The 922746-nt window shown below is 69.1% G+C and carries 814 protein-coding genes, 7 tRNA genes, 3 rRNA genes, 6 pseudogenes and 2 riboswitches (2 of these 832 only partly in view); of the genes and pseudogenes, 470 read left to right on the top strand and 360 right to left on the bottom strand.

All coding sequences use genetic code 11. The features are described from left to right. The 3 genes from CVV72_RS21975 to CVV72_RS21965 form a co-directional block, all read right to left on the bottom strand. Positions 1–49, bottom strand: partial view of an HNH endonuclease signature motif containing protein gene (locus CVV72_RS21975; RefSeq protein WP_219145597.1) — the beginning only. Its footprint begins 1208 nt before the window's first position; 49 of the gene's 1257 nt are visible here — the first part of the coding sequence; it begins with the start codon at positions 47–49; its stop codon lies beyond the left edge, outside the window. Positions 50–232: 183 nt separating this feature from the next. Further along, positions 233–982 (bottom strand): SDR family NAD(P)-dependent oxidoreductase, encoded by a 750-nt coding sequence (locus CVV72_RS21970; protein ID WP_219145596.1) that lies wholly within the window; start codon positions 980–982, stop codon positions 233–235. After that, positions 970–2139, bottom strand: coding sequence for a glycosyltransferase 87 family protein (locus CVV72_RS21965; RefSeq protein WP_219145595.1), 1170 nt, complete (start codon positions 2137–2139; stop codon positions 970–972). The genes CVV72_RS21970 and CVV72_RS21965 overlap by 13 nt, the downstream gene beginning before the upstream one ends. 135 nt (positions 2140–2274) lie before the next feature. On the opposite strand from CVV72_RS21965, the gene CVV72_RS21960 reads away from it, so the two are divergent. The 4 genes from CVV72_RS21960 to CVV72_RS21945 all read left to right on the top strand — a co-directional run bounded on the left by CVV72_RS21960 (position 2275) and on the right by CVV72_RS21945 (position 6722). Then, positions 2275–3180, top strand: a complete 906-nt coding sequence (locus CVV72_RS21960; protein ID WP_219145594.1) for an AraC family transcriptional regulator — start codon at positions 2275–2277, stop codon at positions 3178–3180. A 78-nt stretch (positions 3181–3258) separates the two neighbouring features. After that, a complete protein-coding gene (locus tag CVV72_RS21955) occupies positions 3259–4101 on the top strand; it encodes a carbohydrate-binding protein (RefSeq protein WP_219145593.1) in 843 nt (280 codons plus the stop codon). A 193-nt stretch (positions 4102–4294) separates the two neighbouring features. Next, positions 4295–5638, top strand: coding sequence for an erythromycin esterase family protein (locus CVV72_RS21950; RefSeq protein WP_255632211.1), 1344 nt, complete (start codon positions 4295–4297; stop codon positions 5636–5638). Between the two features lie 121 nt (positions 5639–5759). Then, positions 5760–6722, top strand: a complete 963-nt coding sequence (locus CVV72_RS21945; RefSeq protein ID WP_219145592.1) for a sporulation protein — start codon at positions 5760–5762, stop codon at positions 6720–6722. An 80-nt stretch (positions 6723–6802) separates the two neighbouring features. Here the strand turns inward: CVV72_RS21945 and CVV72_RS21940 are convergent, their stop codons facing one another. The 5 genes from CVV72_RS21940 to CVV72_RS21920 form a co-directional block, all read right to left on the bottom strand. Beyond that, on the bottom strand, positions 6803–8008 hold the full coding sequence (locus tag CVV72_RS21940; RefSeq protein ID WP_219145591.1) for an acyl-CoA dehydrogenase family protein: 1206 nt from the start codon (positions 8006–8008) through the stop codon (positions 6803–6805). A 188-nt stretch (positions 8009–8196) separates the two neighbouring features. After that, positions 8197–9381 (bottom strand): GNAT family N-acetyltransferase, encoded by a 1185-nt coding sequence (locus tag CVV72_RS21935; RefSeq protein ID WP_219145590.1) that lies wholly within the window; start codon positions 9379–9381, stop codon positions 8197–8199. Between the two features lie 31 nt (positions 9382–9412). Then, complete coding sequence (locus CVV72_RS21930; RefSeq protein ID WP_219145589.1) at positions 9413–11113, bottom strand: ABC transporter ATP-binding protein; 1701 nt, start codon at positions 11111–11113, stop codon at positions 9413–9415. Next, positions 11110–12864 carry an ABC transporter ATP-binding protein gene (locus CVV72_RS21925; RefSeq protein WP_255632210.1) on the bottom strand — a complete coding sequence of 585 codons (1755 nt, stop codon included), beginning with the start codon at positions 12862–12864 and terminating at the stop codon, positions 11110–11112. Before CVV72_RS21925 ends, CVV72_RS21930 begins: the two co-directional genes overlap by 4 nt. Continuing rightward, entirely contained in the window at positions 12861–13763 is a 903-nt protein-coding gene (locus CVV72_RS21920) for an alpha/beta hydrolase (protein WP_219145588.1), read from the bottom strand. Before CVV72_RS21920 ends, CVV72_RS21925 begins: the two co-directional genes overlap by 4 nt. Before the next feature lie 96 nt (positions 13764–13859). Here CVV72_RS21920 and CVV72_RS21915 point away from each other — a divergent pair, with 96 nt between their 5' ends. The 5 genes from CVV72_RS21915 to fxsT all read left to right on the top strand — a co-directional run bounded on the left by CVV72_RS21915 (position 13860) and on the right by fxsT (position 23251). Then, positions 13860–14891, top strand: coding sequence for a CdaR family transcriptional regulator (locus CVV72_RS21915; RefSeq protein ID WP_219145587.1), 1032 nt, complete (start codon positions 13860–13862; stop codon positions 14889–14891). A 172-nt stretch (positions 14892–15063) separates the two neighbouring features. Then, entirely contained in the window at positions 15064–15780 is a 717-nt protein-coding gene (locus CVV72_RS21910) for a trypsin-like serine protease (protein WP_219145586.1), read from the top strand. 170 nt (positions 15781–15950) lie between these two features. Then, positions 15951–17762, top strand: a complete 1812-nt coding sequence (locus tag CVV72_RS21905) for a hypothetical protein (RefSeq protein ID WP_219145585.1) — start codon at positions 15951–15953, stop codon at positions 17760–17762. A gap of 13 nt (positions 17763–17775) precedes the next feature. Further along, on the top strand, positions 17776–18858 hold the full coding sequence (locus CVV72_RS21900; RefSeq protein WP_219145584.1) for a MoxR family ATPase: 1083 nt from the start codon (positions 17776–17778) through the stop codon (positions 18856–18858). 1 nt (position 18859) lies between these two features. Then, the gene (fxsT, locus tag CVV72_RS21895; protein WP_219145583.1) at positions 18860–23251 is read left to right on the top strand and encodes an FxSxx-COOH system tetratricopeptide repeat protein; all 4392 of its coding nucleotides are present in this window, start codon (positions 18860–18862) and stop codon (positions 23249–23251) included. A 1-nt stretch (position 23252) separates the two neighbouring features. Here fxsT and CVV72_RS21890 read toward each other — a convergent pair whose 3' ends face one another. The 3 genes from CVV72_RS21890 to CVV72_RS21880 are packed head-to-tail and all read right to left on the bottom strand — an operon-like array spanning position 23253 to position 26058. Continuing rightward, the gene (locus CVV72_RS21890; protein ID WP_219145582.1) at positions 23253–25070 is read right to left on the bottom strand and encodes an HEXXH motif domain-containing protein; all 1818 of its coding nucleotides are present in this window, start codon (positions 25068–25070) and stop codon (positions 23253–23255) included. After that, positions 25070–25285 carry a hypothetical protein gene (locus tag CVV72_RS21885; RefSeq protein ID WP_255632209.1) on the bottom strand — a complete coding sequence of 72 codons (216 nt, stop codon included), beginning with the start codon at positions 25283–25285 and terminating at the stop codon, positions 25070–25072. The genes CVV72_RS21890 and CVV72_RS21885 overlap by 1 nt, the downstream gene beginning before the upstream one ends. Positions 25286–25344: 59 nt before the next feature. Further along, positions 25345–26058, bottom strand: coding sequence for a Crp/Fnr family transcriptional regulator (locus CVV72_RS21880; protein WP_219145581.1), 714 nt, complete (start codon positions 26056–26058; stop codon positions 25345–25347). A 185-nt stretch (positions 26059–26243) separates the two neighbouring features. On the opposite strand from CVV72_RS21880, the gene CVV72_RS21875 reads away from it, so the two are divergent. Continuing rightward, positions 26244–26657 carry a hypothetical protein gene (locus CVV72_RS21875; RefSeq protein WP_219145580.1) on the top strand — a complete coding sequence of 138 codons (414 nt, stop codon included), beginning with the start codon at positions 26244–26246 and terminating at the stop codon, positions 26655–26657. Between the two features lie 355 nt (positions 26658–27012). After that, complete coding sequence (locus CVV72_RS21870) at positions 27013–29544, top strand: phosphocholine-specific phospholipase C (protein ID WP_219145579.1); 2532 nt, start codon at positions 27013–27015, stop codon at positions 29542–29544. 242 nt (positions 29545–29786) lie between these two features. On the opposite strand, the gene CVV72_RS21865 is transcribed toward CVV72_RS21870, so the two are convergent. Then, complete coding sequence (locus tag CVV72_RS21865) at positions 29787–30998, bottom strand: cytochrome P450 (RefSeq protein WP_219145578.1); 1212 nt, start codon at positions 30996–30998, stop codon at positions 29787–29789. 133 nt (positions 30999–31131) lie between these two features. Between CVV72_RS21865 and CVV72_RS21860 the strand changes: the two genes are divergently transcribed. Together CVV72_RS21860 and CVV72_RS21855 are read left to right on the top strand one after the other, a co-directional pair. Beyond that, positions 31132–32064, top strand: a complete 933-nt coding sequence (locus CVV72_RS21860; RefSeq protein WP_219145577.1) for an ATP-binding cassette domain-containing protein — start codon at positions 31132–31134, stop codon at positions 32062–32064. Between the two features lie 17 nt (positions 32065–32081). After that, positions 32082–32804, top strand: coding sequence for an ABC transporter permease (locus CVV72_RS21855; RefSeq protein WP_370641966.1), 723 nt, complete (start codon positions 32082–32084; stop codon positions 32802–32804). On the opposite strand, the gene CVV72_RS21850 is transcribed toward CVV72_RS21855, so the two are convergent. From CVV72_RS21850 to CVV72_RS21840, 3 genes are all read right to left on the bottom strand, one after another. Further along, on the bottom strand, positions 32788–35913 hold the full coding sequence (locus CVV72_RS21850) for a BTAD domain-containing putative transcriptional regulator (protein ID WP_219145575.1): 3126 nt from the start codon (positions 35911–35913) through the stop codon (positions 32788–32790). The genes CVV72_RS21855 and CVV72_RS21850 overlap by 17 nt on opposite strands. A gap of 32 nt (positions 35914–35945) precedes the next feature. Then, entirely contained in the window at positions 35946–36515 is a 570-nt protein-coding gene (locus CVV72_RS21845; protein ID WP_255632208.1) for a YbhB/YbcL family Raf kinase inhibitor-like protein, read from the bottom strand. Positions 36516–36800: 285 nt separating this feature from the next. After that, a complete protein-coding gene (locus tag CVV72_RS21840) occupies positions 36801–37562 on the bottom strand; it encodes an NBR1-Ig-like domain-containing protein (RefSeq protein WP_219145574.1) in 762 nt (253 codons plus the stop codon). A 255-nt stretch (positions 37563–37817) separates the two neighbouring features. Here CVV72_RS21840 and CVV72_RS21835 point away from each other — a divergent pair, with 255 nt between their 5' ends. Next, positions 37818–38636 carry a peptidoglycan-binding protein gene (locus CVV72_RS21835; RefSeq protein ID WP_034313585.1) on the top strand — a complete coding sequence of 273 codons (819 nt, stop codon included), beginning with the start codon at positions 37818–37820 and terminating at the stop codon, positions 38634–38636. A 61-nt stretch (positions 38637–38697) separates the two neighbouring features. Here CVV72_RS21835 and CVV72_RS21830 read toward each other — a convergent pair whose 3' ends face one another. Continuing rightward, positions 38698–39378 (bottom strand): helix-turn-helix domain-containing protein, encoded by a 681-nt coding sequence (locus tag CVV72_RS21830; protein ID WP_219145573.1) that lies wholly within the window; start codon positions 39376–39378, stop codon positions 38698–38700. A gap of 149 nt (positions 39379–39527) precedes the next feature. On the opposite strand from CVV72_RS21830, the gene CVV72_RS21825 reads away from it, so the two are divergent. After that, on the top strand, positions 39528–40343 hold the full coding sequence (locus tag CVV72_RS21825) for an oxidoreductase (RefSeq protein WP_219145572.1): 816 nt from the start codon (positions 39528–39530) through the stop codon (positions 40341–40343). 1 nt (position 40344) lies between these two features. Here CVV72_RS21825 and CVV72_RS21820 read toward each other — a convergent pair whose 3' ends face one another. Continuing rightward, entirely contained in the window at positions 40345–40566 is a 222-nt protein-coding gene (locus CVV72_RS21820) for a hypothetical protein (RefSeq protein ID WP_219145571.1), read from the bottom strand. Between the two features lie 62 nt (positions 40567–40628). Beyond that, on the bottom strand, positions 40629–41246 hold the full coding sequence (locus tag CVV72_RS21815; protein WP_219145570.1) for a TetR/AcrR family transcriptional regulator: 618 nt from the start codon (positions 41244–41246) through the stop codon (positions 40629–40631). Positions 41247–41313: 67 nt separating this feature from the next. Between CVV72_RS21815 and CVV72_RS21810 the strand changes: the two genes are divergently transcribed. The 3 genes from CVV72_RS21810 (at position 41314) to CVV72_RS21800 (ending at position 43258) form a co-directional block, all read left to right on the top strand. Continuing rightward, entirely contained in the window at positions 41314–41943 is a 630-nt protein-coding gene (locus CVV72_RS21810; protein ID WP_219145569.1) for an MSMEG_1061 family FMN-dependent PPOX-type flavoprotein, read from the top strand. Positions 41944–41956: 13 nt separating this feature from the next. Then, positions 41957–42853: a PDR/VanB family oxidoreductase gene (locus CVV72_RS21805; protein ID WP_219145568.1), complete on the top strand. Its 897-nt coding sequence runs from the start codon at positions 41957–41959 to the stop codon at positions 42851–42853. A gap of 108 nt (positions 42854–42961) precedes the next feature. After that, on the top strand, positions 42962–43258 hold the full coding sequence (locus CVV72_RS21800; RefSeq protein ID WP_219145567.1) for a DUF1540 domain-containing protein: 297 nt from the start codon (positions 42962–42964) through the stop codon (positions 43256–43258). A gap of 84 nt (positions 43259–43342) precedes the next feature. Here the strand turns inward: CVV72_RS21800 and CVV72_RS21795 are convergent, their stop codons facing one another. From CVV72_RS21795 to CVV72_RS21785, 3 genes are all read right to left on the bottom strand, one after another. Beyond that, a complete protein-coding gene (locus CVV72_RS21795) occupies positions 43343–44008 on the bottom strand; it encodes a VCBS repeat-containing protein (RefSeq protein ID WP_219145566.1) in 666 nt (221 codons plus the stop codon). Positions 44009–44114: 106 nt separating this feature from the next. Continuing rightward, a complete protein-coding gene (locus CVV72_RS21790; RefSeq protein ID WP_219145565.1) occupies positions 44115–46295 on the bottom strand; it encodes an RICIN domain-containing protein in 2181 nt (726 codons plus the stop codon). Between the two features lie 157 nt (positions 46296–46452). Next, the gene (locus CVV72_RS21785) at positions 46453–47334 is read right to left on the bottom strand and encodes an AraC family transcriptional regulator (protein WP_219145564.1); all 882 of its coding nucleotides are present in this window, start codon (positions 47332–47334) and stop codon (positions 46453–46455) included. A 195-nt stretch (positions 47335–47529) separates the two neighbouring features. Between CVV72_RS21785 and CVV72_RS21780 the strand changes: the two genes are divergently transcribed. Together CVV72_RS21780 and CVV72_RS21775 are read left to right on the top strand one after the other, a co-directional pair. Beyond that, the gene (locus tag CVV72_RS21780) at positions 47530–48882 is read left to right on the top strand and encodes a hypothetical protein (RefSeq protein ID WP_219145563.1); all 1353 of its coding nucleotides are present in this window, start codon (positions 47530–47532) and stop codon (positions 48880–48882) included. A 130-nt stretch (positions 48883–49012) separates the two neighbouring features. Continuing rightward, on the top strand, positions 49013–49474 hold the full coding sequence (locus CVV72_RS21775) for a hypothetical protein (protein WP_219145562.1): 462 nt from the start codon (positions 49013–49015) through the stop codon (positions 49472–49474). On the opposite strand, the gene CVV72_RS21770 is transcribed toward CVV72_RS21775, so the two are convergent. Continuing rightward, positions 49395–50060 (bottom strand): TetR/AcrR family transcriptional regulator, encoded by a 666-nt coding sequence (locus CVV72_RS21770; protein WP_255632206.1) that lies wholly within the window; start codon positions 50058–50060, stop codon positions 49395–49397. The two genes, CVV72_RS21775 and CVV72_RS21770, sit on opposite strands and share 80 nt — an antisense overlap. 69 nt (positions 50061–50129) lie before the next feature. On the opposite strand from CVV72_RS21770, the gene CVV72_RS21765 reads away from it, so the two are divergent. From CVV72_RS21765 to CVV72_RS21655, 24 genes are all read left to right on the top strand, one after another. Then, complete coding sequence (locus CVV72_RS21765; protein WP_219145560.1) at positions 50130–50855, top strand: alpha/beta fold hydrolase; 726 nt, start codon at positions 50130–50132, stop codon at positions 50853–50855. A gap of 121 nt (positions 50856–50976) precedes the next feature. Continuing rightward, a complete protein-coding gene (gene vanH, locus CVV72_RS21760; RefSeq protein WP_304511254.1) occupies positions 50977–52008 on the top strand; it encodes a VanH-AOV family D-lactate dehydrogenase in 1032 nt (343 codons plus the stop codon). A gap of 1 nt (position 52009) precedes the next feature. Then, positions 52010–53050 (top strand): D-alanine--(R)-lactate ligase VanA-Ao2, encoded by a 1041-nt coding sequence (vanA-Ao2, locus tag CVV72_RS21755; protein WP_219145558.1) that lies wholly within the window; start codon positions 52010–52012, stop codon positions 53048–53050. Next, entirely contained in the window at positions 53047–53655 is a 609-nt protein-coding gene (vanX, locus tag CVV72_RS21750) for a D-Ala-D-Ala dipeptidase VanX (protein ID WP_219145557.1), read from the top strand. The genes vanA-Ao2 and vanX overlap by 4 nt, the downstream gene beginning before the upstream one ends. Before the next feature lie 1298 nt (positions 53656–54953). Then, positions 54954–55751 (top strand): helix-turn-helix domain-containing protein, encoded by a 798-nt coding sequence (locus CVV72_RS21745; RefSeq protein ID WP_370641808.1) that lies wholly within the window; start codon positions 54954–54956, stop codon positions 55749–55751. Between the two features lie 120 nt (positions 55752–55871). Further along, positions 55872–56714, top strand: coding sequence for a prephenate dehydrogenase (locus CVV72_RS21740; protein ID WP_219145555.1), 843 nt, complete (start codon positions 55872–55874; stop codon positions 56712–56714). Between the two features lie 355 nt (positions 56715–57069). Continuing rightward, positions 57070–59022, top strand: coding sequence for an ABC transporter ATP-binding protein (locus tag CVV72_RS21735; RefSeq protein ID WP_219145554.1), 1953 nt, complete (start codon positions 57070–57072; stop codon positions 59020–59022). A gap of 2 nt (positions 59023–59024) precedes the next feature. Next, positions 59025–65207 carry a non-ribosomal peptide synthetase gene (locus tag CVV72_RS21730; protein WP_255632205.1) on the top strand — a complete coding sequence of 2061 codons (6183 nt, stop codon included), beginning with the start codon at positions 59025–59027 and terminating at the stop codon, positions 65205–65207. Then, a complete protein-coding gene (locus CVV72_RS41765) occupies positions 65204–68353 on the top strand; it encodes an amino acid adenylation domain-containing protein (protein ID WP_255632204.1) in 3150 nt (1049 codons plus the stop codon). Before CVV72_RS21730 ends, CVV72_RS41765 begins: the two co-directional genes overlap by 4 nt. Positions 68354–68724: 371 nt before the next feature. Next, positions 68725–80700, top strand: a complete 11976-nt coding sequence (locus CVV72_RS21725) for a non-ribosomal peptide synthetase (RefSeq protein ID WP_219145553.1) — start codon at positions 68725–68727, stop codon at positions 80698–80700. A 172-nt stretch (positions 80701–80872) separates the two neighbouring features. Continuing rightward, a complete protein-coding gene (locus CVV72_RS21720) occupies positions 80873–86434 on the top strand; it encodes a non-ribosomal peptide synthetase (RefSeq protein WP_219145552.1) in 5562 nt (1853 codons plus the stop codon). Positions 86435–86448: 14 nt separating this feature from the next. Beyond that, entirely contained in the window at positions 86449–86658 is a 210-nt protein-coding gene (locus tag CVV72_RS21715) for an MbtH family protein (RefSeq protein ID WP_034313535.1), read from the top strand. A gap of 273 nt (positions 86659–86931) precedes the next feature. Then, positions 86932–88107 (top strand): cytochrome P450, encoded by a 1176-nt coding sequence (locus CVV72_RS21710; RefSeq protein ID WP_219145551.1) that lies wholly within the window; start codon positions 86932–86934, stop codon positions 88105–88107. Between the two features lie 23 nt (positions 88108–88130). Further along, complete coding sequence (locus CVV72_RS21705) at positions 88131–89288, top strand: cytochrome P450 (RefSeq protein ID WP_219145550.1); 1158 nt, start codon at positions 88131–88133, stop codon at positions 89286–89288. Further along, positions 89278–90474: a cytochrome P450 gene (locus CVV72_RS21700; RefSeq protein WP_219145549.1), complete on the top strand. Its 1197-nt coding sequence runs from the start codon at positions 89278–89280 to the stop codon at positions 90472–90474. Before CVV72_RS21705 ends, CVV72_RS21700 begins: the two co-directional genes overlap by 11 nt. Before the next feature lie 263 nt (positions 90475–90737). Continuing rightward, complete coding sequence (locus CVV72_RS21695) at positions 90738–91979, top strand: cytochrome P450 (RefSeq protein WP_219145548.1); 1242 nt, start codon at positions 90738–90740, stop codon at positions 91977–91979. 12 nt (positions 91980–91991) lie between these two features. Further along, positions 91992–93149: a glycosyltransferase gene (locus tag CVV72_RS21690; protein WP_219145547.1), complete on the top strand. Its 1158-nt coding sequence runs from the start codon at positions 91992–91994 to the stop codon at positions 93147–93149. 21 nt (positions 93150–93170) lie between these two features. Continuing rightward, on the top strand, positions 93171–94388 hold the full coding sequence (locus CVV72_RS21685; RefSeq protein ID WP_219145546.1) for a glycosyltransferase: 1218 nt from the start codon (positions 93171–93173) through the stop codon (positions 94386–94388). A 16-nt stretch (positions 94389–94404) separates the two neighbouring features. Continuing rightward, positions 94405–95619, top strand: coding sequence for a glycosyltransferase (locus tag CVV72_RS21680; protein WP_219145545.1), 1215 nt, complete (start codon positions 94405–94407; stop codon positions 95617–95619). Positions 95620–95644: 25 nt separating this feature from the next. After that, a complete protein-coding gene (locus tag CVV72_RS21675; RefSeq protein ID WP_370641807.1) occupies positions 95645–96457 on the top strand; it encodes a class I SAM-dependent methyltransferase in 813 nt (270 codons plus the stop codon). 20 nt (positions 96458–96477) lie between these two features. Then, positions 96478–97623 (top strand): glycosyltransferase, encoded by a 1146-nt coding sequence (locus CVV72_RS21670; protein WP_219145544.1) that lies wholly within the window; start codon positions 96478–96480, stop codon positions 97621–97623. Positions 97624–97655: 32 nt separating this feature from the next. Next, a complete protein-coding gene (locus CVV72_RS21665; RefSeq protein WP_219145543.1) occupies positions 97656–98477 on the top strand; it encodes a PIG-L deacetylase family protein in 822 nt (273 codons plus the stop codon). Between the two features lie 13 nt (positions 98478–98490). Continuing rightward, positions 98491–100299 (top strand): glycosyltransferase family 39 protein, encoded by a 1809-nt coding sequence (locus CVV72_RS21660; RefSeq protein ID WP_219145542.1) that lies wholly within the window; start codon positions 98491–98493, stop codon positions 100297–100299. 63 nt (positions 100300–100362) lie between these two features. Then, positions 100363–101403, top strand: coding sequence for a methyltransferase (locus tag CVV72_RS21655; protein WP_219145541.1), 1041 nt, complete (start codon positions 100363–100365; stop codon positions 101401–101403). Positions 101404–101787: 384 nt separating this feature from the next. Here CVV72_RS21655 and CVV72_RS21650 read toward each other — a convergent pair whose 3' ends face one another. Then, the gene (locus CVV72_RS21650) at positions 101788–103074 is read right to left on the bottom strand and encodes a PLP-dependent aminotransferase family protein (RefSeq protein ID WP_219145540.1); all 1287 of its coding nucleotides are present in this window, start codon (positions 103072–103074) and stop codon (positions 101788–101790) included. 170 nt (positions 103075–103244) lie between these two features. Here CVV72_RS21650 and CVV72_RS21645 point away from each other — a divergent pair, with 170 nt between their 5' ends. The 15 genes from CVV72_RS21645 to CVV72_RS21575 all read left to right on the top strand — a co-directional run bounded on the left by CVV72_RS21645 (position 103245) and on the right by CVV72_RS21575 (position 120579). Beyond that, entirely contained in the window at positions 103245–104075 is an 831-nt protein-coding gene (locus CVV72_RS21645) for an alpha/beta fold hydrolase (RefSeq protein WP_219145539.1), read from the top strand. After that, complete coding sequence (locus tag CVV72_RS21640; protein WP_219145538.1) at positions 104072–105808, top strand: amino acid adenylation domain-containing protein; 1737 nt, start codon at positions 104072–104074, stop codon at positions 105806–105808. Before CVV72_RS21645 ends, CVV72_RS21640 begins: the two co-directional genes overlap by 4 nt. Positions 105809–105822: 14 nt before the next feature. Further along, positions 105823–107013: a cytochrome P450 gene (locus CVV72_RS21635; RefSeq protein WP_219145537.1), complete on the top strand. Its 1191-nt coding sequence runs from the start codon at positions 105823–105825 to the stop codon at positions 107011–107013. A 102-nt stretch (positions 107014–107115) separates the two neighbouring features. Next, the gene (gene hppD / locus CVV72_RS21630; RefSeq protein ID WP_219145536.1) at positions 107116–108177 is read left to right on the top strand and encodes a 4-hydroxyphenylpyruvate dioxygenase; all 1062 of its coding nucleotides are present in this window, start codon (positions 107116–107118) and stop codon (positions 108175–108177) included. Then, a complete protein-coding gene (locus CVV72_RS21625; protein WP_219145535.1) occupies positions 108174–109244 on the top strand; it encodes an alpha-hydroxy acid oxidase in 1071 nt (356 codons plus the stop codon). Before hppD ends, CVV72_RS21625 begins: the two co-directional genes overlap by 4 nt. Positions 109245–109249: 5 nt before the next feature. Continuing rightward, complete coding sequence (locus CVV72_RS21620; RefSeq protein WP_219145534.1) at positions 109250–110659, top strand: NDP-hexose 2,3-dehydratase family protein; 1410 nt, start codon at positions 109250–109252, stop codon at positions 110657–110659. A 1-nt stretch (position 110660) separates the two neighbouring features. Further along, entirely contained in the window at positions 110661–111629 is a 969-nt protein-coding gene (locus tag CVV72_RS21615; RefSeq protein WP_219145533.1) for an NAD(P)-dependent oxidoreductase, read from the top strand. Further along, positions 111626–112735, top strand: a complete 1110-nt coding sequence (locus CVV72_RS21610) for a DegT/DnrJ/EryC1/StrS aminotransferase family protein (protein ID WP_219145532.1) — start codon at positions 111626–111628, stop codon at positions 112733–112735. The genes CVV72_RS21615 and CVV72_RS21610 overlap by 4 nt, the downstream gene beginning before the upstream one ends. Before the next feature lie 16 nt (positions 112736–112751). Next, positions 112752–113369, top strand: coding sequence for a dTDP-4-dehydrorhamnose 3,5-epimerase family protein (locus CVV72_RS21605; RefSeq protein ID WP_219145531.1), 618 nt, complete (start codon positions 112752–112754; stop codon positions 113367–113369). 194 nt (positions 113370–113563) lie between these two features. Further along, positions 113564–115267 (top strand): glycosyltransferase family 39 protein, encoded by a 1704-nt coding sequence (locus CVV72_RS21600; RefSeq protein WP_219145530.1) that lies wholly within the window; start codon positions 113564–113566, stop codon positions 115265–115267. 301 nt (positions 115268–115568) lie between these two features. Then, on the top strand, positions 115569–116669 hold the full coding sequence (dpgA, locus tag CVV72_RS21595; protein ID WP_219145529.1) for a 3,5-dihydroxyphenylacetyl-CoA synthase DpgA: 1101 nt from the start codon (positions 115569–115571) through the stop codon (positions 116667–116669). Then, positions 116663–117325, top strand: coding sequence for an enoyl-CoA-hydratase DpgB (gene dpgB, locus CVV72_RS21590; protein WP_219145528.1), 663 nt, complete (start codon positions 116663–116665; stop codon positions 117323–117325). The genes dpgA and dpgB overlap by 7 nt, the downstream gene beginning before the upstream one ends. Continuing rightward, complete coding sequence (dpgC, locus tag CVV72_RS21585) at positions 117322–118539, top strand: (3,5-dihydroxyphenyl)acetyl-CoA 1,2-dioxygenase DpgC (protein ID WP_219145527.1); 1218 nt, start codon at positions 117322–117324, stop codon at positions 118537–118539. The genes dpgB and dpgC overlap by 4 nt, the downstream gene beginning before the upstream one ends. Then, positions 118536–119333, top strand: a complete 798-nt coding sequence (gene dpgD / locus CVV72_RS21580; RefSeq protein WP_219145526.1) for an enoyl-CoA-hydratase DpgD — start codon at positions 118536–118538, stop codon at positions 119331–119333. The genes dpgC and dpgD overlap by 4 nt, the downstream gene beginning before the upstream one ends. 169 nt (positions 119334–119502) lie before the next feature. Next, positions 119503–120579, top strand: a complete 1077-nt coding sequence (locus tag CVV72_RS21575; protein WP_219145525.1) for a 3-deoxy-7-phosphoheptulonate synthase — start codon at positions 119503–119505, stop codon at positions 120577–120579. A gap of 97 nt (positions 120580–120676) precedes the next feature. Here CVV72_RS21575 and CVV72_RS21570 read toward each other — a convergent pair whose 3' ends face one another. Then, on the bottom strand, positions 120677–121078 hold the full coding sequence (locus tag CVV72_RS21570) for a helix-turn-helix domain-containing protein (protein ID WP_255632203.1): 402 nt from the start codon (positions 121076–121078) through the stop codon (positions 120677–120679). Positions 121079–121106: 28 nt separating this feature from the next. Between CVV72_RS21570 and CVV72_RS21565 the strand changes: the two genes are divergently transcribed. Continuing rightward, positions 121107–121670, top strand: coding sequence for a hypothetical protein (locus tag CVV72_RS21565; RefSeq protein WP_255632202.1), 564 nt, complete (start codon positions 121107–121109; stop codon positions 121668–121670). A 182-nt stretch (positions 121671–121852) separates the two neighbouring features. On the opposite strand, the gene CVV72_RS21560 is transcribed toward CVV72_RS21565, so the two are convergent. Beyond that, on the bottom strand, positions 121853–122746 hold the full coding sequence (locus CVV72_RS21560) for an oxidoreductase (RefSeq protein WP_219145524.1): 894 nt from the start codon (positions 122744–122746) through the stop codon (positions 121853–121855). 88 nt (positions 122747–122834) lie between these two features. Between CVV72_RS21560 and CVV72_RS21555 the strand changes: the two genes are divergently transcribed. The 4 genes from CVV72_RS21555 (at position 122835) to CVV72_RS21540 (ending at position 125873) form a co-directional block, all read left to right on the top strand. Beyond that, entirely contained in the window at positions 122835–123482 is a 648-nt protein-coding gene (locus tag CVV72_RS21555; RefSeq protein WP_219145523.1) for a DNA-binding response regulator, read from the top strand. 332 nt (positions 123483–123814) lie between these two features. Further along, a complete protein-coding gene (locus CVV72_RS21550) occupies positions 123815–124129 on the top strand; it encodes a hypothetical protein (RefSeq protein ID WP_034313468.1) in 315 nt (104 codons plus the stop codon). Positions 124130–124163: 34 nt separating this feature from the next. Then, entirely contained in the window at positions 124164–125375 is a 1212-nt protein-coding gene (locus CVV72_RS21545; protein WP_219145522.1) for a peptidoglycan-binding protein, read from the top strand. An 87-nt stretch (positions 125376–125462) separates the two neighbouring features. Then, complete coding sequence (locus CVV72_RS21540) at positions 125463–125873, top strand: hypothetical protein (RefSeq protein WP_219145521.1); 411 nt, start codon at positions 125463–125465, stop codon at positions 125871–125873. 4 nt (positions 125874–125877) lie between these two features. Here CVV72_RS21540 and CVV72_RS21535 read toward each other — a convergent pair whose 3' ends face one another. Together CVV72_RS21535 and CVV72_RS21530 are read right to left on the bottom strand one after the other, a co-directional pair. After that, complete coding sequence (locus tag CVV72_RS21535; protein WP_219145520.1) at positions 125878–126864, bottom strand: glycosyltransferase; 987 nt, start codon at positions 126862–126864, stop codon at positions 125878–125880. 51 nt (positions 126865–126915) lie between these two features. Next, positions 126916–127542 carry a TetR/AcrR family transcriptional regulator gene (locus tag CVV72_RS21530; protein WP_219145519.1) on the bottom strand — a complete coding sequence of 209 codons (627 nt, stop codon included), beginning with the start codon at positions 127540–127542 and terminating at the stop codon, positions 126916–126918. 112 nt (positions 127543–127654) lie between these two features. On the opposite strand from CVV72_RS21530, the gene CVV72_RS21525 reads away from it, so the two are divergent. Beyond that, positions 127655–129007: a flavin monoamine oxidase family protein gene (locus CVV72_RS21525; protein WP_219145518.1), complete on the top strand. Its 1353-nt coding sequence runs from the start codon at positions 127655–127657 to the stop codon at positions 129005–129007. Positions 129008–129062: 55 nt separating this feature from the next. Here CVV72_RS21525 and CVV72_RS21520 read toward each other — a convergent pair whose 3' ends face one another. The 5 genes from CVV72_RS21520 to CVV72_RS21500 form a co-directional block, all read right to left on the bottom strand. Then, entirely contained in the window at positions 129063–129884 is an 822-nt protein-coding gene (locus CVV72_RS21520) for a hypothetical protein (protein WP_219145517.1), read from the bottom strand. 197 nt (positions 129885–130081) lie between these two features. Further along, complete coding sequence (locus CVV72_RS21515) at positions 130082–130822, bottom strand: hypothetical protein (RefSeq protein WP_219145516.1); 741 nt, start codon at positions 130820–130822, stop codon at positions 130082–130084. 331 nt (positions 130823–131153) lie between these two features. Then, a complete protein-coding gene (locus CVV72_RS21510; protein ID WP_219145515.1) occupies positions 131154–131594 on the bottom strand; it encodes a hypothetical protein in 441 nt (146 codons plus the stop codon). 104 nt (positions 131595–131698) lie between these two features. Further along, entirely contained in the window at positions 131699–131980 is a 282-nt protein-coding gene (locus CVV72_RS21505) for a hypothetical protein (RefSeq protein ID WP_034313446.1), read from the bottom strand. A gap of 17 nt (positions 131981–131997) precedes the next feature. Continuing rightward, the gene (locus CVV72_RS21500; protein ID WP_219145514.1) at positions 131998–132264 is read right to left on the bottom strand and encodes a hypothetical protein; all 267 of its coding nucleotides are present in this window, start codon (positions 132262–132264) and stop codon (positions 131998–132000) included. Positions 132265–132418: 154 nt separating this feature from the next. Between CVV72_RS21500 and CVV72_RS21495 the strand changes: the two genes are divergently transcribed. From CVV72_RS21495 to CVV72_RS21485, 3 genes are read left to right on the top strand one after another with little or no spacing between them, the layout of a single operon-like run. Then, the gene (locus CVV72_RS21495) at positions 132419–132841 is read left to right on the top strand and encodes a helix-turn-helix domain-containing protein (protein WP_219145513.1); all 423 of its coding nucleotides are present in this window, start codon (positions 132419–132421) and stop codon (positions 132839–132841) included. Between the two features lie 2 nt (positions 132842–132843). Further along, positions 132844–133326: an ImmA/IrrE family metallo-endopeptidase gene (locus CVV72_RS21490; RefSeq protein WP_219145512.1), complete on the top strand. Its 483-nt coding sequence runs from the start codon at positions 132844–132846 to the stop codon at positions 133324–133326. After that, positions 133323–134441, top strand: coding sequence for an MAB_1171c family putative transporter (locus CVV72_RS21485; protein WP_219145511.1), 1119 nt, complete (start codon positions 133323–133325; stop codon positions 134439–134441). Before CVV72_RS21490 ends, CVV72_RS21485 begins: the two co-directional genes overlap by 4 nt. Here the strand turns inward: CVV72_RS21485 and CVV72_RS21480 are convergent. From CVV72_RS21480 to CVV72_RS21470, 3 genes are read right to left on the bottom strand one after another with little or no spacing between them, the layout of a single operon-like run. Further along, positions 134428–136149: a tetratricopeptide repeat protein gene (locus tag CVV72_RS21480; RefSeq protein WP_219145510.1), complete on the bottom strand. Its 1722-nt coding sequence runs from the start codon at positions 136147–136149 to the stop codon at positions 134428–134430. The two genes, CVV72_RS21485 and CVV72_RS21480, sit on opposite strands and share 14 nt — an antisense overlap. Continuing rightward, positions 136146–137303, bottom strand: a complete 1158-nt coding sequence (locus tag CVV72_RS21475; RefSeq protein ID WP_219145509.1) for a 26S protease regulatory subunit — start codon at positions 137301–137303, stop codon at positions 136146–136148. Before CVV72_RS21475 ends, CVV72_RS21480 begins: the two co-directional genes overlap by 4 nt. Continuing rightward, positions 137300–137473 carry a hypothetical protein gene (locus CVV72_RS21470; protein WP_219145508.1) on the bottom strand — a complete coding sequence of 58 codons (174 nt, stop codon included), beginning with the start codon at positions 137471–137473 and terminating at the stop codon, positions 137300–137302. The genes CVV72_RS21475 and CVV72_RS21470 overlap by 4 nt, the downstream gene beginning before the upstream one ends. A gap of 196 nt (positions 137474–137669) precedes the next feature. Here CVV72_RS21470 and CVV72_RS21465 point away from each other — a divergent pair, with 196 nt between their 5' ends. Then, positions 137670–137963 carry a hypothetical protein gene (locus CVV72_RS21465; RefSeq protein ID WP_219145507.1) on the top strand — a complete coding sequence of 98 codons (294 nt, stop codon included), beginning with the start codon at positions 137670–137672 and terminating at the stop codon, positions 137961–137963. Here CVV72_RS21465 and CVV72_RS21460 read toward each other — a convergent pair. Beyond that, positions 137960–138571 (bottom strand): gamma carbonic anhydrase family protein, encoded by a 612-nt coding sequence (locus CVV72_RS21460; protein ID WP_219145506.1) that lies wholly within the window; start codon positions 138569–138571, stop codon positions 137960–137962. The two genes, CVV72_RS21465 and CVV72_RS21460, sit on opposite strands and share 4 nt — an antisense overlap. Positions 138572–138812: 241 nt before the next feature. Between CVV72_RS21460 and CVV72_RS21455 the strand changes: the two genes are divergently transcribed. The 3 genes from CVV72_RS21455 to CVV72_RS21445 are packed head-to-tail and all read left to right on the top strand — an operon-like array spanning position 138813 to position 141057. Beyond that, positions 138813–139223 carry a PPOX class F420-dependent oxidoreductase gene (locus CVV72_RS21455; protein ID WP_255632201.1) on the top strand — a complete coding sequence of 137 codons (411 nt, stop codon included), beginning with the start codon at positions 138813–138815 and terminating at the stop codon, positions 139221–139223. A 37-nt stretch (positions 139224–139260) separates the two neighbouring features. Further along, positions 139261–139815, top strand: coding sequence for a dihydrofolate reductase family protein (locus CVV72_RS21450; protein WP_219145505.1), 555 nt, complete (start codon positions 139261–139263; stop codon positions 139813–139815). A gap of 45 nt (positions 139816–139860) precedes the next feature. Continuing rightward, positions 139861–141057, top strand: coding sequence for a sigma-70 family RNA polymerase sigma factor (locus tag CVV72_RS21445; protein WP_219145504.1), 1197 nt, complete (start codon positions 139861–139863; stop codon positions 141055–141057). A gap of 158 nt (positions 141058–141215) precedes the next feature. Here the strand turns inward: CVV72_RS21445 and CVV72_RS21440 are convergent, their stop codons facing one another. Beyond that, positions 141216–143222: an FG-GAP-like repeat-containing protein gene (locus CVV72_RS21440; RefSeq protein WP_219145503.1), complete on the bottom strand. Its 2007-nt coding sequence runs from the start codon at positions 143220–143222 to the stop codon at positions 141216–141218. Between the two features lie 40 nt (positions 143223–143262). Continuing rightward, entirely contained in the window at positions 143263–143763 is a 501-nt protein-coding gene (locus CVV72_RS21435) for a hypothetical protein (RefSeq protein WP_219145502.1), read from the bottom strand. A gap of 332 nt (positions 143764–144095) precedes the next feature. On the opposite strand from CVV72_RS21435, the gene CVV72_RS21430 reads away from it, so the two are divergent. Both CVV72_RS21430 and CVV72_RS21425 read left to right on the top strand, forming a co-directional pair. Then, the gene (locus CVV72_RS21430; RefSeq protein WP_219145501.1) at positions 144096–147629 is read left to right on the top strand and encodes a polymorphic toxin type 17 domain-containing protein; all 3534 of its coding nucleotides are present in this window, start codon (positions 144096–144098) and stop codon (positions 147627–147629) included. Positions 147630–147703: 74 nt separating this feature from the next. Then, a complete protein-coding gene (locus tag CVV72_RS21425; protein ID WP_219145500.1) occupies positions 147704–148441 on the top strand; it encodes a hypothetical protein in 738 nt (245 codons plus the stop codon). Positions 148442–148548: 107 nt separating this feature from the next. On the opposite strand, the gene CVV72_RS21420 is transcribed toward CVV72_RS21425, so the two are convergent. Beyond that, complete coding sequence (locus tag CVV72_RS21420; protein ID WP_219145499.1) at positions 148549–149553, bottom strand: ferritin-like domain-containing protein; 1005 nt, start codon at positions 149551–149553, stop codon at positions 148549–148551. Between the two features lie 155 nt (positions 149554–149708). Between CVV72_RS21420 and CVV72_RS41760 the strand changes: the two are divergent. From CVV72_RS41760 to CVV72_RS21405, 4 genes and pseudogenes are all read left to right on the top strand, one after another. Continuing rightward, positions 149709–149786: pseudogene (locus CVV72_RS41760) on the top strand (fasciclin domain-containing protein); the annotation flags it as partial. Positions 149787–149995: 209 nt separating this feature from the next. Then, the gene (locus CVV72_RS21415) at positions 149996–150466 is read left to right on the top strand and encodes an Asp23/Gls24 family envelope stress response protein (RefSeq protein ID WP_219145498.1); all 471 of its coding nucleotides are present in this window, start codon (positions 149996–149998) and stop codon (positions 150464–150466) included. Then, on the top strand, positions 150463–150795 hold the full coding sequence (locus tag CVV72_RS21410) for a hypothetical protein (protein ID WP_219145497.1): 333 nt from the start codon (positions 150463–150465) through the stop codon (positions 150793–150795). The genes CVV72_RS21415 and CVV72_RS21410 overlap by 4 nt, the downstream gene beginning before the upstream one ends. Before the next feature lie 47 nt (positions 150796–150842). Continuing rightward, positions 150843–151019 carry a hypothetical protein gene (locus CVV72_RS21405; RefSeq protein ID WP_219145496.1) on the top strand — a complete coding sequence of 59 codons (177 nt, stop codon included), beginning with the start codon at positions 150843–150845 and terminating at the stop codon, positions 151017–151019. On the opposite strand, the gene CVV72_RS41755 is transcribed toward CVV72_RS21405, so the two are convergent. Further along, complete coding sequence (locus tag CVV72_RS41755; protein ID WP_255632823.1) at positions 150997–151221, bottom strand: hypothetical protein; 225 nt, start codon at positions 151219–151221, stop codon at positions 150997–150999. The two genes, CVV72_RS21405 and CVV72_RS41755, sit on opposite strands and share 23 nt — an antisense overlap. Between CVV72_RS41755 and CVV72_RS42000 the strand changes: the two genes are divergently transcribed. The 3 genes from CVV72_RS42000 to CVV72_RS21390 are packed head-to-tail and all read left to right on the top strand — an operon-like array spanning position 151221 to position 152460. Beyond that, a complete protein-coding gene (locus tag CVV72_RS42000) occupies positions 151221–151367 on the top strand; it encodes a hypothetical protein (protein ID WP_370641805.1) in 147 nt (48 codons plus the stop codon). The genes CVV72_RS41755 and CVV72_RS42000 overlap by 1 nt on opposite strands. Beyond that, entirely contained in the window at positions 151364–151891 is a 528-nt protein-coding gene (locus tag CVV72_RS21395; protein WP_219145495.1) for a DUF6286 domain-containing protein, read from the top strand. Before CVV72_RS42000 ends, CVV72_RS21395 begins: the two co-directional genes overlap by 4 nt. Beyond that, complete coding sequence (locus tag CVV72_RS21390; RefSeq protein WP_219145494.1) at positions 151888–152460, top strand: alkaline shock response membrane anchor protein AmaP; 573 nt, start codon at positions 151888–151890, stop codon at positions 152458–152460. The genes CVV72_RS21395 and CVV72_RS21390 overlap by 4 nt, the downstream gene beginning before the upstream one ends. Before the next feature lie 187 nt (positions 152461–152647). Here the strand turns inward: CVV72_RS21390 and CVV72_RS41750 are convergent, their stop codons facing one another. The 4 genes from CVV72_RS41750 to CVV72_RS21370 all read right to left on the bottom strand — a co-directional run bounded on the left by CVV72_RS41750 (position 152648) and on the right by CVV72_RS21370 (position 155376). Next, positions 152648–152914 carry a sigma factor gene (locus CVV72_RS41750; RefSeq protein ID WP_255632199.1) on the bottom strand — a complete coding sequence of 89 codons (267 nt, stop codon included), beginning with the start codon at positions 152912–152914 and terminating at the stop codon, positions 152648–152650. A gap of 272 nt (positions 152915–153186) precedes the next feature. Continuing rightward, the gene (locus CVV72_RS21380) at positions 153187–153444 is read right to left on the bottom strand and encodes a hypothetical protein (protein WP_255632198.1); all 258 of its coding nucleotides are present in this window, start codon (positions 153442–153444) and stop codon (positions 153187–153189) included. A gap of 219 nt (positions 153445–153663) precedes the next feature. Further along, entirely contained in the window at positions 153664–154581 is a 918-nt protein-coding gene (locus CVV72_RS21375; RefSeq protein WP_219145493.1) for an IniB N-terminal domain-containing protein, read from the bottom strand. Between the two features lie 291 nt (positions 154582–154872). Beyond that, the gene (locus CVV72_RS21370; protein ID WP_219145492.1) at positions 154873–155376 is read right to left on the bottom strand and encodes a hypothetical protein; all 504 of its coding nucleotides are present in this window, start codon (positions 155374–155376) and stop codon (positions 154873–154875) included. Between CVV72_RS21370 and CVV72_RS21365 the strand changes: the two genes are divergently transcribed. Together CVV72_RS21365 and CVV72_RS21360 are read left to right on the top strand one after the other, a co-directional pair. Then, entirely contained in the window at positions 155354–157126 is a 1773-nt protein-coding gene (locus CVV72_RS21365) for a hypothetical protein (protein WP_219145491.1), read from the top strand. The genes CVV72_RS21370 and CVV72_RS21365 overlap by 23 nt on opposite strands. After that, on the top strand, positions 157059–157250 hold the full coding sequence (locus CVV72_RS21360) for a helix-turn-helix transcriptional regulator (RefSeq protein ID WP_219145490.1): 192 nt from the start codon (positions 157059–157061) through the stop codon (positions 157248–157250). Before CVV72_RS21365 ends, CVV72_RS21360 begins: the two co-directional genes overlap by 68 nt. 260 nt (positions 157251–157510) lie before the next feature. Here CVV72_RS21360 and CVV72_RS21355 read toward each other — a convergent pair whose 3' ends face one another. The 3 genes from CVV72_RS21355 to CVV72_RS21345 all read right to left on the bottom strand — a co-directional run bounded on the left by CVV72_RS21355 (position 157511) and on the right by CVV72_RS21345 (position 160626). Beyond that, on the bottom strand, positions 157511–158185 hold the full coding sequence (locus CVV72_RS21355) for a fasciclin domain-containing protein (RefSeq protein ID WP_219145489.1): 675 nt from the start codon (positions 158183–158185) through the stop codon (positions 157511–157513). A 119-nt stretch (positions 158186–158304) separates the two neighbouring features. Further along, positions 158305–159888, bottom strand: a complete 1584-nt coding sequence (locus CVV72_RS21350) for a molybdopterin-dependent oxidoreductase (protein WP_219145488.1) — start codon at positions 159886–159888, stop codon at positions 158305–158307. Positions 159889–160553: 665 nt separating this feature from the next. Further along, positions 160554–160626, bottom strand: a tRNA-Ala gene (locus CVV72_RS21345). Between the two features lie 269 nt (positions 160627–160895). On the opposite strand from CVV72_RS21345, the gene CVV72_RS21340 reads away from it, so the two are divergent. The 10 genes from CVV72_RS21340 to CVV72_RS21295 all read left to right on the top strand — a co-directional run bounded on the left by CVV72_RS21340 (position 160896) and on the right by CVV72_RS21295 (position 173112). Continuing rightward, complete coding sequence (locus CVV72_RS21340; protein WP_219145487.1) at positions 160896–163049, top strand: RICIN domain-containing protein; 2154 nt, start codon at positions 160896–160898, stop codon at positions 163047–163049. A 178-nt stretch (positions 163050–163227) separates the two neighbouring features. Then, positions 163228–163782, top strand: a complete 555-nt coding sequence (locus CVV72_RS21335; protein ID WP_219145486.1) for an HdeD family acid-resistance protein — start codon at positions 163228–163230, stop codon at positions 163780–163782. Between the two features lie 171 nt (positions 163783–163953). Next, positions 163954–164208 (top strand): hypothetical protein, encoded by a 255-nt coding sequence (locus tag CVV72_RS21330; RefSeq protein WP_219145485.1) that lies wholly within the window; start codon positions 163954–163956, stop codon positions 164206–164208. A gap of 4 nt (positions 164209–164212) precedes the next feature. Beyond that, a complete protein-coding gene (locus CVV72_RS21325) occupies positions 164213–165868 on the top strand; it encodes an FAD-dependent oxidoreductase (RefSeq protein WP_034320127.1) in 1656 nt (551 codons plus the stop codon). Beyond that, complete coding sequence (locus tag CVV72_RS21320) at positions 165865–167286, top strand: ATP-binding protein (RefSeq protein ID WP_219145484.1); 1422 nt, start codon at positions 165865–165867, stop codon at positions 167284–167286. The genes CVV72_RS21325 and CVV72_RS21320 overlap by 4 nt, the downstream gene beginning before the upstream one ends. A 139-nt stretch (positions 167287–167425) precedes the next feature. After that, on the top strand, positions 167426–168514 hold the full coding sequence (locus CVV72_RS21315) for a hypothetical protein (RefSeq protein WP_219145483.1): 1089 nt from the start codon (positions 167426–167428) through the stop codon (positions 168512–168514). Beyond that, the gene (locus CVV72_RS21310) at positions 168514–169668 is read left to right on the top strand and encodes a toxic anion resistance protein (RefSeq protein WP_219145482.1); all 1155 of its coding nucleotides are present in this window, start codon (positions 168514–168516) and stop codon (positions 169666–169668) included. The genes CVV72_RS21315 and CVV72_RS21310 overlap by 1 nt, the downstream gene beginning before the upstream one ends. Beyond that, on the top strand, positions 169665–171290 hold the full coding sequence (locus CVV72_RS21305; RefSeq protein ID WP_219145481.1) for a substrate-binding domain-containing protein: 1626 nt from the start codon (positions 169665–169667) through the stop codon (positions 171288–171290). The genes CVV72_RS21310 and CVV72_RS21305 overlap by 4 nt, the downstream gene beginning before the upstream one ends. Continuing rightward, positions 171287–171883 carry a hypothetical protein gene (locus tag CVV72_RS21300; RefSeq protein ID WP_219145480.1) on the top strand — a complete coding sequence of 199 codons (597 nt, stop codon included), beginning with the start codon at positions 171287–171289 and terminating at the stop codon, positions 171881–171883. Before CVV72_RS21305 ends, CVV72_RS21300 begins: the two co-directional genes overlap by 4 nt. 131 nt (positions 171884–172014) lie before the next feature. Beyond that, positions 172015–173112, top strand: a complete 1098-nt coding sequence (locus CVV72_RS21295; RefSeq protein WP_219145479.1) for a peptidase inhibitor family I36 protein — start codon at positions 172015–172017, stop codon at positions 173110–173112. Positions 173113–173155: 43 nt separating this feature from the next. Here CVV72_RS21295 and CVV72_RS21290 read toward each other — a convergent pair whose 3' ends face one another. Together CVV72_RS21290 and CVV72_RS21285 are read right to left on the bottom strand one after the other, a co-directional pair. Further along, a complete protein-coding gene (locus CVV72_RS21290) occupies positions 173156–173950 on the bottom strand; it encodes an LmeA family phospholipid-binding protein (RefSeq protein WP_219145478.1) in 795 nt (264 codons plus the stop codon). A 45-nt stretch (positions 173951–173995) separates the two neighbouring features. Continuing rightward, on the bottom strand, positions 173996–174250 hold the full coding sequence (locus CVV72_RS21285; RefSeq protein WP_026467456.1) for a hypothetical protein: 255 nt from the start codon (positions 174248–174250) through the stop codon (positions 173996–173998). 175 nt (positions 174251–174425) lie between these two features. Between CVV72_RS21285 and CVV72_RS21280 the strand changes: the two genes are divergently transcribed. Then, positions 174426–175130 carry a trans-aconitate 2-methyltransferase gene (locus CVV72_RS21280; protein WP_219145477.1) on the top strand — a complete coding sequence of 235 codons (705 nt, stop codon included), beginning with the start codon at positions 174426–174428 and terminating at the stop codon, positions 175128–175130. A 9-nt stretch (positions 175131–175139) separates the two neighbouring features. Here CVV72_RS21280 and CVV72_RS21275 read toward each other — a convergent pair whose 3' ends face one another. From CVV72_RS21275 to CVV72_RS21260, 4 genes are all read right to left on the bottom strand, one after another. After that, positions 175140–175730, bottom strand: coding sequence for a hypothetical protein (locus tag CVV72_RS21275; protein ID WP_219145476.1), 591 nt, complete (start codon positions 175728–175730; stop codon positions 175140–175142). A 21-nt stretch (positions 175731–175751) separates the two neighbouring features. Beyond that, positions 175752–177161 carry a M20/M25/M40 family metallo-hydrolase gene (locus CVV72_RS21270; RefSeq protein WP_219145475.1) on the bottom strand — a complete coding sequence of 470 codons (1410 nt, stop codon included), beginning with the start codon at positions 177159–177161 and terminating at the stop codon, positions 175752–175754. A 94-nt stretch (positions 177162–177255) separates the two neighbouring features. Then, entirely contained in the window at positions 177256–178302 is a 1047-nt protein-coding gene (locus tag CVV72_RS21265) for an alpha/beta hydrolase (RefSeq protein ID WP_219145474.1), read from the bottom strand. Positions 178303–178336: 34 nt separating this feature from the next. Beyond that, complete coding sequence (locus tag CVV72_RS21260) at positions 178337–179608, bottom strand: cytochrome P450 (protein ID WP_255632196.1); 1272 nt, start codon at positions 179606–179608, stop codon at positions 178337–178339. A gap of 211 nt (positions 179609–179819) precedes the next feature. On the opposite strand from CVV72_RS21260, the gene CVV72_RS21255 reads away from it, so the two are divergent. After that, positions 179820–180641: an SAM-dependent methyltransferase gene (locus CVV72_RS21255; RefSeq protein ID WP_219145472.1), complete on the top strand. Its 822-nt coding sequence runs from the start codon at positions 179820–179822 to the stop codon at positions 180639–180641. Positions 180642–180692: 51 nt separating this feature from the next. Here the strand turns inward: CVV72_RS21255 and CVV72_RS21250 are convergent, their stop codons facing one another. The 3 genes from CVV72_RS21250 to CVV72_RS21240 all read right to left on the bottom strand — a co-directional run bounded on the left by CVV72_RS21250 (position 180693) and on the right by CVV72_RS21240 (position 187093). Beyond that, complete coding sequence (locus tag CVV72_RS21250; protein ID WP_219145471.1) at positions 180693–182843, bottom strand: bifunctional diguanylate cyclase/phosphodiesterase; 2151 nt, start codon at positions 182841–182843, stop codon at positions 180693–180695. 768 nt (positions 182844–183611) lie between these two features. After that, positions 183612–185963, bottom strand: a complete 2352-nt coding sequence (locus CVV72_RS21245; RefSeq protein ID WP_219145470.1) for a helix-turn-helix transcriptional regulator — start codon at positions 185961–185963, stop codon at positions 183612–183614. Beyond that, the gene (locus CVV72_RS21240; protein ID WP_219145469.1) at positions 185960–187093 is read right to left on the bottom strand and encodes a molecular chaperone DnaK; all 1134 of its coding nucleotides are present in this window, start codon (positions 187091–187093) and stop codon (positions 185960–185962) included. Before CVV72_RS21240 ends, CVV72_RS21245 begins: the two co-directional genes overlap by 4 nt. Before the next feature lie 294 nt (positions 187094–187387). Here CVV72_RS21240 and CVV72_RS21235 point away from each other — a divergent pair, with 294 nt between their 5' ends. The 3 genes from CVV72_RS21235 to CVV72_RS21225 all read left to right on the top strand — a co-directional run bounded on the left by CVV72_RS21235 (position 187388) and on the right by CVV72_RS21225 (position 191563). Continuing rightward, complete coding sequence (locus CVV72_RS21235) at positions 187388–188473, top strand: IniB N-terminal domain-containing protein (protein WP_219145468.1); 1086 nt, start codon at positions 187388–187390, stop codon at positions 188471–188473. 121 nt (positions 188474–188594) lie between these two features. Continuing rightward, complete coding sequence (locus CVV72_RS21230; protein ID WP_219145467.1) at positions 188595–190361, top strand: dynamin family protein; 1767 nt, start codon at positions 188595–188597, stop codon at positions 190359–190361. Continuing rightward, positions 190358–191563, top strand: a complete 1206-nt coding sequence (locus CVV72_RS21225; RefSeq protein WP_219145466.1) for a GTPase — start codon at positions 190358–190360, stop codon at positions 191561–191563. The genes CVV72_RS21230 and CVV72_RS21225 overlap by 4 nt, the downstream gene beginning before the upstream one ends. 56 nt (positions 191564–191619) lie before the next feature. Here CVV72_RS21225 and CVV72_RS21220 read toward each other — a convergent pair whose 3' ends face one another. Next, the gene (locus CVV72_RS21220; protein WP_034320079.1) at positions 191620–192021 is read right to left on the bottom strand and encodes a PPOX class F420-dependent oxidoreductase; all 402 of its coding nucleotides are present in this window, start codon (positions 192019–192021) and stop codon (positions 191620–191622) included. Between the two features lie 142 nt (positions 192022–192163). On the opposite strand from CVV72_RS21220, the gene CVV72_RS21215 reads away from it, so the two are divergent. From CVV72_RS21215 to CVV72_RS21195, 5 genes are all read left to right on the top strand, one after another. Next, complete coding sequence (locus CVV72_RS21215) at positions 192164–193381, top strand: glycosyl hydrolase family 8 (RefSeq protein ID WP_219145465.1); 1218 nt, start codon at positions 192164–192166, stop codon at positions 193379–193381. 222 nt (positions 193382–193603) lie between these two features. Beyond that, on the top strand, positions 193604–194572 hold the full coding sequence (locus CVV72_RS21210; protein WP_219145464.1) for an ABC transporter substrate-binding protein: 969 nt from the start codon (positions 193604–193606) through the stop codon (positions 194570–194572). After that, positions 194559–195458 carry an amino acid ABC transporter permease gene (locus CVV72_RS21205; protein ID WP_219145463.1) on the top strand — a complete coding sequence of 300 codons (900 nt, stop codon included), beginning with the start codon at positions 194559–194561 and terminating at the stop codon, positions 195456–195458. The genes CVV72_RS21210 and CVV72_RS21205 overlap by 14 nt, the downstream gene beginning before the upstream one ends. Continuing rightward, positions 195451–196218: an amino acid ABC transporter ATP-binding protein gene (locus tag CVV72_RS21200; RefSeq protein WP_304511252.1), complete on the top strand. Its 768-nt coding sequence runs from the start codon at positions 195451–195453 to the stop codon at positions 196216–196218. Before CVV72_RS21205 ends, CVV72_RS21200 begins: the two co-directional genes overlap by 8 nt. Then, a complete protein-coding gene (locus CVV72_RS21195; RefSeq protein WP_219145462.1) occupies positions 196215–197951 on the top strand; it encodes an aminotransferase class V-fold PLP-dependent enzyme in 1737 nt (578 codons plus the stop codon). Before CVV72_RS21200 ends, CVV72_RS21195 begins: the two co-directional genes overlap by 4 nt. An 84-nt stretch (positions 197952–198035) precedes the next feature. On the opposite strand, the gene CVV72_RS21190 is transcribed toward CVV72_RS21195, so the two are convergent. Next, positions 198036–199208 carry a macrolide family glycosyltransferase gene (locus CVV72_RS21190; protein WP_219145461.1) on the bottom strand — a complete coding sequence of 391 codons (1173 nt, stop codon included), beginning with the start codon at positions 199206–199208 and terminating at the stop codon, positions 198036–198038. A gap of 291 nt (positions 199209–199499) precedes the next feature. Here CVV72_RS21190 and CVV72_RS21185 point away from each other — a divergent pair, with 291 nt between their 5' ends. The 7 genes from CVV72_RS21185 to CVV72_RS21155 all read left to right on the top strand — a co-directional run bounded on the left by CVV72_RS21185 (position 199500) and on the right by CVV72_RS21155 (position 206399). After that, entirely contained in the window at positions 199500–201059 is a 1560-nt protein-coding gene (locus tag CVV72_RS21185) for an alpha/beta hydrolase (protein WP_219145460.1), read from the top strand. 142 nt (positions 201060–201201) lie between these two features. After that, positions 201202–202104 carry an ABC transporter ATP-binding protein gene (locus tag CVV72_RS21180; protein WP_219145459.1) on the top strand — a complete coding sequence of 301 codons (903 nt, stop codon included), beginning with the start codon at positions 201202–201204 and terminating at the stop codon, positions 202102–202104. Then, positions 202101–202832, top strand: coding sequence for an ABC transporter permease (locus tag CVV72_RS21175; RefSeq protein ID WP_219145458.1), 732 nt, complete (start codon positions 202101–202103; stop codon positions 202830–202832). The genes CVV72_RS21180 and CVV72_RS21175 overlap by 4 nt, the downstream gene beginning before the upstream one ends. 20 nt (positions 202833–202852) lie before the next feature. Further along, positions 202853–203482: a hypothetical protein gene (locus CVV72_RS21170; protein WP_219145457.1), complete on the top strand. Its 630-nt coding sequence runs from the start codon at positions 202853–202855 to the stop codon at positions 203480–203482. Beyond that, positions 203479–203802 carry a transcriptional regulator gene (locus tag CVV72_RS21165; protein WP_034320046.1) on the top strand — a complete coding sequence of 108 codons (324 nt, stop codon included), beginning with the start codon at positions 203479–203481 and terminating at the stop codon, positions 203800–203802. Before CVV72_RS21170 ends, CVV72_RS21165 begins: the two co-directional genes overlap by 4 nt. Beyond that, the gene (locus tag CVV72_RS21160; protein WP_219145456.1) at positions 203789–205105 is read left to right on the top strand and encodes a DNA polymerase IV; all 1317 of its coding nucleotides are present in this window, start codon (positions 203789–203791) and stop codon (positions 205103–205105) included. The genes CVV72_RS21165 and CVV72_RS21160 overlap by 14 nt, the downstream gene beginning before the upstream one ends. 166 nt (positions 205106–205271) lie before the next feature. Beyond that, positions 205272–206399, top strand: coding sequence for a CapA family protein (locus tag CVV72_RS21155; RefSeq protein ID WP_219145455.1), 1128 nt, complete (start codon positions 205272–205274; stop codon positions 206397–206399). Positions 206400–206456: 57 nt separating this feature from the next. Here CVV72_RS21155 and CVV72_RS21150 read toward each other — a convergent pair whose 3' ends face one another. Next, entirely contained in the window at positions 206457–207482 is a 1026-nt protein-coding gene (locus CVV72_RS21150) for a family 2 encapsulin nanocompartment cargo protein polyprenyl transferase (RefSeq protein WP_219145454.1), read from the bottom strand. Between the two features lie 452 nt (positions 207483–207934). Between CVV72_RS21150 and CVV72_RS21145 the strand changes: the two genes are divergently transcribed. Next, entirely contained in the window at positions 207935–208699 is a 765-nt protein-coding gene (locus tag CVV72_RS21145; protein ID WP_219145453.1) for a DUF4239 domain-containing protein, read from the top strand. Positions 208700–208703: 4 nt separating this feature from the next. Then, the gene (locus CVV72_RS21140) at positions 208704–209906 is read left to right on the top strand and encodes a serine protease (RefSeq protein WP_219145452.1); all 1203 of its coding nucleotides are present in this window, start codon (positions 208704–208706) and stop codon (positions 209904–209906) included. A gap of 1 nt (position 209907) precedes the next feature. Here the strand turns inward: CVV72_RS21140 and CVV72_RS21135 are convergent, their stop codons facing one another. After that, complete coding sequence (locus CVV72_RS21135) at positions 209908–210927, bottom strand: autoinducer 2 ABC transporter substrate-binding protein (protein WP_370641803.1); 1020 nt, start codon at positions 210925–210927, stop codon at positions 209908–209910. A 236-nt stretch (positions 210928–211163) separates the two neighbouring features. Here CVV72_RS21135 and CVV72_RS21130 point away from each other — a divergent pair, with 236 nt between their 5' ends. Continuing rightward, positions 211164–211688, top strand: a complete 525-nt coding sequence (locus CVV72_RS21130; protein WP_255632195.1) for a DUF4396 domain-containing protein — start codon at positions 211164–211166, stop codon at positions 211686–211688. A 151-nt stretch (positions 211689–211839) separates the two neighbouring features. Here CVV72_RS21130 and CVV72_RS21125 read toward each other — a convergent pair whose 3' ends face one another. The 4 genes from CVV72_RS21125 to CVV72_RS21110 form a co-directional block, all read right to left on the bottom strand. After that, positions 211840–213063, bottom strand: coding sequence for a glycoside hydrolase family 88 protein (locus CVV72_RS21125; protein WP_219154044.1), 1224 nt, complete (start codon positions 213061–213063; stop codon positions 211840–211842). A gap of 94 nt (positions 213064–213157) precedes the next feature. Beyond that, positions 213158–214543, bottom strand: a complete 1386-nt coding sequence (locus CVV72_RS21120; protein ID WP_219145450.1) for an FAD-binding oxidoreductase — start codon at positions 214541–214543, stop codon at positions 213158–213160. 144 nt (positions 214544–214687) lie between these two features. Next, the gene (locus tag CVV72_RS21115) at positions 214688–215914 is read right to left on the bottom strand and encodes a hypothetical protein (RefSeq protein WP_219145449.1); all 1227 of its coding nucleotides are present in this window, start codon (positions 215912–215914) and stop codon (positions 214688–214690) included. Between the two features lie 135 nt (positions 215915–216049). Further along, positions 216050–219001 (bottom strand): BTAD domain-containing putative transcriptional regulator, encoded by a 2952-nt coding sequence (locus CVV72_RS21110; RefSeq protein WP_304511251.1) that lies wholly within the window; start codon positions 218999–219001, stop codon positions 216050–216052. A gap of 143 nt (positions 219002–219144) precedes the next feature. Between CVV72_RS21110 and CVV72_RS21105 the strand changes: the two genes are divergently transcribed. Further along, on the top strand, positions 219145–219801 hold the full coding sequence (locus CVV72_RS21105) for a hypothetical protein (protein ID WP_219145448.1): 657 nt from the start codon (positions 219145–219147) through the stop codon (positions 219799–219801). A gap of 43 nt (positions 219802–219844) precedes the next feature. Then, positions 219845–221416: an alkaline phosphatase gene (locus tag CVV72_RS21100; protein ID WP_219145447.1), complete on the top strand. Its 1572-nt coding sequence runs from the start codon at positions 219845–219847 to the stop codon at positions 221414–221416. A 69-nt stretch (positions 221417–221485) separates the two neighbouring features. On the opposite strand, the gene CVV72_RS21095 is transcribed toward CVV72_RS21100, so the two are convergent. Beyond that, positions 221486–222490, bottom strand: coding sequence for a helix-turn-helix domain-containing protein (locus tag CVV72_RS21095; protein WP_219145446.1), 1005 nt, complete (start codon positions 222488–222490; stop codon positions 221486–221488). A 144-nt stretch (positions 222491–222634) separates the two neighbouring features. Further along, complete coding sequence (locus CVV72_RS21090) at positions 222635–223795, bottom strand: glycoside hydrolase family 105 protein (protein ID WP_219145445.1); 1161 nt, start codon at positions 223793–223795, stop codon at positions 222635–222637. Positions 223796–224074: 279 nt separating this feature from the next. Here CVV72_RS21090 and folP point away from each other — a divergent pair, with 279 nt between their 5' ends. Further along, entirely contained in the window at positions 224075–224941 is an 867-nt protein-coding gene (gene folP / locus CVV72_RS21085) for a dihydropteroate synthase (protein WP_219145444.1), read from the top strand. On the opposite strand, the gene CVV72_RS21080 is transcribed toward folP, so the two are convergent. Further along, on the bottom strand, positions 224938–226458 hold the full coding sequence (locus tag CVV72_RS21080; RefSeq protein WP_219154042.1) for a sensor histidine kinase: 1521 nt from the start codon (positions 226456–226458) through the stop codon (positions 224938–224940). The genes folP and CVV72_RS21080 overlap by 4 nt on opposite strands. 216 nt (positions 226459–226674) lie before the next feature. Here CVV72_RS21080 and CVV72_RS21075 point away from each other — a divergent pair, with 216 nt between their 5' ends. The 5 genes from CVV72_RS21075 (at position 226675) to CVV72_RS21055 (ending at position 231609) form a co-directional block, all read left to right on the top strand. After that, positions 226675–227736 (top strand): ABC transporter substrate-binding protein, encoded by a 1062-nt coding sequence (locus CVV72_RS21075; RefSeq protein WP_219145443.1) that lies wholly within the window; start codon positions 226675–226677, stop codon positions 227734–227736. A gap of 16 nt (positions 227737–227752) precedes the next feature. Next, on the top strand, positions 227753–228535 hold the full coding sequence (locus CVV72_RS21070; protein WP_125681056.1) for an ABC transporter ATP-binding protein: 783 nt from the start codon (positions 227753–227755) through the stop codon (positions 228533–228535). After that, positions 228522–229415 (top strand): ABC transporter permease, encoded by an 894-nt coding sequence (locus CVV72_RS21065; protein ID WP_219145442.1) that lies wholly within the window; start codon positions 228522–228524, stop codon positions 229413–229415. Before CVV72_RS21070 ends, CVV72_RS21065 begins: the two co-directional genes overlap by 14 nt. 27 nt (positions 229416–229442) lie before the next feature. Next, complete coding sequence (locus tag CVV72_RS21060) at positions 229443–230459, top strand: iron-siderophore ABC transporter substrate-binding protein (RefSeq protein WP_219145441.1); 1017 nt, start codon at positions 229443–229445, stop codon at positions 230457–230459. Positions 230460–230676: 217 nt separating this feature from the next. Then, positions 230677–231609 carry an acyl-ACP desaturase gene (locus CVV72_RS21055; protein ID WP_219145440.1) on the top strand — a complete coding sequence of 311 codons (933 nt, stop codon included), beginning with the start codon at positions 230677–230679 and terminating at the stop codon, positions 231607–231609. A gap of 246 nt (positions 231610–231855) precedes the next feature. On the opposite strand, the gene CVV72_RS21050 is transcribed toward CVV72_RS21055, so the two are convergent. Continuing rightward, positions 231856–233496 (bottom strand): DEAD/DEAH box helicase, encoded by a 1641-nt coding sequence (locus CVV72_RS21050; RefSeq protein ID WP_219145439.1) that lies wholly within the window; start codon positions 233494–233496, stop codon positions 231856–231858. A 275-nt stretch (positions 233497–233771) separates the two neighbouring features. On the opposite strand from CVV72_RS21050, the gene CVV72_RS21045 reads away from it, so the two are divergent. Then, positions 233772–235109 (top strand): serine hydrolase, encoded by a 1338-nt coding sequence (locus CVV72_RS21045; RefSeq protein WP_219145438.1) that lies wholly within the window; start codon positions 233772–233774, stop codon positions 235107–235109. A 25-nt stretch (positions 235110–235134) separates the two neighbouring features. Then, a complete protein-coding gene (locus CVV72_RS21040) occupies positions 235135–236865 on the top strand; it encodes an acyl-CoA dehydrogenase (RefSeq protein ID WP_219145437.1) in 1731 nt (576 codons plus the stop codon). A 65-nt stretch (positions 236866–236930) separates the two neighbouring features. Here the strand turns inward: CVV72_RS21040 and CVV72_RS21035 are convergent, their stop codons facing one another. Next, positions 236931–239303, bottom strand: a complete 2373-nt coding sequence (locus CVV72_RS21035) for a Tex family protein (protein WP_219145436.1) — start codon at positions 239301–239303, stop codon at positions 236931–236933. 161 nt (positions 239304–239464) lie between these two features. Here CVV72_RS21035 and CVV72_RS21030 point away from each other — a divergent pair, with 161 nt between their 5' ends. Then, complete coding sequence (locus tag CVV72_RS21030) at positions 239465–240955, top strand: chitinase (RefSeq protein WP_219145435.1); 1491 nt, start codon at positions 239465–239467, stop codon at positions 240953–240955. 134 nt (positions 240956–241089) lie between these two features. Here the strand turns inward: CVV72_RS21030 and CVV72_RS21025 are convergent, their stop codons facing one another. The 3 genes from CVV72_RS21025 to CVV72_RS21015 all read right to left on the bottom strand — a co-directional run bounded on the left by CVV72_RS21025 (position 241090) and on the right by CVV72_RS21015 (position 245445). Continuing rightward, positions 241090–242757: a GMC oxidoreductase gene (locus CVV72_RS21025; protein WP_219145434.1), complete on the bottom strand. Its 1668-nt coding sequence runs from the start codon at positions 242755–242757 to the stop codon at positions 241090–241092. Further along, positions 242754–244211, bottom strand: coding sequence for an NAD(P)/FAD-dependent oxidoreductase (locus CVV72_RS21020; RefSeq protein WP_219145433.1), 1458 nt, complete (start codon positions 244209–244211; stop codon positions 242754–242756). The genes CVV72_RS21025 and CVV72_RS21020 overlap by 4 nt, the downstream gene beginning before the upstream one ends. Before the next feature lie 130 nt (positions 244212–244341). Further along, positions 244342–245445, bottom strand: a complete 1104-nt coding sequence (locus tag CVV72_RS21015; protein ID WP_219145432.1) for a winged helix DNA-binding domain-containing protein — start codon at positions 245443–245445, stop codon at positions 244342–244344. 78 nt (positions 245446–245523) lie between these two features. On the opposite strand from CVV72_RS21015, the gene CVV72_RS21010 reads away from it, so the two are divergent. Then, positions 245524–246552: an AraC family transcriptional regulator gene (locus CVV72_RS21010; protein ID WP_219145431.1), complete on the top strand. Its 1029-nt coding sequence runs from the start codon at positions 245524–245526 to the stop codon at positions 246550–246552. Here the strand turns inward: CVV72_RS21010 and CVV72_RS21005 are convergent. After that, a complete protein-coding gene (locus CVV72_RS21005; protein WP_219145430.1) occupies positions 246479–247144 on the bottom strand; it encodes a TetR/AcrR family transcriptional regulator in 666 nt (221 codons plus the stop codon). The two genes, CVV72_RS21010 and CVV72_RS21005, sit on opposite strands and share 74 nt — an antisense overlap. After that, the gene (locus CVV72_RS21000) at positions 247141–247656 is read right to left on the bottom strand and encodes an NUDIX hydrolase (RefSeq protein ID WP_219145429.1); all 516 of its coding nucleotides are present in this window, start codon (positions 247654–247656) and stop codon (positions 247141–247143) included. The genes CVV72_RS21005 and CVV72_RS21000 overlap by 4 nt, the downstream gene beginning before the upstream one ends. A 186-nt stretch (positions 247657–247842) precedes the next feature. Between CVV72_RS21000 and CVV72_RS20995 the strand changes: the two genes are divergently transcribed. Further along, a complete protein-coding gene (locus CVV72_RS20995; protein WP_219145428.1) occupies positions 247843–248121 on the top strand; it encodes a hypothetical protein in 279 nt (92 codons plus the stop codon). A 119-nt stretch (positions 248122–248240) separates the two neighbouring features. Here CVV72_RS20995 and CVV72_RS20990 read toward each other — a convergent pair whose 3' ends face one another. From CVV72_RS20990 to paaI, 3 genes are read right to left on the bottom strand one after another with little or no spacing between them, the layout of a single operon-like run. After that, positions 248241–248834 carry a TetR/AcrR family transcriptional regulator gene (locus CVV72_RS20990; protein ID WP_219145427.1) on the bottom strand — a complete coding sequence of 198 codons (594 nt, stop codon included), beginning with the start codon at positions 248832–248834 and terminating at the stop codon, positions 248241–248243. Then, entirely contained in the window at positions 248831–250117 is a 1287-nt protein-coding gene (paaK, locus tag CVV72_RS20985; protein ID WP_219145426.1) for a phenylacetate--CoA ligase PaaK, read from the bottom strand. The genes CVV72_RS20990 and paaK overlap by 4 nt, the downstream gene beginning before the upstream one ends. Continuing rightward, positions 250114–250503 (bottom strand): hydroxyphenylacetyl-CoA thioesterase PaaI, encoded by a 390-nt coding sequence (paaI, locus tag CVV72_RS20980; RefSeq protein WP_219154041.1) that lies wholly within the window; start codon positions 250501–250503, stop codon positions 250114–250116. The genes paaK and paaI overlap by 4 nt, the downstream gene beginning before the upstream one ends. 203 nt (positions 250504–250706) lie before the next feature. Between paaI and paaZ the strand changes: the two genes are divergently transcribed. The 6 genes from paaZ to paaE are packed head-to-tail and all read left to right on the top strand — an operon-like array spanning position 250707 to position 256367. Then, positions 250707–252737 (top strand): phenylacetic acid degradation bifunctional protein PaaZ, encoded by a 2031-nt coding sequence (gene paaZ / locus CVV72_RS20975; protein WP_219145425.1) that lies wholly within the window; start codon positions 250707–250709, stop codon positions 252735–252737. Continuing rightward, a complete protein-coding gene (gene paaA / locus CVV72_RS20970) occupies positions 252734–253672 on the top strand; it encodes a 1,2-phenylacetyl-CoA epoxidase subunit PaaA (RefSeq protein ID WP_219145424.1) in 939 nt (312 codons plus the stop codon). Before paaZ ends, paaA begins: the two co-directional genes overlap by 4 nt. Further along, a complete protein-coding gene (paaB, locus tag CVV72_RS20965; protein ID WP_005168080.1) occupies positions 253672–253956 on the top strand; it encodes a 1,2-phenylacetyl-CoA epoxidase subunit PaaB in 285 nt (94 codons plus the stop codon). The genes paaA and paaB overlap by 1 nt, the downstream gene beginning before the upstream one ends. Before the next feature lies 1 nt (position 253957). Further along, entirely contained in the window at positions 253958–254815 is an 858-nt protein-coding gene (paaC, locus tag CVV72_RS20960) for a 1,2-phenylacetyl-CoA epoxidase subunit PaaC (RefSeq protein ID WP_219145423.1), read from the top strand. Further along, the gene (gene paaD, locus CVV72_RS20955; RefSeq protein WP_016332044.1) at positions 254809–255297 is read left to right on the top strand and encodes a 1,2-phenylacetyl-CoA epoxidase subunit PaaD; all 489 of its coding nucleotides are present in this window, start codon (positions 254809–254811) and stop codon (positions 255295–255297) included. The genes paaC and paaD overlap by 7 nt, the downstream gene beginning before the upstream one ends. After that, positions 255297–256367 (top strand): 1,2-phenylacetyl-CoA epoxidase subunit PaaE, encoded by a 1071-nt coding sequence (paaE, locus tag CVV72_RS20950; RefSeq protein ID WP_219145422.1) that lies wholly within the window; start codon positions 255297–255299, stop codon positions 256365–256367. Before paaD ends, paaE begins: the two co-directional genes overlap by 1 nt. A gap of 51 nt (positions 256368–256418) precedes the next feature. Here paaE and CVV72_RS20945 read toward each other — a convergent pair whose 3' ends face one another. Then, positions 256419–257984, bottom strand: coding sequence for an ABC-F family ATP-binding cassette domain-containing protein (locus CVV72_RS20945; RefSeq protein ID WP_219145421.1), 1566 nt, complete (start codon positions 257982–257984; stop codon positions 256419–256421). Between the two features lie 336 nt (positions 257985–258320). Further along, entirely contained in the window at positions 258321–259535 is a 1215-nt protein-coding gene (locus CVV72_RS20940; RefSeq protein WP_219154040.1) for an HNH endonuclease signature motif containing protein, read from the bottom strand. 803 nt (positions 259536–260338) lie between these two features. Between CVV72_RS20940 and CVV72_RS20935 the strand changes: the two genes are divergently transcribed. Beyond that, on the top strand, positions 260339–261427 hold the full coding sequence (locus tag CVV72_RS20935) for a dihydrofolate reductase family protein (RefSeq protein ID WP_219145420.1): 1089 nt from the start codon (positions 260339–260341) through the stop codon (positions 261425–261427). A 202-nt stretch (positions 261428–261629) separates the two neighbouring features. Here the strand turns inward: CVV72_RS20935 and cobN are convergent, their stop codons facing one another. The 4 genes from cobN to CVV72_RS20915 all read right to left on the bottom strand — a co-directional run bounded on the left by cobN (position 261630) and on the right by CVV72_RS20915 (position 267441). Further along, the gene (cobN, locus tag CVV72_RS20930; protein ID WP_219145419.1) at positions 261630–265211 is read right to left on the bottom strand and encodes a cobaltochelatase subunit CobN; all 3582 of its coding nucleotides are present in this window, start codon (positions 265209–265211) and stop codon (positions 261630–261632) included. Positions 265212–265264: 53 nt separating this feature from the next. Next, a riboswitch (cobalamin riboswitch) is annotated at positions 265265–265339 on the bottom strand. A gap of 99 nt (positions 265340–265438) precedes the next feature. Beyond that, positions 265439–265684 (bottom strand): helix-turn-helix transcriptional regulator, encoded by a 246-nt coding sequence (locus tag CVV72_RS20925; protein ID WP_005162705.1) that lies wholly within the window; start codon positions 265682–265684, stop codon positions 265439–265441. A 3-nt stretch (positions 265685–265687) separates the two neighbouring features. Next, a complete protein-coding gene (locus CVV72_RS20920) occupies positions 265688–266539 on the bottom strand; it encodes an ABC transporter permease (RefSeq protein ID WP_219145418.1) in 852 nt (283 codons plus the stop codon). Continuing rightward, on the bottom strand, positions 266536–267441 hold the full coding sequence (locus CVV72_RS20915) for an ABC transporter ATP-binding protein (RefSeq protein ID WP_219145417.1): 906 nt from the start codon (positions 267439–267441) through the stop codon (positions 266536–266538). The genes CVV72_RS20920 and CVV72_RS20915 overlap by 4 nt, the downstream gene beginning before the upstream one ends. 98 nt (positions 267442–267539) lie before the next feature. Here CVV72_RS20915 and CVV72_RS20910 point away from each other — a divergent pair, with 98 nt between their 5' ends. From CVV72_RS20910 to helR, 4 genes are all read left to right on the top strand, one after another. Continuing rightward, complete coding sequence (locus tag CVV72_RS20910) at positions 267540–268619, top strand: precorrin-3B synthase (RefSeq protein ID WP_219145416.1); 1080 nt, start codon at positions 267540–267542, stop codon at positions 268617–268619. Next, positions 268616–269239, top strand: coding sequence for a precorrin-8X methylmutase (locus tag CVV72_RS20905; protein ID WP_016332061.1), 624 nt, complete (start codon positions 268616–268618; stop codon positions 269237–269239). The genes CVV72_RS20910 and CVV72_RS20905 overlap by 4 nt, the downstream gene beginning before the upstream one ends. Beyond that, a complete protein-coding gene (locus tag CVV72_RS20900; protein ID WP_219145415.1) occupies positions 269236–270741 on the top strand; it encodes a precorrin-2 C(20)-methyltransferase in 1506 nt (501 codons plus the stop codon). The genes CVV72_RS20905 and CVV72_RS20900 overlap by 4 nt, the downstream gene beginning before the upstream one ends. Positions 270742–271006: 265 nt before the next feature. After that, positions 271007–273181 carry an RNA polymerase recycling motor ATPase HelR gene (helR, locus tag CVV72_RS20895; RefSeq protein ID WP_219145414.1) on the top strand — a complete coding sequence of 725 codons (2175 nt, stop codon included), beginning with the start codon at positions 271007–271009 and terminating at the stop codon, positions 273179–273181. 99 nt (positions 273182–273280) lie between these two features. On the opposite strand, the gene CVV72_RS20890 is transcribed toward helR, so the two are convergent. Genes CVV72_RS20890 through cbiE form a run of 5 tightly spaced genes read right to left on the bottom strand, consistent with a single transcriptional unit; the run spans position 273281 to position 280048 of the window. Continuing rightward, complete coding sequence (locus tag CVV72_RS20890) at positions 273281–276385, bottom strand: arabinosyltransferase domain-containing protein (protein ID WP_219145413.1); 3105 nt, start codon at positions 276383–276385, stop codon at positions 273281–273283. Between the two features lie 33 nt (positions 276386–276418). Continuing rightward, a complete protein-coding gene (locus CVV72_RS20885) occupies positions 276419–277162 on the bottom strand; it encodes a cobalt-precorrin-6A reductase (protein WP_219145412.1) in 744 nt (247 codons plus the stop codon). After that, the gene (locus CVV72_RS20880) at positions 277159–278154 is read right to left on the bottom strand and encodes a Gfo/Idh/MocA family protein (RefSeq protein ID WP_219145411.1); all 996 of its coding nucleotides are present in this window, start codon (positions 278152–278154) and stop codon (positions 277159–277161) included. The genes CVV72_RS20885 and CVV72_RS20880 overlap by 4 nt, the downstream gene beginning before the upstream one ends. After that, a complete protein-coding gene (gene cobM, locus CVV72_RS20875; RefSeq protein WP_219145410.1) occupies positions 278151–278912 on the bottom strand; it encodes a precorrin-4 C(11)-methyltransferase in 762 nt (253 codons plus the stop codon). The genes CVV72_RS20880 and cobM overlap by 4 nt, the downstream gene beginning before the upstream one ends. Beyond that, the gene (gene cbiE / locus CVV72_RS20870; RefSeq protein WP_219145409.1) at positions 278909–280048 is read right to left on the bottom strand and encodes a precorrin-6y C5,15-methyltransferase (decarboxylating) subunit CbiE; all 1140 of its coding nucleotides are present in this window, start codon (positions 280046–280048) and stop codon (positions 278909–278911) included. The genes cobM and cbiE overlap by 4 nt, the downstream gene beginning before the upstream one ends. A 60-nt stretch (positions 280049–280108) precedes the next feature. Here cbiE and CVV72_RS20865 point away from each other — a divergent pair, with 60 nt between their 5' ends. Genes CVV72_RS20865 through cobC form a run of 4 tightly spaced genes read left to right on the top strand, consistent with a single transcriptional unit; the run spans position 280109 to position 285012 of the window. Beyond that, the gene (locus CVV72_RS20865; RefSeq protein WP_219145408.1) at positions 280109–282070 is read left to right on the top strand and encodes a putative cobaltochelatase; all 1962 of its coding nucleotides are present in this window, start codon (positions 280109–280111) and stop codon (positions 282068–282070) included. Next, positions 282070–282684 carry a cob(I)yrinic acid a,c-diamide adenosyltransferase gene (cobO, locus tag CVV72_RS20860; RefSeq protein WP_219145407.1) on the top strand — a complete coding sequence of 205 codons (615 nt, stop codon included), beginning with the start codon at positions 282070–282072 and terminating at the stop codon, positions 282682–282684. Before CVV72_RS20865 ends, cobO begins: the two co-directional genes overlap by 1 nt. Next, positions 282678–284012 (top strand): cobyrinate a,c-diamide synthase, encoded by a 1335-nt coding sequence (locus CVV72_RS20855; protein ID WP_219145406.1) that lies wholly within the window; start codon positions 282678–282680, stop codon positions 284010–284012. The genes cobO and CVV72_RS20855 overlap by 7 nt, the downstream gene beginning before the upstream one ends. Then, positions 284005–285012, top strand: a complete 1008-nt coding sequence (cobC, locus tag CVV72_RS20850) for an Rv2231c family pyridoxal phosphate-dependent protein CobC (RefSeq protein ID WP_219145405.1) — start codon at positions 284005–284007, stop codon at positions 285010–285012. The genes CVV72_RS20855 and cobC overlap by 8 nt, the downstream gene beginning before the upstream one ends. A gap of 28 nt (positions 285013–285040) precedes the next feature. Here cobC and CVV72_RS20845 read toward each other — a convergent pair whose 3' ends face one another. Further along, entirely contained in the window at positions 285041–286246 is a 1206-nt protein-coding gene (locus CVV72_RS20845; RefSeq protein ID WP_255632788.1) for a restriction endonuclease, read from the bottom strand. A 117-nt stretch (positions 286247–286363) separates the two neighbouring features. Here CVV72_RS20845 and CVV72_RS20840 point away from each other — a divergent pair, with 117 nt between their 5' ends. After that, a complete protein-coding gene (locus CVV72_RS20840) occupies positions 286364–286984 on the top strand; it encodes a hypothetical protein (protein ID WP_219145403.1) in 621 nt (206 codons plus the stop codon). A gap of 346 nt (positions 286985–287330) precedes the next feature. Here the strand turns inward: CVV72_RS20840 and CVV72_RS20835 are convergent, their stop codons facing one another. From CVV72_RS20835 to CVV72_RS20825, 3 genes are read right to left on the bottom strand one after another with little or no spacing between them, the layout of a single operon-like run. Next, positions 287331–288077 (bottom strand): adenosylcobinamide-GDP ribazoletransferase, encoded by a 747-nt coding sequence (locus tag CVV72_RS20835; protein WP_219145402.1) that lies wholly within the window; start codon positions 288075–288077, stop codon positions 287331–287333. Then, entirely contained in the window at positions 288074–289087 is a 1014-nt protein-coding gene (gene cobT, locus CVV72_RS20830; RefSeq protein ID WP_219145401.1) for a nicotinate-nucleotide--dimethylbenzimidazole phosphoribosyltransferase, read from the bottom strand. Before cobT ends, CVV72_RS20835 begins: the two co-directional genes overlap by 4 nt. Positions 289088–289096: 9 nt before the next feature. Next, entirely contained in the window at positions 289097–289702 is a 606-nt protein-coding gene (locus CVV72_RS20825; protein WP_034312952.1) for a bifunctional adenosylcobinamide kinase/adenosylcobinamide-phosphate guanylyltransferase, read from the bottom strand. Positions 289703–289738: 36 nt separating this feature from the next. On the opposite strand from CVV72_RS20825, the gene CVV72_RS20820 reads away from it, so the two are divergent. After that, on the top strand, positions 289739–290671 hold the full coding sequence (locus tag CVV72_RS20820; protein ID WP_219145400.1) for a cobalamin biosynthesis protein: 933 nt from the start codon (positions 289739–289741) through the stop codon (positions 290669–290671). Continuing rightward, positions 290668–292128 (top strand): cobyric acid synthase, encoded by a 1461-nt coding sequence (locus CVV72_RS20815; RefSeq protein ID WP_219145399.1) that lies wholly within the window; start codon positions 290668–290670, stop codon positions 292126–292128. Before CVV72_RS20820 ends, CVV72_RS20815 begins: the two co-directional genes overlap by 4 nt. Positions 292129–292449: 321 nt before the next feature. Here CVV72_RS20815 and CVV72_RS20810 read toward each other — a convergent pair whose 3' ends face one another. Both CVV72_RS20810 and CVV72_RS20805 read right to left on the bottom strand, forming a co-directional pair. Next, positions 292450–293214, bottom strand: coding sequence for a CbtA family protein (locus CVV72_RS20810; RefSeq protein WP_219145398.1), 765 nt, complete (start codon positions 293212–293214; stop codon positions 292450–292452). 14 nt (positions 293215–293228) lie between these two features. Further along, positions 293229–293435 (bottom strand): CbtB-domain containing protein, encoded by a 207-nt coding sequence (locus CVV72_RS20805; RefSeq protein ID WP_034312940.1) that lies wholly within the window; start codon positions 293433–293435, stop codon positions 293229–293231. Positions 293436–293748: 313 nt separating this feature from the next. On the opposite strand from CVV72_RS20805, the gene CVV72_RS20800 reads away from it, so the two are divergent. The 5 genes from CVV72_RS20800 (at position 293749) to CVV72_RS20780 (ending at position 298286) form a co-directional block, all read left to right on the top strand. Continuing rightward, the gene (locus tag CVV72_RS20800; RefSeq protein WP_219145397.1) at positions 293749–294657 is read left to right on the top strand and encodes an ABC transporter ATP-binding protein; all 909 of its coding nucleotides are present in this window, start codon (positions 293749–293751) and stop codon (positions 294655–294657) included. A 10-nt stretch (positions 294658–294667) separates the two neighbouring features. Next, positions 294668–295408 (top strand): ABC transporter permease, encoded by a 741-nt coding sequence (locus CVV72_RS20795; RefSeq protein WP_219145396.1) that lies wholly within the window; start codon positions 294668–294670, stop codon positions 295406–295408. A gap of 3 nt (positions 295409–295411) precedes the next feature. Then, the gene (locus CVV72_RS20790) at positions 295412–296695 is read left to right on the top strand and encodes a sensor histidine kinase (protein WP_219145395.1); all 1284 of its coding nucleotides are present in this window, start codon (positions 295412–295414) and stop codon (positions 296693–296695) included. Next, positions 296692–297321: a response regulator transcription factor gene (locus CVV72_RS20785; RefSeq protein WP_219145394.1), complete on the top strand. Its 630-nt coding sequence runs from the start codon at positions 296692–296694 to the stop codon at positions 297319–297321. Before CVV72_RS20790 ends, CVV72_RS20785 begins: the two co-directional genes overlap by 4 nt. Positions 297322–297392: 71 nt before the next feature. Then, positions 297393–298286: an ROK family protein gene (locus CVV72_RS20780; protein WP_219154039.1), complete on the top strand. Its 894-nt coding sequence runs from the start codon at positions 297393–297395 to the stop codon at positions 298284–298286. A 161-nt stretch (positions 298287–298447) separates the two neighbouring features. On the opposite strand, the gene CVV72_RS20775 is transcribed toward CVV72_RS20780, so the two are convergent. The 4 genes from CVV72_RS20775 to gltB all read right to left on the bottom strand — a co-directional run bounded on the left by CVV72_RS20775 (position 298448) and on the right by gltB (position 307232). Next, complete coding sequence (locus CVV72_RS20775) at positions 298448–299233, bottom strand: DeoR/GlpR family DNA-binding transcription regulator (RefSeq protein WP_219145393.1); 786 nt, start codon at positions 299231–299233, stop codon at positions 298448–298450. A gap of 269 nt (positions 299234–299502) precedes the next feature. Continuing rightward, on the bottom strand, positions 299503–300915 hold the full coding sequence (locus tag CVV72_RS20770) for a Dyp-type peroxidase (RefSeq protein ID WP_219145392.1): 1413 nt from the start codon (positions 300913–300915) through the stop codon (positions 299503–299505). Between the two features lie 261 nt (positions 300916–301176). After that, positions 301177–302628 (bottom strand): glutamate synthase subunit beta, encoded by a 1452-nt coding sequence (locus CVV72_RS20765; protein WP_219145391.1) that lies wholly within the window; start codon positions 302626–302628, stop codon positions 301177–301179. A 65-nt stretch (positions 302629–302693) separates the two neighbouring features. Next, positions 302694–307232 (bottom strand): glutamate synthase large subunit, encoded by a 4539-nt coding sequence (gltB, locus tag CVV72_RS20760; RefSeq protein WP_219145390.1) that lies wholly within the window; start codon positions 307230–307232, stop codon positions 302694–302696. A gap of 551 nt (positions 307233–307783) precedes the next feature. Here gltB and CVV72_RS20755 point away from each other — a divergent pair. Then, the gene (locus tag CVV72_RS20755; RefSeq protein ID WP_219145389.1) at positions 307784–308413 is read left to right on the top strand and encodes a YigZ family protein; all 630 of its coding nucleotides are present in this window, start codon (positions 307784–307786) and stop codon (positions 308411–308413) included. Between the two features lie 80 nt (positions 308414–308493). Here the strand turns inward: CVV72_RS20755 and CVV72_RS20750 are convergent, their stop codons facing one another. The 3 genes from CVV72_RS20750 to CVV72_RS20740 all read right to left on the bottom strand — a co-directional run bounded on the left by CVV72_RS20750 (position 308494) and on the right by CVV72_RS20740 (position 309990). Then, the gene (locus CVV72_RS20750; RefSeq protein ID WP_219145388.1) at positions 308494–309084 is read right to left on the bottom strand and encodes a GNAT family N-acetyltransferase; all 591 of its coding nucleotides are present in this window, start codon (positions 309082–309084) and stop codon (positions 308494–308496) included. A gap of 40 nt (positions 309085–309124) precedes the next feature. Then, positions 309125–309394 carry a hypothetical protein gene (locus tag CVV72_RS20745; RefSeq protein WP_034313021.1) on the bottom strand — a complete coding sequence of 90 codons (270 nt, stop codon included), beginning with the start codon at positions 309392–309394 and terminating at the stop codon, positions 309125–309127. 116 nt (positions 309395–309510) lie between these two features. After that, entirely contained in the window at positions 309511–309990 is a 480-nt protein-coding gene (locus CVV72_RS20740) for an Lrp/AsnC family transcriptional regulator (RefSeq protein ID WP_219145387.1), read from the bottom strand. 111 nt (positions 309991–310101) lie between these two features. Between CVV72_RS20740 and CVV72_RS20735 the strand changes: the two genes are divergently transcribed. Next, positions 310102–311160 (top strand): Glu/Leu/Phe/Val dehydrogenase dimerization domain-containing protein, encoded by a 1059-nt coding sequence (locus tag CVV72_RS20735; protein ID WP_219145386.1) that lies wholly within the window; start codon positions 310102–310104, stop codon positions 311158–311160. Here the strand turns inward: CVV72_RS20735 and CVV72_RS20730 are convergent. The 7 genes from CVV72_RS20730 to CVV72_RS20700 all read right to left on the bottom strand — a co-directional run bounded on the left by CVV72_RS20730 (position 311102) and on the right by CVV72_RS20700 (position 317934). Next, the gene (locus tag CVV72_RS20730) at positions 311102–312352 is read right to left on the bottom strand and encodes an ABC transporter substrate-binding protein (protein WP_192746071.1); all 1251 of its coding nucleotides are present in this window, start codon (positions 312350–312352) and stop codon (positions 311102–311104) included. The genes CVV72_RS20735 and CVV72_RS20730 overlap by 59 nt on opposite strands. Continuing rightward, positions 312349–313506 carry a branched-chain amino acid ABC transporter permease gene (locus tag CVV72_RS20725; protein ID WP_219145385.1) on the bottom strand — a complete coding sequence of 386 codons (1158 nt, stop codon included), beginning with the start codon at positions 313504–313506 and terminating at the stop codon, positions 312349–312351. The genes CVV72_RS20730 and CVV72_RS20725 overlap by 4 nt, the downstream gene beginning before the upstream one ends. Beyond that, complete coding sequence (locus tag CVV72_RS20720) at positions 313499–314377, bottom strand: branched-chain amino acid ABC transporter permease (RefSeq protein WP_219145384.1); 879 nt, start codon at positions 314375–314377, stop codon at positions 313499–313501. Before CVV72_RS20720 ends, CVV72_RS20725 begins: the two co-directional genes overlap by 8 nt. Then, positions 314374–315150 carry an ABC transporter ATP-binding protein gene (locus tag CVV72_RS20715; RefSeq protein WP_219145383.1) on the bottom strand — a complete coding sequence of 259 codons (777 nt, stop codon included), beginning with the start codon at positions 315148–315150 and terminating at the stop codon, positions 314374–314376. The genes CVV72_RS20720 and CVV72_RS20715 overlap by 4 nt, the downstream gene beginning before the upstream one ends. Next, positions 315147–315956: an ABC transporter ATP-binding protein gene (locus CVV72_RS20710; protein ID WP_219145382.1), complete on the bottom strand. Its 810-nt coding sequence runs from the start codon at positions 315954–315956 to the stop codon at positions 315147–315149. The genes CVV72_RS20715 and CVV72_RS20710 overlap by 4 nt, the downstream gene beginning before the upstream one ends. A 191-nt stretch (positions 315957–316147) precedes the next feature. After that, positions 316148–316789 carry a response regulator transcription factor gene (locus CVV72_RS20705; RefSeq protein WP_219145381.1) on the bottom strand — a complete coding sequence of 214 codons (642 nt, stop codon included), beginning with the start codon at positions 316787–316789 and terminating at the stop codon, positions 316148–316150. Then, entirely contained in the window at positions 316759–317934 is a 1176-nt protein-coding gene (locus CVV72_RS20700; protein ID WP_219145380.1) for a GAF domain-containing protein, read from the bottom strand. The genes CVV72_RS20705 and CVV72_RS20700 overlap by 31 nt, the downstream gene beginning before the upstream one ends. A 94-nt stretch (positions 317935–318028) precedes the next feature. Here CVV72_RS20700 and CVV72_RS20695 point away from each other — a divergent pair, with 94 nt between their 5' ends. Further along, complete coding sequence (locus CVV72_RS20695) at positions 318029–320794, top strand: FAD-binding and (Fe-S)-binding domain-containing protein (protein ID WP_219145379.1); 2766 nt, start codon at positions 318029–318031, stop codon at positions 320792–320794. Positions 320795–320965: 171 nt separating this feature from the next. Here CVV72_RS20695 and CVV72_RS20690 read toward each other — a convergent pair whose 3' ends face one another. After that, positions 320966–321511 carry a hypothetical protein gene (locus tag CVV72_RS20690; RefSeq protein ID WP_219145378.1) on the bottom strand — a complete coding sequence of 182 codons (546 nt, stop codon included), beginning with the start codon at positions 321509–321511 and terminating at the stop codon, positions 320966–320968. Positions 321512–321562: 51 nt separating this feature from the next. Between CVV72_RS20690 and CVV72_RS20685 the strand changes: the two genes are divergently transcribed. Further along, the gene (locus CVV72_RS20685; RefSeq protein WP_034312895.1) at positions 321563–322117 is read left to right on the top strand and encodes a TetR/AcrR family transcriptional regulator; all 555 of its coding nucleotides are present in this window, start codon (positions 321563–321565) and stop codon (positions 322115–322117) included. 78 nt (positions 322118–322195) lie between these two features. Continuing rightward, complete coding sequence (locus CVV72_RS20680; protein WP_219145377.1) at positions 322196–323398, top strand: cytochrome P450; 1203 nt, start codon at positions 322196–322198, stop codon at positions 323396–323398. Here CVV72_RS20680 and CVV72_RS20675 read toward each other — a convergent pair. Together CVV72_RS20675 and CVV72_RS20670 are read right to left on the bottom strand one after the other, a co-directional pair. Further along, positions 323379–324281 carry a phosphotransferase family protein gene (locus tag CVV72_RS20675; RefSeq protein WP_219145376.1) on the bottom strand — a complete coding sequence of 301 codons (903 nt, stop codon included), beginning with the start codon at positions 324279–324281 and terminating at the stop codon, positions 323379–323381. The genes CVV72_RS20680 and CVV72_RS20675 overlap by 20 nt on opposite strands. Before the next feature lie 40 nt (positions 324282–324321). After that, on the bottom strand, positions 324322–324888 hold the full coding sequence (locus CVV72_RS20670; RefSeq protein ID WP_219145375.1) for a TetR/AcrR family transcriptional regulator: 567 nt from the start codon (positions 324886–324888) through the stop codon (positions 324322–324324). Positions 324889–325000: 112 nt separating this feature from the next. Between CVV72_RS20670 and CVV72_RS20665 the strand changes: the two genes are divergently transcribed. The 4 genes from CVV72_RS20665 (at position 325001) to CVV72_RS41745 (ending at position 328645) form a co-directional block, all read left to right on the top strand. Then, entirely contained in the window at positions 325001–326191 is a 1191-nt protein-coding gene (locus CVV72_RS20665; RefSeq protein WP_219145374.1) for a cytochrome P450, read from the top strand. 2 nt (positions 326192–326193) lie between these two features. Continuing rightward, positions 326194–326409, top strand: a complete 216-nt coding sequence (locus CVV72_RS20660) for a ferredoxin (RefSeq protein WP_219145373.1) — start codon at positions 326194–326196, stop codon at positions 326407–326409. Positions 326410–326462: 53 nt separating this feature from the next. Next, on the top strand, positions 326463–327683 hold the full coding sequence (locus CVV72_RS20655) for a GNAT family N-acetyltransferase (RefSeq protein WP_219145372.1): 1221 nt from the start codon (positions 326463–326465) through the stop codon (positions 327681–327683). A 134-nt stretch (positions 327684–327817) separates the two neighbouring features. Beyond that, positions 327818–328645, top strand: a complete 828-nt coding sequence (locus tag CVV72_RS41745) for a nuclear transport factor 2 family protein (protein WP_255632194.1) — start codon at positions 327818–327820, stop codon at positions 328643–328645. On the opposite strand, the gene mtnA is transcribed toward CVV72_RS41745, so the two are convergent. Continuing rightward, positions 328617–329582, bottom strand: a complete 966-nt coding sequence (gene mtnA, locus CVV72_RS20640) for an S-methyl-5-thioribose-1-phosphate isomerase (RefSeq protein WP_219145371.1) — start codon at positions 329580–329582, stop codon at positions 328617–328619. The two genes, CVV72_RS41745 and mtnA, sit on opposite strands and share 29 nt — an antisense overlap. Positions 329583–329639: 57 nt before the next feature. On the opposite strand from mtnA, the gene CVV72_RS20635 reads away from it, so the two are divergent. Next, positions 329640–330038 carry a RidA family protein gene (locus CVV72_RS20635; RefSeq protein ID WP_219145370.1) on the top strand — a complete coding sequence of 133 codons (399 nt, stop codon included), beginning with the start codon at positions 329640–329642 and terminating at the stop codon, positions 330036–330038. Positions 330039–330100: 62 nt separating this feature from the next. Here the strand turns inward: CVV72_RS20635 and CVV72_RS20630 are convergent, their stop codons facing one another. After that, positions 330101–330565: a YfbM family protein gene (locus CVV72_RS20630; RefSeq protein ID WP_219145369.1), complete on the bottom strand. Its 465-nt coding sequence runs from the start codon at positions 330563–330565 to the stop codon at positions 330101–330103. 3 nt (positions 330566–330568) lie between these two features. Continuing rightward, positions 330569–331363 carry a PIG-L family deacetylase gene (locus tag CVV72_RS20625; protein WP_219145368.1) on the bottom strand — a complete coding sequence of 265 codons (795 nt, stop codon included), beginning with the start codon at positions 331361–331363 and terminating at the stop codon, positions 330569–330571. Between the two features lie 73 nt (positions 331364–331436). Between CVV72_RS20625 and CVV72_RS20620 the strand changes: the two genes are divergently transcribed. Further along, entirely contained in the window at positions 331437–331796 is a 360-nt protein-coding gene (locus CVV72_RS20620; protein WP_219145367.1) for a CU044_2847 family protein, read from the top strand. 12 nt (positions 331797–331808) lie between these two features. Here CVV72_RS20620 and CVV72_RS20615 read toward each other — a convergent pair whose 3' ends face one another. From CVV72_RS20615 to CVV72_RS20605, 3 genes are all read right to left on the bottom strand, one after another. Continuing rightward, entirely contained in the window at positions 331809–335423 is a 3615-nt protein-coding gene (locus tag CVV72_RS20615; protein WP_219145366.1) for a trypsin-like peptidase domain-containing protein, read from the bottom strand. A gap of 124 nt (positions 335424–335547) precedes the next feature. After that, the gene (locus tag CVV72_RS20610; protein ID WP_219145365.1) at positions 335548–336237 is read right to left on the bottom strand and encodes a dienelactone hydrolase family protein; all 690 of its coding nucleotides are present in this window, start codon (positions 336235–336237) and stop codon (positions 335548–335550) included. Further along, positions 336234–337118 (bottom strand): arginase family protein, encoded by an 885-nt coding sequence (locus CVV72_RS20605; RefSeq protein ID WP_219145364.1) that lies wholly within the window; start codon positions 337116–337118, stop codon positions 336234–336236. Before CVV72_RS20605 ends, CVV72_RS20610 begins: the two co-directional genes overlap by 4 nt. A 77-nt stretch (positions 337119–337195) precedes the next feature. Here CVV72_RS20605 and CVV72_RS20600 point away from each other — a divergent pair, with 77 nt between their 5' ends. Further along, positions 337196–338548 (top strand): TrpB-like pyridoxal phosphate-dependent enzyme, encoded by a 1353-nt coding sequence (locus tag CVV72_RS20600; protein ID WP_219145363.1) that lies wholly within the window; start codon positions 337196–337198, stop codon positions 338546–338548. A gap of 12 nt (positions 338549–338560) precedes the next feature. On the opposite strand, the gene CVV72_RS20595 is transcribed toward CVV72_RS20600, so the two are convergent. From CVV72_RS20595 to araD, 4 genes are all read right to left on the bottom strand, one after another. Next, positions 338561–339775: a GGDEF domain-containing protein gene (locus CVV72_RS20595; RefSeq protein WP_255632193.1), complete on the bottom strand. Its 1215-nt coding sequence runs from the start codon at positions 339773–339775 to the stop codon at positions 338561–338563. Between the two features lie 139 nt (positions 339776–339914). Further along, positions 339915–341126 (bottom strand): MFS transporter, encoded by a 1212-nt coding sequence (locus CVV72_RS20590; protein ID WP_219145362.1) that lies wholly within the window; start codon positions 341124–341126, stop codon positions 339915–339917. A gap of 134 nt (positions 341127–341260) precedes the next feature. After that, a complete protein-coding gene (locus CVV72_RS20585; RefSeq protein WP_219154037.1) occupies positions 341261–343063 on the bottom strand; it encodes a VanW family protein in 1803 nt (600 codons plus the stop codon). A 149-nt stretch (positions 343064–343212) separates the two neighbouring features. Then, entirely contained in the window at positions 343213–344931 is a 1719-nt protein-coding gene (gene araD, locus CVV72_RS20580) for an L-arabinonate dehydratase (protein WP_219145361.1), read from the bottom strand. 35 nt (positions 344932–344966) lie between these two features. Here araD and CVV72_RS20575 point away from each other — a divergent pair, with 35 nt between their 5' ends. Genes CVV72_RS20575 through CVV72_RS20565 form a run of 3 tightly spaced genes read left to right on the top strand, consistent with a single transcriptional unit; the run spans position 344967 to position 347140 of the window. Further along, a complete protein-coding gene (locus CVV72_RS20575; RefSeq protein ID WP_219145360.1) occupies positions 344967–345626 on the top strand; it encodes a GntR family transcriptional regulator in 660 nt (219 codons plus the stop codon). After that, entirely contained in the window at positions 345626–346129 is a 504-nt protein-coding gene (locus CVV72_RS20570; RefSeq protein ID WP_219145359.1) for a metallophosphoesterase, read from the top strand. The genes CVV72_RS20575 and CVV72_RS20570 overlap by 1 nt, the downstream gene beginning before the upstream one ends. An 18-nt stretch (positions 346130–346147) precedes the next feature. Continuing rightward, positions 346148–347140: a PHP domain-containing protein gene (locus tag CVV72_RS20565; RefSeq protein ID WP_219145358.1), complete on the top strand. Its 993-nt coding sequence runs from the start codon at positions 346148–346150 to the stop codon at positions 347138–347140. A 184-nt stretch (positions 347141–347324) separates the two neighbouring features. On the opposite strand, the gene CVV72_RS20560 is transcribed toward CVV72_RS20565, so the two are convergent. Both CVV72_RS20560 and CVV72_RS20555 read right to left on the bottom strand, forming a co-directional pair. Further along, on the bottom strand, positions 347325–348494 hold the full coding sequence (locus CVV72_RS20560; RefSeq protein ID WP_219145357.1) for a trans-acting enoyl reductase family protein: 1170 nt from the start codon (positions 348492–348494) through the stop codon (positions 347325–347327). Positions 348495–348513: 19 nt separating this feature from the next. Continuing rightward, the gene (locus tag CVV72_RS20555) at positions 348514–349155 is read right to left on the bottom strand and encodes a GPP34 family phosphoprotein (protein WP_219145356.1); all 642 of its coding nucleotides are present in this window, start codon (positions 349153–349155) and stop codon (positions 348514–348516) included. 188 nt (positions 349156–349343) lie between these two features. Here CVV72_RS20555 and CVV72_RS20550 point away from each other — a divergent pair, with 188 nt between their 5' ends. The 6 genes from CVV72_RS20550 to hrpA all read left to right on the top strand — a co-directional run bounded on the left by CVV72_RS20550 (position 349344) and on the right by hrpA (position 358173). Further along, positions 349344–350813, top strand: a complete 1470-nt coding sequence (locus tag CVV72_RS20550; RefSeq protein WP_219145355.1) for an APC family permease — start codon at positions 349344–349346, stop codon at positions 350811–350813. Next, the gene (locus CVV72_RS20545; RefSeq protein ID WP_219145354.1) at positions 350810–351382 is read left to right on the top strand and encodes a GNAT family N-acetyltransferase; all 573 of its coding nucleotides are present in this window, start codon (positions 350810–350812) and stop codon (positions 351380–351382) included. Before CVV72_RS20550 ends, CVV72_RS20545 begins: the two co-directional genes overlap by 4 nt. 23 nt (positions 351383–351405) lie before the next feature. Beyond that, positions 351406–351717: a hypothetical protein gene (locus tag CVV72_RS20540; protein ID WP_219145353.1), complete on the top strand. Its 312-nt coding sequence runs from the start codon at positions 351406–351408 to the stop codon at positions 351715–351717. Between the two features lie 41 nt (positions 351718–351758). Next, complete coding sequence (locus CVV72_RS20535; protein WP_219145352.1) at positions 351759–352967, top strand: cation:proton antiporter; 1209 nt, start codon at positions 351759–351761, stop codon at positions 352965–352967. Between the two features lie 13 nt (positions 352968–352980). Beyond that, positions 352981–354144: a lactate 2-monooxygenase gene (locus CVV72_RS20530; RefSeq protein ID WP_219145351.1), complete on the top strand. Its 1164-nt coding sequence runs from the start codon at positions 352981–352983 to the stop codon at positions 354142–354144. Between the two features lie 195 nt (positions 354145–354339). After that, positions 354340–358173, top strand: a complete 3834-nt coding sequence (gene hrpA / locus CVV72_RS20525; RefSeq protein ID WP_255632787.1) for an ATP-dependent RNA helicase HrpA — start codon at positions 354340–354342, stop codon at positions 358171–358173. 342 nt (positions 358174–358515) lie between these two features. Here hrpA and CVV72_RS20520 read toward each other — a convergent pair whose 3' ends face one another. Beyond that, positions 358516–360222 (bottom strand): bifunctional 3'-5' exonuclease/DNA polymerase, encoded by a 1707-nt coding sequence (locus CVV72_RS20520; RefSeq protein WP_219145349.1) that lies wholly within the window; start codon positions 360220–360222, stop codon positions 358516–358518. A 150-nt stretch (positions 360223–360372) separates the two neighbouring features. Here CVV72_RS20520 and CVV72_RS20515 point away from each other — a divergent pair, with 150 nt between their 5' ends. Further along, on the top strand, positions 360373–362010 hold the full coding sequence (locus CVV72_RS20515) for an acyl-CoA synthetase (RefSeq protein ID WP_219145348.1): 1638 nt from the start codon (positions 360373–360375) through the stop codon (positions 362008–362010). Here the strand turns inward: CVV72_RS20515 and CVV72_RS20510 are convergent. Continuing rightward, positions 362007–362957 carry a hypothetical protein gene (locus tag CVV72_RS20510; RefSeq protein ID WP_219145347.1) on the bottom strand — a complete coding sequence of 317 codons (951 nt, stop codon included), beginning with the start codon at positions 362955–362957 and terminating at the stop codon, positions 362007–362009. The two genes, CVV72_RS20515 and CVV72_RS20510, sit on opposite strands and share 4 nt — an antisense overlap. A 261-nt stretch (positions 362958–363218) precedes the next feature. On the opposite strand from CVV72_RS20510, the gene CVV72_RS20505 reads away from it, so the two are divergent. The 5 genes from CVV72_RS20505 (at position 363219) to CVV72_RS20485 (ending at position 368130) form a co-directional block, all read left to right on the top strand. Beyond that, positions 363219–364469: a S8 family peptidase gene (locus tag CVV72_RS20505; protein WP_219145346.1), complete on the top strand. Its 1251-nt coding sequence runs from the start codon at positions 363219–363221 to the stop codon at positions 364467–364469. A 99-nt stretch (positions 364470–364568) separates the two neighbouring features. Continuing rightward, complete coding sequence (locus tag CVV72_RS20500) at positions 364569–365321, top strand: SDR family oxidoreductase (RefSeq protein WP_219145345.1); 753 nt, start codon at positions 364569–364571, stop codon at positions 365319–365321. Next, a complete protein-coding gene (locus CVV72_RS20495) occupies positions 365318–366382 on the top strand; it encodes a phosphotransferase family protein (protein WP_219145344.1) in 1065 nt (354 codons plus the stop codon). The genes CVV72_RS20500 and CVV72_RS20495 overlap by 4 nt, the downstream gene beginning before the upstream one ends. Further along, the gene (locus tag CVV72_RS20490) at positions 366383–367039 is read left to right on the top strand and encodes a histidine phosphatase family protein (RefSeq protein WP_219145343.1); all 657 of its coding nucleotides are present in this window, start codon (positions 366383–366385) and stop codon (positions 367037–367039) included. A 173-nt stretch (positions 367040–367212) separates the two neighbouring features. Then, on the top strand, positions 367213–368130 hold the full coding sequence (locus CVV72_RS20485; RefSeq protein WP_219145342.1) for an SMP-30/gluconolactonase/LRE family protein: 918 nt from the start codon (positions 367213–367215) through the stop codon (positions 368128–368130). Here the strand turns inward: CVV72_RS20485 and CVV72_RS20480 are convergent. After that, on the bottom strand, positions 368122–368592 hold the full coding sequence (locus CVV72_RS20480) for a VOC family protein (RefSeq protein WP_219145341.1): 471 nt from the start codon (positions 368590–368592) through the stop codon (positions 368122–368124). The two genes, CVV72_RS20485 and CVV72_RS20480, sit on opposite strands and share 9 nt — an antisense overlap. A 71-nt stretch (positions 368593–368663) precedes the next feature. Here CVV72_RS20480 and CVV72_RS20475 point away from each other — a divergent pair, with 71 nt between their 5' ends. Continuing rightward, positions 368664–369620 (top strand): YafY family protein, encoded by a 957-nt coding sequence (locus CVV72_RS20475; protein WP_219154036.1) that lies wholly within the window; start codon positions 368664–368666, stop codon positions 369618–369620. Between the two features lie 26 nt (positions 369621–369646). Here the strand turns inward: CVV72_RS20475 and CVV72_RS20470 are convergent, their stop codons facing one another. The 4 genes from CVV72_RS20470 to CVV72_RS20455 are packed head-to-tail and all read right to left on the bottom strand — an operon-like array spanning position 369647 to position 373384. Continuing rightward, on the bottom strand, positions 369647–370474 hold the full coding sequence (locus CVV72_RS20470) for an enoyl-CoA hydratase family protein (RefSeq protein ID WP_125681269.1): 828 nt from the start codon (positions 370472–370474) through the stop codon (positions 369647–369649). Further along, positions 370471–371163 (bottom strand): SDR family NAD(P)-dependent oxidoreductase, encoded by a 693-nt coding sequence (locus tag CVV72_RS20465; RefSeq protein WP_219145340.1) that lies wholly within the window; start codon positions 371161–371163, stop codon positions 370471–370473. Before CVV72_RS20465 ends, CVV72_RS20470 begins: the two co-directional genes overlap by 4 nt. Then, entirely contained in the window at positions 371160–372662 is a 1503-nt protein-coding gene (locus CVV72_RS20460) for a benzoate-CoA ligase family protein (RefSeq protein ID WP_219145339.1), read from the bottom strand. Before CVV72_RS20460 ends, CVV72_RS20465 begins: the two co-directional genes overlap by 4 nt. Further along, positions 372659–373384 carry a creatininase family protein gene (locus CVV72_RS20455; protein ID WP_219145338.1) on the bottom strand — a complete coding sequence of 242 codons (726 nt, stop codon included), beginning with the start codon at positions 373382–373384 and terminating at the stop codon, positions 372659–372661. Before CVV72_RS20455 ends, CVV72_RS20460 begins: the two co-directional genes overlap by 4 nt. Before the next feature lie 48 nt (positions 373385–373432). Between CVV72_RS20455 and CVV72_RS20450 the strand changes: the two genes are divergently transcribed. The 4 genes from CVV72_RS20450 (at position 373433) to CVV72_RS20435 (ending at position 377546) form a co-directional block, all read left to right on the top strand. Then, positions 373433–374254, top strand: a complete 822-nt coding sequence (locus CVV72_RS20450; RefSeq protein WP_219145337.1) for a PaaX family transcriptional regulator C-terminal domain-containing protein — start codon at positions 373433–373435, stop codon at positions 374252–374254. A 90-nt stretch (positions 374255–374344) separates the two neighbouring features. Continuing rightward, the gene (locus tag CVV72_RS20445; RefSeq protein ID WP_034312798.1) at positions 374345–375127 is read left to right on the top strand and encodes a tryptophan 2,3-dioxygenase; all 783 of its coding nucleotides are present in this window, start codon (positions 374345–374347) and stop codon (positions 375125–375127) included. Further along, positions 375124–376317 (top strand): kynureninase, encoded by a 1194-nt coding sequence (locus CVV72_RS20440; protein WP_219145336.1) that lies wholly within the window; start codon positions 375124–375126, stop codon positions 376315–376317. Before CVV72_RS20445 ends, CVV72_RS20440 begins: the two co-directional genes overlap by 4 nt. A gap of 158 nt (positions 376318–376475) precedes the next feature. After that, positions 376476–377546 carry a Glu/Leu/Phe/Val dehydrogenase gene (locus CVV72_RS20435; protein ID WP_219145335.1) on the top strand — a complete coding sequence of 357 codons (1071 nt, stop codon included), beginning with the start codon at positions 376476–376478 and terminating at the stop codon, positions 377544–377546. Positions 377547–377760: 214 nt separating this feature from the next. Here CVV72_RS20435 and CVV72_RS20430 read toward each other — a convergent pair whose 3' ends face one another. Next, a complete protein-coding gene (locus CVV72_RS20430) occupies positions 377761–377949 on the bottom strand; it encodes a DUF5302 domain-containing protein (protein ID WP_005162443.1) in 189 nt (62 codons plus the stop codon). A 74-nt stretch (positions 377950–378023) separates the two neighbouring features. Then, positions 378024–378989 (bottom strand): helix-turn-helix domain-containing protein, encoded by a 966-nt coding sequence (locus CVV72_RS20425; RefSeq protein ID WP_219145334.1) that lies wholly within the window; start codon positions 378987–378989, stop codon positions 378024–378026. Positions 378990–379086: 97 nt separating this feature from the next. On the opposite strand from CVV72_RS20425, the gene CVV72_RS20420 reads away from it, so the two are divergent. Then, the gene (locus tag CVV72_RS20420; protein WP_219145333.1) at positions 379087–380562 is read left to right on the top strand and encodes a carotenoid oxygenase family protein; all 1476 of its coding nucleotides are present in this window, start codon (positions 379087–379089) and stop codon (positions 380560–380562) included. Here the strand turns inward: CVV72_RS20420 and CVV72_RS20415 are convergent. After that, positions 380511–380990 carry a hypothetical protein gene (locus tag CVV72_RS20415; protein ID WP_219145332.1) on the bottom strand — a complete coding sequence of 160 codons (480 nt, stop codon included), beginning with the start codon at positions 380988–380990 and terminating at the stop codon, positions 380511–380513. The genes CVV72_RS20420 and CVV72_RS20415 overlap by 52 nt on opposite strands. Before the next feature lie 91 nt (positions 380991–381081). After that, positions 381082–381951: an alpha/beta fold hydrolase gene (locus CVV72_RS20410; RefSeq protein WP_219145331.1), complete on the bottom strand. Its 870-nt coding sequence runs from the start codon at positions 381949–381951 to the stop codon at positions 381082–381084. A gap of 61 nt (positions 381952–382012) precedes the next feature. Between CVV72_RS20410 and CVV72_RS20405 the strand changes: the two genes are divergently transcribed. Beyond that, positions 382013–382750, top strand: coding sequence for a TetR/AcrR family transcriptional regulator (locus CVV72_RS20405; protein WP_219145330.1), 738 nt, complete (start codon positions 382013–382015; stop codon positions 382748–382750). Between the two features lie 94 nt (positions 382751–382844). Here the strand turns inward: CVV72_RS20405 and CVV72_RS20400 are convergent, their stop codons facing one another. Both CVV72_RS20400 and CVV72_RS20395 read right to left on the bottom strand, forming a co-directional pair. Next, positions 382845–383477 carry a TetR/AcrR family transcriptional regulator gene (locus CVV72_RS20400; RefSeq protein WP_219145329.1) on the bottom strand — a complete coding sequence of 211 codons (633 nt, stop codon included), beginning with the start codon at positions 383475–383477 and terminating at the stop codon, positions 382845–382847. Positions 383478–383678: 201 nt separating this feature from the next. Next, positions 383679–385043, bottom strand: a complete 1365-nt coding sequence (locus CVV72_RS20395) for a HAMP domain-containing sensor histidine kinase (protein ID WP_219145328.1) — start codon at positions 385041–385043, stop codon at positions 383679–383681. Between the two features lie 77 nt (positions 385044–385120). Between CVV72_RS20395 and CVV72_RS20390 the strand changes: the two genes are divergently transcribed. The 3 genes from CVV72_RS20390 to CVV72_RS20380 are packed head-to-tail and all read left to right on the top strand — an operon-like array spanning position 385121 to position 387401. Then, the gene (locus CVV72_RS20390) at positions 385121–385633 is read left to right on the top strand and encodes a lipoprotein ABC transporter ATP-binding protein (RefSeq protein WP_255632191.1); all 513 of its coding nucleotides are present in this window, start codon (positions 385121–385123) and stop codon (positions 385631–385633) included. Next, the gene (locus CVV72_RS20385) at positions 385630–386289 is read left to right on the top strand and encodes an ATP-binding cassette domain-containing protein (protein ID WP_219145327.1); all 660 of its coding nucleotides are present in this window, start codon (positions 385630–385632) and stop codon (positions 386287–386289) included. The genes CVV72_RS20390 and CVV72_RS20385 overlap by 4 nt, the downstream gene beginning before the upstream one ends. Further along, positions 386286–387401 carry an FtsX-like permease family protein gene (locus CVV72_RS20380; protein WP_219145326.1) on the top strand — a complete coding sequence of 372 codons (1116 nt, stop codon included), beginning with the start codon at positions 386286–386288 and terminating at the stop codon, positions 387399–387401. Before CVV72_RS20385 ends, CVV72_RS20380 begins: the two co-directional genes overlap by 4 nt. Here CVV72_RS20380 and CVV72_RS20375 read toward each other — a convergent pair. The 5 genes from CVV72_RS20375 to CVV72_RS20355 all read right to left on the bottom strand — a co-directional run bounded on the left by CVV72_RS20375 (position 387395) and on the right by CVV72_RS20355 (position 392794). Beyond that, on the bottom strand, positions 387395–388099 hold the full coding sequence (locus CVV72_RS20375; RefSeq protein ID WP_034312768.1) for a response regulator transcription factor: 705 nt from the start codon (positions 388097–388099) through the stop codon (positions 387395–387397). The two genes, CVV72_RS20380 and CVV72_RS20375, sit on opposite strands and share 7 nt — an antisense overlap. Before the next feature lie 76 nt (positions 388100–388175). Further along, positions 388176–389648 (bottom strand): nitrilase-related carbon-nitrogen hydrolase, encoded by a 1473-nt coding sequence (locus tag CVV72_RS20370; RefSeq protein WP_219145325.1) that lies wholly within the window; start codon positions 389646–389648, stop codon positions 388176–388178. A gap of 69 nt (positions 389649–389717) precedes the next feature. After that, entirely contained in the window at positions 389718–390524 is an 807-nt protein-coding gene (locus tag CVV72_RS20365; protein ID WP_219145324.1) for a sugar phosphate isomerase/epimerase, read from the bottom strand. After that, positions 390524–391675, bottom strand: coding sequence for a dihydrodipicolinate synthase family protein (locus tag CVV72_RS20360; RefSeq protein WP_219145323.1), 1152 nt, complete (start codon positions 391673–391675; stop codon positions 390524–390526). The genes CVV72_RS20365 and CVV72_RS20360 overlap by 1 nt, the downstream gene beginning before the upstream one ends. 78 nt (positions 391676–391753) lie before the next feature. Then, a complete protein-coding gene (locus tag CVV72_RS20355; RefSeq protein WP_219145322.1) occupies positions 391754–392794 on the bottom strand; it encodes a LacI family DNA-binding transcriptional regulator in 1041 nt (346 codons plus the stop codon). Positions 392795–392874: 80 nt separating this feature from the next. Here CVV72_RS20355 and pip (CVV72_RS20350) point away from each other — a divergent pair, with 80 nt between their 5' ends. The 3 genes from pip (CVV72_RS20350) to lpdA all read left to right on the top strand — a co-directional run bounded on the left by pip (CVV72_RS20350) (position 392875) and on the right by lpdA (position 396509). Continuing rightward, positions 392875–394242: a prolyl aminopeptidase gene (gene pip / locus CVV72_RS20350; RefSeq protein ID WP_255632190.1), complete on the top strand. Its 1368-nt coding sequence runs from the start codon at positions 392875–392877 to the stop codon at positions 394240–394242. A gap of 63 nt (positions 394243–394305) precedes the next feature. Then, on the top strand, positions 394306–395076 hold the full coding sequence (locus CVV72_RS20345; RefSeq protein ID WP_219145320.1) for a 1-acyl-sn-glycerol-3-phosphate acyltransferase: 771 nt from the start codon (positions 394306–394308) through the stop codon (positions 395074–395076). A gap of 47 nt (positions 395077–395123) precedes the next feature. Next, complete coding sequence (gene lpdA, locus CVV72_RS20340) at positions 395124–396509, top strand: dihydrolipoyl dehydrogenase (RefSeq protein ID WP_219145319.1); 1386 nt, start codon at positions 395124–395126, stop codon at positions 396507–396509. Between the two features lie 64 nt (positions 396510–396573). Here lpdA and CVV72_RS20335 read toward each other — a convergent pair whose 3' ends face one another. The 9 genes from CVV72_RS20335 to CVV72_RS20295 all read right to left on the bottom strand — a co-directional run bounded on the left by CVV72_RS20335 (position 396574) and on the right by CVV72_RS20295 (position 403383). After that, complete coding sequence (locus CVV72_RS20335) at positions 396574–397827, bottom strand: site-specific integrase (protein WP_219145318.1); 1254 nt, start codon at positions 397825–397827, stop codon at positions 396574–396576. Further along, positions 397827–398006, bottom strand: a complete 180-nt coding sequence (locus CVV72_RS20330; protein WP_007033922.1) for a helix-turn-helix domain-containing protein — start codon at positions 398004–398006, stop codon at positions 397827–397829. Before CVV72_RS20330 ends, CVV72_RS20335 begins: the two co-directional genes overlap by 1 nt. A 10-nt stretch (positions 398007–398016) precedes the next feature. After that, positions 398017–399636 (bottom strand): replication initiator, encoded by a 1620-nt coding sequence (locus CVV72_RS20325; protein WP_219145317.1) that lies wholly within the window; start codon positions 399634–399636, stop codon positions 398017–398019. Further along, positions 399636–400022, bottom strand: a complete 387-nt coding sequence (locus tag CVV72_RS20320) for a hypothetical protein (RefSeq protein ID WP_219145316.1) — start codon at positions 400020–400022, stop codon at positions 399636–399638. The genes CVV72_RS20325 and CVV72_RS20320 overlap by 1 nt, the downstream gene beginning before the upstream one ends. Continuing rightward, positions 400019–401593: an FtsK/SpoIIIE domain-containing protein gene (locus CVV72_RS20315; protein WP_219145315.1), complete on the bottom strand. Its 1575-nt coding sequence runs from the start codon at positions 401591–401593 to the stop codon at positions 400019–400021. Before CVV72_RS20315 ends, CVV72_RS20320 begins: the two co-directional genes overlap by 4 nt. A gap of 309 nt (positions 401594–401902) precedes the next feature. After that, on the bottom strand, positions 401903–402157 hold the full coding sequence (locus CVV72_RS20310; RefSeq protein WP_219145314.1) for an AMED_5909 family protein: 255 nt from the start codon (positions 402155–402157) through the stop codon (positions 401903–401905). Continuing rightward, the gene (locus CVV72_RS20305; RefSeq protein ID WP_219145313.1) at positions 402135–402383 is read right to left on the bottom strand and encodes a hypothetical protein; all 249 of its coding nucleotides are present in this window, start codon (positions 402381–402383) and stop codon (positions 402135–402137) included. The genes CVV72_RS20310 and CVV72_RS20305 overlap by 23 nt, the downstream gene beginning before the upstream one ends. Positions 402384–402671: 288 nt before the next feature. Further along, complete coding sequence (locus tag CVV72_RS20300) at positions 402672–403133, bottom strand: hypothetical protein (RefSeq protein WP_219145312.1); 462 nt, start codon at positions 403131–403133, stop codon at positions 402672–402674. A gap of 4 nt (positions 403134–403137) precedes the next feature. Next, positions 403138–403383 (bottom strand): hypothetical protein, encoded by a 246-nt coding sequence (locus CVV72_RS20295; RefSeq protein WP_125800488.1) that lies wholly within the window; start codon positions 403381–403383, stop codon positions 403138–403140. A 242-nt stretch (positions 403384–403625) separates the two neighbouring features. Here CVV72_RS20295 and CVV72_RS20290 point away from each other — a divergent pair, with 242 nt between their 5' ends. From CVV72_RS20290 to CVV72_RS20275, 4 genes are read left to right on the top strand one after another with little or no spacing between them, the layout of a single operon-like run. Next, positions 403626–404369 carry a DUF5919 domain-containing protein gene (locus CVV72_RS20290; protein WP_005162385.1) on the top strand — a complete coding sequence of 248 codons (744 nt, stop codon included), beginning with the start codon at positions 403626–403628 and terminating at the stop codon, positions 404367–404369. A 10-nt stretch (positions 404370–404379) separates the two neighbouring features. Beyond that, entirely contained in the window at positions 404380–404850 is a 471-nt protein-coding gene (locus CVV72_RS20285; RefSeq protein ID WP_219145311.1) for an NUDIX hydrolase, read from the top strand. A gap of 54 nt (positions 404851–404904) precedes the next feature. Then, positions 404905–406866 (top strand): hypothetical protein, encoded by a 1962-nt coding sequence (locus CVV72_RS20280; RefSeq protein ID WP_219145310.1) that lies wholly within the window; start codon positions 404905–404907, stop codon positions 406864–406866. 18 nt (positions 406867–406884) lie between these two features. Beyond that, a complete protein-coding gene (locus CVV72_RS20275) occupies positions 406885–407067 on the top strand; it encodes a hypothetical protein (protein WP_219145309.1) in 183 nt (60 codons plus the stop codon). A 775-nt stretch (positions 407068–407842) separates the two neighbouring features. Here CVV72_RS20275 and CVV72_RS20270 read toward each other — a convergent pair. After that, positions 407843–408214, bottom strand: a complete 372-nt coding sequence (locus CVV72_RS20270) for a PH domain-containing protein (protein ID WP_026467493.1) — start codon at positions 408212–408214, stop codon at positions 407843–407845. A gap of 84 nt (positions 408215–408298) precedes the next feature. On the opposite strand from CVV72_RS20270, the gene CVV72_RS20265 reads away from it, so the two are divergent. Continuing rightward, complete coding sequence (locus CVV72_RS20265) at positions 408299–409069, top strand: FHA domain-containing protein (protein ID WP_219145308.1); 771 nt, start codon at positions 408299–408301, stop codon at positions 409067–409069. 19 nt (positions 409070–409088) lie between these two features. On the opposite strand, the gene CVV72_RS20260 is transcribed toward CVV72_RS20265, so the two are convergent. From CVV72_RS20260 to CVV72_RS20250, 3 genes are all read right to left on the bottom strand, one after another. Then, the gene (locus CVV72_RS20260; protein ID WP_034312745.1) at positions 409089–409385 is read right to left on the bottom strand and encodes a hypothetical protein; all 297 of its coding nucleotides are present in this window, start codon (positions 409383–409385) and stop codon (positions 409089–409091) included. A gap of 75 nt (positions 409386–409460) precedes the next feature. Then, positions 409461–410540, bottom strand: coding sequence for a winged helix DNA-binding domain-containing protein (locus CVV72_RS20255; RefSeq protein WP_219145307.1), 1080 nt, complete (start codon positions 410538–410540; stop codon positions 409461–409463). Positions 410541–410542: 2 nt separating this feature from the next. Beyond that, positions 410543–411670, bottom strand: coding sequence for an epoxide hydrolase family protein (locus tag CVV72_RS20250; RefSeq protein ID WP_219145306.1), 1128 nt, complete (start codon positions 411668–411670; stop codon positions 410543–410545). Positions 411671–411732: 62 nt separating this feature from the next. On the opposite strand from CVV72_RS20250, the gene CVV72_RS20245 reads away from it, so the two are divergent. Then, positions 411733–412686 (top strand): YafY family protein, encoded by a 954-nt coding sequence (locus CVV72_RS20245; protein ID WP_219145305.1) that lies wholly within the window; start codon positions 411733–411735, stop codon positions 412684–412686. On the opposite strand, the gene CVV72_RS20240 is transcribed toward CVV72_RS20245, so the two are convergent. Further along, entirely contained in the window at positions 412664–413125 is a 462-nt protein-coding gene (locus CVV72_RS20240; protein WP_255632189.1) for a GNAT family N-acetyltransferase, read from the bottom strand. The genes CVV72_RS20245 and CVV72_RS20240 overlap by 23 nt on opposite strands. A gap of 99 nt (positions 413126–413224) precedes the next feature. Between CVV72_RS20240 and CVV72_RS20235 the strand changes: the two genes are divergently transcribed. Beyond that, complete coding sequence (locus CVV72_RS20235; RefSeq protein WP_219145304.1) at positions 413225–414136, top strand: NADP-dependent oxidoreductase; 912 nt, start codon at positions 413225–413227, stop codon at positions 414134–414136. Between the two features lie 18 nt (positions 414137–414154). Here the strand turns inward: CVV72_RS20235 and CVV72_RS20230 are convergent, their stop codons facing one another. From CVV72_RS20230 to pstC, 4 genes are all read right to left on the bottom strand, one after another. Next, positions 414155–415711, bottom strand: a complete 1557-nt coding sequence (locus CVV72_RS20230) for a substrate-binding domain-containing protein (RefSeq protein ID WP_219145303.1) — start codon at positions 415709–415711, stop codon at positions 414155–414157. Then, positions 415708–416499, bottom strand: coding sequence for a phosphate ABC transporter ATP-binding protein (locus CVV72_RS20225; RefSeq protein WP_034312994.1), 792 nt, complete (start codon positions 416497–416499; stop codon positions 415708–415710). Before CVV72_RS20225 ends, CVV72_RS20230 begins: the two co-directional genes overlap by 4 nt. 101 nt (positions 416500–416600) lie before the next feature. Then, positions 416601–417725, bottom strand: a complete 1125-nt coding sequence (pstA, locus tag CVV72_RS20220; RefSeq protein ID WP_126735604.1) for a phosphate ABC transporter permease PstA — start codon at positions 417723–417725, stop codon at positions 416601–416603. Beyond that, complete coding sequence (gene pstC / locus CVV72_RS20215; RefSeq protein ID WP_219145302.1) at positions 417725–418714, bottom strand: phosphate ABC transporter permease subunit PstC; 990 nt, start codon at positions 418712–418714, stop codon at positions 417725–417727. The genes pstA and pstC overlap by 1 nt, the downstream gene beginning before the upstream one ends. Before the next feature lie 325 nt (positions 418715–419039). On the opposite strand from pstC, the gene CVV72_RS20210 reads away from it, so the two are divergent. The 3 genes from CVV72_RS20210 to CVV72_RS20200 all read left to right on the top strand — a co-directional run bounded on the left by CVV72_RS20210 (position 419040) and on the right by CVV72_RS20200 (position 424327). Next, positions 419040–421328 (top strand): hypothetical protein, encoded by a 2289-nt coding sequence (locus CVV72_RS20210; RefSeq protein ID WP_255632188.1) that lies wholly within the window; start codon positions 419040–419042, stop codon positions 421326–421328. Further along, positions 421325–422227, top strand: coding sequence for a sortase (locus CVV72_RS20205; RefSeq protein ID WP_219145300.1), 903 nt, complete (start codon positions 421325–421327; stop codon positions 422225–422227). The genes CVV72_RS20210 and CVV72_RS20205 overlap by 4 nt, the downstream gene beginning before the upstream one ends. Before the next feature lie 207 nt (positions 422228–422434). After that, complete coding sequence (locus CVV72_RS20200; RefSeq protein WP_219145299.1) at positions 422435–424327, top strand: S8 family serine peptidase; 1893 nt, start codon at positions 422435–422437, stop codon at positions 424325–424327. A 72-nt stretch (positions 424328–424399) separates the two neighbouring features. Here CVV72_RS20200 and CVV72_RS20195 read toward each other — a convergent pair whose 3' ends face one another. Both CVV72_RS20195 and CVV72_RS20190 read right to left on the bottom strand, forming a co-directional pair. Further along, positions 424400–425491, bottom strand: a complete 1092-nt coding sequence (locus CVV72_RS20195; protein WP_219145298.1) for a substrate-binding domain-containing protein — start codon at positions 425489–425491, stop codon at positions 424400–424402. Between the two features lie 156 nt (positions 425492–425647). Next, positions 425648–426055: a DUF1508 domain-containing protein gene (locus CVV72_RS20190; RefSeq protein ID WP_219145297.1), complete on the bottom strand. Its 408-nt coding sequence runs from the start codon at positions 426053–426055 to the stop codon at positions 425648–425650. A gap of 221 nt (positions 426056–426276) precedes the next feature. Between CVV72_RS20190 and CVV72_RS20185 the strand changes: the two genes are divergently transcribed. Next, positions 426277–427017: an SDR family oxidoreductase gene (locus CVV72_RS20185; protein WP_219145296.1), complete on the top strand. Its 741-nt coding sequence runs from the start codon at positions 426277–426279 to the stop codon at positions 427015–427017. 139 nt (positions 427018–427156) lie between these two features. Here CVV72_RS20185 and CVV72_RS20180 read toward each other — a convergent pair whose 3' ends face one another. Continuing rightward, the gene (locus CVV72_RS20180; protein WP_219145295.1) at positions 427157–428191 is read right to left on the bottom strand and encodes an SDR family oxidoreductase; all 1035 of its coding nucleotides are present in this window, start codon (positions 428189–428191) and stop codon (positions 427157–427159) included. Between the two features lie 71 nt (positions 428192–428262). On the opposite strand from CVV72_RS20180, the gene CVV72_RS20175 reads away from it, so the two are divergent. Further along, positions 428263–429162, top strand: a complete 900-nt coding sequence (locus CVV72_RS20175; protein ID WP_219145294.1) for a LysR family transcriptional regulator — start codon at positions 428263–428265, stop codon at positions 429160–429162. Here CVV72_RS20175 and CVV72_RS20170 read toward each other — a convergent pair. Further along, the gene (locus tag CVV72_RS20170) at positions 429142–430584 is read right to left on the bottom strand and encodes an ABC transporter substrate-binding protein (protein WP_219145293.1); all 1443 of its coding nucleotides are present in this window, start codon (positions 430582–430584) and stop codon (positions 429142–429144) included. The genes CVV72_RS20175 and CVV72_RS20170 overlap by 21 nt on opposite strands. 100 nt (positions 430585–430684) lie before the next feature. On the opposite strand from CVV72_RS20170, the gene CVV72_RS20165 reads away from it, so the two are divergent. From CVV72_RS20165 to CVV72_RS20155, 3 genes are all read left to right on the top strand, one after another. Further along, positions 430685–432022 carry an LVIVD repeat-containing protein gene (locus CVV72_RS20165; protein WP_219154033.1) on the top strand — a complete coding sequence of 446 codons (1338 nt, stop codon included), beginning with the start codon at positions 430685–430687 and terminating at the stop codon, positions 432020–432022. A 15-nt stretch (positions 432023–432037) separates the two neighbouring features. After that, positions 432038–432475: a hypothetical protein gene (locus CVV72_RS20160; RefSeq protein WP_219145292.1), complete on the top strand. Its 438-nt coding sequence runs from the start codon at positions 432038–432040 to the stop codon at positions 432473–432475. Between the two features lie 66 nt (positions 432476–432541). Then, complete coding sequence (locus CVV72_RS20155) at positions 432542–433615, top strand: hypothetical protein (protein ID WP_219145291.1); 1074 nt, start codon at positions 432542–432544, stop codon at positions 433613–433615. Here CVV72_RS20155 and CVV72_RS20150 read toward each other — a convergent pair. From CVV72_RS20150 to CVV72_RS20125, 6 genes are all read right to left on the bottom strand, one after another. After that, complete coding sequence (locus CVV72_RS20150; RefSeq protein WP_219145290.1) at positions 433581–435050, bottom strand: cell wall metabolism sensor histidine kinase WalK; 1470 nt, start codon at positions 435048–435050, stop codon at positions 433581–433583. The two genes, CVV72_RS20155 and CVV72_RS20150, sit on opposite strands and share 35 nt — an antisense overlap. Then, positions 435047–435736 carry a response regulator transcription factor gene (locus CVV72_RS20145; protein ID WP_219145289.1) on the bottom strand — a complete coding sequence of 230 codons (690 nt, stop codon included), beginning with the start codon at positions 435734–435736 and terminating at the stop codon, positions 435047–435049. The genes CVV72_RS20150 and CVV72_RS20145 overlap by 4 nt, the downstream gene beginning before the upstream one ends. Before the next feature lie 202 nt (positions 435737–435938). After that, a complete protein-coding gene (locus CVV72_RS20140; protein ID WP_219145288.1) occupies positions 435939–437717 on the bottom strand; it encodes a choline/carnitine O-acyltransferase in 1779 nt (592 codons plus the stop codon). Beyond that, positions 437714–438562 carry a class I SAM-dependent methyltransferase gene (locus CVV72_RS20135; protein ID WP_219145287.1) on the bottom strand — a complete coding sequence of 283 codons (849 nt, stop codon included), beginning with the start codon at positions 438560–438562 and terminating at the stop codon, positions 437714–437716. Before CVV72_RS20135 ends, CVV72_RS20140 begins: the two co-directional genes overlap by 4 nt. A gap of 155 nt (positions 438563–438717) precedes the next feature. Beyond that, positions 438718–439569, bottom strand: a complete 852-nt coding sequence (locus CVV72_RS20130) for an arpA protein (RefSeq protein ID WP_219145286.1) — start codon at positions 439567–439569, stop codon at positions 438718–438720. 150 nt (positions 439570–439719) lie between these two features. Next, positions 439720–442275 (bottom strand): bifunctional FO biosynthesis protein CofGH, encoded by a 2556-nt coding sequence (locus CVV72_RS20125; protein WP_255632786.1) that lies wholly within the window; start codon positions 442273–442275, stop codon positions 439720–439722. A 185-nt stretch (positions 442276–442460) separates the two neighbouring features. Here CVV72_RS20125 and CVV72_RS20120 point away from each other — a divergent pair, with 185 nt between their 5' ends. Further along, positions 442461–444113 carry a transposase gene (locus tag CVV72_RS20120; protein ID WP_219145284.1) on the top strand — a complete coding sequence of 551 codons (1653 nt, stop codon included), beginning with the start codon at positions 442461–442463 and terminating at the stop codon, positions 444111–444113. Here CVV72_RS20120 and CVV72_RS20115 read toward each other — a convergent pair. Both CVV72_RS20115 and CVV72_RS20110 read right to left on the bottom strand, forming a co-directional pair. Continuing rightward, on the bottom strand, positions 444052–444810 hold the full coding sequence (locus CVV72_RS20115) for an SDR family oxidoreductase (RefSeq protein WP_219145283.1): 759 nt from the start codon (positions 444808–444810) through the stop codon (positions 444052–444054). The genes CVV72_RS20120 and CVV72_RS20115 overlap by 62 nt on opposite strands. A gap of 8 nt (positions 444811–444818) precedes the next feature. Further along, a complete protein-coding gene (locus CVV72_RS20110) occupies positions 444819–445616 on the bottom strand; it encodes an alpha/beta fold hydrolase (RefSeq protein ID WP_219145282.1) in 798 nt (265 codons plus the stop codon). A gap of 477 nt (positions 445617–446093) precedes the next feature. Between CVV72_RS20110 and CVV72_RS20105 the strand changes: the two genes are divergently transcribed. From CVV72_RS20105 to rrf, 3 genes are all read left to right on the top strand, one after another. Next, a 16S ribosomal RNA gene (locus CVV72_RS20105) occupies positions 446094–447610 on the top strand. 318 nt (positions 447611–447928) lie between these two features. Next, positions 447929–451064, top strand: a 23S ribosomal RNA gene (locus tag CVV72_RS20100). An 85-nt stretch (positions 451065–451149) separates the two neighbouring features. Next, positions 451150–451266 (top strand): 5S ribosomal RNA (gene rrf, locus CVV72_RS20095). Together the 16S, 23S and 5S rRNA genes form the textbook arrangement of a ribosomal RNA operon. Before the next feature lie 474 nt (positions 451267–451740). Here rrf and cobF read toward each other — a convergent pair. Then, positions 451741–452505, bottom strand: a complete 765-nt coding sequence (cobF, locus tag CVV72_RS20090; RefSeq protein ID WP_219145281.1) for a precorrin-6A synthase (deacetylating) — start codon at positions 452503–452505, stop codon at positions 451741–451743. Between the two features lie 96 nt (positions 452506–452601). Between cobF and CVV72_RS20085 the strand changes: the two genes are divergently transcribed. From CVV72_RS20085 to CVV72_RS20075, 3 genes are read left to right on the top strand one after another with little or no spacing between them, the layout of a single operon-like run. Further along, on the top strand, positions 452602–452808 hold the full coding sequence (locus CVV72_RS20085; protein WP_219145280.1) for a heavy-metal-associated domain-containing protein: 207 nt from the start codon (positions 452602–452604) through the stop codon (positions 452806–452808). Further along, positions 452805–452966: a hypothetical protein gene (locus CVV72_RS20080; RefSeq protein ID WP_167373499.1), complete on the top strand. Its 162-nt coding sequence runs from the start codon at positions 452805–452807 to the stop codon at positions 452964–452966. Before CVV72_RS20085 ends, CVV72_RS20080 begins: the two co-directional genes overlap by 4 nt. Positions 452967–453007: 41 nt before the next feature. Further along, positions 453008–455200, top strand: coding sequence for a cation-translocating P-type ATPase (locus CVV72_RS20075; RefSeq protein WP_219154032.1), 2193 nt, complete (start codon positions 453008–453010; stop codon positions 455198–455200). On the opposite strand, the gene CVV72_RS20070 is transcribed toward CVV72_RS20075, so the two are convergent. After that, positions 455151–455432 (bottom strand): metal-sensitive transcriptional regulator, encoded by a 282-nt coding sequence (locus tag CVV72_RS20070; protein ID WP_007034631.1) that lies wholly within the window; start codon positions 455430–455432, stop codon positions 455151–455153. The genes CVV72_RS20075 and CVV72_RS20070 overlap by 50 nt on opposite strands. 166 nt (positions 455433–455598) lie before the next feature. On the opposite strand from CVV72_RS20070, the gene CVV72_RS20065 reads away from it, so the two are divergent. After that, a complete protein-coding gene (locus CVV72_RS20065; protein WP_034313727.1) occupies positions 455599–455961 on the top strand; it encodes a YciI family protein in 363 nt (120 codons plus the stop codon). Here the strand turns inward: CVV72_RS20065 and CVV72_RS20060 are convergent, their stop codons facing one another. Next, on the bottom strand, positions 455962–456630 hold the full coding sequence (locus CVV72_RS20060; protein WP_219145279.1) for a M protein: 669 nt from the start codon (positions 456628–456630) through the stop codon (positions 455962–455964). Positions 456631–456929: 299 nt separating this feature from the next. On the opposite strand from CVV72_RS20060, the gene CVV72_RS20055 reads away from it, so the two are divergent. After that, on the top strand, positions 456930–457538 hold the full coding sequence (locus CVV72_RS20055) for a maleylpyruvate isomerase family mycothiol-dependent enzyme (RefSeq protein ID WP_255632183.1): 609 nt from the start codon (positions 456930–456932) through the stop codon (positions 457536–457538). Here the strand turns inward: CVV72_RS20055 and CVV72_RS20050 are convergent, their stop codons facing one another. The 4 genes from CVV72_RS20050 to CVV72_RS20035 form a co-directional block, all read right to left on the bottom strand. Then, positions 457539–458873 (bottom strand): copper resistance CopC/CopD family protein, encoded by a 1335-nt coding sequence (locus CVV72_RS20050; protein WP_219145277.1) that lies wholly within the window; start codon positions 458871–458873, stop codon positions 457539–457541. It abuts the gene before it with no gap. Further along, a complete protein-coding gene (locus CVV72_RS20045; protein WP_219145276.1) occupies positions 458870–459445 on the bottom strand; it encodes a hypothetical protein in 576 nt (191 codons plus the stop codon). Before CVV72_RS20045 ends, CVV72_RS20050 begins: the two co-directional genes overlap by 4 nt. Positions 459446–459560: 115 nt before the next feature. Further along, on the bottom strand, positions 459561–460247 hold the full coding sequence (locus tag CVV72_RS20040; protein ID WP_219145275.1) for a helix-turn-helix domain-containing protein: 687 nt from the start codon (positions 460245–460247) through the stop codon (positions 459561–459563). A gap of 40 nt (positions 460248–460287) precedes the next feature. Further along, complete coding sequence (locus CVV72_RS20035; RefSeq protein WP_219145274.1) at positions 460288–461127, bottom strand: AfsR/SARP family transcriptional regulator; 840 nt, start codon at positions 461125–461127, stop codon at positions 460288–460290. A 221-nt stretch (positions 461128–461348) separates the two neighbouring features. Between CVV72_RS20035 and CVV72_RS20030 the strand changes: the two genes are divergently transcribed. From CVV72_RS20030 to CVV72_RS19955, 16 genes are all read left to right on the top strand, one after another. Beyond that, entirely contained in the window at positions 461349–463622 is a 2274-nt protein-coding gene (locus CVV72_RS20030) for a TOMM precursor leader peptide-binding protein (RefSeq protein WP_219145273.1), read from the top strand. Between the two features lie 42 nt (positions 463623–463664). Then, positions 463665–465107 (top strand): SagB family peptide dehydrogenase, encoded by a 1443-nt coding sequence (locus tag CVV72_RS20025; RefSeq protein ID WP_219154031.1) that lies wholly within the window; start codon positions 463665–463667, stop codon positions 465105–465107. A gap of 152 nt (positions 465108–465259) precedes the next feature. Further along, positions 465260–466162, top strand: a complete 903-nt coding sequence (locus CVV72_RS20020; RefSeq protein WP_370641795.1) for a helix-turn-helix transcriptional regulator — start codon at positions 465260–465262, stop codon at positions 466160–466162. A 170-nt stretch (positions 466163–466332) separates the two neighbouring features. Continuing rightward, entirely contained in the window at positions 466333–467277 is a 945-nt protein-coding gene (locus tag CVV72_RS20015; protein ID WP_255632182.1) for a DUF1702 family protein, read from the top strand. After that, complete coding sequence (locus CVV72_RS20010) at positions 467274–469238, top strand: CRTAC1 family protein (RefSeq protein ID WP_219145271.1); 1965 nt, start codon at positions 467274–467276, stop codon at positions 469236–469238. Before CVV72_RS20015 ends, CVV72_RS20010 begins: the two co-directional genes overlap by 4 nt. Beyond that, positions 469235–470230, top strand: a complete 996-nt coding sequence (locus CVV72_RS20005; protein WP_219145270.1) for an enediyne biosynthesis protein — start codon at positions 469235–469237, stop codon at positions 470228–470230. Before CVV72_RS20010 ends, CVV72_RS20005 begins: the two co-directional genes overlap by 4 nt. Continuing rightward, the gene (locus CVV72_RS20000) at positions 470227–471579 is read left to right on the top strand and encodes a cytochrome P450 (RefSeq protein ID WP_219145269.1); all 1353 of its coding nucleotides are present in this window, start codon (positions 470227–470229) and stop codon (positions 471577–471579) included. Before CVV72_RS20005 ends, CVV72_RS20000 begins: the two co-directional genes overlap by 4 nt. Positions 471580–471584: 5 nt before the next feature. After that, on the top strand, positions 471585–472142 hold the full coding sequence (locus tag CVV72_RS19995) for a DUF5987 family protein (protein ID WP_125676537.1): 558 nt from the start codon (positions 471585–471587) through the stop codon (positions 472140–472142). Continuing rightward, positions 472139–473791, top strand: a complete 1653-nt coding sequence (locus CVV72_RS19990; RefSeq protein ID WP_219145268.1) for a GMC family oxidoreductase N-terminal domain-containing protein — start codon at positions 472139–472141, stop codon at positions 473789–473791. The genes CVV72_RS19995 and CVV72_RS19990 overlap by 4 nt, the downstream gene beginning before the upstream one ends. A 2-nt stretch (positions 473792–473793) precedes the next feature. After that, the gene (locus CVV72_RS19985; protein WP_219145267.1) at positions 473794–474744 is read left to right on the top strand and encodes a carboxymuconolactone decarboxylase family protein; all 951 of its coding nucleotides are present in this window, start codon (positions 473794–473796) and stop codon (positions 474742–474744) included. Positions 474745–475128: 384 nt separating this feature from the next. Further along, positions 475129–480957, top strand: coding sequence for a type I polyketide synthase (locus CVV72_RS19980; RefSeq protein ID WP_219145266.1), 5829 nt, complete (start codon positions 475129–475131; stop codon positions 480955–480957). A gap of 1 nt (position 480958) precedes the next feature. Beyond that, entirely contained in the window at positions 480959–481399 is a 441-nt protein-coding gene (locus CVV72_RS19975; protein WP_034313761.1) for a thioesterase family protein, read from the top strand. Between the two features lies 1 nt (position 481400). Continuing rightward, a complete protein-coding gene (locus CVV72_RS19970) occupies positions 481401–481973 on the top strand; it encodes a flavin reductase family protein (protein ID WP_192745961.1) in 573 nt (190 codons plus the stop codon). A 15-nt stretch (positions 481974–481988) separates the two neighbouring features. Then, entirely contained in the window at positions 481989–482156 is a 168-nt protein-coding gene (locus CVV72_RS19965) for a DUF6222 family protein (protein WP_219145265.1), read from the top strand. Positions 482157–482314: 158 nt separating this feature from the next. Next, positions 482315–483856: an acyl-CoA carboxylase subunit beta gene (locus CVV72_RS19960; RefSeq protein ID WP_370641964.1), complete on the top strand. Its 1542-nt coding sequence runs from the start codon at positions 482315–482317 to the stop codon at positions 483854–483856. 11 nt (positions 483857–483867) lie between these two features. Then, positions 483868–484056 carry an acyl-CoA carboxylase subunit epsilon gene (locus tag CVV72_RS19955; RefSeq protein WP_219145263.1) on the top strand — a complete coding sequence of 63 codons (189 nt, stop codon included), beginning with the start codon at positions 483868–483870 and terminating at the stop codon, positions 484054–484056. A gap of 43 nt (positions 484057–484099) precedes the next feature. Here the strand turns inward: CVV72_RS19955 and CVV72_RS19950 are convergent, their stop codons facing one another. Beyond that, positions 484100–484276, bottom strand: a complete 177-nt coding sequence (locus CVV72_RS19950) for a hypothetical protein (RefSeq protein ID WP_219145262.1) — start codon at positions 484274–484276, stop codon at positions 484100–484102. A gap of 279 nt (positions 484277–484555) precedes the next feature. Between CVV72_RS19950 and CVV72_RS19945 the strand changes: the two genes are divergently transcribed. From CVV72_RS19945 to CVV72_RS19910, 8 genes are all read left to right on the top strand, one after another. Then, positions 484556–484705: a hypothetical protein gene (locus CVV72_RS19945; protein WP_219145261.1), complete on the top strand. Its 150-nt coding sequence runs from the start codon at positions 484556–484558 to the stop codon at positions 484703–484705. A 92-nt stretch (positions 484706–484797) separates the two neighbouring features. Beyond that, positions 484798–485106, top strand: a complete 309-nt coding sequence (locus CVV72_RS19940) for a DUF6235 family protein (protein WP_034313770.1) — start codon at positions 484798–484800, stop codon at positions 485104–485106. A gap of 220 nt (positions 485107–485326) precedes the next feature. After that, on the top strand, positions 485327–485812 hold the full coding sequence (locus tag CVV72_RS19935) for a DUF6423 family protein (RefSeq protein ID WP_034313773.1): 486 nt from the start codon (positions 485327–485329) through the stop codon (positions 485810–485812). An 8-nt stretch (positions 485813–485820) separates the two neighbouring features. Further along, on the top strand, positions 485821–487140 hold the full coding sequence (locus tag CVV72_RS19930; RefSeq protein ID WP_219145260.1) for an FAD-dependent oxidoreductase: 1320 nt from the start codon (positions 485821–485823) through the stop codon (positions 487138–487140). Further along, complete coding sequence (locus tag CVV72_RS19925) at positions 487133–487606, top strand: DUF6187 family protein (RefSeq protein WP_219145259.1); 474 nt, start codon at positions 487133–487135, stop codon at positions 487604–487606. The genes CVV72_RS19930 and CVV72_RS19925 overlap by 8 nt, the downstream gene beginning before the upstream one ends. Beyond that, positions 487578–488123 carry a carboxymuconolactone decarboxylase family protein gene (locus tag CVV72_RS19920; RefSeq protein WP_219145258.1) on the top strand — a complete coding sequence of 182 codons (546 nt, stop codon included), beginning with the start codon at positions 487578–487580 and terminating at the stop codon, positions 488121–488123. The genes CVV72_RS19925 and CVV72_RS19920 overlap by 29 nt, the downstream gene beginning before the upstream one ends. A 283-nt stretch (positions 488124–488406) precedes the next feature. Continuing rightward, positions 488407–488598 carry a hypothetical protein gene (locus CVV72_RS19915; protein ID WP_219145257.1) on the top strand — a complete coding sequence of 64 codons (192 nt, stop codon included), beginning with the start codon at positions 488407–488409 and terminating at the stop codon, positions 488596–488598. Between the two features lie 239 nt (positions 488599–488837). Continuing rightward, positions 488838–489446, top strand: a complete 609-nt coding sequence (locus CVV72_RS19910) for a DNA-binding response regulator (RefSeq protein WP_034313785.1) — start codon at positions 488838–488840, stop codon at positions 489444–489446. A 159-nt stretch (positions 489447–489605) separates the two neighbouring features. Here CVV72_RS19910 and CVV72_RS19905 read toward each other — a convergent pair whose 3' ends face one another. Continuing rightward, on the bottom strand, positions 489606–491927 hold the full coding sequence (locus CVV72_RS19905) for a sensor histidine kinase (RefSeq protein ID WP_219154029.1): 2322 nt from the start codon (positions 491925–491927) through the stop codon (positions 489606–489608). A 360-nt stretch (positions 491928–492287) separates the two neighbouring features. Here CVV72_RS19905 and CVV72_RS19900 point away from each other — a divergent pair, with 360 nt between their 5' ends. Beyond that, positions 492288–492908 carry an L-threonylcarbamoyladenylate synthase gene (locus CVV72_RS19900; RefSeq protein WP_219145256.1) on the top strand — a complete coding sequence of 207 codons (621 nt, stop codon included), beginning with the start codon at positions 492288–492290 and terminating at the stop codon, positions 492906–492908. 42 nt (positions 492909–492950) lie between these two features. Here CVV72_RS19900 and CVV72_RS19895 read toward each other — a convergent pair whose 3' ends face one another. From CVV72_RS19895 to CVV72_RS19885, 3 genes are all read right to left on the bottom strand, one after another. Further along, the gene (locus tag CVV72_RS19895; protein ID WP_219145255.1) at positions 492951–493637 is read right to left on the bottom strand and encodes a winged helix-turn-helix transcriptional regulator; all 687 of its coding nucleotides are present in this window, start codon (positions 493635–493637) and stop codon (positions 492951–492953) included. A 44-nt stretch (positions 493638–493681) separates the two neighbouring features. Then, complete coding sequence (locus CVV72_RS19890) at positions 493682–494494, bottom strand: AfsR/SARP family transcriptional regulator (RefSeq protein ID WP_219145254.1); 813 nt, start codon at positions 494492–494494, stop codon at positions 493682–493684. A gap of 165 nt (positions 494495–494659) precedes the next feature. Then, positions 494660–495232, bottom strand: coding sequence for a DNA-binding response regulator (locus tag CVV72_RS19885; RefSeq protein WP_255632785.1), 573 nt, complete (start codon positions 495230–495232; stop codon positions 494660–494662). 472 nt (positions 495233–495704) lie between these two features. On the opposite strand from CVV72_RS19885, the gene CVV72_RS19880 reads away from it, so the two are divergent. Then, positions 495705–496709: a DUF1702 family protein gene (locus tag CVV72_RS19880; protein ID WP_219145252.1), complete on the top strand. Its 1005-nt coding sequence runs from the start codon at positions 495705–495707 to the stop codon at positions 496707–496709. A gap of 79 nt (positions 496710–496788) precedes the next feature. On the opposite strand, the gene CVV72_RS19875 is transcribed toward CVV72_RS19880, so the two are convergent. After that, the gene (locus tag CVV72_RS19875) at positions 496789–497487 is read right to left on the bottom strand and encodes a helix-turn-helix domain-containing protein (protein WP_219154028.1); all 699 of its coding nucleotides are present in this window, start codon (positions 497485–497487) and stop codon (positions 496789–496791) included. A 466-nt stretch (positions 497488–497953) separates the two neighbouring features. Between CVV72_RS19875 and CVV72_RS19870 the strand changes: the two genes are divergently transcribed. Then, complete coding sequence (locus tag CVV72_RS19870; RefSeq protein WP_125676779.1) at positions 497954–498559, top strand: DNA-binding response regulator; 606 nt, start codon at positions 497954–497956, stop codon at positions 498557–498559. Between the two features lie 12 nt (positions 498560–498571). Here CVV72_RS19870 and CVV72_RS19865 read toward each other — a convergent pair whose 3' ends face one another. After that, the gene (locus CVV72_RS19865) at positions 498572–499651 is read right to left on the bottom strand and encodes a glutamate--cysteine ligase (protein ID WP_219145251.1); all 1080 of its coding nucleotides are present in this window, start codon (positions 499649–499651) and stop codon (positions 498572–498574) included. A 133-nt stretch (positions 499652–499784) separates the two neighbouring features. Here CVV72_RS19865 and pip (CVV72_RS19860) point away from each other — a divergent pair, with 133 nt between their 5' ends. Continuing rightward, on the top strand, positions 499785–500720 hold the full coding sequence (pip, locus tag CVV72_RS19860; protein WP_219145250.1) for a prolyl aminopeptidase: 936 nt from the start codon (positions 499785–499787) through the stop codon (positions 500718–500720). A 155-nt stretch (positions 500721–500875) separates the two neighbouring features. Here pip (CVV72_RS19860) and CVV72_RS41740 read toward each other — a convergent pair whose 3' ends face one another. The 4 genes from CVV72_RS41740 to CVV72_RS19840 all read right to left on the bottom strand — a co-directional run bounded on the left by CVV72_RS41740 (position 500876) and on the right by CVV72_RS19840 (position 503963). Continuing rightward, on the bottom strand, positions 500876–501061 hold the full coding sequence (locus tag CVV72_RS41740) for a tyrosine-protein phosphatase (protein ID WP_255632180.1): 186 nt from the start codon (positions 501059–501061) through the stop codon (positions 500876–500878). A 79-nt stretch (positions 501062–501140) separates the two neighbouring features. Beyond that, positions 501141–502397 (bottom strand): HNH endonuclease signature motif containing protein, encoded by a 1257-nt coding sequence (locus CVV72_RS19850; protein ID WP_219145249.1) that lies wholly within the window; start codon positions 502395–502397, stop codon positions 501141–501143. Positions 502398–502593: 196 nt separating this feature from the next. After that, positions 502594–503406 carry a DUF4097 family beta strand repeat-containing protein gene (locus CVV72_RS19845; protein WP_219145248.1) on the bottom strand — a complete coding sequence of 271 codons (813 nt, stop codon included), beginning with the start codon at positions 503404–503406 and terminating at the stop codon, positions 502594–502596. Positions 503407–503549: 143 nt separating this feature from the next. Continuing rightward, positions 503550–503963 carry a VOC family protein gene (locus CVV72_RS19840; RefSeq protein WP_219145247.1) on the bottom strand — a complete coding sequence of 138 codons (414 nt, stop codon included), beginning with the start codon at positions 503961–503963 and terminating at the stop codon, positions 503550–503552. Positions 503964–504068: 105 nt separating this feature from the next. Here CVV72_RS19840 and CVV72_RS19835 point away from each other — a divergent pair, with 105 nt between their 5' ends. Continuing rightward, positions 504069–504923 (top strand): sigma-70 family RNA polymerase sigma factor, encoded by an 855-nt coding sequence (locus tag CVV72_RS19835; RefSeq protein WP_219145246.1) that lies wholly within the window; start codon positions 504069–504071, stop codon positions 504921–504923. A 5-nt stretch (positions 504924–504928) separates the two neighbouring features. Beyond that, a complete protein-coding gene (locus CVV72_RS19830; protein ID WP_219145245.1) occupies positions 504929–505327 on the top strand; it encodes a VOC family protein in 399 nt (132 codons plus the stop codon). Here CVV72_RS19830 and ligD (CVV72_RS19825) read toward each other — a convergent pair. Continuing rightward, the gene (gene ligD, locus CVV72_RS19825; RefSeq protein WP_219145244.1) at positions 505305–506270 is read right to left on the bottom strand and encodes a non-homologous end-joining DNA ligase; all 966 of its coding nucleotides are present in this window, start codon (positions 506268–506270) and stop codon (positions 505305–505307) included. The two genes, CVV72_RS19830 and ligD (CVV72_RS19825), sit on opposite strands and share 23 nt — an antisense overlap. Positions 506271–506316: 46 nt before the next feature. On the opposite strand from ligD (CVV72_RS19825), the gene ligD (CVV72_RS19820) reads away from it, so the two are divergent. The 5 genes from ligD (CVV72_RS19820) to CVV72_RS19800 all read left to right on the top strand — a co-directional run bounded on the left by ligD (CVV72_RS19820) (position 506317) and on the right by CVV72_RS19800 (position 511070). Continuing rightward, on the top strand, positions 506317–507234 hold the full coding sequence (gene ligD, locus CVV72_RS19820; protein ID WP_219145243.1) for a non-homologous end-joining DNA ligase: 918 nt from the start codon (positions 506317–506319) through the stop codon (positions 507232–507234). A gap of 60 nt (positions 507235–507294) precedes the next feature. After that, entirely contained in the window at positions 507295–507567 is a 273-nt protein-coding gene (locus CVV72_RS19815) for a hypothetical protein (protein ID WP_219145242.1), read from the top strand. A 104-nt stretch (positions 507568–507671) separates the two neighbouring features. After that, positions 507672–508205 (top strand): MarR family winged helix-turn-helix transcriptional regulator, encoded by a 534-nt coding sequence (locus CVV72_RS19810; RefSeq protein ID WP_091597598.1) that lies wholly within the window; start codon positions 507672–507674, stop codon positions 508203–508205. A gap of 79 nt (positions 508206–508284) precedes the next feature. Next, positions 508285–509649: an aminotransferase class V-fold PLP-dependent enzyme gene (locus CVV72_RS19805; RefSeq protein WP_219145241.1), complete on the top strand. Its 1365-nt coding sequence runs from the start codon at positions 508285–508287 to the stop codon at positions 509647–509649. Between the two features lie 32 nt (positions 509650–509681). Then, positions 509682–511070 carry an amino acid permease gene (locus tag CVV72_RS19800; protein WP_219145240.1) on the top strand — a complete coding sequence of 463 codons (1389 nt, stop codon included), beginning with the start codon at positions 509682–509684 and terminating at the stop codon, positions 511068–511070. Here CVV72_RS19800 and CVV72_RS19795 read toward each other — a convergent pair. Beyond that, positions 511048–512019, bottom strand: a complete 972-nt coding sequence (locus CVV72_RS19795; protein WP_219145239.1) for an ROK family transcriptional regulator — start codon at positions 512017–512019, stop codon at positions 511048–511050. The genes CVV72_RS19800 and CVV72_RS19795 overlap by 23 nt on opposite strands. Positions 512020–512027: 8 nt before the next feature. Next, a complete protein-coding gene (locus tag CVV72_RS19790) occupies positions 512028–512456 on the bottom strand; it encodes a helix-turn-helix domain-containing protein (protein ID WP_081809649.1) in 429 nt (142 codons plus the stop codon). 49 nt (positions 512457–512505) lie between these two features. Between CVV72_RS19790 and CVV72_RS19785 the strand changes: the two genes are divergently transcribed. After that, positions 512506–513996 (top strand): MFS transporter, encoded by a 1491-nt coding sequence (locus CVV72_RS19785; protein WP_370641794.1) that lies wholly within the window; start codon positions 512506–512508, stop codon positions 513994–513996. Here the strand turns inward: CVV72_RS19785 and CVV72_RS19780 are convergent. The 4 genes from CVV72_RS19780 to CVV72_RS19765 all read right to left on the bottom strand — a co-directional run bounded on the left by CVV72_RS19780 (position 513936) and on the right by CVV72_RS19765 (position 517147). Continuing rightward, the gene (locus tag CVV72_RS19780; RefSeq protein WP_219145238.1) at positions 513936–514400 is read right to left on the bottom strand and encodes an SRPBCC family protein; all 465 of its coding nucleotides are present in this window, start codon (positions 514398–514400) and stop codon (positions 513936–513938) included. The two genes, CVV72_RS19785 and CVV72_RS19780, sit on opposite strands and share 61 nt — an antisense overlap. Positions 514401–514429: 29 nt before the next feature. After that, positions 514430–515428, bottom strand: a complete 999-nt coding sequence (locus CVV72_RS19775) for an aliphatic amidase (RefSeq protein WP_219145237.1) — start codon at positions 515426–515428, stop codon at positions 514430–514432. After that, entirely contained in the window at positions 515415–516038 is a 624-nt protein-coding gene (locus CVV72_RS19770) for an AmiS/UreI family transporter (RefSeq protein ID WP_219145236.1), read from the bottom strand. The genes CVV72_RS19775 and CVV72_RS19770 overlap by 14 nt, the downstream gene beginning before the upstream one ends. A gap of 83 nt (positions 516039–516121) precedes the next feature. Next, positions 516122–517147: a substrate-binding domain-containing protein gene (locus CVV72_RS19765; protein WP_219154026.1), complete on the bottom strand. Its 1026-nt coding sequence runs from the start codon at positions 517145–517147 to the stop codon at positions 516122–516124. Between the two features lie 138 nt (positions 517148–517285). Here CVV72_RS19765 and CVV72_RS19760 point away from each other — a divergent pair, with 138 nt between their 5' ends. Continuing rightward, positions 517286–517696 (top strand): MarR family transcriptional regulator, encoded by a 411-nt coding sequence (locus CVV72_RS19760; protein ID WP_219145235.1) that lies wholly within the window; start codon positions 517286–517288, stop codon positions 517694–517696. Between the two features lie 3 nt (positions 517697–517699). Here the strand turns inward: CVV72_RS19760 and CVV72_RS19755 are convergent, their stop codons facing one another. Beyond that, on the bottom strand, positions 517700–518311 hold the full coding sequence (locus tag CVV72_RS19755) for an MFS transporter (RefSeq protein ID WP_219145234.1): 612 nt from the start codon (positions 518309–518311) through the stop codon (positions 517700–517702). A 240-nt stretch (positions 518312–518551) separates the two neighbouring features. Here CVV72_RS19755 and CVV72_RS19750 point away from each other — a divergent pair, with 240 nt between their 5' ends. The 3 genes from CVV72_RS19750 to CVV72_RS41730 all read left to right on the top strand — a co-directional run bounded on the left by CVV72_RS19750 (position 518552) and on the right by CVV72_RS41730 (position 519188). After that, positions 518552–518728, top strand: coding sequence for a hypothetical protein (locus CVV72_RS19750; protein WP_219153729.1), 177 nt, complete (start codon positions 518552–518554; stop codon positions 518726–518728). 17 nt (positions 518729–518745) lie between these two features. Further along, positions 518746–518871, top strand: coding sequence for a hypothetical protein (locus CVV72_RS41735; protein ID WP_255632746.1), 126 nt, complete (start codon positions 518746–518748; stop codon positions 518869–518871). A gap of 194 nt (positions 518872–519065) precedes the next feature. Further along, the gene (locus tag CVV72_RS41730) at positions 519066–519188 is read left to right on the top strand and encodes a hypothetical protein (protein ID WP_255632745.1); all 123 of its coding nucleotides are present in this window, start codon (positions 519066–519068) and stop codon (positions 519186–519188) included. A gap of 257 nt (positions 519189–519445) precedes the next feature. Here the strand turns inward: CVV72_RS41730 and CVV72_RS19745 are convergent. The 3 genes from CVV72_RS19745 to CVV72_RS19735 all read right to left on the bottom strand — a co-directional run bounded on the left by CVV72_RS19745 (position 519446) and on the right by CVV72_RS19735 (position 521387). Beyond that, positions 519446–519519 (bottom strand) — tRNA-Arg (locus CVV72_RS19745). A 242-nt stretch (positions 519520–519761) separates the two neighbouring features. Further along, positions 519762–520151, bottom strand: a complete 390-nt coding sequence (locus CVV72_RS19740; protein WP_219153728.1) for a peptidase inhibitor family I36 protein — start codon at positions 520149–520151, stop codon at positions 519762–519764. Between the two features lie 186 nt (positions 520152–520337). Then, complete coding sequence (locus CVV72_RS19735; RefSeq protein WP_219154025.1) at positions 520338–521387, bottom strand: LacI family DNA-binding transcriptional regulator; 1050 nt, start codon at positions 521385–521387, stop codon at positions 520338–520340. 121 nt (positions 521388–521508) lie between these two features. On the opposite strand from CVV72_RS19735, the gene CVV72_RS19730 reads away from it, so the two are divergent. Continuing rightward, positions 521509–522687, top strand: a complete 1179-nt coding sequence (locus tag CVV72_RS19730) for an MFS transporter (RefSeq protein WP_219153727.1) — start codon at positions 521509–521511, stop codon at positions 522685–522687. A 62-nt stretch (positions 522688–522749) separates the two neighbouring features. Beyond that, the gene (locus tag CVV72_RS19725; protein ID WP_219153726.1) at positions 522750–523883 is read left to right on the top strand and encodes a sensor histidine kinase; all 1134 of its coding nucleotides are present in this window, start codon (positions 522750–522752) and stop codon (positions 523881–523883) included. On the opposite strand, the gene CVV72_RS19720 is transcribed toward CVV72_RS19725, so the two are convergent. Then, positions 523857–524495, bottom strand: a complete 639-nt coding sequence (locus CVV72_RS19720) for a histidine phosphatase family protein (protein WP_219153725.1) — start codon at positions 524493–524495, stop codon at positions 523857–523859. The genes CVV72_RS19725 and CVV72_RS19720 overlap by 27 nt on opposite strands. Positions 524496–524537: 42 nt before the next feature. Between CVV72_RS19720 and CVV72_RS19715 the strand changes: the two genes are divergently transcribed. The 8 genes from CVV72_RS19715 to CVV72_RS19680 all read left to right on the top strand — a co-directional run bounded on the left by CVV72_RS19715 (position 524538) and on the right by CVV72_RS19680 (position 538397). Next, positions 524538–526565: a cytochrome c oxidase assembly protein gene (locus CVV72_RS19715; protein WP_219153724.1), complete on the top strand. Its 2028-nt coding sequence runs from the start codon at positions 524538–524540 to the stop codon at positions 526563–526565. 307 nt (positions 526566–526872) lie between these two features. After that, the gene (locus tag CVV72_RS19710; RefSeq protein WP_255632744.1) at positions 526873–527322 is read left to right on the top strand and encodes a single-stranded DNA-binding protein; all 450 of its coding nucleotides are present in this window, start codon (positions 526873–526875) and stop codon (positions 527320–527322) included. A 96-nt stretch (positions 527323–527418) separates the two neighbouring features. Continuing rightward, positions 527419–529095, top strand: a complete 1677-nt coding sequence (gene ettA / locus CVV72_RS19705) for an energy-dependent translational throttle protein EttA (RefSeq protein WP_034313863.1) — start codon at positions 527419–527421, stop codon at positions 529093–529095. 16 nt (positions 529096–529111) lie between these two features. Beyond that, a complete protein-coding gene (locus tag CVV72_RS19700) occupies positions 529112–531691 on the top strand; it encodes a hypothetical protein (protein ID WP_219153722.1) in 2580 nt (859 codons plus the stop codon). 346 nt (positions 531692–532037) lie between these two features. Next, a complete protein-coding gene (locus tag CVV72_RS19695) occupies positions 532038–537011 on the top strand; it encodes an NAD-glutamate dehydrogenase (protein ID WP_219153721.1) in 4974 nt (1657 codons plus the stop codon). Then, the gene (locus CVV72_RS19690; protein ID WP_219153720.1) at positions 537011–537430 is read left to right on the top strand and encodes a thioesterase family protein; all 420 of its coding nucleotides are present in this window, start codon (positions 537011–537013) and stop codon (positions 537428–537430) included. The genes CVV72_RS19695 and CVV72_RS19690 overlap by 1 nt, the downstream gene beginning before the upstream one ends. After that, the gene (locus CVV72_RS19685) at positions 537423–538058 is read left to right on the top strand and encodes a hypothetical protein (protein WP_219153719.1); all 636 of its coding nucleotides are present in this window, start codon (positions 537423–537425) and stop codon (positions 538056–538058) included. The genes CVV72_RS19690 and CVV72_RS19685 overlap by 8 nt, the downstream gene beginning before the upstream one ends. 63 nt (positions 538059–538121) lie before the next feature. Beyond that, positions 538122–538397 (top strand): hypothetical protein, encoded by a 276-nt coding sequence (locus CVV72_RS19680; protein WP_034313878.1) that lies wholly within the window; start codon positions 538122–538124, stop codon positions 538395–538397. Here CVV72_RS19680 and CVV72_RS19675 read toward each other — a convergent pair. Beyond that, positions 538394–539032, bottom strand: coding sequence for a DUF305 domain-containing protein (locus CVV72_RS19675; protein WP_219153718.1), 639 nt, complete (start codon positions 539030–539032; stop codon positions 538394–538396). The two genes, CVV72_RS19680 and CVV72_RS19675, sit on opposite strands and share 4 nt — an antisense overlap. 87 nt (positions 539033–539119) lie before the next feature. Between CVV72_RS19675 and CVV72_RS19670 the strand changes: the two genes are divergently transcribed. Next, positions 539120–540580, top strand: coding sequence for an LVIVD repeat-containing protein (locus CVV72_RS19670; protein WP_219153717.1), 1461 nt, complete (start codon positions 539120–539122; stop codon positions 540578–540580). A 20-nt stretch (positions 540581–540600) separates the two neighbouring features. Here the strand turns inward: CVV72_RS19670 and CVV72_RS19665 are convergent, their stop codons facing one another. Genes CVV72_RS19665 through CVV72_RS19655 form a run of 3 tightly spaced genes read right to left on the bottom strand, consistent with a single transcriptional unit; the run spans position 540601 to position 543550 of the window. Further along, on the bottom strand, positions 540601–542154 hold the full coding sequence (locus tag CVV72_RS19665) for a glycoside hydrolase family 13 protein (RefSeq protein WP_219153716.1): 1554 nt from the start codon (positions 542152–542154) through the stop codon (positions 540601–540603). Further along, positions 542154–542549 (bottom strand): globin, encoded by a 396-nt coding sequence (locus CVV72_RS19660; protein WP_125676391.1) that lies wholly within the window; start codon positions 542547–542549, stop codon positions 542154–542156. Before CVV72_RS19660 ends, CVV72_RS19665 begins: the two co-directional genes overlap by 1 nt. A gap of 20 nt (positions 542550–542569) precedes the next feature. Then, on the bottom strand, positions 542570–543550 hold the full coding sequence (locus CVV72_RS19655; protein ID WP_219153715.1) for a mechanosensitive ion channel family protein: 981 nt from the start codon (positions 543548–543550) through the stop codon (positions 542570–542572). A 419-nt stretch (positions 543551–543969) separates the two neighbouring features. Between CVV72_RS19655 and CVV72_RS19650 the strand changes: the two genes are divergently transcribed. Next, positions 543970–544464 carry an HNH endonuclease gene (locus CVV72_RS19650; protein WP_007034711.1) on the top strand — a complete coding sequence of 165 codons (495 nt, stop codon included), beginning with the start codon at positions 543970–543972 and terminating at the stop codon, positions 544462–544464. A gap of 130 nt (positions 544465–544594) precedes the next feature. Here CVV72_RS19650 and CVV72_RS19645 read toward each other — a convergent pair whose 3' ends face one another. Beyond that, on the bottom strand, positions 544595–544948 hold the full coding sequence (locus tag CVV72_RS19645) for a hypothetical protein (protein WP_093934578.1): 354 nt from the start codon (positions 544946–544948) through the stop codon (positions 544595–544597). A gap of 291 nt (positions 544949–545239) precedes the next feature. Here CVV72_RS19645 and CVV72_RS19640 point away from each other — a divergent pair, with 291 nt between their 5' ends. Then, a complete protein-coding gene (locus CVV72_RS19640; RefSeq protein WP_034313897.1) occupies positions 545240–545497 on the top strand; it encodes a hypothetical protein in 258 nt (85 codons plus the stop codon). Next, on the top strand, positions 545484–545966 hold the full coding sequence (locus CVV72_RS19635) for a DUF5130 family protein (protein ID WP_219153714.1): 483 nt from the start codon (positions 545484–545486) through the stop codon (positions 545964–545966). Before CVV72_RS19640 ends, CVV72_RS19635 begins: the two co-directional genes overlap by 14 nt. 84 nt (positions 545967–546050) lie before the next feature. Here the strand turns inward: CVV72_RS19635 and pepN are convergent, their stop codons facing one another. Continuing rightward, positions 546051–548624: an aminopeptidase N gene (gene pepN, locus CVV72_RS19630; protein WP_219153713.1), complete on the bottom strand. Its 2574-nt coding sequence runs from the start codon at positions 548622–548624 to the stop codon at positions 546051–546053. 169 nt (positions 548625–548793) lie between these two features. Between pepN and CVV72_RS19625 the strand changes: the two genes are divergently transcribed. After that, positions 548794–549414, top strand: a complete 621-nt coding sequence (locus CVV72_RS19625) for a DSBA oxidoreductase (RefSeq protein ID WP_034313904.1) — start codon at positions 548794–548796, stop codon at positions 549412–549414. On the opposite strand, the gene CVV72_RS19620 is transcribed toward CVV72_RS19625, so the two are convergent. Both CVV72_RS19620 and CVV72_RS19615 read right to left on the bottom strand, forming a co-directional pair. Beyond that, positions 549411–550214, bottom strand: a complete 804-nt coding sequence (locus CVV72_RS19620) for an MBL fold metallo-hydrolase (RefSeq protein ID WP_219153712.1) — start codon at positions 550212–550214, stop codon at positions 549411–549413. The two genes, CVV72_RS19625 and CVV72_RS19620, sit on opposite strands and share 4 nt — an antisense overlap. Then, entirely contained in the window at positions 550211–550930 is a 720-nt protein-coding gene (locus CVV72_RS19615) for a 2-phosphosulfolactate phosphatase (RefSeq protein WP_255632742.1), read from the bottom strand. Before CVV72_RS19615 ends, CVV72_RS19620 begins: the two co-directional genes overlap by 4 nt. 45 nt (positions 550931–550975) lie before the next feature. On the opposite strand from CVV72_RS19615, the gene CVV72_RS19610 reads away from it, so the two are divergent. Next, the gene (locus tag CVV72_RS19610; RefSeq protein WP_007034718.1) at positions 550976–551449 is read left to right on the top strand and encodes a ribose-5-phosphate isomerase; all 474 of its coding nucleotides are present in this window, start codon (positions 550976–550978) and stop codon (positions 551447–551449) included. Position 551450: 1 nt separating this feature from the next. Next, positions 551451–552260 carry an Fpg/Nei family DNA glycosylase gene (locus tag CVV72_RS19605; protein ID WP_219153710.1) on the top strand — a complete coding sequence of 270 codons (810 nt, stop codon included), beginning with the start codon at positions 551451–551453 and terminating at the stop codon, positions 552258–552260. A 360-nt stretch (positions 552261–552620) separates the two neighbouring features. Here the strand turns inward: CVV72_RS19605 and CVV72_RS19600 are convergent, their stop codons facing one another. Continuing rightward, a complete protein-coding gene (locus CVV72_RS19600; protein ID WP_219153709.1) occupies positions 552621–553412 on the bottom strand; it encodes a hypothetical protein in 792 nt (263 codons plus the stop codon). Positions 553413–553523: 111 nt separating this feature from the next. On the opposite strand from CVV72_RS19600, the gene CVV72_RS19595 reads away from it, so the two are divergent. The 4 genes from CVV72_RS19595 (at position 553524) to CVV72_RS19580 (ending at position 558335) form a co-directional block, all read left to right on the top strand. Next, entirely contained in the window at positions 553524–554399 is an 876-nt protein-coding gene (locus CVV72_RS19595; protein WP_219153708.1) for a TIGR03619 family F420-dependent LLM class oxidoreductase, read from the top strand. Positions 554400–554402: 3 nt separating this feature from the next. Beyond that, the gene (locus CVV72_RS19590; RefSeq protein WP_219153707.1) at positions 554403–554849 is read left to right on the top strand and encodes a nuclear transport factor 2 family protein; all 447 of its coding nucleotides are present in this window, start codon (positions 554403–554405) and stop codon (positions 554847–554849) included. 113 nt (positions 554850–554962) lie between these two features. After that, positions 554963–556558, top strand: a complete 1596-nt coding sequence (locus CVV72_RS19585) for a carbohydrate-binding protein (RefSeq protein WP_219153706.1) — start codon at positions 554963–554965, stop codon at positions 556556–556558. Positions 556559–556568: 10 nt separating this feature from the next. Next, positions 556569–558335 (top strand): M48 family metalloprotease, encoded by a 1767-nt coding sequence (locus tag CVV72_RS19580; protein ID WP_219153705.1) that lies wholly within the window; start codon positions 556569–556571, stop codon positions 558333–558335. Here CVV72_RS19580 and CVV72_RS19575 read toward each other — a convergent pair. The 8 genes from CVV72_RS19575 to CVV72_RS19540 all read right to left on the bottom strand — a co-directional run bounded on the left by CVV72_RS19575 (position 558328) and on the right by CVV72_RS19540 (position 566174). Continuing rightward, entirely contained in the window at positions 558328–559554 is a 1227-nt protein-coding gene (locus tag CVV72_RS19575) for an RNA polymerase sigma factor (RefSeq protein WP_219153704.1), read from the bottom strand. The two genes, CVV72_RS19580 and CVV72_RS19575, sit on opposite strands and share 8 nt — an antisense overlap. Before the next feature lie 27 nt (positions 559555–559581). Then, positions 559582–560484, bottom strand: a complete 903-nt coding sequence (locus CVV72_RS19570) for a TauD/TfdA family dioxygenase (RefSeq protein WP_219153703.1) — start codon at positions 560482–560484, stop codon at positions 559582–559584. Continuing rightward, positions 560481–561773 carry an LLM class flavin-dependent oxidoreductase gene (locus CVV72_RS19565; protein WP_219154024.1) on the bottom strand — a complete coding sequence of 431 codons (1293 nt, stop codon included), beginning with the start codon at positions 561771–561773 and terminating at the stop codon, positions 560481–560483. Before CVV72_RS19565 ends, CVV72_RS19570 begins: the two co-directional genes overlap by 4 nt. Before the next feature lie 26 nt (positions 561774–561799). Then, complete coding sequence (locus CVV72_RS19560) at positions 561800–562639, bottom strand: ABC transporter permease (protein WP_219153702.1); 840 nt, start codon at positions 562637–562639, stop codon at positions 561800–561802. Beyond that, positions 562639–563400, bottom strand: coding sequence for an ABC transporter ATP-binding protein (locus tag CVV72_RS19555; protein ID WP_219153701.1), 762 nt, complete (start codon positions 563398–563400; stop codon positions 562639–562641). The genes CVV72_RS19560 and CVV72_RS19555 overlap by 1 nt, the downstream gene beginning before the upstream one ends. After that, entirely contained in the window at positions 563397–564416 is a 1020-nt protein-coding gene (locus CVV72_RS19550; protein ID WP_219153700.1) for an ABC transporter substrate-binding protein, read from the bottom strand. Before CVV72_RS19550 ends, CVV72_RS19555 begins: the two co-directional genes overlap by 4 nt. A gap of 90 nt (positions 564417–564506) precedes the next feature. Beyond that, the gene (locus CVV72_RS19545) at positions 564507–565673 is read right to left on the bottom strand and encodes an ROK family transcriptional regulator (protein ID WP_219153699.1); all 1167 of its coding nucleotides are present in this window, start codon (positions 565671–565673) and stop codon (positions 564507–564509) included. Between the two features lie 60 nt (positions 565674–565733). Then, positions 565734–566174 carry a GNAT family N-acetyltransferase gene (locus CVV72_RS19540; RefSeq protein ID WP_255632741.1) on the bottom strand — a complete coding sequence of 147 codons (441 nt, stop codon included), beginning with the start codon at positions 566172–566174 and terminating at the stop codon, positions 565734–565736. 331 nt (positions 566175–566505) lie between these two features. On the opposite strand from CVV72_RS19540, the gene CVV72_RS19535 reads away from it, so the two are divergent. Continuing rightward, on the top strand, positions 566506–566790 hold the full coding sequence (locus tag CVV72_RS19535) for a hypothetical protein (RefSeq protein ID WP_219153697.1): 285 nt from the start codon (positions 566506–566508) through the stop codon (positions 566788–566790). On the opposite strand, the gene CVV72_RS19530 is transcribed toward CVV72_RS19535, so the two are convergent. Beyond that, positions 566769–566845 (bottom strand) — tRNA-Pro (locus tag CVV72_RS19530). The two genes, CVV72_RS19535 and CVV72_RS19530, sit on opposite strands and share 22 nt — an antisense overlap. An 84-nt stretch (positions 566846–566929) precedes the next feature. On the opposite strand from CVV72_RS19530, the gene CVV72_RS19525 reads away from it, so the two are divergent. Continuing rightward, positions 566930–567003: transfer RNA gene (locus tag CVV72_RS19525), tRNA-Gly, on the top strand. 328 nt (positions 567004–567331) lie between these two features. Here the strand turns inward: CVV72_RS19525 and CVV72_RS19520 are convergent. Further along, complete coding sequence (locus CVV72_RS19520; RefSeq protein WP_370641941.1) at positions 567332–572011, bottom strand: HAMP domain-containing protein; 4680 nt, start codon at positions 572009–572011, stop codon at positions 567332–567334. A gap of 130 nt (positions 572012–572141) precedes the next feature. Here CVV72_RS19520 and CVV72_RS19515 point away from each other — a divergent pair, with 130 nt between their 5' ends. Continuing rightward, entirely contained in the window at positions 572142–573719 is a 1578-nt protein-coding gene (locus tag CVV72_RS19515; RefSeq protein ID WP_219153695.1) for a SpoIIE family protein phosphatase, read from the top strand. Here CVV72_RS19515 and CVV72_RS19510 read toward each other — a convergent pair. Then, on the bottom strand, positions 573702–574709 hold the full coding sequence (locus CVV72_RS19510) for a DNA topoisomerase IB (protein WP_219153694.1): 1008 nt from the start codon (positions 574707–574709) through the stop codon (positions 573702–573704). The genes CVV72_RS19515 and CVV72_RS19510 overlap by 18 nt on opposite strands. A gap of 99 nt (positions 574710–574808) precedes the next feature. Between CVV72_RS19510 and CVV72_RS19505 the strand changes: the two genes are divergently transcribed. Together CVV72_RS19505 and CVV72_RS19500 are read left to right on the top strand one after the other, a co-directional pair. After that, the gene (locus CVV72_RS19505; RefSeq protein WP_219153693.1) at positions 574809–575351 is read left to right on the top strand and encodes a type 1 glutamine amidotransferase domain-containing protein; all 543 of its coding nucleotides are present in this window, start codon (positions 574809–574811) and stop codon (positions 575349–575351) included. Between the two features lie 59 nt (positions 575352–575410). Next, on the top strand, positions 575411–575587 hold the full coding sequence (locus CVV72_RS19500) for a hypothetical protein (RefSeq protein WP_219153692.1): 177 nt from the start codon (positions 575411–575413) through the stop codon (positions 575585–575587). Here the strand turns inward: CVV72_RS19500 and CVV72_RS19495 are convergent. After that, positions 575580–575966 carry a hypothetical protein gene (locus tag CVV72_RS19495; RefSeq protein WP_219153691.1) on the bottom strand — a complete coding sequence of 129 codons (387 nt, stop codon included), beginning with the start codon at positions 575964–575966 and terminating at the stop codon, positions 575580–575582. The genes CVV72_RS19500 and CVV72_RS19495 overlap by 8 nt on opposite strands. Positions 575967–576014: 48 nt before the next feature. Further along, positions 576015–577349, bottom strand: coding sequence for a serine/threonine-protein kinase (locus CVV72_RS19490; protein WP_219153690.1), 1335 nt, complete (start codon positions 577347–577349; stop codon positions 576015–576017). 143 nt (positions 577350–577492) lie between these two features. Here CVV72_RS19490 and CVV72_RS19485 point away from each other — a divergent pair, with 143 nt between their 5' ends. Continuing rightward, positions 577493–578590 carry a hypothetical protein gene (locus CVV72_RS19485; protein WP_219153689.1) on the top strand — a complete coding sequence of 366 codons (1098 nt, stop codon included), beginning with the start codon at positions 577493–577495 and terminating at the stop codon, positions 578588–578590. A 139-nt stretch (positions 578591–578729) separates the two neighbouring features. Continuing rightward, a complete protein-coding gene (locus CVV72_RS19480) occupies positions 578730–579560 on the top strand; it encodes an SAM-dependent methyltransferase (RefSeq protein ID WP_219153688.1) in 831 nt (276 codons plus the stop codon). Between the two features lie 60 nt (positions 579561–579620). Here CVV72_RS19480 and CVV72_RS19475 read toward each other — a convergent pair whose 3' ends face one another. The 3 genes from CVV72_RS19475 to CVV72_RS19465 form a co-directional block, all read right to left on the bottom strand. Next, positions 579621–581462, bottom strand: a complete 1842-nt coding sequence (locus tag CVV72_RS19475) for a M48 family metalloprotease (protein ID WP_255632740.1) — start codon at positions 581460–581462, stop codon at positions 579621–579623. Between the two features lie 209 nt (positions 581463–581671). Beyond that, positions 581672–582505: an aldo/keto reductase gene (locus CVV72_RS19470; RefSeq protein WP_304511466.1), complete on the bottom strand. Its 834-nt coding sequence runs from the start codon at positions 582503–582505 to the stop codon at positions 581672–581674. A gap of 28 nt (positions 582506–582533) precedes the next feature. Next, entirely contained in the window at positions 582534–583715 is a 1182-nt protein-coding gene (locus CVV72_RS19465; protein ID WP_034313968.1) for an MFS transporter, read from the bottom strand. A gap of 143 nt (positions 583716–583858) precedes the next feature. Between CVV72_RS19465 and CVV72_RS19460 the strand changes: the two genes are divergently transcribed. The 4 genes from CVV72_RS19460 to CVV72_RS19445 are packed head-to-tail and all read left to right on the top strand — an operon-like array spanning position 583859 to position 586770. Next, positions 583859–584311 (top strand): MarR family winged helix-turn-helix transcriptional regulator, encoded by a 453-nt coding sequence (locus tag CVV72_RS19460; protein WP_219153686.1) that lies wholly within the window; start codon positions 583859–583861, stop codon positions 584309–584311. 49 nt (positions 584312–584360) lie between these two features. Then, complete coding sequence (locus tag CVV72_RS19455) at positions 584361–585818, top strand: amidohydrolase (RefSeq protein WP_219153685.1); 1458 nt, start codon at positions 584361–584363, stop codon at positions 585816–585818. 39 nt (positions 585819–585857) lie between these two features. Then, positions 585858–586262: a hypothetical protein gene (locus tag CVV72_RS19450; RefSeq protein WP_219153684.1), complete on the top strand. Its 405-nt coding sequence runs from the start codon at positions 585858–585860 to the stop codon at positions 586260–586262. A 43-nt stretch (positions 586263–586305) separates the two neighbouring features. Next, positions 586306–586770 carry a DUF2127 domain-containing protein gene (locus CVV72_RS19445; RefSeq protein ID WP_219153683.1) on the top strand — a complete coding sequence of 155 codons (465 nt, stop codon included), beginning with the start codon at positions 586306–586308 and terminating at the stop codon, positions 586768–586770. Positions 586771–586779: 9 nt separating this feature from the next. Here CVV72_RS19445 and CVV72_RS19440 read toward each other — a convergent pair whose 3' ends face one another. The 7 genes from CVV72_RS19440 to CVV72_RS19410 all read right to left on the bottom strand — a co-directional run bounded on the left by CVV72_RS19440 (position 586780) and on the right by CVV72_RS19410 (position 597219). After that, on the bottom strand, positions 586780–587478 hold the full coding sequence (locus tag CVV72_RS19440; RefSeq protein ID WP_219153682.1) for a PP2C family serine/threonine-protein phosphatase: 699 nt from the start codon (positions 587476–587478) through the stop codon (positions 586780–586782). Between the two features lie 92 nt (positions 587479–587570). Next, entirely contained in the window at positions 587571–588392 is an 822-nt protein-coding gene (locus CVV72_RS19435; protein WP_219153681.1) for a hypothetical protein, read from the bottom strand. Between the two features lie 44 nt (positions 588393–588436). Next, entirely contained in the window at positions 588437–590278 is a 1842-nt protein-coding gene (locus CVV72_RS19430) for a glycosyltransferase family 39 protein (protein ID WP_219153680.1), read from the bottom strand. Positions 590279–590282: 4 nt separating this feature from the next. Next, positions 590283–591536 (bottom strand): bifunctional glycosyltransferase family 2/GtrA family protein, encoded by a 1254-nt coding sequence (locus CVV72_RS19425; protein ID WP_219153679.1) that lies wholly within the window; start codon positions 591534–591536, stop codon positions 590283–590285. Between the two features lie 74 nt (positions 591537–591610). Then, a complete protein-coding gene (locus CVV72_RS19420; protein WP_219153678.1) occupies positions 591611–593461 on the bottom strand; it encodes a glycosyltransferase family 39 protein in 1851 nt (616 codons plus the stop codon). Between the two features lie 4 nt (positions 593462–593465). Beyond that, positions 593466–594998 carry a cell wall metabolism sensor histidine kinase WalK gene (locus CVV72_RS19415; protein ID WP_219153677.1) on the bottom strand — a complete coding sequence of 511 codons (1533 nt, stop codon included), beginning with the start codon at positions 594996–594998 and terminating at the stop codon, positions 593466–593468. 208 nt (positions 594999–595206) lie between these two features. Next, complete coding sequence (locus tag CVV72_RS19410; protein WP_219153676.1) at positions 595207–597219, bottom strand: fatty acid desaturase; 2013 nt, start codon at positions 597217–597219, stop codon at positions 595207–595209. A gap of 577 nt (positions 597220–597796) precedes the next feature. Here CVV72_RS19410 and tig point away from each other — a divergent pair. The 6 genes from tig (at position 597797) to CVV72_RS19380 (ending at position 603640) form a co-directional block, all read left to right on the top strand. Further along, the gene (gene tig, locus CVV72_RS19405; RefSeq protein WP_125676316.1) at positions 597797–599167 is read left to right on the top strand and encodes a trigger factor; all 1371 of its coding nucleotides are present in this window, start codon (positions 597797–597799) and stop codon (positions 599165–599167) included. 172 nt (positions 599168–599339) lie between these two features. Further along, a complete protein-coding gene (locus CVV72_RS19400; RefSeq protein ID WP_016332353.1) occupies positions 599340–599942 on the top strand; it encodes a ClpP family protease in 603 nt (200 codons plus the stop codon). A 28-nt stretch (positions 599943–599970) separates the two neighbouring features. Next, a complete protein-coding gene (locus CVV72_RS19395; protein WP_184901308.1) occupies positions 599971–600642 on the top strand; it encodes an ATP-dependent Clp protease proteolytic subunit in 672 nt (223 codons plus the stop codon). A gap of 221 nt (positions 600643–600863) precedes the next feature. Beyond that, positions 600864–602159: an ATP-dependent Clp protease ATP-binding subunit ClpX gene (gene clpX / locus CVV72_RS19390; RefSeq protein WP_034313997.1), complete on the top strand. Its 1296-nt coding sequence runs from the start codon at positions 600864–600866 to the stop codon at positions 602157–602159. Positions 602160–602263: 104 nt separating this feature from the next. Further along, entirely contained in the window at positions 602264–602644 is a 381-nt protein-coding gene (locus tag CVV72_RS19385; protein ID WP_219153675.1) for a hypothetical protein, read from the top strand. Between the two features lie 75 nt (positions 602645–602719). Continuing rightward, the gene (locus CVV72_RS19380; protein ID WP_304511464.1) at positions 602720–603640 is read left to right on the top strand and encodes a sensor histidine kinase; all 921 of its coding nucleotides are present in this window, start codon (positions 602720–602722) and stop codon (positions 603638–603640) included. A 2-nt stretch (positions 603641–603642) separates the two neighbouring features. Here CVV72_RS19380 and CVV72_RS19375 read toward each other — a convergent pair whose 3' ends face one another. Next, complete coding sequence (locus CVV72_RS19375; RefSeq protein ID WP_219153674.1) at positions 603643–604584, bottom strand: alpha/beta hydrolase family protein; 942 nt, start codon at positions 604582–604584, stop codon at positions 603643–603645. Between the two features lie 97 nt (positions 604585–604681). Then, entirely contained in the window at positions 604682–605380 is a 699-nt protein-coding gene (locus CVV72_RS19370; RefSeq protein ID WP_219153673.1) for a TetR/AcrR family transcriptional regulator, read from the bottom strand. Positions 605381–605452: 72 nt separating this feature from the next. Here CVV72_RS19370 and CVV72_RS19365 point away from each other — a divergent pair, with 72 nt between their 5' ends. After that, on the top strand, positions 605453–606883 hold the full coding sequence (locus CVV72_RS19365) for a carotenoid oxygenase family protein (protein WP_219153672.1): 1431 nt from the start codon (positions 605453–605455) through the stop codon (positions 606881–606883). Position 606884: 1 nt separating this feature from the next. On the opposite strand, the gene fdhD is transcribed toward CVV72_RS19365, so the two are convergent. Beyond that, positions 606885–607715 (bottom strand): formate dehydrogenase accessory sulfurtransferase FdhD, encoded by an 831-nt coding sequence (gene fdhD, locus CVV72_RS19360; RefSeq protein ID WP_219153671.1) that lies wholly within the window; start codon positions 607713–607715, stop codon positions 606885–606887. A 101-nt stretch (positions 607716–607816) separates the two neighbouring features. Between fdhD and CVV72_RS19355 the strand changes: the two genes are divergently transcribed. The 4 genes from CVV72_RS19355 to CVV72_RS19345 are packed head-to-tail and all read left to right on the top strand — an operon-like array spanning position 607817 to position 611520. Further along, complete coding sequence (locus CVV72_RS19355) at positions 607817–609178, top strand: OFA family MFS transporter (RefSeq protein ID WP_219153670.1); 1362 nt, start codon at positions 607817–607819, stop codon at positions 609176–609178. Beyond that, positions 609175–609303 carry a hypothetical protein gene (locus tag CVV72_RS41725; protein WP_255632739.1) on the top strand — a complete coding sequence of 43 codons (129 nt, stop codon included), beginning with the start codon at positions 609175–609177 and terminating at the stop codon, positions 609301–609303. The genes CVV72_RS19355 and CVV72_RS41725 overlap by 4 nt, the downstream gene beginning before the upstream one ends. Before the next feature lie 21 nt (positions 609304–609324). Then, positions 609325–610068: an SDR family NAD(P)-dependent oxidoreductase gene (locus tag CVV72_RS19350; protein ID WP_219153669.1), complete on the top strand. Its 744-nt coding sequence runs from the start codon at positions 609325–609327 to the stop codon at positions 610066–610068. 48 nt (positions 610069–610116) lie between these two features. After that, entirely contained in the window at positions 610117–611520 is a 1404-nt protein-coding gene (locus tag CVV72_RS19345; protein WP_219153668.1) for an LCP family protein, read from the top strand. Between the two features lie 3 nt (positions 611521–611523). Here the strand turns inward: CVV72_RS19345 and CVV72_RS19340 are convergent, their stop codons facing one another. Further along, on the bottom strand, positions 611524–613830 hold the full coding sequence (locus CVV72_RS19340; RefSeq protein WP_219153667.1) for an FdhF/YdeP family oxidoreductase: 2307 nt from the start codon (positions 613828–613830) through the stop codon (positions 611524–611526). Positions 613831–613874: 44 nt separating this feature from the next. Further along, a complete protein-coding gene (locus tag CVV72_RS19335) occupies positions 613875–614195 on the bottom strand; it encodes a hypothetical protein (RefSeq protein WP_219153666.1) in 321 nt (106 codons plus the stop codon). Between the two features lie 122 nt (positions 614196–614317). Between CVV72_RS19335 and CVV72_RS19330 the strand changes: the two genes are divergently transcribed. Continuing rightward, positions 614318–616951, top strand: a complete 2634-nt coding sequence (locus tag CVV72_RS19330; RefSeq protein ID WP_219153665.1) for a valine--tRNA ligase — start codon at positions 614318–614320, stop codon at positions 616949–616951. A gap of 51 nt (positions 616952–617002) precedes the next feature. On the opposite strand, the gene CVV72_RS19325 is transcribed toward CVV72_RS19330, so the two are convergent. After that, positions 617003–617878: an SGNH/GDSL hydrolase family protein gene (locus tag CVV72_RS19325; RefSeq protein WP_219153664.1), complete on the bottom strand. Its 876-nt coding sequence runs from the start codon at positions 617876–617878 to the stop codon at positions 617003–617005. Between the two features lie 107 nt (positions 617879–617985). Then, complete coding sequence (locus CVV72_RS19320; RefSeq protein ID WP_219153663.1) at positions 617986–618615, bottom strand: bifunctional 2-polyprenyl-6-hydroxyphenol methylase/3-demethylubiquinol 3-O-methyltransferase UbiG; 630 nt, start codon at positions 618613–618615, stop codon at positions 617986–617988. A 70-nt stretch (positions 618616–618685) separates the two neighbouring features. Here CVV72_RS19320 and CVV72_RS19315 point away from each other — a divergent pair, with 70 nt between their 5' ends. After that, positions 618686–620362 (top strand): folylpolyglutamate synthase/dihydrofolate synthase family protein, encoded by a 1677-nt coding sequence (locus CVV72_RS19315; protein WP_219153662.1) that lies wholly within the window; start codon positions 618686–618688, stop codon positions 620360–620362. Further along, a complete protein-coding gene (locus CVV72_RS19310) occupies positions 620359–620760 on the top strand; it encodes a DUF4233 domain-containing protein (RefSeq protein WP_037310709.1) in 402 nt (133 codons plus the stop codon). Before CVV72_RS19315 ends, CVV72_RS19310 begins: the two co-directional genes overlap by 4 nt. A gap of 55 nt (positions 620761–620815) precedes the next feature. On the opposite strand, the gene CVV72_RS19305 is transcribed toward CVV72_RS19310, so the two are convergent. Next, positions 620816–623197, bottom strand: a complete 2382-nt coding sequence (locus tag CVV72_RS19305) for a penicillin acylase family protein (protein WP_219153661.1) — start codon at positions 623195–623197, stop codon at positions 620816–620818. 159 nt (positions 623198–623356) lie between these two features. Here CVV72_RS19305 and CVV72_RS19300 point away from each other — a divergent pair, with 159 nt between their 5' ends. Then, on the top strand, positions 623357–624913 hold the full coding sequence (locus CVV72_RS19300; RefSeq protein WP_219153660.1) for an alkaline phosphatase: 1557 nt from the start codon (positions 623357–623359) through the stop codon (positions 624911–624913). On the opposite strand, the gene CVV72_RS19295 is transcribed toward CVV72_RS19300, so the two are convergent. Continuing rightward, positions 624867–625760: an NAD(P)-dependent oxidoreductase gene (locus CVV72_RS19295; RefSeq protein ID WP_219153659.1), complete on the bottom strand. Its 894-nt coding sequence runs from the start codon at positions 625758–625760 to the stop codon at positions 624867–624869. The genes CVV72_RS19300 and CVV72_RS19295 overlap by 47 nt on opposite strands. Positions 625761–625871: 111 nt before the next feature. Between CVV72_RS19295 and CVV72_RS19290 the strand changes: the two genes are divergently transcribed. The 5 genes from CVV72_RS19290 (at position 625872) to CVV72_RS19270 (ending at position 632282) form a co-directional block, all read left to right on the top strand. Then, entirely contained in the window at positions 625872–626219 is a 348-nt protein-coding gene (locus CVV72_RS19290) for a helix-turn-helix domain-containing protein (protein WP_192745848.1), read from the top strand. A gap of 64 nt (positions 626220–626283) precedes the next feature. After that, complete coding sequence (gene ndk, locus CVV72_RS19285; protein ID WP_037310703.1) at positions 626284–626694, top strand: nucleoside-diphosphate kinase; 411 nt, start codon at positions 626284–626286, stop codon at positions 626692–626694. A 55-nt stretch (positions 626695–626749) separates the two neighbouring features. Then, entirely contained in the window at positions 626750–627493 is a 744-nt protein-coding gene (locus CVV72_RS19280; RefSeq protein WP_219153658.1) for a maleylpyruvate isomerase family mycothiol-dependent enzyme, read from the top strand. 128 nt (positions 627494–627621) lie between these two features. Continuing rightward, complete coding sequence (locus CVV72_RS19275; RefSeq protein WP_219154021.1) at positions 627622–630966, top strand: phosphodiester glycosidase family protein; 3345 nt, start codon at positions 627622–627624, stop codon at positions 630964–630966. A gap of 161 nt (positions 630967–631127) precedes the next feature. After that, positions 631128–632282 carry an IS481 family transposase gene (locus CVV72_RS19270; protein WP_219145817.1) on the top strand — a complete coding sequence of 385 codons (1155 nt, stop codon included), beginning with the start codon at positions 631128–631130 and terminating at the stop codon, positions 632280–632282. Positions 632283–632349: 67 nt separating this feature from the next. On the opposite strand, the gene CVV72_RS19265 is transcribed toward CVV72_RS19270, so the two are convergent. Continuing rightward, positions 632350–633360, bottom strand: a complete 1011-nt coding sequence (locus CVV72_RS19265; RefSeq protein WP_219153657.1) for a M14 family zinc carboxypeptidase — start codon at positions 633358–633360, stop codon at positions 632350–632352. A 118-nt stretch (positions 633361–633478) separates the two neighbouring features. On the opposite strand from CVV72_RS19265, the gene CVV72_RS19260 reads away from it, so the two are divergent. The 3 genes from CVV72_RS19260 to CVV72_RS19250 are packed head-to-tail and all read left to right on the top strand — an operon-like array spanning position 633479 to position 636037. Next, a complete protein-coding gene (locus CVV72_RS19260; RefSeq protein ID WP_219154020.1) occupies positions 633479–634393 on the top strand; it encodes an ABC transporter ATP-binding protein in 915 nt (304 codons plus the stop codon). Then, on the top strand, positions 634393–635208 hold the full coding sequence (locus CVV72_RS19255) for an ABC transporter permease (protein ID WP_219153656.1): 816 nt from the start codon (positions 634393–634395) through the stop codon (positions 635206–635208). The genes CVV72_RS19260 and CVV72_RS19255 overlap by 1 nt, the downstream gene beginning before the upstream one ends. A 1-nt stretch (position 635209) precedes the next feature. Then, positions 635210–636037, top strand: a complete 828-nt coding sequence (locus tag CVV72_RS19250; RefSeq protein WP_192745844.1) for an ABC transporter permease — start codon at positions 635210–635212, stop codon at positions 636035–636037. 4 nt (positions 636038–636041) lie between these two features. Here the strand turns inward: CVV72_RS19250 and CVV72_RS19245 are convergent, their stop codons facing one another. Further along, entirely contained in the window at positions 636042–637472 is a 1431-nt protein-coding gene (locus CVV72_RS19245) for a S8 family serine peptidase (RefSeq protein ID WP_219153655.1), read from the bottom strand. 527 nt (positions 637473–637999) lie between these two features. Between CVV72_RS19245 and CVV72_RS19240 the strand changes: the two genes are divergently transcribed. The 5 genes from CVV72_RS19240 to proB all read left to right on the top strand — a co-directional run bounded on the left by CVV72_RS19240 (position 638000) and on the right by proB (position 644514). Continuing rightward, the gene (locus CVV72_RS19240; RefSeq protein ID WP_219153654.1) at positions 638000–641053 is read left to right on the top strand and encodes a translation initiation factor IF-2 N-terminal domain-containing protein; all 3054 of its coding nucleotides are present in this window, start codon (positions 638000–638002) and stop codon (positions 641051–641053) included. Between the two features lie 170 nt (positions 641054–641223). Beyond that, positions 641224–641538: a 50S ribosomal protein L21 gene (rplU, locus tag CVV72_RS19235; RefSeq protein WP_005158538.1), complete on the top strand. Its 315-nt coding sequence runs from the start codon at positions 641224–641226 to the stop codon at positions 641536–641538. Positions 641539–641575: 37 nt separating this feature from the next. Further along, positions 641576–641833 (top strand): 50S ribosomal protein L27, encoded by a 258-nt coding sequence (gene rpmA, locus CVV72_RS19230; protein ID WP_003067129.1) that lies wholly within the window; start codon positions 641576–641578, stop codon positions 641831–641833. Positions 641834–641944: 111 nt separating this feature from the next. Further along, positions 641945–643408, top strand: coding sequence for a GTPase ObgE (obgE, locus tag CVV72_RS19225; protein ID WP_219153653.1), 1464 nt, complete (start codon positions 641945–641947; stop codon positions 643406–643408). Beyond that, the gene (gene proB, locus CVV72_RS19220; protein ID WP_219153652.1) at positions 643405–644514 is read left to right on the top strand and encodes a glutamate 5-kinase; all 1110 of its coding nucleotides are present in this window, start codon (positions 643405–643407) and stop codon (positions 644512–644514) included. Before obgE ends, proB begins: the two co-directional genes overlap by 4 nt. Here proB and CVV72_RS19215 read toward each other — a convergent pair. The 3 genes from CVV72_RS19215 to CVV72_RS19205 all read right to left on the bottom strand — a co-directional run bounded on the left by CVV72_RS19215 (position 644511) and on the right by CVV72_RS19205 (position 646404). Beyond that, the gene (locus CVV72_RS19215; RefSeq protein ID WP_219153651.1) at positions 644511–645197 is read right to left on the bottom strand and encodes a hypothetical protein; all 687 of its coding nucleotides are present in this window, start codon (positions 645195–645197) and stop codon (positions 644511–644513) included. The two genes, proB and CVV72_RS19215, sit on opposite strands and share 4 nt — an antisense overlap. 2 nt (positions 645198–645199) lie before the next feature. After that, positions 645200–645691 (bottom strand): SigE family RNA polymerase sigma factor, encoded by a 492-nt coding sequence (locus CVV72_RS19210; protein WP_219153650.1) that lies wholly within the window; start codon positions 645689–645691, stop codon positions 645200–645202. 77 nt (positions 645692–645768) lie between these two features. Further along, positions 645769–646404, bottom strand: a complete 636-nt coding sequence (locus tag CVV72_RS19205) for a TetR/AcrR family transcriptional regulator (protein WP_219153649.1) — start codon at positions 646402–646404, stop codon at positions 645769–645771. Positions 646405–646497: 93 nt separating this feature from the next. On the opposite strand from CVV72_RS19205, the gene CVV72_RS19200 reads away from it, so the two are divergent. Beyond that, a complete protein-coding gene (locus tag CVV72_RS19200) occupies positions 646498–647772 on the top strand; it encodes an NAD(P)/FAD-dependent oxidoreductase (protein ID WP_219153648.1) in 1275 nt (424 codons plus the stop codon). Here CVV72_RS19200 and argS read toward each other — a convergent pair. From argS to CVV72_RS19185, 3 genes are all read right to left on the bottom strand, one after another. Then, positions 647767–649491, bottom strand: coding sequence for an arginine--tRNA ligase (gene argS / locus CVV72_RS19195; protein ID WP_219153647.1), 1725 nt, complete (start codon positions 649489–649491; stop codon positions 647767–647769). The genes CVV72_RS19200 and argS overlap by 6 nt on opposite strands. A gap of 72 nt (positions 649492–649563) precedes the next feature. After that, complete coding sequence (locus CVV72_RS19190; RefSeq protein WP_219153646.1) at positions 649564–650850, bottom strand: MFS transporter; 1287 nt, start codon at positions 650848–650850, stop codon at positions 649564–649566. Between the two features lie 90 nt (positions 650851–650940). Beyond that, positions 650941–653046: an ATP-dependent DNA helicase RecQ gene (locus tag CVV72_RS19185; RefSeq protein WP_219153645.1), complete on the bottom strand. Its 2106-nt coding sequence runs from the start codon at positions 653044–653046 to the stop codon at positions 650941–650943. A gap of 185 nt (positions 653047–653231) precedes the next feature. Between CVV72_RS19185 and nadD the strand changes: the two genes are divergently transcribed. The 7 genes from nadD (at position 653232) to CVV72_RS19150 (ending at position 659749) form a co-directional block, all read left to right on the top strand. Then, a complete protein-coding gene (gene nadD, locus CVV72_RS19180) occupies positions 653232–653807 on the top strand; it encodes a nicotinate-nucleotide adenylyltransferase (RefSeq protein ID WP_034316286.1) in 576 nt (191 codons plus the stop codon). Between the two features lie 55 nt (positions 653808–653862). Beyond that, complete coding sequence (gene rsfS, locus CVV72_RS19175) at positions 653863–654282, top strand: ribosome silencing factor (protein ID WP_219153644.1); 420 nt, start codon at positions 653863–653865, stop codon at positions 654280–654282. Next, the gene (locus CVV72_RS19170; protein WP_219153643.1) at positions 654279–654893 is read left to right on the top strand and encodes a histidine phosphatase family protein; all 615 of its coding nucleotides are present in this window, start codon (positions 654279–654281) and stop codon (positions 654891–654893) included. The genes rsfS and CVV72_RS19170 overlap by 4 nt, the downstream gene beginning before the upstream one ends. 3 nt (positions 654894–654896) lie before the next feature. Continuing rightward, a complete protein-coding gene (gene octT, locus CVV72_RS19165; RefSeq protein ID WP_219153642.1) occupies positions 654897–655622 on the top strand; it encodes a diglucosylglycerate octanoyltransferase in 726 nt (241 codons plus the stop codon). Positions 655623–655632: 10 nt separating this feature from the next. After that, complete coding sequence (locus tag CVV72_RS19160) at positions 655633–656478, top strand: DegV family protein (protein ID WP_219153641.1); 846 nt, start codon at positions 655633–655635, stop codon at positions 656476–656478. A gap of 146 nt (positions 656479–656624) precedes the next feature. Then, positions 656625–657347 carry a ComEA family DNA-binding protein gene (locus tag CVV72_RS19155; protein WP_219153640.1) on the top strand — a complete coding sequence of 241 codons (723 nt, stop codon included), beginning with the start codon at positions 656625–656627 and terminating at the stop codon, positions 657345–657347. Then, positions 657344–659749: a ComEC/Rec2 family competence protein gene (locus CVV72_RS19150; protein WP_219153639.1), complete on the top strand. Its 2406-nt coding sequence runs from the start codon at positions 657344–657346 to the stop codon at positions 659747–659749. The genes CVV72_RS19155 and CVV72_RS19150 overlap by 4 nt, the downstream gene beginning before the upstream one ends. Positions 659750–659766: 17 nt before the next feature. Here CVV72_RS19150 and thrC read toward each other — a convergent pair whose 3' ends face one another. Further along, on the bottom strand, positions 659767–661032 hold the full coding sequence (gene thrC, locus CVV72_RS19145) for a threonine synthase (RefSeq protein ID WP_219153638.1): 1266 nt from the start codon (positions 661030–661032) through the stop codon (positions 659767–659769). A 13-nt stretch (positions 661033–661045) separates the two neighbouring features. Continuing rightward, positions 661046–661178, bottom strand: a riboswitch (SAM riboswitch). A 135-nt stretch (positions 661179–661313) separates the two neighbouring features. Between thrC and holA the strand changes: the two genes are divergently transcribed. After that, a complete protein-coding gene (gene holA, locus CVV72_RS19140; RefSeq protein WP_034316298.1) occupies positions 661314–662297 on the top strand; it encodes a DNA polymerase III subunit delta in 984 nt (327 codons plus the stop codon). A 51-nt stretch (positions 662298–662348) separates the two neighbouring features. On the opposite strand, the gene rpsT is transcribed toward holA, so the two are convergent. Next, the gene (rpsT, locus tag CVV72_RS19135) at positions 662349–662609 is read right to left on the bottom strand and encodes a 30S ribosomal protein S20 (RefSeq protein ID WP_007034798.1); all 261 of its coding nucleotides are present in this window, start codon (positions 662607–662609) and stop codon (positions 662349–662351) included. Positions 662610–662967: 358 nt separating this feature from the next. On the opposite strand from rpsT, the gene CVV72_RS19130 reads away from it, so the two are divergent. Then, positions 662968–663846 (top strand): EamA family transporter, encoded by an 879-nt coding sequence (locus CVV72_RS19130; protein WP_219153637.1) that lies wholly within the window; start codon positions 662968–662970, stop codon positions 663844–663846. 23 nt (positions 663847–663869) lie between these two features. Further along, entirely contained in the window at positions 663870–664244 is a 375-nt protein-coding gene (locus CVV72_RS19125) for a VOC family protein (protein WP_219153636.1), read from the top strand. On the opposite strand, the gene CVV72_RS19120 is transcribed toward CVV72_RS19125, so the two are convergent. Next, the gene (locus CVV72_RS19120; RefSeq protein WP_219153635.1) at positions 664241–664828 is read right to left on the bottom strand and encodes a class I SAM-dependent methyltransferase; all 588 of its coding nucleotides are present in this window, start codon (positions 664826–664828) and stop codon (positions 664241–664243) included. The two genes, CVV72_RS19125 and CVV72_RS19120, sit on opposite strands and share 4 nt — an antisense overlap. Positions 664829–664941: 113 nt before the next feature. Here CVV72_RS19120 and lepA point away from each other — a divergent pair, with 113 nt between their 5' ends. Then, positions 664942–666783, top strand: coding sequence for a translation elongation factor 4 (lepA, locus tag CVV72_RS19115; RefSeq protein ID WP_034316306.1), 1842 nt, complete (start codon positions 664942–664944; stop codon positions 666781–666783). A 48-nt stretch (positions 666784–666831) separates the two neighbouring features. Here the strand turns inward: lepA and CVV72_RS19110 are convergent, their stop codons facing one another. Together CVV72_RS19110 and CVV72_RS19105 are read right to left on the bottom strand one after the other, a co-directional pair. Next, positions 666832–667278, bottom strand: a complete 447-nt coding sequence (locus CVV72_RS19110) for a pyridoxamine 5'-phosphate oxidase (RefSeq protein ID WP_219153634.1) — start codon at positions 667276–667278, stop codon at positions 666832–666834. 58 nt (positions 667279–667336) lie between these two features. Continuing rightward, positions 667337–669100 carry a family 20 glycosylhydrolase gene (locus tag CVV72_RS19105; protein ID WP_219153633.1) on the bottom strand — a complete coding sequence of 588 codons (1764 nt, stop codon included), beginning with the start codon at positions 669098–669100 and terminating at the stop codon, positions 667337–667339. Positions 669101–669254: 154 nt separating this feature from the next. Between CVV72_RS19105 and CVV72_RS19100 the strand changes: the two genes are divergently transcribed. Next, on the top strand, positions 669255–670304 hold the full coding sequence (locus CVV72_RS19100; RefSeq protein WP_219153632.1) for a nitronate monooxygenase: 1050 nt from the start codon (positions 669255–669257) through the stop codon (positions 670302–670304). Here CVV72_RS19100 and CVV72_RS19095 read toward each other — a convergent pair. From CVV72_RS19095 to CVV72_RS19085, 3 genes are all read right to left on the bottom strand, one after another. Next, entirely contained in the window at positions 670279–671754 is a 1476-nt protein-coding gene (locus CVV72_RS19095) for an amino acid permease (RefSeq protein ID WP_219153631.1), read from the bottom strand. The genes CVV72_RS19100 and CVV72_RS19095 overlap by 26 nt on opposite strands. A gap of 79 nt (positions 671755–671833) precedes the next feature. After that, positions 671834–672877, bottom strand: coding sequence for an alpha/beta hydrolase (locus CVV72_RS19090; protein ID WP_219153630.1), 1044 nt, complete (start codon positions 672875–672877; stop codon positions 671834–671836). Between the two features lie 171 nt (positions 672878–673048). Beyond that, positions 673049–674026 (bottom strand): zinc-binding dehydrogenase, encoded by a 978-nt coding sequence (locus CVV72_RS19085; protein WP_219153629.1) that lies wholly within the window; start codon positions 674024–674026, stop codon positions 673049–673051. A gap of 60 nt (positions 674027–674086) precedes the next feature. Between CVV72_RS19085 and CVV72_RS19080 the strand changes: the two genes are divergently transcribed. Genes CVV72_RS19080 through CVV72_RS19070 form a run of 3 tightly spaced genes read left to right on the top strand, consistent with a single transcriptional unit; the run spans position 674087 to position 675134 of the window. Then, a complete protein-coding gene (locus CVV72_RS19080) occupies positions 674087–674290 on the top strand; it encodes a CDP-alcohol phosphatidyltransferase family protein (RefSeq protein WP_125793178.1) in 204 nt (67 codons plus the stop codon). A gap of 11 nt (positions 674291–674301) precedes the next feature. Next, positions 674302–674781, top strand: coding sequence for a ribonuclease domain-containing protein (locus CVV72_RS19075; RefSeq protein ID WP_219153628.1), 480 nt, complete (start codon positions 674302–674304; stop codon positions 674779–674781). Then, the gene (locus tag CVV72_RS19070) at positions 674778–675134 is read left to right on the top strand and encodes a barstar family protein (protein WP_219153627.1); all 357 of its coding nucleotides are present in this window, start codon (positions 674778–674780) and stop codon (positions 675132–675134) included. Before CVV72_RS19075 ends, CVV72_RS19070 begins: the two co-directional genes overlap by 4 nt. Here CVV72_RS19070 and CVV72_RS19065 read toward each other — a convergent pair. The 10 genes from CVV72_RS19065 to CVV72_RS19025 form a co-directional block, all read right to left on the bottom strand. Next, entirely contained in the window at positions 675131–675904 is a 774-nt protein-coding gene (locus CVV72_RS19065) for an enoyl-CoA hydratase-related protein (protein ID WP_219153626.1), read from the bottom strand. The genes CVV72_RS19070 and CVV72_RS19065 overlap by 4 nt on opposite strands. A gap of 76 nt (positions 675905–675980) precedes the next feature. Then, positions 675981–676604 (bottom strand): cyclase, encoded by a 624-nt coding sequence (locus CVV72_RS19060; RefSeq protein ID WP_219153625.1) that lies wholly within the window; start codon positions 676602–676604, stop codon positions 675981–675983. Between the two features lie 194 nt (positions 676605–676798). Continuing rightward, entirely contained in the window at positions 676799–677536 is a 738-nt protein-coding gene (locus CVV72_RS19055; protein ID WP_219153624.1) for a sirohydrochlorin chelatase, read from the bottom strand. Then, a complete protein-coding gene (locus CVV72_RS19050; RefSeq protein ID WP_219153623.1) occupies positions 677533–678795 on the bottom strand; it encodes a sulfate adenylyltransferase subunit 1 in 1263 nt (420 codons plus the stop codon). The genes CVV72_RS19055 and CVV72_RS19050 overlap by 4 nt, the downstream gene beginning before the upstream one ends. Further along, on the bottom strand, positions 678795–679715 hold the full coding sequence (cysD, locus tag CVV72_RS19045) for a sulfate adenylyltransferase subunit CysD (RefSeq protein ID WP_034316337.1): 921 nt from the start codon (positions 679713–679715) through the stop codon (positions 678795–678797). Before cysD ends, CVV72_RS19050 begins: the two co-directional genes overlap by 1 nt. 11 nt (positions 679716–679726) lie before the next feature. Further along, positions 679727–680422, bottom strand: coding sequence for a phosphoadenylyl-sulfate reductase (locus tag CVV72_RS19040; RefSeq protein ID WP_219153622.1), 696 nt, complete (start codon positions 680420–680422; stop codon positions 679727–679729). Then, the gene (locus tag CVV72_RS19035) at positions 680419–680571 is read right to left on the bottom strand and encodes a hypothetical protein (protein ID WP_034316341.1); all 153 of its coding nucleotides are present in this window, start codon (positions 680569–680571) and stop codon (positions 680419–680421) included. Before CVV72_RS19035 ends, CVV72_RS19040 begins: the two co-directional genes overlap by 4 nt. Next, complete coding sequence (locus tag CVV72_RS19030; protein ID WP_219153621.1) at positions 680568–682262, bottom strand: nitrite/sulfite reductase; 1695 nt, start codon at positions 682260–682262, stop codon at positions 680568–680570. Before CVV72_RS19030 ends, CVV72_RS19035 begins: the two co-directional genes overlap by 4 nt. A 36-nt stretch (positions 682263–682298) precedes the next feature. Continuing rightward, on the bottom strand, positions 682299–682385 hold the full coding sequence (locus CVV72_RS41995) for a putative leader peptide (RefSeq protein ID WP_360907593.1): 87 nt from the start codon (positions 682383–682385) through the stop codon (positions 682299–682301). A 153-nt stretch (positions 682386–682538) separates the two neighbouring features. Continuing rightward, a complete protein-coding gene (locus tag CVV72_RS19025; RefSeq protein ID WP_219153620.1) occupies positions 682539–683099 on the bottom strand; it encodes a TetR/AcrR family transcriptional regulator in 561 nt (186 codons plus the stop codon). A gap of 83 nt (positions 683100–683182) precedes the next feature. Between CVV72_RS19025 and CVV72_RS19020 the strand changes: the two genes are divergently transcribed. From CVV72_RS19020 to hemW, 3 genes are all read left to right on the top strand, one after another. Next, entirely contained in the window at positions 683183–683596 is a 414-nt protein-coding gene (locus CVV72_RS19020) for a VOC family protein (protein ID WP_219153619.1), read from the top strand. A gap of 85 nt (positions 683597–683681) precedes the next feature. Continuing rightward, complete coding sequence (locus CVV72_RS19015) at positions 683682–684038, top strand: hypothetical protein (protein WP_219153618.1); 357 nt, start codon at positions 683682–683684, stop codon at positions 684036–684038. 65 nt (positions 684039–684103) lie between these two features. Beyond that, positions 684104–685318 (top strand): radical SAM family heme chaperone HemW, encoded by a 1215-nt coding sequence (hemW, locus tag CVV72_RS19010; RefSeq protein ID WP_219153617.1) that lies wholly within the window; start codon positions 684104–684106, stop codon positions 685316–685318. 45 nt (positions 685319–685363) lie between these two features. Here hemW and CVV72_RS19005 read toward each other — a convergent pair whose 3' ends face one another. From CVV72_RS19005 to CVV72_RS41980, 6 genes and pseudogenes are all read right to left on the bottom strand, one after another. Beyond that, a complete protein-coding gene (locus CVV72_RS19005) occupies positions 685364–686074 on the bottom strand; it encodes a hypothetical protein (protein ID WP_219153616.1) in 711 nt (236 codons plus the stop codon). Continuing rightward, the gene (locus CVV72_RS19000; RefSeq protein WP_219153615.1) at positions 686071–687873 is read right to left on the bottom strand and encodes a carbamoyltransferase C-terminal domain-containing protein; all 1803 of its coding nucleotides are present in this window, start codon (positions 687871–687873) and stop codon (positions 686071–686073) included. The genes CVV72_RS19005 and CVV72_RS19000 overlap by 4 nt, the downstream gene beginning before the upstream one ends. A gap of 20 nt (positions 687874–687893) precedes the next feature. After that, a complete protein-coding gene (locus CVV72_RS18995) occupies positions 687894–689171 on the bottom strand; it encodes a hypothetical protein (RefSeq protein ID WP_219153614.1) in 1278 nt (425 codons plus the stop codon). Beyond that, positions 689168–689560 (bottom strand): hypothetical protein, encoded by a 393-nt coding sequence (locus CVV72_RS41990; protein ID WP_370641963.1) that lies wholly within the window; start codon positions 689558–689560, stop codon positions 689168–689170. The genes CVV72_RS18995 and CVV72_RS41990 overlap by 4 nt, the downstream gene beginning before the upstream one ends. Then, positions 689534–690016, bottom strand: a pseudogene (locus CVV72_RS41985) (acetyl-CoA carboxylase biotin carboxylase subunit family protein); the annotation flags it as partial. The gene CVV72_RS41990 and the pseudogene CVV72_RS41985, both read right to left, overlap by 27 nt. 435 nt (positions 690017–690451) lie before the next feature. Beyond that, positions 690452–691402, bottom strand: a pseudogene (locus CVV72_RS41980) (glycosyltransferase family 2 protein); the annotation flags it as partial. A gap of 321 nt (positions 691403–691723) precedes the next feature. On the opposite strand from CVV72_RS41980, the gene CVV72_RS18985 reads away from it, so the two are divergent. Genes CVV72_RS18985 through CVV72_RS18970 form a run of 4 tightly spaced genes read left to right on the top strand, consistent with a single transcriptional unit; the run spans position 691724 to position 695608 of the window. Beyond that, entirely contained in the window at positions 691724–692449 is a 726-nt protein-coding gene (locus tag CVV72_RS18985) for a hypothetical protein (RefSeq protein ID WP_219154019.1), read from the top strand. An 8-nt stretch (positions 692450–692457) separates the two neighbouring features. After that, on the top strand, positions 692458–693552 hold the full coding sequence (locus CVV72_RS18980; protein ID WP_219154018.1) for a hypothetical protein: 1095 nt from the start codon (positions 692458–692460) through the stop codon (positions 693550–693552). After that, on the top strand, positions 693549–694592 hold the full coding sequence (locus CVV72_RS18975) for a GNAT family N-acetyltransferase (protein WP_219153612.1): 1044 nt from the start codon (positions 693549–693551) through the stop codon (positions 694590–694592). Before CVV72_RS18980 ends, CVV72_RS18975 begins: the two co-directional genes overlap by 4 nt. Beyond that, positions 694586–695608, top strand: a complete 1023-nt coding sequence (locus CVV72_RS18970) for a GNAT family N-acetyltransferase (protein WP_219153611.1) — start codon at positions 694586–694588, stop codon at positions 695606–695608. The genes CVV72_RS18975 and CVV72_RS18970 overlap by 7 nt, the downstream gene beginning before the upstream one ends. 81 nt (positions 695609–695689) lie before the next feature. Here the strand turns inward: CVV72_RS18970 and CVV72_RS18965 are convergent, their stop codons facing one another. Then, positions 695690–696364, bottom strand: a complete 675-nt coding sequence (locus tag CVV72_RS18965; protein ID WP_219153610.1) for a TetR/AcrR family transcriptional regulator — start codon at positions 696362–696364, stop codon at positions 695690–695692. A gap of 111 nt (positions 696365–696475) precedes the next feature. Between CVV72_RS18965 and CVV72_RS18960 the strand changes: the two genes are divergently transcribed. The 5 genes from CVV72_RS18960 to CVV72_RS18940 are packed head-to-tail and all read left to right on the top strand — an operon-like array spanning position 696476 to position 700558. Next, complete coding sequence (locus CVV72_RS18960; RefSeq protein ID WP_219153609.1) at positions 696476–696889, top strand: SgcJ/EcaC family oxidoreductase; 414 nt, start codon at positions 696476–696478, stop codon at positions 696887–696889. Further along, complete coding sequence (locus CVV72_RS18955; RefSeq protein WP_219153608.1) at positions 696886–697242, top strand: hypothetical protein; 357 nt, start codon at positions 696886–696888, stop codon at positions 697240–697242. Before CVV72_RS18960 ends, CVV72_RS18955 begins: the two co-directional genes overlap by 4 nt. A gap of 29 nt (positions 697243–697271) precedes the next feature. After that, positions 697272–698072 carry a siderophore-interacting protein gene (locus CVV72_RS18950; protein WP_219153607.1) on the top strand — a complete coding sequence of 267 codons (801 nt, stop codon included), beginning with the start codon at positions 697272–697274 and terminating at the stop codon, positions 698070–698072. A gap of 10 nt (positions 698073–698082) precedes the next feature. Next, positions 698083–699318 carry a serine hydrolase gene (locus tag CVV72_RS18945; RefSeq protein ID WP_219153606.1) on the top strand — a complete coding sequence of 412 codons (1236 nt, stop codon included), beginning with the start codon at positions 698083–698085 and terminating at the stop codon, positions 699316–699318. A 10-nt stretch (positions 699319–699328) separates the two neighbouring features. After that, positions 699329–700558 (top strand): styrene monooxygenase/indole monooxygenase family protein, encoded by a 1230-nt coding sequence (locus CVV72_RS18940; RefSeq protein ID WP_219153605.1) that lies wholly within the window; start codon positions 699329–699331, stop codon positions 700556–700558. Here CVV72_RS18940 and CVV72_RS18935 read toward each other — a convergent pair. Continuing rightward, positions 700534–701997, bottom strand: a complete 1464-nt coding sequence (locus tag CVV72_RS18935; protein WP_219153604.1) for an alpha/beta hydrolase — start codon at positions 701995–701997, stop codon at positions 700534–700536. The genes CVV72_RS18940 and CVV72_RS18935 overlap by 25 nt on opposite strands. Positions 701998–702171: 174 nt before the next feature. On the opposite strand from CVV72_RS18935, the gene CVV72_RS18930 reads away from it, so the two are divergent. Then, complete coding sequence (locus CVV72_RS18930) at positions 702172–703659, top strand: FAD-dependent monooxygenase (RefSeq protein ID WP_219153603.1); 1488 nt, start codon at positions 702172–702174, stop codon at positions 703657–703659. Positions 703660–703724: 65 nt separating this feature from the next. Here the strand turns inward: CVV72_RS18930 and CVV72_RS18925 are convergent, their stop codons facing one another. The 4 genes from CVV72_RS18925 to CVV72_RS18910 form a co-directional block, all read right to left on the bottom strand. Further along, positions 703725–704714: a TIGR03842 family LLM class F420-dependent oxidoreductase gene (locus tag CVV72_RS18925; protein WP_219153602.1), complete on the bottom strand. Its 990-nt coding sequence runs from the start codon at positions 704712–704714 to the stop codon at positions 703725–703727. 62 nt (positions 704715–704776) lie between these two features. Then, positions 704777–706162 (bottom strand): dihydropyrimidinase, encoded by a 1386-nt coding sequence (gene hydA, locus CVV72_RS18920; protein ID WP_219153601.1) that lies wholly within the window; start codon positions 706160–706162, stop codon positions 704777–704779. Beyond that, entirely contained in the window at positions 706162–707004 is an 843-nt protein-coding gene (locus CVV72_RS18915; protein WP_034316377.1) for a nitrilase-related carbon-nitrogen hydrolase, read from the bottom strand. Before CVV72_RS18915 ends, hydA begins: the two co-directional genes overlap by 1 nt. After that, entirely contained in the window at positions 706955–708538 is a 1584-nt protein-coding gene (locus tag CVV72_RS18910) for an NCS1 family nucleobase:cation symporter-1 (RefSeq protein WP_219153600.1), read from the bottom strand. Before CVV72_RS18910 ends, CVV72_RS18915 begins: the two co-directional genes overlap by 50 nt. A 241-nt stretch (positions 708539–708779) precedes the next feature. Here CVV72_RS18910 and CVV72_RS18905 point away from each other — a divergent pair, with 241 nt between their 5' ends. The 3 genes from CVV72_RS18905 (at position 708780) to CVV72_RS18895 (ending at position 712117) form a co-directional block, all read left to right on the top strand. After that, entirely contained in the window at positions 708780–709463 is a 684-nt protein-coding gene (locus CVV72_RS18905) for a response regulator transcription factor (protein ID WP_219154017.1), read from the top strand. Further along, a complete protein-coding gene (locus CVV72_RS18900; RefSeq protein WP_219153599.1) occupies positions 709460–710485 on the top strand; it encodes a HAMP domain-containing sensor histidine kinase in 1026 nt (341 codons plus the stop codon). The genes CVV72_RS18905 and CVV72_RS18900 overlap by 4 nt, the downstream gene beginning before the upstream one ends. A 69-nt stretch (positions 710486–710554) precedes the next feature. Continuing rightward, the gene (locus CVV72_RS18895; RefSeq protein ID WP_219153598.1) at positions 710555–712117 is read left to right on the top strand and encodes a DUF4153 domain-containing protein; all 1563 of its coding nucleotides are present in this window, start codon (positions 710555–710557) and stop codon (positions 712115–712117) included. Between the two features lie 121 nt (positions 712118–712238). Here CVV72_RS18895 and CVV72_RS18890 read toward each other — a convergent pair whose 3' ends face one another. Together CVV72_RS18890 and CVV72_RS18885 are read right to left on the bottom strand one after the other, a co-directional pair. Next, on the bottom strand, positions 712239–712604 hold the full coding sequence (locus CVV72_RS18890; protein ID WP_125676161.1) for an SSI family serine proteinase inhibitor: 366 nt from the start codon (positions 712602–712604) through the stop codon (positions 712239–712241). Between the two features lie 59 nt (positions 712605–712663). Next, positions 712664–714286, bottom strand: coding sequence for a PucR family transcriptional regulator ligand-binding domain-containing protein (locus CVV72_RS18885; RefSeq protein WP_219153597.1), 1623 nt, complete (start codon positions 714284–714286; stop codon positions 712664–712666). A 145-nt stretch (positions 714287–714431) separates the two neighbouring features. Between CVV72_RS18885 and CVV72_RS18880 the strand changes: the two genes are divergently transcribed. Next, entirely contained in the window at positions 714432–715928 is a 1497-nt protein-coding gene (locus CVV72_RS18880) for a CoA-acylating methylmalonate-semialdehyde dehydrogenase (RefSeq protein WP_219153596.1), read from the top strand. Positions 715929–716227: 299 nt separating this feature from the next. On the opposite strand, the gene CVV72_RS18875 is transcribed toward CVV72_RS18880, so the two are convergent. Continuing rightward, entirely contained in the window at positions 716228–717454 is a 1227-nt protein-coding gene (locus tag CVV72_RS18875) for a lipase family protein (RefSeq protein ID WP_219153595.1), read from the bottom strand. Between the two features lie 252 nt (positions 717455–717706). Between CVV72_RS18875 and CVV72_RS18870 the strand changes: the two genes are divergently transcribed. The 21 genes from CVV72_RS18870 to CVV72_RS18770 all read left to right on the top strand — a co-directional run bounded on the left by CVV72_RS18870 (position 717707) and on the right by CVV72_RS18770 (position 733967). Continuing rightward, complete coding sequence (locus CVV72_RS18870) at positions 717707–718315, top strand: DUF1707 domain-containing protein (protein ID WP_255632737.1); 609 nt, start codon at positions 717707–717709, stop codon at positions 718313–718315. 81 nt (positions 718316–718396) lie between these two features. Beyond that, entirely contained in the window at positions 718397–719422 is a 1026-nt protein-coding gene (gene hrcA, locus CVV72_RS18865; protein ID WP_219153594.1) for a heat-inducible transcriptional repressor HrcA, read from the top strand. Between the two features lie 42 nt (positions 719423–719464). Next, positions 719465–720628: a molecular chaperone DnaJ gene (gene dnaJ, locus CVV72_RS18860; RefSeq protein WP_125676153.1), complete on the top strand. Its 1164-nt coding sequence runs from the start codon at positions 719465–719467 to the stop codon at positions 720626–720628. Positions 720629–720631: 3 nt separating this feature from the next. After that, the gene (locus CVV72_RS18855) at positions 720632–721384 is read left to right on the top strand and encodes a 16S rRNA (uracil(1498)-N(3))-methyltransferase (RefSeq protein ID WP_219153593.1); all 753 of its coding nucleotides are present in this window, start codon (positions 720632–720634) and stop codon (positions 721382–721384) included. 332 nt (positions 721385–721716) lie between these two features. Next, complete coding sequence (locus CVV72_RS18850; RefSeq protein ID WP_034316396.1) at positions 721717–722067, top strand: histidine triad nucleotide-binding protein; 351 nt, start codon at positions 721717–721719, stop codon at positions 722065–722067. Between the two features lie 114 nt (positions 722068–722181). Further along, positions 722182–723267: a PhoH family protein gene (locus CVV72_RS18845; protein WP_034316397.1), complete on the top strand. Its 1086-nt coding sequence runs from the start codon at positions 722182–722184 to the stop codon at positions 723265–723267. Continuing rightward, complete coding sequence (gene ybeY / locus CVV72_RS18840; RefSeq protein WP_034316398.1) at positions 723264–723818, top strand: rRNA maturation RNase YbeY; 555 nt, start codon at positions 723264–723266, stop codon at positions 723816–723818. The genes CVV72_RS18845 and ybeY overlap by 4 nt, the downstream gene beginning before the upstream one ends. A gap of 11 nt (positions 723819–723829) precedes the next feature. Next, complete coding sequence (locus CVV72_RS18835; protein WP_219153592.1) at positions 723830–725182, top strand: hemolysin family protein; 1353 nt, start codon at positions 723830–723832, stop codon at positions 725180–725182. Beyond that, positions 725175–725501 (top strand): cytidine deaminase, encoded by a 327-nt coding sequence (locus CVV72_RS18830; protein ID WP_219153591.1) that lies wholly within the window; start codon positions 725175–725177, stop codon positions 725499–725501. Before CVV72_RS18835 ends, CVV72_RS18830 begins: the two co-directional genes overlap by 8 nt. Further along, on the top strand, positions 725501–726400 hold the full coding sequence (gene era / locus CVV72_RS18825) for a GTPase Era (protein ID WP_219153590.1): 900 nt from the start codon (positions 725501–725503) through the stop codon (positions 726398–726400). Before CVV72_RS18830 ends, era begins: the two co-directional genes overlap by 1 nt. A 156-nt stretch (positions 726401–726556) precedes the next feature. After that, positions 726557–726898 carry a CD225/dispanin family protein gene (locus tag CVV72_RS18820; protein ID WP_034316401.1) on the top strand — a complete coding sequence of 114 codons (342 nt, stop codon included), beginning with the start codon at positions 726557–726559 and terminating at the stop codon, positions 726896–726898. A gap of 25 nt (positions 726899–726923) precedes the next feature. Then, positions 726924–727274, top strand: coding sequence for a CD225/dispanin family protein (locus CVV72_RS18815; protein ID WP_034316402.1), 351 nt, complete (start codon positions 726924–726926; stop codon positions 727272–727274). Further along, a complete protein-coding gene (locus CVV72_RS18810; protein ID WP_219153589.1) occupies positions 727271–727723 on the top strand; it encodes a DUF2752 domain-containing protein in 453 nt (150 codons plus the stop codon). Before CVV72_RS18815 ends, CVV72_RS18810 begins: the two co-directional genes overlap by 4 nt. Positions 727724–727869: 146 nt before the next feature. Continuing rightward, complete coding sequence (locus CVV72_RS18805; protein ID WP_219153588.1) at positions 727870–728988, top strand: RDD family protein; 1119 nt, start codon at positions 727870–727872, stop codon at positions 728986–728988. A 54-nt stretch (positions 728989–729042) separates the two neighbouring features. Continuing rightward, complete coding sequence (locus CVV72_RS18800) at positions 729043–729510, top strand: CD225/dispanin family protein (RefSeq protein WP_219153587.1); 468 nt, start codon at positions 729043–729045, stop codon at positions 729508–729510. A gap of 38 nt (positions 729511–729548) precedes the next feature. After that, the gene (locus tag CVV72_RS18795; protein WP_219153586.1) at positions 729549–729986 is read left to right on the top strand and encodes a CD225/dispanin family protein; all 438 of its coding nucleotides are present in this window, start codon (positions 729549–729551) and stop codon (positions 729984–729986) included. A 49-nt stretch (positions 729987–730035) separates the two neighbouring features. Further along, complete coding sequence (recO, locus tag CVV72_RS18790; protein ID WP_125676128.1) at positions 730036–730797, top strand: DNA repair protein RecO; 762 nt, start codon at positions 730036–730038, stop codon at positions 730795–730797. Positions 730798–730836: 39 nt separating this feature from the next. Further along, positions 730837–731658, top strand: a complete 822-nt coding sequence (locus CVV72_RS18785; RefSeq protein WP_191260061.1) for an isoprenyl transferase — start codon at positions 730837–730839, stop codon at positions 731656–731658. A gap of 110 nt (positions 731659–731768) precedes the next feature. After that, positions 731769–732191, top strand: coding sequence for a hypothetical protein (locus CVV72_RS18780; protein WP_005158775.1), 423 nt, complete (start codon positions 731769–731771; stop codon positions 732189–732191). Between the two features lie 37 nt (positions 732192–732228). Next, entirely contained in the window at positions 732229–733245 is a 1017-nt protein-coding gene (locus CVV72_RS18775; RefSeq protein ID WP_219153585.1) for a permease, read from the top strand. Further along, complete coding sequence (locus tag CVV72_RS18770) at positions 733242–733967, top strand: TIGR03943 family protein (protein WP_219153584.1); 726 nt, start codon at positions 733242–733244, stop codon at positions 733965–733967. The genes CVV72_RS18775 and CVV72_RS18770 overlap by 4 nt, the downstream gene beginning before the upstream one ends. A 6-nt stretch (positions 733968–733973) precedes the next feature. Here CVV72_RS18770 and CVV72_RS18765 read toward each other — a convergent pair whose 3' ends face one another. Beyond that, on the bottom strand, positions 733974–734387 hold the full coding sequence (locus CVV72_RS18765) for a Fur family transcriptional regulator (RefSeq protein WP_034316411.1): 414 nt from the start codon (positions 734385–734387) through the stop codon (positions 733974–733976). 2 nt (positions 734388–734389) lie between these two features. Then, complete coding sequence (locus CVV72_RS18760) at positions 734390–734773, bottom strand: helix-turn-helix transcriptional regulator (RefSeq protein ID WP_125676122.1); 384 nt, start codon at positions 734771–734773, stop codon at positions 734390–734392. 261 nt (positions 734774–735034) lie between these two features. Between CVV72_RS18760 and CVV72_RS18755 the strand changes: the two genes are divergently transcribed. The 12 genes from CVV72_RS18755 to CVV72_RS18700 all read left to right on the top strand — a co-directional run bounded on the left by CVV72_RS18755 (position 735035) and on the right by CVV72_RS18700 (position 747563). Next, a complete protein-coding gene (locus tag CVV72_RS18755; protein WP_219153582.1) occupies positions 735035–736105 on the top strand; it encodes a hypothetical protein in 1071 nt (356 codons plus the stop codon). A 7-nt stretch (positions 736106–736112) separates the two neighbouring features. After that, on the top strand, positions 736113–736745 hold the full coding sequence (locus CVV72_RS18750; RefSeq protein ID WP_219153581.1) for a class F sortase: 633 nt from the start codon (positions 736113–736115) through the stop codon (positions 736743–736745). Positions 736746–736832: 87 nt separating this feature from the next. After that, entirely contained in the window at positions 736833–737495 is a 663-nt protein-coding gene (locus CVV72_RS18745; RefSeq protein ID WP_219153580.1) for a class F sortase, read from the top strand. Positions 737496–737586: 91 nt separating this feature from the next. Then, positions 737587–738975: a glycine--tRNA ligase gene (locus CVV72_RS18740; RefSeq protein WP_034316415.1), complete on the top strand. Its 1389-nt coding sequence runs from the start codon at positions 737587–737589 to the stop codon at positions 738973–738975. A gap of 180 nt (positions 738976–739155) precedes the next feature. After that, positions 739156–740073, top strand: a complete 918-nt coding sequence (locus tag CVV72_RS18735) for an ABC transporter ATP-binding protein (protein WP_219153579.1) — start codon at positions 739156–739158, stop codon at positions 740071–740073. Then, positions 740070–740798 carry an ABC transporter permease gene (locus CVV72_RS18730; RefSeq protein ID WP_219153578.1) on the top strand — a complete coding sequence of 243 codons (729 nt, stop codon included), beginning with the start codon at positions 740070–740072 and terminating at the stop codon, positions 740796–740798. The genes CVV72_RS18735 and CVV72_RS18730 overlap by 4 nt, the downstream gene beginning before the upstream one ends. A gap of 15 nt (positions 740799–740813) precedes the next feature. Beyond that, positions 740814–742010, top strand: a complete 1197-nt coding sequence (locus CVV72_RS18725; protein WP_219153577.1) for a sensor histidine kinase — start codon at positions 740814–740816, stop codon at positions 742008–742010. Beyond that, positions 742007–742612: a response regulator transcription factor gene (locus CVV72_RS18720; RefSeq protein ID WP_219153576.1), complete on the top strand. Its 606-nt coding sequence runs from the start codon at positions 742007–742009 to the stop codon at positions 742610–742612. The genes CVV72_RS18725 and CVV72_RS18720 overlap by 4 nt, the downstream gene beginning before the upstream one ends. Before the next feature lie 32 nt (positions 742613–742644). Next, positions 742645–743298, top strand: a complete 654-nt coding sequence (locus CVV72_RS18715; RefSeq protein WP_219153575.1) for a YdcF family protein — start codon at positions 742645–742647, stop codon at positions 743296–743298. 39 nt (positions 743299–743337) lie between these two features. Continuing rightward, complete coding sequence (locus CVV72_RS18710; protein WP_219153574.1) at positions 743338–744606, top strand: deoxyguanosinetriphosphate triphosphohydrolase; 1269 nt, start codon at positions 743338–743340, stop codon at positions 744604–744606. A 53-nt stretch (positions 744607–744659) separates the two neighbouring features. Beyond that, complete coding sequence (locus CVV72_RS18705; protein WP_219153573.1) at positions 744660–745736, top strand: serpin family protein; 1077 nt, start codon at positions 744660–744662, stop codon at positions 745734–745736. A 9-nt stretch (positions 745737–745745) separates the two neighbouring features. Continuing rightward, positions 745746–747563, top strand: a complete 1818-nt coding sequence (locus CVV72_RS18700; protein ID WP_219153572.1) for a glycosyl transferase — start codon at positions 745746–745748, stop codon at positions 747561–747563. Here the strand turns inward: CVV72_RS18700 and CVV72_RS18695 are convergent. After that, positions 747553–748788, bottom strand: coding sequence for an aldehyde dehydrogenase family protein (locus tag CVV72_RS18695; RefSeq protein WP_219153571.1), 1236 nt, complete (start codon positions 748786–748788; stop codon positions 747553–747555). The genes CVV72_RS18700 and CVV72_RS18695 overlap by 11 nt on opposite strands. Positions 748789–748972: 184 nt before the next feature. On the opposite strand from CVV72_RS18695, the gene CVV72_RS18690 reads away from it, so the two are divergent. Further along, entirely contained in the window at positions 748973–749539 is a 567-nt protein-coding gene (locus CVV72_RS18690) for a carboxymuconolactone decarboxylase family protein (protein WP_219153570.1), read from the top strand. Between the two features lie 5 nt (positions 749540–749544). Here the strand turns inward: CVV72_RS18690 and CVV72_RS18685 are convergent, their stop codons facing one another. Continuing rightward, positions 749545–750483 carry a sigma-70 family RNA polymerase sigma factor gene (locus CVV72_RS18685; RefSeq protein WP_219153569.1) on the bottom strand — a complete coding sequence of 313 codons (939 nt, stop codon included), beginning with the start codon at positions 750481–750483 and terminating at the stop codon, positions 749545–749547. 45 nt (positions 750484–750528) lie between these two features. On the opposite strand from CVV72_RS18685, the gene dnaG reads away from it, so the two are divergent. From dnaG to CVV72_RS18670, 3 genes are read left to right on the top strand one after another with little or no spacing between them, the layout of a single operon-like run. Beyond that, positions 750529–752436 (top strand): DNA primase, encoded by a 1908-nt coding sequence (gene dnaG, locus CVV72_RS18680; RefSeq protein ID WP_199745451.1) that lies wholly within the window; start codon positions 750529–750531, stop codon positions 752434–752436. Positions 752437–752438: 2 nt separating this feature from the next. Beyond that, on the top strand, positions 752439–752951 hold the full coding sequence (locus CVV72_RS18675; protein WP_219153568.1) for a hypothetical protein: 513 nt from the start codon (positions 752439–752441) through the stop codon (positions 752949–752951). A 33-nt stretch (positions 752952–752984) separates the two neighbouring features. Next, positions 752985–753749 carry a trans-aconitate 2-methyltransferase gene (locus CVV72_RS18670; RefSeq protein ID WP_219153567.1) on the top strand — a complete coding sequence of 255 codons (765 nt, stop codon included), beginning with the start codon at positions 752985–752987 and terminating at the stop codon, positions 753747–753749. Between the two features lie 55 nt (positions 753750–753804). On the opposite strand, the gene CVV72_RS18665 is transcribed toward CVV72_RS18670, so the two are convergent. Continuing rightward, entirely contained in the window at positions 753805–753984 is a 180-nt protein-coding gene (locus tag CVV72_RS18665; RefSeq protein WP_034316429.1) for a hypothetical protein, read from the bottom strand. Positions 753985–754147: 163 nt separating this feature from the next. On the opposite strand from CVV72_RS18665, the gene CVV72_RS18660 reads away from it, so the two are divergent. Continuing rightward, positions 754148–754220, top strand: a tRNA-Asn gene (locus CVV72_RS18660). A 109-nt stretch (positions 754221–754329) separates the two neighbouring features. Here CVV72_RS18660 and CVV72_RS18655 read toward each other — a convergent pair. The 4 genes from CVV72_RS18655 to CVV72_RS18640 form a co-directional block, all read right to left on the bottom strand. Further along, positions 754330–754815 (bottom strand): hypothetical protein, encoded by a 486-nt coding sequence (locus CVV72_RS18655; protein ID WP_219153566.1) that lies wholly within the window; start codon positions 754813–754815, stop codon positions 754330–754332. Positions 754816–754954: 139 nt separating this feature from the next. Next, on the bottom strand, positions 754955–755539 hold the full coding sequence (locus tag CVV72_RS18650) for a dihydrofolate reductase family protein (RefSeq protein ID WP_219153565.1): 585 nt from the start codon (positions 755537–755539) through the stop codon (positions 754955–754957). 45 nt (positions 755540–755584) lie between these two features. Next, positions 755585–756013, bottom strand: a complete 429-nt coding sequence (locus CVV72_RS18645; RefSeq protein ID WP_219153564.1) for a DUF1579 domain-containing protein — start codon at positions 756011–756013, stop codon at positions 755585–755587. A 407-nt stretch (positions 756014–756420) separates the two neighbouring features. Next, the gene (locus CVV72_RS18640; RefSeq protein WP_255632736.1) at positions 756421–756933 is read right to left on the bottom strand and encodes a helix-turn-helix domain-containing protein; all 513 of its coding nucleotides are present in this window, start codon (positions 756931–756933) and stop codon (positions 756421–756423) included. A 238-nt stretch (positions 756934–757171) separates the two neighbouring features. On the opposite strand from CVV72_RS18640, the gene CVV72_RS18635 reads away from it, so the two are divergent. Continuing rightward, entirely contained in the window at positions 757172–758047 is an 876-nt protein-coding gene (locus CVV72_RS18635; protein WP_219153562.1) for a VCBS repeat-containing protein, read from the top strand. A 49-nt stretch (positions 758048–758096) separates the two neighbouring features. Here the strand turns inward: CVV72_RS18635 and CVV72_RS18630 are convergent, their stop codons facing one another. After that, positions 758097–760793 carry an AAA family ATPase gene (locus CVV72_RS18630; RefSeq protein WP_219153561.1) on the bottom strand — a complete coding sequence of 899 codons (2697 nt, stop codon included), beginning with the start codon at positions 760791–760793 and terminating at the stop codon, positions 758097–758099. A gap of 237 nt (positions 760794–761030) precedes the next feature. Here CVV72_RS18630 and CVV72_RS18625 point away from each other — a divergent pair, with 237 nt between their 5' ends. Further along, positions 761031–761879, top strand: coding sequence for an NmrA family NAD(P)-binding protein (locus CVV72_RS18625; RefSeq protein WP_219153560.1), 849 nt, complete (start codon positions 761031–761033; stop codon positions 761877–761879). Positions 761880–762233: 354 nt separating this feature from the next. After that, positions 762234–763487, top strand: coding sequence for an HNH endonuclease signature motif containing protein (locus CVV72_RS18620; RefSeq protein ID WP_219153559.1), 1254 nt, complete (start codon positions 762234–762236; stop codon positions 763485–763487). A 360-nt stretch (positions 763488–763847) separates the two neighbouring features. Here CVV72_RS18620 and CVV72_RS18615 read toward each other — a convergent pair whose 3' ends face one another. Then, positions 763848–766229, bottom strand: coding sequence for an NB-ARC domain-containing protein (locus tag CVV72_RS18615; RefSeq protein ID WP_219153558.1), 2382 nt, complete (start codon positions 766227–766229; stop codon positions 763848–763850). A gap of 7 nt (positions 766230–766236) precedes the next feature. After that, positions 766237–767253: a YafY family protein gene (locus CVV72_RS18610; RefSeq protein ID WP_219153557.1), complete on the bottom strand. Its 1017-nt coding sequence runs from the start codon at positions 767251–767253 to the stop codon at positions 766237–766239. Between the two features lie 77 nt (positions 767254–767330). Between CVV72_RS18610 and CVV72_RS18605 the strand changes: the two genes are divergently transcribed. Further along, positions 767331–767669, top strand: a complete 339-nt coding sequence (locus CVV72_RS18605) for a nuclear transport factor 2 family protein (RefSeq protein WP_219154015.1) — start codon at positions 767331–767333, stop codon at positions 767667–767669. A 54-nt stretch (positions 767670–767723) separates the two neighbouring features. On the opposite strand, the gene CVV72_RS18600 is transcribed toward CVV72_RS18605, so the two are convergent. From CVV72_RS18600 to CVV72_RS18585, 4 genes are all read right to left on the bottom strand, one after another. Then, on the bottom strand, positions 767724–768458 hold the full coding sequence (locus CVV72_RS18600; protein WP_219153556.1) for a hypothetical protein: 735 nt from the start codon (positions 768456–768458) through the stop codon (positions 767724–767726). Between the two features lie 293 nt (positions 768459–768751). Beyond that, entirely contained in the window at positions 768752–770173 is a 1422-nt protein-coding gene (locus CVV72_RS18595; protein ID WP_219153555.1) for an amino acid permease, read from the bottom strand. Positions 770174–770236: 63 nt separating this feature from the next. Next, positions 770237–770866: a DUF2238 domain-containing protein gene (locus tag CVV72_RS18590; protein ID WP_219153554.1), complete on the bottom strand. Its 630-nt coding sequence runs from the start codon at positions 770864–770866 to the stop codon at positions 770237–770239. Positions 770867–770900: 34 nt separating this feature from the next. After that, a complete protein-coding gene (locus CVV72_RS18585) occupies positions 770901–771680 on the bottom strand; it encodes an isocitrate lyase/phosphoenolpyruvate mutase family protein (RefSeq protein WP_219153553.1) in 780 nt (259 codons plus the stop codon). Between the two features lie 97 nt (positions 771681–771777). Between CVV72_RS18585 and CVV72_RS18580 the strand changes: the two genes are divergently transcribed. Beyond that, positions 771778–772092, top strand: a complete 315-nt coding sequence (locus tag CVV72_RS18580) for a hypothetical protein (RefSeq protein ID WP_219153552.1) — start codon at positions 771778–771780, stop codon at positions 772090–772092. A 3-nt stretch (positions 772093–772095) separates the two neighbouring features. On the opposite strand, the gene CVV72_RS18575 is transcribed toward CVV72_RS18580, so the two are convergent. Then, positions 772096–773340, bottom strand: coding sequence for a CdaR family transcriptional regulator (locus tag CVV72_RS18575; RefSeq protein ID WP_219153551.1), 1245 nt, complete (start codon positions 773338–773340; stop codon positions 772096–772098). A gap of 89 nt (positions 773341–773429) precedes the next feature. Here CVV72_RS18575 and CVV72_RS18570 point away from each other — a divergent pair, with 89 nt between their 5' ends. Genes CVV72_RS18570 through CVV72_RS18560 form a run of 3 tightly spaced genes read left to right on the top strand, consistent with a single transcriptional unit; the run spans position 773430 to position 776664 of the window. Beyond that, positions 773430–774923, top strand: coding sequence for an NAD(P)/FAD-dependent oxidoreductase (locus CVV72_RS18570; protein ID WP_219153550.1), 1494 nt, complete (start codon positions 773430–773432; stop codon positions 774921–774923). Then, complete coding sequence (locus CVV72_RS18565) at positions 774920–775819, top strand: alpha/beta fold hydrolase (protein ID WP_219153549.1); 900 nt, start codon at positions 774920–774922, stop codon at positions 775817–775819. The genes CVV72_RS18570 and CVV72_RS18565 overlap by 4 nt, the downstream gene beginning before the upstream one ends. Beyond that, positions 775816–776664 (top strand): SDR family oxidoreductase, encoded by an 849-nt coding sequence (locus tag CVV72_RS18560; protein WP_219153548.1) that lies wholly within the window; start codon positions 775816–775818, stop codon positions 776662–776664. The genes CVV72_RS18565 and CVV72_RS18560 overlap by 4 nt, the downstream gene beginning before the upstream one ends. On the opposite strand, the gene CVV72_RS18555 is transcribed toward CVV72_RS18560, so the two are convergent. Then, positions 776661–777305 (bottom strand): TetR/AcrR family transcriptional regulator, encoded by a 645-nt coding sequence (locus tag CVV72_RS18555; protein WP_255632735.1) that lies wholly within the window; start codon positions 777303–777305, stop codon positions 776661–776663. The genes CVV72_RS18560 and CVV72_RS18555 overlap by 4 nt on opposite strands. Before the next feature lie 88 nt (positions 777306–777393). Next, entirely contained in the window at positions 777394–778704 is a 1311-nt protein-coding gene (locus CVV72_RS18550) for a lipase family protein (protein WP_219153546.1), read from the bottom strand. A 216-nt stretch (positions 778705–778920) separates the two neighbouring features. On the opposite strand from CVV72_RS18550, the gene CVV72_RS18545 reads away from it, so the two are divergent. Beyond that, positions 778921–779457 carry a helix-turn-helix domain-containing protein gene (locus CVV72_RS18545; RefSeq protein ID WP_370641938.1) on the top strand — a complete coding sequence of 179 codons (537 nt, stop codon included), beginning with the start codon at positions 778921–778923 and terminating at the stop codon, positions 779455–779457. 53 nt (positions 779458–779510) lie between these two features. Here the strand turns inward: CVV72_RS18545 and CVV72_RS18540 are convergent, their stop codons facing one another. Beyond that, positions 779511–780665: a thioester domain-containing protein gene (locus tag CVV72_RS18540; protein ID WP_219153545.1), complete on the bottom strand. Its 1155-nt coding sequence runs from the start codon at positions 780663–780665 to the stop codon at positions 779511–779513. 811 nt (positions 780666–781476) lie between these two features. Here CVV72_RS18540 and CVV72_RS18535 point away from each other — a divergent pair. Next, the gene (locus tag CVV72_RS18535; protein WP_219153544.1) at positions 781477–783567 is read left to right on the top strand and encodes a tetratricopeptide repeat protein; all 2091 of its coding nucleotides are present in this window, start codon (positions 781477–781479) and stop codon (positions 783565–783567) included. A gap of 299 nt (positions 783568–783866) precedes the next feature. On the opposite strand, the gene CVV72_RS18530 is transcribed toward CVV72_RS18535, so the two are convergent. Next, positions 783867–785084 carry a hypothetical protein gene (locus CVV72_RS18530; RefSeq protein WP_219153543.1) on the bottom strand — a complete coding sequence of 406 codons (1218 nt, stop codon included), beginning with the start codon at positions 785082–785084 and terminating at the stop codon, positions 783867–783869. A gap of 222 nt (positions 785085–785306) precedes the next feature. Here CVV72_RS18530 and CVV72_RS18525 point away from each other — a divergent pair, with 222 nt between their 5' ends. Further along, complete coding sequence (locus CVV72_RS18525) at positions 785307–788333, top strand: tetratricopeptide repeat protein (RefSeq protein ID WP_219153542.1); 3027 nt, start codon at positions 785307–785309, stop codon at positions 788331–788333. Positions 788334–788399: 66 nt separating this feature from the next. Here CVV72_RS18525 and CVV72_RS18520 read toward each other — a convergent pair whose 3' ends face one another. Continuing rightward, entirely contained in the window at positions 788400–789584 is a 1185-nt protein-coding gene (locus CVV72_RS18520) for a sorbosone dehydrogenase family protein (RefSeq protein ID WP_219153541.1), read from the bottom strand. 339 nt (positions 789585–789923) lie between these two features. On the opposite strand from CVV72_RS18520, the gene CVV72_RS18515 reads away from it, so the two are divergent. Next, positions 789924–790283 carry a hypothetical protein gene (locus CVV72_RS18515; protein ID WP_219153540.1) on the top strand — a complete coding sequence of 120 codons (360 nt, stop codon included), beginning with the start codon at positions 789924–789926 and terminating at the stop codon, positions 790281–790283. Between the two features lie 750 nt (positions 790284–791033). Further along, positions 791034–792302 (top strand): SON protein, encoded by a 1269-nt coding sequence (locus CVV72_RS18510; protein ID WP_255632734.1) that lies wholly within the window; start codon positions 791034–791036, stop codon positions 792300–792302. Between the two features lie 74 nt (positions 792303–792376). Here CVV72_RS18510 and argG read toward each other — a convergent pair whose 3' ends face one another. Next, the gene (argG, locus tag CVV72_RS18505) at positions 792377–793825 is read right to left on the bottom strand and encodes an argininosuccinate synthase (protein WP_034321733.1); all 1449 of its coding nucleotides are present in this window, start codon (positions 793823–793825) and stop codon (positions 792377–792379) included. Between the two features lie 219 nt (positions 793826–794044). On the opposite strand from argG, the gene CVV72_RS18500 reads away from it, so the two are divergent. Both CVV72_RS18500 and CVV72_RS18495 read left to right on the top strand, forming a co-directional pair. Then, the gene (locus tag CVV72_RS18500) at positions 794045–795607 is read left to right on the top strand and encodes a molybdopterin-dependent oxidoreductase (protein WP_219153539.1); all 1563 of its coding nucleotides are present in this window, start codon (positions 794045–794047) and stop codon (positions 795605–795607) included. 88 nt (positions 795608–795695) lie between these two features. Then, a complete protein-coding gene (locus tag CVV72_RS18495; protein WP_219153538.1) occupies positions 795696–796373 on the top strand; it encodes a fasciclin domain-containing protein in 678 nt (225 codons plus the stop codon). Positions 796374–796432: 59 nt separating this feature from the next. On the opposite strand, the gene CVV72_RS18490 is transcribed toward CVV72_RS18495, so the two are convergent. From CVV72_RS18490 to CVV72_RS18465, 6 genes are all read right to left on the bottom strand, one after another. Then, on the bottom strand, positions 796433–796738 hold the full coding sequence (locus tag CVV72_RS18490; protein ID WP_219153537.1) for a hypothetical protein: 306 nt from the start codon (positions 796736–796738) through the stop codon (positions 796433–796435). Then, positions 796735–797136, bottom strand: a complete 402-nt coding sequence (locus tag CVV72_RS18485) for an Asp23/Gls24 family envelope stress response protein (protein ID WP_219153536.1) — start codon at positions 797134–797136, stop codon at positions 796735–796737. The genes CVV72_RS18490 and CVV72_RS18485 overlap by 4 nt, the downstream gene beginning before the upstream one ends. Further along, on the bottom strand, positions 797126–797692 hold the full coding sequence (locus CVV72_RS18480) for an Asp23/Gls24 family envelope stress response protein (protein WP_219153535.1): 567 nt from the start codon (positions 797690–797692) through the stop codon (positions 797126–797128). The genes CVV72_RS18485 and CVV72_RS18480 overlap by 11 nt, the downstream gene beginning before the upstream one ends. Continuing rightward, on the bottom strand, positions 797683–798264 hold the full coding sequence (locus tag CVV72_RS18475; RefSeq protein WP_219153534.1) for an RNA polymerase sigma factor: 582 nt from the start codon (positions 798262–798264) through the stop codon (positions 797683–797685). Before CVV72_RS18475 ends, CVV72_RS18480 begins: the two co-directional genes overlap by 10 nt. 243 nt (positions 798265–798507) lie before the next feature. Further along, positions 798508–799671, bottom strand: a complete 1164-nt coding sequence (locus CVV72_RS18470) for an FAD-dependent monooxygenase (protein WP_219153533.1) — start codon at positions 799669–799671, stop codon at positions 798508–798510. A 59-nt stretch (positions 799672–799730) separates the two neighbouring features. Then, on the bottom strand, positions 799731–800876 hold the full coding sequence (locus CVV72_RS18465; protein WP_219153532.1) for a CaiB/BaiF CoA-transferase family protein: 1146 nt from the start codon (positions 800874–800876) through the stop codon (positions 799731–799733). Positions 800877–801025: 149 nt separating this feature from the next. Between CVV72_RS18465 and CVV72_RS18460 the strand changes: the two genes are divergently transcribed. From CVV72_RS18460 to CVV72_RS18425, 8 genes are all read left to right on the top strand, one after another. Further along, positions 801026–801844, top strand: coding sequence for an NAD(P)H-binding protein (locus CVV72_RS18460; protein WP_219153531.1), 819 nt, complete (start codon positions 801026–801028; stop codon positions 801842–801844). 61 nt (positions 801845–801905) lie between these two features. Beyond that, entirely contained in the window at positions 801906–803054 is a 1149-nt protein-coding gene (locus CVV72_RS18455) for a N(5)-(carboxyethyl)ornithine synthase (protein WP_219153530.1), read from the top strand. Positions 803055–803123: 69 nt separating this feature from the next. Next, positions 803124–803384: a hypothetical protein gene (locus CVV72_RS18450; RefSeq protein ID WP_219153529.1), complete on the top strand. Its 261-nt coding sequence runs from the start codon at positions 803124–803126 to the stop codon at positions 803382–803384. Between the two features lie 9 nt (positions 803385–803393). After that, positions 803394–804785 carry a cell wall metabolism sensor histidine kinase WalK gene (locus CVV72_RS18445; RefSeq protein WP_219153528.1) on the top strand — a complete coding sequence of 464 codons (1392 nt, stop codon included), beginning with the start codon at positions 803394–803396 and terminating at the stop codon, positions 804783–804785. Next, positions 804782–805447, top strand: a complete 666-nt coding sequence (locus CVV72_RS18440; protein ID WP_219153527.1) for a response regulator transcription factor — start codon at positions 804782–804784, stop codon at positions 805445–805447. The genes CVV72_RS18445 and CVV72_RS18440 overlap by 4 nt, the downstream gene beginning before the upstream one ends. Positions 805448–805504: 57 nt before the next feature. Further along, the gene (locus CVV72_RS18435; RefSeq protein WP_034321767.1) at positions 805505–806089 is read left to right on the top strand and encodes a DUF4956 domain-containing protein; all 585 of its coding nucleotides are present in this window, start codon (positions 805505–805507) and stop codon (positions 806087–806089) included. 29 nt (positions 806090–806118) lie between these two features. Beyond that, the gene (locus CVV72_RS18430; protein ID WP_255632733.1) at positions 806119–806856 is read left to right on the top strand and encodes a polyphosphate polymerase domain-containing protein; all 738 of its coding nucleotides are present in this window, start codon (positions 806119–806121) and stop codon (positions 806854–806856) included. 56 nt (positions 806857–806912) lie between these two features. Further along, the gene (locus tag CVV72_RS18425; RefSeq protein WP_219153525.1) at positions 806913–807323 is read left to right on the top strand and encodes a hypothetical protein; all 411 of its coding nucleotides are present in this window, start codon (positions 806913–806915) and stop codon (positions 807321–807323) included. 26 nt (positions 807324–807349) lie between these two features. Here CVV72_RS18425 and CVV72_RS18420 read toward each other — a convergent pair whose 3' ends face one another. Then, on the bottom strand, positions 807350–807502 hold the full coding sequence (locus CVV72_RS18420) for a hypothetical protein (RefSeq protein ID WP_219153524.1): 153 nt from the start codon (positions 807500–807502) through the stop codon (positions 807350–807352). A gap of 385 nt (positions 807503–807887) precedes the next feature. On the opposite strand from CVV72_RS18420, the gene CVV72_RS18415 reads away from it, so the two are divergent. Next, positions 807888–807964, top strand: a tRNA-Ile gene (locus CVV72_RS18415). Between the two features lie 528 nt (positions 807965–808492). Continuing rightward, entirely contained in the window at positions 808493–809197 is a 705-nt protein-coding gene (locus CVV72_RS41705; protein WP_255632732.1) for a DUF3558 domain-containing protein, read from the top strand. A 110-nt stretch (positions 809198–809307) separates the two neighbouring features. Here CVV72_RS41705 and CVV72_RS41975 read toward each other — a convergent pair. From CVV72_RS41975 to CVV72_RS18395, 3 genes and pseudogenes are all read right to left on the bottom strand, one after another. Continuing rightward, positions 809308–809573 (bottom strand): annotated as a pseudogene (locus CVV72_RS41975) (transposase); the annotation flags it as partial. 64 nt (positions 809574–809637) lie between these two features. Next, a complete protein-coding gene (locus CVV72_RS18400; RefSeq protein WP_219153523.1) occupies positions 809638–809910 on the bottom strand; it encodes a hypothetical protein in 273 nt (90 codons plus the stop codon). A gap of 325 nt (positions 809911–810235) precedes the next feature. After that, positions 810236–810589 carry a hypothetical protein gene (locus CVV72_RS18395; RefSeq protein WP_219153522.1) on the bottom strand — a complete coding sequence of 118 codons (354 nt, stop codon included), beginning with the start codon at positions 810587–810589 and terminating at the stop codon, positions 810236–810238. Positions 810590–811016: 427 nt separating this feature from the next. Between CVV72_RS18395 and CVV72_RS18390 the strand changes: the two genes are divergently transcribed. The 4 genes from CVV72_RS18390 (at position 811017) to CVV72_RS18375 (ending at position 824203) form a co-directional block, all read left to right on the top strand. Continuing rightward, positions 811017–814355, top strand: a complete 3339-nt coding sequence (locus CVV72_RS18390) for a LamG-like jellyroll fold domain-containing protein (RefSeq protein WP_255632731.1) — start codon at positions 811017–811019, stop codon at positions 814353–814355. A 101-nt stretch (positions 814356–814456) separates the two neighbouring features. Continuing rightward, positions 814457–821170 (top strand): polymorphic toxin-type HINT domain-containing protein, encoded by a 6714-nt coding sequence (locus CVV72_RS18385; protein ID WP_219153521.1) that lies wholly within the window; start codon positions 814457–814459, stop codon positions 821168–821170. Between the two features lie 74 nt (positions 821171–821244). After that, positions 821245–821991 carry a barstar family protein gene (locus tag CVV72_RS18380; protein WP_219153520.1) on the top strand — a complete coding sequence of 249 codons (747 nt, stop codon included), beginning with the start codon at positions 821245–821247 and terminating at the stop codon, positions 821989–821991. 1384 nt (positions 821992–823375) lie between these two features. Further along, the gene (locus CVV72_RS18375; protein WP_219153519.1) at positions 823376–824203 is read left to right on the top strand and encodes a hypothetical protein; all 828 of its coding nucleotides are present in this window, start codon (positions 823376–823378) and stop codon (positions 824201–824203) included. 381 nt (positions 824204–824584) lie between these two features. Here the strand turns inward: CVV72_RS18375 and CVV72_RS18370 are convergent, their stop codons facing one another. The 4 genes from CVV72_RS18370 to CVV72_RS18355 form a co-directional block, all read right to left on the bottom strand. Further along, positions 824585–824980 (bottom strand): RidA family protein, encoded by a 396-nt coding sequence (locus tag CVV72_RS18370; RefSeq protein ID WP_219153518.1) that lies wholly within the window; start codon positions 824978–824980, stop codon positions 824585–824587. A 527-nt stretch (positions 824981–825507) separates the two neighbouring features. Beyond that, positions 825508–827127, bottom strand: coding sequence for a TROVE domain-containing protein (locus tag CVV72_RS18365; protein ID WP_219153517.1), 1620 nt, complete (start codon positions 827125–827127; stop codon positions 825508–825510). Between the two features lie 258 nt (positions 827128–827385). Then, positions 827386–827448 (bottom strand) — tRNA-OTHER (locus CVV72_RS18360). 59 nt (positions 827449–827507) lie between these two features. Beyond that, positions 827508–827786 (bottom strand): DUF3892 domain-containing protein, encoded by a 279-nt coding sequence (locus tag CVV72_RS18355; RefSeq protein ID WP_219153516.1) that lies wholly within the window; start codon positions 827784–827786, stop codon positions 827508–827510. A 219-nt stretch (positions 827787–828005) separates the two neighbouring features. On the opposite strand from CVV72_RS18355, the gene CVV72_RS18350 reads away from it, so the two are divergent. Beyond that, positions 828006–828575 (top strand): hypothetical protein, encoded by a 570-nt coding sequence (locus CVV72_RS18350; RefSeq protein ID WP_219153515.1) that lies wholly within the window; start codon positions 828006–828008, stop codon positions 828573–828575. 3 nt (positions 828576–828578) lie between these two features. Here the strand turns inward: CVV72_RS18350 and CVV72_RS18345 are convergent, their stop codons facing one another. Further along, positions 828579–828971 (bottom strand): MerR family transcriptional regulator, encoded by a 393-nt coding sequence (locus CVV72_RS18345; protein WP_219153514.1) that lies wholly within the window; start codon positions 828969–828971, stop codon positions 828579–828581. 58 nt (positions 828972–829029) lie between these two features. Between CVV72_RS18345 and CVV72_RS18340 the strand changes: the two genes are divergently transcribed. Beyond that, positions 829030–830403 carry an MFS transporter gene (locus CVV72_RS18340; RefSeq protein ID WP_219153513.1) on the top strand — a complete coding sequence of 458 codons (1374 nt, stop codon included), beginning with the start codon at positions 829030–829032 and terminating at the stop codon, positions 830401–830403. A gap of 3 nt (positions 830404–830406) precedes the next feature. On the opposite strand, the gene shbA is transcribed toward CVV72_RS18340, so the two are convergent. Then, on the bottom strand, positions 830407–831582 hold the full coding sequence (gene shbA, locus CVV72_RS41880; RefSeq protein ID WP_219154011.1) for an RNA polymerase sigma factor ShbA: 1176 nt from the start codon (positions 831580–831582) through the stop codon (positions 830407–830409). A gap of 189 nt (positions 831583–831771) precedes the next feature. On the opposite strand from shbA, the gene CVV72_RS18330 reads away from it, so the two are divergent. Beyond that, the gene (locus tag CVV72_RS18330; RefSeq protein ID WP_219153512.1) at positions 831772–832023 is read left to right on the top strand and encodes a WhiB family transcriptional regulator; all 252 of its coding nucleotides are present in this window, start codon (positions 831772–831774) and stop codon (positions 832021–832023) included. A 96-nt stretch (positions 832024–832119) separates the two neighbouring features. Here the strand turns inward: CVV72_RS18330 and CVV72_RS18325 are convergent, their stop codons facing one another. Further along, positions 832120–833685 carry an MDR family MFS transporter gene (locus CVV72_RS18325; RefSeq protein ID WP_255632729.1) on the bottom strand — a complete coding sequence of 522 codons (1566 nt, stop codon included), beginning with the start codon at positions 833683–833685 and terminating at the stop codon, positions 832120–832122. A 36-nt stretch (positions 833686–833721) separates the two neighbouring features. Then, positions 833722–834348, bottom strand: a complete 627-nt coding sequence (locus tag CVV72_RS18320; RefSeq protein WP_219153511.1) for a TetR/AcrR family transcriptional regulator — start codon at positions 834346–834348, stop codon at positions 833722–833724. A gap of 100 nt (positions 834349–834448) precedes the next feature. Between CVV72_RS18320 and CVV72_RS18315 the strand changes: the two genes are divergently transcribed. Both CVV72_RS18315 and CVV72_RS18310 read left to right on the top strand, forming a co-directional pair. Continuing rightward, positions 834449–835192, top strand: coding sequence for an SDR family NAD(P)-dependent oxidoreductase (locus tag CVV72_RS18315; RefSeq protein WP_219153510.1), 744 nt, complete (start codon positions 834449–834451; stop codon positions 835190–835192). A gap of 174 nt (positions 835193–835366) precedes the next feature. After that, a complete protein-coding gene (locus CVV72_RS18310) occupies positions 835367–836557 on the top strand; it encodes an LCP family protein (protein ID WP_219153509.1) in 1191 nt (396 codons plus the stop codon). Between the two features lie 487 nt (positions 836558–837044). Here the strand turns inward: CVV72_RS18310 and CVV72_RS18305 are convergent, their stop codons facing one another. Beyond that, positions 837045–838283: an HNH endonuclease signature motif containing protein gene (locus tag CVV72_RS18305; protein WP_219153508.1), complete on the bottom strand. Its 1239-nt coding sequence runs from the start codon at positions 838281–838283 to the stop codon at positions 837045–837047. A gap of 234 nt (positions 838284–838517) precedes the next feature. Between CVV72_RS18305 and CVV72_RS18300 the strand changes: the two genes are divergently transcribed. Beyond that, positions 838518–839900, top strand: coding sequence for a neutral zinc metallopeptidase (locus tag CVV72_RS18300; protein WP_219153507.1), 1383 nt, complete (start codon positions 838518–838520; stop codon positions 839898–839900). Positions 839901–839950: 50 nt separating this feature from the next. Here the strand turns inward: CVV72_RS18300 and CVV72_RS18295 are convergent, their stop codons facing one another. The 10 genes from CVV72_RS18295 to CVV72_RS18250 all read right to left on the bottom strand — a co-directional run bounded on the left by CVV72_RS18295 (position 839951) and on the right by CVV72_RS18250 (position 848349). Beyond that, positions 839951–841120, bottom strand: a complete 1170-nt coding sequence (locus tag CVV72_RS18295; protein WP_219153506.1) for an acyl-CoA dehydrogenase family protein — start codon at positions 841118–841120, stop codon at positions 839951–839953. Position 841121: 1 nt separating this feature from the next. Then, complete coding sequence (locus CVV72_RS18290) at positions 841122–842048, bottom strand: 3-hydroxyacyl-CoA dehydrogenase NAD-binding domain-containing protein (RefSeq protein WP_219153505.1); 927 nt, start codon at positions 842046–842048, stop codon at positions 841122–841124. After that, positions 842045–842791 (bottom strand): acetoacetate decarboxylase, encoded by a 747-nt coding sequence (locus CVV72_RS18285; RefSeq protein ID WP_219153504.1) that lies wholly within the window; start codon positions 842789–842791, stop codon positions 842045–842047. Before CVV72_RS18285 ends, CVV72_RS18290 begins: the two co-directional genes overlap by 4 nt. Position 842792: 1 nt before the next feature. Then, a complete protein-coding gene (locus CVV72_RS18280; protein WP_219153503.1) occupies positions 842793–843557 on the bottom strand; it encodes a crotonase/enoyl-CoA hydratase family protein in 765 nt (254 codons plus the stop codon). 10 nt (positions 843558–843567) lie between these two features. Then, positions 843568–844725, bottom strand: coding sequence for a CaiB/BaiF CoA-transferase family protein (locus CVV72_RS18275; protein ID WP_219153502.1), 1158 nt, complete (start codon positions 844723–844725; stop codon positions 843568–843570). A gap of 122 nt (positions 844726–844847) precedes the next feature. After that, the gene (locus CVV72_RS18270) at positions 844848–845756 is read right to left on the bottom strand and encodes a LysR family transcriptional regulator (protein ID WP_219153501.1); all 909 of its coding nucleotides are present in this window, start codon (positions 845754–845756) and stop codon (positions 844848–844850) included. A 9-nt stretch (positions 845757–845765) separates the two neighbouring features. Next, complete coding sequence (locus CVV72_RS18265) at positions 845766–847121, bottom strand: HAMP domain-containing sensor histidine kinase (RefSeq protein WP_219153500.1); 1356 nt, start codon at positions 847119–847121, stop codon at positions 845766–845768. Beyond that, complete coding sequence (locus CVV72_RS18260) at positions 847118–847807, bottom strand: response regulator transcription factor (RefSeq protein WP_219153499.1); 690 nt, start codon at positions 847805–847807, stop codon at positions 847118–847120. Before CVV72_RS18260 ends, CVV72_RS18265 begins: the two co-directional genes overlap by 4 nt. A gap of 12 nt (positions 847808–847819) precedes the next feature. Then, complete coding sequence (locus tag CVV72_RS18255) at positions 847820–847984, bottom strand: hypothetical protein (RefSeq protein WP_219153498.1); 165 nt, start codon at positions 847982–847984, stop codon at positions 847820–847822. Continuing rightward, a complete protein-coding gene (locus CVV72_RS18250; protein ID WP_219153497.1) occupies positions 847981–848349 on the bottom strand; it encodes a hypothetical protein in 369 nt (122 codons plus the stop codon). Before CVV72_RS18250 ends, CVV72_RS18255 begins: the two co-directional genes overlap by 4 nt. Before the next feature lie 73 nt (positions 848350–848422). Here CVV72_RS18250 and CVV72_RS18245 point away from each other — a divergent pair, with 73 nt between their 5' ends. Genes CVV72_RS18245 through CVV72_RS18230 form a run of 4 tightly spaced genes read left to right on the top strand, consistent with a single transcriptional unit; the run spans position 848423 to position 851715 of the window. Further along, a complete protein-coding gene (locus CVV72_RS18245; RefSeq protein WP_219153496.1) occupies positions 848423–850216 on the top strand; it encodes a CocE/NonD family hydrolase in 1794 nt (597 codons plus the stop codon). 30 nt (positions 850217–850246) lie between these two features. Next, positions 850247–850684, top strand: coding sequence for an SRPBCC family protein (locus tag CVV72_RS18240; protein ID WP_219153495.1), 438 nt, complete (start codon positions 850247–850249; stop codon positions 850682–850684). Between the two features lie 51 nt (positions 850685–850735). Then, a complete protein-coding gene (locus CVV72_RS18235) occupies positions 850736–851317 on the top strand; it encodes a TetR/AcrR family transcriptional regulator (RefSeq protein ID WP_219154009.1) in 582 nt (193 codons plus the stop codon). Positions 851318–851352: 35 nt separating this feature from the next. Then, positions 851353–851715, top strand: a complete 363-nt coding sequence (locus CVV72_RS18230) for a helix-turn-helix domain-containing protein (protein ID WP_016332590.1) — start codon at positions 851353–851355, stop codon at positions 851713–851715. On the opposite strand, the gene CVV72_RS18225 is transcribed toward CVV72_RS18230, so the two are convergent. Continuing rightward, positions 851700–852317, bottom strand: a complete 618-nt coding sequence (locus CVV72_RS18225; RefSeq protein WP_219153494.1) for a TetR/AcrR family transcriptional regulator — start codon at positions 852315–852317, stop codon at positions 851700–851702. The genes CVV72_RS18230 and CVV72_RS18225 overlap by 16 nt on opposite strands. A 55-nt stretch (positions 852318–852372) precedes the next feature. On the opposite strand from CVV72_RS18225, the gene CVV72_RS18220 reads away from it, so the two are divergent. From CVV72_RS18220 to CVV72_RS18200, 5 genes and pseudogenes are all read left to right on the top strand, one after another. After that, the gene (locus CVV72_RS18220) at positions 852373–852915 is read left to right on the top strand and encodes a PH domain-containing protein (RefSeq protein WP_219153493.1); all 543 of its coding nucleotides are present in this window, start codon (positions 852373–852375) and stop codon (positions 852913–852915) included. After that, positions 852912–854417 (top strand): PH domain-containing protein, encoded by a 1506-nt coding sequence (locus CVV72_RS18215; RefSeq protein ID WP_219153492.1) that lies wholly within the window; start codon positions 852912–852914, stop codon positions 854415–854417. Before CVV72_RS18220 ends, CVV72_RS18215 begins: the two co-directional genes overlap by 4 nt. Before the next feature lie 124 nt (positions 854418–854541). Continuing rightward, complete coding sequence (locus CVV72_RS18210) at positions 854542–855303, top strand: isocitrate lyase/phosphoenolpyruvate mutase family protein (protein ID WP_219153491.1); 762 nt, start codon at positions 854542–854544, stop codon at positions 855301–855303. A gap of 10 nt (positions 855304–855313) precedes the next feature. Further along, positions 855314–856333: pseudogene (locus CVV72_RS18205) on the top strand (aminotransferase class V-fold PLP-dependent enzyme). Positions 856334–856421: 88 nt separating this feature from the next. Then, positions 856422–857042 (top strand): hypothetical protein, encoded by a 621-nt coding sequence (locus tag CVV72_RS18200; RefSeq protein ID WP_219154008.1) that lies wholly within the window; start codon positions 856422–856424, stop codon positions 857040–857042. A gap of 24 nt (positions 857043–857066) precedes the next feature. On the opposite strand, the gene CVV72_RS18195 is transcribed toward CVV72_RS18200, so the two are convergent. Beyond that, positions 857067–857993 carry a ferritin-like domain-containing protein gene (locus CVV72_RS18195; RefSeq protein ID WP_219153490.1) on the bottom strand — a complete coding sequence of 309 codons (927 nt, stop codon included), beginning with the start codon at positions 857991–857993 and terminating at the stop codon, positions 857067–857069. Positions 857994–858128: 135 nt separating this feature from the next. Between CVV72_RS18195 and rimP the strand changes: the two genes are divergently transcribed. The 7 genes from rimP to CVV72_RS18160 all read left to right on the top strand — a co-directional run bounded on the left by rimP (position 858129) and on the right by CVV72_RS18160 (position 864917). After that, positions 858129–858668 (top strand): ribosome maturation factor RimP, encoded by a 540-nt coding sequence (gene rimP, locus CVV72_RS18190; RefSeq protein ID WP_219153489.1) that lies wholly within the window; start codon positions 858129–858131, stop codon positions 858666–858668. Next, on the top strand, positions 858665–859705 hold the full coding sequence (gene nusA / locus CVV72_RS18185; RefSeq protein WP_034312226.1) for a transcription termination factor NusA: 1041 nt from the start codon (positions 858665–858667) through the stop codon (positions 859703–859705). The genes rimP and nusA overlap by 4 nt, the downstream gene beginning before the upstream one ends. 110 nt (positions 859706–859815) lie before the next feature. After that, a complete protein-coding gene (locus tag CVV72_RS18180; RefSeq protein WP_034312224.1) occupies positions 859816–860031 on the top strand; it encodes a YlxR family protein in 216 nt (71 codons plus the stop codon). 145 nt (positions 860032–860176) lie between these two features. Next, positions 860177–863197, top strand: a complete 3021-nt coding sequence (infB, locus tag CVV72_RS18175) for a translation initiation factor IF-2 (protein WP_219153488.1) — start codon at positions 860177–860179, stop codon at positions 863195–863197. Positions 863198–863270: 73 nt separating this feature from the next. Continuing rightward, entirely contained in the window at positions 863271–863564 is a 294-nt protein-coding gene (locus CVV72_RS18170; RefSeq protein WP_034312220.1) for a DUF503 domain-containing protein, read from the top strand. A 29-nt stretch (positions 863565–863593) separates the two neighbouring features. After that, positions 863594–864070: a 30S ribosome-binding factor RbfA gene (gene rbfA, locus CVV72_RS18165; RefSeq protein ID WP_034312218.1), complete on the top strand. Its 477-nt coding sequence runs from the start codon at positions 863594–863596 to the stop codon at positions 864068–864070. Further along, positions 864051–864917 (top strand): alpha/beta hydrolase family protein, encoded by an 867-nt coding sequence (locus tag CVV72_RS18160; RefSeq protein WP_219153487.1) that lies wholly within the window; start codon positions 864051–864053, stop codon positions 864915–864917. The genes rbfA and CVV72_RS18160 overlap by 20 nt, the downstream gene beginning before the upstream one ends. 76 nt (positions 864918–864993) lie before the next feature. On the opposite strand, the gene CVV72_RS18155 is transcribed toward CVV72_RS18160, so the two are convergent. Beyond that, positions 864994–866037, bottom strand: coding sequence for a TRM11 family methyltransferase (locus CVV72_RS18155; RefSeq protein WP_219153486.1), 1044 nt, complete (start codon positions 866035–866037; stop codon positions 864994–864996). Positions 866038–866077: 40 nt separating this feature from the next. Between CVV72_RS18155 and CVV72_RS18150 the strand changes: the two genes are divergently transcribed. After that, positions 866078–867076 carry a bifunctional oligoribonuclease/PAP phosphatase NrnA gene (locus CVV72_RS18150; protein ID WP_219154007.1) on the top strand — a complete coding sequence of 333 codons (999 nt, stop codon included), beginning with the start codon at positions 866078–866080 and terminating at the stop codon, positions 867074–867076. Positions 867077–867120: 44 nt separating this feature from the next. Continuing rightward, positions 867121–868284 carry a preprotein translocase subunit SecY gene (locus CVV72_RS18145; protein ID WP_219153485.1) on the top strand — a complete coding sequence of 388 codons (1164 nt, stop codon included), beginning with the start codon at positions 867121–867123 and terminating at the stop codon, positions 868282–868284. On the opposite strand, the gene CVV72_RS18140 is transcribed toward CVV72_RS18145, so the two are convergent. Further along, on the bottom strand, positions 868263–869438 hold the full coding sequence (locus tag CVV72_RS18140; RefSeq protein ID WP_219153484.1) for an FAD-binding oxidoreductase: 1176 nt from the start codon (positions 869436–869438) through the stop codon (positions 868263–868265). The two genes, CVV72_RS18145 and CVV72_RS18140, sit on opposite strands and share 22 nt — an antisense overlap. A 106-nt stretch (positions 869439–869544) precedes the next feature. Here CVV72_RS18140 and CVV72_RS18135 point away from each other — a divergent pair, with 106 nt between their 5' ends. From CVV72_RS18135 to CVV72_RS18080, 12 genes are all read left to right on the top strand, one after another. Then, positions 869545–870258 carry a GntR family transcriptional regulator gene (locus CVV72_RS18135; RefSeq protein WP_219153483.1) on the top strand — a complete coding sequence of 238 codons (714 nt, stop codon included), beginning with the start codon at positions 869545–869547 and terminating at the stop codon, positions 870256–870258. Between the two features lie 37 nt (positions 870259–870295). Beyond that, a complete protein-coding gene (locus CVV72_RS18130) occupies positions 870296–871618 on the top strand; it encodes an MATE family efflux transporter (protein WP_219153482.1) in 1323 nt (440 codons plus the stop codon). A gap of 141 nt (positions 871619–871759) precedes the next feature. After that, on the top strand, positions 871760–873070 hold the full coding sequence (locus CVV72_RS18125; RefSeq protein WP_219153481.1) for a nitrate/nitrite transporter: 1311 nt from the start codon (positions 871760–871762) through the stop codon (positions 873068–873070). Positions 873071–873099: 29 nt separating this feature from the next. Further along, positions 873100–874023 (top strand): tRNA pseudouridine(55) synthase TruB, encoded by a 924-nt coding sequence (gene truB, locus CVV72_RS18120; protein ID WP_091597407.1) that lies wholly within the window; start codon positions 873100–873102, stop codon positions 874021–874023. A 39-nt stretch (positions 874024–874062) separates the two neighbouring features. Further along, the gene (locus CVV72_RS18115) at positions 874063–875025 is read left to right on the top strand and encodes a bifunctional riboflavin kinase/FAD synthetase (RefSeq protein ID WP_219153480.1); all 963 of its coding nucleotides are present in this window, start codon (positions 874063–874065) and stop codon (positions 875023–875025) included. A 116-nt stretch (positions 875026–875141) separates the two neighbouring features. Continuing rightward, positions 875142–875624, top strand: a complete 483-nt coding sequence (locus CVV72_RS18110; RefSeq protein ID WP_125675891.1) for a helix-turn-helix transcriptional regulator — start codon at positions 875142–875144, stop codon at positions 875622–875624. A gap of 107 nt (positions 875625–875731) precedes the next feature. Continuing rightward, positions 875732–876241, top strand: coding sequence for an RNA 2',3'-cyclic phosphodiesterase (thpR, locus tag CVV72_RS18105; protein ID WP_219153479.1), 510 nt, complete (start codon positions 875732–875734; stop codon positions 876239–876241). 128 nt (positions 876242–876369) lie between these two features. Beyond that, positions 876370–876639 carry a 30S ribosomal protein S15 gene (rpsO, locus tag CVV72_RS18100; RefSeq protein ID WP_003084034.1) on the top strand — a complete coding sequence of 90 codons (270 nt, stop codon included), beginning with the start codon at positions 876370–876372 and terminating at the stop codon, positions 876637–876639. A 246-nt stretch (positions 876640–876885) separates the two neighbouring features. Continuing rightward, positions 876886–879150, top strand: a complete 2265-nt coding sequence (locus CVV72_RS18095) for a polyribonucleotide nucleotidyltransferase (protein ID WP_219153478.1) — start codon at positions 876886–876888, stop codon at positions 879148–879150. A gap of 94 nt (positions 879151–879244) precedes the next feature. Next, positions 879245–880609 (top strand): pitrilysin family protein, encoded by a 1365-nt coding sequence (locus tag CVV72_RS18090; RefSeq protein WP_219153477.1) that lies wholly within the window; start codon positions 879245–879247, stop codon positions 880607–880609. Further along, the gene (dapB, locus tag CVV72_RS18085; RefSeq protein WP_219153476.1) at positions 880606–881352 is read left to right on the top strand and encodes a 4-hydroxy-tetrahydrodipicolinate reductase; all 747 of its coding nucleotides are present in this window, start codon (positions 880606–880608) and stop codon (positions 881350–881352) included. The genes CVV72_RS18090 and dapB overlap by 4 nt, the downstream gene beginning before the upstream one ends. Further along, a complete protein-coding gene (locus tag CVV72_RS18080) occupies positions 881349–881798 on the top strand; it encodes a tetratricopeptide repeat protein (RefSeq protein ID WP_219153475.1) in 450 nt (149 codons plus the stop codon). Before dapB ends, CVV72_RS18080 begins: the two co-directional genes overlap by 4 nt. On the opposite strand, the gene CVV72_RS18075 is transcribed toward CVV72_RS18080, so the two are convergent. Both CVV72_RS18075 and CVV72_RS18070 read right to left on the bottom strand, forming a co-directional pair. Then, positions 881799–882461 (bottom strand): GNAT family N-acetyltransferase, encoded by a 663-nt coding sequence (locus CVV72_RS18075; RefSeq protein ID WP_219153474.1) that lies wholly within the window; start codon positions 882459–882461, stop codon positions 881799–881801. Positions 882462–882512: 51 nt separating this feature from the next. Beyond that, positions 882513–883034, bottom strand: a complete 522-nt coding sequence (locus CVV72_RS18070) for a YqaA family protein (protein ID WP_219153473.1) — start codon at positions 883032–883034, stop codon at positions 882513–882515. A gap of 149 nt (positions 883035–883183) precedes the next feature. Between CVV72_RS18070 and CVV72_RS41685 the strand changes: the two are divergent. Next, positions 883184–883591, top strand: a pseudogene (locus CVV72_RS41685) (GtrA family protein); the annotation flags it as partial. A 66-nt stretch (positions 883592–883657) separates the two neighbouring features. Here CVV72_RS41685 and CVV72_RS18060 read toward each other — a convergent pair. Next, positions 883658–884218 (bottom strand): GNAT family N-acetyltransferase, encoded by a 561-nt coding sequence (locus CVV72_RS18060; protein WP_255632727.1) that lies wholly within the window; start codon positions 884216–884218, stop codon positions 883658–883660. Between the two features lie 59 nt (positions 884219–884277). Between CVV72_RS18060 and CVV72_RS18055 the strand changes: the two genes are divergently transcribed. Continuing rightward, positions 884278–885498 carry a winged helix-turn-helix domain-containing protein gene (locus tag CVV72_RS18055; protein ID WP_219153471.1) on the top strand — a complete coding sequence of 407 codons (1221 nt, stop codon included), beginning with the start codon at positions 884278–884280 and terminating at the stop codon, positions 885496–885498. Between the two features lie 528 nt (positions 885499–886026). On the opposite strand, the gene CVV72_RS18050 is transcribed toward CVV72_RS18055, so the two are convergent. Together CVV72_RS18050 and CVV72_RS18045 are read right to left on the bottom strand one after the other, a co-directional pair. Then, positions 886027–886935 carry a DUF4097 family beta strand repeat-containing protein gene (locus tag CVV72_RS18050; RefSeq protein WP_219153470.1) on the bottom strand — a complete coding sequence of 303 codons (909 nt, stop codon included), beginning with the start codon at positions 886933–886935 and terminating at the stop codon, positions 886027–886029. A gap of 10 nt (positions 886936–886945) precedes the next feature. Continuing rightward, positions 886946–887470 (bottom strand): toxin-antitoxin system HicB family antitoxin, encoded by a 525-nt coding sequence (locus CVV72_RS18045; protein ID WP_219153469.1) that lies wholly within the window; start codon positions 887468–887470, stop codon positions 886946–886948. 133 nt (positions 887471–887603) lie between these two features. Between CVV72_RS18045 and thyX the strand changes: the two genes are divergently transcribed. From thyX to CVV72_RS18010, 7 genes are all read left to right on the top strand, one after another. Next, complete coding sequence (thyX, locus tag CVV72_RS18040) at positions 887604–888356, top strand: FAD-dependent thymidylate synthase (protein WP_007029376.1); 753 nt, start codon at positions 887604–887606, stop codon at positions 888354–888356. Continuing rightward, positions 888356–888748 carry an ACT domain-containing protein gene (locus CVV72_RS18035; protein ID WP_125675873.1) on the top strand — a complete coding sequence of 131 codons (393 nt, stop codon included), beginning with the start codon at positions 888356–888358 and terminating at the stop codon, positions 888746–888748. The genes thyX and CVV72_RS18035 overlap by 1 nt, the downstream gene beginning before the upstream one ends. Positions 888749–888830: 82 nt before the next feature. After that, the gene (locus tag CVV72_RS18030) at positions 888831–890333 is read left to right on the top strand and encodes a serine/threonine-protein kinase (RefSeq protein WP_219153468.1); all 1503 of its coding nucleotides are present in this window, start codon (positions 888831–888833) and stop codon (positions 890331–890333) included. 110 nt (positions 890334–890443) lie between these two features. After that, the gene (gene dapA / locus CVV72_RS18025; RefSeq protein ID WP_034312161.1) at positions 890444–891457 is read left to right on the top strand and encodes a 4-hydroxy-tetrahydrodipicolinate synthase; all 1014 of its coding nucleotides are present in this window, start codon (positions 890444–890446) and stop codon (positions 891455–891457) included. Further along, a complete protein-coding gene (locus CVV72_RS18020) occupies positions 891454–893151 on the top strand; it encodes a ribonuclease J (RefSeq protein WP_185927423.1) in 1698 nt (565 codons plus the stop codon). Before dapA ends, CVV72_RS18020 begins: the two co-directional genes overlap by 4 nt. 67 nt (positions 893152–893218) lie before the next feature. Beyond that, a complete protein-coding gene (locus CVV72_RS18015; protein WP_255632726.1) occupies positions 893219–894055 on the top strand; it encodes a pentapeptide repeat-containing protein in 837 nt (278 codons plus the stop codon). A gap of 242 nt (positions 894056–894297) precedes the next feature. Beyond that, entirely contained in the window at positions 894298–895851 is a 1554-nt protein-coding gene (locus CVV72_RS18010; RefSeq protein WP_219153467.1) for a VWA domain-containing protein, read from the top strand. Here the strand turns inward: CVV72_RS18010 and CVV72_RS18005 are convergent. Next, the gene (locus tag CVV72_RS18005; RefSeq protein WP_219153466.1) at positions 895781–897190 is read right to left on the bottom strand and encodes an amino acid permease; all 1410 of its coding nucleotides are present in this window, start codon (positions 897188–897190) and stop codon (positions 895781–895783) included. The genes CVV72_RS18010 and CVV72_RS18005 overlap by 71 nt on opposite strands. A gap of 152 nt (positions 897191–897342) precedes the next feature. Between CVV72_RS18005 and CVV72_RS18000 the strand changes: the two genes are divergently transcribed. Continuing rightward, complete coding sequence (locus tag CVV72_RS18000) at positions 897343–897933, top strand: DUF305 domain-containing protein (RefSeq protein WP_219153465.1); 591 nt, start codon at positions 897343–897345, stop codon at positions 897931–897933. On the opposite strand, the gene CVV72_RS17995 is transcribed toward CVV72_RS18000, so the two are convergent. The 6 genes from CVV72_RS17995 to CVV72_RS17970 form a co-directional block, all read right to left on the bottom strand. Then, positions 897910–898881 carry a DMT family transporter gene (locus CVV72_RS17995; protein ID WP_219153464.1) on the bottom strand — a complete coding sequence of 324 codons (972 nt, stop codon included), beginning with the start codon at positions 898879–898881 and terminating at the stop codon, positions 897910–897912. The two genes, CVV72_RS18000 and CVV72_RS17995, sit on opposite strands and share 24 nt — an antisense overlap. A gap of 141 nt (positions 898882–899022) precedes the next feature. After that, positions 899023–899571: a hypothetical protein gene (locus tag CVV72_RS17990; protein ID WP_219153463.1), complete on the bottom strand. Its 549-nt coding sequence runs from the start codon at positions 899569–899571 to the stop codon at positions 899023–899025. Positions 899572–899636: 65 nt separating this feature from the next. Next, positions 899637–901169 (bottom strand): alpha/beta hydrolase, encoded by a 1533-nt coding sequence (locus CVV72_RS17985; protein ID WP_219153462.1) that lies wholly within the window; start codon positions 901167–901169, stop codon positions 899637–899639. Continuing rightward, complete coding sequence (locus tag CVV72_RS17980; protein WP_219153461.1) at positions 901169–901459, bottom strand: hypothetical protein; 291 nt, start codon at positions 901457–901459, stop codon at positions 901169–901171. Before CVV72_RS17980 ends, CVV72_RS17985 begins: the two co-directional genes overlap by 1 nt. Before the next feature lie 70 nt (positions 901460–901529). Continuing rightward, entirely contained in the window at positions 901530–902144 is a 615-nt protein-coding gene (gene wrbA / locus CVV72_RS17975; protein ID WP_034312147.1) for an NAD(P)H:quinone oxidoreductase, read from the bottom strand. Between the two features lie 47 nt (positions 902145–902191). Further along, positions 902192–903001, bottom strand: coding sequence for a 1-acyl-sn-glycerol-3-phosphate acyltransferase (locus tag CVV72_RS17970; protein WP_219153460.1), 810 nt, complete (start codon positions 902999–903001; stop codon positions 902192–902194). Between the two features lie 127 nt (positions 903002–903128). Between CVV72_RS17970 and CVV72_RS17965 the strand changes: the two genes are divergently transcribed. Continuing rightward, a complete protein-coding gene (locus tag CVV72_RS17965) occupies positions 903129–905627 on the top strand; it encodes a DNA translocase FtsK (protein WP_219153459.1) in 2499 nt (832 codons plus the stop codon). A 57-nt stretch (positions 905628–905684) separates the two neighbouring features. Continuing rightward, positions 905685–906143, top strand: coding sequence for a hypothetical protein (locus CVV72_RS17960; protein WP_219153458.1), 459 nt, complete (start codon positions 905685–905687; stop codon positions 906141–906143). 133 nt (positions 906144–906276) lie between these two features. On the opposite strand, the gene CVV72_RS17955 is transcribed toward CVV72_RS17960, so the two are convergent. Together CVV72_RS17955 and CVV72_RS17950 are read right to left on the bottom strand one after the other, a co-directional pair. Further along, positions 906277–906921: a nitroreductase family protein gene (locus CVV72_RS17955; RefSeq protein WP_219153457.1), complete on the bottom strand. Its 645-nt coding sequence runs from the start codon at positions 906919–906921 to the stop codon at positions 906277–906279. A gap of 10 nt (positions 906922–906931) precedes the next feature. Continuing rightward, positions 906932–907777: an alpha/beta fold hydrolase gene (locus CVV72_RS17950; protein WP_219153456.1), complete on the bottom strand. Its 846-nt coding sequence runs from the start codon at positions 907775–907777 to the stop codon at positions 906932–906934. A 58-nt stretch (positions 907778–907835) separates the two neighbouring features. Here CVV72_RS17950 and CVV72_RS17945 point away from each other — a divergent pair, with 58 nt between their 5' ends. Then, positions 907836–908363 carry an ABATE domain-containing protein gene (locus tag CVV72_RS17945; protein ID WP_219153455.1) on the top strand — a complete coding sequence of 176 codons (528 nt, stop codon included), beginning with the start codon at positions 907836–907838 and terminating at the stop codon, positions 908361–908363. A 64-nt stretch (positions 908364–908427) separates the two neighbouring features. On the opposite strand, the gene CVV72_RS17940 is transcribed toward CVV72_RS17945, so the two are convergent. Beyond that, positions 908428–908955 (bottom strand): amino-acid N-acetyltransferase, encoded by a 528-nt coding sequence (locus tag CVV72_RS17940; protein WP_219153454.1) that lies wholly within the window; start codon positions 908953–908955, stop codon positions 908428–908430. Positions 908956–909043: 88 nt separating this feature from the next. Between CVV72_RS17940 and rimO the strand changes: the two genes are divergently transcribed. The 4 genes from rimO (at position 909044) to CVV72_RS17920 (ending at position 912191) form a co-directional block, all read left to right on the top strand. Next, positions 909044–910492 carry a 30S ribosomal protein S12 methylthiotransferase RimO gene (gene rimO / locus CVV72_RS17935; protein WP_034312129.1) on the top strand — a complete coding sequence of 483 codons (1449 nt, stop codon included), beginning with the start codon at positions 909044–909046 and terminating at the stop codon, positions 910490–910492. Next, positions 910489–911130 (top strand): CDP-diacylglycerol--glycerol-3-phosphate 3-phosphatidyltransferase, encoded by a 642-nt coding sequence (gene pgsA / locus CVV72_RS17930; protein WP_219153453.1) that lies wholly within the window; start codon positions 910489–910491, stop codon positions 911128–911130. Before rimO ends, pgsA begins: the two co-directional genes overlap by 4 nt. Before the next feature lie 51 nt (positions 911131–911181). Then, positions 911182–911643 (top strand): CinA family protein, encoded by a 462-nt coding sequence (locus CVV72_RS17925; RefSeq protein ID WP_219153452.1) that lies wholly within the window; start codon positions 911182–911184, stop codon positions 911641–911643. Positions 911644–911744: 101 nt separating this feature from the next. After that, positions 911745–912191, top strand: a complete 447-nt coding sequence (locus CVV72_RS17920) for a helix-turn-helix domain-containing protein (RefSeq protein ID WP_199745438.1) — start codon at positions 911745–911747, stop codon at positions 912189–912191. A 51-nt stretch (positions 912192–912242) separates the two neighbouring features. Here CVV72_RS17920 and CVV72_RS17915 read toward each other — a convergent pair whose 3' ends face one another. Further along, complete coding sequence (locus CVV72_RS17915; protein WP_219153451.1) at positions 912243–912728, bottom strand: carboxymuconolactone decarboxylase family protein; 486 nt, start codon at positions 912726–912728, stop codon at positions 912243–912245. 169 nt (positions 912729–912897) lie between these two features. Between CVV72_RS17915 and CVV72_RS17910 the strand changes: the two genes are divergently transcribed. From CVV72_RS17910 to CVV72_RS17895, 4 genes are all read left to right on the top strand, one after another. Further along, the gene (locus CVV72_RS17910; protein WP_219153450.1) at positions 912898–913779 is read left to right on the top strand and encodes an RNA polymerase sigma-70 factor; all 882 of its coding nucleotides are present in this window, start codon (positions 912898–912900) and stop codon (positions 913777–913779) included. A 194-nt stretch (positions 913780–913973) separates the two neighbouring features. Continuing rightward, a complete protein-coding gene (locus CVV72_RS17905) occupies positions 913974–914819 on the top strand; it encodes a PspA/IM30 family protein (RefSeq protein WP_126737591.1) in 846 nt (281 codons plus the stop codon). Positions 914820–914891: 72 nt separating this feature from the next. Then, on the top strand, positions 914892–915875 hold the full coding sequence (locus CVV72_RS17900; RefSeq protein WP_219153449.1) for a hypothetical protein: 984 nt from the start codon (positions 914892–914894) through the stop codon (positions 915873–915875). 395 nt (positions 915876–916270) lie between these two features. Next, on the top strand, positions 916271–917905 hold the full coding sequence (locus tag CVV72_RS17895; protein ID WP_219153448.1) for an amidase family protein: 1635 nt from the start codon (positions 916271–916273) through the stop codon (positions 917903–917905). Here CVV72_RS17895 and CVV72_RS17890 read toward each other — a convergent pair. The 5 genes from CVV72_RS17890 to CVV72_RS17870 form a co-directional block, all read right to left on the bottom strand. Further along, positions 917865–918914 (bottom strand): quinone-dependent dihydroorotate dehydrogenase, encoded by a 1050-nt coding sequence (locus tag CVV72_RS17890; RefSeq protein ID WP_219153447.1) that lies wholly within the window; start codon positions 918912–918914, stop codon positions 917865–917867. The two genes, CVV72_RS17895 and CVV72_RS17890, sit on opposite strands and share 41 nt — an antisense overlap. Positions 918915–919101: 187 nt before the next feature. Next, positions 919102–919662: a GNAT family N-acetyltransferase gene (locus CVV72_RS17885; protein ID WP_219153446.1), complete on the bottom strand. Its 561-nt coding sequence runs from the start codon at positions 919660–919662 to the stop codon at positions 919102–919104. 355 nt (positions 919663–920017) lie between these two features. Next, a complete protein-coding gene (gene add / locus CVV72_RS17880; RefSeq protein ID WP_219153445.1) occupies positions 920018–921067 on the bottom strand; it encodes an adenosine deaminase in 1050 nt (349 codons plus the stop codon). A gap of 126 nt (positions 921068–921193) precedes the next feature. Further along, entirely contained in the window at positions 921194–921997 is an 804-nt protein-coding gene (locus CVV72_RS17875; RefSeq protein WP_219153444.1) for a DNA-formamidopyrimidine glycosylase family protein, read from the bottom strand. 6 nt (positions 921998–922003) lie between these two features. Next, positions 922004–922746: the 3' portion of a ParA family protein gene (locus CVV72_RS17870; RefSeq protein ID WP_034312098.1), read on the bottom strand. The gene runs 115 nt beyond the window's last position; 743 of the gene's 858 nt are visible here — the last part of the coding sequence; the start codon falls outside the window, past its right edge; it ends in the stop codon at positions 922004–922006.

The raw sequence follows: 922746 nt of genomic DNA, 5'->3' as shown, positions 1-922746 counted from the left end.
CGCGCCACCACTCGGTGGACGTCCTCTGGAGCGTATCGTCGCTGGACACAAGATCAACGCTACGCCGAGTCGAACACCCGTGCTATAGCATATTCAGACTAATGGTGGTTTCAACTGGTGAGTGCATCGCCTCTGGTCCGGCAACACTTTGCGGAACGCTTTGACAGGTTCGAGCTATCCCACTGTCTACCGAAGAGGATTGACGGGTGAACACCCTTCCGCGGATCCGTGATCACCAAGTGGGATGCGCGGAGACGCCTCCGTCCACGGTCAGGTTGTGCCCGGTGATCCACGCCGCGAGCGGCGAAGCGAGGAACAGGCAGGCGTTCGCGACGTCGCCGGGGGTGCCGAGCCTGCCGAGGGGTGCGGCCTGTTTCCACCGGCGGACGCCGTCCGGCCAGGTTTCGCCGAGGCCTGGGCGGTCGATCAAGCCGGGAGAGACGGCGTTGACGCGCAGGCCTCGCGGCCCGTATTCGAGCGCGGCGGCGCGGGCGTGCATGACCAGGGCGGCCTTCGCGCTGCTGTAGTGCGCGTGTCCTGGCGCGGGATTGGCCGCTTCGATCGAGGCGATGTGGATGACGCTGCCGCCGTCCATCACCTCGGCGGCGGCCTGGGTGCAGGAGAACGCGCTGGTGAGGTTCGCGTCGAGGACGGCGCGCCAGCTCTCCGCCGACATACCCGGCAAGGGTTCCATCGGCTGCACGCCGGCGTTGTTGACCACCGTGTCCAGCCGCCCGGTCCATGCCGCGGCGGCGGCCACGAGACGCCGGCATTCGCCGTCGTCGGTGAGGTCGGCGGAGAACGTCTTGGCGGTGCCGCCCGCGTTCCGGATCCGCTCGACGGCGGCGAGCGCGGAGGCTTCGTCGCGGTGGTAGTGGACGGCGACGGCGCTGCCCGCTTCGGCGAAGCGCAGGGCGATGCCGTGGCCGATGCCGCCGCTGGCCCCGGTGACGAGGGTCGTGGTGCCGCTCAGGTCGAGCATCGAGGTCCTTTCCGCAGCGCGAGGACGGCCGCGACGACGAGGAAGACCAGGCCTGCGAAGACGTAGCAGTTCCCCAGCCATTGCTGGGTGGTCGTCCAGGTCTGGCCTGGCCGGTCGAAGGCGGGGAAGTACCGGAACGGCGCCGCGACGAAGATCAAGACGCCTGCCCCGGTGACGGCGAGCCAAGCCGCCGCCCGGCGTCTGAGTGCCACGTAGGCGGCAGTGGTGAACAGCGCCGGAGCGATCCAGACCCAGTGGTGCGACCACGACGTCGGCGAAATGAGCAGGGCGAACGTCGCGTTCAGCAGCAGCGCCGGTACCACCGCCGAGCGGTACATGGTCAGGGCCACCAGAATCAGCAGGACGCCGGTGAGGACGATCCACAGCGGCTTCGCGGCGCCCTCGACGCCGAATCGCGCCAGCACGGCCTGCAGGGTCTGATTGGTGTGGAACGAGGTGCCGCTGATGCCGGACGCCCCGGCGAGTCCGCCGAACCAATAACGCGCGGAAGCCTCCGGGGCGACCGCGAACGCGACGGCGGAGGCGGCCACGAACGTGCCCGACGCGGTCAGCGCGCCGCGGAAGTCCTTGCGTACCAGGAAGAACAACAGGAACGCCATGGGCGTCAGCTTGATCGCGGCCGCGAGACCGACACCGATGCCCCGGTAGCGGCCCCGGGCCAGCAGGCAGTCGGCCGCGACGAGACCCATCAGCAGCAGGTTGATCTGGCCGAAGCCGAGCGTCTGGCGGACCGGTTCGAGGAAGAGGGCCGGCGTGATCGCCAGCGACGCGACGAGCAGCGCCTTCCGCCGGTCCCCGGACGGCCACAGCGTGCGGACGATCCCGTAGAAGGTGATTCCCAGCGCGGCCAGGCTGAGCGCGAACAGCAGCAGCACCGCGCCGTTCCAGGGCACCAGAGCCAGCGGGGTGAGTACCAGCGCGGCGAACGGCGGATAGATGAACAGCAGGGGGATGCCCGCGTCGGAAAGCGGCAGCGCGCCGTAGAGGTCGCCGCCGTTCCACAGGGTGTCGACGCCGAAGCGGTAGATCTCGAGGTCGCTGTGGGAAGCGCCCGTCGTCGCCCAGGCCACGGCGCACGCCAGCACCAGCGCGGCGACCGGCCACCAGGCCCGACCGCGCGACTGGGTGGGAGACATCGCGTGGTGACCCTTCGGACGTGCGTCGATGATCCCGACTGTACCCCGGCGGCGACAAGCGACTTCCGTCGGCAGTCAGCGCACCCGGTATTGGTCTAGACTTTTTATCCCCAGTGTGGTGAAAGGGACCGGTCCATGCGCGGAACGACGGTGTTGCCGAGGACGCCTTGCCTCGAACCGAAGGCGGGGGAATTGCCACTGCATCGGCTGGAGGTCCGTGCGCCGGACGCCCTGCCGTTCACGGTCGGCACATTCGACACGATCGGGCCGATGTCGCGGGCGGCGTTCCCGCATCGGCACACCTTCTACGAAATAGTCCATGTCACCGGCGGTACCGGCGACCACATCATCGATTTCACCCGATGGGAATTGGGGCCGCCACAACTCGCGGTCATAACACCGGGGCAGGTGCATCATTGGGATGCCCGCGATCTCAGCGGATTCGTCGTGTTGTTCACCGACGATTTCCTGCTCGAACATCCGTCGGATCGCGAAACCCTGCGCAGGCTCAGCCAGCAGCCGTGGCGGCTCGACGAACGTGCGGCCGAGGAGACGGCGCGGCTGGTCGCCGAACTCGACGAGGAATTCCGTTGCGGCGGCCAGGGTACCGATTCGGTGCTGCGGGCACTGATGCACGTGCTGATCGTGCGGGCCGGCCGTCTCCCGGGATTGGCGGAGCCGCGTCCACCCGCCAGGGCGCAGGCGGTGGGCACGGAATTCGCCCGGCTGCTCGGCCGGCCCGATCTGGGGCTCTGGTCCGTGGGCGCGCTCGCGGAGCGAATCGGGGTCACGCCGGGATACCTCACCGACGCGGTGAAAACGGCGACCGGCCGGACGGCGGCGCAACTGATGCGCGAGGCGAGGACAAGGGAGGCGAAACGATTCCTGCGCGGCACGGATCTCACCGTGCGGCAGGTCGCCAGCCGGGTCGGATTCGCGGATCCCGCGTATTTCTGCCGGTTCTTCCGGCGGGAAACGGGGTTGAGCCCCGGCGATTATCGCAGGATCGGTGACGCGCCCCCGGAGATTCACCACGACTGACCAGTTCAGTCCATCGTCCGCCGCTGATCTTCTCCATACCGTCGAGGGTGATTCCCGAAGCCCCCACGAGGAGCAGGTATGGACGAAGAAAGCAAGCTCAGCCGGAAGACCGTGCTGAAGGCCGCGATCGCCGCGGGTGTGGCGGCTCCGGTCGCGTTGATCGGCGGTCCCGCCCTCGCGCGCACCACCGTCGCGAACGGCCAGGCACCCGAGCTGACCCCCGCCTGTGACGACGGTGACGACCCGACCCCGCCGCAGACCGAAGGTCCTTACTTCAAGCCGAATTCCCCGCAGCGGACGTCGCTCGTCACGCCGAACACGCAGGGGACGAGGCTCACCGTCTCCGGCTACGTCTTCGGTCTCGGGTGCCTTCCGATCGCGCGGGCGCTGCTGGACTTCTGGCAGGCGGACGTCAACGGCGCCTACGACAACGTGGGGTACACCTTCCGCGGTCACCAGTTCACCAACGACCAGGGCGCGTTCTCGCTGAGCACGATCGTGCCCGGCCTGTATCCCGGCCGTACGCGGCACATCCACGTCAAGGTCCAGGCGCCCGGCAGGCCGGTGCTGACCACGCAGCTCTACTTCCCCAACGAGCCGCGCAACAACACCGACTCGATCTTCGACCCGCGGCTGCTGATGACCGTGCGCGACCAGGCTCCCGGCAAACAGGCCGCGTTCGACTTCGTGCTGAACGTGCCGCAGACGCCGACGTCGACCACCCGGCCGACCAGTACGACGCCGACGACGTCGACTTCGACCTCCAACCCGCCCGGCGGGACGACCTGGGCGGCGGGAACCGGCTATTCCGCGGGCGCCCGGGTCACCTACAGCGGTCGCGGTTACGTGTGCTTGCAGGCGCACACGGCCCAGCCCGGCTGGGAGCCGCCGTCCACACCCGCGTTGTGGCGCGCGGAGTGACGGACAGCCGCTGCGGAGGGAGATAAACGCGGGTGGACTCCCGCCGCCGGGTCCCACACCCCGTCGGCGGGGTCCACCCGCTTCCTCTTGGGGTGGGGTTTTCCTCACCCCAAGTAGGAGCTTTGCTTCAGTGCGCCGCCCCCGTTCCGTCGACGATGATCGATTTCGACAGCGGAACGAAGGGACGAACGACATGGCAGGGCAGCGAAAAGGCCGGGGTCTGCTGGCGGTCGCGGCGGTGGTGACGGGAGCGGTTCTCGCTCCCTTGGCGATCCCGGCGGCGGCGGGTGCGGCGGAGACGACCGCGACCTGGCGGGACCCGGTGGTGCGCTCGCTGGATCGGGCGGCGTATCCGCTGCGGTCCACCGAACCCGGCCGAAACACCGCCGATCTGCGGGCACTGGGCAGGATGATCGGCGACGCGAAGGTGGTCGGTTTCGGCGAGGCCACGCACGGCTCCCACGAGTTCTTCACCATGAAGGAGCGAGTGTTCCGCTATCTCGTCGAAGAGAAGGGGTTCCGGGCGTTCGCGCTGGAGGCGAGCTGGTCGGCGGGTATGGAGATCGACGAGTGGGTCCAGACCGGCCGGGGTGACATCCGCGAGATCCTGAAGCGGACGGTGGCCGGTTCCCCGTGGGACCGCGAGGAGTTCATCAGCCTGTTCCAGTGGATGCGCGACCACAATCGCGCCCACCCCGACCGCACCGTGCACTTCGTCGGCGACGACCTCGGCGGGCCCTCGATCGACGACGCGTTCTTCGCCAGGATCACCGACTCCGTGCGGCAGCATCATCCGGCGGCGCTGCCCCGGCTGAACCGGCTCTACACCGGCCTGCGCCCGATCGACGACCATCTGGTCTACCTCCGCAAACCGCTCGACGAGCGGAAGCGGCTCGCCACCCAGGCAGAGCAGGCCTTCGAGCTGATCAAGGGGCTCACCGGCGCGGACGACCTCGACTGGACAGCTCAGCACGCCCGGTTCGTCGCGCAGACCGCCCGCTTCCTCACCGTCGACCTCGCGGACCTGACGACGCTGCCCCCTCTGCAGATCCTGCGGGACAAGGCGATGGCGCAGAACGTCGCCTGGTGGGAGCGGCGGACCGGGCACAAGGTCCTGCTTTCCGCACACAACACCCACGTCGCCCACATCTCCGACAACCCGGCGATGTATCCGAAGACGCAGGGCGCCTTCCTGCGCGAGATGCTGGGCCGCGACTACCTGCCGATCGGATTCAGCTTCGACCGGGGTTCCTTCCTCGCGACGGACAAGGCGATCGGCGGGGCGTGGAAGTCGTTCTCCGTCCCGGCCGCGTCACCCGGGTCGAACGAGGGCACTCTCGACAAGGTCCGGTACGAGGACTTTTACTTCGACCTTCGCACCGCGCCGCCCGTCGGCCGCGCCTGGCTCGACGTCGCCCGGTCCACCCGCACTATCGGCACTCAGTTCCCGGTCGACCCCGTCGACCTCTCGCTGGGGAAGGCCTACGACGTCGTCATCCACCTGCACGACGTCCGCCAGGCGGATCTGCGAAGGTAGTGACGTCGCGCCCGTTTAGGGGGTTTTAACCCGTTTTACCTGGCGTGCCGCGACGGATCTCGGTAGTAGTCGAAGTGTTCCGGTACCCCCTTGTTCCAGTACCCAGCGGAGGAAATCCCTGATGTTCAAACGGATGCTCAGCGCCTTCGGGGTCGGCGGCCCGTCCGTCGACACCGTGCTCGACTCACCGCACGCCGTTCCCGGCGAGGTGATCACCGGCCAGGTCCGAATCCAGGGCGGTTCGAGCGACGCCCAGATCGAGGAGATCCTGCTTTCGCTGGTCACCAGGGTCGAGGTGGAGCACGGCGACCACGAGCGCGCCGGGACCGCGGAGTTCCTTCGGGTCAGCGCGGGCCGCAAGGTGAAGGTGACGGCGGGACAGCTGACCACCGTGCCGTTCCGGATCGCGCTGCCGTGGGAGACGCCGATCAGCGCGGTCGGCGGACGTGAACTGCCGGGCGTGGTCGTCGGCGTGCGGACCGAGCTCGTCATCGCCGGCGCGCCGGACAAGGGCGACCTCGACCCGGTGCTGGTCGGGCCGCTGGACTCGCAGGACCGGGTGCTGGAGGCGTTCGGCGAGCTGGGCTTCTCGTTCCGCAGCGCCGACGTCGAAGCCGGGCGGCTGCACGGCGTCCGGCAGGAACTCGGGTTCTTCCAGGAGATCGAGTTCTTCCCGCCGTCGCGCTACGCGGGCCGCGTCAGCCAGGTGGAGCTGACCTTCGTCGCGAGCCCGGACGACCTCGTGGTGATCCTGGAGGCCGATCGGCGCGGTGGCATGTTCCGCTCCGGCGGCGATTCCTTCGGCCGCTTCCACGTTTCGCACGAGGAGGCCCTGCGCACCGACTGGGCGGCGGCCATCGACGGCTGGCTGGCCAAGGTCGCCGAGTCCGGTGGCGGGCACGCCATGTTCGGCGGGCACCAGGAGCACTACGGCCACGATTACGACCACCACGGTCATCACGGCAGGCGTGGTCCCGGGATGGGCGGCGTGGTCGCCGGTGCCGCGGCGGGCGTGGTCGGCGGCATGATCCTCGGCGAGGTCATGGAGGACGCCTTCGGCGGCGACGAAGGTTTCGAGGAGTGATCCGGCTCCTGGGCACACCGGCGCCGGTGTGCCCAGGAGTTACTTCGCGGTCGAAGGCGCGCAGAACCGGTTTCCGGCCCTCAGGTGTACCAGGTGGGTTCCGGGAGCTCGTTCAGCAGCGCGTACGCACCGACTTCGCGGCGCTTGTAGGCCACCGGATCGTGCAACGAGTGTGTGCGCAGGTTCCGCCAGAAGCGGTCCAGGCCGTACTTCGTGGCGCTCGCCCGGGCGCCGGTCAGCTCGAAGATCCTCGTGCCGATTTCGAGGCCGGTGTCGATGGCACGCTGTTTGGCGGCCGCGATGAGGACCGCGACCTCGCCGCGGGCCTCGGGCGTCAGTTCTTCGCGCGGCGCGTGCAGTATCGCGGAAATCGCGGTTCCGGCTTTGTCCGCCAGTGCCTCGGCCGCCCACAGTTTCGACTGGAGATCGCCGTAGCCGTCGAGGACGTACCACTCCTCGCCGGCGGACGTCTTGTTGTCGCCGCCGTACGGCCACGCGCGGGTGTGCTCGCGGGTGTACGCCAGCGCGGTTTCCAATGCTCCCTGCGCGATGCCGAGGTAGAAGTTGGTGAACACCAGCTGGATCGCCGGGACGTTGAGCGTGTTGTAGGTGAGGGGCCGGAACTTCTTGTCGACGTAGCCCGCGGCGCTCGCCCACGGGACGCGCACGCCGGAAATGGTCACGCTGCCCGATTCGGTGAGCCGCTGGCCGATGTTGTCCCAGTCGTCGTGGAAGACGATACCGTCCTGTTCGGACGGAACGATCGCGAAGACATGGTCCTCGGTGCCTTCGAGGATGCCTTCGAGCACGGTGAGGTCGGAGACCTTGCTGCCGGTGGAGAACGACTTGTGTCCGTTGTAGACGATCTCGTCGCCGTCTTCGGTGATCTTCAGGTCGGAGTCGCGGGGGTTGACCGCACCGCCGAAGACGAGGTTGTTCCGCGTGTACAATTCTTCGACCGCGGCGATCTGATCGTCGGTCGCCACCAGCCGGGCGGCCCAGGCCCAGAGGTAGTGGTAGCCGAGCAACTGGCCGATCGAGCCGTCGCCGCGCGCGACCTCGCGGATCACGCGATACGCGGTCTCCCAGCTCTGACCGCCGCCACCGTGCTGGACCGGGCCGAGCAGGGTCACCAGCCCGGAATCCTTGAGCAGCCGTACTTCCGCGTACGGCGTCTCGTTCTTCCGGTCGCGTTCTGCGGCGTTCACCGCGAGTTCGTCGGCGACGTCTTTCGCGGCCGCCAGCCATTCACTGGCCGATCGGACTCGGTTCTCGGTCGTGGTCATGGGCGAATTCCGTTCTGTGCGAGGGCGAACGGGTTTTCCGGGCAGGGCGGAGCGCCCGGAATTCCCGGGTTTTTCCCGAAAGTGAGCGGACACTGATTCAGGCCGGACAGCGCATGCGTCCGAGTAGAGCAGTGGCACTACGGCGTGTCAACGAACGTCCGCGCTCTGGGACCGGGCCCCTCGCGTGATCAGAACCAGTGCAGGCAGTGCGGCGGACGCTCGGTACGGAAAAGGGCGTCGGCCAGCGCGGCCGCACCAGGGTGATGGGCACGGACGCGCCCGGCCCGCACGAGCAGGCTCGGGGCGGTACCGCCGAGATAGATCGAGCCGAGGTCGCTCGCGTCCAGGGACAGGTCGGGTTCGGTGTCCGCCGGGACGCATTCGGCCTCACCGCACCGGACGGACAGCCGGTACCGGCCGTGCTCGCCGAGCACCGGGTCGTCGACGTCGAGGACGAGTTCGCCGTCGGTGGACCAGCCTCGTGCGGTGAGCGCGCGCGGCACGTCCAGCAGCCGCACCCAGAGCCAGTCCGTGTCGCCGCCGACCTCGCCGGCGCGGAAGTCTTCGAGCTGCCACCGCAGCGGATGGTCGGGCGGGCAGTGCTTGAACACGACCTCGGTGATCAGGTCGTGTTCGAGCAGGAACCGGGCCAGCGCCGTGGACGCCTCGTCATCGACGGCGATGGTCTCGTCGACGGTCAAGGTGCTCGGTTCGGTGAGGGAGTACGAGGCATACCCGTCCGGGACGCCGTCGGCGTCCCGGTGAACGGCGATGTGGCGCGACGCCCGGGAGATCGGCGGCTGCCCGGCGCCCAAGGACCACCAGCGGTGCGGCCGCGACAGCGCGCCGGGCCGGGCGCGGCGATACCGGTCGTAGACCGCCTCCAGGATCTCGCCGCACTCGGCCCGGCGCAGGACCTCGATTGAGTCGGCGGCCGTCCCCGCGGCGAAGGCGGCCCGGTGGCGCGGCACCGTCAGACGCCGGGTGTAGGTCGCCGGGCCGTAGCCGAACCGCCGGTAGATCAGCGCCTCCGACGCCAGCAGGACGGAGAGGAACTCTCCCCGCTCCCGGAACTCGGCGAGCTGATGCCGCATCATCGCGCTGAGCACCCCTCGCCGCCGGTGCGAGGGCAGGACGCCGACGGCGGTCACCCCGGCTACCGGGACGACGACCTCACCGGGCAGGGTGAGCTCGAACGAGTACGCGGCGGCCGTGCCGACGGGCCGCCCGTCCTCCGTCACCGCGAGCAGGCCGCGGTCCAGTTCGAGCGCGGACCAGGTCTCGCCCGCGGTGTCCGGGAAACGGGCGAACGCGGTGAACATCGTGTCGACGAAGACGTCGCGGTCCTCGTCGGTCGTGGAGCGGATCTTCATCGCCACAGTGCATTGCCGTTCCCGCGCCGCGTCAAGCGATTTGCAGCTCGAGGAACCCGGCGTACCGGCCACCGAGCCGGACCAGCTCGTCGTGGCTTCCCTCCTCCACGATCCGCCCCTCGTCCAGGAAGACCACGTGATCGGCGCGTTCGACGGTCCGCAGCCGATGCGCCACCATCACCACGGTCCGGCCGGCCATGAGCCGCTCGATCCCTTCGTGGACGGCCGTTTCGTTGACCGGATCCAGTGCGGAAGTCACCTCGTCGAGTACCACGATCGGCGCGTCCTTCAGCAGGGCACGCGCGATCGAGACCCGCTGGCGTTCCCCGCCGGACAGCAGCGCGCCGCCCTCGCCGACATTCGCGGACCAGCCGCCGGGCAGCCGGTCGATCACCTCGTCCAGCCGGGCCGCCGTCGCGGCGGCGCGCACCTCGGCGTCGTCGGCGTCGGGACGGCCGAGCCGGATGTTCTCCTCGATCGTACCGTCGAAGAGGTGGACGTCCTGGAAGACGCTCGCGATCCGCGCCATCAGATCCTCGGTGCTCATCGCTCGGACGTCCACCCCGCCGACGCGCACCGCTCCCGAATCCACGTCGTGGAACCGGGCGAGCAGTTGCAGCACCGTGCTCTTCCCGGCACCCGAAGGCCCGACGACGGCGAGCCTCTGTCCTTCGTGGACGGTCAGCGAAAGTCCGTCGAGCACCGTGCGGCCACCGCGGGCGAAGACGACGGACTCGAATTCGAGGTCGTGCCGCCCCGGCCGGACGGGGGCCGGTGGTTCCGGCAGCGGTTCGGTCCGCAACAGCGCGTCGAGCCTCGCCAGCACCGAACGCGCGCCACGGAGCTTGCCGCCGATGTCGGTCAGCGAGAGCAGCGGATCCGCGCAGCGCGCGGCCAGGACGAGGATCGTCAGCACTTCGGGCGCCCCGATGCCCCCGCCGAGCGCGAGGAAGACGCCCAGCACCATCAGGCCGGTGAACATCGCCTGCACCGTGAACGTCAGCCCCACGACACCGGGCAACGCCGACAGCGTGGACCGGCGATTCGCCCGCTGAAGATCTCGCAGCGAGTCGTCGAGCGACCGGAACCGTTCCGCGGCCCGTCCGCCCGCACGCAGTACGGGCTGCGCCTGCAGATACTCGATGACCCGACCGGTGGCCTCGTTCCCGCGTTCCGCGGCCTCCTCGTCTGCGGCGGCCATCGAACGGCCGGTCCAGACCTGGATGGCCGCCACGACCGGCGCCGCGATCAGCGCGGCCAGCCCCAGCCGCCAGTCGAAGACGAGGATCACGAACACGATGGTCAGCGGGGTGACGCACGCGGCGATGAACGGCGCCAGCAGATGCGCGATCACGGCCATCGCCTGCAGCACACCGGGTCCGGCCAGCGACGACACCTCACCGACCCGTTTCCCGTTGTACCAGCCCATCGGCAGCCGGGCGAGATGGTCGCCGAGCCGGTGGTACATCCCGCGCAGCAACGTCGTCCCGGCGCGGAATCCGGAGAGATCGGCGCGGTAGCGCAGGATCGCGAACACCGAGAAGGCCGCGCCGAACGCGATCAGCCACGGGACGGCGTCACCCGGAGTGCCCCCGAGCAGCGCGCGCAGCAACGGGACCAGCAACGCGTAGGACAGGCCTTCGACGATCGCGGTCGCCGTCATCAGTGCCACGGTGCGCCGCACCGGCGGAGCGTGGTCGGGCCCGAGAACCCTCAGCAACATCCGGATCATCGAGGTTCCCCCAGTGGTTCGGCGGAACGGTGGGAACGCCAGAAAGCGGCGAACTTCCCGTTCCGTGCCAGCAGATCCGCGGGTTTCCCGCGTTCGGTGACGAGGCCGTTCTCCAGCAGCACGACGGTGTCGGCGTCGACGACCGTCTCCAGACGATGCGCGATGACCAGGACCGTCCGGTCGGCGCGCGCCGACGTCAAGGCCCGGCGCACGGCCAGTTCGGTGCGCGGATCGGCGAACGCGGTGGCCTCGTCGAGTACCAGGACGGGAGTGTCGGCGAGCAGCGCCCGCGCCAGCGAGATCCGCTGAGCCTCGCCGCCCGAGAGCCCGGTTTCCTCGTGCAGCACCGTTTCGTAGCCGTGCGGTAGTTCGAGGATCCGGTCGTGGACATGCGCGAGCCGGGCGGCGCGCACGACGTCTTCGCGATCGGCGTGCGGTACGGCCAGCGCGATGTTGTCCGCGACCGACGCGCGCAGCAGGCGGACGTCCTGGAACACGAAGGAGACTTTGCGGTACAGCTCCCGGCTGCCGAGCTCGCGCAGGTCGACGTCGCCCAGCAGCACGGAACCGGCCGTCGGATCGAAGAACCGCGGCAGCAAAGTGACCAAAGTGGACTTACCGCCACCCGAGGGGCCGACGAGGGCGGTGACCGTCCCCGGTTCGAGTGTCAGGTCGATCCCGCGCAGGACCTCGCGGTCGGGCTCGTAGCCGAACCGGACGCCGCGCAGTTCCACGCGGTGGCCTCGCGGCGCCACGGGATCCGGCGGTTCCGGCAGCGATGGCACCCCGAGCACTTCGCGGATCCGGCCGGTCGCGCGACGGGCGGCCTGGAGTTCGTCGAAGCCGTGGCCGAGCGCGGCCACGGGTGCGGTCAAGCCCAGCCCGAGTACCAGGAACGGCAGGAGATCGACCGGGGCGAGGCCGCCGCCGGTGATCAGGAACGTGCCGCCGATCAGGACCACCAGCAGGACGAACGGCGGCGACAGCGCCAGCTGCATCCCCGCCGCCGGCCCGGCCATGCCGTGCACCCACCGGGTGAAGGTGGCGACGAAGGCGTCCGCAGCGGTGCGGAACCTGTGATGGGCACGGCCAGCGCCACCGAACGCCTTGACCACGGCGATGCCCTGGACGAACTCGACGACCGAATCCGAGATCCCCGCCATGCCCCGGTCGAACTCCTCCTGCTCACGCAGCCGGGAGGGCGTCATCATCAGCGGGACCAGCGCCACCGCCAGCACCACCGGGATCAGGGTGATCAAGGTGAGCCGCCAGTCGATGGTGAGCAGATAGACCAGCGACACCAGCGGGACGACGAAGGCCGACACGAGTTCGCCGGGGGTGTGGGCGATGAACGGGTGCACGGCGCCGACGTCCTCGCCGACGACCTTGGCCAGTTCACCGGTGCGGCGGCTCGAGAACCAGCCTATCGGCACCCGCCCCAGGCGTTCGGCCAGCAGACGGCGGAAAGTGAGCTGGACCCGGCCGTCGAGCAGATGCCCGATCCCGGACGACGCGGCCGTGAGCACCAGCCGGACGAACAGCCCGGCCGCGCCCACGGCCACCGCCGTCCACACCCGGCTTTCGTCGACCGGGCCGGGTGACAGCAGCGCCCTGCCCAGTTCGACGACCGCCAGCAGCGGTGCCAACCCCGCGAGGGCGCCGATGACCTGCAAAACGACGACAACGGCGAAACTGCCGGCGAACGGGCGCAGCAACCTGGCCGTCGTGGGTGGCGCCGTGGGTGCCGTCATGACGCGGCCAGGGCGCGGCGCAGGACGCCGCCCAGTTCGTCGATCTGACGGCGGGAGACCTCGGCGGACAGGATGGCCTGCGACCCGTGGAAGGTGCCCGCCCACTGGTGCAGCTCGACCGAGACCCCCGCCTGCAGCAGCCGGAGCGCGTACTCGATGTCCTCGTCACGGTTGGGGCACAGCTCGGCGGAGGCCACGTACGCGGGCGGCAGGCCCGAGAGATCGGTGGCCCGTGCAGGGGCGGCATACGGCGAAGACGCGGGCTTTCCGTTCAGGTAGTGCCCCCACGCTGCGGTGATCTTGGCACGGTTCATCCACGGCGTGTCGGTGAAGTTCCGCGCCGACCACGTCTCCTGCCGGTCGTCGAGGCCCGGCTGGTTGAGCAGCTGGAAGCAGAGCCGCGGGCCGCCTTCGTCACGGGCCCGCAGCGCCGTCGCCGCCGCGAGCCCGCCGCCCGCGCTGTGCCCGCCGATCGCGATCCGGTCGGGGGCGACACCGAGTTCGGCCGCGTGGTCCGCCGTCCAGTTCAGCACGGCGTAGACGTCGTCGAACGCGGCCGGGAACGGGTTTTCGGGGGCGAGCCGGTACTCGACCGAGATCACTGTCGCGCCGGAGGTTTCGGCGAGCCGCGCCGCCCAGGGATGTTCGGTCTCCAGGTTGCCCATGACCCAACCACCGCCGTGCAGCCAGATGACGGCGCCTTGTGCCTCACGTGGCCGGTAGATCCGGATCGGGACGCCGGGGTCACCGGGCACCGTCCGGTCTTCGACCTCCATGTCCGACGTGTCGGGCTGCGGCACGGACGTGGCCAGCTTCGCGAAGCTCACGCGGTCCGCGACCGGGTCGTCGAGTTTCGCCTTCGGGAAGAGGGCGATGAAGGCTTCGAGTTCGGGATCCATGACCATGATCCTTCCGGCTCCCGGTCAGGAAGGCGGCCGCCATCCGTCGCGTGTGATCGCCCCTTCGCGCGACGATCGCCGCGTACGCTCGCCGGCATGGAGGCACTGGCCGCGCGGTTGTCGCATCTGGATCCCGACGTCGAAGGCGCTATCCGGGTCGTGATGTTCTACGACACTCTGATGCGGCGGCGGGTCGACCTTCCCGCACTCGTTCGCGCCACCGCGGGCCTGGCGGAATGCGTGGCGGGCATCCGGCTGCACAGCACGGGGCGCACCATTCGCATGGCACCCGACGGCCGCGAAGCCGCTCCGGCTTCCGCGCCGGCGTCCATCACGATGGCGATCACCCTCGACGAGGAGGAGATCGGCACGGTGTGGCTGGAACGTGAGGGAGCGCCCGTGGCCCTCGACGAAGCGGTGCTGGACCGGCTCGCGATCGCCGTGGCGACCGTCGTCGAGCGGTACGGGCCTGCCCGCACCACCATGGCCGATCCGGCGTTGGTGGAACTCGTGATCAGCGCGGGCGACGACGCCGCGAGGAGCCGGGCCCTGCGGCTGCTGGGTTTCGCCGCCGACACGCCGATCCGGGTGGTCGCCGTCCGGTCGGGGCTCCCGCTCGAGAAGATCGGGAACCTGATCTGCCCCGGCCGCCCGGTCAAGGCCGCGTCGCTCACCGACGTCGGCATCATCCTCGCCACCGCGGTGGATCCGGACCGCTTCCCGGAGGACGTCCGGGCGGGGATCGGGGAGGCCGGATGCCCGCATCGGTCCTGGCAGGACGCCAGGACGGCGTTGCGTTTCACGACCGCGCGCCGTCCGGTGATCCACTACGGCGACCTCGGCGCGCTGGCGCTGCTCGCGCGGATCCCGGAGGAGGACACGCGCGCCAACGCCGACGTCGTCGCGATCTCGAAGCTGGCGGCGGATCCGGAGGACCTGCGGACGCTGGACGCCTACTGCGCCACGGGTTCGGTGCGCCAGGCCGCCGATTCCCTGCACCTGCACCACAGCAGCGTCGCGCGACGGCTGACCCAGATCGGCAAGAGCCTCGCCGTCGACCTGACCGATCCGCTCGGGCTGACCCGCGCGAGGCTCGCCCTCACCGCATGGCGGCTGCTCGGCGAGTGACTACCTAATGATCTTCGCCGGATACGCAAAGATCACCGCCGTCCGTCATGGAAATAAATAGGTAGCCCGCGCGAACTTTCGTCGGTTTCCGGGTTCCCTTGGCACGACACAGAATCAGCGCGTTCGTCCCCACTGAAGCGGCCGGAACCCCGCCGCAGAAATGAGTCGGAACATGCGACTGCGCTCTCTCGTCCTGCTCGCCGGCACCGCCTTCATGGCGTTGCTCGGCTCGACCGCCCCCGCCGCGACCGCCGCCGAGCCCTCGGGCGTGCAGCCGATGATCATCGGCGGTCAGTACGCGCAGAACGCGCCCTGGGCGGCCCGGCTGTTCGTGAACGGCCAGCAGAACTGCAGCGCGACGATCATCGCGCCCCAGTACATCCTGACCGCGAAGCACTGTGTCGCCAGCAGCGGCAGCTACACGTTCCGGATCGGCAGCCTCGACCAGCAGAGCGGCGGCACCATGGCCACCGCGGCGAGCATCACCCGTCACCCGGGCGCGGACCTCGCCGTCGTCCGGCTGACCAGCTCGGTCAACGCCACCTACGCGCCACTCGGCACCACGAGCAACGTCGCGGTCGGCCAGAACGTCCAGGTCTACGGCTGGGGCGCGACCAGCCAGTGCGGTTCGGAGATCAACTGCCAGTCCCGGTACCTGAAGGTCGCCACCGTCCGGGTCAACTCGGTCAACTGCAGTGACTACAACGGCGGGATCGCGGTCTGCGCGAACCGCGTCGACGGCATCACCGCCGGCGGTGACTCGGGCGGCCCGATGTTCTCCGGCGGCCGCCAGGTCGGCGTCGCCTCGACCAGCGACCGGTCGAACAACACCGCCTACACCAACATCACCCGCTACCGCAGCTGGATCCAGCAGATCGCCGGCGTCTGACCGGTTCGTGAGTGGTTAGGACGGTTAGAACCGTCCTAACCACTCACGAGACCTAGCACCCACTTGCCGCGACCGATTTGTCAATTGACACTCAACTTCTCGCCGATCGACGCGATAATGTGGCGGTCGGCGCCGGTGGGTCGGCGCCCGTGGACCTTGGGAGGGGGCCAGTGGCGAGACCGACGCGGGCTCTCGACCGCACGATCGTCGTAGTGGACGTCGTGGGGTTCACCGCGCCGGACCGCAACCGGCTCGACAGACTCGCCGTGCACCAAGGCATGTACGAGGTGCTGAAGACCGCTTTCGCCGAAAGCGGAATCGATTTCGATTCCTGCGCGCACGAGGACCGAGGCGACGGCGTGCTGGTCCTGCTTCCGCCCGGAACGACGAAAAGCCTGGTCGCCGACCTGTTTCCGGATCGCATCGCGGTCGCCCTCCGCCGGTACAACCACACGCGGACGCCGCAGGCGCAGATGCGGCTCCGGGTGAGCCTCAACTCCGGCGAGGTGATCGACGACGGCAACGGCTGGGTCGGTGAAGCGGTCGACATCGCTTTCCGCATTTTGGACGCGCAGCAGGCGAAGGACGCGTTCGCGGAATCCGGCCGGATGATCGCGTTCATCTGTTCGCAGCGTTTTTTCGCCGACGTCATCGAAAAGGACCCGGGCCTGTTGCCCGAGTCGTACAGTCCGATACCCGTTTCGGTGAAGACCTTCACCGGAACGGCTTATCTACGACTGCACGGAGAAGTCACCACGCCGGTCGCCGAATCCCCCGAACCGGCGGTGGTGGCCGCCGAAGACCTGTTTCTCGCCGACCTGACCGGCGCAGTCCTGGAGTTGATCCCGCGCAAGGATCTGGTCGGTCTGCACCGCAGGCTGGCCCGGCTGGAAGTCCCCCATCTGGCGGTCATGGTGAGCCGCGCCCTCGGTCCCGCGGTTCCCTTGCCCAGGCTGGAGGGCATCACCGACGCGTGGGGTGCCTTCCAGTTGCTCGCCGACTTCAACGCGGGGCCGGACGGTATCCCGCCCGCCATGACCTTTCTGGGCCTCCTCGCGGAAAACGTGGACGGCGAGCCCGCGGTCATGATCGCGAACTGGATCGCCGACCAGGCCCGGTCGTTACGGCTCGGCCCCGCCCTGCTGCACCAGCGGCAGAGCAGGCCACCGATTCCGGAGCGGCCCCATTTGCATCTGATGATCATGCTCGAACCGGTTTCCGGGGACCCCACGCGATGCACGCTCGCTTTCTGGCGGCAGGATGATCCGGATGTCTGGCCGCCGTCACTCGGTGGAGTGCGCGAAATCGGGATAGAAGAGGTCGAGTTCAGGGTCGATGACGTCATCTTGGAGACTGAAGGCGTCTGGTCCGGCCAGAGCATGTCCGCGTCGGTGGAATTCCTGCTGCCGAGGACGTTGATCACTTTGCCCGTGCAGCGCTGGGCGAAGGAACATGAGACCGGCCATCCCCAGCCGTTGCGCTACGGGTACCGGCTGGGAATACGCTCATTGGAGAGGATGCGGGCGAGGCATTGGCATCGCGCATGGCACGTTCGCTGGGATTCGATGGTGAAGGACCCCGCCGCCGACCGGCTGCACTATTCCGGGTGCGCGGAGTTCGAGGATCACCCGATCGACGCCATCCTCAGCGACGATCACTGGGTCGGCCTGGTATTGGCGAAACCCCCGTCGCCCCAGGCGGAACCGGGTGGTGTGCCGGACGAACTGACGAGCGCACTCCGCAGTGGCCTTCCGGTGGTGCTCTGGCATCCGGACGCCGAGCCGGAGAACCTGCGCGAGTTGCTGGACTGGGTATTGGCCGCGGACAGCGGTTTTATCGAACTCCCGGATCGTCGCAAACTGGCGAATTCCGGTGCGGCGGTACCGTTCAAGAATTCTCTGGCTCACGATCTGGTGGTAATGTGGGACGACCCGAAACGGGTGATCGTTCTGGACCAGCCGTTGATCCCGACTCGACTGTAAGGGGATACCGCGGATGAGCGGGATCGATCAGGACGCGGCCGAGAACGGCCGGACGCCTCAGCGCGACGCACCCGATTGGTGGATATACCGGGGAACCGGAAGGCCCATTCACGACATCGACCTCGCGCAGTTGCTGCCCGCGCCGCCGCCGTGGCGTTCGTATCGCGGGGACCCGCCACCGGAGGACGACGTGCCGCCGCCGGACGACGGCGAGTCGGAGCGTCGTCTCGGCACCGCGTTCACGCTTTCGGAGCTGACCGTCGACGACGGCGAGCTGAACATGGTCAACGCCGCCCTGTATCTGCGCCGTCCGTTGCTGGTCACCGGAAACCCGGGGACGGGGAAGTCCAGCCTCGCGTACCGGATCGCCAGGGAACTCGGTCTCGGCAGGGTGCTGCGCTGGGCGGTCACCAGCCATACCGCGCTGAGTTCCGGGCTGTACGGCTACGACGCGATCGGCCGGGTCCAGGCCGCGGCGACCAGTCAGGCGCAACGCGGCGGCGAGGCGGAAGAACCCCCGATCGGCGATTTCGTCCGGCTCGGTCCGCTGGGCACCGCTTTTCTCCCGAGCAGACTGCCGCGGGTACTGCTGATCGACGAGCTGGACAAATCCGAGGCGGATCTGCCCAATGATCTGCTGTCGCTCTTCGAAGACGGCGAATTCTCCATCGACGAACTGGCGCGCGTGCGCAACCGGCATCCCGAGGTCACCGTGCACACGGCCGACCCGCAGCGCACCGCGGTGGTCCGCGACGGCCGGATCGCCTGCCACGCCTTCCCGATCGTCGTCATGACCAGCAACGGGGAGCGGGAGTTCCCGCCCGCCTTCCTGCGCCGCTGCCTGCAACTGCGGATCGAGAACCCGGACGAGGAGCAGCTCGCGGCGATCGTGGCGGGCCATCTGGTCGGCGAGGACGGCGAACACCGGGACAGGCTCATCCGGGAATTCGCCGAACGGAGCAAGGCGGAAGGCGGGCTTCCCACCGACAGGCTGCTCGACGCCGTCTATCTCGCGACGTCGGGTGCGTACCAGCCGGATCAGGAGGCATGGCCGCGGCTGGTGGACGCCCTCTGGCAACGACTGACGGTGCGGTGACATGGACGGGCCGGGCGGTGTGTCCGACTCGCGTTCCGCCCCGGTGGCGGAGCGGCGGAAGAGCGATTCCTCCCAGGGAGGCAAGCGGTTCGGGTTCGAGGATCTGACCTGGATCGATGTCGCCGACATCGTGTGGCTGGCCGCGGCCATCTCGCCGCGGCGGGCCGACGGCGAAGCCGAGCCCGCCGACGAGCCGCAGCCGCCTCCCGCGAAAACGCGGATCCGCAACGCTCCCGCCGAGCGCGGGGAAAACCCGGAACCCCGCGAGTCGCCGCCGTCCCGGATCGTCGACGCCGAGGTGCCCGCCGAAGACGACGGTGAGGTCGTCGCGATCGAGGCCGTGCCCGGTGAGTTGCCCGAACCCGCGGTGGACGGCACCGGGCCTGGGGGAGTGGTACTCCTGGAATCGCTGGAGTACTTCCGCGCACTGAGATCGCTGAAACGGGAGACGGCGTCGCGGCGACACAACAATGTGGTCCTGGACGAAGTGGCGACCGCCGTCCGGGTCGCGGAGACCGGCCGGTGGTGGCCGGTCACCCGATCGAGAAGAGAGCGCTGGCTCGACCTGACGCTCGTCCTCGACAATGGTCCCTCGATGGCTTTGTGGCGGCCAAGGGTGTCGGCGTTCGTCGATTTACTCCGGCAGGTGGGTGCTTTCCGCACCGTTCAGGTCCGGCTGTTGGAAACCGCCAAGGACAGCGAAGAGGGTCTCGTTCTCCGTGGTGGCACGCCCGGTTCACCCGCCCGCGACCCGGACGAGATCGTGGATTCTTCGGGACGGCGGGCCGTATTGCTGCTGACCGACGGTGTCGGCGATGCCTGGCAGAACAAGGACGCGCTGTACCCGATGCTCGCGCGCTGGGGAAGGTCGATGCCGGTGAGCATCGTCCATCTGCTTCCGCCATGGCTTTGGGGCCGGTGCGGTATGGAGCCGCACAAGGCGTGGTTGCGCGTCCCGAACGCGTTGGCACCCAACAGCCGATGGGGCTGTGACCTCGCGGACGCCTGGCTCGAGCCCGGTTCGCAAGTGCCCGGCCATCTCGTCCCCGTGCCGGTCCTCGAATTGCGGCCGCGGTCGCTGGGCTGGTGGGCCGGACTGATGACCGGCGAAAACACCGGTGCCGCCGGAGGAACGGTCGTCCTCACCACGGAACGGGTCTCCCGGTCCGATTTCGCCGACCCGCCGGTAACTTTGTCACCCGCCGAAAGAGTGCACAGGTTTCGCAGTGTTGCGTCGCCGCCGGCGCTACGCTTGGCGCAATTGCTCGCGGCGGTACCGGTCCGCCTCGACGTCGCGAAGCTGGTGGGGCAACGGTTCGTACCGGAAGCGGGAGTGGAGCACCTCCTCGAACTTTTGCTTTCGGGGATGATGTACGCTCCCGCACTCAGGGAGGGCGAGTCCACTTGGGACACCGACGGGGTCTTCGCTTTTCCCGAGGCAGTCCGGGAATTGCTGCTCAGTGGCGCGCGACGGTCGGAAACGGCCAGTGTCGTCCGAGTGGCCGCCACTCATTTCGGTGACCGGATCAGGTTGCTCGGTCACCTCCGGGACGCCATCGCCGACCCGAACAACACACCGGATCCAGACCTCACCCGCGAGTCCCCGGCCGATGTGGAATTGGAAGGCGCGCTCATGCGCGCGCTTTCGGGACCGTACCTGTCCCGGGCCGACCGGCTACGGAACGCGGTACAGGGCCGGGGACTCGCCGCATTCGAATCTGAATCAATAAAGAAGGCTGTGAGCCCAGAGATGCCTGAGACGGCCGAACGTCCACCTGCTTCGACACCTGCGCCACAGGGACGCTCGACTTATCTCAGCGAGCCCGACGCGAACGAACCGACGACGAGGATCGTCCACCCTTCGGCCTCGGACAGTTCCCGGCATTTTCCCAACCGCCAGCCCGACGACCCGCCGCTGGTCTTCGGGAACGTCCCCCCGCGGAACCCCAACTTCACCGGGCGCGACGAACTGCTCGACCAGCTCACCAAACGGTTGAGCAGTGGTACCACCGCCGTGCTCCCTTCGGCGCTGCACGGTCTCGGCGGTATCGGCAAGACCCAGATGGCGACCGAGTACATCTACCGGCACCTCCAGGATTACGACCTCGTCTGGTGGATCGACGCCGCGCACACGACCCAGATCCGCGCCGGTCTCACCGAACTCGCCGGGATGCTCGGCCTGCAGGGTGCGTCCGAAGCCAGCGTCGCGGTCCCGGCGGTCATCGAGGCGCTCCGGACCGGGCGGCCGTTCCGCCGCTGGCTCCTGGTCTTCGACGCCGCCGAGAGCCCGGAAACCGTGCTGCCGTTCTTCCCGCGCAACGGTCCCGGCGAAATCCTGATCACCTCGCGGAACTCCGATTGGGCCGGTATCGCCCGCCCGCTGGAACTGGCGGTGTTCAAACGCGAGGAAAGCGTCGAGCTGCTCGGCCGCCGCGGCCCGGAGATCGACCCGGCCGACGCCGACGAACTCGCCGAGAAACTCGGCGATCTGCCGTTGGCCGTCGAACAGGCGGCGGCCTGGCGCGCGGTGACCGGGATGCCGGTGCAGGAGTATCTGCGCTTGTTCGACGAGTCGGTCGAGGAAATCCTCGACACCGCTTCGGCGCCCGACAACGAGGTCTCCGTCGCCGCGGCGTGGAACGTGTCGTTCGAGGAACTGAAAACCCGCAACCCGGCGGCGCATCAGATCCTCCACATCTGCGCGTTCTTCTCGCCGGAGCCCATTTCGCGTGACCTGCTCACCGGGGTCAACCGCGTGTCGATCTCCCCGGAGCTCGACGCGGCCCTGCGCGACCCGATCAAGCTCGCGCGGGCCATCCGGGACATCAACCGGTACGGCCTCGCGAAGATCGACCACGGCAACAACACCCTCCAGCTGCACCGGCTGGTCCAGCTGGTCCTGCGCAACCGGGTCATGGCCCGTCAGGTGCACGCGCGGATGCAGCACGGCGCCCACCAGCTACTGGCCGCGCTGGACCCGAACGACCCCGAGTCCAGCAGGCACTGGCCGCGCTACCGCGAACTGCTGCCGCACGCCTACGCCGCGAACGTGCTGGGCTGCGATGACGATTGGCCGCGGCAGCTCTACATCAATTTGATGCGTTATCTGTTCGAGTATGGTGATCATGAGGAGGCCGCGCGGCTCGGCCTCGAAGCGCGGAAGCGGTTCACCGACGCCCTCGGCCCCACCCATCCGCAGACGCTCGAAGTCTCGTCGAGGCTGGGGCTCTATCTGTGGGCGGTCGGCCGGTACTCCGAAGCAGCGGAACTCAATCAGCGCACTCTCGCGCTGCGCCTTCAGGTATCCGGCGAGGAGAACGAGGAGACGTTCGCACTCCAGCGGAACATCACGATCGACCTGCGGGCGCAGGGCGACTTCGCGGCGGCGACCAAACTGAGCGAAGAGGTCTACCAGAAGTCCAAACGCATGTTCGGCGATGACGACCCGGAGACGCTCAACGCCGCGTACCAGCACGCCATCAGCCTCCGGTTGTCCGGCGCCTACCGCGCCGCCGCGGAACTGGACCAGGACACCCTCCGGCGCCGGATCGAGGTCCTCGGCCGTGATCACGTCCGCACCTTCAGCGTCAACGCTTCCTTGATCGTGGACCTGCGCGAAGCGGGAGACTACGGCCAGGCCCGGGTGCAGCAGGAAAGGCTCACGGAGAACTTCCACGCGCGCTTCGGCCTGGATCAGCTGGACAGCGCGACCCATTCGTTCCTGCTTTCCGTGACCCGGCGTAAGGACGGCGACCATCCGGGCGCGCTCAGCCTGTCAACGGAAGCCCTCAAGAGGTACCGGCTCGCCTACGGTGACGACCACTCCGTCACGATGGGTTGCGCCCTCGCCCATTCGCTCGATCTTCGTCACTCGGGTGATTTGGCCGCGGCCAAGCGCCTGGGGGAGGAGACCTTCGAGCGATACCGAAGCGGACTCGGCGAGCATCACCCGCACACCCTCGTCGCCAATGTCGACCTGGCGGTCACCTTGCGGCTCATGGGAGACGCCGAGGGCGCCCGCGTCCTCGACGAGCGCGCCCTCGAGCTGTTCCGGGCCGGCATCGGCCCGGATCACCCGTACGCCGTCGCCGCCACGATCAACCTGGCGAGTGATCTGGCGGCGCTGGGTGAGCTCGACCGGGCGGTCGAACTGGGCCGGGACGCGGTGGAGCGCGGTACGCAGGTACTGGGCGAAGATCATCCGACGGTACTGGCGGCGTCCTTCAACCTCGGACTGGACCTGGCCGCGCTCGGCCGGACGGACGAGGCCGCACCGTTCCGCGACCCGATCCTGGTGCGGTACCGCCGTGTCCTTGGCGAGGCCCACCCCGGAACACAGGCGGCGGGCCGGGGTGCCCGCGCCAACTGCGACATCGACCCGATCCTGATGTGAATCAGCCCGGTACGAGTTGCCCGATCCAGGCGGCGAGCTGTTCCACGGTCGGTGGCCGTGGAACGGTTCGCAAGGGCCGATGCACGGCACGGACGAGTTCCGGGCAGTGCAGCAGGGCACGGGCGGCGGGATGCGGGCCTCGGGCGTCGAGCGCGAGGCCCAAGCCGACCAGGGAGTTCGGCCGGTCCGGATCCGTGGCGAGTTCCCGCCGGTAACCCTGGACCGCTTCGAGGAAGTCGCCCGCTGTGTAGGCGAGATCCGCGGCGGTGGCGCCGGGCACCGTCGGCGGTCGGCCGTCCGGCGACAGCGGTGTGCCGCCGACGGCGAGCCGGATCAGATCCGTTCTGGCGTGAGACCAGGCTCCGTCCGGTACCGGCGTCGGGGGAAGATCCGGGGCGTCGCGGGTGATCGGCGGCCTCGGTCTTCCGGCGAGCCAAGCCGCCGCCAGCTCGGTGACCACGGACGGGTCCGGCCGCAGGTGGCGAACCCGCCAGCCGGCGAGGTGATCGCGGCCCGCCACCGCGGCCAGTTCGCCCGCCTCTGGCAGGACGGGCTCGTCCTGCCAGAGGCCGAGGCGTTCGGCGATGTCGTCGAGAAACCGGCGTCCGGCGTCGGTCAGTGTCGAGTCCGCGCGCAGAACTCGCAGGGTGCGCCATGTCTGCTCGCGCCAGAACGCGAATTCGAAGTCGGCGCGCCGAGGGCATTCACCGGCGTGCGCCAGCGCACGCCAGAACGCGGTGACCCCGAAGAAGGCGTAGACCCCTTGCAGGGCACCGCTCACGGGCCGGGGATCATCCCGCCACGTCACGTAGATCCGTTCACGGGGGTCGGGCTCGGACAACTCGACGAGGTGAAGCAGGCCGCCGAGCACGATGTGCTGGAACTCGTGGATCAAGGTCTCCGCCAGCGACGCGCCGTCGGCGGGCAGGCCGACCACCGCGCTGCCGAACGCCTCCCCCGTCGACGCGCTCGGATTCCGGAAGAGCACCTGGGGTTTCGGCACCAGCGAGGCGAGCCCCACGGGCATGATGCGGGCCAAACCGGGAAGATGGGCGGCGATCAGGCGGCACGCTTCGTCGATCAGCCGTTGCCAATCCGCCAATTCCTTGTCCGGCAGCCTCTCCGGTGGGATCGGTTCGTAAAGCCCGCGATAGGGATCGAGATCGTCCAGCCACAGTGAGAACCGGTGCGTGCCGACCTGGCTCCGGACTCGCCGGATTCCCCACCAGCCTGGGGCGTCGGCGTCGGGTGAGCTGGGCAAGCGGACCGTCTTTTCGGCGTTCGAGACGAAGTACCGGCCTTGCTCACCTCGCACGATGGCTGAGGAAAACGCCGCGGTACCGGGAAATCTCGCCATGCCGAGGGACGGGAGCATGGCGTTGCCGTGCCAGGCCGGGATGGCCGTCTCGAAGTCGAGCTCCGCCCGGATCGCCGCGGCCGCCGCGATCGCGTGCGCGTGGCCGAGATGCATCCACAAAGGACCGACGCCGTCGATCCCGTTGCGCAGCAGACGAGTCGTGTAACCCGCCCAGCTTCCGGTGTACGGATTGGTGAGCATCCGGTTCACCGCGCGAGGTGCCCGTGCCTCGGCACGCGCGAGGAGTTCCCAGGCCGAATCCAGCGGTGGCAGGGGACCTGAATGGCCCGGTGTCTTCGTGGCCTCGGTCAGCAACGCGTGGATCAGCAGTTTGCGACGGCTTCGCTCGGCCCGCCGCAACCGCCGGGCCATGTCCTCGTCGCCGTCGAGGCGCGCCAGCGCGTCGAAGTCCCGCCATGACAACCGGTGGAACGCGGGGCGAGCCTCGGCGGGCGGCGGCATCAGTCGATGCGCTCGCCGCCCGCGCTGGCATTGCTTCTGTAGCGCGCGTGGACGCGTCGAGTACGTTCGACGACGTGGAGCGCGGACTGGCGGAAGGCTTCGCCGTCCAGCTCCCGTAACGCGGTGAAGGAGACCGCGTCGAGATCGATCAACGCCGATTCGATGTCCGGTTCGGTGCTTGCCGAGAAAGAACTCATCGTGCCGATTCCCTCCACCCCGTGAAACGGTTGCGAGAGTTGAACCTCGACAAGGATAGCCGAGATTTCGTGCCTGATCAGGCCTCGGCGGGCGGTGGGGGCCGTCCGGCCGCCAATTCCCGTAATGCGCGAGGGCGGGTGATGGTGACGCGCTGACGCGCGGTGCGCACGACACCCAGCCGCCGGAGTTCTTCGAGGCCCCGGATCAGGGTGCTGCGCGAGACACGCGCGAAGCCCGCCAATTCCCCTTGGTTGAACCGGAGATCGACCTGTTGCCCGTCCGTCCAGTCGACGGCGTGCTGCAGCGCCAGCTCCAGGAGGACCGCGGCGAGGCGTTGCGGGAAGTCCGGCCCGCCTGCTTCGAGCCGCAGCCGGTCGGACTGCTGCAGCCGGATCGCCGCGGTACGGAAGATCTCTTCGGCGATCCTCGGCCGGTCCCGCAGGACGCCGAGGAACTTCTCCCTCGGCACGACGAGGGTGCGCACCTCGTCGATCGCCGACATGGTGGCGGACCGAGGGAGCCCGCTGATCGGGGCCAGCTCGCCCACGATCTCCGCGGGGCCGCGGGCGGCGAGCGGCGCGTCCTCACCGCGATAATTGGTGGCGCTGATCTTCACCCAGCCGTGGAGCACGACGAACATACTGGTGGGCGGACTGCCTTGGAGGGCGAGGATCTGGCCGGGCCGCCACACCTTCACGTGCCCCGCGCGCCGAAGCGCTGACTGCTCCGCGGGCGTCAGCCGCCCCCAGGTTCCGAAGCCCCCGTGGTCACCCGTTGGAGAACCGGTCATCCTGGCCCTCCGAATCGCCGGGGGCCGGATTCGCGCTGTGTTCCATTTGACGCATCAGCCACTCCCCCGACTCGTCAGCATGGTCAGTGGGCAGAACGACCCGGAAGTTTCGCACCGCAACCGGTAATTGTGCCAGGCAAGGGGTGACTTCACCAGGCCTCGGGCCGGCGACGGGGGAGGACGTCATGCGCAGCGCCGAAAGTGTCATGGGACGGCCGAAGGATCACCGGCGTGAACCGGCCGCACCGAATCCGCGGACGCCCAAGGCGTTCGGCCGAAGACCGGCCTTCTTCGCGCCGCATCCGCCGTTGATGTCCGGCGGGTGGTATCAGGGCGACGACCGGGAGGTCGTCGGACCCGGGCGCTATCCCGTTCCGCGTCCGCCTGCCAAATCGGTGAAGGTGGCGTTGTCGTGGGTGCTCTTTCTGGGGCCTTTGGGCTTTTGTTATGTGTCCCCCGTCGGTGGGCTGATCGCGACGGCCGTTTCGGTCACGGCGATCACTTTCGGCGGGGCCGTGTTGATGGCCGTGATCTGGCCTGTGGTCATGGTGCTCGCGGTGGCGGCGTTGTCCGGCCGTCCGGACAACGCCGCGAAATGACGTCCGGCCGGTTTCCGGCCGGGTGAGCCGGGTGGGGGACGCTCAAGGGGGGCGGCCCCCACCACGGTTTCCGGGGCGCCGGGGAAACCGGCCTTCGTCGAGTCCGTGAAGGACTCCTTGAGGGACCCAGAGTCCCTCAAGGAGTCCTTCACGGACGAGCCGTGGGGATCAACCGCAGCGGGGAATCCACGTCCGTACCATCCGAAAGTCGCGTCTTGTTGCTCCGATCATGCAGCCCGCAGGCGGAACCCTTGAACCGAGCAGCACCATATGTTTCTATCTGCTCGATAGTCGCCGATAACGTGCAGCTTCGAACATGATTGAAACGGGTTCAACGCAGTTCCTGGAGGGCTCCGTGCGCCGTCGTACCCTGCTGAAGGCCGCTGGTGCGGCTTCCGCTTTCACCTTGCTTCCGGCGAGTGTCCGGCAGGCGCTCGCCGCGGAAGCGCCGACGGGCGGGCTCGAAGTCATCGAGCATGTCGTGGTGTTCATGCAGGAGAACCGGTCGTTCGACCACTATCTGGGGACGTTGCGCGGCGTGCGGGGTTTCTCCGATCCGGCCGCGATCAAGCTGCCGTCCGGGGCGTCGGTCTTCCACCAGCCCGACGGCGCGGGGACCCTGCTGCCGTATGCGATCGACGACCAGTTCATGGCCGACGTCGACCACAGCTGGTCCGGCGGGCACCGGGCGTGGAACAAGGGCCGCCACGACGCGTGGCGTGCGGCCAAGGGTGTTCGCTCACTGACCTACCACAAGCGTTCGGCGCTGCCGTTCTACCACGAACTGGCCGACGCGTTCACGGTCTGCGATGCCTACCACTGCTCGGAAATGGGGCCGACCAACCCGAACCGGATGTATCTGTTCACCGGCAAACTCGGCTTCGAACCGGACGGCACGACCCGCGCGATCGGCAACGACGCGTGGCAGAACCCCGGGCACACCGGCTACACCTGGAAGACCTACGCCGAGCGGCTTCAGGCCGCGGGGCGCGGTTGGCGGGTCTATCAGGAATGGGACAACTACGGCGACAATTCGCTGGACTATTTCAGCAGCTTTCTGGCCGTCGGCACCAAGGCCTTGTCGAAGGTGAAGGACTCCGCGGGCAAAGCCTTCCCGAAGCTGGAGTACTTCTACTACGCCCTGGATTCGGCCTCGGCCGCCGAGCGGGCCCGGCTGCTCGACGGCCTCGCCGCGGGGGTGGCGACCTTGACCGCGACCGAGCGCGCTCTGTACGACCGTGGCCTGGCCAGGGTCGCGCCGAAGCAGTTGCCGGTCGCCTTCAAGGCCGATGTCGACGCGGGCAGGTTGCCGTCGGTCTCGTGGATCGTCGCACCGGAACCGCAGACCGAACATCCCGCGTGGGGGCCCAACACCGGGGCTGAGCTGGTGAAGTCGATCCTCGACACGATCGCCTCCAAACCCGGCGTGTGGAACAAGACCCTGTTCCTGCTGACCTACGACGAGGACGGCGGTTTCTTCGATCACATGCCACCGCCCGCGCCGCCTGCGTCGGACGGCGAAGGCAAGAGTTCCGTGGCCACGACCGACGAATTCGTCTCCGGTGAACCGATCGGACTGGGTATGCGGGTGCCCATGTTCGTCATTTCGCCGTGGAGCCGGGGCGGGAAGGTGTGCTCGGAGGTCTTCGACCACACCTCGGTGCTGCGGTTCCTGGAACAGTGGAGCGGTGTCGCCGAGCCGAACATCTCGCCGTGGCGGCGCGCCGTATGCGGTGACCTGACTTCGGCGCTGGACACCACGGCGCCGAACGCGACCTATCCGGCGCTGACCGAACCGGTGCCGACGAGCGGGCCGTGGAACACCCAGCCGCAGCCGCCTTCCGTGCAGAAGCTTCCGGTGCCGGAGACCGGCGTTCGGCCCGCACGACCCTTGCCCTATCGGTTGGCGGCTTCCGGTCGGGTGACGGCCGAGCGGTTCTGGATCGACTTCGCCAACACCGGAACCGCGGGCGCTCACTTTTATGTATACGCCAACGCGCACCGCACCGACGGGCCTTGGCGCTACACGCTCGGCGGGAACGCGACGCTCTCGGACTACTGGCAGGTGGGTTCCCCGGACGGCGCGTACGACCTCACCGCGCACGGCCCCAACGGTTTCCTGCGGCGGTTCGCGGGCAACCGGGTCACCGCGACCACCGGCGGCAAGCCGAATCCGGAAGTCGTGCTGCGGCCCGGTTCCGGCGTCGTGTACCTGAAGATGACCAACGCCGGCGCCGCGTGCGAGCTGACCGTGCGCACCGGCAACCGGGGTGGCGGACCGTGGACGTACACGGTCGCCCAAGGCGCGACGGTCGAGGACTGGTTCAGCACCGAAGGCGGCATGGGTGGCTGGTACGACCTGACCGCCCAGGGGCCGGACGGCTTCCTTCGCCGTTTCGCCGGGCATGTCGAGACTGGCGCCGAGACCATCAGCGATCCGGTGATGGGCTCCGGGCCGCTCGCGGCCACCGTCCGCTCGGCCGACAGCCAGGAGACCTCGGGCGAGTCCGGCGCCGCCACCAATGCCGTCGACGGTGATCCCGCCACCCTCTGGCACACCAAGTGGTCCGGCGGAGCGGACCCGTTGCCCCACGAAATCCAGCTCGATCTGGGCGCCGCTCGCACCGTCACGGGCCTGGCCTACTTGCCGCGCCAGGACGGGTCCGGCAACGGCCGCGTCGGCGCGTACGAGGTCTCTTTGAGCACCGATGGGTCGGCGTGGGGAAGCCCCGTCGCCACGGGTACCTTCGCCGACGACGCCGCCCGGAAGACCCTGCGGTTCTGGCCCACTCGAGCGCGCTACGTACGGTTCCGCGCCCTCACCGAGGCGGGCGGGCGCGGGCCGTGGACGTCGGCGGCGGAGGTCACCCCGCTCGGCTGGGCGTGACCCGAACAGACGGGATTCGTTGCCCTGAAAGAAAACGTGCGTGAGGGCCGCCGTCAGGAGTGGCAAGGGGCGGTTATTGAGAGGTAGGGCGTGATCGGCTCAGCAGGCAGTCTGGTCGTACCCTCAATGGAACGCTCCTGACCACTCACGGCGACCTCGCGAAACCGCGCATACTGCTCAAGTCGGACGTTCCACCTCGGTAAGTGCCCCTGTCGACACCCGGGCCGCGGCCAAGCCGGCGCTCACCAGGTGACCGGCAGCTCGTGGACGCCGTAGATGTTCATGTCGGTCTTGAGTTTGACTTCGTCCGCAGGGACGGCGAGTGCGAGAGTCGGGAAGCGGCGCAGCAGTCCCTCGAAGCCCGCGCGCATCTCGACCCGCGCGAGCTGCTGGCCGAGGCACTGGTGGATGCCGTGCCCGAAGGACAGCAGGCCGCGGGCGTTGCGGTGCAGGTCCAAGGCGTCGGGGTTGTCGAACCGCCGCGGATCGCGGTTGGCGGCCAGCAGCGAGATGATGACGGTCGACCCCGCGCGGATCGTTTCGCCGCCCAGTTCCAGGTCTTCCGTCGCGTAGCGGAAGAAGATGTCGGCGACGGACAGGTAGCGAAGCATTTCTTCCACGGCGCCGGGCAGCAGCTCCGCGTCGGCACGCAGTTCGGCCAGCTGCTCGGGGTGCTCCAGCAGCGCGAAAGTGCCCAGCGACAGCATGTTCGCGGTGGTCTCGTGGCCCGCGAGCAGCAGCAGGAACGCGGCTCCCGCCAGCTCCTCGATGGTGAGGTCTTCGTGGCGGCCGAGATCGGACAGGATGTCGTCGCCGGGCGTCTCGCGTTTGCGGGTGACCAGTTCGGTGAGGAAGGTGTTCATCCCGATGAACGCGGCCATCTTCTCCTCCAGCGTCTGGTCCCTGACCATGAGCTGGGCGGAGTCGGCCTGGAAGTTCTCCCGGTCCTCGTAGGGGACGCCGAGCAGTTCGCAGATCACCAGCGAGGGCACCGGCAGCGCGAACTCCTTGACCAGATCGACCGGCGGGACCAGCGCGGCCATCGCGTCCAGCTGCCGTTCGGTGATCTCGACGATGTGGTCTTCGAGCTGCTTCATCCGTTTGACGGTGAACGCCCCGGTGAGCCGCTTGCGCAACCGGCCGTGGTCCGGCGGGTCCATGGCGACGAACATGCCCGGCATCGGCGGGGAGGGCTCGGTCGGGGTGGGCATCCCCGGGGTCTCGTACGGCGCGTGGAGGATGCCGATGTCTTGGCGCGAGCTGAACCGGGTGTCGGCCATCAGCTGCCGGGCCTCGTCGTAGCCGGTGACGAGCCAGCCCTCGTGGCCGTCGGGGAAGACCATGGGACTCACCGGGCGGGCCTCGCGCAGCCGGGTGATCTCGCTGGGCGGGTCGAAGGGGCCCGCGTCGCGGTCCATCGGGAGGCCCTGCGGGATGGGAACCGTCTGGGTCATCGCTTCGCCTTTCGTGGTGGTTGTGACCACCACTGTCCTCGCGGGTCCTGACATCCGGCTGACACGGCGCTGACACCGCCCGTGTCAGCGCCGTGGCGGGGGCGTGTCAGCGCGGCCGCCCAGAGTGGTGCCCATGACAGACACAGCGATCGCGGTCTCGGGACTGCGAAAGACCTTCGGGGACAAGGTCGTGCTCGACGGTATCGACCTGGAAGTCCCCGCCGGCACCATTTTCTCCCTGCTCGGCCCGAACGGGGCGGGGAAGACCACGACGGTGAACCTGCTGACCACACTGATGAAGTCCGACGGCGGGACGGCGAAGGTCGCCGGGCACGACCTCGTGACCGAGGCCAAGGCGGTGCGCGCGGCGATCGGCGTCACCGGCCAGTTCGCGGCGGTCGACGAACTGCTGACGGGTCAGGAGAACCTGCAGCTGATGGCGGACCTGAGCCGGGGGAACGCGGACAAGCGGGTCGTCGCCGGCCTGCTGGAACGCTTCGACCTGGTGGAGTCGGCCCGGAAACCGGCGTCGACCTACTCCGGCGGCATGCGCCGGAAGCTGGATCTGGCGATGACGCTCGTCGGCGATCCGCGGATCATCTTCCTCGACGAGCCCACCACGGGACTGGACCCGCGCAGCCGTCGCACGATGTGGTCGATCATCCGTGAACTGGTGGACGGCGGCGTCACCGTCTTCCTCACCACCCAGTACCTCGAGGAAGCCGACCAGCTCGCCGACCGGATCGCGGTCCTCGACCAGGGCCGCCTGGTCGCACAGGGCACTCCCGACGAACTCAAGCGCCGGATGCCCGGAACGCATGTCCGGCTGCGGTTCACCACCGTCGCCGAACTCGACGCGGCCGCGCGGATCTTCCCCGAGGCCTCCCGCGACGACGAGGCGCTCGCCCTGCGGGTCCCCAGCGACGCCGGGACGAAATCCCTGCGCTCGCTGCTGGACCGGCTCGACGAGTACGCGGTCGCCGCCGAAGAGTTCTCCGTCCACACCCCTGATCTCGATGACGTTTTCCTCGCCCTGACGGGCCACAGCACGGAGGCAGTGAAGTGAAATCCGCGTCCACGGTGATGTTGCGCCGTAATTTCAAGCACCTCGTCCGCAACCCGACCTCGGTGTTCAACGCGATCCTGATGCCGGTCGTGATGATGCTGATGTTCGTGTACGTGTTCGGAGACGCCTTCAGCGTCGGCGTCGATTACGTCGACTACGCGACGCCGGGATTGATGCTGCTGGCCGTCTGCTACGGGCTCGGCGCGACCGCGACCGCGGTGAACTCCGACATGACCAAGGGCATCATCAACCGGTTCAAGGTCATGGACGTCTCCCGCGGCGCGGTGCTGAACGGGCATGTCGTCACCAGCGTGCTGACCAACCTGCTCGCCATCGCGGCGCTCACCGGGGTGGCCTTCCTGCTGGGCTTCTCCCCGGCGGCCGGTTTCCTCGACTGGCTCGGCGTGGTGGGGATCGTCGTCCTGCTCGGTTTCGCGGCGGCCTGGCTCACGGTCGCGCTGGGGCTGGCGGCGAAATCCCCGGAAACCGCGGGGATGGCTTCGGTGCCGCTGGTCATGCTGCCGTTCTTCAGCAGCGCGATCGTGCCCGCCGAGAAGATGGGCCCCGGGCTCCGGGAATTCGCGGAGTACCAGCCCTTCACGCCGATCATCGAGACCCTGCGCGGGCTGCTCGACGGGGCACCGGCGGCGGGCGACGTGCTCCCCGCCCTCGGATGGTGCGCCGGCATCGCGCTCGCCGGATACCTGTGGGCGTCCTCGACGTTCAAGAAGCGAGCGTGACCTCGGCCAGCCGCTTCCAGTCCGCTTCGGTGCCTTCTCGCGCCGCCTCCGCGAATTTCGCTTCGCCGAGGCGGCGCAGCACTGTCTCCTCGATCCGGGTCACGTCCGGACGGGACCGGTCCGGCAGCCCGCGCAACTCGTCGGCCGCTCCGAGCAGTCGCGCGGCCTGCTCGGGATCGTCCTGGCGCAGGGCCAGATCCGCGATCCCGACGAGCATGTGGGAGATCAGGGGCACGTGCCGCACCTCGGCGGCCGCCTCCCAGGCCGCTCGCCGGTGTTCACGGGACTTTTCGAGCTCGTCCGCGAAGTAGCCCCGAAGGTCGTGGCTGATGGCGCGGACGTGGCCGAGACCGGCTTCGTCGCCCATCACCGTCATCGCGAGGTCGAGCTGCCGCGCCGCCGCTTCGGTTTCGCCGCGCCAGTGGGCGAGTTCCGCGTGCGCGAGGGCGAGCATGCCCAGCGCACCAGGCCAGGTGACCCGCTCGGCGTACCGCTGCGCTTCGGCCACGGCGGCCGCGCTGGCCTCCTCGTCGCCCATCAGCCAGTACAGCTGCGCCTGCCGCGACCGCAGCCGGATGTGGTCCTCGAGGGAGCCGATCTCCGTCACGGCCGTGATCGCCTGTTCGTAGTACTCACAAGCCGTGGCGAACTCGCCACGAGTGGCGATACGGTCCGCCAATTCGGTGAGGGCGAACGAGATCCCGAATCGTTCGCCGATCGCCCGGAATTCCCTGAGCGCCTGCTCGAGGTATTCGTCCGCCTCCCGGCCGGGATGGCCGAGCGTGATCCGCATCTTGCCGAGGTGCAGCCTGCCCAGCGCCCGGACCCAGTCGTTTTCGTCCTCCAGCACCGGTTCCCACGCGGACAGCGCTTCGTCCCCGGCCAGCATGCGTTCCAGCGGGACGACGAGCCCGAGCAGCGGATGCTTGTTCTCACTGTGCATGCCCAGCCGGTACGACTCGTGGATCCACTTCGCCGCGGTGTGTTCGTCGGCGAAACCGGAACTCACGAACAGTGAGACGAGCCCGTACACCACGGCCGCGACGTCGTCGGACACCTCGCCCGGTGTCTTGACGGCCGCGCTGACCAGCTCCATGCCCTCCGTGCGGTACCCGCTGAGCCACCAGTACCAGCCACAGGCCGCCGCGAGCCGCATCGCCTGCGCGCCCTCGCCCGCGGCGAGGGCGCCGCGCATCGCGGAGGTGATGTTGTCGTGCTCGGCCTTGAGTTTGGCGAGCCAGTCCAGCTGCTCGGCGCGGCGGAGCATCGGCTCCGCGGCTTCGGCGAGCTCGGTGAAATAGGTGAGATGCGCGTGGCGTGCCACCACCGTTTCGCCCGCCTCGGCGAGCCGTTGCGCGGCGTACTCCTTGATCGTGCCGAGCATCCGGTAGCGCGGCGCTTCGTCGCCCGCCGCGACCAGCAGCGACTTTTCGGTCAGCGTGGTGAGCAGTTCGAGGACCTCGTACTGCTCGACCGCCTCGCTGACACAGACCCGCTCGGCCGCTTCGAGGCTCGCCCCGCCCGAGAACACCGAGAGCCTGCACAGGACCGTCCGCTCGGCGTCGGACAGCAGTTCCCAGCTCCAGTCGACCATGGCGCGCAACGTCCGGTGCCGGGGCAGCGCGGTCCGGCTGCCGCCGGTCAGCAGGCGGAACCGGTCGTCGAGCCGGTTCGCGAGCTGATCGATGGACATGGTGCGCAGCCTCGCCGCGGCCAGTTCGATCGCCAGCGGCATCCCGTCCAGGATCCGGCACACGCGCGCCATGGTGGCCGAAGTGTTCTCATCCGCCACGAAATCCTTGCGTACCGCGCTCGCCCGGTCCCGCAGCAACCGGACGGCGGGGGAGGATTCGATCTCGGCGGGACCGGCGTGCCGGTCCGGCACGGCCAGCGGCACGACATGCCACAACGTCTCGCCGGTGATGCCGAGCGGCTCCCGGCTCGTCGCCAGTATCCGGAGACGGCGGCATTCCCCGAGCACGCGATGGGCGAACGCCGCGGCCGCCTCGATCACGTGCTCGCAGTTGTCGAGGATCAGCAGGACCTCCCGGTCCCGGATCGCGGCGATGACCCGTTCGATGGGTTCCGCGTTCGACGAGTCGCCGAGCAGGGCGTCCCGCAGCCCGAGCGCGGCGAGAGTCGCTTGGGCGACATCGTCTTCCGTGCCGATGGCGGCGAGTTCCACCAGCCATGCGCCGTCCGGCAGATCGCCGAGCAGGGTGCGCGCGGTTTCCGTGGCCAGCCGGGTCTTTCCCGAGCCGCCTGGGCCGAGCAGGGTGGTGAGCCGGTGCCCGGTGACGAGGTCGCGGACCTTGGCGACGTCGGCGTCCTTGCCGACGAAACTGGTCAGCTCGGCGCGCACGTTCGTCTTGCGGTTTTCTTCACGCCGCCCCAGCTCGCCCCGCAGCAGCGCGACGTGCACCGCGGACAGCTCCGGCGACGGATCGACGCCGAGCGCGTCGGCCAGGGCTTCCCGCGTGCGCTGGTATACGAGCAGCGCTTCGGTGTCACGGCCCGTCGCCGCGAGGGCCCGCATGAGGGCGGCGACGAGCCGCTCGCGCAGCGGATGCGCGGCCACCAGATCGGTCAGTTCGGTGACCAGCGTCGCGCCGTGGCCGAGGTCGAGTTCCGCGTCGAACCGATCCTCCAGCGCCGTCAGGCGAAGTCCTTCGAGCCGGGTGACCGCCGCGTCGAAGGCGCCGCTGTCCTGAAGGCCGACGTCCTGCATGGCCGCGCCGCGCCACAGGGCGAGGGCCTCACGCAGCCGCTGGGGCTCCTCGTCACCGCGCGCCTGGCCGACGAGACGTTCGAACCGCACGGCGTCGACGGCGTCGGGCTGCACCTTCAGCCGGTAGCCGTCCGTCTGCCCCTCGACGACCCCTTCCGGCAGCACCTTCCGCAGCCGGGAAACCAAGCGCTGCAAGGCGTTCGTCGCGTCGGCGGGCGGCTGTTCACCCCAGATCCAGTCGACGAGCGTCGCCTTCGGGACGACCCGGCCCGGTTCGAGCGCGAGCGCGATCATCAGCCCGCGCAACCGGGCACCCGGCACGTCGGCGAAGCCACCGTCGTCCGTGCGCACCTCGAAGGGCCCCAGCATCCCGATCTGCATTGGGCCGATTTTGCCACGGGTGACCAGGGGACTTACGACTCGCCGGTGATCCTCGCCGAGCCGATCGAAGCCGCGGTGATCGTCTGGGCGGCGGTCCGGGTCGACGAACCGGAGTTCAGACCGGTGAGCGACGTCCGGTCGAGGGCGTGTACGACGAACTCGTAGGTGTTCACGGTGGAGGGCGAGCACGGGCCCTGGTAGCCGTAGAGGCTCGCGCTTCCGCGGTAGTAGACCTGTCTGGAGCCGGCGGGCACCGGGGGCCGGTAGACGTGCTGGACGTTCTGGGGGAGCGAAGCCGTGGTCGCCGGGATGTCGTAGATGACCCAGTGGATCAGTGCGGCGTTGTCGAGGTCGCGCATGACGATCGCGTAGCTCTTCGCCCCGGCGGGAGCACCCGACCAGGCCAATGGCGGCGACTCGTTCTTCTTGGCCGGATCCTGACCGCCGCCGCTGGTGCACTCGTGGACCTTGGGCATGAGTCCACCGTCGGCGAACGCGGTACTGGACAGCGTGAACGCGTTTTGGGCGGCCGTCGCCGCCGGGGAAAGGCAGGCGGCGCCGAGGGCGAACAGGGCGCAGAACACGATTCTCGTTGCTCTCATCGGAGACTCCCGAGGACGGTTGTGGTTCTCGTGCGCGGAATCCAGCGTAGGGAGCCCGGAAAGCGTCGGCTAGCGCACTTTTCCGGCCTATCGAGGTGTTTTCGCCGGGTGCCGAACTCGTGATTCGCGTGATCCGGCGCGTCATTCGCGTGCTTGGAGGCGTAACTCGTGAGTTACGCCTCCAATCACGCGAGTTACGCCTCCAATCACGCGAGTTACGGCTCGGATCACGCGAGTTACGGCTCGGATCACGTGAGTTACGGCTCGGATCACGCGAGTTACGGCTCAGGCGCGGACGAGGACCGAGAAGTAGATCGGCCTGCTGGCCGGGAAGAGTTCCCGGTCCTGTTCGTCGACCATCTTCCAGAACACCTTGCAGTCGGCCGGGGCGTTCTGCGGAGCGCTCACGGTGACCGTCACCTGGACACGTCCACGCGGCGCGGTGTCGTTGACCGGGATCCGGTCGGGGGTGCGGCAGGTGCCGGGCGCGACCGGAAGATCGGTGCGGCGCAGGTACCGCTTCCGCCACTCGACGGTGCCGGTGTTCTCGAGTTCCCACACCTTCACGAACTGGGTGCCGGGTTTGACCACGGTGTCGTCGGGGATGGTCACGTCGGCGACGAATCTGCTCGAGTCGCCGGGGTGCGGCGGTGCGGGCGTGCCCTGCTCGCCCGGCAGCAGGATGACCACGACGGCGGCGATCGCGGCGACGAGCACGAGGGCCAGCGGCACCAGGACCCGGCTGGACCGCCACCGCGGCCCGGGTTCCGGTTCACGGTCGGCGGAGAGCACGAGCTGGACGCCCTGCCACCGGGCGTGCCATTCCTCTTCGTCACCGTCGCAGGCGCGCACGAACTCGCGGACCGTCTCCCACGGCTGCAACCGCGTACCGGTGACGGTGAGGTGCAGGGTCGCGTGGGACACCGCGCCGGACTTCGCCGCCATCTTCCGGAAGGACGGCTCCCCGGCCCGTGTCCGGAGCTTCCGCAGCCCGTCCATGAACGCTTCCAGCTCCGGTGCCCGTTCTCCTGTTCGCGGTTCCGGCACGCTCCCCCTCGCGATCGTGTCTGACGTGACAACGATTTTCGTCGCTCTGCGCGGCCTGGTGACTATATCGCGACGAGTGTCCGGATCGCCGCGCCGACCTGCGGGTTCCGCCGGGCCCGGGCGCTGTCAGACGCTGTCAACCTGCGGTTTTTGACGTCAGACGTTCCGTACAGGCGGTTCCGGCTGACACACCCTCCGGGCCAGTGTCGGTCATGAGCTGCTCACGGGGAGCAGCCATCGAGTGAAGGAGCAGTCATGCGCAAGGTGGCAACCGCCGCGATGTTCGCCGCACTGTCCGCGACCGCGCTGGGGATGACGGCGGGACAGCCCGCGGCGGCCGCGCCGTCGGTCAACATGGAGGCCGTGGTCAAGGCGGCCATGTGGGATCCGTACAAGGCCGACCAGTCGATCACGCCGGGCTCCGGGGAGAGCGTCAAGGCGGTCGAGCAGGCGCTGGCCGCGAAGAACCTGCTCGACAAGAAGCAGGTCGACGGACACTTCGGCACGTCGACGGTCACCGCGTACCAGAAGTACCAGAAGTCGCTCGGGCACAGCGGCCTCGCCGCCAGCGGTCTGCCGGGCAAGGGCTCGCTGACCGAACTGGGCAAAGGCCGCTACACCGTGACGGCGCCGATCAGTGTCGGCTCGAAGACCAGCCTCGACGGCAAGACGGTCAACAAGCGCACCGCCGACATGATCGCGGCCGCGGAGAAGAAGGCCGGGGTCAAGTTCACCATCACCCAGGGCTCGTACAACGCCGGCGGTGTCGGTGCCTCGGGCGGCACGCACGACGGCGGCGGCGCGGTCGACATCTCGGTGAACAACATCTCGAACAAGACCGCCGCGGTGAAGGCGCTGCGCGAGGTCGGCTTCGCCGCGTGGCACCGCACCCCGAGCCAGGGCAACTGGGCGGAGCACATCCACGGGATCGCGATCAGCGACACCGACATGTCGCCGCAGGCCCAGGCTCAGGCCGGTGACTACTTCAAGGGCCTCAACGGCCTGGCGAGCCACGCCAAGGACGACGGCCCCAAGGTGAAGAAGGTGACCTGGGAGGAATTCAAGCGTGGGTGACCTCGCTCCCGCAAGTCCGTGAAGGCCTCCTTGAGGGACCCTGGGTCCCTCAAGGAGGCCTTCACGGACGAACGCGTGCCGTGCGCCGCCAGTGTTCCGCCGCCTCGCTCATGTCCTCGTGCAGATGCCGGAAGAACCGGCTGGTGGCGTCCAGCCGCGCTCCCGCCGGCCCGTCGATCAGCCCGGCGCCCCGCCGGGTGACCTCCGCCCAGCGGGTCATCGCGTCGAGACTGGTGCGCCAGGCGCGATAGCCGAAGTCGTCGTCGACGACGTACCGCTGCCGCCCGCCCTCGCGTTCGCGGGTGATCAGGCCCCGCTGTTCGAGCCAGCCCACGGCCTTGGACACCGACGCGGGGCTGACTTCCAGCCGGGCGACCAGTTCGGCGGCGGTACCGCCGCCGGTGTCCGCGGTGAACAGGCAGGCCAGGACCCTGGCCATCATCGACGGGACACCGGTCGCGGCCATCGTCTCGGCGAATTCGGTCTCGAAGTCCCGCACCGTCTCCGGGGTCCGTGCGGCGCTGGGCGCCGGGCCGGGTTTGCGGCGGCGTGCCCGCCATCGCGTCGCCTGCTGAGCCTGGCCCGCCCGATAGCCGTGGGCGCCGCCGTTGCGCGCGACTTCACGGATCACCGTCGATTTGGGGCGGCCCATCCGGCGGGCGATTTCGGCGTACGTGAGGCCCGCCGACAGCCCCGAAGCGATCTGCCCGCGTTCGTCGTGGGTCAGGCGTCTTCCCGGCACCTGTCCTGCCCTCCCGATGCATTCAGCTTCATGGTCATTGCATCGATTATAGGTGTCTGAACTAGGGAAACCGTTGTACAAAGTTGCCGGCTCCGGAAAAACGAGCCTAGTGTTTCGGGGGAAGCGAAAAGATCGGGAGGGCACACGGGATGACGGCCAAGGTATGCCTGGTCACCGGCGCTTCGTCGGGGATCGGCCACGCCACCGCGCTGGATCTGCTGCGCGCGGGACACATCGTCTACGGCGCCGCGAGGCGCGTGCGGAAGATGGACGACCTCCGCGCGGCGGGCGGCCATCCGCTGAAGATGGACGCCAGGGACGAGGACGATCTCCGTCGTGCGGTCGGCACCGTCCTCGAAGCGCACCAACGGATCGACGTCCTGGTCAACAACGCCGGCACCGTGCTGCACGGCGCCGTCGAGGACGTGCCCCTCGACCGCGCGCGCGACCAGCTCGAAGTCAACCTTCTCGCGCCTGCCCGGCTCGTTCAGCTGGTCCTGCCCGCCATGCGGGCCCAGCGGTCCGGCACGATCGTCAACGTCTCGTCGATCGGCGGCGAGATCGCCCTGCCTTTCGGAGCCTGGTACTACGCGTCGAAGCACGCGCTCGAAGCGTTCTCCGACACGCTCCGCATGGAGGTCGAGCCTTTCGGCATCGACGTCGTGATCATCCAGCCGGGCATCGTCAAAACCGAGTTCGAAGACCAGACCGCCGCGCAGCTCCGCGAGTATTCCGGCCGTGGGGCGTACCGGGAGATGGCGGAGGCCATGGCGCGGCACGGGGAGACCGGGCTCAGTGACGGCTCCGACCCGTCCGTCGTCGTGGACGCCATCCGCCGCGCCGTCGAGTCCGAAAACCCGGAAACCCGCTACGCGGTCGGCCACCTCGCCGAGAAACTCCTGGAACTCAACAGGACCCTGCCGGACCGCGAGTTCGACCGGCTGGCCATGCGCGCGACGAAATAGCTCAACCGCTCGGCTGCTTCTCGACGCCCCTCCCGCGGCGGGTGCGCGCGACCCCGATCCACAGCAGGACGGAGACGACGGCGCCCGGCGCCGCCGTCAGGTACACCGGCCACGCACGGAAGCCCGAAACCCAGAGCATCGTGGCCAGGCCGAGGGTGATCAGCGTCCACAGCAGGGCGAGCGTGCCGCCCCTCCGGCGCCAGCGGGCGGCGACGGCGCGCATCCTGTTCTCTACTCGGCTCACACCGGTGGATACCCATTCATCGCCTGGTCAACCCCCGGAAATCAGGCGCGAAGGTAGCCGGTGATCATCGCCACGAGCTCGTTCTCCAGCCGGGTGACGTCGAGGGAGCCGGGCGCGGCGATGAGCTGATGCACGGTCAATTCCACAGTGGACGCGACGAGCCTGGCCGCGGTGTCCTTGTCCCGCACGCGGACCTCGGGGTGGCCGTGGAGGAGTTCCCGCAGGTCACCCACCATCTCCCATTCCAGCCGGGTGACGCGTTCCAGCAGTTCACCGGAGCGGGGCGCCTGCTCGATCATGATCTGCAGCAGCCGCGGATCGTCGAGATGGTTCTCGATCACCGTGTGCACGAACTCGCGGATGACGGTCTCCAACGGCTCCGGCGACCGCTTGTACCGGCGCAGCGTTTCGGCCGCCCGGTCACCGTCGAGGTGGCGGGTGAGCAACTCGGCCAGGATCGCGTCCTTGTTCGGGTAGTACTGATACAGCGAGCCGATCGAGATCCGGGCCCGTTCGGCGATCCGGTTCGTCGTCCCCGCGGCGTACCCGTACTCGGCGAAAACGTGAGCAGCCGCGGTGAGGATGCGCTGTCTGGTCAGCTCCGCCCGGACCTGGCGTGGCTGTTTACGTGGCTGAAGGCGTCGTTGCTCCGACGTCATGGCACTCCCGGTGAAGCGGCGCTAAAGCGAGTAGCGAGCGGGCTGAACAATTGCTCATAATTGTGCCATGACCAGCAGTGATACCCGTCCTCGCCGACTTTCGCCCGAGGAGGTCCGTGCCCGGCTGGGGGAGCCGGAGGCCATGATCAAGGCGAAGGTCCACGACCGGATCGACCGGCACGGCCATCGGTTCATCGCCCATGCCCCCTTCATGGCGATGGCGACGTCGGACGCGACGGGCCTGCCCGATTGCTCGCCGCGCGGCGACTACCCGGGGTTCGCCAAGGTGCTCGACGAGCGCACCCTGGCGATCCCCGACCGGCCGGGCAACAAGCTCGCCGACTCCTTCCGCAATCTCGCCGAGAACGACGGCATCGGCCTGATGTTCGTCGTCCCCGGCGTGCGGGAGGTGTTCCGGGTCAACGGCCGCGCCTATCCGACCGACGAGCCGGACGTGCTCGCCAGGATGCGCACCGAGGGCAAACCGGCGGAACTGGCGATCATCGTCGACGTGGTGGAGACCTTCTTCCACTGCGGCCGCGCGCTGATCCGGTCCCGGCTCTGGGATCCCGCGAGCCAGGCGCTGGCGGGCGAATTGCCGTCCGCCGGCGAGATGGCCGCCGAGCAGATGGGGCTCGGCGTCGAACCGGCCGTACTGGAGGCCATGCTCGAAACCGGCTACCGGCGGTTGTACTGAGGTGAATTCGTCGATGCAGAAAACCGTTCTCGACCGCGTGGAACCGGTCGCCGAAGGAACCGTCTCACTCGTCCTGCGCGGCGCCGAAGGCCCGCTGGCGCCCTGGGAACCGGGCGCGCACGTCGATGTGGCGTTGCCGAACTGGCTGACCCGCCAGTATTCGCTGTGCGGAGACCCGGCCGATCGCGGCGGCTACCGCGTCGCCGTCCGGTACGACCGGCTGAGCCGGGGCGGTTCGGAGTACGTCCACCTGTTCCTGCGTGCGGGCCGGACGCTCGACGTTTCCTTGCCGCGCAACAACTTCCCGTTGCTGCCCGCGTCCGGACACCTGTTCATCGCGGGCGGGATCGGGATCACGCCCCTGCTGCCGATGCTGGCGGCGGCGGGTCCCACGGCCAGGTTGGTGTACGTGGGCAGGTCCGAAGCGACGATGCCGTTCGCCGCCGAGCTCAAAGCCGCGTACGGCGACCGGGTTCGCCTTCACGTCACCGCCGAGCGAGGCAGGCCCGACTTCGCCGCGCTGGCCGCCGGGCTCGGCCCGGACGCGCTGGTTTACTGCTGTGGTCCCGCGTCGATGCTCGACGCGGCCGAAGCGGTGTTCCCCGCGAAAAGACTGCATATCGAGCGTTTCCGGCCCGTGGCCAAGGAATTCCCTCCCGCGGAGCCGTTCGAAGTGAACTGCGTGCGTTCGGGGCGGACGGTGCCGGTCGCCGCGGAAGATTCGCTGCTGGACGCGTTGAACCACGCGGGGTTCCGTATCCCGTCCGGTTGCCGTGAAGGGGTTTGCGGCAGTTGCGAGATCGGCGTCACCGGCGGCGAACCGGACCACCGCGACGATATCGGCGCGCCACCGGGACGGATGTACTGCTGTGTCTCCCGCGCGTCTTCACGCCTCGATCTCGACCTTTGATTCCGGTCGCCCGGACATGAAGGAATTTCCCCGAATTGCCGCCGGGACGGGCCGGTGCAACCCTGGTCATACCGAACGACACCACCACCACGAAGTACAGGAGTCGTTATGACCACCACCGAAATGCCCGCTGTCCACGAATGCACGGTCAGCGGCTGTTCGTACAACCACGACGGCTGTCACGCTTTCGCCATCACGGTCGGTGGCGGGAACGGATCGGCCGACTGCGGAACGTTCGTCCCGCTCAACACCAAGGGCGGACTCGATCGAGTGACCGCACAGGTGGGAGCCTGCTCCCGGGCCGACTGCCGCCACAATTCCGCGCTGGAATGCACCGCATCGAGTGTCCGGGTGGGACCGGGCGAGGGCGACCACGCCGCCAATTGCCTGACCTACGCTCCGTAAACCACACATGCGCGTGAAGGCCCCCTTCCCTCGGCTCAGCCGAGGGAAGGGGGCCTTCACGCGCTAGGGGGCAGGGGTCGGCGATCAGCTCCCGGCCTGGTGGCAGGTCGCGGCGTCGGTGCCGAGCACCGGGTCGGTCAACGGACGGTTCTTGATCGAGATGATCTTCCGGGTGGTCAGCGCGCCGTCGCGAAGCGTGTAGACGGTACGGGTGCCCGAATAGGTGATCGGGTTCGCGCGGACGTCGTCGGCTTCGGTCTTGACGGTTTCGAAGGTGCGGCCGCCGCCGTCGAGCGGGGTGCACTGGTAACCCACATGGGCGGAGACGCCGCCGCCCTCGGGGACCGACAGTGGTTTGCCTTCGTTGTCGACGACCTGGCTCAGGTCGCGGCCGTCGTAGTGCAGGGCCGTGACGAACGTGGTGTTGGCGCCGACGGCCTGGGTGACGATCAGTTCGGCGCGGCCGTCGCCGTTGAGGTCGGTCACGAGCGGGGCCTCGAGCGGGACCCAGCTGTCGGCGCCGAGGCGGATCGAAATGAAGGTGCCGTGCACGGTGGCGGAGACGACCTGCTCGTAGTCACCGGTGAGCTGCGCGGTGACGGTTTCGATCTCGCCGTCGCCGTCGAGGTCGGCCACGGTGGTGACGGGATCGTTCTGCGGGCTCGCCAGCGCCGGGACGACGGCGGCCAGGCTCAGCGCGGCGGCGACGCCGGTGATGGTGGCGGTACGGACGATGCCGGTGTGCTTCATGGTGTTCTCCCCTCCACGCTCGGCGAACTGTTCACCGAAGCGCTCTCATGAGGGGAGACGGTCGTGGCCGGGGAGGGTGCGGCGAGAGTGTGATTTGCCACCCGAGTCAGCCGATCTTCCACAATTGGAGCGCGGAGCCCGTGTCGGCCCGTTGGGTGACGGCGGCACCGTCCGAAGTGGACGCTGTCGTCAGCAGCAAGCCGGAGCGGACGCTCGCGAGCTTGTAGCCGCCGTCAGGCTGTTTCGCCGCGGTCCAGCGTTGGTTGGGCCCGCCGGTGCACGTCCACTGGATGACGCGGGCGCCCGCGGCGGTGGCACCGCCTTCGACGTCGGCGCACAGTTTCGAATGCGCGTTCGTCAGGGTGTAGGAACCGTCGGACTGCCGGGTGAACAGCCACTTCTGGTTGGCGCCCTGGTTCGGTGTCCAGGTGACCAGAGGGGTGCCGGCGGCCGTCGACGAGTCCGGATCGTCGAGGTTCTTGCCTGCCGCGGCCAGGGTGTGGACCCCGCCGAGACCGCCCGCACCGGCATCGGTGAACTTCAGCGTCTGCTCGGCCGGGGTCCGGCCGCCGCCCACGGCGTTCCCGGTGGTGTCGGTCCAGGAACGCAACGGGGTGGTCTCCGCGAGACGTGACGTCTTGCCGGAAAGACCGAGCACGAGCCCGCTGTAGCGGTTCACCAGCCGGAAGGTTCCTCTGTCCACAGTGGACGGGATGACGAACCACTGCTGCCCGACCGTGGAGGACGACGTCACGGTGGGTTTCGCGCCCCATGCCCGGCCGGCCTGCACCGCGTCGACGCCGAGGAGCTGGCCGGTGGCGGCGTTGGCGATGCGGTACGAGCCGTCACCGTCGGGCGAGAACTGCCACGCCTCACGGTCCGAGCCGGCCGTGCTCGCGACCGACGTCGTCGTGGTCCCGGTGCCCTGCGCGAGAACCCGGCCGTCGCCGAGGCCGATCCGGTACTTGCGCGAAGTGTCCACAGGGGACGGTGCGGGCGCGGACGACGTGATGGTCTGGGTGGTGTACTCGCCGCCCGCGTTGTTCGAGCAGGCCACCGCGCAGTACGACCGGAACTGTTTGCCGATGATGGTCGAATTCGTCTTGTTCGCGGCGTCGACGAACCAGCGGTACCAGGACTGGTTGGTGTAGCTCCCGGTGTCGCCGATCAGCCGCCATTTCTGCGTCGTCAGATCGTCGGTCACGTAATAGCGCTGGGGGACGACGCTGTCCACGGCCTCCGGCGCGCCGAGGTAGAGACCGAGATGCGCGTTGTAGGCGATGTTCATGATGAACAGATCCGATTTGCGCGGCAGTTGTCCGGCGGCGATCTGCTGGCTGACGTTGCCGGTGTTGGCGGGGTCGTAGTCGTCCGCGACGGGCGTGTAGCCGGTGTCGCCCGCGGCGGACACGGGGACCATGTTGCTCTCGCGGCCGCCGACGCCCGGCTGGGTCCAGCCTCCGTCGAACCACTTCTGCCACGAGCCGGAGGCCATCTTGGCCGAGATCGGCGAGCGGGCGACGTGCGCCAGCCCGGTCATCGGGCCGCCGGCACCGGCCTTCGGGACGATGCGCGAGCCGTAGTAGACGTAGAAGTACCCGGAGGCGGTGTCCACGAACAGCCGCGGGTCGCCGTCGCCGTAGTCGAACGTCTGATGTGGGAACGCCGCCGTGTCACCGCGTTCGGTGCTGTAGGGCGAGGTGATCACGTGATCCTTGATGGTCCACGTCCTGCCCTGGTCCTTCGACACGGCCATGTCGATCGCGTCGTAATGGGAGAACGAATACGCCCCGAACGGTTCGGGGGTGAACTCGTTGTGGATCAGGCCGTACCAGTCACCGGTGTCCGGATCGACCCAGGTGCCGACGAGATCGCAGAAGTTGCGCTGCGAATAGCCCGAGCCCGCCGGCGGGTCCGTGGATTCCTTGCCGGTGGGGCTGTTGTTGCAGCGCCAGGTCGTGTCGTCGTTGCGGTCGGCGGGGTTGGCCGGGTTCACCGCGGTGCTGATCGGGTTCTTCGTGAAGCCGTCGAAATCGCGTCCGCTGTAGAAGTCCCACTCGCGCGGCTGGTCCGCGCCGTAGAGCGCCGCCGCCTGCTGGAAGTAGAACGTGCCGTCCTTGTCGACATAGGTACTCGCCGGGGTGTCGGTGGTCGGGCTGAACGACTTCTTGGCGTCGACCGTGATGGTGTACGTCGCGTCCGGCGGCGCGGCGTCGGACGACACCGGTACCACCGTGGTCGCCGCCACGGCCAACGCCGCGGCGCCGAGAAGAGGCAGGGTCCGCATGACTCTCTCCCAAAGGTGACCCGCACCACAGTTGGCGGGGCGGTCGCCGATGTTATGAACGTTGTTGCGCGTAAGTCAACGCGTTCGCTCAACTTCAAGCGTCGTTCATGCAGTTATTGCACGGAAAGTCCAAGTGGTGCGGTGCGGAAGTCCAAGCTCAGTCCGTCGGCACGAGCGGCGGGTCGTCGGGAGGGGGAACCCGCGAACTCCAGCCGCCGGGGACGGCCCGCACTCGCGATTCGCGGAAGCGCGCGGGGGAGACGCCGACCCGGCGGGTGAAGAGCCTGCTGAAGTAGGCGGCGTCCTCGTAGCCGATCGCCTGTGCCACCTCCTGCACCGGCATTCGCGTGGTGGCAAGGAGTTCCTTGGCGCGGTTGAGGCGGAGGGTCAGCAGGTGGTCCTTCAGGCCGGTCTCGGTGCCGCGGCGCACCGCGGCGCGCAGTTCGGCCAGCGTCATGCCGCGGCGGGCCGCGATCTCCGCGACGCTGATCGGCAACAGGGCGTCCTGCGCCAGGGCCTCCAGCAGGGAACCGTCACTGGGGGTGCTGTCGGCGGCCCGGCGCAAGGCCACCAGCAGATGATGCACGGCCGCCGAGGCGTCGACCTGGGCCAGCGGGCTGCCGCCTCGCGCGCAGCGCACGATCCGGCTCACGATGTCGCGGACGGCCTCGACGTCGCCCAGCGGTACCACCGGCGTCGCGGGGGTGACGTAACCGAGTTCCACGTACGCGTCCACGGCGCTGCCGTCGAAGTCGACGAAACACTCTTCCCAGCCGTGCGCGGGGTCGGGCGCGTAGTGGTGCCCGACGCCGGGGACGAGCCACAGCAAGGCGGGCGCGACGACCTCCTGGCGGTCGCCGCCCGCCACGGCGAACCACCCGCGCCCCTTGGACACCACGACGGCGACGTAATGGTCGAGCACGCGCGGCCCCACGACGGGCAGGGTCCCGTGCTGCAGCCCGACACCGAGGCACACCAGGCCCAGCCGACGATGCACGGCGGACGGTGTGAAGTACCGCATCCAGGTCCGGTAACCCATCCCCGCATCCTCGCGCAGGCACTCCGGGGCGGCCGCGTGGGGCCGGAAAAGGATTTCGTTCGATTCACTTCTTGATCGCAGCGAAATCCTCAGCGCGCCATCGTCTCTGCGGAATCACCGGAAGTTCCGGTATACGTGGAAGGACGGCGCCGCCGGGGAGGACGGCAGGTTGCCGCGAGCTAGGGGGAATCCACCATGTTCGACGCACGTCTTGTCGCGGACCAGAACAGTCCGCTCGCCAAGCCGAAGATCAGAATTCTGTTCTACACCGACCTTGTCGGCTTTACCGGCAACAACGGCTTTTCCTTGGGTATCGTCCGTGATCTGATTCTGGCGAATCAGCCGTTCTTCGCCGAATTCGAGATCGATCTGCTCAACCGGCACGAAGGCGGGCATGCCGCCGGCAAACTCACTTCCGAAGTTCTCGCCGGATACGAGCAGGTGTGGTTCTTCGGTTTCCTGCCGTGCAATATGCCTGGACAGCCGGAAAACGAGCTCGTGGACGCGGAGGTCGCCGCGCTGCGGGCCTGGATGGACGCCGGCGGTGGCGTGCTCATCACCGGTGACCACTCGAATCCGCGCCCGCCGGGAGCGGATCCGTCACTGCCCGAATACCTGAACCTCGGCCGGGCGCTGGGACACCGGGTCCCGCGCGCGGGTGAGCTGCGGGTGTGGAACGACCGGCCGGATTCGAGCATCGAGTTCAGCCACAACACCCACCAGCCGGACCCGTGGGGCAGCGATATCAACAACCCGATCCCGAACGACCTCGACCCGTACCCGCAGGAGCTCATCCTGCGGAAGCGGCTCGGCAGGCCGCACGCGTTGTTCCAGGGCAGGCGGGGCCCGATCACCGTCTTCCCCGACCACATGCACGAAGGACAGCTGCTCATTCCCGAGCGGTATCCGGCGGACGTGTGGCCGTCCGGGCGCGCGGGCCAGCCGAAACCCGAGATCGTCGCGCAGGGCACCGACAAACGCGACGGCAAGGTCTACGGCGTGACCAGTGCGTACGACGGTGCGGCGGCCGGGGTCGGGCGAATCGTCGCCGACGCCACGTGGCACCACTACTTCGACCTCAACCTGTGGGGCTTCGAAAAAGGCGGCGAGGTGCTCGACCGCCTCACCGAGTACTTCGTGAACCTCACGCTGTGGCTGGCGCCGAAGCCGGTCAAGCTGGAGGTGAACGGCCAGCTGCTGTACTGGCTTTCGCACAATTTGAGCCTTCGCGCGGTACTGCCGGAGGGTTTCCGGGTTCCGGGGATCACCGCGGCGGGCCTGGTCCGCGAGGTCGGTGGGCAGAGCGTGCTCGACGATCTCGTCTGGCCGCTGGAAGGAACGCCGGGGGTGCCGGAAGAACTGCTGCTCGGCGCCGTGGTCAAGGAGTCGGTCGCCGCGCTGAGCGGCGGGGACGTCGAGGCGTTCGACGCCGTGGGCGCCGTCGAGCGTGGCCTGCGGGCCGGGGCCGAAGAGTACGCCGCCGAGCTGCGAGCAGCGCTCGGCGCCGTCGAAGGCCTGGGGGAGCGCATTTCGCAGGGTATTCGCTGACCTTCCGGGTCGTGAGCGGTAAGGACGGTTCTAACCGTCCTTACCGCTCACGAGACCGTCACACGATCGAGGTATGAGGCCGGTCTCGCCGGACTCCCGGGGTATCCCCCGGGAAACGGAGGAGGCAACGATGCCCGACAACGAACTTCCGGGTTTCCTGATCATCGGCCTGATCTTCGTCGTCGCGGACGGCCAGGTCCTGTATCGCGGCGCCCGCCGCTACCTCACCGGGCCGGACGCCCGCGAGGGAAGCGGGTCGGTGGCCTGGATGGTGGTGACGGTCTTCCACCTGGCGGCGATCGGGATGCTGGCGCTGCTGGCGGTCGTGGCTCCGGAGTGGTCCGGTTCGGCGGCCGCCTTCGTCGGCAGGCTGGGCGTTTTCCTGCTGCTCATGGCGGTGGCCCACGTCCTCACCCTGTCCGTGCTCGGCCATCGGCGCCAGGACAACGTCGTCGAGACCCGGTTGCGGAAGCGCGAGGAAGACCGCGTCGACTCCTTGCAGGAGCCGACCGTCACCCCGGTGCCCGGGCAGGATGGCCGGAACCCGCGGGTGAGCCCGGATCTCGGCGACCGAGGTCCGTACCAGGCCTGAGCCCGAGCGCGAGGTGGAGCTGCCGCGCCCACCAGCGCACTTGCGCGGCCGAGTCGTCCGCCGCCGTTCCGGTGAGCCCGGCGCTGCGCCGGAAATCGCTCCCGTACAGGGCTTCGGTGGCCATCGCCTGATGCAGGGCGGCGACGGCGAGCCGCGTGTCGTCGAGGGAGCAGCCTGGCGGCCGGAGCCGATGCAGGGCGTCGACGACCGGGTCGAGCATCCCGCTGCCGGGGTCGTGCCAGCCCGCCGCGTGCAGTGCCACCGCGAGCTCGCCGAAGCCGTTCCGGTAAAGGCCGTGCAGCGCTTCGACGAGTTCGAGCAGGTCGGCGCCACGGTCCAGCCAGTTCGCGAGGAGTTCCCGAAGCGCGTCCCGGAGGCGGCGGCCACCGTGCCGGAGGAGTTCGGCGAGGAGTTTCTCGCGGTTGCCGAAGTGATGGGCGACGCCGGCGTCGGTCATGCCGACCCGCGCGGCCACGGCCCGCATCTGGACGGCGGCCACGCCGGACTCGCCGAGCAGTGAGGCCGCGGCGTCGAGGATCAGCCGCCGGGCCTCTTCGGGAGTCCGCCGTGCGCGGGGGGTCGTCACGATCGGCATCGTACCTTGATGCGCCAAGGTATCTGCGCTACCTTGACAGGCCAAGGTAAGGGGGCGGTCATGACCACGGAAATCAGTCTTGAACTGGGGGATGTCACTTTGCGGGGCACGGTGACCGGCGCCGGTCCGACGGTTCTGCTGCTGCATGCGGGCGGGGAGCGACGTGCGGTCTGGGCGCCGGTCGCCGCGGTGCTGGCCCGCCGCGGCTTCCGGTCGGTGGCCTTCGACCTGCGCGGTCACGGGGACAGCTCCGGCCGGGCGACCACGCTCCGGGCACTGGCCGGCGACGTGGCCGGCATGATCGAAAGCCAGCCGGCCCCGATCGTCCTCGCGGGTGCCTCGGTCGGTGGCTTGGCCGCCATCGCCGCGCTGGCGGATCCCGCCGTCGCGGCCAGGGCCTCCGGGCTCGTGCTCGTCGACGTCGTACCCGGCCTCGAACCCGCCAGGGCGCGTGCGTGGCTCGACTTCCACGGGCTCGCCGGGCGCTACACGCGCCTGGTGGAGGACGTCCTCGGCTCGGGTTCCGCCCTGCTCGCGACGGCCGGGGCACTGGACATGCCCATCTTGGTGGTGCACGCCGGACAGGGGTCGCCGCTCCGTGACGCCGACGTGGATCGTTTGCGCGAGGCCAATCCCCGGGTCGCCGTCGCGGGTGTTCCGGCGGCGGGGCATCTCGTGGCCAGAGACGCTCCGGAAGCCCTCGCGGACCTCGTGTCGGCGTGGCTTTGTGGCATCCGTCACGGGGCGGTTTCGACGCCGGGGGCGGGCGGGCAAGATCTGCGTTAGAGCTGCGCGGCGCAGGTGGGCGACAACGGCGTGCACTCGGCGCTACCAGTTGGTAACTTATTGTCGGGGCATCGAAAACCCCATAAGAAGCGGCAACATCGCGCTGCCTACAATGTCGGGCATGACCTACAGCGAACCAGCGCGATCAGCTGCCCCCCGCACCGGATCGCTGGCGTCCGCCTCCTCCTCGGCCGTCTTGGCAACGGGAATCACGATTTATGGATGCGGACAGGACGAGGCCGCCCTGTTCCGGGAGATGGCACCTCGTTTCGGCATTGTGCCGACCATTGTGGAGGAGCCGGTATCCGAGACCAATATCGAACTGGTCTCCGGAAACAGGTGTATCAGTATCGGTCACAAGACCAAGGTCACGAACTCCATTCTTCTCGCGCTCGGCGAAGCCGGCGTGAAATACATCTCCACGCGGAGCATCGGCTTCAACCACATCGACGTGGAGTACGCGGCGAGCGTGGGGATCACCGTCGGCAACGTCGCCTACTCGCCGGACAGTGTCGCCGACTTCACGCTGATGCTCATGCTGATGGCGGTGCGCGACGCCAAGTCCATCCTCCGCCGCACCGAGGTGCACGACTACCGGCTGAACGAGGTGCGCGGGAAAGAGCTGCGCGATCTGACCGTCGGCGTGGTCGGAACAGGGCGTATCGGGGTCGCCGTCCTGGAGCGGTTGCGCGGTTTCGGCTGCAAGGTGCTGGCCTACGACACGGTGCTGACCGCCTCGGCCGAGTACGTCCCCCTCGACGAATTGCTGCAGCAGAGCGACATCGTGACACTGCACGTGCCGCTCACCACGGATACCTATCATCTCCTCGACGAGAAGAACATCGAGCGGATGAAGGACGGCGCGTACATCATCAACACCGGACGTGGCCCGCTGATCGAAACCGAAGCCCTCATTTCGGCACTGGAAAGCGGAAAGCTGGGCGGAGCGGCGCTGGACGTCCTCGAAGGAGAGGAAGGCATCTTCTACGCCGACTGCCGGAACAAGGCGATAGAGAGCAAAACGTTGCTGCGGTTGGAAAAACTGTCGAACGTGCTCATCAGTCCGCATACCGCCTATTACACGGACCACGCGCTGAGTGACACTGTTGAAAACTCCATCATCAATTGTCTCCAATTCGAAAGCGGGAAGTAGTATGGGTAGGCTGAAAATCGGAATTCTGTTCGGCGGGCTTTCCGAAGAACATCCTATCTCCATCAAATCTGCGCGCGAGGTCCAGAAGAACCTCGACCTCGAGAAGTACGAGCCGTACTACATCGGGATCACCCGGAGCGGTTCCTGGATGCTCTGCGACGGCCCCGCCGAGGATTGGGAGAGCGGGAACGTCCGCCCGGCCGTGCTGTCGCCGGACCGCGGGGTGCACGGTCTGCTCGTCCTGGACGAGGGCAAGTACGAGACGATCGCCCTCGACGTGGTGCTGCCGGTGCTGCACGGCAAGTTCGGCGAAGACGGCGCGATGCAGGGCCTGCTGGAGATCTCCGGCATCCCCTACGTCGGCTGCGACCTCCCGAGCTCGGTCATGTGCATCGACAAGGCCCTCACCTATTCCGTCGTCCGCGGCGCGGGGATCGCGACGCCGACCTTCTACATCGTCACGCCGGACAGCGACGTCGACCCGGACCAGCTGAACTACCCGGTCTTCGTGAAGCCCGCCCGCTCCGGCTCTTCGTTCGGCGTCAGCAAGGTCTCCGCGAAGGAAGAACTGCCCGCCGCGCTGGCGGAGGCGCGCCAGTACGACGCGAAGGTCCTGATCGAAGAGGCCGTCATCGGCAGCGAGATCGGCTGCTCGATCCTCGGCAACGACGAGGACCTGTTCGCGGGAGAGGTCGACCGGGTCGCGCTGACCCACGGCTTCTTCAAGATCCACCAGGAGAAGAGCCCCGAGACCGGCTCCGAGAACTCCAGCTTCATCGTTCCCGCCGACATCCCGGACGAGTCGCGTGACCTCGTCCAGAAGACGGCCAAGGTCATCTACCGTGCCCTCGGCTGCCGCGGGCTCGCGCGCGTCGACCTGTTCCTCAAGGAGGACGGCAGCGTGGTGCTCAACGAGGTCAACACCCTGCCCGGCCTGACCTCGTACAGCCGTTACCCGCGCATGATGGCCGCCGCCGGCCTCTCGCTCGGCGACCTGATCGACCGGCTGGTGAACCTGACGCTGGCGGGCCGTGACGAATGAAGGATGATTTCGTCTTCGTAGACGAGGTCGTCTCCGGGATTCGCTGGGACGCCAAGTACGCCACGTGGGACAACTTCACCGGCAAGCCGGTGGACGGGTACCTGGTGAACCGGATCGTCGGTACGCGGGCGTTCTGCGCGGCGCTGGAGAAGGCGCGGGACAAGGCCGAGGAGCTCGGCTTCGGGCTGCTCCTGTGGGACGGGTACCGCCCGCAGCGCGCCGTGGACCGCTTCATGCGCTGGGCGGAAGAGCCAGAAGACGGCCGGAAGAAGGCCAGGCACTACCCGAACATCGACCGGCCTCAGATGTTCGAAAAAGGCTACGTGGCCACCAAATCGGGCCACAGCCGCGGCAGCACCGTGGACCTGACGCTCTACCACCTGGACACCGGCGAACTCGCCGACATGGGTGGCGACCACGACCTGATGGACGTCGTCTCGCACCACGGGGCGGCGGGCGTCACGGAAGAGGCCGCGAAGAACCGCGCGCACCTGTGCGCGGTCATGGAGGGGTCGGGCTTCAAGTCGTACGAGTGCGAGTGGTGGCACTACAACCTGAAGGACGAGCCCTACCCGGACACTTATTTCGATTTCCCCATCGCTTAGGTGTCGCGCGTGAAGGCCCCCTTCCCTCGGCTCAGCCGAGGGAAGGGGGCCTTCACGCGTTTCGGGGTTCGTGAAGGCTTACGCGGCGCCGAATTGCCGCGAACACCATTTCATCCCATGAATGTCCGGGCGGCTCGGGTGCTCCTCGGGGGAGGTCGAACGCTGTCCCTTTGTTGTCCTGTACGCACGAAACCTCCTTCCGGGGATCGGTGGGCGGTGCCGTCGACCATGACGGCGGGATGAACCGGGGCCGGCTCCTAGCCTGCCACCCTTCGCTTTGCTCATGGGTGATCCCCGCAAGGGTGAGTTTTCGCCCGGACCGTGGGACGCGGGCTCGGCCGTTCGTGTGAACAAGTGTCGAAGAACGGAACATGAACCGCCGGTGCCGTGATCATTCGAGTAGATGTCGAGCCGCGCGAACGGCCTAACGGAACGTGCGAACAGGCTAACCGGACAACCGGGAACAAGCATGTACGCGCGCCCTTTACTTATGTTCGCCAAACGAGTCAATAGTGCATGCGGAGTTCCGGATATTGATCTTGAGCGCCTCGTTCACTACGAAAATCACACTGTTCGTCAATTGCCGACATGGATTGTTCATGCCATGCTGCACAGGTGCGCATCAGCTGGGGCTGACATGGTGTGCACGCTTTGCTGGGGACAGAGGGGGTGCGTCGGTGACTCGCGACCACGAGCCAAACCAAAGACTTCACTCGCCGATCCTCTGAACCGAGCAGGTACGGAGTCATAGAATCGGACATGTCCGGGACCTCGCGCCGAAGCGGGTGTCGGTCCCGTCAGGCTGACCAAGTGTCGGTCCTGCCGGGCCGGAGCCGTCGAGCGTTCGTCCCGCAGATCGCCGTCGGGGCGATGGGAGGATGCCGTTCAGCTTCGGTAGTTCGTCGGAATACGCGCCAACGGTCAGCTGGGAGACCGTCGAGGCGGGCCGCCGCATGCGGTTCTGCCTGTGGCGCTTGAGGGTTCCTCACCGTCGAGGACATCCCGCCCTACGGCCGAGGCTGGCGTCGGACGGGTTCATGGTGTCCAACCACCGAAGCCAAGCAGTTGGACGGTGGGGTTTCCGTGCCGTGTCTGAAAGTTGCTGAATCAACAGATTCAATGGGGGCTAGGTGGATCCGACGAGAGTTGACTTGTCCGCTCTCCCTGTCGTCGAAATCGAGCTGTCGAGACTGTCCACTGCTTGTTCGCCACGGACTTCGGGCGAGGATCCAGAGCATGTCGAGACACTGTTGTCGGCGGAGTGGGAGCTACCGCCCATTCTCGTTCACCGACCGACGATGCAGGTGGTCGATGGCCTGCACCGGCTGAAGGCGGCACGAGTACGAGGCGATACGAAAATCGCCGCGAGGTTCATCGACGGCGCCGAATCCGACGCCTTCGTGCTCGCGGTGGAAGCGAACATCCGGCACGGTCTGCCGCTTTCACTGGCGGACCGGAAACGGGCGGCCGTCCAGATCATCGGGACGCATCCGCAGTGGTCCGACCGGCGGGTGGCTTCGGCGACCGGCATTTCCGCGGGAACCGTGGCGGACCTGCGCAGGCGTGGCGGCGAAGGCGGGAACGGCGCCAGGATCGGGCGGGACGGGCGGATCCGGCCCGTCGACAGCTCGGAGCGGCGGAAGCTCGCCGCCGATCTGATCCGCAACGATCCCGGCCTTTCCCTGCGTCAGGTCGCCAAGCAGGTCGGCATCTCCCCGGAGACGGTCCGGGACGTGCGCGGCAGGCTGGAGCGTGGCGAAAGCCCGACCCCGGACGGGAGCAGGCGGCTGCGCGCGAAGCCGGATCCGTTGAGCCTGACGGAAACCGACCTCGGTCACTCGCTGGACCGGGAACGGCTCACCGTGCTGGAGCGGCTCAAGGCCGACCCGGCGCTGCGGCTGAGCGAGGTCGGGCGGATCCTGTTGCGCATGCTCGCCATGCACTCGATGGACGGGCAGGAATGGGAACGGATCCTGCACGGTGTCCCGCCGCATCTGTACGGCGTGGTCGCCGGATTCGCCAGGGATCACGCCCGGGTCTGGGCGGGGTTCGCGGATCACCTGGAGAGCAGGGCGACCGATCTGGCCGCACGGTGATCGGGTAGGTACGAAGGGGACTTTTCCGTGTCATATGCGGAGAAGTCCCCCTCGTAACTCTCCCGCGGTGCCCATGCCCCGCGGCTCGACATCGCCGGGAGAGCGGCCTAAGAAGTAGCTGTGACCATCGAGAAGGCGCTTGTCGTCGGCACCGGCCTGATCGGCACGTCGGCCGCGTTGTCCCTGCGGGAAAAGGGTGTCACCGTTCATCTCACCGACATCGACGAAGACGCCGTACGGGTGGCGCGGGAACTCGGCGCCGGCCGTGCATGGACCGGCGAGGACGTGGATCTGGCGGTGATCGCCGTCCCGCCGCATCTGGTGGGGGAGCGGCTGGCCGCGCTCCAGAAACAGGGCGCGGCACGGGCGTACACCGACGTCGCCAGCGTCAAGGCCGGTCCGATCGCCGACGCGGAACGGCTCGGCTGCGACCTGATCTCTTACGTACCAGGGCATCCGCTCGCGGGGCGGGAGCGATCCGGCCCGGCCGCGGCGCGCGCCGGCCTGTTCGCGGGCCGCCCGTGGGCGCTGTGTCCCGGCGTCGAAACCGGGGCCGAGGCACTACGGCTGACTCGCGAACTGGTGTCGCTGTGCGGGGCCGAGGCCGTCACCGTCGGCGCGGTCGAGCACGACTCGGCGGTGGCGCTGGTGTCGCACGCTCCGCACGTGGCCGCTTCGGCGGTGGCGGCGAGCCTGGAGGACGGCGAGGACGTCGCCTTGCGCCTCGCCGGGCAGGGGTTGCGCGACGTCACTCGTATCGCGGCCGGAAATCCTCTGCTGTGGCGGAAGATCCTCGCCGGGAACGCGGTTCCGGTGGCGGCGGTGCTCGACCGGATCGCGGCCGATCTGGCCGCGGCGGCCTCGGCGCTGCGGGCGGGTGACCTGGACGACGTGACGGATCTGCTGCGGCGCGGGGTGGACGGCCACGGCCGGATTCCCGCCGGTCCGGCCATGGGCCCGTAGGGGACGACTGTGGCTTGAAGGCGGAACTCACGTGCTTGGAGGCGTAACTCACGTGATCGGAGGCGTAACTCGCGTGATCAGAGGCGTAACTCGGTGGGGCCGGGGTAGCGCCGTGTGTTCCGGCTGGAGACACGCGAGTTACGCCTCCAAGCACGCGAGTTACGGCCCGGCGCACGGGTGATCCGGCCAGAACGTGCGCCCCGCGTGCTCGGCGACCAGGCGCGAGTGGCGTTCGACGCCAAAATGGTCCTTTGTGGACTGACAGACGGAGATGTTCGCCGGGGACCACTCGTGGACATCGACACGATTCAGCACGATTGAGCTTGCCGACTTCGTGCGTGAGAGGGATGCCCAAATGGAAGTAATGTTGCGCTTCGGGGCGTCGCCCAAGAGCGATGACGACCCCGATCCCTGGTCGAACCGGGTCCGTCCGGGGACGGTGCGCAGAGTCCTCGCGTATTTCCGTCCTCACGTCGGCAAGGTGGCGATCTTCGTTCTCATCGCCGCGATGGAGGCGTTCGTCGTCGTCGCGACTCCCTTGCTGATGAAGGAGCTCATCGACGGCGGCATCCTCAAGAACGACTTCGGGGTCGTCATCCTGATGGCGGTCCTGACGGCCGGTCTCGCCGTGGCGGGCGCGCTGCTGTCGCTGTTGTCCGCCTACGTCTCCGCGAAGATCGGCGAGGGGGTCACCTACGACCTCCGGGTGCAGGCGCTCGATCACGTCCGGCGGCTGCCGATCGCGTTCTTCACCCGCACCCAGACCGGGGTGCTGGTCGGCAGGCTGCACACCGAACTCATCATGGCGCAGCAGGCGTTCGGTCATCTGCTGATGGCGGCCACCAGTGTGGTCACCGTCCTGCTCGTGCTGGTCGAGCTGTTCTACCTGTCCTGGCTGGTCGCCGTGGTCACGCTGGTGCTGGTCCCGCTGTTCGTCCTCCCCTGGATCTGGGTGGGGCGGATCATCCAGCGGCGCACCGGAACGCTGATGGAGACGAACGCCGGGCTCGGCGGGCTCCTCCACGAACGGTTCAACGTCCAGGGCGCGATGCTCTCCAAGCTCTTCGGCCGCCCGGACGAGGAGATGGCCGACTACCGCAAGCGCGCCGGGAAGATCCGCAACATCGGCGTGAGCATCTCCATCTGGGCCCGGATGTCCTTCGTCATGATGGCGCTGATGGCCTCGGTCGCCACGGCGGTCGTCTACGGCGTCGGCGGCGGGCTCGTGATCGAGGGGGCGTTCCAGCTCGGGACGCTCATCGCCATCGCCACCCTGCTGGGGCGGCTGTTCGGGCCGATCACCCAGCTGTCCGGGCTGCAGGAGACCGCGCAGACCGTGGTGGTGAGCTTCGCGCGGATCTTCGAGCTGCTCGACCTCAAGCCGTTGATCCAGGAACGCCCGGACGCCAAGGAACTCGAGAAGAGCAAGGCGCCGGGGATCGAGTTCGACGACGTGGTGTTCCGCTATCCCACCGCGGACGAGGTCTCGCTGGCATCGCTCGAACACCTGCGGACCAAGCGGGAGAACGGGGACAAGACGGCGGACGTCCTGCGCGGCATCAGCTTCGAGGCGCCCTCGGGGACCCTCACCGCGCTCGTCGGCCCGTCCGGGGCGGGGAAGAGCACCATCACGCATCTGGTTTCCCGGCTGTACGACCCGAACGCCGGCGCGGTCCGATTCGACGGGCACGATCTGCGCGACCTGTCCTTCGACTCGATCCGCGGCACGGTCGGCGTGGTCAGCCAGGACGCCTATCTCTTCCACGACACGATCCGCGAGAACCTGCTCTACGCCCGCCCGACCGCCACCGAGGAAGAACTGGTCGAAGCCTGCAAGGGGGCGCAGATCTGGGAGCTGATCCAGTCGCTGCCCCGCGGGTTCGACACCGTCACCGGCGACCGCGGGTACCGCATGTCCGGTGGGGAGAAGCAGCGCCTGGCCATCGCCCGCTTGCTGCTGAAGGCGCCGACGGTCGTCGTGCTCGACGAGGCCACCGCGCATCTGGACTCCGAGTCGGAGGCCGCCGTCCAGCGGGCGCTCAAGACCGCGCTGCGCGACCGGACGTCGCTGGTGATCGCGCACCGGTTGTCCACGATCCGCGAGGCCGACCAGATCCTCGTGATCGACGGCGGAACGGTCCGTGAACGCGGGACGCACGACGAGTTGCTGGCCCGGGGCGGGCTGTATTCGGAGCTCTACCACACGCAGTTCGCCAGGCCGGAGAACAACGCGCCCAAGCCGGAGCCCGAGGAAGACGAGTTCGACGAAGAGCCGGAACCGCTGGACACCGTGGTCTACGGAGGATGACGATGAGTTCCGCAGCGCAGGCCGCACCGACGGTGCTCGATCTCTTCGCCAGGCAGGTGGGCCGGGCCCCCGGCGCGGTGGCCGTGGCCGATGGGGACCGGATCCTGACCTACCGGGAGCTCGACGAGCTCGCGGGCAGGCTGTCCGGCCGGTTGGTCGCCAGGGGCGCCCGCCGGGTCGCGGTGATGCTGGACCGCTCGGCCGATCTGCTGGTGGCGCTGCTCGCCGTCTGGAAGGCGGGCGCGGCGTACGTGCCGGTGGACGCCTCGTATCCCGCGCTGCGGGTGGCGTTCATGGTCGCGGATTCGGGTGCGTCCCTGATGCTGTGCTCGGCCGGGACGCGCGACAACGTCCCGGAAGGGACCGAGTCGATCGTCGTGACGGACGACGCGGGCGACGTCGCGGTCGTTCCGGCGAGCCCGGAGGACCTGGCGTATGTGATGTACACGTCCGGTTCGACGGGCAAGCCGAAGGGCGTCGCCGTCCCGCATTCCAGCGTCGCGGAACTGGTGGGCGATCCCGGCTGGGCGATGGAACCCGACGACGCGGTCCTCATGCACGCGCCGCATTCCTTCGACGCGTCCCTGTGCGAGATCTGGGTGCCGCTGGTGTCGGGCGCCAGGGTGGTGATCGCCGCGCCGGGGCCGGTCGATGCCCGGCGGCTGCGGGAGGCGGTCGCGGGCGGGGTGACGCGGGCGCATCTCACGGCGGGCAGTTTCCGCGCGGTGGCGGAGGAAGCGCCGGAGTCGTTCGCGGGGCTGCGCGAGATCCTGACCGGCGGGGACCTGGTGCCCGCGCACGCGGTGGACCGGGTGCGCCATGCCGCGCCCGGCGCGCGGATCCGGCATCTGTACGGGCCGACGGAAACGACGCTGTGCGCCACGTGGCACGTGCTCGAACCGGAGGACGATCCGGTGGCGGTCCTGCCGATCGGCCGTCCGCTCGCCGGGCGGCAGGCCTGGGTGCTGGACGACTCGCTGCGGCCGGTCGCCCCGGACGTGGTCGGCGAGCTGTACCTGTCCGGTGCCGGGCTGGCCGACGGGTACCTCGACCGGCCCGCGCTGACGGCGGAGCGGTTCGTGGCGGATCCCTTCGCGCCGGGCAAAAGGATGTACCGCACCGGTGACCTCGCGAAATGGACGCCGGACGGCGAACTGCTCTTCGCGGGCCGCGTCGACGACCAGGTGAAGATCCGCGGGTTCCGGATCGAACCCGGCGAGGTCGAGGCCGCGATGACCGCGCAGCCGGACGTCCACGAGGCCGTCGTGGTGCCGATCGACGGCCGCCTGATCGGTTACGTGGTGGCGGACGTGGAACCCGCGCTCGTCCGCGAGCGGCTTCAGGCGGTCTTGCCCGGCTACCTGGTCCCGGCCGTGGTGCTTGCGGTGGCGGCGCTGCCGCTGACCGGCAACGGCAAGGTGGACCGCGCGGCGTTGCCCGCGCCCGACTTCGCGGCGAAGGCCGAAGGGCGCGAACCCGTCACCGAGGCCGAGAGTGTCCTTTGTGGACTATTCGCCGAAGTGCTCGGCATCGACCGGGCGGGCGTCGACGACGGCTTCTTCGAGCTGGGCGGGGATTCGATCCTCGCGGTGCGCGTCGCGGCCCGCGCGGCGAAAGCCGGTCTGCTGGTGACGCCTTCACAGATCTTCGGCGAGCGGACTCCCGCGCGGCTGGCGGCGGTGGCGGGTATCGCCCCGGCCGATCGGCCCGTCGACGGTCCACTGGTCGAGCTGACCGCGGAAGACGAGACGGAGCTGGCGGCCGCGGTCCCGGACGCCGTCGAGGTCTGGCCGCTGGCGCCGCTCCAGGCGGGTCTGCTCTTCCAGACGACCCTCGACGACCAGGGCCCCGACATCTACCAGACGCAGTGGATCGTGGAGCTGACCGGACCGCTGGACGTGGCCAGGCTGCGGTCGGTGTGGGACGCGGCCTTCGCCCGGCACCCCGAACTCCGGCTGACCTTCCACCGGCTCGCGTCGGGCAAGGCGGTGCAGGCCGTCGCCGGACGCGTCGAGCTGCCGTGGCGCGAGGTCGACCTGTCCGGCGCCGGCGACATCGAAGGGGCCGTCAAGGCACTGTCCGCCGAGGAGCAGCGAGACCGGTTCGATCTCGCCAAGGCGCCGCTGTTCCGGCTCGTGCTGATCAAGGTCGCCGAGGATCGGCATCGGTTGCTGGTGGTCAACCACCACATCCTCACCGACGGCTGGTCGGTGGCGGTGATCCTCAACGAGGTCTCGGCGGCGTACACCTCCGGCGGTTTCCCCGAGCGGACGGCCGCTTCGTACCGCGACTATCTGGCCTGGTTGGACAGGCAGGACAAGGACTCGGCGCGCGCGGCTTGGCAGGCGGAGCTGTCGGACATCGACGTGCCCGCCCTGGTCGCCAAGTCGGACACGGCGACGGACTACGACTATCGCGTCACCCAGCTCGCGCCGGAGCTGTACGACCGGCTCACGGGTTTCGCCCGCGACCACGGGCTGACACTCAACACGGTGGTGCAGGGCGCGTGGGCGCTGGTGCTGGCGCGGCTCGCGCGGCGGACCGACGTCGTGTTCGGCACCACGGTCGCCTGCCGTCCCGCCGAACTCCCCGGTGTCGAATCGATGCCGGGACTGATGATGAACACGATCCCGGTGCGGGTCTCGCTGGACGGCGGGCAGTCCGTCGTGGACATGCTCACCGGCCTTCAGCGGCGTCAGGTCGAGCTGATGCCGCATCAGCACCTGGGGCTGACGGAGATCCAGAAGACGGCCGGACCCGGCGCGATGTTCGACACGCTGCTGGTGTTCGAGAACTACCCGCGGGACTTCGCCGACCAGTTCTCGTATCTGGGCACGGTCGAGGGGACCCACTACCCGGTGACGGTCGGGGTGATCCCGGGCGAAGAGTTCCGGATCCAGCTCGCCTACTGGCACGGGCAGATCGACGAGGCCGTCGCGGATTCCCTGCTGGACTGGTTCGCCGGGGCGCTCGGCGCGGTCGTCGAGGATCCGTCCGCACTCGTCGGGCGGACCGGGATGGGTGAGATTCCGTTGCCCCGCTGGGCACCCGCGTTGATCGACGGTGAACCGTTGCCGAAGCTGATCGGGCGGATGGCGGCCGAGCGGCCGGACGCGGTGGCGGTCACGGACGGCGAAGGCGACCTGACCTACGCGGAACTGTGGGACCGCGCGACCAGGTTCGCCGCCGTCCTGCGCGCGGCGGGCGTCGACCGGGAGCGCCGGGTCGGGCTGGTGGCCGGACGGTCCGCGTGGTGGCTGATCGGGATGCTCGGGGTGTCGCTGGCGGGCGGCGTTTTCGTCCCGGTGGACCCCGCGTACCCGGCCGAGCGGGTGAAGCTGATCTTCGGCAGCGCGGACCCGATGCTGGTGGTGTGTCAGGGAAAGACACGCGACGCGGTGCCGGAGGAGTTCACGGACCGGCTCGTGGTGCTCGACGAACTCGACCTGGCGGCGGCCCCGGAGGCGGTTCTGCCGACGGTGGGGATGCGCGACGCGGCGTACGTGATCTACACGTCGGGCTCGACGGGAACCCCGAAGGGCGTGATCGTCACGTACTCGGGCCTGGGCAACCTGGCGATGGCGCATATCGAACGGCTCGCCGTGACGCCGTCGTCCCGTGTCCTGCAGTTCGCGGCGCTCGGCTTCGACACCATCGTGTCCGAGGTGATGATGGCGTTGCTTTCCGGGGCGACGCTGGTGATGCCGCCGGACGAGGACCTGCCGCCGCAGGCTTCGCTGAGCGACACGCTGGAGCGGTGGGACGTCACGCACGTGAAGGCGCCGCCGTCGGTGCTGGCCACCGTCGACGTGTTCCCCGCCGGGGTCGAGACGGTGACCGCGGCGGGGGAGCTGTGCCCGCCGGGGCTGGTGGACCGGCTTTCGGCCGACCGCCGGATGCTCAACGCCTACGGGCCCACCGAGACCACGATCTGCGCGACGGTGAGCATGCCGCTGGCGCCGCGCGGCGACGTGATCCCGTTCGGTGGGCCGATCGCCGGGGTGCGCGGTTATCTGCTGGACGCGTTCCTGCGTCCGTTGCCGCGCGGAGTCGTCGGCGAGCTGTATCTGGCCGGGATCGGGGTGGCGCGGGGCTATCTCGGCCGTGCGGCGCTGACGTCGGAGCGGTTCGTCGCGGATCCGTTCGTCCCCGGCGAGCGCATGTACCGGACCGGCGACCTGGCCTACTGGACGGACGAGGACGAGCTGGTCTCGGCCGGCCGGACCGACGACCAGGTCAAGATCCGCGGGTTCCGGGTCGAGCCGCGCGAGATCGAGTTCGCGCTCTCCGGCAATCCCCGGGTCACGCAGGCCACGGTGACCGTTCGCGAAGGTCGTCTGGTGGCTTACGTGTCGCCGGGCGACGTCGACCCGGAGGCGCTGCGGTCCGAACTCGCCGAGCGGATGCCCGCGTACATGGTGCCCGCGGCGGTGATGGCACTGGATGTCCTGCCGCTGACCGCGCACGGGAAGATCGACCGGAAGGCGTTGCCCGAACCGGATTTCTCGTCGAAGACGGTCGGCAGGGAACCCGCGACCGAGGCCGAGCGGATCCTGTGCGAGGTCTTCGCCGAGGTGCTCGGGCTGGCGCGGGTCGGGGTCGAGGACAGTTTCTTCGAGCTGGGCGGGGATTCGATCTCGTCCATGCAGGTCGCGTCCCGCGCGCGCCGTGACGGCATCGCGCTGACCCCGAAGCAGGTGTTCGAACACCGGACTCCGGAACGGCTCGCGCAGCTGGCTGCGCCGGCTCCCCGGCAGGATTCGGGCAGGGCCACCGATGGCATCGGTGAAGTCGCGCTGACGCCGGTGATGCGGCTGTTCGGGGACGGCGTCGCGGCGCCGGGCTTCGCGCAGTGGATGGTCCTGGGCGCCCCGGCGGATCTGACGGAAGAGACGCTGACCGCCGGGCTGACGGCGGTGCTGGACACGCACGACATGTTGCGGGCGCGGATGGTCGACGGGCGGCTGGTGGTCGGCGAGCGCGGCGCTCCCGCGACCTTTACCCGGGTGAAGGTCGAAGGCGAGCCGGACGAGACCGCCGCGGCGCGAGAGGCCGTCGGACGGCTGGATCCCGCCGCGGGTGTCGTCGTCCAAATCGTGTGGTTGGACGCCGGAGCGGACCGGGTCGGCCGCCTGATCGTGGTGGCGCACCATCTCGTGGTCGACGGGGTTTCGTGGCGGGTCCTGGCGTCGGATCTGCCAGCGGCGTGCGAGGCCGCGGCCGCCGGCCGGGAACCGGAACTCGAGCCGGTGGCGGTGTCGTTCCGCCGGTGGGCGGGTCTGCTCCAGGAGTGGGCCGTCTCGGCCGAGCGGGTCGCGGAACTTCCCGCGTGGCAGGCGATTGTCGGAACCGGGAACCAGCAGGCTGCGGTAGGCGAGGTGCGTTCGCGGTCGTGGACGGTGCCCTCGGCCGAGACGTCGGTGCTGGCCGGGCGGGCGCCGGTGGTGTTCCACTGCGGCGTGCACGAGGTCCTGCTGGCCGGGCTCGCGGGGGCGGTCGCCCGGTGGAGCGCGTCGGACTCGGTACTGGTGGACGTCGAAGGCCACGGTCGTCATCCGGCCGAGGGAATGGACCTGTCCAGGACGGTGGGCTGGTTCACCAGCACGCATCCGGTGCGGCTCGACGTCTCCGGGATCGACCTGGACGGGGTGCTCGCCGGTGACGCGGCGGCCGGGACGTTGCTGAAGGCGGTCAAGGAACAGTCGCGTGCGGTGCCCGGCGACGGGCTCGGGTACGGGTTGCTGCGCCACCTCAACGCCGAGACGGAACCGCTGCTGGCGGCGCTGCCGTCGGCGAGCATCGGGTTCAACTACCTCGGCCGGTTCGCCGCCGGTGACAGTGGCGCTGTGCGGGCGTGGCAGCAGGTCGGCGAGATCGGCGGCTCGATCGACGCGGACATGCGGCTGCCGCACGCGCTGGACGTCAACGCGATCGTCCAGGATCTGCCGGACGGGCCGGAACTGATCATCCTGCTCGAATGGTCGGACGACGTGTTCGACGAAGCCGGAATCGAACGACTGGTCCAGGAACTGCTGGCCGTGTTGTCCGGACTGGCCTCCCAAGCGGAAGACCCCGCCGCGGGCGGGCACACCGCATCCGATTTCGGTCTCCTCGAATTGGACCAGGACGAGATCGAAAGCTTCGAAGCATTGGCAGCGGAACTCAGCGAAGGCCGGGCATCGTGAACACTTCGACGACAACTTCTGGATCGGCACTGGCCGAGGTCTGGCCGCTTTCCCCGATGCAGGCGGGCATGCTCTACCACGCCTCCTTGGACGACGAGGCGCCCGACATCCACCTCATCCAGCAGTCGCAGATCATCGACGGGCCCTTGGACACGGAACGGTTCCGGAAGTCCTGGGAGATCGTCCTGAACAGGCACGCGGCGCTCCGGGCGAGCTTCCAGCGGCGGAAGAACGGCGAGACGATCCAGCTCATCCCGCGGGACGTCAAGCTTCCGTGGGCCGAACGCGATCTGTCCGATCTGTCCGAAGAGGACGCGCTGACCGAGGTGAGCGCGATCGCGGAGAAAGAACGCTCCACGCGGTTCGACCTCACTCGGCCGCCGTTGCTGCGGCTGATGCTGATCCGGCTCGGCCCGGACAAGCACTGCCTGGTGACCACGAGCCACCACCTCCTCATCGACGGGTGGTCGCGGGCGCTCATCGAGGCGGATCTCCTGGAGATCTACGCGACGGGTGGCGTCGCGCGTGCCCCCGGTTCCTACGGGAATTACCTCGCCTGGCTGGGAAAGCAGGACAAGGAGGCCGCCAAGGCGGCTTGGCGCGCGGAACTGGACGGGGCCGACGGAACGTCGCTCGGGCTTCCGGAGATTCCCGGGAAAGCGCATGGACTGCCGTCGAGCGAGGTCGTCCGCCATTCGCCGGAGTTCACCTCCGCGCTGGCCGAGTTCGCCCGCCGCAACGGGTTGACGTTCAACACGCTGGTGCAGGGCGCGTGGTCGCTGGTGCTGGCGAGGCTGGCGCGCCGTCAGGACGTCGTGTTCGGCGCGGTGGTCTCCGGGCGGCCCGCCGAATTGCCCGGCGCGGAGCAGACCGTGGGGTTGTTCATCAACACCGTGCCGGTCCGGGTGCGGTTGGACGCCGGCCAGCCGGTGCTGCGCATGCTCACCGAACTGCAGGGACGGCAGTCGGAGATGATGGCGCACCACCATCTCGGCCTGCCGGAGATCCAGAAGCTGGGCGAAGCGGGCTTCGACACGATCGTCGTGTTCGAGAACTACGCCGACCCGGCGACCGGCTCGCCGTCCGAGCTCAGCCTGACCCTGCGGGATTTCAACCAGGCGACGCCGTACGCGATGACCCTCGGTGTCATGCCGGGCGAAAGCCTCGAGATCGAATTGCAGTATCACGCCGTCGAAGCGTCGGTCGCCAAGGCGGCGCTGGACGGGCTCACCCTGGTGCTGGAGCGGATCATCGCGGAACCGGGAACGCCGGTCGGCAGGCTGGACGTACTGGGCGAGGCCGGGCGTGCGCTGGTGGTCGAGCGCTGGAACGAAACGGACGACATCGTCGACGCGTCGTCGGCGGTGGAGCTGTTCGGCCGTCAGGTGGCACGGACTCCGCACGCGACGGCGATCGTGGCCGCGGACCGGGAGTATTCGTTCGCGGAACTCGACGAATGGTCCGGCAAGCTCGCTACGGTCCTGATCGCCCGGGGCGTGCGGCGCGGCGACCGCGTCGGGGTCGTGGTCGAGCGGTCGGCGGAACTGCTGGCGGCTTGGCTCGCGGTGTGGAAGGCCGGCGCGGTCTACGTGCCGATCGATCCGGGCTATCCGGCCGAGCGGGTCGCGTTCATGCTGGAGGATTCCTCGGCGGCCGCGGTGGTGTGCCGCGCCGGGACCGCGACGCCGTCCGGGTATCAGCGGATCCTCGTGGACGATCCGGTCGAGGGCGAGGCCTCGCTGGTGCCGGTCGGGGCGAACGACCTGGCGTACGTGATGTACACGTCCGGCTCGACCGGAACGCCGAAGGGCGTTGCTGTCTCGCATGGCGGCGTCGCGGCGCTGCTGGGCTATCAGGTGTGGGACCTGCATCCCGGTGACGCGGTGCTGATGCACGCGCCGCACACTTTCGACCCGGCGTTGTACGAGGTCTTGGTGCCGCTCGTGGCGGGCGCGCGGGTGATCCTCGCCGGTCCGGGCGTGATCGACGCGGACACCCTCGCCGCGCACGCGGCGGCGGGCCTCACGTCGGTGAACTTCACCGCCGGCCAGTTCCGCGCGCTGGTGCAGGAGAAACCGGACTGTTTCGCCGGGCTGCGCTACTTCCAGACCGGCGGGGACGTGGTGCCGCTCGGCGCGGTGGAGCGGGTGCGGCAGGCGTGCCCGGACCTGCGTGTCCTGCACACCTACGGGCCGACGGAAACGACGTTCTGCGCGTCGTGGAAGGTGATCCGGCCCGGCGACGAGCTGGGCTCGACGCTGCCGATCGGCAAACCGCATCCGGGACGGCGGCTGTACGTGCTGGACGTCTTCCTGCGGCCGCTGCCGCCGGGCGTCGCGGGCGACCTGTACATCGCGGGCGCCGGGGTGGCGCACGGTTACCTCGGCCGGACCGCGTTGACGGCCGAACGGTTCGTCGCCGATCCTTTCGCGTCCGGCGAGCGGATGTACCGGACGGGGGACCTGGCGTACTGGAACGACGAAGGCGAATTGGTCTTCGCCGGGCGCGCGGACACGCAGGTCAAGATCCGCGGCTATCGCGTGGAACCGGGCGAGGTCGAGGCGGTGCTGGCGGACCAGCCGGGCGTCGACCAGGCGGTGGTGGCGGTCCGCGACGGACGGCTGATCGGCTACATCGTGTCCGGCGCCGGGGTGGACCCGGTGCGGCTGCGCGACCGGATCGCCGGGCTGCTGCCGGAGTACATGGTGCCGTCGGTGGTGATGGCGCTGGGCGCGCTGCCGGTGAACGCGAACGGCAAGGTGGACCGGAAAGCGTTGCCGGAACCCGATTTCAGCGGGCATATCGCCGGGAGGGAACCGGTCACGGAGATCGAGCGGCTGCTGTGCGAACTCTTCGCCGAGATGCTCGGCCTGGAGCGGGTGGGTGCGGACGACAGTTTCTTCGAGCTGGGCGGGGATTCCATCGTCTCGATGCAGCTGGCGGCGCGGGCCCGGCGTGCGGGGATGACCTTCGGCGCGCGGGAGGTCTTCGAGTACCGGACGCCGGCGGGGCTCGCGTCGTTCGTCGAGCTGGGCGAGGAACCGGACGAGGTCCCCGCGGCGCGGAAACCCGCCGCCGACTTCGAACTGGTCGACCTGGGGAAGGACGAGATCGAGGAATTGGAGTCCGAGTTCGACACCGTTTAGGGGTCGGTTTTCGTTTTGGGGTCGTGAGTGGTTAGGACGGTTAGAACCGTCCTTGCCGCTCACGACCCCTTTTCGGTTTCCGGCGGCGTGTGGTGGGTGTCGCGAAAGTGGCTTTCGCGACACCCCGGGGCCGGGTGCGGTGACGTTCAGTAGGGGGTGTGTGGAAATAGGGACACTCAACGTCCCTATTTCCACACACCCCGCACCACAGGCGCTTTCACGGCAGGAAAACGGGGACCGTTGGACATGTTGTCCGGGTCGGCCCTTCGGGCGACGATTCGGTGGGGGGACATGCCGCATTCGACGTCGGCGCCTCGACTTCGCGCAGGACGGGATTCGCCGAAGAACTTCGCTGATCGAGGGAGATATTGATGGCTCAGTCGCGGATCGAGGACATCTGGCCGCTGTCGCCGTTGCAGGCAGGGCTGGTCTTCCACGCGGTCTACGACGGTGAAGGGCTCGACGTCTACATCGGACATTGGATCCTGGAGCTCGACGGGCCGGTCGACGCGGCGAGGCTGCGTGCGGCGTGGGAGGCGCTGCTGGCCCGGCACGCGTCGCTGCGCGCTTGCTTCCGGCAGCGCAAAACCGGCGAGACGGTGCAGATCATCGCCCGGCAGGTGGACCTGCCCTGGCGCGAGATCGACCTGTCCCACGTCGAAAACCCCGAGGCTGCCGTGCGAGAGCTGGCCGAGGAGGACCGGACGAAGCGGTTCGACCTCGCGACGGCGCCGTTGCTGCGGCTGACGTTGATCCGGCTCGGCGAAGACAGCCACCGCCTCGTGGTCACCTGCCATCACGCGATCATGGACGCCTGGTCGCTGCCCATCGTGTTCGACGAGCTGTCGGCGCTGTACACGGTGGCGGAGCTGCCGGAAGTGACGCCGTACCGCGAATATCTCGCGTGGCTGAGCCGTCAGGACAAGACGAAGGCACTCGCGGCCTGGACGAACGAACTCGGCGACCTCGAAGCGCAGACGCTGGTGGCGCCCGCCGATCCGGGACGCGCGCCCGGCATTCCCGAGAGTGTCACGGTCGAGCTGCCGCCGGAGCTCACCCGGTCGCTGGAAGACCTGGCCCGCGGCAACGGATTGACGCTCAACACCGTCGTGCAGGGCGCTTGGGCGATGGTGCTCGCGCAGCTGTCCGGCCGCACGGACGTCGTGTTCGGCGCGGTCGTTTCGGCGCGCCCGCCGGATCTGCCCGGTATCGAGGGGATGGTGGGGCTGTTCCTCAACACCGTCCCGGTGCGCGCGCGGCTGCGCGGGTCGGCGCCGGTCGTCGAGATGCTGGCGGAGTTGCAAAGACGCCAGTCGGCGCTCATTCCCGACCAGTTCGTCGGGCTCGCGGACATCCAGCAGGCGGCCGGACCCGGCGCGAGCTTCGACACCATGATCGTCTTCGAGAACTTCCCGCGCGAGCTCGGCGGGCCGGATTTCGCCGCGCCCTTCGGCATTCGCGTGAACCAGGGCCAGGAGGCGGCCCACTACCCGCTGACGCTGGTCGCCGTTCCCGGTGAGTCGATGCTCGTCAAGCTCGACTACCTGACGGACCTGTTCGACGAGGCCGCCGCGCGAGCCATCGTCGAGCGGTTCACCGGGGTGCTGCGTCAGCTGTCGGGTGACCTCACCGTCGCCGACATCGACGTGACGAGCGCAGCCGAGCGCGAAAGGATCGGGCAGTGGGGTGTCTCGGCTGAGCGGGCACCGGACGCGCTGGCGCCGGATCTGTTCTCACGTCAGGACGAAAGCGCGATCGCCGTCGTCGCCGGTGACGAAACCCTGTCGTACGGGGAACTGGCCGAGCGCGCCGAACGGCTCGCGGGCTATTTGAGCGGCAAGGGAGTCCGGCCCGGCGACCGGGTCGCCGTGGTGATGGACCGGTCGCCCGACCTGATCGCGACCCTGCTCGCGGTGTGGAAGGCGGGCGCGGCGTACATCCCGCTGGACCCCGCGTATCCGGCGGAACGCGTGAAGTTCATGCTGGCGGACGCCGAGCCGTCGGCGGTCGTGTGCACCGAAGCGCATCGGGACGCCGTCCTGGACGGCGGTCTCGCGCCGATCGTCCTCGACGATCCGGAGACGCGCCGAGCGATCGCGGAGTCCGCCCGGCTGTCGATCGGCGCCACGGCGGACACCGTCGCGTACGTGATGTACACGTCGGGATCGACGGGCATGCCCAAGGGTGTCGCGGTGTCGCACGGCAATGTCGCGGCGCTGGTCGGCGAACCGGGCTGGGACGTCGGCCCCGGCGACGCGGTGCTCATGCACGCCTCGCACGCTTTCGACATCTCCCTGTTCGAGCTGTGGGTGCCGCTGGTCTCGGGTGCCCGGGTGGTGCTCGCCGGATCGGGTGCCGTGGACGGCGAGGCACTGGCCGGCTACGTGGCGGACGGGGTCACGGCCGCCCACCTCACGGCCGGCAGTTTCCGGGTGCTGGCGGAAGAAGCGCCCGAATCGGTCGCCGGGCTGCGCGAGGTGCTGACCGGGGGCGACGCCGTGCCGCCCGCGGCGGTCGAGCGGGTGCGGCGGACGTGCCCGGACGTACGGGTGCGGCATCTCTACGGGCCCACCGAGGCCACGCTGTGTGCGACGTGGTGGGTACTCGAACCCGGCGACGACCTGGGATCGGTGCTGCCGATCGGTCGTCCGCTCGCGGGACGGCGGGTCTACGTCCTCGACGCGTTCCTGCGGCCCGTGCCCGAGGGATTGCCTGGTGAGCTGTATGTCGCCGGAGCCGGTGTGGCGCAGGGCTATCTGGGCCGTTCGACGCTGACGGCCGAGCGCTTCGTCGCGGATCCGTTCGTGCCCGGCGGGCGGATGTATCGCACCGGAGACCTCGCGTCCTGGACGGAGAACGGCACGCTGGCGTTCGCCGGCCGCGCCGACGACCAGGTGAAGATCCGCGGCTACCGGGTGGAGCCCGGGGAGATCGAGGTCGCGCTCGGCCGCCTTCCCGGCGTCGCCCAGGCCGTGGTGATCGCCCGTGGTGAGCAGTTGATCGGGTACGCCGTCCCCGAAGCGGGGCAGGATCTCGACCCGGCGAGCCTGAGCGGCCGGCTCGCCGAGACGCTGCCCGAGTTCATGGTCCCGGCCGCGATCCTGGTGCTGGACGAACTTCCGCTGACCGTCAACGGCAAGGTGGACCGGCAGACGCTTCCCGAGCCGGACTTCTCCTCGAAGGCGGCGGGCCGCGAACCCGCGACCGAGGACGAACGAGTCCTTTGTGGAGTTTTCGCCGACGTCCTCGGGCTGGAGCGGGTCGGCGTCGAAGACAGCTTCTTCGAACTGGGCGGTGACTCGATCTCGTCGATGCAGGTGGCCGCCCGCGCCCGGCGGGAGGGGATCTCCCTGACGCCGCGGCTGGTGTTCGAGCACCGGACGCCCGAGCGGCTGGCGGCACTGGCCAAGGAAACACCGGCGCAATCCTCCACAGTGGACAGTGGGGTCGGCGAGATCCCGATGACGCCGGTGATGCTCGCCCTCGGCGAGAACGCCGTGCGCCCCGGCTTCGCGCAGGCACGGGTCATCGTCACCCCTGCGGAATTCGACCAGAACAAGCTGGTCAAGGCCGTTCAGGCGCTGCTGGACACGCACGATCTGCTGCGGGCGCGGGTGGAATCGGGGCGGCTGATCGTGCCCGAGCCGGGCGCGGTGGACGCGGCCGCACTCGTGACGCGCGTGGTCGCCGAGAACCTGGACGAGACCGCCGAACGCGAGGTCCGCGAGGCGACGGCCGCGCTGGACCCGGCGGCCGGGGCGATGCTGCGCGTGGTGTGGATCGACGCTCCTGACACCGGGCAGGGACGGCTCGCGCTGGTGGCGCATCACCTCGCCGTCGACGCGGTCTCGTGGGGAATCCTGCTGCCCGATCTGCGCTCGGCCTACGAAGACGCGGCGCTCGAACCCGTGGCGACGTCGTACCGGCAGTGGGCGCGGCGGCTGGCCGAGCAGGCGCGCGACGAGCGCACCGTGGCCGAGACCGAGCAGTGGATCGCCCTGCTCGACGGTGCGGAACCGGCGGTGGAACCGAGCCCGGGAAAGACGCACTCGTGGTCCGCGACGGTGTCCGGTGACGTGGCGAACGACCTGCTGACCCGGTTGCCCGCCGCCTTCCACTGCGGCATCCAGGACGTCCTGCTGGCGGGGCTCGCGGGCGCGGTGACGCGGCTGCGCGGGAGCGGCGCGCTGCTGGTGGACGTCGAAGGCCACGGCCGCGAGGCCGCCGACGGCGAGGACCTGCTGCGTACCGTCGGCTGGTTCACCAGCGTGCACCCGGTCCGCTTCGACGTCTCCGCGGGGGACCTGCTGAAGACGGCCAAGGAACAGATCCGTGAGGTTCCCGGCGACGGGCTCGGCTACGGGCTCCTGCGTTACCTCAACCCCGACACCGGTGCCAGGCTCGCGGAATTGCCGTCCGCGCAGATCGGCTTCAACTATCTCGGCCGGACAAGCCTTTCCGCCAAGGACCCGGCGTGGCAACCGGCGGGCGAAGGACCACTCGGCGGCGGCCCGGACATGATCCTGGCCCACCCCGTGGAGGTCGGCGCGGAGGTCCAGGACACGGCGGACGGGCCCCGGCTGGGGCTCGCCATCGACGGCCGGGACCTCGATCCCGCCACGGTGGAACGTCTCGGTGAGGCCTGGCTGGCGACGCTGAACGCGCTCGCCGCCGATTCCGCCGCCGGTGGGCACACGCCGTCCGACTTCGCGCTCGTCGAACTGGCGCAGCAGGACGTGACCGAGCTGGAAGCCGTGACGCCGGGGCTGACCGACATCTGGCCGCTTTCGCCGCTGCAGGAAGGCATGCTCTTCGAACGGGCCGTCGCCGACGACGGTGTCGACGTCTACCAGAGCCAGCGGATCCTCGACCTCGACGGGCCACTCGACGCCGAGCGGCTGCGCGCCGCGTGGAACCAGGTGGTCGCCCGGCACGAGACGCTGCGGACCGGCTTCCACCAGCTGGCTTCCGGCGAGCCGGTGCAGGTCGTCGCCGCCGAAGCGGAAATCCCTTGGCGCGAGGTCGATCTCTCGCATGTCGGGGAAGCGGACGCGGCCGCGGAGATCGAACGCCTGCTCGCTGAGGACCAGGCCGAGCGCTTCGACGTGACCAAGGCGCCGCTGCTCCGGCTGATGCTGATCAAGCTGAGCCCGGTGCGGCACCGGTTCGTGCTGACGTCGCACCACGTTCTCCTCGACGGCTGGTCCACGCCGCTCGTCCTGGGTGAAGTGTCGATCGCCTACGCGGGCGGGCAAGCCCCGTCGAAGTCACCGTCCTACAAGGACTATCTGACCTGGTTGAGCCGCCAGGACGAGCGGGCGACGCAGGCGGCGTGGCGGGCCGAACTCGCCGGTTCCGACGAGCCGACCGTGGTGGACGCCGACGCGGACAAGGCGATGGTCGTGCCGGGTGAGCACGCCGAATCGCTGCCCGAGGCGGCGACACGAGCGCTCACCGGTTTCGCCCGCGGTCACGGCCTGACGCTGAGCACGATCGTGCAGGGCGCGTGGGCGCTGGTGCTGTCGCGGCTGGCGAGCCGGACGGACGTCGTGTTCGGGACGGTCGTTTCCGGGCGCCCGGCGGACGTGCCGGACGTGGAACAGATGGTGGGGATGTTCATCAACACCGTCCCGGTCCGCGTGCCACTCGACGGCGACCTGCCGGTGCTGGAAATGCTCCAGGATCTGCAAGCCCGGCAGTCCGCGTTGACCGAGCATCAGTACCTGGGGCTGTCGCAGGTGCAACGCGCGGCGGGGGCGGGCGCGGTCTTCGACACCATCGTGATGATCGAGAACTACCCGCACGACGCCGACGGTCTCGGCGACGACGGCGGTGTCGCGATCAGCGCGGTCGAGACCAGGACCGGTACCGGCTATCCGCTGACCATGAGCGTTTCGCCCGGCAAGAGCCTGCTGATCCGCGTGGCCTTCCGGCCCGACCGGATCGACGCGGGAACGGCGGCCGAGGTCGCGAAGCAGGTCGTGCGGGTCCTGGAGCGGGTGCCGGCGGCGGCTTCGCTTCCCGTGGGACGCCTCGGCGTGACGAGCGAACCGGCGCGCGAGTCCGTGGTGGAGCGGTGGAACGCGACGGGTGAGGCGACGACGGGGGTCACGGTGCCCGAGCTGTTCCGGCTCCGGGCCGCGGAATCCCCGGACGCGGCGGCGGTCGTCGATGGCGACCGCACGCTGTCCTATGCCGAACTCGACCGCGAGTCCGATGGGCTGGCCGGGTCCTTGGCCGCGCGGGGTGTCCGGCGTGGTGACCGCGTCGGCGTCGTGATGGACCGCGGCGCGGATCTGCTCGTCGCCCTGCTCGCGGTCTGGAAGGCCGGTGCGGCCCAGGTTCCGGTGAACGTGGACTACCCCGCGGAACGGATCGAGCGGATGCTGGCCGATTCCGGTGCCGCGCTGGCGATCTGCGTGGCGGCGAGCCGCGACGCGGTGCCGGACGGCGTCGAGCCGGTCGTCGTGGGCGCGACGGAGCATGCGGCGCCGCCCGTCACCGTCGGGGCGCACGACACGGCCTACGTGATGTACACGTCGGGATCGACCGGCGTGCCGAAGGGTGTTTCGGTGCCGCACGGCAGTGTCGCGGCGCTCGCGGGTGACCCGGGCTGGTCGCAGGGGCCGGGGGATCGGGTGCTGCTGCACGCTTCCCACGCGTTCGACGCGTCGCTGGTCGAGATCTGGGTGCCGCTGGTGAGCGGGGCCGCCGTGGTGGTCGCGGAGCCGGGCGCGGTCGACGCGCAGCGGGTGCGGGAAGCGGTCGAACGCGGTGTCACCACCATCCACCTGACCGCCGGGACCTTCCGCGTGGTGGCCGAGGAAGCGCCGGAATCCTTCATCGGGCTGCGGGAGATCCTGACCGGTGGCGACGCGGTGCCGCTCGCCTCGGTCGAACGGATGCGCCACGCGTGCCCGGACGTCCGGTTCCGGCAGCTGTACGGCCCCACCGAAATCACGCTGTGCGCCACCTGGCTCGTCCTCGAACCGGGTGCCGAGACGGGCGACGTCCTGCCGATCGGCGGACCGCTGGCCGGCAGGCAGGCGTACGTGCTCGACGCGTTCCTGCAGCCGGTGGCGCCGGGCGTGACCGGCGAGCTGTACCTCGCCGGTGCCGGTCTGGCGCACGGTTATCTGGGCGCTCCGACCGCGACGGCGCAGCGCTTCGTCGCGAACCCGTTCGCCGCCGGTGAGTGCATGTACCGCACGGGCGACCTCGCGCGCTGGACCGACGACGGAGAGCTGCTGTTCGGCGGCCGGGCCGACTCCCAGGTGAAGATCCGGGGCTACCGCGTCGAACCGGGGGAGATCGAGGCGGCGCTGACCGCGCTGCCCGACGTCTCGCAGGCCGTCGTGGTGGCGCGGGAGGAACGTCCCGGTGAGAAGCGGCTGATCGCCTACGTGACCGCGGAACCGGGACTGGAATCCGAAGCGATCCGCACCCGGCTCGCGGAGCGGCTGCCGGAGTTCATGGTGCCCGCGGTGGTGCTGGTGCTGGATACGTTCCCGTTGACCCTCAACGGAAAGATCGACCGCGCCGCCCTGCCCGCCCCCGAATTCGCCGGGAGACCGGCAGGCCGCGAACCGCGGACCGAGGCCGAACGCGTCATGACCGATCTCTTCGCCGAGATCCTCGGCCTGGACCGGGTCGGCGCGGACGACAGCTTCTTCGAACTGGGCGGCGACTCGATCCTCTCGATGCGGCTGGCCGCCCGAGCCCGGCGCGAGGACTTCGTCTTCGGCGCCAAGCAGGTCTTCGAACAGAAGACCCCCGCGGGGATCGCGGCGGTCGCCGAGCGCGGCGTGCAGGGGGCCGAGGTCGCCGACGGTGTCGGCGAGGTGCCGTGGACGCCGGTCGTGCGGGCGCTGCTCGAACGCGATCCGGGTGCGATGTCGCGGGGCGCGCTGGCGCAGTGGGTGACGGCGGGCGTGCCCGGCGACCTTTCTCTCGAGGTGCTGACGGCCGGTCTGCGTGCGGTGATCGACACCCATGATCTGCTGCGGAGCCTGGTCACCGAGTCGGGTCTAGTGGTGGCCGAGCGGGGAACCGTGGACGCGGCGGCGCTGCTTCAGCGGGTCGAGGCCGGAGCCGGTGACCTCGACGAAATCGCGGAACGTCACGCGCATGAGGCCGCCGGACGGCTCGACCCCGTCGCGGGTGTGATGCTCCAGGCCGTTTGGGTGGATGCCGGCTCCGAGGGACGGCTCGTGCTGGCCGCCCATCACCTCGCGGTCGACGTGGTGTCGTGGCGTGTCCTGCTGGCCGATCTGCAAGCGGCGTGCGAGGAACCGGTGCTCGACCCACCGCCCGTTTCGTTCCGGCGCTGGGCGCGGACGCTGGCCGATCAGGCGGCGTCGCGGACCGGGGAACTGGAGCTGTGGACGGAAATCCTCGACGGCGCGCAGGCGCGGATCGGTGAACTCGATCCTCGGCGCGACACCATCGCGACGTCGGGGCGCAAGTCGTGGACCCTGCCGAGGGATCGCGCGAGCGTGCTCGTCGAGAAGACCACCACGGCCTTCCACTGCGGCGTCCACGAGGTACTGCTGGCGACCCTCGCCGGTGCGGTCACCCAGTGGCGTGGCGGCACCGCCGTCGTGGTGGACGTGGAAGGACATGGCCGTCAGCCGCTCGACGGAATGGATCTGTCGCGGACGCTCGGCTGGTTCACCGACGTCCATCCGCTGAGGTTGGACACCGCCGGGGCGGACACGCCCGGCAAGTTGCTGAAGCAGGTCAAGGAAAACGTGCGAGCGGTGCCGGACGGCGGGCTCGGCTACGGGATGCTGCGGTATCTCGACGCGGAGACCGGGAAGGTGCTGGCGGCGCTGCCGTCGCCGGAGATCGGCTTCAACTACCTCGGGCGGTTCTCGGCCCGGCCCGAAGGCGACGCGGAACCCTGGCAGCTGGCCGGGACCATCGGCGGGACGGCGGAGGACGACCTGCCGCTGCGGCACGCCGTCGAAATCGACGCGGTCGTGCTCGACGGGGAGTTTTCGCTGACTCTGACCTGGGCGGAACGCCTGCTCACGGAGGCCGACGCGGAGTCGCTCGGCCAGGCGTGGCTGGACATGCTGACCGGCCTCGCCCTCGACACCGAGGGTGGCGCGGGCGGACACACGCCGTCCGACTTCCCGCTGATTTCGCTGACGCAGCAGGAAGTGACGGACGTCGATGCCCTCGTGCCGAGCCTGGCCGACATCTGGCCGCTTTCCCCGCTGCAGGAAGGGTTGCTGTTCCACGCGGTCGACGAGCGCGGCCCGGACGTCTACGCCGGTATCCGCGACATCATCCTCGACGGGCCGCTGGACGTCGCCCGGTTCCACGCGGCGTGGCAGACCCTGCTCGACCGGCATCCCGCGCTGCGGGCGGGATTCCACCGCCTAGGCTCCGGGACCGCCGTCCAGGCCGTCGTCCGCGACGTCGCGGTGCCGTGGCAGGAAACCGATCTGTCGCACCTGCCCGAGGACGAGGCGCTGGCGGAATTCGAGCGGCTCGCGGCGGAATCCCACGCCGAGCGGTTCGATCTGGCGAAGGCGCCGCTGCTGCATCTGCACCTGGTGCGGTTCACCGAGCGCAGGCACCGGCTGGTGCTCCGGTCGCACCACATCTCGGCCGACGGCTGGTCGCTTCCGGTGTTCCTCGGCGAGGTTATGGCGGCCTATGAAGACGACCGGCCGCTTCCCACACCGACGTCGTACCGCGAGTACCTCGCCTGGCTTTCCCGCCAGGACAAGGCGGCGGCCAAGGAAGCGTGGCGGACCGAACTCGCCGGGCTCGACGAGGCGACCCACGTGGTGCCGCCGGACACGATCGCCGTACCCATCGAGCCGGATCGCGTCCGCTTCGAACTCGACGACGACCTCAGCGGCCGCCTGATGGAGTTCACCCGGCGGCACGGCGTCACGACGAACACGCTTTTTCAAGGCGTGTGGGCACTTCTGCTGGCCAGGCTGACCGGACGCGACGACGTCGTCTTCGGGACCACGGTGGCCGGGCGGCCGGTCGAGATCCCCGGGGTGGAAACCGCGGTCGGCCTGTTCATGAACATGCTGCCGGTCCGGGCGCGGCTCACCGGCGCCCAGCCGTTCCTGGAGATGCTGGCGGATCTGCAGGCACGCCAGGTCGCGCTGATGCCGCACCAGCACGTCGGGCTGACCGAGATCAACCAGCTCGCCGGTCCCGGCGCGGCCTTCGACACGATCGTGGTGTTCGAGAACTACCCGCCGCCGCCCCCGCCGTCCGACGATCCCGACGTCCTCGCCCTGCGCCCGGCGGGGATCCCGGACGACACCGGGCACTATCCGTTGTCCATCCGCGCTTCCGAGGGTGGCGGTGTCCACGGTGAGGTCATCTACCGGCCGGACGTGTTCGGCCGCGACCGGATCGAAGAGATCGTCGCCTCGATCATCCGGGCGCTCGACCAGGTGGTGACCGAGCCGCGGGTGCCGGTCGGCCGGGTCGCCCTGATCGGGCCGGAGCAGCGCCGCCTGGTGATCGAGGAGTGGAACCGGACCGAGGTGCCGTTCGAGGCGGAGACCCTGCCGGTGCTGTTCCGCCGTCAGGTGGAGCGGTCGCGGGACGCGGTGGCGATCGAGGACGCGAAGCGGACCTTGACCTACGGCGAACTGCTCGGTGAGGTCGAGACGCTGGCGCGGTTGCTCGTCGGGCTGGGTGTCCGGCGGGAGACCCGGGTCGGGGTGCTGGTCGAGCGGTCGGCCGAACTCGTGGTGACCATGATGGGCGTGACGTTCGCCTGCGGGGCGTTCGTCCCGGTCGACCCGGACTATCCGGCCGAGCGCATCGAGCTGATGCTGACCAGTTCGGCGCCGCAGGTGCTGGTGTGCACGTCGGCTACCCGGGCGGTCGTGCCGGAGAAGTTCGACGGCGAGATCCTGCTGCTGGACGAACTTCCCGCCGCGGATCCGTCGGTCGTGTTGCCGTCGGTGAAGACGACCAACGCGGCGTACGTCATCTACACGTCCGGGTCGACAGGGGTGCCGAAGGGTGTCCAGGTCACTCATTCCGGGCTCGGGAACCTGGCGACCGCGCATATCGAACGCCTTGGCGTGACGTCGTCCTCGCGGGTCCTGCAGTTGTCCGCGATCGGCTTCGACGCCATCGTCTCCGAGCTGTACATGGCCCTGCTGGCCGGCGCGACGCTCGTGCTGGCCGACGCGGAGAGCATGCCGCCGCGGGTGACGCTGGGCGACGCGCTGCGGCAGTGGGGGATCACGCATCTCACGGTGTCGCCCAGTGTGCTGGCGGTCGAGGAGGATCTGCCGGACACGCTGCGCGGCGTCCTGACCGGCGGCGAGGTGTGCACGCCGGCGCTGGTCGACCGCTGGTCGCCGGGGCGCCGGTTCATCAACGCTTACGGCCCGACCGAGACGACGATCTGCTCGACCATGAGCGCCCCGTTGTCGCCGGGCCACGAGGTCGTCCCGCTCGGCGGCCCGATCCGGAACGTAAAGCACTACATCCTCGACGCGTACCTGCAGCCGGTGCCGCCGGGGGTCGCGGGCGAGCTGTACATCGCGGGAGCCGGACTCGCCCGCGGGTATCTCGGGCGGCCGGGGCTGACGTCGGAACGGTTCGTCGCCGACCCGTTCACGCCGGGCGAGCGCATGTACCGCTCCGGCGACCGGTTCCGCTGGGATCCCGACGGCGAGCTGATCTTCGTCGGCCGCGTCGACGCGCAGGTGAAGGTGCGCGGCTACCGGGTCGAGCCCGCGGAGATCGAGAACGTGCTGGCCGAACATCCGGGCGTCGCGCAGGTCGCGGTCGCCGTCCACCGGGACGGGCCGGGCGACAAACGGCTGGTGGCGTACGTCGTGCCCGCGGACGAGGCGGACGTTTCGCTCACCTCGGTGCTGCGCGAGATGGCGGCCGCCCGGCTGCCGGAGTACATGATGCCCGCGGCGTTCGTGGCGCTGGAGAAGATGCCGCTCACCCCGAACGGCAAGCTCGACCACCGGGCGCTCCAGGCGCCCGACTTCTCCGGCCTGTCCTCCGGCCGCGACCCGCGCACGGCCATGGAGGCGAAGCTGTGCGAGCTGTTCGCGGAGGTGCTCGGCCTGGAGCAGGTCGGGCCCGACGACAGTTTCTTCGAACTCGGCGGCGACTCGATCACCTCGATGCAGCTGTCGGCCCGCGCCCGCCGCGAAGGGCTGGAACTGAGCCCGTGGCAGGTGTTCGAAGAGAAGACACCGGAACGGCTGGCGACGCTCGTCAAGGAGATCCCGGCCGAAGGCGAGACCACTCCGGAACCGGAACCCGCCGGGGGCTCGCTCGTCGCCCTTTCCCCAGACCAGCTGGACCAGCTCGAGGCCGGGTTCTCGTGATCAGACACCGCACTCACGTGCTTGGAGGCGTAACTCACGTGCTTGGAGGCGTAACTCGCGTGTACGGCTCCGATCACGCGAGTTACGTCTCTGATCACGCGAGATACGCCCCCGATCACGCGAGTCGCGCCCCCGAGCACGCGAGTTCACCCACTTCACCAAGGAGCAGATCGTGACCGTTGACGACACTCGCGCGAAACCGCGTTCCAGCGTGGAGGACGTCTGGCCTCTTTCCCCGCTGCAGGAGGGAATGCTCTATCACACCGCCCTCGACGACGAGGGGCCCGACACCTACACCGTGCAGACCGTCTACGGCATCGACGGCCCGCTCGACGCCGCGCTGCTGAGGGCGTCGTGGCAGGCACTCGTCGACCGGCATGCCGCGCTGCGGGCCTGTTTCCGTTACGTCAGCGGCGCGCAGATGGTGCAGGTCATCACGCGGGACGCCCAGATCCCTTGGCGCGAAACGGATCTCACCGGGCTGCCGGAGGAGATCCTCGACAGCGAGGTCGACCGCCTGGCCGCGGACGAGCTGGCCGAGCGGCTCCGCATCGAGGTGGCGCCGCTGATGAAGCTGCACCTGATCCGGCTCGGCCCGGACCGCCACCGGCTCGTGCACACCCTGCACCACGTGCTGACCGACGGCTGGTCGATGCCGATCATCCACCGCGAACTCGCCGCGATCTACGCCGCGGGCGGGGACGCGTCCGGGCTGCCGCCCACAGTGTCCTATCGGGACTATCTCGCCTGGCTCGGCAAGCAGGACAAGGAAATCGCCCGCGCGGCCTGGCGCGAGGAGTTCGCCGGGCTCGACACGCCGACCGCGGTGGCGCCCGCGGATCCCGGCCGGGTGCCGGAGATCGACACCACGATCGTCGAGCTGTCCACGGAACTCACCGACGGGCTGGCGAATCTGGCCCGCGGCCACGACCTCACGCTGAACACCGTCGTGCAGGGCGCGTGGGCGGTCGTGCTGGCGCAGCTCGCCGGCCGGACCGACGTGGTGTTCGGCGCGACCGCTTCGGGCCGTCCCGCCGAATTGGCGGGTGTCGAGTCGATGGTCGGTCAGTTGCTCAACACCCTGCCGGTGCGGGTGCGGCTCGACGGCGCGAAGCGGGCGGTCGACCTGTTCGCCGAACTGCAGCGCGACCAGTCGGCCCTCATGGCGCACCAGCATCTCGGCCTCCAGGACGTGCAGGCCGTCGTCGGGCCCGGCGCGGTGTTCGACACGCTCGTCATCTACGAGAACTTCCCCCGCAAGGGACTCGGCCAGGCGCACGACGGCCTGACGCTGCGTCCGGTCAAGCGGGGACGTAATTCCTCGCACTACCCCTTCACCCTGGTCACCGGTCCGGGTGAGCAGATGCCGCTCATCCTCGACTACGACCGCGGCCTGTTCGACGAGAAGGTCGCCGGATCGGTCGTCGGCGCGCTCGCCCGCGTGCTGGAACGGCTGGTCGCCGAGCCCGACGTCCTCGTCGGCAGGCTGACGCTGCTGAGCGAGGCCGAACGCGCTTTGGTGGTGGACGAATTCAACGCGACCGAAGGCCCGGTTCCCGGAGAATCCGTCGTCGAACTGTTCGCGCGACGGGTGACCGAGGCGCCCGAGGCGGTGGCGATCACCGATGCCGCGGGCGCGGATCTCACCTATGCCGCCCTCGACCAGGCTTCGAACCGGCTGGCCGCGTATCTCGCTTCCCGTGGCGTCGGCCGCGGTGACCGTGTCGGTGTGGCGATGGAACGGTCGCCGGAGCTGCTCATCGCGTTCCTGGCGATCTGGAAGGCGGGCGCCGCGTACGTCCCGGTGGACGTCGAGTACCCGGCCGAGCGGATCGCGTTCATCCTCGACGACTCCGCGGTCTCGATCGTCCTGTGCACACAGGCCACCAGTGGCGTCGTCGCGAAGGACACGATCGTCCTCGACGCACCGGAAACGCGGGCCGCCATCGACGCTTCCGCCGCCACGGCTCCGGAATTCCGACCGAGCGCGGACGACCTGGCGTATGTCATGTACACCTCCGGATCCACCGGCCTGCCCAAGGGCGTGGGGATCCCGCACGGTGGCGTGGCGGGGCTGGCCGGCGACCAGGGCTGGCAGATCGGCCCGGGTGACGGTGTCCTCATGCACGCGACGCACGTCTTCGACCCCTCGCTGTACGCGATGTGGGTGCCGCTTTCGACGGGCGCCCGCGTCCTGCTCACCGAGCCCGGCGTGCTCGACGCGGCGGGAGTGCGGCAGGCCGTCGCACGCGGCGCGAACTACGTCCACCTCACCGCCGGTACCTTCCGCGCCCTGGCGGAAACGTCGCCGGAATGCTTCGAGGGCCTGGTCGAGATCGGCACCGGTGGCGACGTCGTACCCGCGCAGTCCGTGGAGAACCTGCGGCGGGCGCAGCCGAACCTGCGCGTGCGCAACACCTACGGGCCGACCGAGACCACCCTGTGCGCGACGTGGCTCCCGATCGAACCCGGCGACGTCGTCGACCGGGAACTGCCGATCGGTCACCCCATGACGAACCGGCGGATCTACCTCCTCGACGCGTTCCTGCGGCCGGTCGCGCCGGGTGTGGCGGGTGAGCTGTACATCGCGGGAACGGGGCTGGCACGCGGATACCTCGACAGCCCGGGCCTCACGTCCGAACGTTTCGTGGCGTGCCCGTTCCTTCCCGGTGAACGCATGTACCGCACCGGCGACCTGGCGCGCTGGACCCGCGACGGCGAGGTCGTGTTCCTCGCACGTGCCGACGACCAGGTGAAGATCCGCGGTTACCGGGTCGAACTGGGCGAGGTCGAATCCGTGCTGGCGGCCCAGCCGGGCGTGGTCGAGGCCGTCGTCATGGCGCGCGAGGACCAGCCGGGGGAGAAGCGGCTGGTGGGGTACTTCGTCTCCGACGGCGGTGACGCCGGCCCGGAGGAGATCAAGCACCAGATGGGTCTCGTGCTGCCCGCGTACATGGTCCCCATGGCGGTCGTCGCCCTGCCCGGCCTTCCGGTCACTCCCAACGGAAAGGTCGACCGCCGGGCGCTTCCCGCTCCGGATCTCGCGGGCCGCGCGTCGGAGAAGGCGCCGGAGAGCGAATCCGAGAAGGTGCTCTGCGAGCTGTTCTCCGAGATCCTCGGCGTCGACAACGTGGGCGTCGACGACGCCTTCCACGACCTCGGCGGCAGTTCCGCGCTGGCGATGCGGCTCATCGCGCGGATCCGCGAGGTGATCGGTGTGGATCTGCCCATCCGGCAGCTGTTCTCCTCGCCGACGCCCGCCGGTGTCGCGAGGGCGCTCGCCGCGAAGTCCCGTCCCGCGCTGGAGCCCGCCGAGCGGCCCGAGCGGGTTCCGCTCACCGCGCGGCAGCTCCGGGCCTGGCTGCTGGCCAGCCCCGGCGAGGAGACCGCCGCACTGCACATCTCGGTCGCGCTGCGCCTGCGCGGCAGGCTGGACGTGGCCGCGCTGGCGGCGGCGCTCGGCGATGTCGCGACCCGGCACGAGGTCCTGCGCACGACGTTCCCCGGAGACGCGCAGAACGTCCGGCAGCTGGTCCACGAGCCCGCGGCCATCGAGCTGTCGCCGGTCCCGGCCACCGAGGAGGAACTCCCCGGACTGCTCGCCGGACTGCGCGCGTCGGTCTTCGACCTCACTCGTGAGGTGCCGTGGCGCTGCGATCTGTTCGCGCTCTCGGAGAAGGAACACGTGCTGCACCTGCGGCTGCACCGGATCCTCGCCGACGACGACTCGCTCGACGTGTTCTTCCGCGATCTTGCGGCCGCGTACGGCGCGCGGCGTTCGGGCCGGGTGCCGGAACGCGCGCCGCTGGCGCTGCAGTTCGCCGACTACGCGATCTGGGAGCAGCGGCTGCTCGCCGACGAGGACGAACAGGGCAGCCTGATCAACGAACAGGTCGTCTTCTGGCGGGACACCCTGACCGGGATCGAAGGGGAGACGGTGCTCCCGTTCGACCGGCCGCGTCCGGCCGTCCCCTCGCGGCAGGCGGGCACGGTCGCGCTGCGGCTGGGCGCCGAGCCATACGACCGGCTGACCGAAGCGGTGGAGCGGCTCGGCGCCGACACGAGCCACGTCGTGCACGCCGCGCTCGCCATGCTGCTGAGCAAATTCGGGGCGGGCGAAGATCTCGTGATCGGGACGACGCTGGCGCGGGACGAGGACCTCATCGACCTCGAACCGATGGTCGGGCCGTTCGCGCGCCCCTTCGCCCTGCGCACGGACCTCTCCGGCGACCCGACGTTCCTCGAAGTCGTCACGCGGGTGCAGGAGGCCGTGCGGGCCGCGCGCCAGCACCTCGACGTCCCGTTCGAGCGGATCGTCGACCTGCTGGACCTGCCCGCCTCGCTGTCCCGTCACCCCGTGTTCCAGGTGGGGCTGGAGGTCGACGAGGAGGACATCGGCGCGTGGGACGCGGCGGAACTGCCCGCCCTGCGCACCAGCGTCGTACCCGGCGGAACCGAGGCCACGGAACTGGATCTCGCGTTCAAGCTCACCGAGCGGCTCGACGAGGACGACGACGAGGACGGTCTCGAAGGCACTCTTCGGTACGCCGCGGACCTGTTCGACGAGGCCACGGCGGAATCGGTCGCGCGTCGGCTGGTCCACGTCCTGGAACAGGTCGCGCAGGATCCCCAGCGGCGGATCAGCGACCTGGACCTCTTCCTCGACGACACCGAACGCGGCCGTCCGGCGATCGCGCCGGCGCGGTGGGCGGGCGACGTGCCTTCGGTGGTCGCGGAGCTGGGTCCGCTCGGCGCGCTGGTGCTCGACGACCGGAAGCAGCCTGTCGCCCCCGGCGTCGTCGGCGACCTCTATGTCACCGGGCCGGCGGTCGACGAAGGCAAGACGGGGGAGCCCTGCCCGTTCGGCGAGCCGGGACACCGGATGCTGAACACCGGCCTGCTCGCCCGCAAGACCCCGGCCAAGACCCTGATCGTGGTGGGGGAGCGGCGGCGCACGAGCACCTCGGTGAAGACCGGTGACTACGAGATCCTGTTGCCGCTGCAGGCAGGCGGCGACCGCCCGCCGCTGTTCTGCGTGCACGCGAGCGGCGGGCTGAGCTGGAACTACGGGCCGCTGCTGCGGCATCTTCCCGCGAACCAGCCGGTCTACGGCGTGCAGGCACGCGGCCTCGCGCGGACCGAACGCCTGCCCGAGAGCGTCGAAGAGATGGCGGCCGACTACCTCGAGCACATCCGCGCCGTGCAGCCGACCGGGCCGTATCACCTGCTCGGCTGGTCGCTCGGCGGCCGGATCGCGCAGGCGATGGCCGCGATGCTCGAAGCGGACGGGGAAGAACTCGGCCTGCTCGCGCTGCTCGACGCCTATCCCGTCTACATGGGACGGAACGCGACCGGCACGGTGACCGAAGAGGCCGCGCGCGACGAAGACGGCCTGCAGAAACGAAAGCAGCAGGATCTGGAGCTCGCCGGGGGCATGGTCCAGGGCCCCGGTGCCCGGGAGCGGCTGGAAGCGGTCATGAAGAACCTCTGGAAGGTCGGGCCGCAGCACACGGCCTCGCCGTTCAACGGCGACATCCTGCTGTTCGTCGCCTCGGAGGACCGGCCGGCGCACCTGCCCGTGTCGGAGGCCGTCGCCAGCTGGAAGGACTTCACCAGCGGCACGATCGAACACCACGAGATCCCGACCAACCATTACGACATGGTGCAACCCGCGGCGTTGGTCCAGATTGGATCCATCGTCGCCGAAAAGCTCCGGCCGCGGCCGGGCGCCTGAAAGGAAAAGCGATCATGAGCAACCCCTTTGACAACGAAGACGGTTCCTTTTTGGTGCTGGTGAACGACGAAGGCCAGCACTCGCTCTGGCCGACGTTCGCCGAGGTCCCCGCCGGCTGGACCCGCGTCCACGGTGAGGCCTCGCGCCAGGAATGCCTCGCCTACGTCGAGGAGAACTGGACCGACCTGCGGCCGAAGAGCCTCATCGCGGAAGTCAACGGCTGAGCGACGGGTGTCCAGCCGCTCAATCCGGGCGGTTGGACGTGCTCGGCGAAGGGGACTTTCCCCGCGTAACAAGCGGCGAAGGGCCCTTTCCCTGCATCGCATGCGGGGAAAGGGCCCTTCAGCTCCCGCCACTCCCGCTCCGGCGCGAGCGGCGAGGGCCCGGAACGAGAAGCACGCCCAGATCCGGCCGGTTGGACGAACTCGACGCGCGTCCGGCAGTCCCACCAACATCATTCCCGCGCGCGACGGCCGGTTGAGGCGAAAGGAACTGCCGTGTTCGAGGAGCTCAACGTCGTCAAGGGCCTGGAAATCCACCGGCGGAACCGATTCGATCCGGGAGCGGAACTCCTCGCTCTGATGGCCGAAGGTCCCATCTCCGCTTTGGGCACCGAGGAAGACGGCGAACGGCGGACCGCGTGGCTGGCCACCGGATACGAAGAGGTCCGCCAGGTCCTCAGCTCGGACAAGTTCAGCGCACGCCTGATCTACGGCGGGACCGCGGCAGGTATCGCCTGGCCCGGGTTCCTCACCCACTACGACCCGCCGGACCACACGCGCCTGCGCCGCCTGGTCACCCCGCCGTTCACCATGCGGCGGATGAAGGATTTCCGCCCCGAGGTCGCGCAGATCGTCGAAGACGCCTTGGACACCATCGAGGACATGGGCGGCCCGGTGGATTTCGTGCCGCAGTTCGGCTGGGCGATCGCCACGACGGCGACCTGCGACTTCCTCGGCATTCCCCGGGACGACCAGGCGGACCTGTCCCGCACGCTGCACGCCAGCCGGACCGAGCGGACCGACAAGCGGCGCAACGCGGCGGGCAACAAGTACATGCAGTACATGAACAAGGCCGTCGCCCGCGTGCGCCGCGATCCCGGTGACGACCTGTTCGGCGTCGTGGTGCGTGAACACGGCGACGAGATCACCGACGCGGAGCTGGCCGGGGTGGCCGCGTTCATCATGGGCGCCGGCGGCGACCAGGTGGCGCGGTTCCTCGCGGCGGGGGCGTTGCTGATGGTCGATTTCCCGGAGCAGTTCGACATCCTGCGGGAGCAGCCGGACACGATCCCGGACTGGCTGGAAGAGCTGAACCGGTACCTCACCACCGACGAGAAGCTCCACCCTCGTATCGCGAAGGAGGACGTGACGATCGGCGGCCGTCTCGTCAAGGCCGGTGACACCGTCACGTGTTCCCTGCTCGGGGCGAACCGGGCGAAGTTCCCCGCCCCGGACGACGAATTCGACATCACCCGGGAGAAATCGCCGCATGTCTCGTTCGGGCACGGTATCCACCACTGCCTCGGCAGGCCGCTGGCGGAGATGGTGTTCCGGGAGGCGATTCCCGCGCTGGCACGGCGTTTTCCCAAGCTGAGGCTCGCCGAGCCCGATCGCAAGCTCAAGTTCGGACCACCACCGTTCGACGTGGAAGCCCTGCCGCTCGACTGGTAACGCCAGAAAGCCTGAGGAGAATCATGGTAGTTCCCTTGCCGCATCAGCGGACCCGGCTCGATCCGGCGCCGGAGCTCTGGGCGTTGCACCAGGAAGGCCCGTTGCACAGGTACGACACGGAGACGGGGCTGAACGGCCGACGGCAATGGTTGGTCACCGGATACGACGAAGTGCGGGAGATCCTCGCCGACGCCACGCGGTTCAGCTCGATGCGGCCGGTCGACGACGAGGCGGACCGCGCCCATCTGCCGGGGATCCTGCAGGCCTACGACCCGCCCGACCACACCCGCCTGCGCGGGACGGTGGCCGGGGCGTTCAGCGTCCGGCGGATCGAGCGGTTGCGGCCACGGGTCGAAGAAGTCATCGAAGAGGGCCTTGACGATCTGGAGAGCATGGGTTCGCCGATCGACTTCGTCCGGTACGCGGGCTGGCCCATCCCGGCGCTCATCGCCTGCGAGTTCCTCGGCGTCCCGCGCGACGATCAGGCCGATCTGTCGCGGATGATCCGGGACAGCCGGGAGAGCCGGATCCCCAAGCAGCGGGCCCAGTCGAGCCTCGGTGTCGTCAACTACTGCGAAAAGCTCGCCGCCCGCGAGCGCCGCGATCCCGGCGACGAGCTGATCGGCTTCATCGTGCGCGAGCACGGCGACAAGGTCAGCGACGAGGAACTTTCGGGGCTCGCCGAGGCGATCCTGATCGTGGCCGTCGAGCAGATGGCCGCCCAGCTGGCGATGGCGGTGCTCCTGTTCGCGACGAACCCCGCCCAGCTGTCCTTGCTGCGCGAGCGCCCGGAACTGGTGGACAGCGCGACCGAGGAAGTCCTGCGCTTTCCGACGATCGTCGAGGCCCCTTCGCCGCGGACGGCGCTCGTCGACCTAAACATCGCCGGCTACGACATCCACGCCGGCGACGTGCTGACCTGTTCGATGCTGGCGGTCAACCGAGCACTCGGAGACAAGTTCGACATCACCCGGGAGAACAGCCCGGGGCATCTCGCCTTCGGGCACGGCATCCACCACTGCGTCGGGGCCCCGCTGGCGAGGCTCGAACTGCGGGTGGCGCTGCCGATCCTGGCGCGCCGTTTCCCGGCGCTGCGGCTGGCGGTCCCGGAGGAGGAACTGCGGTTCGTGGCGGGCAAACCCGCCCCGTTCAACATCGAGGAGCTCCCCGTTGAGTGGTGAGGACACGCGTCCGCTGCACATCCGCAGGCAGGATCTCGACCCGGCGGACGAACTGCGCGCCGCCGGGCCGCTGTCGAAGGTCACGGTCGGCACCGGGGCGGACGCCGAAACCATCTGGATGGCCGCGGGACACTCCGTCGTCCGGCAGGTTCTGGGCGACCACAAGCGGTTCAGCACCCGGCGCCGGTGGCATGAGCAGGACGAAGTCGGCGGGCGGGGCATCTTCCGGCCGCAGGAGCTCGTCGGCAACCTGATGGACTACGACCCGCCCGAGCACACCCGGATGCGGCAGAAGCTGACCCCGGGATTCACGCTGCGGAAGATGCGGCGCATGGAGCCGTACATCGAGCAGATCGTGACGGAACGGCTCGACGTCATGGAGGACGAGGGATCCCCTGCCGACGTGATCGAACTCGTCGCCGACGAGGTGCCGGGAGCCGTGCTGTGCGAACTGATCGGCGTGCCCCGTGACGACCGCGCCATGTTCCTCAAGCTGTGCCACGGGCATCTCGACGCCTCGCTGAGCCAGCGGAGACGGGCGGCCGCCGGCGAGGCGTTCTCCCGTTACCTGCTGGCGATGATCGCCAGGAACCGCGAGGAACCCGGCGAAGGGCTGATCGGCGCGGTCGTCGCCGAACACGGTGACGAGGCCACCGACGAGGAACTGCGGGGTTTCTGCGTTCAGGTGATGCTGGCCGGTGACGACAACATCTCCGGCATGATCGGCCTCGGCGTACTGGCCCTGCTGCGGCATCCCGAACAACTCGCCGCGATCCGGGGCGACGGCCAGGCGGCGGACCGGGCGGTCGACGAGCTGATCCGGTACCTCACGGTCCCGTACGCCCCGACGCCCCGCACGGCCATGGAGGACGTCGTCATCGGGGACGAGGTGATCAAGGAGGGCGAGACCGTGCTCTGCTCGCTCCCCATGGCGAACCGCGATCCCGCGCTGGTGCCGGATCCGGACCGGCTCGATCTCACGCGGGAGCCCGCGCCGCACGTGGCGTTCGGGCACGGGATCCACCACTGTCTCGGCGCTTCGCTGGCGCGGCTCGAACTGCGGACGGTCTTCACGTTGCTGTGGCAACGTTTTCCGGACCTGAGGCTCGCGGATCCCGCGAAGGACACCATGTTCCGCCTGACCACTCCGGCTTATGGACTGACGAGCCTGCTGGTCGAGTGGTGAGGTGTCACGAAAGCCACTTTCGCGACATGGCGGCAGTGGGGCAACCGTGACGCCAGCCTCGGCGCCCTGTCCGTGAAGGCCTCCTTGAGGGACTCTAGGTCCCTCAAGGAGGCCTTCACGGAATGGGCGCCTGACCCACTCGACCCATCGCGCACCCGGCGTCCATGGCGGCGCTGGACGTCCCGCCCGATCGCGGATGAAGATTGCGGCGCGGCATACGGCCGGACCGCATTTCCTGGTCACCGAAGGAGCTTCCACTCGGTATGGAGCACGCAATCGACGAGGTCGCGCCGGCCGTGGAGCCGACGGCGAACTACATGATGAGGACGCACTGCGATCCGCACGAGGACATGTTCGCGTTGCGGGAGAAGGGCCCGTTGGTCCGGATTCTCGGGGACGCGTCCACCCAGCTCGGCACGGGCTACGTCTGGCAGGCGCTCGGCTACGATGTCGTGCGCAAGATCCTCGGCGACCACGAGAATTTCACGACGCGGCCCCGGCTCACCGAGGCGGAGGCCGAGCGGACGACGAACGGCGAAGACGTTCCCATGGCGCCGCAGTTCGTCGGCCAGATCTCGACCTACGACCCGCCCGAGCACACGCGGTTGCGGCGGATGCTGACGCCGGAGTTCACCGTCCGGCGGATCCGGCGGCTGGAGCCCGCGATCCAGGAGCTCATCGACGAACGTCTCGACGAGGTGGAGGCCGAAGGCCCACCCGCTGACATACAAGGACTTTTCGCCGACCCGGTGGGCGGCGGTGTCCTTTGTGAACTGCTCGGCATCCCGCGCGACGACCGCACCGAGTTCATCCGCCGCATCCGGCGCAATGTCGATCTCAGCCGCGGATTCAAGGCGAGGGCCGCCGACAGCGCGGCGTTCAACCAGTACCTGCTCGGTCTCATCACCCGCCAGCGCAAGGATCCCGACGACGGCTTCCTCGGCATGCTCGTCCGCGAGCACGGCGACAACGTCACCGACGACGAGCTGAAGGGCCTGTGCACGGCGCTGCTGCTCGGTGGTGTCGAGACCGTCGCGGGAATGCTCGGCTTCGGCGTGCTCGCCCTCCTGGATCACCCCGAGCAGAAGCAGATGCTCTTCGAAGGCCGGGAAGAAGCGGATCGCGTCGTCAACGAATTGCTGCGTTATCTCTCGCCCGTGCAGCAGCCGAATCCGCGGATGGCGCTCAGGGACGTCGTCGTCGGCGGGCAGCTGATCAAGGCGGGGGACTACGTCCTCTGCTCGATCCTGATGGCCAACCGCGACGAAGCGCTGACGCCGAACCCGAACGTCCTCGACGCGCGGCGCCCGCCGGTATCGGACGTCGGCTTCGGGCACGGCATCCATTACTGCATCGGCGCCGCGGTCGCGAGGTCTGTTCTGCGCATGGCTTATCAGTCGCTGTGGCAGCGATTCCCCGGGCTGCGTCTGGCGGTGTCCAACGACGAGGTCAAGCTCCGGAACGCGTTCATCGACTGCCCGGATCAATTGCCGGTCACCTGGTAGAGGGGAAGCGAAATGCGCGTCTTGTTGTGGGCCTGCGGATCACGCGGGGACGTCGAACCGCTGGTCGCGTTGGCGGCGCGGTTGAAGGAATCCGGCGCCGAGGTGCGGGTGTGCGCGCCGCCGGACAGCGCGGAGCGGCTGGCCGAGCTCGAGGTGCCGCTGGTGCCGGTCGCCCGGCCGGACCGCGGGATGAACGATGGCGAGGGCCGGGATCCCGAGCTCGCGGCCGCCGGGATCGCCGACCAGTTCGACCAGATGCCCGCCGTGGCCGAAGGTTGCGACGTCGTGGTGGCGACCGGCCTGCTGTCCGGTGCCGTCGCCGTCCGTTCGGTGGCCGAGAAGCTCGGAATCCCTTACTACTACGTCGCTTTGTGTCCGATCCACCTGCCGAGCCATCTTGATGCGCCGCAGCGGGAAATGTACAACCACGGCGCCGACGGCCTGTTCGGCGACGCGCTCAACGCCAAGCGGGCCGAGATCGGCCTGCCGCCGACGAAGGATCTCTTCGACTACTGTTCCACCGAAAAGCCTTTGCTGGCCGCGGATCCGATCCTCGCTCCGCTGGAGCCGCGGCACGAGGCCGAGCAGACCGGCGCGTGGATCCTGCCCGACGAGCGGCCGCTTCCCGCCGACCTGGAGGCGTTCCTCGCCGCCGGTCCACCGCCGGTGTACGTCGGTTTCGGCAGCTCGTCCGGCACCGCCGACGCGGCGAAGGTGGCGATCGAGGCGATCCGCGCGAAGGGGCACCGGGTGATCCTTTCCCGTGGCTGGGCCGGTTTGGACCTGCTAGAGGACGAGGACGACTGCTTCGCGGTCGACGAGGTGAACCTCCAGGAGTTGTTCCGCAGGGTCGCCGTCTCCATCCACCACGACGGCACGGGCACGACCCACATCGCCACCCGGGCGGGCTCGCCGCAGATCATCGTGCGGTCGATCGTCGGCCAGCAGTACTACTCCGACCGGGTCGCCGAGCTGGGGATCGGTGTCGCCCTCGAAGGGCCGGCGCCGACGTTCGAGGCCATGTCCGCCGCGCTCACCACGGCGCTGGCCCCCGAGACGCGGGCCAAGGCGATCGAGGTCGCCGGCACGATCCGCGCCGACGGGACCGCGGTCGCCGTGGACCTGCTGCGCGACGCGGTCAGCCGCGAAAAGCCGTCGGTTCCCGCCTGAACTGAAAGAACGGGGAATTACGTGAAGCGCGTGTTGCTGGCGACCTCCGGAAGCCGAGGGGACGTCGAACCGCTGGTGGCGTTGGCCGTGCGGCTGCGGGAGGCGGGGGCCGAGGTGCGGATGGCCGCGCCGCCGGACTCCTCCGAACGGCTGGCCGGGGTCGGTGTCCCGCTGGTCCCGGTCGGACAGTCGACCCGCACCGCGATCAAAGGGGCGAAGCCGCCGTCTCCCGAGGACGGGCCGCGGCTTTCGGCCGAGGCGATGGCCGTCCAGTTCGCCGAGGTCCCGGCGGCCGCCGAGGGCTGCGACGTCGTGGTGACGACCGGGATGCTGGCCACCGCGGTCGCCGTCCGGTCGGTGGCGGAGAAACTGGGCATCCCGTACTACTACGGGTTCTACTGCCCGCGCTTCATCCCGTCGCCGCACTACGCGCCGCCGCCCCCGCTCGGCGAGCCGCCCGCGCCGGAAGGCACCGACAACCGGGCGCTGTGGGAGCGCAACGGCCGGAGCGCCCTCAAGCGCTTCGGCGAGCCGCTGAACAGCCAGCGCGCCGCGATCGGCCTGCCGCCGGTCGAGGACGTCTTCGGGTACGGCTTCACCGATCATCCCCTCTTGGCGGCCGACGCGTCCCTCGCCCCGCTCCAGCCGACAGATCTCGACGTCGTCCAGACGGGCGCTTGGACACTGCCCGACGAGCGGCCGCTTTCCCCGGAGCTGGAGGCATTCCTCGCCGCCGGTCCGCCACCGGTGTATGTCGGCTTCGGCAGCATGCGCGCCCCCGAAGAGGCCGCCAAGGTGGCCATCGAAGCGGTGCGGGCCCACGGCCGCCGGGTGATCATTTCCCGGGGCTGGGCCGATCTCGCGCTGATCGACGACCGGAGTGACTGCTTCGCCGCGGGGGAGGGCAACCAGCAGCTGCTGTTCGGCCGGGTGGCCGCCGCCGTCCACCACGGCGGCGCGGGCACGACGACCACCGCCACCCGGGCGGGTGTTCCGCAGGTCGTGGTCCCGCAGATCGCGGACCAGCCGTATTTCGCCGGCCGGGTGGCCGAACTGGGCATCGGCGTGGCGCACGACGGCCCGACACCGACCTTCGAGTCACTGTCGGCCGCGCTCGGGACGGCGCTCGCCCCCGAAACCCGGGAACGGGCGACGGCCGTGGCGGGCACGGTCCGCACCGACGGGGCCGCCGTGGCCGCGAAATTCCTCCTCGACGCGGTCGACCGCGTTTCCGTCTGAAGCCAGGGGATACGAAATGCGTGTGTTGTTGTCGACGACCGGACTCCGCGGAGACGTCGAACCGGTGGTCGCGCTGGCGGTGCGGTTGCGGGAACTCGGTACCGACGTGCGGGTGTGCGCGCCGCCGGACACCGGGGAACGGCTGGCCGAATTCGCCGTCCCGTTCGTCCCGGTCGGGCAGTCGTTGCGTGCCATGATGCAGGGGATGACGGAAGGGCCGGAACCACGGCGCCCCGCCGATGAGCTCGCCGAGCAGTTCGACGCGGTCCCAGCGGCCGCCGAGGGCTGTGACGTGGTGCTGGCGACCGGTGTGCTGTCCGCCGCCATCGGCGTGCGGTCGGTGGCGGAAAGCCTGGGCATCCCGTACTTCTACGCCGCCTACTGCCCGATCTACCTGCCGTCGCCGTACTACCCGCCGCCCCTGTCGCGGGGCGACGGACGGCCGCCCGCGGAGGCCATGGACGACAACCGGGCGCTGTGGGACTTCTACAACGAGGTCTTCTCCCGGCGGTACTCGGACGCGCTCAACGGCCGTCGCGCGGCGCTCGGCCTGCCGCGGGTCGAAAACCTCGTCCAGTACGGCTTCACCGAGCAGCCGTGGATGGCGGCGGATCCGGTGCTGGCCCCGCCCCGGCCCGAACTCGGCGCCGTGCAGACCGGTGCGTGGATCCTGCCCGACGAGCGGCCGCTTCCCGCAGACCTGGAGGCGTTCCTCGCCGCCGGTCCGCCACCGGTGTACGTCGGTTTCGGCAGCACACCCGAAGTCGCGGACACGGTGAAGCTGGCCGTCGAGGCGATCCGCGCGCAGGGGCACCGGGTGGTCCTCTCGCGGGGCTGGGCGGACATGGCCCTCCCCGACGACGGAGCCGACTGTTTCGCCGTCGGAGAGGTGAATCTCCAGGCGCTGTTCGGCCGTGTCGCCGCCGTCGTCCACCACGCCGGCGGGGGCACGACGACCGTGGCCGCGCGGGCGGGCATCCCTCAGGTCGTGCTTCCGCAGATCACCGACCAGCCGTACTTCGCCGAGCAGGTAAGCGCGCTGGGCATCGGCGTGGCGTTCGAGGAGTTCGGGCCTGCTCCGACGTTCGCTTCGCTGTCCGCCGCGCTCGCCACCGCGCTGTCCCCGGAGATCCGGGCACGCGCGAAAGCCGTCGCGGGCACGCTCCGCGGCGACGGGACGACCGTGGCCGCGGAGCGCCTGCGTGCCGCCGTCGGCCGCGTTTCCGTCTGACCATCAACCGACCAGGGTGAGGAAAATGTCCGATCTGGCTGCAGCACCGCACGAGAACCGGCAGATGGCGCAGTGGTTCGGCGCCGACGCCGAACGGTACGACCGCGCCCGGCCCACCTATCCCGAAGCACTGGTCGATCGGCTCGTCTCGATGAGCCCCGGCAAGAACTTCGTCGACGTCGGCTGCGGTACCGGCCTTTCGTCCCGCCCGTTCCAGGCGGCGGGCTGCACGGTGCTCGGCGTCGAGCCGGACGCGCGGATGGCGGAGGTCGCCCGCAGGCGGGGGCTGGACGTCGAGGTCGCCAAGTTCGAGGACTGGGACCCGGCGGGCCGCACCTTCGACGCGGTCACCTCGGGGACCGCCTGGCACTGGGTGGACCCGTTCGCGGGCGCGGCCAAGGTGGCGGACGTACTCGTCCCCGACGGGCTGATCGCGTTGTTCGACAACGGTTTCGAGCTGCCGGAGGCGGTCATGACGGCACAGGGGGAGGCGTACCGGCACGCCATGCCGGACGTGAAGTTCGAGCCGCCGCCCAAAAAGGACGAAGATGTCGAGGAGTACGTGCAGCAGGTCTACGCCAAGCAGTACGTGAAGGCCGCCGAAGGCATCCTCCGGACCGGCGCGTTCAGCGATCCGGAGGAACTGCGTTTCGAGTGGTCGCGAGTCTGCACGCGGGACGAATGGCTGGACCAGATCCCGACGCAGGGCGGGCTCAACCACCTCGCGGAGGACGCGCGCGCCCGGTTCCTGGCGTATCTCGGTTCGGCCATCGACGAAATCGGCGGCTCGTTCACCATCGACTACGCCACGGTCGGCATCGCCGCGGTCCGGCGCTGAAGTACACCAGGGGATACGAAATGCGCGTGTTGTTTTGGTCGTACGGAACCCGCGGCGAGGTCGAACCGCTGGTGGCACTGGCACTGCGGTTGCGCGAACTCGGTGACGAGGTGCGGATGTGCGCGCCACCGGACTACACGGGACGGCTGGCCGAGGTCGGCGTGCCGCACGTCGTGGTCGGCAAGCCCGTGCTCGCCGAAGCGGGTGCGCTGGGCGGTCCGCCCGAATCGCCCGAGGCCGCGATCGCGGGGATCGCCGAGCAGTTCGACAAGATCCCGGCGGCCGCCGAAGGTTGTGACGCGGTGGTGGCGACCGGCCTGTTGTCGGGCGCGATCGGTGTCCGTTCGGTGGCCGAGAAGCTGGGCATCCCGTACTTCTCCGTCGTTCCCTCGCCGGCGCTCGTGCCGTCGCCCGAACACCGGGGCATGTACAACAACGGCGCCGACGGGATGTTCGGCGGCGCGCTCAACGAACTTCGGGCTTCGATCGGCCTCCCGCCGGTGCAGCACCTGTACGACTTCAGCACCACCGACAAACCCTTCCTGGCGGCGGATCCACTCCTGGCGCCGGCGACCGACGGTGTCCGGACCGGCGCGTGGATCCACCCCGACGATCGTCCGCTTTCCGCTGAGCTGGAGGCATTTCTCGCGGGCGGCGAGCCGCCGGTGTACCTCGGTTTCGGCTGTTCGCCCGCTCCCGCCGATATCGCCAAGGTGGCCGTCGAGGCGATCCGCGCCCAGGGGCGCCGGGTCGTTCTCTCCCATGGCTGGGCGGGTTTGACGCTGCCCGACGACGGCGCTGACTGCCTGGCCGTCGGCGAGGAAAACCTGCAGGCGCTCTTCGGCCGCGTGGCCGCCGCAGTCCATCACGGCGGCACCGGCACGACACATGTGGCGGCACTGGCGGGAGTCCCGCAGATCGTGGTCCCGCAGATCGCGGACCACCCGCATTTCGCCGCCAAGGTGGCCGAACTGGGCATCGGGGTGGCCCACGACGGCCCGAACCCGACGGTCGAATCGCTTTCCGCGGCGCTCGTCACGGCGCTGGCCCCGGAAACCTCGGCCCGCGCGAAAGCCGTCGCCGGCACGATCCGCACCGACGGGACGACGGTGGCCGCGGAATTCGTGCGCGCCGAAGTACGGGCGCTGTCCAGGCTCACAAGTTGAAGCCCGACAAGGCGGTGACCAAAATCAGCACCATGCCTCAAGACCCCGGCGTGACCCGGCTGCTGGCGATCTCCCCGCATTTGGACGACGCGGTCCTTTCGCTCGGGGCGAGTCTCGCCCAAGCGGCGCGGGACGGCGCGGAGGTGCTCGTCAACACGGTCTTCGCCGGAACGGCACCGCCTCCGTATTCCGCGGCGGCGGAGCGAATGCACGCGGTCTGGGGTCTTTCCCCCGGCGGCGACGCGCCGCTCCATCGCCGGACCGAGGACATCGCCGCGCTCGCCCACCTGGGGCTGGCGTACCGGCACGGCCGGTTCCTCGACTCCATCTACCGGCGGCGGCCGGACGGCCGGTGGCTCACGGATCACATGGAGGGCGGGCAAAAGCTCGCGGTGGCCCAGGATTCACCGGGCGATGACGGTCTCGTCGCCGAGATCGAGGACGACATCAAGGCGATCGTCGCCGAGTTCGAGCCGACGCTGATCGTCACGTGCGCGGCCGTCGTCGACCATCCCGACAACCTGGCCACCCGGGACGCCGCCTTGTCCGCGGCGCGCGCGACGAATGTTCCGATACGGCTGTGGGAAGACCTTCCCTATTCCATGTTCAAACCGGGAACGATCGCACTCCCCGCCGGTTTCCGGCTCGGCACTTCCGAATTCGAATCCGCCACAGCGGAGACCTGGAAACGGAAACGCGAAGCCGTCGAGTGCTATTCTTCGCAGCTGACGATGCTCAACGGCAGGAACAAGAATTTGTTCGAGAGGCTGGACGAGCACGCGCGGAAGAATTCGCCGCGGGGCGGATTCGGCGAAACCAGCTGGCCCGTTCTCCTCGACGACAACAACGGTTAAGCGAGGTACCGGAGTGTCCGCAACACTCACCCATCTGCCGTCACCGTCACCGGACCCCGCGCCCGAGGGGGTGCGCGCCCGCTGGGCGTTCTGGCGCTCACCCGCCGATCAGCCCCGGTGGGCCCGGCCGGCGCTGCTGGGCATCGCCTTCGTGGCCTTGGTGCTCTATGCCTGGAACCTGCCGAGGGTCGACTTCGCGCCGCTGTACTCGGATACGGCCAAGAGCATGTCCGAGAGCTGGAAGGCGTTCTTCTACGGCACCGTGGACCCGGGCGCGACGTACACGCTCGACAAACTCGCCGGATCGTTCGCGCCGCAGGCCATCTCGGCCAAGATCTTCGGCTACCACGAATGGTCGCTGGCGCTGCCGCAGGTGATCGAGGGTGTCATCTCGGTACTGGTGCTGTACCGGGTCGTGCGGCGCTGGGCGGGCGTGGTGCCCGGCCTGCTCGCCGCCGGCATCTTCACCCTCACCCCGGTGCTCGCGTCCATGTTCGGGCACAGCATGCAGGACGGCCTGCTGACGATGTGCCTGGTGCTCGCCGTCGACGCCTATCAGCGCGCTGTGCTCGAGGCGCGGCTCCGGTCGCTGGTCTTGGCCGGTGTCTGGGTCGGCATCGGCTTCCAGGCGAAAATGGTGCAGGCGTGGATGATCCTGCCCGCGCTGGCGATCGGTTACCTGCTCACCGCCCCGGTCGAGCTGCGCCGCCGGGCGAAGCACCTGGCGCTCGCCGGTGTCGTGACGCTGGCGGTTTCGCTGTCGTGGATCGCGCTCTACACCTTCACCCCGGACAGCTCCCGCCCGCATATCAGCGGCACCACGAACAACAGCGCCTTCGCCATGGTGTTCGGCTACAACGGCCTCGGCCGCGTCGGCATCCACCTGCCCGGCGCCGAGGACCCCAACGGCCGCGGTGGCCTTCCGTCGCTCGGCCCCGGCGGTCCCGGTGGCGGACCTGGTGGACCCGAGGGTGGTCCTGGCGACTTCCCCGGCGGCCCTGGTGGACCCGAGGGCGGTCCGGGTGACGGCCCTGGCGGCCGCCCCGGGGATCCTCAAGGCCCCGGTGGTGGTCAGGGCCTGGACGAGAACGGGAACTTCGGGACCAAGCACCAGGACGAGCAGAACGGGGACTTCGGCCCCAAGGCCGAAGGCGGCCAGCCCCTCGGCCCCGGCGGTCCCCAGCCGGACGAGTCCAAAATGGAGACTCGAGCGGACCCGATGGGGGCGACCAAACTGCTCGACGGTCACCTCGGCGTCGCGATCGCCTGGCTGTTCCCGCTCGCCCTGCTGTCCCTGCTGTGCGGGCTCTGGTGGTGGCGCCGTGCCGAGCGCACCGATCCGGTGCGCGGCGGGCTGGTGATGTGGGGCGTCTGGCTGGTGACCTTCCTTTTCGTCTTCAGCGCGAGCGCTGTCGCGCACACCGCGTACGTGGCCTCTCTCGCTCCGGCGATCGCCGCGCTTTCCGCGTTCGGCATCGTCACCTTCTGGCGGGCGTACCACAACGGCGGCAGGCAGGGCTGGATCCTGCCGATCGCCATCGCGGCGGAGCTGGCCTGGGGCGCCTGGTTGTGGTCCCATTACCCGAACTTCCTGCCGTGGGCGAAATGGGGCACGCTGGTGCTCGGCGTGGCCGCCCTCGTCGTGCTGATCGTGGCCCGAACGCGTGAGAACGTTTCGAAATCACTGGTCACGGCCGCCCTCGTCCTCGGTGTCGCGGCGATGATCGCCGCGCCCGCCACCTATGCCTTCTCCGTACTCCATCCCGATTACTCCGGCAGCTCTTTCGACGCCAATGCCGGGCCGGCGTCCGGCTCCTTCTGAGGCGGGCCGGTGTCGTTCTCAACGTCTGCGGAAATCTCCGCCGGCCGGAAAGGAAAACTGCCGATGCAGGAATCGCTCGACTCCACCGAGGTTCACCGTCGTTTCCAGCTGATCGCCAACGGTCCCGCCCTGTTCAACGCGGTCGTGTCCGGTATCGAGCTGGACATCTTCGACTTCCTGGAAGAGCGCGGCGGCGCCGACGCGGCGGCACTCGGTGAGTTCACCGGCCTGGAGCCGCACAAGATCCGGGTGCTGATGCTCGCCCTGGCCACCACGGGCCTGATCGAGAAGCGGGGCGTCGACTATGTGAACCACCCGGTCGCGACCGAACTGCTCGCCACGAGCGGCCCGGAGAGCTGGCAGCACATCCTGCTCAGCTGGAAGACCATCTACTACCCGGCGTTCGCGCGGATGACCTCCGCGCTGCGCGCCGGCACCAACGAGGCCCTCGACGCCCTCGACGGCCCCGGGGACACGCTGTACGCGCGGCTCGGCAACGACCCGGAAAAGGCGCGGATCTTCTACACGGCGATGTCGGCGTTCTCGCTGCAGACGATGCCGGGACTGCTGGAGCACATCGACGTTAAGTCGTCGCGGCACCTGCTCGACGTCGGTGGCGGCGACGGCACCACGGCGGCGGCCCTGCTGAAGGCCAACCCCGGCCTCAAGGCCACGCTGCTCGACCTGCCCAGCAGCGTGGAGCTGGCCGAACAGCGTGTGCCCACCGAGGTCACCGACAGGCTCACCCTGCACCCGGCCGACTTGCTGACCGACGCGTTCCCCGGGGGCCCCGACCACGCCCTGTTCAGCCACGTGCTCGACACCTTCACGGCCGAGCAGTCCGTCATGCTGCTGGCCAAGGCGTACGAGGTGCTGCCGTCCGGCGGCAAGATCTCGATCTACGGTTTCGCGGCCGCGGACGACGAGACCGGCGGCCCGCTGTCCGCACGGCTTTCGCTGTACCTCAACATTCTGGCCACCGGACGCGGGATGGCCTGGCCGCAGGCCGAGGCGTCGGCGTGGCTGAAGTCCGTCGGCTGCGTCGACGTCCGGTCGGTGGAGTTGCCGTTCGAGCACGCGTTGGTGACCGGCACCAAGCCCTGACCGGGTCCCCAGCCCGTGTCGCGAAAGCCACTTTCGGGACGTCTGATGTCGCGAAAGTGGCTTTCGCGACGTGCTCTATCTGCTGCGAGTCCGTGAAGGACCCCTTCACGGACTTGTGACTGGTCCTCTCGTGGCGGGGTGTGTGGAAATAGGGACGTTCAACGTCTCTATTTCCACACACCCCTCACGCAATGTCACCTTGGCGCTTTTCGGCTGGCGAGCCAGTCGTGCTTCCGGGCGCGCGGGGCTCTGAGTCGCGAGCCAGTCGCTACGAAAGTCGTCCACGAAGGAATCGGGACGTCCCAAATCCTTCATAGACCAGAACGCGAAAAGGCCCCCATCCAGAAGCAAAAGGATGGGGGCCTTTCCCGTACCAGAGCGACCTCAGGGAAGCCGCGGAGTGATGAGCGCCGCGAGCCGCGCGACACCCTCCTCGATCAGTTCCGGCGTGAGCAGGCTGATCGACAGCCGCAGCTGGTGGAATCCGCCCTTGCCGCCGTAGAAGTGGTGCATCGGCGTGAACAGCACCCCGTGGTCGCGCGCGGCGACCTCCAGCAGTTCGTCGTCGACGACGAACGGGACCGTGACGGTGACGAAGAAGCCGCCGGTCGGGGTGTTCCAGCTGACGCCGGCGCACGAGCCGAGCCTGCGGTCGAGTTCACCCAGCGTCAGGTGCAGATTGCGCTGGTAGATGGCGATTTCCCGCGCGTTGGCCTTGGTGAGGCTGAAGTCGTTGAGCAGGAGTTTCCCGGCGATCACGGCTTGGGCGATGGGGGAGGTGTTCACCGTGAGCATGCCCTTGAGCTTCGAAAGCTGGTCGGCGTACAGGCCGCCGTCGGCCATCCGCTGATCCGCCACCGCGAAACCGACGCGGGCGCCGGGCATGCCGGTCTTGGCGAAGGAGCCGATGTAGACCACGGAACCCGACCGGTCGAGGGACTTCAGCGAGGGCAGCCGTTCCGAGCCGAACAGCCCGTACGCGTTGTCCTCCAGGAGCAGGATCCCGTTCTGTTCCGCGACGTCGAGGAGACGGTGCCGGGACGGCAGATCCATGCTCGTGCCGGTGGGATTGGCGAAGTTGGGGGTCACGTAGCAGGCCCGCACCCGCTTGCCCTGCTCGTCGGCCCGCTTCAGCTGGAGGACGAGGTCGTCCGGGTCGATGCCGTTCTCGGTCGAGCGCACCGGCCAGACGGGGGTGTCGGTGAGCAGCGCGGCCCCGGTCAGCCCGACGTAGGTGGGGGCGGGCGCGAGCAGGACGTCGCGGTCGCCCGCGCGCAGCGTGCGCAGGACCAGGAACATGGCCTCCTGCGCGCCGACGGTGACGACGACGGATTCCGGGGCGGCGTCGATGTTCTCGTCTTCCGCGATGTTCCTGGCGATGAGATCGGCGATGACGCCCTTGGTGGTGCCGTATTGGAAGAGTGTGCGGGTCACCCCCGCCTCGTCCAGTTTTCGATCTTCGCGCAGATGTGCGCAATAGGCGTCGAGGTACTCGTGAATGAGCCGGATGTCGAAGAACTCTTCGTACGGCCGGCCTGCCGCCATGGAAATGGCCACAGGGTATTCGTCGATCAGTTCGTTGAGCAGATTCATCGACGAGATGGCCGGATCGGTGAGCGATCCATGCAGCGTTTCCACGTTCAAGTGAGTGGACAGACCGTTTGAATCCATGAATACTAGGATTTCCATACGCCGTTCAGGTGTCAAGAACAGGCCGTGGACGCCATTTTCGGAGAATGTCCATCGCCGATGGTTCGGACACTCGATCCCCGAAGGTACGGTCGGCTCCGCGCCCCCTCATCGAATCCCGGCGCAGCGGCCATTTTCCCTCAAGGAGCATCATGCTGATGACAACCGAGAACGGGATCCGGTTGTCCTACAACGACTGTGGTGACGGCCCGCCTGTCCTTCTGCTGACCGGCACCGGCGCGCCGAGTTCGGTGTGGGACCTGCATCAGGTTCCCGCGCTCCGTGCCGCCGGTTTCCGGGTGATCACCATGGACAACCGCGGCATCCCGCCGAGCGACGACGGCGCGGGCGGGTTCACGATCGCCGACCTCGTCGACGACGTGGCCTCCCTGATCGAATATCTCGACGCCGTGCCCTGCCGGGTGATCGGCACGTCGATGGGTTCGTACATCGCGCAGGAACTCGCGCTCGCCCAACCGGAACTGCTGGATTCTGTCGTGCTGATGGCGGCGTGCGGCAAGAGCAGTCTCGTCCAGCGGGAGCTCGCCGAGGGCGAGGCGAAGCTGATCGAGCAGGGCATCGAGTTGCCGCCGGGTTTCCTCGCCGCCGTCCGGGCCATGCACAACCTGGGGCCCGCGACCCTCGCCGACGACGACGCCGCGGCCGACTGGCTCGACCTGTTCGCGGCGTCCGGGGCGTGGGGACCCGGTGTCCGGGCCCAGTTGTTGGTGAGCGCGTTGCCCGACCGCCACGACGCCTACAAGGCGATCAAGGTGCCCTGTCACGTCATCTCGTTCGAGCATGACCTCGTGGCGCCCCCGGCCGGCGGACTGGAGCTGGCCTCCGCGATCCCCGGCGCGACGTACCGCACGATTCCCGAGTGCGGGCATTTCGGTTACCTGGAGAACCCGGAAGCGGTGAACCGCGAGCTGATCCGGTTCCTCCGCGCCGGATCGCGCGAGACACTGGGAGAGACCGTATGACCGTCCTTTCGGCGGCCACGACACCCGAACTGTTCGAGGCGACCGCGGCCGTCCTGCCGGATCGGCAGGCGGTGGCGATGGACACCACCACCCTCACCTACGCCGAGCTGAACGGGGAGGCCAACCGGCTCGCCCGGCGGCTCGTCGCGCACGGTGTCGGCCCGGAGCGGCTCGTCGCGCTGGCGATGCCGAGGTCGATCGAGTTCGTCATCGCGATCCTGGCCGTACACAAGGCCGGTGCCGCCTACGTGCCGGTCGACCCGGACTATCCGGAGGAGCGCAAGCGGCAGATGCTGGACGACGCGGCCGCGCACTGCCTGCTGTGCCTGCCGGGGCAGGACGTGGCCGGTGCCCCCGTCGTCCTGAGCGTGGAACGGGAACCGGGACTGTCCGAGCCGAACCTGGACGACCGGGACCGCCTCGGCCCGTTGCGTCCCGACCACCCGGCGTACGTCATCTACACCTCCGGTTCGACGGGGCGGCCGAAGGGCGTGCTGGTCACGCACCGCGGGATCCCGAACCTGGCCGACGACTACGTGCGCCGTCAGGAACTGGGGCCGGACAGCAGGTTGCTGGCCTTCGCCTCGCCCAGTTTCGACGCCGCGGTCGCCGAGTTCTGGCCGATCTGGCAGGCGGGTGGCTGCCTGGTGCTGGCTTCCGCGCCGGACCTGGTCCCCGGCGAGCCGCTTTCCCGGCTGGTGCGCGACCAGCGCATCACCCATGTCACGTTGCCGCCGTCCGCGCTGGCGCCGCTGGAGGAGTCGGGCGGCCTGCCCGCCGGGCTGACCCTCCTGGTCGCCGGCGAGGCGTGCCCCGCCCCGGTCGCGAAACGCTGGGCGGTGGACCGCGTGATGATCAACGCCTACGGCCCGACCGAGACCACGGTCGCGGTCACCGCGAGCGAGCCGTTGACCGGCGAGGAGACGCCGCCGATCGGCAGGCCGATCACCGGTGTCCGCACGTACGTCCTGGACGATCGGCTGCGGCCGGTCGAGGACGGCGACGTCGGCGAGCTGTACACCGTGGGGCCGGGCTTGGCCCGTGGTTATCTCCGAAGAGCGGCCGCGACCGCGGAACGCTTCCTGCCGGATCCCTTCGGTGCGCCGGGCGGGCGCATGTACCGCACCGGGGACCGGGTCCGCACGCGCCCGGACGGCCAGCACGTCTTCGTCGGCCGGGTCGACGACCAGCTGAAGGTGCGCGGCCACCGGATCGAACCGGGCGAGGTCGAGGCCGCGTTGCTGGCGGTCGACGGGGTGGCCCAGGCGGTGGTGGCCGAGCACGAGAACCGGCTCGTGGCCTATGTGGTCGGCGCCGGTGGCGAGCGCGTTCCCGCCGAGCGGCTCCTGACGCCGCTTCGTGCGCGGCTGCCCGGATATCTCGTGCCCGACGTGATCGTCGGCTTGCCGAGCCTGCCGGTCTCGCCCAACGGCAAGATCGACCGGGTCGCCCTGCCCACTCCCGAAGAGGAGCACGCCGGACGCGCGGCGGCGGGCCGGGAACCGCTCACTCCCACGGAGATCATCCTGGTCGAGCTGTTCGCCGAAGTGCTCGGCGTCAGCAGTGTCGGCGTGGACGACAGCTTCTTCGAGATCGGCGGTCACTCGCTGCTCGCGACCCGGCTCGTGAGCCGCATCCGGGAACGCCTGAAGATCCGGCTGAGGGTGCAGGCGTTCTTCGACGCGCCGACGGTGGCCCGGCTGGCCAAGGTGCTCGACGGCGCACACACCTGATCTGGAGACCATTCATGCAGACGACGACAGCCGTCGACCTCGGAAATCCCGACCTCTACACGACGTTGGACCGGCACGACCGGTGGCGTGCCTACGCGGCGGAAGACGCGATGGTGTGGAGCGAACCCGGCAGCTCACCCGGCGGATTCTGGTCCGTGTTCTCGCATCGTGCGTGTGCCGCGGTGCTCGGGCCGTCGGCACCGTTCACTTCGGAATACGGGATGATGATCGGTTTCGACCGCGATCATCCCGACAACTCCGGTGGCCAGATGATGGTGGTCTCCGAACAGGATCAGCATCGGAAGCTGCGCAAGCTGGTCGGGCCGCTGCTGTCGAGGGCGGCGGCGCGGAAGCTGTCGGAGCGGGTGCGGGCCGAGGTGTCCGGAGTCCTGGACCGCGTGCTCGACGGCGAGGTGTGCGACGTGGCCGCGGCGATCGGGCCGCGGATCCCCGCCGCCGTCGTCTGCGAAATCCTCGGTGTGCCTGCCGAGGACCAGGACATGCTCATCGACCTGACCAACCACGCGTTCGGCGGTGAGGACGAGCTGTTCGACGGGATGACCCCGCGCCAGGCGCATACCGAGATCCTCGTCTATTTCGACGAACTGATCTCCGCGCGCCGCGCGAGCCCCGGCGAAGACCTCGTCAGCACCCTGCTTTCCGACGACGAACTGTCGATCGACGACGTCCTGCTCAACTGTGACAACGTGTTGATCGGCGGCAACGAGACGACGCGGCACGCGATCACCGGCGCGGTGCACGCTTTCGCCACCGTGCCGGGGCTTGTGGCGCAGGTGCGGGACGGGGACGTGGAAGTCGACACCGTCGTGGACGAGGTCCTGCGCTGGACTTCGCCCGCGATGCACGTCCTGCGCGTGACGACCGGGGAGGTCAGCCTCAACGGCCGCGACCTCGGCCCCGGCACGCCGGTGGTCGCGTGGTTGCCCGCGGCGAACCGGGATCCCGCCGTGTTCGAGGATCCCGACACGTTCCGCGCGGGGCGGAAACCCAATCGGCACATCGCTTTCGGGCACGGTATGCACCACTGTCTCGGGTCCGCGCTCGCGCGGATCGAGCTGGCGGTCGTGCTGCGCGAGGTGGCCGAGCGGGTGTCCCGAGTGGAGCTGACGAAGGAGCCGTCCTGGTTGCGGGCGGTCGTAGTGCAGGGCTACCGGGAACTCCCGGTGCGGTTCACCGGCCGCTGACCGTCCTTTTCGGACTGAACTGTCAAGCGGACACCATTGATGGGGAATGGGCTTCGCGCCATCCTGTGCATGAGGATCACATCTATTCCACGGAGGAATGTCTTGTCTGCTCACGAAAGCACGCAGAATTTCGAGATCGACTATGTGGAAATGTACGTGGCCGACCTCGAGGCCGCCGCGTCCGGCTGGATGGACAAGTACGACTTCTCCGTCGCGGCCACGGACCGGTCGGACGACCACCGGAGCGTGACGTTGCGGCACGCCGAGATCGTCCTGGTCCTCACCGAGCCGCTGACCGACCGGCACCCGGGGGCGACCTACCTGCAGACCCACGGTGAAGGGGTGGCGGACATCGCGCTGCGCACTCCCGACGTGGCCGCCGCCTTCGAGGCCGCGGTGAAGGCGGGCGCGCAGCCCGTCCGCGAGCCGGAGAAGCGCGCGGACTCCGTCGTCACGGCCACCGTCAGCGGTTTCGGCGATGTCGTGCACACCCTGGTCCAGAGCGACGACACCGAGGTGTCGACGGCGGTCGTCCGCGGCAAGGGCGGCGTGGACCTGAACGCCATTGACCACTTCGCGGTCTGCCTGAACGCCGGCGACCTCGCCTCCACGGTGGCGTACTACGAGCGCGCCCTCGGGTTCAAGCAGATCTTCGAAGAGCACATCGTGGTCGGTGCCCAGGCGATGAACTCCACCGTCGTGCAGAGCACCTCCGGTGCGGTCACCCTCACCCTGATCGAGCCCGACAAGACCGCCGACCCCGGCCAGATCGACGACTTCATCAAGGAGCACCACGGCTCCGGTGTCCAGCACATCGCGTTCACCAGCCCCGACGCGGTCCGCGCGGTCAAGGAGCTTTCCGCGCGGGGCGTGGAATTCCTGAAGACCCCGGACGCCTACTACGACCTGCTCGGCGAGCGGATCGAGCTGGAGACGCACTCGCTGGACGACCTGCGCGAGACGAAGCTGCTCGCCGACGAGGACCACGGCGGCCAGCTGTTCCAGATCTTCACCGCTTCCACGCATCCGCGTAAGACGATCTTCTTCGAGATCATCGAGCGGCAGGGCGCCGGCACGTTCGGCAGCTCCAACATCAAGGCCCTGTACGAAGCCGTGGAGCTGGAGCGCACCGGGCAGAGCAAGATCGGCCCCGCCCAGCGATGACCCCGCTCTGCCTCGACGACCTCGAACGTGCCGCCCGGGCGGCCCTCCCCGGCGAGATCTGGGATTTTCTCGCCGGGGGCAGCGGGGCCGAGGCCTCGCTGGAGGCCAATCGCACCGCGCTGGAGCGGATCTTCGTGATCCCCCGGATGCTGCGCGAGCTCTCCGACGGCACCACCGAGGCCGAGGTTCTCGGCCGGCGCGCCGCGCTTCCCGTGGCGGTCGCGCCGGTCGCGTACCAGCGGCTGTTCCATCCCGAAGGCGAACTCGCGGCGGCACGGGCGGCGCGGGACGCCGGCGTGCCGTACACGATCTGCACGCTCAGCAGTGTCCCGCTGGAGGAGGTCGCGGCCGTCGGTGGACGGCCGTGGTTCCAGCTTTACTGGCTGCGCGACGAAAAGCGGTCGCTGGAGCTGGTGCGCCGCGCGGAGGACGCCGGCTGCGAGGCGATCGTCTTCACCGTCGACGTGCCGTGGATGGGACGGCGGCTGCGGGACATGCGGAACGGTTTCGCGCTGCCGGAATCGGTGACGGCGGCCAACTTCGACGCCGGCGCGGCCGCGCATCGGCGTACCGAGGGGCTTTCGGCCGTCGCCGACCACACCGCGCGCGAATTCGCCCCGGCCACTTGGGAATCCGTCGAGGCCGTCCGCGCGCACACGGACCTTCCGGTGGTGCTCAAGGGGATCCTCGCGGTCGAGGACGCCGTGCGGGCCGTCGACGCGGGAGCCGCCGGGATCGTGGTGTCCAACCACGGAGGCCGTCAGTTGGACGGCGCCGTACCGGGGATCGCGATGCTGGGCGAGATCGCGGACGCGGTCTCCGGCGGCTGCGAAGTATTGCTGGACGGCGGGATCCGGGCCGGCGGGGACGTGCTCAAGGCCCTCGCCCTCGGCGCGTCCGGTGTCCTGATCGGACGGCCGGTCATGTGGGGACTGGCCGCGGACGGCCAGGAGGGCGCCCGCCAGGTGCTCGACCTGCTCGCCGTCGAACTCCGGAACGCGATGGGCCTGGCGGGCTGCGATTCGGTGAGCGCGATCCGGCGGTTGAGCACTCGGTACGAAAGGTGAGGTCCATGCTGCCCCTTCTCGCACCCCGCGCGGTGCGCCCTCGCGACGACCGCGATCACGCGGACCGCATCGCGTTGTCGGCCGCGACGACCGACGGGGTCCACATGCCGACCAAGGACGTCCGCCTGTGGATCGACGAACGCCGTGAGGCCAACGTCTTCCACGTCGAACGCATTCCCTTCGCCGAGCTCGACCAGTGGCGGTTCGAGGACGTGACCGGGAACCTCGTGCACAGCAGCGGGCGGTTCTTCGCCATCGAGGGGCTGCACGTGGTCGAGGCCGACGGCCCCCACGGCGACGGCCCGTACCGCGAATGGCGGCAGCCGGTCATCAAACAACCCGAGGTGGGCATTCTCGGCATCCTGGCCAAGGAGTTCGGCGGTGTCCTGCATTTCCTCATGCAGGCCAAGATGGAGCCGGGGAACCCCAACCTCGTGCAGCTCTCGCCGACCGTGCAGGCCACCCGCAGCAACTACACCAAGGCGCACGGCGGCACGAACGTCAAACTGATCGAGTTCTTCGCCCCGCCCGACCCGGAACGGATCATCGTCGACGTCCTCCAGGCCGAGCAGGGCTCGTGGTTCTTCCGCAAGTCCAATCGGAACATGATCGTCGAGACCGTCGACGACGTGCCGATGTGGGACGATTTCTGCTGGCTCACCCTCGGCCAGATCGCGGAGCTGATGCACGAGGACGAGACGATCAACATGAACGCCAGGAGCGTGTTGTCCTGCCTGCCGTACCACGACGAGGCTCCTGGCGCGCTGCTGTCCGACGTCCAGCTCCTGTCCTGGTTCACGAACGAGCGTTCGCGCCACGACGTGCGCGCGCGGCGTATCCCGCTCACGGACGTCTGCGGCTGGAAACAGGGCGTCGAAGCGATCGAGCACGAGGACGGCCGGTACTTCAAGGTCCTCGCGGTCGCGGTGAAGGGCAGCAACCGCGAGAAGATCAGCTGGACCCAGCCGTTGCTGGAATCGGTCGGCACGGGGGTAGTCGCGTTCCTCGTCCGCGAGATCGACGGCGTGCCCCACGTGCTGGTGCACGCCCGCGCCGACGGCGGATTCCTGGACACCGTCGAGCTGGCGCCGACCGTCCAGTGCACGCCGCAGAACTACGCGCATCTGCCCGCGGAGAGCCGCCCGCCCTTCCTCGACTTCGTGCTGAACGCGCCGCGATCGCGGATCCGTTACGAGGCCATGCATTCCGAAGAGGGCGGCCGCTTCCTCAACGTCCGGGCCCGCTATCTCGCGATCGAGGCGGACGACACGGTCGAGGCCCCGCCGGGCTACGCCTGGGTCACCCCCGGCCAGCTCACCGCGCTCACCCGGCACGGGCACTACGTCAACGTCGAAGCCCGCACCCTGCTCGCCTGTATCAACGCCGCGACGGCGCAGCCGCAACGAGAGGCATGAAATGAAGCAGATCACCGTCCTCGGGGCCTCGGGTTTCGTCGGCTCGGCCGTGACGCGCGCGCTGGCGCGGCAACCGATCCGGTTGCGCGCGGTGTCGCGCAGGGGGCTCACGCCGCCGTCGGACGGCCAGGCCGAAACGACCGTCGTCGCCGCCGATCTCACCGACCGCGCCGCGCTGGCCGAAGCGGTCGCGGGCTCGGACGCGATCGTGTACCTGCTCCTCGCGGACGGCGGCTGGCGGGTCGCCGAGACCGAAGAGGCCGAGCGCGTGAACCTGGGCGTGATGCGGGATCTCGTCGACGTGGTCGACGGGAAGCCGCTGGTGCTCTACGGCGGTGCCGCGTCGCAGGTCGGGGTGCCGCCCCGCGAGCCGATCGACGGGAGCGAGACCGACGAGCCTGGCACCCCGTACGACCGGCAGAAACTGGCGGCGGAACAGGTCCTCAAGCAGGCCACGGCCGACGGCCGCGTGCGCGGGATCAGCCTGCGGCTGCCCACGGTGTTCGGCGAGACGCTGACCGAGGGCGCGAACTCCGACCGCGGCGTCGTGTCGGCCATGGCGCGGCGCGCGCTCGACGGGCAGGACCTCACCATCTGGGGCGACGGCACCGTGCGGCGCGATCTGGTGCACGTCGAGGACATCGCGACCGCGTTCACCGCGGCGCTGGCCGCCCCGGACGCGCTGGTCGGCGGACACTGGCTGCTCGGCGCCGGCCGGGGAGACCAGCTGGCCGACGTCTTCCGGCTCGTGGCGAAGGAAATGGCCGAGCACACCGGACGAGGCCCGGTGGACGTGCTCTGCGTCGAGCCTCCGTCGCACGCGCCGTCGACGGATCTCCGCAGCGTCACCATCGATTCCTCGCCGTTCCGGGCGGTCACCGGCTGGCGTCCGGAGATCTCACTGCCCGAAGGAGTGCGTCGCACCGTCGCCGCGCTGACCACCCCAGTTCACGGAAAGGCTCGCACATGACCACGCGCGTATGGGACTACCTCGCCGAATACGAGACCGAACGGCTCGATCTGCTGGACGCGGTCGAGACGGTCTTCAACTCGGGGCAGCTCGTGCTCGGCGCGAGCCTGCGCGGTTTCGAGACGGAATTCGCGGCGTACCACGGCGTCGGGCACTGTGTCGGTCTCGACAACGGGACGAACGCGATCAAGCTCGGCCTCCAGGCGCTGGGCGTCGGTCCGGGCGACGAGGTGATCACGGTGTCGAACACCGCCGCCCCGACCGTCGTCGCCATCGACGGCACCGGCGCCACCCCCGTGTTCGTCGACGTCCGCGAGGACGACTTCCTGATGGACACCGGCCAGGTCGAGGCCGCGATCACCGAACGCACCAAATGCCTGGTGCCCGTGCACCTGTACGGCCAGTGTGTGGACATGGCGCCGCTGAAGGCACTCGCCGCGAAGCACGGACTGTCCATTTTGGAGGATTGCGCGCAGGCTCACGGCGCCCGGCAGAACGGCACTATCGCGGGCACGACCGGTGACGCGGCCGCGTTCTCCTTCTATCCCACCAAGGTGCTCGGCGCGTACGGCGACGGCGGCGCGACCCTCACGTCCAGCGAGACCGTGGCCGCGAAGCTGCGCCGGCTGCGGTATTACGGCATGGAGGAGCGCTACTACACGGTCGAGACCCCTGCCCACAACAGCCGGTTGGACGAGGTCCAGGCCGAGATCCTGCGGCGCAAGCTCAAGCGGCTCGACGCCTACACCGCGGGCCGCCGCGCCGTCGCCCAGCGCTACGTCGACGCTCTCGGCGACACCGAGTTGAAGCTGCCGAAGACCGTTCCCGGCAACGAGCACGTGTACTACGTGTACGTGGTGCGGCACCCGCGCCGCGACGAGATCCTCGAACGCCTCAAGGCCTACGACATCCACCTCAACATCAGCTACCCGTGGCCGGTGCACACCATGACCGGGTTCGCCCACCTCGGTTACGAGAAGGGTTCGCTCCCGGTCACCGAGAAGCTGGCAGGCGAGATCTTCTCGCTGCCGATGTACCCCGCGCTCTCGCCCGACCTGCAGGACAAGGTCGTCCACGCGATCCGCGAAGTGCTGTCCACCCTCTGACCACAGGAGCAAAACCGTGCAAGCACGCAAACTCGCCGTCGAAGGCGCGCTCGAGTTCACTCCGCGCGTCTTCCCCGACGACCGGGGCCTGTTCGTTTCGCCGTACCAGGAGGAGGCGTTCATCGAGGCCCACGGCGGCCCGCTCTTCCCGGTGGCGCAGACGAACCACAGCAGGTCGAAACGCGGTGTGGTGCGGGGCATCCACTACACCGTGACACCGCCGGGCACCGCGAAGTACGTCTACTGCCCTCGCGGCAGGGCCTTGGACATCGTGGTCGACATCCGCGTCGGCTCGCCGACGTTCGGCAAATGGGACGCGGTCCTGATGGACCAGGAGAACTTCCGGACGATGTACTTCCCGGTCGGTGTCGGCCACGCCTTCGTGGCGCTCGAAGACGACACCGTGATGTCGTACATGATCTCCTCGCCCTACGTGGCGGAGAACGAACTCGCCCTCTCGCCGCTGGACCCCGCGCTCGGCCTGCCGATCGACACCGACGTCGTGCCGATCCTGTCCGAGCGCGACACGGCGGCACTGACGCTCGGCGAGGCGGAGGGGCAGGGGATGCTCCCCGACTACAACGTCAGCCTGGAAATCGAACGGCGGCTGTCCGTTCTTCCGCTCTCCGTCTGACCTTTTCTTCATCCGCCCGGCCGACGAGGGCCATCACGGACCCGACTCGGTGCCGCCGAACCGGCGGCGCCGACCGTGATGGCCCTCGAAGGCGCGGGCGCCCGGCCGGGTAATCGATATCCAGGGCGGGCCGGGCGCACCGGCCCGCCGGGGGAAGGACGCCGAACTTGACGACCGATGGCCTTCAGCCGTCAATGGACACTTCGAAGTGGATCGCCTGGGTGCGGCGGCACCAGCGGTGGCTGCTGGCGGGCGCCGTGCTCGCCCTGCTCACGCAGATGGCGATCGCGATGATCACGACCGCAGTGGAACAGTCCCCGACCATCGACGAGCCGGTCTACGTCGGCACCGCGGTGGTCTACCTCGAAGAGCACAGCCTGCGGTACAACCCCGAACATCCGCCGCTGGGCAAGCTCATCATCGCGACCGGGGTGGCCTTCACCGATCCGAAGGTCGCCCCCGGCTTCAACGGGCATGAGTGGGAGCTCGGCAAGCACGTCGTCTACGAGGCGGGCAACGATCCGGAACGGCTGATGCTGTTCGCGCGGCTGCCGGTGATCCTGCTGACGTTGCTGTTCGGGCTGGTCGTCTTCGCGTTCGCGTCCGATCTGGCAGGCCGCGCCGGCGGGCTGCTGGCGCTCACCCTGTTCACCTTCTCGCCCGACGTCATCGCGCACGGCTCCCTGGCGACGCTCGACGTGCCGGTGGCCGGGTTCCTGCTGACGTCGGTCTGGCTGGTGTGGCGCGCCCGGCGCCGCCCAGGCCTCTACCTCCCGCTCGCCGGGCTCGCGCTCGGCGCGGCCACGGCCACGAAAGTGCTTTCCCTGGTGGCGGTTCCGGTGCTGATCCCGCTGGCCGTGCTGTCCGTCTGGCATGCCCGCCGCGCCCGCGGGCTCGACCTGAAGGCTCCGGCCATGCTGATCGGACGCGGCCTGCTCGCGGCCGCCGGGATGGCGCTGATCGCGATCGCCGTCGTGTGGGCGTCCTACCTCGTCGTGGACCCGAAGCTGCGCTGGGAGACGCCGGAGGGAATGCAACCGCTCCACGGACTGCGCACCCTCGTCGACTGGCTGCCGTTCCCGCAGCCGCTGAAGGACGGGATGCGGTTCCAGTTCGAACTCGAAGACCACGTGTGGCACAACTTCCTGTTCGGCAGGCACTACACGGGATCGCTCTGGTACTACGGCCCGGCCGCGTTGCTGGTGAAGACACCGCTGGGCGCGCTGGCGATCTGGCTGGCGGGCGCCGCCGTGCTGCTGTCGGTCCGGAAGTTGCGCCCGGCCGCGCCGTACGTGCTCCTCCCGACGGCCCTGCTGATGGCCACGGCCATGGTCATCGTCCGCGACAACGGCGTGCGGTACCTGGCCTTCGCGCCGATGTTCCTCGCCGTCGCGGCGGCCACGGTGGTCGTCGTCCGCGGACGGTGGGTGAAGGCGGCCGCGGTGCTCGTGGTGGCCTTCGCCGCGGTCAGTTCGCTGATGACGTTCCCGTACTACCTCCCGTACTCCAACGAGGCGTTCGGCGGCCCGGAGAACACCCATCGGTACCTGCTGGATTCGAACGTCGACTGGGGGCAGGATCTGGGCCGCCTGGCGGATCGCCTGAAGAAGGACTACGCGGGAGAGCGCACCTGGCTCGTCTACCAGGGAAGCGGTTTGCCGTCGCACTACGGTATCGACGCCGCCGATCCGCTCACGGTCCCGGCGGACCAGGTGCACGGGGTGCTCGCCGTCTCGGATTCCGCGGTCCTGGGGGCTTTCTCCGACCCGATGGGCGGTGGTGGCACCGGGGGAGGCGGCCAGCCGGGCGGTGCGACCGGCGACCTGGCGGCGCTGATCGCCGGCAGCTCGCCGGTGGAGCGGGTGGGCCACTCCATGACGATCTACCGCCGTCCGTGAGTGCTTGACCCCGCCGTTCGTTCCGTGAAGGCCTCCTTGAGGGACTCTGGGTCCCTCAAGGAGGCCTTCACGGACAGCCGCCCTCCATGACGCGCGGTCGGTCCACTCGCGACACGTTCCATCCGGTCCTGAATCGTGAGCCGGTAACGGTTTCCGGGGCTTGGACGCGTTGACCATCGAGATCCGCGAAGCCTAATTTCGGAATTGTCCACTGAGATCCGCGAAAGGTGAGACCAATGCCCGCTGCGCAGGTCAAGCAGCTGCTCCGTAGCAAACTCAGAACATGGGGGTGGATGTACCGATGACTGCCATCGTCGAACCGGCCGAGGACCTTTCCGTCCTCACCGGACTCACCGAGATCACCCGGTTCGCCGGCGTGGGGACCGCGGTCTCCTCGGCGTCCTACTCGCAAACCGAACTCATCGAGATCCTCGGCATCGAAGATCCGAAGATCCGCTCGGTCTTCCTGAACAGCGCCATCGAGCGGCGTTTCCTCACCCTGCCGCCGGAGGAGCCCGGCGGCGCACGCGCGGCCGAACCGCAGGGCGATCTGCTCGACAAACACAAGAAGATCGCCGTCGACATGGGCTGCCGCGCGCTCGAAGCCTGCCTGAAGTCGGCGGGCGCGACGCTTTCCGACCTGCGTCACCTCTGCTGTGTCACCTCGACCGGTTTCCTGACCCCCGGCCTCAGCGCGCTGATCATCCGCGAGCTGGGCATCGACCCGCACTGCAGCCGGTCGGACATCGTGGGCATGGGCTGCAACGCCGGTCTCAACGCGCTCAACGTGGTCGCGGGCTGGTCCGCGGCGCACCCTGGCGAACTCGGCGTCGTCCTGTGCAGCGAGGCGTGCTCCGCCGCCTACGCCCTGGACGGCACGATGCGGACCGCGGTGGTCAACAGTCTTTTCGGCGACGGATCCGCGGCGCTCGCGCTCGTTTCCGGCGACGGGCGCGTGCCGGGTCCGCGCGTCCTGAAATTCGCCAGTTACATCATCACCGACGCGGTCGACGCGATGCGCTACGACTGGGACCGTGACCAGGACCGGTTCAGTTTCTTCCTCGATCCGCAGATTCCCTACGTGGTCGGGGCGCACGCCGAAATCGTCATCGACCGGCTCCTGTCCGGGACGGGTCTGCGCCGCAGTGACATCGCCCACTGGCTGGTGCATTCCGGGGGGAAGAAGGTGATCGACGCGGTCGTCGTCAACCTCGGCCTGAGCCGGTACGACGTCCGGCACACCACCGGCGTGCTCCGCGACTACGGGAATCTCTCCAGCGGCTCCTTCCTCTTCTCCTACGAGCGGCTCGCCGACGAAGACGTCGCCCGCCCGGGGGATTACGGCGTGCTCATGACCATGGGGCCTGGCTCCACAATCGAAATGGCGCTTATTCAATGGTGACGCGTAACGAAATCAAGAGCGACCTGGTGCTGCGTTTCGACGGCTCCCGCCCGCTGTCCACGGCGGCCGTCGAGGAGATCTCCGCGCTCTGCGATCGCGCCGAGGACCGGCGTGAACCGGGACTGGTGACCGTCCACGTCACGGGTGCCCCGCCTGCCGGCTGGGCGAAGGGGCTCGCGATCGGCTTGGTGTCCAAATGGGAGCGCGCCGTGCGCCGGTTCGAACGCCTGGGCAGGCTCACGGCCGTGGTGGCGTCGGGTGACTGCGCCGGGATGGCGCTGGACCTCCTGCTCGCCGCCGACGTCCGGATCGCCGAGCCGGGCACCACCTTGCGGCTCGCCTCGGCGGGTGGCGGCACCTGGCCGGGGATGACCGTGTACCGGCTCACCAAGCAGGCGGGCGCGGCGGGTATCCGGCGGGCCGTGCTGCTCGGTACCCCGATCGGGACGGACCGGGCGCTCGCGCTCAACCTGATCGACGAGGTGTCCGGCGACCCGGCCGCGGCATTGTCCTCTTTGGACGCTTTCGGGGAAGGCGCCGAAGCGGCGATCCGGCGCCAGCTGATCTTCGAAGCGGGCTCGACCACCTTCGAGGAGGCACTCGGTTCCCATTTGGCCGCGGCGGACCGGGCCCTGCGGCGGGAAGCCAAGTCGTGACGACGGACAGCGCGCCAGGGCTCGATCTCCGGGCCCTGGCGGGGGCGGCCCACCGGGTCGACGACGACGTCCGAGCGCTGCGCACGGCCTTCGTCGAGGCGCACGCCGAAGAGATCTACGCCGAACTCACCGACGGCCGGACGCGATACCTGCGCATCGACGAACTCGTCCGGGCCGCCGCACTCGCGTTCCCCGGGCTGGTGCCCTCGGAGCAGCAGATGGCGGCCGAGCGGTCGCGTCCGCAGGCGGAGAAGGAAGGGCGTGAGATCGACCAGGGCATCTTCCTGCGCGGGATCCTGCGCGCGCCGAAGGCAGGCCCGCATCTGCTCGACGCGATGCTCCGGCCCACCGCCAGGGCACAGCGGCTGCTGCCCGAATTCCTCGAGACCGGTGTCGTGGAGATGGAGGCCGTCCGGCTCGAACGCCGTGACGGCGTCGCGCACCTGACCCTGTGCCGCGACGACTGCCTGAACGCCGAGGACGCCCAGCAGGTCGACGACATGGAGACGGCGGTCGACCTGACGCTGCTCGATCCATCCGTCCGGGTGGGACTCCTGCGGGGCGGGGTGATGAGTCATCCCCGCTATCTGGGGCGCCGGGTGTTCTGCGCGGGGATCAACCTCAAGAAGCTCAGCGCCGGCGAGATCCCGCTCGTCGATTTCCTTCTGCGGCGCGAAACGGGCTTCATCCAGAAGATCTTCCGCGGCCTGCTGACCGGCGGATCCTGGCATTCCAGGTTCACCGACAAGCCCTGGATGGCGGCCGTCGATTCCTTCGCCATCGGTGGCGGGACCCAGCTGCTACTGGTCTTCGATCACGTGCTGGCGGCGTCCGACGCGTACCTCAGCCTTCCGGCGGCGAAGGAGGGGATCATCCCCGGGGTGTCGAACTTCCGGCTTTCCCGCATCGCCGGACCGCGCGTGGCCCGCCAGGTGATCCTCGGCGGCCGCAAGCTCCGGGCCGACGAGCCGGACGCCCGGACGATCGTCGACGAGGTCGTCGCGCCGGAGAAGATGGACGCGGCGATCGACGGCGCGCTGGCCCGGCTCGACGGGGAAGCCGTGGTCGCCAACCGGCGCATGCTGAACCTGGCCGAGGAACCTCCCGAGGAATTCCGCCGGTACATCGCGGAATTCGCGCTACAGCAGGCTTTGCGCATCTATGGCGCCGACGTGATCGGCAAGGTGGACGGTTTCGCGGTGGGCGCGCGATGAGCGAAGGCCCGGTGCGGTACGAAAAAAAGGACCACGTCGCCTACGTGACGATGGACCGGCCCGAAGTGCTGAACGCGATGGACCGGCGGATGCACGCGGAACTCGCCGGGATCTGGGACGACGTCGAAGCCGACGACGACGTCCGGGCCGTGGTCCTGACCGGCGCGGGAGAGCGCGCGTTCTCGGTCGGACAGGACCTCAAGGAACGCGCGCGGCTGACCGAGGAAGGCGTCGAGGCGTCGACGTTCGGCAGCAGCGGTCAGCCGGGACATCCCCGGCTGACCGACCGGTTCACCCTGTCCAAACCGGTGGTCGGCCGTGTGCACGGTTACGCGCTGGGCGGCGGTTTCGAACTCGCGCTCGCATGCGACATCGTCATCGCCTCCGACGAGGCGGTCTTCGCGTTGCCGGAGGTCCGCCTCGGCCTGATCGCCGGGGCGGGTGGCGTGTTCCGGTTGCCGCGGCAGCTGCCGCTGAAAGTGGCGATGGGCTATCTGCTGACCGGGCGCAGAATGGACGCGGCGACGGCCCTGCACTACGGATTGGTCAACGAAGTCGTGCCGTTCCCCGAATTGGACCGATGCGTCGCCGAATGGACCGAAAGCCTGGTGCGAGCCGCTCCGCTTTCGGTCCGCGCGATCAAAGAGGCCGCGCTGCGCTCGCTCGACCTCCCGCTCGAGGAAGCGTTCAAAACCTCCTATCCGTGGGAAGAACGGCGACGGACCAGTGCGGACGCGAGCGAAGGAGCCCGTGCCTTCGCCGAAAAACGGGATCCGATCTGGACCGGTCGCTGAATTCGGGTTGGACCGTTGTTCCGCATGGCGAACAGTGGAAGATTCCGGGTGGAAGAGTTCTCGCTCGAATAACGCCGGGCATGCTTCTTCGTTCACCGAGACCGCCGTCCGGGCCGGAAATCCCGGCTTTCCGCCCACCCGGTGCCGGCAGAAACCCTGGATATCTGTGATGACAACCCTCGCCACGGTCGAACTCGACAACCAGCGCATCGACCGGATGGTCCCGCTGGTCACGCCCGCCCTGCTGCATCACGAACTGCCGCTCGGCGCCAACGCGGCCGACACGGTGCGCCACGGCAGGGAAAACGTCCTGCGCGTCCTCGACGGCACGGACGACCGGCTGCTCGTGATCGCCGGGCCCTGTTCCATCCACGATCCCGCGGCGGCACTCGAATACGCCGACCGCCTCGCCGCCCTCGCCGGCCGGTTCGCCGACGATCTCCTGATCGTCATGCGCGTGTACTTCGAAAAGCCCCGTACGGTCGGCGGCTGGAAGGGGCTCATCAACGACCCGCACCTCGACGGCACCGGCGACGTCAACCGCGGCCTGCGCATCGCCAGGGATCTGCTCCTCGAACTCGCCGAGGGTGGGCTGCCCGCCGCGTGCGAATGGCTGGACACCACCATTCCGGCGTACCTGGCCGACACCGTCTCGTGGGGCGCGATCGGCGCCCGCACGGTGGAAAGCCAGAACCACCGCATGCTGGCCAGCGGGCTGTCCATGCCGGTCGGTTTCAAGAACCGCCGCGACGGCGATGTCACCGTCGCCGTCGACGCCATCCGTGCCGCCGAAGCGCGCCACGTCGTCCCCGGCGTCGACCCCAGTGGCCTGCCCGCGATCCTGCACACGGCGGGCAACCCGGACTGCCACCTCGTGCTGCGTGGCGGAAACAGCGCGCCCAACCACAATCCGGCGTCCGTTCGCGCGGCGCTCACCGCCCTGCAGAACGCGGGACTGCCCCGGCGGGTGGTGATCGACGCCAGCCACGACAACAGCCGCAAGGACCACCTGCGGCAGGCCGTCGTCGCCGACCAGATCGCCGAACAGATCAAGAACGGTCAGCGCGGCATCGTCGGGGTCATGCTCGAATCCAACCTCCAGGCGGGCCGCCAGGACCTCCACCCCGACCGGCCGCTCACCTACGGCCAGTCCATCACGGACGCCTGCATCGACATGGCCGCCACCCACGAGGTGCTCCAGTCCCTCGCCACGGCGACGGCCGCCCGCCGGGCCGGCGTGCGCTGACCACGCGAGTTACGCCTCCAAGCACGCGAGTTCGCCGTCCAATCACGCGAGATGCGCGTCTGATCACGCGAGTTCGCCGTTCAATCACGCGAGTTCGCTATCCGATCGCTTCGGCGCAGCTCATCGCCGGGTTCGGCGCGGCGCCGCCCCGGGTGCGCTCGAGGTGTGTCTCGCCCCAGACCCTGACTTCCTCGACCACCGGCAGGACCGTGGTCCCGTAAGGAGTGAGCCGGTAGAGGACGCGCGCCGGGACGGGCCCGGTCACCACACGCTCGACGAGCCCGTCGGCCTCCAATTCGCGCAACTGCTCGGCCAGCACCTTGGGCGTGATGGGGGCGCCCCGGCGGCGGAGGCCGGCGAAATGGGACTCGCCGTGGGCGAGCCAGTACACCAGGGTCAGCTTCCATTTCCCGCCAATCGCGGCGAACGCCGCGGCCATCGGACAGCCGGGCAGCGGGTTGGGCCGCGGAAGGTTACCCGCAGGTGCCTTCTTGTCCATGGTCGTCCTCCGCTCGGATAGTCGGACCATGACCGTGCCATACAAAAGAACCCTGACAGTGGGCCTTTCGGTCCTGATGCTGATCGCCACGGCCGCGTCGGGTGCGGCTTCGACTTCGCCCGACGGCCAACGCGCGTTCGACTGGGAGATCGGCGCCTGGCACTCCACGGTGCGGGTGCTGGCCGAGCCGCTTTCGGAGTCCGCGGACCGGTGGCTCCTCTTCACGGGCACCAGCACCGTCCGCCCGCTCATGGACCGGCGGGCGAACGCCCTCGAATTCGAGGTCTCGGGCCCGGACGGGCGTATCGACGCGCTCAACCTGCGGCTGTACGAGCCGCAGGCGGGCCGGTGGAGCCTGACCTTCGTCAACATGCGCGACGGTCTGCTCACCCCGGCGGTCTACGGCGGATTCCGCGACGGCGTCGGCGAATTCCACGGTGACGACCAGCTCGGCGGCCGTCCGATCAAGGTACGTTTCCTCGTCTTCCGGCAAGGCCCGGACGTGGCGCGCTTCGAGCAGGCGTTCTCGGTCGACGGCGGGAAGACGTGGGAGACGAACTGGGTCGCCGTGGACCACCGGATCCGCCGGTGAGCGTCCGAAATTTCGCGTGACTGGCCGGACGACACACGTGATTGGACGGACGACACGCGGCGGAACGCCGGGCCGCGCGTCGTGTCGTCCATCCAGTCACGCGTGTCGTCCGCCGGATCACGCGTGTCGTCCGTTCGGCACCCGGACCCGCGTCCACTCACGACCGGGAGAGGCCACCCGCGCTAGCCCGCGACAGAGCCGACACCGTCGAGCAAAGCCATCTCCGCTTCACTCAACCGCAGGCCGCCCGCCGCGACGTTCTCCTCCAGATGCCTGGGGTCACCTGTCCCGGGGATGGCGAGCACGTGCGCGCCGCGGTGCAGCGTCCAGGCGAGCCGGATCTGTGCCGGGGTCGCGTCGTGCGCCGCGGCGACTTTCGCGACTTCGGCCTGCCCCGGAACGGTGTCGGGCGTGGAGGCGCCGGGAAGCGAAGTGGTGACGGCGAAAAAGGGCACGAACGCGATGCCGTGTTCGCCGCACAGGTCGACGAGCGCGTCGTCCTCGCGGTCGGCCAGGCCGTAGCGGTTCTGCACGCAGACCACCGGAGCGATCGACAGTGCCTCGGTCAACTGCTCCGCCACGACGTTGGAGACACCCAGATGACGGATCAAGCCTGCCTCACGCAGCTCCGCCAGCGCACCGAAGTGTTCGGCCAGCGAGCCGGGCTCCTTGCCCATCGCGGCGCCCCAGCGCAGATTGACGACGTCGAGGTGGTCGAGACCGAGCTGCCGGATGTTCTCTTCGACCTGGCCGCGGAGCTGATCCGGGCGTGCGAAGGAGAATTCGCCGTCGCGGTCGCGGCCCGCGCCGACCTTCGTGGTGATCACGAGATTTTCGGGATAGGGCTGGAGCGCCGTGCTGATCAATTCGTTCGCCGAGCGCGTGGGCGTGAAGTAGAACGAAGCGCTGTCGATGTGGTCGACGCCGAGTTCGATGGCGCGGCGCAGGACGGCGATCGAGTTTTCGCGGCTCTTGGGCTTCTCGTCCCACGGCATCCCGGTCAGCCGCATCGCGCCGAGGCCGACGCGGTTGACGGTGAGGTCCCCGAGCTGCCAGGTTTCGTGAAAGTTCGTCATGACCTCCAGCGTCGTGACGAGGCCGTCCGTAGTCAGAAAATGGCAACAACCTGCCACCTGGTCGCGCGGTTGAGGCAGTATCGAGGTCATGCGGACGAGTGATGCGGTCACGGTCGTGCGCGGCGAGGAAGAGCTGTTCCGCCGGGTCGGGCACCTGTTCTCGACCGTGACCGATCTGGCGTGCGCGGCCAACGACCTCGCGACCTGGGTCGCCGCCCATGGAGCGGGCGAGATCGCCGAGCGCCGGGCGGGCGCGGTTCGGATCCGCAAGATCTACCGGGCCGGTCTGCTGCTCGACCCGGGAGCCGCACAGGAGCTCGCGCGGGTCCGTGACCGGCACGGAGCCCAGGTCCGCATTTCCACCGAGGACGTCAACGAGACGATCGTGATGGACGGCAGGCTCGTCATCCTGGCCGGTGACCTCGTCGCCGGGCAGCGCGGGTACAGCGTCATCACCCAGCCCGAAACCGTGCAGGGCGTGATGTCGCTGTTCGAGGCGACCTGGCGAGCGGCGACCGAGCTCGACGTCTTCGACGCGCAGGTGTCCGAGATCCGGCGGCTCGCGCCCGCGGTGCTGGACCTGCTCGGCAGCGGGGTCAAGGACGAAGCCGCCGCCCGGAGCCTCGGCCTCGGCGTGCGGACCTACCGGCGGCGGGTGGCCGAGCTGATGGCGGCGCTGGGTGCCGAGTCCCGTTTCCAGGCCGGCGTCCGGGCGCGCGAGATGGGCTTGGTCTAGGCGGTGTCCTGCAAGTCGTGTTCGCGGCCTTCGCGCCCAGGCTGCCCCTGACGGCACGGGCGGATGCGGCCGAGTACGACCCGGTACAGACGCCCGACCGGGTGAGCTTCGGCTGCTGGCGGTGGGTGCCGAGAGGGTAAGATCTTGCCGCCGAGGATGCCGGTGAAAACTTCCGGGAACCAACGCGCGGCCGGGTGCGTCGGTGTACACGAACGGCGTCATCGCGTTTCGGGAAACGGTGCGCACGCGTGGGTGTGAACTCATAGGGTGCGCGGTAGAGCAGTGTGGGTCAGGCAAGCACGCGCGCAGGCGCCGGACTGGAGGGATCATTCATGACTCGCCGATTCGATCCAGAGCAGATCGCCGCGTTGGCCAAGAAGGTCGGCGGGCTCAAGGACGGCTACAGCGGCGCGGGCAAGGACCTCGGCGACGGTGATCCCGGCGGCGCGTTCGGCGACCTGAAGAACGCGGCCAGCACGGGGACCACGATGAAGGGTTTCCACCGCGGCGTGAACGCCGAACTGGCGGCCGCCGCGAAGCTGGTCGATGCCGCGTCGAACGCGCTGGCCAACGCCGCCCAACGCATGCGGAACGACGAAGCCGCGGGTGTCGACACCCTCCGCGGCGGCGCCCGCGAGCGGGACTGATCGGACTGAAGACGGGAACCAGGGGGATTTACCGATGACCACCGCGGAGCGGAATCCGAGCACGCTCGACGACCCGTCGCACGACCGCCCGAAGTCGCTGGACGCCATCGACAAACACGCCCAGCAGGCGCAGAAGCTCAATTCGAGCGCGGTCAACGACCAGGCGAGGAAGGTCGGCGGGGCGGCCACGAGGGCCAACGACCTCGGCGACGACCTCAAGGTCTTCCGCGACGACGTCCTGCGCAACTGGGAGGGCAAGGACGCCGACGCCGTCGCCGAACACCTCGAAAAGCTCGGCAAGGCCAGCTACAAGGTGAGCGACAAGGCCGAGGCTGCCAAGAACATCCTCCAGCGGGTTTCCGAGATTCTCGACGAGGTCAAGAAGAAGGTCGCACAGCTCGCCCAGGAAGCCAACGACAAGGACGCGGACAACCGCAAGCTGATCGACGCGGCCCGCCGCCGGAAGAACAGCTCGAAGGACGACAACGAGATCGCCGCCGCCGCGACGGACATCGAGCGGCTCCGGCAGCTCAACGAAAAAGACTCGAACGGCAAGAAGGACGAGATCGAGAAGGCGCTGGACGACGCCGAGAAGCAGATCGACGATCTCCTCAAGCCGCTCGGCCTCGAGATCGAAGGCGGTTTCATCGAGCTCATCCCCGCCGACGACGGCCAGACCACGGCGTCGAGCGTCAACGCGAAGCCGGTCAACTCCAACGTGGGCAGTGCCCCCAGCTACGGCGGGGGAGACGGCGGCGGTGGTGGAGGCGGCGGCGGTGGCGGTGGCGGCCCCGCCGGGGTGCCGGGCGACGGCAGGCCCGCGAAGCCGATCGACGCGCGGGGCGACAACCCGGCGAAGATCGCCGAGCAGTTCCTCGGCCGCAACGCCGGCGACCTCAAGGGCAGCGGCGAGCTGCCCGCCATGCAGTCGTGGGTGCCCAACAACGTCAACTGCGCGAACTTCGTTTCCGGCTGTCTCGAGGCGGCGGGCCTGATCGACAAGGGGCAGGCCAGTGCCTCGGTCGCGGGCCTGACGGCCAACCTCGAAGCGGACGGCTGGAAGTCGGTGCCGCTCTCCGAAGCGAAACCGGGCGACGTGGTGATCTCGAACAACGGCGGGCACGTCGTGTTGTACGCGGGCGATGGCCAGTTCATCGGCTCGAACAACGTCAACCCCGACGGTTCGCAGAGGATCAGCATGGGCGGCGGTGGCGGCCTCGTGAAGATCCTCACCCCGCCGACCTGATCCGACAGAACGCCGTAGCATCACCGGGCCAGCTGATGCGGTCGCTCCCGTCGGCCGCGTCGCTGCCCGCCAGTGGGAGGTAGCTCGATGTACACCCCGTCCGCACGACCCGTCCCGGTGTCGCTGAACCCCGGCGACCCGGTCCGGGAAGCGGTACTCCAGGCCGCCACCGCCCGGCTCGACCAGGAATTCGGCGATCGGGTCCAGGTGGCCGTGGAACAGCTCGACCGGCTCGGCCCCTGGGTGTTCCTGCAGGGAACGATGCGCGGCACCGAACCCGGCCGTTCGTACTACGCCGGCACCATCTACGAGAACAAGCGGGCCGACGGCGTCATGTCCGACGTCTACGTCGCCCTGCTCAAGAAGAGGAGCGAAACGGGCGTCGACGACGACGCGCGGTCCTGGCGGGTGGCCAACTGCGCCATCGGCCCGACCGACGTCGCCTGGCTGACCTGGCCGGACGAGCACGAAGTACCGCAGGAGCTCTTCGGGTTCTGACCCGTCACGAGGTCCAGTCCGGTAAGGCGCGGGCGATTTCGCCGGGGGAGGGCATCAGGGCGATCTCCTCGGCGATCGCCCTGGCCGCGTCGCGATGGGCGTTCCGCCCCAGCAGGCTTCCGACGTGGTCGGCGACGGCTTCCGCGCTCTGATCGCCGGGGTGGAGACTCAGCGCGGCACCCGCCGCGCACAGGGCTTCGGCGTTGGCGAACTGGTCGGCTCCCTGCGGGAGGATCAGCTGCGGGACGCCGGCGGAGAGCGCGCCGAGTGTCGTACCGCTGCCACCGTGGTGCACGAGCACGTCGACCTGCGGCAGCAGGTCCGCCTGCGGGATCCACGCCCGCACCGTCACGTTGTCCGGCACGGTGCCGAGTTCCTCGGGGCGGACCCGGCCCGAGGCGACCACCACGTCCGCGCCGAGCGGAGCCAGCCCGCGGATCACGGTGCCGAGCAGTTCCGGCGTGCCGAAGGCGGTGCCGAGCGTCAGGTAGATCAGCGGGCGAGCGGACTTTTCGACGCGCCACGGCGGCACCGCGGGTTCGGAGTAGGGCACGGGGCGCAGCGCGACACGTTCGGCCGTCGCGAGGAAGTTCTTGTCCTGCAAGGACTGCGGGCAGATGTCGAGATGCGGCCGGTCGGGCATCGTCGGCGGTTCGAGCCCGATCCCGTCGGGGAACATGCGGCCGAATCCGTGCCAGAGTCCGGGGATCCCCGCGCGCTCCGCGGCGATGGCCACCCCGGGCTGTCCCCAGCCGTGCACGACCAGGTCGGGCCGTAGCCGCGCCAGTGCCGGTTCGAGATCCTCGGCGTAGATCTCGTAGAACGCGTCCGCCGGGCGGAAAGGCCTGAGACCGTTCCTGTGCAGAGGCGGGTGGACGTTCTCTCCGGCGGCGAAATGTACTTCGTGCCCGGCGTCCCTGGCGGCGATCGCGAGCGGGATCAGCGGATAGGTGTGGCCGACCGACGCAAGGCCGGAGAAGAGGACTCGCATGCGCACCCGTTCATTCGGATGTTCAACACAGATGTTGACAACATCTGAATGTTAGCGCGGATTCCTGGGGCGCGCCGCGACGGGCTGGGGATCCGCCAGTAACACGATCATGTCCAGTGCCCGCTGGAGGTCGCCGTGGGCGCGTACCGGATCCGGGTTGGCCACGTACTGCAGGATCAGGCCGTCGACGGAGGCCAGCGCGAGCCGGCCCAGCGTGTCGAAGCCGACGGCACAGCGTTCGCCGGCGGCGATGGCCGCCTGTTCGCAAAGCCTGGTCACGAGCGAGATGTAGCCGTCGTACTGGGATCGGGCAAGGTCCGGTGCGTCGCTCCGCAACGAGTAGCTGGAGAGCTCGTACTGCATGATCTGCAATCCGACGTCACCCTCGACGAGTTTGTCCCAGAACGTCGTCATGCCTGTCCGGAGCGCGTGTTCGAAGCCCCTGTCCGGGTCGAGGCCGCTGCGCAGCGCGTCGGAGATGTCGTCGACGACCGTGCCGATGACCGCGCGCAGCAGCTGGTCCTTGCTCGGGAAGACGTAATGCAGGGTGCCCAGTGAGATCCCCGCTTCGGCGGCCACCGCACGAAGAGTGGTCGCGGGTACGCCGACGGTGCTGAGCACCCGGATCGCCGCGGTGACGATCTGCCCCTCGCGTTCCGCCGCCTTCACATAGGCCATTCGGCTTCTCCTTCGTCGACGATGTCCGAGTTTCGCATATCGGCTCTTGTGCCGGATGGAGCCCTACCCTAACTTAAGTCGGACAACCGACCGACAAATTGGGGAGTCTGCGGTGCACACAGTCGAGGTCGTGGTGATCGGAGCGGGCCTCGCGGGGTTGACGGCCGCTCGCGCGCTGACCGGCGCGGGACGCACGGTCGCCGTGCTGGAGGCACGGGACCGGGTGGCGGGCCGCAACCTCGGTCGTGAGCTGGTCAACGGGGTCCCGGTCGAGCTGGGCGGTCAATGGATCGGCCGGACGCAGACCGAGGTCCTGAAACTGGTCGCCGAACTCGGCCTCGAAACGTTCCCGACTTACGACGACGGAGCGGCGGTGACCATCTACAACGGCAGGCGAACCACCTACGCCGACGAAACGTTCGGGCTGTCCGGTCAGGCGGCGCTCGAAGTCGGCCGGATGAAGTTCGAACTCGAGGCCTTGGCGGGCACCGTGTCGCTCGCCTCTCCGTGGACGTCACCCGAAGCCGCGGAGCTGGACCGCAAAACCCTGGACGAATGGCTTCGCGCCGCCACGGACGACGCCGAGGCCCTCGCGTTCTGGGGAGCCGTCGTCCCCGCGGTGTTCTCCGCGGAACCGGCGGAGATGTCGTTGCTGCACTTCCTGTTCTACGTCAAATCCGCGGGCTCGCTGGACATCCTCGTCGGCACCACCGGCGGTGCGCAGGAACTGCGCGTCGTGGGCGGCACCCACCTGATCTCCGAACGGCTCGCCGATCGGCTGGGCGACGTCGTCACGCTCGGCGCACCGGTTCGCGGCATCGCCCACCACACGGACGGGGTCGAGGTGCGCCACGACGGCGGGCGGATCGCGGCCCAGCGGGTGATCGTGGCGATCCCGCCCGCGCTGGCCGGACGGCTGCACTACGAGCCGGCGCTCCCCGCGGCACGCGACGGGCTGACCCAGCAGATCCCGATGGGCAGCGTGATCAAGATCCAGGTGGCCTACCCGGCGCCGTTCTGGCGCGACGCCGGGCTCAACGGGTTCGCGTTCAACCTGGACGACCCGCTGTGCGTCACCCTGGACAACTCGCCGCCGGACGGTTCCTGTGGCGTCCTCGTCGGCTTCTTCGAGGGCGCCCACGCCCGCGAGGTCGCCCGGTTGTCGCCCCGGGAACGCCGTAAGGCCGCGGTGGCCACGCTGGTGAAGCAGTTCGGGCCGGAAGCGGCGGAACCGATCGATTACGTCGAACAGAACTGGATGGAGGAGGAGTACACCCGCGGCTGTTACGGCGGCCGCCTCGGCGCGGGCGGGTGGACCCAGTACGGCGCCGCGCTGGCCGCGCCGATCGGGCGTATCCATTGGGCGGGCGCGGAGACCTCCGGCATCTGGAACGGCTACATGGACGGCGCCGTCCGTTCCGGGCATCGCGCCGCGGCCGAAGTGCTCGCGCTTCTGGAGCGGTGAACGCCGAAACCGGCGGCCGGGTGGATTCCCGGCCACCGGTTTCCGTTCTTCGGTCTCAGGGGCGGTAGATCTCCTTGACCGTGGCGATCTGGTCGTCACCGTTCACGCTGATCCGCGCGAGCACCGGGTTGCCTCCCCGCACCTGCCGGATCAGCTGGTCCTTGCCGCACGGCAGGTCGCCGTGGCCCTCGTCGTCGACGGTGACCGATTCGCCAGGGCACAGGGTGGCCGCGCTGAACACCTCCGCATCCGGCTCCAGCGGAAGCCGGTACGTCTTGCCGTCGGTCATCAGCTGGAAGCGGAGCATCCGCAGATCGGCGTCGTATCCGGTGAACCGCACCCGCTGGGTGGTGTTCGGGAACTCGCGGTTCCGCTCGACCGGTGCCTTCCCGGCGCCCGAGGGCCTGGTCTCCAGCTGCAAGGAGCTGTTCGGCACGCCGCAGACCACCTCCGTCCCGGTTTCCGTGAGACGGGCGCAGGTCCATTTGCCCCGCACGTCGAGCACCCGCTCGCCGGGGCCTTCCGCCTGCGGCAGTTTCTCGTAGTACTCGGTGATCACGTTGTACGCCTCGGTGCAGCCCGGCGTGGTGCCGTCGGTCGCGGCCACCGCGATCAGATCCCTCTTCGGTCGTCCCGGCGCGCCGACCTGGCCGCCGTGCTTGCTGCAGTTGACGTCGCCGCCGGACGGCTCGGCGTCGGATCCACCGGCGGCCGCTCCCTGGCCACCGCCCGTCTGCGCCTGGTCGACGGCCGCGTTCTTCACCGGAGAACCATTCCCCGCGACATTGTTCCCGCCGCAGGCGGAAAGGAGTGCGGTGGCGGCCAGCGCCCCGCCCGCAATGGCCGTTTTGATGGTCTTCTTCGCGGTGAATTTCATTTCAGCGCCCCTCTCGCGTTCCTTGGTGAAGCTTTGTCCGGAAGACGCCGGAAGCGGAATGGGGTTGCTGCGAAAAGCACGTGCGGCGCAGAGGTGCCCGAAGGTTCGGACCGCCGTGTCCGCGAGGGCACGACCTCGGCTCGCCGCGCAACCTCCCCGGCGTGGAACGCCGGACGCCGGGGAGATCGCGAAGCCGGTTACGGGATGACGCGGTTGCGCAGGTTGTTCGGGTACGGGCCTTCGCCGTGGATGTTCAGCTCGTTGCTCACCTCGAAGCTGTAATACGGATGCGAGCTGAAATAGCTGTCCAGATTGGTGCCGCCGAAGCAGATCAGGTCCGCGCCGCCGGCCGCCCTCGGCCCGTTGCACAGGCTGAGCGTCGGATAGCGGAAGGAATCCACCGGCCGGAAACCGGCGCCGCCGGGGCCGGGAACGGGCAGGTGGCCGATCAGCCCGCCGGGGTCACCCGGCCAGTTCGACTCGACGGGCTGCCGCCGGCCGTCGGCGAACAGCACACCCTGGATGTTCCGTCCGGGTGGTTCGGTCTCCAGCACCGTGCCCGCGACGAGCGCGCCGAGACTGAACCCGACGATGTAGACCCTCGTTTCGAGGTCGCAGCCATAGGTGACATAGAGGTTGTAAAGCGCCGTCCGGAGGTTGGCGACCCCCGCGTCGACATCGGCGTACAGGTTCACGTCCCCGGCGCCGTTCGGATACGGAATGCGTACCGGATCGGCGCCACCGGGAGCGAACGTCCGGTCCAGGAGTTTCTGTGCCCCGCCGTCCTGATATCCCGGCACGACGAACATGACGGGCCCGCACGGGCCATCGGGCCGCGCGGGCGCCGCCTGTGCCGCTCCCGATCCGGCGATGGCTCCGGCCAGGGTGACGACGGACAAGACGGCGGTCGCGAGCAGGCGTGCGCCGGCTCTTTTCATCGGTTTCTCCCCACTGTCGGGTTTCCCCGCCGGACGCTAATGAGCGCCGATGAAATACCGATGAAATGCGGGTAATCGGGGGCGCCGTACCCACTTTCGGGTGAAATTGTTGTTACGGGTTCGAGTGGTTTTTCGTGGACCCGGCCGCGGCCGGGAACCGTCCACCCAGGCGTATTCGCCGCCGGGGCCGACGCGGGAAACCGTTCCCCCGGGTCCTGGGTGACCGTTCACGACCATCCGGTGACAGCCGAAGTCGTGACCGAGCATCTGACCCTTCACGGACAGCGACCGCTGCATGTCCTCTGTGGACGAACGTGATCCGTCGCCCGGGTCACCGGCGGCCGGCGGCCAGGATGACGAGGAACTGGCCTCCGCCCGGCTCGACGCCCGCGGTCACCGGCAATCCCGGTACCAGGCGGGAAAACCGGTCCTCGAGCCAGTCCGCCGCTTCTTTGGCGTCCCGCTCGGTCGGGCACCGGGCCACCAATTCCCGGCCTCCCTTGCGCTCCAGCCGTCCGGCCACGGTGATCAGCGGCGCGGGTTCGGCCACGTGCAGACGGTCCGGCCAGGCGATGACCACCTTGACCGCGCCCTTGCGGGTGTTGCACCCGCGATGCGCGAGCCGTTCGGGGATCTTGGCCTTCCGATCGGCGGTCCGGCTGTCGACACTCGGCCCGCGCGGGTCGTTCACCGACATGTCCGGATCGACCGGTTCGTCGCACACCCAGCAGCGCCAGCCGTCGCGCTCGGCCACCTCATCGAGAAGACTCATCCGGCCAACCTAGCCTGCCGCTTCGCGCGCTCGCCGGGGCGCGGGTGTCGCGAAAGCCACTTTCGAGACGTCTGGCGTCCCGAAAGTGGCTTTCGCGACAACGCCTACTTCGTGCAGTGGATCCCGGCTTCACCCCGGTACATCACGGAGCTGATCCTCACCGAGTACAGGTGGATGGTCACGCACCGCTCCTGCGCGAACCCGTACATCGAAGCCTCGTTGTAGGCCTGCAGCAACGCCGTCCGCTTGGCCGAGGCCGACGTCTTCTCCACGGTGGTCCCGAGGAACGCCCGGGTCTCCTCGGCGCTCGCCACTCCCGGTGCGAGTGTCATGAGTCCCGCGAGGACCACGGCGGCCCCGGTGGCGCGGGCGATCGTCCTGTTCATGATTTCCCCTCCTGATTTCATCGCTGGCAGTAGAGCCAGACGGTCGCGCTGTAATAGCTCGTGTGCGATCGGACGTCGGCGCTGCGCCGATAGCACTGCGAGTCCAGCCAGCCGGTGTTGCGCGCGAAGGTGCGGGCGACCTTTTCCGCCGAGCTGATGGCGTCCCCCGGGTACGGTCCGATGCCGGTGGCGTAGAAATCCCCCGTCTCGACGGCGAAAGCGGGCGGCGCCGACAAGGTCACCGCGGCCACCGCCAGTGCGGCCGCGGTCAGCAACTTCTTCATGAGTGCTCCCCTCTGAGGCGTCAGCCAGAATTGACTGACTCCCTTCAGTCATTCATCTCAGCTAACGTGGTGACCGTAAGGGACCGATGGAGTCGATGTCAACTCATATGAATGTCAAGCTGGCTAAGATTCATTTCAGTTTACGGAGGTGAAGATGGCCGAACCACGGGCGACCACGCTCACCGACCGGATCGACCGCCTCTTCCAGGTGGTCCGGCGGCCCAACGGCGAGCAGCACAGCCACGAGGAGGTGGCGCGGGCCTGCCGGGAGAGCACCGGCGAGTCGTTTTCCGCCGCCTACCTGTGGCAGCTGCGGACGGGCCGCCGGGACAACCCGACCAAACGGCACCTCGAAGCGCTCGCGGCGTTCTTCCAGGTGCCGCCTGCGTACTTCTTCGACGACGAACAGGGAAGGGCTCTTGCCGAAGAGGTCGAGTTGCTGGGAGCGTTGCGCAACACCGCGGTGCGCAACCTGGCGTTGCGCGCGGTGACGCTGTCCGAGGAGGGGCTCGGCACCGTGTCCGACATCGTCGAGGCGATCAAGCGGCGCGAGGCCATGCGTGACCAGGGGGAGTAGCGATGTTGGGCAGGAAGAGCGCGCTCTGGCGCAGATGTGAGCGGATCGCGGCCACCGTGCGGCTACCGGAACCGTTCGACGTCACCACGTTGTTCGGCGAGGTCGCGGCGATGCGCGGGCGGCCCATCGAGCTGGTGGCGCTCGATGCGCGGCCGGGGGCGCCGTGCGGGGTGCTCGCGGCCACCGATCGGGCGGACTACGTGTTCTACACGCGGGACACGTCTCCGTTGCACCAGCGGCACATCCTCCTGCACGAACTCGGCCATCTGCTGTGCGGGCACGTCGAAGGCGAGGTGCGGCCGGAGGCGATCGCCGCGATGGTCGCGCCCTCGCTTTCGGTGGACCTGGTCCGCCGCGTCCTCGGCCGTACGACCTACGCGGAGGAGCAGGAGAAGGAAGCCGAACTCTTCGCGTCGTTGCTCATGCGCCGAGCCGTGAGCGCCGGGCCGGAATCCGATCGGCTGCGCCACGCCCTCGGTTCGTGATCAGCTATCTGTCCGCCGCGCTGCTGGCGTCGATCGGCGTCGCCCGGCTGGTGGCGGTTCGCGCCGGGCCCCGGCATCTGGCCACGTTCTTCCTCAGCATGGCGGCAGGCCTCGCCGTCTCCGCCGACGCCACGGTCCGGTTGCTCGGCGACGTCCTGCTCCCGCGGCTGGTCACCAACGCGCTGCAACTGCTCGCGATGCGCGCGCTGGTCCAGGTGGTCCGCAGTACGCGGTCACCGGAAAAGCCGACGCCGTTCTGGCCGATCGTGCTCTGCTGGGCGCTGATGGCCCTGTGCTACGTGGACATCGTCCCGCATCGGTTCGAGGTGGGCACGCCCGCGTTCCAATGGCGCTTGAGCGTCGTCGCGTATCAGGTTGTCCTCACGACGTACGGGGTCGCGTGCCTGGTGATGTTCACGCGCACGCTGGCCCGCAGCGCCGCTGCCCGTCCACGAGGGACCTTCCGGACCGGGCTGCGGATCCTGATCTGTGCCGCCGTCGCGACCATCGTGTGGGTGCTGTTCTCCGGGCTTCCCTCGCTGTGGCTGGAGATCACCGACCTCGCGGACCTCGATTTCATGCCCCGTGCCCGCCTGGTAGGACTCTGCGCGATGGTGCTGTGGGTCCTCGGCGGGCTGTTCACCACCTGGGACGGCGCGCTCCGGCTGGCGCGCGCGTGGCGGGGAATCCGGGCGGTGACGCCGTTGTGGAAGGAACTCGTCGCGGCCCATCCGCAGATCGCGCTGCCCGTGCGCCACGATCTCGAGTTCACGTTGTACCGCAGGGTGATCGAGATCCGTGACGGCCTCCTCGCGGTGCGGGCACACGTTCCGCCGCAGCTCGGGGACTGGCTGCGCACCCCGGTCGACGAACCCACGCGCGCCGCCGCCGAACTCGCGGCGGCGCTGGTGATGCGTGAGGCTGGCCGCAGCTGGCCGCATCCTCCGGCGGAGCCGGACGGTGCGCATCCTGGCGTGCGGGAGGAAAGCGCCTGGCTGAGCGCGGTGTCGTCCGCGTTCACGCACTCCCGCGTCGTGCGTGAGGTGCGGGAACGCGCGATGGCCGAGGCCGGCGCCCCCGATCAGGGCGCCGGCCGGATGCTCAGGCACCGGTGACGAAGATCCGGGCGATACTCCCGTCCGCCCACACCAAGCCGAGCCGGTTCCCGGCGAAGTCGTAGACGACCGTGGCTTCGCCGTTGGCGCGGTTCACCCAGCTGTTGTGCGGAACGGCCCCATGCGCCCGCACGTAGGCATCGACGGAGCCACGATGCCCGCCGAGGTCGAGCCCGGAGATCACGCGGTCCGCACTCGGGCAGCGCGCGACATCGACACTGACCCTTGTCACCAGCCCGTCGAGCGCTTCCAGGTAGACGCCGTCGACGCTCGGCTCGTCGGGGACCAGCTCACTACGCCGGACGGTCGAGCCGGGGAAGAGCCCGCGCAGTTCCGCGTACGCCGCGGAGTCCTCGGGCGCACCCAGCGCGGCGCACATCGTCACGATGACGCCGGTCAGCGGCGTCCCGGGGGCAGGGGACGGATCGGCCGAGGGCTCCTCGGTCTTCCGGGGTGCCGGTCGCGGGTCCCGGCCGCCGAAATCCGCCACCCGGTCCCAGATCCAGTCGGCCACCGAGTCGGCGACGGGCTCGTCGGGCTGTCCTGGCCGGCGCCGCACCAGCGCCCCGAACGCGACGGCGACCAGATACGTCCCGGCGTCGTCGGTCATCACCTGTTCCCAGAGTTCGTTCTCCGGCCAGTCGGGGTGCGCCGCCCGGTCGGCCTCGATCTCGGCGTCCATGGCGAGGATCTCGGCCGCCGACAGCAGGCGGAACGGCTCCGCCCTCCCCCACGCGGCGCCGGAGCCAGGCGGCTGGCCGTCGTGCCAGGCGAGGAGATCCTCGGCGACCATGGCGCCGACCTTGTCGTCGCCCTTGGTCAGCTCGGAGGGCGTGGCTCCCGGCCGCAGGGTGGCGCGCAGCTCGGCGGGCATCACCGCTTCCAGTGCCGTCAGCGCGGAAGCCAGGTCGGTGCCGAGCTTCTGGTCGCGGATCTGCCGCCACGCCATCTCGAGCGCGCCGGTGCGGCGGATGTCGTCCAGCGTGATGTCGTCGCCGCGTGCCTTCTCGACGATCCGCAGCATCGACCGAGCGGTCTCCACCAGGTTCCGCAGCAGGTCGTCGGTCGGATCCTCACGCAGCAGCCGAAGACCGAGTTGTTCGGCGTCGTCGAACCGGTACTGCGCCAGGTAGGCGTAGCCGAGCAACATGCCTACCCAGGAGTCCGCCGCGTTGGCCCGGATGGCCTCCTCGGCCGCGGGGGCGAACCGTTCGGGCGGTGCGAAGCTCTCCAGCAGGTACTCCGCGCGTTTCGCCAGCGCTTGGGGGAGGTCGTCCGGCGCCGTCCGCGCGCACAGTGCCACCGCTTCGTCGAGTTGCCGCCATCCTTCCTCGTGCGCCCCGGAGAGGGCCTGGGCCGAGCCCAGTTGCATCCAGTCGTCCCAGTCCTCGTGGCTCTCGCCCAGCACGGTGCGCGCCCATCGCAGCGCCTCGTCGTGGTTGTGCTCCGCCGATTCCAGCCGCCGAAGCGCACGAGCCGCCATCGTGAACCAAGTGTCGCGCTGAGCAGCCACCCGGAGGAACAGCCGCCGCGCCTCGTCGGTTTCGCCGCACACGTGGTGGTGATCGCCGAGCAGCATCAACGCGCTGCTCCGCTCCGGCTGGGCCGCGAGCACCCGCAGCGCCAGCTCCGCGACCTTGGGATGCGCCGGCTGGACGGCGATGAGTTCCCAGGCCAGGTCGAGGTCTCGCTCCACGGCGTCGTTCATCGCATGCCTCGCTTGACCCGGTAGGCCCTGAGCTGGTCGAAGGTCCCGTCGTCGACGCCGTATTCGAGGACCGGTGCCACCTGGTCGAACCAGGCCGTCGTGGACGGGGTGATGCCGCCGACCGCGGCCAGCAGCGCGTCGGTGGTGACGGGCACCAGCTCGCCCCTGCTCATCGACTCGACCATCGCCTTCTGCAGCACGGTGGTCGTCAAGTGGCCGAGATCGGCACCGGAGAACCCCTCGGTCGCCGCCGCGACGGCCACGACGTCGACCTCCTCGGCGGGCTTGCCCGCCAGGGCGCCCTGGACGATCGCCGCCCTGGCGACCGCGTCCGGGGGCAGCACCAGCACCGTCTTGTCGATCCGGCCCGGACGGCGCAGCGCGGAGTCGATGTCCCACGGCCGGTTCGTCGCGGCCAGGAAGTAGACCCCGTCGTTCCTGCCCGCCATGCCGTCGAGCTCTTCCAGAAGCTGGGTGACGAGCATCCGCATCGCTTGCGCACCGGAGGTCCGCCGTCCACCGAGCGCGTCGAACTCGTCGAAGAAGATCACGCACGGTGTCGCCGCGCGGGCGTGGCGGAACACGCTCTGGATCGCCTTTTCGCTCTCCCCGATCCATTTGCTGAGCAGGTCCGCGAGGGTCACGTGGAGGAAGGACGCGCCGAGATCGCCGGCGATCGCCCTGGCGATGAACGTCTTGCCGCATCCTGGCGGGCCGTACATCAGCAGCGATCCGCCCGGCTTCTGCCCGAACGCGGCCGCCAGCTCGGGATTGCGCAGCGGAGCGAGGAACGCGGTGTCCAGGTGCTGCTTGACCTCGGCGAGACCCGCGACGTCGGCCAACGTCACCGCCGGACGCTCGGCGTCCCACAACGACGCCGGCACCACGCTTTCCCGGCGGTCTGCGTCGGCCGGGGCCGGAACCGGGTCCGAGGTTCGCAACCGCGCCGCCATCAGCCGGGCGCGCAGCAGCCGGACCCGCGCCGGATCACCGCCGTGGGCCTCGAACGCCGCCAGTTCACCGGCGGCGCGATCCGGTTGCCGCTCCAGCAGAAGCGTGACGAAGTCTTCGCGCAGTGCCAGATTTCCGGGGTCGGCCTCCACCTCGCGCGCGATGACCTCGACGAAGCCGTCTTCCGGCTCGGCGCCGTTCATCGCGCGGCTCCTTCGTCCGCGTCCCGCGCGAGGAAGAACCTGTGTTCCGGCGAAGCCGCCCGGCGCCGCAGCGCGATCTGCGCAGTCGTGTCCCCAGCAGGAATCGCTTTCGCTGTCTCGTCGAGGCGGTCGAGTTCGGCGACCAGCTCGGGGCTGTCGTCTCTGGCCATTCGGTTCTCTCTCGTCTGAGCCGCGGTCGTGTCCGGTTCGCGACCAGACAAGCATCCCTTCGATCACCGTGGCGACGGGGGTGGCGCGGCAACGCGCCGGGCCGCCCTGGCCGACCTGTATCACTGCGAACCGTGATCTGGCGGCGGGTTTCACCGTTAGCCGGATCCGCGGGTGGCTCGCTGTTAGGGTCCGGCCATGCGGGTGTGGTGGTGTGGCCTGGTCGTGGGCTCGGTCGCGCTGCTCGGCGCGTGCGCCGCAGGCGGGTCGGGGAAGGGCAAGGTGGTGCCCTCGACGACGGCGACGACCCCCACGACGGGCGTCGCGCGGACGACGACGCGGCCGCCGGAGACCCCGGTGACCACCACGACTCGGCGGACGACGCCCACCACGACACCTCACACCGCGACACCGCGCACCACGACTCAGCGCAAGACGACGACCGCGCAGCGCCCGGCGACCCCGCGCCGCACTCCGCCCCGGACCCGCTAGAGCACGACGTCGTCCTGGTGGGCGCCGAATTCGGCCGAGCGTGTTTCGGTGGCGTGTTCGGCGCGCCGGATCCGGTCGGTCCAGGTGGCTGTGGCGCCGAACGCGGTTTCGGCGAAGCCCACCTCGCGGATGGCGTCGGGCAAGGCCGGGTCGCCGGCGGCGAGCAGCCGGACCGGGCTGCCCAGCGCGACCGTGAAGGGCGGTACGAAGTACTCGGCCGGGGTCTCGGTTCGCGCGTGTACCAGGGCGCCTACCGCGACTGTGGTGCCTTCGCCGAGCCGTGCGGTCTGCAACACGGTCACCGCTGTCGCCAGGTAGGAGCACCGGCCGACCGTGCACCCCAGCAAGGTCGCGTGCGGACCGACGAGTACGTGATCGCCGACGTCGACCGGTTGCGGTCCGGCCACCGCGGACGCGCGGAGCACGGCGTGCTCGCCGATGATGCTGTATTCGCCGATCGTCACCCGTGAGCCTTCGGCGTCCAGCACGGCGCCCGACAGAACACGTGCGTGTGCGGCCACTTCCACGTTCCCGATGAGGGTCGCGGTCGGTGCCACATAGGCGTCGGCGTGTACCCGGGGCTCATGGTCACGATGTCGAATGCGCATGTCCGGACGCTACGAAGAGATCACCGGCGCGGCTGGCGGTTTTCGGACATGGCGTTCGACGGCCTGCTCTCGGGATTGCGTCGAGACGCCGAATGTGAGCTGGGTCACGATTCGCCGGCGAACGCCCCATCCTGGCCCTGCGGAGGGTCTGCCCGAAAGAACCCGGCCGGTCCGAGCCGGTCCGACACGCGGGAGACGGGGCGCCTGCCGCGCCCGCACTGCCCGAGCTTGGAGGAGACCCTTGACCGTCACGCTGCCCGCAGTGGCCCGGGAAATGCTCGATGGGCCGCATACCGCGATCCTCGCGACCACGAACGCCGACGGACGGCCGCAGTCCTCGGTGATCTTCGTCAAACGTGATGGCGACGAGATGGTGTTCAGCACGATCAGGGGGCGGCTCAAGACCCGCAACATGGAGCGCGATCCCCGCGTGAGCCTGCTCGTGGTGGCGCATACGGCCGCGTACGTGGAAATCCGCGGGACGGTGACGATCGCCGATGACCCTGACAAGGCACTCCTGCGCGAGATGTACGACCGGTACCTGGACGGTGCGGAACCGCCGCCGGAGCCCGAAGCGGCGCGGGTGGCCGTGCGCGTCACCGCGGACAAGGTCTACCTCTGGCCGCCCATACCCGTCGCCGAGCAGAGCTGACATCCGCACAGATCCCCGACAACCGGAAGGATTACGCATGCGCAAGATCGTCGAATCGACGCTGATCAGCCTCGACGGAGTGGTCAACGACCCCGGATCGTGGGCACTGGACTACTTCGACCACGAGTTTCTCAAGGAAGCGTTCGAGCTTCTGCAGGGATGCGACGCCATGCTGATGGGCCGCGGCACGTACGAGGACCTGTCCTGGCGCTGGCCGGACCGGAACGGGGACTTCGCCGACGCGATCAACGGGATCCGTAAGTACGTGTTCTCCTCGACGCTCGAACGGGCCGACTGGAACAACTCGGTGGTCGTCCGCGGTGACGTGGTCGCCGAGGTGCGGAAGCTGAAGGAGGAGGGAGGCGGCGACCTGGTCGTCTTCGGCCATGGGCAGCTATCGCACACCCTGTTGGAACACGGCCTCCTCGATCGGCTTCGCTTCGCGGTGCACCCCGTCGTAGTGGGCCGGGCTTTGGGGCCGTTCCGCGAGAATCCCAAGACGCCGCTGACGCTGGTCGGCACGCATTCTCGCCGATCGGGCGTCGTCGTACTGAACTACCTTGTCGGAAACGGCTCCGTCGGCGCCATCTGACGGCGGGCTTGTGGAAACCGGACAGGAAACGTGTGGAGTGCCGGAATGACCGTGGACCTGATCACGCGAGTGCGGAACGGGGACGGGGAGGCGTTCCGTGAGCTCACCGATCCCTATCGGCGCGAGTTGCGCGTGCACTGCTACCGGATCCTGGGTTCGATGCAGGACGCCGAGGACGCGCTGCAAGAGACCCTGGTGTCGGCCTGGCAGGGACTGGACGGCTTCCAGGAGCGCTCCTCGGTGAGGACCTGGCTGTATCGGATCGCGACCAACCGATGCCTCAAAGTGGTGCGATCGGCAGGCCGGCGTCCACGTACGGACGGGCCGGTGCCCGGGTTCGACCCGCCGGCACCCACTCGCCTCGGCAAGGTGGAATGGCTTGAGCCCTATCCGGACCTCCTGCTGGAAGAACAGGTGGACCCCGCTCCCGGCCCCGGAGAGCGTTATGAGGCCAAGGAAACCATCTCTCTGGCGTTCGTGACGGCGGTGCAGATGCTGCCGCCCCGTCAGCGCGCCGTCCTCATTCTGCGTGACGTCCTCGAATTCCCCACTCGCGAGGTGGCGCACATCATGGACACCACCGAGCAGTCGGTCGCCGGCGCACTCAAGCGCGCACGCACCACGCTGCGGCAGCGCCCGTCACCGTCAGCCGTGCCCGAGCCGCCGCCGGCGAACTCCGCCGGCGAGCGGGAACTCATCACCCGCTTCACCCAGGCCTTCGAGATCGGCGACGTGGACGGCTTGGTCGCCCTGCTGACCGACGACGTCTGGCTGACCATGCCGCCGTTGCCGCTGGAATACCAGGGCCGCGATCAGGCGGCTCGATTCCATACCGCGGTGACCTTCCGCCGAGGCCGTACTTACCGGTTGGTGGCGACCAGGGCCAACGGCCAGCCCGCGTTCGGCATGTACGTACCGGATCCCCAGTCGGGCATCTGCCACGCGAACGGGCTGATGGTGCTCACCCTCGCCGGCAGCCGGATCCGCGCCATGACCCGCTTCGAAAAGAGCGTGCTGCAAAGCTTCCGGCTGCCACTGACCGTGCCACTCGAAGCCGGACGGTCCGCAGGTCGTGATCGATCGCGCGTCACTTCGAGAAAGTCGAGAGCGGTGCTGCTGCCCGTCGCGTCGGCGGCGCAGGCGATCTGCACCGGCTCGTCGAGCGCGACCAGTTCGCCGGTCCGGCACTGGGCGGGCTACTCGCCGGATTCGGTATCGGAGTCACGCTCGGTGGTTCCGTAAGAATCGATGCCGAACTTCGGACCACCTTCGGCATCGAACGGCGACCGTGGCGGTTTCGGTCGGCGTTGGAGCAGGCGTCGGTTGGCGTGGAGATCGGGAAGAGGAACGGGCGGGTGTCGCGGGGTGGTGGCGCTCGCGGGCGCCACCACCCCGGCGGATCAGAACATCGTCGACTGGGCGGCGTTGAAGGTGCCGTTGCTGCTCCACTTCACGCCTTCGGCGTCGAACCCACCGGAACCGTTGGTGTGCCAGCGGAACAGGTTGGTGTTCGAGGCGCCGTAGTCGTAGGAGGCGAGCAGGTCGGTGCGGCCGTCGCCGTCGAAGTCGCCCACGGTCCAGCGGGACTGGGCAAGGTTCCACTGCCCGGCCCCAGTGGTCCACTGGGCCACCGGCGCGTCGACTCCGGTGGCAGTGGCGCGCCAGGTGTGGAATGTCAGGTTCGCGTTGCCCAGGTCGATCGCGGCGCCGAGGTCGGTGCGCCCGTCGCCATTGAAGTCACCGGCGACGAACTGCGCCTTCCCGGATGGGAGGCCGCCGTTCCACTTGACGTTCTGCGCGTCGAACCCGCCGGCGGCTTTGCCGTACCAGAGGAACAGGTTCGCCGTGTTGTTCCGGTAGTCGTAGAACGCGGCCAGGTCGGCCCGGCCGTCGCCGTTGAAGTCGCCGCTCCGCCAGCTCGACTGCACGAGGTTCCAGCTGCCCGGTCCGGTGCGCCACTGCGTGACCGGGGCGTCGAACCCGGCCGCCGTAGCGCGCCAGGTCAGCATGCTCAGGTCGGCGTTGCCGTTGTCGTAGGCGGCGGCGATGTCCGTGCGGCCGTCGCCGTCGAAGTCACCGGTGGTGAACCGGGCATTCAGCGGCCGGAAGGCGCCGCTCCACTTGGTGCCCTGGCTGTCGAACCCGCCGGAGGCGTTGGCGTACCAGAGGAACAGGTTCGAACTGCCGTTCAAGTAGTCGTAGAACGCGGCGAAGTCGGTGCGGCCGTCGCCGTTGAAGTCGCCGGTGACCCAGCGGGTCTTCGCGGCCTCCCAGCCGTCGGTGCTCCACTTCAGCTCCGGGGCACCTACGCCGGACGCGGTCGTCGGCCAGACGTACACACCGACGCGGGTGTTCTTCAGGTCGTAGCCCGCGCCGACGTCGTCTTTGCCGTCGCCGGTGAAGTCGTTGCCCGCCGAGACCGGGGTGGTCGCGGACACGGCATCGGTCGGTGTGCTCGTCCAGCCGTCCGCGGTCGCCGCGACGACGCGGTAGTAGCGGGTTTGCTTGCCGGGCAAGGCGGTCTGCGTATAGGCCGGGGCGATGGTGCTGCCGAGCAGGTGTGCCGCGTCGATCGGCACGTCCGGGGTGGCCGAGCCGTACACGTGGTAGCGCGCGTTGTCCGCGGCGGCCAGCGGGTGCCAGGTCACGGTGATGGCGTGCCCCGCCGCCTTCGCCACCGGGGCGAGGGCCTGCTGGCGGATCCATCCGGTGATGTCGTCGACGCGGGCACCGGTGGTGCCCTGTCGCGTCGTGGTCTCGCCGAAGCAGCCGTGCTGCCACGACGCGCTCGTGACGGCGACGACGTCGCTACGAGCGCCGGCATCGCGGAAGATCGGCGCGCCCGCGTCCCCACGGCAGGCGTCGGTGCCGTTGGTCCCGGTGAGCGAGAGGGTGGTCGCCGTCGACGACGTCGCCTTGAACGTGCCGACGTGCAGCTTGTCCGGCACCCATTCGCGCTCAGTGCGGCCGTACCCGGCGAGGCTGAGCGTTTCGTCACCGCCGGGGCTGTGGACCGGGACGGTGGTGAGCGGGATCGGCGCGATGTCGGTGATCGGCGTGGCGATCCGGGCGAGCGCGACGTCGCGGTCGGTGCGGGTGATGACGTTCGTGACGGCCACGACGTGACCGCCGGTGCCGCTGAGCGAGGTCCGCCCGACCGTCGCGGTGGTCGCCTTGACAGGCACGCCACCCTGCGGGTTCTCGGGGAAGCAGGCGGCGGAGGTGAGGATCAAGTCGGGTTCGACGAGCGCGCCACCGCAGGCGCGGCCGTCGGCGGTGAGCTTCGCGACGTACGGATAGGCGCCCGCTGCTGCGGCGGTTCCGCCGGAAACGGCCTGGGCGGGGATGGCGGTCAGTAAGCCCGCCGCGGTGAGGGCCACGACCGCGGCGGTGCGGGGGAGGGACACGGGAGCTCCGTTCTTCTGCATGGTCGGCGGACCGGTGCGGCTACGCCGTGACCCGGATTTCGAGCAGCGCGGCGGGGTCGTGGTTCGGCAGCGCCTCGCCGACCGGGGTCCACTGGCCCGGCCGGATGTCGACCGTTTCTGTCGTGCTCTTCGCCGTCAATGTGGCTTTCGAGGTGTGACTGTCACCCTTGATGAAGTAAGTCTCGGGGATTTGCATGGTCACGTAACCCGGTGTGCCGGTGACGCGGAAACAGGCGTCACCGCCCTTGATTTTGTAGCTCTGCACGACGATGAGGTCGCCGCCGCTCACGCAGTCGACCAGCAGAACGCGCCCGTCACCCTTGAGCAGGGTGATGTTCCGCTCAGCGAGAATCCGGTCCGCGCCGGGATAGTCGTACGTTTCGACGATCGGGGGCGGGGTGTCGTCGGCGGTGGTTTCGCCGACGGCGTCCGCTGGGATGACGGTGAGCGTGGTGGCCAGCGCGGACAGGCCGAGGAGGCCGGCGCAGACGACAGCAAGACGTCGCGAAGCAAAATGCACGATGAACAGTTCCTCCGTGGCGAAAACGGGAAACGGTGCCCAGGCAGATGCGTGGCACGACAAGCCGCCCCCCGATGGAAAAGGTAGATCGAATAAGTGTCGGGCAAATCCCTTTACGGTAAAATTTCCATAACTATGACCTTCATCATAATTGGTCGAGAGTGGCTAACGTCGGTGCCGCCTTGATTGATCGCGAATAACGTCCGCCGTTATGGCGACAACGGCGGATTGACAAATCCGGAAATCTGCGCCGCGCTGGTGCGGCGCATTACCGGGTGGCTATGGTTCTCATTGTCTGATCATGGGCATTCATTCAAGGGGGACCGAGCAGGGTGGGAATCAGACTGTGTGGCGCGCCGGGTCGGCGTGCCCTTGTGGTGCTGGCCGTGGTCGGCGCGTTGGTGGCGGGAACGGCGGGCGCCGGACCGGTCGCCGTGGCGGAGACCCCGTCAGGCGGCGCGGCCGACCGGGCGCGGGTACTGGCGATCGTGCGGACCGGTACGCCGGGGGTGACCAGGGCCGCGGAGATCGCCCTGACCGGCTCCGACGCGGAGGTCGCCGAATTCCTGCGGACCGGTGAGGCGACGGCGCGGGTGCAGGACGACCGCGTCCGGGTCGGGCAGCTGCTCGCCACCGGCGGCCGCGGGCTCCGGGAAGCGGCGCAAGCCGCGTTGAACGGGACCCCCGAGGACGTCCGGGCCTTCCTGGCCGAAGGCTGGCGCGCCCCTCTCGAGCAGGACCAGCGGGTCCGGGTCGGGCAGATCATGAGCACCGGGGGACGCGGTGTCCGTGAGGCCGCGCAGGCGGCGTTGAACGGGACCGCCGAGGACGTCTGGCGATTCCTGGTCAGCGGGCAGTTCGAGCCTGCCGAGCGCGACAACCGCGTGCTCGTCGGGCGGATCATGGCCGAGGGCGGCCCCAACGTGCAGCAGGCGGCCCAGGTCGCGCTCGCGGGCACGCCTGACGACGTCAAGGAGTTCCTCCGCAGCGGTCAGTACATCGCCCGCGCTCGCGACCAGGAGACGACGTCGGTCGCGCAGCTGGCGGCACTGGCGAAGGAGTCCGGGGCAGAGGCTGTCCGGGAAACCGAGGCGGCCAAGGAGGCTTCGGCCCGCGCGGTGGAGGCGTCCCGGCATGCCAAGGAGGCGGCGCAGCGGGCGGCCCAGGAGACCGAGGCAGCGAAGAACGACGCGGGCCGGGCGGCGGAGGCGGCCGGGCGGGCGGCGGATTCGGCCGGGCGCGCCGCGGACGCCGCGCAGGCCGCGATCGCGGCGGCGAACGCGGCGAACGCGGCCGCACGGGTCGCGGCGAACGCCGCGGCCAAGGCCGCCTCCGCCGCCGCGGCCGCGGGTCAGGCCGCGGTCCGTGCCCGTAACGCCGCCGCCGCGGCGGCCGGCGACGCCGGCCAGGCCGACGCCGCCCGCCGGGCCGCGGTCGATGCCCGGGCCGTCGCCGCGGCGGCCAACCTCGCCGCCGACGCGGCCACGGCGGCCGGTTCCGCCGCGGTGAACGCGGCTTCAGCGGCCGGCTCGGCCCGCAGTGCCGGGGCGAACGCCGACGCCGCTGCTGCTGCGGCGTCGGCGGCGGCCGGGTACGCCGGTTCCGCCGGGGCCGAAGCCCAGCGGGCCAGGAACGCCGCCGCGACGGCGAAGCGGAAGGCCGCGGAGGCCAACCGCGCCGCGAACGCCGCGGAGTCGTTCGCCAACGAGGCCGCGAGCGCGGCGGCCGAGGCATCCCGGGCGGCTCGCTCTGCGGCCGGCCACGCGGAGGCCGCGGCTGCCGCGGCCGAAGAGGCGGCCAAGCACGCCGGAGAGGCCCAGGACGCGGCCAAGGAAGCCACAATCCACGCCGAAGCGTCGCTTCGCGCGGCCGACGCGGCGACGGCGGCGGCGGCCGAGGCGACGAGGATCGAAGAGACCGCCCGGAAGAGCGAGGCCGACCGGCTCGCGAACGACACCGCCGAAGCGGTCGGGACCGCGGAGCAGGCGAAACAGGCATACGACACGCGACGGGCCGACGCCGAGTGGGACGCGGCCGAGGCGGCCAGGCTGGACCAGGAGACCCAGCGGCTGATCGCCGAGGCGGAGGCGCCCGAAACGCCGGACGCCACCAAGGTGGCCGACGGGCGGAAGATCGCCGTCCAGCTCCGCAGGACCGGCGGCTCTTGGACCATCGCGGCCGCGGAGGCGGCGCTGAGCGGGACCGACGCCGACGTGCTCGCGTTCGTGCGGACCCAGCGCCGGATCGCGGCCGAGCAGGACGACCGCGCCCGGGTCGCCTTCCTTGCCGACTCCACGGACAAGGCCGCGAAGAAGACCGCCGCGGAGACCGCGCTGTTCGGGGCCTACCCGGCTGTCCAGACCTTCCTGCGCACCCAGTACTACGACGGCAAGGTCGCTGACGACCGGGTCCGCGTCGGCCAGATCATGAGCACCGGCGGTCCCGCCACGAAGGAGGCCGCGCAGCAAGCGCTGAACGGCACCCCGGCGGACGTCGAGCAGTTCCTCGCCACGGGGCAGTACGTCGCGGCCGAGCACGACGACCGGATCGCCGTCGGCCGGATCATCAGCACCGGCGGGCCGAACATCAAGGCGGCCGGGCAGGTCGCGCTGGCGGGTCCGCCGTCGTTCCTGCGGATCTTCCTCCAGGTCGGGCAGTACAAGGCCCAGCGGATGGACCACGACGCGGCAACCCACGCCGCCGAGGTCCGGCGCTATGTCGCGGAGGCGAATCGTCTGGCCGCCGATGCCAGGGCGAGCGCGGCCGAAGCGGCGCGCGCCGCGGCGGTGGCGCGCAACGCGGCCAACGAGGCGCAAACCTATGCCGACCAGGCGAATCGGGCGGCGGACGAGGCGCGGCGTTACGCGGATCAGGCCAAAGAGTCCGCGCGGCAGGCGCAGGAGTCGGCCGACGCGGCCGCACGTTCCGCACGGCAAGCCCGTGACGCCGCCAATGCGGCACAAAAGTCCGCGCGAGCGGCCGAGCAGTCCGCGGCCGAGGCTTCGGCATCCGCCGCACGGGCCAGGATCTACTCGGCCGAGGCACAGGCGGCCGCGGCGGACGCACGCGCGTCCGCTATCGCCGCCGGCAAGTCCGCCAACGAAGCCGCGCAGGCCGCCGCGGACGCCCTGAAGATCTACTCGGACAAGCGTGCCGCGGAAGACAAGGCACAACGCGAGAACCCGGTACCGGTTCCCCCGGACCCCGGCGGCGACGCCGATCCGGTGGTGCCCAGGGAAATGGTCCTCGAGGGCGGCATGTCGCTGGCCGACCTCGCCGGGCTGCTGGTCGACCTCGCGAGCATGTTCGACCCGACACCGGTCAGCAACATCGGGTCCGGGCTGATGAGCCTCTTCCAGGGCGACTGGGCCGGTGTGGTGCTCTCGGCCGCCGGCGCCATCCCCGGCCTCGGCGCGGGTGCCGACTTTGCCAAGGCCGCGCGACGAATCGAGAAGGGTTTCGGGTTCCTCGCGCCGTATATCAGCCGAAAGGGGTTCCTGGAAAACGCCCTGCACAACGTGAAGGGACTCTCACCGGATCACGCCAACCGGGCCTTCAGCGTGATGAACACCCTGCACCGAGACGCGGAAAAGTATCTCAGCGGCAAGGGACCCGAGTACCTGAAGGCGCTCAAAGCCGCGCGGCTGCCCACGATGGGGCCGATCCGGTTCGTGCCGGCCGACACCTTCAAGCCGAGCACTCCCCGGCGGTCGTACAACGACGCGTACGGTAACGAGTGGCGATGGAACTCGAACCAGAACGAATGGGACGTCCAGATCAAGAACGGCGACGGTAAGATGGACTACTTCGCCAAGGACAAGGGGCATGCCAACATTTCCCCCGAGGGACGTGTGACACACAAATGAAGTTTTCGGAAACCGATATCGTCACGGACATCCGGTTCGCCGTCGACACCACGGAACTCGCGACGGCCCTCGGCGTGTGCCTGCCGCTGATCGACGAATTCGGTGCCGTCGCTGTGGAAATCGAACGCGCCAACCCCGAGAGCCCCTGGACCGGATTCCTTGCTTCCCTCTTCTTCACTTGCTCAGTAGCGGAGGGGGAAACCATCGAGCAGGCCATGCGGCGGGCCGTTCAACCGGCGATCGTCAAGTACCGGCTGAACGACGAAAACCTCGAGATCCACGGTGACCCGGAGCGGCGCGGCTTCGCCAGCCTCCGGTTCCGGAAACTGGAGGTCGACGACTACGTTCTCTTCAGGGTGGTAGCCGAGCGGGGAGGGCAGGAAACACGCGCGCCGACGTCCGTGGCCCGTGCCGATTTCACGCCGCGCGAGGAGACGGACATCATCGCCCGTGTCCACCTCCGTTTCCCCGCGGCGAACCTGAACACCGCCATGGATCGGTGCCTTCCGATCGCGGAGTCGATCGGCGCGTCGGTGATCCAGGTCGTCTCGTCGCGTCCGGCAGGCCTGCCGGAAGAGTTCTGCGAAGTCGCCCTGCTCTCAGCGACCCCCGCCATCGACGGTGAAGCCGCCGAGCCGGGCCTGCGGCGAGTGGCCACGAAACTCGCCGGCCAGCTCGGCCTGGATCCCGATGTGTTCGAGATCCGGGGCACGGGGGGCGTCCTCATCGGAGCGATTGAGAACAGCGGGGCTGAACAGCCAGTCGAAGCATTGTATGTACGCGTGGACGACGATCCGTTGTACCAGGACTGATGGCCGATTCTCCGTGCGGCCCTTGACCAACGCCACGACAGTGGCTGGATACGCAAGGGCCGCACGGAGAATTCGAACATCATGTGGGGCGGGGCGGTCCGGCGGACTCAGCCGTTGGGGTCGCTGGTGTTGACGTCTCCGTTGACGCCCTTGGGGAAGAATCCGCCGGAGGTGACGGCCTTGGGGTTCAGGTAGACGATGTTGAGTACCTGGCCCGGAGTGCGGCTGTAGGCGATGCCGTTGCTGTCGGTGGGCACGATGTTCGCCTGGCCGTTCTCGTCGACGACGCCCTGGTCGAGGTCGGTGGTGCCGTCGAGGCTGTCGCGGGCGTTGGAGAGTTTGACGCTGGCTTCCCGGAGGTCGCGGCCGAGCAGGCCGAGCCCGAGGATGCCGCCGCTGTGCTGGTAGAGCGCGGTGCGGATGTTGGCGGCGTGGTAGGCCTCGACGGCGAGGATGCCGGCCGCGGCTTCGAGGTATGTCTTGTTGGTGATCAGGGGTGCGGCGCCCTTGTAGGCGGTGACGCCGACGTCTTCGAAGAGGTAGGCGGCGAGGAGGAAGTTCTCCTCGCAGGCGAACGCGTCGAAGCTCTGCCCCTTGCGGACGAGCCCCGCGGCCTGCGCCGCGGCGGTGAAGCTGGCCTGCAGGTCGATGGCCGGGCGGCTGACCGCGGCCGAGCCCAGCGCGGTGCGCAGGAACTCCACGTGCGCCTTCTCGTCGCCGGCGATTTCCCGGGCGTACTGCTTCGCCGCCTTGGTCTTGAACCGCACAGCACGGCCGCCGGTGACGCCGCCACGGGTGCCGGTGCCGGTGGTGAGCGAGTCGGCGAGTCCCTTGCCGGTGACGGCGTGCAGATAGAACTCGGCTTCGAGGTATTCGAGATTGAGGGCGAAGTTGAGCACGGCGCCGTCACTGACCCCCTCGGCGGCCGCCGCTTCCCCCGCGGCCTGCCGGACGGTCCCGGCCGACGCGGCGGGTCCGGTCAGGCCACCGAGCGCGCCCGCTCCGACCACCCCCAGGCCCGTTACCCCGGCCGCGCGCAGAAAACGGCGCCGGTCTTGCTGGTTCTCCGCACTCCGGTTGATCATCGACGCGGCATAGCGCTTGCCAAACACGAGTGATCTCCTTCCCACCCGGCCGTCACACGACATACCGGGTGTGCCCGCGCGTCGTGACGGCTCGTCCCGGCACGCGGGCGTGGGTCTACGTTGACCTCCACTTTCGAGGCCGTCGTGCTATCGGATTGGTCGACACCCTCGACAGCCGGCAGGCGGGCGGCCCGGTCAAGATCGAAGGCTCCGGCGAGAACCTGACCGTCGACGGCGCGAAGATCCTGTGCGGGAACATCCAGCACGCACGTGGTGTAGCCAGTCGTCCGGCGACCGGGCATCGAGCGCACCCGGCGCTTTTCGGTCCAGGCGCACCGCCGGGGAGACCCGGGTCACACGATCGGGTCGTGACGATCTCCGAGATGCGGGGTCTTACCGGTGTGGAAGTGAACGGGACTCCCGTGATCGTCCACTTCAGACATTCGAATCCAGTATCGGAGGAGACATCATGACGAACCCGACGGCCACCACGAAGACCCCCGCTCACTCGGCCGAGGTCACGAAGACCACCGGCGCGCTGGTCACCTCCCAGGGGAGCACCACCATCGCCGACACGGTCGTGGCGAAGGTCGCCGGTCTCGCCACCCGCGAGATCTCCGGCGTGTACGACCTCGGGGGCGGCGCGGCCCGGGCGTTCAGCGCCATCCGCGAGCGCATCCCCGGCGCCACGGCGTCGGCGAGCCAGGGTGTGTCGGTCGAGGTGGGTGAGAAGCAGGCCGCGGTAGACCTGCAGATCCTCGTCGAGTACGGCGTGTCGATCGCCGACCTGTCCCGCGCGGTGCGCAAGAACGTCATCGGGGCGGTGGAGCAGATCACCGGTCTCGAGGTCGTCGAGGTCAACATCAACGTCTCCGACGTGCACATCCCCGGTGACGACGAGGGTGACGACGCCAAGCCCGACACCGGCCGCGTCCAGTGAACCCCGGCGTCGAGATCGACGCCGACCGGATCGCCACCGCTGTGCGGGCTCGGCCGAGCATCGCGGGTCTGCACAGCGGCCGGTTCGGCGAAATCGCCACCTTGCTGCGCGGGCGCCGGGTCCCCGGGATCCGCATCCGTGACGACGAGATCATCATCGGCGTCGTCGGCCGCTACCCGGCCACCGCCGTCGAAATCAGCGACGACGTCCTGGTCGCGGTCGGGCAGGTCGACCGCCCGGTCCGCGTGCGGATCGGCGACATCGCCCCGCCCGCGGCCGAGGATCCCGGAACCACGCCTGAACCGCAGCTTCCTGTTCCGCTTCCTTGATCATTCCGGACGGCTCGCTCGTACGGGTATCCCGCAAGGAGACACGCATGTCCTCCACCCATCTCGGCCTGCTCACCGGTCTCGCGCTCGGCCTCGCCGCGGCGTTCGGCGGGTTCGGTGCCTTCCTTGTCGTCCTGGTCCTCGGCGCTCTCGGGCTGCTCGTCGGTCGCGTCCTCGACGGCAAGCTCGACCTGTCCCAGCTCACCGGCCGCGACCGGGGCTGATCATGACCACCACGACGACGCCGAGCCCAGCTTCCAGGGCGGCACTCCCGGCACTGGACGACCGGGGCACGCTCACGATCTCCGACAGCACCGTCGAGCGGATCGCCGCCCGTGCCGTGACCGAGATCGAGGGCGTCGGCGGCGCCGCGAGCCGTGTGCTCGGCGTCGCCGTCGGCGGCGAAGACCTCGACAACACCGCCAATGGCGCCGGTCACCGCGACCACCGAGAACGCCCGACGGCAGCTGATGCGCCGCGTCGCGGAGTACACCGGGCTGACCGTCTCACGAGTGGACATCACCGTCACGGCGCTGCACACCGCCACGGCCGTCTCCAGGAGGGTCCAGTGAAACGCCGCCCCCGTCGTTCGATTCCCGCGACCCTGACCGCGGTCGTCCTCCTCGCCGCCTGCGCCTTCGTCGCCGTGATCGCGATCCAGCTGCTACTCGGCCAAAACCCTTGGGTCAGCTACGAATCCGTGGCAGGCACACTGCACGATGCCCGGTGGAACGACCTCGTTCCGGCCATCGCCGGCGGCGGTGCCGCACTGCTGGGCCTGGCGCTCCTGCTGGCCGCGATCCTGCCCGGCAAACCCACCGTCCTTCCACTGGAAGGCGAGCTTGATTCCGGCGCTTCACGCCGGAGCTACCGCTCCACACTGTCGACCGCCGCATCCACAGTGGACGGCGTCTCCGCTGCGAAGGTGAAACTCAAGCGCCGCAAGGTGTTCGCGAAGGTGAGCACCGGCCGGACCGTCACCGACGGCCTCGCCGACGCCGTCCGCGCCGCGATCGAGCACCGGCTCGACCAGATCGCGCCCGCCACCCGCCCGGCCGTCAAGATCAAGGTCCACGCCGCCAGGAGCGCATCATGACCAACCTCAACCGTCCGGCCCGGCTCAACCGCACGCTGCTCGTCGTCTTCGGGATGATCCTGCTCGCCGCCGGCGCCTTCACCGTCCTGACCCATTTCGGCAGGCTCACCGTCCTCGAACCCGACTCCACGCTGGTGCCCGGCACCGGCATGCCGCCGACCTGGGCGCTGTACGTCACCGCCGCCGTCGCCGTCGTCTTCGGACTGTTGCTGCTGCGGTGGCTGCTGGCACAGCTGACCCGCAAACCCAAGACCCACACCTGGCGGTTCGAAGCCGACCCGGACACCGGCCGCACCGAACTGGCCGCCGGCACCGCGATCGAGCCGTTCGTCGACGAGGTCAAGACCTACCCCGGCGTCCACGCGGCCCACGCCACCCTCGCCGGAACACGCGACGCGCCGACCGTGGCGCTGGTCGTCAGCGCGGAACAGGACGGCGATCTGACCGCGATCCGCCGACAGATCGACACCATCGGTTTGCCGAGGCTGCGCCAAGCCCTCGATCTCGGCGCGCTCCCGGCGACCGTCGAATTCCGGTTCTCCACCAAGACCGGAGCCCGCACGGTCTGAGCGAACGAGGAACGATCCGCGGTCACGACCGCGTTGGCTCGGCGCGGGAGACAGTCACGCAGCCGGATCAATCCGTCCCGGATCCAGGTCTCGTCAGTCGGTGCCGGCACTCCGGACTCTTCGCCAAGCTCGCCATAGGTCAAGCCGCCGAAGTAAGCCCGCTGCACACTGTCGTACTGCGGCTTGGTCAAAGTGGACAGTCCGTGCCGGACCGCGCGGTACTCGGTGTGCTCGGCAACGGAAAGGGGCTCCCGGCATCGGCGGGACGCACCCGGCCGACGGGAAAACGCTCCGACCTCGGGCGGTCCACCGCACGACGATGCGCCACAGTCATGATCCAGGGCATGACCGGTCCGTCGGCCGGGCCGTAGCGGCCGGCGCTCCGCCAGATCTGGACCCAGATCTCCTGATGGACCTCTTCGACCCGCACGGTGTCGTGAATGATCTGACGCACGAGCCCGAAGACCTGTCCCGCCCGTGGTCGTACAGGTCGGCGAACGCCTCGTCGTCGCCGTGCGTCACCCGCGCCATCAACTCGGCCAACGGATCCTCGACAGTGGCCATGCCACGTGCTGAATCACTCACCTCGCTGATCCTTACCGAGTCCGACACTTCGCTGGCCCGAACGGCCCCGAGGTCTGCTCGGTGATCGAACCACAGGTGGGCCGGTCACGCACCGCGTGCGGCCGGTGTCCCGGCCCGGTGGGGAGGGGAGCCGTGCCGGGATCAGTCGCGGTCGAACAGCCCGCCGAGCAGGCCGCCGTGACAGTCGTCGTGGTGACCGTGGCCGCTGAGGTGGAGGTTGAGCAGGATGTTCAGGTGCAACCCGTAGTGGTGGTCATGGTCGTGGTCGGCGACCCTGACGGTGGAAGCCGGCGACATCGCTGGTGAGGCGGACGCGGCGCCGGGCGCGGCCAGCAGGAAACCGAGTGCGGCGGCCGGCAGCGCGGCGGTCACGAGAATGCGACGGCGAAGTGTGCTCACGGTGGTTCTCCTTCTCCTCGAACGGATATCGGTCCGATCCCGGCTGTGGTGTTCCACCGGGATCACGAAGGATTCGACGCCGCGGGGAGCCGGAGTGGGTCGCCTTGCCGCAGACCATGCGTGTGGGTTACGCGAGGGGCCGGTGCTCGCCTCCGGACGCACGGCGGAAAGGACACCGGGATCACCGTCCCGGTGCCCTTCCGGCCGCTCATTTCCGGGTCACTCGGAGACGTGCACGTCGTTTCCGGAGCCGATGGTGAGGTGGCTCAGGTCGGCCGCGATACCGCCGCCGAGCGCGCCGTTGCCGACACCACTGACGACGTCGTGGACGTCGTTGACCGAACCGGCGTGTGAGCCGATGTCGCCGACCTGGCCGGTGACGTCGCCGACGTGGTCGGTCACGTTGCCGACGGCCGATTCGTTCGCGATGTCGCTGAGCTGTGTCGTGACGTTGCCGGTGACCTCGCCGACGCCGTGCGCGGTCACGTCTCCGATGGTGTTGCCCAGGCCGGTGTCGAGGCCCAGCGTGCCGGTGAGATCGCCGACCGTCGAGCCGACGCCCTGGGTGCCCTCGATGGCCGAGTCAAGGCCGGAGACGTCCTGCAGGCCGGTCGTGAGATCTCCACCGTCGAGTGCTCCGGTGACGTCTCCACCGGCGACCTGCCCGGTGACGTCGCCGACCGCGCCGGTGACGGCGCCGACCGCGCCGGTGACGGCGCCGACGGGGGCGATCTCACCGCCGCCGACGTTGTCGATGTCGCCGGCGAGGTCGCCCGCCGCGGTGAACGGGGCCGCGGCGTTCTGGGTGATGGCGGTCATTCCGCCGACCGCGCCGAGCACGTTGTTCTCGGAGGTGTCCCCGAGCGCGAGGTTCTGGGTGAGCGCCTGGAGCTGCTCGATGGCGCCGGCCTGGCCGGTGGTGATCGAGTCGAGGTCGAGGCCGTTCTGCCCGCCGAGGGAGTTCACCGGCGCGTAGTCGAGGACCAGCGGCAGGACGTCGTGCAGATCCGCGCCGGAGATGTCGCCGAGGCCGGCGTCGGTCAGCATCTGCCGCGGGTCGTTCCCGAAGGACTCACGGGCGGACGGGTCGTTGAGCAGGTTGAGGGTGAAGTCGTACAGCGACTGCGTGGGGTTCATCGACCGGGCTCTCTGTGGGGAACGGTGAAGCCGACGGCCACCGGGCTGTCGGCCGGATCGACGCTAGGGCTCGACCGGGGTGCCGGACATCGGGTCTGACGCCTAACGGTGATCGCGAAAACCCCTGAGGGGAGTCGGTCACTCGATAGGGGATAGCTCTGGAGTGTGGCCTGGATCTCATCTCACAACAGGGAGTCATCTCGCCCATCGCGGGTGAGGGCGGGCTCGAAACTCTCACGTGTGGTCGTTCCGGCCACCTGACGCGGGACGGGGGGAATCAGGGTGGAAGAGCTACTGCCGCCGGAGTTGCGCGAATTGCTGGCCGGCATCGCCGCCACACCAGCGGGCCCCGTCCGCGCGGTCCTGTCCGGTCCGCCCGGCCACGGGAAGACGACGGCGCTGGCCGCGATCGCCCGGCACTATCGCGACGCCGGTGTCACCGTGGTCACCCGGGAGGATCTGGTCCCGTCCACGCCCGCTTCCGCCGTGGCGATCCTGCTCGACGATGTCGACTCCCTGCCACCGGGTACCGGACAGGTGCTGGCCGGCCTGGCGGGCAAGGCCACCCGGATGGTGCTCACCCACACTCCCGGCGCGGCCGGGGCGATGGCGACCGGCCTCGTGACGGCGACGACCCGGCACATCCGGCTTTCCGCCTGGGACGCCGCGGCCGTGGCGAGGTTCGCCGGCGAGCGGATCCCGGCCGAACGCGCGGAATCCGATCCGGCGTCTGACCGCGGGCGTGCCCAGACTGGTGGCCCGGTGCTTCCAGGTGCCCACGGTCGACGAACTCATCGACGAACTGCGCGCGGAATTGGACATGCTCGGCGAGCCGGGGCTGACCTACCTGGTCGTGGCGGACGTCGCCGGCGATCGCGACGTCGAACTCCTCGCGACGGCACTGGGACGATCTCGAGAGCACGTCCCGGGAATCCTGGACCAGGTCCGGGCGGCCGGACTGCTCGCCGCGAACGACTCGGTGCCTCCCTTGGTGGCGCGCGCGGTGCGCGGCCATGTCGGCATCGACCGGGTGCTGACGGTGCTCGTGCGGGTGCTGGAGGACCTGCTGCGCGCCGGGCAACCCGTGCTGCCGATCGCGCGGGAACTCGAGCGTCTCGGCGCGGGCGGCGCGATCGTGCGGGCCGGGCTCGAAGCGGCCGCGGCGGAGGCGGTCCACGACCAGCCCGCCGTCGCCGCCGAGCTCTACGCCGCCGCCGCGCGTGGTGGCAGCCCCCGGGCCCGGCTGGCACCGGGCTGGGCCAAGGCCGCGGTCCTCGCCGGACAGCACGACGTGGCCTTGCGGCTCGGTGACGAACTGCTGAGCGCCGCCGAACCGGCTCACCGCAGCCGCGGCGCGCTGGTCGCGGGCACGATCATGACCCGGCGAGGTGATCTGGCCCGTGGCGCGGAACTGCTGCGCTGGTCCGAGGAACCGGGCGCGCTGCCGCTGGTGGAGCTCGCCGGGATCGCGCTCGGAGAAACCACCCGGTCCGAGCGGAGCGTCGTCACCGAACCCGTTCCGGCGTATGGTCACGTCGCAGGACGGCTGCTCGACGGGATCCGCGACTCGGTCCGCGGGCGCACCGAAGCGGCGTTGACGACCTTACTGGCCGCGTCCGACGCGGCGGAGGCCACCGATACCGGCCACCTCCTCCCGGATTCACCGGCCGCGCTCACCGCGCTCGTCGCCTTGCACGCGGCGGAATTCGAGCTCGCCCGCGGGGTGCTGAGCCGGGCGGCTCCCGTCATCCGGCACACCCTGCTGCTCGGCTGGACCGAGTTGTTGCGAGGTGACCTCGCCGCGGCGGAAACTCATCGCTCGGCCGCGGCGGGTCAGGTCGGCTCTCTTTCGCCCCGTGACGAGTTGTTCCTCCGCGCGCTGGAACTCGGGCTCGCGAGGAGAGTCGACACACCGGGCGCGCTCCGCGTGAAGTGGGCCTCCGCGTACGAGGCGATGATGCGGCAGCCTGTTGACCTCTTTTCGTTGCTGCCACTGGGGGAACTGCTCATCGCGGCAGCACGGGTGAAGGAGGGCTTCCGCGTCGAAGCACATCGCGGCCACGCCTTCGCCCTGCTCGCTCGGCACGGTCGTCCGGCGTTGTGGTCCGCGTGGCTCGACTGGTCGGTCTTCCACGCGGCCATCGTGGCGGGTGACCGGGAAGGCGCACGTGTCGCTCTGCGTCAGCTCACCGATCAGCCTTCGCCCGGCCGCCTGGTCTCCGCGTTCGCGGCGGCGGGAACGGAATGGTCGGCAGTGCTGGGCGGGTCGGTCCAAGCCGACACCGTGCTTTCGGCGGCGGAAGGCCTGCACCGCACCGGGTTACGCTGGGACGCCGCCCGGCTCGCCGGTCATGCCGCCGTCCGCGCCACCGACCGCGCCGTCATGGTGACCTTGCTGCGTGCGGCCAAACATTTCCCGCTCGACAGCGGCTCGAGCGCGGAACGGCAACCGCCGCCACCCCCCCGAGGCGCCCTCGTTGACCCCGCGAGAAACCGACATCGGCCGCCTGGTCGTCGACGGGCACACCTACCGGGAGATCGGTGAACGCCTGCACATCTCCAGCAAGACCGTCGAGCACCACATGGCCCGCATCCGCGGCAAACTGGGTGCCACCGACCGCCGTACGATCACCGCGCTTCTGGGGAATCTGCTGGGAAAAGCCGGCTGACTCCCGCCTGGTGGTGGGGGGCCGGTCGCCGTCGCGGCCATGGAGTGAACCAGCGACGACGGCGACCGGCGGAACGCCGCCGCTACAGCGTTCCCCGCGGGCGGGAGTCCGAGTCCCGCCGCGCGGCTGAAACCACGGTGTCCTCATCGGATCACCGTGGACGTGGAAGCGGCCGCCGCGGCTCCGGAGGTCATGGAAGCCGCGACGGCCGCTGGATCCGGGCCACCCACAAGGGGGAGTCATGGTGGCCCGGACGGTGACTAGTTCTTGTTGGTGCCGGGGGTGAGGACCTTGTCGATGACGAAGACGGTGGCGTTCTTGGTGGGGATGTTGCCGCACAGGATCTTCGCGCCGTTGACGGTCATGTTCTCGCCGGAGCCTTCGATCTTGACCGGGCCGCCCGCGGTGTTCAGGCTCTCCACGGACTTGGCCGACTCCAGGCCCTTGGCGTCGTAACGCTTGCCGACGACGTGGTACTGCAGGATCGGCGCCAGCTGGTCCGGCTTGCCGGCGAGTTCAGTGAACTTGGCGTCACCGAGGGCGGCGAAGGCGGGGTCGGCCGGGGCGAACACGGTGATGGCCTGCTGGGAGTTGAGGGTGTCGACCAGGTTGGTGGCCTTGACCGCGGCGACCAGCTTGGTCAGCAGCGGGTTGGTCGAGGCGGCGCTGGCGACCGGCTGCGGGCCCATCGAGTCCAGCGAGCCGGGCTCGCTGCCCTGCGGCAGCTGCGAACAGGCCGGACCGAACACGTCGGCATTGGTGGTGACCCCGTCACCGGAAGCGGCGCTGGACATCGGGGCCGACATCGACGACGAGGGGGCCGGAGCCGGGGCGCTGCTGTTACCGGACGAGGCGTTGTCACTGCCACTGCACGCGGTCAGGGCCAGTGCGGCGACCGCGGTGAAACCGATTCCTGCGACACGAAGCTTGCTCATGAGATTCCACTCCAGGGGAAAGGCGGCTGGCTTGTCCTTTGTGGACGAACCCGGTTCTTGTTCTCTTGCAGGGGATTCGGTGCTGCCGGGAGTCCGGATTGGTCATCCCGGAAAATTTCTCAGGCGGCGGTGAAAGTGACGTTGTGCCAGCCTGTCGCGCCGTCGGGCACGGTTCCCGCGCGCTGATCGGTCTGGGTGTAGCCGGATTTGTCGGTGGCGCGGCAGAACACCTGGTGGACGCCGGCGGGCAGGTCGACCTCGGCCCACCACATGCGCCAGGTGTCCACGTTGACCTCGGTGGAGAGGTCGGCCACCTGCCAGGCACCCTGATCGACGCGGACCTCGACCTTGCCGATCCCGGTGTGCTGGGCCCAGGCCACGCCCGCGACGCGGACCTTTCCTTTTTGGACGTTCGCGAAGCCGCGGTGCGAGTCGATGCGCGACTGGGTCTTGATCGGTGCTTCCTGCGCCCAGCTTCGTTTGAGCCAGTAGGCCTGGCGTGCCGCCCAGGTGGTGACTTCGATGTCCACGATCCATTTCGTGGCCGAGACGTACCCGTACAAGCCAGGGGTGACCAGCCGGACCGGGAAACCGTGTTCCAGCGGCAGAGGTTCGCCGTTCATGCCGATGGCGAGCATCGCGCCACGGTCACGGTCCTGTGCGGCGGCGACCGGCGTTCCCGAGGTCCAGCCGTCGACGCTGGTGCAGAACAACTGCTCCGAGCCGGGTTTCACGCCGGCTTCGTCGAGGATGTCGGCCAAGTCGATGCCGATGAAGTTCGAGGTGGACACATAGTCTCCGCCGACTTCGTTGGATACGCAGGTCATGGTGATGGTGCGCTCGAGCAGGGGCCGGTTCCGGATGTCGTCGTAGCTGTAGCGGATTTCCCGGTCCACCATGCCGTGCAGCCGCAGGCTCCAGTCCTCGGCCCGTACCTGCGGCACCGTGAGGGCGGTGTCCACGCGGTAGAACTTGTCATTCGGCGTGAGGAATGACGGTGTACCCAGTTTCGCGAAATCGGCGTCGACCGGGATCGCCGGTGCAGTCCGTGCGGGAACGAGCTTGCCGATCGCCTCGCGCGACGCCGTGGCGTCCCGGGTCGAGCTGATCAGCTGACCGCCCAGCCCCGCCGCACCCGCGCCGGCGACGACACCGGCGCCGCCGATCAGGAAGGCGCGACGGGAGGTGCCGGTGTTTTCGTCGGTGTTCGCTTCACGCCACACGCGCGGCGCGAGCCGGTGCAGCAGCAGGAAGGTCACGATCCCGGTGCCCAGGCTGGCGACCGGCGCGAGGAGCGCGACCGCGGTCAGATCCGGGCGCTGGTATACCGCGAACGCCCCGATCAGCCCGAACACGGCGATGATCACCGTGCCGGGGACGGGCGAGCGTCGCGACAGGACACCGGCGAGCGCGGCGGCCAGCACCATGACCACGGCCATACCGCCCAGCAGGACAAGCTTGTCGTAAACGCCGAAGGTGCGGATCGCGAAATCCTTCAGCTCGACCGGGGTGAGGTCGATGGCGCCGTTGCCGACGGCCAGATAGGGCGAGGCGTTGATGCTGATGAACCCCGCCACGAGGTGGCCGACCGCCAGCGCGGCGGCCAGGGCGAGGACGCCGGTGAACGCCGCCGCGAAGAACCGCAGCCGAGTTCGCTGCGGCTGGACGGCGCTTTCGGACTGGGGCAGTTCGGAGGCGGACATACCCCTGGTTCGGCGCGCCCGCGTCGAAGGTTGGGCGTCGTGACCAGACCGACGCCGGATACACCCGATCGTGGTCACCACAGGGCGCCCGGAGATCCATGCCAAGACGGACGGTTCACCCGGCGAATCATCGGTGGCAGCTTGCTCGCGGAGCAGTTCGTCCGCCGCTCGGCGCAGGCTCGGCTTCAGCCGGGGAAGGGAGCTTCCACGACCGTCGCCGTAACCATTCTCCGCCTACCGCGTCACCCTTCGCGCCGACTCCCGAAGAACTCCTCGGCCGGTCGGCGCGGGGGACAGGCAGCTTGCCGGACCGATCTCCGACACCGTGCTGCGGGTGCTCCGCTCGCAGCCGCCCCGACCTGCTGGGCCTTTACCGCCCTGCGACGAAGCCGCACTGTCCACAGAGGAACACCACCTCGTCCGAGAGCCTGGCCCGCCCTCATCGAGCTGCAGCGGTAATCGATTCCGCTCGCCTGTCCGCGGTGATCGATCGGCCCGTTCATCGCACTTTCTCGTGCTGTGAGGCCGGTGTGCCCTGGCAGGGAGAACTACCTGGTCGGGTTCCGTCGCTGGAGCAGACGGCACGGCGATTCTCGGAGTGACGTGGCACGAAAAAAACCGCCCGACCTCGGCAGATCTGCCAGGCGGGCGGTGTTTCGTCACTGTGGAGCTAAGGGGACTCGAACCCCTGACCCCCTCACTGCCAGTGAGGTGCGCTACCAGCTGCGCCATAGCCCCGGAGCGGTGTTGTTCTCCGCATCTCGTGTGTCCATACATTACACCGCCCGCGCAGGCCGTTCACGCGGGGGTCACTCTATGCACCTCTGGTTCCTTCAAAGTGCGCTGACCTGCATCTTTGCACCTTATTTTTAGCCTTGTATTGACTCTGCGTGTGACCGCCGTTACGTTTTCGACCATCGTGACGCCGAGGTCCCCGCCCGCTACGCCGCGTCTCCACTGGGCTCCGCCTCAGCTCGCCCTGCCCGAATGACGCGGAGGAGGTCCCGATGAGGGCCAGAGCAGCCCTGATAGCCCTGTTTTCGCTGGTCGGAGCGCTGATAGTGGTAGCCCCGGCGGCGCAGGCGGCCATCGTCCCCGACACCTGGTACACGGTGTCGACCACCGGCGGGAAGTGCGTGGACGCGCGCGCCGCCGGAACGGCGAACGGGACGGTCGTCCAGCAGTACGCCTGCAATCAGACCTTCTCCCAGCAGTGGCAGTTCCAGCCCACCTCGGGCGGCTACTACCGGGTCAACACCCGCAACAACCCGGCCCAGGTGTGGGACGTCGCCGACGTGTCGACGGCCGACGGAGGGTTGATCCACCTGTGGGCCTACGGCGGCGGGAACAACCAGCAGTGGCAGCCGGTCGAGGAATCGGGTGGGGCGTATCACTTCGTGAGCCGCAACAGTGGCAAGTGCCTGGACATCCCCGGTCTTTCGACCCAGGACAGCACCCAGCTCCAGCAGTACGCCTGCAACGGCACCGGCGCCCAGTCCTTCCGGCTCACCCCGGTCTCCGGTGCCGCGAACCCCGACCTCGGGCCTAACGTGCTCGTCTTCGACCCCGGTATGTCGCAGTCGGCGATCCAGTCCCAGGTCGACAGCGTGTTCTCGCAGCAGGAGACCAGCCAGTTCGGCTCGAATCGCAAGGCGTTGCTGTTCAAGCCGGGCTCGTACAACGTCGATGTCAACGTCGGGTTCTACACGCAGGTGCTCGGGCTCGGCCTGTCTCCCGACAACGTGACGATCAACGGCGCGGTGCACGCGGAGGCCGACTGGTTCCAGGGCAACGCGACGCAGAACTTCTGGCGCGGCGCGGAAAACCTGTCCGTGAACCCCAACGGCGGCACCGACCGCTGGGCCGTTTCGCAGGCCGCGCCCTATCGGCGCATGCACGTCCGAGGCAACCTGCAGCTCGACGACGGCGGCTGGTCGAGCGGCGGGTGGATGTCCGATGTGAAGGTCGACGGCCAGGTCCGGTCCGGTTCGCAGCAGCAGTGGATCTCGCGCAACTCACAGTTCGGGAGCTGGAGTGGCTCCAACTGGAACATGGTGTTCGCGGGGGTGAGCGGCGCGCCGCCGACCAGTTTCCCGAATCCGCCGTACACCACGGTGAACACGACACCGGTCGTGCGGGAGAAGCCGTTCCTCTACGTCGACGGCGCGGGCGCGTACCAGGTTTTCGTGCCTGCCAAGCGCACCAACGCCTCCGGCATCACGTGGAGCACTGGCCAGCCGGGATCCTCGCTGCCGATCAGCCGGTTCTTCATCGCGAAGCCCGGCACGACGGCGGCGCAGATCAACGCCGCCCTCGCCGAGGGCAAGGACCTCCTGATCACCCCGGGTGTCTACCACCTCACCGAGACGCTCCGCGTCACCCGGCCGGACACCGTCGTACTCGGTCTCGGCCTGGCGACGCTGATCCCGGACAACGGCATCACCGCGATGACGGTGGCGGACGTCGACGGCGTCAAGATCGCCGGCGTGCTGATCGACGCGGGCACCACGAATTCGAACACGCTCATGGAGGTCGGCCCGGCGAATTCGGCGCAGGATCACGCGGCCAATCCGACCTCGCTGCACGACGTCTTCTTCCGCGTCGGCGGGGCGGGTGTCGGCAAGGCCACGAACAGCCTGGTGGTCAACAGCGACGACGTCATCGGCGACCACCTGTGGATCTGGCGCGCCGACCACGGCAGCGGTGTCGGGTGGGCCACCAACACCGCCGACACCGGTCTGATCGTCAACGGTGACGACATCACGATGTACGGCCTGTTCGTCGAGCACTACCAGAAGTACCAGACGATCTGGACCGGCGAGCGCGGCCGGACGTACTTCTACCAGAACGAAATGCCTTACGACCCACCGAATCAGGCCGCCTGGATGAACGGATCGACGCGGGGTTACGCGGCCTACAAGGTCGCGAACTCGGTGACGAGCCACGAGGCGTACGGGCTCGGCAGTTACTGCTACTTCAACGTGAATCCGAGTGTGGTGGCCGATCGCGCGTTCGAGGTGCCGAACACCCCGAACGTCCGGTTCCGCAGCATGGTCGCCGTCTCCCTCGGCGGGAACGGGACCATCAGCCGGGTGATCAACGATCGTGGCGGGCCTGCCAACTCGGGATCGACCGTGGCCAACCTGGTCGCCTATCCCTGATGACCCCGGTGCGCGCCGGGATGGCGGTCGCGGCGCGCACCGGCCTTTTCATCGCGGGAGGTTGCGAAAGTGGCTTTCGCGACACCTGCCGCGGGGCGGGAACGAGGGGGCGCACGGTCTTTCACCCCTACGGGTGGCGTGCCGCGCGCTCGCGTAGCGGCGCTCCGATACTCGGAGCATGCCTCTCGCCGGTCTCACCGTCGTCGAACCCCGCCTGGCCTGGCCGCTCGCCGCCCTGCGCGGGGTTTTCGCCATCCTCTTCGGCATTCTCGCGTTGCTCTGGCCGGGAACGACCGTCCTGGCCCTCGCGATCCTCTACGGCATCTACGCCATCTTCGACGGCATCGGCGGCATCATGCAGGCCTTCCGGCCGGGTGACGCCGCCCATCGCGCCGCCTACGGAGTGCTCGGCGCGTTCGGGATCATCGCCGGTGTCCTCGTCCTGATCTGGCCGGGGATCACGGTGCTCGTGCTGGCGCTGCTGGTCGGCTTCTGGGCGATCTTCACCGGCATCGTCGAGATCGTCGCCGCGATCCGGCTGCGCAAGCAGATCGAGGGCGAGGCGTTCCTCATCGCGGCGGGCGCGCTTTCCCTGATCGCGGGCATCGTGATCGTGGTCAACCCGATCGCCGGCGCGTACGGGATCGCGTTGCTGGTCGGGATCTACGCCCTGCTGTACGGCGTGATGCTGCTCGTGCTGGCCTTCCGCCTGCGGAAGCTCACGCAAGCCTGAAAGCCTGCCGGTAATGGACCCGCGCTCCGGCACGGCGCAGGTTCGACAGGCTCGGCGAACCTTCCACCGCGGTCGCGACGGCGAAGCGGCGGCCTTCGCGGGCAGCCGCGCACGACGTCGGGACCGTGCGTCCTCAGTGATCAGCAGCGACCACCTGATGCGCGGATCGGCGTGTTCGGCCGTCACGACATCGTCGCTTTCGTACCCGTCGAGCAGGACACGGAGAAACGCTTCGAGGTCGGGCGAGTCGTCGACGTCGGCATCCGGCGGCGTGTGCCCGGCGATCGGAAGAGTCGCGATGGGACGGACGCCGGCGGGCACGAGACCGGCGCCGTGTGGAAGGGCAGCCGCCTCGCCCGCGACGGCGGCACGGGCGTGGATCACTTCTTCGGCTTCGGTCAGCACGACTCCGACGTAATAGGCTGACCCGGTGAGCCAGCCGATCCTGTTGACCGTCGACGACGATCCCGCCGTGTCCCGTTCGGTCGCCCGCGACCTGCGCAGACGGTACGGAAAGGACTACCGGATCATCCGGGCCGATTCCGGAGCCGACGCCCTCGAGGCGCTGCGCGAGATCAAGCTGCGCGGCGACGCCGTGGCCGCGATCCTCGCCGACTACCGGATGCCGCAGATGGACGGCATCGTCTTCCTCGAGAAGGCGATGGACCTGTTCCCGAACGCCCGTCGCGCGTTGCTGACCGCCTACGCCGACACCGACGCCGCGATCCAGGCGATCAACGTCGTCGACGTCGACCACTATCTCCTCAAGCCGTGGGACCCGCCGGAGGAGAAGCTCTACCCGGTCGTCGACGCGCTCGTGGAGACCTGGCGCGCGGTGGGGGAGCGGCCGGTCGACGAGATCAAGCTCATCGGCCACCGGTACTCGTCGCCGTCGTTCCACCTGCGCGACTTCTTGGCGCGCAACGCCGTGCCGTACCGCTGGTACTCCGTCGACGACGACGAGGGCCGCCGGATCCTCGAGGCGGCGGACGCGGCGCCGCAGGACATCCCGGTGCTGGTCACCCCGGACGGCACGGTGCTGCGCCAGCCGTCGGGGCCCGAGCTCGCCGACGCCGTCGGCCTGTCCACGCGCCCGGCGCAGGAGTTCTACGACCTGATCGTGATCGGCGGCGGGCCCGCCGGGCTCGGGGCGGCCGTGTACGGCGCGTCGGAGGGCCTGCGCACCGTCATCGTCGAGCGCAAGGCGACCGGCGGACAGGCGGGCACCAGCTCCCGCATCGAGAACTACCTCGGCTTCCCGGATGGTGTTTCCGGCGCGCAGCTCACGGACCGCGCGCGGCGGCAGGCGCTGAAGTTCGGCGCCGAGGTGCTCACCGCCCGCGACGTCGTGGGCCTGGAGGCACGCGGCTCCGCGCGGGTGGTCATGTTCGGCGACGGGACCGAGATCGCCGCCCATTCGGTGGTGCTGGCCAGCGGCGTCACCTACCGGGCGCTGGAGGCTCCAGGCGTCGCCGAACTCGCGGGCCGAGGCGTGTACTACGGCTCGGCCGCGACCGAAGCGCCCGAGTGCAAGGGCGAGCACGTCTACATCGTCGGCGGTGCGAACTCGGCGGGCCAGGCGGCGGTGTTCTTCTCCAAGCACGCCGCGGACGTCACCATCCTCGTCCGCGGCCAGTCGCTGGAAGCGTCGATGTCGCACTACCTGATCGAGCAGATCGCCGGGATACCGAACATCCACGTCCGCACCCGCACCACGGTGGTCGAGGCGCACGGTGACGATCACCTCGAACGGCTGACCCTGTGCGAGAACGGCGGCGCCACCGAGACCGTGCCCACCGGTCACCTCTTCATCTTCATCGGCGCCGCCCCGCGCACCGACTGGCTCGGCACGGAGATCCAGCGTGACGACCACGGTTTCGTGCGGACCGGCCCCGATTTGCTCACCGACGGCGGTCCGCCGCCGGGCTGGCCGCTGGATCGCGACCCGCACTACCTGGAGTCGTCCATTCCGGGCGTGTTCGTGGCCGGTGACGTCCGTGCGGCGTCGGTGAAACGTGTCGCGTCGGCCGTCGGCGAAGGCGCCATGGCGGTCACCTTGGTCCACCGATATCTGGAGGAGCAGTGAGCGTTCTACCCAGGGAGGAACTGCGCGGGCTCTTCCTCTTCGAGCACCTCAGCGAGGAACAGCTCGACTGGATCGACGAGCACGCCGTGCTGGAGCACTACACCGGCGGCACCACGGTCATGCGCGAGGGCGAACCGGCCACCTGCTTCTATCTCCTGCTTTCGGGCGCGCTGCGGATGACGCGGCTCGTCGGCGGCACCGAGGTCGAGACGATCCGATCCGATCAGCGCGGCGCCTACTGCGGTGCGACGCAGTTCTTCGTGCACCAGGAGACCGAACACACCTACGGCGCTTCGGTGCACGCGGTCAGCGACCTCACCTTCCTGACCCTGCCCGCGGCGGAGTTCGCCACCGAGTTCCGCCGCTGGTTCCCGATGGCGACGCATCTGCTGGAGGGCATGTACCTCGGCTGGCGCAACAGCGACACCGTGATCGGTTCCCGGCGGCGGCTGCTGGCGCTCGGCGAGCTTTCCGCCGGGTTGACCCACGAACTCAACAACCCGGCCGCGGCGGCCGTCCGCGCGACGGCGGCGCTGCGGGAGCGTGTCGCCGGGATGCGGCACAAGCTCGCGATGCTGGCGAAGAAGAACGTCGACCCGACACTGCTGGAGCAGTTGCTGGACATTCAGGAACAGCTGGTCAAGCAGGTCGCCTCGGCCCCGAAGCTGACCGCGATGCAGCAGGCCGACCGCGAGGACGAGATCGGCGACTGGTTCGACGGTCACGGGATCGACCAGGGCTGGGACCTCGCCGACATCTACGTCCGCGCGGGCCTGACCGTGCCCGATCTCGACCGTCTGCTGGACTCGGTGGGCGAGACCTTCCTCGACGGCGCCGTCCGCTGGCTGGCGTACGCGCTCGAGACCGAGATGCTGATGGGGGAGATCGAGGATTCGACGACCCGGATCTCGGTGCTGGTCGGCAAGGCCAAGCAGTACTCCCAGATGGACCGTGCCCCGCACCAGTGGATCGACGTCCACGAAGGACTCGACTCGACCCTCGTCATGCTCGCCGGGAAGATCGGGCCGGGAATCCGGGTCGTGAAGGAGTACGACCACGCGGTACCGAGGATCCCGGCGTACGCGGGCGAGCTGAACCAGGTGTGGACGAACATCATCGACAACGCGCTCGGCGCCATGGGATCCGACGGCACGCTGAGCCTGCGGACGTCCAGAGTGGACGATCACGTGCACGTCGAGATCGGCGACACCGGGCCCGGGATCCCGACGGAGGTGCGTCAGCGGATCTTCGAGCCGTTCTTCACCACGAAGCCGGTGGGACAGGGGACCGGGCTCGGACTGGACATCTCCTGGCGCATCGTCGTCGAACGGCATCAGGGCGATCTGCGGGTCGACTCGGAGCCCGGCGATACGCGGTTCACCGTGTGCCTGCCGGTCTCGGAGCAGTCCGTGATCTGATTTTCCTTCTATCCCAACGGTTCGCCAGGAACTGACGACTTCTTTCGTTCATCGATCGTTCACTTCGAAATGGCTCACTCGCGCGTCAAAAGAGTCGAACGGGCTGAAGGATCGAGCAGGTGAACGAGGGGGTGGGCCGGTGAAACGCCGTCTGTCGATCGGCCTGGCGGTGGTGCTGCTGCTGGCCGTGGTCGCCGTGATCGTCTGGGGGCGCGGTGATGACGAGAACACCGCCCAAGGGGCGGATCTCACCACGGTGCGCGGCGTCATCGGCTCGGAGAAGCTGGCCTTCTTCTCCGACAAGCGGGTGGTGGACGCGTTCGCCAGGCACGGGGTGAAGGTCGAGGTCGACACCGCCGGTTCGCGGCAGATCGCGAGCATGGACCTCGGGAAATACGAGTTCGCGTTCCCGTCCTCGTCGCCGGCCGCGCAGCGGATCCAGCGCGACCACAAGGTGACCGGGGTGCACACGCCGTTCCAGTCGCCGATGGCGGTCGCCACCTTCGAGCCGATCGTGAACCTCTTGAGCGCCGACGGGACCGTGCGCAAGGGCGCCGGGGACTACCAGGTGCTCGACATCGCGAAGTACCTCGAACTGGCGCAGAAGAGCACGCGCTGGGACCAGCTTCCCGGCAACACCGCCTTCCCGGCCCGCAAGAACGTGCTGCTCACCACCACGGACCCACGTGAATCGAACTCGGCGGCGATGTACCTGTCGATCGTCTCCTTCGTCGCCAACGGGAACAACGTGGTCAGCACGCCGGAGGCCGAGTCGAAGGTGCTGCCCGCGGTGTCGAAGCTGTTCATCGACCAGGGCTATACGCAGAACAGCACCGAAGGCCCGTTCGAGGACTACCTCGCCGCGGGCATGGGCAAGACGCCGATGGCGCTGATCTACGAGTCGCAGTTCGTCGACAGGCTGGTCCGCGCCGACGGTTCGATCCGGCCGGACATGCGCCTGCTCTACACGGCGCCGACGGTGTACTCCAAGCACACGCTGGTCCCGCTGAAGCCGAACGGCGACCAGGTGGGCAGGTTGCTGGCGACCGACCCGGAACTGGGGAAACTCGCCGCCACCTTCGGGTTCCGCACCGGGGACCCACGCTTGTTCGCCGACGTCGTCGCCGCGGCCAAGGCGCCGGTACCCGCGGATCTGGTGGACGCCGTCGAACCGCCGTCGTTCGAAACGCTGGAGCGGCTGCTCGACGCCGTGAAGAAGCAGTACTGATGGACGATTTCACGCTCACTCCACCCGAACCGGTGGAGGCGATCCCGGCCGAGCGGGCCGCGGGCCTGGTCACGCTGGCACCGGAGGTCCACGCCGAGGTCGCGAAGCGCGCCGAGGGTTTCGCCCGGCGCCTCGAAGCGCTCGACGTCCGATCACCGGAGTTCACCCGGGTGCTGGACGAACTGCTCGCGGTCGGCGAGTCCGACATGCGGGCGGCGGCGACCGTCGCGGGCGCGCTCCTGGACCGCTCGACGCGGGCGCTGGCGGAAATCGGCTCACCGCACCAGCAGGCGGCGGTGAGCCTGGCCGGGCTCCGGCGGACCGTGGCGGAGATCGACCCGGCGAAACTGCCGATCACCGGCCGCAAGCTGATGGGGCTGATCCCGGTCGCGGGCAGCGCGAAGAAGGCGCTGGACCGCTACCGCGCGGCCAACGAGCCGGTGAACGCGCTGGTACTGGACCTGCGTGCGCGGCAGGACGTCCTGCGCCGGGACAACGCCGCGCTCAAGGGTGAGCGGGAACGGTTGTGGGCCACGCTCGGCAAGCTGTCGGAAGCGGCCGCGTTCGCCGAAGCCGTCGACGCGGCCGTCGAGCGCCAGGCCGGGATCTTCGACTTCACCGATCCCACGCGAGCCAAGTCGCTGCGGGCCGACGCGGTGCATCCGATCCGGCAGCGGCATCAGGACCTGCTGACCCAGCTCGCGGTGAGCGCGCAGGGTTATCTGGCGCTGGATCTGGTGCGGCGCAACAACGACGAGCTGATCCGCGGAATCGAACGGGCGGTGTCGACCACCGTCGCGGCGCTGCGGGTCGCCCTGCTGGTGAGTGCGGCGCTCGCCGGTCAGCGGGACGTCCTCGACGAGGTCCGTGCGGTGCAGGCCACCACCGACGGGCTGATCAGGGCGAACGCGGAAATGCTGGAACTGCGCAGCGCCGAGATCCAGCGCGCGGGCAGTGATCCCGCGGTCGCGGTGGAGACGATCCGTGAGTCGTTCGAGCGGATCTACCGGAGCATCGACGCGATCGACGAGTTCAAGGCGGGGGCCGTCTCGACGATGGCGGCGACCGTGGAGGCGCTGTCGGGGGAGATCCGGCGGGCCGAAGACCATCTGCGCCGCTCGCACGAGACGGCGACGGCCGAGGGGGCAACGTGAAACGCTGGGCGGTCTTGGCGGTCAGCGCGGTTTGCGCGCTGTCACTGGTTTCCTGCGATTCGAGCGAGGGCGGGACGCAGAACCTGGGGGAGGCCGAGCCGGGTACGTTGCGGGTGCTCGCGGGCAGCGAACTGGCCGATCTGCAGCCGCTGCTGGAACAGGAGGCGGCCGCGACCGGGGTCAAGGTCAAGTTCCGGTTCACCGGAACGCTGGAAGGCACCGAGTCGCTCGCGAACGGCAAGGTGGACGGCCAGTACGACGCCGTCTGGTTCTCGTCGAACCGCTATCCGGCGGCGGTTCCGGAGGCCGCGAAACGGCTGGGCGAGCAGGTGAAGATCATGAGTTCGCCGGTGGTGCTCGGCCTGTCCGCGTCGTCGGCGCAGCGGCTCGGCTGGACCGGACGGCCGGTGGGCTGGGGTGAGATCGCCGAGCAGGCAGGGAAGAAGGCCTTCACCTACGGCATGACCGATCCGTCGGCGTCGAACTCCGGTTTCTCGGCGCTGGTCGGGGTGGCGTCGGCGCTCGCGGGGGCGGGTAACGCGGTCGACGCGCAGCAGATCGCTTCCGTCACCCCGAAACTGACCGAATTCTTCAGTGCGCAGGCGATGTCGGCGGGCTCGTCCGGCTGGCTTTCCGAGGCCTACCAACGACGGGCGACCGGCCAGGATCCCGGCAAGAAGGTCGACGGCCTGATCAACTACGAGTCCGTCCTGCTGTCGATGAACGCGAGCGGCAAGCTCCCCGAGCCGCTGACGCTGGTGTACCCGTCCGACGGCGTCGTCACCGCGGACTACCCGCTGACCTTGGTGCAGAGCGCGAATTCCGACGCGCGGGACGCGCACCGCAAGCTGGCCGAACGGCTGCGCACGCCGGACACCCAGCGCAAGATCATGGAGACCACGCAACGCCGTCCCGTCGTGCCGGGTGTCCAGCTGGGACAGCGGTTCGCCCAGAAGGATCTCGTCGAGCTGCCGTTCCCGGCGACGCAGCAGGCGGTCGACGCGTTGCTGGGCGCCTACTTCGACAAGATCCGGCGGCCCTCGCGGACGCTGTACGTGCTTGACACCTCCGGTTCGATGGCGGGCGACCGGATCGAGTCGCTGCGCGCCGCGCTGATCGGCCTGACCGGTGCCGACGGTTCCCTGACCGGCCGGTATCGCCGGTTCCGCAGCCGTGAAGAGATCACGATGCTGCCGTTCGACACCGTGCCCGGCACTCCGGAGACGTTCATCGTCCCGGAAGGCGATCCACAACCCGCGCTGGACAAGATCAAACGCTTCGCCGAGGGTCTCGACGCGAACGGCGGTACGGCGATCTACGACAGCCTGCACCGCGCGTACGACATCATGGGGCCTCTGGTCGCGCGCGACCCCGATCGGTTCACCTCGATCGTGCTGATGACCGACGGGCAGAACGCGAACGGCGCCAAGTTCTCGGATTTCCAGCTGAGGTTCCCGTCGCTGCCGGAGGCCGTGCGCCAGATCCCGGTGTTCACCGTGATCTTCGGCGAGGGTGACTCCGCCGAACTCGGCGAGGTCGCGAAACGCACCGGGGGCAACGTGTTCGACGCCCGGGGCGACGTGCTGCCCAAGGTGTTTCAGGAAATCCGCGGGTACCAGTGATCCGGTACCTCGGCTCCACGAAGAATCTCGCCGGCTGTGTCGGCGGGCTGATCGGGCTCGCGCTGTATCTGACCGGCGTCGTCGGCGGATTGTGGCCGCTCGTCGTCGCGGGGCTGTACGCGGTGTTCGCCCTCCTCGCGCCGCCCGAACGGGTCCGGCTCGTCTCGGTGGACGCCCTCGCCGAGGCCGGGCAGCTGCGCGCGGAGCTCGACTCGTTGGTGGGCAAGGTGACCGCGCGGGCACAGCGCATGCCGGAGTCCTCTGTGGACGCTGTGCGGAGGATCGCGGAAGTGCTCGACGATCTGCTTTCGCGGCCGGAGCGGTGGGCGGCCAACCCGGACGTCCAGCACGCCGTCACGCGGCTGGCGCGCACCGATCTGCCGCTTTCGGTGGAGACCTACCTGAATCTGCCCTGGTGGTTCGCCGCCAAACGCCGGGCCAGTGGCGAGCCGAGCGCGTCCGACGAACTCCTCACACAGCTGGAGCTGCTGGAGACCGAAGCGCATCGCATCGCGGAGCGGTTCTACGCGGGTGACGTCCATCAGCAGGCCGACCACACGCGATATCTGCGCGAGCGCGGCGAATCCGGTTGAGGAGTCCCGGTCACCGGCAAGCGCAATCAGGTCTGCCGGTCGTTCTGCATGGGCAAGGCGGGCTTCCCGTAGTGCACTCGTGAGGCCGATCCGGACGTGGTCGGTTTCCGTCTTCCCCAGGGAGTTCAGACGTGCACAAGTACAGACAGTGGGCGGCCGCACTGGCCGCGGTGGTCGTGTGCCTCGCCGGCGGTACCCCGGCGAACGCCGAGGAACGCGGCGAGCACTGCGTGGCCGACACGACGACCGGAGTGATCCGGTGCTTCGACAGCGTCGGTGAATCCCGCGCCGCGGCGTCGGCAGGCGAGGTCGGCGCCTCCGCGACGGTGATCAGCGTGCTGTACGAACACGGGAACTTCGGCGGCGCGAGCCTCACGATCACCGGGTCGCCGTGCGTCGAAGGAACCAACCAGGTCCTCGGCTTCCTCGGTGACTGGAACGACAAGGTCTCCTCGTTCCAGACCTTCGGCAACTGCTACATCACGATGTACGAGCACGCCGAATACCAGGGCGGCAGCCAGGAGTGGTATGCCAACGACAGCGGCAACTACGGGTCGAACATGAACGACAAGGGCAGCTCCGTGGTGTATTCGCGCGGACCGTCCCGTGCCGAGCTGCTCAAGGACTGCGGCCACGCGACCAAGACCTGCAACGCCCACGTCGACCAGCGCGGCCAGGACTTCTACGGCAACTGGGGCCGGGTCGACACGGTCTTCAACTGCAGCGCCAACAAGATCACCCAGGTGATCGGCAAACGGGACACCCGCAGCGGGAAGAACACGGTGTCGAACGAGGTCAGCGTGAGCGCGGGCTTCAAGTTCCTCGTCGACTGGTCGGTCGCGTACAAGCGCACGTGGGGCCAGGAATGGGGCTGGGAGACCAGCGAGAGCGTCGAAACCCGGATCGAGGTCAACCCCGGCTACTGGGCGGGACTGGACCGCTCACCGGTGATGAAGGTGGCCAGCGGTTCGTACGACATGTGGTACGACAAGCGCAGGTGGGGCCATCACCAGTGGTACGTGTGGAACTTCAGCGGTGAGGGCCCGGCCCCGGGTGTCGTGGGCCAGACCCGGACCGTCGGCAAGAAGATGACTTCGGACGAGAAGAAGAGGGTGTGCGGGAAGTCGGCCGGGCTCGTGCGGTCAGCCGCCGTCCCGGAGGCGGAAAGCGCCGCCGCGAAGCCTGCCGCGCCTCCGGTGCGCCTCGCGCAGGGACCGCTGCACAGCTAGGCGGTGTCCTAGTCAAGTGGTACGGCTCGGCGGCCGCGAGGGATCAGCGGCCGCCGAGTCGCGGCAGGGTCAGGGTGGCCACCGCCGTCGTCACCCAGCTCAGCAGATCGCCGAGCGGGATGGTGGACAGTTTCTCCGGCCATTCCTCCGCCAGTGCGTGCAGGACCAGGTGACCGTCGTGCGCCTCGACCGCGACGAGCCGGACCCCTCGCGGGAGTTCCGGCAGCGGCAGGACGATCGGCTTGAGACGGGACGGCGGGCCGAACCGCCGGCGTCCGATGTGGACGGACATCGGCCGGAGGACGATGGCATCGTCCTCCACAGTGGACTCCAGGGCGAGATGTCCCCAGCGGGGCCGCTTTTCCCAGCGGATGTGGAAATGGCCGTCCTCGCCGGGGGCCACGATGATGCCCGGCCGGGCCTCCGCCACGCGCGCTTGGAGGACTTCCGGTGACACCCGGATCGCCATCTTCACCTGCTCGGGGATGGCGGCCGGGGACGGGAGCGAGCGGAGACGGACGTTCGACGCCAGCACGGTGATGCGTTCGAGCGGCGTTTCCGGCCAGTCGACGTCTTCGACGACGATGCGGACGTCGCCGACCTTGCCGGTCGCGGCCAGGCTGAGGCTGTCGGTCTCGTAGTCGAGCCCGGTCAGGGTGAGTCCGACGTCGTGCCCGTCCACCTTGGCCGTCAGCCGCCGCCCGACCAGCTGTTCGGTGACGGTCTTCAGGATCGCGGCCGGGGTCACGGGCACGCTGGGCAGCAGCGCCCGCCCGGCGGCGGCCAGGCCGAACAGCTCGGGAAGCGGGTTCAGGTCGAACCATCTGCCGTCGCTCATCCGTCCAGTGTCGCCGAACGGGACGCCGATCGCCGCCGCAGGGGGTCAGCGGGCCGCGAAACGGGCGATCACACCCGCCAGGATCACCCAGAACGCGGCGGCCAGGCCGTAGTCGAGGATGACCGCGAGATTCGGGTCACTCACCGGGAAGAGTCCCGGCCAGAACAACGCCAGCGGTTTGGCCAGTGCCTGGATGAAGATGAAGAAACCGTTGCCCGCGTTGGCTCCCGCGAGCACCATCACCATGTACAGCAACTCGATGAAAGCGAACACCGCGCCGATGCCGGTGATGACCCGCACGGCGGTGTTGCTCCTGCTGGTGGTTCGCCATCTGGACATACCGGATAAGTTCCCCGGCTCCGTCGTGGCAAACGCTTCAGCGGCCAAGTTGCGCCGATCGGCCGTACCTCGCCCACTGCCCGGAGGCGGCCGGTGACGCTGCGCGCTTCTTCTGATATCGATTATCATTCTCGTTATGACTCCTGGGGATTGGAACGACGGCTGGGAGCGCCTCATGGCGAAGTACCAGCCAGGACGTGAGCGGGCGATCGCGCGGATGATCGACCTGATCGCGGCGCGCTCCGAAGGCGCGGCGCCGCGCGTGCTGGACGTGGGTGGTGGCACGGGCACGCTCTGTTCCCGGCTGCTCGAACGCCTTCCCGGGGCGGAGCTCACGTTGGTCGATCTGGATCCGGTGATGCTGACGATCGCCGGTGCGTCCCTGCCGTCCTCGGTCGAGGTGGTCCGGGCCGATCTGCGTGACCCGGCGTGGGTCACGCGACTGCCGTATGACGGTTACGACGCCGTTCTGGCGGTCATGGCGTTGCACTACCTGTCGCCCGGCCGGCTGACCGAGTTGTACGCCGAGCTCGCCGGGCTCGTGCGACCGGGCGGGTTCGTGATCAACGTGGACGACATGCCGGACGCGGCGGCCGTGGCGACCACGAGCGACGACGGCGAAGATCCCTGGAGTGCTTGGTGGGCGGGGGTCGCGGCGGATCCGGTGCTCGGCCCCGCGGTGGTGGAACGCGCCCGGCTGTTCGGTGATGCGCCGTCGGCCGAATGGCATCCTCCGGCCGAGTGGCACCTGCGCGCCTTGGGGACGGGCCTTGGTGAGGAGCCCGTTGTGGCCTGGCGGGACGGTATCCAGGCCGCCGTGGTGGCTTTCCGGCGCCGCTGAGGCGTTCGGTCACTCGCCGAGCGGTGCGCCTCGCCATTGCCAGCCGGCTCGCGACGAACGGCCCGGTAACTCCGTCCGGTCCGTCGCCCACAGCAACGCCCGCCAAGGATCGACGCCGGTGGTGTCGGCTTCCGGGAACATCCGCGCGAGCACTCGCGCGCAGACGTCGCGTGGCGGGTCGAGGGTGACGTCGAGGCCCCTGGCCATGTCCTCGCCGTGGACCAGCACCTCGACACAGCCCATTCCGGCGAAACCTTCGAGGTCGGCGCGGCCGCTCGGGTGGTACGCGCGGACGTCCGGGGCCGCCGTGCGGAGCGTCGCGCACAGGATGCCGCCGCCGACCGTGACGAATTCCAGCAGCTCCGAGGGAGTCGCGGCCTGGTCGGCGACGGCTTCGAAGCAGACGAAACGGGGTGTCGACGGCCGCGCGATCAGCAGGCCCGCGTACGAAATGAGGCAGTCGCCGAGATGCTCGGCGGTGCGCCAGGCGTTCAGTTCGCCGGTGCCCGGTGCCGCCGTCCAGTCCCGGCCCGACGCCTCGCGCAGGCTGTCCGTCACGCTCCTGATCGCCGCGTCGAGGTCGCCGGGGGTGACTGTCATCGTGGCATCAGCTCGGTGACCTCAACTCAACGGCGTCGGGAACGCGACCGGACCGCGGCGGCCGTTCTTCCCGACCGCGCGCACACCGAAGAACACATTGTCCTTCGACAGATCCACTTTAGCCTCGGTCGTGTCGCCGACCCTGGTCACCTGCGTCCAGTCGGCCGCCGTCGTCTCCCGCCAGACGACCTCGTAGCCGTCGAGATCCGGGTCCGTCCCGCGCCGCCACACCAGATCCGTGTCGTTCGTCAGCCGGTTCGTCCGGATCCGGACGTCCTCCGGGGTGCCGGGCGCGGTCGCCAGCGACCAGACCGTGGCGGCGTTCACCCGCGCGACCCTGGCGATGAACGGGAAGTCGCAGAATTCGGGCAGATCGCCGTACCGCTTGCCGTTCTCCACCCGGACGTCCTGGTGCTGGTGCGCGTAGTCCTCGTGCGGCTCGGTGAACCGCGCGGCCGGATAGCCCTGTTCGAGGAACGGGATGTGGTCGCCACCCCGGAGGTAGCGGTCGCGGCGGTGGATCACCCGGACCGTCATGCCGGTCGCGTCGTTCTCCGCGACCGATCGGACGAACCGGGCCAGCTGGCGGGACGGCGAATCGTTCTCGCCGCCGACCGCGCGCCGGATATCCGCCTGCGCCGGGGTTTCCGACGTGGGCACGCCCTCGGCGAACAACCGGATCGTGTGCGGATCCCGTGTCCCGTCGTCCGCCCGGCTCGAACCGACGATGTCGTTGGTGAACATCGCCTGTACGTTCGTGCCCGCCGCCTTGTACAGCGTGGCCATGTGCCGTGCGCCGAACAGACCTTGCTCCTCGCCCGCGACCGCCGCGAACACGATGGTCGCCGCCGGGCGGCGAGTGGCGAGCACCCGGGCGAGTTCCATCGCGACGGCGACTCCGGAAGCGTCGTCGTCGGCGCCCGGAGCGTCCTTCGTCGCGTCGAGCGGATCCGAACACCGCGAGTCGTAGTGGCCGGAAACGACGTAGACCCGCTCCGGGGTGGTGGAACCGCGCAAGGTGGCGACGACGTTGGTGATCGTGGTGGCGACCGGGATCCGGGGTGGAGCGGGCTGCTGCAGGTACGACTGCGATTCGACCGTCATCCGGCCGCCCGACCGCTGCGCGGATTTCTTCATCTCCGCGAAGATCCAGTCGCGGGCGGCGCCGATTCCGCGGACGGGATCGGTCTGCGAGGACAACGTGTGCCGTGTCCCGAAGGCGGCGAGCCTCCTTACGGTGGCCTCGATGCGCTGTTCGTCGATCTCCCGCAGGATCGCCCGGAGCTCGGCGTCGGGTCGTTGCGGGGAGAGCCGGCCGCCTTGTTCTTCGGCGTCGGCCGGGACACCGGTGAGGGTGGTGGAGGACAGGGCGGCCGCCGAGAGCGCCGCCGAGGTGGACAGGAAAACTCGTCTGGACCTTTCCTCAGCCATTCTCTCGTTCCTACGCGCCTTGTGGTCGGGCGTCTACCCGCGAAAGGAGGAGCGTGGTGAGCGGAGGCCCGTGATCCCTGGACCGGGCACGTGATCACCGGGACAGCCCCATGGTGTCGGCCCACTGTGTGACGGCTTGGTGGTAGTCGGGCGCGTTGGGGGCGTAGTTGATCGAATGGCCGTAGCCGGGCAGTACGTAGGTTCGCAGTTTCGCCGCCGCGGAGTAGTACGGTGTCTCGGACCGGAGCAGCCCGGCCGAGGAAGTGCAGTCGGTCGCGAGCGGGCCACAGAGGCCGCTGTCCCCGTCTCCGAGCACGACCAGCACCGGCACGGTGATCTTCAAGCTGTACGGGAGCACGGTGGCGAGGGCGGCGCCGTCGAGCAGTTCGCCGGGGGCGACGACGTCCTTCGTGGCCTCGTCGTAGGCGATCATCTCGGGGTCGGCGGGCCCGGGTGCGTGGAAGGCCGCGTACCGGGCGCCTGGCTGGGTGGTCAGGTAGGTGGGGTCGAGTCCCAGCCCCGAAAACACCGGGTCCACCGCGACGGGGATGAACGAGCCCAAGACGGTCAGCGCGCCGGGAGGATTGATGCGGTGTGCCAGCCCGGTGATCAGCACGCCGTCCACGTCGTGGTAGGTGCCCGCTTCGAGCACGGCGATGGCCGAGCCGAGCGAATGTCCACCGAGAATCACCTTGTCGAACCGCGAGCCGAGGTCGCCTCGCCTGATGGTCTGGACCACTTGGTGCACCACGTCGGCTCCGGTGAACGCGGTCAGCAGCGCGCTGGGCGGTTTGGAGCCGGCACCGGTGCCGAGCCGGTCGATGGCAAGGGTGGCGTGGCCTGCCTTGTTCATCGCGACGCGGAACGAACGGGTTTCCGGGGTGATCGCGGGGTCCCAGTACACGTTGTTGTAGGTGGCGCCCGGGACCAGCACCTGGACGGTCCGCGCGCCTCGCGGTGGTTCGCACAGCCTGCCGTGCACGGTCTGGGGAAGCAGCCCGGCCAGCCGCACCGGGATGGTCACGGACCGGCAGGACGCCGCATCGGCCTGAGCCTGCGCGGGCATCAGCAGTGACACGGCCAGCAGGATGGCGGACGTCACCGCGCCTGCCCGGCGGCGCTTCACGCTGCCACGACGCATGAAAAAACCTCCACGGGAATAGTTCTTTCGACGGTCATCGGAAACGCGGGACGACTGTCATCGGCAGCCGGCTCGGGTACGCGGTGGTCGTGTGCTTCACCCGGACCGGCTTGCCCGGTACGGGAACCAGCCGCCATTTCGCGGCGATCGTGGCCACGGCTATCGCGATTTCGGTCAGGGCGAAGGAATTCCCGATGCATTGGTGCGCACCCGCACCGAACGGGAGGTAGGCCCCGCGGGGCAGCTCCTTGGCTCGCCCGCCCGCCCAGCGGTCCGGATCGAAACGGCCTGGGTGGTCGTGGAACCTCGGATCGAAGTGCATGGCGTGCGGGCTGATGATCACCTCGGTACCCGGTGACAGGCGCACGGTGCCGAGTTCGACTTCCGTGGTGACCCGGCGCATGAGAATCCACAGGGGATACATCCGCAGGACCTCGTCGACGACCTGCCGTGTGTAGACCAGCCGTGGCACGTCCTCGGCGACGGCCTGCCGCCCGCCGAGCACGTCGTCGATCTCGTCGTGGAGCTTCCGCTCGACCTCGGGGTGCCGGGCGATTTCGTGGAAGAGCCAGGACAGCGCCAGTGCGCTGGTCTCGATTCCCGCGGTGAGCAGGGTGATGACCTCGTCACGCACCTGCTCGTCGGTCATCCCCTCGCCGGTGTCGGCGTCCCTGGCGAGCAGGAGCGTGGACAGCAGGTCGCTCCGATCGGCCTGCTCGGCGCGCCGCCTGTCGATGAGCTCCTCCACGATCGCGCGCATGCGGTCGACGACCCCGTCGAACCGCCGGTTGGCCGGAAGGGGGAGCTTCTCCACGAACGCGGGCGAGAGCACGCGGATCATGCCGTATTTGAGGATGACCGGGATCGACCTGCGGGCCTCCTCGATCGCGGCCTTGCCCAGTTCGGTGGAGAACAGCGCCTCGCCGACGGTGGCGACCGCGAGCGCCTGCATGTCGTGGTCCACCTCGCGGACCTCGTCCGGCTTCCACGGCCTGACCAGTTCGGCGGCCGCTCCGGCCATGATCCCGGCGTATCTCGCGATGGCGGCGTGGTGGAAAGCGGGTTGCATCAACCGGCGCTGCCGCAGGTGGTGAACACCATCGGAGAGAGCGAGTCCGTTGCCGACGAACGGGCGGAACTTCTCGAACATCGCGCCCTTGCGGAATTTGCCCCCGTCGGTGACCAGTACCTGGTGCGTCAATTCCGGACTCGTCAGGAAATACGTTTCCATCGGGCCGAGATGGACCCGCACCACGTCTCCGTGCGCGTACAACGACGACGTGAATTCGAAGCGACGCCGCAGCATCGCCGGAGTGTGTCCGATCAACGGCCATCGACCGGGTGCAACCGGTACGGGCATCCGCACTCCATCGCCGACGCGGAAGGGAAGAGGACACGCTAGCGCCATTCGGTGGCAGCCCACAGCACTCGAACGGGTGACTATGCGGCCGCGCCCCGGTTACCGTGCCGGGCTGAGTAAGCTCGATGGCTCTCCCAGGAAAAGCGATGGCATTGGAGTGTTGACACTGACGCGACTGCCGGACTGGGTCCCACCGGGTACCGACCACACGGTGCCCAGTGCCGCCCGGATCTACGACTACATGCTCGGTGGCGGCCACAATTTCGCCGTCGACCGCAAAGCCGCCACGCAGGCCGAGCGATTCATGCCGCATGCCCGGGGCGTGGCGAGGCTCAACCGCGCGTTTCTCCGGCGGGCTGTCCGGTTCATGGTCGACCAAGGCGTCCGCCAGTTCCTCGACATCGGTTCCGGCGTGCCGACCGTCGGCAACGTGCACGAAATCGCGCAGGACGCCGACCCGGAATGCCGGGTCGTGTATGTGGATCACGATCCCGTCGCGGTCGCGCACAGCAGGCTGATTCTCGCCGGCGACGACCGCGCCACCGCGCTCAAGGCCGACGCCCGTGACCCCTCACGCATCCTCGGCGATTCTCAGCTGCGCCGGCAGCTGAATCTCGACGAACCGATCGGCATGTTGTTCCTGTGCATGCTGCACTGGATCCCGGACGAATCCGACCCGTGCGGCCTCATGCGCCACTACATCGACGCGATGGCTTCCGAAAGCCACCTGGCGATCACGCATATCACCGAAGACTATTTGCCCTACCAGGTCCGGGAAGCACTCAGGATCGCGACAAAGGGCGGCGACCAGGTCACGCCACGCCCCTACGACGAGGTGCTCACCATGTTCGGCGACCTCGAACTGCTCGAACCCGGCCTGGTCGGGTGCGGCACCTGGCGCCCCGCCGGGCCCGGCGACATCGCCGAGGACCCGACACTCAATCAGGTCCTGTACGCCGGAATGGCGCGCAAACCCTGAAGCGGGACGTCGGGGCGCCTCGCCCTGATCGTCCACTAAGGACAGTGAGAATCACCGGTCCGGAAGTGGAGCGGTCCGTCCGCCGCCGATGAGGGATCCGATGTCGGTCACCGGTCCCTCCCCGCCGGTGAACAGCGGGCCCGTTCCCAGCTCGACTCCGGCCTGGCGCCACCGCCGTGCCTGCGCGCCGGTTTCGAGATCACCGGCGAGCACGGTGATTCCGGCCTGGCGGACCAGCGCGATCATGTCCCTCGCCCCGGCGAGGACGATCGAGTCCTCGTCGGCGGAATGCCACACGAGACGGGAGTCGAGGCGTACGGCGTGTACCGGGAGGTCCTCCAGCAACGTCAGTTCCCCTGGTGTCACGCCGAAGTCGTGCAATACCACTCCGATCCCCAGTTCGGCGAGCACTCGCGCGGTGTCGACGATCTCGTGCCCGGCCACGAGCAGCGCACCGGTGGGCAGGCCGAGCCACAACCGGCCGGGGCCCGGCGCGGCGCTGTCGAGAATTCCCCGGATCGTCCCGGCCAGCCGGGGATCGGCCAGCTGGTTCGGAGTGAGCGGTACGAGCAGCGGCAGGTCCGCGCCGCCGCCCGCGGCCATGTCCGTGCAGCCACGTTCGACCAGCCACGCGCCGAGCGCGCCGATCAGCGCGGTGCGCTCGGCGAGCTCGAGGTACCGTTCGCCCGGCAGCAGTCCCAGCTTCGGATGTTCCCACCTCAGGCGCGCCTCGGCCCCGACGATCTCGCCGTCGGCCAGCCGTACCAGTGGCTCGTAGCCGATGCCCAGCTCGCCGTTCTCCCAGGCGCCGGGCATGGTGGCCACCAGGCCGAGTGTCTCCCTGGCGCGGCCGTCCCATACCGGGTCGTACCGTTCCCACCGGCCGGGACCCTTGCTCTTGGCCCGCCGCATCGCGAGATCCGCCGAACACAGCAACTCGGCCGGTTCGACGGTGCGGGGAAGGTCTTCGACCACGCCGAAACTCGCCGTCAGCGCCAGGCCCTTCCCGTCGATGTAGGCAGGCTCCGACAGCGTCTCGTTGATGCGCTCGATCATCGTGACGACGTCCGGCGTGCTCGCGGAGTTCTCGATCAGGATGCCGAACTTGTCGCTCTCGAACCGCGCGACCATCGCGTTCTCGCCCGCCACCGCGGACCTGAGCCGGTCCGCGGCGATCCGCAGCAGGCCGTCTCCCACCTTTCTGCCGAGACCGTCGGTGACCAGCGACAGCCCGTCGAGATCGACGTGGTATAGCGTCGCCGCGTTCGGCAGGTGCAGCACGTGCTCGAGGTGCGTGCTGAAGAACTGGCGGTTCGGCAGACCGGTGAGCATGTCGTGCAACAACTGGTGCCGTAGCTGGTTCTGCAGGAGCGTCAGCTCCGCGTCGTCGGACACGATCGTGACGTAGCCGTGTGAACCGCGCAGGAGCGAAGCGGTCAGCGTCGCCTGAAGCGGGTCGCCGTCCTTGGTGACGAAGCGCGGGCGCGATCGCAGCCGGTCGAGCTTGCCGTCCCGGAGATCGCGGTAGCCGTCCAGCAGAAGCCGCCGATCCGCCTCGTGTACGAATTCGAACAGATTGCCGTCCGCGACCTCGCTCGGCGTCCGGTCCAGTATCCGGTGCAGAGCGGGATTCGTGCGGACGAGGTGCCCGTCGGGGTCGGTGACGGCGATCCCGCTCGGCGAACCGAGGAAGATCTCGTCCAGCTGTGCCTCGCTGGCCCGCCACTCCCGCTGCGACTCCCGGACCGCGTTGAGCAACGCCTGGTCACTCGTGCCCCGCTGCTCGTCGGTCGCGGAACGGATCGCCTCCACGTAACCGGACGCCAGCGCGCCGAGCAACCTGGCGACGCGCTCCGGTAACCGATCGGCGGAGCGCGGATCCGTCGGCGCCAGCAGTGCGGCGGCGAGCACGTCCACCGTGCACTGCAGGCTCGTCTTGCCGACACAGTGCAGCCGGACGAGTTCGGCGCCGACCTCCGCGGCGATCTCGGTGGCGGGCCGGTCCCCGGCCACCGCCTCGAGCAGCCGATCGAGCAGACCGAGCAACTCTCGTTCGATCTGGTCGTGCGACAAGGGCAGGTAAGTGGTGCTGCTGACGAGATAGGCCCATTTCCGCGCGAGCTTGACGCGTTCCCGCCGCGACGCGAGAGGCTGCGTTCCGGCGAACCGCTCCTGCCCATCGGAAGGTAATGGCCTGGTCATGACGCTCGACCCCTTGATCTCCGTGTCCTCGACCGGCCGCTCGCGCCGATTCCGCTTTTCGTCCGAGACCGATCAGGGTACGGCAGACCCACCAAAGGGTGATGCCCCAGCGGATCTTCCCGGCGACGCCGCCGCGGATAGGCGAATCAATTTCGGAGGTTTCCGAAATATCATCCGCTCCGCCTGCTCCACCGCGCTGCGCGGCCGACCGGTCCCAGCTCGATCAGCGTGAAGTCATCGCACCATACCTCGGCCTCATGGTAGCCGCTCAGGATGGTCGACCTGGCGTTCTCCCGGATTCCGTGCATGATCTTCTCGGGTCGCTCCGCGCGCCTCGATTGACTCGGAAATTGCGCGCACCGTCAGTGAATAGTCGCATTTCCGGGCGCCGTCCTGCCCTGTCGTGCCGATTCCCGTGGGAACCGGTCGTGATTCTTTGTGGTGCCGTCATCTTGTGGCCCGTTCGCCGTGAGGCAAAAGAGTACTCACTCTCGCCGAGTTCGTGGTTGGTCCATCGGTGTGACGGCGAAATCAACCGATGGAGTGCTGTTGTCGTGTATTACCCCGCACCTAGGATGGCCCGCCCTGGCCGGCTGGAAGATATTTCCCGACGGGCCCGAAGTTGGTGAATCGTGTTCTCGTTGCCCGGGGGAACTTGTCGAAAAACGTGAAAACCTTTTGGTGTCGCCGGTGGCCGAAGTGGCCCGTGGATCACCTCGAAGAACGGTGGCCGGCCGGTGGGGAACAGGGGCCCGCCCGAAACCCGCCTCAGCCCTCGCCTGTGGGGAGCAGCTCCCGCAGCATGGCCAGCAGCTCCCGCCGGTCTCCGGCGCCGAGTTTCCCCCGGATCCGCGCCATGTGGTGCTCCACGGTCTTCCCCGAGATGAACAGTTCGCTCCCGGCCTGCTTGTAGGTCCGCCCCTCGACGACCAGCCGGGCGACCTCCAGTTCCCGTTCGCTCAGCGTGCTCAGCCCGGTGGCCGCGGTGGGTTCCGGTGCCCGCCCTTGGAATTGCCGGGCCGCTTCGAGCAGCTGGACCATCGCCTTGCGGTCCGAGGTCCGGATCGCCGCCTGCCCGGCCAGCCGCGAAGCGTCCCAGCAGAGGCCGAGTTCGTGCAGCTCCGAAGAGGACGCGGTGATCGCCTCGGGATCGACGGTGCCGGTCAAGACGGCGAGCCAGCCGGTCGCGGCTGCGGCGAGTGCGGCCGGATAGCGGCCGCAGGACGCGAAATCGTCGAGTGCGGCCAGATGTTCGCCCGCCGACGCGTGATCCTCGACGGTGATGGCGGCGTGCAGTTCGTGCCAGCGCAGGGTGGCTGTCCACAGTGGAGGATTGCCGAGCGCGTCGAGTACGGTGTGCGCCCGTTCGAGCAGGCCTGCCAGTTTGGCGCCCGCGCCGCCGCGAGCGGCCGCGATCGCGAGTTCTCCCAGCGGCAGCAACGAATACAGGTCCGGCTGCTGGCGCATCGACGCCTGGTATGCCCGGTCCCAGGAACGTTGCAGACCGGGAAGATCGCTCGCCCGCCGCGCCAGGCCCAGTTGCAGGGTGGCGGCGAAAAGTTCGTCGCGTGCTTCGAGACCGTCCGGCGGCATCAACGCCTCGGCGGCCGTCTTGAGGTCGCCCGCGGTCATCGCGACCCAGCCGAGCAGCAGCCGGTGCCGTTTCGCGAGCAGGTCGCCGCCGATCCGCCCGTCCACCGCGCGTCTCAGCACCGACTCGGCCAGCGCGAGTTCGCCGGAATGCAGGCCCACCAACGCCGCGAGGGCCGCCGGGCTGTCCGGGAGCGGAGCGGGCGCGCCCGCCGATTCGAGCATCGAGGCCGCGCCCAGCAGGGCCGACAGTGTCTCCGCGCCGCAGCCGGACACCGAGCCGGTGATCGCCCGCGCCATCCGGGAAGCGGCGCCCGCGAACAGGGTCGGGACTTCCGGAGTCTCCAGCACGCCTCGGGCGGCTTCGAGTTTTCCGGTGCCCAGCAACGCGATCGCGGCGAACGCCTTGGAGCCCGCCCGGCCGGACCATTGGTACAGCTCCGCGCTGTGCGCGAGTTCGCCGCGATGCGCCAGCACGGTCGCCGCCACTTCGGCGCCCGCGGCCCTGGCATCGGTATCCGACGTGCTGCCGAGCATGCCGTCGCCGAGCCGGAGCGCGGTGTCGAGGTCCCCGGCCAGCGCCGCGGCGTGCGCCCAGCCGACGGTGAGCGCCGCGCCGCGCCCACCGGCCTCGGACGCGGCTTCGTAGAACCGCGCCGCGAGTTTCGTGTCGTCGGACATCGCCTCACGGGCGGCCGCCTCGAAGGCCGCCGCCGCGCTCGCGCCCGAACTTCCCGTCCCCAGCAGGGAACGAGCGAGCTCCAGCACCGGAAGCCCGTCCCGCAGCTGGAGTTCGACCAGCCGCTGCAGCACCGTCAGCCGGCGTCCTGGCGAACCCCAGGTCCGGATGGCTTCGGCGGCGATCGGCAGCAGGACGTCGTCCTCGCCGAGCAGACCGGTCGCCCTGGCACTGTCGAAGACCTCGGGCAGCCCTTCGCGATCGCGGTTCAGCAACGCCGCCAGCAGATCGAGATTGCGGCCGGCGCCCGCTTCCGCCGCGATCAGGTACCGGTGCACGTCGTCGTCCAGCTGCTCCAGTTCGCCGCGGAAGTCCGCGAGCCTGCCGGTGACCGCGCGGAGCACGAATCCCGGGACACCGCCGGTCCTGGCGTGCACGTCTTTCGCCGTGGCCGCGTCGCCACCGGCGTGCTCGACGAGCCGGCGGACGTCGTCGACGCCGAACGCGCCCAAGGCCACCGACCTCCCGAAGGAATCGGCGAGCACACGCAGCGTCGTCGTCCGCGCCGCCGGCCGGAAGGCCAGCACCACGGGCGCCGTGGTTTCTTCGGCCTGTGCCTTGATCTTCGCGAGCTCGTCGTCGTCGAGCTGATCGGCGTCGTCGACCAGCAGCGCTTCGACCCCCGCGTCCGCGTAGTGACGTCCGAGCTGGCCGAGCAGATGGGTCTTGCCGTGCCCGCCGGGGGCGACGACGGTGACCCGCACCGGGAGTTCCGGGGCGGTGGTCACCTCGTCGAGCAGGCGCCGGGCACCCGGATGGATGATGCCGGGCTTGTCGAGCAGTGCGTTCAACAGCGACCTTCGGGGGTGGACGGCGTGGCACCGGGGGTGGGCGGCGCGCACGAACTCGAAGTGGTGGGAGGGGCTTCGGGACCCTTGTCCGCGGTGGCTTCTCGAGTGGTCAGGGTGAGCAGCAGGGTGCTCGCGGCCAGGACCACGACCGCGGCCCCGGCGACGAGAGGCTTGCGCCGGCTGAGCAGTTTCGCCGCGCCGGTGCGTTCTGGCAAGGGGAAGGGCGTGATGTCCACCGGCGGCCGTTCGGGTCGCTCGGTGAGCTCTTCGGGCACGTCGACCCGGGGGAGCAGGGTGGTTTCGATGGTCGCGACGGCCCCGCCGGGTTGAGGAACGTCACGTCGCGCGGCGATGTTGGCCGCCCCCGTCGCGATTGTCAGCACCGGGTCGCTCGAAGCGAAAAGGGGGCACGGGGGCCGGCCGGGAACCGGCGGGGCCTCGCCGCAGAGCACGATGCCCGCCAGCGCCTGGGGCGGGATCCCGGCGCCGTGGGCGAGTTCGAAAACCTTGCCGACGGCCTCGGCCGGCTCGACGCCCTCCACCGTTTTGACCGGCTGCCAGCCCTTGATCCCGGCGGCGGCGATCGTGACCACCGCGCCGTCCGGGCCGAATTCGCACACCCCGGCCGTGACGTCGCCGTGCGGCGCGAGGTACGCGTGCAGGGCCGCGACCGGCGCCGCCACCAGCCCGGCACGGGGGAAGCCGGCCTCGGCCAGCGCGCGGCGCAGCAGGTCCCGGCGGAACGAACCCCAGCCGACGGGATGCGTGAGCACGATGTGGCCCGGTTTCTCGCCGAAGCGTTCGGCCGCCTGATCCACGGCGGCGTCGACGAGGACCGCGCTGAGGGATTCGGGCGGGAACCGCTCGCCGCCGACGATCACGGGGACGTCGTCGCCGACCCGTTCGTGGAATCCGGTGAGCAGGCGGGCGGGCGCGGACCGGCCCGCCTCGACCGCGGCGTCCCCGGTGAGCAGGTAGCCGTCGTCGTCGAGGAACACCGCGGACGCCGCCGCCGGGCCCCGCGCGCCGAGCCACGACGGCTCGGGCACACCCCAGCCGTCGCCGGAGTCCACGCAGGTGGCGGCGGTGGTGCGGGTCGAGGCGATATCGATGCCGAGGACGTAGGGCAACGAGCATCCTCCTTCGCTTGACCAGCCCCTAAGGACCAAATAGGGCCACTCACCTGAACGGCTTGACCCATCCGGGTGAGGGTTGGCATTAAACCCAACCGAGTGCGTCTCGGTTAAGCCCCTAACGCCCTAACGATGTCATACCGATCCCCTATTGGCTGAGTGAGTGACGACCAGGAGTGATCCCCGATGTGCCCAGTGGCACCGGCTCACTAGCTTCGGTGACCTGCGCTCAGCCGTGCCCTCCGGCCGCTGTGCTTCCCCATCGACCTAGACCTTCAGGAGAGTCCTTCCATGGGTTCCGTCCAGACCCTGCACGACTTCACGCTGAACCTGCTGAACGACACCGCGGCCCGTACGGCGTTCGCCAACGACCCGCAGCAGGTGCTGGCCGACGCCGGCCTCGGTGACATCAACGCCGCCGACGTGCACGAGGTCGTCCCGCTGGTGCTCGACTTCGTCCCGGTCGACACCGCCACCGGCCTCACCGGAACCGCCGCGGCCACCGCCGACAACCTGGCGGGCTTCGGCGGCGTCACGAACGTCGTCAACGGCACCGACGGCGAGTGCGCCGACGGTGTCCAGGGCGCGATCGACCAGCTCACCGCGCTGACCGCCGGCCTGCCGGTCGCCGTCCCCGGCGCCGACGCCCTCCCGGGTCTGCCCGAGGCCGGTCTCCCGGGTGTCCCGGCCGTGCCGGGCCTGCCGGAGCTGGGCCTGCCCGCCGTCCCGGCCGTGCCCGCCGTGGGCGACCTGCCGGTCGACGTCCCGGGTCTGCCCGCCGTCCCGGCCGTCTCCGACGTGACCGACGTGTCGAACGCCGCCGCGGGCGTCACCGCCCTCGCGCAGAACACCGCCGGCAGCTTCGGGCTGACCGGCGACCTTTCGCGTGGCCTCGACGCCGCTTCCCTCGGCCAGGCCGGCGACATCGCCAACGGCGCCGTCGACACCGCGACCGGCCTGGTCCCCGAGGTCCCGGCCGTGGACGCCGTCCAGGTTCCGGCCGTCGACTCGGTGCCCGCCGTCGGCGACCTGAGCAGCGACCTGCCGCGCACCGACGGTGGCGCGGGCGACGCCCCGGACTTCCTGTCCGAGGTGGGCGACCTGACCAGCACCATCGGTCACGTCGACGTCGCCGACGTCACCACCAAGGTGCACGACATCGCGAACAACTACGGTGACGTCGCCAACAACCACGGCGACGTGTCCGGCGCGGTCGCGGGCAACGTGGCCAACGAGGTCGCCAACGTCGCGAACCACGCGGGTGTCACCGAGGTCCACGACACGGTTTCCGATGTCACCAACACCATCGGCAACATCGGTGACGTCACCATCGGCGCCGGCGACATCGCGTCGAACAACGACATCCACATCGGCTGATACGAACATCTTTCAGCTTTGTGTCAGGGCCCCGCGACCGCACCAGGTCGCGGGGCCCGCACGGCGTTGTTGGCCCATGCCACATTGATTCCGCGCTTGGTTAAGGGAACACTGCATCCCCGTGACAGCCCCCGCCTGGCTCGACGTGCTCAACGAGACCTTGGACGCCTGTGCCGCCCACGGTCGCGCCGACCTGGCCGAACGACTCCGGCGCAGACGCGACCAGCGGGCGCCGGGCACCCGGATCGCGGTGGTCGGTTTTCCCAAGCAGGGCAAGGGTTACCTGCTCAACGCGCTGGTGAACGCGCCGGTCTGCGCGGTCGGGGACGCGAGTACGCCCGCCGTTCCCACGGAGATCGGCTACGCCGCCGATCCCGCCGCGACCCTGGTCGGGCATGCCAGGGAAAGCGTGCCGGTCGGTGACCTGGCCAAGGAACTCGAAGTCCGGCCGCCCGGATCCCTGCGCCGGGTCGAAGTCGGCCTGCCGCGCGAACTGCTCGGCACGGGACTGGTGCTGGTGGACACCCCGGCGATAGGGGATCCCCGGTCGCCGCGGACCGCCGCCACCCTCGACGTCCTCGCCGACGCGCACGCGGTGATCCTCGTCTCCGACGCGACACAGGAACTCCAGCCCGCGGAACTCGCGCTGGCGAGGCATATCCGCACCTGGTGCCCGGCGCTGGTGCTGGCGCTGACCAAGATCGACGTGAGCCCGGACTGGCGGGAACTCGCCGCCCGCAATCGCGCCGCGCTGTCGGAGACCGGGGTCGTCGCCGACGTCTTCCCGGTGTCCGCGACGGTCCGCCAGGCCGCCGCGAAGGCCGGTGACGCCGTCCTCAACGGACGGTCCGGTTTCCCGGAACTGCTGAACTGGGTGGGAGAGCAGGCCGCGCGCCCGATCGAACGCACCCGTGCGCTCGCCGCCGCGGTGAGTGTGCGCGCGGCGGCGGTCGAGCTGGTCGAGACGCTGCAGACGCGGCTCAACGCCGTCTCGCGGGACAACGGGGTCGACCAGGTCACGCTGCTGCACCAGGCACAGCGGCGCGCCGAGGAGCTGCGGCGGCAGAACGTCCGCTGGCAGAACATGTTGTCGGACGAGATCACCGACCTGATCTCCGACGCCGAATACGACCTGCGCGGGCGGACGCGGATGATCGTGCGGCATATCGACCGCACCTTCGACGAAGGCGATCCCGTGCAGATCTGGCCGGATTTCCAGACCTGGCTGGAAGAGAACCTCGCCGAGGCGGTCGAGACGAACTACAACTGGGTGTCCGACCGGTCGGAGTGGATCGCGCAAGCGGTCGCCTCGACCTTCGGGCCGCACTACGGTCATGCGCCGGAACTACCGCTGACCGGATCCGGAGTGGACTCGATCCCCGAGGTCGGCACACCCAAGATCGAGCGGTTCAAGATCGGGCAGAAACTCTTCACCGGATTGCGCGGTTCCTACGGCGGCGTGCTGATGTTCGGCCTGGTCACCAGTCTCGCCGGGCTGCCGCTGATCAACCCGGTGTCGCTCGGCGCCGGGGTCGCGTTCGCGACCAAGAGCGTGCGCGACGAAGGCGGGACGCGGTTGCAGCGACGCCAGGCACTGGCGAAGGCCGCCGCGCAGCGCCACGTCGACGACGTGTTCATCCGGTTCAGCAAGGAGATCAAGGACGAGGTCCGTCAGGTGCAGCGGCGCCTGCGCGACCATTTCGCCGCGGTGTCCGACCGGCTCTCCGAAGAGCTGACGCGCCAACGCGAACTGATCATCGCCGGCTCCGCCGAACGGGACCGGCGCACCCAGCAGGTCAAGAAGGAGATCGACCGGCTGGCCGCCCTGCACCGGAAGGCGGGGGCGCTCGGCACCGGCGCCGCGCCGCGCCGGGAGCTTTCGGCGTGACCCCCCTGGACGTCCGGGAACTGCTGAACGAGGCCGCGGCGCAGTACCGGGATCGCCCGCACGCGGTGTCGATGCTGCGGGAATGCCTGGAGCGCTTGGAAGAACCGCTGCGGGTCGGTTTCACCGGCACACCGGGAACCGGAAAGTCCACTTTGGTCTCCGCGCTCGCGGAATGGCCGACGCGGGCGTTGCGCGAAATCGAACTGTTCGACACCCCGGCCCCCGCCGAACACGTCGACGCGACGGTACGCCTGGTGCGCCATCTCGAACCCGACGAACTCGCGGGCACCCGGCCGGTGGGCGGTTCGGCGTTCGCGCGGCAGACGGCGGTCAACTCCGTGCTGGTGCTCGGCAGGGCGGACGAGGTCGGCGCGGGCCGGATCGACGCCTTGCTCACCGCGAAACAGCTGGCGCGGCGGGCCTGGCGCGAGAACCCGGATTGCGCGGGATTCCAGGGAGTCATCGCGGTCGCCGGGCAACTCGGTTACGCGGGGCGAGCGCTGCGCGACGACGAATTCGAGGTGCTGCGGGCGCTGGCGTCGGTCTCCCGGCCGGAGCTCGAGCGGTACCTCCTGTCCGTCGATTCCTTTGTGGACGATCCGTTCCCGGTGGGGGTCCCGGCGGAATCGAGGAAGCATCTAGTGGCGCGGTTCGGGCTCTACGGGGTCCGGCTGGCGATCACCCTGATCCGCACCGGCTGCGAGAACAGACTGAAACTTTCGGCGGAACTCGTGCACCGCAGCGGTCTCGGCGACCTGAGGGACACGCTCGCAGGGTGCTTCGTCGCGCGGGCAGAGGCGTTGAAGGCGCGCACGGCGGTAGTGCGGCTGGAAGGTCTTCTCGCCGCGGAACCCCTGCCGCACGGCGACCGGCTCGCCGCGCGGGTGGAGCGTTTCGCCGCGGCGGCGCACGACTTCCGGGAGCTGCGGCTCATCGCCGGTATCCGCGGCGGCCGCACGGCGCTGACCGGAGAGGTCGCCGAGGAGGCCGTCCGGTTGCTCGGCGCCCAGGGACTGGCGCCCACCGAGCGGCTCGGTCTCGAGCCCGACGCGGATCCGGCCGAGATCCACGCGGGCGCGGAAAGCGCGCTCGTCCGCTGGCGGCACGAGGCGGAACGACCCGACGCCGCGCACGCCGAACGCGCGGCCGCCCGGGTGATCGTGCGCTCGGTCGAAGGGCTGCTCAGCCTGTTCGTGGCTTGACACCTGCCGGTCACCGGGCTGATCGCCGACCGGCACACCAGGCTCGTGCTCGCGGGTCAGGCGTTGCCCAGCACCCGGGTCACGGTGATCTCGACGACCACGCGCTCCGGGTTCGGCTTGGGCTGCCGGTAGCGCGCGGCGTAACGGTTCTCGGCGTCGCGCACCGACTCCGGGTCTTCGCGCAGCACCGCGCGTCCCTCCAAAGTGGACCAGCGGGGCCCGTCGATCTGGCAGGCGGCGACCGGAATGCCCTGTTCGCCCGCTTCCTTGATCAGGCGTGCCTTCTTGGACGAGCGGAACGTGATCACCCTGGCGATCCCGGCCTCGAAGTCCACCGTGACCCCCACCGCGACGACATGCGGGGTCCCGTCGGGGCGGACCGTGGTCAGGGTGGCGAGGTGCCGTTCGGTCCAGAAGTCCCGGAAGGATTCGCCGCGCGCGCTCAGGTCGATCGTCATGGGGTCAACGCTAAGGCACCCGTCACGCAAGCGTCATTTGAGGTAATAGTAAGGAAACTTTCTTAACTCTCTTGTCTTTGCCCGATCCGGCTGTCACTCTCGAAACGCGCCGCCGCCATCAACGACGTTTCCGGAGGAGCCGATGAGAAAGACCGTTCGGACAGTGCTGGCCGCGGCCGCGCTGACCGCCGGGCTGGTCGCCACGACCGCCCCCGCCGCCGCGGTGACCAGTCAGGGGACCCCTTACCTGCCGGGCGTTCTGCGTCCGTCCGTGGCCCAGTCGGCGCAGGACGCGGCGCTCGCCAAGTACTACGACTACTGGAAGAAGAACTTCCTGACCACCAGGTGCGGGGCGGGCACGTACGCGGTCAAGGCGCCGGACGCCGACCACGCCTTCGTGGCCGAGGGTCAGGGTTACGGCATGACCATCGCGGCGATGATGGCGGGCAAGGACTCGCAGGCGCGCACGGTCTTCGACGGCATCCTGAAGTTCGTCAAGGCGCACCCGTCCGTGATCGACAAGGATCTGCACGCCGCCGAGCAGAACGAGAGCTGCCAGAGCGTCAACGGCAGTGACGCGGCGACCGACGGCGACCTCGAGATCGCGTACGGCCTGCTCCTCGCCGACAAGGTCTGGGGCAGCGGCGGTTCGGTCAACTACAAGGCCGAGGCGCTGCGGATCATCAAGGCGATCAAGCGCAGCGAGGTCAACCCCGACACCAAGTTCATGCGGCTGGCGGACTGGGCCGACAGCGGCAAGTACATCAACAGCTCGCGCTCGTCGGACTGGATGCCGGGGCACCTCCGGGCGTTCGAGAAGGCCACTGGCGACTCCTTCTGGGGCCAGGTCCGGACCCGCCAGGAGAAGGCGGTCACGCAGCTGCAGCAGCAGTACGCGCCGAAGACCGGCCTGATCCCGGACTTCGTCGTCAACACCAACTCCACGCCGAAGCCCGCTCCGGAGGGCTTCCTCGAGGATCACGACCCGCACTACGGCTACAACGCCTGCCGTGACCCGTGGCGGCTCGGCGTCGACGGGATCACCGTTTCGGGCAGCCCCGCGCAGGGGCAGGTGCGGAAGATGAACACCTGGATCCAGCAGAACACCGGCGGCGACCCGGCCAAGATCACCACCGGCTACACGCTGTCCGGGTCCAAGCTGCCGAAGGAGACGGGGCAGCACCCCTGCTTCACCGCGTCGTTCGCCATCGCGGCGATGAACGACCCTGGCAGCCAGGCCTGGCTCGACAAGCTGTGGACGTCGATCACCACCTGGTCGCCGAACGCCAAGGACTACTACGGCACCGGCATCACCGTGCAGGTCCTGATCATCCTGTCGGGGAACTACGTCGCGGTCTGACGTAACTCATGTGAAGGCCAGGTCCGTGAAGGCCTCCTTGAGGGACCCAGGGTCCCTCAAGGAGGCCTTCACGGACTCGAAGATCGCAAGCGCCAGCAGTCGCGACATCCGCGAAGCCGTGCGAAACGGACATCCATCGGACAGGATTTCAACTGTGAGTTGACCTCTTCAACAGCCAGTTGTAGCGTCGGCGACCACCTGAAGCCCCCGTGGAGGTCCGTCATGCCGTCGACGCCGCTCATCCTGACCCGAACCTGGCGCCTGGCCGTGCTCACCGGCGTGGCCGCGCTCGTCACCGCGGCCTGCGGAGGCGGGCCCGACGGGGCCGGTGGCCAGGAACCCGCCGCCCCGGGCGCGCCCGCCGCCATCCCGGACACGACCGCGCTGATCGAGTCCGTCCAGAAGGACGCCGCCGTCGCCGGCACTCTGCCCGCGAAGTACGCGCAGGCCGGGATGCTGCACCTGGCGTCGAACCTGCAGTCCGCGCCCAACAACTTCTACGCGGCCGACGGCAAGACCCCGATCGGCTACGAGGTCGACCTCGCCAAGGCCATCGGCAAGAAGCTGGGCGTCACCGTGCATCACCAGGACATGGCGTTCGGTTCGCTGATCACCAGTCTCCAGTCCGGCCGCGTCGATCTCACGATGGCCGCGATGAACGACACCAAGACCCGCCAGGCGCAGATCGATTTCGTCGACTACTTCTCCTCGGGCATCACGATCATGGTCCGCAAGGGCAATCCCGACCGGATCACCGGCGCGGACACCCTGTGCGGCAAGAACGTCGCGGTCGTGCAGGGGACGAGTCACCAGAAGTTCGCCGAAGAGCAGAACGGCAAGTGCACGCAGGCGGGCAAGCCGGCGCTGACCGTGACCGCGACCGATTCCGACACCCAGAACCAGAACCAGCTCCGCACCGGCCGGGTCGCCGCCATCCTCAACGACCTGCCCAGCGCGGTCTACATCTCGCGGACCGCGGGCGAGGGCAAGTTCTTCGAGGTCGTCCCCGGTGAGCCGATCAACGGCGGGCCGTACGGGATCGGCGTCAACAAGGAGAACAAGCCGCTCGCGGAGTCGATCCAGAAGGCGTTGCAGTCCCTGATCGCCGACGGCGGCTACGGCAAGATCCTGCAGGCCTGGGGCGTCGAGCAGGGCGCGGTCAAGGAGGCGAAGCTCAATGGCGGGAGCTGAGCCGCTGCCGATCGTCCGGCTGAGGCACTGGGGCCGCTGGGTCAGCGCCGTCGTCATCCTCGCGCTGCTGGTCCTGCTCGGGATCGCGCTCGCGAACGCACAGATCCAGTGGGACTCCGTGCCGGAATTCCTGTGGTATCGCGTGATGGCGGTCGGCCTGCTCAACACCGTGCTGCTCGCGGTCATCGCGCAGGGATCGGCGATCGTCATCGGGATCGTGATCGCCCTGATGCGCCGCTCGGCGAATCCGGTGGCGCGCTGGTTCGCGGCGGGCTATATCTGGCTGTTCCGGGGGCTTCCGGTGCTGCTGCAGATCCTGATCTGGTACAACCTGGCGCTGGTCTTCGAGTTCATCTCGATCCCGCTGCCGTTCGGCGGTTACCTGCTGCACGAGCAGACCAACGTGCTCATCACCGCGTTCACCGCCGCGCTGCTGGGCTTGGCGCTCAACGAAAGCGCGTACATGGCCGAGATCGTCCGCGCCGGGCTGAACAGTGTCGACAGTGGACAGACCGAGGCGGCGAAGTCGATCGGGATGTCGCCGGGCGCGACGCTGCGCCGCGTGGTCCTGCCGCAGGCGATGCGGGTGATCATCCCGCCGACCGGCAACGACTTCATCAACATGCTCAAGGGGACGTCGATGGCGTCGGTGATCGGCGTGACCGAACTGATCCACGCCGCCAACAACATCTCGTCCAACAACCTGCTGGTGATGGAGACCCTGCTGGCCGCCGCCGTCTGGTACATGGTCGTGGTGACCGTCGCCGGGGTCGGGCAGCACTATCTGGAGCGGGCCTTCGATTCCGAAGACCGGTCACGCGGTCCGTTCTCCCGTGCCGCCAAGGCGTTGCGCACCGCGCCGCTGCTGAGGAGGGAACGTGTCTGAGCCACTGCTGAAGGCCGTCGGCGTCCGCAAGAGCTACGGACACACCGAGGTACTGGGCGGGATCGACCTCGAAGTCCACAAAGGACAGGTGGTCTGCCTGCTCGGCCCGTCGGGCGCGGGGAAGAGTACCTTCCTGCGCTGTGTCAACCATCTGGAGACGATCGACGCCGGCCAGGTCTGGGTCGACGGCGAGCCGATCGGTTTCCGGCTGCGCAACGGCAAACTGTACGAGCTGAAGGAACGCGAGGTCGCCCGGCAGCGACGCGACATCGGCATGGTGTTCCAGCGATTCAACCTGTTCGGCCACCGGACGGCGCTGCAGAACGTCGTCGAAGGGCCGGTGCGGGTGCTCGGGCTGAATCCTGAGGAAGCGCGCGTCCAGGCGCTCGAACTGCTCGACAGGGTCGGCCTCGCGCACCGCGCCGACGCCTACCCGGCGCAGCTGTCGGGCGGGCAGCAGCAACGGGTCGCGATCGCCCGGTCGCTGGCGATGAAACCGAAGCTGATGCTGTTCGACGAGCCGACGTCGGCGCTCGACCCGGAACTCGTGGGCGAGGTGCTGGCGGTGATGGGTACGTTGGCCGCGGAGGGGATGACGATGGTCGTGGTGACGCACGAGATGGGGTTCGCGGCCGAAGCCGCGGACGAGGTGGTGTTCATGGCCGACGGCGTGGTCGTCGAGACCGGGCCGCCGGGGGAGATCCTGAGCGCTCCGAAGCACGAGCGGACCAAGCAGTTCCTGGCACGGGTCCTCGCATGACGCGGATCTCCCCGCGGTACCTGCTGCAGTTCGACGAGCCGGCCGGGTACCTCGACTTCGCGCGCTTCGGCCCGCCGTCGCACGCCGTGCTCGACACGACGGCGAGCCTGCTCGACGCCTCCACCAAGGCCGGTCCCTCGACCGTGGACGACCTGATGCGGCAGGAGACCAGGGCCAAGGCCGCCGCCGCGCGGCTTTCCGGCAGCGACACCGACCACACGGTGCTGCTGCCGCACACCAGTCTCGGGTTGTTCCAGGCGGCGTTCAACGCGCCCGGCGGCGAGGCGCTGGTGTCGGCGGCGGAGTTCCCGGCCAACACCTATCCGTGGGCGCGGGCCGAACAGGCGGGACGGTTGACCGTGCGGCGGCTGCCGCTGGGGAACGTCACCGCGGACGCGGTCAAGGCGGCGCTGACGCCGGAGACGTCCCTGGTCAGCGTGAGCGCGGTCGACTTCCGGTCCGGGTACCGCGCCGATCTCGCGGCGCTCCGGGAGGTGGTCGGCGACAGGCTGCTCGTCGTCGACGGGATCCAGGGCTTCGGGGTGACCGAGGCGCCGTGGGAGGTCGCGGACGTGCTCGTCGTCGGCGGGCAGAAGTGGCTGCGGGCGGGCTGGGGCACCGGCTTCGCCGTGCTGTCCGACCGCGCGCTGGAGCGGATGGAACCGATCCTCTCCGGCTGGACCGGCGCCCGCGATCCGGGGCTGTTCGACGACGAGATCCATCCGGCCGACGAGACCGCGGCCTCGTGGTCCCTCTCGAACTTGAGCCCGATCACCTCGGGCGCGTTCGCGGCCGCGCTGGAACTGGTCGAGGAAGCGGGCGTCGGAGCCATTGCCGGACGCATCGCCGAACGGGTCGGAGAACTCGAAGCGGCCGTGAAATCCGTTGGCGGGGAAGTGGTTTCGGCCGTCGACCGGCGGGCGGGGATCCTCGCCTTCACGCTGCCGGGGCACGCGGCCGAACACGTGGGTACCGCGCTGGCGAACGCCGGGATCGCCGCGACCGTGCGGCCGGAACACGTCCGGCTGTCGCCGCACGCGTCGACTCCGGCGAGCGCGGCCGAGCAGGTGCGGACGGCGTTGGATCGGCTGAAGAAGCCGGTCACGGTGTTCGAAGCGCCGGTCGTCGCTTCGGCGGCTTCGGGGGATCTGCTCACCGCGCTCGTGCCGGCAGTGCACGCGCTCGCGGCGATGCTGGGGCCGGGCAACGAGGTCCTGTTGCACGACCTGAGCAGGCTGCCGGATTCGATCGTCGCCATCGCGGGCGACCTCACCGGCCGGACGGTCGGCGGGCCGATGACGGATCTGCTGCTGGGCCTGGTCCGCCGCGGCACCACGCAGGACCTGACGAACTACGAGACCCACGGGCCCGACGGCCGGGCGATCCGGTCCTCGACGCTGTTCCTGCGGGACGCCGACGGGGTCGCGATCGGCTGCCTGTGCGTCAACCGGCTGTCCGACGGCGCGCCGAAGGCCAACGGGCACGAACCCGAGACGTTCCCGCCGGACGTCGACAGCCTGCAACGGTTCCTGGTCGGGCGCGCCGTGGCGAAGGCCGGGATCCCGGTGGACCTGATGAAGAAACGGCACAAGGCGGCCGTGGTCCGGGAACTGGACGAGGCTGGGTTCTTCCTCATCAAGGACTCGGTGGACCACCTCGCCGGGGAACTCGACGTCACGCGGTACACGATCTACAACTACCTGAACGAGATCCGGGCGGGCGGAACCGCGTGACTCGCGTGATTGGAGGCGTAACACGGTGTTCCGCCTCCAATCACGTGAGTTACGGCTCCAATCACGCGAGTTACGTGAACGGGCCTAGCCCAGGAAGGACTCCACGGCGTCGGCGGCCTTGTCGATGCCGCCGTTCCCGCGCGTCTCGGCCTGGACCTCGGCGAGCCGCGCGGCCACCTCGGGCGACCCGGCGACCCGCTCGACGGCGGCCCGCAACGTCGAGGCCGTCACCTCGTCGGCCGGGAGCTGCTCGCCGACCCCGAGTTCCGCCAGTTTCGCCGCGTTGCCGAAGCCGTCGGTGGCCAGCGGGATCGCGACGGTCGGCACGCCGTACCACAGCGATTCCGTGCTGCCGCCCATGCCGGCGTGCGTGATGAACGCCGACGCGGCCTCCAGCACGGCGAGTTGCGGCACGAACTGACGCACCTCGATGTGCTCGGGCAGCGGCCCGAGCGCGGCCGGATCGGTCTGGCCGATGGAGATGACGACGTGCCAGTCCGAGTCGCGGAAGCCGTCGACACAAGCGCGGAACAGGTCGAGCTGGTCGGTGAAGGCCGTGCCGAGCGACATCAGCAGGACCTTCCTGCCGTTCGACGGCGGGGTCCAGCTTCGGTCGGCGAGGCGTTCCGGGTCCAGCGCCGGGCCGACGAACCGGACCGACGACGGCACGCGCTCGACGTTCGGCTGCATCGCCTTCGGCAGCAGCGCGAGCACCTGGGGCGGGTGGGAGATCCAATCCCAGGCGTCGGCCTCGATGCCGTGCTCGTGCAGCCACCGGGTGAACGTGGCGAAATAGTCCTTTCCGGACGGTGAGGTCCGGATCGCGGTCAGCATCTCGCCCATGTCCTCTTCGTAGCCTTCCCAGGCGACATACGTCGGGGAAAGCTGCACCGCCGGAACGTCGTAACGCCTGGCCAGCAGCGGAGCCGGGAGGCCGCCGATGTCGTACAGCAGCAGGTCCGGGCGGTTCTCGTCGTAGAAATCGGTGAGCACCGGCATCGACTGGATGCCCTCGTCGAGGAAGACCCGCATCTGCGACGCCGGATCCTCCGGCCACGCCGCCTGGTCGCCGAGCGGAAGGATCGACGGATGCGGGACGACCTCGGCCCCGGTCGGCTCGATCAACCCGGTGAGCGGCTCGCCCACGGCGTAGGTGACCCGGTGCCCCCGAGCGACCAGCTCACGGATGATCGCCAGCGACGGATAGACATGACTCGGCGCGGTGCTGCCGATCATGGCGATGTGCTTGTTCTGCATGATGTCCTGTCTGAATTCGTGAAGGAACGTCAGACGGCGCGCAGAAAGGGGGCCCACCCGATCGCGGGCGGCCCTGCGGTCACGCCGTCTCAGGCGGTGCGCATGCGGATGCGGCAGATCATGATCGACAGCCTAGCGAGTCCCGCCTGGCCTCCCAACCGATTAACCGGTTGCCCGGTTTGCCGCGATCGGGACCCGCCGTTGGTAGGGACCTTCGCCGGAAGCCTTCCGCAGGTCATGGACGTGGATAGGGTTTCGGGGCTTTCACCTTTGGAGGGAAAGGGAGAAACCTTGAGACGTGTGCTCATCACCGCGCTGGCCGTCGCCACGCTCGCGTCGGTCGCGGTGACCGCGCCCGCCGTCGCCGCGGAAGAGACGCAACCCGCCGAGACGATCACCTGGGGCGCTTGTACCGACGAGACCTTGATCAAGGCCGGTGCCGAATGCGGTTACCTGCCCGTTCCGCTGGACTATTCGCGGCCGCGCGGCGAGAAGATCCAGCTCGCGCTCAGCCGCGTCAAGCACAAGACACCCGACGCGCAGTACCAGGGCGTCATGCTCACCAACCCCGGCGGCCCCGGCGGTTCCGGGCTGCTGCTCGCGACCCGCGGGACGCGCGTGCCGAACCACGCCGGCGACGCCTACGACTGGGTCGGTTTCGACCCGCGCGGTGTCGGCTCCAGCAAACCCGCGCTTTCGTGCATCCCGAACCACATGGACTACAACCGGCCGAACTACGTGCCGACGACGCGGCAGCTGGAGAAGACCTGGCTGCAGCGTTCGAAGTCCTACGCCGACGCGTGCGCGGAGAAGAACAGCCGCGCGCTGCTGGAGAACATCAAGACGACCGACACGGTCAAGGACATGGAAAGCATCCGCAAGGCGCTCGGTGCGGAGCAGCTGAACTTCTACGGGTACTCCTACGGCACCTATCTCGGCCAGGTGTACGGGACGTTGTTCCCGCAGCACGTCCGCCGGATGGTTCTCGATTCCACTGTGGACCCCCGCAATGTCTGGTACCAGGCCAACCTGAACCAGGACGTCGCGTTCGACGTCAACCTCAACATCTGGTTCGGCTGGGTGGCGTCGCACGACGCCGTCTATCACCTCGGCAAGACCCAGGCCGCGGTGAAGCAGGTCTTCGACGAGCAGCTGAAGAAGCTGGCGGCGGTTCCGGCGGGCGGCTACATCGGGCCCGACGAGTTCCTCGACGTGTTCCAGCAGGCGTCGTACTACCAGCTGCGCTGGACGCTGCTCGGTGACGCGCTCGCGAAGTTCGTCAACAAGGGCGACTGGCAGACGATGAAGGGTCTCTTCGAGGCCTTCGGCGGCCGAGGTGACGACAACGGGTACGCCGTCTACCTCGCCGTCCAGTGCACGGACGTGAAGTGGCCGCCGAGCTGGCAGCAGTGGAAGCGCGACAACTGGCGCACGTATGAGAAGGCGCCGTACTTCACGTGGCAGAACGCTTGGTTCAACGCGCCCTGCCTCTACTGGCCCGCGAAGCCCGGCAAGCCGGTCAAGGTCGACGGCTCGAAGGTGCCGAGTGTGCTGATGATCGGTGAGACGCTCGACGCGGCGACGCCGTACGAAGGCAGCCTCGAAGTGCGTAGCCGGTTCCCCGGTGCTCGCCTGATCGGTGAGCCGGGCGGCACGAGCCACGCCATCACCCCGCGCGGCAACGCGTGCGTCGACAACCGGATCGCGGACTACCTGGCGACCGGGGCGCTGCCCGAGCGCAAGCCCGGGCGGACGGCCGACGTCGAATGCGCGCCGCTGCCACTCCCGGTACCGCCTCCGGCGCCCGCCGCGTCGGCCACGGCTTCGGCCCCCTCCCGGGTACCCGCCTAAGCAATGCGCGTGAAGGCCCCCTTCCCTCGGCTCAGCCGAGGGAAGGGGGCCTTCACGCGCTACGGGGTTTTGAGGGCAGGGGACTTTGTGTTACAAAGTGGGAGTGAGCTTTGTGGTTCAGAGTGCTCGAAGGGGGAAAGTCATGGCGGACGCGTTCAGCCTCCAGGGGCTGGTCAAGCGCTTCGGCGACGTCCTGGCCGTCGACGACGTCAGCGTGCGGGCCGCGCCGGGGGAGGTGGTGGCGCTGCTCGGGCCGAACGGTGCGGGCAAATCGACCACCATCGACATGCTGCTGGGCCTGAACAGGCCGGACGCCGGTCAGGTCCGCGTCGCCGGCCTCACCGCCGCCGAGGCGATGGACCGCGGGATGGTCGGTGCGATGGCGCAGAACGGGACGCTGCTGCGGGACGCGACGGTCGCCGAGCTCGTCGGCCTGTTCGCCTCACTGCACCGGAACGCGCTGCCGGTCGGTGAGGTGCTCAAACGCGCCGGCGTCACCGAATACGCGAATCGCCGCTGCGGGAAGCTCTCCGGCGGCGAGCAGCAGCGGGTGCGGTTCGCGCTCGCGCTGGTCGGCGATCCGGACCTGCTGGTGCTCGACGAGCCGACCGCCGCCGTGGACGTCGACGGGCGGCGCCGGTTCTGGGCGTCGATGCGCGAGTACACCGGCACGGGCCGCACGGTCCTCTTCGCGACGCACTACCTCGCCGAGGCCGAGGACTACGCGGACCGCGTCGTGCTCATGCGGCACGGCCGGGTCGTCGCGGACGGTCCGGTCGGCGAGGTCCGCGCCGCGGTCGCCGGACGCGTGCTGCGTGCCGTCGTCCCGCAAGCCACCCAAGCCACGCTCGCCGCGCTGCCCGGGGTGTCGCGCGCGGTGCTGCGCGCCGGGCACGCGGAGCTGAGCTGCGCCGATTCCGACGCCGCCATCCGCGGCCTGCTGCGCGAGTTCCCGCTCGCCTCGAACATCGAAATCACCGCTGTGGGACTGGAAGAAGCCTTCATCGCGCTGACCGCCGATGTAACCGAGGGGGCCTCGCGATGAACCTGAACTACCTGGCGCTGGAGATCAAACGCATCGTCCGCAGCCCGCAGTTCGCGTTGTTCACCATCGGCATGCCCTTGGCGATGTTCCTGTTGTTCGGCGGGATCTTCGGCGCCCGCGACATCGCTCCTGGCATCTCGACCGCGACGGTGACCATGGTGAACATGGCCGCGTACGGCGCCATGACGGCCGCGCTGTTCACCGGCACCCGCGTCGCCACCGAGCGCACCGACGGCTGGCAGCGCACCTTGCGGCTGACACCGATGCGGGCGCCCGGCTACCTGATGGTCAAGGTGACGGCGGGTTTGTTCGTCGCGTTGCCCGTCCTGCTGGTGATCTTCGCGGCCGGGATGATCCGCGGCATCCGACTCGAAACCGGCCAGTGGCTGACGATCTTCGGCGCACTCTGGCTCGGGGCGCTGCCCTTCGCGGTGCTGGGCCTGATGATCGGCCTGTTCGGCAAGGGCGACACCGTCCAGGCCGTGACCGGCGCGCTGATGCTGCCGCTGGGGATGTTCGGCGGATTGTGGATCCCGCTGCAGGTCCTGCCCGGCTGGATGAACACCGCGGGGCAGCTCATGCCGACGTACTGGCTCGGTGAGATCGGCCGCGCACCGGTGCTCGGCGGTTCGGGCACGCTGACCGCCGTCGCGGTGCTCGCGGCGTGGCTCGTGGTCCCCGCGCTCGTGGTGATGGCGAGGTTCCGGCTCGACACGGCGAGACTGTGAACCCGTGTTAGTTTTCCGAAGTGGCGGAGGATGAACGGGACGGCGACGAGCGGCCGATGACGCCCGAGGAGTCGCTCGCGCTCATCGCCACGCAGTCGGAGCGGACCCGGCGCGAGATCGGGCCGAATCCGGCGGTGCTGCTCGCCGTATGGGGTCTGGTGTGGCTGCTCGGCTTCGGGCTCGTCTACCTTTCCGCCCCGCCGACCGCGCTGCTGCCGATGTGGGCCGCCGGGGCGATCGCCGTCGCCGGTTTCGCCGGGGCCATGGCGTATTCGGCGATCTACGGCATCCGTTCGGGTCGCGGGGTGCGCGGGCCGTCCCGGCTCGTCGGGGCGATGTACGGGTGGAGCTGGATGATCGCGTTCGGCGGGCTGACGGTGGTGAACACCGCGCTGATCCGGCTCGGCCTCGACACCGAGCTGATCCCGTTGCTGTGGTCCGGGACCTCGCTCATGCTGACCGGCCTGATGTACCTCGCCGGCGGGATGCTGTGGCAGAGCAAACTGCAGTACGGCCTCGGGGTGTGGATCATCGCGTGCGGCGCGGCGAGCGTGCTGGCCGGAGGACCGCACAACTTCCTCGTGCTGAGCCTCGCGGGTGGCGGTGGCTTCCTGGTGGCGTCGCTGGCCTTCCTGGTGCGGGCGCGATGAGCGAAGACGGGCTGCCTCAGCTCGATCCGGTGATCCACGCACAGGCGAGGCTGCGGGTCACGGTGGCGCTGTCGAGCCTGGGGCCGGGTGACAGCATCACCTTCCCGCGGCTGCAGCAACTGCTGGACATGACACCGGGCAACCTGTCGACCCATCTGCGCAAACTCGAGGACGCGGGCTACGTCGAGATCACGAAGGCCTTCGAGCACCGCACGCCGGTGACTCTGGTCGAGCTGACCACCCGTGGCCGGGCCGCGTTCGAGGAGTACACGAAGGCCCTGCATCGGCTTCTCGAGGTGCCGGGCGATGGGCGGGCATGACCGGTGGGTCATCCACCTCGACATGGACGCGTTCTACGCCTCCTGTGAACAGCTGACCCGGCCGACCCTGAGCCGGCGTCCGGTACTGGTCGGCGGCGCGGGACCGCGCGGCGTCGTCGCCGGGGCGAGCTACCAGGCGCGCGAACACGGGATCAAATCGGCGATGCCGATGTCGCAGGCCCGGCGGCTCCTGCCGCCCAACGGGGTGATCCTGCCGCCGCGGTTCAAGCTGTACGAGCTGCTGAGCACCCAGGTGTTCGACCTCGTCGCGAAATACGCACCCGTGCTTGAACGGATCTCCCTCGACGAAGCCTTCGCGGAACCGCCTTCGCTTGCCGGTGCCTCTTCCGGTGAGGTGCGGAAGTTCGGCGCGCGCCTGCGGGAGCACATCCGGTCCGAAATCGGCCTGGTGGCGTCGATCGGGGCGGCGTCGGGAAAGCAGGTCGCGAAGGTCGCGTCGGATCTGGCGAAACCGGACGGGCTGCTCGTCGTCGACCAGGGCACCGAACGCGACTTCCTCGCGCCGCTGCCGACCAGGGTGCTGTGGGGGATCGGCCCGGTGGCGGAAGGGAAACTGCGGGCGATCGGCGTCCGGACACTCGGCCAGCTGACCGCGCTCTCCGACGCCGACGCGGTGTCCACTTTGGGCAGTGTGGTCGGGCGGGACCTGCGGCGGCTGGCCACCGGCGTCGACGACCGGCCGGTGTCCGACCGCGCGGAGCTCAAGCAGGTCAGCGCGGAGACGACCTTCGACCGTGACCTGATCGACTTGGTGAGCCTGCGCCGCGAGGTCCGCGACCTGGCCGTGCACGCGCACCGGCGCCTCGTCAACGCCGAACGGGTCGCGCGGACGGTGGTGGTGAAGCTCCGGCACACCGACTTCAGCACCGTGACGCGTTCGGAGACGATGGCCTCGCCCACCGACGAATTCGACCAGCTCGCCGCGATGGCGGAACGGCTGCTGATCGATCCGGCCGAGTTCGGCGGGGTGCGGCTGGCCGGGGTGGCGTTCTCCGGGCTTTCGGTGCCGCATCAGGATCCGCTGTTCACTCTTTCCGTTCCGGCCCCCGAGACGCCCGTGGTCGAACGAGCGCCCGCGCCGGTGGCCGTGGTGACGTCGAGCTGGCGGCCAGGGGACGACGTCGTGCACGAGGCGTACGGAACCGGGTGGGTGCAGGGCGCCGGGCACGGGCGGGTGACCGTCCGGTTCGAGACGCGCACCAGCGGGCCGGGGGTGGCGCGGACGTTCCCGCAGGAGGATCCGGCGCTGCGACGGGGAGAGCCCGGCGACTGCCTGGCCTGAGGCCCCCGTGATCAGACAGCCGACTCGTGTGATCGAACGGACGAGACGCGTGATCGGAAGGCCGACACGCGGTCAAGGCGCCGATACCCCCGTGATCAGGCGTGGCGCTGTCCAGTGACCACCCGTAAGGCAGGATGGAGGGACCTTCACCCGATCGAGGGAACAGATGTTCAGCTCCCGTGCCCGTCAGACCACCGCCCTCCTCGGCGCCGCTCTCCTGCTCGCGGGGTGCAGCAGCGCTCCGGACCAGCAACAGCAGCCCGTCACGCCCGCGGCGCCGGGGCCGAGCCAGGCGCCGGACGGGTCGTTCACCGTGGTCGCGACCGGTGACGTGCTGATCCATCCCGCGCTGACCGAGCAGGCGAAGGAGGACGGCGGCGGCAAGATCGACTACCGCCCCCTGCTGGCCGGGATCAAACCGCTGGTCTCCGGCGCCGACCTCGGCATCTGCCATCTCGAGACCCCGCTCGCGCCGAAGGGCGGGCCGTACAGCGGCTACCCGTCGTTCAGCGCGCCGCCCGAGATCGCCGGCGCGCTCAAGGACACCGGGTACGACAACTGTTCGACGGCGTCCAACCACACGATCGACCAGGGTGTGGACGGCGCGACCAGGACACTCGACGAACTCGACGAGGCCGGGATCAAGCACACCGGTTCGGCGCGCTCGGCCGAAGAGGCGAAGAAGCCGCTGATCGTCGACGTCAAGGGCGTCAAGGTCGCCCAGATCTCCTACTCCTACGGGTTCAACGGAATCAAGGTGCCCGCGGGCAAACCCTGGCTGGTCAACCAGATCGACGCCGAAGACGTGATCGCCGAGGCCAAGGCGGCGCGGAAGGCGGGCGCACAGGTCGTCCTCGCGAGTCTGCACTGGGGCACCGAATACCAGCACGACCCGACCGCCGAGCAGCGCTCACTGGCGAAGAAACTCCTCGGTGACGACTCGATCGACCTGATCATCGGCCACCACGCGCACGTCGTGCAGCCCTTCGAGCAGATCAACGGCAAATGGGTCGCCTACGGCCTCGGCAACAGCGTCGCCCGGCATTCGGAGCCGAAGGGTTCGACCGAGCAGGGCGCGGCCGCGCGGTTCCGGTTCGTGCGGGACGGCGAACGCTGGAAGGTCGACAAGGCCGAATACGTCCCGACACTGGTCCAGCTCGGCCCGCCGATCCGCCTGCTCGATCTGACCGCGGGGCAGGCCGGGAACGCCGGCGCGGAGGCGCTCAAGGCCACCGACGAGGTCGTCCTCAGCCGCGGCGCGGGCGACCGGGGACTGGCCCGCCCCGGCCGCTGACCCGACGGGACAGGGGTGGGCTCATCCCCGCCCACCCCTGCCTTACCGCGCCCGCCTTCAATACCGTCGCCGCACCACCAGCTTCGCGAGGGCCGCGAGCTCGGCGCCTGGGCGGGGCACCGGGTTCGCGACGGCGAGATGGTGCAGCGCGCCGGTCAGGAGCGCGTCGGCCTGCTCCTGACTCCAAGCCCGGCCGCCCGCCCGTTCCACCAGCTCGGCCGCGTGGGGCAATTCCGCGGCTTCGAGGTTTTCCTTGCGGTACAAGACATCCAGTTCTCGCCCGGCTTCCGTCCCCGAATGGAGCGCGGCCACCACCGGCAGGGACTTCTTCCGGTTGGACAGATCCGAGTGGACCGGTTTCCCGGTCACCGCCGGATCGCCCCAGATCCCGAGCAGATCGTCGATGTGCTGGAACGCCAGCCCGAGTGCCCTCCCGTACTCGGTCAGCCGGTCGACCTGATCCTGCCTCCCTTCCCCGGCCAGCGCCCCGAGCGTGCACGACGCCCCGAGCAACGCGCCGGTCTTCCCTTCGGCCATGCGTACGCATTCGGCGGTGTCGACGTCACCGCGTTCCTCGAACTTCAGATCGGCGCTCTGGCCTTCCAGGAGATCGATCACGGCGCTGCTGAGCACCCGCAGCGCGGTCTGCCCGAACGGGGACAGCACCTCGAAGGCCCGGCACAGCAGGGCATCCCCGGCGAGGATCGCCGCGCCGGTGCCGAAAACGGTCCACGCCGTCGGGCGGTGCCGCCGGGTGGTGTCGGAGTCCATCACATCGTCGTGCAACAGGGAGAAGTTGTGCACCAGCTCCACCGCGACCCCCACCGGCACGGCGATTTCGGCGTCCCCGCCGACCGCCTGCGCCGACAGGAGCGCCAGCGCGGGCCGCAACGTCTTCCCGCTGTCCGAAGTGGACGGACGTCCGTGTTCGTCCCACCAGCCGAAGTGGTAGCCGGCGATGAGCCGCATCGATTCGGGCAGGCCGTCGACGGTCTGGCGCAGGGCCGGGTCGAGCAGCTTCCGGCTCCAGGTCAGCACTTCACCGGCGGGCCGGGCTCCGGTATGGGTCTCGGTTGTCGTCAACGGACTCCCTTTCGATCGACCCGGTGAACTGCTGTTTTCGCAATTCGTCGCTACTCATTCGAGTGGGGCATTGGCAAAGTCAACATAGCAAGGGGTAATGCCCGGACAAACAGCTCGATCGGGTCTGCGAAGAGGTTCACCTGTTTGCCGGACTGCTCCGGATGCGTGGCCTGGAGACGGCCGTTCGGGTGCCGGAGCTGCGCGAAATGCGGGTATGCGACGGCGTCGGTGACGTCTCGTGGTGGCCGCTCACTCGGTCGTGAAGCCTGGCTCTCCGACCGGTGATGCGCCTTTCCGGCGTGTATCGGAAATTGTTTCGAGCGCTGAGAAATTGGGCCGAGCCGGTGAAGGCAGGCCGGGCTTCTTCCGCCACTGGTATGAATTGATTCAACCGGCCTTTTCGCCCGTGGAAGTGTGAACTAGCTTCAGCAGTCTCCGTGGGAAGGACTCGAATGGGTATTTACCTGACCGGCATCGCCTGGGTCGTCGGCGCGGCGGCCATCGCGTGCTTCGTCGGCTACCTCGTCCGCCGGTTCGGCTGGGACGAGGGACGGCCGGACAACAACGACGCCGCCGGTCAGGTGTTCACCATCGTCGGCGGACTGCACGCCGTCCTGGTCGCGTTCATCCTGATCTCGCTCTTCGACTCCGCGAGCGCGGCGCGCGAGGGCTCGTACCACGAGGCGGACAGCCTGGTCGCCGCGGTCTGGGCCGCCGATTCGCTGGGGACCGAGGTCAAGGACGAGGTGCGGAAGCTGAGCGCGGAGTACATCACCACGGTCGAGCAGAAGGAGTGGCCGCTGATGGCCGGGGGACAGACGAATATCCCCGATCGTGGCTGGGTGCAGCTCGACAGCTTGCGCAAGGCGGTGGACAGGGCCCCGTCGGACGACGACTGGATCCGTGAGCGCAAGGCCGAGGCGGCCACCCAGCTCTGGCAGGTCTACGAGGCCAGGCAGGACCGGCTCAACGCGGTCGAGGGCAGCCGGGTCGGCAGCGTCGTCTGGTTCGCGCTCATTCTCGGCAGCCTCATCTCGGCGCTGCTGCCCAACCTGTTCGGTGGCACCCGGCTGGCCGCGCACCTGGTGATCGTGTCCACGCTGGCAGGAACGGTCACGTTGCTGCTGTTCGCGATCTACCAGCTGCAGAACCCGTTCGGCGGCGGGGTGCGGATCCCGCCGGACGCGTTCACCTCCGCGCTGGCGAGGATCTCTTGAGCCGGTGAGCACTGTGGACCGGGTGACGCGGTCGGCGGCGACGGTGGCCGTCGCCGGTCTGGTGGGGGCGTCGGCCTTGCTGGCCCCGATGGCCGCACATGCCGCCGAGTCCTGCCTGGTGGTGCAGGCGGAGACCGGGTCGCACGGGAAGTCGAAGCTGCGCTGGCTCGACGCCGGATCGGGGGCCACTTCGCGGGTGACCGAACCGGGCTACCGGCTCAACGCGCTCGGGTACTCCGCGACGCGGAACCTGGTCTTCGGTGTCGCGGAAGGACTCAGCCGGGGCGCGCACGCGGTGACGATCGACCAGGACGGGAAGACCCAGGACCTCGGTCCGATCACCCGCGCCGGGAACCGGTTGCCGTTGTGGAGCCCCGTCGCCGGGGTGACCGCCGGCGCGATAGGCGGGAATTCCTGGTATCTGCTCAGGAACGGCACACTGTACACAGTGGACTTGTCGCCGGGGGAGCGGTACCTGCGGGTGATCGGGACGGTGTTCCTCCGGCCGATCACGCTCGCCCACGACGTCAACGATTTCGCGTACCACAACGGATTGCTCTACGGCGTGTCCACCACCTGGCGGGGGAAGGGCGCCGTGATCACCATCGATCCGGTATCCGGCAAGGTCCGCGAAGCCGAAGACGCGCGTTTCCCGCCCGCGGACGTCTACGGTTCGGTCGTGCTCGGTCGCGACGGCGCGCTGTACGCCACGGCGAACCGGATCGGCGGGCGCAGCGTGCTCTACCGCCTCGACCGGAGCGGGCAGGTGACCGTGGTGCGTTCGGGCCCGCCGCTGGCGGGTTCGGACGCCGCGGGCTGCCTCACCGCGCCCGAACCGCCGAAACCGGAGCCGCCCAAGCCGACTCCGACACCCACGCCCTCACCCACGCCGACGCCCTCACCCACGCCGTCTCCCAGCCCGTCTTCCACGCCGTCGCCCAGTCCCTCTTCGTCGCCGAGTCCTTCGCCGACTCCCTCGCCGACGCCGTCGAGCCCGGCGTCCACGCCGGCACCCAAGGTGGTCCCGCCGCCCGCTCCCGTGCCGAAGCCGTCTCGTTCGGCCGCGCCCCGGGAACGGAAGGAGGAGGCGGCGGAGACCGATTCCCTCGCCCGTACGAAGGAGAAACGGCGGTGGGGATTGACGGCGCTGGTGCTGATCCTCGGCGGTGGCGCGGCGGCGGCGGCCGCCGTCCGGCGGGGCCGGTGAGTCAGTACTTGAACTGGTCCACGTTCTCGCGCGTGATGAGCAGCGGGTCGCCGAGGAGCACGGTCTTCGTGTCTTCCTCGTACTTGATCGCGGGGAGTTCGAGGTTGACCTTGTTCGACGGGCCGAGCCGTTTGCCCTCGGCGATCTGCTTGCCCGCCCACGCGGTGAGGTAGCCGAGCGATTCGACGTTCCACAGCACCGACAGCGACGCGGAACCGTCCAGCAGGTAGGGCTTGATCGCCTGCGGCGTCCCGACGCCGACGGTGAAGACGCGGCCGATCTTCTGCTGTGACCGCACCGCCTCGGCGACCCCGGGCGCGGACGTCGTGCATTCGCCGACCAGGCCGGTGAGGTCCGGGTACTTGGCCATCAGCCCTTTGGCCAGCGCGGTGGCGTTGTCCTTGTCCTCGCCGGCGTAGACCGTTTCGACGAGCTGTGCATGGGGGTACTCCGTAGCCGTATAAGCGCGCTGGACGGCGATCCACGCGTTGAGGTTCTCGGCGGTTTCGCCGCAGGAGACGATCGCGTACTTGCCCGCGTTCCCCATCTTCTTCATCAAAGCGTCGGTGAGCGCCTTGCCGATGCCCTCCGGGGTCGCCTGGTTGACGAAGAGCTCGCGATCGGTGCCGGGCGCGTCGGTGTCCGAAGTGATCACATGGACACCCTTGGCCCGCGCCTCGGTGATCACCGGCGCGATCGCCCTGGGATCGTTCGGCGCGATCGCGATGACGTCCACCTGCTGGTCCACGAGGCCGCGCATGATCGTGACCTGCGCCGCGGGCTCGACCGTGGCCGGGCCGGTCGAACTCCATTCCACACCGAGCTGCTTGGCCGCGGCCTGCCCGCCGGTGTTCATCGCCTCGAAGTACGGGATGCCCGCGACCTTCGGCACGAAGGCGATCCGGATCGGCTTCGCCGCCGTCTCCGCCGGTTCTTCACCACCGCCACAGCCGGTCAGCCCGAACACCATGCCCCAAGCGAGCACAGTGGCAACGACGAGCGTCTTCGTCGGCCCTCGCATCTCCACCCCATAGTCACGGAACTACCTGAACCAGCCGATCGGTCTACGCGCGGTGGAGACCTCCGGCGAAACTAGGGGTGTTCGGTTACCCCGGTCAACCGGATGAGCGCAAAGGGTTACGGAAGTGAGTTCATCGACCTGGGCTGATTACCGGGTCGGCCTACGGAGGTGACTTTGAGTGATCGCGAGACGTGGATCACTGAGCCATATATACGGGTGGGGGGTATGGTGTCCGCATGAACGAGACACGGCATGGAGCAAGCTGGTCGATGGCGGCCTCGGCGACCCTGCACTGCCTCACCGGCTGTGCGATCGGTGAGGTCCTCGGCATGGTGATCGGTACGGCGCTCGGTCTCGGCAACGTGGCGACGATCATGCTCGCGGTGGCGCTCGCTTTCGTCTTCGGCTACGCGCTGACCATGCGCGGCGTGCTGAAGTCGGGCCTGTCGTTCGGCACCGCGCTCAAGGTGGCGCTGGCGGCCGACACCGTGTCGATCGCGGTCATGGAGATCGTCGACAACGGGGTCATGCTGGTGGTTCCGGGTGCCATGGAAGCCGGACTGGCGAGCCTGCTGTTCTGGGGTGCGCTGGCGTTCGCGCTGGCCGTCGCGTTCGTGCTGACGGTGCCGGTGAACAAGTGGATGATCGGGCGCGGGCTGGGGCACGCGAAGGTTCACGCGCACCACGGCGGGCATGGCGACCACAGTGGTCACGAGAGCCACGAGGGACACGGTGGTCACGAGGGGCACCACGCGCACTGAGCGCCCTTCGCTGCACGAGTCGCGGAAGGTCGGAAGTCGGACCGCCACTCCGCACCACTGAAACCTGTCCGTGAAGGCCTCCTTGAGGGACCCAGAGTCCCTCAAGGAGGCCTTCACGGACCCGCAACGCCCCGAAGGCCGCCACCCGTCGTCAGACGCTCGACAGGTCGATCGCCCTGTCGATCTCCTTCGGCATCAGCACCCGCAAAAGACCTTCCAACAGGTAGTAGTCGGCGTAGGGTAGCGAAACCTCGATGCCGTCCTCGGCGCGGCGGTTGCGGGTCCCCCGTGCCACGATCGCCTCGGCGCGAGTGGACTTCGTGGTCAGGCAGGTGTCGCACAACGCGGTGAGGATCCGGATCGCCGCCTCGCGGTAGTGCGGCCGGTTCGCGACCTTCGCCAGGTCGAGCAGGCCGCACGCCATCACCGCGCCGGCGGAGGAATCCTTGATGTCGTACGGCGCCTGCGGTGCGAGGTAGTCCCACACGGGCACGTTGTCGGGAGTCAGCGCGCGCAGCGCGAAGTCGGCCAGGCGTTGCGCGGTCCGCAGGAACAGCGGGTCGCCGGAACGCCGGTACATCGTGGTGAATCCGTAGATCCCCCACGCCTGTCCGCGCGACCAGCAGGACGCCGGGCTGTAACCCTGCACGGTGTTCGGCCCGATTTCGGCGCCCGTTGCGGGATCGAAGTCGAATACGTGCGGCGTCGAGCCGTCCGGGCGCAGGAAGACCCGCTCGGTGGTCTTCGCGTGGGCGACGGCGATGTCGAGGTACTTCCGGTCACCGGTCTGCTTGCTCGCGAAGGCCAGCAGATCCAGGTTCATCATCGTGTCGATGATGACCCGCCCGGCGTTGTTCGGGGTGTCGAGCGCGCCCCACGCCCGGATGAACTTCCCTTTTTCGTTGTAACGCTGGATGAGCGACGCGGCGGCGGTGAGCGCGCCGGTGCGCCATTTCTCGTCGCCGGTGAGCCGCCAGCCGGTCACCCACGACGGGTAGAAGAGGAATCCGAGATCGTGGTCCCGCGTCTCGTGCTGGCGCGGTGCGAGCTTTTCCGCCGACGCCATGGCGAGGGTGCGGAATTGCGGATCGCCGCTGTGGATCGAGGCGAGCCACAAAGTGCCCGGCCAGAATCCGCCGATCCAGCCGCCGTTCTGCGAATAGGTCCATTTCTCGAACCGGGTGATCTCCGGAAAGGCCGTCACGCCGGGAGCGACGGCTCGCAACTTGGCGACCGCGTAATCGGCCGTTCGGCGGAAAGTCCTCAGGCTGTCGGTCGTTTCCGCGGCCGCGCCGGCGGCCGGGGTGATCGTCGTCGCCGCGACGGCGGCAATGCCGGGAACATGCGTCAACAGGGTTCGCCGGGAAACGCTCACAATGCCCGCCATTCGTCAGTGGGAAATGCGTCACGGGAGTTTCGCACGACGATGAAGGGATTGTGAAGACCGTTCATGGTTGTGAATAAAAGGCTCACTCAGTGGGACGGATGTTCGCGTTGTGCCGGAACACGTTGTCCGGGTCGTACACCGCCTTGATGGCGGCCAGCCGCGCGTATTTCTCCGCGCCGAACGCCGTACGCACCCGGTCTTCGTCGTATTCGTTCATGAAGTTCAGGTAGCCGCCGTGGTTGTTGGAATGCGGCAGGAGCTCCTCCCACAGCCTCCGCGCCCAGACGCGATCCGCCGCCAGGAGTTCCGGCGTCGGGGCGGTGGCCGCCATACCGACGACGAACCCGGGCGTCCGCGGCCCGCCGAACGCGGTCGCGTCGTCGTGCACCGTCGAGAACGTGTCCTGCAACGGCACGATCGGCAGCACGGTCGTCGGCGACGCCTTGTCCGGCAGGCGCGTGGCGATGACATCGATGATCTTTTCGGACAGCGAAGCGACGTAAAGCGACTTCTCGTAGGCGAGGATGCCCCGTGGCGCGGTCGGGTCGAGCAGCTTCTGCAGCTCCGCGTACGGCATCGGGGTGACCAGTTCGAACGCCGTGGGCAGCCCGCTCCGGATCCGCTCGACCAGCGGGCCGTGCCGTTCTGGGCCGTCGAATCCGGCGACGACCAGCGCGAGACCCGGCGCGAGATGGTGCTCCGGCGGGACGAACGGCGCGGGCGGCGCGTTGAGCCCGACGAGCATGGAGCCGGTGCCCGACGGCAACGACGCGATCACGTCCTTCGCGAAGCGCATCGCCTCGGGCGGGTCCGCCAATGTCCAGAAGAACATCCCGACCTCGGCGAGGCCGACCCGATGCAGCCGGAACTCGAATTCCGTGACCACACCGAAGTTCCCGCCACCACCGCGCAGCGCCCAGAAGAGGTCCGGATGCTCCGCCTCGGATGCCCGCAGGATCCGGCCGTCGGCCGTCACGACCTCCGCCGAGAGCAGATTGTCGATCGTGAGCCCGTGTTTCGCGGTCAACCAGCCGAAACCACCGCCGAGGGTGAGGCCGCCGACGCCGGTGTCGCTCACCGTGCCGCCGACCGTCGCGAGCCCGTGCCGCTGGGTCGCCTCGTCGACATCCGCCCACAGCGCACCGCCCCCGACCACCGCGGTGCGGGCGTCCGGGTCGACGGTGATCCGGCGCAGCCCGCCGAGGTCGATCACCAGACCGTCGTCGGCCACGGCGGAACCGCTGAAACTGTGCCCGCCGCCGCGCACCGTGATCTCGAGGCCCTTTTCACGGCCGAAGGCCAGCGCGGTGACGACGTCTTCGCGCGTGGCGCATTCGGCGACCACCGCCGGGCGCCGGTCGATGTCCCCGTTCCACACGGCGCGGGCGGCGTCGTACCCCGGATCGACGGCGGTGACCACCGTGCCGGAGAGCTTGTCGCGCAACGTGGTCGTTTCCGGCGGATTCATGCGGACCCCCTCAGGTCGTGGCTACCGCCCAGTCTCGATGGCGGGCGCCCCGGCCCCAGGTCCGCCCGCGCGGGAAAAAGGGCGGACGAAAGGGCGAAGGCCCGGCGTTATGGGGTACGCCGGGCCTTCGCGATCAGGGGTGCGTCACGAGCACTTGGGCGCCACCGGCAGGTCCGAGCCGGTCTGCAGGTAGGTGTCGGAGATGTAGTGTCCCGGGCCGATCCGGTCCCAGACGTTGCTGGTGCCGAACTTGCCGGTGACGGTCTCTCCCTCGACGTAGCATTCGATGTTGACCTTCGCATAGTTCGCCGCGAGGCCCTTGATGGCCGCCGAGGTGCTCGCCGAAGCGCGGACGTTCATCGGGTCGCCTGCCGTGCTCACCACGCCGGTCGGGCCGGAGCCGGTCCACAGGTAGGAGACGTTGACCCAGCCGTTGTCCGTCATCTTCAGGCCGTCCCAGAAGGTGCCGTCCGCGAGGTCGATACCGGCCGGGTTGGCCACCTTGCGGCCGAACTCGTCCTTGCCGCCGTTGTAGCCGTCCTGGTACGCCGCCTGCGCTTCGGGCTTGCCCTGCGGCAGGTTCTTCCACATCTGGCGGGTGGCCGACGGGTTCCAGTAGTCGTCCTTGGTGTTCCACGGGCCGACGTCCCACACCGGCGCGTACTCGCACCGGCTGTTGTCGGTGCGGCAGACGCGGACGGTGTAGTTGCCGGTGTTCTTCGGCGCGAGGCCGCGGCCCGAGGGAAGGGCGACGAAGTGGTCGCGGGACTTGATCACGTGGCCGTTGGCGGTGGTGCCGCCGACGAGGCCTTCGCGGGTGCCGTAGACCTTGTACGTCAGCGCGGCGGCGGCCGCGCCGATCGCGTTGGTCTGCGGGCCGAGCTCACCCTGAAGGGTGACGTCGCTGACCTTCGCGGTCACGCCGTCGGTCACCGTGCGCAGCCCGATGCGGACCTGGACCGTGGAGACCGAAGCGGACAGCTGGGCGGCGCCGCCCTCGGTGGGCGTCCACTCCGTCCAGTCCTGGGAGTTGAGCTTGCCCCGGACGTCGACCTCGACCTCGGTGCCCTTCGGCGCGTCGGCGGTCACCTGGGCGGTGACGCGGTTGACCGGCTTTCCGAGCTTCTGCTCGGCCAGCAGCAGGTATCCCTGGCTGCCGACGGAGTCGGGTTTTCTGTGCCAGGCGGCGTTTTCCAGGCTGAGCACGCCGTCGTGGCTGCGGACGTTGACGTCGTCTCCGTCCACAGTGGACAGGTCGGCGCGCCAGCTTCCTTCGGGCGTCGCGTTCGCGGGGCCGGCGGCCAGCGCGGTGACCGCCCCCATGGCCAGCACGGCCGCCATCACCCGGCGGGCCTTAACGGTCCGGACCATTCCGGTCTCCCTTCGAGCACTCTCGGTTGCTACGAAGGGAGCTTCGCCGGGGCGTGTACACGATCGATACAAACGCGATTCGGCACCTGGTTGCGGTGGGTGAACCCCGCAATCAGGTGCCGAATCGCGAAAAGGTCAGGCGCTCGCGGAGTCGTTGTACGAGGCTTCGGCCGATTCCTGCAGGCGCGACGCGAGTGCGGATTCCTGTGGGCGCGCGGAGAGTTCCCGCCACAACGCCAGCGCGCGCTCCGAATACGTCCGCGACCGCTCGGGCTGGCTCAGCGCCTCGTGCAGTTCCCCGAGCAGCTGGGACACCTCGGCCTCGGACCGGCGGTCCCCATTGCGCCGGTGCACGCTCAGCGAATTGACCAGCAGCAGCTGCGCGTGGGCCAGGTCGCCGCTGTGCAGGTACAGCTCGCCGAGGTTCTGGTTCGCGTAGCCGACGCAGTGGTCGTCGCCGAGTTCGTTGAAGATCGCGATGGCACGGTCGACCCGCTCGCGCGCACCCGCGAGGTTGCCCTGGTGCTGGCGCAGCATGGCGAGCCGTTTCAGCGCGTGCGCCTCGCGGTGCCGATCGCCGATGCGGGCGGACTGGTCGAGCGCCGCGGTGAACCAGCGTTCCGCGTCGGCGTACCGGCGCCGCGCCAGCCACACCGCGCCGATCGCGATGCGCGCGACGGCCTCACCGTGCGGATCGCCCGCCGCCGAGAACTGGTCGAGCGCCGCGTGACAGTGCTCCAGTGCGACGGTGTCCTCACCCTTGATCCGCAGCACGGTGCCGAGCCCGGCCAGCGCGATCGCCGCGCCCCGCGTGTCGCCGATCTTGTCGAACAGCAGTTGCGACTGCTCGAACGCGACCAGGGCCTCGGCGTAACTGTCCTGGTACAGCTGGATCTGCCCGAGATTGCGCTGGATGATCGCCTCACCGCGGACCTCGCCGGACCGGCGGGCGGCGGCCAGCGCGACGGCATGCGTGTGCATCCAGTCGTCTTGGTGACCGCGCTGGTCGAAGTACGGCGCCAGTGCGGCGGCTAGCCGCCAGGCCAGCGAGTCGAAGCCCAGATCGGCGGCCAGCGCGACGGCGGCGACGCAGGTGTGCCGCTCGGCGGCGAACCACGCGGCCGGATCCTCGATCAGATGCGCGGTGCCCGGTGGCAACCCGGGCTGGACGGCCGTGTCGTCCCGGTAGAGCCCGAAGAAATGGATCGGCATCCGGTCCGCGGCTTCGACCGCGAGCGCGAGATAACCCTCCAGCACCCGTTTCGTGGCGTCACGTGCCTTCGCCGGCACGTCCTGCGCACGGAGTTCGAGGGCGTAACACCGCAACAGGTCGTGCAGGCGGTAACGGGGCTCGCCGGTGGCGTCCGAGCCGCTGAGCTCGACCAGATGAGCGTCCACCAGCACATCGAGGACGTCCTCACCGTGCGTGCGGCCGAGCAGGGCCGCGACCACCCAGCCCGGGAACTGGACCGAGCCGAGCCCGCCGAGGCCGCGGAACGCGGTCGCGGCCGACATCGGCAGGAGGTCGTAGCTGAGCGTGACACTGGCCCGCACGGCGAGATCGCCGACGCGGAGTTCGTCCAATCTTCGTCTTTCGTCCCGCAGCCGGTCGGCCAGCACGCGCAAAGTCCAGCCCGGCCGGTGGGTCAGCTTCGCCCCGGCGACCCGGATCGCCAGCGGCAGATATCCGCAGTGGCGCAGGATCGCGGTCGCGCACTCCGGCTCCGCGGCGACCCTCTCGGTGCCGACGATGCCTTCGAGCAGCTTCGCCGCCTCGCCTTCGGACAGCAGGTCGACGTCGACGGGGGTGGCCCCGGCCAGATCCGGCATCCGGACCCGGCTGGTGACCAGCACCGCGCAGGAACCCGCGCCGGGCAGCAGCGGGCGGACCTGCGCCGCGCTGCCGGCGTCGTCGAGGACGACGCACATCCGCAGGGTCGCGAGCCGGGAACGCAGCAGCGCCGCGCGCTCGGGTAGATCACGCGGCAATCCCGCGTCGGGGACGCCCAAGGCGCGGAGCAACTCGGCGAGCACGGACATCGGGGGCCGGGGCGAGGACGACGTCCCGGCGAGGTCGACGTGCAGCTGACCGTCCGGGAAGTCGTCGCGGACCGCGTGCGCCACCCGGATCGCGACGGCGGACTTGCCGATCCCCGGCGCCCCCGAAAGCACCGCGATCGCGGGTTTTCCCTGTTCACGCCGGTCGTGGAAAAGTCCGACGAGCGCGCTGACCACCTCGTCGCGGCCGGTGAAGTCCGGCAGGTCCAGCGGCAGCTGGCAGACCGGCGTCATCGGCACGGTGAGGGCGGCGGCCACCGCGTCCTGGGTCGCGGACGGCGTGAGGACGAGTGAGGCCCGCAGTTCCCGCAGGCGTGGCCCCGGTTCGGTGCCGAGCTCGTCGGCCAAGACCTTCTCGGCCGTTTCGTAAGCCTCGATCGCGTCGGCCGTGCGGCCGTCGGCCCGCAGCGCGACGATCAGCTGCTGCCAGAGCTCTTCGCGCAGGGGGTGTTCGGTGACCAGGCCGCGCAGCTCGGCGACGGCCTCGGCGGTCCGGCCGAGTTCGATCCTCGCCCGCAGCCGCTGTTCCTGGACCGCGAGCCGCAATTCCGTCAGCCGGGCGACGGTCGCGCCCCAGCCGTGGTCGTGGGGGAGACCTTCGAGGACCTCGCCGCGCCACAGCGCTTCGGCTTGGTCCAGCAGGCCCAGCGCGGATTCGGCTTCCCCGCGGCCGAGCGCGTCCTGCGCGCGGGCGGCCAATTCGCCGAAGCGGATGTGGTCGATCTCGTCGGGCGCGGCCTTGAGGATGTAGCCGGATGCCCGGCTCCCGATGCGTTCCCCGAGTTCGGGGTCGTGGTCGGCGAGGCGTTTGCGGAGTGAATGGACGTAGGTGCGGATGTTCGCCGCGGCCGACCGGGGAGCGGACGAAGGCCACAGGACCTCGATCAGCAGTTCGGTGGAGACGACGACGTTGGGCTGGAGCAGGAGAGCGGCCAGCAGCAGCCGGGGTTTGGGCCCGCCGAGCGGCACCACCTGCCCGTCCACCGCCACTTCGAGCGGACCGAGAACGCGAAACCCGAGAATAGTCACCTAAACCGCCAATACGGCAGGAGCCCCATATCCGCCGATAATATTGCCGTCCCGCCATGGTTGGCTAGATCCATTCGCATGCATGTGCAGACAGCAGTCGGCGTTTGTACGTGATGTGTACGACGCCGGTCGACGCTGCGGTCATGAAGCGTTCAAGTGTCCGGCGGCTCGCCGGTTTCTTTCTCGTGCTGGTGACGGCGGGCGCCTTGGGCCTCGCCGGAGCCACTCCCGCACTGGCCGCGGCCACCGGGACCGTGAAGACGGCGGGTGACCCGCTGAACGTCCGCCGCGCCCCGAGCACTTCCGCGACCGCGGTGCGCACGGTGGCCAACGGCGCCACGGTGACCATCGACTGCCAGACGGTCGGGACCTCGGTCACCGGTCCGCTGGGCACCACGACGTTGTGGGACTACGTCCCCGCGCTCGGCGGCTACATCTCGGACAGCTACGTCTACACCGGCTCCGACCAGCGGATCGCACCCGACTGCGGAGTCGGTTCCGGCAGTGCCGAATGTTCCACCGGCGTTTGCGCGGGGGAGGGGCAGTTCCGCTCGTCGGACGCGCATTTCCTGGTCTACGACCGGAACGCCGACGGCAAGTCCGCCGTCGTCGCGTACTGGCTGAAGGGCGGCGCCGGCCCGTTCTACGTCTGGGCCTCCGGCGGCAACGGCACCCACGTCGACAAGGCCGTGCCGGTCGCGAAGGGATCGTGGGTCTATTACAAGGTCTGCGTCGCCGACGCCGCCGCCAATCCGGCGCTCGAAGCCTGTAGTGGCGGCATCACCGATTACGCCGCGTGAAATCCCTCCCCGTTCTTTCCCCACTTCGAAAGGTTGAATTTTCATGGGCCAGGTGAATCGGCGGGCGGTACTCCTCGGGGGAGCCGCTGCGGTTTCGGCGGCGGCGTTGTCGTCGACCGTGCCTTCGTGGGCGAACGCGAGAACGCTGGCGGCGGCACCCGCCATCCACGACCCGTTCCAGCTCGGTGTCGCCTCGGGTGACCCGCTGCCGGACAGTGTCGTGCTGTGGACGCGGCTCGCTCCCGCTCCGCTGAACCCCGACGGCTTCGGCGGCATGCCGGACGCTTCGTACACAGTGGACTGGGAAATCGCCAATGACCAGGCGTTCTCCTCGATCGCGCAGCGGGGAACCGTGACCGCCGCCCGTGCCTCCGGGCACAGCGTCCACATCGAACCGGTGGGCCTCGAACCGGGACGGGAATACTTCTACCGGTTCAAGACCGGCGGCCACATCTCGCCCGTCGGCCGGACGCGGACGGCGCCCGCCGCCGGCGCCGCGGTGAACCAGCTGAAGTACTGCTTCTCCTCCTGCCAGCACTGGGAGGAAGGCTGGTACCACTCGTACAAGGGCATGCTCGCCGACAACCCGGATCTGGTGCTGTTCCTCGGCGACTACATGTACGAGCGGAAATCCGGCCGCGCCGCCGCCGACCGGAATCCGCGCAGGCTCGCGTTCACCGAGGACGTGACGACGCTGGCCCAGTACCGCGCCCGGCACGCCCAGCACAAGACCGACGCCGACCTCCAGAACGCGCACGCGATGGCGCCGTGGGTCGTGGTCTTCGACGACCACGAGGTGATGAACAACTGGAACGGCACCGCCAGCCCGGCCACCGCGGAGCGCAAGGCCGCCGGTTTCCAGGCGTTCTACGAGAACATGCCGATCCGGTCGACCGCCAAGCCGAGCGGCGCGTCGATCCGCCTGTACCGGCAGTTCGGCTGGGGCAACCTCGCCCGGTTCCACATGCTCGACACCCGCCAGTACCGCAACGCGCAGGTGACCGACCCCTCCGGCACGACGGGCCCGTCGTGCACCGACATGCGCTCGACGTCGCGCAGCATCCTGGGCACGACGCAGGAGGCTTGGCTGCTGAAGGCGCTGGAGACGCATCCGGCGAAGTGGGACTTCCTCGGCCAGCAGGTCTTCTTCGCGACCCGTGACGGCGACGGCAACAAGGCGACCTGTGAAAGCCCCGATTCCTGGCAGGGGTACGAGGCTTCCCGGGACCGCATCGCGAAGGGCATCGTGGACCGCAAGGTGCCGAACCCGATCGTGCTGACCGGCGACGTCCACCGGCACTGGGCGGCCGACCTGCGCCGCGACTACTTCAACCACAGCGACCCGGTGTTCGGTTCGGAACTGGTGACGACCTCGGTCACGAGCAACAGCGACACCGCGACCGATCCGTCCTCGACGTGGCTGTCGCACAACCCGCACATCAAGTACTGCCGGGGAAAGCGCGGTTATGTCCGGGTGACGGCGTCGCAAACGCAGATGCGGGCGGACTTCATGACGGTTTCGGACACCACCGAGTACGACTTCTCGAAGGTGGTCCTCGCCGCGGACCGTTCGTACGTCGTCGAAGCGGGGAAGCCGGGCCTCCAGCGGGTGTGAGGCAGCGGCGGTTGGTCGTGGGGGTCGTGAGTGGTAAGTGTCGTTAGAACGTCACTTACCACTCACGAGTCAGGAGAGCAGGCCCACCAGCGCGTCGCCGCGAGGCGTCCGCACCACGAGCACCACCTGGCCCTCCCGATGCCGTTCGATCAACCCCGCCGAGACGAGCTGTTCGCAGTGGTAGGTCGCGGTGCTCGCGGCACAGGACAGCAGATTCGCGATCTCGCCCATCCGGGCGGGCTTTCCCAAGTGCCGCAACAGTTTCGCGCGGTGGGCGCCGACGACGAGGTCGAGCCCGTCGACGCCGGGGGCCGGTTCGGCCTTGCCGCCGTCGAGCAGGCCGTCGAGTCCGGGCAGCGGGTAGCCGATCCAGATGGCGTCCTCTTCGTCGAAGTTGGACACCACCGAGCGGCTGCCCGCGAGCATCGGCACGAGGATCAGTTTGCGGCCGCGGACGGTGTACTTCGCCGGCTCGGGGTCGGACAGCAGCAGGCAGCCGTTGCTGAACCGGAAGTGGGGCCGCAACAGGCCGAGCACCGCGTCCGTCCCGCCGCGGACGGAGGCGACGCCGATCCGTTCGATCTCGCGGTCGAGCAGGGGGCGGGCCTTGGTCCAGAGGTTTTCGGTCGCCAGCCTGGCCGCGGTGAAGGCGTCCGCGAGCGAGGCGGCCCAGCGTCTCGGATGGTCGGCGGCCTGCCGCCACTGCGCGGGCACCCGGTCGCCGAAGACCTCTTCGAGGCCTTTCAGGACGTCGGATTCCGTCAGTTCACGCAGCATTTCCGCCTGAGCCGCGGCGGAAGAGTCCTCGCCGGGACTGATCGGGACGATGAAGTCCGGTTGCACCGAGGTGCCGCGGCGGGCGAGTGAGCTCGCCGCGCGGTATCCCTGCTCGGGGATCGCCGAGCCCACCTGACGGCGCCAGGTGGCGGGCAGGCCGCGGTCGTACCCGCCGACGACCTCGACGAGCATCGAAACCAGCGAGATGTGCGGGGAAACCGTCACACCGACCGGGATCGTGCTGGTGTCACCGAGTTCGAGCCGGGTATAAGAAGCCGGGGGCGGCGTCTCGCGCATCCGGTCGTCCCTCCTGGGAGTGGGCGTCGCAGCACGCGATGGTAGCGCCTCCGGTCAATACCCGGAATCCGGCCGGAAAACGACCGAAGGGCGCTTTCCCCAGGTCGGAAGCGGGGAAAGCGCCCTTCGGCCGGTGCGGCGACCTCAGTGGGCGAGTTGCTCATTCATGATGAGGAACGCGCCGAGACCGTGGAAATCGTTGGTGTTGCGTTTTCGTGCGTAGTAATACGCCGTGTCGCCGACGTTGGTGCCTTCGGAGATGTTCGAGATATCGGTCAATCCGTCGGTTCCGGTCGAAACCTGGGACAAAACCCCGCGATAGCCCTTCGCGGCCACGGGCCGGTACTCGGCGCCGATGTAGCCGCGTTCCACCGCGCGGGAGAGCAGGAAGGTGTACATCGCCGAAGCCGAGGTCTCCAGCCAGTTGTCCTTGTCGCCACCCCGGTCGACGACCTGGAACCAGCGCCCCGAAGCCCGGTCCTGCCAGCGGGTGTACCCCGCGGCGAGGAATTTCACGACGTAGACGAGACGACGGCGTCGCGGATGGTCGCGGGGGAGGATTTCGAGGAGATCGATCGCCGTCATCCCGAGCCAGCCGATCGCGCGGCCCCAGTGGAATTTCGAATGCCGTCCGGGACCCGAGGCCCACGGCTCCGAGCCGTCTTCGTCGTAGGCGTGGTACAGCAGTCCCTTCGCGGGTTCCTTGAGCCGGTCGAAGTAGACGCCGACGTTCTTGGCGGCTTCTTCGTAGCAGTAGGCGGCATCGCCGAAGGTCTTGCCGTACAGGGCGAGGAACGGCTGCGCCATGTACACGCCGTCCGCCCACAGCTGCCCGACCCTGCTCGTGGCGTGGAACATCCCGCCGTCGGACGTCCGGGGATAGGACGGGAACCGCGCGCGCAACTGGTCCGCCGCGGTCTTGTACTTCGCCTGTCCGGTTTCGGTGTACAGCAAGGGGAACATCTGCCCGGAGCGCATCGCGTCCAGGTTGGTGAAATTGTTGGAGATCCCGCTCTCGGTGACGAACCGGTCGTACCAGGCGAGGATGTAGTCGAGATAGGACTTCTCGCCGGTACGCCGGTACACCAGGTACTGGCCGTAGAGGTAGAGGCCGCGGGTGTAGCCCCAGCTGCCGAGGGTGGCCGGGGTGTGCCGCTTCATCGTCGAGTCGACGACGGCGCGCGACCACTCCACCGGCGCCGCGGAGGCCACGCCGGGCAGGGCGAGCGCGCCGACGGCGCCCGCGGTTCCCGCCAGCACCGTGCGCCGGGAAAGCCGTGCCGCGCGAAGAGGATCTGGGGACATTCGAGGCCCTTCCTGCGCCGGGGTGACCGGGGGGAGTGAGTGGCCGGGATGCCGATCCGCCGTCCGCCGGCATCCCGACCAGCCGTGGGGCGACCGCGTCGCCGGGCTGAACTTCCTTGTGCGACAACGTCTACCCGGGTGCTCGACGACGAGTCAAGAGAGATCCGATCTCTTACGTCATATATCAGATATGCCACTCGAATGGGCGCTCCCGCTCGCCGGGACGGTCCCGATGGGCGGTACTCACCGGCAAGACGTCCGCTCGCCTACGATCGGTGCGTGAACGAGCTGACCTTCCGCGGGCGCCGCGTCGCCCGGGACCGCGCCCTGGTCATGGCGATCGTCAACCGTACCCCCGACTCCTTCTACGACAAGGGGGCGACCTTCTCGGATCCGGCCGCGCTCGCCGCCGTCGACAGGGTGGTGGCGGAAGGTGCCGACATCGTCGACATCGGCGGGGTCAAGGCGGGCCCCGGGGCGGAGGTCGGCGTCGAGGAAGAGATCCGACGGGTGGTCCCGTTCGTCGAGCGGATCCGCGAACTGCACCCCGGCCTGGTGATCAGCGTCGACACCTGGCGCCACGAGGTGGGCAGGCGGGCGGCGGAAGCGGGCGCGGACCTGATCAACGACACCTGGGCGGGAGCCGACCCGAAACTGGCCGAGGTCGCCGCCGAGTTCGGCACCGGCTACGTCTGCTCGCACACCGGGAACGCCGTCCCGCGCACCCGCCCGTTCCGGGTGCACTACCCGGACATCGTCGCGGACGTCGTCGCGGAGACCACGGCGCACGCCGAAGCCGTAGTCGCGCTCGGTGTCCCGCGTGAAGGGGTGCTGATCGATCCGACGCACGACTTCGGCAAGAACACGTGGCACAGCCTGGCGCTGCTGCGGCACGCCCGGGAACTGGCCGACACCGGCTGGCCGGTGCTCATGGCACTGTCCAATAAGGACTTCGTCGGCGAGACGCTCGGCGTGGAACTCGCGGAGCGGGTCGACGGCACCCTCGCCGCGACGGCCTGGGCGGTGGCCGAGGGAGCCAAGGTTTTCCGGGTCCACGAGGTGCGGCGCACTCGTCAGGTGCTGGAGATGGTCGCGTCCATCCAGGGCGTGCGGCCGCCGGCGCGCGCGATCCGAGGGCTGGCCTAGCCGTCGAGCGGGATGACGGCCGAAACCGTGGTGCCCGAGCCGGGGTCGCTCGCGACGGTCAGTTCGCCGCCGAGCGCGCGGACCCGGTCACGGAGGCCGTGCAGCCCGGAGCCGCCGCCGATGTCGGCCGTGCCGGTGCCGTCGTCGTGGACGTCCACCCGCAGGCCGTCGTCCTCGACGCGGATGCACACGCGGACTTCGCCCGCCCGCGCGTGTTTCAAGGCGTTGGTGACCGCCTCCGAGACGACGAAATACGCCGTCGCCTCGACCGCACCGCTGAGCCGCGGCACGTCCGCGCCCTCGAGATCGACGGTGAGCGGGACGCGGTCCAGCAGCGACCGGACCGCGGGGATCAGCCCGGCCTCGGTGAGGATCGCGGGGCGGAGCCCGCGCGCGAGTTCACGCAGTTCGGTGACCGTGGCCTGCAGTTCGTCGATGGTGCTCCTCAGCAGCGTCGCGACGGCGGGGGTGAGTTCGTCCCCGAGCCGGCGCTCCGCCATCCGCAGCAGCAGGACGACGCTGACCAGGCGTTGCTGCGCCCCGTCGTGCAGATCCCGCTCGACCCGCCTCCGTTCGTCGTCGGCGGCGGCCACGATGCGGGCGCGGGAGGCCTGGACCTCGACGAGGCGCTCCTCCAGTTCCGCGGCGAGCCGCTGGTTGTCCAGCACCAGCCCGGCGGCCGCGTTGAGCGCGTCGATCGACCGGCTGTCCTTCCACACTTCGTCGTCCTGCACGAGCGCGGCCAGCCCGGTGCCGTCGCGTTCCAGCAGGAGCCGGATCATCTCCGCGTTGCCGACCCGCGCCCGCAGCACGCCGATCAGGAACGTCAGCGGCCACAGGCAGAACGAGATCCGGTAGACGTCCAGCAGCGGTTCGGAGAACGGATGCCCGGAGCCGAGCGCGTTGCCGACCGTGGTGCTCAGCGCGCCGACCACGGCGATCGCGAGGACGGGGGAGAGCAGCCGACGCTGCGGAAGCCGTCCGGTGAGCCAGCGGTAGAGCAGCACCACCACGACCCCGCCGCCGATCAGCGCGCCGACGAGCTCCAGCAGCCGTTTGACCAGCTGTTCGGCCTCCGGCGACGCCGCGACCGCGGCGAGGTTCTTCGGATCGTCGTTGACCAGCAGGCCGAGGACGGCCGACCCGAAGACCACGGCGTACGCGGAGAAGGCGAGCACCCGTTCGGAGCGTGATCGGAGTTTTCCGTGCGGGAAGGCGAGCACGAGATGCGCGATCACCGGGCTGGACGCGGCCGACAGCGCCAGGCCCGCCGTATGCGTGAGCGGCTCTTCGGCGAATTGCAGGTCCTCGGCGAACAACGCGAGCCCGGCCAGCGCGATGAGCAGGCCGATGGGGTTCGACGCCCGGCGCACGTGCGCGACGGCACCGGCGAGGAGGAAGAGGAACCCCGTCGTCGTGGACAGGGTGGTGTCGAGCACGGTGTGCGTGCCGTCGGCGATTTTGAGCGTCGACGCGACGACGCCCATGCCGATCCCGGCGGTCAGCACGCCCGCCATCGCGACGGTACGAGGGTGCGTCACCACTAAGCGTGATTCGCCCGTTCGGCCCGATCCGTTACACCGGTCCTGAAATGTGGAACAGGAGTTCCGCCTGGTGTCAAGGATTCTCAGCATCTTTCCCGTCATTCGGATGGCGATGCAGGCACGTGGGTGCACATGCGACTCTCGCGCCACCACCCGAGCCGAGTCGTACCCTCCGAAAGGCGACCTCCCGTGCGCACCCACCACAGAACCCGCTTGCTGGCCGCGGCCTTCGCCGCCCTGTCCTTGGCCAGCGGGATCGCGGGGTGTTCGCGCGCGGACAGCGGCGCCGCTCCGGCGGAGCAGAAGAGCCAGGGTGCCGCGGCCGAGGTGCGCGTCGGGTACTTCCCCAACGTGACGCACGCTCCCGCGCTGATCGGGACCAAGAACGGCTTCTTCGCCAAGGAACTCGGCTCGACGAAGCTCACCACCCAGACGTTCAACGCCGGACCCGAAGAGGTCAACGCGCTGCTCGGCAATTCGCTCGACATCGCGTTCATCGGCTCCGGCCCGGCCATCAACGCCTTCACCAAGTCCAAGGGCGCCATCCAGCTGGTCTCCGGTGCGGTCACCGGCGGCGCCCAGCTGGTCGTGAAGCCCGAGATCACCACGCCGGAGCAGCTCACCGGAAAGAACATCGCGACGCCGTCGCTGGCGAACACCCAGGACGTCGCGCTCAAGAAGTTCGTCGCCGAGAAGAAGATCCCCGACGTCAAGGTCACGAACCTCGACAACCCGAAGACGTTCGACGCCTTCAAGAAGGGTGAGCTCGACGGCGGCTGGCTGCCGGAGCCGTGGTCCTCGCGGCTCGTGCTGGACGCGGGCGCGAAGGTCCTGCTGGACGAGAAGACGCTGTGGCCCGAAGGCAAGTTCCCGACCACGGTCGTGATCGTCCGCAGCGAGTTCCTGCAGCAGCACCCGGAGACCGTCACCGCCATCCTCAAGGGTGAACTCGCCGCCATCGAGTGGGCGAAGACCAACCCCGCCGAGGCGAAAAAGGTCGTCAACGGCGAGCTCAAGGCGCTCGCGGGCAGCACACTGAGCGAGGCCGTTCTCGATCGCGCGTTCTCCGGCATCGAACTCGGCATCGATCCGGTGGCGTCGACCTTCAGCCAGCTCGCGCAGGACTCGGTGACCGCGGGCGTGGTGAAGTCCGCGGTGGACCTCAAGGGGTTCGCCGATTTCGGCCCGCTCAACGCCGTGCTCAACGAGCAGGGCAAGCCCGGCGTGAACGCGCCCGGGCTGACGAAGTGACCGGAGGGGATCAGCGATGACGACCACCTTGGAGCCCGGCCTGTCCACCGGTGTCGCCGTACGCCTCGACGGGGTGCGGAAGGCCTTCGGGCCGACCGGCCGCGCCGTCGTGGCCCTCGACGGGATGGATCTGACGGTCGCCCCCGGCGAGTTCGTCTGCCTCCTCGGCGCCTCCGGCTGCGGCAAGAGCACCCTGCTGAACCTGGTCGCCGGTCTCGACCGGCCGACGTCGGGCTCGATCACGCTCGAGACCTCGCGGCCCGCGGTCATGTTCCAGGAGGCCGCGCTGATGCCGTGGCTGACCGCGGCCCGCAATGTGGAACTGCCGCTGCGCCTAGCCGGTTTCGGCCGGTCCGAGCGTCGCGAAAAGGCGGCCGAACTGCTCGAACTCGTCCGCCTCGGCGGTGCGGGCGACAAGCGGCCCCACGAGCTGTCCGGCGGGATGCGGCAGCGCGTCGCGCTCGCCAGGGCACTGGCCGCCACCCTGCGCGTCGGCGGTGACCCTGAGCAGTCACTGCTGCTGATGGACGAGCCGTTCGCGGCGCTCGACGCCATCACCCGCGACGTCCTGCAGGGTGAACTGCTGCGCGTCTACCGCAGCACCGGTACGTCGGTGCTGTTCGTGACCCACGACGTCCGCGAGGCCGTCCGGCTCGGCCAGCGGGTCGTGCTGCTGTCGTCGCGGCCGGGCCGGGTCGTGCGGGAATGGCGCGACGTCCAGGCTTCCGACGCCGAGGAGCTGACCTTGGAGATCACCGGTCACCTCCGGGAGGTGATCAGTACCCATGCCGCGGCTTGACCGCCCCGAAACCGCGGCGGAAGACGCCGACGAGGCCGTCGGCGCGGGACTCGACTCGCTCGACACCCCCACCGGGGAACGCCGGGAAAGCCGGGGAAAGCGATTCTTGCGGGGCTTCGTGCCGCCGGTGGTCTTCCTGGCGTTGCTGGTCGCGCTGTGGCAGGCCTTGTGGGCCGCCGCGTTCTGGCCGGAAGCCATGCTTCCCGCGCCGCTCGCGGTATGGGACGAACTCGTCGGCATCACCGTCGACGGGGAGATCTTCGAGTTCGTCTGGACGTCGGTGCACCGCGCCGCACTGGGCTTCCTGATCGGCGTGGTCATCGGGACCCCGCTCGGCCTGCTGGTGGCGAAGGTCAAGATCGTCCGCGCCGCCGTCGGCCCGTTCCTGACCGGGCTGCAAAGCCTTCCGTCGGTGGCGTGGGTGCCCGCGGCGATCCTGTGGTTCGGGCTGAACGACGCGTCGATCTACTTCGTGGTCCTGCTGGGTTCGGTTCCTTCGATCGCCAACGGCCTGGTCGCCGGCATCGACCAGATCCCGCCGATCCTGCCGCGCGTCGGCCAGGTGATGGGGGCGAACCGGTTTTCGTCGGCGCGGCACATCCTGCTTCCCGCCGCGCTGCCCGGCTTCCTGGCGGGGCTCAAACAGGGCTGGGCGTTCTCGTGGCGTTCGCTGATGGCCGCCGAGCTGATCGCGCTGTCCCCGGCGCTGGGCAAGGGACTCGGCGCGTACCTCAACGAAGGCTCGTCGTTCAACAGCATGGAGGCCGTGATGTCGGCCATCTTCCTGATCCTGCTGGTCGGCGTCGGTATCGAGCTGGTGGTGTTCCGTCCGCTGGAACGGTCGGTCCTGCGTGCCCGTGGTCTCACCGCGTCCCTTTAGGACTTTGGTCAGGCTAGCCTTACTCGCATGTCCGTTACTGGGGTGCGGGTCAAGGCGACCCTGACCGCGCTGATGATGTCGTTGCTGGTGGCCGGTTGCGGTTCTTCGCAGCCGGTCGACGAAACCTTGGTGCCGCCGGAGGCCAGAGGCACCTTTCCGGTGACCGTCGAGCACAAATACGGGTCCGCGAAGATCGAGAAACAGCCGTCGCGGATCATCACGCTCGGCCTGTCCGACCACGACGCCGTGCTGGCGCTCGGGATCCGGCCGGTCGGCGCCGTCGACTGGTTCAAGGAGCGGCCGTACGGGAAGTGGCCGTGGACCCAGGCCCGCTGGGGTGACAAGCCGCCGGAGATCGTCGGCGAACGGGACGACTACAACTTCGAGAAGATCGCCGCGCTGAAGCCGGACCTGATCCTCGCCCAGTACAGCGGGATGAAGAAGGAGCAGTACGACAAGCTCTCGCAGCTCGCCCCGGTCGTCGCGCAGCCGCCGAAGTTCGAGGACTACGCGGCGCCGTGGCAGGAGACGACCCGGATGGTGGGCCGCGCGCTGGGGCTCGTGCAGAAGGCCGAAGACCTGATCGCCGGGATCGACCGGCGGTTCGCGCAGGCGCGGGCCGAACACCCCGGGTTCGCGAAGCTGACGATGGTCGTCGCCGACACCTTCGAGGCGGGCAAGTTCTCCGCCTTCACCACGACCGACCCGAAGATGATCTTCATGACCGAGCTGGGCTTCCGGCCCTTCGAGCCGGTCAAGGCGTTGAGCAAACCGGAGGACAACGTCGTCGAGGTCTCGTCGGAACGGTTCGATCTGTTCGACGCGGATCGGCTGGTGTGGCTGAACTCCGACGTCAACGCGGAGACCAGGGTGCGGGCCGATCCGGTGTACCGGCGGCTGAAGGTGTCGGCGGAGAAGCGGGATCTGTTCATCACCTACGAGAACCCGCCGGTCGGGGCCGCGATCTCGTTCAACACCGTGCTGAGCATCCCGTACGCGATCGAGCAGCTGGTGCCGAAGCTGGCGGCCGTCGCCGGCTCCTGAGCGTTCGACTTCGGTGCGGTGCTTGGTCCGGCCGCCAGCCAGATGTCGCGAAAGCCACTTTCAGGACATCAGACGTCCTGAAAGTGGCTTTCGCGACACCCCTTCGCACCCAGTCCCCGGCTCCTGAGCGTTCACCTTCCGGAGGTGGCAAACCTACGGCACCGTAAGTTACGGTGTCGTAGGTAGGCGTTTTCCGTACCCTGGAAGGACGAAACGCATGACGGTCCCCGAAACCACCCGGCTGATGCTCGAGCTCGAGGGAACGGTGGAGGAGAACCTCAATCGGCATCTCTCGGTCGCCAAGGAATGGATGCCGCACGAGTACGTGCCCTGGGACGAGGGCCGCAACTTCGCCGATCTCGGCGGTGAGGCGTGGGATCCCGAGCAATCCCGGGTGTCGCCGATCGCGCGGACGTCGTTGGAGGTCAACCTCCTCACCGAGGACAACCTGCCTAGCTACCACCGCGAGATCGAGCGCGCCTTCGGCCGCGACGGCGCGTGGGGCACGTGGGTGCATCGCTGGACCGCCGAAGAGGGCCGCCACGGGATCTGCATCCGCGACTACCTGCTGGTGACGCGCGCGGTGGACCCGGTCGAGCTGGAGCGGTCGCGGATGCAGACCATGGAGGCGGGGTACGACAGTGGCGACAAGGAGTTGCTGAACGTCTTCGCGTACGTGTCCTTCCAGGAACTGGCGACGCGGATTTCGCACCGCAACACCGGGAAGTACACGCAGGATCCGCTGTGCGAGAAGCTGCTCGCGCGGGTCGCGATGGACGAGAACCTGCACATGCTCTTCTATCGGAACCTGGTGCAGGCGTCGCTGGAGCTTTCACCCGACGCGATGATGCGCGCCATCACCGATGAGGTCGTCCAGTTCCAGATGCCGGGCGCGGTGATCCCGAGCTTCGTGCGGAAGGCCGCGCTGATCGCGAAGGCAGGCATCTACGACCTGCGGATCCACCACGACGAGGTGATCTGGCCGTTGCTGCGGCAGTGGAAGATCTTCGAGCTCGAAGGGCTCGGCGAGGTGGGGGAGAAGGCGCGGGACGAACTCGACCAGTTCCTGAAGGCCCTCGACACCCAAGCTTCACGCTTCGAAGAGCGTCGCGCGGCCGCTGAAGCCCGCGCCGCCGCCCGCCAGGCGTGATCCGCCCCCGATCACGCGAGTTACGCCCTCAATCACGCGAGTCGCGCCTTCCGTCACGTGTGATCCGGCGGACGACACGTGTGATCCGGCGGACGACTCCCGTGATCAGACGGACGACACGCGTGATCAGACGGCCAACTCCTGTGTCGGCCATCCGATCACGCGTGACGAAGGCGTAACTCGCGTGCTTGAAGCCGGATCTCGCGTGTTTGAAGGCGTAACTCGCGTGATCGAAGCAGGGGAGGACTAGCGCGAGCGGCGCGAGCCGGCGCGGGTCCCGGACGAGAAAGCGGCGGCACCGCCGCGACGGGCCGGAGCACCGCCGGACTGGTTCCGCGAGGACTGCGACTTGGCGGCACCGGAGCCCCGGCGAGGCTGGGAATCCGCGGAACCGCGACGAGCCTGGCCGGCGCCCTTGGGCGCGCCGTCGCGACGTCCGGTGCTTTCGGCCGCGCGACGGCCTTGGCCGGCGGAAGCCCCGCGGCGGTCGCCCTCGGCGCGAGGCTGACGCGAACGGCCGTCGGAAGAGCCGCTACGACGGCCGCCACCGGAAGCGCCACGGCCACCGGCGGAGGGGCCTCGGCCGCGTCCACCGCGGCCGCCACGTCCACCGCTCGCCGGACGGTCTTCGTCGTCGCCCTTGCCAGGGATGGCTTCACCGCTGGCGCTGACCCGCTTCGGCCGCGTGTCCACGATCGGCCGTCGCGGCGACGCGGTGAACGAACGCTCACCGGGCGCCAGTTCGGACAGCAGCGGGTGGCCGGGGCCGAGCTGCGTCGTGGTCGGCTTGATGCCCGCCTTGCGGGTGAGGTCGCGGACGTCGCCGACCTGCGCGTCGGTCATCAGCGTGACGACGGTGCCGGACGCCCCGGCCCGCGCCGTCCGGCCCGAGCGGTGCAGGTACGCCTTGTGCTCGACGGGCGGGTCCGCGTGGATGACCAGCGTGACGTCGTCGACGTGGATACCGCGCGCGGCGATGTCGGTCGCGACCAGCGTCTTCGCCGCGCCGGAGGCGAACGCCTCCAGGTTGCGGGTCCGCGCCGTCTGGCCGAGGTTGCCGTGCAGTTCGACCGCCGGCACGCCGGAGGCCATGAGCTTGCGCGTCAGCTGCTTGGCGCGGTGCTTCGTCCGGGTGAACACGAGTGTGCGGCCCGGCGCGGCGGTGAGGTCGATCAGCACCGGCAGCCGGTGGGTCTCCTCCAGGTGCAGCACGTGGTGCTTCATCGTCGAGACCGGCGACTGGGCCGAGTCGACGCTGTGCGTGACCGGGTCGTGCATGAAGCGCTTGACCAGCACGTCGACGCCCGCGTCGAGGGTCGCGGAGAACAGCAGCCGCTGCCCGCGCTCCGGGGTCTCGGCCATGATGCGCCGGACGTCGGGCAGGAAGCCGAGGTCGGCCATGTGGTCGGCCTCGTCCAGCACGGTGATCTCGACGTGGTCGAGCTTCGCTTCGCCGGAACGCATGTGGTCGGCGAGCCTGCCGGGGCACGCGACGACGATGTCGACGCCGTCACGCAGCCGGGTGATCTGCGGGTTGGGGCTGACGCCGCCGAAGATCGTGGTGACCCGGAGGCCGAGCGGTTTGGCCAGCGGTAGGAACGACGCCTCGATCTGGGTCGCCAGCTCGCGCGTCGGCGCCAGGACCAGCGCACGAGGGCGGCCGGGGCGGCGGCGGGTCGGGCCTTCGGCGAGCCGGGCGAGGACGGGCAGCACGAAGCCGTAGGTCTTGCCGGAGCCGGTGCGGCCGCGGCCCAGGACGTCCCGGCCCGCCAGCGAATGCGGCAGCGTGGCGGCCTGGATCGGGAAGGGGCTGGTGACGCCCTGTTCGGCGAGCGAGTCCACGAGGGTCTTGGGCAGGCCGAGTTCGGTGAAAGTAGGTGTGCTCATAAGCGTGTGGGCACAGGTGCGCCCTGGTATCTCCGTAAGGATAGAAAGGGTTGTCCTGCCCGGCGCAGACCTCGGGGGGCCGCGGCGCGTGGTCTTCGACAACGAAACGCGGCCCGAGGCAGAACTGAGCGGACCGCGTCGTCCAGTGTACTGGGTCCTGATCTCCCGGGCTACGTGATATCGCCCGCACCGGTCCGGCGATGTTCGTCGGTTCGGACGAGCCGGGCGTGGCGTCGTGCTGAAACGCTGGCCTGACCGGACGAAAGGGGACACGGGTGTCGAATGTTCAGGATCTGCAAGGGGTGCTCGACGAGGAAGCGCGTCGCGCGAGCGTCCCCGGAGCGGTGGTGGGGGTGACATACCGGGGAGTGGAGTCGGTGTTCGCCACCGGTGTGTCCAGTGTGGACACCGGACTGCCGGTCGATCCGGGCACGTTGTTCATGATCGGCTCCACCAGCAAGACCTTCGCCGCGGCCGCCGTGCTGGCCCTGGTCGAAGACGGTGTGCTGGAGCTGGACCGGCCGGTCGTCGAGTACCTGCCCGACCTTCCCTTGGCGGATCCGGTGGCGCGGAAGACGGTGACCCCGCGTCATCTGCTCACGCATTCGGCAGGTTTCCTCGGCGACGTCGACTTCACCACCGGGTGGGGTGACGACGCGCTGGCCCTCGCGATCGCGAAGTTCGGCGACCTGCCGCAGAACTTCCCGCCCGGCGAGGTCTTCTCCTACTGCAACGCCGGGTTCCAGCTGGCCGGACGGGTCGTCGAGGTGGTGGCGGGCGAACCGTTCGAGGACGTGGTCCGCGCGCGGCTGCTCGAACCACTCGGCATGACCGAGTCGTATTACCTGCCGTGGGAGGTGCTCACGCGCCGTCACGCCGTCGGTCACGTGCTGAGAGACGGTGAAGCGGCGGTCGCGCACACGGTGGGCCTGACCCGCGCGGACAGCGCGAGCGGAGGGCTGTGGTCGACGGCGGGAGACCAGCTGAAATGGGCGCGGTTCTTCCTGACCGGTGAAGCCGAGGGCGAACCGCCCATCGGCGAAGCCACCCGCGACCTCATGCGCGCGCCGCAGCGCAAGGCCGCGCTGCGGTTCGAGGAGGTCGGGCTGAGCTGGCTGCACACGACCCATGGCGCCGCCAGGCTGGTCCGGCACGGCGGCAACGTGAGCAATCTGCAGCTCTCGGAGTTCGTCACCCTGCCGGAGGAGGACTTCGCGGTCACGGTGCTGACCAACAGCGCGGGCGGCTCCGCCCTCGGCGCGAAGATCGTCGAATGGTGCCTGGAGCAGGTGGTCGGGCTGCCTCCGCTCACGAGCCCGGCGCCGGTGCCGCAGCCGGACATCGCCGAGTACCTCGGCCGCTACCGGACCGGTGACCTGACGTTCGTGGTCGAGAACCGGGATGGCGCCCTCTGGGCCCAACTGGTGGCCGATGTCGAGGGCTTCCCCTCGCCGCCGCCGTTCGAGGCCGTTTTCGTGGGCGGGGACGCGATCGCCCCCGCCGCCGACACCCGCAAGCCCACCGCGCGTTTCCTGCGGAACGACCACGGGGAGGTGACTTCGATCGAGTTCGGTGGCCGGACGGCGAAGCGAGGCGCTACGGTTACCGGGTAGTAACTTCGGCTGACCAGGAGTGACCATGAGCGAAAAGGCGACCGCGTTGTTGCTGAACCCGGGTGGGTACGACCCACGGCAGTTCGACCCGGAGACGCGTCGCCTGCTGCGTGCCACCATCGAGTGGTTCGAACAGCGCGGCAAACGCAAGCTCGTCGAGGACTACCACAACCGAACTTTCTACGCGGACTTCATCGAGTTCGCGGGCAAGGAAGGCCTGTTCTCGACGTTCCTCACTCCCGGTGCCAACGCCGAGGGGAACCCCGACAAGCGCTGGGACACCGCGCGGGTCGCGGCCCTGTCGGAAATCCTCGGCTTCTACGGCTTGAACTACTGGTACCCGTGGCAGGTCACCATCCTCGGCCTGGGCCCGGTGTGGCAGAGCGCGAACGAGGCCGCCCGCAAACGCGCGGCGGACTCGCTCGCGGCAGGCGGCGTCGCCGCGTTCGGACTGTCCGAAAAGGAGCACGGGGCCGACATCTACTCGTCGGACCTCGTGCTCACCCCGGACGGCAAGGGCGGCTACCGCGCGAACGGGTCGAAGTACTACATCGGCAACGGCAACTGCGCGCGGACCGTTTCGGTGTTCGGCCGCATCGACGGTGTCGAAGGACCGGACCAGTACGTGTTCTTCTACGCGGACTCGGAACACCCGAACTACCGCGTGGTGAAGAACGTCGTCCCGTCGCAGATGTACGTCGCCGAGTTCGAGCTCGACGACTACCCGGTGTCCGAAGAGGACATTCTGCACGTCGGCGCCGACGCGTTCTCCGCGGCGCTGAACACGGTCAACATCGGCAAGTTCAACCTGTGCTTCGGCGGTATCGGCATGTCGACGCACTCGCTGTACGAGGCGATCACGCACGCGCACAACCGGGTGCTCTACGGCAAGAAGGTCACCGAATTCCCGCACGTGCGCCGGGAATTCGTCGAGGCGTACGCGCGGCTCGTCGCGATGAAGCTGTTCTCCGACCGTGCCGTGGACTACTTCCGCAGCGCGAACGCGGACGACCGCCGGTACCTGCTGTTCAACCCGATCACCAAGATGAAGGTGACCACCGAGGCGCAGAAGGTCATCGGCCTGGTCGCGGATGTGGTGGCGGCCAAGGGATTCGAGGCGGACACCTACCTCGCGATGTCCAAGAACGACATCGACGGCCTGCCGAAGCTGGAAGGCACGGTGGCGGTGAACCTCGCGCTGATCGCGAAGTTCGTGCCCGCCTACCTGTTCGCGCCGCAGGCCTACGAGCCGGTGCCGACCCGTTCCGACGCGGCCGACGACGAGTTCCTGTTCCGCCAGGGCCCCGCGCGCGGGCTCTCGAAGGTGCGGTTCCACGACTGGCGTGAGGCCTACGCCAAGGCGTCCGCGATCCCGAACGTCGCGCGGTTCACCGAGCAGGCCGAAGCGCTGGTGAAGCTGTTCACCGAAGCCGCGCCGGACGAGGCGCAGCAGCAGGACATCGACTTCGGCCTCGCGCTGACCGAGCTGTTCACGCTGGTCGTCTACGGGCAGCTGGTGCTGGAGCAGGCGGAGATCACCGGGATCGAGACCGAGGTCGTCGACCAGATCTTCGCCATCCTGGTGCAGGACTTCAGCCTCACGGCGATCGAGCTGCACGGGAAGTCGTCCTCGACCGACGCGCAGCAGGCGCTCGCGCTTGCTTCGATCCGGAAGCCCGTCGTCGACGCGGCCCGCTTCGACCACGTGTGGTCGCTCGTGCGGGACCTCTCGGGTGCCTACGCCATGAATCCCTAAAGTCCCGTGAAGGCCCCCTTCCCTCGGCTCAGCCGAGGGAAGGGGGCCTTCACGCGCAAAGTGACCTACTTGCCGAAGCCGGCCTTCCGGAGCGCGTCCGCCATGGCGCCGCCGCCACCGGAGTTGCCGCCGCGGTCCCGGCCGCCACCGCGTCCACCCTGGCCGCCGCGCTGGCCGCCGCCCTGGCGCTGACCGCCCTGGCCGCGGTCACGACCGCCGCCACCCTGCTCACGAGCGGGCTTGCCGGGCTCGTCGTCCAGCCGCAGGGTCAGCGAGATCCGCTTGCGCGGCACGTCGACCTCCAGGACCTTCACCTTGACGATGTCGCCGGGTTTCACGACCTCGCGCGGGTCCTTGACGAAGTTCTTCGACAGCGCCGAGACGTGCGCGAGGCCGTCCTGGTGCACGCCGACGTCGATGAACGCGCCGAACGCGGCCACGTTCGTCACGACGCCTTCCAGGCGCATGCCCGGCTTGAGGTCGCCGATCTTCTCGACGCCGTCGGCGAAGGTCGCGGTCTTGAACGCCGGACGCGGGTCGCGGCCCGGCTTTTCGAGTTCGGCGAGGATGTCGGTCACCGTCGGGAGGCCGAAGGTGTCGTCGACGAACTCCGTGGGCTTCAGAGCCTGCAGGGTCCGCGAGTTGCCGATCAGCGAACGGATGTCCGTGCCGGTGGAGGACAGGATCCGCCGCACCACCGGGTAGGCCTCCGGGTGCACCGAGGACGAGTCGAGCGGGTCGTCGCCGTCCGGGATCCGGAGGAAGCCCGCGCACTGCTCGAAGGCCTTGGGGCCGAGCCGCGCGACCTCCTTGAGCCCGCTCCGCGTCTTGAACGGACCGTTCTCGTCGCGGTGCGCGACGATGTTCTCCGCCAGCGTCGTCGTGATCCCAGAGACGCGGGTCAGCAGCGGGGCGGACGCGGTGTTGACGTCCACGCCGACGGCGTTCACACAGTCTTCGACCACCGCGTCGAGCGAACGCGACAGCGAGATCTCCGACAGATCGTGCTGGTACTGCCCGACGCCGATCGACTTCGGGTCGATCTTCACCAGTTCCGCCAGCGGGTCCTGCAGCCGGCGCGCGATGGAGACCGCGCCGCGCAGCGAGACGTCCATGCCCGGCAGTTCCTGCGACGCGAACGCCGACGCCGAGTAGACCGACGCGCCGGCCTCGGAGACGACGGCCTTCGTCAGCTTCAGTTCCGGGTGCTTCTTGATCAGCTCGCCGGCGAGTTTGTCGGTCTCTCGCGACGCGGTGCCGTTGCCGATCGAGATCAGGTCCACCTTGTGCCGGGCGCAGAGCGCGGCGAGTTCGGCGATGGACTGGTCCCATTTGTTCGCGGGCTGGTGCGGGTAGATCACGTGGGTGTCGACGACCTTGCCGGTCGCGTCGACGACGGCGACCTTGACGCCGGTGCGGAAGCCCGGGTCGAGGCCCATCGTGGCGCGCGTGCCGGCCGGGGCGGCGAGCAGCAGGTCGCGCAGGTTCGCGGCGAACACGCGGACGGCGTCGTCCTCGGCCGACTGGCGCAGCCGCATCCGCAGGTCGATGCCAAGGTGCAGCAGGATCTTCGTCCGCCACGCCCAGCGGACGGTGTCGCCGAGCCACTTGTCGGCAGGGCGGCCCTCGTTCGAGATGCCGAACTTGTGCGCGATGCGGTTCTCGTACTCGGTCGGGCCGGTGCGCGGCTCCTCGGAAGGCTCTTCGGACTCCATCGTGAGGTCGAGGATCTCCTCCTTCTCACCGCGGAACATCGCGAGGATCCGGTGCGAGGGAAGCTTGGTGTAGGGCTCGGAGAACTCGAAGTAGTCGGAGAACTTAGCGCCCTCCTCGGCCTTGCCGTCACGCACCTTCGAGGCCAGACGGCCCTCCGCCCACATCTTCTCGCGCAGTTCGCCGATCAGGTCCGCGTCCTCGGCGAAGCGTTCGACGAGGATCGCGCGGGCGCCGTCGAGCGCGGCCTGTGCGTCCGCGACGCCCTTGTCGGCGTCGACGAACACCGCGGCGGCGGCCTGCGGATCGGTGTTCGGGTCGTTCAGCAGCCCGTCGGCGAGCGGCTCCAGACCGGCCTCGCGGGCGATCATCGCCTTCGTCCGCCGCTTGGGCTTGTACGGCAGGTAGATGTCTTCGAGGCGGGACTTGGTGTCCGCCGCCATGATCGACGCTTCGAGCGCGTCGTCCAGCTTGCCCTGGCTCCGGATCGACTCCAGCACCGCGACCTTGCGCTCGCCGAGTTCCCGCAGGTAGCGGAGGCGTTCTTCGAGGGTGCGGAGCTGGGTGTCGTCCAGCATCCCGGTGACCTCTTTGCGGTACCGGGCGATGAACGGCACGGTCGATCCGCCGTCCAGCAGGTCGACGGCCGCCTTGACCTGCCCTTCGCGCACACCGAGTTCTTCGGCGATCTTCTGCTCGACTGTCTGCAGGCCCTGCACGCTCACTCCCACGCTCCTGAATCCGCCCTCGGGTGCTCTCGGACCCTGCATTCTGCCGCTCGCGCCGAGCCGACTTTCGTATGGCCTCCCCTAACCGAACCCTTGACAGTTGTATTGGTCTGTACCATTTTGATGTGGCCGACATCACCCGTTCGTGGAGGCCAGTCGTGAAAGTGAAGCCCAAACACGCGTTCCTCGCCCTGCTGTCGTCACTGGCCGTGTGCCTGGGGGTGACTTTCGCGGTCTCGGGCAGCGCCTCGGCCGCCAACATCCTGACCAACCCGGGGTTCGAACTCGGGACCACGAGCGGCTGGACCTGTACCGGCGCGGCCGCGGTGGTCACCACGCCGGTCCACTCGGGCAGCCGGGCGCTCAGCGCCACCCCGGCGGGGCAGGACAACGCCCGCTGCTCGCAGAGCGTGGCCGTGAAGGCCAACACCGCGTACACGCTGTCGGCGTGGGTGCAGGGCAGCTACACCTACCTGGGCGTCACCGGCACCGGGACGGGTGACAAGAACACCTGGACCCCGGGCACCGGCAGCTGGAGCCAGCTCTCGCTGAGCTTCACCACCGGCGCGTCCACCACGAGCGTCGAGATCTACCTGCACGGCTGGTACGGCCAGCCCGCGTACTTCGCCGACGACGTGAACCTCGACGGCCCCGGCGGTTCGCCGACCACGACCCCGACCACGCCGACGACGTCCACGAGCCCGACGACGACCACCACCAGCTCGCCGACGACCACGACGAGCACCCCGCCGACCGGGAACCTGCCGAAGCACGTGATCACCGGCTACTGGCAGAACTTCTACAACGGCGCGAAGGCCCTCAAACTCGCCGACGTCCCGACGAAGTACAACATCATCGCGGTGTCCTTCGCCGACGCGACGGCCACGCCGGGCGCGGTCTCCTTCACCCTCGACTCGGGCCTTTCGAGCCAGCTCGGCGGCTACACCGACGCGCAGTTCAAGGCCGACATCAAGACGGCGCAGGCACGCGGGCAGAAGGTCATCCTGTCCGTCGGCGGCGAGAAGGGCACGATCCGCGTCGACTCCGCGGCCGCGGCCACCAACTTCTCCAACAGCATGAAGTCGCTCATCGCGACCTACGGCTTCGACGGCGTCGACATCGACCTGGAGAACGGCGTCAACGCGACCTACATGGCGCAGGCGCTGCGCAGCATCCACGCGGCGGGCGGCTCGATCATCACCATGGCGCCGCAGACGATCGACATGCAGAGCCCGGCGGCGGAGTACTTCAAGCTGGCGCTGAACGTCAAGGACATCCTGACGATCGTCAACATGCAGTACTACAACAGCGGCACGATGCTCGGCTGCGACCAGAAGGTCTACTCGCAGGGCACGGTCGACTTCCTCACCGCGCTGGCCTGCATCCAGCTGCAGAGCGGTCTGCGCGCCGACCAGGTCGGGCTCGGCCTGCCGGCGTCGGGCTCGGCGGCCGGCGGCGGCTACCAGGCCCCCGGTAACACGGTCAACGCGCTGAACTGCCTCGCGAAGGGCACGAACTGCGGTTCGTTCAAGCCTTCGACGACGTACCCGACGATCCGGGGCGCGATGACCTGGTCGATCAACTGGGACGCCTCGCAGGGCTACGCGTGGTCGAACACGGTGAGCGCGGGCCTGGCCGGTCTTCCGTGATGAACCGCTAGACCGGGGCGGGGCACCGCCGTCGCGCGGGCGACGGTGCCCCGCCCTTTCCACTTCGCGATTCGTCATCTACTTGCGATATTCGCGCCACGCGAACATCGCAAGTAGAGGACGAATCGCGGGGGTCAGAGCGGGGTGAGGGGGAGGCGCAGGGCGGCCGGGGCGTGCGGCGGCACGACGGGCTTGAGCGGGGCGACGGGGGACAGGCGGCGGTACGGGGAGCCGAGCGGGGGACGCGGGTCGGGCTCGCCCTTGTTGGGCCACAACGACATCGCGCGTTCGGCCTGCGCCGTGATGGTCAGCGACGGGTTCACCCCGAGGTTCGCCGAGATCGCCGAGCCATCCGCGATGTGCAGCCCGGGATAACCGTGGACCCGCTGGTACGGGTCGACGACGCCGGTCTCGGCGCTGTCGCCGATCGCGCAGCCGCCGATGAAATGCCCGGTGATCGGGATGTTCGCCAGATCCGTCCACGCGCCCTGCGCCAGCCCGCCGATCTTGTCCGCCACCCGCCGCGTGACCTCGTGCCCGGCCGGGATCCACTCCGGGTTCGGCTCGCCGATGCCCTGCTTCGTGGTCATCCGGCGGCCGAAGAGCCCGCCTTTTGTATACGTGGTCACGGAATTGTTCAGCGTCTGCATCACCAGCAGCCCGACCATCCGCTCCGACCACCGCCGCGGGTTGTGCAGCCGCACCAGCTGCCGCCGGTTCCGCCACAGTTCCCGTGCGCCCAGCACCCACCGGCGTTTGCCCGGCTCGGCGTCGACGAGCACCGTCGTCAGCAGACCCATGAAGTTGCTGCCCTTGCCGTAACGCACCGGTTCGACGTGCGTGACGGCGTCGGGATGGATCGACGACGTGATCGCGACGCCGCGGGTGAAGTCCGTGTCCTTGCGCAGGGACCGTGCGGCGAGCACGGCCTCGGAGTTCGTCCTGGCGAGCAAGCCCAGACGCGGTGACAGGTTCGGCAGCGTTCCCGAGTCCTTCAAGGAATGCAGAAGCCGTTGCGTGCCGAGGGAAGCGGCGGCGAACACCACTTCGGAGGCGGTGAAGGTCTGCTTGCGCTTGCGCACCCATCGTCCTGTTCGGACGGTGTCGACCGCGTAGCCGCCGTCGATCGGCCGGACCGACACGGCGGTGGTCAGCGGATGGACCTCCGCGCCCGCCTTTTCCGCCAGGTACAGGTAGTTCTTGACGGTCGTGTTCTTCGCGCCGACCCGGCAGCCGGTCATGCACTCGCCGCAGTGCGTGCACGGCTTGCGCAGCGGTCCTTCGCCGCCGAAGAACGGGTCGACGTTACGCTTGCCGAAGTGGACGCCGACCGGCGTGGGCCGATAGGTGTCCGCGATGCCCATGTCTTCGGCGACCTCACGCAGCACGCGGTCGGCCGGGGTGACCAGCGGGTTCTCCACCACGCCCAGCATCCGTTTCGCCTGGTCGTAATGCGGGGCGAGTTCGGCCTTCCAGTCGGTGATGTGCGCCCATTGCGGGTCTTCGTAGAAGGTGTCCGGGGGTTCGTAGAGCGTGTTCGCGTAGACGAGCGATCCGCCGCCGACGCCCGCGCCGCTCATCACGAAGGTGTTCTTCAACAGGGTCAGCCGCTGGATTCCGTAGCAGCCCAGCTTCGGGGCCCACAGGTACTTCCGCAGCCGCCACGACGTCTTCGCGAACTCGTCGTCGGCGAACCGGCGGCCGGTCTCCAGCACGCCGACGCGGTAGCCCTTCTCGGTGAGCCGCAACGCGGTCACGCTGCCGCCGAACCCCGAACCGATCACCAGCACGTCGTAGTTCATCGCGCTCCCGCCGTCCGGTAGTCGCCGAGGTCGAGCTTCTTCGTCCGCCGGTCGTACTCGGTCACCAGACCCGGCCAGTTCGTGCTCACCCGGCCGTTCTCCTGGCGGTACCAGCTGGCACAGGTCGTCCAGACGCTGCGCCCGAGGCGCCGCTGGATCTCCTCGTCGTACCTCTGCTCGACCTCCGGCACCACGTCCATATAGGACACTTCGGGTTTGGCGAGATGTTCGACGGCTTGGCGGATGTAGCGGGCCTGCCGTTCGATCATGTAGATGATGGAGCCCGCGCCGAGGTTCGTGTTGGGCCCGTAGACGCAGAACAGGTTCGGGAAACCCGGCACGGTCATGCCGAGGTACGCCCGCGCGCCGCCCTTCCACGCGTCGGACAGTGATTTCCCGCCGAGGCCCTCCACCTTCAGCTCGCCGAGGAAGTCGGTCGCCGCGAAACCCGTCCCGTAGACGATGACGTCGGCCTCGTGCTCGACGCCGTCCTCGGTGAGCACCCCGGACGGGGTGATCGCGCTGATCCGCCGCGTCTCCACGGCGACATTGTGCTGCGCCAGCGCGGGCAGGTACTCGTTGGTGAACAGGATCCGCTTGCAGCCCAGCGGGTAGTCCGGGGTGAGTTTCTCGCGCAGCGCCCGGTCCTTGATGTGGCGGCGGCGCAGCTGGGCCGTTCGCAGTTCGAAGATCTTCGCCAGCAAGGGATGCTTGGTCATCGCGTAGGTCGCGTACTCGGCGAGGAGGAAGATCCGCAGCCTGCCGAGCAGCTGGGTGGCCGGCAGCTGCCGGAACAGCCGTTGCTGCCAGCGCCGGTAGCTCGTGTCCCGTTTGGCCATGATGTAGGGCGCGGTGCGCTGGAACACCGTCAGCTCGCCCGCCTGGCGCTGGAGCTCGGGTACGAACTGGATGGCGCTCGCACCGGTGCCGATCACCGCGACCTTCTTGCCGCGCAGGTCGACGTCGTGATCCCAGCGCGCGGAGTGGAAACTGGCACCCGTGAAGGTCTCCTGCCCGGGGATGTCCGGCTGGACCGGCCGCGAAAGCTGGCCGACGGCGGGCACGAAGACGTTCGCTTCGAAGGTCTCGCCCCCGGCGGTCTCCACTCGCCAGAGCCCGCGCTCCTCGTCGAAGGCCGCGGCGGTGACGCGGGTGCCGAACCGGATGTGCGGTTCGAGCCCGTAGCGGCGCACCACGCGTTTGAGGTACTCGTGGATGTCCGGTTGCAGCGAAAACCGCTTCGGCCAGTCGGGGTTGGGCTCGTAGGAGAACGAGTACAGCGGCGACGGGATGTCACAGCCGGCGCCGGGGTACGTGTTCTCCCGCCAGACGCCGCCTGGTTCGTCCGCGCTCTCCAGGATGGTGAAGTCGTCGAACCCGGCGCGTTTGAGCTCGATCGCCGTCCCGACCCCGCCGAAACCCGTCCCTACGATCAGCACGCTCGTATCGCCCATGCCGATCGAAGTTACCCAGCGGTCACCCCGCTAGGAAGTACACGACCGGCCACTCAATCGAGATTTCCGGCCACGTGTCTCCCGCAATTCGGCACCTGGTTGCGGTAGTTGGCAGTGCGAACTGACGCAATCAGGTGCCGAATTGCACGGAGTGGGACTCGGCGTTCGGGTGGGCCCAGGTCAGGAGCCGGTGAGCGGAGCTTTCGAGAGCGTCCAGATCGCGCTTCGGGACGCGCTCGAACGGCGTGATCACCACCGACGCGGCCTTCTTCGCCGCCTTGATCTCCCAGAATCCCTTCACGAACCCGCCGACCAGGATGGTGCCCTTGACCAGGCCGTTCTGCGTGATGACGACCTTGCGATACTCGTCGCTGATCACGCGGGTGCGGTCGGCGTAGGACAGGATGGTCTGGTCGAACGGTCCCAGCAGCCGGGCGGGCGCGGGGGTGTCCGGGTCCGGCCGCGGGGCGTCTTCGAGGTCGAAGAGTTCGCGGCCGTTCTCGTCGCGGAACGTCCGCAACTCCGGCCGCAGTCGCTCGGCGACGTCGCCGAGCTTCGTGATCCCGGCCCATGCCTGCGCGTCTTGCACGCTCGCGGGCCCGAAAGCGGCCAGATAGCGGCGGAACATCGCTTCCGGGGACGGCGTCGCGTCCGGCTCGGCGCCCAGCCAGTCCTCAGCGGTCTGATACGTCGGCTGGCCGGCCTTGCCCCAGACACCACGCGGCGGGATCTGCACCAGCGGCAGCAGCGCCCGCGCGACGTGCACCAGCGACGACGGCGCCACGCCCTCCCACTGCTTCGCCAGTTCCGCGCCGAGGCCTGCCGACGAAAGCGGCCGCTCGCCGAGCAGTTTGCGGGCGGTGCGGGCGATCTCCTGGTGGTCGAGGTCCTTGATGTCGGGTCCGAACTGGGTGTTGCCGGTCACCGAGCGGTCGTAGAGGGGCTGCACGATCGGCCGCCAGGCCAGCGCGTCCGCCGGTTTCACCAGGTGCACCGTGCCGCGCATGAGCGCGATCCGCACGACACTCTTGTCCAGCAGGAGGTTCGCCAGCTCGTCCTGGCGGAACCCGTGCAGCCGCGTCCACAGCGCGAAGTAGGGCGGGTTCGGGGCCTGCGCCTGCAACCCGGCCAGGTGTTCGACCGCTTCGAGCGCGGTCATCTTCGAACGCCGGAGCAGCAACTGCCGGTCCAGCATGGCGCGGTTCAGCGCGCGCCTGCTCAACGTGTCGGACATGCCGCTCACCCTAATCGGGATCAAGGACAGTTACGGTCCTCAATGCGCCGGGCGTTGCCGCGATCCATAATCCCGGCCATGGAACTACCGCCGCCGGTGATCCGGGACTGGGACTACCCGCGCGGCACGGCGAGCATCGTGCTCATGGCCCGCTTCGCCGCCGAGAACGGTGTCGCCGGGCTGGAGGACTACGAGTACGCCCCCGTGGACGGCCAGGTCGACGCTAGGCAGGAACTGGCGGTGGTCCGGGCGCTGGTCCGCGGGCTCGGCGGCGGGGACGACGTCGCGCTGCGGCTGAGCAGGCGATACCGGGTCAGCGCGTTCGGCATCTTCGGCTTCGCGTGCATCAGCAGCCCGACGCTGGGGGACGCGATGCGCTTCGCCCTGCGCTACCTGGACCTGAGTTTCACCTTCTGCATCCCGCATGTGACCGTCGAGTCCGGACGGCTCGCGCTGGCCATGGACGACAGCCGTGTGCCGGGCGACGTCGCCCGGTTCCTGGTGCTGCGCGACCTCGGCGCCATCCACACCGTCATGCGCGACATCCTGCCGGACATCTCGTTGCGTTCCGTGGCTTTCCGGCACGACCGTCCCTCCACAGTGGACGAATACGTGCGGACGTTCGGCCTGGCGCCGTCGTTCTCCGCTCCGTCGCATCTCGCCACCCTTGATCCGCTCTTCCTCGACAGGCCCTTGCCGCAGGCCAACGATCAGACGGTCGCGGTCTGCGCCGCGCAATGCGATCTGCTGGTGTCGCGGAAACGGGAACGCTCCGGGATCGCGCAGCAGGTCCGGGAACGGCTGGTGCGGCTCGGTGGCGTCGACGCCGGGATGGACGAGGTCGCGCGGCAGCTCGCGCTCAGCCCGCGCACGCTGCGACGGCGGCTGTTCGAGGCCGGGACCGGCTACCGCACGCTGCTCGACGAGGTCCGCCAGGCCCTGGCGGAGGAGATGCTCGACACCGGAGCGCTCAGCGTGGAGGACGTCGCGCTGCGGCTGGGGTACGCCGAAGCGTCGAGTTTCATCTACGCCTTCAAACGCTGGAAGGGGATGACGCCGGCGGCTTATGCCCGGCGGAACGCGTTGCGAGCACGGCCGGGTAGGTGACCCGCAGCAGGTGCAGGATCGAATCGGTGAGGAAGACCCGCAGCTCTTCGCGGCCGAGCGTGCCGCGGATCAGCCATTCGCGTGACGCCGCGCGCAGCATCCCGCCGTACGAACGGATCATCGCGCGGAGTTCTTCGCGACCCTCGACGACATCGCTCATCAACGCGGCCGCGAGCACGCGATCGGCGGCGATCTCGTCGGCCTCCAGCATGATCCGCTCGATCTCCGGGTCGCGGCCCACCGCCTCGGGGCCGATCGCCGTCAGCCACGCCTGCTCGTTGCGCTCGACGACCTCGATCCAGTGCTGGACGCTGATCGCGAGCCGCTCTTCGGCGCCCGTGTCGGGCAGGTTCTCGATCACCGGCGCCGGGACGATCATCATCTGCCGGACGACTTCCAGGTACAGCTCCCGTTTGCCGCCGAAGTAGTGGTTGATCAGGGGCCTCGCCACTCCGGCGGCCTTCGCGATGTCCGAGGTCGAAACCGAGGCGTAGGTGCCCGCGCCGAACAGCCGCCGGGCCGCGGTCAGGATCTCGGCGCGCCGGGCGGCCGGCTCGAGGCGGCGCCGCCGGTTCTCCGGATCGGTGCTCATGGGCCGAGCGTAACCGTTTCAAAGGGAGCTTTGGATGGGCTGCCGGACTCGCAGAACACAGTCTCGCCGCTGTTCACCGCGCACAACGCGGCGTTGATCCGACCGTGGAGGGTCGGCTTCACCAACCGAGCCGCCTCAGCCGGCGAGTACAACCCGACAGATCGGATTTCGGGGTCCGTCGACTCGATAGCGCGTACTTCCTTTTCAGTGATCAAGCCGCCGTCGAACACGAACGCCAATCCCTCCGGCATGACTCCGTGCGTAGGGACGTGGTCGATGACCAACAGCGCGCCGAGGGCACGGGTGATGCCCAGTTCTTCGTGGAGTTCGCGCGCAGCTGTCGCCCAAGGTGTCTCCTCCGCCTCGACGGCGCCGCCGGGGATCTCCCACTCGGGTTTGTAGGTGGTCTCCACCAGCAGTATTCGCGACCGGGCATCGTGGAGCAGTACTCCGGCCGCCGTGCGCTTCCGGTTGAGGGACGCCGCGTACTCACCGAAGGGAAGCAGTTCCACGATTTCGGAGGTTACCGTCCTCGCCGATCCAGAGGCCGACCTTCGCCGGATCGGTGCTCATGGGCCGAGCGTAACCGTTTCAAGTGACCGCCTGTCGTTACTCATTCGGAACAACCCGCCGGTAACCCCGAGGGCCTTCACGGCGACGTTCGGGGCGGGGGGACCGGGCGTCATGAGTAGGGACGAATGGCCAGTGCCGAACGCGAGCCGGTTCGCCGTACCGGACGGTGGGTCAGTGTGCGGCTGCAGCATCGTGACGTCCGCATCCAAGGTGACAGCGGGGACGAAACCGTCTCGTACGCGGGGATCGTGATCACCAGTTTCGAGAACGGCGCCGAGGTCGGCGAACGCTGGATCCCGCTCGGGGTCGATCCGTCGGAGGCCGACGACGAACAGCTCATCCAGCAGTTGCGCGACGCGCTGATCTGGCAGGCGCGGCGGCCGCCCAAGGTCGCGGGGGAGTAGCGGGATCGGGAAGGTTCCCAATGTCGCATTTGAGTCGCTCAGCGTCTCAAATGCGACATTGGGAACCTTGGCCGGCGGTCGCGGGGAGTTGCCCCGCTGGGCTCAGGATCCCTGCAGCCTCATTGGGTCCGGAGGCCGTCGAAGGCGATCTTGCAGACCGCGTCCGCCAACTCCGACCCGGCCGAACCCCGCCGCGGCCGGTACCACTCGATCAGCGAGTTCACCATGCCGTACAGCAGCCGCGCGGTGACCGCGGGATCGATGTCGGGCCGCACGTCGCCTTCGGTTTCGGCCTGTTTCACCAGTTCCGTGACGAGCCGGTCGAATTCGCGCCGCCGCGCCAGCGCCGCGCGTTCGATCTTGGTGTTGCCGCGCACCCGCAGCAGCAGCGTCACGAACGGCAGCTGCTCCACCAGCACGAGGACACTGCCCCGCACCAGATGCTCGAGCTTCTCGATCGCCTTGCCCTCGAAGGATTCCGTCTCGGCGGCCACGGCGAACAGGCCGTTCAGCGCGCGGTCGACGGCGAGCCGCAGCAGCTCCTCCTTGCTCGGCACGTGATGGTAGATCGCGGATTTCGTGATGCCGAGCTTGCGGGACAGGTCCTCCATGCTGGTGCCGTCGTAGCCGCGTTCGTTGAACAGCTTGACCGCGACCTGCAACAGCGACTCGAGGTCGTAGCCGGGGCGTCCCCGGCGGGCGGGGGTGCTCAACCGCGGTCCCGTTCGTCGAGTACGCGACGCATCTTGCCCAGCGACCGTTCCAGCGTGTCGGGGTCGACGACCTCGACGCCGACGCTCACCCCGACCCCGTCCTTGACGCCGGCGATCAGCCGGGCGGCGGCCTCGGCGCGCTGCTCGGTGGTCGCGTCCGGGCGTGCTTCGACGCGGACCGTCAGGTGGTCCATCCGGCCCTTCGTCGACCGGATCAGCTGGAAATGCGGCGCGAGCGCGGGGGTCACCAGCACGACTTCCTCGATCTGCGTGGGGAAGACGTTGACGCCACGCAGGATGATCATGTCATCGCTGCGCCCGGTCACCTTCTCCATCCGCCGGTACGCCGGCCGCGCGGTGCCCGGCAGCAACCGGGTGAGGTCGCGCGTGCGGTAACGGATGATCGGCAGCGCCTGTTTGGTGAGCGAGGTGAACAGCAGTTCACCCTCGGTGTCGATGGGCTTTTCGGTGAACGGGTCGATCACCTCGGGGAAGAAGTGGTCCTCCCAGATGTGCAGCCCGTCCTTCGTCTCGACGCATTCCTGCGCGACGCCGGGTCCCATCACCTCGGACAGGCCGTAGATGTCGACGGCGTCGATGCCGACACGGTCCTCGATCTCCGCGCGCATCTGCTCGGTCCACGGCTCGGCGCCGAAGATCCCGACCTTGAGCGAGCTCGTCCGCGGGTCGATGCCCTGCCGCTCGAACTCGTCGAGCAGCGTGAGCATGTACGACGGCGTGACCATGATGATCTCGGGTTTGAAGTCGGTGATGATCTGCACCTGGCGCGCGGTCATGCCGCCGGACGCCGGGATCACCGTGCAGCCGAGCTTCTCGGCGCCGTAATGCGCGCCGAGGCCGCCGGTGAACAGGCCGTATCCGTACGCCACATGGACCTTGTCGCCCGGCCGCCCGCCCGCGGCGCGGATCGAGCGCGCCATCACCGTCGCCCAGGTGTCGATGTCTTCGGCGGTGTAGCCGACGACGGTCGGTTTCCCAGTGGTCCCGCTGGACGCGTGGATGCGGCTGACCTGCGCTTCCGGCACGGCGAACATGCCGAACGGGTAGTTGTCGCGCAGATCCTGTTTCGTGGTGAAGGGGAATTTCGCCAGGTCTTCGAGTGCCTTGCAGTCGTCCGGGTGAACGCCCGCCTCGTCGAACTTCCGGGCGTAGAACGGCACGTTGTCGTAGGCGTGCCGCAACGTCCACCGGAGACGCTTCAGTTGCAGCGCCTGGAGCTCGTCGATGGTCAGGTTCTCGGCTTCGTCGCTGAAGGCGGTCATCGTGATGCTTTCTCGATGGTGCGGCTGCGGCCGCGGAATTCGGCGACGACCTCCGGCCCGTCGGGGGTCTCCCGGTGCACGGTGACGTCGTAGATGCCGTTGCGGCCGTAGCGGGTCCGCTCGGTGGCGGTGGCGATGAGGTGGTCGCCGAGCCTGCCGGCGGCGACGAAGGAGATCTCCGCGCCGGAAGCGACCGTCACCGGCCCACGGCTGTTGCAGGCGCAGGCGAACGTCGTGTCGGCCAGCAGGAAGACGTAGCCGCCGTGGGCGATGTCGTGGCCGTTGACCATCGTCTCGGTGATCCGCATGGTGGCGACGGCGCGCCCTTCGGCGGCCTCGACCAGCTCGATGCCCAGCGCGTTCGACGCCTGGTCGTCGGCGAACATCGTGTGCGCGGCGTTAGTCAAGCCAGACCACCTAGTTACTGACCGAATGGACGGTTGTTAAAGGGTGTCGCAAGTAAAGGCGCGCTTCCGGGTGGATGTCAAGGATCCGCCGCCGTCCGGGGGTTTGCAAGACCCCGGGCGCGAGCTACAGTCAATTACTGAACGGACGGTCTGTTAATACCACCATCGAAGGGTTCGGCCCCATGGCATTGCTGCGCAGCTACGTCTCCGGCGGATGGCACACGGCGGAAAGTGACGGAGTACCGCTGCACGACGCCTCCACCGGCGAAGAGGTCGCCCGGGTCTCGTCCGAGGGCATCGACTTCGCCGCCGCGCTGGAGTACGGGCGCCGCGTCGGCGGCCCCGCGCTGCGTGAGCTGACCTTCCACCAGCGTGCCGCGCTGCTGAAGGCACTGGCCTCCCACCTGCGCGAACACCGTGAGGAGCTGTACGCGCTCTCGGCGCGCACCGGCGCGACCAAGACCGACTCGATGGTCGACATCGACGGCGGCATCGGCGTGCTGTTCGCCTACTCCAGCAAGGGCAAGCGCGAACTGCCGAACGACACCGTCTACGTCGACGGCAACGTCGAGCCGCTGGGCAAGGGCGGCACCTTCGTCGCCCAGCACATCGCCGTCCCGCTGCGCGGGGTCGCCGTCCAGATCAACGCGTTCAACTTCCCCGTCTGGGGCCCGCTGGAGAAGTTCGCGCCCGCGTTCCTCGCTGGGGTGCCGAGCCTGATCAAGCCCGCCAGCCAGACCGCGTATCTCACCGCGCGGCTGGTCGAGATCATCATCGAGTCCGGCATCCTGCCCGAGGGCACGCTGCAGTTCGTCGCGGGCAGCGTCGGCGACCTGCTCGACCACGTCACCGCGCAGGACCTCGTCTCCTTCACCGGCTCCGCGTCGACGGCGCAGAAACTGCGCGCACACCCCGCGATCGTGCGCAACTCCGTCCGGTTCAACGCCGAGGCCGACTCGCTGAACCTGTCGATCCTCGGCCCGGACGCCAAACCCGGCACCACCGAATTCGATCTCTTCGTCAAGCAGCTGACCACCGAGATGACGGTCAAGGCAGGCCAGAAGTGCACCGCCATCCGCCGCGCGTTCGTGCCCGCGGACCTGGTGGACGACGTCGCCGAGGCCGCGAGCGCGCGGCTGGCGAAGACCACCATCGGCAACCCCACCGCCGAAGGTGTGCGGATGGGCGCCTTGGCCAGCCTGGAGCAGCGGGAAGAGGTTCGGCGGTCGCTCAAGGCGCTGCTGGACGTCGGCACGGTCGTCTTCGGCGACCCGGAGCAGGTCGAGGTCGTCGGCGCGGACGCCGAACGCGGCGCGTTCATCTCGCCGGTCCTGCTGAAGGCCGACCCGGAGCGGTCCGAGCCGCACGAGGTCGAGGCGTTCGGCCCGGTGTCGACCCTGCTGCCCTACACCTCGACCGAACAGGTCATCGAGCTCGCCGCTCGCGGCGGTGGCAGTCTCGTGGGCTCCGTCGTCTCCGCGGACCAGGACTTCGTGCGCGAGGTCGTCCTCGGGGTCGCGCCGTACCACGGCCGTCTGCTGGTGCTCGACGCCGAAGACGCCAAGGAGTCCACCGGTCACGGTTCGCCGATGCCGCAGCTGGTGCACGGTGGTCCCGGCCGCGCCGGTGGCGGCGAGGAGATGGGCGGCATCCGCGGCGTGCTGCACCACATGCAGCGCACCGCCGTCCAGGGCAGCCCGAAGGTGCTCAGCACGGTCACCGGCCGCTGGGTCGCGGGCGCGCCGAGGACCGAAGGTGACGTCCACCCGTTCCGGAAGTCCTTGGCGGAGCTGAAGATCGGCGACTCCGTCGTCGCCGGTCCGCGCACCGTCACCCAGGAAGACGTCGACCACTTCGCCGAGTTCACCGGCGACACCTTCTACGCCCACACCGACCCCGAGGCCGCGGCGGCGAACCCGCTGTTCGGCGGGATCGTGGCGCACGGCTACCTGGTGGTCTCGTTCGCGGCGGGCCTGTTCGTCTCGCCGGAGCCCGGCCCGGTGCTGGCCAACTACGGCCTCGAGAACCTGCGGTTCCTCACGCCGGTCAAGGTCGGCGACTCGCTGACGGTGACCCTGACCGCCAAGCAGATCACCCCGCGCATCGACCAGGAATACGGCGAGGTCCGCTGGGACGCCGACGTGACCAACGCCGACGGTGACTCGGTCGCCAAGTACGACGTGCTCACCCTGGTCGCCAAGGAGCAGTCATGACAGCGACCCTTCCCGAGGAAGACCTCGAAAAGCATTTCGAAGCGACCATCGCGCGCGATCAGCGCATCGAGCCGCGGGACTGGGTGCCCGAGGGCTACCGCAAGACGATGATCCGGCAGATCGCGCAGCACGCGCATTCGGAGATCATCGGCATGCAGCCGGAGGGCAACTGGATCACCCGCGCGCCTTCCTTGCGGCGCAAGGCGATCCTGCTCGCGAAGGTGCAGGACGAGGCCGGGCACGGGCTGTACCTGTACTCGGCGGCCGCCACGCTCGGCGCCGACCGCGCGGATCTGACCGACAAGCTGATCAACGGCAAGCAGAAGTACTCGTCGATCTTCAACTACCCGACGCTGACCTTCGCCGACGTCGGCGTGATCGGCTGGCTGGTCGACGGCGCGGCGATCTGCAACCAGGTTCCCTTGTGCCGCAGCTCGTACGGGCCGTACGCGCGCGCCATGATCCGCATCTGCAAGGAGGAGTCCTTCCACCAGAGGCAGGGCTTCGAGCTGCTGATGACGATGATGCGCGGCACCGAGAAGCAGCGGGAAATGGTGCAGGAGGCGGTGAACCGCTGGTGGTGGCCGTCGCTGATGATGTTCGGCCCGCCGGACGCGGATTCGCCGAACACCGCGCAGTCGATGGCGTGGAAGGTCAAGCGGCACACCAACGACGAGCTGCGCCAGCGTTTTGTCGACATGTCCATTCCGCAGGCCGAGGCGCTGGGTGTCACGTTCCCGGATCCGGAGCTGAAGTGGAACGCCGAACGCGGGCACTACGACTTCGGCGCCGTCGACTGGGACGAGTTCAAGAACGTGTTGAAGGGCAACGGTCCCTGCAACGCCCAGCGCATCGCGCACCGGCGGCGGGCCCAGGAAGACGGCGCGTGGGTGCGGGAAGCCGCCGCCGCGCACGCAGCGAAGAAGGGTTCGTGATGAAACACGACTGGCCGTTGTACGAGGTCTTCGTCCGGGGCAAGCGCGGCCTGAACCACGTGCACGTGGGTTCGCTGCACGCCGCCGACGACGACATGGCGCTGCACCACGCGCGGGATCTCTACACCCGCCGCAACGAAGGCGTGTCGATCTGGGTCGTGCGGGCGTCGGACATCACGGCGTCCTCGCCGGACGAGAAGGACCCGTTCTTCGCGCCCAGCGGCGACAAGGTGTACCGGCACCCGACGTTCTACGACATTCCCGACAACGTCCCCCACATCTGACATGAGCTTCGACAACGCCTACGAGGCGATCACCGAGGAGAACGACTCCCGCTGGGCCTTCGGCACCGGGTTCGAGGATCCGCTGGCCGGTGTGGACACGACGGTTCCGTCCGGTGTGGACGGTGCACGGCTGGCCGCGTACTGCCTGATGCTCGGCGACGACGCGCTGATCTTTTCGCATCGGCTGCAGGAGTGGTGCACGAACGCGCCTGAGCTCGAAGACGAGGTCGCGATCGCGAACATCGCGCTCGACCTGCTCGGGCAGGCGCGGCTGCTGCTCGCCCGCGCGGGCAAGGCCGACGGCAGCGACCGCACGGAGGACTCGTACGCCTTCTTCCGGAGCGAGCAGGAGTACCGCAACGTCCGGCTCGCCGAACTCGACGGCGGGCACTTCGGGCATCTGATCGCGCGGCTGCTGGTGTTCTCGATCTGGCGTCTCGCCCTGCTTCAGCGCTTGCAGACCAGCGTGGACCCCGTGCTCGCGGCCATCGCGGACAAGGGGGTCAAGGAGGTCGCCTACCACCGCGACTACGCCGCCCAGTGGGCCGTGCGCCTCGGCGACGGCACCGAGCTGTCCCACTCGCGGATGCAGGAAGGCCTCGACGCGGTCTGGCCGTATGTCGGCGAGCTGTTCACGGCGCACGAGGTCGAGTTCGTCGAGTCGCCGTCGCTGAGGCCGGAGTTCGACGCGATCCTCGATCAGGTGCTGGCCGTCGCGAAGCTGACGCGCCCGGAAATCGGTGCCATCGCGGGGGTTTCGGGCCGGATGGGCCGTGACGGCGTGCACACCGAGCGGATGGGCTTCCTGCTGGCGACCCTGCAGAGTGTCGCCAGGGAACATCCGGACGCGACATGGTGACCGCGTACGCCGTGGCGGCCACGGTCACCGATCCGGAACTGCCGATGCTCACCCTCGCCGATCTCGGCGTGCTGCGTGAAGTGTCCGAAGAGGACGGCCGGGTGGTCGTCGCGATCACTCCGACCTATACGGGTTGCCCGGCGATGGACACCATGCGCGACGACCTCGTGCACGCGCTGACCGGCGCGGGCTACGGCGAGGTCGAAGTCCGCACGGTGCTCCAGCCGGCGTGGTCCACCGACTGGATCACCGAGGACGGCAAACGGAAACTGGCCGAAGCGGGCATCGCGCCGCCGGGGGCCGCGCCTCGCCGGACCGGACCGATCCCGCTCACGTTGAGCCCACCAGTGTCGTCCGTGCGCTGCCCGAACTGCGGTTCCGCGGACACCGAAGAGCAGTCCCGGTTCAGCGCGACGGCGTGCAAGGCCCTGCGCCGCTGCCGGTTCTGCCTCGAACCGTTCGAACACGTCAAGGAGATCTAGTGACAGCGACCCTGCGCCGCACGGGTTTCCACACCCTCAAGGTGTCCGACGTCCAGCGGTTGTGCGACGACGCCGTCGCGGTGACCTTCGACGTTCCCGAAGATCTCGCGGACACCTTTCGCTTCAAACCTGGCCAGTCGCTGACCTTGCGCCGCGAGATCGACGGCCGCGACGAGCGCCGCTCGTACTCGATCTGCGCGCCCGCCGGTGCGGCGCCGCGGGTCGGCGTCCGCGAGGTGCCGGGCGGGCTGTTCTCGTCGTGGCTCGTGCGCGACGTGAAACCCGGCGACGAGATCGAGGTCGCGCCGCCGACCGGCAGCTTCAGCCCTGACCTGGAGGCTGCCGGGCATCACGTGCTCATCGCGGCCGGATCCGGGATCACGCCGGTGCTGTCGATCGCGTCCTCGTTGCTCAGCGACACCGACGCGACGGTGACCGTGCTCTACGGCAACCGGCGCACGGACACCGTCATGTTCGCCGACGACCTCGCGGATCTCAAGGACCGTTACCCCGCCCGGCTCGAACTCGTCCACGTGCTCTCCCGGGAACCGCGCGAGGCCGAACTGTTCACCGGGCGGCTCGACGTGGAGAAGCTGCGACGTCTGTGCACCGTGCTGATCCCGGTCGAGGACGTCGCGCACTGGTGGCTGTGCGGGCCGTTCGAGATGGTGACCGGCGCGCAGGAACTCCTGCGCTCGCTGGACGTCGCCGACGATCGCGTCCACCAGGAACTGTTCTATGTGGACACTCCGCCGGAGCCGGTGCACCACATCGATCCGGCCGTCGTGGGTGCGTCCAGCGAGGTCACGCTGGTCCTCGACGGCCGGTCGACGACGATGACGCTGCCGCGGAGCTCCTCGCTGCTGGACGGCGCGCAGAAGTATCGCCCGGACCTGCCGTTCGCCTGCAAGGGCGGAGTGTGCGGGACCTGCCGGGCGAAGATCTGCGACGGCAAGGTGGACATGCGGCGCAACTTCGCCCTGGAGAAGGCCGAAGTCGACGCCGGTTTCGTGCTCACCTGCCAGTCGGTGCCGATCTCCGACGCCGTCACCGTGGACTTCGACGCCTGATCGCCTCGTGAGTGGTAAGGACGGTTAGAACCGTCCTTACCACTCACGAGGCTAGAGCTCCAGGCGGCGGGTGATGCCGATGTCGGCGAGGAACGGCCGGTCGTGGCTCGCGACGATCAGCGTTCCCCGGTAGGCCAGGAGCGCCTCGGTGAGCCGTCGCACGCTCGCCAGGTCGAGGTTGTTCGTCGGCTCGTCGAGCAGCAGCAGCCGGGGCGTGGGCTCGGTCAGCAGCAACGTCGCCAGCGTGGCACGGAACCGTTCCCCGCCGGACAGCGACGTCACCTCCCGGTCGGCCGCCTTGCCCCGGAACAGGAACCGTGCCAGCCTCGCGCGGATCTCGTTGTCCGTGAGCGACGGAGCGACCAGCCGCACGTTGTCCACAATGGACAGCGAGTCGTCGAGTACGTCGAGCCGTTGGGGGAGCAGCCTGGCCGGGACGAACAGTCCCACCTCGCCCGACTCCGGCGGGATTTCGCCGGTGATCGTGCGGAGCAGGGTGGTCTTGCCCGAACCGTTGGGGCCGACCAGCGCGATCCGCTCGGGCCCCATGACGTGCAGATCCACCGGCGGGCCGAAGCGGGGCACGGCGTCGATCCGGAGTACGTCCGTTCCCCTCGGAACCGTCGTTTCGGGGAGCTCGACCCGGATCTCGACATCCTCCCGCACCAGTTCCTCCGCGGCCTTCATCGCCTCGACGGCGGTTTCGAGCCGGTCGGTATGGAGGTTCCGGTACTTGCCCGCGGCGATTTGCGCGTCCTCCTGGCGTTTGCGCATCCGCACCTTGGGTTCGCGTTTCCGGTCCCACATCTGCTGGCCGTAGCGGGCGCGCCGGGCGAGTTTGGTCCCGGCTTCGATCAGCTCCCGTTTCTGCCGCCTGACATCGGACTCCGCCGCGCGCAGGTGCCGCCGCGCCGCCTCCTGCGCGACCTCGACGGCGTGTTCGTAGTCGGTGAGGTTCCCGCCGTACAGCGTCACCTCGTGGTCGCGGACCTCGGCGATCCGGTCGACCAGGGAGAGCAGCTCGCGATCGTGCGAGACGACCACGAGGATCCCGCCCCAGCCCGCCACCTCGCGGTGCACGAGCTCGCGGGCCCGGAGGTCGAGGTTGTTCGTGGGCTCGTCGAGCAGTAGCGCGGCGGGACGGCGCAGCAGCAGGGCGGCCAGCCCGAGCAACGTGAGCTCGCCACCGGACAGTTCGCCCACCCGCTGATCCAGCCGGATGGCGCCCAGGCCGAGCCGGTCGAGGATCGCGTGGATGCGTTCCTCGACGTCCCAGTTGTCGCCGATGGTGACGAAATGCGCTTCGGCGGCTGAACCGTTCTCGACGGCCCGGATAGCCGCGCGGATCGCTGTGACACCGAGTACGTCGTCGACGCGGCGGCCGGTGTCCAGGACGAGATTCTGCGGCAGATAGCCGAGCTCACCCGGTGCGGTGACGGAGCCCGAGGTGGCTCGCAGATCACCGGCGAGCAGCCTGAGCAGCGTGGACTTACCGGACCCGTTGGTGCCGACCAGGCCGGTGCGGCCGCCGCCGATCGTGAGCGAGAGACGTTCGAACGCCGGGGTGCCGTCGGGCCAGGTGAAGGTGACGTCGGAAAGCGTCAAGGAAGAAGACATGAGACTCCCTGCGAAGGAGGTGGGATGAGGGCGCAGGTTCGTCTCAGAAGATCACCGCGACAGGCTAGCCGACCGTCGGCTTCGGTGCGACCGATTTTTCGGGGGCGAACACGGTCCGCGCGGTTTCGTGCCGGTTGCCGTTTTGTGGCGATGGGTGGTTGGTGGGGAGGGTGTGGAGGCAGGTAGTCCTGTGGCTCTCCTGAATCAGGCGTCGCCGTTTGTAGCGATGGGGAATTGGGCCGGCTTCACTGCCGCTGCTGGGTGTTTGGTGGGGAAGGTATGGCGGCAGGCCTGTGGCTTTCGTGAATAAGGCGTCGCCGTTTCGCGGCAACACGGTCAGAACGGTGCTTCCTCGGTACGGGGTGTGTGCAGAGGCGGAGGCGTGCTGTCGTAGGTCTGGCCGGTCGGTGTGGTGATCGTCAGGGTTCCGTCCGGAGCCAGCCGGTAGATCCACCCGGGTTCGTCCTTGAGCCGGTGGTCGCGGCGGCAGAAGTCGATGAGGTCGCCGGCGTCGGTGTTCCCCTGGAACTGCCACGGGATGGAGTGGTCGAGATCGCAGGCCTGAGCGGGCCGGTGGCACCCTGGTCTGCGGCATTCGCGGTCGCGGACCCGGACGAACTCGTCAAGACCGGCCGTCGGGCGGTACCGGGCCCGGCCGAGATCCGCGACCTGACCTGACAGCGGGTCGGTGATGATCCGCCGAAGCACCGTTTGGGGTCCGCTCGCGATGTGCCGCGCCAGCGACGCCGGGATGTGGCCGTGTCCGGCCATTTCCGCCGGGTCGTCGTTGAGGCCGAGGTAGGTGAAGAGGTCCAGGTAAAGGAATACTTCGGCGCGTTCGCTTTTTCCGCCGGTGCCGCTCAACAGGAGGTCGAGGGCGACGTCGGCGCGAAGCTGATCCAACGTGCGGGGCTCGTCGCCGGTTTTGAGCGCGCGGGCCTCCCGGTTGATCCGGTTGTAGGCGGCGGTGACCTTCTCCACCGGGCCGTCCTCGATCCACAGTGAGGCCACGCCCGCCTCACCCTGGCTCACCACGAGCCTGCGGCCTTCGCGGGCCTGCTCGCAGCGCTTGTCCGCGCCCTCACGGTCGACAGTCGTCGCCGCGTGGTTCGCCGCTTTGCGGATCTGGTCGGCATTCTTGCCGGGCAATCGGTTTTCCAGCAAGGCGTCGGCGGCGAGCGCGTGCTCATCGGACAGCCACGCTGTGGCCGTCACGACCTTCATCGCACCGAACCCGTCCACCTGGCCCTTGTCCATCAAACCAAGAGTTCGTGGCAGCCTGGTGGTCAACGCGTCGGCGGCGGCGATCAGCCCGGCCGCGTACCTGTCGCCCACCGACAGGGCGAGCGCGACTTCCTGCGTGACGCTACGCGCGCCTTCGCGATGCCGGTTCAGCTGGGACAGGGCGCGGTAACGGATCGCTTCCAGCCGGGCGATCCCCGCTGACGCCGCCTTCGCCAGGGCGACGGATTCGTTGTCGTCCAACGAATCTGCGGCGGCATTGATGGCCTTCAGGTTGTCGGGGCAGGTGATTTCTTCGAGTAGCGCCACGGCAGTGGCTTCGTAAGTGTCCACCCTGCGAACCTACAACCACCCACCGACAGTTCTGGATCATACGGCTGCTGTCGCGTCGTCGATATTCGGAAATGTCAGTCGTGGCAAGGAGAATCTGTGGGGTGCGTGTTTGCTCGGTAATGGTGAGCGGGACGACGGCGGGACTTCTCGGGCGCTGCCTTGGGAACCAGGGCTTTCTCGTATTGGTGGGTAATGGTCGCTGGAGTCGACTGTTATCGCGCTGTGTGGGTGCTCCTCGGCTTGCGCGGGCGATGGTTGCCGGATTGCGGTAACGGCTCTGGCGTGTCAGGTCCGGTCACGCGACTTCGGTACGTTTCCCGGAGCCCGCGGGCGACCGTTGCCGAATTCCGGTTATGACTTCGGTGTCGGGTCCGGTCACGTGGCTTCGGTGCGTTCGCCGGATCCTGCGGGCGGTGGTTGCCGGGTTTTGGTGTGGATGCGTCGGGGTCGTTTCCCGGAGCCCACGGACGGCCGTTGCCGAATTCCGGTAACGACTCCGGTGCCGAGCCCGGTCGAGCCGACTTCGAAACGGTCCCCGGATCCCACAGGCGATGGTTGCCGGGATTTCGGCGAGGGTGCGGATGTGTCAGGGTCCCGGAACCCACGGGCGACGACCATGGCCGAATCCCGGTAACGACTCCACGCGTCGACCCGATCACGCGGTACCGGGACCGGACCCACGGCCCCGCCGTCGCCAAATTCCGGCAACGGAGGCCTGGCACAAGCCCCGCCGTCCGTCACGTCAGCGACCCGCGACAGGCCGGGGCATACTGACGGACGTGACCGAACGCCCCCATGTCCTGCTGTCCGCCGCGATCTCCCTGGACGGCTACCTCGACGACGCCAGTGACACCCGGCTGGTGCTGTCCAACGAGGAGGACTGGGCCAGGGTGGACGGTCTGCGCGCGGCGTCGGACGCGATCCTCGTCGGTGCGAACACGATCCGCGCGGACGACCCGCGGCTGCTGGTCCGCTCGCCGGAGCTCGTCGCGAAAAGGGTCGCGGAGGGGCGCCCGGAGCAACCGGTCAAGGTCACCCTCACGCGGAGCGGGTCACTCGATCCGGCTGCGCAGTTCTTCACCGTCGGTGAAGCCGAGAAGCTGGTCTACGCGCCGCCCGGCGTCGTCACGGGAGTGAAGGCGACCGTCGTCGAACTGGCCGGCCTGAGCGAAGTGCTGGCCGACCTCCACGCGAGAAAAATCCGGCGCCTCATGGTCGAAGGCGGCGGCGCGATCCACACCCAGTTCCTCGCCGAAGGCCTGGTCGACGAACTGCACCTGGCGATCGCGCCGTTCTTCGTCGGGGACCCGCGCGCGCCGCGCTTCGTCGGCCCCGGCGCATTCCCGCGCGGGTTGGCCTTGGTCGAAAGCTCGCGGCTGGGTGACATCGCCGTACTGGAGTACCACGCTACGCCGGAACCGTCCGAAGTGGACATTCTGCGGCTGCGCGAGGCCATCGCACTGGCCGAGAACTGTCCGCCGCGTACCTTTCGCGTCGGGGCCGTCATCACCGCCGCCGACGGCGAAGTCATCTCCACCGGCTACTCGGGCGACGGCGATCCCGCCAACCATGCCGAAGAAGCCGCGCTCGCGAAGCTCGAACCCGGGGATCCGAGACTGACGGGGGCGACGATGTACACGTCGCTGGAGCCGTGCAGCTCGCGGACGTCACATCCGCGAAGCTGCACCCAGCTGATCCTCGACGCCGGCATCCCGCGCGTCGTTTTCGCCTGGCGCGAGCCGTCGGTGTTCGTCGACTGCGTCGGCGCCGAAACGCTGGAGGCGGCCGGACGCCGGGTGATCGAGGTACCCGCCCTCGCCGCCGACGTCCGCCGCGCGAACACCCATATCCCGGGTGTCCACCTCTGAACTACTTGCAGGCGTCGCAGCAGCCGCAGCCCAGACCGGTGCACGCCGAGCAGCAACCGTGACGAAGCACGACCTTCAACAGACGCTTGATCATCGCTGTCCTCCCGATCATTGACGTCCCACCGCCCTTGTCACGCTAAGTTCTGCGCATACGACAGTGGTACCGCCGGGAGTGCCATGGCGCTGCTCCAGCGGGTGACGGTCAGGATTCGAGGTCGCCTTCCAACGAGAGGTAGACCTCGCGCAGCTGAGCCAAAAGGTCGGCGTCCGGCTCCGCCCAGAGCCCCCGATCGGCCGCCTCGTTCAGCCGCTCGATGATGCCGCGCAGCGCCCACGGGTTGGCCTGGCGCAGGAACTCCTGGTTGACCTCGTCGAGCACGTAGGACTCGGTGAGCTTTTCGTACATCCAGTCGCCGACCACCCCGGCGGTGGCGTCGAAACCGAAGAGGTAGTCGACGGTCGCGGCCAGCTCGAAAGCTCCCTTGTAGCCGTGCTTGCGCATCGCCGCCAGCCAGCGCGGGTTGACCACGCGGGCACGGAAGACGCGGGCGGTCTCCTCGCCGAGGGTGCGCGTGCGGACGGCGTCCGGGGTGGTGCTGTCGCCGACATAGGAGGCGGGCGCGGTCCCGGTCAGCGCGCGGACCGTCGCGATCATCCCGCCGTGGTACTGGAAGTAGTCGTCGGAGTCGGCGATGTCGTGTTCGCGGGTGTCGGTGTTCTTGGCCGCCACCACGATCCGCTTGTACGAGTTCTCCATGTCCTCGCGCGCCGGCCTGCCGTCGAGGTCGCGGCCGTAGGCGAAGCCGCCCCAGACCGCGTAGACCTCGGCGAGATCCTTGTCGTCGCGCCAGTTCCCGGAATCCATCAGCGGCAACAGGCCCGCGCCGTACGCGCCGGGCTTGGAGCCGAAGATCCTCGTCGTGGCACGGCGTTCGTCACCATGCGAGGCCAGATCCGTGCGGGTGTGCGCGCGGACGAAGTTCTGCTCGTCCGGCTCGTCGAGGTTCGCCACCAGGCGGACGGCGTCGTCCAGGAGGGTGATCACGTGCGGGAAGGCGTCGCGGAAGAACCCGCTGATCCGCACGGTGACGTCGATCCGCGGGCGGCCGAGTTCGGCGAGCGGGATCGCCTCGATGCCGGTGACCCGTCGCGAAGCCTCGTCCCAGATCGGCTGGACACCCAACAGGGCGAGGACTTCCGCCGCGTCGTCGCCCGAGGTGCGCATGGCCGACGTGCCCCATACCGAGAGGCCGACCGAACGCGGCCAGTCGCCCGTGTCCTCCTTGTAGCGGCGGAGAAGCGAGTCGGCGAGCGCCTGCCCGGTCTCCCAAGCCAGACGGCTCGGGATGGCCTTCGGGTCCACGGTGTAGAAGTTGCGGCCGGTCGGCAGCACGTTGATCAGGCCGCGCAAGGGAGAACCGCTGGGCCCGGCCGGGATGTAGCCGCCGTCGAGCGCGTGGAGCACGGCGTCGATCTCGGCGCCGGTGCCCGCCAGCCGCGGCACGATCTCGGTGGCGGCGAAGGTCAGCACGCGGGCGACCTCCTGGTGCTCCGGTACGTCGGCGACGACCTCGGCGACCGCGGCGGGGGACCAGTCCCTGGCTTCCATCGCCTCGACGAGTGACCGTGCCTTCTGCTCGATCGCGTCCACTTCGGACAGCGGAGCGTCGCTGTTCTCCTTGAGCCCCAAGGCGGAACGCAGACCGGGCACCGCGCCCTGTTTGCCGCCCCACATCTGCTGTGCGCGCAGCATCGCGAGCACGAGGTTGATCCGTGCCTCGCCTTCCGGCGCGGCGCCGAGGATGTGCAGGCCGTCGCGGATCTGCGCGTCCTTGACCTCGCACAGCCAGCCGTCGATGTGCAGCAGGAAGTCGTCGAACTCCGCGTCGTGCGGGCGTTCCTCGACACCGAGGTCGTGGTCCAGTTTCGCTGCCTGGATCAGCGTCCAGATCTGCGCGCGGACGGCGGGCAGCTTGGCCGGGTCCATCGCGGCGATGTTGGCGTGCTCGTCGAGCAGCTGCTCCAGCCGGGCCATGTCGCCGTAGCTCTCGGCGCGGGCCATCGGCGGGATCAGGTGGTCGACGATCGTGGCGTGCGCACGCCGTTTCGCCTGCGCGCCCTCACCCGGATCGTTGATCAGGAACGGGTAGATCAGCGGCAGGTTGCCCAGCACGGCGTCCGGCGCGCACGAGTCCGACAGGCCCGCGGTCTTGCCGGGAAGCCATTCCAGCGAGCCGTGTTTGCCGAGGTGGACGACGGCGTGCGCGCCGAACTCCTCCTCCAGCCAGCGGTACGCGGCCAGATAGTGGTGGCTCGGCGGAAGGTCCGGGTTGTGGTAGATCGCCACCGGGTTCTCGCCGAATCCGCGCGGCGGCTGGATCATGAGGATGACGTTGCCGGACTGCAGGGACGCGAGCACGATGTCGCCGTTGTCCACATAGAGCTCCCCGGGAGCGGGGCCCCAGTGCTCCTCCATGCCCTCGCGCAGCTCCGCGGGCAGCTCGGCGAACCACTCACGGTACTTGTCGGCCGGGACGCGGATCGGGTTGCCGGACAGCTGTTCCTCGGTGAGCCACTCCGGATCCTGGCCGCCCGCGGCGATGAGCGCGTGGATCAGCGCGTCGCCGTCGGGCTGGTCCGTGCCGGTGGGCTCGACGCCGGGGAACGGGTCTTCGCCGAGGTCGTAACCCTGATCGCGCATGCGGCGCAGCAGTTCGATCGCGGACGCGGGCGTGTCGAGGCCGACGGCGTTGCCGACGCGGGAGTGCTTGGTCGGGTACGCGGACAGCATCAGCGCGATACGGCGTTCCGGCGGGGGAGTGTGGCGCAACCGGGCGTGTGCCAGCGCGATCTTCGCGACGCGGGACGCGCGTTCGGCGTCCGGCACGTACTTGGGCAGGCCGTCGTCGTCGATCTCCTTGAACGAGAACGGGACGGTGATGAGCCGGCCGTCGAACTCGGGGACGGCCATCTGGTTGCCCGCGTCGAGCGGCGAGAGGCCGTCGTCGTTGGCCGACCAGGTCTCGCGGTCGCTGGTGAGGCACAGGGCCTGGAGGATCGGGATGTCGAGCGCGGCCATCTCGGCGACGTCCCACGCCTCGTCGTCGCCGCCCGCGCCGACCTCGGACGGCCGGGTGCCGCCGGCGGCCAGCACGGTGACCAGGAGCGCGTCGGCCTTGGCCAGCTCGGCCATCATCTCCGGCTCGCGCGTGCGCAGGGACGCGCAGTGGATCGGGAGCGCACGGCCCCCGGCGTCCTCGACGGCGTCGGAGAGGGCGTGGACGAACTCGGTGTTGCCGGAGAGGTGATGCGCCCGGTAGTAGAGGATCGCGATGACCGGACCCTCGGTGGTCTTGGGCTCGCGCTCGAGGACACCCCAGAGCGGCTGCACCGCGGGCGGCTCGAAGCCGTCACCCGTCAGAAGGAGCGTGTCGCTCAGGAAGCGGTGCAGCTGGGTGAGGTTCTCCGGCCCGCCCTGCGCGAGGTACGCGTGCGCCTCCGCCGCCGTGCCCGCCGGGACCGTCGACAGCTTCATCAGCTGCGCGTCCGGCGTCTGCTCACCACCGAGGACCACCACGTGCGCGCCGCTCGCGCGGACCGTGTCGAGCCCCTCCTGCCAGCTGCGCTCGGAGCCGAGGATCCGGACGACGACGATCGGGGCGCCGTCGAGCAGGGCGGGCAGCTCGGCCAGGTCGAGCCGGGCGGGGTTCGCCAGCCGGTACTCGGCCTCGCTGGACCGGGCGCTGAGCAGGTCGGTGTCCGAAGTGGACAGAAGCAGGATCACAGCAGTCCTCACTCGGGGTGTCCGCGCCCCGGGTCGTGCGGTCGCGCCGGCCGGAGTTCCTGGCTTCCCCTCCTTGACCGGGAGGGGTGACAGTGGCGGGACCGCCCCGGACTCTCACCGGGTTCCTCCACCTGCCGACGCGTGGGTTCTTCGGTTCACTCTCCGGTGCTGTCCGGCGGGAGTCAAGGTGATGTGCAGCCGGGGTCGAACGCGTACCCCATGCCGGCTCACGCCGACCGCTCCGACGAAGAGTCACCGATCCGCGGGAAAGGGGCGGTGGAGAAGATGATCTCCACCGCCACCTCGAAGAACTCCGCGATCCGCAGGGCGAGGTAGAGGCTCGGGCTGTACTCGCCGCGTTCGAGGTAGCCGATGGTCTGGTAATGCACGCCCAGCGCGTCGGCGAGTTCGCGGCGGGAGATGCCCCGTTCCGCCCGCAACATCGCGATCCGGTTGTAAACGACCTCGCTCATGAGCTAGCCAATTCGCTGCATCGCCTTTTCCCGTCGTTCCGCCACCGAGGACCCGGACTCGCGCCGCGCCATGCGCCGCAGGACGACCGGGGCCAGCGTCAATCCGATCACGGTCCATACCGACAGCACGCCGAGGGTCTCCCATGGCCGCCAGGACTGGCCGATCTCGATGACCACCGTCGAGTCCGGCAGCAGCGCCGACCGCATACCGAGGCCGAGCCAGTACATCGGGAACACCTGCCCGAGGTACTGCAGCCACTCCGGCAGCGCGGTGATCGGGTAGAAGATCCCCGAGATCGCGCCGATACCCAGTGTCGGCAGCATGATCAGCCCGATACTGCGCGCGTTCGTGGTCAGCGAGCCGAAGATCGCGCCGATCGGCATGGTGGCGAGCAGACCGAGCACCAGTACCCACAGCAGGCCGAGCCAGGACGTCCACCCGCCGGGTGCGATGCCGTCGAACAGGAACAGGCAGGGGACCAGTACCAGCAGGATCCCGATGACCGTGTTGAGGGAAACCGTGACGACCTTGCCGACGAGGTAGCCGATCATGCCGTTCGGCGTGGCCTTGGCGCGCAGGAGTGTGCCGTCCTCGCGTTCGACGGCGAGGACGCCCGCCATCCCGAGCATGCCGCTGAACACGATCGACGCGCCCAGCACGCTCGGCACGGTGGCGGCGCCGAGCGAGAACTCCGTGCCCGGGAGCTTCGAATCGCGCATGAAGAACATGACGACGATGAAGATCACCGGGAACAGGAAGGTGTTGAAGAGGTCTTCCCGGTTGGTCATCATCTGGCGGCCTTCGAGCCAGCCGCGCCGGACGCCCAGCCGGACACTGTGCTGAATCGTGTTCATCGCGCGCCCACCGCCTCGAGGGATTCGGCCTTGCGGACCAGGGTCATGTACGTGTCTTCCAGCGACGCCCGCCGGACCTCCAGATCGCCGATGGCGTCCCCGTGCTGTTTGAACAGTTCGTGGACGTACTTCGTCGATTCCGTGGTCGAGTGCACGAACCGCTGACCGTCCAGCGTCCAGCGCACCTCGGCCTCGCCGGCGATCTGCCTGCTCAGCGCGTCGGCCGAACCGTCGGCGACGATGCGGCCGTGGTTCAGGATCAGGATCCGGTCGGCCAGTTTCTCGGCCTCGTCGAGGTCGTGCGTGGTCAGCAGGATCGTCGTGTCGTCGTCATCGGTCAGCTGGTGCACGAGCTCGTGGAACTCGCGCCGCGCTTCCGGGTCCAGTCCGGCGGTCGGCTCGTCGAGGAACAGCAGTTCCGGACGGCCGACGATGCCGATCGCGACGTCGAGACGGCGCCGCTGGCCGCCCGAGAGCATCCGGACCTTCTTGTCCGCGTGCTCGGTGAGGCCGACCGCGGCGACCAGTTCGTCCGGATCCCACGGCCGCTTGATGCGGTCCGTGGAGTACGGCGCGTAGTAGCCGCCCAGGTGCTCCAGCAACTCGCGCACCCGCCATTTCGCGTGGTCGCGCCAAGCCTGGAGGACGACCCCCAGCCGCGCCCTCCAGTTCTCGTCCGCGTGCGCCGGGTCGGCGCCCAGCACGCTGACCTCGCCCTCCGACCGCATCCGGAAGCCTTCGAGGATCTCGATCGTCGTGGTCTTGCCCGCGCCGTTCGGGCCCAGCAGGCAGATCACCTCGCCGCGATGCGCGGTGAAGTCGACGCCGTGGAGGACGTCGTTCGTCCCGTACCGCATGCGGAGATCTTTGACGGAGATCATCACGTCTTGTGGATCTCTCATTGGTCACCCCCATCTCAGTGCTGCGATCTAATGTAGCACACCTACTACATATGATCTGAGACATACTCTCGCTCGAAGGGGCCATCTACAGTGAGCGCATGTCCACGAGCGCCCGTGTCCGAGCTGACGCGTGCCCTGGTGTCTTCGCCACGCACGACGCCGCGGACGGTCCGCTCGCCCGGGTCCGGCTGCCCGGTGGCGCCATCGCGGCGGCCCAGTTCGAGGCGCTCGCGGACGCCGCCGACGAACTCGGGGACGGCGCCCTCCACCTGACCTCCCGCGGCAACGTGCAGCTGCGCGGCGTCACCCGGCCGGGTCTCGCCGGCAGGCTCGCCGCGGCCGGGCTCCTGCCCTCGCCGTCGCACGAACGCGTCCGCAACATCCTCGCGTCGCCCTTGAGCGGTACCGCCCAAAAGCTCGCCTCGGCGCTCGACGAGGCCCTGTGCGCCGTCCCTGAGCTGGCCGAACTCCCGGGACGTTTCCTCTTCGCCCTCGACAGCGGCCAAGGCGACGTCGCGGGGGAGGGCGCCGACGTCTGCTGGCGCGACGGAGCCGTGCTGCTCGCCGGCGTCGACACCGGCCTGCGGGTCACCGCCGAACACGCCGTCGAGACGCTGCTCTCGGTCGCGCGAGCGTTCCTTCGAACGCGGGGAACGGCTTGGCGGGTCGGCGAACTCGACGACACGGAGCCGCTGATCGAAGGCATCCCAGGCGAAACCGTCGAGCCGCGGAGATTCCCGGTGAACCCCGGCCTTCCGATCGGACCGATCGGGGAGGCGACCGGGGTCGCCCCTGTGTTCGGCAGGCTCACCTCGGCTCAGGCGCGCAAGATCGCGAAGGCCGGGAACGCCGTGGTCACCCCGTGGCGGTCGATCCTCGTGCTCGGCGCCGTGGAAGCGGAGCCGGGGCTGATCACCGATCCGGGTGAGCCGTCGCTCGGGATCAGCGCCTGTGTCGGGCGACCGGGCTGCGCGAAGTCACTCGCCGACGTGCGGGCCGACGCGGCACGGGTCGGCCGGACCCCGAGGGTCCATTTCGCCGGGTGCGCCCGGCGCTGCGGAAAGCCCGCGCACGAGCACGTCGACGTGCTCGCGACGGAGGACGGTTATCTGGTCGACGGGGCGTTCGTCCCGGTCGGCGAGCTGACAGAGACTTTGGCCGAGAAGGGACAGCAGTGATCGACTACATCCGGGACGGGGCCGAGATCTACCGGCACTCGTTCGCCACCATCCGTGAGGAGGCGGATCTCGCGATCCTCCCCGACGACGTCGCGGTGCTGGCCGTGCGGATGATCCACGCCTGCGGGATGGTCGATCTGGTCGACGATCTCCGCTACAGCCTGGACGTGGTGGAATCCGGCCGCGCCGCGCTCGAAGCGGGCGCGCCGATCCTGTGCGACGCGAACATGATCGCCTCCGGGGTGACCCGCAAACGTTTGCCTGCCGCCAACGAGGTGCTGTGCACGCTGTCCGACCCGAAGGTGCCGGGGCTGGCCGAGCGGATGGGCACCACCCGGTCCGCGGCCGCGCTGGAGCTGTGGCGCGACAAGCTGCCCGGATCCGTGGTGGCGATCGGCAACGCGCCCACCGCGTTGTTCCGGCTGCTGGAACTGCTGGAAGAGGGCGTCGGTGCGCCGGCCGCGATCATCGGGGTCCCGGTGGGCTTCATCGGCGCCGCCGAGTCCAAAGTGGAGCTCGCGAAGCGGGCACCGGCCCCGTACCTGGTGGTGCACGGACGCCGCGGCGGCAGCGCGATGGCCGTCGCCGCGATCAACGCGATGGCGAGTGAGGTCGAATGAGCGGGCTCGGGAAACTCTGGGGTGTCGGGCTCGGGCCCGGTGACCCGGAACTGATGACGGTCAAGGCCGCCCGGCTGATCGGCGAGGCCGACGTCATCGCCTATCACAGCGCGCGGCACGGCCGGAGCATCGCGCGTTCGGTCGCCGAACCGTATCTGCGGGACGGCCAGATCGAGGAGAAGCTGGTCTACCCGGTCACCACCGAGACCACCGACCATCCCGGCGGCTACGAAGGCGCGATCGCCGATTTCTACGAGCTGAGCGCGAAGCGGCTCGCCGAGCACCTCGACGCCGGACGCGATGTGGTGGTGCTCTGCGAAGGCGACCCGTTCTTCTACGGCTCCTACATGTACATGCACGAACGCCTCGCCGACCGCTACGAGGCGACCGTGGTGCCCGGCGTGACGTCGGTCAGCGCCGCGTCCTCCGTACTCGGCCGCCCGCTGGTGCAGCGCGACGAGGTCCTCACCATCCTGCCCGGCACGCTGCCCGCGCCGGAGCTCGCGCGACGCCTCGCCGACACGCAGGCCGCCGCGGTGCTCAAACTCGGGCGGACGTTCGGCAACGTCCGCGAGGCGCTGGCCGAAGCCGGGAAGCTGGACGACGCCTTCTACGTCGAACGGGCGACTTGGCAGGCGCAGCGCGTCGAGCCGTTCGCCGACGTCGACCCGGATTCGGTGCCCTACTTCTCGCTGGCGCTGCTGCCCAGCCCGGCCTACGCGTCGCGGCTCGCCGACGAACCCCAGATCGCCAGGAAGCAGGAGACGCACACCGGTGGCGAAGTCGTGGTCGTCGGCCTCGGCCCGGCCGGTCCCGGCTGGCTGACCCCCGAAGCGACCGAGGAATTGGCCGCGGCCGAGCACGTCGTCGGCTACGGCCCGTACGTCGCGCGAGTGCCGCAGCGCGCGGGCCAGCAACGACACGCGTCGGGCAACCGCGTCGAGGCCGAACGCGCCGTCGAAGCGCTGGAGCTGGCCGCGAACGGCGCCAAGGTCGCGGTGGTCTCCTCCGGTGATCCCGGCGTGTTCGCGATGGCGTCGGCGGTGCTGGAGCAGGTAGCCGCCGGTCACGGCGCGGGCGCGCGCGTGCGGATCGTGCCCGGCGTGACCGCCGCGCAGGCGGCCGCGTCCCGGGTCGGCGCGCCGCTGGGGCACGACTACTGCGTGCTTTCGCTGTCCGATCGGCTCAAGCCGTGGGAGATCATCGAACGACGGCTGGACGCGGCGGGTGCGGCGGATCTCGTGCTCGCGCTGTACAACCCGGCGTCCCGCACGCGGACCACGCAACTCGCGCAGGCCCGCGACGTCCTGCTGCGGCACCGCGCGCCGGAGACACCGGTGGTGGTCGCCCGCGACGTCGGCGGCCCTGAGGAGGACGTCCGCGTGGTCACCCTCGGCACGCTGGAGCCGTCGGAAGTGGACATGCGCTGCCTGCTGATCATCGGCTCGTCGAAGACCCGGGCCGAGAACGGTGTGGTCTGGACGCCGCGCACCTACGAGTGATGCCCGAGACCCGCGGTGCGCGCTAGCGGCCGGGTCTCGTGTCGACGTTGAGGCCTGACGGCGGCACCCTGTTCAAGATGGCGCTCAGCCCCGAGGCAACGTCAGCGGGGGCCCGCGGTCGGCCTGACCGGCCTGACAGGGCAAGAAAGAAACGAAGGTAACTCCCGCCGTAATAAACATATAGCGCATAGGGGGACTTGCCACAAGACCCCGGTCATGCCTCAGACTCACTCGCCGTAGCCGAAACCTGGTGAAATGGGAGTCTGTGTCAACTCAGGGTCATGAAGAAGAGCTGCGGTCCGAGCGCGAGTACGTCGCCGGGCTCTACACGCGCCTGGACGCCGAACGCGTGCGGGTGAAGGGGGAGTACCAGGCGGCGCTGGGCGGAACCGGCGGGACGGCCATGGAGCGCGACGTCGAGGTGCGGGCGCTGGCCAGGGAGTCGCGGCGGCTGGACGTCGTCGACAACGGCCTGTGTTTCGGCAGGCTGGACAGTCTCGCGGGGGAGACCTCGTACATCGGCCGCATCGGGCTCTTCGACGAAGAGAACGACTACGAGCCGGTGCTCCTCGACTGGCGGGCGCCCGCCGCCCGCCCGTTCTACACCGCGACGGCCGCGACGCCGGAGAAGATGCGCCGTCGCCGTCAGTTCCACACGCACGGACGTGAGCTGCTCGGCTTCACCGACGAGGTGTTCGGCCGCCCCGGCGGCGACGCGGAGGGCGACGCGGCGCTGCTCGCGGCCGTCAACGCGCCGCGCGGCGAGGGGATGCGGGACATCGTCGCGACGATCCAGTCCGAACAGGACGAGATCATCCGGCACGAGCACCCCGGCGTGCTCGTGATCGAGGGCGGGCCGGGTACCGGGAAGACCGTGGTGGCGCTGCACCGCGTCGCGTACCTGCTCTACACCCAGCGCGAGCGGATGGAACGCCACGGTGTGCTCGTGGTCGGGCCGAATCCGGCGTTCCTGCACCATATCGGCCGGGTCCTGCCGTCCTTGGGCGAGACCGACGTGGTGTTCATGACCACCGGGGATTTCGTTCCCGGCAAGCACGTCACCGCCGAGGACGGCCCGGAAGCGACGCGGCTCAAGGGTTCACTGAAGATGCTGGACGTCCTCAAGGCCGCCGTCGCCGATCGCCAGCGGCTGCCGGAGGAGCCGGTGCTGATCGAGCTCGCCGACGTCACCGTGCGGATCGACGCCGAGACCGCGGAATGGGCCAGGGACGAGGCGCGCAAGAGCGGTCTGCCGCACAACGAGGCGCGCGGGACGTTCATCGACGTCGTCACCTACGTCCTGACCGAGCGGGCGATCGCGCGGATCGGGCGTGGCTGGCTCAGCCGGGACGACCGCGACGAATGGGAGCGGCTGCGGAAGGACCTGCTGAAGGAGCTGGCGGAGAGCGAGACGTTCACCACCGCGCTCGGCGAACTCTGGCCGATCCTGACGCCCGAAAGCCTGCTGGGCTCGCTTCTCTCGTCTTCGGAGCGGCTTCGCGCGGCGGGCGCGGACCAGGCGTTGCTGCGCGCCGACGGGGAAGCCTGGACGGTGTCGGACATGCCGCTGCTCGACGAACTCGTCGACCTGCTCGGCCGCGACAAGGCGGCGGACGAGGCGGCGGAGAAGGCGCTCGCGCGGGAGAAGAAGGCCGAGGCCGAGTACGCCGAAGGTGTGCTCGACACGATGAAGCTCGACCGCGAGGAGATGGACGAGGACGTCATGTTGTCGGCGGAGAACCTGCTCTTCGCCGACGAACTCGCCGACCGGTTCGTGGAGCACGACACCCGCAGCCTCGTCGAACGCGCCTCCGCCGATCGCGACTGGACATATCGGCACGTCGTCGTCGACGAGGCACAGGAACTGTCCGAAATGGACTGGCGGGTGCTGATGCGGCGCTGTCCCAGCCGGTCGTTCACCGTCGTCGGCGATCTGGCGCAGCGCCGGTCCGAGGCCGGGGCGCGATCGTGGGACGCGATGCTGAAGCCGTACGTGCCGGGCCGCTGGGTCTACCGGTCGCTGACGGTGAACTACCGCACCCCGGCGGAGATCATGGCCGTCGCGGCGGCGGTGCTCGCCGAGTTCGCGCCGGACGTCCGGGCGCCGGAATCGGTCCGGTCCAACGGGGTCCGGCCGTGGGCGCGGCAGGTCGACGCCGATTCGCTGGCAGGTGCCATCGAGGAGTTCGTCAAGGACGAAGCCGGGCTTGAAGGCACCAGCGTCGTGATCGGCCCGCCCGGAGTGCCGGGCACGGTGCCCGCCTCGGAGACGAAGGGGCTCGAGTTCGACGCCGTCCTCGTCGTGGACCCGGAGCGGATCCTCGCCGACGGCCCGCGCGGTGCCGCTGAGCTCTACGTCGCGCTCACACGCGCTACGCAGCGGCTCGGCGTCCTGCACGAAGGCCCGTTGCCGCCCGCACTGGCGGGCCTGAACTCGTAACTCGCGTGATCAGAGACCGCACTCGCGTGATTGGAGGCGTAACTCACGAGTTACGTCTTCAATCACGCGAGTTACGGGTTCAAGCACGCGAGTGACGACTCAGCGCGTCGGGTCCTTGCCGTTCGGCTGCCGCGGTCCCGGCCCCGGCGACCACCAGCCGGGGACGACCTTCTCGCCGTGGACGATCGTCGGGGCGATGCCCTCGGTGAACGGTTCCACCTGCAGCAGCTGGCCCCACGACTGGCTCGGCTGGCCGATCAGGTAGCTGGGCACCTCGGGTTCGGCCGCGACCTCTTCGAGCCAGCCGATCGGGCCGCCGTTGGTGCTGGACGCCCAGTTCGCCTCGTCGGCGACGGCGCCGGGGGTGATCCGGTAGTCGGGCACCTTCGAGATGCCGTCGTGCGAGGTCACCGGCTGCACGCACGGGTAGACGAACGACGCGGGCCAGTCGATGTACACCTGCTTGCCCGCGATCTTCTCGGTCAGCGTGGTGAACGTCGGCACGCGCGGCGCGGACGCGGCGATCCACCCGTCCTCGGTGAGGTCGTTGTCGACGATGTTGATCCGCACGGACGTCGTCTCGGGGGGAAGGTCGCGCAGGTTGATCCGGGTGTCGTTCCAGCCGTTGGTCCCGGCCCCCGGCGGCAGCACGAACTGGCTGCGGACGACCTTCACGCCTTCGCTGGTGTTCACGCCGTAGTCGAGGCTCACCGACGTGGGACGCCTGGCCGCGCCCGCGGTGGCGACCACGATCTGGCCGTCGGCGGGTTTCTCGGAGAGGGCGTACCAGTCGCTGCGCAGCCGCCCGGCCCGCGTTTCGGGGTCGAGGAAGCTGCTCCACATCGGGACCTCGTCGGGCTTGAACCCGTGCGGCGGCTCGGCCAGCGGGTCCTTGTCGTCGATCGCGCGGGTGTGGAACCCGGTCTGCACGCGGCCGTTGTCCTGTTCCGGATCGGGCAGCGGCGGCGGGGTCTGCCCGGCGGGCGGCTCCTCCTTCTTCACCGGGACCGTCCGCTGTTCGGACTGGGTCCGCAGGATGCTGGTCGCGGCGTCCCGTTCCACCATCACGTGGTCGGAGAGGTTGCAGCTCTTGCCGAAGAGGTGCCCGAAGTTCGCGGCGCCGAGGCTGTAGGAACCCTGCTGGTTGTGGATCGCCCACGCCATGCTGACGAACTCGCCCGTGGCCATCAGACCGCACACGACCACCAGCGACAGCGAACCGAGCCGCAGCGACCGGCTCCGCCCCTCCTGCGGCCCCGCCTGAAGACCGGGCCGGTGTGCGCGGACGTTCTCCACGAACGCGTACACCCCGGAGATCGCGGCCGCGATCAGCAGGATCGTCGACAGCGGGATCCCGCCGATCGACGGCGCCACGGCGGTCCACTGCACGCCGAGTTTCGAGACGAACCAGTACGAGTTGGGCCCGGTCGCGGCCAGCGCGCCGACCACGAGCAGCCCGGCGAGGAACGCGGCGCGGTTGCGCCTGGACCTCAGCACCGTCGAACTGGTCGCCAGCGCGGTCAAGGCCGCCATGGCCGCGCCGACCGCGGCGAACGCGCCGAAGTGGTGCGTCCACTTGGTCGGGGTCAGCGCCAGCAGCAGGAAGAACAGGGCGACCGTGCCGATCAGGCGGCGGCTGGGGCCGAGCGCGGCGCCGGGGATCCGGCCGCGGCGCAGCAGCACCACCAGGCAGGTCCCGGTGCACAACAGCACCAGCAGCACGGGGAACCGGCGCGGCACGGAGCCGTCCGGCAGGCTTTCGAACAGCAGCTGGTAGCGCGCGAGTTCCTGGAACCACGACAGGTTCGGGCCGACCAGGGTGCGGATCCTGGTCGCTTCCTGCACGGTGGCGAAGGTCTGGTCGGCGAACACCACGACCAGCACCAGCAGTCCGGCGGCCAGCACCGGCGCGAGCACCGGCAGCCAGCCGTTCTCGGCGCGCTGGCGGACCAGTTTGTACAGCGGGCGCGCGGCGACCAGGAACGGCGCGACCGCGATCAGCCCGGTCGGCGTCGCGGCCAGGGTGAACCCGGCCGCGGTCAGCCCGAGGCACAGCGGCAGCAGACGGCGGGTCACCAGCGCGCGCTCGACGGCGCAGATCGCCAGCAGCGAGCCCAGCGCGGCGACCGGTTCGGGCCGGACACCGTTGTTGAACGGCATCCACCAGACCAGGAACACCGCGGCGGCGGCCCAGCCGGCGGCGCGGCTCGTGCGGACCTGCGTGCCCAGGCGCGGCATGACCTCGCGGCTGATCAGCAGCCAGCTCAGCACGCCGAGCAGGAACGACGGGAGCCGGATCCACGGCGGCACCGTGCTGACGTGCGCCATCAGCTGGTACACGTGGTAGAACCAGCCGAACGGCGCCTCGGCGACCCCGAACCACCGGTGGTAGTTCGTCAGGTAGCCGGTCTCTTCGGCCACTCTCGACATCGTGAGGATGTAGCCGTCGTCCGAGGTGACCGGGCCGATGAAGACCCACGCGCCGAGCGCGATGATCACCGTCGCGTCGCGGGCGGTCAGCCGCCACCAGCCGACCGGCGCCCAGCGCGGCGCGCGGCGGGCGAAACCGGAGTCCATCCGCCACACCGCGATCAGGCAGCCGATGAACGACAGCGCCGCGATGACGCCGACGATCCACTTCCACACCGTCGGCGAGGTCTGGTAGCGGGTGTCCGGGACGACCGAGACGTGCAGGCCGGCGATCGGGTCCTTGCCCGCGTTGATCGACGAGTAGATCCCGACCAGCCGCGGCCGGACGTCGCCCTCGGCGTGGAACACCACGGTCTCGGCGACGGTCAGCGTCATCCGGTTCGCGTCCGCCCGGAGCCCGATGTCGCATTTGTTCTCGGGCAGCGGCTGCTGCACGATCTGCTGGCCCTGGCTGGACGCGAGCAGCACGCCGTTGTCGATGCGCAACTGGAGGCCGACGCCCTTGCCGGCGCGCGGGTCGGTGCGGCCGTCGGGCACGGTGGAGAACAGCAGCGCCTGGCCCTGCGAGCGCGCGTCCAGCGACCGGACGGTCGTGCACGGCAGATCGACGCGCAGATCCTGCGCCCAGTACCCGGTCAAGGGCGCGTTGACGGAGCGGGTGTCGCCGCCCGTTGGCCAGACGACCTCCGCCGTGTCCTGCACCACCGGCAGGAAGGGGAAAGCCAATGCGCACAAGGCGGACAGCAACCCCAGCGTGACAGCGATCAGACGCATCGGCGCAACGCTAACGGGTCTGGTCCGAACGGCTTACGCAGGGCTGCCCTTCGCCGTGCCGCTCAACCAGGTTATAGCGCCCTGAACTGTCGTTACGCTGGTCGTTTCCGGTCGCCTCGGCCGCCGGACGACGACCACCGGGAGGCCGAGCCCGCGGGCCGCCGTGAGCTTCGCCGCGGTCATCTCGCCGCCGCTGTCCTTGGTGACGAGGACCTCCACGCCGTGCCGCTCCATGAGCGCGCGCTCCTTCTCCACCGTGTACGGCCCGCGGTCCAGCAGGATTTCGTGACGGCGGGGGAGCGGCGCTTCGGGCGGGTCGACGCAGCGGATCAGGAACCAGAGATCCAGCCCGGCGAAGGCGGCGAGCCCTTGGCGGCCGCTGGTGAGGAACACGCGTTCGCCGAGTGACGGCAGCAGCCGCGCGGCGTGATCGAGGTCTTCGGCCCAGTGCCAGGTGTCGCCGGGCTGTTCGGTCCAGCCGGGCCTGGCGAGCCTGAGCAGCGGCGTTCCCGTTTCCCGCGCGGCGATGGCCGCGTTCGAGCCGATGCGTTCGGCGAAGGGATGCGTGGCGTCGATCACCGCGTCGACGTCGTTCTCGGTCAGCCAGCGCGCGAGACCCGCCGGTCCGCCGAAGCCGCCGACGCGGGTCTCGCCGTGGGGCAGCTTCGGGCGCGCGACGCGGCCGGCGAGTGACGACACGACGTGCTCGCCGCGCGCCACAAGTTCCTTCGCGAGCTCGCGTGCTTCGCCGGTGCCGCCCAGGATCAGCAGCTTCATCGGGCCACCGCCGCACGCCATCGTTCCAGCGTGCGCAGGTTGGCGAGCGTTTCCGCCCAGGTGAGTTCGGGTGCCTGGCGGTCTTCGAGGTGTGCGGCGACATGGTCGGCTTCGCGAGCGAAGAGGCCTTGAGTCGCTTCGACTTCGATCACCTCGGGCTCGCCGCCTTCCGGGGTGAGGATGATCCGCGACGTCTTCGGCTTGCGCATTTCGTGGATCCACGCCGGTTTCGGCACGTACAGCTGCCCTTCCGAGCCGTACACGCGGATGTGGTCGTCCTGCGTCAGCTGGAAACCGCAGGCCAGCTGCGCGAGGATCCCGCCGGGCAGCCGCAGCAGCCCGAACGCGACCTCGTCGACGCCGTTCTCGTCGAGCCTGGCCATCCCGAGCACCTCTTCGGGTTCGACGACGTCCTGCCCGGTCGCCGCCTGCGAGACCAGCCGCGCGAGTGACGTGCAGTAACAGCCGACGTCGAAGATCCCGCCACCGCCCAGCGCGGGATCGGTGAGCCGGGGTACGGCGAAGTTGTAGCTGAAGGCGACGTCCACGGCGCGGACCTCGCCGATGGCGCCGCAGGAGATCAGCTCGGCCAGCCGCCGGATCTGCGGGTGCAGCCGGTACATGAACGCCTCCATGAGGAAGACGTCGTTGGCGCGGGCGGCGTCGATGACCTTCTCGGCTTCGGCGACGGACATCGTCAGCGGTTTCTCGCACAGGATGTGCTTTCCCGCTTCGGCCGCGCGGATCGCCCATTCGCCGTGCAGCGGATGCGGCGTCGAGATGTAGAGCGCGTCGACGTCCGGATCGGCGAGCAGGTCTTCGTAGGAGCCGTAGCATTTCGGGATCTCGAAGCGGCTCGCGAACTCGGCCGCCCGGTCTCCGGAGCGCGCGGCGACGGCTTCGAGGACACCGTGTTTGCTCTCTTCGACGCCCGCCGCGAACTCGGCGGCGATGGTCCCGGCGGCCAGCAGGCCCCAGCGAAGGTTCTTCACAACGACTCCGGTTGGTTGGCGCGGTCGCGGGTGGCCGAGTACAGGAAGCTGTCGGGAAACCCTTCGGCGGCAAGGGTTTGCCCGACGAAGATCATCGCGGCGCGGCTGATCCCCGCCGCGCGGGACTGCGCCACGATGGTGCCCAGCGTGCCGCGCAGCACCTGCTCACCGGGCTGGCTCGCCAGCGCGACCACCGCCGCCGGGCAGTCGTCGGTGTAGAACGGCCGCAATTCGTCGACTACTTGCTCGATGCGGTTGATCGCCAGGTGCAGCGCGAGCGTGGTGCCGGTGCGCGCGAAGTTCGCCAGCGTTTCCCCCGGTGGCATGGCCGTGGACCGGGCCTGTGCCCGCGTGATGACCAGGCTCTGGCCGACCTCGGGCACGGTCAGTTCGCGGTTGAGCAGCGCGGCCGCGGCGGCGAACGCGGGAACACCGGGCGTGACGTCGTAGGGAACGCCCGCCGCGTCGAGGCGGCGCATCTGCTCGGCGACCGCGCTGTAGATCGACGGATCGCCCGAGCAGAGCCGCGCGATCTCGTGACCCTTCCCGTGGGCCTCCACCATGCGCTCGACGATCGCGGGGAGGTCGAGGTTGGCGGTGTCGACGAGCACTGCCTCCGGAGGGCAGTAGTCCAAGAGCGCCGTCGGCGTCATGCTTCCGGGGTACAGGCAGGTCTCGCAGCGGCCGAGCAGGTCACGGCCTCGCACGGTGATGAGGTCGGCCGCGCCGGGACCCGCGCCGATGAAGTGCACTGTCAAGGTTTGCTCCACTGTGTGACGACCCGCGCCGGGGTCCAGCCGGTGAATCCGCCCAGCGGCGCGGCTTGTTCGATGCCGACGCGGATCAGCTCCCCGCCGTGTTCGCCGTACGCACGGGCCAGCACCTGTTCGGATTCGAGCGTCACGCCGTGCGCGACGATCCGTGCGCCGGTCGCCAGGCAGGCGTCCAGCACACCGGGCACGGTCAGCCCGCCGCCGACGAAGATCGCGTGCGGCCTGGTCAGCCCTTCGAGTGCGTCCGGCGCCGCGCCGATCACCACGTCGAGTTCCGGGACGCCGAGCGCGTCCGCGTTCCGGGTGATGCGGGCGGCCCGCTCGGGCGACCGCTCGATCGCGATCGCCCGGTTCGCGGGATGGACCCGGGACCATTCGATCCCGACGCTGCCCGCGCCCGCGCCGACGTCCCACAGCAGTTCACCGGGCGTCGGCGCGAGCCTGGCCAGCGCGGACGCGCGGAGGTCGCGTTTGGTGAGCTGTCCGTCGTGCTCGAAGGCGTCGTCCGGGAGGCCGGTCAGCGGCAGTGCGGGCCCGTCGGCCTCGATGGCGAACACGGTCAGCGTGCCGGGCCCGACACGCTCTTCCGGGCCGCCGAGGTCGGACAGCGCGGTGACGCGGCTCTTGCCGTAACCGCGGGCTTTGAGGAGGTCGAGCAGGTCTTCGGCGTTCGCGCCGAGGACGAGGATCTTCCGGCCGGGCGCGAGTACCCGGTTCACCCGGCTGATCGCGCGGCCGACGACAGTGACCACTTCGGTCTCCTCCGCCGGCCAGCCGAGTTTCGCGCGGGCGAGCGTGGCCGACGAGAGCGCGGGCAGGACCTCGACGTCGTAACCGCGCTGGATCAGTGTCGTGCCGATACCGGACAACAACGGATCGCCGCTGGCCAGCACGCAGACGCGGCCTTCCCGCTCGGCGAGGAAGGCGTCCAGACCGGGGAGGAGCGGGCTGGGCCAGGGCTCGCTTTTCATCCCGGCCGGCAGGTACGCGAGCTGTCTCGGCGAGCCCACGACCTCGTCGGCGCCGAGCAGTGCTTCCTTGGCCCGCTCGGACAGGCCGGGCCAGCCGTCGGCCCCGATCCCGACGACCGTCAGGGGTGATTTTTCGCGCACCTCGGTCACCGTAGATGACGGAATTCCTATGCGATGATCGGCCAGAGGTCGTCGACGACAGGGAGTGCTGTGAAGCCGTACCCGTTCACCGCCGTTGTGGGGATGCCGGATCTGCGCCTGGCGCTGGTGCTTTCCTCGATCTCGCCCGCCGTCGGCGGCGTGCTGGTGCGCGGGGAGAAGGGCACGGCGAAGTCGACGATGGTGCGCGCGCTGGCCGGTCTGCTGCCCGGCGTCGACGTGGTGGACGCGTGCCGGTTCTCCTGCGATCCCGTCGAGCCCGATCCGGCCTGCCCCGACGGTCCGCACGCCGAAGGTCCGCCCGCGCACCGCCGTCCCGCACGGCTCGTGGAGCTGCCGGTCGGCGCGGCCGAAGACCGTGTGATCGGTTCGCTGAACCTGGAACGCGCGCTCGCCGACGGCGTCACCGATTTCCAGCCCGGTCTGCTCGCGGCCGCGCATCGCGGGCTGCTGTACGTGGACGAGGTCAACCTCCTGCACGACCACCTGGTCGACACGCTGCTCGACGCGGCCGCCATGGGGCGCGCGACCGTCGAGCGCGAGGGTGTTTCGGTGTCGCACGCGGCCCGGTTCGTCCTCATCGGCACGATGAACCCCGAGGAAGGCGAACTGCGGCCGCAGTTGCTGGACCGCTTCGGGCTCACCGTCGAGGTCGCGTCGAGCCGGGATCCCGGACTGCGGGTCGAGGTGGTCCGGCGGCGGCTCGCCTACGAGGCGGATCCCGACGGCTTCGCCGGCCAGTACGCCGCGGCCGACGCCGAACTCGCCGCGGACATCGAAGCGGCACAACGACTTCTGCCGTCGGTCAAACTCCCCGACGACGCGCTGCGGCAGATCGCGGAGGTCTGCGCGTCCTTCGAGGTCGACGGGATGCGCGCGGATATCGTGACCGCGCGGACCGCGGTCGCGCACGCCGCCTGGGCCGGGCGCACCGAGGTGACCACTGACGACGTCCGGGTCGCGGCCCGGCTCGCGCTGCCGCACCGCCGTCGCCGCAATCCCTTCGACGCGCCCGGGATCTCCGAGGAGCAGCTGGAACAGGCGCTCCAGGACGCCGAGCCGGAAGGCCCCGGCCCCGACGACGACGGTCCCGGTTCGGGCACCCCGCCGGAGGGCGGTGAGACCTCGGGCCCGCCGCCGTCGGAAGGCGGACAGGAGCCGTCGGGCGGCGGCCAAGGCGGTGACCAGAAGCCCGTCGGCGCCGGGGAAGCCTTTCGTGCCAGGCGTTTCGAGGTGAAGGGCACCGGTGAGGGCGCCGCCGGACGGCGGTCGAGGGCGATCACCGACAACGGGCGGACCATCGGCGTCCAGCCCGCCGGGACCAAGGACGGGCATCCGCATCTGCTCGCGACCGTGCGCGCGGCCGCGCCGCATCAGCGGTCCCGCGGCCGCAGCGGCGCAGGGCTCGTGGTGCGGCCCCAGGATCTCCGGTTCGCGCGGCGGGAAGGGCGCGAGGGCAACCTGGTGCTGTTCTGCGTCGACGCGTCCGGTTCGATGGGCGCGCGCCAGCGGATGCGCGAGGTCAAGACCGCCGTGCTGTCCTTGCTGCTCGATGCCTACCAGCGTCGCGACAAGGTGGGCCTGGTGACCTTCCGCGCTTCCGGCGCCGAACTCGCGCTGCCGCCGACGATCAGCGTCGACGCCGCCGCGTCCCGTTTGGACGGCCTCGCGACCGGCGGGCGGACCCCCCTGGCCGAAGGACTCCTCGAGGCGGCGCGGGTCCTGCGGATCGAAGCGGTCCGTGATCCACTGCGGCGTCCGCTGCTCGTCGTCGTCACCGACGGCCGCGCGACCAGCGGCGCCGACGCCGTCCAGCGCGCGAAACAGGCGGCCGGGCTGCTGGCCGGGAACGTGACCTCGATCGTGATGGACTGCGAGAGCGGGAAGATGCGGCTCGGGCTCGCCGCCGAACTGGCGGAACACCTTGGCGCGGAACACGTTCCGGTCGCCGAGGTCGCCGCCGACACTCTCGCGGGCGCCGTCCGCACGCATATCTCCGGAAAGGCTGCGTAATGCCCCAGGGCAAACCGGAAACCGTGCCGAATGACGGGCTCACCACCCGTCAGCGCCGCAACCGCTCGCTGCTCGCCGTGCACACCGGCGAGATGAAGGGCAAGTCCACGGCCGCGTTCGGCATGGCGCTGCGCGCGTGGAACCAGGGCTGGTCGATCGGCGTGTTCCAGTTCGTGAAGTCGGCGAAGTGGCGCGTCGGCGAGGAAGCCGCTTTCCGTGCCCTCGGCAAGCTGCACGACGACACCGGGCAAGGCGGCGCCGTCGAGTGGCACAAGATGGGTGAAGGCTGGAGCTGGGCGCGCAAATCCGGTTCCGAGGAGGATCACGCCGAGAACGCCCGTGAGGGCTGGGCCGAGATCAAACGCCGTCTCGCCGCCGAGACCCACGACTTCTACGTCCTCGACGAATTCAGCTACCTGCTCAAATGGGGCTGGCTGGAGGTGGACGACGTCGTCTCGACGCTGACCGCGCGCCCCGGCCACCAGCACGTGGTGATCACCGGCCGGTACGCGCCGCCCGAGCTGATCGAGGCCGCGGACCTGGTCACCGAGATGACGAAGGTGAAGCATCCGATGGACGCCGGGCAAAAGGGCCAGCGAGGCATCGAATGGTGAACCGCGTGGTCATCGCCGCGCCCGGTTCGGGGCACGGCAAGACCACGATCGCCGCGGGCCTGATGGCGGCGTTGCGCGCACGGGGGCTGAAGGTCTCCGGGCACAAGGTCGGCCCCGACTTCATCGACCCGAGCTATCACGCGCTGGCCACCGGACGGCCCCCGCGCAACCTCGACCCGTTCCTCCAGGGCGAGGATCGGCTGATCCCGTTGCTGCGGCACGGTTCCGCCGGTGCCGACATCGCGGTCATCGAAGGCGTGATGGGCCTGTTCGACGGGGCGCTCGGCACCGAGGGGTACGCGTCGACGGCGCATGTGGCGCGGCTGCTGGACGCGCCCGTGGTGCTGGTCGTGGACGCCTCGGCCGCGTCGCGCAGCGTCGCGGCGACCGTGCTCGGGTTCGCGCAGTACGACACGCGCGTCCGGCTCGCCGGCGTCATCCTGAACAAGCTGGGCTCGCAACGGCATGCGGACGAGATCGTCACCGCGCTGGAAGCGACCGGCGTCCCGCTGCTGGGAACGTTGTACCGCAACGAAGAGATCCACGCGCCGAGCCGTCACCTCGGTCTGGTCCCGGCTGCGGAGCGGGCGAGCGAGTCGGAACGGTTGCTGCCGGAGCTGGCGGCATGGATCAGCGAGGGCGTGGACCTCGGCGCGGTCGTGCAGGTCGCCCGGTCGGCTTCGCGGCTTTCGGGCGAGCCCTGGCGGCCTCCGTTCGCGTACGACGGACGCCGTGCGGTGGTCGCCGCGGCGGCCGGTCCCGCGTTCACCTTCCGCTACACCGAGGCGATCGAACTCCTCGCCGCCGCCGGTGTGGACGTCGTCGACGTGGACCCGTTGCAGGACAAGGAACTTCCCGAAGGCTGCGCCGGGCTGTACTTCGGCGGCGGCTTTCCCGAGGTGCACGCCGAGGAACTGTCGGCGAACGCCCCGCTGCGGACCGCGGTCGCGCGGGCCGTCGGCGACGGAATGCCCGTCGTGGCCGAATGTGCCGGGCTGCTGTACCTGTGCCAGGACATCGACGGGACACCGATGACCGGTGTCCTCGACGCATCGGCCACCATGACGAAACGCGGGAAACTCGGCTACCGCAAGGCTTTCGCGCCCGCAGACAGCGTGCTCGCCGTCGCGGGGCAACGCGTCACCGGGCACGAATTCCACCGCACGATCATCGAACCCGGCAGCGGCCCGGCCCCGGCATGGGGCTGGGACCGTACCCCCGACGGGTTCGCGTCGGCGTCCCTGCACGCGTCGTACCTGCACGTCCATTGGGCCGGCTACCCCGAACTCGCCGAACGGTTCGCCACCGCGGTGCGCGCCCATGGCTGACTACGACCTCTGGCACCACGGCGATCGCGAGGTCGGCGAAGGTCTCGTCGATCTGGCGGTCAACGTCCGCCTCCCGGCGCCGCCGGCGTGGCTGCGCGCCGAACTGGCGGCGGCCCTGGACGATCTCGCCGCCTATCCGGACGTCACCGCCGCCACGGCCGCGGTCGCCGCCCGGCATTCGCTGCCGGAGGCCCAGGTGCTGGTGACCTCCGGCGCGGCCGAGGCGTTCACGTTGCTGGCCACGGCTTTGCGGCCGTCGCACGCCGTCGTCGTGCATCCGCAGTTCACCGAACCGGAAGCCGCTTTGCGCGCGGCAGGCCATCCCGTGCACCGGGTGCTGTTGTTCCCCGACGACGGTTTCCGGCTGGGCGGTGTCCCGGAAGAGGCGGACCTGGTCTTCGTCGGGAATCCCACGAACCCGACTTCCGTGCTCCACCCCGCAGCGGACCTGCTGGCGCTGGGGCGCCCGGGGCGCCTGGTCGTCGTCGACGAGGCCTTCCTCGACGCAGTCCCTGGTGAGACCGAAAGCGTTGCGGGACAACCCGGTTTCGTCGTCCTGCGCAGCCTGACGAAAACCTGGGGGATCGCCGGTCTGCGCGCCGGATACGTGCTGGCCGACGAGTCCATTGTGGACAATCTGCGTGCGGTCCAGCCCCCGTGGTCGGTCTCGTCGCTCGCCGCCGTCGCCGTGGTGGCGTGCTGCCGCCCGGCGGCGCTGGAGGAAGCCGAAAAGCTGGCGGTGGCGGCGGAGGCGGATCGGGAGTACCTGGTTTCAGGCCTGACCGCTATGGGTGTCGAGGTGCTGGGAGAGCCCCGGGGGCCTTTCGTGCTCGTGCGGCTCCCTGGTGCCGATGTCGTCCGGGAGCGGTTGCGAGAGCACGGGTTCGCCGTCCGGCGTGGGGACACCTTCCCGGGGCTGGACGCGCGGTACCTGCGGATCGCGGTGCGGGACCGGGAGACGGTGGACGCTTTCCTGACCGCACTGGCTGTTGTGTCGTGAGTTGCTCAAGATGTCAGCCAAGATTTCGTCACCCTCGACGACGTGGCTGGAAGAGCAGTCGGACAAGGCGGTCGCCGTAAAAGAAGGTGATCGAGGAAAGCAGCGCGCTCTTGACCTGCCTTGCCCGTAGAGCGGCCGCACCGTCCGCGCGGAGGAGCCAGTCCTCAAGCTGAGTCGGTAACGCGAAGTGGAGCTGAAAACCGCCTTCTTCGTCCACCGGTGTGATGGCCCAGTCGCCTACGATCTCATCCCTTGGCCCGGTCGCGATGTTCACGAGGATGTCGGAGCTTTTGCGTTCCAGATAGTCGCGGAAACGACGCGGATCATCAGGTCGCAGTACCAAGACGAACGGCGCAGCCGGAAACCCCAAGATGAGGTCGTAATCGGAATCGTCTGCCAAATCGTCGGCGATGCGAGCAAGCGATTCGTCAGGCAGGCGCTGGGGCTCTCGAGTTGCGGGATTCAACTCGTTCGCCCACTGTCCACGGAGCGCGGTCTGGTCGGCTCGCTTAACATCGAATTGGATGTCGTGCCCGTCGGCGGTCCAAGTGTCGAGAGCAAGTCTGAGAGCCGTCCGGACCTGGCCACGAGGAAAGGTCGAGATACCGGACTGTTCAGCCAAGGAGTGCAGTTCGCGCGCGGTCCGATCCACCGCTGTCAACAGTGAGGTGAAGGCAGGGCTCGACAGGTCGACCAACGAGATCTGCTGCGCGAGCGCGTATTGCTGTGCGGGCCGGGTGAACCCGGACACGGAGAACAGGGCATAGCGATAGTGGTGACGTCGCATCGGAATACGCCGAGATCCAGCAGACGCCGTCCCGTATTGCTCGTTGACGTCGTGGATCACGCCGTGAGCATTGCGGACATCTCGAAGATTGGCCTTTGAACTCCGGTACTTCGCCTCTACGAAGATTCGAAGCGGCAGGGAGAACGGTGCGGGGCGCGCAAGTTCTCCGAGGACGTCAGCCTGGTGGTCCGTACCTCGACCACGCACGAGAAGACCATGTGCACCACGCTTCAGTGCATCGGGATCTTGCCTTTCCGAAACGAGAAGATGGTAGCCATTGCTGCGCAAGAGTCGCGCGAGATGTTCTTCGAGTACATGGCCCCTTAAGGCGTCCAACGTTATCACGAGTAGGTCCCCTCTTCGCCCGATATGGCTCCCGCCCTCTCTAGCGTGGCCCCTAGCTCGCCGAGCCGGTGTAGCGCTTTTGGGTGATTCGTTGGGCGGCATAGGCGCGGCCATCGGGCGGGTTGCGATCACCCCGCACCACCTCGACTTGGCCGAGTGTGGAGGCCTGATTGGTCGCTTCGTCTTACCGCAGAGCACCTGAAGTGGTTGGATAAGCCGGTGAACTTCGTGATCGGCGTCTTCGATCTCTTCGCCTACACCATCCCCGGCGCGCTGTACGTCGCGTTCTTCGGCTACCTCGGGGCGAAACTCCACATCCTGACCGCGGCGAGCATCGGCGGCGTGCCCACCGTGGTGCTGGTCGTCGTGATCGTGGTGCTCAGCTTCCTGCTGGGCTATCTGGCCTATCCGCTCGGGGAAGCGCTGGAGCGGATCGTGCCGCGCAGGCGGAACCGGGACGCGGCCGCGGAGTTCGTGCGCCGGATGCCCTCGGCCGAGAGCCGCGCGTTCCTGAAGGAGAACACGCATCTCTTGCTGTGCGCGCTGCAACTGCACGACAAGGAAGTCGCGGCCGACGTCACGCGGCTGCGCGCGTCCGGGCTCATGGTGCGCAACTGCGCGCCGCCGCTGCTGTTCGGCGCCGTCGCCGCGATCGTCGACATCTTCGCGGGCAAGCACCCGTTCGTCGCCGCGGTGATCGCCGCGCTGCTGCTGTTCGCTTCGCTCACTTTGGTTTCCCAGGGCCGCAAGCTCGGCCTCTGGGCCGGGATGAAGACCCTCGAACTGTGCTTCTGGCTGCCGGAGATCGACGAGAAACTGGCGACGGACAAGCCCGCTTGACCGGGGTCGCTTCAGAACGGATCGGTATCTACCTGCCTGCGCCGGACCTGCACGAGGACGACGGTTGCATGGGCGTCGGAGTTGACGATGTAGGAATTGGGACGTTGAGTGTCCCGATTCCCACATCGTCGCGGGGCGACCAAGGTCATGCCGATCATGACCTCCAGCCAGCAACCGAGCGTGGAGGATTCAGGACGTTCAACGTCCCGAATCCTCCACCGTCGCGAGGGGCACACCAGGCTCTGAGACAACGCCCGACCAGGCGCCTGTCCTCCAATGTCGCGAAGGCCACTTTCGCAGCATCCGCAGCCGGCCTGCCGGAGATCGACGAGAAACTGACGGCTCCTCAGAACGACAAAGCCAGCAAGACCCCCGCGACGGCGACCTCGACGCAGCCGCCGAGCACGTCCCCGGTGACCCCGCCCAGCCGCTGAACGCAGCGCGCCAGCAACGCCGCCGCGGCCAGATACCCCAGCGCCACCGCGGCGAGCCCTTGCCACCACGGAAGTACCAGCGCGGCCGCGCCCGCGAGCACGGCGAACACCACCGCCGCCGTCCACACCGGCACCGAACCGGCGACGGTCGCGCCCAGCCCTTCCGGCCGGGCCGAGGGCACGCCGCGCGTACAGCACAGCGAGAGCACCCCGCGTCCGGCGATGACCGCCGCCGCGGCCGCCGCGATCCCGTGTCCGGCCGAGATCGCCCCGGCCAGCGCGCCGGTCTGCACGAGCAGCGTCAGCACCAGGGTCGCGATCCCGGTCGGCCCGGAATCCCCGCGCCGCATGACCTCCAGCGCCCGGGCGCGGTCGTACGAAGCACCGAGCCCGTCCGCCGTGTCGGCGAGCCCGTCCAGATGAAGGCCGCGGCTGCCCAGCGCCACCGCGCCCACCGCGAGCGCCGCCGACGCGAACGCGGGCACACCGACCGACTCACCCAGGAAGACGATCAGCGAGGCGACGGCCGCGAGCGGCAAGACGGCGAGAGGGGCGAGCACCATCGCGCCGCCCGCCACCCGCCGGTCGATCACTCCCGGCGGCGGCACCCGGACGGTGGTCAGGGTGCCGACGGCCATTTTCAGCGCGTCGGCGATCAAGCCAGATCCGCCAGCAGACCCATGTCCGCGAGGATGGCCCGTGCCGCCCTCAGCGTCGGTACCGCCTGCACGGCGCCGCTGCCCTCGCCCAGCCGCAGTCCGAGGTCGAGGATCGGCTCCAGGTCGAGCGCCTTCAACGCGTACGCCTGCGACGGCTCGGTCGACCGGTGCCCGGCCAGCCACCACTGCTCGGCGCCCGGCGCGATCTCGCGGGCGACGAGCGCCGCGGCCCCGGAGAACACGCCGTCGAGCAGCACCGGCACCCCGCGAACCGCCGCCTGCACGAGAAAGCCCGCCGTCGCGGCGAGACAAGCACTGCCGAGCGCGGTCAGCACCGTGAAGGGGTCCTTCACCGCACCGGCCCTGATCAACGCGGCCTCGACGACCGCGAGCTTCCGTGCCCGCCCGTCCTCGTCGATCCCGGTCCCCGTGCCGACGACCTCTTCCGCCGCCAGGCCGAGCAACGAGGCGACCACGGCCGCGCAGATCGTCGTGTTGCCGATCCCCATGTCACCGGGGATGAGCAGATCCGCGCCGCCGTCGATCTCCTCGTCCGCGATCGCCAGCCCGTGCTCGAACGCCGTCCGCGCCTCGCCATCGGCGAGCGCGTCCTCGACGTCGATCGAACCCGAACCCCGCCGGACCTTGTGCGCGGTGACCTCGGCCGGCACGTCCGCGCCGTCCCAGTCCACCGCGATGTCCAGCACCCGCACCTTCGCCCCGGCCAGCCCGGCCAGCACACTGACGCCACTCTTCCCGGCGAGGAACACCCGGACCATCGCCGCGGTGACCTCGCGCGGATACGCCGACATCCCGGAAACCCCGTGGTCCCCGGCGAAGACGACCACGCGGACGTCGTCGAGCGGCCGCGGCGGGACCTCGCCGTGCGCCGCGCTGAGCCAGGCGGCCAGGTCTTCGAGCCGACCGAGCGAGCCCAGCGGCTTGACCAGACCGTCCAGCCTGGTGCGCGCGGCGGCTTCGGCGGCGGCGTCCAGGGTGGCGATACGCATGGTGACTCCCTAAGGCAGGTCCAGCATCCGTCCGGCGACGACCAGCACGGTCCGGTCGGACACGGCGGCAACCCGGTTGTTCAACGCGCCCAGCACATCACGGAACACGCGTCCGGACACCGTCGCGGGCACCACACCGCTGCCGACCTCGTTGCTGACCGCGATCACCGGCACGTCGGCCTGCGCCCACGCCGCCAGGAAGTCCTCCAGCCGGTCGTCGAGCCGCCGTTCCCAGCCCTTGCGCTGCTCCCAGGCACCGACCTCGTCGAGCACCCGGCTGATCCACGTGCCGAGACAGTCGATGAGCAGCGGATGCGTCGCCGTGCGCAGCACCGTGGCCAGGTCGGTGGTCTCCACCGTCTTCCAGTTGCCCGGCCGCCGAGCGCGGTGCGCGGCCACCCTGGCGGCCCACTCTGGATCTTCGGCGCTCGGCGGCAGCCCGGGTGCGACGTAGGTCAGGTGCGGGTGGCGGGACGCGAGCCGCTCGGCGTGGTGTGACTTCCCAGAGCGGACGCCGCCCAGTATCAGCACCTTGCCGTCGTCGCGCGAGTAGCGGCGAAGGGCGCGCGCGAGGGTCTCCAGGACCTTCGCGAGGCGATGCGTCAGCTTGGTCATACCCCGCATTCTCGTGCACGCGCTACGGTTCGCCACGTGCCACTCCGACAAGCCGCCACCGCAGCCGGACTCGTGACCGGTTACGTCGCCGACGCCGTCTTCGGAGATCCACGCAGAAGGCACCCGGTCGCGGGTTTCGGCCGCGCCGCGCAAGCCCTCGAACAGCGGGTTTACGCCGATTCGAAGGTGCGGGGCGCGGCGTACACCGCGGTCTGCGCGGGCACGGTCACCGGATTGGGGGTCGCGGCCCAGTTCTGGACCCGCAAGCGCCCGTTCACGCGGTTCGTGCTCACCGCGGTGTCCACCTGGGTGGTTCTGGGCGGCAAGGGGCTCGCGGCGGAGGGCACCCGCATGGCCCGGTTGCTCGACGACGGCGACCTGCCGGCCGCGCGGCAGCGGCTTTCGCATCTGTGCGCCCGTGACGCCACCGGGCTCGACACCGAACAACTCGCGCGGGCGACCACCGAGTCGATCGCCGAGAACACCTCCGACGCGGTCGTCGCGCCGCTGCTGTGGGGGGCGGTCGCCGGGATCCCCGGCCTGCTCGGTTACCGCGCGCTCAACACGCTCGACGCGATGGTCGGCTACCGGTCCCCGAAGTACGCCAATTTCGGCTGGGCGTCGGCGAGGACCGACGATCTGGCGAATCTGTTGCCGTCCCGGGTCGGCGCGGCGCTCACGGTCGCGTCGGCGCCGCTGGCGGGCGGCTTCGCCAAATCCGCGTTCCGGATCTGGCGCCGCGACGGGAAGCACCATCCGAGCCCCAACGCGGGCCAGGTCGAGGCCGCCTTCGCCGGCGCGCTCGGGATCAGGCTGGGCGGGACGAACAGCTACGGCGGGCGCACCGAACGCCGCGGTGTCCTCGGTGACGGCCGCGAGCCCGAACCGGTGGACGTGCGCCGCGCGGTCCGGCTGTCGAGGGCGGTCGGTCTCGCCGCGCTCGCCGTCGCGGTGGCGGTCACACGGTGAGCGGCCTGCTCGTCGCCGGGACGACGTCGGACGCGGGCAAGAGCCTGGTCACCGCCGCGTTGTGCCGCTGGCTCGCGCGCCGGGGCGTGCGGGTCGCGCCGTTCAAGTCCCAGAACATGTCGAACAACTCGATGGTGTGCGCCGACGGCGCCGAGATCGGCCGCGCGCAATGGCTCCAGGCGCGGGCGGCCCGTGTCGAACCCGAAGCCGCGATGAACCCGGTACTGCTGAAACCGGGAAGCGATCGCCGCAGCCATGTCGTCGCGCTCGGGAAACCGTTCGGCACGCTGGAAGCGGGGGAGTACGCCACGGGCCGGGCCGGGCTCGCCGAAATCGCCTTCGACACGTTTTCGTCGTTGCGACGACGCTTCGACGTCGTGCTGTGCGAGGGCGCGGGCAGCCCGGCCGAGATCAACCTGCGCGAAGGCGACTACGTCAACATGGGGCTGGCGCGGCGCTTCGGCCTGCCCGTGGTCGTCGTCGGCGACATCGACCGCGGCGGCGTCATGGCCGCGATGTTCGGCACCCTCGCCCTGCTGTCCGCCGAAGACCAGGCGCTGGTGTCGGGCTGGCTGGTCAACAAGTTCCGCGGCGACGTCGGCCTGCTGCGGCCGGGGCTGGAGACGCTGGAAAAGCTCACCGGCCGCGAGGTCTTCGGCGTGCTGCCCTGGCTCGACCAGGTGTGGATCGACTCGGAGGACGCGCTCGCCGCCGCGGGCTGGGGCGCGTCGGGCGGATCGCTCCGGGTCGCCGTCGTGCGTTTTCCCCGTGCCTCCAACGCGACCGACGTCGACGCGCTCGCCGCCGAGCCCGGGGTCTCGGTCGCGCTGACCGCCGATCCGGACACGGTCCTTTCCGCCGACGTGGTGATCCTGCCGGGTTCCCGCGCGACCGTGGACGACCTGGCGTGGCTGCGTGCGCGCGGCCTGGCGGACGCCGTGCGGACGCGGGCCGAGGCGGGACGTCCGGTGCTGGGGATCTGCGGCGGCTATCAGATGCTGGCCGCGGAGATCGAGGACGACGTCGAATCCGGCGCCGGAACGGTCCCCGGTCTCGGTCTGCTGCCGACGCGGGTTTCGTTCGGCGCCGACAAGGTGCTGGCCCGGCCCTCGGGGGAATGGCGCGGGCAACCCGTGGCGGCGTACGAGATCCACCACGGCACCGTGACCTCCACCGGCCCCGCCGAGTCCTTTTTGGACGGATGTCGGCTGGGCGCGGTGTGGGGCACGATGTGGCACGGCGCCTTCGAGAACGACGGTTTCCGCCGCGCCTGGCTGGGCGAGGTGGCGGACTGGTCGCCCGCCGCCGGGGCACCGGGGTTCGGTGCGCTGCGGGAAAGCATGCTGGACCGGCTCGCCGACGCCGTCGAGGAGCACGTCGACACCGCCCGCCTGCTGCGCCTCATCGAAAACGGCGCCCCCGGCGACCTGCCTTTCGTGCCGCCGGGCGTCCCCTGACGCGTTTCGTCCTCTGGATGCGGTCCTTGCGTGTGCAACTACCGCATTAAGAGGACGAATTGCTCGTGAGGACAGGCACTGTGTGGATTTTGGGGCGTTGGATGACCAGAAATCCACACGGTCCCCGCGTGACCGGTCCGGTCACGACGGCCAGACCCTCGCATCTGCGGTAACACTCACACCCCATCAACCACGTCGAGTGATCACGCGAGGGCGAAGGCACGGTCCGATCGCGAGTACCGGCGCCACCTTTGCCCTTGCCTCGACATCAATCGGACCTGAGGTTGCCATCAAGTGTCCCATGTGGACGCTTCACCCTCACTAAGCGGCCTGAAGTGCCGCCTTGTGCTTCAGCGCCTTCTCGGCCAAAGCACCGAAGGCCAGGCCGAGCGCGGTCCAGAGCACCACCTGCGTGCCGACCGAAGCGAGCCGGAAGGTCCACAGCGTGGAACCCGGGAATCCGTCGGGGACTTCGTCGATCGACGGCAACAGCGCCGCCGCCACCCCGATCAGCACGACGTACCCGCCCGCGGCGAGCAGCCCGCCGCGCCAGGCGCCGAGCTTGTCGGCCAGCTTCCGGCCGAACGCCGCCGCGAGGATGCCGACCAGCAGCGAAAGCGCGACGAAACCGAAGTACAGCGAAGTCCGGCTCCCGATCGTGCCCGCCTGACCGACCGCGGGCGGATTCCCCGGGTACTTCAGGAACGGCACGAGGAACACGACCACGAAGGCGCCACCGGCGAGCAGAGCCGCGGTCACCCGCGGCCGCAGGGTGCCGAGGCGCCCGTAGACGAAGGCGAACGCGAGCGAGAACAGCCCGCCGACGGCGACCCCGTACAGGCCGACGCCGGTCAGCAGGCCCACGGTGCTCTGCACGCCACGCGTGACAAGCTCCTCCTCCGCCGCTTCCCCCTCGGCGGGGGCGTGTTCGTGGGCACCCGGAGCACTGTGCGAATGAGCGGCGGTGCCTTCGAGACCGATGGCGGTATCGACCGAAGGCTCGCCGAAGAAGTACGCGAAAAGGGTCGCCAGGACACCGGCGACCAGGCCCGCGAGCATGCCGCGGACCAGCAAGGTCCTCATCATGGGGCGCGTGCCGCCTAGTGGCACGGGAAGGCCAGCAGGTGCCGGCCGTCGTGGACGAACTCGTGGACGTACGAGTTCGCGAACACCGACACCGCGCCCTGCTCGGCGCTGACGAAGTACAGCGTGATCAGCGAAAGGAGGATGACGAGCACCGCCCAGGGCAGGATCTCGCGGACGGGGATCCGGACGGGGACGGGTACTGCGGCTACCGCTTCGGACATGGCGGTGGGACCTCCTCGGGCTAGCGCGGCCTCTTCAGGGGTGTCACGACGGCTCCGGGTCTGGCTTCCCCGATGGCTCGGGGTCACAGTGGCGCGACCGCGCGGATTCTCACCGCGTTCCGGGTGCCGTCGTCTGGCCGGTCGAGCGTAGGTCGCCACGAAGCGTCCGGTCAATGTGACGGAACCCGATCGGCGCAGGCTCGTGACCCCACGGGCATCCACCGATCGGTTGATGGGGGATCCACCGTCGCCCACCTCAGTCGTGGCCACGCGGTTGATTCGGCGGACCGCCGTCGCGCGGCATGGTCTTCGTATGGCAATCATCGAGGTGGAAGACCTCGTCAAACGCTACGGCGACCACACCGCGGTGGACGGGGTCGGTTTCGCCGTCGAACAAGGCGAGATCTTCGGCATTCTGGGCCCCAACGGGGCAGGCAAGACCACGACGGTCGAATGTGTCGAGGGGCTGCGCGTCCCGGACGGCGGGACCATCCGGGTCTGCGGGATCGACCCGCGACGCGAAACGGGCGAGCTGCGGCAGCTGCTCGGCGCGCAGCTGCAGGAAAGCGAGTTGCCGGACAAGCTCAAGGTCGGCGAGGCGATGGAGCTGTACCGCTCCTTCTACCGTGAGCCGGCCGACTGGCGGGAACTACTCGGCCTCCTCGACCTGACCGACAAGATCGACACCCAGTTCCGCAGGTTGTCCGGCGGGCAGAAGCAACGGCTGTCGATCGCGCTCGCGCTGATCGGCAACCCGAAGGTGGCGGTGCTCGACGAGCTCACCACCGGCCTGGACCCGCAGGCTCGCCGTGACGCGTGGGGCCTGATCGAGCGCGTCCGCGATCGCGGCGTCACGATCCTGCTGGTCACGCATTTCATGGAGGAAGCCGAACGACTGTGCGACCGGCTCGCGGTGATCGACTCCGGCCGCGTCGTCGCGCTCGACACCCCGGCCGGGCTGGTCGCCGGCGTCGACGACCGGCAACGCATCCGGTTCCGTCCGTCCGCCCCGCTGGACCACTCCGTGCTGACCGCACTGCCCGAGGTCACCTCGGTCGACCGCGCGGGCGACCAGCTCGTCGTGACCGGCACCGGGAACCTGCTGCTCGCCGTCACCACCGTACTCGCCCGCAACCAGGTCACCGCGGCGGGGCTGCGGGTCGAGCAGGCGTCGCTGGACGACGCGTTCGTCGCGCTCACCGGCCGCACCATCGATTCCTGAGGAGAACACCATGTCCGCCCTCGCCCGGCTCACCGTCGCCGAGACCAAACTCTTCTTCCGCGAGCCGATGCTCGTGTTCTTCGTGCTCGCGTTCCCACCGCTCCTGCTCGTCGTCCTCGGCGCGTTCCCCGCGCTGCGGGAACCCAGCGCGGACCTCGGCGGTGCCAGGGCGATCACCCTGTACCTGCCGATCATCGTCGCGATGGGCCTCGCCATGTTCGCGCTCAACAGCGTGTCCCAGCTGCTCGCCACCTACCGGGAGAAAGGGGTGCTGCGGCGCCTGCGGACCACCCCGGTCGAACCGCACGTCATGCTCGGCGCGCAGCTGCTGATGTCCACGATCATGTCCGCGGCGACGATGCTGGTGGTGCTGGCCATCGGCAGGGTGATGTACGACGTGGGACTGCCCCGGCAGTTCTTCGCGTATCTGCTCGCCTATCTGCTGACGGCGCTGGCGATGTTCGCGATCGGCTTGCTCGTCGCCTCCGTCGCGCCGACCGGCAAGAGCGCGGGCGCGATCGGGACCCTGCTGTTCTTCCCGATCGTGTTCTTCGCCGGTCTCTGGGTGCCGCGCGCCGAGATGAACGACGTCCTCCGGACGATCAGCGACTTCACTCCGCTGGGTGCGGGCGTGCAATCATTGCAGGACGCCGCCGCCGGTCACTGGCCGCAACCACTGCAGGTGGCGGTCTTGCTGGGGTGGACGATCGTGGCAGGCGGGCTGGCCGCCCGGTACTTCCGCTGGGAGTGAGACGTGGGCATCGAAGCGGAGCTGCGTGCGGAGTTCGACCGCTGGGAACGGGTCGAGACGAAGGTCTTCAACGTCCTTCCGTACGTCCTGCTGGCGATCGGCGTGCTCATCTCGGTGCTGCTGCCGATCTGGCGGGTGCCGGTGCACCTGCCGGCGGTGCTCACGCTTTCGGCCGGAATCCTGGTCTGGACCTTCTGGTTCCACACGCTTCATCCGGAATGGCACCGGAACGGCCCGCTGATGGGCCTGTACTACACGGGCTTGATGGTGCTGACGGCCTGCCTGGTCGCGGTCGCGCCGTGGTACGGCCTCTTCGCCTTCATCGGCTACCCCCAGGCGTTCCATTACCTGAAAGGCCGCTGGCGGTACGTCGGGGTCGCCGCCACGTCCGTGATCTCGGCGGTGGCGTACCTGGGCGGGCTGGCCGGGATCCAGGACGAGAACATGTGGGCGGCGTGGGCGGCGCTCAGCGTGATCATCACCGTGCTGGCCGGGGCCTTCTCCCGGATCGCCGAGCAGTCGGACCAGCGCAACCTCAAGCAGAAGCAGGCGCTCGCCGAGTTGCACGAGGCGAACACCAGGCTGGAGGCGGCGCTGGAGGAGAACGCCGGCCTGCACGCCCAGCTGCTGGTCCAGGCCAGGGAGGCCGGGGTGCTCGACGAGCGGCAGCGGATCGCCAGGGATATCCACGACACCCTGGCCCAAGGCCTGGCAGGCATCCTCACCCAGCTCCAGGCCGCCGAGCAGACCCTGGACGCGCCCGCGGTGCTGCACCGGCACGTGACGAACGCGATGAACCTCGCGAGGGAAAGCCTGACCGAGGCCCGCCGGACGGTGCATGCGGTGCAGCCGGAGCCGCTCGCCGAGGGCAGGCTCCAGGACGCGATCGGCGACGTGACCAGGCGCTGGTCGGAGGTGAACCGCGTCGAGGCGGTGCTGACCACCACCGGCGACCCTCGGCCGATGCACGCCGATGTCGAGGTGACGTTGCTCCGGGCCGCGCAAGAAGCACTGGCCAACGTGGCCAAGCACGCGAAGGCGGGCCGAGTCGGCATAACCCTGTCGTACATGGAGGATCTGGTGACGCTCGACGTGCGTGACGACGGCGTGGGCTTCGAGCCCACCGCCCAGCGCGCCAGCGGTTCCGCCGACGGCGGGTTCGGGCTCGCCGGTATGCGGCAGCGCGTGCAGCGCCTCGCCGGCCGTCTCGACATCGAGTCGGAGCCGGGCGGGGGCACCGCGATCTCGGCGTCCGTGCCCGCGATTCCGGCCGGAGCCGAGCGGTGATCTCGCTGCTGATAGTCGACGACCATCCCGTGGTGCGGGACGGGCTGCGCGGCATGTTCAGCGCCGACCCGCGCTTCGACGTCCTCGGTGAGGCCGGGGACGGGGAGGAGGCCATCACCGCGGGGGTGAAGCTCCGCCCCGACGTGATCCTCATGGATCTGCGGATGCCCCGGATCGACGGCGTCACAGCCATCGAAGAGCTGGCGAAACGCGGGGTGACTTCGCGGATCCTCGTGCTCACCACGTACGACACGGACAGCGACGTGCTGCCTGCCATCCAGGCCGGCGCCACCGGCTACCTGCTGAAGGACGCGCCGAGGGACGAACTGTTCCGCGCGGTGGAGGCGGCCGCCCAGGGAAAGGCGATGCTTTCTCCCGCCGTCGCGACCCGGTTGATGGGGCAGATGCGGCAGCCGACCTCAGGCCCGCTCTCACAGCGTGAACTGGAAGTCCTCGAACTGATCGCTCAGGGTTCCACGAACCGGGAGGCCGCGAAGAGGCTGTTCATCAGCGAAGCGACGGTGAAGACCCACCTACTGCACGTGTACGCGAAACTCGGCGTCAACGACCGGGCGGCGGCCGTGGCCACGGCGTTCTCCCAGGGGTACCTGACCCCGCGCGGCTGACGGTGCGGTGACGACGGAATCCTTGCGGTCCGCGGCGGGGCGCATGCCAAAATCCAGCTATGACACCTGCGGTGGCGGCACTCGATGTCGGCGGAACGTCCATCAAGGCGGCCCTGTACGACGCGGACCTGAAAGACCTCGCCAGCCTGCGCGAGCCGACGGCGCGCGGAGCGGACGGCGAGGCGCTCGCGGACCAGGTCGCGCGGATCGTGGAAACGCTGGGCAAGCAGGCGGGGACCGGGACGCCGGACGCCGTCGGCGTGGTCATCCCCGGCATCGTCGACGAAGTCGGGCGAGTGGCCCGGTTCTCGGCGAACCTCGACTTCCGGAACGTGCCGTTCGGCGAGATGCTCGACCGCAGGCTGGGGCTGCCGTTCGCGTTCGGGCACGACGTCCGCGCCGGCGGGCTCGCGGAGTTCCGCGTCGGCGCGGGCAAGGGCTGCACCGACGCCGCCTTCATCCCGGTCGGCACCGGGATCGCGGCCGCGCTCCAGCTCGACGGAAGGCTGTACGCCGCGGGCGGGCAAGGCGGCGAGATTGGGCATATCGACGTCGGCCACCGGCTGCCGTGCGGGTGCGGCGCGACGGGATGTCTCGAGGCGATCTCCTCCGCGTCGGCCATCGCCCGCCGCTACAGCGAGCACACCGGACGGCCCGCGGACGGCGCCGAGCAGGTGGTCGACGCCGCCCGGCACGGCGACGAGGCCGCGATCTCCGTGGTCAACGACGCGCTCGAAGGGCTCGGCCACGGCATCAAGACCCTGGTCACGCTGTTGGCGCCCGAAGTCGTCGTCCTCGGCGGCGGCCTGTTCACCGCGGGCGACTACGTCCTCGACCCCGTACGCGCGTGGCTGGCGGCGAACCTGCAGTTCCAGCGGATGCCCGAACTGCGGATCGCGCAGCTCGGCGACGAGGCCGGCAGGCTCGGCGCGGCGCTGCTGGCGCTGGACCGGCTCAGTGTCTGATGGTGACCCGCGTCCGCGATCGACGTCGCAGGACGCTGCCTGGTCAGCCACCTGCCGATGGCGGTCAGGGCGTCCTGCCACCGCGATAGCGGGGCCTTCGGCCGAGGCGGGTTCACGTGTTCGGTTCTGATCGCGGATCCCCTCCCGCTTCGCCGATCGGCTCAAGCCTTGACCACGCGCACGCCTTCCTCCTCGAAGGCGTGCACCCGCTCCGGATCCGCGCGGCCATCTGTGACGAGAACGTCGACGTCGGTGGTCGCGCAGATCTTCGCGAAGGCGTGACCGCCGAGTTTCCCGCTGTCGGCGAGCACGACGACCTGACGGGCGCGGGCCGCCATCAGCCGGTTCGTGCTCGCGTCCCCTTCGTGATGCGCCTGCGCGCCGTGCACCGGGTCGAAGGCGTCCACCCCGAGGAACACCAGATCCAGCGAGATCTGGTCGAGGAACAGGTGTGACAGCGGCCCGGACAGGTCGAACGACTGCTGCCGCGCGACCCCGCCGGTCACCACGATCTTGATATTGGGGCGCACGGCCAGTTCATGGGCGATGTTGAGCGCGTTCGTCACCACGGTGAGCGACGGACCTCCGGTCGGCTCGCCCATGTCCGGCCGGGTCGCGAGCGCACGGCCGACTTCGGTGCTCGTGGTGCCGCCGTTCAGGCCCACCACCATGCCGGGGTCGACCATTCTGGCCGCGGCGGCGGAAATCCGTTGCTGTTCGGGCGCGTTGCGCGCCGCCTTGTGCCGCAACGGAAGGTCGTAGGCGATGTTGCTCGCGACGGCGCCGCCGCGGGTGCGGACCACGAGATTGCGGCCCGCCAGGTGATCGAGGTCCCGGCGGATCGTCGCGGGGGAGACACCGAGTTCGCCCGCCGAAACCTCGACGTCGACTTTTTCCCGCTCTCCCACCATGTCCAATAAAGCCGTGAGTCGTTCATGCCGATTCATCTCCAGCTCCCTCCCCGAAGCCCGATGTCGCTTACCGCACCGGACAAAGTACTACGCGTCGCGATACGGGCGGCGAGAAGCGGCAGTTTCGGGACAGCGGGAGGGAAAGAGCGAAAGGGGCGGGCGCCGGTCACCCCCAGTGTGACCGGCGTCCGCCCAGTGGCCGGCACGCCCAGGACCGGCCCGTTTCGCAGGCTATCTCCGCTGCCTCCGGATCGATATCGGATTTACGCCCGTTACGGTGACGTTCAGCGGGTATTCGCCGCCGATCAGCCCTTTCCGTCGAGCCCGCGCAGGAAGGCGAGCGACGGCATGAAGAAGTAGTCGCCGCCCTTCAGCGTCACCGCCTGCGGGATCGGATCCGCGGTCGCCGTGCGCGTGCCCGCCCATTCCGCGGTGTAGACGGATTCCGGTCGCGGGCCCTGGCCGATGACCGGGTCGAGGCCCGGCGGTTTGACCCCGACGGGCGGGATCGGGAACCCCGCGTTGTTCGACCAGTTCGCCTGGGTGAACTCGAACTGGTTGTCCAGTACCGAATTGAACGCCATGAACAGCAGGCCGACGCCGCCGCTCGGCCGGGCCGACGGCGGCAGATCGGCGTTCGGGTCGTCGGCTCGTTCGCCGTAGGGCACGCCCCGCCGCGCCATCAGGTGCAGGCGTTCCTGCGGTGGCTGTTCCGCGCCTCCGCTGCCGCGCGGGTTCGTCTTCCGGATGTGGGCCTGGAAGGGGCATTTGGCGCCGGCGGCGTCACTTCCGTAGTCGAAGTTGTTCGGTACCGGACTTTCCGCGCCCTCTTCCCGTTGCGCGGTCAGCGGGGTGCCGTCTTCGAAACGGCCGACGATCATCGCGCCAGCCCGTTCCCGGTCCTCGCCGACAAGCCCCAATTGATCCGCCAGAACCTCCTCCGACTGCTTGAATCGCCGCACATTCTGTTCCAATTTGCGGAAAACGAAGTAGCTGCCGAAATGTACTCCGGGATCGGGAGCGGCGTGATCCGGGACGAGTACCTGGTTCAGCGGCGCGGTCGGGTCCCAGACGCTGATCCCATCCGTTTCCGTCTTTTCGGCGTGGATGTCCTCGATCAGGAACAACGGCTGGCTCCGGCCGTCGACGTAGCCGAAATGCTCGATTCCATCACCATTGGCGTTCACCCGCCCGAATCCGGTTTCCTCGGCGACGACGGAAACCGTCGGCGGAATCAGTGCCAGCACCCGGTTCCGGCGCGCGGTCATCGGAGCGTCCTCGGCGTCACCGACGATGACGACCGCGTGGATCTCGTCGTGGTATCCCCCGTCGAACGTGGAGCGCGGAGGGTCGTTCAGCTTCTCGCGGGTCTCCTGCGCGCGCATGCCGCGACGGAAAGATGGGTCTTGTGGCACCTCGATCTTCAGGAACCGATAGCCCGCCGCCGTCAACCCGGTGCCGACGTAGGGCGTCCCCTTCACCCCCTCGGCCTTGAAGCGCTCGACCTCGGTCAGGTGGGTCTTCGCGGACTTCATCAGCGGGACGAGCGACGCGAGGAACTTCATCGCGTCCGTGGCCTCCGAAAATCGGAGGAACAGTGCGGAAAAATGGTCGCGAGCGTGTGCTTTGAGGATGTTCGGCTGTAGTTCTTCGAGCATCTTCGCGGCGCCGCCGGTCGCGGTCTTCCATTCCAAAGGCATGGTCAGATCGACGGACATGGCAAGGAACCCCCTCCTTGAGAAACCCGTCCGGCGGCCCCGGCAGGTCTGTGCCGGTCGACGCCGTGCGGGTCTTACCCCTTGATACAACCGATACCGAAAGCTCGGTGTCATCACCCGCAAGTACACTCTTTCGGCGGTTCTTTCACTCGAAAGGACCAATGCTTCGATCACACCCCGCGTTTAGTCGGGCAAAAGCGCGTGAAGGCCCCCTTCCCTCGGCTCAGCCGAGGGAAGGGGGCCTTCACGCGCTCAAGGTGCCTAGGTGAGGGGCCGGTCGGTCGGCGCGATCGGGGCGGGCAGCACGTCCCGCCCGGTGAGGAACGCGTCCACCCCGGCCGCGGCGGAGCGGCCTTCGGCGATCGCCCACACGATGAGCGACTGGCCGCGGCCCATGTCGCCCGCCACGAACACGTTGTCGACGCTGGTCTTGAAGGACTTGTCGCGGGCGACGTTGCCGCGCTGGTCCAGTTCGACGTCGAGCGACTCCAGCAGGCCTTCCCGCTCCGGGCCGACGAAGCCCATCGCGAGCAGCACCAGCTGCGCGGGCAGTTCGCGTTCCGTTCCGGGAACCGGGACGAACTTGCCGCCCTCGTTGCGCACCTCGACCAGCTTCAGCGCGCGCACGCGCCCGTCGGCATCGGCCAGGAACTCCTGGGTGTTGACCGAGTACAGCCGCTCGCCGCCCTCTTCGTGCGCGGACGAGACGCGGTAGATCATCGGGTACGTCGGCCACGGATGCGCGTCCGACCGCGAAAGCGGCGGCTTCGGCATGATCTCCAGCTGCGTCACCGACTTCGCGCCCTGGCGGTGCGAGGTCCCGACGCAGTCCGCGCCGGTGTCGCCACCGCCGATGACCACGACGTCGAGGCCCTCGGCGCTGATCGGCGAGACGTCCAGCTCACCGGCGGCGACCCGGTTGGCGTGCGGCAGGAACTCCATCGCCTGGTGGATGCCCTGGTGCTCGCGGCCGGGGATCGGCAGGTCGCGCCACGCGGTCGCGCCGCCGGCGAGGACCACGGCGTCGTAGGACGCCTTGAGTTCCTCGACGGTGAGGTCGACGCCGACGTTCACCGAAGTCCGGAACTCCGTGCCCTCGGCCCGCATCTGGTCGAGGCGCCGGTCGAGGCGGTGCTTCTCCATCTTGAATTCGGGGATGCCGTAGCGCAGCAGCCCGCCGATCTTGTCGGCCCGCTCGAAGACCACGACGCTGTGGCCCGCGCGCGTGAGCTGCTGCGCCGCGGCGAGTCCCGACGGGCCGGACCCGACCACCGCCACCTTCTTGCCGGTCTTGACGACCGGCATCTCCGGTGTGACCCAGCCTTCTTCGAAGGCCCGGTCGATGATCGAGATCTCGACCCGCTTGATGGTGACGGGATCGTCGTTGATCCCGAGCACACACGCCGTCTCGCACGGCGCCGGGCAGAGGGTCCCGGTGAACTCCGGGAAATTGTTGGTCGCGTGCAGCCGCTCTGCCGCGTCGCGCCAATCGTCACGCCAGGTCAGCGTGTTCCACTCGGGAATGAGGTTCCCGAGCGGGCAGCCCTGGTGACAGAACGGGATGCCGCAGTCCATGCAGCGGCCGGCCTGCTTCTGCAGCTTCGACGTCGCGAAGTCCTCGTACACCTCGCGCCAGTCCATCAGGCGCAGGTCGACGGGACGGCTCTTGGGCGTCTCGCGAGTGGTGGTCAGAAAGCCCTTGGGGTCAGCCATGTGCGGCCTCCGTGTCTTGCGGGATACCCGCACCCAGTCGGCACTCATAGCCGGCTTCGCGATTATCAGCCATGAGCTGCCTCCATGATCGCCTCGTTCACGTCACGCCCGTCGCGCTCGGCCTCAGCCTGCGCCGCGAGCACGCGCTTGTAGTCCTTCGGCATGACCTTGCCGAACCGGTCGACGGCGGCGTCCCAGTCGGCGAGCAGCGCACGCGCGACCGCGGACTCCGTTTCGTCGTAATGCTTTTCGAGCGCCTCGCGCAGGAAGTCCACATCGGACGAGTCCAGCGGGTCGACGTCGACCATCTCCGGGTTGATCCGGTGCGCGGGCAGGTCCAGCACGTAGGCGACGCCGCCCGACATACCGGCCGCGAAGTTGCGGCCCACGCCGCCGAGCACGACGACCCGGCCACCGGTCATGTACTCGCAGCCGTGGTCGCCGACGCCTTCGACGACGGCCAGCGCGCCCGAGTTGCGCACGCAGAACCGCTCGCCGACCTTGCCGCGGATGAAGATCTCGCCGCTGGTCGCGCCGTAGCCGATCACGTTGCCCGCGATGATGTGCTCTTCGGCGTTGTACCGCGCCACCTTCGGCGGCCGGACGATGAGCCGTCCACCAGAGAGACCCTTGCCGACGTAGTCGTTGCCGTCGCCGTAGAGCCGCAGGGTGATGCCCTTGGGCACGAACGCGCCGAACGACTGACCGGCGGTCCCGGTGAAAGTCACGTCGATCGTGTTGTCCGGCAGGCCTTCGCCGCCCCACCGCTTGGTGAGCTCGTGGCCGAGCATGGTGCCGACGGTCCGGTTCACGTTGCGGACCGGCAGTTCCAGCCGCACCTTGTCCCCGGACGACAGCGCGCCCTCCGCGAGCTGGATCAGCGTGTTGTCGAGCGCCTTCTCCAGCCCGTGGTCCTGCACCGTCTGCTGGTGCCGCAACCCGGCAGGGGCCATGTCGGGCACGTGGAAGATCGGCGACAGGTCGAGCCCGGCGGCCTTCCAGTGATCGATCGCCTTGCGCTTGTCGAGCATCTCCGCGTGGCCGACGGCCTCGGCGATGGACCGGAAACCCAGCTCCGCCAGGTACTCCCGGACCTCCTGGGCGATGAACTCGAAGAAGTTCACCACGTACTCCGCCTTGCCGCTGAACTTCTCGCGCAGCTTGGGGTTCTGCGTCGCGACGCCGACCGGGCAGGTGTCGAGGTGACACACCCGCATCATGATGCAGCCGGACACCACCAGCGGCGCGGTCGCGAAACCGAACTCCTCGGCACCGAGCAGCGCGGCGATGACGACGTCACGGCCGGTCTTGAGCTGGCCGTCGGTCTGCACGACGATGCGGTCGCGCAGCCGGTTGGCCAGCAGCGTCTGCTGCGTCTCGGCGAGCCCGAGTTCCCACGGGCCGCCCGCGTGCTTGATCGACGACAGCGGGGAAGCGCCCGTGCCGCCGTCGTGCCCGGAGATGAGCACGACGTCCGCGTGCGCCTTGGACACACCGGCCGCGACCGTGCCGACGCCGACCTCGGACACGAGCTTCACATGGATCCGCGCGGCCGGGTTGGCGTTCTTGAGGTCGTGGATCAGCTGGGCGAGATCCTCGATCGAGTAGATGTCGTGGTGCGGCGGCGGCGAGATCAGCCCGACACCCGCCGTGGAGTGCCGCGTCTTCGCGATCCACGGGTACACCTTCGCGCCGGGCAGCTGGCCGCCCTCGCCGGGCTTCGCGCCCTGCGCCATCTTGATCTGGATGTCGTCGGCGTTGACCAGGTACTCGCTCGTGACGCCGAACCGGCCGCTCGCGACCTGCTTGACCGCGCTGCGCCGCTCGGGGTCGTAGAGCCGCTCCGGATCCTCGCCGCCCTCACCGGTGTTCGACTTGCCGCCGAGCCGGTTCATCGCGATGGCCAGGGTTTCGTGCATCTCCGCCGAAATCGAACCGTAGGAGATCGCACCGGTGGCGAACCGCTTGACGATCTCGGAGACCGGCTCGACCTCCTCGATCGGCACGGCGGGCCGCTGCCCGATCTTGAAGTCGAACAGCCCGCGCAGTGTGTACAGCTTTTGCGCCTGGTCGTCGACGGCCTTCGTGTACTCCTTGAAGACCTCGTACTTCCCGGCACGGGTGGAGTGCTGCAGCTTGAACACCGTCTGCGGGTTGAACAGATGCGGTTCGCCTTCGCGGCGCCACTGGTAGTCCGAGCCGGTCTCCAGCTCGCGGTGGTTCGCGCGGAACCCGTCGCGCGGGAACGCCCGGCGGTGCCGCTCGGCGACTTCCAGCGCGAGCGTGTCGAAGCCGACGCCGCCGAGCCGGGAAGTGGTGCCGGTGAAGCAGTTCTGGATGACCTCGTCGCCGAGCCCGACCGCTTCGAAGATCTGCGCGCCGGTGTAGGAGGCCACTGTGGACACTCCCATTTTCGACATCGTCTTGCGGACGCCCTTGCCCAGCGCCTTGATCAGGTTCGCGGTCGCCTGCTTCGCGGTGACACCGGGGATCAGGCCCTGGTCGGCCATCTCCTCGACGGTCGCCATCGCCAGATACGGGTTCACCGCCGCGACGCCGTAGCCGATCAGCAGCGCGATGTGGTGCACCTCGCGCGCGTCGCCCGCCTCGACGATGAGGCCGACCTGCGTGCGGGTCTTCTCTCGCACCAGGTGATGGTGCACCGCGCCGGTGAGCAGGAGCGAAGGGATACCCGCGTGGTCCTCGTCGATGCCGCGGTCGGACAGCACGATCAGCCGCGCGCCCTCGGCGATGGCCGCGGACACCTCGGCCCGGATCTCGTCGAGGCGTCGCACGAGCGCCTCGCCACCGCCGTGGACGTCGTAGATGCCGTGCACGGTGACCGCCTGGAACTCCGGCAGATCGCCGTCGTCGTTGACGTGCACCAGCTTCGCGAACTCGTCGTTGTCCAGCACCGGGAACGGCAGGACGATCCGGCGGCACGACTTGGCGTCGGCCTGCAGGAGGTTCGGCTCCGCGCCCAGCTGGGTGCCCAGCGAGGTGACCAGTTCCTCGCGGATCGCGTCCAGCGGCGGGTTGGTCACCTGGGCGAAGAGCTGGATGAAGTAGTCGAAGAGCAGCCGCGGGCGGCTGGACAGCGACGCGATGGGGGAGTCGTTGCCCATCGAGCCGATCGGCTCCGCGCCGGTGCGGGCCATCGGCTGGAGCAGGACGTCGAGTTCCTCTTCGGTGTAGCCGAAAGCCTGCTGACGGCGCACGAGCGCGGCGTGCGGCGGGATCTCGCGCTCCCGCTCGGGAAGCCCGTCGAGGGGGAGCAGCCCGTCCTCGACCCATTCGTCGTACGGGTGCTCGGTGGCGAGGCGGTCCTTGATCTCCTCGTCCTCGACGATCCGGCCCGCGGCCGTGTCCACGAGGAACATGCGGCCGGGCTCCAACCGTCCTTTCCGGACGATCGTGGACTGCTCCAGCTCCAGCACGCCGACCTCGCTGGCGAGGACGACGAGGCCGTCTTCGGTGACCCAATACCGGGCGGGGCGGAGGCCGTTGCGGTCGAGCACCGCGCCGATCTGGGTGCCGTCGGTGAAGGACACCAGCGCCGGGCCGTCCCACGGTTCCATCAGCGTCGAGTGGAACTCGTAGAACGCGCGGCGCGCGGGGTCCATCTCCTGATGGTTCTCCCAGGCCTCCGGGATCATCATCAGCACCGCGTGGGGCAGCGGACGGCCGCCGAGGTGGAGCAGCTCCAGCACCTCGTCGAAGGACGCCGAGTCGCTCGCGCCGCGGGTGATGATCGGGTAGATCCGCTTGAGGTCACCTGGGATCAGGTCGGATTCGAGGAGCGCCTCACGCGCGTCCATCCAGTTCCGGTTGCCGCGCAGGGTGTTGATCTCACCGTTGTGGGCGACGTACCGGTACGGGTGCGCCAGCGGCCACGACGGGAAGGTGTTGGTGGAGAAGCGGGAGTGCACCAGACCGATGGCGCTCGTGACGCGCTCGTCGGTGAGGTCGGCGAAGAACTTCTCGACCTGCGGCTCGGTGAGCATTCCTTTGTAGACGATCGTCCGCGAGGACAGGCTCGGGAAGTACACGTCTTCCTCGACGAGCGCGTGCTCGGCGCGTTTGCGCACGACGAAGGCGGCGCGTTCCAGCGCCAGGCCCTCCAGCGCGTCGTTCCCCGCCAGGAACAGCTGGCTGAAGTACGGCATGGTCTCGGCCGCGCCGGTGCCGACGTGTTCCGTGTGGACGGGAAGGTCGCGCCAGCCGAGGACGCGCATGCCCTCTTCGGCGGCGATGCGTTCGATGGTCGTCATCGCCCGGCCGCGGGCGTTTTCGTCCTGCGGAAGGAAAGCCGTGCCGACGGCGTACGCGCCGGGCGCGGGGAGTTCGAACCCGGCGACCTCGCGATAGAACTCGTCGGGGACCTGGATGAGGATCCCGGCGCCGTCGCCGGTCTCCGGGTCGGCGCCGCGGGCCCCGCGATGTTCCAGGTTCCGCAGCGCGATCAGCGCTTTGGCGACGATGCCGTGATCGCGTTTACCGGAGAGATCGGCGACGAACGCGACACCGCAGGCGTCGTGCTCGAACTCCGGGTCGTACAGGCCTTCGGGGGCCTTGCTGCCCTTGTAGCTGGCATGGTGGGTCACGGCTGGCCGCCTCCCAAGGCGTCGGCGCGACCGGTACCACTCCGTTCGGGTGGTTCGTGAGTGAACCGGTTAACGGAGTGGTCCGGGACCGCGATGGTCAGTCGAGAGGGAACGATCCCGCCCGCGGAACCGGGGGCAGGCCTCGTAGAGCCGCACTGCACTGGGCGGCCGATGCGCATATCGGTACTGCTGTGCACGTGGGTGCCGTCTGGCCACTGTGGTGGGCGGCTGACGGGTACACGTGTTACTCCCGGGTTCGCCGGTCTTATGACGATAGTGTGAAATCGCTGTTATCGACATACGTCGCTTGGTCGGGGTGGGAAATGCCACGCGGGCGTTGACTTCAAACATCATCTGCCCACTGGCTGGAATGAGACGTCCACTGAGTGGTGCATCGGCGGGCTGACCAGCGTAAACGATCGCTCACCTAGTCCGAAAGTGTGACCTGGGTCGCGCAGTGGAGTGGGTTTCGCCGGTGTTGCGGTGACCCGGGGTGACCACCGAATCGCCCGAACGGCAGAGTGCCCTGGCCGGTTTGAGAGGCTTGGCCGATGGCGGATCGTTATCTCACCGTGGCGGGCACCGGGGTCCACGAGATCGAAATCCGGCGGTCGCGCTTCCTCTGCGCGCTCGCCCCGGTCACCTCGGAAGAGGCCGCCCGTGAGGTGATCGCCGCCAGGAAGAAGGCCGATCCGGCGGCTCGGCACCACTGTCACGCGTTCGTGTTGGGCGCCGAGGGACGCGCTCAGCGTTCCAGTGACGACGGCGAGCCCGCGGGTACGGCGGGCATCCCGATGCTCGAGGTGCTCCGCCGCCGGGAGCTGACCGACACCGTCGCGGTGGTGACCCGTTACTTCGGCGGGGTGCTGCTCGGGGCCGGCGGCCTGATCCGCGCGTACGGACAGGCCGTCTCGGAGGCCGTCGACGTCATCGGCGTCCGGGAGTACCGGCGGCTGCGGCTGGTGGAGGTCGTCGTCGACTACGACCGGGCCGGACGGCTGGAGAACGACATCCGCTCGTCGCCGTACCTCCTGCACGCGACCCGCTTCGAAGACGTCGCGCACTTCGACGTCGGGCTCGCGCCGGACCAGGGTCCCGCGTTCCACGCCTGGCTCGCCGACCTCACCGGCGGGGAGGCCCTCGCCGAGGAGATCGGCGAAACCTGGCTGCCCACCTCGTGACCAGACGCGTCACTCGCGTGATCAGAGCCGTAACTCGCGTGCTTGAAGGCGTAACTCGCCTGATCACGTGAGTTACGCCTTCAATCACGCGAGTTACGTGTCCGATCACGTGAGTTGCGGGTCCGCCACTCCTCCAGGGTGATGGCGTACTCGACCTCGCCCTCCTCGGTGCCGGGGATCGGGTTGTCGAAGTGCTCGTGATAGGTCCGGACGTGCCGCATCCCGATCTTCTCCATGACCCGCCGGGACCCCAGGTTCACCGCCATGGTCGCCGCCCAGATCCGCCGGGCCCCGAATTCGGTGAACCCCTTATCCAGGATCGCCAGCGACCCCTCGGTCGCGTACCCCTTGCCCCAGGACGCCCGGTTCAGCCGGTAACCCAGTTCCGGATCATCCGTATGGTGATCACGCAACGGGCGGAAATGGAACCAGCCCAGGAAAGCCCCGCTCGTTTTCTCGATCGCGGCCCAGAATCCGTAACCGGGGAAACGCTCGTAGTAACCGAGAAAGGCGGGAAGGTCGTGGTTTTCGATCTCCGTCCGGTCGGCGGGTTCGCCCCCATTGAGATAACGCATGACTTCGGGGTCGTCGTAGAGCGCGAACAGGTCGTCGACGTCGGCGCCGGTGAACTGTCGCAGCAGGAGCCGCTCGGTCTCCAGAAAGACACGCATCGGCAAAGCGTGGCGCCGGCGAGACGCCCTGGCAACCGGATTACGCGGCCGCTCCGGGGCCCGCGAGGTCGTCCAGCGCCGCCGCCCCGGCCTCGGTGAGCAGGGCGGGAACGCGCTCGCCCCACCGGCCGTCTCTGGCAGGCGCCACCAGCCCGAGGTGCGCGAGGCGATGCGCGGTGTGCTGGTCGCAGCAGGCGAGCCCGTCGACGAACAGGTCCGGCTCGCGGCTGCAGCTGATCTCGGCGTGGCCCTCGGCCACGGCTCTCAGGGTGGCCCGCTCACGATGGTTGAGGTCCGTCCGAAGGTCCATGGCGTGCCTCCTTTCCGTCCCGCACTGAACAGTCAAACCCATACCCCCGACAGTTTCCGTCTCCTTGGCTGCGGAATCCGGGATTTCGGGCGGACCGAAGGGCGGCGAGTCGCCCACTAAGGGGTATCACCGGGTATTCGAGGCTGAAGCGGTTCCAGTTCGGTCTTGCGCAGATGCCGGAAAATGATCGAGCTGCGGAAGCCGATGATCTCCTTGCGCTTCGCCAAGCGATCCACCAGGAACGCGTGGAGCTGATCGACGTCCTGTGCGGCGACGTGGATCAGGAAATCGTCGCTGCCGGCGGTGACGAAGACCGAAAGGACTTCCGGCAATTCCGCGACCGAACGCTGGAACGAGTCGATCACCTCCCGGCTCAAGGGCCGCACCTGCGCCGAGACCATCGCCTGGACGCCGCGGTTGAGGCTGCGCAGGTCGATGTCGGCGTGATACCCGCGGATGACGCCGCGCTCCCGCAACAGCCGGGTCCGTTCCAGACAGGTCGACGGCGCGACGCCGACCTTCCGGGCGATGTCGCGGTTCGACTGCCGCGCATCCGCCTGGAGCTCCCGGATGATCGCCGAATCAAGTTCGTCCACGTCCGCTCCTTCGCTTGGTCTGCCGAATAACGTTCGGCAGAATCTCTTCAATCTTGGGATTCAGCCTAGCTTCAGCGCAATCAGCCGACTAATTGCGTGGGAGGAAGCGAGATGTCCGTACAGGAGTTGGTCGTCCGGAGGGGACGACGGTCCGGAGTGACCACGATGGTGGCCGTGCATTCGAGCACGCTCGGCCCGGCCGTCGGCGGCTGCCGGTTCAAGGTCTATCCGCGTCTCCACGACGCGATCGACGACGTGCTGCGGCTGTCCGCGGCGATGACGCGCAAATGCGCGGTCGCGGGCCTGGACTTCGGCGGAGGCAAGAGCGTCGTCGCCCTCGACGCCGTGCCGACCGCCGAGCAGCGGCGCGAGATCCTGCTCGACCACGCCGACCTCATCGCGTCACTCGACGGCGCGTATTTCGCCGGTCCCGACGTCGGGACCGGCCCGGCGGACATGCTCGTGCTACGCGAGCGGACCCCGCACGTGTTCTGCCTCCCCGAGGAGCACGGCGGGACCGGCTCGTCGAGCGGGCCGACCGCCGTCGGCGTGCTCGCCGCCTTGCGCGCGGGCGCGCGGGCCGTCTTCGGTGACGACGGGATGCAGGGCCGCAAGGTGGTCATCAGCGGATACGGCTCGGTCGGGGCCCACCTGGCCGCGGGACTGGCCGGGCAGGGCGCCGAGGTCGTCGTGTCCGATGTGGACGAACGACGCCTTGCCGCGGCCCGCGAACAAGGCCTGCCCCTGGTCCAGCCGGAGAAAGTGCTCGGCATCGAGGCCGACGTCCTGATCCCGGCCGCGGTCGGCGGCGTGTTCGGTCCGGGAACCGAGGTCAACGCGCCGCTGGTCGTCGGACCGGCCAACAACCAGCTCACCGAGGAGACAGTGGCGGCGAACCTCGCCGCCAGGGGAATCCTGTGGATCCCCGATTTCGTCGCGAGCGCCGGGGGAGTGGTCTACACGCTCGGCAGGGAAGCCCGAAACCTCACACACGAACAGGCGATCGCCCGCGTCGAAACCCTGGAGGACACCACGCGAAGGATTCTCGACGCCGCTTCGGCCAACGGCACCACGCCGTTGGCCGAAGCGGACGCGCTCGCCGAAGCGAGACTCACTTCTGGTGCGGAGCCACGTACTCTTTCGCCTCGGGAGCCTCGAACAGCGGCTTGACGTAGCGGACCCCGCCCTCGGCCGACGCGTCCGGTGTCGCCGCGTACACCTGGCGTGTCGCCGGGGTGCCCGCCTTCGAGAAGTCCAGCGCCGCCACCAGGTCGCCCGTGCTCGCCGACGTCGTCTGCTTCAGCGCCGCGGCGATGCCGTCCCGGGTGAGGTCCTTGTTCTCGCAGGCCTTCTTGAGCACCGTGCCCCAGACCTCGCCGACCGCGTAGCCGTAGGGGATCCCGCCGTTCGGGGTCTCCTTGTACGCCGCCTTGTACTTCGTCGCGACGTCCTTGGCCTTGGGGATGTCGGCGGAGAACGGCACGCTGCTGGCGACGATCGTCAGCTTGTCCAGCGCGTTCGCCGCCGGGCTCTTCAGCAGTACCGGGTCGAACACCGGGTTGTTGCCGAGCACAGGGACGTTCAGGCCGAGCGCCTTGTTCGCCGCGAGGGCCGAACCGGTCTGGGCGGGCGTGGTGGTCAGGACGATGGCCTTGACGCCGTCGCCCTTGAGCCCGGTGACGATGTTGGTGAGATCGTTGTCCGTGGAGGTCACCTTGACCTCCTTGACCGTCAGATTGTGCTTCTTCGCGTAGAACTGCGAGCCGCGCAGGCCGTTCTTGCCGTACTCGCCGTCGATGTAGACGTGCCCGATCGTGTCGCCGTCCTTCACGAGGCCCTGTTCCTGGAAGTACGACAGCCCGTCGATGATCTCCAGGTCGTACGTCGTCCCGACGATCATCACGTACTGGTTGTCGAGCAGTTCCGAAGACCACGACGCGGGCGCCGCGACGGTCTTGTCCGACGCTATGTTCTGCTTCAGCGCGGCCACCACGGGCGAGCCGAGCAACTGCACGAAGCCGAGGACCTTCGGCTCGATCTGCGGATACAGCGTCTTCGCCGTGTCCGCCTTGTAGCCGTGGTCGACGGTCTCCAGTTTGACCTGACGGCCGCAGGCGCCGCCCGCGGCGTTGAAGTCCTTGGCCCACAACTCGTTCCCCTGGGTGATGCCGAGCCCGAGGTTCTTGAACACCCCGGTCTTGTCGGTCATCACGCCGAGGGTGATCTCCGACGCCGTCACTCCTTTGTCGGTCTTGACGCCCGAACCGTCCGCCCCCGAGGACCCCGAGTCGCCCGCCTTCGTGCTGCACGCCGAGAGGGCGAGGACCGCCGCCAGTGCGACGGCCGGATATGTGCGCTTCATTTGTCTTGCTCCTCCGGGAGATGAGGTTTCTTGGCGGGGGTGATCCGTCTGCCGATCGCGGCGAGCCCGCCCGGTTCGAAGAGCACCACGAGGATGATCGCGGCGCCGTAGACGAACGAGCTGACCAGGATCGGGGTCAGTGCGCCGTCGCCGGTTCCGGAGAACCAGCCGAGATCGGCGGAGTACAGCGAAAGCACCTGCGGCAGCCCGTTGACGATCAGCGCGCCCACCAGCGCGCCGGGCACCGAGCCGAGTCCCCCGATGATCACCATGGCCAGGAAGGCGATGGAGATGTTGATGCCGTACGTGCCGAATTCGCTCTCGTCGGGTTTGAGGATGTCGAACCACAGCACGGTCATCGCGCCCGCGAGCCCCGCGTACGCCGACGAGACGGCGAACGCGCCGGCCTTGGCGCGCGTGACGCTGACGCCCATCACGGACGCCGCGGCCTCGTTGTCCCGCACCGCGCGCCACGACCGGCCGACCCGGCTGCGCACCGCCGCCCTGGCGACCACGAAAGCGAGCACGGTCAGCAGCAGGAACAGGTACCAGAGCCGTTCCGCCTGCCGGATCGGCACGCCCATCAGCTCGATCTCCGGGCCGCCGTTGGTGAACTGGAAACCGAACAGCGAGAACGGTTCGGGACTGCGCCCGGTCGATGTCCCGCCGGTCAGTGTCTCGGCCGACTGTCCGAAGTAGAGCCCGAGGAACACCAGCGAAAGCGACGCGACACCGAGGTAGATCCCGCGCAGCCGTCCGGATACCGGCGCGAACGCCAAGCCGAGCAGCGCGGCGATGACCACGGCGCCGACCAGCGACAGACCGGGGTCGAGGCCGAGCCCGAACACGCGCTCGTCGTCGACCGGTCCGGAAAGGACGGTGTACCCGGTCGCGCCCGCCAGGAGGAAGAACGCGTGCGCCAGGGACAACTGCCCGGCCTGCCCGACCAGCATCGTCAGCCCGATCGCGCCGACCCCGCCGATCATCATGTACTGCCCGGCTTTCAGCCAGGCGGCGTCGAGGTACAACGGGATCGCGAGCAGGACGACGAGCAGCGCGATCCAGGCCAGCGCCTTGAGCAGCCGTCCCCGATCGCGTTTCGGGGGCGGTGCCGTCGGGGCGGCGGGAGGGGCTTTCACGGCGGTGTCAGACACGGGTGCTCTCCCTTGTCCCGAACAACCCCGACGGCCGCACCACCAGGACCACGAGCATCACCAGGAAGACCGCGCTCTTGGAGAAATCGAACGACACGTACTGCGCCGAAAGCGCCTCGACCAGTCCGACGACCAGGCCGCCCACCACCGCGCCCGCCGTCGAGTCCAGCCCGCCGAGGATGGCCGCGGGGAACGCCGCGAGCGCGATGGAGTGCGTGCCGCGGGAGAGTCCCGCGCCGGAGAAGTCCTGCGTGGCGATGAAGAGCACCGCGACTCCGGCGAGCACGCCGGCGACCACCCACGCGGTCGCCGTCACCCGGGAACTGCGGATCCCCATCAGCGCGGCGGCTTCGCGGTTCTCGGCCTGCGCCCGCATCGCGACGCCCCAGTTCGAATACTTGAACGCCACCGTGAACGCGGTGATCAGCACGGCGGCGACGAGCAGCGCCACCAGATGCGTGCGGAACAGGGTGATCCCGCCGAGCTGGAACGGCTGCGCGTCCCAGGCGTCACCGAGGAACGGCAGCGTGACGCCGAGCCGTCGCACGATCTCCTCGGTGATGATCACGTCGACGCCGATCGTCAGCAACGCCAGGCTGTTCGCGTCCGCGTGCCGCGAGCGGGACAGCAGGAATCTTTCCAGCAGAAGGGCAAGCAGACCGGCCGAGACGATGCCGACCAGCGAGGCGCCCGCCCAGCCGAGCGATTCGCGCGTCACGACGACCAGATAGCCGCCGAAGAGCACGAGCGAGCCGTGCGCGAAATTGACCACCTCGGTGGCCTTGAAGATGATCACGAAACCCAGCGCCAGCAACGCGAACACCGCGCCCTTGCCGAGTCCGTTCACCACGAGTTGCAGGAAAGTGTTCACGCCGTGGCCTCCGTGCCGAGATATGCCCTGATCACGTCCGGATCCGACTGGACCTCGGCCGGGGTGCCGTCGGCGATCCGCCTGCCGAAGTCCAGGACGGTGACCCGGTCCGCGATGCCCATCACCAGCCCCATGTCGTGTTCCACGAGCAGGATCGAGATGCCGAGCTCGTCACGGACGTCGCGGATCGTCCCGGCCAGTTCGGCGGTCTCGGTGGCGTTCATGCCCGCCGCGGGTTCGTCGAGCAGCAGCAGGACCGGTTCGACGGCGAGCGCGCGGGCGAGGTCGACCCGTTTCACGGCGCCGTAGGGCAGCGCGCCGACCGGGAGATCCACCAGCGCGCCGATGCCGAGGAAGTCGCAGATCTCCTTGACCCGCGCGGAATGCCGCCGTTCGGCGCGGACCGTCCACGGCAGCCGGAGCCCGCAGGCGAGGAAGCCGCCCTTGGTGAGCGCGTGCCGTCCGAGCATGACGTTGTCGAGCACGGTCGAGCCGGGGGAGAGGGCGGCGTTCTGGAACGACCGGCCGACGCCGAGGCCCGCCAGCCGGTGCGGCGGGAGTCCGGAAAGGACGGCGTCGCCGAGCCGGACGCGGCCGGTGTTCGCCCGGTAGAGCCCGCTGATCACGTTGAAGCAGCTGGACTTCCCGGCGCCGTTCGGCCCGATGAGCGCGTGCAGCGAGCCGGAGCCGACGGTGAAGGAGACGTCGTCGAGCGCCCTGATCCCGCCGAAGCGCAGGGTCACGTTCTCGACGTGCAGCTCGGGCGGCGTCATCCGGCCCACCTCGACAGGCTCCGGCCCGCGAGTTGCTTGCGGGCGTCGGCGGCTTCGGCCTCGGCGGTGGCCTGCGATTCGGCGTGGCCGCCGAGGTAGAGCCGCTGGACCTCCTCGCTCGCCGCGAGTTCGGCCGTCGTCCCGGCGAGCGCGACCCGGCCCACCTCCAGGACGATCGCGTGATCGGCGACGCGCAACGCCATCACGGCGTTCTGCTCGACCAGTACCACGGCGGTGCCCTGCTCGTGGATCTCGCGGATGATGTCGCCGATCCGCTCGACGATCTTCGGCGCGAGCCCGAGCGAGGGTTCGTCGAGCAGCAGGAGCCGCGGCCCGGACATCAGCGCGCGGCCGATCGCGAGCATCTGCTGCTCGCCGCCGGAGAGCAGGCCCGCTCGCTGTTTGGCCCGTTCGGACAGGACCGGGAAGAGTTCGTCGACGCGTTTGCGCGCGGCGGCGCGCTGCTCGGGTGAGCGGGCGCCGATCCCGCCCGCGCGCAGGTTCTCCTCGACCGTCATCCGCGCGAAGACCTGGCGGCCCTCGGGGACGCCGACCACACCGAGACCGACGATGCGGGCGGGGTCCAGTTTGGTCAGTGGTTTGCCGTCGTAGCGCACCTCGCCGGCGGAAACCGAGCCGCGGTGCATACGCAGCGTGCCGGAGACCGTGCGCAGCAGAGTCGATTTCCCGGCACCGTTGCTGCCGAGGACGGCCAGCACTCCATCAGGTGAAACGTCGAGGTCGACCCCGTGCAATGCGGCCACCGATCGGCCGTACCGCACTTGAAGATCACGGACACTCAGCAAGCCGCCTCCTCCATCCGTGTGACCCGAGTCACGATCGGTGGCGGTCATCCTGCGTGGGCACCCTCCGCCGCGTTACCCCCACCTGGAGACCCAGACGGCTACAAAACGGACACAGCGCCCCCGCAATTCGTCATCTGGTTGCGGTAGTTCGGCGTCGAACTACCGCAAGTAGGTGACGAATTGCGGAGGGGTTAGAGGAGGCCGGCTTCGGAGGCTTTACCGATGGCCTCGACGCGGTTGCGGGCGCCGAGTTTGTGCAGCGCCGACTGCAGGTAGGTCTTCACCGTGTTCCGCGCCAGGCCGGTCGATTCCGCGATCTCCGGATTCGTCTGACCCTGCGCCGCGAGCCGTAAGACCTCGTACTCGCGCCGCGTCAGGCCGCTGCGGGCCAGCGCGTCGGACCGCTGGCCGTCGTCGGGGAAGATCCGCGGATCGACGACGCGCTCGCCCTTGAGCACCTGCCGCAGCGCCGCCACGAGATCCGTCCCGGCGACGTCCTTGAGCAGGCAGCCGTGTGCCCCGGAATCCAGCGCGGCCCGGACGCCCTGATGGTCGCCGTGCGCGGTGAACACCACGATCCGCCCGGCCGGGTGGACACCCCTGAGTTCGGCGATGACCTCGGGCGCGAGCATGTCCGGCAGCCGCAGGTCCAGCAGGATCAGCACCGGCTTCAGCTCACCCGCCCGCTGGATCGCGGACCGGCCGGTCTCGGCCGAACCGACCACCGTCATCGCCGGGTCGTAGCGCAGCAGCAGGCTCACCCCGTCGCGGACCACCGGATGGTCGTCCACGACGAGGACCGTCACCGGCGACGGCACGGTTCCGGCACCCATGCGCGCAGTGTGCACCCGTCGTCCTCGTCGCGGACCAGGCTGACCCGGCCGCCGAGCCGCGCGGCGCGTTCGGCCAGCGCGCGCAGCCCCATCCCGGTCCCCGGCTCGGGCTCCTCGTCCCCGGAGCGATGCCCGGTCCCGTCGTCGGCGACGACCACCTGCACGCCGTCTTCACTGGGCAGCAGGCTGACCACGACGGACAGCGCGTCCGCGTGTTTCTCCACGTTGAGCAGGCCCTCCCGCACCGCCGCCACCAGCAGGCCGGTGCGTTCGGCGTCGAGCCGCGGCACCGGCGCGAGCTGGACGAAACGTGCCGGGACACCGCAGCGGGCCTGGAACGAGCGGCAGTGCTCGGCCAGCTCCACCGGCAACGCGCGTTCCGGACTCGACTCCGACAACGCCAGCAACGACTCGCGCAGCGCCCTCGACGCGGCCGACACGTCGCCCTCCAGCCGTCGCAGCCGCGATTCGAGCGCCGGGTTGTCGCTGATGTCCTCGTGCAGGTTCCGGACCTGGACGCCGATGGAGAACAGCAGCGCGCCGACCGAATCGTGCAGCGCGCTCTGCATCCGGAGCCGCTCGGCGGACAGCGCGGTCTCGCGGTCGGCCTCGGCGACCGACGCCAGTTTCAGCGCCCGGCCGGCCTCGGTGGCGATGTCTTCGAGGGACTGGACCGCGTCGTCGCCGAAGTCGCGGCGCTCGCGCATGGCGGCGTACGCGATGGCGACCGTCTCGGTCCCGCTGACGATCGGGACGGCGATCATCGCGGCGAGCCCCTCGCCACGCACCTGCGCGTCGAACTGGTGGGTGATGCTCGGCGAGTTGACGTAGTCGTTGACCCGCACCGGCTTGCCCAGTGCGAGCACCCGGCCGCCGATTCCCTGGCCGATGGGCACGGCGAGGTCCTGCAACGCGTCCGTGCGGGTGCCCGACATCCAGCGGATCACCGCCTGTTCGGGCCCGGTCAGCTCGGCGACGAAGCCGGAATGCGTGCCGATCGACTCGCGGATCAGGCGCGCGGTGCCGTTGAGGGCCGCGACGCGGTCGAGGGTGGCCAGGAGCTCTTCGCGCTCGCGAAGAAGCCCGCCGAGCACCGCGCTGTGCTCGGCGGCGAGGTCTTCAGCGGCGTGCCGTCTCGCCGTCACGCGCTCACGATCGCATATCGGACGTGGTTTCCGACACACCCGTCCGGAGAGGTTCGCCGATGCGTTCTCGCCCGCGGTTGTCTTGAATGGACCCGTGGAGATCCTGGCCGACGCCGCGACACTGGCGCTGTACACGACTGACGCCTCCAACTACCGGCACGTGCCGAAGGGCGTGGTGCTGCCGCGGAGCGTCGACGAAGTGATCGCGGCCGTCGCCGCCTGCCGGGAGGCCGGGCTGCCGGTGATCGCCCGCGGCGGCGGCACCAGCGTCGCCGGCAACTCGTGCGGGCCGGGCGTCGTGATCGACACGTCGCGCCACTTCGGCGGCGTTCTCGGCCTCGACCCGGCCGCCCGCACGGCGAGGGTCGCCCCGGGCACCGTCCTCGACGACCTCCAGCGGCTCGCCGCGCCCCACGGACTCCGGTTCGGGCCCGACCCGTCGACGCATTCGCGCTGCACGATCGGCGGGATGATCGGCAACAACGCCTGCGGCTCGCATTCGGTCGCCTGGGGCCGCACGGTCGACGTCGTCCGCGAGCTGGACGTACTGCTCTACGACGGCACCCGGCTCACCGTCGGCCCGACCTCGCCGTCCGAAGTGGACGCGCGGGCGGCCAGGCCCGGCACCGAAGGCCGGGTCTTCACGGAACTGCGCGCGCTCGTCCACGACAACCTGGCGTTGCTGCGGACGGAGCTGTCCTCGTTCAGCAGGCGGGTGTCCGGCTACGGGCTGGAGCACCTGTTGCCGGAGAACGGCTTCGACGTCGCCAAGGCGCTGGTCGGCAGCGAGGGCACCTGCGTCACCGTATTGGAGGCGACGGTGTCCCTCGCCGAGGTGCCGCGACGCAAGGTGCTCGCGGTGCTCGGTTTCGAATCCGACATCGCCGCTGCCGACGCGGTCCCGGCGATCCTGCCGTGGTCGCCGCTGACCGTCGAGGGCGTCGACGCGAACCTCGTCGCCCTGCTCGAGCCCGGTCGAGCCGACGGGCTTCCGCCGGGTGGCGCGTGGCTGTTCGTCGAGATGGCCGATCCGGAACAGGCGCGCGGGCTGATCGACGGGGTGCGCGGCGCGCTGACCGGATCCGCGCTCCTGGACGACGCGGCCGCGCAGAAGCGGCTGTGGCGGATCCGCGAGGAGGGCGCCGGTCTCGCGACCCGGCTCGCCGGGGGCGAAGAGGCCTGGCCCGGCTGGGAGGACGCGGCCGTCCCGCCCGAGCGTTTGGGCGCCTACCTGCGGGAGTTCAAGCAGCTCATGCGCGAGCACGGCCGCAAGAGCGTCGTCTACGGCCACTACGGCGAGGGCTGCCTGCACCTGCGGCTGGACTTCGATCTGTTGTCGACGCAAGGGATCGCCGGGTTCCGGTCGTTCCTCGAAGAGGCGGCGGACCTGGTCGCCGCGCACGGCGGCTCGCTGTCCGGGGAACACGGCGACGGGCAGGCCCGCTCGGAACTGCTGACCCGGATGTACAGCCCCGAAATCCTCGCGCTTTTCGCGCGGTTCAAGGGAATCTTCGATCCGGCGGGCATGATGAACCCGGGCATCCTGGTGAACCCCAGGCCGGTCGACGCCGATCTCCGCCTCCGGCGCGCGCCACTGGAACTCGAAGACGTCACCGCGCTCGCGTACCCGGAAGACCGGGGGAGCTTCGGGCAGGCGATGCGGCGCTGTGTCGGCGTCGGGAAATGCCGCAACACCACCGGTGCGGGCGTGATGTGCCCGAGCTACCGCGCCACGCGCGAGGAAAAGCACTCGACGCGGGGACGCGCGCACCTGCTCGCCGAAATGGTGAACGGTGAACTGATCACCGATGGCTGGCGCTCGGAAGAAGTCGCCGAGGCGCTGGATCTCTGCCTGTCGTGCAAGGGCTGCCTGTCCGATTGCCCGGTCGACGTCGACATGGCGACGTACAAGGCGGAATTCCTGCACCAGCACCACAAGGGACGGCTGCGCCCGGCGTCGCACTATTCGATGGGCTGGCTGCCGTTGTGGCTGCGCGCGGCGTCGCTCGCGCCCCGGCTGGCGAACACGATGTCACGCCGGTTCTCCGGGCTGCTGAAGAAGTTCGGCGGGATCGCGCCGGAACGGGAGCTGCCGACGTTCGCCGCGGCGCCGTTCACCCGGCGCCGCGCCGACCTGAAGCGCTGGGCGACCGGCTCGCGTCGCGTGGTGCTGTGGCCCGACTCCTTCAACAACTACCTCACCCCGGACGTCCTCGACGCCGCGGCCGAGGTGCTCACCGCCGCCGGTTACGACGTCGTCCTGCCCGATCGCGGCGTCTGCTGCGGGCTGACCCTGGTGTCCACCGGACAGCTCGACGCGGCGAAGAAGGTGTTGCGCCGCACGCTTTCCGTACTCGAACCGTATCTGCGGTCCGGCTACCTGGTGGCCGGTCTGGAGCCGAGCTGCACGGCTCTGTTCCGCGGTGATCTCCCGGCGCTCTTGCCCGGCGACCCGGTCGCTGAACTGCTCGCCGAACGGACCAGGACCTTCGCCGAACTCGTCGAGGACTCGCCGCTCGAGTTCCGGTCGCTCGACGTCGAAGCGCTCAGCCAGGTGCACTGTCACCAGCACGCCGTGCTCGGCTTCGACGCCGACGAGGCCGCGATGCGGGCCGCGGGTATCCACAATTCCACAATGGACTCCGGCTGCTGTGGACTGGCGGGCAACTTCGGCTTCGAACGCGGGCACTACGACGTTTCCGTCGCCTGCGCCGAAGACCGCATGCTGCCCGCGATCCGTGCCGCGGCCGAGGGCACCGAGGTGGTCGCGGACGGTTTCAGCTGCCGGACGCAGATCGAGCAGCTCGACGGACGGCGGGCGCTGCACCTTGCCGAGCTGCTGCGGCGCGCGCTGCCTTAAAAACGCCGCGATGGGCGTTGCGAAAGCCACTTTCGCAACCTTCAACGTTGCGAAAGTGGCTTTCGCAACGTCAGTGGAGGCTCGGAGCAGGCGACTCGGCCGGGGGCGGCGAGCATGTCCCGAAAGTGGCTTTCGCGACACCATCCGGAAGACGGCCGGCCTCCCTGACCCTCACGAGACGTGACCGAGGCGCGCGTCCCGTTCGGCGTACCTCTTCAACGTCAGCAGCTGCTTCCGCATCATGACCAGGTCGCCCCAGCCGAGCAGGAACTCCTTGAGGCGGCCGCGGAATCCCTTCGACGTCACGATGATGCGGCACAGCATGCGACAGGACCGCTCGTCGATCGGTTCGACCGAGTAAGTGGCGGCCACCTGGCCGAACACCTTCTCGGATTCGGCGAAGGTGCGACCGGTGAGCTGATACCCCGGTTCGACCTCGGTCAGCTCGAACACGATCAGCTTGTCGCCGGGAGCGAGTTCGCCGGCGCCGGGGGTGAGCGTGCTCGGACTGCGGCGCCCCCAGTTGTCGAGCAGGTCGTAACTGTAGGGCGCGACCGAGATCTGGCAGAGCCAGCGGTAGGCGAGCGCGGCGGGCGCGTGCACGGTGATCGCCCGGTCGAAGTGCGCGACCGGGCCGTCGAGCAGGGTGTCCGCCGGCTGCGCGCGGCGGCGTTCTTCCGGGGTCGCGCCCCAGTTCGCGGGTGATCCGAAGGGCATGTCAGCCTCCGTACGGTGCCGTATGTTTTCCCATACGGTAGCGTACGGAGCGTGAAACGGAAGCTCGCCCGTGAAGATTGGGCCGACGCGGCGCTCGAAGCGTTGTGCGACGGCGGGGTCGCCGCGATCGCTGTCGAGCCTCTAGCTGCGAAACTCGGGACGACGAAAGGCAGCTTTTACTGGCATTTCGCGAATCGGGACGCTTTGGTCGAAGCGGCCGTGCGCCGGTGGGTCGAGCACGACACCGAGGCGCTGATCACACTGCTGGACGGGATCTCGGATCCGGAACGAAGGCTGCGCGAGCTCTTCGAACTCGTCTTCAGCGGTAAGGACGACGAGCGGGCCGAGCTGACCCTGCTCGCCCATGCCGGCGACCCGGTGATCGGCCCGCTGCTCGCGGACGTCACCGCGCGGCGCGTCGACTTCATCGTCCGGTGTTTCCGGGAAATGGGCCGTCCGGAAACCGAGGCCCGGCATCGGGGCTTGCTGGCGTACACGGCTTTCCTCGGCCTGATCCAGGCTCAGCGGGCGAGCGGTGGAACGCTGCTGTCCGCGGCCGAGCGGCCGGGCTACCTGGAGTTCCTGCGCGGGATTATCACCGGGTGAGAAGGATCTTCGGCTCTTCGGGCGGGTGATCGGCCGGGTCCTTTCTCCCGCGCCGCCCGACGCTCATCATCTTGCTCCATGACAGCCACGTATCCCGCGGCGAAGGACGACCCCGCGACCCCGATGGGCGCGATCTACGCCGAATATCCGCCGATGTCCAGGGTCGTCTTCCCCAGCGGCTGCGAAGGCTGGCTGGTGACCCGGTACGAAGACGTCCGCCTGATCTTCTCCGACACTCGCTTCTCCCGGAACCTGCTCGCGCCGGGAGCCCCGTGCCTCATCGAACCCGGCGACTTCTCCACCGGCGAGCACAGCATCCTCAACATGGACCCGCCGGATCACACGCGGCTGCGGAAGCTGACGGCGCAGGCCTTCACCGTCCGCCGGATCGCCGGGCTGCGGCCGCGGATCCAGGAGATCGCGGACACGCTGCTGCGGGCGATGACCGAACACGGTCCGCCCGTGGACCTGGTGGAGATGTTCGCCTTCCCGCTGCCCACCGCGGTCATGTGCGAGATCCTCGGCGTCCCTTTCGAAGGCAGGGAACGGTTTCGCCAGTGGTCCCGCGTGATCGTCACCCCCATGGCGTACAGCCCGGCGGAAGTGGCGCAGGCCCGGCGTGACGGGGCGGACGACATGGCGGCTCTCGTCGCCGTCAAGCGGGCGACGCCGGGGGAGGACCTGCTGAGCGTCCTCGTGCACGCTCGCGACGAGGACGGCGATCGGCTCACCGAGGCCGAGCTGATCGATCTGGCCACCCAGCTCCTGCTGGCCGGGCACGAGACCACGGTCAGCCTCATCGCGACCGGGATCGTGCTGCTGGCGGGAAACCCGGATCAGCTCGCCGCGCTGCGCTCGGATCCGGCCCTGACGGAGGGGGCGGTCGAAGAGATCATGCGGTTCGACGGGCCCGCCGACGCGTCGCTGCTCCGGGTCGCGCTGGAAGACGTCGAGCTGAGCGCGGGCCTGGTCCGGCGCGGCGAGGCGGTGCTGGCGCACACCGGCGCGGCGAACCGTGACGAAGCCGCCTTCCCCGGCGCGTCGCGGTTCGACATCCGGCGCCGGAACGCGCCGCAGCTCGGCTTCGGGCACGGTCTCCACTTCTGCCTCGGCGCGGCACTCGCCCGGCTCGAAGGGGAGATCGCGTTCCGGACGCTGCTCGACGGACTGCCGGGCCTGGATCTCGCGGTCCCCGCTTCGGCGATCACCTGGCGTCCGCCGCTCTCGATCCGCGGCCCGGAAGCCGTACCCGTCACGTGGGCTACCACCAAACGCGGCTGAGGTTCTCCAGCGTCGGCTCCTCCGGCGCCGGAAGAACCCTGAAGTACCAGGTGAAATTGCTGTAGACGTGCAAAAGAGCGTAGGCCAGGCAACGCCGGGAGAACTCTTCGTCCGGCTCGGCACCGTATCCGGCCATCAGCCGGCGCAGGAAATCCTTGTCCCCGCCCGAAACGAACAGACCGACGGCGACGAAGTCGTACTCGGCCGCACCCCGCATCGCCGGTTCGAAATCGAAAAGCCCGGTCAGCCGAGGGCGTTCGCCGTCGTGGACGACCATGAGATGGTCGCGCATGAATTCGGTGTGCAGCGGGACGATCGGCGGGCTGCCGAGATCGACGGAGTCGAGGAACGCCGGAATCTGGCTGATCCAAGACTCGTCGAGCCCGATCCGGCGGTGATGCTCGACGACCTTTTCACGCTGCCCGGCGACGAACGCGGCCCAGTCCGGCGGGCCGAGGACGTCGAGCCGCGGGTCGTGCAGCGAATGCAGGGCGGCCAGCGCCTCGCCGAGTTCGGGAGCGAGCCGGTGTTTGTCCTCTGTGGACAGTTTCGGCCAAGCGTCCTTCAACGTTTCGCCGCGCAGGCGCTCCATGAGAACGTAGCCCCAGCCGTCCCGTTCGCCGGCGTCGTGCACGGCGGGAGTCGGGATCGGCAGTTTCCCGTGCAGGACCTCGAGCATCGTCCGTTCGGTCGGGAGCTCGTCACGATGTACCGGCGGGAACAGCTTGAGCACCAGATCCTCGCCGACGGCGTAGACCGGCAAGGAACCCTCGGTGAACGGGACAGCTTCGGCGAAGCCGAGCGAAGTCACGGCCGGAAGAAGGTCTTGCCTGGTCAGCGCGTCGAACTCGGCTTCGGTGCCGGCGGGCGGAAACGGGATCACGGCACGACCGTAGAGCAGCGCGACGGCGACGGCGACGTGATTACCCGCTGCGCTCCAGCAGTGTCCGCGCCGCGCCGAGCACCAGACGGCAGACGTCGTCGGGATCCGCGCTGGCCAGCGGTTCCTTGCCGGTGATGTCGCGGACCAGGCCGATCCCGAGCAGCCAGGCGAGGATCAGGTCGGCGCGCAGGTCCGCGTCTTCGGCGTCGGTCAGCGTGGCGAGCACCTTGGCGTACTCCTCGCCGAGCTGCCGCCGGACCGCGGCCGCGGCGCTGTCGTGCCCCGTCGAGCGCAGGTACGCGTCGAGAGTGCGGTCGCGGCCGGTGTCGGCCTCCAGCATGCTGCGCAACGCCGTGCCGAGCAGTTCGTCCGGTGGGGTGGTGGCGATCTGTTCGCGTCCGCCGCGTGCCAGGACCTCCTCGAACAGCGCGTCCTTCGAACCGAAGTAGCGGAAAAGCAAGGCCTGATTGACTCCGGCGAGTTTCGCGATGTCGCGCACGGTCGTCCGGTCGAAACCGCGTTCGGCGAAGAGAGCCGCCGCCGCGTCGAGCAGGGCCGCCCTGGTCGCGGCCGCGTCACGCTTGCGGACCTGCGGTTCTTCCGTCATCGCCAAAGGCTAGCCGGACGTCGCACGGTAGGCGCATTGACGCTCACCGTGATCATGGTTAGCGTTGTAAGCAGTTGCTTACAAACCGCCGAGCCGGGGGGTTTCCGGACAAATGACCACCACAGACACCGAATTCGTCGCCTATCCCTTCAACGAAGACGCCGGCCTCGAACTCAACGAGGCCTACGCGGCCGCCCGGGCGACCAAGGGCATGCTCCGCGTCCGTCTTCCGCACGGCGAGCCGGCGTGGCTCGCCGTGCGGTACGCCGACGCGCGTCTGGTACTGGGCGACCGGCGCTTCTCCCGTGCGATGGCCACGGAACGGGACGAGCCGCGGATGGCGCCGGGCAGGCGGCCCGGCGGGATCCTGAGCATGGACCCGCCGGATCACACCCGGCTGCGCACGCTGGTCGCGAAGGCGTTCACCATGCGCCGCGTTGAACTGCTGCGGCCGCGCGTCGCCGAGCTGGCGGCGGGCCTGATCCGGGACATGAAGGCCAAGGGGCAGCCCGCCGACCTGGTCGAGGACTACGCGCTGCCGATCCCGGTCGCGGTGATCTGCGAACTGCTCGGTGTCCCGGTCGAGGACCGGCCCAAGTTCCGCGTGTGGAGCGACGCCGCGCTGTCGACCAGCCCGCTGACCACCGAAGAGATGATGGCCAACCAGGACGAGCTGCGGGCGTACATGCACGTGCTCGTCGAGCAGCATCGCGCCGAGCCCCAGGACGATCTGATGACCGCGCTGATCGAGGCGCGCGACGTCCGTGACCGGCTGAGCGAGCTGGAACTGGTCGACATGTGCATCGGTATCCTGATCGCCGGGCACGAGACCACCGCCAGCCAGATCCCCAACTTCGTCTACGCCCTGCTCGAACAGCCGGAGCAGCTCGCCCGGCTGCGCGCGGACCTGGACCTGATCCCGGCGGCGGTCGAGGAACTGCTGCGCTTCATCCCTCTGGGTGCCGGTGCCGGGTTCGCCCGCTACGCCACCGAGGACATCCAGGTGGGTGACGTGCTCGTGAAGGAGGGCGAGCCGGTGATGGTCGCGATCGGTGCCGCCAACCGGGACGCGCTCCAGTTCACGTCGGCGGAAACCCTCGAATTCGGCCGGGAGTCCAATCCTCACCTCGGTTTCGGGCACGGCGTGCACCACTGCCTCGGCGCCCCGCTGGCCAGGCTGGAACTGCAGGAGGCCCTGCGGGCGCTGCTGCGGGATCTCCCCGGACTGCACCTCGACGGCGATATCGTGTGGAAGACGCAGATGCTGGTGCGGGGGCCCCGCTCCATGCCGATCGGATGGTGAGCATGAGCTGGAAAGTCGACGTCGATGGCGATACGTGCATCGGCTCGGGGATGTGCGCCGCGCTGAAGCCGGAGGTCTTCGCGCTCGACGGTGCCACGGCGACGGTGGTCACGGGAGAGGTGGAGCCGGACGAGACGGTGCTGGACGCGGCGGACTCGTGTCCAGCGATGGCCATCGAGGTGACGGAAAAGGGTGAGGTGATCGGGCCGCGGCCCTGATGACCGCACTTTAATGCGTGGCGGTCGTCGGTGAAGAGGCGTAGGACGGCAGGGTGAGCGATGACGGCTTGACCCTCCGCACCTTGACCGCCGACGACCTGCCCGCGTTCGCGGAACTGCTCGCGAGCGCCTTCCTGACCGACCCGACGGAAGGCCTGAAACACCGCGAACGGCTGGTGTTCGAGCCGGACCGCACGCACGGTGTCTTCGACGGCGACGACCTCGTCGGAGTGGGGGAACTGCTCACCCGCGAGATCACCGTTCCCGGTGCCGGTCAGACGCCGCTCGCCGCGGTGACGTCGGTCGCCGTCGCGCCGGGCCACCGCAGGCGGGGCGCGCTCACCCGGGTCATGCGGGCGCAACTGCACGGCCTGCACGAAGACGGCGGTGAACCGATCGCCGCGCTGTGGGCGTCCGAAGCGGTCATCTATCCCCGTTTCGGGTATGGCCTCGCCGCGCAGTTCCACCGCGCGAAGGTGCGTGCCAAGTCCGAGTTCCGGCCCGGCGTCGAACTCGAAGCCGACCGAGTACGCGAAGTCGGGCGGAAACAGGCGATTCCGCTGATCAAGGCGATCTACGAGAAGGAAGCGCCACAACGGGTCGGCGCCCTCGACCGGCCCGAGTCGACCTGGGAATTCGTACTCGACGACCCCGAGTACCGCCGTCACGGCGCGACCGCGCTGAAGTTCGCCGTCCTCCCGGACGGCTACGTGATCTACCGGTTGAAGAACGACTGGAACGAAGAAGGTCCGCGAGGGATCTTGACCGTGCAGGAACTGGTCGCGACCACGCCGGAGGCGTACGCGACGCTGTATCGCTTCCTGCTCGACTACGACCTGGTCTTCACGGTGGAGGGGTTCACCGCCCTCGACGAGCCGCTCGTCCATCTGCTCGCCAATCCCCGCGCCATGACCCGGTCCGCCGGTGACTCCTTGTGGCTCCGGCTCGTCGACGTCGATCGTGGCCTCGTCACCCGGCGCTATGGCGCCGCGGTGGATCTGGTGTTCGGCGTCCGCGACGCCTTCTGCCCGTGGAACACCGGGAACTGGCGGCTCGTCACCGACGCGGACGGCAACGCCGAGGTGACGCGGGTGGAGGACACGCCGGATCTCGAACTGGGCGTGGACGACCTCGGCGCGATCTTCCTCGGCGGGACCAGGCCCAGCACGCTGGCCGCCGCGGGCCGGATCAAGGAGCGGACCGCCGGCGCGGCTTCGCGGGCGACGGCCGCGTTCGCCACCGACCGCGAACCGTCCTGCCTCGAATCCTTCTAGCTCCGGCATTACCTGCCGGGTAATCGACTTCGCGTGGTCGCTCTTGCCAAGGTGACCAGGTGCGAAAGATCAAGAGATTTCTTGGTGTGGCGTCAGTTCTGCTCGGGGTGACGGTGATGGGAAGCGGGGCGGCGGTGGCTGAGACGACCGAGGGCTGCTCGATGCCGAAGCAGCTCGGAGACCTGGTCGAGGGCGCGGTGTCGCCGTCCGCCTGCGCCTTCATCACCAAACAGACCGAATTCGGGGCCATGCGCTCGGACACGCCCGAAGCGCGGGAAGCCCGCGTTCGCTTGTACGGCAGCATTTTCGCCGAGGACGGGACACTCGCGGAATCAGGCAGCGCCGCGCCGATCCAGGGCAGGACGAACATCGAGAACAGTTTGCGCACCCTGCTGGGCGCGTTCCCGACGTTCCGGTTCACGCCGGTGAGGATCTCGGTGAACGGCGACGCCGTCTTCTACGAGGCGGCCAACGAAGCGGTGATCCACGGCCGGATGGTGCGGTACCCGGCCGTCTACCGGGTGGTGCTGGAGAACGGCGAGGTCACCCAAGGTCGTCGCTATCACGATCGGACGGAATGGTTCCGCCCTCTCGAAAACGACGGCCTGCGTGAGCTTTTCGCCGGTATCGGCGACGACTGTCCTCGACCGGGACCGGCCTTCACCGGCCCGGGGCTGACCGCACCGGTGACCGACCCGACGTGTCATCTCGCCTACCTGGGCAGGCTCTCGGGCGCGATGACCGACGTCCGGCTGGCACCCGACCAGGCGGCGGGGAGGTTTCAGGAGTATCGCGGGACCGTGCGGGCGAAAGGCCGGACGATCGACTTCGGCCTGATCGTGGCCACTGGCCCCGGCGTTCTCCGCTACTACTTCGACACGCTCCCGTTGAGCTACGACGACGCGGAAATGGCCGCCCTGTTCACCAAACTGATCACGGGCGCAGCACCCCCTGCTCGGTGACGACCGCGGTGACCAGCTCGAACGGCGTCACGTCGAAGGCCGGGTTGAACACCTCCGCGCCTTCAGGGGCCACCTTCGTGCCACCGAAACTCAAGACCTCGCCGGGATCGCGTTCCTCGATCACGATCCCGGCGCCGTCCGGCATCGAGGTGTCCACAGTGGACGAAGGGGCGACGACCACGAACGGGACTCCGTGGTGCTTCGCCGCGATCGCCAGGCCGTAGGTGCCGATCTTGTTGGCGACATCGCCGTTGGCGGCGATCCGGTCGGCGCCCACGAGCACGCAGTCGACCAGGCCGCGGCTCATCGCGGCGGCGGCCGCGCCGTCGGGCTGGATCCGGTACGGGACACCGGCTTCGGCCAGTTCCCACGCGGTCAGGCGGGCGCCCTGCAGCAGCGGCCGGGTCTCGTCGACCAGCACGGATTCGACCAGGCCGCGGGCCTGAAGATGCCAGACGACGCCGAGCGCGCTGCCCCAGGCGACCGTGGCGAGGTGGCCGGCGTTGCAGTGACTGAGCAGCCGCAACGGCCGCCGCTCGCAGTGTTCGAGCACCACGCCGGCCGCCAACCGGGAGGCTTCGTGATTGATCCGCTCGTCCTCGTCGAGGATCGCGAGCGCTTCGGCGAGGACGGCTTCCGGCCCCTCCGGGAGCTTCGCGAGCGCGCGGGAGACACCCCAGCTCAGGTTGACCGCCGTCGGCCGGGCCTGGGCGACGCGGTGCGCCTCGGCCTCGACGTCACCTCCGGCACGGGCCGCGAGCACGACACCGAGCGCCCCCGCCGCGCCGAGCGCCGGCGCCCCGCGCACCGCCAGCCGCTGGATCGCGTCGACGAGTTCGCCGACCGTACGCAGTTCGAGCACGCGGTACTCGGCGGGAAGGACGGTCTGGTCGATGATCGTGACCGCGTCACCGGTCCAGTCGATCGTCCTGCGCATGGCTCTCCCGTGAAATCCGGTTGTCCCGTCGCGACCGCCTCGGTGAGGATGCGGCCCGTGACCATTCAACGCCACCATCCGCCTGGTCTGCACCCCACGCCCACCTACCACCACGTGACCGTCGTCGAGGGGCGGCGGGACATCCACCTCGCCGGCCAGTGCCCGCTCGCCGAAGACGGCAAGGTCGTCGACGGCGACGTGCTCGCCCAGGTCGACCAGGTCGTCGCGAACACCGCCGCCGCGCTCGCCTTCGCCGAGGCGACCCCGGCCGACGTGGTGCGCACGGTGATCTACGTGGTCACGCCGGACGCCGACGTGCTCTCGGCCGTGTGGGACCGGTTCGTCGAGTCGGAGATCGGGGAGGCCTTCACCACCGCGAGCACCCTGCTCGGCGTCGCACAGCTCGGGTACCCAGGGCAGCTCGTCGAGCTCGACGTCACCGCCGCCACTGCCTGACCAAGTCCGTGAAGGCCTCCTTGAGGGACCCAGAGTCCCTCAAGGAGGCCTTCACGGACTTGTCAGGTGATGATCGTGACGACCGGCTCCCCGGCCTTCGCGGCTCCGGCGAAGAAGGGCACCAGTTCGTCGTAGTATCCGCGCACGTAATCCAGCGCGTCGGGCTCGTCCCAGATCGATGGGTAGATCCCCTCGGCCTCGAGTTCCGACAGCTCGACACCGTGTGAGAGCCGATCGAACCCGGTCCGCGCCAGCTCGGCCGAGATCGTCCGCACCTCGTCCGCGGTGAAGTGCCGCGGCGGCCCGTCACTGTCCGCTTCCCCCAGCAAGGCCCCGCCCAGCACGAAGTCGACCTCGAACCCGGCCCGCCCGCCCAGGAACCACAGCGCGTGCCAGGCCTTGTCGACGTCCACCGCCCGCTCGGTGCCGTCGGCCTTCTCGGCGTACTCCCAGTACCGTTCGGGTTTCTCGCTCAGTCCACGCAACTCGTCCGGCGTGACCCGCAGGTACGCCCCGCACATGCCCATCGGTCAGAGACCGGCCATCAAGTCGGTCTCGGTGATGCCCGGCCCCTGCCCGGCACGGATGAACCACTCGACACCGAACGCCTGCGCGAAAGCCTCGTCGGGCATCGCGAGGAAGAACGAATCCTCGCTGATCTGGCTGGCGTGCGCGCGCATCGCGGCCCGCTTGTGAGGCAGGTACTCCGTGACGTCGACCCTTGCAGTCAGGACCGCCTCCGGCTTGCCGAATTCGGAGCCGTCTTCGAAATCGGGAAGGTCCTCGGCCTTCATCTGCCCCGTCCGCACCGCCTCCTCCATGCCGCGGCGCATCTCGTCACTGTTGCTCGTCGCCTCGTAGACCCGCGGCGTGCCCGCCAGCTCGGCCGCGCGCATCCCGACGCGATGGACCTGGATGTGGTCCGGATGCCCGTAGCCGCCGTTGTCGTCGTAGACGGTCAGGACGTCGGCCTGCTCCTCGCGCAGGATCGCGGCCAGGCGCTGCGCGGCCTCCTCGACGTCGGCCTGCCAGAACGTGCCGGGCACGTCGTTGCGCGGCTCGCCCATCATGCCGGAATCGGTGTACCCCAGGAACTCCACCCGCTTGGCCCCCAGGACCTCGGCGGATGCGTGCGTCTCCTGCACGCGGCGCTGCCACAACTCCTCTCCGTCGTCGAGGAAACCGTCCGGCACCTCGCCGACCTCCCCCCTGGTCGCGACGACGAGCACGACACGGTGACCTTCTTCGAAGGCCTTGCGCATGACGCCTCCCGCGACGATGCATTCGTCGTCGGGGTGGGCGTGAAAACTCACCAATGTGGCCATACTGGGAAAACTACCGGGAGGCACCGACATATTCCGGTAGCGTGCCGTCACGAACCCACTGAGCGGAGGACCTGTGACGATCGACGATCACACCACGCCGGGACGTTCGGTGTACTTGCAGGTGGAGGCGGAAGACGGCCCCATCCTGGTGGAAGCCGCGATGGTCGGGGTGCAGGAGGACGAGGAGGTGGCCTCCAGGCTGCTGGCGTTCGACGAGTTCTCCGCCGCGCTGGGCTCGGTGACGCGCTCGGTCACCGACGCCGTGATGAGCGGGCTGGGGAAGGCCAAACCCGCCAAGGTCGCCGTCGAGTTCGGCTGCGAATTGGGCGTCGAGAGCGGCAAACTCACGGCCATTCTCGTCAAAGGCACGGCCAAGGCCACGGTGAAGGTGACCCTGGAATGGAAGCCGGGGGAGAACGAACCGGCCGAGTGATTCCGGCCCGATTCATCCTCGTGTCCGTTTGATGCTCTTCAAGTAGTCACTGACTTCCGAATCTTCTCGGACCAGGGCCCCGATCCGTTCGCCCTCCGCCTGATCCAGCCAAGTGGCCGCTGAGGCTGCAGCTAGCCGCAGCCTCGGCGCGACGTTCAAGGTGAGCGCGACACCACGCAGGATCTGTATACCCAGCTGGGTGTCCTTATCGCCGATCTTCTTCCCGAGGGAGATGCGTGAGTCGGGACTCAACGACTCCGCCGGCGGAAGCAGGGATCGCGTCGCCTTGCTGCCCTGCTTCGGGTCGAGAATGTAGAGCGCGACTGCGGCTTCGATGCGCACCAGTGGGCCGTCTTCGGTACTTCTCACCAGCTTCCGGAGAAGGGCGACACCTCTTTCACGATCCACTTCCGCCACGGCCGACGCCGCCCGAGTCCGCTCCACCGACGAATACTGGCGATCCAGGGCGAGGCCCTCCAGCGCGCCGAGGCCGATTTCACGATCGAGTTCCGCCGCGCCCAGCCCCGCCTTGGCCCAGAAAGCGGCACTGTTCTCCTCGAATTCTCGTCCATAGCGATCCTGGACCGCTTCGTGATCTCCGACCAGACGTGCCAGCGAACGTGCCGCCGCCTTCGGATCCCCGAGACCGGCCGAACGGCCGACCGCGATCCGGTCATCCCCCATGGTCGCGTCGCCGACGAGGTCGAGTTGGAGTGCGAGGCCGTCCACGAAGTCGGTTTCCGCCAGGCGCGCGGCGGCTTTCGCCCTGATCGCGCTGTCACCGGATTTGGTGCGGGCGACAGCACGGAACCCGGCCAACCCGGCGGCGTCCCCATGCTGGGCGAGGTGATCCGCCGCCTTGAACCGGACGTCGACCCCGAGTTCCTGCTTCTCGGTGATATCGATCAGCTGCCATCTCGCGCTGTCGGGCGCCCATTGCTCCGCCTCGGTCGCGGCGTCCAAGCGGAACTCTCCGGGGATCGTGGACGAGCCACTCATCACGAGCAAGGCCTCGGCCGAGTCGTGCCGGGCGAGATGCCGAGCGGCGTTGAGTCTCGTGGCCGGCTCGACATGCTCGCTATAGGCGATCGTCCGCAGAAGCCGCAGTCCTGTCCGAAGGTCGTGTTCCGCGACGAACAGCGCCGCTTCGACCCTGAGATTGTCGGGCTCGGCCCAGTTGACGATGGCCGCCAGCGCGGCCATGCTCCGCGCAGGCTCGTAACCGTGAAGCCGCTTCGCCGCCTTCAAGCGTTCAGCACCACCGACACTTCGGTCGTTCGCGAGGACAGCGAAGGCTTGGATGCCCAGTTCACGACGGATCCCGATCAGGAAGGTCGCCGAATCGAAGCGGCGCTGCCAGCTGTGGCCGGTTCCCGCGATCCGTTCGAAGGTCGTCGTGGCCCGCACGGGACTGATCTCGACGAGCGCGCCCGCCGCCGTGCGCCACTCGTGATTGCTCAGTCCCTTGTCCTCGAGCCACCGCACGAGGACGTCGGTCAGCCTCGCCGTCGTCCGATCCGGAAGGAGGATGCCCTGCCGGTGCAGTTCCAGGACGAGCTGGTGGTTGTCCCGGCTGTGTTTCCGGCCGAGCAGGCGTTTCAAGACGGGATGGAGGTCCCGGCCGTTCTTCGCCCACAGCGCGGCGAGGAACGTCATGACCTCGAGGTCCTGCCTCGGCCATCGTCGTGGGACCAGTTGACGTCGCGCGGCTCGTTTGCGAGGGTCGGGATGGCGCTCGGCGAGGTAGGCCGCCGCGAGGTATTCCTGCACGGTCTGGTGGAGAAAGTGGAAATCGCCACGGCGTTCGACGAGCAGGCCGCAGCTTCGCAAAACCTCGCGGATCACACTGGCCCACTCCGCCGAAGACAGGTCCGAAGGTTTGGATATCACCCCCGTGACGACGGCGACGGCGTCCGGTTTCCGGCCGGAACGGAACGGGTCGATCGCGGCCAGATGTTGCTGGTAGGCCATGATTTTGAGGAGCTCGGGTGTGCGTTGGATGAGTTCCTCGCTCGCGGCAACCGCCTGCGGGCCGCTGCGGCTGGTCCAGGCCGTCAGCATTTCGCGGACGTTGAGGATCTTCCGTTTGGTCAGCAACAGTTCGACGAATTCCGCGTAGAGTTCCGCGCGGTTGCCGGGCAGCCGCTGATCCGGGGCGTTGGCGTAGAGGATGCAGAGCATCGTCGCGATCAGTGGGATCGTCGCAAGATGGCCGATCCCCACCTGGGCGACGCGCTGGTCGAAGTCGAGTGCTGCGGCCCGCGGATCGGGGAGGCCGAGCTGGGTGAACCATTTCGCGGCGAACGTCTTCAGCTCGTGACGACCGAAGGGTTCGATGGTGAACGTCGGGTATCGGTCGCCGTCGGCGACTTTGTTCAGCAGGTAGGCCGGAAGCGGCCGGGTCGTCAGCAGGAACCGGTAGCGCCCCTCCGACCGGTGTCGGCTGATCTTCGAAAGGACCGCTTCCCGCAGGTACGGGTAAAGGATTTCGTCGACTCCGTCGACCAGTACAAGCCACTGCGCGCCGGGGAACGGCGGCTTGGCGAACATCGATGTCAGCGTCGGGCGGTCCAGGTCGAGGTCGACGGTCTGGACGACGCCGCTCGCCAGCATCTCGACTAGCCCCTCGTTCTGGGTGAGCGCGTCCGCGGTGATCAGGATCGGCACGCCACCCGCGGCCGTACCGTCCAGCCATTGCTGTGCCGACAAGGCGGTGAGATACCTGGCGAGGCTGGATTTGCCCGCCCCGGGACCGCCGAGTATCTGCGCGCCTTCGTAGCGCCGTAGAAGGTCGCTCCCGTCGATGCGTTCGGTGTTTTCGGCGAGTTCCTCCGTCGCCTCGCCCCGGGAAGCCTCTTGGCGGAGGTAGACCTTCGACAGCGGTGCCCGGACGTCGAGCATCGCCGCGTAGGGATGGATCTCGTCGGCCGTGCTCGCGGCCTCGAGATACCGGCGCATCCGCGGCCCCGGAAAGCAGGCGCCCGCCGCGTCGATCTGTTCGTCGTCGAGCAAACGCAGCCAGGATGCGGCCTCGGCCGAGTTCGCCTCGGAAAGACCAGGGTAGGCCTGGAAGATCGTGCTCATCGGAACGAAACGCGCGGTGTCGTCGTGGGTTCCGTCGCGGTAGCGGACCACGCCGCAGATCGCACCGGTCCGCCAGTTCAAGACCGGGCCGCCGCTCATCCCCGGCCGGATCCGGCCCTGGGTCCCCTTCAGTAGGACCGGCCCGGCGACGTGCTCGGACGTTCCGTCGTACCGTATCGACACCGAGTCACCGGCGCGGTAATTCCCGTCCGGGTAACCGAATACCCAGAGGTCGTCGCCGGGCGCGGTCGCTTCGGACAGATAAGCCGGCGGATCCGGGGAAGACGCGGGCGCCCGCAGCAGGGCGAGGTCGAGCCCATCCGGGCCACCCGGCAGCAGCCAATCCCGCAGGACTTCGAAGGGGCCGCCGGGGCCCTCCAGGTATTCGACCGGCCGACCCGCGTCCGTCACGACGTGTGCGCAGGTGAGCAACATCGTCGAAGTGACGTGGAAGCCGGTGCCCTTGGTCCTTCCCGACGGTGTCGTCAACGGCACCGTCGAAGCTCGCGCGGCAGCGGCGAGCGCGGCGCGTCGGCCTGACATGCACCCCCCTCGGGTTCTGTCGAAGGTACAAACCTAGGCCGACCGAACCACTTGTCAATATCGAAGAGGGAACATTCGCTCCACGCTTGGTTTTTCCCGGTTACCGGGGGAGTGCGTGGAGGTTTCAGGCCGGGAAGACCCGCTCCAGGAACTCCAGGGTCAGTGCCCAAGCCGCCGCGGCGGGCTCCGGCTGGTGGAACATCGGCGCCACGTGGTTGTGGAACGCGTGCCCCGCCCCCTCGTGGATGTGGATCTCCGCTCCGTCGTGAGCAGCGACCGCGTCGGCAAGGCGACGCACGCCTTCGACGGGGATGTAGGGATCCTCGCCGCCGAACTGGAACTGGATCGGGCAGGTGATCTTGTCCAGCAACGGAACCTGCTCCGGAACACGCGAGCCGTAATACGAGACCGCGACGTCCGGGTCACCTTCGGCCGCGGCCGCGTAGGCCATCGAGCCGCCGAGGCAGAAACCGAAAACACCCGCGCGGCCATCGGTTTCGGGCAGGTCGCGCAGCGTCGCCAGGGTCGCGAGCACGTCGGTGACGGCGCGTGCCGGGTCGAGCTGTCCGGCGACGGCCATCGAGGCCGAAAGCCCGGCTTCGTCGTGCGTGGCCGACCAGCCGGGGGAGATCCGCCAGAACAGTTCGGGCACGGCGACGACGTAACCGAGGGCGGCCAGGTCGGCGGCGACCGACTTGAGGTAGTCGTCGAGACCGAAGATCTCCTGGATCAGCACCAGACCCGGGCCGGATCCGGATTCGGGCAGCCACAGCGGGGCGTCGAACGAGCCGTCGGCGACGGTCACTTCGGTCATCGGGTTCCTTCCAGTGCGCGCACGAGGCAGTCCGCCACCAGGGCGGCCTGTGTGCCGTCGGGGTCGAGGTCGGGATCGAAGATGGTCAGTTCCAGCCCGGCGGCGCCGGGGATGGCGAGCAGGCCGCGGAGCAGTTCGACGAGCTTGTCCGGGCTGAGCCCGCCGGGATCGGGACTGTCCACAGCGGACACGAATTCCGGGTCGAGCGTGTCGATGTCGATGTGGATCCAGAAACCGTCCAGCGGCGCGAAAATCTCCCGGGCGGCGGCGAGCGCGCCGCCGGTGCCGGACGCCATGATCTCCTGGCTGGTCACGACGCGCAGCCCGGCCTCCCGTGCCTCGGCGGATTCCTCCGCGCGAACACCGAGCACGAGGACGTCTTCGTCGCGGACGTACGGCCCCAGACCGTCCACATCGGCCAGTTCGGGTTGGCCACGGCCGGTGACGACGGCGAGAGCCTCACCGCCGACCGAGGCGATGTGATCGGAATTCCCGAGGTGCCGGAAGTCGTCGTGACCGTCGAAGTAGACGATGCCGAAGCGGCCTTCGCGGCGAAGGGTGAGCATGGCGGCGAGCGCGATCGAACAGTCGCCGCCGAGCACCACCGGGAAGCCACCGTCCGCGCGGATCTTCGCCAGCCGACCGGCGAGGGCCGCGGTGTAGGTCGCGATCCCGGCCGCGTTGCGCACGCCGCCGCCGGGCGACCAAGCGGGCAGATATCGCGGCGGGGTGACGACACCGCCGTCGGTCGCCCCCAGACGGGTGAGCAGGCCGTGGTCACGGAGCGCACCCGGCGCTTTGTAGCAGCCGGGGACCACACCTTCGGCGGGCGGGCGCAGTCCGAGATTGGACGGTGCGTCGAGCAGTACGAAATTCCCCATGCCCACACCGTAGTAGCGATCCCTGGTGTCACGCCGTCCGTCCCTTTAGGTTGAAGGGGACGGACAGAGGAGGCTCAATGGCCGAGCGGACCAAATACATCCTCGACGAAGCCGACATGCCGACCAGGTGGTACAACGTCGTCCCGGATCTGCCGGAGCCGCCACCGCCGCCGTTGCATCCGGGCACCCGTAAGCCGGTCGGCCCGGACGACCTCGCGCCGCTGTTCCCGCAGGCGCTCATCGCGCAGGAAGTCAGCACCGACCGGTACATCGACATCCCGGAAGAGGTCCTCGACGTCTACCGGCTCTGGCGGCCGTCGCCGCTGTTCCGCGCGAGGCGGCTGGAGAAGGCACTCGGCACTCCCGCCCGCATCTACTACAAGTACGAAGGCGTCAGCCCGGTCGGCTCGCACAAACCCAACACCGCCGTCCCGCAGGCGTTCTACAACGCGGCGGAGGGGGTCACCAGGCTGACCACGGAAACCGGCGCGGGACAGTGGGGAAGCGCGCTCGCGTTCGCGTGCGCCACCTTCGGGCTCGAGTGCGAGGTGTGGCAGGTCCGCGCTTCGTTCGATCAGAAGCCGTATCGCAAGCTGATGATGGAGACCTTCGGCGCGACGGTGCACCCCAGCCCGTCCGAGCTGACCGAATCCGGGCGCGCGATCCTGGCCGCGGACCCGGACTCGACCGGGAGCCTCGGCATCGCGATCAGCGAGGCGGTCGAGCAGGCGGCGCAGGCGGAGAACACGCGGTACGCGCTCGGCAGCGTGCTCAACCACGTGCTGCTGCACCAGACGATCATCGGCGAAGAGGCGCTCAAGCAGTTCGAACTGGCCGGCGACACCCCGGACGTCCTCGTCGGCTGCACGGGCGGCGGATCCAACTTCGGCGGGCTCGCCTTCCCGTTCCTGCGCGAGAAACTCGCCGGCCGGATGGATCCGGTGATCCGCGCGGTCGAACCGGCCGCCTGCCCGACCCTCACCCGCGGGAAGTACGCGTACGACTTCGGGGACACCGCCGGATTGACGCCGTTGCTGAAGATGCACACGCTCGGTCACGACTTCATCCCCGACCCGATTCACGCCGGCGGCCTGCGCTACCACGGGATGTCGCCGCTGATCTCGCATATCTACGAGCTCGGGCTGATCGACGCGGTCGCCATCGGGCAGGAGGACTGTTTCGCGGCAGGCGTGCGGTTCGCCCGCACGGAGGGCATCATCCCCGCGCCCGAGCCGACCCACGCCCTCGCCGCGTGCATCCAGGAAGCGTTGCGGTGCAAGGAAACCGGTGAAGAGAAGGTGATTCTGACCGCGCTGTGCGGGCACGCCCACCTCGACCTTCCGGCGTACGGCGCGTACCTGGCGGGCGACATCTCCGACCACGCGCTGTCCGACGAGGTCCTCGAGAAGTCCCTCGCCGGCCTCCCCTGAGACGCGACGAAGTCAGCCGGTCACCTGGTAGCCCGACGTCCGGTTCCGCCCGGTGTTCTTCGCCTCGTAGAGCGCCCGGTCCGCGACGGCGATCACCGCGTCCAGATCGCTGACGCCCGGCCGGTCGGCGAGGCCGATCGACACGGTGACGTGCTCCGGCAGGTCACCGGCGCGCGAAGCCACGCTCGACCGGATCCGTTCCGCGATCGCGTGGGCGTGGACGGCGGGCGTGCCGGGAAGCAGGACGACGAACTCCTCGCCCCCGAACCGCCCGACCAGATCCGTGCCGCGCACCTCGGTGCGGAGCGTTTCCGCGATCGCCGCCAGATACCGGTCGCCGACCAGATGCCCGTGCCGGTCGTTGATGAGTTTGAACCGGTCGACGTCGACCATCAGCAGGCTGGTGTGCCGCCCCGCGCGCCGCGCGCGGTCGAGTTCGTCGGCCGCCGCTTCGCGCCACGCCTTGGCGTTGAGCAGCCCGGTCTTGGCGTCGCTGCGCGCCTGCCGTTTCAGTTGCCGCAGCAGGACTCCGCGGTGCAGCACCAGCGTGATCCCGACGACCAGCAGCAGCACCACGGGCCAGTCCCGCAGCGCCCACGCGACGATGACGCCGAGCGCGATCGTGGCCGCTTCGAGCGCGTATTCGAACGGCTTCGCCAGCGCGTCGCGCAGCCGCTCGTGCGGCGTGCCGTAGTACACCGCGATGGTCATGAGCACGGTGTTGACCAGCAGGAAGACCCCGCCCGCCGCGACGATCGAGCCGAACGAGGAGACGTCGCGGGGGAGCAGGTCGAACGGGGCCGCGTACCGGGAGAGGAAGGCGGCGGCCGCGAACCCCGAGAGCACGGTCGCCGAGGTGGAGTACACCCGCCGGAACAACGGGTTCGGCTGCCCTCGGAACCAGCGGTAGAAGAACGACACGGCGATGACCAGCGCGGCGAGTGCCGGGTGCACCAGCAACACGGCGGCGAAGGTCCACACGCTGTCGAGTGAGATGTGCGGCGTGCCCGCGAACCGTTCCCGCACCCGCTCGACCGGACGCGACAACTCCGTGTACGCGACGGCGCTGACGATCAGGATCGCGAAGGGGAGGGCGTCGCCGTGAGTGAACGGGACCCGGAGAAAAGACCAGGCGGATCCGGCGATCGCCGCGACGTCCACCAGGAGGACGAAGCCGATCAAGCCGCGGTTGGGTAGCCGCCACAGCGCCCAATTCGTTAGCGCCACGGAGACGAACGTAATCGGTTGGATACTAGGTGTCACTACGCTGTATGGGTAGGCGTGGGTGCACCACGCGTGACCGGATCGGGGAAGTGGAGGGGGTGAGCTCCATGCGCGGGCAGAACTGGTGAATACCCGGTTCCGGTCAAAGGGGGTGAAGCGGGGCCACGTGGCGCCAAGCCCGGGTGGCCGGAACAGCCACTACGAGACCGGCGAGTGCGATGACCGAGACCGTCGTCGCGGGTGAACCGAGCACGCCGACGAGCAGGCCGCCGGCGATCAGCCCGATTCCCTGCACGGCGATGAGTCCCGACCCGGCGAGGCCGAAGGCCTGGCCTCGTTCGGTGTCGGGTACCAGCCGCATGAACGTGGTGCTCGCGGTGACCTGGTAGGCCGCGCACATCCCGGACAGCAGGAGCAGTCCGGCGGCGTAGGGGAGCGATGGCCGGAACCAGAACGCCGCGAGCGGCACGATCGCGCCGAGGGCCAGTCCGCCGACCATGCGCAGGCGGACTTCGGGCCGCACCAGCCTGCTCAGCGCGAACACCCCCAGCACGATCCCGGCGGGATGCGCCGCGAGCAGCAGTCCCGCCGTCGCCGCGCCGCCGCCGATCTCCGCGGCGTAGGGCACCGCGAGCCCTTCCGGCACGATCACGAAACCCGCCAGCCACGCCAGCCCGACCAGCGCGCGCAGCCGCCGATCGCGCCAGATCGTCCTGGCGCCCGCCGAAAGCCGCCGCAGGGTCGACGTCGCCGGTCCACTCGCACCCGAAGCGGGCCGGGCGCGGACACCGAGCCGCAGGACGATCGCCGACACACCGAACGTCACCGCGTCCAGCGCCAGCCCCCGGCCCGGTCCGATCGCGGCGATCACCGCGCCCCCCAAGGCGAATCCGGCGAGCTGGCCGACCTGGTTGGTGATCTTCAGCAGGGACTGGCCGAGGACGTAGGAGTCCCCGCTGAGCACCGACGGCAGGACCGCGGCCTGCGCGGCGGTGAACGGCGCGTTGGCCAGTTGCACCACCACCAGCACGGCGGCGAGCACGGGCAACGGGATGCCGGGGACGGCGAGCACCGCGACCAGGAGCGCGCGGACGACGTCGGAGCAGACCATCACCGCGCGGCGCGGGAACCGGTCGGCCAGTCCGCCGAGCAGCGGTCCGCCGATCAGATCGGGCAGATAGGTGAGCGCGTAGGTCAGCGCGGGCCACGTCGCCGAACGGGTCCGCTCGAACACCAGCACCGACAGGGCGACCCTGGCCACCTGGTCGCCGAGGATCGACTGGAGTTCCGCGAACCAGATCGCCCGCAGTTCGCCGACCGCGAGGATCCCCCGGAAGGTCGCCTTGGGCTCCACGAGGTGACCACCCCCGCCAGGTCGGGTGAGTCACCGAGCGTACCGCCCCGCACGCGTGCGGTGAAACCGCGAAGCGCGTGAAGGCCCCCTTCCCTCGGCTCAGCCGAGGGAAGGGGGCCTTCACGCGCTAGGAGCTACTCCGTGCCGCAGGTGATCTTGGGCTGCGGGTTGTAGTGCACGTTCCTGGTGTGACGACGGATCTCGCGGCCGGTCGAGGCGTCCTTGATGACCCGGGTGTCCGACGTGGTGAAGCCGGGCGCGCCGTTGCTGGGCTTGCAGTTCTCGGCGGGGCCGGGCTTCGTCGGCGGTTCGGACGGGTTGGTGCGGCCGCCGGGGATCGACTCGACGGTGTACTTCTTGGTGCCCCACAGCCGGATCGTGATGTCCGACGGCGTCCAGATGGTCTGGATCGCGACCCCGGTGTCCGTGTCGTTGGTGAACTTCAGGTCGATCACGCTGCCACCGCTGTGGTTCTGGAACACGGTCGCCTCGCGCGCGGCGGGGTAGCGGCTGATGTAGTAGCTGTGTTCCTTGTGCTCGGTGTCCTTCATCCCGGCGAAGTACGAGGCGTTGTACAGCGTCGTCGCGAACTGCGAGATCCCGCCGCCGACCTCGCGCCCGGGCGCGCCGTCCTTGATGACACCGGCCTCGACGTAGCCCTGCGCCGCGCCACGCGGCCCGGTGAACCCGTTGAGGCTGAACGTCTCGCCCGGCTTCACGATGGCGCCGTTGACCTTCTGCGCCACGACCCGGATGTTCGTCCCCGAGTCCGGCGCGAACCCGCCGGTCTTGAACTCGCTGACGACCTCCTTGATGCCGAGCTGGTTCGCCTGCTCGGTGGTCACCTTGGCCGGGGTCTTCTTGTAGGTCACGGGCAGCTCTCGGGGCGCGGCGCGCTTGAGCACGTCGAGCACCGGCTTGAGGCTCGGCTCCCAGTCGACGACGTTGGCGTCCTCGGAGGGCTGCACGGTCGGCTTGCCGCCTTCGAAGACGATCTGCGCGTCCTTGCCCTCCTTCTCGGTGGACTTGAGCTGCGGGCCCGCGGCCTCGATGATCTTGTTGTTGTCCACCTTCGGGTTCAGCACGCCGCCGTCGGCGGGTTCGAAGGTCAGCGCGGCCGCGATCTGCTCGGGTTTGACGACCGCGTCCTTGCCATCGCCCTTGACGACCATCGGCGACGCCACGGCGGGCTTCGCGATCTGCTCGAGAGCGGCGTGGACGGCCTCCGCCGAAACCTTGACCGGGGTCTGGGTGACCGCGAGCGTGAGCGCCTCGCCGCCGGCCCAGCGCTCCAGGATGGTCTTCTTGGCGGCTTCGACGTCGAGCTTCTGCCCGGTCTTCGGCTCGACGGCGACCGGTTTGGCCTCCTCGAAGCGCACGGTGCCCTCGACGGGGTCGCGGTCGACCTTGTCGCGCAGGTTCTCCAGCGCGGCGGTGAGCTTGGCGTCGTCGGTCTGGGTGACGACGCCGACCTCGGTGGTCGAGAAGAACGACGCGATCCGGGTGAACGGGTTCAGCGGCTGGTCGCCGGCCTGGTCGAGGGTGGCGGGCCAGTCGAGGCGCAGCCCCGCGTTGTTCGGCGCCAGCGACTCCTCGGCGTCGCCCGCGACGACCTTCACCGGCCGGGTCAGCCGCGGCTCGATGCCGCCGCGGAGCTCCTTCTCGGCCGCCGCGCGGTCCATCCCGCCGACGTCCACCCCGGCGACGGTGACGCCGCGGGGGACGCTGCCCTGGGAGACCAGCACGTCGAGGGCGTACGCGACGACCAGCAGGCCGAACACGCCGCCGCCGATGAACGCGGCCTTGCGGTAGCTGCGGCGGCGCTTCGGTGGCGCGGGCTCCTCCGGCGTGGCAGACTCCGCGAACCCGGGCGTGACGACCGGGAGAATGTCCGTCTGCTCAGCGTGGGACTCGGGCCAGCGCGGTTCCTGCGGCAACTCTCCACCCTCCACGGTCCGGCGAGGCCGGGCGTCGTGATCGAACATCCGGGCCTTCCCTGCGCTCCGGACGTAGGTTCAAGATACGGGGCGCGTTTTGTGGCCGTGCAACTCGCCCGGTTGGGTGAGCGAGTCACTCCGTCGGGTGGTCACTGGGCGTCAGGTTCGGGATTTTCCCCCACTCTGGCGAGAAAGTCGAAGTCACAGCCCTCGTCGGCCTGCGTGATGTGTTCGGCGTACAACGCGCCGTAACCCCGTTCGTGCAGGGGAGCGGGCGGGTTCCACCGTGCCCGGCGACGTTGCAATTCGGCATCATCGACGTCGAGGCTCAGCCGTCGCGACGGAACGTCCAAAGTGATCCGATCGCCGTCGCGGACCAGCGCGAGCGGCCCGCCCACGTGGGATTCCGGTGCGACGTGCAGTACGCACGCGCCGTAACTGGTGCCGCTCATCCTGGCGTCGGAAACGCGGACCATGTCCCGGACGCCCTTGGCCAGCAGGTGATCCGGCAGCGGCAGCATCCCGTACTCGGGCATGCCGGGGCCGCCGAGCGGGCCGGATCCGCGCAGGACGAGGACCGAATCCTCGGTGATGCCGAGCGAGGGGTCGTTGATGCGGTTCTTCAAGTCCTTGTGGTCGTCGAAGACCACCGCGGGTCCGGTGTGGACGAGCAGCCGGGGATCGGCGGCGATGTGCTTGATCACCGCGCCCGACGGCGCCAGATTGCCGCGCAGCACCGCGACCCCGCCTTCGGTGGCGACCGGGTCGTCCCGCGTGCGGATGACGTCGTCGTCGTGCACCCGCGCCGAAGCCAGGTTTTCGCCGAGAGTCCGGCCGGTGACGGTGATCCGATCGGTGTGCAGCAGGTCGGTCAGCCGGGAGAGCAGGCCGGGAAGCCCGCCGGCGTAGTAGAAGTCCTCCATCAGCCGGTCACCGCCCGGCCGGATGTTCGCCAGTACGGGGACCCTGCGCGCGATAGCGTCGAAATCGTCGACGGACAACGGGATCCGCGCGCGCCCGGCCATCGCGATCAGATGGATGACGGCGTTGGTCGAGCCGCCGAGCGCCAGCACGGTGGTGATCGCGTCGGCGTACGCGCGTTCGTCGAGGATCTTCGTGATGGTGAGGTCCTCCCACACCATCTCGACGACACGCGCTCCGCTCGCCGCGGCCATCCGGTGGTGCGCCGAGTCGACGGCGGGGATCGACGCGGCGCCGGGCAAGGTCAGGCCGAGCACTTCCGCGACCGACATCATGGTGGACGCGGTCCCCATCGTCATACAGGTTCCGGGAGAACGGGCCAGTCCACGCTCCAATTCGGACAGTTCCCCGGTGCCGATCAGCCCGGCCCGCTTGTCGTCCCAGTACTTCCACATGTCGGTGCCGCTGCCGAGCACTTCGTTCCGCCAATGCCCGCGCAACATCGGGCCCGCGGGGACGAAGATCGCGGGGAGACCCGCACTCGTCGCGCCCATCAGCAACGCCGGTGTCGTCTTGTCGCAACCGCCCATGAGGACCGCTCCGTCGACGGGGTAGGACCGCAGGATCTCTTCGGTCTCCATCGAAAGCAGGTTGCGGTAGAGCATGGGGGTCGGCTTCTGGAACGTCTCCGACAGGGTCGCGACCGGGAACTCCAGCGGGAATCCGCCCGCCTGCCACACCCCGCGTTTGACCTGTTCCGCCCGCTCGCGCAGATGCATGTGGCAGGGGTTGATGTCGCTCCAGGTGTTGAGGATCGCGATGACGGGTTTCCCCAGGTGCTCCTCGGGGTTGTAGCCGAGTTGCCTGCTCCGGGCCCGGTGGCTGAAACCGCGTAGTCCGTCGCCGCCGAACCAGCGGTGGCTTCGGAGTTCCTCGGGGTTCCTCATGACCGCGAGTATGGCATCTCATATACGATCGCCTCATGTCTTCGACCTTCAGCCTGCCCGCTTCACGGACCGAAGTGGTGCTCGAAGAGATCCGCCGCGGCATCCTCACCAGGGAGCTGAAGCCCGGCCAGCCGCTGGTCGAAGCCGAACTCGCCGCCCGGCTCGGGGTGTCGAAGACGCCGGTCCGCGAGGCGCTCAAGGTGCTGTCGAACACGGGACTGGTGACCTTCAGCCCGTACAAGGGCGCTTCGGTCTGTGTGGTCGACGCGGAGCTGGCGAAGTCCGTTTACGACGTTCGCATGGTGCTGGAGCCCGAGGCCGTGCGCCGGTCGGTCGAACGCCGCTCGCCGGACCTCTTCGAAGACGCCGCGGAGGCGCTGAAGGAGGCGTCGGCGGCGATCTCGGACAAGGACCAGGCGGCGCTCAGCCTGCTCAACCGCCGGTTCCACCGCGCGCTCTACAGTGGTTGCGGCAACCCGCTGATGGTCTCGATACTGGACGACCTCAGGGACCGCGCGGCGCTGATCAGCGTGGTCGGCTGGGCGGCGAATCCCAGCTGGCGCAGGGAATGGGCCGAGCACAAGGCGGTGCTGGCGGCGGCGAAGAAGGGAGACGCCGACGGGGCGGCCGGGCTGCTGCGCGCCCATATCGGCGACTTCCTGGACCGGATCCTCGAGACCATCGGAGACGAATGATGCGCCTGCTGCTCATCGCCGACACGCATCTGCCACAGCGCGCGAAGAGGCTGCCCGCCCAAGTCTGGCGCGAGGTCGAAGCGGCGGACGTCGTCATCCACGCTGGTGACTGGATCGAGGTCGCCCTGCTCGACGAACTCGAGGCCCGGAGCGAGCGGCTCATCGGGGTCTACGGCAACAACGACGGCGAGGACCTGCGGGCGCGGCTCCCCGAGATCGCGCGGGCGGACCTCGGCGGCGTCCGCCTGGCGGTCATCCACGAAACCGGTGGCAAGCAGGGGCGCGAGCGCCGCTGCGACGCACAGTTCCCGGACACCGACGTCCTCGTGTTCGGGCACAGCCACATCCCTTGGGACACGGTGACGCCGAACGGGCTGAGGCTGCTGAACCCCGGCTCGCCGACCGACCGGCGGAGCCAGCCGTTCTGCACGTACCAGACCGCCGAGATCCGCGATGGCGAGCTGCGCGACGTAGCTCTTCATGAGCTGCCGCTTCGCCGCTGACCGGGTAGACAGGTAGCCATGGAACCGGCGCAGGCGTTGAGGGAGATCGCGTTCCGGCTGGAGCGTGCGGGCGAGCCGACCTACCGGGTGCGGGCGTTCCGGCAGGCGGCTTCGGTGATCGCCAAGGTCAAGCCCGACGACCTGCGCAAACGCGCCGAGGCGGGCACGCTGACCGCGTTGCCGAATATCGGCAAGGCGACCGCGGCCGTCGTCGAAGACGTCCTCGCCGGACGCCGTCCCGCCTACTTCGAGAAGATCGGCGAGCCGAAGCTGCCCGACGGCGGCCCCATGCGGGCGGCGTTGCGGGGCGACTGCCACACCCATTCGGATTGGTCCGACGGTGGCAGCCCGATCGACGAGATGGCGGAGGCCGCCCGCGCGCTCGGCCACGAATGGATGGTGCTGACGGACCACTCGCCGCGGCTCACCGTCGCCAACGGCCTTTCGCCCGAACGGCTGCGGCGGCAGATGGACGTCGTCGCCGAACTGAACGAGACGATGGCGCCGTTCCGGATCCTGCACGGCATCGAGGTCGACATCCACCTCGACGGCACGCTGGACCAGGAGGAAGACCTACTGGAACAGCTGGACTTCGTCGTCGCGAGCGTCCACTCGAAACTGCGGATGCCCGCCAAGGAGATGACGCCGAGGATGCTCGCCGCGGTGCAGCATCCTCGGGTCCGGGTGCTCGGCCACTGCACCGGGCGGCTGGTGATGGGTGCGCGCGGGAAACGGCCCGAGTCGGAGTTCGACGCGGAGGCGGTGTTCACCGCGTGCCGGGACAACGGGGTCGCCGTCGAGATCAACTCCCGTCCCGAGCGTCGCGACCCGCCGACGCGCCTGCTGAACCTGGCCGTGGAGCTGGGCTGCGACTTCGCGATCGACAGCGACGCGCACGCGCCGGGCCAGCTGGACTGGCTGGTCTACGGTTGCGCGCGGGCCACCGAGCTGGGGATCGAGCCGGACCGGGTGATCAACACACGGACCGCTGAGGACCTGCTGGCCTCGTGAGTGGTTAGGACGGTTCTAACCGTCCTGACCACTCACGAGACCAGCTCCACTCGGTACCGCGGTTCTGCCGGGTGCTGGGTTTGGCCGGAGGTTGCGAAAGCCACTTTCGGGACATCAGACGTCTCGAAAGTGGCTTTCGCGACACCGGTTCCAGACCACCCTCGGTTCTAACCGTCCTGACCACTCACGAGAGAGTCGCGAAGCGCAAGCCGGCGTCGGTCAGCCGGTCGATCAGCGCTTGCCCCATCGCGGTCGCCGTGGTGACCTGCCCGGCCGTCGAAGGCAGGTCGTCCAGCGCCAGGCACAGCGCGGACTCGCCGAGCATCTTCGCCGTCTCGCCGTATCCAGGGTCGCCGCCGGACACCTCGGTCACGACGCGTTCGCCGCCGCTCTCGGCGTGGAACCGCACGGAGAACCACGACCGCGCCCGTCGCTGCTCGTCCGGGCCGCCGCCGGGCTTCAACAGATTCGACAGCGCCCGTCGCGCGGGCGGGATCTGGGCGGCGGCGAAGACGAGCCCCATCCCGGCCGCACCGGCGGCCACCACCGGAAGCCGTTTGATCGCGGCGAAATGCCGGTACGTGAAGTCGGGGCCGTACCCGGGGAGCGCGGCGGCGGACCGTTCGACGATCATCGGGTCGATGGTCGGCAGCGGCACCGCCCAGAAACCGTCGGGGCTGCGATGCGGTGTGCCCAGCGCGGCGCGCGCACGACGGCCCTCCGGCCGCGGTTCGGCGGCCGCGCGATCCCGTGCGGCGCGGAAACTCGACGGCAGCCGCGAAAACGCCGTCAGCGCCGAGAGGAAGGTGCCGCCCGACGGCGCCGCTCCCGCGCGCACGTACCCGTCGATCCGGATCGGTTTCCCTTGTGGCAGCTGGGAAACCGTGAAGAGGGCACCAAGGTCGTGCGGGATCGAGTCGAAACCGCACGCGTGCACGAGCCGGGCGCCGGTCTCGACCGCGCGGGCGTGGTGAGCGAGGTACATCTTGTCGGCGAACTCGGGCTCGCCGCACAGGTCGGCGTAGTCGGTTCCCGCTTCGGCGCACGCGGCGACCAGCGGTTCTCCATAATGGACATACGGGCCGACCGTGGTGGCGACGACCTTCGTGGACTCGGCGACCTTCCGCAGCGAGTCCGCATCGGAGACGTCGGCCCGCACCAGCGGGAGTTCCGAGAGCGCCGGATTGATCGAGAAAAGCTTTTCTCGCACCGCTTCCAGCTTGACGGGATCGCGTCCGGCCAGGGCGAGGCGCAGACCTGGCGGCGCGGCGCGGGCGAGATATTCCGCGGTCAGGCCACCGGTGAATCCGGTGGCGCCGAACAGCACGACGTCGTGGTCACGGTCGGCAGGCATGGCGTCAGGCTACCGCCGGTCATCGCCGGTCGCCGGTGTAGACGACGGCGGCGCTCACCGCGTCCACCCCCGAGATCAGTTCGGCGAGCGCCCTCGGGAGTTCCCGATGCGTGGACCCGGCCCAGGCCCGCAGGCCGGCGCGGTCGAGTTCCGGTTCGCAGAAATCGTCGAGCCCGATGGTCCAGGCCAGCAGGGCCAGGCAGACCGAATGCGGATCCGGCTGCTCGGTGCCGAGGACGGCCGTCCTCACCCTGCTGCGCGCGGCCGTCGACATCAGCAGATCCCGTGGCGGATAGCGGTGATTCTTCCGGATGAGCATCCGGTCGGTTTCGCGGTCGACCACCCCCGCGTCGAGCAGGTTGTCCGCGACCGTTCTCCCGAGATCGTGGCGGAGATGGCCGACCCATTCCCGGACGGTGTGCCGCTCGGGTTCCCGGAGGATTTCCGAGAACACCCGATCCAGTGGGGGATGAGCGAGGCCGCGGCGCGACAATGGCCGGATTCGTTTGCGTTCCACGGTGATCCGCTCGGCGAGGAGGAGATCACAGAGCGCGGAACCGGCCATTCCGATGCCGAGTCCCGTGCCTCGCAGCGCGGGTTTACCGGTGAACTCGTCGTGGGCGAGAAAGAACAGGGAATCGACCAAGGTCAGCCGACGCATGAAGGCACGCCCTCCGGCGTTGTAGTGCGGGACGGCCAAAGTAGCGGTAGCGCGCGGACCACTGCGACCCGAGGTCCGTTTTTAGCCTGAACGGACGTACCTCGCCGGGGTGGCCGGCCCTAGGGTGGGATGGCTCTCGCAAGATCAAGAACCTTCAGCGCCAAACCGACGTCCGGGGGGACGGGTTCATGGGTACGCAAAGACCGCGGCGCGGTCTCGGCCATCGACGGCTCGGAGCCGCGCAGATCGTGTTCTTCGTGGTGGCCGCGGCCGGTCCGCTCTTCGCCATCGCGGGCGGGGTCCCGACCAACTACGCGGTCACCGGCAGTGTCGGGGTGCCGCTGTCGTTCCTCCTGCTGGCCCCGATCCTGGGGCTGTTCGCGGTCGGCTACGCCGCGATGAGCCGCTACATCACCAACGCGGGCGCGTTCTACCCCTACGTCGCCAACGGGGTCGGCAAATCCAGTGGCGCCGGGATCGCGTTCGTCACGCTGATCTCCTACAACGCCATCCAGATCAGCATCTACGGACTGTTCGGCTGGTCGGTGTCGACCTGGCTGGGCACGCTCACCGGATCCCCGCCGCCGTGGTGGCTGTGCGCGCTGGTGATGGTGCTGATCATCGGCGCGCTCGGCGTCCTGCGGGTCGATCTCAACGCCAAGGTGCTCGGGGTGGCGCTGTGCCTCGAAGTCGCCGTCGTCGCGATCGTCGATATCGCGTTGTTCGCGAACCCCGCCGGTGGCGCCGTTTCCTGGGTCCCGCTGGAGCCGTCGAGCCTGTTCACCACCGGTGCGGGCGCGGTGTTCGCGTTCTCCGCCGCCGCGTTCATCGGTTTCGAGGGCGCGGCGACCTACGGCGAGGAGACCCGGGAACCCAGCCGCACGGTCGGGCGCGCGACGTACGCGGCGATCGGGCTCACCGCGGTGCTGTACGTCGTCTCGTCGCTCGCGCTGGCCGTGGGGACCGGGCCGGACGTCATCGTCACCACCGCCGCCGCGCAGGGCCCGGACCTGCTGTTCAACCTCGCGGGAGAACACCTCGGCGAGACGTTCTCCGATGTCGCGTACACGCTGTTCGTGACCGGCCAGTGCGCGGCGCTGCTGAGCTTTCACAACGCCGTCGCACGGTACTTCTTCGCGCTGGGCAGGGAAGGGCTGTTGCCTCGCTCGCTGGCCAAGACCAGCAAGCGCACCGGCGCGCCGGTGGCAGGCTCGCTCACGCAGACGGCGCTGGCGCTGGTGGTGGTGTCGCTGTTCGCGATCGCGGGCCGTGATCCGGTGACCGAACTGTTCACCTGGCTCGGCACGACCGCGTCCACCGGGGTCGTGGTGATCATGATCGCCGTCTCGCTTTCGGTGATCGGCTTTTTCAAACGGCGCCGCGACGCCGAAAACGCCTGGCGCCGCTGGATCGCGCCGGGTGCGGCGATGCTCGCGCTGTCGGCCGTCCTCGCGCTGATCCTGCTCAACTTCGATCTGCTGCTCGGCCCGGCCGGGACGTTCCTGTTGCGCTGGGGTCTGCCCGGTCTCATGGTCGTTGCCGCCCTCGCCGGTTTCCTGCGCGCGGAAGTGTTGCGGACCAAGGATCCCGAGACGTACGCCGCCATCGGCGGCCCGCTCGAAGACGACGAGCCCGTCGCGCTGAGGGCGGGGCGATGATCGTCCGGTCCGCCGAACCGTCCGAAATGGACACTGTGGTCGATGTGCTGTCCGAGGCCTTCCATGAAGACCCGGTGAGCATGTGGGTCTTTCCCGGTGACGAGCGCCGCGCGGTGGCGCTGCCGATCTTCCATCGCGCGGTCGTGCGGGGGATGCTCGCCGTCGGCGGCCACGTCGACGTCACCGACGATCTGTCCGCCGTGGCGCTTTGGGCGCCCGGTGGCGACGAAGACATCGACGACGAAGCGTTCGCCGGGCTCACTGGGGAAGAAATCGGCAGGCTCGCGGCGTTGTTCGAGCTGATGAAGGAGCACGCCCCCGGCGGCGAGCACCACCACGCCCAGTTCATCGGCGTCCGCAAGAACGCGCAGCGGCAAGGGATCGGCGCACGGCTGCTGAGGCACGGGCTAGACCGGTACGGCGCGGTGCCCGCGTACCTGGAGGCGAGCAGCGCGGAGAGCGCGAAACTGTATCGGCGGCTGGGTTTCCGCGACCACGGACCGGCTTTCGCCGTCGAGAGCGGTCCGCCGATGTTGCCCATGTTGCGGGAGCCGTCGATCAGTCTATAAAGGACTGGTAAAGTGGTGGGCAGATGACGACGAACCGTGCCCCCGCCACACGGCACCGTTCCGTCTTCTTCCTCGTGATCTTGCTCGTCTTCGCCTTCGTCACGCCGACCGTTCCCCACGGGCACGGGCGGACCGCGAAGGAAGATCCCGTCGCCGTCTTCGCGACCCATCCGCTGCCCGCCTTCCACGGCGGGCAAACGGTTCCCCTCGCCGACGCTCCCGCCGAAGCGGAGACCGTCGACCTTCCCGACGCCGGCCACGCCCCTGAGCAGGGCGAACCCGTCGTCGTCACCCGAGCGGTGCCCCAGGCGCCCGCGCGGGCACCTCCGCGCTGACCCGGTCCCCAAGCCGCATCAGCCATCCATCGGAGGTCTCCATGAGTTCCGGTCATGCCCTGCTGGCCGTCGGCGGGGCGTTCCTCGCCGCCGGTGTCATCGCCAGAGCGGGCGCCCGTATCGGGCTGCCGACCATCCCCCTGTTCATGCTGGCCGGTTTCGTCTTCGGCCCCAACACGCCCGGACTGTCCCTTGTGGACGATCCGGCCGAGCTCGGTGTGCTCGCCGGGCTCGGTCTCGTCTTCCTCCTGTTCTACCTCGGCCTCGAATTCTCCCTCGACGACCTGGCCAAGGGCGGGCGCAAACTCGTCTGGTCCGGGCTGATCTACCTGATCCTCAACATCGGCGGCGGGCTCGCGTTCGGCTTCCTGCTGGGCTGGGGCACCAGGGAGGCGCTGGTCATCGCCGGTGCCATCGGGATCTCGTCGTCCGCGATCGTCACCAAACTCCTGCTCGAATCCCGCCGGATGAACAACCCCGAATCCCGGCTGATCATGGGCATCATCGTGATCGAGGATCTGTTCCTCGCGCTGTACCTGGCATTGCTGCAGCCGGTGCTGTCCGGCGCCGGGAGCTTCGGTTCGGCGCTCGCCGACTTCGGGAAGGCCTTCGCGTTCCTGATCGTGATGGCCGCGCTCGCCCGCTGGGGTGGCCGGGTGGTGTCGAAGCTGTTCGGTTCGGCCGACGACGAGCTGCTCACCGTCTGCTTCGTCGGGGTGGCGGTGATGGGTGCCGCTGTCGCCGAGGAGGTGGGGGTGTCCGACGCGATCGGCGCGTTCATGGTCGGCATGATGCTCGGCGGTTCGAAGGTCGCGCCGCGTATCCACAAGCTGGTGCTCCCGCTGCGGGACGCGTTCGGCGCGCTGTTCTTCTTCATCTTCGGGCTCAGCATCGACCCGAACGCGGTCGGCTCGGTGGTCGTGCCGGTGCTGATCGCGGTGGCGCTGACGATCGTGCTGAACCTCGGCGCGGGCGCGCTGGCCGCGCGGTTGAACGGCTTCGATCGCCAGGCCGGGGTGAACATCGGGCTCACCGTGCTCACCCGCGGCGAGTTCTCGCTCGTGCTCGCCGCGATGGCGACCGCGGCCGGGCTGGACTCGCGGGTCGCGCCGTTCGTCGCGGGCTACGTCCTCCTGCTGGCCGTGATCGGTCCAGTCGCGGTCATCCGCTCCGAGAAACTCGCCTGGTTGCTACCGGCGAGTATTGTCCGAGGCTCGACCCGCCGCGACGAGCCGGCCAGGGCGACGTGACGAGGAGGCCTGGGTGACCGAACGGTTCGGCGGCTACCAGAACGAGATCTACCTGCAGGGGCTCGGTGGGACGTACCCGCCGTGTTCCACCGACGCCACGAAGCTGGAGGAGTCCGCGCGGGAGATCCTCGAGCCCGGGCCGTTCTGGTACGTCGCGGGCTCGGCCGGATCGGGCGCCACCGCGCGGGCCAACCGGGAGGCGTTCGACCGCTGGCGTCTCGTGCCACGGATGCTCACCGGCGCCACCGAACGCGATCTGTCGACGACCGTGCTGGGGACGCCGGTACCGGCGCCGGTGCTGCTGGCGCCGGTCGGCGTCCAGTCGATCGTGCACGAGGGCGCCGAACCGGCGGCCGCGCGGGCCGCGGCGTCGGTCGGCCTGCCGTACGTCATGTCGACGGCGTCGTCCACGAGCATCGAGGACGTCGCCGAGGCCAGTGGCGAGGGGCCGCGCTGGTTCCAGCTGTACTGGCCGACCGACAACGAGGTCTGCGCGAGCATCCTGGCGCGGGCGAAGGCCGCGGGCTTCACCACACTCGTGGTCACGCTCGACACCTGGACCCTCGCGTGGCGCCCGAACGACCTTGACCACGCGTACCTGCCGTTCATCAAGGGCGTCGGGCTCGGTGTCCCGCTGAGCGACCCGGTGTTCCGCAGCCTGCTGGAGAAGACGCCGGAGGAGGACTCGCCCACCGCGATCCTGCGCTGGATCTCGATGATCACCGGCACCGACAGCACCTGGGACCGGCTCCCGTTCCTGCGCGAGCACTGGGACGGGCCGATCGTGCTCAAGGGCATCCAGCACCCCGACGACGCGCGCCGCGCCGTCGAGGCCGGGATGGACGGGATCGTCGTGTCCAACCACGGCGGCCGACAGGTCGACGGCGCGATCGCGTCGCTCGACGCGCTCCCGGAGATCGTGGCCGCGGTCGGCGACCGGCTGGAGATCCTGTTCGACTCGGGCATCCGCACCGGCGCCGACATCGCCAAGGCGCTCGCGCTCGGGGCGAAGGCCGTGCTGGTGGGGCGGCCGTGGGTGTACGGCCTGGCACACGCGGGGGAGGACGGTGTCCGGCACGTGCTGCGGAGCCTGCTCGCCGACCTCGACCTGACCATGGGCCTGTCCGGGCACCGGACCCTGGCCGACCTCACCCCGGCCTCCCTGCGGTACTTCTGACCCGACCCCGCAATTCGCCATCTACTTGCGATAGTTGGCAGGGCGAACTATCGCAAGTAGATGGCGAATTGCGGGGGTGGTGGTGACGTGCGGGATATTCGGAGGCCCGGATCGTCACGCACGGCTATCCTGGTGCCGGTCATGGCTTCTCAACCTTCCCCGCTCGGCGCCCTGCGCGCTCGCCTGCCCGAACTGATGTCGCGCGACGAGCACCGCCTCCGGCGCCGGCTCGACGGTGCCCGGAAAGCGCGCAACGCCGAGTCGATCGCCGCCCAGATCGAGGCCGACATCGAGGCCGCCGAACTGCGGGTCACCCGCAGACGCGACGCCGTCCCGAAGATCTCGTTCCCCGAAGAGCTGCCCGTCAGCCGGCGCAAGGACGAGATCGCCGACGCCATCCGCGATCACCAGGTGGTGATCGTCGCGGGTGAGACCGGATCGGGGAAGACGACCCAGCTGCCGAAGATCTGTCTCGAACTCGGCCGCGGCATCCGGGGCCAGATCGGGCACACGCAGCCGAGGCGGCTGGCCGCGCGCACGGTCGCCGACCGCATCGCCTCCGAGCTGAACACCGAACTCGGCGAGGCCGTCGGCTACAAGGTCCGGTTCACCGACCAGTCCGGCCAGGACACGCTGGTCAAGCTGATGACCGACGGCATCCTGCTCGCCGAGATCCAGACCGACCGGATGCTGCGCCAGTACGACACGCTGATCATCGACGAGGCGCACGAGCGCAGCCTCAACATCGACTTCATCCTCGGCTACGTCAAGCAGCTCCTGCCGCGCCGCCCCGATCTCAAGGTGATCATCACCTCGGCGACGATCGACCCGGAGCGGTTCTCCAAGCATTTCGACGACGCGCCGATCGTCGAGGTCTCCGGCCGGACGTATCCGGTGGAGGTCCGTTACCGGCCGATCATCGACCCCGAGGACCCGGACGCCGATCAGGATCGCGACCAGACGCAGGCCATCTGTGACGCCGTCGACGAACTGCAGCACGAGGGGCCGGGCGACATCCTGGTGTTCCTCTCCGGCGAGCGGGAGATCCGCGACGCCGCGGACGCCCTGTCCAAACAGGACCTGAGGAACACCGAGATCCTCCCGCTGTACGCGCGGCTTTCGTCGTCGGACCAGCATCGGGTGTTCCAGCGCCACACCGGGCGCCGCGTCGTGCTCGCGACGAACGTCGCCGAGACCTCGTTGACCGTGCCCGGCATCAAGTACGTCGTCGACCCCGGCACCGCGCGGATCTCGCGCTACAGCCACCGCACCAAGGTGCAGCGGCTGCCGATCGAGCCGGTGTCGCAGGCGTCGGCGAACCAGCGCAAGGGCCGCTGCGGCCGGACGTCCGACGGTATCTGCATCCGGCTGTACTCCGAAGACGACTTCGACGCGCGGCCCGAGTTCACCGATCCGGAGATCCTGCGGACCAACCTCGCGTCGGTCATCCTGCAGATGACCTCGCTCGGCCTCGGCGACATCGCGGCGTTCCCCTTCGTGGAGCCGCCGGACCGCCGTCAGGTGACCGACGGTGTCCAGTTGCTGCAGGAGCTCGGCGCGTTCGAGATGTCCGACGGCAAGAAGCTCACCGAGACCGGCCGCAAGCTCGCGCAACTCCCGGTCGACCCGCGGATGGCGCGGATGGTGCTGGAGGCCTCCCGCAACGGCTGCGTCCGCGAAGTCATGATCATCGCCGCCGCACTGTCCATTCAGGACCCACGTGAGCGCCCGGCGGAGAAGCAGCAGGCGGCGGACGAGCAGCACGCGCGGTTCGCGGACAAGACGTCCGACTTCCTGGCGTACCTGAACCTGTGGGAGTACGTCACCGAGCAGCAGAAGGCGTTGTCCACCAACCAGTTCCGCCGGATGTGCCGCAACGAGTACCTGAACTACCTGCGTATCCGCGAATGGCAGGACATCTTCAGCCAGCTGCGTCAGCTGGCCAAACCGCTCGGCATCACGCTCAACACCTCCGGCCCGGTCGATCCGCAACGGGTGCACACGTCGCTGATCGCCGGGCTGTTGTCGCATGTCGGCCTCAAGGATCCGGCCAAGGGCGACTATCTCGGCGCACGCGGGGCGCGCTTCTCGGTCTTCCCGGGTTCGGCCCTGTTCAAGAAGCAGCCGCGGTTCGTGATGTCGGCCGAGCTCGTCGAAACCTCACGGCTGTGGGGCCGGGTCAACGCGCGGATCGAGCCGGAGTGGGTCGAGCCGCTCGCCGGGCACGTGGTGAAGCGGAACTATTCGGAGCCGCACTGGGAGCGCAAACAGGGCGCGGTGATGGCGCTCGAGAAGGTGACCCTGTACGGCGTTCCGCTCGTCGCCGACCGCCGCGTCAACTACGGCCGGATCGACCCCGAGGTGAGTCGCGAGCTGTTCATCCGGCACGCGCTCGTCGAGGGCGACTGGGAGACCCGGCACCACTTCTTCCGCGAGAACCGCGCGCTGCTCGAAGAGGTCGAGGACCTGGAGAACCGGGCCCGCCGTCGGGACATCCTGGTCGACGACGAGACGCTGTTCGAGTTCTACGACCAGCGCGTCCCGGCCGACGTCGTCTCCGCGCGGCATTTCGACAGCTGGTGGAAGAAGGCGCGGCACACCGAGCCCGACCTGCTGAGCTTCGAGAAGACGATGCTCATCAACGAGACCGCGGGCGGCGTGCGCGAGGCCGACTACCCCGACTTCTGGACCCAGGGCAGCCAGACCTTCAAGCTCACGTACCAGTTCGAGCCGGGGGCCGACGCGGACGGCGTCACCGTGCACATCCCGCTGCCGGTGCTGAACCAGGTCACCCCGGACGGCTTCGACTGGCAGGTCCCCGGCCTGCGCGAAGAGCTGGTGACGCAGCTGATCAAGTCGCTGCCCAAGGCGATCCGCCGCAACTTCGTACCGGCGCCCGACCACGCGAAACTGGTGCTGTCGCGGGTCGGCCCGGCCGACGGGCCGCTGCTGCACGTCGTCGCCGACGAACTGGAAGCGCTGCGCGGGGTGGTGATCCCCGACGACGCCTGGCAGCTGTCGGCGGTCCCCGAACATCTGAAGATGACCTTCCGCGTGGTCGACGTCCGCGGCAAGAAGGTCTCCGAGGGCAAGGACATCGAAGCGCTCAAGCGGGACCTGAGCGGTCAGGTGCGCGCGACGATCTCCAAGGCCGCCGACAGCATCGAGCGCGAGGGCCTGACGACGCCCGCGTTCGGCGAGCTGCCGAAGGTGTTCGCGAGCAAGCAGCGCGGGCACGACGTCAAGGCGTATCCGGCGCTGGTCGACGAAGGCGGTTCCGTGGCGGTGCGGCTGCTGGACACGCCGGGCCAGCAGGAACAGTCGATGTGGGCGGGCACGCGGCGCATGCTGCGGCTGAACATCCCTTCGCCGATGAAGTTCATCACCCGCAACCTCGGCAACTCCTCGAAACTCGTGCTGAACCGGAATCCGCACGGCTCCGTGGCGGCGCTGCTCGAAGACTGTGTGGACTGCGCGGTCGACAAACTGGTCGCCGACAACGGAGGACCGCGCTGGGACGAGGCCGGCTTCGCGGTCCTGCTGGAGAAGGTGCGCGCCGGGCTGAACGCCGGGGTGCTCGACGTGCTGACCAACGTCGAGAAGATCCTGCGCGCCGCGAACGACGTCGAAACGCGGCTGGCCGACACGCGTGGCCCGAAGGACTCGCTCGCCGACATCCGCGCGCAGCTGGACGGCTTGGTGCACAAGGGTTTCGTCACCGAAACCGGGCAGGACAGGCTGAAGCACGTCGTCCGGTACCTGCGGGGGATCGAACGGCGGCTGGAGAAACTCCCGACCGAACCGACGCGCGACATCCAGCGCACCGGCGACATCGCCTGGCTCCGCAACGAGTACCAGGCGGCGCTGGACGCGCTGCCGCCGGGCACCTCCTCGCCCGCGCTACGGGAGATCCGGTGGATGATCGAGGAACTTCGGGTCAGCTTCTTCGCCCAGACGCTCGGTACCGCCCACCCCGTCTCGCTGAAGCGCGTCATCAAGGCCCTGGACGACGCCGCCCCCCGCAATTAGTCACCTACTTGCGGTGCTCACGCGAGTTACGCCTCCAATCACGCGAGTCGCGCCTTCAGTCACGCGAGTCGCGCCTTCAGTCACGCGAGTCGCGCCTTCAATCACGCGAGTCGCGCCTTCAATCACGCGAGTCGCGCCTTCAATCACGCGAGTTCGCCATCTGGTCACGTGTGTCCCGTCGCCTGGAAACGGATCTCGCGTGATGGAGCGCGGAACTCGCGTGATCAGGGGCGTAACTCGCGTGACTGGGCGGACGACACGTGTGATCAGACGGACGACTCGCGTGATTGAACGGCGAACTCGCGTGATTGAAGGCGTAACTCGCGTGGTTGGGGGCGTAACTCACTTCGCGTCGGCGTAGGTGTCCACGGCGGCGATGTGCAGCGGGAACCGTACCGGGCAGGCCGGGCCGAAGAGCATCCGCGCCGCCTCGGCCATGCTGTCCACAATGGACTGCGAGACCTCGTCGGCGAACTCGGCCGGGGTGTGCACCAGGACCTCGTCGTGCTGGAAGAACACCAGGTGCGCGGGGGAGGGGAGCCTGCTCCGCAGGGTCGCCAGGAGGACCGCGGTCATGTCCGCCGCGCTCGCCTGCACGACGAAGTTCCGGGTGAAGCGCCCCCAGTTCCGGGACGCCTGGCGGGCCTTGAGCTCGCCGGCCTCGTCCTCCGCGACGCCGCCGGTCAGCGCGCGCCAGGCTTCCGACGGCGCGGGCGACGTCCGGCCGAGCCGGGAGCGGACGCGCTCACCGCGTTCCCCTGCCTGCGCGGCACGCTCCACATAGGACACCGCGTCGGGGAACCTGGTGCGCAGCAACGCCAGCAACGGTCCCGCCTCGCCGGACGTGCCGCCGTACATCGCCGACAGCATCGCGATCTTCGCGCGGTCCCGGTCGTCCCGGTCGTCCCACGCGGGCACCGGCACGCGGCGCACTCCGGAGAACATCGCCTCGGCGAGGCTCGCGTACAGATCCGTGGCCGCGGCGACGTCGGCCAGCTTCCGGTCCCCGGACAACGCGGTCAGCACCCGTGGCTCCAGCTGGGCGGCGTCGGCGACCACCAGTTTCCAGCCGGGATCGGCCCGGACGCAGGTCCGCAGGATCTTCGGGATCTGCAGAGCACCGCCGCCCCGGCTCGCCCAGCGGCCGGAAACGACGCCGCCGACGACGTAGTGCGGGCGGAACCGGCCGTCGTGCACCCACTCGTCGAGCCACGTCCAGCCGTTGGCCGAATGGAGCCGCGCGAGCTCCTTGTACTCCAGCAGCGGCGGGACGGCGGGGTGGTCGATGTCGCGCAGCAGGTACTTCCTGGCCGACGAAACCTCGATGCCCTCCCGGCCCAGCGCCCGGACGACGCTGGCCGGGGCGTCCGGATTGACCGGACGCCCGCCGAACGCGTCGCTGATCTTCGCCGCGAGCTCGACCAGCCGCTTCGGCCGGTGCCCGGCCGGAACGCGGGGCCCGAGCTGCTCGGCGAGCAACGCCAGATGCAGGTCCGCCCGCCAGGGCAGCCCGTCGGCCGACATCTCGGCGGCCGCCAGCGCGCTCGCCGACTCCGCCGCGAAGAGCAGCCGTAACCGCTCCGGGTGATCGGTGACGGCGACCCGCTTCTCCTGTTCGGCCAGCACCCGGCGGGCCGCGTCGATCACCGTGACACCGGACGGCAGTCGCGGCCCCCGCGTCTCGAACAGCGTCGGCTGGTCGTCCTCGGCCCACAGCGGGGGCTCGTCGGCGGGCGCTTCCTGTCCGTTCGCCCTGGCCAGCGCGGCACGCAGGCTTCGCGACTCCTGCGGACGGCCTTCGTGGGCCAGGAGCAGTCCTTCGGTCAGCGCCAGGTCGTGACAGCGCCGCACCCGGACGCCCGCCTTGATCAGCGCCGGATACGTCCCTTCGACCGATGGGAACACCCAACGGGGTGAGTGTTCCGCCTCCAACCGCCGTACTTCGCCGACGAACTCCGGGAGCTTCATGCCCTGCCGCGGCGGCTCCCCGGAAAAAGCGATCGCGAAGTCGCCATCCTCCTCTTGACCTGCGATCGCCTGCACACTCACATTGTGGTGGTTCCCCCCGACATTTCTGTCACCAGACGGCTAGTGCGCCTGCGCTATCGGTCGGCTACTGTCGAGTAGCAACCCCATACCGCCGGTACGCGAACCGCCGGGGGCATGGTGTCTCGCCGCAGCAGCAACGGAGGTGCCCGGATGAGAAACCCCACCGGCCTCGCCACCCTGGTGGCGGGCAAGGTGACCGAGACCGTGCGCAGCATCGACGTGATGCGCCAAGCGGGCCTGCTCCCCATCCCGCGGGTCGACGAGGGCCTGCGTTCGCTGGTCATGGTGCGCAAATGGGGGCCGTTCGCCGGCGCGAACATGATCGCCGCCCGCCGGGACCCGACCGCGACCGGCATCATCGACGAGCTCGGCCCGCTGACCTTCAAGCAGCTCGACACCCAGTCGAACGCGCTGGCCAGGGCGTGGTCGGAACGCGGCCTCGGCCCGGGTTCGGTGATCGCCGCGCTGTGCCGCGACCACCGCGGTCTCGTGCTGACGATGCTCGCCTCGGGCAAGCTCGGCGCCAAACTGCTGCTGATGAACACCGGGTTCGCCAAACCCCAGCTCGCGGACGTCGCGAAACGCGAAGGCGTCACCGCGCTCGTGTACGACCAGGAGTTCACCGACCTGCTGGACGCGGTCGAGGGCGACGTCGACCACTACCTCGCGTGGGTCGATTCGGACGCCGAGCTGTCCGGGCACAAGATCCCGATCGTCACCGAACTGGTCGCCAGCACCGACGACCGCCCGTGGCCCGCGCCGGCCAAACCGGGCGGGTTCATCCTGCTGACCAGCGGCACTACCGGGACGCCGAAGGGAGCGCCGCGGCCGCACACCTCCGCGCTGGCCTCCGCGCAGTTCCTCGACCGCATCCCGCTGCGGACCGGCGAGGCGACCTACATGGGCGCGCCGCTGTTCCACGGAACCGGGTTGTCGCAGTTCATCCTTTCCTTCGCGCTCGGCTCGAAGGTCGTCATGCGGCGCAAGTTCGTGCCGGAGGAGACGTTGCGCGGCGTCGCGGAGAACCGCTGCACCACGCTGGTCCTCGTGCCGACGATGCTGCAGCGGATCGTCGACCTGCCCGAGGAGATCCGCGCCAAGTACGACACCTCGTGCCTGCGGATCATCTTCGTCGCGGGCTCCGCGTTGTCACCGGATCTGGGGAATCGCGCGACCGCCGCGTTCGGTGACGTCGTGCACAACCTCTACGGCTCCACCGAGGTCGCGGTCGCGACGGTCGCGACCCCCGAGGACTGGCGCAAGGCGCCGGGCACGGTCGGCCGCGCGCCGGTGGGCTGCAAGGTCGCGCTGTACGACGAAAAGGGCGAGAAGATCACCGAGCCGCATGTCACCGGCCGGGTGTTCGTCGGCAGCGGGCTGAGCTTCCAGGGCTACACCGACGGGCGCAACAAGGAGATCATCGACGGGCTGCTCTCCAGCGGCGACGTCGGCCACTTCGACGAGGACGGCCTGCTGTTCATCGACGGCCGCGACGACGAAATGATCGTCTCCGGCGGCGAGAACGTCTTCCCGATCGAGGTCGAGAACCTTCTGGTCGAACGCGAGGACGTGCTCGAAGCGGCGGTCGTCGGCGTCGACGATCCCGAGTTCGGGCAGCGGCTGAAAGCGTTCGTGGTGCGGGCCGAGAAGTCGGACCTGGACGTCGACGGCGTGCGCGACTACGTCAAGGCCAACCTCGCCCGGTACAAGGTGCCGCGCGACGTGGAGTTCCTCGACGAGTTGCCGCGCAACGCGACCGGGAAGGTGCTGCGCAACAAGCTGCGTTAATACTCCCAGTCGATGCCGAAGACGCCGGGGCCGAAGTCGAGCGCGACCGCGTGGACGCCGTGGCCCTGGTCCGGTTTCAGTTCCTTCCGGTCCAGCGGCGAGGTGCCTTGGCGCGAATATTGCCAGCATTTCGCCGGGACGGTGCCCGGGTCGAACCGGACCTCCAGCAGGTACTCGCGCACGGGACGCCGGAACTCGCGGTAATGCGTGTTCCGGCATTCCGGGTACGGCGGCCCTGGGTTGGTCAGCGAGTACTCGATCAGATGCGTCTCACCGCGGTCGATGGGCCGGTCGAAGAGCAGTTCGGCGACCGTGAGCCCGTGCGCGTCGTCGACCTCTGCGCGGCCGACGTGACAGTTGCGCAGCGTGTTCAGCACCGGCGGTCCGGCCTCCGGATCGCCCTGGGCGTAGACCAGCAGCCAGCGGTCCTGCCCGTCCGCGCCCGCCTGGAACACCGCCCGCGCGGTCACCGCGCGTTGCCCGCCGTCCTCGGCGATCTCGCACAGGTCGTGCAGGCCGACGAGTTTCAGCTGATGGTGTTGTTCGAGCGCGTTGGGCGCGCCGACCTTCTCCAGTAACGCCTGGAGCGCTTCGAGCGGGAAGGTCAGCGGCTGCTCGGTGGTCGCCCGGCTGCGGCGTGACGACGCCCCGCGCGGCCGCGGCGGCGGCAGCAGGCTGAGCAGTGAACCGGCGGGGATCGCCAGTACCTCTTCGAGGACCCGGACCGCGGACAGCGAACTCTGCCGTTCCGGCTGACGTTTGCCCGACTGCCAGTAACTCAGCGCGGTCACGCTCACCGACGCGCCGCGCGCGAGGAGCCGGGCTTGGATACGGTCGAGACTCAGGCCGCTGGTGGCGATGGCCGATCTCAACGCGGTGGCGAACGCGGTACGCGGCTGTTCTTCATCGTCCGTGGTCACTCGGTCCGCCGCGCTCCCCGCCACCATATGCTGCCCGACCGCCCCCGTCTGCCGTTTCCTGACACCGCCCGGTTGATAACAACACGAATAACTTTAACAGTCAGAGGTAACGCTTCAGGGGCGCCTTCTGCCAGGCGAAAACGACTTTCCGGACGAGCGCCGTTACGCCGTATGGCCTAGTACTGGTAACTGTGAATCATTGCCCGGCCACCAGCGCACCGGCTTGCATGGCTCTCAACGACGATCATCCTCCCGGGTGATCCGCACGGCGCGGCAGGAAGGGAACCAGTGAGCAAGTCCCGGAAGAACCTGAAGTCCCGAAAGACCCGTAGCGGCCTCGTGGCGGGAGTCGCCCTCGCCGGTGTGACCGCGGCGGTCGCCACGTTCGGCGCGGGTGCGGCCAACGCCGAGCAGCAGGGCGAGATCCGCGGCGCGGGTGCGGCCAACGCGGTCGGCGGCAGCTACATCGTCGTCCTCAAGCCCACCGCGGTCGGCCAGGGCGTGGCCGCGGCGAGCGAGGTCACCGCGAACGTCGCCTCGAAGGCGCAGGGCCTCACCGGTCAGTACGGCACCACGCTGTCCCGCACGTTCGGCTCGGCGCTGAACGGCTTCTCGATCAAGGCCGACGAAGCCGCCGCCAAGCGGCTCGCCGCCGACCCGCAGGTCGCGTACGTCGTCCAGAACAAGACGTTCAAGATCAGTGAGACCCAGGACAACCCGCCGTCGTGGGGCCTGGACCGCGTCGACCAGGCCGACCTGCCGCTCGACACCAAGTACACCTACCCGACGAAGGCCGACAACGTCACCGCCTACGTCATCGACACCGGTGTCCGCGGCTCGCACAAGGACTTCGGCGACCGCGCCGCCGGCGGCAAGGACTTCGTCGACAACGACGACACCCCCAACGACGAGCACGGCCACGGCACGCACGTCGCCGGCACCATCGGCGGCACGGACCACGGCCTGGCCAAGGGCGTGAAGATCGTCGGCGTCCGCGTGCTGGACGCCAACGGCAGCGGCACCACCGAGGGTGTCGTCGCCGGTGTCGACTGGGTCGCGGCGAACGCCAAGGGCCCGTCGGTCGCCAACATGAGCCTCGGCGGCGGCGCGGACGACGCCCTGGACGCGGCGGTCAAGGGTGCCATCGACAAGGGCGTGACCTTCGCGCTCGCGGCGGGCAACGAGTCCTCCGACGCCGGCACCACTTCGCCCGCCCGGGTGAAGGAGGCCATCACGGTGGCCGCCAGCGACAAGACCGACAAGCAGGCCAGCTTCTCGAACTACGGTTCGGTCGTGGACCTGTACGCGCCGGGTGTCGACATCACCTCCTCGTGGGCGACCGGTGACGACGCCACCAACACCATCAGCGGTACCTCGATGGCCGCGCCGCACGTCGCCGGTGCCGCCGCGCTGTACCTCTCGGCGCACCCCGAGGCCACCCCGGCCCAGGTCGCCGAAGGCCTGGTCGGTGCCGCCGCGGACGGCAAGATCAGCAACCCGACCGGTGGAACGGCGAACAAGCTGCTCCAGGTCAAGTAAGACCCTTGTGAACAGGCTGCCCCCGGCGTACTCCAGGCGCCGGGGGCAGCCCCTGTCCGAGGGATCCCAGACTTGTTACCAACGGGTAAGCTCCCTGCCATGGTCCTGCGGAAGAACATCCTGATCACCGGGGCGAGCTCCGGACTCGGCGAGGGAATGGCCAGGCAGTACGCCGCCAGAGGCCGCAACCTGGCGCTGGCCGCCCGCCGTGTCGACCGCCTGGAAGCCCTCGCGGCGGAACTCAAGAAGGCGTATCCCGGCATCACCGTGGTCACCCGGAAGCTGGACGTGAACGACCACGACCAGGTCTTCGCCGTTTTCGAGGAGTTCCGCGAGGAACTCGGCTCCCTCGACCGCGTGATCGTGAACGCGGGGCTCGGCAAGGGGCAGCCCATCGGTTCCGGCCGGTTCGACGCCAACCGCCAGACCCTCCAGACCAACTTCCTCGCCGCGGCCGCCCAGATCGAAGCCGCCACGGGCATCTTCCGGAAACAGCGGGAAGGCCACCTCGTGGTCGTTTCCTCTTTCTCCGCGCTTCGCGCCTTCCCTGGCAATCTCACCGCGTACGCCGCTTCGAAGGCGGGTGTTTCGGCGCTGGCCGAGGGCACGCGGATCGAGCTGATGAAGACGCCGATCAAGGTCACGACGCTGCTCCCCGGGTTCATCGAATCGGAGATGAACGAGGACATCACGAAGGTCCCGCTCGGCACGAGGGCCGAGGCGGGAGCGCAGGCACTGGTGAAGGCGATCGAGTCCGAAGCCGCGAAGGCGTACGTGCCCTCGTGGCCGTGGGCGGTGCTCGCCAAGGTGTTCCCGTTCGTCCCGGCGTCGGTGCTGAAGAAGTTCGCATGACCCTGGCCGCGGACAAGACCGTCGAGGTACGCGGAGAGGACTCGTTCGACCCGGCCGTGGTGCACACCTGGCTGGCCGGACGGGTGCCCGGGCTCGGGGACGCGCCACCCGAAGTCCGCCAGTTCCCCGGTGGCGCCTCGAATCTCACCTACCTGCTGACCTATCCGGATCGCGAGCTGATCCTGCGGCGCCCGCCGCTCGGGCACAAGGCCGCGTCCGCGCACGACATGCGCCGCGAGTTCCGGGTCCAGCAGGGGTTGCGGCCCGTCTTCCCGTACGTGCCCGAGGTTCTCGCCTTCTGCGACGACGAAACCGTGCTCGGCGGCGACTTCTACGTGATGGAACGGCTCGAAGGCCTGATCCTGCGCGGAGATCTGCCCGCCGGCCTCGACCTGCCGCCGGAGGGCGCGCGGGAGCTGTGCGGCAAGGTCGTCGACAGGCTGGTCGAACTGCACGCCGTCGACGTCGAGGCCGCCGGACTGGCCGATCTCGGCAAGGGTGCCGGTTATGTCGAGCGCCAGGTGCGCGGCTGGTCGGAGCGATTTCTCAAGGCGCGCACGGAGAACGTCCCGGACTGCGCCGAGGTGATGGCGTGGCTGAAGGACAATCAGCCGTCCGAGGCCAAGATCTGCCTGATCCACAACGACTACCGGCTCGACAACCTGGTGCTCGACGACGGCCTCGACATCGTCGGCGTGCTCGACTGGGAGATGGCCACCCTCGGCGATCCGCTGATGGAACTGGGCAGCACGCTGGCGTACTGGGTGCAGGACGACGATGACGACGTCATGAAGCTCAGCCGCCGCCAGCCGACGCACGTGCCGGGGATGTACACGCGCGAGGAGTTCGTGCGGCGGTACGCGGAGCGATCCGGCCTCGAAATCGGCGACTGGACGTTCTACGAGGTGTACGGCCTGTTCCGGCTCGCGGTGGTGATCCAGCAGATCTACTACCGGTTCCACGAAGGACAGACGACCAACCCGGCGCTGAAGGACCTCTGGCAGTTCGTCGGCTACCTCGACGGGCGTTGCCGTCGCGTCATCGGAGGAGGACACGCGTAGATGGGTGCGATCTACCTGGTCCGGCACGGGCAGGCGTCGTTCGGTGCGGAGAACTACGACCAGCTCTCGCCGCGCGGCTTCGAACAGTCCACTGTGGTCGGTGAGGAACTGTCGCGGCGAGGCGTCGAGTTCACCCAGGCGCGGGCAGGTTCCCTTGCCCGCCAACGGGATACGGCGGCGACGGCGTTGAAGGTGCTCGGCTCCGGGATCGCCGTCGTCGAGGACGAGCGCTGGAACGAGTACGACCACGTCGACATCGCGAAGTACCACGCCGCCGGTGTCCAGCAGACCGATTCGCGGGCGTATCAGGCCGCTTTGGACGGTGCGCTGAACGCCTGGGTCTCGGCGGGAACCTCCAGTCCGTGTGCCGAAACCTGGCCCCGGTTCCTGGACCGGGTCAAGGGCGCGCTGGCCGATGTCGTGGCGTCGCTGGGCAAGGGCGAACACGCCGTGGTCTTCAGCTCCGGAGGCGTGATCGCGACGGTCTGCGGCGCGCTCATGGGCACGCCGGAAGCGGGGCTGCTGAAACTGAACCGGGTCACCGTGAACGCGGGCATCACCAAACTGGTGTCCGGCCGCGGCGGAGTGACCTTGTTGTCGTTCAACGAACATCCGCATTTCGAGGCGGAAGCCGCACAACTGCTCACCTACCGCTAGTGTCACGCACCGGAATGCGGCACATGATTCGGCGGCCCAGCTTCCCGCTGGCGGCGTTGCCGGTCCGCCCGAGTACAACCCGGTACGACGACGAACCGGCAACACCGCCAGCGGAAACCTGGATCCACCGACTCATGCACCGCATTCCGGTGCGCGACACTAGGAGACACGCGATGGCGTTCGGCGAGGTCACGGTCATCCCGGTCAACGGGCACGGTCCCGAGGACGTCGTGGTCGACGACCAGGGGCGGATCTACACCGGCGTCGACGACGGGCGGATCCTGCGCGTCACGCCGGACGGCAGGCGGATCGACGTCCTCGGCGACACCGGCGGGCGTCCGCTGGGGCTGGAGTTCTACGGCGAAGACCTCCTGATCTGCGACGCCAAGGCCGGTCTGCTCACCATGCCGCTCGCGGGCGGCCCCGTGACCACCCTGGCGACGTCGGCGGTGGGGCTCGACTTCGTGTTCTGCAACAACGCCGCCGTCGCGTCCGACGGCACGGTCTACTTCACCGACTCCTCGCGCCGCTTCGGCATCGAGAAATGGCGCGACGACCTGATCGAGCAGACCGGCGGCGGACGGCTCCTGCGGCGCACGCCGGACGGGAAGATCGAGCAACTCGCCGACGGTTTCCAGTTCGCCAACGGGGTCGCGCTGCCGCCCGACGAGTCCTATGTGGCCGTGGCCGAGACCGGCGCCTACCGGGTCGCGCGCGTGTGGCTCACCGGCGACAAGGCGGGCACGCGGGACTACCTCGTCGACGACCTGTGGGGATATCCCGACAACATCTCGACCGGCAGCGACGGGCTGATCTGGATCACCGTGGCGAGCCCGAAGGTGCCCGCGCTTTCCCTGGTGCAGAAGCTCCCCGCGCCCTTGCGGGCCGGAGTCCGGGCGTTGCCGACGGCCCTGCAGCCCGCACCCGCGCGGGAATGCGGGGTGCGCGGCGTGACTCCGGAAGGGAAACAGGTCCACGAACTACGCGGGGAGATCGACGGGTTCCATGTGCTCGTCGGCGTCCGCGAGCGGGCCGGGACCCTCTACTTCGGCTCGCTGGAGGACAACGCGATCGCCGTCACCTCAGTCTAGGCAGAATTCGTTGCCCTCCGGGTCGTTCATCACGATGAAGCCGAGGCTCAACGGTTCCTCGGGCTCGAAGCGCTTCACTCGCGTCGCGCCCAGGGCGACGAGCCGGTCGCATTCGGCTTCGAGCGCCGCCATGCGCTCGTCTCCCTGCAGCCCGGGAGCGGCGCGGAGGTCGAGGTGGACGCGGTTCTTCGCGATCTTGTCCTCCGGCACCTGCTGGAAGAAGATCCGTGGCCCTTCGCCGTCCGGGTCTTCGAGGGCCGACCTGGTGTTGCGCTGATCCTCGGGAACCCCGACCCGTTCGAGGAACTCGGCCCACGCGTCCAGCGGGTCCGTGCCCTCGGGCACCTCCACCCCGGGAGGGCCGGGGTGGACGTAGCCCAGGGCGTCGCGCCAGAAGGTCGAGAGGGCTTTCGGGTCGAGGGCGTCGAAGCTGACCTGGAATTCGCGGCTCTTGCGGTTCATGGGACCACTCTGACATGCCTAGCGGACAGAATCGGTCCGCTATCTCTGGCACAGTGTCCGACATGGGTGACATGGAGGACGAGCGCGGGACGACCGAGCGGGTGCTCACCCTGCTCGGCCTGTTGCAGCAGCGCGCCGTGTGGACCGGCCCGGAACTCGGCGAACGGCTCGGCGTCACCCCGCGCACGATCCGGCGTGACGTCGAGCGCCTGCGCGCGCTCGGATATCCGGTGCAGGCGAGCAACGGCGTCGGCGGCGGCTACCAGCTCGGGCCTGGCCACGACATGCCGCCACTGCTCCTGGACGACGAGGAGGCGATCGCCACCGCGGTGTCGCTGCTCGCCGGCGCGGGCAGCGGTGAGGCCACGCTCCGGGCGCTGACGAAACTCGACCGGGTGCTGCCGACCAGGCTGCGCCACGAGGTGAGCGCGCTGTCCGGTTCGGTGGTCGCCTTCGACGGCAGCCGCGCGCCGATCGACCCCGACGTACTCATGACCCTGGCCCGCGCTTGCCGCGACGAGGTCGAGGCGGGCTTCGCGTATCCGTCCTCCTCGGGACCCGCGGTGCGGCGAGTCGAGCCGTATCGGCTGGTGGCTTCCGGGCGACGCTGGTATCTGCTCGCCTACGACCTCGACCGCGACGACTGGCGCACCTTCCGCGTCGACCGGATGACCGAGGTTTCCGCGAGGTCATGGCGTTTCCGCCCGCGCCCGGCACCCGACGCGGCCGCCTACGTGCAGGAGAACATCGCCAGCCGGGTCTACCGGCATCAGGCGCGATTCCTGGTCCACGCGCCTGCCCCCGTCGTGCGTTCGCAGATCCCGGCGTCGGCGGCCGTCGTGCGGGAACGGGGCCGTTCTCGGTGCGAGGTGGTGAGCGGGGCCGGGGATCTCGACTTCCTGCTGATGCACGTGGTGGTGCTGGGGCACGCGTTCGAAGTGATCGAGCCTGCGGAGCTGGGGGAGCGGTGCCGGGTGCTGGCCGAACGCCTACTGGGCGCGGCCGGTCCTGCGCAAGTAGGTGACTAATTGCGGGGGCTTTCAGCGCAAAGAGTTCATCGCCCGGTCCACTGGGGCGAACGCCCTGCCGTCCAGGCCGCATAGAACTCCCCGTGATCCTTCGCCGTCATCAGCAAAGCCTGCGTGATCGCTTCCAGTTCGATGGAGCTACCCAGATCCATGTCCAGCTCCCGCGTCAGCAGCACCTTCGTCGTCCCATAGGCCAGAGCCGGGCCATCGGCCAAGCGCCGCGCCAAAGCGGAGGCCTCGGCAGCGAGCTCGGCGTCGGGAACCACCTTCGAAGCCAGGCCGATCGCCTCCGCGCGCGTCGCGTCGATCTTGTCGCCCAGCATCAGCAACTCGGTCGCCCGGCCCAGGCCCACGAGCCGCGGCAACAGGTACGCCGAGCCCATGTCCGCGCCGGCCAAGCCGACCTTCGTGAACAGGAAGGCGAACTTCGCCGAAGACGCCAGCAGGCGGAAGTCGCTCGCCAGTGCGATCACCGAACCCGCGCCCGCCGCGATGCCGTTCACCGCGGCGATCACCGGGATGGGGCACTCCCGCAGCGCCTTCACCACCGCGCCGGTCATCCGCGTGAACTCCAGCAGTTCGGCGGACTCCATTTTCTGCAACTCGCCGATGATCTCTTCGACGTCGCCGCCGGAGCAGAAGCCGCGCCCCCGGCCGGTGACGACCAGCACTCGGACGTCGCCGCGGTGCGGCAACTCGGCCAGCAGGTCGCGCAGGTCCGCGTAGACGTCGAAGGTGAGCGCGTTCAGTTTTTCGGGGCGGTCCAAGGTGACCGTGGCGACGCCGTCGTCCACGGTGAACTCGAAGTGCTCCCAGTCCGTCGTGATCGGCGGCGTGGCGCGGAACGGGCTCATGACTGGATCCCACCTCCATCGAGGACGAGTGTCTGTCCGTTGATCGCGGCCGCTTCGGGCGCCGCGAAGAAGGCCACCGCGTGGGCGACCTCGTCGGGTTCGAGCAGGCGGCCGAGCGGCGACGCGGCGGCGAGTGCGGCTTCGGCGTCGGCTTCGTCGCGGCCGGTCCGTTCCTGGATGCGGGCCACGGAGGCGGCCGTCATGTCCGTGCGCACGAAGGCCGGGCAGACGGCGTTCGCGGTGACACCGGTGCCCGCCAGTTCCGCGGCGGTGGCCCGCATCAGGCCGACGGCGGCGTGCTTCGACGCGGTGTACCCGGCCGTGTAGCGGTAGCCGATATGCGACGCCGTCGAGGCGACGGTGACGATCCGGCCGGTGTCGCGCGACCGCATCCCGGGCAGCACCGCCCGCGTGCACAGGAAAGCACCGGTCGCGTTGACCTCGAACTGCGTGCGCCACTGCTCCAGCGACGTCTTCGCCAGCGGCGCGCTCGCCGAGATCCCGGCGTTGTTCACCAGCACGTCCACCGGGCCGAGGCGGTCGAAGTACCGCGCGACGGCGTCTTCGTCGGTGACGTCGCACTCGGCCCGGCCGGGCGCGTGCACCTTGTCGCCGGCGGCCCGGAACCGGGCGGCGATGGCCGCGCCGATCCCGCGGGTCCCGCCGGTGACGACGACGATCCTGCTCACTCCGCCTCCACCCGGCGCAACGCGCGCCGATCGAGTTTTCCGTTGGCCGTGCGGGGGAGTTCGGTCACGAACACCACCTCGCGCGGGTATTTGTGTTTCGCCAGATGTGTCCGCGCGTGGTCTCGCAGCTCCTCGGCCGTGGCGGAAGCACCCTCCGCCAGGACGACACACGCCCGCGGGACGACGAGTCCGTCGACCGTCACCCCCAGCACCGCGCAGTCGACGACCGCGGGATGACCGATGAGACAGTCTTCGATCTCGCTCGGCGCGACGAACACACCGGACACCTTCAGCAGATCATCGGCGCGGCCGTGGTGGTGGAAGTAGCCATCGGCGTCGCGGCTGAACAGGTCGCCCGTGCGCAGGGTGTCGCCGTGGAACGTCCGCGCGGTCTTCTCCGCATCGCCGTGGTACTCGCGCGCGATGGTCGGGCCGGTCACCTCCAAGGTGCCGATCTCCCCATCCGGCAAGGGATCGCCGCGTTCGTCGAGAACGCGAGCGGTGTAGCCGGGTACCTCGCGGCCGAGGCTGCCGACCCGCTGCGCGCCGGGAACGTTGGACAGATAGATGTGATACGCCTCCGACGAGCCGATCCCGTCGATCACCGGGACACCGAACAGGTTGTCCCATTTGCGATGCAGCTCCGACGGCAACGCCTCGCCCGCCGACGTCGCCAGCCGGAGCGAGCTCATGTCCACAGAGGACGCTTCCGGATGGGCGATCATCGCGCTCATCATGGTCGGCACGTTGACCAGGATCGTCGGCCGGTAGCGCTCGATCAGGGAGAACAGCAGGTCGGCGGTGCTGCGCTGAGGGAACACGATCCCGGACGCGCCGACGCCGAACGGGAACAACGCGGTCAGGTCGCGCGCGTAGCCGAAGAACAGTTTCGGCACGGCCAGCACGCGGTCGTCTTCGCGGAGTCCCAGCACGCCGAGCGCGTACCGGTCGAAGCTCTCCAGCGCGCTGCGCGCCGGGTGCACGCAGGCCTTGGGCGCACCGGTGCTGCCGGTGGTGAACTTCCAGATCGCGACGTCGTCCAGCGTGGTCGGCGCGGCCTCCAGCTCGGCGGACGCCGATGCGGCCAGCGAATCGAACGAGTGCTCGCCGGGCTCCAGCGCGACCTCGCCGACGACCAGCAGATTTCGCGCCCCGGCCGCCCGCAGCGCGGGCAACGTCGAGCCGTCGGCGATGACGACGACGGCCTCGGTGTAGTCCAGGTAGTACGCGTAGTCCTTGGGCTGGAGGAAGGAATAGACCTCGGCGGTGACCGCGCCGATCTTCTGCGCCGCATACCAGACGGCCACGAACTCGACACCGTCGTTCAGCGCCAGCAGGACCCGCTGTCCACTTCGGACACCCAGCTCGCGCAGCACGTTCCCGGCCCGGTTCACCCGAGCCGTCAAATCCGCGTAGGTGACTTCCTCGTCGCCGCACAGCAACGCCGTCCGTTCGCCGGGCAGGCGGTCGACGAAATGGGTCGCCAGATTGAAGGTCATACGAGTTCTCGGATCGCTTCGACCAGGATGTCGGTGAGCACCGAGAAGGTCTTCTCGCCTTCCTCCGCGGTCGCCTGGGCGGGGGATCCGCAGTAGGCCTCGGTCATCCCGGCCGAGCCGAAGTCGGTGATGGTGGTGCGCGCCAGGTCGACGTGGACCGGCGGAAGGTCGCGCTGGACGGCGGCGTCGACGAGGTCCGGCCGGTCGGCGAGCACCAGCGACGTCTCGTACTGCCCGGCGTGGCATTCGCCGGAACGGAACTCGTCGGTGAGCCGTTCGGCGTACCGGCGGCGGACCAGGTCGACGAAGCCGACGCCCGGCGTCTCGGCCACGCGCCGCAGCACCGCCAGATGCGCCGGTTCGAAATGGTTGTTGACCAGCAGGATCCGGGTGAGTCCCTGCTCGGTGAGCGCGCCGCAGATCTCGGTCAGCAGCGCGTACAGGGTCTCCTCGCCGATCGAGACGCCACCCGCGAACCCGGCGGCGAGCCGCGTCACCCCGTACGGCACCTCGGGCAGGATCACCACCCGGATACCGGGATCGCCGGCCAGCCGCGCGGCGGCGCGCTCGCACATCCCGCGGGAGATCAGGGGATCGGTGCCCAGCGGCGCGTGCGGTCCATGCGGCTCGACGGCGCCCACCGGCAGCAGCAGCACGGGAACGCGCTCGTCGGACGCGAGCGCGGCGACCTGTGGTGAGCTCAACTCCGCGAAGTACGTCACCCGAGTCAAGCTACACCGCAGCGGCCTGAGGTGTATAGAGTTGCTCGCATGCCCGAATCGGCCGCGCCCCACGGCGACCCAGGTCCCCAGGAACTGGTGATGACGCTGCTCGGCACCTACGTGTCGCCGCGCGAGAGCCGTCGTGTCTGGTCCGGCGGCCTGGTTGGCGTGCTCGCCGGGCTCGGCTTCTCCGACGGCGCCGCGCGGATCGCGCTGGCCAGGCTCGCCCGTCGCGACCTGCTCGCGCGACACAAGGCGGGCAGGCTCGTCCACTACTCGCTGACCCGTCGCACGATCGCGCTCCTGGAGGACGGTGACCGCCGGATCTTCTCGCTCGGCAGGCGCGAACGCGAGGTCGGGGAGTGGACCGTGCTGTGGCAGAGCATCCCGGAGAGCCGGCGGCAGGCCAGGGAGCGGCTGGTGCGCCGCCTGCGGTTCCTCGGTTTCGGGCCCGTCCAGGACGGCACCTGGATCGCCCCGCACGACCGTGAGGCCGAGGTGCTCGCCCTGCTGGCCGAACTGGACGTCTCCGAACACGCAGGGCTGATGCTCGGGAAACCGTCGGCCGGGCTCGACGTCCGGCGCTTCGCCGCGAGGGCGTGGAACCTCGACGGTCTCGCCGCGCGTTACGACGCGTTCGTCCGGGATTTCGGCGAATGTTCAGGCGACCTGCCTGACGCCGAGGCGTTCCGGGTCCGAACCTGGCTGACGCATACGTTCCGCGCCTTCCCGTCCCTCGATCCGGAGCTCCCGGTCGGCCTGGTGCCCGCTCCGCCGAGCCGGGCGGCCGCGGTCGACCTGTTCCACGAGCTCTACCACGCGCTGGCCCCGGCGGCGCAACGCCATTTCGACGAGGTGACGGAAAAATGAAAGGTGACCGGAAGAGGCTCTTGATCTTTTCGGGGTCGCGCCCTGGTGGCGCGATCACGGTCGGCGCGATATCGATGGAGTGACAGAAAAATGAACGACACTCAGGCCGCATTGAGTTACACGTCCTACCTTTCGCTGGACGAATTGCTGGACGCCCAGCATCCGCGGTCCGACGAGCACGATGAATTGCTCTTCATCGTGATCCACCAAGTGTATGAACTTTGGTTCAAACAAGTTCTCCACGAGGCGCTTTACCTGCAGGAGCAACTCGAAGCGGGTAACACCGCTCACGCCGTCCGCACACTGAGGCGAATCCTGACTATCTTCAAGGTGGTGGTCGCGCAGATCGATGTGCTCGAGACGATGACTCCGAGCCAGTTCACCAGTTTCCGTGCGCGACTCGACGCTTCGAGCGGGTTCCAGTCGGCTCAGTTCCGCGTCCTGGAGGCCGTCCTCGGCCGCCGGGACGAGCGGGTGTTCGCGCACTACCCCGAAGGCGGTGACCAGCGTGCCCAGATCGCGGACGCGATGTCACGGCCGTCGCTCTTCGACTCCTTCGTCACCTACCTCGCGGTGAAGGGGTACGACGTCCCGACCGGGCGCGATGTCACCAAGCCACTCGAACCCTCTCCGGCGCTCCAAGAAATTCTGTTGCGGGTCTACCGCGACGACACCGGGCCGTCCGTCGTGGCGGAGCACCTGGTCGATCTGGACGAAGGGATGCAGGAGTGGCGGTATCGGCACGTGAAGATGGTCGAGCGGACCATTGGAGACAAGACCGGGACGGGGGGTTCGTCGGGAGCGCACTATCTGCGTACGACGCTTTTCTCCCCGATGTTCCCGGATCTCTGGGCTGTGCGGAGCAGGCTTTGACGAACCTCGACGAACTTCGACGCGACCCCAACGCGCTCGCGGCGCACTACACGGAATTCGGTGTGGCGGACCGGATGCTGTTCACCGGGCACTCGCACCAGGCCTGGCCGGACGTCGCGCGCGAAGGCCTTCTCGAAGCCTTCGCCGATGCTGCCGAGGAGGTCGACACCAAGTGGGCCAGGGCCTTCGCCAAGGCGGACGAGCTGCGGGCCGGCTTCCGGGCGCTGCTCGGTGACCCGCACGGCGACATCGCGCTCGGCGCCAGCACGCACGATCTGGTGATCCGGTTCCTCTCGGCGATGGACCTGCCGCGCCGTCCGCGGCTGGTCACCACCGACGGCGAGTTCCACACGCTCCGCCGTCAGCTGGGCAGGCTGGCCGAGGAAGGGGTCGAGGTGGTCCGCGTCCCCGCGGCGCCGGTCGCCACGCTGGCCGAACGCGTCGCGGCCGAGGTCACCGAAGACACCGCCGCCGTGCTCGTCTCGGCGGTGCTGTTCGAGACCTCCCGCCTCGTGCCGGGTCTCGCGCATCTCGCCGACGTCTGCCTTTCGAAGTCGGTGAACCTCGTCGTCGACGCCTACCACGCGCTCGGCGTCGTCCCGTTCTCGCTGCACGACCTCGGGCTCACCAACGCCTGGGTCCTCGGCGGCGGCTACAAGTACCTCCAGCTCGGCGAGGGCAACTGCTTCCTGCGGATGCCGGCGCACGCACAGGAACTGCGGCCGGTCGTCACCGGCTGGTACGCCGAGTTCGGCGCGCTCGCGGACGAGCGCCGACCCGACCAGATCGCCTACGCCTCCGGATCGGACCGGTTCGCCGGAGCGACCTACGACCCGACGAGCCACTACCGGGGCGCCCGCGTCTTCAGGTTCTTCGCCGAGCACGGGCTCACGCCCGAGTTCCTGCGGGAGGTGTCGCGGCACCAGGTGGGCCACCTCGCCGAGGGCTTCGACCGGCTGGGGCTGCCCGAGGACGTCGTCACCCGTGACCGGGAGACGCCGCTGGACCGCATCGGCGGGTTCCTTTCGCTGAAGTGCGCCGACGCCGGCGCGCTGCAGGCCGCCCTCGACGAACGCGGCGTCCGGACCGACAGCCGCGGCGCGTATCTGAGGTTCGGGCCCGCGCCTTATCTGTCCGACCGGCAGCTCGACTCCGCGCTCCGCGTCCTCAAAGAGGTCGTCGACGGCTGAGACGGCCCGCCCCGGCTTGGCGAACGGACCGGGGCGATCTAGGTTTGCGATGTGGCACCGTCGCCGCCGGACGACCTTCGTCGGGGACTGTGCCTTGTTGCAGGAACTTCGCACGTGAGCCACAAGCAGCGTGCACTCCAGGACAAGGAGTCACCACAGTGACCGAAGTGTTCGGCCAGGGAACCGGCCATGAACAGGTCGTCTTCTGCCAGGACCAGGCCACCGGCCTGAAGGCCATCATCGGGATCTACTCGACGGCGCTCGGACCGTCGCTGGGCGGGACCCGTTTCTACCCCTACGAATCCGAAGACGCGGCCCTCGCGGACGTCCTCGCGCTGTCGAAGGGGATGGCCTACAAGAACGCGCTCGCCGGGCTCGACCTCGGCGGCGGCAAGGCCGTCATCATCGGCGACCCCCAGAAGCACAAGACCGAAGCGCTGCTTCGCGCCTTCGGCCGGTTCGTCCAGTCGCTGGGCGGCCGCTACATCACCGCCTGCGACGTGGGCACCTACGTGCAGGACATGGACATCGTCGCCCGCGAATCGGAGTTCGTCACGGGCCGCTCGCCGGAGAACGGCGGCGCCGGGGACTCCTCGGTGCTCACCGCTTTCGGTACCTACCAGGGCATGCGGGCCTCCGCGGACGCCGTCTGGGGCGTCCCCGACCTCGCGGGCCGCAAGGTCGGCGTCGCCGGGGTCGGCAAGGTCGGGCACATCCTCGTCGGGCATCTGATCGAGGCGGGCGCGCAGGTGGTCATCACCGACGTCTCGCCCGCGGCGATCGAGCGCACCCGGGCTGCGTACCCCGGTGTCGAGGTCGTCGAAGACCTCGACACGCTGATCCGCACCGAGCTCGACGTCTTCGCGCCGTGCGCGCTGGGCGGGGTGCTCACCGACGAGACCGTCGGCGAGCTCCGGTCCAAGATCGTCTGCGGCGCGGCCAACAACCAGCTCGCGCACCCGGGCGTCGGCAAGCAGCTCGACGACCGCGGCATCCTCTTCGCGCCGGACTACCTGGTCAACGCCGGTGGCGTGATCCAGGTCGACGACGAGCGGCGCGGCTTCGACTTCGCGCGCGCCAAGCGCAAGACGACGGCCATCTTCGACACCACCAAGGAGGTGTTCGCGCTGGCCAAGGCCGACGGCGTGCCGCCGGCGACGGCGGCCGACCGGCTGGCCGAGCGCCGGATGACCGAGGTCGGCGGACTGCGGTCGATCCTGACGGTGTAGCCGCTTCCACCCCCCGAACGCTATGAACGGGCCGTTCCTTGCAAATTTTGCAAGGAACGGCCCGTTCATAGCACGCCGGGTGCGGAGCTGCGTAGCTCCCGGAGCGGCGCCGACCTGCGAAGCCGAGGTTGCGAAAGCCACTTCCGGGACACCAGATGTCCCGAAAGTGGCTTTCGCGTCATGTCCGTCCGGCAGGCGCCAGAAGCGCGCGGACTCAGCCGCTCTTGCGACGGAAGGTGCGCTTGTTCGCCGCCGGACCGTGCGCGTGCAGGTTCTTCCCGCCGCCGTTCTCGTGGGCCGAGCCCGAGCGGGCCTGGGCCTGCTTGCGCTCCAGGGCCTCGCGGAACTTGCGCTTGGTGTCGTCCTCTTCGCCATCCGCGGGGGACGGTGCGGGTTCAGTCATTCTTACCTCCGAGGTGACGACATGTGACGTTCTCACCCTGTCAGGAACCGACCGGCTTGGCGAGTCGATTTACGTCACCTGGGCGGCGCGGGCAGCCGGACCGGGCCGCCGAACCGGACCCGGTTCCGCAGCAGCGGCCGCCGGCAGTGGTCGCACAGCAGGATCGGCTTCAGCCGGTTGCCGCAGTCCACGTGGTCGAGCGTGATGTCCAGTTCCTGTCCCGGGACCTCGAAACCCCGTGACCACTCGGCGATGAAGGCCAGCGCGGGGAAGAACGCGAGCCCCTTCGCCGTCAGCCGGTAGTCGTGCGCGTCGGTGCGGGTCTTCGCGGCTCCGGTCCGCAGCACGCCGACTTCCACGAGCTTCGACAGCCGTCCCGAAAGCACGCTCGGCCCGATGCCGAGTTCGCGTTCGAACTCCGAGAAGTGCCGTGCCCCGAGCAGGGCGCTCACCACGAGCCCGGTCGACCATCGGTCGCCGAGGAGTTCCATGGTGTCCGGGAAGAACATCAGCGGGTCGCCCGCGAGGGATTCGGCGTCCTTGCGACGGAAGCGTTTCGAAGCCGTCGCCTCGACGACGCCGGTGTCGTCGAGCCGTCGTGCGCGGACGTCGCGGACGTCGACCCGCCGTTCGCAGGAGGCGCAGCCGAGCGGCGCCGAGGTGGCCAGTTCGCAGTCGAGGTGGATCAGCGTCGGCAGCACGGCACGCCGTCCCTCGACCCATTCCCGTTCCCAGGCCCAGATCGAGATCAGCAGCGGCCACAGTTCGAGGCCGCGTTCGGTGAGCCGGTACTCGTGGCGCGTCCGGCGCGCGTCGCGGTACGGCGTGCGGACGAGCATGCCCGCGTCGACCATCGCGCGCAGCCGCCCGGACAGCGCGGTGGGGGAGATGCCGAGCCGCAGCCGGAGTTCCTCGTAGCGGCGGAAGCGCAGGAAGAGGCTCTGCAGGATCAGCAAGGTCCACTGGTCGCCGAGCAGTTCGAGCGCGTGGCGCAGTGGATCGCCCGCCGGCCGGACGCGCCGCGCCGTCGCCTCTGTCACGTGGTTCCTTCCGCGGGTGGGGGCGTTGTCAGCGTACTACTGACTACAGCAGTAGAAGCCTATTGACACCTGACTACAGCAATCGTAGTGTCTCGGCATGGCCAGTACCTCCGAGCACCCGGTGCTGGTGGCGGCCGCCACCGGCGAATCCGAGGTCAACCCGTACCTGATGGGCGTCTACGCCCCGGCGGGGGAAGAGATCGACGCGAGCGATCTCGAGGTGGTCGGCGAGATCCCCGCGGACCTGAACGGCGTGTACCTGCGCAACGGGCCGAACCCGCGATTCGTGCCGGAGGGGCGCTACCACTGGTTCGACGGCGACGGCATGATCCACGCCGTCCACCTGGAGAACGGCAAGGCCCGATACCGCAACCGCTGGATCCGCACCAAGGCCTTCGAGGCCGAATCCGCGGCGGGCAAGGCGCTCTGGAAGGGCGTCATGGAGTCGCCCGAAGGCAACCCGTTCGGCAACGCACACGGCGTGAACGTCAAGGACAGCGCCAACACCGACCTGATCTTCCATCGCGGCAAGGTGCTCTCCACCTGGTACCTGTGCGGCACGCCGTACGCGGTCGACCCGCTGTCGCTGGAGACGCTGGGCGCGGAGGACTTCCTCGGCACACTGGTCGGCGACATGATGGCCCATCCGAAGGTCGACGAGCGCACCGGCGAGATGTTCTGGTTCGACTACGGGCCGCGGCCGCCGTACCTGCGTTACGGCGTGATCAGCGCGGACGGCAAGGTCGCGAGCACGACCGACATCGAACTCCCCGGCCCGCGCCTGCCGCACGACATGGCGATCACCGAGAACTACGCCGTCCTGATGGACCTGCCGCTGGTCCAGGACATGGAGGCGGCGCGCAGCGGACGGCACAAGCTGCTGTTCGACCGTTCACTGCCGAGCCGGTTCGGGGTGCTTCCTCGCTACGGTGTCGGTAGCCAGATCCGCTGGTTCGAGGCCAGCCCGTGCTACATCTACCACGTCGTCAATTCCTGGGAACAGGGCGAGGAAATCGTCCTCGACGTCTGCCGTGTCCAGCGTCCGGAGCCGCGAGCCGAAGCCAGCTCCACACTCGCCAAGATGCTGTCGTACCTGCGGCTGGACGCTTCGCTGCACCGCTACCGGTTCAACCTGCGGACCGGGCAGTGCCTGGAGAACCAGCTCGACGACGACAACACCGAATTTCCGTCCGTCGACTCGAGGGTGGTCGGCGGCCGGAATCGCTTCTCCTACGCGGTGCACATCTCGCCGGAGTCGACGCTCAAGTTCGACGGCCTGGTGCGCTACGACAATCGTGCCGGCGCCAAGACCGAACACCGGTTCGGTCCGGGCCGGTGGGGCAGTGAGGCGCCGTTCGCACCCCGCGACGGCGCGGCCGCCGATTCCGACGACGGCTATCTGGTGACCTTCGTCCAGGACGAGCGTGAGGGGCGCTCGGAGCTGGACGTCTTCGACGCCGCCGATCTCGCTGCCGGACCCGTGGCCAGGGTCCTGTTGCCCCAGCGTGTCCCGCTCGGTTTTCACGCGACCTGGGTCCGGGCGGACCAGCTGGAATCTTCCCGTAGCCGATGATCCCCTTCGTGCCCGCCCACCGGAGGGGTGTGGGCAGGCGCAGGGCCGGAAAGCCGCGTCCGAGTCGCCCCTTCCAGGGGGTGGGGCGACTCGGACGCGGCGGCTTCCACGGAACGCCGTACCGCTCCGGCGAGTGAGCCGATCGCGGTCGCGGCGGCGAACACGACGGCGGCGACGCCGGTCTCGGCGGTGAACTGGAGCGCGCCCAGTGTTCCAACGGTGAATCCCGCATGGACACCCCAGGCGATCACCGCTGTCCCGGCTGTCGCGGTCGCGCTCGTCACCACGCCGGTGAGGAGCACGACCAAACCCAAGGCCAGCAAGGAAAAGACGTGATGTCGCGCCGAACCGAGGAGCCCGGCCGCCGACGCCGCGGCGACGACGGCGGCACAGCCGAACGGGAAGCCGAAACACTCGGTTCTCCTCATCCGTCCAGGGAACACCGCGTCACCGGACGTGTCGCGGGCGTGAACGGCTTCCCTACGCCTCCGCCGGGATTTTTGACGGGATTCTGACCCTTCAGGCCTTCCGCGCGTGCGCGGCGATCGCGTCGGCGATCGCGGGCCACAGCTGCCGCGGCAGTTCGTGCCCCATCCCGGGGAACAGCAGCAGTTCGGCGTCCGGGATCGCTTCCGCGGTCGCCTTCCCGCCGCTGACGTTGATCAACGGATCGCTTTCGCCGTGGATGACGAGCGTCGGGACCCGGACCTCGCGCAGTTTCGCCGTGCGGTCACCCGAAGCGACGATGGCGGCGGCCTGCCGCAACGCTCCCGCGGGGTGATTCGCGCGGTCGTGGTTCCGGGTGGCCTTCATCCGCAGGAATTCCTCGTCGGACGGGTGACCGGGCGAACCGACGAGCTTGAACCAGGCGACCCCGTCTTCGATCGCCTGCTCCCGGGTGGCGGCCGGTGGCCGCGTCAGCGCGGCGAGCGCGGCGGGCTCGGGATGCCCCACCGAGGGATCCCCGGTGGTCGACATGATCGACGTGAGGCTGAGCAGCCGCTCCGGCGAGTCGATCGCGAGCTGCTGCACGATCATCCCGCCCATCGACGCGCCGACGACGTGCGCGCGGCCGAACCCGAGCGCGTCGAACAGCCCGGTGACGTCGGCGGCGAGATCGGACAGCAGGTACGGCGCGGAGGTCTTGTCGCCCGCGGCGAGCGCGGCCAGATCCGGCGCGGGGAGATCGTCCAGATAGGACGAAAGGCCGACGTCGCGGTTGTCGAACCGGACGACGTGGAACCCGCCGCCGGCGAGCAGCTCGCAGAAGCCGATCTCCCACGTCACCATCTGGGCGCCGAGGCCCATCACCAGTACCAGCGGCGGATCCGCGGGGGAGCCGAAGGTGTCGTACTCGAGTTCGAGGCCGTTCACACGCGCGCGGGGCATGGCACGATCCTGCCGGACGCCCCCGCCGTCCGACCAGCCGAAGGCGGATACGGTAGCCCGCATGCCGACTTTCCCCGAAGACGCGGGTCCCCGCCCCAGGTCCCGCGCGGCTTCCGGACGGCCGGCCGTCACCAGGGACCGGATCGTCGACGCCGCGCTGGAGCTGTCGGCGGAGTCGGGCCTGGAGAACTGGACGCTGCGGCAGCTCGCGGCGGCCGTCGACGCCTACCCCGCGGTCGTCTACCACCACGTGGGCGACCGGGACACCGTCGTCGTCGCGGTGCTGGACCGGGTCGTCGGCGAGCTGACCCTGCCCGACGAAACCCTGCCGTGGCGGGAGTGGTTCGACGAGTTCCTGCCGACCGTGCGGAAAGTGCTGCGCCGTTATCCCGGTTCGGCGCGGCGGCTGGCCCTGTTCGGGCCGTCGGTCGCCGCCGCCGTGCCGACCATGAACGCCGGCATCGGCCGCCTGCTCGCGGCGGGTTTCGGTACCGAGTCGCCGTTCGCCTACAACCTGCTGCTCGCCACCGCCTGCCAGTTCGTCGCGATGGAGGACGACCGCGAGAGCGCGATGGCGCTCCAGCTCGACCGCAGCGAGGGCTACGCCGCGTACCGCACGCGCGAGGACTTGCCGGGGATGGCGGCGCTGGGCGAGTCGGTTTCGGCGCTGGTCGCGGACCCCGATCTCGCGGCCGGCTACTACGAGCGTCTCTACGCTTACGCCGTGCAGCGCTGCCTCGACGGGCTGGAACTCAGGCTCACCCAGTTGAACGCTTTGGGAAGTTTGACAGAGCCGTGACAGGGAATCGGCGTAGTGTGGAGGAATACCGGTGCTCGTCACCGGTCCCGAAGCCCCTGGCACCCACCTCCCCCTCGAGGTGCCGGGGGCTTCTCTAGGCGCGCGGGGCGGCCCGCTGGATCTCGGGAAAGACCTCGCCGACCAGCGTGACCAGAGACTTGCTGAGCAACGTGTGCACCTGAGCGCGATCGAGCGAGCCGCGTACGAGCCATTCGCGGCCCGCCGCCTTGACCATCCCGCCGAACGCGCGGACCAGCGCGTTCAGCTCCTGCCCGTGTTCGCTCTCACGGGAGAGCCCGACCGCTTCGAGCACCCGGTCCGCCGATTCGCGATCGGCCTCCTCCAGGATCCGTTCGACTTCGAGGTCGCGGCCGATGCCCTCCGGCGCGATCGCGGCCAGCCACATCTTCTCCTGGCTGGTGACCATGTCCAGGAACCAGTCGATGGCGACGTCGGCACGCAGTTCGAGCGGCCCGTCCGGCAGGATCTCGACGGCGAGCCGGGGCACGGTCAGCGCGCGCCGGATGATCTCCAGGTAGAGCTCGCGTTTCGTGCCGAAGTAGTGGTTGATCAGACCCCTGGCGACGCCCGCCTCCGCCGCGATGTCCGAAGTGGACACTTCCGAGTACGGGCGGTCCGCGAAAAGGCGGGCCGCGCAGGCGAAGATCTGCTCCTTGCGTTCGTCCGGTTCCAGTCTCCGCCATCTCGGCGCCGGCTCGGTGGTCATGCGGTCAATCTTCCCACGATCGATTCAGCGGGGCCGGACAGCGGCCGAATCGGTGTGACAGGAAAAAGCAAAGTGTCAGTTAATCCGGCGTGTACCGTCTGTTGGCCCGCTGGTCTTTACCGTCTTCATTCAGGTGGCATGCCGTGCGCGCTGTCGGGGCGCGTTTGCCTCCTACCGGCCCGGCCTGGCGAGTAACCCCCCCTAGCTCGCCAGGCCCGGGCCTTCTTCTTGCGGGGTGGGACGTTCGGCGGGCAGAAGCAGCGTGAACGTCGTCGGCGACGGGCTGGTCAGCCGCAGCCGCCCGCCCTCCGCCTCGGCAAGGCTTCGCGCCAGCCGCAACCCGATCCCGTTGCCTTCGTGGTCCTCGGTCCGGTCGGCGGTCGCGAACGGATCGCGGCCGTCCGGGATGGCGCCCTCGTCGCTCACGTCGATGGCGAGCGCGTCCCCGGCGTCGCGCGCGAGGACGGAGACCGTGCCGCGGCCATGGGTCGCCGCGTTGTCCAGCAGCACGGCGAGCACCTGCCGCACCGCCGCGTCCGCCGCCCGCGCCGGCAGGGCCTCGCGTCCGCTGATCCGCAGCGCCCGGCCGTGCCCGGCGAGCAGCCCGTGCCAGGTCTGCCGGACCTCTTCGAAGAGTTTGCCCAGGTCGAGCAGCGCTCGCGGGGCCCTGGTCTGCTTGGCCAGCGCCAGCAGATCGTCGATGGTGCGTTCCAGGCGGTCGGCCGACGCGATGCCGTCGCGGATCGTCGCGTAGGGGTCGCGGTCGGGGCTCTCCAGCGCCGCCTCGAGTTGCAGGCGCAGTCCGGTCAGCGGCGTCCGCAGCTGGTGGGAGGCGTCGGAGGAGAAGGTCCGCTCGCGTTCCAGCGTCTCGCCGATCCGCTCGGACGTGACGTCGAGCGCTTCGGCGACCTGATCGATCTCGCGGACCCCCGTCCGGCGGGCGCGCACGGTGAAGTCACCCTCGCCGAGGCGTTCGGCGGTGGCGGCCAGATCCTCCAGCGGCCGCGCCAGCCGGGTCGCGATCCGGCGCCCGATCAGCCAGCTGGCCCCGATCGCGACCCCGGCGAGCACGATCATCTTGATCCAGGTCAGCCGGATCTGGGCGTCCAGTTCGGACCGGGGGTGGGCGGCGCGGACCACGCCGACCAGCGACTGCCCGCTGAGCACGGGGACGGCCAGGACGACCTCGTCGTCGCGGGTCCCGGTCGCCATGTCGGTGTAGTGCGCTTCGCGGACGTAGCGGTCTTCACTGGCCGGGCCGTTGCCTGCCAGGAGCCTGCCGGTCGGGGTGTAGACCGCGACCCTGATCCCGCGGATGCGGTCCTTGTCCGGTTTGACCGGCCGGAGTTCCGGGACCCGGCCGTTGGCGAGATCGCCGGTCACGTCGAGCACGACGGTGTCGGCGACCCGTTCGAGGTCGTGGGTCGAGTTGCCCTCGTGGAACCTGGCGACCGCGACGGCCAGCGGCGCCCCGAACAGCGTGATCGCCAGCACCGCGGCCAGCACGGTGAGAGTGACGATCCGGCGGCGCACGGACAGAGTGTGGCCGACGAGCGCGAGGATCACCCACCCGACGCGATATTTTGCCGTCCGTTGACCTGAGATCAAGGCGATGTTGACCCCGTTCGCCTTACCTTGGGGCCATGCGCCGACGTGCCGCCGTCATGGCAGGCCCGGGGCCCGGATCCGTCCCCCTCGTCCGGTTCGCCGTCCCGGGCGAGTGTGTGGCCGTGCTGCCCGCCGGAAGCGGCGACGCCCCCGCCGGCGCTCCCGGTGTCGGCGTGCTGCTCAGACGCGGCAACCTCTTCGATCACCTCACCGTCGCGCGGAACGTCGTGCTGGCGGGACGGCTGGCCGGCCGCTCCCTCCGCGCCGCGGACGACCTGCTCGAACTGGTCGGGCTGGCCGGCCGCGGAGACGACTATCCGCACACGCTGTCGGCGCTGGAAAGCGCGCGCGCCGGAGTCGCCGTCGTACTGGCCGGAGCCCCCGAGACGGTCCTCGCCGACGAACCCGCCGGTGAACTCGACGGACTCGCCGCACTCGAACTCATGGATCTGCTGTGCGCCGTCGCGGCCCGCGGGACGGCCGTGGTCGTGGCGACCCGCGACCCCGAGATCGCGGCGGCCGCGCACCGGATCGTGAGAGTGGCGTGACGGCACCACTGGTCCGCGCCGACGAGCTGGCGCACACCTATGGTTCCGGGCTGACCGCCGTGGTCGCCGTGCACGGCGTGACCTGCGAGATCTGCGCGGAGACCCGCGCGGTGGTGACCGGCAGGGCCGGTGCCGGGAAGACGACGCTGCTGCATCTGCTCGCCGGGATGAAGAAACCGACGGCGGGCACCGTCGTCTGGCCCGCCTTCGAGCCGTCGCCGCCGGGCCCCGACCTGATCGGGTTGATGCTGCAGGACGGCGGGCTGCTGCGCGATCTCGACGTCCGGCTCAACGTCGCCCTGCCGCTGGTGCTCGCCGGCCGGACCGGCACGGCGGTCCGCGACGCCGTCGACGGCGCGCTGGAGCTGGTGGGCCTGGCCGGTTTCGCCAAGAAGGCGCCCCGCGACCTGACCGGTGAGCAGATCCGGCTCGCCGTCCTGGCCAGGGCGCTCGCGCCCGCGCCGAAACTGATCCTCGCCGACGACCCGGCGGGCTGGCTCGACCAGCGTGAGGGGCAACGGCTCCTCGGCAGGCTCCTGGGAGCCGCGGACCAGCTGGGCGCCGGACTGCTGGTGGCCACGGCAGAAGAGGCCCCGGACGGGCTGTTCGGCGAACGTTGGGCGATGGTCGACGGGAAGCTGGTGCGGGACCGGTGATCGCGGCGATGGCGTTGTGGGTCGGCGGGATCGCGCGCGTGCGCCCCGCCAGGCTCGGTGTCCCCGCGGCCGGGGTCGCGATCGTGACCACACTGCTCGCGGTGCACGACTGGACCGGGAGCCTGGCACCGCGATGGGTGCCCGCGATGGTGCTCGTGGTGCTGCTGAGCACCCCCTCGGCGCGGGTGCTGCGGGCGGATCAGGACCTGCTGCGGGCCCGCGGCGCCACCGGCGGGCAGGTACTCGGCCTGGCCGCCGCCGAAGCCGGTACGGCGGGCCTGGCGGGCGGCGTGGCCGGGGTCGCCCTGTCTCTGGCCTGTGGCTTCTCGACCGGCTCCGGGGTCTCGCTGGTCCGGGAAATCGTTCTCTTGCTGCTCGCCGGGACGCTCGTCGCGGCACTCGCCATCCTGCCTCCGGTACTGCGCGAGTGGTATTTCGTCCCGAGCGACGAAGGTCCGCCCTGGTGGTCGCCGTACGGCCTCGACGTCATCCTGCTCGCGCTCGCCTTCGTCTGGCCGTTGTTCGGCTGGGCCGGCGGCACGATGCTGCTGTGGCGATTGGTGGAGCTGGGGCTGCGGAAGGGAAAGCGGGTGATCGGCGGCCTGCTCCGCCCGCTCGTCTCAGGACTGGCGGGTGTGCTCGCGCTGTCCATTTCGTGGCGGAGCGCGCTTCTGGCGCGGTCCGTGGTGCTGGTCGCGCTGGCGGTGGCCTACGCCATCTCGACCGCCTTCACCAAGGACGGCTGCGGCGAGGCCAAGGTGGATCTGATCGCGTCGCTGATCCTCGCGGCCGCCGCGGCGGGGCCCTCGTTCGGGGCGGCGCTCAACGAACGCAGGCGAGACCTGCTGATCGTGAGCACGCTCGGCGGCAAACGCCGCCAGGTGGCGGCGTTCATCGCGGGTGACGCGCTGGTCGTCGGGGCCGGGGGCCTGATCGCAGGGCACGTGCTCGGGGTGCTGTTCGTCGCCCTCACGGGCATGGAGCGAGTGCCTTCGCCGCACGGGTACTTCGGGTTGCTGGCGGCGGTGGTGATCGTGTCGTGCGTGGCGGCGTCGGCGCGGATCGCGCAGCTGGCCGCCCGGGACGAGGTCTCCGACCTGCGCGACTACTGACTTTCGAAAGGCTGCTCGAGGCGGTAGCCGTGGCCGCGCAGCGTCGAGATCCTCGGCGCCTGCTCGGGGGTAGGCGCCGACTCGGTCAGCTTCCGGCGCAGCGCGGCGATGTGGACGTCGAGGGTCTTCGTCGAGCCGTACCAGTGCGCGTCCCACACCTCCGACATCAGCGTGTCCCGGCTGACCGCGACGCCCGGCTGCTCGGCCAACCGGGCGAGCAGGTCGAACTCCTTGGCCCGCAACGAGATCTCCCGCCCGCCGACGCTGACCCGCCGTCCGGCGGTGTCCACCCGCAGATGGCCGATGGCGATCGCGGGCCTGCTCTCCGGCGGAGCCGTCCCCCGCCGCAGATGCGCCCGGACCCTGGCGAGCAGTTCGCCGAGCCGGATGGGTTTGGTGAGGTAGTCGTCGGCGCCGGCCTCCAGGCCGACGACGACGTCCATCTCCTCCTGCCGCGCGGTCAGGATGACCAGGACGGCGCCGGGAAGCTCCGCCCGCAGCCGACGGCAGACCTCGACCCCGTCCAGATCCGGCAGGCCGAGGTCGAGCAGGACGAAGTCGATGCCGCCGTCCGCCGCGGCCGCGAGCGCGGTGCGGCCGTCGCGCTGCCAGGAAACCTCGTAGCCGTGCAGGCGGAGGGTCGATTCGAGGACACCGCCGATCGCGTCGTCGTCTTCCACCACGAGCAGTTTCGGCATGCGGGGGAGCTTAACCGTTGAACACTGTTCTTTTCGGGTATGACGTTAGGAACACCACCTCTTCCGTAACGGGGTGCTAACGTTTCCTTCGATATGTCCATAAAGGACAGAGCGCGGCCGCGGCGAGGCACAGCCAGGCGAACACGTCGCCGACACGGCTGTACACGGTCTGTGTTCTCGGCTGTACCGGCAGATCGGCGACGAGCGTCTGCTGATCCGTGCGGTAGTAGTCGGCGTGCCCGAGCACGCGGCCCTGGCCGTCCACGGCCGTGGAATTCCCGTGGGTGGAGTGCCGGGAGAGGGAGTAACCGTTTTCCACCGCGCGGAAGCCCGCCTTTTCGGCGTGCAGGGAGCCGAAACCCGGCCAGTCGTTGGCGGGGACGAGCATCAGTGCCGTCCCCTTGTCCGCGGCTTGGCGCATCAGGCCGGGGAAATCGGCGTCGTAACAGATCACCGCCGCGAGCCGCCCGTACGGTGAATCCGCGGTGGGGACGTTCCCCGGGCCGGGGGTCATCGGTTCCATCGGCGTCGGATGTGTCTTGTCGTAGGTCCACAGCACCTCGCCGGACGGTCCGACGAGCACGACCACGTTGCGGATATAGGGAGCCTGCGACGTGTAGAGCGCGTACGCGACCCCCACGTGGATACCGGCCTGTCTCGCTTCGTCGCCGACCCGCTTCAGCAGCGCAGCCTGATCACGTTCCAGGACGCGAGCATGGGTTTCCGGCCAGAGCACGATCTTCGCGCCCGCCGACGCCTGCTGCCTGGTCCGCGTCACGAGATCGTCGGTGACCGGCGCGAACGCCGCGCCGACCGCGACCGGATCGGCCGCGCCGACTTCCTGTGCCCGCCAATACTTCACCCCGATGCGCTCCAGTGCGCCGGAACTCGACCGGTCGGCCTCGGACGACGGGCTGATCCCCGCGATCCGCACGGTCTCCGTCGTGGGAGCGTCGAACAGCAACCGCGCGCCACCGGCGGCGAACACCACGCCGAGCAGGCAAACGTGGACGAGGACCGTGCGCTTGACCGGCTGCCATCCTTCCGCCCAGACGGTGTTGGCCACCGACGCGAACCACGCGAGGACGAAGGTGAGGCCGTAGACGCCGGTCACGGACGCCGTCTGGAGCAGCGGCAGGTTCGTGGCCTGGGTGCTGCCGAGCGCGCCGAAGTCACCGAAACCGGTGATCACCGTGAACAGGTATTCGCCCGCGACGAGCGTCACGGGGAACACCAGCGTCCTCAACGGCCCGGCGCGTCCGGTGAGCAGCCGATCGGCAAGGAACGCCGTCGTCTGAAGCACCGCGAGCGAAGTGAACGCGAGCAGCGCGGAGAGCACGAACAGCAGGCCGGTGACCCCGAGCCAGAACAGCTGTCCGGCCAGGAGGGACAGGCCCACCATCAGGATCGCGCGCCGAAGGGGGACCAGGCGGGCGTAGCGGAGTAGGAAGACCGGGAACACCCAGGCCGCGAGCGGAACGTTCCAGTCGGTGTGGACGGCGAGCAGGAGCAACGCTGTGCCCAGCCACCAGAGCAGCCGTGGTTTCATACCGCGAACGGTAGGAAACCACGGCCGCCCGGACAGCCGACCTTGGGCAGCGAGGGACCCTTACTTTCGTCAGGAAACGTGGTCCCGGTAGGCCTGGACGGTCTCCGCGAGCACCTCGCCACCGGGGCGGCGCCAAAGGTCGGCGTCGAACACCTCGACCTCGATCGGCCCGGTGTAGCCGGCGGCCTCGACACACGCCTTCAGATGCCGGTGGTCGATCGGGCCGTCACCGGGCAGCGCCCGGCCGAGCAGGGTGTCGGTCAGCGGCACCTTCTGGTCGCAGACGTGGAATCCGGCGATCCGGCCCGCCGCCGCGGCGATCGACTCCTCGATCCGCGGATCCCACCACACGTGGAACTCGTCGACGATCACGCCGACCTGATCGGCCGGATGCTCCCGCGCGATCGCCAGCGCCTGGTCCACTGTGGACAGGACCGACCGTTCGGCGCACTGCATGGGGTGCAGCGGTTCCAGGCCGAGGCGGACCCCGCGCTCACCGGCGTACGGCGCCAGCTCGCCGACCGCGTCCGCGACCCGCTGCCTCGACGAAGCCAGGTCGCCGTTCACCCCGCCGACGACCAGGACGAGGACGTCGGCGCCCAGCGTGGCGGCTTCGTCGATCGCCTCCCTTGTCCGCGCGATACCGTCCACAGGGGACCCTTCCGGGGTGATCCCGGTGAAGAAACCACCACGGCACAACGACGACACGCCGACGTTGTACTCCTTGAGCAACCGGGCGGTCTCCTCGACACCGGTCTCGGCGACCTTGTCCCGCCACAGGCCGATCCAGCGGACGCCCGCTTCGGCGCAGCCCGCCACGGCTTCCGGCAGCGACCACGCCTTGGTGGTGATCTGGTTCAGGCTCAACCGGTCCATCACGCCACCCCCGCCGCGGCCAGCAGCGGCCGCATCCGCGCGACGGCGAGATCCGGGTCGGTGAGCGCGCCCGCGGCGTCCGCCAGGCGCAGCAGCTCGGCCAGATGCGTGATCGAGCGGGCCGACTCGCGGCCGGCGACCATGCGGAAGTGGTCCTGGTGCCCGTTGAGATAGGCGAGGAAGACGACGCCGGTCTTGTAGTTCCTGGTGGGTGCCCGGAAAATGGCCCGGCTGAGCGCCACCGTCGGGTCCAGCAGGCCGTGGAAACCGTCTTTGTCGCCTTCGTCGAGGCGGGCGAGCGCGGCGCCGGCGACCTGTGCGACAGCGTCGAAGATGCCCAGAAGCGCCTCGCTGTGGCCCTGATCGTCCCCGGCGATGAGCTCCGGGTAGTTGAAGTCGTCGCCGGTGTAGCACCTGACGCCTTCGGGCAGCGCGCGACGGAACTCGGTCTCGATCGACGCGTCGAGCACCGAAACCTTGACCCCGGCGATCACGCCGGCGTGCTCGGCGCAGAGCCTGCCCAGTTCCTTCGCGGCCGCGCGGACGTCGCCGTGGCCCCAATAGCCGGCCAGCGCCGGATCGAATTGCTCGCCCAACCAGTGCAGCAGGACCGGGCGGTCCGCACCGGAGAGCAGCTTCCCGTACGCGGCGTGGTAATCCGCCGGCCCGGAAGCCGACGCGGCCAGCGCCCGGCTGGCCATCACGACCGGGATCGCACCGGCTTCGCCGACCAGATCCAGCTGTTCCCGCCAGGCGTCCACAATGGACCCTGCGGTCGCTTCGCCGCCGGGCAGCTGATCGGTGCCGACACCGGCCACCCACGGCCGTCCGGCGGCGAGTGCCCCGGTGTGCCGGATGAGGTCCTTGGTGGTGCCCCAGTCCAACCCCATCCCGCGCTGCGCGGTGTCCATCGCTTCGGCGACGCCGAGACCACAGGACCACAGGTGCTCGCGGAAGGCGAGCGTGGTGTCCCAGTCCAGCACCGCACCTTCTTCGGGGTCGGCGGGGGCGAGCGGGTCGGCGACCACGTGCGCGGCCGCGTAGGCGATCCGGGAGGTCGGCGGTGACGCCGGTTTCGCGGGCGTTGCCGCCCCTCGGGGCGTCCACTCCGCCAGTCCGCCGTCGGCGGTGGGCAGGGCGATCAAGGTCATCGGGTCTCCGTGGCGCGGGGGTGAGAAAGCGCTTTCTCGGGCCACGGTAAGTCACCTCATGGGCCGCACACAAGGGTTTCAGCGAGCGGGAGCGGCGGTGCTGCGGCGCAGGACGACCTCGCCGGACATCCGCACCATGCGCGGCCGGGTGCCGGGCGATGCCTTGAGCGCCAGGTCCATGGCCCGTTCGCCCAGCTTCTCCAGCGGCAGCGCGACCGTGCTCAGCGCGGGCGTGAGATCGCGCACTACCGGGATGTCGTCGAAACCGGCGATCGACATCTCGCCGGGCACGGAGACGCCGGCGTCACGCAGCGCGGACATCGCGCCGATGGCCATCACGTCGGTCACCGCGAACACACAGGTCGGCCACTGCTTCCGCGGTCGAGCCAGGACCTTTTCCATCGCCTCGTAGCCACCGTCGCGGGTGAACGCCGCCTCGAAGACGTCGTCCTCGGCCAGGTCGACGCCGTGCTCCAGCAGCTCCGCGGCGAAGCCGTCGAGACGGTCCACGACGGTCGTCAGGCTCTTCGGTCCGGCGAGCACGGCGAACCGCCGGTGCCCCAGGTCCAGCAGGGCCTTCGCCAGTTCGGCGCCGCCACCGCGGTTGTCGGGCTGGACGGTGTCCACCTTGAGCCCGCGATGCCTGCTGACCGCGGCCACGTGCCCGCCGCCGCGCCGGTACGGCTCGAGTTCGGCGGCCATCGCCTTTTCCCACGCCTTGTCTTCGAACGCGGAACCGATAAGCAGAATGGCCGACGCGCGCTGGGCACGCAGCGTCGAAACGTAGGCGACCTCCTTGGCCGGATCGCGGAACGTGCTCGCGAGCATCACCAGAAGATCGTTTTCACTCGCCACCCGCATGACCCCGCCGGCGATCGCGGCGAAATACGGATCGCCGACGTCGTGGCAGATCACTCCGACGGTGGGCCGTGAGCCACCGGCCAATGCCTGAGCGTGAGCGTTGGGGGTGTAGGACAGCTCGGAGGCCGCGGCGATCACTCGTTCGCGGAGATCTCCCCGGACGGTGGCGGTGCCGTTGAGTACGCGGGACGCGGTCGCGAGCGACACGTCCGCGGTGCGCGCCACATCCTCCAGCGTCACGTGGGGGCGAGCCTTCATCGATCCTCCAAGCGGGCGTTTGGGGCATAGTGGCGGACATGCTCGGCCTTTACCCGGAAATCGAACCTTACGTCCAAGGGATGTTGCCCGTCGGTGACGGCAACGAGATCTATTGGGAGGAATGCGGCGATCCCGAGGGCAAGCCGGTGATCTTTCTCCACGGTGGCCCCGGTGGTGGTTCGAGTCCGAGACATCGCAGGCTGTTCGACCCCGAGCGGTACCGGATCGTCCTTTTCGATCAACGCGGGTGCGGGCGCAGCACGCCGAACTGCGCCGGCCGGGATGTCGATCTCTCGGTCAACACGACCTGGCATCTGGTCGCCGACATCGAGCGCTTGCGCGAGCATCTGGACATCGAACACTGGATGGTCTTCGGCGGTTCGTGGGGGAGTGTGCTCGGGCTGACCTACGCGGAAACCCACCCCGGACGCGTCACGGAACTCGTCCTCCGCGGCGTCGCGACCTTGCGGGTGAAGGAACTGCAATGGATCTACGGCGGGGGCGCGGCGTTCCTCTTCCCCGAGGCGTGGTCGCGTTTCCTCGCACCGGTGCCGTATTCGCGCCGCCAGGACAACCTGATCGAGGTCTATCACGAACTGCTGAGCCACCCGGATCCGGCGGTGCACGGCCCCGCCGCGATCGCGTGGAGCCGCTGGGAGGGGGAGACGGTCAAACTGCGCCCTCAGGACGAAGTGATCGACGCGTTCAGCGATCCTTCGTTCGCCCTCGCGATCGCGCGCATCGAGAACCACTACTTCCGGCACGGCGGCTGGCTGGCCGAAGATCAGCTGCTCCGCGACGCCGGGAAGCTCCGGGGCATCCCGTGCGTTCTGGTCCAGGGACGCTACGACGTGGTCACCCCGGCCATCACCGCGTGGGAGCTCAGCCAGATGCTGCCCACCGCGGAACTGGTGATGGTCGGTGGTGCCGGTCATGCGTTCGACGAACCCGGCATCCTGCACGAGTTGATCAGCGCGACCGACCGATTCGCGTCAGACTGGCAGGGCGCCGGTACACCCCAGGACGAGAGGAACGCAGACATGCTTTTCGGTGACGAGCACGTCCGTCGCTACGAAGAGACCGACGGCGAGGTGGGCCACGACTGGGAGAAGGGCGCGCCCTGCCTCGTCCTCACGACGAAGGGCCGCAAGACCGGCGAGGACCGCAAGTTCGCGCTGATCTACCAGTTCGACGATGACGGCAACCCGGTGATCGTGGCGTCCAAGGGCGGCGCACCGGAGGACCCGGGCTGGTACAAGAACCTGCAGGCCAACCCCGAGGCCAAGGCCCAGGTCAAGGCGGACAAGTTCACCGTACGGGCCCGGACCCTCGAAGGCGAGGAGCGCGCGAAGCTGTGGGAGAAGCTCGCCGCGGTCTGGCCGGACTACAACGAGTACGCGAAGAAGACCGACCGTGAGATCCCCGTGGTGGTGCTCGAGCGCGTGTGATCCGCGCCGCGTTCGCGCGCGGTTTCAGCCGAACCGGGGCCGATTCGGCTACGAATTACGTCCATGGTGCTGAGACCCCGTGAACGCTGGACCGCGCTGAGCCCCGTTTCGGGTGACCTGCTGACGTTCCGCCAGATGATCGCCTTCGGCCGGCGCTTCGCCCGCGCCGGCCGGGGCGCCTGGTTCGCCTTCGCGATCAACGTCGTGTGGCCGTTCCTGGTGCTGTTCACCCGCTTCCGGGTGCGCGGCGGGGAGCACCTGCCCTCGTCGGGCGGCTTCCTCGTCGCGTCGAACCACCTCTCGTTCGCCGATCCGACGACGGTGACGGCGTACTGCCTCGCGCACGGGCGCGTGCCGCGCTACCTGGCGAAGGCGAGCCTGTGGGACGCGCCCGTCATCGGCTCGGTGATGCGCTCCGGCAAGCACATTCCCGTCTACCGCGGCGCGGCCACGGCGTCCGACGCGTACCGCGACGCCGTCAGCGCCGTCCGTGAGGGTGAATGCGTCGTCATCTTCCCGGAGGCGACCTTCACGGATCACCCGGACGGGTGGCCCATGCGCGGCAAGACCGGGATCGCGCGGATCGCCCTGGAGACCGGCGTCCCGGTGATCCCGCTGGCGAACTGGGGCACGCACCATCTGCTGCCGTCCGACGCCGTGCTTCCGCGCGCCTTCCCGCGCAAGACGGTGAACCTGGTCGCCGGTCCGCCGGTGGACCTCTCGGATCTCATGACGTCCTCACCGTCCCGTGAGGTGCTGGAGGAGGCCACGAAGCGGATCATGACCGCGGTGACCGACCTGCTGATCGAGATCCGCGGCTCGCGCCCCGAGTAGGCAGTCTCACCCTTCGGACCGTCCCGGTGAGGGGTAGGTTTCGGGGTATGAGTGCACACTATGACGTCGTTGTCCTGGGGGCCGGAGTCGGCGGTTACGTGGCGGCGATCCGGGCGTCGCAGCTGGGGCTGAGCGCGGCGGTCGTGGAGGAGAAATACTGGGGCGGCGTTTGCCTCAACGTCGGCTGCATCCCGTCGAAGGCGCTGCTGCGCAACGCCGAACTCGCGCACATCGTGACCAAAGAGGCGAAGTCGTTCGGGATCCAGGTCGAGGGGAAGGTCAGCTTCGACTACCAGGCCGCCTTCGACCGCAGCCGCAAGGTCGCGGACGGGCGCGTCAAGGGCGTGCACTTCCTGATGAAGAAGAACAAGATCACCGAATACGACGGGCACGGCACCTTCCTCGACGCCAACACCATCGAGGTCAACGGCGAACGGGTCACCTTCGACCACTGCGTGATCGCCACCGGCGCCACCGCGCGTCTGCTGCCGGGCACCACGCGCAGCGACCGCGTGGTCACCTACGAACAGCAGATCATGGAAAACGAGCTGCCGGAGAGCATCATCATCGCCGGCGCGGGCGCGATCGGCGTCGAATTCGCCTACGTGCTGCACAACTACGGCGTGAAGGTGACCATCGTCGAGTACCTCGACCGGATGGTCCCGCTCGAGGACGCCGAGGTCTCCGCGGAACTCGCGCGCCGCTACCGGAAGCTCGGCATCGAGGTGCTGACCTCCACCAAGGTCGAGTCGATCGACGACACCGGCGAACAGGTCCTCGTGACCGTGTCGAAGAACGGCGAGCAGCGGGTCCTGGAAGCGGACAAGGTGTTGCAGGCCATCGGTTTCCAGCCGCGGGTCGAGGGCTACGGCCTGGACAAGACCGGCGTGGAACTGACCGAGCGCGGCGCCATCGCCGTCGACTCGCGCGGCCGCACCAACGTCCCGCACATCTTCGCGATCGGCGACGTCACCGCGAAACTGATGCTCGCGCACGCGTCCGAATCCATGGGCGTCGTCGCCGCCGAAACCATCGCGGGCGCCGAGACCATGGAACTCGACTTCGTGATGATCCCGCGCGCGACCTACTGCCAGCCGCAGATCGCCAGCTTCGGCTGGACCGAAGAACAGGCCCGCGAAAAGGGCTTCGACGTCCAGGTGGCGAAGTTCCCCTTCACCGCCAACGGAAAGGCACACGGCCTCGGCGAGGCCGTCGGCTTCGTGAAGATCCTCAGCGACGGGGAACACGGTGAGCTTTTGGGCGCGCACCTGATCGGCCCCGAGGTGACCGAACTGCTGCCGGAGTTGACTTTGGCGCAGCAGTGGGACCTGACGGTGCACGAAATCGCGCGGAACGTGCACGCTCACCCGACTTTGGGTGAAGCGGTGAAGGAAGCCGTGCACGGCCTCGCGGGCCACATGATCAACATGTAAGCGTGAACCTGCCCTGACCTGCATGTTTGCGGGTCAGGGCAGGTGTCAGGCCGTGGCCAGGCCGTCATGCAGCTCGGTCATCGGAGGCGGGGTCTTCGAGCGCCTCGGCGAAGAAGTCGTCGACGGCCTTCCGTGTCCGGGCGTGGCTACTCGGCAGGAGATGCGTGTACACCCGGAGCGTGAAGCCGGGGTCGGTGTGGCCGAGGTACTGAGACAACGCCTTGATCGACTCGCCAGCGTCGAGCAGGACCGAGGCGTAGAGGTGCCGCAGCGCGTGCACGCCGTCCGCCCTGGTCGGCTTCTCCACCCCGGCGTCCTTGAGCGCGGGCAGCCAGAAGTTCACCCGGAACCACTCCGCCCGGAAGACCCGCCCGTACCCGTTGACCATGAGCAGACGGACCGTGGTGGGTTCGCCGCCCGGATGCGACCAGGGGAGCGTGACTTCGGTCGCCGGGAACTCCTCGGCGTACTCGTCGAGGAGGCCGAGCAGTTTCCGCCCGATCGGCACCTCACGCGACTTACCGCCCTTGGGCGGAGCGAACACCGGTTTCCCGGCGACCACTCGCACCTGTCGGGTGATGTACGCCAGGTCCTTGGTGCGGTCGACGTCATCGAGCGAGAACCCGAACAGCTCACCCTTCCGCAGTCCCAGACCGGCCGGGACGTCGACAGCGGGCTTGTACCGCCTCGGAAGGTTGTCCCGCACCGCCCGAGCCCGTTCACGAGACCAGGGCACGACCTGATTCCGGCTCGCCCTCGGACGCGAGATCACCTTGGACAGCGCCGGATTCTCCGAGATCTTCTTGTCCGCCATCGCGAAGTTCAGGATCGACACCAGGTGCCCGAAGTAAAGCGCCCGCGACGTCTCCGAGGCTTCGTCGTCCTGGAGCTTTCGTAACCACGTCTGGATGTGACTCGGCCGGATCGACCCGACCGCCTTCTTGCCGAAGTACGGAAGCAAGTGAACATTGACGCGCGTCGCGAAACGCTCCCGGCTGGTGTAGTCGACCGTCTGCGAGTCCAGCCAGCTTTGCGCTACGACCTCGAACAGCACCAGGCCCGCGCGAGGGTCGATGTACTTGCCCTCGCGCTTGTCCGACTCCATCTCGATGAGGAAGTCTTCGGCGCGCTTCTTTTGCTTGTCCGGAAAGGACTTCGACCGCTCGCTACCGTCCGGGTCGAGGTAGCGGACTTTGTACCGCATCCCGACGCCGTGCAGCTCGGTCTTCTCCAGAACGGGTTTCCCGCGAGCGTTGAGCCGCAGGTTCCCCTTGGCGTCCTTGGCGGGTTTGTACCAGCGGTCTTGGATGTGTCCCATCAGGCGGCCTCCTCAGCAACCCAGGCCCGGACCTTCGTCGGGTCGTAGCGGAGGTGACGGCCGATCTTGCGTACCGGCGGCCCCTCACCGAGCCATTTCCATTGGTAGAGCGTCTTCACTGGCACGCGGAGGTAATCCGCGACGTCTTCGACTGACCACAGTGGATCGATGCTGTCCACGTTTTCCCCCTTAAGCCGCGAGCGGAGTTGCCGAAAGATTTGGAGGACTCTGTGCGGCTAGTAGTGCCTTGTCGTACTCGGCTTTCCACGTGATCCGTTCCGAGATGGCGTGCATCACCAGGTGGTCGCGAGGTGGCACATTCGCGTCGCCGGAGTCGACCTTGCGCCACACCAGCCGGGCCGGGTCCGGTGCCGGTTTCTCGATCCCCACGGCCGCCAGCGCTTCGATCACGAACGCCTTGCGGTCCGCTTTGTGATCGACGAGCGTCTTGCCGGACCACTTGCGCGACACCAGCACCCGCCGACCGGGGAGCCCGAGTGTGGTCCGCCGATGAGCCCGTCCCTTGCAGTGCCCCGGAGTGGTCTTTCCGTTGGCACCCTTGGGATTGATGCCGTACAGCAGCCACACTGCACACCGGGGCGAGCAGGGTGTCACCGACAGCTCCGCGTGCAACCGGTCGTGGTGATCCTTCTGCCGCACGGTGCCGGCTTCCACGACCTCACCGGTGGACTTGGTGAGGTACTTGGTCAGATAGCCGATGTGCCGCCCGGCCTCTTCCGTCCCGCCGAGGATGCCCTTCGAGTGCACCTGACGGCCGAAGGTCACCACGTGCGCCGGGGCTTCCACGGCCTCCACCGCGTCGTCCCACTCGGTCAGCGGCTCGCGGGTATCCGGGTCGACGAACACCCGATGGTCTCCGTCCCACAGCGGCATCCGGTCGACGTAGACCACTTCGTCGTGCGCAGGCCACCACACCTGGTGATAGGTCGCTTCGGTTACTTGCCGGATGACGTCATGCGGCACCGATCCCCGGATAGCCGCGTGCAGGTGTGGCGCGGCCCGCCGTTGGGGTTCGACGGTGGCGAAGTACTGCGCGTCCCAGCCCACGACCCGCCGCAGGTTCTGCCACCAGCGATCCACGAGCGCGGAGAAGTGGACCGCGTCCCGAGCTGCCCGCCGGTAGTCATAGGTCGACGGGTTCACCGGTGCGCCGTCCGAGCGGACTGGGCCGTAGGTGTCGCAGGTGAGCGTGACGAACATCGACGGCCGAAACCGTCCCGCGTACTCCCGGCCCACGGTGGTCTTGGCGACCTTGCGCCGAGGGAGGTTCGGAGCGTCTTGCCGCCTCTTGGTCGACCGCTTCACCGCCTTCTTCGTGGGCAGGTCGATTGAAGGGAGACGGCCCCGCATCCCGAGTTGCCGAAGTTCCTCATCGACGCTCTGGATCTCCTCCCGCAGCTCCTCCGCTTCGGCCTGGTCCGTCTCTTGCCGGTAAGCGGCGACGAGGTCAGCCCGGAAGGCCAGTAGCTCCGTCTGTGTCTCGGACGGTGGCTGTGCGGTGAAGTCGGGTTCTTCGGTCATGTGCCAGCCCTCGCGGCACTGAACCTGTCGCAGCGCCTTGGCCTTGCGTGCACAGGGCAGGCACACCGATTCGACCGTCGAGCCGCAGGGAACGGGGATGTACCGGAGTTCGCCGGTGTCGGTGTCGCCAACCTCCATCGTGAACGGCCGGACGCACACGCCGTGCTTCTCAGCCGTCGCCTTCACCACGTCCGATGCCAGCGGTTCCCGCATCCGAATGGCCCGGGTTTTGGCCGGCGGGGTCACCGCGGCTTCCTTCGTACTCATCAGGCAGCCACCTCCCCAGGGCTGTTCCACTGCCGCAGGACGAACACCGGCATCTCTTGCCGCATCCCCGCAGGCAGGTCCGGGAAGGTGGCTTCGTCGAACCAGACACCGCCGTAGACCACCACCGGGATGCCGCAGGGAGTCCGGCCAGTAAGTTCGAGATGCACCGAGGCACCGCCCTCAGGGCGCCACAGCGACGCCTTCACGTCCTCCAGGGAATTGGCCCAGGTGAGCAAGCCGCGAGCGACGTTCTCAAGCCGACGAGAGTCGAGCTGCACCGTGATCGGATCAGGCCCTACTCCAACCCGGACCGAGGCAGCCGGAGGCAGCGCGAACGAGTCGAGGTGATCGCGGATCGCGTCGAGGAAGACCATCAATCGGTTCACGCCGCCACCCCCTCAGGACCGCGACGGGTGGCCAGGTCGACGACATGCGCGCCGCCGTTGGTCACGTAGGTCTCCAGCGCCTTGACCGTCTCGTCCGGCACCCAGCCAGCACGGACCCGCAGCGGTTCGCGGATGCCTTCGCCCCAGATGTAGCCGACGCCCGCAGCTGATTCTTCGATTCGGTTCGCCCACGCACCCCGCTCATAGGCACCGTCGCCGAGGACCATCCCGACGTGTGTCTTCGACGTGACGCGCAGGCACACCCTCCGGGGGAACAGCTCCCGAACCGGAACCGTGTCCTTCGTCGGCTCCTGGACGTATCCGCGCACCGTGTAGCCGAGCGCCCGGCCCTGTGTGGTCAGGATGGCGACCCGTTCGACGATGGCTTCGCGGGTCTTGCGGTCGGTGTACTTGGTCAGCGCGCCGATCTCGTCGAACTCCAGAACCTCCAACGGGTAGTCGGTGGAAATCGGCACCTCACGGGTGTGCCCAGCGAACTCGCGCTTGCGGGATTCGAGGTTGTCGAGCAGGTCGTCCAGGACCTCGATCGCTTCCTTGCCTGCAACCCCGTAGCGGGCGAAGATTCCACGTCCGTAGGCGAGTTCCATCCCCTTCGGGTCGATCCCCGAGACGCGCACCGTCCCGGCCCGGATCGCCGAGGCCGCCGACACCAGCGGGGACCACATGACCGAGTTCTTTCCTGCGCCTGTCGCCCCGGCGACGAGCATGTGCGCGCCCGGACCGGTCAGTGGCAGCCGCCAGTCCTTCCCGTACTCGGTGCGTCCGGCGAAGACCCGCCGCAGATCCACGCCGTCGACGGCCGCCAGTTCCGGCAACTCAGCACAGTCCACCGAAGCTTTGAGGAGGTCCCGGCGCTGGAAGTCCAGTGAGACGACGTTGGGTTCCAGTTCCCGCACCTGGCACCGCGTGACCTTGCGAGCCACAGCCAGCGCGCGGGCGGCGTCGTCGAAGTCCTCCGGCTTCTGACCAGGCACGAGCCGGACGCGCACTTCATCCCACGACGGCCCCGACTTCACACCCAGCACCTTCGGCACCTGCACCGCAGCACCACCAGTAGCGCGAGAGACCGCCTTCCGGCGACGGCCGACGAGGTTCACAGTGACTTCGACGGGCATGGTGCCGTCGGAGATGGACAGGCCGCAGGCGTGCAGCCAGCCGGGCAGTTTCCGGGCGTAGGTGAACCAGCGCAGCCACCACGCCCGCAGGAACCGGCCACAGCACCGGTCGAACGACACCACGTCGAGCAGCCGCCACACCAGCAGGCCCACCGAGACCGACCCCACCGTGATCGCGAGTGACGGCCAGCCGAGCCGCTGCCACCAAGCCACCACTGCGACCACACTGAGGCTGGTTCGCCAGTGCGTGAAGACCTGCTTTCCCAGCCACGCCAACAACTTCACCGCCGACCACAGGGCGATGAAGACCACCGCAGCAGCGGCCAGGACTTCCGCGATCGCGGCAAGGGCGCGGCCGAGCTTGTGCAGCAGCCACACCACCACACCCAGCACCCCGCCGCCGACGAGGAGAAGACTGATCCCGTTCGCGTTCATCGGCGACCACCGCCGGTCAGATCCAGCGGCAGCATTCCCCGGCGAGGAGCACACTCGGTCTCGCCAGGCAGGAGCTTCGCGAACCGCTTACAGACTGTGCAGCGCGTTCGGGTGACCCCGTCTAGCGGCCGGTTGTTGTCATCGTTTAGCGTTGTCATTGTTCACTTCCAGTGGTTGTGGACAGCGCAGGACCGGCGAGGTTCCTAGGCCAGTTACCGGTTCTGCGCCTTACGAGACGAGGGAAGCGCGTGAGGACGTGTTTGTACGCCGCACGTCCCCACGCACGTTTTCCCTACGGCTGTTCAGTTCTCAGCTAGCTTCCGTCTTGTTCTTCTGGATCTGCGCGGCCACCTCCTCCGCCTTGCGCTCCTCGTAGCCCACCCAGTAACGGAGTTCGTGGTGGTGTGCGCGGTCCACATCGGACACTTCGCGATACATGCGCGCGTTGGCCTGATGGAACTTCAGCCACGTCGTCAGGTTCGACCCCGGCTTCGGGCGACGAGCGGAGGCGACGAGGTGCGCGTCCTGAAGCGTCTGCGGCTCATTCCGGCCGGGCGTCGTCATCGCGCACCGTCGCGTGTTTGCCGAGGAACACGGCCAGTTCGTCCGCGCTGTCGCGGATTTGGCGAAGGAGCCGGATGAATTCCGGCCACTCGGCCGGGTCGGACGGCGGCAGGATCGCCAGACTGTCCGGGTCGAGATGGATCACCAGAGCTGGGTTCGCCGAACCATTGCCCTGCATTCCCGCGACCGCCTGCTGTCCCGGCTTCCACATCGCGTTGAACGCCACGGCCTTGCCCTTCCTCGCTGTAGGCGCGCATCTCCCACGACCGCGCGTTCTCCTCGAACCCCTCGGCAGCCGCCGACACCGCAGCCAGCACCCACCACGGCAACTGGCCCTGAGCCGCCAGGTCTCGCCATGCCGACGCCACCGCCAAGGAAGCGACGGCCACGTCATGCGCCGCCAGGGCGTCCCCGCCCTGCGCAGTCCGCTGCGTCATCGCGCTGTAGTGGCGGTACGCGGCTTCCCAGGTTTGGACCAGGTGCGGGGATGCCACCCCCAGCGCCCCGCCCGTCATCACGCCGCCTTGGGCGTTGACTCGGCAGCGGCGGAGGCCCGGCCCGACTTCGCTCCGCCACCGGACGCCGCAGCCTTGAAGCCGGTCGCGCGGAACAGGTAGGACTGGTACTTGAACTCGCCCTGACCAGCCACCTTCGGCTCAGCCGTCAGGCCCTCCAGCTCGATCGGCCGCATACCCGGCAGCACCTCCGACGTGGTCGGCACCGGCTGCACGTCGGCCAGCAACGTGATCTCGAAAGACGCCCGCTTGGCCTTCGTCTCGTCCGGGTCGGTCACGGTGACCTTCCACTGACGCTTGCCCGTCACTTCGTCGACCCGCTGCCGAGCCGGACGACCCGCAGCACGGTCTTCCCGCGACTGGTACTCGTTGTCCGGCGAGACTTCGCCGACCATCACGAGGCCCTGCCCAAATGCTTCGTCGAAGTCGATGGCGAAGCGGTGTCCTTTGTAGATAGCCATGTCGTTAGTTCCCTTGCTTGTCTGTGTCTGTCGGCACTTCGTCGCCGTCTTTGCCCCTTGCGGCAGCCGCGCTCAGTGCGGCCTGGACCTCTGCGAGTTCTCTCCCCAGCACCGCTATCGCGTCGGAATCGACGAGCAGGACCACGGGGAACGCCTTGCCGAAACGGATCTCCGCCCGGTTGGCGTAGGTGAGCGCACGGACGCGGATCGGCAGGTCGGCCGTGACGTGGATCTGGACCGTGTCACGCATCGGGCGCTCAGATCGCGAACCGGCGAGCTGTCCACGATCCCGAGCCGCGCGCGGACGCTGCCCGACCGGCGGTTGGAGTCGTCATGCCTGCCTCCCTCTTGGTGTCGAGGTGCTGGGGCGAGTCCCCGGCAACCTGGCACCTAATCTCCGCCAAAACGCGGGACGTGATCACCACGTGGCGGGACATCTAGGGACGTCCCTGGTACGGTCGAAGACGTCCCTACAAGTCCCTAGGAGGGCGGATGCCGAACGAACGCCTGCGGGACGCCCTGCTGCGCAACGGCCTCACGCCGAAGCAGGTCGCCGACGCCACCGGGGTCGATCAGAAGACCGTGGAACGGTGGATCACCAAGGGGCGGACGCCGTACCCGAAGCACCGGCACAAGATCGCTGCAATGGCGCGCGAGTCCGAGACCTACCTCTGGCCGGACTCGGTGGCCCCGGAGCGCAAGGCCGAGACGGCCGCCGCCGAGGTCGTGCGCGTGTTCCCACACCGCAACGCCATCCCCGTCGAACTGTGGGACCGGCTGATCAAGGAAGCGTCGGACACCGTCGAAGTCCTGGTCCACGCCGCGCTGTTCCTGGTGGAGCGCCCGCGGTTCATCAAGGACCTGACAGCAAAAGCGCAGGCCGGGGCCAAGATTCGGTTGATTTTCGGAGATCCCGAAGGGGAGAGTGTCGCTCTGCGCGGCGACGAGGAGCAGCTAGGCGACGGGACGCTTGCGGCACGCATCCGCAACGCGCTGGCGTTCTACCGGCCGCTGATCGGGGTAGACGGGGTGGAGATGCGCTTCCACAACACCACGCTCTACAACTCGATCTTCCGCTTCGACGACGAAATGATCATCAACACGCACGTCTACGGCTTCCAGGGAGCCCATGCCCCATCCCTGCACCTCCGCCGGCTATCCGCCGGGGACCTCTTCGAGACCTACTCGGAGAGCTTCGAGGCCGTCTGGAACCTCGCCAAGCCCGCCACCTTCTAGGAGGCCACACATGGCACGCGTCGACTACTACAACGACCCGAACGCCCCGAAGGCGAACAGCATCGCGGTCGCGGTGTCCGCGTTCATCCAGGACGACGAAGGCCGCATCCTCATGATTCGGCGGACCGACAACGACCTGTACTCAATCCCTGGCGGGCAGCTTGAGCTTGGGGAGACCTTGGCGCAGGCCGCCGTGCGGGAGGTTCGCGAAGAGACCGGGATTGAGTGCGAGGTGACCGGGGTGATCGGTCTGTACTCCAACCCCAACCACGTCATCGCGTACGACGATGGCGAGGTGCGGCAGGAGTTCTCGATCTGCTTCCGTGCCAACATGCTGGGTGGGCACGTTCGAGGCAGCTCGGAATCGTCCGAAGTCGTTTGGGTGGAACCAGAGCGGCTCGAAGGTATAGCTATTCATCAGTCGATCAGGCTGCGCGTAGGGCATGCTCTTGAGGGTTCTTCACAAGTCTACTTCAGTTGAGTTACATGCATCTTGAACATGTAACACGCGCTCGCTACTGGCCGACATGTGGATATGGCACAGAATCCCGACCAATCTAGGCTGCCTCACATCGTAAGCGGCCCTGCGGTGTATCTAAGCGAGGGCGACAAGGCGAGAGCTATTGATCTTCGCCGCCTTGTTGCAGGTCGGGCACCAAACGGAATACCCGCGAACTTTATATTCACGCCACAGGAGAATGAAGCCTACTTTGTGGGCACTGCCATTAAGGCGTTGAACGCTAAATGGAAGGTAATCAAAAGTGGGCTGATTGTTCCGGATCATCTGGCTCAACCTTCTGCGCCGATTGATCAGATTAGCGTTTATCTGACTTCGGATGAAATATTCGGGTTCCCTGTTCCGCCATCCCTCCTAGTTGAAAACTTGAGAGATCTGACAGCGGAGACTGTGCTGCGCACTTCAGCCGCTATTCTAGCGGACTATAGGCATCCGGGTGTTGCGCGGGCGGAAGTCGACAAAAAATACGCGGCAATGTGGTTTACGTCGCCAACAAAAGAACGCGTCCTGAACCTATTGCGAGAGCCAAGTCGTAGCCTGGTGGTTCCCCAGGTCTTATATACCCTTATTTGCCATTCAATGCGACTTAGTGGCGATTCGCTCTTGCCGGAAGTGAGCGCCGGAAACTTCGTAGTCGCCCTGATGGTGGCTCAGCAAGAATTCGGAGATGGGCCCGGATCTGGCGATGAGCACGTAGTTACGATGAAGCCAGGAATGCTGGGAAGGGAGATGATCTCAAACCAGATATTTAACTCTGTAATAGATGAAGCTCATCTATTGGCAAGATTTGCCAGAATTTGGCTCCAGTTATCGACCGAGCTCGAAGGTGAGCCGGAAATAGAAGACCTTGAGAAGGGTTATTCTGAAATTGTCGGAGTGCCACTGAGGGATGTACTGGCCGTGGGGCTGATTCTATTTAGTGTCGCGGTGAGCGGTCGGTCGATGATAGGGCCTGAGTACTTTTCTAAGCTGGCGTGGGACAAGGAGCGGCTGGATCGTGCTCTGTCTGTATTTTCTGTAGAGCTTCCTGAGTTTCGCGCGGCGATTCTGGCTGAGCGGAAGGCGGAGCAGGTAAGTTGGAGGTTCGATACATTTGGCCGGTTTCCGGTGGTTAGAATGTGGCATGGTGGCATCATAGTCCTGGATATCGCACTACTTTTGCCGAGGGTGTTTGGCTGGCTACCAATCTTTGATATCGAGTTTGCTGCCAAGGCTAGCGGAAGTCGAGAGAAGCGTAAGAAAGCTGAGCGGCTCAAGCAAAGCTTGCGCCGACTGTCAGAAAAATACTGTGCTGAGGTACTAGACAGCATTGCGGGTGCCGGCACCGGCCAAAGGCGCGTGTATCACGACGAACAGCTTAAAGCCGCGTATGGAAATCGTGACGGCGTCAGAATTGCGGATGCGGCAATTGATTATGGCGACTCCTGGATTGTTATAGAGGCGACGACCACTCAGCTTAAACGCGATTCAGTTTTCGGCATCTCGGATGATTCTGTGGTGGACGATCTTGTTAAGCTGGTCGGTGAAGTTGAACAAGTGGATTCATCGATCAATTCGATTCGAGTCAATGAGACTGCTCTGACAGGCTATCCGTCCGGAGCTAAGAAGAAATTCTTTCCTGTCTTGGTCTTAACGGAAGGCTTTCCCGTAAACCCGATTTCATTGACCCTGCTTCGTGAGCATGTTGACGAAGCTGGTTTGCTTCAAGGAGATGACGTTGCACCCTTGGAGGTGGTCGATATTGTCGAGCTTGAAATCGTCGAGAGTCTACAGCGAGAGGGCGGCCCTAGTCTTATTAAGCTTCTTGAGCTAAAGCAAAGCGCGGAATTATGGCGATGCAGTCTTCGTGACTTCATTTTAGTTGAACTAAAGCTATTCCCGCGCCGGCCTGATCGTATTGATCAACTATGGCACGGTCTCACCGACGAGTTAGCCCGGCGGATGTTTGGTGACGAAGTGGTTGATCAACGAGGCTTCTAGCTTGCCGAACTTGGCTCTATGGGATCAAGGTGCGCCGCCGTCGGCGGCGCGCTGGTCACCTTGCGTCCGCGTCTCGCCTGCGGGCGCACCTTGCCCGACACGGCGGGCTGCCGCTCCGCTCCGCCCACCGGCCGGGCGGTGCGCCCGCTGAAGCCGTGGACAGGTGTTGCCGCCGCCAGCGGCGCGCAGGTACGCCAATGAGCACGTCGGCCTCCTCACTGAGACATTCGTGCCACCGATGTCGCAGACGGACCAACGGCTGTTACGCGGAGCCATCGCCCCGATGCCAGATCGTCACAACGGCCGTCACGACGCGTCAAGGCGGGAAAGCGTGCCTTGACCCGACGCGACGGCCGCGTGGATGGCTTCGTATCGGGGAGATGGGGGAGGAGTGGTCAGGCCGTCTCCAGGCCGTCAGACGTCGGGTAGGGGTGAGAACACGCGAGAAGTGTTCAGCCCTATCCGCGCAGGTCAGCGACCATCCAAAGCGATCATGCCGAGGTCAACGAAACTCAGGGATCAAAAGATCAACATGTAGCCGGTCTCGTGAGTGGTAAGGACGGTTCTAGCCGTCCTTACCACTCACGACCACCTGAGCCCAGGCGGTGGTTTCGCGTGACTGCATGGACGACACGCGCACGACCCGGGCCCGTAGCGAGTCGTCCGTCTGGACACACGTGTCGTCCGTCGGATCACGCGAGTCGTCCGCCCAGTCACGCGAGACGGCCATTCGCGCACGCGACCGGCGCCACCGTCCCGAGATGCTCACGACACAGACCAGGCGTTGCGAAAGCCACTTTCGCAACCTTCAACGTTGCGAAAGTGGCTTTCGCAACGCCCGGAGCCGGCGGGAGTCGCATCGCCCAAGTGGGTCGTGAGTGGTGAGTGACGTTAGAACGTCACTCACCACTCACGACCCACCCGGCCCAACGCCCACCGCAGCCCACCCAACGCAAGTAGGTGACTGATTGCGGGACTAGAGCGTGTGGGTCGCGATCAGCTGGCCGATCGCCCGGATGTCGGAACCGCGGAATTCGAGCCGCACGTTCCCCAGCCCGCTGAACCAGAGGTCCAGCTCGGCGTCGAGGTCGAAGGTGCCCGCGGTTTCGATCGAAAACGCCTGGATCCTGTTGTAAGGCAGCGAAGTGAAGTCCTTCTTCTTGCCCGTCATGCCCTGGACGTTCACCGCGATCAGCCGCTTGTTCGTGAACACCACGAAGTCGCGCACCGCCTTGAACGACGAGATGATCTCCTCGCCGGGGATGATGATCGGCTGCACCGTGGGCGCGATGTCCTTCGGCTTGCACGGCGTGAGTTTGAAGACGGTGTCCTTGGAGAAGTCAATCATGTACTCCAACATACGGACGAACGCGACACCGGGACCCGTCCCCGGCGGCGTCCCGCATACTGCCGGGGAACAGGAGGAGGCACGATGAAGCGGCTCACGACGACGCACGAGAGCCTGGCGCTCGGCGTGCCGCCGTCGGCTCCCGGCGCGGTGTTCGCGCTCACGCTCGCGGGCGGCGTGTCCGTCGACCCCGGCGAGGGCGGCGAGATCACTTTCGGGCGTAATCGGCCGCAGGTCGACGTCTGTGTGGGGGAGAACGACCTGCAGGTCAGCCGCAGGCACGGGCTGCTGAACTTCGCCGACGGGCAGTGGTGGGTCAGCAACACCGGCCAGCTGCCCATCCGCTTGCCGAATTCCCGCTGGCTGTCCCGCGGCGAGGAACCGATCCCCCTGTCGGACGGGTACACGCCGCTGTTCGTCCGCGGTTCGGGCAGGCGGGAGCACCTGCTCGAGTTGTACGTCGCGGGTCCCGAGGGCGGACAGCCCGCCACCCGGCACGACGACGTCACCGTGCCGCCCCGCCGCTGGCGTCTCAGCGCGGAAGAACGCCTGGTCCTGGTCGTCTTCGGGCAACGGTATCTGCTGCACGACCTCAATCCGCAGCCGTTGTCCCGTCAGCAGACGGCCGAGGTGCTCGCCGAACTCAGGCCCGGTGAGACGTGGACCGCCCGCCGGGTCGAGCACGTCGTCATCGACGTCCGGGCACGGCTGTCCGCCGGCGGTGTCTTCGGTCTGCGGCGCGAAGAAGTCGGCGAGCCGGTCGGCAACACGTTGAACGACAACCTGCTGCGAGAGCTCGTACTGTCCACGACCCTCGTCCCACCGGATCTCGCCCTGCTCGAGGCGCTCGACTGAGTGTGTCCATAGAGGACGGTCAGCTCACGCCTTCCATCGCCGTCTTGGCGACATCGCTTCCTCTTTCCGCCTCGCCCGCGACCTTCACCAATGCCGCGGTCGCCTGATCCCGGCTCTCTTCGGCCTTCACGCGTCCCGCCGAGGCCGCGTTCACGCCGAAGAAGGCACCCACCACGGTGCCGATCACCGTTCCCGCCGCGGTGATCACCGCCGTGACGTCCGACGTGTTCGGGTACCGCCAGACAGCCGCGACCGCGATCACCGCGAGCGCGCTCAGCCCCGCCAGCACCGTCATGAACCCGTAGTTCTTGCTCATGGCCCGCTCCCTTCAGGCTCTACGCGCCATGCTTCGCCCGAACGCCGCCCTTCGTTACGGCAAAAGGCCGGACCGTTATCCGTCGAGGCCGAAACGGATGTCGGGCGCCGAGCCCGGTACTACGAATTCCAGGAGCCGGGCGCCCTCTTCGGCGATCGAATCCTGATCCCGCAACGGCTTTCGCGATTCGATCGTCAGGGTCGCCCCGTTGATCGCCCAAATGGCCAGGAATTCACCGTCGACGAGCAGGGTTCCCCGGCGGCCGCCGTTTCCCGGAGGCAACGGCACGCGGCGGCCGTCGGGGATCACTCGCGCGCGGTCGGCGTGGGAGAGCAGGACGTTGTCGTACTCGGGCAGGAATCGGGGCGGTGCCGGGGTTTCCGGGTCGGGGCGCGGTGCGTCGGGAAGGTCGAACAGTTCCTTCCCCGCAGCGTCGCGGAAGGTGATCAGCTGCGGCCGGAGCCGCTCGAAGACCTCCTTGAGCCTCGTGAGCCCCGACCAGACCTGCGCGTCGCGGACGGTCGCCGGGCCGAACGCCGCGAGGTAGCGCAGTACCAGGTCGTCGAGGGTGATGCCGTCCGTGATCGGTGCGCCGACCCAGTCTTCGAGCAGGGCGAACGCGGCAGGCCCGGTCCGGCCCCACAGGCCACGCGGGGTCACGTGCGCGAGCGGGAGAAGGCTGTTGACCGCGTAGCCGAGCGCGGGCAGGTCCGCGTCGGGCCACAGGGGCGCGAGCGCGGTCCGGATTTCGGCGCGCGTGCGGGGCCGCTCGGACAGCAGCGCCTTCCCCGCTTCGGCGACCGCGACGAGGTCGAGTCCGGCGATCTCCCGCGAGTAGTGGCCGAGGAAACCGCGCTCGACCACCGATTTGACGGTCGGCCACAGGGCGAGGCCGTCGGCGGCCGTCACCAGGTGCACCGTCCCGCGCATCAGCGTCGACCGGACGACCTCGCGGGCGGCCAGCGGTTTCGCCAGCTCGTCCACCTGGAAGTCGCGAAGCCGCGACCACAGCCCGACATAGGACGAGTCGGGGGCCTGAGCCTGGAGGCCTGCCAGCCGCTCGATCGCGGTGACGGCGGGGAGATCGGCGCGCTCGAGCAGGAACTGCCTGGCCAGGGTCGCGCGGTTGAGGGCCCGAGGGCTCAGCTGCTCCATCGTCAGACGCACTTTCGCAGGAAGGAACGGAGGTCTTCGGCGAACAGACCGGGGACCTCCATCGCCGGGAAATGGCCGCCGGTGTCGTACTCGGACCAGTGTTCCACCGGGCCGTCCTGGAGGCTCCGGATCGTGGTGTCCCCGGCGAAGACGGCGATCGCCCGCGGCGGACCGGCGGGCGCCTCGCTCCAGCCGCCCTGGGACATCTGCCGGTAGGCCTCCATGCCTTCGTACACGGCATGCGCGGAGGCGGCGCCCGCACCGGTGAACCAGTACAGGCTGACCGCGGTCAGCAGGTGGTCGCGATCGACGGCCTCGTCCGGCAGCGCCTTGGCCGGATCGGTCCATTCGGCGAACTTCTCGACGATCCAGGCGAGTTGGCCGGTGGGGGAATCGTTCAGCGAATAGGCCAGCGTCTGCGGCCGGGTGGCCTGAAGGTGCAGGTAGCCGAGGCCGTCGGACTGGAACCGGTTGAAGCGTTCGCCGCGCTCGCGGTCCTTGTCATCGAGTCCGTCCAGCTCGACGGCCGGGCCGAACGGCATCCCCGCGCTGGTCCCGGTGAGGTGCACGCCGACCACACGGTGCGCCGCGATCATCGACAGGATGCCCGCGACTCCGGCGCCGGCGTCGGTGCCGTGCACCCCGAAGCGCTCGTAGCCGAGGCGGTCCATCAGCGTGGTCCACGCCTGGGCGACGCGGAACAGGTTGCCCCAGCCGGGGCCGCTCACCGGGTTCGAGAACCCGTAACCGGGCAGGGACGGGATGACCAGGTGGAACTCGGCGCTGAGTTCCTCGACGACTCGCCGGAATTCGAACGGCGAGCTGGGCCAGCCGTGCGTGAGGAGCACCGGCAGCGCGTCCGGGGCGGTCGAGCGGATGTGCAGGAAGTGGATCGTCTGGCCGTCGATCTCGGTGGTGAACTGCGGGAACTCGTTCAGCTCGGCTTCCTGGGCGCGCCAGTCGAAGCCGTCGGCCCAGTATTCGGCCAACCCCTTGAGGTAGGCGACCGGGACGCCTCGACTCCAGTCTCCGGTGACCTCGCGGGGCCAGCGGGTGCGGTTCAGGCGGTCCTTCAGGTCGTCGAGTTCGGCCTGGTCGATGGCGATGCGGAAGGGCTTGATCTCGGTCATGGGGCTAGATTAGGAACAATTGCGGAAAGGTTCGTTCCGCGATCGCGGACAAGGTGGGATTCATGGCGGAAACTTCGGCGAGACTGCTGCGGCTCCTGTCGTTGCTGCAGGCCAGGCGCCTTTGGACGGGCCCGGAATTGGCGGATCGGCTCGACGTCACCACCAGGACCATCCGGAACGACATCGAGCGGCTTCGGGGCCTGGGCTATCCCGTCGACGCCACTCCCGGCGTCTCCGGTGGCTACAGCCTGGGCGCCGGCGCGGCGATGCCACCACTGCTGCTCGACGACGAAGAGGCGGTCGCGGTGGCGATGGGCCTGCGCACGGCCGCGGGCGGCACGATCGCGGGGATCGAGGAGACGTCGGTGCGCGCGCTGGCGAAACTGGAGCAGGTGCTGCCGTCACGGCTGCGGCATCGGGTCGCGGCGCTGAACTCCGCGACGCTCGCGGTGCAGGGCGGCGGCCCCACGGTGGACGCCGACGTGCTCTCGGCCATCGCCGCTGCCTGTCGTGACCGCGAGACCCTGCGCTTCGATTACTCGGGGCACAACGGATCCGAGACACGAAGGCAGGTCGAGCCGCACCGCGTCGTGCACATGAGCCGCCGGTGGTACCTCGTCGGCTGGGACGTCGACAAACAGGACTGGCGCACGTTCCGCGCCGATCGGATGCGGCCGCGGACACCCAACGGCCGACGTTTCGAGGAGCGCGAACCACCCGAAGGCGGCGTGGTCGCGTACCTCCAGCGAGGCGTCGGCGCCGCGTTGTGGCGGCACCATGCGACGATCCGGCTGCAGGCCCCGGCCGCCGAAGCCGCGGCGAAGGTACCGCCCGCCGTCGTCGTCGAAGCCCTCGACGAGCGGACCTGCCTGCTCAAAGCCGGTGCGGACACGCTGGAGTACCTGGCGCTCTACCTGGGCCTGCTCGACACCGACTTCGAGGTCGTCGACTCGCCGGAATTCGCCGGGCACCTGCGCAAACTGATCGGCCGGTTCAGCCGTGCGGTGGGTGCTTGACGTCGAAGACCAGTTCCGGCCGCTCCCAGGTGATCTTCGGCGGGCTGGGCGGTACGACGCCGACGCGGCGGGCGCCCATCCGCTCGTAGAACCCGGCGGCCGGTGGATGGGAGACGACGCGGAGCTCGGTCATCCCGAGGTTCGCGGCCTCTCCGAGCATGTGCTCGACCAGCCACGCGCCGATGCCGGTGCCCTGCGCCGAATCGGCGACGAACAGCAGATCCAGCTCGGCCGGGTACTCGATCAGGCTGTAGAAGCCCACCACGTCCCGCTGGGCGTGGGCGACGAACGCGGGATGGGTGGCGAGGTAGTCCTCCGTGACCTGATAGTTCTCGAGGATCGACGCGTACTCCCCTTGGTAGGCGGCCGATTCGTGCATCAGCGCCGTCAGCCTGCCGGCGTCGGAAGCGTTTGCCCTGGAGATGCGGTAGCTCGTCACGAGCGCAGCTTAGAACGTCACACCGACAGTTCTTGACCTCCAGCTATCTGGAGGTATGAGGCTGGGTTCCGACAACAGGGGACGAACTGGAGGAACAAGATGAAAGCGGCCGCGTTCACGGAAGCCGGTGGCCCGGAAGTGCTCCGGGTGCTGGAGCTGGAGGAGCCGCACGCCGGGGCGGGGGAGGTCCGGGTGCGGGTGAAGGCGGCGGGGGTGCAGCCGTACGACGCGGCCGTGCGGGCGGGATGGGAACCCGCGGGGCTCGAGCTGCGTTGGCCGCGTGTCCCGGGGAATGAGTTCGCCGGGGTCGTCGACGAGGTCGGTTCCGGGGTTACCGGCCTCGTCGCGGGGGCCGAGGTGCTCGGCTTCACCGCCGTTCAGGCGTACGCCGAGTACATCGTCGTGCCCGCGAAGAACGTCACGCCGAAGCCGGCGGAGATGCCGTGGGAGGTCGCGGGCGGGTTCACGGCGGGCACCCAGACGGCGTACCTGGCGCTGGACGCGCTGCGGGTCGCCCGTGGCGAGACAGTGCTGATCCATGGGGCGGCCGGTTCGGTGGGGACGGCCGCCGTCCAGCTCGCGGCGCTGCGCGGGGCGAGGGTGATCGGGACGGCGAGCGAGGCGAACCAGGAGTACGTCCGCTCGCTCGGGGCCGAACCGGTGGTCTACGGCGACGGCCTCGCCGACCGGGTGCGCGTCCTCGCGCCGTCCGGTATCGACGCGGCGCTGGACGGCGCGGGCGGGGCCGCCTTCGACCTTTCGCTGGAGCTGGTCGGGAATCCGGACCGCGTGCTGACCCTGGTCGAGCACGGGCGCGCGCCCGAGGTGGGGGCGCGGGTGGTCACCGGGACCCGGTCGGCCGAGCGGCTGGGGATGCTGGCGTCGTTGTACGCCAAGGGGGAACTGCGCTTCCTCGTGCGGCGGACGTATCCGTTCGGCGAGGCCGCGGCGGCGCACCGGGAGATCGAGACCGGGCACGGACGGGGCAAGGTCGTGCTGACCTTCCCGTGACGTCGACCTCACGAGCCCCTAAGTCCCTCGCAGCTTCCGGATCACCCCGCGCACCACCAACGGCGTCACGATCGCGACGAACAGCACCAGCGCCGCCCAGCCCCCGAAGCCGCCGAACCCGCCCTCGTCGTAGGACGCCGGTGCGGCTTCCCGCCAGTTCTTCGAGCCGCCGCCCGCCGATTCCTCATCCGGGCTCGCCGTCGCGGTCGCGGTCTTGTCGCCGGTGGCCGGACCGTTCGCGGGCCCGGCCGACTTGCTCGGCCCGGCGGCGCCCTGTCCGGCCGCGGGTTTGCCGTTCGGGGCGAGGATCCCCGCCGTCACCAGCGGGTCAGGCGGGCTGGCGGCGCCCGCGCCGAGGCTGCCGCGGAAGGTCGGGTTGGCGCAGTTGCTCGCGTTGAGCTGTTTCGGCGGCTGCCCGGTGAGCCGCGCGTTGGAGTTCATGATCTCCTGCGACAGGTTCGGCGGCAGCGGCGAGTAGCCGATGCGGGCCATGTTGATCTGGCCGTCGCAGGCGACGTGTTCGAGGAACGCGGTCATGGTGTCGGTCTTGCCCTGGTCGCCATAGCCGCCGCGGCAGGTGTCCCGGCCGCTCGTACAGGGCATCATGATGTAGGAGTACGCCGAAATGGGGTACGTCTTCGGGTCGGCGTTCGAGTAGACCTTGTCGAGTTTCTGGCTGAGGTCCGGGCGGAGTTCCGCGAACTTCAGCGCGGAGGCGATGTTCTCCGCGTAAGGCTGCGTGTACTGACCCGCACCGTTCTGCACCCACGCCGACGGCACGTTGTGGCGCTGCGCGTAGGCGAATTCGTCGTAGGCGATCGAGAACGGGATGGTCGCTTTGCCGATGGCCTGCGCGATCTGGTCCGAGTCCGCGAGCAGCCGGTACCAGTCGGCGTCCGGTCCTCGTTCGGGCAGCTGGATCGGGCGCACCCCGGCGGGCAGGCTGCCCATCCCGTTGCCGACGTTGCGGGAGACGAAACGCTGGTACGCGTCGGGTGCCGCGTGCGCGACGAAGTCGTAGAACAGCGCCGTCGTCCCGGACTGCCCGGTCCGGCCGACCAGCGTGATGGGCTGGTCCGGCAGCGACTTCCCGCCGTTGGTCGCGGTGATCGCCGGATCGCTCCAGCGGGTGATGTCCCGGCTGAAGATGCGGCCGATCACCTCCCGGGTGAGGTGCAGGTAGTCGACCCGTTTGCCCGCCTGGTCGGTGACGTTGTACATGACGGCGACCGCGCCGGCGACGTCCGGGACGTACTGGTAGCCGCGGGTCTGCGCGGTCACCCCGCCACCGCCCGCGGCGAGGAGCGAGGAGACCTCGGCTTCGGTCCCGCCGAAGTCGACGGTCCGGTCGCCGTACTGGTTGACCCCGGCGGGTGAGTTGGTCGCCGAGTAGTTGACCGGGATACCCCGCGACGTCGCACCGTTCTGCCAGTCGGTCATCGCCACGCCGACATAACTGGACCCCGAGCCGGTGACCCTGCTGAGCGCCGCCGCGCCGGGCGCGCCCGCCACGGAGATCGAGAGCAGCAGCGCCGAGATCCCGCCCAAAGCGCCCACTCTGCGCAAGGCCATCATCCGAATCGCCCGTTCACGTAGTCGAAGGTGCGTTCGTCCGACGGCGCGTTGAAGATCGTGTCCGTCGGACCGTGTTCGATCACCCGGCCGGGTTCGTTCTCGGCCGCGAGGAAGAACGCGCAGTGATCCGAAACCCGTTGGGCCTGCTGCATGTTGTGCGTGACGATCACGACGGTCACCTCGTGCCCGATCTCGGCGATCGTCTGCTCGATCCGCCGGGTGGACGTCGGGTCGAGGGCGGAGCAGGGCTCGTCCATCAGGAGCACGTTCGGCTGCACCGCGAGCGAACGGGCGATGCAGAGCCGCTGCTGCTGCCCGCCGGAGAGGGCGCCACCGGGCGAGCTCAGCCGGTCGCGGACCTCGCGCCACAGCCCGGCGCGTTCGAGACTCTGTTCCACGAGCGCGTTCTTGTCGTCGCATTTGACGCCGGCGAGTTTGAGTCCGGCGAGCACGTTGTCCCGGATGGACATCGCCGGGAACGGGTTCGGCTTCTGGAACACCATGCCGATGCGCAGCCGGACCTGCTGCGGCCGGGTTCCGTCGGCGTAGATGTCCTGGCCGTCCAGCAGGACTTCGCCGGTGAGCGACGCCGAGGGGACGAGCTCGTGCATCCGGTTGAGGATGCGCAGGAAGGTCGACTTGCCGCAGCCCGACGGACCGATCAGCGCGGTCACCTCTTTGGCGGGCATCCGCAGCGACACGCCTTCGAGGACCAGCCGGTCGCCGAACCAGGCGCCGATCTCCCGCGACTCGAGTTCGGCCGCCCCGGGCGGCGGGCCGCCGGTCAAGGTGACCTGAGGCCTGCCGTCGGCGTCGCGGGGGGTGAGATAGCCGGTGGAGTAAGGATTCTCCTCATTATCGTCCACAGTGGACAATTCGGTGGTGTCGGTCACCGGTTCTCCTTCGTTCTTTTCGCCTTGCGCTTCGACCGGTCGCGCCCGACGATCCTGGCGATCGCGAACAGGCCGAAGATGAGCAGGATCAGCACGAGCGCGCCGACGTAACCGCGCTGCTGGACGTTTTCCAGCGGCTGCTTGATGAAGCGGAAGATGAACAGCGGGATGCTCTCCTGCGGCGCGGAGAACGGGTTGGCGTTCATCGCGAGCGAGCCGAACGAGGTGAACAGCAGCGGGGCCGTTTCGCCTGCCACCCTGGCGATGCCGAGGATCACGGCGGTGGTGACGCCGGTGCGCGCGGTGGGCAGGACCACCGACCACACCGTCCTGGCCCGGCTCGCGCCGAGGGCCAGCGACGCCTCGCGCAGGCCGTCCGGGACCAGCCGGAGCACCACGTCCACGGTCCGCGTCACCGTCGGCAGCATGACCATCGTCAGCGCCAGGGTGGCCATCAAACCGTTGTAGCTGAACAGTCCCACGCCCGCCTGGATACCCGGGATGATCAGCGCCGCGTAGATGAACAGACCGGCCACGATGGACGGGAGACCGCTCATCGCGTCGACCATGATCCGCACCGGACGGCGGAACCGCGACCGGGTCTCGTTCAGGAAGATCGCGGTGAGCACGCCCAGCGGAACGACGAAAACCAGGGTCAGCGCGGTCTGCTGGAGGGTGCCGACCACCGCGTGCAGACCGCCGGTCGCGGTGACCGGATCGGTCGGCGCGACGGCGGACATGTCGTGGGTGAAGAAGCCGAGGCGCAGATACGGCGCGCCCTCGATCACGATGTAGGTCAACAGGAACAGCAACGGGACGAGCAGGGTGAGCGCCCCGGACACGACGATCGTCGAGACGAGCCGGTCCGACGCGGCGAGCCTGCCGAGACGGTCGCGGGTGACCAGGTAGAGCATCGCCAGGTACAGCAGGTAGGCGACGATCAGATCCGCCAGCCAGCCGGGGGAATCCAGCAGCAGATGCATGACGAACCAGGTGAGCAGGGTGGCCGACACCGCGCAGCCGAGCGCGGCCAGCCGGTCCTGCCGGGTCGTCTCCGACGGGCGGCGTTTGACGAGTTTGCGCGGGCCGGACGAGACCGGGGGAGTGAGTGTCGTGGTCATCAGGCATCCACTCCCGCACCGGACCGGCTCTTGGAGATGATCACCGACGCGGTGAAGTTCGTGGCCAGGGTGAAGACGAACAGCACCAGGCCCGCCGCCATCAGCCCGGACAGGGAAAGGCCTGACGCGCCGGAATTGTTGGCGATGAACCCGGAGATGGTCGCACCACCGAACTGGAGGATGTGCTGCGTGATCTCCGGAACCTGGGGCAGCAGCAGGGAAACGGCGATCGTCTCGCCGAGCGCGCGCCCGAGCCCGAGCATCGAGCCGCCGATGATGCCGCCCCGGCCGAAGGGCAGCATGACCGTTTTGACCATCCCCCACCGGGTACTGCCCAGTGCGAGCGCCGCTTCCTTTTCCCCGGGCGGAGTCTGCGCGAAGACCTCACGGATCACCGAGGTCGTGATCGGGAGGACCATCAGGGACACCACCAGCCCGGCGATGAACATGGACTGGATGTAGAGCGTGTTCTCCTTGGACGCGAACAGCGGGAACCAGCCGAGGTTCTCGGTCAGCCACGTCGAGATCGGGACGATCTGCGGGCCGAGGAAGCTGAATCCCCACAGGCCGTACAACAGGCTGGGGATGGCGGCGAGCAGGTCGACGAGGCCGGTGAGGAAGCCGCGGATCCGGCCGCTGGAGTACTCGGTGATGAACAGCGCGGCCAGGATGCTCAGCGGTACGGCGACGAGGACCGCGATGAGCGCGACCACGATCGTCCCGTAGAGGAGGCCCAGCACACCGAGGACGCCGGAGGCCGGGTCGAACCGGATGGTGGTGAAGAACCCGAAGCCGCTGTTGTCGAAAGCGGGCCCGGACCGGTAGACCAGGAAGAAGCCGATGACCAGAAGGATTCCCAGCATGGCCAGCCCGGCGCCGGTGGTGACCCGGCGGAACGCCCGGTCGGCCCGGGAAAGGACTTCGGTGATCACCCGCCGCACCGGGGTTCCCGGTGGGGACGGATCGGGCCGGGGTGGCGCGACGGTCACGAGCGGCCTTCCTTCGTATCGGTGGGCAAACGAGTTCAGGGCACACCACGTCGCCCCTCGATGCGGCCAGTATGTGGTGCCCGAAACCGCGAAAGGTGTCCAAGCGGGGAACGCCCGACGGGGCGCGTGTGAATCTGTGCCGGGGCAGGTCCGGGTGCGGTTGACCCCGAACGGGCGACTCGGGGACGTTGGTTCCGGGCGCGGCTCGTGATCGAGTCCCGCTCTCCGCCGTATGCCCGCGCACCTTGGGGAGTCGTCCGTGTTCTTCGTCCGCGCAAGACAAGTCGGGATCTTGCTGATCTGCGGGGTGCTGATGGTGACGGGGGTGTCCGTCCCCGTGGCGCAGGCGCAAGCGCCGGCGAACCCGCCGTACACCCTCAAAACCGAGCCCGCCGATCTTTCGGCGGCGCGGAACGGCGACCCGGTGCGGATCACGGTGTCGGGATTGGCGAGCGGTGCCCAGGCGTCCCTGAAGGTCTGCCCCCAGGTCCTGCCGGACAATTTGATCAAGGTCGCGGGGAAACCGCCGTGGCTGCGGGACAGTTCCGTCAGCGCGCGGGTCAATGCCTACTGCGGAGGGTTGAAGGACGAGTTCATCGCGAACTCGGCGCATATGGACAGTGCCACCGGCCGCCGCAGCAGCAGGACCGGCGACATCGTCATCGACACCCAGATCCCGCTCGGTTCGTCCACCCCGAAACCGATCATCTGGGATCCGCTGTACACCACCTTCACCAAGAACGCGGAAGGTCAGGCGGACAAGCCGCCCACGGTTTCCTGGGCGGCCAACCCCGACGTCGTCGATCCGGCGACCGGTGCGAAGACCCGCAACAAGTACTCCTTCCGGTGCGACGAGAACAATCCCTGTTCGGTCGCGGTCACGATCACCGCGAAGAACGCGGACGGCGCGTTCGTGACCTGGATCGACAGCTCGATCTCCTTCACCCCGTCGCAGCAGGAACTCGGCGTCAAAGGGTGCAAGGGCGCCGGTCAGCACACGCTCAGCGCCAGCATGCCGGAGCGGCTGGGCCGCACCGCGGTCGCTTGGAACCAGGCGCTCTGCGCGCCCACCCAGGCCGAGCAGCCGGCGAACATCGTGAGCGAGACGGAAGACGCCGGCCTGACCGCGTTCGACAAGGGCGACTCGGATCTGGTGATCACCGGCAGCGGGAACGCGCTCGCCACGCAGACCGTCCGGGACCGGCAGTACATCCCGGTCGGGATCAACGCGGCGGTCGTGGCCGCGGTCGGCTGGTCGCCGACCGACAGCGACGACAACGGGAGCTCGCTCAACGCGAAGTTCACCGGCACCCTGCGATTCACCCACGACGAGGTGGCGAACATGGTCACCAAGGGGGGACAGCAACCCGATCTGGACGGCCGGGGCGGCATTTTCCGGAACGGTACCCCGCTGGTCGGCCGCAATCCGGCGCTCGCCTCCGTCACGAGAGAGAACGAGGCGAACGCGGCCAGGGCGAGAGCTGGCGCCGAGAGCCTGGACTTCTTCGGAGTGACCGGGGAATCCGGGCCGGGCACCATCCCGCTCGCGTTGAGCAAGGTGCTCGCGGGCGCCGCACCGGCGGCTTGGGTGTTCCCCCGGAAAGGGACCGATTATTTCGGTGAGCTGGACGGGAAATCGCCGGGGGTGATCGCCGATCTGAACGCGCTCGATCCCGGCTCTCTCTCGCTGCACAACGTCGACGCGAAAACCGGTCAGCTCGCCGTGCGCAAGACCGTGCAGAACGGCGTCGTGGGAACGGGATTCGTCTGCACCGGCGGCTGTATGAGCTGGGTCGTCACCGATCTCGCGACGGCGAGGGCCTACGGCTGGGCGCCGGTCGCGCTTCCGGACGGCAAGGGGAACTTCGTCGCGCCGACCAAGGAAAGCCTGCAGCTGGCGGCCGATTCGATGCAGGTCGGCGCGGACGGGACCGTGCAGCCGGGCACCGTGACCAAGGACGGCGCGTACCCGCTGACCTTCGTGGAGTATCTGGCGGCGCCGGTCAATCCGTTGATCGACGCGACCTGCAAGCCGATGACCGAGAAGCAGGCGCAGCTGAAGGCGGTCGCCGAGCTGGCGAGCGGCTACGGCCAGTCGCTGCTCCCGCCGGGCATGACCCCGTTGAGTCCGGGCTTGGCGGCCACCGTTCCCGCGCGAGTGGCCAAGATCGGCACCGGGACGGTCCAGGAATCCTGTCAGGAAAGGGAAGAAGCGAAAGACCCGCCACCGGCGGGCGGGAACGGTGCCACGACGGCCGCCAATTCCTCGCTGACCGGCCCCACCGGGGGAACGGGTTCGCCCGCCGGAACTTCGGCGACGGCGGCCGCGACCGGGCCCGCTCCCGCGGCCGCCCCGACCCCGGAAAGCGTGCTGGCGGCCAAGAATCTCGCCGAGTCGATCGACATCCCGAAGTTCCCGGGCGCCGGAGTGCTGGGCGCGCTCATTCCCTTGGTGGCGTTGGTGATCCTGGCGACACTCCCGTCCGCGACGGCGTACGTCGCCGCCGGACGCCCGGTGCCGAGGTGGCTGGTCGTCGCGCTGGCCGAGATCGGGGCCGCGTTCGCGATGCTCTTCGGTCTCCTGCGGCGTAAATCGGCCGGAGGAGTGGCGTGAGCATCTCCGTCGAAGAGCGGCACCAGGAACCGGAAACCCGCTTCCTGAGCTTCGGTCCGGGATGGATCGGCACCGTCCTCGCCGCCTGGCTGGTCACGACCTCGGTGGCGCTGGCCCTGGTCGTCTACGCGCTGGGGCCGATGCTCCAGACGAGCGATCAGCGGAAGGCGCTGGGCGAGATCCGCGGCGAGATCGGCCTGGCGCTGGGCGCCAGCCAAAGCCTCTTCGGGGCGCCTCCGCCCACCGAACCGGTCGAGTTCGGGAAGCCGGTCGCCGTCCTGGAGATTCCCGCGCTGAAGCTGCAGCAAGTCGTCGTCGAAGGGGCGTCGAGCGGGGAAACCGCGTCCGGACCGGGCCACGTGCCGGGGACCGCCGGTCCCGGGCAGCCGGGCAACGCCGCGATCGTGGCGCGCAACGCGGGCTACGGCGGTCCGTTCGGATCACTGGAGGCGCTGGAGCCCGGTGACGAAATCGTCGTCGCGACGACTCAGGGCAAATCCGTCTACCGCGTGACCGAGAAGGCCACCCGCCCGCTCGACGAGGGGGCGGACTACGGCAAGACCCAGAACGATCGGCTGACCCTGGTGACGTCGGCGTCCTGGTGGCCGCTGGCCTCGGAGGAAGCGACCGTGGTGACCGCGACGCTGGAGGGCAGGCCGTTCCGGCCCACTCCGCAGAACGGCAAGGCGGACGCGCAGGACGGCCGGACCGGCGACGGCGACGCGTGGGCCGGGCTCGTGCTGGCCTTCGGCGGGTTCGTGGCGGCGGCGGCCGGGGCGACCTTCCTCTACCGCCGGTGGCGGCCGGTTTCCACCTACGTCATCACCGGTCCGGTGCTGCTCACCCTGGCGTCGCTGGCCGCTTTGGCGCTTTGGCGGCTTTTCCCGGCGTGGGCGTAGGAGTATTCCGGTCTTTTCGGACCGAAATCCCTCCCACGATGTGGATCTTCCCCCGATACCGACTTTGGTCGGTGGACTCCTCACTGATAGCTCTTTAGATTCTCCCCATTACACCCGGTCAGGGGTAATTCATTCGGGCGGCCGAAGGAATTCCTGTCACGGGCTGTGCCGTGTGGGCAGTGCTTCTGAAAAGCCAGGGAGATTTCAATGAGCAGATTCAGCCGGGTGGTCACATGCTCGGTTCCGGTCGCGGTCGGTGCTTTGCTGCTGTCGACCGCGGTTTCCGGTGCCCAGCCGTCGGAAGAGGTGCGCACCCAGGCCGGGATCAGCGCGCTGCAGAGCATCAAGAAGAGCCTCACCCCGGCCGAGCGCAAGCAGTCGAGCCAGCTCGTCGTCGAGAAGCGCCTCCGCGCCGACAAGGGCCTGGCCGGCAAGCTGCCCGAGTACCGGACCGGCCTGGGCGTCAGCGACGCCGGCACGGTCTCGGTGGACATCAAGGGCGCCGGACAGTCCCTGGTGGACGCCGTCAAGGCGGCGGGTGGCACCGTCCGCTACGCCTCACCCGCCGGTGCGATCCGCGCCGACCTCCCCCTGAGCGCCGTGGACGCGATCGCCGGACGCGGTGACGTCGCCGAGGTCAAGGCCGCTTCCCAGGCCATGACCTGGAACGAGTCCGCGCCGCAGGACCGGCGGCAGGCCGCGGCCAAGAAGACCGCCGCCGCGCTGCAGGTCGCCGAGGGCGACAAGGCGCACGGCAACGACACCGCCCGGACCAAGTACGGCGTCACCGGCGCGGGCCAGAAGGTCTGCGTGCTCTCGGACGGCATCAAGTCGCTCCAGGCGTCGCAGACCGCCGGCGAGCTCCCCGCCGTCGACGTCCTCCCCGGCCAGGCGGGCAGCGGTGACGAGGGCACCGCGATGCTGGAGATCATCCACGACATGGCGCCCGGCGCCGCGCTCGGATTCGCGACCGCCTTCACCAGCGAGCAGAGCTTCGCCGACAACATCCGCGCCCTGCGGACCACCGGCAAGTGCACGATCATCGTCGACGACGTCTCCTACTTCGACGAGTCGCCGTTCCAGGACGGCCCGGTCGCGCAGGCCGTCAACGACGTGACCGCGGCCGGCGCGCTCTACTTCTCCTCCGCGGGGAACTCGGGCAACCTGACCGACGGCACCAGCGGCTACTACGAAGGTGACTTCCGCGGCTCCGGCAGCAAGATCTCCGGGATCACCGGGACGCCGCACGACTTCGACCCGAGCGCCACGACCCAGCTGTACAACGCGCTCTCGCCGAACTCGGTCGGCCGCTACGTCACCCTGTTCTGGTCCGACCCGTGGGGCAAGGCCACCAGCGACTACGACCTGTTCGTCCTGAACTCGTCCGGTGCGGTCGTCGCCTCCAGCGAGGGCGCGCAGAACGGCACCCAGAACCCGTACGAAATCGCCCAGGTCCCGGCCAGCGGCTCGGGCTTCAAGGTCGCCGTGGTCAAGTACAGCGGCGCCGACCGGTTCATCGCGCTCAACGTGATCCGAGGCCGCTTCGTCGCCTCAGGCGACCTGAAAGCCTTCAGCACCAACGGTGTCACCTCCGGCCACTCGGCCGCCGTCAACGCCTTCAGCGTCGCGGCCGCTCCCGCCGCCGGTGCCTTCGGCCGTGCGCTCGAAGCCGGTGACCCGGCGAACCCGGCAGGTCCGTACCCGGGTCTGTTCACCGCCGCCAGCAAGTGGGAACGGTTCACTTCGGACGGTCGCCGTCACCAGTTCTACAACCCGGACGGTTCAGTGATCACCCCGGGCAACGTGTCCTCGACCGGTGGCGCGACGCGGAACAAGCCGGACATCACCGCGGCCGACGGCGTCGCGACCTCGGTGAGCGGCTTCCAGCCGTTCTTCGGGACCTCGGCCGCCGCGCCGAGTGCCGCCGCCATCGCCGCGCTGCTGAAGCAGGGCAAGCCGGCCGCGACCCAGGCGGAGATCCGGAACGCGCTCGTGTCGACCGCGATCGACCTCGGCGCCCCGGGCTTCGACCCGGTCACCGGCGCGGGCGTGATCATGACCGACCCGGCGCTCGCCGCACTGGGCGTCGCCCCCAAGTAGTTCTGTAGCGCGTGAAGGCCCCCTTCCCTCGGCTCAGCCGAGGGAAGGGGGCCTTCACGCGCTAGGAGGGGGTCAGGACTTGACGCAGGACAGGCCGTTCGGGCCCGAGACGGTCAGGAAGCCGTACCGCTTGATGGTGGTGGCGAGCTGGCCACCGCACAGCGGGCTGGCGGTCGCGGCCGTGTCACCGGCGGCGAAGCCGACGGCGCGCTGGGCCTGGTCGTAGCTCGGCGTGCGGGTGTCGAGCACGTGGTAAACGCTGCGCGAACCCAGGAACGCCGTGGTGAAGGCCGGGGTGTAGTTGCCGGCCGAGCCGGCGACCGGGGAACCGTTGAAGCCGGCACCGGTCAGCGGGTTCACGGTGAAGCCCGCGCGCTTGTCCGCGGTCACCGCGTTGCCCTGGGCGATCCACTGCGCGATGGAGAACGGGGCGATCGCGTTGGCCCGGTCGGCGGCCGGGATGGAGCTGCCGTCGTGCTCCTGGAACCGCTTGATGGTGACCGGCTTGGTGGTGGGGTCGAAGCCGAGGACCGTGGTGGTGAAGAAGCTCAGCGTGCCGGAGCCGGTCTGGGGCAGGTAGACGACGATGGCGGCGTTGGCGCCACCGACCTGGTTCCAGTTGGTGATGGAGCCGTCGTAGATGCCGCGCAGCTGCGCCAGCGTGAGGGACAGGCCCGCGCCCGAGCCGGTCGCCGAGGACGACCAGGTGACACCGTCGGTGGCGAAGGCGTAGTACTCGAACGACGCGGGGTCGGAGGAGCCGCGGGGCGACGACGACCGCGCGATGTCGATCTTGCCGTCGCCCGCGTCGCCGGAGGCCTTGAGCGCGGTCTTGCCCTGGGAAGAGCCGTTCGGCGGCAGGGTGGTCGTGGTGTTGTAGACGACCTGGTCGGCGTAAAGGTCACCGGGAACGGTGAAGGTGCCGCCCGCGGCGAGCAGCGGCGGGATGTTGACGTGGTTGTCGGGGTCGGTGTTCCAGGCGGCGCCGTTGGCGTTGGCCAGGATCGCGCCGGTGATGTCGACGGTGGTGTCCGAGCCCGCCGCGGCCAGGACGTCCTCGAGGCCGTTGGCCGGGGCGACCGCCGAGGCGGTGCCGGTCAGGGTGAGGCAGGCGCAGGCGGCGATGGCGGTGGCGCCGAGAAACCGAGTGGTACGAGCACGCATCTTGTTTGCACTCTTTCTCTAGTCCCCAAGTCGTCACGGGATTCCGTGACTTGCCACAATCCTCGCTCCGCAACACTGTCCGGCGACGGTGCTTCGCGTTCCCGCCCGACGTCATGGTGGTTAATCTCCGGGGAACGCACTTTCCGTGAGCGGCCGTCACGGAGAACGATTCGGTGAAATGCCGCCGGAATCGCGACGGTATTTCCGGCGCCAATCGGCGATGGTCTCGATCCCTTCACCGATGGACGCCTCGGTGGTGGCCGAGCGGAATCGGTCGAGGCCGCGCTGCGCCTCGATACGCCGTCCGTAGGCATGGCTGGCGATCGCGACGACCCGGTCTTCCCGATGCAGGCGCCAGCGCCAGCGCCCGCCGCTGAGATGACTGAAATCGCTGGTCAGCTCGGAAACGTGCGCGCTGAGCCAGGCGATCGCGGCGAGGCATTCCTCGGCTCGCGGATAGTCGTCGGGCGCCGAACCCAGCGACACGTTGTTGCCGCCGAGCAGCCGCCATCGGATGGTCTGATCGCCGGTCTGGACCAGCTGGAAGCGCGGATTCTTCTTCACTGTCCACCACTCCGGCGACGAAGTGAACGGTGTGAATTCCCCCTGGGCACATCCGGTGAATCGCCTCGATGTGGTGAAGGGGTTACCGGTTTTCATGAAGGCGCGACGGCCGACGGGTGAACGTTTTCCGCCGACGGCGGCGCGCTAGCCTGAACGGACGCGGGTAATCGGAAAACAATCACCGAGCCGGATCGGTCCGGCACGGTCTGCGAGGAGGTTCGATGGGCAACGGCAGGACCGCGGTCGTCACCGGGGCGGGTTCCGGGCTCGGCAGGGAGATCTCCCGCGCGTTACTCGGCGCCGGTTACCGGGTCGCCCTCGCCGGCCGCCGTGCGGAAGCGCTGGCCGAGACCGCCGGTGGCGACACGAACGCGCTTACCGTGTCCACGGACGTCGCCGGCCCGGATTCCGTCGCCGCGTTGTTCGAGACGGTCCGCGCGGAATGGGGGCGGCTGGATCTCCTGGTGAACAACGCGGGTGTTTCGGTGGGCGGGACGGTCGACGAACTGTCCTTCGCGGACTGGAAACGCGCCGTCGACACCAACCTGACCGGGATGTTCCTGTGCGCGCAGCAGGCCGTGCGGCTGATGAAGAGGCAGGACCCGCGCGGCGGCCGGATCATCAACAACGGTTCGATCTCCGCGCACGCGCCGCGCCCCGCGTCCGTCGCCTACACGGCGACGAAACACGCGGTGACCGGGCTGACGAAGTCGATCTCCCTCGACGGGCGGGCCTGGAACGTCGCTTGTGGACAGATCGACATCGGCAACGCCGCCACCGAGATGACGTGGAAGATGGCCGACGGGATCCCGCAGGCCGACGGCAGCGTCAAGGCCGAGCCGACCTTCGACGCCCGGCACGTCGCGGACGCCGTGCTGTACATGGCCGGGCTGCCGCTGGACGCGAACGTCCAGTTCCTGACCGTCACGGCGACCGCGATGCCGTACATCGGGCGCGGCTGAAGGGACTTCTCCACACCCCGGGCTCTCCTGGTCCGCGGTGGAGGGACGTGTCGCGAAAGCCACTTTCGGGACATCAGACGTCGCGAAGGTGGCTTTCGCAACCTCCACTCGGCCGGCGACCATCCCCGAAGCCTCCGGCCTACGGGATCACCTTCGCCTTCCGGAACTCGTCGAACAGCCGGAAGAACATCGCCGAGGTCTCCGCGTATTCGTGGAAACCGGCCCGCCGGGCCTTCGAGCCGTCCGCGAACATGTCGTAGTCCCAGCCGAACACGAAATCCGCGAATCCCCACGACGACGAAACGGCGCTGTACGGCACTTCGAGGCCGTACTTCGCGGCGATCGACGTCCAGAGTTCTTCCTTGTCCGCCATGACGACGTCCAGCGACATCGGTAGCGGCGGCGCCACCTCCAGGTCGAAGTACCGCGCGATCCGCGGCCAGAGGTCGCTCCACCGGAAGAGGTCGCCGTTCGCGATGTTGTACGCCTCGTTCTCCGAGCCGGTGGCCCATACGGTGGCCTTCGCCAGCAGGCCGGCGTCGGTCATTTCCAGGAGGCTGTCGTACGCGCCGGGTTTGCCGGGGAACCGCAGCGGCAGGCCGAGTTCCTTCGAGATCGACGCGTAGACCGCGATGGCCAGCGCGAGGTTCATCGGGTTGCCGAGCGCGGTGCCGCCGACCACCGACGGCCGGATCGCTGACCACGTCCAGGCCTTCCCCGCTTGGCGCCGCTCCAAAAAGGACTGCTGATCGACGTTGAACTCGGGCGGCATGTGCCCGGCGTCGTCCTCGCGCGCCGGGGTCTTGAACGGGCCGAGGTGGGCGCCGTAGACCTTGTAGCCCTGCATGAGGCTGATGTGGCGCAGTCCGGGCGCGGCGGGCTCGATCGCGTCGACGAGGTTGGTCAGCATCGCCAGGTTCGGCGCGACCAGCTCGGCCCAGGTCGGCTTGTCGACATAAGCCGCGTAGAACACGTGCGTGACGTCGCCCAGGCCGCCGAGCTTCGCGCGGGTGTCGTCCGCGTCGAGCAGGTCGACCGCGATCTGGCCGGGGCCGCCTCGCCGCGACAGGCCGATGACGCGCCACCCCGGCAGGGTCTCGAGGTGTTCGATCAGGTTCTTGCCGATGACCCCGTTGGCCCCGGCGACCAGGGCGACCTTGCGTTCTTCGTTCATGTCCTCAAGCCTGGACCCGGTACGGAGATAAGTCCAAGGCATAGATATCACCACTCCGATAAACTCTCTTCATGACCAGCTTGCGCCAGCTCGAGTACCTGGTGACCGTCGTGGACACCGGCTCCTTCACCAAGGCCGCGGAGATGCTGCACGTGACGCAGCCCGCGCTGTCGCATCAGGTGCGCGCGCTGGAGAAGGGCGTCGGCGGCCCGCTGCTCGAACGGCTGCCCCGCAGCGTCCGGCTCACCCCCATGGGCCGCGCCATGCTGCCGCACGCCCGCGCCACCCTCGCCGACGCCGAACGCGCGCGGTGCGCGGCCCGGCAGGCGTCCGGCCTGGAGGCCGGGGAACTGCAGATCGCGACGGTCTATTCGGTCGGCATCGGGGTCCTGCCCGCGGCGTTGCGGGTCTGGCGCCGGGAGCGGCCGGAGGTCGACGTCCGGCTGGTGGAGTTCAGGCACGCGGACGAACTCCGGGAGGCCATGGCGGCGGGGGAGGCCGACGTCGCGGTCGGCCCGGTGCCGCCGGGCTGGGACGGGCCGGTCCGCGAAATCGGTGCCGAGGAGTTCGTCGTGGTCCTGCCGATCGACGGGCCGCGCGAGGACGACGGCACCGGCGTCGTCGATCTGGCGACCCTCGCCGACTGCGCGTGGGTGCACTACGCGCCGGGCAACGGTCTCGCCGACCTCGTCGACCAGGCGTGCGCCGCGGCGGGGTTCCAGCCGAGGGCCGCGGTCCGGACCGAGCAGAGCGCGGCGGCCCCGGTACTCGCGGCGGCGGGGCTCGGTCCCGCGCTCGTCCCGGCCAACGTCCTGCCCGAAGGCTTCCACGGCCGCGTCCTGCGGCCCGAACCGCCGATCCGGCGCCCGCTCGCCGCCTACTGTCGCAGCACGCCCGACCCGCTGACCTCGGCCTTCATCGACGTCGTCGCGGGGGAGTGCACGCTCGGGTCACCGCACGGAGGCCGCTGACAGGTCCACCCCGCCGAACGTCGTCGCCTTGACGTCGCCCACCCGGTCCGCCCAGACGGCGTGCCCGTGCCCGGACCACAGCGGTACGACCGGGAGGTCCCGGAGCAGGTGGTTCTCCACCAGCCGGTAGACCTCGCCGCTCTCGGTGGATTCGATCTCCTCGGCCGATTTCAGCAGGTCGGCGAACCCGTCGCTCTGATATCCGGTCGCCTTCGCGATCTCGGCCAGCACCTCCTGCGGGCTCGGCGTCATCAGGCCGACGTCGATCGCGAACGGGCCCTGTCCGGGCTCCGCGGCGAGCGGGACCCCGACCGCCGTGCTGACCTGCTCCGCGAGCGGACGCAGCCAGCTCCCCTGCGACTGTCCGAAGTGGACAGGTGTGGCCGGGAACTCCGCTTGGGCCAGCAGGGATTTCCCGGCACCGGCGTCGAAGGTGCAGGGGCGGCAGGTGCTGCTGCGCTCACCCGGCGCGACCGCGGGCGGCAGCAGCGACTTCGCCGGATCCACCTGCTTGCCGAGGGCGCCGGCCTCCAGCGCCGCGCGGTCGATCCCGAGCGCGAAACCGTGCCGGACGGTCGCGTCGGAGAAGTGCTGTGCGGTCAAGGGAAACCCGAGGTAGGCGACGGTCGGCAGGGCCCACATCACGTGCCGCTGCGCGAAATCGGCATGCATGGCCTCGTGGCGATCACCGGGGACGAACGTGGAGAGATCGAGCTTCCCGGCCTTGACCTCGTCGTACTGCGCCGCCGCGTCGCCGGTCTTGAGTTCGATCACGCGCGCCTTGCCCGGCGCGTCCGCCACGCGGACGAGTTTGCCGCCCGACGGCTGCCACGCGCCGTCCAGCCGGAACGGCCCGTTGCCGACGGGGCGTTGGGCGAAACCGGCCCAATCACGCGAAGCCAGTGCCGACGCGGGCAACGGGACCAGCGCGGGCGAGGAGAGCAGAGCGGGGACCTGACCGGACGGCCGGTCGAGCACGAGCCGGATGGTCAGCGGATCCGGCGCGGTGATCTCCTTGGCCCGCAGGAGATCCTTGACCACCCGCGAAGCCTGCCACTGCTCCGCGCCGATCGCCTTCCAGGTGTCCACATAGGACTGAGCGGTCACCGGGGTGCCGTCGTGGAACTTCCCGCCGTCCTTGAGCTTCACCGTCCACGTGATCCGATCGGAACTGGTGAACGATTCGGCCGCCCGCGGCGCCGTCTTGCCCGTCGCGGGGTCGTAATCGGCCAGCGGCGTCCAGAGCGCGCCGGCGAGCATCCGCCCGGACTGGTCGCGGACGTCGGCGGGCAGCAGGGTCACCGGAGCGGCCAGGCCCACGCGAAGAACGTCCGGTGCGGGCGGTTCGCCGGATTCCGTGCAGCCCGCCGCGACGAGGGCGGCGGCCAGGAGCGGGACCAGAAGACGCAAGCGCATGGTCATGTCATAGCAGTCCGGCAACGACTATTGGCGGTTGTGCGGGCAAAGTGGCGATCATAAGGTGCAGGAACCAGCCTGGGAGGTTTCTGTGCGAGGAAACTGGTTGCTCCGTTCGTGCCTGGCGCTCGCCACGGTCACCGCGACCCTGATCGCCACCGGTCTGCCCGCCGCGGCCTGCGGCGACGAGGACAAACCGGCAGGCGAGAAGGTCCGGGTCGCGGGCGCACCCGGCGCGGTGAAGAACGTCAAGGCCGTCGGCAACGTGCCCGACGCGCAAGGCGCCATCGCCATGGGGTTCCTGCAGTACGGCAAACGTGACGTCATGGCCGTTTCCGGCGAGTTCGGCCTGAAGGTCTACGACCTCACGAAGAACCCCACCGCGCCGAAGCTGATCGGCGAGGTCAGCCTTCCCGGTCTGTGGGAAACCGAGGACACCGAGGTCGACGTCAAGCGCAAGCTCGTCTTCCTGGCGCGCGACCCGCGGGCCTACGGCGGCACCACGCAGACCGGCGAGTCCGGTATCTACATCATCGACCTGAAGAACCCGGACAAACCGGCCATCCTCAGCTACACCAAGGTGCCCGCCGGTCACACGACCAGCTGCGTCGACGACTGCCGGTACCTGTGGACCGGCGGCCCGTCCAAGGCCGCGAACCAGCCCGCGGAGTGGGGCGGCCGCCCGATCTGGGTGACCGACATCCGCGACCCGCGCAACCCCAAGACGTTCCCGAACCCGATCGAGCTCGCGCGCAACGACGGCAAGACCGACTACGTGCACGACGTCCAGGTCGACGCCGTGGGCGTGGCTTGGGTGTCCGGCCGGGGCGGCGTCCGCGGCTACTGGACCAACGGCTATCACCGCGATCCCGTGCAGGGCAAGGTCCGCCGCGCGACGCCGTTCGACCCGGTGCCCTACGCGGGCGGCGGGGTCGAGGAGACGGCGGCGCCGTCGAAGTTCATGCACAACAGCTTCCACCCGGCGGGACACCGCTCGGCCGACGGTGCCGACTCGAACCGCCGGCACGGCCGCGACCTGATCTACGCCACCGAAGAGAGCTTCCTCGACGGCTGCGCCGGTGACGGCGTGCTGACGATCTCGTCGCTGAAGAGCTCGTACAACGGCGAAGGCTGGCGCTCGACGCCGGAGAAGCCGTTCCGCCTCGAGTCCGTCGGCACCTGGAGCGTCGCCGGGCAGGAGGGCAGCGACCCGGCCTCGGGCGACTGCTCCGCGCACTACTTCGACATCCGCGGCAAGGTCCTCGTGCAGTCGTTCTACGCGCAGGGCACGCGGTTCCTCGACGTCAGCGATCCGACCGACCCGAAGCAGATCGCCTACTTCCGCCCGGCGGACGCCAGCGCGTGGGCGCCCTACTGGCACAAGGGTTACGTCTATGTCGCCGACAACACCCGGGGAATCGACATCCTGAAGCTCACCGCCTGAGGCAGGATCTTCCCCATGCGCACCATGGGGAAGATCCTGGGGGCCACGGCCGCGATCGTCCTGATCGCGGCCTGTGCCCCGGCACCGCCGAAGGAAATGGCCGTCCGCACCGATCCGGCGCCGGTCGCCGAGGACTTTCCCGACGTCGGCGAGATCGTCGAAGCATCCTGGGTCGAGGAGCGGATGGGCGCCTCGGAAGGCCGGATCGAGGCGCCCGGACCGTCGGACCTCCGGTTGTCCGCGGTCGTGAAGCTGCGTCGCGAGGCCGTGTCGAAGATGATCAGTGATCTCGAGTGCGACGCCGGGGTCCCGGACGTGCCGAAACAGCTGAAGGGGCTCCTGACGCCCGGCGTGGCGTGGCTCTCCTGCGACCTGCCCACGACCACCAAGGCGCGGACCGCTTTCGTGGTCGAGGGTTCAGAACAGGCGTTCCTGCGGTCGAGCACGATGTAGCAGAGCCGTGCGAAGCCGGGGATCAGTGGTCATGGTGGTGACATGATCCGTTTCTAGCTTGGCGCCATGACCACCTTGCTCGACCGGGCTCCGGTGCCCGTTCCCGGGAAGACCTTGCGGCGAAGCGTCATCGCGCTGTTCGGGATCGCCGTCCTCGTCGCCGGATACACCGGGTTCCGGTTGCCGGGGGAGTGGGCGGCGACCCTGCAGGCCGTCTCCCTGACCGACGGCTTCCACCGGCGGTTCCTCCTCGGCACGCTCCTGAAGCCGTTCGGACAGGACTACCTCGTCTTCGCGGTCGCGAGTTTCGTGGTCCTCGGCGCGGTGCTGGCGACCGTGGCGCTCGCCTTCTTCCGCGGCCGCACCGAAAGCCGTCGGCTGCTGATCGTCGCCTGGCTCCTGCTGCCGTGCGGTGGCTATCTGTTCCACGAGATCGGCTACTTCGACCAGGTGCTGTATCTCCTGCTGTTCGGCGCGCTGTGGGCGCTGCATCGGAACAGGCTCGCGCTCGCGAGCGCGGTGATGGCGCTTTCGGTGACGGTGCACGAGATCGCGCTGCTCACCGTGCTGCCGGTGTTCGGATTCGCCCTGCTGCGGAAGCTCCCATTTCGGCGCGCGTGCGCACTGCTCGCTCCGGGCGCCGCGCTCGGCCTGGGAATCCTGGCGTTGCCACCCGCCGCTCCCGGCGCCGTCGAAGGTCTTCGCCGGTCACTGTCCACAGCGGACTTTCCTTACCGCGCCGACGCGCTGGACCTGTTCGAGCGCACGCAGGCCGAGAGCTGGCGGCTGTACTCGATCACCGCCGTGCTGCTCTATCTGCTGCCCATCGCGGTCGTCGTGATCGGCGGTTTCCTGCTCCTGCACCGGCCGACGCTCGCCGCGGCGGTGCCCATCGCCGCGATCGGGGCACCGGTGCTGCTCGCGTTCGGCGGCTGGGACGACGCCCGCTGGGGATTCCTGCTGGTCACGAACTTCGTCCTGGTGGTGTGGCATCGGCTCGGTCACCGCGAGCTGAAGCTGTCCCAAGCGGGCGTGCTGACCGCGGTGTTCCTGATCCTCACGCATGTCCCGATGCCGTACTTCGACGGCTACGCGCCACGGTGGCTCACGCTGGTGATTCCCGTGGAAGCCGCACGGTGAAGACGGCGCCGCCGTCGTTGTGCACGGTGATCTCCCCGCCGTGGATCAGCGCATTCTCACGGGCGATGGACAGCCCCAGCCCGCTGCCTTCGGTCGCCTGCCGCGCGTGATCGCCGCGCACGAACCGGTCGAACAGGATCGGGCGCAACTCCTCGGGGACTCCCGGCCCGGAGTCGGCGACCCGGATCGTCACCGTGCCGGAAAGGCCTTCCAGGGACACCTTGATCGGGGTCCGGCCATACCGTTCGGCGTTGACCAGCAGGTTGCACACGATGGTGTGGACGCGGCGCGGATCAGCGGAGACGGTCGTGTCGCCGGTGCTCGTCACCTGGACGGAAGTCCCCGGCACACTCACCTCGATCGCGTCCTCGACGAGCGCGGGCAGGTCGACGAGTTCGGGGCGCAGGTCCGCGGAACCCGCGTCGAACCGCGAAATCTCCATCAGATCTTCGACCAGCCGAGCCAGCCGCCGGGCCTGCGCGCCGAGCAACTCGGTCGCCCGGGTCCGGACCTCGGGGCTGGCGTCGTCGAGGGTGTCGACCGTGGCGACCATCGACGCGAGCGGCGTCCGCAGGTCGTGGGCGACATCGGCGACGAAGCGTTGCTGCTGGCGGTCTTTGGCACGCAGTTCCTCGATCGCCGTGCCGACCCGATCGGCCATCGTGTTGAACGACGCGGCGAGGTCGGCGAGTTCGTCGCGGCCCTTCACCGGGACGCGCACGTCGAAGGCGCCGCCGCCCAGGTCGCGGGCGGCGGAGGCGACTCGGAGCACCGGCCGCCGGATCCGGCCCGCGGCGAAGACCGCGGCCGCCACGCCGAGGACGGTGACGCTGAGCGCGATCCACGCCAGTTTCCACCGCTGGGCCGCCAGATCCTGCTCGAACTTGGTGAGGTCGAAGAACTGCACGACCCAGTACGCGACGAAGTTCGCGCTCACCACGAGGAGCCGGTGGCCGGTCAGCGGATCGGTCGTGGTCGCCGACAGGAGTTCTTCCGGTCCCGTGGTCCGCAGAAGCACCACGTCCTTCACCGTTTCCAACGCGGCTCGCCTGTCGGGCGGGGTCGCGTTTTCGGTGCCCGTCGCCCAGTCGTGGCTTTGCGACGAGGATTTGACGACTTCGGGAGGTCCTTCGGGCGCCCTGAAGTCGTCGTTCGTCCGTTGGGGGTGGCTCGTGACGAGCATCCAGTCCGCCGCCGCCTTGTCCATTCCCTGGGAGAACATCTCCAAGGCCCGGGGCGAGCCGGCCATGAACTGTTCGAGGTGGGGCCAGGCCTGACCGAACATCGCCCCGAACGACGTCTTCGCCGCGGCCGTGAACCTGTCGAACGCGTCGTCCTCTTGGATTTCGGCCGCACTGAAGGCCATCACGACGGTCGCCGTCGTGGTCACCGCCACGACCGCCGCGGTCACCCTGGCGCGGAGTCCGAACCTCATTCGCCCACCAGCCGGTAGCCGAGTCCGCGCACGGTCTTCAGCACCGCGGGATTCGCCGGATCGTCCTCGATCTTCGCCCGCAGCCGCGCGACCGCCGCGTCGACGATCCGCGAGTCGCCGACGTAGCCGTAATCCCATACCCGTTTCAGCAGTGTCTGCCTGCTCAGTACCTGGTTGGGATGTTCGGCGAACTCGACGAGCAGCCGGATCTCGGTCGCGGTCAGCGCCAGTTCGACGCCGTCACGGGTCACGCTCATCGCGGCCGCGTCGATTTCCAGCCGTCCCACCCGCAACCGGCCGGCCGTCGACCCGGCAGTGGTGACGGCGCGCCTGCCGATCGCCTTGATCCGGGCGTCGAGCACCCGCGGTTCGGCGGGTTTGACCACGTAGTCGTCGGCGCCGCATTCCAGCCCGGCGACGATGTCGATCGGGTCGCCGCGGGCGGTCAGCAGGACCAGCGGCAACCGGCTCCGTGCGCGGATCCGGCGGCACACCTCGAAGCCGTCCATCCCGGGCAACATGACGTCGAGGAGGACGAAATCGAGTTCGAGCCGGTCGGTGAACAACGCCTCCAGCGCCCGCTCCCCGGTCAGCGCGGTGACGACGTCGTGCCCGAGCGCCTTCAGCGCGAGCGTGAGCGCTTCGGCCAGTGCCACGTCGTCCTCGACGAGCAGGATGCGAGCCATGGTTCCCCCAAGATCGAAAGGCTCACCGATCGTAAGGGCGCTCTGTCGCACTGGCCCGGATCCGGAGCGGAACCGTCGCAGAGCCGTGCCGTCTCGTCACAAACCCTGGGTGGCGTGTTGCGAAAGCCACTTTCGCAACCTTCAAGGTTGCCAAAGTGGCTTTCGCACCGCCTCGGGGACACAGACCGGCCCCTTCGTGAACTCAGGCCAGCAGCTCCTGCAACTCCCGGATGGCGCCGTCCAGTTCGGTCGCGAACAGCTCCATCTCGTGTGCCACGTGCTTCGGCGTGCACAGGTACAGATTCAGCGACTCCGGCAGCAGCACGTACGCGACACCGATGCACTGCGGGCTGGTCGACCCGAAGCCGAAGTACTGGATGTTCACCGACGGCGCCGAGCTGGTGCTCAGGTAGTCGTCGCGCATCTTCAGCCAGCCAGGTGACGAGTACAGCGCCGGAGAGTCCTCGACTCCGCGCCGCTTCTGGATCAGCTGCAGCTCCCACAGGTGCTGCTCCGGCGCGTCGCCCGCCTGACACTCCTTCGCCCGCGTGATGTGCTTCGCGGCCGCCGCGCGGAAGGCCGCCTGACGCGTCTGCCGATCGGCTTGCGGGTCGTCCATCACCTGGACGAACCACTGCACTTCGGGCGTCACCACCCGCATCGCTTCGGTGCGCCCGTTCTGGTACTGCCGCGTCGCGATCGACTCGTACGTCGCGCCGGTGATCCCCTTCGCCCGCTTGTGCGCGAGCTGGTACGCCATCTGCGCAAAGGCGTCAGGGGACATCCCCAGCTCCTTCGCCCGCTTCGCACCGAAGTCGGTGAAGGACACCGTCTTCGTAGCGGTCGCTTCGGCGTACTCGGCGAAGGACGCGGCAGCGGCACGAGCGTCTTCGCGCAGCGCCTCACCCAGGACGAACTCGATGACTTCGGACGCCGGGACGCCGTCGGCGGGCGGGCGTTCCAGCCGCGTCCCGCTCAGCAGCGCGTCGGTGAACCCGAGGATCGTGGTCCCGTCCAGTTCGCAGTGCTCGACGTTGATCCCCGCCGTGCCGTCCTCGAACACGATGAGCGAAACGGCCTTGTCGAACCAGCGGTTCCCGCTGTCGCCGTGCAGCAGGTTGTCGCACGCCTCCTGCGTGTTCGCCGGTGTGAAGTCCTCCAGGCACAGGCAGAACAACGCCGTCTCGATGTCGTCGAGCGCGGCCGCGTTCCCGGCGGCGAGCAGCGCTTCCCGCGTCGCCGCCCACTCCGCCCTCGCCTTGGTGGTGAAATGCCCGGCGGCGGTCCGCGGGTCTTCGACGAAGTTCCCCGACTTCACAATGGTCTGCAGCCCCGCGACCAGCTGTTCGGGGGAATACGGCCGCCCGTCCGGCGCGATGACGTCCATCCGGAACGGGGTGTCGCGGTGGAAGACCACGATGTGCCGCGCCCGCGACGGCCCCGGCCAGTCCTCGCGGTACGGCGTGCGCGCGGTGTCCTGCACGGCGCCGGGGATCCGCGTCGCAGAGAACAGATACTTGTGCTGCACCATCGACTGCGGCTGCCCGCGCAGCACGATCGGCGGCACCAGTTCCTCGTCGAGCTTCAGCTTGTAGTCCACCGCCGACGCCGCCAGTTCGGCCGCGCGCTCCAGCTGCCCCAGCGGGGATTCGGTGAACAGGAAGAAGAAGTTCGCGTTGAGCGCGATCCGATCGCGACGGCCGAGGTAGCGGTACGGCCAGAAGGTGTCGAGCCAGCTGCGGACGTCTTCCCGCTTGTCGTAGGCCTCGAGCGCGCTCTGCAGTTCGTACGCCGGGCTTCCTGCCGCGAGGAACTCGGTGACGGCGCCTTCGGTCTCCGCCAGCTCGCCGGGGGTGAGCAGCGGCGAGCACCACTCGAGAAACCGGCGGCAGGTGTCCTCCAGGCTGGGGACGGGGACCCGCGGCAGGATGTCCTCGTTGCCGAACGTGCGGGTGGACGGTTCCGGACTGCTCACGATCATCCTTGATCTCGAAGGGGAAGGGCGTTCAGCACGGAGGCGAGTTCGCCCGCCGCGCCGTTCGGCCGGGAGACGAACAGCCGCGCGTACAGCCGGCCGTCGGCTTCCAGCCCACGCGGGTCGAGGCCCGCGACGGAGAGATTGTCCAAGATCTGCGACTTTTCCTCATCCGAAGCGAATCTCCGCTGCCGGAAGACGCCGTCGACCCCGGTCGTGTCGTACTCGAAGTCGGCGAGGCTCTCGGCGACCGGCCCGTAGGAGAACATCCGCAGCACGAAATGCGCCATCCACGGCCGGTTCTCCCGCGCTATCCGGACGAGGGTCTTCTCGGTGACGTAGCCGACGCAGCCGGTCGAGATGACGATGTCGACGTCGGCCAGCAGCGCGCGCTGCTCCTCTGTCGGGTCTTCGCTCTCCAGATCCGCGTGGATCGCGTCGTCGATGAAGCCGGCGGCGAGCGCGTAGTCCAATGCGGGCGCGGAGGCGTCGAGGCCGATGAAGCGGACACCGTCGCCGACGGCGAGCTTCTCGACCATCCGGCGGTCGCGCGCGATCAGTTCGTCCCGGCTCAGCGACTCGCCGTCCCGGTAGTGGTCGTACAGGCGCTCCATCGAGGTGTCACAGCGGTGCAGCGCCGCGTTGACGCCGTAGGAACAGCCGAGGTCGAGCACCGTCGGGACCTTGACGTCGGCCTCCGCGCGGTACTCGTCGATCAATTTCGCGAAGTAGGCCTTCGCCTGCTGGGGGATGGAGTAGTCCAGTCTGCGCAAGGTGCCGAAGAACGCACGGGGGTCGGGCGCGGTGTAGATGTGGTCGAAAGAGATCTTGCCGGTCGAATCGAAAGGCACGGCCAAGCTCCTGACTGAGTGTCTGTAGGTGAACCCGCGACCGCGATCGACGTCGGCAGGGCGCTGCCCTGCCACCGCGATAGCGGGGCCTACGGCCGGGGCGGGTTCACACCTGTGGTCACCTTCAGGTACTCCTTCAGCTCCGCCAACAGGCGCTAGTCGAGCAGCTCATCGCCCCGGACCGCCGCCGAAGCGACGTGTTCCGGCAGGACCCGGCCGAACAGCTGTCTCGTCCGTTCCGGACTGCCGATGACCCCAGGACGCTCGCTGTACGCGAAGATCGCGGAATGGCGGGCGACTGCCCCTTGAACACTACTCACCCGGTGCAGCGCGAAGCGTCCGCGAAACAGCTGAAGATCGCCAGGACGCAGAGTGAGCCGCCTGATCAGATGATCACCTTCGCCCGCCAGCACGGCGCGGACGTCGTCGAAGTTCTCGGCCGTTTCGGTGCGGATGTTCGGGCAGTATTCGAAGACACCGCCGTCGGCCGCGTCCTGGGTGAGCATGCTGACCGTGTACTCGTTGGTGTCGAAATGCCACGGATGCGAGCGGCCCGGTTCGATCACGTTGAGCACCAGGCCGGACAGCGGATCGGCGAGTTCGTGCAGTTCGGGGAGTTCGAAGCAGTCGGCGACGAACCGCTGGAACTCCGGGCTCGTGTACAGCTGCTGGATCACCGCGGTCACCGGGATCCGGTCACGCGCCACGAAGGCGTTGCCGCGTTCCATGATCGTGCGGCCGGGATGGTCTTCCGGCAGCGGAGTGTCGAGGGCGATGTTGTAGGCGTTGACGCGTTCGACCTTCGCGTACGCCTCCGGAGCGATCTTCGCGCCTTCGTCGCGAAGGACATCACGCAGCTCCGGACGGATGAAGTCGGCAAGCACACTGCAGCCCGTTTCCCGCAGTTCGGCGCGGGTCCGGGAAACGATCGCGCGCCACGCGGGGCTTCCCGGTTCGGACAACGGATAGCGGGCGGTATCGGCCACCTGGACTGCGCTCGCGGTCATCGACGTCCTCTCGGCTGCCCGGAAGTGAGCCTCGGGTTTAGCACAGAAAACGCCCGCGACTCCCGCGCCTTGTGAGCGGTGCCACACGGAACGTGACGGCCCCCTGGTCCGCGTTCGTACGCGGGCCAGGGGGCCGTCAGTGTCTTTTCGTCAGCTGGTGACAAGCGGCAACAGCGGCCGCCGCACCGCGGTCGCGACGCCGTCGGACGCCTGGGCCGCGGCGATCCGCTCCGCCGTCGGCGTGCCGTACTCCGTGGTCCGCTGCCGCAGCGGACGGCCCAGCGGCTCGACCATCGCACGCATGTCGCTGATCGTCTTGTACGACCCGTTGGCCGCACCCGCCATCCGGCTGATCGTCTCCTCCATCAGCGTGCCGCCGATGTCGTTGACCCCGCCCTGGAGCACCGCGCGGCTGCCTTCCTCGCCGAGTTTGACCCACGAACTCTGGATGTTGTCGATCATCCCGTGCAGCAGCAGCCGGGCCAGCGCGTGCACCGCGCGGTTCTCGCGCAGCGTCGTCCCCGCCCTGGCGAGCCCGGCGAGGTAGATCGGGGAACTCTGGTGGATGAACGGCAGCAGCACGAACTCGCTGAACCCGCGCCGCCCGTTGCGTTCCAGGCCTTCCCGCTGCAGTTTCGCCAGCAGCTTCAGGTGCCCGACCCAGTGCGCCGGGGTGTCGACGTGGCCGTACATCATCGTCGACGTCGTGGTGATGCCGAGTTTGTGCGCGGTGGTGACGACGTTGATCCATTCCGACGTCGGCAGCTTGCCCTTCGTCAGCACCCAGCGGACGTCGTCGTCGAGGATCTCCGCCGCCGTACCCGGCAGCGAGTCGACGCCGGCCTCCTTCGCGCGCGCCAGCCAGTCCTCGATCGAGAGGTTCGTCCGCGAAGCGCCGTTGACGACCTCCATCGGCGAGTACGAGTGCAGGTGGATGTCCGGCTGACGGCGTTTCACCTCGGCCGCGAGATCGAAGTACGCGGTGCCCGGCAGATCCGGGTGGATGCCACCCTGCATGCAGATCTCGGTCGCGCCCGCGGCCCACGCCTCGTCGACCCGGTCACCGACCTGCTCCAGCGAAAGCGTGTACGCGTCGGCGTCGGTGCGGCGCTGGGCGAACGCGCAGAACCGGCAGCCGGTGTAGCAGACGTTGGTGAAGTTGATGTTCCGCGTGACGACGAAAGTGACGTCGTCGCCGTTCACCTCGCGACGCAGGTCGTCGGCGATCTTGGTGAAGGCGTCGAGCTCCGGCCCGTCGGCGTGCAGCAGCGCCAGCGCCTCGTCGTCCGAGAGCCCGGCGGGGTTCTTTTCCGCGCTGCGCAAGGCATCCCGGATATCGAGGTCGAACCGCTGCGGCGCGGTCTTGATGTTGCCCTTGATCTCGGCCCAGTCGCCGTAGACCGAGTCGAAGTCGCTGCGGCGGTCTTCCGTGCGCCCGACCGTGTCGACCTCGACGTGCAGATCGGTGCGCCCGGCCTCCTTCCAGCCGCCGTCGGGCTCCTGCCACGGGATGCCGACCGGGATCGCCTCTTCGATCGCGAGCCCGGTCTCGGTGTCGGTCAGCGGCGCGAGATGCGCGTTCATCCGCGGGTCCAGCCACGGCTCACCGGCCTTGACGTACTCCGGGTAGATCGGCAGCCGCTCGCGCACGGTGAAACCGAGCGCCTCGGTGCGGCGTTTGAGCTCGTCGATCTGCGGCCACGCGCGTTCAGGGTTCACGTGGTCGGGGGTCAGCGGCGAGACGCCGCCCCAGTCGTCGATACCCGCGTTCAGCATCAGTTCGTACTGCTGGCCGATCAGGTTCGGCGGTGCCTGGATGCGCATCCGCGGCCCGAGCACGAGCCGCGCGACGGCGATGGTCGCGGCGAGTTCCTCGAGATCGGCGTCCGGGGTCGCGCGCATCTTGGTGTCGGGCTTCGCGCGGAAGTTCTGGACGATGACTTCCTGGATGCCGCCGTAGGTCTTCGCGACCTTGCGGATCGCGAACAGCGAGTCGGCGCGCTCCTCGAAGTTCTCGCCGATGCCGATCAGGATGCCCGTGGTGAAGGGCACCGAACTGCGGCCGGCGTCCTCCAGCACCCGCAGGCGGACGTCCGGGTCCTTGTCCGGCGAGCCGTAGTGCGGGCCGCCCTTCTCCGTGTACAGCCGCTTCGCCGTCGTCTCCAGCATCATGCCCATGGACGCCGAAACCGGCTTGAGCCGCTGGAAGTCCTGCCAGCTCAGCACGCCCGGATTGAGGTGCGGCAGGACACCCGTCTCTTCGAGAACCCGGATCGCCATCGCCCGGACGTAGGACAGCGTGTCGTCGTAGCCGTGCGCGTCGAGCCAGTCCTTCGCCGCCTTCCAGCGGTCTTCCGGCCGGTCGCCGAGCGTGAACAGTGCTTCCTTGACCCCCATTGCGGCACCCTTGCGGGCGATGTCGAGCACCTCGTCGGGGGAGAGGAACGGCGATTCGACGCGGCCCGGGACGGTCGCGAAGGTGCAGTAGCCGCAGCGGTCCCGGCACAGCCGGGTCAGCGGGATGAACACTGAACGGCTGTAGGTGACCACGCCGGGACGGCCGGCCGCGACGAGCCCGGCGTCGCGGACCCGTGAGGCGTGCTCGGACAGCGTCTTGAGATCGTCGCCGCGCGCCTGGAGCAGGATCGAGGCCTCGGTGATGTCGAGGGTCTTCCCGTCGCGCGCCCTGGCGAGCGCCCGGCGCATCGCCGAGGTGGTGGGGGCGTTCGCGTCAGCAGGGGATGCCATTCCCGCACGCTATGGCCGGACTCGCTCCACCTGCCAGTGTGCATCCCGCCACGACGTCACCCACGTGAGTGGGATCACCGTTTTCGCTGTTCAGCGCATGATCTTGGTTGCCGGTCGGCGGGTGCGAGTGTATTACCTAAAGTGTGGCTTCGGTGATCGGCAAGAAGGTCGGCGGGCGGACGTACTACTACCTCGTCACCTCCGCGCGGGTCGACGGCGAGCCGAGGGTCGTGTCGCAGCGCTACCTCGGGACGGCCGAGGAGATCGGACGCGCGATGGAGGGCGACGTCTCGGCCCCCGGCGAAGCGCGTCACCGGACCTTCGGTGACGTCGCGGCGGTGTGGGCCACGCTGCGACGGCTCGACTTCGTGCGCCGGGTCGACGAGGCCGTCGGAGCCCAGCGCGCCACGACCACTTTGGGGACGCATCTCGCGCTCGCCGTCCTGCACCGGGCGACAGCCCCCGAAACGCAATTGGCCGACTGGTGGCGTGACTCCGTCGCCCGCGAATTCGTCCGGGCCGACCTGCCGAATCACCGGCGGGCGCTGCACCGTCTCACGCCCGAACGGATCGCCAGGATCGAGACCGCCGTCGCCGACGCGGTGCTCTCCTGGCTGGGAACGGGCGACGCCGCGCTCGCCGTGGACGTCCCGCAGTTCGCCACCTTCACCACGGCCGACCCTTGCCGGTGCGAACTCGCCGGGCTCGGCCTGGTGGTGACCAAGGACGGGGCGATCCCGCTGGCCTCGCACGTGTACCCGAGGGAAGAGGCGCCGCCGTTCGCCGCGCTCGCCGAGCAACTCCGCTCGCTCTACCCCGTCACGCTGGTCTTCACCGCGGGCCAGGCCGCGCAACTGGACCTCGGACGGCACTTCGTCGGCGCGCTCCCGCTCTCGGAACATCCGGAGTTGCTGTCGAAACCGCCGTCCGCGCGGAAGCCCGTCGACCCGGAGCGCTTCGCCGGGCTGACCGCGCTCGACACCAGAGCCGTGGTCGCGGGCGTGCGGCGCCGCGTGATCCTGACCCATTCGGAAACCCTGCACAACGCGCAGGCCCGCGCGTTCGGCGAGGAACTGGGCACCGCGACGCGGGAACTCGCGGGCCTCGACGCCGCACTGGCGTCAGGCGTCTACCGGGGTGACCGCGGCCAGGTGAACGCCGAAATCGCGCGGATCACGCGCGGGCGCCGCGTCGAAAGGGTGCTTTCCCCTGCTCTGACGGGGACGAGGCCGGGGGAGATCCGCCTCACCTGGAAGGTCGACGATGCCGCCGTGTCGCGGTTGCACGACGAGTTCTTCGGCAAACAGGTGCTGGTCACCGACCACGACTGGCCCGTGTCCGAAGTCGTCACCGCGTACCGCGCCCGGACCCACCTCGACTCGACGTTCCGCTGGCTCACCGGTCCCGCGGTCACCGGCCCCACCCCGCGCTGGGACTGGACCCCGCATCGGATCGCCGTGCACACGCTGGTCACTGTGCTCGCGTCCACGGTAACGCACCTGATGCGGCGCGAGGCGGACCGCGCCGGAATGAACCTGTCGGTCCGCGAGCTGATGGACAGCCTCGCGGGGATCGGGGAGACGGTGCTGCGGTACCCGTCCACCGGCGGTCGCCCGCGGACGCGGCGCCTGCTGACCGAGCGAAGCCCGGAACAGCAGGCGCTCTTCGAGCTCTTCGGCCTCCCCGGACCCCGCCCCACCACCACCCTCAACGGACAGGCTCCGCCTGACCGGCCTACTCCGACCGATGGATATGCAGCGCGGAGAAGCTCTGCACCACCGGCATCAGCTCGATGACGTTGATGTTCACGTGCTCCGGCTGCGAAGCCGCCCAGAAGACGGACTCGGCGACGTCGGCGGCCGTCAGCGGCGTCGTGCCCTTGTAGACGTTGTCGGCCTTGCTCTGATCACCCTCGAACCGGACGACGGAGAATTCCGTCCCGCCGACCAGACCCGGCTCGACGTTGGTCACCCGGACGCCGGTGCCCTGCAGGTCCGCGCGCAGGTTCAGGCTGAACTGGTGCACGAACGCCTTGGTCGCCCCGTAGGCGTTGCCACCGGGATAGGGGTAGGAGCCCGCGACCGAGCCGATGTTGATCACGTGCCCGCGGCCGCGCTCGACCATTCCGGGCAGCAACGCGCGGGTGAGATGCGCGAGCCCCCTGATGTTCGTGTCGATCATCTGGTCCCAGTCGTCGAGCTTCGCCCGATGGGCGGGCTCGAGCCCCTTCGCGAGGCCGGCGTTGTTGACCAGCAGGTCGACCTCGGCGAACTCGGCGGGCAGTGTGCCGGGAAGCGCGGCCACCGCGTCGGCGTCCCGGACGTCGAGCTCGAAGGGGAGGACGTTCTCGCCCAGCTCGCCAGCCAGCTTGTCGAGCCGGTCCTTGCTGCGCGCGGCCGCGACGACCTTGGCACCGTCGGCGGCGAACCGGCGGACGATCTCGACACCGAACCCGGCGCTGGCACCGGTCACGAAAACGGTCTTCTTGGACATGGAGGGCATCACACGATCTCTTTCAAGAACTGGGCGAACACGGTGTTGAACTCGGCCTCGCGCTCCAGGTTAGGCATGTGGGCGGCTCCTTCGATCACCGCCAGGGTGGAGCCGGGGATGAGGCCGTGCATGAGCTCGGCGTCCGAGACCGGCGTGAACTCGTCTTCGGTCCCGACCACGACCAGGGCCGGCACTGCCACGCGAGTGAGGCTGTCCCGGTAGTCCGGACGCTCGGCGCGCCCCCTGAGTGCGGCGGCCGCTCCTTCCTTGGGCGTCGTGCGCATCATCCCGAGGACGTGCGCCGCCACGTCCGGCATCGTGCGGACGTTCTCGGGGGAGACCATCTTCGTCAGGACTTCCTCCGCGTAGGGGTTCAGTCCTTCCGCGAGGATCCGATCCGCCATCTCGTTGCGGACGCGTTTGCCCTCCTCGGTCTCCGCCTGGGGAGAGGTGTCGGCGAGCAGGAGCCCGGCGACACGGTCGGGGTAGGTGCGGTGGAACTCCATGACGATCTGCCCGCCCATGGAGAGGCCGCCGAGTACGAAGCGCCCGAGGCCGAGACGGTCCGCGAGGCGGCAGATGTCCTTGGCGAAGACGTCGAGCCCGGTCTTGCCCGGGACCACCGTGGTCTCGCCGTAGCCGCGGAGGTCCGCCGTGATGACCCGGTAGCCCTCCTGGCTGAAGCGCTCGGCTTGGGGACGCCACATCGAACGATTGAAGGGGTGGCCGTGGACGAGGACGACGGGCAACCCGGTGCCGAGGTCGTCGTAAGCGACGGAGATGCCGTCGAGTTCCGCAGTACTCATGAGCCCGACGCTAATCGGAGCAATCACCGAGATCAATACGGTGCAATGTACTCGGAGCAATGTTTCTTCGCCGATGTTCATCCGGGCGCCCCCGGGCCGATCACCCGGTGATCGACCGGCGCGGGCGCGTTTCCTGCCTCTGACCTGCGGAAATGTCGTTAAGGTACCCCCCTGTTTTCGGGGGTTTCCGGCCATGTAAAGTTCTCCAAGTCGCCAGGGAAACCGGGTGGCCGACCGGGACACGAACCAAGCTCTCGCCTCGGAGTTGAAAGACTCAGTGCGATTGAGTGGGTGTCCCACCAAAAACTGCTAGGAATGACTGCTTCGGATAAGGCCGTGTAGCCGCGGTGCGATCTGGGGTGTGTTGCTTGAGAACTCAACAGTGTGCTAGTGAACTAAGCCAGTAGAGCTTATGTATTTGAACCTCGTTTGAGGTTCCTTTGAGAGCAAGTAAATTTGCCTCGATCAAATTTGACATTGTTGGAGAGTTTGATCCTGGCTCAGGACGAACGCTGGCGGCGTGCTTAACACATGCAAGTCGAACGATGAAGCCTTTCGGGGTGGATTAGTGGCGAACGGGTGAGTAACACGTGGGCAATCTGCCCTGTACTTTGGGATAAGCCTGGGAAACTGGGTCTAATACCGGATATGACCGGGCCTCGCATGGGGTTTGGTGGAAAGCTCCGGCGGTACAGGATGAGCCCGCGGCCTATCAGCTTGTTGGTGGGGTAATGGCCTACCAAGGCGACGACGGGTAGCCGGCCTGAGAGGGTGACCGGCCACACTGGGACTGAGACACGGCCCAGACTCCTACGGGAGGCAGCAGTGGGGAATATTGCACAATGGGCGCAAGCCTGATGCAGCGACGCCGCGTGAGGGATGACGGCCTTCGGGTTGTAAACCTCTTTCGCCAGGGACGAAGCGCAAGTGACGGTACCTGGATAAGAAGCACCGGCTAACTACGTGCCAGCAGCCGCGGTAATACGTAGGGTGCGAGCGTTGTCCGGAATTATTGGGCGTAAAGAGCTCGTAGGCGGTTTGTCGCGTCGTTCGTGAAAACTCCACGCTTAACGTGGAGCGTGCGGGCGATACGGGCAGACTTGAGTTCGGTAGGGGAGACTGGAATTCCTGGTGTAGCGGTGAAATGCGCAGATATCAGGAGGAACACCGGTGGCGAAGGCGGGTCTCTGGGCCGATACTGACGCTGAGGAGCGAAAGCGTGGGGAGCGAACAGGATTAGATACCCTGGTAGTCCACGCTGTAAACGTTGGGCGCTAGGTGTGGGCGACATCCACGTTGTCCGTGCCGTAGCTAACGCATTAAGCGCCCCGCCTGGGGAGTACGGCCGCAAGGCTAAAACTCAAAGGAATTGACGGGGGCCCGCACAAGCGGCGGAGCATGTGGATTAATTCGATGCAACGCGAAGAACCTTACCTGGGCTTGACATGCGCCAGACATCCCTAGAGATAGGGCTTCCCTTGTGGTTGGTGTACAGGTGGTGCATGGCTGTCGTCAGCTCGTGTCGTGAGATGTTGGGTTAAGTCCCGCAACGAGCGCAACCCTTATCCTACGTTGCCAGCGCGTGATGGCGGGGACTCGTGGGAGACTGCCGGGGTCAACTCGGAGGAAGGTGGGGATGACGTCAAGTCATCATGCCCCTTATGTCCAGGGCTTCACACATGCTACAATGGCTGGTACAGAGGGCTGCGATACCGCGAGGTGGAGCGAATCCCTTAAAGCCGGTCTCAGTTCGGATCGCAGTCTGCAACTCGACTGCGTGAAGTCGGAGTCGCTAGTAATCGCAGATCAGCAACGCTGCGGTGAATACGTTCCCGGGCCTTGTACACACCGCCCGTCACGTCATGAAAGTCGGTAACACCCGAAGCCCATGGCCCAACTGCTTGCAGAGGGAGTGGTCGAAGGTGGGACTGGCGATTGGGACGAAGTCGTAACAAGGTAGCCGTACCGGAAGGTGCGGCTGGATCACCTCCTTTCTAAGGAGCAACACATCCACCCCGCCGGGATACCCGGAGCAACGGTGGTGGAGTGGGCACGGCTCAACACCCGAATGTGGTGTTGCCGGGCTTGCTCAAGGAATTGTGGAACTACTGGTTATGGTGTCGCCGGCTTCTGCTGGGACGCTCAAGTACTGCATCTTCGGGTGCGTGGAACGGGTGCTTCTGGGGAGTCGGAGGGATTGTTCGCTGGCATGCTGTTGGGTCCTGAGGCAACACGCCGAGGGGCTTACGCCCCGGGACGTTTGTTTCTGGTGTGGTGTTTGAGAACTGTAGAGTGGATGCGAGCATCTTTGTGGTCAAGTTGTTAAGGGCACATGGTGGATGTCTTGGCTTCAGGAGCCGATGAAGGACGTGGGAGGCTGCGATATGCCTCGGGGAGCTGTCAACCGAGCTGTGATCCGAGGATTTCCGAATGGGGAAACCCAGCACCAGTTATGTGGTGTTACCCGCATCTGAATATATAGGGTGTGTGGAGGGAACGCGGGGAAGTGAAACATCTCAGTACCCGTAGGAAGAGAAAACAACCGTGATTCCGTGAGTAGTGGCGAGCGAAAGCGGAAGAGGCTAAACCGTTTATATGTCAAGCTGTCAGGCGTTGTATGAGCGGTGTTGTGGGACCCAGCGTCGAGGATCTGACAGTCCTCGGAATGATCGCGCGTGTTAGTGGAACGTCTTGGGATGGGCGACCGGAGTGGGTGAGAGTCCCGTACGCGAAAACACGTTGTGGATTGTTTGTTTGGTGTTCCCGAGTAGCAGCGAGCTCGTGGAATTTGCTGTGAATCTGCCGGGACCACCCGGTAAGCCTAAATACTTCCTGAAGACCGATAGCGGACTAGTACCGTGAGGGAAAGATGAAAAGTACCCCGGGAGGGGAGTGAAAGAGTACCTGAAACCGTGTGCCTACAAGCCGTCAGAGCCCGAGCACATCCTTGTGATGTTGAGGTGATGGCGTGCCTTTTGAAGAATGAGCCTGCGAGTTAGTGCTGCGTGGCGAGGTTAACCCGTGTGGGGTAGCCGTAGCGAAAGCGAGTCTGAATAGGGCGATTGAGTCGCGTGGTCTAGACCCGAAGCGGAGTGATCTACCCATGGCCAGGCTGAAGCGTCGGTAAGACGACGTGGAGGGCCGAACCCACTTAGGTTGAAAACTGAGGGGATGAGCTGTGGGTAGGGGTGAAAGGCCAATCAAACTCCGTGATAGCTGGTTCTCCCCGAAATGCATTTAGGTGCAGCGTCACATGTTTCTCCACGGGGGTAGAGCTACTGGATGGTCTAGGGGCCTTACCGGGTTACCGAAATCAACCAAACTCCGAATACCGTGGTGTGAGAGTGTGGCAGTGAGACGGCGGGGGATAAGCTTCGTCGTCGAGAGGGAAACAGCCCAGAACACCAGCTAAGGCCCCTAAGTGTGTGCTCAGTGGGAAAGGATGTGGGATTGCCCAGACAACCAGGAGGTTGGCTTAGAAGCAGCCACCCTTGAAAGAGTGCGTAATAGCTCACTGGTCAAGTGGTCCTGCGCCGACAATGTAGCGGGGCTTAAGCACACCGCCGAAGCTGTGTCATTGACACATATAGATCGGCGTTCTCCTTGCGGGGACGTCTAGTCGTGTTGATGGGTAGGGGAGCGTCCTGCATCCAGGGAAGCGGCGGCGGAAGCCAGTCGTGGAGGGTGTGGGAGTGAGAATGCAGGCATGAGTAGCGAATGCAGAGTGAGAAACTCTGCCGCCGGATGACCAAGGGTTCCTGGGCCAGGCTAATCCGCCCAGGGTAAGTCGGGACCTAAGGCGAGGCCGACAGGCGTAGTCGATGGATAACGGGTTGATATTCCCGTACCCGAGCACGTGCGCCCAGGATGAGGCGGTTGATACTAACCACCCAAAGCCGGTTACCGATGTCTTCGGACGGAGGTTTCTGTGTGGAGCGTGGGATCTGATTCCGTAGTAGTCGAGTGATGGGGTGACGCAGGAAGGTAGCTCCGCCAGTGAGTGGTAGTACTGGTGTAAGCGTGTAGACCGAGTGGTAGGCAAATCCGCCGCTCATACAGGTTGAGACGTGATGCGTAGCCGATTGAGGCGAAGTAGAGTGATCCTATGCTGCCGAGAAAAGCCTCTAGCGAGTGCGTGCACGGCCCGTACCCCAAACCAACACAGGTGGTCAGGTAGAGAATACTAAGGCGATCGGGTGAACTGTGGTTAAGGAACTCGGCAAAATGCCCCCGTAACTTCGGGAGAAGGGGGGCCAAACACTCTGAAGTCCCTTGCGGACTAGGGGTGGGTGGCCGCAGAGACCAGCGGAAAGCGACTGTTTACTAAAAACACAGGTCCATGCGAAGTCGCAAGACGATGTATATGGACTGACGCCTGCCCGGTGCTGGAACGTTAAGAGGACCGGTTAACCCTTCGGGGTGAAGCTGAGAATTTAAGCGCCAGTAAACGGCGGTGGTAACTATAACCATCCTAAGGTAGCGAAATTCCTTGTCGGGTAAGTTCCGACCTGCACGAATGGCGTAACGACTTTCCGGCTGTCTCAACCACAGGCCCGGCGAAATTGCACTACGAGTAAAGATGCTCGTTACGCGCGGCAGGACGGAAAGACCCCGGGACCTTTACTATAGTTTGGTATTGGTTTTCGGTTCGGCTTGTGTAGGATAGGTGGGAGACTGTGAAGCTGGCACGCTAGTGTTGGTGGAGTCGTTGTTGAAATACCACTCTGGTCGGATTGGGAATCTGAACCTCGGACCATGATCTGGTTCAGGGACAGTGCCTGATGGGTAGTTTAACTGGGGCGGTTGCCTCCTAAAGAGTAACGGAGGCGCCCAAAGGTTCCCTCAGCCTGGTTGGCAATCAGGTGTTGAGTGCAAGTGCACAAGGGAGCTTGACTGTGAGACAGACATGTCGAGCAGGGACGAAAGTCGGGACTAGTGATCCGGCACCACCTGGTGGAAGGGGTGTCGCTCAACGGATAAAAGGTACCCCGGGGATAACAGGCTGATCTTGCCCAAGAGTCCATATCGACGGCATGGTTTGGCACCTCGATGTCGGCTCGTCGCATCCTGGGGCCGGAGTAGGTCCCAAGGGTTGGGCTGTTCGCCCATTAAAGCGGCACGCGAGCTGGGTTTAGAACGTCGTGAGACAGTTCGGTCCCTATCCGCCGCGCGCGTAGGATACTTGAGGAAGGCTGTCCCTAGTACGAGAGGACCGGGACGGACGAACCTCTGGTATGCCAGTTGTCACGCCAGTGGCATGGCTGGTTGGCCACGTTCGGAAGGGATAACCGCTGAAGGCATCTAAGCGGGAAGCCTGTTCCAAGATGAGGTATCCCACCCCTTGTGGGTTAAGGCCCCCAACAGACCATTGGGTTGATAGGCCAGAAATGGAAGCACAGTAATGTGTTGTCGAGTTGACTGGTACTAATAGGCCGAGGACTTGCCCACAAAGATGTTACGCATCCACTCTACAGCTCTGAAACACCACACAACCACACACAATGTGTGAGCGTGTGTGGGTGTTTCACAGTGTTTCGGTGGTTATAGCGTCAGGGAAACGCCCGGTCCCATTCCGAACCCGGAAGCTAAGCCTGACAGCGCCGATGGTACTGCAACCGAAGGGTTGTGGGAGAGTAGGACACCGCCGGACTAACCTTAGAAAAGGGAGGGTCCAGGCCCCGGTCGAGAACCACGAGTTCTCCCGGCGCCTGAACCCTCCTTTTTTTCATACCCAAAACCCGCCACACCCGTGATCAGGGACGTAACACCCGTGATCGAGCGCGTAACACCCGTGCTCAGGAACGTAACTCGCGTGATCAGAGACGTAACTCGCGTGATCAGACGGACGACACCTGTGATCAGACGGACGACACGGCGATCCGAGGGCACGTACGCCGTGTCGTCCACCCAAGCACGCGTGCCGTCCCTCTGATCACACGAGTCGTCCACCCAAGCACACGAGTCGTCCGGTTGAGCACGCGAGTTACGCGTCTGGACACGCGAGATACGCGCTCAAGCACGCGAGATACGGCGCCGGACACGCGAGTTACGGTGCTGGACACGCGGGTGACGGGGGTGGGCACGTGAGTGAGGGCCCCGCGAGTGAGGTAGGGCCGGGCGGGAGTTAGGGGCGGGCCGGGCGTCGTAGGTGGTAGATGTCCATGATCCAGCCCTTCCGTGAGCGCGCGGAGGCGCGGACGGAGCGGATTTCGGCGGCGAGTCCGGCGGACAGGGGACCGGAGAGCAGGAGCTCGTCGGGTGTCCCGAGGTACGCGCCCCAGTAGATCTCCAGGCCGGTGTCGGCGAACTGCGAGAAGGTGCAGTTCGCGTCCAGCATCACGAAGACGTCGTCGACGTCCGCGGGCCAGCCGGCCTCGAGGCGGCGGCCGGTCGTGATCTGTACCGGGCGGCCGATCTGGTTCATCGTGGTCCGGTGCCGGGCGGTCAGCGCGGCCACACTGCTGACCCCGGGGATGACGTCGTACTCGAACTCGACGGTGCCCCTGGCCAGCACGGCGTCCAGCAGCGTCAGGGTCGAGTCGTAGAGCGCGGGATCGCCCCATACGAGGAACGCGCCCCGCTCGTCGGGGCCCAGGGAAGCGATCATGTTCTCGTAGACGTCGGTCCGGAGCCGGTGCCAGTCGGCGACGGCCTTCCGGTAGTCGTCCGGAGTACGGTCGCGTTCGGGGTCCGGTGCCCGCACGACGCGGTAGCCGGGCCGTTCGACGAACCGGTCGAGGATCTCCTGGCGCAGCGCTGTCAGGTCCTGCTTCTCCGAACCCTTGTCGAGCACGAAGAACACATCGGTCTCGTTCAGCCGCCGGACGGCCTGGACGGTCAGGTGGTCCGGGTCGCCGGCGCCGATGCCGATGGCGGAGATCTTCCTCATTTCCGCAGTGTCCCCGTACCCTCCGTGCACACCCCTACCCCCACGGGGTATAAAGGAAGTGATCGCTCCACCTGTCCTGTAGAGGAGTTCGTACCGATGGCCGAAACCACCTACACCGTCAAGGGCATGTCCTGCGGGCACTGCGCCTCCTCCGTCACCGAGGAGGTCAGCGGGATCGCGGGCGTCAGCGCCGTGAACGTGGACGTCGCCAGCGGCAAGGTCACCGTCACCAGCGACTCGCCCTTGGACGTCCAGGCCGTCGACGCGGCCGTCACCGAGGCCGGTTACCAGCTCGTCTCGTGAGCACCGCCGTCAAGGTGTCGGCGTTCGCCGCGGCTCTGGTCGCGGTGTTCGCCGTCGCCTGGGCGATCGGGTCCGCCGTGGGGCCGCTGGACGAGGCGCCGCCCTCGCCCGCGCCGACCAGCGAGCATCACGGGCACCATCCGGGAGGTACGCCGTGAGCCTCGGGACATCCCAGCGGGTCGAACTGGCGATCGGCGGGATGACCTGCGCGTCCTGCGCCGCGCGGGTCGAACGCAAACTGAACAAGGTCGACGGCGTCTCCGCCACGGTCAATTACGCCACCGAGAAGGCGCAGGTCGACTTCCCCGCCGCGCTTTCGGTCGAAGACCTCGTCGGCGTCGTCGAGTCCGCCGGCTACACGGCCCAGCCGCCCAAGCCCGACGAGGACGAAGACCAGACCGGCGCGCTTCGGACGCGTCTCGTCGTTTCGGCCGTGCTCGCCGTGCCGGTGATCGTGCTGGCGATGGTCCCGGCCTGGCAGTTCACCTACTGGCAGTGGGTCTCGCTGGCCTTGGCCGCGCCGGTCGTCACCTGGGGCGCGTGGCCGTTCCACCGCCCGGCCTGGACGAACCTCCGGCATGGCGCCGCCACCATGGACACCCTGATCTCGCTCGGCGTCGCCGCCGCCACCCTCTGGTCGCTGTACGCCCTGCTGTTCGGCACCGCCGGGGTACCCGGCATGCGGCACGGCTTCGAGCTGACGATGCAGCGCGGTTCCGGTGCGGGCCACCTCTACCTCGAAGTCGCCGCCGGGGTGACGACGTTCCTCCTGGCAGGCCGGTACTTCGAGGCCCGGTCCAAGCGCCGCTCCGGCGCCGCGCTGCGGGCGCTGCTCGAACTCGGGGCAAAGGATGTCGCGCTACTGAAGGACGGCGCCGAGAGCCGCGTCCCGATCGGAGCGCTGAAGACGGGCGACGAGTTCGTCGTGCGGCCGGGCGAGAAGATCGCCACCGACGGTGTCGTGACCGACGGGGGCTCGGCCGTCGACCTGAGCATGCTGACGGGTGAAGCGGTCCCGGTGGAGGTGGGGGCCGGGGACACCGTCGTCGGCGGGACGGTCAACGCCGGTGGGCGGCTCGTCGTCCGCGCCACCCGGATCGGCGCCGACACGCAGCTCGCGCAGATGGCACGGCTGGTCGAAGACGCGCAGAACGGCAAGGCGCGGGTCCAACGGCTCGCCGACCGGGTTTCGGCCGTGTTCGTCCCGGTGGTGATCGCGCTCGCGGTCGGCACGCTCGGCTTCTGGCTCGGAGCCGGCAGCGGAGCCGACGCCGCCTTCACCGCCGCCGTCGCGGTCCTCATCATCGCCTGCCCGTGCGCGCTCGGCCTCGCCACGCCGACGGCGCTGCTGGTCGGCACCGGTCGCGGCGCGCAGCTGGGCATCCTCATCAAGGGACCCGAAGTACTCGAGTCCACTCGCGCGGTCGACACCGTCGTCCTGGACAAGACCGGCACGGTGACCGCCGGGAAGATGAGCCTCACCGATCTTTTCGGCGCCGACGAGACCGAGGTGCTGCGGCTGGCCGCGGCGGTCGAGCACGCTTCCGAGCATCCGATCGCCCGCGCGATCGTCACGGCCGCCGAAGAGCGGCTCGGCGAACTGCCGCCGGTCGACGGGTTTCGCACTGTCGAGGGGCTGGGTGTCTTCGGTGTGGTCGAGGGCAAGACCGTCCTGGCCGGGCGGCCTGCCCTCCTCGACCAGCACGGCATCGCTGTCGGCGAAGAGTATTCCCAGGTCAGGACGGCCGCCGAGGATCGTGGCGCCACCGCGGTCGTCGTCGCCTGGGACGGCGAGACGCGCGGCGTGGTCGTCGTCGCCGACACCGTCAAGCCGACGTCGGCCGAGGCCGTGGCGGAACTGAAAGCGCTCGGGCTCCGCCCGGTCCTGCTGACCGGCGACAACACCGGTTCCGCGAAGGCCGTCGCCGCCGAGGTGGGCATCGACGAGGTGATCGCGGAGGTCCTGCCCGCCGACAAGGTCGACGTCGTCAAGCGACTGCAGGCCGAAGGCCGCGTGGTCGCCATGGTCGGCGACGGCGTCAACGACGCGGCCGCGCTCGCGCAGGCCGACCTCGGTCTCTCGATGGGGACCGGCACCGACGCCGCGATCGAGGCCGGTGACCTGACCCTCGTGCGTGGCGACCTGCGCGCGGCCGCGGACGCCATCCGGCTTTCGCGCCGCACGCTCGGCACGATCAAGGGCAATCTGTTCTGGGCGTTCGCCTACAACGTCGCCGCGCTGCCGCTGGCCGCGCTCGGCCTGCTCAACCCCATGATCGCGGGGGCCGCGATGGCGTTCTCCTCGGTGTTCGTCGTCACCAACAGCCTGCGGCTGCGACGCTTCAGGACCGGACCAGCCGGGCGATGGCGTCGGACGCCTCCCGGACCTTGAGGTCGGCCTCTTCACCGCCCGCGGCGGCCGCGTGGACCACGCAGGTGGCGAGGTGCTCATCCAGCAGTTCGAGGGAGAACGACTGCAGCGCCTTCGTGGCCGCGGACACCTGCGTCAGGATGTCGATGCAGTACTTGTCCTCCTCGACCATCCGCTGCAAGCCGCGGATCTGTCCTTCGATCCGGCGCAGGCGCTTGAGATAGGCCTCCCGCTCGGTGCCGTAGCCCGTCATTCCGCACCCGTTCTCTCGTCGTTCCCTGTCTCCGACGAGTATACCCTCCCCACGTATGTGCCGGGGGCGGCCGAATTTCCGGATGCCAGGATGTCGAGGACGATCCGGCGGCTCCGACTCCTCTGTGAGTGGCCGGGTATCGGCCGGACGACCAGGAGGAACACCGATGAAGTACATGATCATGATCACCATGAACCCCACCGCCTGGGACGCCCTTCCCGAGGAGGAGCGCGACGAGGTGGTCGCCCGCATCGACCCTTTCATGAAGAAGCTCACCGAGAGCGGCGAACTGCTGGGGACGCAGGCGCTGGGGGAGCCGAAGGAGAGCACGGTGGTGCGGGTGCGTGACGGCGTCCCGGTGGTCACCGACGGCCCGTTCGCGGAGTCGAAGGAGTACCTGGCCGGCTTCTACCTGGTCGAATGCGACAGCAAGGAGCGCGCGATCGAGATCGCGGGCCAGATCCCGGACGCGCACATCAACGCGATGGAGATCCGGCCGGTGGTCTTTTCCTCGGGTGACCCCGCTTAGTCAGGTCGCGGCCGCTTCGGTGCCGGTGCGGGCTTCGGGCCTGCTCCGGCGCTGAACGGGCACTTCCGGTTCAGGTGAGTCGGGCACGGCCAGCACCAAGCCGGCCTCGGTGAGCAATTCGCGGCAGCCGACCAGCTGTTTCAGCACGTCATCGCGAAGGCGGAGGGCAACGTCGGCCTTCTGCCGCGCTTCGGCGACCAGACGCTCGCTTTCTTCGGCGGCGTCGTCGAGCAGTTTTCGCGCCCGGGCCTGCGCGGCTTCGTCCCGTGCGGCAAGCGCGCGCATCGCCTCCGCGCGGCGCAGCGTCATGGCGAGCTCGAAGTCTTCGGCGATCCGCTTCCGTTGCGCCTCGGCCTTGGCGGCTTCTTCGGCGGCGCGAGCGGTGATCTCCTCGGCTTCCTCGCGGGTGAGTTCGAGCATGCGGCGCGAGCGCTCCTGCAACGCGTCCGGCGCGATCGGCACACGGCTGATCCGGTCGACCGTGGCCTTCAATTCTCGATTGTCCTCACGCGCGGCCGTGAGCTCGGCGGCGAGCGCGTCTCCACGGCGGAGCGCTTCATCGCGTTCGGCTTCCACTCGTCGTAGTTCGGCTTCCACCTCGCGAACGAATTCCCGGACCTGCGCGCGATCGAAACCACGCCACGCCAGATCGAAGCCGGGCATCTCCATTGGTCACCTCCACAGTGGTCGATGTGTCGCCATTGGGCGCTTTCTCTTGCCACACGGGGCTTTCACCGACCAGTGTGCCTGAAGCCGCGGCGACACGCGCCACGGGTGGGTGGTCTTTGCGTTGAACGGTACGCGCAAGCGGGGAGAAGGGTGAAGCTCCGCGGCGGTGGGAGAATGGACGACCATCGCTTACCCCTACTGGAGGTGGCCGCGTGACGAGCAGCCGAATTCGGGTCCCTGGCTGGAATACGGCGACAGCGGCCGAAGGGTATCGGCAGGTCAGAGAGAACTTCGCGATCTTGCTCGCCGATCACGCGGGCGCCGCCGAACGGGTCGTCCCGGCGTGTCCACAGTGGACCGTGCGCGAGCTGATCGCGCATCTGGCCGAGATCTGCGACCGGGTGATCACCCGGTTCGGTGGTGAGGCCTGCCCGGTGCCGGAGACGGCGTCGGCCGCCGAAGTACTGAAGCTCTGGCTCGAACGGGGTCCCGAGGCCGACGCCCTCCTCGCCGCCGACGGCGAGGGGAAGGGCCGCGGCGACATCCTGGTGATGGACGCCTTCACCCACGAACTCGATCTCCGGTACGCGCTCGGCGCTCCGCCGCCCGGAGCGCACGCCGCCTGGCTGCGAGGATTCGAAGTGCTCGTCCGTGGCCTCGGTGACTCGCTGGGCAGGCACGGGCTCCCCGGGCTGCGGATCGAGACCGAGGGCGCGACCTGGATCGCCGGTACCGAACCGGTCGCCGCGGTGCTCTCGGGCGCGCCCGTGGATCTTTACCGATCGCTCGCCGGGCGCCGGAGCCCGGCCCAGATCGCCGCCATGGAGTGGCTCGGCGATCCAGAGCCGTGGCTCCGGGCTTTCACCTGGGGGCCGTTCGCCCCACCGGAAGCGGAGATCGAGCGGTGATCAGCCGGTCGGGGACATCGAGGACAGCGCCGCGGCCAGCGCGAGCACCACGGCGACAATCAGCACCTCGACCCCGACGCTGATCCGCAGTTTCCGCAGGTCGGCGGTCACCACGCCGGTGCCGCCGCGCCCGGAGATCCCGCGCCGCACGGCGTTGCGGCTGAGGTTCGCCACCCACAGCAACGCGGCGAAGCCGGTCAGCTTCAGCAGGAAGACGATGCCGTAGGCCGACGTCCAGAGCGCCTCCACCGACGGCACGAGCCGGAAGCCCAGGTAGGCGCCGCTGACCACCATGATCACGATCGACCGGGTGGCGATCGGGTGGAACCGGGCCAGCGCCGGCTCGGCCTCGGACGCCGAGTACCTGCCGCGCAGGAGCACGGCCAGCTGGATCAGCCCGCCGACCCACACGGCCATCGCGCCGAAATGCGCCAGGTCGGCGCTGACCGAGAGGAACATGATCTTGTCGGCCACCGCGTGCCCGGTCGCGGAGAAGCTCAGCATCACGATGAACCCGGCCGCGATGCCGAGGTTCTCGTAGCGCGAACGCAGCCGCTCCGGAAGGTCACCCGTGAGCAGCCGTCGCACGATCACGGCGAGCGCGACGATCGCGGCCAGGCGCAGGAGCAGGAGCTTCCCGTACGCCACCCGCAGGGTCGCCTCGATCAGCGCCGGGTCGAAGAGCGCGCCCACCCCGCGGCCCGTGACGTACGGACCTTGCAGCAGGAATCCCGCCACGGCCGTGACCCCCGAGAGCCACAGACCCGCGGTGATCAGCTTCCGCGCCGACGGATCGGTGCGGCCCTCGGGGCGGCAGACCAGCAGGAACACCAGCCCGCCCAGCAGTGCGACACCGCCGAAGGAGCCCCAGCGGAAGGTGGTGAACAGCGCGTCGGTCACCGGATCGGTCCCGGTGGAGGCGGACACCGCGCCCGCCGACGTGATCAGGGGGCCGGTGCCGATCACGAACGCGATCGTGCCGCGCACCGGATGCGAGTCGGCCGAGACGAAGGCGTACTCGACGAGATAGCTGCCGTCCGGAAGATCGGGTTCGAGTGCGACGGCGACCTCTTCGGCGATCTCGCCCGGCTGGAACACCGGACCGGCCACCACGTCGGTGCCTTGCTGGTCGACGACCTTGATCGAATTCGGCTGGATGCCGATGTTCTCCGACAGGGTGAGCGAGACCCGGGCAGGGGCGGACGTGAGCCGGGCGCCGTCGGCGGGGTTCGAAGAAAGGAGCTCGACGTGGGCCGAGGCCGGGGCCGCGGTGAGCACCGCGACCCCGAACCACGCCACCAGCACCGCCAGTAGCGCGAAGAGCCTCCTGGTCACGACGCCGCGGTCGCCAGCTCACGCCGGCTTTCGGGCGAGCACGTGCACCCGGTCAGCTCCCGCTCGACGGCGGGGGCCTTCCGGTGCACGAGCATCGCGATGATCATCGGGATGGTGACGATCGTGTTGTAGAACAGGTGCAGTTCCACACGCGGGATGAACAGCTGGATGATGCTGCTCGGCGCGGTGCCGCCGCCGAGCCGCCAGCCGGTCTGCGCCTGGATCAGCAGGAGCAGATGTTCGATGTGGTGCCAGAACTGCAGGCCGAGCGCGAGGTTCCACCACTGCCGCGAACGACCGGCGAAACCTTTGCGCAGGGCGAACAGGAAGACCAGCATGACGATGGCGTACCCGTAGTGCAGCCATTCGGAGCTGATCAGCTTCGGGAAGGGGATCCCGAGCACGCCGCGCGCGTCCGGGGTCTTCCAGCCGAGGGCATAGATCTGGAACGCCTGCACCAGGTGTTCGGCCCAGTGGGCCACGACCACCACCGCGAAGGAGAGGAGCGCCGCGCGGTGATATTTCCCGTTGAGCGCGGCGAGCAGACCCGGACGCGAATCAAGTGTGGCCATGAAGGGCTCCTAAGACGAAAGACCGACCGGTGACGGATGTCGACGATATCCCGTCACCCGGCGGTTTCCGTTACTCCGGATTGCTGATCCGACCTGCGGTCTTACGCCGGATGGCTCAGCGGACGACGATTCCTTCGGTCACTTTCGGAGCCGCGGGGATGTGGAACAATTCCGCGAACAGTTCGAGGTATTCGAAGGCGCCTTCGAGGCGGATCTTGCCGGTTCGCGTCGCGTCGGCGGCGGTGAGGTCGCCGGTCAGCAGGTCCTTGATGAACGGGCCCAGCGGTTCGATGACCGCGTCGGCGCCGGGATGCGCGCCCTCCGCGACCTTGAGCGCGCCGTCCTCGACGATCGCGTGCAGGATCATCTCGCCCGGGTAGCGCAGTTCGTAGGTGACCTGGACGCCCTTGGCCTTTTCGCTCCGGAAGGTCGTGTACAGCGAGAGGATCGCCGAGTCCAGGGTGAAGACGTCCTCGGCGGACGGCTGCCCGAGCGACCGGGCGCCCCACAGGCCGAGGTCCAGCACGATCTGGTCGAGTTCGCTGCCGTACTCGGTGAGTTCGTAGACCACGGCGGCGTCGAGCTGGGGGAGCAGGCGGCGGCGGAGCACCCCGGACTGCTCGAGTTCGTTGAGCCGCGCGGAGAGGGTGCTCGGCGGGATCTTGGGCAGGCCCGCCTGCAGCTCGGTGAACCGCTTCGGGCCGAGGACGAGGTCACGGACGATCAGCAGCGACCAGCGTTCGCCGATGATCTCCAGCGCCCTGGCCAGACCGCAGAACTGTCCATAGGTACGAATGCTCATCCGTCGATCCTCACTTTCGTTTCCGTGCCGGGAATGGTGTTCACGCGGGTTCACCCTCGGAGAGCAGGCCGTGGTGCAGTACCTGCAGTTCGTCGCAGGGCTCGACGCCCAGTTCGTAGTTGAGCCGAGTCCGCACCTGACGGTACGTGGCGAGCGCGTCGGAACGCCGCCCGCTGCGGCCGAGCACGCGGATCAGTTGCCCGTGCAGGGCCTCGTCCAGCGGATTCGCGGCGACGAGGGAACGCAGTTCACCGATCAGCTCGTGCCGCATCCCGGCCGCGATGTCCGCCTCGATCCGCAGGTGCAGGGTGCTGCGCCGCTGTTCGACGAGGTCGACCGAGTACGCCGACAACACCGGTCCACAATGGACGTTCGCCAGCGGCGGCCCCGACCACAGGGCGAGCGCGGAGCGGAAGGCTTTCGCCGCCTCGACGTGCTCGCCGCGCAGGTGCAGTTCCCGGCCCCGCTGCTGCAGCTCCTGGAACTCGAAGACGTCCACCTGCTCGGGGGCGATCCGGAACACGTACCCCGGCGGTTTCGTCGCCAGCATGGTCTCACCGTACGGGGCGAGCTCGTTCTCCTCGATGCATTTGCGCAGCTGGTAGACGTAGGTGTGCATGGTGGTGCGGACGCTGCGCGGCGGATCGTCGGCCCACAGTTCCCGCACGATCGTGTCGATGGGCACGATCTTGCCCGGGCTCATCACCAGCATGGCGAGCACCTGGAGCAGCTTCGGCGTCGTCGGTGCGTAGTCGATCCCGTCCCGCACGAGTTCGAGCGGGCCGAGGAGGGTGAAACGGACGGGGCTTGCGGGCGTGACCGGAATCGGGTTGGGTGCCGAGCCGTGGTGCGTGTCCGCTACTCGTGATCCGGTGTACATCGCAAGCGCCCTCCAGCTCGATACGCGTCGAGACCTGATTCCCAGTACTTCGACAGTGGCAGAGCGGCCCGTCGCGGGCCAGTGAGCCGTCCACCAGCTTCCGCGTGCGTGTGTCCCGGAAGAACGTGGGTTTTTCATGTCCGACACATGAATCGCGCACTGGCCGGGGCAAAGGCGGCCGAGCAGGATTCGAGAATCGAACCGACCTTCTGGGGGTCCACATGCGTGAGGCATCGTCCACGTCCGGCTCGATCAGCGGTGGTCTGGGGTTCAAACGGCATCTGCGCGTGGAGGTCCGCGCGGGGAACGGGGCCTATCTGTTTTCGGAACAAGGGGTCATCGCGATGCGCGGCGCGCAGGTCGCGTCGGTGGCGGCGCTGCTCGACGGCACCCGTGACCTCGACGGACTCCTGTCCGCCCGCCCGGACGGGATGAGCGCCGAACAGGTCACCGGCGTGCTGGCCAGGCTGGTCGAGGCCGGTCTGGTCACCGTCCACGTCCCGGACGAGATCAGCGGGGACGAACGCGCGCTCGCGTACTGGGACGCGTGCGGCCTCGACGCCTCCGCGGTGGCCGGCCGTCAGAAGCCGGCGACGGCGAGCCTGACCGCGATCGGCAGTGGCATCGACACCTCACAGGTGGCGAGCGGGCTGGCCGCGAGCGGGATCGAAGTGGTCGACACGGCGTCCGAACTGGCCATCGTGCTGTGCGACGACTACCTCGACCCGCGCCTGGCGGAGATCGACGCCGAGCACCGGCGCACCGGGCGGCCGTGGCTGTTGGCCCGGCCGTCGGGTTCGCAGGTGTGGATCGGCCCGATCATGCAGCCCGGCCGGTCCGGCTGCTGGCACTGCCTGACGAACCGGTTGTGGGGGCACCGGCACGCCGAGGCCTGCGTCCAGGAGGTTCTCGGGCACGACGGCCCCGCCTCGTTCCCGATGCCGGCCGTGCCGCCGCTGACCGCGGCCGCGTCCCATCTGATCTCCCTCGAAGCGTCCAAATGGCTGGCGGGACACCGCTATCCGGGGCAGCAGGCCGTGTGGATCCTGGACACCTTGGACCTGCAGGGGCGCCTGCACGAACTGCGGCGCCGTCCCCAGTGCCCCGAATGCGGTGACGAAGGGATCGTCGCCGCGCGGACGGCGGAACCGGTGGTGCTGCGGGAGGCCAAGAAGGCGACGTCCGGCGGTGGCGGGCACCGGACCCGCACCCCGGTCGAGGTGCTCGACCGCTACGGGCACCTGATCAGCCCGGTCACCGGGATCGTCAAGGAGATCTCCCGCGACCCACGGGCGCCTGCGTTCGTGAACGCGTACCACTCCGGCGGGAACGTCGCGCGCCGCGTGCGCGGTGAGGCGGGGTTGCAGGCCGGGCTGCGCGGGGAGAACGGCGGCAAGGGCGCGAGCCCGATCGACGCCGAAGTCGGCGCGCTGTGCGAGGCGATCGAGCGGTTCTCGGCGAACTACCAGGGCGACGAACTGCGGATCCGCGACACCTACCGCGCGCTCGGCGAGGACGCCGTCCACCCGAACTCGTGCATGCTCTTCGACGAGCGCCAATACGAAAGCCGCGTCGAGTGGAACGCCACCCACTCCAACTTCCAGTACGTCCCGGAACGGTTCGACGCCGAAGCCGCGATCGACTGGACGCCGCTGTGGTCGCTCTCCCGGCAGCGCCGGAAGCTGATGCCGACCGCGTACCTCTACTACGGGGTGCCGTGGGAATGCGGGCTCACCGGGATGCGCGCGGACTCCAACGGCTGCGCGGCCGGAAGCAGTATCGAGGACGCGATCCTGCAGGGGCTGCTCGAACTCGTCGAACGCGACGCCGTCGCGCTGTGGTGGTACAACCGGCTTCCCGTGCCCGGCGTCGACATCGCTTCGTTCGACGACCCGTGGGCCGAGGAGATGGTCGGCCAGTACGCGCGGGCAGGCCGGGAACTGTGGGTCCTCGACCTGACGGCGGACCTCGGTGTTCCGGTGATGGTCGCGCTGTCCAGGAGTATCGTCGGGCCGCGCGAAAACGTCATGATGGGCTTCGGCGCCCACCTGGATCCCAGGACGGCGCTGCGGCGGGCGGTCAGCGAGCTCAACCAGCTGATCCCGGCGGTGCTCGCGAACGACGTCGAGCTCGACGATCCCGACGCGGCGCGGTGGCTCCGGTACGCGACGGTCGCCAACCAGCCGTATCTGCTGCCGGCGCCCGGCCGGTCGGCGAAACGGGCCGCGGACTTCAAGTTCGTCCGGCGTCCCGACGTCCGCGACGACGTGGAGTGCTTGGTACGCAGGCTTTCCGTGCTGGGAATGGAGACGCTGGTGCTGGACCAGACGAGGCCCGACATCGACCTCCCGGTGGTCCGGGTGGTCGTTCCGGGGCTGCGCCCGTTCTGGAGCCGCTTCGCTCCCGGACGGCTGTTCGACGTGCCGGTGCGTCTGGGCAGGCTCGCCGAACCGACCCCCTACGAGCGGCTGAATCCGTTCCCCATGTTCTTGTAGATCAAGCTGGAGCAACAGTTGACGACAGATCACCCCGGCGGTGTGGCCGAAACGATCCCCCTGTGGTCGCTCACCGACGACAGCCTTGTCGAAATCGGTGAGGACGGCTCACTGGTGGTCGTCACGCGCTGGGGTGAGCACGAATTCCCGCACGCGGAACCTCTGGTGCGGGAATCGTTGCGGCGGATGGCCTTGGGTCCGGTGTCGCTGGCGAACGTGACGTCTTCGTGGGAGCCCGTCGAACGGGAGCCCGACCTCGAAGGCGAACTGAGCTGGACGGCCGAGGGCGCCGACGCGCTGCGGCAGGTGCTCAAGGAACTCGGCGGTTCCGTGGTGCGCTCGCTCGGGCTCGCCGACGGCCGCGGCCCGCTGCTGTCGGTGATCCCGGTCGTGCTCGCGCCGGTGTTCGCGCCGGTGGAGATCCCCGCCACCCGCCCGATCCGGTTGTCCCGCTTCAGTTCCCTGCGTTCCGACGCCGACGGGATGGGGCTGGAGTCGCCGTCCGCGCGCTACCGTGTCGTGCTGTCCCAGCCGTGGGCGGTGCACGTCGCGGCGACCCTCGCGACGGCGAAGTCGGTCGGGGAGATCGTGACCACGACCGGGATCGATCGCGGCGTGGTCGGCGCGATCGTGTCCTATCTGGTCGCCGCGGGCGTCGTCCAGGCCGCCGAGAACGGCAGGTTCGCCGAGGACGACGATCCCGAACTGCGCGTGTGGTCCCCGGACGAGCTGTCGTTCCACACCACGAGCCGGACCTGGCGGCCGGGCGGCCCGGCCGACCTCGCCGGGCTCGGGAATCCGCCGGTGGTCAAGGCCCCCACCGGCGAAGGCCCGAGCTACTCGCTGTTCCGGCCGGATCTGGCCGATCGCGCCGAGACCGATCCGACGCTGACGGCGTTGCTGGAGCACGACCACAGCTGCCCCGAGTTCACCGAGAGCGTGCTGTCGGCCGAGCAGATCGGCGAGTTCCTGTACCGCGGCGCGCGCATCCGGTCGATCGGGCCCGCACATCTTCCGAACGGGCCCGCGCACAGCGCCTCGCAACGGCCGTACTTCAGTGTCGCCTGCCTGTACGAACTCGAGCTTTACGTGTCGGTGAACCGCTGTTCGGGGCTGGACCGCGGGATCTACCACTACGATCCGCTCGGCCATCGGCTCGACCTGGTCAACGATGACGCGGCCGACCTCGACGAGATGCTCGACATCGCGATGATCGGTGGCGGCAACCATCGATGGCCCTCGGCGCTGATCACCGTCACCGCGCGGATGCCGCGGATGGCGTCCGTGCTCGGTGGTGGCGCGTACGCCACGACGCTGGCGCATGTCGGTGCGTTGCAGCAGACGCTCTACCTCGTTGCCCGCGCCATGGGACTGGCCGCGCACGCCGTCCCGGTGGACGCCGGCGACCGCGTCGACCGTGCCCTCAAACTCGACTGGCCCGCCGAGGTCGGCGTCGGGGAATGCGTGCTCGATTTCCCGGCTTGAGGTCGTGCGTGCCAGGGGCCCGACCGTCCACCGATAGCGCACGTTCGGACAAGACCGCAGGACCCATCTCGATCGCTCGTCGAGCCCGCTGAAATCACCGACGCGTTAGCTGGCGTACAGAGAAAAGCGACAGCGAATCCGAGGTTGGTCTGATGCAGCTACGAACAGTCGCCATGGCGGCGAACGAGAAAGGCGTCACCGAACCCGGTCGGCACCCTGAGCCGGCGTCCCCCTTGCAACCCGCGGTGCTGCAGGCCATCTCCGCGATGCACGCCAGGTATTTCGACCCGATCACCTTGAGCGATCTGGCACAGGAAGTCTTCGTCAGCCCGTTCCATTTCTCCCGGATCTTCGCGAAGGCGACCGGTGTCACCCCCGGCCGCTACCTCACCGCGATCCGGCTCTTCGAAGCGAAACGACTGCTGCTGACGACATCGCTGACGGTGTCGGACATCGTGTGCAGCGTCGGCTACAGCAGTGTCGGCACGTTCACGAGCCGCTTCACCCGTGCGGTCGGGATGACCCCGACCCAGTACCGCGATCCCGAGGTCGGCGAACTGCTCGTGGCGATGGCCCCGCACTTCCAGCGGCTTCCGACCCTGGAAGCGTTGCACAGTGCCGGAATGGGCAGCCCGACGATGCGAACCGGGACCGGCACGATCAGCGTGCGGGTCGAGACCCCGCGCGGGGCCGGCCCGGCGACCGTCCTCATCGGACTGTTCGCCGAGTCGATCCCGCAGTGTGGCCCGGTCGCCTTCGGTGGCAGGGCGAACGTCCTGTCGGCGGACATCGAGATCCAGAACGTCCCCGAGGGCCGGTGGACCGTCATCGGCGTGGCCGAACACGCCGCCGGGACCGCGGCGTCCTCGTTCTCCATGGGCACGCTGCCCGCCCGCGTCGACATCACCCGGTACGGCATGGTCCACCTCCGGATGCCGATGCGCGCCCCGCTGCCGACCGACGCGCCGATGGCGATCACCCTCGCCGGTGGCCCGACGTCGGCGGGGAACCGGATGGTCGCGCCGGCGCCCGGGTACCTGCGCGCGGTGGCCTGACCGAAGTCGTTCCGCGTTCTCCCGGTCTCGCAAACCGGGAGAACGCGGACGCAACCGTGGAGTAGCTGGGCCATCACCACGCATGTGACGCTTTAAGCGATCCAGAATTCGAATCCACCCGATAGGGGGAGAGTGCGTTGGGCAATGGTTGGCGCACGATCAGACGGCGCATGATCACACCGGACGTCTCCGAGACGTCACTGGACAAGCGCGGTTTCCACAAGAAGAGCCCAGCCGCTCAAGAATTGCTGGAGACCGTCGGTGAGAAATTCCTGCTCGGCTACGCGCACGCGGTCGAAGCGCGTTCCGTCGACCAGGCGGAAGAATGGCTCGAACGTATTCCGGTGAAATACCGCGGCTTCGCCTACGAAGGCGCGGGAATGGGATACGGAATGCTGGACGGGCTGCCGGGAGGCGGACGCCGGCACATCGAGGAGTTCCTCGCCGGACCCGGTGAGAAGCACGACTACATCATCTACGTCGGCGTCGGCTGGGCGATGGCGCGGCTGCCGCGCTTCCGCTGGCCCTCCGCCGAGGACTTCGATCCGTTGCTGCGCTGGCTGGTGCTCGATGGCTACGGCTTCCACCAGGCGTACTTCAAGACGGCGAAGTACATCGACGGGCAGTTCCAGGACCCTGGCTTCTCCTGGCCGCCCGGCAACGACGGGTACGCGCTGCGGGCGATCGACCAGGGCATCGGACGGGCGCTGTGGTTCATCTGCGGTACCGACGTCGACCTCGTCGCCGACGCGATCGCGCGCTTCCCGGAGCGGCGCCACGGAGACCTCTACGCCGGGGTCGGGCTCGCCTCGACCTACGCGTGCGGGGTCACTTCCGACGAACTGCTGAAACTGGCCGAGTTCGCCGGTGAGCACCGCGGGAACCTCGCCCAGGGCAGCGCTTTCGCCGCCGAAGCCCGCGTCCGCGCCGGGCTGCTGATCCCTGAGACCGAGGTCGCCACGCAGGCGATCTGCGGGCTGCCGGCCGAGCGGGCCGCGGCCATCACCCAGGAGGTGCGCCCCGCCACCGTGGTCGACGGCGAACTCCCGGCATTCGAAACCTGGCGACAGCGCATCGCCGCTGAGGTTCTCAACTCTGGAGGTGCAGGGAAATGACCGCGACCTTGGGCTGGCTCCGCAAGCAGCTTGCGGGCATCGTGGCCTTGGTGCTGATGGCGGGTCTGTTCGTGGTGGCGCAGCTGCCCACGGTCTCGACCGCCGAGGCCGACACGATGGCCTCGAAGTACGCGTTCGAACCACTGACGATCGCCTTGCCGGAAGCGGCGAAGAGCCAGTCGATCCGGACGGTGAACAAGGATTACGAGCACATCCGGGCCTGGATCTCGTCGGTCGGCGCCGCGATCGCGGTCAACGACCTCGACGGCGACAAGCTCGCGAACGACCTGTGCTTCGTCGACCCGCGCAGCGACCAGGTCGTCATCACCCCGACGCCGGGCAAGGGCGGCGACCGCTACGCGCCGTTCGCGCTCGACGCGGCACCGCTGCCGATGGGGAAGTACATCGCGCCCATGGGCTGCGTGCCCGCGGACTACAACGAGGACGGCCGGGTCGACCTGCTGGCCTACTACTGGGGCCGCACCCCGATCCTGTTCCTCTCGAAGCCGGGCGCCACGAAGCTGGAGCCGAAGGCCTACGAGCCGGTCGAACTGGTGCCGGGCAACAACTCCAAGAACGGCGAGTACGCCGGTCCACTGTGGAACACCAACGCCGCCTCGGTCGGTGACTTCGACGGCGACGGCCACCAGGACATCTTCATCGGCAACTACTTCCCCGACAGCGCGGTGCTGGACGACCGCGTCCAGGGCGGGGTCGAGATGAACAAGTCGATGTCGCACGCCGACAACGCCGGCGGCAAGTACATCTTCCGCTTCACCGGTGCCACCCAAGGCGCCAAGCCGACGGCCACGTTCGTCTGCGATGACCAGGCCATCCCGGCCGACGCCCAGGGCGGCTGGTCGCTGGCGGCCAGCGCCACCGACGTCGACGGGGACAACCTGCCGGAGCTCTACATCGGCAACGACTTCGGGCACGACCGCCTGCTGTACAACAAGTCCCGCCCCGGTCACGTCGAGTTCGCCGAGGTGAAGGGCGTCCGCGGGCCCAACGACCCGAAGTCCAAGGTGCTCGGCAACGACTCCTTCAAGGGCATGGGCGTCGACTTCGCCGACCTCGACCACGACGGTCTCTACGACCTGTACGTCAGCAACATCACGACGTCCTGGGGGATCGAGGAAAGCCACTTCCAGTTCATGAACACCGCCAAGGACACCGCGGATCTGCGCGGCCGTCTGCAGGGCGGCGAGGCGCCGTGGGTCGACCGCAGCGCACAGGCGGGCACCGCGTGGTCCGGCTGGGGCTGGGACGTCAAGATCGCCGACTACAACAACAGCGGCGAATCGGTGATCACGCAGGCGACCGGGTTCGTCAAGGGCGACGTCAACCGCTGGCCGCAGCTGCAGGAACTGGCGACCTCGAACGACGAACTGCTGAAGCATCCGTCCTTCTGGCCGAACATGGTCGCCGGTGACGACGTCGGTGGCGACCACACCCTGCACTTCTGGGCCAAGAGCCCCGACGGCCGCTACACGGACCTGGCCCCGCGCCTCGGTCTCGCGGTCCCGGTGCCCACGCGCGGTATCGCCACCGGCGACGCCGACGGCGACGGCAAGCTCGACTTCGCAGTGGCCCGCCAGTGGGAGCAGCCGATCTTCTACCGCAACGTCAGCCCCGACGCCGGGTCCTACCTGAACCTGAAGCTGGTGCACGACAAGGCTTCGGCGGACGGACCGCTCAAGGCGGCGGGCACCGCGGCGATCGGCGCGCAGGTCACCGTCATCACCCCTGACGGCAAGAAGTACATGGACCGGGTCGACGGCGGCAGTGGCCACTCCGGCAAGCGCAGCCACGAGATCCAGATCGGACTCGGCAAGGTCACCGGGCCGGTGAAGGTCTGCCTGCAGTGGCGCGACCTGACCGGGCAGATCCGCACGCAGGAAGTCCAGCTGACCCCGGGCAGCCACACCTTCCAGCTCGGCGCTCAGGCTAAGGAGAAATGACCGTCATGGCTGAGCAGACACTCACCGCACCGAAGAGCAACAAGACGATCACGGCCCTTCGCCGGTTCGCGATCTCGATCACCGTCTTCAACATCATCGGCTACACCGTGCTCGGTTTCGAGCAGCCCTACACCTATCCGTTCATCGCGCTGGCCACGGCCTACGCCACGGAAATCCTGCTGGAGATCATCGGCGCCCGGACCCAAGGGCGGGGCGTCCGCTTCCGCGGCAACGGGTTCAAGGGACTCGTGGAGTTCCTCTTCCCGGCGCATATCACCGGTCTCGCGCTGAACATGCTCACCTACGTCAACGACCAGGTGCTGGTCATGATGTTCGGCGTCGTCGTCGCCGTCGGCGCCAAGTGGGTCCTGCAGGCCCCGGTGCGCGGCCGGTTGCGGCACTACATGAACCCGTCGAACTTCGGCATCACGATCATCCTGCTGGTGTTCCCCTGGGCGAGCATCGCGCCGCCGTATCACTTCACCGAGCAGGTCGACTCCTGGGTCGGCTGGCTGATCGTCGGCATCATCATCGTGTCGGGCACCGTCCTCAACGCGATGCTGACGCAGCGGATGTGGCTGATCGGCGCCTGGCTGATCACCTTCGCGCTCCAGGCGATCATCCGCGGGCTGGTGTTCGACACCGCGATCCCCGGCGCGCTCGGGATGATGACCGGGGTGGCGTTCGTGCTCTACACGAACTACATGGTCACCGACCCGGGCACGACCCCGTCGAAGCCCGCGTCGCAGGTCCTGTTCGGGTCGGGCGTGGCGCTGGCGTACGGGTTCTTCATGGTCGTGCACGTGGCGTACGGCCTGTTCCTCGCCACCGCGCTGGTCTGCCTCATCCGCGGCGCGTTCCTGTGGGGCCTGCACTTCTCCAAGAAGGCCACCGAAAAGTGGGAGGCCGAGCAGGCGAAGTCGGCCGAAGTCACCTCCCTGCCCAAGCCGGCCGAGAAGCCGGAGACGGAAACCGGGGCCGTGGCGGCATGACCTCCGGTGCGGAAACCAGCCGGGCGGCGCGTCTCGCGCCGCCCGGCCCGCCGCGCCGGGCGACCTTCGGTCTGCTGAAGAAGCTCTTCACCGACCGGCTGGCGCTCATGTCGGATTCGGCGGAGGCACACGGGGACGTCGTCCGGATCGCGATCGGTCCCAAGACGATGTACCTGGTGAACCACCCCGATCTGGCGAAACACGTGCTCGCGGACAACGCGGCCAACTACCACAAGGGAATCGGCCTCCAGGAGGCGAGGCGGGCGCTCGGCGACGGGCTGCTCACCAGTGACGGCGACGTCTGGAAGAAGCAGCGCCGGACCATCCAGCCGGTGTTCCAGCCCAAGCGGATCGCGCGGCAGGCCTCGGTCGTCGCGAACGAGGTCGAAGGGCTCGTGAAACGCTTGCGGGACACCGAAGGACCGGTGGAGATCCTGCACGAGATGACCGGGCTGACCCTCGGTGTGCTCGGCAAGACCCTGCTCGACGCGGACCTCGGCGGCTTCACCTCGCTGGGGCATTCGTTCGAAGCCGTGCAGGACCAGGCGATGTTCGAAGCGGTGACGCTGAGCATGGTCCCGCAGTGGGCCCCGCTGAAGAAGCAACTGCGGTTCCGGGAATCACGGGCCGACCTCCGCCGGATCGCCGACGAACTCGTCGAGCAGCGGCTGGCCAACCCGGTCGAGAACGGCGAGGACGTGCTCTCGCGCCTCATCGCGACCGACGGGACCCGTGAGCAGATGCGGGACGAGCTGATCACCCTGCTGCTGGCCGGGCACGAGACGACGGCGAGCACGCTGGGCTGGGCGTTCCACCTGCTCGACGAACATCCCGAGATCGCGGCGAAACTGCGTGCCGAGGCCGACGCGGTACTGGGCGACCAGTCGCCGACACACGACGACCTGCACCGGTTGCCGTACACGGCGCGGGTCGTGGAAGAGGTCATGCGGCTGTATCCGCCGGTGTGGCTGCTGCCTCGGGTGGCGCAGGCCGACGACGAGATCGGCGGCTATCACGTCCCCGCCGGATCCGACGTCGTCGTCGTGCCCTACACGCTGCACCGGCATCCGGAGTTCTGGCCGGAGCCGGAGAAGTTCGACCCGGACCGGTTCGATCCGGACCGGCCGAGCGGACGGCCCCGCTACGCCTACATCCCGTTCGGCGCCGGGCCGCGGTTCTGCATCGGCAACAGCCTCGGCGTGATGGAGGCCGTCTTCGTGCTGACGATGGTCCTGCGGGACCTCGAACTCAGGAAGCTCCCCGGCTACGACGTGGTGCCCGAAGCGATGTTGTCGCTCCGGGTGCGGGGCGGGCTGCCGATGACCGTGCACACCAGGAACAGGAGGTAGGTTCCGTGGATTCGGACGAACAGGTCAAGGTGTCCACTTTGGAGGCCTACGCGGACACGATCCTGCCGGGGGAGAAGCGATTCCCCGGCGATCACGCGATCGCCGGCGCGGCGGAGGGGCCGGGCGCGGTCGTGGCGGGCGCGCTCGAACTGCTGCACACCGACGCGACCGGGGTGACCGTCGGGCTGCCGTATCTGGCGCAGTCCCTCAACGATCACGCGAAGGGCTACGCCAAGGAGCACGACCTCACCCTCGACGAGTCGCTGCCGCCGTTCGTCGCGCTGTCCTTCGCCGACCGGACGGCGCTCGTGCGGTCGCTGACCGCGCCAGGGCATCCGGAGAAGGACGGCTGGGTGAGCCTCGCCTTGTTCTGCAACATGTCCTTCGACAGCGCCGCGCACAAGCACACCGCCGAAGCCATCGCCGAGGGGCACCCCGGCCTGCTGGCGATGGGGTACACCGCGCCGGACGAAGACGGGCTGTGGCGGTTCCCGAAGTTCTCCTATCGCCGCGAGCTGGCGCGGCTCCACCCTGACACGACGCCTTCCGGGAGCCCCGCATGACTGCCTACGACAAGACCGACGTCGTCATCGTCGGCAGCGGGTTCGGTGGCTCCATCCCCGCCTACCACCTGGCCGCGGGCGGGGCGAAGGTCACCGTGCTGGAACGCGGACCGTGGCTGGAGACGAAGGACTTCGAGCACGACTATCTGCTCGGCTCGTCCTACACCCGGGCTTTCGACTTCGTCGTCGGCGATGGGATGAGCGTGCTCGGAGGGAACTGCGTCGGCGGTGGCAGCGTGGTGTACTTCGCCGCGATGCCGCGCGCCCCGAAGTTCGTGTTCGAGCGCCACGGCAGCATCGGCCGCCGCATGTGGCCGTCGACGATCACGCGGGATTCGCTGGAGCCTTGGTACGACCGCGTCTCGGAATCGCTTCCGGTGTCCAAACAGGACTGGAACGACGTCTCGTACGCGGGTGGGCTGTGGGCGGCGTTCTGCGACCACTCCGGCCGGACGGCCAACCCGGCGCCGGTCGCGGTGGACAACGACCGCTGCGTGAACTGCAACTTCATGATGGCGGGCTGCCGGTTCGACGCGAAACGCTCGCTGCTGACCAACTACCTGCCCGCCGCGCTCGCGCACGGCGCGAAGATCCGCCCGCTGCACGAGGTCCAGCGGATCGAGCGGATCGACGACGGCGACTACCGAGTGCACTTCAACATCGTGGACGACGAGGACTACCGGCTCCAGTCCGGCAGCGGGACGATCGACGCGAAGATCGTCATCATCGCCGCGGGCGCCGGCGCGACCCCGGTGATCCTGCAGCGCTCCGAGGCGGCGCTGGGCACCATGCCGCACGGGGTCGGCCGGTACTTCTCGGGCAACGGTGAGCGGCTCAACACCGCGATCATCAACGAGGAGCGGGTCCGCGAGGTGCTCGGACTGTCCCGTGAGGACGGGAAGGTCTACGAGGCCAACCACATCGGCAAGGGCCCGACCGTCGCGAACTGGGACAAGCTCGACGGTTCCCTGCCGGAGTACGAGCGGTACTCGCTGGAGCAGCTGTACTTCCCGCCGGGGCTCGGCACGATCCTGGCGCAGGTGCCCGACGGCGACGAACCGCGTTGGTTCGGGGCGCAGAAGAAGGAGATCCTCAAGAAGTGGGCCTCCTGGCTGACCATCTTCCTGATGACCGAGGACGACAACGAGGGTGTCTTCGGCGCGCCGCCGCCCACCGGCAACGCCTACCGCATCTCGCAGCAGATGCTCGGCCGCGGTCCGCTGAAGTACGACCCGACGCCGAACACCCGGCACGGCTGGGCGCTGGCCGACGCGGAGTGCAAGGAGATCCTCGAGAAGGACGGCCTGGCGAAGGTGTCGCCGTGGACCAACGACGTCGTCGGCGCGTACACCGTGCACCCGCTGGCGTCGTGCCGGATCGGTGACGACCCGAAGACCTCGGCGCTGCACCCGAACCACGAACTCCGCGAGCACCCCGGGATCTTCGTGACCGACAGCGCCTCCGTGCCGGGCGCGCTGACGGTGAACCCGGCGATGACGATCGCGGCGCTGGCCGAGCGTTCGGTGCCGGGTATCGTGCGGGCGCTCCAGGCACGCGGCGTCGACGTCACCTACGGCGCTCCCGCACCGGACGGCTCCATCACCGGGCGGCGCGCCGTCAGCAAGCTGTCGCTGGTCGCCGGGAGCTGATCATGGCGCCTGCGCTGGTGAGGTTGGCGCTGCGGCGGGCCTTGCGCGAAGTCCGGTACGTCCGGCCGGTCCCGTTCGGCCGGGCGACCGGGCTCGTGCGCGACGTCTACCGACGGCTGGAACGCGACTTCGGCATGCTGGCCCCGCCGGTGGCGCTGCATTCGCCGTCGCCGGCGGTGCTCGCGGCGAGCTGGGTGATGCTGCGGGAGTCGCTGGTGGCGAACGGGGAGACGAGCCGGGCGGACCGGGAGGTCGTCGCGACGCTGGTGTCGCGAGAGAACTCGTGTCCGTACTGTGTCGAGGTCCACGGGATGGCGCTGGACTCGCTCGGGCGTTCATCGGAGGCGTCGGCGATCGCTTCGGGGCGGCCCGTGGCGGATCCTCGTGCGGGGGCCATGTCGACGGGTGCCCGTGCGGAGCTGACCGCGGTCGCGTTCGCGTTCCACTACCTGAATCGGGTGGTGAGCGTCTTCCTCGGGTCGTCGCCGCTGCCTTCGTCCGTGCCGGATTCGGCGCGTGCCAAGGCGAAAGCGGTTCTGGGGCGGTTCCTTCGCCCGGTGGAAGAGGCTCCGCCTGGGGATTCGCTGGACCTGCTGCCTTCGGGGTCGGGGGATTTCGCCTGGGCGGTGGGTAATCCGTTGATCGTCGACGCGTTCTCCCGTGCTTCCTCGGCGTTCGCCGCACTTCCGGTGTCTTCGGCGGTTCGGGAGGTCGTGGAGCGGGAACTGTCCACTTGGGACGGTTCGCCGCCTGGGCTGAGCCGGGCTTGGGTGGACGCCTTCGACGATCCCGGGGTCCGGTTGGCCTTGGTGGTCGCGAAGGCGCCGTATCAGGTCGACGACGCGCTGGTCGCGGCCGCGGGCCTGACTGATCGAGAGTTGATCGAACTGGTGGGCTGGGCGAGTTTCACGGCCGCCGCCCGTGCTGTTTCGGTCGCTTCGGTGGGGGGTTAGCGACGTCGGCGGTCGCCCGGTGGAACGACCCTGCCGCGAGCGGTGTGTGGGAATAGGGACACTCAACGTCCCTATTTCCACACACCCCACAATGGAACGCTCTTCGTCATTCGTGACCCGGTCGAGAAGCGCTCGAATCGGGGGCCCCGGCCACGAAATGTGTCCCGTGTGGACAGTCGAGAACGCGCCGATGCCCTCATCCGGACCTGCCTGGCCCGGACAGCGGGTCACCTTCAACAACCAGAGAGAAGACTTCGCGCCCACCGCCGGTTCATGCTTGACCGGACTGCGCGAACGGACGGCGGCCGCGGTTCTGGGGACAGAGCCCGGCGCCGGGACCGGATTCCGTGACTTGAGTCTTGAGAGCTAGGGGAGTGCGGTGGCATGAGCGTTGAGCGGATTTCGATTGTCGGTATCGGTCTCCGATACCCGGACGCCGGTTCCCCGGAAGAACTGTGGGAGAACGTCCTCGCCGGCCGCAGGGCGTTCCGGAGACTGCCCGACGAGCGGATGAACCGCGAGGACTACTACTCGCCCGACCCCAAGGCGCCGGACCGTTTCTACGCCCAGAAGGCCGCGGTGCTCCGCGACTGGGAATTCGACCGGATCAAGTACAAGGTCGCGGGCAGCACGTTCCGGTCGACCGACACCACGCACTGGCTGGCGCTCGACGTCGCCGCGCAGGCGCTGGCGGACGCGGGGTTCCCCGAGGGCGAGGGGCTGCCGCGGTCCGCCACCGGCGTGGTCATCGGCAACAGCCTCACCGGTGAGTTCTCGCGCGCCAACATCATGCGGCTGCGCTGGCCGTACGTGCGCCGCACCGTCGCGGCCGCGCTCGCCGAGCGCGGCTGGGCCGAGGGTGACACCGCCGCGTTCCTCCACGACCTGGAGGCGCAGTACAAGGCCCCGTTCCCGGAGATCGACGAGGACTCGCTCGCGGGCGGGCTGGCGAACACGATCGCCGGCCGCGTCTGCAACTTCTTCGACTTCGGCGGCGGCGGGTTCACCGTGGACGGCGCCTGCTCGTCGTCGCTGCTTTCCGTGGTGACGGCGGCGAACGCGCTTTCCGAGGGTGACCTCGACGTCGCCATCGCGGGCGGTGTCGACTTGTCGATCGACCCGTTCGAGGTGATCGGTTTCGCCAAGACCGGCGCGCTCGCCAAGCGGGAGATGAAGGTCTACGACGCCGACTCCAACGGGTTCTGGCCCGGCGAGGGTTCCGGCATGCTCGTGCTGATGCGCGAGGAGGACGCGATCGCGCAGGGCAAGCGGATCTACGCCAGCATCGGCGGCTGGGGCGTCTCCTCCGACGGCAAGGGCGGCATCACCCGGCCCGAGGCGTCGGGTCACCGTCTCGCGCTCAAGCGGGCCTACGACAAGGCCGGCTACGGAGTCGAGACCGTTTCCTACTTCGAGGGGCACGGCACCGGGACCGCGCTGGGCGACGCCACCGAGATCGAGGCGCTCTCCACCGCCCGCCGCGACGCCGATCCGCTCGCCGACCGCGCCGCGCTGAGCACGATCAAGGGCAACATCGGCCACACCAAGGCCGCGGCCGGGGTCGCCGGGCTGATCAAGGCGACGCTGGCGGTCTACCACCAGGTCATCCCGCCCGCGACCGGTCACTTCGAGCCGCACGAGTCGCTGATCGGCGACTCCGCGCGGATGTACGTCCCGACCGAGGCCGGGCTGTGGCCCGCGGACCACCCGGTCCGCGCGGGTGTCTCGGCGATGGGCTTCGGTGGTATCAACTCGCACGTCACCGTCACCGAGGCGCCGGGCGCGGCCCGGCGCAAGGAACTCGACGAGCGGACCCGCTCGCTGGTCGCCGGACGGCAGGACAGCGAACTGCTGCTCCTCGACGCCGACGACGCCGCGTCGCTGCGCGGCAGGCTGACCGGTCTGCTGGAAGTCGTGCCGAAGCTCTCGATGGCGGAGCTCGGGGACCTCGCGGCCACGCTTTCCGCGGAACTGTCCGGGAAACCGGTCCGCGCGGCGATCGTCGCGACCACTCCCGAGGACGCCGAGCGCAAGCTGGCCAAGCTGCTCGACCTCCTCGGCGAGGGGGAGCCGGAGGTCTTCTCCACCGGCGACGGCATCTTCGCGGGCTCTCGCACCAAGAACCCGAAGATCGGTTTCCTGTTCCCCGGCCAGGGTTCCGGACGCGGCACGGTCGGCGCGCTGCGCAAGCGCTTCGCCCACGCCGACGACATCTACCGCGCGGCCGGCCTTTCGACCGGCGCCGACCAGGTCGCCACGGAGGTCGCGCAGCCGCGCATCGTCACCGGTTCGCTCGCCGGGCTCCGTGTCCTGAAGAGCCTCGGCATCGAGGCGCAGACGGTCGCCGGCCACAGCCTCGGCGAACTCACCGCCCTGCACTGGGGTGGCGCGCTCACCGAACGCGAAGTCCTCAAGCTGGCCAAGATCCGCGGCAAGGTGATGGCGACCGCGAGCGACGGGAACGGCGCCATGGCGGGGATCGCCGCCGGGCCCGGGGTCGCCGAGCGGTTCGCCGAGGGCGAAGAGGTCGTCATCGCGGGCTACAACGCGCCCGAGCAGACTGTCCTTTCCGGACCGGCGGACGCGATCGACCGTGTGGTCGCCCGTGCCCGCGCGGAGGGCTTCACCGCCACCCGCATCAACGTCTCGCACGCGTTCCACTCGCCGGCGGTCGTCCCGGCCGCCGAGGCGATGACCGAGGAACTCGCCGCGTTCGATTTCGCCAGGCTCGACCGGCCCGTCGTCTCGACGGTGACCGGTGACGTCCTGCACGCCGCCGAGGACCTGCGCGATCTGCTGCGGGACCAGGTGGTCCTGCCGGTCCGCTTCCGTGAGGCGGCCGCGAAGGTCGCCGAGCGCAGCGACCTGGTGATCGAGGTCGGCCCCGGCCACGTGCTCACCGGCCTGTTCGGCGAGATCGCGCCCGGCACGCCGGTGCTCGCGATCGACACCGACAGCCCGAAACTGTCCGCGGTGCTGAAGGTCGCGGGCGCCGCGTTCGCGTTCGGCGCCCCGCTGGAGACCTCCGCGCTGTTCGACGGCCGGATCGTGCGGTCCCTGCCGGTGGACGGGGAGTTCTCGTTCCTCGCCAGCCCGTGTGAGGCCGCGCCGTCCATCGGTGCCGACCTGACCCGCGACCGGGTCGCCGACTCGGCCGCGCCCGCCGAAGCCCCGGCCGGAACGGCCTCGGAAAGCGGTGGCAGCAGTACCCTCGACCTGCTGCGCAAACTCGCTTCCGAGCGGGTCGAACTGCCGCTCGAAGCGGTCACCGCCGACACGCATCCGCTCGACGACCTGCACCTTTCGTCGATCACGGTCGGCCAGCTCGTCAACGACGTGACCCGGGCGCTCGGCCGTCCCGCGCTGGAGGGCATGCCGAACTTCGCGACCGTCTGTCTCGGCGAACTCGCCGAGATGATCGACGAACTCGCCCAGACCGCCAAACCCGCCGACAGCAACCAGGCCGAGGTCGCCGGCGTCGGACCGTGGGTCCGGCCGTTCGGGGTCGAGTACGTCGTCGCGCCGAAGCCGTCGCCCGATCTCACGCCGGGCCTGTCCACCGCCGACTGGTCGGCGTTCGCCCCGGCCGGGCATCCGCTGGCGGAGCCGCTGCGCGCGGCACTGGCCACCTCGGGTGTCGGCGACGGTGTCCTCCTCTGCCTGAACGCGGACAGCGATGCCGGCGACGTCGGCCTGTTCCTGGACGCGGGCCGCGCCGTGCTGGCCGCGCCCAACGGCACGCGGTTCGTCGTGGTGCAGCACGGGCTCGGTGCCTCCGGCCTGGCGAAGACGCTGCGGCTGGAGGACCCGTCGGCCCGCACCACGATCGTCGATCTCGCCGACGTCGACCCGGTCGACCCCGAGGCCGTCGAAGCCGCGGTGACCACTGTGGTCGCCGAAGTGGCGGCGACCACCGACTTCAGCGAGGTCCGCTACGACGCCGCCGGGATCCGCACGGTGCCGAAGCTGGCCGCCCTGACCCCTGCCGAGGCCGAAGGGACCCCGCTGGGGACCGAAGACGTCCTGCTCGTCACCGGCGGCGGCAAGGGCATCACCGCCGAGAGCGCGTTGGCGCTGGCCAAGGACTCCGGCGCGAAACTCGCGCTGCTCGGCCGGAGCGACCCGGCCGACGACGCCGAACTGTCGGAGAACCTCGGCCGCATGGCGGCGGCGGGTATCACCTACCGCTACGAACGCGCCGACGTCACCGACGCCCGGCAGGTCGCCGACGCGATCGGCCGCGTGCAGGGCGAGTTCGGCCCGGTCACCGCGGTGCTGCACGGCGCGGGCCGCAACGAGCCCGCCGCGCTGTTCTCCTTGACCGAGGAGAGCTTCCGCAAGACGTTGGCCCCGAAGATCGGCGGTCTCAACGCCGTCCTCGACGCCGTCGACAAGGACAGGATCAAGCTGCTGGTGACCTTCGGCAGCATCATCGGACGGGCGGGCCTGCGCGGTGAGGCGCACTACGCCACGGCCAACGACTGGATGACCGAACTGACCGTGCGGTTCGGCCAGGAGCACCCCCAGGCCAGGGCGATCGCCCTCGAGTGGTCGGTCTGGTCCGGGACGGGCATGGGCGAAAAGCTCGGTGTCGTCAGCGCTCTGATGCGCGACGGCATCACCCCCATCCCGACCGAAGAAGGCATCGAGATCCTTCGCCAGGTCGTCGGCGATCCGACGGCCCCGTCGGTACTGGTCGTCTGCGGCCGGACCGGCGGGCTGGCCACCCTGCCGGTGGAGAAGCGCGAACTGCCGCTGACCCGCTTCGTCGACCGGGCCGTCGTGCACTACCCGGGTGTCGAGCTGATCACGGAGGCCGACCTGTCCGCGGGCAGCGACCCGTATCTGGCCGACCACCTGCTCGACGGTCAGCTGCTGTTCCCCGCGGTGATCGGCATGGAGGCGATGACCCAGGTCGCGAAGGCCGCCCTCGGCGCGGAAACACTGCCGGCGCCGGTGCTCTCCGACGTCGAGTTCCTGCGTCCGATCATCGTCTCACCGGGTGGGTCGACCACGATCCGGCTCGCCGCGCTGGCCAGGGACGCCGAAACGGTGGACGTGGTGCTGCGCAGCGGGGAGACCGGGTTCAGCGCCGACCACTTCCGGGCCCGGCTGCGGTTCTCCCGGCCGGATCCGCTCGGCGAGACCGTCGTCCGCGACGTCGCGCTGCCGCCCGTCCCGGTCGACCCGACGACCGAGCTGTACGGCACGGTCCTGTTCCAGGGCAAGCGATTCCAGCGGGTCACCGGCTACCGGCGGGCCAGCGCGCGGCACGCGGTCGCGGAGATCGCGACCGGCGCCGAGGTCGACTGGTTCGCGCCGTTCCTCCCGCAGGAGAAGCTGCTGGCCGACCCCGGCACCCGCGACGCGATGATGCACGCGATCCAGTGCTGTGTGCCGGACGCGACGCTGCTGCCGCAAGGGATCGAGCGGCTGTTCCTCGCCGAACCCGGCGAGCAGGACCCGGAGTACGTGCTCCTCGACGCCCGCGAGCGTTCGCAGGACGGCGACAGCTACCTCTACGACCTCGACGTCCGCAACCCCGACGGGAAGCTGGTCGAGCGGTGGGAAGGGCTGAAGCTGCGCGCGGTGCGCAAGCGGGACGGCGAAGGGCCTTGGGTCCCGTCGATGCTCGGGTCCTATTTGGAGCGTTCCGTCGAACGGCTGCTCGGCTCGTCTCGCGCGATCGTCGTCGAACCGGACCCGGTGGGCGTCTCCGTGGAGACCACGCCGGAACGGCGGGCGCAGACGGCGCTGGCCGCCGGCCGCGCCGTCGACGCCCCGCTCGAGATCCGCTACCGCCCGGACGGGAAACCGGAAGCCGACGGGGTCGAGGTGAGCGCGTCGCACAGCTCCGACCTCACCCTCGCGATCGCGGGCAGCGGGCGGGTCGCGTGCGACGTCGAAACCGCGATCGAGCGGACGCCCGAAGACTGGGCGGGGCTGCTCGGCGAGGATCTGCTGTCGGTGGGCGAACTGCTCGCCGCGGACGCCCGCGAGCCGCTTTCGGTCGCGCACACCAGGGTCTGGAGCGCGCTGGAATGCGTGCGCAAGACCGGGGACATGACACAGGCGCTCACCGTGCACCGGGTCGACCCGGACGGCTGGGCGGTGCTTTCCCACGGCGGTGCCCGCATCGCCACCTGGGTGACGACCGTCAACGACCGGCCCGATCCCGTCGTCTTCGCGGTGCTCCAGGGAGAGGAGAACTGACATGGCCGACTACTACGAGATCCTGCATACCGTCGGGTTCGAAGAGACCAACCTGGTGGGCAACGTCTACTACGTGAACTACGTGCGCTGGCAGGGCCGGTGCCGCGAAATGTTCCTGAAGGAGAAGGCGCCCGCGGTACTCGAAGAGGTCCGCGCCGACCTCAAGCTCTTCACGCTCAAGGTGGAGTGCGAGTTCTTCGCCGAGATCACCGCGTTCGACGAGCTGTCCATCAGGCTGCGACTGGAGGAGCTGACCCAGACCCAGGTCCAGTTCGCCTTCGACTACGTCCACCTCACCGACGAGGGCGAGCGGCTGGTGGCCCGCGGAAGGCAGCGGATCGCGTGCATGCGCGGCCCGAACACGGCCACGGTGCCCAGCCGGGTGCCCGAGCAGCTGCGTGAGGCGCTGGCCCCGTACGCGGTCGACGGCAAGGGGGAATGACGTGGGCACGCCGGACGAGCCTTCGCGGCCCGTGCTGAAACGCCTGCCGTCGCCCGCCGCCCGCCGCCGGTTGTCCGCGCAGGCCGGGTTGCGGGAGGTGATGGGCCAGTTCGCCACCGGGGTCACCGTGTTGACCGCCGGGGGCGAACGGGCCCACGGGATGACCGCCAACGCCGTCACCTCCGTGTCGCTGGAGCCGCCGATGGTGCTGTGCTGCGTTTCCCGCGCCGCCCGGATGCACGAAGCGATCGTGACGGCGGGTTCGTACGCGGTCACAGTGCTGGCGTCGGATCAGAAGGAACTGGCGAAGTACTTCGCCGACTGGCGCCGCCCGGCCGGGCTCGCCCAGTTCGACTCGGTGGACTGGACGGCGGGGCCGCAGACCGGCGCCCCGCTGCTCGACGGCGCGCTGGCGTGGCTGGAATGCGAGCTTGCCGAAGTCTACGAAGGCGGTGACCACTCGATCTTCCTCGGCAAGGTGGTCGCCTCCAGCCGAGGCACCGCCCAGGACTCGCTGGTCTTCTACAGCGGCGGCTACCACCAGATCGACGGCCGGATACGGGCATCGGCCTGACCAGAAAGGAATGTCATGACCATCGACGAATCCACCCCGCCCGCACCGGCGCCCACGGCCGAGCGGCCGCCGGTGGTGACCACGATGCCCCGGCTCGGACGGGGGGTGTGCTGGCGCGACATCGTGCGCGAGATCGAGCTCGACGAACTCGAGCGTGATGCCCGGCTACGGGACGCGGCGTGACCCTGCAAGGTGATCCGGGTGCTCAGCGCACGGAGGATTCCGAGGTGGTGCCGCTGCCGGAGGACCGGTTGCGGCGCCCCCGGGTCCCCAGGGCGACCGACGGGCAGGTGATCCCCCTCGCCCGCGGCGCCGAACCGGTCCATCCGCCGCAACCGACGATGCCGTTGCTGCGCGCCCAGCGCGACGAGCTGCGTGAGCACATCGTCGACGGACGGCTCGACGGCGTCCGTCGGCAGCACTCGCTGGGCAAGCACACCGCGCGTGAACGGCTGGATCTGTTGCTGGATCCCGATTCCTTCACCGAGGTCGAGCTGTACCGGCGGCATCGGGCGAGTGGGCTCGGGCTGGCGGAGAACCGGCCGTACACCGACGGCGTCATCGCCGGCTCGGGCACCATCGAGGGCCGGCGGGTGTTCGTCTACGCGCAGGACTTCACCGTCTTCGGCGGTTCGCTCGGCGAGGCGCACGCGGCGAAGATCCACAAGGTGCTGGATCTGGCGATCGCCACCGGCTCGCCGCTCATCGGGCTCAACGACAGCGGGGGAGCCCGGATCCAGGAAGGCGTCATGGCGCTCGACGGCTACGGCGGCATCTTCCGCCGCCAGGTCGAGGCGTCCGGCGTCATCCCGCAGATCAGCGTGGTGCTGGGGCCGTGCGCGGGCGGGGCGGCGTACTCGCCCGCGCTCGCGGATTTCGTCTTCATGGTGCGCGACACCGCCCGCATGTACCTGACCGGGCCGGACGTCGTCGAGACCGTGACCGGGGAACGGGTCAGCCACGACGAACTGGGGGGCGCGGACGTGCACGGCGCGTCGTCCGGCGTGGCGACCGTGGTGCACGACGACGAGGAGAGCTGCCTCGCCGACGTCCGGTATCTGGTGTCGCTGCTGCCGTCGAACTACCTGGAGCCCGCGCCCCGTGGGCCGTCGCACGACGCGGGCAAGGACCGGCGGCCCCGGTTCGCCGAACTCGTCCCGGTGGAGCCGAACAAGCCGTACGACATGCGCGACGTGTTCGAAGAATTGGCCGACGACGGCGAGTTCTTTGAACTGCACGAGCGATGGGCTCCGAACGTGCTGTGCGCGCTCGCGCGGATCGACGGGCGGGTGGTCGGCCTGGTCGGCAACCAGCCGGTGGTGTTCGCCGGTGTGCTCGACGGCCCGGCGTCGCAGAAGGCGGCGCGGTTCGTGCGGTTCTGCGACGCGTTCAGCATCCCGCTGGTGACGCTCGTGGACGTCCCCGGCTTCCTGCCGGGGGTCGAGCAGGAGCACTCGGGGATCATCCGGCACGGGGCCCAGCTGCTGCACGCCTACTGTGAGGCGACCGTGCCGCGCGTCCAGGTCATCCTGCGCAAGGCGTACGGCGGCGCGTACATCGTGATGGACTCGCGGTCCATCGGGACCGATGTCTCGCTGGCGTGGCCGACCAACCAGATCGCCGTGATGGGCGCCGAGGGCGCGGTCAACGTGCTGTTCCGCAAGGATCTCGCCGCCGCGGCCGATCCGGACGCGTTGCGCGCGCGCCTGGTCGCCGAATACACCGAAGAGTTCATGAACCCGCAGTACTCGGCCGAACGCGGGCTGGTCGACGACATCATCGACCCCGCGGACACCCGGTCCGCCGTCGCCAGGGCGCTGGACATGCTGCAGGACAAGCGGAAGGCGGCGCCCCAGCGCAAGCACGGCAACCACCCGATCTGAACGGGGGAACCATGTCACCGTCCGGAATGGACAGTGCGTGCGTCTTCCGGGTCCTGCGCGGCGACCCGGAAGACGCCGAGCTGGCGGCACTCGTCGCCGTCTTCATCGCGTTGGCCTCCGACGCGCCCCCGCCCACGGCGCCTTCCGCCTGGTCGCCTCTCGCCGCCCCGACCTGGCGTACCTCGACGCTGCGCTGGTGAACACGCGAGTCTGTGAAGGCCTCCTTCACGGACTCGCGCGTGCTCATGCGAGACGCCGCGCGGCCTCGATCTCCCGCCGCGGCGGATACGTACTGTGGCGGGCGTGCACCGCGACGTAGAGGATCCCTCCGTCGAGCACGGCCTCCAGATCCGTTCGCTCCCCAGGCGCGAACGGTCCCCCGCAGGCCGCACAGGTCCGCTGCCGCTCCGCGGCGCTCATTGCCGATCCCGCTGCTCGGGGACCGCCGGGTCGGGCCACGACAGGCCCAGCAAATCGACGTCGACCTCGTCGTCGGCGTAGATCTCGTACGGGTCGAGACGTTCGGTCATGGTGCGCTCCCTGGGTTTCGAGGTATCTCAAGGGCACTACCGGCAGCCCTTCGGCGGCGACTTTTCCTTTGCTCATCGAGACCTCCGTCGATCCTCGATCGCGGCACGATCGGACGGGTCCATCCTTGGTTGTCAAGTGAGTCGTTCATCGAAGGCCGGGAGGAACGTCATGACGGCGCAGGTGCGAATTTGGGTCGTGACCGATGATTTCGACCCGCGCGGGGCCGCGGAGGCCGGCGCGGCGGTGACCGTCCCGGAGCCGAGGCAGTCCGGCGAAAACGATTTCCCGGCCGAGCACATCATCCTCGGTTACAACTAGCCACCCAGCACAGACGAAGAAGACCGCCGGGTATCGCGCGCGCGACGATGAAGATCGCCCGCGAACCCGCCAGACCACGAGGAGGCCTCCGGATGGCTATGCGCCTCCAGCTCACGTCGGGTTTGCAGGTGTTGGAAGAATGGGCGATCAATGCTCCGCAGGCCGACCGCAATGTCGTCTACGAAGCACTGTTCGCGGTTGCGGACGGTTCCGCCTTCCTCATCTACGACATTTTCGGAGACAACCGGGAACCGCATCAGTTCCTATTTCTGGTGAAACACGACCTCGTCCTCCGTATCGGGATCGATCGGGCCGATTCCTCGTTCGAGATCGTCTACATCGGGGCGCTGGAGCAGGGCACACCAGCGGCGGCCTGGGCTGAGGATTCCGAAGAATCCTGACCCCGGTACCGCCGAACGGACCAGTCCCGGCGGCAGTGGATCATGTGTTCCTCATCTTGACATCGCCCAGTTCAGCGTGAAATTCTTCCGGTGTTTGCGGCTGGGGGGATCATGCCGGGGATTGAATTGCGATATCAAGGTCTTGGAGGTGTGCAAGATGTCATCACCTGAATTCCCGGGATTGGATGTTTCCACTCGGGTACGCGCACGTGACATTCAGATGGCCGGGGTCGCCGACGTCCGGCGGCGGGTGCTGATGATCTCCGGGGCGATCGACACCACCGAGCACGACATCTCGGTGAGTGTCAATCTCCCGGAACCGGGCCGCTGGCAGGTGATCAAGTCCGAGACCAACCTGACCGACAAGACCTGGGTCGCGATGCAGGTCGTCACCGACGAGGACTCGACCTTCGTCAACGACGCCGAAACGCTGGTCCTCTCCCGCCAGTTCTCGAAGTCCTTCATGACGCCGGATCAGCGCCGCCTCACCTTCTACGACGGTGAAGTCCGGCCCGGCGAAGCGGTGCTCAAGGTGTACTCGCTCGACGCGGGCGGGCGGAAGCCGACTTACTCGTACTCCCGCTACAGCCCGATCGCGACGGACACCGCCGAGCAGTCCCGGCAGACACTGGACGAAATGATCAGCAACGGGATGAAGCAGCGTCCCGTGATCGAGCTGATCGTCCCGGTGACCGTGATCGGCTGAGTACGCCGGTGATCACCTTCGTCCCGGAACCCCATCTCCTCGATTCGCCGCGCGGGCGTGAGTGGCCGGTGCTTCCCGGCACCCGCGCGGCGGTCACCGCCGAACCGCCGCCCGCCGCCGACGTGGTCATCGTCGGGGCGGGCCCGGCCGGGCTCGCGGTCGCTTCCGCGTTGTGGCATCACGGAGTCCGCGACATCGTGGTCGTCGACCGCGACGGCCGTCCCTGCGGCCGGTTCTTCGACCGCATCGATCTGCTCGGCCAGCGTGTGCTGCGGTCGCCGTACGAACACCACCCCGGCGTCGAGGGCTACCGCGACTGCGAACTCCTGGACTTCGCCCGGCTGCACTGGTCGGTGCTCACGCCGGTGGAACGCCGGGAGATCCGCATGGCGCAGGCCGGGCACCGCTCGGTGGTCCCCGTCGACGTCTTCGAGGCCTACTGCCGTCATCTCGCGGCGAGTCATCACGTCACCGAGCGGACCTGGCGCGGTTCGGTCCGGGAGGTGCTGCCGACTTCTGACGCCGTCACCGTGCGCGCCGATCGGTTCTCCGTCACCGCGCGGCATGTCGTGCTGTGCCTCGGCGAGGAGCGCCGGTCCGCCCCGGACACGTGGTGGGGCGGTGGTCATCCGCCGCGCGGCGTGAGCTACTGGGACGAACCCGTTCCCGGCGGCGGCGGGCGCCTCGCCGTCGTCGGCGCGGGCCTCACCGCCGCGCACCTGATCTCCAACGGGCTCGCCCAGGGCCGCGAGGTGCACTGGGTGGTCCGTGAAGCGGGCGAACGCTACCAGTGCGCCGACGTCAACTCGTCGTTCTTCCGGCCGGAAGGCCGCGCTCGCTTCGACGGGGTGAGCTGGTCCGACAGGCTCGAACTGATGGGCCGGTTCCGGCGCGCGTCGATCATGTTCGAGTTCCGCCCGATGCTCGAAGCGGCCGAAGCCGAAGGACGGCTGATCGTGCATCGCGGCAAGGCGATCACGAAGGTGACCCCTGGCGTCGGCCTCCACCTCGAAGACGGTTCGCGGGTGTCCGTGGACCACGCCGTACTGGCGCTCGGCACCACGCCGTCGATCGGGGACGGCTTGATGCCCGGCGAGGCCGTCCTCGACCGCGGCGGCTGGCCGCAGCTGGACGAACGCACCTTCGCCTACATCGGCGCGCCCCGGGTCTTCGCCGTCGGCGCGGCCGCGGGGATGGCGCTGGGTCCCGCCGCCCGCAACATCGACGGTCACCGCGTCGCCACCGCCCGGGTCGCGGCCACCGTCGCCGAGAACCTGCGCCGGGATCTTCCGCTCCGGACGGCCACGAAGGACGTCGCCCGTGTCTGAGCCCTACGACTCCCGCTTCACCCTGCCGTCGATCGACGACGCTCCCTCGACCGAGGCGGGGGTGATCCTGATGGGACTGGACGCCGGACGCCTGCTCGCCGGCGTCGGGCTCGCCCGGCTCGCCGACGAGCCCGCGCTGGTCGCCCTCGCCGTGGACCAAGCCCGGCACGACGCGCTCGATCTCGGCACCGAAGCGTTGGTGGAGGCCGGGATCCTTCGCTGGCGCGCGGTCCGCCCGTTGATCGAAGCAGGTCCGGAGACGACGTCGGCGGGTTCCCTGCGCCGAGAATGGGAACACGCGACCGCGCGGGTCATCGCCACGGTGACCGGGCTGGGACCGGCATCGGTGTCCTGCCTCGCGGCCTGCTGGCTGCGGCGCGAGGACGTCGACCAGTTCGCCGAACAGAGGCGGGCGCCGGAGCAGGGGAGCGCACAAGATGTCCTATCTCGGGTCTTTGCCGACTGACGCCACGTTGCTGCAGGTGTTCCAGAGGTTTCCCGCTCCGGCGTCGAAGCTGCTGGACTTGCACGAGCTGATCATGCGGGCGCCGTCGGCGTTCGACGCGGGGGAGCGGGAGCTGATCGCGGCCTACGTTTCCGGCGTCAACGACTGCGGGTACTGCCACGGGGTCCACACCGTCACCGCCGAGGCTTTCGGTGTGCCGGAAGGACTTCTGGCCGCCGCGCTCCACGACCTCGCCTCCGCGCCCGTGGACGAGCGCATGAAGCCCGTGCTGGCCTATGTGGGCAAGCTGACGCGTACGCCGTCTCGGATGACCGATGAGGATGCTGAGGCCGTCTTCGCGGCGGGCTGGGACGAGGCCGCGCTGCACGACGCGGTGCTCGTGTGCGCCCTGTTCAACTTCATGAACCGGATGGTCGAAGGGCTCGGGATCCGCGCCGACGCCGCGTACGCGAAGACGTCCGGCGTGCGCCTGAAAGAGGGCGGATACGCCGGCCTGGCAACCCTGCTCGGCTCCTGATCCGCTGTCCACAGTGGACGAATCGATTGGTCTGTTCGGGGTATTCCCGTGACTGTCGGTGATGGTGGCGTAAAGAATTCACTTCACCGCGTTCCGTCACCGTGAAAGCTGCACGTTACTCCATTCGATGGCGAAGATCGCGGGAATGGCGCAGTCGGAAGAAGCTTCCGGAGTAGGTAAAAAGCACATTCCCGCGATGATGCACGACACTGGCCGGAAAACGGGCATGCGGGCACGATTTCCTCAGTGAAGGAAAACCGCGACCAGCCTGGGAGTCATTTCGATGCAGAACGCTGTGACCGACAACGTCCGTTCGCTCTTCGCCGTCCGTGGGATCGACACCGCTTCGGCCGGGCGCCAGGTCGAGCTGGTGATCGACCGGTTCGACAACTGGTCCAACCGGCAGGCCGGGCAGGTCTTCGGCTGTTTCACCACCGTCTGCACCACCGCCCCGCCGCTGGCCGAAGCCAGCTGAGGGCACCTCACCGGCCGTCGCTCGCGCCCCGAACGCGAGCGGCGGCCGGTTTCGTGTGCCGAGCCACGACGCGATGACGGAAAGCGACCGGGCGAGGCGCGGAATTCGTAGCGGTCCGGTTCATTCGGCGTATCGCCCCTCACCGGGAGAGGTCGGATGCGTCACTCGAACGGTGGAACGCGTTCCGTACGGGCGTGTTTATGTTGGGTCGTGGGGGTGCGCACGAAGGGGGCGGCGTAATGGCGATCCGAGTTCTCGTGGCCGAAGACATGCATATCGTCAGAGGGGCTCTCGTGGCGTTGCTCCGATTGGAGCCCGACATCGAAGTGGTGTCCGAAGTGGCGTCCGGCGACGAGATCCTGGCCGCCGCGCGGACTTCACGGACCCAGGTCGCGATCATCGACATCGACCTTCCCGGCAAGGACGGTCTCACCGCGGCCACCGAGATCCACGAGCAGCTCCCCGAAGTCAGGACCCTGATCCTGACCAGCCTTGGCAGGCCCGGCACACTCCGCCGGGCGCTGGCGGCCAAGGTGAACGGATTCCTGCTGAAGGACGCGCCCGCGGAGAAACTGGCCAACGCCGTGCGCGGCGTGGCGGCCGGGAGGCGCATGGTCGACGGCGACCTGGCCCTCGCCGCCTGGGACACCGTGGAATGCCCGCTGACGCCGCGGGAGATCGACGTCCTGCGGCTGACCGCGGAGGGCCGTGACACGCTGGAGGTCGCGGCGAAAGCGTTTCTCTCCACCGGGACCGTACGCAACTACCTGACCTCGATCGTCGCGAAACTCAACGCGCGCAACCGGGTCGACGCGATCCGGATCGCCAGGGAATCCGGCTGGATCTAGACCGTGTCCTGCAAGGCTGCCCGCGGTCTTCGCGCCCAGGCGGCCCCTGGCGGCACGGGCGGACGCGGCCGAGTACGACCCGGTACGAGGCCGATCCGCCCGCACCGCCAGGAACCACCTGGATCACGAAGCCCATCGAACAGACTTACAGGACACCGCCTAGACCGGCACCACCGCGCGCAACCGGAACCGGCCGTCGGGTTCGACACCGGCGGTCAGTTCCCCGCCGAGCCCGGCGACCCGGTCGGACATGTTGGTGATGCCGCTGCCCGGGGCCTCGACCCTCCCCGGCCGGTTCTGGTCCGGCGGCTTCCCGTTCTGGACGCCGTCGTTGACGATGTCGAGCGCGACGCCGTCACCGGTGCGCCGTACGGCGATCTCGCAGCGTTCGACCTTGCTGTGCCGCAACACGTTCGTCACGCCCTCGCGCAGCACCACGGCCAGCACCGTCCGCACCGTCGCCGGCAGGTCCTCGTGCTCGACCTCCAGCCGCACCTGGACGTCGGCGGCCGTCAGCACCGCCTTCGCCGAGCGGGACTCCTGGTCCAGTGACAGTTCCCGGTAGCCGCTGGCCACCGAGCGGACGTCCGTCAGCGCCTGCCGGGTCAGCCCGAGGATCTCCAGCAACTCGTCGGAGGCCCGCGTGGTGTCGATGTCCATGATCCGGCTGGTCAGCTCGCTCTTCAGCGCGATCGCCGAGAGGCTCATGCCGAGCAGGTCGTGCAGGTCGCGGGCGAAGCGCAGCCGTTCCTCGGCGACCGCGACCTCGGCGAGCCGCTTCCTGGTCTCGCCCAGTTCGGTGACCAGCCGGATCAGCCAGATGAGCCCGAAGACCATCAGCCCGGTGTTCAGCATGGACGCGAAGGTGTAGAAGCCGCCGAGGAAGTCGGCGCCCGCCGCGAGCCGGATCCACAACACGCCGGCGGCCGTCAGGGCGAACGCCGTCCAGCCGGCCAAGGGCGGCAACACCAGCAGCGCGGTGCCGGCGAACAGGCTGGGCATGCTCACCCAGGCGCTCCCGAGGGGGATCAGCGGCAGGAAGATCAGGCAGCCCTGGACGAACAGCAGCGCGTAGCTCTGCCGCGAGCGCAGCCGGACGTTCGGCCGGGCGAAATAGGACAGCTGCAGCGTGATCGACGCGGTGAGGTACCCGGCGATGAGCGCGATGGACCAGCCGTCGTCGGTCAGCATGAAGGCGCGGGTCATCGCCGAGAGACCGAAGAGGATGAAGATCACCGTCAGCGTCCATTGGACGTTCCTGGCGTCGATCCGGGACCAGTGGCCGGGCGCCTCGGCCAGCACGGTCTCTGCGGGCTCGATCTGGTCGGGCACCGGGAGTTCGGCGTGCAGCCGCCATCGGCCCGCCGCGTCGGGACCCGCGCTCAGCTCCCCGCCGTGCCCGGCGACCTCCTCGGTCACCTCGCGCAGGCTCTCCGCCGTTTCCTCCGGGAGGTCCTCGTGCGCCGTCCCGTCGTGGACGATCTCCAGGACGACCCGGCCTTCGTGCTCGCGCACGGAGATCTCGCAGTGCTCGACGCCCGTGTAGCGGAGCACGTTCGTGATCCCCTCCCGCAGCACCTTCGCCAGCAGGGTGCGCAGCTTCACCGGCAGCTCGACGGGTTCGAGGTCGGCCCGCACGGCGACGTTGGAGGCCGAGAGCAACGACACCGCGGTCCGGGACTCCTTCTCGAGCGACAATTCCCGGTAACCCCTCGCCACCGATCGCACGTCGGACAGCGTCCGCTGGGCGATCCCGGTGATCTCGGCGAGTTCCGCGCGGGCCCCTTCCAGGGATTTGCGCAGCAGCCGGAGCACCAGTTCGCCCTTGAGCGCGATCGCGGACAGGCTGAGCCCGAGCAGGTCGTGCAGGTCCCTGGCGAAGGCCAGCCGTTGTTCCGCCACCGCGCGCCGGGCCAGCTCGGTCCTGGCCTGGTGCAGTTCGGTCACCAGCCGCGCGAGCCAGGTCAGCAGGTACACGACCAGGGCGTAGAGGATCGCGGTGATGCTGTCGAGCACCGCTCCGTGCCAGGTGGCGTCGTACGTCCACAGGATCCAGGTGGTGGCCGCCATGAGCACGGCGAACACCGTCCACCCCGTCCGCGGCCGTAACAGCAGCAGTGCGCTGCCCGCGGCGAGCGTGGTCAGCGACGTCAGGGCCGCGTCGAAGTGCAAGGCAGGCAAGTAGGCGAGACAGGCCTGGACCACCAGCATCGCTTTCGCGCGCCTGGTGTCCAGCCGGACCGCCGGACGGCTGAAGTACAACAGCTGGATCGCCAGCACGGGGCCGACGTAAAGCACCGCGAGCAGCCCATGCCAGAAGTCCACGCCCGGCCGGAGCAGCACGCCGAGGAGACCGACCAGGCAGGAGTTGACGAAGACGACGGTGATGATCAGCCCGGCGAGGAACAGCGCCCGGCGGGGCCGCCGGTCGATCCCGGCGGTTCCCAGCGGTTCGGCGGTCACAGCGAGCTGGTCCGGCACAGGCACCCCAGTGATAACAGAAGACGGCTCGATCCGGTCGCGTTCCCCCTCGCGACGGCCCGGGCCGCGATACGGCCTTCCATCGCTATGATTCGGATCATAACCCATGTTCGTTACCGGGGTTGCTCCCTTCGGACAAAGGAAGAACGGCGAACAGGGAGACGCTTTCCCTGCTGGGGACAGAAAAATTCGGCCGGTCACCCGCACGGGTGTGGGCTGTTCGCACCACCGGGTTCGTCGCGGAACATGCCACTATGGAAGACGCCGGAGCCGCGGACGGGCTCCGGGGAGATCCACTGTGTACGCGACGCCGGGCGGCCTCTCGCGGCGGGCGGGGGCCGGTGGCCTTAAGCTCTGCGCATGGCCAGGTATTTCGACGTACATCCGGAAAATCCGCAACGGCGCGCGATCGGACAGGTCGTCGACATCCTGCGCGAAGACGGGCTCATCGCGTATCCGACGGACTCCTGCTTCGCCCTCGGCTGCCAGCTGGGGAACAGACAGGGCATCGACCGCATCCGGAGCATCCGCAAGCTGGACGACCGCCACCATTTCACCCTGGTGTGCCAGGATTTCGCTCAGCTGGGCCAGTTCGTGCACGTGGACAACGCCGTCTTCCGCGCGGTCAAGGCGTCCACTCCCGGCAGCTACACGTTCATCCTCCCGGCCACCAAGGAGGTTCCGCGACGGCTGCTGCACGCCAAGAAGAAGACCGTCGGCGTGCGGATCCCGGACCACGTGGTCACCCAGGCGCTGCTGGGCGAGCTCGGCGAGCCGCTGCTGTCGAGCACGCTGCTGCTGCCCGACCAGGAGGAGCCGATGACCCAGGGCTGGGACATCAAGGAACGGCTGGAGCACGTGGTGGACGCGGTGATCGACTCCGGTGAATGCGGGGTCGAACCCACCACGGTCATCGATTTTTCGTCGGGGGAACCGGAGATCGTGCGGCGAGGCGCCGGCGACACCGCACGGTTCGAATAGGAACGGCGGGACCGGGGCCCCGGCCCCGCCGCTGGAACGCCCTCAATGCGTGACGAGCCCTTCGGTCTTCGCCGGCGCGGAGGGGATGTGGAACATCCGGGTGAACAGCTCCAGCTTGTCCGGGTCGCCCTTGACGGCCACGGCGCCGCTGGTGAGCGCGCTCGCGGCGTCCATCTCGCCGTTCAGCAGCTTCAGCATGACCGGGCCGCGCGGCTCGATGACGAGGTCCGGGTCCGGGTGCGGGCCTTCGCCCGCGGTCAGTGCGCCGTCCTCGACCACCGCGTGGATGACCATCTCGCCGCCGTAGTGCATCTCGAACGCACAGTGGACGCCACGGGCCGCGTCCGGCTGGAACGTGGTGTACAGCGACAGGACGGCCGAGTCGAGGGTGAACAGGTCGTCCGCCGTCGGGTCGCCGAGCGAACGGGCGCCCCACAGGCCCAGCTGCAGCACGATCTGGTCGAGGTCGTTGCCGTATTCGGTCAGCTCGTAGACCACCCCGGCGTCGAGCTGCGAGAGCACCCGGCGCTGGACGACACCGTGCCGCTCCAGCTCGTTGAGCCGGGTCGACAGGATGCTCATCGGGATCTTCGGCAAGCCCTGTTGTAGCTCGTCGAAGCGTTTCGGGCCGAGTACCAGGTCACGGATCACGAGCAGGGACCAGCGTTCCCCGATGATCTCGAGGGCGCGGGCGAGGCCGCAGAACTGGCCATAGGTGCGAGCGGTCATGCTTGACTCCTCATATTCCTTGATCTGGTGGCGGTGGTGCTCGGTCAGCGGACCGGGTGTCCCTCGGAAAGCAGTTCACGGTGCAGCTCTCGCAGTTCGGCGCTGGGTTTCACCCCCAGTTCGTCCTCGAGCCTGGAGCGCAGCCATTCGTAGGACGCCAGGGCGTCACTGCGTCGTCCGCTGAGCCCCAGCGCGCGGATCAGGTGGGCGTGCAGGGTTTCGTCGAACGGGTCCGCGGTGGTCAGCGACCGCAGGACGCCGAGCATCTCCCGGTGCCGGCCGGCGCGGATCTCGGCGTCGATCCACCGGTCACGGGCGTCGCGCCGGTGCTCCAGCAGATAGACGGTGTAGGCGGCCAAGGTCGGTCCACAATGGATGTTCGCCAGCGGGGGACCGGACCACAGGTCCAGTGCGGTACGGAACGCGTGTGCGGCCGCCGCGTTGTCGCCTTCCTCGAGCAGTTCGCGGCCGAGGCGGTGGAGCCGCTGGAACTCCCACACGTCGACCGCTCCCGCGTCGATCTCGAGCCGGTACCCGGGCGGGCTGGTGACCAGCAGATCGCCGGTTCCGCCGGGATCGAGATGGCGGCGGAGGTGGTGGACGTAGGTGTGCAGGGTCCGGCGGACACTGCGCGGCGGGGCTTCGTTCCACAGCTCGTGGACGAGGGAGTCGACGTGGACCGTCCTGCCGGGGCGGATGAGCAGCATCGCCAGCAGTTGCAGGAGTTTCGGTGTGCTCGGCGCGCGATCGGCGTCATCGATGTGCAGTTCGAGCGGGCCGAGGAGCCGCGCGCGCACCCCGTGCGGCGCACCGGCCGAGGCGGCCGTGTCACCCGGTTCGATCGTCATCGCGTGCATCCCCTGCCCCTCCGGACTCCCCCCTCAATGACGGTGACAGAGGCGGAACCTTCGGAACAGTGCCGGAAACACACTACGAGGCATGATTTTTTCTTTGCCCCGCATGCGATCGTCACGACTTCGGGTACTGAACCGGTTGTGGCAAAAGAGAAGACGCGATCAGAGTCAGAGCCAGTCCGAATCAGCGGCGATGCGGATGGCGTCCACCCGGTTGCGCGCGTTGAGTTTCGTCACCACCGTGGCGAGATAGTTCCGGACCGTTCCCGGTGACAGGAACAGTTCGGCCGCGATGTCGGCGACCGTGCGCCCGTTCGCGGCGAGGCGGAGGATCTCGACCTCCCGCGGGGTCAGCGGGCAGTCCTCGATTTCCCACGCGGACAGGGCGAGTTCGCTGTCGATGACCCGGCGGCCGGTGGCGACCGAGCGGACGGCGTTGGCGAGTTTGTCGGCGGGTGCGTCCTTGAGCAGGAAGCCGTTGACCTTCGCGTCCAGCGCGCGGCGTACGGTGCCCGGACGGCCGAGCGACGTGAGGATCAGGGTGCGGACACTCGGAAGTTGCTGGCAGAGCTCGGAAGCGGCCGTGAGCCCGTCTTTGGCGGGCAGGTCGATGTCGATGATCGCGACGTCCGGCAGGTACTCCGCCGCCATCGGAAGGATCTTGTCGCCGGAACCGACCTCCGCGACGACCTCGATGTCGCGTTCGAGGTTCAGCAGGGCGACCAAGGCGCCGCGGACCATGTGCATGTCCTCGGCCAACAGGACTCGGATCACTCCGACCTCCTCTTCCCCAGAAAAGCAGTAACTCTCAGTGTACCCACCAAACCCGTAAGAGTGAATCTGATTCGCACGATACAAGGTTGCGCTTTTCCCGGCGGGTGCTTCGGTGTGATCAAGTCCTGGTGAGCTGCGGCGATGCGGCGACTTCGAGGGTGATGAAACTGCGAGCGATCGATTACGCACCGTCATGTAGGGGGCCGGTAAAAAGGCCGCGCGGAGTGCATTTCATTCCCTGTTGAGTACTTTCCATTCCGGTGAATTCGCCCGCCGAACGGGTGAACCCGCCTTCTTTCCGGAAGCCGGGGATGGCCTGTTCGGCGGTACCGGCGCGGATCTCGATCGGGCGTCGAGCGGGTGGAGAGCACGGCGTGGTGTCCTCGGCACGAGCCGGTTTCCCGCGCGAATTCGCCACTATCCACAAAGGACGTATGAGATGAGCTCATTGCTGGGTGCTCTGCGCAAGGTGTTGTTCGCGCCTTCGCTGGCTTCGGTCGGCTTCGAGGGGCGAGGGTTCGGGGTGCCGCCGACACCGGCGACCGCCCGCCTGGAGTCGATCCCGCAGTCGGTGGTGTGCGGTTTCGAATGGGGGATCGACGCGCCGGCGCTGTGGGAGGCCGAACGGCGGCTGGACATGGTCGAGCCGGAGCTGCGCGGGTTCGCCTACGAGGGCGCGGCGATGGCGTTCACCATCCTCGACGTCATGCCCGGCGGCCGGAAGGACCGCACGGCCGAACTGATGAGCGGGCCCGGGCTCCCGCACGTGTTCCTGACCTACATCGGCATCGGGTTCGCGATGGCCCGGCTGCCCCGGCCGCTGTGGAAGAAGGTGCTGCCGGAGCTGGACGGCGTCCCGTTCCACCCGACGATGAGCTGGCTGGCCGTCGACGGATACGCCTTCGACCGCGCCTACTTCGACACGGACAAGTGGGTCGGCGAGCAGTTCGTCCCCAAGCCGTACCCGTGGGCGGGTGCCCCCGCCTACTTCCCGCGCGCCTGTGACCAGGGCATCGGGCGGGCGTTGTGGTTCATCAACGGCGGCGATCCGGTGAAGGTCGCCGAGGCGGTGAACCGCTTCCCCGCCGGACGCCGCCCGGACCTGTGGAGCGGAGTCGGGCTGGCCTCGACCTTCGCGGGCGGTTGCGACCAGGCCGGACTGGAGAGGCTGCGCGAGGCAGCGGGGTCGACGGGGGAGTACCAGGACGAACTCGGCCTCGGCGTCGTGTTCGCGGTGAAGGCGAGGACGTTCTCGTCGTTCGTCCCGCGGCACACCCACCTCGCCGCGCGGACGCTCGCCGGGCTGAGCATCGAGGAGGCCGTCGACCTCGCCGACTCGACCGAGGTCACCGAAGACGCCGCGGACGGGACACCCGCGTACGAGTTGTGGCGGCAGAACATCCGGGAGGGGCTCGCCCCTTCGGTGGGCCGCCTGGCCGCCTGAGGCCGCCAGGATGTCGGGAAAGGGCCGTTCAAGACGCCTTCCGCCTTGGAACGACCCTTTCCTGACGCGCGGGTGAGGGTCAGGCCGCGCGCCTGACCGGCTCCGGCCGATGCCGCAGGTCGGGGAGGGCGAGCAGGACCGGCGGGTCGAACAGGCGCTTGGGGCGCACCCGCAGGTCCGCCAGCCGTGCGGTGACGCCCGGCTCCACGGTGATCGGCCCGTGGTGGCCGGTGAGCCCGGTGCCGCGGCGCGTGAGCGGCCCGGTCACGCAGTGCGCGACGAGGTGCCAGGTGCCTTCCGGGACGTCGGTCAGCTGATAGGGGCCGGGGACGTCGATGACCGTGTGCCGCACGGGCGCGCCCTCGGGAATGCGGGTCGGGAAGAGACCGACGAACACGAGGCCGGGTGAGATCTCCGGCGGCGCGGACACGAAACCGCGGACCATCGCCGGCTTCGCGCCGGGAAGGGGTTCGCCCGCCAGGCGGTGCTGGAAACCGCCCTGCCGGCGGTACGCGGAGGGAGAGAGGCCCACCCGGTTGCTGAACCGCGTGCTGAAGGTGCCGACACCGTTGTAACCCACGCGGTGGCTGATGTCGGCGACCGAGATCGAGGTCGTCAGCAGCAGGCGTTTGGCCTCGTCGAGGCGCAGCGCGGACAGGAACCGGCCGGGAGAGACGCCGGTGGCCTGCTGGAACACCCTGCTGAAATGGAATTTACTGAAGGTCGCGGCGCGGGCGATGTCGTCGATAGTGAGCTCTTCGCCCAGTTTCTCGTGCATGGCCCCAATGGCTCGCTCCACGGCTCGCCGGACAGTCTCATCCATTGTGCCGTCCTTTCGCTCGAGGATTTCTGGGATGTTTGCGGTTTCGACACTACTGTTCGCCACCGCTACTCCTGAAGTGCTTGATTCATCGCCCGATATGAATTGCTGTGTGCGGCGACATGAAAATTTCACGGTCGCCGTCCGGTGGCGGGACCATGCGAAAACCACGGTCCGGCAATGGTGCGCGCACTGGATCCCCGTGCCGGGTGGGCGCAGAATTCCTGGTAGCGCATTCACGTCGGAACCACCCCGACCGTGTTGGCGTGGTGCGAAGAACGTATTCCCGCGACAACACAGAACCGGCCCTCGACCGCGCACCCCCTCGGCGGTCAAGGGCCGGTTTCCATTTCGCGGAACGGGTGTGTGAGGATAGTATCGTCGGCTCGGGGGAGAGACGCGGGTGGAAAGGCAGATGGGGTCGATGATCAAGGTCCTGGTGGCCGAGGACATGCATATTGTCCGTGGCGCCCTGGTCGCGCTGCTCGGCTTGGAACCCGACATCGAGGTCGTCGCCGAATGCGCGAGCGGCGACGAAATCCTCCCGCTGGCCCAGTCCGCGCGCCCCGACGTCGCGCTCATCGACATCGACCTGCCGGGCAAGGACGGGCTCACCGCGGCCGCCGAGCTGCATGAGCGGCTTCCCGGCGTCCGCACGCTGATCCTCACTTCGCTCGGCAGCCCCGGCACGCTGCGACGGGCGCTGGCCGCGAAGGTCAACGGCTTCCTTCGCAAGGACGCACCCGCCGACAGGCTCGCCAACGCGGTCCGCGGGGTCGCCGCCGGACGGCGCGTGGTCGACGGCGATCTGGCGCTCGCCGCCTGGGACAGCGAGGACTGCCCGCTCACCACCCGCGAGATCGAGGTGCTCCGGCTGGCGTCGGTCGGCTCCGACCCGACCGAGATCGCCGCCGAGCTGTTCCTGTCCGCCGGTACCGTGCGGAACTACCTGACGACGATCGTTTCGAAGCTCAGCGCCCGCAACCGGGTCGACGCGGTGCGGATCGCCAGGGAGTCCGGCTGGTTGTGACGCGGGGTCGCCTCACCTGGCCGGGACGGTCATCGTGGCGTGCGCGAGCCCCGCGGCGAACTCGCCGGGGGAGGCCGCTTCCGCGAGCAGGCGGCGTTGCCGGGTCGCGCCGGTGCCGTGGCCGAACAGCGCGTCCAACCCTCGCTCGACGTCCTCCTCGTCGCCCGCGGCCCTGAGTGCCGGCCGGACGAACTCGACGAGTTCGCCGAGCAGATCGCGCTGATCGGCCTCCCGGCCGGTGAAGACGTCGATGCCCGGCCCGTCCAGTCCGCGGCGCGCGGCCGCCGTCAACGCCGCGCCGATCCGGGTACCGCGAGCACGCGGCGGTCTCGTGGTTCCGGCGCAGGTCGCGACCAGTCCGCGCACCAGCGCGGCGAGCAGCACCGCGTCGTCGACCGACAGGCAGACGTCGGCGATCCGCACCTCGACCGTGGGATAACGCGGGGAAAGGCGGGCGTAGAAGTACACGCCCGCCGCGTCGAGGGCGGCACGGTGGCGCACGGCCTCCGCGAGGCTCCGGTCGTACGCGGCCGCGCCGGACCATTCTTCGGGTGGTCGCGCCGTCGGCCACCGGTCCCAGAGCGGGAAGCGCCTGCTCGACCATCCTGAGTCGGCGCCGTTTTCGACCGGGGAGTTGGCGCTGAGCGCCAGCAACGGCGCGAGCCACGGCCGCAGCCCGGCGAGGACCCGTGCGCCGAGATCCCGCGACGGCAGGCCGACGTGCACATGGCAGGCGCAGGTCCCCGCCTCACGGATCAGGTCCGGGAACGCCTGTGCCATCCGCCGGTACCGCGGCTCCGGCGTGAGCGCGTCTTCCCGCAGGCCGCAGGGCGGGATGCCCGTCGCCACCATCAGGCAACCGTCGGCCCGCGCCGCCGTCGCGACGATCTGCCGCAGCCGCGTCAGCTCCGAGCGCACCTCGTCGAGGCCGCGGCAGACGCCGGTCGCGGTCTCGATCTGGAACCGCATCAGCTCACCGGTGACGTCCGGGCCGGGGGCGAGGCATTCGATCAGTTCGGGTGCTCGCAGCGCGACCGAGCCGTCCATCGGGTCGAGCAGGACGAACTCTTCTTCCACACCAAGGGTGAACATGGTTCCCCGTTCCGTGGTTTTCGCCGGTATCACTGAATCTGCCCCCTCGGGCGCGGCGACGAAAGGGCCGGTGTGCTGAACTTCGTTGCGGCGAAAGTGTTTCGCGGCCTCACTGACGGTCTAGCCTTGCTTCATGATCGATCTGTATCCACCAGCCGAGCCGTACGACAGCGGACTGCTCGATGTAGGTGACGGCAACACCGTCTACTGGGAGACCTGCGGAAATCCGGCAGGTAAGCCGGCGGTCATGCTGCACGGCGGCCCCGGGCAGGGCTGCACGCCGGGAATGCGGCGAATGTTCGACCCGGCCCGCTACCGGGCGGTGCTGTTCGATCAGCGCGGCTGCGGCCGCAGCACCCCGCACGCGAGCGACCCGGCGACCGACCTGCGGCACAACACGACGGATCATCTCGTCGCCGACATGGAACGGCTGCGGAAGCATCTGGGTATCGAACGCTGGCTCGTCACCGGAGGTTCGTGGGGCACGACGCTCGCGCTCGCCTACGCCGAACGGTTCCCGGAGCGGGTCACCGAGGTCGTCGTCAGCTCCATCAGCACGACACGGCCGTCGGAAATCGACTGGCTCTATCGCGGCGTCGGCCGGTTCTTCCCCGAAGCGTGGGCACGTTTTCGCGGTGACCTCACCGGCGACCTGGTCGCCGCGTACGCACGGCTCATGGAAGACCCCGACGCCCGGGTGCGGACCGAAGCCGCCCGCTCCTGGTGTGTCTGGGAGGACACCGTGCTGTTACTGGAAACTGGTGTGACTGTCCACAATGGTCCGATCGGCGAGTGGGAACTAGCGTTCGCACGTATCGTCACGCACTATTACTCCCACGCGGGCTGGCTGGAACCCGGCGAGCTGATCCGCGACGCCGGTGTGTTGCGGAACATTCCCGGCGTGCTGATCCACGGCCGCCGGGACCTGAGCTGCCCGGTGGACACGGCTTGGGAACTCGCCCGCGCCTGGCCCGGAGCGGAGCTGCTGATCGACGACGACTCGGGACATCGCTCGAGTGACGTGAAACTGGCGTGGAAGCTGGCGGCGTTGGAGCGGTTCGCGGTCTGAGGATGACGCGGGACCGCGCGGACTCGGGCGTGCTTGTGAGGTCCCAGCTCCGCGCTTGGTGGTCCTGGTAGGGACCGTGTGGATTTCGGGTCATCTAACGCGACAAAATCCACACAGTCGCGGCTGCTTCGGAGATGGGCCGGACGGTGCGTCACTCAGCTGAACGAAGACGTCCGCGATCCGGCATTGGTTTCGTCGAGCATGCTTCGGTAGGCGTCCGGCATGATGGTGCCTTGTTCGGCCAGTTCGGCGATCAGGAGAGTGTTGCGGGCCAACCGGTTGTGGTTGTCCGATCGGAAAAGCGCGCCGAAGCGGACCCGCCGCTCATCGGTCGAGGGCAAGCCGCCTGCGTCGCGGCCGTTGAGGCGGCCATCCCAAGCCGGTTTCATCGAGCTCAGGCGGTTTCTCACAGGGTTCGGCCTATGTTCTGCGGTGCATGGTGTTGCGTCTCGGTGTGCCGGTGGGGTCGAGGTAGGCGGGTGGGGTGAAGTCGGGGAGTCCGTCTTGGGCTATTTGGACTTTCCATTCGCTGTGGTGGATCAGCCGGTGGTGTTTGGTGCAGAGCAGCACGAGGTTGTCGATTTTTGTTTCGCCGTGGTGTCGCCAGAAAACGATGTGGTGGGCGGTGCAGCGGGGGACGGGCATGTCGCAGCCGGGGAAGGCGCAGCCGCCGTCGCGGAGGGTGAGTGCGTATTTTTGGGCGAGGGACACGGTGCGTTTGGAGCGGCCGATGTCGAGGGGTTCTCCGGCGGTGCCGAGGACGCCGAGGCGGACGCGGGCGTCGCAGGCGAGGATGCGGGCGTCGGTGGCGCTGATCGGGCCGACGAGGTCGAGGTGTGCTTCGCCGATGTCGCGGATGAGGTCGTCGTAGGCCATGGTGACGAGGATGTGGGTGGCTTCGCCTGCTTGGCCGGGGAGGTTGCGGCTGGTGGTTTTCAGGCGGACGTAGTCGGTGAAGGCATTCCCGTAGCGTTCGTCTTGGGTGCGGGAGTCGCGGATGCCGTCGATGGCTTTGTGGGGTTTGGCCAGGGGGTCGAGGTCGGATTTGAGGCGGGCGTAGGTTTCGAGGTCGAGTCTGGCTTTGAGGCCGAGGGTGCCGTCGCGGTGGGTGACGAACCGTAGTTCGGGTCGGGTGTCTTTGGGGTCGTCGTTGCGGGGTTCTTTCCCGTCGGGGTCGAGTTTGTCCAGCAGGCGGCGTCCGGCGCGGGCGATCTGCCGGGGCCCGGCACGACGGGCGAGGTCGACCAAGATCTTCTCCCCGGCCCGCACCTCCTCCTCGGGGACCGTGGACGGGATCCGCGCGAGAGTCTTGATGATGGCGTCGATCTGCGATCCGCCGATCGCGCCCTCCGCCGCGGCTTCAGCCGTCAATGGCGCCAGGGGCGGCTCGGGGTCTCCGCCGATGGACGGGCCGGGATGCAAAGCCAGGACCCGGTCTGCGCGTGCACTGGCTTCCTTGTCGGTCACGAGGAAGTCCTCGAAGATCAGTGCCGCCAAGGTCGAATGACCGCTGCACCCACGAATCCCGCGGGAATTGATTTCCGCGAGGATCGCGTTCTGTTCCGCATCCGCCCGGCGCTTCACAATCTCGAGTTCTTGTTTACGGGCATGCAGCGTCGCGGTATCGACGCGCCACCACTCGGTGGACGTCTCCTGGGGTGCATCGTCGCTGGCCACGACTTCAAGTTACTCCGTATCGAACACGTGCGCTAGCCCAAACGGCCCAACGGAGAAAATTGCCAAGAAACGGCAACCGCGAAGGAGTCTTTAAGCGCGCGAAGAGCGCGAAGAGTGCGAAGTGAGCGACGCGAGCAAAACGAAGCGGAGGTGGTCGCAATTAGCCGACTAATTGCGACCACCCCGGCCTTGAGGCTCACGCGGCGCGGTGGATGACGATGTCGTCGAGCCGCGTGCGGGCGTGGACCTTGACACCGCCCTCGCCGTCGGCGACGGAGTTGCGCACGGATCCCTTGGTGCTCTTGGCATCCACCGACGCGGCCTCCGCTTCGACGCCGACCTCGATGCCGCCGGACGCGTTCGCCAGTTCGGCGGAACCGCGTGACAGCCGCCCGATGCGGATCGGGCAGTTGGCGGCCTGTGCGTTGACGTCGCCGTCGGCGCGGTCGATGTCGAAACTGCCACTCGCACCGGCGAGGTCGACGTCGGACCGCGCGTGCCCGATCCAGACCTTTCCGGTCGAACCGGAGTACCTGACGACACCGCCGGCCTCGCCGATCCGGACTCCGGCCGAGCCGCCTTCTACGTCCACGGTCCCGGCGACGTGCCCGATCGCGACCTCACCGGCCGCGAGGTCGCCGCGCACCGCCGTGACGCGGTCGAGGTGGATCCGGCCCGACGACATCTCCAGCGAGCAGTCGCCGAACTGCCCATCGGCGTTCACGTCCGACCAGGCCGTGTTCAGCACCAGCCGTGAACCGGTGGGCACTTCGACGGTGATCGCGACCGAGCCGTCCTTGCCGCCGGCCTTCTTCGTCTCGATCGACAGTTTCCCGCCGTCGAAGCCGACCTTGGTGTTGGCGGCGACCTTCACGTCCGACTTGCTCGCGGCGTCGATCGGCTCGACCAGCACCACCGTGTCCGGGCGCTCGCTCGCGGCGACGCGCACCCGGGCACCGGCGATGGTCAGCGTGGCGGTGATCGGCTCCGGCGTGGGGAAAACAGACATCTCGAACTCCTCGGTGGTGGTGATCTCTCGTGGTGAAAGCAACGATCACCGACCGGCCTGACACCGGACCGCCACGGCGCTGACACGCCGGGGACACGGTCCCGGTCCCTCGCGCGGGGGCGAGGGGCCGGGCTACGCGGCGATCACTCCGCGTACGGCTGATCCGTGCCCTTCGCGCTGTAACCGATGCTCCAGATGTAGCCGTCCAGGTCCGCGAAGGTGCCGCCGTACCCACCCCACGGCAGGGCGCCCGCGGGTTTCAGGATCGTGGCGCCGGCCTTCTCCGCCTCCGCGACGACCTCGTCGACGCGGGTTTCGCTGCGGACGACGTAGGTCAGGACCAGCCCGCTGAACCCGCTGCCGTCGGCGCTCGTGCCCACCTGACCGGCCAGTCCTTCGCGGCCGTAGAAGCCGACCCGCGAGCCGCCGTCCGGTTCGAAGAACACCGAGACGCCGTAGTCGTCCTTGATCTTCCAGCCGAGCCCCTCGGTGTAGAACGCCTTGGCCCTGGCCATGTCCTGGACACCGAGGAGGATCGAGCTGACGTGCGCTTTCATGATGTTCTCCCGTGAGGTCGTGAAGGTGGTCGTACCGGCGATGTCACAACGGGACGGGTTCGCCGGTCATTCGATGTGACCGACCCGGACGGAGGAATGTGACAGATGGCCGAGCACGATTGGGTGAGCGAGCGGTTCGCCGAGCACCAAAGCCGCTTGCGGGCGGTGGCCTACCGGATCCTCGGCTCACCGGGCGAGGCCGAGGACGCGGTGCAGGAGGCGTGGCTGCGGGTCAGCCGCGCGGAGACCGGCGAGATCGAGAATCCGGCGGGCTGGCTGACCACGGTCGTCGCCAGGGTGTGCCTGAACATGCTGGAATCCCGTCGCGCCAGGCGGGAGGAGTCAGCCGGAGCCATGCCGCCCGAGCCCGCCACGCCGGACACCGCCCAGGAAGACCCGGAGGACGAGGCGTTGCTGGCCGACTCGGTCGGGGTCGCGCTGATGGTGGTGCTGGACAAGCTGACCCCCGCCGAGCGGCTCGCGTTCGTCCTGCACGACGTGTTCGCCGTGTCGTTCGGCGAGATCGGCACCGTCCTCGGCCGTTCCCCGGCCGCCTCCCGGCAGCTCGCGAGCCGGGCGCGGCGCCGGGTGCAGACCGCCTCGGACGAGACCGACGCCGCGCGATCCCCGAATCGGGAGGTCATCGCCGCCTTCCTGGCCGCTGCCCGGAACGGGGATTTCGAAGCCCTGCTCGAACTGCTCGACCCGGACGCCGTGGTCGGCGAGGTCCGCGGCGGCCAGGCGGTGGCGGCCTTCTTCTCCGGACGCGCTGAGGCGGCCCGGCTCGCCCTGGTCGACGGCGTTCCGTCGGCCGTCTGGTCGCATCGCGGCGAGGCGAAGGCCGTCTTCACGTTCAGTTTCGGCGACGGGAAGATCACCCGGATCGACATCGACACCGACCCAGAGCGTCTCCGGGGCCGCGACATCGCCTTTCTCAGCGCCAAAGTCAGCGAAGTCTGACCGGCATGGACCTCCGGTTCTCCTCCTGCACGCTCGCCGTCCACGATCTCGGCAGCGCGCTCGGCTTCTACCGTGACGTGCTCGGCTTCACCGTGTGGAACGACGGGCCGGTGAGCGTCGGCCCGCCTTCGCAGCCGGACGTGCGGATCGTCCTCGAACCACCCGGCGCCGACCGGGGCGCCTCACCGGCGGACCGGTCCGCGATCGAAGACCTGATGTCCAAAGCCTTGCTGAGCCGTCTCGTTTTCGCGACCGACGACTGCGACGGCACTTTCGAGCGCATCGAGGCCGCGGGCGCGGAAGTCATGCAGGAGCCGATCGACCGGCCCGGCGGCGCCCGCGATTGCGCCTTCCTCGACCCCTCCGGGAACATGCTGCGCTTCATTCAGCGGAGGGAAGAGTGACATCCTCGGGTGTCTTGTCCGCCCGCAGTCCTCGCCAGGTCGTGTGCCGCAGGCGGCCGTCCGGGGTCCAGTTCCGGTGGACGACCTCCCCGACGAGTTCGGGCTCGACCCAGCGCACTCGCCGTGCCCGGTCGCGGGGGACCTCCGAAGTGAACGGTGACTTCTTCCGTTCCAACGGGGTGAGCCGGGCGTGGAGATCTTCGAGGACCTTGTCGCTGAAGCCGGTGCCGACGTCGCCGATGTACCGAAGGTCGCCGGATTCGTCATACGCGCCCAGCAGCAACGCGCCGAGTGTCCCCGAGCGCCGTCCGTCGCCGGGGCGCCAGCCGCCGATCACGACCTCCCGGGTGAGCCACAGCGCCCGTTTGATCCAGTGCCGAGTCCGCTTGCCAGGGTGGTACCGGCTGTCGAGCTTCTTCGCGATCAGCCCTTCGAGCCCGTGTTGCCGGACGACTTCGAGCAGCTGATCGGGGGAGATGTCGCCGTCGGTGTACGCCGGAGGGACGGCGATGCGCCCACCCACGCCCAACGACGTCAGCACCTCGCGCCGAGCCTCGTACGGCTCGTCGAGCAGGGCGTCGCCGTCGAGGAACAGCACGTCGAAGGCGAAGAAGTGCACTGGGCTGCGTTCCAGCAGCGACTCGTCCGGAGTGCGCAGATGCCGCGTTTGCAGCATCGGGAAGCTGGGGCGCCCCTGGTCGTCGAGGACGACGATCTCGCCGTCGAGGACGGCCTCCCGGCCGTTGAGCGCTTCGGCGGTCACGTCCGGGTACGTCGCCGTGATGTCGAGGCCGCGGCGGCTGGTCAGGCGCGTGTCGCCGTCCCGTGCGACACGCAGGCAGCAGCGGTAGCCGTCCCATTTGTATTCGTAGCCCCAGCCGCCGGTGGGCAGGTCACCGTCCGTCGCCAGCATCGGGGCGATCGCGTCCGGCACGGTGCTCATGCCTCACGGTACCCCGGAAACCCCGCCGGTGATCTATCGTCGAAGGGTGCCTGAAGAGCGGATAACGGTCGAGGTCGAGGGGCGACGGCTGGGCTTGTCCAATCTGGACAAGGTGCTCTACCCCGCGCACGGTTTCACCAAACGCGAGGTCCTCGACTACTACCGCCGGATAGCCCCGGTCATGCTCCCCCATCTGCGCGATCGCGCCGCCACCTTCCGCCGCTTCCCGGACGGCGTCGACGGCGAACCGTTCTACGAGAAGAACGTTTCCCGGCACGCCCCCGACTGGGTGCGCACGGCGCGGCTCACCAACCGCGGCCGCCGGGGCGGGGACGAGACGCTCGACTACCCGGTCGTCGGCGACCTGCCCACCCTGATGTGGGCGGCCAATCTCGCCGCGCTGGAACTGCACATTCCACAGTGGACGGTCGGCCCGCGCGGCGCGCGGAGATCGCCCGATCTGCTGGTGTTCGACCTCGATCCCGGGCCGCCCGCGGACGTCGTCGACTGCTGCCGGGTGGCCGAGACCCTCAGCGACCTGCTCGTCGGAGACGGGCTCACGGTGTACGCGAAAACCAGCGGCAACAAGGGAATGCAGCTGTACTGCCCGGTTCGTACGCGATCCGACGAACGCACCTCCGAGTACGCCAAGGCCGTCGCGGAGGAACTCGCGCGCCGCTCACCGGAAACCGTGGTCGCGAGGATGACGAAGGCCATCCGCCCCGGTCGCGTGTTCATCGACTGGAGCCAGAACAACACCGCCAAGACCACCATCGCGCCGTACTCGCTGCGAGGCCGCGCCATCCCGACCGTCTCCACGCCGGTGACCTGGGAGGAGGTCGAAGCCTGCCGCAAGGCGGAGGATCTGCTGTTCACCGCCGAGCAGGTGCTCGAACGCGTCGAAGAGCTGGGCGACCTGTTCGGCGACATCGCCGACCACCGCGCGGCCGTGCCCGCCCGGTGACCGGCGTCATGTTTGAACCGCGGTGGACGGGAAACTCCCAGTTCAGAGGAGTGACCCCGAATGAACGAGACAGCGAAAGACCCCGAAGGCCTCTCATACCGCGCCCTGGCCATGCTGCGAGCCGTGGCTCAGGGCCGGGGTGAGATCACCGTCAGCCTGGAGCCGGATCTCTATGTCGACGGCCTGCCGTGCAGCGACCAGAGCACGGCCCACCGCCTCGCCCACGCCGGACTGATCCGGATGCCCGCCGGTGGCGTTCCCGGCAGCCGGGTACGCGCGGAATTGTCCGAAACAGGACAAGATCTCCTGGAGCCGCTCGCGTCCGCCGCTTAGTCCCGGAAAGACCACTGTGGACTCACGCCCGTTCCGCATACGATCGGCGGAGCGGGCGCGCGGGGGTGCGTGCCCATCGGCTGGTACCTCCGGTGCCGGTGAGGATGTGGCTGTTGACCGGGTATCACACACTGGCCGAGACCGAGAACGCCGTGCGGGCCAAGCTGGGCGGGATCCCGCTGCTGTGGGAGCGGATGGAGGCGGTGGCCAATCTCCACCGCGCCGCGACCGCCGTCCGGCTGCATTTCGAGAACTCGGTCCTGCGCACCGCCGGCCTCACCTGGACCGCGTTCGTGGTGCTGTGGGTGGTGTGGATCTTCGGCGAGAAGGAGACCCGGCACGTCGCCGCGGAGTCCGGTATCACCAAGGGGACGCTGACCGGGGTCATGAAGACCCTGGAGGCGCACGGCCTGGTCACCCGCCGCAAACATCCGGTCGACGGACGTTTGGTACTGCTCGCGCTGACCCCGGAAGGCGAGCGCCTGATGCGGGAGCTCTTCCCGGAGTTCAACCAGGAGGAAGCGTTCGTCACCGCACGGCTCAGCCCCGCGGACTGCACCGAGCTGGCCGCTTCGCTGCGGGAGATCGTCAGGCAGCTGGAGGAGAAGGGCGAGGAGCGGCGTACCCGGAAGAGCTGACCCCTACCGAAGACGGTTGCGCGAGACCTCCGCCGGCTCCTACGTTTTTTGGAGCCGAACGACGCGAGGGGCGCGCTTGATGGACTTCCGGTACTGGCTCGGTCAGGCCTTGACGTCGAACGAGGCGTGGGCGGAGACGTTCGGCTCCTTCCGGCCGCATCCGTCGCTGGAGATCTCCGACGGGCGGTTCGAAGCCGCGTTCGAAGAGCTCACCGAGCGGTTGAAGGACAACTACCCGTTCTTCCACCCGTCCTACGCCGGCCAGATGCTCAAACCGCCGCATCCGGCCGCGGTGGTCGGCTACCTGGCCGCGATGCTGGTCAACCCCAACAACCACGCGCTCGACGGCGGCCCCGCGACCGCGGAGATGGAACGCGAGGTCGTCCGGCAGCTGGCCACGATGTTCGGTTACCGGGAGCACCTGGGGCATCTGACCACCAGCGGCACGGTGGCGAACCTCGAAGCGCTGTTCGTCGCGCGGGAAACGCATCCGGGCAGGGGGATCGCGTACAGCGCCGAGGCGCACTACACGCACGGCCGGATGTGCGGGGTGCTCGGCGTCGAGGGGCATACGGTGCCTGTCGACGCGCGCGGCGCGATGGATCTCGACGCGCTCGAAGAACTCTTGCGCACCGGGAAGATCGGCACCGTGGTGCTCACCGCCGGCACGACCGCGCTCGGCACGGTGGAGCCGGTCCACGAGGCGCTGGCGCTGCGGGACCGCTACGGCGTCCGGGTACACGTCGATGCCGCCTACGGTGGCTTCTTCCGGCTTCTGTCCGGTTTGGACGGTCCGGAAGGGCTACCCGAAGCCCCGTGGCTCGCCATCGCCGAGGCCGATTCGATCGTCATCGATCCGCACAAGCACGGCCTCCAGCCCTACGGTTGCGGCGCGGTGCTGTTCAAGGACCCCGCGGCGGGCCGGTTCTACCTGCACGATTCGCCGTACACCTACTTCACCTCGGAAGACCTGCATCTCGGCGAGATCAGCCTCGAATGCTCCCGGGCGGGGGCGGCCGCCGCCGCGTTGTGGCTCACCTTCCGGGTGCTGCCGCCCACACCCGACGGGCTGGGCCGGGTGCTCGCGGCCGGGCGGCGCGCGGCGTTGCGGTGGGCGAAGCTGCTGGAGGACTCCGAGCGGTTCGATCTGTACCAGCCACCGGAACTCGACATCGTCACCTACTTCCCGCGCACGGAACCGTTCTCGCTGTCGAACATCGACCAGGCGAGCGCACGGATCCTGCGCAACGGCATGGCCGCGGCGCGGGAACCGGTGTTCCTCAGCACGCTGCGGGTGAGCGAGCCGCGGTTCGGTCTGCGTCACACCGGGGTCGACGCGGATGCGGACGGCGCGCGGATCCTGCGTAGCGTGCTGATGAAGCCCGAAAGCGAGGACCACGTCGACCGGCTCCACGAGCGGCTGGAAGAGTTGGCCCGCGGTTGAGCTCCCGAGTACCGCAGACGAATGGATCCGCCATGCCCGCACCAGGTCCCGCCGAACCCGTGACCGCGATCGAGACCCGGTCGCTCGGTACCGGCTTCCGGCGGCGGCACGTCACCATGCTGGCCATCAGCGGCGCGATCGGCGCCGGGCTGTTCGTCGGCACCGGCGCGGGGATCAAGACCGCGGGCCCCGGCATCCTGCTCTCGTACGTGGTCGCGGGTCTGCTCATGGTGCTCGTGATGCGCATGCTGGGCGAGATGGCCGCCGCCGAGCCGAGCAGCGGTTCGTTCTCGGTGTACGCGGAAAAGGCGCTCGGTCGCTGGGCCGGGTTCACCGTCGGCTGGCTGTACTGGTCGCTGCTGGTGGTCGTGGTCGCGGCCGAGGCCACCGCGGCGGCCGGGATCGCGAACGGCCTGCTGCCGCAGATTCCACAGTGGACCTGGGTGCTGCTGTTCATGGCCGTGCTGACCGTGGTGAACCTGTTCGCCGTGCGCTCGTTCGGGGAGTTCGAGTTCTGGTTCGGTGCGATCAAGGTGACCGCCGTGGTCGGTTTCCTCGTCCTCGGCACACTGGCGGTGTTCGGGATCCTGCCGGGCACGTCGCCGGTCGGCCTCGACAACCTCACCGGGCACGGCGGTTTCCTGCCCAACGGCCTCCAAGGCGTGCTGACCGGTCTGCTCGCGGTCGCGTTCTCCTTCGGCGGCATGGAACTGGTCACCATCGCCGCGGCGGAGTCCGACGACCCGGCGGATTCGATCCGGCGCACCACGCGCACGGTCATCGTGCGGCTGCTGCTGTTCTACGTCGGTTCCGTGGCGCTGATGGTGCTGTTGCTGCCGTGGGAGACCGCTTCGGCCAACACCAGCCCGTTCGTGACCATCCTGGAGCGGATCGGGGTGCCGTCGGCCGCGCTCCTGATGAGTTTCGTCGTGCTGACGTCGTTGCTCTCGGCGCTGAACGCGAACCTCTACGGCGCCTCGCGGATGGTGTTCTCCCTGGCCGGCCGCGGTGAAGCGCCGCGCGCGATGCTGAAGCTGTCCTCCGCCGGCGTCCCGCGGACGGCGGTGCTCGCGTCGGTGGCCTTCGGTTTCGTGGCCGTACTGCTGAACTTCCTCGCCCCCGAACATGTCCTGCCGTTCCTGCTGAACGCCATCGGCGCGAACATCCTGCTGGTCTGGATCTTCATCGCGATCTCCCAGCTCAAGCTGCGCCGTGCCGCCGACCGCGACGGCACGGCCGCGGACCTGCCGGTGCGGATGTGGGGTTTCCCGTGGCTCAGCTGGGTCGCGCTGATCGCGATGGCGGGCGTGCTCCTGCTCATGTGGACGGACGCCGACGCGCGGACGCAGCTGTTCACCAGCGGTGCGGTGGCCGTGCTGATCGTGGTGATCGGCCTGCTCAGGCGACATCCGCGACGCTGAACAGGTCGCGCTCCACCCGGCTCAGCGCCAGCCGGACCGCGCCGAGCGCCACCGAGTCTTCGCCGAGGGCCGACGTCTCGACACGCACCGGGAAGAGGCACAGCCTGGCCAGTTCGGCGCGCAGTTCCGTGGCCAGCTCCCCGGTGCCGCCGCACACCACCAGTTGCGGGTCGACGGCGAGGACGGTGGCGGCGACGAGCTCGGCGAACCCGCCTGCCGGTCGCAGGGCGCCGATCTCGCCTGCCGCGCCGTGGTGGCCCGCGTGCAGCTTCCCGCCGAGCAGCAGGCCCAGCGAGACGGTGCGCCCGGTCCGCACGTAGACGACGTCGTCGACACCGCGCGCGGCACCGCGCCAGTGTTCGGCCAGCGTGGCGAGCCCGGTGTCGTTCCCGGCCAGTACCGGGCAGCCGCCGCCGAACTCCGCGGGCAGGTCGACGCCGGTCCAGCCGGGAAGGCGGTGGTTGCGGACGACCTTGCCGCCGGACACCACGCCGGTCGTGCCGATACCGAGCACCCGCACGTCGACGTGGCCTTCGACGGCCGCGGCGAGCACCCGGTGCGCGGTGCCGAGCCGGTCGGCCGCGTCTGTCTCCGGGGTGAGTCCGGCCTTCGCCCGCCCGACGATCTCGCCCCGCAGATCGGCGACCAGGCACAACGCCTGATGCGGGCCGATCTCCAGGCCGGCGACGTGCCCGGACTCGTGGCGGAAGCGGTATCGCTTGGCAGGCCGCCCCACCGGCCGCGGCGCGCCGGGAGGAAGCGGGACCTCCTCGACCAGCCCCTGTTCACCGAGGTCGGCGGCGATCTCCTCGACCGTCGGACGGGACACCTCGCTCGCCTTGACCAGTTCCGCGAGGGTGAGTTCGTCGGCCTCGTACAGCGCCCGCAGGACGGCGATGGCGTTGAGCCGCCGCAGCAGTGACGGATCCCCTCCGGACAGTCTGGCCATACGGCTCCCTAGGCGGTGACGCGTTTGTCGTACTGGGCGCGCGCGAGGGCGATCTCGCTCTGGTGGTCCTCGGTCCAGGTGACCAGCGACTGGATCGTCTTGTGCAGCGTCATCCCCAGCGGTGTCAGCGCGTACTCGACGCGCGGTGGCACCACTGGATAGACGGTGCGGCTCACCAGGCCGTCCCGCTCGAGGTGCCGCAGCGTGGTGGTGAGCATGCGCTGGCTGATGCCGTCGATCTTGTACTTGAGCTCGGTGAACCGCAGCGTGTTCCGGTCGAGCAGCGCGATGACCAGCAGCGACCACTTGTCCGCCACCCGGTCGAGGATCTGGCGGACCTCACAGTCCTCGCGCGTGTCCCACTGGAAGGCCTCGTAGTCCTCCTCGGTGAGTTCACAACGACTGGGTGAGTTCAAAGTGCCTTCTTCCATGGTCATCGATGGTGACGGAAGATCCCCTTGGTTACAAGAGGGAACCGACCGGCTGATGAGTAACCGTCGGTTCCCGTTCACCGAGGGAGATCCGATCTTGAGCAACTCGCAAACGCTTCCGCGCGCCGACCGGATGGGCGGGCGGGCCTGGGGCGTGCTCGTAGTGCTGTGCGGCGCCATCTTCCTGGAGGGCATCGACGTCGCGATGCTGAACGTGGCGCTGCCGTCCATCCGGGCCGAACTCGGGCTGTCGACGGCGACGCTGAGCGGCGTCGTGAGCGCCTACGTCCTCGGCTACGGCGGGTTCATGCTGCTGGGCGGGCGCGCCGCCGACATGTACGGCCGCCGCCGCATGTTCCTCGCCTGGCTGGTGGTGTTCCTCGTCTTCTCCGGGCTGGGCGGGTTCGCCACCGAAGGCTGGATGCTGCTGCTCGCCCGGTTCGTCACCGGCGTCGCCGCGGCCTTCATGACCCCGGCCGGGCTGTCCATCATCACCACGAGCTTCGAGGAGGGCCCGAAACGCAACAAGGCGCTGCTGTTCTACGCCGGCACCGGGGCGGGCGGCTTCTCGCTCGGCCTGGTCATCGGCGGCCTGCTGACCAGGATCGACTGGCGCTGGGTGTTCTTCACGCCGGTGTTCCTGTCCGCCGTCATCCTGCTCGCCGCGCTGTGGCTCATCAAGGAACCGGCCGGTGAGGAACGCGTACCGCGCCGCCTGGACTTCCCCGGAGCGCTCACCGTGACCGTGGCGATGCTGCTGATCGCCTACGCGGTGGTCCGGCTGGAACACCCCGGACAGGGGTGGGGCTGGACCCTCGCGTCGTTCGTCGGGGGAGTGGCGGCGCTGGCGGCCTTCGTGGCCGTCGAACGGCGCTCACCCGCGCCACTGGTGAGGCTGGGCATCCTGAAGTCGGGCCCGCTGGTGCGGGCGAACTTCAGCGCCCTGCTGTTCGCCGGTTCGTTCTTCGGATTCCAGTTCCTCGTCACGCTGTACCTGCAGGAACTCCGGGGCTGGTCGACCTTGGAAACGAGCCTCGCGTTGCTGGCGGTCGGGATCGACGCGATCCTCGCGCCGACGCTGACCCCGCGGCTGGTGGCGAGGTTCGGCAACACCCGGCTGATCTTCGGCGGACTCGTGCTCGCCGCCGTGGCGTACGCGCTCTTCCTGCCGCTGGGCCTGGACTGGACGTACGCGGCGATGTTCCCGTCTATGATCATCCTCGGGCTGGGGTTCGCGCTCGCCTACGGTCCGCTGACGATCGTCGCCACCGACGGGATCGCCGAGGACGAACAGGGCATCGCGGGCGGGCTGCTGTACACGGCGTTCCAATTCGGCGCGGCGCTCGGGCTGTCCGCGGTGACCGCCGTCAACGTCGCCGCGCTCGGCGACGGTTCGCGGGAGGCCGCGCTCGGCGGTTTCCGGGCGGCGCTGGTCGTGCCGCTGGTGATGGCCGTCCTCGCCGCGATCGTGATCGCGTCCGGCCGTCAGCGCGTTTCGGCGAAGGAAGCCAGGTTGGCCAGTGAAGAGGCGATCCCGGCCTCGTGATCGGCCTGGCCGATGCCGGACGGCACGTCCGTCGCGGTGACGGTCACCTCGGTGCCGTCACCCGCGGCGGCCAGCCTCCAGGTCATCGTCATGGTGCCCGCGAACGCCGGGTCCTCGGACTCGAAGACGGCACTTTGCACCACGCGTTCCGCGGGCACCAGCTCGGCGAACCCGACCTCGACGACGTCCGTCGCGTCCGACGATTTACCGGGCGCGGCGGACGCGTCGAGGTAGGTGAGGATCATGCGGAAGCCGCCGCCGGGCCGCGGATCCCAGTGCTCGATCCGGCCGCGCATCCCCTCGGGTGGTAGCCAGGCTTCGAGCGACTCCCGGTCCAGGAGCGCCTGGTAGACGGTCTCGGGCGGGGCGGCGATCGTCCGGCTGCCGCTGTCGATCCTGTCCATGGCGCCGAGTCTAGGGCGCGCTGTCCTCGTCAGGGGTGCTGTGGAGTGATGGTGTCGCGGGTGATCGACTCGACCTTCTCCTGCGCCTTCTTGGCGTCGGTGACCCAGAGCTTGTAGAAGTCGAACGGGCATTCGGCCACGCCCTTGTCGCCTTCGTCCGCGTCCTGCACGCCGGTGTAGCCGCGGTGCAGCAGCTTGAAGATGTGGTTCTGCGACTGGTCGTAGGTGCGCGCGTCGCGGATCGCCGAAACCGACAGCTGCGCGTACTGGATCCCGTATTCCTCCTCGCCGGTCTCGCCGAGCGTGCGCCCGTCGAAGCCGATGATCGCGGAATGGCCGAAATACGAGTACACGCCGTCGAAACCGGCGGCGTTCGCGACGGCCACGTAGCAGTTGTTGGCCCACGCCATCGCCTTGGCCATCAGGACCTGCTGCTCCTTGGCCGGGTACATGTAGCCCTGGCAGCGCACGATCAGTTCGGCGCCCTTCATCGCGCAGTCGCGCCAGATCTCCGGGTAGTTCCCGTCGTCGCAGATGATCAGCGAGATCTTCATCCCCTTCGGGCCGTCGCTGACGTAGGTCTCTTCGCCCGGATACCAGCCTTCGATCGGGCACCACGGCAGGATCTTGCGGTACTTCTGGACGATCTCGCCGCGGTCGTTGATGAGCACGAGCGTGTTGTACGGCGGCTTGGCCGGGTGGTCCTCGTGCCGCTCGCCGGTTATGGAGAAGACGCCCCAGGTCTGGGCTTCCCGGCACGCGGCCGCGAAGATCTCGGTCTCCTCGCCGGGAATCGTCGCGGCGGTCTCGTACATCTCTTTCGGGTCGTACATGATGCCCTGCGTCGAGTACTCGGGGAACACCACGAGATCCATGCCGGGAAGCCCGGACTTCATGCCCACCACCATTTCGGCGATCTTGCGGGCGTTGGCGAGGACTTCGGCCTTGGTGTGCAGCCGCGGCATCTTGTAGTTGACCACCGCGACACCGACCGTGTCCGGGCTGGCGGAAATGTCACCGTGTCGCATGAAGACTCCTTTTCTCCGAACGGTTTTCCAGGACGTCGAGGGAACCGGCGGCCGCTACGAGCGCCACCGCGATCGCGGCCGCCAGCAGCGCGGTGCCGCCGTCGCTGCGGTAGGCACCGGTGAGACCGAGGAAGGCGGGCACCGTGCACGTCGGCTGGCTGAGCAGCAGGACGGTCCACCCGGTGAACCGGGTCAGCCGTTCTTTTCCGAGGCCGAGCACCAGGAAGAACAAGGTCCACAGCAACGCCCAGGACAGCCAGATGACGCCGAACACCGGGTCGTCGTCGTGCCAGAAGGCGATCCCGGCGTACACCACGGCGGCACCCGCCACGAAGAGCGAGAACCAGCCGATGCCTTCGGGTGCCAGGCCCGCGAGATTCGCGATGCCGACATACAGATAGGTGAAACCGAACAGGTACAGGCCGGACGCGGCGAGGATCGCGTCCGGGTTCCCGGCCGCCTGGACGATCAGCACGGTCGGGGTGACGCACTGCAGCGCGCCGACGAACAGGTTCAGCACCGCCGCCGAACGCGGCGGTATCCGGCCGAGCAACATCAGGCCGTTGATCATCAAGGCGGCGCCGACGTAGAGCAGGCCCACGTTGCCCATGCTCACCTCCGCATAATGCGCGTCACATGAAATAATTCCAGATGAAAGTATGTGGCGTGCCGGAGCGAGTCAAGGGGTGGTTTTCAGAGCCGGGTGAGGACTTCGAAGTCGTAACCGTCGGCGACCGCGAGATGGACGTGCTGATCGGCCTGCTGTCCGCGGAACTCGATCGTGCCGCGGGGGCCGTGATAGGCGACGCCGTCGATCGCCGCGTTGAGCGCGGGAAGTTTCGACGTGCCCGCTCTGCCGACGAGTTCGGCCAGCGTGTGCAGGCCCTCGTAACAGGATTCGGCGGCGTTGTTCAAAGCCGGGGCGCCGGGGCCGTTGCGGCCGACGTACCGGCCGAGCAGGTCCATCGCGTCGGCGGTGACCATCGAGCGGAAGTAGGCGGCGGAGACGTAGAGATTGCCGGTGGCGTGCGCGCCGCTCGCGAGGAGCATGTTCTCCTCCATCAGCGGGCTGAACCGGAGCAGCCGGTCGCTGAGCCCGTGCGCGGCGAAGGCCCGGTTGAAGCGCACCGCGTCCTGCCCGACCAGCAACATGAGCACACCGTCGCTTGTGGACCGTTCGACCTGGCGGACCACCGTGGACATATCGCCCGCGCCGAGCCCGACGAACGCCTCTCCGGTGATGCGCAGATCGAGATCTTTGGCGTACTGGCGGATCGCGCGGGTCGACCGGTGCGGCCAGACGTAGTCGTCGCCGACGACGAACCAGCGCCGGGCGCCGAGGTGATCGCGCAGCCAGCGCAGGGCGGGCTCGATCTGGCAGCGCGGCGTCTCGCCCGTGCAGAAGATGCCGGAGCGGCGCTCGCCGCCTTCGTAGAGCGAGGTGTACACGTACGGCACCCGGTCGGCCACGACCGGCGCGAGCGCGTGCCGGATCGACGAGATGTGCCAGCCGCTGACCGCGTCGACCCGTCCGCTGCCGACCAGCCGCCGTACCTCGTCGGCCACGCGCGCGGGAGTGCCGCCACCGTCGACCACCTCGGCCTCGACCTGCCTGCCGAGGATGCCGCCGGATTCGTTGAGTTCGTGGACGGCCAGCTCCGTGATCGCCTCGCACGACGGGCCGAACAGGCCTGCCGGTCCCTGCAACGGGATCACCATGGCCACACGCCAGGTGTCGTCGCGGGGCCGGGTGGCGAGGCGTGGGGGCATGGCGCTCCGTGCGGTGGCCCGGTAAGGTCAAAGTGCTTTCACCTGGAAGTATTGCGAGGGTGTCCGGTTTTGGCAAGGGGACGGGATATGGGGACACGCGGTGTCACGACCGCCGGAACGTCGCTCACCGGCTCGCTCACCCGCGCCGCCCGTGCCGTCGCCGCCAGGGTGGAGCAGGTGCTCGTCAAGGAAGGCCTCACCCTGGACCAATGGCTGGTGCTGGACACCCTGAGCGGCAAGGGTGGTCTCGCCATGGCCGACCTCGCCGACCGGACGCTCGCCACCGCCCCGACGCTGACCAGGGTGGTCGACAAACTCGTGACCACCGCGCAGGCCTACCGCGAGGTCGACGCCGCCGACAGGCGCCGCGTCCTCGTCCACCTCAGCGCCCGCGGCCGGGCGACGCACCGGCGCGTGGCGGCGAAGGTGTCGGAGGTCGAAGCCCGGCTCGACGTGCCGGACGAAGTGCTCGTGGTGCTGCGCGCGCTCGGCGGCTGAAGGTCAGGCGTGTTTCGGCTTGGCCACCGCGACGATGCCGATGATCCCGGCGACAACGAGTGCGGCGAACACGAACAGCGCGGCCACCACGAACACCACGCGAAAGCCGGTGGCGTCCGAGAGCAGCCCGCCGAGAACCGGTGCGGCCACCAAGGCGAGGACGCCGAGGCCCGCCATCGCCCCGGCCGCGGCGCCGCGACCGGTCCCGAGCCGCCGGATCAGCGCGACGGTCACGCCGAGGACGGCACCCGCGCCGAGCCCGGTGAGCAGCCGCCCGACCAGGAGCAGGCCGCTGCCGGGAACGAAGGCGACCAGAAGCACGCCGAGGAGCATCAAGACGATCGCGGGCACGGTCACCGACGTCGGGAACCGTGCGCCGAGGACCAGCCCCGCCGGGAACGCGATCGCGGCCGCGACGACATACGCGACGAGCCCGCTCAGCAGCAGGGACTGGCTCGACATGCCCAGATCGATCCCCAAGGGGGACTCACCGTCGAACCGGTAGATCACGGTGAGCAGGAACAGTCCGATGAGCGCGGCGAACCCGGGTCCGATGAGCAGCCACCAGGGAGGACCGTCGGTGGGACGCGGGTCGCGCTGCGGCGGCACGTACATGCGGACAACCTATAGCGCCCGGCGAAGTGATCGGGCCGCTTCGCCGCTCAGCGGTCTCTTTTCTTCAGGGGCGATGGCGCCTGGTTCCGGTGATTGGCGATGAGGGTTCTCACCGTCTTTACCGCTCACGAGGTTCAGTACCGGCGATTTCCCGTGATCGACCGGCCGCCACGCGTGATTCGGCGGACGACACGCGTGCTTGGATGGACGACACGACCACGGCCGGCTTCGTAGGGTGCCGTGCAGGAGGAACTGTGGGCGGCGCTGGACCACCGCGACGTTTCGGCAGTGCATCTGCGCCGGGAACTCGCGAGGGCGTCCGGCGATCCCGAGGTCGTCATGCCGGCGGTGTTCACCAGCGCCCTCGGTTTTCGCCTCGGCCGGTACTGGCCGGACGGGGCACCCTCGGGTTCCTGAGACGGCGGGGCCAGCAGGTGAAGATCCGCGGCTACTGGATCGAGCTGGGTGAGGTCGAGGCGGCGCTGCTCGAAGCCCCTCACGTCGCGCAGGCCGCCGCCGTCCACGGCACGGGGGAGCGGACCGGCGGCTGGTCGCGGTGATCGCCGGAGCGTCCGATGTGGACAGTACACTCGCCGCCGTCGCGACCAGGCTGCCCGCACACAGTCCCGGAGCGGCTCGTGACGATGGGCGGGCTCCCGTTGAGCGCCAACGGGAAACTCAACTGGGTGGCGGTCGCCGCGCTGGCCGCCCTGGCACGCGTCGAGGCCTGCGCGCGACCCGGATGCTGGAAACCGTGCGCAACCGGTACGACGTCGTCCTGCCGATGCGGACGTTGTTCTCCGCTCCGACGGTGGAGGGCGTCGCGCGGCAGCTGGCCGCTCTGGCACCCGAAGCGTCGGAGGAAGGGAGCCTCTGAGGCCACATCGGTGAATCACTGGCGCCGGACCGGAACTCCTCGGTGGACTTTGACCAGGGAATCAGCTGAATCCAGGGCACCGTGATCCGGGTCACCGGAGCGGGCTGATCGGTCAGGACCACACCAAGAGTCCGGCCGGAACGCCCTCTCGAAGGATCGCACCCACGACTGGCCGCACGACGACTTCGCCGTACTCGGCATTGTGGAGTTGAGGGGCCCCTGGCCACTTGCGTGACCAGGGGTTCCCTCTGGCGGCGTGCCCCCGGCAGGACTTGAACCTGCGACCTAGAGATTAGAAGGCTCTTGCTCTATCCAGCTGAGCTACGAGGGCCGACGTCGGCGACGTTGGGTGCCGCCCAGCATCGGCAGCTTAGCCGTCGCCAACCTGTCGATCGTTCGACACCGCCAGATCGTTTCAGTTCGAGCCCACCCTTTTTTGGAACGCCCGTGAGCGCGTCACGACGCGGGGTGACGCGCTCACGGGCCGGGGCCGCTTCGGGGGAGCGGCCCCTGGGTTCGCGCAGGTCGCGAGTCGACTCTTCCGCGAGCGACCGGCGCGAACCGCCGGGGTGGTCAGTCCCAGATCTTGAGGGCGCGGATCACGAACGGTCCCTGGGGTACGTAGGTGCCACCACCCGGATAGGTGATGAAATCTCCTTCTGTCGTGCATTCCTCGCTCTGGTAAATCGTCACGTCCCGGCTCAGCCGGTTGACGAACGAATGCCCGTCGAAGCCTTCGGGTAAGGGAATGCATTCGTCGGGATTGGCGGTGCGCAGGTCGAATTTGTGCACCGCGCCGCCGTACGAATCTTCGCCCCACACGCAGAACTCGCCCTTCTGGCAGGCGGGTTCAGGTGACGCGGTGGTGGCACTCGCGACTCCGACGCTGCTCAGCAGGCCGAACATGGCCAGCAGGAGCACGTGCGGGAGGCGGGCGCGCAGGTTCGTCAAACGTCGTTGCATGGTGGTTCTCCCCCGTGAATCGGCGGCTCGGCCGCCGTCGGTGAATGTGTGATTCCACGATGGCGCGCGGGGGAGGGTTTGTCTGCCCGCATTTTTACTTCTGTGGATAAGTAGTAGTGCGCCGCTCGATCGGGGCGAGTTGTCCACATATCGCCGGGGCCGCCTTGCGCGTGGCGAAATCGGGTGCTAAGCGGGCGCGGTGGAGTCCCGGACGACCAGTTCGGCGGGTACCTCGGCCGGCGCGGGGGCCTTCTCCCCGCGCAGCAGGCCCAGCACCAGTTCGCCGGCCGCCCGTCCCTTGGCGGCGAGGTCCTGCCGGACCGTCGTCAGCGGTGGTTCGGACCACCGGGCGGGCGGGACGTCGTCGTAGCCCACGACCGAAAGGTCGCCCGGCACCGACAGGCCGAGCTGCCTGGCGGCCGAAATCGCCGCCAGGGCCAGGAGATCCGACATGCACAGCAGCGCCGTCGGCCGCGGTCGCCGGTCCAGCAGGCCGAAAGCGCTCGGGAGAGCTCCTTCGATCGACAATCCGGACGCCTCCCAGATCGGCACGTCCGCCGCCGGGATCCCCGCCTCGGCCAGCGTCTCCAGGTATCCGGCCATCCGTTCGCGGTTGTCGTGGAACCGGCTGTTCCCGGCCTCGGCCGCGCTCAGTTCACCGCCGCGCGGCGCCGAGAGGCACTGCGCCGAGAAGATCCCGATCCGCCGGTGCCCGAGCTCCACCAGGTGCCGGGCCGCGGCGGCCGCTCCGGCCCGGTCCGCGACACCGATCCTCGCCGAACCGCGGATATGCGGCTGGTCGATGACCACCAGTGGCAGGCCCCGGTCCCGGACCGCGGTCAGCGCCGGCGCGCCGTCGGCCAGCGAATACGCCACCGCGATGTCGGCCTGCGCGGTCAGGATCCGTTCCGCGCGCGGTCCGCCGCTCTCGCCGTCGCCGGGCAGCAGCAGAAGGGCGTGGCCCTCGGGGTCGACGACGGTCGAAAGCGCGTCGAGGGTGACCGACAACGCGGGATCCGAGAAGGCCGTCGAAAGATTCGTGTCGAGCAGGACGGCGATCGCGCCGGTGCGGCTGGTGGCGAGACTGCGGGCGGTCGGGTTCGGCCCCGCGTACCCGATCTTCTTGGCCGCGCGAAGCACCTCTTCCCGCAGCTGGGCGGACAGCTGATCGGGCCGGTTGTAGGCGTTGGAGACGGTCGCCCGCGACACCCCGACGGCGTCGGCGACATCGTCCAACGTCGGCCTTCGCCGTCTGGTGCTGGTCACCGCGGCAGTCTAGTCCCGGCAAGGGCCGGTGGACTTTCTGAAGCGCTTAAGTCATTCTGGTGGAAGGGGAATCGAAAGGAGACTGGGGTCTATGCGTGACCGTACGGCCGTTTTCGTCGTGTTCGCGCTCAACGGGGCCGCGCTCGGCTCCTGGGCGCCGCGGACGCCGGCGTTATCGGAAAGAGTGGACGCGTCTCCGGGTGTCTTCGGGCTGGCCCTGCTGGGCGCCAGCGTCGGCATGCTGATCGCGGCCTCGGTTTCGGGGCGGCTGATCGAGCGGTACGGCGCCCGCGCGGTGGTCGCGGGCAGCACGGTCATCGCCTGCGCGGCGCTGCCGATGATCGGCTTCTCGACGTCGGTCGCCCTGCTCGCCGGGGCGTTGTTCGTCCTCGGGGCGAGCGTCGGCGCGCTCGACGTGGCGATGAACGTCGCCGGAGTCGAGGTGGAGCGCCGGTCCGGACGCGCGATCATGCCGATCCTGCACGCCGGATTCAGCTTCGGCGCGCTCGCGGGCTCCGTCGCCGCCGGATTCGCCGCGTCGCACCAGTGGTCGCCGGGGAGGCATCTCACGGTCGCCGCGCTGGCCGCCCTGGTGGTGCTCGCCTTCGTCATCGCCGCCGTGCCCGGCGCGCGGCCCGAACACAGCGAACCCGTCGAGAAGCCACGAGTGCCGCCGATCAAACGTCCCGTCCTCTGGCTGCTCGCCGCCATCGCGCTGTTCTCGGCGATCGCGGAGGGAGCGAGTTCGGACTGGTCCGCCCTGCTGATGACGTCCGTGCACGACGTCGGCGACGGTGCCGCCGCCTTCGCGTACTCGGGGTTCGCCCTGGCCATGGCGCTCGCCAGGCTCGCGGGCGCCTGGCTGCAGAACCGTTTCGGCGCGACACGTGCGCTGGCGGTGGGTGCCGGGATCGCCGCGGCAGGCCTTGTGCTCGCCGCCCTGGCCCCCGTTCCGGTGTTCGGGTTCGTCGGCTTCGCGCTGGCGGGTGCCGGGCTCGCCGCGGCCTTCCCGATCGCGTTGAGCCTCGCGGGCGCGTCCGGCAAGCGCGCCGACGGAACCGGAGGCGAGCGGGAACTGGCTTTCGTCACGGCGATCGCCTACACCGGCTTCCTTGCGGGGCCACCGCTGATCGGCGGGATCGCGCAGGTGACGTCGCTTTCGGTGTCGTTCCTGTTCGTCGGGCTCACCGCCGCGCTGATCGTGCCGTCCGCGGTGGCGGCGGCGCGGGCGCGGAAACGGGAGGAGGTCGCCGAACCCGTCGCCCGTTGACATCCCGGTAAACTGAGATGAATGCGCTTCGGTCGCTGTTTCAGTGAGGCTAATCCGGGAGGGTGCTGATGCTCGGGGGTGGCGGAGGTATCCCGGCGCGACTGGTGCGGACCACGATGCCCTGGCTGGTCCTGGTCCCGGTGGCGTTCCGGCTGGCGATGCTGGTGCAGGCGCTGTGGGTGGCGGGCCCGGGGTCGTCGCTGCTGTGGACCTTCGTGGCGCTGCATCTGGTGCCCAACGTCGTCGCGGCCGTCTGGATCTTCCGCTGGTCCGCGGCCGGGACGAGGCTGGTTCCGTTGGTGGACAGCGCGTTCGCCGTGCTCTTCGTCTTCGGGGCCGCGCCGTTCGCCCAGGACACCGCGATCACGTCGATCACCTGGACCCATCTGATGGGCACGGTGATGGTCTGGACCCTGCTGCGCGGCGCGACGGCCGGGGCGCTGGCCATCGTGGCCGCGGTGCTGTCGCACACCCTGCTGGACCCGGCTTCCTCGCTCGGTCTCCTGCTCACGCTCGGGACCGCGCTGGTGGTGTCGCTCGCCGTCGCCGGCCTGGTCGGCGCGTCGATGCGGTTCGCGGTCGGGTTCGGGGAGCAGCAGGGCCGGGCGGCGGAACGCGAACGGCACCGCCGCGACGTCCACGACACCGTCCTGCAGGTGATGGAGTCGTTCGCGATCCCAGCGCCCGCCGACGAACTCGACCCGGCGGCCAGCCTCGATCGCGTCCGCCGGACCGCTCGCGCCCAGGCGATGCGCATCCGGATCAGCCTCGAACACGAATCCGCCGAAGGGATCGGACTGCACCAGCGGCTGCGGCTGCTCGCCGCCGAAATGGCCGCGGAGGGGCTGCGCGTCGAGGTCGTCGTTCAGGACGACGCCGCGCCGGAGCTTTCGGCGGAGGCGGCCACGGCGCTGCACGACTCCGCCAGGGAAGCCCTGCGCAACACGTTGAAGCACTCCGGGACCAGGCGGGCCGTCGTGAGCATCGAAGAGATCGGCGGCGGGGTTTCCTTGACGGTGCGTGATCACGGCGCCGGTTTCGACGTCGGGGCCCGGCGGACCGGGTTCGGCCTCGAGAACTCGATCATCGCGCGGATGGCCGAGATCGGCGGATTCGCGCGGATCGAATCCAGCCCGGGACTGGGCACGAGGGTGGTGCTCCTCGCTCCCTCAGTCCTGAGTCTCCCCGTCGGGTGAGTCCCGCCATTGGCGGAACGGACGGTCCAGCGTCCACTTGCCGCCCTTCCGCTCCACGACGCGGTATTCGCAGGTCTTCGGGTTGGACAGCGACTCGAACAGCTCGATGCTCCAGCCGAAGAGCCGACGGCACAGCAAGCGGATGGTGAGCCCGTGTGAGACGACCAGCACGGTTTCGGGGTGATCTTCGCCGCACGCCGCCAGCTCGCTGAGGAACGCCGCGACCCGGTCGTCGACGTCCGCCCCGGACTCGCCGAACGGGAGCCGGTAGAAGAAGTGACCGAACTCGTGGCGGCGCTGTTTCTGGACCTCCTGCTCCAGCGGGTCCTGGAGGTTGCCCCAGTCCTGTTCCCGCAGCCTCGGCTCCGGCACGATCCGCTCGCAGGAATCCCCGATGTCCAGCAGCCGCAAGGTTTCCCGCGTCCGCAGATACGGGCTGACGTAGACCGCCGTCCGCTGCCCGCCGAGGACCTCCTCGAGTTCCGGACCGGCCAGCTTCGCCTGCTCCCGACCGGCGTCGGTCAGCGGCAGGGCGTGGTCGGGGATCCGGGTGTAGGCGAGCTCGTCGACGTTGCCGAGCGACTCGGCGTGCCTCAGCAGGATGATCCGCACGCCGCCATCTTGCCGGTTGCGCGTTCGGCATACCCTCGTGACGTGCCTTCAGACCCCGAGACGAAACCGGCCCCACCCGCGCGGAAGGCCGGTGTCCTGCCGCTGGTGTCGATCGGGGCGCTCCTGGCCGCGGTGGTGGCCGTCGGCCTGGTCGCGCTGACCGGTGGCGCCGGTTACGTCATCGCCGGACTCCCGGACCCCGGCCTGGTGACCCGCTACGGCATCACCGTCGTGCGGGTGCTGGCCGAGGCGGCTTCGGTGCTGTGCGTGGGCTCGCTGCTGCTCGCCGCGTTCCTCGTCCCGCCGCAGAAGTCCGGCACGCTCGCCGCCGACGGCTACGCGGCCATCCGGGTCGCCGGGGTCGCCGCGTGGGTCTGGTTCTTCGCGGCCGCCGCGTCGATCTTCTTCTCCGCGGCCGACGGCGCGGGCCGCCCGTTCACCGAGGTGCTCTCGCCGCAGGTGCTGGTCGACCTCGTCGACGCCATCGAACAGCCGAAGGCCTGGCTGTTCACCGCGTTGATCGCGTTGCTGGTCGCGCTCGGCTGCCGTCTCGCCCTGACCTGGGGCTGGACGACGGTGGTCTTCTTCCTGTCCGTCGGCGGCCTGGTCCCGGTCGCGGTCACCGGGCATTCCGCGAGCGGCGGCTCGCACGACATGGCGACCAACAGCCTGCTCTACCACCTGGTCGCCGCCGCGTTGTGGGTCGGCGGGCTGGTGGCGCTGCTGGCGCTCGGCTGGCGCCGCGGCGAGAACCTCAAGCTGGCCGCGACGCGGTTTTCGAAGCTGGCGCTGGTGTGCTGGATCGTGATGGCGGTCTCCGGCATCGTGAACGCGCTGGTGCGGATCAGGATCGCCGACCTGTTCACCACCGACTACGGCCTGCTCGTGGTCGCGAAGGTCGTCGCGTTGCTGTTGCTCGGTGTCTTCGGGCATCAGCAACGGCAGAAGGGGGTCGCCGGGCTGGTGAACGGCGCGGGCGGCGGTCAGCTGCTGCGGCTCGCCGCGGTCGAGGTGCTGATCATGTTCGTCACGATCGGCATCGCCACCGGGCTCGCGAAGACCCCGCCTCCGCAGGAAGCGCTGACCCAGCCGTCGACCACGGAACTGCTGATCGGGTATGACCTCTACGGTCCGCCGACCGTCTTCCGGCTGCTCACGGACTGGCGGTTCGACCTCGTCTACGGCACTCTCGCGCTCGTTCTCGCCGGGCTGTACCTCGCCGGGGTCCGTCGGCTGCGGCGCCGCGGCGACACCTGGGCCACCGGCCGGACGGTCGCGTGGCTGGCGGGCTGCTTCGTCCTGCTGATCGCGACGTCGTCCGGTATCGGACGGTACGCGCCGGCGATGTTCAGCGTGCACATGGGCAACCACATGTTGCTGTCCATGGTGGCGCCGGTGCTGTTCGTGCTCGGCGGCCCCGTGACACTCGCGCTGCGAGCGCTGCCCACGGCGGGCAAGGACGCCCCTCCCGGACCGCGTGAATGGCTGCTCGCCTTCGTGCACTCGCCGCTCTCGCGGTTCCTGACCCATCCGATCGTCGCGTTGCTGCTGTTCGTCGGTTCCTTCTACGGCCTGTACTTCTCGGGCCTGTTCGATTCGGCGCTGAACTACCACTGGGCGCATCTGGCGATGAACGCGCACTTCCTGCTCGCCGGGTACGTCTTCTACTGGCCGGTGATCGGCGTCGACCCGGCGCCACGACGGCTCCCGCCGCTGGGACGGCTGGGGATGATGTTCGCGGCCATGCCGTTCCACGCGTTCTTCGGGATCGCGCTGATGAGCATGCAGACCGTGCTCGGGCAGGACTTCTACCGCGGCCTGAAGCTGCCGTGGGTCACCGACCTCCTCACCGATCAGCGGCTCGGCGGCGGGATCGCGTGGGCGTCCGGTGAGCTGCCGGTGCTGCTGGTGCTCGTCGCGCTGCTGGTGCAGTGGGCGCGGCAGGACGAGCGTGAGGCGCGGCGCCGGGACCGCCGCGAGGAAGCCTCCGGTGACGCGGATCTGAACGCCTACAACGCGATGCTGAAGAAACTCGCCGACCAGGGGCGGGGGCCTGGGCAGGGCTCTTAGCCGTCGGCCTGACGGACAGTGGCCGCGCGTCGCGAAAGCCACTTTCGCGACGTGTGATGTCCCGAAAGTGGCTTTCGCGACGTGCGCCCCGCCCTTGCGCCCCTAAGTAGCCCGAGCCGCCCCACTACCACAGCCCTCCGACAGCCGGCGCTTTCCGCCGCCGAGTTGTCCACAGGAAGCCCACACCGGCCGGAGTTGTCCACAGATCCGGTTTTCGTCCCTTTTAGCCCTTGAGTCCGAGGCAATCTGTGCTCAAGGGAAACGCCGGGAAGGTCCCGGAACGAGGAGAAGGGCGAGTGTGATGGCGATGGGCGAAACGTGGGTGACCATGATCGGCAACCTGACCAGCGAACCGGTCCACCATCCGGAGCGGGTGCACGGGCACGACGTCGTGTCGTTCGGCCTGCGGAGTGTCGAACGCCGCTACGACAAGGAAAGAGGGGAGTGGGGAGAGGGACGGCAGCTCGCCGTCAAGGTCACCTGCTGGCGCAAGCTGGCGATGGCGGCGTTCTCCTGCCTCAGCAAGGGCGACCCGGTGATCGTGGCCGGGCGGTTGCGCGGCGCAGAGACCGCGGAGGAGATCCCGGCACCTCTGGGTCTACCTGAGCTTGAGGCCTTCTCCATCGGCCCCAACCTGGCGCGGTGCTCGGCCGAGATCCACCGGATGGGACGTGACCGGCCGAGAGCGATCCCGCCGGTGCCGCCGCCCGCCGGGAATCCCATGGTCACCGCGCTGGAGGAGGCGCCCGTGGGGTGAGGTTCCGATGCTCACTCAGTGATATCGGGCTGACTGTCGGTAGCTCGGTGGTGACCGCCGTCAAGGCCGCGATCGCCTCGCTCTACGATCGTTTGCATGGCCGAGTTCATCTACACCATGAAGAAGGTGCGCAAGACCGTTGGGGACAAGGTCATCCTCGACGACGTCAGCACCGCGTTCTACCCCGGCGCCAAGATCGGCGTGGTGGGGCCGAACGGCGCGGGTAAGTCCACCGTTCTGAAGATCATGGCGGGGATCGAGCAGGCCAGCAACGGCGAAGCCTTCCTCCAGCCTGGCGCCAGCGTCGGCATCCTCATGCAGGAGCCGGAGCTCAACGAGGAAAAGACCGTCCGCGAAAACGTCGAAGAGGGCCTTGGCGACATCAAGGTCAAGCTCAACCGCTTCAACGAGGTCGCCGAGCTCATGGCGACCGACTACAGCGACGAGCTGATGGAGGAGATGGGCAAGCTCCAGGAGGAGCTCGACCACGCCGACGCGTGGGAGATCGACTCCACGGTCGAGCAGGCCATGGACGCGCTTCGCTGCCCGCCGCCGGACGAGCCGGTCACCCACCTCTCCGGTGGTGAGCGCCGCCGGGTCGCGCTGTGCAAGCTGCTCCTGTCCGCACCCGACCTGCTGCTCCTCGACGAGCCCACCAACCATCTGGACGCCGAAAGCGTGCTGTGGCTGGAACAGTTCCTGGCGAACTACGCCGGCGCCGTCCTCGCCGTCACCCACGACCGGTACTTCCTGGACAACGTCGCCGAGTGGATCATGGAGCTCGACCGCGGCCGCGTCGTCGGCTACGAGGGCAACTACTCGACGTACCTGGAGAAGAAGCGCGAGCGCCTCGAGGTCCAGGGCAAGAAGGACGCCAAGCTCGCCAAGCGGCTGAAGTCCGAGCTCGACTGGGTCCGGTCCAACGCCAAGGCGCGCCAGACCAAGTCGCGGTCCCGGCTCGACCGCTACGAGGAGATGGCCGCGGAGGCGGACAAGCACCGCAAGCTCGACTTCGAAGAGATCCAGATCCCGCCGGGGCCCCGGCTGGGCAGTGTGGTCGTCGAGGTCGAGAAGCTGCGCAAGGGCTTCGACGACCGGGTACTGATCGACGGGCTGTCGTTCGACCTGCCGCGCAACGGCATCGTCGGCGTGATCGGGCCGAACGGTGTCGGCAAGACGACCCTGTTCAAGACGATCGTCGGGCTCGAGGAGCCGGACGACGGCCGCGTCAAGATCGGCGAGACGGTCAAACTGTCCTATGTGGACCAGAACCGCGGCGGGATCGACCCGAAGAAGACGGTATGGGAGGTGGTTTCGGACAAGCTGGACTACATCCACGTCGGGCAGACCGAAATGCCCTCGCGTGCCTACGTCAGCGCGTTCGGTTTCAAGGGGCCGGACCAGCAGAAGCCGGCGGGCGTGCTCTCCGGTGGTGAGCGCAACCGGCTGAACCTGGCGCTGACCCTCAAGCAGGGCGGGAACCTGATCCTGCTCGACGAGCCGACGAACGACCTGGACGTCGAGACCCTGGGCTCGCTGGAGAACGCTCTCGAGCAGTTCCCCGGCTGCGCCGTGGTCATCTCGCACGACCGGTGGTTCCTCGACCGGGTCGCGACGCACATCCTCGCTTGGGAAGGAACGGACGAGAACCCCTCGCAATGGTTCTGGTTCGAAGGTAACTTCGAGGGCTACGAGAAGAACAAGGTCGAACGTCTCGGTGCCGAGGCGGCTCGTCCGCACCGCGTCACCCATCGCAAGCTGACCCGCGACTGAGGGCCGGGGGTTCCCCGTGGAAGCCAGCAAGCGCCAACGGCCGGGCTCGCCCACCACCATGGTGGGTGGGCGGACGGCTGCCACCGGGGGAACCCTGTCCGCTGTCGGCAGGTTGATCGAACGCGCGGACGCCCTGCACCTGAGGGCGCCCGAGCTCGCACTGGTCCTCGGGGAGCGCGCGGCCGCGCTCGCCGAGGCCGCCGGTGCCGACGAACAGTGGATCCGCGCGGAGAGCCTGGTGGTGAGCGCCCGGGTGCGGCTCGGTGGCCGTCCCCGGACGGTCGGCCGCGCCGTGGCCGCCCTGCGGGCCGCGGAGCACGCGGGCTACGGCGACATCGCCGCCCGGCTGAGGATCGACCTGGCGGTCTGCGCGCGCAGTGTGGGCATCCCGCTGACAGGCCTGGCGGTGCTGCGTCCGTTGCTGGCGGATCCGGCGGTTTCGGCGTCGCACCGGGCGGAGGCGTTGTGCCACCTCGTCGGCTGCTTGGCGCAGTTCGGCCGCAAGGCGGAACTGGACCGGGTGCTCGCCGAGGCGGACAAGCTCGTGCTCGGCGACGGCTCGATGACGGCGGATTCCCAGTTGCTGATCCGCGCGTTGCTGCGGGTCGGGGTGTCGGCACACCGGCGACGGCACGGTGACCTGACGTCGGCCGCCGACGCCGCGCGGACCGGGCTCGGCATGCTCGAAAAGCTCGGAAATCCCGACGACGACGGTGGGCTCGTCCGGATCAGGCTGGTCCTGCAACTCGTCTGCACGTTGCTGGACCGGGGCGACACGGAGATGGCGCTGGAGGTCGCGCAGCCGATCCTCGACGCACCCGTCCGGGCCGCCGGGATCGCACCGGCCGCGTGGCTGCGGCTGGCGGTGGCGACTCGTGTCCTGCTGCCCGCGGGATCCGGTGAAGCCGCGGGAATGCTCGTCCGTGAGGCGGTCGCGGGGGCCGAGGACCACAACCTGCACGCCGTCACGGCGCGGCTGTGGCTGGAGCTCGCGCAAATCGAGGAACGGCTCGGCCGGGCCGAAGAGGCCATCGGCTGCCTGCACCGTTCGCGTGCCGCCGAGCATCTGCACTCCCGTGCGCGCAGGCAGGCGTGCAACGTCCTGGTCGGTGAATTCGGCGCGGCCGAGAACGCCGCCGTCGACCTCGACGACGTCCTGCGTGCCGTCGCCGCGCGGCCGTCCGCCGCCGCGGCCCCCGTTCCCGCACCGGAACCGGCCGAGGTGACCGCGGTGATCCCGGCGATCCCGGCGATCCCGGCGATCGACGTGACGGCCCCAAAGCGGGCCGCGGCCGAGCCGCCGCTTCGCCGTGAACCACCGCAGCCCGCGCGGCAGAGCAGGCATGCGGAATCCGCGCCGGCGCGGTACACGCCGGTCGAGCCTCCGAGCCCCGCCGCGGAGCCGGGCCCGGCGGAACCACCCGTGGCGCCGATCGTGGAACCGGTCGCGGAAAAGACCGAAGCGCCGGTGCTGAAGCCGCCGTCCCGGCCCGAGCCCGCCAGGGAAGCGGCGGCGTCCGACAGCGACTGGCGCCGTCGGGTGCCGAAGAAGGCCAAGCCGTCGATCAGGTTCGAGCCCAAGGCCGAACCGGTCGCGCCGAAACTGATGCCGCCGCCGAAGCCGGAGCCCGCCCCGCGCCCCGAACCGATGCCGCGCCCCGAGCCGGTCTCGCGTCCGGAACCGGTCTCGCGTCCGGAACCGGAGCCCGTGCGCCGCCGCCGTCAGGAGGAGCCCGCGGCTCGCGAGACCGTCGCTCCCGAACCGGCGATCGCCAGGCCGGAAACGCCGGCTCCGGTCACGCGGCGCCGGGCGGAGGAGCCGATGCCCGTCGCGGCGTCGGAGCCGGTCCTGCCGGAACTGCTGCTCGCTCCCGAGCCCGCCGCCGAACCACGGCCGCGCGTGGCGGCGGAGAACCGGCCGCCGGGCACCGCCGCGCCGTTGTGGGAGAGCGACGAGTGGGCGGCCGAAGAGCGGGCGCGCCGGTCCTCGGCGCCGGTCTCGCGCAAGACCAGGCACGACGCCGAACACGGTTCGGTGGCGGCGAAATCGGTATTGGACCGGCTCGGCATCTCGAGCACGGGCGGGCAGGGCGGCGGACGGCGTCGCGCGGACGGCGCCGCGGATCCCGTCCACCCCGAACCCTTCGCCGAAGAACGTGCCGACACCGGCCGCGCCCGCCGGGAACAGCCGCCGGTCGAGTACGGCGAACCCGCCGTCCCGCTCGCGCCGCCGCCCCGGGAGGACCCGGGGTCGTCGCAGGCAGCCGGGATCGGGGAAGGCTCTCACCCGGGCGCCAAGGAAGAGGTCGCGGATCCGTGGCTGCCGCGGTTGCGGATGCCGCCGGCGTTGGACCCGCTGACCGACACCGGCTCCTGGCGTCCGATCACGCCGTTCCCGGAGAGCTACGCCCGGGCGATCGCCGAGGACGAACCGCCGCCGGACGCCGGTCTCGCCGACCTGCTCGCCCGCGCCCTCGCGGAGCACCAGGCGGGCACCGCCAGCGCGGCCGCCCTCGTGAAACAGCTCGGCTCCCAGGACTCGGGAAAGCGTCCCGTGAACGGCCACGACCGGCACCGCGCCAACGGCAGCGACTGATCCGGGCGCGGTAGCAAAGGTCCCTTGCTCCACCTCGGTGGAAGCGGTGACCGGCTTGAACGATTCAGTCGGCCGGACGAGATCGCCCGAAGCGGCACCGCGTGGCAATGGGTGCTGGTCACCCCGGTGCGGCGGGTCGCGGAGAGGTCCGGACAGACCGCCGATGTGACCCGTGAGTAGCTGAACCGATCACGGCGATTCCGGTATCTGAGCAGGGAAATCTTCGACGGCCGGGAAGGACCCGGCCTTGTGGAGCCGACTGTCCGGAGCTGTAGGTTGGGTCTGGGCCGGTACAGAGTCGTGCCGGTCGCGGTGTCAATCTCGCTACAGTGGAGAGTTGCCTCAAATGAGCTCGACGGGAGTCTCGTCCCCGCCCGGAAAAGATGTCGGCACCGAGGATGGCGCCCGGCGCCGGTCGGCGAACCCGGAGCAGATCCGGGACGACCTGATCGACGCCGCCGCGGCATACGCCCCGGAGATCGGCGACTTGATCCGCTTGTACTACCGGCACATCCCGGCCGAAGAGATTCTCGGTGACGACCCGGTCGACCTCGTCGGCGCCGTCCGCTCGCATCTGCAGCTCGCGAAGGACCGGATGCCCGGCCGCCCCGCGGTGCGGTTGCTGAACCCGACGGGGCCCGAAGACGGCTGGACGCGTGAGGCGACCGTCGTGCAGGTCGTCACGGACGACATGCCGTACCTGGTGGATTCCGTCGCGGCCGAGTTCGCGCGCGACGGGGTGCAGGTGCAGCGCATCGTGCACCCGATCGTCGTGGTGAGCCGGGATCTGACCGGCGAGCTGCTGGAGGTCCACCCGGACGCCGACCCGGCGGAGCCGCCGGCGAATTCGGCCGCCGAGTCGTGGATGTACATCGAGATCGACCTGGTGACGGATCCGAACCGTGCCCGTGAGCTGGACAACCGGCTGTCATCGGTGCTGGGTGACGTGCGCGAGGTCGTCGAGGACACCGACAAGATGGCTGAGACGGCCCGCCGTCTCGCCGACGAGCTGGACGCGAACCCGCCGCGGCTGCCCGCGCACGAGGTCGCCGAGGGCGCCCGGCTGCTGCGCTGGCTGGCCGACGGCCATTTCACCTTCCTCGGTTACCGCCGTTACGAGCTGATCGACAACCCGCATCCGGAAAGCGACGAGCCCGCCCTGCGCGCGGTGCTCGCCACCGGGCTCGGCGTACTGCGCCAGGACAGCCTGGCCGCGCGCAGTCTCACCGCCGGTCCGGACACGGCGGCGTCCGCGCTCGCGCCGACGCTGCTGGTGCTGACCCAGGCGAGCGCGCCGTCCACGGTGCACCGTCCGGTGTATCCGTACTACGTCGGCGTGAAAACCTTTGACGACAACGGAAACGTCACTGGCGAGCACCGCTTCCTCGGCATGTTCACCACCACCGCGCTGCACGAGAACGTGCTCGACATCCCGGTGGTCTGCAACCGGGTCCGCGAGGTCATCCACCGCGCGGGCTTCCCGATGGAGTCCTTCTCCGGCCAGCGGATGCTCGAAGTGCTGCAGAACTGGCCGCGCGCGGACCTGTTCTCGGCCGACACCGACTCGCTGTACTCGACGACGACGGGCGCGATCGCGCTTTCGGATCGCCGACGGCTGCGCCTGTTCCTGCGCCGCGACCCGTACGGCCGCTTCTACTCGTGCCTCGTGTACCTCCCGCGTGACCGCTACACGACCCGTTCGCGGCTCGCGATGCAGGAGGTCCTGCTCGAAGAACTCGAAGGCACGCAACTGGAGTACAGCGCGCGCATCGGTGAGACCGTGCTCGCGCAGGTGCACTTCATCGTGCACACCGATCCGTCGCAGCGGTCCGAACCGGACACCCTGCGCATCCAGGACCGGCTCAACGAGGCCGTTCGCAGCTGGGACGACCGGATGGTCGAGGCGATCCTCGCCGAACGCCGCGGGCGCGCCGGGGACAGCGGCGCCGCGCTCGGCCTGATGGGCGAAGAATCCGCCGGTGAGCAGGGGCAGCGGTTCGCCGCGGTGTTCCCCGAGGGCTACAAGGAGGACTTCACCGCGCTCGAAGCGCTCGCGGACCTCCGTGCCCTGGAGTCGCTGACCGACGAGGGCGACCTGTCGATGTCGTTCTACCTGCCCGCCGACGCGGAGGCGGGGGAGCGGCGTTTCAAGCTGTACCTGCGCGGTGAGGGCGTCACGCTCTCCCAGGTGCTCCCGGTCCTGCAGCGGATGGGTGTCGAGGTCGTCGACGAACGGCCGTACGAACTGCGCCGCGAGGACGGCGGCCGGTCGTGGATCTACGACTTCGGCCTGCGCATCGACCCGCAGGTCCTCGACCACGCGGACAGCGACCTCCGCACCCGCTTCCAGGACGCCTTCCACGCCGCCTGGCGCGGCGACTGCGAGGTCGACGGCTTCAACGGCCTCGTCCTGCGCGCCGGGCTCACCTGGCGCCAGGCGGCCATCCTGCGGGCCTACTCGCGGTATCTGCGCCAGACGAAGATCCCGTTCTCGCAGGAGTACATCGAGAACACCGTCCTCGCGCACACCGACATCGCCACCGCGCTGGTGCGGCTGTTCGAGACCCGTTTCGACCTCGCGCTCGGCGACGAGGCCCGCGCGTCCCAGGCCGACCAGCTCACCACCGAGATCGGCAAGCTGGTCGACGAGGTGACGAGCCTCGACGAGGACCGGATCCTGCGGCGGCTGATGTCGGTCATCCTCGCCACGCTGCGCACGAACTACCACGTCACCGACGAGGACGGGAACTCCCGCCAGTACCTCGCGCTCAAACTCGACCCGAGCGCGGTGCCCGAGTTGCCCGAGCCGCGGCCGAAGTACGAGATCTTCGTGTACTCGCCCCGGATCGAGGGTGTGCACCTGCGCTTCGGCGACGTCGCGCGCGGTGGCCTGCGGTGGTCCGACCGCCGCGAGGACTTCCGCACGGAGATCCTCGGCCTGGTCAAGGCGCAGGCGGTCAAGAACGCGGTCATCGTGCCTGTCGGTGCGAAGGGCGGCTTCGTCGTGAAGCGCCCGCCGACGGCCACCGGTGACCCGGGCCTGGACCGCGACGCCCAGCTGAACGAGGGCATCGCCTGCTACCGGATGTTCATCTCCGGCCTGCTGGACGTGACCGACAACCGGGTCGAGGGCAAGACCGTCCCGGCGCCGAACGTGGTCCGCCACGACGGCGACGACAGCTACCTCGTGGTCGCGGCGGACAAGGGGACCGCGAAGTTCTCCGACATCGCGAATGAGGTGTCGGCGAACTACGGGTTCTGGCTCGGCGACGCCTTCGCGTCCGGTGGCTCGGTCGGGTACGACCACAAGGCCATGGGCATCACCGCGAAGGGTGCTTGGGAGAGCGTCAAGCGCAACTTCCGCGAGCTGGGCAAGGACACCCAGACCGAGGACTTCACCGTCGTCGGCATCGGCGACATGATGGGCGACGTCTTCGGCAACGGCATGCTGCTCTCGGAGCACATCCGGCTCGTGGCCGCCTTCAACCACATGCACATCTTCCTCGACCCCAACCCGGATTCGGCGACCTCGTTCGCCGAGCGGCGCAGGCTGTTCGACCTGCCGCGCTCGTCGTGGGAGGACTACGACCGCTCGCTGATCAGCGAGGGCGGCGGGATCTATTCGCGGTCGGCGAAGACGATCCCGATCAGCCCGCAGGTCCGCGAGGCGCTCGGGCTCGGCGAGGACGTCACGAAACTGGCGCCGAACGACCTCATGCAGGCGATCCTGCTGGCGCCGGTCGAGCTGCTGTGGAACGGCGGCATCGGCACCTACGTCAAGGCCGAGACCGAGTCCCACGCGGACGCGGGCGACAAGGCCAACGACGCCTTGCGCGTCAACGGCAACCAGCTCCGGGTGAAGGTCGTCGGCGAGGGCGGGAACCTCGGCCTGACGCAGCTCGGCCGGATCGAGTTCGCCCGTGCGGGTGGCAAGATCAACACCGACGCGCTCGACAACTCGGCGGGCGTCGACTGCTCGGACCACGAGGTCAACATCAAGATCCTGCTGGACCACCTGATCTCGACCGGATCGCTGGACGCCGAGCAGCGCAACGAACTGCTGGAGCAGATGACCGACGAGGTCGGCGAGCTGGTGCTGGCCGACAACTACCGGCAGAACGCCGTGCTCGGTGTCAGCCGGGCGCACGCCGGCCCGATGGTCTCGGTGCACCAGCGGCTCGTCGCGGCACTGGTCGCGAAGGGTGCTTTCGACCGCAAGCTCGAAGCGCTGCCGAGTTCGGCGGAGTTCCGCGCGCTGGAGAAGGCGGGCGAGGGCCTCACCTCGCCGGAGCTGGCGACGCTGCTCGCTCATGTCAAGCTCGACCTGAAGGACGAGCTGCTGGCGAGCGAGCTGCCGGACTCCGAGGTGTTCTCGCGTCGGCTGCCCGAGTACTTCCCGAAGCCGCTTCGGGAGCGCTTCGGCGACGCGATCTTCCAGCACCCGCTGAAGCGCGAGATCATCACGACGATGGTGGCCAACGAGGTCGTCGACGGAGCCGGGATCTCGTACGTCTTCCGCCTGATGGAGGAGATGAACGCGACCGCGACCGACGCCGTCCGCGCGTACGCCGTGGTCACCCACGTCTACGACCTGCCGTCGCTGTGGGCCCAGATCGACGCGCTGGACAACGTCGTGCCGACCGAGGTCGCGGACGAGATGATGCTGGAGACCCGCAGGCTGCTCGACCGGGCCGCCCGGTGGTTCCTCACCAACCGGCCCCAGCCGCTGGCCCCGCTCGCCGAGATCAACCGGTTCGGCCGCGTCGTCGGCGAGCTGGCCCCGCGGGCACACGAGCTGCTTCGCGGTGTCGAGTGCGCTTCGGTGGACGCGAACACCGAGCGGCTGATCGAGAAGGGCGTCCCGGCGGAACTCGCCGGCCGGGTGGCGCTGCTGCTGCACACCTACGGCCTGCTCGACGTCACCGACGTCGCGGAGCTGGCCGAGCAGCAGGCGGGGATCGACGCGGTGCACACCCCGGCGGAGACCGCGGGCCTGTACTACGCGCTTTCCGACCACCTCGGCATCGACAAGATGCTGACGTCGATCAGCGGTCTCGAACGCGGAAACCGCTGGCACGCGCTCGCCCGGCTGGCGCTGCGGGACGACGTCTACGGTTCCCTGCGGACGATCACGCTGGACGCCTTGCGGCACAGCGACTCGGGCACGGACCCGGACGAGAAGATCGCCCACTGGGAGAAGACGAACGCTTCGCGGTTGCAGCGGGCCCGCGTCGCGCTGGACGAGATCAGCCAGTTCGGCAAGCTCGACCTGGCGACGCTGTCGGTGGCGGCGAGGCAGATCCGGAGCACGGTGAGGTAGTGGCGTACATTTCCCTGATCCGGCCGCGCTGGTCGGATATGGACGTCTACGGGCACGTCAACCACGCGAATCTGGTGACCCTGCTCGAAGAGGCACGGATCCCCCTGCTGTTCGGGGACGCCGTCCGCGCGGGGCTCACCGAGCTGCCCAAGGGCATCGTGGTGGTGAAGCTGGCCGTCCATTACCGTTCGCCGATCGTGGTGTCCGATCAGGACATCCGGGTGGAGATCTCGTTGAAGGACTTGAAGCACGCCAGCTTCACCCTCGGTTACCGGGTGCACGCCGGCCCGGCCGAGGCCGACAAGGTCGCGGTCACCGCCGAGACGGTGCTCGCGCCGTTCGACACCGCGTCGGAGCGGCCCCGGCGGCTGACCGAGGACGAACGTGCCTTCCTGGAGAAGGGGTTCGCGGATGCCTGAGCTCGTCATCCCGGACGCGGGTGACCGCGAAACGCTCGGCGCGTTCGTGGCCAGGGCGGTCCGGCTCGACCAGAACACGCTGGTGCGGTTGCGGCAGCGCGGTGACGGCGTCGTCGAGGCGTGGAGCACGACTCCGTTCGAGGTCCTCGCCACCAGGGCGGTCGCCGGCGACATCACGCCGTCGGACGTCACCGTGTCCGGGAACGAGCTGCTCGCCGCGCTGACCGTCGCCGGTGGTGAACGGATGGATCCGGGCCCGGCACGCGACCTGCTGTGGCATTCCGAGCTGCCCGCACCGGGACGCTGGCAACTGGTGGACGAACTGCCGGCGACGGTGATCTCGGAGCTGGCCGATCGGGGCGTCACGCTGGCCCGCGACAACGTCGGCCCGCACGGCAACCCGCCCGCCTCGCTGATGGACCAGGCAGTGCTCACCGTTTCGGGCAACGAGCTGGAGATCAAGGTCCAGATGCGGTGCCTGTTCGCGCTGTCGGGGATGGGTTTCGTGGACTCGTCGATCGACGGCGACGTCGTCCGGGTGACCGCGACGGATTCGTGGATGCGCATCGACGCGCGGTACGGCGCCGTCCTCAAACGGCGTCACGCGCTCCTGCCGCTGCTGTTCTGACGGCTTTCTTACCGCTTCGCGCCGCGGGTGGCTTCCAGCCGCCCGCGGTGTCAGGCTGTCTCCATGAGCGACAAGGACGGGGAAGACCCGACGGCGGATTTCCTCGCCGAGGTCCGGCCGGAGGAGACCCCCTGGCGGACCGAGCGCCCGCCGGGTGAGGAGGCGCCGGAACGCGCCGAACGTCCGGAGAAGTGGGGCCGCGCCAAATCCGCGGGACGGGCCGCGGCGAAGGCGGCGCCCTACGTCCAGGCCGCCGCGCTGGCGACCTGGATCGTCTCAGGCACCCTCGACGATTCCGACGACTCCGGTTTCGGCGACATGGGCTCCGGCGAGGCCTAGAGCTTCCCGCGCATGGTCTTCATCCGCTCGATCTCGGCGGACTGACCGGTGATGACCTCCTGCGCCATCTCCTGTGCCTTGACCTCCACACCCTTGCCGAGCTGGGCTTCCGCCATCGTCAGCGCGCCCTGGTGGTGCGCGATCATCAGGTCGAGGAACAGCTTTTCGAACGCCACCCCGTTCGCCGCGCGCAGATCCGCCAGCTGGGCCTCGGTCGCCATCCCCGGCATGAGCGCGTGATCGTGCCCGCCGTGGCCCGCGTGTCCTTCGCCGGGCACCGGCTTGCCGCGGTCGGACAGCCAGGTCTTCATCATCGTGACCTCGCCGTCCTGCGCGACCGAGATCCGCCCGGCGATCGCCCGGATCTGCTCGTTCGCCGTCTTGCCCGGCACCAGCTCCGTCATCACCTTCGCCTGCTGGTGGTGGGGGATCATCATCGTCATGTACTCGACGTCGGCCTCGTTGGGCTGATCGCGGTTCACCGGGCCGGGGGAACCGGTGCCCGCCTGCTCTCCGGGCTTCCCGGGCACGATCACCGGAGCACTTTGGGCCGGTTGCGCCGGGGATTCGTCGCCGGTGCAACCCGAGACTACGAAAGCAGCGGCGACCAGGGCCGATGTCAAACTTTTTCTCATCCCGGGAGTTCCTCCGTTGGTCGGTATCTGTTGAGCCTAAATAAGGAATAAGGTGCGCGTAAAGCTGGGTGGAAGGAGAGCCATATCGTGCTGCAGCCTGGGCTGAAACGCCGCTTGACCAGGGTCTTCGTGTCGGCGGCCGCAGTCGCCGCCCTCGGGGCCTCCAGCGCGCTCGCCGCGCCGGCCGTCATCGCCGAACCGTCGGCGACCGCGATTCCGGGCGTGGACGAGATCGTCCACAGCCCCAACCTCCGGTCGATCGCGAACATCCCGCAGCAGGGACCGTTCACCAAGGACTCGACCGGCACCGACATCGCGTTCACGAAGGGTCACGCGATCGTCGGTACCTACGACGGGTTCAACGTCTACGACGTCCGCAACCCGTTCCGCCCGAAGATCGTCAGTCAGGTCCTGTGCCCCGGCGGGCAGAACGACGTGTCGATCTCCGGTGACCTGCTCTTCCTGTCGACCGACGCGTCGCGCAGCGACAACTCGTGCACCAGCGTCTCGAAGCCCGCCTCGGAGAAGTCGTCGTGGGAGGGCATCAAGATCTTCGACATCTCGAACCTCGCGGCCCCCAAGTACGTCGCGGCGATCGAGACGGACTGCGGTTCGCACACCAACACCCTGGTGCCGGACAAGCGCGGCAAGGACGTCTACATCTACGTCTCGTCGTACGCGCCGGCGGCCAACCTGCCCGACTGCCAGCCGCCGCACGACAAGCTGTCGATCATCAAGGTCCCCGTGAAGGACCCGGCGAAGGCCGCGCTCGTCGCGACCCCGGTGCTGTTCCCGGCGACCGAGGGCGGCGGCAACCCCGGCGGCACCAACCCCGACGGCACCCGCCGGTCGCCGACCACCGGCTGCCACGACCTGACGGCGCTGCCGGAGAAGGACCTGATGGCCGGTGCCTGCATGGGTGACGGCGTCCTGCTCGACATCTCCGACCGGCTCAAGCCGCGGGTCATCCACCGCGTGCAGGACAACGTGAACTTCGCGTTCTGGCACAGCGCCACCTTCAACAACGACGCCACCAAGATCGTCTTCACCGACGAGCTCGGCGGCGGCGGGATGGCGACCTGCCTGGAGAAGTTCGGCCCCACCCGCGGCGCCAACGGCATCTACCAGATCACCGGCCGCGGCGACGACCGCAAGCTGGAGTTCGTCAGCTACTACAAGATCCCGCGTCTCCAGTCCGAGACCGAGAACTGCGTGGCGCACAACGGCTCGCTGATCCCGGTGCCAGGCAAGGACATCATGGTCCAGTCCTGGTACCAGGGCGGCGTCTCGGTGTGGGACTTCACCGACGCGAAGAACCCGAAGGAGATCGCGTTCTGGGAGCGTGGCCCGCTCTCGAACGAGAAGCTCGTCGGCGGTGGGACCTGGTCGGCGTACTGGTACAACGGTCACATCTACTCGTCCGACATCGTGAAGGGCCTGGACGTCCTGGACCTCAACGACTGGCGGACCTTCCCGGCGAAGCTCGTCCGGCAGAACCAGTTCAACGCCCAGACGCAGTACAAGCTGCACCCGGGCTTCAACAAGTAGTCCGGTAGCGGCCGCCTGGTTCAGACGAGCCAGGCGGCCGCGTCCGGCGGCAGTTTCCCATTCACCAGCGGCACGCTCGACAGGAGCACCTCACCCGGCGGCAGCGCGATCGGGCTCGCCGACGTGTTCAGCGCGCACACCAGCCCGCCGCCACGCCGCCGGAACGCGAAACACCCCGCGGGCGCGCCGTACCACTCGAGGTCGTCGCCGCGGAAAGCCTCGTGCGACTTGCGGATCTCGATCGCCCGCCGGTACAGCGACAACGTCGACGCCGGATCCTCCAGCTGCGCTTCCACGGTCACCGACGCCCACGAAGCGGGCATCGGCAGCCACGTGCGCGGATTGCGCGAGAATCCGAACGGCGGCAGATCGCCTTCCCACGGCAGCGGCACCCGTGCCGCGTCCCGGCCGAACTCGGCGCCCGAGGTCTTGGCCCTCGGGTCCGCGAGCGCTTCCGGTGGGAGGTCGACGTTGCCGAGCCCCAGTTCCTCGCCGTTGTACAGATAGACCGCCCCGGGCAGTGCGAGCTCGACGAGCGCCATCGCCCGGGCGCGCCGGACGCCGCGTTGACCGTCGCCGTACCGGCTGACCTGCCGCCAGACGTCGTGGTTGCTCAACGTCCAGGTGGCCGGCGCCCCGGCGGATTTCGGCACCGCCAGCGACCGCTCGATGGCCGTCCGCAGCGCGTCCGCGTCGAAATGCGTGAGCACGAGCCGGAAGTTGAACGCCAGATGCAGCTCGTCCGGCCGCAGGTACCGGGCGAGCCGTTCCTCGTCGGTCACCCAGATCTCGCCGACGGCCATGGTGCCCGGGTACTCGTCGAGCACCTTGCGGATCATCTGGTGGATCTCGTGGACGCGGTCGTTGTCGAACCGCGGATCGTAGAACTCGCTCGGCCCGAGCGCGTTCACCCGCGGATCCATGTCCGGCAGGCCCGGCGGTTTCGCCATGCCGTGCGCGACGTCGACGCGGAAGCCGTCCACGCCGTGGTCCAGCCAGAATCGCAGGGTCCGTTCCAGATCGGCGGCGACCTCGTGGTTGGCCCAGTTCAGGTCCGGTTGCTGCGGCGAGAACAGGTGCAAATACCACTGGCCGTCCGGGACGCGCGTCCACGCCGGGCCGCCGAACGCGCTGACCCAGTTGTTCGGCGGCTGGTCGCCACGCGGGCCGAGCCCGTCACGGAAGATGTAGCGATCCCGTTCCGGGCTCCCCGGCGGCGCCGCCATCGCCGATTTGAACCAGGCGTGGGTGTTGCTGGTGTGGTTGGGGACGACGTCGACGGTGACCTTGATGCCGCGTTTGTGCGCCTCGGTCAGCAGGACGTCGAAATCGCCGAGGGTGCCGAACATCGGGTCGACGTCGCGCGGGTCGGCGATGTCGTAGCCGTGATCGGCCATGGGGGAGCGGTAGAACGGCGTCAGCCACAGCGCGTCGACGCCGAGCAGCTCCAGGTACCCGAGCTTGCCGCGGATGCCTTCGAGGTCACCGACGCCGTCCCCGTCCGAATCGGCGAACGAGCGTACGTAGACCTGGTAGAAGACCGCCTGGGCCCACCAAGCCACGTCGCGTTCCATCACACGAAGCTGTTCATCATGCTGTTGGCCGCCATCTCGAGGTACGCCCACAGCTGCGAGCGGTAGGGCTCCTCGATGTTCTCCTCGTCGACCGCGATCTTGATGCAGCGCAGCCAGGCGTCACGTTCGATCGGGCCGATCTTGAACGGAGCGTGCCGCATCCGCAGCCGAGGGTGACCGCGCTGGTCCGAGTAGGTGTGCGGGCCGCCCCAGTACTGCATGAGGAACAGCCGGAAACGCTCCTCGGCCGGGCCGAGGTCCTCCTCGGGGTACAGCGGGCGAAGCACCTCGTCGACCGCCACTTCGGCGTAGAACCGAGCGACGATCCGGGTGAAGACCGGTTCGCCGCCGATCGCTTCGTACAAGGTGGTGGGGTCAGGTTCGGTCACGGACACAGCTCCATTCTGCCCTTGTCCTACTGCGCGGCGGGGCCGGACGACATAAAGCGCCCCAGAGGTGGCTCGAAGCCGGCTTCGTCGAACGCGGCGAGCAGATGCGCCCGCAGCGCGCGCTGCACGGCCCACTGCTTACCCGGCCGGACCTTCACCGTCAGGCGGAGCTTGATGCTCTCGGGGGTGACGGTCTCCACACCGAGCATCTCCGGCGGCTCCAGCACGTTCGGTGCGAGCCCTTCGCTCTCCAGGAGCGTCTTCGCCTTCTCGGCCATCAGCTCGGTGGCCTTTTCGACGTCGGCGGAGTAGCTGAGCGGCACGTCGACGACGGCCACCGCGAAGCCTTGGCTCGAGTTGCCGACCCGCAGCACCTCGCCGTTGCGGACGTACCAGACGGTGCCGTTGATGTCACGCAAGGTGGTGATCCGGAGGCCGACGGCCTCGACGGTGCCGGACGCCTCACCGACGTCGACGACGTCACCGACGCCGTACTGGTCCTCGATCATCATGAACATGCCGGACAGGAAGTCCTTGACCAGGTTCTGCGCACCGAAACCGAGCGCGACACCGACGATGCCCGCCGAAGCGATGATCGGCGCGAGGTCGATGCCCAGTTCGCCCAGCACCAGGATGAACGCGAGGCCGTAGATCAGGAACGTCGCCATCGACTTGAGCACCGAGCCGATGGTGGCGGCGCGCTGACGGCGCCGTTCCATCACCGCCGACCCGAGCACCTCGGGAGCCTTCTCCCGCAGCGGTCTCAACAGGGCGGGCAGCTTCGAGGAGCCGCCGTTCGGCATCCGCGTCACGCGGTTGATCAGGCGGCGCACCAGGTAGCGCAGCAGGAACGCCACGGCGACGATCATCAGGATCCTGAGTGGCTTCGTCAGAAGCCAGCCCGCGGAGGCGGAGAGCCATTCGTTCTTTGTGACCTGGAACACCTGATAGCACAGGCTGCCGACTTCGCGCGTGCAGGCCGGGGGTTCGGTGGGCAGCAGGTTCACGGAGAGGAAATGTCCTTTCGTACTCGACGGGGACCGGTCACGCCGCTCATCCCCGGCGGGGGCGGATCAGCCAACTTCATGTGGCCGCCGGGTCGCGTGCATGTGACACGTCCAGTAACACACGTGCACTTTGGGGCTGATCTGTGGTCGACTATGCCTGCACCGGTGGAGGTGGTCGAGTGCCAGACCGACAACCCATCCCCCTCGGCGTCCCGAGCCAAGCCGTGGCCGGACAGGCGCCGGAGGTCGTGTTGCGCGCCCATCCGGGAGGTGCCCCCTCGCACGGGGCTCCACCGGGCGGGCCGGGAACGCGGCCAGGGGGTGTTGCCCGCCCGCCCGGACAGCGTAGAGGGCGGGACCCGTCCAACGCCGCGGTACCCACCACGACCACAGCGTCGTCCTGGGGCCGCAGACGGGTATTGCTGTTGAACGCCACGTTCGAACCGCTCACGGCGCTGCCGTTGCGGCGGGCGGTGGTCCTCGTGATGTGCGGCAAGGCCGAGGTGGTGCACGGCGACCCGGCGGGGCTCGAACTGCACGCCGCCACGGTCTCGCTGCCCGTGCCTTCGGTGATCCGGTTGAGCACCTACGTGCGCGTGCCCTACCGCGCGCAGGTGCCGCTGACCCGGGCCGGGCTGATGCACCGCGATCGGTACCGCTGCGCCTACTGCGGAGGGCGGGCCGAGACGATCGACCACGTCGTCCCGCGCAGTCGTGGTGGCCCCCACAGCTGGACGAACTGCGTGGCCTGTTGCGCCAAGTGCAACCACCGGAAGGCGGACAAGCTGCTTTCCGAGATCGGCTGGCGCCTGCGCGTCGTGCCGAGGGCCCCCCACGGGCCGCACTGGCGGCTGCTCGCGCATTCGAAGGAGGCCGACCCGTTGTGGCGGCCGTACCTGGGCACCGCGGCCTGATCGGAGCTCGATCCGGACCCCGAACACGTCGGCGCCCCGGCTGCCTCGCGGCGGCCGGGGCGGGCCGATGATGCCGTGGTGAAGCTCGTTACGAGTACGCCGTCCCCTGCTCGACCGGTCGTGCTCGAACTCAGGCGGCGAGCGAGAAGTCGCTCTGGCAGGTGACGCGGGTCCCCCGGGTGACGCGGGTGCCGCGAGTGACGCGCGTGCCACAGGTGACGCGGGTTCCGGCGGTCACGCGGGTGCCGCGAGTGACCCTGGTGCCGCGCGTGACGCGGGTGCCGGCGGTGACGCGAGTGCCTCGGGTGACGCGCGTGCCACGGGTCACCCGGGTGCCGGCGGTGACCCGCGTACCGCGAGTGACACGAGTACCGCGCGTAACCCGTGTGCCCGCCGTCACACGCGTACCGGGCACGAATTCAATTTCGAAGAGTGACGAAATGTCGTCGATGATCGCCTGGCCGGGTGTCTGGGTGCTCTGCATGACATGTCCTCCTGCGACCGGTGCGTTACCTGCTGGGGTGGGGGAGCTGGGCGCAAGGCCCGTACAGGTGAAAAAGCTACGAGGATTTCAAGGCTGCGACAAGACGACAGCGCCGGGTGCGGCCGCCCGTACGTTGAGTTGCAACCTTTCGGCCTTGCGGGCTTCGCCCCAACGTGGGAGCGCTTTCGCGGCAAGCGGCGGACGGACCCCTCCGGACGACGAGCGGTAGGTATCGGAGCGCACGGCCGTGCGAGCGGGTGCGGTCACGCGCGATCGGATACGCTCACGCGCGTGAACCTTGTCGAGACGATCCTGGTCTTCGCGGTGATCCCCTTGGTCATCTACGCGCTTTGCGGGGTGGCCACGCTGCGGTCGAAGGGCGCGGGCGTCGCCCGGTACCGGCCGGGGCAGCCGTGGGAGTACCCGGCCATGTGGTGGAGCGCCAACCCCGACGGTGTCGGCGCCAGGCATTCGCACGCGGGCGGCGCGACCGCCGTCGGTGCGGCGGACGGAGCTTCGGTGACGGGAGGCGCTCGTGGCAACTGGTGAACTGACCCATTCGTCCACCGCTGTTGACGAAGAGCCCGGTTACGGCGCCGCCGTTACTTCCAGCGGCCGGATTTCCGCCGCCAAGATGTACGAACCGGCTGGTCCGAACAGCCCATTCACGACCCAGCAGCTTGCCCGGCTGGACGAAGCGCTGACCCTGGCCAGCCGCGAGACCGGCCTGGACTTCAGCGTGTACCTCGGTGACCTCGGCGAGGACACCCGCGTCACCGCCGAAGGCCTGCTGAGCTCGACCGACGACCCGGCCGACGGCGTCATCGTCGCCGTGTCGCCCGGCCAGCGCGTCATCGAGATCGTGACGGGCTCGCAGGCCCGGCACCGCCTGCCCGACCGCGGCGCGAAGCTCGCCGTGGCCAGTATGGTCGCCTCCTTCAAGGAAGGCGACCTCATCGGCGGCCTCGTGAACGCCCTCCGCATGCTGAGCGACCAGGCGGGCGCTCCGCAGCACTGACGCTCTTCAGCCGCTTTCAACTGCAATGAAGGGGCCTTTCATCGCAAAATTTGCGATGAAAGGCCCCTTCATTGCGTTACGGGACTAGACCCCGGCCTGCGAGTCGAACTCACGGGCGGCCAGCGCCCGCACGATCCCGGCCCGGCCTTCCGACACGAGACGGCGCAGCGCCGCCGGGTGCTCCCCGGCCAGCCACTCGTCCGACGCCTCCACCGTCGACGGCTCGACGGCCCACGACGGGTACAGCCCGACCACGGTCGGCTGCGCGCGCTCGCTGGAACGTCGCTGCCACACCTCGTCGATGACCTCGAAGTAGCGCGTCACGTAGCCGCCGAGCAGGTGCTTCTGGCCGGGGTGGGAGAAGCCGGTGATGAGCGAGTCGCTGACCGCGTTCGGCAGCTCGTCGTCGTACACCGCCCGCTGCCACGCGTCGGCCTTCGCCTCGGCGGTCGGCCGCAGCGCCCGCGAGCGCTCCGCCTGGCGCCGTCCGGCGGCGGTGTCGTCCTTGGTGAGCTCCGCGTCGATCTCGGGGTTCTCCGCCTTGCCGTGCGCGACCAGGGCGTGCAGCAGCCGCCAGCGCAGGTCGGTGTCGACGGTCAGGCCCTCCAGCGGCGCGGTGCCGTCGAGCCAGCCCGCGATGATCTGCAGCGTCTTGTCGTCGAGCACGCAGCCGGCGAGCGAGTTCACGAACGCGAGCTGGTGGTCCGAACCGGCCTCGGCGCCCTGCGCCAGCTCCAGCAGCCGCGACGAGAACTCCGGCCAGCCCTTGTCCGTCGCCCACGCCGGGTTGGCGTACGAGTTCAGCGCCGTCTGCGCCTGCAGCAGCAGCCGCTGCACCACGCCGACCTCGGTCTCGGTGTGGACGCCGCGCTGCACCAGGGTGACGAAGTCGCGGGCCTTGAGCTCGGCCTCGCGCGTCATCTCCCACGCCGCCGACCAGCACAGCGTGCGGGGGAGCGGTTCGGTGATGTCGGCGATGCGGTCGATCAGCGTGGTCAGCGACGCCGGATCGAGCCGCATCGTGCAGTAGGTCAGGTCGTCGTCGTTGACCAGCACGAGCTTGCCGGCCGGGAGACCGATCAGCCCCGGCACCTCGGTGCGTTCACCGTCGACGTCGAGTTCGACGCGGTGCTTGCGGACGATCTTGCCGTTCTCGTCCTCGTCGTAGACGCCGACCGCGACCCGGTGCGTCCGCAGCTCACCGGCACCCGGCTTGGCACCGGTCTGGGTGACGGCGAATGAGGTGTACGTGCCGTCTGCGCCGACCTCGTAGCGCGGGCTCAGCGAGTTGAGACCGGTGGTCTCCAGCCACTGCGCGCTCCACCACGACAGGTCGCGGCCCGAGGCCTCTTCCAGCGCGCCCAGCAGGTCCGCCAGGGTCGCGTTGCCCCAGGCGTGCTTGCCGAAGTAGACCTTGAGGCCCTCGAGGAAGTGCTCGAGCCCGACATAGGCGACGAGCTGCTTGAGCACGCTCGCGCCCTTGGCGTAGGTGATGCCGTCGAAGTTCACCTCGACCGCGTGCAGGTCGACGATGTCCGCGGCGATCGGATGCGTCGAGGGCAGCTGGTCCTGCCGGTACGCCCACGACTTCTCGATGTTCGCGAAGCTGGTCCACGCGTTCTTGTACTCGGTCGCCTCGGCCTGGGCCAGCACGCTCGCGAAGGTCGCGAACGACTCGTTCAGCCACAGGTCGTCCCACCAGCGCATGGTGACCAGGTCACCGAACCACATGTGCGCCATCTCGTGCAGCAGCGTCTCGGCGCGGCGCTCGTAGGCGTAGCGGGTGACGCGGCTGCGGAAGACGTAGTCCTCCAGGAAGGTGACCGCGCCGGCGTTCTCCATCGCGCCCGCGTTGAACTCCGGCACGAACAGCTGGTCGTACTTGGAGAACGGGTACGGGGTGGCGAACTTGTCGTGGTAGAAGGCGAAACCCTGCTTGGTCTCGGTGAAGAGCTTGTCCGCGTCCATGTGCTCGGCGAGCGAGGCGCGGCAGTAGATGCCCAGCGGGATCGTGCGGTGCTCGTCGGAGAATTCGTCGCGCCACTCGCTGTACGGGCCCGCGATCAGCGCGACCAGGTAGGTCGAGATCCGCTCGGACACCTTGAACACGGTGCGGACGGCCCCTTCCGGGGTCTCCTCGGCCGACTCGACCAGCGCGTTCGAGATGACCTTCCAGTCCTTCGGCGCGATCACGGTGAGCCGGTAGACCGACTTGAGGTCGGGCTGGTCGAAACAGGCGAACATGCGCTTCGCGTCCGCGGTCTCGAACTGCGTGTAGAGGTAGACGCCGTCGTCGACCGGGTCGACGAACCGGTGCAGGCCCTCGCCGGTGTTCATGTAGCGGCAGACCGCGTCGACGACGAGCTCGTTCGACTCGGCGAGGCCGGGCAGCTCGACGCCCTTGTCCTCGACGTACCCGCTGACGTCGAGTTCCGTCCCGTTGAGGACGGCCGACTCGATCCCCTCGGCGACGATGTCGACCCACGACGCTTCGCCGCTTCTGGCGCTGGCGAACTTGATCGTCGTCTTCGACGTGAAGGTCTTCTCACCGGGACCGCCGCGGCCGTCGGTCAGATCCAGCTCGATGTCGTAGGACTCGACGTCGAGCAGTTCCGCGCGCAGCTTGGCTTGGTCTCGGGTCAGGTTGGGGGCGGGCACTGGCACCTCTGGTCATCGGTATCGGTTTTGGTTTCCAACTACAGGCATCCAATCATGTCGGAGCCCGTGCTGACGACGGGAACAACGCCGACGGCCGCGATGTTGGCTCGCTGTGTAGCACCCTGTGTGTGTACCGGCCCGCCCAAGACGATGGCACTGGGAGAACCTGATGACCGCCCCGTCCGAGAAGACCAAGGTCGACTTCTACTTCGATCCGATCTGCCCCTTCGCCTGGATCAGCTCGCGCTGGATCCTCGAGGTGGAGAAGCACCGCGACCTCGACCTGAGGTTCCGGATCATGAGCCTGTCCGAGCTCAACAGCGGCCGCGAGGACCTGCCTGAGCAGTACAAGGAGCTGTTGGACCGCGGCTGGGGCCCGGTCCGCGTCGCCACCGCGCTGGCGCAGAAGAACGGCGAGGAGGCGCTGCGCGACTTCTACACGGAGTTCGGCACGCGCCACCACAACCAGGGCGACAAGGACATCCCCAAGGTCATCAAGGAGACCCTCGAAGCCATCGGCGCGCCGGCCGAGCTGGCCGAGGCCGCGGAGTCGGCCGAGTACGACGAGGCGCTGAAAAAGAGTCACTACGAAGGTATGAATCCGGTCGGAATGGACGTCGGCACCCCGACCATCCACATCGACGGCGTCGCCTTCTTCGGCCCGGTGCTCAGCTCGATCCCGCGTGGCGAGGACGCCGTCAAGGTCTTCGACGGCGCCCGCGCGCTGGCGAGCTACCCGGACTTCTTCGAGCTGAAGCGCACCCGGTCCGGTGAGCTGAACTTCGACTAAGGGGTTTCCAGGGCTGCCTTGGTGACATCGCCGGGGTAGGGGGACCTCGCGACGGCTTCGTCCGTCGTGAGGTCTCCCGCCGCGATCCGGGTCTTGAGCGCGACGAGTTCGCGCAGTCCGTCGCGGTGCTTCTCGATGAACGCGCTGCCGACGGGGTCGCCGTGCCCGGCCACGATGATCTTCGGGTCCAGCGCGAGGATCGCGTCCATCACACCGGGCCATTCGGCCAGGAAACTGCCGTCGTTGAACGAGAACGCGCTGAAGCCTGCTTCGGCGTTCTCGACGGCGTCGCCCGCGTAGACGACCCCCGCGTCGGGCACGTGCACGAACAGGTCGTGATCGGTGTGGGCCCGGCCGAGGAAGCGAAGCACCACCGTGCGGCCGCCGAGGTCGATTTCGGCGGTGTCAGTGACCGGCTTGTCCGGCAGGGTGATCTCGGTGCGCTCCAGCGCCTCCGCCATCTCCGGCCGGTTTTCGCCGAGGTAATGCTGGATCCACTTGCGCCGCGCGCCCTCGCCGAAGGTGGTCAGTTCGGTCAGACACGCTTCGTGTGCCCAGACGTCGCACGGCAGGAAAGCCGTCGTGCCGAAGGCGTGGTCGAAATGCGCGTGCGTGTAGACGACCGACCACGGCAGCGGCGTGATCTCCCGGACCGCCGCGGCCAGTTCGGCGCCCTGGTCGACGTCGCCGCGGACGTCGACGATCAGGCAGCGTTCACTGCCCACGACAAGGCCGACGGTGAGGTCCAGCTCCTCGTAACGGCGGGCGTACACGCCGTCCGCGAGTTCGAGCCAAGTCACGACTCCTCCAGAATTCCGTTGTGCAGCAACGGAACCGTGCCGCTGCTATCGAGTTTCGCGGCGAGCCGCACGTCGTTCGCGTGCCCGGCCGCGGCGAGCTCGCGTCCTGAAGAACACTCTGTCAGTGCTTCGGCGATGTCGATCGCTTTTGCCGCGACGGCCGCGAGACGGGCTTCGGCGGACAAGCGACCGTAGCCCTCCAGTGCCGCGGCGATCACCCCCGCACCGAGCTGGTCCTCGACGCACGGCCTCAGCGGCCCGAACGTCTTGGTCTCGGAGCGGATGCCGATTCCCCAGCGTTCCCCGGCCGGGACGACGCCGATCGGGCGCCCGTTCGCCAGCTCCGCCGCGCGGGCGGCGACGGCGGTCGCGTTGCGCAGGCATCCGGCCAGGACCACGGCACCGGTCGTGGCGGCGGCGTCGCAGAGCGTGGCGCCATTGGGGGAGGGAAGCGCGAGAAGTGTGCCGGAAGGGATTTGCGTCACAGACGAAGGTCGCAAGGACCACTGTTTTTCACCCGCGAGGATGGCGCCCCGCGCTTTCGCGGCTTCCTCACCGCGCCGATCGCGCCAGCGGACCGGAAGCACGCGGCCGCCGTTGCCGAGCACCAGATCCGTTGTGGTGCAGAAGGAAAGCACGTCGACGATGACGAGAACGGCGCAGTCCGCGCCCAAGGCGGTGACGCCCTCGCTTCCCCATTCGAGTCCGATGTCCACCCCCACAGCATGCTCGTCCCGGAACGTGATGGCAGACTCCGCGCTGTGCGTGTTTACCTTGGCTCCGACCATGCCGGTTTCGAACTGAAGAACCACCTCGTGGCCCACCTCAAGGAGCAGGGCCACGACGTCGAGGACGTCGGTCCCTTCGTCTACGACGCGGCCGACGACTACCCCGCCTTCTGCATCGAGGCGGCCCGCCGCGTCGTCGCGGACGAGGGCAGCCTCGGCATCGTGGTCGGCGGCTCCGGCAACGGCGAGCAGATCGCGGCCAACAAGGTGAAGGGCGCTCGCGCCGGCCTCGCGTGGAGCGTCGAGACCGCGAAGCTCACCCGCGAGCACAACCACGCCCAGCTGATCGGCGTCGGCGCGCGGATGCACACCACCGAAGAGGCCACGGAGATCGTCGAGGCGTTCCTCGCGACCCCGCCGAGCCCGGACGAGCGCCACGGCCGCCGCGTCCAGCAGATCCTGGACTACGAGAACACCGGCTGGCCGCCGCCGCTGCCCGAGCACTGACATGCCCGAGGGGCACACGCTCCATCGCCTGGCGCGTCTGCACAAACGCCGGTTCGCCGGGCACCCGGTCGAGGTGAGCAGCCCGCAAGGACGGTTCGCCGCCGAAGCGTCCCGTTTGGACGGCCAGGTGCTGGTGAAGGCCGAGGCGTACGGGAAGCACCTGTTCCACGACTACGGTCCACACGGGACGGTGCACGTCCACCTCGGCCTCTACGGCACGTTCTCCGACGTACCGCTGCCCGCTATGGAACCGGTGGGGCAGGTGCGGATGCGGCTGACCGGTCCGACACACTTCGCCGACCTGCGCGGCCCGACCCGGTGCGAACTCCTGGACGGGCCCCAGGTCGACGCGATCAAGGCACGCCTGGGCCCGGATCCGCTGCGCCGCGACGCGAAGCCGGACAAGGCGTGGGAGCGGATCTCGCGGTCGAAGACGTCGATCGCGGCACTGCTGATGGACCAGTCGGTGCTGGCGGGCGTCGGCAACGTGTATCGCGCCGAAGTGTTGTTCCGGCACGGTGTCGGCCCGCTCGTCCCCGGCCGCGCGCTCGACCGCGGGCTGTGGGACGACATGTGGGCGGATCTCGTGACGCTCATGCGGCACGGTGTCCGGGTGGGACGGATCGACACGGTCGCGCCCGAGCACCTGCCCGAGGTCACGGGCCGCGCGCCGCGGCAGGACCGGCACGGGGGCGAGGTCTACGTCTACCGGCGCGAGGGGATGCCCTGTCTGGTGTGCGGGACGGCGGTGCTGCGGAGCGATCTGGCGGCGCGGAACCTCTTCTGGTGCCCGACCTGCCAGCCCGCTTGACGTACTCGGTGCCGCTGACGTGATGCGTCGCGAAGGTCGCCTCCGTATCAAGCCGGGAGTCACGGCGGACTTCGGGCAAGGTGGTCGTGAGGCGATTCTGGTTGGAACCGAGGTGCCTCCGTGGCTTCCAGCTGCGATTGATCCCCAGCTCGGTCCGTGAAGGCCTCCTTGAGGGACTCTGGGTCCCTCAAGGAGGCCTTCACGGACCTCTCGGACCGCCGCGCTCGTGTCGTCTGGTCACTCACGACCCGCCCGGCCTGCGAACCCGCCTGAACAGCTTCCCGATGCTATGAAAGGTCCTTTCCTTGCAAAATTTGCAAGGAAAGGACCTTTCATAGCGTTTGCGGGACGGGGCGCGGGCTAGAAGTCGAAGCCTCCGCCATCGAAGCCCCCGCCGTCGAACCCGCCACCATCGAAACCGCCGCCGTCGAACCCACCGGCGTCCCCGCCCATGTCGCCTCCGGCATCGCCGCCCGCGTCACCGCCGGCGCCCGCGTCCTCTTGGCCCGCGTCGTACCCGGACTCCCAGGCCGACGCGCTCGCGATCCCCGCCATACCGGAGAACATCGCGCTGAACAGCAGCATCGAACCGAGGCCCCAGGCGCCGGCGACGAGCGCGGGCTTCCACCACGGCTCGCTGTACCAGCCCTGCGGCACCGGGCGGCCGGCCACGCGGCCACCGGGGTAGTAGTGCGGCGTGCGCTGGCTCGGGTCCGGCGAGGCCTCGTAGTGCTCGCCCTCGACGTCGACCGAGCGGTACTCGGTGACCTTGCCCGCCCGGTCGCGCTCTTCGCTGCCGGGCAGTTCCGGACCGGGGTCCATGCCCATCGCGAGCCGCGCCGCGCGGACGTAATAGAGCCCCTCGATGGCGGTCTCGCGCACCAGCCGGGCCTGCTCGACGGTCTGCGCCTGCTCCATCTGGGAGCCCGCGGCGGTGAAGCGTTCGGACGCGTCCGCCATCGCCTGCTGGGAGGCGGTGTCCGTGCCGGTGAGGTTCATGACCTGACCGCCCAGTCGTTCGACCAGGCGCCGTGCGTCCGCCTTCGCGTCGTCCAGCTGGCGCTTCTTGGCCGCCGCCTGGGATTTCGCGAAGTAGATGCCGCCGCCGACCACGACGACGAGGAGCACGATCAGGAAGATCGCGGTGCCCATGGGTTCAACTCCAGGAATCGTTCGGCCTTTGCCCGGATCAACGCGGAGAACCCGCCGGGGGTTCCCGCGCGCACTGGCGGGCGAAACTAGAACACGTTATAGTTCGGCCCCATGAAGTTCACCCTGTCGATCGCGATGAATCCGCTCGATCAGCTGGGCGAGCTCGCCCGGGCCGCCGAAGAGGCGGGTTTCTCCTCGATCGCGCTCCCGGATTCCCTGTTCTATTCCGAAACGGTCTCGGCCGACTATCCGTACACGCCCGATGGCAGCCGCTTCTGGACCGAGGAGACCCCCTGGGCCGATCCGCTGGTCGCGGCCGCCTCGATGGGCGCGGTCACCGAGCGGCTCACGTTCTACACCTCCGTGCTGAAACTCGGCTCCCGGAACCCGGTCCTGCTCGCCCGCCAGGTCAACTCGGTCGCGGCGCTGACCGGCGGCCGGTTCGGGCTCGGGCTCGGCGTCGGCTGGTCGCCGGAGGAGTTCCGCTGGTGCGGCGCGCCGTACGAGAAGCGCGGCAAACGCGTGGACGAGGCCATCGAGGTGCTGCGCCTGATCCTCGACGGCGGGATGGTCGAATTCCACGGCGAGTTCTTCGACTTCGACAAGCTCCGGATGAGCCCGGCGCCGCCGTCGCGCGTGCCGTTCTACATCGGCGGGCACACCGAGGTCGCACTGCGCCGGGCCGCTCGTGTGGCCGACGGCTGGTCGTCGGCGATGATGAAGTTCGACGACCTCCGCGACACGATCGCCAAGTTGCGCGGGCTGCTGGCCGACCAGGGCCGCGCCGACGATCCCTTCGAGTACCAAGCCGTCTGCATCGACAAGTTCGGTCTCGACGGCTACCGCGAACAGGGCGACATCGGCGTCACCGACATCATCACCATGCCGTGGGTGTTCGACGGCCTCGGTTTCGATGCCGAAGTCGGCCCGAAACTCGATTCCATCAAGAAGTTCGGCGACGAGATCATCGCGAAGATCGGAGACTGAACCATGGGTGTCGACGTCTGCTGGGATCCGGCCGCCGCGCAGCCGCCCGCGCGCCAGGCCGCATTCCGTTCGATGACCGCCGTCACCGCGGGGGACAAGCCCGCCTGGCTCGAACTCTTCGCCGGGGACGCCGTCGTCGAGGACCCGATCGGCCGGTCGATGTTCGACGAAGAAGGCAAGGGACACCACGGGCACGACGGGATCAGCGCCTTTTGGGACAAGACGATCGCGAACGTCGAACGTTTCCAGTTCACCATCCGCGATTCCCACGCGGCCGGGGACGAGGTCGCGAACGTCGGCACGATCACGACGTACCTGCCCGGCGGCTACCGCGTCGACACCGACGGCGTGTTCGTCTACCGGGTGCGCGAGGACGGGCTGATCGTGTCGATGCGCGCGTTCTGGGAGACCGAGCGCGCCATGGCCACCGCCAGGAAGGCCGATGAGTGACACACGGTCTTGACCGCGCTTCGTAAGCGCTCTTTACTCAAGACTGGTTCTACGAGTGCTCTTCCGCCGCGTACTCGTCGGATGCCTTCCCCGAGCGCATCCAAGGAGAGAGCATGTCGGCATCCACCCTCCTGCGGCGGTTCACGGCCATCGCCGCCGCGGCACTCCTGCTGACCCCGGTCCTGACGGTCCCCGAACCCGCGCTGGCGCTGGAAAACGGCCTCGCCCGCACCCCGCCGATGGGGTTCAACAACTGGAACTCGACCCATTGCCGCGCGGAATTCGACGAGGCGATGATCAAGGGGATCGCGGACATCTTCGTCTCGCAGGGCCTGAAGGACGTCGGGTACCGGTACGTCAACATCGACGACTGCTGGGCGCTGCCCACCCGGAACGCGCAAGGGGATCTGCAGCCGGATCCGAAGAGATTCCCCAGCGGTATCAAGGCATTGGCCGACTACGTCCACTCGAAGGGCCTCAAGTTCGGCATCTACACCAGCGCCGGCACCAAGACCTGCAACACCGCGGGTTTCCCCGGCGGCCTCGGACACGAGCAGCGGGACGCGAACCTCTTCGCGTCGTGGGGCGTCGACTACCTGAAGTACGACAACTGCAACAACCAGGGCGTCGACGCGCAGAAGCGGTACAAGGCGATGCGGGACGCGCTCGCCAGGACCGGCCGCCCGATCGTCTACTCGATCTGCGAATGGGGCCGGTCCGAACCCAAGGTGTGGACCTGGGGTGAGCCGGTCGGGAACCTGTGGCGCACCACCGGCGACATCTCCGACAACTGGACGAGCATGATCGGCAAGGCGAAGGCGAACCGTGTGCTCGCGAAGTACGCCGGTCCCGGGCACTGGAACGATCCCGACATGCTCGAAGTCGGCAACGGCGGGATGACCGCGACCGAGTACCGCACCCATTTCAGCCTCTGGGCGATGATGGCCGCGCCGCTGCTCATCGGCAGCGATCTGCGCAAGGCGGGCGCTGAGACGTTCGGCATCCTCAAGAACACCGACATCATCGCCCTCGACCAGGATCCGCTGGGGAAACAGGCGACGGTCGTGAGTTCCGACGGCGGCCTCGTCGTCTACAACAAGGTGCTGGCCAATGGGGACCGGGCGGTGGCACTGTCCAATGAGAACACTTCGGCCGCGACGATCGGCACCACCGCGGCGGCGCTGGGTATCGGCGGCGCACCGTCGTACCTGCTGAAGGATCTGTGGTCGAAGGCGACCCGGACAACCACCGGGTCGATCAGCGCGTCCGTCCCGGCGCACGGCACCGTGGTCTACCGCGTCTCCAAGGGATCCGGCTCGGTGACCCGCCATGAGGCCGAGGCCGGCACGGTGTCCGCGGGCGGGACGATCGACTCGAATCACGCGGGATTCTCCGGCACCGGTTTCGTCAACGGCGCCAACGCCGTCGGGAGCCACGTGGAGTGGAAGGTCGACGCCGCCTCGGCGGGCCCGGTGCGGGTGAGCTTCGGGTACGCCAACGGCACCGCCTCGAACCGGCCGGTCGATGTCTCGGTGAACGGGACCGTGGTGGCCGCCGGGGTCGCCTTCGCGGGCACCGGCGCGTGGACGGCTTGGAGTACGGTCTCGCGCTCACTGGATCTCGCCGCCGGTACGAACACGATCCGGCTCACCGCGACCACACCGGACGGTCCGGCGAATCTGGACTACGCGGACCTCGCCACCGGGTAGGTTTCCGGCCATGCGGATCGGCGTGGTCAAGGTCGTGTTCCTGGTGGTGGGGTTCTACGCCTTGGCCACGCTGATCTTCCTCCTGCTCGCTTTCGGCGGCGGCTTCCTGCTGGCCGGGATCGACAACGTCCCGCTGTTCGTCCTCGCCGGGCTCGGCATGGGGTTGCTGTTCGGCGCCGGGATCGCGGCGCTCCTGCCGATCCGCCCGGTGCCCTTCGTGCCGAAAGGGGTCCCGCTCTACCGCGACGACGCCCCTGAGCTGTGGGCGACCCTCACCGAACTGGCGGAGACGATCGGCACCCGGCCGCCGGACCAGGTGTGGCTCACCGCCGGGCCGGGGGCGTCGGTCGTCGAGGAGGCGCGGCTGTTCGGGCTGAAACCCGGCCGCCGGTTCCTGTCGATCGGCCTTCCGACGCTCCAAGCGCTGACCCGCGCCCAGGCGCGCGCGGTGCTGGCGCACGAGTTCGCCCACTACGGGCAGCTCGACGGCCGGACCAGCGTGACCGGTTACCGCTCCCACGTCGCCGTCGCGCGGATGCTCGACCGCTTTCCCCGAAGCACGCTCAACCCGTTGTCCTGGCTGTTCCGCGGTTACGCGCGGCTGTTCGTCCTGACCCAGCGGGCCGCGAGCCGCCGCCGCGAGTTCGAAGCCGACCAGGTCATGGGCCGGATCGCCGGCCGGGCCGCCGCGCAGTCGGCGTTACGGCTGCAGCCGCGGCTCGGCGGGGAATGGACACGGTATCTGGGCGTCCACGTCGCACTCGGGGCGGAGGTCGAGATGGCCCCCGACGATGTCTACGGCGGTTTCGCCGGAATGCTCGACGCACGGCGCGAGTGGCTGGCCACCGCGGCCGACCCGATCCGGCTTCCGTCCCGCTGGGACACGCATCCGCCGATGACGGAACGGCTGTGGGCCTTGGAAACCGCGCCTGGTGAGTCCGATATGGACGAACGTCCGGCAGTGGGCCTGCTCGCCGACCCCGTCCGGTCCGCCGCCCGGCTCGAAGAGGCGTCGTTCGACTTCGGTGAGCGCCGTCGCCTGCCCTGGGACACGTACCCGCGCGAGGCGGCACTGGCGAGGCTGAAGATCGACGCCGAGGCCGCGTACCGGGCCATCGCCCGGGCGTCGGGGCAGCCAGGCGGAAGCCTCGAAACGCTTCTCACGTTGCCGGGTGCGGATGTCCCGGAGGACGGGCTCATGGCCGCCGTCGTACTGGCCGCCCTGGACGCGGGCACGATGCGGTTCGTGCACCGATGGGATGACGAACCGGATTTCGTCCTCGCCGACGGGTCCTTCCTGGATTTCGACCTCATCGAGGATCTGCTGATCGGCGGACCAGAACATGCCGTGCGTGCCCGCGCGGCACTGGCGGGCCTGGGCATCGACCCGGCGGCCGCGAACGGCGGGACGGAACGGCTCTCACCGGGCGAGGCGCCGGTGATCGGCGGGCTGGCGAACGTGAGATTCGACGATCGGCACGGCCATCTGGTCATCACCGAACGCGGCCTGATCTTCTCGCCCGTCCCGGGGGCCGAGTCCGAGCCGGGGAAGGAGGCACTGCTCGCGCTGATGGCGCAGGCCCCGTTCGCGGTCGCCGCCCGGGCGGACGCGGTCTGGTTGCCGTACGAGGAGTTCTCACACGTGGAGAAACAGCGCGACATTCCGATCAAGGCGACCGTGACCCTCTACAACGGCGACGAGCACCGGATCCACGCCGTCTACACCGGCTACGTCCACGAGAAGTCGCACGAGACGATCCTCCGGGTGCTCAGGTGAGCCGCTCCGCGCGCCGGGTCAGGTACCGCTTCTCGGGTTCGCTCGCGGTCTTCCCGGCGGCCCGCAGATAGGCCTCGCGCGCGGCGCCGGTGTCTCCGGCCAGTTCCAGCAGGTGCCCGCGTACGGAATCGAGCCGGTGCGTCTGGTCCATCCGGCTGTCGCCGTCGAGCGTGGCCAGCAGTTCGAGGCCCGCTTCCGGCCCGTTGACCTCGGCGACCGCGACGGCACGGTTGAGCGTGACGACAGGGCCGGGCGACACCTTCTCGAGGACGTCGTAGAGCGCGAGGATCTGGGGCCAGTCCGTGTCGGCCACGGTGGCCGCCTCGCAGTGGACGGCGGCGATCGCGGCCTGCACCTGGTACGGCCCGACCGGACCCGCCGCCAAGGCCTTGCTCACCAGCGAAACCCCTTCGGCGATCGTTTCGGTGTTCCAGCGTGAGCGGTCCTGCTCGGCGAGCGGGACGAGCGAGCCGTCGTCGCCGGCGCGGGCGGCCCGGCGGGCGTCGGTCAGCAGCATGAGCGCGAGCAGGCCGGTGACCTCGTCCTCGTCCGGCATGAGCCGCCGGAGCAGCCGGGTCAGCCGGATCGCCTCCGCGGTCAGGTCGGCGCGGTGCAGGTCGGGGCCGCCGCTGGTCGTGTAGCCCTCGTTGAAGATCAGGTACAGCACCTGGAGGACGACGCGGAGCCGTTCGCCGAGTTCCGCGGACGGCGGCAGGACGAACTCGGCGCCCGCCTTCTTGATGGTCTGTTTCGCCCGGCTGATCCGCTGGGCGAGGGTCGATTCAGGGACCAGGAACGCGTTCGCGATCTCGCCGGTGGTCAGGCCGCCGACCGCGCGCAACGTGAGCGCGAGTTGCGACGGCGCGGACAGGGAAGGGTGGCAGCACAGGAAAAGGACGGTGAGCGTGTCGTCCGAATCGGACACGGCGGAGGTTTCGCGCGGACCGGCCAGGTCCATCAGCGCGTCGTTCTCCTCTCGCCGCCGTCGTGCGCTTTCGCTGCGCCACTCGTCGACCAGCCGCCGTGACGCGACCGTCGCGAGCCAGGACTTCGGGCTGTCCGGGATGCCCTGCTCCGGCCATTGTTGCGCGGCCGAGAGCAGGGCTTCCTGGACGGCGTCCTCGCAGGCGTCGAACTGCCCGTGCTTGCGCACCAGCAGCCCGATGACCTGCGGGGCCAGCTCCCTCAGGAGCGCTTCCACCTGACGATCGTCCTTCACGACGCCAGTCTTACCCCATTCAGGGAGTCAGGCGACGGGGGAGTAGGGCGAAGCGTCGCCTTCGAGGGATTCGCTCGGCACCCCGTCGATGCCCACCGGGACGTCGCCCGCCACGGTCACCCGGTTCAGGCGGCGGGGCAGGTCGTCGTAGTTGTCGACGGCGTAGTGCTGGGTGATGCGGTTGTCGAACAGCACCAGCTGGTTCGGCTCCCAGCTCACCCGGACGACGTTCTCCGGGCGGGTCACGTAGGACTGCAGCAGCCGCAGGATGTCGCGCGACTCGCCCTTGGACAGCCCGATGATCCGCTGCGCGAACCCGCCGATGTACAACCCGCGTTCCCCGGTCGCCGGATGCACCCGCACCACCGGGTGGACCGTGCGGAACTTCTGCGAGACGAACACCTCGCGGCGTTCCCGCTCCGCGTCGTCGAGAGTCTCGGGCGCCTTCGCGTAGTCGTAGTCGTTGGTGTGCTCGGCGCGCAGCGTGTCGGCGAACGCCCGGAGCGGCTCCGGCAGGTCCCGGTACGCGGCGGCCGAGTTGGCGATCAGCGTCTCGCCGCCGTACGGAGGGACGACCAGGCTGCGCAGCGTGCTGGCCTTCGGCGGGTTGAGCACGAAGGTGACGTCGGTGTGCCACTGGTTCGCGCGGCCCTGTTCGCTGTCGACCGGCAGGATCGCGGGCTCGCCGTCGACCGACGGGACGGTCGGGTGCGCCTTGGTCAGTCCGCCGAAATGCCCGGCGAACCGCTGCTGGCCCGCGTCGTCGAGGTCGACATCGCGGAAGACGAGCGCCTTGTGCTCGTGGAGGGCCTCGGTGACGAACGCGACGGTCGCGGCGTCGAGATCCTTGGCCGGGTCGACGCCGACGACCTGCGCGCCGATCCTGCCGGTGATCTTGCGGACTTCGACCTGGGTGTTGAGGGCGGTCATGCGGCGTGCTCCTTCACTGGGGTGCGGTGGACTGGACGGGCGAGGCCGTAGTGGCCGCGCAAGGTCGTGGCGGTGTACTCGGTGCGGAACAGGCCGCGCCGCTGAAGTTCGGGGACCACGAGGTCGACGAAGTCCTCGAGACCGCCCGGCAGCGTGGGCGGCATGACGTTGAAGCCGTCCGCGGCGCCTTCGGTGAACCAGTGCTCCAGCTGGTCGGCCACCTGCGTGGCGGTACCGGCGAAGACGCGGTGTCCCCGGCCGCCCGCCAGGCGCTCGATCAGCTGGCGGATCGTCAGGTTCTCGCGCCGCGCCAGGCCTGTGACCAGTTCGAACCGGCTCTGGGCGCCTTCGGTGAACGTGCCGACGTCAGGCAGGGGACCGTCGAGCGGGTACGGCGTCAGGTCGTGGTCGAGCATGGTCGACAGCTGCCGCACGCCGTACGCGGGCGTGATGAGGGCGTTAAGTTCGGCCTCGCGTTCTTTCGCTTCGGCCTCGGTGCGGCCCAGGATCGGGCTGATCCCAGGCAGGATCTTGATCTCCTCCGGCGAGCGGCCGTAGTTCGCGAGCCTGCCCTTGACGTCGTCGTAGAAAGCCTTGCCCTCGGCGAAGGTCTGCTGCGCGGTGAAGACCGCCTCGGCGAACCGGGCGGCGTACTCCTTGCCCGTCTCCGAGGAACCGGCCTGGACGAGCAACGGATGTCCCTGCACCGGGCGCGGGATGTTGAGCGGGCCGCGGACCTGGAAATGCGGGCCGTTGTGGTCGATGGGGTGGATGCGGTCGGTGTCGGCGTAGACACCGCTCGCCTTGTCGATCACCGCCGCGTCGTCGTCCCAGCTGTCCCAGAGTTTCCTGGCCACTTCGACGAATTCGGCGGCGCGCTCGTAGCGCAACGCGTGCGCCGGCCGGGCGTCACGGTTGAAGTTGCGTGCCTCGTCCTCGCCCGCCGACGTCACGATGTTCCAGCCCGCGCGCCCGCCGCTGAGGTGGTCGAGCGACGCGAACTTCCGCGCCAGGTGGTACGGCTCGTTGTAGGTCGTCGACGCGGTGGCGATCAGCCCGATGCGCTCGGTCGCCCCGGCCAGCGCGGAAAGCAACGTCAGCGGCTCGAACAGGGTGTGCGAGTTGTAGCGGACGTTGCCCCACAAGGCGACGCCGTCGGCGAGGAACAGCGAATCCAGCTTGCCGCGCTCCGCCGTGCGGGCGATGTCGACATAGTGTTTCAGCGTCGCGGCCCGGTGCGGATCCGTGCTCGGATGCCGCCACGCCGCCTCGTGATGGCCGTTCGGCATCACGAACGCGTTGAGGTGTAAGTGCTTCACGCCTTCTCCTTGACACGCCAGGTGGAGAACCGCCGCTCCAGCGCGACGAAACCCGCGTTGATGGCCAGGCCCAGCACCGACACCGTGATGATCGCGGCGTACATCTGCTGGATCTGGAAGTTGACCTGCGAGTTGTTGATCAGATAACCGAGCCCGGCTTTCGCACCGACCATTTCGGCGGCGATCAGGATGAGGATCGAGTACGCGGCCGCCATCCGGATACCGGTGAAGATGGTCGGCACCGCCGACGGCAGGATCACCTTCCGGAACAGGCTCGGGCTCGACAGCCCGAGCGAGCGCGCGGCCTTGACCAGCAACGGATCCACGGTGTTCACCCCGGCGATCGTGTTGAGCAGCACCGGCCAGACGCAGGCGTAGACGATCAGCGCGATCTTGGACACCTCGCCGATGCCGAGCAGGAGCGTGAACACCGGCAGCAGGGCCAGCGCGGCGGTGTTGCGGGCCAGCTCCAGCAGCGGGTTCAGGAATTCCGCGAGCGGCCGGTACCACGCGATCAGCAGGCCGAGCGGCACCGAGACGCCCACCGCGATCACGAATCCGGCGGCGGACCGGCCGAGACTCGCCAGCAGATGGTCGGCCAGCTGCCTGTTGAGGATCAGCTCCCAGAGCGCGGCGAGGTCCTCCGACAGCGGCGGGAGGAAGGTTCTCGTGCCTTCGTCGAGCAGGTACTGGGGAGCGAGCTCCCAGACGGCGAGGAAGAGCAGGATCGCGGCCGAACTGCGGAAGGCCTTGCGTAACGGGTTCTTCTTCTTGCGAGGTTTCCCGGCGACCTTCGGTCCGGTGTGGACCTTCGGCGCTTCGAGAGTGGCGGTCATCAGGCGGCCCTCCGGATCTCGTCGTGCAGCAGTTCCCACAGCCGATGGCGATGGGCCACGAAGGCGGGCGCCGAGCGCAGGTCCTCGTTCGAACGGTCGCCGAGGTCGATGTCGACGACGTCCTTGAGCCTGCCCGGCCGGGACGTGAGCACCGCGACCTTCTGTCCTAAATAGACGGCTTCCTCGATGCTGTGGGTGATGAAGACGATGGTCTTGCCGGTGCGTTTCCAGATCCGCCGAAGCTCCTCTTGAAGGAGTTCGCGGGTCTGGGAGTCCAGCGCGGCGTACGGCTCGTCCATCAGCAGCACGTCCGGGTCGTAGGCGAGGCTTCTCGCGATCGCGACCCGTTGTTTCATACCACCGGAAAGCTCGTGGGGAAGATGCTCCTCGAACCCGGAAAGCCCGACCAGGTCGAGGAATTCCCGTGCTCGCTCGGCACGCTGCCGCTTGTTCAGGGTGCCGCCTTCGAGGCCGAACTCGACGTTGGCCCGCGCGGTGCGCCACGGGAACAGCGCGTACTGCTGGAACACGACACCGCGATCCAGCCCCGGCCCGGTGACGGGTTTCCCGTCGATCAGGACCTCGCCGGAGGTGGGTTTCGCGAGCCCGCCGAGCAGATCGAGCAGCGTGGACTTGCCGGAACCGCTCGGCCCGACGAGGGAGAGGAACGTGCCGTCCTCGATGTCGAGGGAGACGTCGTCGAGTGCGGTCAACGCGCCGAAGGTCTTGGTCACCGAGCGGAGGCTGATCTTGGCGGTCATGCGCCACCGCCTTCGCGGTACGGGTTGAATTCGTTGGTGTAGATCTTCTTCAGGTCGACTTGGTCGTTCTTGATGAACCCGGACTGCTTGAGCCAGCCCGTCCAGAGCGTGTAGTCGTTGTCCGAGATCAGCCCGCCCTTGGTGACACCGGTGCTCTTCCAGTACTTGAGCGTTTCGGTGTTCTCGTTGCGGCCGCGGTTCTGGATGATCTTGGTGAACCGGGCGATCACCTCCTCGCGTGGAGTGGTGCGCGCCCATTCGATCGCCTTGGCCACGCCGGTGACGAAGGTCTTCGTGGTCTCCGGGTACTTCTTGATGAAGTCGGTCCGCAGCACGTACGGCCCGCCGTTGTACGGTCCGAACGCCTCGACGTCCTTCACGATCGGCCGCACCCCGCCTCCCGCGAGGGCCCGGTCCTGCAGGACACCGTTGAGCCCGGCGACGTCGATCTGGCCGTTGCGCAAGGCCTGTTCGGTGTTGATCGGCGGCAGGACGACGAGCTGTACCTGGTCGATTTCGGCGTCGGTGAGGCCGTTGCGCTTGAGCCAGGTGTCGAGGACGGCCTCCACGTTCGCGCCGACGGTGTTGACGCCGACCTTCTTGCCGATGAGGTCACGCGGGGTGCGGATCGGGCTGTCCTCCTTGACGTAGAAGCCCAAGAAGGTCTTCTCGTCGGAGCCGTAGTAGTTGACGACGGCCTTGATCGGAGCGCCGGCGTCGACGAGTTTGGCGACAGCGCCGGTGAAGGCGCCGCCGAAGTCGGTCTGGTCGGTGGCGGCGGACTGGATGTCCTGCGGTCCGCTGATCGTGTTGCCGACCCATTTGAGTTTGACCGGGCCGAAGTAGCCGAGGTCCTCGGCGAGTTCGGGGAAGGTGACGCTGTTCGCCGACCCCTGGTAGCGGAGTTCGAGCTTCTCCGGCTGCCCGGCCACTCCTGCCGAGGTCGCCGAGGCGCCGCAACCCGACAGCGCCAATCCGGCGAGGAGCGCGGCGATCAAGGGCACTGGTTTCTTCACGGTGGGCTCTTTCGTTCGGGTTCTCGTCGTTGAAGAAGATTCTTCGCAGGCCCGGCGGAGAGCGTCAATTTTGCGATTTAGTGAAGTAACTCAGGAAGCGTTGGCGAGGTTCGTGAAAAGCGGATCTCCGTAGAGGGCGTTCAGCATGACCGCCCCGCCGGCCGTCGCCAGCTCGGTTCCCGGAAAGCTCGACGCCACAACGCTTTTCGTCGCATCCTGGCAAATCCAGGAGCGCTGAGCGACCTCGTCCCGGATCGTGGAAAGGCAACCGTCGACGTCGCGTACACTCTGGTCGAGCACGATGAGGATTTCCGGATTCAGGACGTCGAAGAGCAAGGCGGCGGCCTGTCCGATAATCCGCGCGCGTTCCTGGAAAAGGTCGATGGCGATTTTGTTTCCCGAGGCCGCTGAATGGAGCACGGCGGCGAAATCAGGGTTTTCGACGAGGCCCGCCTCGGCGGCTTTACGGGCGACCGTGCGCTCGGACACCGTCGCCTCCAGGCAGCCGGAACGCCCGCACTGGCAAGGTTCGTCGCTGTCATCGACCCGCAGATGCGCGACGGCGCCCGCCGCCGATCTCGGTCCATGGTGGACGGTGTCGCCGGTGGCGAAGGCGGCGTCGACCACGTTGCCGGTGAACAGCTGCACGACACTGCTCCGCGTTCTCGGTTGCCCCAGCAGGCGTTCGGCGTGGATGAGCGCACGCGAATGCCCGTCGACACGGACGTCGAGACCGGTGACCTCCGTGAGCAGATCGCGTAACGGGACCCCGCGCCAGCCGAGCAACCCGTGCTCCACCACCGTTCCCGAAGCCTCGTCGACCCAGCCGCCGGTCGCGACCCCCAGCCCGAGCGGTGTCCGCTCCGGCGCGTGTCCGATGAGGAGGTCGTCGAGCAGTTCCGCGATCTGCGCGACCTGCACGGCCGGCTCGGCGCCGTGATGCGGGGCTTCCAGCTGTGCCAGCACTTTCCCGCGCAGATCCAGCAGCCCGACGGTGAGATGGTCGGCCGCGACATGCGCTCCGCACACCACGAACCGTTCCGTGTCGAGGTCCAGCGGCACATACGGCCTGCCGACCGCGCCCGCGACCTCGGGCAGCTCGATGAGGAACCCGCGGCGCATCAGCTCCGCCACATGCCCCGTGACGGCCGCGGCACTCAGCCCGGTGCGGCGCGCGATGGTGCTGCGCGCTATCGCCCCTTCGTCCAGCACCACGCGGAGCACCGCGCTGGCACTGGCGCTCCGCCTGCCGGTCACGGTGCCGATGTTCGCAAGCGGGTGGCGGTGGGCCTAGGGCTCTCACCATCCGGGAGCTGGTCAGGCGGTCAGCTCGCGGAAGAACTTGGCGCTGCGCTCGCAGCGGTCTTCGTAGCCCCGTGCCCGGTAGAAGGCGTGCGCGCCGGTCCGGCGGCGGGAACTGCTGACCTCCATGGCGCTACAGCCCCACCGCAGCGCCTGCTCTTCGGCGGTGGTGATCAGTTCGCGTCCGACTCCGGTGCCGCGCTGGGTCTCGTCCACCACCAGGGCCACGATCCGTCCGACGGCCCCTTCCCGTTCGAGGAGCGGGATCGCGACCACCGCGATGACACCGACCACGGTGCCGTCCGATTCGGCGACGAACGCGGCACCTTCGGGATGGCGGGTCCAGCGTTCGAGCCGGGCGCGCACGTCGGTCTCGTCGTTGTCCGGGTAGCCCAGCTGAACGAGGAGGGTGGTCACGGCGGGGGCGTCGGTGGTGGTGGCGTGGCGGATCTCCATGATCGCCATCCTGCCCGGATACTCCAGTGGATGTGGTTGCCGACGAGGATCAGCGGGATCGATCGCAGCCGTCATTACGCTGACCCTCTCTCGGCGGTACGGAAGGGCCTGGCTTGCTCCTATCGTCGAGGAGGAGCTCTCATCCGGTTCGGCCGGACATGTGACTCGTGATCACGAGGGAGTACTGGTCCATGGGGGACCTTCCTCCTTCGAGCTTTGACCAGAGCCCGAAGTCGAGGTGTCGGATCGTGTCGATCCCGTGCGGGTCTTAGCTCGACCTGCGGAAAACCGCCCCGTCAGCGCGGATAAGGCGCGTACTGGCGGAGGGGCCATGGCACTTTCCTCGTTCTCCGGCGTCCCGGCGATCGAGCTCGTCGGGCTCGTGCCGGTCGGCTATCTGGGACTGGTGTCCGTGGTTGCGTTATGCGCGATCTTCACGCGGAAGAAGGCCCGGCGTGACGCGGCGCTCGAAGTGCTGAAGATGCTTCTGCCGAAGCGGCTCTCCGGTCGGCCGGAGAAGAGCGGAGAGCCGCGGCCCTCCGAGCTGGAACCCCCGGTAACGAAAAGGGCCGAACCCGCAGGTCCGGCCCCATCTGGTCGGGATGACAGGATTTGAACCTGCGACCCTTCGCTCCCAAAGCGAATGCGCTACCAAGCTGCGCCACATCCCGTGACTCCCCGATCTTCCCGGGGGGTGTGCGCACAGCCTAGCGGGTCACGCTAAGCTGTTTTCGCACCCGGTACTTCGGGGGCACGCGGGTGTAGCTCAATGGTAGAGCCCTAGTCTTCCAAACTAGCTACGCGGGTTCGATTCCCGTCACCCGCTCCACAGCTCCACATCAGAACCCGCAGGCGTCTGGCCTGCGGGTTTCTTTGTGTCCGGGTGGTCTTGAGTGGCGATTCGGGTTAGAGCCCAGGTCCGTGAAGGCCTCCTTGAGGGACTCTGGGTCCCTCAAGGAGGCCTTCACAGACTCGCGGCTCGCCACACGCGGCCCATGAGCACCAGCAGTCACAGCGGCTGCGCGTGAAGGCCCCCTTCCCTCGGCTCAGCCGAGGAAACTCGACCTTCACACCTTCCCCATGTCCTGAAGGCCCCCTTTGAGACATCCAACGTCTCAAAGGGGGCCTTCAGGACACTCAGCAGCGAGACTCGAAGCTCAGTCGGACTCGGCGGGTGCCACGGCCTGCGAGAGCCCGCTGGAAGCGGCGTCCGCCTCGAGATGGGCGGCGATCAGGTCCAGCAGCTTGTCCGTGTCCACCGGCTTGGTCACATAGTCGTCGGCACCCGAAGCGAGCGTCCGCGCCTTGTCCTCCGCGGTCGCCTTCGCCGTGACGGCGATCACGGGCAGGTCTTCGTGCGCCGCCTCGGCGCGGATGGCGGTGATCGTGGCGTTGCCGTCCAGTTCGGGCATCATCACGTCCATCAGGACGAGGGCGGTGTCCTCGTGGCGTTCCAGCGCCCGGATGCCCGCGACGCCGGTCTCGGCGTAGATGACCTCCAGGCCGTTGCGCTCCAGCACGGCGGCCAGCGCGAAGACGTTCCGGAGGTCGTCGTCCACGATCAGGATCTTCTCGCCGTGGAACCGCTGTGACGGCGCGGAAGGGGCCACCTGCGGCACCGCCATGATCAGCGGGACACCGCCCGCCGCGGCGGTGGTCGGGACGACCAGGTTCGCCGCGCTCACCGGCAGGTACAGCGTGAAGGTGCTGCCCTTGCCGGGTTCGCTGCGGACGCGCAGTTCGCCGCCGAGCAGTTCCGTCAGCTGCTGGCTGATCGACAGGCCCAGCCCGGTGCCGCCGTACTTGCGGCTGGTGGTGCCGTCGGCCTGGCGGAACGCGTCGAAGATGATCGCGAGCTTGTCCGGCGCGATGCCGATTCCGGTGTCTTCGACGGCGAACGCGAGGACGCCGGGGGCCTTGCGGAGCGAGTCGGCTTCGACCTCGCCCGGATCGGCCATCCGGATGTGCAGCCGCACGCCGCCCTCGTCGGTGAACTTCGCCGCGTTGGACAGCAGGTTCCGCAGCACCTGCTGCAACCGGTGTTCGTCGGTGTGGATCGACGACGGCACCGGCGGGTCGATCAGGACGGCGAACTCCAGGCCCTTGTCCGAAGTGAGCGGACGGCAGATCGATTCGACGTACTCGACCAGCTCGGGCAGGGTGACGTCGGACATCTGCAGGTCCAGATGCCCGGCCTCGACCTTGGCCATGTCGAGGATGTCGTTGATCAGCTGTTGCAGGTCGCTGCCCGCCGAGTAGATCGTCCGCGCGAACTGGACCTGCTTCTCCGACAGGTTCCCGTCCGGGTTCTCCGAAAGCAGTTTCGCGAGGATCAGCGCGCTGTTGAGCGGGGTCCGCAGTTCGTGCGACATGTTCGCCATGAACTCGGACTTGTACTGCGACGCCATGGTCAGCTGCCCGGCGCGCTCTTCGAGTTCCTGCCGCGCCTGCTCGATCTCGCTGTTCTTGACCTCGATGTCGCGGTTCTGCTGCGCCAGCAGTGCCGCCTTCTCCGCGAGATCCGTGTTGGACCGGCGCAGTTCCCGTTGCTGCGCCTGCAACTGCTCGGACCGGGCGCGCAGTTCCTGTGCCAGGCGCTGGGATTCGGTGAGCAGCGCCTCGGTGCGCGAGTTCGACTGGATGGTGCTGACGTTGACCGCGATGGTCTCCTTCAGCTGCTCCAGCAGGTCGATGTGGACGGTGCTGAAGGCGTTGATGGTCGCCAGTTCCAGCACCCCGAGGACCTCGCCCTGGAACAGCACCGGCAGCACGATCACGTTGACCGGCGCCGCCGAACCCAGTCCCGAGGAGATGAGCGCGTACTCCGGCGGTGCTTCGTGGACCAGTATCGTGCGGCGGTCGACGGCGGCCTGCCCGATGAGCGACTCGCCGGGGGAGAACCGCAGCCCGGTCTGGGATTTCGCCAGCCCGTAGGTCGCGATGCTCTCCAGGACCACCTCTTCCTGCTCGTCTTCGCGGGCGAGGAAGAACGCGCCCTGCTGGGCGGACACGAGCGGGGTCAGCTCGGACAGGATCAGCGACGCCACCGACGCGAGGTCCCGGTGGCCCTGCATGAGCGCGGACAGCCTGGCCAGGTTGGTCTTGAGCCAGTCCTGTTCGCGATTCGCCCGGGTGGTCTCCTTCAGGTTCGCGATCATCTGGTTGATGTTGTCCTTGAGTTCGGCCACCTCCCCGGACGCGTCGACGGTGATGTGCCGGGTCAGATCGCCGGCGGTCACCGCGGTGGCCACCTGCGCGATCGCCCGCACCTGGGTGGTCAGGTTCCCGGCCAGCTGGTTCACGCTTTCGGTCAGCCGCGACCACGTGCCCGCGACCCCGGGCACCTCCGCCTGGCCGCCGAGCGTGCCGTCCGTGCCGACTTCGCGGGCGACACGGGTGACTTCGGAAGCGAAGGCCGACAGCTGGTCGACCATCGTGTTGATGGTGGTCTTGAGTTCGAGGATCTCGCCGCGCGCGTCGATGTCGATCTTCTTCGACAGATCGCCCTGCGCGACCGCGGTGGTCACCGTCGCGATGCTGCGGACCTGGCCGGTCAGGTTGTCGGCCATGACGTTCACGTTGTCCGTCAACGCCTTCCAGGTGCCCGCCACGTTCGGCACGCGGGCCTGGCCGCCGAGGATGCCTTCCGTACCCACCTCGCGGGCGACGCGGGTGACCTCGTCGGCGAACGCGCGCAGCGTCTCGACCATGCTGTTGATCGTCTCGGCGAGGACCGCGACCTCACCCTGCGCGTCGATCGAGATCTTCTTCGACAGGTCGCCGTTCGCCACCGCGGTGGTCACCGTCGCGATGCTCCGCACCTGGTCGGTGAGGTTGGTGGCCATGACGTTGACGTTGTCGGTGAGGTCCTTCCAGGTCCCGGCGACGCCGCGCACCTGCGCCTGGCCGCCGAGTTTGCCCTCGGTGCCGACCTCGCGCGACACCCGGGTCACTTCGTCGGCGAACGCCGACAGCTGGTCCACCATGATGTTGACGGTGTTCTTGAGCTCCAGGATCTCGCCGCGCGCGTCGACAATGATCTTCTGCGTCAGGTCGCCCTTCGCCACCGCCGTGGTGACCTGGGCGATGTTCCGGACCTGATCGGTCAGGTTCTTCGCCATGAAGTTGACGTTGTCGGTCAGGTCCTTCCAGGTCCCGGCCACGCCGGGCACCTGTGCCTGACCGCCGAGCCGCCCGTCGCTGCCGACTTCGCGGGCGACGCGGGTGACCTCGTCGGCGAACGCCGAGAGCTGATCCACCATGGTGTTCAGCGTGTTCTTCAGTTCGAGGATCTCGCCCTTGGCGTCGACGGCGATCTTCTGCGACAGGTCGCCCTTCGCCACCGCCGTCGCCACCTGGGCGATGTTCCGGACCTGCGCGGTGAGGTTGTTCGCCATGAAGTTGACCGACCCGGTGAGGTCGCGCCAGGTCCCGGCGACACCCGGCACCTGCGCCTGGCCACCGAGCTGACCTTCCGTGCCGACCTCGCGCGCCACCCGCGTGACCTCGTCGGCGAACGAGGACAGCTGGTCGACCATCGTGTTGACAGTCGTCTTCAGTTCGAGGATCTCGCCGCGCGCGTCGACCGTGATCTTCTGCGTCAGGTCGCCCTTCGCCACCGCCGTGGTGACCTGGGCGATGTTGCGGACCTGGTCGGTCAGGTTGTCCGCCATCTGGTTCACCGAGTCGGTGAGCCCGCGCCAGGTGCCCGCCACGCCCGGCACGGTCGCCTGGCCGCCGAGACGGCCTTCGCTGCCGACCTCGCGCGCCACCCGCGTGACCTCGTCCGCGAACGACGACAGCTGGTCGACCATGGTGTTCAGCGTGTTCTTGAGCTCGAGGATCTCGCCCTTGGCGTCGACGTTGATCTTCTGTGAGAGGTCGCCCTGGGCGACCGCGGTGGCCACCTGGGCGATGTTGCGGACCTGGTCGGTCAGGTTGTCCGCCATCAGGTTCACCGAGTCGGTGAGGTCGCGCCACGTGCCCGCGGCGCCGGGGACCTGCGCCTGGCCGCCGAGACGGCCTTCGCTGCCCACCTCGCGGGAAACGCGGGTCACTTCGTCGGCGAACGCCGAAAGCTGGTCGACCATGATGTTGACGGTGTTCTTGAGCTCCAGGATCTCGCCGCGCGCGTCGACGTTGATCTTCTGGGTCAGGTCGCCCCGCGCCACCGCGGTGGTCACCTGGGCGATGTTGCGGACCTGGTCGGTCAGGTTGCTGGCCATGACGTTGACGTTGTCGGTGAGATCACGCCACGTGCCCGCCACGCCCGGGACCTCGGCCTGGCCGCCCAGCCGTCCCTCGGTGGCGATCTCGCGGGCCACTCTGGTGACCTCGGTCGCGAACCGCGAAAGCTGCTTGATCAGGCCGTTGACCGTCTTCGCGACCTCGGCGAACTGACCCTGCAGCGGCCGCCCGCCGACTTCCAGCGGCATCGGCTCGGACAGATCGCCCTCGGCGACCGCCCCGAGGACGCGGTTGAGCTCGGCCGTGGGCCTGCTCACGTCCTCGATCAGGCCGTTGACGACATCGACCGCGGTGGCCCAGCCGCCGGGGCCGATCTCGGCCGCCACCCGCTCGGTCAGCCTGCCTTCCTTGCCGACCGCCTCGCGGACACGCAGGAGTTCGGTCACCAGTCGCTGGTTCCGTTCGGCGATGTCGTTGAAGGCGCCCGCGAGCTGGGCCGCGAGCCCGTCCCCGTGCGCCACGAGCCGCCGCCGGAAGTTGCCGTCCCCGAGGTCACGAGCCGCCGCGAGCAGGCGTTCCAGGGTCGCTTCGTCCACCTGGCCGCCACCACCTTCCACGGGGAGCCGGTCCCTTTGGGAGTGCTGTGTCATCTGTGTCGACCCTCTCCACCACGCATGCCAAGCCATGGTCGTCGCATCAGCGTGCCATGATTCGACCTACACTTCGAGCCAGTCCGCCCGCTCACACTGCGCTACCCGCAAGGCAGGAGGAGGTCCGGGAATGGTGTCACGGCCCGCCCCGGCCTCGACGTCGCTCCCCTCGGAGTCGTCGCCCCCGACGAGCGAGGGAGCCCTGCCCGAATCCGGGCGGTTCTGGCGTGAGCTGCTCGAAGACGTCCGTGACGCGGTGCTCGTGCAGGACCTCGACGGCGCGCTGCGCTGGTCGAACCCCGCCGCCCGCGAGCTGTTCGGCGGCGGCCGCCCGGTGCTGACCGCGGAAGGCCCCGACGTCGGGCATGTCGAGCACACCGGCCGCCGGTTCCCCGCGCGGATCCGGACGTTGCCCGGCGGCTGGCACGCGTGGACGGTGACCTCCGCGGTCGCGGCCGACGGCCCGCGCGTGGACGGCTTCCTCGCCGCTTCGGCGCCCCGGCTCGCCTCCGCGCGGGGCAGGCACGGGACGGCGAAGGTGATCGCCGAGGTCGCCGCTTCCGAACTCGCCGACTGCGTGTTCGTCCTGCTGCCCACCACCCGCGGCCGCTGGGAGTGGTGGAGCTGCGATCACCGCACCGCCCACGGGCACGGCCGGATCAGGCGCGTCCCCGCCCAGCTGGCGCCGGTGCTCGCCGGCACCTTCGCCTCCACGGACGAACTCGAAGCCAAGGCGGTCCCGGAGGAGGAGATCGCGACCCTGCCCGCGATCGTCGCGGAACGGCTCGCCGCCCATTCGTCGGTGACCGTGGTCTCGCTGGGTTTCGATGGCGGATCCGGGGTCACCGGCGCGGTGGTGCTCGGCAGGCGCGGCGCGCCCGCGTTCGGCGAGGACCACCCGCGAGCGGTGACCGAGTTCGCCCGCGCGGCCGGGACGGCCCTGGCGAACGCGCATCGCTACGCCCGGCAGGAAGAGGCCACGCGCGGTCTGGAGACCACGCTGCGTCCGACGCCGCCGCCGGACGTCCACGGCGTCAAGTTCGACGTCTGGTACGAGCCGTCGAGCGGGCTGCTCGACGTCGGAGGCGATTTCTACGACGTCCTGCCGCGCGAGGACGGCAGCGCGATGTTCGTCCTCGGCGACGTCTGCGGCAAAGGCGCCGAGGCGGCCGCGCTCACCGGTCGCGTCCGGCAGAGCCTCGCCGCGCTCGACCTCGTCGAGCACGACAACACGACGTTGCTGAGCCTGCTGAACTCCCTGCTCATCACCGGCGGCAGCGGCCGGTTCGCCACGCTGGTGCTCGGTTCGGTGCTCGCGGGCGAAGACGGTCTCGGCGTCACCTTGGCCTCCGGCGGGCATCCGGCGCCGCTGGTGGTGCGCCGCCGCGGCGGGGTCGACGAGATCACCCTGCCCGGCACGCTGGTCGGGATCTCCCCACAGGCCCGGTTCGCCGAGACGGCCATCCGGCTGGCCGAGGGCGACGTCTGCCTGCTCTACACCGACGGGATCACCGAAGCGCGGCACCACGAGCGGCCGTCGGACCTGTTCGGGGACGAACGGCTGCGCGACCTGCTCGCCGGATGCCGAGGGCTGTCCGGCCGCGAGGTCGTCGCCCGGATCCGCGCCGCGGTGCGGGAATGGCTCGGCAGCGGGACACACGACGACATCGCCGTCCTCGCCATCGAAGCCTCACGACCCGTTCAATAGCCGCACCACCGCCCGCTCGACGATGTCGCGGGCCTCGTTGGGATCCGCCGCCTTCGCGGCTCGCCGTACCGCGCGTTCGACGGTCCGGTCCCGCCGGTACGCCTCGACCACCCGTGGGTCCACATAGGACCGTCGCGCCACGGCCGGCGTGTTCCCGAGCCCTTCGGCGACTTCCGTCATCACGGCCTTCTCGGCCCGCTTCAACCCTCGTTCGCTGGAGGGTTTTTCCGTGTCCGCGAAGGCCGCCGCGGCCAGGACGGTGGCGTTCCAGGTGCGCAGATCCTTGGCGGTGAAGCCGTCGCCGATGATTTCCCGGAGCCGGTCGTTGATGTCGTCGGCCTTCACCTCGTGCCAGCCGTCACCGTCGCGGTAGGCGAGCAGGCGGACGTCGCCGCCCCGCACCCGCCGGAGGGAGCGGACCAGCCGCACCAGCGCCTCGTCCCGCAGCCGGACCTTCCGCTGGATGCCGTGTTTCGCGGGGTAGTCGCACACCAGGCACGCACCGCGGAGTTCGACGTGCTCGCACAGCAACGTCGCCACCCCGTGGGTGCCGTGCTCGTCGGCGTAGCTTTCGCCGCCGGTGCGAAAGACCCCGAGATCGATCATCCGCAGGGCACCGGCGAGGACGCGTTCCCGCTTCAGGCCGCGCGAGCCGAGATCCTCCTGGACGGTTTCGCGCAGCTTGGGCAGCTTTCGCGCCAGCGCGAGGACGCGTTCGTGTTTCTCCTCGTCCCGGGCCCGTCGCCATTCGGGGTGATAGAGGTACTGCTTCCGCCCGGCGTCGTCGATCCCGACCGCCTGGATGTGCGCGTTCTCGTGCGGCGAGATCCACACCCGCCGCCACGCGGGCGGGATCGCCAGCCGATTGATCCGCTCGATCGTCTCCCCGTCCTTCAGCGGCTCGCCGTCCGGGGTCAGGTAGCCGAAACCACGACCTCTGCGCCGCCTCCGGATGCCGGGGGACCCGAGGTCCGCACGCCGAAGTCGCATGCGGGCTGATACCCGCCGCGGCGCGAGTTCATACCCATGGTTCGGCGGTCGCTGTCCGGGGTAGTCCGAAAGCGACTACGACCTCAGGAGGGAGATCCGATGGCGACATCGCTGACCGGACGCCGCGTGGCCATCCTCGCCGCGGACGGTGTGGAACAGGTCGAACTGGTCGAGCCCCGCAAGGCGGTCACCGACGCCGGGGCGACGGCCGAGGTCGTCTCGCTGGAACCCGGCGAGATCCAGGCCATGAACGGCGACATCGACAAGGCGGACAGGTTCACCGTGGACCGGGTCGTCAAGAACGTCACGGTCGACGACTTCGACGCGCTCGTGCTGCCCGGCGGGACGATGAATCCGGACAATCTGCGCGCGGACGAGGACGCGGTCCGCTTCGTGCGCGACTTCGTGAACAGCGGCAAACCCGTCGGGGTGATCTGTCACGGGCCGTGGACGCTGGTCGAGGCCGACGTCGTCCGCGGGCGCACGCTCACGTCGTACCCCAGTGTGCGCACCGACATCCGCAACGCCGGGGGAACCGTCGTCGACCAGGAGGTCGTCACGGACGGCAACCTCACGTCGAGTCGCAATCCGGACGACCTGCCCGCGTTCTGCGCCGCGATCGTCGCCGGATTCACCGGATAAACGAGTGGCGCACGTCACAGAACTGGGGGATCGTGGGTGGCGGAGAAGGAGGTGCCGCGATGACCGTGCATGCCAGACGTTACGGCCGTTGGTGCCGTGAGCATTTCGACACCGGGCACGAGCCGGAACACCCACGGCCCGCGGAGACCACGGCCGCCCCGGAGGTCGCCGACGGCCAGGCCGAACAGGCCCAGGCGGGTGACGCCCCGGAGCGGGGGCCGGGCTCGCTCAACTGAGCGATCGCCGGTACCAGACCCGCTTCGGGCCGGGGAGGCCGATCCGCGAGACCAGGTCGGTCACCACGCCGCCGATGATCAGCCACAGCAACGCGGCGAGACCGTCGTTGAACAGGGTGCGGAGTTTGAGGCCGTCCGGGGTGAACAGGTTCCGCAGGCCGAGCGAGACCGCGCGCGACCATTGGTCGATCAGCTGCGCGAACCCGTTCCCCGGGTTGGCTTCGCCGAACACCAGCAGGATGTGCACGATCAGCACCAGCGCGAAGATCCAGCACACCGCGTGGACGATGGCGTTGACGACACGCACGACGCGGATCCTGGCGGGTGTCCGTTCGACGATCTCTTCCTGCGGCTCTCGCGGGTCGTTGATGTAGGTCATCGCCGTCTCCCATCATCGTCCACAGTGGACACCCTGCTGTGCGGTCGCTCAGCCGGGTGGCCCTGGTCTGCTGCTCTTCGTCGGGGGCCTGGGTTTGGTCTTGGTCGGCTCCGCCGAGGTGGTCGGCCGGTCGCTCGAAGCGGTCGTACCGTCCGGCGTCCGAGTGGCGCCGGGGTTGTTCGCGGAACCCGGGACGGCTTCGGTGACCACGACCGTCCCGTTGCTCGCTTTCGGGGCGTCGGTGGGCACTTCGACGGCCTCCGAGGATTGCGCGGTCTGCACGGCCTGAGCGGTCTGTACGGTCTGCCCGCCCTGGCCGGCCACCGGGCCGGACGAGCCGCTCACCGCCGGGGGGAACATTCCCTCCGGTCGGGTGGCCGGGTTCGCCCCCGTCTGGTTGGCCGCCAGCAGGACACCGATGGTGATCGCGGCGGCGGGCGCGCTGATGGCGGCGACCACGGCCGCCCGTTTGCGGGTGGCAGGCGCGAAATGGACGACCTTCGTCCCGGTGGAATCCTCCAGCAGGATCCGCGAGATCGCCGCGGCCGTCGGGCGCTGCGACGGCTTGCGCGCGGTCATCCCGCGCAACAAGGTCGTCATCGTCACCGACAGCCCGCCGGGGATCCGGGGCGGCCGGTGCAGCCGCCCGACCGCGGCCTCGACCGGCGTCCCGGTGTACTCCCGCTCCCCGGAAAGGCATTCGAGCAGGACGAGGCCGAGTGAGTAGATGTCGGCGGGCGGGCCGACGTTCTCCCCGCGGACCTGTTCGGGCGCCATGTACGCCGCCGTGCCGACGACACCGCCGGTCTCGGTCACCCTGGTCGCGTCGAAGGCGTGCGCCACCCCGAAGTCCCCGATCAACGGGCCGTCTTCGGCGATCAGGATGTTCGCCGGTTTCAGGTCACGGTGGGTGATGCCGTGCGCGTGGACATGCGCGAGCGCGTCGGTCAGCCGGGCGGCCAGTTCGACGACCTCTTCCTGGCGGAGCGGGCCGGACCGCAGGCGCTGAGCCAGGTTCGGGCCTTCGACCAAGCGCATCGTGAGGTAGGTGTAACCGTCGTCGGAGCCCGCGTCGTACAGCGGGACGAGCCCGGGGTGGCGGACCGCGCTGAGGGTCTGGATCTCCTGCTCCCGGCGGCGCTCGTCCCGGAGCATCGTGTCCGCGTGGAACAGTTTCAGCGCGACCTCGCGTCCTTCTCGCAGGTCCCAGGCGCGGAACACGCGTGCGGTCGCGCCGCGGCCGAGCAACTCCCCGACCTCGTACCGGCCGGCGAGCCTGCGCGGCAGATGGTCCGGGTCGTGGACGTTCAGGCTGAACCGGCGCTGCGTGGTCCCGGGGTCTTCCTCCTCATCACCGCCAGCACGCGAACCCGCGTCGTCCATCGGTGCTACCTCCGTCTCACCGGCCGAACGCCGTATACCCGGTCCGGCCCCGGGCGAAACAAGTTTGCGAGCGTACCGGAGATGATCTGGGGGTTCACCCCGAACGGCGGGCAACCCGGCCGGGGGCCGGACGTCTCGTGGTCATGAAGCCGAACCGGTGGGCCGTGCTCGCCGCCACCGCACTGACCGCCCTGGCCGTCCTCACCCCGCCCGCCGCCGCCGATGCGCTGGTACCCCAGGGTTTCGCCCCCGCGTCGACGAGCTGGACCGGGCCGTTGCGTGGCTTCGTCCTCGGCTTTTCCCCGTGCGGGAAACCGGGATGGTGCGCGTCCCTGCTCTCGACCACTGATGGCGGGAAGCGATGGCGCCGCGTCGGCGAACCGCCGATCTCGTTGCCGGACAACCACAATCAGGTGAAACTCACGGTGATCGACGAACGCGCCGCGTTCCTCTCCGACGGCACCCGGCTGCTCGCCAGCCACGACGGCGGCGCCAAGTGGTCGGAGGTCCGCCTCGCCGGGGTGCGGGAACCCTTCTATATTTCGAAGATCGCCGAATCGGGGCCGCGGGTGTTCGCGATGGTCACCGGATTCGGCACCCCGTCGACGACGACGCTGTACGCCGGGATCTCCGGCACACGGCTCCTCCTGCCGGTCCCGGGATTCGCCGTCTCCGGCTCCTCGACCTACGGCGACATCGCGACCAGCGGCGGAATCCAGGTCTCGATGGGGGCGGACCACCGCGTCCAGAAGTACTGGACGTCGTCGGACGGCCTGACCTTCGCGACCGCGCCACCGCCTTGCCCGGCGGACAGTTCGGCTTCGCTGAGCGGAGTCCGGCGCGGGCAGGTCCTGGCGCTGTGCAGCGGAGGGCCGGGGACGCCGCAACCGGGGGCGACCGTCCGGCGGCTGTGGCGCGCGCCGAAGCTCGGCGGGCATTTCACCGGGTCGGCACAGGCGCCCACCCTCGGGATCGACCAGAGCTTCAGCGCGGCCTCGCCCGCGGCGGCGACCGTCGCGGCGGAAGGCGGCGGCACCGGCTTCCTGCACAGCACGGCCGACGGCGGAACGACCTGGACGACGACCGTGCTCAGCGGCCGCGGTGTCTGCCTCAACGACCTGGACTTCCCGGACGAGCGAGTCGGGGTGGTCGTGGACGGCCTGCCCGACGCCGATGGCGGGTCGGCCGTATACCGCACCACCGATGGCGGAGCCACCTGGCGCGAGCTCGTCTTCGGGTGATCGTCGCAGGTAGCCAAGGCCCTTGGGGAGGTTCACTTGGATGCACGCCATGTCGTAATCTGTGTACGGTCCGTCGATGTCGAGGGAGCCGTGGGCGCGTTCGCGCGGCCCGTGCGCGGCTGAAGGGTGGAACGTGTCCATGACTTCGGACGAGGTCCGGTCTGTGCCGAGGCGCCCGCTTCCCCTCGACTACAGCAAGCCCAACCTCGCCCGGATGAAGGACGTCCTTCTCGGCGGGCACGACCATTACGAGGTCGACCGGCGGGCGGTCGAGGACCTGCTCGCCGTGGCCCCCGACGCAGCGGCCATCGCCAAGGAATTCCGCTCCTGGGCGAACCGGGTGGTCCGGTTCCTCGCCGGCGCCCGCGGTATCGACCAGTTCCTCGACCTGGGGTCCGGCCTGCCCACCGCGGAGAACACGCATCAGGCGGCGCAGCGGTACAACCCGGACGCGCTGGTCGTGTACGTCGACCACGACCCGGTCGTCCAGGCGCACGGGCTGGCGTTGCTGGAGGACCTCCTCGTCCACGTCAGCGGCGCCGATCTGACCGACCCGGAGCAGACCCTCGCCGATCCGGTTGTCGCCGAGCACATCGAGTTCGACCGCCCGGTCGCGGTGATCCTGAACTCGGTGCTGCACCACATCGAAGACCTCGGCGAGGCGCAGGCCGTCGTCCGCGGCTACGTCGACGCGATCGCTCCCGGCTCCTACGTGCTGATCACCCACGACTTCACGCCGGGCGAGGGCGAACGCGGCGCGCTCGCCAGGAAACTCGACGATCTCATGGCCAGTACCGGGAACCGCACCGTGCACCGCGGCCGCGGCGAGATCGAGTCTCTGTTCGACGGGCTGGAGATCCTCGAGCCCGGCGTCGTCCACCTGCACGAATGGTGGCCGGAAGGGCCGCGCCTCGCCCCGTTGACCGAGCTGAACCACCTGAGCCTCGGCGGTGTGGGGATCAAGCCTTAGGGCGTCGGCGGACCTCGGCGGCACCCGTGTCGCGAAAGCGCGGCCCGATACAAAAGCGCGTCAAGCCCTCAGCGACCCGAAGAACGCCTTCAGCTCGTCGTGGGCGGTCCCGAAGTCCTCGGTGTTGCCGGTGAAGGCCAGTTCCAGCGTCTCGCCGTCGGACAGTTCCAGCATCAGGTACGCGGTGAGCTTCCGGCGGGGGAAACCGCCCGCGACGACGTCCGCGAACGGGATCCGCCGGGCGCCGGGTTCGGCGCGCAGATCGTCGAGGCCGCGCTCGCGCAGCTTCCGGATCCGCTTGCGGTCGGAAACGCCGCGCGCCCCGATCAGGCCGGCGAGGCCGCGGCGGATCAGCACCGAACGCGCCATCGGCAGCAGCACCACTTCCGTGTCGCAGACGATCAGGTCGTAGAGCTTCCGCTTGGCCTTGAGCGCGGTGAACATCCCGAGCATCCTGGCCTCGGCGGGATCCGGTTCGGGCTGGGGTTCCTGCTTGCAGAAATACCCGGCAGGCACGCTCAGCAGTTGCAGGTTGTGAACCAGTTCGTCGACCGCGCGCGGGCTCCGTACCGCCGGGCCGACCAGCTCGGCGACGTCGAACGGCTCGCCGTCGCCGAGGCACAGTTCCCAGCCGCCGCCCCAGTTCAGCCGGTGCGCGGCGACGCCGTTGTCGATCATCGCGGCGGTGACGGTGTCGGCGAACAGCTCGGTGAGCAGTGCGAGGCCCTCCTCGCGGGACGGCGCCCGCAGGGGTTTGGCGAGCGCGTCGGCGTCTCCGTCCCGCAGGACCCGGACGACCTCGCCGATCGTGCCGCGCGGCGCCAACCTGCTCTCGATCCCGGCCGCGGTCAGCATTTTCGCGCCCTCGGCCACCGACGCCCGGCCCGCGCGTTTGACGACCTCGTCCCAGTCCGCGCGCGGCCCGACGTCGCGGACCAGCACCTCCAGCTCCGCTTCGGGCACGTCGATCTTCGGCGCGCCCAGGAGCGACCACCCCGGCCGCGCGTCCGGCTTCACCGGGTTGTCCGGCACGCCCGTCAGCGCGGCGATCCGCCGCTTCGTGGGCGGATGGCTGTCGTACTTCGACAGCTCTTCGCCGTCGATGATGTCGTCGGCGTACTCGGCCACCCAGTCGCGCTGGACCGGGTGGTTGAGGTACGACCGGAATCCCAGCAGGACGGCGGGAGTGCGCCGCGCCGCCGCGCCGAGCGAGAGATAGCGCTCGGAGTAGTCCTTCCACAGCGGGCTCAGCGTCGCGACCTTCCGCAGCGCCGCGGCCGCCGTCCGGCTGCCCGCCGCGAGCACGGACGCCTCGTCGGCCTGCAGTTCCTGCCGCCGGTTCGCCGACCGCGCGACCAGGAGGTACAGCTTCGAGTACGCGGAGAGCAGGGCCCTGGCGGGGCCGCCGTCCAGCCTGTCGACGGTGAAGGCGAGCGTCTGGGTGCCGCGGTAGGTCAGCGCGAGCAGGCGGGTGTGGCCGCCGCTGTAGTGGCCGAGTTCGTGCGCGAGCACCGCGCGCAGCTCGCTCACGCTCAGCGCGGCCAGCAGCGGCAGCCCGATCAGCATCGTGCGGCGGCCCGGCCGCAGACCGAGGAACCGGGCGTCCTCGCTGACCGCGGCGTTGATCTCGCCGATCAGCACGATCTCGTCCGGCGGCCGCGTCTTCACCTGGGCGGCGAGGTCGTCGATCATCTCCCACAGCGCGGGATGCGCTTCGCGGCCCAGCCGCGGCCCCTCGAACGGGGGACGCCGCGCTCGCAGCGCGCTCACCAGCCCGAAGCCGAGCGCGATCATGATCGCGAGCCCGCCGAGCATGACGTAGGTGCCGATCTTGCCCTGGATCCGCAGGCCCGCCAGCACACTGGCGACACCCACCGCGACGACCACCACTGGGAACGCCACGAGCAGAAGTGTCGCGAGGACGGCGCGTCCTCGGGCCTGCATCGTCCGGTTACCTCTTTTCGCACAAGTGCCGTCTGTGCGGCCGAATAGTAACCGGCTACACAGCGGGCTCGTGCCGAAACAAAGCGCTACGCCCGCGACCTGCGAAAGTCCGTGAAGGACTCCTTGAGGGACTCTGGGTCCCTCAAGGAGTCCTTCACGGACTTGGGCTACGCGACGTTGAAGGTGTCGGGATCCGGTCCGGTCCGCTCACCGCGGTCCAGCACGGACAGCGACGCGATGTCCTCCTCCGACAGCGTGAACCCGAAGACGTCGAGATTTTCCTTGATCCGCGAAGGGGTCACGGACTTCGGGATGACGACGTTGCCCAGCTGCAGGTGCCACCGCAGGACGATCTGCGCCGGCGTGCGGCCGTGCTTCGAGGCCAGGGCGGTGATCGCGCCCTCGCTGAGCAGGTCGCCGCCCTTGGCCAGCGGGCTCCACGCCTCGGTCGCGATGCCGTGCTTCGCGTCGAATTCCCGCACCGCGGCCTGCTGCAGGTACGGGTGCACCTCGACCTGGTTGACCGCCGGGGGCACCGAAGCGGCGTCGAGAAGCCGTTCGAGGTGCGCGGGCTGGAAGTTGGACACGCCGATCGCGCGCACCCGGCCGTCGGCGTAGAGCTTTTCGAACGCCTTCCACGTGTCGCGGTAGAGATCGCGCTCCGGCGTCGGCCAGTGGATGAGATAGAGGTCCAGCTTCTCGAGACCCAGCTTGGCCATGCTGGCGTCGAACGCCTTCAGCGTGGCGTCGTAGCCCTGTTCGCTGTTCCACAGTTTGGTGGTGATGAACAGCTCGTCACGGGGGATCCCGGACTCGGCGAGCGCTTTGCCGACGCCCGCTTCGTTGCCGTAGATGGCGGCGGTGTCGATGCTGCGGTAGCCCGCGTCCAGCGCGGCCTTGACCGCGGCGGTGGTCTCCTCGTCCGGCACCTGGAAGACGCCGAACCCGAGCTGCGGCATCTCCACCCCGTTGGTGAGCTCGACGGTGGGAATGTCGGTCACTTGCGTTCCTTTCGTGGGTACTTGCGGGTCAGGCGGCGGGGGCCAGTTCGGCGCGACGAGCCTTTCGCCGCCCGTGGTCGAGCATGCCCGAGATGACCGCGACCAGCAGTCCGGCGAGCGCGAGCGCGGCGCCGATCCAGTTGGGCGCGGTGTAGCCGAGACCGGCGTCGATGGCCTTCCCGCCCAGCCACGCGCCCCCGGCATTGCCGAGGTTGAACGCGGCGATGTTGGCCGCCGAAGCCAGCGCGGGCGCGCCTTCGGCCTTGTTCATGACGCGGGCCTGCAGCGGCGCGACGGTCGCGAAACCGGCGGCGCCGAAGACCGCGATGGTGATCGCGGCGGGGAGCTGGGCGTGCGCGGTGAAGACGAACACGACCAGGACGGCCGCGAGGACGGCGAGGATGACGTACAGGCTGGGCATCAGCGACCGGTCGGCCGCCTTGCCGCCGAGCAGGTTGCCGACGAACAGACCGCCGCCGAACAGCACCAGCAGCCAGGTCACCGCGCCGGGGGAGAAGCCGGCGACCTCGGTCATCATCGGGGCGATGTAGGTGAAGGACGCGAACACGCCGGCGAAACCGAGCGCGGTCATCGCCAGCGCGAGCCACACCTGGGGACGCCGGAACACGGCGAGTTCGCTGCGCAGTCCGGCGCTCTTCGTCGTCGCCTGCGCGGGCACCAGCGCGAGGATCCCGATCAGGCCGAGCACGCCGAGCGCGCTGACCGCCCAGAACGTCGAACGCCAGCCCAGCGCCTGCCCGAGCGCGGTCCCGGCGGGGACGCCGAGGACGTTGGCGACGGTCAGCCCGGTGAACATCATCGCGATGGCGCCCGCCTGCTTGGTCGGCGCGACCAGCGAAGCGGCGACGACCGCGCCGACACCGAAGAACGCGCCGTGCGAGAGCGCGGCGACCACGCGGCCGGTCATCAGCAGGCCGTAGGTGGGGGCCAGCGCGGAAACGACGTTGCCGGCGATGAACAGGACCATCAGGCCCACCAGGACCGTCTTGCGCGGCACCCGCGACGCGAGCGCGGTCAGCAGCGGGGCGCCGACCACGACGCCCAGCGCGTATCCGGAGATCAGCAGCCCGGCGGAGGGGATCGAGACGCCGAAGTCGCCCGCGACCTCGGGCAGCAGGCCCATGATCACGAACTCGGTGGTGCCGATACCGAAGGCACTGATCGCCAGTGCGAGCAGAGCGGCAGGCATTGGAGGCTCACTTCTTCCCGTAGAGTGGTGTTGTCTGGCGTTGGCAACTACGGGCGCCTGAAATAGTTGCACGCGCCGTATATTGCACACGCTTGATGATGCATGACGCAACGAAGCTCGGGCAACCGGGGAAGAGGTGAACCGTGTCACTGGCCGACGACGCCGTGGAGGCACGCGCGCAGGGCTGGCGGACCCTGGCCGCACTGCACGCGCGGATCGAGGACGCGCTGGAGCGCGCGCTGGCACAGGAGCACTCGCTGTCCGTCAGCGAGTACACCGTGCTGGACGTGCTCGCCCGTCAGGACGGTTTCCACCTGCGGATGAACCAGTTGTCGAACGCCGTCGTGCTCAGCCAGTCGGCGACGACCCGGCTGGTGTCGCGGCTGGAAGACCGGGGACTGCTGCAGCGGTATCTGTGCCCGGACGACCGGCGGGGGATCTACACGGAGGTCACGCCTGCCGGGCGGGAACTGCTCGCGGCCGCGCGGCCGACGCACGACACCGTCCTCACCGAGGCACTCGCCGCCGCCGAAGAACTCCCCGAACTCGCTCCCTTGGTCGCCGCGCTCGGAAAGCTCACCTTCGCCCGCTCCTGACCCCCGCAAGTAGGTGACTACTTGCGAGGCGGGCTGGCAAGGTGAGGGCGTGGACGATCTTCTGTTGCGCCGGGTCCGGGTCGGCTTGGCGGGTTCCCTGTCGGACGTGCGGATCGAGGGCGGCCGGATCGCGGCCATCGCGGGGCCGGGGCAGGCGGGTGAGGCGTCGGAGATCCTGGACGGGCACGGCGGCACCCTGCTGCCCGGCCTGGTCGACGCGCACGTGCACACCGCCCAGTGGTCGGCCGCGCGCCGCCGGATCCCGTTGGGGGAGGCGACGTCCGCCGCGCACACGGTCGAGCTGGTGCTGGCACACCTGCTGGCGCATCCCGCGCCGCCCGGTGAACTCGTGCTCGGCGCCGGGTTCCGCGACGGGCTCTGGCCCGACGCCCCGCACAAGGATCTGCTGCAGAAGGCTTTGCCAGGGCATCCCGTCGCGCTGTTCAGCGCCGACCTCCACACGTTGTGGCTCAGCCCGGCCGCGCTGAAACTCATCGGCCGCGAGCATCCGACCGGGGTGCTGCTGGAGAACGACTGCATGAGCGCGACGGCCGAACTCCCGATCGCTCCCGAGGACGTCGTCGACGGCTGGGTGGCCGACGCCCTCGACGCGGCGGCCGCCCGCGGCGTCACCAGGATCGTCGACTACGAATACGCCGACACGGTCACCGACTGGCGGCGACGGCTGGCGCGGAAACCCCTGCCGGTCCGGGTTTCCTGCGTGATCGCCAAGTACCTGCTCGACACCGCCATCGAACGCGGCCACCGGTCCGGCGACGTCCTGGCGGACAGCGGCGGACTGCTCACGGTCGGCCCGTTCAAGCTGTTCGTCGACGGTTCGCTGAACACGCGCACCGCCTACTGCGTGGGCCACTACGCCGGAACCGACTCCCACGGACTGCTCGAACTGCCACCCGAAGAACTCGAACCGTTGATGCGCAAGGCATCCGAGCATGGCCTGTCACCCGCGGTGCACGCGATCGGCGACCACGCCAACAAGATCGCGCTCGACGCCTTCGCGAAGGTCGGCTGCGCCGGCCGTATCGAGCACGCGCAGCTGCTGTGCGCCGAGGACGTCGCGCGTTTCGCCGAGCTGGGTGTCGTCGCGAGCGTGCAGCCCGCCCATCAGCCGGACGACCGCGACGTCGCCGACCGGCACTGGCACGGCTGGACCGATCGGGCCTTCCCGTACGGCGCTTTGCACCGCTCCGGGGTGACGCTGGAGTTCGGCTCGGACGCGCCGGTCGCGCCGCTGGACCCGTGGGACGCGATCGCGTCGGCGGTCAGCCGCACCGACGACGAGCGTCCGCCGTGGCATCCCGAGCAGGCCATGCCGCTGGAGGCCGCGCTCGCGGCGTCGTCCGGTGGCCGGACCGGGGTGGCCGTCGGGGACGTCGCGGATCTGGTCGTCACCGCGGTGGATCCGGCGCGGCTGTCCCCGGCCGGGCTGCGCGACATCCCCGTCACCGCCACGATCATGGACGGCCGTGTCACCTACGCGTCTTGAGTCTTTCCTTGCCCGGGCGCAACGCCTTAATGGAAAGGCATGGATCATCGCCTGCTGGACCGGCTCCGGGACCTTCACGGCTCCCTGAGCACCGACATCGGCTTCGTCACCCGGATGGTGGAAGAGGACGTGCCGCGCGCCGACGTCCTTCGTGATCTCGGGCAACGGCTCACCGACCTGGGTGCGGCCCTGCTGCGCCGCTCGGAAGACGTCAACGCCGACGTGCTCGCGAAGCTGCCCGACAACGGCTGGCTGCCCGAAGCGGGCCCGCGCCACCGGGCGCTGGCCGTGGCCCACCACGTCGGCGAACGGCCGCTGCGCTGCGGGCGGATCTACCTCGCCGTCTGCGGTGCGCCGTGCTTTCCCTTCTACGGCAGGGACCTCTCCGGGCGGACCGCGCGGCACGAGCGGTGCCCGGCCTGCCGGGACCGCCTGTTCCGGTGACGGCGGCTGCGCGCGGCGGCGGGGTGCGGCAGGGTGAGGTGACATGAGCACCGAGAAGCTGTTCCGGATCGCCATCACCCTGAAGGGGCTGGACGGCGCTTTGCAGCTGGTGGGCGGACTGGTCCTGATGATCGTGCCGTCGTCGGTCGTCTCCGGTTTCGCGCACGCCGTCGTCACCCGCGACCTGCTCGGCGACCCCGAAGGGACGCTGGCCCGGCACCTCGAACTCGCCGCCGGGCATTTCGCCGAGGGCCGGACGTTCGCCGTCGTGTACCTCGTAGCGCACGGGATCATCAAACTCGGCCTGGTCTGGGCGCTGGCGAAGAAGGTGATGCGGGCGTACCCCGTCGCCGCCGTGGTGCTTTCGGCGTTCGTGGTCTACGAGATCTTCCGTGCGATCCACACGCACTCGCTCGCGCTGCCGTTCTTCGCCGCCCTCGACGTGGTGATCGTCGTGCTGGTGCTGCGTGAATACCGTCAGTTGAAGAGGGATCGCGTCGCGGCCTGACCGCCCGGTTCAGGCCGCGACGCGAAACTTTTCCGTGGTGACCTCCGCGCCGGGCGGATCCACCACGAGCGCGGTGGCGTTGTCGGAGCCACCGAGCGAAATCGCCGTCCGCACCAGCTCGGTGGCCGCCCTGTCCGGCATCCCGAGGATGTCGAGCATGGTCGGACCGCTGAGCGTCTTGTGCACACCGTCGCTGGTGAGCAGAAGCCCGCCGGTCGTGACGGTGGCCGTGCCGATCTCGTGCGCACCGGCCGTGCGGACGCTGGTGGTGACGACGTGTTCCATCCGCGGTGTCACGGGTTGCCCGTGGTCGCGGAAGTACTGCGCGAGCGTATGGTCCTTCGTCACCTGCCGCACGGTGTAACCGTCCCAAGCGTACGCCCGTGCGTCCCCGACCCACGCGATGCCATACCCCTCGCCGGTCCGCACGGCCACGACGAGGACGCAGTCACCGGCCTCGCCGAGGGCGAGCACGGCCCGCTGAGCTGCGAGAACAGCCCCGGCCGCCCCCTGCTCGACCGGTGTCCCGACCGCCGCCGAAGCCGCCGTCCGCGCCGCGCGTGCCGCGTTCGGGTGATCTCCGACTCCATCGGCCAGCGCGAACACGATCCCCCGGCCGTCCGGGGCCGCGTACGCCGCGACGGCGTCCGCGTTGTGCTCGCGCGGCCCCTGCGCGCTCGCCGTGTGCCAGTGCGGAAGCTCCCTCATGGTCTTCTCCTCACCCCTGGGTGATTCCCTGCTTCCAGGGTGCGCCGTGAACCTGTGGGGCGGCTGAGGGGCGGGTGACAGTCACCTGTCGGTCAGCGCAGTCGCGTGATCAGCGTCCGCAGCCAGCTCTCCGCCATCGCCGGTTCCTTCCGCAGATGCCGCACCAGCAGGTCCCGGCCCGCCTTCGAGCGCCCCGCCTCCACGATCGCGACCGCCTCGGCCAGCCCTCGCAGCCGCTGTTCCGAATGCTCCGGCGCGCGGCCGTTCTCGTCCGACCAGCGTGGCCGCGGGAAGGAAGCGGTGAGTTTCGCCTGAACGTCGCCGAAGTAGTGCCAGACCGGCCAAGCGAGCGAGATGTTCCGGACACCGTTCGCGGGCAGTTCGGCGGGCCAGCCGACCTGCTGCTGCCAGCGGAACGCCGACGGGCTCGTGTCCTCGCGGATGGTGATCCCGAGGAACCGGAGCCGCCCGCGGATGATGCTCCAGGCCTCGCGTTCGTCGTCGACCCAGGCCCGCAGCAGTCCGTAGAGGCCGGTGAACGTCTGTCCTGTGTAGACGAGGTCGACGAACACCTTCGGCCTTCCACGCGCCAGGTCGTGCGGGCTCAGGACCGCCGAAGCGAGATACCCGCGAAGAGTGTCCACATCGGACTCGGTCAGACCGTCCCAGGTGCCCGCGAACGACAGCGGCAGCTGGTGGATCCTTTCCCGCCAAGGAGTTCCGCTCAGGAGGTCGTGCACGCTGTCCGCGGAGCGCCCGACGAAGTACAGCTCCGCGTCACCGGCCCGGGCGATCACCTTCGCGGTGCATTCGATCAGTTCGTCCAAAAACCACAGCGACGGCTTTCCGGCGCGCTCCAGTAGCGTCCCGAGCTGGTCGGGGCGCACGAGATCCCAGCGGTACGGCCGATGCATACCGTCCAGGATTCCCGTGCGCCCCAACGTTTGTCGACGTATTTTCAGGAGAGCAGGCGGTACACCGTCTGCTCGCCGACCGTGGTGGCGGTGAAGTTCTCGGCGACCCATTCGGCGATCTCGTTCGAGCCGCCGCCGGGGCCACCACCGCGGCCGCCTTCGATGTAGTAGGTGATTTCTCCGTTCGCCACGTACCGCTGGAATTCCGCCAGTGTCGGCGCGGGGTCCCTGCCGCTCCAGCCGCCGATGCCGATCACCGACTTGCCGCTCGCGAGCTCCAGGCTCGCCGCCGCTTGTGAACTCGACGTCGCGGCCGCCCATTTCGTCGTGGTCGCGGCGAGCAGGGCCCCGATCTCCGCGGAGGAGACCTCTGCCATCACCCGGGTGTCGTTCACGGCCGGACCGGAGATCGGGATCGAGCCGGAGTGCGCCTGCGAAGCGGTTTCGACGCCGAACGTGGTGGTGCCGAGGCCGACGGTCAGCACCGCGGCCGTCGCGACGACGGCGACGAGTTTCCGCATCGGCGGGACACCCACCAGCACGAGGGTCGCGGTCACCAGGCCGAGCCCGGCGATGATCCAGCGCAGCACGGGCAGCCAGTCGGCGTTGCGGTCCAGGAGGATGTACGACCAGACGGCGCTGGCCGCGATCATCAGCGACAGGAACACGCGTGGCGCGAGATGCGCCCGGCCGCGCCACAGCGAGGTCCCGGAGATCGCCACCACGGCGGCGATCGACGGCGCCAGCGCGACGGCGTAGTACGGGTGCACGATGCCGCTCATGAAGCTGAACACGAGCGAGGTGACGAGCATCCAGCCGCCCCACAGGATCAGCGCGGCCCTCGTCCGGTCGGTGCCGGCGGCCCGCCTGGTGAACCACAGTCCCGCGACCAGCCCGATCAGCGCGGCGGGCAGCAGCCACGACACCTCCCCGCCGAAACTCGCGCCGAACATCCGGGTCACGCCGCTCTCACCGCCGAAGCCGACGTTCCCGCCGGCCGAGCCGCTCACGACCCCGCCCGGACCGCCGACCATCACGCCGCCACCCATGCCGAAGATCCGGCCGAGGCCGTTGTAGCCCAGCGCCAGTTCGAGCAGGCTGTCGCCGTCCGAACCTCCGATGTACGGCCGGGACTCGGTGGGCCACAGATCGACCAGCGCGATGAACCAGCCCGCTGACAGGACGGTCGCGCTCAAGGCCCCGAACAGGTGAAGCAAGCGTTTGCCCAGCGAAGTCGGCGCCGCGATCAGGTAGGCGAGGCCGAACGCGGGCAGGACCAGGAACGCCTGCATCATCTTGGTCAGGAAGCCGAACCCGACGGCGACGCCGGCGAAGGCCAGCCAGCGCGGGCTCGCCTTTTCGATCGCGCGGATCGTGCAGTACCCGCCGGCGACCAGCAGCAGCGTCAGCAGCGCGTCGGGGTTGTTGAACTTGAACATGAGCGCGGCGACCGGAGTGACGGCGAACGCCGCCCCGGCGAACAGACCGGCGACGGGGCCGGAGGTCCGCTTCACTGTCAGGTAGAGGAGGCCGACCGAGGCGACTCCCATCAAGGCTTGCGGGGCCAGCACGGTGAAACTGGAGAAACCGAAGAGCCGGGCGAACGCCGTCGTGACCCAGAGCGCGGCCGGGGGTTTGTCGACGGTCAGCACGTTCCCGGCGTCGAGCGACCCGAACAGCCACGCCTTCCAGTCCTGCGTGCCGGACTGTACCGCTGCGGCGTAGAACGAGTTGCCGTAGCCGGAGGCGGTCAGATTCCAGAAGTACAGCAGCGCGGTGGCGGCGAGCAGCCCGAAGACGGCGGGCCGGACCCACCGGCCGGTGGGTTTCGTGGCGTTTTCCCCGGCGCGGCCGGGTTCCACGCGGGAAACGAGTGCGGTGGTCATGGGGTCAGTTCTCCATCTCGGTGGCGGTGCGGCGGCGGAACACCCAGCCGCGCAGCAGCAGGAAACGCAGGACGGTGGCCGCGAGGTTCGCGAGCACGAGCGCGGTGATCTCCAGCGGCAGGCCGGGGGCGGTCATCGTGTGCAGCAGTTCCAGCGCTCCACTGGTGAGCGCGAGCCCGAGGCCGAACACGAGGAGACCCTGGAACTGGTGCAGCCCGGCGCCTGCCCGGCCGCGGATGCCGAAGGTGAGGCGCCGGTTGAGCGCCGTGTTGCCGATCGCGGTCACCAGCAGCGCGACGAGATTCGCCGCCTGCGCGCCGGTGAACGTCCGCAGCAGCAGGAAAAGCACGAGATAGGCGATCGTGCTGGCGACGCCGACGGCAGCGAACCGCACCAGCTGCCGCACCAGGCTCGGTGCCACGCCCGGCGCCCGCACCTGGATCGGCGCGCGGCCCAGCTGCTCGCGAAGGCCGCTGATCGGGATCTGCCCGGTCAGCGTCGCCTTGGTCAGCCGGGCGATGCCTTTGAGGTCGGCGGTCGCGGTGGCGATGATGTTCACCGACGAGTCCGGGTCGTCCACCCAGTCGACCGGCACCTCGTGGATCCGCAGCCCGGTCTTCTGCGCCAGCACGAGCAGTTCGGTGTCGAAGAACCAGCCGGTGTCCTGGATATGGGGGAGCAGCCGTTCGGCGACGTCGGCGCGGATCGCCTTGAAGCCGCATTGCGCGTCGCTGAACCTCGCCGCCAGCGTGCCGCGCAGGATCAGGTTGTAACAGCGGGAAATGAACTCCCGCTTCGGTCCGCGCACCACCCGTGCGCCGCGGGCGAGCCTGCTGCCGATGGCGAGGTCGGAGTGACCGGACAGCAGCGGCGCGATGAGCGGCCCGAGCGCGGCCAGATCGGTCGAGAGGTCGACGTCCATGTACGCGAGCACCGGCGCGTCCGAAGTGGACCAGACCGAGCGCAGGGCGCGCCCGCGGCCTTTCTCTTCGAGGCGGCGGACTTCGACGTCGTCGAATTCGCGGCTCAGCCGTTCGGCGACCGGCAGGGTGCCGTCGGTACTGGCATTGTCCGCGACGGTGATCCGGAACGGGTACGGGAACTGCTCCACGAGGTGCGCGTGCAGCCGCCGGACACACGGTTCGAGGTCGGTTTCCTCGTTGTGGACGGGGATGACGACGTCAAGCACGGGGGAGCCGTCCGGGGCGATGGCGGGGCGACGGCCGCTGCCGGCGCCGGGGAGGGTCGCGGTGGTCATGGTGTCACTCTCGGTCCTCGCGCTGAGGTCGCCTTGTGTCCGAGCTGTGCTGTCGCTGTGTCCTGTCACGGGATTCACCGGCTCAGGTCGTAAACGGTGACACCGTCCACAGTGGCCGGACGATGGGTTTCCGCGACCCAGGCGGCGATCCGTTCGGCGGCGTCGCTGCCGGTCTCGCCGCGCATCATCATGCCTTCGCCGAGGAAGTAATGGATCTGTCCATTTCGGACGTAGTCCTGGAACTGCTCCAGCGTGGGGGCCGGGTCCGTGCCGTTGAAGCCGCCGACGGCCATCACCGGGGCGCCGCTGCCGAGCTGATAGCCCGCCGCGTTGTTGGAGCCCACGGTCGCAGCCGCCCAGGTGTACTTCGCACTGCCCTGGCGGATGAGGGCGGCGAGGTCGTCACCGGGCAGGCTCGTCCCGAGCAGCCCGCCGCCGCCCATCCGCAGCCCGCCGCGCCCCGCTTCCGGCCCGGCGGAAGGAAGTGCGCCCGAATGCGGGGTCGCGGCGGTCGCGATCGTGTACGCGCCGGTGCCCGCGAGAACGGTGACCAGCGCGCCGACGGCGACCAGGCGTCTTGCCACGTCGGGTAAGCGCGAGACGAAGAACGCCAGGAACGCGCACAGGAGACCGGCCACGAGGATCGCGATCGACAGTCCGGGAAGCCATTCGGGTTGCCGTGACAGCAAGAGATACGCCGTCAACGCGGTCAAGCCGATTCCGGCACTCAGGGTGCCCGCGGCGGCCGGATTCCCCCGTGCGCGCCACAGCTGCGTGCTCGCGATGCCGACGAGTGCGGCGACCGCCGGGGCGAGCGCGATCGTGTAGTACGCGTGGATGATTCCGCCCATGTAGCTGAACACCAGTGCGGTCACCAGGAACCAGCCACCCCAGACGATCAGCGCCGCCCGCCCGCGATCGGTGCGCGGGGCGCGGCGGGTGAACCACAGCCCGGCGGCCAGCGCGACGACGGCGGCCGGGAGCAGCCACGCGATCCCGCCCGCCATCTCGCTGCCGAACAACCGGTCCCAGCCCGTGCCGCCCCAGCCGCCGTTGGGGTTGCCGCCGACACTGCCGACCTCGTCACCGGTGATGCGGCCGAGCCCGTTGTAGCCGAAAGCCAGCTCCCACAGGCTGTTCTCCTGCGAGCCGCCGATGTACGGCCGGTCGGCGGCGGGCCACCACGCGACGACGGCGAGATACCAGCCGGCGGACAGGAGGGTGGAGAGCAAAGCGCCGAGCAGGTGCAGAAGCCGGCGGCCCACCGACGTCGGCGCGGCGATCAGGTAGGCGAGCCCGAACGCGGGCAGCACCAGGAACGCCTGCAGCATCTTGGCGAGGAAACCGAAACCGACGGCGACCCCGGCCAGCGCCAGCCAGCGCGGGCTCGCCTTCTCCAGCGCACGGACGACACAATAGGCGCCCGCGGTCAGGAGCAGGACGAGCAGCGCGTCGGGATTGTTGAACCGGAACATCAGTGCGGCGGCCGGGGTGAGCGCGAGGACCGTACCCGCCAGCAGACCCGCGGCCGGACCGGAAGTCTGGCGCACCGCGGCGAACAGCAACGCCACCGAGCCGACGCCCATCAGCGCCTGTGGCACCAGGACACTCCAGGCGCCGACGCCGAACAGGCGCGCGGAAAGGCTCATCACCCACAACGCGGCCGGTGTCTTGTCGACCGTGATCGCGTTCGCCGCGTCGCTGGAACCGAAGAACAACGCCTTCCAGCTCACCGATCCGGCCTGCGCGGCCGCGGAGTAGAAAGCGTTGGCCCAGCCGGATTCCCCGAGGCCCCAGAGATACAGGACGGCGGTCGCGAGCAGAAGCGCGGCCACGGACGGCCGGACCCAGCGCGGATCGGCCGGTTTGTCCCGGGTGGGAGGAGCGGTTCGATCGGCTTCGTCGCGAGAGGCGAGGAGGGTCATGGCGTCAGCGTCGGGGGCCGACCTGGGGCGTGGTTGTGCCGAAGCTGTGCACCCGCTGTGAGGATCCGATCACCGGAAGGCGGACGGCGAACTCCGTGCGGCCCGGGCGGCTGTGCACCTCGATCGAGCCGTGATGGGCCACGACGATGGCCGAAGCGATCGCCATCCCGAGCCCGGTGCCGCCCGCGGTCCGGGACCGGGAGGAGTCGCCGCGGGCGAACCGTTCGAACACGCTCGGCAGGAGTTCGGGGGCGATACCGGGACCGTCGTCGGTGACGGTGAGCACCGCGGCCCCGCTGGGCGAGGAGGTCAGCGCGGTGATCACCGTGGTGCCCGGCGGGGTGTGCGTGCGCGCGTTGGACAGCAGGTTCGCCAGTACCTGGTGCAGGCGCTGGACGTCGCCGCGGACGAGCACGGGGGCCGGCGGCAGCCGCAGTTCCCAGCGGTGCTCCGGGCCGGCGACATACGCGTCGCCGACCGCGTCCGCGGCCAGCCGGGTCAGATCGACCTCGCCCGCTTCGAGTGGCCGCCCCGCGTCGAGTCTCGCCAGCAGGAGCAGGTCCTCGACCAAGGTGGTCATCCGCGCGGCCTCCGACTGGATCCGGGACATCGAGCGGGCGACCTCCGGGGGCGCCAGCGCGCTGCCGCGGCCGGCGAGTTCGGCGTACCCGCGGATCGCCGCGAGCGGGGTGCGGAGTTCGTGGCTCGCGTCGGCGACGAACCGGCGGACCCGGGTCTCGCTGGCGTGCCGTGCTTCCAGTGCCCGCGCGATATGCCCGAGCATGAGGTTCAGTGCCGAACCGACCTGGCCGACCTCGGTCCGCGGATCGGTGTCGATCTCGGGCACCCGCACGGAAAGCGCGACCTGACCGCGGTCGAGCCGCATGGCCGACACCCGGCCGGCGGTCGCGGCGACCCGGTCGAGGGGCCGCAGCGTGCGCCGGACCGCGAACGCGCCGAGGAACCCGGCGCCGGCGACCCCCGCCGCCGCGACCCCGGACAGGATCCACCGGACGGTGGTCAAGGTGTCCTGCATCGGTGCGAGCGGGAGCCCGGTGACGACCACGCCACCCGGGATCGAGACGGCCTGCACGCGGTAGTCGCCGAGACCACCGAGCGCCAGCGTCAGCGGCGGCCGGTCCGCCGGGATCATGAACAGGCCGGACTCCTGCTCGGTCGACAGGCCTTGAGGAAGTCCTTGCACGGTAAGGACTCCCGCGTACAACACCCGGTCACCGGAGAGGCGCACGCTGAGCGTGCCGGAGGCCTGGCCCGGCGCGTTGAGCGGGTCGGGGCCGAGGCCGTCCTCCGGTGGACGGCTCGCGAAGTCGTGGGCGCGGGCCGAGGCGGCCGAGAGCTGGTCGTCGATCTGGCGGGTGAGGAACGACCGCAGGGCGAGCTCGCTGGCGACCCCGGTCACCAGGCAGACGAAGGTGAGCAGCAGCACCATCGAGCCGGTCAGCTTGGCGCGCAGGGAAAGCCGCCCTGGCCGGGGCCACCGGCGCGGGCCGGTGGACGGGGCCGAGCCGGTTGCCATGAGCCGAGCGTGCGCCGCGGTCGTATGCGCGCGTTGTGTCCCGCCTGTGAGCCCGCTGTGTGCCGCTATGCAGCACTCGCGTGCTCAGAGACGTATCTCGCGTGCTTGGAGACGTATCTCGCGTGATCAGAGGCCGATCATCGAGTTACGCGTTCAAGCACGCGAGTTACGGGTTCGAGCACGTGAGTTACGCGATGACGGCTGGGAGTCAGCGGTCGTAGTCCACGCCCAGTTCGGGTGAAGTGGCCACCGCCCGGCAGGTCAGGATCCGCCCCGCCGCGACTTCGTCATCCCCGAGCGCGTAGTGCACGTCCATCCGCGCGCTGCCCCGTACCACCGTCGCCCGGCAGGTGCCGCAGGCCCCGCCGACACACGCGTACGGCGCGTCGACGCCGTGCCGGAGCGCGGCGCTGAGCACGGTTTCGCCCACCGTCGCGGGGATTTCGACGGTCTTCCCGCCCGCGGTCACCGTCAGCGTCGGGCCGGGCCGCCGCGAGGGCCGGACGGGCAGCGCGCCCTGGAACAGTTCGAAGTGGACGTTCTCGTCGGGGACGTCCCTGTCCGCCAGGGTCCGGCGGGCCATGTCGATGAGGTCGCGCGGGCCGCACAGGAACCACTCGTCCACCTTCGCCGGGTGCAGCCGCGCCTGTAGCAGCGCGCGGAGCCGGGTGTCGTCGAGGCGGCCGCGCTGGTAGCGCTCGTGCGAGATGGCGAGCGCCTCGCCGACGATGTCGAACGGCCTTTCGAGTCGATGCGTGCGCAGATCGGGGTCGCGTTCGTCGGTGCGGTAGTGCACGACGTGCAGCCGTCCGCCCAGCCGCGCGGCGAGGGCACCGAGTTCGTCGGCGAACATCGTGCTGGCGCCGGAGGTGTTGATGTAGAGCAGGGTCGCCTTGCTGTTCGGCTCGTCCTGCAAGGCCGCGGTCAGGATCGAGAGGACCGGCGTGATCCCGCTGCCCGCGGCGAGCGCGACGTACCGGCCGGCGCGGCCCCTCGCCGGGGTCAGCGTGAATTCCCCGTCCGGGGGCAGGACGTCCAGCGCGTCGCCCGCCGCGAGTTCCGTGGTGGCGAACGTCGAAAACGCGCCGCCGAGCTGGTGCTTGATCGCGATCCGCAGCACACCCGAGTCCGGCGTCGAGCAGATCGAGTAGGCGCGCCGCACCTCTTCCCCGTCGACCTCGGCGCGGATGACCAGGTGCTGGCCGGGGAGGAACCGGAAGGTCTCCCGCAGCCGTTCCGGCACGTCGAACGTCACGGTGACCGCGCCTTCGCACAGCGGCCGGACCTCGGCGACCCGCAGCGAATGGAACCGGCTCGGCCGCCGGGGCTGCGGTGCGGGCGGTTCCTCGTCGAACGAGCCGGTGAGCTGACGCCATTCGCGGTACTCCGACGACGTCAGCTCGCGGCCCCACGGCGTCGCGATCGGGACGTCCCGCGCGAGGTACGCGTCGCGGTTGTCCTTCCAGGTGCGCAGGTACCGGTAGAACGGAATCGCCGGGTGGAGATGGTGCACCAGGTGGTAGTTCTGGCACAGCATGATCGGCGTCATCAGCCATTCGAGCCCGACGCGGACGCGCGTGGCGCCGAACCGGTTCTGCCGCTGCGCGCCGAGGTCGTGATGCGGCAGCCAGTCGAACCACCAGGCCAGCACGGCCAGCCCGACGCGTTGCGGGATCAGGTAGACCATCAGCAGTTCCCAGCCGTGACCGCTCACGGTCAGCCAGGCGAACGCGGCGAGGCTCAGCGTGAGGACGGCCGCGGTCTCGGCCCGCTCCGACGGCGGCCGAGTGCGCTGCCGCGCCACGTAGAAGCGGGCGTACCAGAAGTCGATGGTCAGCCAGCGCAGCGGCAGCTGCCACCAGGTCCCGTGCGCGGTCCAGGCGTCGGGATCGGTGTGAGCGTCCTCGTTGGTGTTGCGGTGGTGCTCCAGATGGATGTAGCGCACCAGGGGGAAGGAGCCGTAGGCCGCCACGAACGGCATCGCGATCCTGCCGAGCAGTTCGTTGACCCAGGTGAGCTGCCCGGCCGCGTGGTGCGTCGACTCGTGCAGCACGGTGAACATGGTGAAGGTGACGAGCGCGTGCAGGGGAATGGTCACCCAGAGCGGCGCGGCCTCGTTGACGACCAGCCAGGTGGCGCCCGTCCAGACCATGACGCCGCCGGCGAACAGCAACACCGTCGGCACCGAGACCATCGGCAGCGGGAGCCGCGGGTTGGGCACGCCGCGTCTCGGTCGTCCCGCGGGTGATCCCCCCGTGTCCTCGGACCGGGTTACGGCGACGGTCATCGATCGTTCCCCTCGGTCGATGCTACCGGGACAAGCTGTCACACCGTAGACAATTAGTATTGGTTTGTAAACTTCATCCGATCGCCGAAACGCCTCGTCATGGCGCCCGATGGTGAAGCGTGGCACGCATCCGTGTCCAGGAAAGGGCCGGTTCGTAACAGAGAAGAACCGAAAACTGGTCCGATCGGGTGGCCGGTCCGAATTTGTTCGAAGCCCGCGATCGGTGGACGAGGGCGGGCTGATGGGCCCGGGGACCGGGCCGTGTCCTGCGGGCCTGTTCGCGGTCTCCGCGCCCAGGCGGCCCCAGGCGGCCCCTGGCGGCACGCGCGGGCGCGGCCGGGTATGACCCGGTACGACGCCGACCCGCCCGCACCGCCTGGAACCCCATCGAACAGACGCACAGGACACGGCCTAGACTCGGACGGCCCGGTCTGCAAGGTGACCAGGGCACATCCGCCGTCGACGACGTGCGGATGCTCCAACACATCGTTTACCGCTCGAGGAGAATACGTTGAAGAGCACCGTCGAGCAGCTCAGCCCGACGCGAGTCAAGATCAATGTCGAGGTGCCGTTCGACGAGCTCAAGCCGAACTTCGACCGCGCCTACCGCAAGATCGCCCAGCAGGTGCGCATCCCCGGCTTCCGCCCGGGCAAGGCGCCGGCTCGCGTGCTGGAAAGCCGGATCGGGCGAGCCCCGGTGCTCGACGAGGTCGTCAACGAGGTCATTCCGGCCAAGTACATGGAAGCCGTGCGCGCGGGCGAGGTCCGCACGCTGGGCCAGCCCGAGTTCGAGGTGACCAAGCTGGAGGACCGTGAGGTCCTCGAGTTCACCGCCGAAGTCGACATCCGCCCGGAGATCTCGCTGCCCGACCTCGAAGGCTTCTCGGTCAGCGTCGACGACGTCGAACTGACCGACGCCGAGGTCGACGAGCAGCTCGACGAGCTGCGCGCCCGGTTCGGCACGCTCACCGGTGTCGACCGCCCGGCCGAGAACGGCGACTTCGTCTCGATCGACCTCGCGGCCACCGTCGACGGCCAGGAGGTCGAGGAGGCCTCGACCACCGGCCTGTCCTACGAGATCGGCTCCGGCCAGCTCGTCGACGGCATCGACGAGGCGATCATCGGCGCGAACGCCGGCGAGACCAAGACCTTCACCACGAAGCTGGTCGCCGGCGAGCACACCGGCAAGGACGCCGACGTCACCGTCACCGTGCAGACCATCAAGCAGCGCGAGCTGCCCGAGGCGGACGACGAGTTCGCCCAGATGGCGAGCGAGTTCGACACGATCGACGAGCTGAAGGCCGACCTTCGCGAGCGCCTCGGCCGCGTCAAGAAGATGCAGCAGGGCGTCCAGGCCCGCGACAAGGTCCTCGAGGAGCTGCTCGAGCGCACCGAGGTCGCGATCCCGGAGAAGGTCCTCGAAGCCGAGATCGAGAACCGCAAGCACGACGCGATCCACCCCTTCGACCACGACGAGGCGCAGTTCGCGAAGGCGCTCGAAGCCGAAGGCCGCACGATCGAGGAGTTCGACACCGAGGTCCGCGAGGAGTCGGAGAAGGCGGTCCGCACGCAGCTGCTGCTGGACAGCATCGCCGACGCCGAGCAGACGTCGGTCAACGACGGCGAGCTCACCGAGCGCATCATCTACCAGGCGCAGCGCTTCGGCGTCAGCCCGGACGAGTACGTCCAGCGGGCGCAGCAGTCCGGTCAGCTGACCGCGATCTACGCCGACGTCCGCCGCGGCAAGGCGCTGGCCTCGGTGGTCCGCAAGACCACCGTGACCGACGCCTCCGGCGCCACGGTCGACCTCGAAGAGCTCTTCGGCCCCGCAGCGGAGGAGACGCAGGTCACCGAGGAACCCGCGAAGACTGCGGCCGAGTAGGGAATATCCGGTCCGCTCGAAACGGACCGTAAAGCTGTAAGCGAACTTGGGCGGTGTCAGGCATTCTGCACCGCCCAAGTTCGTTAGGGTCGGTTGCAAGATCCTCAAGCATCTGGACATACGCGGCGGCGAACGTTCCACCCGCCGCCGTCGGCGAAAAGGCAGGCATGACGTGACGCAGCACACGCCCCAGGCGCGGACCGGTACCGCAGGGCTCAACCTCACCGACTCGGTCTTCGAGCGGTTGCTCCAGGAGCGCATCGTCGTCCTCGGCTCCGAGGTCAACGACGAGGTCGCCAACCGGATCACCGCCCAGTTGTTGCTGCTCGACGCAGACGACTCCGAGTCGGACATCCGCTTCTACATCAACTCGCCCGGTGGCTCGGTCACCGCGGGTTTCGCGATCTACGACACCATGCAGCTGATCCGCCCGGACGTCGCGACCTACGCGATGGGCCTGGCCGCGTCGATGGGGCAGTTCCTGCTCTCCTCCGGCACGCCCGGCAAGCGGTACGCGCTGCAGCACGCGCGCATCCTCATGCACCAGCCCTCGGCGGGTGTCGGCGGCACGGCCTCCGACATCGCCATCCAGGCCGAGGTGTTCGGCAAATGGAAGCAGGAGCTGGCCCGGATCACCGCCGAGCAGACCGGCCAGACGGTCGAGCAGATCGTCAAGGACGGTGACCGCGACCGCTGGTTCACCGCGCAGGAGGCGAAGGACTACGGCTTCGTGGACCAGGTCCTCACTCGTGAGAACCCGCTTCCCAACAGCTGATCCGCGCCCGGCACATCAGGAGAATTCAATGAACGACTTCCAGCTTCCGATCGGGTCGCAGGCGCCCGGGATGCAGTCGCGGCTCCAGCTGCCGCAGTCGCGGTACGTCCTGCCCTCGTACGTCGAGCGCACGAGCTACGGCATCAAGGAATCGAACCCGTACAACAAGCTGTACGAAGAGCGTCAGATCATGCTCGGCGTGCAGATCGACGACGCGTCGGCGAACGACGTCATGGTCCAGCTGCTGCACCTCGAGCACGAGGACCCGGACCGCGACATCATGATCCTGATCAACTCGCCCGGTGGCTCGTTCACCGCGCTGATGGCGATCTACGACACGATGCAGTACGTCCGCCCCGACATCGTCACCATGTGCATCGGCCAGGCCGCCTCGGCCGCCGCGGTGCTGCTGGCCGCCGGTACCCCCGGCAAGCGGTTCACCCTGCCGAACTCGCGCGTGCTGATCCACCAGCCCGCCACCGAGGGCACCTACGGCCAGGTCTCGGACCTGGAGATCCAGGCCAACGAGATCCAGCGGGTGCGGCGCCAGATGGAGGTCATCCTGGCGAAGCACACGAACAAGGACGCCGACGAGGTCAAGAAGGACATCGAGCGCGACAAGATCCTGACGGCCGACGAGGCCAAGGCGTACGGGATCGTCGACGAGGTGCTCGAGTACCGCAAGGCTTCGAGCAGCTGATCGCGGGAGGGGGACCGGTGCGTGTCGGGTGACGACACGCACCGGATCCCTGGTCTATGGTCAGCTTCTGGCGTGCTCAGATGTGGCGTTGGTTCTCCCGCCGACGGCATCGGGCGGGTACCGTCAGTGGCAGTGTGTGAGGCTCCGAGCGGTCATCCGTGACCGGGGCGGTAAGACAGTCAGGCGCGTACATCGCGCCGGAGGGGACGAGGTCAACGGCCATGGCACGGATCGGTGACGGCGGCGACCTGCTGAAATGTTCTTTCTGCGGCAAGAGCCAAAAGCAGGTGAAGAAGCTCATTGCCGGCCCCGGGGTCTACATCTGCGATGAGTGCATCGATCTCTGCAACGAGATCATCGAAGAGGAACTGGCCGAGGCCGGTGAGGTCAAGCTCGACGAGCTGCCCAAACCCGCCGAGATCCACGAGTTCCTCGAGCAGTACATCATCGGCCAGGACGACGCGAAGCGATCGCTGGCCGTGGCGGTGTACAACCACTACAAGCGTGTGCAGTCCGACGACAAGTCCGGGCCGAAGGATTCCAAGGACGAGACCGTCGAATTGGCGAAGTCCAACATCCTGATGCTGGGGCCGACGGGCTGCGGCAAGACCTATCTGGCCCAGACCCTGGCGAAGATGCTGAACGTCCCGTTCGCGATCGCGGACGCCACGGCGCTCACCGAAGCCGGGTACGTGGGCGAGGACGTCGAGAACATCCTGCTCAAGCTGATCCAGGCGGCGGATTACGACGTCAAGCGGGCCGAGACGGGCATCATCTACATCGACGAGGTCGACAAGATCGCCCGGAAGTCGGAGAACCCGTCGATCACCCGCGACGTGTCCGGTGAGGGCGTGCAGCAGGCGCTGCTGAAGATCCTCGAGGGCACCACCGCGTCGGTGCCGCCGCAGGGCGGCCGCAAGCACCCGCACCAGGAGTTCATCCAGATCGACACGACGAACGTGCTGTTCATCGTGGCCGGCGCGTTCGCCGGGCTGGAGAAGATCATCAACGAGCGGGTCGGCAAGCGCGGCCTCGGTTTCGGCGCGGAGATCCGCACCAAGGCCGAGATCGACGAGAGCGACATCTTCTCCGACACCATGCCGGAAGACCTGATCAAGTTCGGGCTGATCCCCGAGTTCATCGGGCGTCTCCCGGTCGTGGCGACGGTGACCCACCTCGACAAGGACTCCCTGGTCAGCATCCTGACCACGCCGCGCAACGCGCTGGTGAAGCAGTACAAGAAGCTCTTCGAGATGGACAACGTCGAGCTGGAGTTCACCAAGACCGCGCTCGAGGCCATCGCCGACCAGGCCGTGCTCCGCGGCACCGGCGCCCGTGGCCTGCGCGCGATCATGGAAGAGGTCCTGCAGCCGGTCATGTACGACATCCCCAGCCGCGACGACGTCGCGAAGGTCGTCATCACCGAGCAGACCGTCCGCGAGAACGTGAACCCGACGATCGTGGCGCGTCAGCCGTCACGCCGTCGCAGCAGCGAGCGCGGCGAGAAGTCCGCCTAGAGAACACCTCTTCGTCACTGACGCCCCGGCCGGATCCTTCCGGCCGGGGCATCGGTTTCTCCGGCCCGGTCCGGCCGGTGACCGGACCGGGATAGGATGAGCAGGTGCCGCTGACTCCCACGAAGGACGAGAACGAGGCTCCCGCACTGGCAGCCGCGAGTCCACGCGAGGTCAGGGGACTCGTCGAACTCACCGAACGCATCGTCGTCGGGGCCTATCGCGGGCATCCCTGGATTCCGCGCGCGCTGACGATCGCGCTGGGCGTGCTGGTGGGGACCTGCCTGGTGGCCGGGGTCGTCCGCCTGTCGCCGCTTCCGCTGATCCCGCTGCCGTTCTTCGCCGTTTCGGCGTACGCGCTCATCCGGATCAAGGCGGCTCGCAGCGCGGAGGCGAACCAGTCGCTCGTCGCCTGGACCGGGCTGTTCACCGGTGCGACGCTCGCCGGATTCTGGCTGATCTCGATGGCGGGACGCTGGCTCGGCTGATCGGCCCGGCGCTCTTTCCGGATTTCCCTCCGTTCGCAGGGTTTCAGAATCCCCTGGACGGGGTAAGACGAGACCGTGACAGTCACCGCGGGGCCCTTCTCCCACGTGGGCCTGCTCTACTCCGGTGACTCCGAGTACCTGGGCGGTACGATTCCGTACATCCTGGAGGGCTTGAAGCACGACGAGCCCGTCGCGGTGGCCGTGCCCCGGCGGAACCTGGCCCTGATCGAAGCGGCCTTGGGGGATGCCGCCGCCGAGGTCGAACTCATCGACATGAGCGAAGCGGGCCGGAATCCGGGGCGCATCCTTCCCGGTGTGCTGCTCGCGTTCGCGAACAACCGGCCGGGGCCGGTCCGGATCATCGGCGAGCCGATCTGGGCGGGCCGCTCGGCCGCCGAGTACCCGGCGTGCGCGCAGCACGAGGCATTGATCAACTTCGCCTTCACGGATCGCGACCTCGGCATTCTGTGCCCGTACGACCGGACCCGGCTCGGAGACGACGTCCTCGCCGACGCCGAGCGGACGCACCCCACCCTTTCCGGTGCCGACGGCGACCGCCCGAGCGCGGGCTACGCGCCCGACGCGGTGGTCGAGAAGTACAACCTGCCGCTGCCGGAGCCGCGGTCGGCCGACGCGTTCCGCTTCGACCTCGGCAGGCTCGCCGCGGTGCGCCGGTTCGCGCAGAACCGGGCCGAAGAGAGCGGGCTCGCCCAGGGCCGGGTGGAGGATCTCGTGCTCGCCGTGGCGGAACTGTCCGCCAACAGCGTGCTGCACGGTTCGGGCAACGGTGTCGTCCGTGTGTGGCGGGAAGAGGACCACGTGCTCTGCGAGGTCATCGACGAAGGCACCCTGAGCGATCCGCTGGCCGGCCGCCGTCCCGCTTCGCCGGGACAGCTCGGCGGACGCGGCCTGGTGCTGGTGAACCAGGTCGCCGACCTCGTCCGGCAGTACCTCAGACCGGGGTCGACCGTGACGAGGATCTACTTCCGCGTCTGACTTCAGGCGTTCTTCGGGACGTGCTTGCCGAGGAACGCGATCAGGCTCGGCACGACCGTGCGGTTGAAGGTGTCGCCGTGCTTGCCGCGCGAGGTGTGCGCGACCAGGGGCCGCGCTTCGGAGATGAACTTCCGCACCCCGCCGATGAACGGGTCTTCGGTCCCGCACCAGATCCCGGTCGGCACGCTTTTGGTGACCTCGATGTGGCGCAACGGATCCAGCGAGCCCCAGTCGGCGGCGTCACGGAACGCGCGCCGTTTGCTCATCTCGGCCCACGACGTGATCAGCGCGGGCGCGAGCGCCGCGACCGCTGCGGGCGGACGACGGCGTTCCAGGCGGCGCCGGGTGTACAGCAGCGCGCCGAAACCACCCATCGAAAGCCCGGTGGCGGCGAACGGCTGCCCGTCCCGGCCGCCGAGGCCGCGCGCGGCCAGCCAGCGGGGGACCTCTTCGAGCAGCATCGCCATCGGGTTGTCACCGGGCTTGTTCTCGTGCCAGTAGTGGTCACCGCCGTCGACGGCGACGAACCCGAACGCCGGCACCGCCTTGCGGGCGACGTCGCTGCTCAGCTGCTTGAGCAGCCCGGTCGGAGCCGCGTGGCGTGCCGTGCCGTGGAGACCGTGCAGCATCAGCGACATCGGCAGGCCCTTGGGCGGGGCCTTGGTCGGCAGCATGAGGACCAGATCGACCTCGCGGCCGCGGGCTTCGGAGTAGACGCGTTCGACGCGGGGCGTGCCCAGCTGGGTGGCCGGCGTCGGCGACGCGACACCGAGCGCCCGCTGGAGCGCTTCGCTGAACGGCAGCGCTCCGGTGGCCGTTCCGGCCGCGAGCCCGGCGACTCCGAGACCCGAGGCGCCGGCGATCAGCACGGAACGACGGCTCAGCCACCGGCGGGCGCCGTCCACCCGCGGCAGGGTCGTGTGCCCCTGGTCGTCCTCGTTCACCGATCCCCGTTCCCGCGTCGAGCTTCCACCAGGTCAGACGAGCGTTTCCGCTCGAAGGTTGCACGATTCACCGACCTGTGACCGGGGTATCGCCGGATCAGGTGCCGATGTTTCCCTCTTTCGCGCGCCAGGCCTCGATCGAGACCCGAGCGGACCGCGTCGCGGCCTCGTAAGTGTCGCCGAGACCCACGCCGAGGGCGGTGGCCAGGGGAATCAGGATGTGGTCCACACCATTCTCGCCGTCGCCGAAGTGACCGGCGACCTCCAGCGTGATGTAGCCGTGCACGGCGCTCCAGAGCTGGGCGGCGACTTCGAACTCCGCGGCCGGACGGAACCGGCCCGTGTCGATCACCCGCTTCGCCGCGCGGACGAGGAAGCCGAACGCCTCGATGCCTTCCTCGCTGGCGTTCTGACGGGTCTCCTCCTTGGTCATGTCGCCGAGGGTGGCCTTCTGCCCGCTGGGCTGGCTCTGTCCGAAGGTCACCGCGTAGAGCTGCGGGTTGTCCACCACGGTCCGCCGGTACGCCAGCGCCAGGGTGAGGATGTCCGCGACCGGGTCGTCGGTCTCCTCGACCTCACCCAAATTCGCCGACAGTCGCCGGAAGCCTTCGCGGGCGACTTCGTTCACCAGGGCGCCCATCCCGCCGAAGTGGGTGTACACGGCCATGGTCGACGCGCCGATCTCGGCCGCCAGCTTGCGGGCCTGGAGCGCCTCGGGACCGCCGTCGGAGAGCAACCGGATCGCCGCCTCGATCAGCTTGGCCTTGACCTCGGCGGCGGAGGGTTTCGATGCCATGCTTGCCAGTGTCCCATAACCCTGTTATAAATGAGTACATAACATCGTTATTCCGCCGGTAGGGGGCCAGTGATGGGCAACAAGTTCCTCGAGGGCAACTTCGCCCCGGTCAGCCGTGAGCACACGATCACCGAACTGCCCGTCACCGGGCACGTCCCGGAGTACCTGGACGGGCGCTATCTGCGGAACGGGCCGAACCCGTTGTCCGAAGTGGACCCGGCGACCTACCACTGGTTCATGGGCGACGGCATGGTGCACGGCGTCCGGCTGCGGGACGGCCGCGCCGAGTGGTACCGCAACCGCTGGGTGCGCAACCCGCGGCTGTCCCGGGAGCTGGGCGAGCGCTGGGAAGGCGGGGCGGCCGGGTCTCTGGGGGCCAACACGAACGTGATCGGCCACGCGGGCAAGACCCTCGCGCTGATCGAGGGCGGTGCCACGAGCTTCGAGTTGACCGACGAACTCGACACCGTCGGTGCCTGCGACTTCGACGGCACGCTTCCGGGCGGCTACACGGCCCACCCGAAGCGCGATCCGGAGACCGGTGAGCTGCACGCCGTGTCGTACTTCTTCGGCTCGGGCAACAAGGTCCAGTACTCGGTGATCGACGCGCGGGGCCGGGCGCGTCGCACGGTCGACGTCGAGGTCGCCGGCTCGCCGATGATGCACGACTTCTCCCTGACCGAGAAGCACGTCGTGTTCTACGACCTCCCGGTCACCTTCGACAACGACCAGGCCGTCGCCGCGTCGGTCCCGTCGGTCCTGCGCACGCCCGCGCGGCTCGTGATGTCCGCGCTGGTCGGCAAGGTGAAGGTGCCGGACCCGCTCAGCGCGCGCCTGCGTCAGCGGATCTCGGGCAACGCGGGCCTGCCGTACCGCTGGAACCCGAAGTACCCGGCGCGGATCGGGGTCATGCCGCGGGAGGGCGGCAACGGCGACGTCCGCTGGTTCGAGATCGAGCCGTGCTACGTCTTCCATCCGATGAACGCCTACGACGACGGCGACGACATCGTGCTGGACGTCGTCCGGCACCCGAAGATGTTCGACACGGAACTGCTCGGACCCGCCGAGGGGCCGCCGACCCTGGACCGCTGGACCATCGACCTGACCGTCGGCAAAGTCGTCGAAGAACGCCTGGACGACCGGGGGCAGGAGTTCCCGCGCGTCGACGAGCGCCTGGTCGGACGGCGGCACCGCTTCGGCTACTCGGTGTCCACAAGGGACGGATCCGCGTCCTCGGGTGCGCTGCTGAAGCACGATCTGTGGAACCGGTCGGTCGCGTCGAGGGAATTCGGGGCGGGCAGCCAGGTGGGCGAGTTCGTCTTCGTTCCGTCCTCTGTGGACGCGGGGGAGGACGAGGGGGTGCTGATGGGCTTCGTCTACGACGCCGCGACGCAGAAGAGCGATTTGACCATTTTGGACGCGGGGACACTGGAGACCGTCGGCGCCGTGCACCTGCCGGACCGGGTGCCCAACGGCTTCCACGGCAACTGGGTGGGCGCCTGACTCAGTCGAGGCCGAGCACCCGCTGTTCCCCGCTGTAGAGGTTCATGCTGTCGCCGCGCAGGAAACCGATGAGGGTCATGCCGTTCTCGTCGGCCAGTTCCGCGGCCAGCGACGACGGCGCGGAAACCGCCGCCAGCAGGCCGATCCCGGCCATGGCGGCCTTCTGCACCAGTTCGAACGAGGCGCGTCCGGACACCAGCAGCCCGACGTCCGACGCGGGGATCCTGCCTTCCTGCAGCGCCCAGCCGAGAACTTTGTCGACGGCGTTGTGCCTGCCGACGTCTTCGCGGACGACGGCGAGGTTCCCGTCACCGTCGAACAGGGCGGCGGCGTGCAGCCCGCCGGTGCTGGCGAACACCTTCTGGTGTGCGCGGAGCGTGTCCGGGAGTTTCGACAGCACGCCGGTGCTCACCGCGAACTCGGACTTCTCCGGCGAAAACCGGCTTTTCAGCTTCACCGCGTCGAGCGCGGCCTTGCCGCAGACGCCGCACGAGGACGTGGTGTAGAAGTTCCGCTCGACACCCGTCTCCGGTGGAGCCACCCCTTCGGCCAGTGCGATGTCCAGGACGTTGTAGGTGTTGCGGCCCTGGTCGTCGACGCCGTCGCAGTAGCGCGCGACCGCGATGTCCTCGCGCGAGGCGAGCACACCCTCGGACAGCAGGAACCCGTGCGCCAGTTCCACGTCGTTGCCGGGTGTCCGCATGGTGACCGCGAGTGCCTTGCCGCCGACGCGGATCTCCAGCGGTTCTTCGGCCGCGAGCACGTCGGGCCGCCGCACGTCCTTCGTCGCGGAGATCTTCCGCACCGGACGCCGCACCGTCACCCTGCCCACTTGTCCACCCTTCTGACCGGTTATTCGACACTCGAGCACTGCAACGCCGGGAATTAAGTAATACATTCCCAGTGCACATCCTCAGAGTACGGAGGCGCCGGATGGCTGTCGGCTTCCTGGACCGTTCCCGCATCGTCGCAGCACCGGGCTGGAGCCGCTGGCTGGTGCCGCCCGCCGCGCTGGCCGTCCACCTGTCGATCGGTCAGGCGTACGCGTGGAGCGTCTTCAAACCGCCGCTGGAGAAGACCCTCGGGCTCAGCGGCACGGAGAGCGCTCTGCCGTTCCAGCTCGGCATCGTGATGCTCGGGCTGTCGGCGGCGTTCGGCGGGACGCTGGTCGAACGCAACGGGCCGCGCTGGGCGATGTTCGTTTCGATGGTCTGTTTCAGCTCGGGCTTCCTGCTGTCCGCGCTCGGCGTGGCGACGTCGCAGTACTGGCTCGTCGTCCTCGGCTGGGGCGGGATCGGCGGCATCGGGCTCGGGATCGGCTACATCTCACCGGTGTCGACGCTGATCAAATGGTTCCCAGACCGGCCGGGGATGGCCACCGGGATCGCGATCATGGGCTTCGGCGGCGGCGCGCTGATCGCCTCCCCGTGGTCTTCGCAGATGCTGGGCGCGGCGCCGTGGTCCATCGGGACCGTCGCGACGGCCTTCCTCGTGCACGGCCTGGTCTACGCGGTCTTCATGACCCTCGGCATCCTGCTGGTCCGGGTGCCCGCGGACGGCTGGAAGCCCGCGGGCTGGGAACCGAAGCCCGACCACGGCAACGCGATGATCACCACCGCGAACGTGTCGGCCCGCAACGCCCTCCGGACGCCGCAGTTCTGGCTGCTGTGGGTGGTCCTGTGCTTCAACGTGACCGCGGGCATCGGCATCCTGGAGAAGGCGTCGCCGATGATCGCGGACTTCTTCCGCGAGACCTCGACGCCGGTCGGCACCGCCGCCGCGGCCGGGTTCGTCGCGTTGCTCTCCCTGACCAACATGCTCGGCCGGTTCGTCTGGTCGTCCACTTCGGACCTGGTGGGGCGCAAGAACATCTACCGGCTCTACCTCGGTGCCGGCGCACTGCTGTACCTGGTGATCGCGCTGACCACCAACGCGTCGAAGCTCGTGTTCGTCCTGTGCGCCATGCTGATCCTGTCGTTCTACGGCGGCGGCTTCGCGACCGTGCCCGCGTATCTGAAGGACCTCTTCGGCACCTACCAGGTGGGCGCGATCCACGGCAGGCTGCTGACCGCGTGGTCGATGGCCGGGGTGCTCGGGCCGCTCATCGTCAACGCCATCTCCGACAGCCAGAAGGCGGCGGGCAAGGTCGGCCCCGACCTGTACACGACGTCGCTGTTCATCATGATCGGCCTGCTGGTCGTCGGTTTCGTCGCCAACGAACTGGTGCGGCCCGTCAACCCGAAGTACCACGAGCCGGCGTCGTCCGGTGAGCCCGCGAGGAGTGAGGCCCGATGACCGACCAGGCACCCGTACGCCGCCGCACCGGGCTGATGGTCTTCGCCTGGCTGTGGGTCGCGCTTCCGTTCGCCTACGGCGTCTACGAACTGTTCCGGAAGGTGGTCCAGCTCTTCGGCGGCTAGGAGACGGCTTAAGGTCGGCTGGTGGGAGTTCTGATCACCGGGGCGTCGCGCGGCATCGGCCGTGCGATCGCCCGCGCCTTCGCGGAAAAGGGCGACCGAGTCGCCGTCCACTACGCCTCGAAGCGGGAGGATGCCGAGCGGACCCTCGGCGAGCTGCCCGGTTCCGGGCACGGCCTGATCCAGGGTGACCTGGCGGATCCCGAGGTGGCGCAGCGGGTCGCCGACGAGGCCGAAGCGCTGGTGGACGGCATCGACGTCCTGGTGAACAACGCCGCCTTCGCGCCGTCCGCGTCGTCGGCCCATCCCGTCGCCGAAGTGTCCTATGAGGACTGGCAGCGGGTCTGGCGGCGGATGCTCGACGTCAACGTGCTCGGCACCGCCAACGTGACCTACTGTGTGACCCGGCACATGATCGAGCGCGGCGCGGCGGGCCGGGTGGTCAACATCGGCTCGCGAGGTGCCTTCAAAGGTGAGCCCGAGTTCCCGGCGTACGGCGCGAGCAAGGCCGCGCTGCACTCGCTCGGGCAGTCGCTCGCCGTCGCCCTCGCCCCGCACGGGATCGCGGTGACCACGGTCGCGCCCGGTTTCACCGCCACGGACCGCGTCGCGGCGAAGGTCGAAGGCGCGAGCGGGGAGAGCCCGTTCGGCCGGGTCGGCACGCCGGAGGAGGTCGCGGCGGCGGTGCTCTACCTCGCATCCGCCGAGGCCACGTGGGCGTCCGGCGCGATCCTCGACCTGAACGGCGCGTCGCATCTGCGGGTGTGAACTGGATCACCCATGCAGCACTGACGGCTCCCCGCGCGTCTAAGGATCGTGCACAAGCTGGGGAAGGTCCTGGTCGCCGCGCTGGCGGTGGCGGTGTTCGGCGGGACCGCGTACGGATACACGACGCTGGAGTCGCTCGACGGCATCGCCCGGGAAGACGTGATCGACATGCCGGACCCGGGAGAGCAGCCCGCCGACGGCTCGCTCGACATCCTCCTGGTCGGCCGCGATTCGCGGACCGACGAGAACGGCAACCCGCTGCCCCCGGAGATGCTGCGTGAGCTGCGGGTGGGCGCGAACGGCGACGACCTGACCGACACGCTCATCGTGCTCCGTATCCCCAACGGCCAGAAGGCCGTGAAGGCCTTTTCGATCCCGCGCGACTCCTGGGTCGCGGAGCCGGGGACGAAGGACAAGACCAAGATCAACGGGATCTTCGGTCACGCCAAGTTCGCTTCGGCGAACGCGCAGCGCGCGGCGGGCAAGACCGACAAGGCCGAGATCGACAAGGTGGCGATCACGGCCGCGCGGAAGGCGACCTTGAAGGCGGTCGAGGACCTCACCGGCGTCAAGATCGACCACTTCGCCGAGGTCAACCTGCAGAGTTTCTACGACATCAGCAAGGCCGTCGGCGGGGTCGAGGTGTGCTTGAACAGGGCGACCAAGGACCGCAAGTCCGGGGCGGACTTCCCGGCGGGGAAGCAGACGATCCAGGGCGCCGACGCGCTGGCCTTCGTCCGCCAGCGGGAGGATCTGCCTCGCAGCGACCTCGACCGCGTACGTCGTCAGCAGGTGTTCCTCGCCGGCCTCGCGAAGCAGGTGCTCTCCGCCGGGACGCTCGCCAACCCGGCCCGCGTCTCCGAACTGATCGACGCGGTGAAACGTTCGGTCGTGCTCGACGGCTCGTGGAACCTGCTCGACTTCGTCCGGCAGATGCAGGGCGTCACAGGCGGCGGTATCGCCTTCGACACGATCCCCATCGTCAATCCCGACTATCGCTACAACCCCAAGCAGCCGAGCTGGACCGCCGTGCAGGTGGACCCCGCCCAGGTTCGCGCTTTCGCCGCGTCCCTGATCGGCGCCCAGCCCACGACGCCGCAGGCGCCCGCCGGGCCCAAGGTCGACGTCGTCAACGCGAGCGGCAAGGACGGTCTCGCCGCTCGCGTTTCGGATCTGTTGGCGGAGAAGGGATTCGGCAAGGGCGAGACGACGGCCGAGACCGGACGGCGGACCTCCGTCGTCCGGTACAGCGACGCGTCCGGGCCCGCCACGGAGATCGCGAAGCTGCTCGGCGGGCTGGAAACCCAGAAGGCCGATTCCGTCGTGGCGGGACATGTACAGGTCGTCCTCGGCCAGGTCTACAAGGGACCGGGCGTGTCCGCGGGTGGCGGGGCGGCCGTCGCCCGGACCGACCAGCCCATCACCTCCGCCGACACCGGGTGCATCAACTGAGGGTCAGTCCAGCGGCTCCAGCCGCACCACGATCGCCTTGGACACCGGGGTGTTCGACTTGTCCGCCACCGAATCCAGCGGCACCAACGCGTTCGCTTCGGGGAAGTACGCCGCGGCGCAGCCCTTCGCCGTCGGATAGGAGACCACCCGGAACCGCGGGGCCCGGCGATCGCCGTCCCGCCATTCCGAGACCAGGTCGACCATCGCGCCGTCGGTGAGCCCGAGCGAGACCAGGTCGTCGGGGTTCACCAGCACCACGCGCCGCGCGTCCTCGATCCCGCGGTAACGGTCGGAAAGGCCGTAGATCGTGGTGTTGTACTGGTCGTGGCTGCGCATCGTCTGCAGCAGCAGCCTGCCATCGGGCACCTCGGGATACTCGAGTTCGGAGACGGTGAAGTTCGCCTTGCCGTTGGCGGTCCCGTTGAACTGCCGGGAATCGCGCGGCGCGTGCGGCAGGACGAAACCGTCGGGCTCGCGCACCCGGGCGTTGTAGTCGTGGCAGCCGGGGACGACGCGGGCGATCCGGTCGCGGATGAGGTCGTAGTCGGCGTGGAAATCCCGCCAGGGCACGGCGTGCCCGGCCCCGAGCAGGGCCTCCGCGAGATGGCAGACGATGGCGACCTCGGAGAGCAGGTGCTCGCTGGCCGGAGCCAGCCTGCCGCGTGAGGTGTGCACCTGCGACATCGAGTCCTCGACGGTGACGAACTGTTCGCCGCCCGCCTGGACGTCGCGTTCCGTGCGGCCGAGGGTGGGCAGGATCAGCGCGGTCCTGCCGGGGACGACGTGCGAACGGTTGAGCTTCGTCGACACGTGCGCGGTCAGCGAGCAGGACTTGAGCGCCTTCTCGGTCAGCTCCGTGTCCGGGGTGGCGGAAGCGAAGTTGCCGCCGACGGCGAAGAAGACCTTGGCCTTGCCGTCCCGCATCGCGCGGATCGCGGCGACGGTGTCATACCCGTGGTCTCGCGGGACCTTGATGCCGAACTCGACGTCAAGACTGTCCATAAAGGACTCGGGCATCTTCTCCCAGATGCCCATCGTCCGGTCGCCCTGGACGTTGGAGTGCCCGCGAACCGGGCACAGACCCGCACCCGGTTCGCCGATCATGCCGCGCACCAGCGCCAGGTTCGCGATCTCGGAGATCGTCTGCACGGCGTGCTTGTGCTGGGTCAGTCCCATCGCCCAGCAGTAGATGGTCCGCTTCGACGTCGCGATCATCCGTGCCAGCCGCTCGATCTGCTCCCGCGGCAGCCCGGTCGCGGCGCCGACCTCGGTCCAGTCGATCTCCCGCAGATGCTTCGCGTAGTCCTCGAACCCCTCGGTGGACGACTCGACGAACGCGCGGTCGACGATCGTGCCGGGAGTCTCCTGTTCCCACTTCAGCAGCAGATGACCGATCGCCTGGAACAGCGCGAGGTCGCCGCCGAGCCGGATCTGCGCGAACTCGTCGGCCAGCGGGGTGCCCTTGCCGACCACGCCGCGGACGTTCTGCGGGTTCTTGAACCGCATCAGCCCGGCTTCGGGCAACGGGTTGACCGCCATGATCTTCGCGCCGTTGCCCTTGGCCTCCTCCAGCGCGGACAGCATGCGCGGATGGTTGGTGCCGGGGTTCTGGCCGACCACCACGATCAGGTCCGCCTTGTGGATGTCGGCGAGCGACACCGAACCCTTGCCGATCCCGGTCGTGGCCGCGAGCGCCGCGCCGGACGACTCGTGGCACATGTTGGAGCAGTCGGGGAGGTTGTTGGTGCCGTAGGAGCGCACGAGCAGCTGGTAGAGGAACGCGGCCTCGTTGCTGGTGCGGCCGGAGGTGTAGAAGATCGCCTCGTTCGGGTCCTGCAGCGCGCGAAGCTCGTCCGCCACCAGCGTGAACGCGTCGTCCCAGGAGATCGGCTCGTAATGCGTCGCGCCTTCGCGCAGTACGAACGGCTCGGTGATGCGGCCCTGCTGGCCGAGCCAGTAGTCCGTCTTCTCCGCCAGCTCCCGAATCGAATGCGCGGCGAAGAACTCGCGGCCGACGCGTCGCTTCGTCGCCTCCTCGGCGACGGCCTTCGCGCCGTTCTCACAGAACTCGGCGAGCTTGCGGTGCTCGCCGTCGACCTCGCGCGGCTCGGGCCAGGCGCACCCGGGGCAGTCGAAGCCGTCACGCTGGTTCAGCAGGCGCAGCGTCTTCACCGTGCGTGCGGCGCCCATCTGTTCCATGCCGCGCATCAGGGAGACGGCGACCCCGGGGATCCCGGCCGCCCAGCTCTTCGGTTTCCCGACCTCGAGCTGTGTCTCGTCAACGTCGTTCGCGGGTGCTTCGCGGGTCATGACCCCATCGTGCGCCTTGCCGCTCCCGCGCGCGACCGAGGGGGTCAGGCGCCGGTGACGAGCCGGGCGATCTGCGTTTCGTCCAGCGGGAACCAGGGTGTCTCGTTGACGCCGCGTTCCTGCACCGCGTTCACCGTCACCGCGGCCACGACCAGCACGATCAGGCCGACGATCGCGGCGACGCCCGGCCACCGGCTCGACCCGGGGGCGGAGTAACCGCCACCGGCGGCCGCCTTGCGCTCCTTGCGGCGCTTCTTCTTGAGTTCCTTCTTCGCGCCCAGCCAGGCGTCCAGCTCGGCGTGCTTCTGCCAGTTCGGGTCCACCAGGTCCGGGTGGGTCTCGATCCGCCGGTCTTCTTCGTCCATCTGGCCATGTCCCCCGAGTGGTCGTGTTCCGCCGCCGAATTCCACCGGCCACCTTACCCGGACCGCCGCGGCGTTACGGCCGGTGAGGAACTCGGCAGAGGGGGTTCGTAGACTTGTCAACTGTGACCGAGAACGCCCAGCAGCAGCAGACCGACCTTCCGGGTACCTGGAACCCGGCCGACGAAGAAGCCTCGCTCTACCAGCGTTGGGTAGACGCCGGCTACTTCACGGCCGACCCCACGTCGGACAAGCCGCCGTTCACGGTAGTCATCCCGCCCCCGAACGTGACCGGTTCGCTGCACATCGGGCACGCGTTCGAGCACACCCTGATCGACGCCATCACCCGCTACCACCGCATGCTCGGCGACGAGACGCTGTACCTGCCGGGCATGGACCACGCGAGCATCGCGGTCCACGCGCTGGTCGAGAAGCAGCTCCGCGCCGAGGGCACCAGCCGCCGCGAGCTCGGCCGCGAGGCCTTCGTGGAGCGCGTCTGGCAGTGGAAGAACGAGCACGGCGGCAAGATCCTCGCCCAGATGAAGCGCCTCGGCGAGGGCGTGGACTGGACCCGTGAGCGGTTCACCATGGACGACGGCCTGTCCAAGGCCGTCAACACGATCTTCAAGAAGCTCTACGACGACGGCCTGATCTACCGTGCCGAGCGGCTGGTCAACTGGTCGCCGGAGCTGCGGTCGGTGCTGTCCGACGCCGAGGTGAAGCACGAAGAGGTCGAGGGCGAACTCGTCTCGATGCGCTACGGCGACGGTGAGAACGCGATCGTCGTGGCCACCACCCGGATGGAGACGATGCTCGGCGACACCGCCGTCGCGGTCCACCCGGACGACGAGCGCTACACGCACCTCATCGGCACCGAGGTCGAGCTTCCGCTGACCGGCCGCAAGATCCCGATCGTCGCGGACAAGCACGTCGACCCCGAGTTCGGCACCGGTGCGGTCAAGGTGACCCCCGCGCACGACCCGAACGACTTCGAGATCGGCCAGCGGCACGACCTGCCGATGATCACGATCATGGACGAGCAGGGCCGCATCGACGGCACCGGCACCGAGTTCGACGGCATGGACCGCTTCGAGGCCCGTGTCGCGGTGCGGGAAAAGCTGCGCGAGCAGGGCCGCATCGTCGCGGAGAAGCGTCCGTACCTGCACAGCGTCGGGCACTCCGAGCGGTCCAAGGAGCCGATCGAGCCGCGGCTTTCGCTGCAGTGGTTCGTCAAGGTCGGCCCGCTCGCGAAGGCCGCCGGCGACGCGGTGCGCGACGGCCGGGTGAACGTCCACCCGCCGGAGATGGAGAAGCGCTACTTCGACTGGGTCGACAACCTGCACGACTGGTGCATCTCGCGCCAGCTGTGGTGGGGCCACCGCATCCCGGTCTGGTACGGCCCGAACGACGAGGTCGTCTGCGTCGGACCGGACGAGGAGCCGCCTTCGGGTGAGGGCTGGACCCAGGACCCGGACGTCCTCGACACCTGGTTCTCGTCGGGCCTGTGGCCGTTCTCCACCCTCGGCTGGCCGGAGAAGACCCCGGACCTGAACAAGTTCTATCCGACGTCGGTGCTGGTCACCGGCTACGACATCCTGTTCTTCTGGGTCGTCCGGATGATGATGTTCGGCCTCTACGCCACCGGCGAGGCGCCGTTCAAGACCATCGCGCTGCACGGCATGGTCCGCGACCAGTTCGGCAAGAAGATGTCGAAGACCGCGGGCAACGGCGTCGACCCCATCGAATGGATGGACAAGTACGGCACCGACGCGCTGCGGTTCACCCTCACGCGGGGCGCCAACCCGGGCACGGACGTGCCGATCGGCGAGGAGTGGGTCGCGGGCTCCCGGAACTTCACCACGAAGCTCTGGAACGCCACCAAGTTCGCGATGATGAACGGGGCGGACGCGAACGCCCCGTTGCCCCCGGCCGCCGAACTCACCGAGGCCGACCGCTGGATCCTCGGCAGGCTCGGCAACGTCGTCGGCGAGGTCACCGGCTACCTGGCGGACTACCAGTTCGCGAAGGCCACCGACACGCTCTACCAGTTCACCTGGACGGAGCTGTGCGACTGGTACCTCGAGCTGTCGAAGGTCCAGGTCTTCCAGGGCGACGAAGCCCGCGTGACGGCGACGCGCGCGGTGCTGGGGCACGTGTTCGATACGGTGCTGAAGCTGCTGCACCCGTTCATCCCGTTCATCACCGAGAAGCTGTGGACGGCGCTGACCGGCCGCGAGTCGCTGGTCGTCGCCCCGTGGCCGGTGGCCGACGCCTCGTACGCCGACGCCGTGGCGGACAAGCGGATCGCGGACGTGCAGAAGCTGGTGACCGAGGTCCGCCGCTTCCGCGCGGATCAGGGCCTCAAGCCCAGCCAGAAGGTGGCCGCGCGGCTGTCCGGCGACGGATTCGCCGAGATCACCGGGCACGACGAGCCGATCCGCGCGCTGGTCCGGCTCACCCAGCCCGAAGAGGGCTTCGCGCCGAGCGCGTCGCTCGAGGTCGGCCTGTCGGCCGGTGTGGTGACCGTCGAGCTGGACCTGTCCGGCACGATCGACGTCGCCGCGGAGCGCAAGCGCCTGCAGAAGGACCTCGGCGCGGCGGAGAAGGAACTGGCGCAGGCCGAGGCCAAGCTCGGCAACCAGGCCTTCATCGACAAGGCGCCGGAGCCGGTGATCGGCAAGATCCGGGCCCGCAAGGAGACCGCGGTGGCCGACATCGAGCGGATCAACGCCCGGCTGGCGACGCTTCCCGCCTCCTGACCTCGTGAGTGGTAAGGACGGTTAGAACCGTCCTTACCACTCACGAGGGTTTCAGCGGAGGTGACGGAGGACCACTCCGGCCACCCCGACCATCCCGGTGCGGTAGGGGTGGTACGCCGCTGCGGCGAGCAGTTTCGTGTGCTGCCCGTTGATCCACGCGGCACCGTTCTTCGCGCAGGCGTCATGCCCGGCCGACGGACCGAAGGTATCCACGAAGGTCGCCTTGCCGTCGGCTGCGACGGCCTTCTCGATGGCCGAGTTCAACGCCTTCTCGACGTCGTTGAGCCAGGCGTAGTCGCCCTCCGCGAAGGGCAGGATCTTCGGGCAGTAGCCGCGTTCCGGCGCGATCCGCGGGTAGCCGACGACGAGCACGTCGGCGCGCGGCGAGCGGGCGTGGATCCCGGCCAGCACCTTCTCGACGTTCTTGCCGGTGTCGGCGATCTTGGCCTTGATGGTGTCGACACCGCCGACGGTGAACCGGTCCTGGCACGGATTCCCCGTGGGATCGCTCGCGCGCAGTGACGGGCAGGTGCCGACGAGCGTGCCGAAGACGCCGTAGTCGTTGCCGCCGATCCCGACCGTGACCAGGTCGGTGTTCGCGCGCAGGGCGCTGAACTGGGGCGGGTTGCTGCCGAGCGTCACGTTCTGCCGCTGCGTCATGTTGGTGGTGTCGGCGCCGCCGCAGCTGATATCGGTGAAGGAACGGACCCGCAGCGCCGAGGCGAGGATCGACGGATAGTTCTGCGTCGATTTGCCGCAGAAGAGGGGGTCGAGGCGGGGGAGCGGGATGAGCGGCCCGGACGTGTAGGAATCACCCAGCGCCACGTAATTCCGGTAGGACCGCGTGGCGGCGGTGGCCGCCGTGGCGGAGGCGATCAGCAGGACGACGGTCGAGACGGCCGCGAACAGGACGCGTCTGTAGCGCATGAGGACCCCGATCTCCGGACTGGATGGCCTCTCAAAAATGAACCGGATCCGCTCCCGTCGGCGCCGCCGATCGGGTGGTCGAGCGCCGGTTTCACCCGCTTGGGGTGTCACATCGGGTGATCGTCTTCCGGCCTCCGGTAGACGAGGAGATAACGGTAGAAGAGCAGGTTCCGGACCTTGCTCCCCGGCAACAGCCTGGCCGCGTCGCGCCGGATCCGGTTCATCGGCGGGTAGGTCTCCACGATCGGCGCCGTCGGCAGCGGATCGGCCCCGCCGTTGAGCCGGTCGCCCGCGTACACGACCACTCTGGCCACGGCGTTGACCGGTGAGGCCACGAGGGCCCGCGCGTAGTCGGCGAACGTGCTGGGCCTGCCGAGGCCGAGCACGGCCAGCACACCGCCCGGGACCAGCGCGTCACGCAGCTTCGTGACCGTGTCGAACGGCACATGGTGGAGCGACGCGAGGCAGGAGATGAAGTCGTACGCCTCCTCCGGCAGCTTTTCGGTGACGACGTCGGCCTGCCGGTACGAGATCGTGCCGGGCCCCGGCGAACCGGCGGCACCGGCGAGCTCGATCATCGGGCCGGACCGGTCGATCGCCTCGACGTGCATCCCGGTCGCCGCGAGCCGCCGCGCGAACCGTCCGCCGCCGCAGCCCACGTCCAGCGCCACGCCGGGGCCGGGAGGCAGCTGGTCGAGCAGCAGCGGGTGGTAGTGGTCGTTGTGGTTGAACCCCATGCGTCGAGAGTGCCAGGAAAAGCCGCACGTAGACTCGGTCCGACAGGTAGCAAGGGTAAGAGGAGAGTTCGTGCCGCGAGGTGACGGCCGGGATTCCGAAGATTTCAGGGAATCCCCGGACCTGGCAGATCTGGACAGTTTCGCCGGTGTCGACGAATTGGGGGCACGCGCCCACGATCCGTCCGACGACACCGACCCGGATCTGGACGCACCCGACGCCGCGTACCAGGCGGGCGGCGGTGCCGGCGGCGGGATCGGCGGAATCGGGCAGCTGGGGGACAACCTCGCGCTCGGCCCGGTGCCGGACCTCGTCGCCCCGGAGGACGTGGAACTGCACGAACTGGACGACCAGGGTGACGAGTTCGCCCCGGCCGACCCCAACGGGCAGCAGGCGCGCCGTGAACTGCTCGCCGTCGAGGCCGAGCTGAACCAGCGCTGGCCCGAGACCAAGATCGAACCGTCCCTCGCCCGGATCGCGGCCCTGGTCAATCTCATGGGTGAACCGCACCGCGGCTACCCGGTACTGCACGTCGCCGGGACCAACGGCAAGGGCTCGACCGTCCGGATGATCGACGCGCTGCTGACCCGGATGGGCCTGCGCGTCGGCCGGTACACGAGCCCGCACCTGCAACTGGTCACCGAGCGGATCGCCCTCGACGGCGCCCCCATCTCCGCCGCCGCGTACGTCGATCTGTATCGCGACGTCGCGCCGTACGTGACCATGGTGGACAACGCGGGCGGGCCCGACGCGGTGGCGATGAGCAAGTTCGAGGTGCTCACCGGCATGGCGTTCGCGGCCTTCGCCGACGCGCCCGTCGAGGCCGCGGTCGTCGAAACCGGGCTCGGCGGCTCCTGGGACGCCACCAACGTCGTGGACGGCGACGTCGCCGTCATCACCCCGATCGGTGTCGACCACGTCGAGTACTTCGGCGGGTCACCGGCCAAAGCCGCGGTGGAGAAGGCCGGGATCATCAAGCCCGGCAGCGTCGCGGTCATCGCCGAGCAGGACCCCGAAGTGCAGAAGATCCTGCTGGAACGCGCCGTCGAGGTGGACGCGAGCGTCGCCCGCGCGGGCAGCGAGTTCGGTGTGCTGGAACGCGAGATCGCCGTCGGCGGGCAGATGCTGAAACTGCAGGGCCTCGGCGGGGTCTACGACGAGGTCTTCCTGCCGCTGCACGGCGCGCACCAGGCGGCCAACGCCGCGCTCGCGCTGGCCGCCGTCGAAGCGTTCTTCGGTGCGGGCAAGGACAAGCAACTGGTCATCGAAGCCGTCCGCGAGGCTTTCGCCGAGGTCGAGACCCCCGGTAGGCTGGAGCGCGTCCGCGCCGCACCGACGGTGCTGCTCGACGCCGCCCACAACCCGCACGGCGCCAAGGCGCTCGCGACCACCGTCTCCGAAGAGTTCGCCTTCCGTCGTCTCGCCGCCGTGGTCGGCGTGATGGCGGAGAAGGACGCTCGCGGCATCCTGGACGCTCTCGAACCGGTCGTCTCCGAGATCGTCGTCACCAAGAACTCGTCCCCGCGCGCGATGCCGCTCGACGAGCTCAACGACATCGCCATCTCCATCTTCGGTGAAGACCGTGTCGTGGCCGAGCCCAGCCTGGACGCCGCGATCGAGACGGCCATCGGCCTCGTCGAGCAGAGCGACGACCCCGAAGAGCCCCTGGCGGGCGGCGGCGTGCTGGTCACCGGCTCGGTCGTCACCGCGGGTGAGGCCAGGACCCTGTTCGGTAAGGAGCCGGCGTGACCGACGAAACCCCGAAGCCGCCGGCCAAGGACCCGATGAAGTCCTTCCGCGGGGTGATGGCCGGCTCCCTGATCATGGAGGGCATCACCGTCGCGCTCGCGCTGCCGGTGGTGGCGAAACTCGGCGGCGGCGTCGGCTCGCTCACCGGCTGGTCGGTGATCGTCATCGCGGTCGCGCTGATCGTGCTCTGCGGTTTCCTGAAGAAGCCGTGGGCGGTGCCCGCGGTGCTGGTGCTGCAGGTCGCGCTGATCGCCTTCTTCGTCGCGCTGCCCGCCGTGGCGATCCTCGGGGTGATCTTCCTCGGGATCTGGCTGTGGCTGCTGTGGCTGCGCCGCGATGTGGCGCGGCGGATGGCGGCCGGGACGCTGCCGAGCCAGCAGCAGCAACCCCAGCAGTAGGCCTCGTGAGTGGTAAAGACGGTTCTAACCGTCCTTACCACTCACGAGGTTTTGCTTACCGCAGCCGCACCACGCGTAGCTCCGGTGACCTCGCGATATCCGCGGCGCAGAAGCGTCCCGGCACCCAGCCGCCCCGCGAGTACAACCGCGTTTGGTCGGCGAAATGGGGTGACGTGACGTCGGTCGACTGCGAGTACGTCATGATCGTCGAGACGTCCGGGCAGGCCTTGCCGTCGAACCCGACCACCTGCACGTAGCTGGATCCGTGGACGACCTCGTGGTTGCCCCTCGCCGGATCCCACAGTGCCGTGATCACGTTCAGCACGCCGAGGTCGCCAGGTCCGCCGTGGATCGGGATCCGTTTTCCGGCCCTGGTCACCGTCTGGTGATCGGCGAGCCTGCCGTCGACCGGGATGCCGTTGGCACGGAATTCCGCGAGCGTGTCACCGAAGGCCTTCTGCACGTCGGGGTTCCCGGTCGCGAGGGTGTTCGGCGTGGTGACCGGCCGATTCGGGTCGAACAGGACCTGCCAGATGCCCCGCAGCCCGCCGATCCGGTCCACGAACCGCTCGAAGAAGAGCGCGCCGCGGCTGTCGAGCCGGAACGTGCGGTCCCAGGACGCCAGTGTCGCGCAGGCGTTGCCAACGGGCACTGGGCCTGACGTGGACGGAGCCTGCCCGCCAGGGAAGGCCGCGCACATCTTCGCCGTGTCGGCGGCCGCGAGTTCGGCTGTGCGGCTTCGGTCGCGGTACAGCATGTCCTTCATCGACGACGGCGTGAATCCCTTGACGGCCAAGCCTTCTTCGGTGGCGATCAACGCTTCCCGTGTCCGGTCCGACCGCCGGGTGCCGGTCGTGCCGACGATCCGGGGGAGTGGCGCGATCGGTGCGCGGGCGTTGGAGAGCCAGGCGCTGTCGTTGGCGTTGAGTTCGTAGTCACGTCGCTGCTGCAGCGGCAGCCGGGACGGCGCGAACAGGCCCGGTTCCAGGGAACCCGGGTCGGAACCCCAGGCGCACGACGACTTCGAACCGTCCAAAATGGAGAGTCCGGTGCCGGGGAAGAGCGCCCGGCCCAGCGGGGTACCGCAGTCTGCCGCCCGCTCGTCGGTGACGTGCGGGACGACCTGAATGTCGCTGTAGAGCGCGTTTCCGGCCCGGTCCGTGGCGATGGTGTTGACCCACGGGACGCCTTGGGTGCGCGCGAGCGCGTTGGCGACGTCCGTGGTGCCGCGTGCTCCGGCCAGTTCGAACCAGGTGTTGAGGCCGCGCAGGTTTCCGGCGTTGCCGTCCCGCAGTGCGTGCGCGGACTTCGTCGTCCACGGCGTGGGCACCCCGAACGCCGAACCGAGGACCTGGCCGTACCTTGTTCCGTAGAAGGTGCGGGCGACCTGCCGCCGCTCCCCGCTCGGCTCGCGGACCTCGACCTTCACCTCCTGCGCGGTCATCTTCTCCGGTTTCCCGTCGACCAGGTACGTCGTCGGGTCGCCGGGTGCCAGCGGTACTTCGAAGAGACCGAACGTGATCGCCGTCGACACCGTATGCGTCCAGGCGACGTCGGCGTTGTGGCCGATCTGCGGCAGCGGGAGCCCAAGCAGGCTCCCGCCCGCGACGTCGAACCGGCCGGGAATGGTCAGCTGCGACTGCCAGAACCGGCGCCCGCCCTGCCACGGATAGTGCGGGTTGCCGAGCAGCAGGCCACCGCCGGACTTCGTCCCGTCTCCGCCGACGGCGATGCCGTTGCTGCCGAGTTCGCCGGTCTTCATGGTCTTTCGGAGCCCATCGGCGATTCGCGGCGCCGACTCCGGCCCTGCGGCCGGGGAGTCCTTTGTGGACGGAGGCTGCGTGCGGGCGAGGTCGGCCGCGAGCAAGCCCTGCCCGGCGACCGACGTGACGGCGTAGAAGTGCCGGTAGAAATCGAGTTCGGTGATCGGCCGGACCCAGTCCGCGCCGCGGCAGACCGGATCGGTGATGCGCTGGACGCCGGTCTGTTTCAGGTACGCGTTGTATCCCGCGACGTACCCGGCCGCCAGCTCCCGCACCTCTGTCCGCGGGCCGTGCGGCGCGGGCCGGGTGAGCAGCCGCTCGATCACGCCCGAGTCGTTGATCCGCTGGAAGTGCAGATCGCTGTCGAGGTTGTTCTCCGCCTCGCTCATCGCCGGGTTGCCCTGGCCGCCCGCGCCGAGATACGCGGACCGCCGCGCGGACACCGTCAGATAGGTGTTCGCGAGTTCGCAGATGTTGTCCTTGGCCGCGGCGAACCCGTAGCCGTAACCGAGCCCGTCGAAATCCTTCGCCGCGATATGCGGGATGCCGTACTCGGTGTACCTGATCACCGCCCGCGACCGGCCCAGCTCGTCCGCGGACGAGACCCCCGTCGTCAGGCTCGACACCGCCAAAGCCGCCGTGAGCAGCACGAGACCGCGCTGGAATCTTCGCATCGTTCCCCCATCCGGATCGACCAATCCCCGTGATCGAAAGTACCGGCGCCGACACGGGGAGGCATCGACCGAACGGTTGAGCCGGCTACCGTCCGTTCGTTCATCACCAGGTCAATCGCCGTTGGCCCACCGGCCGTGACCACGGGATAGAACCGCGCCATGACCGCAACCCACCACAACCGCCGCACGCTGCTCAAAGCCGGTCTCGCCGGCACCGGAGCGGTCGCGGGCGGCCTGCTCCTCCCGGGAACCGCGACCGCGAACCCCGTGCCCCTCATCCGCCGCGACCGCCCGGTGCTCACCCACGGTGTCCAGTCCGGTGACGTCACCATCGGTTCCGGCATCGTCTGGTCGCGCGCCGACCGGCCTTCGCGGCTGATCGTGGAGGTCTCCAGGGATCCGTCGTTCCGTCACGCGCGCCGCGTGCGCGGCCCGGTGATGAGCCCGGAGACCGGTGGCACCGGCAAGGTCCGCGTCGCCGGCCTCCTGCCGGGGACCGAGGTCCACTACCGCGTCACCGCCGAAGACCTCGACGGCCGCGCTCGCAGCGAGGCCGTCACCGGCCGCTTCACCACCGCCCCGGTCGGCCGGTCGGACGTCCGGCTGCTGTGGTCCGGCGACGTCGCCGGACAGAACTGGGGCATCAACCCCGAACGCGGCGGCATGACGATCTACCGCGCGATGGCCGATCGTCGTCCCGACCTGTTCCTCCACTGTGGAGACACGGTCTACGCCGACGGGCCGCTCACCGAGACCGTCGCGCTGCCCGGCGGCCGCGTGTGGCGCAACATCGTCACCCCCGAAAAGGCGAAGGTCGCCGAGACGCTCGACGAGTACCGCGGCCAGTTCGCCTACAACCTCCTCGACGAGAACCTCAAGCGCTTCACCGCGAACGTGCCCGCCTACGTCCAGTGGGACGACCACGAAGTCGTGAACAACTGGTACCCGGGCGAGATCCTCAACGACCGTCCCGAGTACACGGAGAAGCGCGTCGACGTGCTCGCCGCGCGGGCGTTCCAGGCGTTCCACGAATGGCACCCGATCGACCGGCGCCAGGCCGTCGACGGCCGCGTGTACCGCAACTTCCGGCACGGCTCGCGCGCCGAGGTCTTCGTGCTGGACATGCGGACCTACAAGGACGCCAACACCTCGGACCAGACCAAGCCGGGCCGCGTCCTCGGCGACCGTCAGGCCCGCTGGCTCGTCGACGCGCTGGACCGCAGCACCGCCACCTGGAAGATCATCCAGGCCGACCTCCCGATCGGTCTCACCGTCCCGGACGGCAAGGCCATCGAGGGCGTCGCCAACGGCCTGCCCGGCGCGCCCGGCGGCCGCGAGACCGAACTCGCCTGGGTGCTGCGGGAGATCTCCCGGCGCCGGGTGCGCAACGTCGTCTGGCTGACCGCCGACGTGCACTACACCGCGGCGCACCACTATTCGCCGGATCGCGCTTCCTTCACCGATTTCGACCCGTTCTGGGAGTTCGTCTCCGGCCCGCTCAACGCCGGCGCGTTCGGCCCGAACACCCTCGACCCGACCTTCGGGCCGGAGGCGGTGTTCGTGCACGCCCCGCCCGCCGCGAACACCTCGCCCGCCGACGGCTTCCAGCACTTCGGCGAGGTGAACATCGACGGGCGGAGCGGCGCGCTCACGGTCGACCTGAGGGACGCTACGGGCGCTTCGCTGTGGTCGAAGACCCTTCAGCCCCAACGCTGAGCAGTTCCGTCAGGACCGCGATGCTCTGGTCCCCGTGCCCGGCCTCGGCGGCCCGCCGCACGAGGTCGTGCATCGGCGACTGCCAGCCGACGTCGACGCCTTCCTCGGCCAGTTCGAGGTCGGCGGCGGCGCCGGCGTGGAAGATGTCCACCGAGGCCGCGGCATCCGAGTAGTCGCCACTGTCGATTTCCTTGGCGTACATCGGAAGCACCGAGATGATCATCTCGAACCACTTGGTGGCGTAGGGCAGGAGCGTGGCGGCTTCGAGCCCGCGCGACCGCAGCGCGGCGGCACCCTGGAAGAACCCGACCAGCGCGGGCAACAGGGTGCCGCCCACGGCCGTTTCGTACAGCGCCGCGAGGTCGGTGTCCTCACCGAGGTGGACGGTGTCACCGCCCAGTACCCGCAACGTGTCCAGGTGTTCGTCGAAGACGGCCTTGTCGCCGCCGTAGTACAGCAGCGTGTCCGGTGCTCCCACGGCCGACGGCACGTTCTTGATCGCGCCGTCGAGGTATCGCGCGCCGTGCTCCTTCGCCCATTCGGCCATCCGGCGCGCTCCCGCCGGTGAGCCGCTGTTCAGGGTGACCAAAGCGCGTCCGGTCAGGGATGCGGGCTCCAAGGCCGCGCGCGTGTCTTCGTAGGTCGTCAGGCAGGCGATGGTCAAGGGGCTCGCCCGGACCGCGTCTCCGGCCGACGCGGCCAGGATCGCTCCGCGCGCCACCAGCGGATCGGCCTTCGAGGCCGTCCTGTTCCACACGGTGGTCGGATGCCCGGCCGCGAGGAAGGCATTCGCCAGGGCCGAGCCCATCGAACCGAGGCCCACGACGGTCACCGGCGTCTTCGGCATTTTCGCTCCAGTCAACGGAAATCTTCGGGATGACTCCATGCTGGGCGGTCGCGTACATTAGATCAAGTACCTACTATTTTGCCGGGTACCGACAAAAAGGTATGTGGAGCGATGACCAAGAACCGCACGTTCACCTGCGGCCTCGACGCCGCGATCGCCGTCATGGGCGGCAAATGGAAAGGGCTCATCCTGTTCGCGCTCCAGGACGGGCCGCTGCGTTTCGGGGAGCTGCGGCGCGCGGTGCCGGGCATCAGCGAGCGGGTGCTGATCCTGCAACTGCGCGAGATGGAGACCACCGGACTGCTGCATCGCGAGGTGTACCACCAGGTTCCGCCGAAGGTGGAGTATTCGCTGACGGAGTTCGGGGATTCCCTGAACACCGCGATGGCAGCGCTCGGGGAGTGGGGCGAGGAGCACCTCGAACGCATCGAGGCCATTCCCTGGTCCGAAGTGAAGTGAGCGCCGAAGCACCCAGTAGGCTCCGGGCGAATAGCACGAAACCCACCCAAGGAGAAATACCGCCGTGACTGAACGCACGCTGGTCCTCGTCAAGCCCGATGGCGTCGCGCGCGGCCTCGTCGGCGAGGTCATCTCGCGCATCGAGCGCAAGGGCCTGAAGCTCGCCGCCCTCGAACTGCGCACCGTCGAGCGCTCGGTCGCCGAGGAGCACTACGCCGAGCACAAGGAGCGCCCGTTCTTCGGCGACCTCCTCGAGTTCATCACCTCGGGCCCGCTGGTCGCGATCGCCGTCGAGGGCCCGCGCGCCATCGCCGCCTTCCGTCAGCTCGCCGGCGGCACCGACCCGGTCGAGAAGGCCACCCCGGGCACCCTGCGCGGCGACTTCGCGCTGGAGACCCAGTACAACCTGGTGCACGGTTCGGACTCCCCGGAGTCGGCCGAGCGCGAGCTCAAGCTCTGGTTCCCCGAGGTCTGACAGAATCGTGGACGGCGCGGGAGCGCCGCGCCGTCCACGAACCCGGGGAGCCACGATGACACCGGACGAGTACCTGGAGCGCCTGCGGGAGCTCACCGCCGGTTTCGCGCGGGTCGCGAGCATCGGGGACCACGCCGCGCCCGTGCCGTGCTGCGGGGACTGGCGTCTGCGTGATCTGGTCGTCCACCTCGGCAACGTCCACCGCTGGGCGGCCGGGATCGTGCGCACCGGCGAACTCGCCCCGCAGAGCTTCGAAGCCGAACCCGGGACGGACCTCGCCGCCTGGTACCGCGAAAGCGCGGACGAACTCATCGAGGCGTTGCGCGAAGCTTCCCCGCACGACGGCGCCTGGAACTTCACCGCCGCCGACAAGACGAAGGCCTTCTGGTTCCGCCGCCAGGTCCACGAGACCCTGGTGCACCTGCTCGACGCGCACCGCGCGGCCGGGACCGAATACACCCTGGACCCGTCCCTCGCCGCCGACGGCGTGGACGAGGTCCTCCTCGGCATGCTGCCGAAGGTGAAGCGCTGGCACACCCCGCCGACGGTCACCGTTCCGGTGCTGCTGAAGACATCTGACACCGGACACGCCTGGTTGATCACACCGCCGGGGGAAACCGACGTTCCCGGCTCGCGGCAGGCCGACCCCGCCGAAGCGGCGGGTGCCGTCGTCGCAGGGACTGCGGAAGCGCTGGATCTGCTGCTGTGGCAACGGATCGAACTCGACGGTGCGAGCCTCGAAATCACCGGTGACGCCGCGGCGGCGAAGACCTTCCTCGTCGGGCCTTTCACGCCCTGACCTTCGGCGCCCTACGCCGTTCGGTTCACGTTCACCCCGGGGTCTTCTCCTGGCGGCTCGCGTCCGCTGTGCTGAGCTGAGCTGCCTATCACTCGATCGTGGGGTACTTCGTGAGAAATTCACGCCTGTTGCTGCTCGCTGCCCTGCTGCCCGGATTGTTCGTCGCCGTACCGGCGCACGCCGATCCCTTGGCCGCCCCGCTCGGTCCGGCGCCCATCGAAGCCGCCCCCGCGGCGTCCTCGGCGAAGGAGGGTCCGTCCGCGTACGCCGTGGCCGCGCCCGACGACGGCCTCGTCACCACCAGCGCGACTTCGCGCGTGGCACCGGGTCTGAGCCTCACCGAGTTCGACCGCTACGACCCGGCGGGCTGGATCCGCGGCGACACCCTCGCCGTCGACCTCACCAGCAAGACCCTCAAACCGACGTACCTCAGCCCCGGCACGGTTTCCGCGCGGACACCGCTTTCGCAGCAGGTCGCCAGGTCCGGTGCGGTCGCCGGGGTCAACGGGGACTTCTTCGACATCAACGCCAGCGGCGCGCCGATCGGCGTCGGCATCGATGCCGGGAAACTCCAGACGGCGCCCGCGCGCGGCCACAACCTGACCGCTTCGATCACCGAAGAAGGCAAGGCACGGCTCGCGGAGGTGTTCCTCGACGCGTCGGTGACCCTGCCCGACGGCCGGGCCGTGCCCGCGACGAACTTCAACAGCCCCGTGCTGAGCGGTGACGCGGTCGGCGTCTACACCCCGTTGTGGGGCGCGTCCTCGCGGCGGACCTCGGTCGCGGGCGCCCAGCGCGTCGTCGAGGTCGAGGTCTCCGGCGGCGTCGTCACGCAGGTGCGGCCGCAGCCCGCGGACGGCCCGATCGCGGCCGGTGCGACGATCCTGCTCGCCCGTGACGGCGGCGTGGACACGTTGTCCGGCTTGAAGACCGGCGACCGCGTGGGGGTCACGTACGCGCCGAAGAGCGACGCGGGCAAGCTGTCCGTCTCGATCGGCGGCAACAAGGTCCTGCTGCGCGACGGCGCGGTCCAGCCGGTCGACAACGTCGCCATGCACCCCCGGACCGCGGTCGGGTTCTCGGCCGACGGCACGAAGATGTGGCTGGCGACGGTCGACGGCCGCCAGGCGGACAGCCGCGGCATGACGGAGCTGGAACTCGCCCGGCACATGAAGTCGCTGGGCGCGGACGACGCCCTCAACCTCGACGGCGGCGGCTCGTCGACCATGCTCGCCCGCGAAGAGGGCGAGAAGGCGCCGCTGGTCCGCAACTCACCGTCGGACGGCGGAGAACGCCTGGTGCCCAACGGGATCGGCGTCGCGACCACGCCGGGAAGCGGGCGCCTGACCGGATTCGCGCCCCGTCCCGTGCAGGACACCGCCGACGCGACGCGCGTGCTTTCCGGGCTGACGCGGAAACTCGCCGCCGGCGGCCACGACGAGACCGGCGCCGCCGTCGACGCCCACGTCCAGTGGCGCAGTACGAATCCGTTGCGTGGCACCGTGACCGACGGCGTGTTCACCGCGCACGCCGACCGGCTCCGGCCGGACGCGCCCGCGGACGTCGACGTCTACGCGAAACGCGGCGGAGTCCTGGGCAAGGCCACGTTGAACGTCCTCGGTTCACCGGTCCGCCTTGGCACGAGCACCGAACAGGTCGCGTTGTCCGGAGAAGACGCGAAGAGCACGTTCAAGGTGTTCGGCTACGACGCCGACGGTTACGGCACGTGGATCGAGCCCGACGACGTCAAACTCGATTACGACCCCGCGGTGGTGAAGATCGAACCGTCCGGCGACGGCTTCGCGGTCACGGCGCTCAAGGCGTCGGGCGCCTCGGCGATCACCGCGACCGCCGGTGGGAAGGTGACGCATCTGGCGGCTTCCGTCGGCACGGAATCCCGCGTGGCGGCACCGCTGGACGGCCCGGCGGGCTGGACCGCCAGCGTTTTCCCCGCCGTCGTCGGCGCCGCGCTTTCCGAGGCACCCGGCCGTGACGGCGGACGCGGTCTGGCGCTGGACTACCGGCTGAACGGGACCAACGCCACGCGTGCGGCCTACGTGAACTCGGCGGCACCGATCGCGCTGCCGCCCGGCACCCAGCGTGTCGGCCTGTGGGTCAACGGTGACGCGAAGGGCGCCTGGCTGCGGGCGGAACTTCGTGACGCCGCCAACGTGCCGTCCGTCGTGGATCTGTCGCTGAGCGTCGACTGGACGGGCTGGCGCTACGTGCGTGCGGCCATCCCGGCCGGGCTTCCCGACGGGCAGCGGCTGACGAAGTTCTACGCCGTCGAGAACGTCCCGGCTCAGCAGTACGAGGGACGTTTGGTCTTCGACGACCTCACCTTCGAGGTCGCGCCCGCGGCCGCCGTCCCCGCCGATCCGGCGCCGCGCGACCCGGCGCTGATCACCGACGGCGCCGCGACCGGCGGCCTGCGGATCGCCGTGGTCAGCGACGCGCAGTTCACCGCCGACCAGCCGGACGGCCCGCTGGTCGCCCAGGCCCGGCGCGCGTTGCGCGAGGCGGTGGCGGCGAAACCGGATCTCGTGCTGATCAACGGCGACTTCGTCGACCGCGGCACGGCCGCCGATTTCGTCCTGGCTCGCTCGATCATCGATGAGGAACTGGTCGGCAAGGCGCCGTGGTACTACGTGCCGGGCAACCACGAGGCCGATGGCGGGCACGGGCTCGCGGAGTTCCAGGCGGCGTTCGGGGCGACCCATCGCGTCGCCGACGTCGCCGGGATCCGGCTGGTGCTGATGGATTCCTCGCGCGGTTCGCTGCGCGCGGGCGGGTTCGACCAGATCCGGATGCTGCGCGAGGCGCTCGACGGCGCGAAGGCGGACAGGTGGATCCGCGGCGTGGTCGTCGCGATGCACCATCCGGTCAAGGACCCGAGCCCCGCCGGGAACTCGCAGCTGGCCGACCGCAAGGAAGCCGCCATGCTGACCGGCTGGCTGACCGCCTTCGAACGCGAATCCGGCAAACAGGTGGCCGCGATCGCTTCGCACGCGGGCGTTTTCGATCTCTCGCGGGTCGACGGCGTTCCGTATCTGGTGAACGGCAATTCCGGCAAGTCGCCCGCCGCGGCGCCGGGTGAGGGCGGATTCGTCGGCTGGACGATGGTCCGGTTCGAGCCGGGGGACAAGGCGCAGCCGGTGCGGTTCGAGACGCGGCCGAACGTCGACACGCTGACGCTGTCCGGGCCCTCGTCACTGGCACGCGGGGAGAAGGCGGACATCCGGGCCGTGGTGACGCAGGGAGCGCGTCAGGTCCCGGTTTCGTACCCGGTCAGCGCGGACTGGAAGGGCGGCTGGGGCACGCATGTCGCCGACGGCTTCCGGCCTGTGATGCCGTGGGACGTCGCGTCGTTCGACCCGGCGACCGGGGTGCTGACCGCGCTGCGGCCCGGGACGGCGAGCCTTTCGGTCACCGTCAACGGGGTGACGCGGAGTCTGTCGGTCACCGTCCGCTGAACGACCTCGTGAGTGGTGAGGACGGTTAGAACCGTCTGTCTGAGTTCAGGACATCGTGAACAGTTGATGTTTCAGGACATCGTGAACACTGACCGGCCTGTCGGCGTGATGACCAGGGTGTTTGTGGTGATCATCCGGCGATGGGCAGTACAGGGTTTTCGATGGATCCTGAGTTCGTCGCCGCGGTTGCGCGGGTCGCCGCGGGCGAGAAGATCAACATTTCGGGGTTCTGCCGTGACCGCGGCATCTCCCGGGGCGTGTTCCACAAGTATGTGACCCGGTTCAAAGCCGAGGGCGTGGATGGGTTCATCCGCCGCAGCACCGCTCCGCGTCACCATCCGACCGCGTTCGGGCCGGAAGTGGCCGAGGCGGTGCTGCGGGCCCGCAAAGAGCTCGAGGACGAGGGCTGGGACAACGGGCCGATCTCGATCCACTGGCGGCTGGAAGACGCCGGGTTCGAGCCGTTGCCGTCACGGTCGGCGATCTACCGGATCCTGCGTGATCGCGGCCAGATCACCCCGGAGCCGCGAAAGAGGCCCCGCACGAGGCGCCGGTTCGAATACGCCGACCCCAACGGGTGCTGGCAGATCGATGGCATGGAGTACTACCTGGCCGATGGGCAGAAGGTCTGCATCATCCAGATCCTCGACGACCATTCCCGCCTCGACGTCGGCACCTACGCCGCGGCCAGCGAGAACAGTGCTGACACCTGGGCGGCGTTGCAGCAGGCCTTCGCCGGCTACGGAGTACCGGTGAAAGTGCTCTCCGACAACGGCTTGGCTTTCTCCGGCAAGCACCGTGGCCTCATGGTCGAGCTGGAACGCCACCTCGCCGGAGAGGGTGTCACCACGATCGCCTCCTCGGTCTATCACCCGCAGACCTGCGGGAAGAACGAACGCGTCCACCAAACCCTGCAAAAGTGGCTCGCCGCACGACCCCCAGCCGAGAACCTCGTTGCCCTGCAACACCTTCTCGACCAATACCGGCACACCTACAACACCCAGCGACGGCACCAGAGCCTCGACGGCCAGACCCCGCAGCAACGCTACGACGCCAGCCCCAAAACCGCGCCATCCACCAACCGGCAAGCCCCCAGCGGCACCACCCAGCGGCCGATATCCGCCACCGGCGTCATCGCGTTCTCCGGCTGCTCCATCGTCCTCGGCCGACGCTGGGCAGGCCACACCGCGACCGTGTTCTGGCAAGGCGACCGCATCACCATCATGATCGGCGACACGGTCACCCACCAGCTCACACTCAACCGCTCAGTACGCTACCAACGTCTCACCAACCAGAAACCGTTCACGAAGTCCTGAAACACATCTGTTCACGAAGTCCTGAAACAGGACAGACGGTTAGAACCGTCCTCACCACTCACGAGGCTCAGGCGGCTTCGTGCGCCTCTTCGACCGTCCCCGGCAGTGCCGGACCCCGCGGCGGGATCGCCTCGGCGTCGGCCGGGTCCACCTTCCGCACCGAACCGTCGGCCGCGGACTGCGCGATCGCGAGCATCGAGGCCAGCGCGTCCTGGATCTGCTGCTGCTCCCGCTCCGGGATGAGGCTCAGTTCGATCAGCACGCTGCCGTTGCCGAGGAGCCCGTAACCGTTGCGCGCGATGCCCTGGTACGCACCGCCGGGGTACTGCGAGACATAGCCGCCGTTGGCGTCGATCGACCGCTGCACCACGACCGCGATCTGCTTCGCGAAGTCCACATCGGACGGTTTCACGCCCGGATGTGTCGGCCACATCGTGGAAGCCGTGATCTCCTTGCCCTTCGCGTCCTGGTAACGGCCCTGCATGTGGTAGTCGACCATGATGTCCGGCTTGAACGACGCGTTCCGCCGCTGGATCAGGCCCGCTTCGGTGGCCGGGTTGTCCTTCGGCGCCACGGCCGGATCGTGGTAGCGGTTGATGTCGTACCCCTTGCCCTTCTCACCGTATTCGGGAGTGGCGTCCGGGTCGTAGTTGTAGCGCCAGTCGCGCTCGTGCCCGTCGGGGTTGGCGCGCACGACGATGTCCACGGTCACCTTCGCCAGCAGCTTCTGCGCCCACGGGCTGTGCCCGACGCCGACCTTGCGCAGGAATTCGAGCGCGGCGGGGGTGCCGAGCGGCTCGTCGCCGTGCTGCTGGGTGACGTACTGGATCCGCGTCTTGCCGTGGCCGACCCTGGCCGCCCACACCGGACGGCCCTCGTTGCTGCGGCCGATCCTGTCCACCCGGATCTTGCCGTGGCTGAGCGCCGCCAGCTTGTGCAGTTCGAAGGCCAGCTTCGCGGTGGACGGCCGCGGGTCCACAGTGGCCGCACGGGTCTCGGCCGCTTGGGCGGCAGGCGCCACGAGGAGCCCGGCGCTGACAAAAACGGACAACAGGGCGATTCTGGGCTTGAGACTCATGGACGGTGAGTATCGACGAGCGGGCAACGGCCGACAAGGGGCCGGATAAACCGGTCGAATTTTGTCGGTGGCAGGTCCTAGGGTGCCTACCGTGGGTGACTCAGAGCACGAACCGGCGATGGTGCAGGCGAAGGCGTTGGTCAAGCGGTTCGGCGATTTCGAGGCCGTCCGCGGGATCGACGTCGAGGTCCGCCCGGGGGAGGCGTTCGGCTTCCTCGGGCCCAACGGCGCGGGCAAGTCCTCCACCATGCGGATGATCGCGAGCGTCTCCCCGCGCACCGACGGCGACCTGCGGGTCCTCGGCATGGATCCGGACGTCGAAGGGCCGAAGATCCGCGCCCGGCTCGGCGTGGTGCCGCAGCAGGACAACCTGGACACCGAGCTCACCGTCCGGCAGAACCTGCAGATCTACGGCCGCTACTTCGGGCTTTCCCGGGCGCATGTGCGCGGCAAGGCCGAGGAGCTGATGGAGTTCGCCCAGCTCACCGACCGGGCGAACGCGGAGGTCGATTCGCTCTCCGGCGGGATGAAGCGGCGGCTGACCATCGCGCGGTCCCTGGTCAACGACCCGGAGCTGCTCCTGCTCGACGAGCCGACCACGGGCCTCGACCCACAGGCCCGACACCTGTTGTGGGACAGGCTGTTCCGGCTCAAGGCGGGCGGGACCACGCTCATCATCACCACGCACTACATGGACGAGGCGGAACAACTCTGCGACAGGCTGGTCGTGATGGACAACGGCCGGATCGCCGCCGAAGGCTCGCCCGCGGACCTGATCAGCCGGTACTCCACCCGCGAGGTCGTGGAGCTGCGCTTCCCGAACGGAGAGCAGGAGTCGGCCGCGAAGCGGATCGAAGGCCTCGCCGAACGCGTCGAGGTGCTGCCGGACCGTGTCCTGCTGTACACGATGACCGGTGAAGCCACCCTCGAACAGGCGCACGCGCGCGGACTGCGTCCCCTGTCGAGCCTGGTCCGCCGCAGTTCGCTGGAGGACGTCTTCCTCCGCCTCACCGGCCGGACGCTGGTGGACTGATGACCACCGCGCAGACGAAGGCGTCGACGGGCCGCGTGGTCTCGCGCTGGGCGGGTGCCTGGCTGCGGGTCGAGGGCCATTGGATGTGGTACCGCCGGTACTGGGTGTCCACTTTGTACTCGACGGGCCTGCAACCGGTGCTCTTCCTGGCCGCGATGGGGCTCGGGTTCGGTTCACAGGTCCAGGCCGGTGCGGCGACGGGCGGGTTCTCGTACCTGGAGTACGTCGCCCCCGCGCTGCTCGTGGCGGGCGCCGCGCAGCTGGCGGTGGGGGAGTCGAGTTACCCGGTGCTTTCGGGGTTCAAGTGGCAGCAGGACTACCTCGCCGTCACCGCCACCCCGATCACGCCGGGGCAGGTGCTCGGCAGCCAGATCATGTGGGTGAGCCTGCGGCTGACTTTGGCGGGCGTGATCTACGCCGTCATCGCGGCGCTCTTCGGCTCCTGGACGAGCTTCGGCGTGCTCGCCGTCATCCTGATCGGGACGCTCACCGGGATCGCGTGCGGCACCCCGGTGATGGCGCTGGCCGCGACCACCTACGACGAGGGCACCCGGTTCGGCCTGGTGTTCCGGTTCGTCCTGATCCCGATGACGTTGTTCTCCGGCACGTTCTTCCCCATCACCGAACTGCCGGCCCCGCTGATGTGGATCGCCTGGATCTCCCCGCTGTGGCACGGCAACGAGGCGGCCAGGGCGGTCAGCCTCGGCACCGTCGGCCCGCTCGCCACGCTGGGCCACCTCGCCTTCCTGGTCGTGCTGGCCGGGGTGGGCTGGGCGCTGGCGCACAAGTACTTCTACCGACGGCTGGTGGTCTGAAATGGCGGTCCTCACCGAAGCGCCCCGGCGTGGGGTGCTGCTGCGCATCCTGCCGTCCGCGCTGTACAGCGGCCGGTCGACGGCGGTGCTGGAGCGCACCTTCCTGACGTACTCGCACGCCTGGATGCTGTTCGTGTCCGGCGTCTTCGAGCCGCTGTTCTACCTGATGGCCTTCCAGCTCGGCTTCGGCAAGCTCGTCGGCGAGGTCGTCGGTCCCGGCGGCCAGGCGATGAGCTACGTCGCCTTCGTCGCGCCCGGCCTGCTCGCGGCGTCGGCGATGAACGGCGCGATCCTCGACTCGACGTACAACCTGTTCTTCAAGCTGAAGTACGCCAAGCTGTACGACGCCATGCTCGCCACCCCGATCGGGCCGCTGGACATCGCGCTCGGCGAGGTCGGCTGGTCGGTGTTGCGCGGCGGGATCTACTCGGCGACCTTCCTCGGCGTGATGACCGTGATGGGGCTGCCCGGCTCGTGGTGGGCCCTGCTGATGATCCCGGCGGCGCTGCTGATCGCGATGGCGTTCTCGGCCATCGGCATCGTGCTGGTGACCTTCCTGCGGTCGGTGTCGCAATTCGACTACATCAACCTCGTGCTGATGCCGCTGTTCCTGTTCTCCACGACGTTCTACCCGCTGTCGGTGTACCCGGCGGGGATCCAGTGGATCGTGCAGGTCTTCCCGCTGTACCACGGCATCGAGCTGATGCGCGGCCTCTCGGCGGGCGTCCTGTCGTGGGGCATGGCCGGCAACGTGGCGTACCTGGTGGCGCTGGCGGCGGTCGGGATCTACGCGTCCTCGAAGCGGTTCGGCAAGCTCCTGCTGCGCTGACCGGTCAGCGGGCCGGGTTCGCCCCGGTCCGCCGGGGCGCCACCGCGGCCAGCGCGTCGACCATCCCGTGCCCGTAGAAGCCGTTGAACCCGGCGTATCCGGTGCAATACGCGTCCTGTGTGCCGTCACCGGTCAGGTCGTAGTCGGCCGGACACGCGATCGGGGTGGCCTGGGCGCCCAGCGTCCGCCTCAGCTGACGGGCGCTGTGACCGGGGTGCTCCGAAGCGAGCAACGCCGCGACACCGGCGACGTGCGGCGCCGCCATCGACGTCCCGCACAGGGGCGCGTACCCGCCGGGAACGGTCGAGAGCACGCACTGCCCGGCCTCGCCGCCGGGAGCGGCCACGTCGATCACGCCCAGCCCGTACGAGCTGTACCCGGCCTTGACCCGCTCCTGGCTCACGGACGACACCGCGACCACGTCACGCAGCCCCGCGGGCAGCGCCTGGCAGCCGTCGGCCCCGGACCGGGCCCCCGAGCGCGGTGACGGCACCAGCTCGGCGGCCTCGTTGGTCGCCGCCGCGATGCTGAGGGTCCCCGCGGAGGTTGCGTACTCGACGGCGCGGGCCATGACCTCGTTCACCACGCCCCGTTCGTCGTTGTGGGCGCACGAGAGCGACCACGGGTCGACGAAGTAGCTGCTGTTCGTCACGGCCATGCCCTGTGAGGCGGCCCACATCAGCCCGCAGACGGCGGCTTCGGGGTCGGCGTACCCGCGGTCGTCGATCACCTTCACCGAGGCGATCCGGACGCCGGGCGCCACCCCGGTGACCCCTTTGCCGTCGTCGGCCGCGGCGATGATCCCCGCGACGTGGGTGCCGTGCACCGACGTCGTCGCGGCCCAGTTGCGATCGGGCACGCCGGTCAGGCAGCCCGCGGACTTGTCGGGGTCCAGGGCGCTCGCCAGGTCGGGATGGGCGGGGTCGACGCCGGAGTCGAGGACGCCGACGACGACGTCCCGGTCACCCGGCTCGATCACGCGGGCCTTGTCGGCGCCGATCGCGCGCATGTCCCACTGCTCGCCGGTGCGGTCGGCCGAGGGCACCTTCGCCGGATCCGTCGGTTCGAGTTCGGCGCGCGGGGGCGCGGGCTTGGCGGGTGACGTGCCGTTGGCCCGCTGCACCGCCAGCCGTTCCGCCTGCGCGCTGAACGCGGCGGCGGGCCGGACGAGTTCGGCGAAGTCCCGGTCGGCCGAGGTCGCCACGGCCACCGCGATCTGCGGGTAGTAGATCGTCGTGCTGCCGCAGCCGCGGGTGACGGCCGCCCTGGCCTCGGCCTCGGGAGTGCCCTTGTCGAAGGCGACGACGTAACGCAGCGCCCGCCCCTGGGGATGACACGAGGGTTCCGCCTCGGCCGTCGCGACAGCGGCGACAGAGCCGCAGAGCACCACGAAGGCGCACACGGCCGCTCGCAGGGACCGCCCCAGCAGGGACACCGCACCTCCCACCGGAGAACATGAGGACCACGGGGGTCCCGCGGCCTGGGCATCGGCACCCCCCGAGCGGCACGCTAGCCACCCTCGGCCGGGTCGACAAGCTCTCCCGCGAAGTTCGCTCGGCCGGTGGCCGCGGCGCGCCCGGGAGCCAGCTCTGTGGCACCGAGTACACCGGAGTGGGGCCGGGGTGTGGGATACTCGCGGTGGCCGCTGGCCGACGGGCACACGTGAGAGGTGGCGCTCGCGGTCTCGTGGCCCGGTGGTGTGCTGCACATCCTCCACACGCGTCGCCGCTGTATGCGGCTCGACGACGTGGCGGGCGGCCCGATGTCGCGAACGTGGCCAGCGCTCCGCCGAGCAGACCTTCAGCCGTACGCGGCGCCCGGACAACCCCGGCGCCGTCGCGGTGCCGGGCAAGGATTCCCGCTGCTGGTGACCACCACGGCGGAACGAACAGAAAGGGGCCCCTGCGCGGCCGCGTCGAGCCGGTGAGAGCCAGCCGACGCGCCCGGGGGCGGAGGAGATATATGTCGAACGCGGACACACCCGCCGTCACCGGCGGGAATACCGCCACACCCACCGCAGGCCAGCTGGGCGAACTGCCTCCCCGGATCCGGGTGCACGCGCTGGCGAAGCTGCTGGGATCCAACAGCCGTGAACTGATGGCCAAGCTCGGTGAGCTCGGCGAAACCGTCCGGAGCGCGCAGTCCAGCGTCACCCGCGAGGTGGCGCACAAGCTCGCCGAAGCCCTCGCCGGCGGCGACGAGCCCGAAACGACTCCCGTCGCCGAGACCCCGGCTCCCGAGCCCGAGGCCAAGGCCGAGGTGAAGCCCGAGGCCGAGCCGGAGCCCGCTCCGCAGGTCGAGGCGCCTTCGCGGCGTGTTCCGCCCGCGCTCGCCGCCCCGGTGACGCCGGAGCCGCCGGAGCGGACGACCAGGCCGTCGAAGGCCGCCGCACACCTCCCGGTGTTCGCCGCGCCGTCGCCGGTGTTCCTGCCGCCGGAGCCCGTCACGGCGAAGCCCGCCCGCAAGCCGGAGCCTGCCTTCACCCCGGCCGAGGAAACCGCCTCCGACGAGGACGAGACACAGACCGAGCAGGCCGAAGGGCACGGCACCGACGAGGACGGTGACGACGCCAACGGCCGTCGCCGCCGTCGTCGCGGTCGTCGTGGTCGTGGCCGGGGCAAGGGTGGCGACGAGAGCTCGGCCGAGTCCGACAACGAGAACGAAGACGAGCAGCCCGAAGCCCCGCGTAACCGTCAGCAGCGCGCGAAGGACAAGGCCGCCGAGACCGAAGAGGCCGGAGCCGAGACCGCCGAAGAGGCGTCCGCCGAGGCCGATTCGGACAACGACGGCGATTCGGACGGTGGCAGCAAGCGTCGCCGTCGCCGTCGCCGTCGCAAAGGCGGAGACGACGACAACGCCGAGACCACCAGCGACGACCCGCCCAACACGGTCGTCCACGTGCGCCAGGCCAAGGCCGCCGAGACCGAGCGTCCCGCCAGGGACGAGGTCCGCAGCGTGCGCGGCTCGACCCGGCTCGAGGCCAAGCGCCAGCGCCGCCGGGACGGCCGCGAGGCGGGCCGTCGTCGTGCGCCGATCCTGTCCGAGGCCGAGTTCCTCGCCCGCCGCGAGTCGGTCGAGCGCACCATGGTCGTCGCCGAGAAGGGCGACTCCACGCAGATCGGCGTGCTCGAGGACGGCGTCCTGTGCGAGCACTTCGTGACCTCGTCGGGCACCGGTTCGATCGTCGGCAACGTCTACCTCGGCCGCGTGCAGAACGTGCTGCCGTCGATGGAGGCCGCCTTCATCGACATCGGCCGCGGCCGCAACGCCGTGCTGTACGCCGGTGAGGTCGACTGGGACGCCGCCGGTCTCGAGGGCAAGGCCCGCAAGATCGAGCAGGCGCTCTCCACCGGTGACTCCGTGCTGGTCCAGGTCACCAAGGACCCGGTCGGGCACAAGGGTGCCCGGCTGACCACGCAGATCTCGCTGCCTGGCCGGTTCCTGGTCTACGTGCCCGCGGGCGGCGCCACCGGTATCTCCCGGAAGCTCCCGGAGAACGAGCGCCGCCGCCTGAAGGACATCCTCAAGCGCATCGTCCCCGAGGACGCCGGTGTGATCATCCGCACCGCGTCCGAAGGCATCAGCGAGGAGGAACTGGACCGCGACGTCCGCCGCCTCAAGGCGCAGTGGGACGTCATCAAGGAGAAGGCCGAAGCAGGCAACGGCGGCAAGAAGAACAGCGCCCCGGTCATGCTCTACGAAGAGCCGGACCTGCTGGTCAAGGTCGTGCGCGACCTGTTCACCGAGGACTTCGCCAAGCTGGAGATCCAGGGCGACAAGGCCTGGGACACCATCTACAACTACGTGCAGCACGTGGCGCCGGACCTGGCGGATCGCGTCAAGCGGTACACGGGTACCGGTTCGGCCTTCGCCGACCACCGCATCGACGAGCAGATCACCAAGGCGCTCGACCGCAAGGTCTGGCTGCCCTCGGGCGGCTACCTCGTCATCGACCGCACCGAAGCGATGACGGTCATCGACGTCAACACCGGCAAGTTCACCGGATCGGGTGGCAACCTCGAAGAGACGGTGACCAGGAACAACCTGGAGTCGGCGGAGGAGATCGTCCGCCAGCTCCGGCTCCGGGACATCGGCGGCATCATCGTCATCGACTTCATCGACATGGTGCTCGAATCGAACCGTGAGCTGGTGCTGCGCCGGTTGACCGAATGCCTCGGCCGCGACCGCACGCGTCACCAGGTCGCCGAGGTCACCTCGCTCGGCCTGGTGCAGATGACCCGCAAGAAGATCGGCACCGGGCTGCTCGAGGCGTTCTCGACGCCGTGTGAGCACTGCAAGGGCCGCGGCGTGGTCGTCTCGACCGAGCCGCAGCGCACCGGTGGCGGCGGCAACGGGCACAGCCACGGCGGCAGCGGCAGCGGCGGCGGTGGCGGCAAGGAGCAGGGCTCCCGCCGGTCCCGCGGCCGCGGCAAGGGTGAGGACCAGGGCCAGAACGAGCCCGCCGCGCCCAAGACCGAGACGACGCCGGCGCCCGCCCAGCGCGAGTCGGTGGTCTCGGCGGTCCAGGCCGTGGCCAACGCCACCAAGGCGGCCAAGGGCGAGCACTCGCACGAGGCCACCGAGAACGTCGAAGGCGCGGCGGCGCTCAACGGTCACGCCCCGCAGGCGGCTGAGCAGCCCGCTGAGCCGGTGGCGGCGGTGTCCGAGCCCGTTCCCGAGGCGACCGTCGAACAGGCGGCCGAGGCGGCTTCCGAGCCGGTTCCGGAGCCGGTCGCCGAGGCGCCCGCGACCGAACTCGCCGGTGAGCCGGTGACGACCTCGGACGACGAGGCCCCGGCCGTGCGTGAAGAAGAGATCGCCGTCGTCGCGGAATCCGGCCCGGAGCCCGAGGCTCCCGAGGTTCCGGTGACCGCTGAGACCGTTGTGACGGAAGAGGTTTCCGAACCCGACGTGGACGTCCCGGCCCCGGCCGTGCGGTCCACCACCCGCCGTCGTCCGCGGCGGGCGGCCTCGCGGCCGGCCGGTCCGCCGGTCAAGGCGTCGGAAAAGAGCTAGTGAACACCGTGAGGCACCCCGGTGTGATCGCACCGGGGAGCCCCACGTAACCTATAGAGCGGCCCGCCACTTAGCGGCGGGCACCTTGCGCAGAATCTGCCCACCGAGGACTTCTCGATGGGCCGGGTCACGCAAGCCCCCACCCGTTGTCGAGTAAGCAGGAGACTTCCGTGTCGGCGTACGCGATCGTCAAGACTGGCGGCAAGCAGTACAAGGTGGCCGTCGGCGACGTCGTCGAGGTCGAGAAGCTCGAAGGCGAGCCGGGTACCGAGCACACCTTCCCCGCAGTCCTTTTTGTGGACGGTGGCGACGTCACCACGGACGCCGACGCACTGGCGAAGGTCTCGGTCACCGGCAAGGTCGTCGAGCAGACCAAGGGTCCGAAGATCCGGATCCACAAGTTCAAGAACAAGACCGGCTACCACAAGCGCCAGGGGCACCGGCAGAAGCTGACCCGCGTCGAGGTCACCGGCATCTCCAAGTAGGACTTCTCCGGATCTTCGTCAGAAAGAGGATTGAGCCATGGCTCACAAGAAGGGTGCGTCCAGCTCCCGCAACGGTCGCGATTCGAACGCGCAGCGACTGGGCGTCAAGCGCTACGGCGGCCAGGAAGTCAACGCGGGCGAGATCTTGATCCGCCAGCGCGGCACCAAGTTCCACCCCGGCGTGAACGTCGGCCGTGGCGGCGACGACACGCTGTTCGCGCTGGCCGCCGGTGCGGTCCAGTTCGGCGAGAAGCGTGGCCGCAAGACGGTCAACATCGTGCCGTCCGAAGCCTGAATTTCGGCTTCGAGTTAGAACCTCTGACGAGGGGTGGGCCGGAATATCCGGGCCCACCCCTCGTTTGTTTTATGTATCCCCTTTTCTTTCGCGAGTGAATAGAGGCAAGTCATGGCGTCCCGGTTCGTGGACCGAGCGGTGATCCATCTGGCCGCCGGTGACGGTGGGAACGGCTGCGCCTCGGTGCACCGCGAGAAGTTCAAGCCCCTCGGCGGCCCGGACGGCGGCAACGGCGGCAACGGTGGCGACGTGCTGCTGGTCGTCGACGGAGGCGTCCACACGCTGCTCGACTTCCACTTCCGCCCGCACGCCCGCGCCGGCAACGGCAAGATGGGCCAGGGCGGCAACCGGGCCGGCGCGGCGGGGGAGACGCTGGTGATGCGCGTCCCGTCCGGCACCGTCGTGATGACCGAGGACGGCGAGATCCTGGCGGATCTGGTCGGCCCCGGCACCACCTTCGTCGCCGCGCAGGGCGGTCGCGGTGGTCTCGGCAACGCCGCGCTGGCGTCCAAGGCCCGCCGGGCACCCGGATTCGCGCTGCTGGGCGAGCCGGGGGAGTCCCGCGACCTCGTCCTGGAGCTGCGCTCGGTCGCCGACGTCGGCCTGCTCGGCTTCCCCTCCGCGGGTAAGTCGTCGCTGATCTCGGTGCTGTCCGCGGCCAAGCCGAAGATCGCCGACTACCCGTTTACCACGCTGGTGCCGAACCTGGGCGTGATCACCGCCGGGTCGACCGTGTTCACCATGGCGGATGTGCCGGGACTGATCCCCGGCGCGAGCGAGGGCAAGGGCCTCGGCCTCGACTTCCTGCGCCACATCGAACGCTGCGCGGTGCTGGTGCACGTCGTCGACTGCGCCACCTTCGAGCCGGGGCGCGACCCGCTGTCCGACATCGACGCCCTCGAAGAAGAGCTCGCCCGCTACACCCCGAGCCTCGGCGGCGACCTCGCCGACCGGCCGCGCGTGGTGGTGCTGAACAAGATCGACATCCCGGAGGCCGCCGAACTCGCCGAGTTCGTGCGTCCGGATCTGGAAGCCCGCGGGCTCAGTGTGTTCGAGATCTCCACGGCGTCGCGCCAGGGCCTGAAGGAACTGACCTACGCGCTCGCCGCCGTCGTCGAGAAGTACCGCGCCGACCAGCCCGCCCCCGAGCCGGCGAAGGTCGTGCTCCGGCCGATGGCCGTCGACGACGCAGGCTTCACCGTCGAACACGACCCGGAAGAGGAAGGCGCGTTCATCATCCGCGGCTCCCGCCCGGAACGGTGGATCCGGCAGACCAACTTCGGCAACGACGAAGCCGTGGGTTACCTCGCGGACCGGCTCAACCGGCTGGGTGTCGAGGAAGTACTGGCACGCAAGGGCGCCGTACCCGGCAGCCCCGTCACCATCGGCGACGTCCAGTTCGAGTGGGAGCCGTCGACCCCCGCCGGGGTCGCGGTGCACCTGTCGGGCCGGGGCACGGACGTGCGGCTGGAGAACACCAGCCGGATCGGTGCCGCCGAGCGCAAGGAAGCCCGCCGGATCCGTCGTGACGGTCCGGACGGCATCGAAGACGAAGACGAGATGGACGACGAGTGAGCTCAACCCGGGTGGCGATCGCCGACGCGAAGCGGGTGGTCGTCAAGGTCGGTTCCTCAGCGCTGACCACCGCCGGCGACGGTCTCGACGTGACCAGGCTGGACGCCCTGGTGGACGCGATCGCCGACCGGGTCTCCCGCGGCACACAGATCGTGCTGGTGTCCTCGGGCGCGATCGGTGCGGGGCTCGCGCCCCTCTCGCTCGGCAAACGGCCGCGTGACCTCGCCACCCAGCAGGCGGCGGCCAGCGTCGGCCAGCTCGCGCTGGCGCACGCCTATGCCGAGTCGTTCGGCCGGTTTTCCCTGACCGTGGGCCAGGTCCTGCTGACGTCGGACGACGTCGTACGCCGCGCGCACTATCGCAACGCGCAGAACACGTTCACCCGGCTGCTGGCCCTCGGCGCGGTTCCCGTCGTCAACGAGAACGACACCGTGGCCACCGAAGAGATCCGTTTCGGTGACAACGACCGGCTGGCCGCGCTGGTGGCTCACCTGATCGGCGCCGACGCGCTCGTCCTGCTGTCCGATGTGGACGGTCTGTACGACGGGGATCCCCGTGACGGAGCGACCCGCAAGATCGCCGAGGTCACCGGAGAGTCCGATGTGGAGGGGATCACCGTCGGCATGTCGAGCTCCGGGCTCGGCACCGGCGGCATGGTCTCGAAGCTCGCCGCCGCCCGCACCGCCGCCGGCGCCGGGATCCCGGTCCTGCTCGCCGCCGCTTCCGAGGCCTCGCGCGCCCTCACCACCGCCGAGGTCGGCACGGCCTTCGCCGCCGCCGACTCCCGGCTGTCGGCCCGCCGGTTCTGGCTGGGCTACGCCGCGGGCGCGTCCGGGAAACTGCACCTCGACGACGGCGCGGTCGCGGCCGTCGTCCGCCGCCGCCGCTCGTTGCTGGCCGCCGGGATCACCGGCGTCGACGGTGACTTCCAGGCGGGCGACGTCGTCGACCTGGTCGATCTTCGGCAGCGGACCGTGGCACGCGGGGTCGTGGCGTTCGACGCGGGCGAACTGCCCGACCTCATCGGCCGCTCGAGTCACGACCTCCCCGCGGAACAGCGGCGTGAGGTCGTCCACGCGGACGACCTCGTCCCGCTGCGCCGCTAGGGCACCAGGCCCGGGGTCAGGGCGATTTCGCGCACCTGGGCCTCGCTCAGCGGGGGCTGCGCGTTCTTGCCGCCGTCCGTGGTGACTTCCAAGATGGCCCGCTCGGTTTGATAGGTGGCCCCGTAGGTGAGGTGGCCGTCCTTCTCCTTGGTCGTCGTTTCCACCAGGGTCCCGCCGTCGACCAGACTCGCCGAGCAGGTGGTCGGGGTGGGCTCCAGGTCCCGGCAGGCCAGCCCCGTCGAAAGCAGCGCGCCGTCATTGGGGTGCAGGGTCACGGACATCGATCCGTCGTGGACCGGATACGTCAAGAGATAGGCGCTCGCCTTGCCGGTCGGGATGGCCTTCAGCTCGAACGGGGTGTCGGAGCCGAGCGTGACCCTGGCCCGGACCGTCGCCTCGAGCACGCAGGAAAGCCGGGCCTTCGCCGCTTCGATCGTTTCGTTAGGCGACTTCGAGCCGCAAGGCGAACCCACGGCCGGCTCGTTCCGGCCGGGAAGCGCGATGATCGCGGTTCCCGCCGGAAATCCCGCCGCGGCCAAGGCGACCGCCGCGACGACCGTCGTCAGGCGGCGCCGTCGTGACCGGCGGCCGGCGGCGAGCACGCCGTCACCGGTGAGCCCGACAGGCGGCTCGGCTTCGGTCACGTACTTGTTCAGCGCGGAGCGGACGTCCTGGTCTTCCATGACTACTCCTTGCTCGTCGGGGAAGGCAGGACGGCGCGCAGTGCTTCGATCCCGCGGGCTGTCTGGCTCTTCACGGTGCCTTCGGCGACGCCGAGCAGCGACGCCACTTCGGCGACCGAGAGGTCCTCGAGGAAGCGAAGGACGACCATCGCGCGTTGGCGCGGCGTCAGGTCACTGAGCACCCGCTCGAGATCGATCCGGTCGTGGCTGTCGTAGCCCGGCGGCGCGGCCCGGTCCGGAGGTGTGGAGGTCACCAGCTCCCGGCGGTGTTTCCGCTTCCGGCCGAGGAAGAGGTTGAGCAGGATTCGGCGCGCGTAGGCGTCGACGGTGTCCGGCCGCACCCGCCGCCAACGCCGGTACAACTGGACGAATATGGCCTGCACCAGGTCCTCGGCGCCGTGCCAGTCGCCGCACATGCCGAACGCCAGCCGCCGGAACCGCTGTACGCGGGCCGCGAAGTACTCGCTGAAGTCGGCGTCTCTCGCTTGTCCCACCGGCCACCCCCTCTTCCTCGTGCCCTCTCTAGTCCGGCGGGGGCCCGAAAGGTTCAAGCGACAGCGGGGGACCTTTGCTACCGCTTCCCAGGATCGGCGAGATGACCGACGAGTCGCGCCAATTGTTCGCCGTAGGCCTCGGCGAACTCGGCCGACGCGGGGTCTTGGCCCGAGACGGCGCGTACGACGCGGGGCAGCGCCAGCGCGGCACTGGACGCGGCCATGAAGATCACCAGCAGGAAGGCCGGGTCGAGGTCGGCGGGGAAATCGCCCGCGGCCTGCCGGGCCCGGACGTACTCCACCTGCCGCTGGAGAAAGTCGCGCTGGCCCTCGACCCCCACCGCGTCGGGAGCGCCGTCGGTCAGGTTCTCCCAGAGGAAAAGCTTGGCGAGAGCGTGATCCCGGATCCCGGACCGGACGAAGTACCGGACGACCTCCGCGAACGGTTTTTCAGGATCGGTGGCCGCGACGTAGTCGTCGTACATCGTCGCGGTCAACGCGTTGTACAGCCCTTCCTTGCCACCGAAGTAGTACGAGATCAGCTGCTTGTTCACGCCCGCTTTCGCGGCGATCTCACTGACGCGTGCCGCGGCGTACCCCTTCGCGCCGAACTCGTCTTTCGCCGCCTCCAAGAGTTGTTTCTTCGTGCGCTCGGGATCGCGCAGGCGTTCGACGGGGGCGCGGCGAGGGCTGCGCGAGGCGGCTTCGGACATGGGGTTCAGCTTAGCCGCTGACTCTTTCAAACGTATGGTTGACTTTATCATCCACATGGATGATAGTTGCCGGCGAAGAGAGAGGAGAAACCCGTGACCACGAGAATCGCGATCATCGGCGGCGGAACGGGCGGGCTCTGCTTGGCGCAGGGGTTGCGCAAGGCGGGGATCGACGTGTCCGTCTACGAGCGCAGCCGCACCCGGACCGAACGCCTGCAGGGCTATCGCGTGCACATCAATCCGCACGGTTCGGCCGCACTGCACGAATGCCTGCCGCCTGAGCTCTGGCAACGCTTTCTGGACACCACGGGAACCACGAGCGGCCCGTTCACCTTCGTCACCGAGCAGCTGCGGGACCTGATGGTGATCGACAGCGAGCTCACGTCGAGCCCTGATCCCGCTTCGAACCACCACTCGGTCAGCCGGATCAGCCTCCATCAGGTGCTGTCCGACGGGCTCGACGGAGTTCTGCACCACGGCAAGGAGTTCGTCGGCTACCGCCGTGAAGGCGAGGTGGTCGTCTGCGAGTTCGCCGACAGCGGCACCATCGAGGCCGACCTGGTCATCGGCGCCGACGGGGCCAATTCCCGGGTGCGCGAACAGTTCCTGCCCGAAGCCGGCCGGGTGGACACCGGGATCATCGCGATCGCGGGCAAACACCCCCTGACGGACAAGACCCGCAAGCGTTTGCCGTCCCGGCTCACCGACGGCCCGTGCATGGTGATGCCGCGTACCGGCGCGGGCCTGTTCACCGCACCGCACGAGCTGAGCGGCGCCTCGTCGGTCAACGACGATACCGCCGAATACGATCCTGTCCTGTTCGACAACACCTCGAGTTACGTCATGTGGGCGTTCGCGGCGGACAGCCGGCGCTATCCGGACGACCTGTCGTCCTTGACCGGGTCCGCACTGCGCTCCCAGGTGCTGGACCTGATCGACGGCTGGGCTCCCGCGTTCAAGGACCTGGTCGCCGGCTCACCTGAAGGGTCGGTGTCGCGGTTGCCGATCTTCACGTCGAAGCCCGTCGCTCCCTGGCCGCCGAGCAAGGTCACCCTGATCGGCGACGCGATCCACAGCATGACCCCGTTCCGCGGCATCGGGGCGAACACCGCCCTCCGGGACGCGCAATTGTTGTGCCGCAACCTCGTCGAAGCGCGGAAGACCGGCGCGGTGCGGTCCGCGGTCGCCGACTACGAGCAGCGGATGCGGGACTACGGCTTCGCGGCGGTGCGCGCCTCGGAACGCAGCGCCCGGCAGTTCGTGTCGGAGAACCGGGCGGGCCGCACGTTGGCACGAGGGATGTTCCGCTTCTTCCAGGCGGTCCCTCCGTTGAAGCGCAAGGTCTTCAGCGACCACGGCGACTCATAGCCGGGCGGGGGTGGAGATGCCGAGCAGGGACAAGCCCAGCGTCAGCGTCTTCGAGGTGAGCTCGGCCAGTAGCAGCCGCGAGTCGCGTACGCCGGGCCCTTCCGCGCCCAGCACCGGGCACTCTTCGTAGAACCGCGAGAACACGACCGCGGTTTCGTACAGGTAGGTGCACAGCTTGTGGGGGCGATACCCGGCGGTCGCCGCGCCCACCGCTTCGGGGAAGCGGGCCAGCGCGAGTGCGAGCGTTCGTTCCGCGGGATGGCCGAGCAGGATCCGCGCGCCGGTGAGGTCCTGGTCCGCCTTGGCCAGCACAGAGCGGATCCGCGCGTTGGCGTACTGCAGGTAGACCGACGTGTTCCCGTTCTTGGAGAGCATCCGGTCCCAGGAGAAGACGTAGTCACGTTCGCGATCACCCGAAAGATCGGCGTACTTGAGCGCGCCGATCCCGATCGCCTTGGCGACCTCTTCCCGCACGCCGGGGGAGAGGTCGCCCCGGCCGTCGATCACTTCGGCGGCGTGGGAGACCGCCTCGGTGAGCAGGTCGGAAAGACGGACCGACTCGCCTGCCCGGGTCTTCATGGCACGGCCGTCTTCACCGAGCACCGAACCGAACCCGATGTGCTCGGCCCGATGCTCGTCGCGGAGCCAACCGGCGGCCCGGCACACGGCGAACACCATCGCGAAGTGCTGCGCTTGCGGCGCGCCGACGACGTAGAGGAGGTCGGTCACCCCACGTTGTTCCGTCCAGTACCGCAGGGTCGCGAGATCGGTGGCCGCGTAGCCGTATCCACCGTCCCGCTTCCGCACGATGAGCGGCAGCGGATCGCCTTCCCGGTTACGGAAACCGTCGGGAAAGACGCAGACCGCGCCATCGCTGATCTCGGTCAGACCGACGGCGGCCAGATCGTCCACGACGGCGGCGAGAAACGGGTTGTAGAAGCTCTCGCCGTAGATGTCCTCATCGGCCAGGTCGATGCCGAGGAGTTCGTAGACCTGAGTGAAATGCCGTGTCGACTCGTCGACCAGACGCCGCCACAGCGACGATGTCCCATCGTCACCGCTTTGCAGGAGCACCACACGATTCCGTGACCGGGCCGCGAAGTCGTCGTCGTTTTCGAACTTCGACCGGGCGGCGCGGTAAAAGCCGTTGAGATCGCCGATCGTGTACGGACCCGACGGGCGCTCGTCGAGCAGGTGCTCGATCAGCATGCCGAACGGTGTACCCCAGTCGCCGAGATGGTTGTGCGGGATGACCTCATGACCGGCGAACCGGGCCAGCCGGGTGATCGCGTCGCCGATGACGGTCGACCGGAGGTGCCCGGCGTGCATTTCCTTCGCCACGTTCGGACTGCTGTAGTCGATGGCGATCCGCCGCGGCCGCGGCGTCACCGCGACACCCAGGCGTGGGTCACCATGGAGTGCCGTCGTCCGCTCTTCGAGCCAGGACGAGCGCAGTGTGAAGTTCAGGAAGCCCGGCCCCGCGACCTCGGGTGGCTCGGCGAGGTCGGCGACGTCGAGCCGCGCCACGATGTCAGCGGCGATCTCCCTCGGCGGCTTGCCGAGCCGCTTGCCGAGACTCATCGCGAGATCGCACTGATAGTCGACCCCGTCCTGCGCGGAGACCCGCACCAGTGTGGCCGGAGGTTCGATGTCGGTGACGTGGCGAAGGGCATCCACCACGCGTCGCGCCAATTCCTCGCTCACATCGCCGAACAACACGGTGCCCCTCCTTCGCGCTCGTCGTAAGAGCGCGAGGGTAGCCACCTCGCCGCGTCATCGGCGACGGAGTTTTCAACGCAGGTCGCTGCCCTTGGTCTCCGGCAAGGTGCGGATGACGAAGAACGCGATCACCGCGCCGGCGGCCACGTACCAGAAGAACAGCGTCGACAACCCCGCGTCGGACAGCGCCGTGAGCACCAGGGGAGCGGTCCCGCCGAACAACGCGACGGTCAGGTTGTACCAGGCACCGATACCCAGGCCGCGCAGTTCGGTGGGGAAGAGCTCGCTCATGATCGCGGGCGCGATCGACGTCATCGCCGTGTACAGGCAGAGCCCGACGCAGAACACGACCAGCAGGCCCGACAGCCCCGGCCTGACCAAAGTGGACAGCGGGACGATGAGGATCGCGGTCGCCGCCGCCCAGACGAGCAGCTGTGGCTTGCGGCCGAAGCGATCCGACAAGGCACCCATCGGGTACTGAAGCGCGACGAACAACGCCGTCGCGATCGACAACGCGAGGAACACGTCGACGTCGTCGGCCTTGCGGGTCTTGACCGCGAAGGAGGTCAGGGCGCTGAAGAACGTGTAGTAGCAAAGGGTCGACAGCATCGAGAAGCCCACGAGCTGCACGACGGCCCGCGGGTGCTCGCGAAGGGTGGTGCGCAGCGGACGTTCGACCCGGCGCGCCGTCGATTTCTTCTCCTCGAAGATCTCGGTCTCGGCGAGACTGCGCCGGAGCCACAGGCCGATGATGCCGAGAACACCGCCGAGCAGGAACGGGATCCGCCAGCCGTACGCGGTCAGATCCGCTTTGGACATCGTCCGTGCGAGCACGAACCCGAGGATCGAGGCGAGCAGGACGGCGGAACCGGTCGAGATGTAGAAGAAGGCGGAGTACCGGCCGCGGCGGGTGGGCGGTGCGATCTCCCCCAAGTACGCCGAAGCGTTGGAGACCTCACCGCCGAGCGAGAGTCCCTGAGCCACCCTGGCCAGCAGCAACAGGATCGGGGCCAGCCAGCCGACCTGATCGAACGTCGGCAGGAGGCCGATGGCCACCGATCCGCCCGCCATCAGCACGATGGTCAGGATCATCGCCGGCTTCCGCCCCCTGACGTCGGCGAACCGGCCGAGCAGCATCCCGCCGAGTGGCCGGAAGAAGAACGCCAACGCGTAGGTGGCGAAGGTGTTGATCAACGCCAGGGCTTCGTTGCCCTTCGGGAAGAACTCACTGGCGAAGTAGATGCTGAACGTCGCGTAGATGGTCCAGTCGAACCATTCCAGCGCGTTGCCGACACTGGCGGCGAACAACTTCTTCACCGGGAGCCGATGTCCCAGCCGCTCCGTCGTTGAGTCCGCCATCGGCACCTCCGTACTCGCGCGTGGACGGAACCTTGCCAGAAAGTTCCCGCGCGGGAAAGAACCTGTCGAATGTCGGGATCGGGCCCTCGGTCACGAGGTGCTGGCGAGCGCGAACGGCAGCACCGCACGGGCTCCCGCCTGGCGTAGCAAGCGTGCGGAGAGCGTCATCGTCCATCCGGTGTCGATGAGGTCGTCGACCAGCAGGATCGGGCCGTCGGCCGCGGCCACTCGTGCCGACAGGTCCTCGGGGAGGCTGAGGCGTTTCCACAGATCGGCAAGCCGTTGCGCGCTGTTGGCCTGACGCGGGGGCGGCCCCGCCGAGGCGACGGCGCCCAGGTACTCCAGGCGTCCGATCGAGGCCAGCTTCGTTGCCACGCTGTGGACCAGCTGAGGTCGCGTGGCGGAGGGCACTTCCACCACTGCCACGGGGCGCTCCGCCCACTGCCAGCCCTTGAGCACTTCGATACAGGCTTGGAAGACGGCGTCGGGAAGCTCGGCGTCCGCCGCGGACGGACCGACGAGTTCGCGCAGCCGCGTGCCCCATCCGACGTCGGTCACCCGGCCGACGACCTGGCCGGTTTCGGCCTGCTCGCCCGCCGGCAGCCGCCCGGAGAGCGGGACGTCCAGCCCGGCCATCCCGGTCGGCCACATCTTCCGCGGCGCGACCTCGACCCCAGGGCGGCGCAGCCGTTGCCGCGTGGCGTCGACGACGTCGTCGGAAATCGTGGTGTCCCAATGCTTTCCGGTGCAGTTGTCACAACGTCCGCAAGGGGTGGCTTCGGGATCGTCGAGCTGCTTCCGCAGGAACTCCATGCGGCAGCCGGTGGTCTCCAAATACGCCAGCATGGCGTTCTGTTCGTTGGTCCGCGCCGCGCTTACTCGCGCGTAGCGTTCCTTGTCGTAGCGCCACTCTTCCCCGGTGCCTTCCCATCCGCCCTTCACCCGGCGGACGGCGCCGTCGACGTCCAGCACCTTCAGGACCATCTCCAGCCGGGACCGCGAGAGCTCGACGAACGGTTCGAGCGCCGGTGTCGACAGTGGGCGGTCCGCGTACGCCAGCGCGTTGAGCACCTGGGTCACCCGGAGTTCGTCCGGGAACGCCAGCGAACCGAAGTACGCCCAGATGTCCTTGTCCTCGTGGCCCGGCAAGAGGATCACTTCGGCGCGGTCGACGCCACGTCCGGCACGGCCGACCTGCTGGTAGTACGCGATCGGCGAGGACGGGGCGCCAAGATGGACCACGAAGCCCAGGTCCGGCTTGTCGAATCCCATGCCCAGCGCCGAAGTCGCCACCAAGGCCTTGACGTTGTTGTTCAGCAGATCGTCTTCGGCCGCCTGCCGGTCCGCCGGATCGGTCTTCCCGGTGTAGGCGGCGACCGGGTAACCGCGCTCGGTCAGCAACCCCGCGACGTCGTGCGCGGCGGCGACGGTGAGCGTGTAGATGATCCCGGAGCCCGGCAACTCCGCCAGGTGTTCGGCCAGCCAGGCGAGCCGGGCCTGCGACGTCGGCAGCTTGGCCACCGACAGATGCAGGCTTTCGCGGTCCAGGCTGCCGCGCAGGACGAGGGTGTCGCCCCCGTTGCCGATGCCGAGCTGCTCGGCGACGTCGGTCGCCACGCGGTCGTTCGCGGTCGCGGTGGTGGCGAGCACCGGGACGCCATCGGGCAGGTCCTTCAGCAGTGTGCGCAGCCGCCGGTAATCCGGACGGAAGTCATGGCCCCAGTCCGAGATGCAGTGCGCCTCGTCGACCACGAGCAGGCCGGCGGTCGCGGTCAGCTTCGGAAGGACGGTGTCGCGGAAGTCCGGGTTGTTGAGCCGCTCCGGGCTGACCAGGAGGACGTCGACCTCGCCTGCCGCGATCGCCGCCTGGACCTGATCCCACTCCTGCGGGTTCGCGGAGTTCATCGTGGCCGCGTGGATACCCGCCCGCGCCGCCGCGGAGATCTGGTTGCGCATCAGCGCGAGCAGCGGCGAGATGATCACCGTCGGGCCGTTGCCGCGTTCCCGCAGCAACGCGGTGGCCAGGAAGTACACCGCGGACTTCCCCCAGCCGGTGCGCTGCACGACGAGTGCGCGACGGCTGTGCGCGACCAGCGCCTCGATGGCCGTCCACTGGTCGTCACGCAGGCGGGCCCCTTCGCCCGCCAACGACTGGAGGAGGGTCTCGGCGCGATCCCGGAGAGTCGATGTGTCCACGTCCCCACCTCTACCCCATGCCACCGACGAAGTCGCGATCGGCATGTCGTGAACGGACCGTTCATCCATCGAACGGACGGTAATGTGATCCAGATCACCACCGGTCGGTGGGGTCGGCGATCCGAGCATGGAGCCGCGAGCGCTGTATAGGCTCACGACCCATGTCACCACGCAGGATCGGGGTCATGGGCGGCACGTTCGACCCCATTCACCACGGGCACCTCGTCGCGGCCAGTGAGGTCCAGGCACGGTTCGCGCTCGACGAGGTCATCTTCGTGCCCACCGGTCAGCCGTGGCAGAAGTCCGACAGGGTGGTCACCCGCGCCGAGGACCGCTACCTGATGACGGTGATCGCGACGGCGTCCAACCCCGTGTTCTCGGTCAGCCGCGTCGACATCGACCGCGTCGGGCAGACCTACACCGTCGACACCTTGCGCGACCTGCGTGCCGAGTACCCGGACGACCAGCTGTTCTTCATCACCGGCGCCGACGCGCTCGAACAGATCCTCACCTGGCGCAACGCCGACGAACTGTTCGACCTGGCGCATTTCATCGGCGTCACCAGGCCCGGCTACCGCCTCAATTCGCAGCATCTGCCGAGCGGGAAGGTGAGCCTGGTCGAAGTGACCGCGATGGCGATCTCGTCCACCGCGTGCCGCGAGCGCGTCGAAGGCGGGGAACCGGTCTGGTACCTCGTCCCCGACGGTGTGGTGCGCTACATCGCCAAAAAGGACCTCTATCGGAAAGACCGGGGTGCCTGACCGGGTACCCTCGTCGGGCGCACCCGCGAGTAAGACCATCTGTTTGAGGAGAACTGTGACAGCCACGTCCGAGGCACGAGAGCTGGCCGTAGCGGCCGCCCATGCGGCGGCGGACAAGAAGGCGAGCGACGTGGTCGTGCTGGACGTGTCCGACCAGCTGGTGATCACCGACGCCTTCGTCATCGCGTCCGCGCCCAACGAACGCCAGGTCGGCGCCATCGTCGACAACGTCGAGGAGCAGCTCCGGCTCGGTGGGCACAAGCCCGTCCGCCGTGAGGGCGCCCGCGAGGGCCGCTGGGTCCTGCTGGACTACGTCGACGTCGTCATCCACGTCCAGCACCAGGAGGAACGCTCCTTCTACGGTCTCGAGCGGCTCTGGAAGGACTGCCCGCGGATCGAGGTCGCCGGTCTGGCAGCGCCGGATCATCAGGACCCAGCCGAGGAGGACCCCGCCGACGCGCAAGGCGCCCCGTGAGCCCGCGGCGGCTGGTGCTCTGGCGCCACGGTGAGACCGATTACAACGCGGCCGGCCGGATGCAGGGGCATCTGGACTCCGCGCTGACCCCGGTCGGCTGGAACCAGGCCAGGTTCGCCGTGCCCGCGCTCGCCCGGTTCTCACCGGATCTGGTGATCGCCTCGGATCTGCGCCGCGCGACCGACACGGCCACCGTGCTCACCGAGGCCATCGGCGTCCCGCTGCGGATCGACAAGCGTCTTCGGGAAACCCATCTGGGTGAATGGCAGGGCTTCACCGGACAGCAGGTCGACGAGACGTACCCCGGGGAGCGCGCACGCTGGCGCGTCGACGCGACATGGGCCCCGCCGGGCGGCGAGTCGCGGGTGGACGTCGCCGAACGTGCGATGGAGGTCGTCGCGGACCTGGACCAGCCCAATTCCGACGCCGGTGACGCGGTACTGCTGGCCACGCACGGCGGCCTGATCATCGCGCTGACCGCGAAACTGCTCGGCCTGCCGGTCGCGTCCTGGCCTTCGCTGGGCGGGATCGCGAACTGTCACTGGGTCGAGCTGACCCGGCGCGACGGCAACTGGCGGCTGGCCGCCTACAACGCGGGCATCACCGGCTGACCCATGGCCCCGCGCCTGCTGGTGTTCGGCGATTCCCTCAGCTTCCACGGCCCGGACGGCCCGCACGCCGCCGACGACGCGCGTCTGTGGCCCAACATCGCCGCCGAAGCGCTCGGAGGCGCCGCGGACCTCGTCGCCGGGTTCGGCTGGAATGCCCGTGACGCCTGGTGGTCGTTGATCGGTGACCCGCGTGTCTGGGCCGATCTCCATCACGTCGACGCCGTCGTGCTGGCCGTCGGCAGCATGGACACCCTGCCCTCGCCGCTGCCCACCTACCTGCGCACCGGTCTCCGCTATCTGCGGCCCGACCCGCTGCGACGCGTGGCGCGCAAGGCGTATCTGGCCGCTCAGCCGCGGCTCGCGATCGCCCTCCGCGGACGTCCGGTGGTGCTGCCGTCGAAACTCACCGTCCACTATCTCGACACCGCTGTCGGAGCTTTGCGCACGCTGCGCCCGGAGCTGCCGATCTTCGGCATGCTGCCCTCCGTGCATCGCTCCGACTCGTACGGCCGCGTCCACACCGCCCGCCCCGGTGCCGCGGCGGCCCTCGCCGCCTGGGGGCGGCGCGCGCACGTACCGCTGCTGGATCTCGAGGCGGTCGTCGGTGACCACGTGCTGAGCGGGCGGGGCAATCCGGACGGGATGCACTGGGGGTGGGAGGGACATGCCGCCGTCGGCGCGGAAATGGCCAGCCTGATGGCCCCGGTGCTCCGTCCCGCGGCAACGTAGGCTGACTGCCGTGTCGGTCGCCGTAGTCACGGATTCCACCGCCCACCTGCCGGAAGGCTTCGCCGAACGGAACGGGATCCGGGTGGTCCCGCTGCATGTCCTCGTGGACGGTGTCGTTTTCCTCGACGGCGTCGAAATGGGCCCCGCCGCTCTGGCCGAGGCGCTCGGCAAACGCAGGCTGGTGACGACGTCCCGGCCGACGCCCGCCGAATTCGTCAAGGAGTTCCGGGCGGCGCTGGCCGAGGGCGCGGACGCCGTCGTGTCGGTGCACCTGTCCCGTGAGTTGTCCGGGACCTGGGAGGCCGCGGTGCTCGCGGCCCAGGAGGTCGGACCGGACAAGGTGCGCGTGGTCGATTCGCGCAGCACCGCGATGGGGCTCGGCTTCGCCGCTCTGCGCGCGGCGAGCGCCGCCGCGGCCGGGGCGGAACCAGCCGAGGTGGAGGCCGCCGCGGTCGACGCGGTGGGCCGCTCGGAGACCCTGTTCGCCGTCGAAACCCTCGAATACCTGCGCCGCGGCGGGCGAATCGGCCCGGCGGCGGCCTTGCTCGGCACGGCGCTCGCGGTGAAACCGGTGCTACACATGTCCGAAGGCCGGATCCAGCCGTTGGAGAAGGTGCGGACGATGAATCGTGCGGTGGGACGGCTGGTCGAACTCGCCGTGAAAGCGGCCGAAGGCGGGCTCGCCGAAATCGCCGTCCACCACCTCGCTTCGCCCGAGCGTGCCGTCGAACTGGCCAACCGGCTCGAGGAGGCCATCAACTGCCCGGACGGGTGCGTGGTCTCGGAGATCGGCGCCGTCATCGGGGCCCACACCGGCCCCGGCGTGCTCGGCGTCGTGATCCAGCGAGCGGGTTGAGGAAACCGTCCAGGGTCCCATAGGACGCCGACGGAAACCGGTGATCCGGTCTCGGCCGGGGCCGGGTTGTCCACAACACCCCACTTGTCCACAGCCTCGGGATTCACCACTGCCGCCCGCCCCTCCCGCTCCGTAGCGTCGTTCATGTGTTCGACCAAACCGCCCGTTCATCGGGACCCTCCGTCAACGCCAGGCTGGCGTGGCTGGCAGCGCAGCTGTCGTCGCCCACCCAGGGCCCGCCCGCGGGCAGGCTCGTACGCCGCTGGGTGCCCGCCCGGTTCACGGCGGACGGGATTCCGGTGAATCGGCGGTGGCTCGCCGTGGCGGCCGTGCTGATCGCGGTGGCCGTGATCGTGACCGGCGCGATCGCCTTGTTCGGACACCGGCCGGGGGCGGAGACCCCGCCGCCCCTGCCATCGGCGAAGGCCGCCGGAGACGTCCCCGCCGCGGCGGGCAAGGCGCCTCTGGTGGTCAGCGTCGTCGGCCGGGTCCTCAAACCCGGCCTGGTCACGGTCCCTCCGGGCGCACGGGTCGCCGATGCCCTCTCGGCGGCCGGTGGGGCACAGCCCGGAACGGACCTGACCGGAGTGAATCTGGCCCGGCGGCTCACCGACGGCGAGCAGGTGGCTGTCGGCGTCTCCGTTCCCGCCGCGGCGGGAACGGCGGCACCGCCGGGGAAGCTCGACCTGAACTCGGCCACGGCCGAGCAACTCGACACCCTGCCCGGGGTCGGCGAAGTGATGGCGAAACGCATCGTCGACTGGCGGTCCGGGCACGGCGGGTTCACCAGTGTCGAGCAACTCCGTGACGTAGAAGGGATCGGCGAAAGCAAATATCGAAAGCTCAGGGAAGTGGTGTCCGTCGGATGAACCCGTCCGCCGATCCGTCCGAAGTGGACACCGCGTCGTGGCGAGGGCAGGACCTACGGCTGATACCGGCCGCGGTGACTGTCTGGCTCGGCACTCTTTCCGGGCTGTTGGGCGGCTGGTGGATCACGATGCTCTGCGGTGCGGCCGCCGTGGTGCTCGCGATCGCCGCCGGTGTCCGTGCCCGCCGGACGGCGTCCCGGTGGGTGGCGGGCTTGGGTGCCCTGGCGGTCCTCGGCGTGCTCACCGCCGGTCCGGTGGCGCTGAGGATCCGGGCCGCCGAGCACGACGATCTCCGTGCCGCCGCCGCACGGGGGAGTGACGTCACCGCGAGGGTGGTGGTCACCGAGCGGCCACGTCCGGTCCGCGGTGCCGGATACGCCGACCGCCGGGCAGGCACCCGCCTGGTGGTCATCGCCGCGGCGGTGGACACCGCGGTGGCGGGTGAGCGGGTGGTGGATTCGTCCGGCCGGATCCTCCTGCTCGCCCCCGCCGAGGGGTGGACGGACCTGTTGCCCGGGCAGCAGGCCACCGCCTCAGGGCGGCTCGCGCCGTCGAAGGGGGCCGAACTGACGGTCGCGGTCCTCTCGGTCCGAGGCCCGCCGTCGGCCCTCGGACCGGCGCCTTGGTGGCAGCGAGCCGCGGAATCGCTGCGTGCCGGGCTCCGGGAGCTGTGCGCCGTCCTCCCGGAGGAGCAGACCGGTCTCGTGCCCGGGCTGGTCGTGGGGGACACGAGCACACTCTCCCCGAGGGTCGAACGCGAGTTCACGGACTCCGGCATGTCCCACCTGATGGCCGTGAGCGGTGGGAACGTGGCGATCGTCTGCGGCTCGATTCTGCTCCTGCTGAGAGTGCTCCGCGTCGGGCCGCGGACCTCCGCCGCCGCGGCCGCCGCGGGGCTCGCGGGGTTCGTGGTCCTCGCCGGGCCCGCGCCCAGCGTGCTCCGCGCCGGGGTAATGGGGGCGGTCGGGCTGCTGGCGCTGGCACTGGGGCGCCGCGGGTCGGCGCTGCCCGCGCTGGCGTTCGCGGTGGCGGGGCTCGTCGTGGCCGACCCCGCGATGGCCGCCGACTTCGGGTTCGCGCTTTCGGTACTGGCCACGGCCGGTCTGGTACTGCTGGCGCCGAGGTGGGCGGAATGGCTGGTCGGACGCGGTGTCCCGGCCGGCTACGCCGAGGGACTGACCATCCCGCTGGCCGCGTTCGTGGTGACGACGCCGGTCATCGCGGGCATGGCGGGATCGGTCAGTCTCGTCTCGGTGGTGACCAACGTGCTCGCCGCGCCGGTGGTGGCCCCCGCCACCGTGTTCGGCGTGCTCGCCACCGTTGTCGGCCCTTGGTGGCCGTCGGCGGGAAGACTGCTGGTCCGCCTGACCGAACCCGAGGCGAGCTGGCTCATCACCGTGGCCCGCCACGGCGCCCGTGCACCGGGGGCGGTGATGGACTGGCCGGCTGGCTGGTGGGGCGGGCTTCTGGCGGCTGGACTGCTTGTCGTCCTGCTCGTCGCCATCCGGCTGCGGCACGCCAGGATCCTCCTGGCGGTCGCGTTGGCCACCGGGCTGCTCGTCTTCGTACCGGTGCGGGTGCTGGCCCCGGCGTGGCCGCCGGCGTCGTGGAGTGCCGTCGCCTGCGACGTCGGGCAGGGTGATGCCGTCGTCCTCGCCACCGGCGAGCAAGGACGGGCCGTTCTGGTCGACACCGGGCCGGAACCGGGACCGGTCGACGAATGCCTGAGCAGGCTCGGCGTCGACCGGCTGCCGCTGATCGTGCTGAGTCATCTGCACGCAGACCACATCGGCGGCCTCGAATCCGTTTTCGAGGGCAGGTCGGTCGGTGCGGTCGCGGTGGGACCCGGCCGGGCGCCGGCCTGGGCGTGGCAGCAGGTCGCGGGCGAGACCGCGCGCCGCGGGATTCCCTTGCTGGAGCTGGAGATCGGGCAACGGCTGGACTGGCCGCGGTTGTCGCTGGACGTACTGGGGCCGCGGTACGTCACCAGCCGATCGGTCCGCGAACAGGACGGCACGGTGATCAACAACGGCTCCGTCGTCCTGCGCGCCGGGACCCCGGCGGGCCGGGTGCTGCTGACGGGCGACATCGAGCTTGCCGCGCAGGCCGACCTGATGGCCGAGGGTGCCGAACTGCGTGCCGAGATACTGAAGGTTCCGCACCACGGAAGCCGTTACACGGCACCGGATTTTCTCAACGCCGTCGCGCCGCGGGCGGCGTTGGTGAGCGTCGGCGCCGGAAACACCTACGGGCATCCGAACAAGTCCACTTTGGACAACCTGGTGGCCGTCGGCGCGTCGGTCGCCAGGACGGACACGGACGGCGACACAGCCGTCCTCGCCGACGCGCGAGGCCTCGCCCTGGTACGCCGGGGTGAGCCCCGCGGCCCGCCTCGTTCTTGAGACGGGCCGCCGGGAACTCAGATGCCCAGAGCTTCGCGGACCGCGTCGGCCGAGGCGCTGACGGTGGCCTTGGGGCCGATCTTGTCCTCGACGGCGTCGAGGGTCTTGAGGCCGTCACCGGTGATCAGCAGGACGATTTCCTCGTCCGGGTTGAGCTTGCCGGTCTCGATGAGCTTCTTGGCCGTCGCGACGGTGACGCCGCCGGCGGTCTCGGTGAAGATGCCCTCGGTACGGGCGAGCAGCCGGATGCCTTCGACGACCTCTTCGTCGGTGACGTCTTCGATCGCGCCACCGGTGCGGTTGACGACGTCGAGGACGTAGGGGCCGTCGGCCGGGTTCCCGATCGCCAGCGAGCGGGCGATCGTGTCCGGCTTGACCGGCTGGACGACGTCGTGCCCCGCGCGGAAGGCCGCCGAGACGGGGGAACAGCCGGTGGCCTGTGCGCCGAACACCTTGTACGGCGTCTCGTCGACGAGGCCGAGCTGCCCGAACTCACGGAAACCCTTGTCCACCTTGGTGAGCTGGGAACCGGAGGCGATCGGCACCACGATCTGGGACGGAAGCCGCCAGCCGAGCTGCTCGGCGACCTCGAAGGCCAGCGTCTTGGAGCCTTCCGAGTAGTAGGGCCGGACGTTCACATTGACGAACGCCCAGCTCTCCTGCTCGGCGGCGAGCTGGGTGGCGAGCCGGTTCACGTCGTCGTAGTTGCCGTCGACCGCGATCAGGTCACCGTCGTACACGGCGGTGGTCAGGATCTTGGCCCGTTCCAGGGTCTTCGGGATCAGCACGACCGACCGCCAGCCCGCACGGGCCGCCGCGGCGGCGACGGCGTTGGCCAGGTTGCCGGTCGAGGGACAGGCGAGCACGTCGAACCCGAACTCGCGAGCGGCGGCCAAAGCGACGGCGACCACGCGGTCCTTGAACGAGTGAGTGGGGTTGCCGGTGTCGTCCTTGACCCAGACCTTCTTGACGCCCAAGGCTTTGGCGAGCCTGTCGGCCTGGATGAGCCGGGTGGCGCCGGGTTCGGTGTTGGGGACCTCTTCGACGTTCGAGGGAACGGGAAGGAGTTTCTTGTAGCGCCAGATGTTCTTCGGTCCGGCTTCGATGTCCTCGCGGCGCACGCGGCCGAAGTCGTAGGCGACTTCGAGCGGCGAGAAGTCCTCGGCGGAAACGAATTCGGGGGCGAGCGGCTGCCGGTGTCCCTCTTCCTTCGACACCAGTTCGACGGCCGGTCCGAGATCCGGGGTCTTGGTGGTGGAGGTCGTGCCGAGGGTTGCGGTCATCGCGAGGTTCCTTTCCTCATCTGCCCCGCCATGGCGGGCCGGAATTGGCACCGTGTTCGTCAGCTATCCCGCGATCGCGGAATGACAGGCTGACGCCGGTTGCCGGGGCTTCATCGGGCCGTTCCCTCTGCCCCTCTGGATGAGCGGTATTCGATTGTCGGCACGCGTGTGATCGCGTCGCCTCGCCAACACCGTACGACATGAGGCTCAGGTGGGGCCACCGTGCCCGCTACACATCACCGGACAAAGCACACGAGAGGAGGAGTGGCAGGATCGTCACCGTGACGACGCAAGGTTCCGCCCCATCGCCGCTGGTCCTGGTTCTCGGTGAGGAAGAGCTGCTGATCGAACGGGCGGTCCGCAGCGCCTCGGACGCGGCCAAGGCGGCCGATCCGACGGCGGATCTCACCCGGATCCGGGTGTCGGACCTCACAGTCCCGGCGCTCGCGGAAATGGTCAGCCCCTCGCTGTTCGCCGAGGGCCGGGTGATCGTCCTCGAATCCGCGCACGACATCTCACAGGAGCTCGCGGACGGGGTGATGGCCTACGTCAAGGCGCCCGCCGACGGCATCGTGCTCGTCGTCGTGCACAGCGGTGGTGGCCGGAGCAAGGCCGCGAAGGGGCTCCCCGCTGCCTTGAAGAAGGCCGGTGCGGAGGTTGTCGAATGCCCGAAACTGACCAAGGCCGCTGAGCGGGAATCCTTTGTCCGCAACGAGGTCCGCCGCGTCGGCGGGAAGATCGACGGTGCGGCCGTGCTCGCGCTGATCGACGCGGTCGGCTCGGATCTGCGTGAACTGTCGTCGGCCGCGACCCAGCTGGTCGCGGACGCCGGCGGAACGGTCGACGAGCAGGCGGTCCGGCGCTACCACCGGGGCCGCGCCGACGTGAACGGGTTCGCCGTCGCGGAGAAGGCCGTCGCCGGTGACAAGGCCGCCGCGCTGGAGTCGCTGCGCTGGGCGATGCAGCTCGGCGTACCGCACGTGCTGGTCGCGGACGCCCTCGCCGACGCCGTCCGGACGATCGCGCGGGTGTCCGGCGCCGGTCGCGGGAACCCGAACCAGATGGCGGGTGAGCTGGGGATGCCGCCGTGGAAGGTGCGCAAGGCGCAGGGGCAGGCCCGCGGCTGGGGCCAGGACGGGCTCGCCACCGCGATGCGGGTGGTCGCCCGGCTGAACGCCGAGGTCAAGGGAGTCGCGGCCAACCCGGAGTACGCGCTGGAGCGCGCGGTCCTGGAGGTCGTCGACGCCCACGGCACGAGCCGCTGAAACGGCGAAGGGCCCCGGCGACTCGCGTCGCCGGGGCCCTTCGAAAGCCGATCAGAGAGAGTTCGCGCGCTTCGCCAGCGCGGACTTCTTGTTGGCGGCCTGGTTGGCGTGGAGAACGCCCTTGGTCACGGCCTTGTCCAGCTTCTTGGCCGCGTCCTTCTGCAGTTCCAGGGCCTTGGCCTTGTCGCCGGCGTCGGCGGCCTCACGGAACTTGCGGATCGCGGTCTTCACCGAGGACCGGATCGCCTGGTTGCGCTGACGCGCCTTCTCGTTGGTGGTGATGCGCTTGATCTGCGACTTGATGTTGGCCACGGGGGCGCTCCTCTTGAATCTCTCGGTGGTTTCACCGCCGCGCTGTGACCGGCCCTGCTGCTCGTGAGAGCGCGCGGGTTTCCTCCATGACGGAATGCCACACGACGGTGAAAGGCAAGCTTAGCAGCCGTCCGGGGGCGGCTCGCGGCCACCTCGGAACGGGTGCTTGAGGTACGGTGCGGAGCGTAGTGCCTAGGGTTCCGCCGCCTGCCCGCTCAGCGAAACACACAATCAGGGCAGACGGGACAGGTCCGAGCGGCACCATCGGCGGGGCCGGAAGCGCCGCCGTTCATCTGACGGGACAAAAGCCTGGAGGACCGGTATTTTCCGCGTGCGCGGAAAACGTGAAAGGTCCGCCGTGAACGCCACCGCCCTGTCCTTCGTCGTCATCGCCGCCGTCATCCACGCGGGCTGGAACCTCGCGGCCAAGCGGATCCGTCGTGGCGGAGCGCGCTTCGTCTGGGCTTACTACAGCCTCTCCGCGATCCTGCTCGTCCCCGTCATGGCCGTTTCGCCGGCCGTGGAGCCGCAACGTCCACAGTGGACCTGGTTGTTCGCCGCGGTGGTCACGGCGGTGTTCCACGTCACTTACGGGATCGTCCTCCAGCGGGGATACGCCGTCGGGGATCTTTCCGTCGTCTATCCCGTCGCCCGCGGTACGGGGCCGCTGATCTCGGTGCTCGCGGCCGTCGTCCTGCTCGGCGAGCGGCCAGGAGTGCTCGGTCTGCTAGGCGCGTTCCTCGTGGTCGCCGGGGTGCTGGTGATCGGCACCGGGCGGGCACCGGCCCACGCCGACGCCGCCGATCGGGTCGCCCGCCGCAAAGGGCTGGTCTACGGACTGCTGACCGGTCTCACGATCGCCGCCTACACGCTGTGGGACGCCCATTCGGTCACGGGCCTGGGGGTCCCGCCGATCGTCTACTTCGGAACCGGCGCGATCGTGCAGAGCCTCCTCATGACTCCGTATGCGCTGAAGGACCGTGATGAAGTGTCGTGGCTCTGGCGTGAACACAAACGTGAGATCCTCGTCGTAGGCGCGCTCTCGCCGGTCGCCTACCTGCTGGTGCTCTACGCCCTCCAGATCGCTCCGGTGAGCCTCGTCGCACCCGCGAGGGAGCTGAGCATCGTCCTGGGTGGCCTCGCCGCCTGGCTGGTCCTGGGGGAGGCGAACGCCGTGCGCAGGCTGGCCGGCTCGCTGGTGGTGCTGGCGGGGATCACCGCGATTGCGATGGCCTGAACCCATCCGGTAGGGATTGAGCCATGGACGTGCTGAGCAGCAGGGTGCTGATCCACCCGAAGGACCTCGACGTGTCGACGGCGTTCTATCGGGACACCCTGGGCCTGGCGATCGACAAGGAGTTCCCCGGGGGGACGGTGTTCTTCGCCGGGAACGGGTCGATCGAGATCGTCGGTACCGGGAAGACCGGCCCGACCCCGGACGTCGTCTTGTGGCTCCAGGTCCGGGATCTGCCCGCGGCTCTCGAGGAACTCGCGGAGAAGGGGCTGGAGCCCGTCCGTGGGGCACGACGTGAACCCTGGGGTCTGGACGAAGCGTGGATCGCCGACCCGGACGGCACCAGGATCGTGCTGGTCGAGGTGCCGCGTGAGCACCCGTTGCGCACTGATCCGCGCTAGGCCGAAGGCTTGATCGCGCGCAGCTGAGCGGCGAGCGAGGCGCCGAACCCCGGCGGGTCCCAGGTCCAGGTCTGCAGATCGGTGAAGCCGGCGGCGGCCACCTCGTCGGCCAGCTCGTGCCGGGACACCGGCAGCCACTTTTCGTGCGACGACAGCAGCAGCCGCCCGCCGGGCCGCACCACGCGGAACAATTCGGCGAACCCGGCCGCCCGGTCCTCCCACAACTGCACGTTGTTGACGCTCAGGACCACGTCGACGCTCTCATCCGGCTGGCCGGTGGAGTCCGCGGTGCCGTGCCGTAGCTCCACCTCGTCGCCGCAGCGGCGGCGCGAGCGGGCGAGCATCTCCGGGGAGGGGTCGACCCCGATCGCGCGGCCCGCGCGCTCGGCCGTCGCCTGGAGACCGATGCCCGGGCCGGGACCCACGACGAGGGCGGTTTCGCCGGAATCGATCGACGCCAGCTCGACGACGCGAAGTTCGGTGGCGGCGTTGCCGTGCGCCATCGCCCGGCCGCCGAACCGGCCGAGCAGTCCCCGAGGATGGCCGAACGTCCGGTCGAGTATCTGGGAGAGTGAAGTACTCATACTTCGAGGGCACCACAGCTCATCACGGGCCGCATCGGGGATGACCCCCACTCGCACCCGGAGCGGCATGGGACCATAGAGGTGGCACACCCCGACCTTCGCGAGGAAACCCGTTGACGACGTTCGCCGACACGACCTTCACGCCCCCGGAGCTCATCCGGAACTTCTGCATCATCGCGCACATCGACCACGGCAAGTCGACCCTGGCCGACCGGATGCTGCAGCTCACCGGCGTGGTCGAGGAACGGGCCATGCGGGCTCAGTACCTCGATCGAATGGACATCGAGCGGGAACGCGGCATCACCATCAAGGCGCAGAACGTGCGCCTGCCCTGGAAGGTCGACGGGCAGGACCACGTCCTGCACATGATCGACACCCCGGGCCACGTCGACTTCACCTACGAGGTCTCTCGCGCGCTCGAGGCGTGTGAAGGCGCCGTCCTGCTGGTCGACGCCGCGCAGGGGATCGAGGCGCAGACGCTCGCCAACCTGTACCTCGCGCTGGAGAACAACCTCCAGATCATCCCGGTGCTCAACAAGATCGACCTGCCGTCGGCGGATCCGGACAAGTACGCCGCCGAGATCGCGCACATCATCGGCTGCGAGCCCTCGGACGTGCTGCGCGTGTCCGCCAAGACCGGTGTCGGTGTCGGTGACCTGCTCGACGCGGTGGTGAAGCAGGTGCCCGCGCCGCAGGGCGACGCCGACGCCCCGGCACGGGCGATGATCTTCGACTCGGTGTACGACACCTACCGGGGCGTCGTGACCTACATCAGGGTCGTCGACGGCAAGATCACGCCGCGCGAGCGGATCAAGATGATGTCCACCGGCGCCACCCACGAACTCCTCGAGGTCGGGATCATCTCGCCGGAGCCCAAGGCCAGCAAGGGGCTCGGCGTCGGCGAGGTGGGCTACCTCATCACCGGGGTGAAGGACGTCCGGCAGTCGAAGGTCGGTGACACCGTCACCTCCGAACGCCAGGGCGCGAAGGAGCCGCTCGCCGGTTACCGCGAGCCGAAGCCGATGGTCTATTCCGGCCTGTACCCGGTGGACGGTTCGGACTACCCGGACCTGCGTGAGGCCTTGGACAAGCTCCAGCTCAACGACGCCGCGCTGGACTACGAGCCCGAGACGTCGGTGGCGCTCGGCTTCGGCTTCCGCTGCGGCTTCCTCGGCCTGCTGCACCTGGAGATCACCCGCGACCGGCTGGAGCGCGAGTTCGGCCTCGACCTGATCTCCACCGCGCCGAACGTGGTCTACGACGTGGTGCTGGACGACGGCAAGGAGATCCACGTCACCAACCCGTCGGACTGGCCGACCGGGAACAAGATCGACAAGGTGCTCGAACCGGTCAGCAAGGTGAGCATCCTGGCGCCGTCGGAGTTCATCGGCACGATCATGGAGCTGTGCCAGAACAAGCGCGGCACGCTGCTCGGCATGGACTACCTGTCCGAGGACCGGGTCGAACTGCGGTACAACCTGCCGCTGGGCGAGATCATCTTCGACTTCTTCGACACGCTGAAGTCGCGGACGCGCGGTTACGCGTCGCTGGACTACGAAGAGGCCGGCGCGCAGGCGGCGGACCTGGTCAAGGTGGACATCCTGCTCCAGGGCGAGGGTGTCGACGCGTTCTCCGCGATCGTGCACAAGGACGACGCCTACAACTACGGCAACCGCATGGTGAACCGGCTTCGCGAGCTGATCCCGCGGCAGAACTTCGAGGTGCCGATCCAGGCCGCCATCGGCGCCCGCATCATCGCCCGCGAGACCATTCGCGCGATCCGCAAGGACGTGCTCGCGAAGTGCTACGGCGGTGACATCTCGCGTAAGCGCAAGCTGCTGGAAAAGCAGAAGGAAGGCAAGAAGCGGATGAAGACCGTCGGCCGGGTCGAGGTCCCGCAGGAAGCCTTTGTCGCCGCGCTGTCCACAGAGGACTCGGGCAAGAAGAAGCAGTAACGGCAGGCAAAAGGCCGCCCGGATCGCGATCCGGGCGGCCTTTGCGCGTCAGCGATTCCCGCTGATGCGGTTCGCTGTGACGAAGACGGCGACCCGGCGTTCGGCGGCCATCACGCGGTCGTATTCGTCCCAGTCGTCGTGGGTCCCCGTCGCCGCGATGAAGACCTCGCGCAGCAACCGGGGAAGGCCGGCCGGGTCGAAGTCCGGGTCCGGGTCGTCCGGTCCGATCAGATGCGTGCTTCCCTGGACCGCCGCCCATTCCCACCCGCGCCGGAAGGTGACCGTGGCGTGGCCCGCCCGGCGGAACAGGCCGAGTTTCTTCACACCGCCCATCGCCACGAAGGCGACTCCCGGAGCCTTGGTGACCGGGTCTTCGAAGACGCCGGCGTTGACCACCGAGGAGTGGACGGTGCCGTCCGCGCGGACCGTCGAGACGGTCGCGAGTCCGTTTTCGCGCAAGGAAAGTGTGCGGACGAGTTCGAGGTCTGCGGCCATGGGACCACCGTAGCCCGCCCGGCCCGGTGGAAGGGGCCGAGCGGGCTACTGGGACGGGTCAGCAGGTGCCGTTGTCGCGCCAGACACCCCATTGGCCGGTCGTCCCGGGCTCTTCGCCTTGCGTCCACCACTGCGCCGTCCACTTGTGCCCGTTGTGGGAGACGGTCGCTCCGCCGGTGTAGACCGAAGCGCGGTCCCAGGCGGGAAGAGAGCAGGTACCCGGGTTTCCGGATCCGCTTTCCCAGGGCACCTGGCTCGACTTGTAGTAGCCGAGGCCCTGTGCCTGCCACCGCGGGGCCTGAGCGCCGAGGCGTACTCGGAAGGTGTTCCAATCGTGGGTCGACCACGGCGACCAGCCGAGCTCGGCGTGCGCGGGGAGCCGGGGGAAGGCGAGGTAGTCGATGTTCGCCGGGGTGACCACGGTTTCCGTCCACAGCGGCGATTCGACGCCGCGGACGGCGGATTCGGGCACCCCGGACAGGTAGGCGCCCGGGTTCCAGTTGTAGGCGTCCTGGACCTCGATGTAGCCGGCCCACGACAGCCCGATCGGGGTACTGGAGTTGTACTTCATGTCCAGGTAGGCCTTGTTCGCCGGCGACAGGATCACCTTGCTGCCGCGGGCGACGGCGTTCGAGACCTCTGTGCTGGACGTCGTCGTGCCCCAGAACTGCGGGGTGGCGGTGGCGGGCAAGGTGGCTTTGCCGATCTCGTGCCAGCCGACGACCTGCTTGCCGGCGGCGGTCACCATCGGCAGCACCCGGTTCATGAACGTGCGGTAGTCCGCGTCGCTGGTGGCCTGGGCCTCGTCACCGCCGAGGTGGAAGTACGGCCCGGGCGTCAGCGCGGCGACCTCGCGGATGACGTCGTTGACGAAGGTGTAGGTGATCTCCTTCGAGATGCAGAGCGAGCTGTAGCCGACGGCGGTGTCGGTGCGCAGCGGGGGAGCGGTGTTGTTGCAGTTCAGCTCGGCGTACGAGGCCAGGGCCGCGTTGGTGTGCCCGGGCATGTCGATCTCCGGGATGACCGTGATGAACCGTGAGGCCGCGTAGTTCACGATCTCGGTGTACTGGGCCTTGGTGTAGTAGCCGCCGGCGCCACCGCCGACCTGGGTGCTGCCGCCGTAGGTGGTCAGTCTCGGCCAGCTGTCGATCTGGATGCGCCAGCCCTGGTCGTCGGCGAGGTGCAGATGCAGATTGTTGATCTTGTACTGCGCCAGCTGGTCGATGTACCGCTTGACCGTGGCGACCGGATGGAAGTGCCGGGCGACGTCGAGCATCGCGCCGCGGTAGCCGAATCGCGGGTAGTCCAGGATGTCGGCACCCGGGATCGTCCAGGGGCCTTGCTGGACCGTGGAGCTTTCGATCTTGCCCGGCAGCAGCTGCCGCAGCGTCTGCACGCCGCCGAAGAGACCTTGCGCCGTCGTCGCGCGCACGACGACTGAAGCCGACGTCGAGTTGAGCTGGTAGCCCTGGTCGCCGACGCGAGAGTCGGCGCCGGACAGCAGGAGTGAGATTCCGTCGGCCGGTGTGCCCGGCGGTGCGTCGGAGACAGGCAGGGGAAAGCCGGTGGAGGCACGGAGGATCCCGGCGAGATAGTCGCCGACGGCCTTGGCCGGTGCCGAACCGGCCTGGGTGTGGATCTTGGTGTTGGCGGTCAGGGTGTGGTCGGCATTGGTGACCGCTCGGACCGAGACCGGGACCGGGACGATCGCCTGCAGCGGCGGGGTGGCCGCGTCGGCGACGGGGGCGGCTGCGGTGGTGGCGCCGGCGAGCAGCGCCACCCCGACGAAGGCGCGGCCCAGCCGCGCTTTCAAGGTCTTCACCGGGTGCCTCCTGGGGACAAAGGGGACGTGACGCGCGTCACGGCTGTCCGATCGTCGCATTTTGGGCGTTAAAGGTCTAGACCACCAGGGTGGAACCTTGGAGTGACTCGCACGTCACATTCCGTGTCGCCGCAAGGGGGCTATCGTCGGAAAGGTGTTCGAAGATCTGCGTTTTCCCGTGATCGCGGCCCCGATGGCGGGCGGGCCGACCACTCCCGAGCTCGTGGCCGCGGTGACCGCGGCGGGGGGATTCGGTTTCCTGGCCGGGGGCTATCTGCGTGCCGACGCCCTCTCGGACCGGATCGCGAAGACGGCCGAGCTGGCCGGCGAGCCGTTCGGCGTGAACCTCTTCGTCCCGGGCGGCGCCGCCGAAACGGATCTCGGCGCGCACATCGAGCGCTGGCGCGCCGAGGCCGAACGTCACGGTGTCGAGCCCGGTGAGCCGCGCTGGGACGACGACGCCTATGCCGCGAAGCTCGAGGTCGTCCTGGAGCGGAGGGTGCCGGTCGTTTCGTTCACCTTCGGCACACCTTCGCCCGAGGACGTCGAACGCTTGCACGCCAACGGGAGCAAGGTGGCCGTCACCGTCACCGACCCGGCGGAAGCCGATCAGGCCGTGGCCGTCGGCGCGGACGCTCTCGTGGTCCAGGGATTCGAGGCCGGAGCGCATCGAGGGATCTTCGCTGACGAGCCCGGAGCCGAGGGCGGAGGTGCGCAGTATGGCGTTCTCAGCCTGCTTCGCCTGGTCTCGGCGCGGACGGCTTTGCCGCTCGTCGCGACGGGTGGCCTCGTGCACGGCGCCGATGTGGCGGCGGTGCTGGCGGCGGGGGCCGTCGCGGCACAGCTGGGCACCGCTTTCCTGCGGGCGGACGAGGCGGGGACGCAGCCCGCGCACCGGCAGGCGCTCGCGGACGGAGGCAGGCCGACGGCGTTCACCAGGGCGTTCAGCGGACGTCCGGCCCGGTCGCTGGTCAACCGCGTGGTCGCGGACTTCTCGGCCACGGCGCCGTCGGCTTATCCGGAGGTCAACAACCTGACCAAGCCGATCCGTGCGGCGGCGGGCAAGGCGGGCGACCCCGAGATCATGTCCCTCTACGCGGGGCAGACCTATGAACTCGCAGGCTCCGGCCCGGCGGCGTCGATCGTCGAACGCCTCCAGGCCGAAGCCCGCGAAGCCGCTACGCGTTTGAGTCGTCTCCGCTGACCTGCTTCGCGTCGCCGTTGTCCGCGTTCATCGCGGAGTGACGGCGGCTGTAGGCGAAGTAGATGATCAGGCCGACGCCGAACCAGGCCGCGAACCGCAGCCAGGTCTCCGGGTTCAGGAACGTGATCAGCCAGATCGAGAAGACGACGCCGATGATCGGCACGATCGGCATACCCGGCGTCTTGAACGCGCGGGGCAGGTCGGGCTGCTTGTAGCGGAGCACGATCACCGCGATGCAGACGACGACGAACGCGAGCAGGATGCCGATGTTCGTCAGTTCCGCGGCCTCGCCGATGGGCAGCAGCCCGGCGATGACCGCCGACGCGATACCGAGCACCCAGGTCATCCGGCTCGGCACCTTCCGCACCGGATGGGTCTTGCTGAACCACTTGGGCAGCAGGCCGTCGCGGCTCATCGAGTAGCCGACCCGGCTCGCGCCCATGAGGAACGTGAACAGCACCGTGGTGATACCGATGATCGCGCCGACGGCGATGATCAGGCCGAGCCACTTCATGCCGAGGCCGGCGAAGGCGCTGGAGAAGGCGGCCTCGCTGTCGATGTCCTTGTAGTTGACCATCCCGGTCAGGACCAGGCAGGCCAGCACGTAGAGCACCATCGAGATGGCGAGCGAGTAGATGATCGCCTTCGGCATGTGCTTCTGGGAGTCGGTCGATTCCTCGGCCGCGGTGGACATGGCGTCGTAACCGAAGACCGCGAAGAACACGGTCGCCGCGCCGGTGAACGCGCCGCTGAGGCCGAACGGGAAGAAGTTCGAGTAGTTGTCGGTGTTGATGTGGAAGACGCCGACGACGATGACCAGCAGGACCAGGCCGACCTTCAGGTAGACCAGCAGTGTTTCGAACCGGGCCGCGTTCTTCATGCCCTGGTTGAGGATGAAGGCGATCAGCAGGCACAGCAGCACGGCGAACAGGTTGATCTTGTAGGACCCCGGTTCGACACCGGCCTTCTCGGTGCCCGGAGCGCCCAGCATCCAGGTCGGGAGCTCGATGTTGAGATAGCCCAGCAGTTCGTTGAAGTAGCCGGAGATGCCGATCGCGACCACCGCCACGATCGCGGTGTACTCCAGCAGCAGGTCCCAGCCGATGAACCAGCCGACGATCTCGCCCAGCACGGTGTAGCCGTAGGTGTAGGCGGACCCGGCGCGGGGGATCAGCCCGGCGAACTCCGCGTAGGAGAACGCGGCGGCGGCGCTGGCGATACCCGCGATGAGGAACGAGATGAGCACGGCGGGTCCGGCCGTCTTGTTCGCGACCGCGCCGGCCAGGGAGAAGATTCCCGCGCCGATGATGCCCCCGACGCCGATCGCGGTCAGCTGCCGCAGGCCGAGCGTGCGTTGGAGCCCTCCGCCCCCACTGAGTTCTTGGATCTGATCGATCGGTTTACGGCGGAAAATCCCGGATCCCGAGCCCAGGCTGCGCGGTGCGGACATCGTCGTCTCCCAACAGGTTGTGACTTTCGAACTGGGTCACAGTCCGAAGGGCACCGTAGCGGGAGACCGGACATCGCACCTATCCGGCGACGGTGTCCTCGCTCACTTCCGCGGCCACGCGAGCGGCGATCTTCGACGGCCTGGACGCGCCGGCTGAGAAGTAGGTGAGCAGCTCGGAGATCTCGACCGGGTCGTCCAGCTGCGGACAGTGGCCCCAGTCCTCGCGCACCATCAGCCTGCTGTGCGGGACCAGCGCGTGCAGCTGGCGCCCGGAGGCGGCGCTGACCAGCTTGTCCTTGCCGCAGACGACCACCAGGAGCGGGACCCGGATCTCCTCGAGCCGGTACGCGTTCGCCAGCTCTTCGACGAGTTGCCTCGCCTGTTCGAGCCGGGTGGTCGTGGACCGGTAGTCCGGGAAGAGCGAGGTGAACCGGCGGACCTGGTCGGCGTCCGCGGCGGAGGAGTCGGCGTACAGCAGCCGGGGGACGACCTGCCCGGCGACGGCGCGCACGAGAAAACCGGGGATCGGCAGCGGCAGGGTGGAGTACATCCGGAGCGGCAGCGGGTACCGGGCCACGGTGCGGATGAGCCAGCTGTCCACGAAACCGGGCGCGGCGATCGACACCACGCCCGCGACCGGCAGCCGCTGGTTCTCCGCGGCGCGGAGGCTCATCGTGCCGCCGAGCGAGTTGCCGGCGAGCACCACGGTGCCGAGTACGGCCTGCTCCTTGACCACGGCCGCGGTGAACGCGTCCAGCTGCGGGAGCATCGGGCCCGGCCGCAGTGGCTGAGCGTCACCGAATCCGGGCAGATCGACCGCGACCGCCGGAACGCCGGCGGCCGCGAGCAGCTCCAGAACCGGACGCCAGGTGTCAGCGCTGTCGCAATAGCCGTGCAGCAGCACCAGCCTCGGTGCCGTCGGCTTGACCTGTCCGCGCGCGGCGGCCCGCTTGCCGAGCACCCGGCGGGGTGCGCGGTCGGTGGACTCCACCGGCTGCGGCCCGACCTCGAGCACTCTGGTGCGGACACCGGCGTAGCGCCGGAACGAGACGCGGATCGGGTCGGTGTCGGTGGTGGTCCGGCCCCCCGGGTCCGCCGGTTCGGGCCGCTGCGATGCGGTCATCTCTCCAGGCTAACCGCGAGAGGTCGGATTTTGGTCGAACTTTGGTCGTGAAAAGCTCGCTGAGTCATAACGTTCTTGACACTTGACAAGACTGCGAAATGACTGCTTGACCTGGGCGGAACGCGCGGACGTGCGCCTGTGTGCGCGCTTCGTACCGGCGAGAGGCAGGGCTTACCCCTCCGATGAATGGGTGAAGACCACCTTGCCGGAAGTTTCCCCCTCGAGCATGTTCTCAAACCCCGTCCGGGCTTCGGCGAAAGGCAGTTCGGCGCCGATCTGCGGACGGACCCCCGTGAGTTCCAGGTAGGCGAGGAGATCGTTCAGTTCGTCCCTGGTCCCCATGGTCGAACCCGCGATCCGCAGTTGCAGAAAGAACACGCGCTGCAACTCCGCGTGAGCGTCCGGTCCGCTGGTCGAGCCCGAAACGACGATGATCCCGCCCGGCTTGAGGGACTTCACCGAGTGCGACCAGGTCGCCTTCCCGACGGTTTCGAAGACGGCGTCGACCCGCTCCGGCAGCCGTGCGCCGGACTCAAAGGTCTGATGTGCGCCCAGGCTCTCGGCCAGCGCACGCTTTTCCTCGCTACGCCCGGTCACCCAGACCCGGAACCCGGCCGCGCGCCCCAGTTGGACGAGGGCGGTCGAGACGCCGCCGGAGGCACCCTGCACGAGCATCGTCTGTCCCGGTCGCAGCCCGGACTTCACGAACAGCATCCGGTACGCCGTCAGCCACGCCGTGCCCATGGTCGCGGCTTCCGCGAAGGTCAGGCTCGACGGCTTCGGCACGACGTTGCGCGCCGGAACCACGACCTGCTCGGCGAAGGTGCCTTGGTGCTTCTCGGTGAGCAGAGTGCGCTTCGGGTCGAGAGTGTCATCACCCTGCCAGCCAGGGGCGTTGATCACCGAATGGACGACGACCTCGGTGCCGTCGTCGAGGGTCCCCGCACCGTCACAGCCCAGGATCATCGGGAACTGCTCGGGTTTGATGCCGACGCCGCGCAACGTCCACAGGTCGTGCATGTTGAGGCTGGCGGCCTTGACGTCGACCCGCACCCAGCCTTCGGGCACGTCCGGCTCGGGTCGCTCGCCGATCACGAGCGAGTCCAGCGGCTTTTCGGCGTTGGGTTCGGATGCGTAAACGGCGAACATGTCAGCAACCTACATGGCCTGACCGGCGGTGGCAGTGGGTGCGAGCGTAGGCTCACAGTCGTGTTCAACGGGCTTGCGGACTGGTGGGACGGCGTCGAACTGTGGCTCGCGCAGGCCCCGTTCCCCGTGCAGTTCGTACTGGTCATGGCGGTCGTCGTGCCGCTGTGCCTGGTCGCGGCGTGGGTGCTCGACTCGGTGTTCGGCAAGGTGGCCCGGCTCTTCGGCACGGCCCGCGATGCGAACGACTCCGACCGGCCGTCCTAAGCTGGCACACCATGTTCAACCGTAGGCGGATCACCGCCGCCCTGATCGGCCTGATCGTGCTGGTGCTCGCAGGCTGGTTCGTCAAGGACGGCATCAGCGGTGACGACACGAAGAGCGCTCCGGCGAGTTCGTCCGCTTCGGCCGCGCCGTCGGGTGAGGCCGCGGCGGGCCAGGCGAAGGGGAAGGTCGCGGGCGCGGAGTCCGGCCTCCCGGTCAAACCGCTCACCGGACTTCCCCCGCAGGCGTCCGACACCTGGAGACTCATCCAGGCCGGCGGGCCGTACCCGTATCCGCGCAACGACGACGTCACCTTCCAGAACCGGGAGAAGGTCCTACCCGCCAAGGGTTCCGGCTACTACCGGGAGTACACGGTCAAGACGCCGGGCAGCCCTGATCGCGGGGCCAGGCGGCTGGTGACCGGTAGCGGCAAGGAGCTGTACTACACCGAGGACCACTACAAGTCCTTCGTCGTAGTGGACGCCAGCCGATGAGCGCGGGCAAGGAAGCGGCGGACAAGGCGTTCGCCCGTGGCGCGTATCCGCATCTGCTCGACGGCGCGCGGACGGTCGACAAGGACTCGACGCTCGACGCGATCGCGGAGGCGTTGTCGTTCCCCGATTACTTCGGGAAGAACCTCGACGCGCTCTACGACTGCCTCACCGACCTGTCATGGCTCCCGGCCGGCGAGCACGTGCTGATCTGGTCCGGTTCCTCGGGTCTCCGAGAGCGCGATCCCAAGGCGTACCTGGCCGTTCGCAGCGTCCTTTCCGACGCGCAGCGGGCGCTGGGGCCCTCCGGTGACCGGAAGGACTCCCGGCGCCTCACTGTCGTCTTGCCCGATTAGGCCTCCGGGACCCAGTTCGGCTTGCGCTTCTGCGCGAAGGCCGTGATGCCCTCCTGGCCTTCGTCGCTCGCGAAGAACCCGGCGGACAGCTTGTTCATGGCCTCGAAGCCTTCGGACGGTGTCGCCGGGCGCGGCTTGCTGAGCAGTTCCTTCGTCGCCGCGAGCGCCTTCGGCCCGCCGAGGGCGAGCGCCTTGACGTAGCGGGCGACCTCGCCGTCGAGTTCGTCGGCGGGAACGGCGGAGTTCAGCAGGCCGATCTCGACGGCGCGTTTCGCGTCGAAGGTGTCACCGGTCAGGAAGAGCTCGTGCGCGGCGCGGGCGTTGAGCCGCGGCAGCACGGTGAGCGAGATGACGGCGGGAACGACGCCGATCCGCACTTCGGAGAAGGCGAAGGTCGCTTCGTGGACGGCCACGGCGATGTCGGTCGCGGCCACCATGCCGATACCGCCCGCCCGCGCGGGGCCCGCCAGCTTGGCCACGACAGGTTTGGGGCTGGTCCACAGCTGCTCGAGGATCTTCGGGAACTCGTTGACGCCCTGGGCGCCCGCACCGGCGCCGCGGGCCTCCTTGAGATCCATGCCCGCGCAGAACACCGGCCCGGTGTGGGCGAGCACGATGACCCGCACGGCGTCGTCCGCCCGCGCCTTGTCCAGCGATTCGCTCAGTTCACGCCGCAACTGGGCGGAGAGCGCGTTGCGGTTGTGCGGGGAGTCCAAGGTGATCGTGGCGGTGCCGCCCACCACGTCGTAGTGCACCAGTTCGTCAGCCATGCCCCACCTTCGCACGGGCGAAGTCGGGCCGGGCAGTGGCCTGCGCCACCATCGGAGACGGTGGCGCAGGCACAGGTCAGCCGATCGTCGTCGTGGTGAAGGTCGGGCTCGGGTTCGGGAAACAGGCCGTCGGCGCCGAGACGTCGAAGCCCGCGCTGACCACAGCGGTGAACGTCAGGCCAGGGTCGGCGTAGCTGGTCCCGCCCAGTTTCGTCTCGATGGTGCCGGACGAGCCCGCGGTCAGGTGCGCGGTCACGGTCGGCAGTTCGAACGTCGAGCCGCCCGCGATCGGGCCCGGGAAGCTCAACGTCGCGACGCTGCCGGAGACGGTGATCTTCGGCGGGGTCGAGCCGATGCCGGAGCCACCGGCGAGGTCGGCGCCCACCCAGGTCGAGTTCGCCGGGATCGGGATCTTCAGGGAGAAGTCCTTGATGTTCTTGACCTGGTAGCCGCTGACCTCGGCCGGGACGGTGTTCGGCGCCGGGTCGATGACGACGTCGAGCGCGGCGCCGGGAGCGACCGTGGCCGGAGCGGTGACGTCGGCGTCCTGGTTCAGCTTGAGGTACTTGTTGCCGACGAGCGGCGGTTTCGCCTCGCAGTCGAAGACGACGGTGGTCGCCGCGGAAGCCGGTGCGGCGAGACCGACGAGCGGGACGAGCACGGCCGAGGCGCAGACGAGAGCACGGATGGCAGCCTTCATGTTCCACCTACCTGGGGGTTCGATGGGGAGAGAGGGAGCTGCGCAGCGTTTAGAGAGTTACCGGCAAGTTAAGTAACTCGTCAAGAAATCTCCGTTCCCATGCGCGGGGTGTGACGGAAATGGGAATGAGACCCACCGAAGATCGGTATCAAGGGTCCGAACGGGACGAAACGTTCTACTGTGCCGATGAATGATCAGGCGGCGAGCCGGGCGGCGGCGACGTCGTAGCGGTCCAGGACGAGCCCGGCGATCCGGGGGTCCGGCCCCAGCGGCCCGGCGACGATCACCGACGGGTCGGCTTCCCTGGCCAGTCGCGCGATCCGGTCCGGCAGCAGCCCCGGCGCGAGGAACCAGCCCGCGACCGCGAGCCGCTCGGCGCCGTTGAGCCGCAACCGCGCGATGGCGGCGGGCACGTCCGGCTGCGCGGCGCTGGCGAACGCGGGGGTCGCGAGCAGCCCGCGACGCAGGTGCCAGCGGGTGGTGATCCCGGCGACCGCGTCGTTCGCCGCGACGTTCGACGAACCGACGCCGGCCAGCAGGACACCCAGCCCCGGATCGTCCAGATCGGCGCCGGCCTCGGCGAGCCGGTCCAACGCGACCGTCTCGATCAGCGGGTCGATGCCCAGCACCCCGGAAACCCGCACGTCGAGGCCCGGGCAGTCCGCGGTCACCTCGGCGACGAGCGCGGGCAGATCGACCCGGGCGTGGTACGCGACGCCGAGCAGCAGGGGCACCACGACCACCTCGCGATGTCCCTCGGCGTAGAGACCGCGCAGAGCGTCGGTGAGCAGCGGCTCCGAGAGATCCAAAAAGGACTCGCGGATGTCGAGATCCGGTGCCAGCCCCCGGGAGACGTCGAGCAGGGCGCGGATGGTCGCGGCGGACCGCGGATCGCGGCTGCCGTGGGCGACGGCGAGGAGCGGTGGGGTCATGCGAACCTTTCGCCGACGAGTCCGGCAGCCAGTGTATCGCCGTCCTTCGGGTCGATGACCAGGAAGGCGCCCGTCCGCGGGCTGACGCCGTAGTCGTCGACGCCGATCTCCTCGGCCAGCCGGAGCGTGACCCGGCCGATGTCGTTGAGTTCCAACGTGCCCGGACCGTCCACACTGGACAAGGTCTGCTCGTCGAACCGTGCGTGGAGTTCGCCGACGAGCGCCTGCACCGTCCGCGTCCCATGCTTCACCAGCACCCGCGCGCCAGGCTTGAGCGCCTTGGCCGAGAGCCAGCAGAGGGTCGCGGTGATCTCGTCGGTCACCGTCGGCTGCCGGTCGGCGGCGGCGATCAGGTCGCCCCGCGAGATGTCGACGTCGTCGGTGAGCAACAGGGTCACCGAGGTACCGGCGCCGGCTTCGGCGAGCGGCCCGTCGGCGGTGTCGATGCCCTCCACCCGGCTGCGGATTCCTTGCGGGAGCACGACGATCTCGTCACCGGGCCGGACGGTGCCCGCCGCGATCTGCCCCGCGTACCCGCGGTAGTCGGGGTGCTCGGCCGTGCGCGGCCGGATCACGTACTGCACCGGGAAGCGGAACGCCGAATCGTGCGGATCCGGCGCCACCGGCACGGTTTCCAGGTGCTCCAGCAGGGTCGGGCCGGAGTACCACGGGGTCTTGTCCGACTTCTCCGCCACGTTGTCGCCCACCAGCGCCGAAACCGGCACCGCGAGCACGGAACCCCGTTCGTAGCCCAGTGACGCGGCGTGCTCGGCGAATTCCTCGGCGATGACGGTGAACGTCGCTTCGTCGTAGCCGACGAGGTCGATCTTGTTCACCGCCAGTACCAGGTTCGGGACGCCCAGCAGCGCGAGCACCGCGGCGTGACGGCGGGTCTGCTCGATGACGCCCTTGCGCGCGTCGACCAGCAGCACGGCCAGTTGCGCGGTGGACGCACCGGTCACCGTGTTCCGCGTGTACTGCACGTGGCCCGGCGTGTCCGCGAGCACGAAACTCCGCTTCGGAGTGGCGAAGTACCGGTACGCCACGTCGATCGTGATGCCCTGCTCGCGTTCCGAGCGCAGGCCGTCCACGAGCAGGGACAAGTCCGGAGTGGACAGTCCTTTGTCGACGCTGGCGCGGGTGACCGCGTCCAGCTGGTCGGCGAGGACGGATTTGGTGTCGTACAGGAGCCGCCCGACCAGGGTCGACTTCCCGTCGTCCACGCTGCCCGCGGTCGCGAGCCTGAGGAGGCTGGACATCAGAAGTACCCTTCCCGCTTGCGGTCTTCCATCGCCGCCTCCGACATCCGGTCGTCGGCGCGGGTGGCGCCGCGTTCGGTGAGCCGGGAGGCCGAGACCTCGGCGATGACCTCGTCCACCGTGGCGGCGGTCGATTCGATGGCGCCCGTGCACGAACCGTCGCCGACGGTCCGGTAGCGCACGGTCAGTTCCTTGACGACCTCGTCCGGCCTCGGGCCGCCCCACGGGCCTTCGGCCAGCCACATGCCGTCGCGCTGGTAGACCTCGCGCCGGTGCGCGTAGTAGATCGACGGCAGTTCGACCTTCTCCCGCGCGATGTAGTTCCAGACGTCCGCCTCGGTCCAGTTGGACAGCGGGAAGACGCGGACCTGCTCGCCGGGGCGGTGACGGCCGTTGTAGAGGTTCCACAGTTCGGGGCGCTGCCGTCGCGGCTCCCACTGGCCGAAAGCGTTGCGCAGACTGAAGATCCGCTCCTTGGCACGAGCGCGCTCCTCGTCACGGCGCCCGCCGCCGAAGACCGCGTCGAACTTGTTCTCGGCGATCGTGTCGAGCAGCGGCGTGGTCTGCAGCGGGTTGCGCATCCCGTCGGCGCGCTCTTCGAGCCTGCCGTCGTCGATCCAGTCCTGGACCTTCGCCACCACCAGCCGCAGCCCGTGCTGCTCGACGACGCGGTCGCGGAAGTCGATGACCTCGTCGAAGTTGTGCCCGGTGTCCACGTGCAGCAACGGGAAGGGCACCGGAGCGGGCCAGAACGCCTTGATCGCCAGGTGCAGCAGCAGCGTCGAGTCCTTGCCGCCGGAGAACAGGATCACCGGCCGGTCGAACTCGCCCGCCACCTCGCGGAAGATGTGGATGGCCTCGGATTCCAAGGCCGCCAGGTTGTCCTGTGCCGCGGCGGCGACTGGTTCGAGCGTGGTCATGTCGTCCCTTCTCACCCGTGCAAACCGCACTCGGTCTTGCCCTGCCCGGCCCACCGGCCGCTGCGCGGGTCCTGGCCCGGAGCGACCTTCGCGGTGCACGGCGCGCAGCCGATCGACAGATAACCGATGGACACCAACGGGTTCTCGAGGATCCCGTGCTCGTCGATGTAGTCCCTGAACTCGTCGTCGGACCACGGCGCGATCGGATTGATCTTCACCAGCCCGTTGCGGTCGTCCCAGGTGACGATGGGGGTGTTCGCGCGGGTCGGCGCGTCGACGCGGCGGACACCGGTCACCCACGCCGAGTACTTCGCGAGCGTGTTCCGCAGCGGTACGACCTTGCGCAGATGACAGCACTGGTTCGGGTCGCGCTCGTGCAGCTTCGGGCCGTACTCGGCGTCCTGTTCGGCGACGCTCTGCGCGGCCTCGGCGTTGACGATCCGCACGCCCGGATACACCGCCTGCACCGCGTCACGGGTGCCGATGGTCTCCGGGAAGTGGTAGCCGGTCTGCAGGAACAGCACGTCGACGTCGGGTTTGACCTGGGTGGCCAGATCGATGAGGACGGCGTCCTGCATGTTCGACGCGACGATGAAGTCGTCGCCGAAGGTCTCCGCGGTCCAGCGCAGGGCTTCGGTCGCGGTCGCCTCCGCGAGCTCCTTCGAAGCCCGTTCGGCGAGCGTCTTGTAGTCGGCAGTGGCGGTCATCCTTGCGACACCTCCGGAAAGGACAGTCCGAGGAACTTCACGGTGAAGACCCGGCGGCAGCCCGAGCACAGCCACGAGCCGCCCTCTTCGGGCCGCAGGTCTTCATCGCCACAGAAAGGGCAGTAGTACGGGGTCGCGCGCTCGGTCATTGCAAGACGCTCTCGTCGGCCCGCAGGACCCACTGGGCGAACCGCTCGCCGGGTTCGCGGCCGGCGATGTACGCCCGCACGACCCGTTCGACGTACGCGGTCAGCTCCGACGCGGTCACCTTGTGCCCACGCAGTTTCCGGCCGAACCCAGCGTCCAGGCCGAGCCCGCCGCCGAGGTGCACCTGGAAGCCCTCGACCTGCTTGCCGTCCTCGTCGGTGACGATCTGGCCCTTGAGCCCGATGTCGGCGGTCTGGACGCGGGCACACGAGTTGGGGCAGCCGTTGAGGTGCACGGTCACCGGGTTCTCGATCTCGGCCTGGATGTCGGCGAGGCGTTTTTCCAGTTCGGTGACCAGTTCGATCGCGCGCGCCTTGGTTTCGACGATCGCGAGCTTGCAGAACTCCAGGCCGGTGCAGGCCATGATGCCGCGGCGCCACGGCGACGGCTCGGTCTCCAAGCCGAGCTCGGCCAGCTCGCTCTTCAGCCCGTCCACCTCGGTCTCGGGCACGTCGAGGACCACGAGCTTCTGGTGCGGCGTCAGGCGGACGCGGTTCGACCCGGCCCGCTCGGCGGCCTTCGCGACGGCCAGCAGGATGGCACCGGACACGCGGCCCGCGACCGGCGCGGCACCGACGTAGAACTTCCCGTCGATCTGCGGGTACACGCCGACGTGGTCGATCTGGGCGGCGGGCACCTCGGGTGCCGGGCCGTCGGTCAGCTTGCGCTTGAGGTACTCGTCTTCCAGTACCTGCCGGAACTTCGCGGCACCCCAGTCCTTCACCAGGAACTTGATCCGGGCGCGGGCGCGGAGCCGCCGGTAGCCGTAGTCGCGGAAGACGCTGATGACGCCTTCCCACACGTCGGGGACCTCGTCGAGCGAGACCCAGGCGCCCAGCCGCTGCCCGATCATCGGGTTGGTGGACAAGCCGCCGCCGACCCAGACGTCGAAGCCGGGGCCGTGTTCGGGGTGGTTCACGCCGACGAAGGCGACGTCGTTGATCTCGTGCGCGACGTCCTGCTGCCCGGAGACCGCGGTCTTGAACTTGCGCGGCAGGTTCGAATAGCGCGGGTCGCCGATGTAGCGGCGTTTGATCTCGTCGATCGCGGGGGTGCCGTCGATGATCTCGTCGGCGGCGATGCCCGCGACCGGGGAGCCGAGGATGACGCGCGGGCTGTCGCCGCACGCCTCCAACGTGGTCATCCCGGCCTTTTCGAGCTTCGCCCAGATCGTCGGGACGTCTTCGATCTGGATCCAGTGGTACTGGATGTTCTGCCGGTCGGTGATGTCGGCGGTGTCGCGCGCGTGGGTCTGCGAGATCTCGGCGAGCACGGCGAGCTGCTCGGTGGTCAGCGCGCCGCCGTCGAGCCGCACCCGCAGCATGAAGTAGCGGTCGTCGAGCTCTTCGGGTTCCAGCGTCGCGGTGCGTCCCCCGTCGATCCCCGGCTTGCGCTGGGTGTAGAGACCGAACCAGCGGAACCGGCCGCGGAGGTCACCGGGGTCGATCGAATCGAAGCCGCCGCGGGCGTAGATGTTCTCGATCCGGGCCCGGACATTGAGCGGGTTGTCGTCCTTTTTGGACCGCTCGTTGGGGTTCAGGGGTTCGCGATACCCCAGTGCCCACTGTCCCTCGCCCCGTTTCTGTTTCACCCGGGGCGTACGGGCAGGGGTCTCGCGCGTGGGCGACGACATGGGAGTCCTCCGGCAGATCGTGGTGGTGGCGGGGAGTCAGCGGTTCGTCGCACAGAGCGCGCTCGCCACACGACGGAGATCCACGTGGCGGCGTGCCACGAGGGTGATTCCGGCGCGGGTCATTGATTCAGCGTGCCACGCGCCCACTATGTGGTCCAGGCCGGTCCGAATGCTGGGAACACCGTCCGGATTCAGCTGTTTTGGCTGGTCAAAGGCCGGTCTTGAAGGTCAAGTCCGGGTTCGCGGCCGGGCATTGTGACGCAGAACGCGCGCTCCTCACGACGGGAGAACACGGTCCACGATGATCCTGATGATCTCTTTGTCGGTGACGTCCGCGAGTACCTCCGGCAGGGTCAGCCGTTCGACGGTGAGCCCGGTCAGCGCGAGGTACATCAGCAGGACCTCCGGGCGCCCGCCCGGCATCCCCGCCGCGATGTGCCAGTCGACGCTCATGTCGATGCCCTCGCGGATGGTCTTGGTCAGCTCGGCCGAGAGATCCGGGCGGCGGGTGGCTTCGAGCCGGAGTTCGAGGAGGGCGAGATAGGGCTCGCGGTGGGCGGTCAGCCGTCCCATGAGCTCGCCGAGCAGGACGCCGACCCGGTCGTGGGAGGGCGACTCCGCCATCACGTCCGCCGGTGCCGACAGCCGCTCGTGCACGCGGACGCCCACCTCGCCGAGCAGCTGGTCCCGGTTGCGGAAGTAGTTGGACGTCGTTCCCGGCGGGACGTCCGCTTCGACGTCCACGGCGCGGTAGGTGAGGCCGCGTGCGCCTTCGCGGGCGAGGACGGTGATCGCGGCGTCGGTGAGCGCGGTCCGGCGCTCCGGGTTCTGTCGCATCGGAACATTCTCCTTGCCTCAGTCAAACCACTATGTCTATAGTACTACGCATCAAGTGGTTTAGAACTGGGAGGAAACACCAGATGCAACTCAGCGGTTTCGGTGCCTGTGTGCTCGTCGACGACATCGCCGAGACCACCGCCTGGTGGAAGCGGCACATGCAGTTGACGGTGACGATCGAGCTCGACTGGTTCTCCAGCCTCAACGTCGGCGTCCCCGGCTACGAGATGAGCTTCGCCAAGCGTGGTCACCAGGCCACGCCGGAGCCATGGCGGGCGCAGGAAGCGGCCGGCTCCATGGTCGGCTTCATGGTCGCCGACGCGGCGGCCGAATACGAGCGGCTGCGCGAGGAGGGGGTCAAGATCGTCACCGAACTCGTGGACGAGGAATTCGGCCAGCGGCACTTCTACATCGAGGACCTGAACGGCTTCCTGATCGACATCATCGAGGTGATCCCGCCGTCGCCGGAGTGGCTGGCCGCGAACGGGTTGGCCTAGTACCGCTTCGGGTGAGTGAGGCCGCGCCGGGCCGCCGGCGCCGCTAACTTCGATCTCCGATCCACAGAGGACGGAGGAGTTGCGCATGCGCCGATGGGTGGTCGCCGCGATGGTGCTGGCGTCCCTGCTGATCCCCGGTACGGCTTCCGGGGCTCAGCAGGGTTGCAGGCTGATCTCGCCCGATGAAGGGGCGGTGCTGCACAAGGGTGATTCGTACCGGTTCGAGGCGGTCGGCTGCTCGCCGAACGTCCGGGGACACCTGTCCCACACGGTGCTGGTCGAGGTCGCCATGAGCCGAGACGCCGTCACGGACGAGCAGGGCGACTGGTCGGTCGACCACGTGGTCAACGACTACTCGCTGAACATGGAGACCCTCGTCTGGGTGCGCTTCGAGGACGGCACCCGTTCCACGTCGGTCAAGGTGCGCATCGCCGACAGATAGCCCTGTCTCGTGAAGGCCTCTTTCCCCGGGGAAGGAGGCCTTCACGGCGTGGGGGACACTGGGGTGTGCCCGCGTTGCTGCCCGAAACCACCACGCCCGTCGAGTCCGCGCTCCCCGAGAGCGCGCTGGAAGGGCTCGGCACGCGACCGTTCGGTGTCTACGTGCACGTCCCCTTCTGCGCGACCCGCTGCGGCTACTGCGACTTCAACACTTACACCGCCGGCGAGCTGGACAGCGATTCGTCGCCGCAGTCCTGGCTCGAAGGCCTCAAGCGCGAGTTCGACCTGGCCGCGCGGGTGCTGGGGAAGGCACCCGCGGTCGACACCGTCTTCGTCGGCGGCGGCACCCCGTCCCTGCTCGGTGCCGACGGGCTCCGAAGCGTTCTCGACGCCGTTCGCGACACCTTCGGACTCGCGCCGGACGCCGAAGTGACGACGGAGTCCAATCCCGAGTCCACCTCGCCCGAGTTCTTCGCGGGGATCCGCGACGCCGGGTACAACCGGATCTCGCTCGGGATGCAGTCGGCCGCGCAGCACGTGCTGAAGATCCTCGACCGCGTGCACACCGCGGGCCGTCCGGTCGCGGCCGCCGAAGAGGCCCGCGCCGCGGGATTCGAGCACGTCAACCTCGACGTCATCTACGGCACGCCGGGGGAGCGGACCGAAGATCTCCAGGCTTCGCTCGACGCGGTGCTGGCCGCCGGGGTCGACCACGTCTCGGCGTACGCGCTGATCGTCGAAGAGGGCACCGCGCTCGCCCGCCGCATCCGCCGTGGCGAACTGCCCGCGCCCGACGACGACGTGCTGGCCGCCGACTACGAGATGATCGATCGCGTTCTCGCCTCGGCGGGGTTGCGCTGGTACGAGGTGTCCAACTGGGCGAGCTCGGACGAAGCCCGCTGCCGGCACAACATCGGCTACTGGCGCGGCGGCGACTGGTGGGGCGCCGGGCCGGGCGCGCACAGTCACGTCGGCGGCGTCCGGTGGTGGAACGTCAAGCACCCGGCCCGGTACGCCGCGTCCCTCGCGGCGGGTGAGTCGCCCGCCGCGGGCCGCGAACTGCTGACCGACGAGGACCGGCACCTGGAACGCGTGATGCTGGAACTCCGGCTTTCCGAAGGGCTTCCGCTCGACGCCCTCGACGACGACGGCCGGGCCGAAGCCCGCGCCGCCGCCGCCGAAGGGCTGCTCGATCAGTCCGCTTTGGACGATCAGGGACGCGCGGTGCTGACCGATCGCGGGCGGTTGCTGGCCGACGGTCTGGTGCGCCGGCTCACGTGAACGGACATGCGACGGCATAACGGGCCGACGTCAAGCACGCCTGACTTATGCCTCGCGCGAGGTCGGAACGAGACCCAGCGCCCGGTCGACCCACCGGCCGACCGGCAGCGCCACCACGATCGCCGCCAGCACCAGGTGGACCAGCATGAACATCACCGCCACCGGAACGCTCGGCGGCCCGCCGAGGAACACGATCATATGCGACGCCCATTTGAGCTCGGTCGGTTTCGTCCCCGCGGCCCAGACGTCGTTGAGCGCCCAGAACGTCAGGTCGTTCGCACCCGAGATCACCACGAGGATCGCCGCGATCCCGGTCTTGAGCACGTTCGCCGTCCGGCCACCGCCCAGGCGGTACGCCATCAGCCCGAACAGGACGATGAACGTCACGATGAACAGTTCGAACTGGTACACCGGCTGGAAGGCGTTCTCGTCGGTGGCGGCGTTCCTGGCGAACGCCTGGATCCGCATGATCAGTTCCGTGTCCAAATAGGACATGTAGACGAACACCGCGAGCACGATCAGCGCGGGACCCCATTTGGTGCGCGGGAAGAGCGCCACCGTGGCGACCGCGAACACGAACGGGCACAGCTTGAACGCCCAGTCGACGACGTTGTCCAGCGTCTGGTCCGGCGGCAGGATCACCATGATCAGCAGCGTGGTCACCACGGCCGGGACGGCGGGTACCAGCCACAGCCACTTCCGCCGCCGGTAGAGCGCGGGAATCCAGCCGTCGGTGTCGGGCAAGGTCGCGGTCACAGGTCGTCCTTCTCTGCCCAGAACGGCCCGAGGGTGAGGGCGTCGACGTCGGTCTTCAGGTAACAGGCCACCGCGTCGGCCGGGCTGGCGACGATCGGTTCGTTGTTGTCGTTGAACGAGGTGTTGACCACCATCGGCACGCCGGTGAGCTTCTCGAACTCGCTGATCATCCGGTAGTACAGCGGGTTGTCCGCTTCGGTCACCGTCTGCACGCGGGCGGTGCCGTCGACGTGGGTGATGGCCGGGACCTCGTCGCGTTTGTCCGGCAGGACGTCGAACACCAGCAGCATGACCGGCGACGGGTAGTCACTGACGAACCAGTCGCCCGCGCGTTCCGCCAGGCACGACGGCGCGAACGGCCGGAAGGCCTCGCGGTGCTTGACCTTCTCGTTCATCCGCGTCTTGGAGTCGGGGTCGCGCGGGTCGGCGACCAGCGAACGGTTGCCGAGCGCACGCGGCCCGCATTCCATCCGCCCCTGCACCCAGCCGATGATCTTGCCCTCGGAAATCTTCTTCGCCGTGTGCGCGGCGATGTCGTCGACCCTGGTGTAGCGGACCCCGGCGTCCTGCAGCGCCAGTTCCATCTCCGCCTCGGTGTAGTCCGGGCCGGTGTAGGTGTAGCCGTCGCGAGGACGGGGCTTGCCGTACTTGCCGACCGACACCTCCAGCGCCGAGCCGAGCGCGCAGCCGTCGTCGGCGGCCGCAGGCTGGGCGAAGAAGTCCTCGAACGGCGTCTCCAGCAGGATCCGCCCGTTCATCACGCTGTTCAGCGCGACGCCGCCCGCGACGCACAGCCGCCGCGATCCGGTTTCCCGCTGGAGCCAGCGCGCGATGTGCAGTCCGGCTTCCTCCAGGGTGACCTGCAACGCGTAGGCGACGTCGCAGTAGTGCTGCGGCACCGGGTTCTCCGCGGTGACCCGGGTCTTGGGCCGTGCCGGGCCGAACAGGTCGGTGAACTTCTTCGACATCACGTGCTTGCCGGTGCGGTGGTGGCCGAAGAAGCTCAGGTCGAGCTCGTAGCCGCCGTCGTCGTCGAGGTGGATCAGCTGCTTGAACGCGTCGACGTAGGTGTCGTTGCCGAGCGGCGCCAGACCCATGATCTTGCCTTCGTCACGGGTGGGGTAGAAGCCCAGATAGCCGGTGACGCCCGCGTACATCGCGCCGAGCGAGTGCGGGAACTTGATCCGCCGGATGTCGATGATCCGGTTTCCCTTGCCGTGGCCCAGATAGGTCGCGGTGCCGTCGCTGCCGATCCCGTCGAAGGTGAGCACCGCCGACTCTTCCCACGGCGAGATGAAGTACCCGCTGGCGGCGTGCGCCTTGTGGTGGTCGACCAGATGTGTCTTGAACTTCGTCGGGCCCGTCCAGCCCACGGCCTCCTTCACGTCGCGCTCGAGAGTGAAGGACCGCTTGATGTGCGCGAGCACCGCACCGCCGACGTGATAGTCGTCGACGCCTTTGCCGCCACCGGTCTTGAACGTCTCCACCATTCCCGCCGAGGAGCCGCCCTCGTCGCCGTTCTGGTTGCGGAAGACCTCCAGCGTCGCCGGGAAGTACTTCGCGAACACCTTCGCCGCGTGGATGCCTTCGCGCCAGCGCTGCCAGTAGTAGGCGACGTGGTCGACGTCGGCGAGGGTGATCCCGCCGCGCTCCAGGCAGAACTTGATCGCCTCCGCGGGGAAGTCCCCGTCGTGCTTCTTCCGAGTGAAGCGTTCTTCTTCGGCGAAAGCGATGATCTCGCCGTCGCGCACGAGCGCGGCCGCCGAGTCGTGGACCCTGCTGATTCCCAGTACGTACATTTCCTTCTCCAGTGCGACGTTCAGAGTTCGGGGTGGTGGCGGCGCAGCAACCGCCGGAGGACGGTCGCCCGCGCGCCGATCGCGAAGACGAGGGCGGCGAACCCGCCGACCGGTCCCATCGCCGGGACGAGCGCGGCGGCGGCCAGCGGGGTGGCGACCAGACCGGCGATCGACGCCGACGCGGTGAGCGTGAGGACCTTGCTGTTGGTGTTCTCGATCAGGAAGCCCGCGTAGAGCCGGACGGCGAACAGCACCGTTTCGACCAGGACGAAGACGCCGAGGACCACGTACCCGCCGACGGTGTCTTCGGCGGTCAGCACCGCGCGGGCCGCCGGGATCACGAGGGCGATGCCCACCAGGACGAGGAACGCGAGCGACCCCCGTTCGACCAGCTTCAGCAGTGCCACCGCGCGGGCCCGGCCGGCCGCCGCTCCGCTTCCGCGCAGCCGCGCCGAGATCGACGGCTGGTGCACCCGGAGCTGATAGAACAACAGCGAGCAGAACGCGCTACTGGCCAGCAGCGCGACGTAGAAAGGTCCACTGTCGACGGTCCGGCCCGCCAGCGCCAGCACCCCGAACACCGTCGACGTCGCGAGGACGTCCAGCACCTCGGTCATCCCGAGCAGCACCGTGGTCCGGCCGAACGCGGGCAGGAGCCGGTGCCCGTCGATCCTTTCCACCCGCAGCCACTTCCTCGGCAGCAGGGCCGCGGAGAAGCCGAGGATGAGCAGGATGCCGGCGAGCAGCAGGCCGAGGTGCGTCAACGGCGACCAGCGGACGAACCAGGTGCCCACCGTCACGACGCCGACCACCAGCGCGCCCGCCGTGAACGCAAGAGCGTCCAAAGTGGACTTACCGGTGAAGCGGTGCAGGCCGGAGACCGTCATCAGCAGGCCGCCGGAGATCGACCAGCCCGCGGCCGTCAGGTACAGCGCGGCGTCCGAGTCCGGCGCGACGATCAGCGCGACCGTCATCGCCGCCAGGACCACCAGCACCGGGACGACGGCGACACGGACGGCCAGCGCCGCGACCGCGTCCCGTGTCATCCGCAACCGGGGCAGGCACTTCAACGCCGACTTCTCCGCCGCGGACGGCACGAAGTTGAGCCAGGTCATCAGCCCGAGCGCGGTGGCGAACCGGCCGTAGTCGTGCGCGCCCCACGCCGTGACCAGCACCAAGCCCATCGCCTGGATCGCCAGCCGGAAGACACCGCGCCCGGCGAGCAGCCGGAGCACCATCGACGGCTTGGGCGCCGCGATCGACGCGGTGCCGGCACCGGTGAGCGAGGTTCCGGTCAAGGGAGCGGTACCGCCATCCCCTGTTCGTCGAGCAGGAACTTCAGCGTGCCGCGCAACTCGTCCTCCGCCGCGAGCACCTCGGGCACGGTCGGTGCCGAAAGCACGGCGTACCCCATCTTGTAGCCCGCCTGCTCGTACGGTTTGACGTAGGAGTCCTGCTCCGCGAACAGTTCGAGGTTGTGCACCGCGGGCATGGCCCGGACCTCGTCGACGCCTTCGATGCGCACGATCCGGCCACCGCGGTCGGAGGCGAGGATGTGGATGAGCGTCGGCCGCGGGTCCCGCGGGGAGAGCACCACCTCGTCGCCGGTGGCGGCGGCGATCCCCGCGGCGATCAGGTCGACGCCGGTGCTGTGCTCGATCGCCTCGGCCAGGCCGTTCCCGCCCATCCGGGCACCCATCTCGATCAGGTAGAACTTCCCGTCACGGCCCAGCACCGCGTCGAGGGTGAGCGGCCCGGTGCGGTAGCCGAGTTCCCCGCACAACGCGGCCAGCATCACCGGCAGCGCGCGGTCGATCACCGGCGGCAGCCCCGCGGGCAACAGGTGCGACGCCGTCACGAAGAACGGCGGCGGGGTCAGCGTGCGCCGGGTGACCGCGTGGAACACGATCCGGCCGTCGACCACGAGCGCTTCGATCGTGTAATGCGAGCCGTCGAGGTGTTCCTCGACGACCAGCCTGCCGGACGGCGAGAACGCGAGCGAATCGGAGAAAGCACTGGTCAGGCCGCCGGGGCTGGCGCACGAGATGACACCGCGGCTCCCGGAGGAGTCGACCGGTTTCACCAGCGTGGGGAACCGCAGCTGCTGCGCGGCGAGCGCGAGATCCGGGCCCGGCTTCCCGCCGACACTGCGGTAGGTCGGCAGGCGCAGCCGGTCACAGAGTTCGCGGAAGACGGATTTGTCGACCGAGGCGGCGACGGCGGCCTCGGGCAGCGGATCCGGCAGGTTCCAGTGCCGGGTGAGCCAGGCGAGCGCGGGCAGTCCGACGTCGCTGGCGGGGCAGAGCACCCCGGCGATGTCGTCCCGTCCCTCGAGCGCGGCCGCGATCTGCTCCGGCGCGCGGACGCTGACCTGGACGAACTCGTCGGCCAGCGCCACCGCGGGCGCGCTCGCGCGGACGTCCACGCAGATGGTGCGGAAACCGAGTTCCCGCGCCCGGTGATACGTGCTGACCGAACCGTCGGCGCCGCCCAGGATCACCAGGCTCCGCGTGGCCGCCGTGTCTTCGGTTTTCTTCACTCCCGCTTGCCTTTCCCCAGGATGGATCTCGGCCATGGCCGAGGCGTAGAGCCGGTCGTCCTCGTCGACCGGGAAGTTGGCTTCCCTGATGTAGAACTGCCGTGGCCGCGGCTGTCCCGCGCCGACCACGACCAGGTAGCGGACGGTCAGCGCGAGCACCGTGAGCAGCACGGAGAACAGGACGAACGTCAGCGCCGACGCGGCGGTCAAGCCGAGCAGGCCGGTGGCGGCCGCGATCCCGGCGAGTACCGAGATCCCGGCGGTCAGCATCGCCGTGGTCGAAGCCACCGTCGTCAGCCGCCGGGTGAAGCCGACGAACAACTCGATGGCATGCGAGGAAAGAAAACCGAAGCCCACCTTGGACTCGCCGCGTTCACGGGCCCGGTGTGCCACCTGGACGGTGGTGTAGCGGCTGGTCAGCCTCGGCACGGTGGCGAGGAAGTACGGGGTGCCCAGCCGGAGATCGACGATCTTGCGCGCGAGCTCCGTGCGCACCAGGCGGAACGCCGTCGCGCCGGGCGGGATTTCGATGCGCAGCACGCGACGGCCGAGGAAATGGAACGCGGCGGTGCCCCAGCGTCTTAGTAAGGGGTCTTGTCTATTGGTGCGGACGCCGAAAACGGCGTCATGACCGGCCTCGGCGGCGGTGATCAATTTCCCCGCTTCGGCGGCCGGGAACTGCTGGTCGGCGTCGATGTGTAGGAGCCACGGTTTCCCCGCGTACCGATAGCCGGCGGAAAAGGCCGCTTCGAAACCGAAGTTCCGGGTGAAGGACACATACCGCACCCGGGGGTCGGTGTGCGCGAGCGCGCGGATGACGTCCAGCGTCCCGTCGGTACTCCCATCGTCCACATAGAGCAGTTCGAGGGGGAGATTTCCCAACTCGGCGACGATCTCCTCATAGGACGGCTCGACGTTGTCGACTTCGTTGAAGCACGGGACGACTACGGTGAGTCCACTCCGGGTGGGTCCGGGTATCGACCAGCTCATCTGTCGAATCCCTGCGGTGAGTGCGCTATCGTGTTCGTAGCGTCACCCGTCGTGATTTCACGGTTCATGTGTCCCCTTGGCCCCAGGCGCCGGCAGGTCGTGCCGGCTCGAAAGTTCCCGTGTTATAGGCAGACTCGCTTTGTTCTCGCCAGCACATACCGAAAGTTCGTCCTTTCAGCTCAGTCGAAAAGATGGGAAGTCGGGCGGAAACCGGGTGAACCCGGCGCGAGGTATTCCCAAACCGGCGTCGATGACGCAAGCTTGCGCGCCATGTGGACAGTGGGGGTGAGTGCTGCCTGGCGTGCCGCCTATCGGCGGTCCGTGCGGTCGGCCTTCGCGACGGTGCCGTTCTACCGGGAGCGCTGGGCACTCGACGGCAGAACGGATCCCGTGCTGGTGCCGGGTCGCACCGGGACGGACGGCGGCGCGGTGCCGCTGGCCGAGGCGGTGCACAAGATCGTCGACCTGGTACCGCTCGCCGGTGGCACACAACGGATCGAGCCCAGTCGTGGGCTGGGGCCCGTGCTGCGCAAGGCACGTTCGGTGACCGGGGACGCACTGGTCGTCGTGCTCGGCGGGGACGAGGTGCGGACTCCGGTGGACCTGCCACGCGGGGTTCGTTGCTGCGTGGTGGATCCCGACGTGCCGGCGTCGGGTGTGCTGGCGGAAGTGTCGGCCGAGCTCCGCCGCGGTCGACGCGTGCTCGCGATCGGCGACGACAAACAGCTCGCCGTCTTCGCGGCGGCGCTGCCCGAAGACCGTGCGTACCGGGTCGAATCCGTACCGCGACGAGAACTGGACACAATGGACTCCGGCCCGTACGGGGTACTCCACGATCCGGCACTGGGTTACCTCGGCGCGATCGAGGAATGCGGCCGGTGGCATCTCGACTGGCCTCGCGTCTACGCGCGCCCGACGACGGGCGGTCTCGCGTTCACGCTGCTGCGGCAGGATTCCCCGCGGTTCGTGGACGTGCTCCCGGCGGGCGGCGTCCGTGGCGAGATCGCGCCGTGCCCGCGACACGGGACACCGGTCGTGCTCACGTGACGGCGACGATGAAGGCGGCGGCACGGAGCACCGCGTTCGAGGTCGAGGTGCTCGATCCGCGCAGCGCGGCCGAACCCGAGGGCTGGGGTGGTTTCCTGCGGCGGGCGAGGTTGTGGCCGGTGTGGGAGTACGAGGTCCTGCGCCGGGAAGCCTGGATGGCGAAGAACCCCGCGGTGCTCGCGGTGCTCCGCCGGAACGGGACGATCGTCGGCGCGTTCACCGTGATGGTGTGCCGGAGCTGGCGGGCGGGTGACTTCGCGCCGCTGTCCGTCCTGGGTGGACGGTTCCGCCCGCGCTGGGCGGAGGCCTACCTCTGGCAGCTCAGCGGGTATCCCGCCGGGGTGCTCGACGAGCGGCTGGACGAGACCGAACGGCGGGAACTGGTCCGCCGGTTCGAACGCGCACTGTGCGCCCACCTCGGTCCGGGCCTGCTGGGCGTGATCTACCGCGCGATGAACCCGGAACTCCTCCCGGCGCTGGACGGCCGCGGCCGGATGTCCCGCGAGATCGACCCGGCCGCCGTGCTGACCAACGGGTACTCCACTGTGGACGAATGGGAACGGGCCCTCGACGACGGGATCCGGAAGACCCTGCACGACCTGCGTGGAGACGGGGAGCTGCGTACCGAAGCGGCGACGGCCCGCCGGGATCTGGACTGCCACGAACTGGCCGTGATGCTCAACGCTCACCGGTCCAGACAGGACGACCGTGCCTGGGCCGGGGGACAGCGGTCGCGGTTCGGCGGGCTGCACATGGACACGCGGAGCCCGATCGCACCGTCCTATCTGGACGCGCTCGTCCGCCGTCCGGACGTCATCACCCGTACCTACCGGGACGGAGCCGGGCGGTTGCTGGGATTCGGCACGGTGTTCGACGCCGAAGACGGCTGCGCGCTGCACCAGTGGGCCGCGCTGCCGAGCGCGACGGGCGGACGGAAAGGGCTCTATGTCGACTTCTATGCCAGGGGAGTGGAGCACATGATCACGCACCGGCGCCCCGAACTGACGGCCGGCCGGGCGATGCTCGAGAACAAGACGCCGCTCGGCTTCGGCACCAGGTCCCTGGTGTCGGTCGCCGTACCGAGACCGGTGCTGGGCCGATGACCTGGGGCGTGCGGGTGCTCGACCCGCGGACCGATCCGGAACCCGACGGCTGGGCGGGATTCCTCGTCGCACAGCAGGCCCCGGTTCCGTGGGACTACGGATTGCTGCGGGTGGAGTCACGCTTTTCCCGCAGCCCCACCGTGCTCACCGTGATCAGTGACGGAGGCGAGATCGTTGCCGCGGTGCTGGCGATGCTGTGCGCACCGGTCTCCCCGGACCGTCCCGCTGCCGTGCGCGGCGTGGCGCGGCTCGGACCGCGCTGGGTCGAGGTGCAGCACGCGTGGCTTTCCGGATACCCGCCGTGGCTGTTCGCGGACGGTGTCGACGCCGCCGACCGGCGGGAGATCATGCGCCGGTTCGAGCGCGCCGTCTGCCGCTACACCGGACCCGGTTGTCTCGGCGTCCTTTACCGGACCGTCGAGCCGGAATCGCTCGGCATGCTGGCCGGACGGGGCAGGCCCGTGCGAGACACGATGCCGACGTCGGTACTGGAGAACAGGTTCGTCGACGTCGACGGGTGGCTGGCGTCCCTGCGCCGGAGCAGGCGGCTGAGCCTGCGCAGCCAGTCGAAGAAGATCGCGGCCGACCCGGACGTGGTCATCCGCACCGAGGCCGCCCGCACCGACCTCGACGCACGGGAACTGGCGACCCTGCTGCGGGAGCACCGTGCGCGGATGGGACCGGTGAAGTTCGACCGGCGCGGCCCGGTCACCGCCGAATACCTCGGCGAACTCGTGCGCAGACCCGACGTGATCACCTCGACCTACCACGACGGCGAAGGCAGGCTGCTGGCGTTCACCAACGTGCTCGACCATCCCGTCGCGCCGCTGCACCAGCATTGGGCCGCGCTGGCCCCGGAGGAGGGACGGCCGAAGCATCTTTACTTCGAGGCCGTCGTCCGGAATGTGCGCTACATGATCGAAGGCAACCGGAAGTCCCTGTCGATGGGCCGGGGACTGACCGATCTCAAGGCGACCCTCGGTTTCCAGCCGGTCCCGCTGCTCGGGGTCATCGTGCCGAGACCGGTGACGCGATGGTGATCGAAGTGCTGGACCCCCGCCGTGATCCGGAGCCCGCCTACTGGAGGCCGTTGCGGGCCAAGGCCGGTCTGCGCGCGGACTGGAGCTGGGAGGTGCTCACCACCCAGGCGTGGGCGGCGCGCACCGAACAGCCGGTCACGGTCCTGCTCGAAGACGGGGAACCGCGTGGCGTGGTCAGCTCCGCCTGGGTCACCGGACTCACCCGGCGGCACCGGTTCGCCCGGCCGAAGGGACGCGGGCGCGTCGGCGGTCTCGACGTCCGTGCCCCCGGTTCGGGGGCGATGCCGGGCTGGTGGTTCGACGGCACGGACGAGGACGGCGGCGTCGGCATGCTGCTGGATTCGTTCGTCCCGGCCATGCGCGCGGAACTCGGCTTCGGGCTGCGCGCACTGTTGGTGCGCCAGGTCGGCGAGTCCGGAGTGGACAGTGTCTGCGGCGGGCTGAAGATGGTGCGCCGGACCGAGGACGTCGCGGTCCTCGACGTCTCGCCGTTCTCGAGCCGGGACGACTGGATGAACTCGCTGGCGAGGAAACGCAAACAGAACCTGCGCAAGATCTTCCGGACGTTCGAGGCCGACCCGTCGATCGGCGTGCGTGTGCGTCCCGGTGCCGAGGTCGATCCGGTTGAGATAGCGGAACTGTTGCGGCACAACGAGACCAAGCACCACGACGTGCCGATCGTGCCGCTTCCGGCGTTCGTGGGCTATGTGAGCGCGCTGTTGCGGCAACCGGATGTGCACGTCATCGAGTACCGCGAGACGGCCACGGGCCGGGCGATCGCCGTCGCGACCCTTCTCGACCACCCGACGCTGCCGATCGCCCGCCACTGGGCGGCACTGCCACCGGAACTCGGCGGGCGGCCCAATCTGTACTTCCACTTCTACGGCGAAACGGTGCGGTGGGCGGTGGAAACCGGGCGGACGCGGGTGGTGTTCGGGAAGAAGATGTCGGAGATGAAGGCTTCCTTGGGGGCTCATCTGGTGCCGCAGTACGCGGCCGCGGTCGCACTGCTCTGAGCCCGGACGGACGACACGCGTGATCAGACGGACGACACGCGTGACTGGACGGACGACACGCGCGTGGCCGGGCGCGGGCACTCACGGGGCGGTGGAGGCCAAGCCGCGCAGGAAGAGATCGATGGCGAACTCGAATCGTTCCTGAGCCGTCTCCGCGGTGAAGTACTCACCCGAAGCCAGCAGGTTCGGGAAGGCGCCGGGCGGGAACGACGTCATGTACTCGACCATCCGCTTGCCGCGTTCCTCCTGTTCGGCCAGGTCGATGTCGCCGTGTTGCCAGCCGGCGCCTTCGTAGGCGAAAGCCTTGGCGTAGAGCCATAACGCGTCGGCGGCGAACAGGGCCCGCTTGAGATCGAGGCCGCCCGCGCGCAGTACCGCGAGCATCGCTTCGGCCTGTTGCAGGGCGTTCGCGCCGACCGGGACGGGGATGGCCCACGCGATCTTGGCGATCCCGGGGACCGACGTCAGCGCGCGCACGTTGTCGCGCAGCAGTTCCTTCGCCTGCTCGACCCATCGCCGCGGATCGGGCTTCGGGAACGGGCCGAAGGCGAGGACGTGGTCGACCATCAGCTCGTGGAGCTCTTCCTTGTTCGCGACGTGGGCGTAGAGCGACGCCGGGCCGGTCTCCAACGCCTGGGCCACTCGCCGCATGCTCACCGCCTCCAGTCCCTCGGCGGCGAGGAGGTCCAGTGCCGTCTTCACCACGAGCTCCTGGGACAGCACGGGTTTCTCGGCGCGACGCCGGGGCCTGCTCACTTCGTTCGCCTCCTGATCCGGGGTTCGCCGGGAACTCTACTTGACGCGAACACTGTTCGCCTGTAGAACGGTGTTCGTCTAACGAACACCGTTCGTCACGGGAGGGGAATCATGACCGAACGACAGGCCGAAGTACTGGCCGTACTGGGCAAGCTCGCCGACGCGTGGAATGACGGCGACGCGGCCGCGTACGCGTCGCACTTCACCGAAGACGCCGACTACGTGACCTTTTTCGGGATGAACATGCCCGGCCGGGCGATGATCGAGAGCGCGCACCGGTCCTTGTTCGAGGGGCCGCTCAAGGGGTCGAAGCTGGTGGCGGGCGGCGGCGAGCCGAAGGTCCGGTTCCTCCGGCCGGACGTCGCGATCGTCGTGTCCGGCGGCGGATCGTCGCTGTCCGACCGCAAGCCGGAGCCGGGCCGCGAGTCGACGCTGACCTACGTCCTCGTGGAGGAGCCCGACGGCTGGCGCGTCGCGTCCTTCCAGAACACCCGGGTGAGCGATCCGGCCGCGAGGGCTTCGTGAAGCTCCTGGTCGAGGTGTCCGGTGCGGTCCCCGCGCCGGTCGCCGAGGTCTTCACCCGGCTCGCGGAGACGCTGCGGGCGCAGCCGTACAACCCCGGCTTCGAGATCGATGCCGAGCGTCATTTCCTCGCCCAGCAGGGTGGCTGGTGGTACCGCGGTGAGTACACCGTCGAGGAGGATCCGGCCGGTGCCCGCGTGACCCACCGGGTGTACAACGTCGCCACCTGGAGCCGCTGGGCGGTTCCGTTGGCGAACCGGTTCTTCGTCGGATTCGCGGAACGGGTCCGGGACGGCTTTGATCGGATGCTGGGAGACCTCACCTCGCCCGGCGGCGAGAAGCGTACGCTCGGTTAGGTTCACCTAACCCAGGAAAGGAAGTGTGCATGGCCGAGGCGCGGAGAGCGGTGTCGGCGACCCGGTTGCGGGTGCTGCGCACCGAGCGGATCACCCCGCATATGGTCCGGATCGTCGCCGGGGGCGAAGAGATCGCCTCCTTCCAGCCCAACGAATTCACCGACGCCTACGTCAAGGTGCACTTCCGCGTGCCCGGCGTCACCTATCCCGAACCGTTCGACCTGGCCCGCGTCCGCGAAGAGCTGCCGCGTGAGCAGTGGCCGCGGATGCGCTCCTACACCGTCCGCGCCTTCGACCCGAACCTCGGCGAGCTGGTGCTCGACTTCGTCCACCACGGTGACGAGGGCGTCGCCGGGCCGTGGGCCGCCGCCGCGAAACCGGGCGACGAGCTGCTCATCTCCGGACCTGGCGGGGCGTACGCGCCGGGCGAGGAGGCCGACTGGCATCTGCTCGCCGGGGACGAGAGCGCCCTGCCCGCCATCGCCGCGTCACTGGAAGCGATGCCGGCCGGTGTGCCGGTGCACGCGTTCATCCTCGTGGAGGACGCCGCCGAAGAGCAGTCGCTGACCACCAAGGGCGACGCGCGGATCACCTGGCTGCACCGGAGCCGGGGTGACGACCTCGCGGCCGCCGTCCGCGCGCTCGACTGGCGCGAAGGGGTCGTGCAGGCGTTCGTCCACGGCGAGGCCGGGTTCGTCCGGGACCTGCGGCGTCATCTGCTGGACGACCGGGGCATGCGGCGCGACCTGCTGTCGATCTCCGGATACTGGCGGATCGGGAAGACCGACGAGGCGTGGCGACTGGAGAAACAGGCCGAGCGGAACGCGTAGCCTCGGTCGCATGATCGAGCTGAAGGTGGACGTCGACCCGGCCGAGGTGGGTTTCGACGCGGAGCGGCTGCGCCGGATCGACCAGCACTTCGACGGATATCTGGAGCGCAAGCGGATCCCCGGGTATCTGGTCGTGGTGACCAGGAACGGGAAGGTGGCGCATCTCGCGTCGAACGGGCAGCGTGACATCGAGGCCGGGCTGCCGGTCGAGACCGACACGATCTGGCGCGTCTACTCGATGACCAAGCCGGTCACCTCGGTCGCCGCGATGATGCTCGTCGAAGCGGGGCTCATCGACCTCAAGGACCCGATCTCGCGCTGGCTGCCGGAGTTCTCGGAACCGCGGGTCTTCGCCGGGGGCTCGTCGGTGAAGCAGGCGACCGTGCCCGCCGCCGAACCGATCCGCCTCTGGCACCTGCTCACCCACACCGCGGGCCTCACCTACGGATTCCACCGCACGCATCCGGTCGACGCGCTCTACCGTGAGGCGGGGTTCGACCTCGGCACCGCGCCGGGGCTCGATCTGGCGGGTGTCTCGGAGGCGATCGCGCGGCTGCCGTTGCTGTTCCAGCCGGGTTCGGAGTGGAACTATTCGGTCGCGACGGACATCCTCGGCAGGCTCGTCGAGGTCGTCTCCGGTCAGCCGCTCGACGTCTTCTTCGCCGAGCGGATCTTCGCCCCGCTCGGCATGCACGAGACGGGGTTCCAGGCCGCCGCCGGCGATCTCGACCGGCTGGCCGCGCTCTATGTGCCGCATCCGGTCACCAAGGAGCCGTTCCGCCACGACGAGCTGGGCAACGTCGGCCGCGTCGCGCCCTCGTGCTTCTCGGGTGGTGGCGGGCTGGTCTCGACGGCGGGTGACTTCCACCGGTTCACCCAGATGCTGGTGCGCGGCGGCGAACTCGACGGCGTCCGGCTGCTCGGCCCGCGCACGGTGCGGCTCATGGCGACCAATCACCTGCCCGGCGGGGTGGACCTGGAGACCTGCGGAAGGACCGGGTTCTCCGAGGCGCCGTACGACGGTTTCGGCTTCGGGCTGGGCTTTTCCGTGCTCGACGATCCGGTGAAGGCCAAGACCCTCGCCAGTGCCGGGGAATTCGCCTGGGGTGGCGCGGCGAGCACCGCGTTCTGGGTCGATCCGGACGAGGACGTCACGGTCTTGTTCTTCACCCAGTTGCTGCCGTCGTCGACCTATCCGATCCGCGTCGAATTGAGGAACCTGGTGTACCAAGCCTTGGTCGACTGAGGGGGAGCCCATGCGCCGGATCGTGGTGGTCGGGGCCGGTCAAGCCGGCTTGGTCCTGGCCCTGGGCCTGCAGCGGCACGGATACGCCGTCACGGTGGTCACCGACCGCGACGCCGAAACGATCCGCGCGGGCAGGCTGATCTCGAACCAGTGCGTGTTCCATCCCGCGCTGACCCGGGAACGCGCGCTGGGCATCAACTTCTGGGACGGACAGGCCCCGGAGATCCTCGGCGCGTCGTTCGGGCTCGCCGGGGACTCCCCGGAGCCCGCCGTCTCGTGGCAGGCCCGGTTCGACCAGCCCGCGCAGTCGGTCGACCAGCGGGTGAAGGTGTCCGCCTGGCTGACCGCGTTCGCCGGACGCGGCGGCGAGGTGCGGATCGGCAAGGTGACCCCGGACGGGCTGGAGGAGTACGCCCGCGAGTTCGACCTCGTGCTGGTCGCGGCCGGACGGGGACCGCAGTTCGACGCGCTCTTCCCGCGTGACGACGCACGTTCCCCGCACCGCGAGCCGCGGCGCACCATCGGGATCCTGTACCTGGTGTCCGGCCGGGACGAACCGCTCCCGGTGTACCCGGGCCTGACGTTCGGGCTCTCCCCGGCCGGTGAGCTGTTCGGGCTGCCGGTCCAGTCCGTGCGCGGCCCCGTCTTCGGTCTCGGGTTCTTCGGTGTGCCCGGCGGCCCCATGGACGTCTGGGACGGCGTCACCGACGTCGATGAGCACTTCGAGACCGCGAAAACGGTGCTGCGCAGGCAGTTCCCGTGGGTCGAGGAGTCACTCGCCGACGCCCTCCCCAGCGGGCCGCCGGACGTCCTGCGCGGGCGGGTCCTGCCGATCGTGCGCGACCCGGTCGGGACGCTGCCGTCGGGGGCGAAGGTCCTGGCGATGGGCGACGCCGCGGTGACGAACGACCCGATCGCCGGGCAGGGCGCGAACATGGCGGCACACGCGGCGGCGGTCTACGAACGGCGCATCCTCGACCGCGGCGACCGCCCGTTCGACGAAGCGTTCTTACGCGGTACTTTCGCCGAATACTGGGAAAAGGCGCAGCACGCGACCCGGCTGAGCAATGATCTGCTCGGTCCGCCGCCGGATCACGTGCTGGCCACCCTGGAAGCCGCGCAGACGGCGCCCGAGGTGGCGCGCAGGTTCGCGAACATCTTCTCCGACCCCGCCGACTACGCCCGTTGGCTCACCGACGAGGACACCGCCCGGGCCTACCTGGCGTCGAACGGCGCGTGATCCGGGGCGCACACGGTGCCGCGCGCCGGAAGGCGTCCGTCGGACAGATAGGCGTCGACAGCCGCGTCGACACAGGCGCTGCGGTTCAACGCGCCGTGCCCCCAAGCGTCCAGCGTCAGGAGCCGGGCGTTGCCGAGGATGCGTTCGGTCCGCTTCGCCCCCGCGTACGGCGTTTCGGGGTCGCCCTTGCCGTTGGCCAGCAACAGGATCGGCGCGGTCGGCCGGTTCCACGGTCCCGTGTACCGCGCCGGATCGGAGACGGGCCAGAAGGCGCACGGGAGGGAGAGATACGTGTCGTACGAGCCGAAACCGCGGCTTTCCCGGTCGGCCGTGCGGGCCGCGCGAGGCCAGGCGGCCGGATCACGCGGGTTCGAGGTGTCGGCGCAGATCGTCCCGCCGCCGCCCATCGCGGAATCGAAAGGTGTCGCGATGGCCTTCGCCGCAACGGGATTCGTCGCGGACTGAAGGAATTCCGCCAGCGCGGGGGAGCGGGCCTCGTCGACCAGCGCGTTGTGGGTACGCCGGATGACCTCCTGATAGGTGACCGGTCCCGGCGTGACTTCGAGCCGGTCGAGGAGCGCGTCGTACTTGGCCCGCAGATCGGTCCCGGGTTCGCGGAACGCGCATCGGGTGTCGGCCGCGCACGCGTCGAGGAACGCCTGGAGCGCGCGGTCCGCGTCCCGGAATCCGCCTAGCCGGGTGCTGAACGGGACGTTCGCGTCCTCCGGGCGGTGCCCGGTGGACCAGGCGATCGGATCGTTGACGGCGTCGAGTGCCAAGGCGCCGACGCGATGCGGGAACAGGTTGGCGTACACCTCGCCGACATAGGTGCCATAGGAAAGCCCGTAATAGCGCAGGCGGCGCTCACCGACGGCTTCGCGCATCCTGTCGAGGTCCCTGGCGACGTTCGCGGTCGACAGGTGTCCCAGCAGCGGCCCGGCGTTGCGGCCGCAGGAGGCGGTGACCTCGCGGACGTCGGCGAAATGCCGGGTCTCCTGCTCCGCGGTGATCGGGAAGGTGCCCAGGATTCGTTTGAGCGGCTCGGTTTCCGCGTCGGAGGTGAAGCACCGGACCGGTGTGCTGGCGCCGACGCCGCGCGGGTCGAAGCCGACGATGTCGAACTGCCGGTGCAGGGCGGGGGTCTGGAACTTGCTGAAGCGGCCGTGGTTACCGGGGCCGCCGGGATTGGTGAAGAGGGTGCCGCGTTTGTGCTTCTGGTCCGTCGCCGGCAGACGGCCGAGCGCGATGGTGATCCGCGGTCCGGCCGGGTCCTGATAGGACAACGGGACCTCGATCTCGGCACAGTCGTAGCCCGGTGGCGAGCCGGACGGGCAGGGGCCCCAGGCGAGACCCTTCGGCGCGGCCGAGACCGCGGGCGCGATCGTGACGGCGGCGAGTGCGGTAAGGGTGAGTACGGCGGCGGTGCGGAATCTGATCACCCGGCCAGCGTCCCGCCTCGCGGGCGCGCGATCCCTGGTGCTCGTACCCGGAAAGAGGGTGGGGCACGCCCCTCCATGTTCAACATATAGCGCACCGGGGGGCTTGCGGCAAGACCCCGGCGATGCCGCAGAATCCTCGGCCGTAGCTAGAACTGGCCGAACAGGAGTGAAGATTTGACGGACGTCGACGTGATCATCGTGGGTGCCGGCCCGACCGGCCTGATGCTGGCCGCCGAACTTCGGCTGGCCGGTGCGCGCCCGCTGGTCCTGGAACGGCGGCCGGAACAGGGGACGACTCCGAAGGCCCACGGGCTCAGCGGGCAGATCCTGGACCTGCTGCACTATCGCGGTCTGCTGGACCGGGTGCGGGGGCTCGTCACCGACCCCGTCCAGCCGCACCGGTTCCCGTTCGGTGGGGTGCACGTCGACCTCACCCGATTCGAGGAGCCGCCGCTGAAGGCGCTTTCGGTACGGCAGCAGTCGCTGGAGCGGCTGCTCGAGGAGCACGCCGTCGAGCTCGGCACGGAAGTGCGTCGCGGGCACGAGGTCGTGGGGCTGCGCCAGGACGACGAGTCGGTGACCGCCGAGGTACGCGGCCCGGACGGAGCGTACGAGGTCACCGCCCCGTACCTGGTGGGCTGTGACGGCGGGCGCAGCCCGGTTCGTGCGATGGCCGGGATCGGCTTCCCCGGCACCACCTATCCCGAGGTCAACCGGATCGGGCAGGTCAAGATCCCGGACGGGCTGACCGTCCACGACAACGGCGACATCGAGACGCCGGAGCTGGGCCGGATCAAGGCGGGGTTCACCCGCACCGACACCGGCGTGTTCGCGCTCGGTTCGCTGACGCCGGGGATCGTGTTCATCCAGACCACGGAGGACGATCCCGGCGAGGTCGACGACGACGTGCCGATGACCCTGGCCGAACTCGGGGACAGCATCCGGCGGGTGCTCGGCGGGGACGTACCGCTGGGCGACCCGGTCCGGCTCTCGCGCTACCAGTTCTCCGCACGTCAGGCGGAGCGCTACCGCGAAGGGCGGATCCTGCTGGCGGGTGACGCGGCCCACCTGCTGCCCTCGACCGGCACGGCGATCAACGTCGGCATGTCCGACTCGGTCAACCTGGCGTGGAAGCTGGCCGCGGAGATCCAGGGCCTGGCGCCGGAAGGGCTGCTGGACACCTACCACGCGGAACGGCACGCCGCCGGTGCGCGAGCGCTCCTGCAGTCCCGGGCGCAGGTCGCGTTGCGGCGCGGGCATGACGAAGCCGCCGAAGCGCTCCGCGCGGTCTTCCAGGAACTGCTGGGAGACGAGCAGGCCGCGCGGCGGCTGTCCGCCCACGTCGCCGGGACGGACACGCGCTACCCGATGCCGGGCTCCGGGCACCCGCTCGCCGGCATGTTCGTCCCGGATCTCGCGCTGGAGACCGACGAGGGACCGACGAGCGTCGCCGCACTGCTGCGCCCGGCGCGGCCGGTCCTGCTCGACCTCGCCGGGCGGCCGGAACTCCGCGAACTCGCACAGGGGCGCGTGGACGTCCACACCGCGAAGGCCGAGGACCGGCCCGCCGACGTCCTCCTGATCCGCCCCGACGGCTACGTCGCCTGGGCGGGCGACGACGCGGACGGCCTGCGCGAGGCCCTCGCCGCCTGGTTCGGCTGACCCCCACGCAATCAGTCACCTACTTGCGTTGGTTTCGCGCGCAAGTAGGTGACTGATTGCGGGTTTCAGCGGTTGATGACCTCCGAGCCGTAGCGCTTCAGGGTCTCTTCGCGCTGGTCGTGCATCAGGTACAGCGAGAACTGGTCGACACCGAGCGAAGCCAGCTCCTCCAGGCGTTCCACGTGCGCCGAAGACGGCCCGAGCAGGCAGAACCGGTCCACGATCTCGTCCGGGACGAAATCGGTCGACGGATTGCCCGCCCGCCCGTGGTGCGAGTAGTCGTAACCCTGCCGCTCGCGGATGTAGTCGGTCAGCTCGCGGGGCACCGGCCCGGAATCGCCGTACCGGGCCACGAGATCCGCGACGTGGTTGCCGACCATCCCGCCGAACCAGCGCAACTGCTCCCGCTGATGCGCCGGATCGTCGCCGACGTACGCGGGGGCCGCGAGACAGATCGTGATCCCCGCCGGATCCCGCCCGGCCGCGCGGGCGGCCTCACGGACGGAGCCGATGGTCCACCGCGCGATGGCGGGATCGGCGCACTGGAGGATGAAGCCGTCGGCGTGCTCGCCGACCGTCTTCAGCGCCTTCGGCCCGTATCCCGCCATCCACATCTCGAGTCTGCCGTTGCGGATCCAGGGGATCTGGACCGGCTTGTCCCGCAACAGGACCTCGCGTCCTTCGGCGAGTTCCTTGACCACGTGCATGCAGTCGCGCACGGTGGCCAAAGTGGACGGTGGCATGCCGACCACCCGGTGCGCCGAGTCGCCGCGGCCGATCCCGCAGACCGTCCGGTTGCCGTACATGTCGTTCAGCGTGGCGAAGGTCGACGCCATCACCGACCAGTCCCGGGTGGCCGGGCTGGTCACCATCGGGCCCACGATCATCGACGACGTCGCCGCCAGGATCTGCGAGTAGATGACGAACGGTTCCTGCCACAGCACGCACGAGTCGAACGTCCAGCCGTAGCGGAACCCCTGGTCCTCGGCGGCCTTCATCAACCGCACCAGGGCACGTGCGGGCGGATCGGTCTGGAGAACTATCCCGAAGTCCATCCTGCCTTCTTCCCCTCCACCACCCTCAACGGCGTGGCTTCGCCACACTGAGTTCGACCGCCTCAGTTCAGGTACTGGTTCAGATCGCGCGAGAGGAATTTCCCGTGCGTCGTACTGCCCGAGAAGCCGGACGGCGACACGACCACGCGGCCGCGGGACAGCACCGTCTCGACCTTGCCGGTGATCTCCATCCCTTCGTAGGCCGAGTAGTCCACGTTCATGTGGTGCGTCTCGACCGACAAGGTCTGCTTCGCCGCCGGGTCGTAGACGACGATGTCCGCGTCCGACCCCGCCGCGATGACCCCCTTGCGCGGATACAGCCCGAACATCCGCGCCGGGGTGGTCGAGCAGGTCTCGACCCAGCGCCCGAGCGTCAGCTCGCCCGCAACGACACCCTGGTGCAGCAGGTCCATCCGATGCTCGACGCCGGGGATCCCGTTGGGGATCGCGCGGAAGTCGCCGCGGCCGAGTTCCTTCTGGTCCTTGAAACAGAACGGACAGTGATCCGTCGACACCACCGAGAGATCGTTGGTGCGCAGCCCTCGCCACAGATCCGCCTGATGCGACTTCTCCCGCAACGGGGGTGAGGCGACGTACTTCGAGCCCTCGAAATCCGGTTTCGCCAAGTCCTCGATGGACAGGTAGAGATACTGTGGACAGGTCTCCGCGAAGACGTTCTGCCCGGTGTCGCGCGCTTCCGCGACGGCGGCCAGCGCCTGCGACGCCGACAGGTGCACGATGTACAGGGGCGCCCCGGTCACCTTGGCCAGCTGGATCGCGCGCGAGGTCGCCTCGCCCTCCAGCTCCGGCGGCCGGGTGAGCCCGTGCTGCACCGGGTCGATCTTCCCGGCGGCGAACGCCTGCGCGGCCAGCTGGTCGATCGCGATGCCGTTCTCCGCGTGCATCATGATCGTCGCGCCGATCTCGCGCGCCTTCTGCATGGCCAGCAGGATTTCGCCGTCCGTGGAGTAGAACACCCCCGGATAGGCCATGAACATCTTGAAACTGCCGACCCCGCCGTCGACGCAGGCCTGCATCTCCTTCAACGACGAATCGTTGACGTCGGAGACGATCATGTGGAAGCCGTAGTCGATGGCGCAGTTCCCGTCGGCCTTCTCGTGCCATTTGTCCATGGTGGACAGCAGAGACGTGCCCTTGGCCTGGACGGCGAAATCGATGATCGTGGTCGTCCCGCCCCACGCCGCCGCCGTCGTCCCGGTGCCGAAGGTGTCGACGGAATGCGTCCCGCCGAACGGCATCTCCATATGGGTGTGCGCGTCGATCCCGCCGGGCAGGACGTATTTCCCGGTGGCGTCGATGACCGAGTCGGCGGGCCCGAGCGTGCCGGGGGCGCCGACGGCCGCGATCGTCTCGCCGTCGACAAGGACGTCCGCCGCCGAAGCGCCCGCCGTGGACAGCACCTGCCCGCCGCTGATGAGGGTGGTCATCACGCCTCCGCGAGGGGTCCGTAGCTGTCGGGACGCCGGTCTCGGTAGAAGGCCCACAGGTCCCGCACTTCGGCGAGTTTCGCCATGTCGAGGTCGCGGACGACGATCTCCTCCTCGGTGTCGGACGCGGCTTCGCCGACGAGCTGGCCGCGGGGGTCCGCGAAATACGACTGGCCGTAGAAGTCGTTGTCGCCCAAGGGTTCCACGCCGACGCGGTTGATCGTGCCGACGTAGTACTCGTTCGCGACGGCGGCCGCGGGCTGCTCCAGCCGCCACAGGTACTCCGAAAGGCCCCGGCTGGTCGCCGACGGGTTGAACACGATCTTCGCGCCCGCCAGGCCCAGCGCGCGCCAGCCCTCCGGGAAGTGCCGCTCGTAACAGATGTAGACGCCGATACGGCCGACTGCGGTGTCGAACACCGGGTAGCCCATGTTCCCGGGCCGGAAGTAGAACTTCTCCCAGAAACCCTTCACCTGCGGGATGTGGTTCTTGCGGTGCTTGCCGAGGTACGTGCCGTCGGCGTCGATCACCGCGGCGGTGTTGTAGTACACGCCGGGCTGCTCGACCTCGTACATCGGGACGACCAGCACGACGCCGTGGCGTTCGGCGACCTCCTGCATGAGTTTCGTCGTCGGCCCGTCGGGGATGCCTTCGGTGTAGGAGTAGTAGTCGGTGTCCTGCACCTGGCAGAAGTACGGGCCGTAGAACAGCTCTTGCAGGCAGACGACCTGAGCGCCCTGCGAAGCGGCCTTGCCGATGGCTTCGACCGCGTTCGCGATCATGGACTCCTTGTCACCCGTCCACCGCTGCTGGATCAATCCGGCTCGGACCACGTCGCTCACTTGCATCCTCCTCTGATTCGACGGCACTGACGGTGGTGCGCTTGCGTTCGGACAGGGACAGCAGCAGGTAGACGACGAAGGCGCCCGCCAGGCCGACGACCCAGTTGTAGTCGTAGAGCGGTTTCAGGAGCGGGATCAGGCCGTCCTCGGGGAACGGCCCGCCGTACGCGCCGCCGACCGAGAGCACGGCGCCGACCAGCGTCGCGGCCAGCGCGCGCCAGTTCCAGCCGCCGTTGAACCAGTAGACGCCGCGTTCGGTGTAGAGATCCCGCAGGTCGAGGTGCGTGCGGTTGACCACCCAGTAGCCGGCGACGAGCACCCCGGCGACCGCGCCGAGCAGGCCGCCGTAGAAGCCGAGCCACGCGAAGATGTAGATGTTCGGGTCGGAGTAGAGCCGCCACGGCTGGATGAGGATGCCGATGATGCCGGTGATCAGCCCGCCGACGGCGAAGGTGATCTTCTTCGGGAACGCGTTGGAGAAGTCGTAGGAGGGGCTGACCACGTTCGCCGCCAGGTTCGCCGACACGGTCGCCAGCACCAGCGCGATCAGCGCGACCACCACGACGACCGGGGAGTCGAACCGGTCGGCCAGTTTCGCCGGGTCCCAGATCTGCTCGCCGTAGAGGACACTGCCGCCCGAGGTGGTCAGGATGGCCACGATCGCGATGAACGTCATCGTGGTCGGCAGGCCGAGGATCTGGCCGCGGACCTGTTTGCCCTGGCTGCCGCCGAAGCGGGTGAAGTCCGGCATGTTCAGCGAAAGCGTCGACCAGAACGCGATCATCGCCATCAGCGCCGGGGCGAACACCTTCCAGAAGTCCGGTCCCCAGCCGAGTTTCCCGGGTTCGGCCAGGATCGGCCCGAGCCCGCCCGCCTTGATCAGCACGTAGCCCAGCAGGATCAGGAAGCCGACCGAGACCAGCGGCGCCGTCCAGTTCTCGAACTTCCGGACCGCCTCCATCCCGCGCCAGATGATGAGCATCTGGATCACCCAGAACACCCCGAACGAGAGCCACAGCGTCCAGTGCTGGCCGAGCACGACGGTGGAGTTCTTCCACGCGGATCCGGCCAGCCGCCCGACGATGATGTAGATCGCCTCGCCGCCGACCCAGGTCTGGATGCCGAACCAGCCGCACGCGATGAACGCCCGCAGCAATGCAGCCAGGTTCGCGCCGCGCATCCCGAAGAAGGCGCGGGCGAACACCGGGAACGGGATGCCGTACTTCGTCCCGGCGTGGCTGTTGAGCAGCATCGGGATCAGCACGATCAGGTTGCCGATGGTGATCGTGAGCAGTGCCTGGACCCAGTTCATCCCGAGCGCGATCAGTGACGCCGCGAGCGCGTAGGAGGGGATGTTGTGCGCCATGCCCATCCACAGCGCGAAGTAGGTGTACGTGGTCCAGGTCCGCTTTTCGACCGGGACCGGGGCGAGTTCTTCGTTGTAGAAGCGGCTGTCCTTCAAGGACTCGACCTCGCCGAGTTCCACCCGGCCATCAGGATGCACGTGCTGCGTACCGCGTGCCGTCGGCTCCATTGCGGAATCGTGCTCGCCCGCGCCGCGCGGGTGGGACTGGCAGACTGTTCACTGTTGAGGGCGTCGGAGCGCAGACTGTCGATTGCATTCGCGGGCTCCTGGTGCATGACCTGCGTCACACACACGGACGTAGTAATCCGGCAAACCGGCCGAAACATCTCCACAGGATCTCCACAGCTCACCCGGATGGTCTCCACGGCCGGTGCTTACAGTCATCCCCATGGAACTGGGAGGACGCCGGGTGCTGGTCGTCGAGGACGACGCGACCATCGCCGAAAGCATCGCCGCGCGGCTGCGGGCCGAGGGATTCACCGTGGACCTGGCGCACGACGGCCCGTCCGGCGTCGAGACCGACGCCGAGCGCGAACCGGATCTGGTGGTGCTCGACGTGATGCTGCCGGGGTTCGACGGGCTCGAGGTCTGCCGCCGGATCCAGGCCCGCCGCCCGGTCCCGGTGCTGATGCTGACCGCCCGGTCGGACGAGACGGACATGCTGATCGGTCTCGGCGTCGGCGCGGACGACTACCTCACCAAGCCGTTCTCCATGCGGGTGCTCTCGGCGCGGGTGCACGCGCTGCTGCGCCGCGTCGAACGGTCCGCGCGCGCCGAGGGCGAGGACGCGGGCACGAAGATCGTGCTCGGCGACCTCGAAATCGACGTCGACCAGCGGCGCGTCACGCGCGCGGGCAACCAGGCCCAGCTGACGCCGATCGAGTTCGACCTCCTCGTGCACTTCGCCAAGCGCCCGAGGGCGGTGCAGCCGAGGGAACGCCTGCTCAGTGAGGTCTGGGACTGGGACGTCGCGGGCACCGGTTCGGGGACCCGCGCGGTCGACAGCCACATCAAGGCGCTGCGCCGGAAACTCGGCGCGGACCTCATCCGCACGGTCCACGGCGTCGGCTACGCCCTGGAGGTGGGATCGTGAAGCTGCGCCCGCTGCTCGGCCGCGTCGTCGACGCGCTCCCGAGACCGCTCGACCCGGTCCGCTCCATCAAGCTCAAGCTCGCGATCCTGCTGGTGTCCTCGGGCAGTATCGCGTTCGCCTTCTTCAACTGGCAGATCGGCTGGCTGCCGCCGCGGACCACGATCGCCGCGATGGTGCTCGCCGTGGTCACCTCGCAGATCCTGGCGCACGGGATGACCAGGCCGCTGCGCGAGATGACCGCCGCCGCCCGCGCGATGGCCAAGGGCGACTACACCCGGCGGGTCCGGGCGACCGCCCGCGACGAGGTCGGGGAGCTGTCGCACGCCTTCAACCAGATGGCCGCCGACCTCGACGCCTCGGATCAGCGCCGCCGCGAGCTGATCGCGAACGTCTCCCACGAACTCCGCACGCCGATCACCGCGCTGAACGGGGTGCTGGAGAACCTCGTCGACGGCGTCGCCGAACCCGATCCGGCGACGTTGAAGACCGCGTTGCAGCAGACCGAACGGCTCGGCAGGCTCGTTTCGGAACTCCTGGATCTCTCGCGGATCGACGCGGGCGCGTTCCCGTTGCAGCTGGAGGAGTTCGATCTCGAACTGCTGCTGGAGGAGGTCGCCGCCGAAGCGGGCGCCACCGGCCGCGGAGTGCGCTTCACCGTCGACGTCCAACCGCCCGGCGCGACGGCCGTCGCCGACCGCGGCCGGCTCTACCAGGTCGTGGTCAACCTGCTCGACAACGCCGTCCGGCACGGGCCGGCGGGGGGAGAGGTCCGGGTGCGGGCGGAGGCCCGCGAGGCCGACGTCGTCATCGAGGTCGAAGACGAAGGCCCCGGGATCCCGCCGGGGGAGCGGGACAGCGTGTTCGAGCGGTTCACCCGCGGCGAGCGGGCCGGCGGCGGGGGCACCGGCCTGGGGCTCGCGATCGCGCGGTGGGTGGTCGACCTCCACGACGGCAGCATCGCCGTCGTCACCCCTGAGCAGCGGCCGGGCTGTGTCATCCGCGTCGTGATCCCCGTTCCCTAGTTCCCCGCCGCGCGTTTTCCGCGGCTCCGCGCGCACTGCGATATGTGCTTTCGCAAACTGGAGGATTCGATGAGCGAAGACCAAGAAGACCGGCAGGCGCACGCGTCACCCCCGTCGGCGACCACCACGTTGCCGTCCGCGCCCCCGCTCCCGGTGCTGATGCGGCCCCGCGTGCCGCCCAAGTCGGCGATCGTCCCGTTGCCCGGCTCCGTCCTGCCCGCGGCCGTCGCGGCCGGGCTGATCGCCGCCTTCGCCATGCCGGACCGGCCCGGAGCCGGCTGGTTCGTGGCCGGGCTCGCCTTCGCGGTGGCGGTCTTCTTCGCCGACAAGCGCGCCCGTGGTGACGCCGAACCGCATTTCCGCCTGGTCAACGCGATATGGGCGGCGGCCGCGCTGGCGCTGCTCGCGGTCGGCATGGTCCGGGCGTCGGTGTGGCTGAACGTGTTGTGCGTGCTGGCCGCCCTCGTCGCCGGCTCCCTCGCCGTGGTCGGGAAACGCACGGTGAACACGATCATCTACGACGTCTTCGCGGTCCCGATCGAAGCGCTGCTTTCGCTCCCGTGGATCGGGCGCGGGCTCGCGAAGCTCGGCAAGAAACAGGAAGGCCGCGCGAAGCCGAGGTTCCTGGTGCCGGTGCTGACCAGCGCCTTGCTGCTGCTGGTGTTCGTGCCGCTGCTGCGCGGCGCGGACGCCGCGTTCGCGAACGTCGTCGACGCGGTGATCCCCGAACTGAACCCGGGGACCTTCGTGCGCTGGGGATTCTTCTTCACCGTGGCCGCGTTCGCCGTGACCGGGGCGTGTTACCTGCTGGCGGCGCCCCCGCTGCCGGCGGACAGCGCTGCTGTCGACACGCCGCGCAAACGCCTGGCGCACCGGCTCGAATGGACGTTGCCGCTCGGGGTGCTGGTGGCGCTGTTCACCAGTTTCGTCGTGGTCCGCCTGGTCGTGTTGTTCGGTGGCACCGAATACCTCCTGGCCACGAGCGGCCTGACCGCGGCCGAATACGCCAGGAGCGGGTTCTGGCAGCTCTCCGCCATCACCGTGCTGACCCTGCTGCTGGTCGCCGCCGCGCTGCGCTGGGCGCCGAAGTCGTCAGCGGCCGACCGTGCCTGGCAGCGCGGGCTGCTCGGCGCGTTGAGCGTGCTCAGCCTGATGCTGGTCGCGTCGGCGTTGAGTCGCATGTGGACATATCAGCAGGCGTACGGGTTCACCGTGCTGCGGCTGCTGGTCGAGGTGTGCGAACTCTGGATCGGCCTGATCTTCGTGCTGGTGCTCGTATCCCTGCTCCCGCTGCGGTCGGCCTGGCTGCCGCGCGCGGCCATCGGAGCCGCCGTCGCGGCGCTGCTCGGGCTGGCCGTCCTCGATCCGGAACGGTTCATCGCCGACCGCAACATCGACCGGCTCGCGCACGGCAAGACGCTCGACACCGGTTACCTCTCAAGGTTTTCCGCCGACGTCGTGCCCTCGGTCGACCGGCTTCCGGAGCCGCTGCGGTCCTGCGTGCTCAGACCGGTCGTGACGGGAATTTGGGAAGATGGTTGGCGCGAATGGAACCTGAGCCGGTCCCTCGCGCGTCAGACCCCCGTTGCCGCGAAGGACGGGGTCGGGTGCCGGTACCTGCCCCGTTCTTGAGTCGTGACACCACGGCCTTGATCGCCCTCGTGGGGGTGAGGGCGATCAAGGCCGCGGTGAACGGCGCCGCCGGGCCACCGAGGGGGAGGCCCGGCGGGCACCTCGCCGGAGTCGGGAGCGGTCAGAACGTGAAGACGCCGGCCGACTCGGCGTCGGCGACACAGCGGTTGGCGTACGAGGTGCGGTAGGTGACCGGTTCGCCGCGCCACTTGCCGACGGCGGAGACGTCCACCGGGGCGTATTCCAAGGTGCAGGCCCGCGGTTCCGGGCGGAGCCGGTCGAACTCCCCGTCCACTTCGGACAGTTTGGCGCAGGCGCCGCCGCGTCCCGGGTGAGACCCCCCGGTGGGTTCGCAGGTGAGCGAGACGGTGCCGACCCGGCCCCTGGTGTCGTGGCTGGTCAGCTGAAACGTGGATTCGGCGGGTTGTGCCGGGGCCATACAGGCCAGCGCGAGCACGCAGGCGCCGATCGGTTCGAAGAAAGCCATATCAACCCTATCGGCTGACGTGACCCGGTCACTGTGTTCCACTCTCGGGTGATATTTGCTCACTCGGACGTGTGGTCGTCGGCTTTTCGAATGTCGTGCGCGAGCAAAGCGACATAAAGCGAGAGCATCGACTCCGGATCTTCGAGCCGTACCCCGAGGACCTGCTCGATCCTGGCCAGCTGCTGGTAGTAGGCGGTCCGGGAGGTGTGCGCGGCGGCGGCCGCCGCCGACTTGTTGCCACCGTGCTCGCAGTAATGCCTCAACGCCTGGACGAGTCTGCTGCCCTGTGCGGCGTCCCGGTTCAGGAGCGGGCCGAGCTCCCGCGCGGCGAACGCGGTGATCCGTTCGTCACCCGCCAGCAGATGCAGCAGTCCGCGCAACCGGACGTCGTCGAGCCGGTGGACCACCCGTTCGACGTTCTCGGTGAGCGCCGCCGCGGCGACCTGCGCGGCTTCGACGAGCGTCCGGCGCGCGTCGGCGGGCCCGGCGCCCGTGGTCCCGACCGCGACCACGGCGGGCGCCCCGGCGCGGGCCTCGTGGACGTCGTTCGCCAGCCGCTTCAACACCGCGTCGACCCCCGCCTCGGGCGACAGCGCGATCAGCGCGCGCACCTGGGTGTCGTCGGTGGCCACCAGAGCGGACACCTTGGCGTGCCGGGCGGCGAGGACGGTCGCCTCGGCGAGTTCTCGCAGCAGCACCGGAGTCGACTGCGCGGTTTTGGCGGTCACCGTGATCCGCGGCCGCACCGAGACCCCGACGAGCAGCCGCCCGGTCAGCGGGACACCCAGCGCCGAGGCCCGCGCGGTCAGCTCGGCGGGCGGCACCGGGTTCGCCAGCAGTTCGGTCAGGATCGCGCGGTGCGCCTGGCGTTCGAGGGAGTCGGTGTCCTTGGCGACCAGCCGGTGCACCGCGAGCGCGGACGCCGCGCGTTCGGCGACCACGACGTGCCGGTGCGGCGGCGGATCCCCGCAGACGACGACCAGCCGCCCCCAGTCGTGTCCGCGCGCGCCGACCACGGTGATCAGCCAGCCCGCGCCCGGGTGGTAGCCGGTCCGCTCGCCGACCTGCACCGGCCGCGACCGGGACGGCCAGCCGGGCAGCAGTTCGCCGGGGTCGGTCCCCGCCGTGTCGTAGGCGAGGACCTCGTGTGCCAGCGTCTCCAGCACGACGGGATGTTCGGTGAGCCTCGCGACCTCGCGCAGGATGTCGCCCGGTTCGGCGCCGGCGACCGTCAGCGCGGTGAAGGTCTCGTGGACCCGCTCCGCCGCGCGGAGTTCGTCGACCTGGGCGTCGACGATCAGCCCGTTCACCGCCTCCGTGACCGACACGAAGCGCGTCTCGCGCGAAAGGGTGATCAGCGGGACACCGTGTCGGTCGGCGGCCTCGACCAGCGCGGGCGGCAGCTTCTCGCTCCAATGCCGGACCAGTTCGACGACGACCCCGGCCACTCCGACACCGGCCAGATCGGCGACGTACCTGGCGAGCGCGGCGCCGTCGTCGGGCAGCGCGACCCCGGTGGTGAGCACCAGTTCCCCGCCACGCAGCAACGGGGCGATGTCCGCGACCTCGGCGACGTGCGCCCAGCGGACCGGCGCGTCCAGCCCCGCCGCCCCCGCCACCACATGGGGCCTGCCCTGACGCAGCACCGGCAGCGCGAGCACTTCGGCGACGGTCGGGTACATCGGCCTCCCACCTGGTTCGGCAACGCTGGAGACAGACTGTACGGCCGGGGCCGGGAGTCCGTACACGTTGCCGATGGCGTCGGTGTGGCGCACGCGCCCAGACTCGACCGGGAGCAGGCACCCGGCGATCAGGAGGGCGGAACCCGTGACCGACCGCATCACCCATTGGATAGACGGCAAACCGTGCGAAGGCGTGAGCGGCCGATCCGGGGACGTGTTCGATCCGGCCACCGGCCGGGTGCGGGCGAAGGTCGCCTTCGCGGCGCAGGACGACGTCGACGCCGCCGTCGCGGCCGCGTCCCGTGCGCTGCCGGGCTGGCGCGGGACGTCGCTGGCCGGGCGGACGCGGGTGCTGTTCGCCTTCCGTGAGCTGCTTTCGGCGCGGCGTCACGAGCTGGCGAAGATCGTCACGAGCGAACACGGCAAGGTCGAATCCGACGCGGCGGGCGAGATCGCGCGCGCGATCGAGAACGTCGAGTACGCCTGTGGTGCCGCGCAGCTGCTCAAGGGCGGGTTCAGCGAGAACGCCTCCACCGGTGTCGACGTCTACTCGATCTCGCAGCCGCTGGGCGTGGTCGGCGTGATCTCGCCGTTCAACTTCCCGGCGATGGTCCCGCTGTGGTTCGTCCCGAACGCGCTCGCCTGCGGCAACACCGTCGTGCTCAAGCCGAGCGAGAAGGATCCGTCCGCGGCCGTGTTCATCGCGGAACTGTTCGCCGAAGCGGGCCTGCCCGACGGCGTCCTCAACGTCCTGCACGGCGACAAGGTGGCCGTCGACGGGCTGCTGGAACACCGCGACGTCAAGGCGATCTCGTTCGTCGGGTCGACGCCGATCGCGAAGTACGTCTACGAAACCGGGACCAGGCACGGGAAACGCGTGCAGGCGCTCGGCGGCGCGAAGAACCACATGGTCGTGCTCCCGGACGCGGACCTCGACCTCGCCGCCGACGCGGCCGTCTCGGCGGGCTTCGGCTCGGCGGGGGAGCGGTGCATGGCGGTGTCGGTCGTGGTCGCGGTCGACCCGGTCGGCGACGAACTGGTCGCGAAGATCGCCGAGCGGATCAAGCGGCTGCGCGTCGGCGACGGCATGCGGCCCACTTCGGAGATGGGACCGCTCGTCACCGCCGCCCACCACGAACGCGTCGAGTCCTATGTCGGGGCGGGGGTCGACGCGGGCGCCCGGCTCGTCGTCGACGGCCGCGGCGTCGAGGTCGACGGCGAGGACGGCGGCTTCTGGCTCGGCCCGACGCTGTTCGACCACGTCACGCCGGAGATGTCGATCTACACCGACGAGATCTTCGGGCCGGTGCTGGCGGTCGCGCGGGCCGACGGATACGACGCGGCGCTGGAGCTGATCAACGGCAACCCCTACGGCAACGGCACCGCGATCTTCACCAACGACGGACGGGCCGCGCGGCGGTTCCAGAACGAGGTCGAGGTCGGGATGGTCGGCGTGAACGTGCCGATCCCGGTGCCGGTCGGCTACTACTCGTTCGGCGGGTGGAAGGACTCGCTGTTCGGCGACAGCCACGCGTACGGGCCGGAGGGGTTCCACTTCTTCACGCGGACGAAGGTCGTCACGTCACGGTGGCCGGACCCCTCGCAGGGCGGGGTGAACCTCGGGTTCCCGCGCAACAGCTGACACCCTTCGCCCAGCGCTCTCGCGCGGTCGCTCTCGCGCTCAAGTCCGTGAAGGCCTCCTTGAGGGACCCAGAGTCCCTCAAGGAGGCCTTCACGGACTCGATGATCGCCACAGGCGGCCCGCGAGCACCAGCTGTCACAGCAGTTGCGCGTGAAGGACCCCTTCCCTCGGCTCAGCCGAGGAAACTCGGCCTTCACCTCTTCATGTCCTGCGGGTCCGTGGCCTGGTTGGACGGCTTTCGCGACACGAGCACCGGCGAGGCCACGAGCGGACTGCCGGGCCGCTCACGAAGGGGCGGGTCAGAACCGGCCGCAGTTGCCGTTGCCCGCCTGCCCGTTGAACACGCTCTTCAGCCACTCGGTGGCGTCGGTGGACGCGGTCGTCATGCCCAGCGCGTGGGAGAAGAACGGCGTGAAGGTCGGCAGGTCCTTCCACTGGACGTTGGCGCCCTTGCCGCACCAGTCCTTCGCCATCTGCTTGCCGACGGCGGCCGGGATGACGTCGTCCATCGAGCTCTGTTCGACCAGGACCGGCATGGCAGGCTTGAGGGTGCCGATCCGGTTTTCCGCCACGATCGCGTCGAACGGTGGCTGGGACAGGTAGGCGGACACCGGCTTGCCCTCCTTCGTCAGCGAGCTGGACTGCTTGAACATGAACTGGAGGACCGCGTTCATGGTGCAGGTCTGGCGGGCCTTCAGGAACAGATCGGCACCCGTCGGGTTAGCCAGGTTCATCAGCTTGGCCTCGGGGTAGGCCTGGTTGATGCCGATCAGGGCGTACCCGAGGAACCCGAAGTACATTCCGCCGTCGAGAGATTTCGACAGCGCCGCCTTGTCCGCGGGCGGCGCGCCGGAGTAAACGCCCTTGACGTTCAGTTCGGGCGCGTAGGTGGCGGCCAGTTCGGCGGCGGCCGCGGCGGCACTGCCGCCTTCGGAGTATCCGGCGATGCCCACCGGGCCGTCGGCGGGCAGGCCCGTTCCGGGCAGCCGCTGCGCGGCGCGGATGACGTCGAGCACGGTGTGCGCCTCGGACAACCGGACGACGTACGGGTGATCACCACTGCCTTCCACCCACGGTCCGATGTAGTCGGTCTGCGCCACGGCGAACCCGGCGCCCAGCAACGCGTTGACGAACCCGCCTTGGAAACCGGAGACCAGGTCCGAGGCACCCTCACCGGCGAGGGTTTTCGAGGGAGCGCAATCCGGCCCCATGCCGAACGTGAAGGGCGCGTAGGCCACGATCGGCCGTTCGCCGGGACCGTTCCACGGTTTGTCCGGCACCAGAACGGTGCCGCTCACCGCGACCTGCTTGTCCTTATTGTCCCGGGACAGATATTGGATCCGGGTCGATTTCGCCCCGTTGTAGGTCGACGGTTGCGACTTGACCACGTCGCCGTTCTCGCCGGCGGGAAGCGGTGAAGAGGCTGTGTAGACCGAATTCGTGTCCGCGTTCGCGGCGGACGCGCCTACCGTGACCAACGTCGCGGTCATGGCGGCGATCAGGACATGGCGAAAGGAAAAGGTCATCACTGCGCTCCAGGGTGGGTCGGAAAGCGGGCCGGTGGAAGAAAACTCCCGCACGTGCCCCTGGGCGGTCAATGGCGGGCGGATCGCCGTTCGTCGAATTGTCACGGCGGGACGACCGTTCGCGTCCGGGATTATCAGCGGAGGTGGTTTTGTCATTCCGGTCAGAGCGGGAAAGCCGAATTCACTCATGGTGGCCCCGGTCGTTGTCCTGGTGATTTCCGGAATTCGCCGATTCCGGTTAGCATCGCCGTCATGCCGGAATCGAAGCGGTCGGCGATGCGAGTGGCCGATTCCGATCGCGAAAACGTCGCGCGACTGCTGTGCGAAGCCATGGGCGCGGGACGGATCACCGCCGCCGAACTGGAAACAAGGCTGGACGCCGTCTACGCGGCCCGGACTTTCGCGGACTTCGAACCCGTCGTCGCGGATCTTTCCTCCGGCGGCCCGCTCGCCCTGGCCCACGACGGCGACGAGGAGCAAGGCGGACGGCGCTCGTTCGCCGTCATGTCCGCCACCACGAGGCGGTTCGCCGGGCCGCTGCCGTCGAACCATGTCAGCCGCGCGTTCTGGGGCAGCGTGCGCCTCGATCTCCGGCAGGCCAGGATCGCCGCCGGATCTTGCACGATCAGGGCGGTGGCGGTCATGGGCGGTGTCAAGATCGTCGTGCCCGAGGACTTCGCCCTCGATGTCCGGGGCATCGGCCTGATGGGCGGATTCGGCACCGGCCGCAGGACGGGGCGGCGGCAGCCGACGACGGGCGCGCCGGTGCTGCGCGTCACGGGTTTCGCCTGGTGGGGGTCGGTGAAAGTGATCCGAAGGCCCGTGGAGCCGCGGCGGCGCTCCGTTCGCGGGCGTGGCTGACGACCCCAAAGAAGTCCGGTGACGCCCCGGGCACTTCGCCTTCCGTAAACTCGTTGTGAGGACGAGCCGAGGGAGGTGCGGGTGGCCAACGCGGAAGAACGCCGATTCGAAGTGCTGCGTGCGATCGTCGCCGATTACGTCTCCAACCAGGAGCCCGTCGGGTCCAAGGCGATCGTCGACAGACACAACCTCGGGGTGTCCAGCGCCACGGTGCGCAACGACATGGCGGCGCTGGAGGAAGAGGGCTACATCACGCAGCCCCACACCAGCGCGGGCCGGATCCCCACCGACAAGGGATACCGCCTGTTCGTCGACCGGATCGCCGAGGTCAAACCGCTCAGCGCGGCCGAACGCCGGGCCATCACGGCCTTCCTCGACAGCGGCACCGACGTCGACGACGTCCTGCGCCGCTCCGTCCGGCTGCTCGCGCAGCTGACCAGGCAGGTCGCGGTCATCCAGTACCCGATGATGACCAACTCCGCCGTCCGCCACCTCGAAGTGGTGCCGCTCACGCCCGCGCGGCTGATGCTGGTGCTGATCACCGATTCCGGCCGCGTCGACCAGCGCACCGTCGACCTCGGGGACGTCATCACCGAGGAGAACGTCGCCAGGCTGCGCACGGTGCTCAACGGGGCGCTGGCGGGCCGCCGCCTCGCCGACGCCGCGGCGTCGGTCGCCGAGCTGCCCGAGAAGTCGCCGGGCGAACTGCGCGACAGCCTCACGCGTGTCTGTACCGTGCTGGTGGAATCGCTGGTCGAGCACCCCGAAGAGCGGCTGGTGCTCGGTGGCACGGCCAACCTCACCCGCAACGTCTCGGACTTCCCCGGATCGCTGCGGCAGGTGCTGGAGGCGCTCGAGGAGCAGGTCATCGTGCTCAAGCTGCTGGCGGCCGCCCGCAACCCCGGTGCGATCAGCGTGCGCATCGGTGAGGAAAATGAGGACGAGCAGATGCGCAGCACCTCGGTGGTGTCCATCGGCTACGGGATGGACGACATGCTGCTGGGCGGGATGGGCGTCGTCGGGCCGACCAGGATGGACTACCCGAACACCATCGCCGCGGTGCGCGCGGTGGCGAACTACGTGGGGCAGATCCTCGCCGGTCGCTGAACGCGGCGGTGAGGTCGAAGTCAGAAGGAGAAGGCGAAGACGGTGGCGAGGGACTATTACGGCATTCTCGGGGTTGCGAAGAACGCGACGGATCAGGAGATCAAGCGCGCGTACCGCAAACTGGCCCGTGAACTGCACCCCGACGTCAACCCGTCGGAAGACGCTCAGCACCGCTTCGGCGAGGTGACCACCGCGTACGAGGTGCTGTCCGATCCGCAGAAGCGCAAGGTCGTCGACCTCGGCGGCGACCCCATGGACGGCGGTGCCCGCGGAGGCGGCGGAGACCCGTTCTCGGGCTTCGGCGGCCTCGGCGACATCATGGACGCCTTCTTCGGCGCCGCCGGGGGTGGCGGCGGCCGCGGTCGTGGCCCGCGCAGCCGCGTGCAGCCCGGCTCCGACGCGCTCATCCGCCTCGGCCTCACCCTCGAGGAATGCGCCACCGGCGTCGACCGCGAGATCACCGTCGACACCGCCATCGTCTGCGACCTGTGCCGCGGCGCCGGCGCGGCCGAAGGCACCGGCACCAAGACCTGCGACACCTGCGGCGGGGCGGGCGAGGTCCAGTCCGTGCAGCGGTCCTTCCTCGGTCAGGTCGTCACGGCCCGTCCTTGCCCGGTCTGCCGCGGCTTCGGCGAGGTCATCCCCGACCCCTGCCGCCAGTGCGGCGGTGACGGCCGGGTCCGCGCCCGCCGCAACGTCACCGCGAAGATCCCGCCGGGCGTCGGCGACGGCATGCGCATCCGCCTCTCCGGCCAGGGCGAGGTCGGCCCCGGCGGCGGCCCCGCGGGCGACCTGTACGTCGAGATCGACGAGGCACCCCACGAGGTGTTCGTCCGGCAGGGCAACGACCTGCACTGCAACTTCCGCATCCCGATGACCACCGCCGCCCTCGGCGCCACGGTGCCCATCGAGACGCTCATCGACGGCGACTACGAACTCGACATCGAGCCGGGCACCCAGCCCGCCACCGAACTCGTGCTCACCGCCAAGGGCATGCCGCGGCTGCGCTCCTCCGGCCGCGTCGACGGCCGCGGCGACCTGCACGTCCACATCGACGTCGTCGTGCCGACCAAACTCGACGACGCCCAGCGCGACCTCCTCGTCGAACTCGCCCAGCAGCGTGGCGAGGACGTACCGTCGCTCGCCTCGAACGGGTCCAAGCCCGGCGGGCTGTTCTCCAAGCTGCGCACCAAGAACCACCGGTAACCCGTGCCCGAGACGACACTGCCGGTCTTCCTCACCGCCGCGCTGCCCGGCTCCGGGCGCACCACGCTCGACGGTGAGGAAGCCCGGCACGCCGCCACCGTCCGCCGCCTGCGCGTCGGCGAACGTCTCGTGCTCTCCGACGGCGAAGGCGGCATGGCGCGCTGTGTCGTCGAGGCCGTCCAGGCGGGCCGCGACGCGGCGCTCACCCTCGCCATCGAAGAACACTGGACCGAGGAACCACCCGCCCTGCGCGTCATCGTCGCCCAGGCGCTCGCGAAGGGAGACCGCGGCGAACTCGCCGTCGAACTCGCCACCGAGGCCGGCGCCGACGCCATCGTCCCCTGGCGCGCCGCGCGCAGCGTCGCCCGCTGGGAAGAAGGAACCCGCGGCGACAAAGCCCTCACCCGCTGGCGCACCACCGCCCGCGCCGCCGCCAAACAAGCCCGCCGCGCCCACGTCCCCGAAGTCGCCGAGCCCGTCACCACCCGCGAACTCGCCGAGCTCGCCCAGACCGTTTCCCGGGCGCTGGTCCTCGAATCCGGCATCACCACCCGCCTCACCGAGATCGAACTCCCGGCACAGGGCGACATCCTCCTCGTCGTCGGGCCCGAAGGCGGCATCACCGACGAAGAACTGAGCACCCTCACCGACGCCGGCGCGACCGCCATTCGGTTGGGCCCCACCGTTTTGCGCACCTCCACCGCAGCCGCCGTGGCACTCGGCGCGCTAGGGGTTCTCACGGAACGCTGGAAGTGAAAAAACACCCCACTAATTTGCGGCGAGTTATGGCGCGATCACGCAAACAGCCGTTACTCTCGTTAACTGACGCGCAACACACGGTTTCGGCGCGCCACTGGGGATGAAGCCCGGTCGCGCGCGTGAATCCCCGCCGGGCACCTCCCCCCTCGGTCCGGCGGAGCCGCGGCGGCGGTGGGCCGACCCCCAGGGCCCACCGCGCCGCGGCATCTTCATTTCCGGCCTTCGCTCCTTGCCGCACCCCGAAATCCGCCGCGTGTCGTCCGTGTGGTCACGCGTGTCGTCCATCCGCGCACGCGGGTGCGGCGCGGGGGTGGGGATAGGGTGGGGGGATGAGTGACGCGGAGACGTTGTTCGAGCGGATCATCGCGGGGGAGATCCCTTCCGAGAAGGTGTACGAGGACGAGACGACGTATGCGTTCCGGGACATAGCGCCGCAGGCTCGGGTGCATGTGCTCGTGGTGCCGAAGAAGCGGTACCGGAACCTGGCCGAGCTGGCTTCGGGCGACCCGCAACTCCTCGCCGACGTGGCCTCGACGGCCCGTAAGGTCGCGGAGATCGAGGGGATCGCCGAGTCCGGTTACCGGGTGGTGTTCAACACCGACGGTGACGCCGGGCAGACCGTCTTCCACGTGCACGCGCACGTGCTCGGCGGCGAGCAGCTGGGGCATTTCGGCCGCTGAGGCGCGCGCCCCGCGGAAACCGGACTGCGTGCCGACCCCCGCAACCAGTAACATCGGACTTGTCACTGTCGTTGAAAATCGCAGCGTAAGCGCAGGAAGTAGGCCCGAGGCCACGTGGCCGGAACCGTACCGGGTGAAGCCGCCCGACCCGACGTTCCCGCGGACGTCATCCCGACGAAGACCGACGAGGCCGCGATCACCGAGGCGGCCCAGTCCCGATTCCCCATCCCCGACGCCGCCGCGCTCAGCCTGCTCGGCTCGAGGGACGAGAACCTTCGCGTCGCCGAGGAACTCCTCGCCGCCGATGTCCACGTCCGGGGCAACGAGGTCACCCTGACCGGCGCCCCCGCCGACGTCGCCTTCGCGGAGCGTGTCTTCGCCGAGCTCGTGACGCTCGCCGGCCGCGGTCAGCAGGTCGACCCGGCCACCGTCCGCCGCACCGTCGGCATGCTCTCCACCGGTGACCACGAGTCACCGGCCGAAGTGCTGAGCATGAACATCATCTCCCGGCGCGGCAAGACGATCCGGCCCAAGACGCTCAACCAGAAACGCTACGTCGACGCCATCGACAAGCACACGATCGTCTTCGGCATCGGCCCCGCCGGTACCGGCAAGACGTACCTCGCCATGGCGAAAGCCGTCCAGGCACTGCAGGCGAAGCAGGTCACCCGCATCGTGCTGACCCGCCCGGCGGTCGAAGCCGGTGAGCGCCTCGGCTACCTGCCGGGCACGCTCAACGAGAAGATCGACCCGTACCTGCGCCCGCTCTACGACGCGCTGCACGACATGGTCGAGCCCGAGTCGATCCCGCGGCTGATGCAGGCGGGCACCATCGAGATCGCGCCGCTGGCGTACATGCGCGGCCGCACCCTCAACGACGCGTTCATCATCCTCGACGAAGCGCAGAACACCACGCCGGAACAGATGAAGATGTTCCTCACCCGGCTCGGGTTCGGCGCCAAGATCGTCGTCACCGGCGACGTCACGCAGGTCGACCTCCCCAACGGCCAGAAGAGCGGCCTGCGGGTGGTCCGCGACATCCTCGAAGGTGTCGAGGACCTGCACTTCGCCCAGCTCACCAGCCAGGACGTGGTGCGGCACAAGCTGGTCGGCGACATCGTCGACGCGTACGAGAAGTGGCAGGCGCTGCAGGACAGCCAGGACAAGGGCAACGGCTGGAAAGGGCAACGCCGTTCATGAGCATCGAGATCGCCAATGAATCGGGCGTGAACGTCGACGAGGCCTCCATCGTGTCGGCCGCCCGGTTCGCGCTCGACAAGATGGAGGTCAGCCCGCTCGCCGAGCTGTCCATCCTGCTCGTCACCCTCGAGGTGATGGAGGATCTGCACGAGCGGTGGATGGACCTGCCCGGCCCCACCGACGTGATGGCCTTCCCGATGGACGAGCTCGATTCGTCGCGCCGCCCCGACGCGCCGGACGCCTCGCCCGCGCTGCTCGGCGACATCGTGCTGTGCCCGGCGTTCGCGAAGGACCAGGCCAAGACGGCGGGGCACTCGCTGATCGACGAGCTGCACCTGCTCACCACGCACGGCGTGCTGCACCTGCTCGGCTACGACCACGCCGAGCCCGCCGAGGAACGTGAGATGTTCGGCCTGCAGAAGCGGATCCTCGGCGAGTTCCAGGCGGCCGTGGCCGCGCTCAACAAGCGCGACGCGCAGCGTTCCGCGGACGACAGGCTCCTCGGGACCGCCGGTCTCGACGCCGTGCCCGCCGACGAACCCCCGGCCTAGGCGGCGCCGGAATGGGTAGTCCCGCGGCCCTGTTGATCATCGCCATCGCGCTGATCCTGCTCGCCGGGGTGTTCGCGGCCGCCGACGCGGCGGTCAGCACGGTCTCCAAGGCCCGCGCCGACGGTCTCGTCCGGCTCGGGCGTCCCGGCGCGCGTCAGCTTGCGCTGGTCATCGCCGAACGCCGCCGTCACATCAACCTGATCCTGCTGCTGCGGATGACCTGCGAGCTGACCGCCACCGTGCTGGTCACCGTCGACGTCCTCGGCTGGATCCGGCCGCTGTGGCTCGCCGTGGTCGTCGCCGCCGGCGTGATGGTCGTGGTGAGCTACGTGATCATCGGCGTCGGCCCGCGCACCCTCGGCCGCCAGCACCCGTACCGGATCGGCCTGGTCGTCGCGGGACCCGTCCGTGTCCTCGGGTCGATCCTCGGCCCGCTCAGCAGGCTGCTGATCGTCCTCGGTAACGCCATCACCCCCGGCCGCGGCTTCCGCGAAGGCCCGTTCACCTCCGAAGTCGAACTGCGGGAGCTGGTCGACCTCGCCCAGGAACGCGGCGTCGTCGAGGAATCCGAACGCGAGATGATCCACTCGGTGTTCGAGCTCGGCGACACCGTCGCGCGCGAGGTCATGGTGCCGCGGACGGAGATCGTCTGGATCGAGCACGACAAGACCGTGCGCCAGGCGCTCGCGCTGGCCCTGCGGACCGGGTTCACCCGGCTGCCGGTGATCGGCGACTCCGTCGACGACGTGGTGGGCGTGGTCAACATCAAGGACCTCATGCCCGCGTACATGGCCGAGGGCGGCTCGCAGCGCCAGGTCGAGGAGCTGATGAACCCGGCCAGCTTCGTCCCGGACTCGAAGCGGCTCGACGACCTGCTCAAGGAGATGCAGGTCTCCCACAACCACATGGCGATCGCCGTCGACGAGTACGGCGGCACCGCCGGCCTGCTCACCATCGAGGACATCCTCGAAGAGATCGTCGGCGAGATCACCGACGAATCCGACACCGACGAACGACCCGAGGTCGAAGAACTCGAAAACGGCGCGGTCCGCGTCTCGTCCCGGCTCTCGATCGACGACCTGGGCGAACTGTTCGGGATCGACCTCGAAGACCACGACGTGGAGACCGTGGGCGGGCTGCTCGCCGAGCGACTGGGTAGGGTCCCGCTGCCGGGGGCCGAAGCCGAGGTCGCCGGACTTCGGCTGTTCGCCGAAGGCGGTAAGGACCGGCGCGGGCGGATGCGGATCACCACGGTGGTCGTCCACCCCGCCGACGCGGACGCGGTGACCGACTCTGCCCAGGGCAGGCGCCGGACCCGGGTCCCGCAGCCCGATGAAAGTGACAGGAGTGTCGAACATGCCTGAGCTGGACGCCGAAGACCAGAAGCTGGTGACCCTGGCCAGGTCCGCGCGAGCCCGCACCCAGGCCGCCGAGGGCGCCGCGCTCCGCGACACCGACGGCCGCACCTACGCGGCGAGCACGGTCGACCAGCCGTCGTTCAAGCTCACCGCGCTGCAGGCCGCCGTCGCCGCCGCCGTTTCGAGCGGAGCCGAAGGAATCGAGGCCGCCGTCGTCGTCACGGCCGAAGGCCTCCTCAAGGAGGCGTCCGTGCAGGCGGTGCGTGACATCGCCGAGAAGGCCCCGATCCACCTGGCCGATCCCAGCGGCAAGGTGCTGAACTGATGGCCGAGCCGCATCGTTCCGGATTCGCCTGCTTCGTCGGACGGCCCAACGCGGGCAAGTCGACGCTGACCAACGCGCTCGTCGGCAGCAAGGTGGCGATCACCTCCAGCAAGCCGCAGACCACCCGGCACGCCATCCGCGGCATCGTCCACCGCGACGACGCCCAGCTGGTGATCATCGACACGCCGGGGCTGCACCGGCCGAGGACCCTGCTCGGCGAGCGGCTCAACGACATCGTCCACTCGACATGGTCCGAAGTGGACGTTGTCGGGCTTTGCGTGCCCGCCAACGAAAAAGTCGGTCCCGGTGACCGGTTCATCGCCGCCGAACTCAAGAAGATCGCCAAGCGCACCCCGATGATCGGCGTCGTCACCAAAACGGACCTCGTGAAGCCCGAGCAGGTCGCCGAGCAGCTGCTCGCCCTGCAGGAGGTCATGGAGTTCGCCGAGCTGATCCCGGTGTCCGCTGTGGACGGTTTCCAGGTCGGCGCGCTCTCGGACCTGCTGGTGCGGCACCTTCCCGAAGGCCCGCAGCTGTACCCGGGCGGCGAACTCACCGACGAACCCGAGCAGACCCTCGTCGCCGAACTGATCCGCGAGGCCGCGCTGGAGGGTGTCCGGGACGAACTCCCGCACTCGATCGCCGTCACCGTCGAGGAAATGCTGCCCCACGAGGGCAGGGACGACATGATCGACGTGCACGCGTTCCTGTATGTGGAACGACCGAGCCAGAAGGGCATCATCCTCGGGCACAAGGGTGAGCGGCTCAAGGACGTCGGCGCCCGCGCCCGGCAGCAGATCGAGGGGCTCCTCGGCTCGAAGGTCTACCTCGACCTGCACATCAAGGTCGCCAAAGAGTGGCAGCGCGACCCCCGTCAGTTGCGACGGCTGGGCTTCTGACTGAACGGAATGTCTCGATTCGGTCGCGGAGACCGGTTGATGATGTGGAACCGGACGGGTGACCTTAGAGTCTCAACCCTTGACTCCGGTGATCGCTGATCGGGCGGCGGCGTCCGGGTCGATTTCCACATCTCATTCGTGAAGGGAAAGCGGTAAATGACCGACAACCAGGGCCTGCCCAACTACTCCGGCGACCCTCAGGGTGGTGGAGGCTTCAACAACCCCGGCCCGCCGCCCAACAACAACCTGGTGTGGGCCATCCTCACCACGATCCTGTGCTGCCTGCCCTTCGGTATCGTCGCCATCGTCAAGGCGAACCAGGTGAACACCCTCTGGGCGCAGGGCCAGCCCGCCGCGGCACAGGAAGCGGCCGACGCGGCCAAGAAGTGGTCGATCATCGCGGCGATCGTCGGTGTCGTGCTCGCCATCCTGTACGTCGTCTTCTTCGTCGTGCTCGGCGTCTTCGCGACCTCGGTCGACCCGAACACCTACCGCTGATCGAGGCGATCGAGGGGGAGACCTCATGACCGACCAGTACCCGAACTACCCGCCTCCGGGCGGGCCACCGCCGCAGCAGCCGTACTACGGTGGCATGCCGAACTACGGCCCGCCGCCGGACAACAACCTGGTGTGGGCCATTCTCTGCACGGTGTTGTGCTGCTTGCCGCTGGGTATCGTGGCGATCGTGAAGTCGAGCCAGGTGCAGACGTTGTGGTCGCAGGGCTTCTACGCCGAAGCCCAGAAGGCCGCCGACGACGCGAAGAAGTGGGCCATGTGGGGAGCGATCTCCACCGGCGTGCTCTTCTTGCTGTACATCATCTTCATCGTGGTGATGGTCATCATCGGCGCGTCGGCGGGAAGCTTCACGCCGTGACGTCGTCCGTCTACACGGGATTCCCGGCGCGCGGGTTCAAGGCGAAGGCCCGCGCGCTGGGACCAGCCCTGGCCATCGCCGCCGGCGCGGGGCTCGGCTGCGTCGTCCTCTGGCTGGGTGATCCCACCACTCCGGGCGGGCCGCTTCCGGTCTGTCCCACCAAGACCTTGCTCGGCATCGCCTGCCCGGGCTGTGGCGGCATGCGCATGGTCTACAGCGCGCTGCACGGGGACATCCCGGCCGCGCTGCACTACAACGCCGTGTCCTTTGTGGTCGTTCTGCTGCTCGTCTGGAGCACCGTCGCCTGGGCGGTCGGAAGACTTCGGGGCCGCGCGGTGAACAGCTGGCTGCACTGGCGCTGGACGCCGCTCGCGTTCGGTGTCGTGTTCGTCGTCTGGTTCGTCATCCGTAACCTGCCCTTCGCCCCCTTCACCTCGCTTTACGTGTGAGTGCCGGGCCGAGGCCCGGATCGTCGGTGGTACCGAGTACGCTCCCGCGCACCGGTCTGCTCGGCGTGTACCCATGCCGTACATTCAGCCCGGGTCGCCGCACGAGGCCCGTGCGCCAGGGGCGAGGAACCAGCGAGGGGATTTCGATGACCACTCCCTACGGCCAGCAGCCGCCGGGACAGCAGCCGCCGCCCGGGTCCGGGCCCCCGCCAGGGGACGGGCAGCAGTCACCGCAGCCGCAGCAGCCGTTCGGACAGCAGCCGTCGGGAGACCAGCCCTCGCCTTTCGGGCAGCAGCCGAGCCAGGCCTCGCCCTTCGGACAGCAACAGCAGTCCCCCTTCGGCCAGCAGCAGTCGCAGCCCTTCGGCGCGCAACCGCAGTCGCCGTTCGGTCAGCAGCCGGGCCAGCCCTCGCCGTTCGGGCAGCAGGGCCAGCCCTCGCCGTTCGGTCAGGCCACCCAGTTCGGCCCGCAGACCGACTACGCCCACTGGGGCCTGCGCGCGGGCGCGACCCTCATCGACTTCGGCCCGATCGTCGTGCTCCCGATCATCGGCATGATCGTCTCGGCGACGGGGCCTGACACGCTCGGCCTGTTCATCGCCGGGATCGGTTATCTCGCGGGCCTCGTCTGGACCGTCTACAACCGGTGGATCAGGATGGGCACCACCGGCCAGTCGCTCGGCAAGAAGATCGTGAAGATCAAGCTCGTCCGCGAAAGCGACGGGCAGCCGATCGGACCGCTGATGGCCTTCGTCCGGGACCTGTGCCACAACCTGGACGGCTGGGTCTGCGGTCTCGGTTACCTCTGGCCGCTGTGGGACGAGAAGAAGCAGACGTTCGCCGACAAGATCCTCAGCACTGTCGTCGTGCCGGGCGAAGCCGCCGCCGCGCCCGCGTCGGCCCCCTTCGGTCAGTCGCCGGGATTCCCCGAGCCGCCGCAGCCGGCTTCGTCGTCGTTCCCCGCGCCGCCCGCGCCGTTCGGCCAGCAGCCTCAGCAACAGCAGCAGCCGTTCGGCGCGCCGCAGCAGCAGTCGCAGCCGTTCGGCCGGCAGCCGCAGGGAACCGCGGCGCCGTCCTCGGAGTCCCAGCCTGGACCGGCCCTGGGCGAGGCCGAGCCGACGCAGGTCCTCCGCCCGGGGCAGCCTCAGCAGGCGCCGTCGGGGTTCGACGAAGCCGAGCCGACACAGAAGATCACCCCGGAGCAGCTGAGGCAGCAGTTGCCCGGAGCGGATGGGCCGAACGGGCCCGGAACACCGCAGCAGTAAGGAACGACCGGCGGGATCCACCCGTCGGGAAGCACGACACAAGTGGGGAACCCGATGACGAACCCGTACGGCCAGCAGCCCGGCCCCGGCCAGCAGCCCTATGGCCAGCAGCCTCAGCCCGGATACGGACCCCCGTCCGGCGCCACGCCCGCGCCGTACGGCCAGCCTTCCGGCGCGAACCCGATGCCGTACGGCCAACCGTCGCCGTATGGTCAGCCCGCGCCGTACGGTCAGCCCGCGCCCTACGGCGCCCCGGGCGGCATGCCCGGTGGCGGCGACATCAACTCGATCCCCGACTACAAGGGCTGGGCGATCGGGTGCATCTTCCTCTGCTGGATCATCGCGATCTTCGCGATCATGAAGTCCAACGAGGTCAACACGTACAAGATGCAGGGCAACTACGCTGCCGCCATGGACGCGTCGAAGTCGACCAAGACCATGTGCATGATCGCCTCGATCATCGGCGGGGTCGGCTGCCTGTTCTCCATTCTCTGGATCGTCCTGGTCGCCGCGAGCATCTAGCCCGACCCGTAGCCGAAAGAACAACGAGGACCACTTTCATGACCAACCCCTACGGCCAGCAGCAGCCCTACGGACAGCAGCAGCCTGGCTATGGGCCGCCCTCCGGTGGCATGCCCGCTCCCTACGGTCAGCCCGCTCCGTACGGCCAGCCTTCCCCTTACGGCGCTCCGGGCGGAATGCCGGGCGGCGGTGGCGACATCAACGCCATCAAGGACTACAAGGGCTGGGCGATCGGGTGCATCTTCCTCTGCTGGATCATCGCGATCTTCGCGATCATGAAGTCCAACGAGGTCAACACGTACAAGATGCAGGGCAACTACGCCGCCGCCGCGGACGCGTCACGGTCGACACGGACCATGTGCATGATCGCGTCGATCATCGGCGGCCTCGGCTGCCTCTTCGCCATCGTGATGATCATCATCTCGATCGTCGCGGCTTCGACGGCCACGTACAGCTGCTACGGCAGCTACTGCTGATTCCGGGGCGCACCACCCCGATGTCGGTCCCGGGTGGGACGATGTCGGGGTGGTGAACCTCTATCGCGACACCGGAGTGGTGTTGCGGACGCACAAGCTGGGTGAGGCCGACCGGATCGTCACCCTGCTCACGCGGCGGCACGGCAAGGTCCGTGCGGTCGCGAAAGGCGTGCGTCGGACGTCATCGCGCTTCGGGGCCCGGCTGGAGCCGTTCGGGCACGTCGACGTCCAGTTCTACACCGGCCGCTCCCTCGACGTGATCACCCAGGTCGAGACGGTCGACGCCTTCGCGCTGCCCCTGGTGGCCGATTACCAGCGCTACACCGCGGCGAGCGCCATCGCCGAGACGGCGGACCGGTTGTCCGCCGAAGAGGGCGAGCCGGTGCTCAAGCTCTACATGCTCGTCGTCGGGGCCCTTCGCGCGCTCGCGGGCGGGGAACGGGACAGTTCCCTCATCCTCGACGCCTTCTTCCTGCGGGCCATGGCGTACGCCGGCTGGGCGCCCGCGATCACCGAATGCGCCCGCTGCGGCCTGCCGGGGCCGCACAAGGCGTTCAGCGTGTCCGCCGGCGGCTCGATGTGCCCGGATTGCCGGGTTCCCGGCTGTGTCCACCCCTCCCCGGAGGTGCTGACCCTGCTCGCGGCGCTGCTGCACGGCGAGTGGCCAGTGGCCGAGGCTTCGCAGCCGGTGCCGCGGCGGGACGCGTCCGGCCTGGTCGCGGCCCATCTGCAGTGGCATCTGGAGCGCCAACTGCGGTCGCTGCCGCTGGTGGAGAGGCGTGCGCGGGAGACCAGCACGCAGGCGCAGTAGGGTCGCAGGCACAGATTCGCTCGATCAGGAGGCTCGAAGGTGCTGCGCAGGGGACGCGAGAACAAGGCGTCACAATTCGAACTTCGCGCGCCGGAGCCGCACCCGTCCGGTGCCCGGCCGCCGGAGATCCCCAAGGAACTCCTCCCGAAGCATGTGGCGCTGGTGATGGACGGCAACGGCCGCTGGGCCAACCAGCGGGGACTGCCGCGGATCGAAGGCCACAAACGCGGTGAAGCGGTGATGATCGACGTCGCCAGCGGTGCCGTGGAACTGGGCGTCAAATGGCTGTCGGTGTACGCGTTCTCCACCGAGAACTGGAAGCGGAGCCCGGAGGAGGTCCGTTTCCTGATGGGCTTCAACCGCGACACCATCCGCCGCCAGGTCGACTACCTCGGTTCGATCGGCGTCCGCATCCGCTGGGCGGGCCGCCGCCCCAAGCTGTGGGCGAGCGTCATCAAGGAACTGCAGGTCGCCGAGGAGAAGACCAAGCACAACACGGCGCTGAACATGACCATGTGCGTCAACTACGGCGGCCGCGCCGAGCTGGGCGACGCCATGCGCCGGATCGCGCAGGACGTCGCCGACGGGAAGCTGAACCCGGACAAGGTCACCGAGAAGACCATCGGGAAGTACCTGTACCAGCCCGACATGCCGGACGTGGACCTGTTCCTGCGGCCGTCGGGGGAGCAGCGCACGTCGAACTTCCTGCTCTGGCAGTCGGCCTACGCCGAGATGGTCTACCAGGACACGCTCTTCCCGGACTTCGACCGCACCCACCTGTGGCGGGCCTGCCTCGAGTTCGCGAAACGGGACCGCCGGTTCGGCGGGGCCATCGACAAGGCTTCGGAAGGAACGGCATGACCCCCGCCGACGTACTTTTTCCCGCGGAGGCGGCATGACTACCGCCGACGTACTTTTTCCCGCGGAGGCGGCATGACTACCGCCGACGTACTTTTTCCCGCGGAGGCGGCATGACTACCGAAGCAGCGGACACGGCGGCGTTGCTGACGTCGGCACGGGAAGCCCTCGAGCGCTATCTCGAAGTCCACGTCGACGACGACGGCGCGCTGACCTTCTCGCACGCGGACGTCCCGTGCGTCATCCAGGCGACCCGGCTGGCCGAAGGGCTGACCGTGCTGAGCCTGACCTGCGTCGTCGCCTGGGACCTGCCCGACGACCCGGCGATCGCGGCCTCGGCGGCGGAACGCGCCGGACAGGGCCTGTTCGGGACGCTCGGTGTCGTGCGCTCGGAGAAGGGCATCGACATCACGCTGAGGTACGCGTTCCCGGCCGAGGGCATGGACCCCTCGCCGCTCGGAACGCTGCTCATGCTGGTCGTGTCGACGGCGTCGCAGCTGCGTTCGGACCTGCTGGGGACCGCTCCCGGGGAGTGACCGCCGGAACGCAGGGTCACCTGGCATCATCGCGCGCATGGAAACCATTTCCAGGAGCGCCCCGGAGCGGAAGCCCGCCCGGCGGTTCAAGATCACCTCGATCGAGGTGCTCTGCGCGATCCTGCTGATCGCGATCCTCGGGCAGAGCTGGCTCCAGCAGGTGTTCGACGTGCCCGCGCTGCGGACCGGCTCGACGGTGTTCGTCGCGGTCTGTGTGCAGGCGTTGCCGTTCCTGGTGCTCGGGGTGCTGATCAGTGGCGCGATCGCGGCGTTCGTGCCCGCGCGGGTACTGGAGAAGGTGCTCCCTCGCCGGGCCGGTGCGGCCGTCGGTGTCGCCGGGCTGGCCGGGGTCGCGCTGCCGGGTTGTGAGTGCGCGTCGGTGCCGGTCGCCCGTCGGCTGATCGGCCAGGGTGTCGCGCCCGCGGCCGCGCTGACGTTCCTGCTGGCCGCGCCCGCGGTGAACCCGGTGGTGCTGGTCGCCACCGCGGTGGCGTTCCCCGGGAACCCGGAGATGGTGTTCGCCCGGTTCGCCGGTTCGCTCGCCACGGCGATGGTGATGGGCTGGCTGTGGGCGAAGTGGGGCAAGCTCGACTGGATCGCGGAGCGCGCTCTGCGGCGTCTTCCCGAGGTTCAGCACGGTTCGCGCTGGAAGACCTTCGCCGAGACCGCGCGGGCGGACCTGGTCGAGGCAGGCGGTTTCCTGGTGCTCGGCGCGATGATCGCCGCCGCGATGAACGTCCTGGTACCCGCCAAATGGTTCGGGGTGCTGGGGGAGCAGATCGTGCTCGGCGTGCTGGTGATGGCCGTGCTCGCCGTCGTGCTGGCGCTGTGCAGCGAGGCCGACGCCTTCGTCGCCGCGTCGCTGACCGCGATGCCGCTGCTGCCGAAACTGGTGTTCCTGGTGGTCGGGCCCGCGATCGACGTGAAGCTGTTCGCGCTCCAGACCGGCACCTTCGGCAAATCGTTCGCCCTGCGGTTCGCGCCCGTGACGTTCGTCGTCGCGCTCAGCTGCGCGGTCGTTTCGGGCACGCTGATCCTCGGAGGTGGCGTGTGAAACGCGAGACCCAGAACATCCTGCTGATCCTGCTCGGCGGGGCGCTGCTCAAGATCACGATCAACGGCGACTACCTGCGGTACGTCAAACCCGCGCAGCAGCCGTGGATCATCGCCGGCGGTGCGGTGATGGTCGCGCTCGGCGCGGTCGCGATCGTCCGTGACCTGCTGGCCGCCCGCGCGACCGCCGCCGTGTCCGGGGACGTCCACGCGCACGACCACAACACCCGGTCGGCCTGGCTGCTGATGGTGCCGGTGCTGGCCGTGTTCCTGGTCGCGCCGCCCGCGCTGGGCGCCGACTCGGTGACCCGCACCGAGGCCAGGGCGCCGCAAAGCGCTTCGGCGAGCAACGCGGCCGCCTTCCCGCCGCTGCCCGCCGGGGACGTGGTCCCGTTGGAGGTCAACGAGTTCGTCAGCCGGGCGGGCTGGGATTCCAGCGGCTCACTGAACGGGCGGACGGTGCGGCTGTCCGGGTTCGTGGTGCACAACGAGGGCAACACGATGCTGGCCAGGATGGTGATCGGCTGCTGCGCCGCCGACGCCTTCCCGATCACCGTGCGGATGGTGGGCGAGGGCGTGTCGGGGTTCGGGAACGACACCTGGCTGGAGGTCACCGGGACGGTCGTGCCGGGGACCGCGGTGCGGGAGAACAGCTACATGCCGGACTTCACGCTCACCTCGGTGCGGCAGGTGCCGGCGCCGAAGGATCCCTACGAGTACTGACGCCCGTCAGTGGTTGGAGCAGGTCCCGACGATCTCCACGGTGTGGCTGATGTCGGAGAAGCCGTGCTCCGAGGCGATCTTCTCGGCCCACCGCTCCACGGCAGGCCCCTCGACCTCGACGGTGCTGCCGCAGATCCGGCACACCAGGTGATGGTGGTGATGCGACGAGCAGCGCCGGTAGATGGCCTCGCCGGTGTCGGTGCGCAGGACGTCGATCTCGCCCGCCTCCGAGAGCGACTGCAGCGTCCGGTACACCGTGGTGAGGCCGATCCCGTCGCCGCGTTTGCGCAGCTCGTCGTGCAGTTCCTGGGCGGAACGGAAGTCGTCGATCTCCTTGAGCAGCTCGACCACGGCGGCCCGCTGTTTCGTCGACCGGCGTCCCGGCACCGGCGCGGAACTGTTGGCCGTCGTCGGACTCATGCTCACTTCCCCTCCTGAACGTGGGCTACGGCGTCCACCACGATATGCGCAAGGTGATCGTCGACCAGCCGGTACACCACCTCACGGCCGCGTCGCTCACCCTGTACGACACCCGCGGTCTTCAGCACCCGCAGGTGCTGGCTGATCAGCGGCTGCGCGACATCGAGCGTGTCCACCAGTTCGTGCACGCACCGGTCCGCGTTACGCAGCTGCAGCACGATGGCGATGCGGACGGGTGCGGCGAGTGCCCGGAGCAGGTCGCCGGCGTCCGCGAGGACGGCGGGCGAGGCCGACACGGCGGGTTCGGCGGGGGGACGGGCCGACGAATGCGGTCCGGGGTCTTCCGTGAGGCCCGGGGCGGCCGAGTCCGGGGTCACCGTAGCCATCGCCGCCTCCATGTCCATCATGATTTCCGAAGTCATTGCCAGTAACAGTCCTGTCCATCTTAGTGTTCCCGCCCCCGGGTGGTCTGTTCGCCGACCGGGCGACCACTCGGGGGCGGCGTTACTGCGCCATTCGGGTGACTTCGCGAAGAAATGACCATTCCACTTCGCATGTCGTCGCCAACGGTGCAAGGTTGTCGCGGAGCGTTTCGTCGCTTCTCGCTGACGACCGCGCTCGGAAAGCCCGAGAGGCAGTGGGGAGACATGACTCGTTTCGTGACGAAGCTGGCCGCCGCGACGGCGGCCTTCGCTTTGGCGTCGGTTCCGGGGCTCGCCTCGGCGCAGACGACGCAGGCCGTCGATGAGAAGACCGGCCCCGTGTCGTTCGCGAACGTGGCGTCGGTACGCATCGGGAACCCGGGATCGCTGATCACCGAGACCCAGCGTTCGCCGTTGACTCCCGGCCAGTCGAAACTCTCCCCGGACCGCACCGTCGTCCCGCGTGACGCCGGCGAGCAGAGCACCCTCGGTGACAAATGGGCCATCAACCTGGGCCGCTACGGCGCGCCGAGCCCGTTCCCGGCCGGTATCGCCAGCCGCGACCACAATGTGATCGCCGCGCTGCAGCAGACCACGGTCCCGACGGCGGTCGCGGAAAGCAACTACGCCCTGATCGACAACGGGCGCGGCGGCGCGAAGCCGATCGACAACACCGTGCTGGTACTCGAAGGCGCGAAGAGCTCGGTCGACTGTGCCGCGCCGGGCAAGGTGACGTCGTCGACGAGCGTGGGCAAGATCTGGGTACGGGACCAGAACGGCGATCTCAAGCCGTCCGGCGCTTCGGGTATCGACGTCAAGGGGCTCCAGCTCGGCCCGCCGTCGATGGTCAAGAACGAGAGCCTGAGCAAGGACAAGACCACCTCCGACCTGACCGTCTCCCGCGTGACCGCCTTCGACCAGCTCATCCGGCAGGACGGCTGGCGCGCCGGTGACGTGACCGCTGTCGCGGGCTGGAAGGTGGACATCGTCACGCACGTGCGCGACGAGGAGGGCAAGGATCTGCGGGAGGCCCGCACGACGGTCGTGCTCGGCGGCGTGAGCTGCGCGATCCCGAGGAACTTCGTGGCGAAGCCCGCCGGCGGTACGGGACCGGGCGCGGCACCCGCGCAGCCCGCGGTGCCGGGGACGGTGCCCGCGGGCGGTATCCCGCCGCAGACCGCGGACTCGACGCGGACCGTGGTCGGGCTCGGGTTGCTGGGCGGTGGCATCGTGATCGGCGCCGCGGCCATGCTGCTGCTCCGCCGTCGGAAGCCCGTGCCGGTGCGGGAGAAGTAGCGGCCCCGTGCGGTCCTGGCTGGCGGGACTGTCCGCCGTCGTCACCGCGCTCGCCCTCTCAGCGGGCGTGATCGTGCTGACCTGGATCCCGCCGGAACCGGCGGCGATCCCGGTCGTGGAACCCGCGGTCATGCCGGGTGAGGACGGCGCGCCACTGGCGCTACCCGCCGACAGCGCGAAACGGGGGCAGCGGCCCGGCACCATCCGCCTGCCCGAAGGCGGATCGGCGAAACTCGTCCGCTCCGAGGTCACCTCCCAGGGCGTCCTCCCGATCCCGCGCGGACTCGGCGACGCGGCGTGGTGGGGTGCGCGGCTCGGCGCCGAAGCGGGTACGTCGCTGATCTCCGGGCATGTCAACTGGGGCGGCGTCAAAGGGCCGTTCGACGAACTATGGCGGATGCGCGAGGGCCAGGAAGTGGCCGTCAGCGACGCGGCGGGCGGCATCTGGGTCTATCGCGTGCGCGAGGTCGTCACGGTGCACAAGAACGACCTGCCCGCGCAGGCGGCGAAACTGTTCGCGCAGCGCGGGCCCCACCGGCTGGTGCTGGTCACCTGCGGCGGCGACTACCTCGGCGGAACGGACGGCTACCGGGACAACCGGGTCATCGTCGCGACCCCTGTTTCCGGGCCGCCCGCCTGAAATCGGTGCAACCTCTCTCGGCTCGCGTCGCGTGTCTAGCGACACCGGCCGCTCCGGCGGCTTGACGCGAGCAAGGAGTAATACCCGATGGTGGGACAGTTCGACGACAGCACGGCGAGCGAGGAGCAGCCGAAAAAGCGCTCCAGCCTGGGGTTGATCCTCATCGGCGCCGCGATCTTCGTGGTGGCGGCCGTGGTCGCGGTGCTGATTTTCACCAGGACGAGTGATCCGGTCGTCGCGGCCGCCCCCGGCCAGGCGGACACGTCGACGGGACAGCAGGCGCAGGCCCCGGCCGACACGGGACAGGCGCCCGGCACGGTCCGGCTCCCCGGCGGCGGCACGGCGAAATTGATCCGCAAGGAGCTGACCGCGGACGGGACCCTCCCCATCCCCGAGGGTCTCGACGAAGCCACCTGGTGGGGCGCGAAACTGGGCGCCGACCAGGGCGCGTCCCTGCTTTCCGGGCATGTGAACTGGAAGGGGAAGAAGGGTCCGTTCGACGAACTTTGGCGGCTCAAGACCGGCCAGCAGGTCGACGTCGTCGACACCGACGGCGGCAAGTGGGTCTACAAGATCGGCGAGGTCGTCACCGTGCACAAGACGAAACTGGCCGAACAGGCGGAGAAGCTGTTCGGGCCGGACGGGCCGCACCGGCTGGTGCTGGTCACCTGCGGTGGCGAGTACGTCGGCGGGACCGACGGTTACGAGGACAACCGCATCGTCACCGCCTCCTTGGTCAGCAGGCCCTGAGCGGTCCGACCTCGCCGGAGGTCGTGCGGGGACGGGCGGTTAGTCTGGTCCTTCTAGTCCATACCCGTCCCCGCATGCTTCGGAGCGTGGAGTGCCCGCCAACACCATTGAGACCGTCGTCAGCCTGTGCAAGCGTCGAGGCTTCGTTTTCCCGTGTGGAGAGATCTACGGCGGTACCAAGTCGGCGTGGGACTACGGGCCCCTCGGTGTCGAACTCAAGGACAACATCAAGCGCCAGTGGTGGAAGACCGTCGTGCAGAGCCGCGACGACGTCGTCGGCCTCGACTCCTCGGTGATCCTGCCCCGCCAGGTGTGGGTCGCGTCGGGTCACCTCGACGTCTTCACCGACCCGCTGATCGAATGTCTGTCCTGCCACAAGCGTTTCCGCGCCGACCAACTGGCCGAGGACTTCTCCGCCCGCTCGGGCAAGGAGGTGTCCGAGGACGACCTGTCCGAGGTGCCGTGCCCGAACTGCGGCACCCGCGGGCAGTACACCGCGCCGCGTGACTTCAACATGATGCTCAAGACCTACCTCGGCCCGGTCGAGTCCGAGGAAGGCGTGCACTACCTCCGTCCGGAGACCGCGCAGGGCATCTTCATCAACTTCCTCAACGTGCAGACCGCGGCGCGCAAGAAGCCGCCGTTCGGCATCGGCCAGATCGGCAAGTCGTTCCGGAACGAGATCACGCCGGGCAACTTCATCTTCCGCACGCGCGAGTTCGAGCAGATGGAGATGGAGTTCTTCGTCGAGCCGGGCGAGGACGAGACCTGGCACCAGTACTGGATCGACGCGCGCACCGAGTGGTACAAGGACCTCGGGATCAAGGCGGACAACCTCCGCCTCTACGAGCACCCGAAGGAAAAGCTCTCCCACTACTCGAAGCGCACCGTCGACATCGAGTACCGCTTCGCGTTCAACGCGGGCCAGGAATGGGGCGAGCTCGAAGGTATCGCGAACCGCACCGACTTCGACCTCACGACCCACTCGAACCACTCCGGCGTCGACCTGTCGTTCTTCGACCAGGCCACGAAGCAGCGGTTCCGCCCGTTCGTCATCGAGCCCGCGGCCGGTGTCGGCCGGTCGATGATGGCGTTCCTCGTCGACGCCTACCACGAGGAAGAGGTGCCGAACGCCAAGGGCAGCACCGACACCCGCGCGGTGCTCAAGCTGGACTACCGGCTCGCGCCGTTCAAGGTCGCCGTGCTCCCGTTGTCGCGCAACGCCGACCTCACGCCGAAGGCGCGCGACGTCGCCGCGGCGCTGCGCAAGCACTGGAACGTCGACTTCGACGACGCCGGCGCGATCGGCCGCCGCTACCGGCGCCAGGACGAGATCGGGACGCCGTACTGCGTCACCGTCGACTTCGATTCGCTCAACGACCACGCGGTGACCGTGCGGGAGCGTGACACCATGGCGCAGGAGCGGGTCGCGATCGACAAGCTGGAGTCCTACCTGGCGGGGCGCCTGATCGGCGCCTGAGTTCCGGCTGGTAAGTATGTGAAGGCCCCCTTCATTGCGTTAGGCGCAGTGAAGGGGGCCTTCACGTACTCACCTTCGCTTGCCCGGCCGCGACGGCCCCGCCCACCCCTGACACCTGTCACCCCCAGGTCGTGACGCTCGGCCCACGCCTGGACCGCCCGGCCGCGACAGGCTTGAGGCATGCGAGAACAAGACATCACCGCGGGGGCGGCGGTCCGGCTTTCCGGCCTGCGTAAGCACTACGGCGACGTCCACGCCGTCGACGGCGTGGACCTGACGATCGCGCCGGGCGAGGTGGTCGCCCTCCTCGGCCCCAACGGCGCGGGCAAATCCACCACGGTCGACATGATCCTGGGGCTCTCGAAACCCGATGCCGGCACTGTGACCGTCTTCGGGCGCGAGCCCGGCGACGCGGTCGGCGACGGGATGATCGGCGCGATGCTGCAGGGCGGCGCGCTCGTCGAGGATCTCACGGTCGCCGAGACCGTCGGCATGGTCGCGGCGCTGCATCGCGAGCCGATGCCCGTGCGCGAGGCGTTGCGCCGCGCCGGGATCGAGGACATCGCGCACCGGCGCTCCACCAGGCTTTCCGGTGGGCAGAAGCAGCGCGTGCGGTTCGCCGTCGCGCTCGTGAGCGACCCCGATCTGCTGATCCTCGACGAGCCGACGGCCGCGATGGACGTCGGCACGCGCCGCGAGTTCTGGAAGTCCATGTACGAGTACACGAATTCGGGCCGCACGGTCCTGTTCGCGACCCACTATCTCGAAGAGGCCGAAGAATTCGCCGACCGGGTCGTGCTGATGCGGTCGGGGCGGATCGTCGCGGACGGTTCGGTCGCGCAGGTCCGCGCGCTGGCCGGGGGACGCACGATCCGCGCGGTCGTGCCCGCGGCGGCGGAACCGGTGATCGCGGCGCTGCCCGCGGTCACCGGATGCGAACTCCGCGCCGGCCGCGTGGCGATCTCCAGTTCCGATTCCGACGCGACGTTGCGGGCGCTGCTGGCCCACGTGCCCGAAGCGCACGACATCGAGATCGGCGCCGTCGGCCTCGAAGGCGCGTTCCTGTCCCTGACCGCCGGAGAGGAAGCCGTCCGATGAACCCGGCCTACCTCAGGACCGAGATCGTCCGCACCTTCCGTTCGACCAGGTTCGTGCTCTTCGCCGTGGCCTTCCCGGTACTGATGTTCCTGTTGCAGGCCAACGTGTTCGTTGCCGGAGATGCGAACTTCGCGGGCGTGATCATGGTCAACATGATGGCCTTCGGGGCCTTCTCCGCCGCGATGACGAGCGGCGCGAAACTCGCCATCGAGCGGTCCACCGGCTGGCAGCGCCAGCTGCGGCTGACCCCGCTGACCGGAGCCGGTTACCTCGGCGGCAAGGCGCTGTCGGCGATGCTCGTCGCCCTTCCGTCGCTGCTCGTCGTCCCGCTGGTCGGCGTCCTCTTCCAGGGCGTCCACCTCGACGCCGCCGGCTGGCTGCGGCTCGTGGCCGGTAGCTGGCTCGGTGCGATCCCGCTGGTGCTGCTCGGCCTCCTGCTCGGCCAGTTCGGCACGCCGGAGTCGATGCAGCCGCTGAACATGATCGTCATGATGGGCATGGGTTTCCTCGGCGGCCTGTGGATCCCGATCGACGGGATGCCGTCGTGGATGGCCGGCCTCGCCCAGGTGACGCCGACGTACTGGCTGATCCAGCTGGTCCGCCCGGTCGTCACCGACCAGCTGACGGTGGGCCTCCCGGCCGCGCTCGGCGTGCTGGCGGCGTGGACCGCGGTCCTCGGGGCGCTCGTGATCAGGCGTTACCGTAAGGACAGTGCGCGGGTCTGAGAAAAGGGTGAACCGGTGAACGAGTACCCGGGCAGGGTGAGAACGGGTTTGGACAACCGGGAGAACTGGTGGTCGGACATGCCGCCGCGGACCGGCGGCGGACCGAAGCCGGCGAAGTGGGCGGTGCTCGGCACCGCCTTCGTCCTGCCGAGTTTCATTCCCACGGTGATCGAGCTGACCACCGACGGGATCACCGCGGAAGAACTGGTGATCGCCGGTTTCCTGCTCGCCTACGGCGTCTGTTATCTGCTGTTCCCGCTCGTTCTGCGGCCTTCCCGGCGGACGACGACCTACGTTTTTTCAGCGGTGATGCTGCTCATCGGCCTCGTCCTGGTCTTCCTGCACGACAACAACCCGTACATCCTCATCTACGCCACGGCGGTGCTGGCCTTCACGCTGCCACCGGCGTGGGCGGTGATCCTGGACGGCGGCGCCCTGCTGCTGGTGCTGGCCGTCCACCTGGTCGCCGGGAAGGACGACTTCGGTGACCTGGTGGCGGTCGCGTCGATCACGGCGGCGATGTTCTTCATGGCGAACCTGGTCCGCGCGGTGCGGAAACTGGAGGCGGCGAACCAGGAGATCGCGACGCTCGCGGTGGCGGGCGAACGCGAGCGCCTGGCGCGGGATCTGCACGACATCCTCGGCCACAGTCTCACCACCATCACGGTCAAGGCCGGGCTCGCCCGCCGGATCCTGGAGAGCGGCAAGGACGACACCCGGGCGCTGCAGGAGATCCGCGAGGTCGAGGGGCTGACCCGCAGCGCGCTCTCGGACATCCGGGCCACGGTCTCCGAATATCGCGAGGTGTCGCTGTCGGCGGAGGTCGCCGGGGCACGGGCGGCGTTGCGGGCGGCCGAGATCGACGCGGATCTGCCGCACGCGGTGGACAACGTCGACCCCGCCCTGCACCGCACTTTCGGCTACGTGCTGCGGGAAGCGGTCACCAACGTGATCCGGCATTCCGGGGCGAAACGGGTGAAAGCCCGCTTCGGCAAGACCTGGCTGGAAGTGGAAGACGACGGTGAAGGCGGCGACGCGACGGCGGGGAACGGCCTGCGCGGGCTCGCCGAACGGTTGGACGCGGTCGGCGGGACCTTGACCGCCACCACGCCACCTGGGGGAGGATGGCTCGTCCGGGCGGAGGTACCCGAGTCCGCTTTGCGGAGCGGCGCGCTCGCGCCACTCTCCGAACCCGCTGGAGGCCGCGCGTGATCCGGGTCCTGCTCGCCGACGACCAGGCGATGGTGCGCGGGGCGCTGGCCACCGTGCTCGGCCTCGAAGCCGACATCGAGGTGGTCGCCCAGGTCGGCTCGGGCGACGAAGTGCTCCAGCGGGCGAAGGAGACCGCCCCGGACGTCGCGCTCCTCGACGTCCAGATGCCGGGCAAGGACGGTCTCGAAGCCGCCGCCGAACTGCACGGCGCGCTCCCGCTGTGCCGGATCATCATCTGCACCACCTTCGGCAGGCCCGGTTATCTCTCGCGGGCGATGGCCGCGGGCGCCGCGGGATTCGTCGTCAAGGACGCTCCGCCGGAGCAGCTCGTGGACGCCGTCCGCAGGGTCCACGGCGGGCTCCGGGTGGTCGATCCCGCGCTCGCCGCCGAATCGCTCGCCACCGGCGCGAGCCCGCTCACCGGACGCGAACACGACGTCCTCCTGGCCGCCAAGGACGGCAGCACGGTGGCGGACATCGCCCGTGCCCTGCACCTTTCCGAAGGCACCGTGCGCAACCATCTTTCGGCCGCGATGGGCAAGACCGGGGCGAGGACCCGGGCCGAAGCGGTGCGGCTCGCGGAAGAGCACGGCTGGCTCTGAGATCGACTCCGTGCTCTGCGAGAATCACCCACGTGAGTACCGCCGAACGGACGAAACCGACTCGCGCGAACTGGGTTCGCCGGATAGTGGCGGGGTTCCTGCTGGTCGTCGTCGCGGTGATCGGCGGAACGGCGTTCCGGGTCTGGCAGGTCGCGCGGGAGGACGTGCGCGACCGGGCCGACGTCATCGTGGTGCTCGGCGCGGCCCAGTACAACGGCAGGCCGTCGGAGATCTTCCAGGCCCGGCTGGCCAAGGCGAAGACGCTGTACGACCAGGGCGTCGCGAAGGTGATCGTCACCGCGGGCGGCAAGAAGGCGGACGACAACTACACCGAAGCGCACGCGGGCGCGCAGTGGCTGCGCAAACGGGGCGTTCCCCCGTCGGCGACGCTGCCGGTCGGCGAGGGCAGCGACACCCTGCGGAGCCTCCGCGCGGTCGCCGAGCAGGTGCAGAAACGGGGCTGGAAGACCGCCGTGCTGGTCAGCGACCCGTGGCACTCCTTCCGGGCGCGGGTGATGGCCGACGACCTCGGGCTGGAGACCTGGACGTCGCCCACCCATCGGGGCCCGATCGTGCAGACCCGCGAGACGCAGGCTCGCTACATCGTCCGCGAGACCGGCGCGCTGCTGTACTACCGCCTCACGAAGTCGCCGGCGGACAGTCTGTTCGGTACCGGCGAGGTCTGACGCCCGATAAGTGTCGGTGAGCACGTTTAGTCTGGTCGGGTGGACACCTACACCGAGGCCGACAGGGCGCGCTTGCTGCCCGAGCGGCCCAAGGCCGCGGCGTTGGAAGGCGCCGCGGACGGGCGGAGCGCCTTCGCTCGTGATCGCGCCCGAGTGCTGCACTCGGCCGCTCTGCGCCGGCTGGCGGGCAAGACCCAGGTGGTCGGTCCGGGCGAAGGGGCCGAGGTCAGCGGTGTGCCCCGCACGCGGCTGACGCATTCGCTGGAGGTCGCCCAGATCGGCAGGGGCATCGCGGACGAGCTGGGCGCGGATCCGGATCTGGTGGACACGGCCGGTCTCGCGCACGACATCGGGCATCCGCCGTTCGGGCACAACGGCGAGCGCGCGCTGAACGAGGTCGCCCGGCCGTGCGGCGGTTTCGAGGGCAACGCGCAGACGCTGCGGATCCTGACCAGGCTGGAACCCAAGGTCCTGCTCGAAGACGGGGTCGTCGGCGGGCTGAACCTCACCCGCGCCTGTCTCGACGCCTCGATGAAGTACCCGTGGCAGCGGGAAGAAGGCAATCCGAAGTACGGCGTCTACGCCGATGACGCCGAGGTGTTCGCGTGGGTCCGGGAGGGCGCGCCCGAGCGCCGCACCTGCTTGGAAGCGCAGATCATGGACTGGTCCGATGACGTCGCCTATTCCGTGCACGACGTCGAAGACGGGGTGCTGGCGGGCCGGATCTCGTTGCGGGTGCTGGCCGACGCGGAGGAACGCGCGGCGGTGGCCGAGGCGGCGCGAAGGTTCTCGAACCGGTCTCAGTCCACTTTGGAGGGTGCGGCGAAGGAACTGCTCGACTTGCCGGTGGTCGCCGAGCTCAGCGAACCGGGGCTGGATGGATCACTCAAGGCGCAGGTCGCGTTGAAACGGCTGACGAGCGAGTTGGTCGGCCGATTCGCGACGGCGGTCGTCGGCGCGACACGGGAGGTGTACGGCGGAGGGCCGCTGAGCCGTTACGCCGCGGAGCTGGTCATTCCGGAGCAGGTCGCGGCCGAGGTCGCGTTGCTCAAGGCGCTCGCGCTGCGGTACGTGATGAGCGACAAGCGGCGTCTCGCGATGCAGGACGGCCAGCGCCAGATGCTCGCCGAACTGGTCGTCGCGCTGTGCCGACGCGCGCCCGACGCGCTGGACGGCCTGTTCCTGCCCGCGTGGAAAGCCGCCTCGGACGACGCGGCCCGGCTTCGCGTGGTCGTCGACCAGGTGGCGTCGCTCACGGACGCGCAGGCGTACGCGTGGCACGCCTGGCACACCGGCAGGCACGGCTGAACGGAACTTTCGGACAGGAGACGGGCGGGCCCGTCCACGGTACGGTCTGCGACATGGGCGCTGTCGAAAGCCACCTCCGGTTTGGTCTGGACCTCTATCGGGTGCTGGCGAGCCGCACCGAGAACGCGTGCTTCTCGCCGTACTCGATCGCGAGCGCGCTCGGCCTGGTGACGCAGGCCGCCAAGGGGAAGACCAGAGAAGAGCTGATCGCCCTGCTCGGCGACCCGGACGGGCTCGCCGACCTGCTGGGCAAGGCCTCGTCGCTGCTCGACGACGGCCCGGAACTCGCGGTCGCGAACACGCTCTGGGCCTGGGACGGGCTGCCGCTGGAGGATTCCTTCCGTGCGGAACTGGCCACCTGGCCGGGCGGCAAGGTCGAGAGCGCCCCGTTCGGTGACGATCCGGAGGCCGCGCGACGGCTGATCAACGCCGACGTCGCCGAGGCCACCCGCGAGCTGATCCCCGAACTGCTGAAGCCGGGGACCGTCGCGCCCGACACCGTCGCCGCGATCGTCAACGCCCTGTATCTCAAAACCGCCTGGACCAATCCGTTCTCGCGTGACAACACCGCGCCCGCGGACTTCCACGCGCCGTCCGGCACCCGTACGGTGCCGACGATGTGGCTCGAAAAACAGCTCGACCACACCCACGAGGACGGCTGGCAGGTCGTCCGCCTCGGTGCCGAGGGCGGGGTGGAGGCGATCGTCCTGCTGCCGGACGGCGACCTCGACGACGCCGAACTCGACGCGGGCAAGCTGGCGGGACTGCTGGAGAACACGCGGTCCAAGACCATCGCCCTGTCGCTGCCGAAACTCGACCTCGACGTCGACAGCCCGCTGACGGCGAAACTCCAGGACCTCGGCGTCCGGACGATGTTCACCGCCGACGCCGACCTCACCGGGCTCGCCGACGACGACCGGCTCGAAGTGTCCGAGGTCGTCCACCAGTCCGTGCTCCGCATCGACGAGCAGGGCCTCGAAGGCGCGGCCGCGACGGCGGTGCTGATGCGGCTGACGTCGCTCATCGTCGACGAACCCCTGGAAGTCGCCGTCGACCGGCCCTTCCTTCTGCTCGTCAGGCATGCCTCGACGGGTGTGATCTACTTTCTCGCCCGCGTTGTCGAGCCGTGAGGACGGTCCGTGAGTCTTTTCCAGGCTAAGGCTGAGGCTGGGGCTGCGGCGGAGTTGGAGGCCGAAAAGACTCCCGCGAGCCCCCGCCGGTTCGCCGCCGCCGACGCCGCCATCATGGGCGGCTTCCTGCTGTTCGCCTTCCTGCTCTACAACGGGCTCTGGCTCGACCTCAAGGACGGCTATCTCTGGAACAGCGCGTCGGACCAGAACCTGTGGGAGTGGTTCTTCTCCGTCACCGCGGACAACGTGCTGCACCTGAGGAACCCGCTCAGCTCGCATTTCCAGAACCATCCCCTCGGCGTGAACCTGATGGCCAACACGGCCATGCTCGGCATCGGCATCCCGCTGTCGCCGGTCACGCTCACCTTCGGCCCGACGGTCACCTGGGCCATCGCGCTCACCGGCGGGCTCGCCGGCACCGCGGCCGCCTGGTACTGGGTGTTCTCACGCCATCTGGTCACGCACCGGGTCGGCGCGGCCATCGGCGGCGCGTTCGTCGGCTTCGCCCCGCCGATGATCTCGCACGGCAACGCGCACCCGAACTTCGTCGCGTGGTTCGTCCTTCCGTTCATCGCGCTGCTGGTCTTCAAGATCGCCCGTGGTGAACGCCCCGTCCGCAACGGGATCTTCCTCGGCCTGCTGGCGGCGTACCAGATCTTCCTCGGCGAAGAACCGCTGCTGATCTTCGCGATGGCGTTCGCGATCTTCGCCATCGCCTACTTCGCGACGAACCACCGCGAATTCCCGCCGATGGCGAAACCGCTGGGGATCGGCGTCGGCATCGGGGTCCTCGTGGCGCTCGTGCTGTGCGCTTTCCCGCTGTGGTGGCAGTTCTTCGGCCCGCAGAGCTATCAGGCGATCGAACACGGCCCGGTCGGGAACGACACGGCGGCGTTCACCCGGTTCGCGACGCAGTCGGTCGCCGGGCAGCCGCAGGCCGCCGCGGACGTGTCGATGAACCGCACCGAGGAGAACGCCTTCTTCGGCTGGCCGTTGATCGTGCTGATGGTGGTCATCACCGTGTGGCTGTGGCGCGAGGCGTTCGCGCGGGCGCTGGCGATCTCGATGTTCGTGATGGCCTGGCTTTCGCTCGGCGTGCAGATCGTCGTGGTGCACGAGGAAACCGGGATCCCGGGACCGTGGAAGCTGTTCTCCGAACTGCCGCTGTTCGAGTCGCTGCTGGAATCGCGGCTCGCGATGGGCTGCATCCCGCTGATCGGCGCCTTGCTGGCACTGGCGACCGAACGCGTCCACGCGGTCGCCTCGAATCTCCCCGAAGTGCCGGGGGAGCGGCGATTCCCGTTGCGGCTGCTGTGGATCGGCGTCGTCGTCGCGGTCCTGCTGCCGATCGCGCCGACACAGCTGATCGTGAAGGACCGGCCGCCGACACCGCGGTTCCTCGCCGACGGCACCTGGCGGAGCTACGTCGCGCCCGGCGGGACCGTGGTGCCCGTGCCGTTGCCGAGCTCCGGTGAATCCGAACCACTGCACTGGCAGATCGACGCGGGCCTCGGCTATTCGATGCCGGAGGGCTACTTCGTCGGGCCGAGCGGCCCGGACGACAAACGCGGCCGCTACGGCGCCATCCAGCGGCCGACGTCGATCATCTTCGACCAGATCAAGCAGACCGGCGTGCCGGCGGCGATCACCGAGTCGCAGCGGGTGCAGGCGCTGGAGGATCTGCGGTACTGGAACGCCGACGTGCTCGTGCTGATCCCGCGCGAACACCAGGACGCCTTCCGGACCACAGTGGACCTGCTGCTGCGGAAGCCCGCCGAGTTCGTCGACGGCGTCTGGGTGTGGGACGTCCGGACGATCACTCCCTGAGGCCGGCGCGGCTCGCGGACCACCGCGAGCCCACCGGCATCGCCAGGTGCGCGTTGACCCGGACCGTCCGGCTACCGAGCCGTGCCGCGACCGCGGCGGCGTACTCCTCGTCCGCGCCCCACACCGAACCGCACAGGCCGCCGGCCGTGGCGTTCGCCAGCCCGACCGCTTCGTCCACCGTGGAGCATCGGACGACCGGCAGCACCGGGCCGAACTGTTCCTCGGTCACGACTCGCATCCCGTCGTGCGCGTCGGCGACGATCGCCGGGGCGAAGAAGTACCCGGGCCCGTCGAGTGGCCCGCCGGTCACGATCCGCGCGCCGTCCGCCCGCGCCTCGTCGGTGAGACCGGTGACGCGGTCGTACCGCGGCCGGTTGTTCACCGGGCCGAGCTGTGTCCCGGGGGCCCGTCCGTCGCCGACCACGACTCGCGCCGCCACGTCCGCCAAGGCCTCGACGACGCCGTCGTGGACGGGCCCGACGGCGTAGACCCGCTCGACCGCCACACCGATCTGGCCGCAGTTGGCGAAGGCGCTCCAGAAGAGCCGTTCCGCGATCGCGGCCGGATCGGTGCCGGGGAGGACGATCGCGGGATCGTTGCCGCCCAGTTCCAGTGTCAGCCGCCGCCATTCCGGCGCGGCCGCCATCCGCTTCCCGGTGTCGGCCGAGCCGGTGAAGTCGACCTGCCGGATCCCGGGATGGGCGAGCAGGTACTCGCCGAGGGGATCCCGTCCGGTGAGCACGGTCAGCACTCCCGGCGGCAGCACCTGTGCCAGCATCCGGCCGAGGTGCAGCGTGGTGAGCGGGGTGCGCGGCGAAGGCTTGAGCACCACCGTGTTCCCGGCGGCGAACGCCGGCGCGAGTTTCGCGACGGCCGACTGCACGGGGAAGTTCCACGGGGTGATCGCGGCGACCGGTCCGTCGCCGTCGGCCCGTGGTTCCGGCCTCAGCCCCGCGAAGTACCGGAACCTCGACGCCGCCTCGGCGAACTCGGCTTCGGCCTCGTGAAGCGGTTTTCCCTGCTCTTCGGAGAGCACGGGGGCCAGCACGGGAGCGGCCTCCTCGACGACGACCGCGCACGATGTCAGCGCGGCGTGCCGATCCGAGACGTGCCAGGCGGGCCATGCCGCGGCGGCGGCGCGGACCGCCTTGTCGACCTCGGCGGGCCCGCAGTCGGGGACGGCCGTGATCCGTAGTCCGGTGGCGGGGTCCTCGACGGCGAGCATCGATCCTCCTCGGGGCCGACTCGTCAGCCTACCGTCGATGATCGACTGGGGGTTCCGGCGAAAAGGCGAAATCGTGGGCCCGACCGGCCGCGTGGCGCGAGTAACCGGCGTCACCGGCGTCACTGTCACGTCCTCGCGGGCCGTCTCGTCCATTCGGTGATCGCAACCGCACGAGGAGGACACCATGCCGCGTATTCCCGCCGTCAAGACCGCCGAAGCCGGCTTCCTGCTGAAGCTGTTCTACAAGTTCGCCGGCAAGCGCTTCGGCGCCGTGCCCGAGCCGATGGCCGTCTACGCGCACCACCCGGCGCTGCTCCGGGCGAACGGCATGCACGAAATGATGGCGGAGAAGGCCAGCAAGACGCTGCCGCCGAACGTGCGCGAGCTGGCCGTGTACCGCGTCGCGACCCAGCTCGGCTGCACGTGGTGCATCGACTTCGGGACCATGCTGCAACTGCACGAGGGCCTCGACATCGAACGGCTGAAGAACATCGACGACTACGCGAAGTCGCCCGCCTTCACCGACCAGGAACGGCTCGCGCTCGCGTACGCCGACGCGATGACCGCGAGCCCGGTTACCGTCACCGACGACCAGGTCGCCGAGCTGGAACGCGAGTTCGGCCGCAAGGGCGTCATCGAGCTGACGTACCAAATCGGCCTCGAGAACATGCGTGCCCGGATGAACAGCGCGCTCGACATCACCGCGCAGGGCTTCACCTCGGGCGACGCCTGCAAGATCCCGCTTCCCTGACGCGGTCAGACGCCGACGCGGGCCCGGGCGGTGGTGAGCTTGTCCGGGTTCGCCATGTCGTAGATCGCGACGATCTTCCCGTCGCGGATGACGAACGCGTCGACGTGCTCGTCGAGCGCCCGGTACCGGTCCGAACCGGGCTGAGGCGGCAGGTAGACCCCGAGGTCGCCGTTGACCAGCGCGAGCCTCGCCTGCTCCATGCCCGCGGGGTCGTACATCCGCATGAGGCCCTGGAACAGCCGGGTGACCTTGTCGAACCCGGCGACCGTGTGGATCGCCGTGCGCGCCTTGCCGCCGCCGTCGCCGACGAGGACGACGTCGGGATGCAGGACCTCGGCCACCGCCTGGATGTCGCCGGTGAGCATCGCGGTCAGGAACTTCTCGATGATCCGCTGCTGCTCGGCGAGCGCCGTCCGGGGCGGCGGGTCGGCGTCGGCGACCGCGCGGCGGCCGCGGGAACCGTGCTGGCGCGCGGCTTCCGGCGTGCAGCCCAGGATGTCGGCGATCTCCCCGAACGGCACCGAAAACGCGTCGTGCAGGACGAACGCGACGCGTTGTTCCGGCGTCAGCCGGTCGAGGACCACCATCGCCGCCATGCGCATCCCGTCGTCGCGGACGGCGACGGTCAGCGGGTCTTCCGACGACGGCGTGCCCAGCGGGCCGAGGACGGGTTCGGGCAGCCATTCGCCGACGTACCGTTCGCGGCGCACCACCGCGGACCGCAGCCGGTCGAGGCAGATACGGCTGACGACGGTGGTCAGCCAGCCCTTGTGGTCTTCGATGGCCGAGCGGCGCTGTTCGTCCAGGCCGCTCAGGCGCAGCCACGACTCTTGGACCGCGTCCTCGGCGTCGGACAGCGTGCCGGTCAGCCGGTAGGCGACCGATACCAGCTGGGGGCGCAGCGCGGCGAAATTCCCGGCGAGTTCGTCCAGGGCGGTGCTCATTCCCCGAGTGTGCCGCACAGCGCTCCGGACGCGGGAACTAGAGTGATGAGCGTGGCAGGACGGATTCGGGAGAGCGACATCGCGGAGGTGCGCGAGCGCAACCGGATCGACGAGGTCATCGGTGACTACGTGGCCCTCCGCAACGCCGGCGGCGGCAGCCTGAAAGGGCTTTGCCCGTTCCACAACGAGAAGACCCCGTCGTTCAATGTGCGCCCCACCCACGGCACCTTCCACTGCTTCGGCTGTGGCGAAGGCGGTGACGTGATCAAGTTCATCCAGAAGATGGACCTGATCTCGTTCGTGGAAGCCGTCGAGCGCCTCGCGGATCGCGTGGGGTTCCGGCTGACCTACGAAGGCGGTGGCGGAAGCGTCCAGCGTGATCGCGGCACCCGCGCCCGGCTGATCGAGGCGCACCGCGCGGCGCAGGAGTTCTACGCCGAGCAGTTGCTCACCCCGGACGCGCGGGCGGCGCGGGACTTCCTGTCCGAGCGGGGTTTCGACGCGGCAGCCGCGCAGACGTTCGGCTGCGGGTACGCGCCGGCGGGCTGGGACAAGCTCACGAAGCATCTGCTCAACCGCGGGTTCGAGGTCAAGGAACTGCTCACGGCCGGGCTGGCCAAGGAGGGGCAGCGCGGGCCGATGGACCGGTTCAACCGGCGGCTGCTCTGGCCGATCCGCGACGTCGGCAACGAGGTGGTCGGGTTCGGCGCGCGGCGCCTGTACGACGACGACCGCGTCTCGGCGAAGTACCTGAACACGGCGGAATCGCCGATCTACAAGAAGTCGCAGGTGATGTTCGGCCTCGATCTGGCCAAACGGGAGATCGCGAAGCGGCACCAGGTCGTCGTCGTCGAGGGCTACACCGACGTGATGGCGATGCACGCCGCCGGGGTCCCGACGGCCGTCGCGTCGTCGGGGACTGCGTTCGGCGAGGACCACATGAAGGTCCTCCGGCGGCTGATGATGGACGACGACGCCTTCCGCGGCGAAGTGATCTTCACCTTCGACGGCGACGAAGCGGGCCAGAAGGCGGCGCTGAAAGCGTTCGAGGGCGACCAGACCTTCGCCGGGCAGACCTACATCGCGGTCGCCCCCGATGGAATGGACCCCTGCGAACTGCGGCTCGCCAAGGGCGACGCCGCGGTGCGCGACCTGGTCGCGCGGCGGATCCCGCTGTTCGAATTCGCGATCAAGAGCATGCTCAAGGCGTTCGACCTCGACTCGGTCGACGGTCAGGTGGCGGCGTTGCAGAAGACCGTCCCGATGGTCGCGGGGATCAGGGACCGCGCCAGCCGCGACGGCTACGCGTCGAAACTCGCGTGGTGGGTCGGCTGGCAGGACGCGGCGCAGGTGGTGAACCGGGTGCGCGGCAGTGCGGGGGCCGCGGCGAAACGCTCCGCCACCGTCGAGGTCCGGCGGCCCGCTCCCTCTTCGGCGGCGGCCGCGGCCGAGGAGGACCTGCCCAGGCCCGCGCCCGGCGACCCGCGGTTCATCGCGCAGCGTGAAGCGCTCAAGGCGGCGCTGCAGCAGCCGATGCTCGCCGGGGCGGAGTACGACGCGCTCCCCGAGGACGCGTTCACCCACCCGGTTTACGTCACCATCCACAAGGCGTTGCTGGCCGCCGGGGGAGCGGGTTCCGGGCTGACCGGCCCCGCCCTGCTCGACGCCGCCGCCCCGCACTGCCCGCAGGGAACGGTGCGGCGAGTGCTCAGCGAGCTTTCGGTGGAACCGTTGCGCGCCAAGGGTGAGGTCGACTCGCGTTACATCTCCGCGCAACTCGCGGCGGTGCAGGAGAGCCTCGTCGGCCGCCAGATCAACGAGATCAAGTCGAAGCTCCAGCGGCTTTCCCCGGTCGAGGCGCCGGACGACTACCGCGCCCTGTTCGGCGACCTCGTCGCGCTCGAGCAGTACCGGAAGGCGCTTAAGGAACAGGCCATCGGCGGATTGGACTGAGCATGGGCTGGCTGCGTCACCTGCTGGGTGACCGTGTCCCGGCGGATTTCGACGGATCGCTCGACGACGGCGAACACGTCGTCGGCGGCGCGGCGGTCGAGGGCGGCGGATACCTGCTGGTCACGGCGCTGGGACTGTGGATCCCGGGGCCGCGCCGGGTCGGCTGGCATCTGGTCGGCAAGGCCGCGTGGTCCGACGGGGTGCTGACCCTGACCGAATCCGAGGAGACCGGGACGGCGGGGAACGCCGTGCTGCTGGCCGACAAGTCCCCGGTCCGGTTCAGGCTGCCGAGGCCCGGCAAGGTCCCGATCCTGGTGCGGCAGCGGGTCGACGGCTCGGTCCGGGGACGGCACCGCAAGGACCTCGAAACCGGGGGAGCGTGGTTCGTCGAGCGCAAGGTCCCCGGTCAGGACGGCACGGTCTTGCAGGTGCGGCCCGATCCGGGCACCGACGACGACGTCGTCAAGGCGATCGCCGAGGAGGCGGCCAGGAAGCTGGCGAAGCACGGCAGCTAGCAGTACGCTCGTACTGTATCGCTGGGAGGCGCCATGTGGGATCCGGTCAAGTACCTCGACTACGCCGACCTGCGGGCCAGGCCGTTCCACGACCTCGTGGCGCGGATCCCCGCCGCCAAGCCTCGCCGGGTCGCCGACCTCGGCTGCGGACCCGGAAACCTGACCGCCGGCCTGGCGGAACGCTGGCCCGGCGCGATCATCGAAGCGAGCGACAGCTCACCCGAAATGGTCGAAGCCGCCCGCTCACGCGGCGTCGACGCGCGAGTGCTCGACGTCGACGACTGGGTGCCCGAACCGGACACCGACGTGGTCATCTCGAACGCCGTGCTCCAGTGGGTCCCGCGGCACCGCGACCTGCTCCGTCGCTGGGCAGGCCTCCTGCCGTCCGGGGCGACGCTCGCGTTCCAGGTCCCCGGTAACTTCGATGCCCCGTCGCACGCCCTGGTCCGCGCCCTCGCGTGCACCGAGGAGTGGGCCCCGCGCCTCGCCGACGTCGTCCTGCGGGAGAACGAGGCCGTCGACAGCCCGCTCGGCTACGGCAACCTGCTGGCCGACGCGGGCTGCGCCGTCGACGCCTGGGAGACGACGTATCTGCAGCGGCTGACCGGGGAAGACGCCGTGCTCGAATGGATCACCGGCACCTCGCTGCGGCCGGTCAAGGACGCCTTGCCTGGGGAGGACTGGGACCACTTCCGTGTTCAGATCGCCCGGAAACTGGACGAGGCCTACCCGCCGCGCCCCGACGGGACCACCTGGTTCGAGTTCCGGCGCGTCTTCGTGGTCGCCGTCGTGCCGTGAAAAGGGCCCTCCGCCGCCGGCGAAGGGCCCCTTGTTGGGTTCGTCTCGGGCACGGTCAGCGCTGAGACCGCCCGAACCGCTCACCGACCTTGGCGCGAGCGACCCCGGCGGCGCCCTGCACCATGGGGTGGTCAGCGATCTTGCGGTAGGTCCGCACGATCTGCTCGTACCGCCCCCGGCCGGCCTTCGCGCCCAGCACGTAGCCCGCGGCCGCGCCCAGCAGGAACATCTTCATCCGAGTCCACGCCTCCGTTCGATCTTGCTCCAGCTGTCATTGTCCCTCAAAACGCGAGCTTGACGAGGTGATCCCCGAAGTGGGGGGTGGGTGTGCGGCCGCCGAGGGGCATGGGCTAAAGTTCTCTCATCGGTCGGAGCGATCCGGCCGGTACGGAGCACAATCCCCTGTAGCTCAACTGGCAGAGCATTCGGCTGTTAACCGGAGGGTTCTTGGTTCGAGTCCAAGCGGGGGAGCACAGAGTTCCTTCAAAAAAGCCCAGGCCACGCGGCCTGGGCTTTTTCGTGTCCGGACTCCGCACCTTCACGCGGCGAGTTCGCGGGTCGACCAGCGAGTGAACGGCTGCTAGGAAACCTGTGTGGTGTCCGCGATCGGCACGCTTCGGCCGCTGACCGGGCAAAAGACGATGCTCGAGTTCGGCGAGAAACAGGCTGGCCGGTAGGTCACCGTTCCCGCGTTGCCGTACGGATACCCGGCGCTTCCGGAAAAGGTCACCCACTCACCTGGCACCAGCCTGGGATGCGTCATCTTCCGGACGGACAACGTCCCGCTTGCGGCACCTTCCAGCTGGAGCGACATCCAGGCGTTGTCGAACTGGTTGGCAGGCACCTCGGCGAACCGGGACGGCCACAGCATGCTGAAGCTCGCCTCGATCGACTCGGTCGCGCCGACATTCGCCGTGGCCGGGGCAGTAACGGTCAACTGCGGATCGATGTACCACAGGCCCCCGGTTCCCAAGGAGGCGTAGTACCTGGCAGTGACCGTGTCGGCTGCCGCGGGCGCCGCCGCGATGGTCGTCAATCCCACGGCTGCCACCACCGAAACCAGCACGGATGCGACTTTCCTGCTCCAACGAGACATGGCGCTCCTTCGACGTCGGTTGGTCGGCGCTCAGCATGCGCCCGTCTGGGCCCGCGTGTCGTCTCATGAAGTGTGGCGTCCCGCCCGAAGCCGGACTGGCTGTGACCACTCAGCGCTTCGTCTCGTATCGGGTCAGCACGACGCCGCCGGGAAACGTCCGCGTCTCGACGAGATTCAGCCGCACCCAGCCGTCCAGCACGGTGAAGAACGGCGTACCGCCGCCCACCAGGACCGGCACGGTGACCAGCACGTACTCGTCGATCAGCCCCGCCCGCATGGCCGCCCCGGCGAGCGTCGCGCCGCCGATGTCCATCGGGCCGCCGTCCTCGGCCTTGAGCCGGGTGATCTCGGTGACCGCGTCGCCGGTCACCAGACGGGTGTTCCCTTCGACCGTGCCGGTCGTCGACGAGAACACCACCTTCGGCATGGCCCGCCAGCGGCGGGCGTACTCGATCTCGGCGGGGGTGGCGCCGGGTCGCTGGTCGGCGGTCGGCCAGTGGGAACTCATCGCCTCCCACAGCTTGCGCCCATACAGCGCCAGGCCCGTCGCGGCCACCCGGTCGGACCACCACCCGAACAGCTCGTCGCTCGGCGACGAATCCGGTCCGTCACCCCCACTCCAGCCGAGGTCGTCGCCGGGCGCGGCGATGTAGCCGTCGAGCGTCACATTCATGCCGAAGGCCAGTTTCCGCATGGCGTCATCCTCCTGTGCACCGATCTCACCCGTACGGCGCGCGGATCAGATCCGGGTCATGGTGGAGGTGTAGCCGCCTCCGTCCGGGTAAACCCAGTCTCCGGTCATGGTGGTGCCCTCGGCGTCGAAGGTGCCCCGGAAATAGGCGGGGCTGCCCTTCTCTCCGGCCCAGATGGTCAAGGTGTCGCCGGTGAGTTCGTAGGCGTAGTCGAGGGTGTTCCCGGCCGAGTCGTAGAACCGGGAGACCACGTCCTCGCCGGGGGGTTCGCCGAACGGGCGCAGGTTGCCGATGACCTCCAATCCGGTGATCCGCTCTTCGAACTGGCTGAGTTCGACGTGCTGCAGCAGGAAGAATCCGCCCGTCATCCATTCGTACCGCACGGTGCCTTCGGCTCCGCCGGTCACCTTCCAGGTGCCGACCAGCCGGTCGAGTGCCCGGAGTTCGGGGCTGGGCTCGATGGTCGTTTCGGCCATGGTTTCCTCCTTCTGAACGTGATCTCGACGATATCGGGGCCGGGTGGAGATCGCCGATCCGTGGCGCGGTGGCGGTGGAAATTCACCGAGGAGGAGTCATGGCCCGGCCCCGGAATCGGCACGACCCGACGTGGCCGGGCTGCTGCTGGCCGTGCCGCCCATCGCGGCGATCGGTCTGCCCAGGAGCTCGCCCGCCGAGTTCGCCACCTGACCGTCGAGCTCGACGTACCGCTGCGGCTGTCGCTTCCGTCCGATGTGGCCGGTGCCATCCCCGGAACGGACCGGGGGAGGGTCGGCCGCGCGGCGACGCCCAAGCGCTCTCGGTCGAGATTTCCCATGGGGGAAAGGGATTCGCCGTCGATGACCGGAGTCACGAGGGGACCGTAGTGCGAGACCGCACACGTCGCTCAGTCCGCCAGCGCGGCGCCGAGCGTGCGGGCGGCGCGGGCGACGGTGTCGGACATCGTGACGGAGGACTGTGGCAGCGTGAGCACGGTCGCGATCGAGCCGACCGTCCGGCCGGTCGGCAGCCTGACGGACGCTTCGACGGCGACGAGTTCGTGTTCCGCTTGCCACAGGGGGCAGAAGCGGCCGGTGCGCTGGGGCACCGTCGAACCGGGCCGGAGAAGGACGCCGTCCTCCGCCCGGGTGAGGCTGGCGGCGGCGATCAGGATCCGGCCGTCGCAGGGGACGGCGAGCACCGAACTGGCCCGGGTGGCCGCGGCCAGGCGCCGGAGTTCGCCACGCGCGAGTTCCAGCAGCCGCGGATAAGGCTGCCACGATTGGCCGAGCCGGAATGCCTGCGCGCCGACGCGATAGCGGTTTTCGCTGCGCTGGACAACCTCCAGTGCGGTCAATTGCTCGAGTAATCGGTATGCCGTCGATTTCGGCAGCGAACAGGAATTGGCCAGCTGGGTCAATCCCGCTTCACCTTGATGTCGTACCAAGGCATCCAATAGGGTGAAGGCGCCTTCGAGGACGCTTCTTGCTCTTCTCTTGGTCTCCACTGAAATCCCCTCGCGCGGTCCGTTGGGCGGAATCCTTGCTGACAAGGCCATGCCGTCGGTGTCAGGCTGGAACCACCCCGGTTCGTATCTTCGGTCATAAAGCGCGGACTGGGAAGAGTACGTCCACCGAACGGAAAGAGGTTCCGGCAAAATGCGAAGATCCATTCGGCTGGGTGTGGCATTGGCGGGTCTGCTCGCGGGTCTGCTCGTAATGCCACCGGCCGCGGGCGCGGACGATATCGGTGTCGCCGCCTCGCCATCGTCTCAGAAGACCGCCGCGGATTTCGACGGCGACGGGTTCGCCGACAAGGCGGTTTGGCGTCCAGGTAACGGTGTCTGGTACGTGATCCGCAGCAGCAACGGCAGTGTCGTGACCCAGCAGTGGGGTGTCTCGGGCGACGTGCCGGTGGCCGCGGACTACGACGGCGACCATCGGGCCGACTTCGCCGTGTGGCGGCCGAGCAACGGAATTTGGTACATCATCCAGAGCAGCACCGGCACGGTGGTGACCCAGCAGTGGGGCGTGTCCGGGGACGTTCCCCTGACCGGCGATTTCAATGGTGACGGCCGCTCCGATTTCACGGTGTGGCGGCCGAGTAATGGCACCTGGTACGTGCTCGGTATCGCCACGGTGCAATGGGGGGTCGCCGGTGACGTTCCGGTCTCCGGCGATTTCAACGCCGACGGGCGCGCCGACTTCACCGTTTGGCGCCCGAGCGACGGCGTCTGGTACGTGCGGGGAATCGCGACCCAGCAATGGGGTGTCGCGGGCGATATTCCGGTGGCCGGCGATTTCAATGCGGACGGCCGCGCCGATTTCGCCGTGTGGCGGCCCGGTAACGGTGTCTGGTACGTGCTCGGTATCGCGACCCAGCAATGGGGGGTCGCCGGTGACGTGCCCATGGCAGGCAATTTCGGTGGCGACCCGCGGGCGGACTTCGTGGTGTGGCGGCCGTCGAACGGGACCTGGTACGGCCTTGGCCTGTTCACCACCCAGTGGGGGACACCGGGCGACATCCCGGTCTGAGCCGTGAACGGGAACCTCCGTCTTCCGTCCGCGGAAGACGGAGGTTCGATCATGAACCAGGTTCCGTGTCGCGGAGATCGGGTATGTCCCTCAATTGCCTGCGCGAAGTGATGCCGAGCTTGCGGAAGATGTTGCGGAGGTGGGCGTCCACCGTGCGGGGACTGAGGAACAGGCGGGTGGCCACTTCCTTCGAGGTCGCGCCTGCCGCGACCTGGCGCGCGATATGCGTCTCCTGCATGGTCAGGTGGTCGTGGGAACGCCCGGAGCGGCTGCGCGCGACCTCCCCGGTCGCGCGCAGCTCGTCGGCGGCCCGCCGGGTGAACGCCTCCAGCCCGATCTCCGACAGCTGGTCGTGCGCGGCGCGCAGGTGGTCGCGCGCCTCGCGGCGGCGGCCCGCGCGGCGCAACCATTCGCCGTACCGCAGCCGCGCCCGCGCGAGATGCACCGAGAGCGGGCCGTCCGCCAGATACCGGAGTGCCTCCAGGTGGTCGGGCTCCGTGTCGCTGACCATGGCCCGCGCGCTCGCCGCGATACCGAGGGCGAAGGTGGTCCCCGCGGGTTCCGCGCGGGCGGTCAAGGAGTCCAGCGCCGACCGGGCGACGGAATCCTGCCCGCACCGCACCGCGGCTTCGACGAGTTCGGGCAGCGCGATGCCGGCGAGGAAGAGGTCGCCGCTCGCCACGGCCTGGGTCGCCGCGTCCAGCGCTGCCGGGTATTCCGCGAGTCCGTTGTACAGCACGGCCGTCGCCCAGTGGGCGTTCGCGGTCAGCTGCCCGTTGCCGCGAGTCGTCGCTTCGGCGAACAGGTCGAGCACCTCCCGGCGGCGCCCGCGCATCGCCGCCAAGTGCACGCGCGGGTACAGCTGCGGCGGATCACCGACGGCGTCCGCGATCGCCTCTTCCTCCGCGATCGCGGCCATCGCCCGCCCGAAGTTCCCGGTGAGCACCGCGTGCAGCGCCACCTGGGACAGGCCGAGCCGGATGGTCATCGGCGATCCCGTGTCCCGGCCGGTCCGCACCAGCCAGTCGACGATCGTCGCGTGCAGGTCGATGTCCCACAGCTCGCCCGCGAGCACGGTGGCCAGGGCCGGCGTCCTGGTCCAGCCGGCATCGTCGCCGGTGAGAACGCGGCGAAGCGCGGGCACACCGGCATGGTGTCCTTCGGTGGTCAGCCGCACCAGCGCGTCGAGGAGATCCGGCGGTCCTGACGTCGGCGGCGCCGAGCGGGCCGCGTCGAGAACCCGGTCCAGCACTCCCGCGGCCCGGCCGACCACGAGCCCCATTTCCAGCGCCGCGACGAAGGACTCGCGTGACCGCTCCGGATCGACGGCGGCGAGCCGCTCCGCCGCGCGCAGGATGAGCTCCGGCCCGCGAACGGCCCCCTCCGTGCCTTGGACGAAGGCGATCCGCCCGCGCAGCAGGTCGACCGAGGCGTGCTGGGAGACGCCCAAGGTCTCGGTGTCGACGCTGGCCAGCAGCTCCGCGGCCGCGTCCGTCGCGCCCGCTTCCAGCGTGGCCCGCGCGGCCGCGAGGGTCCGCTCGGTCTGTTTCGCAGGATCGAGCGAAAGCGCCGCCGCGCGTTCGAGGAACGCAGCGGCGGCCGCCACACCTCCGCGTGCCTGCGCGCGCGAAGCCGACAATTCCAGTTCCGCCGCGACCTGTTCGTCCGGCCCGGAGGTGGCCTGGGCCCGGTGCCAGGCCCGGCGGTCTCCGGCGGTTCCCGGGTCGGTGACTTCGGCCAGTGCTCGATGTGCCGTGTGGCGCTGCTCCGGTTCGGCCGCGCGGTACGCGGCGGAGCGCGCCAGCGGATGGCAGAAGCGCGCCCGCGTGTCGAACCGGATCAGCCCGGAGGCCTCGGCCGCGGCGCTCGCGGCGGGCACGTCGATGTCCAGCCGCCGCGCGGCCGCCCACAGCAGACTGGGATCGCCGGTGGGATCGGCGCTCGCGAGGGTCAGCAGCCGCCGCGCGTCCACGGGCAGTTCCGCCATCCTGGTCCGGAAACTCCGCTCGATCCGGCTCGCGATCGGTGACGGCGCCGGCGGTGCGAAACCGCCCGCCTTCGGCAGTTCGATGAGCGCGAGCGGGTTGCCGCGCGCCTCCGCGAGCAGGCGATCGCGCACACGCTCGTCCAGCGTCACGGTCTTTTCCCCGGCCAGCAGGGCACGCGCGTGCGTGTCGCTCAAACCGCCGACCGTCAGTCCCGGCAGGTCGTCCAGCCCGCGAACCGGATCCTGGTCACGCGCGGCGAACACCATCGCGATGGGTTCGGCCGCGATCCGCCTCGCCAGGAACACCAACGCCCTCGCCGACGCGGTGTCCAGCCAGTGCGCGTCGTCGACCACGCACAGCATCGGACGCGTCCCCGCGGCGGTCGCCAGGAGTTCGAGCGCGGCGAGACCCACCCGGAACGGGTCCGGCGCGCCGTCGGCCAGCCCGAAGGCGACCAGGAGGGATTCGCGGTAGGGAGCCGACAGCGTGTCGAGGTGCGCCAGCGCCGGGACGCACAGCTGGTGCAGAGCCGCGAACGGCAGTTCACCCTCGAATTCCGACCCGGACGCGCGGATGAGCTGGAACTCCTCGGCCGTCGCTCGTTCGACGTGGTCCAGCAGCGCGCTCTTGCCGATACCCGGCTCGCCACGGAGGACCAGCACCCCGCCCTCGCCTCGGCCCGCCGCGTGGACCAGCGCGAGGAGGCGATCGATCTCGGCTCGTCTGCCGATGAGCGGACGGGGGGACGTCGGGGGCATGGTCCGAACCCTAGCGAGGCGGAATAGGTGATTGTCGCCGACGCGAACGGACGGCCGCCCGCGCGATCGTGGCGGCATGACAGTACGAGCGACGAACCGGATGTCCGCGGGGTGGCGATGCTCGGCCTGACGCTCACCGCCACCGAACTCACGGTGGTCGTGGATGGCGGTCCGCGACGGCGCGGACGGTGCGGTCGAAACCCGTGACTGAACTCGGTCGAGAAAGGACACTCCACAATGGACACTGTATTGGTGACCGGCGCTACCGGAACCATCGGAGCCGCTCTGATCCCCGCTCTGCGATCCCGCGGCGTCGCCGTCCGCGCGATGACCCGGGACCCCGAGCTTTCCATTCCCGGCGCCGAGACCGTCGTCGCCGACCTGCGTGACCCGGAAGCGGTCGGTGCGGCACTGAAAGGCGTCGACACGGCCTTCCTCAACAGCCCTTCCGCACCCGACGCCGCCTCGCTCCAGATCCGGTTCGCCGACCTCGCCCGGGACGCGGGCGTGAACCGGCTCGTGCTGCTCTCGCAGTACGCGGCGCACGCCGACTCGCCGGTGCGGTTCCTGCGCTGGCACGCCGAAGTGGAGGCGCACGTCCGCTCGCTCGGGATCGAGTACACCGTGCTGCGTCCCAATCTCTACTTGCAGGCGCTGCTCGCCTTCGCCGGCACCATCGCGCAGGGCTTCTTCGCCGCACCCATCGGCGACGCCGCCGTCAGCGCCATAGATACCAGGGACATCGCGGACGCCGCCGCGGCCGTGCTGGCCGGCACGGGGCACGCCGGCCGGATCTACACGCTGACCGGACCGCGTGCGGTGACCCACGGCCAGATCGCCCAGGCGCTCTCGACCGCCACAGGGCGGAACGTCGTCTTCCATGACACCTCCGCCGATCGGTTCGCCGCGGCGCTGAACGGTTTGCTCCCGCCGTGGCAGATCGACGGCCTCATCGAGGACTACGCGCACTACGCCAGAGGCGAAGCCGCCGAAGTGCACACGGCCGTCGCCGACCTGACCGGAAAACCGGCGCGCGACGTCACCGACTTCGCCCGCGACCACGCCGCCGATTTCCTGTCCGCGTGAAGCGGAAAACCGATGATCCAGCACTGCATCCGGTTCGCGCTCATGGCGGACGTTTTCGAGGAGGAAAGGCCGTGGGGTCGCGCGGATGGGGGCGGCGCCGGTTCGAGAACCTGCCCGATGTGGCCGGACTGGTCGGCGAACTCAAGAGGTACAGCGGCAGTGTCGCACCTGGCAGGCATGGGCGGCCGATTACCGCTTCCGGGGGTTCTCTTCGCAATTAGGTGACTAATTGCGAGAGGTGGCTGAACGTGTTCGCGGCATGGTGGTCATATCACCCTTCAGTGTTGGTTGTTCGTTTTGTTTGTCGCTTAAAATTACGAACACTTGTTCTATTTGTTCGGGTATTATGGAGGGGTGTCCGAGACCTTCCTTCCCGAGTTGCCGCAGGAGTTGTGGCGTGCTGGCAAGCTGGAGCTTGCCCATGGCGTGCAGCAGTCCTTGCGGGTGATTCGGATGGCCACCGCCGGGTTGGGGCGGTATTTGGCGGAGATCGAGTCGCGGGGCGTCAAGGACTTGTACGGCTATGGCCGCACGGCCGCGTGGTTCGCTGATATCGCGGGGCTGTCGATCGGTGAAGCGGGCGCGGTGGTGAAGCGGGCTATCGCGCTGAACCCGACCCGCGCTTTGGATGGCACTGAGGTTCCTGCCGCGCTGCCCGCCACTGCCGCTGTGGCGGCGGAGGGGTTGGTCGGGGATGAGCGGATCGATCAGATCCTGGAGATCGTGAAGAGACTTCCGGCCGAGATCTCTGCCGGGGATCGGGCGAACGCGGAGAAGATTCTCGCCGGCCTTGCGTCGAGTGCCGGTCCGCGGCAGCTGGCCAGGGCCGAGGCGAACCTGCTGGGCTTGCTGGACCCTGACGGCAAGGAGCCCAAGGATCCGGAGCCGAAGGAGCCGCGCCGGGAGATCACCCTGGAGCGCCGCAAAGACGGGTTCTGGAAACTCACCGGTCTTCTGGATGACGAGACCGGGGCCCGCACCGCCGCCGCACTCGAGGCCTACGCCCAACCCCGCACCGTCGACGAGTTCGGGCAGGCGGATCTGCGGATGAAGTGCGAGCGGATGGGTGATGCGTGGGTCGATATTCTCGATCTGGCGATCGCGTGCCCGGACCAGCCGGGCACCAGCGGCTACCGCACCCTCGTCCACGTCACCATCGGACTTGACGAGCTGAAGTCGGGTCTCGGGACCGCGTGCCTGGACTTCGTCGGCACGATGACCGCGAGGGAAGCCCGGCTGGCCGCCTGCGACTGCCTGATGCTGCCCGTCGTGATGAGCGCCGCAGGTGAACCCTTGGATGTGGGGCGGCTGCGACGGTTCGTGACACCGGGCCAGCGGCGGGCGTTGAACATCCGCGACGGAGGCTGCGCCTTCCCCGGCTGCCATCGGAAACCCAAGAACTGCCACGCCCACCACATCGTGCACTGGGCAGACGACGGACCGACCGATCTTCGGAATCTGGTGCTGCTGTGCGGATTCCATCACCGGTTGATCCACCACGGTGACTGGGAAGTCCGCATGGCGGCCGACGGGCTACCGGAGTTCATCCCACCCCAATACCGAGATCCGCTTCGACAACCCCGGCGCAACACCCTGCACCACGTCTGAACTCGAGGAGCCCGTCGGCCACACCGGCGACGGGCCCCTCGCCATGCTCAATGGTCCGTGAAGGCCTCCTTCCCTACCTGCCGAATGTGAGCGCTCCGTGAGGGACCGGCTCAACCATCAGGTGCCCGCAAGCTCAAGACCGAACGCCTTGGCAAGACGAGGCAACCGGCGGAAAATCGACCTCTCGTTCCGCCGGTCAGCTGCCTGGACCCGGCTTAGGTTCAGCGGCGACGCGAAGCCCGATGGCACTCGGACCGAACGTCGTCCGCGCACGCCGAGGTCGCCCGGACACCGGCCTCGCGGCGATCGACCGATGCCCCATCCCGAGCCGGCCTCGGCGCGCGAGCGGGACGACGCCGGCTAGGAACCGTAATTCGGTTCGACCGCTTCGAAACGACCGAGCCGGTCACGCAGACCCCGCGCGCGTTCCCGGTCCGTTTGGGCCGACGCCGGGTCGCCCATCTCCTCGGACAGCGCCGCCCGTTCGTCGAGCGTGTCGATCTGGGCCTGGGTCAGGCCGATGCGTTCGTACAGTTCCCCGGCTTCGGACAGACGGCGGCGCGCGTTCGCGTGGTCGCCCTGGCGCCGCATGAACCGCCCGGTCTCCTGAAGGGCGCGGGCCTGGCCCATGGCCGCGCCGTGCCGACGGAACAGGCCGAGTGCCGTCTCGCACTGGGTGAGTGCCCGATCGGCCGAGTCGAGGGCGGCCAGGTTCTGGGCCGAACGCAGCAGCACATACGCGTAGTTGGTGTCGTCCACCGGAGTGCGTGAGCCGCCGTGGTCCGGCGCGAAGTAGCGGACGCAGGCGTCGAACTCTTCGGCGGCCTCGTCGTACCGGCCCTCCCGGTACCGGTACGAGGCCCGCATCGTCCGTGCCACATGGACCCCGAGCGGATAGCCCGCCTCCTCGAACAGGCGCACCGCCTCGTCGAAGAGTTCGGGCGACGTCTCGCGGGCGTTCGCGCTCGTCAGATACACCCGTGCCCAGCCCTGTTCGCGCCGGTCGCCCGCCTTCACCGCGGCGTCCCAGGCCAGCCGGGCCATCCGGACGGCTTCTTCCGCCTGATCGCACAGCGAGGCCTGCACCCAGGACAGATAGTTCCGGTGGACCGCCTCCTCCCGGTCGCTGCCGAGCGCGATGGCCGCGTCCACGGCGAGTTCGAAGACGTCGTACCAGGTACTCGCGGTCCCGCCGATCTCCGAGTACCAGTGCATGGATTCGGCCAGGTCCAGCACCGGCCGGTGGCCGCCGCGCGCGGCGACGCTTTTGACCGCGGCGTGCCAGTTCTTCAGTTCGACTTCGAGCCACCTGCCCGCTCCGGCGTGGTCGCCGAACGACGCCGTCGCGGCCGGGGGCGGGCTCACCCCATCGGTCGGGTGGAAGTAGCGGCCCGCCGCCGTCGCGGTGCGCACCAGCCAGTCGGCCAGCCGGTTCTCCGCCGCTTCGACCACCTCGGGAGCCTCCTCGCGGGCCAGCCGTTCGGTCGCGAAGACCCGCAGGAGGTCGTGGAACTGGTACCGGCTGTTCTCCTGCGACGTCTGGAGCAGGCTCGCGTCGGTCAGTTCCTCCAGGAACACGGCGGCGTCGTCCTCGTCGGCCGCCTCGATGAGCGTCATCGCCGCCCCCACCGAGAAGTCCGCCGCCGGGACGAGCGACAGCCGCCGGAACACCGCGGCGGCGTTCGGGCTGAGCTGGCGGTACGACAGTTCGAAGACGCTGCGTACATCGAGATCGCCGGCGGTCAGCGTGGTCAGCCGCCTGCCGCGGTCCCGGAGCTGGTCCACCAGGCGCGACAGCGGCCAGGTCGGGCGGCTCGCCAGCCGGTTGCCCGCGATCCGCAGCGCCAGCGGCAGCCGCCCGCACAGAGCGATCAGTTCGAGCGCCTCCCGCCGCTCCCGCGCCACCCTGTCCGCCCCGATGATGGTCGACAACAGGGCGACCGCGTCGTCCTCGCCGAACACGTCGAGAGCGAGCCTGCTCGCGCCTTCCAGCCCCACCAGCATCTGACGGCTGGTGACCAGGGTGAGACACCGCGGCCCGCCGACCAGCAGCGGGCGGATCTGGGCCTCGTCGGCCGCGTCGTCGAGGACGATCAGGGCGGCCCGGTCCTGCAGGAGGGAGCGGCACAGGCTCACCCGGTCCTCCTGATCGGCCGGGATGCGGACGGCGTCGACGCCCAGCGAGCGCAGGATCAGATGCAGCACGTCCGCCGGGCTCGCCTGCTCGGCGGACATCCCGCGCAGCTTCAGGAAAAGCCTGCCGTCGGGGAACTCTTCGGCGAGGTTGTGCGCCACGCGGACCGCGAGGGTGGTCTTGCCGGTCCCGGGAGGCCCACTCAGGATCGCGACCCGTCCGGACCTGCGGCGACCGCCCAGATCCGCGGAAAGGGCGCGCAACGCCTCGAGATCGCTTTCGCGGCCGGTGAGGTCGTCGACGTCCGCCGGGAGGATGCCGATCAGGTGGGCGCCGGTGATCCCGGCGGGCGCGGGGGCGCGACCCTGCCGGGCGACCTTCTGCAGGCCGGTCAGCTCTTCGTCGGTCAACGACAGTGGCGCGGCGAGCGCTTCGATCGTCCGGCGTTGCGGGCTCTTGGCGATCCCGCGCTCCATGTCGCTGATGGCGCGGACGCTCACCCCGGACCCCTCGGCGAGTTCCTCCTGCGTGAGGCCGGCTCGCACGCGATAACCCTTCAGCAGCACCTTGAAAGTTGCGGAGGCCGTTCCCGGGGCGGCGTTCGTCATGGCCGGATTATCCCGTCCCGGCCGACGGGCTCGACTTGACTTTGGTCTCATCGGCGCGGCCGGCGTAGCGGGCGGCGATCGCCTCGGCCCGGCCTCGCAGGGAGGCACGTAACCAAAGCGGCGCAAGGGCTTCCGCGTCCGTGGCGAGTTGCCACAGCGCCCATTCGGCGTGGCGCGCGTCCTGGAAGGTCACCTCCATGCGCAGCTGGCCGTCCTGGGTGACTTCTTCCGTGAGCACGGCCAGCGCGGTGCCCGCCAGTTCGTCCCGCCGCACCGGGGAAACCAGCACCGACACGGCGACTTGGTCTCCGCCGCTCCGGAACCGCGTGCCGCGTTCTTGCCAGGTCCGGTCCAGATCCACCCGGTCCGGGCGTTGCGCGGGTTCGGGGAGTTCCTCGGCGGCCCGCACCCGGGACAGCCGGTAGGTGCGGTCCTCGCCGGATCTCGTGGCCAGCAGGTAGCCCCGATCCCGGACGGTGACCAGGCCGATCGGATCCACCGTGCGCCACCGCGCCGCCCGGCCCTCGGCCGCGTAGTGGATGCGCAGCTTGTGCCCCGCGAACACCGCGCGCCGGACCTCGGAGACGACGGCGTCCGGCACCTCCTCGGCGGCCGCCCGGCGCGACAGCAGGTCGGTCTCCGGGTCGATGAGCAGGCGCCGGGCCGCGCCCGCCGCGGTGTCCCGCTGACCTTCCGGCAGCGCGTCGACCACCTTGAGCATGGCCGACGCGAGTGCCGAGCCGAGACCGAACGCCTGCGCGCCGCGCCGTGATCCGGCGATCAGCAGCGCGAGCGCCTCGTCGTGGTTCAGCCCGGTGAGTTCGGTGCGGAAACCGGGCAGCAGCCCGAAACCGCCGTGCCTGCCGCGTTCGGCGTACACCGGGACACCCGCCGCCGACAACGCCTCGATGTCGCGCAACACGGTGCGGGTGGAGACCTCCAGCTCGCGCGCGAGCGTGGTCGCGGACAGGCGGCCGCGGTGCCGCAACAGCAACACCAGTGAGACCAGCCGGTCGGCGCGCATGGCCGGAACTCTAGCGGAATACACGACACAGGATGTCGTGATTGGCTGCGAGGCTCATCCCCATGACAAGCAGGACTGTGGCCACCGAGCCGAACGATCTGGGCAAGTTGTTCATCGAGCGAGGCAACGCGGGCGATGTCGACGGGCTGGTGGCGTTGTACGAACCCGACGCCGTGCTGGCGTTCCCGCCGGGCACCATCGCGACCGGCCACGCGGAGATCCGCAAGGTGTACGAGGAGTTCGTCGCGGCCGCGCCGGAACTCCTGCCGGGCAGGCAGCATCCGGCGCTGGTGGGCGGCGACCTGGCGCTCACGGCGTCCACGCTGACCACCGGTGAGGCGACCATCGAGGTCGCCCGCCGTCAGCCGGACGGATCCTGGCTCTGGGTGCTGGACCAGCCGGTGTTCGTGCCGTGACGGGGCGGCTCGCCGGTGGCGGACCAGGGTCCGTCGCCGGCGAGCCGTGCGGCGTCAGAGCGTGCAGTTCCTGGCCGAACCCGTGTTCACCTTGGCTCCGGTGAACTCCTCGATGATCGCGATGTTCTCCGGTGCGTAGTTCTTGGCGACGATCTGGGCCACGTCCGCACTGCCGAGTTTCGCGGCATGGGGAGCGGATTGATCCAGCCAGTAGGCGGTACGCAGGAATTCGATGAGCACGAAGTCGCGCAATTCGGGCTGCGCTTTGATCTTCGCCCAGTAATCGGGATGTTTCGTCTTGGCGACGCGAAGATAGAGCTGAAGGTAGCGCATGTTCGTGGCCGCGATGTCCCGCGAATTGCTCGCGCCCACGCCCTGGATGTACTCCGCGACGACCGTCGCCGCGGGCAATCCCATGAGCCCGGCGTTGAGTTCCGCGATGACCCCCTGCATCCGGTACGACCCCTGCTGCTGGTCCCGCAGGTAGATGTCGTCCATCGAACGCGTGAGACCGTCCGTGATCAGTGGCAGGATTTCGCGACGGGGGAAGCCGCCGTGGATCGGGACCTTCATCGCCTTGCGGGAAGCGTCGATCCAGGCCGAGACGTACACGTCCCACGATGTTCTCGACGGATCCAGATCCCACATGTGGGTCTCTTCGTGGATCGCCACCATCAGGGACTCGGCGAGCGCGTTGAAGCTCGTCTTGTTGACGAACTGGCTGAAGTACTTGTCCTTGGCCTGGGCGATCGCGAGGGCTTCGCCGCTCGGCCAGCGCCGCTTGTACACGGCTTGGATCGTCTGCAACCACTTCGTGGACTGGAAACCGGCCTTTATGTCACTTACATCGGCTTTCGGTTGTACGGGTTCTTCATAACAGAAGGGAGCGCGGGGTGTCGCCGTCTCTTGAGCGGAGGCGGGGAATGAGGTGAGGGACAGGGCGAGGCACGCGGTCAGCACGGTAATGCCATATCGGCGCATAAGGACCTCGGTTCACGGTAGGGTTTTCCGTGGGTCGGACGGAAGTGTCCCCTACCGATCACCGTCATTCAATGATCCAGCCCGTACTACGGCTGTACAGGCTAGGAATTATGGCGGCGAACGGGCGAATCCAGGGCCAGCCGGGATCGGCGCATGCTGTAACCGAAGTAGATGAGCAGGCCGAGCGCCATCCACCCGGCGAAGACGATCCAGGTCTCGCCGTCGAGGCTGAGCATCATGTAACCGCAGCACAGCACCCCGAGGATCGGCGTGACGGGGGAGAACGGCACCCGGAACGAGCGAGGCGCCTCCGGTTGCCGTTTTCGCAGCAGCAGGACGGCGACGTTCACCAGGCCGAAGGCGAACAGCGTGCCGATGCTGGTGGCGTCGGCCAGTTTCCCGAGCGGGATGAACGCGGCCAGTGTCGCGACGAAGCCGGAGACCACCAGCGTGTTGATCCTGGGCGTGCCGGTTTTGGGGTCCACTTTGGACAGCGAGGCGGGGACGAGTCCGTCGCGGGACATCGAGAACAGGATGCGCGTCTGTCCGTAGAGGACGGTCAGCACGACGCTGGAGATCGCCACGATCGCGCCGACGGCGAGCAGCCCGGCCCACAGCGGATTGTCGGACACGACGCCGAGCACGTGCGAGAGCGCGGCCTCCTGGCCGTCGAAGTCCTGCCACGGCAACGCGCCGACCGCGGCCACGGCGACCAGGCAGTACAGCACGGTGACGATCGCGAGCGAGAGCAGGATCGCCCTCGGCAGGTCCCGCTGCGGGTTCTTCGCCTCCTCGCCCGCGGTCGAGGCCGCGTCGAAACCGATGTAGGAGAAGAAGAGTTTCGCGGCACCGGCGCTCAGCCCGGCGAGACCGAGCGGCAGGAACGGGGCGAAGTTCGCCGCCCGCACCGCCGAGAACGCGATCGCGCAGAAAAGCACCAGCGTGCCGACCTTGATCACGACCATGATCGCGTTGGCCCGCGCGCTCTCCTTCGCGCCGGACAACAACAGGAACATGGCGAGCAGCACGACGACGATGGCCGGGACGTTGACGATCCCGCCCGAGCCCGGTGGCTGGCTGAACGCGTCGGGGATGGCGAAACCGAACGTCAGCCGCAGCAGTTCGTTGAGGTACTGCCCCCAGCCGACGGCCACCGACGCCACGGAGACGCCGTACTCGAGCACCAGGCACCAGCCGCAGACCCAGGCGACCAGTTCGCCGAGCGTGGCGTAGGCGTAGGAGTAGGACGAACCGGACACCGGGATCATTCCGGCGAGTTCGGCGTAGGAGAGTGCCGAGAACAGCGCGGTGATGCCGGCGAGCACGAACGACAGCACGACGGCGGGGCCCGCCACGGGCACCGCTTCACCGAGCACGACGAAGATCCCGCTGCCCAGGGTCGCGCCGATGCTGAGCATGGTCAGCTGCCCGAGGCCGAGGGAGCGCTTCAGCGTGCCGTGATCACTGTCGGCGATCAGATCGGCGACCGGTTTCCGCCGCACCGCCGCGGCTCGCAGAGTCATGCCGAGGACCGTATCCGCCGTGCCGGACACGCTGAACAGGAGATCGTTGCTCGGTTACCTGGATTACAGGCTGTTCGCCGGAATCCCCCGGAGTTGCCGGTCGTGCACCCTGCGCCAGATCAGCAGGGAAAGCACCGCGCCGCACAGGCAGAGGAACATGTCCCACTGCGTGTCCCAGACGTCTCCTTGGGTGCCCAGGAAATCGTCGGCACCCGCACCGGCGACCATCGCGCTGAACCATTCCACGAACTCGAAACCGGCGGCGATCGTCACGCAGACGCAGACGGTCAGGAACGTGACCCAGGCACCGGGGCACAGCGGGGTCCGGCGCAGCAGCACCTCGCGCACGGCGATCGCCGGGACGAAACCCTGCACGACGTGCGCGAACCGGTCGTAGTTGTTCCGCTGGGTGCCAAGCCAGCTCTGCACCCATTCCCCGGCCGGGGTCTCCGCGTAGGTGTACTGCCCGCCGTAACACAGCACGATCGCGTGCAGCACCAGCAGCCAGCACAGCAAGCGGGTGAGGGGAAAACGTTTGCGCAGGGCCACCACCAGCGGCAGCCCGATCAGCACCCAGACCACTTCCATCAGCCAGGTGCCGGGCGATCTGGCCTGAACGCCGGTCACCACGAGCATGGCGACCACGGAGCCGGCCAGCAGGATGCCTTCCGTCCGGCCGACTCCGCGCACCATGCGTGGGACCCTACTGCGACGGGCCCCGCCTCGCTCAGTTCAACTTGCGCATGTCGGCGGGCAGGCCGCCGCCGGCGTAGACGTCCTCGGCGAGCTTCGCCAGCGCGGTCAGCGCGACGTTCTGGCTGAACGGCCCGTAGGACACCCGGGAGACGCCGAGCTTCTGCGCGGTGGCCAGCGGGATCGAGCCCGGGACGCCGATCAGGTTCACCTTGCGCTCGCCCAGCGCCTCGACCAGCCTGCCGACCTGGGTCTCGTCGAGCTTGCCGGGCACGAAGAAGTTCGACGCGCCGGCGTCCAGGTACGCGCGGCCACGGGTGATCGCCTCGGCCAGCACCTCTTCGGGGTCACGGTCGCCCGCCCGGAGGAAGGCGTCGGTGCGGGCGTTGAGCACGAAGTCGATCCCCGCGGACTCGGCGGCGGCGACCGCGGCCTCGACGGCCTTGACCGACTCGTCCAACGGTTTCATCTGGTCTTCGAGGTTGCAGCCGACCGCGCCGGCCTCGATCGCGCGGGCGACCGTGCCGCCCGGGTCGCCGTAGCCCGCCTCCAGGTCCGCGGTGACCGGCAGATCGCCCGCCACCCGGACGATCAGGGCGACCTCGGCGATCATCTCGTCGCGAGGGATCACCTCGCCGTCGGGGTAGCCGCGGGCGGCGGCGATACCGTGGCTCGGGGTGGCGAGGGCCTGCGTACCAGGGGTTTCGGCGACGACCTTCGCGGTGATCGCGTCCCACACGTTGACGACGAGCAGCAGTTCGGGGGCGGCGTGCAATTCCTGCAGCCGGGTGGCCTTCTCGGCGATGGAAACCATGCCGTCAATCTAGAGGTTTTCGCCCGGCGGAGCCGATTCCTGTTACGCGCCGGGCCGAGGCGGCGACTGGTAGGGACAGCACTTCGAGGGAGGTCCCATGGAGCTGACGATCAACGCCGCCGGCGACGAACAAGCGCTGACCGAGTTCTACAGCTGGCTCCGCGAAGACGCCGACGTGACGCGGTCCGCGACCATCAGCCTCGCGGGGTCGCGGACCACGGGGGAGCTGGGCGTCTTCGAGGTCATCTGCATGTCCATCGGCTCGCTGACCGGGCTGGCGAATCTGGGCATCGCCTGGAGCAACTTCCTCCGCTCCCGCGAGGAGCCGCCCCCGTTCACCATCACGGTCGAGGGTGAGCTGACCGCCGAACAACGCGCCATGCTCCGGAACCTCGACCTGCCGCTCTCGTGACCGTCACGCGCCGCTTCCCAGCCACCGCAGCGTTTCCAGCGCGACGGCCACGTCCACCGCGTTCTCCGCCAGCGGCCGGGGGAGTAGTTCGTCGGCCCGTGCCAGCCGCCGGACGACGGTGTTCCGATGGGTGTAGAGCCGTTCCGCGGTCCGCGTCGTGCTGCCCAGTTCGTGTACGTAGGCCCGCACGGTCTCCCGGGTCTCGGCGTCGGCGTGCCGGAGTTCGCCGAGGGTGTCCGCGATGAATTCGTCCGCCTGCGCCGGATCGCCGGTGAGCAGGGCGAGCAGCTGGATGTCCTGGTACCGCGCGATCTGCTGCGGAGAGGTGAGCCGGGCGAGCATCCGCTGGGTGGCGGCGGCGTCCAGATGGCTGCGGCGGAACCCGTCGATCCCGTTGCCGGGCCGTCCCAGCGCGATCCGGACGCCCGCGTGCGGCGCGAGGTCTTCGGCGAGCCGGTCCGCGCGCGGCGGGGTCCGGCCGGGCAGCCAGACCCACAGGGCGGCGGCGCTGGCGACGACGGTCAGCCGGTGGGAAGCGCCGCTCGCCCGCATGAGCGTCTCCGCGGCGGTTTCGAGTTGCTGGGACGACGGGGTCGCCGAGCCGCTCCAGACGATCGCGGCCGTATGCGGGCCGGCGAGCGGGTAGCCGAGCTGGGCTTCGGCCCGCGAGCGGCTGATGGGCGCGCCTTCCAGCAGCAGGGTGACCGTGGCCCGCCGTTCGGCGTGGGCGCCGCGGGTCAGTTCCGAGCGTTCGGCGGCCATCCTTTCGGACACCGCGGCGACGGTGTCCTCGATGAACGTGGTGATCGACAGTGACGAGACGTCCAGCAGCTCGCGGAGCAGGACCGGGTCCGACGTGAGGTCGAAACAGATCTCGATCCACCGGCGCCAGGCGACTCCCTGTGCCCGCCGGTAGGCGTCGAGGCCGCCGGAGTCGAAGCCGCGGCGCACCATGTCGCGAGCGCCGTCGAGCACTTCCCGGTTCAGGTTGGCGGCGACCCGTTCACCCGGGCGCTGCACGTTGGCGGCCGCCCAGTGCAGCAGATTCGCCAGATTGGCGCGTTTGGTCCCCTCGGTGAGCACGGGGTCCTCGGCGACGGCGCGCATGCTGCCCCCGCCGAGCGAGGCTTCGTGCAGCTCCTCGATCCATTCGGCGCGTGGATGCAGCACGATCTCCGCGCCCCGCCGGAAGAGGTCTCGCGCCTCGGGGGACAGCGTCGGCCACGGCGATGCGGCACTTTGCACCATCCATACATCATGATGGTGCAGATAGCGCTAGCGCAATTCCCCGCCCGACCCGCATCGTGGAGGGAACCGAGACGAGGCTGGAGTACCGCATGACGACGAGCACCCCCGTCGAGCACCTCGACGTGGTCATCATCGGTGCCGGGATTTCCGGGATCGGGGCCGCGCGCTACCTGAAGACCGAGAATCCGGGCAAGACGTTCGCCATCCTGGAGGCGCGCGGCACGTCCGGCGGCACCTGGGACCTGTTCCGCTACCCGGGTATCCGGTCGGACTCCGATCTCCACACCTTCGGCTACGAGTTCAAGCCGTGGCGGGACAAGCAGTCCATCGCCGACGCGCCCCGGATCCTGTCGTACCTGCGCGAGACGGTCGCCGAGAACGGCCTCGAACCCGCCATCCGGTACCACCACAAGCTGCTCTCGGCCGCCTGGTCGAGCGACGAGGCCCGCTGGCTGCTCGAGATCGAGCGGACCGACACCGGCGAGCGCACCAGCCTCAGCGCGGGCTGGATGTTCAACGCGGGCGGCTACTACCGCTACGACGAGGGCTTCACCCCGCGCTTCGAGGGCCGGGACCGGTTCACCGGCACGATCGTGCACCCGCAGCACTGGCCCGAGGACCTCGACTACGCGGGCAAGCGGGTCGTCGTGATCGGCAGCGGCGCCACCGCGGTCACCCTGATCCCGGCGATGGCGGGCACCGCGGCGCACGTGACGATGCTGCAGCGCACGCCGACCTACGTCATGCCGGTGCCGCGCGAGGACAAGATCGCCAACGGCCTGCGCAAGATCCTCGGCGAGGAGCGGGCGTACGCGCTCACCCGCCGCAAGAACATCCGCAAGGGACTGGCGGTCTGGCAGTTCTGCCAGAAGTTCCCGAAGACCGCCCGCGGGCTGATCCGCTACGTCAACAAGAAGCAGCTTCCCCAGGGCTATCCGGTCGACGAACACTTCAACCCGCCGTACGACCCGTGGGACCAGCGGCTGTGCGCCGTGCCCGGGGGCGACCTGTTCGCCGCCATCCGCAAGGGCCAGGCCGACGTCGTCACCGACAAGATCGCGACCTTCACCGAAAAGGGGATTCTGCTCGAATCCGGGCGTGAGCTGGAGGCGGACATCATCGTCACCGCCACCGGCCTGAACCTCCAGGTGTTCGGCGGGGCGAAGCTCAGCGTCGACGGCAAACCGGTGATCCTGCCGGAAACCGTCGCGTACAAGGGAATGATGCTTTCGGACGTGCCGAACGCCGCGTTCGCGATCGGCTACACGAACTCGTCGTGGACGCTCAAGATCGGCCTGCTGTGCGAGCATTTCTGCCGTCTGCTGGCGCATATGGACGCCCACGGCTACGACGTCTGCCGTCCCGTCGTCGCCGACCCGGACATGCCGACGAAACCGTTCCTGGACTTCGCCGCCGGATACGTCCAGCGCGCTCTCGACCAGCTCCCGCGTCAGGGTGACCGCATGCCGTGGCTGACGTCGATGAGCTACCACTCGGACATCAAACTGCTGCGCGCGGACGACATCACCGATCCCGAGCTGCACTTCTCGCGCGCCGACGTCCGGGAAGCGGTGAGCTCGTGACCGACAGTTTCGCCGAGCTGCCCGGCGGCCCGAAGATCTGTTACCGCGAAGACGGACCGGCCGACGGTGTACCGCTGGTGCTGATCGCCGGTCTCGGCCTGGATCTCACGTCGTGGCCGCGGCCGATGATCGAGGGGTTCACCGGCCGCGGCTTCCGCGTCATCCGGTTCGACAACCGCGACGCGGGCTGCTCGGATCGCATCAAGGCGCCGAATCCCGGCAAACTCCGGCAACTGCTGGCCAGGCCGCTCCCGGATGCCTACGACCTGGGCGACATGGCGGCGGACACCGTCGGCCTGCTGGACCACCTGGGCGTCGAGCGGGCGCATCTGGTCGGTATGTCGATGGGCGGCATGATCGCGCAGACCGTGGCCGCCGGGAACCCCGGCCGGGTCCTGTCGCTGACGTCGATCTTCTCCACCACCGGGCATCGCCGCGTCGGGCAGCCCGCGAAGTCGACGCTGGTGCGCATGGCGAGGCGGCCCGCCCAGACGGTCGAGGAATCCGTGGCCGGGCACCTGTCGCTGATGGGCCACCTCGGTTCGGCCACGTTCCCGCTGGACAAGGACGTCGAAACGGCCTGGGCCGAGGGCCTGTGGGAACGGGCCGGAGGACGGCGCGCCCGCAGCGGCATCGCCCGCCAGATCGGCGCCATCCAGGCCAGCGGAGACCGCACCGCCGCGCTCGCCCGCATCACCTGCCCGACGGTCGTGGTCCACGGGGACACCGACCGCATGGTCCACCACAGCGGTGGGCGGGCGACCGCCAAGGCCATCAAGGGTGCCCGCTACGTCGAAATCCCCGGAATGGGGCACCACATCGCCCCGGACCTGGTCGAGCGGCTCGTCGAACTCACCACCGGACTGGCCCTCGACCGGGCGGGGGAAACCCGATGAGCGGCGTTCGCGGCAAGGTCGCCGTCGTCACCGGCGCCGGTTCGGGTATCGGCCGTCAGCTGGCCCTCGAACTCGCGCGGCGCGGAGCACGGCTCGCGGTGTCCGATGTGGACGAAACCGGGCTGGCCGAAACCGTCGCCCAGGTCAAAGCCCTCGGCGCGGAAGTGCAGGGTGCCGCGCTGGACGTAAGCGACCGGGCGGCGGTGCTGGAGTACGCGACCGCCGTCGCCGGGCAGTTCGGTGTCGTGCACCAGATCTACAACAACGCGGGGATCGCCGGCGGCGGGCAGACCGTGCTCGACGCCGACTGGGAGCTGTACGACCGCACGCTCGCGGTCAACCTCTTCGGCGTCATCAACGGCACCAAGGCCTTCCTGCCGCATCTGATCGACTCCGGCGACGGCCAGGTCGTCAATGTCTCCAGCCTCAACGGGTTCATGGCCCAGCCGACACTCAGTGCCTACTGCGCCAGCAAATTCGGCGTCCGCGGGTTCACCGAGGCGCTGCGCACCGAGATGATCGCGGCCGGACATCCGGTGCGGGTGACGGTCGTCCACCCCGGCGGGGTCAAGACCGGCATCGCCTCGGCGGCGCTGAAGGAAGCCGAGGCCCGCGGGATCGAGCCCACCGCCGAACAGCGGGAACGCGTCCGGGTGTACAACGAAAAGCTGCTGAAGATGCCGGCGGATCAGGCCGCCCGCATCATCGTCGACGGCGTCGAGGCCGGGAAGCCGCGGGTGCTCGTCGGGAACGACGCGAAACTGGTCGACCGGCTCGTCCGGCTGCTCCCGCGCCGGTACCCGAAACTGATCGTCGAGTTCGAGCGGCGGCGTCTCGCCCGCTAGGCGTCGACGCTCCGGTGCCCGAACAAGCCGAGCAGCCAGGTGTAGCGGACGGCTTCGCGAGCCTGGCCGTACGCGTCTTCCGTGCCGATCCAGATGGCCTGCGTGATCAGTTCGATGGTGGCGGCGACAACCGTGCGTGCCGTGAACGGCGGCGGTGACGGCAGCGAGGGATCGGTGGCACGCAGCCATCTCGCCGTCCGGTCGAAGACGGCTTCCCCGGCACGCAAGGTGTTCTCCCGTACTTCGAGGCCCGCGTCGCCGAGCGCGTAGATCTCCAGCAGGACGGCGCGGACGGCGATGGGGCGCCGGTGCACGTAGTCGACGAGGAAGTCGCAGCAGGCGGCGACGGCGTCCAGCGGGGTCGCGGCCTCGGCGCCCGTGGCGACGCCCTGGGTGATGAACTCGGTGGTGAGCTCGCGGTAGGCGGCGAGGAACGCGTCCTGTTTACCGGTGAACTGTTCGTAGAACGAGGTCCGGGACACGCCCGCCGTGGCGGTGATGTGGCCGACGGTGGTGGCGACGTAGCCGCGTTTGCCGGTGTTCTCCAGAACCGCGTCGATCAGCCGGGCGCGCTGGGTTCCGGCGACCTCGTCCCGGCTCAGGTTGTGCGGCCCCTTCGGCAGCTTGCGGTGCTCGGTCACGTGCGGCACCGTACCGGTCCGGAAATCCGTGAAGGCCTCCTTCCCTACTGTCAGGGTAGGGAAGGAGGCCCTTCACGGACACGCGGGGTCAGCTGACCGGCACCTCCGGGGCGAGGGAGTTGCCGGGGGCGATCTTCCCGCAGCTGGACGGCGCGGCCTTGCCCGCGAACCGGTCGTTGAGCCAGCCGATGGCCTGCGGCGCCCAGGCGACGGCCGCCCCGACGTGGCTCAGCGTGTTGTACTGGTCGTACTTGATCGACCTGTTGCCGGTGTCGCAGTACTGCCGCGCGAGCGAGCGCACGTCACCGGCGACCATCACCCCGTCGCCGGTCCCGATCCCCGGGGGATTGCCGAAAGTGCCTTCGACGACACCGTTGTTGCCCTGCGCGATGTAGCCGGGCACGGTGGGTGTCGGGGCGGAACCGAGGTTGATCTTGTTGACGGCCTCGACGTACGGCAGCACCTTGTTCGGGTTGACGTACTCGGGCTTGACGAATTTCTCCCACGTCAGCCCGGGATACCGGCCGAGCGCGTCGACGATCGACGCCTTTTCCATGTCCCTGAGCACCTGAAGGCCGTAAGAATTCGCGTACGGCTTGAGATCGATGCCGAAGGACCGCGAGACGCCGATGAGCGCCATCGGAATGACCCCGGTCCACGCGACGCTGCCGTTGACGTACTTGAGATTGTGCGACGGCTTGACGAGCACTCCGCCTTCGGTGAAACCGACCAGGTTCTTGTTGACCTCGGGCGCGTAATCCGGCGCGAGCGCGGCGGCCCAGCCCGTCGCGATGGCGCCACCCGAATACCCGATGAGACCGAACCGGGTCTTGTCGTTCATTCCCGTTCCCGGAGCCCGCGTCGCGGCACGGATCGAATCCAGGGTGTTCGTCCCGTATTCCGGCCCGGCGGCGAAGTTCGCCTTCTGGCCTTCGGTGTCGGGAATGACGACGTTGTAGCCCAGCAGCAGGGCGGGCGCGATGAACAGCGACTCCGCGTTGGCGATCAGGCCGCCGAGCGAAACGTCACCGGCGATCGCCCGCGAAGGGCCGTGCTCGGGGTTGAGCGAATCATAGAACGATTGGTACGAAACGGCTTTCGTGCTGTCGCCGGTGAGGCTTCGCAGCACCGAAGTGACGTTGGCGGACGGCTTCCCCTGCGCGTCGGTGGACCGGTACAGCAACTGGGTCACCTTGAGCGGCGTGGAAATGCCGATGACGTGGTAATTGAGCGTCCGGGTCTTCAAAACGGTACCGGGACTGTACGACGACAACGGTTCGCTGCCGTCGTAGCTGTAGAACGAATCGGTGGCGGGGGCGGCGGAGGCGGCGGGCGCGGCGGCGAAACCGACGATGAGAGCGATCGCGACGGCCAGCAGGCGAGCAGGCTTTCGGGTCATGACTCCCCTTTGAATCATGAAGTGGATCACGTTTGGATGCTCGGAACCTACCAGCCGGTAACCGATGGTGTACAGACCCGTACATCATTAATCGAGCGATATTGACTTTTCCTTCACTCGCGTTTGGACGGAGCACGGCTCGGACAGGGTGCGGGTTGTGATCCAGCACAAAAACGGCAGTGCGATCAACGGGACCAAGGCCGTCCGCGGGGAGGTGTGGTCGGCGACGGTCCCGATGAGGGGGCTCGCGAGGCCGCCGATACTGACCGTCATGCCGAGGGTGACACCACTGGCGGTGCCGTCGATCCGCTCCTGCGCGAACTCATCCGCGCCTACACCGATCCGCCGCACGACGACACCCCGGAACGACGGCGGCTCCGCGCGGTCCTGCTCGATCGGCTTCGCGCCTCCCCGCAGCAACCCCTGCACCTGCCGACGCCCGCCGACCCGCGGCTGCGCGCACTGTGCGAGATCCTCAGCGCCGATCCGGCCGACAACCGGACGCTGGCGGCGCTCGGCGCACGGGTGGGGGCGAGCGATCGCACCCTGGCGCGGCTCTTCAAAGCCGATCTCGGCATGACCTTCCCGCAGTGGCGCACGCAGTTGCGGCTCTGCCGCGCCTTGGTCCTCTTGGCCGAGGACACCCCGGTGACCGCGGTGGCCCATGCCTGCGGCTGGTCGTCCACCAGCGCGTTCATCGACGTCTTCCGCCGAGTCTTCGGACATACGCCGGGCACGCACTACGACCGGTGAACGCGAAAGCGGGGCCGGTCCACAAAGGACCAGCCCCGCCGTTCGTCCGGTTCTTACGCCTCGCTACGGCGACGGCGCACCAGCAGCACCATCAGCACACCCGCGCCGAGGAGCGCGCCGCCGATGATCAGCGGCATGGTCGCGGAAGCACCGGTGTTGGCCAGCTCGTCGCCGCCACCCGATTCGGCGCCACCGGGGGTGGTGGGGGCCGGGGTTTCGGTGACGGGCGCGCCGCCCTGCTTCCAGCTCGCGGTCGCGTTCGCGACGACCGAGGTCTTCTCGGACTCCGCGACGATCAGGGACTGCGCGGGCACCTTGGCGTAGTTCTCGCCCACGAACAGGCGACCGGTGTCGAGGCGGCCGCTCACCTTCAGCGCGAACGAGCCGGAGCCGTCCTTGGCGTCCTTGGGGACGTCGACGTAGACCTTGGTGCCGTCCTTGATGGCGGCGGCCTTGATCTCCTTGCCATCGGCGTCGGTGACCTTGACGCCCTCGGGCAGCTTGCTCGTCAGCTCGGTGATGTCACCGTTGGTGGCGATGCTGAACGGGCCGATCTTGGAGCCGGTCGCGCCCGAGGCCTTGGCCGGGGCGATGTCGAGGGTCGGTTTCGGCTGCTCTCCGATGCCGACGTTCTGCTTACCCGTGAGGTAGTCGTAGACGGCCAGCACGTCGGCGGACTCTTCGGCGCTCTCGTAGGGCAGCGGCTTCTTGCGGTCGAGGTTCTTGCCGTCGCTGAAGTGCCAGACGGCGGCCTGCGTCGCGGTCACGGCCTCCTCGACGGACAAGCCGTCGGTCAGCTTGACGTCCTTGCCGAGCGCGCCCTCGAGCGCCTTCACGGCGACGGCCGGGTAGCCGTGGTGCAGGACCCAGTTGATCTTGGAGCTGTTCTTGTTGAACGGCGAAGCGGCGTCCGGGTACTTGTTCCACGGACGTTCGATCATGTCCTGATCGGTGCGCATGCCGACCTCGACCTGCACGCAGTACATCTTGAGCTTGCTGCCATCGGACAGCTTCAGCCCGAACAGCTTCGTGACGTAGTGCTGCCCGCCCTCGAAGTTGACGCTGAAACCATCGGTGCCGGAACCTTCGACGACCCGGCCCCGCGCCGCGCCGTCGTCGGCGAGTGCGGCCGGAGCGGCCATCGTCAGCGCGACGGCCGCGGTGGCCACCGCGATCCCGCCGCGAACCAGAACTGACCTGCCGTGCATGTGTCTCCTATCCGGATACGGACCACGAATGCCAGCGCCGCATGCGACCACAGGCCCCGACCGCAACGGCTCGCCCGATCGGGGGATGACTAATCCCATCGAGCGAGAGCGGAGCATACAGAGGTCTCACAAGTGGCTACTCAGGGGTATGCCTGATGTCCGATTTGCCCGCCGATACGGGTGAACGAGAAGAAAACGATCTTGGGCGAGTGGGTGTCCGGCCGCGCGTGAACTCCGCGGTCGCCATGGCGCCGCGACGGGCGGGCCAGGGGTGGCCTGAGGGGTGGGCGATCGAGGGGGTGGCTCGAAAGGAAATGTCCGGCAGGTCCGGGGCGGCTTACCGAATCGATTCCGGTACCCTTTTTCCTTGCCGGCGGATCTTCTTTCGTTATGTTCGCCCTTTCACTTGTCCGCGAGCGTGGGAAGTGGTCACCGGTGCATGAAGTGTCGGAGGTCACAGTATGTGGCGATGTGCCCCGAGTCTCCTGCGTTCAGGTGTATCAAGCGTTCGTGATGGTGTTGTCGCCTTGGTTCTTTCGGGTAGACGTCCCTGCCGTGCCGGGAGGGAGCCCGCTCGGCGAGGTAGACAGGGAGGTTCGGGGATTCCCGGGGCGGACAGGGCAGTGCGGCACGACGAAGATCCGTGTCCGGTTGTTGCGCGGATAAAAGAATATGGCCGTGTGGGGAGACACGAGCATGCGATCTTTGGCACGTGACCCGCGACTTTTCTCGTCGTGGAATGCTGTTCTCGAAGATGAAGAATCGCGCCTGTGCAATTCGTCTTCGAATTGCCGCCGGTCGGGGTGCGGTCATGGGGGATGACGGCGCCTCGACGACGGCCGTGCGGTCGCCATCCGGTACTCCGATTCCCCGGCAGTTGCCGCCCGTCCCCGCGTATTTCACCAGCAGGACCGCTGAACTCGAAGCGCTCGACTCCGCCGCGGCCGGCCGGGAGGCCGCCTCGGTCGACCGCTCGCCCGCGGTGACCGTGGTGGTCGGTCCCGGCGGGGTGGGCAAGACCGCGCTCGCGGTCACCTGGGCGGTCCGGAACGCCGGACGCTTCCCGTCGGGGCAGCTGTATGCGGATCTGCGCGGGTTCTCGCCGGAGACGGCCGTGCCGCCCGAAGACGCGCTCGGAGCGTTCTTGCGGGCACTCGGGGTATCTCCGGAGCGGGTTCCGGTCGAACTGGCCGAACAAGCGGCGTTGTTCCGGACCACCACCGCGGGGATGCGGCTGCTGCTGGTGGTGGACAACGCGATCTCGGCCGCCCAGGTGCGGCCGCTCATCCCGGCTTCGTCGGGCTGTGTCGTCGTGGTCACCAGCAGGCTGAGACTGGACGGTCTGCATGCCGAGGGCGCCCGCTTCGTCGACATGGCGCCTCTGCCGGAGAAACACGCCGTCGAGCTGTTGACGCGTTCGGTGGGCGAGTCGAGGGTCGCCGGTGAACTTTCGGACGTGACGACACTGGCGGCCCTGTGCGGCCGCCTGCCGATCGCGCTCCGGGTGGCCGGTGCGAGGCTGGCGTCGCGGCCGACCTGGCCGGTGGCCAGGATGGTGGCGGAGCTCCGTGACGAACGGCTGCGTTTGACGAAGCTGTCGCCGGTGGGGGAGGCGTCGTTGACGGCCACCTTCGATTCGTCGTATTCGGCGTTGTCGCCGCACGCGGCCAGGCTCTACCGGCTGGTCAGTGAGTATCCGGGCCTGACGGTCGAAGTGGGAGCGGCGGCCGCCGCGCTGCGGGTTTCCGACACCGAGGCCGCGGACGGACTCCAAGAGCTGGCGGACGCCAGCCTGCTGGAAGAGGTCCGCGAAGGCGGCTATCGCTTCCACGATCTGGTGCGGCTGCACGCACGGGCGCTACCCGACGACGAACGGTTCGAAGTCGTCCCCCGTATCGCGACCTGGTACCTGCACCGGATGACACGGGCGAACATGGTGGTGATCCCGATGCGCTGGCGGGTCAGTACCGTGCGCGCCCGCTACGAGGATTCACCGGCGTTGTTCGCCACCGGTGCCGACGCGCTCGAATGGCTGGACGAACGGCTGCCGGACATCATCGCGGTGCTGGAAGAGACGTCCGCGCTGCGGCAGGACGAGCTCGCCTGGCAACTGTGCGAAGCCTTCTGGGAACTCTTCCTCTACCGCAAGCACTATCAGCTTTGGATCCGGACGCACGAGGTCGGCATCGCCGCGGCACACCGGTGCGCCCACGCGATCGCCGAAGCACGGTTGCGCTGTCAGCTGGCCCGCGCCTACCTGGATCTAGGACGGTTCGAAGCGGCCGAAAGCGAATGCCTGAAGGCCGCGGAGCTGGCGAAGGGAGCCGGAAGCCGCCACAACGAGTCCGTGGCCTTGGACCAGCTGGGCATGGCGGCGCAAGGTCGTGGCGACTTCGAGCGAGCGGTCGAGCTCTTCGGCCAGAGCCTCGTGATCGAAGGGGAACTCGGGATCGACCGCGGCGTCGCCCAGCGGCACCGGCGGATCGGCGAGGCGTTCCTGCAGGCGGGCCGGACCGCCGACGCCGCCCGGCACCTGCGCCTCGGGCAAGAGCTGTTCAAGGAGATCGGCGATGTGAAGGGCGAGGCCGAGCTCACCCTGTCGCTCGCGCGGATCGACGCGCGGGCGGGCGAGATCACCGCGGCGAAGCGCGAACTCGAACGCGCCGCCGCGGTGTTCGACGAGTCAGGTTCGGCCGTCTATCAGTCCGATGTGCTGGTGGCGTTCGCCGAGGTCGCTGAGCTCGAAGGTGATTTCGGCGCCGCTCGTGGCCACCTGCTCAAGGCGCTGGACCTGTGCGGTCCCACCGGCGGGCTGCGGGTGGAACGGGCCCGAGCTCGGTTGGCCGCCTTGGACGCACGGCGCGATCACCCGCAGCAGCCGGAGCCGGCGTCCGGTGAGTGACCACAGATAGGCCCCCGCGCCCGCCAACGCGGCGGCCTCGCACGGGATGACGATCACGTCTCCCGCGCGGTCGCCGACAAGACAGCGCCCGGGGGAACACGCGACGGCGACGATCGTGAGACCGGGCAGCCGGTCGAAGCCGCTCGCGATCACGCCGCGGGCGTCCGCGACCGCGTGCGGCCCTGAGTGGACGAGCACGTCGGCGAGAGAGGTGCGGGTTCCGTCGTTCGCGCCGGACAGGAGGAACGAGGTTCCCGCGGCGTCGATGCGACAGTTCCCGGCGGTGACGCGCAACCGCGCTACAAAGGCCAGCACGGCAGCACCTCCGCCATCGGCACCGGGGACACCGGGACCGCTCTGCCGGGTTCGGGCAAACCGAGAAGCCGGTACATCTCGGTGCGCAGGATCGCTCCCGCGCGGCCCGGCCGAGACGACAGCAAGCCGCGAACATGCTCGGCCACGCCGACGGACTCCGCCTCGTGAAGCAAAGGGCGAAGAGTGCTGCCGGGTATCCAGCGGGGCGCGTGTTCGGCGATGACCGCGCTGGGCGTGCCCGGCAGCAACGGCTCGGTGCCGTCCACGGCCAAGAGCACCGGTTTGCCGATGGCCGCCGCGTAACCGGTCACGGAGCCGTAGTCGCCGATGACGTGATCGGCGGCGATCAAGGCGGCCCGCCAGCTCCCTTCGGGACGCAAAAGCTCGAGCCCGGACCGCAGACTGTCGGCCAGCCAGCTGCGGATCTGCCACCTGCTGTGGTGCGCCCAGATCTGGGGATGAAGGACACCGAGCACCCGGAAGTCCTCGGGGGGAAGTTCGCTGAGCACCCGTTCGAACAGGTCGTGATGGCGTCCGAAGGCCGAGCGATCGGACCAGGTCGAGGTGACGACCACCAGCCGCCGGTCATCGGTCACGCCGAGACCTCGCCGGTAGTGATCACGGAAGGGCAGACTGGCGACGAGCCGATCCAGCGCGATGTCACCCGCGACGACAGCGGTGGGGACGGCGCGAGGGCAGGTCTCGGCGAGGACGTCCCGCTCGCGGTCGTGGACGAGCACGATCGAGTCGGCGCGCACTCGTCCTTCCCGCATCAGCTGGCCCGCGTCGAGCCCGAGCTGGGGACTCCAGCCGGGCCCGGCGTCCGGGGGCCGCCACGGCCGGTATTGGCCGAATCCTCCGCCGTGCGGGACCAGCAATACCGGCCCCGCGACTTCGTCGATGCCACGCTGGCTGGCGGCGAGGACGAGGTCGTATTCGCCGCGCTTGGCCTGTGCCCAGGGCAGGACTATTCCCCCTTGGGCCGCCACGAAGTCGTGAGTGGCGCGCCACGATTCCCACTCCGGGACGGTGAAGGTCGACTGGACACGATGGTCGGCCTCGAAGAGCGGGAGCAGATCGAGGAGCCGATTCCCGGCGACGATGTGCGGGATCATCACCAGCACGGATTTGACACCCCTGCGTGTTGCCCAGTGCTGATCGGCGTCATCCACCGGACTGTGGACCCACGATAACTCGGTCATGAAATTCCCCTCGCTCGAACTCCGGTATCCGCAGTCAGCATGGGAGCGATCGTGGAGAAAAGGGCTTCGGCCGGTTGTCAGTTCATTGACAGATGATCAACGGTGATCGCCGAAGTTTGACAATTAAGCCGATGACCTGGCCTTATGCGCGGACGAGTGGAAAAATGATCCGGCGGGACAGGGGTGGCGAACCCGGGTTCGCCATGGGGAAGGGGCGCACTCGTGGAAATCGCTTTCGGAATTCTCGGGCAGACGGCCATGCTAATGCACGGGAATGTGGATGTGAACTGGGCGGGTCCTCGGCCGAGACAGGTGCTGACCGCGTTGCTGACCGCGCCGAACCGTCGATTGCCACTGGACGTCGTCGTGGACTGGGTATGGGAAGAACACGAGAGGGCGCCACAGGACGCCCACTCGACGCTTCACCAGAACGCGACCAAGCTGCGCCGGGCGTTCCACGAAAAATCCGTGCCCGCGAACGTGAGTGTGGGTAAAGGGGGTTGCCTGCTGGAGATCGAGCCGGCGCTGATCGATCACGTCGGCTTCCAGGCCATGATGGACAAGGCTCGCCGGTTCCGTGAACTCGGTCAGCACGACCGCGCACTGGTCGAAGCGCTTTCGGCCGTCCGGTTGTGCCGGGACGAAGCCTTGGCCGATCTCCGGACCGAGCGCGCCGACGGATGGCGCGCCCTATGGGAACGTAGTGAGTGGATCCCCGCCAACGCATTCGTCGTGGCGGAGCACTTGGCGACCGGAAAAGCCGACGCCGCGGTGCGGAAACTGGCGGAACTGGAGCAGGCGCATCCGAGGGAGCTGAGTTTCGAAAAACTGCGAATACGGGCGCTGGCCGAAGCCGATCAACCCGCCGAAGCCGCCGACTTCTTTCGGGCGACGTATGCCCGTTACCGTGAGGCTGGGGAGACAAGGGCCGCGGAAGAACTGCGAGCGGTCAACGACAAGGTGCTGATCCGGCCGGAACGGGTGATTCCCCGGCGCAAACCGGCTTCGCCCGATTCCGCCGGTCAGAACGAGCACGTGATCCGGCATTTGCCGCCGGATGTCGACGATGTCGCGGGAAGAACCGATCTGATCGCGCTGCTCGACGCGTACACGACCGATTCCGCGGGCGCGCCGAAACGTGCGGCGGTGGTGGTGACCGGAGGGCCCGGGGTCGGGAAGACCACCTTGGCGGCCAAATGGGCCCACCGCGCGGAACGGCGGTACCGGCATGGCGCGGTCATGCTGGATCTTCGCGGTGACAGTCAAGCCGCGAAGGCCGATGCCGGCGAAATAGTCGACACACTCTTGTCCTTGCTGGATTTCCCGGTCGACCAAGTGGTCAATCCGATCGCCCGCGCCGCGAAACTGTCGGCGCTGCTCGCGCGGCGCTCGATGCTCGTGATCCTCGACAACGTGCGCAGTTCCGATCAGGTCGCGCCGCTGCTGGGTGTCCTGTCGTCGTGCACGGTGCTGATCGTTTCGCGGTGGCGCCTGAAGTCCTTGTCGGCGAAGCTGACTCCGCCGGTGATCACGGTCTTCCCGCTCGGCGACCGATATTCCTCGGCCCTGCTGACCCGGCGTATCGGTCACCGAGCGCGAGATGACGCGGAGGGAGTCGGAGAACTGGTGCGGCTGTGCCGGGGCAACCCGTTGGCGCTGACCCTGGTGGCCGAACGCGCCGTCTCGCGGGCGGGTACCCGGATGCGAACCTTGGCGACCCAATTGCGCGACGCCGAACTGCTGCTGGACCTCGGTGACGAGGGCGACTGGCCGGGGATGAGCCTGAGGTCCGCCTTCGCCCTTTCGTATCACGACCTCGAACCCGCCGAGCAGCGTGTGTTCGCCCTGATCGGCCTGCATCCGAGCGCCGAGATGACCACCGCGGTGATCGCCGCGGCGGACGGGCGCCCTGCGTCGGAGGTGCGCCGCTCACTCGACATACTGGTCGCCGCGCACCTGATCGAGCACCCCGCGGATCTCGATCGCTATCGCGTGCACGACCTTTTGCATTTGTACGCCGCGTCCCTGGCCGCCCGGTTGTCCGATGTGGACCTCGCGCGGAGGAGGATGTTCGAATTCTACTTGCGCGTGGTCATAGACGCGTACCGCCTGCAGTTCCCGCACAAAGAGCTGCTGAACCTGCCTCCGATGGTGCGGGCGGCGCCCACACCCGGGTTCCGGAACGTCGCCGAAGCACGGCAGTGGGTATTGCGGGAACGAACTTCGTTGATGGCGATCAGCGCGGCGTCGGAAGGAGTTCTCAACGGTATTTCGTATCTCCTGCCCGCGATGGCCTCGGAGTTCTTCATCTTGCAGGGGATATACCCCGACGCGATCGAGGGGCTCACCATTGCCGTCCGCGCCGCGTCGGCGCAAGGTGACGTGAGCTCATTGGCTTCGTGCCTGAACGACTTGGCGGTGGTGCACATGCTCAGCGGCGCCGACGACGCCGCCGAGAAGTGCCTGCTGCGAGCGCTCGAACTGGTCGACGCCCATGGGATCGCGGTCGGCGTTGCGACGGTCAGGCTGAACCTGGCCCGCGTGCACTTCCATGCCGGTCGCGCGGCCGAAGCGGTCGAAAGGTATCGGAAAGTGCTGCCGTCAGTTCGCGAACTCGGTGAGCCGATGTTGTGTGCCAGCGCGGAACACCGCTTCGCCGACGCGTTGGTCGAGATGGGCGGCCACGACGAGGAGGCGCTCGCGCTGTACCGGGAGGCAGTGCGGCATCGGCGCGAAGCCGGTGATGCCACCGAGCTGATGCGGACACACGCGGCCCTCGGGGCGTTGCTGGTCCGGCTCGGCAGGCTTGCCGAAGCGTCACTGGAATGCAGTGCCGGCGAAGCGTTGATCGAGGTCAGCCAAGATCTTCCCACGATCATGAAACTCACCACAGTGCTCGCTCAGCTTCGGCACGCGGAAGGTGACGCCGGGGCGGCGCTGCGGTACGCGCATCGTGCGGTCGATTATGCGAACCGGACGCAGCATGCGACTGGACAGGCGCGAGCCCTGGGTGTCCTGGCCGCTGTTCTCTGTGATCACGGGAACCCCGACGACGCGCGGAAGTTGTGGCGGGACGCCGCGGATCTCTACCGCGGGCGGGCGCGGGTGGCGAAGGCGGAGGCGATCGAGGTCCTGTTGGCCGAACTGGACGCGCGTGGACCACTTGTCCCGGCTGCGCGTGAAGGCGAAGGGGACACCGTGGCGATGCCCTCGCCGCATCTCCGCATACTGCGCGGACAGCGCGACTGAGGGGCGGTTGCCCCGGACGGGGCTGAGGCCCCGGCCGCGCCGGGCGGACGCGGCCGGGAAGCCGATTCAGCCCTTGCGCGCGAACGAGATCCGGTGCAGTCCGCCGGGCTGCTCGTCGGCCAGGTACAGCTCGCCGTTCTGGTCGGTGCCGAAAGTGGTGGCGTCGAGCGGGAACTCGCCGATCCGGGCGCTTTCGTAGGTGCCGTCGGTCTTCTTGCGGACGGCCCAGGCCGTTCCCTGGCAGAAGTCGGTGGCGAGGTAGGTCCCGCCCGCCAGCGCCGCGTACTTCCTGCCGCGGTAGACGTGGCCGCCGATCACCGCGCAGCCTTCCGCACCGGAGATGTAGTGGAAGACCGGATCGGTGTAGGTCACGCCGTCCTTGCACCGCGTCTCGTCGAACACGACCGGCCCTTCTTTGCAGGACCAGCCGAGGTTCGCGCCACCCTTGCCCTTGGCGAGGTGGTCGACCTCCTCGAACCGGCCCTGGCCGACGTCGCCGATCCACAGCGAACCGTCGGCCGGATCGAAGGAGAACCGCCACGGATTGCGGAGCCCGTACGACCAGATCTCCGGACGCGCGCCCGCGACGCCGACGAACGGATTGCCTGCCGGGACGCAGTACTTCAGCGGGCGGCACGCGCGGTCGACGTCGATCCGCAGGATCTTGCCCAGCAACGTGTCCAGGCGCTGCCCACTGGCGAGCGGATCGCCGCCTCCGCCACCGTCACCGATCCCCCAGTACAGATACCCGTCCTGGCCGAACGCCAGCTGGCCGCCGTTGTGGTTGGGGAACTCGGAATGCGGCTGGGTGATCAGCTCGGTGAGCTCGCCGGTGTCCAGCCGGACGCGGGACAGAGTCACCGCACTGTCGGCTTTGCGGGTGTACGCGACGTAAACCCGCCGGTCCTTGGCGATCGCCAACCCGAGCAGCCCGCGCTCGACGTCCGCGCCGTTCACCTTGGCGCTGATGTCCAGAACCGGCTTGGCGGCGAGCCCGGTCCGGGGATGGTAGGCCCGGACGACGCCTCTCTTCTCCACGATGAGGATGCGGCCGCTGCCGTCGTTGAGCGCCGTGATCGCCGTCGGGTTGACCAGCCCGGACGCGACCTTGGTCGCCGTGGCGGTCAGCTCGCCGAGCGGAACACCTCGCGCGTCCCGGGGCTCCGCGCTGCTCGCGGGCGGAAGCATCGCTCCCGCCAAGACGAGTCCGGCCACCAGGGACAACCCCCGGCGGAGGTGCCGTCGCGTCATGAGAGACTCCAATCGCCAGTGAATGGTCTGGTCCAATTCAACAGCGACCGGAGGAGCGGCGGTACCTCCATCCGCGAACTTCCCGTTGGTTTGTTTCCGTCGTACGGATCAACGCCTTCGAGGGATGGGCTTGCGGTCCGGCATCCCCGGAATGGAGGTCATGCGCCCGCGAGCTGTCGGCGACACGCCGATGGTGGACGTCGTATTCCAGTGGAAGCACTCGGTCGGCGGTTTAGGAACAGGCGTACATGCCCTTGGCTGGAGGGTCGGAATGAAGCCTGGGCGACCAGGGCCCATGTCGGACGACGATCGATCAGCTGTTCGGGCGGCGATGATCTGATGACCGAAGAAGGCGACGCTACCGGGGATCATGCTGACGCCACAGGTGGCGAGGGCGATCCCGGCTCGCTGCGAGCTGAACTCGTCCGTCGCTACAACGGCGGCGAGACGATCGAAGGCTTGGCAGAGAGCTGCGCGCTGAGCTACCGGAAAGTGCGAACGATCCTGCTGGCCGCCGGAGTCACGCTCCGGCCCCCGAAGATCCAGCTTCCGCCCACGCCGCCCGGCCTCGTCAATGCCTACCTGGCGGGCCGGAGCATCCGGCAGCTGGCGAAGATCCATGGCATGGGCTACAACCAGATCCGCCGAATCCTGCTCGCGGAAGGCGTCGTCCTCCGCCCTCGCGGACGGCAGCAGTAGTCGCGCTCGCGCCACCTCCGAGGCCTCGGCTTCCAGGCGCACGACGCCCGGAGAGCCGAGGCTCTCGCTGCAGCGGACGACCTTCGTCACACTGCGTAAACGATCCAGATTCTCGGGCTCACGCCGGCCTGCTCCTTTCCTGCGTATCGGTACGTGCCGGCTCAGCCGGATGAGGTGTAATCTTTAGGCTTGCGAAGAGCTCTTTCGCGTATCGAGCTGGCTTTGGCGGAAGTCCCCTTGTGGGCGACTGGGGGTAGGTTACTCATGCTCCGGCGAGCCCCGAAAGGGGGCCACCACTCCACCGTGGTGTCACCGCCAGCGACACGCCACACGAACGTTTGACGTGCGGTTTCGCTCTGCACTCGCGCAAGTTTTGCCCGCGGTGGTCGCCGACGATCCGGGCCGTGCTCGGCGATCGTCGGCGCCGCGCGGGCCGGCGGCTTGAAGTTACTGAACGGTCAATAAAGAACGGGCCCGGAATTCCGAAGAATATTCAGCTGTGACGCGTCCTCGAACACGGTGAAAGCACCTCTGAGTGGCTCCTCGGACGGGCAGCTTCACACCATCCGGTGATTACTCACGGGTACGAAAGTGGGGTCGACCCTTCGGTCGCCGCCTCGCGACCGGTGATCAGCGCGGCCGCCGTCAAGGTCCGCAACGCCAACCGGTTCGCCGGATCGCGTTTCATCAAGTTTTCATCATTCCTCCCTAGCGTGAGGTCGTCCGGTGAAAACAGTGATGGAGGGCGACGTGGAGCAAACAATCCCACCCGGAGGCGCGCAGTGGCCGCCGCCGCAGGGCTGGGTCCCGCAACCGGTACCGGGGCCGCCCGCCCGGAAACCCCGGTGGCCGCTGTTCGGCGGGATCGCCGGACTGGTGCTGGTGCTCCTCGCGGGTCTGACGACCTGGCTCCTGTGGCCGTCGAAGGGGGACCGTGAACCCTTCGAGCAGGCGCTCGCCGGGCTTTCCTCGGCGCCTGCCGTCCGCAACAGCACCTCCGGGGTCGGCGGGATGATCAAGACGGACGTCAAGACCACCGCGCACGGTGAGACGTCCGGCACGATGTCCTTCCAGGGCAAGAAGATCGACATCCTGGTCGTCGGCGGCAAGGTCTACTTCAAGGCGCCGGACGGCATGCTGCCCGGGGCGATGGCGGACGCGGGCGGGACCGACGAGCTCAAGGACCGGTGGATCACCGGCGAGGACGCGCTGTTCGGCCCGGCTCTGCAGCAGTTCGAGTCCCCGGAGAAACTCGCCGCCCGGCTGCGCGCGGCGCTGGACCGGGCGGACGAGATCCCCGGGGATCAGAACGAGACCGTGCGGGACGTTCCGGCGCTCAAGGCGAGCACGCCGGCGGGCGACCTGTACGTCTCGAAGGAGGCGCCGCACCGGCTCCTCCGCTACTCCGTGAAAATGCCCGGCGGGATACCGTCCATGCCCGGCTCGGAGTCACGGCCGCCGATCCCGTCCGGCGCCGGCCTCGGTGAGTCCGATGTGGACGCTTTGTCACCGCAGGAGACAGACGCCGTCTACGAAGATCTGACGACGAACACCAAGAAGCTGTCCGGAGCCGTCGACACGAGCGTGCGGTTCGACATGGACGGCGCGGCCACGGTCGCGTGCGGCTCGTCGGGCTGCACGGTGACGGCGAACGTGTCCAACTCCGCCTCGGCGAGCAGCGGTGGGAAGGTCAGCGGCAAGGTCAACGCCACGATGACCGCGAACGTGACCATCGGTGGCCGCGCGGCGGGCAGTTGCCGGGAAAGCGCCAGCCTGCCGTTGAACGGTTCGGCTTCGATCAGCTGTGTCAACGGCGGGGCCGGGAGCGTCTTCTCGTCCGTCGAAGCGGAGAAGAAGGCGGATGCCGAGGCGCGATCGCGAGCCTCCGGCGGGGTGCCGGTCCAGTACCGGATCGAGAGCATCGCGTCGGTCGCCGTGCTGGCCGAAGCGATCGGGCAGGTCGAGATCACCCGTCTGGTCGATGAGCTGACGGAACGCCGGTCGAAGCTCGGCGGCTGACCGGACGAAGAACAGCGCCGGGCGAACGGCTTCGATGCCGCGCGCCCGGCGCTTTCGCGTCCCGTTCGTCCGGGTCAGTCCGTGCCGGATTCGATCGCGGCGTGGTCCAGCAGTTCGTCCTCGCCCGAGGCCTTGCCACGCGAGGCGATCGCCTGCGCGCCGCCCGCGTCCATGGCCCCGATCAGACCGGTCGACGCGGCCTGCGCGGCGCCGATCAGCGTCGGGTGCCCGCCACCGACCATGCCGAGCCCGGCGTACTGCTCCAGCTTGGCGCGCGAGTCCGCGATGTCGAGGTTCCGCATGGTGAGCTGGCCGATCCGGTCCACCGGGCCGAACGCCGAGTCCTCGGTGCGCTCCATGGACAGCTTGTCCGGGTGGTAGCTGAAGAACGGGCCGGTGGTGTCGAGGATCGAGTAGTCCTCGCCGCGCCGAAGCCGCAGGGTGACCTCGCCGGTGACGGCCGCGCCGACCCACCGCTGCAGCGACTCGCGCAGCATCATCGCCTGCGGGTCCAGCCAGCGGCCTTCGTACATGAGCCTGCCGAGACGGCGGCCTTCGTTGTGGTAGCTGGCGAGGGTGTCCTCGTTGTGGATCGCGTTGACGAGCCGCTCGTACGCCGCGTGCAGCAGCGCCATGCCCGGCGCCTCGTAGATACCGCGGCTCTTGGCCTCGATGATCCGGTTCTCGATCTGGTCGGACATGCCGAGCCCGTGCCGCCCGCCGATGGCGTTGGCCTCCAGGACCAGGTCGACCGCGGTGGCGAACTCCTTGCCGTTGATCGTCACCGGGCGGCCCTGCTCGAAGCCGATCGTGACGTCCTCCGGCGCGATCTCGACCTCGGGGTCCCAGAACCGGACGCCCATGATCGGGTTCACGATCTCGATGCCGGTGTCGAGGTGCTCCAGCGACTTGGCCTCGTGCGTCGCGCCCCAGATGTTCGCGTCGGTGGAGTAGGCTTTCTCGGTGCTGTCCCGGTACGGCAGGCCGTGGGCCTGCAGCCACTCGGACATCTCCTTGCGGCCGCCGAGCTCGCTGACGAACGCGGCGTCCAGCCACGGCTTGTAGATCCGCAGGGACGGGTTCGCGAGCAGCCCGTAACGGTAGAACCGCTCGATGTCGTTGCCCTTGAAGGTGGACCCGTCGCCCCAGATCTGCACGTCGTCCTCGAGCATCGCGCGCACCAGCAGCGTGCCGGTGACCGCGCGGCCGAGCGGGGTCGTGTTGAAGTAGGTGCGGCCGCCGTTGCGGATGTGGAAGGCGCCGCAGGCCAGCGCCGCGAGCCCTTCCTCGACCAGCGCGGCCTTGCAGTCGACGGCGCGCGCGATCTCGGCGCCGTAGGCCTTCGCCCGGCCCGGGACCGACGCGATGTCGGGTTCGTCGTACTGGCCGATGTCAGCGGTGTAGGTGCACGGCACTGCACCCTTCTCGCGCATCCACGCGACCGCTACCGAGGTGTCGAGGCCGCCGGAGAAGGCGATCCCGACGCGTTCGCCGACAGGCAGAGAGGTGAGTACCTTGGACATGATGGAAGTATATGCATAGGTGTGTATGACCATGCAAGCCGGGGTGAGCAGGGCAACTCGATGGGTGGCGAGTCGCGCGTTCGGGGTCGTGTCCCTTTCGTGACCTGTCTGCGAAGGGGTTCGCTACGAATACTGGGCGAGGGTTCTGTGTGAAACCGTCCTTTTCCTTGTGGTGAAAGGAAAACCAGTCCGCGGGCCCGGCGGCGCCGAATACCTGGCATGAAGACTTCGCGGGCCGACCGGCAACCACGCCTTCCTCTCTTCGGAGCGGCGCTGATCGGTGTCGTGGCCCTCGCCGTGGCGCTGGCGGCCGGTCATCTGGTGGCCGGGTTCATCAGCGCCAACGCCTCGCCGTACCTCGCGGTCGGCAACGGGGCGATCGATCTGACGCCGGTGGAGCTGAAGGACTTCGCGGTCCGGACGTTCGGCGTCTACGACAAGCTCGTGCTGCTCGGCGGGATGGCCGTCGTGATGGTGCTCGCCGCCGCCGTGGCGGGGGTCGTCTCGCGCCGGTCACCCGTTCCGGGGGTCGTGCTGATCGCCGCCTTCGGTCTGCTGGGCGGGCTCGCCGTGTCCCAGCGCCCCGACCTCTCGACGGTCGCGCTGCTCGCGCCGCTGGCCAGCCTGATCGCCGGGGTCGGCGTCTTCCTCTGGTTGCATCGCCTGGCCTCGGCCAGGTCTCGGGCCGAGGAGGAGTCTTCCGGCGCCGCTCCGTCCCGCAGGTCGGTCCTGCTGGCCGGAGCCGGTGCCGTCGTCGCCGCGGGTGCGGCGGGTGCCGGAGGGCAGCTCCTCGCCGGCACCCGGGACGCGGAGTCTTCCCGGACCGCTATCGGACGGCTCGTTCCCGCCGAACCGGCACCGCCGATCCCGGCCGACGCGGATTTCGCCAAACTGGGCACGCCGACGTTCCTCACCTCGAACCGTGACTTCTACCGCGTCGACACCGCGCTGTCGGTACCGCAGGTCCGGGCCGAGGACTGGAGCCTCCGGCTGCATGGCATGGTGCGCAACGAAAAACGGTTCAGCTACGACGACATCCGCAACCGGCCGCTGATCGAGCGCACCATCACCATGACCTGCGTGTCCAACGAGGTCGGCGGGACCTATGTGTCCACGGCGAACTTCATCGGCGTCGACCTCGGGGATCTGCTGCGGGAGGCCGAAGTCCTGCCCGGTGCGGAGCAGATCTTCTCCACCAGTGTCGACGGCTGGACGGCGGGCAGCCCGGTCGTCGCCGCGCTCGACCCGGAGCGGGGCGCGATGCTGGCGATCGGGATGAACGGCGAACCGCTCCCGGTCGAACACGGTTTTCCCGCGCGAATGGTCATCCCGGGTCTCTATGGCTATGTTTCGGCGACGAAATGGGTCAAGGATCTGGAGATCACCACCTGGAAAGCGCGCCGGGCGTACTGGCTCGACCGCGGCTGGGGCGAGCAGGCCCCGATCAAAACGCAGTCCAGGATCGACAGTCCGAAAGGATTCGAAACGGTGCCCGCGGGCAAGGTCCGCGTCTCGGGCGTGGCGTGGGCGCAGCACACCGGTGTCGAGCGGGTCGAAGTCCGGCTCGGCGCGAACGGGAACTGGCAGCCCGCAACGCTTTCCCGCGAGGTGGGCGTCAACACCTGGCGGATGTGGTGGACCGAATTCGACGTCCCGGCAGGCAGTCACCAGGTCACCGTCCGGGCTGTCGACAAATCCGGGTACACCCAGACCGACGCCCGCGCGGGCACCGTTCCGGACGGCGCGACGGGCTGGCATGTCATCAGTTTCACCGCACGGTGATCGGTGTCACTCGAAAGAGTGGCAATCCGATTTCGCAGTAGGTCCGAATACCCGGCAAGAGTCCGAAAAACAAATGGAGTGATTTTCCGTGAGCAAGCTTCGCGTCGCAGGAATCGGTTTCACCGCGGTCACCGCGCTGGCCCTGGCCGCCTGCAGCAGCAACGACAGCGCTTCGTCCGGCAGCTCCAGCAGTGCCCCCGCGCCCGCCCCGTCCTCGTCGATGTCGGCCCCGATGTCCAGCGCCGCTTCCGGTGACGGGGTCACCACCAATGCCGACGTGTTCGGTCCGGCCTGTTCGCAGCTGCCGCAGGGCAGTGAGCCCGGCTCGCTGGACTCGATGGGCCCGCAGCCGGTCGCCAGCGCCGCCTCGACCAACCCGCTGCTGACCAAGCTGGTCGCCGCGGTCAAGGCCACCAACCTGGTCGACACCCTCAACTCCCAGCAGGCCATCACCGTGTTCGCCCCGGCGGACCCGGCCTTCCAGGCGCTGGGTGACGCCAAGTTCACTGAACTCGCCGGCAAGCCGGACCAGCTGGCGCCGATCCTGCAGTACCACGTCGTCGGCAAGCGTTACGACGCCAAGGGCCTGGAGTCGGCCAAGTCCGTGGAGAGCCTGAACACCGCGGGCGGGCCGGTCAAGATCGAGGGCTCCGGCGAGAACATGACCGTCAACGGCGCGAAGGTGCTGTGCGGGAACATCCCCACCAAGAACGCCACCGTCTTCGTCATCGACAAGGTGCTGACCCCGGGCACCAACAAGAACTAAGTCCCCACCCCTGATCGCGGTGGCCACGCTCCCGGGCGTGGCCACCGCGATTTTTCAGGTCAGGGAACGAGCGCCGCGGCGTCCACGTCGGTCACGACGATCCGCAGGCTCGCGTTCTCCCAAGGGGTTCCGGTGAGTACCGCGCGCAAGGCGGCCCCGGCGGTCTCCGTGAGCGGCGGGATCGGCACCTCCAGCGCGACCACGCGGATCTCGACGACGTTCTCGGAGATGTCGACGGCCATCACGTCGAGGTCCCACGGCACCGCCGAAGCGGCGGCCGTGGTGGAAGGTGTCGCCGCGCGGAGCCCCGGCACCTCGCGGAGCGTGCTCAGCAGCGACGCGGTCAATTCGGAACGTGCGGTCACAACAGTCCTCCACGGATTTCGATGTCCAAAATGGACACCGAGACGGCGGACGGGGTGAGCCCGGTCGCCTCGGTGACCGCCTTGCCGACGGCACGCTGCACCGCATGCGCTGTCGCCGCGGCCTGGTCGAGCCCGGAGAGGGAGAGGTCGATCTCCACCCGGACGTCCGGCGGGTCGTGCTCGACGAACGCGCGGACGCCTTCCGTCGGCGCCGGATCGAGGCCCTTGATCCGCTGCCGCGCGATCCGGGTCAGCGAACCCGCCAGCCCGCGCAATCCGGGTTCCAGGCGCACCACGCCGGGGACCCGGGCCGCGGCGTGCGCGGCGACGGCCGCGATCACCGGAGGGGAGATCACCGTCTCGACCGAGGGTCTGGCCGGGGCCTGCTCACGCGTCATAGATGTCCTCCACCACCAGATCGAGCCGGGCCAGCCGGAGACCCACCCTGGCGCCGGCCGCCGCCGTGACCCGCTCGCGGACCAGATCCAGCGAGTCACCGTCGAAATCATGCGCGATCGCCAGGCTCAACTCCACGTCCACGGCCAGCGCGTCGGTGTCTTCGCCCGACCGGTTGACCCGGCAGTGCCGCGCGCGGACACCCTCCACGGAGTCCGCGGCGAACCGCAGCACCGCCGCGACCGCCTGATCGCTCACCTGCACGTCGCCCGGTTCCGGGCTGGCCAGCGGCACCAGGTCCCGGCGCCGCACTTCGGCGCGGATCGCGGACATGATCCGGCTGGTGAGATCCGGCGAGGGCTCGGCGTCGTCTTCGGCCAGTTCCCTGGTCAGCCCGCGCAGCACGCGGAGGCTCTCCCGGGTCGCCCGGCAGTGCGGGCAGTCGAGTTCGTGCGGGTCCGCCCGGCCGGCGTCGACCTCGTCGAGCCGGTCCCAGATCTGTTCCACATCACGGCCGCACGGCAGCAGGTAGTCGCGGGTCGCGTGGTTCATCGCCATGGCGCCATCACCTCCGCCAACTGTGCTCGTGCTCGCGCGATGCGTCCGCGCACCGCGGTGGTGGTCGCCCCGATCGCCTTCGCGATCTCCTCGTAGGAGCGCCCGTGGACCTCGCGCAACAGCCAGCAGGCCCGTTGCTCGGCGGTCAGCTCGTCCAAGGCTCCGGTCAGTGCCGCCATCTGCGCGCTCGTCTCCGCCGCGCGGTCCGGCCGTCCCGTCGAACCGGCGGACTCCTGCTGATCCAGCTCGACGTCGGCCACCGGCTTCCTGGCGCGGATCACGTTCAGGCACCGGTTGGTCGTCATCCGGTAGAGCCAGCCGACGAACGCCGCGTCCTCCTGCAGCTGGTCGAGCCGCCGCCAGGCGACGAGGAACACCTCCTGGACGACGTCCTCGGCGTCCCCTTTGTTCCCGAGCATCCGCACCGCCAGCCGGTACATCTGCCCTTGGAACCGCAGGACGAGCTGCTCGTACGCGCGGATCTCGCCGTCGCGGGCGCGCGCGACCAGCGTCGCGTCGTCCAGCACGGTTTCGCCGGCCGCGAGCGGTTCGGCTCTCTCCGAAGTCGTCATCGAGCGCACCTGTGCAGCGCCGTCATGCCGAAGCTCCCTTCACCTCACCAGCTAAGACACGGCTTCCCCGGAAACGTCACGCGGGAAACTTCGTCCAGCCGACCACGGCATCGCGGACGGCGCACGCCGAAGTCAGGTGATCGCCTGACGGCGGAACGCCCACAGACTCGTGGGGAGGAACCAGACCAGCGCCAAGGCCAGGCGCCCCGATGAGCACGAACAGTGCCGCGCCGCCGCTGTGAATCAGCCCAGCCTGGCGAGCGCGGGGTACTCGTCGAGCGTGATGTCGGTGGCCAGCTTGTCGGTCACCCACAGCATCGATCGCAGCAGAAGCCGCCGCCGGAACATCTGGTCGCGCAGCTTGATCCGCAGGTTCGTCGGCGGCGCGAGGAACGGGCCGGCGTTGGCGTTGCGGGCCACCTTGGCGTAGCCGCGGAACTTCTCGTCGTAGCGGCGGAAGGCCGGCTCGTGGTCGCCGTTCGCCGCGGCGAGCTCGCCCGCGATGACATACGCGGCGACGATCGCGAGCCCGGTGCCGAAGCCGCCGAGGGTGTTGCCGTAGGCCGCGTCACCGAGGAGCGCGACGCGTCCGGTGGAGTAGCCGTCCATCTTGACCCGGGCGATCGAATCCAGGTAGACGTCGTCCGAGCGCTTCACCACCTCCAGCAGCTCCGGCAGCCGCCAGCCGCCGTCGGCGAACGCGCCGGCCAAGATGTCCTTCTGCCGGCCGATGTCGTACCGGTCGTAGGCGAGTTCGGGGGAGGCGAACACGAAGAACGCGTTCGCCTTGGGCCCGCCGGTCGCCGCCATGCGGCCGGGCTCGTTGTACATCACCGCCGGACCGCCGTCGGCCTCGTCGGTCTCGACCAGGGCGTAGTAGTGACCGAGGTGCTCCACGTAGCCGGCTTCCGGGCCGAACGCCAGCCGTCGCACGGTGGAGTGGATGCCGTCCGCGCCGAAGACGAGGTCGAAGCGTCTCGGGGCACCGCGCTCGAAGGTGACGTCGACGCCGTCGGCCGTCTCGGTCAGCGAAGCGATGGAATCACCGAAGACGTACTCGCAGTCCCGCTCGGTCCGTTCGTGGAGGATCCGGGTCAGGTCGCCGCGGCGGATCTCGACGTCGCCTCCGGTGAACTCGCCGGGCAGGACGGCGAGCGACCGGCCCTCGGCGTCGACGATGGTCTGGTCGAGCCCGCCGGTCTGGTGCCTGCGGATTTCCTCGAGGATGCCCATCCGCTCCAGTACGAAGCGGTGCGTGGCGCCCTTGAAGTCGACCGCCTGTCCGCCGCCGCGGAGTTCCCGCGACCGTTCGACGACGGTGACCGCGTAGCCCTGACGGGAGAGCCAGAAGGCGAGGGCGGGACCGGCGATGCCGGCGCCGGAGATGAGGACTGTCCTGTTCGTCATGGCAGGGAGCTTCGCGGCCGGTGTTGACGAAGCGCTGACAGTCCGCTGACGGCTCTCCGTCAGGTCCAGCCGGGCAGCGGAAGGGTGAGTTGCCCGGGTTCATCCGGCGGCGCGGTCTCGTAGCGTGGCGGTGTCGCCGACAGCCCGATCGGGTTGCGGGTCAGCCGCACCGAGGTGCCGTCGGGCCGCGGGAGGTCGACCGTCGGGCTCAGGCCGAGCCGTTCGGCCAGTGCGAACGCGCCCGCGACGTCGTTGACCTCCCCGGCGGGCACCCCGGCCGCGCTCAACTCCGCCGCCCACTCGGCCGCCGCGCGTTTGCCGAGGCGGTCTTCGAGCAGCGCGCGGAGTTCGGCCCGGTGCTCGACCCGCGCCGGATTCGTCGCGAACCGGGTTTCGCCCGCGAGCTCCGGCAGCCCGATGACCTCGCACAACGCCGCGAACTGCCGGTCGTTGCCGACGGCGAGCGCGAGTTCGTGATCGGCGCAGGGGACGAGTTCGTAGGGCGCGATGCTGGGATGCCGGTTGCCCATCCGCGCCGGGACCGTCCCGCCGGAGGTGTAGGCGCTGCCCTGGTTGACCAGCGCGGCGAGCAGGCTGGAGAGGAGGTCGATCTCGACCCGCTGTCCCTGCCCGGTCCGGTCGCGATGGCGCAATGCGGCGAGGATGCCGACGCTCGCGAACAGCCCGGCCAGGACGTCGACGAGCGCGACGCCGACCTTCTGCGGCTCGCCCGCCGGGTCACCGGTGATGCTCATCAGCCCGCCGACGGCCTGGATGAGCAGGTCGTAACCCGGCAGCGCGGCGCCGCCGCCCGAACCGAAACCCGTGACGGAGCACAGGATGAGGCCGGGATTCGCCGCCAGCAGGACCTCCGGGCCGAGCCCGAGCCGCTCCATCACGCCGGGACGGAAGTTCTCGACCACGACGTCGGCCTCGAGCGCGAGCGCGCGGGCCTTGGCGAGATCGTCCGGATCGCCGAGGTCCAGCGCCACGCTCGTCTTGTTCCGGTTCACCGACTGGAAGTACGTCGCCTGGCCGGCGTCGTCGTAGGGCGGTCCCCAGCTGCGGGTGTCGTCGCCGGTGCCCGGCCGCTCGACCTTGATCACCGTCGCGCCGAGGTCGGCCAGCAGCATGGTGGCGAACGGGCCGGCGAGCACCCGCGAGAAGTCGAGGACGCGCAGCGGGCCGAGTGCGGTTTCGGGCATGTGCCCGACCCTAAGTGGCCCTTCGCGGCTTCGAAGTTGTGATCGCGCTCACGAAAGGGCCGTTTTCCCATTACTTTCCTCTAGGTACCTACTATCACCAGGAAGGTAGCTTCGGTCGCGTCAACGCAAACGCGAACCGAGGAGTGACCATGATCGTGGTGACCGGAGCGACCGGGAACGTAGGACGGCCGCTGGTGGAAAACCTTGTCGCCGCAGGGGAGGAAGTGACGGCGGTGGCGCGCCGGATCTCGCCGTCGGACATGCCGGAGGGGGTGCGGACCGTGCGGGCCGATCTCGCCCGTACCGAAGGGCTGAAGGAGGTCTTCGCCGGAGCGGACCGGGTTTTCCTGCTGACATCGGGAGAATTCCTGGTGGCGGCCGGAGACGTCGCGGAGGTCGTCACGGCGGCGGGTGACGCCGAGATCGTCCTCCTGTCCTCCCAAGGGGTCGCGACCGGACGGCACGCGCCCGCGTTCGAGGAGGCGGTCAAAGCGACGAGTCCGAAGTGGACAGTGCTGCAGCCGGGAGGCTTCGCGTCGAACGCTTTCCAATGGGCACCGGCCATCCGGGCCGATCGGATCGTCGCCGCGCCGTTCGGCGACGTCGCGCTGCCCGTCATCGACCCGGCGGACATCGCCGACGTCGCGGCGGCCGTGCTGCGGGAACCCGGCCACCACGGCCGGACCTACGTGCTCACCGGACCCGAGCCGATCTCGCCCCGGCGGCAGGCGGCGGATCTCGGCGACGCGCTCGGCGAACCGCTGCGGTTCGCCGAACTGAGCGAAGACGAAGCACGCGCCGCGATGACGGAGTTCATGCCGCCGGTGGTCGTGGAGGCCACGCTCTCGATCCTCGGCAGGCCGACGGAGGAAGAGCGGCGGGTCAGCCCCGATGTCGAGAAGGTGCTCGGACGACCCGGGCGGACCTTCGCCGAATGGGCGGCACGGAACGCGGCGGCCTTCAAATGACACTCGGCTGACCTGGACGGTGCCCGCTGTGCTTAGACTGAGGTCTAGCTAAGGGGCCCACGTGGACCAGCTCACTCTCGGCGTCATTTCCCGCTCGCGCAAAGAAAACGAGCGACGGCTTCCGATCCATCCTCGCCATCTCGACCGGATCGACCCCGGTCTCCGTAAGTCCGTTTTTCTCGAGAACGGCTACGGCGAACGGTTCGGCATCCCGGACGAAGACCTCGCGCCCCTGGTCGGGGGGATGCGTTCCCGTGAACGGCTGATCGCGGATTGCGACGTCATCCTCCTCGCCAAACCGCTCGCGGAAGACCTGGCCGAACTCCGGCCGGGGCAGGTCCTGTGGGGCTGGCCGCACTGCGTCCAGGACGACAAGCTCACGCAGCTGGCCATCGACCGGAAGCTGACCCTCATCGCTTTCGAAGCGATGAACCATTGGCGCCGTGACGGTTCCTTCGGTCTCCACGTCTTCCACAAGAACAACGAATTGGCGGGCTATTGCTCGGTGCTCCACGCGCTTCAGCTGATCGGCTCGACGGGCGATTACGGCCGCCGTCTCCGCGCCGTCGTGATCGGTTTCGGTGCCACGGCGCGTGGTTCGGTGACGGCGTTGAACGCGCACGGGATCCACGACGTGCACGTCCTCACCCACCGAGGCGTCACCGCGGTCGGGTCGCCGATCCACTCGGCGAACATCGTGCATCTCGACCACGACCTGAAGGGCCCGGCGGACCTCCGCCGCAGTCACGCGATCACCGAGGACGGCCGCGTGCCACTGGCGGAGTTCCTCGCCGGGCACGATGTCGTCGTCAACTGTGTACTGCAGGACCCGAAGGCGCCGTTGACCTTCCTCGTGGAGGAAGACCTCGCCGCTTTCCGGCACGGGAGCCTCATCGTCGACGTTTCCTGCGACGAGGGAATGGGGTTCGGCTGGGCCGTGCCGACGACGTTCACGGAGCCGGCCTTCCCGGTCCGCGGCGTCACCTACTACGCCGTCGACCACAGCCCGTCCTACCTCTGGGACTCGGCGACCTGGGAGATCAGTGGCGCCCTGCTGCCGCATCTGGAGCAGGTGCTGGCCGGGCGCTCCGCGTGGGCCGCCGATCCGACGCTCGACCGGGCGGTCGAGATCAGCGAAGGCACGATCCGGAATCCCGACATCCTGGCCTTCCAGCGCCGCTCGCCGGAGTATCCGCACGCGCACCGGTGAGCCCGCGGATGAGAAAGTTCTCATCGAGCCCTCATCGGTGACTCACCCGCGCCGGGCAGCCTGGGTGGTATGCGAGTCCGAATGATCGTCCTGGCCGGGGTCGCCGCCGTCGTGGTGGCGGCCACCGGCACGTTCGCCGTCATCGCGGCCACCGCGGCCTCGCCGCCCGACCTCGGCCCGGCGGTCGTCGCCCCGGCGGGGCAGGCCGCCACCGGGCCGGGTGAAGCGGGAGCCCCGCCCGCCGTCGTCCCGCCCCGGCTGGCCGGACACGACGACGACCCCGATGATGACCCTGATGACGCCGACGACCACTTCGACCTCGACGACTGAGCCGGGCCGATGAGCGCCCGCGCCCGGATCCTCGCGTGGGTCCTGCTGGTCGTGCTGCTCGCGCTCGCCGGATCGCTGCTGGCCACCCGCACCGTCCTGCACAACCAGCTCGACCAGCGCCTCGACAACGAGATCGCGCACGAGACCGGAAAGCTCAGGGCCTTCCTGGCGGCGCCGGACGCCCGCCCGGCCGGGCAGCCCGCCACCGTCGAGGCGGTCCTCGGCCGTCACCTGGAACGGAACCTGCCCGAGAAGTACGAGACGTTCTTCTCGATCAGCGACGGCGTCGCGTCGCGGCGGAGCGCGATCGAGCCGCCGGTCCGGCTCGACACCGACCCGGAGTTCGTCGCGGAACTGTCCCGGGCGACGAGCCCGGCGTACGGCACGGTCACCACCGCGGTCGGATCCGCGCGGTACGGCGTCGTCCCGGTGACCATCGAGGGCTCACCGGGCCGCGGCGCGCTGGTGATCGTCGAGTTCGTCGACCACGCCGCCGGCGAGATCAACGACGTCGTCGGCGTGATGGCCGCGATGTCCGGGGCCGCGCTCGTGCTGGCCGGGCTGATCGGCTGGCTGGTCGCCGGCCGCATCCTCGCGCCGGTGCGGGAGGTCCGGCTGGCCGCCGAACAGATCGGCGAGACCGACCTTTCGCGCCGGATCGAGGTCCGCGGCTCGGATGACGTGGCCGCCCTCGGGCGCACCTTCAACACGATGCTGGACCGGCTCGAAAGCGCCTTCGCCGGGCAACGCGAGTTCATCGACGACGCCGGGCACGAACTGCGCACGCCGATCACGATCGTCCGGGGCCATCTCGAGCTGATGGGGGAAGACCCCGAGGAGAACGCCGCCACCCGGCATCTGGTCCTCGACGAACTCGGGCGGATGCAACGGATCGTGGACGACCTGCTGGTCCTCGCGAAATCCGGCAGCCCCGACTTCCTCACGCCCGGCGACACCGACCTCGCCGATCTCACCGTCGAGACCCTCGCCAAATCCCGGCCGCTGGCCGACCGCGTCTGGCGGCTCGACGCGGTCGCCGAGGCGAAGGTCCGCGCGGACGGCCAGCGGCTCGCGCAGGCGTTGCTGCAACTGGTCTCCAACGCCGTCCGGCACACCGCTCCCGGCCAGGAAATCGCCCTCGGCTCCGAGGTGACCGCCACGACGGCGCGGCTGTGGGTCCGCGACACCGGCGAGGGGGTCCCGCCGGATTCGCGAAGCCGGATCTTCGAGCGGTTCAAGCGCGGCAGCAACTCGACCGGCGACGACGGCGCCGGGCTGGGCCTGGCGATCGTCGCCGCGATCGCCGAAGCGCACGGTGGCCGTGTCCTGCTCGACACCGTGCCCGGTGAAGGCGCGCGGTTCACCATGGAGATCCCCGTCGCGGAAGGTGCGGACCGGTGACCAGTGTGCTGGTGGTGGAGGATTCCGCCCGGATCGGCGCGTTCGTCGAGAAGGGCCTGCGGGCGCAGGGGTTCGCGACCCGCTGGGTCAAGACCGGCTCCGAAGGGCTGACCGAGGCGCTGACCGGCGCGCACGACCTGGTGGTCCTCGATCTCGGTCTCCCGGATCTCGACGGTTCGGATCTGCTGCGGGCCCTGCGGGCGGCGGGCCGGACGGTGCCGGTGATCATCCTGACCGCGCGGGACAGTGTCGTCGACCGCGTCGCCGGGCTGTCCGGCGGCGCCGACGACTATCTGGCCAAACCGTTCGCGTTCGAAGAACTGCTGGCCCGGATCCGCTTGCGGCTACGGGGAAATCCTGACGCCGAGCCGGCGGTGCTGCGCGCCGGGGACCTGTCGCTCGACCTGCGCACCAGGAAGGTTTCGGTGGCGGGGGCGGAGAAGGACCTCACCGCCCGCGAGTTCGCGCTGCTGGAGACGTTGCTGCGGAACCGCGGCCAGGTGCTCTCCCGGGAACAGTTGCTCGGCGGGGTCTGGGGTTTCGACTTCGACCCGGGATCGAACGTGGTGGACGTCTACATCCGTTACCTGCGCGGGAAGATCGGCGCCGAGCGGATCGAAACCGTGCGGGGCATGGGCTATCGGCTCGGTGAGTCCGGATGAGACGCTTCTCATCCGGCTCTCACAGCGGTCTCTTCTTCACGCGCCACAGTGGTTTTCATGACCACGACACTCCTTCATCTCGCCGTCGATCTCGTCGCGGCCGTCATCCTCGCGTACGGCATCTACGCCCGTCGTCACCATCGTGGTGACCTCGCCTGCGCCTATCTCGCGCTGAACGTCGGCGTCTGCGTGTCGGTCGCCGTGCTGCTTTCCGTGTCGACCGCGAGCGCGCTCGGCCTCGGCCTGTTCGGCGTGCTGTCGATCATCAGGCTGCGGTCCGATTCGATCAGCCAGCAGGAGGTCGCGTACTATTTCGTCGCGCTGGTGCTGGGATTGGTGAACGGGCTGCCATCCGCGGACTGGCGGATCGTCGCGGTCTTCAACGTCCTGCTGCTCGCCGTCATGTACGTCGCGGATCACCCGTCGCGCACGCGCGGCCCGCAGCGGCGCACGGTCGTGCTCGACACCGTGTACCCCGACGAACAGACGATGCTCATGGAACTGCGGGCGCGGCTCGGCGGAACCGTCGTGCGGCACAGTGTGTCCGAAGTGGACTATGTTCGCGAGGTGACCGTCGTCGACGTCCGGTTCCGCCCGGACGCCGCCGCCGTCGTCCACGGCGCCCCGGCGGGGCACCGGTGAGCGGGCGCGGAACGGCCACCGTCACGGCGGTGGCGAAAGGGCTCCCCGCGCTGTCGTTGGCCGAAGTCGTCGCCACGAGCGGGCTGATGAGCCGGACGGACCGCAAGTACGTCCTGCCACTCAACGACTTCCTGGCCGTCACCGAGGCATTGAGAGCGTCGCTGCGCTGTCTGGAGATCGACGGGCAACGCGTGTTCGGCTACTCGTCGACGTACTTCGACACCCCGGACCTCGCGATCTTCCGGGCGCACCGGCAAGACCGACGGCGGCGGTTCAAGATCCGCACCCGGACCTACACCGACTCGGCCGACACCTACTGCGAGCTCAAGGTGAGCGGGAAGCGCGACGAGACGGTCAAGGTCCGCCGCCCGCACCCGGCCGAGGCGGCGCACGGCCTGACCGCGCCCGCGCTGACGTTCCTCGACGACGCGCTCACCGCCGCCTATGGCCGCCCGGCGCCCCGGCCGCTGACTCCCGCGCTGGTCACCGACTACCGGCGGACCACCCTCGTCGCCGCCGACGCGCGGATCACCTGCGACACGTCGCTGATCTGGCGTTCGGGTTCGCGGAACCTCGCCGCCGGGGGCGATCTGGTGCTGCTGGAGGTGAAGTCGGCGTCCGAGCGCAACAGCGTCACCGAAGCGCTGGCGAAACTGCGGATCCGGGAACAGTCGGTGAGCAAGTACTGCGCGGGACTGGTGGCGCTGGGGCTGGCCACCGGCGGGAACCGGTGGCGACCGGCACTGCGACGGCTCGGCGTGGCGTAACGATCGCGGCGCGGCCGCCGACCCTTGCTTCCGGGTTCCGAGAGAGGGGAACGAACATGAAGACCAGGGAGAAGGCCGCGTTCACCGTGGCGGGGCTGGCTGTCGCCGCGGCCGGGGCCACCGTGTTCGCCGGAACTTCCGGCGCCGTCGGCCCGTCTCCGGCGCCGAGCGTGCAGGCCGCGGAGACGTCGTGCGTGACCGACAGCGCCGGGATGTGCACCGTGCAGCACGCGCTGGGCGCGATCCCGGCGGTGGTGGTCGTCTCGGCGAACACACCGGGACAGTTCAACGCGTACATGCTGAACACGGTGCAGGGTTCGTACACGGCGACCACGTTCCAGGTGCGGGCGATGTTCGACCAGACCACGCCGAAGGCCGGCGGGGCGATCTGGTTCGGCTTCGCGGCCTATGGCGCGCCGATTTCGCAGCCGACCACGTCGAGGTTGTTCCCGCCGGCGGGCGCCTGACCGTCCAAAGTGGACCGGCAACCCGGCTACCGCGGCGGCGGCCGGTCGTCCAGCTCGTCGGCGAGGATCGCGTCGACGCGAGAGCCGGCTCGCCGCAGTACCCGGATGCTCGCCCTCAGTAACATCACTACCCCGAGGGCGGCCACGAAACCGAGCGCGATGGCGACTGGATTCGCCACGAGCGCCTCCCTGCCCGACGGGCCCGGGCGGCATGCCGCCCGGCGCTGCTCCTTGCAACCTAGACGAGACGGCTCTGCCCGGCGCCGGAAACCAGCTGATCGGCCTAGGCGCTGTCCTGCAAGTCTTGTTCGCGGTCTCCGCGCCCAGGCGGCCCCTGGTGGCACGGGCGGTCCAGCCGAGTACGACCCGGTACGAGGCTGATCCGCCCGCACCACCAGGAACCACCTGGATCGCGAAGCCCATCGATCAGACTTACAGGACACCGCCTAGGCGATCGTGGCAGGTGAGCGCTGTGATAACTTGGAGCGAACTGGGACTTCTGTGCGTTCGCAAACCCGCTGTTCGGGCTGGGGCGGCTCCCGCGGAGGTGTCAGGGCACCGTTGGGGCCGGTAGCTCAGTTGGTTAGAGCAGGGGACTCATAATCCCTTGGCCGTCGGTTCGAGCCCGACCCGGCCCACCACGTCAGTATCGTTGCCGGACTGCAGGGATGTTGGTCCTTCGGCGGCAGTTCCGCCTTGGCGTTAAACGCGACTGGGCTCCGCTTGCTCCGGTGTGCCAATAGTAGGAGAAGTGCTTTGCGGAGCCGGTTGGTGGCGTAGAAGCCTTTCTCGTCACAACCAGATCGCTGTGCCAGGAAGAGCACGAGCCTGTCTGCTGTGGCACTCACTCGCAGCTGGATTCTGTCGGTGTGTTCCAGGAGCGCGGAACCGGCCAGCGGGGCGAAGGCGGCGCCGAGGCTCATCGACCTCGCTGGCGAGGGTTTTCCATTGCTGGAGAACGATTTTCAGGCTGTCGGCGCGTCTGGGCAGGATCTTGTCCGCGGCGGTGCCCGCGAGGGCAACTCCGCCCCTGTTGGCGTCACATCACTCACGGGTGGTCGTCGGACACGCGATCATCCTCTTCGCGTGTTGCCGACACGCTCCCAGCCTGTTCGCAACTGCAGTCCTGGTAGCCTCTGTGCACTTTGCATGGGGGAGATGAGCGCAAGATGCCAAACGTGGAGTGCCTCGGCTATCTGAGAGCCGGTCGAATCGCAGTGTTTGTCGCCGCGTCGGCAATGCTATGGCTGGTTGGGTGTTCGTCGGACAAGTCTGGTTCGGCGCCGCAAGGCAAGGTCGCCGAGGGCGTGGCCCCGTCGTCCGCTGACCCGGCTACCAAGACATCCACTCCGGATGCTTTGTGTGAACTTCTCACACCGGCTGAGCTGTCGACACTTGCCGGAGAGGTGTCCGATCCGAAGACTTTGGCTGTCGGCGGATTGCCCGCGTGTCACTGGGAGACGCCTGCCGGGGGTCGCGTCCAGGTGATCGGTACGTCAGCGGAGAAGTGGGCAACGCAATTGCCCGCGGCGATAGAGCAGGTGAAGAAGTCGGGACTGCTCGACGATCCGGAGACGGCCCGCAAACTGGAAGCGGCTCGCGACCTGATCGCCTCAGGCAAGGAGATCGCGCCGGATCGTGCCTGTGAGCTGTTCTCTACGCTGGTGGAGCTTCAAGGACTACCGGCCGGCAGCTCCCGCACCGTGAATCTGATTCCCACTCGGGAGAACCCCAAAGCCATCAACGGACAAACCTGCAGTGGAGGAAGATTTACGTCCGTCCAGCTCGTCGCGCCGAACCTGAGCGGCTCCGACGATGAGGCCTCGAAAATGTCGAGCGTGCTGACCAGCGCACACGAACGCAACCGCGGCTAAGCACCATCCAGCCGCGGTTGCGTGCAACATGGCGGTGCGTTTCCACCTTATCGAGAATTCCGACGTCGAACTCCTCCACCTGCGGTGCCGGGATTCCATGGCGTTGATCGGTGGGTTTCGGCTCCCGGCCAGCGGTCACCGAACGTGATGGCGAAGGCGTTCAGTGCGGGCTCCAGCGCATCGGGCGCGGCCTGCTCCGGTCCGGGGCCAGGCCGCGGGTCACAAGGTGCAGGCACTTCATCGCGGCCTGCTCAGTCGGAAAGTGTCCTCGTGTGCGGATCGCCGGTCGGTAGCGGGCATTCAGTGATTCGATCGCGTTAGTGGAGCAGATCATGCGCCTGATCTCGATGTCATAGTCGAGGAACGGTACGAACTGCATGGTTCCGAAATGTGTCCTTCCGTAGCCTCGACTTTGAGGACGCGTCCTTCAGTGGTAGTGCCTATTCAACGACTGCGACTTCAACCAGGCGACCATCTCCGGAAGCGTCACCTTCGCGGCAGCGAACTTTTGTCATCACGCACTGTTCGGCAATGCGAAATTCGCTGATCGAGCCGACTTCACTAAGACGAACTTCTCTGCCAAGAGCACATTCGCTGCCGCCGCCTTCGCCAAAGAACCCGCCTTCCGCGACGCAACCTTCGCCCAGCCACCAGCCTTCACCAAGGAAACACTCGCCGGAGAACCCTGCGAGCCAAACGAAGCCGCCGCCCACAGCCCGCCAGACCCAGACCGAAGCCCAGGCAACGCGCCACACCGGTCCAGCTAGAGATTGCCCAGCGCTACGACCAGGGCGAGGGGGCCTCTATTCGGTATGAAACGGACCACTGTGCTCGTACACCACTCGGTAGCCTCCGATCGTCGCCGGCCGTTCCGACCGATCCTCTGCCGCCAGTGCCACCCAGACGATCCATTCGCCATCACGATGGGCGAAGCCGAATCCGTGCACAGCGGGATCGGGGCGCAGCTCACGGGCAGGCTACGATCGATCCTCGTCGGTCGGCGAACTTCGCTGTGCCATGCCGGCTAGTTTCCCCTGATCACTCCCCGCGTCGCAATGGTCGGCGCACTCGGATGAAGCGATCGAGGACCTGTTGGTAGACAGCGTCTTTGTTCATGTGCGTGAGCAGCTCGTCGTAACGCATGCCGAGGGTCGGCTCGAGAGTGGTGTGGTAGATATCGCCCAGCGCGTTCGACTCGTCGGTGGTCAGGTGGAGGGCGACTCCGTTGATGGCCTGCGCGATGTCGGAGAGATTCTCCTGGGTCATCACGAAAGCCGGGTCCCGGGGGTTGTTGAGCGCGGACTCCACGAAGTTGCGGTGCTTGTCGTAGAGGCTACGTGCTGAGGCCTGCTCGTAGGCCGAGGCGGTGGATTGCCGGGCACGGTTCATCACGGTTGCTGGGCCATCTGAGTGGCTTTGGCGACTCGCTGATCCTCGTCGAGCCCTCGTGTGCTGGTGCGGTAGAGGCATGGGAGGTGCCCGGCGGCTTTCGTTCAGGGCGGAGCACTAGGACCAATTGGAGCAGTGGTCCGATGGTGGGTGATTGTTGTATTACTCACAGCAAGATCGGTTAACGCGTGTAGTTGTCCATTCTGGGCCTCCTTGTCATGGCTCGAAAGTGCACGTGAGATAGGGAGGTGGCCATCTGGATCAGCGTTGACCGCAGACTCATGTCGATAATTAACAGGACTGCGTTCTATCTTGTTTTGACTGGACTGGTCGGTGTTGATACTTATTCGTCCGATCATTGCGAGGGGTTACTTGCCTGCCTGTTGAGCGGCGTCTTCTTGCTTCGGTGTGGGACTTTGGGGAGGAAGTCGTGCGCTCTGCTCGGCGTGCCTTGGGTGCGGTGGCTTTGGCGCTGACGTTCGTCGTTGGCGCTTCCGGGGTGTCGGTGGCTGCGGAGCCCGGCGCGGTGTCGGGGGAGGCGCCTGCGGTGGTCGCGGCGTTGGCCGCGGCGGAGAAATCCGGCAAATCCGTGGTGGTGCCTGAGGAAACCACTGAGTACGCCGAGGTTTTCGCCAATCCGGATGGCACGGTGACCCACCGGGAGAGCTTCGATCCTCAACGGGTGCGGCGCGGTGATGCGTGGGTTCCGGTAGACCTCACGATGGTCGCGCGCCCTGACGGCACCATCGGCCCGAAGGCGGCGATCGTCGATGTGCGCGTAGCCGATGGCGGCGAGGGCGAGCTCCTGGCCACCGCGGCCAAGAACGGAAGCGAGATCGGCATCGGATGGGAAGGACCCCTGCCCGCTCCGAAGCTGAACGGCTCTGTCGCCACCTACGCCGAGGTGTTGCCCGGGGTCGATTTGACCGTGACTGCGACGGCGAAGGGCTTTAGCCAGCTGTTGGTGGTGAAGACGCCCGAAGCGGCGGCGAACCCGCGGTTGAAGGAGATTTCCTTCCGGAACCATGCGCGCGGGGTGACGCCGCGGAAGACCAGTACTGGCGGGATCGAGGCGGTCGACAGTGCCGGGCGGACGGTGTTCGGTGGGGACGCGTCGAAGATGTGGGACTCCAGTGGCGGGGGAGCGGCGGTCACGGCTCGGTCGAGCGCGGCCGTGAGTCCGGTTCCGGGTAAGTCCGCGGTGGCGACGATGGACGTGGAGGTCACCAAGGACGCGACGATCGTTCGCCCGGATGCCGGGTTCTTGAGTGATCCGGCGAGGGTGTATCCGATCATCATCGACCCGGAGTACTGGTGGGACGAGGCCAAGCAGAGCCACGCGGTGGTGCAGAGCGCGTGGCCGAACGAGCACAACTTCAACCGCACGGACGGCGCGCTGGGAGATCTGAAGGCGGGCTATCAAAGCGGTTACGTCTCGCGGTCGTACTTCAATTTCAATGTTTCGGCCTTGCGTGGCAAGGTGATCCATCGTGCGAAGGTCCGCCCGCGGGTGATCCACTCGTGGTCCTGCAACGGCGGGGCGACGGAGCTGCGTCTGGCCAGCGGCCTGGATTGGGGCACGACCTGGGCGAATCAGCCGAGCTTCGGCGGAAGCTTGGGCGGCATCACCACGTCGAACAATGCGAAGTACTGTCCCACCGCGGGCGCTGCCGAGGTCGTGATCGACGGGGCGATGCGGGATGCGGCGAACGGCGGCTGGACCAACATGGTCTTCCTGCTCAAGGCGGCGAACGAAGGCGCGGAAAACGACTGGCGCCGATTCGCTCTCGATCCGGTGCTCGAGGTGGTCTACAACTCGGTCCCGGGCTTGCCTGCGGACCTGGGGATGGAGGGCGGCCAGATCCCGTGCGCTTCCGGTGACGCGCGGCCGTTCGTGTTCACCCCGACGCCTCGGCTTCGCGGACGGGTAGCCGATCCGGACGGTGGCATGTTGACCGCGCGTTTCTCGTTGCACAAGGGAAAGCTCGGGGCGAGCAGTGAGGTTTGGTGGACCACGATCGGGAACGTCCCGTCCGGTTCGTTCGCGGAAGTGACGGTCCCGACCGGGAAGATCACCGATGAGGGCGTCTACAACTGGTCGATGTTCGCCAGTGACGGTGGCAGCTCGTCCGTGTGGGTGGGGAACTGCGAGTTCGCGGTCGACAAAACGCCACCTGGCGAGCCGTTGATCACGTCGGAGGACTATCCCGGGGGCGGTAGCACCCAGTCAGGTGGGATCGGCCAGACGGGAGCGTTCACGATCTCCGCCAACGGCTCGGCGGATGTGCGGCGGTTCCTCTGGTCTGTGACCGATCAGCAGAACGACGACCCGCAGACTCCGGTCAATGCGGACACGCTAGGAGGTAGTGGGGTCTTTCGCTGGACCCCTACGACCGACGGACCCCAGACGGTATTCGCCCGCTCAGTCGACCGAGCGGGAAACCTCTCACCGATCATCAAGTACCCGGTCTATGTTCGTGCTGGCGATCCGCTGACAGGAAACCTGAACGGACACTGGAAGCTGGACGGCGACCTCGCCGACACCAGCGGCAACGGGCGCACGTTGGCGAACGTGGGCGGCGTCGACACCACGGCGGAAGGCTATCTCGGCAAGACCGCGGTTCTCGGTTCGGGCAAACGCCTGCATCACGCCGGCCCTGTGGTCGACACGTCGAAGAGTTTCTCGGTGTCGGCGTGGGTCCGGCTGGACCAGGTCGGTGGCTGGCCCGCGGCGGTATCCGAAGACGGGAAGCGAACCAGCGCGTTCCAGCTACAGGCGTCGCCGGACGGCAAGTGGTCGCTGGCCATGTTCAGTTCCGATGTGGACGGTGGCGGTGCGACGCACGCCCGCGCGCTCTCCGCGACAGCGGTGCAGACAGGCGTGTGGACACACTTGACCGGGGTCTACGACCAGGGTGCGGGCAAGCTGCGGATCTATGTCAACGGTGCGCTGAACGGAGAGATCGCCTACACCAGCACCTGGGCCGCGACCGGTGATCTCCAGATCGGGGCCGCGCTCTGGAACGGCGCGACGGTCGACTACTTCCCCGGAGCCGTGGACGATGTTCGCGTCTATCAACGTGTTCTGGTGCCGAGCGAGGCCGCTGCATTGGCGAACCAGGCTGTCCTTCGTGCGCACTACCCCCTGGCCGAAGGAACCGGAGCCGTCACCAAGGAAGCGTTGACCGGTCAGGAAGCGAAGTTCAGCGGGACGGCGGGCTGGACGGAGGCCGAAGGCTATCCCGCCGCGCGATTCACCGGAGGCTACGGCACCGAATACGGGGCCGTGACCGGGCCGAGGCCGACGTTGCGGACCGACCGGTCGTACACCGTGTCCGCCTGGGTGCGTCTGGACGAAGCCGATGGCGCACCGCGCACCGCGGTCAGCCTGCGCGACAGCAAGTTCTCCCCGTTCATGCTGCAGTACCGGTCAGAGATCAAGAAATGGAACTTCTTGATGTCACTGGGAGCCGATCGCGAAGGTGGTTGGTGGATTCCCGCTGAGGACGAAGTGTCGGCGCAGCAGTGGGTCCATCTCACCGGGGTCTACGATCTCGCGGCGAAGGAAGCCCGCATCTATCTCAACGGCCGGTTCGCCGGCAGGCTCGGTGGCGTGACCGGATGGAACGGCACCGGCGAGGTGATGATCGGCGGCGGCGTGTGGGTCGGCCGAGACGTCGATCCGTTCCGTGGTGCTATCCGCGATGTGCGCATGTACTCCGGCGCACTCAGTGACCGCGCCATCAGCCAGCTCCCGGCACAGGGATAGCGGCAACCCCAGACCTCATCCTTCTTTCCTGACCTTTCCGGGAGCCAGGTTTGTCCAGAGGACGTTTTGCGATCGCGACCGCCTTCGTGCTGTCAGTGGTCATGGTCGCTACGACAACACAGGCGCTGCCTGCGGCCGCCGCCGATCCGAGCTTCGTTCAGCTACCCTCGCTGCAACAGGAGAAGTCCGTGCCCGGCAAGCCGGTTCCGGCCCGGCCGGTCCCGGCGAACGAGGTCGACGCGGCGGCGGTGAAGACACCGGCCGAGCCGAAGTGGCCCGGAGCGGCAGCCGCGGATGTCGAACTCTCGAATGGAGCGACGGCACGGTCGGGGAAACCGTCTGCCGGTTTCCAGCGGGCAGGGGCGCTGCCGGTGTCGGTCGCCGCCGAGCCGCCGGCCGCGGAAGCCAGAGGTGCTGCGGCTGCCCCGGCGAAGGTCAGGGTTCAGGCCTATGACCAGGCACTGGCCGAGAAGGCCGGGATCACGGGTCTGGTCGTGGCCGTGGACGATGCCGGCGGTGCCGCGGGCAAGGCGATGTCGGTGCAGGTCGACTATCGCGATTTCGCCAACGCTTTCGGCGGTGACTACGGCTCCCGCCTCAAGCTCACCGTCTTGCCGGAATGCGCGGTCACCACGCCGGACAAACCGGAATGCCGCGCCGGGCAGCCGTTGCAGACGGACAACAACACCAAGGCGCGCACTCTCACCGGGAAGATCACCCTGCCGAACAAGGGGAAGGACCAGACCGGGACTTCGAGGATGGTCCTTGCCGCGACCGCCGCCCCCTCCGGCGCCGGCGGATCGTTCGAGGCGACCGGGTTGTCTCCCGCCGGGCAATGGTCGGCCGGCGGTTCCAGCGGTGACTTCACCTACTCCGTCCCGCTTCGGGTGCCGCCGCCGACGGCGGGTATCGCACCGAAGCTCGGGCTCGGCTATTCGTCGGGCACGATCGACGGCCGGACGAGCGCCACCAACAACCAGGCCGCCGCCCCGGGCGATGGGTGGGAGCTTTCCGCGGGCGGGTTCATCGAACGGCGTTACAAGGCCTGCGCTGACGATCTCGGCGGAAGCCAGGGGCAGCGGAAGACCGGTGACCTGTGCTGGGCCACGGACAACGCGATCATGCACCTCAACGGTGTGTCGGCCGAGCTCGTCAAGGACGAGAAAACCGGTGTGTGGCGACCCAAGAACGATGACGGCTCGCGGATCGAACGATTGACCGGCGCCGTCAACGGGGACGATGACGGTGAGCACTGGAAGGTCACCAGCAACAACGGCACCCAATACTTCCTCGGTCTCAACCGGCTTCCCGGCTGGACAGAAGGCAAACCCGAGACCGGATCGGCGTTCACGGTTCCGGTCTTCGGCAACAACGCGGGCGAACCCTGCGCGAAAGCCGCCTTCAGTGACTCCTGGTGCCAGCAGGCATATCGGTGGAACCTCGACTACGTCGTCGATCCCAACGGCAACGCCACCACCTACTACTACGACCGCGAAACGAACTTCTACGGCCGGGACCAGTCCGCGGACAAGCAGACCTCCTATGTCGCGGCCGGTTTTGTCCGGCGTATCGAATACGGTCTGCGCGCGGGTGCGCTGTTCGCCCCGGCACCATCGCGGGTGTGGTTCGACACCGCGGAACGGTGTCTGCCGACCAGCACGTTCGCGTGCAACCCTGATCAGCTGACCAAGGACACCGCGAAGTCCTGGCCCGACGTGCCATTCGACCGGATCTGCAAGTCGGGCGAGAAATGCGACGGGCGCACCTCACCCGCGTTCTTCAGCCGTAAGCGGCTGGTGAAGGTACTGACCCAGATCCGCCGCGACGACGTCACCGGCCCCGCGCAGTGGCGCGACGTCGACGCGTGGACGCTGCGACACCAGTTCCCCGACACCGGCGATGGACTGTCGCCTGCGCTGTGGCTGGCCGGGATCACGCACACCGGTCTGGCCGGAGGCACGGCCGTGTTGCCGGAGATGGTGTTCCACGGCCGGTCCATGCCGAACCGCGTGGAAGCCAATGACGGGCTGCCGCCGATCACCCGGCACCGCATCGAGCGCGTGCTGAACGAAGCCGGTGGTATCACCGAGGTCAAATACTCCGACCGCGAATGCGTGACCGGTTCGGCGATGCCCGCCAACCCGGAAACGAACACCATGCGGTGTTTCCCCAGCTGGTGGCTCCCCGAATTCGGCTATGAAGCCGTACTCGGCTGGTTCCACAAGTACGTCGTCACCGCGGTCACGGAAGATGACCGGACTGGCGGCTCGGAACTGAAGAAGACCGAATACCAGTACCAGGGTGGCGCGGCCTGGCACTTCGACGATGCAGAGTTCACCGAGATGAAGCACCGCACCTGGTCGCAATGGCGCGGCTTCGGTGAAGTCCGCACCATCGCCGGGGAACCGGGAAAGACGCAAACCGTCACTGCCGAGCGATTCCTGCGCGGCATGGACGGCGATCGCCTGCCGGATGGCAAGAAGCGCATGGTCGAGGTCGCCGACTCGGAGGGAGGCAAGGTCACCGACTCCGAAGCACTCGCCGGGTTCAGCCTGGAAAGCCTTTCCTACGACGGCGGCAAGATCGTGTCGGCATCCGTCAAGGAACCATGGCTCCGCGGCCCGACCGCGACCGCGGGCGAGGACAAGGCGTTCATGACCAACATCGCCACCGTCCGAGGGCGGACGTTGCTCGGTGATGGTTCGTGGCGGCGCACCAAGGTGACCAACTCTTTCGATGATCACGGGAATGTCATCCAGGTCGAGGATGCCGGAGACACCGGCGTCACCGGCGATGAAACCTGCTCTCGAACGACCTATGTCGCCAACAACGACGCTTGGATCCTGACCAGGCCCTCGACCGTTCGCACGGTCGCCCTGCCCTGCGCGGCAGGAGAGGGCACGCCCAAGGACGTCGTCGCCCACGTCCGCTCGAGTTATGACGGCCAAGCGTTCGAGGCGATTCCGGCGAAGGGGAACCTGACCGCCACCGAAAGGTGGACCGGCACGAGCTGGCAGCTGACGCAGGGCACCACCTATGACGCGCTGGGCCGCCCGTCCGAGGTGGTGAACGCTCAAGGCCACAAGGTCACCACGACCTACAGTCCCGGTCCCGAATTCGGGGTCCGGACAGTGACCAAAAAGGATCCGCTCGGCTTCACGTCGGTCACCACCCTGGACCCTGCGTGGGCTCTCACCACGACCGACGTCGGCATCAGCGGTGAGCGGGCCGACATCGACTACGACCCGCTCGGTCGGGTCATCCGGACCTGGGCGCCGGGACGGTCCAAGGTGGATGGACGAACGCCGAGCAGCGAGTTCGATTACGAATACCGGACTGACGCGCCGACCGTCGTCACTACTCGCGTTCTTCGTGAGGATGGCAAGTACACGACCTCGTACACGCTCTACGACGGACTGCTGCGCGAGCGGCAAGCCCAGTTGTCGGCTGTCGCCGGCGGCCGTGTCCTGACCGACTGGTTCTACGATTCCCGCGGCCTCAAGCACAAGGTCAATGGCGCCTACTACAACGAGAAGGAACCCGAGAAAGCCCTCCTCGGCGTGCTCGACAACGCGGTGCCGAACCAGACGCGGACCGTGTTCGACGCGCTCCAGCGCGAAACCGAGGTGGCCTACCACAAACTCGGTGTCAAGCAGTGGCAGACCTCGTCGTCGTACGAAGCCGATCGAGTCACCGTCATTCCGCCCGAGGGCGGTACCACGACAACGGTGATCCGCGACGTGCACGGCCGTGCCGTCGAAAAGCGCCAACATCACGGGCGGCAGGCGACCAGCGAATACGACTCCACCAAGTACGTCCACGACGTTCGTGGCCTGACGACGTCGGTCACCGGCCCTGACGGCGCTCAGTGGAGCTACGAGCACGACCAGCTCGGCCGTCGTGTCGCCGACCACGATCCGGACCGCGGGACGACCCGCTACACCTACACCGCACTCGACCAGCTGGAAACCGTTGCCGATTCACGCGGTGCGGTGACCCGCTCCGAGTACGACCTGCTCGGCCGCAAGGTCGCGAGCTATGAGACACGGGCACCGGGCCAAGCAGAGGTCAAGACGGCGACCTGGAGTTACGACGCCCTGAAGAAGGGGCTCGTCGACTCGTCGACCAGGTGGATCGACGGCAAGGCATACACCAAGCAGGTCGGCGCGTACGACTCGGCGAACCGGCCGACGATGACCAAGGTCGTCATCCCGGAAGGCGAAGGAAAGCTCACCGGTACCTATACCTTCAGGACTTCCTACGAGCCGAACACCGGGCGGGTTGCGACTCAGACCCAGCCCGCGGCGGGTGGGCTCGACGCGGAGATCATCAACCACCGGTACAACGAACTGGGGTTGCCGACCGAGACCTTCGGCATCGACACCTACGTGCCGGAGCACCTCTACTCCAAGTACGGCGAGACGCTGCGGCTGACGATGGGCTCCGGCGCCAAGACGGTCTACACCTCGATGTTCTATGAGGAGGGCACCCGGCGGCTGTCCGGAGTCGATGTCCAGCGCAACCTCGAAGGCGGCACCTACCTCGCCAAGCGGAGCTACGCCTACGACCCTTCGGGCAACGTCACCAAGATCGCCGACACCCCGCCCGGGGCCGTAGGTGATACCCAGTGTTTCGCCTACGACTATCTCAAGCGCATGACCAGCGCCTTCACTCCGAAGAGCGGGGACTGCGCCGTCCAGCCATCGCTCACCGCCATGGGCGGTGCCGCGCCGTACTGGCACGAGTACGCCTACGACAAGGCGGGCAACCGTACTTCCGATGTCGACCACCGGCTCGATGGCGACGTCACCCGCACGTATGCCTACGGCGGCCAGAACGGGACTCAGCCCCACACCCTGCGATCGGTGACGCAAACCGGCCCCCAGGGGACGTCGAAGGACGAGTTCGGCTACGACACGACCGGCAACATGACGACCCGGAACATCTCCGGGTCCACGCAAAAGCTCGACTGGGACCCGCTCGGCCGCACCGAGAAGGTCACCGAGGCGGACGGCCGTACGTCGACCTACCTTTACGACGCCGACGGCGGGCGGTTGATCAAACGCGAGCCGGGAAGCACCACGCTCTATCTCGACGGGATGGAGCTGGTGCTCAAACCCGCCACCCAGGAGTTGACCGGTCGCCGGTACTACGACCACGGCGGTACCGCCGTCGCGGTCAGGACCTCCGGTGCGGGCGGTGGGTTGTCGTGGCTGCTCGGGGACCATCAGGGCACCGCGGCCATGAGCGTCAATGCGAGTACCCTCGCGGTCAGCCAGCGGCGGCAGGACGCCTTCGGCAATCCGCGTGGTGAGGAACCGAAGACCTGGCCGGACGACAAGGGCTTCGTCGGCGGGGCGAAGGACGAATCCGGGCTCACCAACCTCGGTGCACGCCAGTACGACCCCGAGACCGGCCGGTTCATCTCCCCGGACCCGGTGCTCGACACCGACGATCCGCAGCAGATGAACGGCTACGCCTACGCCAACAACGCGCCGGCGACCAACTCCGACCCGAGCGGCCTCTACTGGAAGACCGTCAAGGTCGTCAAACAGACCGCGCATATCGGGTTCGTCTGGAAGATGTTCTTCCTCGGGCTTTTCTTCCCCTTGTTGATGCTGGTCTCGTTCGTCTACTGGGTGGTGCAGACCTTCGTCTACCGGGTCTGGATCGACTCGCCTTGGTCGATGATGCTGAACAGTGGTGGCGGCGGCGGAAGCCAGAAGGAACAAGCGGTCAAAGACGCCGGGTTGAGTCAGGCGGAGTACGAGGAGGCGAAGAAGGCCGCCGCGGACAAGCGGGGCTGGATGGATATCGCGATCCAGGCGGGTGGCGACATCCTGCAGGAGATCGTGGGTGTCAAGGGGATCGTCGACAACTGCATCAAGAATTTCAGCCTGCTCAAGTGCGGCTGGGAGGTCCTGACCGCGCTGCCGTGGGGAAAGATCCTCAAGGGCGGGAAGATCGTCGACAAGATCGTCAACGCGTTCCAGGACACCCTGGCGTGGATCCGGAAGCGGGACAAGGCGCAGGCGGACCTGCGGCGAGTACAAGAGGCCGAAGAGCGGTTGTCGAAGACGACCGGGTGTAACAGCTTCGTGCCGGGCACTCTGGTGGTGATGGCGGACGGCAGTCGTCGTCCGATCGAGCAGCTGAAACTCGACGATCAAGTTTTGGCGACCGACGCCGAGACGGGTAAGACCACCGCCCGGAAGGTCGTCGCGACGATCATCGGGCAGGGCCAGAAACGCCTGGTCGAGATCAGCGTCGCCGGAGGTGCCCCGATCGTGGCCACCGACGGTCACCCGTTCTGGCTGCCCGAGCAGCGTAAATGGGTGCCGGCGAAGGAGCTCGTGTCGGGTTCACGGCTGCAGACCAGCACCGGTACCTCGGTGCAGGTCGCCGCGACCCGGGTCTGGGACGCGCCCGCTCGTGTCCACAACCTCACCATCAACGCCGACCACACGTACTATGTCCTCGCCGGAGGCACTTCGGTCCTCGTTCACAACAGCAACAGCGAGTGCCCAAATGGGCGGCTCTCAGATCCGCTGCCGCGGGGGATGAACAACAAGATCGCTTCGGCGTACGACGACGTAAAAGCGGGACGGCTGACATCACATGACACCTATCAAGGTAGGGAACACCCGTGGTGGGCAGGGGCGAAAGAGTACCGTGTTCCCGGGCGGCCGGAGACCGACAGAATTTTGGAGAAAGAGCTGCCAGGAGGTGGCAAGGCTCTGGGGTGGACATCTACGCACTATCAGAAGATTCAACGCTTTGGCGCGCCCCATTTCCCAGATTCTGGATGGAAGTAGTAAAATCGTTCGATGACTTAGCGGAGGCGGTTTAAACATTGCTGCACGGGAATTAAATCGAGGGGATAATTGCAATGACAGGTCCTGCGAATTATCCGCTTTACGTGGTGGTAGAGGAAGAATCTCGAAAGATTTTGGTTGCTGCTGAGGAGGTGACAGGCTTCTTCGTAGGGTCGCCGCATGATGAAGCGGCGGAAGTCGAATTCCTTGGTATTCATGAGATTGCAGCAGGCAGGCATCGGGTCGACGATGCGATTCTGGAGATTATGAACTATCGACAGGAAAAGATCGGCGAATATTTCGTCGGACGCGTAGTTCGCAGTGATGCGTATGACTATGCCACAGGTGGACAGTTTGCAAAGGTTGCATATACCGTCTTTGGTAATCGATGTGAATATCCTGAGGCTGCTGCAATTTGGCGGCACTGGGCCTCTGATGTTGCCTTGCTCAAGGGTGAGTGGCGTCGAGGCGATGCGAGCTATCAAAGTGCCTGGTTGCATGTCGTTCAGAACTCTTGGTTCGCCTCTGGAAGATCCGGGGCAAGTCGTAGTTTTGATGGCGTGGCACGGTTGGATGGAATAGATATTCTCACGAGTTCGGCGTTCTATTGTGCGCTAGGTGAGGCGATCTACGGTCCTGCGGGATATTTCGGGACGAATCTGGATGCGCTCGCGGAATGCATTTCTTCTACATGTGAGAGCGAGCGGCTCAGGGAGGTTGTCTGGCAAGATTTTAGTTTTTCTCGAAATGTGCTGGGCGATTCGTTTACGGAGTCGATAGTGGAACTCATGCGCGAATTTGGGGTGTCTGTTGTTATCTGACGTCGTCAGACAGAAGTGCTGATTCGCCAGAAGATATGCCGGTTCTCGGGCGACTGTGGCCAAGAGCTTCGACACGCTCTGCTGTCGGTGTGGCCGATGTGCTGGTGGTTGTAGGGGGACCACTAGGGGCACTGCGGCCATGCGTGTCAATACCTTGGCGGTTAGCCGCATGTCAGGTGATCGTGAATCAACTGGGGCGCAGGGACGTCGAAGGACGAGTTCGGTTGCACAGCGACCGGCAACACGGTGACGCAGCGCTTTATCTCAATGGTGCGGCGAGGTATTTAACGCTTGTTCCAGCCTCGGGTCGTCGGGACCGAGAACTACCGCGACCGGCGCCGGCTGCTGCCTGCTCGCCACTTTTCGCGATCTCGCGCGAGCGGAGTGTGGTCCAGGTTCGCGGTTACTGAACAGACTGTACGCGGCAGGGTGCCGGTGGGCGGGAGGACAACGCGGTCCTGCTGGCAGCACAAGGTGCTGCCGAATGGACGGGCACTTCGTCTCCGATTGGGCTCCGTTGCCGAAGCAGAGCCCGACACGCCCCGATACAGCCCGACACTCGGACGGGCCGAGAGGTGCACGTTGACCTGCGCGAATGGTCAGGATCCGGCATCGCACGACACTCGATGACACGGCGGCGGAGGGGACTCATAATCCCTTGGCCGTCGGTTCGAGCCCGACCCGGCCCACCACATCGACGTCGCTGCGGGGATGCTGGTCCTTCGGTGGCAATTTCGCCTTGGCGTCAATCGTGAGTGGTCTCCGTTTGCTCCGATGTGCCGATAGTCGGAAAAGTGTTCTGCGGGGCCGGTTGTCGGCATAGCGGTCTTTCTGCCTGCTCGTCACAGCTGCCGCGGTGGGAACTTCAGTAGATCCGGAGTTCTTTGCTCCCACAGCAGGACAAGCTGGGCGCGATTCGTGTTCGCGAGCAGAAGACCAGTGATGTCCACTGTTTCACCCTCGCACTGCGCATCTTGGAACCGACGCGGTCAAGGCGCTACAGCCGCTCTCCCTGGCCAAACGGCTTCGCGAGCTAGGCATTTCCAGCCGGATCGGCCGCAACCCCGCACTGATCGACAACGCCGCCATCCTGCAGTCAAAGTGCAGTCCGACCTGCTCGGACTGTCAATCACCGCCGCGGTCCGATGGACTGAACTCGCCGGTTCCAGCGGCCAACGCCTACGCCGACGAAGTCGCCCGCCGAGCCAGGCACAATGGATAATCGAACATGACCAGCGGGTCAGCAGCGCCTGCACGCTGGCCCGCGGCAGGTCGGCGTCCAGAGCCTAACTCGGCACCACAACAGTTCCACAACAGGGAGTTGCGATCGTTCTGCAGTTGCTACGAGCCACCCGGGCTCACAGCTGTTCGGGAGGAATCCGGTATGAGTAGAACGTTCCAACGCTTGGCGCTGATCCGCGGAAGAACCCGGGCAAGCATGGTCGTGCTCGGCATGCTCATGGCTGCGGGGACGTTGACGGTCACCGCACCCGCCGCGTCGGCCGCTCCGGCAGGTTGTACCACCGTCAACGGTGGCAACTTCGCGGAAAGCTTATGCACCGAGGGCACCGGCCAGCACCGCGTCGTCATGGTGCAACGCCACTTCTTATATCCCGATGTTCCTGACCTCCGATGTGAGGGTCCGTGGATGCCGGTGGGTTTGACCTCCCAGATCGATTGCGCCTCCGAGCAGGTCATCGCCCTCACGGTGCAAACCCTGGAAGAGCCCCTCATCTTTCCGGTCCCGACCGACATGATGACCCCAGTCCCGGCGAACACCAACTCCCCGAGGATTCGGATACCGAAACCTGCCGGGCTGGCTACACCAGTTCCCGTGGACTGCTTCCGGCAGAAGTTCGAGAGTCTCATCGTACGAGTCAGCGACAACAAGCCGGCATACGTCTTCGTTGTCAACGTCAGGTACTGCGTGAACCGAACCGCCAACTTCGCAATTATCACGAACTTCGAGGGCGACTCCAGACTTGTCGGTGCGAAACTCGAGCAGATCGTGTCCCTCAAGAATGAGCCCGCGACAACGACGCCCGCAGTTGGGCAGATCGCAGTTCAGATCGCACTTCAGGACCGAATCGAGTTTCGAGCCTGCCAAGACCCGAACACCCAAGCCTTCTGCCAAACCTACATACACACCTTCACCGGATCCGTAAGCGCGCTGACGACAACCGGCCGTTTTACATTCGACCCCGTAGCTTAGTCCCGCAAGATCGTCGATCTTGGTGGGTGACCACCCGACGCAGTCGGAGCATCGGCAGCTCACCAAGGTCGGCGATCGGCCCACCCACCCTTGCCAGCGTCGACCGCCAGGCACCGAGGGTTCGTCAGACAACTCGATTCGCGCCGGCCAGCCACGGCCCATGGCGGCACTGCTGCCGGATCAACGCGACAGACCTCGACGGCACCATGTGGGGCTGGCTCAAGGCGGCCGTCAACGTCGTGACCAAGGAAAGCCGTCCCAGCATTTCGCTGATCTTGCGCCGCGTCCTCGCTGAGGACGGCTTCCTCGTCGTCACATGCCAAAGAGGCTGGTCCGATCTCGCTCCTGTCCGGCAGAAAGCGTGCCGGGCCGTGCGGAGAACTAGGGGCGGACGGCGATGGCGTCCACTTCGAAAAGCATGCCCGGCAGAGCCAGCGCCGCCACGCCGAGGAGTGTTTGCGTGGGGGGCCGTCCACCCCAGATCCGGCCGATGGCCTTGCCGATGGTCTCCAGCTTGGCGGCGTCATGTCCGACGATGTAGGTGCGGAGCTGTACCACGTGGCTGAAGTCGAGCCCCACCTCCGCGAGCGCGATCTTCAAGTTCTCCAACGATTGTTCGACCTGTTCGGGGAAATCGCCGGATGTGACCTGGCCGCTGCCGTCGGAGGCGTACTGGCCGGCGATGAAGACGAGTTCCCCTGCCGTGGTGGCGATGTGGCTGTAGCCGAAGCCCACCGGATCGTGCAGTCCGGCCGGGTTGATGATCTCGTGCGCCATGTGAACGTCCTCCGACTGGTTTCGTCACGAAAAATTTCGAACCTCGAAACTGGGCAACCAGCGGCGGGAGCATCTCATTCCCGCCCACGCCTTGAGGTCGGCGATGGTCTGCCCCCGGCACCCGGCAGGGCCGACGTCGAATGATCGCCGCGGCGTTAGGCGAAGTGCCAGTGCGGCGACCTTTGCAGCTTTGGGATGGGGCTCGCCGAGTCGGCCGCTCAGGATCAGCGCGCCCCGGTGGGCGAGGTCCAGTGCGGCCGGGTCGTTCAGGGGTGCGCGACTCGCGCCTTCAGCAGCAGGACGCGACGCTGGTGAAGAGCAGGACAGCACCGACGACGAGGACCACTGCGGCAACGATGCCGACGAATTTGCGGGGTCCACGAGTTGTCTCCCTCAAGCTCGCCGTTACGCGCGGGGGAGCGTTCGTAGGCTGTCCAGGTACCGATGAACGTGGCCAGGCAGCCGAACAGGACCGCGACCGAGCGGGGGACGAGCGGCAGCAGCCATGCCCGGTAGGCCGCGGTGGGTCAGAACGGCCAGTCGGCGCTCCGGCCCGCTTCGAGGAGCGGAATCATCCGGAAGGCCTGGTCGGTCAGGCCGCCGAAGGTGTGCCGGTTTCCGTGGCCGGACGTCGAGTGGCCATGCTCGTAGCCCGCGAGGTTCCACGTGTACAGCGCCGTGTCCTTCGGCACCGCCTGGTCGACGTTGCCCGCCGAGTGCTGCTCATCGGTCAGGATCACAAGCCGGTCGTGCTCCGGACGCAGGTGGCGCTGGATCGCGCCGACGGTGTCGGTGCCGCCGCCGATGAAGTAGCCGCCGTTCTTCCACCGGTCGAGCGCACGCAGCAGCGACTCGCCGCCGCGCACGTCGAAGGTCTTCGAGCCGGCGCCACCGAAGTAGCCGTTCGAGAACGACACGACATCCGCCGTCTCGCAGCGGGATCCGAGCGCGATCCCGAAGATCGCGGCCGCGTCCCAGCGCATCAGCGTGCCGTCCTTGCTGAAACCGGCGTTCATCGACCCCGAGGTGTCGACGAGGATCAGCGTCCGCCCGGCGAGGCGGGGCACGTTCGACAGTGACTCGGAGATGGCCTTCTCCAGCGCGTACGACCAGCGAAGCGACGGCGCCGCCCGATACGCGGAGAGGAACCTCATCGGGAACTGGCGTGATTTCGCCACCTGTTCCGGATCGGCCAGTCGCGCCGCGACCTGCTCCGCGACCTCGTCGGACACGCCTGCCTGGTCGAAGTTCCGGAGGTTCCGCAGGAGGGCCATGTAACCCATGGACGGGATCATGGCTTCCCAGGCTCGCGCGTCCATGGGCCCCTGGAGCCAGCCGGCCAGGGACTCCCACGTCATGCCCGCCTGCCGGAGAACCGACCGCGCGGTGTCGAGTTCGGAGCCGCGGAACAGGTCGTGTCGCTTCTGCTCGTCCCACGCCATGAGCTCCGCGCGGAAGCCGAGGACCGCCAGTTCGGCGGGGATTTCGCGGGCGGGATTGAACCGGACGTCGACGATGTGCTTGAACAAAGCGTCTTGCACCGCGTCCTTCGGGTCCGGGTGTGCCAGGCCGAGGACGTCGGCGAACCGGAATGCGCGTGCGTCGGAGTCCCACTTGAGGAACGACTTTTCGTGGAAGAGCCGGACGGCCGCGTCGGCGACGCCACGCTTGACCGGCTTCGGGATCTTCCTGCCGTACAGGGAGGTCCAGTACGCGAGCAGCTCACCGGGCTCGTCGGCGCGCTGGAGCACGGAGTCGACAACGGCGCGGTTCGCGGTGGTGGCGACGTACGGCTGGCCGTCCGTCGCGGTGGCGAGCCGGGCCTGGACGTATTCGGCGGCTCCGACGATCGCGGCGGTACGCAGGTTCGCTTCCATGCGGAGCCAGCGCAGGAAACGCGCTGTCCACTCCGGGTCGGTGAGCGCGGCCTTCCGGACGAGGTCGGCGTAACGTGTGTCGCGCTCGTCGCTCGTCTCGTAGAAGGTGTCCTCGCCGACCATGTTGGTGACGGCGAGCAGGAACAGCTCGGAATTGGTGTCCCGCCGGTAGCCGTCCCCGCCTTCGTGGGTGACGCCGCCAGGGCTCCGCTCACCGGCGATCGGTGAGCCGGTCGCCGGGCGGATGCCGGCGGTGTTGAACTTCGACACCTCGACCCTCGTTTCGTTCGAGGGGAGCTTCGACTCCGGATGGGCCCGAGAAAAAATCGGTGACGGTGCTTGTCCAATGCTCTACCGATTGAGCTACCGGCAGCATGGCTGCCGGGCGGGGCTCGAACCCGCAACCCTTGGGATACGGTGAAGTAGCCGTCTCCTGCGCACCGGGCACATCCGAAGTCGTCGCTCCCGAGAAATAGTCGGTGACGGTGACGTAAGTGACCTGGGCCGCTGGTCGACGCAGGCCGGAGCCCGCGGCGGGATTCGAACCCGCGTCTCTCCTTTGAGAGAGGAAGTAACCGTTACCTGCGCACCGGGAGTGCTCGCCCAAGCTAACAGAGCGCTCGTGCCCGCGTCACCGGAATTACCGGGTCTCAGAAGCGGGGAAGCTCCAGCAGGTTGTTCTTCCAGATCCCGTCCGCGCGCGTGCGGAGGAACTCCGGGCCGAAGGTCGGCTTGATGATCTCCACGGCCACCCGGTGGATTCCCTCGTCCACGTAGGCTTTCCCGTCGTCGTCTTCGATCCAGGCCACGATCGCCGAAACGAAGCTCTCGCCGGTCTCACCGTTGCCGGGGTTGATCCAGCGCAGCTTCGTGATGTTCTCGTGGAACTTCCCACCTTCGAGCCGTGCTGCGACGATCTTGATGGCCATGGTGCTACCTCCCCGGCTGGGTGCCCTCGATGCGAACAGGGGTAATGCGTACTCGCCACCTGTCCGCACGCCGTTACGCCGTCCGGGCGCCGTGCTTCGAACGTTACGAGTTCGAGCGCGGTGAGCCCGTTCTGCGTCAGATGACGCAGACGGCGTGGGTGCCGCCGTGTCACTGTCCTCGCGCCGGCGGGAACAGCAGCCGGGGAGAGGGGAACGAACATGTGCGCTGCCCACAAGACATCGGTCGCCGCGGGAATCGTCCTTGCCGCGGCGGCGCTGGCCGGTTGCGCGCCGGACCCGGCACCGGCCGCCCGGCAGGCGGTGCCTTCACCGTCCGCCGCGGCACCGGCCGCGGCGGTGGCCTGGATGAACGGCTTCTGCGGCGCGGTGAAGGATTTCGTCGAGGGGAACAACGCGATGCCGCCGGCGAGCGGGGAAACCGTCGAGGCCATCAAGAAGAGCACCAGCGCGCAACTCGGGCACTACGCGGCGATCCTGGCCAAGACGGTCGACGGCCTGGCCGCGCTGCCCACCGCGCCGGCTCCGGCCGGAGACGCGGCGAAGCGCGAGTTTCTCGCGAAGTACACCTCGGCACGCGACAAGACCGTGAAAGCGAAAGCGGATCTGGACGCGGCGGGGAAGGACGACACCGTCGCGCAAGGCCGTGCGGTCGACGGGCTCATGGCCGCCCAGAAGGACACGCACGGCGTTCTCGACCCGGTCGCGGCCGTACTGGAGGCTCCCGAACTGAAGACGGCCGCGGCGACCGCGGAACGCTGCCGCCCGTGACCGCTAGCCGAGGCCGCGTAACCGGGCGGCCTCGTGCTCGACGGACGGCGGCGCGGTGGCGATCACGCGGTCGAGGGTGCCGCGGGCGGTGGTCAGTTCGGTGATCGCGGCACTGAGCCTGGCGCGTTCCCGATGGAGGTCCACCAACAGTTCGGGGCAGTCGGCGATGAGCTGCCCGCCCGTGGAACCCATACAGGGCAGCAGATCGGCGATCGTGGTGGTGGACAGTCCCGCGGCGAGGAGATTGCGGATGTGCTCGACGGTGGTGACGTCGTCTTCGGCGTACACGCGATAGCCGCTGGGGAGACGTTCCGGCCGCAGCAGCCCTTGTTCCTCGTAGTAGCGCAGCAGGCGCTGACTGACACCGGTCCTGCGTTCCAGTTCGCTGATGCGCACGGCCCCTCCGCAACTCACCCTTGACTCTCACATCTATGTGAGACTTTAGCGTCACGGCATGATCGACCGACAACTCGAAATCTCCGCCGGGCCACGGGAATGGCTCGGTCTCGCCGTGCTCGTCCTGCCGACCGCATTGCTGTCCATGGACGCCACGGTGCTCTACTTGGCGCTTCCCAGCCTCGCCGCCGAGCTGGCCCCGAGCCCGGGGCAGCTGCTGTGGATTTCCGACGCCTACGGCTTCCTGGTCGCCGGTTTCCTCGTCACCATGGGCACGCTGGGCGACCGCGTCGGGAGACGGAGGCTGCTGCTGATCGGCGCGGCAGCCTTCCTGATCATCTCGGTACTGGCGGCCTACGCGCCGTCGGCCGAACTGCTCATCGTCGCCCGCGGGCTGCTCGGCATCGCCGGTGCCACGCTCATGCCGTCCACCCTCGCGCTGATCGGGAACATGTTCCGGGACCCGCGTCAGCGCGGCGTCGCGATCGGGCTGTGGTCCGCCGGTCTGTCGGGCGGCGTGGCACTCGGTCCGGTGGCGGGTGGCCTGCTGCTCGAGTGGTTCTGGTGGGGTTCGGTGTTCCTGCTCGCCGTCCCGGTGATGGTCCTGCTGCTGATCGCCGGCCCGTTCCTGCTGCCGGAACACCGCGATCCCCGGCCCGGTGAACTGGACCTGGCGAGCGTGGTCCTGTCACTGGTGACCGTGCTGCCGATCGTCTACGGCATCAAGCATCTCGCGGAGGGAGGATCGGTGATGCCCGGCGGGGTGGCCCTGTTGCTCGGCGGCGGCGCAGGAATCATGTTCCTGCGACGGCAGCGGTGGCTGAGCGCGCCTTTGCTCGATCTCCGGCTGTTCGCGGCGCGCTCGTTCCGGAACGCGCTGCTCGTCCTTCTCGCCGCGCTCGCCTGCGTTGCCGGGATCTATCTGTTCGCCGCGCTCTATCTCCGGCAGGAAGCCGGATTGTCGCCGATCGTGGCCGGGATGTGGCTGGTGCCTTCCGCGGTCGCGATGGTCCTCACGTCGGTCGCGGCTCCGGCGCTGGCCCGCCGGATCCCGGTGCATCGCCTGGTCGCGTCGTCCTTGGTGGTGTCGGCGTTCGGCTTCGGCGTGCTGGCCTGGACTCCGGCCGAAGAGGGGATCGCGCCGCTGGTCACCGGTCTGGTGCTGATTTACCTCGGTCTCGGGCCGGTGATGGCGCTGAGCACGGAGGTCGTGCTCGGCGCGGCACCACCGGACCGGGCCGGTGCGGCGTCGGCGTTGTCGGAGACCAGCGTGGAGTTCGGGCTGGCACTCGGGGTCGCGGTACTCGGCAGCATCGGCACCTTCGTCCAGCGCGGGCACGGTTTCACCACCGGGCTCGCCGTGGTCGCGGCGATCGGGGTGGCGGTGCTGTGCGGACTCGCCGTGCTCGCCGGGAGGCGACCGGACGGGTAACGATCAAGCATCCGTGAGGATTTTCCGCAATCGCGTCAAAGCCCGGTGTTGCGCCACTCGTACGGCGCCCGCCGTCGAGCCGACCACAGTGGCGGTCTCCTCCGCGGACAGGCCGACGACGATACGCAACACGACTATCTCCCGCTGTTTGTCCGGCAGGATCCGCAGCAGTTCGCCCATCCGGTCGCTCAATTCATTGTGCAACGCGTGTTGTTCCGGGCCGGCGGATTCCGAGATCCCGTCGGGGACTTCGGCGACGGGTTCGGTGCGGTTGCGGGCGGCGGCGCGGCGGGCGTCGGCGACCTTGTGGTGGGCGATGCCGTAGACGAACGCGAGGAACGGCCGCCCTCGTTCGCGGTAGGTCGGGAGCGCGCGGAGGATCGCCACGCAGACCTCCTGCGCGACGTCGTCGGCCGAGGCGTAAGTCCGTTCCTGTCTGCCGATCCGCGACCGGCAGTACCGGATCACCAGCGGGCGGATGGTGGCCAGCAGCTGGTTCAGGGCCCGCCGGTCACCTCGTCCGGCGGCCGCGACGGGTTCGTCGAGGGTGTACCAGCGTGACGGCGTCACCTGTTCGGGTTCCGACTCCGCGGGGGCGCCCGGCGCCACCAGCGCGAGTTCCCTGATCATCGCGCGGTTCTTGATCCGGGACAGGGTGTCGTCGACGTCGAGGCCCATCCTCAGCGCGTCGATGAAGGCGCTGTTGGCACTGTCCAGGCGGTCGACGAAGCCGGGATCATGCTCCGCCAGACGGTCACGCGCGTGGCGAAGGGTCGCGCTGACCGCCTCTTCCGAGATGCCGAGTACGCCGGCGATCTCCCGCGAGGAGTAGCCGTCCAGCGCCCACGCCATGCCGAGTTGCTGACGTTTCGGCAGCTTTCCCAGCATGGTCAGGACGGACGACGCCTCGTCGGCGAGGATGGTGAGTTTGTCCTCCCGTCCGGCGTCGTCGAAGGCCCAGTCGGCTCGGACCGCTGTCCGTTCCTTCGCTCGCCGGTGCCCGACCCGGCGGACCCAGGCCTTCGGCTGAACGATGCCCGGCCAGCCCTCGTAGGCGTTGAGCATCGCCTCCGCGGCGGCGTCCCGCGCCGGGTCCAACGCGAAGCCCACCTTGCACAGAAAGCCGGTGAGCAGCGGAAATTCGGCGTGGAAGAACTCGTCGAACCCGTCGTGGCCCATCACCCGCACTCACCGCTCTCAGCCGCCTGACGCGCATGCCCTCACAGGACAGGTGCAGTGAGCGGACCGCTGAGTGTAACGATTCGGTCAAGGTGATGTTTGCGTGGTGCACCCGGCCGGATACCCGTCGCCGAGGGAGAAGTCGTTTGACGCGGAAGGGAAAATCGGGAAAAAGGAGGTGATAGGAAAATGGAAATGAGGATGGCGAGTGACCTGAGCGAGGCCGCTTGCCGCGGTGAGGATCCCGAACTGTTCTTCCCGGTCACCGAAACCGGTCCCGGCGCACGGCAGGTGGCCGGGGCGAAGGCCGTCTGCGCACGGTGCCCGGTCATCTCGGCCTGCCTGGCCTACGCCGTGGAAAACGGGTTGGCCCACGGAGTTTTCGGCGGTCTGACCGGCAGCGAGCGGCGCCACGTGATTCGCGTCGGCAATGCCGCCTGAAAACGTTTGTCCGCGTTGTCGAATTTCCGACGCGGTTTTTCGTGCGCGCGAAAAGAGGGGCCCGGTTCGGTGAACCGGGCCCCTCTGGCATGGCGGTCAGGCGGCGGCGGTCTCCTCGGCGAGCCGCTCGTTGCCCGACTGGGTCTTGAGCGGCTTGTGCTTGAGGAAGGCGACGGCGACGACGACCAGCAGCGCGATCGGTGCGCTGATCAGGAACAACTCGCTGGTCGCCTCTCCGTAGGCCTCGCGGACGACGTTCGCGACCGGTTCGGGCAGCGTGGCGATGTTCGGCACCGCGCCGCCTTCGCCACCGCCGGGCAGCGGCCCGAGCTTCTCGCTCATCAGCGCGAGGACCCGGTTCGCGAGCACCGCGCCGAGCGCGCTCACCCCGATGGAACCGCCGAGGCTGCGGAAGAACGACAGCGTCGAGGTCGCCGTGCCGAGGTCGTGCGCGTCGACGTCGTTCTGGGAGACCAGGACCAGGTTCTGCATCAGCATGCCGACGCCCACACCCAGCAGCACCATGTACGCGCCGAGGACGACGAGGTTCGTCTTCGCGTCGATGGTGCCCAGCAAGCCCAGGCCCGCGGTCATCAGCGCCGCGCCGAGCAGCAGGTGGCTCTTCCACTTGCCGGTGCGGCTGATCAGCTGGCCGGAGACCGTGGAGGACACGAGGATGCCGAAGATCATCGGCAGGCTCAGCAGCCCGGCCACCGTCGGCGACTTGCCGAGCGAGAGCTGGAAGTACTGCGACAGGAACACCGTGCCGCCGAACATCGCGACACCGACGAGGAAGCTCGCCAGGGTGGTCAGGGCGACCGTGTGGTTGCGGAACAGGCCCAGCGGCAGGATCGGCTCGGCCACCTTCGATTCGACGTAGACGGCGAGGGCGAGGATGACCACGCCGGCGGTCACCAGGCCGACCGTCCACCAGGAGCCCCACGCGAACTGGTGCCCGGCCAGCGATGACCACACCAGCAGCGTCGAGACACCGGCCATGATCAGGAACGCGCCGAGGTAGTCGACCTTCACGTCACGTTTGATCGTCGGCAGGTTCAGGGTGCGTTGCAGCAGCAGGATCGCCGCGACCGCGAACGGGACGCCGAGGAAGAAGCACCAGCGCCAGCCCAGCCACGAGGTGTCCACCATGACGCCCCCGATCAGCGGGCCCGCGATGGTCCCGACGGCGAACACCGCACCGAAGATGCCCGAGTACTTCCCGAGTTCCCGCGGGGAGACGATGGCGGCCATGATCACCTGCGCGAGCGCGGTGAGCCCGCCCGCGCCGATGCCCTGCGCGACCCGGCTGCCGATCAGGAGCTCGATGTTGCCCGCGAACCCGGCGACCAGCGAACCGACCACGAACAGGCCCAGCGAGAGCTGGATCAGCAGTTTCTTGTTGTACAGGTCGGAAAGTTTGCCCCAGAGCGGAACCGTCGCGGTCATCGCGAGCAGTTCGGTGGTGACCACCCAGGTGTAGGAGGCCTGCGAGCCGCCGAGTTCGGAGACGATCCGCGGCAACGCGTTCGCGACCACCGTCGAGGCGAGGATGGCGACGAACATGCCCATCATCAACCCCGACATCGCTTCGAGGACCTGTTTGCGGCCCATCGAGCCCGCCGGGGCCTCCGGTTCTCGTGGTTCGGTCGTGGATACGGACATGGTCGTCCCCCTTCGTGTTCTGTGGTGCCGGGCGCGTCAGCGCGCGCGGCCGCCGGGCTCCGGGAACCCGGCGAGAAGCGTTTCGACGGCGTCGTCCAGCAGGTCGAGCGCGGATACCCGGCCGTCGTGCCGATACCAGAGCATGAGCACGGCGTTCACCGCCCCGCCGAGCGTGGACAGCAGCAGCGTCGGGTAGAGCTCGGTTTCGGGATCCACGCCGGTACGGCGCGCGATCGCCTCGATGAGCGGCGCGATGGTGTCGTGGTTCATGGCCACCGCGCGCGAATGCAGGGTGGCGTTCTCCTGAATGGCCTTCATGCGGCCGAGCCACTCATCGCGGTTCTCGTCGACCTGGGCGAAGTCCTCCTTCAACGCGTCGACGAAAGCGCGTGGGGTGCTGACTTCCTTCGGCGCGGCGAGGAACTTGTCGATGGTGCGCTGGGTCCGCTCGGCGGTGTCGGCGTGTGCGATGACGACAGCGTCCTCTTTGGACGCGAAGTAGTTGAAGAAGGTGCGCGGTGAAACCCCCGCCGCCGCGCTGATGTCCTCGACCGTCACCTGGTCCAGACCACGTTCGGCGACGAGCCGGACGGCGGTGGTCGCGAGCGCGCGGTGGGTTTCCAGCCGCTTGCGCTCGCGGAGACCTTTGACGGGTTCGGGCATGAGCACCACGATACGCCCAAAGATGCAGATACTGCAAAATTGCAGTCTGTGAAGCGTGCCACTGCCGAGCGGTGCCGAACCGCCTGGCAGACTGCGGCGGGTGAGCGGAACGGTGCTGGTACTGGGCGGACGCAGCGAGATCGGCCTCGCGGTCGCGGAACGGCTCGCCAAGGGCGGGGCGCGCCGGATCGTGCTGGCGGCGCGACGGAGCGCGGACCTCGGCGCGGAGTCCCGGAGACTGCTGGCCGCGGGGGCGGAGACCGTCGAAGCCGTCGAGTTCGACGCCGACGACCTCGCCGGGCACGGACCGTTCCTGGAGAAGGTCGTCTCGGAACACGGGCCGCTCGACGTGGTCGTCACCGCTTTCGGGATCCTCGGTGATCAGGCGCGCGCCGAAGCGGACGCCACCCACGCCGTGGCGATCGTCCACACGGACTATGTGGCTCATGTGAGTGTGCTGACGCATGTGGCCAATGTGCTTCGTGAGCAAGGAAACGGAAGCCTCGTGGTGTTCTCGTCGGTCGCCGGGGTGCGGGTCCGGCGGGCGAACTACGTCTACGGATCGGCGAAAGCGGGCCTCGACGGTTTCGCGAGCGGCCTTGCCGACGCCCTGCACGGCAGCGGCGTGCACCTTCTCCTCGTCCGGCCGGGGTTCGTCATCGGGCGGATGACCGAGGGAATGTCGCCCGCGCCGTTCTCCAGTACCCCGGATCAGGTCGCCGACGCGACGGTCGCCGCGCTCCGGAAGCGCCGGGGAACCGTGTGGGTGCCGGGACTTCTGAGGCTGGTGTTCTCGGTGATGCGCGTGGTGCCACGCGCGCTCTGGCGCCGCATGCCCCGGTAGGGGAGCGCTGCGCGGTCGGTCCGGTACGCGGAGTCGCGGCCGGTTGTCTCCTTGATCACTCCGGCTCGTCCGAACGGGCTTTAAGACCCGGTTATGACACGTTTCTCAGGTAATTCCCAGCTAACGCGGTGATCCTCGATTGCGGGGGATCATTCACGGAAGCGGGGAGAAGTCGTGCTGCTCACGTCGCGAGGCCGGCGGATCGGCGGCCGCGTCGCACTGGGCCTGGTGTCGACGGCCGTACTGGGTGTCACGGGTTTCGCGTGGACCCAGCTGAGCCGTTTGGACCAAGCGATCGTCACGGCCGACGTCATCGCGCCCTCCGCCCAGATGCCCGTGGGCACGGTGGGGGAACCGCTGAAGGTGGCGCAGAACATCCTGCTCGTCGGAATCGACTCCCGCACCGACGCGAACGGGAACCCGTTGCCGCAGAACGTCCTCGACGCGTTGCACGCCGGGGACAGCGACGACGGCGGTGACACCACCGACACCATGATCATCGTCCACATCCCGGCGGGCGGCGCGGCCGCGACGGCCATCTCGATCCCGCGTGATTCCTATGTGGACCTCGCGGGCGGGCTCGGCAAGCACAAGATCAACTCGGCGTACAGCCGCGGCAAGAACGCCGCGCTGAACTCGCTGCGCGCGCAGGGCCTCTCCGGCGCACAGCTCGAAGTCAAGGCCAACGAGGCGGGCGCCAAACTCACCATCCAGACGATCGAGCGGTTCACCGGCCTGTCGATCAACCACTACGCGGCGGTCAACCTCGCCGGGTTCTCCGCGCTGAGCGAAGCCGTCGGCGGGGTCGAGGTCTGCCTCAACGAAGCGGTGCAGGACAAGTTCTCCGGGGCGTCGTTCCCGGCGGGCAAGCAGCGGCTTTCCGGGCCGCAGGCGCTCGCCTTCGTACGGCAGCGCCACGGGCTGCCCAGCGACCTCGACCGCATCGCGCGGCAGCAGGCGTTCCTTTCGAGTATGGCCAAGACCGTCCTGGACGCCGGGACGTTCACCGATCCCACCAAGTTGAGCGCGCTGATCGGCGCGATCCAGGGTTCGGTCGTGCTCGACCGCGGCTGGGACGTGCTCAGCTTCGCGCAGCAGCTGCGGGGGATGAGTTCCGGGGCGCTGAGGTTCCAGACGATCCCGGTCCAGAGCCTCTCCCTGCCGACGCCGTCGGACGGCGACGCGGTGAAGGTGGATCCGGCCGAGGTGCAGGCGTTCGTGAAGGCCGCGCTGAACTCGACGAGCGTCGCCGCGGTGGGGGAGCCGACCGGCGGGATCGGGATCAAACCGGTCGCGGCCACGTCTTCGGTCGCCGCGCCGCCTTCGTCCTCCGCAACGCCCGCGATGGCGGGTTGCGTGAACTGAGCGGTCAGGCGTCCAGCACGAGCTTGCCGCCGGTCGCTCTTGAGACGCAGGGGTAGATCACGTCGGTGCGATGGTCGGGTACGCCGGCGAGTACCGCCGTTCGGCAGCTGCCGTGCGGGGGCACCCCGCACGGTCCGCCCGCTGCGTCGCAGTTCCGCGTCGAACGGGCGGTTTTCCTCTGTGCGGGTGGTGGCGGAAGTCTCTCGACATGAAGTGTCTCTTGTGGACATTCCCTCGTTCGGCACCTCGACCGGTTTCACGGGGCCGCAACAGTGGACCGCGGCTCGGCGTAGGCCATATGGCCGAGCGATCTTCCTCTGTCTGGGGTGGTCAGTGGTGGTAGAGGGCGTTGCGAGTGGCGAGGGCTCGGTCTTGAGGCTGCGGGCAGCTCATGGTCGAGTCGGTCCCCTACGGAGTCCTTCACGGACTTCCGGTGTGTGGGCATGGTGAGGGGCCCGTCGCCGGGTGGCTGGCGGGCGCCTCGGGTTCAGCGGTGGAGGGTGTTGCGGCGGGGATGTCGGAGTGGATCTCGGTATTGGGGTGGGATGAACTCCGGTAGTCCGTCGGCGGCCATGCGGACTTCCCAGTCGCCGTGGTGGATCAGGCGGTGGTGGAATCCGCAGAGCAGTACGAGGTTGCGGAGGTCGGTGGGTCCGTCGTCTGCCCAGTGCACGATGTGGTGGGCGTGGCAGTTCTTGGGTTTCCGGTGACAGCCGGGGAAGGCGCAGCCGCCGTCGCGGATATTCAACGCCCGCCGCTGGCCCGGTGTCACGAACCGTCTGAGTCTCCCCACATCCAAGGGTTCGCCCGCGGCGCTCATCACGACGGGCAACATGAGGCAGTCACAGGCGGCCAGCCGAGCGTCGCGGGCGGTCATCGTGCCGACGAAGTCCAGGCACGCGGTCCCAAGACCGGATTTGAGTTCGTCGAGTCCGATGGTGACGTTCACCAACGTCCGATACCCGCTGGTGCCGGGCTGGTCCGGGCAGGCGATCGCCAGATCGAGAATATCGACCCAGGCATCACCCATGCGCTCGCATTTCATCCGCAGATCCGCCTGGCCGAATTCGTCGACTGGGCGGGGTTGGGCATAGGCCTCGAGTGCGGCGGCGGTGCGGGCCCCGGTCTCGTCATCCAGAAGACCGGTGAGTTTCCAGAACCCGTCTTTGCGGCGCTCCAGGGTGATCTCGCGGCGCGGCTCCTTCGGTTCCGGATCCTTGGGCTCCTTGCCGTCGGGGTCCAGCAAGCCCAGGAGGTTCGCCTCGGCCTTGGCCAGCTGCCGCGGACCCGCGCTCGGGGCAAGATCGGCGAGAATCTTCTCCGCGTTCGCGCGATCCTCGGCCGGAAGTTTCTTCACGATCTCCAGGATCTGATCGATCCGCTCGTCCCCGACCAGGCCCTCGGCCGCGACGGCGGCGGTGGCGGGCAGCGCGGCCGGAACCTCGGTGCCATCCAAAGCGCGGGTCGGGTTCAGCGCGATGGCCCGCTTCACCACCGCCCCCGCTTCACCGACCGACAGCCCCGCGATATCGGCGAACCAGCTGGCCGTGCGGCCATAGCCGTACAAGTCCTTGACGCCCCGAGACTCGATCTCCGCCAGGTACCGCCCCAACCCGGCGGTGGCCATGCGAATCACCCGCAGAGACTGCTGCACGCCATGGGCAAGCTCCAGCTTGCCAGCGCGCCACAACTCCTGCGGCAGTTCGGGAAGGAAAGTCTCGGACACCTCCCCATAATACCGCATCAAATAGAACATGTGTTCGTAATTTTAAGCGACAAGCGAAACGTGCGAACAACACTGAAGGGTGATTTCGGTGCCACACGACGACTACGCTGAAGCAATTAGTCGGCTAATTGCGGGGTGGTCGCGCTGGGAAGCGGGCCAAGATTCTTTTGAACCGTGTCGCGCCGCCGTCCGTGTCCCTGGAGTCGGGGAAGTCAGGGCGACAGGGATGGTGTGATGAAGCGTCGGACGATTCTGGTGAGTCTCTCCCTCTGCCTCGCCGGTTGCGCCGCGACCGTGGGCGGGGTGGCGCAACCGGTGGATTCCACCCGCGTAGCCGGGCTCGAGATCTCCGACGGCCCCAGTGGCCTCAAACCCGGCGTGCTCGACGCCGGTCTCCCGGTCGACGGTGGGGACGGCGGGGAGATCGACAGGCTCGCGGCCAACGCCGTCGCCGACGTCCAGCGGTATTGGCGCGAGCATCTGCCCGCGACCTTCGACCGCGAGTTCCGGCCGCTGGCCACTCTGGTCTCCTACGACTCGGCGGGTCGCGGACGGGAGATCTGCGGTGCCTCGACGGCCGGTCTGGTGAACGCCTTCTACTGCTCGGGGCAAGACGTCGTCGCGTGGGATCGCGGGGAGTTGCTCCCGATGCTCAACGACTCCATCGGTCCGGCGGCGGTCATGGCCGTGCTCGCCCACGAGATCGGCCACGCCGTCCAGTTCCGGCTGGGGCTGCCTGCCGGGAGCCCGTCGATCGTCAAGGAGCAGCAGGCCGACTGCTACACCGGCGCGTACTTCCGCTGGGTGGCCGAGGGCCGGTCGCCGATGTTCCAGGTCTCCACCGGCCGCGGGCTCAACGAGGTGCTCACGGCGCTGTTCCAGATCCGGGACTCCGCCGGCGTGGCTTTCGACGACGACGGCGCGCACGGCAACGCGTTCGACCGCGTTTCCGCGTTCCAATTCGGCTTCACGGACGGGCCCGCCCGGTGCGCCGTGATCGACGAGCGGGAAATCGAAGGCCGGAGCACACAAGGCGCCACTGACGGCGAGCGAGCCGCGGCGAACGTCCGCCTCGACGACCGCCAGGCACTCGCCGACCTCACCACCAGTCTGCGGCAGGCCTTCCGGCTCGCCGCCACCCCGCCGACGCTCACCACCGGAGCGGCCTGCGGTGTGACGGCGGAGGACGCGCTCGCGTCGTACTGTTCGGAGTCCAACCAGATCAACCTCGACCTCGACGGCCTCGTCCGCATCGGCACCCCGCCGCGCCGGGGGAGGCAGGGCGGCATCGGTGACTTCGCCGCCTTCGCCGAGGTCGCGTCCCGCTACACGCTCGCGGTCCAGCAGGAAGGCGGGTTCCGGCTCGACGGTCCGGTGGCCGCGCAGCGCACCGCCTGTCTCACCGGCTTCTGGGCGTCGACCATCGCGGACGGCGGAGCCCTCACGTTGTCGCCGGGCGACCTCGACGAGGCCATCGCCGAGATGCTGACGCGGAACAGCCTGATCGCGGCGGACGTCCGGGGCCGGACACTCCCGGCCGGCTTCGCCAGGGTCGCCGCCTTCCGTGACGGCTTCTCCTCCGGAAGCCAAAAGACTTGTGGCGACAAGTACCGCTAGACGCGAATGAAGGCCCCCGGAAAAGGGGGCCTTCATTCGCGAAGGGAGGCTTACACGAAGGCGCTCTGGCCGGTGATCGCCTTGCCGACGATCAGCGTGTTCATCTCCCGCGTGCCCTCGAACGAGTAGATCGCCTCGGCGTCGGTGAAGAACCGCATGATGTCGTTGTCCAGCACGATCCCGTTGCCGCCGAAGATCTCGCGGCCCCAGGCGACGACCTCCCGCATCCGTGAGGTCACGAAGGCCTTCGCCAGCGACGAGTGTTCGTCCTTGAAGATCCCGGCGTCCTGCAGCCTGGCCAGCTGCACCAGCATGCCCCACGACGCGGTGATGTTGCCGAGGCTCTTCACCAGCAGGTCCTGCACCAGCTGGAACCGCGCGATCGGACGGCCGAACTGTTCGCGTTCCTTGGCGTAGTCCAGCGCCAGTTCGTAGGCGCCGATCATCACGCCCAGCGCCTGCCAGGCCACGCCGCCGCGGGTCGCGCGCAGAATCTCGGCGACGTCGCGGAACGAGTCGATGCCCTGCAGCCGGTTGGCTTCCGGCACCCGCACGTCGGTCAGCGTGATCTCGGCGTTCTCCACGATCCGGAAGGCGAACTTGTTCTCGATCTTGACCGGCACGAACCCGGGCGAGTCCTTCTCGACCACGAAACCCTTGACGTGGTTGTCCGCCTCGTCACGGGCCCACACGATGACGAGGTCCGCGAAGGTCGCGTTGCCGATCCATTTCTTGGCACCGTTGAGGATCCAGGTGTCGCCCTCGCGGCGCGCCGTCGTCCGCATACCGCCCGCGACGTCGGATCCACCGAGCGGTTCGGTCATCGCGAAGGCGCCGATCTTGTCCATCGCCGCCATCGACGGGAGCCAGCGGTCGCGCTGTTCCTGGTCGCCGCCCGAATAGATGCTGTACATCGCGAGTCCGTTGTGGACACCGAAGAACGTCGCCACCGACGGGTCCGTGCGGGTCATCTCCATCGCCATCATGCCGCTGAGCAGGTGACTGGTGGCCGGAAGGTGCTCGCCGTAGCCCTCGTAGGGCAGCCCGGCGACACCGAGTTCGCGGAACTTGCCGACGAGTTCGTGCGGGAACTCGCCCTTGGCCCAATACTCGTTCACCAGCGGCTTGACCTCGGAGCGCATGAAGTCACGCGTCTTGAGCAGCAGCTTACGCTCCTCCTCCGGCAGCAGGTCCTCGTAATCGTAGAAGTCGGCGGTCATGTCAGTTCTCCTCCCTGGCCCTGTCCAAAGCGGACAGCACCGCGAGCTGCTTGCGGTCGCGCGTCTCGGCGAGTTCCGAGTACGTGGAGGAGCCGTAAGCGGATTCCACGGCTTCGATGAGCCGTTCCTGTTCTTCGGGGTCCTGCGAGGGCGTGCCGAGGCCCGCCCACATCTGCTTCATCGACTTGCCGATGTGCTCGGCCATGTGCCGGTAGCCGCCGGGACCGCCGCCTAGATGTGAGCCGAGGAACGGCCCGACCGTCGACCAGCGGATGCCGAGCGAGTTCGTCATCACCGCGTCCAATTCGGACGGTGACACGACACCCTGTTCCACCAGGTAGATCGCCTCGCGGCTCAGCGCGTTCTGCAGCCGGTTGCCGACGAATCCGGGGATCTCCTTGCGTTCCACCACCGGCGTGCGGCCGGCGAACCGGTAGAACTCGACAGCGCGGTCCACCGACTCGGCGCTGGTGCGTTCACCGGGGACGACCTCGACCAGCGGGATCAGGTGCGGCGGGTTGAACGGGTGCCCGATCAGGACGCGTGACGCGTCGTCGAGTTCCGAAGCGAACGCCGTCGAGGGGATCGCCGAAGACGAGCTGAGCAGCAGGGCGTGAGCCGGTGCTTCTCGGACCAGCGCCGCGAACAGGTCCTTTTTGAACTTGACGTTCTCGGGTCCGTTCTCCTGCACGACATCCGCGTCGCGGACGGCTTCGGAGACGTCGGCCGCGAGGTGGATGCGAGCGGTGAGGTCCGCGACGTCCCGGCCGAGATGCGGGGCGAACGTCTCCAGCGCGTCGGCGACGGCGTCGGCGAGATCCGGCCGCGGATCCGAGACCCGGACCGCCATGTCGTGCGCGGCGAACAACGCCGTCCACGACAGGCCGATGGTGCCCGCGCCGATCACCGCGGCGGTGCGAAAAGTCATGACCGAGCTCCCTTCAAGTAGTCGAAGACCGGCTTGACCGGGGCGAGTGTCAGGTCGGTGAGGATGTGGCTAGCCGAAACGACCTCCAGCACCGGGAGATCGGCGAGCGGGGCCAGCACGTGCTGGAACAGTTGCAGCCGCGCCGGCCCGGTCCACGCTTCCTTGACGACCACGTCGGTGATCTCGGTGCGGACCAGTTCGAAGACCCGAGGTGAACCGTCGTAGTCCGGGATGGTCTTGAGCATGAACGTCGGCACGGTGATCTGTGGTTCGGCCTCGGCCACGTCCAGCCGATGGTGCTTGTAGCCCATGGTCGCGGTCGCGACGCGCTGGCTGCCGTAGTCGAGCGTCCCGACGAGCGCGCCGTTCTCGGCGAACAAGCTCGGCGAGCCGATGGTCTTCGGGTAGGCGCTGATCTCGCGGCCGGACGCGGTGGCCGGGAAGTTGTCGAGGTACATCGCGTGCAGATACTCGCCGCGCTCGCCCTCGAAACTCACCGGGATCGCCTGACCGGACTCGGTGTAGGGCCCGTAACCGCTGACGTCACCCATCTTCATCACCTCGAACCGCACCAGCGGCTCGTCGATCTCCAGCGGTTCCGGCACGACGGCGCGCAGGGCGCCGGCGTCGGTGCGGTAGACGATGTTCAGGTACTCGCGATTCGTGAACCGGGGGACCACCGGCGCGTACGCCGGATTCGTGAGCGGCGTGGTCACGTGCCGGAGAACTTCTTGCTGCTTCATCTCACTCACCTGTCCACTGTGGAGTGCGGCGTTCGGCGAAGGCCTGCATGCCTTCGCGGACGTCGGCCGACTTCATCAGCGCCGGAAGCTCCGCACGCTGGGTGGCAAACGCTTGCGCGTCGGGGACTCCGTCGGCGGCGCGGACGATCTTCTTGACCAGGGCCAGCGCCAGGGGAGCGTTGGCGGCGACCTGTTCGGCCAGTTGCAGGGCGACCGCGGCGGCCTCGCCGCTCGGGACGACCCGGTTCACCAGACCGAGGCTTCCGGCGCGTGCGGCGCCGATCGGCTCGCCGGTGAGCAGGAATTCCATCGCCAGGTGGTGCGGGATCCGTTTCGGCAGCCGGATCACACCACCGCCGGCGGCGATCAGCCCGCGTTTCACCTCGGGCAGCCCGAACTGGGCGTCCTCGGCGGCGACGATCAGGTCGCAGCCCAGCGCCAGTTCGAAGCCGCCGCCCATCGCCCAGCCTTCGACGGCCGCGATCAGGGGCTTCGACAACTCGGCCTCGGTCAGCCCGCCGAACCCGCGGCCGGGGATCTCGGGCGACTCCCCCTTCAGCGCCGCCTTGAGGTCCATTCCGGCGCTGAACGAACCGTCCGCGCCGGTCAGGACCCCGGCCCGCAAGCGGGGATCGGTCTCCAGGAGGTCGAGTGCTTCGGCCAGACCGGCGGCGACGGCGGCGTTCACCGCGTTGCGGGCCGCCGGCCGGTCGATCGTGATCAGCAGCGTGCCGCCGACCCGTTCTGTCCGTACTTCGGTGCTCATGGTCTCTTCCTCAGCGAGTGGTGGTGAGTTCGCGCAGGACTTCTTCGGTGTCCTGACCCGGGAGGGGCGCCAGCCGCCGGACGGAGCCGGGGGTCGCGGAGAACTTCACCGGGATGCCGATGGTGCGGATCGCGCCCTCGCTCGGGTGCTCGACGACGTCGAGCAGGTGGCCGTCGCGGACGTATTCGTCGTCCTGTGCCTTGTCGAGTTCGAGGACGGGGGCCATCGGGATGCTGTGCTTCGCGCAGACCTCGGTCCACTCCTCGGTGGTCAGCGCCGGGGCGCATTCGGCGATCATCGCGGCCAGCGCCTCGTGGTCGGCGCCGTCGATCGCGTCACCGTTGACCCGCGGGTCCTCGGCCAGTTCCGGCCGCCCGGCGGCGTGGAAGAAGTCGCGGAAGTTCCGCGGGTTGTACGGGATCACGCAGGCCATGCCGTCCTTGGTGTGCACCGCCTGGTGGCCGGGGTTCAGCGACGGGCCGAAACCGGTCGGGCCTTCCGCGGGCTCGAAGACGTGCCCGGCGAGGTGTTCGACGAGGTTGAACGCGATCAGCGTGTCGGTCATCGGGATCTCGACCCGCTGGCCCTCGCCGGTCCGGTCGCGGTGCACCAGCGCGGCGAGCACGGTGTAGGCGATGGTCAGGGAGGAGACCTTGTCGCCGATGATCGTCGGCAGGTAGACCGGCTTGCCCAGTGCGCGGTTCGCGACGTCGACCAGGCCGGACGACGCCTGCACGGTCTCGTCGTAGGCGGCGTGCCCCGCGCGATCGGAGTCGCCGCGGAACCCTTGCGCGTGGGCGTAGACCAGGCCGGGATTGCGTGCGGCGAGGTCGGCGTGGTTCATGCCGAGCCTGCTCAGCGCGCCGGGGCGCATGTTGGTGATCAGCACGTCGGCGGTGTCGATCAGCTTGAGCGCCTGCTCCCGTTCCTCTTCGTCCTTGAGGTTGAGGGCGACGCTGCGCTTGTTGCGGTTCACGTTCAGGTTGAGCGGCGTCATCCCCGGTGTCGTGCGGAACTTGCCGACCCGCACGGTGTCGGCCGGGGACTCGATCTTGATCACGTCGGCACCGAGGTCGCCGAGGATCTGCGCGGCGTACGGGCCCATGACCACCGTCGAGAGGTCGATCACGCGAATGCCGTCCAGGGGTCCGGTAGCGTGTTCCGTCATTTTGCTTCCCTTCGCCGTTGTTCGCTCTACAACCGAAGTTAGGCGCGAATAGCGGGAAAGGGAATGATCAAGAAACGAAGAATGGTATGACCGCGGCGGTCATACCATTTCTTGGGTCTCGATCAGGTGGAAAGCGGTTCGGCGAAGATCTCGCGCACCCCGGCCACCAGTTCGGCCAGGTCGCCCTCCTCGGCGCGGTCGCGCCGCCAGACCAATGCGGTCTCCAGCTGGGGCCGGAAATCCGAGAACGGGAGGATGGTGGCGCCGTCGACCAGGAACAGATGCATCGGGCTCGCCGGATCCAGCATCGTGATCGAGAACGACGAGCCGTTCGCCACCAGCTCGGAAATGCCCGAATATTCGGTTCCGCCGACTTTGAGCCTTTTCTTGATGCCCGCCTTCGACAAGGTGTGGTCCATATCGTCCGAATAAGCCGGAATACTTTCCGAAGCGGACGGGATATAGGACAGATCACTCAATTCGGCGATGGTGACGGTCTCCCGTCCGGCGAACCGGCCGGCCGGGACGACGGCGCCGAGCCGCTCCACCTGCACCGGGACGATCTCCAGCGCGGGATCGGTCACGGGCATCCGGACCAGCGACAACGCCAGCTTGCCCTCGTGCACCGCGGCGACCAGATCGGGAGTCGTCCCCGGCCAGCGTTTGAGCTCGAAGCGGTCGCGGCAGCGTTCTTCGAGGCGTTTGACCCGTTCCCGCAGGGCCGGGTGCACACCGGCGGGGATGCCGATGAACACGGTGCTGCGCCGGGGTTTCACCGCTTCCTGCAACCGCCAGGGGATCGCGTTGACCTGGTCGAGGACGTCCCGCGCGATCGGCAGCAACGCGGCGCCCGCCGCGGTGAGCGTGACATGATGCGTGCTGCGGTCGAACAGCCGGTGCCCCAGTTCGTGTTCGAGATCCTTGATGCGCTGGCTCAGCGGGGAGGCGGCCATGTGCAGTCTTCGGGCCGCCTGGGAGAAGTTCAGCTCCTCGGCGACGGCCACGAAATACCGCAGGTGCAACATCTCCACGCGTTCACCCTAGGCCGTGCCCGACCGCAGGGCCACGGTGAACGCGGCCCCGCCTTCGGGCGCCGGGCCCGCCGTCAGCGTCCCGCCCATGCGGGTGACCAGGCCGTGTGCCAGCGCGAGCCCGATACCCGAACCGACCGGGCGGCGGTCGCGGTACCGCTGGTTCAGCACCCCGCGCTCGAACGCGACCGGGTAGTCCTCCGGCGCCAGGCCGGGCCCGCCGTCCCGCACCGCCAGCCGGGCCTGCCCGTCCGCCACCACCAGGGAGAACACGATCGGCGCACCCGCCGGGGTCACGCGCAGGGCGTTCTCGGCCAGCCCGTCGACGACCTGGCGGAGCCGCCGCGGATCGGCGACGACCGGAACCTCGCCGGGCGGCCGCTGGACCAGCAGCGTGACGTCCTGCCGCGCGCACCGCAGCCGCCAGACGTCCGCGCATTCGCCGACCAGCGCCGCGAGATCGAGACGCGCCGGGTCGAGGCGGAACTCGTCCGCGCCGAGCCGCGCCAGCTCCAGCAGGTCGCTGACCAGGCGTTCCAGTCGTTCCGCCTCGCGATGGATGGTCTGCCCGGCGCGGCGCGCGTCCTCGCCTTCGGCCACGCCGTCACCGATCGCCTCCGCGAATCCGGTGACGGCGGTCAGCGGTGTCCGCAATTCGTGCGACACCGAAAGCAGGAACTCGCGTTGCCGCGCCTCGCTGTATTGCAGGGCGTCGGCCAGTTCGTTGACCGATTTCGCCACGTCCGCGACCTCGGACGGCCCCTCGACCGGAACGCGCAGGTCACGGCGCCCGGACCGCATCCCGTTCGCCACCGACGCGGCCCGGCGCAGCGGCCGCGACAGCATCCGGCTCAGCAGCAACCCGGCGATCGCGGCGACCGCGAGCCCGGCGCCGAGCGCGAGCACGGTGTTGCGCACCAAGGTCCTGCCGCGCGCCTCGCCGATCTCCGTCGGCTGGACCAGGGCGAACGTGGCACCCCTCGTGCCCACCGTGCGGGCTTCGACGAGGTACTGCCGTCCTTCGACGAGCACCGTGCCCGAGCGGGTGAAGCCCGTTTTGGCGGCGGCGATGGCGGCGACCGTCCCGTCGCCGTCGACCGTCCCGTTCGGACGGCGGACGACGACGTCGATCCCTTGCCCCCGGACCACTTCCGCGGCCTTTCCGACGCGGAGCCGGTTGCCGATGCCGGTCTCGTCGAGCTGGCTCGCGACCACGTCGGCCTGCGCGGAAAGAGACTGCCGGAGCACGTCGGTGCCGGTGGTGCGGATGAGCCGCGCCGCGACCAAGCCGGCGACCACCGCCGTGATCGCGGCGACCGCGAGGCACACCACGGTGATCCGCAGCGCGAGCGAGGCCCGGTTCATCCGGCGTCCGCCGCGTAACCGATCCCGCGGACCGTCCTGATCGGACTGTGCTCGCCCAGTTTCCCGCGCAGCTGGGCGATGTGGACGTCGACGGTCCGCGTGCCCGCCGACGCCGCGTAACCCCAGACGGAACTGAGCAACTGCTCGCGGCTGAACACCTGACCTGGCCGTCGCACCAGATGGGTGAGCAGCTCGAACTCGGTCGACGTCAACGCGATCTCGGTGTCGGCGGCCCACGCGCGCCGCTGGGTGACGTCGACGCGAACGCCGCCCGCCGTGTAGCTCTCGGCGGGCGAAGGCGGTCCGGCGGCGCGGCGCAGGACGGTCCGGACCCTTGCCGAGAGTTCACGCGGGCTGAACGGCTTCGTCAGGTAGTCGTCGGCGCCGATTTCCAGGCCCAGCAAGCGGTCCAGCTCGTCGTCGCGTGCGGTCACGAACAGCACCGGTGTCCAGTCACCGTCCGCGCGCAGCGTCCGGCAGATCTCGATACCGTCCATTCCGGACAGTCCGATGTCGAGCACGATCGCGACCGGGCGCAGCCGCCGGATCGTGGCCAGTGCCGCGCCGCCGTCCGCCTCCACGTGCACGCCGAACCCGTCCCGCCGCAGGTACAGCGAAGCGAGTTCGGCGATCGCGGGGTCGTCCTCGACGACCAGTACCAGCCCGCGTCCCGGTTGTGTCGTCACCGGCCGATCCTGTCACGGGGCAGGGTCGCCTGCCATGTCCTGCTCGATCGAGTCGAGGGTCTGCTGGACGTCGCTCAGCTGTCCCGGGGCCGGGCTCGAAGCGGGTTCTTCGTCGGTGCACCCGGCCACGCCGAAGAGCGCGAACGCGGTCAAGCCGGCGGCCAGGAGACGTTTCACTTGCCCGCCTTGCAGTGCGCGTTCGAGAACGCGTCGAGCTTCTGCTTGGCCGCGGTGAGTTCGGGGAGCCTGCCGCTGCGCTTGTCGGCGCGCTTCTGAAGCCTGTCGGCGGCGTCGTTGTGGCCCTTCTTGCGCTGCCCCTCGGCCCTGGCCTTGAGGTTCGCCACCGAACCGCGGACCTCGGGGCCACCGTTGATGCGTTCGGTGAGGTTGCTGGTGCGCTGGGTGAGCTTCGGCAGCCATTCGGCGCACAGCGTCTGCGATTCTTCGGGGCTCAAGGTGATCGGTGCCTGAGCGGACGCGGCGGGAGCCAGGGCGACGAGACCGGCCGCGACGAGTCCGGCGGCGATGGTGTGTTTCAGCATGCGAAGAGCGTCGCGTGGCCGGATACGAGGAATGTGGGGGAAATGTTCGGGTTTCGTAAGCGATACTCGGACGATGGGGCTGAAGACCTTGACCGCCACCGTGGTGGCGACACTGCTGCTGACCGCCGCACCCGCCGCCGCGTCACCCGCGTTCGTCCTGCGCGACGAAGTCAGCGAGCCGGTGTTCTCCTACGAGAAGGCCATCCGGGAGACCGCCTGGGTGGAGACCGGCCAGGACCTCGACCGCGACGGGCAGACCGACCGGGTCGCCGCCGACATCATCCGTCCGGCGGAACCCGCCGCGCGAGGGCAGCGCGTTCCGGTGATCATGGACGTCAGCCCGTACTTCGAGAAGGTCGGGCGCGGCAACGAGCGCCAGCCGAAGACGTATCTCCCCGACGGCACACCGTCACAGTTTCCGCTCTTTTACGACAACTACTTCGTCCCGCGCGGGTACGCGGTCGTGCTGGTCGACGTCGGGGGCACCAATCGCTCGTCCGGGTGCTTCGACGACGTCGCGTCCGGCAACGGCGTCGTGAACTGGCTCAACGGGCGCGCGCAGGCCTTCCGCACGCCGTTCGGGCCCGAGCGCGTGCGGGCGGAATGGGCGAACGGATCGGTCGGCGCGATCGGGAAGTCGCAGGACGGGGCGACGGCGATCGGGATGGCCGCGTCCGGGATCGAAGGCCTGAAGACCATCGTGCCGATCGCCGGGGTCAGCTCGTACTACGAGGTCCACAACTCGCACGGCGCCTACTTCGGCTGGGCGGGCGGTCCCGGTTTCTACAACGAGCGCGCCGAGAAACTGTGCCGTCCGTTCGAAGAGGACAACGCGCGACGCGCGGGGACGGACGGGAACTTCACCGAGTACTGGCGCGGGCTCGACTACGTCGCGAAGACCGGCAAGGTGCGTGCGAGCGTTTTCGCGTCGATGGGCTTCCACGACCTCAACGTCAACCCGATCCAGTTCGGGCCGTGGTGGGAGGCGCTGAACGCATACGGCGTGCCGCGCAAGGCGTGGCTGCACCAGGCGGCGCACGTCGACCCGTTCGACCTCGACCGGTCGCTGTTCGTGAAGACCTTGCACCGCTGGTTCGACCGCTGGCTGCTCGGCGTCCGCAACGGCGTCGAGACCGAACCCGCGATCCGGATCGAGCACACCCCGGATCGCTGGACCGACGAACGCCGATGGCCGCCCGTCTCGCGGTCGCGCACCCTGTGGCCCACGGTGCGGGGTGGGCTGGGGAACCGGCCTTCGTCAGGGTCCGCGACGGTGACCGACGATCCGGCGCGCGGGGCGTCGGCGTGGGTGGAGAACCCGTCTCGGCCCAGCCCGGAGCGGCTCGTCTTCGCGGGTGAACCGGTGCGGACGGACACGCGCGTCGCCGGGACCGCCACCGTCACGGTGAGCGCCCGTTCCGACAAACCGAGCGCCCGGCTCGGCGCGGTGCTGGTCGACTACGGTCCCGCGACCGTGCGGAACACGAAGTTCCCCGCGCTGGGCACGAAGAACCTGGCGACCCGCTCCTGCTGGGGCGCGGGCACCGTGGCGGACACCGGCTGTTTCCTCGACACCGCCGCCGATCTGTCCACTGTGGACAAACGGATCGTGGCGACCGGCTGGGCGGACCTCGGCCACCACCGCTCACTGTGGCGCGGCGAACCGCTCGTGCCCGGCAAGGCGTACACGATGACCTTCCGGCTGAGCAGCCTCGACCACGTCGTCCCGGCGGGGCACCGGCTGGCGCTCGTCCTGGGCGGGACCGACGGGGACATGTTCGACCCGGCGCTGCCTGCTCTCGGCTCCCGGGTGACCTTCGACCTGGGCGCTACTTCGCTCACGGTCCCGGTCGCCGCCCGCGATTAGTCACCTGCTTGCGAGAGTGAAGGAGCACGCATGGCGAAGATCCAGCGCATCTCCGTCCACGGCCACACGAGCGCGAGCCCCGAAGCCGTCTACGCCCTCCTCGTGGACCGCGAGCGCTGGCCCGACTGGTCACCCATGGGCGCTTTCCGGCTGCTCGGAAAGGGGGATGAGAACGGCCTCGGCGCCGTCGGCGTGTTCAGCACCAATGGCGTCAAAAGCTGCGAAGAGGTCATCGCGCTCGAACCCGGCAAGCGTTTCGGCTACGCCCTGAAGAAGGGGCTCCCGCTGCGCGACTACCGCGCCTACGTCGACCTCACCCCCGAGCGGGGCGGCACCGAGATCCACTGGCATTCCACGTTCACCGCCAAGCTCCCGGGTACCGGCTGGTTCTATCGCCGGTTCCTCGGCCTCTTCCTCGGGCGCATGGTCGAGAGCCTCGTGGCGCGCGCCTCGCGCGGCGCACCATAAAGTAGGCGCATGGCAGCCCCACGACGCACCCAGGAGGAACGCAGCGCCGCGATGCGCGTCAGGCTGCTCGACGCCACGATCGACTGTCTCGTCGAATACGGCTACGCGGGCACCACGACCACCCGCGTCGCGGATCGCGCCGGCGTGACCCGCGGCGCTCAGGTGCACCATTTCCCGACCAAGACCGATCTCGTCACCTCCGCGATCCGGCATCTCGCGGCCAAGCGCACCGAGGTCGCGATGGCGGAGATCGACCGGCTCAAGGCGTCGGCGGACCCGGTCGGGGACGCGTTGCAGCTGCTGTGGGAGATGCACCAGGGACCGGTCTTCTCGGCGACGGTGGAGCTGTGGGTGGCGTCGCGGACCGACGCGGAACTGCGTGCCCAGATGGCGGTCGTCGAGCCGATCGCGACGAGCAGCCTGGTCGAGTTCGGCAAGGCGCTGCTGCCGGACCATTCGGCGCATCCGGAGTTCCTGCACGCGGTGTACACCGCGATGGACGTCGTCCGCGGCATCCTCATCGCCAGCTGGGCGACTCGCGACCAGACCGACCTGGAGGCGCGCTGGGAGCGCGGCCGCCGTCATCTGATCCTGCTGTTCGAGGCGCTGATGCAGCCCGCCCCCTCTCACTAGGCGTGTTACTCTCCCAGGGAGAGTGAGGAGGTCACGTGCTCGGAAACCCGTACGACCCCGACTGCCCCACCCGTGCGCTGCTCGACCGTATCGGCGATCAGTGGACCGTGCTGATCGTCGGCGTGCTCGGCGACGGCCCGCTCCGGTTCACCGAGATCGGCAAACGCGTGCGCGGCATCTCGCAGAAGGTCCTCACCCAGACACTGCGCAGCCTCGTCCGCGACGGCATCTTGACGCGCACCGCGTACCCGGAGATCCCTCCGCACGTCGAGTACGAACTGACCGCGCTCGGCCGCAACCTCGCCGAACCGCTCGAGATGCTCGACAAGTGGGCTCGCGTCCACATGGGCGAAGTGCTCGACGCGCGCAAGAACTACGACGGTCAGCTCACGGCCTGACCGAACAGCCGGTCGAGGTGATAGTCCACAGTGGACAGCGCCTCGTCCGGAGTGCGGTGTTTCATCACGATGTTGGTGCCCTGCGAATCGGCGAGTGCCCAGATGATCGCGGATTCGTGCATCGGGTCGGCCGACTTGTCGACATCGCCCGCCTCCTGTCCCTGACGGATCAGGAGGGCGAACAGCTCGAACAGCTGGGGGACGCCGTCGGTGAACGCGGCCGCGAACGACGGGTCGGAGATCGCGCGGATGAAGAACGCGACCCCCATCAGCCAGTCGCCGCGGCGGCGTTCGTCGAGCGGCAGGATCTCGATCATGATCGCGCGGATGATGGCCTTCGGTGTCGACGGCAGTTCGCCGGCCTCCAGCTGGGCCTTGATGCGCTGTTCGTAGACCTGCGAGCGGCGTTCGACGGCGAACAGCAGCATCTCGTCCTTGGTCTTGAAGTAGTGCTGCACCAAGCCCATCGACATGCCCGCTTCGGCGGCGACGTGCCGGAGGCTGACTCCTTCGAGGCCCCGCGTGGCCGTCAGCCTCGTCAGCGCCTCGGCGATCTCCGCGCGTCGCGCCGCGTGATCCACCTGCTTCGGCACCCTCACCATCCGTTCCGTTGTTTGCCATGCGATCGCATTGCCACTACTGTCCGACGCTATTACGATGCGATCGCATTGTAAACATTCGTCGGGGGTGATTTCGGTGGAAGCCGAACGGGGGAAGGTGCGGCTGAGGCCGCCGCGGAACGCGCTGGACCAGCGGGTCGTGGGCTGGTGGCGGCTGCAGGGAACGCTTTTCTGGGGCGCGCCGGTGCTGGTACTGGTGGTGCTCGGGCTGCTCATCGCGCCCGCGCGGTTCTGGTTGCTGACACCGGCGGCGGTGCTCGGGGTGCTGGGCCTGGTCTGGGTGATCGCGATGCCGCTGTGGTGGTTCAAGGTGCATCGCTGGGAGGTCACGGAGACGGCGGTGTACGCCCGCTCCGGGTTCTTCTGGCAGGAGTGGCGTGTCGCGCCGATGTCGCGGATCCAGACCGTGGACACCCTGCGCGGCCCGCTGCAGCAGGTGTTCAAGCTCGCGACCGTCACGGTCACCACGGCGTCGGCGCGGGGCGCGGTCAAGATCCGCGGGCTCGACCACGAGCTGGCCGCGAGCCTGGCGGAGCAGCTCACCGAAACGACGCAGGCGACGCCGGGGGACGCGACATGACCTCGGGCGAGTTCGAGGGCTGGAGCACACTCGACAAGCGGACGCTCGCCGTCACCGCGCTGATGATGACCGGCGCGGCCGTCGGTGCCGCGATCCCGACCACGCTCGCGATCGTGGGCGGTGGCGCGAGCTTCTGGGTCGCGCTCGCCTGGGTCGTCGCCGGCGCGGTGGTGCTCGTCGGCGGCGGCGTGCTGGCGGAACTGTTCTACTGGAAGGGTGTGCGGTACCGGGTCACGCCGGACCGGCTGGAGACGGCGTTCACCCTGGTCTTCCGGTCGCGGAAATCCCTTCAGCGGGAACGGATCCGCAACGTCGACCTGACGGCCAACCCGCTGCACCGGCTGTTCGGCGTCGCGGTGGTGACCATCGGCACCGGGTCGCACGAATCGGGCGGGCAGGGCCGGATCAAGCTCAACCCCGTGTCCCGCGCCGAGGCCGAGCGGTTGCGCGCGGACCTGTTGCGCCGCGCGGAAATCGCGGAGACCGACGAAGACGCCCCGCTCGCCGAACTCGACCGGAGCTGGATCCGGTACGCGCCGATGTCGTTCCTCACGCCGACACTGGGCCTCGCGGCGGGCGGTGGCCTGATGCAGGTCTCGGATTGGGCGGGCCTGCAGAAGGGCCTGATCGACTGGGTGATCGGCCTGTTCCGCGGGATCCCGCTGGTGGTGGCGATCCTGATCCTGCTGGCGATCGCGATGGTCGTCGGCGTGGTCGGCGCGCTGGGCCTGTGGATCGAGATGTGGTGGAACTACCGGCTCGACCGCGAATCCGGCGGCACGCTGCGGGTGCGCCGCGGACTGTTCACCACGCGCTCGATCTCCATCGAGGAAAGCCGGATGCGCGGCGTCGACCTCGTCGAGCCGCTCGGGAACCGGATCTCCGGCGCCGCGCGGGTCGACGCGATCGCCACCGGCATGCGGCAGAGCGACGACAAGGACAAGACCGACTACCACACCCTCCTGCCCGCCGCGCCCGTCGCGACGGCCAACCGGGTCGCCGCGGCGGTCCTGCGCGAACCGGTCTCGCCGACCGAAGCCGTCCGGCTCACCGGCCACCCCCGCGCCGCGCGGGGACGGCTGCTGCGCTGGTGGGTCGGTTCGGTGGTGGTCCTGCTGGGGATCTTCGCGCTTCTCGGTTTCCTGCTGACCGGTGTCCTGCTGGTGATCGGCGCCGCGCTCGGTGTCGTACTGCTGCCGGTTTCGGTGCTGCTGGCGCTGGACGCCTACCGCAACCTCGGGCACGGGATCACCGGGCGGTACCTCGTCGGGCGGCACGGGACCGTGCGGCGGAGCACGTTCGCGCTGGAACGCGAAGGCGTGATCGGGTGGACGGTGAAACAGTCGATCTTCCAGCGGCGCAAGGGATTGCTGACCGTCGTCGCGACCACGGCCGCCGGCGGCGGGGCGTACTCGGTGTACGACGCGGGGGAGGAGCAGGGCCTGCTTTTCGCGGAGGAGTCCGTGCCGGAGCTGCTGACGCCCTTCCTGGAACGGGCCTGACGCTTGATGCCCGGTCCGTGAAGGCCTCCTTGAGGGACCCAGGGTCCCTCAAGGAGGCCTTCACGGACAGATGCGGGGTAACGTTTCGGCCGTCACCGAAGCATCGGGCGGCTACCGTCGTGACATGTCCGCATTCGCCGCACTGCACGTTCCCGGTTCCCCGCTGCTCCTGCCGAACGTCTGGGAGTTCGGCGCGGCCGCCTTCCTTGCCGCGCAAGGCTTCCCGGCGCTCGGCACGACCAGCCTCGGGGTCTCCGCCGCCGAGGGCCTGCCGGACGGTGCCCCGTCCTCGAAGGACGCCACCGTCCGGTTGGCGCGGCGGCTGGCCGGGCTGGACGCGCTGATCAGCGTCGACCTCGCCGACGGGTTCAGCGACGATCCGGGCGAGGTCGGCTCGCTGGCGGAGGACCTCGCCGAAGCCGGTGTCGCGGGCATCAATCTCGAAGACGCGCTGGGCGATCCCGTGCGGCACGCGGCCAAGATCGCGGCGGCGAAGGAACGCGCTCCCGCTCTTTTCGTCAACGCGCGGACGGATACGCATTGGCTGGGGGAGCCCGACATCGGCGCCGCGATCGATCGTTGTCTGTCCTATGTGGACGCGGGCGCCGACGGGGTGTTCGTGCCGGGGCTCGCCGAGGCCGCGGACGTCGAGCGGCTGGTGAAGGCCGTCGGGGTGCCGGTGAACCTGTTGTTCCTGCCCGGCAAGGTGACCGTCGCGCGAGCGGCCGAACTCGGCGTCGCCCGGGTCAGTCTCGGGTCGCTGCCGTACCGGATGGCGCTGGCCGCCACGCTGCGCACGGTGGAGGCCGTCCGCGACGGCGGAGAACTCCCGCTGACCCCGCCGTCGTACGCCGACGTCGCCGCCCTGCTCCCGGAATCTCATTAATCTCGGCAGCATGCAGACCTTCGGAGCCGAATTCGCCGTCCCGCCCGGCTATCTGAACACGCCCAGCATCGGCGTCCCGCCGTCGCACGTGGCCGACGCCGTCGCGGAGGCGGTCGAGCGGTGGCGCCGCGGCGAAGCCCGTCCGGCGGATTTCGACGAGCCCGTCGCGCGGACCAGGGCGGGATTCGGCGCGCTGATCGGAGTCCCGGCGGAACGGGTCGCGATCGGGGCGTCCGTCTCGCAGCTGATCGCGAACGTGGCCGCCGGCCTGCCCGACGGCGCCAGCGTGCTGGCCGCCGCGAACGACTTCACGAGCGTCACCTTCCCGTTCGCGGCTCAGGCGCACCGAGGGGTGAAGGTCACCGAAGTCCCGTTGGCCGAGCTGGCCGCCCGCGTCGAGGGGCACGACCTCGTCGCGGTCAGCGTCGTCCAGTCGGCCGACGGTGCCCAGGTCGACCTGGAGGCGCTCCGGGCCGCGGCCGAGGCGGCGGGCGCCGCGGTCCTGCTCGACGCCACGCAGGCCGCCGGCTGGCAGCCGCTGGACCTCGGCTGGGCCGACTGGGTGGTCGCCGCCGGATACAAATGGCTGCTCGCGCCGCGCGGGGCGGCGTGGCTGGCCGCGCATCCGCGGGTGCTGGAGCGGGCGGTGCCGGTCGCCGCGAACTGGTACGCGGGGGAGGACCGCTGGCAGACCGTCTACGGCCTCCCGCTACGGCTCGCCGAGGGCACCCGCTCGCTCGACCTGTCCCCGGCCTAGCTCGCGTTCGTCGGCGCCGCGGCCTCGCTGGACTACCTCGCGTCCCTGGACCTCGCCGCCGTCCGTGCGCACTGCGTGGGGCTCGCCGACTCGCTCCTCGAAGCGCTCGGCTCACCCGGTCAGGGGAGCGCGATCGTCTCGCTCGACGCCGACGCCCGCCGGGTGCGGGAAGCGGGCATCGTGGCCGGTACGCGGGCCGGACGGCAGCGGTTCGGCTTCCATCTCTACAACACCGCTGACGACGTCGAACGGGTGATAAGCACGTTCAGGTGAACCGCCGGAGCGGCGTGAACTACCGTATGTTCCCGTGGTTGGTGCGCAATTTACCCCGGGACCGACGGAAACGGCCCGGCTTCAGCCGGTGCGGCCGGCAGGGCCGGGCGGGCCGCCGCCCGCGCCGAATCCGCCGAGGGACACCAAGGGCCTGGCGCTGAAGGGCGCCGGGCTGGTCGCCATCGCGGTGGTGTCCGCCCTGCTCTGGTGGCTGATCCGGCACGAGCCGGAGCTCACCCCGGTCGCGGACCCGCCGTCGAAGAGCGGCCAGTTCCAGTACACGCTGGTCGAGGGTCCGCAGGTGACCACCGACTGCGCGAGCAAGGCCTACGGCGACACCAAGAAGTTCTTCACCGAGACGCCGTGCACGCGCCTTTCGCGGGCGCTGTACACGACCGAGACCGGCGGGAAGAAAGCGCTGGTGTCGGTCGTCCTGGTCACCATGCCCGGCGAGGTGACCGCGACCCAGCTCAAGGCGCTCACCGACAAGGACGGCACGGGCAACGTGTCCGACTTGGTGCGCGACGGGACCTTCAAGGATCAAGGCGCGCCGAAGATCTCCGGGCAGGACGCGGCCTACGACTCCCACGTCACCGGGCCGGAGGTGGCCATCGTGCTGGCCGGTTTCTACAACAAGCAGACCGACAAGCAGCTGATCGAACGGATCGCGACCGACGCGCTGCGGCTCTCCGGCGACCTGCGCCGCTGACCCGCCCGTCGGCTAGGACACGGCCTAGGCCGACTGGCCCGGCATCGCGATCGCCACCGGCTTCGCGCCGAACTCCGCCCGCCACGCCGTTCCCCGCCGCGCCGACCCGATCAGCGCGTTCAGCGCCGTCGTCCGCAAGGCCGCGTCGTCCGTCCGGTCGATCACGCCGAGCCAGGCCGAAGTCGCGTCCGCCTCGGCCGTCGCCACCAGTTCCATCGCCGAGTTCGCCTCGGTCACCGGTCTCGGCGGCACGTACGCGGCCTCCGGGCCGGTGGGCGCCTGACCCGCCGCGGACAGCATCCGCTCGCAGACGTCCCGCCGTTTGACGTGCTCGGCCGTGCCCCGGGCCACCGCGCCGGTGAAGGCGGCCGGCAGGTACGCGCTGACCAGCCCGTACACCCAGATCGCCGCGTGTTCGGCGGCCAGCGCCTGCTGGACGGCCTCCGCCGTCTCCCCGCCGAGCTGCACTCCGGCGGGTACTTCGAACGCACCGGCGTCGTCGCCGCGGCCGAGCTTCTCCGAACTCTGCTGCAGCGCCGCGCAGCCCGCCGCGATCGAGGCGACCATCCCGGCGCGGTAGCGGGGCAGCGAAGGCACGAGACCCTCGGCCTGCTTGCGCGCCTGGGCCAGCCGTTCCTTGAGGCCGTCCAGCGACGACGGCGGGTTCTCCCCGGGACCGGACTGCTCGGGCTTCGGCCGGTTGAGCCGGTCCACCTCGGTCTTGAGCGCCGCCGCGTGCGCGGCGCGCGCGGTGGCGACCGCCTCGCCCTCGGCGCCCAGCGTCTTCGCGCCGGCCGCGTCGGTCTCCGCCGCGCGCAGCAACGGGCCCAGCGGGTCGGGGCTTTCGTCGAAGCCGGGGGAGCAGGCGGACGCCAGCGGCACGGCCAGCGCGGCCAGCGCTCCCATCCGCAGGAAAGTGCGACGGCTCGGCTCTGTCGATCTTCCGGTCACGCCGCCCCATCCTGCCAGTACCCCGCGCGGGGCCGCCGCTCGCGCGTCACACGGGGGTGACCGGATAAGCTGGTCCACTACCGAACCCGGATCCACGCCGCCGGGTCGCCCACAGCCGAACAGGAGCGCTCCACCGTGCCCAACGACCTCGCCAGCAGGCTGGAGCCCATCGTGGCCGAAGCCGTCACGGCCGCGGGTTTCGACCTCGATTCCTTCGAGGTCCAGCAGGCAGGCCGCCGCCAGCTGGTCAAGGTCGTCGTCGACGGGGACGACGGCGTCGGGCTGGACGAGGTGGCGAGCGTCAGCCGCGCCGTCTCCGCCGCGCTCGACGAGAACGAGCACGTGATCGCCAGCGCGTACACGCTCGAAGTCACCTCGCCGGGTCTCGACCGGCCGCTGACCTTGCGACGCCACTGGCGGCGCGCGAAGTTCCGCCTCGTCAAGGTCACCCCCGCCGAAGGCGCGGCGTTCATCGGCCGCGTGGGGCACGCGGGAGAGAAATCCGCGCGCATGCTCGTGGACGGCGAAATCCGGGACGTCCCCTACGCCTCGGTGACCAAGGCGGTCATCGAGATCGAGTTCAAGCAACCACCTGCCGAGGACCTGAAACTGTTGGAAAACGATGCGTCGGCCCTGAACGCCGCCACCACGGAGCCGAAGGAGGAGCCGAAGTGAACGTCGACATCGCCGCGCTGCGCGCGATCGAACGGGACAAGGACATCCCCTTCGAGACGGTGATCGAAGCGATCGAAACCGCGCTCCTCACCGCGTACAAGCACACCGAGGGCCACCAGCCGCACGCCAGGATCGACATCGACCGCAAGAGCGGGCTGGTCCGTGTCCTCGCGCACACCCTCACCCCGGACGGCCAGACCGACGAGGAGTGGGACGACACCCCCGAGGGCTTCGGCCGGATCGCGGCGACCACCGCGCGGCAGGTCATCCTGCAGCGGCTGCGCGACGCCGAGCACGAGAAGACGTTCGGCGAGTTCTCCGCCAAGGAGAACGAGATCGTCGCCGGCGTGGTGCAGCGCGACGCCAGGGCCAACGCCCGCGGCATGGTCGTCATCCAGGTCGGCGACATCGAAGGCGTGCTGCCCGCGATCGAGCAGGTGCCCGGCGAGACCTACGAGCACGGCGACCGGATCAAGGCCTACGTCGTGACCGTCTCGCGCGGCAACCGCGGCCCGCAGATCACGCTGTCCCGCTCGCACCCGAAGCTGGTGCACAAGCTGTTCGCCCTCGAGGTCCCCGAAATCGCCGACGGCACGGTCGAGATCGCCGCCGTCGCGCGGGAGCCGGGACACCGGACCAAGATCGCGGTCCGCTCGACGGTGCCCGGTGTCAACGCCAAGGGTGCCTGCATCGGCCCGGTCGGCGCGCGCGTGCGCAACGTGATGAGCGAACTGGCTGGCGAGAAGATCGACATCATCGACTTCTCGGAAGACCCGGCGAAGTTCGTCGGGAATGCGCTGTCGCCCGCGAAGGTTGTTTCCGTACAGGTCGTCGACGAGCGGGCCAAGACCGCTCGGGTCGTCGTCCCGGACTACCAGCTTTCGCTCGCGATCGGCAAGGAAGGGCAGAACGCCCGCCTCGCCGCCCGGCTCACCGGCTGGCGGATCGACATCCGCAGTGACGCCGCCCCTGAGCAGGGTGACGAAGCACACGCCGGGCAGGCGCGGCCCGCCGCGGCAACCGGTTCGGCTGAGTGAAGGTCGAAGCGCTAGACTTACGAGTGGTTCAGAGCCCGCGGCCGGGAACCGACCTCCAGCATGACCGGGAAACTCCGGTCCGCACGTGTGTGGGTTGCCGTAAGCGGGCCTTGATCGGCGAGTTGCTGCGAGTGGTCGCGGCGGACGGGCGGCTGATCGTCGACGAACGTCGGCGGTTGCCGGGCCGGGGTGCTTGGTTGCACCCCGTGCCGGACTGTCTGGCCAAGGCCGAGCGGCGCAGGGCGTTCCCCCGAGCACTACGTGTTCCGGGGTCGCTCGACGCCCAGGGTGTCCACGAACGCCTGGAGCGGCACGCCGAAGGCTAAAGGGCGCCGGGACATCCCCGGTGCCGGATGGAATCAGGAAGCAGGTCGACCCGTCATGAGTCAGCCGTGAAGCTGAATCAATGAACGCGCGACAATAGGACGAGGTCTGCGGGTCTGCCGCCGGCCTCCCCAGATGAGGAGAGCTGTGCCAGGCAAGGCCCGAGTACATGAGCTCGCGAAAGAGCTCGGCATCACCAGCAAGGAAGTTCTCGCCAAGTTGAAGGAACAGGGCGAGTTCGTGAAGTCCGCGTCGTCCACCGTCGAGGCGCCGGTCGCCCGTCGTCTCCGTGACGCGTATCCGTCCAAGGACGGCAAGAAGAAGCCGGTTCCGACCCCCGGCCCGCGTCCTTCACCCGCGCCGCCCGCGAAGCCCGCTGCCCCGGCTCCGGCCGCGAAGCCCGCTCAGCCCGCGCCCGCGGCGAAGTCCGAGGCCCCGGCCGCCCCCGCGGCGTCCGCTCCGTCGGCACCGGCACCCGCTCAGCAGCCGTCCCGTCCTTCCACCCCGGGTGTCCGCCCGGGTCCGCGCCCCGGCCCCCGGCCGCCGGCGCCCAAGGAAGAGGTCGCCCCGGCGGCGAAGGCCGAGCCGAAGCAGGCCGAGCCCAAGGAAACCCCGGCGGCCCCGGCCACCCCGCCGGCGTCCCAGACGCCGTCGCAGGGTTCGGTCGTGCCGCCGAAGCCGCAGGGCCCCAAGCCCGGCGGTCCGAAGCCCGGCCCGCGCACCCCGCGTGTCGGCAACAACCCGTTCGGCGTGGGTTCCGGTTCCCCGGCCCCGCGCCCGTCCGGCCCGCGCCCCGGTGGCGGCAACCAGCAGGGCGGCGACAACCGTCCGCCGCGTCCCGGTGGCGGGCAGGGCGGCGACCGTCCGGCCCCGCGGCCCGGTGGCGGCGCTCCCGGTGGTAACCGGCCGAGCCCGGGCAACATGCCCCCGCGCCCGAACCCCGGCATGATGCCGGGCCGTCCGGCCCGTCCGGCCGGTGGTCCCGGTGGCGGCCGTGGTGGTCCCGGTGGCGGAGCCCGTGGTGGCCCCGGCGGCGGCGCTCGTGGCGGTCCCGGTGGCGGCGGCGGAGGTTTCCGCGGCGGTCCCGGTGGTGGCGGCGGCGGTGGCGGTTTCCGTCCCGGCGGTGGCGGTGGCGGCGGTTTCCGTCCCGGTGGCGGTGGCCCCGGTGGCGGCGGCGGTGCCCCGGCCGGTGGCGGCGGTTTCCGTGGTGGCGGCGGCCGTGGTGGCCCCGGTGGCCGTGGCGGTACCGCGGGTGCCTTCGGGCGTCCCGGTGGCCCCTCGCGCAAGGGCCGCAAGTCGAAGCGGCAGAAGCGCCAGGAGTACATGGACAACATGCAGGCGCCCAGCGTCGGTGGTGTCCGTCTGCCCAAGGGGCAGGGCGAGACGATCCGCCTGCCGCGTGGTGCCTCGCTGACCGACTTCGCCGAGAAGATCGACGCCAACCCGGCTTCGCTGGTGCAGGTGCTGTTCCACCTCGGTGAGATGGTCACCGCGACGCAGTCGGTGTCGGACGACATCCTGGAACTGCTCGGCGGCGAAATGAACTACAACGTTCAGGTCGTCAGTCCCGAGGAAGAGGACCGGGAGCTGCTCGAGACCTTCGACATCACCTACGGCGAAGACGCGGGTGAGGAAGAGGATCTGCAGGTCCGTCCGCCGGTCGTGACCATCATGGGTCACGTCGACCACGGTAAGACCCGCCTGCTCGACACGATCCGCAAGACGAAGGTGCGCGAAGGTGAAGCCGGTGGCATCACCCAGCACATCGGCGCCTACCAGATCGAGACCGAGCTCGAAGGCAACCCGCGTCTGATCACCTTCATCGACACCCCGGGTCACGAGGCGTTCACCGCCATGCGTGCCCGTGGTGCCAACTCGACCGACATCGCGGTGATCGTGGTGGCGGCCGACGACGGTGTGATGCCGCAGACGGTCGAGGCGATCAACCACGCGCAGGCCGCCAAGGCGCCGATCGTGGTCGCGATCAACAAGATCGACAAGGAAGGCGCGAACCCGGACAAGATCCGGCAGCAGCTGACCGAGTACGGCCTGGTCGCCGAGGAGTACGGCGGCGACACGATGTTCGTCGAGATCTCCGCGCGGCAGAACATCAACATCGACGGCCTGCTCGAGGCGATCCTGCTGACCGCCGACGCCGCGCTGGACCTCCGGGCCAACCCGGACATGGAGGCCCAGGGTGTCGCGATCGAGGCCCACCTCGACCGCGGCCGCGGTCCGGTGGCCACGGTGCTGGTCCAGCGAGGCACGCTGCGTGTCGGTGACTCGGTCGTGGCGGGTGACGCCTACGGCCGCGTCCGCCGGATGGTCGACGAGCACAACGTCGACGTCACGGAGGCGTACCCGTCGCGCCCCGTCCAGGTCATCGGGTTCACCTCGGTGCCGGGTGCGGGCGACACCTTCCTGGTGGTCGACGAGGACCGCGTCGCCCGGCAGATCGCCGAGCGCCGCTCCGCCCGGACGCGCAACGCCCTCAACGCGTCGCGCCGCAAGCGGGTCAGCCTCGAGGACCTCGACTCCGCCTTGAAGGAGACGAACAGCCTCAACCTGATCATCAAGGGTGACAACTCCGGTACCGTCGAGGCGCTCGAAGCCTCGCTGGTGCAGCTCGAGGTCGGCGACGACGTCGAACTCAACGTCGTGCACCGCGGTGTCGGTGGCGTCACCGAGTCCGACATCGACCTGGCGACCGCGTCCGACGCGATCGTCCTGGGCTTCAACGTCCGTGCGCAGGGCAAGGCGACCGAGCGGGCCACCCGCGAAGGCGTCGACGTCCGGTACTACACGGTCATCTACCAGGCGATCGAGGAGATCGAGCAGGCTCTGAAGGGCATGCTCAAGCCGGAGTACGAAGAGGTCGAGCTCGGCAAGGCGGAGATCCGCGACGTCTTCAAGTCGTCGAAGATCGGCACCATCGCCGGTTGTCTCGTCGTCTCGGGCGAGATCCGCCGCAACGCGCGGGCCCGCCTGCTCCGCGACGCGACCGTCATCGCCGAGAACCTGCCGATCAGCTCGCTGCGGCGGTTCAAGGACGACGTGGTCGAGGTCCGCGACGGGTTCGAGTGTGGTCTGACCCTGGGGTCGTACAGCGACCTCAAGGTCGGCGACATCATCGAGACCTACGAGCAGCGCGAAAAGCCGCGTGCGTAAGTGACAAAGCGGCGCTCCTCCGCATCTGGGCGGGGGAGCGCCGCTTCACCTTCGAACCAACCCAGAACCCCACATGTTCGTAGGAGCCCTTGAGCTCGACATCCTGCTGGGCGACGTCCATTCGCTCAAGCAGAAGCGATCCGTGATCAAGCCGGTGCTGGCCGAGGTGCGCAGGCGTTTCGACGTCTCCGTCGCCGAAGCGGGCCATCAAGACCTGCACCGGCGCGCGCTGATCGGTGTGGCCGTGGTCGCGGCGAGTGGCGAGCAGGTTCGTGACGTGCTCGACTCGTGTGAGCGCCTCGTGGCCGGAAGGCCGGAGTTCGACCTGCTCTCCGCCCACCGCCGGCTGCTCGGCCCGGATGACTAGCAGAAGACCTTTCGAGGAGACGAAATCCCATGGCCGACCCCGCTCGGGCTCGTAAGCTCGCCAAGCGGATCTCACAGATCGTCGCGCACGCGATCGAGCACGACATCAAGGATCCGCGGCTCGACCACGTGACGATCACCGACACGAAGATCACGGCGGATTTGCACGACGCCACGGTCTACTACACGGTGCTCGGCGAGAACCTGGAGTCCACGCCCGACCACGCCGGTGCCGCGGCGGCGCTCGAATCCGCCCGCGGTGTCCTGCGCACGAAGGTCGGCCAGGGCACGGGCGTTCGCTACACTCCGACGCTGGCCTTCGTGGCCGACAGCATTCCTGAGGACGCCAAGCGCATCGAAGACCTCCTCGCGAAGGCAAGGGAAGCCGACGCGGAGGTCGCCAGGCGGGCGACCGGGGCGCAGCACGCCGGTGAAGCCGACCCGTACAAGCCGCCGCGGGAAGAGGCCGAAGACGATGAGTTCGCCGATGAGGAGACCCGTAGCTGAGGGAGTGGGCCACGCCGTGAGCCGGCGTGGCCTGCTGCTGGGAGCCGCGGCTCTCGGCGGCTCGGCGCTGGTTTCCGCTTGCGGTGCCGAGAAGCCGCCCCTGGTGGGGCCACCGCCGGTGGCCCCGCCGAGTACCCCGACGCCGCTCACCGAAGCGGTCACGGTGCAGAAGATGCGGTCCGCGGCGCGGAACCGCGACGTCAACCTCGTCATCATCGCGCCGGACGGGGTGTCCCGGGTCGGGATGCCGGTCTGTGTCGCCCTGCACGGGCGCGGCGCCGACGCGCGGACTTTCCTGAATCTCGGCGTGCAGGACGCGCTGAACCGGGCCGTCGCGGCCGGGCGGCCCGGGTTCGCGGTGGCCGCCGTCGACGGCGACAACTACTGGGTGGACGTCGGCAAGGCCGACGACCCGCAGCGGATGCTGTCCGACGAACTTCCCGGCTGGCTCGCCCAACGCCAGCTGCGGCCGCCGTCGGCGATGTTCGGGATCTCGATGGGCGGGTTCGGCGCCCTGCGCTACGCCCGCGACCACAAGAACCTCAAGGCCGTCGCCGTCGCCAGCGCGGCGTTGTTCGTGAGCTGGCCCGATGCCAAGTCCCGCAAGGTCTTCGCGGATCGCGCGCAATGGGAAGCGCACGAGCCGCTGCTGCACACCGGCGACCTTTCCGCCGCGGCGACCGGAGTGTGGTGCGGGAACTCGGATCCCTTCGCCCGCGCCGACCGCAAGCTCATCAAGGCGGTGAACCCCGCCGTCGCGAAGATGACCCCCGGTGCCCACAACGAGGACTACTGGCGCGAGATCATGCCGGACGTGCTGAAGTTCGTGGGGGAACGCATCGCCTGACCCCGCGTTTCGTCCTCTGGATGCGGTGGTTCGCGATGCCAACCACCGCATCCAGAGGACGAAACGCGGGAGGGCGTCAGGCGGGGTTCGCGGCGACGATCAGGTCCCGCACGATCGCCTGGTCCACCCGGTGCGCGAACTCCGCGAACGGGCCGTCCTCGCGGACTTCCAGCCCGGCCTTGTCCAGGATCGCGGCGAGTTCCTCGCGGGGCGCGACGTTGGTGTTCCAGGAGATGCCGAGCGCGCCGCCGGGCCGCAGCACCCGCGTCCACACCGGGACCGCGGCCGCGAGCAGATCGCGCGGGCTGCGCGCGAGCGACGCGTCCTGGGTGCGGTGGCTGCCGTGCTGCACGCCGTACGGGGCGTCGGTGACGATGAGGTCCACCGAGTTCGGCCGCAGCAGTTCGTCGGTGGTGAGCGTGTCGCAGTTGAGGTAGCTCAGCTTGCGGACGTCACCCGCCTTGTACCGCTCCTTGGTGATCCCGAAGGCGATGTCGAGCCGCCTGCCGAGGCGGACCTTGTTGCGGCGGACCTGACCGGATTCGGCGCTGTGCTTGATCCGCTTCTGCTTCAGCCAGGTCTTCACGAACAGCTCGTAGGAGTCGAAGTCCTTGCCGTCGACGTCGAGGCCGGTCGCGTCGAAGCCGTACATCATCGCCTGGTTCAGCGTGGTCCCGCGGCCGCAGAGCGGATCGAGCAGATGCAGCGGCTCGTCCAGCATCGCCGCCGGGTTCGCCGTCGACATCAGGGTGACGTTGACGAGCAGTTTGGTGAACAGCTCGTTCGTCTTGCCCGGGTACTTCTGGATGGTGAGCAGATCCGAGTCGAAGTTCGCGAGCGGGCTGATCGTCACCGGCTTCAGGACGCCGTCGCCGAGTTCGAACAGCGCGTACAGCGCGGAAAGGTTCGACAGGAGCGCGAGATCGCGTTCGCTCAGCGGGGCGGGCGTGGTGAAGGTGAGGTAGCCGACGCCGCCGAGTTCCGTCTCGCCGATCTCGGAGACCTCGGTCTCCAAAGCGGACAGACCGAACACCGCCAGCTCCGCACGCAGCAAGGCCGGAGTGGAGTCGGTGTAGACCCGGTTGGCGGACGGGTAGACCAGGATCGCGTACTCGGACATCCGGTAGAGCGTAGCTTGACTGATTGTGACAGCGACTCCTGTGCCGAACCTGAAGGAAGCCGCCGCCCTGCTGGCGCGCGCGAACGACGTGACCCTGCTCGGCCATGTCCGTCCGGACGCCGACGCGCTCGGCAGCGCGCTGGCGCTGGGCCGGGCGCTCCAGCTGCGCGGCGGCGTCAAGGTCCGTGTCTCGGTCGGCGAGCCCGAGGAGATGCCCGAAACCCTGCGGAGCCTGGACGTCGGCGGGCTCTTCGTCCCGGCGAGCGAGCTGCCGGAGAGTGAGCAGCTGCTGGTGGCGCTCGACACGCCCACCCCGGGCAGGCTCGGGAAGCTCGCACCGCGGGTGGACGCCGCCCGTGCGGCGGGCGGTGACGTCCTGGTGATCGACCACCACGCGTCCAACGTCTTCTACGGCACGCACCACGTCGTCGACGACACCGCCGAAGCCACCGCCGTCCTCGTCTTCGCGTTGCTGGCCGAGCTCGGCGCCGAGATCGACGAGCCGATCGCCCGCTGCCTGTACGCGGGGCTCGTCACCGACACGAGCGGGTTCCGCCGGGCACGGCCGTCGACCCATCTGATGGCCGCGAAGCTGCTCGAAGCCGGTGTCGACCCGGACAAGGTGGTCCGAGAGATCGTCGACGACCACCCGTTCGCGTGGTTGCCGATGCTGTCGGACGTCCTCGCGGGTGCCCGGCTCGAACCGGACGAGGCGCGTGGCTTCGGCCTGGCGCACGCCGTGGTGACCCTTGACGCGGCGCGGTCCGTGCGCGCCGAGGAGGTCGAAGCGGTCATCGACGTCGTCCGGTCCACTCGCGAGGCCGGTGTCGCCGTGGTGCTCAAGGAAGCCGAACCGACGGGGCCTCGGCAGCGATGGACGGTCTCGCTCCGCTCGGCGGGCGGGGTCGACGTCTCGGCGGCCGCGGGGGAGCTGGGTGGAGGCGGACATCGCCAGGCCGCCGGATGCACCGCGGAGGGGACGGCGGACGAGGTGCTCGGCAAGCTGCGGGAGGCACTGTCGAGGGCGCCGCTTTTGTGACGGTGTCATCGTAATTTCATCGGTGGTTCCTAACGTGAGCCACGATGAACGAGCGAGCCTCCCTCCGCCGCCGGATCCTGGTCACGCTGGGCGTGATCGTGCTGTTCCGGCTGGGCCAGAGCCTGCCCACCCCTCATGTGACCGCCCGCGCGCCGGAAGCCGATCACCCGCTGCGCTGGATCCTCGACCTCCTCACCGGCGGTGGCCTGGCCACCCTGCCGGTGTTCGCGTTCGGTGTCCTGCCCTGCCTGGCCGCCCCGCGAATCCTGCGGGGACTGATCGTCCTGATCCCGCGGCTGGCCGCGCTCCGGGCCGAAGGTGAAGCCGGCGCGCGGGTGCTGAAGCGGTACCAGCGGCGGCTCGTCGTGTTACTCGGTCTACTGGGAGCCGTCGGCGTGGTCGTGTTCGGCGGGCAGGACGCCGTGGACGGAGCCGTGACGGTGGCGTGCCTGACCGCGGGAACCGCCCTGGTCCTGCGGCTGACCGAGGTGATCACCGACCGCGGTTTCGGCGACGGCGTCCGGATCCTGCTGCTCGCGCAGGTCTTGGCGGTGCTACCCGCCGAGTTCCTGCGCCTGTACGAAAAGGCGGGCTGGGCCGCGATCGCGGTGACGACCGTGGTGACGCTGTCGATCACGGTGCTCACGATCGTCATCGCGCAGGGACAGCGCCGTGTCCCGGTGCAGTACGCCAAACGGATGATCGGCAGGCGGGCTTTCGGCGGGACACCGGCCTACGTTCCCCTGCGCTTCCCCCAAGCGAACAGTCCGGCCGTCGTCGCCGCGGTCCTGCTGTCAGTACTGGTGCCTTACCTCGGCCTGGCAGATCCCGGGTGGATCGCCGGCTACTTCGTCCTCGTCTGTCTTTTCGCCTTCATGCGGGCGGCCGCGGCGCAGGACATGGCCAAGGTGGCGGGCGAACTCGTGCGGGCGGGCGGTTTCGTCCCCGGGATCCGGCCGGGGAACTGGACAGCCGAGTACCTCGACCACGTGAACCGCCGGATCCTCGCCTTCGGAGCGCTCTGCTCGGGAGTGGTCGCGCTGATCCCGGCCGCCGGTCTGGCCCTGCTGGACGCCGGCCCGGCGCCGCTCGTCTCCGGGGTGACGCTGCAGGTGGTCCTCGTCTTCCTCGTCAGTGTCTCGCTCGACACCACGCGGCAGATCGAATCGCTGCGCGGGCAACGGCGTTACGAACCGTTCCTTCGCTGAGCGAACGCCTCACCTGGTGGCGGCTTCACCGCGGGGGAGTCACTGCGCGGCACTCCCGCGAACCGGGACGCGCGGAAGGGGGTGAGGGCGTCCTGTCCCGTACCGGTGACGATCTCCGCCGCGGTCAGCCGGGCCAGGATCGGGGCGAGGGTGATTCCGCTGTGGGTGACCAGGAAGTAGATCCGCGAACTCCCCGGTGGGTATCCCGCGATGGTGTGCCCGTCCGCCGGCATGGATCTGATCGCCACCCGGAACTCGATGTCCGGGGACGGGTGACCGGTCACCGCCGTGAACCGCGCGGCGATGGCGGCCGCGATGTCGCCGTCGACCTCGCTGTCCGCGGGGTCGACGAAGGGATTCAGATCGAGCGCTTGCACCACGGTGGCCCCCTCCGCGGCGGGGCGGAGGTTGAGACCGGGGGTGTGCAGGACGCAGCGGAGCCCGCTCGCGGGGGAGCGCACGAACCCCAGCAGGCCGACGATCGCGGAGCCGCGCTGGACGTCGGTCACCATGGGGATGTCGAAGCCGTTGCGCGCGGCGAGTCCGGCGGTCCACCGGCCGGCGGCGACCACGATCCGGTCGGCGCGGAGCACGGTGCCGTCGGCCAGCGTGACCGACGCGCCCTGAGGCCGTTCGCCGACCGCGACGACTTGCCCGATCGTCAGCGTCGCGCCGTGCCGGCGGGCATCACCCAGGACGGCGGCGAGGAAGCGTTCCGGGAGAACGTAGCCCTCGCTGGGGAAGTACGCGATCGCCGTCGTGGCTTCGGGAATCAGTACGTCACCGGCGATCCGCCGGGCTTCGTCGCGGTCGACCCACTGGGCCGGGTAGCCCCGCGACCGCAGCAGTTCGACGTTCGCGGTCAGCGACGGCTCGGTGCCCGCGTCGGCGCACTGCAGGCCGCCGCTCCGGAAGTACGACGGCGCACCGGCGAGTTCCCCGGCGAGCTTCTCGTGTTCTTCCATCCCGGCGATGTTGAGCCGTTGATAGCCGGGATCGGCTTTCCGGTTGGCGTTGGTCCACGCGAACGTCGTGGCGGTGGTTCCGCTTCCGGGGCCCCGCTGGTCCAGCAGCACTACGTCCGCCCCGGCGACGGCGAGTGCCCGCGCCACGCTCGCACCGATGATCCCGGCGCCGACGACGATGATCTTCATTCGCGCTCCTTCGATCGAAGGGGAGAAGTAATTGACCGTACAAAACAGGATTGGACCGGTCAATACGCCGATTGACCGGTCCAATCCTGTTTTGTACGGTCTGATCATGGCCACGCCGCTGCATCTGAAGATCCGGCGTGAGCTGGAGGAGAAGATCCAGCGCGGCGATCTCCCGCCCGGCGCGCGGTTGCCCACCGAAGCCGAGCTGCAGAGCCAGTACGGGGTCAGCCGGGCCACCGCGCAGCGCGCCCTCAACGAGCTGGCCAATGCCGGGCTCGTCGTGCGAAGGCGACGGCACGGAACGTTCGTCGCCGACTTCCGGCAGCAGATCAACCTGCTCAACTTCACCGCACCGGGAGCGGCCGAGAAAGGCGTTCCCGGCAGGCACGAGGTGGTGTCCCAGCGGATCGTGCGGGCAGGCGACGCGGTCGTCGAGATCCCCGGCGCGGACCCGGATTCCGCGGTCGTCGAGCTGGTCCGCGTCAAAATCGACCTCCAGGAGCGGCCGCGCACCGTCGAACGGCACGCGATTCTCTTCTCGGTCGCGCCGAACCTGCTCGACGAGGATCTCGCCGAGTTCGTCAGCCTGCGGTACTTCGCGGCGAAGAAGATCCCGCTGGGCGCGGTCCGGGTCTATCTCGATCCGGTGCTGCTCGACGCGGGGGACGCGGAGCTGCTCGACAGCGAGGCCGGCGTGCCCACTTTGCGGCGCCGCAGGGAAACCCGGGCGGAGGACGGAACCGTGATCGAGGCCGTCCACACCGTGATCCGCCCGGGTTCCGCCCAGTTCTTCGTGGAGCTGTCGCCTTCCGCGCTGTGACGTGAGCACGCCGGCCGCGGGCCTTTAGTCTCCAGGGGTGCCTGAAGCTTCCGAAATCGACGAGCGCGTCCCGCCGAAACGCGTGCTCGGCCTCGCCGTGCCCGCACTCGGCGTCCTCGCCGCCGAACCGCTGTACGTCCTGGTGGACACGGCCGTCGTCGGCCACCTCGGCGCGCTGCCGCTGGCCGGGCTCGCCGTCGGCGGTGTCGTGCTGTCGCAGGTTTCGAGCCAGCTGACGTTCCTGTCGTACGGCACCACGTCGCGGACCGCGCGGCTGCACGGCGCGGGCCGTCGTGGTGACGCTGTCCGCGAAGGAGTGCAGGCGACCTGGCTGGCGGTGATCGTCGGGCTGGTCGTGATCGTCGCCGGGCAGCTGCTGGCCGCGCCGATCGCGCGGGTCCTTTCCGGCGACGCCGCGATCACCGACGCCGCCGTCTCCTGGCTGCGGATCGCTTTGTTCGGGACGCCGTTCATCCTGATCACGATGGCGGGCAACGGCTGGATGCGCGGCGTCCAGGATTCCGCGAAACCGTTGCGCTATGTGCTGGCGGGCAACGGGATCTCCGCCGTGCTGTGCCCGGTGCTGGTGTACGGCGCGGACTGGGGGCTGGAAGGGTCGGCGATCGCGAACGTCGTCGCGCAGGTGATCTCGGCGTCGCTGTTCATCGCGGCCCTGGTGCGGGAGCGGGTCCCGCTGCGCCCGGAGCCGAAGGTGATGCGCGCCCAGCTCGGCCTCGGCCGGGACCTGGTGCTCCGCAGCCTCGCCTTCCAGGCGTGTTTCGTCTCCGCCGCCGCCGTCGCCGCGCGGACGTCCACCGGGGCCGTCGGCGCGCACCAGGTCGTGCTGCAGCTGTGGACCTTCCTCGCGCTGGTGCTGGACTCGCTCGCGATCGCCGCGCAGTCGCTCGTGGGCGCCGCCCTCGGTGCCGGGGCGAGCAAACGGGCTCTCGGGCTGTCGCGTCAGATCACCGGCTACGGGCTGATCTTCGGCTGCTTCCTCGGTGTCGTGTTCGCGTCGGTGGCCGGGGTGCTGCCGCGGGTGTTCACCTCCGACGCGGCCGTGCTCGGCCAGATCCCGCACGCGTGGTGGTTCTTCGTCGCGCTGCAACCGATCGCCGGGGTGGTGTTCGCGCTGGACGGAGTCCTGCTCGGCGCGGGCGACGCCGCCTTCCTGCGCAACGCGACCCTGCTGAGCGCGGCGCTGGGGTTCCTGCCGCTGATCTGGCTTTCGCTCGCGTTCGGCTGGGGGCTGGCCGGGATCTGGACCGGGCTCTCGCTGTTCATGCTGCTCCGGCTGGCGACCCTGCTGGTGCGGTGGCGCTCGGGGCGGTGGGCCGTCGAGGGCGCCGTCCGCGTTTAGTCCTCCGGACGCGGGAGACGGGCGTGTGGCGAAAAGCACCCGGGTAACGGCTATGTTTCGTCGTTGCTTACGCGCTACAACTATATGAGGCGGCAGTGCGGGCGTCTTCACGCCCGAAACCGTGCCCGAGGAGGAAACACTGTGACAGGCCGAGCCACCCGCCGGTCCTGGTTCATCTGGTTCGCCGCCGTCACCGTCTACCTTCTCGCCGTCTTCCACCGCACCTCGTTCGGTGTCGCCGGGCTCCAGGCCGCCGACCGCTTCGGCGTCGGTGCGGCCGCGCTCGGCACGTTCACCGTCCTGCAGGTCGGCGTCTACGCCGCGATGCAGATCCCCACCGGCGTCCTCGTCGACCGCTACGGCCCGCGCCGCGTGCTCACCGGCGCCGTGTTCTTCCTCGGGCTCGGCCAGATCCTGCTCGCGGTCGCCGATTCGTACCCGCTCGGCCTGCTCGCCCGCGCCGTCGTCGGCTTCGGTGACGCGCTGACCTTCGTCAGCATCCTGCGGCTGATCGCCGCGCATTTCCCCGGGCGCCAGTACGCCCTGCTCGCCGCGCTGACCGGGGCGATCGGTTACGTCGGCAACCTCGCCGCGACCCTCCCGCTGGGCCTGCTGCTCGACGGCCCCGGCTGGACCTCGACATTCCTCGCCGTCGGGCTGGTGACAGCGCTGTACACCGCCGTCGTCGCCCTCCGCGTCGAAGACACCCCGCGCGGGATGCCGGAGCCCGTACGGGAAAAGGTCCATCCGAAGGTGCTGGGCCGCCAGGTCGCCGAGGCGTGGCGCACCCCGGGGACCCGGCTGGGATTCTGGGTCCACTTCAGCACGATGTTCGCCCCCAACGTGCTGACCATGCTGTGGGGAGTCCCGTTCCTCGTGCAGGGGCAGGGTTATCCGAAGTCCACCGCGAGTTCGCTGCTGATCGTGTTCGTCTTCGGCTCGATGATCGGCGGACCGGTGGTCGGCGGGCTGATCGGACGGCGCCCGTCGCTGCGGATGCCGCTCGTCGGCGGGTACATCGGCGGCGCCGCGGTGATGTGGGCGGTCCTGCTCGGCTGGGGCGGGACGATCCCCGTCGCGGTCCTGGTCCCCGTGTTCGCGTTCCTCTCCCTCGGCGGGCCGGCGTCGATGATCGGTTTCGCGCTGGCGCGGGACTACAACCCGCTCTCGCGCGTCGGCACCGCGACCGGGGTGGTGAACGTCGGCGGGTTCGTGGCCACGACGATCTCGGCGCTCGCGGTCGGCGTGCTGCTGGAGTGGACGGGCGGCACGTTCCGCCTGGCACTGCTGTCCGTGATCGCGGTGCTCGCGTTCGGCACCTTCCGGATGCTCGTGTGGTGGCGGCGCACCCGTGCCGTGCTGTTCGAAGCCGAGGCCCGCGGCGAGGAGATCCCGGTGCAGATCCGGCGCCGCCGCTGGGACGCCGAAGCACCGCTGCCCGTCTCGTCCTAGGCGAAGCCCCGAAAGATAGGGTTCGGCCCGTGTCGCGCCCCAATCAGGCTCAAGCCAAGAAACGTCCCGCCCCGCCGCCCGGTCTCGTCATCGTCGACAAGCCGTCGGGGATGACCTCCCACGACGTCGTCGCCAGGGCGCGGCGCTTCATGGGCACCCGCAAGGTCGGGCACGCCGGCACCCTCGACCCGATGGCCACGGGCGTCCTCGTGCTCGGCATCGAACGCGCGACGAAACTCCTGGGCCACTTGGCTCTGGACCGCAAGACCTACCTCGCGACCCTCTCCTTGGGACTGTCCACCACGACCGACGACGCCGAGGGCGAGCCGATCGCCGAAGCCGCCCCGGAAGTCGTCGAGAAGATCACCGACGAAGCGATCGCCGCCGGGATCGCCGCGCTGACCGGTGACATCCAGCAGGTGCCGAGCGCGGTCAGCGCGGTCAAGATCGACGGCAAGCGCGCGTACGCCCGGGTCCGCGCCGGCGAAGAGGTCGTCATCCCGCCGCGGCCGGTCACCGTGCACCGCTTCGATCTGCTCGCCACCCGCCGCGAGGCGGGCCGGATCGAACTCGACGCCGTCGTCGAATGTTCGTCGGGGACCTACGTCCGGGCGCTGGCCCGCGATCTCGGCGCCGGGCTCGGCGCCGGCGGGCATCTGCTCGCGTTGCGGCGCACCACGGTCGGGCCGTTCACCCTCGCCAAGGCGCGCACCCTCGACCAGCTCGAGGACAAGCCGGAGCTGTCGCTGGACCTCGACGCCGCCGTCGCCGCCGCGTTCCCGCGCCGCGATCTGGACGTCCGCATGGCCCAGGCGGTCCGATATGGACAGCGGGTGCCCGCGGCCGGGATCGAAGGCACGTACGGGATGTTCGGGCCGGACGGCCGGGTGCTCGCGCTCGCCGCGGACGAAGGCGAACTGGCCCGGTCGGTGGTCGTGTTGCTGCCCGCCTAGGGTGGTGCTCGGAGCGGGCCTGAGGAGACGGGGCTAGAAGTGCAGCGTTGGCGTGGTTTGGGTGACCTCCCCGGGAGCTGGGGACGGTGTGTGGTGACGATCGGCGTCTTCGACGGCGTGCACCGGGGTCATCAGGAGCTGATTTCGAGGACGGTCCGCGCCGCCGCCGAACGTGGCGTGCCGAGTGTGGTGCTGACCTTCGATCCGCATCCGTCGGAGGTGATCCGGCCGGGCAGTCATCCGGCGCAGCTGACCACGTTGCGCCGCAAGGCGGAACTGGTCGAAGGCCTGGGCGCGGACGTCTTCTGCGTACTGCCGTTCACGCTCGAACTGTCGCGGCTGACGGCGCACGAGTTCGTGCACGAGGTACTGGTGGACAAGCTGCACGCGGCCGCGGTGATCGTGGGGGAGAACTTCACCTTCGGCGCCAAGGCGGCCGGTGACGTCGAACTCCTCCGCACGCTGGGGAAGCGGTTCGGGTTCGTGGCACAGGGCGCGGAACTGCAGGGGCTGCTCGCCCAGGAGCAGGCGGACAACGACATCACCTTCTCCTCGACCTACGTCCGCTCGTGCATCGACGCCGGAGACGTCGTCGCCGCGTCCGAAGCGCTCGGCAGGCCGCACCGGCTGGAGGGCATCGTCGTCCGGGGCGACGGCCGGGGCCACGATCTCGGGTACCCGACGGCGAACCTGTCGACGCCGCGGTTCGCGGCGGTGCCCGCCGACGGGGTCTACAGCGCCTGGTTCACCCGTTCGTCGGATTCCGGCCGACGGCTGCGCGCCGCTGTGTCCGTCGGCACCAATCCGACCTTCTCGGGGCGGGAACGCACCGTCGAGGCCTTCGTCCTCGACATCGACGAGGATTTCTACGGGCAGCACGTCGCGCTCGATTTCGTCACCAAGCTGCGGGATCAGGTCCGGTTCCCGACTTCGGAGGGGCTGGTGGCGCAGATCGACGAGGACGTCGCCCGCACCAGGGAACTGCTCGGCGGGCAGGCCTGACCGGTTCCGGCCTCGCCGGATGACAATCGACAAACACACCCGCTCACGTGCGTTCCGGTGGCAAGATGTCACGGACCGCGCATGGCGTTCGATGGGGTTAAGGGGAGCGGACCAAGGTGGAGGACCACAAGATCGTCCAGCGGAACATCGCGCTGCAGAAAGAGTGGTACGGGGAGCCGCTCGGCGATCGCGTGCGGAGACTGGTCGTCGCCTTCGACATCTCCCAGGCCTTCCTCGCCGAGGTCCTCGGCATCAGCGCGCCCATGCTCAGCCAGGTGATGAGCGGCCGCCGCGCGAAGATCGGGAACCCGGTCGTCCTCGCCAAGATGATCATGCTGGAGCGCAAGGTGCTGGTCCCGGCGGTCGCCGCGGGAGACCGCAAGGCCATGCAGGAGGCCCTCGAAGACGTGCGCGATTCGCGGCCGACGGTGGGCAGGGACAGCATCCCGGTCGGTGCCGTCGCCGACGACCAGGGTGTGCTCGTGGCACTGCGGGACATCGGCGAGGACGAAGACCTCACCGAAGCCGCGAAGCTGCTCGACGAAGACTTCCCGTCCCTGGCGGACCTGCTGCGCCGCGCCGCGAGGAACGGTTCTTGACGTGACTCGCGTGCCTGGCGGCGTAACTCACGTGTTTGGCGGCGTAACTCACGAGTTACGCCGCCAAACACGCGAGTTACGGCTCTGATCACGCGAGTTTCGTGCCCATGACGATCTTCAGCGCTTTGATCCCGCCGGACGAGGTCCTCGACCAGGTCGCCGCCGCGCTCGGCACGCCCGAACAAGGCGATTTCCGCTGGTCACCGCGGGAGGATTGGCATATCACCCTCGGTTTCTACGGCCAGGACGACCCGGCGGAACGAGGCGAGTGGCTCGCCGGGCGGCTGGACGGCGCGGGCCCGATCGGCCTCCGGCTGGAAAAGGCCGCGACATTCCCCGGGGTGCTGTGGTTGAGTGTGTCCGGAACCGGGCTCCACGAGCTGGCCGTGAAGGCCGGCGCGGAGAGCGAAGGCAGGCCGTACGTGGCCCACCTGACACTGGCCCGCTTCCCCCGCGACCGGCCCCAGGCCGCGAGCGCGTGGGAGGAGCGGCTGGCCGGGTTCACCAGTGAGACTTGGACGGCGACCGAGGCCGTTCTGATGAGCAGTGACCGTGAGCAAGGGCCGTCGCGCTACCGGGTGATCCGGTCGTACGCGTTGGACCACGCCCGCGCCTGAAGCCGCTGATCACGAGGCTGGTAGCCTTGACGATCGGGTCCGGCTGCAGTCCGTGGCGGCCGTGACCGTCTCACCCGGCGTGAAGACATCGTCCGGGCCGCACGGCACAGATATCTAGGAGCACCACTGTGGCTTTGTCCACCGAAGAGAAGAAGTCGATCCTTGCCGAGTACGGCGTGCACGACTCGGACACCGGATCCCCCGAGGCCCAGGTCGCGCTGCTGACCAAGCGCATCGTCGGCCTCACCGAGCACCTCAAGGCTCACAAGCACGACCACCACTCCCGTCGCGGGCTTCTGCTGCTGGTCGGCCGCCGCCGCCGGCTGCTGAACTACGTGATGAAGGTGGACATCGAGCGTTACCGTGCGCTGATCCAGCGTCTCGGCCTCCGCCGATAGCTTGAACCCGAGGGGGAGTGACCATATCGGTCGCTCCCCCTCGGTCTAAGAAGCTCGACTTATTCAAAGAGCAGGGCGCGAGCGCGCACGAGGAACCGTCCGCCGGTCCTCGGTAGTGGTTCCCGGGCAACGGCCCGGGGGCTTCGATCGAAGACCGGCCTCACTCCTCGAGCGTCCGCAGGCGAAACAGGTCCCAGGGTGGGAGACTCGCGCCGTTACAGAGGATCAAAAGAGGAGATACACCCTATGACCGACTCCACCGGAGTCACCGTGCACGAAACCGAAGCCGTGATCGACAACGGCCGTTTCGGCACTCGCACCGTTCGCTTCGAGACCGGCCGCCTGGCCCGTCAGGCCGCCGGCTCCGTCGTCGCGTACCTCGACGAAGAGACCATGCTGCTGTCGGCGACCACCGCGTCGAAGCACCCGAAGGACCACTTCGACTTCTTCCCGCTGACCGTGGACGTCGAGGAGCGGATGTACGCCGCCGGACGCATCCCCGGCGCGTTCTTCCGTCGCGAGGGCCGCCCGTCGACCGACGCGATCCTGACCTGCCGCCTGATCGACCGGCCGCTGCGCCCGTCGTTCGCCGACGGTCTCCGCAACGAGATCCAGGTCGTCATCACCGTCCAGAGCCTCAACCCGGACGACCCGTACGACGTGCTCGCGATCAACGCGGCCTCGGCCTCGACCCAGATCGCCGGCCTGCCGTTCTCGGGCCCGGTCGGCGGCGTCCGCGTCGCGCTGATCGAGGGCCAGTGGGTCGCGTTCCCGACCTGGAAGCAGCTCGAGGACGCCACCTTCAACATGGTGGTCGCCGGTCGCATCGTGGGTGACGACGTCGCCATCATGATGGTCGAGGCCGAGGGCACCGAGAAGACCCTCGACCTGATCGCCGGCGGCGGCAAGGCGCCGGACGAGATCGCCGTCGCCGAGGGCCTCGAAGCCTCGAAGCCGTTCATCAAGGTGCTGTGCGAGGCCCAGCAGCAGCTGGCCGAGCTGGCCGCCAAGCCGACCGGTGAGTTCCCGGTCTTCCTGGCCTACGAGCAGGACGCCTTCGACGCCGTCGCCGCCATCGCGACCGACGACCTCGCGAACGCCCTGACCATCGCGGGCAAGCAGGACCGTGACAACGCGACCGACCAGGTCAAGGCCGCGGTGCTGGAGAAGGTCGGCCTGGGCGAGGGCGAAGCCTTCCAGGGCCGCGAGAAGGAGATCGGCGCGGCGTTCAAGGCCCTGTCGAAGAAGATCATGCGCAAGCGTGTCCTCACGGACAAGATCCGCATGGACGGCCGCGGGCTGACCGACATCCGCTCGCTCGCCGCCGAGGTCGCCGTGATCCCGCGGGCGCACGGTTCCGCGCTGTTCGAGCGCGGTGAGACCCAGATCCTGGGCGTCACCACGCTGAACATGCTCCGCATGGAGCAGCAGATCGACTCGCTCTCCCCGGAGACCACGAAGCGGTACCTGCACCACTACAACTTCCCGCCGTTCTCCACCGGCGAGACCGGCCGCGTCGGTTCGCCGAAGCGGCGCGAGATCGGCCACGGCATGCTCGCCGAGCGCGCCCTGGTCCCGGTCCTGCCGAAGCGGGACGAGTTCCCGTACGCGATCCGCCAGGTCTCCGAGGCGCTGGGCTCCAACGGCTCCACCTCGATGGGCTCGGTCTGCGCCTCGACCATGGCGCTGCTGAACGCGGGTGTCCCGCTGAAGGCGCCGGTCGCCGGCATCGCCATGGGCCTCATCTCCGACGAGGTCGACGGTGAGACCCGCTACGTCGCGCTGACCGACATCCTCGGTGCCGAGGACGCCATGGGCGACATGGACTTCAAGGTCGCCGGCACCAAGGACATCATCACCGCCCTGCAGCTGGACACGAAGCTCGACGGCATCCCGTCGGAGGTCCTCGCGGCCGCGCTGAAGCAGGCGAAGGACGCTCGCCTCACCATCCTGGAGGTGATCGCCGAGGCGATCGACGGCCCGGACGAGATGAGCCCGTTCGCCCCGCGCGTCACCAGCGTGAAGATCCCGGTGGACAAGATTGGCGAGGTCATCGGCCCGAAGGGCAAGATGATCAACTCGATCACCGAGGAGACCGGCGCCGACATCTCCATCGAGGACGACGGCACGATCTACGTGGGCGCGGCCGACGGCCCGTCGGCGGAGGCGGCGATCGACAAGATCAACGCCATCGCCAACCCGCAGCTGCCCAAGGTCGGCGAGCGCTTCCTCGGCACCGTGGTGAAGACGGCCGCGTTCGGCGCGTTCGTCTCGCTGCTGCCGGGCAAGGACGGCCTGGTGCACATCTCGAAGCTGGGCAACGGCAAGCGGATCGCCAAGGTCGAGGACGTGGTCAACGTGGGCGACAAGCTCCGCGTCGAGATCGCCGACATCGACAACCGCGGCAAGATCAGCCTGATCGTGGTCCAGGAAGAAGACTCGGCGGACTCGAAGGACGCCAAGGCCGCCGAAGGCGACAAGGCCGAGGCCCCGAAGGCCGACGCCCAGTAGTCCTGGCTGTACCGATGTGAAACGTCAGGGAAGGGTCGTTCAGGACGGTTTTCGTCCCGAACGACCCTTTCCTGACATGTGAGTAAGGAATCCGTTGGCTCGTCAGGTTCCCGGGCACGAACAGCCCGTCGGCAGCACCCGCACCCTGGAGTCCACTTCGGACGGTGCGGTGGTCAAGCGCAGTGTGCTGGCCGGTGGCCTCCGGGTCATCACCGAGCACGTTCCCGCCTCCCGGTCGGCGACGGTCGGGCTGTGGGTCGGGGTCGGATCGCGTGACGAGCCGTCGTCGGTCGAGGGGGCGGCGCACTACCTCGAACACCTGCTGTTCAAGGGCACCACGAACCGGGACGCCACCCAGATCGCCGAGGAGATCGACGCGGTCGGCGGGGAGTTCAACGCGTTCACCGCGAAGGAGCACACCTGCTACTACGCGCAGGTGCTCGACGAGGATCTGCCGCTGGCGATGGACCTCGTCACCGACGTCGTGTTCGAGGCGTTGTGCGCGGACAAGGACGTCGAGACCGAGCGCAGTGTCGTGCTCGAAGAGATCTCGATGCGCGACGACGACCCCGAAGACCTGCTGCACGAGACGTTCGTCGGCGCCATCCTGGGGAACCACGCGCTGGGCCGCCCGGTGCTGGGCAGCGAGAAGTCCATCGTCGAGATGTCCGCCTCGGCGTTGCGCGGGTTCTACCGGCGCCGTTACACCCTGCCGCGGATGGTGCTCGCGGTCGCCGGGAACATCGAGCACACCCAGGTGCTTCGCTTGGTGCGCAAGGCTTTGCGGAACCGGCTGACCGGGACGGCGACGCCGGTGCCGCCGCGTGGCGGACGGGCGCGGATCGCGATGGCGCCGAAACTCGCGTTGCACACCGACGACACCGAGCAGGCGCACGTGATGCTCGGCCTGCGTTCGCTGTCGCGGCACGACGACCGCCGGTTCGCGCAGTCGGTGCTCAACGCCGCGCTCGGCGGCGGGATGAGTTCGCGCCTGTTCCAGGAGGTCCGGGAGAAGCGCGGGCTGGCGTACCAGGTGTACTCGTCCGTGGCGAGCTACGCCGACACCGGGCACATGGCCGTGTACGCGGGCTGCCAGCCGGAGAAGCTCGGCGAGGTCGCCGGGGTGATCCGCGAGGTGCTCGAACTCGTCGGCAAGGACGGGCTGAGCGAAGCCGAGGTCGCGCGGGCGAAGGGGCAGTTGCGGGGCGGGCTCGTGCTCGGCCTCGAGGACACCTCGTCACGTATGTCGCGGATCGGCAAGAACGAACTCAACTACGGCCGCTATCTCGGCGTCGACGACACGGTGGCGCGGATCGACGCCGTCACCACCGAAGAGGTCTGTGCGCTCGCTCGCACTCTGCTCGCCCGTCCTGGTGGCGTGTCGGCGGCGGCGGTGGTCGGGCCGTACGCTCACGCCGACGACCTTCCGGACGACCTGCACGAGGTGATCGCATCATGACCGCTGGAATTCGCGTCGGTGTGCTGGGCGCACGCGGCCGGATGGGCCAGGAAGTGGTCGGCGCCGTCAACGGCGCCGACGACATGGAACTCGTCGCCGCGCTCGACGCCGGTGACGACTTCGCGGCGCTCAAGCAGGCTCAGGTCGTCGTCGACTTCACCCATCCCGACGCGGTGATGGACAACCTGGAATTCCTGACCGGCAACGGGATCCACGCCGTGGTCGGCACCACCGGGTTCAGCGAGGAGCGGCTGGAGAAGCTGCGTTCGTGGCTCGCGGCCGACCCGTCGCTCGGTGTGCTGATCGCGCCGAACTTCGCGCTCGGCGCGGTGCTGGCGATGCGATTCGCCCAGCAGGCGGCGCGGTTCTACAACTCGGCCGAGGTCATCGAGCTGCACCACAACCGCAAGGCCGACGCGCCGTCCGGTACCGCCGCGCACACCGCGCGGCTGATCGGCGAGGCCCGTGCGGAAGCCGGTCTCGCGCCGGGCGAAGACGCGACGACGTCCGAAGTGGACGGTGCCCGCGGCGCGCTCGTCGACGACGTCCGCGTGCACTCGGTGCGGCTGCCCGGACTGGTGGCGCACGAGGAGATCCTGTTCGGCGGCGAGGGGGAGACCCTGACCATCCGGCACGATTCCCTGCACCGCACGTCGTTCATGCCGGGGGTGCTGCTCGGCGTGCGTTCGGTGCTCACGCGGCCCGGCCTCACGGTCGGTCTCGAGAACATCCTCGACCTGTGAGGGCCCGCAACTTCGCGCTGGTGATGACGGCGGCGCTCGCCGTCTACGTCGTCCTGCTGGCGGGCCGGGGCATCGCGCTGGTGCGCACCGGTGAGACGGTGCCGGTGATCTTCGGGATCGGCGTGCTGCTGCTGCCGTTGCTCGGCGTCTGGATCATCGTGACCACCTGGCGTTCCGGTGTCCAGATCCAGCGGCTTTCGCGGCGGCTGGACGAGGAAGACGGCCTGCCCGACGTCTCCGATCTGCCCCGGCGGCCTTCGGGCCGGGTGGATCGCGACGCCGCCGACGCCTGGTTCGACGAACGCCGCGCCGAGGTCGAGGCGGACCAGGAGAACTGGCGCGTCTGGTACCGGCTGGCCTACGCGTACGAGATCGCCGGGGACCGGAAACGAGCCCGCGCGACGATGCGCCGCGCCGTCGAACTCGAAGCCGCTTCCCGCGATTAGTCACCTGATTGCGGGCTCGATCCCTAAGACGGGAAGGCATTCGCGCACGGCGACGAGTTCGATGTCGTCCCGGCGCCGCTCGGCCCACTGTTCGCGGAGCAGCCGCCATTGCTTGAGCTGTGCGGGTTCGCCGCGCCGGGTGTCCCAGGAGACGCCGTTCGGCTCGTAACCCAGGGCCTGCGAGACACCGTTCGAGGCCTGGTTGTCGAAGAAGGCGTCGCTGGACGCCTCGCGCGCTCCGAACCCCTCGAACGCCAGGTGCAGCACGGCCTGACGCATCTCCTTGCCGAGCCCGCGGCCTCGCAGATCCGGGTCGAGCCAGGAGAAGGAGGTGACCGTGCCGAACGTGGCGAAGTCGATACCGATCAGATCCTGCATGCCCAACGGCTCGCCGTCGACGACCACGACGAAGTACAGCCGCCACTGGCTCTCGCTCACTTGACCCCGGCCCCGCCAGATCCCGCGCAGCCAGCGCCATTCGCGCTGCGGGCTGTCTTCGTAGAGCGAGGCCGGATCGTCGAAGGGCCACGGAGGTTCGGTGACCACGCCCTTGCGGACCGTCGGGACCAGCCGCTCCAGGAGTTCGTCCGTCGCTCCCAGCAAGGACAACCGGGGTGTGTGCACCTGCACGTTCAACGGCGGATACGCGCTCAGAGTCGGCATGGGCGGAAACCTTAGGGCTCGGCCGCCGTGGCCCGCATCACCTTATTCCGCTCAGTAGTGGAACCAGCCCGCGAACAGGGCGGGGGAGGCGGCCAGCAGACTGAACCGCAGCCAGCGGCCCAGGAAACCGGTGGCCAGGAACGTCGCCAGCGGCATCCGCACCAGCCCCGCGAGCACACTCGTGGCCATGTACGGCGGCAGGCCGACGACCGAACTCACCCCGTAGGTGCCCGCCATCCAATGCGGATGCCGATGGCACCGTTCGCGCAGTGCGTCGAGCCGGGCGCGCATCTTCTTGGTGCGCGCCCGCCAGCGTTCCCGGCGCGGGGTGGGCGGCCGCTCCCGGTGCAGGCGATCGTGCAGCGGTTTCGGAAGTTTGATCGTGCCCTTCGCGGCGAGGTAGTAGAGCGTCTTCCCGCCCACCTGACCGGCCGCGACGATGGCGCCGAGCAGCAGCCACGGCATCGTCGGCTGGCTCGCGCACAGGCCGATGAGGAACATCTCGATGCTGACGACGGGGAGGATCGCGGAACCGAAGGCGACGCCGAACGACAGGAGCAACCAGCCCACCATCGTTGCCTCCCCGTTATCTTCGTTCTCTCCAAGCTATCAGCTGAAAACCAGGACGCACTGGGGCCAGCCCCCGTTCCCGGCCTCCCGGCCGCACCAGAAGATCACCTGTTCGTCGGCTCGCGGCCACCTGCCGCTGCCATGCTGGAGCCGTGGCCGACGTGCACGACGCGGTCCGCGGCAAAGGTTTCGCGGATCGCTTCGCCGACTTCTGCGCGGCCGTGGTGCGGCGCCTCCCCTTCGGGCTTTCCCGGCTGGTGGCGCCGAGTTTCCTCGGTTTCGCGCTCATCAACGGGTTCACCTTCGGGGTCGACCTGATCCTGCTGACCCTGCTCCGGAGCTGGCTCGGCCTGCCGGTGTGGCTGGCGATCACGCTCGCGTACGCGACGGCGTTCGGGCTGAGCTTCGTGCTGAACCGCAGCATGAACTTCCGCTCGCACGCGCCCGTCGGCAGGCAGGCGGTGCTGTACGTCATCGCGATCGTCGTCAACTACGTGGCGTTCCTGCTCGGTGTCGGCGCCGGGCTGGCCGCGCTGGGCGTCGACTACCGCCTCTCCCGGCTCATCGCAGGGGCGTGCGAAGGCGTCTTCATGTACTCGGTGATGCGCTGGGTCGTGTTCGCGAAGTCAAGGAGTGAGCTCGAGGTCGAGGCCGCCGGTGAGCCGGACTTCGCGCACGTTCGTGCTTCCGGTGTCGAGGATGCGGACGGTTCCGTCGGGCGACCAGCCCGCGCGGCGGAAGAAGCCCAGTGACGCGTGATCGGTCTGGGCGACCCAGCTGATCCCGCGCGTGGCGCCGTCCTCGCGCAACCAGGCGGACGCGTTCGCCAGCAGCCGTCCCGCGTGCCCGCGCCGTCCCCAGCGCGGCTCGACCAGCAGTGAGGCGATGAGCGCCGTCGTCGAAGCGTCGTCGGGCAGCGAACCGTCGGCGGTGGCCACCTCGCTCGCCGGAGCGCGGCCGGCGACGCAGAAGCCGACGGTGAACCCGCCTTCGGTGGCGAGGAAGACGCGCGTGCCCGGGTACTCGATCGTCTCGGCCCAGGTCTTCTCGAGTTCCTCGACGTCGAGCCCGGCGACAGCCGCTTCGCCGAGCAACTCCGTGTAGGCGCTTCGCCAGGTGTCGCGTTGGATGCGCGCGATCTCGGGGGCGTCGGACACGACTGCTGGACGGACTTCGGCGGCGGCCATGCTGCGCAGATTAGCCGGACCGCTGAAAACTGTCGGTGGTGGATGGCAGCATGCGCATGATGAGCACTACGACCATCAGCGGGCCGGTCGCGCGCCGGATCGCGCTGGCCGCGCAGGGGTTCGCCGAGGCACGTCCGGGCGGAGCGGTGACAAGGCGGCATTTGCAGCGCGTGCTGTCGCGAATCCAGTTGCTGCAACTGGATTCGGTGAACGTCGCGGTCCGCGCGCACTACATGCCGCTGTTCTCCCGGCTCGGCGCGTACGAGCCCGCGTTGGTGGACGACGCGGCCTGGTCCCATTCCGCGCGCAAACCCCGGCTGCTGGTCGAAACCTGGGCCCACGAGGCGAGCCTGCTGCCAGTGGCGGACTGGCCGCTCCTGCGGTCCGGGGCGAAACGCATGGGCTGGTGGACCAACTACGCCCGGGTGCTGGAGCAGACACCCCAGCTGGTGGACGACATCCTGACCGTGATCAAGGAGCAGGGACCGATCGGCGCGGGCGGTATCGAGCGCGCGCTGGAGGGCAAGTCGGGAGGCTCGCGGCCCGGTTCGTGGTGGGAGCGGTCGGAGGTCAAGAAGGCCTGCGAGTGGCTTTTCGGCATGGGGCAGCTGACCACCGGCACGCGCCGGTCGTTCGAGCGGCTGTACGACCTGACCGAACGCGTCGTCCCGCCGGAGATCCTGTCGCGGACCGTGAGCCCGGAGGAAGGCGCCCGCGAACTGATCACGCGCGCGGCCGTCGCGCTGGGCATCGGCACCGAACCGGATCTGCGGGACTACTACCGGCTCGGCCCCGACGTCAGCAAGCGGGCGGTGGCCGAACTGGTCGAGGAAGGTGTGCTCGAACCGGTGACCGTGGACGGCTGGCCCGCCCCGGCGTATCGGCACGTCGCGGCGAAGGCGCCTCGCCGCGTCACCGGCCGGGCATTGCTGTCGCCGTTCGACCCGCTGATCTGGGAACGCGCCCGGACCGAGCGCATCTTCGACTTCTTCTACCGCATCGAGATCTACGTGCCCGAGCCGAAGCGGACCTACGGGTACTACGTGTTCCCGTTCCTGCTCGACGGCGAACTCGTCGGCCGGGTCGACCTCAAATGCGATCGCGCCGCCGGAGTGCTTCGCGTTCAGGGCGCCTTCTCCGAGCCCGGGGTGGAGGTCGCGCGGGTCGCCAGTGAGCTGGCGGGCGAGTTGCGGCTGATGGCGGAATGGCAGGGACTGGACGGGGTCGTGGTGGGGGAGCGGGGCGATCTCGCTCCCGTGCTGTCGCGCCTGGTGCACTGAGCCTCGTGAGCGGTGAGGACGGTGGTTGACGGGCTCGGTGCCGGTGGCTCTTTGCCCACCTGAAGTACGTGAAGGCCCCCTTCATTGCGCCTAGCGCAATGAAGGGGGCCTTCACTCGCATCTGTTGTGACTACTGGTGCTTATGGGGCGAACGTAGCGTTTGCCGAGTCCGTGAAGGCCTCCTTGAGGGACTCTGGGTCCCTCAAGGAGGCCTTCACGGATCACCCGCGAGTCAACCGCAGCCTGAATCCACGGAGGTACCGAAGGCACCTGCTGGACTAACCGCCTTCCCGCTCACGGGCGCCTGGGCCGGCTGCTCATCCGTCACAGCCGACGTTGCGAAAGCCACTTTCGCAACCCTCAACGTTGCGAAAGTGGCTTTCGCAACACGCCACCACGGACCTCGCCAGCATTGCCTCGCGAGCAGCATGTGTGGCGCCCCGCTCAAGAAATGAGCGAGGGACCTTTGCTCCCACCCCCGTGGAAAAGTGCGAGCAAAGGTCCCTCGATCCCCCTGCAGCCCGCGGCTCAGCTGGCCGCGCTGGTCACCACCGCGTCGCCGGTGCCGGTGCGCGCCCGCACCTTCAGCGAGACCTCCGCGGGCGCGGTCTCCGCGACCTCCAGTTCGCTCGACACCGACCCGGTCGTCGACGAAAGGTCGACCTCGGCGTGCACGCCGCCGCGGATCCCGACTCGGACCTCACCCGATCCGGTGGTCAGCTCCAGCGTCCCGGAGGCGGCGTCCGCCACCGAGAGGGAGCCGCTGCCGGTACGCGCCAGGACTTCGCCCGCGACCTCGCCGAGCCAGACGTCACCCGTGCCCGTCGCGAGCGTGGCCGAACCGCTCACCGAGGCCGCCTCGACGGAGCCGCTGCCGGTGCGCAGCTGGAGCCCGGAGAGGGTCGGCCCGAGTTTGATGTCGCCGGTGCCGGTGCGGACGATCGCCGAGCCGTCGGCCCGTTCGAGGCCGATCTTGCCGGCGCCGGTCAGGAGGTCGGCCCGCCCGGCGGAGCCGGTCACCGTGACGTCGGCCGCCCCGGCCCGCACCTCCAGATGCGAACCGGCGGGGGCCCGGACGGTCACGGCGAGCGGGACGTTCTTCAGCTGCCAGGCCTTCGGCGCCTGGACGACCAGCCGGTTGCCGACCTTCTCGATCCGCGTCTGGGCCACGGCGTCCCCCACGGAGCCCGCCGGTGAACCGCCGAGCTGGTCGCCGAAGCGTTCCCCGACCCAGCTGAGCAGGCTCGTCATCCCGTCCACCCACGGCTGCTGTTCGCCGCCGTCCCGGCGTACCTCGGCGTGGACGCCGCTCTCCCCGGTCAGTTCGATGGTCACCCGGCCGATGCCCACGCTCACGTCGATCTCGATCGGGCCTTCGGCCTCGAAGTCCTCGACGCGCACGGTCTCTTCACCCGCGGGAGTGTTTTCCTCGGTCATTTCCGTCCCCTCAGCCCTGGACCCAGCCGTGCAGGTGCGAACCGGCACCGCCGCCCGGCTTCTGCTTGTAGTGCCAGTGCTCGCTCCCGCTCTTGCCCAGCGCCCCCTGGACGGCCTGCGAGACGAACGTGTTCAGCGAGACGCCTTGAGCGGCGGCCGCGGCTTCGGCCTGTCCCTTGACCTGCTCGAACAGGCGCAGCGTGATGCGGGTGATGTCGCCCGTGTCCACCTTGGGCGCGCGCGGGGCCTCCCGCGGCGCCTCCTGGCGGGGCGCGGACTGCTCGGAGCCCTCAGTGGAGCCGGTGACGACGACGCGCACGTCGCGGCCGTCGAGCCGGACGTCGACGACGTGGCCCGGCAACGCCGAAGTCACTTCGGCGGCCAGGTCGGCGAGGGCGTTCATGATGGTCAGGCGGGCGGCGGGCTCCAGCGCCGACGACAGCAGCGCGGCAGCGCGCCGCGTCTGCTCGTCGCCGGCCGAAGCCGTGTTCGCGAGGTCCTCGCGAAGGCTTGTGATGTACGGCGTCAGATCCATGACACCACTATGACGTCACTTTTGATGTCAGTCAAGGAGGGTATGACGTCACCGTGATGTCGGCCCGGCGTCAAACAGGGTTGCGGTTACGCTGCCCGGAGTCGTGGAGCAGGGGTCGTAAAGGAGTGCGAACGTGGCCGAGACCGTGTCACCCAAGGTTCAACTGATCGCGAAGACGGAGTTCTTCCCGCCGTCGGACGTACCGTGGTCGACCGATGCCGACGGTGGTGAGGCGCTGGCCGAATTCGCGGGCCGGGCCTGCTACCAGTCCTGGAAGAAGCCGAACCCGAAGACGGCCACCAACGCCGGCTACCTCGAGCACATCATCGACGTCGGTCACCTTTCGGTGCTGGAGCACGGCTCCGTCAGCTTCTACATCACCGGGATCTCCCGCTCGCTGACGCACGAGCTGATCCGCCACCGGCACTTCTCCTACTCGCAGCTCTCGCAGCGCTACGTGCCGGAGCGCGACGCCGCGTTCGTCGAGCCCGACGTCATCGCGCAGGACCCGGAGCTGCACGCCAAGTTCCTCGCCGCCTCGCAGGCCGCCGTCGACGCCTACACCGAGCTGCTCGCCGGGCTGGAGGAGAAGTTCGCCGACGTGCCGAGCGCGACCCTGCGCCGCAAGCAGGCCCGCCAGGCCGCCCGCGCCGTGCTGCCGAACGCGACCGAGACCCGCATCGTGGTCACCGGCAACTACCGCGCCTGGCGGCACTTCATCGCCATGCGCGCCACCGAGCACGCCGACGTCGAGATCCGCGCCCTGGCCATCGAGTGCCTGCGCGAGCTGCAGAAGGCTTCGAGCAACGTGTTCGCGGACTTCACCATCTCCGCGCTGCCCGACGGCACCGAGGTCGCGTCCAGCCCGAAGGTCCTCGAGGGCTGATGCGACGCCTCGCGATCGACGTCCGGCCCGGCGAGTACGCGGTCGCCCGCCTCGCCCCGGACGCGCCGGTTCCGGCGAACCTGCTCGACCCCGGTGAGCCCGTGCTGATCTCGATCACGCGGACGCCGGAGGAACTGTCGGTGATCTGCCCGGCCGGTCTCGCGCCGGCCGGGGCCACCGTCGAGGACGGCTGGCGGCTGCTGTCGGTGCGCGGGCCGCTGGCCTTCACGCTGACCGGCATCATCGCGGCGCTGTCCAGCGAGCTGGCCGCCGCCGGGGTGGCGCTGTTCTCGATGTCCACCTTCGACACCGACCACGTGCTGGTCCGGGCTCCGGAACTGGAGCGCGCGGTGAAGGCGCTCCGGGAAGCCGGGCACGAGGTCACGGTCTGATCCACGAGCCCGGCGAAGGAACCTTTCGGAGCGCGAACGGGTCCGAGTTAGCATCCTGCGCGAACCGAAGGAGCACCGAACCTTGACCGACGAACAGACCCGTCCGTACGGGCCGCCCCAGCAGACGCAGCAGGCCCCCGGCGCGCGGATCGTCGCCGGCCGATACGCCCTGCTGGGCGAGCTCGGCCGAGGCGGGATGGGCATCGTCTGGCGCGCGCAGGACCAGGTGATCGGCCGTCAGGTCGCGATCAAGGAGCTGAAGTTCCCGAACGCGCCCGAGGACGCCTCGGTGCTGACGGAGCGGATGCTGCGCGAGGTCCGCTCCGCCGGTCGCCTCAACGACCCGGCCGTCGTCACCGTGTACGACGTCGTCACCGAGAACGGCGCGACCTACATCGTGATGGAGCTGGTCGAGGCGCCGACGCTGGCCGATCTGGTGCGCGACCGCGGTCCGCTGCCCGCCCAGCAGATCGCGCTGGTGGGGGAGCGGGTGCTGTCCGCGCTGCGGGCCGCGCACGCCGCCGGGATCGTGCACCGCGACGTCAAACCCGCGAACATCATGGTCGCGGCGGACGGGCGGGTGAAACTCACCGACTTCGGTATCGCGCACGCCGCCGACGATCCGCGCCTGACCACCAGTGGCATGATCGTCGGCTCGCCCGCGTTCATGGCGCCGGAACGGGTCGAGGGCCGGGACGCGATGCCCGAATCCGACCTCTGGTCGCTGGGCACGACGCTGTTCTTCGCCGCGGAGGGCATCGTCGCGTTCGAACGGTCCACCACCGCCGCGACGCTGCACGCGATCATGACCGAGGCCCCGTACCTCACGAGGGTCCAGGGTCCGCTGGCCGCCGCGATCCTCGGCCTGCTGGTCACCAAACCCGAGGCTCGGATGTCGTACGACCAGGTGCGCAGCCTGCTCGCGGCCGCGCAGGGCGTGCAGGCCCAGCCGACGCCGCCCTCGGGCGGCACCGCGATGATGCCGCAGCACGGTCAGCCGATGACCCGGCTCGCCCCGGCCCCGCCGAAGCGCAACCTGCGCCCGCTGTGGCTGAGCCTGGCCGCGGTCGCCGTGATCGGCGCGCTGGTCGGCGGGATCTTCCTCGGCCGGTGGATGGCCGCGCCGGAGGGGGACAACCAGGCCCAGCCCACCCTGACCTACGGCATCAACGGGCAGGTCAAGCTCGGCTCCTCCGGTGACTGCTACAACGTGCCGCTCAAAGAGGGCGTCAACCTGAACGACGGCATCAGCTGCGACAAGGACCATCTGCTGGAGGTCTTCGCCAAGGGCAGCCTGCTCGACGTCCAGTCCTATTCGGACGACGACGCCCAGGTCGCGGTGTATCCCGGCGCGGACGCGGTGAACCGGATCGCCGAGTCGCTGTGCTCGGCGACCTTCAATTCGAACGTCGTGCCCGGGGCGCAGCGGACCTCGCTGACCTGGCGGGCCGTCGTGCCGACCGAAGCCGAATGGAACCGGCCGCCCAACGAGGAGGACCGGAGCTACTCGCGCGGCTTCCTCTGCCTGCTCGCCAAGACCGACGGCAGCCAGATCCCCGCCCAGATCACGACCAAGGTCAAATAGCTCACAGAGAGTTTGCGCCGAGTTCGCCTTCGTCGCGGAAAATCTCCCGCATTCGGCGGGAACGACCACGTCGGCAAGGGTTCGGCGCTGGCAGGAGGTACCTTCACAGCATGTCCACTCCACCAACCGCAGCGCCGGGAAGACCGTTCGGGCGCGTGCTCACCGCGATGGCCACCCCCTTCGACGCCGACGGCGCGCTGGACCTGAAGCGGGCGCAGGAGCTGGCCGAACACCTCGTGGAACTGGGCAACGACGGTCTCGTCGTGAACGGCACGACCGGGGAGAGCCCCACCACGACCGACGCCGAGAAGGCCGAGCTGGTCCGCGCCGTCGTCGAAGCCGTCGGTGATCGCGCGACGATCGTCGCCGGGGCGGGCACGAACAACACCGCGCACAGCATCGAGCAGGCGAAGCAGGCCGAAGCGGCGGGCGCGCACGGCATCCTCGTGGTCACGCCGTACTACTCGCGGCCCAGCCAGGCCGGGCTGTACGCGCACTTCACCACGGTCGCCGACGCCACCGAGCTGCCGGTGATGCTCTACGACATCCCGCCGCGCTCGATCGTCCCCATCGAGGTCGACACGCTGCTGCGGCTCGCCGAGCACCCGCGCATCCTCGCGGTCAAGGACGCCAAGGGCGACCTGATCGCCGGCTCCGAGGTCATCGCGAACACCCAGCTCGCCTACTACTCCGGTGACGACGGCCTCAACCTCCCGTGGGTCTCCGTCGGCGGCACCGGCGTGGTCAGCGTGATCGGGCACGTCGTGGCGGGCCGCATCCGAGGCATGATGGACGCCTACGAGTCCGGCGACACCTCCACCGCGCGCACCAACCACCGCGGCATGCTGCCGGTCCTGCGGGCGATGTCCCGGGTCGGCGGGGTGGCGTTCTCGAAGGCGGCCCTGCGGCTGCGCGGCTTCGACATCGGTGACCCGCGGCTGCCCATCGTGGCCGCGAACGACGAGCAGCTCCAGGCGATTTCCGCGGATCTCGCCCAGGGAGGCGTGCCGCTCGGGGAAAGCGCCGCCAGTGACTGGCATGGTGCACGAGTGGCACAAGCAGATTCAGCGGCGGCCTACACGGCGCCGACCTCACATACCAGCGTAGGGACCATGCCTCGGTGAGTTCATTGCCAACCGGACCCGGACCGACCACCCCACCGCCCGCGCTGCCCGAAGGCGCCTTGCGCGTGGTCGCGCTCGGCGGGATCGGCGAAGTCGGCCGCAACATGACCGTCTTCGAATTCGGCGGCCGTCTGCTGATCGTCGACTGCGGGGTGCTCTTCCCCGAAGACGACCAGCCCGGCGTCGACCTGATCCTGCCCGACTTCCGCGCGATCGAAGACCGCCTCGAGGACATCGACGGCCTCGTCCTCACCCACGGGCACGAGGACCACATCGGTGCCGTCCCGTTCCTGCTGCGGCTGGTCCCGGACCTGAAGATCTACGGCTCCCGGTTCACGAACGCGCTGCTCGCGGCCAAGGCCAAGGAGCACCGTCAGCGGCCGAACCTGATCGAGGTCCGCGAGGGCGAGCGGCGCAAGGTCGGCGAGTTCGACCTGGAGTTCTTCGCGGTCAACCACTCGATCCCGGACGCGCTCGCGGTGGCCATCCGCACGCCCGCGGGTGTCGTGCTGCACACCGGCGACATCAAGCTCGACCAGCTCCCGCTCGACGGCAGGCTGACCGACCTCGCCGGGTTCTCCCGGCTCGGCGACGAGGGCGTGGACCTGTTCTGCGTCGACTCGACCAACGCCGAGGTGCCCGGTTTCGTCATGCCGGAACGCGACATCGGCCCGGTGCTCGACGACGTCGTCCGCAAGGTCGGCCAGCGTGTCATCGTCGCCTGTTTCGCGAGCCATGTGCACCGCGTCCAGCAGGTGCTCGACGCCGCCGTCCGGCACGGCCGCAGGGTCGCCTTCGTCGGCCGGTCGATGGTCAGGAACATGGGGATCGCCGCCGACCTCGGGCTGCTGAACGTGCCCGACGGCCTGCTGGTCAACCTCGACCAGGCGGGTGACCTGCCCGAGAGCAAGGTGCTGTTCGTGTCGACCGGTTCGCAGGGCGAGCCGCTGTCGGCGCTGTCGCGGATGGCGCGCGGCGAGCACCGGCAGATCTCGATCCGCGCCGGCGACACCGTCGTCCTGGCCAGCTCGATGATCCCGGGCAACGAGACCGCGGTCTTCGGCGTCGTCAACGGCCTCACGCGGCTCGGCGCGAACGTCGTGCACCAGGGCAACGCCAAGGTGCACGTGTCCGGGCACGCGTCGGCGGGCGAACTGCTGTACCTGTACAACGCGGTGCGCCCCAGCAACGTCATGCCGGTGCACGGCGAGTGGAAGCACCTGCGTGCCAACGGCGAACTGGCCGTGCGCACCGGTGTCGCGCCGGAGAACGTGGTCATCGCCGAGGACGGCGTCGTGGTGGACCTCGTCGACGGCAAGGCCACGCGGACCGGACGGGTCGAGGTCGGGCACGTGTACGTCGACGGCCTCTCGGTGGGCGACGTCGGCGAGTCGACGTTGTCGGACAGGCTCGTGCTCGGCGAAGGCGGCTTCATCGCCATCACGGTCGCCGTCGACACCAGCACCGGCCGCGCGGTGACGCGCCCGACGGTGTCCGGACGCGGGTTCTCCGACGACCCGAAGGCGCTCGACGCCGTGCTCCCGATGGTGGAGATGGAACTCGCCAGGACCGAGGCCGAGGGCATCACCGACACGCACCGCATCGCGCAGGCCGTGCGCCGCGTCGTCGGCCGCTGGGTCGCCGACACCTACCGGCGCCGTCCGATGATCGTGCCGACGGTCATCCCGGTCTAGCCGTGAGCACGTGAGAAGGCCCCTTTACTCAGTCGAGTGAAGGGGCCTTCTCGCGCATAATCGCCGCATGGTGATGCTGGGGGTGCACGTCGTAGCCGCGCTGGCGGGTGTGGCACTCGGTGTGGGGGCGATCTACCTCGTCCGGATGTGCATCGAGGGCGTCCGCCGTGACCGGCGGATACAGCCCGAAACGGTGACGCCGGGGCTCCGGCGGGACCACTGGGAGCGCATCGACGAGATGCTGGACAGCGAGGACGCCTCTGAGCGCCTCGAAGGCTTCACCGTCCTGGAGCGCTACGGGAGCGAAGACCCTGACTGCCGGGAAGATGTCGTCTCGCTGATCTGTACTTACCTGCGCAGACCTTTCGAATACCCGGTCGAGGACGAGGAAGAACTCGAGGTCCGGCTCGCCGCGCAGAGGATTCTCTCGCGGCACTTTCGCTGGCCACAGGGGGAGGCCCGGCCCCTCGAATTCTGGGACCTCGACTACCTGGACCTGCGGGACGCGGTGCTCGTCGAACCCGATTTCGCGGACACCGTCCTCGATGACGCCAAGTTCAGGGACAGCCTGATCGTCCGCGGGGACTTTCGCCGGACCCAATTCCTGTCGTACGTCGACTTCGACAGGGCGTGCTTCACCGGGGACACCGACTTCCGCTCCGCGTCGTTCCCCAGGTACGCGACCTTCATCGGTGCGCTGTTCAGCGGCACGACCACCTTCGACGGCGCCGAGTTCGCAGAAGGCGCCGACTTCACCGACGCGCGAGTGGAGCGACCCGACGCCGCGCACGCGTGGCCGTCGCCCTGGCGTGCCTGGGCGAACTCGCCGGTCGGCCAGGCACGGCTCATCCCGATGAAGACCGGTTCGCGGCCGCCGTCATCAGCAGAGCGAAGGCGATCGTGAGCGCCTGGCCGAAGAGGGCGTTGCGGGCTTTGCGCTGTTCCGCGCGCGTGGGCCGGTTCATCACGGATACCCCCGGTTTCGAGTGTTTTCCTTACCGGGCAAGTGTTCCGCGACCCGCCTCGAGGCACCTCCCGCCTCGGTGGGGTTTTCCTCCGCCGAAAGTCGCAGCCTTCCCCTAGGGGTGCTCGCGGCGTACCCTCGGACGCTCCTCGAGCCCCCATGCCGGGAGACCGGGAGAGTCCATGGGACGCCACGCCACCACCCGGACCCGAAGACGGATACTGCTCCCGCTACTGGCGATCGCGCTGGCGGCCGTGCTCGGCGCGGCCACGTGGGTGGCCATGGCGCGGTCCGAACCCACCTGCGAGCCCGTGCGGGTGGTCGTCGCCGCGTCGCCCGACATCGCCCCCGCGGTCACTGGGGCCGCCCGGGACCTCGCTCTCACCTGCGTCGCCTTCGACGTCCAGGCCAGGGAATCCCACCAGGTCGCGGCCGAGTTGTCCGGGACGGCGCCCCGGCCGCAGGCCTGGATCCCGTCCTCGACGTTGTTCCTGAGGAAGGCCGGCGGTGTTCCCGCCTCCGGGCCGTCGATCGCCAGTTCGCCGGTGGTGCTCGCCGTCGCGGAGCCGGTCGCGCGGGCGCTCGGCTGGCCACGCGAGACGCTGACCTGGCCGGAAGTACTCGGCCACGCCGGAATCGTCGCCGGGATGCCGGATCCCGTGAGCGATCCCGCCGGGGTTTCCACACTGCTGGCACTGCGCGACGTCACGAAGGGCGCTTCGGATCCCGCCGCCGCGTACGTGGCTTTGCTCCGGAAGTTCTCCGCCACCACGTCCGGCGCGACGGTGTTCCCCGCCGCGGAGAACGCGGTGCTGCGGCACAACTCCGGGCTTCTCGAAGGCGAGACCGCGCTGGTGGCCGTGTACTCACCCGACGCCCCAGCGCTCGACTACCCGTTCGTCGAGGTCGCGGGAGCGACCCCGCAGCAGAGCAAGGCCGTCGCGGAATTGAAACGCACCTTGCTGTACGGAGCCGCGACGAGCCCGGGGTCCGACTTGCGTGCCCCCGGCGGGCAAGCGTTGCGGCTCACCGAAACCGATCAGCGCGTCGAGGCACAGGGACAGCGCAGCGCCGAGATCCCGGCCGCCGAGGAGGTCGCCAAGGCGCTCAGCCACTGGGCCGCGGTGAACGCGAGCGCCCGGGTCCAGGTGCTGATCGACGTGTCCGGATCGATGAGCGCGCCGGTCCCGGGAACCGGTAAGTCCCGGCTGCGGATCACGCTGGAGGCGGCGGAGAACGCTCTGCACCTGTTCAAAGCCACGTCACAGGTCCGTTTTCTGGCTTTCGCGACCAAAGTGGACGGTGAGCGGGACTACCGGGAGATCCTGCCGATGGCGCCGATCCGTCAGCAGCTGGCCGCCGTCGACCGGTTGCGCGCCGTCCGCGCCGTGCCGGACGGGCAGACCGGGCTCTACGACAGCGTCCTCGACGTCTACCGGCTCGCGCACGGGGAATGGGAGCGGGGGAAACTGAACCTCGTCATCGTGATGACGGACGGCCGCAACACCGATCCCGGCGGTATCAGCCGCGAGAATCTGGTGGCGGAGCTGGGAAAGCTGAGCGACCGGGAGCGCCCGGTGCCGTTGATCGCCATCGGGATCGGGCCGGAGGCAGACGAGACCGAACTCCGTCAGCTCGTCGCGCCCGCCGGCGGCCAGGCCTTCCTCAGCCGTGATCCCGCGAAGATCGGAGAGGTGTTTCACGGTGCTCTGGGCCGGATCGCCGGCGCTGGATGAAGTAGACGCCGAGGATCACCGCCAGGCTGATGAGGCTCAGGTACAGCTGAGCGCGCGTGTCCGCGTCCACGAACAGCATCGACGCGACGACGGCCAGCGTCCCGGCGAGGGTGAGCCAGCTCAGCCACGGGTAGCCCCACATACGCAGCTTCAGCCGTTCCGGTGCTTCGGCCTCCAGGCGGCGCCGCATCCGGAGCTGTGAGCCGGCGATGATCGCGTAGACGAACAGCGCGACCGCCCCGGCGGAGTTGATGATGAAGTAGAAGATCTTGTCCGGGGACACGAAGTTCATCACCACGGCCACGTAACCGACCGAAGTGGACACCAGGATCGCCTTCCACGGCACGCCGCGCCGGTTCGTGTCCGCGATCCACTTCGGCGCCCAGCCGTTGCCGCGCAACGCGAACAGCATGCGGGACGCGGTGTACAGCCCCGAATTCAGTACCGACAGCACGGCCGTCAGCACGACCGCGCTGACCACCGTCTCGGCGGCGGGGATGCCGAACCGGCCGAACGCGGCGGCGAACGGGCTCGTCGTGGTCGGGATGTCGCGCCAGCCGGTGATCATCACCAGCAGTGTCACGGAGCCGACGTAGAACACGATGACCCGCCAGACGATCGACGAGGTCGCCTTGCGCACGGCCGTTTCGGGCTCCCGCGATTCGGCGGCGGCGATGGTGACGATCTCCGCGCCGAAGTAGGAGAAGATCACGATCACCACCCCGTGCACCACCGAGAACGGGCCGTTGGCCAGGAAACCGTCCTGCGCGATGTTGCCGACCGAGAACGAGCCGCCGGGCCAGGCCCCGAGCACGAACAGGATGCCCACCACGAGGAACACCACGATCGTGGCGATCTTGACCGACGCGAGCCAGAACTCCGTCTCCCCGAACGAGCGGGCCGAAGCGAGGTTGGTCGCGGTCAGCAGCAACATCAGCACGAGCGAGAAGATCCATTGCGGGACAACGGGAATCCACGTCTGCAGGATCTTCGCCCCGGCGACGGCCTCGAACGCGACCACGCCGACCCAGAAGTACCAGTACAGCCAGCCGACCGTGAAACCCGCCCAGCCGCCGAGCGAGGTCCTCGCGTATTCCATGAAGGAACCCTGTGACGGCGTGGCCGTCGCCATCTCGCCGAGCATCCGCATCACCAGCACGACGATCAGGCCGCCGATGGCGTAGGAGAGGACGGCCGCCGGGCCGACGGTGTGGATGACCGCGCCGCTGCCGATGAACAGGCTCGCGCCGATGATGCCGCCGAGGGCGATCATCCGGACGTGGCGTTGCCGCAGCTCCGGGCGCAGCCCCGCCCGTCCGGTCGTGGTCTCTGCACCCATTCGCGGTGACCTCCTGTCGGAATGACGGCGGATCGCGGGATTGTCGCACCGCGAGGCCGGGAGGAAAAGTGTTTGCGCAACCCCAGGTGAACAGGCCGATGTGGACTCTGCCAACCTAGGCACCTCCACCGCGCGTTCCGAGGAGCTCTTCGATGCCGCACGCCGTCCTCCGGTTCCTGCCCGCCGTCGCCCTGGCCGCCGTCGCGCTCGCGGGCTGCTCGGACGAGGCACCCCAGTCGCAGACGGCGCCGCCGGGGTCATCACCGGTGGCGCAGCAGGCCGCCGTTCCGTTCAACGACGCCGACGTCGCGTTCGCGCGGCAGGCGCTGGCGCACCACCAGCAGGGCGTGGATCTGGCTTCCCTGGCGGAAACCCGTGCGGCGAACGAGCAGCTGAAGGCGCTCGCGAAGCGGGTCATCGACACGCACGAACCGGAGATCGCGCGGCTGTCCGGGCTCATCGAGGCGTGGGGTCAGCCCGCGCCGGACGACCCGAACCTCGAGCACATCCAGCGCGACGGGTACATCAGCCCCGGCGACATGGCGGCATTGGCCGGACTGTCCGGAAAGGACTTCGACCGCCAGTTCGCCGCGCGGTTGCTGCGCCAGCGCGAAGCGGGCGTCCGCATCGCCGACGCCGAAACCCAGCACGGCCGCAACCCCGACGCCCGCGACCTCGCCGCGACGACTTCGCGTTCGCAGCAGCAGGAGATCAGCGACCTACGGGGCTTCCAGCAGGGTTGAGTCCGTCTGGACCACGTTCGAATTCAGCTGGACGAGGTACGCGCCGGTCAGCAGCACCACCGCGCCGGCGGCTTGAATCCAGCTGAGTGTCTCGTCCAGCAGCAGCCAGGCCGCGGTGGCGGCGACCAACGGCTCCACCAGTCCGACGACGCTCGCCACCGACGCCGGGAGATGCCGCAGCGCCGCCATGCCGGTCGCGTAGGCGAGCACGGTCGCGATCAGCACCAACGCGATCAGCAACGACCACACCGGCGGCTCCCACGGCCCGAACGTCGTCGAGGTGTCGAGCACGCCCCACGGAATCGTCCACGGCGGCGCGACCACGCACACCAGGACCGCGCCGATGGTCATCCCCCAGGTGACCATGCCGAGCGGATCGCGGTCCGCGACGCCACGCTCGCCCAGGAGGAAGTAGCCCGCCGAACAGACGGCCGCGCTCAGCCCGGCGAGCAACCCGAGGACGTCCAGGCTGAGCCCCTCCCAGACCTGCGCGACCAGCATGAGCCCCGTCATCGCCAGCGCGATCCCCGCCCACATCACCCTGGGCAGCCGCACCCGGCGCACGAACCGCACCCACAGCGCGATCAGCACCGGCGAGGTGAATTCGAGCAGAATCGCGATCCCGACCGGGATCCGGCCCGCCGCCAGGAAGTACATGAGCTGGACACCCGCGACACCGAGCGAGCCGTACGCGAGCAGCAGCGGCCACTCGTTCTTCGTGACTTTGAGGAGCTTCGGCCGGAAGACGGCGACGAGCGCGAGCAACACGATCGCCGACAACCCGATGCGGATCGCCGCGACCTGCTCCGGCGACAACCCGGCCTGCATCGCCGGTTTGCCCAGCACACCCGAGGTTCCGAAGAAGAGCGCGGCGAGCAGGATGAGCGTGATGCCCCGGCCGCGCCGTGCGACGTGCGGGGCGGGGGCGGCGGCGAGTTCGGCGGTCACGGCCGGAGGGTAGAGGCCGGGTGATCGCGGGTCGACCCGTTTTCCCAGCGGCTGGGCTTTGGCGAGCCGGTTGTCCGTGAAGGCCTCCTTGAGGGACCCAGAGTCCCTCAAGGAGGCCTTCACGGACAGCGATCAGGGCGGTCAGAAGGAGGTGCCGCCGTCGGTCCAGTTCGTCTGGGCGAAGTCCTCGTCGTCGACGGGGGCGCGACGCGGTTTGCGGACCGGCTCCGGTTCCGGGGGAGCGGCGACCGGCTCGTCGGGTTCCGTGGCTTCGAGGGCCTGGGGTTCGGGGGTGCCGTTCGGCCAGACACAGGGAGAGGTGGCCCCGACGTAGAACTTGCCGAGATCGTTCGCCTGCACGGACATGTCGAACGCGTCCGTGTTGTTCCTGACGAACACGTAGGGATCCTTGGGCCGCGAATCCGTCAGGATCGTGAAGCCGTTCGCCGACCACCATCGGACGACCGCGTCGAAGTACTCGCCGAACCGTGCGGGTTCGAGGCCGGTCACCTCATAGGTCGCGGATATCTCGAAGCGGCCTTGGGGACCGTCGTCGGTGGGATCGGTGCATTCGGACCTGTGCTGGGTGAACGGTTTCCGTTCCGCCGAGCCGGGCAGCGCGGAGAGCGCGCCCTCGATGTACCGCTCGACCCTGTCTTTCGCCTCGCGTTCGGTGATGGTCGGTTTCATGGCGTCTCCACCTCCGGAGGAGCAAGCGGTCAAGAGCATGAGGAGAGCGGTCAGGAGGGGAAGTCTCACGAGGCGGGCTTTCCCGCGATGATCAAGCCGACGTTTCTCAGCGACGGGTTGTTGTCTTCCCAGTATTCGCTGTGCGCCTCCGTGCTGAACCCGCCCCACCCGTCCGTGCCCGGCGCCGAGGTGAACACCTGCCCGCCGAAGTCCGCGTCGGTCGGGTCCTGGCCGAGGATCGGGTCGTATCCGGCGATCTCGACGTTCGCCAGGTTGATCATGTCGTGTTCGGCCACCGTCGCGTGGACGTGCTTGCCGATCTCGTCCTGATTCACCCCGTCGAGATGCAGTTCGCTCACGTCGTGCGCTCCGACGCCCGGGCTCGCCACGAAGACGAGTTCGTCCGCGGCGAGGCCGCCGTCACCGGCCGCGTGCCCGACGACGGTGGTGCCGTAGCTGTGCCCCAGCACCGTGTTGTGCGAGGGCGGCCCTTGATGCGTTTCCCGCAGCCCGTCCTGGAACTGCGCGAGGGCCGCCTTGCCACCGTCGGCGTACTTGTCGCTCGCGGCGTCGGTGATCCCGTCCGGCGCGTCGTAGCCGAGCCAGGTGATCACCGCGGTCGACGGGGAGCCCGAGGTGGTCGCCGCGGCCCACATCTTGTCGGACCGGTTGAGATCGCCGCCGATCTTCGCCAGCTCCGAGCCGGTCCCCGGCACGTACGTCGCCACGTTGGCCGCCGTGTCGGGGTTTCCCGCCGAAACGATCGCCTTCCCGTCGCCGCCGGTGTCCAGCCCCAGCAGGAACGCCCGCGGTTCGGACTGGGCCAGCCGCTGTTGGATGGCTTCCAGACCCTTGAGTTTCGGATCGCCTTGAAGACGTGCGATCTCACTGGCGAGGACGGCGCGGTTGGCGGCGTCGCGGTCGGCCGCCGGGATACCGTCGAGATTGCCGACGAGCCCCGGATTTCCTTGCAGCAAAGCGACTTTCGCCGTGTCCGACAGGCTCGCCCACCAAGCCTTGTTATCGCCGGGGGTGCCGTTCTCCGGTGGGCCGATGATCGACAGGCCGCTCTGTGCGGCTCCGGCGTCCGCCGCTTGAGCGAGGGTGATGCCACCCTGTTCGGTGATCTCGCCACGCAGGGCACGCCGCAGGATTTCGGCGAAATCGGCGTCGACGTCGGCCGCGCGGCGCAGGCCCTGCTCGATCCTGTCGGCCAGTTCCGCCGTCACCCGAGCCTGGCCGGGCCGCGGAACACCGACGGAGATCTCGCCGCCGGCACCGATGGTCAGGCCGTTCCGATGCGCCAGTTCGTCGGTCTCCCGCACGAACGCGACGATCCGGTCCAGCGCGATCTGTACTTCGTGAGCGCCTCGCCGGACGGCGGACGCCTCGGCGACGAGGCGCTCCAGGGTGGAGGTCAGCGACGCGCCCCGCGTCGCGGCGGCGGTGGCCGCGTCACCGGTCCAGCCCGTGAAGCGCGCCATGGCTTCGACGTCGTCGTTCGCGGCGATGATCTTGGTGCAGCCGTCGTTGAGCGCGTCGGCGACGCGGCCGATCGCGGCCGGATCCCACCGGCGCACGTCTCCCCAGGTGAGCATCAGACGGGAAGTTCCCGCGACGCCGCCAGTTCGTTGGAGCGGTAGCGGACGGCCGCCGCGTCGAGCCGTGCGGAGTAGTCAGCGGCGTTCCCGGCCCAGCCGGGCACCGCGCGGCCCCAGGCGTCCGCGAGCAGGCGGGCCGCTTCACCGGATACGCCACCCGGCAACCCCGCCGCGACGTCGGCGAGCGCGGCCGCGAGGTTCACCTTCCCGACGTCGTCCGAAGCCCGTTTCGCCGCGCTTGACGCCGCGCCGATCGCCTCCAAGGCGACCTCGTATCCGCCGGCCATCCCGCTTCCTCCCCGTAGCGTGACGCTGTGTGACCACTCTACGACGCAGGAGACGAGCTCGCGGTTCCCTTCACCCGTCCTTGAAAAGACCGTCGGCGACGTAGCGCGAAACGGTGGCGAGACGCCGCCCTTGCAGACGGAGGGCGTCCAGGGCCAGTTCGTCGGGTTCGGCGGATTTGCGCGAGACGAACGAACCACCGTACGGATTGCCCGATTCGAGCAACCGCGGATCGGTGTAGCCGAGGGGCAGGACGATGGCGCCCCAGTGATAGAAGATGTTGTTCGTCGCCAGCACGGTCGCTTCGAGCCCGCCGTGCGCGGTGGAGGCGGTGGTGAACGACGTCGCGACCTTGTTCACCAGCTTTCCCTTGGCCCACAGGCCGCCGGTGCTGTCCAAAAAGGACTTGAGCTGGGCGGCCGGGCCGCCGAACCTGGTCGGGCTCCCGGCCGCGAACCCGTCGGCCCACTCCAGGTCCTCCAGCGTCGCCGTCTCGTGGTGCGGCCCCGCGTCCACCCACGCCTGCCAGCGCGGATTGCTCGCCACCGCACCGGGCGGGGCGGTTTCGGGAACCGTGCGGACGCGGACGTCGGCTTCGGCCTCACGGGCACCGTCGGCCAGCGCCGACGCCAGTTTCGCGGTGTTGCCGGTCGCGCTGTAGTAGACGACGAGGATGCGGGTGCTCACGTCCGCCGACCTTAGGCGAGCGTGAACACCCGTCTCAGGATCCGGACTCAGTACTTCTTCCAGGGGCTGACGGTGTCCGTCGGCCGCGTCGGGTCGTGGAAGCGCGGCTTGTCCAGTTCGTCGCGGCGCAGCGGGACCAGGCCGTCGGTGATCGCCTGCATGATCTTGGCGTGCGCGCGGACTCCGGCGCCCGGCCGTTCCGGCTCGATCTCCGACAGATCCACCGGATCGCCGAAGTGCACCTTGAACCGCGGCCGCCGCATGGGTGCGCTCAGCCCGGACTTCGCGAGCGGCACGAGGTCGGCGGGGCCGTTGACGGTCTCCGTGCCCCAGTACACGGCTTCGTGCGCGCCCCACTGGCTGATCGGGATCACCGGCACCCCGGCGGCCAGCGCGAGCCGCGCCGCGCCGGTCTTGCCGCGCTCCGGCCACAGGCCGGGGTCGTGGCTGATCCGGCCCTCGGGGTAGACGATCAGCGGGTCACGGGTGGTCCGCAGCGCCTCGGTGGCCTCGGCGAACTGGCCGATGGCCGTCGACGCCTGTTTGCGGTCGACCCGCAGATGGCCGCTGACCCGCAGCGCCGGGCCGATGACCGGCGCGTCGAGGATGCCGCCCGCCAGCATGAACCGCGGGTTGATGCCGATCCGTTTGCAGGCCGCCATCAGCACGAACGCGTCGAACACGCCGATGTGGTTGGCCGTCATGAGCAAGGGCTTACGGCGCAGTTCGGCCGGAACACCGCCGGTCACGGTGAGTTTGCCGACGAAGTTGACCAGCCCCCGGTCGATGTTCAGCATCGTGCGCCAGATGGCCGGGGCGCGGCGAGCCGAATTCTCATCCTGATGCAGCGCGAACATGGGGCAGAGCATGTCATGAACCGCTTTTCACCCGGATGGCCGCTCAAGCTGTGACCTGAGACGAATGTTCCGGATGTGCTCCGAGTGGCAGCCGGGACTGGAGGGTCGAGGCGGTTACCGTGGAGACATGGCTAGCGGGTCGACGACCAGGAAACGGAGTACGGCGCGAAGCGGCGGCAGCAAGGGGCCGGCGCGAAAGCCGCGTATCCCGGCGAAGCCCAGGTCAACGGCTGCGAGGAAGCCCGCTTCACGGCGTCCGGCGCCGCGGAAGAAGTCGTCCGGCACGTTCGCCAAGGGCGTGCGCGGTACCTGGAACCTGCTCGCGAAGGGTCTCGGCACCCTCGCGCGGACGGTCGGCCGCGGCCGCGAACTCGAACCCGAGCACCGTCGCGACGGTCTCGCGCTGGGGCTCATCGCGCTGGCGCTGGTGATCGCGTTCGGCGTCTGGTGGCGGGCCGCGGGCCCGATCGGCGGCTGGGTGGAGGTCGGCACGCGCTCTCTGCTGGGCGCCGGTGCCGTGACGCTCCCGCTGGTGCTGACCGTGGTCGCCGTCGCGCTGATGCGGTCGGAACCGATGCCGGAGGCCCGGCCGCGGATGGTCATCGGCACCCTGCTGGTGGTCCTGGCGGTACTCGGCCTGCTGCACATCTTCACCGCGCTGCCCGAGACCAACGACGGCCGGATGTACGCCGGCGGGGTGATCGGCGCGTTCTCCGGCGGCCTGCTGACCATGGGCGTCACCACGTGGGTCGCGGTGCCGCTGCTGGTGCTGGCGCTGCTGTTCGGCACGCTCGTGTTCACCGGGACCCCGGTCCGGGAGATCCCGCACCGCCTGCGGAACTGGGGCCTCGACCCCGAAGAGATCGAAGAGGCCGAGGCCGAACGCAAGGCCATCCACGAGGAACGCGACGCCGTCACCGAAGCCGATCCGAAGTCGGTCCGCCTGCGGAAGCCGTCGCGCCGCCGTCAGGCTTCGGCCGACCACGAGGGCGAGCAGCTCGACATCGAGGCCGCGCTGGCCGAAGCGCCGACGCCGCTGCGCCCGCCGAAGCCTGCTCCCAAGCCTGTCGAAGAGAAGAAGCCGAAGAAGGCCGAGGCGCCGCTGGCGGTCACGAGGACCGTCGAAGGCGACTACAAGCTCCCGCCGCCGGATCTGCTGAAGCTCGGCGACGCGCCGAAGTCCCGCAGCAAGGCCAACGACGCGATGATCGAGGCGATCACCGGCGTGCTGGAGCAGTTCAACGTCGACGCGCAGGTCACCGGCTTCACGCGGGGCCCGACGGTCACCCGGTACGAGGTCGAACTCGGTCCCGGCGTGAAGGTCGAGAAGATCACCGCGCTGACCAAGAACATCGCCTACGCCGTGGCGACCGACAACGTCCGGCTGCTGGCGCCGATCCCCGGCAAATCCGCGGTCGGCATCGAGGTGCCGAACTCCGACCGCGAAATGGTGCGCCTCGGTGACGTGCTGCGCGCGCCGTCGACGGTCAAGGACAACCACCCGATGGTCATCGGGCTCGGCAAGGACATCGAGGGCCATTTCGTCACCGCGAACCTGACGAAGATGCCGCACCTGCTGGTGGCGGGGTCCACCGGTTCCGGTAAGTCGAGCTTCGTGAACTCGATGCTGGTGTCGCTGCTCGCGCGGTCGACGCCGGACGAATGCCGGATGATCCTGATCGACCCGAAGATGGTCGAGCTGACCCCGTACGAGGGCATCCCGCACCTGATCACGCCCATCATCACCCAGCCGAAGAAGGCCGCCGCGGCGCTGGCCTGGCTGGTGGAGGAGATGGAGCAGCGCTACCAGGACATGCAGGTCAACAAGGTCCGGCACATCGACGACTACAACAAGAAGGTGCGTTCGGGCGAGATCACCGCGCCACCCGGCAGCGAGCGCGTCTACCAGCCGTACCCGTACATCATGGCGATCGTCGACGAGCTCGCCGACCTGATGATGACCGCGCCGCGCGACGTCGAGGACGCGATCGTCCGGATCACCCAGAAGGCGCGTGCCGCCGGTATCCACCTGGTGCTGGCGACCCAGCGCCCGTCGGTCGACGTCGTGACCGGCCTGATCAAGACGAACGTGCCGTCGCGGCTGGCGTTCGCGACCTCGTCGCTCACCGACTCGCGGGTCATCCTCGACCAGCCGGGCGCGGAGAAGCTCATCGGTATGGGTGACGCGCTGTACCTGCCGATGGGTGCCGGGAAACCGGTCCGCATCCAGGGCGCCTTCGTCGGCGACGAAGAGATCTCCGCGGTGGTGAACTTCGCCAAGGAGCAGGCGCAGCCGGACTACCAGGACGGCGTCACCGCGGCGAAGGCCGGCGAGAAGAAGGAAATCGACTCCGACATCGGCGACGACCTCGACGTCCTGCTGCAGGCCGCCGAGCTGATCGTCACCTCGCAGTTCGGCTCGACTTCGATGCTGCAGCGGAAGCTGCGGGTCGGCTTCGCCAAGGCCGGGCGCCTGATGGACCTGCTGGAAAGCCGCGGCGTCGTCGGCCCTTCGGAAGGCTCGAAGGCGCGGGACGTGCTGATCAAGCCGGAGGAGCTGGAGTCGGTGCTGTTCATGATCCGCGGTGGCGGGGACGCGAACGGCGGCGACGTCTCCGACGACTGACCGAGGCTTTCGAAGGACCGATGCAACGGACCGGAGCCTCCGCTACGTCCAGAGCACGTGGACCCCAAGAAGCTGCTCGTCGTCTTCTGCGCCCTGGTCGGCCTCGCCTGCGGAGCCGGTAGCTCCGCCGCGCGTGAACAACCCGCCGCGAGCGGGCCCCCGGCGGTCCAGCCCGCGCCGGTACAGCAGCCTGTTCGAGGCGCCGTCGAGCTGGGGGAGACCGTCGACCTCAAGGCCCGTGAAACGGCGGAGGTCGCGTCGAAGGACGTCAGTATCCGCTTCGCTCGCCTGGTGTCCGATTCCCGCTGCGCCGCGGGAATGGTCTGCGTCTGGGAAGGGGAGGCCGTGATCGAGCTGGCACTGGCCGAACCGGGACGCGGTGAGCGGACGACGGCGGCCCTCGCCTCCACCGGACGTGGTGGCGGGCAGTCCGTCGAGTTCGCCGCCTGCCGGGTGGACCTGGTCGCCGTGAGTTCGGGGGGCGACCAGGTCACCCTGCGGGTGTCCAAGGCTTAACGAGGGACGTTCACGTCCCTGCTGCCGGTGTGGTGGCGCCACGGGAACGCGCGTGATGTCCATCCAGTCACGCGTGTCGTCCACCGGATCACGCGTGTCGTCCATCCAAACACGCGAAACCATCACGACCACCTCACTGAAGCGCGTTGCCCCAGCCGTCGAGGTACGCGACTTCCGACAGCGGCACGCGCGACGCGGGCTTGAAGTCCGGCACGGTCGTGTAGGCGACCGGCAGCAGCCCGACCTGCGTGACCTCGGCGGGGATGCCGAGGATTCCGGCCGCCTCCGCCTCGTGGGTCAGGTGGTACGTCGTGAGCGTCGAGCCGAGGCCGCGCGACCGCAGCGCCAGCTGGAAGTTCCACACCGCCGGGAAGATCCCGCCGTAGAACGCGGCGTCGGCCGCGTTGTCCCCGCTGGGCCTGCCGGTCAGGCACGGGATGACGAACACGGGCACGCGGTCGATCACGTCGATCAGATGCTGCCCCGACGCGAACGCCCGCGCCACCGAGGGCTCGGTGATCGCTTCGCCCAGGGCGGCCGCGTTCGCCTCCAGATACGCCTTCCCGACCCGCCGGAACAGCTCGGAGAGCCGGTCCTTCACGCCCTGATCCCGCACCACGAGCCATCGCCACGCCTGCTGGTTGCCCGGCGTGGGCGCCTGCAGCGCGAGCCGCAGGCACTCCTCGATCACCTCGGGTTCCACCGGCCGGTCCAGATCGAGCTTGCGGCGGACCGCGCGCGTCGTGCTGAGCAGGTGGTCGGTGACCGAGGTGTCCATGAGCCGCCTTTCAGAGATGTTCCGCGAGGAAGCGGTCGATCAGCTCGCTGATCGGTTCGAGGTCCTCCTCCAGCGCGAAATGCCCGGTGTCGAAGAGGTGGACCTCCGCCGAGGGAACATCATTCCGGAACGCTTCGGCCCCCGCAGGGACGAAGAACGGGTCGTTGCGGCCCCATACGGCGAGTACGGGCGGCTGGGCTTCGCGCAGCCACGCCTGGAACCGCGGGTACGCGGGCGGGTTGTTCCGGTAGTCCCAGAGCAGGTCCAGCATCGCCTCCGCCCGGCCGGGCAGGCCGAGGAAGTACTGGTCCAGCAGGTGGTTCGCGGGATCGATGGTCTCCGGATCGCGGGCGCCGCCGTACTGGAACCGGATCTGCTCCGGTTCGAGGATCGCCTCGAACCCGCGCCGCGCCTCGGTTTCGTCGGTCAGGGAAGGGAAGTCCGGCATCGCCGGGCCGAGCCCTTCGACGTAGGCGTTGCCGTTCTGCGTGATGAGCGCCGTCACCTGGGACGGGCGCGACACGGCCAGCCGGAGGCCGGTCGGGGCACCGAAATCGAAGATGTAGAGCGCGTAGCGGCGCAGTTCCAGCGCGTCCACGAACTCGCCGACCACTTCCGCGAGCCGGTCGAAGGTGAACGTGAAGCCCTCGGGGGTGACGGTCTGCCCGAAGCCGGGCAGATCCGGCGCGATGAGCCGCCACCGGCCGGCGAGGCGGCGCATCAGCCGCACGAACTGGTGTGACGACGTCGGGAAGCCGTGCAGCAGGAGCAACACGGGTGCCTGGGGGTCGCCTGCTTCGCGGTAGAAGACCTCGACGTCGCCGAGTTTGACGGAACGGTGCCGGATGGTCGCCATGAACACTCCCTAATGGGTAAAACTGTCTCGAACCATTAGTACCTGATAGTGTCAAGGCATGCTCGATCTCGACTCGCTTCCCGGTGACGATCTCGCGGTGAACCTCGCCGACACCGTGATGCTGGCCGTCTCCCCGCCAGTCGACCTGCTCGACGACGGTGACGCGAAGTTCTGGGCGGCTCAAGCTTTGCCCGAAGGTGCCCGGCCGCCGTCTGCCGAGCAGACGAAGCGGTTGCGATCAGCGGTGCGTGAACTGCTGGAGGCGACAGTGGCCGCGCGGGAGCCCGAGGTGTGGGCGGTCGAGCGGGTCAACGCGGCCGCGGCCGCCGTGCCCACCAGCCCGCGGCTGACGGCCGAAGGCGCGGAGACGTCTTGGCACGGCGAGGACGGCGGCGAGATCGCGCTGGCCGCCGTCGCGGTCGCGGCGATCGACCTCGTGTCCGGGCCGCGTGCCGCTCGGCTGCGGCGATGCGGCGCGCACGACTGCTCGATGCTGTTCGTGGCGGCCAACAGCAGGCGGGTCTGGTGCACGCCGTCGCTGTGCGGCAACCGGGTCCGGGTCGCCCGGCACGCTGCGAAGGGCTGAGTGGTGTTCCCAATGTCGCATTGGGGACACTCAGCGTCTCCAATGCGACATTGGGAACGCAGGGCTAAAGCTCCAGCAGCATCCGGCTGTTGCCCAAGGTGTTGGGCTTCACGTACGGCAGGTCGAGGAACTCCGCGACGCCCGGGTCGGCCGAACGCCTCATCTCCTCGTACACCTCCTGGGTCACCGGGGTCCCGTCGATCTCGACGAACCCGTGACCGGCGAAGAAGTGGGTCTCGAAGGTCAGCACGAACAGCCGCTTCAGCCCGATCTCGCGGGCGAAGTCGATCAGCTGCGCCACCAGCGCGTGCCCGATGCCGCGACCGCGGGAATCCTTGTCGACGGCGATGGTGCGCAGTTCGGCGATGTCCTCCCACAGCACGTGCAGCGCGCCGCAGCCGAGCACGTCGTCGCCGTCTTCGACCACCCAGAACTCCTGGACGCTCTCGTAGAGGGTGACGAGTTCCTTCTCCAGCAGCACCGTCCCGGCGTCGGAATCGACCAGCGCCTTGATCTTGCGGACGTCCGCGATCCTTGCCCGGCGGACGGTGGGGCGGCGGTGCGAGAGAGGGTTTGAGGGCACGTCCACCATTAAGCCATCCCCGGCGCCCCGGCCGGTCGAGGGCTCGCCCGAGCGAGCGATCGCCGACCCCGCGAGCAGGCCAGCTACCCTAAGGCACGTGCCTTCTCCCACCACTGATCCTGTCGCCACCCGTCGCGTTTCCTTGTTGACCCTCGGTTGCGCCCGCAACGAGGTCGATTCCGAGGAACTCGCCGGACGGCTGGCGGCGGGCGGCTGGGAGCTCGCCGCCGAGCCCGAGGACTCCGACGTCGTGGTCGTCAACACCTGCGGTTTCGTCGAGTCCGCCAAGAAGGACTCGGTCGACACGCTGCTCGCGGCGTCCGACACCGGCAAGAAGGTCGTCGCGGTCGGCTGTATGGCCGAGCGCTACGGCAACGAGCTGGCCGAGAGCCTGCCCGAGGCCGACGCGGTCCTGGGTTTCGACCACTACGCGGACCTCGCCGAGCGTCTCGACGACGTCGTGGCCGGCCGCAAGGTCGAGTCCCACACCCCGTCCGACCGCCGCAAGCTGCTGCCGATCAGCCCGGTCCAGCGCCCGACCGCCGCCGAGTCGGTCGAGGTGCCCGGGCACGCGCAGCACGGCTGGGGCCCGCGCGTACTGCGGACGAGGCTCGACACCTCCCCGGTGGCCGCGCTGAAGATCGCCTCCGGCTGTGACCGCCGCTGCTCGTTTTGCGCGATCCCGTCGTTCCGCGGGTCCTTCGTGTCCCGGCAGCCGGACGAGATCGTCGCCGAGGCGATGTGGCTCGCGGAGAACGGCGTCAAGGAGGTCTTCCTCGTCTCGGAGAACTCCACCTCCTACGGCAAGGACTTCGGCCGCGACGGCGCCCGCGCGCTGGAACTGCTGGTCCCGCGCCTGGCCGCGGTGCCGGGGATCGAACGCGTCCGCGTGTCCTACCTGCAGCCCGCCGAGACGCGTCCCGGCCTGGTCAAGGCCATCGCGACCACTCCGGGCGTCGCCGACTACTTCGACCTCTCCTTCCAGCACTCCAGCGAGACCGTGCTGCGCCGCATGCGCCGCTTCGGCTCCACGGACTCCTTCCTCGCGCTGTGCGACCAGATCCGGGAGCACTCGCCCAACGCGGGCATCCGCACGAACGTCATCGTCGGTTTCCCCGGCGAGACCGAAGAGGACCTCGCCGAGCTGGAGCGCTTCCTGACCGGCGCGCGGCTGGACGCGGTGGGCGTCTTCGGGTACTCGGACGAGGACGGCACCGAGGCCGAGACCTTCGACGGCAAACTCGACGAGTCCGTGGTGGCCGAGCGGGTCGCGCGGATCTCCGCGCTGGTCGAGGAGCTGACGTCGCAGCGGGCCGAGGACCGGATCGGCGACTTCGTCGACGTCCTGATCGAGCAGGCCGAGGACGGCGAGGACCCGATCGGCCGCGCCGCGCACCAGGCGCCCGAGGTCGACGGCGAATGCGTCCTGATCGAGACGGAAGACCTGCCTCCGCTGGCGGTGGGTGACTTCGTGCGCTGCGAGGTCGTCGACTCCGAGGGCGTCGACCTGATCGTGCGGCCCGCGCCGCCCGAGGCCGACCGGTGAATGCCGCCCCGAGCGACGCCGGGGCCGGTGAGGGGACGGGCGGTGAGCACGCCAGGGTCCCCGAGGCCACCCCGGTCCCGACCCTGAACCTGGCGAACCTGCTCACGATGTCGCGGCTGGTGCTGGTGCCGCTGTTCGTGCTGGCGCTGTTCACCGGCGACGGGACGGACACCTTCTGGCGCGCGATCGCCACCGCGCTGTTCGCGATCGCGTCGTTCACCGACCAGGTCGACGGCTGGGTCGCGCGCAAATACGGGCTGATCACCGACTTCGGCAAGATCGCCGACCCGATCGCGGACAAGGCGCTGATCGGCGCCGCGCTGATCGGGCTGAGCGTGCTCGGCGAACTGGGCTGGTGGGTCACCATCGTCATCGCGATCCGCGAGATCGGCGTGACGCTGCTGCGGTTCTGGGTGATCCGGCACGGCGTCATCCCGGCCAGCCGGGGCGGCAAGGCCAAGACCCTCGCACAGATCGCGGCCATCACCGCGTATCTGCTGCCCCTGCCCGCCTCCGCCGAGCCGGTGCGCTGGGTGCTGATGGGGCTCGCGCTCGTGCTGACCGTCGTGACCGGGCTCGACTACGTCGTGCGCGCGGTCCGGCTTCGTGCCGCCGGAAGGCGTGCCGCGGGCTTATGACAGGCACAGCCGCGCGCAGCGCGTCCGCTGAGGGTGGCGGCGGGGGCATGGATGGAACCTGAGACCTTGATCACTCACCTGATCGAGCGTGGGGAGACGGTGGCGACGGCCGAGTCGCTGACCGCCGGACTGGTCTGCGCGACGTTGACCGAGGTCCCCGGATCGAGTGCCGCCGTCCGAGGCGGGCTGGTGGTCTACGCCACCGACCTCAAGGCGAAGCTGGCCGGGGTCGACGAAGACCTCCTTACCGCGTATGGCGCCGTACATCCCGAGGTCGCGGCGCAGTTGGCCGTCGGCGCGAGAGACCGGTGCGGTGCCACTTGGGGGCTCGGCCTGACCGGTGTCGCGGGTCCGGACGGACAGGACGGCGTCGAGCCGGGCACCGTCCACGTCGGCCTCGCGGGCCCGGGGGTGCTCACCGTCTGCACGCTGGACTTACGCGGTGATCGAGCCTCGGTCAGGGCCGGTGCGGTCTCGGGCGCGTTCGCCCTGCTGGGGGAACAACTCGCATGATCGCCGCGTTCGCCCTTGGCGTATTGCCGTGTCAACACCTGCGCCCAGGGCACCGCTCTGGGTAACGTAGGGGGTAGTCAGTCCTGGAAGGGAGGCGCGTGATGACCGTGCTGTTGCGCGAGGCGATCGGCGACCGGCTCCGACACGCCCGCACGAACCAGCGTCGAACGCTGCGGGACATCTCCCGCGCCGCCAGGGTGAGCCTCGGTTACCTGTCCGAGGTCGAGCGCGGGCAGAAGGAGGCGTCCAGCGAGCTGCTGGCGTCCATTTGCGAGGCCCTGGACCTTCCGCTGGGCGAACTCCTGCACAAGGTCGCGGCGGACGTCTCGGCGATGGACAACGTCGAGGTCGCCCCGGTGGACGAGAAGGTCGAAGCGGGCAAGCGGCGCGCTCCGGAGCGGGAAGGCGCCGAAGCGGGCCTCGAAGGTGGCCGTCTGGTGTCCGAGCTGATCGGCAACGACCTGGCCGACCTGCGGATCTCGCCGCCGCCGCGGATGAGCCCCGCACTGCGGACGACGATCTCCGCACCGAAGATGGTCGCCGCCTAGCGACGCTGTGAACGGCAAAGGCCCCAGGCAGTCAGCCTGGGGCCTTTGCCGTCAGTTCGCGGCGTCGTCGAACGTGCCCGCCTGGTAGGAGCCGCCCTTGGTGTGCGTGATGACCAGCAGCCGGTTGGCGGCGTTGATCATCGCGACCAGGTAGATCAGCGCGGCGATCTGGTCGTCGTCGTAGTGTTTCCGCACCCGGTCCCAGGTTTCGTCGGAGACACCCTGATGCGCGTCGGCGAGCCTGCTGCCTTCCTCGGCGAGGACCAGCGCGGCCCGCTCGGCCTCGGTGAACACCGTGGACACGCGCCAGGCGGCGACCAGGTTGACGCGGACCGCGGGTTCGCCGGCGGCGGCCAGGTCCTTGGCGTGGGCGTCGACGCAGAAACCGCAGCCGTTGAGCTGGCTGGCCCGCAGGGACACCAGCTCCTGGGTGACCTTCGGCAGGGGCGAACCCTTGATGGCCACACTGACGTTGGCGAAACGCTTGCCGAGCTTGGCGCCGAGCTCGTTGTCGTTCAGAGCGAAACGGGAATCCATGGTCTCGTCCTCTTCGTGGTCGTGTGCTGAACCGGACGACCACCAGACGCCGGTGACCCACGTTCGCTGACAGCACCCGACCGTGACGCGCGCCACGGCCTCGACGTGTCAGGAATCGAGGGGACTCGGCGTCTGGTGGGGACACCGTCGCCGAGAACAGGAGCCGTCCATGTCCGGCACCGCCACTGAGGCGTTCGTCGCCCACCGGAACCTGCCGTTCACGGTCGCCTACGAGATGCTCGGCTCGGCCGCCGACGCCGAAGACGTCCTGCAGGAGACGTGGCTGCGCTGGTCCGGGGTCGACCTCGGCACCGTGGAGAACCCGCGGGCGTACCTGGTCCGCATCGCCACCAGGCAGGCGCTCGGGAGGCTGCGCACGCTCGGCCGCCGCAAAGAGTCCTACGTCGGTCCGTGGCTGCCCGAACCCCTGCTGACCAGCCCCGACGTGGCCGACGACGTCGAACTGGCCGACAGCGTCTCGATGGCCATGTTGCTGGTGCTCGAGACCCTCACCCCGACCGAACGCGCGGTGTTCGTGCTGCGCGAGGTGTTCGACGTCCCCTACGGCGAGATCGCCGAAGCCGTCGGCAAGACCCCGGCCGCGGTCCACCAGATCGCCCACCGGGCGCGGGCGCACGTCGCCGCGCGGCGGCCGCGTGGCGCCGCGTCGCCCGGCGAGACCAAGGACGTGCTCGACGCGTTCCACCGCGCGGTCCGGACGGGTGACCTGCAAGGACTGCTCGACGTCCTCGCTCCGGACGTCGTCTTCCTCGGTGACGGGGGCGGTGTCGTGCGAGTTGTGCTGGAGCCCGTGGTCGGTGCCGCGCTGGTCGCGCCGCTGCTGGCGGCGAGCCGTCCGATCCGCGACGACCGGGCGACGATGCGTACCGCTCAGGTCAACGGCCATCCCGCGCTGATCCTCCGGCTCGGCGACGAGGTCGACACCGTCGTCGCGCTGCGGGTGGAGGACGGGCTCATCACCGGGCTCTACGCCGTGCGCAATCCCGAGAAGCTGTCACGCCTGGACGAGGAGACCGCGCTGCGCCGCTGACGGAGGGTCCACCCGAAAGGTCGTGGACATCACAGTCAGGGGGATCCCTGAATTCCGTCGGGGTCGCCTGGAACGCGGGACGCCGACCTGACACGATGGAACTCAACGCCGGGGTCGGGACGTTGCAACATCACAGAGGGGACGCCCCACCTCGAGGTAACAGCCCGTGGGATGCGAGAAGGCAGGCGGAGGAGATGGCCAACCCGTTCGTGAAGTTCTGGAAGTACATGATGGCGGCGTTCTCGTCGAAGATCGACGAGCACGCCGACCCGAAGGTACAGATCCAGCAGGCCATCGAGGAGGCGCAGCGCAACCACCAGGCGCTGACCCAGCAGGCCGCCTCGGTGATCGGTAACCAGCGTCAGCTGGAGATGAAGCTGAACCGCCAGCTCGGCGACGTGGAGAAGCTGCAGGCTTCGACCCGCCAGGCGCTGGTGCTCGCCGACGAGGCGCGTGCCAAGGGCGACGAGCAGAAGGCGACCGAGTTCGAGAACGCGGCGGAGAGCTTCGCCGCGCAGCTCGTCACCGCCGAGCAGAGCATCGAGGACCTCAAGACCCTGCACGACCAGTCGCTTCAGGCTGCGGAGCAGGCGAAGAAGGCCGTCGAGCGCAACGCGACCATGCTGCAGCAGAAGCTGGCCGAGCGCACCAAGCTGCTCTCGCAGCTGGAGCAGGCGAAGATGCAGGAGCAGGTCTCCGCCTCGCTGAACCAGATGAGCCAGCTGGCCGCGCCGGGCAACACCCCGTCACTGGAAGACGTTCGCGACAAGATCGAGAAGCGCTACACCACCGCGCTGGGCTCGGCCGAACTCGCACAGAACTCCGTCCAGGGCCGGATGATGGAGGTCCAGGCCTCCACGACGCAGCTCGCGGGGCACTCGCGGCTGGAGCAGATCCGCGCGTCCATGAAGGGTGATTCCGTCGCTCAGGTGACCGACGGCAAGACCGCCGCCGCACCGGCGAAGGGCTCGAGCTCCGCGGACATCCAGCGTGAGATCCAGGCACGGGTTCAGGCCGAACAGGGCAAGAACCCCGCCTGACACACCACCTAGAGCCGGTCCCGCACCCACGCGGGTGCGGGACCGGTCTCAGTTGAAGACAGGGGAGAGGGCATGGGCCAGGGCAGGCGCAAGGACTTCGGGGAGTTCACCGCCAAGCTTGAGAAGCACATCGAAAAGCTGCCCGACTACGCCCAGCGCGCGCAGGAGAAGCTGCAGCGCTACATCCCGCCCTCCGAGCAGGGATCTTCGCGGCCCGCCCGGCCGGCGCCGCCCAAGCCGCGCCCGCAGATGCCGCCGATGCCGGCCATGCCGAAGATCTCTCAGCAGCTGACGTCGATGGCCGCGGGGCAGATCCCGGTCGTCGCCGACGCGAAGGCCAAATGGGCGCGCTGGAACGAACCCGCCGCCAAACTGGAGCGCCGCAAGCGCCGGACTTCGCGAGCGCTGACGTTCTGGATCCTCCTCACCTTCCTTTGCGGACTGTTCGCCGTCGTCGCGGGCACCGGCTTGTTGAAGGACGGCCAGGCCGACGTCCTCCAGGCCATCGCGGGCGGCGCGTTCGCCATCATCTTCGGCACCTTCGGGGTCAAGTCGGGGCTGCGGCTGCGGACGCTGAACCGCACCGTGCTGCCCGCCGCGCCCGCCGCTCCGCCGCCGCTGCCTCCGGCACGGTCCGTGGCGCGGGAGCCGATGGAGCGTCTCGCCGAGAGCGAGGCTTCGCTGGCGGAGCTGCTTCGCCAGCTTTCGCAGCCGACGTCGCTCGGCACCATGCCGGTCTCGGAGATCGCCGTCGCGGACGCGCGCACCACCGCCACCGAGGCGGCGCAGGCCCTGCGCGCGCTGGCGGGCCGGATCCAGGCCATCGAACGCGGACGTGACGCGGCGCCCGAGCGGGAACGCGGCGCCCTGGACGCCGCCGTCAAACAACTGCGCGAGCAGCTCGACGACGGTCTCGACGGCTACGGAGGTCTCGTCGCGGCCGCCGGTCACACCGTCGCCGCGAGCTCGGACGGCATGACGTCGTCCAAGGAACAACTGTCCGACGCGACCGACAAGCTCGCCGGTCTCGCCATGGCGCTGCGCGAACTCTCCTGAACCCGCGACACGCGTGCTTGGAGACGTATCTCGCGTGCTTGAGCGCGTAACTCACGAGTTACGCCTTCAAGCACGTGAGTTACGAGTTCGATCACGCGAGTTACGCCGTCGGGTAGGCTCTGAGCAGGCGCTTTCCTGGACCATCGTCTCATTCGTCGTCGCTAATACTCCATTGCGTAACGACTCGCTCACTGTGTGATACCGAAACGCTCGCGTGACCCGAATCCGCTGGTGACGGCGACCCGCGATGCCTAACGTTTCTCACATGCACGCAGTGCTCTTCCCAGCTCGGGCCTGAACCCAGCCCGCGTGAGCGGGCGTCCCAGGGTGGCGGACCGGACACAGTGGATCTCGCGCAGTGGTCTTTCTCGTCCCCACCGAGGAAAGGACGCCCAGTGACGACGCTCCCCCCGGAACCAGAACCGACCCCCGCTCCTCCTCCCAGTTCGTATCAGCGCGTCATAGCCGCCTACGACCGGATCGCCGAGGTCGACCGGCCCGACGTCTGGATCACCCTCCGCCCGGTGGAAGACGCCCTCGTGGACGCGAAGGCGGTGGACGAACGTCTTCGTGCGGGCGCGGACCTGCCGCTCGCGGGAACGCTGGCGGCGGTCGCCGACGTCATCGACGTGGCCGGCCTTCCCACGGCGGGGGAGGACGTCGGCTGCGTCGGCGCCACCTCCGTGTCCCGGCTGACCGCGGCCGGGGCGGTCGTGATCGGCAAGACCAACTGCGACCGGTTCGGCGGCGACCTCGAACACACCCACAGCCCGTACGGCGCCGTGAGCGCCGCGCTGAACACAGAGCGGGTCTCCGGGAGCGCGAGCAGCGGCGCGGCCGTCGCCGTCGCGCTCGGCCTCGTGGACCTGGCGGTCGGCACGGACACCGCCGGAGCGGGCCGGATTCCCGCTTCCCTCAACGGGATCGTCGGATTGAAGCCGACGCTGGGCCTCGTGCCGAAGACCGGCGCCGCGCCGTGCGCCGGGATCGCCCTGTTCGCCCGCAGCCTCACCCTGGGACAGCGCGCACTGGGACTGATGACCGGTCCGGACGGGATCGACCCGCTCGCCCGCGACTGGCCCCCGGATGTCCGGCTGTCCGCGGGTGACCGGCCGAGGGTGGCGATCCCGGGCTCCGACACGCTGACCGGTCTGTCCCTGCAATCCCGGTCCGCCTTCCTCGGCGCGGTTTCGGCGCTGCGGGCGTCCGGTGCCCGGGTGGAGACGGTGGAGGTGTCGGCACTGCTGACGGTGGGCGGGTTGATCCACGACGACGGCTTCACCGCCGACAGGCAGCGCGTCGCCGAGGCCGGGATGCTCGCGCTCCGGATGCTGTCGGAGTACGACGCCCTCCTGCTCCCGACGGTCGCGGATCATCCCTCGGTCGCCGAGGCGTTGTCCGATCCGGACGGTGTCGCGAAACGGCTGGAGCGGTACACGGCGTTCGTCAACCTGCTCGACCTCGCCGCGGTCACGGTGCCGTCGTCGCCGTCGGATCTGGGACCGTACGGGGTTTCCGTGGTGGTGCGGCCGTTCGACGACCAGATCGCCATCGACCTCGCCGCCGTGCTCACCGACGAACAGGCCGATTTCCCTTACCCCGCACCGGGTGCGGATCTCGTCGTGTTCGGCGCGCAGCTGCGCGGGCAGCCGTTGAACGGAAGCCTGGTCGCCGCCGGGGCCCGGTTCACCGGCCTGGTCCGGACCGGCGAGGGCTACCGGATGCTGCTGCTGCCCACCGATCCGCCCCAGCCGGGGGTGGTGCCGGTGAGCGCCACGGGCGAGCACACGATGCTTTCGGGTGAACGCTGGAGGCTCTCGCCCGCCGCGCTCGGCGCCTTCGCGGCCACCCTGCCCGCCCCGTTCGTCCTGGGCCGGATCCGGCTGGAGACCGGGGAAACGCCGCTGGCGGTCCTGTGCGACCAGGCCGCCGCGGCGACGGCGACGGAGCTGACGAGATACCAGTGCTGGCGTGCCTACCTGAGGTTCGTCAGTACGGCCGGGCCGCGAGACCTCGGGCGACCCGCTTGACCAGGCCGGGACCGTGCAGGGCGAAACCGGTGTAGAGCTGGATCAGGCCGGCGCCGGCGTCGAGCATCCGGGCGGCGGCGCCGGCGTCGAAGATCCCGCCGACGCCGATGATCGGCAGCTTGCCGCCGGTCTCGTCGTGCACGAACCGCACCACCTCGACCGAGCGTGCCGTGAGCGGGCGACCGGAGAGCCCGCCCGCTTGCTCCCCGATGGCCGCCTCGGTGGGCGCGATCCCTTCTCGGGACAGCGTCGTGTTGGTCGCGATCAGCCCGGCGACACCATGTTCGAGGCAGACCTCCAGCAGTTCCGCGAGCGCTTCGTCGGTGAGGTCGGGGGCGACCTTCACCAGCACCGGAGTCGGCTTCGCGTCGCCGGCGAGCTCGGCCGAGGTCTTCCGCAGCTCGCCGAGCAGCTCGGCCAGCGCGGACTTGTCCTGCAGGGCCCGCAGCCCGGGCGTGTTCGGGGAACTGACGTTGATCGCGAAGTAGTCGGCGTACGGGTACAGGGTCCGCAGTGAGAACCGGTAGTCCTCGACGGCCTCGCCGAGCGGGGTCACCTTGGACTTGCCGATGCTGACGCCGAGCGGCACGGGAGGTTTCCCGGTCTCGGCGAGGCGGGCGGCGAGTGCCGCCGCGCCTTCGTTGTTGAAGCCCATCCGGTTGATCACCGCGTCGGTCTCGGCGAGGGTGAACAGCCGCGGTTTGTCGTTGCCCGGCTGCGGATGCCGGGTGACCGTGCCGACCTCGACGAAACCGAAGCCGAGCGCGGGCCAGGCATGCAGGGCGCGGCCGTTCTTGTCCATCCCGGCGGCGAGGCCGACCCGGTTCGGGAAGCGGAGCCCGAGGAAGGTGACCGGATCGTCCGTCCGGTAGACGCGGCCGAGCGCGGCGAGCGCGGGGGAGACCCGGCTCAGCCTGGCGAGCGTGCCGATGGTGCGTTCGTGCACGGTTTCGGGGTCGCTGCCGGAGACCCGGTAGAGAGCGGGGCGGACGATCTTGTCGAAGAGCACGGCCCCATCATGCCTGGTGGCGTGTAGGCCGTGTCCGGCAAGTCTGTCCGCGGTCTCCGCGCCCAGGCGGTCCCTGGCGGCACGGGCGGACGCGGCCGAGTACGACCCCGGTACGAGGCCGATCCGCCCGCACCGCCAGGAACCACCTGGATCACGAAGCCCATCGAACAGACTTGCCGGACACGGCCTAGCGGCTCGTCTTCCACTCGTCTTCGAGCATCGCGAAGACGAGTTCGTCACACCACTCGCCCTTCACGATCTCGTTCTGCCGCAGATGGGCTTCCTTCTTCATGCCGAGGCGTTCCATCAGCGCGGCGGACGAGGTGTTGCGCCCGTCACAGCGGCCGATGATCCGGTGCAGGCCGAGGTCCTCGAACCCGAGCCGCAGCACCTCGACGGCCGCCTCGGCGGCGAGCCCCTTCCCGTGGTGGTCGGGATGGAAGACGAACCCGATCTCGCCCTGGCGATGCTCACTGCTGAGGTATTCGAGGTTCAGGTCGCCGATGAGCTGCCCGGTCTCGGTCAGTTCCGCGGCCACCGCGAGGAACTGGCCTTCCTTCGACAGGGTGCTGCTGTGCACCCGTTTGGCGAGCGCGGCGGCGGATTCGGCCCGGCTGCGCGGCCCCCAGTAGAGGTAGCGGGCGACGTCGGCGCGGGACTGGAAGGAATTGAGTTCGTCGAGATCCGCCGGGGTGAAGGCGCGGAGGGTCAGGCGCTGGGTGATGATCGGGAAATCGGGCCTCAGCATGGCGTCAGGCTATCCAGTCGGCAGGGTTCGCGGTGGCGGAACCGCGGCGGACGGTCTTTCGGAGCGGCGGGCGGCACACCCGGAAATAGGGGTACCCCCGAGGCGGCTCCCGGACGCCGGAATCGGCGGCCGGGCCCGAGCCGGACCGGTGCTCGGGAACCTCGGGGGCCCGGTGACTGCCTGGTATTCGCTGTCAGGCATCACGCGAAGCAGAGACGACGAGCCGAAGGTGGCTCCAACTTGCGTTGTATCGCTGCTCTGAAGTCCTACGCGTGGGGTCCGCTAGCGGACAGCCACCTCACGAGTCCTGTTGGAATACAACTTTGGACCACCTCCTCTCTCGTGTACCGCCAAACTATGCGAGGAGTTCGGGGTCCTGCAACAAGATTTCTTCGATCTCCGCCGTCAGGGCCTTCTTGTCCGCCGAGGGCAGAAAAGCGGCTTCCACCGCATTCTTCGCGAACAGGGCGATTTCGGCCGCCGTCAGCTTCAGGGTTTCGGCCACCGCCACGTACTCGCCGTCGAGGGTGGCGCCGAACATCGGCGGGTCGTCGGTGTTGAGCGTGACCGGCACGCCGTGATCGAGCAGCCGTCGCACGGGATGCGCCGCGATCGACGCGCACTGCCCGGTCCGCACGTTCGATGTCGGGCAGACCTCCAACGTGATCCGTTGCACGGCAAGGTATTCCAGGAGCGCCGGATCGGTGTGCGCGCCGATGCCGTGCCCGATCCGTTCGGCGCCGAGATCGTGCACCGCCGACCAGACGGTGGCGGGGCCGGTGGTCTCGCCCGCGTGCGGGACGCTGTGCAGCCCCGCCTCCCTGGCCGCGGTGAAGAAGGGGGCGAACTGCGCGCGGCCGACGCCGACCTCGGGGCCTCCGAGCCCGAAGGACACCAGGCCTTCGGGGCGTTCGCGGAGCGCGAACACCACCGTCTCCCGCCCGGCGACGACCCCTTTCTCGCCGGGGATGTCGAAGCACCAGGCCAGTTCCACGCCGTGGTCCGCCCTGGCCGCCGCCCGTCCGGTCGCGAGACCGGTGAGGAGATCGTCCGTCGACATGCCGTCGAGGACGTGGTTGTACGGCGTCACGGTCACTTCCGCGTAGCGAGCGTTCTGCGCGGCCAGATCCGAGGCCAGCCCGGTGACGAGGGTGTGGATGTCGCGGGCGTCGCGCACCAGCGACGTCACCGCGAGGTAGTTGCGGAGGAAATGCGGGAAATCGCGGAAGGTGAAGAACTCGGCGAGCGCCGCCGGTTCTGTCGGCACCCCCGCGGACGGGCGGCGGCGGGCCAGTTCCAGCACCGTGGGCAGGCTCGCCGAACCGACGAGGTGGACGTGGAGTTCGACCTTGGGCAGGGCGTGCACGAACGCGCGCAGCGCCGTGCCCGTGAGGATTCCGGGCATGACAAAGCTCCCTGAGAGAGAAGAGAAAGGTGACGTGCGGAGGGAGCGGGCGGCTCAGGGAGCGAGGTCGCCGCGTTCGGTGTCGGCCCCGTAGAGCGGGAGCTTGAACAGCGTCACGAGGCCAGCTTAGCCGCTCGGGGCGGGCCCGGACTGGCATTTCGGGCAGAACCACGTCGGCCTCGCCTGGTGCCCGGCGCCCTGTGGCGCGACGCGAAGCCGTCCGCCGCAACGGAAGCAGCCCTGCTTGGTCCGCTCGTAGACCCAGTGTTCGCGGCCGCGCCGCAGATCGCCGGTGGTGGTCTGCGAGGTGCGCCAGGCGTTGGCCTTCAGCAGTTTGCGGCCGAGCGCGACGACCTTCGCCGGGTCCACTTCGGACACCGGTGTCCAGGGTGTGACGCCGAGCAGGAAGCACATCTCGACCTTGTACATGTTCCCGATGCCCGCCATGATCCGCTGATCCAGCAGGGCGTCGCCCAATTCGCGATCCGGGTCCGCGGCCAGCGCCGCCGCCGCGCGTTCCGCGAGTTCGTCCGTCCATTGTGGATCGAGGAGATCGGGGCCGAGGTGGCCGACCAGCCGGTCTTCTTCGTCCGTGGGCACGAGTTGGAGGTCGTGCACGCGGAAGCCGATCGCCTGCAGATCCTCGGTGGCGAGGATGACTCTCGCGTGATGCGCCGGATGCCGCCAGCGCGCGCCCGCCCGATAGACGTCCCACTTGCCGTCCATGCGCAGATGGCTGTGCAGGGTGAGGTCGCCGGAGAGGCGGGTCAGCAGATGCTTGCCGACCGTGCCGACGCCGAGCACGTCGCGTCCGGCGAGATCCGTCGTGGCCAGCTGAGGGACCCTGAACTCGCCTCGCAGCAGGGTCTTCCCGGCCAGCGCCTTGTCGAGGACCTTGCCGGCGAGGAAGACGGTGTCGCCTTCGGGCATCGGACGTCAGCCCGTGCCGGTGTCGCTCAGCTTGGCGGGTGCTTCGGGCTCTTCTTCGCCACGGACGCGATGCCGTCCGGCCCGGCTCGAACGCAGGACCTTCGCCAGCACCATGTTGAAGGTGAGCGCGATCTCCTGCGCACCGGGGGAGTGCCACTCGTGGATCGGGCTGCACGCGCCCTGCGCCTGCTGCACCGCGAGCCGGTCCGGGATGGCCGTCGGCATCACCAGCGGGCCGAAGTTCTCCCGCAGCTCGGCCACGCGGAACTGATGCTCGTAGGAGCGCACGCGGAGCTTGTTGACCACGACGCCGATCGGCCGCAGCCCGGGGTTCTGCTCTTCGCGGATCTTCTCGATCGCGTCGAGCGCGCGGCGCGCGCCGGAGACGGCGTACATCGTGGGCTCGGTGACGATCAGGGCACTGTCCGCGGCCACGAGCGCGGAGCGGGTCAGCCTGCCGAGCGACGGCGGGCAGTCGAGGATCACCAGTTCGTAGGGTTCTTCGCGCAGCGGATTCGTGTGCAGTTCGTCGAGCGCGCGGGAGAGGTTCTCCAAACGGCGGTTGTCGGCGTCCGGTTCGTTGAGCATCTCCAGCTCTTCGGCACCGACGAGGACGTCGATCTGGTCGCTCCACACGCTGGGCGCGATCGCGCGTTCGAGCACCGAGCGCACCGGCGTCTCCAGGACGTCGGCCAGCGTGCGATCGGTGAAGGGCGGGTCCAGCGAGGTGGTGGCGTTGCCTTGCGGGT

This window comes from Amycolatopsis sp. TNS106 (assembly GCF_019330265.1).
Lineage (GTDB): Bacteria > Actinomycetota > Actinomycetes > Mycobacteriales > Pseudonocardiaceae > Amycolatopsis > Amycolatopsis lurida.
The sequence above is the reverse complement of the archived record's forward strand: the minus strand, read 5'-3'. Positions and strand labels throughout refer to the sequence as shown.

Excerpts from the sequence above, each read along its gene's own strand:
- CVV72_RS20310 (WP_219145314.1), bottom strand. The coding sequence starts at position 402,157 with ATGACGACGCCCGGCCGGAATGAGCCGCAGACGCTTCAGGACGCGCAC.
- CVV72_RS20810 (WP_219145398.1), bottom strand. The coding sequence starts at position 293,214 with ATGATGAGGACCTTGCTGGTCCGCGGCATGCTCGCGGGCCTGGTCGCC.
- CVV72_RS18220 (WP_219153493.1), top strand. The coding sequence starts at position 852,373 with ATGCGATCGCATTGTAAACATTCGTCGGGGGTGATTTCGGTGGAAGCC.
- CVV72_RS18145 (WP_219153485.1), top strand. The coding sequence starts at position 867,121 with ATGAACGAGCGAGCCTCCCTCCGCCGCCGGATCCTGGTCACGCTGGGC.
- CVV72_RS20300 (WP_219145312.1), bottom strand. The coding sequence starts at position 403,133 with ATGGCTATCTACAAAGGACACCGCTTCGCCATCGACTTCGACGAAGCA.
- CVV72_RS21780 (WP_219145563.1), top strand. The coding sequence starts at position 47,530 with ATGTTCGACGCACGTCTTGTCGCGGACCAGAACAGTCCGCTCGCCAAG.
- CVV72_RS18635 (WP_219153562.1), top strand. The coding sequence starts at position 757,172 with ATGCGAAGATCCATTCGGCTGGGTGTGGCATTGGCGGGTCTGCTCGCG.
- CVV72_RS18135 (WP_219153483.1), top strand. The coding sequence starts at position 869,545 with ATGGCCACGCCGCTGCATCTGAAGATCCGGCGTGAGCTGGAGGAGAAG.
- CVV72_RS21745 (WP_370641808.1), top strand. The coding sequence starts at position 54,954 with ATGCAGGTGGTCGATGGCCTGCACCGGCTGAAGGCGGCACGAGTACGA.
- CVV72_RS19900 (WP_219145256.1), top strand. The coding sequence starts at position 492,288 with ATGGCCAGGTATTTCGACGTACATCCGGAAAATCCGCAACGGCGCGCG.
- CVV72_RS18695 (WP_219153571.1), bottom strand. The coding sequence starts at position 748,788 with ATGCTCGCCGTCGAGGACCCCGCCACCGGACTACGGATCACGGCCGTC.
- CVV72_RS21925 (WP_255632210.1), bottom strand. The coding sequence starts at position 12,864 with ATGACGGCACCCACGGCGCCACCCACGACGGCCAGGTTGCTGCGCCCG.
- CVV72_RS21220 (WP_034320079.1), bottom strand. The coding sequence starts at position 192,021 with ATGACGATCGACCTGAGCGCGCGCGGCGAATCCTTCCGGGACTTCTGG.
- CVV72_RS21065 (WP_219145442.1), top strand. The coding sequence starts at position 228,522 with ATGCCGCGGCTTGACCGCCCCGAAACCGCGGCGGAAGACGCCGACGAG.
- CVV72_RS19255 (WP_219153656.1), top strand. The coding sequence starts at position 634,393 with ATGACCACCGCGCAGACGAAGGCGTCGACGGGCCGCGTGGTCTCGCGC.
- CVV72_RS20010 (WP_219145271.1), top strand. The coding sequence starts at position 467,274 with ATGACCGCGACCTTGGGCTGGCTCCGCAAGCAGCTTGCGGGCATCGTG.
- CVV72_RS20005 (WP_219145270.1), top strand. The coding sequence starts at position 469,235 with ATGACCGTCATGGCTGAGCAGACACTCACCGCACCGAAGAGCAACAAG.
- CVV72_RS20415 (WP_219145332.1), bottom strand. The coding sequence starts at position 380,990 with ATGAGGAGAACCGAGTGTTTCGGCTTCCCGTTCGGCTGTGCCGCCGTC.
- cobT (WP_219145401.1), bottom strand. The coding sequence starts at position 289,087 with ATGCGTATCGCCACCCTGGACGCCGCCGCCGAAGCCGCCGCGCGCACC.
- CVV72_RS21845 (WP_255632208.1), bottom strand. The coding sequence starts at position 36,515 with ATGAGAGCAACGAGAATCGTGTTCTGCGCCCTGTTCGCCCTCGGCGCC.
- cobF (WP_219145281.1), bottom strand. The coding sequence starts at position 452,505 with ATGAGGAAGATCTCCGCCATCGGCATCGGCGCCGGCGACCCGGACCAC.
- CVV72_RS19270 (WP_219145817.1), top strand. The coding sequence starts at position 631,128 with ATGGATCCTGAGTTCGTCGCCGCGGTTGCGCGGGTCGCCGCGGGCGAG.
- CVV72_RS20370 (WP_219145325.1), bottom strand. The coding sequence starts at position 389,648 with ATGAAACCACGGCTGCTCTGGTGGCTGGGCACAGCGTTGCTCCTGCTC.
- CVV72_RS18705 (WP_219153573.1), top strand. The coding sequence starts at position 744,660 with ATGGGCGCTGTCGAAAGCCACCTCCGGTTTGGTCTGGACCTCTATCGG.
- CVV72_RS20405 (WP_219145330.1), top strand. The coding sequence starts at position 382,013 with ATGCCGACTTTCCCCGAAGACGCGGGTCCCCGCCCCAGGTCCCGCGCG.
- CVV72_RS18645 (WP_219153564.1), bottom strand. The coding sequence starts at position 756,013 with ATGGCCGAAACGACCATCGAGCCCAGCCCCGAACTCCGGGCACTCGAC.
- CVV72_RS19425 (WP_219153679.1), bottom strand. The coding sequence starts at position 591,536 with ATGACCACCGCGACCCTCCCCGGCGCCGGCAGCGGCCGTCGCCCCGCC.
- CVV72_RS18625 (WP_219153560.1), top strand. The coding sequence starts at position 761,031 with ATGGACACTGTATTGGTGACCGGCGCTACCGGAACCATCGGAGCCGCT.
- CVV72_RS21500 (WP_219145514.1), bottom strand. The coding sequence starts at position 132,264 with ATGAAGAAGTTGCTGACCGCGGCCGCACTGGCGGTGGCCGCGGTGACC.
- CVV72_RS18665 (WP_034316429.1), bottom strand. The coding sequence starts at position 753,984 with ATGAAGATGTTCCTGCTGGGCGCGGCCGCGGGCTACGTGCTGGGCGCG.
- CVV72_RS21950 (WP_255632211.1), top strand. The coding sequence starts at position 4,295 with ATGGCAGGGCAGCGAAAAGGCCGGGGTCTGCTGGCGGTCGCGGCGGTG.
- CVV72_RS20660 (WP_219145373.1), top strand. The coding sequence starts at position 326,194 with ATGAGCTGGAAAGTCGACGTCGATGGCGATACGTGCATCGGCTCGGGG.
- CVV72_RS19555 (WP_219153701.1), bottom strand. The coding sequence starts at position 563,400 with ATGACCGCCAAGATCAGCCTCCGCTCGGTGACCAAGACCTTCGGCGCG.
- CVV72_RS21340 (WP_219145487.1), top strand. The coding sequence starts at position 160,896 with ATGAGGGCCAGAGCAGCCCTGATAGCCCTGTTTTCGCTGGTCGGAGCG.
- CVV72_RS20800 (WP_219145397.1), top strand. The coding sequence starts at position 293,749 with ATGGCAATCATCGAGGTGGAAGACCTCGTCAAACGCTACGGCGACCAC.
- CVV72_RS17920 (WP_199745438.1), top strand. The coding sequence starts at position 911,745 with ATGACCGTGCTGTTGCGCGAGGCGATCGGCGACCGGCTCCGACACGCC.
- CVV72_RS20150 (WP_219145290.1), bottom strand. The coding sequence starts at position 435,050 with ATGAGGTTCGGACTCCGCGCCAGGGTGACCGCGGCGGTCGTGGCGGTG.
- ettA (WP_034313863.1), top strand. The coding sequence starts at position 527,419 with ATGGCCGAGTTCATCTACACCATGAAGAAGGTGCGCAAGACCGTTGGG.
- CVV72_RS19070 (WP_219153627.1), top strand. The coding sequence starts at position 674,778 with ATGAGCGCGGGCAAGGAAGCGGCGGACAAGGCGTTCGCCCGTGGCGCG.
- CVV72_RS18140 (WP_219153484.1), bottom strand. The coding sequence starts at position 869,438 with ATGAAGATCATCGTCGTCGGCGCCGGGATCATCGGTGCGAGCGTGGCG.
- CVV72_RS21415 (WP_219145498.1), top strand. The coding sequence starts at position 149,996 with ATGACGAACCCGACGGCCACCACGAAGACCCCCGCTCACTCGGCCGAG.
- CVV72_RS21705 (WP_219145550.1), top strand. The coding sequence starts at position 88,131 with ATGGTAGTTCCCTTGCCGCATCAGCGGACCCGGCTCGATCCGGCGCCG.
- CVV72_RS18765 (WP_034316411.1), bottom strand. The coding sequence starts at position 734,387 with ATGAGTCCGACGACGGCCAACAGTTCCGCGCCGGTGCCGGGACGCCGG.
- CVV72_RS20920 (WP_219145418.1), bottom strand. The coding sequence starts at position 266,539 with ATGAACACGATTCAGCACAGTGTCCGGCTGGGCGTCCGGCGCGGCTGG.
- CVV72_RS21810 (WP_219145569.1), top strand. The coding sequence starts at position 41,314 with ATGACCAGCAGTGATACCCGTCCTCGCCGACTTTCGCCCGAGGAGGTC.
- CVV72_RS17900 (WP_219153449.1), top strand. The coding sequence starts at position 914,892 with ATGGGCCAGGGCAGGCGCAAGGACTTCGGGGAGTTCACCGCCAAGCTT.
- CVV72_RS21335 (WP_219145486.1), top strand. The coding sequence starts at position 163,228 with ATGCCTCTCGCCGGTCTCACCGTCGTCGAACCCCGCCTGGCCTGGCCG.
- CVV72_RS21265 (WP_219145474.1), bottom strand. The coding sequence starts at position 178,302 with ATGCGTCGTGGCAGCGTGAAGCGCCGCCGGGCAGGCGCGGTGACGTCC.
- CVV72_RS18875 (WP_219153595.1), bottom strand. The coding sequence starts at position 717,454 with ATGACCTTTTCCTTTCGCCATGTCCTGATCGCCGCCATGACCGCGACG.
- CVV72_RS21450 (WP_219145505.1), top strand. The coding sequence starts at position 139,261 with ATGCGCAAGATCGTCGAATCGACGCTGATCAGCCTCGACGGAGTGGTC.
- CVV72_RS20180 (WP_219145295.1), bottom strand. The coding sequence starts at position 428,191 with ATGAACGAAGAACGCAAGGTCGCCCTGGTCGCCGGGGCCAACGGGGTC.
- CVV72_RS21715 (WP_034313535.1), top strand. The coding sequence starts at position 86,449 with ATGAGCAACCCCTTTGACAACGAAGACGGTTCCTTTTTGGTGCTGGTG.
- CVV72_RS21130 (WP_255632195.1), top strand. The coding sequence starts at position 211,164 with ATGAACGAGACACGGCATGGAGCAAGCTGGTCGATGGCGGCCTCGGCG.
- CVV72_RS21215 (WP_219145465.1), top strand. The coding sequence starts at position 192,164 with ATGAGAAAGACCGTTCGGACAGTGCTGGCCGCGGCCGCGCTGACCGCC.
- CVV72_RS21005 (WP_219145430.1), bottom strand. The coding sequence starts at position 247,144 with ATGAGCACCGATCCGGAGAACCGGCGGCGCCGCCTCGAGCCGGCCGCC.
- CVV72_RS19320 (WP_219153663.1), bottom strand. The coding sequence starts at position 618,615 with ATGGGGTTCAACCACAACGACCACTACCACCCGCTGCTGCTCGACCAG.
- CVV72_RS20470 (WP_125681269.1), bottom strand. The coding sequence starts at position 370,474 with ATGAGCCCGTTCCGCGCCACGCCGCCGATCACGACGGACTGGGAGCAC.
- CVV72_RS18850 (WP_034316396.1), top strand. The coding sequence starts at position 721,717 with ATGAGTGACGCGGAGACGTTGTTCGAGCGGATCATCGCGGGGGAGATC.
- CVV72_RS20825 (WP_034312952.1), bottom strand. The coding sequence starts at position 289,702 with ATGACCAAGCTGACGCATCGCCTCGCGAAGGTCCTGGAGACCCTCGCG.
- CVV72_RS21490 (WP_219145512.1), top strand. The coding sequence starts at position 132,844 with ATGTTGGGCAGGAAGAGCGCGCTCTGGCGCAGATGTGAGCGGATCGCG.
- CVV72_RS18830 (WP_219153591.1), top strand. The coding sequence starts at position 725,175 with ATGCCTGAGCTGGACGCCGAAGACCAGAAGCTGGTGACCCTGGCCAGG.
- CVV72_RS18045 (WP_219153469.1), bottom strand. The coding sequence starts at position 887,470 with ATGGATCTGACGCCGTACATCACAAGCCTTCGCGAGGACCTCGCGAAC.
- CVV72_RS20325 (WP_219145317.1), bottom strand. The coding sequence starts at position 399,636 with ATGAGTACGAAGGAAGCCGCGGTGACCCCGCCGGCCAAAACCCGGGCC.
- CVV72_RS21290 (WP_219145478.1), bottom strand. The coding sequence starts at position 173,950 with ATGAGCGACGGCAGATGGTTCGACCTGAACCCGCTTCCCGAGCTGTTC.
- CVV72_RS19075 (WP_219153628.1), top strand. The coding sequence starts at position 674,302 with ATGTTCAACCGTAGGCGGATCACCGCCGCCCTGATCGGCCTGATCGTG.
- CVV72_RS19840 (WP_219145247.1), bottom strand. The coding sequence starts at position 503,963 with ATGAAAGCGCACGTCAGCTCGATCCTCCTCGGTGTCCAGGACATGGCC.
- CVV72_RS19495 (WP_219153691.1), bottom strand. The coding sequence starts at position 575,966 with ATGACCTACATCAACGACCCGCGAGAGCCGCAGGAAGAGATCGTCGAA.
- CVV72_RS17940 (WP_219153454.1), bottom strand. The coding sequence starts at position 908,955 with ATGGTGGACGTGCCCTCAAACCCTCTCTCGCACCGCCGCCCCACCGTC.
- CVV72_RS20575 (WP_219145360.1), top strand. The coding sequence starts at position 344,967 with ATGTCTTCGACCTTCAGCCTGCCCGCTTCACGGACCGAAGTGGTGCTC.
- CVV72_RS21900 (WP_219145584.1), top strand. The coding sequence starts at position 17,776 with ATGAGCGGGATCGATCAGGACGCGGCCGAGAACGGCCGGACGCCTCAG.
- CVV72_RS18735 (WP_219153579.1), top strand. The coding sequence starts at position 739,156 with ATGCGAGAACAAGACATCACCGCGGGGGCGGCGGTCCGGCTTTCCGGC.
- CVV72_RS19695 (WP_219153721.1), top strand. The coding sequence starts at position 532,038 with ATGAGCTCGACGGGAGTCTCGTCCCCGCCCGGAAAAGATGTCGGCACC.
- CVV72_RS18885 (WP_219153597.1), bottom strand. The coding sequence starts at position 714,286 with ATGTACCCGACCGTCGCCGAAGTGCTCGCGCTGCCGGTGCTGCGTCAG.
- CVV72_RS21280 (WP_219145477.1), top strand. The coding sequence starts at position 174,426 with ATGACTCCTGGGGATTGGAACGACGGCTGGGAGCGCCTCATGGCGAAG.
- CVV72_RS19935 (WP_034313773.1), top strand. The coding sequence starts at position 485,327 with ATGGCCGGGGTCGCCGACGTCCGGCGGCGGGTGCTGATGATCTCCGGG.
- CVV72_RS21260 (WP_255632196.1), bottom strand. The coding sequence starts at position 179,608 with ATGCTGCGGCGTCGCTTCGAATTCACGTCGTCGTTGTACGCGCACGGA.
- CVV72_RS19590 (WP_219153707.1), top strand. The coding sequence starts at position 554,403 with ATGGGTGTCGACGTCTGCTGGGATCCGGCCGCCGCGCAGCCGCCCGCG.
- CVV72_RS21765 (WP_219145560.1), top strand. The coding sequence starts at position 50,130 with ATGACCACGGAAATCAGTCTTGAACTGGGGGATGTCACTTTGCGGGGC.
- CVV72_RS20910 (WP_219145416.1), top strand. The coding sequence starts at position 267,540 with ATGTCCACGAGCGCCCGTGTCCGAGCTGACGCGTGCCCTGGTGTCTTC.
- CVV72_RS20200 (WP_219145299.1), top strand. The coding sequence starts at position 422,435 with ATGAGCAGATTCAGCCGGGTGGTCACATGCTCGGTTCCGGTCGCGGTC.
- CVV72_RS21445 (WP_219145504.1), top strand. The coding sequence starts at position 139,861 with ATGACCGTGGACCTGATCACGCGAGTGCGGAACGGGGACGGGGAGGCG.
- CVV72_RS21015 (WP_219145432.1), bottom strand. The coding sequence starts at position 245,445 with ATGTCCGACACGTTGAGCAGGCGCGCGCTGAACCGCGCCATGCTGGAC.
- CVV72_RS20445 (WP_034312798.1), top strand. The coding sequence starts at position 374,345 with ATGAACGACACTCAGGCCGCATTGAGTTACACGTCCTACCTTTCGCTG.
- CVV72_RS21945 (WP_219145592.1), top strand. The coding sequence starts at position 5,760 with ATGTTCAAACGGATGCTCAGCGCCTTCGGGGTCGGCGGCCCGTCCGTC.
- CVV72_RS21920 (WP_219145588.1), bottom strand. The coding sequence starts at position 13,763 with ATGGATCCCGAACTCGAAGCCTTCATCGCCCTCTTCCCGAAGGCGAAA.
- CVV72_RS20070 (WP_007034631.1), bottom strand. The coding sequence starts at position 455,432 with ATGACGGGCTACGGCACCGAGCGGGAGGCCTATCTCAAGCGCCTGCGC.
- paaA (WP_219145424.1), top strand. The coding sequence starts at position 252,734 with ATGACAGCGACCCTTCCCGAGGAAGACCTCGAAAAGCATTTCGAAGCG.
- CVV72_RS20345 (WP_219145320.1), top strand. The coding sequence starts at position 394,306 with ATGGTGCTGAGACCCCGTGAACGCTGGACCGCGCTGAGCCCCGTTTCG.
- CVV72_RS18960 (WP_219153609.1), top strand. The coding sequence starts at position 696,476 with ATGACCGAACGACAGGCCGAAGTACTGGCCGTACTGGGCAAGCTCGCC.
- CVV72_RS19260 (WP_219154020.1), top strand. The coding sequence starts at position 633,479 with ATGGTGCAGGCGAAGGCGTTGGTCAAGCGGTTCGGCGATTTCGAGGCC.
- CVV72_RS18685 (WP_219153569.1), bottom strand. The coding sequence starts at position 750,483 with ATGAGCACCGCCCTGGACGAACTCGCCGGGAATTTCGCCGCGCTGCGC.
- CVV72_RS21370 (WP_219145492.1), bottom strand. The coding sequence starts at position 155,376 with ATGAGTTCGTCGACCGTGGGCACCTGGAAGCACCGGGCCACCAGTCTG.
- CVV72_RS19675 (WP_219153718.1), bottom strand. The coding sequence starts at position 539,032 with ATGAGAAAAAGTTTGACATCGGCCCTGGTCGCCGCTGCTTTCGTAGTC.
- CVV72_RS19240 (WP_219153654.1), top strand. The coding sequence starts at position 638,000 with ATGTCGAACGCGGACACACCCGCCGTCACCGGCGGGAATACCGCCACA.
- CVV72_RS20030 (WP_219145273.1), top strand. The coding sequence starts at position 461,349 with ATGCGTGAGGCATCGTCCACGTCCGGCTCGATCAGCGGTGGTCTGGGG.
- CVV72_RS18910 (WP_219153600.1), bottom strand. The coding sequence starts at position 708,538 with ATGGAGCCGACGGCACGCGGTACGCAGCACGTGCATCCTGATGGCCGG.
- CVV72_RS20290 (WP_005162385.1), top strand. The coding sequence starts at position 403,626 with ATGCCGAACGAACGCCTGCGGGACGCCCTGCTGCGCAACGGCCTCACG.
- CVV72_RS19885 (WP_255632785.1), bottom strand. The coding sequence starts at position 495,232 with ATGGTCCGCGGCGCCTTGGTCGCCCTGCTGAACCTCGAACGCGACATC.
- CVV72_RS21615 (WP_219145533.1), top strand. The coding sequence starts at position 110,661 with ATGAAGCAGATCACCGTCCTCGGGGCCTCGGGTTTCGTCGGCTCGGCC.
- CVV72_RS19305 (WP_219153661.1), bottom strand. The coding sequence starts at position 623,197 with ATGCGAAGATTCCAGCGCGGTCTCGTGCTGCTCACGGCGGCTTTGGCG.
- CVV72_RS18300 (WP_219153507.1), top strand. The coding sequence starts at position 838,518 with ATGAAGCGTCGGACGATTCTGGTGAGTCTCTCCCTCTGCCTCGCCGGT.
- CVV72_RS18265 (WP_219153500.1), bottom strand. The coding sequence starts at position 847,121 with ATGAACCGGGCCTCGCTCGCGCTGCGGATCACCGTGGTGTGCCTCGCG.
- CVV72_RS19710 (WP_255632744.1), top strand. The coding sequence starts at position 526,873 with ATGGGCGAAACGTGGGTGACCATGATCGGCAACCTGACCAGCGAACCG.
- CVV72_RS19740 (WP_219153728.1), bottom strand. The coding sequence starts at position 520,151 with ATGCAACGACGTTTGACGAACCTGCGCGCCCGCCTCCCGCACGTGCTC.
- CVV72_RS21120 (WP_219145450.1), bottom strand. The coding sequence starts at position 214,543 with ATGAATCCGCCGGAAACGACCACGTTGCGCGACAAGCTCTCCGGCACG.
- CVV72_RS18325 (WP_255632729.1), bottom strand. The coding sequence starts at position 833,685 with ATGTCCGTATCCACGACCGAACCACGAGAACCGGAGGCCCCGGCGGGC.
- CVV72_RS18535 (WP_219153544.1), top strand. The coding sequence starts at position 781,477 with ATGGGGGATGACGGCGCCTCGACGACGGCCGTGCGGTCGCCATCCGGT.
- dpgD (WP_219145526.1), top strand. The coding sequence starts at position 118,536 with ATGAGCGAAGGCCCGGTGCGGTACGAAAAAAAGGACCACGTCGCCTAC.
- CVV72_RS19665 (WP_219153716.1), bottom strand. The coding sequence starts at position 542,154 with ATGGAACGCGACGTGGCTTGGTGGGCCCAGGCGGTCTTCTACCAGGTC.
- CVV72_RS18475 (WP_219153534.1), bottom strand. The coding sequence starts at position 798,264 with ATGACGACTTCGGAGAGAGCCGAACCGCTCGCGGCCGGCGAAACCGTG.
- CVV72_RS20275 (WP_219145309.1), top strand. The coding sequence starts at position 406,885 with ATGGGATCAAGGTGCGCCGCCGTCGGCGGCGCGCTGGTCACCTTGCGT.
- CVV72_RS21510 (WP_219145515.1), bottom strand. The coding sequence starts at position 131,594 with ATGAGTCTTCTCGATGAGGTGGCCGAGCGCGACGGCTGGCGCTGCTGG.
- CVV72_RS19965 (WP_219145265.1), top strand. The coding sequence starts at position 481,989 with ATGACCATCGACGAATCCACCCCGCCCGCACCGGCGCCCACGGCCGAG.
- CVV72_RS20235 (WP_219145304.1), top strand. The coding sequence starts at position 413,225 with ATGAAAGCGGCCGCGTTCACGGAAGCCGGTGGCCCGGAAGTGCTCCGG.
- CVV72_RS20690 (WP_219145378.1), bottom strand. The coding sequence starts at position 321,511 with ATGCCCTTCGGATCACCCGCGAACTGGGGCGCGACCCCGGAAGAACGC.
- CVV72_RS19680 (WP_034313878.1), top strand. The coding sequence starts at position 538,122 with ATGAGCGACAAGGACGGGGAAGACCCGACGGCGGATTTCCTCGCCGAG.
- CVV72_RS21940 (WP_219145591.1), bottom strand. The coding sequence starts at position 8,008 with ATGACCACGACCGAGAACCGAGTCCGATCGGCCAGTGAATGGCTGGCG.
- CVV72_RS21235 (WP_219145468.1), top strand. The coding sequence starts at position 187,388 with ATGGGTTCCGTCCAGACCCTGCACGACTTCACGCTGAACCTGCTGAAC.
- CVV72_RS21635 (WP_219145537.1), top strand. The coding sequence starts at position 105,823 with ATGCAGACGACGACAGCCGTCGACCTCGGAAATCCCGACCTCTACACG.
- CVV72_RS18155 (WP_219153486.1), bottom strand. The coding sequence starts at position 866,037 with ATGTCCGAGTACGCGATCCTGGTCTACCCGTCCGCCAACCGGGTCTAC.
- CVV72_RS20615 (WP_219145366.1), bottom strand. The coding sequence starts at position 335,423 with ATGTCAGGCCGACGCGCCGCGCTCGCCGCTGCCGCGCGAGCTTCGACG.
- CVV72_RS21145 (WP_219145453.1), top strand. The coding sequence starts at position 207,935 with ATGGGTATTTACCTGACCGGCATCGCCTGGGTCGTCGGCGCGGCGGCC.
- CVV72_RS20265 (WP_219145308.1), top strand. The coding sequence starts at position 408,299 with ATGAAGCGGCTCACGACGACGCACGAGAGCCTGGCGCTCGGCGTGCCG.
- cysD (WP_034316337.1), bottom strand. The coding sequence starts at position 679,715 with ATGACCACGCTCGAACCAGTCGCCGCCGCGGCACAGGACAACCTGGCG.
- CVV72_RS19605 (WP_219153710.1), top strand. The coding sequence starts at position 551,451 with ATGCCCGAGGGGCACACGCTCCATCGCCTGGCGCGTCTGCACAAACGC.
- CVV72_RS21910 (WP_219145586.1), top strand. The coding sequence starts at position 15,064 with ATGCGACTGCGCTCTCTCGTCCTGCTCGCCGGCACCGCCTTCATGGCG.
- CVV72_RS21955 (WP_219145593.1), top strand. The coding sequence starts at position 3,259 with ATGGACGAAGAAAGCAAGCTCAGCCGGAAGACCGTGCTGAAGGCCGCG.
- CVV72_RS20570 (WP_219145359.1), top strand. The coding sequence starts at position 345,626 with ATGCGCCTGCTGCTCATCGCCGACACGCATCTGCCACAGCGCGCGAAG.
- CVV72_RS18760 (WP_125676122.1), bottom strand. The coding sequence starts at position 734,773 with ATGGCTACGGTGACCCCGGACTCGGCCGCCCCGGGCCTCACGGAAGAC.
- CVV72_RS19560 (WP_219153702.1), bottom strand. The coding sequence starts at position 562,639 with ATGACCGCCACTCTCGAAGCGCCGAAGGTCCACACCGGACCGAAGGTC.
- CVV72_RS21210 (WP_219145464.1), top strand. The coding sequence starts at position 193,604 with ATGCCGTCGACGCCGCTCATCCTGACCCGAACCTGGCGCCTGGCCGTG.
- cobO (WP_219145407.1), top strand. The coding sequence starts at position 282,070 with ATGCCCCAGGGCAAACCGGAAACCGTGCCGAATGACGGGCTCACCACC.
- CVV72_RS18940 (WP_219153605.1), top strand. The coding sequence starts at position 699,329 with ATGCGCCGGATCGTGGTGGTCGGGGCCGGTCAAGCCGGCTTGGTCCTG.
- CVV72_RS20430 (WP_005162443.1), bottom strand. The coding sequence starts at position 377,949 with ATGACTGAACCCGCACCGTCCCCCGCGGATGGCGAAGAGGACGACACC.
- CVV72_RS19915 (WP_219145257.1), top strand. The coding sequence starts at position 488,407 with ATGCAGAACGCTGTGACCGACAACGTCCGTTCGCTCTTCGCCGTCCGT.
- CVV72_RS18480 (WP_219153535.1), bottom strand. The coding sequence starts at position 797,692 with ATGGCGATGAACCACGCGACCCGCGACTACCTGCTGCCGTGCGGCCGT.
- CVV72_RS18570 (WP_219153550.1), top strand. The coding sequence starts at position 773,430 with ATGACGACGAGCACCCCCGTCGAGCACCTCGACGTGGTCATCATCGGT.
- CVV72_RS17945 (WP_219153455.1), top strand. The coding sequence starts at position 907,836 with ATGCTCGATCTCGACTCGCTTCCCGGTGACGATCTCGCGGTGAACCTC.
- CVV72_RS20250 (WP_219145306.1), bottom strand. The coding sequence starts at position 411,670 with ATGACCGAGATCAAGCCCTTCCGCATCGCCATCGACCAGGCCGAACTC.
- hydA (WP_219153601.1), bottom strand. The coding sequence starts at position 706,162 with ATGACCACCCTCATCAGCGGCGGGCAGGTGCTGTCCACGGCGGGCGCT.
- CVV72_RS18225 (WP_219153494.1), bottom strand. The coding sequence starts at position 852,317 with ATGGTGAGGGTGCCGAAGCAGGTGGATCACGCGGCGCGACGCGCGGAG.
- CVV72_RS20600 (WP_219145363.1), top strand. The coding sequence starts at position 337,196 with ATGGCCGAGCGGACCAAATACATCCTCGACGAAGCCGACATGCCGACC.
- CVV72_RS18465 (WP_219153532.1), bottom strand. The coding sequence starts at position 800,876 with ATGCCCGAAACCGCACTCGGCCCGCTGCGCGTCCTCGACTTCTCGCGG.
- CVV72_RS21540 (WP_219145521.1), top strand. The coding sequence starts at position 125,463 with ATGTACACCCCGTCCGCACGACCCGTCCCGGTGTCGCTGAACCCCGGC.
- CVV72_RS19990 (WP_219145268.1), top strand. The coding sequence starts at position 472,139 with ATGACTGCCTACGACAAGACCGACGTCGTCATCGTCGGCAGCGGGTTC.
- CVV72_RS20900 (WP_219145415.1), top strand. The coding sequence starts at position 269,236 with ATGAGCGGGCTCGGGAAACTCTGGGGTGTCGGGCTCGGGCCCGGTGAC.
- CVV72_RS20020 (WP_370641795.1), top strand. The coding sequence starts at position 465,260 with ATGCAGCTACGAACAGTCGCCATGGCGGCGAACGAGAAAGGCGTCACC.
- CVV72_RS20545 (WP_219145354.1), top strand. The coding sequence starts at position 350,810 with ATGATCGTCCGGTCCGCCGAACCGTCCGAAATGGACACTGTGGTCGAT.
- CVV72_RS21405 (WP_219145496.1), top strand. The coding sequence starts at position 150,843 with ATGTCCTCCACCCATCTCGGCCTGCTCACCGGTCTCGCGCTCGGCCTC.
- CVV72_RS19835 (WP_219145246.1), top strand. The coding sequence starts at position 504,069 with ATGGCCGAGCACGATTGGGTGAGCGAGCGGTTCGCCGAGCACCAAAGC.
- CVV72_RS19250 (WP_192745844.1), top strand. The coding sequence starts at position 635,210 with ATGGCGGTCCTCACCGAAGCGCCCCGGCGTGGGGTGCTGCTGCGCATC.
- CVV72_RS20360 (WP_219145323.1), bottom strand. The coding sequence starts at position 391,675 with ATGACCTTGATCGCCCTGCCCACCGCCGACGGCGGACTGGCGGAGTGG.
- paaI (WP_219154041.1), bottom strand. The coding sequence starts at position 250,503 with ATGTTCGCCGACGACCAGGCGTCGAACGCGCTGGGCATCGAGCTGGTC.
- CVV72_RS20145 (WP_219145289.1), bottom strand. The coding sequence starts at position 435,736 with ATGGCTCGCATCCTGCTCGTCGAGGACGACGTGGCACTGGCCGAAGCG.
- CVV72_RS21375 (WP_219145493.1), bottom strand. The coding sequence starts at position 154,581 with ATGAACCCCACGCAGTCGCTGTACGACTTCACCCTCAACCTGCTCAAC.
- CVV72_RS19480 (WP_219153688.1), top strand. The coding sequence starts at position 578,730 with ATGACTTCGGACGAGGTCCGGTCTGTGCCGAGGCGCCCGCTTCCCCTC.
- CVV72_RS21550 (WP_034313468.1), top strand. The coding sequence starts at position 123,815 with ATGACTCGCCGATTCGATCCAGAGCAGATCGCCGCGTTGGCCAAGAAG.
- CVV72_RS21515 (WP_219145516.1), bottom strand. The coding sequence starts at position 130,822 with ATGAAAAGAGCCGGCGCACGCCTGCTCGCGACCGCCGTCTTGTCCGTC.
- CVV72_RS18585 (WP_219153553.1), bottom strand. The coding sequence starts at position 771,680 with ATGGTTTCCATCGCCGAGAAGGCCACCCGGCTGCAGGAATTGCACGCC.
- CVV72_RS20945 (WP_219145421.1), bottom strand. The coding sequence starts at position 257,984 with ATGTCTTCTTCCTTGACGCTTTCCGACGTCACCTTCACCTGGCCCGAC.
- CVV72_RS19985 (WP_219145267.1), top strand. The coding sequence starts at position 473,794 with ATGGCGCCTGCGCTGGTGAGGTTGGCGCTGCGGCGGGCCTTGCGCGAA.
- CVV72_RS21020 (WP_219145433.1), bottom strand. The coding sequence starts at position 244,211 with ATGGGCGATACGAGCGTGCTGATCGTAGGGACGGGTTTCGGCGGGGTC.
- CVV72_RS18775 (WP_219153585.1), top strand. The coding sequence starts at position 732,229 with ATGGAAACCATTTCCAGGAGCGCCCCGGAGCGGAAGCCCGCCCGGCGG.
- CVV72_RS19585 (WP_219153706.1), top strand. The coding sequence starts at position 554,963 with ATGTCGGCATCCACCCTCCTGCGGCGGTTCACGGCCATCGCCGCCGCG.
- CVV72_RS19500 (WP_219153692.1), top strand. The coding sequence starts at position 575,411 with ATGACCGTGCATGCCAGACGTTACGGCCGTTGGTGCCGTGAGCATTTC.
- CVV72_RS17910 (WP_219153450.1), top strand. The coding sequence starts at position 912,898 with ATGTCCGGCACCGCCACTGAGGCGTTCGTCGCCCACCGGAACCTGCCG.
- CVV72_RS18095 (WP_219153478.1), top strand. The coding sequence starts at position 876,886 with ATGACCGACTCCACCGGAGTCACCGTGCACGAAACCGAAGCCGTGATC.
- CVV72_RS20730 (WP_192746071.1), bottom strand. The coding sequence starts at position 312,352 with ATGAAGCGCACATATCCGGCCGTCGCACTGGCGGCGGTCCTCGCCCTC.
- CVV72_RS21880 (WP_219145581.1), bottom strand. The coding sequence starts at position 26,058 with ATGACCGGTTCTCCAACGGGTGACCACGGGGGCTTCGGAACCTGGGGG.
- CVV72_RS19775 (WP_219145237.1), bottom strand. The coding sequence starts at position 515,428 with ATGCGACACGGTGACATTTCCGCCAGCCCGGACACGGTCGGTGTCGCG.
- CVV72_RS21475 (WP_219145509.1), bottom strand. The coding sequence starts at position 137,303 with ATGAACGGCGCCGAGCCGGAAGACGGCTTCGTCGAGGTCATCGCGCGC.
- CVV72_RS21650 (WP_219145540.1), bottom strand. The coding sequence starts at position 103,074 with ATGGATTCAAACGGTCTGTCCACTCACTTGAACGTGGAAACGCTGCAT.
- CVV72_RS19565 (WP_219154024.1), bottom strand. The coding sequence starts at position 561,773 with ATGCCGAACGGCCATCACGAGGCGGCGTGGCGGCATCCGAGCACGGAT.
- CVV72_RS20845 (WP_255632788.1), bottom strand. The coding sequence starts at position 286,246 with ATGCCGCCCAACGAATCACCCAAAAGCGCTACACCGGCTCGGCGAGCT.
- CVV72_RS18805 (WP_219153588.1), top strand. The coding sequence starts at position 727,870 with ATGACCACTCCCTACGGCCAGCAGCCGCCGGGACAGCAGCCGCCGCCC.
- CVV72_RS19795 (WP_219145239.1), bottom strand. The coding sequence starts at position 512,019 with ATGGCCAGACTGTCCGGAGGGGATCCGTCACTGCTGCGGCGGCTCAAC.
- CVV72_RS18250 (WP_219153497.1), bottom strand. The coding sequence starts at position 848,349 with ATGCTGAAACACACCATCGCCGCCGGACTCGTCGCGGCCGGTCTCGTC.
- obgE (WP_219153653.1), top strand. The coding sequence starts at position 641,945 with ATGGCGTCCCGGTTCGTGGACCGAGCGGTGATCCATCTGGCCGCCGGT.
- CVV72_RS18550 (WP_219153546.1), bottom strand. The coding sequence starts at position 778,704 with ATGACCCGAAAGCCTGCTCGCCTGCTGGCCGTCGCGATCGCTCTCATC.
- CVV72_RS18240 (WP_219153495.1), top strand. The coding sequence starts at position 850,247 with ATGGCGAAGATCCAGCGCATCTCCGTCCACGGCCACACGAGCGCGAGC.
- dpgA (WP_219145529.1), top strand. The coding sequence starts at position 115,569 with ATGACTGCCATCGTCGAACCGGCCGAGGACCTTTCCGTCCTCACCGGA.
- CVV72_RS20665 (WP_219145374.1), top strand. The coding sequence starts at position 325,001 with ATGACCACCACAGACACCGAATTCGTCGCCTATCCCTTCAACGAAGAC.
- CVV72_RS18745 (WP_219153580.1), top strand. The coding sequence starts at position 736,833 with ATGGTGGGACAGTTCGACGACAGCACGGCGAGCGAGGAGCAGCCGAAA.
- CVV72_RS19890 (WP_219145254.1), bottom strand. The coding sequence starts at position 494,494 with ATGCACGCGATGACGATCGAACCGGGTGACACGGCCGCCTCGGCCGGT.
- CVV72_RS21275 (WP_219145476.1), bottom strand. The coding sequence starts at position 175,730 with ATGACAGTCACCCCCGGCGACCTCGACGCGGCGATCAGGAGCGTGACG.
- CVV72_RS17885 (WP_219153446.1), bottom strand. The coding sequence starts at position 919,662 with ATGCTGAGGCCCGATTTCCCGATCATCACCCAGCGCCTGACCCTCCGC.
- add (WP_219153445.1), bottom strand. The coding sequence starts at position 921,067 with ATGCCCGGAATCCTCACGGGCACGGCGCTGCGCGCGTTCGTGCACGCC.
- CVV72_RS19865 (WP_219145251.1), bottom strand. The coding sequence starts at position 499,651 with ATGTTCACCCTTGGTGTGGAAGAAGAGTTCGTCCTGCTCGACCCGATG.
- CVV72_RS18795 (WP_219153586.1), top strand. The coding sequence starts at position 729,549 with ATGACCAACCCCTACGGCCAGCAGCAGCCCTACGGACAGCAGCAGCCT.
- CVV72_RS20515 (WP_219145348.1), top strand. The coding sequence starts at position 360,373 with ATGAGAAACCCCACCGGCCTCGCCACCCTGGTGGCGGGCAAGGTGACC.
- CVV72_RS20075 (WP_219154032.1), top strand. The coding sequence starts at position 453,008 with ATGACCTGCGCGTCCTGCGCCGCGCGGGTCGAACGCAAACTGAACAAG.
- CVV72_RS19945 (WP_219145261.1), top strand. The coding sequence starts at position 484,556 with ATGACGGCGCAGGTGCGAATTTGGGTCGTGACCGATGATTTCGACCCG.
- CVV72_RS19120 (WP_219153635.1), bottom strand. The coding sequence starts at position 664,828 with ATGAGTACTTCACTCTCCCAGATACTCGACCGGACGTTCGGCCATCCT.
- CVV72_RS20195 (WP_219145298.1), bottom strand. The coding sequence starts at position 425,491 with ATGCGTGCTCGTACCACTCGGTTTCTCGGCGCCACCGCCATCGCCGCC.
- CVV72_RS20170 (WP_219145293.1), bottom strand. The coding sequence starts at position 430,584 with ATGACCATGCGCTTGCGTCTTCTGGTCCCGCTCCTGGCCGCCGCCCTC.
- CVV72_RS19685 (WP_219153719.1), top strand. The coding sequence starts at position 537,423 with ATGCCTGAGCTCGTCATCCCGGACGCGGGTGACCGCGAAACGCTCGGC.
- CVV72_RS18295 (WP_219153506.1), bottom strand. The coding sequence starts at position 841,120 with ATGACCGCCGACTTCTACGATTACGAGGACCTGCTGCCGGAGGAGGAG.
- CVV72_RS18500 (WP_219153539.1), top strand. The coding sequence starts at position 794,045 with ATGAAGACTTCGCGGGCCGACCGGCAACCACGCCTTCCTCTCTTCGGA.
- CVV72_RS19780 (WP_219145238.1), bottom strand. The coding sequence starts at position 514,400 with ATGGACAGGATCGACAGCGGCAGCCGGACGATCGCCGCCCCGCCCGAG.
- CVV72_RS21855 (WP_370641966.1), top strand. The coding sequence starts at position 32,082 with ATGTTGCGCCGTAATTTCAAGCACCTCGTCCGCAACCCGACCTCGGTG.
- CVV72_RS20140 (WP_219145288.1), bottom strand. The coding sequence starts at position 437,717 with ATGATCGTGAGCAGTCCGGAACCGTCCACCCGCACGTTCGGCAACGAG.
- CVV72_RS18460 (WP_219153531.1), top strand. The coding sequence starts at position 801,026 with ATGATCGTGGTGACCGGAGCGACCGGGAACGTAGGACGGCCGCTGGTG.
- CVV72_RS18055 (WP_219153471.1), top strand. The coding sequence starts at position 884,278 with ATGAGCACTACGACCATCAGCGGGCCGGTCGCGCGCCGGATCGCGCTG.
- CVV72_RS21560 (WP_219145524.1), bottom strand. The coding sequence starts at position 122,746 with ATGACGAACTTTCACGAAACCTGGCAGCTCGGGGACCTCACCGTCAAC.
- CVV72_RS19450 (WP_219153684.1), top strand. The coding sequence starts at position 585,858 with ATGGATCATCGCCTGCTGGACCGGCTCCGGGACCTTCACGGCTCCCTG.
- CVV72_RS20085 (WP_219145280.1), top strand. The coding sequence starts at position 452,602 with ATGGCCGAAACCACCTACACCGTCAAGGGCATGTCCTGCGGGCACTGC.
- CVV72_RS18925 (WP_219153602.1), bottom strand. The coding sequence starts at position 704,714 with ATGGACTTCGGGATAGTTCTCCAGACCGATCCGCCCGCACGTGCCCTG.
- CVV72_RS21055 (WP_219145440.1), top strand. The coding sequence starts at position 230,677 with ATGACGGTCCCCGAAACCACCCGGCTGATGCTCGAGCTCGAGGGAACG.
- CVV72_RS20230 (WP_219145303.1), bottom strand. The coding sequence starts at position 415,711 with ATGATGGCCTTGCGCAGAGTGGGCGCTTTGGGCGGGATCTCGGCGCTG.
- nadD (WP_034316286.1), top strand. The coding sequence starts at position 653,232 with ATGGGCGGCACGTTCGACCCCATTCACCACGGGCACCTCGTCGCGGCC.
- CVV72_RS19595 (WP_219153708.1), top strand. The coding sequence starts at position 553,524 with ATGAAGTTCACCCTGTCGATCGCGATGAATCCGCTCGATCAGCTGGGC.
- CVV72_RS21195 (WP_219145462.1), top strand. The coding sequence starts at position 196,215 with ATGACGCGGATCTCCCCGCGGTACCTGCTGCAGTTCGACGAGCCGGCC.
- CVV72_RS20155 (WP_219145291.1), top strand. The coding sequence starts at position 432,542 with ATGACCACCTTGCTCGACCGGGCTCCGGTGCCCGTTCCCGGGAAGACC.
- CVV72_RS20735 (WP_219145386.1), top strand. The coding sequence starts at position 310,102 with ATGTCCGTACAGGAGTTGGTCGTCCGGAGGGGACGACGGTCCGGAGTG.
- CVV72_RS18485 (WP_219153536.1), bottom strand. The coding sequence starts at position 797,136 with ATGACGCGTGAGCAGGCCCCGGCCAGACCCTCGGTCGAGACGGTGATC.
- CVV72_RS21835 (WP_034313585.1), top strand. The coding sequence starts at position 37,818 with ATGCGCAAGGTGGCAACCGCCGCGATGTTCGCCGCACTGTCCGCGACC.
- CVV72_RS21800 (WP_219145567.1), top strand. The coding sequence starts at position 42,962 with ATGACCACCACCGAAATGCCCGCTGTCCACGAATGCACGGTCAGCGGC.
- CVV72_RS21535 (WP_219145520.1), bottom strand. The coding sequence starts at position 126,864 with ATGCGAGTCCTCTTCTCCGGCCTTGCGTCGGTCGGCCACACCTATCCG.
- CVV72_RS17905 (WP_126737591.1), top strand. The coding sequence starts at position 913,974 with ATGGCCAACCCGTTCGTGAAGTTCTGGAAGTACATGATGGCGGCGTTC.
- CVV72_RS21545 (WP_219145522.1), top strand. The coding sequence starts at position 124,164 with ATGACCACCGCGGAGCGGAATCCGAGCACGCTCGACGACCCGTCGCAC.
- CVV72_RS20280 (WP_219145310.1), top strand. The coding sequence starts at position 404,905 with ATGGCACAGAATCCCGACCAATCTAGGCTGCCTCACATCGTAAGCGGC.
- CVV72_RS19755 (WP_219145234.1), bottom strand. The coding sequence starts at position 518,311 with ATGTACGTGCCGCCGCAGCGCGACCCGCGTCCCACCGACGGTCCTCCC.
- CVV72_RS41725 (WP_255632739.1), top strand. The coding sequence starts at position 609,175 with ATGACCGACCAGGCACCCGTACGCCGCCGCACCGGGCTGATGGTCTTC.
- CVV72_RS20630 (WP_219145369.1), bottom strand. The coding sequence starts at position 330,565 with ATGGGCATGTGCGGGGCGTACCTGCGGGTCACGCCGGACGAGTTGCGT.
- CVV72_RS20490 (WP_219145343.1), top strand. The coding sequence starts at position 366,383 with ATGGGTGCGATCTACCTGGTCCGGCACGGGCAGGCGTCGTTCGGTGCG.
- CVV72_RS20705 (WP_219145381.1), bottom strand. The coding sequence starts at position 316,789 with ATGGGTGCCGGAACCGTGCCGTCGCCGGTGACGGTCCTCGTCGTGGAC.
- octT (WP_219153642.1), top strand. The coding sequence starts at position 654,897 with ATGGCCCCGCGCCTGCTGGTGTTCGGCGATTCCCTCAGCTTCCACGGC.
- CVV72_RS21915 (WP_219145587.1), top strand. The coding sequence starts at position 13,860 with ATGGAGGCACTGGCCGCGCGGTTGTCGCATCTGGATCCCGACGTCGAA.
- CVV72_RS18000 (WP_219153465.1), top strand. The coding sequence starts at position 897,343 with ATGCCGCACGCCGTCCTCCGGTTCCTGCCCGCCGTCGCCCTGGCCGCC.
- CVV72_RS19540 (WP_255632741.1), bottom strand. The coding sequence starts at position 566,174 with ATGGAGATCCGCCACGCCACCACCACCGACGCCCCCGCCGTGACCACC.
- CVV72_RS21115 (WP_219145449.1), bottom strand. The coding sequence starts at position 215,914 with ATGGTCCGGACCGTTAAGGCCCGCCGGGTGATGGCGGCCGTGCTGGCC.
- CVV72_RS18820 (WP_034316401.1), top strand. The coding sequence starts at position 726,557 with ATGACCGACAACCAGGGCCTGCCCAACTACTCCGGCGACCCTCAGGGT.
- CVV72_RS18870 (WP_255632737.1), top strand. The coding sequence starts at position 717,707 with ATGCCGGAATCGAAGCGGTCGGCGATGCGAGTGGCCGATTCCGATCGC.
- CVV72_RS21010 (WP_219145431.1), top strand. The coding sequence starts at position 245,524 with ATGGAACTACCGCCGCCGGTGATCCGGGACTGGGACTACCCGCGCGGC.
- CVV72_RS21050 (WP_219145439.1), bottom strand. The coding sequence starts at position 233,496 with ATGAGCACACCTACTTTCACCGAACTCGGCCTGCCCAAGACCCTCGTG.
- paaB (WP_005168080.1), top strand. The coding sequence starts at position 253,672 with ATGAAACACGACTGGCCGTTGTACGAGGTCTTCGTCCGGGGCAAGCGC.
- CVV72_RS19800 (WP_219145240.1), top strand. The coding sequence starts at position 509,682 with ATGCCCGCACCAGGTCCCGCCGAACCCGTGACCGCGATCGAGACCCGG.
- CVV72_RS41705 (WP_255632732.1), top strand. The coding sequence starts at position 808,493 with ATGCCAAACGTGGAGTGCCTCGGCTATCTGAGAGCCGGTCGAATCGCA.
- CVV72_RS18450 (WP_219153529.1), top strand. The coding sequence starts at position 803,124 with ATGCGAGTCCGAATGATCGTCCTGGCCGGGGTCGCCGCCGTCGTGGTG.
- CVV72_RS18445 (WP_219153528.1), top strand. The coding sequence starts at position 803,394 with ATGAGCGCCCGCGCCCGGATCCTCGCGTGGGTCCTGCTGGTCGTGCTG.
- CVV72_RS19030 (WP_219153621.1), bottom strand. The coding sequence starts at position 682,262 with ATGTCGTCGCCCACGCGCGAGACCCCTGCCCGTACGCCCCGGGTGAAA.
- CVV72_RS19625 (WP_034313904.1), top strand. The coding sequence starts at position 548,794 with ATGACCGCCCCGTCCGAGAAGACCAAGGTCGACTTCTACTTCGATCCG.
- CVV72_RS19510 (WP_219153694.1), bottom strand. The coding sequence starts at position 574,709 with ATGCGACTTCGGCGTGCGGACCTCGGGTCCCCCGGCATCCGGAGGCGG.
- paaD (WP_016332044.1), top strand. The coding sequence starts at position 254,809 with ATGGTGACCGCGTACGCCGTGGCGGCCACGGTCACCGATCCGGAACTG.
- CVV72_RS19435 (WP_219153681.1), bottom strand. The coding sequence starts at position 588,392 with ATGCATCGGCCGTACCGCTGGGATCTCGTGCGCCCCGACCAGCTCGGG.
- CVV72_RS20035 (WP_219145274.1), bottom strand. The coding sequence starts at position 461,127 with ATGTACACCGGATCACGAGTAGCGGACACGCACCACGGCTCGGCACCC.
- clpX (WP_034313997.1), top strand. The coding sequence starts at position 600,864 with ATGGCACGGATCGGTGACGGCGGCGACCTGCTGAAATGTTCTTTCTGC.
- CVV72_RS21965 (WP_219145595.1), bottom strand. The coding sequence starts at position 2,139 with ATGTCTCCCACCCAGTCGCGCGGTCGGGCCTGGTGGCCGGTCGCCGCG.
- CVV72_RS20855 (WP_219145406.1), top strand. The coding sequence starts at position 282,678 with ATGGTGAACCGCGTGGTCATCGCCGCGCCCGGTTCGGGGCACGGCAAG.
- CVV72_RS19335 (WP_219153666.1), bottom strand. The coding sequence starts at position 614,195 with ATGGACGAAGAAGACCGGCGGATCGAGACCCACCCGGACCTGGTGGAC.
- CVV72_RS21620 (WP_219145534.1), top strand. The coding sequence starts at position 109,250 with ATGCTGCCCCTTCTCGCACCCCGCGCGGTGCGCCCTCGCGACGACCGC.
- CVV72_RS21610 (WP_219145532.1), top strand. The coding sequence starts at position 111,626 with ATGACCACGCGCGTATGGGACTACCTCGCCGAATACGAGACCGAACGG.
- CVV72_RS21935 (WP_219145590.1), bottom strand. The coding sequence starts at position 9,381 with ATGAAGATCCGCTCCACGACCGACGAGGACCGCGACGTCTTCGTCGAC.
- CVV72_RS18285 (WP_219153504.1), bottom strand. The coding sequence starts at position 842,791 with ATGAAGCAGCAAGAAGTTCTCCGGCACGTGACCACGCCGCTCACGAAT.
- CVV72_RS19830 (WP_219145245.1), top strand. The coding sequence starts at position 504,929 with ATGGACCTCCGGTTCTCCTCCTGCACGCTCGCCGTCCACGATCTCGGC.
- CVV72_RS20045 (WP_219145276.1), bottom strand. The coding sequence starts at position 459,445 with ATGGCCACACTTGATTCGCGTCCGGGTCTGCTCGCCGCGCTCAACGGG.
- CVV72_RS20130 (WP_219145286.1), bottom strand. The coding sequence starts at position 439,569 with ATGACCGCGAGCGCAGTCCAGGTGGCCGATACCGCCCGCTATCCGTTG.
- CVV72_RS20015 (WP_255632182.1), top strand. The coding sequence starts at position 466,333 with ATGATCACACCGGACGTCTCCGAGACGTCACTGGACAAGCGCGGTTTC.
- CVV72_RS19790 (WP_081809649.1), bottom strand. The coding sequence starts at position 512,456 with ATGACCATGGAAGAAGGCACTTTGAACTCACCCAGTCGTTGTGAACTC.
- CVV72_RS18800 (WP_219153587.1), top strand. The coding sequence starts at position 729,043 with ATGACGAACCCGTACGGCCAGCAGCCCGGCCCCGGCCAGCAGCCCTAT.
- CVV72_RS21820 (WP_219145571.1), bottom strand. The coding sequence starts at position 40,566 with ATGCGCGCCGTCGCCGCCCGCTGGCGCCGGAGGGGCGGCACGCTCGCC.
- CVV72_RS19065 (WP_219153626.1), bottom strand. The coding sequence starts at position 675,904 with ATGGCTGACGAACTGGTGCACTACGACGTGGTGGGCGGCACCGCCACG.
- CVV72_RS20495 (WP_219145344.1), top strand. The coding sequence starts at position 365,318 with ATGACCCTGGCCGCGGACAAGACCGTCGAGGTACGCGGAGAGGACTCG.
- CVV72_RS21390 (WP_219145494.1), top strand. The coding sequence starts at position 151,888 with ATGACCAACCTCAACCGTCCGGCCCGGCTCAACCGCACGCTGCTCGTC.
- CVV72_RS18975 (WP_219153612.1), top strand. The coding sequence starts at position 693,549 with ATGACCTGGGGCGTGCGGGTGCTCGACCCGCGGACCGATCCGGAACCC.
- CVV72_RS18010 (WP_219153467.1), top strand. The coding sequence starts at position 894,298 with ATGGGACGCCACGCCACCACCCGGACCCGAAGACGGATACTGCTCCCG.
- CVV72_RS19810 (WP_091597598.1), top strand. The coding sequence starts at position 507,672 with ATGTGGCTGTTGACCGGGTATCACACACTGGCCGAGACCGAGAACGCC.
- CVV72_RS18470 (WP_219153533.1), bottom strand. The coding sequence starts at position 799,671 with ATGACGAACAGGACAGTCCTCATCTCCGGCGCCGGCATCGCCGGTCCC.
- CVV72_RS21730 (WP_255632205.1), top strand. The coding sequence starts at position 59,025 with ATGAGTTCCGCAGCGCAGGCCGCACCGACGGTGCTCGATCTCTTCGCC.
- pip (WP_255632190.1), top strand. The coding sequence starts at position 392,875 with ATGTTGCCCGTCGGTGACGGCAACGAGATCTATTGGGAGGAATGCGGC.
- CVV72_RS21875 (WP_219145580.1), top strand. The coding sequence starts at position 26,244 with ATGCGCAGCGCCGAAAGTGTCATGGGACGGCCGAAGGATCACCGGCGT.
- shbA (WP_219154011.1), bottom strand. The coding sequence starts at position 831,582 with ATGGGCCACGACGGGTTCGACGAGTTCTTCCACGCCGAATTTCCGCTG.
- CVV72_RS17925 (WP_219153452.1), top strand. The coding sequence starts at position 911,182 with ATGGAACCTGAGACCTTGATCACTCACCTGATCGAGCGTGGGGAGACG.
- CVV72_RS18035 (WP_125675873.1), top strand. The coding sequence starts at position 888,356 with ATGCGACGCCTCGCGATCGACGTCCGGCCCGGCGAGTACGCGGTCGCC.
- CVV72_RS19940 (WP_034313770.1), top strand. The coding sequence starts at position 484,798 with ATGGCTATGCGCCTCCAGCTCACGTCGGGTTTGCAGGTGTTGGAAGAA.
- CVV72_RS21805 (WP_219145568.1), top strand. The coding sequence starts at position 41,957 with ATGCAGAAAACCGTTCTCGACCGCGTGGAACCGGTCGCCGAAGGAACC.
- CVV72_RS21575 (WP_219145525.1), top strand. The coding sequence starts at position 119,503 with ATGACAACCCTCGCCACGGTCGAACTCGACAACCAGCGCATCGACCGG.
- CVV72_RS19050 (WP_219153623.1), bottom strand. The coding sequence starts at position 678,795 with ATGTCCAGCCTCCTCAGGCTCGCGACCGCGGGCAGCGTGGACGACGGG.
- CVV72_RS21175 (WP_219145458.1), top strand. The coding sequence starts at position 202,101 with ATGAACCTGAACTACCTGGCGCTGGAGATCAAACGCATCGTCCGCAGC.
- CVV72_RS20255 (WP_219145307.1), bottom strand. The coding sequence starts at position 410,540 with ATGGAGCAGCTGAGCCCTCGGGCCCTCAACCGCGCGACCCTGGCCAGG.
- dpgB (WP_219145528.1), top strand. The coding sequence starts at position 116,663 with ATGGTGACGCGTAACGAAATCAAGAGCGACCTGGTGCTGCGTTTCGAC.
- CVV72_RS18290 (WP_219153505.1), bottom strand. The coding sequence starts at position 842,048 with ATGACTTTTCGCACCGCCGCGGTGATCGGCGCGGGCACCATCGGCCTG.
- CVV72_RS20245 (WP_219145305.1), top strand. The coding sequence starts at position 411,733 with ATGGCGGAAACTTCGGCGAGACTGCTGCGGCTCCTGTCGTTGCTGCAG.
- CVV72_RS19870 (WP_125676779.1), top strand. The coding sequence starts at position 497,954 with ATGATCAAGGTCCTGGTGGCCGAGGACATGCATATTGTCCGTGGCGCC.
- CVV72_RS20770 (WP_219145392.1), bottom strand. The coding sequence starts at position 300,915 with ATGTCCGTCGATCTGACCATGCCTTTGGAATGGAAGACCGCGACCGGC.
- CVV72_RS21060 (WP_219145441.1), top strand. The coding sequence starts at position 229,443 with ATGTCCGTTACTGGGGTGCGGGTCAAGGCGACCCTGACCGCGCTGATG.
- CVV72_RS21785 (WP_219145564.1), bottom strand. The coding sequence starts at position 47,334 with ATGGGTTACCGGACCTGGATGCGGTACTTCACACCGTCCGCCGTGCAT.
- CVV72_RS20745 (WP_034313021.1), bottom strand. The coding sequence starts at position 309,394 with ATGGACCTTCGGACGGACCTCAACCATCGTGAGCGGGCCACCCTGAGA.
- CVV72_RS20000 (WP_219145269.1), top strand. The coding sequence starts at position 470,227 with ATGACCTCCGGTGCGGAAACCAGCCGGGCGGCGCGTCTCGCGCCGCCC.
- CVV72_RS19125 (WP_219153636.1), top strand. The coding sequence starts at position 663,870 with ATGGACGTGCTGAGCAGCAGGGTGCTGATCCACCCGAAGGACCTCGAC.
- CVV72_RS18560 (WP_219153548.1), top strand. The coding sequence starts at position 775,816 with ATGAGCGGCGTTCGCGGCAAGGTCGCCGTCGTCACCGGCGCCGGTTCG.
- CVV72_RS18280 (WP_219153503.1), bottom strand. The coding sequence starts at position 843,557 with ATGAGCACCGAAGTACGGACAGAACGGGTCGGCGGCACGCTGCTGATC.
- CVV72_RS21865 (WP_219145578.1), bottom strand. The coding sequence starts at position 30,998 with ATGACCCAGACGGTTCCCATCCCGCAGGGCCTCCCGATGGACCGCGAC.
- CVV72_RS19095 (WP_219153631.1), bottom strand. The coding sequence starts at position 671,754 with ATGTCCGCACCGCGCAGCCTGGGCTCGGGATCCGGGATTTTCCGCCGT.
- CVV72_RS20885 (WP_219145412.1), bottom strand. The coding sequence starts at position 277,162 with ATGAAGCTGCTGATCCTGGGCGGCACCGGCGAAGCACGCGAGCTCGCG.
- CVV72_RS21735 (WP_219145554.1), top strand. The coding sequence starts at position 57,070 with ATGGAAGTAATGTTGCGCTTCGGGGCGTCGCCCAAGAGCGATGACGAC.
- CVV72_RS19880 (WP_219145252.1), top strand. The coding sequence starts at position 495,705 with ATGAGCTCATTGCTGGGTGCTCTGCGCAAGGTGTTGTTCGCGCCTTCG.
- CVV72_RS20915 (WP_219145417.1), bottom strand. The coding sequence starts at position 267,441 with ATGAGAGATCCACAAGACGTGATGATCTCCGTCAAAGATCTCCGCATG.
- CVV72_RS21655 (WP_219145541.1), top strand. The coding sequence starts at position 100,363 with ATGCAGGAATCGCTCGACTCCACCGAGGTTCACCGTCGTTTCCAGCTG.
- CVV72_RS19040 (WP_219153622.1), bottom strand. The coding sequence starts at position 680,422 with ATGACCGCCACTGCCGACTACAAGACGCTCGCCGAACGGGCTTCGAAG.
- CVV72_RS19300 (WP_219153660.1), top strand. The coding sequence starts at position 623,357 with ATGACCGCAACCCACCACAACCGCCGCACGCTGCTCAAAGCCGGTCTC.
- CVV72_RS21680 (WP_219145545.1), top strand. The coding sequence starts at position 94,405 with ATGCGTGTGTTGTTGTCGACGACCGGACTCCGCGGAGACGTCGAACCG.
- CVV72_RS20500 (WP_219145345.1), top strand. The coding sequence starts at position 364,569 with ATGGTCCTGCGGAAGAACATCCTGATCACCGGGGCGAGCTCCGGACTC.
- CVV72_RS18340 (WP_219153513.1), top strand. The coding sequence starts at position 829,030 with ATGATCGACCGACAACTCGAAATCTCCGCCGGGCCACGGGAATGGCTC.
- CVV72_RS20510 (WP_219145347.1), bottom strand. The coding sequence starts at position 362,957 with ATGGTGGCGGGGAGCGCGGCGGACCGAGTGACCACGGACGATGAAGAA.
- CVV72_RS18170 (WP_034312220.1), top strand. The coding sequence starts at position 863,271 with ATGTTCGTAGGAGCCCTTGAGCTCGACATCCTGCTGGGCGACGTCCAT.
- CVV72_RS20260 (WP_034312745.1), bottom strand. The coding sequence starts at position 409,385 with ATGAGCAAGAACTACGGGTTCATGACGGTGCTGGCGGGGCTGAGCGCG.
- CVV72_RS18530 (WP_219153543.1), bottom strand. The coding sequence starts at position 785,084 with ATGACCGAGTTATCGTGGGTCCACAGTCCGGTGGATGACGCCGATCAG.
- CVV72_RS21565 (WP_255632202.1), top strand. The coding sequence starts at position 121,107 with ATGACCGTGCCATACAAAAGAACCCTGACAGTGGGCCTTTCGGTCCTG.
- CVV72_RS20125 (WP_255632786.1), bottom strand. The coding sequence starts at position 442,275 with ATGCGCCGGGCGCTCGCCAGGGCGCGCGACGGGAAGACCCTCGACATC.
- pstA (WP_126735604.1), bottom strand. The coding sequence starts at position 417,725 with ATGACCACGACACTCACTCCCCCGGTCTCGTCCGGCCCGCGCAAACTC.
- CVV72_RS21205 (WP_219145463.1), top strand. The coding sequence starts at position 194,559 with ATGGCGGGAGCTGAGCCGCTGCCGATCGTCCGGCTGAGGCACTGGGGC.
- CVV72_RS20160 (WP_219145292.1), top strand. The coding sequence starts at position 432,038 with ATGCGCACCATGGGGAAGATCCTGGGGGCCACGGCCGCGATCGTCCTG.
- CVV72_RS21645 (WP_219145539.1), top strand. The coding sequence starts at position 103,245 with ATGCTGATGACAACCGAGAACGGGATCCGGTTGTCCTACAACGACTGT.
- paaK (WP_219145426.1), bottom strand. The coding sequence starts at position 250,117 with ATGACCGCCTTCAGCGACGAAGCCGAGAACCTGACCATCGACGAGCTC.
- vanH (WP_304511254.1), top strand. The coding sequence starts at position 50,977 with ATGACCTACAGCGAACCAGCGCGATCAGCTGCCCCCCGCACCGGATCG.
- CVV72_RS42000 (WP_370641805.1), top strand. The coding sequence starts at position 151,221 with ATGGCGCCGGTCACCGCGACCACCGAGAACGCCCGACGGCAGCTGATG.
- CVV72_RS19910 (WP_034313785.1), top strand. The coding sequence starts at position 488,838 with ATGGCGATCCGAGTTCTCGTGGCCGAAGACATGCATATCGTCAGAGGG.
- CVV72_RS18815 (WP_034316402.1), top strand. The coding sequence starts at position 726,924 with ATGACCGACCAGTACCCGAACTACCCGCCTCCGGGCGGGCCACCGCCG.
- CVV72_RS21155 (WP_219145455.1), top strand. The coding sequence starts at position 205,272 with ATGTTCAGCTCCCGTGCCCGTCAGACCACCGCCCTCCTCGGCGCCGCT.
- CVV72_RS18945 (WP_219153606.1), top strand. The coding sequence starts at position 698,083 with ATGATCGAGCTGAAGGTGGACGTCGACCCGGCCGAGGTGGGTTTCGAC.
- CVV72_RS18425 (WP_219153525.1), top strand. The coding sequence starts at position 806,913 with ATGAAGACCAGGGAGAAGGCCGCGTTCACCGTGGCGGGGCTGGCTGTC.
- CVV72_RS19420 (WP_219153678.1), bottom strand. The coding sequence starts at position 593,461 with ATGACCCTCCTCGCCTCTCGCGACGAAGCCGATCGAACCGCTCCTCCC.
- CVV72_RS18895 (WP_219153598.1), top strand. The coding sequence starts at position 710,555 with ATGAGCGAAGACCAAGAAGACCGGCAGGCGCACGCGTCACCCCCGTCG.
- CVV72_RS19570 (WP_219153703.1), bottom strand. The coding sequence starts at position 560,484 with ATGACCGCCCTCAACACCCAGGTCGAAGTCCGCAAGATCACCGGCAGG.
- CVV72_RS19340 (WP_219153667.1), bottom strand. The coding sequence starts at position 613,830 with ATGACCCGCGAAGCACCCGCGAACGACGTTGACGAGACACAGCTCGAG.
- CVV72_RS19760 (WP_219145235.1), top strand. The coding sequence starts at position 517,286 with ATGGGGACACGCGGTGTCACGACCGCCGGAACGTCGCTCACCGGCTCG.
- CVV72_RS20890 (WP_219145413.1), bottom strand. The coding sequence starts at position 276,385 with ATGCGTCTGATCGCTGTCACGCTGGGGTTGCTGTCCGCCTTGTGCGCA.
- CVV72_RS18950 (WP_219153607.1), top strand. The coding sequence starts at position 697,272 with ATGGCCGAGGCGCGGAGAGCGGTGTCGGCGACCCGGTTGCGGGTGCTG.
- CVV72_RS18075 (WP_219153474.1), bottom strand. The coding sequence starts at position 882,461 with ATGCCGACTCTGAGCGCGTATCCGCCGTTGAACGTGCAGGTGCACACA.
- fxsT (WP_219145583.1), top strand. The coding sequence starts at position 18,860 with ATGGACGGGCCGGGCGGTGTGTCCGACTCGCGTTCCGCCCCGGTGGCG.
- CVV72_RS21160 (WP_219145456.1), top strand. The coding sequence starts at position 203,789 with ATGGGCGGGCATGACCGGTGGGTCATCCACCTCGACATGGACGCGTTC.
- CVV72_RS19215 (WP_219153651.1), bottom strand. The coding sequence starts at position 645,197 with ATGGAAGACCAGGACGTCCGCTCCGCGCTGAACAAGTACGTGACCGAA.
- CVV72_RS18235 (WP_219154009.1), top strand. The coding sequence starts at position 850,736 with ATGCGCGTCAGGCTGCTCGACGCCACGATCGACTGTCTCGTCGAATAC.
- CVV72_RS21725 (WP_219145553.1), top strand. The coding sequence starts at position 68,725 with ATGGCTCAGTCGCGGATCGAGGACATCTGGCCGCTGTCGCCGTTGCAG.
- CVV72_RS21790 (WP_219145565.1), bottom strand. The coding sequence starts at position 46,295 with ATGCGGACCCTGCCTCTTCTCGGCGCCGCGGCGTTGGCCGTGGCGGCG.
- CVV72_RS17950 (WP_219153456.1), bottom strand. The coding sequence starts at position 907,777 with ATGGCGACCATCCGGCACCGTTCCGTCAAACTCGGCGACGTCGAGGTC.
- CVV72_RS19805 (WP_219145241.1), top strand. The coding sequence starts at position 508,285 with ATGGACTTCCGGTACTGGCTCGGTCAGGCCTTGACGTCGAACGAGGCG.
- CVV72_RS20555 (WP_219145356.1), bottom strand. The coding sequence starts at position 349,155 with ATGCGTCGGCTGACCTTGGTCGATTCCCTGTTCTTTCTCGCCCACGAC.
- CVV72_RS20560 (WP_219145357.1), bottom strand. The coding sequence starts at position 348,494 with ATGCCTGCCGACCGTGACCACGACGTCGTGCTGTTCGGCGCCACCGGA.
- CVV72_RS20460 (WP_219145339.1), bottom strand. The coding sequence starts at position 372,662 with ATGACCTTCAATCTGGCGACCCATTTCGTCGACCGCCTGCCCGGCGAA.
- CVV72_RS21310 (WP_219145482.1), top strand. The coding sequence starts at position 168,514 with ATGGACGATTTCACGCTCACTCCACCCGAACCGGTGGAGGCGATCCCG.
- CVV72_RS18670 (WP_219153567.1), top strand. The coding sequence starts at position 752,985 with ATGTGGGATCCGGTCAAGTACCTCGACTACGCCGACCTGCGGGCCAGG.
- CVV72_RS21555 (WP_219145523.1), top strand. The coding sequence starts at position 122,835 with ATGCGGACGAGTGATGCGGTCACGGTCGTGCGCGGCGAGGAAGAGCTG.
- CVV72_RS20365 (WP_219145324.1), bottom strand. The coding sequence starts at position 390,524 with ATGGACCGGTTGAGCCTGAACCAGATCACCACCAAGGCGTGGTCGCTG.
- CVV72_RS20175 (WP_219145294.1), top strand. The coding sequence starts at position 428,263 with ATGACCAGCTTGCGCCAGCTCGAGTACCTGGTGACCGTCGTGGACACC.
- CVV72_RS18070 (WP_219153473.1), bottom strand. The coding sequence starts at position 883,034 with ATGGTGGGCTGGTTGCTCCTGTCGTTCGGCGTCGCCTTCGGTTCCGCG.
- CVV72_RS18970 (WP_219153611.1), top strand. The coding sequence starts at position 694,586 with ATGGTGATCGAAGTGCTGGACCCCCGCCGTGATCCGGAGCCCGCCTAC.
- CVV72_RS21960 (WP_219145594.1), top strand. The coding sequence starts at position 2,275 with ATGCGCGGAACGACGGTGTTGCCGAGGACGCCTTGCCTCGAACCGAAG.
- CVV72_RS20315 (WP_219145315.1), bottom strand. The coding sequence starts at position 401,593 with ATGAACGCGAACGGGATCAGTCTTCTCCTCGTCGGCGGCGGGGTGCTG.
- CVV72_RS21825 (WP_219145572.1), top strand. The coding sequence starts at position 39,528 with ATGACGGCCAAGGTATGCCTGGTCACCGGCGCTTCGTCGGGGATCGGC.
- CVV72_RS18540 (WP_219153545.1), bottom strand. The coding sequence starts at position 780,665 with ATGCACGGCAGGTCAGTTCTGGTTCGCGGCGGGATCGCGGTGGCCACC.
- CVV72_RS21495 (WP_219145513.1), top strand. The coding sequence starts at position 132,419 with ATGGCCGAACCACGGGCGACCACGCTCACCGACCGGATCGACCGCCTC.
- CVV72_RS19190 (WP_219153646.1), bottom strand. The coding sequence starts at position 650,850 with ATGGCGGACTCAACGACGGAGCGGCTGGGACATCGGCTCCCGGTGAAG.
- CVV72_RS20270 (WP_026467493.1), bottom strand. The coding sequence starts at position 408,214 with ATGATTGACTTCTCCAAGGACACCGTCTTCAAACTCACGCCGTGCAAG.
- CVV72_RS20295 (WP_125800488.1), bottom strand. The coding sequence starts at position 403,383 with ATGCGTGACACGGTCCAGATCCACGTCACGGCCGACCTGCCGATCCGC.
- CVV72_RS18675 (WP_219153568.1), top strand. The coding sequence starts at position 752,439 with ATGGGCTGGCTGCGTCACCTGCTGGGTGACCGTGTCCCGGCGGATTTC.
- CVV72_RS21505 (WP_034313446.1), bottom strand. The coding sequence starts at position 131,980 with ATGAACAGGACGATCGCCCGCGCCACCGGGGCCGCCGTGGTCCTCGCG.
- CVV72_RS21930 (WP_219145589.1), bottom strand. The coding sequence starts at position 11,113 with ATGATCCGGATGTTGCTGAGGGTTCTCGGGCCCGACCACGCTCCGCCG.
- CVV72_RS19845 (WP_219145248.1), bottom strand. The coding sequence starts at position 503,406 with ATGTCTGTTTTCCCCACGCCGGAGCCGATCACCGCCACGCTGACCATC.
- CVV72_RS18215 (WP_219153492.1), top strand. The coding sequence starts at position 852,912 with ATGACCTCGGGCGAGTTCGAGGGCTGGAGCACACTCGACAAGCGGACG.
- CVV72_RS20390 (WP_255632191.1), top strand. The coding sequence starts at position 385,121 with ATGCGCCGACGTGCCGCCGTCATGGCAGGCCCGGGGCCCGGATCCGTC.
- CVV72_RS21350 (WP_219145488.1), bottom strand. The coding sequence starts at position 159,888 with ATGTCCGCCTCCGAACTGCCCCAGTCCGAAAGCGCCGTCCAGCCGCAG.
- CVV72_RS18835 (WP_219153592.1), top strand. The coding sequence starts at position 723,830 with ATGGGTAGTCCCGCGGCCCTGTTGATCATCGCCATCGCGCTGATCCTG.
- CVV72_RS19355 (WP_219153670.1), top strand. The coding sequence starts at position 607,817 with ATGGCTGTCGGCTTCCTGGACCGTTCCCGCATCGTCGCAGCACCGGGC.
- CVV72_RS19580 (WP_219153705.1), top strand. The coding sequence starts at position 556,569 with ATGCGGATCGGCGTGGTCAAGGTCGTGTTCCTGGTGGTGGGGTTCTAC.
- cobC (WP_219145405.1), top strand. The coding sequence starts at position 284,005 with ATGGCTGACTACGACCTCTGGCACCACGGCGATCGCGAGGTCGGCGAA.
- CVV72_RS19895 (WP_219145255.1), bottom strand. The coding sequence starts at position 493,637 with ATGACCGCTCGCACCTATGGCCAGTTCTGCGGCCTCGCCCGCGCCCTC.
- CVV72_RS20335 (WP_219145318.1), bottom strand. The coding sequence starts at position 397,827 with ATGGGACACATCCAAGACCGCTGGTACAAACCCGCCAAGGACGCCAAG.
- CVV72_RS21105 (WP_219145448.1), top strand. The coding sequence starts at position 219,145 with ATGAAGCGTTCAAGTGTCCGGCGGCTCGCCGGTTTCTTTCTCGTGCTG.
- CVV72_RS19280 (WP_219153658.1), top strand. The coding sequence starts at position 626,750 with ATGACACCGGACGAGTACCTGGAGCGCCTGCGGGAGCTCACCGCCGGT.
- CVV72_RS20795 (WP_219145396.1), top strand. The coding sequence starts at position 294,668 with ATGTCCGCCCTCGCCCGGCTCACCGTCGCCGAGACCAAACTCTTCTTC.
- vanA-Ao2 (WP_219145558.1), top strand. The coding sequence starts at position 52,010 with ATGGGTAGGCTGAAAATCGGAATTCTGTTCGGCGGGCTTTCCGAAGAA.
- CVV72_RS18005 (WP_219153466.1), bottom strand. The coding sequence starts at position 897,190 with ATGGGTGCAGAGACCACGACCGGACGGGCGGGGCTGCGCCCGGAGCTG.
- CVV72_RS19765 (WP_219154026.1), bottom strand. The coding sequence starts at position 517,147 with ATGGTGATCCCGTTGCAGGGACCGGCAGGCCTGTTCGGCCCGTCGTGC.
- CVV72_RS19645 (WP_093934578.1), bottom strand. The coding sequence starts at position 544,948 with ATGCAGAGCACCCAGACACCCGGCCAGGCGATCATCGACGACATTTCG.
- CVV72_RS18730 (WP_219153578.1), top strand. The coding sequence starts at position 740,070 with ATGAACCCGGCCTACCTCAGGACCGAGATCGTCCGCACCTTCCGTTCG.
- CVV72_RS19975 (WP_034313761.1), top strand. The coding sequence starts at position 480,959 with ATGGCCGACTACTACGAGATCCTGCATACCGTCGGGTTCGAAGAGACC.
- CVV72_RS20605 (WP_219145364.1), bottom strand. The coding sequence starts at position 337,118 with ATGGGGAATTTCGTACTGCTCGACGCACCGTCCAATCTCGGACTGCGC.
- CVV72_RS17965 (WP_219153459.1), top strand. The coding sequence starts at position 903,129 with ATGGCTAGCGGGTCGACGACCAGGAAACGGAGTACGGCGCGAAGCGGC.
- CVV72_RS18245 (WP_219153496.1), top strand. The coding sequence starts at position 848,423 with ATGGGGCTGAAGACCTTGACCGCCACCGTGGTGGCGACACTGCTGCTG.
- CVV72_RS21465 (WP_219145507.1), top strand. The coding sequence starts at position 137,670 with ATGCGGGTGTGGTGGTGTGGCCTGGTCGTGGGCTCGGTCGCGCTGCTC.
- araD (WP_219145361.1), bottom strand. The coding sequence starts at position 344,931 with ATGAGGAACCCCGAGGAACTCCGAAGCCACCGCTGGTTCGGCGGCGAC.
- CVV72_RS20400 (WP_219145329.1), bottom strand. The coding sequence starts at position 383,477 with ATGACCACCGAGCCGGCGCCGAGATGGCGGAGACTGGAACCGGACGAA.
- CVV72_RS19325 (WP_219153664.1), bottom strand. The coding sequence starts at position 617,878 with ATGCGCTACAGACGCGTCCTGTTCGCGGCCGTCTCGACCGTCGTCCTG.
- CVV72_RS21675 (WP_370641807.1), top strand. The coding sequence starts at position 95,645 with ATGTCCGATCTGGCTGCAGCACCGCACGAGAACCGGCAGATGGCGCAG.
- CVV72_RS18015 (WP_255632726.1), top strand. The coding sequence starts at position 893,219 with ATGGTGATGCTGGGGGTGCACGTCGTAGCCGCGCTGGCGGGTGTGGCA.
- CVV72_RS18595 (WP_219153555.1), bottom strand. The coding sequence starts at position 770,173 with ATGACTCTGCGAGCCGCGGCGGTGCGGCGGAAACCGGTCGCCGATCTG.
- CVV72_RS18370 (WP_219153518.1), bottom strand. The coding sequence starts at position 824,980 with ATGGCGCACGAGATCATCAACCCGGCCGGACTGCACGATCCGGTGGGC.
- CVV72_RS21100 (WP_219145447.1), top strand. The coding sequence starts at position 219,845 with ATGGGCCAGGTGAATCGGCGGGCGGTACTCCTCGGGGGAGCCGCTGCG.
- CVV72_RS21270 (WP_219145475.1), bottom strand. The coding sequence starts at position 177,161 with ATGGCTGAGGAAAGGTCCAGACGAGTTTTCCTGTCCACCTCGGCGGCG.
- CVV72_RS19600 (WP_219153709.1), bottom strand. The coding sequence starts at position 553,412 with ATGGGCACCGCGATCTTCCTGATCGTGCTCCTCGTCGTCGTGGTCGGC.
- CVV72_RS19000 (WP_219153615.1), bottom strand. The coding sequence starts at position 687,873 with ATGTACGTACTGGGAATCAGCAGGGTCCACGACTCGGCGGCCGCGCTC.
- CVV72_RS19015 (WP_219153618.1), top strand. The coding sequence starts at position 683,682 with ATGCGCCGATGGGTGGTCGCCGCGATGGTGCTGGCGTCCCTGCTGATC.
- CVV72_RS21695 (WP_219145548.1), top strand. The coding sequence starts at position 90,738 with ATGGAGCACGCAATCGACGAGGTCGCGCCGGCCGTGGAGCCGACGGCG.
- CVV72_RS20755 (WP_219145389.1), top strand. The coding sequence starts at position 307,784 with ATGGCGGATCGTTATCTCACCGTGGCGGGCACCGGGGTCCACGAGATC.
- CVV72_RS19980 (WP_219145266.1), top strand. The coding sequence starts at position 475,129 with ATGAGCGTTGAGCGGATTTCGATTGTCGGTATCGGTCTCCGATACCCG.
- CVV72_RS19815 (WP_219145242.1), top strand. The coding sequence starts at position 507,295 with ATGAACGAGACAGCGAAAGACCCCGAAGGCCTCTCATACCGCGCCCTG.
- CVV72_RS21070 (WP_125681056.1), top strand. The coding sequence starts at position 227,753 with ATGACGACCACCTTGGAGCCCGGCCTGTCCACCGGTGTCGCCGTACGC.
- CVV72_RS17915 (WP_219153451.1), bottom strand. The coding sequence starts at position 912,728 with ATGGATTCCCGTTTCGCTCTGAACGACAACGAGCTCGGCGCCAAGCTC.
- CVV72_RS18160 (WP_219153487.1), top strand. The coding sequence starts at position 864,051 with ATGAGGAGACCCGTAGCTGAGGGAGTGGGCCACGCCGTGAGCCGGCGT.
- CVV72_RS18330 (WP_219153512.1), top strand. The coding sequence starts at position 831,772 with ATGGAAATGAGGATGGCGAGTGACCTGAGCGAGGCCGCTTGCCGCGGT.
- CVV72_RS17875 (WP_219153444.1), bottom strand. The coding sequence starts at position 921,997 with ATGCCCGAAGGCGACACCGTCTTCCTCGCCGGCAAGGTCCTCGACAAG.
- ligD (WP_219145244.1), bottom strand. The coding sequence starts at position 506,270 with ATGAGCACCGTGCCGGACGCGATCGCCCCGATGCTGGCGACGGACGGT.
- CVV72_RS20485 (WP_219145342.1), top strand. The coding sequence starts at position 367,213 with ATGGCGTTCGGCGAGGTCACGGTCATCCCGGTCAACGGGCACGGTCCC.
- CVV72_RS19950 (WP_219145262.1), bottom strand. The coding sequence starts at position 484,276 with ATGAGCGCCGCGGAGCGGCAGCGGACCTGTGCGGCCTGCGGGGGACCG.
- CVV72_RS18515 (WP_219153540.1), top strand. The coding sequence starts at position 789,924 with ATGACCGAAGAAGGCGACGCTACCGGGGATCATGCTGACGCCACAGGT.
- CVV72_RS19445 (WP_219153683.1), top strand. The coding sequence starts at position 586,306 with ATGAGCACCGAGAAGCTGTTCCGGATCGCCATCACCCTGAAGGGGCTG.
- CVV72_RS20750 (WP_219145388.1), bottom strand. The coding sequence starts at position 309,084 with ATGCGTGTCTTTCTGGAGACCGAGCGGCTCCTGCTGCGACAGTTCACC.
- CVV72_RS20420 (WP_219145333.1), top strand. The coding sequence starts at position 379,087 with ATGGCCAGTACCTCCGAGCACCCGGTGCTGGTGGCGGCCGCCACCGGC.
- thrC (WP_219153638.1), bottom strand. The coding sequence starts at position 661,032 with ATGACCGCAACCCTCGGCACGACCTCCACCACCAAGACCCCGGATCTC.
- CVV72_RS21970 (WP_219145596.1), bottom strand. The coding sequence starts at position 982 with ATGCTCGACCTGAGCGGCACCACGACCCTCGTCACCGGGGCCAGCGGC.
- CVV72_RS20610 (WP_219145365.1), bottom strand. The coding sequence starts at position 336,237 with ATGACCGAAGTGACCGTCGCCGACGGCTCGTTCGACGCCCCGCTGTGG.
- CVV72_RS19090 (WP_219153630.1), bottom strand. The coding sequence starts at position 672,877 with ATGACCGCATCGCAGCGGCCCGAACCGGCGGACCCGGGGGGCCGGACC.
- CVV72_RS21860 (WP_219145577.1), top strand. The coding sequence starts at position 31,132 with ATGACAGACACAGCGATCGCGGTCTCGGGACTGCGAAAGACCTTCGGG.
- argG (WP_034321733.1), bottom strand. The coding sequence starts at position 793,825 with ATGTCCAAGGTACTCACCTCTCTGCCTGTCGGCGAACGCGTCGGGATC.
- CVV72_RS19430 (WP_219153680.1), bottom strand. The coding sequence starts at position 590,278 with ATGACCACCGCACTCGTTTCCCGCGTGGAACCCGGCCGCGCCGGGGAA.
- CVV72_RS21095 (WP_219145446.1), bottom strand. The coding sequence starts at position 222,490 with ATGCGCGAGACGCCGCCCCCGGCTTCTTATACCCGGCTCGAACTCGGT.
- CVV72_RS21815 (WP_219145570.1), bottom strand. The coding sequence starts at position 41,246 with ATGACGTCGGAGCAACGACGCCTTCAGCCACGTAAACAGCCACGCCAG.
- CVV72_RS21890 (WP_219145582.1), bottom strand. The coding sequence starts at position 25,070 with ATGCCGCCGCCCGCCGAGGCTCGCCCCGCGTTCCACCGGTTGTCATGG.
- CVV72_RS19770 (WP_219145236.1), bottom strand. The coding sequence starts at position 516,038 with ATGGGCAACGTGGGCCTGCTCTACGTCGGCGCCGCCTTGATGATCAAC.
- dapB (WP_219153476.1), top strand. The coding sequence starts at position 880,606 with ATGACCGCTGGAATTCGCGTCGGTGTGCTGGGCGCACGCGGCCGGATG.
- CVV72_RS20670 (WP_219145375.1), bottom strand. The coding sequence starts at position 324,888 with ATGACGGAAGAACCGCAGGTCCGCAAGCGTGACGCGGCCGCGACCAGG.
- CVV72_RS18050 (WP_219153470.1), bottom strand. The coding sequence starts at position 886,935 with ATGACCGAGGAAAACACTCCCGCGGGTGAAGAGACCGTGCGCGTCGAG.
- pip (WP_219145250.1), top strand. The coding sequence starts at position 499,785 with ATGATCGATCTGTATCCACCAGCCGAGCCGTACGACAGCGGACTGCTC.
- CVV72_RS20185 (WP_219145296.1), top strand. The coding sequence starts at position 426,277 with ATGGGCAACGGCAGGACCGCGGTCGTCACCGGGGCGGGTTCCGGGCTC.
- CVV72_RS21355 (WP_219145489.1), bottom strand. The coding sequence starts at position 158,185 with ATGAGCAAGCTTCGTGTCGCAGGAATCGGTTTCACCGCGGTCGCCGCA.
- CVV72_RS17985 (WP_219153462.1), bottom strand. The coding sequence starts at position 901,169 with ATGCTCACCTGGGGAGACGTGCGCCGGTGGGATCCGGCCGCGATCGGC.
- CVV72_RS18650 (WP_219153565.1), bottom strand. The coding sequence starts at position 755,539 with ATGCGGAAACTGGCCTTCGGCATGAATGTGACGCTCGACGGCTACATC.
- CVV72_RS21775 (WP_219145562.1), top strand. The coding sequence starts at position 49,013 with ATGCCCGACAACGAACTTCCGGGTTTCCTGATCATCGGCCTGATCTTC.
- CVV72_RS19020 (WP_219153619.1), top strand. The coding sequence starts at position 683,183 with ATGCAACTCAGCGGTTTCGGTGCCTGTGTGCTCGTCGACGACATCGCC.
- CVV72_RS20715 (WP_219145383.1), bottom strand. The coding sequence starts at position 315,150 with ATGACGCCGCCCGAGCTGCACGTCGAGAACGTGACCCTGCGCTTCGGC.
- CVV72_RS18615 (WP_219153558.1), bottom strand. The coding sequence starts at position 766,229 with ATGACGAACGCCGCCCCGGGAACGGCCTCCGCAACTTTCAAGGTGCTG.
- CVV72_RS21460 (WP_219145506.1), bottom strand. The coding sequence starts at position 138,571 with ATGCGCATTCGACATCGTGACCATGAGCCCCGGGTACACGCCGACGCC.
- CVV72_RS18060 (WP_255632727.1), bottom strand. The coding sequence starts at position 884,218 with ATGGCCGCCGCCGAAGTCCGTCCAGCAGTCGTGTCCGACGCCCCCGAG.
- CVV72_RS19370 (WP_219153673.1), bottom strand. The coding sequence starts at position 605,380 with ATGGCATCGAAACCCTCCGCCGCCGAGGTCAAGGCCAAGCTGATCGAG.
- CVV72_RS17970 (WP_219153460.1), bottom strand. The coding sequence starts at position 903,001 with ATGTTCGCGCTGCATCAGGATGAGAATTCGGCTCGCCGCGCCCCGGCC.
- CVV72_RS18980 (WP_219154018.1), top strand. The coding sequence starts at position 692,458 with ATGAAGGCGGCGGCACGGAGCACCGCGTTCGAGGTCGAGGTGCTCGAT.
- CVV72_RS20995 (WP_219145428.1), top strand. The coding sequence starts at position 247,843 with ATGGCCAGTGCCGAACGCGAGCCGGTTCGCCGTACCGGACGGTGGGTC.
- CVV72_RS19205 (WP_219153649.1), bottom strand. The coding sequence starts at position 646,404 with ATGTCCGAAGCCGCCTCGCGCAGCCCTCGCCGCGCCCCCGTCGAACGC.
- CVV72_RS19505 (WP_219153693.1), top strand. The coding sequence starts at position 574,809 with ATGGCGACATCGCTGACCGGACGCCGCGTGGCCATCCTCGCCGCGGAC.
- CVV72_RS19960 (WP_370641964.1), top strand. The coding sequence starts at position 482,315 with ATGCCGTTGCTGCGCGCCCAGCGCGACGAGCTGCGTGAGCACATCGTC.
- vanX (WP_219145557.1), top strand. The coding sequence starts at position 53,047 with ATGAAGGATGATTTCGTCTTCGTAGACGAGGTCGTCTCCGGGATTCGC.
- CVV72_RS19085 (WP_219153629.1), bottom strand. The coding sequence starts at position 674,026 with ATGTTCGCCGTTTACGCATCCGAACCCAACGCCGAAAAGCCGCTGGAC.
- CVV72_RS19060 (WP_219153625.1), bottom strand. The coding sequence starts at position 676,604 with ATGAAGGCTGCCATCCGTGCTCTCGTCTGCGCCTCGGCCGTGCTCGTC.
- CVV72_RS20115 (WP_219145283.1), bottom strand. The coding sequence starts at position 444,810 with ATGTCCAAGAAGACCGTTTTCGTGACCGGTGCCAGCGCCGGGTTCGGT.
- CVV72_RS21570 (WP_255632203.1), bottom strand. The coding sequence starts at position 121,078 with ATGGACAAGAAGGCACCTGCGGGTAACCTTCCGCGGCCCAACCCGCTG.
- CVV72_RS20765 (WP_219145391.1), bottom strand. The coding sequence starts at position 302,628 with ATGGCTGACCCCAAGGGCTTTCTGACCACCACTCGCGAGACGCCCAAG.
- CVV72_RS17980 (WP_219153461.1), bottom strand. The coding sequence starts at position 901,459 with ATGGCCGGCGGATACGAGGTCGCCTTGGAGGCGATCGGCGCGGCGTCA.
- CVV72_RS21520 (WP_219145517.1), bottom strand. The coding sequence starts at position 129,884 with ATGAAATTCACCGCGAAGAAGACCATCAAAACGGCCATTGCGGGCGGG.
- CVV72_RS20565 (WP_219145358.1), top strand. The coding sequence starts at position 346,148 with ATGGAACCGGCGCAGGCGTTGAGGGAGATCGCGTTCCGGCTGGAGCGT.
- CVV72_RS19150 (WP_219153639.1), top strand. The coding sequence starts at position 657,344 with ATGAACCCGTCCGCCGATCCGTCCGAAGTGGACACCGCGTCGTGGCGA.
- CVV72_RS19365 (WP_219153672.1), top strand. The coding sequence starts at position 605,453 with ATGGGCAACAAGTTCCTCGAGGGCAACTTCGCCCCGGTCAGCCGTGAG.
- ybeY (WP_034316398.1), top strand. The coding sequence starts at position 723,264 with ATGAGCATCGAGATCGCCAATGAATCGGGCGTGAACGTCGACGAGGCC.
- CVV72_RS20540 (WP_219145353.1), top strand. The coding sequence starts at position 351,406 with ATGACGACGAACCGTGCCCCCGCCACACGGCACCGTTCCGTCTTCTTC.
- lpdA (WP_219145319.1), top strand. The coding sequence starts at position 395,124 with ATGAGTGCACACTATGACGTCGTTGTCCTGGGGGCCGGAGTCGGCGGT.
- CVV72_RS19485 (WP_219153689.1), top strand. The coding sequence starts at position 577,493 with ATGAAGCCGAACCGGTGGGCCGTGCTCGCCGCCACCGCACTGACCGCC.
- CVV72_RS20625 (WP_219145368.1), bottom strand. The coding sequence starts at position 331,363 with ATGGCCACATTGGTGAGTTTTCACGCCCACCCCGACGACGAATGCATC.
- CVV72_RS21470 (WP_219145508.1), bottom strand. The coding sequence starts at position 137,473 with ATGGCCAGAGACGACAGCCCCGAGCTGGTCGCCGAACTCGACCGCCTC.
- dapA (WP_034312161.1), top strand. The coding sequence starts at position 890,444 with ATGTCCACTCCACCAACCGCAGCGCCGGGAAGACCGTTCGGGCGCGTG.
- CVV72_RS20410 (WP_219145331.1), bottom strand. The coding sequence starts at position 381,951 with ATGCCCCGCGCGCGTGTGAACGGCCTCGAACTCGAGTACGACACCTTC.
- CVV72_RS21135 (WP_370641803.1), bottom strand. The coding sequence starts at position 210,927 with ATGCGAGGGCCGACGAAGACGCTCGTCGTTGCCACTGTGCTCGCTTGG.
- CVV72_RS19955 (WP_219145263.1), top strand. The coding sequence starts at position 483,868 with ATGTCACCGTCCGGAATGGACAGTGCGTGCGTCTTCCGGGTCCTGCGC.
- CVV72_RS18435 (WP_034321767.1), top strand. The coding sequence starts at position 805,505 with ATGACCACGACACTCCTTCATCTCGCCGTCGATCTCGTCGCGGCCGTC.
- CVV72_RS21180 (WP_219145459.1), top strand. The coding sequence starts at position 201,202 with ATGGCGGACGCGTTCAGCCTCCAGGGGCTGGTCAAGCGCTTCGGCGAC.
- CVV72_RS21025 (WP_219145434.1), bottom strand. The coding sequence starts at position 242,757 with ATGAACTACGACGTGCTGGTGATCGGTTCGGGGTTCGGCGGCAGCGTG.
- CVV72_RS21530 (WP_219145519.1), bottom strand. The coding sequence starts at position 127,542 with ATGGCCTATGTGAAGGCGGCGGAACGCGAGGGGCAGATCGTCACCGCG.
- CVV72_RS21850 (WP_219145575.1), bottom strand. The coding sequence starts at position 35,913 with ATGCAGATCGGGATGCTGGGGCCCTTCGAGGTGCGCACGGACGACGGT.
- era (WP_219153590.1), top strand. The coding sequence starts at position 725,501 with ATGGCCGAGCCGCATCGTTCCGGATTCGCCTGCTTCGTCGGACGGCCC.
- CVV72_RS20285 (WP_219145311.1), top strand. The coding sequence starts at position 404,380 with ATGGCACGCGTCGACTACTACAACGACCCGAACGCCCCGAAGGCGAAC.
- CVV72_RS18780 (WP_005158775.1), top strand. The coding sequence starts at position 731,769 with ATGACTACCGAAGCAGCGGACACGGCGGCGTTGCTGACGTCGGCACGG.
- thpR (WP_219153479.1), top strand. The coding sequence starts at position 875,732 with ATGACGATCTTCAGCGCTTTGATCCCGCCGGACGAGGTCCTCGACCAG.
- paaC (WP_219145423.1), top strand. The coding sequence starts at position 253,958 with ATGAGCTTCGACAACGCCTACGAGGCGATCACCGAGGAGAACGACTCC.
- CVV72_RS19785 (WP_370641794.1), top strand. The coding sequence starts at position 512,506 with ATGAGTAACCGTCGGTTCCCGTTCACCGAGGGAGATCCGATCTTGAGC.
- CVV72_RS19490 (WP_219153690.1), bottom strand. The coding sequence starts at position 577,349 with ATGGACGACGCGGGTTCGCGTGCTGGCGGTGATGAGGAGGAAGACCCC.
- CVV72_RS20680 (WP_219145377.1), top strand. The coding sequence starts at position 322,196 with ATGACAGCCACGTATCCCGCGGCGAAGGACGACCCCGCGACCCCGATG.
- CVV72_RS17990 (WP_219153463.1), bottom strand. The coding sequence starts at position 899,571 with ATGAAACCGACCATCACCGAACGCGAGGCGAAAGACAGGGTCGAGCGG.
- CVV72_RS19055 (WP_219153624.1), bottom strand. The coding sequence starts at position 677,536 with ATGACCCCACCGCTCCTCGCCGTCGCCCACGGCAGCCGCGATCCGCGG.
- CVV72_RS21190 (WP_219145461.1), bottom strand. The coding sequence starts at position 199,208 with ATGCAGAACAAGCACATCGCCATGATCGGCAGCACCGCGCCGAGTCAT.
- CVV72_RS19035 (WP_034316341.1), bottom strand. The coding sequence starts at position 680,571 with ATGACCGAGCGCGCGACCCCGTACTACTGCCCTTTCTGTGGCGATGAA.
- CVV72_RS21600 (WP_219145530.1), top strand. The coding sequence starts at position 113,564 with ATGGACACTTCGAAGTGGATCGCCTGGGTGCGGCGGCACCAGCGGTGG.
- CVV72_RS21670 (WP_219145544.1), top strand. The coding sequence starts at position 96,478 with ATGCGCGTGTTGTTTTGGTCGTACGGAACCCGCGGCGAGGTCGAACCG.
- CVV72_RS18275 (WP_219153502.1), bottom strand. The coding sequence starts at position 844,725 with ATGACGGAACACGCTACCGGACCCCTGGACGGCATTCGCGTGATCGAC.
- CVV72_RS20450 (WP_219145337.1), top strand. The coding sequence starts at position 373,433 with ATGCCCGAATCGGCCGCGCCCCACGGCGACCCAGGTCCCCAGGAACTG.
- CVV72_RS18350 (WP_219153515.1), top strand. The coding sequence starts at position 828,006 with ATGTGCGCTGCCCACAAGACATCGGTCGCCGCGGGAATCGTCCTTGCC.
- CVV72_RS19730 (WP_219153727.1), top strand. The coding sequence starts at position 521,509 with ATGCGTGACCGTACGGCCGTTTTCGTCGTGTTCGCGCTCAACGGGGCC.
- CVV72_RS19295 (WP_219153659.1), bottom strand. The coding sequence starts at position 625,760 with ATGCCGAAGACGCCGGTGACCGTCGTGGGCCTCGGTTCGATGGGCTCG.
- CVV72_RS19395 (WP_184901308.1), top strand. The coding sequence starts at position 599,971 with ATGAACGACTTCCAGCTTCCGATCGGGTCGCAGGCGCCCGGGATGCAG.
- CVV72_RS20805 (WP_034312940.1), bottom strand. The coding sequence starts at position 293,435 with ATGTCCGAAGCGGTAGCCGCAGTACCCGTCCCCGTCCGGATCCCCGTC.
- CVV72_RS18355 (WP_219153516.1), bottom strand. The coding sequence starts at position 827,786 with ATGGCCATCAAGATCGTCGCAGCACGGCTCGAAGGTGGGAAGTTCCAC.
- CVV72_RS20775 (WP_219145393.1), bottom strand. The coding sequence starts at position 299,233 with ATGAATCGGCATGAACGACTCACGGCTTTATTGGACATGGTGGGAGAG.
- CVV72_RS20110 (WP_219145282.1), bottom strand. The coding sequence starts at position 445,616 with ATGAGTACTGCGGAACTCGACGGCATCTCCGTCGCTTACGACGACCTC.
- CVV72_RS18755 (WP_219153582.1), top strand. The coding sequence starts at position 735,035 with ATGACTCGTTTCGTGACGAAGCTGGCCGCCGCGACGGCGGCCTTCGCT.
- CVV72_RS20535 (WP_219145352.1), top strand. The coding sequence starts at position 351,759 with ATGAGTTCCGGTCATGCCCTGCTGGCCGTCGGCGGGGCGTTCCTCGCC.
- CVV72_RS20065 (WP_034313727.1), top strand. The coding sequence starts at position 455,599 with ATGAAGTACATGATCATGATCACCATGAACCCCACCGCCTGGGACGCC.
- CVV72_RS19290 (WP_192745848.1), top strand. The coding sequence starts at position 625,872 with ATGACCAAGAACCGCACGTTCACCTGCGGCCTCGACGCCGCGATCGCC.
- CVV72_RS21090 (WP_219145445.1), bottom strand. The coding sequence starts at position 223,795 with ATGTCCCCAGATCCTCTTCGCGCGGCACGGCTTTCCCGGCGCACGGTG.
- CVV72_RS21080 (WP_219154042.1), bottom strand. The coding sequence starts at position 226,458 with ATGGCGGGCGTGCTGACCGCCGGGATCGGCATGGGCGTCGTCGCGTCG.
- CVV72_RS21040 (WP_219145437.1), top strand. The coding sequence starts at position 235,135 with ATGAGCGAAAAGGCGACCGCGTTGTTGCTGAACCCGGGTGGGTACGAC.
- CVV72_RS19920 (WP_219145258.1), top strand. The coding sequence starts at position 487,578 with ATGTCCTATCTCGGGTCTTTGCCGACTGACGCCACGTTGCTGCAGGTG.
- CVV72_RS18580 (WP_219153552.1), top strand. The coding sequence starts at position 771,778 with ATGGAGCTGACGATCAACGCCGCCGGCGACGAACAAGCGCTGACCGAG.
- CVV72_RS21665 (WP_219145543.1), top strand. The coding sequence starts at position 97,656 with ATGCCTCAAGACCCCGGCGTGACCCGGCTGCTGGCGATCTCCCCGCAT.
- CVV72_RS18375 (WP_219153519.1), top strand. The coding sequence starts at position 823,376 with ATGAGTAGAACGTTCCAACGCTTGGCGCTGATCCGCGGAAGAACCCGG.
- CVV72_RS20475 (WP_219154036.1), top strand. The coding sequence starts at position 368,664 with ATGGAGGACGAGCGCGGGACGACCGAGCGGGTGCTCACCCTGCTCGGC.
- CVV72_RS19110 (WP_219153634.1), bottom strand. The coding sequence starts at position 667,278 with ATGGCCGCAGACCTCGAACTCGTCCGCACACTTTCCTTGCGCGAAAAC.
- CVV72_RS41995 (WP_360907593.1), bottom strand. The coding sequence starts at position 682,385 with ATGACCCGCGCCGGAATCACCCTCGTGGCACGCCGCCACGTGGATCTC.
- CVV72_RS18575 (WP_219153551.1), bottom strand. The coding sequence starts at position 773,340 with ATGGTGCAAAGTGCCGCATCGCCGTGGCCGACGCTGTCCCCCGAGGCG.
- CVV72_RS21250 (WP_219145471.1), bottom strand. The coding sequence starts at position 182,843 with ATGACCAGGCCATTACCTTCCGATGGGCAGGAGCGGTTCGCCGGAACG.
- CVV72_RS18590 (WP_219153554.1), bottom strand. The coding sequence starts at position 770,866 with ATGGTGCGCGGAGTCGGCCGGACGGAAGGCATCCTGCTGGCCGGCTCC.
- CVV72_RS19465 (WP_034313968.1), bottom strand. The coding sequence starts at position 583,715 with ATGCCTGCCGCTCTGCTCGCACTGGCGATCAGTGCCTTCGGTATCGGC.
- CVV72_RS18380 (WP_219153520.1), top strand. The coding sequence starts at position 821,245 with ATGACAGGTCCTGCGAATTATCCGCTTTACGTGGTGGTAGAGGAAGAA.
- CVV72_RS20355 (WP_219145322.1), bottom strand. The coding sequence starts at position 392,794 with ATGAAGGCTCGCCCCCACGTGACGCTGGAGGATGTGGCGCGCACCGCG.
- CVV72_RS21480 (WP_219145510.1), bottom strand. The coding sequence starts at position 136,149 with ATGAACGACGCCGTGGAGCGAGACCTCGACCTGGCCTGGGAACTCATC.
- CVV72_RS17955 (WP_219153457.1), bottom strand. The coding sequence starts at position 906,921 with ATGGACACCTCGGTCACCGACCACCTGCTCAGCACGACGCGCGCGGTC.
- CVV72_RS20925 (WP_005162705.1), bottom strand. The coding sequence starts at position 265,684 with ATGAGCGAGGTCGTTTACAACCGGATCGCGATGTTGCGGGCGGAACGG.
- hrpA (WP_255632787.1), top strand. The coding sequence starts at position 354,340 with ATGTCGCGCGACGAGCACCGCCTCCGGCGCCGGCTCGACGGTGCCCGG.
- CVV72_RS19415 (WP_219153677.1), bottom strand. The coding sequence starts at position 594,998 with ATGGCAACCGGCTCGGCCCCGTCCACCGGCCCGCGCCGGTGGCCCCGG.
- CVV72_RS41990 (WP_370641963.1), bottom strand. The coding sequence starts at position 689,560 with ATGGGCGGGAACGGCCTGGCCGAGGCGATCGAGCACAGCACCGGCGTC.
- CVV72_RS21690 (WP_219145547.1), top strand. The coding sequence starts at position 91,992 with ATGCGCGTCTTGTTGTGGGCCTGCGGATCACGCGGGGACGTCGAACCG.
- dnaG (WP_199745451.1), top strand. The coding sequence starts at position 750,529 with ATGAGCGTGGCAGGACGGATTCGGGAGAGCGACATCGCGGAGGTGCGC.
- CVV72_RS18690 (WP_219153570.1), top strand. The coding sequence starts at position 748,973 with ATGCCGCGTATTCCCGCCGTCAAGACCGCCGAAGCCGGCTTCCTGCTG.
- CVV72_RS19875 (WP_219154028.1), bottom strand. The coding sequence starts at position 497,487 with ATGCACGAGAAACTGGGCGAAGAGCTCACTATCGACGACATCGCCCGC.
- CVV72_RS18210 (WP_219153491.1), top strand. The coding sequence starts at position 854,542 with ATGTCCGCATTCGCCGCACTGCACGTTCCCGGTTCCCCGCTGCTCCTG.
- CVV72_RS19520 (WP_370641941.1), bottom strand. The coding sequence starts at position 572,011 with ATGACACAGCACTCCCAAAGGGACCGGCTCCCCGTGGAAGGTGGTGGC.
- CVV72_RS21165 (WP_034320046.1), top strand. The coding sequence starts at position 203,479 with ATGAGCGAAGACGGGCTGCCTCAGCTCGATCCGGTGATCCACGCACAG.
- mtnA (WP_219145371.1), bottom strand. The coding sequence starts at position 329,582 with ATGCGCAGGACGATCGACTGGACCGGTGACGCGGTCACGATCATCGAC.
- CVV72_RS18630 (WP_219153561.1), bottom strand. The coding sequence starts at position 760,793 with ATGCCCCCGACGTCCCCCCGTCCGCTCATCGGCAGACGAGCCGAGATC.
- CVV72_RS21625 (WP_219145535.1), top strand. The coding sequence starts at position 108,174 with ATGACCCCGCTCTGCCTCGACGACCTCGAACGTGCCGCCCGGGCGGCC.
- CVV72_RS20060 (WP_219145279.1), bottom strand. The coding sequence starts at position 456,630 with ATGGAGATGCCCGGCTTCGATCTGGCGTGGCGTGGTTTCGATCGCGCG.
- CVV72_RS19440 (WP_219153682.1), bottom strand. The coding sequence starts at position 587,478 with ATGAGGGAGCTTCCGCACTGGCACACGGCGAGCGCGCAGGGGCCGCGC.
- rpmA (WP_003067129.1), top strand. The coding sequence starts at position 641,576 with ATGGCTCACAAGAAGGGTGCGTCCAGCTCCCGCAACGGTCGCGATTCG.
- CVV72_RS19515 (WP_219153695.1), top strand. The coding sequence starts at position 572,142 with ATGGTGTCACGGCCCGCCCCGGCCTCGACGTCGCTCCCCTCGGAGTCG.
- CVV72_RS20040 (WP_219145275.1), bottom strand. The coding sequence starts at position 460,247 with ATGAGCATTCGTACCTATGGACAGTTCTGCGGTCTGGCCAGGGCGCTG.
- CVV72_RS19025 (WP_219153620.1), bottom strand. The coding sequence starts at position 683,099 with ATGCGACAGAACCCGGAGCGCCGGACCGCGCTCACCGACGCCGCGATC.
- CVV72_RS18385 (WP_219153521.1), top strand. The coding sequence starts at position 814,457 with ATGGTCGCTACGACAACACAGGCGCTGCCTGCGGCCGCCGCCGATCCG.
- CVV72_RS20550 (WP_219145355.1), top strand. The coding sequence starts at position 349,344 with ATGGGTACGCAAAGACCGCGGCGCGGTCTCGGCCATCGACGGCTCGGA.
- rbfA (WP_034312218.1), top strand. The coding sequence starts at position 863,594 with ATGGCCGACCCCGCTCGGGCTCGTAAGCTCGCCAAGCGGATCTCACAG.
- CVV72_RS20480 (WP_219145341.1), bottom strand. The coding sequence starts at position 368,592 with ATGAACCGCAAGAGCCGCGAATTCCAGGTCAGCTTCGACGCCCTCGAC.
- paaZ (WP_219145425.1), top strand. The coding sequence starts at position 250,707 with ATGGCATTGCTGCGCAGCTACGTCTCCGGCGGATGGCACACGGCGGAA.
- CVV72_RS19265 (WP_219153657.1), bottom strand. The coding sequence starts at position 633,360 with ATGAGTCTCAAGCCCAGAATCGCCCTGTTGTCCGTTTTTGTCAGCGCC.
- CVV72_RS21795 (WP_219145566.1), bottom strand. The coding sequence starts at position 44,008 with ATGAAGCACACCGGCATCGTCCGTACCGCCACCATCACCGGCGTCGCC.
- CVV72_RS21640 (WP_219145538.1), top strand. The coding sequence starts at position 104,072 with ATGACCGTCCTTTCGGCGGCCACGACACCCGAACTGTTCGAGGCGACC.
- CVV72_RS20375 (WP_034312768.1), bottom strand. The coding sequence starts at position 388,099 with ATGCCGAAACTGCTCGTGGTGGAAGACGACGACGCGATCGGCGGTGTC.
- CVV72_RS18890 (WP_125676161.1), bottom strand. The coding sequence starts at position 712,604 with ATGGCTTTCTTCGAACCGATCGGCGCCTGCGTGCTCGCGCTGGCCTGT.
- CVV72_RS18520 (WP_219153541.1), bottom strand. The coding sequence starts at position 789,584 with ATGACGCGACGGCACCTCCGCCGGGGGTTGTCCCTGGTGGCCGGACTC.
- CVV72_RS18610 (WP_219153557.1), bottom strand. The coding sequence starts at position 767,253 with ATGCGCGCCGACCGGCTGGTCTCACTGGTGTTGCTGTTGCGGCACCGC.
- CVV72_RS18320 (WP_219153511.1), bottom strand. The coding sequence starts at position 834,348 with ATGCCCGAACCCGTCAAAGGTCTCCGCGAGCGCAAGCGGCTGGAAACC.
- CVV72_RS19535 (WP_219153697.1), top strand. The coding sequence starts at position 566,506 with ATGGCACTTTCCTCGTTCTCCGGCGTCCCGGCGATCGAGCTCGTCGGG.